This window comes from Sphingomonas rhizophila, assembly GCF_014396585.1.
GTDB lineage: Bacteria > Pseudomonadota > Alphaproteobacteria > Sphingomonadales > Sphingomonadaceae > Sphingomicrobium > Sphingomicrobium rhizophilum.
Map to the genome: position 1 here is coordinate 956,753 of NZ_CP060717.1, position 891,223 is coordinate 1,847,975.

General features: G+C 65.1%; 891 protein-coding genes, 15 tRNA genes, 4 other RNA genes, 85 pseudogenes and 3 riboswitches. Of the genes and pseudogenes, 436 read left to right on the forward strand and 559 right to left on the reverse strand.

What is annotated here, in order from left to right:
• Positions 1-64 precede the first annotated feature (64 nt).
• The 4 genes and pseudogenes from rpoD to H9L12_RS04660 form a co-directional block, all read right to left on the reverse strand.
• Positions 65-2,082, reverse strand: a pseudogene (rpoD, locus tag H9L12_RS04650) (RNA polymerase sigma factor RpoD).
• Positions 2,083-2,094: 12 nt separating this feature from the next.
• Entirely contained in the window at positions 2,095-2,448 is a 354-nt protein-coding gene (locus H9L12_RS14080; RefSeq protein ID WP_343060491.1) for a hypothetical protein, read from the reverse strand.
• Positions 2,418-3,947, reverse strand: coding sequence for a DNA primase (gene dnaG / locus H9L12_RS04655; RefSeq protein WP_343060492.1), 1,530 nt, complete (start codon positions 3,945-3,947; stop codon positions 2,418-2,420). Before dnaG ends, H9L12_RS14080 begins: the two co-directional genes overlap by 31 nt.
• On the reverse strand, positions 3,944-4,402 hold the full coding sequence (locus H9L12_RS04660; RefSeq protein WP_187542818.1) for a GatB/YqeY domain-containing protein: 459 nt from the start codon (positions 4,400-4,402) through the stop codon (positions 3,944-3,946). The genes dnaG and H9L12_RS04660 overlap by 4 nt, the downstream gene beginning before the upstream one ends.
• Before the next feature lie 190 nt (positions 4,403-4,592).
• Between H9L12_RS04660 and carA the strand changes: the two genes are divergently transcribed.
• From carA to H9L12_RS04685, 5 genes are all read left to right on the forward strand, one after another.
• A complete protein-coding gene (gene carA / locus H9L12_RS04665; protein WP_425506802.1) occupies positions 4,593-5,711 on the forward strand; it encodes a glutamine-hydrolyzing carbamoyl-phosphate synthase small subunit in 1,119 nt (372 codons plus the stop codon).
• On the forward strand, positions 5,708-6,256 hold the full coding sequence (locus H9L12_RS04670) for a hypothetical protein (protein WP_187542820.1): 549 nt from the start codon (positions 5,708-5,710) through the stop codon (positions 6,254-6,256). Before carA ends, H9L12_RS04670 begins: the two co-directional genes overlap by 4 nt.
• On the forward strand, positions 6,256-9,585 hold the full coding sequence (gene carB / locus H9L12_RS04675; RefSeq protein WP_187542821.1) for a carbamoyl-phosphate synthase large subunit: 3,330 nt from the start codon (positions 6,256-6,258) through the stop codon (positions 9,583-9,585). Before H9L12_RS04670 ends, carB begins: the two co-directional genes overlap by 1 nt.
• 92 nt (positions 9,586-9,677) lie before the next feature.
• Positions 9,678-10,151 carry a transcription elongation factor GreA gene (gene greA / locus H9L12_RS04680; protein WP_425506803.1) on the forward strand — a complete coding sequence of 158 codons (474 nt, stop codon included), beginning with the start codon at positions 9,678-9,680 and terminating at the stop codon, positions 10,149-10,151.
• 6 nt (positions 10,152-10,157) lie between these two features.
• Positions 10,158-10,790 carry a rhomboid family intramembrane serine protease gene (locus H9L12_RS04685; RefSeq protein ID WP_187542822.1) on the forward strand — a complete coding sequence of 211 codons (633 nt, stop codon included), beginning with the start codon at positions 10,158-10,160 and terminating at the stop codon, positions 10,788-10,790.
• Here the strand turns inward: H9L12_RS04685 and H9L12_RS04690 are convergent.
• The 5 genes from H9L12_RS04690 to H9L12_RS04710 form a co-directional block, all read right to left on the reverse strand.
• On the reverse strand, positions 10,761-11,006 hold the full coding sequence (locus tag H9L12_RS04690) for a DUF4170 domain-containing protein (RefSeq protein WP_187542823.1): 246 nt from the start codon (positions 11,004-11,006) through the stop codon (positions 10,761-10,763). The two genes, H9L12_RS04685 and H9L12_RS04690, sit on opposite strands and share 30 nt — an antisense overlap.
• Before the next feature lie 68 nt (positions 11,007-11,074).
• Positions 11,075-11,533 (reverse strand): DUF883 family protein, encoded by a 459-nt coding sequence (locus tag H9L12_RS04695; RefSeq protein WP_187542824.1) that lies wholly within the window; start codon positions 11,531-11,533, stop codon positions 11,075-11,077.
• Positions 11,530-11,946, reverse strand: coding sequence for a hypothetical protein (locus H9L12_RS04700; RefSeq protein WP_187542825.1), 417 nt, complete (start codon positions 11,944-11,946; stop codon positions 11,530-11,532). The genes H9L12_RS04695 and H9L12_RS04700 overlap by 4 nt, the downstream gene beginning before the upstream one ends.
• A complete protein-coding gene (locus tag H9L12_RS04705; protein WP_187542826.1) occupies positions 11,930-12,253 on the reverse strand; it encodes a phage holin family protein in 324 nt (107 codons plus the stop codon). The genes H9L12_RS04700 and H9L12_RS04705 overlap by 17 nt, the downstream gene beginning before the upstream one ends.
• 24 nt (positions 12,254-12,277) lie before the next feature.
• Positions 12,278-12,781 carry a hypothetical protein gene (locus H9L12_RS04710; protein ID WP_187542827.1) on the reverse strand — a complete coding sequence of 168 codons (504 nt, stop codon included), beginning with the start codon at positions 12,779-12,781 and terminating at the stop codon, positions 12,278-12,280.
• 136 nt (positions 12,782-12,917) lie between these two features.
• On the opposite strand from H9L12_RS04710, the gene eno reads away from it, so the two are divergent.
• The 7 genes from eno (at position 12,918) to H9L12_RS04745 (ending at position 18,575) form a co-directional block, all read left to right on the forward strand.
• Positions 12,918-14,207: a phosphopyruvate hydratase gene (gene eno / locus H9L12_RS04715; protein ID WP_187542828.1), complete on the forward strand. Its 1,290-nt coding sequence runs from the start codon at positions 12,918-12,920 to the stop codon at positions 14,205-14,207.
• Positions 14,208-14,324: 117 nt separating this feature from the next.
• On the forward strand, positions 14,325-14,594 hold the full coding sequence (locus H9L12_RS04720; protein ID WP_246450617.1) for an FtsB family cell division protein: 270 nt from the start codon (positions 14,325-14,327) through the stop codon (positions 14,592-14,594).
• A gap of 97 nt (positions 14,595-14,691) precedes the next feature.
• A complete protein-coding gene (pdhA, locus tag H9L12_RS04725; protein ID WP_187543162.1) occupies positions 14,692-15,741 on the forward strand; it encodes a pyruvate dehydrogenase (acetyl-transferring) E1 component subunit alpha in 1,050 nt (349 codons plus the stop codon).
• On the forward strand, positions 15,741-17,144 hold the full coding sequence (locus H9L12_RS04730) for a pyruvate dehydrogenase complex E1 component subunit beta (RefSeq protein ID WP_187542830.1): 1,404 nt from the start codon (positions 15,741-15,743) through the stop codon (positions 17,142-17,144). The genes pdhA and H9L12_RS04730 overlap by 1 nt, the downstream gene beginning before the upstream one ends.
• An 88-nt stretch (positions 17,145-17,232) precedes the next feature.
• Positions 17,233-17,766 (forward strand): hypothetical protein, encoded by a 534-nt coding sequence (locus H9L12_RS04735; protein ID WP_187542831.1) that lies wholly within the window; start codon positions 17,233-17,235, stop codon positions 17,764-17,766.
• Between the two features lie 72 nt (positions 17,767-17,838).
• On the forward strand, positions 17,839-18,309 hold the full coding sequence (locus H9L12_RS04740) for an EF-hand domain-containing protein (RefSeq protein ID WP_187542832.1): 471 nt from the start codon (positions 17,839-17,841) through the stop codon (positions 18,307-18,309).
• Between the two features lie 98 nt (positions 18,310-18,407).
• On the forward strand, positions 18,408-18,575 hold the full coding sequence (locus tag H9L12_RS04745; RefSeq protein ID WP_187542833.1) for a hypothetical protein: 168 nt from the start codon (positions 18,408-18,410) through the stop codon (positions 18,573-18,575).
• On the opposite strand, the gene trmFO is transcribed toward H9L12_RS04745, so the two are convergent.
• On the reverse strand, positions 18,576-19,910 hold the full coding sequence (gene trmFO, locus H9L12_RS04750) for a methylenetetrahydrofolate--tRNA-(uracil(54)-C(5))-methyltransferase (FADH(2)-oxidizing) TrmFO (RefSeq protein WP_187542834.1): 1,335 nt from the start codon (positions 19,908-19,910) through the stop codon (positions 18,576-18,578). It abuts the gene before it with no gap.
• Positions 19,911-19,972: 62 nt separating this feature from the next.
• Here trmFO and H9L12_RS04755 point away from each other — a divergent pair, with 62 nt between their 5' ends.
• On the forward strand, positions 19,973-20,404 hold the full coding sequence (locus H9L12_RS04755) for a DUF488 domain-containing protein (RefSeq protein ID WP_187542835.1): 432 nt from the start codon (positions 19,973-19,975) through the stop codon (positions 20,402-20,404).
• Here H9L12_RS04755 and H9L12_RS04760 read toward each other — a convergent pair.
• From H9L12_RS04760 to H9L12_RS04770, 3 genes are all read right to left on the reverse strand, one after another.
• Complete coding sequence (locus H9L12_RS04760) at positions 20,401-20,871, reverse strand: host attachment family protein (RefSeq protein ID WP_187542836.1); 471 nt, start codon at positions 20,869-20,871, stop codon at positions 20,401-20,403. The two genes, H9L12_RS04755 and H9L12_RS04760, sit on opposite strands and share 4 nt — an antisense overlap.
• A 111-nt stretch (positions 20,872-20,982) precedes the next feature.
• The gene (gene gyrA / locus H9L12_RS04765) at positions 20,983-23,673 is read right to left on the reverse strand and encodes a DNA gyrase subunit A (RefSeq protein ID WP_246450698.1); all 2,691 of its coding nucleotides are present in this window, start codon (positions 23,671-23,673) and stop codon (positions 20,983-20,985) included.
• Between the two features lie 217 nt (positions 23,674-23,890).
• Positions 23,891-24,346 (reverse strand): EF-hand domain-containing protein, encoded by a 456-nt coding sequence (locus H9L12_RS04770; protein WP_187542838.1) that lies wholly within the window; start codon positions 24,344-24,346, stop codon positions 23,891-23,893.
• Positions 24,347-24,595: 249 nt separating this feature from the next.
• On the opposite strand from H9L12_RS04770, the gene H9L12_RS04775 reads away from it, so the two are divergent.
• The 3 genes from H9L12_RS04775 to H9L12_RS04785 all read left to right on the forward strand — a co-directional run bounded on the left by H9L12_RS04775 (position 24,596) and on the right by H9L12_RS04785 (position 27,696).
• Positions 24,596-25,843, forward strand: coding sequence for a tetratricopeptide repeat protein (locus tag H9L12_RS04775; protein WP_187542839.1), 1,248 nt, complete (start codon positions 24,596-24,598; stop codon positions 25,841-25,843).
• 161 nt (positions 25,844-26,004) lie between these two features.
• On the forward strand, positions 26,005-27,573 hold the full coding sequence (locus H9L12_RS04780; protein WP_187542840.1) for a sensor histidine kinase: 1,569 nt from the start codon (positions 26,005-26,007) through the stop codon (positions 27,571-27,573).
• A 46-nt stretch (positions 27,574-27,619) separates the two neighbouring features.
• Positions 27,620-27,696: transfer RNA gene (locus tag H9L12_RS04785), tRNA-Ile, on the forward strand.
• 1 nt (position 27,697) lies between these two features.
• On the opposite strand, the gene H9L12_RS04790 is transcribed toward H9L12_RS04785, so the two are convergent.
• The 8 genes and pseudogenes from H9L12_RS04790 to H9L12_RS04825 all read right to left on the reverse strand — a co-directional run bounded on the left by H9L12_RS04790 (position 27,698) and on the right by H9L12_RS04825 (position 34,206).
• On the reverse strand, positions 27,698-28,585 hold the full coding sequence (locus H9L12_RS04790; RefSeq protein WP_187542841.1) for an ROK family protein: 888 nt from the start codon (positions 28,583-28,585) through the stop codon (positions 27,698-27,700).
• Between the two features lie 36 nt (positions 28,586-28,621).
• Positions 28,622-28,698 (reverse strand) — tRNA-Pro (locus H9L12_RS04795).
• Between the two features lie 57 nt (positions 28,699-28,755).
• Positions 28,756-29,043: a hypothetical protein gene (locus tag H9L12_RS04800; protein WP_187542842.1), complete on the reverse strand. Its 288-nt coding sequence runs from the start codon at positions 29,041-29,043 to the stop codon at positions 28,756-28,758.
• Positions 29,044-29,075: 32 nt separating this feature from the next.
• Positions 29,076-30,473: a M28 family peptidase gene (locus H9L12_RS04805; protein ID WP_187542843.1), complete on the reverse strand. Its 1,398-nt coding sequence runs from the start codon at positions 30,471-30,473 to the stop codon at positions 29,076-29,078.
• A 54-nt stretch (positions 30,474-30,527) separates the two neighbouring features.
• Positions 30,528-31,597: pseudogene (locus H9L12_RS04810) on the reverse strand (PA0069 family radical SAM protein).
• A gap of 49 nt (positions 31,598-31,646) precedes the next feature.
• On the reverse strand, positions 31,647-33,467 hold the full coding sequence (locus H9L12_RS04815; RefSeq protein ID WP_187542844.1) for a lytic transglycosylase domain-containing protein: 1,821 nt from the start codon (positions 33,465-33,467) through the stop codon (positions 31,647-31,649).
• A gap of 8 nt (positions 33,468-33,475) precedes the next feature.
• Positions 33,476-33,901, reverse strand: coding sequence for a uracil-DNA glycosylase family protein (locus H9L12_RS04820; protein ID WP_187542845.1), 426 nt, complete (start codon positions 33,899-33,901; stop codon positions 33,476-33,478).
• The gene (locus H9L12_RS04825; protein ID WP_187542846.1) at positions 33,901-34,206 is read right to left on the reverse strand and encodes a hypothetical protein; all 306 of its coding nucleotides are present in this window, start codon (positions 34,204-34,206) and stop codon (positions 33,901-33,903) included. Before H9L12_RS04825 ends, H9L12_RS04820 begins: the two co-directional genes overlap by 1 nt.
• A 97-nt stretch (positions 34,207-34,303) precedes the next feature.
• Between H9L12_RS04825 and H9L12_RS04830 the strand changes: the two genes are divergently transcribed.
• The 5 genes from H9L12_RS04830 to H9L12_RS04850 all read left to right on the forward strand — a co-directional run bounded on the left by H9L12_RS04830 (position 34,304) and on the right by H9L12_RS04850 (position 40,968).
• On the forward strand, positions 34,304-35,950 hold the full coding sequence (locus H9L12_RS04830; protein WP_187542847.1) for an electron transfer flavoprotein-ubiquinone oxidoreductase: 1,647 nt from the start codon (positions 34,304-34,306) through the stop codon (positions 35,948-35,950).
• 76 nt (positions 35,951-36,026) lie between these two features.
• The gene (locus tag H9L12_RS04835) at positions 36,027-37,613 is read left to right on the forward strand and encodes a tetratricopeptide repeat protein (RefSeq protein ID WP_187542848.1); all 1,587 of its coding nucleotides are present in this window, start codon (positions 36,027-36,029) and stop codon (positions 37,611-37,613) included.
• Positions 37,610-38,419, forward strand: a complete 810-nt coding sequence (locus tag H9L12_RS04840; RefSeq protein WP_425506815.1) for a 4-(cytidine 5'-diphospho)-2-C-methyl-D-erythritol kinase — start codon at positions 37,610-37,612, stop codon at positions 38,417-38,419. Before H9L12_RS04835 ends, H9L12_RS04840 begins: the two co-directional genes overlap by 4 nt.
• A gap of 9 nt (positions 38,420-38,428) precedes the next feature.
• Positions 38,429-39,787 carry an NAD(P)H-hydrate dehydratase gene (locus tag H9L12_RS04845; protein WP_187542850.1) on the forward strand — a complete coding sequence of 453 codons (1,359 nt, stop codon included), beginning with the start codon at positions 38,429-38,431 and terminating at the stop codon, positions 39,785-39,787.
• Positions 39,784-40,968: a class I SAM-dependent RNA methyltransferase gene (locus H9L12_RS04850; RefSeq protein WP_187542851.1), complete on the forward strand. Its 1,185-nt coding sequence runs from the start codon at positions 39,784-39,786 to the stop codon at positions 40,966-40,968. Before H9L12_RS04845 ends, H9L12_RS04850 begins: the two co-directional genes overlap by 4 nt.
• Here H9L12_RS04850 and H9L12_RS04855 read toward each other — a convergent pair.
• The 4 genes and pseudogenes from H9L12_RS04855 to H9L12_RS04870 all read right to left on the reverse strand — a co-directional run bounded on the left by H9L12_RS04855 (position 40,965) and on the right by H9L12_RS04870 (position 44,277).
• A complete protein-coding gene (locus H9L12_RS04855) occupies positions 40,965-41,405 on the reverse strand; it encodes an MAPEG family protein (protein ID WP_187542852.1) in 441 nt (146 codons plus the stop codon). The two genes, H9L12_RS04850 and H9L12_RS04855, sit on opposite strands and share 4 nt — an antisense overlap.
• 1 nt (position 41,406) lies before the next feature.
• Positions 41,407-41,844 (reverse strand): MAPEG family protein, encoded by a 438-nt coding sequence (locus H9L12_RS04860; RefSeq protein WP_187542853.1) that lies wholly within the window; start codon positions 41,842-41,844, stop codon positions 41,407-41,409.
• 66 nt (positions 41,845-41,910) lie between these two features.
• Positions 41,911-42,993 (reverse strand): 1,9-bis(guanidino)-5-aza-nonane synthase, encoded by a 1,083-nt coding sequence (locus H9L12_RS04865; RefSeq protein ID WP_187542854.1) that lies wholly within the window; start codon positions 42,991-42,993, stop codon positions 41,911-41,913.
• A 100-nt stretch (positions 42,994-43,093) separates the two neighbouring features.
• Positions 43,094-44,277, reverse strand: a pseudogene (locus H9L12_RS04870) (type III PLP-dependent enzyme).
• A 188-nt stretch (positions 44,278-44,465) separates the two neighbouring features.
• Here H9L12_RS04870 and H9L12_RS04875 point away from each other — a divergent pair.
• Positions 44,466-45,422, forward strand: a complete 957-nt coding sequence (locus H9L12_RS04875) for a threonine ammonia-lyase (protein WP_246450620.1) — start codon at positions 44,466-44,468, stop codon at positions 45,420-45,422.
• Here the strand turns inward: H9L12_RS04875 and H9L12_RS04880 are convergent.
• Positions 45,419-45,670: a hypothetical protein gene (locus tag H9L12_RS04880; protein WP_187542856.1), complete on the reverse strand. Its 252-nt coding sequence runs from the start codon at positions 45,668-45,670 to the stop codon at positions 45,419-45,421. The genes H9L12_RS04875 and H9L12_RS04880 overlap by 4 nt on opposite strands.
• A 50-nt stretch (positions 45,671-45,720) precedes the next feature.
• Here H9L12_RS04880 and H9L12_RS04885 point away from each other — a divergent pair, with 50 nt between their 5' ends.
• Entirely contained in the window at positions 45,721-45,888 is a 168-nt protein-coding gene (locus H9L12_RS04885; RefSeq protein WP_187543313.1) for a hypothetical protein, read from the forward strand.
• On the opposite strand, the gene H9L12_RS04890 is transcribed toward H9L12_RS04885, so the two are convergent.
• On the reverse strand, positions 45,885-46,349 hold the full coding sequence (locus H9L12_RS04890; protein WP_187542857.1) for an AAC(3)-I family aminoglycoside N-acetyltransferase: 465 nt from the start codon (positions 46,347-46,349) through the stop codon (positions 45,885-45,887). The genes H9L12_RS04885 and H9L12_RS04890 overlap by 4 nt on opposite strands.
• Positions 46,346-46,999 carry an alpha/beta hydrolase gene (locus H9L12_RS04895; RefSeq protein WP_187542858.1) on the reverse strand — a complete coding sequence of 218 codons (654 nt, stop codon included), beginning with the start codon at positions 46,997-46,999 and terminating at the stop codon, positions 46,346-46,348. The genes H9L12_RS04890 and H9L12_RS04895 overlap by 4 nt, the downstream gene beginning before the upstream one ends.
• A 110-nt stretch (positions 47,000-47,109) precedes the next feature.
• Between H9L12_RS04895 and H9L12_RS04900 the strand changes: the two are divergent.
• The 9 genes and pseudogenes from H9L12_RS04900 (at position 47,110) to ettA (ending at position 55,796) form a co-directional block, all read left to right on the forward strand.
• Positions 47,110-48,172 (forward strand): annotated as a pseudogene (locus tag H9L12_RS04900) (cysteine desulfurase family protein).
• Entirely contained in the window at positions 48,169-49,278 is a 1,110-nt protein-coding gene (locus H9L12_RS04905; RefSeq protein WP_187542859.1) for a cysteine desulfurase family protein, read from the forward strand. The pseudogene H9L12_RS04900 and the gene H9L12_RS04905 overlap by 4 nt, the downstream one beginning before the upstream one ends.
• Positions 49,275-49,607, forward strand: coding sequence for a 2Fe-2S iron-sulfur cluster-binding protein (locus tag H9L12_RS04910; protein ID WP_246450622.1), 333 nt, complete (start codon positions 49,275-49,277; stop codon positions 49,605-49,607). The genes H9L12_RS04905 and H9L12_RS04910 overlap by 4 nt, the downstream gene beginning before the upstream one ends.
• 183 nt (positions 49,608-49,790) lie before the next feature.
• Positions 49,791-50,060: a hypothetical protein gene (locus H9L12_RS04915; protein WP_187542861.1), complete on the forward strand. Its 270-nt coding sequence runs from the start codon at positions 49,791-49,793 to the stop codon at positions 50,058-50,060.
• A gap of 33 nt (positions 50,061-50,093) precedes the next feature.
• An RNA gene (gene ffs, locus H9L12_RS04920) (signal recognition particle sRNA small type) lies at positions 50,094-50,188 on the forward strand.
• 154 nt (positions 50,189-50,342) lie between these two features.
• A complete protein-coding gene (locus H9L12_RS04925; RefSeq protein ID WP_187542862.1) occupies positions 50,343-52,016 on the forward strand; it encodes a DNA polymerase III subunit gamma/tau in 1,674 nt (557 codons plus the stop codon).
• Entirely contained in the window at positions 52,003-52,326 is a 324-nt protein-coding gene (locus tag H9L12_RS04930) for a YbaB/EbfC family nucleoid-associated protein (RefSeq protein ID WP_187542863.1), read from the forward strand. Before H9L12_RS04925 ends, H9L12_RS04930 begins: the two co-directional genes overlap by 14 nt.
• Before the next feature lie 83 nt (positions 52,327-52,409).
• Positions 52,410-54,029 carry a long-chain fatty acid--CoA ligase gene (locus H9L12_RS04935; protein WP_246450624.1) on the forward strand — a complete coding sequence of 540 codons (1,620 nt, stop codon included), beginning with the start codon at positions 52,410-52,412 and terminating at the stop codon, positions 54,027-54,029.
• A 93-nt stretch (positions 54,030-54,122) separates the two neighbouring features.
• Entirely contained in the window at positions 54,123-55,796 is a 1,674-nt protein-coding gene (gene ettA, locus H9L12_RS04940) for an energy-dependent translational throttle protein EttA (protein WP_187542864.1), read from the forward strand.
• A 170-nt stretch (positions 55,797-55,966) separates the two neighbouring features.
• On the opposite strand, the gene H9L12_RS04945 is transcribed toward ettA, so the two are convergent.
• The 3 genes from H9L12_RS04945 to H9L12_RS04955 form a co-directional block, all read right to left on the reverse strand.
• Entirely contained in the window at positions 55,967-56,431 is a 465-nt protein-coding gene (locus H9L12_RS04945) for a DoxX family protein (RefSeq protein WP_187542865.1), read from the reverse strand.
• 106 nt (positions 56,432-56,537) lie between these two features.
• The gene (locus tag H9L12_RS04950) at positions 56,538-57,059 is read right to left on the reverse strand and encodes a pyridoxamine 5'-phosphate oxidase family protein (protein ID WP_187542866.1); all 522 of its coding nucleotides are present in this window, start codon (positions 57,057-57,059) and stop codon (positions 56,538-56,540) included.
• 60 nt (positions 57,060-57,119) lie between these two features.
• Positions 57,120-57,854: an NYN domain-containing protein gene (locus H9L12_RS04955; protein ID WP_187542867.1), complete on the reverse strand. Its 735-nt coding sequence runs from the start codon at positions 57,852-57,854 to the stop codon at positions 57,120-57,122.
• 112 nt (positions 57,855-57,966) lie between these two features.
• Between H9L12_RS04955 and H9L12_RS04960 the strand changes: the two genes are divergently transcribed.
• Positions 57,967-58,287 (forward strand): YMGG-like glycine zipper-containing protein, encoded by a 321-nt coding sequence (locus H9L12_RS04960; protein WP_187542868.1) that lies wholly within the window; start codon positions 57,967-57,969, stop codon positions 58,285-58,287.
• 18 nt (positions 58,288-58,305) lie between these two features.
• Here H9L12_RS04960 and H9L12_RS04965 read toward each other — a convergent pair whose 3' ends face one another.
• Entirely contained in the window at positions 58,306-58,938 is a 633-nt protein-coding gene (locus H9L12_RS04965) for a carbonic anhydrase (RefSeq protein WP_187542869.1), read from the reverse strand.
• An 87-nt stretch (positions 58,939-59,025) separates the two neighbouring features.
• On the opposite strand from H9L12_RS04965, the gene lipA reads away from it, so the two are divergent.
• Entirely contained in the window at positions 59,026-59,964 is a 939-nt protein-coding gene (lipA, locus tag H9L12_RS04970; protein WP_187542870.1) for a lipoyl synthase, read from the forward strand.
• A pseudogene (locus H9L12_RS04975) lies at positions 59,964-60,421 on the forward strand (type II toxin-antitoxin system RatA family toxin). The gene lipA and the pseudogene H9L12_RS04975 overlap by 1 nt, the downstream one beginning before the upstream one ends.
• Here the strand turns inward: H9L12_RS04975 and H9L12_RS04980 are convergent.
• On the reverse strand, positions 60,382-60,888 hold the full coding sequence (locus tag H9L12_RS04980; RefSeq protein WP_187542871.1) for a CinA family protein: 507 nt from the start codon (positions 60,886-60,888) through the stop codon (positions 60,382-60,384). The pseudogene H9L12_RS04975 and the gene H9L12_RS04980 overlap by 40 nt on opposite strands.
• A gap of 77 nt (positions 60,889-60,965) precedes the next feature.
• Positions 60,966-62,111 (reverse strand): bifunctional 2-C-methyl-D-erythritol 4-phosphate cytidylyltransferase/2-C-methyl-D-erythritol 2,4-cyclodiphosphate synthase, encoded by a 1,146-nt coding sequence (locus tag H9L12_RS04985; protein ID WP_187542872.1) that lies wholly within the window; start codon positions 62,109-62,111, stop codon positions 60,966-60,968.
• A 52-nt stretch (positions 62,112-62,163) separates the two neighbouring features.
• Between H9L12_RS04985 and dusB the strand changes: the two genes are divergently transcribed.
• The 5 genes from dusB to hflX all read left to right on the forward strand — a co-directional run bounded on the left by dusB (position 62,164) and on the right by hflX (position 68,681).
• Positions 62,164-63,162, forward strand: coding sequence for a tRNA dihydrouridine synthase DusB (gene dusB / locus H9L12_RS04990; RefSeq protein ID WP_187542873.1), 999 nt, complete (start codon positions 62,164-62,166; stop codon positions 63,160-63,162).
• Between the two features lie 147 nt (positions 63,163-63,309).
• A complete protein-coding gene (locus tag H9L12_RS04995) occupies positions 63,310-65,514 on the forward strand; it encodes a sensor histidine kinase (protein WP_187542874.1) in 2,205 nt (734 codons plus the stop codon).
• Positions 65,514-66,896 (forward strand): nitrogen assimilation response regulator NtrX, encoded by a 1,383-nt coding sequence (gene ntrX / locus H9L12_RS05000; RefSeq protein ID WP_187542875.1) that lies wholly within the window; start codon positions 65,514-65,516, stop codon positions 66,894-66,896. Before H9L12_RS04995 ends, ntrX begins: the two co-directional genes overlap by 1 nt.
• A 73-nt stretch (positions 66,897-66,969) precedes the next feature.
• Complete coding sequence (gene hfq, locus H9L12_RS05005; protein ID WP_343060494.1) at positions 66,970-67,386, forward strand: RNA chaperone Hfq; 417 nt, start codon at positions 66,970-66,972, stop codon at positions 67,384-67,386.
• Positions 67,383-68,681, forward strand: coding sequence for a GTPase HflX (gene hflX / locus H9L12_RS05010; protein ID WP_187543165.1), 1,299 nt, complete (start codon positions 67,383-67,385; stop codon positions 68,679-68,681). The genes hfq and hflX overlap by 4 nt, the downstream gene beginning before the upstream one ends.
• On the opposite strand, the gene mazG is transcribed toward hflX, so the two are convergent.
• The 9 genes and pseudogenes from mazG to H9L12_RS05055 all read right to left on the reverse strand — a co-directional run bounded on the left by mazG (position 68,666) and on the right by H9L12_RS05055 (position 77,132).
• Positions 68,666-69,376 carry a nucleoside triphosphate pyrophosphohydrolase gene (gene mazG, locus H9L12_RS05015; RefSeq protein WP_187542876.1) on the reverse strand — a complete coding sequence of 237 codons (711 nt, stop codon included), beginning with the start codon at positions 69,374-69,376 and terminating at the stop codon, positions 68,666-68,668. The two genes, hflX and mazG, sit on opposite strands and share 16 nt — an antisense overlap.
• 150 nt (positions 69,377-69,526) lie before the next feature.
• Positions 69,527-70,117, reverse strand: a complete 591-nt coding sequence (locus H9L12_RS05020) for a retropepsin-like aspartic protease family protein (RefSeq protein WP_187542877.1) — start codon at positions 70,115-70,117, stop codon at positions 69,527-69,529.
• Positions 70,114-70,878, reverse strand: a complete 765-nt coding sequence (locus H9L12_RS05025) for an MBL fold metallo-hydrolase (RefSeq protein WP_187542878.1) — start codon at positions 70,876-70,878, stop codon at positions 70,114-70,116. Before H9L12_RS05025 ends, H9L12_RS05020 begins: the two co-directional genes overlap by 4 nt.
• Positions 70,875-71,653: pseudogene (locus H9L12_RS05030) on the reverse strand (TatD family hydrolase). Before H9L12_RS05030 ends, H9L12_RS05025 begins: the two are co-directional and overlap by 4 nt.
• Complete coding sequence (gene metG / locus H9L12_RS05035; RefSeq protein WP_187542879.1) at positions 71,650-73,149, reverse strand: methionine--tRNA ligase; 1,500 nt, start codon at positions 73,147-73,149, stop codon at positions 71,650-71,652. The pseudogene H9L12_RS05030 and the gene metG overlap by 4 nt, the downstream one beginning before the upstream one ends.
• 24 nt (positions 73,150-73,173) lie before the next feature.
• Positions 73,174-74,136, reverse strand: coding sequence for a DNA polymerase III subunit delta' (locus H9L12_RS05040; protein WP_187542880.1), 963 nt, complete (start codon positions 74,134-74,136; stop codon positions 73,174-73,176).
• Positions 74,133-74,762: a dTMP kinase gene (gene tmk / locus H9L12_RS05045; protein WP_187542881.1), complete on the reverse strand. Its 630-nt coding sequence runs from the start codon at positions 74,760-74,762 to the stop codon at positions 74,133-74,135. The genes H9L12_RS05040 and tmk overlap by 4 nt, the downstream gene beginning before the upstream one ends.
• A 1-nt stretch (position 74,763) precedes the next feature.
• The gene (locus tag H9L12_RS05050; protein ID WP_187542882.1) at positions 74,764-75,939 is read right to left on the reverse strand and encodes a D-alanyl-D-alanine carboxypeptidase family protein; all 1,176 of its coding nucleotides are present in this window, start codon (positions 75,937-75,939) and stop codon (positions 74,764-74,766) included.
• A gap of 71 nt (positions 75,940-76,010) precedes the next feature.
• The gene (locus tag H9L12_RS05055) at positions 76,011-77,132 is read right to left on the reverse strand and encodes a lytic murein transglycosylase (RefSeq protein WP_246450626.1); all 1,122 of its coding nucleotides are present in this window, start codon (positions 77,130-77,132) and stop codon (positions 76,011-76,013) included.
• 111 nt (positions 77,133-77,243) lie between these two features.
• Here H9L12_RS05055 and H9L12_RS05060 point away from each other — a divergent pair.
• A tRNA-Ser gene (locus H9L12_RS05060) sits at positions 77,244-77,333 on the forward strand.
• 67 nt (positions 77,334-77,400) lie between these two features.
• Positions 77,401-78,591: an acyl-CoA dehydrogenase gene (locus H9L12_RS05065; protein ID WP_187542883.1), complete on the forward strand. Its 1,191-nt coding sequence runs from the start codon at positions 77,401-77,403 to the stop codon at positions 78,589-78,591.
• On the opposite strand, the pseudogene H9L12_RS14385 reads toward H9L12_RS05065, so the two are convergent.
• Both H9L12_RS14385 and rpmE read right to left on the reverse strand, forming a co-directional pair.
• Positions 78,588-79,141 (reverse strand): annotated as a pseudogene (locus H9L12_RS14385) (GNAT family N-acetyltransferase). The gene H9L12_RS05065 and the pseudogene H9L12_RS14385 overlap by 4 nt on opposite strands.
• A gap of 16 nt (positions 79,142-79,157) precedes the next feature.
• Positions 79,158-79,388: a 50S ribosomal protein L31 gene (gene rpmE, locus H9L12_RS05075; protein WP_187542885.1), complete on the reverse strand. Its 231-nt coding sequence runs from the start codon at positions 79,386-79,388 to the stop codon at positions 79,158-79,160.
• Positions 79,389-79,490: 102 nt separating this feature from the next.
• A riboswitch (cobalamin riboswitch) is annotated at positions 79,491-79,636 on the forward strand.
• A 76-nt stretch (positions 79,637-79,712) separates the two neighbouring features.
• On the opposite strand from rpmE, the pseudogene H9L12_RS14390 reads away from it, so the two are divergent.
• The 4 genes and pseudogenes from H9L12_RS14390 (at position 79,713) to H9L12_RS05100 (ending at position 83,918) form a co-directional block, all read left to right on the forward strand.
• Positions 79,713-81,534 (forward strand): annotated as a pseudogene (locus tag H9L12_RS14390) (TonB-dependent receptor).
• The gene (locus H9L12_RS05090; RefSeq protein ID WP_187542888.1) at positions 81,503-82,252 is read left to right on the forward strand and encodes an ABC transporter substrate-binding protein; all 750 of its coding nucleotides are present in this window, start codon (positions 81,503-81,505) and stop codon (positions 82,250-82,252) included. Before H9L12_RS14390 ends, H9L12_RS05090 begins: the two are co-directional and overlap by 32 nt.
• Positions 82,249-83,193, forward strand: a complete 945-nt coding sequence (locus tag H9L12_RS05095; protein ID WP_187542889.1) for a FecCD family ABC transporter permease — start codon at positions 82,249-82,251, stop codon at positions 83,191-83,193. Before H9L12_RS05090 ends, H9L12_RS05095 begins: the two co-directional genes overlap by 4 nt.
• Before the next feature lie 77 nt (positions 83,194-83,270).
• A complete protein-coding gene (locus tag H9L12_RS05100; RefSeq protein ID WP_187542890.1) occupies positions 83,271-83,918 on the forward strand; it encodes an ATP-binding cassette domain-containing protein in 648 nt (215 codons plus the stop codon).
• On the opposite strand, the gene fabZ is transcribed toward H9L12_RS05100, so the two are convergent.
• The 11 genes and pseudogenes from fabZ to rpsB all read right to left on the reverse strand — a co-directional run bounded on the left by fabZ (position 83,884) and on the right by rpsB (position 94,500).
• Positions 83,884-84,306 (reverse strand): 3-hydroxyacyl-ACP dehydratase FabZ, encoded by a 423-nt coding sequence (gene fabZ, locus H9L12_RS05105; protein ID WP_246450699.1) that lies wholly within the window; start codon positions 84,304-84,306, stop codon positions 83,884-83,886. The two genes, H9L12_RS05100 and fabZ, sit on opposite strands and share 35 nt — an antisense overlap.
• 50 nt (positions 84,307-84,356) lie before the next feature.
• On the reverse strand, positions 84,357-84,935 hold the full coding sequence (locus tag H9L12_RS05110; protein ID WP_187542891.1) for an OmpH family outer membrane protein: 579 nt from the start codon (positions 84,933-84,935) through the stop codon (positions 84,357-84,359).
• Positions 84,935-87,538, reverse strand: coding sequence for an outer membrane protein assembly factor BamA (gene bamA, locus H9L12_RS05115; RefSeq protein ID WP_187542892.1), 2,604 nt, complete (start codon positions 87,536-87,538; stop codon positions 84,935-84,937). The genes H9L12_RS05110 and bamA overlap by 1 nt, the downstream gene beginning before the upstream one ends.
• A 92-nt stretch (positions 87,539-87,630) precedes the next feature.
• Positions 87,631-88,761, reverse strand: coding sequence for a M50 family metallopeptidase (locus tag H9L12_RS05120; RefSeq protein ID WP_187542893.1), 1,131 nt, complete (start codon positions 88,759-88,761; stop codon positions 87,631-87,633).
• Between the two features lies 1 nt (position 88,762).
• Positions 88,763-89,925 (reverse strand): annotated as a pseudogene (locus H9L12_RS05125) (1-deoxy-D-xylulose-5-phosphate reductoisomerase).
• Complete coding sequence (locus tag H9L12_RS05130) at positions 89,922-90,569, reverse strand: phosphatidate cytidylyltransferase (RefSeq protein ID WP_187542894.1); 648 nt, start codon at positions 90,567-90,569, stop codon at positions 89,922-89,924. The pseudogene H9L12_RS05125 and the gene H9L12_RS05130 overlap by 4 nt, the downstream one beginning before the upstream one ends.
• Complete coding sequence (uppS, locus tag H9L12_RS05135; protein ID WP_187543168.1) at positions 90,566-91,234, reverse strand: polyprenyl diphosphate synthase; 669 nt, start codon at positions 91,232-91,234, stop codon at positions 90,566-90,568. Before uppS ends, H9L12_RS05130 begins: the two co-directional genes overlap by 4 nt.
• Positions 91,235-91,311: 77 nt before the next feature.
• A complete protein-coding gene (gene frr, locus H9L12_RS05140) occupies positions 91,312-91,869 on the reverse strand; it encodes a ribosome recycling factor (protein ID WP_187542895.1) in 558 nt (185 codons plus the stop codon).
• Positions 91,870-91,872: 3 nt separating this feature from the next.
• Positions 91,873-92,595, reverse strand: a complete 723-nt coding sequence (gene pyrH, locus H9L12_RS05145; RefSeq protein ID WP_187542896.1) for a UMP kinase — start codon at positions 92,593-92,595, stop codon at positions 91,873-91,875.
• Between the two features lie 110 nt (positions 92,596-92,705).
• Positions 92,706-93,650: a translation elongation factor Ts gene (gene tsf, locus H9L12_RS05150; protein ID WP_187542897.1), complete on the reverse strand. Its 945-nt coding sequence runs from the start codon at positions 93,648-93,650 to the stop codon at positions 92,706-92,708.
• A 94-nt stretch (positions 93,651-93,744) separates the two neighbouring features.
• Positions 93,745-94,500: a 30S ribosomal protein S2 gene (gene rpsB / locus H9L12_RS05155; protein ID WP_187542898.1), complete on the reverse strand. Its 756-nt coding sequence runs from the start codon at positions 94,498-94,500 to the stop codon at positions 93,745-93,747.
• 283 nt (positions 94,501-94,783) lie between these two features.
• On the opposite strand from rpsB, the gene H9L12_RS05160 reads away from it, so the two are divergent.
• Positions 94,784-95,017, forward strand: coding sequence for a hypothetical protein (locus H9L12_RS05160; protein WP_187542899.1), 234 nt, complete (start codon positions 94,784-94,786; stop codon positions 95,015-95,017).
• Here the strand turns inward: H9L12_RS05160 and H9L12_RS05165 are convergent.
• A pseudogene (locus H9L12_RS05165) lies at positions 94,938-95,704 on the reverse strand (CDP-alcohol phosphatidyltransferase family protein). The gene H9L12_RS05160 and the pseudogene H9L12_RS05165 sit on opposite strands and share 80 nt — an antisense overlap.
• A 41-nt stretch (positions 95,705-95,745) precedes the next feature.
• Positions 95,746-96,477 carry a phosphatidylserine decarboxylase gene (locus tag H9L12_RS05170; protein ID WP_187542900.1) on the reverse strand — a complete coding sequence of 244 codons (732 nt, stop codon included), beginning with the start codon at positions 96,475-96,477 and terminating at the stop codon, positions 95,746-95,748.
• 115 nt (positions 96,478-96,592) lie between these two features.
• On the opposite strand from H9L12_RS05170, the gene H9L12_RS05175 reads away from it, so the two are divergent.
• Complete coding sequence (locus tag H9L12_RS05175; RefSeq protein ID WP_187542901.1) at positions 96,593-97,813, forward strand: NADP-dependent isocitrate dehydrogenase; 1,221 nt, start codon at positions 96,593-96,595, stop codon at positions 97,811-97,813.
• Here H9L12_RS05175 and H9L12_RS05180 read toward each other — a convergent pair.
• Positions 97,810-99,015, reverse strand: a complete 1,206-nt coding sequence (locus tag H9L12_RS05180; RefSeq protein ID WP_187542902.1) for an FAD-dependent oxidoreductase — start codon at positions 99,013-99,015, stop codon at positions 97,810-97,812. The genes H9L12_RS05175 and H9L12_RS05180 overlap by 4 nt on opposite strands.
• A 62-nt stretch (positions 99,016-99,077) precedes the next feature.
• Entirely contained in the window at positions 99,078-99,386 is a 309-nt protein-coding gene (locus H9L12_RS05185; RefSeq protein WP_246450630.1) for a hypervirulence associated TUDOR domain-containing protein, read from the reverse strand.
• On the opposite strand from H9L12_RS05185, the gene H9L12_RS14085 reads away from it, so the two are divergent.
• From H9L12_RS14085 to H9L12_RS05195, 4 genes are read left to right on the forward strand one after another with little or no spacing between them, the layout of a single operon-like run.
• A complete protein-coding gene (locus H9L12_RS14085; RefSeq protein WP_343060496.1) occupies positions 99,385-100,374 on the forward strand; it encodes a cation:proton antiporter domain-containing protein in 990 nt (329 codons plus the stop codon). The two genes, H9L12_RS05185 and H9L12_RS14085, sit on opposite strands and share 2 nt — an antisense overlap.
• On the forward strand, positions 100,374-101,099 hold the full coding sequence (locus tag H9L12_RS14090; protein ID WP_343060497.1) for an NAD-binding protein: 726 nt from the start codon (positions 100,374-100,376) through the stop codon (positions 101,097-101,099). Before H9L12_RS14085 ends, H9L12_RS14090 begins: the two co-directional genes overlap by 1 nt.
• Entirely contained in the window at positions 101,096-102,172 is a 1,077-nt protein-coding gene (locus H9L12_RS13445) for a glycosyltransferase family 2 protein (RefSeq protein ID WP_246450631.1), read from the forward strand. Before H9L12_RS14090 ends, H9L12_RS13445 begins: the two co-directional genes overlap by 4 nt.
• Positions 102,169-103,137, forward strand: coding sequence for an NAD(P)/FAD-dependent oxidoreductase (locus H9L12_RS05195; RefSeq protein ID WP_246450632.1), 969 nt, complete (start codon positions 102,169-102,171; stop codon positions 103,135-103,137). The genes H9L12_RS13445 and H9L12_RS05195 overlap by 4 nt, the downstream gene beginning before the upstream one ends.
• On the opposite strand, the gene rimM is transcribed toward H9L12_RS05195, so the two are convergent.
• The 5 genes and pseudogenes from rimM to H9L12_RS05220 all read right to left on the reverse strand — a co-directional run bounded on the left by rimM (position 103,134) and on the right by H9L12_RS05220 (position 106,919).
• Complete coding sequence (rimM, locus tag H9L12_RS05200) at positions 103,134-103,637, reverse strand: ribosome maturation factor RimM (protein ID WP_187542904.1); 504 nt, start codon at positions 103,635-103,637, stop codon at positions 103,134-103,136. The genes H9L12_RS05195 and rimM overlap by 4 nt on opposite strands.
• 192 nt (positions 103,638-103,829) lie before the next feature.
• Positions 103,830-104,330: pseudogene (gene rpsP / locus H9L12_RS05205) on the reverse strand (30S ribosomal protein S16); the annotation flags it as partial.
• 35 nt (positions 104,331-104,365) lie between these two features.
• Positions 104,366-105,825: pseudogene (gene ffh, locus H9L12_RS05210) on the reverse strand (signal recognition particle protein).
• 147 nt (positions 105,826-105,972) lie between these two features.
• Positions 105,973-106,518, reverse strand: a complete 546-nt coding sequence (locus H9L12_RS05215) for a DUF924 family protein (RefSeq protein WP_187542906.1) — start codon at positions 106,516-106,518, stop codon at positions 105,973-105,975.
• Positions 106,515-106,919 carry a hypothetical protein gene (locus tag H9L12_RS05220; RefSeq protein WP_187542907.1) on the reverse strand — a complete coding sequence of 135 codons (405 nt, stop codon included), beginning with the start codon at positions 106,917-106,919 and terminating at the stop codon, positions 106,515-106,517. The genes H9L12_RS05215 and H9L12_RS05220 overlap by 4 nt, the downstream gene beginning before the upstream one ends.
• Positions 106,920-106,984: 65 nt before the next feature.
• Between H9L12_RS05220 and dapF the strand changes: the two genes are divergently transcribed.
• The 6 genes and pseudogenes from dapF to H9L12_RS05250 all read left to right on the forward strand — a co-directional run bounded on the left by dapF (position 106,985) and on the right by H9L12_RS05250 (position 112,187).
• Positions 106,985-107,791, forward strand: coding sequence for a diaminopimelate epimerase (gene dapF / locus H9L12_RS05225; RefSeq protein WP_187542908.1), 807 nt, complete (start codon positions 106,985-106,987; stop codon positions 107,789-107,791).
• A 53-nt stretch (positions 107,792-107,844) separates the two neighbouring features.
• Positions 107,845-108,837, forward strand: a pseudogene (locus H9L12_RS05230) (radical SAM protein); the annotation flags it as partial.
• 137 nt (positions 108,838-108,974) lie between these two features.
• On the forward strand, positions 108,975-109,889 hold the full coding sequence (gene ftsY / locus H9L12_RS05235) for a signal recognition particle-docking protein FtsY (RefSeq protein ID WP_187542910.1): 915 nt from the start codon (positions 108,975-108,977) through the stop codon (positions 109,887-109,889).
• The gene (locus H9L12_RS05240; RefSeq protein ID WP_246450633.1) at positions 109,886-110,494 is read left to right on the forward strand and encodes a septation protein A; all 609 of its coding nucleotides are present in this window, start codon (positions 109,886-109,888) and stop codon (positions 110,492-110,494) included. Before ftsY ends, H9L12_RS05240 begins: the two co-directional genes overlap by 4 nt.
• Positions 110,491-111,429: an ABC transporter ATP-binding protein gene (locus H9L12_RS05245; RefSeq protein ID WP_187542911.1), complete on the forward strand. Its 939-nt coding sequence runs from the start codon at positions 110,491-110,493 to the stop codon at positions 111,427-111,429. The genes H9L12_RS05240 and H9L12_RS05245 overlap by 4 nt, the downstream gene beginning before the upstream one ends.
• The gene (locus H9L12_RS05250) at positions 111,426-112,187 is read left to right on the forward strand and encodes an ABC transporter permease (RefSeq protein WP_187542912.1); all 762 of its coding nucleotides are present in this window, start codon (positions 111,426-111,428) and stop codon (positions 112,185-112,187) included. Before H9L12_RS05245 ends, H9L12_RS05250 begins: the two co-directional genes overlap by 4 nt.
• On the opposite strand, the gene H9L12_RS05255 is transcribed toward H9L12_RS05250, so the two are convergent.
• Complete coding sequence (locus H9L12_RS05255; RefSeq protein ID WP_187542913.1) at positions 112,184-112,807, reverse strand: superoxide dismutase; 624 nt, start codon at positions 112,805-112,807, stop codon at positions 112,184-112,186. The two genes, H9L12_RS05250 and H9L12_RS05255, sit on opposite strands and share 4 nt — an antisense overlap.
• 74 nt (positions 112,808-112,881) lie before the next feature.
• Entirely contained in the window at positions 112,882-113,928 is a 1,047-nt protein-coding gene (gene pspF / locus H9L12_RS05260) for a phage shock protein operon transcriptional activator (protein ID WP_187542914.1), read from the reverse strand.
• Positions 113,929-114,106: 178 nt separating this feature from the next.
• Here pspF and pspA point away from each other — a divergent pair, with 178 nt between their 5' ends.
• From pspA to H9L12_RS05310, 10 genes are read left to right on the forward strand one after another with little or no spacing between them, the layout of a single operon-like run.
• A complete protein-coding gene (gene pspA / locus H9L12_RS05265) occupies positions 114,107-114,775 on the forward strand; it encodes a phage shock protein PspA (RefSeq protein WP_187542915.1) in 669 nt (222 codons plus the stop codon).
• A gap of 3 nt (positions 114,776-114,778) precedes the next feature.
• A complete protein-coding gene (gene pspB, locus H9L12_RS05270) occupies positions 114,779-115,069 on the forward strand; it encodes an envelope stress response membrane protein PspB (protein ID WP_187542916.1) in 291 nt (96 codons plus the stop codon).
• Positions 115,066-115,455, forward strand: coding sequence for an envelope stress response membrane protein PspC (gene pspC, locus H9L12_RS05275; protein ID WP_187542917.1), 390 nt, complete (start codon positions 115,066-115,068; stop codon positions 115,453-115,455). The genes pspB and pspC overlap by 4 nt, the downstream gene beginning before the upstream one ends.
• An 18-nt stretch (positions 115,456-115,473) precedes the next feature.
• The gene (locus H9L12_RS05280; RefSeq protein WP_187542918.1) at positions 115,474-115,701 is read left to right on the forward strand and encodes a hypothetical protein; all 228 of its coding nucleotides are present in this window, start codon (positions 115,474-115,476) and stop codon (positions 115,699-115,701) included.
• Between the two features lie 10 nt (positions 115,702-115,711).
• The gene (locus H9L12_RS05285; RefSeq protein ID WP_187542919.1) at positions 115,712-115,999 is read left to right on the forward strand and encodes a hypothetical protein; all 288 of its coding nucleotides are present in this window, start codon (positions 115,712-115,714) and stop codon (positions 115,997-115,999) included.
• Positions 115,999-116,286 (forward strand): hypothetical protein, encoded by a 288-nt coding sequence (locus H9L12_RS05290; protein ID WP_187542920.1) that lies wholly within the window; start codon positions 115,999-116,001, stop codon positions 116,284-116,286. Before H9L12_RS05285 ends, H9L12_RS05290 begins: the two co-directional genes overlap by 1 nt.
• The gene (locus tag H9L12_RS05295) at positions 116,283-116,582 is read left to right on the forward strand and encodes a hypothetical protein (protein ID WP_187542921.1); all 300 of its coding nucleotides are present in this window, start codon (positions 116,283-116,285) and stop codon (positions 116,580-116,582) included. Before H9L12_RS05290 ends, H9L12_RS05295 begins: the two co-directional genes overlap by 4 nt.
• 24 nt (positions 116,583-116,606) lie before the next feature.
• Positions 116,607-116,903: a hypothetical protein gene (locus H9L12_RS05300; protein WP_187542922.1), complete on the forward strand. Its 297-nt coding sequence runs from the start codon at positions 116,607-116,609 to the stop codon at positions 116,901-116,903.
• Between the two features lie 32 nt (positions 116,904-116,935).
• Complete coding sequence (locus tag H9L12_RS05305) at positions 116,936-117,361, forward strand: SufE family protein (protein WP_187542923.1); 426 nt, start codon at positions 116,936-116,938, stop codon at positions 117,359-117,361.
• Positions 117,358-117,813, forward strand: a complete 456-nt coding sequence (locus H9L12_RS05310) for a PaaI family thioesterase (RefSeq protein ID WP_187542924.1) — start codon at positions 117,358-117,360, stop codon at positions 117,811-117,813. The genes H9L12_RS05305 and H9L12_RS05310 overlap by 4 nt, the downstream gene beginning before the upstream one ends.
• On the opposite strand, the pseudogene H9L12_RS05315 reads toward H9L12_RS05310, so the two are convergent.
• The 11 genes and pseudogenes from H9L12_RS05315 to H9L12_RS05355 all read right to left on the reverse strand — a co-directional run bounded on the left by H9L12_RS05315 (position 117,810) and on the right by H9L12_RS05355 (position 125,425).
• Positions 117,810-118,348: pseudogene (locus tag H9L12_RS05315) on the reverse strand (J domain-containing protein). The gene H9L12_RS05310 and the pseudogene H9L12_RS05315 overlap by 4 nt on opposite strands.
• A 51-nt stretch (positions 118,349-118,399) precedes the next feature.
• Positions 118,400-118,768, reverse strand: an RNA gene (gene rnpB / locus H9L12_RS05320) — RNase P RNA component class A.
• Positions 118,769-118,783: 15 nt separating this feature from the next.
• The gene (locus H9L12_RS05325; RefSeq protein WP_187542925.1) at positions 118,784-119,464 is read right to left on the reverse strand and encodes an N-acetylmuramoyl-L-alanine amidase; all 681 of its coding nucleotides are present in this window, start codon (positions 119,462-119,464) and stop codon (positions 118,784-118,786) included.
• Positions 119,465-119,501: 37 nt separating this feature from the next.
• Positions 119,502-120,368 carry a CheR family methyltransferase gene (locus H9L12_RS05330; RefSeq protein WP_246450634.1) on the reverse strand — a complete coding sequence of 289 codons (867 nt, stop codon included), beginning with the start codon at positions 120,366-120,368 and terminating at the stop codon, positions 119,502-119,504.
• Positions 120,359-121,009, reverse strand: coding sequence for a CheB methylesterase domain-containing protein (locus H9L12_RS13450; protein ID WP_246450635.1), 651 nt, complete (start codon positions 121,007-121,009; stop codon positions 120,359-120,361). The genes H9L12_RS05330 and H9L12_RS13450 overlap by 10 nt, the downstream gene beginning before the upstream one ends.
• Positions 120,976-121,464: a response regulator gene (locus tag H9L12_RS13455; RefSeq protein ID WP_246450636.1), complete on the reverse strand. Its 489-nt coding sequence runs from the start codon at positions 121,462-121,464 to the stop codon at positions 120,976-120,978. The genes H9L12_RS13450 and H9L12_RS13455 overlap by 34 nt, the downstream gene beginning before the upstream one ends.
• 10 nt (positions 121,465-121,474) lie before the next feature.
• Positions 121,475-121,840, reverse strand: coding sequence for a response regulator (locus H9L12_RS05340; protein ID WP_187542926.1), 366 nt, complete (start codon positions 121,838-121,840; stop codon positions 121,475-121,477).
• A 57-nt stretch (positions 121,841-121,897) separates the two neighbouring features.
• Positions 121,898-122,116 (reverse strand): hypothetical protein, encoded by a 219-nt coding sequence (locus H9L12_RS13460; protein WP_246450768.1) that lies wholly within the window; start codon positions 122,114-122,116, stop codon positions 121,898-121,900.
• Positions 122,117-122,208: 92 nt separating this feature from the next.
• Positions 122,209-122,352, reverse strand: a pseudogene (locus H9L12_RS13465) (chemotaxis protein CheW); the annotation flags it as partial.
• The gene (locus tag H9L12_RS05350) at positions 122,352-124,709 is read right to left on the reverse strand and encodes a chemotaxis protein CheA (protein WP_187542927.1); all 2,358 of its coding nucleotides are present in this window, start codon (positions 124,707-124,709) and stop codon (positions 122,352-122,354) included. The pseudogene H9L12_RS13465 and the gene H9L12_RS05350, both read right to left, overlap by 1 nt.
• A gap of 59 nt (positions 124,710-124,768) precedes the next feature.
• The gene (locus H9L12_RS05355; RefSeq protein WP_187543171.1) at positions 124,769-125,425 is read right to left on the reverse strand and encodes a histidine phosphotransferase family protein; all 657 of its coding nucleotides are present in this window, start codon (positions 125,423-125,425) and stop codon (positions 124,769-124,771) included.
• A 116-nt stretch (positions 125,426-125,541) separates the two neighbouring features.
• Between H9L12_RS05355 and H9L12_RS05360 the strand changes: the two genes are divergently transcribed.
• The 4 genes from H9L12_RS05360 (at position 125,542) to H9L12_RS13475 (ending at position 129,599) form a co-directional block, all read left to right on the forward strand.
• The gene (locus tag H9L12_RS05360) at positions 125,542-126,483 is read left to right on the forward strand and encodes an RluA family pseudouridine synthase (RefSeq protein ID WP_187543172.1); all 942 of its coding nucleotides are present in this window, start codon (positions 125,542-125,544) and stop codon (positions 126,481-126,483) included.
• Positions 126,484-126,536: 53 nt separating this feature from the next.
• Positions 126,537-127,442, forward strand: coding sequence for an RNA polymerase sigma factor RpoH (gene rpoH, locus H9L12_RS05365; RefSeq protein ID WP_187542928.1), 906 nt, complete (start codon positions 126,537-126,539; stop codon positions 127,440-127,442).
• A gap of 130 nt (positions 127,443-127,572) precedes the next feature.
• A complete protein-coding gene (locus H9L12_RS13470) occupies positions 127,573-128,658 on the forward strand; it encodes a GTP-binding protein (RefSeq protein ID WP_246450638.1) in 1,086 nt (361 codons plus the stop codon).
• Positions 128,659-128,714: 56 nt separating this feature from the next.
• Positions 128,715-129,599: a translation factor GTPase family protein gene (locus H9L12_RS13475; protein WP_246450640.1), complete on the forward strand. Its 885-nt coding sequence runs from the start codon at positions 128,715-128,717 to the stop codon at positions 129,597-129,599.
• On the opposite strand, the gene H9L12_RS05375 is transcribed toward H9L12_RS13475, so the two are convergent.
• Both H9L12_RS05375 and H9L12_RS05380 read right to left on the reverse strand, forming a co-directional pair.
• Positions 129,600-130,922, reverse strand: coding sequence for a dicarboxylate/amino acid:cation symporter (locus tag H9L12_RS05375; protein ID WP_187542929.1), 1,323 nt, complete (start codon positions 130,920-130,922; stop codon positions 129,600-129,602).
• Between the two features lie 53 nt (positions 130,923-130,975).
• On the reverse strand, positions 130,976-132,241 hold the full coding sequence (locus H9L12_RS05380; RefSeq protein ID WP_187542930.1) for a M24 family metallopeptidase: 1,266 nt from the start codon (positions 132,239-132,241) through the stop codon (positions 130,976-130,978).
• Between the two features lie 179 nt (positions 132,242-132,420).
• Here H9L12_RS05380 and H9L12_RS05385 point away from each other — a divergent pair, with 179 nt between their 5' ends.
• Positions 132,421-133,527 carry an MFS transporter gene (locus H9L12_RS05385; protein WP_246450701.1) on the forward strand — a complete coding sequence of 369 codons (1,107 nt, stop codon included), beginning with the start codon at positions 132,421-132,423 and terminating at the stop codon, positions 133,525-133,527.
• A gap of 73 nt (positions 133,528-133,600) precedes the next feature.
• Here the strand turns inward: H9L12_RS05385 and recA are convergent, their stop codons facing one another.
• The 7 genes from recA to dapA form a co-directional block, all read right to left on the reverse strand.
• Positions 133,601-134,668: a recombinase RecA gene (recA, locus tag H9L12_RS05390; protein ID WP_187542931.1), complete on the reverse strand. Its 1,068-nt coding sequence runs from the start codon at positions 134,666-134,668 to the stop codon at positions 133,601-133,603.
• Between the two features lie 110 nt (positions 134,669-134,778).
• Positions 134,779-135,132: a response regulator gene (locus tag H9L12_RS05395; protein ID WP_246450642.1), complete on the reverse strand. Its 354-nt coding sequence runs from the start codon at positions 135,130-135,132 to the stop codon at positions 134,779-134,781.
• 38 nt (positions 135,133-135,170) lie between these two features.
• Positions 135,171-137,573, reverse strand: a complete 2,403-nt coding sequence (locus H9L12_RS05400) for a hybrid sensor histidine kinase/response regulator (protein ID WP_246450644.1) — start codon at positions 137,571-137,573, stop codon at positions 135,171-135,173.
• Positions 137,574-137,576: 3 nt separating this feature from the next.
• Positions 137,577-139,637, reverse strand: a complete 2,061-nt coding sequence (locus H9L12_RS05405; protein WP_187542932.1) for a M13 family metallopeptidase — start codon at positions 139,635-139,637, stop codon at positions 137,577-137,579.
• Positions 139,638-139,737: 100 nt separating this feature from the next.
• Positions 139,738-140,268 carry a DUF2062 domain-containing protein gene (locus tag H9L12_RS05410; protein ID WP_187542933.1) on the reverse strand — a complete coding sequence of 177 codons (531 nt, stop codon included), beginning with the start codon at positions 140,266-140,268 and terminating at the stop codon, positions 139,738-139,740.
• Positions 140,261-140,743 carry an SsrA-binding protein SmpB gene (gene smpB, locus H9L12_RS05415; protein ID WP_187542934.1) on the reverse strand — a complete coding sequence of 161 codons (483 nt, stop codon included), beginning with the start codon at positions 140,741-140,743 and terminating at the stop codon, positions 140,261-140,263. The genes H9L12_RS05410 and smpB overlap by 8 nt, the downstream gene beginning before the upstream one ends.
• Positions 140,744-140,749: 6 nt before the next feature.
• A complete protein-coding gene (dapA, locus tag H9L12_RS05420; RefSeq protein WP_187542935.1) occupies positions 140,750-141,625 on the reverse strand; it encodes a 4-hydroxy-tetrahydrodipicolinate synthase in 876 nt (291 codons plus the stop codon).
• Between the two features lie 95 nt (positions 141,626-141,720).
• Here dapA and H9L12_RS05425 point away from each other — a divergent pair, with 95 nt between their 5' ends.
• The 3 genes from H9L12_RS05425 to greB are packed head-to-tail and all read left to right on the forward strand — an operon-like array spanning position 141,721 to position 144,295.
• Positions 141,721-142,809 carry a hypothetical protein gene (locus H9L12_RS05425; protein ID WP_187542936.1) on the forward strand — a complete coding sequence of 363 codons (1,089 nt, stop codon included), beginning with the start codon at positions 141,721-141,723 and terminating at the stop codon, positions 142,807-142,809.
• A complete protein-coding gene (locus tag H9L12_RS05430) occupies positions 142,707-143,798 on the forward strand; it encodes a lytic transglycosylase domain-containing protein (protein ID WP_187542937.1) in 1,092 nt (363 codons plus the stop codon). Before H9L12_RS05425 ends, H9L12_RS05430 begins: the two co-directional genes overlap by 103 nt.
• A complete protein-coding gene (gene greB / locus H9L12_RS05435) occupies positions 143,798-144,295 on the forward strand; it encodes a transcription elongation factor GreB (RefSeq protein WP_187542938.1) in 498 nt (165 codons plus the stop codon). The genes H9L12_RS05430 and greB overlap by 1 nt, the downstream gene beginning before the upstream one ends.
• On the opposite strand, the gene H9L12_RS05440 is transcribed toward greB, so the two are convergent.
• Together H9L12_RS05440 and aspS are read right to left on the reverse strand one after the other, a co-directional pair.
• Entirely contained in the window at positions 144,292-145,065 is a 774-nt protein-coding gene (locus H9L12_RS05440; protein ID WP_187542939.1) for a polyphosphate kinase 2 family protein, read from the reverse strand. The genes greB and H9L12_RS05440 overlap by 4 nt on opposite strands.
• Before the next feature lie 62 nt (positions 145,066-145,127).
• Positions 145,128-146,915 carry an aspartate--tRNA ligase gene (gene aspS / locus H9L12_RS05445; RefSeq protein ID WP_187542940.1) on the reverse strand — a complete coding sequence of 596 codons (1,788 nt, stop codon included), beginning with the start codon at positions 146,913-146,915 and terminating at the stop codon, positions 145,128-145,130.
• 109 nt (positions 146,916-147,024) lie between these two features.
• Between aspS and rnd the strand changes: the two genes are divergently transcribed.
• Entirely contained in the window at positions 147,025-148,224 is a 1,200-nt protein-coding gene (gene rnd / locus H9L12_RS05450) for a ribonuclease D (protein WP_187542941.1), read from the forward strand.
• A gap of 27 nt (positions 148,225-148,251) precedes the next feature.
• A complete protein-coding gene (locus tag H9L12_RS05455) occupies positions 148,252-148,554 on the forward strand; it encodes an I78 family peptidase inhibitor (RefSeq protein ID WP_187542942.1) in 303 nt (100 codons plus the stop codon).
• On the opposite strand, the gene H9L12_RS05460 is transcribed toward H9L12_RS05455, so the two are convergent.
• The 6 genes and pseudogenes from H9L12_RS05460 to H9L12_RS05485 all read right to left on the reverse strand — a co-directional run bounded on the left by H9L12_RS05460 (position 148,551) and on the right by H9L12_RS05485 (position 154,007).
• Positions 148,551-149,300, reverse strand: coding sequence for a hypothetical protein (locus tag H9L12_RS05460; RefSeq protein WP_187542943.1), 750 nt, complete (start codon positions 149,298-149,300; stop codon positions 148,551-148,553). The genes H9L12_RS05455 and H9L12_RS05460 overlap by 4 nt on opposite strands.
• Entirely contained in the window at positions 149,270-150,010 is a 741-nt protein-coding gene (locus H9L12_RS05465; protein ID WP_187542944.1) for a Ppx/GppA phosphatase family protein, read from the reverse strand. Before H9L12_RS05465 ends, H9L12_RS05460 begins: the two co-directional genes overlap by 31 nt.
• Positions 150,007-152,153: pseudogene (locus H9L12_RS05470) on the reverse strand (RNA degradosome polyphosphate kinase). Before H9L12_RS05470 ends, H9L12_RS05465 begins: the two are co-directional and overlap by 4 nt.
• On the reverse strand, positions 152,150-152,443 hold the full coding sequence (locus H9L12_RS05475) for an HdaA/DnaA family protein (protein ID WP_187542945.1): 294 nt from the start codon (positions 152,441-152,443) through the stop codon (positions 152,150-152,152). The pseudogene H9L12_RS05470 and the gene H9L12_RS05475 overlap by 4 nt, the downstream one beginning before the upstream one ends.
• A complete protein-coding gene (locus tag H9L12_RS05480; RefSeq protein WP_187542946.1) occupies positions 152,404-152,778 on the reverse strand; it encodes a P-loop NTPase family protein in 375 nt (124 codons plus the stop codon). Before H9L12_RS05480 ends, H9L12_RS05475 begins: the two co-directional genes overlap by 40 nt.
• Complete coding sequence (locus H9L12_RS05485; protein ID WP_187542947.1) at positions 152,775-154,007, reverse strand: heavy-metal-associated domain-containing protein; 1,233 nt, start codon at positions 154,005-154,007, stop codon at positions 152,775-152,777. Before H9L12_RS05485 ends, H9L12_RS05480 begins: the two co-directional genes overlap by 4 nt.
• Before the next feature lie 61 nt (positions 154,008-154,068).
• On the opposite strand from H9L12_RS05485, the gene purM reads away from it, so the two are divergent.
• The 4 genes from purM to H9L12_RS05505 are packed head-to-tail and all read left to right on the forward strand — an operon-like array spanning position 154,069 to position 157,137.
• Positions 154,069-155,172 (forward strand): phosphoribosylformylglycinamidine cyclo-ligase, encoded by a 1,104-nt coding sequence (gene purM / locus H9L12_RS05490; RefSeq protein WP_187542948.1) that lies wholly within the window; start codon positions 154,069-154,071, stop codon positions 155,170-155,172.
• Complete coding sequence (purN, locus tag H9L12_RS05495; protein WP_187542949.1) at positions 155,165-156,124, forward strand: phosphoribosylglycinamide formyltransferase; 960 nt, start codon at positions 155,165-155,167, stop codon at positions 156,122-156,124. Before purM ends, purN begins: the two co-directional genes overlap by 8 nt.
• A 41-nt stretch (positions 156,125-156,165) precedes the next feature.
• Positions 156,166-156,675, forward strand: a complete 510-nt coding sequence (locus H9L12_RS05500; protein WP_187542950.1) for a hypothetical protein — start codon at positions 156,166-156,168, stop codon at positions 156,673-156,675.
• A 24-nt stretch (positions 156,676-156,699) separates the two neighbouring features.
• Entirely contained in the window at positions 156,700-157,137 is a 438-nt protein-coding gene (locus tag H9L12_RS05505) for a DUF6265 family protein (protein WP_187542951.1), read from the forward strand.
• On the opposite strand, the gene ndk is transcribed toward H9L12_RS05505, so the two are convergent.
• The gene (ndk, locus tag H9L12_RS05510) at positions 157,138-157,560 is read right to left on the reverse strand and encodes a nucleoside-diphosphate kinase (protein WP_187542952.1); all 423 of its coding nucleotides are present in this window, start codon (positions 157,558-157,560) and stop codon (positions 157,138-157,140) included.
• Positions 157,561-157,637: 77 nt separating this feature from the next.
• On the opposite strand from ndk, the gene H9L12_RS05515 reads away from it, so the two are divergent.
• Positions 157,638-158,375: a hypothetical protein gene (locus H9L12_RS05515; RefSeq protein ID WP_187542953.1), complete on the forward strand. Its 738-nt coding sequence runs from the start codon at positions 157,638-157,640 to the stop codon at positions 158,373-158,375.
• On the opposite strand, the gene H9L12_RS05520 is transcribed toward H9L12_RS05515, so the two are convergent.
• Together H9L12_RS05520 and H9L12_RS05525 are read right to left on the reverse strand one after the other, a co-directional pair.
• Positions 158,372-158,812, reverse strand: coding sequence for a DNA polymerase III subunit chi (locus tag H9L12_RS05520; protein ID WP_187542954.1), 441 nt, complete (start codon positions 158,810-158,812; stop codon positions 158,372-158,374). The genes H9L12_RS05515 and H9L12_RS05520 overlap by 4 nt on opposite strands.
• Positions 158,813-158,826: 14 nt before the next feature.
• Positions 158,827-160,275 (reverse strand): leucyl aminopeptidase, encoded by a 1,449-nt coding sequence (locus H9L12_RS05525; protein ID WP_187542955.1) that lies wholly within the window; start codon positions 160,273-160,275, stop codon positions 158,827-158,829.
• A gap of 179 nt (positions 160,276-160,454) precedes the next feature.
• Here H9L12_RS05525 and H9L12_RS05530 point away from each other — a divergent pair, with 179 nt between their 5' ends.
• From H9L12_RS05530 to rsmA, 4 genes are all read left to right on the forward strand, one after another.
• A complete protein-coding gene (locus H9L12_RS05530) occupies positions 160,455-162,644 on the forward strand; it encodes an LPS-assembly protein LptD (protein WP_246450647.1) in 2,190 nt (729 codons plus the stop codon).
• A gap of 78 nt (positions 162,645-162,722) precedes the next feature.
• Positions 162,723-164,072, forward strand: a complete 1,350-nt coding sequence (locus H9L12_RS05535) for a peptidylprolyl isomerase (protein WP_187542957.1) — start codon at positions 162,723-162,725, stop codon at positions 164,070-164,072.
• A 10-nt stretch (positions 164,073-164,082) separates the two neighbouring features.
• Positions 164,083-165,096 carry a 4-hydroxythreonine-4-phosphate dehydrogenase PdxA gene (pdxA, locus tag H9L12_RS05540; protein ID WP_425506804.1) on the forward strand — a complete coding sequence of 338 codons (1,014 nt, stop codon included), beginning with the start codon at positions 164,083-164,085 and terminating at the stop codon, positions 165,094-165,096.
• On the forward strand, positions 165,093-165,935 hold the full coding sequence (rsmA, locus tag H9L12_RS05545) for a 16S rRNA (adenine(1518)-N(6)/adenine(1519)-N(6))-dimethyltransferase RsmA (RefSeq protein WP_187542958.1): 843 nt from the start codon (positions 165,093-165,095) through the stop codon (positions 165,933-165,935). The genes pdxA and rsmA overlap by 4 nt, the downstream gene beginning before the upstream one ends.
• On the opposite strand, the gene H9L12_RS05550 is transcribed toward rsmA, so the two are convergent.
• The 4 genes and pseudogenes from H9L12_RS05550 to H9L12_RS05565 all read right to left on the reverse strand — a co-directional run bounded on the left by H9L12_RS05550 (position 165,932) and on the right by H9L12_RS05565 (position 169,924).
• The gene (locus H9L12_RS05550) at positions 165,932-166,429 is read right to left on the reverse strand and encodes a tetratricopeptide repeat protein (RefSeq protein WP_187542959.1); all 498 of its coding nucleotides are present in this window, start codon (positions 166,427-166,429) and stop codon (positions 165,932-165,934) included. The genes rsmA and H9L12_RS05550 overlap by 4 nt on opposite strands.
• 26 nt (positions 166,430-166,455) lie before the next feature.
• A pseudogene (locus H9L12_RS14395) lies at positions 166,456-167,620 on the reverse strand (RsmB/NOP family class I SAM-dependent RNA methyltransferase).
• A 3-nt stretch (positions 167,621-167,623) separates the two neighbouring features.
• Positions 167,624-169,102 carry an IMP dehydrogenase gene (guaB, locus tag H9L12_RS05560; RefSeq protein WP_187542960.1) on the reverse strand — a complete coding sequence of 493 codons (1,479 nt, stop codon included), beginning with the start codon at positions 169,100-169,102 and terminating at the stop codon, positions 167,624-167,626.
• A gap of 39 nt (positions 169,103-169,141) precedes the next feature.
• Positions 169,142-169,924, reverse strand: a complete 783-nt coding sequence (locus H9L12_RS05565; protein WP_187542961.1) for an HpcH/HpaI aldolase/citrate lyase family protein — start codon at positions 169,922-169,924, stop codon at positions 169,142-169,144.
• Between the two features lie 63 nt (positions 169,925-169,987).
• Here H9L12_RS05565 and H9L12_RS05570 point away from each other — a divergent pair, with 63 nt between their 5' ends.
• Complete coding sequence (locus tag H9L12_RS05570; protein ID WP_187542962.1) at positions 169,988-170,995, forward strand: SPFH domain-containing protein; 1,008 nt, start codon at positions 169,988-169,990, stop codon at positions 170,993-170,995.
• Positions 170,995-171,450 carry an NfeD family protein gene (locus tag H9L12_RS05575; protein WP_187542963.1) on the forward strand — a complete coding sequence of 152 codons (456 nt, stop codon included), beginning with the start codon at positions 170,995-170,997 and terminating at the stop codon, positions 171,448-171,450. Before H9L12_RS05570 ends, H9L12_RS05575 begins: the two co-directional genes overlap by 1 nt.
• A gap of 23 nt (positions 171,451-171,473) precedes the next feature.
• On the opposite strand, the gene H9L12_RS05580 is transcribed toward H9L12_RS05575, so the two are convergent.
• Positions 171,474-173,075 (reverse strand): phosphoenolpyruvate carboxykinase, encoded by a 1,602-nt coding sequence (locus H9L12_RS05580; protein WP_246450649.1) that lies wholly within the window; start codon positions 173,073-173,075, stop codon positions 171,474-171,476.
• Positions 173,076-173,241: 166 nt separating this feature from the next.
• Between H9L12_RS05580 and H9L12_RS05585 the strand changes: the two genes are divergently transcribed.
• The 8 genes and pseudogenes from H9L12_RS05585 (at position 173,242) to H9L12_RS05620 (ending at position 179,230) form a co-directional block, all read left to right on the forward strand.
• Positions 173,242-173,967 carry a response regulator transcription factor gene (locus H9L12_RS05585; RefSeq protein WP_187542965.1) on the forward strand — a complete coding sequence of 242 codons (726 nt, stop codon included), beginning with the start codon at positions 173,242-173,244 and terminating at the stop codon, positions 173,965-173,967.
• Positions 173,936-175,508: pseudogene (locus H9L12_RS05590) on the forward strand (sensor histidine kinase). Before H9L12_RS05585 ends, H9L12_RS05590 begins: the two are co-directional and overlap by 32 nt.
• The gene (locus H9L12_RS05595; protein WP_187542966.1) at positions 175,505-175,942 is read left to right on the forward strand and encodes an HPr kinase/phosphorylase; all 438 of its coding nucleotides are present in this window, start codon (positions 175,505-175,507) and stop codon (positions 175,940-175,942) included. The pseudogene H9L12_RS05590 and the gene H9L12_RS05595 overlap by 4 nt, the downstream one beginning before the upstream one ends.
• Positions 175,942-176,871 carry an RNase adapter RapZ gene (gene rapZ, locus H9L12_RS05600; RefSeq protein ID WP_187542967.1) on the forward strand — a complete coding sequence of 310 codons (930 nt, stop codon included), beginning with the start codon at positions 175,942-175,944 and terminating at the stop codon, positions 176,869-176,871. Before H9L12_RS05595 ends, rapZ begins: the two co-directional genes overlap by 1 nt.
• Before the next feature lie 16 nt (positions 176,872-176,887).
• Positions 176,888-177,295: a PTS sugar transporter subunit IIA gene (locus H9L12_RS05605; protein WP_187542968.1), complete on the forward strand. Its 408-nt coding sequence runs from the start codon at positions 176,888-176,890 to the stop codon at positions 177,293-177,295.
• Positions 177,292-177,564, forward strand: coding sequence for an HPr family phosphocarrier protein (locus H9L12_RS05610; protein WP_187542969.1), 273 nt, complete (start codon positions 177,292-177,294; stop codon positions 177,562-177,564). Before H9L12_RS05605 ends, H9L12_RS05610 begins: the two co-directional genes overlap by 4 nt.
• Positions 177,564-178,366: pseudogene (locus H9L12_RS05615) on the forward strand (TrmH family RNA methyltransferase). Before H9L12_RS05610 ends, H9L12_RS05615 begins: the two are co-directional and overlap by 1 nt.
• Before the next feature lie 24 nt (positions 178,367-178,390).
• Complete coding sequence (locus tag H9L12_RS05620) at positions 178,391-179,230, forward strand: META domain-containing protein (protein WP_187542970.1); 840 nt, start codon at positions 178,391-178,393, stop codon at positions 179,228-179,230.
• Between the two features lie 108 nt (positions 179,231-179,338).
• Here the strand turns inward: H9L12_RS05620 and H9L12_RS05625 are convergent.
• A pseudogene (locus H9L12_RS05625) lies at positions 179,339-180,723 on the reverse strand (DNA recombination protein RmuC).
• Between the two features lie 33 nt (positions 180,724-180,756).
• The gene (locus H9L12_RS05630; RefSeq protein WP_246450650.1) at positions 180,757-181,239 is read right to left on the reverse strand and encodes a hypothetical protein; all 483 of its coding nucleotides are present in this window, start codon (positions 181,237-181,239) and stop codon (positions 180,757-180,759) included.
• A gap of 172 nt (positions 181,240-181,411) precedes the next feature.
• Here H9L12_RS05630 and H9L12_RS05635 point away from each other — a divergent pair, with 172 nt between their 5' ends.
• Positions 181,412-181,801, forward strand: coding sequence for a four-helix bundle copper-binding protein (locus H9L12_RS05635; RefSeq protein ID WP_187542972.1), 390 nt, complete (start codon positions 181,412-181,414; stop codon positions 181,799-181,801).
• Positions 181,801-181,956, forward strand: a complete 156-nt coding sequence (locus H9L12_RS13480; protein ID WP_246450652.1) for a VOC family protein — start codon at positions 181,801-181,803, stop codon at positions 181,954-181,956. The genes H9L12_RS05635 and H9L12_RS13480 overlap by 1 nt, the downstream gene beginning before the upstream one ends.
• On the opposite strand, the gene def is transcribed toward H9L12_RS13480, so the two are convergent.
• The gene (gene def, locus H9L12_RS05645) at positions 181,953-182,501 is read right to left on the reverse strand and encodes a peptide deformylase (protein ID WP_187542973.1); all 549 of its coding nucleotides are present in this window, start codon (positions 182,499-182,501) and stop codon (positions 181,953-181,955) included. The genes H9L12_RS13480 and def overlap by 4 nt on opposite strands.
• Positions 182,502-182,532: 31 nt before the next feature.
• On the reverse strand, positions 182,533-183,129 hold the full coding sequence (gene recR / locus H9L12_RS05650) for a recombination mediator RecR (RefSeq protein ID WP_187543176.1): 597 nt from the start codon (positions 183,127-183,129) through the stop codon (positions 182,533-182,535).
• 58 nt (positions 183,130-183,187) lie between these two features.
• On the opposite strand from recR, the gene fmt reads away from it, so the two are divergent.
• Together fmt and truA are read left to right on the forward strand one after the other, a co-directional pair.
• On the forward strand, positions 183,188-184,090 hold the full coding sequence (gene fmt / locus H9L12_RS05655; protein WP_187542974.1) for a methionyl-tRNA formyltransferase: 903 nt from the start codon (positions 183,188-183,190) through the stop codon (positions 184,088-184,090).
• On the forward strand, positions 184,087-184,827 hold the full coding sequence (gene truA / locus H9L12_RS05660) for a tRNA pseudouridine(38-40) synthase TruA (RefSeq protein WP_187542975.1): 741 nt from the start codon (positions 184,087-184,089) through the stop codon (positions 184,825-184,827). Before fmt ends, truA begins: the two co-directional genes overlap by 4 nt.
• On the opposite strand, the gene H9L12_RS05665 is transcribed toward truA, so the two are convergent.
• Both H9L12_RS05665 and H9L12_RS05670 read right to left on the reverse strand, forming a co-directional pair.
• Entirely contained in the window at positions 184,824-186,053 is a 1,230-nt protein-coding gene (locus H9L12_RS05665; protein WP_187542976.1) for a pyridoxal-dependent decarboxylase, exosortase A system-associated, read from the reverse strand. The genes truA and H9L12_RS05665 overlap by 4 nt on opposite strands.
• Entirely contained in the window at positions 186,050-187,552 is a 1,503-nt protein-coding gene (locus tag H9L12_RS05670) for an AMP-binding protein (protein WP_187543177.1), read from the reverse strand. The genes H9L12_RS05665 and H9L12_RS05670 overlap by 4 nt, the downstream gene beginning before the upstream one ends.
• A 74-nt stretch (positions 187,553-187,626) precedes the next feature.
• Between H9L12_RS05670 and H9L12_RS05675 the strand changes: the two genes are divergently transcribed.
• Together H9L12_RS05675 and H9L12_RS14400 are read left to right on the forward strand one after the other, a co-directional pair.
• On the forward strand, positions 187,627-187,920 hold the full coding sequence (locus H9L12_RS05675; protein WP_187542977.1) for an acyl carrier protein: 294 nt from the start codon (positions 187,627-187,629) through the stop codon (positions 187,918-187,920).
• Positions 187,850-188,513 (forward strand): annotated as a pseudogene (locus H9L12_RS14400) (GNAT family N-acetyltransferase). Before H9L12_RS05675 ends, H9L12_RS14400 begins: the two are co-directional and overlap by 71 nt.
• Here H9L12_RS14400 and trxB read toward each other — a convergent pair.
• The 7 genes and pseudogenes from trxB to tpiA form a co-directional block, all read right to left on the reverse strand.
• Positions 188,408-189,373: a thioredoxin-disulfide reductase gene (trxB, locus tag H9L12_RS05685; protein ID WP_187542978.1), complete on the reverse strand. Its 966-nt coding sequence runs from the start codon at positions 189,371-189,373 to the stop codon at positions 188,408-188,410. The pseudogene H9L12_RS14400 and the gene trxB overlap by 106 nt on opposite strands.
• A gap of 44 nt (positions 189,374-189,417) precedes the next feature.
• Positions 189,418-190,860 carry a hypothetical protein gene (locus H9L12_RS05690; RefSeq protein WP_223177154.1) on the reverse strand — a complete coding sequence of 481 codons (1,443 nt, stop codon included), beginning with the start codon at positions 190,858-190,860 and terminating at the stop codon, positions 189,418-189,420.
• Between the two features lie 55 nt (positions 190,861-190,915).
• Complete coding sequence (locus tag H9L12_RS05695; RefSeq protein WP_187542979.1) at positions 190,916-191,194, reverse strand: hypothetical protein; 279 nt, start codon at positions 191,192-191,194, stop codon at positions 190,916-190,918.
• Positions 191,195-191,235: 41 nt separating this feature from the next.
• Positions 191,236-192,011: pseudogene (locus tag H9L12_RS05700) on the reverse strand (MauE/DoxX family redox-associated membrane protein).
• Between the two features lie 317 nt (positions 192,012-192,328).
• Complete coding sequence (gene pyrG, locus H9L12_RS05705) at positions 192,329-193,963, reverse strand: CTP synthase (RefSeq protein WP_187542980.1); 1,635 nt, start codon at positions 193,961-193,963, stop codon at positions 192,329-192,331.
• 74 nt (positions 193,964-194,037) lie between these two features.
• Positions 194,038-194,421 carry a preprotein translocase subunit SecG gene (gene secG, locus H9L12_RS05710; RefSeq protein ID WP_187542981.1) on the reverse strand — a complete coding sequence of 128 codons (384 nt, stop codon included), beginning with the start codon at positions 194,419-194,421 and terminating at the stop codon, positions 194,038-194,040.
• A 55-nt stretch (positions 194,422-194,476) separates the two neighbouring features.
• A complete protein-coding gene (gene tpiA / locus H9L12_RS05715; protein ID WP_187542982.1) occupies positions 194,477-195,214 on the reverse strand; it encodes a triose-phosphate isomerase in 738 nt (245 codons plus the stop codon).
• A 91-nt stretch (positions 195,215-195,305) separates the two neighbouring features.
• Between tpiA and H9L12_RS05720 the strand changes: the two genes are divergently transcribed.
• From H9L12_RS05720 to H9L12_RS05740, 5 genes are read left to right on the forward strand one after another with little or no spacing between them, the layout of a single operon-like run.
• Entirely contained in the window at positions 195,306-197,240 is a 1,935-nt protein-coding gene (locus H9L12_RS05720) for a peptidyl-prolyl cis-trans isomerase (RefSeq protein ID WP_187542983.1), read from the forward strand.
• 12 nt (positions 197,241-197,252) lie between these two features.
• Complete coding sequence (locus H9L12_RS05725; RefSeq protein ID WP_187542984.1) at positions 197,253-197,843, forward strand: anthranilate synthase component II; 591 nt, start codon at positions 197,253-197,255, stop codon at positions 197,841-197,843.
• Between the two features lie 60 nt (positions 197,844-197,903).
• Entirely contained in the window at positions 197,904-198,551 is a 648-nt protein-coding gene (gene lexA / locus H9L12_RS05730; RefSeq protein ID WP_187542985.1) for a transcriptional repressor LexA, read from the forward strand.
• 1 nt (position 198,552) lies between these two features.
• Positions 198,553-198,897, forward strand: coding sequence for a VOC family protein (locus H9L12_RS05735; protein ID WP_187542986.1), 345 nt, complete (start codon positions 198,553-198,555; stop codon positions 198,895-198,897).
• Between the two features lie 9 nt (positions 198,898-198,906).
• Entirely contained in the window at positions 198,907-200,238 is a 1,332-nt protein-coding gene (locus tag H9L12_RS05740; protein WP_187542987.1) for a COG3904 family protein, read from the forward strand.
• On the opposite strand, the gene H9L12_RS05745 is transcribed toward H9L12_RS05740, so the two are convergent.
• Positions 200,216-202,315 carry a ComEC/Rec2 family competence protein gene (locus H9L12_RS05745; protein WP_187542988.1) on the reverse strand — a complete coding sequence of 700 codons (2,100 nt, stop codon included), beginning with the start codon at positions 202,313-202,315 and terminating at the stop codon, positions 200,216-200,218. The genes H9L12_RS05740 and H9L12_RS05745 overlap by 23 nt on opposite strands.
• A 115-nt stretch (positions 202,316-202,430) precedes the next feature.
• Here H9L12_RS05745 and gltX point away from each other — a divergent pair, with 115 nt between their 5' ends.
• Both gltX and H9L12_RS05755 read left to right on the forward strand, forming a co-directional pair.
• A complete protein-coding gene (gene gltX / locus H9L12_RS05750; RefSeq protein ID WP_187542989.1) occupies positions 202,431-203,852 on the forward strand; it encodes a glutamate--tRNA ligase in 1,422 nt (473 codons plus the stop codon).
• Positions 203,849-205,134, forward strand: a pseudogene (locus H9L12_RS05755) (citrate synthase). Before gltX ends, H9L12_RS05755 begins: the two are co-directional and overlap by 4 nt.
• Here H9L12_RS05755 and H9L12_RS05760 read toward each other — a convergent pair.
• The 4 genes from H9L12_RS05760 to H9L12_RS05775 are packed head-to-tail and all read right to left on the reverse strand — an operon-like array spanning position 205,131 to position 208,831.
• Positions 205,131-206,456, reverse strand: a complete 1,326-nt coding sequence (locus H9L12_RS05760; protein ID WP_187542990.1) for a sensor histidine kinase — start codon at positions 206,454-206,456, stop codon at positions 205,131-205,133. The pseudogene H9L12_RS05755 and the gene H9L12_RS05760 sit on opposite strands and share 4 nt — an antisense overlap.
• A gap of 13 nt (positions 206,457-206,469) precedes the next feature.
• The gene (locus tag H9L12_RS05765; protein ID WP_187542991.1) at positions 206,470-207,510 is read right to left on the reverse strand and encodes a DUF2336 domain-containing protein; all 1,041 of its coding nucleotides are present in this window, start codon (positions 207,508-207,510) and stop codon (positions 206,470-206,472) included.
• Positions 207,511-207,545: 35 nt separating this feature from the next.
• Positions 207,546-208,481, reverse strand: coding sequence for a hypothetical protein (locus H9L12_RS05770; protein WP_187542992.1), 936 nt, complete (start codon positions 208,479-208,481; stop codon positions 207,546-207,548).
• Positions 208,445-208,831, reverse strand: a complete 387-nt coding sequence (locus H9L12_RS05775) for a glycosyltransferase family protein (protein ID WP_187542993.1) — start codon at positions 208,829-208,831, stop codon at positions 208,445-208,447. The genes H9L12_RS05770 and H9L12_RS05775 overlap by 37 nt, the downstream gene beginning before the upstream one ends.
• Before the next feature lie 40 nt (positions 208,832-208,871).
• Between H9L12_RS05775 and H9L12_RS05780 the strand changes: the two genes are divergently transcribed.
• Positions 208,872-209,612: a hypothetical protein gene (locus H9L12_RS05780; RefSeq protein WP_187542994.1), complete on the forward strand. Its 741-nt coding sequence runs from the start codon at positions 208,872-208,874 to the stop codon at positions 209,610-209,612.
• Positions 209,600-211,183: a coiled-coil domain-containing protein gene (locus H9L12_RS05785; protein ID WP_187542995.1), complete on the forward strand. Its 1,584-nt coding sequence runs from the start codon at positions 209,600-209,602 to the stop codon at positions 211,181-211,183. The genes H9L12_RS05780 and H9L12_RS05785 overlap by 13 nt, the downstream gene beginning before the upstream one ends.
• Here the strand turns inward: H9L12_RS05785 and H9L12_RS05790 are convergent.
• Genes H9L12_RS05790 through H9L12_RS05800 form a run of 3 tightly spaced genes read right to left on the reverse strand, consistent with a single transcriptional unit; the run spans position 211,180 to position 213,871 of the window.
• The gene (locus tag H9L12_RS05790) at positions 211,180-211,461 is read right to left on the reverse strand and encodes a DUF1467 family protein (RefSeq protein ID WP_187542996.1); all 282 of its coding nucleotides are present in this window, start codon (positions 211,459-211,461) and stop codon (positions 211,180-211,182) included. The genes H9L12_RS05785 and H9L12_RS05790 overlap by 4 nt on opposite strands.
• Entirely contained in the window at positions 211,458-213,098 is a 1,641-nt protein-coding gene (locus H9L12_RS05795; protein ID WP_187542997.1) for a ribonuclease J, read from the reverse strand. Before H9L12_RS05795 ends, H9L12_RS05790 begins: the two co-directional genes overlap by 4 nt.
• A complete protein-coding gene (locus H9L12_RS05800; protein WP_187542998.1) occupies positions 213,095-213,871 on the reverse strand; it encodes a type III pantothenate kinase in 777 nt (258 codons plus the stop codon). Before H9L12_RS05800 ends, H9L12_RS05795 begins: the two co-directional genes overlap by 4 nt.
• Positions 213,872-213,938: 67 nt before the next feature.
• On the opposite strand from H9L12_RS05800, the gene H9L12_RS05805 reads away from it, so the two are divergent.
• Positions 213,939-214,661 carry a hypothetical protein gene (locus H9L12_RS05805; protein WP_187542999.1) on the forward strand — a complete coding sequence of 241 codons (723 nt, stop codon included), beginning with the start codon at positions 213,939-213,941 and terminating at the stop codon, positions 214,659-214,661.
• On the opposite strand, the gene H9L12_RS05810 is transcribed toward H9L12_RS05805, so the two are convergent.
• The 25 genes from H9L12_RS05810 to H9L12_RS14110 form a co-directional block, all read right to left on the reverse strand.
• Positions 214,650-215,300: a biotin--[acetyl-CoA-carboxylase] ligase gene (locus tag H9L12_RS05810; RefSeq protein WP_343060505.1), complete on the reverse strand. Its 651-nt coding sequence runs from the start codon at positions 215,298-215,300 to the stop codon at positions 214,650-214,652. The two genes, H9L12_RS05805 and H9L12_RS05810, sit on opposite strands and share 12 nt — an antisense overlap.
• Before the next feature lie 44 nt (positions 215,301-215,344).
• Positions 215,345-216,778 (reverse strand): NADH-quinone oxidoreductase subunit NuoN, encoded by a 1,434-nt coding sequence (nuoN, locus tag H9L12_RS05815; RefSeq protein ID WP_187543000.1) that lies wholly within the window; start codon positions 216,776-216,778, stop codon positions 215,345-215,347.
• Positions 216,778-218,325 (reverse strand): NADH-quinone oxidoreductase subunit M, encoded by a 1,548-nt coding sequence (locus tag H9L12_RS05820; protein ID WP_187543001.1) that lies wholly within the window; start codon positions 218,323-218,325, stop codon positions 216,778-216,780. The genes nuoN and H9L12_RS05820 overlap by 1 nt, the downstream gene beginning before the upstream one ends.
• Entirely contained in the window at positions 218,322-220,382 is a 2,061-nt protein-coding gene (nuoL, locus tag H9L12_RS05825) for an NADH-quinone oxidoreductase subunit L (protein WP_187543002.1), read from the reverse strand. The genes H9L12_RS05820 and nuoL overlap by 4 nt, the downstream gene beginning before the upstream one ends.
• A complete protein-coding gene (nuoK, locus tag H9L12_RS05830; protein WP_223177155.1) occupies positions 220,382-220,687 on the reverse strand; it encodes an NADH-quinone oxidoreductase subunit NuoK in 306 nt (101 codons plus the stop codon). The genes nuoL and nuoK overlap by 1 nt, the downstream gene beginning before the upstream one ends.
• Positions 220,684-221,286: an NADH-quinone oxidoreductase subunit J gene (locus tag H9L12_RS05835; RefSeq protein ID WP_187543003.1), complete on the reverse strand. Its 603-nt coding sequence runs from the start codon at positions 221,284-221,286 to the stop codon at positions 220,684-220,686. The genes nuoK and H9L12_RS05835 overlap by 4 nt, the downstream gene beginning before the upstream one ends.
• 15 nt (positions 221,287-221,301) lie before the next feature.
• Entirely contained in the window at positions 221,302-221,784 is a 483-nt protein-coding gene (gene nuoI / locus H9L12_RS05840; RefSeq protein WP_187543004.1) for an NADH-quinone oxidoreductase subunit NuoI, read from the reverse strand.
• Entirely contained in the window at positions 221,781-222,836 is a 1,056-nt protein-coding gene (gene nuoH / locus H9L12_RS05845) for an NADH-quinone oxidoreductase subunit NuoH (protein WP_425506806.1), read from the reverse strand. The genes nuoI and nuoH overlap by 4 nt, the downstream gene beginning before the upstream one ends.
• The gene (gene nuoG / locus H9L12_RS05850) at positions 222,833-224,836 is read right to left on the reverse strand and encodes an NADH-quinone oxidoreductase subunit NuoG (RefSeq protein ID WP_187543005.1); all 2,004 of its coding nucleotides are present in this window, start codon (positions 224,834-224,836) and stop codon (positions 222,833-222,835) included. The genes nuoH and nuoG overlap by 4 nt, the downstream gene beginning before the upstream one ends.
• Positions 224,836-225,306 (reverse strand): hypothetical protein, encoded by a 471-nt coding sequence (locus H9L12_RS05855; protein WP_187543006.1) that lies wholly within the window; start codon positions 225,304-225,306, stop codon positions 224,836-224,838. The genes nuoG and H9L12_RS05855 overlap by 1 nt, the downstream gene beginning before the upstream one ends.
• 14 nt (positions 225,307-225,320) lie before the next feature.
• The gene (locus H9L12_RS05860; RefSeq protein ID WP_187543007.1) at positions 225,321-225,539 is read right to left on the reverse strand and encodes a hypothetical protein; all 219 of its coding nucleotides are present in this window, start codon (positions 225,537-225,539) and stop codon (positions 225,321-225,323) included.
• Positions 225,536-226,237, reverse strand: a complete 702-nt coding sequence (locus H9L12_RS05865; RefSeq protein ID WP_187543008.1) for a hypothetical protein — start codon at positions 226,235-226,237, stop codon at positions 225,536-225,538. The genes H9L12_RS05860 and H9L12_RS05865 overlap by 4 nt, the downstream gene beginning before the upstream one ends.
• A 2-nt stretch (positions 226,238-226,239) precedes the next feature.
• Entirely contained in the window at positions 226,240-227,547 is a 1,308-nt protein-coding gene (gene nuoF / locus H9L12_RS05870) for an NADH-quinone oxidoreductase subunit NuoF (protein ID WP_187543009.1), read from the reverse strand.
• A gap of 132 nt (positions 227,548-227,679) precedes the next feature.
• Positions 227,680-227,826, reverse strand: coding sequence for a hypothetical protein (locus H9L12_RS05875; protein ID WP_187543010.1), 147 nt, complete (start codon positions 227,824-227,826; stop codon positions 227,680-227,682).
• 75 nt (positions 227,827-227,901) lie between these two features.
• The gene (locus tag H9L12_RS05880; protein ID WP_187543011.1) at positions 227,902-228,648 is read right to left on the reverse strand and encodes a complex I 24 kDa subunit family protein; all 747 of its coding nucleotides are present in this window, start codon (positions 228,646-228,648) and stop codon (positions 227,902-227,904) included.
• Entirely contained in the window at positions 228,648-229,880 is a 1,233-nt protein-coding gene (locus tag H9L12_RS05885) for an NADH-quinone oxidoreductase subunit D (protein WP_425506807.1), read from the reverse strand. The genes H9L12_RS05880 and H9L12_RS05885 overlap by 1 nt, the downstream gene beginning before the upstream one ends.
• A complete protein-coding gene (locus tag H9L12_RS05890; RefSeq protein WP_187543012.1) occupies positions 229,877-230,734 on the reverse strand; it encodes an NADH-quinone oxidoreductase subunit C in 858 nt (285 codons plus the stop codon). The genes H9L12_RS05885 and H9L12_RS05890 overlap by 4 nt, the downstream gene beginning before the upstream one ends.
• Positions 230,731-231,282, reverse strand: coding sequence for a NuoB/complex I 20 kDa subunit family protein (locus tag H9L12_RS05895; protein WP_187543013.1), 552 nt, complete (start codon positions 231,280-231,282; stop codon positions 230,731-230,733). Before H9L12_RS05895 ends, H9L12_RS05890 begins: the two co-directional genes overlap by 4 nt.
• Positions 231,273-231,605, reverse strand: coding sequence for an NADH-quinone oxidoreductase subunit A (locus H9L12_RS05900; protein ID WP_246450703.1), 333 nt, complete (start codon positions 231,603-231,605; stop codon positions 231,273-231,275). The genes H9L12_RS05895 and H9L12_RS05900 overlap by 10 nt, the downstream gene beginning before the upstream one ends.
• Before the next feature lie 141 nt (positions 231,606-231,746).
• Complete coding sequence (locus H9L12_RS05905) at positions 231,747-232,667, reverse strand: hypothetical protein (RefSeq protein WP_187543015.1); 921 nt, start codon at positions 232,665-232,667, stop codon at positions 231,747-231,749.
• Positions 232,664-233,476 (reverse strand): inositol monophosphatase family protein, encoded by an 813-nt coding sequence (locus tag H9L12_RS05910; RefSeq protein WP_187543016.1) that lies wholly within the window; start codon positions 233,474-233,476, stop codon positions 232,664-232,666. Before H9L12_RS05910 ends, H9L12_RS05905 begins: the two co-directional genes overlap by 4 nt.
• On the reverse strand, positions 233,476-234,039 hold the full coding sequence (gene efp, locus H9L12_RS05915; protein WP_187543017.1) for an elongation factor P: 564 nt from the start codon (positions 234,037-234,039) through the stop codon (positions 233,476-233,478). Before efp ends, H9L12_RS05910 begins: the two co-directional genes overlap by 1 nt.
• A gap of 66 nt (positions 234,040-234,105) precedes the next feature.
• Complete coding sequence (locus H9L12_RS05920) at positions 234,106-234,738, reverse strand: M23 family metallopeptidase (RefSeq protein WP_187543018.1); 633 nt, start codon at positions 234,736-234,738, stop codon at positions 234,106-234,108.
• Between the two features lie 18 nt (positions 234,739-234,756).
• Entirely contained in the window at positions 234,757-235,203 is a 447-nt protein-coding gene (locus tag H9L12_RS14105) for a L,D-transpeptidase (protein WP_343060507.1), read from the reverse strand.
• Positions 235,204-235,223: 20 nt separating this feature from the next.
• Positions 235,224-235,778 (reverse strand): peptidoglycan-binding domain-containing protein, encoded by a 555-nt coding sequence (locus H9L12_RS14110; RefSeq protein ID WP_343060508.1) that lies wholly within the window; start codon positions 235,776-235,778, stop codon positions 235,224-235,226.
• 438 nt (positions 235,779-236,216) lie between these two features.
• Between H9L12_RS14110 and H9L12_RS05930 the strand changes: the two genes are divergently transcribed.
• On the forward strand, positions 236,217-236,558 hold the full coding sequence (locus tag H9L12_RS05930) for a hypothetical protein (protein ID WP_187543019.1): 342 nt from the start codon (positions 236,217-236,219) through the stop codon (positions 236,556-236,558).
• Here the strand turns inward: H9L12_RS05930 and thiE are convergent.
• Positions 236,548-237,212 (reverse strand): annotated as a pseudogene (thiE, locus tag H9L12_RS05935) (thiamine phosphate synthase). The gene H9L12_RS05930 and the pseudogene thiE sit on opposite strands and share 11 nt — an antisense overlap.
• A 79-nt stretch (positions 237,213-237,291) precedes the next feature.
• Here thiE and H9L12_RS05940 point away from each other — a divergent pair.
• A complete protein-coding gene (locus tag H9L12_RS05940; RefSeq protein ID WP_187543020.1) occupies positions 237,292-237,627 on the forward strand; it encodes a hypothetical protein in 336 nt (111 codons plus the stop codon).
• Here the strand turns inward: H9L12_RS05940 and H9L12_RS05945 are convergent.
• From H9L12_RS05945 to tkt, 5 genes and pseudogenes are all read right to left on the reverse strand, one after another.
• Positions 237,624-238,514 carry a fructose bisphosphate aldolase gene (locus H9L12_RS05945; protein WP_187543021.1) on the reverse strand — a complete coding sequence of 297 codons (891 nt, stop codon included), beginning with the start codon at positions 238,512-238,514 and terminating at the stop codon, positions 237,624-237,626. The genes H9L12_RS05940 and H9L12_RS05945 overlap by 4 nt on opposite strands.
• Positions 238,515-238,529: 15 nt before the next feature.
• On the reverse strand, positions 238,530-238,952 hold the full coding sequence (locus tag H9L12_RS05950) for a VOC family protein (protein ID WP_187543022.1): 423 nt from the start codon (positions 238,950-238,952) through the stop codon (positions 238,530-238,532).
• Positions 238,949-240,151, reverse strand: a complete 1,203-nt coding sequence (locus H9L12_RS05955) for a phosphoglycerate kinase (protein ID WP_187543023.1) — start codon at positions 240,149-240,151, stop codon at positions 238,949-238,951. Before H9L12_RS05955 ends, H9L12_RS05950 begins: the two co-directional genes overlap by 4 nt.
• 4 nt (positions 240,152-240,155) lie before the next feature.
• Positions 240,156-241,162, reverse strand: a pseudogene (gap, locus tag H9L12_RS05960) (type I glyceraldehyde-3-phosphate dehydrogenase).
• Positions 241,159-243,144 carry a transketolase gene (gene tkt / locus H9L12_RS05965; protein ID WP_187543024.1) on the reverse strand — a complete coding sequence of 662 codons (1,986 nt, stop codon included), beginning with the start codon at positions 243,142-243,144 and terminating at the stop codon, positions 241,159-241,161. Before tkt ends, gap begins: the two are co-directional and overlap by 4 nt.
• Before the next feature lie 136 nt (positions 243,145-243,280).
• Here tkt and H9L12_RS05970 point away from each other — a divergent pair, with 136 nt between their 5' ends.
• The 6 genes and pseudogenes from H9L12_RS05970 to H9L12_RS05995 all read left to right on the forward strand — a co-directional run bounded on the left by H9L12_RS05970 (position 243,281) and on the right by H9L12_RS05995 (position 245,874).
• Positions 243,281-243,460, forward strand: a complete 180-nt coding sequence (locus tag H9L12_RS05970) for a hypothetical protein (protein ID WP_187543025.1) — start codon at positions 243,281-243,283, stop codon at positions 243,458-243,460.
• Positions 243,460-243,774 carry a cell division protein ZapA gene (locus tag H9L12_RS05975; RefSeq protein WP_187543026.1) on the forward strand — a complete coding sequence of 105 codons (315 nt, stop codon included), beginning with the start codon at positions 243,460-243,462 and terminating at the stop codon, positions 243,772-243,774. Before H9L12_RS05970 ends, H9L12_RS05975 begins: the two co-directional genes overlap by 1 nt.
• 11 nt (positions 243,775-243,785) lie before the next feature.
• Positions 243,786-243,939, forward strand: a non-coding RNA gene (ssrS, locus tag H9L12_RS05980) — 6S RNA.
• Positions 243,940-244,242: 303 nt separating this feature from the next.
• Positions 244,243-244,503 (forward strand): annotated as a pseudogene (locus H9L12_RS14405) (5-formyltetrahydrofolate cyclo-ligase); the annotation flags it as partial.
• The gene (locus H9L12_RS05990; protein WP_425506808.1) at positions 244,500-244,712 is read left to right on the forward strand and encodes a DUF2842 domain-containing protein; all 213 of its coding nucleotides are present in this window, start codon (positions 244,500-244,502) and stop codon (positions 244,710-244,712) included. The pseudogene H9L12_RS14405 and the gene H9L12_RS05990, both read left to right, overlap by 4 nt.
• An 82-nt stretch (positions 244,713-244,794) precedes the next feature.
• A complete protein-coding gene (locus H9L12_RS05995) occupies positions 244,795-245,874 on the forward strand; it encodes a cell wall hydrolase (RefSeq protein WP_187543027.1) in 1,080 nt (359 codons plus the stop codon).
• Positions 245,875-245,911: 37 nt separating this feature from the next.
• On the opposite strand, the gene H9L12_RS06000 is transcribed toward H9L12_RS05995, so the two are convergent.
• The 8 genes from H9L12_RS06000 to H9L12_RS06035 all read right to left on the reverse strand — a co-directional run bounded on the left by H9L12_RS06000 (position 245,912) and on the right by H9L12_RS06035 (position 251,439).
• Positions 245,912-245,988, reverse strand: a tRNA-Asp gene (locus H9L12_RS06000).
• Between the two features lie 52 nt (positions 245,989-246,040).
• Positions 246,041-247,195 (reverse strand): AI-2E family transporter, encoded by a 1,155-nt coding sequence (locus H9L12_RS06005; protein WP_246450655.1) that lies wholly within the window; start codon positions 247,193-247,195, stop codon positions 246,041-246,043.
• A 72-nt stretch (positions 247,196-247,267) separates the two neighbouring features.
• Positions 247,268-247,351 (reverse strand) — tRNA-Leu (locus tag H9L12_RS06010).
• Positions 247,352-247,609: 258 nt separating this feature from the next.
• Positions 247,610-248,071 (reverse strand): DUF805 domain-containing protein, encoded by a 462-nt coding sequence (locus H9L12_RS06015; protein WP_187543028.1) that lies wholly within the window; start codon positions 248,069-248,071, stop codon positions 247,610-247,612.
• Positions 248,072-248,154: 83 nt separating this feature from the next.
• The gene (locus H9L12_RS06020; protein WP_425506809.1) at positions 248,155-249,573 is read right to left on the reverse strand and encodes a YifB family Mg chelatase-like AAA ATPase; all 1,419 of its coding nucleotides are present in this window, start codon (positions 249,571-249,573) and stop codon (positions 248,155-248,157) included.
• A gap of 88 nt (positions 249,574-249,661) precedes the next feature.
• On the reverse strand, positions 249,662-250,720 hold the full coding sequence (locus H9L12_RS06025; protein WP_187543030.1) for a hypothetical protein: 1,059 nt from the start codon (positions 250,718-250,720) through the stop codon (positions 249,662-249,664).
• A 30-nt stretch (positions 250,721-250,750) separates the two neighbouring features.
• Positions 250,751-251,248: a hypothetical protein gene (locus H9L12_RS06030; protein ID WP_187543031.1), complete on the reverse strand. Its 498-nt coding sequence runs from the start codon at positions 251,246-251,248 to the stop codon at positions 250,751-250,753.
• Positions 251,249-251,298: 50 nt separating this feature from the next.
• Complete coding sequence (locus H9L12_RS06035; protein WP_187543314.1) at positions 251,299-251,439, reverse strand: hypothetical protein; 141 nt, start codon at positions 251,437-251,439, stop codon at positions 251,299-251,301.
• A 138-nt stretch (positions 251,440-251,577) separates the two neighbouring features.
• Between H9L12_RS06035 and H9L12_RS06040 the strand changes: the two genes are divergently transcribed.
• The 7 genes from H9L12_RS06040 to H9L12_RS06070 all read left to right on the forward strand — a co-directional run bounded on the left by H9L12_RS06040 (position 251,578) and on the right by H9L12_RS06070 (position 255,755).
• Complete coding sequence (locus tag H9L12_RS06040) at positions 251,578-251,922, forward strand: hypothetical protein (RefSeq protein WP_187543032.1); 345 nt, start codon at positions 251,578-251,580, stop codon at positions 251,920-251,922.
• A gap of 87 nt (positions 251,923-252,009) precedes the next feature.
• A complete protein-coding gene (rpmH, locus tag H9L12_RS06045) occupies positions 252,010-252,144 on the forward strand; it encodes a 50S ribosomal protein L34 (protein WP_037504084.1) in 135 nt (44 codons plus the stop codon).
• Positions 252,145-252,170: 26 nt separating this feature from the next.
• On the forward strand, positions 252,171-252,467 hold the full coding sequence (gene rnpA, locus H9L12_RS06050) for a ribonuclease P protein component (RefSeq protein ID WP_246450705.1): 297 nt from the start codon (positions 252,171-252,173) through the stop codon (positions 252,465-252,467).
• Positions 252,464-252,676: a membrane protein insertion efficiency factor YidD gene (gene yidD / locus H9L12_RS06055; RefSeq protein WP_187543033.1), complete on the forward strand. Its 213-nt coding sequence runs from the start codon at positions 252,464-252,466 to the stop codon at positions 252,674-252,676. The genes rnpA and yidD overlap by 4 nt, the downstream gene beginning before the upstream one ends.
• A gap of 24 nt (positions 252,677-252,700) precedes the next feature.
• A complete protein-coding gene (gene yidC / locus H9L12_RS06060) occupies positions 252,701-254,428 on the forward strand; it encodes a membrane protein insertase YidC (RefSeq protein ID WP_187543034.1) in 1,728 nt (575 codons plus the stop codon).
• Positions 254,425-255,069, forward strand: a complete 645-nt coding sequence (gene yihA, locus H9L12_RS06065) for a ribosome biogenesis GTP-binding protein YihA/YsxC (RefSeq protein WP_187543035.1) — start codon at positions 254,425-254,427, stop codon at positions 255,067-255,069. Before yidC ends, yihA begins: the two co-directional genes overlap by 4 nt.
• A gap of 17 nt (positions 255,070-255,086) precedes the next feature.
• On the forward strand, positions 255,087-255,755 hold the full coding sequence (locus H9L12_RS06070) for a glutathione S-transferase family protein (RefSeq protein WP_187543036.1): 669 nt from the start codon (positions 255,087-255,089) through the stop codon (positions 255,753-255,755).
• On the opposite strand, the gene H9L12_RS06075 is transcribed toward H9L12_RS06070, so the two are convergent.
• The gene (locus H9L12_RS06075; protein WP_187543037.1) at positions 255,752-256,216 is read right to left on the reverse strand and encodes a cupin domain-containing protein; all 465 of its coding nucleotides are present in this window, start codon (positions 256,214-256,216) and stop codon (positions 255,752-255,754) included. The two genes, H9L12_RS06070 and H9L12_RS06075, sit on opposite strands and share 4 nt — an antisense overlap.
• A 50-nt stretch (positions 256,217-256,266) precedes the next feature.
• Here H9L12_RS06075 and dapE point away from each other — a divergent pair, with 50 nt between their 5' ends.
• Positions 256,267-257,400 (forward strand): succinyl-diaminopimelate desuccinylase, encoded by a 1,134-nt coding sequence (gene dapE / locus H9L12_RS06080; protein ID WP_187543038.1) that lies wholly within the window; start codon positions 256,267-256,269, stop codon positions 257,398-257,400.
• Here dapE and H9L12_RS06085 read toward each other — a convergent pair.
• The 5 genes and pseudogenes from H9L12_RS06085 to H9L12_RS06100 all read right to left on the reverse strand — a co-directional run bounded on the left by H9L12_RS06085 (position 257,381) and on the right by H9L12_RS06100 (position 261,469).
• Entirely contained in the window at positions 257,381-259,063 is a 1,683-nt protein-coding gene (locus H9L12_RS06085; protein ID WP_187543039.1) for a putative bifunctional diguanylate cyclase/phosphodiesterase, read from the reverse strand. The genes dapE and H9L12_RS06085 overlap by 20 nt on opposite strands.
• 83 nt (positions 259,064-259,146) lie before the next feature.
• Positions 259,147-259,485, reverse strand: a complete 339-nt coding sequence (locus H9L12_RS14115) for a Smr/MutS family protein (RefSeq protein ID WP_343060509.1) — start codon at positions 259,483-259,485, stop codon at positions 259,147-259,149.
• A gap of 171 nt (positions 259,486-259,656) precedes the next feature.
• Complete coding sequence (locus H9L12_RS14410; RefSeq protein ID WP_425506816.1) at positions 259,657-260,049, reverse strand: 3D domain-containing protein; 393 nt, start codon at positions 260,047-260,049, stop codon at positions 259,657-259,659.
• Positions 260,023-260,828, reverse strand: a pseudogene (locus H9L12_RS06095) (MltA domain-containing protein); the annotation flags it as partial. The gene H9L12_RS14410 and the pseudogene H9L12_RS06095, both read right to left, overlap by 27 nt.
• Positions 260,825-261,469 carry a Tim44/TimA family putative adaptor protein gene (locus H9L12_RS06100; protein ID WP_246450657.1) on the reverse strand — a complete coding sequence of 215 codons (645 nt, stop codon included), beginning with the start codon at positions 261,467-261,469 and terminating at the stop codon, positions 260,825-260,827. The pseudogene H9L12_RS06095 and the gene H9L12_RS06100, both read right to left, overlap by 4 nt.
• A gap of 247 nt (positions 261,470-261,716) precedes the next feature.
• On the opposite strand from H9L12_RS06100, the gene secB reads away from it, so the two are divergent.
• From secB to H9L12_RS06120, 5 genes are all read left to right on the forward strand, one after another.
• A complete protein-coding gene (gene secB, locus H9L12_RS06105) occupies positions 261,717-262,250 on the forward strand; it encodes a protein-export chaperone SecB (protein ID WP_187543041.1) in 534 nt (177 codons plus the stop codon).
• A gap of 18 nt (positions 262,251-262,268) precedes the next feature.
• Complete coding sequence (gene murJ, locus H9L12_RS06110) at positions 262,269-263,837, forward strand: murein biosynthesis integral membrane protein MurJ (RefSeq protein WP_187543042.1); 1,569 nt, start codon at positions 262,269-262,271, stop codon at positions 263,835-263,837.
• 7 nt (positions 263,838-263,844) lie between these two features.
• Entirely contained in the window at positions 263,845-264,840 is a 996-nt protein-coding gene (gene trpS, locus H9L12_RS06115) for a tryptophan--tRNA ligase (RefSeq protein WP_187543186.1), read from the forward strand.
• Between the two features lie 103 nt (positions 264,841-264,943).
• Positions 264,944-265,135 (forward strand): hypothetical protein, encoded by a 192-nt coding sequence (locus tag H9L12_RS13490; protein WP_246450660.1) that lies wholly within the window; start codon positions 264,944-264,946, stop codon positions 265,133-265,135.
• A gap of 11 nt (positions 265,136-265,146) precedes the next feature.
• Complete coding sequence (locus H9L12_RS06120) at positions 265,147-265,590, forward strand: DUF4136 domain-containing protein (RefSeq protein WP_246450662.1); 444 nt, start codon at positions 265,147-265,149, stop codon at positions 265,588-265,590.
• A 72-nt stretch (positions 265,591-265,662) separates the two neighbouring features.
• Here H9L12_RS06120 and dnaA read toward each other — a convergent pair.
• The 3 genes and pseudogenes from dnaA to mutM all read right to left on the reverse strand — a co-directional run bounded on the left by dnaA (position 265,663) and on the right by mutM (position 268,618).
• A pseudogene (dnaA, locus tag H9L12_RS06125) lies at positions 265,663-267,041 on the reverse strand (chromosomal replication initiator protein DnaA).
• 384 nt (positions 267,042-267,425) lie between these two features.
• The gene (gene rpsT / locus H9L12_RS06130) at positions 267,426-267,686 is read right to left on the reverse strand and encodes a 30S ribosomal protein S20 (protein ID WP_187543043.1); all 261 of its coding nucleotides are present in this window, start codon (positions 267,684-267,686) and stop codon (positions 267,426-267,428) included.
• Between the two features lie 115 nt (positions 267,687-267,801).
• A pseudogene (gene mutM, locus H9L12_RS06135) lies at positions 267,802-268,618 on the reverse strand (bifunctional DNA-formamidopyrimidine glycosylase/DNA-(apurinic or apyrimidinic site) lyase).
• Positions 268,619-268,667: 49 nt separating this feature from the next.
• On the opposite strand from mutM, the gene H9L12_RS06140 reads away from it, so the two are divergent.
• From H9L12_RS06140 to H9L12_RS06170, 7 genes and pseudogenes are all read left to right on the forward strand, one after another.
• Positions 268,668-269,399 carry a class I SAM-dependent methyltransferase gene (locus H9L12_RS06140; RefSeq protein ID WP_187543044.1) on the forward strand — a complete coding sequence of 244 codons (732 nt, stop codon included), beginning with the start codon at positions 268,668-268,670 and terminating at the stop codon, positions 269,397-269,399.
• Positions 269,396-270,926, forward strand: a pseudogene (gene ubiB / locus H9L12_RS06145) (2-polyprenylphenol 6-hydroxylase). Before H9L12_RS06140 ends, ubiB begins: the two are co-directional and overlap by 4 nt.
• Before the next feature lies 1 nt (position 270,927).
• Positions 270,928-272,001 carry a hypothetical protein gene (locus H9L12_RS06150; protein WP_187543045.1) on the forward strand — a complete coding sequence of 358 codons (1,074 nt, stop codon included), beginning with the start codon at positions 270,928-270,930 and terminating at the stop codon, positions 271,999-272,001.
• Positions 271,998-273,191 (forward strand): bifunctional phosphopantothenoylcysteine decarboxylase/phosphopantothenate--cysteine ligase CoaBC, encoded by a 1,194-nt coding sequence (coaBC, locus tag H9L12_RS06155; protein WP_187543046.1) that lies wholly within the window; start codon positions 271,998-272,000, stop codon positions 273,189-273,191. The genes H9L12_RS06150 and coaBC overlap by 4 nt, the downstream gene beginning before the upstream one ends.
• Positions 273,188-273,628 carry a dUTP diphosphatase gene (gene dut / locus H9L12_RS06160; protein WP_187543047.1) on the forward strand — a complete coding sequence of 147 codons (441 nt, stop codon included), beginning with the start codon at positions 273,188-273,190 and terminating at the stop codon, positions 273,626-273,628. The genes coaBC and dut overlap by 4 nt, the downstream gene beginning before the upstream one ends.
• Entirely contained in the window at positions 273,625-274,389 is a 765-nt protein-coding gene (locus tag H9L12_RS06165) for a HesA/MoeB/ThiF family protein (RefSeq protein WP_187543048.1), read from the forward strand. Before dut ends, H9L12_RS06165 begins: the two co-directional genes overlap by 4 nt.
• A 25-nt stretch (positions 274,390-274,414) precedes the next feature.
• Entirely contained in the window at positions 274,415-275,467 is a 1,053-nt protein-coding gene (locus H9L12_RS06170; protein ID WP_187543049.1) for a carbohydrate binding domain-containing protein, read from the forward strand.
• Here H9L12_RS06170 and topA read toward each other — a convergent pair.
• The 3 genes and pseudogenes from topA to plsY all read right to left on the reverse strand — a co-directional run bounded on the left by topA (position 275,464) and on the right by plsY (position 279,695).
• Positions 275,464-277,964: pseudogene (gene topA, locus H9L12_RS06175) on the reverse strand (type I DNA topoisomerase). The gene H9L12_RS06170 and the pseudogene topA overlap by 4 nt on opposite strands.
• A gap of 54 nt (positions 277,965-278,018) precedes the next feature.
• Entirely contained in the window at positions 278,019-279,110 is a 1,092-nt protein-coding gene (gene dprA, locus H9L12_RS06180; RefSeq protein WP_187543050.1) for a DNA-processing protein DprA, read from the reverse strand.
• Positions 279,107-279,695, reverse strand: a pseudogene (gene plsY, locus H9L12_RS06185) (glycerol-3-phosphate 1-O-acyltransferase PlsY). The gene dprA and the pseudogene plsY overlap by 4 nt, the downstream one beginning before the upstream one ends.
• A gap of 79 nt (positions 279,696-279,774) precedes the next feature.
• On the opposite strand from plsY, the gene murI reads away from it, so the two are divergent.
• The 6 genes from murI (at position 279,775) to H9L12_RS06215 (ending at position 284,883) form a co-directional block, all read left to right on the forward strand.
• A complete protein-coding gene (gene murI, locus H9L12_RS06190) occupies positions 279,775-280,563 on the forward strand; it encodes a glutamate racemase (protein WP_187543187.1) in 789 nt (262 codons plus the stop codon).
• A gap of 75 nt (positions 280,564-280,638) precedes the next feature.
• Positions 280,639-281,859 carry a 5-aminolevulinate synthase gene (gene hemA / locus H9L12_RS06195; protein ID WP_187543051.1) on the forward strand — a complete coding sequence of 407 codons (1,221 nt, stop codon included), beginning with the start codon at positions 280,639-280,641 and terminating at the stop codon, positions 281,857-281,859.
• 63 nt (positions 281,860-281,922) lie between these two features.
• On the forward strand, positions 281,923-282,375 hold the full coding sequence (rpiB, locus tag H9L12_RS06200; protein WP_187543188.1) for a ribose 5-phosphate isomerase B: 453 nt from the start codon (positions 281,923-281,925) through the stop codon (positions 282,373-282,375).
• Complete coding sequence (glyA, locus tag H9L12_RS06205) at positions 282,341-283,681, forward strand: serine hydroxymethyltransferase (protein ID WP_187543052.1); 1,341 nt, start codon at positions 282,341-282,343, stop codon at positions 283,679-283,681. The genes rpiB and glyA overlap by 35 nt, the downstream gene beginning before the upstream one ends.
• 3 nt (positions 283,682-283,684) lie before the next feature.
• The gene (gene nrdR, locus H9L12_RS06210) at positions 283,685-284,164 is read left to right on the forward strand and encodes a transcriptional regulator NrdR (RefSeq protein ID WP_187543053.1); all 480 of its coding nucleotides are present in this window, start codon (positions 283,685-283,687) and stop codon (positions 284,162-284,164) included.
• Positions 284,161-284,883: an RNA methyltransferase gene (locus tag H9L12_RS06215; RefSeq protein ID WP_187543054.1), complete on the forward strand. Its 723-nt coding sequence runs from the start codon at positions 284,161-284,163 to the stop codon at positions 284,881-284,883. Before nrdR ends, H9L12_RS06215 begins: the two co-directional genes overlap by 4 nt.
• Here H9L12_RS06215 and H9L12_RS06220 read toward each other — a convergent pair.
• Genes H9L12_RS06220 through H9L12_RS06230 form a run of 3 tightly spaced genes read right to left on the reverse strand, consistent with a single transcriptional unit; the run spans position 284,831 to position 286,660 of the window.
• Positions 284,831-285,661 (reverse strand): hypothetical protein, encoded by an 831-nt coding sequence (locus H9L12_RS06220; RefSeq protein WP_187543055.1) that lies wholly within the window; start codon positions 285,659-285,661, stop codon positions 284,831-284,833. The two genes, H9L12_RS06215 and H9L12_RS06220, sit on opposite strands and share 53 nt — an antisense overlap.
• Positions 285,631-286,359 carry a hypothetical protein gene (locus H9L12_RS06225; protein ID WP_187543056.1) on the reverse strand — a complete coding sequence of 243 codons (729 nt, stop codon included), beginning with the start codon at positions 286,357-286,359 and terminating at the stop codon, positions 285,631-285,633. The genes H9L12_RS06220 and H9L12_RS06225 overlap by 31 nt, the downstream gene beginning before the upstream one ends.
• Positions 286,349-286,660, reverse strand: coding sequence for a chorismate mutase (locus H9L12_RS06230; protein ID WP_187543057.1), 312 nt, complete (start codon positions 286,658-286,660; stop codon positions 286,349-286,351). The genes H9L12_RS06225 and H9L12_RS06230 overlap by 11 nt, the downstream gene beginning before the upstream one ends.
• Before the next feature lie 180 nt (positions 286,661-286,840).
• Here H9L12_RS06230 and rpsD point away from each other — a divergent pair, with 180 nt between their 5' ends.
• Positions 286,841-287,455, forward strand: coding sequence for a 30S ribosomal protein S4 (gene rpsD / locus H9L12_RS06235; RefSeq protein ID WP_187543058.1), 615 nt, complete (start codon positions 286,841-286,843; stop codon positions 287,453-287,455).
• A 62-nt stretch (positions 287,456-287,517) separates the two neighbouring features.
• Here rpsD and H9L12_RS06240 read toward each other — a convergent pair whose 3' ends face one another.
• Entirely contained in the window at positions 287,518-289,293 is a 1,776-nt protein-coding gene (locus tag H9L12_RS06240; RefSeq protein WP_187543059.1) for a M61 family metallopeptidase, read from the reverse strand.
• A gap of 101 nt (positions 289,294-289,394) precedes the next feature.
• On the opposite strand from H9L12_RS06240, the gene H9L12_RS06245 reads away from it, so the two are divergent.
• Entirely contained in the window at positions 289,395-290,369 is a 975-nt protein-coding gene (locus tag H9L12_RS06245) for an agmatine deiminase family protein (RefSeq protein WP_187543060.1), read from the forward strand.
• Complete coding sequence (gene aguB / locus H9L12_RS06250) at positions 290,366-291,217, forward strand: N-carbamoylputrescine amidase (RefSeq protein WP_187543061.1); 852 nt, start codon at positions 290,366-290,368, stop codon at positions 291,215-291,217. Before H9L12_RS06245 ends, aguB begins: the two co-directional genes overlap by 4 nt.
• 1 nt (position 291,218) lies before the next feature.
• On the opposite strand, the pseudogene lysA reads toward aguB, so the two are convergent.
• Both lysA and H9L12_RS06260 read right to left on the reverse strand, forming a co-directional pair.
• Positions 291,219-292,483: pseudogene (lysA, locus tag H9L12_RS06255) on the reverse strand (diaminopimelate decarboxylase).
• A gap of 3 nt (positions 292,484-292,486) precedes the next feature.
• Positions 292,487-293,167: a uracil-DNA glycosylase gene (locus H9L12_RS06260; protein ID WP_187543062.1), complete on the reverse strand. Its 681-nt coding sequence runs from the start codon at positions 293,165-293,167 to the stop codon at positions 292,487-292,489.
• A gap of 23 nt (positions 293,168-293,190) precedes the next feature.
• On the opposite strand from H9L12_RS06260, the gene folK reads away from it, so the two are divergent.
• From folK to H9L12_RS06280, 4 genes are all read left to right on the forward strand, one after another.
• Positions 293,191-293,682 (forward strand): 2-amino-4-hydroxy-6-hydroxymethyldihydropteridine diphosphokinase, encoded by a 492-nt coding sequence (folK, locus tag H9L12_RS06265; protein ID WP_187543063.1) that lies wholly within the window; start codon positions 293,191-293,193, stop codon positions 293,680-293,682.
• 96 nt (positions 293,683-293,778) lie between these two features.
• Entirely contained in the window at positions 293,779-294,393 is a 615-nt protein-coding gene (locus H9L12_RS13495; RefSeq protein WP_246450666.1) for a PEPxxWA-CTERM sorting domain-containing protein, read from the forward strand.
• A gap of 32 nt (positions 294,394-294,425) precedes the next feature.
• Positions 294,426-295,043 carry a L,D-transpeptidase family protein gene (locus H9L12_RS06275; RefSeq protein WP_246450667.1) on the forward strand — a complete coding sequence of 206 codons (618 nt, stop codon included), beginning with the start codon at positions 294,426-294,428 and terminating at the stop codon, positions 295,041-295,043.
• A gap of 47 nt (positions 295,044-295,090) precedes the next feature.
• A tRNA-Lys gene (locus H9L12_RS06280) sits at positions 295,091-295,166 on the forward strand.
• A gap of 71 nt (positions 295,167-295,237) precedes the next feature.
• Here H9L12_RS06280 and H9L12_RS06285 read toward each other — a convergent pair.
• Both H9L12_RS06285 and H9L12_RS06290 read right to left on the reverse strand, forming a co-directional pair.
• Entirely contained in the window at positions 295,238-296,248 is a 1,011-nt protein-coding gene (locus H9L12_RS06285; protein ID WP_187543065.1) for an aspartyl protease family protein, read from the reverse strand.
• Between the two features lie 92 nt (positions 296,249-296,340).
• Entirely contained in the window at positions 296,341-296,739 is a 399-nt protein-coding gene (locus H9L12_RS06290) for a hypothetical protein (RefSeq protein WP_187543066.1), read from the reverse strand.
• A 193-nt stretch (positions 296,740-296,932) separates the two neighbouring features.
• Here H9L12_RS06290 and H9L12_RS06295 point away from each other — a divergent pair, with 193 nt between their 5' ends.
• Positions 296,933-297,571, forward strand: coding sequence for a PilZ domain-containing protein (locus H9L12_RS06295; RefSeq protein ID WP_187543067.1), 639 nt, complete (start codon positions 296,933-296,935; stop codon positions 297,569-297,571).
• Between the two features lie 3 nt (positions 297,572-297,574).
• Here H9L12_RS06295 and H9L12_RS06300 read toward each other — a convergent pair whose 3' ends face one another.
• A complete protein-coding gene (locus H9L12_RS06300) occupies positions 297,575-297,934 on the reverse strand; it encodes a PilZ domain-containing protein (RefSeq protein WP_187543068.1) in 360 nt (119 codons plus the stop codon).
• A 362-nt stretch (positions 297,935-298,296) separates the two neighbouring features.
• On the opposite strand from H9L12_RS06300, the gene H9L12_RS06305 reads away from it, so the two are divergent.
• The gene (locus tag H9L12_RS06305; RefSeq protein WP_223177156.1) at positions 298,297-298,701 is read left to right on the forward strand and encodes a phosphatase PAP2 family protein; all 405 of its coding nucleotides are present in this window, start codon (positions 298,297-298,299) and stop codon (positions 298,699-298,701) included.
• On the opposite strand, the gene H9L12_RS06310 is transcribed toward H9L12_RS06305, so the two are convergent.
• The 9 genes from H9L12_RS06310 to H9L12_RS06350 form a co-directional block, all read right to left on the reverse strand.
• Entirely contained in the window at positions 298,636-299,277 is a 642-nt protein-coding gene (locus H9L12_RS06310; protein WP_187543069.1) for a DUF938 domain-containing protein, read from the reverse strand. The two genes, H9L12_RS06305 and H9L12_RS06310, sit on opposite strands and share 66 nt — an antisense overlap.
• Complete coding sequence (locus H9L12_RS06315; protein ID WP_187543070.1) at positions 299,264-299,734, reverse strand: ABA4-like family protein; 471 nt, start codon at positions 299,732-299,734, stop codon at positions 299,264-299,266. Before H9L12_RS06315 ends, H9L12_RS06310 begins: the two co-directional genes overlap by 14 nt.
• Positions 299,731-300,246 carry a CcdC protein domain-containing protein gene (locus H9L12_RS06320; protein WP_187543071.1) on the reverse strand — a complete coding sequence of 172 codons (516 nt, stop codon included), beginning with the start codon at positions 300,244-300,246 and terminating at the stop codon, positions 299,731-299,733. The genes H9L12_RS06315 and H9L12_RS06320 overlap by 4 nt, the downstream gene beginning before the upstream one ends.
• Complete coding sequence (gene gcvPB / locus H9L12_RS06325) at positions 300,243-301,841, reverse strand: aminomethyl-transferring glycine dehydrogenase subunit GcvPB (RefSeq protein WP_187543072.1); 1,599 nt, start codon at positions 301,839-301,841, stop codon at positions 300,243-300,245. The genes H9L12_RS06320 and gcvPB overlap by 4 nt, the downstream gene beginning before the upstream one ends.
• Complete coding sequence (gene gcvPA / locus H9L12_RS06330) at positions 301,838-303,196, reverse strand: aminomethyl-transferring glycine dehydrogenase subunit GcvPA (protein WP_187543073.1); 1,359 nt, start codon at positions 303,194-303,196, stop codon at positions 301,838-301,840. The genes gcvPB and gcvPA overlap by 4 nt, the downstream gene beginning before the upstream one ends.
• 1 nt (position 303,197) lies before the next feature.
• Positions 303,198-303,959 carry a class I SAM-dependent methyltransferase gene (locus H9L12_RS06335; RefSeq protein ID WP_246450669.1) on the reverse strand — a complete coding sequence of 254 codons (762 nt, stop codon included), beginning with the start codon at positions 303,957-303,959 and terminating at the stop codon, positions 303,198-303,200.
• Positions 303,941-304,312 (reverse strand): glycine cleavage system protein GcvH, encoded by a 372-nt coding sequence (gcvH, locus tag H9L12_RS06340; RefSeq protein ID WP_187543074.1) that lies wholly within the window; start codon positions 304,310-304,312, stop codon positions 303,941-303,943. Before gcvH ends, H9L12_RS06335 begins: the two co-directional genes overlap by 19 nt.
• Positions 304,313-304,317: 5 nt before the next feature.
• Complete coding sequence (gcvT, locus tag H9L12_RS06345; protein WP_187543075.1) at positions 304,318-305,439, reverse strand: glycine cleavage system aminomethyltransferase GcvT; 1,122 nt, start codon at positions 305,437-305,439, stop codon at positions 304,318-304,320.
• A 62-nt stretch (positions 305,440-305,501) separates the two neighbouring features.
• Positions 305,502-305,596, reverse strand: a riboswitch (glycine riboswitch).
• Positions 305,597-305,599: 3 nt separating this feature from the next.
• Positions 305,600-305,696, reverse strand: a riboswitch (glycine riboswitch).
• A gap of 89 nt (positions 305,697-305,785) precedes the next feature.
• Complete coding sequence (locus H9L12_RS06350) at positions 305,786-306,418, reverse strand: hypothetical protein (RefSeq protein ID WP_187543076.1); 633 nt, start codon at positions 306,416-306,418, stop codon at positions 305,786-305,788.
• 110 nt (positions 306,419-306,528) lie between these two features.
• Here H9L12_RS06350 and ispH point away from each other — a divergent pair, with 110 nt between their 5' ends.
• Both ispH and rnhA read left to right on the forward strand, forming a co-directional pair.
• Positions 306,529-307,476, forward strand: a complete 948-nt coding sequence (ispH, locus tag H9L12_RS06355; protein ID WP_187543077.1) for a 4-hydroxy-3-methylbut-2-enyl diphosphate reductase — start codon at positions 306,529-306,531, stop codon at positions 307,474-307,476.
• Entirely contained in the window at positions 307,469-307,924 is a 456-nt protein-coding gene (gene rnhA / locus H9L12_RS06360; RefSeq protein WP_187543078.1) for a ribonuclease HI, read from the forward strand. The genes ispH and rnhA overlap by 8 nt, the downstream gene beginning before the upstream one ends.
• Here rnhA and H9L12_RS13910 read toward each other — a convergent pair.
• Both H9L12_RS13910 and H9L12_RS13915 read right to left on the reverse strand, forming a co-directional pair.
• Positions 307,921-308,460: an NAD(P)/FAD-dependent oxidoreductase gene (locus H9L12_RS13910; RefSeq protein ID WP_281399808.1), complete on the reverse strand. Its 540-nt coding sequence runs from the start codon at positions 308,458-308,460 to the stop codon at positions 307,921-307,923. The two genes, rnhA and H9L12_RS13910, sit on opposite strands and share 4 nt — an antisense overlap.
• Positions 308,461-308,488: 28 nt before the next feature.
• The gene (locus H9L12_RS13915; RefSeq protein WP_281399809.1) at positions 308,489-309,043 is read right to left on the reverse strand and encodes an FAD-dependent oxidoreductase; all 555 of its coding nucleotides are present in this window, start codon (positions 309,041-309,043) and stop codon (positions 308,489-308,491) included.
• Between the two features lie 49 nt (positions 309,044-309,092).
• Between H9L12_RS13915 and H9L12_RS06370 the strand changes: the two genes are divergently transcribed.
• From H9L12_RS06370 to H9L12_RS06405, 8 genes and pseudogenes are all read left to right on the forward strand, one after another.
• Positions 309,093-309,593, forward strand: coding sequence for an A24 family peptidase (locus tag H9L12_RS06370; RefSeq protein ID WP_187543079.1), 501 nt, complete (start codon positions 309,093-309,095; stop codon positions 309,591-309,593).
• A 44-nt stretch (positions 309,594-309,637) separates the two neighbouring features.
• Positions 309,638-310,659: pseudogene (gene cpaB, locus H9L12_RS14415) on the forward strand (Flp pilus assembly protein CpaB).
• A 178-nt stretch (positions 310,660-310,837) separates the two neighbouring features.
• Entirely contained in the window at positions 310,838-312,103 is a 1,266-nt protein-coding gene (locus H9L12_RS14420) for a type II and III secretion system protein family protein (RefSeq protein ID WP_425506817.1), read from the forward strand.
• A 29-nt stretch (positions 312,104-312,132) separates the two neighbouring features.
• Complete coding sequence (locus H9L12_RS06385) at positions 312,133-312,771, forward strand: CpaD family pilus assembly protein (RefSeq protein ID WP_187543081.1); 639 nt, start codon at positions 312,133-312,135, stop codon at positions 312,769-312,771.
• The gene (locus tag H9L12_RS06390) at positions 312,771-314,039 is read left to right on the forward strand and encodes a pilus assembly protein CpaE (protein WP_187543082.1); all 1,269 of its coding nucleotides are present in this window, start codon (positions 312,771-312,773) and stop codon (positions 314,037-314,039) included. Before H9L12_RS06385 ends, H9L12_RS06390 begins: the two co-directional genes overlap by 1 nt.
• Before the next feature lie 68 nt (positions 314,040-314,107).
• Positions 314,108-315,082 carry a type II secretion system F family protein gene (locus H9L12_RS06395; RefSeq protein ID WP_187543083.1) on the forward strand — a complete coding sequence of 325 codons (975 nt, stop codon included), beginning with the start codon at positions 314,108-314,110 and terminating at the stop codon, positions 315,080-315,082.
• Positions 315,083-315,094: 12 nt separating this feature from the next.
• A pseudogene (locus tag H9L12_RS06400) lies at positions 315,095-316,077 on the forward strand (type II secretion system F family protein).
• Between the two features lie 127 nt (positions 316,078-316,204).
• A complete protein-coding gene (locus H9L12_RS06405) occupies positions 316,205-316,498 on the forward strand; it encodes a hypothetical protein (RefSeq protein WP_187543084.1) in 294 nt (97 codons plus the stop codon).
• Here H9L12_RS06405 and glyS read toward each other — a convergent pair.
• Positions 316,499-318,819, reverse strand: a pseudogene (gene glyS / locus H9L12_RS06410) (glycine--tRNA ligase subunit beta). It abuts the gene before it with no gap.
• 47 nt (positions 318,820-318,866) lie between these two features.
• A pseudogene (locus H9L12_RS06415) lies at positions 318,867-319,795 on the reverse strand (glycine--tRNA ligase subunit alpha).
• 83 nt (positions 319,796-319,878) lie between these two features.
• On the opposite strand from H9L12_RS06415, the gene H9L12_RS06420 reads away from it, so the two are divergent.
• From H9L12_RS06420 to pth, 6 genes are all read left to right on the forward strand, one after another.
• Positions 319,879-320,088 carry a helix-turn-helix transcriptional regulator gene (locus H9L12_RS06420; protein ID WP_187543085.1) on the forward strand — a complete coding sequence of 70 codons (210 nt, stop codon included), beginning with the start codon at positions 319,879-319,881 and terminating at the stop codon, positions 320,086-320,088.
• Positions 320,075-320,500 (forward strand): hypothetical protein, encoded by a 426-nt coding sequence (locus tag H9L12_RS06425; RefSeq protein ID WP_187543086.1) that lies wholly within the window; start codon positions 320,075-320,077, stop codon positions 320,498-320,500. The genes H9L12_RS06420 and H9L12_RS06425 overlap by 14 nt, the downstream gene beginning before the upstream one ends.
• Positions 320,501-320,542: 42 nt before the next feature.
• Positions 320,543-321,454 carry a TraB/GumN family protein gene (locus tag H9L12_RS06430; protein ID WP_187543087.1) on the forward strand — a complete coding sequence of 304 codons (912 nt, stop codon included), beginning with the start codon at positions 320,543-320,545 and terminating at the stop codon, positions 321,452-321,454.
• Positions 321,455-321,728: 274 nt separating this feature from the next.
• Entirely contained in the window at positions 321,729-322,439 is a 711-nt protein-coding gene (locus H9L12_RS06435; RefSeq protein ID WP_187543088.1) for a TraB/GumN family protein, read from the forward strand.
• Between the two features lie 80 nt (positions 322,440-322,519).
• On the forward strand, positions 322,520-323,200 hold the full coding sequence (locus H9L12_RS06440) for a 50S ribosomal protein L25/general stress protein Ctc (RefSeq protein ID WP_187541055.1): 681 nt from the start codon (positions 322,520-322,522) through the stop codon (positions 323,198-323,200).
• Between the two features lie 77 nt (positions 323,201-323,277).
• The gene (gene pth / locus H9L12_RS06445; RefSeq protein ID WP_187541056.1) at positions 323,278-323,844 is read left to right on the forward strand and encodes an aminoacyl-tRNA hydrolase; all 567 of its coding nucleotides are present in this window, start codon (positions 323,278-323,280) and stop codon (positions 323,842-323,844) included.
• Here the strand turns inward: pth and H9L12_RS06450 are convergent.
• Positions 323,830-324,471, reverse strand: a complete 642-nt coding sequence (locus H9L12_RS06450; protein WP_187541057.1) for a TIGR02466 family protein — start codon at positions 324,469-324,471, stop codon at positions 323,830-323,832. The genes pth and H9L12_RS06450 overlap by 15 nt on opposite strands.
• Before the next feature lie 78 nt (positions 324,472-324,549).
• On the opposite strand from H9L12_RS06450, the gene H9L12_RS06455 reads away from it, so the two are divergent.
• The 4 genes and pseudogenes from H9L12_RS06455 to H9L12_RS06470 all read left to right on the forward strand — a co-directional run bounded on the left by H9L12_RS06455 (position 324,550) and on the right by H9L12_RS06470 (position 330,712).
• Positions 324,550-325,146, forward strand: a complete 597-nt coding sequence (locus H9L12_RS06455; RefSeq protein ID WP_187541058.1) for a TIGR02466 family protein — start codon at positions 324,550-324,552, stop codon at positions 325,144-325,146.
• A 93-nt stretch (positions 325,147-325,239) separates the two neighbouring features.
• The gene (gene ychF, locus H9L12_RS06460; RefSeq protein ID WP_187541059.1) at positions 325,240-326,340 is read left to right on the forward strand and encodes a redox-regulated ATPase YchF; all 1,101 of its coding nucleotides are present in this window, start codon (positions 325,240-325,242) and stop codon (positions 326,338-326,340) included.
• A 232-nt stretch (positions 326,341-326,572) separates the two neighbouring features.
• A pseudogene (locus H9L12_RS06465) lies at positions 326,573-328,137 on the forward strand (tetratricopeptide repeat-containing sulfotransferase family protein).
• A gap of 94 nt (positions 328,138-328,231) precedes the next feature.
• Positions 328,232-330,712, forward strand: a complete 2,481-nt coding sequence (locus H9L12_RS06470) for a TonB-dependent receptor (protein WP_246450243.1) — start codon at positions 328,232-328,234, stop codon at positions 330,710-330,712.
• 69 nt (positions 330,713-330,781) lie between these two features.
• Here H9L12_RS06470 and H9L12_RS06475 read toward each other — a convergent pair whose 3' ends face one another.
• The gene (locus H9L12_RS06475) at positions 330,782-332,395 is read right to left on the reverse strand and encodes a M20/M25/M40 family metallo-hydrolase (RefSeq protein ID WP_187541060.1); all 1,614 of its coding nucleotides are present in this window, start codon (positions 332,393-332,395) and stop codon (positions 330,782-330,784) included.
• Positions 332,396-332,525: 130 nt separating this feature from the next.
• Here H9L12_RS06475 and H9L12_RS06480 point away from each other — a divergent pair, with 130 nt between their 5' ends.
• Positions 332,526-332,978 carry a MaoC family dehydratase gene (locus H9L12_RS06480; protein ID WP_187541061.1) on the forward strand — a complete coding sequence of 151 codons (453 nt, stop codon included), beginning with the start codon at positions 332,526-332,528 and terminating at the stop codon, positions 332,976-332,978.
• On the opposite strand, the gene H9L12_RS06485 is transcribed toward H9L12_RS06480, so the two are convergent.
• The 5 genes and pseudogenes from H9L12_RS06485 to petA form a co-directional block, all read right to left on the reverse strand.
• Entirely contained in the window at positions 332,975-333,394 is a 420-nt protein-coding gene (locus H9L12_RS06485; RefSeq protein ID WP_187541062.1) for a hypothetical protein, read from the reverse strand. The genes H9L12_RS06480 and H9L12_RS06485 overlap by 4 nt on opposite strands.
• 82 nt (positions 333,395-333,476) lie before the next feature.
• Positions 333,477-334,016 (reverse strand): adenine phosphoribosyltransferase, encoded by a 540-nt coding sequence (locus H9L12_RS06490; protein ID WP_246450246.1) that lies wholly within the window; start codon positions 334,014-334,016, stop codon positions 333,477-333,479.
• A 10-nt stretch (positions 334,017-334,026) separates the two neighbouring features.
• Positions 334,027-334,950, reverse strand: coding sequence for a cytochrome c1 (locus tag H9L12_RS06495; protein WP_187541064.1), 924 nt, complete (start codon positions 334,948-334,950; stop codon positions 334,027-334,029).
• A 15-nt stretch (positions 334,951-334,965) separates the two neighbouring features.
• Positions 334,966-336,269 (reverse strand): annotated as a pseudogene (locus H9L12_RS06500) (cytochrome b).
• A 14-nt stretch (positions 336,270-336,283) separates the two neighbouring features.
• Positions 336,284-336,850, reverse strand: coding sequence for a ubiquinol-cytochrome c reductase iron-sulfur subunit (petA, locus tag H9L12_RS06505; protein WP_187541065.1), 567 nt, complete (start codon positions 336,848-336,850; stop codon positions 336,284-336,286).
• Positions 336,851-336,994: 144 nt separating this feature from the next.
• Here petA and H9L12_RS06510 point away from each other — a divergent pair, with 144 nt between their 5' ends.
• Both H9L12_RS06510 and hemF read left to right on the forward strand, forming a co-directional pair.
• Positions 336,995-337,447: a tRNA (cytidine(34)-2'-O)-methyltransferase gene (locus H9L12_RS06510; RefSeq protein ID WP_187541066.1), complete on the forward strand. Its 453-nt coding sequence runs from the start codon at positions 336,995-336,997 to the stop codon at positions 337,445-337,447.
• Positions 337,444-338,286, forward strand: a complete 843-nt coding sequence (gene hemF, locus H9L12_RS06515) for an oxygen-dependent coproporphyrinogen oxidase (protein WP_187541067.1) — start codon at positions 337,444-337,446, stop codon at positions 338,284-338,286. The genes H9L12_RS06510 and hemF overlap by 4 nt, the downstream gene beginning before the upstream one ends.
• Before the next feature lie 2 nt (positions 338,287-338,288).
• Here hemF and H9L12_RS06520 read toward each other — a convergent pair whose 3' ends face one another.
• A complete protein-coding gene (locus H9L12_RS06520; protein ID WP_187541068.1) occupies positions 338,289-338,945 on the reverse strand; it encodes a hypothetical protein in 657 nt (218 codons plus the stop codon).
• 230 nt (positions 338,946-339,175) lie between these two features.
• Between H9L12_RS06520 and lipB the strand changes: the two genes are divergently transcribed.
• From lipB to H9L12_RS06535, 3 genes are all read left to right on the forward strand, one after another.
• Positions 339,176-339,823 (forward strand): lipoyl(octanoyl) transferase LipB, encoded by a 648-nt coding sequence (lipB, locus tag H9L12_RS06525; RefSeq protein ID WP_187541069.1) that lies wholly within the window; start codon positions 339,176-339,178, stop codon positions 339,821-339,823.
• Positions 339,824-339,922: 99 nt separating this feature from the next.
• Positions 339,923-340,153: a hypothetical protein gene (locus H9L12_RS06530; RefSeq protein WP_187541070.1), complete on the forward strand. Its 231-nt coding sequence runs from the start codon at positions 339,923-339,925 to the stop codon at positions 340,151-340,153.
• 438 nt (positions 340,154-340,591) lie between these two features.
• Positions 340,592-341,005 (forward strand): hypothetical protein, encoded by a 414-nt coding sequence (locus H9L12_RS06535; RefSeq protein ID WP_187541071.1) that lies wholly within the window; start codon positions 340,592-340,594, stop codon positions 341,003-341,005.
• A 4-nt stretch (positions 341,006-341,009) separates the two neighbouring features.
• Here H9L12_RS06535 and queE read toward each other — a convergent pair.
• From queE to H9L12_RS06580, 9 genes and pseudogenes are all read right to left on the reverse strand, one after another.
• Positions 341,010-341,641: pseudogene (gene queE, locus H9L12_RS06540) on the reverse strand (7-carboxy-7-deazaguanine synthase).
• A complete protein-coding gene (gene queC / locus H9L12_RS06545) occupies positions 341,638-342,309 on the reverse strand; it encodes a 7-cyano-7-deazaguanine synthase QueC (RefSeq protein WP_187541072.1) in 672 nt (223 codons plus the stop codon). The pseudogene queE and the gene queC overlap by 4 nt, the downstream one beginning before the upstream one ends.
• Complete coding sequence (locus H9L12_RS06550) at positions 342,306-342,656, reverse strand: DUF3147 family protein (RefSeq protein WP_187541073.1); 351 nt, start codon at positions 342,654-342,656, stop codon at positions 342,306-342,308. The genes queC and H9L12_RS06550 overlap by 4 nt, the downstream gene beginning before the upstream one ends.
• A gap of 171 nt (positions 342,657-342,827) precedes the next feature.
• Positions 342,828-343,232, reverse strand: coding sequence for a DUF3617 domain-containing protein (locus H9L12_RS06555; RefSeq protein WP_187541074.1), 405 nt, complete (start codon positions 343,230-343,232; stop codon positions 342,828-342,830).
• Complete coding sequence (hslO, locus tag H9L12_RS06560) at positions 343,229-344,173, reverse strand: Hsp33 family molecular chaperone HslO (protein WP_187541075.1); 945 nt, start codon at positions 344,171-344,173, stop codon at positions 343,229-343,231. The genes H9L12_RS06555 and hslO overlap by 4 nt, the downstream gene beginning before the upstream one ends.
• A gap of 37 nt (positions 344,174-344,210) precedes the next feature.
• Positions 344,211-345,028, reverse strand: a pseudogene (locus H9L12_RS06565) (glucose 1-dehydrogenase).
• Positions 345,007-345,936 carry an ornithine carbamoyltransferase gene (gene argF, locus H9L12_RS06570; protein WP_187541076.1) on the reverse strand — a complete coding sequence of 310 codons (930 nt, stop codon included), beginning with the start codon at positions 345,934-345,936 and terminating at the stop codon, positions 345,007-345,009. The pseudogene H9L12_RS06565 and the gene argF overlap by 22 nt, the downstream one beginning before the upstream one ends.
• Positions 345,933-347,119 (reverse strand): annotated as a pseudogene (locus H9L12_RS06575) (acetylornithine transaminase). Before H9L12_RS06575 ends, argF begins: the two are co-directional and overlap by 4 nt.
• A gap of 146 nt (positions 347,120-347,265) precedes the next feature.
• Positions 347,266-347,754, reverse strand: coding sequence for a hypothetical protein (locus tag H9L12_RS06580; protein WP_187541077.1), 489 nt, complete (start codon positions 347,752-347,754; stop codon positions 347,266-347,268).
• 148 nt (positions 347,755-347,902) lie between these two features.
• Here H9L12_RS06580 and H9L12_RS06585 point away from each other — a divergent pair, with 148 nt between their 5' ends.
• Positions 347,903-348,496 (forward strand): CIA30 family protein, encoded by a 594-nt coding sequence (locus H9L12_RS06585; RefSeq protein WP_187541078.1) that lies wholly within the window; start codon positions 347,903-347,905, stop codon positions 348,494-348,496.
• Here the strand turns inward: H9L12_RS06585 and H9L12_RS06590 are convergent.
• Positions 348,486-349,286 carry an ABC transporter permease gene (locus H9L12_RS06590; RefSeq protein WP_187543193.1) on the reverse strand — a complete coding sequence of 267 codons (801 nt, stop codon included), beginning with the start codon at positions 349,284-349,286 and terminating at the stop codon, positions 348,486-348,488. The two genes, H9L12_RS06585 and H9L12_RS06590, sit on opposite strands and share 11 nt — an antisense overlap.
• An 88-nt stretch (positions 349,287-349,374) precedes the next feature.
• Between H9L12_RS06590 and H9L12_RS06595 the strand changes: the two genes are divergently transcribed.
• Entirely contained in the window at positions 349,375-350,082 is a 708-nt protein-coding gene (locus H9L12_RS06595) for a GcrA family cell cycle regulator (protein WP_425506762.1), read from the forward strand.
• 39 nt (positions 350,083-350,121) lie between these two features.
• On the opposite strand, the gene H9L12_RS06600 is transcribed toward H9L12_RS06595, so the two are convergent.
• The 3 genes from H9L12_RS06600 to H9L12_RS06610 form a co-directional block, all read right to left on the reverse strand.
• Positions 350,122-350,625, reverse strand: coding sequence for an Hsp20 family protein (locus tag H9L12_RS06600; RefSeq protein WP_187541079.1), 504 nt, complete (start codon positions 350,623-350,625; stop codon positions 350,122-350,124).
• Between the two features lie 153 nt (positions 350,626-350,778).
• A complete protein-coding gene (locus H9L12_RS06605; protein WP_223177089.1) occupies positions 350,779-351,324 on the reverse strand; it encodes a demethoxyubiquinone hydroxylase family protein in 546 nt (181 codons plus the stop codon).
• 65 nt (positions 351,325-351,389) lie between these two features.
• Entirely contained in the window at positions 351,390-351,938 is a 549-nt protein-coding gene (locus H9L12_RS06610; RefSeq protein WP_187541080.1) for a hypothetical protein, read from the reverse strand.
• A 148-nt stretch (positions 351,939-352,086) separates the two neighbouring features.
• On the opposite strand from H9L12_RS06610, the gene parE reads away from it, so the two are divergent.
• Both parE and H9L12_RS06620 read left to right on the forward strand, forming a co-directional pair.
• Entirely contained in the window at positions 352,087-354,069 is a 1,983-nt protein-coding gene (gene parE / locus H9L12_RS06615) for a DNA topoisomerase IV subunit B (RefSeq protein WP_187541081.1), read from the forward strand.
• Positions 354,070-354,340: 271 nt separating this feature from the next.
• Positions 354,341-355,183, forward strand: coding sequence for a serine hydrolase (locus tag H9L12_RS06620; RefSeq protein WP_187541082.1), 843 nt, complete (start codon positions 354,341-354,343; stop codon positions 355,181-355,183).
• Positions 355,184-355,200: 17 nt separating this feature from the next.
• Here the strand turns inward: H9L12_RS06620 and H9L12_RS06625 are convergent, their stop codons facing one another.
• Positions 355,201-356,484 carry a sugar transferase gene (locus H9L12_RS06625; RefSeq protein ID WP_187541083.1) on the reverse strand — a complete coding sequence of 428 codons (1,284 nt, stop codon included), beginning with the start codon at positions 356,482-356,484 and terminating at the stop codon, positions 355,201-355,203.
• Between the two features lie 99 nt (positions 356,485-356,583).
• Positions 356,584-357,893: pseudogene (locus tag H9L12_RS06630) on the reverse strand (UDP-glucose dehydrogenase family protein).
• A gap of 157 nt (positions 357,894-358,050) precedes the next feature.
• Here H9L12_RS06630 and rimO point away from each other — a divergent pair.
• Positions 358,051-359,397, forward strand: a complete 1,347-nt coding sequence (rimO, locus tag H9L12_RS06635) for a 30S ribosomal protein S12 methylthiotransferase RimO (RefSeq protein ID WP_187541084.1) — start codon at positions 358,051-358,053, stop codon at positions 359,395-359,397.
• Here the strand turns inward: rimO and H9L12_RS13510 are convergent.
• Positions 359,394-359,744, reverse strand: coding sequence for a potassium channel family protein (locus H9L12_RS13510; protein ID WP_246450249.1), 351 nt, complete (start codon positions 359,742-359,744; stop codon positions 359,394-359,396). The genes rimO and H9L12_RS13510 overlap by 4 nt on opposite strands.
• A gap of 8 nt (positions 359,745-359,752) precedes the next feature.
• Positions 359,753-360,463 (reverse strand): potassium channel family protein, encoded by a 711-nt coding sequence (locus tag H9L12_RS13515; protein ID WP_246450251.1) that lies wholly within the window; start codon positions 360,461-360,463, stop codon positions 359,753-359,755.
• Positions 360,464-360,492: 29 nt separating this feature from the next.
• Between H9L12_RS13515 and H9L12_RS06645 the strand changes: the two genes are divergently transcribed.
• The 4 genes and pseudogenes from H9L12_RS06645 to H9L12_RS06660 all read left to right on the forward strand — a co-directional run bounded on the left by H9L12_RS06645 (position 360,493) and on the right by H9L12_RS06660 (position 364,099).
• Positions 360,493-361,881 carry a serine hydrolase domain-containing protein gene (locus tag H9L12_RS06645; protein ID WP_187541085.1) on the forward strand — a complete coding sequence of 463 codons (1,389 nt, stop codon included), beginning with the start codon at positions 360,493-360,495 and terminating at the stop codon, positions 361,879-361,881.
• Positions 361,878-363,274, forward strand: a pseudogene (locus tag H9L12_RS06650) (leucyl aminopeptidase family protein). The gene H9L12_RS06645 and the pseudogene H9L12_RS06650 overlap by 4 nt, the downstream one beginning before the upstream one ends.
• A 149-nt stretch (positions 363,275-363,423) precedes the next feature.
• A complete protein-coding gene (locus H9L12_RS06655) occupies positions 363,424-363,798 on the forward strand; it encodes a MarR family transcriptional regulator (RefSeq protein ID WP_187543195.1) in 375 nt (124 codons plus the stop codon).
• A complete protein-coding gene (locus H9L12_RS06660; RefSeq protein ID WP_187541086.1) occupies positions 363,764-364,099 on the forward strand; it encodes an SH3 domain-containing protein in 336 nt (111 codons plus the stop codon). Before H9L12_RS06655 ends, H9L12_RS06660 begins: the two co-directional genes overlap by 35 nt.
• Position 364,100: 1 nt before the next feature.
• On the opposite strand, the gene mltG is transcribed toward H9L12_RS06660, so the two are convergent.
• The 3 genes from mltG to H9L12_RS06675 all read right to left on the reverse strand — a co-directional run bounded on the left by mltG (position 364,101) and on the right by H9L12_RS06675 (position 366,660).
• On the reverse strand, positions 364,101-365,063 hold the full coding sequence (gene mltG / locus H9L12_RS06665) for an endolytic transglycosylase MltG (RefSeq protein WP_187541087.1): 963 nt from the start codon (positions 365,061-365,063) through the stop codon (positions 364,101-364,103).
• Entirely contained in the window at positions 365,060-366,319 is a 1,260-nt protein-coding gene (gene fabF, locus H9L12_RS06670) for a beta-ketoacyl-ACP synthase II (protein WP_187541088.1), read from the reverse strand. The genes mltG and fabF overlap by 4 nt, the downstream gene beginning before the upstream one ends.
• Before the next feature lie 104 nt (positions 366,320-366,423).
• On the reverse strand, positions 366,424-366,660 hold the full coding sequence (locus H9L12_RS06675) for an acyl carrier protein (RefSeq protein WP_187541089.1): 237 nt from the start codon (positions 366,658-366,660) through the stop codon (positions 366,424-366,426).
• Between the two features lie 87 nt (positions 366,661-366,747).
• On the opposite strand from H9L12_RS06675, the gene H9L12_RS06680 reads away from it, so the two are divergent.
• The 3 genes from H9L12_RS06680 (at position 366,748) to H9L12_RS06690 (ending at position 371,148) form a co-directional block, all read left to right on the forward strand.
• Positions 366,748-367,221 (forward strand): vgr related protein, encoded by a 474-nt coding sequence (locus H9L12_RS06680; protein WP_187543196.1) that lies wholly within the window; start codon positions 366,748-366,750, stop codon positions 367,219-367,221.
• A gap of 80 nt (positions 367,222-367,301) precedes the next feature.
• Positions 367,302-369,869, forward strand: a complete 2,568-nt coding sequence (locus H9L12_RS06685; protein ID WP_246450253.1) for a TonB-dependent receptor — start codon at positions 367,302-367,304, stop codon at positions 369,867-369,869.
• A 4-nt stretch (positions 369,870-369,873) separates the two neighbouring features.
• A complete protein-coding gene (locus tag H9L12_RS06690; protein ID WP_187541090.1) occupies positions 369,874-371,148 on the forward strand; it encodes an FAD-dependent oxidoreductase in 1,275 nt (424 codons plus the stop codon).
• A 17-nt stretch (positions 371,149-371,165) separates the two neighbouring features.
• Here the strand turns inward: H9L12_RS06690 and grpE are convergent, their stop codons facing one another.
• From grpE to H9L12_RS06705, 3 genes are read right to left on the reverse strand one after another with little or no spacing between them, the layout of a single operon-like run.
• Positions 371,166-371,708: a nucleotide exchange factor GrpE gene (gene grpE / locus H9L12_RS06695; RefSeq protein ID WP_187541091.1), complete on the reverse strand. Its 543-nt coding sequence runs from the start codon at positions 371,706-371,708 to the stop codon at positions 371,166-371,168.
• The gene (hrcA, locus tag H9L12_RS06700; RefSeq protein WP_187541092.1) at positions 371,705-372,736 is read right to left on the reverse strand and encodes a heat-inducible transcriptional repressor HrcA; all 1,032 of its coding nucleotides are present in this window, start codon (positions 372,734-372,736) and stop codon (positions 371,705-371,707) included. Before hrcA ends, grpE begins: the two co-directional genes overlap by 4 nt.
• A gap of 42 nt (positions 372,737-372,778) precedes the next feature.
• On the reverse strand, positions 372,779-373,303 hold the full coding sequence (locus tag H9L12_RS06705; RefSeq protein WP_187543306.1) for a hypothetical protein: 525 nt from the start codon (positions 373,301-373,303) through the stop codon (positions 372,779-372,781).
• A gap of 94 nt (positions 373,304-373,397) precedes the next feature.
• Here H9L12_RS06705 and rph point away from each other — a divergent pair.
• Positions 373,398-374,083, forward strand: a pseudogene (gene rph / locus H9L12_RS06710) (ribonuclease PH).
• On the forward strand, positions 374,080-374,685 hold the full coding sequence (rdgB, locus tag H9L12_RS06715; RefSeq protein WP_187541093.1) for an RdgB/HAM1 family non-canonical purine NTP pyrophosphatase: 606 nt from the start codon (positions 374,080-374,082) through the stop codon (positions 374,683-374,685). The pseudogene rph and the gene rdgB overlap by 4 nt, the downstream one beginning before the upstream one ends.
• On the opposite strand, the gene H9L12_RS06720 is transcribed toward rdgB, so the two are convergent.
• A complete protein-coding gene (locus H9L12_RS06720) occupies positions 374,665-375,243 on the reverse strand; it encodes a CAP domain-containing protein (RefSeq protein ID WP_246450255.1) in 579 nt (192 codons plus the stop codon). The two genes, rdgB and H9L12_RS06720, sit on opposite strands and share 21 nt — an antisense overlap.
• Before the next feature lie 67 nt (positions 375,244-375,310).
• On the opposite strand from H9L12_RS06720, the gene hemW reads away from it, so the two are divergent.
• Positions 375,311-376,450, forward strand: a complete 1,140-nt coding sequence (hemW, locus tag H9L12_RS06725) for a radical SAM family heme chaperone HemW (RefSeq protein ID WP_246450257.1) — start codon at positions 375,311-375,313, stop codon at positions 376,448-376,450.
• Here the strand turns inward: hemW and H9L12_RS06730 are convergent.
• Together H9L12_RS06730 and H9L12_RS13520 are read right to left on the reverse strand one after the other, a co-directional pair.
• Positions 376,447-377,268 (reverse strand): penicillin-binding protein activator, encoded by an 822-nt coding sequence (locus tag H9L12_RS06730; protein ID WP_246450259.1) that lies wholly within the window; start codon positions 377,266-377,268, stop codon positions 376,447-376,449. The genes hemW and H9L12_RS06730 overlap by 4 nt on opposite strands.
• The gene (locus H9L12_RS13520; RefSeq protein ID WP_246450260.1) at positions 377,247-377,597 is read right to left on the reverse strand and encodes a hypothetical protein; all 351 of its coding nucleotides are present in this window, start codon (positions 377,595-377,597) and stop codon (positions 377,247-377,249) included. The genes H9L12_RS06730 and H9L12_RS13520 overlap by 22 nt, the downstream gene beginning before the upstream one ends.
• Here H9L12_RS13520 and rsmI point away from each other — a divergent pair.
• The 4 genes from rsmI to H9L12_RS06750 are packed head-to-tail and all read left to right on the forward strand — an operon-like array spanning position 377,596 to position 380,387.
• Positions 377,596-378,453 (forward strand): 16S rRNA (cytidine(1402)-2'-O)-methyltransferase, encoded by an 858-nt coding sequence (gene rsmI, locus H9L12_RS06735; RefSeq protein WP_246450261.1) that lies wholly within the window; start codon positions 377,596-377,598, stop codon positions 378,451-378,453. The two genes, H9L12_RS13520 and rsmI, sit on opposite strands and share 2 nt — an antisense overlap.
• A complete protein-coding gene (locus H9L12_RS06740) occupies positions 378,450-378,800 on the forward strand; it encodes a YraN family protein (RefSeq protein WP_187543199.1) in 351 nt (116 codons plus the stop codon). The genes rsmI and H9L12_RS06740 overlap by 4 nt, the downstream gene beginning before the upstream one ends.
• 34 nt (positions 378,801-378,834) lie before the next feature.
• The gene (gene gshB / locus H9L12_RS06745) at positions 378,835-379,785 is read left to right on the forward strand and encodes a glutathione synthase (protein WP_187541095.1); all 951 of its coding nucleotides are present in this window, start codon (positions 378,835-378,837) and stop codon (positions 379,783-379,785) included.
• Entirely contained in the window at positions 379,782-380,387 is a 606-nt protein-coding gene (locus tag H9L12_RS06750; protein ID WP_187541096.1) for a DedA family protein, read from the forward strand. Before gshB ends, H9L12_RS06750 begins: the two co-directional genes overlap by 4 nt.
• Positions 380,388-380,413: 26 nt before the next feature.
• On the opposite strand, the gene H9L12_RS06755 is transcribed toward H9L12_RS06750, so the two are convergent.
• Genes H9L12_RS06755 through fsa form a run of 3 tightly spaced genes read right to left on the reverse strand, consistent with a single transcriptional unit; the run spans position 380,414 to position 382,600 of the window.
• A complete protein-coding gene (locus tag H9L12_RS06755; RefSeq protein ID WP_425506763.1) occupies positions 380,414-381,358 on the reverse strand; it encodes a tyrosine recombinase XerC in 945 nt (314 codons plus the stop codon).
• Positions 381,334-381,903 carry a DUF484 family protein gene (locus H9L12_RS06760; protein WP_187541097.1) on the reverse strand — a complete coding sequence of 190 codons (570 nt, stop codon included), beginning with the start codon at positions 381,901-381,903 and terminating at the stop codon, positions 381,334-381,336. The genes H9L12_RS06755 and H9L12_RS06760 overlap by 25 nt, the downstream gene beginning before the upstream one ends.
• A gap of 43 nt (positions 381,904-381,946) precedes the next feature.
• Positions 381,947-382,600, reverse strand: a complete 654-nt coding sequence (fsa, locus tag H9L12_RS06765) for a fructose-6-phosphate aldolase (RefSeq protein WP_187541098.1) — start codon at positions 382,598-382,600, stop codon at positions 381,947-381,949.
• A 90-nt stretch (positions 382,601-382,690) separates the two neighbouring features.
• Here fsa and H9L12_RS06770 point away from each other — a divergent pair, with 90 nt between their 5' ends.
• Positions 382,691-383,464, forward strand: coding sequence for an enoyl-CoA hydratase-related protein (locus tag H9L12_RS06770; protein WP_187541099.1), 774 nt, complete (start codon positions 382,691-382,693; stop codon positions 383,462-383,464).
• Here H9L12_RS06770 and H9L12_RS06775 read toward each other — a convergent pair.
• Positions 383,461-383,892 (reverse strand): TadE/TadG family type IV pilus assembly protein, encoded by a 432-nt coding sequence (locus tag H9L12_RS06775; RefSeq protein ID WP_187541100.1) that lies wholly within the window; start codon positions 383,890-383,892, stop codon positions 383,461-383,463. The genes H9L12_RS06770 and H9L12_RS06775 overlap by 4 nt on opposite strands.
• Positions 383,893-383,956: 64 nt before the next feature.
• Positions 383,957-384,280: a hypothetical protein gene (locus H9L12_RS14425; RefSeq protein WP_425506818.1), complete on the reverse strand. Its 324-nt coding sequence runs from the start codon at positions 384,278-384,280 to the stop codon at positions 383,957-383,959.
• Between H9L12_RS14425 and H9L12_RS13530 the strand changes: the two genes are divergently transcribed.
• Positions 384,221-384,385, forward strand: coding sequence for a hypothetical protein (locus H9L12_RS13530; RefSeq protein ID WP_246450264.1), 165 nt, complete (start codon positions 384,221-384,223; stop codon positions 384,383-384,385). The genes H9L12_RS14425 and H9L12_RS13530 overlap by 60 nt on opposite strands.
• On the opposite strand, the gene H9L12_RS06785 is transcribed toward H9L12_RS13530, so the two are convergent.
• Positions 384,364-385,644 (reverse strand): pilus assembly protein TadG-related protein, encoded by a 1,281-nt coding sequence (locus tag H9L12_RS06785; RefSeq protein ID WP_187541102.1) that lies wholly within the window; start codon positions 385,642-385,644, stop codon positions 384,364-384,366. The genes H9L12_RS13530 and H9L12_RS06785 overlap by 22 nt on opposite strands.
• A 196-nt stretch (positions 385,645-385,840) precedes the next feature.
• Here H9L12_RS06785 and H9L12_RS06790 point away from each other — a divergent pair, with 196 nt between their 5' ends.
• Both H9L12_RS06790 and H9L12_RS06795 read left to right on the forward strand, forming a co-directional pair.
• Positions 385,841-387,055, forward strand: a complete 1,215-nt coding sequence (locus H9L12_RS06790) for a toxic anion resistance protein (protein ID WP_187541103.1) — start codon at positions 385,841-385,843, stop codon at positions 387,053-387,055.
• Positions 387,052-387,801, forward strand: coding sequence for a hypothetical protein (locus H9L12_RS06795; RefSeq protein ID WP_187541104.1), 750 nt, complete (start codon positions 387,052-387,054; stop codon positions 387,799-387,801). Before H9L12_RS06790 ends, H9L12_RS06795 begins: the two co-directional genes overlap by 4 nt.
• Before the next feature lie 42 nt (positions 387,802-387,843).
• On the opposite strand, the gene H9L12_RS06800 is transcribed toward H9L12_RS06795, so the two are convergent.
• From H9L12_RS06800 to pgi, 4 genes and pseudogenes are all read right to left on the reverse strand, one after another.
• Positions 387,844-389,007 (reverse strand): CaiB/BaiF CoA transferase family protein, encoded by a 1,164-nt coding sequence (locus H9L12_RS06800; RefSeq protein ID WP_187541105.1) that lies wholly within the window; start codon positions 389,005-389,007, stop codon positions 387,844-387,846.
• Positions 389,004-390,588, reverse strand: a pseudogene (locus tag H9L12_RS14430) (phytoene desaturase family protein). The gene H9L12_RS06800 and the pseudogene H9L12_RS14430 overlap by 4 nt, the downstream one beginning before the upstream one ends.
• Entirely contained in the window at positions 390,588-391,928 is a 1,341-nt protein-coding gene (gene gorA / locus H9L12_RS06810) for a glutathione-disulfide reductase (protein WP_187541106.1), read from the reverse strand. Before gorA ends, H9L12_RS14430 begins: the two are co-directional and overlap by 1 nt.
• Positions 391,925-393,436, reverse strand: coding sequence for a glucose-6-phosphate isomerase (gene pgi / locus H9L12_RS06815; protein WP_187541107.1), 1,512 nt, complete (start codon positions 393,434-393,436; stop codon positions 391,925-391,927). The genes gorA and pgi overlap by 4 nt, the downstream gene beginning before the upstream one ends.
• Positions 393,437-393,516: 80 nt before the next feature.
• On the opposite strand from pgi, the gene lepB (H9L12_RS06820) reads away from it, so the two are divergent.
• From lepB (H9L12_RS06820) to era, 4 genes are read left to right on the forward strand one after another with little or no spacing between them, the layout of a single operon-like run.
• On the forward strand, positions 393,517-394,116 hold the full coding sequence (gene lepB, locus H9L12_RS06820) for a signal peptidase I (RefSeq protein WP_246450266.1): 600 nt from the start codon (positions 393,517-393,519) through the stop codon (positions 394,114-394,116).
• Positions 394,113-394,343 (forward strand): signal peptidase I, encoded by a 231-nt coding sequence (gene lepB, locus H9L12_RS13535; protein WP_246450268.1) that lies wholly within the window; start codon positions 394,113-394,115, stop codon positions 394,341-394,343. Before lepB (H9L12_RS06820) ends, lepB (H9L12_RS13535) begins: the two co-directional genes overlap by 4 nt.
• Positions 394,340-395,002, forward strand: a complete 663-nt coding sequence (gene rnc / locus H9L12_RS06825; RefSeq protein ID WP_187541108.1) for a ribonuclease III — start codon at positions 394,340-394,342, stop codon at positions 395,000-395,002. Before lepB (H9L12_RS13535) ends, rnc begins: the two co-directional genes overlap by 4 nt.
• Positions 394,999-395,892, forward strand: a complete 894-nt coding sequence (gene era / locus H9L12_RS06830) for a GTPase Era (RefSeq protein WP_187541109.1) — start codon at positions 394,999-395,001, stop codon at positions 395,890-395,892. Before rnc ends, era begins: the two co-directional genes overlap by 4 nt.
• Here era and H9L12_RS06835 read toward each other — a convergent pair.
• Positions 395,859-396,584, reverse strand: a complete 726-nt coding sequence (locus H9L12_RS06835) for an NAD-dependent deacylase (protein ID WP_187541110.1) — start codon at positions 396,582-396,584, stop codon at positions 395,859-395,861. The genes era and H9L12_RS06835 overlap by 34 nt on opposite strands.
• A 208-nt stretch (positions 396,585-396,792) precedes the next feature.
• Between H9L12_RS06835 and H9L12_RS06840 the strand changes: the two genes are divergently transcribed.
• The 4 genes and pseudogenes from H9L12_RS06840 to nth all read left to right on the forward strand — a co-directional run.
• Complete coding sequence (locus tag H9L12_RS06840; protein WP_187541111.1) at positions 396,793-397,050, forward strand: hypothetical protein; 258 nt, start codon at positions 396,793-396,795, stop codon at positions 397,048-397,050.
• A 76-nt stretch (positions 397,051-397,126) separates the two neighbouring features.
• The gene (locus H9L12_RS06845; protein WP_187541112.1) at positions 397,127-397,885 is read left to right on the forward strand and encodes a DUF72 domain-containing protein; all 759 of its coding nucleotides are present in this window, start codon (positions 397,127-397,129) and stop codon (positions 397,883-397,885) included.
• A gap of 22 nt (positions 397,886-397,907) precedes the next feature.
• Entirely contained in the window at positions 397,908-398,618 is a 711-nt protein-coding gene (dapB, locus tag H9L12_RS06850) for a 4-hydroxy-tetrahydrodipicolinate reductase (protein ID WP_187541113.1), read from the forward strand.
• A pseudogene (nth, locus tag H9L12_RS06855) lies at positions 398,615-399,250 on the forward strand (endonuclease III); the annotation flags it as partial. The gene dapB and the pseudogene nth, both read left to right, overlap by 4 nt.
• Positions 399,251-399,253: 3 nt before the next feature.
• Here the strand turns inward: nth and alr are convergent.
• The 3 genes and pseudogenes from alr to H9L12_RS06870 form a co-directional block, all read right to left on the reverse strand.
• A pseudogene (gene alr, locus H9L12_RS06860) lies at positions 399,254-400,279 on the reverse strand (alanine racemase); the annotation flags it as partial.
• 10 nt (positions 400,280-400,289) lie between these two features.
• Entirely contained in the window at positions 400,290-400,718 is a 429-nt protein-coding gene (locus H9L12_RS06865; protein ID WP_246450269.1) for a GFA family protein, read from the reverse strand.
• Complete coding sequence (locus tag H9L12_RS06870; RefSeq protein ID WP_187541114.1) at positions 400,715-401,026, reverse strand: UrcA family protein; 312 nt, start codon at positions 401,024-401,026, stop codon at positions 400,715-400,717. The genes H9L12_RS06865 and H9L12_RS06870 overlap by 4 nt, the downstream gene beginning before the upstream one ends.
• Positions 401,027-401,172: 146 nt before the next feature.
• Between H9L12_RS06870 and H9L12_RS06875 the strand changes: the two genes are divergently transcribed.
• Both H9L12_RS06875 and H9L12_RS13920 read left to right on the forward strand, forming a co-directional pair.
• Positions 401,173-401,760, forward strand: coding sequence for a LysR family transcriptional regulator (locus H9L12_RS06875; protein ID WP_281399776.1), 588 nt, complete (start codon positions 401,173-401,175; stop codon positions 401,758-401,760).
• On the forward strand, positions 401,646-402,071 hold the full coding sequence (locus H9L12_RS13920) for a LysR substrate-binding domain-containing protein (RefSeq protein ID WP_281399811.1): 426 nt from the start codon (positions 401,646-401,648) through the stop codon (positions 402,069-402,071). The genes H9L12_RS06875 and H9L12_RS13920 overlap by 115 nt, the downstream gene beginning before the upstream one ends.
• Here the strand turns inward: H9L12_RS13920 and glmS are convergent.
• A pseudogene (glmS, locus tag H9L12_RS06880) lies at positions 402,072-403,894 on the reverse strand (glutamine--fructose-6-phosphate transaminase (isomerizing)).
• Between the two features lie 102 nt (positions 403,895-403,996).
• Here glmS and H9L12_RS06885 point away from each other — a divergent pair.
• Complete coding sequence (locus H9L12_RS06885) at positions 403,997-405,034, forward strand: proline iminopeptidase-family hydrolase (RefSeq protein ID WP_187541115.1); 1,038 nt, start codon at positions 403,997-403,999, stop codon at positions 405,032-405,034.
• Between the two features lies 1 nt (position 405,035).
• On the opposite strand, the gene glmU is transcribed toward H9L12_RS06885, so the two are convergent.
• Positions 405,036-406,394 (reverse strand): bifunctional UDP-N-acetylglucosamine diphosphorylase/glucosamine-1-phosphate N-acetyltransferase GlmU, encoded by a 1,359-nt coding sequence (gene glmU / locus H9L12_RS06890; RefSeq protein WP_187541116.1) that lies wholly within the window; start codon positions 406,392-406,394, stop codon positions 405,036-405,038.
• A 111-nt stretch (positions 406,395-406,505) separates the two neighbouring features.
• Between glmU and H9L12_RS06895 the strand changes: the two genes are divergently transcribed.
• Entirely contained in the window at positions 406,506-407,117 is a 612-nt protein-coding gene (locus H9L12_RS06895) for a hypothetical protein (protein ID WP_187541117.1), read from the forward strand.
• A gap of 220 nt (positions 407,118-407,337) precedes the next feature.
• On the opposite strand, the gene H9L12_RS06900 is transcribed toward H9L12_RS06895, so the two are convergent.
• Positions 407,338-407,775, reverse strand: coding sequence for a hypothetical protein (locus tag H9L12_RS06900; protein ID WP_187541118.1), 438 nt, complete (start codon positions 407,773-407,775; stop codon positions 407,338-407,340).
• Positions 407,772-408,305: a polyhydroxyalkanoate synthesis repressor PhaR gene (gene phaR, locus H9L12_RS06905; RefSeq protein ID WP_187541119.1), complete on the reverse strand. Its 534-nt coding sequence runs from the start codon at positions 408,303-408,305 to the stop codon at positions 407,772-407,774. The genes H9L12_RS06900 and phaR overlap by 4 nt, the downstream gene beginning before the upstream one ends.
• A gap of 108 nt (positions 408,306-408,413) precedes the next feature.
• Between phaR and H9L12_RS06910 the strand changes: the two genes are divergently transcribed.
• The 11 genes from H9L12_RS06910 to H9L12_RS06955 all read left to right on the forward strand — a co-directional run bounded on the left by H9L12_RS06910 (position 408,414) and on the right by H9L12_RS06955 (position 416,502).
• Positions 408,414-408,490: transfer RNA gene (locus H9L12_RS06910), tRNA-Arg, on the forward strand.
• A gap of 333 nt (positions 408,491-408,823) precedes the next feature.
• Entirely contained in the window at positions 408,824-409,162 is a 339-nt protein-coding gene (locus H9L12_RS06915) for an ArsR/SmtB family transcription factor (protein WP_187541120.1), read from the forward strand.
• Positions 409,159-410,085: an MBL fold metallo-hydrolase gene (locus tag H9L12_RS06920; RefSeq protein WP_187541121.1), complete on the forward strand. Its 927-nt coding sequence runs from the start codon at positions 409,159-409,161 to the stop codon at positions 410,083-410,085. The genes H9L12_RS06915 and H9L12_RS06920 overlap by 4 nt, the downstream gene beginning before the upstream one ends.
• Positions 410,082-410,516: a YeeE/YedE family protein gene (locus H9L12_RS06925; protein ID WP_484592922.1), complete on the forward strand. Its 435-nt coding sequence runs from the start codon at positions 410,082-410,084 to the stop codon at positions 410,514-410,516. Before H9L12_RS06920 ends, H9L12_RS06925 begins: the two co-directional genes overlap by 4 nt.
• On the forward strand, positions 410,513-410,947 hold the full coding sequence (locus H9L12_RS06930; protein WP_187541122.1) for a YeeE/YedE family protein: 435 nt from the start codon (positions 410,513-410,515) through the stop codon (positions 410,945-410,947). The genes H9L12_RS06925 and H9L12_RS06930 overlap by 4 nt, the downstream gene beginning before the upstream one ends.
• Before the next feature lie 17 nt (positions 410,948-410,964).
• Positions 410,965-411,399: a protein tyrosine phosphatase family protein gene (locus tag H9L12_RS14130; protein ID WP_223177090.1), complete on the forward strand. Its 435-nt coding sequence runs from the start codon at positions 410,965-410,967 to the stop codon at positions 411,397-411,399.
• On the forward strand, positions 411,386-412,612 hold the full coding sequence (locus tag H9L12_RS06935) for an NAD(P)/FAD-dependent oxidoreductase (RefSeq protein ID WP_343060313.1): 1,227 nt from the start codon (positions 411,386-411,388) through the stop codon (positions 412,610-412,612). The genes H9L12_RS14130 and H9L12_RS06935 overlap by 14 nt, the downstream gene beginning before the upstream one ends.
• Positions 412,609-413,388, forward strand: a complete 780-nt coding sequence (locus H9L12_RS06940; RefSeq protein WP_187541123.1) for a sulfite exporter TauE/SafE family protein — start codon at positions 412,609-412,611, stop codon at positions 413,386-413,388. The genes H9L12_RS06935 and H9L12_RS06940 overlap by 4 nt, the downstream gene beginning before the upstream one ends.
• A 138-nt stretch (positions 413,389-413,526) precedes the next feature.
• The gene (locus tag H9L12_RS06945; RefSeq protein ID WP_187541124.1) at positions 413,527-415,023 is read left to right on the forward strand and encodes a sensor histidine kinase; all 1,497 of its coding nucleotides are present in this window, start codon (positions 413,527-413,529) and stop codon (positions 415,021-415,023) included.
• Positions 415,020-415,460 (forward strand): response regulator, encoded by a 441-nt coding sequence (locus H9L12_RS06950; RefSeq protein ID WP_187541125.1) that lies wholly within the window; start codon positions 415,020-415,022, stop codon positions 415,458-415,460. The genes H9L12_RS06945 and H9L12_RS06950 overlap by 4 nt, the downstream gene beginning before the upstream one ends.
• Before the next feature lie 4 nt (positions 415,461-415,464).
• Positions 415,465-416,502, forward strand: coding sequence for a histidine kinase dimerization/phosphoacceptor domain -containing protein (locus H9L12_RS06955; protein WP_187541126.1), 1,038 nt, complete (start codon positions 415,465-415,467; stop codon positions 416,500-416,502).
• Here the strand turns inward: H9L12_RS06955 and H9L12_RS06960 are convergent.
• Genes H9L12_RS06960 through H9L12_RS06995 form a run of 8 tightly spaced genes read right to left on the reverse strand, consistent with a single transcriptional unit; the run spans position 416,499 to position 424,567 of the window.
• Complete coding sequence (locus tag H9L12_RS06960; RefSeq protein WP_187541127.1) at positions 416,499-417,680, reverse strand: dihydrolipoamide acetyltransferase family protein; 1,182 nt, start codon at positions 417,678-417,680, stop codon at positions 416,499-416,501. The genes H9L12_RS06955 and H9L12_RS06960 overlap by 4 nt on opposite strands.
• A gap of 1 nt (position 417,681) precedes the next feature.
• On the reverse strand, positions 417,682-419,718 hold the full coding sequence (locus tag H9L12_RS06965) for an alpha-ketoacid dehydrogenase subunit alpha/beta (protein ID WP_187541128.1): 2,037 nt from the start codon (positions 419,716-419,718) through the stop codon (positions 417,682-417,684).
• On the reverse strand, positions 419,711-420,922 hold the full coding sequence (locus tag H9L12_RS06970) for an amino acid aminotransferase (protein ID WP_187541129.1): 1,212 nt from the start codon (positions 420,920-420,922) through the stop codon (positions 419,711-419,713). The genes H9L12_RS06965 and H9L12_RS06970 overlap by 8 nt, the downstream gene beginning before the upstream one ends.
• Positions 420,923-420,963: 41 nt before the next feature.
• Positions 420,964-422,037, reverse strand: a complete 1,074-nt coding sequence (gene paaE, locus H9L12_RS06975; RefSeq protein ID WP_187541130.1) for a 1,2-phenylacetyl-CoA epoxidase subunit PaaE — start codon at positions 422,035-422,037, stop codon at positions 420,964-420,966.
• Positions 422,037-422,858, reverse strand: coding sequence for a 1,2-phenylacetyl-CoA epoxidase subunit PaaC (gene paaC, locus H9L12_RS06980; RefSeq protein WP_187541131.1), 822 nt, complete (start codon positions 422,856-422,858; stop codon positions 422,037-422,039). The genes paaE and paaC overlap by 1 nt, the downstream gene beginning before the upstream one ends.
• Entirely contained in the window at positions 422,858-423,160 is a 303-nt protein-coding gene (gene paaB, locus H9L12_RS06985) for a 1,2-phenylacetyl-CoA epoxidase subunit PaaB (protein ID WP_187541132.1), read from the reverse strand. Before paaB ends, paaC begins: the two co-directional genes overlap by 1 nt.
• The gene (gene paaA, locus H9L12_RS06990; protein ID WP_187541133.1) at positions 423,157-424,140 is read right to left on the reverse strand and encodes a 1,2-phenylacetyl-CoA epoxidase subunit PaaA; all 984 of its coding nucleotides are present in this window, start codon (positions 424,138-424,140) and stop codon (positions 423,157-423,159) included. Before paaA ends, paaB begins: the two co-directional genes overlap by 4 nt.
• Before the next feature lie 31 nt (positions 424,141-424,171).
• Positions 424,172-424,567: a winged helix-turn-helix transcriptional regulator gene (locus H9L12_RS06995; RefSeq protein WP_187541134.1), complete on the reverse strand. Its 396-nt coding sequence runs from the start codon at positions 424,565-424,567 to the stop codon at positions 424,172-424,174.
• 104 nt (positions 424,568-424,671) lie between these two features.
• On the opposite strand from H9L12_RS06995, the gene H9L12_RS07000 reads away from it, so the two are divergent.
• From H9L12_RS07000 to paaG, 3 genes are all read left to right on the forward strand, one after another.
• Positions 424,672-425,415 carry an SDR family oxidoreductase gene (locus H9L12_RS07000; RefSeq protein WP_187541135.1) on the forward strand — a complete coding sequence of 248 codons (744 nt, stop codon included), beginning with the start codon at positions 424,672-424,674 and terminating at the stop codon, positions 425,413-425,415.
• A 79-nt stretch (positions 425,416-425,494) separates the two neighbouring features.
• Positions 425,495-425,671, forward strand: a complete 177-nt coding sequence (locus H9L12_RS07005) for a hypothetical protein (protein ID WP_187541136.1) — start codon at positions 425,495-425,497, stop codon at positions 425,669-425,671.
• Position 425,672: 1 nt separating this feature from the next.
• Positions 425,673-426,452: a 2-(1,2-epoxy-1,2-dihydrophenyl)acetyl-CoA isomerase PaaG gene (paaG, locus tag H9L12_RS07010; protein ID WP_187541137.1), complete on the forward strand. Its 780-nt coding sequence runs from the start codon at positions 425,673-425,675 to the stop codon at positions 426,450-426,452.
• On the opposite strand, the gene H9L12_RS07015 is transcribed toward paaG, so the two are convergent.
• Entirely contained in the window at positions 426,453-426,995 is a 543-nt protein-coding gene (locus H9L12_RS07015; protein WP_187541138.1) for a hypothetical protein, read from the reverse strand.
• A gap of 112 nt (positions 426,996-427,107) precedes the next feature.
• Positions 427,108-427,827, reverse strand: a complete 720-nt coding sequence (locus tag H9L12_RS07020) for a cistern family PEP-CTERM protein (RefSeq protein ID WP_187541139.1) — start codon at positions 427,825-427,827, stop codon at positions 427,108-427,110.
• Positions 427,828-428,096: 269 nt separating this feature from the next.
• Between H9L12_RS07020 and paaZ the strand changes: the two genes are divergently transcribed.
• Positions 428,097-430,109: a phenylacetic acid degradation bifunctional protein PaaZ gene (gene paaZ, locus H9L12_RS07025; protein WP_187541140.1), complete on the forward strand. Its 2,013-nt coding sequence runs from the start codon at positions 428,097-428,099 to the stop codon at positions 430,107-430,109.
• Between the two features lie 53 nt (positions 430,110-430,162).
• Complete coding sequence (locus H9L12_RS07030; protein WP_187541141.1) at positions 430,163-430,600, forward strand: CBS domain-containing protein; 438 nt, start codon at positions 430,163-430,165, stop codon at positions 430,598-430,600.
• 67 nt (positions 430,601-430,667) lie between these two features.
• Here H9L12_RS07030 and H9L12_RS07035 read toward each other — a convergent pair whose 3' ends face one another.
• The 5 genes from H9L12_RS07035 to H9L12_RS07055 are packed head-to-tail and all read right to left on the reverse strand — an operon-like array spanning position 430,668 to position 433,155.
• The gene (locus tag H9L12_RS07035) at positions 430,668-431,240 is read right to left on the reverse strand and encodes a F0F1 ATP synthase subunit B family protein (RefSeq protein ID WP_187541142.1); all 573 of its coding nucleotides are present in this window, start codon (positions 431,238-431,240) and stop codon (positions 430,668-430,670) included.
• Positions 431,233-431,727: a F0F1 ATP synthase subunit B family protein gene (locus H9L12_RS07040; protein ID WP_187541143.1), complete on the reverse strand. Its 495-nt coding sequence runs from the start codon at positions 431,725-431,727 to the stop codon at positions 431,233-431,235. Before H9L12_RS07040 ends, H9L12_RS07035 begins: the two co-directional genes overlap by 8 nt.
• Positions 431,728-431,757: 30 nt before the next feature.
• On the reverse strand, positions 431,758-431,985 hold the full coding sequence (locus tag H9L12_RS07045) for a F0F1 ATP synthase subunit C (protein ID WP_187541144.1): 228 nt from the start codon (positions 431,983-431,985) through the stop codon (positions 431,758-431,760).
• A gap of 29 nt (positions 431,986-432,014) precedes the next feature.
• Positions 432,015-432,803, reverse strand: coding sequence for a F0F1 ATP synthase subunit A (locus tag H9L12_RS07050; protein ID WP_187541145.1), 789 nt, complete (start codon positions 432,801-432,803; stop codon positions 432,015-432,017).
• A 34-nt stretch (positions 432,804-432,837) separates the two neighbouring features.
• A complete protein-coding gene (locus H9L12_RS07055) occupies positions 432,838-433,155 on the reverse strand; it encodes an AtpZ/AtpI family protein (protein ID WP_187541146.1) in 318 nt (105 codons plus the stop codon).
• 142 nt (positions 433,156-433,297) lie between these two features.
• Here H9L12_RS07055 and H9L12_RS07060 point away from each other — a divergent pair, with 142 nt between their 5' ends.
• Positions 433,298-434,134, forward strand: coding sequence for a PdaC/SigV domain-containing protein (locus H9L12_RS07060; RefSeq protein WP_187541147.1), 837 nt, complete (start codon positions 433,298-433,300; stop codon positions 434,132-434,134).
• On the opposite strand, the gene H9L12_RS07065 is transcribed toward H9L12_RS07060, so the two are convergent.
• Genes H9L12_RS07065 through H9L12_RS13545 form a run of 4 tightly spaced genes read right to left on the reverse strand, consistent with a single transcriptional unit; the run spans position 434,131 to position 438,026 of the window.
• On the reverse strand, positions 434,131-434,511 hold the full coding sequence (locus H9L12_RS07065; RefSeq protein ID WP_187541148.1) for a YdbL family probable chaperone protein: 381 nt from the start codon (positions 434,509-434,511) through the stop codon (positions 434,131-434,133). The two genes, H9L12_RS07060 and H9L12_RS07065, sit on opposite strands and share 4 nt — an antisense overlap.
• A gap of 2 nt (positions 434,512-434,513) precedes the next feature.
• A complete protein-coding gene (locus tag H9L12_RS07070) occupies positions 434,514-434,732 on the reverse strand; it encodes a YnbE family lipoprotein (protein WP_187541149.1) in 219 nt (72 codons plus the stop codon).
• A gap of 11 nt (positions 434,733-434,743) precedes the next feature.
• Entirely contained in the window at positions 434,744-436,378 is a 1,635-nt protein-coding gene (locus H9L12_RS13540) for an intermembrane phospholipid transport protein YdbH family protein (protein WP_484592923.1), read from the reverse strand.
• On the reverse strand, positions 436,260-438,026 hold the full coding sequence (locus H9L12_RS13545; RefSeq protein WP_246450270.1) for an intermembrane phospholipid transport protein YdbH family protein: 1,767 nt from the start codon (positions 438,024-438,026) through the stop codon (positions 436,260-436,262). The genes H9L12_RS13540 and H9L12_RS13545 overlap by 119 nt, the downstream gene beginning before the upstream one ends.
• 91 nt (positions 438,027-438,117) lie before the next feature.
• Between H9L12_RS13545 and radC the strand changes: the two genes are divergently transcribed.
• The 4 genes from radC to H9L12_RS07095 all read left to right on the forward strand — a co-directional run bounded on the left by radC (position 438,118) and on the right by H9L12_RS07095 (position 441,080).
• The gene (gene radC / locus H9L12_RS07080; RefSeq protein ID WP_187541151.1) at positions 438,118-438,807 is read left to right on the forward strand and encodes a RadC family protein; all 690 of its coding nucleotides are present in this window, start codon (positions 438,118-438,120) and stop codon (positions 438,805-438,807) included.
• Positions 438,808-438,871: 64 nt separating this feature from the next.
• Entirely contained in the window at positions 438,872-439,147 is a 276-nt protein-coding gene (locus tag H9L12_RS07085; protein WP_187541152.1) for a hypothetical protein, read from the forward strand.
• A gap of 77 nt (positions 439,148-439,224) precedes the next feature.
• The gene (gene purB / locus H9L12_RS07090) at positions 439,225-440,550 is read left to right on the forward strand and encodes an adenylosuccinate lyase (RefSeq protein ID WP_187541153.1); all 1,326 of its coding nucleotides are present in this window, start codon (positions 439,225-439,227) and stop codon (positions 440,548-440,550) included.
• Complete coding sequence (locus H9L12_RS07095; protein WP_187541154.1) at positions 440,547-441,080, forward strand: biliverdin-producing heme oxygenase; 534 nt, start codon at positions 440,547-440,549, stop codon at positions 441,078-441,080. Before purB ends, H9L12_RS07095 begins: the two co-directional genes overlap by 4 nt.
• On the opposite strand, the gene H9L12_RS14135 is transcribed toward H9L12_RS07095, so the two are convergent.
• Complete coding sequence (locus H9L12_RS14135) at positions 441,061-441,213, reverse strand: hypothetical protein (protein ID WP_343060533.1); 153 nt, start codon at positions 441,211-441,213, stop codon at positions 441,061-441,063. The two genes, H9L12_RS07095 and H9L12_RS14135, sit on opposite strands and share 20 nt — an antisense overlap.
• On the opposite strand from H9L12_RS14135, the pseudogene H9L12_RS14140 reads away from it, so the two are divergent.
• Both H9L12_RS14140 and H9L12_RS07100 read left to right on the forward strand, forming a co-directional pair.
• A pseudogene (locus tag H9L12_RS14140) lies at positions 441,173-441,372 on the forward strand (hypothetical protein); the annotation flags it as partial. The gene H9L12_RS14135 and the pseudogene H9L12_RS14140 sit on opposite strands and share 41 nt — an antisense overlap.
• Before the next feature lie 105 nt (positions 441,373-441,477).
• The gene (locus H9L12_RS07100; RefSeq protein WP_343060517.1) at positions 441,478-443,604 is read left to right on the forward strand and encodes an HWE histidine kinase domain-containing protein; all 2,127 of its coding nucleotides are present in this window, start codon (positions 441,478-441,480) and stop codon (positions 443,602-443,604) included.
• Positions 443,605-443,647: 43 nt separating this feature from the next.
• On the opposite strand, the pseudogene dnaJ reads toward H9L12_RS07100, so the two are convergent.
• Both dnaJ and dnaK read right to left on the reverse strand, forming a co-directional pair.
• Positions 443,648-444,771, reverse strand: a pseudogene (dnaJ, locus tag H9L12_RS07105) (molecular chaperone DnaJ).
• 74 nt (positions 444,772-444,845) lie between these two features.
• Complete coding sequence (gene dnaK / locus H9L12_RS07110; protein ID WP_187541155.1) at positions 444,846-446,786, reverse strand: molecular chaperone DnaK; 1,941 nt, start codon at positions 446,784-446,786, stop codon at positions 444,846-444,848.
• Positions 446,787-446,923: 137 nt separating this feature from the next.
• Between dnaK and H9L12_RS07115 the strand changes: the two genes are divergently transcribed.
• Positions 446,924-448,132, forward strand: coding sequence for a glycosyltransferase family 87 protein (locus H9L12_RS07115; RefSeq protein ID WP_187541156.1), 1,209 nt, complete (start codon positions 446,924-446,926; stop codon positions 448,130-448,132).
• On the opposite strand, the gene fabG is transcribed toward H9L12_RS07115, so the two are convergent.
• Together fabG and fabD are read right to left on the reverse strand one after the other, a co-directional pair.
• Complete coding sequence (gene fabG / locus H9L12_RS07120; RefSeq protein WP_187543202.1) at positions 448,086-448,823, reverse strand: 3-oxoacyl-[acyl-carrier-protein] reductase; 738 nt, start codon at positions 448,821-448,823, stop codon at positions 448,086-448,088. The genes H9L12_RS07115 and fabG overlap by 47 nt on opposite strands.
• Positions 448,823-449,761, reverse strand: a complete 939-nt coding sequence (fabD, locus tag H9L12_RS07125; protein WP_187541157.1) for an ACP S-malonyltransferase — start codon at positions 449,759-449,761, stop codon at positions 448,823-448,825. Before fabD ends, fabG begins: the two co-directional genes overlap by 1 nt.
• 80 nt (positions 449,762-449,841) lie before the next feature.
• Between fabD and H9L12_RS07130 the strand changes: the two genes are divergently transcribed.
• The gene (locus tag H9L12_RS07130; protein WP_187541158.1) at positions 449,842-451,188 is read left to right on the forward strand and encodes an APC family permease; all 1,347 of its coding nucleotides are present in this window, start codon (positions 449,842-449,844) and stop codon (positions 451,186-451,188) included.
• Here the strand turns inward: H9L12_RS07130 and H9L12_RS07135 are convergent.
• Together H9L12_RS07135 and H9L12_RS14435 are read right to left on the reverse strand one after the other, a co-directional pair.
• Positions 451,124-451,888, reverse strand: coding sequence for an RHO alpha subunit C-terminal catalytic domain-containing protein (locus H9L12_RS07135; protein WP_425506764.1), 765 nt, complete (start codon positions 451,886-451,888; stop codon positions 451,124-451,126). The two genes, H9L12_RS07130 and H9L12_RS07135, sit on opposite strands and share 65 nt — an antisense overlap.
• Positions 451,846-452,313, reverse strand: coding sequence for an aromatic ring-hydroxylating oxygenase subunit alpha (locus H9L12_RS14435; RefSeq protein ID WP_425506765.1), 468 nt, complete (start codon positions 452,311-452,313; stop codon positions 451,846-451,848). The genes H9L12_RS07135 and H9L12_RS14435 overlap by 43 nt, the downstream gene beginning before the upstream one ends.
• Positions 452,314-452,368: 55 nt before the next feature.
• Between H9L12_RS14435 and H9L12_RS07140 the strand changes: the two genes are divergently transcribed.
• On the forward strand, positions 452,369-453,217 hold the full coding sequence (locus H9L12_RS07140; protein ID WP_187541159.1) for a nickel-binding protein: 849 nt from the start codon (positions 452,369-452,371) through the stop codon (positions 453,215-453,217).
• Positions 453,218-453,280: 63 nt separating this feature from the next.
• Here H9L12_RS07140 and H9L12_RS07145 read toward each other — a convergent pair whose 3' ends face one another.
• Complete coding sequence (locus H9L12_RS07145) at positions 453,281-453,799, reverse strand: hypothetical protein (protein ID WP_246450271.1); 519 nt, start codon at positions 453,797-453,799, stop codon at positions 453,281-453,283.
• 215 nt (positions 453,800-454,014) lie between these two features.
• On the opposite strand from H9L12_RS07145, the pseudogene rpsF reads away from it, so the two are divergent.
• The 4 genes and pseudogenes from rpsF (at position 454,015) to H9L12_RS07165 (ending at position 455,990) form a co-directional block, all read left to right on the forward strand.
• Positions 454,015-454,421 (forward strand): annotated as a pseudogene (gene rpsF / locus H9L12_RS07150) (30S ribosomal protein S6).
• 3 nt (positions 454,422-454,424) lie between these two features.
• A pseudogene (rpsR, locus tag H9L12_RS07155) lies at positions 454,425-454,648 on the forward strand (30S ribosomal protein S18).
• Between the two features lie 12 nt (positions 454,649-454,660).
• Entirely contained in the window at positions 454,661-455,275 is a 615-nt protein-coding gene (gene rplI, locus H9L12_RS07160) for a 50S ribosomal protein L9 (protein ID WP_187541160.1), read from the forward strand.
• Positions 455,276-455,519: 244 nt separating this feature from the next.
• Positions 455,520-455,990: a hypothetical protein gene (locus H9L12_RS07165; RefSeq protein WP_187541161.1), complete on the forward strand. Its 471-nt coding sequence runs from the start codon at positions 455,520-455,522 to the stop codon at positions 455,988-455,990.
• Between the two features lie 56 nt (positions 455,991-456,046).
• Here the strand turns inward: H9L12_RS07165 and H9L12_RS07170 are convergent, their stop codons facing one another.
• From H9L12_RS07170 to H9L12_RS07180, 3 genes are all read right to left on the reverse strand, one after another.
• A complete protein-coding gene (locus tag H9L12_RS07170; protein WP_187541162.1) occupies positions 456,047-456,688 on the reverse strand; it encodes a glutathione S-transferase family protein in 642 nt (213 codons plus the stop codon).
• Between the two features lie 241 nt (positions 456,689-456,929).
• Positions 456,930-457,445 (reverse strand): DUF6456 domain-containing protein, encoded by a 516-nt coding sequence (locus tag H9L12_RS07175; protein WP_246450272.1) that lies wholly within the window; start codon positions 457,443-457,445, stop codon positions 456,930-456,932.
• A 129-nt stretch (positions 457,446-457,574) separates the two neighbouring features.
• Positions 457,575-458,201 carry a hypothetical protein gene (locus H9L12_RS07180; protein WP_187541163.1) on the reverse strand — a complete coding sequence of 209 codons (627 nt, stop codon included), beginning with the start codon at positions 458,199-458,201 and terminating at the stop codon, positions 457,575-457,577.
• 162 nt (positions 458,202-458,363) lie between these two features.
• Here H9L12_RS07180 and H9L12_RS07185 point away from each other — a divergent pair, with 162 nt between their 5' ends.
• Both H9L12_RS07185 and H9L12_RS07190 read left to right on the forward strand, forming a co-directional pair.
• Positions 458,364-458,639 (forward strand): type II toxin-antitoxin system RelE/ParE family toxin, encoded by a 276-nt coding sequence (locus H9L12_RS07185; protein WP_187541164.1) that lies wholly within the window; start codon positions 458,364-458,366, stop codon positions 458,637-458,639.
• A 118-nt stretch (positions 458,640-458,757) separates the two neighbouring features.
• Complete coding sequence (locus tag H9L12_RS07190) at positions 458,758-459,066, forward strand: HigA family addiction module antitoxin (protein WP_187541165.1); 309 nt, start codon at positions 458,758-458,760, stop codon at positions 459,064-459,066.
• Positions 459,067-459,114: 48 nt separating this feature from the next.
• On the opposite strand, the gene H9L12_RS07195 is transcribed toward H9L12_RS07190, so the two are convergent.
• On the reverse strand, positions 459,115-460,023 hold the full coding sequence (locus H9L12_RS07195; RefSeq protein ID WP_187541166.1) for an IS1595 family transposase: 909 nt from the start codon (positions 460,021-460,023) through the stop codon (positions 459,115-459,117).
• Positions 460,024-460,136: 113 nt separating this feature from the next.
• Here H9L12_RS07195 and H9L12_RS07200 point away from each other — a divergent pair, with 113 nt between their 5' ends.
• The 3 genes from H9L12_RS07200 (at position 460,137) to H9L12_RS07210 (ending at position 461,289) form a co-directional block, all read left to right on the forward strand.
• The gene (locus tag H9L12_RS07200; protein WP_187541167.1) at positions 460,137-460,703 is read left to right on the forward strand and encodes a helix-turn-helix domain-containing protein; all 567 of its coding nucleotides are present in this window, start codon (positions 460,137-460,139) and stop codon (positions 460,701-460,703) included.
• 87 nt (positions 460,704-460,790) lie between these two features.
• Positions 460,791-461,159, forward strand: a complete 369-nt coding sequence (locus tag H9L12_RS07205; RefSeq protein WP_187541168.1) for a hypothetical protein — start codon at positions 460,791-460,793, stop codon at positions 461,157-461,159.
• Positions 461,160-461,213: 54 nt separating this feature from the next.
• Positions 461,214-461,289, forward strand: a tRNA-Val gene (locus tag H9L12_RS07210).
• 11 nt (positions 461,290-461,300) lie between these two features.
• Here H9L12_RS07210 and H9L12_RS07215 read toward each other — a convergent pair.
• Positions 461,301-462,242, reverse strand: coding sequence for a MarR family winged helix-turn-helix transcriptional regulator (locus tag H9L12_RS07215; protein ID WP_187541169.1), 942 nt, complete (start codon positions 462,240-462,242; stop codon positions 461,301-461,303).
• A 137-nt stretch (positions 462,243-462,379) separates the two neighbouring features.
• Between H9L12_RS07215 and H9L12_RS07220 the strand changes: the two genes are divergently transcribed.
• Positions 462,380-462,697 (forward strand): hypothetical protein, encoded by a 318-nt coding sequence (locus H9L12_RS07220; protein WP_187541170.1) that lies wholly within the window; start codon positions 462,380-462,382, stop codon positions 462,695-462,697.
• Here H9L12_RS07220 and cysQ read toward each other — a convergent pair.
• From cysQ to H9L12_RS07245, 5 genes and pseudogenes are all read right to left on the reverse strand, one after another.
• Positions 462,649-463,482 (reverse strand): 3'(2'),5'-bisphosphate nucleotidase CysQ, encoded by an 834-nt coding sequence (gene cysQ / locus H9L12_RS07225; RefSeq protein ID WP_187541171.1) that lies wholly within the window; start codon positions 463,480-463,482, stop codon positions 462,649-462,651. The genes H9L12_RS07220 and cysQ overlap by 49 nt on opposite strands.
• A 49-nt stretch (positions 463,483-463,531) precedes the next feature.
• Complete coding sequence (locus H9L12_RS07230; RefSeq protein ID WP_187541172.1) at positions 463,532-464,311, reverse strand: SDR family NAD(P)-dependent oxidoreductase; 780 nt, start codon at positions 464,309-464,311, stop codon at positions 463,532-463,534.
• Positions 464,308-466,193: pseudogene (locus H9L12_RS07235) on the reverse strand (ATP-binding protein). The gene H9L12_RS07230 and the pseudogene H9L12_RS07235 overlap by 4 nt, the downstream one beginning before the upstream one ends.
• Complete coding sequence (gene bioB, locus H9L12_RS07240; RefSeq protein WP_425506766.1) at positions 466,190-467,188, reverse strand: biotin synthase BioB; 999 nt, start codon at positions 467,186-467,188, stop codon at positions 466,190-466,192. The pseudogene H9L12_RS07235 and the gene bioB overlap by 4 nt, the downstream one beginning before the upstream one ends.
• Positions 467,189-467,190: 2 nt before the next feature.
• Complete coding sequence (locus H9L12_RS07245) at positions 467,191-468,792, reverse strand: carboxyl transferase domain-containing protein (protein ID WP_187541174.1); 1,602 nt, start codon at positions 468,790-468,792, stop codon at positions 467,191-467,193.
• A 121-nt stretch (positions 468,793-468,913) separates the two neighbouring features.
• Between H9L12_RS07245 and H9L12_RS07250 the strand changes: the two genes are divergently transcribed.
• Positions 468,914-470,998 carry a M13 family metallopeptidase gene (locus H9L12_RS07250; protein ID WP_187541175.1) on the forward strand — a complete coding sequence of 695 codons (2,085 nt, stop codon included), beginning with the start codon at positions 468,914-468,916 and terminating at the stop codon, positions 470,996-470,998.
• A gap of 191 nt (positions 470,999-471,189) precedes the next feature.
• Here H9L12_RS07250 and H9L12_RS07255 read toward each other — a convergent pair whose 3' ends face one another.
• A complete protein-coding gene (locus H9L12_RS07255; protein ID WP_187541176.1) occupies positions 471,190-471,852 on the reverse strand; it encodes a sensor histidine kinase in 663 nt (220 codons plus the stop codon).
• 11 nt (positions 471,853-471,863) lie between these two features.
• Positions 471,864-472,082, reverse strand: coding sequence for a GAF domain-containing protein (locus H9L12_RS14440; protein WP_425506819.1), 219 nt, complete (start codon positions 472,080-472,082; stop codon positions 471,864-471,866).
• A 47-nt stretch (positions 472,083-472,129) separates the two neighbouring features.
• Between H9L12_RS14440 and H9L12_RS07260 the strand changes: the two genes are divergently transcribed.
• Together H9L12_RS07260 and H9L12_RS07265 are read left to right on the forward strand one after the other, a co-directional pair.
• Positions 472,130-472,282 carry a hypothetical protein gene (locus H9L12_RS07260; RefSeq protein ID WP_187541177.1) on the forward strand — a complete coding sequence of 51 codons (153 nt, stop codon included), beginning with the start codon at positions 472,130-472,132 and terminating at the stop codon, positions 472,280-472,282.
• Between the two features lie 249 nt (positions 472,283-472,531).
• Positions 472,532-473,605 (forward strand): calcium:cation antiporter, encoded by a 1,074-nt coding sequence (locus H9L12_RS07265; protein WP_187541178.1) that lies wholly within the window; start codon positions 472,532-472,534, stop codon positions 473,603-473,605.
• On the opposite strand, the gene H9L12_RS07270 is transcribed toward H9L12_RS07265, so the two are convergent.
• The 3 genes from H9L12_RS07270 to H9L12_RS07280 all read right to left on the reverse strand — a co-directional run bounded on the left by H9L12_RS07270 (position 473,578) and on the right by H9L12_RS07280 (position 475,715).
• Positions 473,578-473,994 (reverse strand): hypothetical protein, encoded by a 417-nt coding sequence (locus H9L12_RS07270; RefSeq protein WP_187541179.1) that lies wholly within the window; start codon positions 473,992-473,994, stop codon positions 473,578-473,580. The two genes, H9L12_RS07265 and H9L12_RS07270, sit on opposite strands and share 28 nt — an antisense overlap.
• Before the next feature lie 79 nt (positions 473,995-474,073).
• Positions 474,074-475,231: an isovaleryl-CoA dehydrogenase gene (locus H9L12_RS07275; RefSeq protein ID WP_187543205.1), complete on the reverse strand. Its 1,158-nt coding sequence runs from the start codon at positions 475,229-475,231 to the stop codon at positions 474,074-474,076.
• A gap of 64 nt (positions 475,232-475,295) precedes the next feature.
• Positions 475,296-475,715, reverse strand: a complete 420-nt coding sequence (locus H9L12_RS07280; protein WP_187541180.1) for a c-type cytochrome — start codon at positions 475,713-475,715, stop codon at positions 475,296-475,298.
• Between the two features lie 117 nt (positions 475,716-475,832).
• Between H9L12_RS07280 and H9L12_RS07285 the strand changes: the two genes are divergently transcribed.
• Positions 475,833-477,017 (forward strand): thiolase family protein, encoded by a 1,185-nt coding sequence (locus H9L12_RS07285; RefSeq protein WP_187541181.1) that lies wholly within the window; start codon positions 475,833-475,835, stop codon positions 477,015-477,017.
• On the opposite strand, the gene H9L12_RS07290 is transcribed toward H9L12_RS07285, so the two are convergent.
• From H9L12_RS07290 to H9L12_RS07310, 5 genes are all read right to left on the reverse strand, one after another.
• Positions 477,014-477,490 (reverse strand): SH3 domain-containing protein, encoded by a 477-nt coding sequence (locus tag H9L12_RS07290; protein ID WP_187541182.1) that lies wholly within the window; start codon positions 477,488-477,490, stop codon positions 477,014-477,016. The two genes, H9L12_RS07285 and H9L12_RS07290, sit on opposite strands and share 4 nt — an antisense overlap.
• Positions 477,490-478,896, reverse strand: a complete 1,407-nt coding sequence (locus H9L12_RS07295; protein WP_187541183.1) for an NAD(P)H-dependent flavin oxidoreductase — start codon at positions 478,894-478,896, stop codon at positions 477,490-477,492. Before H9L12_RS07295 ends, H9L12_RS07290 begins: the two co-directional genes overlap by 1 nt.
• 115 nt (positions 478,897-479,011) lie before the next feature.
• Positions 479,012-479,413 (reverse strand): glycine zipper 2TM domain-containing protein, encoded by a 402-nt coding sequence (locus H9L12_RS07300; RefSeq protein WP_187541184.1) that lies wholly within the window; start codon positions 479,411-479,413, stop codon positions 479,012-479,014.
• Positions 479,414-479,490: 77 nt separating this feature from the next.
• Positions 479,491-480,345: a carboxylating nicotinate-nucleotide diphosphorylase gene (gene nadC / locus H9L12_RS07305; RefSeq protein ID WP_187541185.1), complete on the reverse strand. Its 855-nt coding sequence runs from the start codon at positions 480,343-480,345 to the stop codon at positions 479,491-479,493.
• A gap of 181 nt (positions 480,346-480,526) precedes the next feature.
• Positions 480,527-481,258, reverse strand: coding sequence for a metallophosphoesterase family protein (locus H9L12_RS07310; RefSeq protein WP_187541186.1), 732 nt, complete (start codon positions 481,256-481,258; stop codon positions 480,527-480,529).
• Between the two features lie 73 nt (positions 481,259-481,331).
• Between H9L12_RS07310 and H9L12_RS07315 the strand changes: the two genes are divergently transcribed.
• The 4 genes from H9L12_RS07315 (at position 481,332) to H9L12_RS07330 (ending at position 485,933) form a co-directional block, all read left to right on the forward strand.
• A complete protein-coding gene (locus tag H9L12_RS07315) occupies positions 481,332-482,405 on the forward strand; it encodes a phosphotransferase family protein (protein ID WP_187541187.1) in 1,074 nt (357 codons plus the stop codon).
• A 101-nt stretch (positions 482,406-482,506) separates the two neighbouring features.
• Complete coding sequence (locus H9L12_RS07320) at positions 482,507-484,681, forward strand: adenylate/guanylate cyclase domain-containing protein (RefSeq protein WP_187541188.1); 2,175 nt, start codon at positions 482,507-482,509, stop codon at positions 484,679-484,681.
• 21 nt (positions 484,682-484,702) lie between these two features.
• Entirely contained in the window at positions 484,703-485,413 is a 711-nt protein-coding gene (locus H9L12_RS07325; RefSeq protein ID WP_187541189.1) for a hypothetical protein, read from the forward strand.
• Between the two features lie 19 nt (positions 485,414-485,432).
• Positions 485,433-485,933 (forward strand): cyclic nucleotide-binding domain-containing protein, encoded by a 501-nt coding sequence (locus tag H9L12_RS07330; RefSeq protein ID WP_187541190.1) that lies wholly within the window; start codon positions 485,433-485,435, stop codon positions 485,931-485,933.
• Positions 485,934-486,075: 142 nt separating this feature from the next.
• Here H9L12_RS07330 and H9L12_RS07335 read toward each other — a convergent pair whose 3' ends face one another.
• Genes H9L12_RS07335 through H9L12_RS07350 form a run of 4 tightly spaced genes read right to left on the reverse strand, consistent with a single transcriptional unit; the run spans position 486,076 to position 488,687 of the window.
• On the reverse strand, positions 486,076-486,579 hold the full coding sequence (locus H9L12_RS07335; protein ID WP_187543206.1) for an NUDIX hydrolase: 504 nt from the start codon (positions 486,577-486,579) through the stop codon (positions 486,076-486,078).
• A 14-nt stretch (positions 486,580-486,593) separates the two neighbouring features.
• On the reverse strand, positions 486,594-487,271 hold the full coding sequence (locus H9L12_RS07340; RefSeq protein WP_187541191.1) for a TPM domain-containing protein: 678 nt from the start codon (positions 487,269-487,271) through the stop codon (positions 486,594-486,596).
• Positions 487,265-488,086 carry a TPM domain-containing protein gene (locus tag H9L12_RS07345; RefSeq protein ID WP_187541192.1) on the reverse strand — a complete coding sequence of 274 codons (822 nt, stop codon included), beginning with the start codon at positions 488,084-488,086 and terminating at the stop codon, positions 487,265-487,267. The genes H9L12_RS07340 and H9L12_RS07345 overlap by 7 nt, the downstream gene beginning before the upstream one ends.
• A 1-nt stretch (position 488,087) precedes the next feature.
• Positions 488,088-488,687: a LemA family protein gene (locus H9L12_RS07350; RefSeq protein WP_187541193.1), complete on the reverse strand. Its 600-nt coding sequence runs from the start codon at positions 488,685-488,687 to the stop codon at positions 488,088-488,090.
• Between the two features lie 119 nt (positions 488,688-488,806).
• Here H9L12_RS07350 and mscL point away from each other — a divergent pair, with 119 nt between their 5' ends.
• Positions 488,807-489,229 (forward strand): large conductance mechanosensitive channel protein MscL, encoded by a 423-nt coding sequence (gene mscL, locus H9L12_RS07355; protein ID WP_187541194.1) that lies wholly within the window; start codon positions 488,807-488,809, stop codon positions 489,227-489,229.
• A 114-nt stretch (positions 489,230-489,343) separates the two neighbouring features.
• On the opposite strand, the gene ssrA is transcribed toward mscL, so the two are convergent.
• Positions 489,344-489,704, reverse strand: a transfer-messenger RNA (tmRNA) gene (ssrA, locus tag H9L12_RS07360).
• Positions 489,705-489,819: 115 nt separating this feature from the next.
• Between ssrA and H9L12_RS07365 the strand changes: the two genes are divergently transcribed.
• The 3 genes from H9L12_RS07365 to H9L12_RS07375 all read left to right on the forward strand — a co-directional run bounded on the left by H9L12_RS07365 (position 489,820) and on the right by H9L12_RS07375 (position 491,694).
• Entirely contained in the window at positions 489,820-490,089 is a 270-nt protein-coding gene (locus H9L12_RS07365) for a hypothetical protein (protein ID WP_187541195.1), read from the forward strand.
• A gap of 113 nt (positions 490,090-490,202) precedes the next feature.
• Positions 490,203-490,952 (forward strand): NUDIX domain-containing protein, encoded by a 750-nt coding sequence (locus tag H9L12_RS07370; protein WP_187541196.1) that lies wholly within the window; start codon positions 490,203-490,205, stop codon positions 490,950-490,952.
• Positions 490,945-491,694, forward strand: coding sequence for an extensin-like domain-containing protein (locus tag H9L12_RS07375; RefSeq protein ID WP_246450273.1), 750 nt, complete (start codon positions 490,945-490,947; stop codon positions 491,692-491,694). The genes H9L12_RS07370 and H9L12_RS07375 overlap by 8 nt, the downstream gene beginning before the upstream one ends.
• An 87-nt stretch (positions 491,695-491,781) precedes the next feature.
• Here H9L12_RS07375 and H9L12_RS07380 read toward each other — a convergent pair whose 3' ends face one another.
• Complete coding sequence (locus H9L12_RS07380; protein WP_187541197.1) at positions 491,782-492,051, reverse strand: SWIB/MDM2 domain-containing protein; 270 nt, start codon at positions 492,049-492,051, stop codon at positions 491,782-491,784.
• A gap of 81 nt (positions 492,052-492,132) precedes the next feature.
• Positions 492,133-492,951, reverse strand: coding sequence for an LD-carboxypeptidase (locus H9L12_RS07385; RefSeq protein WP_187541198.1), 819 nt, complete (start codon positions 492,949-492,951; stop codon positions 492,133-492,135).
• Between the two features lie 47 nt (positions 492,952-492,998).
• Here H9L12_RS07385 and H9L12_RS07390 point away from each other — a divergent pair, with 47 nt between their 5' ends.
• Genes H9L12_RS07390 through H9L12_RS07400 form a run of 3 tightly spaced genes read left to right on the forward strand, consistent with a single transcriptional unit; the run spans position 492,999 to position 495,255 of the window.
• Entirely contained in the window at positions 492,999-494,399 is a 1,401-nt protein-coding gene (locus H9L12_RS07390) for a Mur ligase family protein (RefSeq protein ID WP_187541199.1), read from the forward strand.
• Positions 494,400-494,405: 6 nt separating this feature from the next.
• Complete coding sequence (locus H9L12_RS07395; RefSeq protein WP_187541200.1) at positions 494,406-494,777, forward strand: hypothetical protein; 372 nt, start codon at positions 494,406-494,408, stop codon at positions 494,775-494,777.
• A 1-nt stretch (position 494,778) separates the two neighbouring features.
• The gene (locus H9L12_RS07400) at positions 494,779-495,255 is read left to right on the forward strand and encodes a 5' nucleotidase, NT5C type (protein ID WP_187541201.1); all 477 of its coding nucleotides are present in this window, start codon (positions 494,779-494,781) and stop codon (positions 495,253-495,255) included.
• On the opposite strand, the gene H9L12_RS07405 is transcribed toward H9L12_RS07400, so the two are convergent.
• On the reverse strand, positions 495,252-495,803 hold the full coding sequence (locus tag H9L12_RS07405) for a hypothetical protein (protein ID WP_187541202.1): 552 nt from the start codon (positions 495,801-495,803) through the stop codon (positions 495,252-495,254). The two genes, H9L12_RS07400 and H9L12_RS07405, sit on opposite strands and share 4 nt — an antisense overlap.
• Positions 495,804-496,016: 213 nt before the next feature.
• Positions 496,017-496,226, reverse strand: coding sequence for a hypothetical protein (locus H9L12_RS07410; protein ID WP_187541203.1), 210 nt, complete (start codon positions 496,224-496,226; stop codon positions 496,017-496,019).
• Positions 496,227-496,377: 151 nt separating this feature from the next.
• Between H9L12_RS07410 and H9L12_RS07415 the strand changes: the two genes are divergently transcribed.
• Both H9L12_RS07415 and H9L12_RS07420 read left to right on the forward strand, forming a co-directional pair.
• Positions 496,378-497,634 carry a sensor histidine kinase gene (locus tag H9L12_RS07415; protein WP_187541204.1) on the forward strand — a complete coding sequence of 419 codons (1,257 nt, stop codon included), beginning with the start codon at positions 496,378-496,380 and terminating at the stop codon, positions 497,632-497,634.
• Positions 497,631-498,392, forward strand: a complete 762-nt coding sequence (locus H9L12_RS07420) for a LytR/AlgR family response regulator transcription factor (RefSeq protein WP_187541205.1) — start codon at positions 497,631-497,633, stop codon at positions 498,390-498,392. Before H9L12_RS07415 ends, H9L12_RS07420 begins: the two co-directional genes overlap by 4 nt.
• On the opposite strand, the gene H9L12_RS07425 is transcribed toward H9L12_RS07420, so the two are convergent.
• Genes H9L12_RS07425 through H9L12_RS07430 form a run of 3 tightly spaced genes read right to left on the reverse strand, consistent with a single transcriptional unit; the run spans position 498,389 to position 500,420 of the window.
• The gene (locus tag H9L12_RS07425) at positions 498,389-499,384 is read right to left on the reverse strand and encodes a dicarboxylate/amino acid:cation symporter (RefSeq protein ID WP_281399777.1); all 996 of its coding nucleotides are present in this window, start codon (positions 499,382-499,384) and stop codon (positions 498,389-498,391) included. The two genes, H9L12_RS07420 and H9L12_RS07425, sit on opposite strands and share 4 nt — an antisense overlap.
• Positions 499,381-499,662: a cation:dicarboxylate symporter family transporter gene (locus tag H9L12_RS13925; protein ID WP_281399778.1), complete on the reverse strand. Its 282-nt coding sequence runs from the start codon at positions 499,660-499,662 to the stop codon at positions 499,381-499,383. Before H9L12_RS13925 ends, H9L12_RS07425 begins: the two co-directional genes overlap by 4 nt.
• Positions 499,659-500,420, reverse strand: a complete 762-nt coding sequence (locus H9L12_RS07430) for a class I SAM-dependent methyltransferase (RefSeq protein WP_246450274.1) — start codon at positions 500,418-500,420, stop codon at positions 499,659-499,661. Before H9L12_RS07430 ends, H9L12_RS13925 begins: the two co-directional genes overlap by 4 nt.
• Before the next feature lie 178 nt (positions 500,421-500,598).
• On the opposite strand from H9L12_RS07430, the gene H9L12_RS07435 reads away from it, so the two are divergent.
• A complete protein-coding gene (locus tag H9L12_RS07435; protein ID WP_187541206.1) occupies positions 500,599-501,015 on the forward strand; it encodes a DUF3597 domain-containing protein in 417 nt (138 codons plus the stop codon).
• Positions 501,016-501,089: 74 nt separating this feature from the next.
• On the opposite strand, the gene H9L12_RS07440 is transcribed toward H9L12_RS07435, so the two are convergent.
• Positions 501,090-501,890: an energy transducer TonB gene (locus H9L12_RS07440; protein ID WP_187541207.1), complete on the reverse strand. Its 801-nt coding sequence runs from the start codon at positions 501,888-501,890 to the stop codon at positions 501,090-501,092.
• A 679-nt stretch (positions 501,891-502,569) separates the two neighbouring features.
• Here H9L12_RS07440 and H9L12_RS07445 point away from each other — a divergent pair.
• Together H9L12_RS07445 and H9L12_RS07450 are read left to right on the forward strand one after the other, a co-directional pair.
• Complete coding sequence (locus H9L12_RS07445) at positions 502,570-504,858, forward strand: ATP-dependent helicase (RefSeq protein ID WP_246450276.1); 2,289 nt, start codon at positions 502,570-502,572, stop codon at positions 504,856-504,858.
• Positions 504,859-504,862: 4 nt separating this feature from the next.
• On the forward strand, positions 504,863-505,189 hold the full coding sequence (locus tag H9L12_RS07450) for a hypothetical protein (protein WP_187541209.1): 327 nt from the start codon (positions 504,863-504,865) through the stop codon (positions 505,187-505,189).
• Here the strand turns inward: H9L12_RS07450 and H9L12_RS07455 are convergent.
• Positions 505,147-505,791: a Pr6Pr family membrane protein gene (locus tag H9L12_RS07455; RefSeq protein ID WP_187541210.1), complete on the reverse strand. Its 645-nt coding sequence runs from the start codon at positions 505,789-505,791 to the stop codon at positions 505,147-505,149. The two genes, H9L12_RS07450 and H9L12_RS07455, sit on opposite strands and share 43 nt — an antisense overlap.
• Positions 505,792-505,831: 40 nt before the next feature.
• Here H9L12_RS07455 and H9L12_RS07460 point away from each other — a divergent pair, with 40 nt between their 5' ends.
• The 3 genes from H9L12_RS07460 to H9L12_RS07470 are packed head-to-tail and all read left to right on the forward strand — an operon-like array spanning position 505,832 to position 508,054.
• On the forward strand, positions 505,832-506,353 hold the full coding sequence (locus H9L12_RS07460; protein ID WP_223177093.1) for a DUF1697 domain-containing protein: 522 nt from the start codon (positions 505,832-505,834) through the stop codon (positions 506,351-506,353).
• A 56-nt stretch (positions 506,354-506,409) separates the two neighbouring features.
• Entirely contained in the window at positions 506,410-506,667 is a 258-nt protein-coding gene (locus H9L12_RS07465; protein WP_246450278.1) for a glutathione S-transferase N-terminal domain-containing protein, read from the forward strand.
• A 52-nt stretch (positions 506,668-506,719) separates the two neighbouring features.
• Positions 506,720-508,054, forward strand: coding sequence for a L,D-transpeptidase family protein (locus H9L12_RS07470; protein ID WP_187541212.1), 1,335 nt, complete (start codon positions 506,720-506,722; stop codon positions 508,052-508,054).
• 3 nt (positions 508,055-508,057) lie between these two features.
• Here the strand turns inward: H9L12_RS07470 and H9L12_RS07475 are convergent, their stop codons facing one another.
• Positions 508,058-509,374: a serine hydrolase domain-containing protein gene (locus H9L12_RS07475; RefSeq protein ID WP_187541213.1), complete on the reverse strand. Its 1,317-nt coding sequence runs from the start codon at positions 509,372-509,374 to the stop codon at positions 508,058-508,060.
• A 144-nt stretch (positions 509,375-509,518) separates the two neighbouring features.
• Between H9L12_RS07475 and H9L12_RS07480 the strand changes: the two genes are divergently transcribed.
• The 4 genes and pseudogenes from H9L12_RS07480 (at position 509,519) to H9L12_RS07495 (ending at position 512,613) form a co-directional block, all read left to right on the forward strand.
• Complete coding sequence (locus H9L12_RS07480) at positions 509,519-509,818, forward strand: LapA family protein (protein ID WP_187541214.1); 300 nt, start codon at positions 509,519-509,521, stop codon at positions 509,816-509,818.
• Positions 509,811-510,485 (forward strand): orotidine-5'-phosphate decarboxylase, encoded by a 675-nt coding sequence (gene pyrF / locus H9L12_RS07485; protein WP_187541215.1) that lies wholly within the window; start codon positions 509,811-509,813, stop codon positions 510,483-510,485. Before H9L12_RS07480 ends, pyrF begins: the two co-directional genes overlap by 8 nt.
• Before the next feature lie 54 nt (positions 510,486-510,539).
• Positions 510,540-511,396, forward strand: a pseudogene (gene accD, locus H9L12_RS07490) (acetyl-CoA carboxylase, carboxyltransferase subunit beta).
• A complete protein-coding gene (locus H9L12_RS07495) occupies positions 511,396-512,613 on the forward strand; it encodes a bifunctional folylpolyglutamate synthase/dihydrofolate synthase (RefSeq protein WP_187541216.1) in 1,218 nt (405 codons plus the stop codon). Before accD ends, H9L12_RS07495 begins: the two are co-directional and overlap by 1 nt.
• Here the strand turns inward: H9L12_RS07495 and H9L12_RS07500 are convergent.
• The gene (locus tag H9L12_RS07500; protein WP_246450280.1) at positions 512,610-514,028 is read right to left on the reverse strand and encodes an AmpG family muropeptide MFS transporter; all 1,419 of its coding nucleotides are present in this window, start codon (positions 514,026-514,028) and stop codon (positions 512,610-512,612) included. The two genes, H9L12_RS07495 and H9L12_RS07500, sit on opposite strands and share 4 nt — an antisense overlap.
• A 73-nt stretch (positions 514,029-514,101) precedes the next feature.
• Between H9L12_RS07500 and H9L12_RS07505 the strand changes: the two genes are divergently transcribed.
• A complete protein-coding gene (locus tag H9L12_RS07505) occupies positions 514,102-515,301 on the forward strand; it encodes an aromatic ring-hydroxylating oxygenase subunit alpha (RefSeq protein WP_246450282.1) in 1,200 nt (399 codons plus the stop codon).
• On the opposite strand, the gene H9L12_RS07510 is transcribed toward H9L12_RS07505, so the two are convergent.
• A complete protein-coding gene (locus H9L12_RS07510) occupies positions 515,280-515,711 on the reverse strand; it encodes a response regulator (protein WP_187541217.1) in 432 nt (143 codons plus the stop codon). The two genes, H9L12_RS07505 and H9L12_RS07510, sit on opposite strands and share 22 nt — an antisense overlap.
• Positions 515,712-515,734: 23 nt before the next feature.
• Between H9L12_RS07510 and H9L12_RS07515 the strand changes: the two genes are divergently transcribed.
• Entirely contained in the window at positions 515,735-516,586 is an 852-nt protein-coding gene (locus H9L12_RS07515; protein ID WP_187541218.1) for a pseudouridine synthase, read from the forward strand.
• Complete coding sequence (rsmD, locus tag H9L12_RS07520) at positions 516,583-517,122, forward strand: 16S rRNA (guanine(966)-N(2))-methyltransferase RsmD (RefSeq protein ID WP_187541219.1); 540 nt, start codon at positions 516,583-516,585, stop codon at positions 517,120-517,122. The genes H9L12_RS07515 and rsmD overlap by 4 nt, the downstream gene beginning before the upstream one ends.
• Here rsmD and H9L12_RS07525 read toward each other — a convergent pair.
• A complete protein-coding gene (locus H9L12_RS07525) occupies positions 517,119-517,490 on the reverse strand; it encodes a hypothetical protein (protein ID WP_187541220.1) in 372 nt (123 codons plus the stop codon). The genes rsmD and H9L12_RS07525 overlap by 4 nt on opposite strands.
• Before the next feature lie 31 nt (positions 517,491-517,521).
• Complete coding sequence (locus H9L12_RS07530; protein ID WP_187541221.1) at positions 517,522-518,127, reverse strand: SOS response-associated peptidase; 606 nt, start codon at positions 518,125-518,127, stop codon at positions 517,522-517,524.
• A 168-nt stretch (positions 518,128-518,295) separates the two neighbouring features.
• Between H9L12_RS07530 and H9L12_RS07535 the strand changes: the two genes are divergently transcribed.
• Positions 518,296-518,595 (forward strand): glycine zipper 2TM domain-containing protein, encoded by a 300-nt coding sequence (locus tag H9L12_RS07535; RefSeq protein ID WP_187541222.1) that lies wholly within the window; start codon positions 518,296-518,298, stop codon positions 518,593-518,595.
• A gap of 143 nt (positions 518,596-518,738) precedes the next feature.
• Positions 518,739-519,845, forward strand: coding sequence for a hypothetical protein (locus H9L12_RS07540; protein WP_187541223.1), 1,107 nt, complete (start codon positions 518,739-518,741; stop codon positions 519,843-519,845).
• Here the strand turns inward: H9L12_RS07540 and H9L12_RS07545 are convergent.
• Positions 519,823-520,167 (reverse strand): DUF2794 domain-containing protein, encoded by a 345-nt coding sequence (locus H9L12_RS07545; RefSeq protein WP_187541224.1) that lies wholly within the window; start codon positions 520,165-520,167, stop codon positions 519,823-519,825. The genes H9L12_RS07540 and H9L12_RS07545 overlap by 23 nt on opposite strands.
• Positions 520,164-520,850, reverse strand: a complete 687-nt coding sequence (gene epsC / locus H9L12_RS07550) for a serine O-acetyltransferase EpsC (RefSeq protein ID WP_187541225.1) — start codon at positions 520,848-520,850, stop codon at positions 520,164-520,166. Before epsC ends, H9L12_RS07545 begins: the two co-directional genes overlap by 4 nt.
• A 143-nt stretch (positions 520,851-520,993) precedes the next feature.
• Between epsC and H9L12_RS07555 the strand changes: the two are divergent.
• Positions 520,994-521,757 (forward strand): annotated as a pseudogene (locus H9L12_RS07555) (sulfite exporter TauE/SafE family protein).
• Between the two features lie 60 nt (positions 521,758-521,817).
• Positions 521,818-522,744, forward strand: a complete 927-nt coding sequence (locus H9L12_RS07560) for a hydrogen peroxide-inducible genes activator (protein WP_187541226.1) — start codon at positions 521,818-521,820, stop codon at positions 522,742-522,744.
• On the opposite strand, the gene katG is transcribed toward H9L12_RS07560, so the two are convergent.
• Positions 522,741-524,915, reverse strand: coding sequence for a catalase/peroxidase HPI (gene katG / locus H9L12_RS07565; RefSeq protein ID WP_187541227.1), 2,175 nt, complete (start codon positions 524,913-524,915; stop codon positions 522,741-522,743). The genes H9L12_RS07560 and katG overlap by 4 nt on opposite strands.
• A gap of 103 nt (positions 524,916-525,018) precedes the next feature.
• Positions 525,019-525,585 (reverse strand): CDP-diacylglycerol--glycerol-3-phosphate 3-phosphatidyltransferase, encoded by a 567-nt coding sequence (pgsA, locus tag H9L12_RS07570; RefSeq protein ID WP_187541228.1) that lies wholly within the window; start codon positions 525,583-525,585, stop codon positions 525,019-525,021.
• Positions 525,586-525,658: 73 nt separating this feature from the next.
• Here pgsA and H9L12_RS07575 point away from each other — a divergent pair, with 73 nt between their 5' ends.
• Positions 525,659-526,957 (forward strand): MFS transporter, encoded by a 1,299-nt coding sequence (locus H9L12_RS07575; protein WP_187541229.1) that lies wholly within the window; start codon positions 525,659-525,661, stop codon positions 526,955-526,957.
• A 13-nt stretch (positions 526,958-526,970) separates the two neighbouring features.
• Here H9L12_RS07575 and H9L12_RS07580 read toward each other — a convergent pair whose 3' ends face one another.
• The 5 genes from H9L12_RS07580 to rpsA form a co-directional block, all read right to left on the reverse strand.
• Positions 526,971-527,144 (reverse strand): hypothetical protein, encoded by a 174-nt coding sequence (locus H9L12_RS07580; RefSeq protein ID WP_187541230.1) that lies wholly within the window; start codon positions 527,142-527,144, stop codon positions 526,971-526,973.
• 98 nt (positions 527,145-527,242) lie between these two features.
• Positions 527,243-528,757 (reverse strand): putative bifunctional diguanylate cyclase/phosphodiesterase, encoded by a 1,515-nt coding sequence (locus H9L12_RS07585; RefSeq protein ID WP_187541231.1) that lies wholly within the window; start codon positions 528,755-528,757, stop codon positions 527,243-527,245.
• Positions 528,758-528,959: 202 nt separating this feature from the next.
• Positions 528,960-529,045, reverse strand: a tRNA-Leu gene (locus H9L12_RS07590).
• A 34-nt stretch (positions 529,046-529,079) separates the two neighbouring features.
• Positions 529,080-529,376 carry an integration host factor subunit beta gene (locus tag H9L12_RS07595; protein WP_187541232.1) on the reverse strand — a complete coding sequence of 99 codons (297 nt, stop codon included), beginning with the start codon at positions 529,374-529,376 and terminating at the stop codon, positions 529,080-529,082.
• A gap of 145 nt (positions 529,377-529,521) precedes the next feature.
• The gene (gene rpsA / locus H9L12_RS07600) at positions 529,522-531,237 is read right to left on the reverse strand and encodes a 30S ribosomal protein S1 (RefSeq protein WP_187541233.1); all 1,716 of its coding nucleotides are present in this window, start codon (positions 531,235-531,237) and stop codon (positions 529,522-529,524) included.
• 389 nt (positions 531,238-531,626) lie between these two features.
• On the opposite strand from rpsA, the gene H9L12_RS07605 reads away from it, so the two are divergent.
• From H9L12_RS07605 to H9L12_RS13560, 5 genes are all read left to right on the forward strand, one after another.
• A complete protein-coding gene (locus tag H9L12_RS07605) occupies positions 531,627-534,617 on the forward strand; it encodes a metallophosphoesterase family protein (protein WP_187541234.1) in 2,991 nt (996 codons plus the stop codon).
• Positions 534,618-535,139: 522 nt separating this feature from the next.
• Positions 535,140-535,751 carry a hypothetical protein gene (locus H9L12_RS07610; protein ID WP_187541235.1) on the forward strand — a complete coding sequence of 204 codons (612 nt, stop codon included), beginning with the start codon at positions 535,140-535,142 and terminating at the stop codon, positions 535,749-535,751.
• On the forward strand, positions 535,748-535,945 hold the full coding sequence (locus H9L12_RS13550; protein WP_246450283.1) for a hypothetical protein: 198 nt from the start codon (positions 535,748-535,750) through the stop codon (positions 535,943-535,945). Before H9L12_RS07610 ends, H9L12_RS13550 begins: the two co-directional genes overlap by 4 nt.
• Positions 535,942-536,325, forward strand: a complete 384-nt coding sequence (locus H9L12_RS13555) for a terminase large subunit domain-containing protein (protein ID WP_246450284.1) — start codon at positions 535,942-535,944, stop codon at positions 536,323-536,325. Before H9L12_RS13550 ends, H9L12_RS13555 begins: the two co-directional genes overlap by 4 nt.
• Positions 536,322-537,167: a phage terminase large subunit family protein gene (locus H9L12_RS13560; RefSeq protein WP_246450285.1), complete on the forward strand. Its 846-nt coding sequence runs from the start codon at positions 536,322-536,324 to the stop codon at positions 537,165-537,167. The genes H9L12_RS13555 and H9L12_RS13560 overlap by 4 nt, the downstream gene beginning before the upstream one ends.
• Positions 537,168-537,316: 149 nt before the next feature.
• Here the strand turns inward: H9L12_RS13560 and H9L12_RS07620 are convergent, their stop codons facing one another.
• Together H9L12_RS07620 and H9L12_RS07625 are read right to left on the reverse strand one after the other, a co-directional pair.
• Positions 537,317-537,610, reverse strand: a complete 294-nt coding sequence (locus tag H9L12_RS07620) for a plasmid stabilization protein (RefSeq protein WP_187541236.1) — start codon at positions 537,608-537,610, stop codon at positions 537,317-537,319.
• Between the two features lie 26 nt (positions 537,611-537,636).
• Entirely contained in the window at positions 537,637-538,302 is a 666-nt protein-coding gene (locus H9L12_RS07625) for a (d)CMP kinase (protein WP_187541237.1), read from the reverse strand.
• A 111-nt stretch (positions 538,303-538,413) separates the two neighbouring features.
• Between H9L12_RS07625 and H9L12_RS07630 the strand changes: the two genes are divergently transcribed.
• Positions 538,414-538,737, forward strand: coding sequence for an FYDLN acid domain-containing protein (locus H9L12_RS07630; protein ID WP_187543212.1), 324 nt, complete (start codon positions 538,414-538,416; stop codon positions 538,735-538,737).
• 99 nt (positions 538,738-538,836) lie between these two features.
• A tRNA-Ala gene (locus H9L12_RS07635) sits at positions 538,837-538,911 on the forward strand.
• 69 nt (positions 538,912-538,980) lie between these two features.
• Here H9L12_RS07635 and H9L12_RS07640 read toward each other — a convergent pair.
• Entirely contained in the window at positions 538,981-541,755 is a 2,775-nt protein-coding gene (locus H9L12_RS07640; RefSeq protein ID WP_187541238.1) for a calcium-binding protein, read from the reverse strand.
• 735 nt (positions 541,756-542,490) lie between these two features.
• A complete protein-coding gene (locus H9L12_RS07645; RefSeq protein ID WP_187541239.1) occupies positions 542,491-546,249 on the reverse strand; it encodes a beta strand repeat-containing protein in 3,759 nt (1,252 codons plus the stop codon).
• A 500-nt stretch (positions 546,250-546,749) separates the two neighbouring features.
• On the opposite strand from H9L12_RS07645, the gene H9L12_RS07650 reads away from it, so the two are divergent.
• The gene (locus tag H9L12_RS07650) at positions 546,750-546,932 is read left to right on the forward strand and encodes a hypothetical protein (RefSeq protein ID WP_187541240.1); all 183 of its coding nucleotides are present in this window, start codon (positions 546,750-546,752) and stop codon (positions 546,930-546,932) included.
• On the forward strand, positions 546,922-547,083 hold the full coding sequence (locus tag H9L12_RS07655) for a hypothetical protein (RefSeq protein WP_187541241.1): 162 nt from the start codon (positions 546,922-546,924) through the stop codon (positions 547,081-547,083). The genes H9L12_RS07650 and H9L12_RS07655 overlap by 11 nt, the downstream gene beginning before the upstream one ends.
• Before the next feature lie 163 nt (positions 547,084-547,246).
• Here the strand turns inward: H9L12_RS07655 and H9L12_RS14445 are convergent, their stop codons facing one another.
• A complete protein-coding gene (locus H9L12_RS14445) occupies positions 547,247-547,651 on the reverse strand; it encodes a calcium-binding protein (RefSeq protein ID WP_425506820.1) in 405 nt (134 codons plus the stop codon).
• Between H9L12_RS14445 and H9L12_RS13140 the strand changes: the two genes are divergently transcribed.
• Positions 547,589-547,726, forward strand: coding sequence for a hypothetical protein (locus tag H9L12_RS13140; protein ID WP_223177095.1), 138 nt, complete (start codon positions 547,589-547,591; stop codon positions 547,724-547,726). The genes H9L12_RS14445 and H9L12_RS13140 overlap by 63 nt on opposite strands.
• Positions 547,727-547,885: 159 nt before the next feature.
• Here H9L12_RS13140 and H9L12_RS14450 read toward each other — a convergent pair.
• From H9L12_RS14450 to H9L12_RS07680, 3 genes and pseudogenes are all read right to left on the reverse strand, one after another.
• Positions 547,886-547,945: pseudogene (locus H9L12_RS14450) on the reverse strand (hypothetical protein); the annotation flags it as partial.
• 278 nt (positions 547,946-548,223) lie between these two features.
• A pseudogene (locus H9L12_RS13145) lies at positions 548,224-549,813 on the reverse strand (calcium-binding protein); the annotation flags it as partial.
• Between the two features lie 238 nt (positions 549,814-550,051).
• Entirely contained in the window at positions 550,052-550,513 is a 462-nt protein-coding gene (locus H9L12_RS07680) for an Lrp/AsnC family transcriptional regulator (RefSeq protein WP_187541242.1), read from the reverse strand.
• Positions 550,514-550,800: 287 nt separating this feature from the next.
• Here H9L12_RS07680 and ygiD point away from each other — a divergent pair, with 287 nt between their 5' ends.
• On the forward strand, positions 550,801-551,646 hold the full coding sequence (ygiD, locus tag H9L12_RS07685) for a 4,5-DOPA-extradiol-dioxygenase (protein WP_246450286.1): 846 nt from the start codon (positions 550,801-550,803) through the stop codon (positions 551,644-551,646).
• 62 nt (positions 551,647-551,708) lie between these two features.
• On the opposite strand, the gene H9L12_RS07690 is transcribed toward ygiD, so the two are convergent.
• A complete protein-coding gene (locus tag H9L12_RS07690; RefSeq protein WP_187541243.1) occupies positions 551,709-552,830 on the reverse strand; it encodes a hypothetical protein in 1,122 nt (373 codons plus the stop codon).
• A 114-nt stretch (positions 552,831-552,944) separates the two neighbouring features.
• On the opposite strand from H9L12_RS07690, the gene H9L12_RS07695 reads away from it, so the two are divergent.
• Positions 552,945-553,424: a hypothetical protein gene (locus H9L12_RS07695; RefSeq protein WP_187541244.1), complete on the forward strand. Its 480-nt coding sequence runs from the start codon at positions 552,945-552,947 to the stop codon at positions 553,422-553,424.
• A gap of 247 nt (positions 553,425-553,671) precedes the next feature.
• On the opposite strand, the gene H9L12_RS07700 is transcribed toward H9L12_RS07695, so the two are convergent.
• From H9L12_RS07700 to H9L12_RS07710, 3 genes are all read right to left on the reverse strand, one after another.
• Positions 553,672-553,833 carry a Flp family type IVb pilin gene (locus H9L12_RS07700; RefSeq protein ID WP_187541245.1) on the reverse strand — a complete coding sequence of 54 codons (162 nt, stop codon included), beginning with the start codon at positions 553,831-553,833 and terminating at the stop codon, positions 553,672-553,674.
• Positions 553,834-554,096: 263 nt separating this feature from the next.
• The gene (locus tag H9L12_RS07705) at positions 554,097-555,464 is read right to left on the reverse strand and encodes a S8 family serine peptidase (RefSeq protein ID WP_187541246.1); all 1,368 of its coding nucleotides are present in this window, start codon (positions 555,462-555,464) and stop codon (positions 554,097-554,099) included.
• A gap of 71 nt (positions 555,465-555,535) precedes the next feature.
• Positions 555,536-557,521, reverse strand: a complete 1,986-nt coding sequence (locus H9L12_RS07710) for a transglycosylase domain-containing protein (protein WP_187541247.1) — start codon at positions 557,519-557,521, stop codon at positions 555,536-555,538.
• A 114-nt stretch (positions 557,522-557,635) separates the two neighbouring features.
• Between H9L12_RS07710 and H9L12_RS07715 the strand changes: the two genes are divergently transcribed.
• Genes H9L12_RS07715 through H9L12_RS07730 form a run of 4 tightly spaced genes read left to right on the forward strand, consistent with a single transcriptional unit; the run spans position 557,636 to position 562,535 of the window.
• Positions 557,636-559,159: an ABC transporter substrate-binding protein gene (locus H9L12_RS07715; protein ID WP_187541248.1), complete on the forward strand. Its 1,524-nt coding sequence runs from the start codon at positions 557,636-557,638 to the stop codon at positions 559,157-559,159.
• Positions 559,159-559,572, forward strand: a complete 414-nt coding sequence (locus H9L12_RS07720; protein ID WP_187541249.1) for a DUF4112 domain-containing protein — start codon at positions 559,159-559,161, stop codon at positions 559,570-559,572. Before H9L12_RS07715 ends, H9L12_RS07720 begins: the two co-directional genes overlap by 1 nt.
• Positions 559,572-560,756: an O-antigen ligase family protein gene (locus H9L12_RS07725; RefSeq protein ID WP_187541250.1), complete on the forward strand. Its 1,185-nt coding sequence runs from the start codon at positions 559,572-559,574 to the stop codon at positions 560,754-560,756. The genes H9L12_RS07720 and H9L12_RS07725 overlap by 1 nt, the downstream gene beginning before the upstream one ends.
• A 39-nt stretch (positions 560,757-560,795) precedes the next feature.
• Positions 560,796-562,535, forward strand: a complete 1,740-nt coding sequence (locus tag H9L12_RS07730; RefSeq protein WP_187541251.1) for a DEAD/DEAH box helicase — start codon at positions 560,796-560,798, stop codon at positions 562,533-562,535.
• 3 nt (positions 562,536-562,538) lie between these two features.
• Here H9L12_RS07730 and nadA read toward each other — a convergent pair whose 3' ends face one another.
• From nadA to H9L12_RS07775, 9 genes and pseudogenes are all read right to left on the reverse strand, one after another.
• Positions 562,539-563,540, reverse strand: coding sequence for a quinolinate synthase NadA (gene nadA / locus H9L12_RS07735; protein ID WP_187541252.1), 1,002 nt, complete (start codon positions 563,538-563,540; stop codon positions 562,539-562,541).
• Between the two features lie 18 nt (positions 563,541-563,558).
• Positions 563,559-564,356, reverse strand: coding sequence for a hypothetical protein (locus tag H9L12_RS07740; protein ID WP_246450287.1), 798 nt, complete (start codon positions 564,354-564,356; stop codon positions 563,559-563,561).
• Between the two features lie 28 nt (positions 564,357-564,384).
• Entirely contained in the window at positions 564,385-565,107 is a 723-nt protein-coding gene (locus H9L12_RS07745) for a DUF4230 domain-containing protein (protein WP_187541253.1), read from the reverse strand.
• The gene (locus H9L12_RS07750) at positions 565,080-565,973 is read right to left on the reverse strand and encodes an MBL fold metallo-hydrolase (RefSeq protein ID WP_187541254.1); all 894 of its coding nucleotides are present in this window, start codon (positions 565,971-565,973) and stop codon (positions 565,080-565,082) included. The genes H9L12_RS07745 and H9L12_RS07750 overlap by 28 nt, the downstream gene beginning before the upstream one ends.
• 23 nt (positions 565,974-565,996) lie before the next feature.
• Positions 565,997-566,407, reverse strand: coding sequence for a hypothetical protein (locus tag H9L12_RS07755; protein WP_187541255.1), 411 nt, complete (start codon positions 566,405-566,407; stop codon positions 565,997-565,999).
• 64 nt (positions 566,408-566,471) lie between these two features.
• Positions 566,472-567,734: a glycosyltransferase gene (locus tag H9L12_RS07760; RefSeq protein ID WP_187541256.1), complete on the reverse strand. Its 1,263-nt coding sequence runs from the start codon at positions 567,732-567,734 to the stop codon at positions 566,472-566,474.
• A gap of 269 nt (positions 567,735-568,003) precedes the next feature.
• Entirely contained in the window at positions 568,004-568,321 is a 318-nt protein-coding gene (gene grxD / locus H9L12_RS07765; RefSeq protein WP_187541257.1) for a Grx4 family monothiol glutaredoxin, read from the reverse strand.
• Positions 568,318-568,561 (reverse strand): annotated as a pseudogene (locus tag H9L12_RS07770) (BolA/IbaG family iron-sulfur metabolism protein). Before H9L12_RS07770 ends, grxD begins: the two are co-directional and overlap by 4 nt.
• A gap of 4 nt (positions 568,562-568,565) precedes the next feature.
• Positions 568,566-568,892 (reverse strand): DUF1476 domain-containing protein, encoded by a 327-nt coding sequence (locus H9L12_RS07775; protein WP_187541258.1) that lies wholly within the window; start codon positions 568,890-568,892, stop codon positions 568,566-568,568.
• Between the two features lie 290 nt (positions 568,893-569,182).
• On the opposite strand from H9L12_RS07775, the gene H9L12_RS07780 reads away from it, so the two are divergent.
• Positions 569,183-569,515, forward strand: a complete 333-nt coding sequence (locus tag H9L12_RS07780) for a hypothetical protein (protein WP_187541259.1) — start codon at positions 569,183-569,185, stop codon at positions 569,513-569,515.
• A 49-nt stretch (positions 569,516-569,564) separates the two neighbouring features.
• Here H9L12_RS07780 and H9L12_RS07785 read toward each other — a convergent pair whose 3' ends face one another.
• Positions 569,565-570,563 carry an NADPH:quinone oxidoreductase family protein gene (locus H9L12_RS07785; RefSeq protein ID WP_187541260.1) on the reverse strand — a complete coding sequence of 333 codons (999 nt, stop codon included), beginning with the start codon at positions 570,561-570,563 and terminating at the stop codon, positions 569,565-569,567.
• A gap of 319 nt (positions 570,564-570,882) precedes the next feature.
• Between H9L12_RS07785 and H9L12_RS13935 the strand changes: the two genes are divergently transcribed.
• Positions 570,883-571,116, forward strand: coding sequence for a cation:proton antiporter domain-containing protein (locus H9L12_RS13935; protein ID WP_281399780.1), 234 nt, complete (start codon positions 570,883-570,885; stop codon positions 571,114-571,116).
• Entirely contained in the window at positions 571,083-572,264 is a 1,182-nt protein-coding gene (locus tag H9L12_RS07790) for a cation:proton antiporter (protein ID WP_281399781.1), read from the forward strand. Before H9L12_RS13935 ends, H9L12_RS07790 begins: the two co-directional genes overlap by 34 nt.
• 10 nt (positions 572,265-572,274) lie before the next feature.
• Here the strand turns inward: H9L12_RS07790 and H9L12_RS07795 are convergent, their stop codons facing one another.
• The 8 genes and pseudogenes from H9L12_RS07795 to H9L12_RS07825 all read right to left on the reverse strand — a co-directional run bounded on the left by H9L12_RS07795 (position 572,275) and on the right by H9L12_RS07825 (position 576,626).
• Entirely contained in the window at positions 572,275-572,508 is a 234-nt protein-coding gene (locus H9L12_RS07795; RefSeq protein WP_187541261.1) for a hypothetical protein, read from the reverse strand.
• Positions 572,509-573,075: 567 nt separating this feature from the next.
• Positions 573,076-573,822, reverse strand: coding sequence for a DsbA family protein (locus H9L12_RS07800; RefSeq protein WP_187541262.1), 747 nt, complete (start codon positions 573,820-573,822; stop codon positions 573,076-573,078).
• Between the two features lie 11 nt (positions 573,823-573,833).
• Positions 573,834-574,070 carry an MBL fold metallo-hydrolase gene (locus H9L12_RS13570; protein WP_246450288.1) on the reverse strand — a complete coding sequence of 79 codons (237 nt, stop codon included), beginning with the start codon at positions 574,068-574,070 and terminating at the stop codon, positions 573,834-573,836.
• Between the two features lie 41 nt (positions 574,071-574,111).
• A pseudogene (locus tag H9L12_RS14145) lies at positions 574,112-574,702 on the reverse strand (MBL fold metallo-hydrolase); the annotation flags it as partial.
• A gap of 12 nt (positions 574,703-574,714) precedes the next feature.
• The gene (locus tag H9L12_RS07810) at positions 574,715-575,350 is read right to left on the reverse strand and encodes a 3-oxoacid CoA-transferase subunit B (RefSeq protein WP_187541263.1); all 636 of its coding nucleotides are present in this window, start codon (positions 575,348-575,350) and stop codon (positions 574,715-574,717) included.
• 9 nt (positions 575,351-575,359) lie between these two features.
• Entirely contained in the window at positions 575,360-575,890 is a 531-nt protein-coding gene (locus H9L12_RS07815) for a nuclear transport factor 2 family protein (protein WP_187541264.1), read from the reverse strand.
• Positions 575,890-576,096, reverse strand: coding sequence for an HAD family hydrolase (locus H9L12_RS07820; protein WP_187541265.1), 207 nt, complete (start codon positions 576,094-576,096; stop codon positions 575,890-575,892). The genes H9L12_RS07815 and H9L12_RS07820 overlap by 1 nt, the downstream gene beginning before the upstream one ends.
• Positions 576,042-576,626, reverse strand: a complete 585-nt coding sequence (locus H9L12_RS07825; protein WP_187541266.1) for an HAD family acid phosphatase — start codon at positions 576,624-576,626, stop codon at positions 576,042-576,044. Before H9L12_RS07825 ends, H9L12_RS07820 begins: the two co-directional genes overlap by 55 nt.
• A 3-nt stretch (positions 576,627-576,629) precedes the next feature.
• On the opposite strand from H9L12_RS07825, the gene H9L12_RS07830 reads away from it, so the two are divergent.
• The gene (locus tag H9L12_RS07830) at positions 576,630-576,803 is read left to right on the forward strand and encodes a hypothetical protein (RefSeq protein WP_187541267.1); all 174 of its coding nucleotides are present in this window, start codon (positions 576,630-576,632) and stop codon (positions 576,801-576,803) included.
• Here the strand turns inward: H9L12_RS07830 and H9L12_RS07835 are convergent.
• The 3 genes from H9L12_RS07835 to H9L12_RS07845 form a co-directional block, all read right to left on the reverse strand.
• A complete protein-coding gene (locus H9L12_RS07835) occupies positions 576,775-577,482 on the reverse strand; it encodes a CoA transferase subunit A (RefSeq protein ID WP_187541268.1) in 708 nt (235 codons plus the stop codon). The genes H9L12_RS07830 and H9L12_RS07835 overlap by 29 nt on opposite strands.
• A 50-nt stretch (positions 577,483-577,532) precedes the next feature.
• Positions 577,533-577,994 carry a hypothetical protein gene (locus tag H9L12_RS07840; RefSeq protein WP_187541269.1) on the reverse strand — a complete coding sequence of 154 codons (462 nt, stop codon included), beginning with the start codon at positions 577,992-577,994 and terminating at the stop codon, positions 577,533-577,535.
• 143 nt (positions 577,995-578,137) lie between these two features.
• On the reverse strand, positions 578,138-578,395 hold the full coding sequence (locus H9L12_RS07845) for an SCP2 sterol-binding domain-containing protein (RefSeq protein ID WP_246450289.1): 258 nt from the start codon (positions 578,393-578,395) through the stop codon (positions 578,138-578,140).
• Positions 578,396-578,532: 137 nt separating this feature from the next.
• Between H9L12_RS07845 and H9L12_RS07850 the strand changes: the two genes are divergently transcribed.
• On the forward strand, positions 578,533-579,960 hold the full coding sequence (locus tag H9L12_RS07850; protein ID WP_187541270.1) for an NAD-dependent succinate-semialdehyde dehydrogenase: 1,428 nt from the start codon (positions 578,533-578,535) through the stop codon (positions 579,958-579,960).
• Here the strand turns inward: H9L12_RS07850 and H9L12_RS07855 are convergent.
• A complete protein-coding gene (locus tag H9L12_RS07855) occupies positions 579,957-580,334 on the reverse strand; it encodes a hypothetical protein (protein ID WP_187541271.1) in 378 nt (125 codons plus the stop codon). The genes H9L12_RS07850 and H9L12_RS07855 overlap by 4 nt on opposite strands.
• A 264-nt stretch (positions 580,335-580,598) precedes the next feature.
• On the opposite strand from H9L12_RS07855, the gene H9L12_RS07860 reads away from it, so the two are divergent.
• Positions 580,599-582,140, forward strand: coding sequence for an MFS transporter (locus tag H9L12_RS07860; protein WP_246450290.1), 1,542 nt, complete (start codon positions 580,599-580,601; stop codon positions 582,138-582,140).
• A 4-nt stretch (positions 582,141-582,144) separates the two neighbouring features.
• On the opposite strand, the gene H9L12_RS07865 is transcribed toward H9L12_RS07860, so the two are convergent.
• Entirely contained in the window at positions 582,145-583,284 is a 1,140-nt protein-coding gene (locus tag H9L12_RS07865; protein ID WP_187541272.1) for an acyl-CoA dehydrogenase family protein, read from the reverse strand.
• A 150-nt stretch (positions 583,285-583,434) separates the two neighbouring features.
• On the opposite strand from H9L12_RS07865, the gene H9L12_RS07870 reads away from it, so the two are divergent.
• Positions 583,435-584,133, forward strand: coding sequence for a winged helix-turn-helix transcriptional regulator (locus H9L12_RS07870; protein ID WP_187541273.1), 699 nt, complete (start codon positions 583,435-583,437; stop codon positions 584,131-584,133).
• A gap of 149 nt (positions 584,134-584,282) precedes the next feature.
• Here H9L12_RS07870 and H9L12_RS07875 read toward each other — a convergent pair whose 3' ends face one another.
• A complete protein-coding gene (locus H9L12_RS07875; RefSeq protein WP_187541274.1) occupies positions 584,283-584,606 on the reverse strand; it encodes a hypothetical protein in 324 nt (107 codons plus the stop codon).
• A gap of 282 nt (positions 584,607-584,888) precedes the next feature.
• Here H9L12_RS07875 and H9L12_RS13940 point away from each other — a divergent pair, with 282 nt between their 5' ends.
• From H9L12_RS13940 to H9L12_RS07890, 3 genes are all read left to right on the forward strand, one after another.
• Positions 584,889-585,476, forward strand: a complete 588-nt coding sequence (locus tag H9L12_RS13940; protein ID WP_281399782.1) for a calcium-binding protein — start codon at positions 584,889-584,891, stop codon at positions 585,474-585,476.
• Between the two features lie 109 nt (positions 585,477-585,585).
• Complete coding sequence (locus tag H9L12_RS07885; protein WP_223177097.1) at positions 585,586-586,794, forward strand: pyrophosphate--fructose-6-phosphate 1-phosphotransferase; 1,209 nt, start codon at positions 585,586-585,588, stop codon at positions 586,792-586,794.
• A 48-nt stretch (positions 586,795-586,842) separates the two neighbouring features.
• Positions 586,843-588,495, forward strand: coding sequence for a thiamine pyrophosphate-binding protein (locus H9L12_RS07890; RefSeq protein ID WP_187541276.1), 1,653 nt, complete (start codon positions 586,843-586,845; stop codon positions 588,493-588,495).
• Between the two features lie 314 nt (positions 588,496-588,809).
• Here H9L12_RS07890 and H9L12_RS07895 read toward each other — a convergent pair whose 3' ends face one another.
• The gene (locus H9L12_RS07895) at positions 588,810-589,469 is read right to left on the reverse strand and encodes a protein-L-isoaspartate(D-aspartate) O-methyltransferase (protein ID WP_187541277.1); all 660 of its coding nucleotides are present in this window, start codon (positions 589,467-589,469) and stop codon (positions 588,810-588,812) included.
• Between the two features lie 33 nt (positions 589,470-589,502).
• Positions 589,503-590,498 (reverse strand): annotated as a pseudogene (thiS, locus tag H9L12_RS07900) (sulfur carrier protein ThiS).
• Between the two features lie 49 nt (positions 590,499-590,547).
• Between thiS and H9L12_RS07905 the strand changes: the two are divergent.
• From H9L12_RS07905 to H9L12_RS07920, 4 genes are read left to right on the forward strand one after another with little or no spacing between them, the layout of a single operon-like run.
• Complete coding sequence (locus H9L12_RS07905; protein ID WP_187541278.1) at positions 590,548-590,988, forward strand: type II 3-dehydroquinate dehydratase; 441 nt, start codon at positions 590,548-590,550, stop codon at positions 590,986-590,988.
• A gap of 36 nt (positions 590,989-591,024) precedes the next feature.
• Positions 591,025-591,516 (forward strand): acetyl-CoA carboxylase biotin carboxyl carrier protein, encoded by a 492-nt coding sequence (accB, locus tag H9L12_RS07910; protein WP_246450293.1) that lies wholly within the window; start codon positions 591,025-591,027, stop codon positions 591,514-591,516.
• Positions 591,517-591,526: 10 nt separating this feature from the next.
• Positions 591,527-592,876, forward strand: a complete 1,350-nt coding sequence (gene accC / locus H9L12_RS07915) for an acetyl-CoA carboxylase biotin carboxylase subunit (RefSeq protein WP_187541279.1) — start codon at positions 591,527-591,529, stop codon at positions 592,874-592,876.
• 35 nt (positions 592,877-592,911) lie between these two features.
• Entirely contained in the window at positions 592,912-593,616 is a 705-nt protein-coding gene (locus H9L12_RS07920) for an energy transducer TonB (protein ID WP_187541280.1), read from the forward strand.
• Positions 593,617-593,698: 82 nt separating this feature from the next.
• Here H9L12_RS07920 and H9L12_RS07925 read toward each other — a convergent pair whose 3' ends face one another.
• Both H9L12_RS07925 and H9L12_RS07930 read right to left on the reverse strand, forming a co-directional pair.
• Positions 593,699-594,268: a glycine zipper domain-containing protein gene (locus H9L12_RS07925; RefSeq protein WP_187541281.1), complete on the reverse strand. Its 570-nt coding sequence runs from the start codon at positions 594,266-594,268 to the stop codon at positions 593,699-593,701.
• Between the two features lie 333 nt (positions 594,269-594,601).
• Positions 594,602-595,945 carry a L,D-transpeptidase family protein gene (locus tag H9L12_RS07930; protein WP_187541282.1) on the reverse strand — a complete coding sequence of 448 codons (1,344 nt, stop codon included), beginning with the start codon at positions 595,943-595,945 and terminating at the stop codon, positions 594,602-594,604.
• 226 nt (positions 595,946-596,171) lie between these two features.
• On the opposite strand from H9L12_RS07930, the gene arsC reads away from it, so the two are divergent.
• Complete coding sequence (arsC, locus tag H9L12_RS07935) at positions 596,172-596,519, forward strand: arsenate reductase (glutaredoxin) (protein WP_187541283.1); 348 nt, start codon at positions 596,172-596,174, stop codon at positions 596,517-596,519.
• Positions 596,520-596,575: 56 nt separating this feature from the next.
• Complete coding sequence (gene aat, locus H9L12_RS07940) at positions 596,576-597,283, forward strand: leucyl/phenylalanyl-tRNA--protein transferase (protein ID WP_223177168.1); 708 nt, start codon at positions 596,576-596,578, stop codon at positions 597,281-597,283.
• 35 nt (positions 597,284-597,318) lie between these two features.
• Here the strand turns inward: aat and H9L12_RS07945 are convergent.
• The 5 genes and pseudogenes from H9L12_RS07945 to H9L12_RS07965 all read right to left on the reverse strand — a co-directional run.
• Positions 597,319-597,552 (reverse strand): annotated as a pseudogene (locus H9L12_RS07945) (DUF2155 domain-containing protein); the annotation flags it as partial.
• A gap of 164 nt (positions 597,553-597,716) precedes the next feature.
• Positions 597,717-598,100, reverse strand: a complete 384-nt coding sequence (locus H9L12_RS07950) for an NADH:ubiquinone oxidoreductase subunit NDUFA12 (protein WP_187541285.1) — start codon at positions 598,098-598,100, stop codon at positions 597,717-597,719.
• Between the two features lie 51 nt (positions 598,101-598,151).
• On the reverse strand, positions 598,152-598,598 hold the full coding sequence (locus H9L12_RS07955; RefSeq protein ID WP_187541286.1) for a DUF192 domain-containing protein: 447 nt from the start codon (positions 598,596-598,598) through the stop codon (positions 598,152-598,154).
• A gap of 14 nt (positions 598,599-598,612) precedes the next feature.
• Entirely contained in the window at positions 598,613-599,188 is a 576-nt protein-coding gene (locus H9L12_RS07960; protein WP_187541287.1) for a cold-shock protein, read from the reverse strand.
• An 81-nt stretch (positions 599,189-599,269) separates the two neighbouring features.
• Positions 599,270-599,842, reverse strand: coding sequence for a regulatory protein RecX (locus tag H9L12_RS07965; RefSeq protein WP_246450295.1), 573 nt, complete (start codon positions 599,840-599,842; stop codon positions 599,270-599,272).
• A 101-nt stretch (positions 599,843-599,943) separates the two neighbouring features.
• On the opposite strand from H9L12_RS07965, the gene H9L12_RS07970 reads away from it, so the two are divergent.
• From H9L12_RS07970 to H9L12_RS07990, 5 genes are all read left to right on the forward strand, one after another.
• Positions 599,944-601,689 carry a fatty acyl-AMP ligase gene (locus tag H9L12_RS07970; protein WP_187543221.1) on the forward strand — a complete coding sequence of 582 codons (1,746 nt, stop codon included), beginning with the start codon at positions 599,944-599,946 and terminating at the stop codon, positions 601,687-601,689.
• A gap of 47 nt (positions 601,690-601,736) precedes the next feature.
• Positions 601,737-601,812, forward strand: a tRNA-Trp gene (locus tag H9L12_RS07975).
• A gap of 258 nt (positions 601,813-602,070) precedes the next feature.
• Positions 602,071-602,268, forward strand: coding sequence for a preprotein translocase subunit SecE (secE, locus tag H9L12_RS07980; RefSeq protein WP_187541288.1), 198 nt, complete (start codon positions 602,071-602,073; stop codon positions 602,266-602,268).
• A 13-nt stretch (positions 602,269-602,281) separates the two neighbouring features.
• Positions 602,282-602,821, forward strand: a complete 540-nt coding sequence (gene nusG, locus H9L12_RS07985) for a transcription termination/antitermination protein NusG (RefSeq protein ID WP_187541289.1) — start codon at positions 602,282-602,284, stop codon at positions 602,819-602,821.
• Positions 602,822-602,883: 62 nt separating this feature from the next.
• Positions 602,884-604,911, forward strand: a complete 2,028-nt coding sequence (locus H9L12_RS07990) for a hybrid sensor histidine kinase/response regulator (protein ID WP_223177098.1) — start codon at positions 602,884-602,886, stop codon at positions 604,909-604,911.
• Here the strand turns inward: H9L12_RS07990 and H9L12_RS07995 are convergent.
• Positions 604,908-605,597, reverse strand: a complete 690-nt coding sequence (locus tag H9L12_RS07995; protein WP_246450297.1) for a GNAT family N-acetyltransferase — start codon at positions 605,595-605,597, stop codon at positions 604,908-604,910. The genes H9L12_RS07990 and H9L12_RS07995 overlap by 4 nt on opposite strands.
• Positions 605,598-605,846: 249 nt before the next feature.
• Between H9L12_RS07995 and H9L12_RS08000 the strand changes: the two genes are divergently transcribed.
• From H9L12_RS08000 to H9L12_RS08030, 7 genes are all read left to right on the forward strand, one after another.
• The gene (locus H9L12_RS08000) at positions 605,847-606,011 is read left to right on the forward strand and encodes a hypothetical protein (protein ID WP_187541290.1); all 165 of its coding nucleotides are present in this window, start codon (positions 605,847-605,849) and stop codon (positions 606,009-606,011) included.
• Positions 606,012-606,021: 10 nt separating this feature from the next.
• On the forward strand, positions 606,022-606,513 hold the full coding sequence (locus H9L12_RS08005; RefSeq protein WP_187541291.1) for an NUDIX hydrolase: 492 nt from the start codon (positions 606,022-606,024) through the stop codon (positions 606,511-606,513).
• Between the two features lie 144 nt (positions 606,514-606,657).
• The gene (rplK, locus tag H9L12_RS08010) at positions 606,658-607,089 is read left to right on the forward strand and encodes a 50S ribosomal protein L11 (protein WP_187541292.1); all 432 of its coding nucleotides are present in this window, start codon (positions 606,658-606,660) and stop codon (positions 607,087-607,089) included.
• Between the two features lie 4 nt (positions 607,090-607,093).
• Positions 607,094-607,792 carry a 50S ribosomal protein L1 gene (gene rplA / locus H9L12_RS08015; RefSeq protein WP_187541293.1) on the forward strand — a complete coding sequence of 233 codons (699 nt, stop codon included), beginning with the start codon at positions 607,094-607,096 and terminating at the stop codon, positions 607,790-607,792.
• Positions 607,793-607,886: 94 nt separating this feature from the next.
• Positions 607,887-608,078 (forward strand): hypothetical protein, encoded by a 192-nt coding sequence (locus H9L12_RS08020; protein WP_187541294.1) that lies wholly within the window; start codon positions 607,887-607,889, stop codon positions 608,076-608,078.
• Positions 608,079-608,130: 52 nt separating this feature from the next.
• Positions 608,131-608,952 carry a polyphosphate kinase 2 gene (gene ppk2, locus H9L12_RS08025; RefSeq protein ID WP_187541295.1) on the forward strand — a complete coding sequence of 274 codons (822 nt, stop codon included), beginning with the start codon at positions 608,131-608,133 and terminating at the stop codon, positions 608,950-608,952.
• A gap of 24 nt (positions 608,953-608,976) precedes the next feature.
• Positions 608,977-609,669 carry a hypothetical protein gene (locus tag H9L12_RS08030; protein WP_187541296.1) on the forward strand — a complete coding sequence of 231 codons (693 nt, stop codon included), beginning with the start codon at positions 608,977-608,979 and terminating at the stop codon, positions 609,667-609,669.
• 1 nt (position 609,670) lies between these two features.
• On the opposite strand, the gene H9L12_RS08035 is transcribed toward H9L12_RS08030, so the two are convergent.
• The gene (locus tag H9L12_RS08035; protein WP_187541297.1) at positions 609,671-610,708 is read right to left on the reverse strand and encodes a hypothetical protein; all 1,038 of its coding nucleotides are present in this window, start codon (positions 610,706-610,708) and stop codon (positions 609,671-609,673) included.
• 20 nt (positions 610,709-610,728) lie between these two features.
• Complete coding sequence (locus tag H9L12_RS08040; protein ID WP_187541298.1) at positions 610,729-611,781, reverse strand: metallophosphoesterase; 1,053 nt, start codon at positions 611,779-611,781, stop codon at positions 610,729-610,731.
• A 242-nt stretch (positions 611,782-612,023) separates the two neighbouring features.
• Between H9L12_RS08040 and H9L12_RS14150 the strand changes: the two are divergent.
• Positions 612,024-612,878: pseudogene (locus H9L12_RS14150) on the forward strand (cyclic nucleotide-binding domain-containing protein); the annotation flags it as partial.
• A 98-nt stretch (positions 612,879-612,976) separates the two neighbouring features.
• Positions 612,977-613,294: pseudogene (locus tag H9L12_RS14155) on the forward strand (NAD(P)/FAD-dependent oxidoreductase); the annotation flags it as partial.
• Positions 613,295-613,373: 79 nt separating this feature from the next.
• Here H9L12_RS14155 and H9L12_RS14160 read toward each other — a convergent pair.
• Positions 613,374-613,532, reverse strand: coding sequence for a hypothetical protein (locus H9L12_RS14160; RefSeq protein ID WP_343060323.1), 159 nt, complete (start codon positions 613,530-613,532; stop codon positions 613,374-613,376).
• A gap of 265 nt (positions 613,533-613,797) precedes the next feature.
• Between H9L12_RS14160 and rplJ the strand changes: the two genes are divergently transcribed.
• The 4 genes from rplJ to H9L12_RS08065 all read left to right on the forward strand — a co-directional run bounded on the left by rplJ (position 613,798) and on the right by H9L12_RS08065 (position 617,083).
• Positions 613,798-614,304, forward strand: a complete 507-nt coding sequence (gene rplJ, locus H9L12_RS08050) for a 50S ribosomal protein L10 (protein WP_187543224.1) — start codon at positions 613,798-613,800, stop codon at positions 614,302-614,304.
• A gap of 51 nt (positions 614,305-614,355) precedes the next feature.
• Positions 614,356-614,730: a 50S ribosomal protein L7/L12 gene (rplL, locus tag H9L12_RS08055; RefSeq protein ID WP_187541299.1), complete on the forward strand. Its 375-nt coding sequence runs from the start codon at positions 614,356-614,358 to the stop codon at positions 614,728-614,730.
• 180 nt (positions 614,731-614,910) lie between these two features.
• Positions 614,911-615,462 carry a L,D-transpeptidase family protein gene (locus tag H9L12_RS08060; RefSeq protein ID WP_187541300.1) on the forward strand — a complete coding sequence of 184 codons (552 nt, stop codon included), beginning with the start codon at positions 614,911-614,913 and terminating at the stop codon, positions 615,460-615,462.
• A gap of 136 nt (positions 615,463-615,598) precedes the next feature.
• Entirely contained in the window at positions 615,599-617,083 is a 1,485-nt protein-coding gene (locus H9L12_RS08065; protein ID WP_187543225.1) for a PAS domain-containing protein, read from the forward strand.
• On the opposite strand, the gene H9L12_RS08070 is transcribed toward H9L12_RS08065, so the two are convergent.
• A complete protein-coding gene (locus tag H9L12_RS08070) occupies positions 617,080-617,433 on the reverse strand; it encodes a response regulator (RefSeq protein WP_343060518.1) in 354 nt (117 codons plus the stop codon). The genes H9L12_RS08065 and H9L12_RS08070 overlap by 4 nt on opposite strands.
• 373 nt (positions 617,434-617,806) lie before the next feature.
• Between H9L12_RS08070 and rpoB the strand changes: the two genes are divergently transcribed.
• From rpoB to H9L12_RS08085, 3 genes are all read left to right on the forward strand, one after another.
• Entirely contained in the window at positions 617,807-621,979 is a 4,173-nt protein-coding gene (gene rpoB, locus H9L12_RS08075) for a DNA-directed RNA polymerase subunit beta (protein WP_187541302.1), read from the forward strand.
• Positions 621,980-622,032: 53 nt separating this feature from the next.
• Positions 622,033-626,304: a DNA-directed RNA polymerase subunit beta' gene (rpoC, locus tag H9L12_RS08080; RefSeq protein WP_187541303.1), complete on the forward strand. Its 4,272-nt coding sequence runs from the start codon at positions 622,033-622,035 to the stop codon at positions 626,302-626,304.
• A 169-nt stretch (positions 626,305-626,473) separates the two neighbouring features.
• A complete protein-coding gene (locus H9L12_RS08085) occupies positions 626,474-627,379 on the forward strand; it encodes a hypothetical protein (protein WP_187541304.1) in 906 nt (301 codons plus the stop codon).
• Here the strand turns inward: H9L12_RS08085 and H9L12_RS08090 are convergent.
• A complete protein-coding gene (locus tag H9L12_RS08090; RefSeq protein WP_246450299.1) occupies positions 627,363-628,244 on the reverse strand; it encodes a polysaccharide deacetylase family protein in 882 nt (293 codons plus the stop codon). The genes H9L12_RS08085 and H9L12_RS08090 overlap by 17 nt on opposite strands.
• On the opposite strand from H9L12_RS08090, the gene H9L12_RS08095 reads away from it, so the two are divergent.
• Positions 628,220-629,248 carry a Gfo/Idh/MocA family protein gene (locus H9L12_RS08095; protein ID WP_187541306.1) on the forward strand — a complete coding sequence of 343 codons (1,029 nt, stop codon included), beginning with the start codon at positions 628,220-628,222 and terminating at the stop codon, positions 629,246-629,248. The genes H9L12_RS08090 and H9L12_RS08095 overlap by 25 nt on opposite strands.
• Before the next feature lie 32 nt (positions 629,249-629,280).
• On the opposite strand, the gene H9L12_RS08100 is transcribed toward H9L12_RS08095, so the two are convergent.
• The 5 genes from H9L12_RS08100 to H9L12_RS08120 all read right to left on the reverse strand — a co-directional run bounded on the left by H9L12_RS08100 (position 629,281) and on the right by H9L12_RS08120 (position 630,671).
• Positions 629,281-629,547 (reverse strand): DUF5985 family protein, encoded by a 267-nt coding sequence (locus H9L12_RS08100; protein WP_187541307.1) that lies wholly within the window; start codon positions 629,545-629,547, stop codon positions 629,281-629,283.
• Positions 629,544-629,825 (reverse strand): DUF5985 family protein, encoded by a 282-nt coding sequence (locus H9L12_RS08105; protein WP_187541308.1) that lies wholly within the window; start codon positions 629,823-629,825, stop codon positions 629,544-629,546. The genes H9L12_RS08100 and H9L12_RS08105 overlap by 4 nt, the downstream gene beginning before the upstream one ends.
• Positions 629,818-630,120, reverse strand: a complete 303-nt coding sequence (locus tag H9L12_RS08110; RefSeq protein WP_187541309.1) for a hypothetical protein — start codon at positions 630,118-630,120, stop codon at positions 629,818-629,820. The genes H9L12_RS08105 and H9L12_RS08110 overlap by 8 nt, the downstream gene beginning before the upstream one ends.
• 240 nt (positions 630,121-630,360) lie before the next feature.
• Positions 630,361-630,504 carry an entericidin EcnA/B family protein gene (locus H9L12_RS08115; RefSeq protein ID WP_187541310.1) on the reverse strand — a complete coding sequence of 48 codons (144 nt, stop codon included), beginning with the start codon at positions 630,502-630,504 and terminating at the stop codon, positions 630,361-630,363.
• A gap of 41 nt (positions 630,505-630,545) precedes the next feature.
• Positions 630,546-630,671: an entericidin EcnA/B family protein gene (locus H9L12_RS08120; RefSeq protein ID WP_187541311.1), complete on the reverse strand. Its 126-nt coding sequence runs from the start codon at positions 630,669-630,671 to the stop codon at positions 630,546-630,548.
• 116 nt (positions 630,672-630,787) lie between these two features.
• Here H9L12_RS08120 and H9L12_RS08125 point away from each other — a divergent pair, with 116 nt between their 5' ends.
• Positions 630,788-631,972 (forward strand): S41 family peptidase, encoded by a 1,185-nt coding sequence (locus H9L12_RS08125; RefSeq protein ID WP_187541312.1) that lies wholly within the window; start codon positions 630,788-630,790, stop codon positions 631,970-631,972.
• Here the strand turns inward: H9L12_RS08125 and H9L12_RS08130 are convergent.
• A pseudogene (locus tag H9L12_RS08130) lies at positions 631,969-632,762 on the reverse strand (thymidylate synthase). The gene H9L12_RS08125 and the pseudogene H9L12_RS08130 sit on opposite strands and share 4 nt — an antisense overlap.
• Before the next feature lie 114 nt (positions 632,763-632,876).
• Between H9L12_RS08130 and H9L12_RS08135 the strand changes: the two are divergent.
• Entirely contained in the window at positions 632,877-633,284 is a 408-nt protein-coding gene (locus H9L12_RS08135; protein WP_187541313.1) for a JAB domain-containing protein, read from the forward strand.
• A 3-nt stretch (positions 633,285-633,287) separates the two neighbouring features.
• On the opposite strand, the gene H9L12_RS08140 is transcribed toward H9L12_RS08135, so the two are convergent.
• The 4 genes and pseudogenes from H9L12_RS08140 to H9L12_RS14455 all read right to left on the reverse strand — a co-directional run.
• Complete coding sequence (locus tag H9L12_RS08140; protein WP_246450300.1) at positions 633,288-634,112, reverse strand: class I SAM-dependent methyltransferase; 825 nt, start codon at positions 634,110-634,112, stop codon at positions 633,288-633,290.
• A gap of 34 nt (positions 634,113-634,146) precedes the next feature.
• The gene (prfB, locus tag H9L12_RS08145) at positions 634,147-635,274 is read right to left on the reverse strand and encodes a peptide chain release factor 2 (protein WP_187541314.1); all 1,128 of its coding nucleotides are present in this window, start codon (positions 635,272-635,274) and stop codon (positions 634,147-634,149) included.
• A gap of 38 nt (positions 635,275-635,312) precedes the next feature.
• Positions 635,313-637,880 (reverse strand): penicillin-binding protein 1A, encoded by a 2,568-nt coding sequence (locus H9L12_RS08150; protein WP_187541315.1) that lies wholly within the window; start codon positions 637,878-637,880, stop codon positions 635,313-635,315.
• 236 nt (positions 637,881-638,116) lie between these two features.
• Positions 638,117-638,920: pseudogene (locus tag H9L12_RS14455) on the reverse strand (N-acetylmuramoyl-L-alanine amidase family protein); the annotation flags it as partial.
• Between the two features lie 269 nt (positions 638,921-639,189).
• Between H9L12_RS14455 and H9L12_RS08160 the strand changes: the two are divergent.
• The 3 genes from H9L12_RS08160 to H9L12_RS08170 all read left to right on the forward strand — a co-directional run bounded on the left by H9L12_RS08160 (position 639,190) and on the right by H9L12_RS08170 (position 643,941).
• Positions 639,190-641,781 (forward strand): Rne/Rng family ribonuclease, encoded by a 2,592-nt coding sequence (locus H9L12_RS08160; RefSeq protein WP_223177099.1) that lies wholly within the window; start codon positions 639,190-639,192, stop codon positions 641,779-641,781.
• Positions 641,782-641,857: 76 nt separating this feature from the next.
• On the forward strand, positions 641,858-643,231 hold the full coding sequence (locus H9L12_RS08165) for a M48 family metalloprotease (protein ID WP_187541316.1): 1,374 nt from the start codon (positions 641,858-641,860) through the stop codon (positions 643,229-643,231).
• Entirely contained in the window at positions 643,228-643,941 is a 714-nt protein-coding gene (locus H9L12_RS08170; protein ID WP_187541317.1) for a DsbA family protein, read from the forward strand. Before H9L12_RS08165 ends, H9L12_RS08170 begins: the two co-directional genes overlap by 4 nt.
• 4 nt (positions 643,942-643,945) lie before the next feature.
• On the opposite strand, the gene H9L12_RS08175 is transcribed toward H9L12_RS08170, so the two are convergent.
• Genes H9L12_RS08175 through H9L12_RS08185 form a run of 3 tightly spaced genes read right to left on the reverse strand, consistent with a single transcriptional unit; the run spans position 643,946 to position 646,416 of the window.
• Positions 643,946-644,629 (reverse strand): CDP-alcohol phosphatidyltransferase family protein, encoded by a 684-nt coding sequence (locus H9L12_RS08175; RefSeq protein WP_187541318.1) that lies wholly within the window; start codon positions 644,627-644,629, stop codon positions 643,946-643,948.
• A 24-nt stretch (positions 644,630-644,653) separates the two neighbouring features.
• Positions 644,654-645,370: an RlmE family RNA methyltransferase gene (locus H9L12_RS08180; RefSeq protein ID WP_187541319.1), complete on the reverse strand. Its 717-nt coding sequence runs from the start codon at positions 645,368-645,370 to the stop codon at positions 644,654-644,656.
• On the reverse strand, positions 645,367-646,416 hold the full coding sequence (locus H9L12_RS08185) for a Ppx/GppA phosphatase family protein (protein WP_187543228.1): 1,050 nt from the start codon (positions 646,414-646,416) through the stop codon (positions 645,367-645,369). The genes H9L12_RS08180 and H9L12_RS08185 overlap by 4 nt, the downstream gene beginning before the upstream one ends.
• A gap of 161 nt (positions 646,417-646,577) precedes the next feature.
• Here H9L12_RS08185 and H9L12_RS08190 point away from each other — a divergent pair.
• Positions 646,578-646,651: transfer RNA gene (locus tag H9L12_RS08190), tRNA-Gln, on the forward strand.
• Positions 646,652-646,742: 91 nt separating this feature from the next.
• Here H9L12_RS08190 and H9L12_RS08195 read toward each other — a convergent pair.
• Complete coding sequence (locus tag H9L12_RS08195; protein WP_187541320.1) at positions 646,743-647,246, reverse strand: response regulator; 504 nt, start codon at positions 647,244-647,246, stop codon at positions 646,743-646,745.
• A gap of 128 nt (positions 647,247-647,374) precedes the next feature.
• Positions 647,375-647,947 (reverse strand): cell wall hydrolase, encoded by a 573-nt coding sequence (locus tag H9L12_RS08200; RefSeq protein ID WP_187541321.1) that lies wholly within the window; start codon positions 647,945-647,947, stop codon positions 647,375-647,377.
• 371 nt (positions 647,948-648,318) lie between these two features.
• Between H9L12_RS08200 and H9L12_RS08205 the strand changes: the two genes are divergently transcribed.
• Positions 648,319-648,705, forward strand: coding sequence for an EVE domain-containing protein (locus H9L12_RS08205; RefSeq protein ID WP_343060324.1), 387 nt, complete (start codon positions 648,319-648,321; stop codon positions 648,703-648,705).
• A 113-nt stretch (positions 648,706-648,818) separates the two neighbouring features.
• Positions 648,819-649,148 carry a surface-adhesin E family protein gene (locus H9L12_RS08210; protein WP_187541323.1) on the forward strand — a complete coding sequence of 110 codons (330 nt, stop codon included), beginning with the start codon at positions 648,819-648,821 and terminating at the stop codon, positions 649,146-649,148.
• Here H9L12_RS08210 and typA read toward each other — a convergent pair.
• Positions 649,145-650,976: pseudogene (gene typA, locus H9L12_RS08215) on the reverse strand (translational GTPase TypA). The gene H9L12_RS08210 and the pseudogene typA overlap by 4 nt on opposite strands.
• Positions 650,977-651,272: 296 nt before the next feature.
• On the opposite strand from typA, the gene H9L12_RS08220 reads away from it, so the two are divergent.
• On the forward strand, positions 651,273-652,169 hold the full coding sequence (locus H9L12_RS08220; protein ID WP_187541324.1) for an outer membrane protein: 897 nt from the start codon (positions 651,273-651,275) through the stop codon (positions 652,167-652,169).
• A gap of 10 nt (positions 652,170-652,179) precedes the next feature.
• On the opposite strand, the gene H9L12_RS08225 is transcribed toward H9L12_RS08220, so the two are convergent.
• Complete coding sequence (locus H9L12_RS08225) at positions 652,180-652,593, reverse strand: MarR family winged helix-turn-helix transcriptional regulator (RefSeq protein WP_187541325.1); 414 nt, start codon at positions 652,591-652,593, stop codon at positions 652,180-652,182.
• Positions 652,594-652,690: 97 nt separating this feature from the next.
• Here H9L12_RS08225 and H9L12_RS08230 point away from each other — a divergent pair, with 97 nt between their 5' ends.
• A complete protein-coding gene (locus tag H9L12_RS08230) occupies positions 652,691-653,626 on the forward strand; it encodes an MFS transporter (RefSeq protein WP_223177100.1) in 936 nt (311 codons plus the stop codon).
• Positions 653,617-653,850, forward strand: coding sequence for a hypothetical protein (locus H9L12_RS13150; protein ID WP_223177101.1), 234 nt, complete (start codon positions 653,617-653,619; stop codon positions 653,848-653,850). The genes H9L12_RS08230 and H9L12_RS13150 overlap by 10 nt, the downstream gene beginning before the upstream one ends.
• On the opposite strand, the gene H9L12_RS08235 is transcribed toward H9L12_RS13150, so the two are convergent.
• From H9L12_RS08235 to H9L12_RS08260, 6 genes and pseudogenes are all read right to left on the reverse strand, one after another.
• Complete coding sequence (locus H9L12_RS08235; protein ID WP_187541326.1) at positions 653,847-654,431, reverse strand: cytochrome b; 585 nt, start codon at positions 654,429-654,431, stop codon at positions 653,847-653,849. The two genes, H9L12_RS13150 and H9L12_RS08235, sit on opposite strands and share 4 nt — an antisense overlap.
• Positions 654,397-655,353, reverse strand: coding sequence for a hypothetical protein (locus H9L12_RS08240; protein WP_187541327.1), 957 nt, complete (start codon positions 655,351-655,353; stop codon positions 654,397-654,399). The genes H9L12_RS08235 and H9L12_RS08240 overlap by 35 nt, the downstream gene beginning before the upstream one ends.
• Positions 655,350-657,410 (reverse strand): 3-hydroxyacyl-CoA dehydrogenase NAD-binding domain-containing protein, encoded by a 2,061-nt coding sequence (locus tag H9L12_RS08245; protein ID WP_187541328.1) that lies wholly within the window; start codon positions 657,408-657,410, stop codon positions 655,350-655,352. The genes H9L12_RS08240 and H9L12_RS08245 overlap by 4 nt, the downstream gene beginning before the upstream one ends.
• A pseudogene (locus tag H9L12_RS08250) lies at positions 657,407-658,154 on the reverse strand (SDR family NAD(P)-dependent oxidoreductase). Before H9L12_RS08250 ends, H9L12_RS08245 begins: the two are co-directional and overlap by 4 nt.
• Positions 658,151-658,927 carry an SDR family oxidoreductase gene (locus H9L12_RS08255; protein ID WP_187541329.1) on the reverse strand — a complete coding sequence of 259 codons (777 nt, stop codon included), beginning with the start codon at positions 658,925-658,927 and terminating at the stop codon, positions 658,151-658,153. The pseudogene H9L12_RS08250 and the gene H9L12_RS08255 overlap by 4 nt, the downstream one beginning before the upstream one ends.
• Positions 658,924-660,169: pseudogene (locus H9L12_RS08260) on the reverse strand (acyl-CoA dehydrogenase family protein). The gene H9L12_RS08255 and the pseudogene H9L12_RS08260 overlap by 4 nt, the downstream one beginning before the upstream one ends.
• Before the next feature lie 120 nt (positions 660,170-660,289).
• Between H9L12_RS08260 and H9L12_RS08265 the strand changes: the two are divergent.
• The 3 genes from H9L12_RS08265 to H9L12_RS08275 all read left to right on the forward strand — a co-directional run bounded on the left by H9L12_RS08265 (position 660,290) and on the right by H9L12_RS08275 (position 663,258).
• A complete protein-coding gene (locus tag H9L12_RS08265) occupies positions 660,290-660,892 on the forward strand; it encodes a hypothetical protein (RefSeq protein ID WP_187541330.1) in 603 nt (200 codons plus the stop codon).
• Positions 660,893-660,965: 73 nt separating this feature from the next.
• Complete coding sequence (locus tag H9L12_RS08270; RefSeq protein WP_187541331.1) at positions 660,966-662,123, forward strand: acyl-CoA dehydrogenase family protein; 1,158 nt, start codon at positions 660,966-660,968, stop codon at positions 662,121-662,123.
• Between the two features lie 7 nt (positions 662,124-662,130).
• Complete coding sequence (locus tag H9L12_RS08275; RefSeq protein ID WP_187543229.1) at positions 662,131-663,258, forward strand: acyl-CoA dehydrogenase family protein; 1,128 nt, start codon at positions 662,131-662,133, stop codon at positions 663,256-663,258.
• On the opposite strand, the gene H9L12_RS14165 is transcribed toward H9L12_RS08275, so the two are convergent.
• On the reverse strand, positions 663,255-663,395 hold the full coding sequence (locus H9L12_RS14165; protein ID WP_343060325.1) for a hypothetical protein: 141 nt from the start codon (positions 663,393-663,395) through the stop codon (positions 663,255-663,257). The two genes, H9L12_RS08275 and H9L12_RS14165, sit on opposite strands and share 4 nt — an antisense overlap.
• 269 nt (positions 663,396-663,664) lie before the next feature.
• Positions 663,665-663,862, reverse strand: coding sequence for a hypothetical protein (locus tag H9L12_RS08285; protein ID WP_187543308.1), 198 nt, complete (start codon positions 663,860-663,862; stop codon positions 663,665-663,667).
• A gap of 95 nt (positions 663,863-663,957) precedes the next feature.
• Here H9L12_RS08285 and purS point away from each other — a divergent pair, with 95 nt between their 5' ends.
• From purS to H9L12_RS08305, 4 genes are all read left to right on the forward strand, one after another.
• Positions 663,958-664,212, forward strand: coding sequence for a phosphoribosylformylglycinamidine synthase subunit PurS (gene purS, locus H9L12_RS08290; protein ID WP_187541332.1), 255 nt, complete (start codon positions 663,958-663,960; stop codon positions 664,210-664,212).
• A complete protein-coding gene (purQ, locus tag H9L12_RS08295; protein ID WP_246450303.1) occupies positions 664,212-664,922 on the forward strand; it encodes a phosphoribosylformylglycinamidine synthase subunit PurQ in 711 nt (236 codons plus the stop codon). The genes purS and purQ overlap by 1 nt, the downstream gene beginning before the upstream one ends.
• A 65-nt stretch (positions 664,923-664,987) precedes the next feature.
• Positions 664,988-665,064: transfer RNA gene (locus H9L12_RS08300), tRNA-Arg, on the forward strand.
• A 67-nt stretch (positions 665,065-665,131) separates the two neighbouring features.
• Positions 665,132-666,175 (forward strand): hypothetical protein, encoded by a 1,044-nt coding sequence (locus H9L12_RS08305; RefSeq protein ID WP_187541333.1) that lies wholly within the window; start codon positions 665,132-665,134, stop codon positions 666,173-666,175.
• Positions 666,176-666,439: 264 nt separating this feature from the next.
• Here H9L12_RS08305 and H9L12_RS08310 read toward each other — a convergent pair whose 3' ends face one another.
• The 5 genes from H9L12_RS08310 to H9L12_RS08325 all read right to left on the reverse strand — a co-directional run bounded on the left by H9L12_RS08310 (position 666,440) and on the right by H9L12_RS08325 (position 668,592).
• A complete protein-coding gene (locus H9L12_RS08310; RefSeq protein WP_187541334.1) occupies positions 666,440-666,637 on the reverse strand; it encodes a hypothetical protein in 198 nt (65 codons plus the stop codon).
• A gap of 203 nt (positions 666,638-666,840) precedes the next feature.
• A complete protein-coding gene (locus tag H9L12_RS08315; protein ID WP_187541335.1) occupies positions 666,841-667,368 on the reverse strand; it encodes a hypothetical protein in 528 nt (175 codons plus the stop codon).
• Positions 667,365-667,808, reverse strand: a complete 444-nt coding sequence (locus tag H9L12_RS14460; RefSeq protein ID WP_246450304.1) for a thermonuclease family protein — start codon at positions 667,806-667,808, stop codon at positions 667,365-667,367. The genes H9L12_RS08315 and H9L12_RS14460 overlap by 4 nt, the downstream gene beginning before the upstream one ends.
• A complete protein-coding gene (locus H9L12_RS08320; protein ID WP_187541336.1) occupies positions 667,808-668,260 on the reverse strand; it encodes a hypothetical protein in 453 nt (150 codons plus the stop codon). The genes H9L12_RS14460 and H9L12_RS08320 overlap by 1 nt, the downstream gene beginning before the upstream one ends.
• On the reverse strand, positions 668,257-668,592 hold the full coding sequence (locus H9L12_RS08325) for an excalibur calcium-binding domain-containing protein (RefSeq protein WP_187541337.1): 336 nt from the start codon (positions 668,590-668,592) through the stop codon (positions 668,257-668,259). The genes H9L12_RS08320 and H9L12_RS08325 overlap by 4 nt, the downstream gene beginning before the upstream one ends.
• A gap of 153 nt (positions 668,593-668,745) precedes the next feature.
• Here H9L12_RS08325 and H9L12_RS08330 point away from each other — a divergent pair, with 153 nt between their 5' ends.
• Positions 668,746-669,030, forward strand: a complete 285-nt coding sequence (locus H9L12_RS08330) for a hypothetical protein (protein WP_187541338.1) — start codon at positions 668,746-668,748, stop codon at positions 669,028-669,030.
• A 95-nt stretch (positions 669,031-669,125) separates the two neighbouring features.
• A complete protein-coding gene (locus tag H9L12_RS08335) occupies positions 669,126-669,740 on the forward strand; it encodes a PEPxxWA-CTERM sorting domain-containing protein (RefSeq protein WP_187541339.1) in 615 nt (204 codons plus the stop codon).
• 239 nt (positions 669,741-669,979) lie between these two features.
• On the opposite strand, the gene H9L12_RS08340 is transcribed toward H9L12_RS08335, so the two are convergent.
• The 6 genes from H9L12_RS08340 to H9L12_RS08365 form a co-directional block, all read right to left on the reverse strand.
• Positions 669,980-670,639, reverse strand: coding sequence for a hypothetical protein (locus H9L12_RS08340; protein ID WP_187541340.1), 660 nt, complete (start codon positions 670,637-670,639; stop codon positions 669,980-669,982).
• A gap of 113 nt (positions 670,640-670,752) precedes the next feature.
• Positions 670,753-671,700 carry an LAPAL motif-containing putative phage structural protein gene (locus tag H9L12_RS08345; protein ID WP_187541341.1) on the reverse strand — a complete coding sequence of 316 codons (948 nt, stop codon included), beginning with the start codon at positions 671,698-671,700 and terminating at the stop codon, positions 670,753-670,755.
• Positions 671,701-671,766: 66 nt separating this feature from the next.
• Positions 671,767-672,333, reverse strand: coding sequence for a hypothetical protein (locus H9L12_RS08350; RefSeq protein WP_187541342.1), 567 nt, complete (start codon positions 672,331-672,333; stop codon positions 671,767-671,769).
• Positions 672,320-673,870 (reverse strand): terminase, encoded by a 1,551-nt coding sequence (locus H9L12_RS08355; protein ID WP_187541343.1) that lies wholly within the window; start codon positions 673,868-673,870, stop codon positions 672,320-672,322. The genes H9L12_RS08350 and H9L12_RS08355 overlap by 14 nt, the downstream gene beginning before the upstream one ends.
• Positions 673,867-674,298: a terminase small subunit-like protein gene (locus H9L12_RS08360; RefSeq protein ID WP_187541344.1), complete on the reverse strand. Its 432-nt coding sequence runs from the start codon at positions 674,296-674,298 to the stop codon at positions 673,867-673,869. Before H9L12_RS08360 ends, H9L12_RS08355 begins: the two co-directional genes overlap by 4 nt.
• A gap of 378 nt (positions 674,299-674,676) precedes the next feature.
• Positions 674,677-675,603, reverse strand: a complete 927-nt coding sequence (locus H9L12_RS08365) for a DUF3631 domain-containing protein (RefSeq protein WP_223177102.1) — start codon at positions 675,601-675,603, stop codon at positions 674,677-674,679.
• A 284-nt stretch (positions 675,604-675,887) separates the two neighbouring features.
• Between H9L12_RS08365 and H9L12_RS08370 the strand changes: the two genes are divergently transcribed.
• Positions 675,888-676,046, forward strand: coding sequence for a hypothetical protein (locus H9L12_RS08370; protein ID WP_187541346.1), 159 nt, complete (start codon positions 675,888-675,890; stop codon positions 676,044-676,046).
• 295 nt (positions 676,047-676,341) lie between these two features.
• On the opposite strand, the gene H9L12_RS08375 is transcribed toward H9L12_RS08370, so the two are convergent.
• From H9L12_RS08375 to H9L12_RS08390, 4 genes are all read right to left on the reverse strand, one after another.
• Positions 676,342-676,539 (reverse strand): helix-turn-helix transcriptional regulator, encoded by a 198-nt coding sequence (locus tag H9L12_RS08375; protein WP_187541347.1) that lies wholly within the window; start codon positions 676,537-676,539, stop codon positions 676,342-676,344.
• An 82-nt stretch (positions 676,540-676,621) separates the two neighbouring features.
• Positions 676,622-677,257: a hypothetical protein gene (locus H9L12_RS08380; protein WP_187541348.1), complete on the reverse strand. Its 636-nt coding sequence runs from the start codon at positions 677,255-677,257 to the stop codon at positions 676,622-676,624.
• Positions 677,250-678,410, reverse strand: coding sequence for a tyrosine-type recombinase/integrase (locus H9L12_RS08385; protein ID WP_187541349.1), 1,161 nt, complete (start codon positions 678,408-678,410; stop codon positions 677,250-677,252). The genes H9L12_RS08380 and H9L12_RS08385 overlap by 8 nt, the downstream gene beginning before the upstream one ends.
• 3 nt (positions 678,411-678,413) lie before the next feature.
• Entirely contained in the window at positions 678,414-678,887 is a 474-nt protein-coding gene (locus H9L12_RS08390; protein WP_187541350.1) for a hypothetical protein, read from the reverse strand.
• 384 nt (positions 678,888-679,271) lie between these two features.
• Here H9L12_RS08390 and H9L12_RS08395 point away from each other — a divergent pair, with 384 nt between their 5' ends.
• The 3 genes from H9L12_RS08395 (at position 679,272) to H9L12_RS08405 (ending at position 682,321) form a co-directional block, all read left to right on the forward strand.
• Positions 679,272-680,237, forward strand: a complete 966-nt coding sequence (locus H9L12_RS08395) for a L,D-transpeptidase family protein (RefSeq protein WP_187541351.1) — start codon at positions 679,272-679,274, stop codon at positions 680,235-680,237.
• A gap of 70 nt (positions 680,238-680,307) precedes the next feature.
• A complete protein-coding gene (locus tag H9L12_RS08400) occupies positions 680,308-680,748 on the forward strand; it encodes a universal stress protein (protein ID WP_187541352.1) in 441 nt (146 codons plus the stop codon).
• Complete coding sequence (locus H9L12_RS08405) at positions 680,741-682,321, forward strand: MBL fold metallo-hydrolase RNA specificity domain-containing protein (protein ID WP_187541353.1); 1,581 nt, start codon at positions 680,741-680,743, stop codon at positions 682,319-682,321. Before H9L12_RS08400 ends, H9L12_RS08405 begins: the two co-directional genes overlap by 8 nt.
• A gap of 59 nt (positions 682,322-682,380) precedes the next feature.
• Here H9L12_RS08405 and H9L12_RS13155 read toward each other — a convergent pair whose 3' ends face one another.
• Both H9L12_RS13155 and H9L12_RS08410 read right to left on the reverse strand, forming a co-directional pair.
• Positions 682,381-682,902: a cation transporting ATPase C-terminal domain-containing protein gene (locus tag H9L12_RS13155; RefSeq protein WP_343060326.1), complete on the reverse strand. Its 522-nt coding sequence runs from the start codon at positions 682,900-682,902 to the stop codon at positions 682,381-682,383.
• Between the two features lie 83 nt (positions 682,903-682,985).
• Positions 682,986-684,854, reverse strand: a pseudogene (locus tag H9L12_RS08410) (cation-translocating P-type ATPase); the annotation flags it as partial.
• Positions 684,855-685,030: 176 nt separating this feature from the next.
• On the opposite strand from H9L12_RS08410, the gene H9L12_RS08415 reads away from it, so the two are divergent.
• The 4 genes from H9L12_RS08415 (at position 685,031) to H9L12_RS08430 (ending at position 687,160) form a co-directional block, all read left to right on the forward strand.
• Positions 685,031-685,936, forward strand: coding sequence for a universal stress protein (locus H9L12_RS08415; protein ID WP_187541354.1), 906 nt, complete (start codon positions 685,031-685,033; stop codon positions 685,934-685,936).
• A gap of 16 nt (positions 685,937-685,952) precedes the next feature.
• Positions 685,953-686,177 (forward strand): hypothetical protein, encoded by a 225-nt coding sequence (locus H9L12_RS08420; protein WP_187541355.1) that lies wholly within the window; start codon positions 685,953-685,955, stop codon positions 686,175-686,177.
• Positions 686,178-686,254: 77 nt separating this feature from the next.
• Positions 686,255-686,584 carry a TraR/DksA family transcriptional regulator gene (locus H9L12_RS08425; RefSeq protein ID WP_187541356.1) on the forward strand — a complete coding sequence of 110 codons (330 nt, stop codon included), beginning with the start codon at positions 686,255-686,257 and terminating at the stop codon, positions 686,582-686,584.
• A 72-nt stretch (positions 686,585-686,656) separates the two neighbouring features.
• On the forward strand, positions 686,657-687,160 hold the full coding sequence (locus H9L12_RS08430; protein WP_187541357.1) for an Hsp20/alpha crystallin family protein: 504 nt from the start codon (positions 686,657-686,659) through the stop codon (positions 687,158-687,160).
• Between the two features lie 44 nt (positions 687,161-687,204).
• Here the strand turns inward: H9L12_RS08430 and H9L12_RS14465 are convergent, their stop codons facing one another.
• Both H9L12_RS14465 and H9L12_RS08435 read right to left on the reverse strand, forming a co-directional pair.
• Positions 687,205-687,453 (reverse strand): hypothetical protein, encoded by a 249-nt coding sequence (locus tag H9L12_RS14465; RefSeq protein WP_425506821.1) that lies wholly within the window; start codon positions 687,451-687,453, stop codon positions 687,205-687,207.
• The gene (locus tag H9L12_RS08435; RefSeq protein WP_425506771.1) at positions 687,345-688,337 is read right to left on the reverse strand and encodes a divalent metal cation transporter; all 993 of its coding nucleotides are present in this window, start codon (positions 688,335-688,337) and stop codon (positions 687,345-687,347) included. Before H9L12_RS08435 ends, H9L12_RS14465 begins: the two co-directional genes overlap by 109 nt.
• 354 nt (positions 688,338-688,691) lie before the next feature.
• Between H9L12_RS08435 and H9L12_RS08440 the strand changes: the two genes are divergently transcribed.
• Complete coding sequence (locus H9L12_RS08440; RefSeq protein ID WP_187541358.1) at positions 688,692-689,222, forward strand: dihydrofolate reductase family protein; 531 nt, start codon at positions 688,692-688,694, stop codon at positions 689,220-689,222.
• Positions 689,223-689,236: 14 nt separating this feature from the next.
• Here H9L12_RS08440 and H9L12_RS08445 read toward each other — a convergent pair whose 3' ends face one another.
• Together H9L12_RS08445 and H9L12_RS08450 are read right to left on the reverse strand one after the other, a co-directional pair.
• A complete protein-coding gene (locus tag H9L12_RS08445; protein WP_187541359.1) occupies positions 689,237-690,412 on the reverse strand; it encodes an acetyl-CoA C-acetyltransferase in 1,176 nt (391 codons plus the stop codon).
• A gap of 10 nt (positions 690,413-690,422) precedes the next feature.
• Positions 690,423-691,832, reverse strand: coding sequence for an FAD-binding oxidoreductase (locus H9L12_RS08450; RefSeq protein ID WP_187541360.1), 1,410 nt, complete (start codon positions 691,830-691,832; stop codon positions 690,423-690,425).
• 50 nt (positions 691,833-691,882) lie between these two features.
• On the opposite strand from H9L12_RS08450, the gene H9L12_RS08455 reads away from it, so the two are divergent.
• Positions 691,883-692,371 carry a dihydrofolate reductase gene (locus H9L12_RS08455; RefSeq protein WP_187541361.1) on the forward strand — a complete coding sequence of 163 codons (489 nt, stop codon included), beginning with the start codon at positions 691,883-691,885 and terminating at the stop codon, positions 692,369-692,371.
• On the opposite strand, the gene H9L12_RS08460 is transcribed toward H9L12_RS08455, so the two are convergent.
• From H9L12_RS08460 to rpsL, 28 genes and pseudogenes are all read right to left on the reverse strand, one after another.
• Entirely contained in the window at positions 692,368-692,889 is a 522-nt protein-coding gene (locus H9L12_RS08460) for an SRPBCC family protein (protein WP_187541362.1), read from the reverse strand. The two genes, H9L12_RS08455 and H9L12_RS08460, sit on opposite strands and share 4 nt — an antisense overlap.
• Positions 692,890-692,929: 40 nt before the next feature.
• Entirely contained in the window at positions 692,930-693,574 is a 645-nt protein-coding gene (locus H9L12_RS08465; RefSeq protein WP_187541363.1) for an adenylate kinase, read from the reverse strand.
• A gap of 28 nt (positions 693,575-693,602) precedes the next feature.
• Complete coding sequence (gene secY / locus H9L12_RS08470) at positions 693,603-694,970, reverse strand: preprotein translocase subunit SecY (RefSeq protein ID WP_187541364.1); 1,368 nt, start codon at positions 694,968-694,970, stop codon at positions 693,603-693,605.
• A gap of 110 nt (positions 694,971-695,080) precedes the next feature.
• A complete protein-coding gene (gene rplO / locus H9L12_RS08475) occupies positions 695,081-695,632 on the reverse strand; it encodes a 50S ribosomal protein L15 (protein WP_187543230.1) in 552 nt (183 codons plus the stop codon).
• Positions 695,633-695,713: 81 nt separating this feature from the next.
• A complete protein-coding gene (gene rpmD, locus H9L12_RS08480) occupies positions 695,714-695,890 on the reverse strand; it encodes a 50S ribosomal protein L30 (RefSeq protein WP_187541365.1) in 177 nt (58 codons plus the stop codon).
• A 5-nt stretch (positions 695,891-695,895) separates the two neighbouring features.
• Positions 695,896-696,609 (reverse strand): 30S ribosomal protein S5, encoded by a 714-nt coding sequence (rpsE, locus tag H9L12_RS08485; RefSeq protein ID WP_187541366.1) that lies wholly within the window; start codon positions 696,607-696,609, stop codon positions 695,896-695,898.
• Entirely contained in the window at positions 696,610-696,966 is a 357-nt protein-coding gene (gene rplR / locus H9L12_RS08490) for a 50S ribosomal protein L18 (RefSeq protein ID WP_187541367.1), read from the reverse strand.
• A gap of 3 nt (positions 696,967-696,969) precedes the next feature.
• Positions 696,970-697,506: a 50S ribosomal protein L6 gene (rplF, locus tag H9L12_RS08495; RefSeq protein WP_187541368.1), complete on the reverse strand. Its 537-nt coding sequence runs from the start codon at positions 697,504-697,506 to the stop codon at positions 696,970-696,972.
• Complete coding sequence (gene rpsH / locus H9L12_RS08500; RefSeq protein WP_187541369.1) at positions 697,506-697,901, reverse strand: 30S ribosomal protein S8; 396 nt, start codon at positions 697,899-697,901, stop codon at positions 697,506-697,508. Before rpsH ends, rplF begins: the two co-directional genes overlap by 1 nt.
• 9 nt (positions 697,902-697,910) lie before the next feature.
• The gene (gene rpsN, locus H9L12_RS08505) at positions 697,911-698,216 is read right to left on the reverse strand and encodes a 30S ribosomal protein S14 (RefSeq protein WP_187541370.1); all 306 of its coding nucleotides are present in this window, start codon (positions 698,214-698,216) and stop codon (positions 697,911-697,913) included.
• A 23-nt stretch (positions 698,217-698,239) separates the two neighbouring features.
• Positions 698,240-698,830 (reverse strand): 50S ribosomal protein L5, encoded by a 591-nt coding sequence (gene rplE, locus H9L12_RS08510; protein WP_187541371.1) that lies wholly within the window; start codon positions 698,828-698,830, stop codon positions 698,240-698,242.
• Positions 698,823-699,146, reverse strand: coding sequence for a 50S ribosomal protein L24 (gene rplX / locus H9L12_RS08515; RefSeq protein ID WP_187541372.1), 324 nt, complete (start codon positions 699,144-699,146; stop codon positions 698,823-698,825). Before rplX ends, rplE begins: the two co-directional genes overlap by 8 nt.
• Position 699,147: 1 nt before the next feature.
• Positions 699,148-699,516, reverse strand: a complete 369-nt coding sequence (gene rplN / locus H9L12_RS08520; RefSeq protein WP_187541373.1) for a 50S ribosomal protein L14 — start codon at positions 699,514-699,516, stop codon at positions 699,148-699,150.
• 16 nt (positions 699,517-699,532) lie between these two features.
• Entirely contained in the window at positions 699,533-699,889 is a 357-nt protein-coding gene (rpsQ, locus tag H9L12_RS14470) for a 30S ribosomal protein S17 (RefSeq protein WP_187541374.1), read from the reverse strand.
• A gap of 13 nt (positions 699,890-699,902) precedes the next feature.
• Positions 699,903-700,109, reverse strand: coding sequence for a 50S ribosomal protein L29 (rpmC, locus tag H9L12_RS08530; protein WP_187541375.1), 207 nt, complete (start codon positions 700,107-700,109; stop codon positions 699,903-699,905).
• Between the two features lie 2 nt (positions 700,110-700,111).
• On the reverse strand, positions 700,112-700,543 hold the full coding sequence (gene rplP / locus H9L12_RS08535; RefSeq protein ID WP_187541376.1) for a 50S ribosomal protein L16: 432 nt from the start codon (positions 700,541-700,543) through the stop codon (positions 700,112-700,114).
• An 11-nt stretch (positions 700,544-700,554) separates the two neighbouring features.
• Positions 700,555-701,262: a 30S ribosomal protein S3 gene (gene rpsC, locus H9L12_RS08540; protein ID WP_187541377.1), complete on the reverse strand. Its 708-nt coding sequence runs from the start codon at positions 701,260-701,262 to the stop codon at positions 700,555-700,557.
• Positions 701,262-701,638, reverse strand: a pseudogene (gene rplV, locus H9L12_RS08545) (50S ribosomal protein L22). The gene rpsC and the pseudogene rplV overlap by 1 nt, the downstream one beginning before the upstream one ends.
• Positions 701,638-701,913: a 30S ribosomal protein S19 gene (gene rpsS, locus H9L12_RS08550; protein WP_187541379.1), complete on the reverse strand. Its 276-nt coding sequence runs from the start codon at positions 701,911-701,913 to the stop codon at positions 701,638-701,640. The pseudogene rplV and the gene rpsS overlap by 1 nt, the downstream one beginning before the upstream one ends.
• Before the next feature lie 3 nt (positions 701,914-701,916).
• The gene (gene rplB, locus H9L12_RS08555) at positions 701,917-702,753 is read right to left on the reverse strand and encodes a 50S ribosomal protein L2 (protein WP_187541380.1); all 837 of its coding nucleotides are present in this window, start codon (positions 702,751-702,753) and stop codon (positions 701,917-701,919) included.
• Positions 702,754-702,756: 3 nt separating this feature from the next.
• A complete protein-coding gene (locus H9L12_RS08560; RefSeq protein WP_187541381.1) occupies positions 702,757-703,074 on the reverse strand; it encodes a 50S ribosomal protein L23 in 318 nt (105 codons plus the stop codon).
• Positions 703,067-703,696, reverse strand: coding sequence for a 50S ribosomal protein L4 (gene rplD, locus H9L12_RS08565; RefSeq protein WP_187541382.1), 630 nt, complete (start codon positions 703,694-703,696; stop codon positions 703,067-703,069). Before rplD ends, H9L12_RS08560 begins: the two co-directional genes overlap by 8 nt.
• 3 nt (positions 703,697-703,699) lie before the next feature.
• The gene (gene rplC, locus H9L12_RS08570; RefSeq protein ID WP_187541383.1) at positions 703,700-704,575 is read right to left on the reverse strand and encodes a 50S ribosomal protein L3; all 876 of its coding nucleotides are present in this window, start codon (positions 704,573-704,575) and stop codon (positions 703,700-703,702) included.
• 233 nt (positions 704,576-704,808) lie between these two features.
• The gene (gene rpsJ / locus H9L12_RS08575; RefSeq protein ID WP_028969184.1) at positions 704,809-705,120 is read right to left on the reverse strand and encodes a 30S ribosomal protein S10; all 312 of its coding nucleotides are present in this window, start codon (positions 705,118-705,120) and stop codon (positions 704,809-704,811) included.
• A 174-nt stretch (positions 705,121-705,294) separates the two neighbouring features.
• A complete protein-coding gene (gene tuf / locus H9L12_RS08580) occupies positions 705,295-706,485 on the reverse strand; it encodes an elongation factor Tu (RefSeq protein ID WP_187541384.1) in 1,191 nt (396 codons plus the stop codon).
• A 72-nt stretch (positions 706,486-706,557) separates the two neighbouring features.
• Complete coding sequence (fusA, locus tag H9L12_RS08585; RefSeq protein WP_187541385.1) at positions 706,558-708,651, reverse strand: elongation factor G; 2,094 nt, start codon at positions 708,649-708,651, stop codon at positions 706,558-706,560.
• A gap of 101 nt (positions 708,652-708,752) precedes the next feature.
• Positions 708,753-709,223, reverse strand: a complete 471-nt coding sequence (gene rpsG / locus H9L12_RS08590; RefSeq protein WP_187541386.1) for a 30S ribosomal protein S7 — start codon at positions 709,221-709,223, stop codon at positions 708,753-708,755.
• 61 nt (positions 709,224-709,284) lie between these two features.
• Positions 709,285-709,656, reverse strand: a complete 372-nt coding sequence (gene rpsL, locus H9L12_RS08595; protein WP_187541387.1) for a 30S ribosomal protein S12 — start codon at positions 709,654-709,656, stop codon at positions 709,285-709,287.
• Positions 709,657-709,915: 259 nt separating this feature from the next.
• On the opposite strand from rpsL, the gene H9L12_RS08600 reads away from it, so the two are divergent.
• Positions 709,916-710,152, forward strand: coding sequence for a hypothetical protein (locus H9L12_RS08600; RefSeq protein WP_187541388.1), 237 nt, complete (start codon positions 709,916-709,918; stop codon positions 710,150-710,152).
• A gap of 16 nt (positions 710,153-710,168) precedes the next feature.
• On the opposite strand, the gene H9L12_RS08605 is transcribed toward H9L12_RS08600, so the two are convergent.
• The 6 genes from H9L12_RS08605 to H9L12_RS08630 form a co-directional block, all read right to left on the reverse strand.
• A complete protein-coding gene (locus H9L12_RS08605) occupies positions 710,169-710,570 on the reverse strand; it encodes a cupin domain-containing protein (protein WP_187541389.1) in 402 nt (133 codons plus the stop codon).
• Between the two features lie 8 nt (positions 710,571-710,578).
• Positions 710,579-710,932, reverse strand: a complete 354-nt coding sequence (locus H9L12_RS08610) for a DUF3140 domain-containing protein (protein ID WP_187541390.1) — start codon at positions 710,930-710,932, stop codon at positions 710,579-710,581.
• 57 nt (positions 710,933-710,989) lie between these two features.
• Entirely contained in the window at positions 710,990-712,405 is a 1,416-nt protein-coding gene (gene lpdA / locus H9L12_RS08615; protein WP_187541391.1) for a dihydrolipoyl dehydrogenase, read from the reverse strand.
• Between the two features lie 78 nt (positions 712,406-712,483).
• Complete coding sequence (locus H9L12_RS08620; RefSeq protein WP_246450309.1) at positions 712,484-712,852, reverse strand: acyl-CoA thioesterase; 369 nt, start codon at positions 712,850-712,852, stop codon at positions 712,484-712,486.
• A 7-nt stretch (positions 712,853-712,859) separates the two neighbouring features.
• A complete protein-coding gene (locus tag H9L12_RS08625) occupies positions 712,860-713,072 on the reverse strand; it encodes a hypothetical protein (protein WP_187541392.1) in 213 nt (70 codons plus the stop codon).
• 1 nt (position 713,073) lies between these two features.
• A complete protein-coding gene (locus H9L12_RS08630; RefSeq protein WP_187541393.1) occupies positions 713,074-714,378 on the reverse strand; it encodes a pyruvate dehydrogenase complex dihydrolipoamide acetyltransferase in 1,305 nt (434 codons plus the stop codon).
• Positions 714,379-714,514: 136 nt separating this feature from the next.
• Between H9L12_RS08630 and H9L12_RS08635 the strand changes: the two genes are divergently transcribed.
• The gene (locus H9L12_RS08635; RefSeq protein WP_187541394.1) at positions 714,515-714,967 is read left to right on the forward strand and encodes a universal stress protein; all 453 of its coding nucleotides are present in this window, start codon (positions 714,515-714,517) and stop codon (positions 714,965-714,967) included.
• The gene (locus tag H9L12_RS08640) at positions 714,964-715,254 is read left to right on the forward strand and encodes a hypothetical protein (protein WP_187541395.1); all 291 of its coding nucleotides are present in this window, start codon (positions 714,964-714,966) and stop codon (positions 715,252-715,254) included. The genes H9L12_RS08635 and H9L12_RS08640 overlap by 4 nt, the downstream gene beginning before the upstream one ends.
• Here H9L12_RS08640 and H9L12_RS08645 read toward each other — a convergent pair.
• The 3 genes from H9L12_RS08645 to H9L12_RS08655 are packed head-to-tail and all read right to left on the reverse strand — an operon-like array spanning position 715,251 to position 716,826.
• A complete protein-coding gene (locus H9L12_RS08645) occupies positions 715,251-715,733 on the reverse strand; it encodes a GAF domain-containing protein (RefSeq protein WP_187541396.1) in 483 nt (160 codons plus the stop codon). The two genes, H9L12_RS08640 and H9L12_RS08645, sit on opposite strands and share 4 nt — an antisense overlap.
• On the reverse strand, positions 715,730-716,158 hold the full coding sequence (gene arfB / locus H9L12_RS08650; RefSeq protein ID WP_187541397.1) for an alternative ribosome rescue aminoacyl-tRNA hydrolase ArfB: 429 nt from the start codon (positions 716,156-716,158) through the stop codon (positions 715,730-715,732). Before arfB ends, H9L12_RS08645 begins: the two co-directional genes overlap by 4 nt.
• Positions 716,137-716,826 carry an RluA family pseudouridine synthase gene (locus H9L12_RS08655; protein WP_187541398.1) on the reverse strand — a complete coding sequence of 230 codons (690 nt, stop codon included), beginning with the start codon at positions 716,824-716,826 and terminating at the stop codon, positions 716,137-716,139. The genes arfB and H9L12_RS08655 overlap by 22 nt, the downstream gene beginning before the upstream one ends.
• A gap of 204 nt (positions 716,827-717,030) precedes the next feature.
• Here H9L12_RS08655 and ctrA point away from each other — a divergent pair, with 204 nt between their 5' ends.
• From ctrA to H9L12_RS08670, 3 genes are all read left to right on the forward strand, one after another.
• Entirely contained in the window at positions 717,031-717,738 is a 708-nt protein-coding gene (ctrA, locus tag H9L12_RS08660; RefSeq protein WP_187541399.1) for a response regulator transcription factor CtrA, read from the forward strand.
• A gap of 188 nt (positions 717,739-717,926) precedes the next feature.
• Positions 717,927-718,079 (forward strand): Flp family type IVb pilin, encoded by a 153-nt coding sequence (locus tag H9L12_RS08665; protein WP_187541400.1) that lies wholly within the window; start codon positions 717,927-717,929, stop codon positions 718,077-718,079.
• A gap of 195 nt (positions 718,080-718,274) precedes the next feature.
• Positions 718,275-718,427, forward strand: a complete 153-nt coding sequence (locus H9L12_RS08670; protein WP_187541401.1) for a Flp family type IVb pilin — start codon at positions 718,275-718,277, stop codon at positions 718,425-718,427.
• An 87-nt stretch (positions 718,428-718,514) separates the two neighbouring features.
• Here the strand turns inward: H9L12_RS08670 and H9L12_RS08675 are convergent, their stop codons facing one another.
• Both H9L12_RS08675 and H9L12_RS08680 read right to left on the reverse strand, forming a co-directional pair.
• Positions 718,515-719,324 (reverse strand): arginyltransferase, encoded by an 810-nt coding sequence (locus H9L12_RS08675; RefSeq protein ID WP_187541402.1) that lies wholly within the window; start codon positions 719,322-719,324, stop codon positions 718,515-718,517.
• 135 nt (positions 719,325-719,459) lie between these two features.
• A complete protein-coding gene (locus H9L12_RS08680; RefSeq protein WP_187541403.1) occupies positions 719,460-720,692 on the reverse strand; it encodes a threonine ammonia-lyase in 1,233 nt (410 codons plus the stop codon).
• Between the two features lie 55 nt (positions 720,693-720,747).
• On the opposite strand from H9L12_RS08680, the gene H9L12_RS08685 reads away from it, so the two are divergent.
• On the forward strand, positions 720,748-722,415 hold the full coding sequence (locus H9L12_RS08685; protein ID WP_187541404.1) for an amidohydrolase: 1,668 nt from the start codon (positions 720,748-720,750) through the stop codon (positions 722,413-722,415).
• Here the strand turns inward: H9L12_RS08685 and H9L12_RS08690 are convergent.
• The 5 genes from H9L12_RS08690 to H9L12_RS08710 are packed head-to-tail and all read right to left on the reverse strand — an operon-like array spanning position 722,381 to position 729,935.
• On the reverse strand, positions 722,381-724,387 hold the full coding sequence (locus H9L12_RS08690; protein WP_246450312.1) for a protein-disulfide reductase DsbD family protein: 2,007 nt from the start codon (positions 724,385-724,387) through the stop codon (positions 722,381-722,383). The genes H9L12_RS08685 and H9L12_RS08690 overlap by 35 nt on opposite strands.
• A gap of 28 nt (positions 724,388-724,415) precedes the next feature.
• Positions 724,416-727,028: a methionine synthase gene (gene metH, locus H9L12_RS08695; RefSeq protein WP_187541406.1), complete on the reverse strand. Its 2,613-nt coding sequence runs from the start codon at positions 727,026-727,028 to the stop codon at positions 724,416-724,418.
• On the reverse strand, positions 727,025-728,065 hold the full coding sequence (locus H9L12_RS08700) for a homocysteine S-methyltransferase family protein (protein WP_187541407.1): 1,041 nt from the start codon (positions 728,063-728,065) through the stop codon (positions 727,025-727,027). Before H9L12_RS08700 ends, metH begins: the two co-directional genes overlap by 4 nt.
• Positions 728,062-728,964 (reverse strand): methylenetetrahydrofolate reductase [NAD(P)H], encoded by a 903-nt coding sequence (gene metF, locus H9L12_RS08705; RefSeq protein WP_187541408.1) that lies wholly within the window; start codon positions 728,962-728,964, stop codon positions 728,062-728,064. The genes H9L12_RS08700 and metF overlap by 4 nt, the downstream gene beginning before the upstream one ends.
• Complete coding sequence (locus H9L12_RS08710) at positions 728,961-729,935, reverse strand: ArsR/SmtB family transcription factor (RefSeq protein WP_187541409.1); 975 nt, start codon at positions 729,933-729,935, stop codon at positions 728,961-728,963. Before H9L12_RS08710 ends, metF begins: the two co-directional genes overlap by 4 nt.
• 201 nt (positions 729,936-730,136) lie before the next feature.
• On the opposite strand from H9L12_RS08710, the gene H9L12_RS08715 reads away from it, so the two are divergent.
• The gene (locus H9L12_RS08715) at positions 730,137-730,376 is read left to right on the forward strand and encodes a circumsporozoite protein (protein WP_187541410.1); all 240 of its coding nucleotides are present in this window, start codon (positions 730,137-730,139) and stop codon (positions 730,374-730,376) included.
• An 87-nt stretch (positions 730,377-730,463) separates the two neighbouring features.
• A complete protein-coding gene (locus H9L12_RS08720; RefSeq protein ID WP_187541411.1) occupies positions 730,464-730,622 on the forward strand; it encodes a hypothetical protein in 159 nt (52 codons plus the stop codon).
• On the opposite strand, the gene H9L12_RS08725 is transcribed toward H9L12_RS08720, so the two are convergent.
• The 5 genes and pseudogenes from H9L12_RS08725 to H9L12_RS08745 form a co-directional block, all read right to left on the reverse strand.
• The gene (locus tag H9L12_RS08725; protein ID WP_187541412.1) at positions 730,619-732,643 is read right to left on the reverse strand and encodes a DUF1963 domain-containing protein; all 2,025 of its coding nucleotides are present in this window, start codon (positions 732,641-732,643) and stop codon (positions 730,619-730,621) included. The genes H9L12_RS08720 and H9L12_RS08725 overlap by 4 nt on opposite strands.
• A 91-nt stretch (positions 732,644-732,734) precedes the next feature.
• Positions 732,735-733,526: a PspA/IM30 family protein gene (locus H9L12_RS08730; RefSeq protein ID WP_187541413.1), complete on the reverse strand. Its 792-nt coding sequence runs from the start codon at positions 733,524-733,526 to the stop codon at positions 732,735-732,737.
• A 234-nt stretch (positions 733,527-733,760) separates the two neighbouring features.
• A pseudogene (gene groL / locus H9L12_RS08735) lies at positions 733,761-735,400 on the reverse strand (chaperonin GroEL).
• A 65-nt stretch (positions 735,401-735,465) separates the two neighbouring features.
• Positions 735,466-735,753, reverse strand: a complete 288-nt coding sequence (gene groES / locus H9L12_RS08740; protein ID WP_187541414.1) for a co-chaperone GroES — start codon at positions 735,751-735,753, stop codon at positions 735,466-735,468.
• A 139-nt stretch (positions 735,754-735,892) separates the two neighbouring features.
• The gene (locus tag H9L12_RS08745) at positions 735,893-737,296 is read right to left on the reverse strand and encodes an MATE family efflux transporter (protein ID WP_187541415.1); all 1,404 of its coding nucleotides are present in this window, start codon (positions 737,294-737,296) and stop codon (positions 735,893-735,895) included.
• A gap of 111 nt (positions 737,297-737,407) precedes the next feature.
• Between H9L12_RS08745 and sppA the strand changes: the two genes are divergently transcribed.
• Complete coding sequence (gene sppA, locus H9L12_RS08750) at positions 737,408-739,282, forward strand: signal peptide peptidase SppA (RefSeq protein ID WP_187541416.1); 1,875 nt, start codon at positions 737,408-737,410, stop codon at positions 739,280-739,282.
• On the opposite strand, the gene H9L12_RS08755 is transcribed toward sppA, so the two are convergent.
• From H9L12_RS08755 to mdh, 6 genes are all read right to left on the reverse strand, one after another.
• Positions 739,212-739,970, reverse strand: coding sequence for a PepSY domain-containing protein (locus H9L12_RS08755; RefSeq protein ID WP_187541417.1), 759 nt, complete (start codon positions 739,968-739,970; stop codon positions 739,212-739,214). The two genes, sppA and H9L12_RS08755, sit on opposite strands and share 71 nt — an antisense overlap.
• A gap of 226 nt (positions 739,971-740,196) precedes the next feature.
• Positions 740,197-741,591, reverse strand: coding sequence for a dihydrolipoyl dehydrogenase (lpdA, locus tag H9L12_RS08760; RefSeq protein WP_187541418.1), 1,395 nt, complete (start codon positions 741,589-741,591; stop codon positions 740,197-740,199).
• Between the two features lie 9 nt (positions 741,592-741,600).
• Positions 741,601-742,899 carry a 2-oxoglutarate dehydrogenase complex dihydrolipoyllysine-residue succinyltransferase gene (gene odhB, locus H9L12_RS08765; RefSeq protein ID WP_187541419.1) on the reverse strand — a complete coding sequence of 433 codons (1,299 nt, stop codon included), beginning with the start codon at positions 742,897-742,899 and terminating at the stop codon, positions 741,601-741,603.
• A gap of 10 nt (positions 742,900-742,909) precedes the next feature.
• Complete coding sequence (locus H9L12_RS08770) at positions 742,910-745,714, reverse strand: 2-oxoglutarate dehydrogenase E1 component (protein WP_187541420.1); 2,805 nt, start codon at positions 745,712-745,714, stop codon at positions 742,910-742,912.
• Positions 745,715-745,731: 17 nt separating this feature from the next.
• A complete protein-coding gene (sucD, locus tag H9L12_RS08775; RefSeq protein WP_187541421.1) occupies positions 745,732-746,616 on the reverse strand; it encodes a succinate--CoA ligase subunit alpha in 885 nt (294 codons plus the stop codon).
• Positions 746,613-747,578, reverse strand: a complete 966-nt coding sequence (gene mdh / locus H9L12_RS08780; RefSeq protein ID WP_187541422.1) for a malate dehydrogenase — start codon at positions 747,576-747,578, stop codon at positions 746,613-746,615. The genes sucD and mdh overlap by 4 nt, the downstream gene beginning before the upstream one ends.
• A 210-nt stretch (positions 747,579-747,788) precedes the next feature.
• Between mdh and H9L12_RS08785 the strand changes: the two genes are divergently transcribed.
• Complete coding sequence (locus tag H9L12_RS08785) at positions 747,789-748,160, forward strand: hypothetical protein (RefSeq protein ID WP_187543309.1); 372 nt, start codon at positions 747,789-747,791, stop codon at positions 748,158-748,160.
• A 56-nt stretch (positions 748,161-748,216) separates the two neighbouring features.
• Here the strand turns inward: H9L12_RS08785 and zapE are convergent, their stop codons facing one another.
• From zapE to H9L12_RS08800, 3 genes are read right to left on the reverse strand one after another with little or no spacing between them, the layout of a single operon-like run.
• A complete protein-coding gene (gene zapE / locus H9L12_RS08790; protein WP_187541423.1) occupies positions 748,217-749,323 on the reverse strand; it encodes a cell division protein ZapE in 1,107 nt (368 codons plus the stop codon).
• Positions 749,307-749,810 (reverse strand): PaaI family thioesterase, encoded by a 504-nt coding sequence (locus H9L12_RS08795; RefSeq protein WP_187541424.1) that lies wholly within the window; start codon positions 749,808-749,810, stop codon positions 749,307-749,309. Before H9L12_RS08795 ends, zapE begins: the two co-directional genes overlap by 17 nt.
• Positions 749,810-750,589, reverse strand: a complete 780-nt coding sequence (locus H9L12_RS08800; protein ID WP_187541425.1) for a succinate dehydrogenase iron-sulfur subunit — start codon at positions 750,587-750,589, stop codon at positions 749,810-749,812. The genes H9L12_RS08795 and H9L12_RS08800 overlap by 1 nt, the downstream gene beginning before the upstream one ends.
• A gap of 110 nt (positions 750,590-750,699) precedes the next feature.
• On the opposite strand from H9L12_RS08800, the gene H9L12_RS08805 reads away from it, so the two are divergent.
• Positions 750,700-751,779 (forward strand): CDP-glycerol glycerophosphotransferase family protein, encoded by a 1,080-nt coding sequence (locus H9L12_RS08805; protein WP_187541426.1) that lies wholly within the window; start codon positions 750,700-750,702, stop codon positions 751,777-751,779.
• Here the strand turns inward: H9L12_RS08805 and H9L12_RS08810 are convergent.
• Together H9L12_RS08810 and H9L12_RS08815 are read right to left on the reverse strand one after the other, a co-directional pair.
• On the reverse strand, positions 751,771-752,232 hold the full coding sequence (locus tag H9L12_RS08810) for a peroxiredoxin (RefSeq protein ID WP_187543232.1): 462 nt from the start codon (positions 752,230-752,232) through the stop codon (positions 751,771-751,773). The two genes, H9L12_RS08805 and H9L12_RS08810, sit on opposite strands and share 9 nt — an antisense overlap.
• Positions 752,232-754,932, reverse strand: a pseudogene (locus H9L12_RS08815) (bifunctional [glutamine synthetase] adenylyltransferase/[glutamine synthetase]-adenylyl-L-tyrosine phosphorylase). The gene H9L12_RS08810 and the pseudogene H9L12_RS08815 overlap by 1 nt, the downstream one beginning before the upstream one ends.
• Positions 754,933-755,015: 83 nt before the next feature.
• On the opposite strand from H9L12_RS08815, the gene H9L12_RS08820 reads away from it, so the two are divergent.
• The gene (locus tag H9L12_RS08820) at positions 755,016-755,174 is read left to right on the forward strand and encodes a hypothetical protein (RefSeq protein ID WP_187541427.1); all 159 of its coding nucleotides are present in this window, start codon (positions 755,016-755,018) and stop codon (positions 755,172-755,174) included.
• 5 nt (positions 755,175-755,179) lie between these two features.
• Here H9L12_RS08820 and H9L12_RS08825 read toward each other — a convergent pair whose 3' ends face one another.
• The 3 genes and pseudogenes from H9L12_RS08825 to H9L12_RS08835 form a co-directional block, all read right to left on the reverse strand.
• Positions 755,180-755,854: a sigma-70 family RNA polymerase sigma factor gene (locus tag H9L12_RS08825; RefSeq protein WP_425506772.1), complete on the reverse strand. Its 675-nt coding sequence runs from the start codon at positions 755,852-755,854 to the stop codon at positions 755,180-755,182.
• A 44-nt stretch (positions 755,855-755,898) separates the two neighbouring features.
• Positions 755,899-756,036: a hypothetical protein gene (locus H9L12_RS08830; RefSeq protein WP_187541428.1), complete on the reverse strand. Its 138-nt coding sequence runs from the start codon at positions 756,034-756,036 to the stop codon at positions 755,899-755,901.
• Positions 756,037-756,105: 69 nt separating this feature from the next.
• Positions 756,106-756,905: pseudogene (locus tag H9L12_RS08835) on the reverse strand (response regulator).
• A 309-nt stretch (positions 756,906-757,214) separates the two neighbouring features.
• Between H9L12_RS08835 and H9L12_RS08840 the strand changes: the two are divergent.
• Positions 757,215-757,394 carry a NepR family anti-sigma factor gene (locus H9L12_RS08840; protein ID WP_187541429.1) on the forward strand — a complete coding sequence of 60 codons (180 nt, stop codon included), beginning with the start codon at positions 757,215-757,217 and terminating at the stop codon, positions 757,392-757,394.
• A gap of 18 nt (positions 757,395-757,412) precedes the next feature.
• Complete coding sequence (locus H9L12_RS13610) at positions 757,413-758,981, forward strand: sensor histidine kinase (RefSeq protein ID WP_246450313.1); 1,569 nt, start codon at positions 757,413-757,415, stop codon at positions 758,979-758,981.
• A gap of 178 nt (positions 758,982-759,159) precedes the next feature.
• Here the strand turns inward: H9L12_RS13610 and tatC are convergent.
• The 10 genes and pseudogenes from tatC to H9L12_RS08890 form a co-directional block, all read right to left on the reverse strand.
• Positions 759,160-759,918 (reverse strand): annotated as a pseudogene (tatC, locus tag H9L12_RS13615) (twin-arginine translocase subunit TatC); the annotation flags it as partial.
• Positions 759,857-760,327, reverse strand: a complete 471-nt coding sequence (locus H9L12_RS08850) for a Sec-independent protein translocase subunit TatA/TatB (RefSeq protein WP_187541431.1) — start codon at positions 760,325-760,327, stop codon at positions 759,857-759,859. The pseudogene tatC and the gene H9L12_RS08850, both read right to left, overlap by 62 nt.
• 21 nt (positions 760,328-760,348) lie before the next feature.
• Positions 760,349-760,645, reverse strand: coding sequence for a twin-arginine translocase TatA/TatE family subunit (locus H9L12_RS08855; RefSeq protein ID WP_187541432.1), 297 nt, complete (start codon positions 760,643-760,645; stop codon positions 760,349-760,351).
• Between the two features lie 32 nt (positions 760,646-760,677).
• Positions 760,678-761,244, reverse strand: a complete 567-nt coding sequence (gene scpB / locus H9L12_RS08860; RefSeq protein WP_187541433.1) for an SMC-Scp complex subunit ScpB — start codon at positions 761,242-761,244, stop codon at positions 760,678-760,680.
• Positions 761,244-762,014, reverse strand: a complete 771-nt coding sequence (locus H9L12_RS08865; RefSeq protein WP_187541434.1) for a segregation and condensation protein A — start codon at positions 762,012-762,014, stop codon at positions 761,244-761,246. The genes scpB and H9L12_RS08865 overlap by 1 nt, the downstream gene beginning before the upstream one ends.
• Positions 762,015-762,036: 22 nt before the next feature.
• On the reverse strand, positions 762,037-763,044 hold the full coding sequence (nagZ, locus tag H9L12_RS08870) for a beta-N-acetylhexosaminidase (protein WP_187543235.1): 1,008 nt from the start codon (positions 763,042-763,044) through the stop codon (positions 762,037-762,039).
• Positions 763,044-763,703, reverse strand: coding sequence for an SPOR domain-containing protein (locus H9L12_RS08875; RefSeq protein WP_187541435.1), 660 nt, complete (start codon positions 763,701-763,703; stop codon positions 763,044-763,046). The genes nagZ and H9L12_RS08875 overlap by 1 nt, the downstream gene beginning before the upstream one ends.
• Positions 763,704-763,778: 75 nt before the next feature.
• Positions 763,779-764,567, reverse strand: coding sequence for a hypothetical protein (locus H9L12_RS08880; RefSeq protein ID WP_187541436.1), 789 nt, complete (start codon positions 764,565-764,567; stop codon positions 763,779-763,781).
• 1 nt (position 764,568) lies between these two features.
• The gene (argS, locus tag H9L12_RS08885) at positions 764,569-766,296 is read right to left on the reverse strand and encodes an arginine--tRNA ligase (RefSeq protein ID WP_187541437.1); all 1,728 of its coding nucleotides are present in this window, start codon (positions 766,294-766,296) and stop codon (positions 764,569-764,571) included.
• Between the two features lie 70 nt (positions 766,297-766,366).
• Positions 766,367-767,608, reverse strand: coding sequence for a dicarboxylate/amino acid:cation symporter (locus tag H9L12_RS08890; protein WP_246450315.1), 1,242 nt, complete (start codon positions 767,606-767,608; stop codon positions 766,367-766,369).
• Between the two features lie 330 nt (positions 767,609-767,938).
• Here H9L12_RS08890 and H9L12_RS08895 point away from each other — a divergent pair, with 330 nt between their 5' ends.
• A complete protein-coding gene (locus tag H9L12_RS08895; protein ID WP_187541439.1) occupies positions 767,939-768,208 on the forward strand; it encodes a PilZ domain-containing protein in 270 nt (89 codons plus the stop codon).
• Positions 768,209-768,210: 2 nt separating this feature from the next.
• On the opposite strand, the gene H9L12_RS08900 is transcribed toward H9L12_RS08895, so the two are convergent.
• The 21 genes and pseudogenes from H9L12_RS08900 to H9L12_RS09000 form a co-directional block, all read right to left on the reverse strand.
• Entirely contained in the window at positions 768,211-769,371 is a 1,161-nt protein-coding gene (locus H9L12_RS08900; protein WP_187541440.1) for a deoxyguanosinetriphosphate triphosphohydrolase, read from the reverse strand.
• Positions 769,368-770,792, reverse strand: coding sequence for an SPOR domain-containing protein (locus H9L12_RS08905; RefSeq protein WP_187541441.1), 1,425 nt, complete (start codon positions 770,790-770,792; stop codon positions 769,368-769,370). The genes H9L12_RS08900 and H9L12_RS08905 overlap by 4 nt, the downstream gene beginning before the upstream one ends.
• Positions 770,793-771,067: 275 nt before the next feature.
• Complete coding sequence (gene ftsZ, locus H9L12_RS08910) at positions 771,068-772,462, reverse strand: cell division protein FtsZ (RefSeq protein WP_187541442.1); 1,395 nt, start codon at positions 772,460-772,462, stop codon at positions 771,068-771,070.
• Positions 772,463-772,628: 166 nt separating this feature from the next.
• Entirely contained in the window at positions 772,629-773,882 is a 1,254-nt protein-coding gene (gene ftsA / locus H9L12_RS08915) for a cell division protein FtsA (protein WP_187541443.1), read from the reverse strand.
• Positions 773,882-774,754 carry a cell division protein FtsQ/DivIB gene (locus tag H9L12_RS08920; protein ID WP_187541444.1) on the reverse strand — a complete coding sequence of 291 codons (873 nt, stop codon included), beginning with the start codon at positions 774,752-774,754 and terminating at the stop codon, positions 773,882-773,884. Before H9L12_RS08920 ends, ftsA begins: the two co-directional genes overlap by 1 nt.
• Positions 774,751-775,635 (reverse strand): D-alanine--D-alanine ligase, encoded by an 885-nt coding sequence (locus tag H9L12_RS08925; protein WP_187541445.1) that lies wholly within the window; start codon positions 775,633-775,635, stop codon positions 774,751-774,753. The genes H9L12_RS08920 and H9L12_RS08925 overlap by 4 nt, the downstream gene beginning before the upstream one ends.
• 70 nt (positions 775,636-775,705) lie before the next feature.
• On the reverse strand, positions 775,706-776,608 hold the full coding sequence (murB, locus tag H9L12_RS08930; protein WP_187541446.1) for a UDP-N-acetylmuramate dehydrogenase: 903 nt from the start codon (positions 776,606-776,608) through the stop codon (positions 775,706-775,708).
• Positions 776,605-778,017, reverse strand: coding sequence for a UDP-N-acetylmuramate--L-alanine ligase (murC, locus tag H9L12_RS08935; protein ID WP_187541447.1), 1,413 nt, complete (start codon positions 778,015-778,017; stop codon positions 776,605-776,607). The genes murB and murC overlap by 4 nt, the downstream gene beginning before the upstream one ends.
• The gene (gene murG / locus H9L12_RS08940; RefSeq protein ID WP_187541448.1) at positions 778,014-779,135 is read right to left on the reverse strand and encodes an undecaprenyldiphospho-muramoylpentapeptide beta-N-acetylglucosaminyltransferase; all 1,122 of its coding nucleotides are present in this window, start codon (positions 779,133-779,135) and stop codon (positions 778,014-778,016) included. Before murG ends, murC begins: the two co-directional genes overlap by 4 nt.
• 51 nt (positions 779,136-779,186) lie before the next feature.
• Positions 779,187-780,413, reverse strand: coding sequence for an FtsW/RodA/SpoVE family cell cycle protein (locus tag H9L12_RS08945; RefSeq protein ID WP_187541449.1), 1,227 nt, complete (start codon positions 780,411-780,413; stop codon positions 779,187-779,189).
• Positions 780,410-781,765, reverse strand: a complete 1,356-nt coding sequence (gene murD / locus H9L12_RS08950) for a UDP-N-acetylmuramoyl-L-alanine--D-glutamate ligase (RefSeq protein ID WP_187541450.1) — start codon at positions 781,763-781,765, stop codon at positions 780,410-780,412. Before murD ends, H9L12_RS08945 begins: the two co-directional genes overlap by 4 nt.
• The gene (gene mraY, locus H9L12_RS08955) at positions 781,762-782,832 is read right to left on the reverse strand and encodes a phospho-N-acetylmuramoyl-pentapeptide-transferase (protein WP_187541451.1); all 1,071 of its coding nucleotides are present in this window, start codon (positions 782,830-782,832) and stop codon (positions 781,762-781,764) included. Before mraY ends, murD begins: the two co-directional genes overlap by 4 nt.
• A gap of 238 nt (positions 782,833-783,070) precedes the next feature.
• Positions 783,071-784,477 carry a UDP-N-acetylmuramoyl-tripeptide--D-alanyl-D-alanine ligase gene (locus tag H9L12_RS08960; protein ID WP_187541452.1) on the reverse strand — a complete coding sequence of 469 codons (1,407 nt, stop codon included), beginning with the start codon at positions 784,475-784,477 and terminating at the stop codon, positions 783,071-783,073.
• Positions 784,474-785,889 (reverse strand): UDP-N-acetylmuramoyl-L-alanyl-D-glutamate--2,6-diaminopimelate ligase, encoded by a 1,416-nt coding sequence (locus tag H9L12_RS08965; protein ID WP_187541453.1) that lies wholly within the window; start codon positions 785,887-785,889, stop codon positions 784,474-784,476. The genes H9L12_RS08960 and H9L12_RS08965 overlap by 4 nt, the downstream gene beginning before the upstream one ends.
• A gap of 4 nt (positions 785,890-785,893) precedes the next feature.
• Positions 785,894-787,605 (reverse strand): annotated as a pseudogene (locus tag H9L12_RS08970) (peptidoglycan D,D-transpeptidase FtsI family protein).
• The gene (locus H9L12_RS08975; protein WP_187541454.1) at positions 787,605-788,267 is read right to left on the reverse strand and encodes a hypothetical protein; all 663 of its coding nucleotides are present in this window, start codon (positions 788,265-788,267) and stop codon (positions 787,605-787,607) included. The pseudogene H9L12_RS08970 and the gene H9L12_RS08975 overlap by 1 nt, the downstream one beginning before the upstream one ends.
• Positions 788,264-789,210: pseudogene (gene rsmH / locus H9L12_RS08980) on the reverse strand (16S rRNA (cytosine(1402)-N(4))-methyltransferase RsmH). The gene H9L12_RS08975 and the pseudogene rsmH overlap by 4 nt, the downstream one beginning before the upstream one ends.
• Positions 789,207-789,692: a division/cell wall cluster transcriptional repressor MraZ gene (locus tag H9L12_RS08985; RefSeq protein WP_187541455.1), complete on the reverse strand. Its 486-nt coding sequence runs from the start codon at positions 789,690-789,692 to the stop codon at positions 789,207-789,209. The pseudogene rsmH and the gene H9L12_RS08985 overlap by 4 nt, the downstream one beginning before the upstream one ends.
• Before the next feature lie 297 nt (positions 789,693-789,989).
• On the reverse strand, positions 789,990-790,292 hold the full coding sequence (locus H9L12_RS08990) for a hypothetical protein (RefSeq protein WP_187541456.1): 303 nt from the start codon (positions 790,290-790,292) through the stop codon (positions 789,990-789,992).
• Positions 790,256-790,633 carry a hypothetical protein gene (locus H9L12_RS08995; protein WP_187541457.1) on the reverse strand — a complete coding sequence of 126 codons (378 nt, stop codon included), beginning with the start codon at positions 790,631-790,633 and terminating at the stop codon, positions 790,256-790,258. The genes H9L12_RS08990 and H9L12_RS08995 overlap by 37 nt, the downstream gene beginning before the upstream one ends.
• Positions 790,630-790,887, reverse strand: coding sequence for a hypothetical protein (locus H9L12_RS09000; RefSeq protein WP_187541458.1), 258 nt, complete (start codon positions 790,885-790,887; stop codon positions 790,630-790,632). Before H9L12_RS09000 ends, H9L12_RS08995 begins: the two co-directional genes overlap by 4 nt.
• Positions 790,888-790,972: 85 nt before the next feature.
• Between H9L12_RS09000 and H9L12_RS09005 the strand changes: the two genes are divergently transcribed.
• From H9L12_RS09005 to H9L12_RS13630, 7 genes and pseudogenes are all read left to right on the forward strand, one after another.
• Positions 790,973-791,353 carry a hypothetical protein gene (locus H9L12_RS09005; RefSeq protein ID WP_187541459.1) on the forward strand — a complete coding sequence of 127 codons (381 nt, stop codon included), beginning with the start codon at positions 790,973-790,975 and terminating at the stop codon, positions 791,351-791,353.
• A 116-nt stretch (positions 791,354-791,469) separates the two neighbouring features.
• Positions 791,470-793,143 carry a serine hydrolase domain-containing protein gene (locus H9L12_RS09010; RefSeq protein WP_187541460.1) on the forward strand — a complete coding sequence of 558 codons (1,674 nt, stop codon included), beginning with the start codon at positions 791,470-791,472 and terminating at the stop codon, positions 793,141-793,143.
• Positions 793,144-793,175: 32 nt separating this feature from the next.
• Positions 793,176-795,445 (forward strand): annotated as a pseudogene (gene purL, locus H9L12_RS09015) (phosphoribosylformylglycinamidine synthase subunit PurL).
• Between the two features lie 42 nt (positions 795,446-795,487).
• Positions 795,488-795,682 (forward strand): (2Fe-2S)-binding protein, encoded by a 195-nt coding sequence (locus H9L12_RS09020; protein WP_187541461.1) that lies wholly within the window; start codon positions 795,488-795,490, stop codon positions 795,680-795,682.
• Positions 795,683-795,790: 108 nt separating this feature from the next.
• Entirely contained in the window at positions 795,791-796,276 is a 486-nt protein-coding gene (bfr, locus tag H9L12_RS09025) for a bacterioferritin (protein ID WP_187541462.1), read from the forward strand.
• An 824-nt stretch (positions 796,277-797,100) separates the two neighbouring features.
• Positions 797,101-797,624 (forward strand): annotated as a pseudogene (locus tag H9L12_RS13625) (DUF418 domain-containing protein).
• Between the two features lie 751 nt (positions 797,625-798,375).
• A pseudogene (locus H9L12_RS13630) lies at positions 798,376-798,917 on the forward strand (DUF418 domain-containing protein).
• Here the strand turns inward: H9L12_RS13630 and H9L12_RS09045 are convergent.
• From H9L12_RS09045 to panB, 5 genes and pseudogenes are all read right to left on the reverse strand, one after another.
• A pseudogene (locus H9L12_RS09045) lies at positions 798,914-799,356 on the reverse strand (Hpt domain-containing protein). The pseudogenes H9L12_RS13630 and H9L12_RS09045 sit on opposite strands and share 4 nt — an antisense overlap.
• Before the next feature lie 60 nt (positions 799,357-799,416).
• Entirely contained in the window at positions 799,417-800,784 is a 1,368-nt protein-coding gene (gene der / locus H9L12_RS09050; RefSeq protein ID WP_187541464.1) for a ribosome biogenesis GTPase Der, read from the reverse strand.
• 58 nt (positions 800,785-800,842) lie between these two features.
• Positions 800,843-802,171 (reverse strand): outer membrane protein assembly factor BamB family protein, encoded by a 1,329-nt coding sequence (locus tag H9L12_RS09055; RefSeq protein ID WP_187541465.1) that lies wholly within the window; start codon positions 802,169-802,171, stop codon positions 800,843-800,845.
• Between the two features lie 8 nt (positions 802,172-802,179).
• A complete protein-coding gene (locus H9L12_RS09060; RefSeq protein ID WP_187541466.1) occupies positions 802,180-802,911 on the reverse strand; it encodes a tetratricopeptide repeat protein in 732 nt (243 codons plus the stop codon).
• A 93-nt stretch (positions 802,912-803,004) separates the two neighbouring features.
• Positions 803,005-803,874, reverse strand: a complete 870-nt coding sequence (panB, locus tag H9L12_RS09065; protein ID WP_187541467.1) for a 3-methyl-2-oxobutanoate hydroxymethyltransferase — start codon at positions 803,872-803,874, stop codon at positions 803,005-803,007.
• A 203-nt stretch (positions 803,875-804,077) separates the two neighbouring features.
• On the opposite strand from panB, the gene H9L12_RS09070 reads away from it, so the two are divergent.
• Positions 804,078-804,380, forward strand: a complete 303-nt coding sequence (locus H9L12_RS09070; protein ID WP_187541468.1) for a hypothetical protein — start codon at positions 804,078-804,080, stop codon at positions 804,378-804,380.
• A 63-nt stretch (positions 804,381-804,443) separates the two neighbouring features.
• On the opposite strand, the gene H9L12_RS09075 is transcribed toward H9L12_RS09070, so the two are convergent.
• From H9L12_RS09075 to H9L12_RS09105, 7 genes are all read right to left on the reverse strand, one after another.
• Positions 804,444-804,875, reverse strand: coding sequence for a hypothetical protein (locus tag H9L12_RS09075; protein ID WP_187541469.1), 432 nt, complete (start codon positions 804,873-804,875; stop codon positions 804,444-804,446).
• Between the two features lie 58 nt (positions 804,876-804,933).
• The gene (locus H9L12_RS09080) at positions 804,934-805,281 is read right to left on the reverse strand and encodes an ArsC family reductase (protein WP_187541470.1); all 348 of its coding nucleotides are present in this window, start codon (positions 805,279-805,281) and stop codon (positions 804,934-804,936) included.
• Between the two features lie 89 nt (positions 805,282-805,370).
• Positions 805,371-806,375, reverse strand: coding sequence for a hypothetical protein (locus H9L12_RS09085; RefSeq protein WP_187541471.1), 1,005 nt, complete (start codon positions 806,373-806,375; stop codon positions 805,371-805,373).
• 70 nt (positions 806,376-806,445) lie between these two features.
• Positions 806,446-806,865: a hypothetical protein gene (locus H9L12_RS09090; RefSeq protein ID WP_187541472.1), complete on the reverse strand. Its 420-nt coding sequence runs from the start codon at positions 806,863-806,865 to the stop codon at positions 806,446-806,448.
• Positions 806,862-808,442, reverse strand: coding sequence for a glutamine-hydrolyzing GMP synthase (gene guaA / locus H9L12_RS09095; RefSeq protein ID WP_187541473.1), 1,581 nt, complete (start codon positions 808,440-808,442; stop codon positions 806,862-806,864). The genes H9L12_RS09090 and guaA overlap by 4 nt, the downstream gene beginning before the upstream one ends.
• A 96-nt stretch (positions 808,443-808,538) precedes the next feature.
• Positions 808,539-809,078 carry a hypothetical protein gene (locus H9L12_RS09100; protein ID WP_187541474.1) on the reverse strand — a complete coding sequence of 180 codons (540 nt, stop codon included), beginning with the start codon at positions 809,076-809,078 and terminating at the stop codon, positions 808,539-808,541.
• Between the two features lie 150 nt (positions 809,079-809,228).
• The gene (locus tag H9L12_RS09105; RefSeq protein ID WP_187541475.1) at positions 809,229-810,128 is read right to left on the reverse strand and encodes a winged helix-turn-helix domain-containing protein; all 900 of its coding nucleotides are present in this window, start codon (positions 810,126-810,128) and stop codon (positions 809,229-809,231) included.
• 163 nt (positions 810,129-810,291) lie between these two features.
• Here H9L12_RS09105 and H9L12_RS09110 point away from each other — a divergent pair, with 163 nt between their 5' ends.
• A complete protein-coding gene (locus tag H9L12_RS09110) occupies positions 810,292-813,081 on the forward strand; it encodes a beta strand repeat-containing protein (RefSeq protein WP_187541476.1) in 2,790 nt (929 codons plus the stop codon).
• Entirely contained in the window at positions 813,051-813,764 is a 714-nt protein-coding gene (locus tag H9L12_RS09115; RefSeq protein ID WP_425506822.1) for a calcium-binding protein, read from the forward strand. The genes H9L12_RS09110 and H9L12_RS09115 overlap by 31 nt, the downstream gene beginning before the upstream one ends.
• A gap of 2 nt (positions 813,765-813,766) precedes the next feature.
• On the opposite strand, the gene H9L12_RS09120 is transcribed toward H9L12_RS09115, so the two are convergent.
• From H9L12_RS09120 to rpsM, 8 genes are all read right to left on the reverse strand, one after another.
• Positions 813,767-814,072: a PilZ domain-containing protein gene (locus H9L12_RS09120; protein WP_187541478.1), complete on the reverse strand. Its 306-nt coding sequence runs from the start codon at positions 814,070-814,072 to the stop codon at positions 813,767-813,769.
• A 211-nt stretch (positions 814,073-814,283) separates the two neighbouring features.
• Entirely contained in the window at positions 814,284-814,700 is a 417-nt protein-coding gene (locus H9L12_RS09125) for a M10 family metallopeptidase C-terminal domain-containing protein (RefSeq protein ID WP_187543237.1), read from the reverse strand.
• A complete protein-coding gene (locus H9L12_RS13635; RefSeq protein ID WP_187541479.1) occupies positions 814,643-816,124 on the reverse strand; it encodes a calcium-binding protein in 1,482 nt (493 codons plus the stop codon). The genes H9L12_RS09125 and H9L12_RS13635 overlap by 58 nt, the downstream gene beginning before the upstream one ends.
• On the reverse strand, positions 816,118-816,432 hold the full coding sequence (locus tag H9L12_RS13945; RefSeq protein ID WP_187541480.1) for a hypothetical protein: 315 nt from the start codon (positions 816,430-816,432) through the stop codon (positions 816,118-816,120). Before H9L12_RS13945 ends, H9L12_RS13635 begins: the two co-directional genes overlap by 7 nt.
• Positions 816,433-816,642: 210 nt before the next feature.
• Entirely contained in the window at positions 816,643-817,059 is a 417-nt protein-coding gene (rplQ, locus tag H9L12_RS09140; protein WP_187541481.1) for a 50S ribosomal protein L17, read from the reverse strand.
• Between the two features lie 120 nt (positions 817,060-817,179).
• Positions 817,180-818,262, reverse strand: coding sequence for a DNA-directed RNA polymerase subunit alpha (locus H9L12_RS09145; protein WP_187541482.1), 1,083 nt, complete (start codon positions 818,260-818,262; stop codon positions 817,180-817,182).
• A gap of 104 nt (positions 818,263-818,366) precedes the next feature.
• Positions 818,367-818,756 (reverse strand): 30S ribosomal protein S11, encoded by a 390-nt coding sequence (rpsK, locus tag H9L12_RS09150; RefSeq protein ID WP_166202296.1) that lies wholly within the window; start codon positions 818,754-818,756, stop codon positions 818,367-818,369.
• A gap of 56 nt (positions 818,757-818,812) precedes the next feature.
• Entirely contained in the window at positions 818,813-819,181 is a 369-nt protein-coding gene (gene rpsM, locus H9L12_RS09155) for a 30S ribosomal protein S13 (protein WP_187541483.1), read from the reverse strand.
• Positions 819,182-819,390: 209 nt separating this feature from the next.
• Between rpsM and H9L12_RS09160 the strand changes: the two genes are divergently transcribed.
• From H9L12_RS09160 to H9L12_RS09185, 5 genes are read left to right on the forward strand one after another with little or no spacing between them, the layout of a single operon-like run.
• Positions 819,391-820,332 carry a bifunctional riboflavin kinase/FAD synthetase gene (locus tag H9L12_RS09160; protein ID WP_187541484.1) on the forward strand — a complete coding sequence of 314 codons (942 nt, stop codon included), beginning with the start codon at positions 819,391-819,393 and terminating at the stop codon, positions 820,330-820,332.
• 10 nt (positions 820,333-820,342) lie between these two features.
• On the forward strand, positions 820,343-823,240 hold the full coding sequence (gene ileS / locus H9L12_RS09165) for an isoleucine--tRNA ligase (RefSeq protein WP_187541485.1): 2,898 nt from the start codon (positions 820,343-820,345) through the stop codon (positions 823,238-823,240).
• Entirely contained in the window at positions 823,233-824,132 is a 900-nt protein-coding gene (locus H9L12_RS14475; RefSeq protein WP_425506773.1) for a DUF3035 domain-containing protein, read from the forward strand. Before ileS ends, H9L12_RS14475 begins: the two co-directional genes overlap by 8 nt.
• A 21-nt stretch (positions 824,133-824,153) precedes the next feature.
• Positions 824,154-824,702, forward strand: a complete 549-nt coding sequence (locus H9L12_RS09180; RefSeq protein ID WP_187541487.1) for a winged helix-turn-helix domain-containing protein — start codon at positions 824,154-824,156, stop codon at positions 824,700-824,702.
• A gap of 56 nt (positions 824,703-824,758) precedes the next feature.
• Positions 824,759-825,124, forward strand: coding sequence for a hypothetical protein (locus tag H9L12_RS09185; protein WP_187541488.1), 366 nt, complete (start codon positions 824,759-824,761; stop codon positions 825,122-825,124).
• Between the two features lie 3 nt (positions 825,125-825,127).
• Here H9L12_RS09185 and H9L12_RS13645 read toward each other — a convergent pair whose 3' ends face one another.
• Together H9L12_RS13645 and H9L12_RS13650 are read right to left on the reverse strand one after the other, a co-directional pair.
• Positions 825,128-825,598 carry a rhodanese-like domain-containing protein gene (locus tag H9L12_RS13645; RefSeq protein ID WP_246450718.1) on the reverse strand — a complete coding sequence of 157 codons (471 nt, stop codon included), beginning with the start codon at positions 825,596-825,598 and terminating at the stop codon, positions 825,128-825,130.
• A 50-nt stretch (positions 825,599-825,648) separates the two neighbouring features.
• A pseudogene (locus H9L12_RS13650) lies at positions 825,649-825,963 on the reverse strand (rhodanese-like domain-containing protein); the annotation flags it as partial.
• Positions 825,964-826,029: 66 nt separating this feature from the next.
• On the opposite strand from H9L12_RS13650, the gene queF reads away from it, so the two are divergent.
• Together queF and H9L12_RS09200 are read left to right on the forward strand one after the other, a co-directional pair.
• Positions 826,030-826,482 (forward strand): preQ(1) synthase, encoded by a 453-nt coding sequence (gene queF / locus H9L12_RS09195; protein ID WP_187541489.1) that lies wholly within the window; start codon positions 826,030-826,032, stop codon positions 826,480-826,482.
• Positions 826,483-826,519: 37 nt separating this feature from the next.
• A complete protein-coding gene (locus H9L12_RS09200; protein WP_187541490.1) occupies positions 826,520-829,231 on the forward strand; it encodes a M1 family metallopeptidase in 2,712 nt (903 codons plus the stop codon).
• Between the two features lie 73 nt (positions 829,232-829,304).
• Here the strand turns inward: H9L12_RS09200 and H9L12_RS09205 are convergent, their stop codons facing one another.
• The 8 genes from H9L12_RS09205 to hflK form a co-directional block, all read right to left on the reverse strand.
• Entirely contained in the window at positions 829,305-831,299 is a 1,995-nt protein-coding gene (locus H9L12_RS09205; protein ID WP_187541491.1) for an OPT family oligopeptide transporter, read from the reverse strand.
• Positions 831,300-831,447: 148 nt separating this feature from the next.
• Positions 831,448-832,563 carry a M20 metallopeptidase family protein gene (locus H9L12_RS09210; RefSeq protein ID WP_246450320.1) on the reverse strand — a complete coding sequence of 372 codons (1,116 nt, stop codon included), beginning with the start codon at positions 832,561-832,563 and terminating at the stop codon, positions 831,448-831,450.
• Positions 832,564-832,609: 46 nt separating this feature from the next.
• A complete protein-coding gene (locus tag H9L12_RS09215) occupies positions 832,610-832,927 on the reverse strand; it encodes a hypothetical protein (protein ID WP_187541492.1) in 318 nt (105 codons plus the stop codon).
• Positions 832,928-833,001: 74 nt separating this feature from the next.
• Positions 833,002-833,403, reverse strand: coding sequence for a nuclear transport factor 2 family protein (locus H9L12_RS09220; RefSeq protein ID WP_187541493.1), 402 nt, complete (start codon positions 833,401-833,403; stop codon positions 833,002-833,004).
• Positions 833,393-835,033, reverse strand: coding sequence for a helicase HerA-like domain-containing protein (locus H9L12_RS09225; protein ID WP_187541494.1), 1,641 nt, complete (start codon positions 835,031-835,033; stop codon positions 833,393-833,395). The genes H9L12_RS09220 and H9L12_RS09225 overlap by 11 nt, the downstream gene beginning before the upstream one ends.
• Positions 835,034-835,110: 77 nt before the next feature.
• Positions 835,111-836,664 carry a Do family serine endopeptidase gene (locus H9L12_RS09230; protein WP_246450322.1) on the reverse strand — a complete coding sequence of 518 codons (1,554 nt, stop codon included), beginning with the start codon at positions 836,662-836,664 and terminating at the stop codon, positions 835,111-835,113.
• 86 nt (positions 836,665-836,750) lie between these two features.
• Positions 836,751-837,608, reverse strand: a complete 858-nt coding sequence (gene hflC, locus H9L12_RS09235; RefSeq protein WP_187541495.1) for a protease modulator HflC — start codon at positions 837,606-837,608, stop codon at positions 836,751-836,753.
• Positions 837,605-838,726: an FtsH protease activity modulator HflK gene (hflK, locus tag H9L12_RS09240; protein ID WP_246450325.1), complete on the reverse strand. Its 1,122-nt coding sequence runs from the start codon at positions 838,724-838,726 to the stop codon at positions 837,605-837,607. The genes hflC and hflK overlap by 4 nt, the downstream gene beginning before the upstream one ends.
• A gap of 71 nt (positions 838,727-838,797) precedes the next feature.
• On the opposite strand from hflK, the gene H9L12_RS09245 reads away from it, so the two are divergent.
• Both H9L12_RS09245 and H9L12_RS09250 read left to right on the forward strand, forming a co-directional pair.
• Complete coding sequence (locus tag H9L12_RS09245; protein WP_187543239.1) at positions 838,798-839,763, forward strand: Mrp/NBP35 family ATP-binding protein; 966 nt, start codon at positions 838,798-838,800, stop codon at positions 839,761-839,763.
• Between the two features lie 31 nt (positions 839,764-839,794).
• Complete coding sequence (locus H9L12_RS09250) at positions 839,795-840,232, forward strand: CoA-binding protein (RefSeq protein WP_187541497.1); 438 nt, start codon at positions 839,795-839,797, stop codon at positions 840,230-840,232.
• On the opposite strand, the gene H9L12_RS09255 is transcribed toward H9L12_RS09250, so the two are convergent.
• From H9L12_RS09255 to H9L12_RS09265, 3 genes are read right to left on the reverse strand one after another with little or no spacing between them, the layout of a single operon-like run.
• Complete coding sequence (locus H9L12_RS09255; protein ID WP_187541498.1) at positions 840,229-841,575, reverse strand: TldD/PmbA family protein; 1,347 nt, start codon at positions 841,573-841,575, stop codon at positions 840,229-840,231. The two genes, H9L12_RS09250 and H9L12_RS09255, sit on opposite strands and share 4 nt — an antisense overlap.
• 17 nt (positions 841,576-841,592) lie before the next feature.
• A complete protein-coding gene (gene ubiA, locus H9L12_RS09260) occupies positions 841,593-842,510 on the reverse strand; it encodes a 4-hydroxybenzoate octaprenyltransferase (RefSeq protein ID WP_187541499.1) in 918 nt (305 codons plus the stop codon).
• A gap of 28 nt (positions 842,511-842,538) precedes the next feature.
• Positions 842,539-843,522: an LLM class flavin-dependent oxidoreductase gene (locus H9L12_RS09265; protein WP_187543240.1), complete on the reverse strand. Its 984-nt coding sequence runs from the start codon at positions 843,520-843,522 to the stop codon at positions 842,539-842,541.
• 76 nt (positions 843,523-843,598) lie between these two features.
• Between H9L12_RS09265 and H9L12_RS09270 the strand changes: the two genes are divergently transcribed.
• From H9L12_RS09270 to pip, 4 genes are all read left to right on the forward strand, one after another.
• Complete coding sequence (locus tag H9L12_RS09270; protein WP_187541500.1) at positions 843,599-844,468, forward strand: PEP-CTERM sorting domain-containing protein; 870 nt, start codon at positions 843,599-843,601, stop codon at positions 844,466-844,468.
• Complete coding sequence (locus tag H9L12_RS09275; protein ID WP_187541501.1) at positions 844,465-845,205, forward strand: 16S rRNA (uracil(1498)-N(3))-methyltransferase; 741 nt, start codon at positions 844,465-844,467, stop codon at positions 845,203-845,205. Before H9L12_RS09270 ends, H9L12_RS09275 begins: the two co-directional genes overlap by 4 nt.
• Positions 845,206-845,247: 42 nt before the next feature.
• On the forward strand, positions 845,248-846,618 hold the full coding sequence (locus tag H9L12_RS09280; protein ID WP_187541502.1) for a glutamate--cysteine ligase: 1,371 nt from the start codon (positions 845,248-845,250) through the stop codon (positions 846,616-846,618).
• A gap of 298 nt (positions 846,619-846,916) precedes the next feature.
• Positions 846,917-847,912, forward strand: a complete 996-nt coding sequence (gene pip / locus H9L12_RS09285) for a prolyl aminopeptidase (protein ID WP_187541503.1) — start codon at positions 846,917-846,919, stop codon at positions 847,910-847,912.
• Here the strand turns inward: pip and ligD are convergent.
• Entirely contained in the window at positions 847,868-850,357 is a 2,490-nt protein-coding gene (gene ligD / locus H9L12_RS09290) for a DNA ligase D (protein WP_187541504.1), read from the reverse strand. The genes pip and ligD overlap by 45 nt on opposite strands.
• Position 850,358: 1 nt before the next feature.
• On the reverse strand, positions 850,359-851,243 hold the full coding sequence (ku, locus tag H9L12_RS09295) for a non-homologous end joining protein Ku (protein WP_187541505.1): 885 nt from the start codon (positions 851,241-851,243) through the stop codon (positions 850,359-850,361).
• A 399-nt stretch (positions 851,244-851,642) separates the two neighbouring features.
• On the opposite strand from ku, the gene H9L12_RS09300 reads away from it, so the two are divergent.
• The 14 genes and pseudogenes from H9L12_RS09300 to H9L12_RS09365 all read left to right on the forward strand — a co-directional run bounded on the left by H9L12_RS09300 (position 851,643) and on the right by H9L12_RS09365 (position 862,209).
• Positions 851,643-851,716: transfer RNA gene (locus H9L12_RS09300), tRNA-Gly, on the forward strand.
• A gap of 120 nt (positions 851,717-851,836) precedes the next feature.
• Positions 851,837-851,923, forward strand: a tRNA-Tyr gene (locus H9L12_RS09305).
• 263 nt (positions 851,924-852,186) lie between these two features.
• Positions 852,187-852,540 (forward strand): sigma factor-like helix-turn-helix DNA-binding protein, encoded by a 354-nt coding sequence (locus H9L12_RS14480; protein ID WP_425506823.1) that lies wholly within the window; start codon positions 852,187-852,189, stop codon positions 852,538-852,540.
• A gap of 266 nt (positions 852,541-852,806) precedes the next feature.
• Positions 852,807-853,151 carry a hypothetical protein gene (locus H9L12_RS09315; protein WP_187541507.1) on the forward strand — a complete coding sequence of 115 codons (345 nt, stop codon included), beginning with the start codon at positions 852,807-852,809 and terminating at the stop codon, positions 853,149-853,151.
• Positions 853,152-853,187: 36 nt separating this feature from the next.
• The gene (locus H9L12_RS09320; RefSeq protein ID WP_187541508.1) at positions 853,188-853,625 is read left to right on the forward strand and encodes a hypothetical protein; all 438 of its coding nucleotides are present in this window, start codon (positions 853,188-853,190) and stop codon (positions 853,623-853,625) included.
• Positions 853,626-853,665: 40 nt separating this feature from the next.
• The gene (locus H9L12_RS09325) at positions 853,666-854,679 is read left to right on the forward strand and encodes a sensor histidine kinase (protein ID WP_187541509.1); all 1,014 of its coding nucleotides are present in this window, start codon (positions 853,666-853,668) and stop codon (positions 854,677-854,679) included.
• 105 nt (positions 854,680-854,784) lie between these two features.
• Entirely contained in the window at positions 854,785-855,822 is a 1,038-nt protein-coding gene (locus H9L12_RS09330) for a substrate-binding domain-containing protein (protein ID WP_187541510.1), read from the forward strand.
• A 23-nt stretch (positions 855,823-855,845) separates the two neighbouring features.
• Positions 855,846-857,228 carry a phosphate ABC transporter permease subunit PstC gene (gene pstC, locus H9L12_RS09335; protein ID WP_187541511.1) on the forward strand — a complete coding sequence of 461 codons (1,383 nt, stop codon included), beginning with the start codon at positions 855,846-855,848 and terminating at the stop codon, positions 857,226-857,228.
• Positions 857,221-858,465, forward strand: coding sequence for a phosphate ABC transporter permease PstA (gene pstA, locus H9L12_RS09340; RefSeq protein WP_187541512.1), 1,245 nt, complete (start codon positions 857,221-857,223; stop codon positions 858,463-858,465). Before pstC ends, pstA begins: the two co-directional genes overlap by 8 nt.
• A 200-nt stretch (positions 858,466-858,665) precedes the next feature.
• A pseudogene (gene pstB / locus H9L12_RS09345) lies at positions 858,666-859,411 on the forward strand (phosphate ABC transporter ATP-binding protein PstB).
• Between the two features lie 14 nt (positions 859,412-859,425).
• Positions 859,426-860,124, forward strand: a complete 699-nt coding sequence (gene phoU, locus H9L12_RS09350) for a phosphate signaling complex protein PhoU (protein WP_187541513.1) — start codon at positions 859,426-859,428, stop codon at positions 860,122-860,124.
• Positions 860,125-860,127: 3 nt separating this feature from the next.
• A pseudogene (phoB, locus tag H9L12_RS09355) lies at positions 860,128-860,802 on the forward strand (phosphate regulon transcriptional regulator PhoB); the annotation flags it as partial.
• Between the two features lie 43 nt (positions 860,803-860,845).
• The gene (rlmB, locus tag H9L12_RS09360; RefSeq protein WP_187541515.1) at positions 860,846-861,586 is read left to right on the forward strand and encodes a 23S rRNA (guanosine(2251)-2'-O)-methyltransferase RlmB; all 741 of its coding nucleotides are present in this window, start codon (positions 860,846-860,848) and stop codon (positions 861,584-861,586) included.
• The gene (locus tag H9L12_RS09365; protein WP_187541516.1) at positions 861,586-862,209 is read left to right on the forward strand and encodes a DNA-3-methyladenine glycosylase family protein; all 624 of its coding nucleotides are present in this window, start codon (positions 861,586-861,588) and stop codon (positions 862,207-862,209) included. Before rlmB ends, H9L12_RS09365 begins: the two co-directional genes overlap by 1 nt.
• A 498-nt stretch (positions 862,210-862,707) precedes the next feature.
• Here H9L12_RS09365 and H9L12_RS09370 read toward each other — a convergent pair whose 3' ends face one another.
• Both H9L12_RS09370 and H9L12_RS09375 read right to left on the reverse strand, forming a co-directional pair.
• Complete coding sequence (locus tag H9L12_RS09370) at positions 862,708-863,523, reverse strand: hypothetical protein (protein WP_187541517.1); 816 nt, start codon at positions 863,521-863,523, stop codon at positions 862,708-862,710.
• A gap of 108 nt (positions 863,524-863,631) precedes the next feature.
• Positions 863,632-864,324, reverse strand: a complete 693-nt coding sequence (locus H9L12_RS09375) for a pirin family protein (protein WP_187541518.1) — start codon at positions 864,322-864,324, stop codon at positions 863,632-863,634.
• A gap of 209 nt (positions 864,325-864,533) precedes the next feature.
• On the opposite strand from H9L12_RS09375, the gene H9L12_RS09380 reads away from it, so the two are divergent.
• The 11 genes from H9L12_RS09380 (at position 864,534) to H9L12_RS09425 (ending at position 881,947) form a co-directional block, all read left to right on the forward strand.
• Entirely contained in the window at positions 864,534-869,906 is a 5,373-nt protein-coding gene (locus H9L12_RS09380; RefSeq protein ID WP_187541519.1) for a HAMP domain-containing protein, read from the forward strand.
• A 58-nt stretch (positions 869,907-869,964) separates the two neighbouring features.
• On the forward strand, positions 869,965-871,908 hold the full coding sequence (locus H9L12_RS09385; RefSeq protein WP_246450330.1) for a response regulator: 1,944 nt from the start codon (positions 869,965-869,967) through the stop codon (positions 871,906-871,908).
• 19 nt (positions 871,909-871,927) lie between these two features.
• Positions 871,928-873,040: a LacI family DNA-binding transcriptional regulator gene (locus H9L12_RS09390; protein WP_187541521.1), complete on the forward strand. Its 1,113-nt coding sequence runs from the start codon at positions 871,928-871,930 to the stop codon at positions 873,038-873,040.
• Between the two features lie 118 nt (positions 873,041-873,158).
• On the forward strand, positions 873,159-874,553 hold the full coding sequence (locus tag H9L12_RS09395) for a TonB-dependent receptor plug domain-containing protein (RefSeq protein WP_187541522.1): 1,395 nt from the start codon (positions 873,159-873,161) through the stop codon (positions 874,551-874,553).
• Positions 874,439-875,980, forward strand: a complete 1,542-nt coding sequence (locus tag H9L12_RS09400) for a TonB-dependent receptor domain-containing protein (RefSeq protein WP_187543241.1) — start codon at positions 874,439-874,441, stop codon at positions 875,978-875,980. The genes H9L12_RS09395 and H9L12_RS09400 overlap by 115 nt, the downstream gene beginning before the upstream one ends.
• A gap of 130 nt (positions 875,981-876,110) precedes the next feature.
• Positions 876,111-877,964, forward strand: coding sequence for a glycoside hydrolase family 3 protein (locus tag H9L12_RS09405; RefSeq protein WP_223177104.1), 1,854 nt, complete (start codon positions 876,111-876,113; stop codon positions 877,962-877,964).
• An 11-nt stretch (positions 877,965-877,975) separates the two neighbouring features.
• Positions 877,976-879,469 (forward strand): tryptophan halogenase family protein, encoded by a 1,494-nt coding sequence (locus H9L12_RS09410; RefSeq protein WP_223177105.1) that lies wholly within the window; start codon positions 877,976-877,978, stop codon positions 879,467-879,469.
• Entirely contained in the window at positions 879,466-880,473 is a 1,008-nt protein-coding gene (locus tag H9L12_RS09415) for a glycoside hydrolase family 30 protein (protein ID WP_223177106.1), read from the forward strand. The genes H9L12_RS09410 and H9L12_RS09415 overlap by 4 nt, the downstream gene beginning before the upstream one ends.
• Positions 880,473-880,880, forward strand: coding sequence for a glycoside hydrolase family 30 beta sandwich domain-containing protein (locus H9L12_RS13170; protein ID WP_223177107.1), 408 nt, complete (start codon positions 880,473-880,475; stop codon positions 880,878-880,880). Before H9L12_RS09415 ends, H9L12_RS13170 begins: the two co-directional genes overlap by 1 nt.
• A 78-nt stretch (positions 880,881-880,958) precedes the next feature.
• Positions 880,959-881,159, forward strand: coding sequence for a hypothetical protein (locus tag H9L12_RS09420; RefSeq protein ID WP_187541524.1), 201 nt, complete (start codon positions 880,959-880,961; stop codon positions 881,157-881,159).
• 95 nt (positions 881,160-881,254) lie between these two features.
• Complete coding sequence (locus H9L12_RS09425; protein ID WP_187541525.1) at positions 881,255-881,947, forward strand: hypothetical protein; 693 nt, start codon at positions 881,255-881,257, stop codon at positions 881,945-881,947.
• A gap of 172 nt (positions 881,948-882,119) precedes the next feature.
• On the opposite strand, the gene H9L12_RS09430 is transcribed toward H9L12_RS09425, so the two are convergent.
• From H9L12_RS09430 to H9L12_RS09460, 7 genes and pseudogenes are all read right to left on the reverse strand, one after another.
• Entirely contained in the window at positions 882,120-883,277 is a 1,158-nt protein-coding gene (locus H9L12_RS09430; protein ID WP_425506824.1) for a TaqI-like C-terminal specificity domain-containing protein, read from the reverse strand.
• Between the two features lie 93 nt (positions 883,278-883,370).
• Positions 883,371-884,956, reverse strand: a pseudogene (locus H9L12_RS09435) (Eco57I restriction-modification methylase domain-containing protein); the annotation flags it as partial.
• A gap of 404 nt (positions 884,957-885,360) precedes the next feature.
• Complete coding sequence (locus H9L12_RS09440; RefSeq protein WP_187541528.1) at positions 885,361-886,476, reverse strand: tyrosine-type recombinase/integrase; 1,116 nt, start codon at positions 886,474-886,476, stop codon at positions 885,361-885,363.
• Between the two features lie 490 nt (positions 886,477-886,966).
• Positions 886,967-887,134 (reverse strand): helix-turn-helix domain-containing protein, encoded by a 168-nt coding sequence (locus H9L12_RS09445; protein ID WP_187541529.1) that lies wholly within the window; start codon positions 887,132-887,134, stop codon positions 886,967-886,969.
• Positions 887,135-887,233: 99 nt separating this feature from the next.
• Positions 887,234-887,953, reverse strand: coding sequence for a hypothetical protein (locus H9L12_RS09450; protein ID WP_187541530.1), 720 nt, complete (start codon positions 887,951-887,953; stop codon positions 887,234-887,236).
• 1,342 nt (positions 887,954-889,295) lie between these two features.
• Positions 889,296-889,826 carry a hypothetical protein gene (locus tag H9L12_RS09455; protein ID WP_187541531.1) on the reverse strand — a complete coding sequence of 177 codons (531 nt, stop codon included), beginning with the start codon at positions 889,824-889,826 and terminating at the stop codon, positions 889,296-889,298.
• Positions 889,827-890,373: 547 nt separating this feature from the next.
• Positions 890,374-890,847, reverse strand: coding sequence for a hypothetical protein (locus H9L12_RS09460; protein ID WP_187541532.1), 474 nt, complete (start codon positions 890,845-890,847; stop codon positions 890,374-890,376).
• Positions 890,848-891,223: the final 376 nt, after the last annotated feature.

Genomic DNA, 891,223 nt, shown 5'->3' on the forward strand with positions numbered 1-891,223 from the left:
CGCCGGCTCTACGACACAAGCTCCCGTTTGCTACGCAAACACGCCCTTGTGCTCGGCGGCTCGATTACTGATCCAAGAAACTCCGCATTTTCCGGCTACGGCTCGGATGCTTCAGCTTCCTGAGCGCCTTCGCCTCGATCTGCCGAATACGCTCGCGCGTCACCGAGAACTGCTGCCCGACCTCTTCAAGCGTATGATCAGTATTCATCCCAATCCCGAAACGCATCCGAAGCACACGCTCCTCGCGCGGAGTCAGTGACGCCAGAACCCGCGTCACCGTTTCCTTGAGGTTTGCCTGGATCGCGGCGTCGACCGGGATGACGGCGTTCTTGTCCTCGATGAAGTCACCGAGGTGGCTGTCTTCCTCGTCGCCGATCGGAGTTTCGAGGCTGATCGGTTCCTTGGCGATCTTCATGACCTTGCGGACCTTCTCCAGCGGCATGGAGAGGCGCTCGGCGAGCTCTTCCGGGGTCGGTTCGCGGCCGGTTTCGTGGAGGAACTGGCGGCTGGTGCGGACCAGCTTGTTGATCGTTTCGATCATGTGGACCGGGATGCGGATGGTGCGCGCCTGGTCGGCGATCGAGCGGGTGATCGCCTGGCGGATCCACCACGTCGCGTAGGTGCTGAACTTGTAGCCGCGGCGATACTCGAACTTGTCGACGGCCTTCATCAGGCCGATGTTGCCTTCCTGGATGAGGTCCAGGAACTGCAGCCCGCGGTTGGTGTATTTCTTGGCGATCGAGATGACGAGGCGCAGGTTCGCTTCAACCATTTCCTTCTTGGCGATGCGCGCTTCGCGTTCGCCCTTCTGGACCTGGTTGACGATTCGGCGGAATTCCGGGAGCGCCATGCCGGTCGAGCGCGAGATTTCGGCGATGTCGGAGCGGATGCGCTCGACGCTGTCGCCTTCCGCCGCGGCGAAGGCGGCGAATTTCTTGTCGATCTTCGACGCGCGGTCGAGCCAGCTGTCGTCGAGCTCATTGCCCATGTAGCTGTCGAGGAAGGCCTTGCGCGGCACACGGTGGCGTTCGGCGAGGCGCAGCATCTGGCCGCCGAGCGCGGTCAGGCGGCGGTTGTAGCTGTAGAGCTGGTCGACGAGATATTCGATCTTGGCGGCGTGGAACTGGACGCTCTCGACCTCGGCGGTGAGCTGTTCGGAGAGCTTCTGGTACTTTTTCTCTTCGGCCGCCGGATAGTCGGCGCCCGAGCCCATCGCCTCGAGCCGGGCCTGCTGCAGCTTGGCGAACTTCTTGAACAGCGCGGTGATGCCGGCGAACTTTTCCAGCGCCATCGGCTTCAGCGCCTCTTCCATCTGGGCGAGGGAGAGGGTGTTGTCGTCCTCGTCCTCGTCCGACTGGCGCGGGGTGCGGCGTTCGGTGAGCTCATCCTCCTCGTCGGGGCGGACTCCTCCTCGATGTCGTCTTCTTCCTTGATGGTCGGGCCGGCGGTCTTCTCGCTGATCTCGCCGTCGCCTTCGCCTTCCTCGTCCTCGCTGATCTGCTCGGCGGTCGGGCCCTTCGATAGCATCGCCTCGAGATCGAGAATCTCGCGCAGCTGCATCGTGCCTTCGTTGAGGGCGTTCGACCATTCGATGATGGCGTTGAAGGTGATAGGGCTTTCGCACAGGCCCCAAATCATCGTGTCGCGGCCGGCCTCGATCCGCTTGGCGATGGCGATTTCGCCCTCACGGCTGAGCAGTTCCACCGCGCCCATTTCGCGCAGGTACATGCGCACCGGATCGTCGGTGCGGTCGACCGCTTCCTTCTTGGTGGCGACCGCCGGGCGCGGGCCGCCGTCGTCGAGCGGATCGACGTCCTCCTCGGGCTCGGCTTCCTTATCCTCGTCGTCCGAATCGTCGTTCTCGACGATGTTGACGCCCATCTCGCTGATCGCGGACATGATGTCCTCGATCTGGTCCGGGGACATCTGGTCGGACGGGAGCGCCTCATTGAGCTCGTCGACGGTGATGACACCGCGCTTCTTGGCGCGCGCGATCATCTTCTTGATCGCGACGTCGTTCAGATCGATGAGGGGGGCATCGCCGCCTTCGGTTTCGGTGTCTTGCGTTTCGTTTTTCGCCATGTTGATCGCCGCTTACTCATTGCCGGCGAGAGACGCCAGCCTGTCGTGATATTGCCGCTTCGCCATGATCAACGCCTGTTGATCGGCAAAGGCGGCATCGTCCATGTCCCGCTCCAGCCGCCGGGTCGCATCGCCCAGCGCGGCTTCGATCTCCGCGAGGCCGACGACCGCCTCCAGGGCAAGGCCAAGGTCCTTGCGGGCCAGGTCGGGGTCGCTCTTCGATCGGGTGAAGGTAAAGCCAAGTTCGTCGCCGCCCGACACGGCACGCCACGCGGCGGCCGTCTCGGCACCTGCCAATATGGGGACGAGGGCGTCACGATCAAGCGCGGCGCCGCTCATCGCGAAATCGACGATTCGATCGCGCACGGTGGCGACGGGGGCTTCGGCGATGGGCAGGGCGGCGAATGTCTCGACATGGTCTGCGGTGGCGGCAGGAAAGAGCGCGTGGCCAAGGACGAGGGCGCGGGCGGTGGCGCGATCGACGCCGCGGGCGGATATGGAGCGTGCGGCTTCGCCGACCGGGGGTGGCGGGGGACGAAGCGGCCATTCTGCTTCTTCCAGTCGCGGCGCGGGGCGCCGGATGGTGCGCGGGTGCCGCGTTGGGGTCGGACGAGGGCGTCGAAGCGCTGCAACCAGTCGTCGCGATAGAGGGCGCGAACATCGGGGTCGGCGATGGTGCCGGCATGATCCATCAGCCGCTGCTTGAGGCCGGCGCGGGCCTCGGGCGTGGTCAGCGGGGTAGCCTCGAGTTCGTGGCGCCAGAGGCGTTCGACCAACGGTTCGGGTTCGGCAAGCAGGGCCTCCACCGCCGCCCGACCACCGGTGCGGACGAGGTCGTCGGGATCCTGTCCCTGGGGAAGGGCGACGAAGCGCAGGGTGCGCTCCGGGCCGAGGTGGGGCAGGGCGCGGAGTGCAGCGCGGACGGCGGCTTTCTGCCCGGCACTGTCGCCGTCGAAGCAGCAGATCGGCGCGGGATCGAGCCGCCACAGGCGCTGGAGCTGGTCCTCGGTGACCGCGGTGCCGTTGGGCGCGACCGCCTCGGCGATGCCGGCGCGGTCGAGGGCGATGACGTCCATATAGCCTTCGACGACGATCAGCCGGCGGGCGCTTCGGCTGGCGGGGGAAGCGAGGTCGATGTTGTAGAGGGTGCGGCCCTTGTCGAACAACGGCGTGTCGGGGGAGTTGAGGTATTTGGGCTCGCCCGCCCCGAGGATTCGGCCGCCGAAGCCGATGACGCGCCCGCGCGCATCGCGGATCGGGAACATGAGGCGTCCGCGGAAGCGGTCGTAGGGGTCGCGGCCGCCCTCGTCGGGCCGGATCAGCATGCCGGTCTCGACCAGCTTGTCCTCACCGAGCGAAGACAATGCCGCCTTGAGCTTCCCGCGGCTGTCGGGCGCGAAGCCGAGACCGAAGCGCTGGATGGTCGCCGCGCCGATGCCGCGGCCCTTGAGGTAGTCGCGCGCCGCGCCGCCCTCGACGCCGTTCAGCTGCTCGACGAACCAGCGCTGGGCGGCCTCGGTAACGTCATGCAGCCCGGCGGCGGCCTCGGCGCGTTCGCGGGCGCGGGGATCGGGGGCGGGGACATCCATGCCCGCCTTGCCGGCCAATTCCTTGACCGCCTCCATGAACGGCAGCCCGCGATTGTCGGTGAGAAAGCGGATGGCATCGCCGTGCGCGCCGCAGCCGAAGCAGTGATAGAAACCCTTCTCGTCGTTGACGGTGAAGCTGGGTGTCTTCTCGTTATGGAATGGGCAGCACGCCTTGAATTCGCGGCCAGCCTTAATCAGCTTCACGCTCGGCGAAATCACCGCCGACAGGGTCGTGCGGGCGCGAAGCTCTTCGAGGAAGGCGGGCGAAAGGATCACGCCCCGCTGAGCAGCGCTTTCACCAGCGCGCTGGCCTTGGCGGGTTCGATCGAGGTGGCGTGGCGGCTTTTGACCTCGGCCATCACGCGGCCCATGTCTTTCATCGACGACGCGCCGGTGTCGGCGATGATCGCCTGGATCGCGGCGCGGGCTTCGTCCTCGTTCATCTGCTGGGGCAGGAAGCGCTCGATGACCGCGATCTCGGCCTCTTCCTTCGCGGCGAGCTCCTCGCGGTCCCCCTTGCGGTAAAGCTCGACCGATTCGCGGCGCTGCTTGATCATTTTCTGCAGCACTTCGGTGACCAGCGCGTCGTCGTCCAGCGCGGCCGACGCGGTGCGCAGTTCGATGTCGCGGTTCTTGATCGCCGACTGGATCAGGCGGATCGTGCCGGTCGATTCCTTGTCGCCGCCCTTCATGGCGGTCACCAACGCATTCTTGATGTCGTCGCGAATCATGCGCGTTCCGTCTCGCTTCGCTTTAAAAGACCAGTCCTACCGGCGAAATCGGCGGTTTCACAGCGTTGACCTGCCTTGGGTAAACGCGTAGCGGCCATCGCTTAGCGACATCGTCGAAAACCCCGCTGCAGGAGCCTTTGCCTTGGCCGATCCTACGAACACGTCCGCGCGCCCAGAAGGAGCGACCGGCGTGATCGTTTTTGCCGACGGGCGCACGATCTGGGGTAGGGGGTTCGGCGCCGAAGGGTGCGCGGTCGGCGAACTGTGCTTCAACACGTCGATGACCGGATACCAGGAGGTGATGACCGACCCTTCCTACGCGAAGCAGGTCGTCGCCTTCACCTTCCCGCACATCGGCAATGTCGGCGCCAACGAGGAGGACGTCGAGGCGGGCGAGGCGCATGCGCTGGGCTGCCTGGTGCGTGAGGCCGTGACGTCACCGTCAAACTTCCGGTCGAAGCAGGACTTCCCGTCGTGGATGGCGGCGACGGGGCGCATCGGCGTGTCGGGCGTGGATACGCGCGCGCTGACCCGGCTGGTGCGGCGCGAGGGGCCGCCGACGATCGCCTTCGCCCACGATGCGAAGGGCGAGTTCGATCTGGGCGTGCTTCAGAAGATGGCGGCCGACTGGCCGGGGCTGGAGGGCATGGACCTGGCGAAAGAGGTGTCGCGCGAGCAGGTCGAGGCCTGGTCGGGCGGCAAGTGGGAGCTTGGCGAGGGCTATCAAATGGGCGGCGACGATCCGTCGCGGCCGCACGTTGTCGCGATCGATTATGGCGCCAAGCGAAACATCTTCCGTAACCTGGTCGAGGCCGGGGCGCGGGTGACGGTGTTCCCGGCGACGGCGAGCTTCGACGAGGTGATGGCGCAGAAACCCGACGGCTTCTTCCTGTCCAACGGCCCGGGCGATCCTGCCGCGACCGGTGAGTATGCCATTCCGGTCATTCGCCAGATGCTGGACACCGGCAAGCCGCTGTTCGGTATCTGCCTTGGTCACCAGCTGCTCGCGCTGGCGGTCGGCGGGCGGACAGCCAAGATGTTCCAGGGCCACCGCGGCGCCAATCACCCGGTCAAGCGGTTGAGCGACGGCGCGGTCGAAATCACCAGCATGAACCACGGCTTCGCCGTCGAACGCGAAGGCATGCCCGCCACCGTCCGCGAGACGCACATCAGCCTGTTCGACGGTAGTAACTGCGGGCTGGAACTGACGGATAAGCCAGCGTTTTCGGTCCAGTACCATCCCGAGGCAAGCCCCGGGCCAATGGACAGCTTCTACCTGTTCGAAAAGTTCGTGGGGATGATGCGGTGAGCGAACGATTGTATTGGCAGGGCAGCCACGACAATTTCTGCGGTCTGTACGCGGCAGACTACATCATCGCCCGTCACAAGACGGCGAAGGCAGGGAACACGAACAAGCTCGAAGATTCGTTCCACCGGGCGTTCTTCGCCTTGCTCAAAAAGGCCGAAAAGGTGGGCCTGCTCACAGCCAATCGTATTGCGGCACGCGTGAAAAGCGGCGGGTTTTCAAGCCCACAAATTGCGCGAATCTTCAATTCCCTTTCGCCCAATGCTCGAGAAGGCTTGATTGCGACAACGTTCGCTTCTTCGTCGTTTAAAAGATTTGCAGAAAGCATTGAATCGAAAGATCGGATCAAGCCTGCGTCAGGCTGCCTACCGAATTGCGCCATAATCAAGCATGACAGCGGAACTCATTGGTTAGCCGTCGTAGGTGTCCGCGAAGACGGATCTTATCTGTGTTTTGATCCGAATTCCTCTGCAAACGTCCGGCGACGCGAGCGCATTGAATGGGATGATGGGGTGTTCATTTCCAGACCGGGAGTTTTGAAAGTCTAATGCCTCGTCGAACAGACATCTCCTCCATTCTCATCATTGGTGCCGGGCCGATCGTCATCGGGCAGGCGGCGGAGTTCGATTATTCCGGAAGCCAGGCGGTCAAGACGCTGAAGGCCGAGGGTTATCGGGTCATCGTCGTCAATTCGAACCCGGCGACGATCATGACCGATCCGGAGCTGGCCGACGCGACCTATATCGAGCCGATCACGCCGGAGATCGTCGAGCGGATCATCGAGAAGGAGAAGCCGGACGCGCTGCTGCCGACGATGGGCGGGCAGACCGCGCTAAACACCGCGCTGACTCTCAACAAGCTCGGCATCCTCAAGAAACACAACGTCCAGCTGATCGGGGCGCAGGCGGAGGCGATCGACAAGGCCGAGGACCGGCAGAAGTTCCGCGAGGCGATGGACAGGATCGGGCTGGAAAGCGCCCGCTCCGGCATCGCGCACAGCCTGGACGACGCGCTGAAGGTGCTGGAGAAGACCGGCCTTCCCTCGATCATCCGGCCCAGTTTCACGCTTGGCGGGACCGGCGGCGGGGTCGCCTACAATCGTGCCGAGTTCGAGGCGATCGTCCGCTCCGGCCTCGACGCCAGCCCGACCAACGAGGTGCTGATCGAGGAAAGCCTGCTCGGCTGGAAGGAATATGAGATGGAGGTGGTCCGCGACCGCGCGGACAACGCCATCATCATCTGTTCAATCGAGAACGTCGACCCGATGGGCGTGCACACCGGCGACAGCATCACCGTCGCACCGGCGCTGACGCTGACCGACAAGGAATATCAGCGGATGCGGTCGGCCTCAATCGCGGTGCTCCGGGAAATCGGCGTCGAAACAGGCGGTTCCAACGTCCAGTTCGCGGTCAATCCGAAGGACGGGCGGATGATCGTCATCGAAATGAACCCGCGCGTGTCGCGGTCGTCGGCGCTGGCGTCCAAGGCGACCGGCTTCCCGATTGCAAAGGTCGCGGCGCGACTGGCGGTCGGCTACACGCTCGACGAGATTGCCAACGACATCACCGGGGGCGCGACCCCGGCCAGCTTCGAGCCGACGATCGATTATGTCGTGACCAAGATCCCGCGCTTCGCGTTCGAGAAGTTCAAGGGCGCGGAGAACACGCTGTCGACAGCGATGAAGTCGGTCGGCGAAGTGATGGCGATCGGGCGCTCATTCGCCGAAAGCCTGCAGAAGGCGCTTCGCGGGCTGGAAACGGGGCTGTGCGGGCTCGACCGGGTGCGCGAGCTGGAGAATGCCAGCCCGACCGAGATTGAAAACGCCTTGGCCCGCGCCACGCCCGACCGGCTGCTGATCGCCGCGGAGGCGCTTCGACAGGGCTTCACCGTCCAGCGCATCCACGAGATCGCTGGCTTCGACCCATGGTTCCTGGAACGACTGGCCGAGATCGTCGCCGCCGAGGAGCAGGTGCGCGCCGAGGGCATCCCGCAGGACGCGGCGGGGATGCGGCGATTGAAGGCAATGGGCTTTTCCGACGCTCGGCTGGCGCAGCTGGCGCTGCGCTCGGCGGGGGTCGATCGCGAGACCTCGGAATTGGCGGCCCGTGGACGCGGGATCGTCCACGACGCGCTGAAGTTCATGACCGGCGGCGTCACCGAGTGGGAAGTGCGCAATGCCCGGCTGAAACTGGGCGTGCGACCGGTGTTCAAGCGTATCGACAGTTGCGCCGCGGAGTTCGATGCGGCGACGCCCTACCTCTATTCGACCTACGAAGGCCCGCTGTTCGGCGAACCGGAGGACGAGGCGGAGATTTCGGAGCGGCGCAAGGTCGTCATCCTTGGCGGCGGTCCGAACCGGATCGGGCAGGGGATCGAGTTCGACTATTGCTGCTGCCACGCCGCCTTCGCGCTGAAGGACGCGGGCTATGAGACGATCATGGTCAATTGCAACCCGGAGACGGTATCGACCGATCCGGAGACCAGCGACCGCCTCTATTTCGAGCCGCTGACTGGTGAGGACGTGCTCGAAATCCTGACCCGCGAGGCGGAGAAGGGCGAGCTGGCGGGGGTGATCGTGCAGCTGGGTGGGCAGACGCCGCTGAAGCTGGCCGCGCAGATCCAGTCGGCGGGCTTCCCGATCCTCGGCACCTCGCCCGACAGTATCGACCTCGCCGAGGACCGCGAGCGGTTCGCCAAGCTGGTCGACCGGCTGAACCTCAAGCAGCCGGCCAATGGCCTGGCGCGCAGCCGCGACGAGGCAATCGCGGTGGCGGAGCGCATCGGCTACCCGGTGCTTCTGCGCCCCAGCTACGTGCTCGGCGGGCGGGCGATGGAGGTCGTCGACGGTCCCGAACAGCTCGACCACTACATTGCGACAGCAGTCGAGGTGTCGGGGACGTCGCCGGTGCTGATCGACCGCTACCTGCGCGACGCGATCGAGGTGGATGTCGATGCGATCTGCGACGGCACGGACGTCGCGGTGGCGGGCATCCTGCAGCATATCGAAGAAGCCGGGGTGCACTCGGGCGACAGCGCCTGCTCGATCCCGCCTTACAGCCTTCCTGACGACGTCATCGCCGAAATCGAGCGACAGACGCGCGAGCTGGCGCTGGCGCTGAGCGTCAAGGGACTGATGAACGTCCAATATGCGGTCAAGGACGGCGAGGTCTATCTGATCGAGGTCAACCCGCGCGCCAGCCGCACCGTCCCGTTCGTCGCCAAGGCGATCGGGCGGCCGATCGCGAAAATCGCGTCGCGGGTGATGGCGGGCGCGGCGTTGAGCGAGTTCGAGCCGATCGACCGCGACATCGACCATATCGCGGTCAAGGAAAGCGTGTTCCCGTTCGCTCGCTTCCCTGGCACCGATCCGGTCCTGTCACCGGAAATGAAGTCCACCGGCGAAGTGATGGGAATAGATAGCGATTTCGATGTCGCTTTCGCCAAGTCGCAGCTTGGTGGCGGGGTCAAGTTGCCGGACAGCGGGACGGTGTTCATCTCGGTCAAGGACACCGACAAGGCGCATATCATCCCCGCGGCGAAGAAGATGGTCGAGCTTGGCTTCAAGGTCATCGCCACGGGCGGCACGGCCGATCACCTCGCCGCCGAGGGCATCCCGGTGGACAAGGTCAACAAGGTGGCGCAGGGCCGGCCGCACATCGTCGACCGCATCGTCGACGGCGGGGTGCAGCTGGCGTTCAACACGACGGAGGGGTGGCAGTCGCTGAAGGACAGCCAGGCGATCCGGGAGGCCGCGCTGAAGGCGAAGTTGCCTTACTTCACGACGGCCGCGGCGAGCGTCGCGACGGCGCGCGCCATCGGCGCGCTTCGCGGCCACGCGCTTGCAGTCCGGTCGCTACAGTCCTATTATTCCGGCTGACGGACAATCGATTTCACGAAAATTTGCCCGACGACGCGCCTCCACCACTGGGTTGGCGCCCGGGCAAGTTTTGACGAATGGGGACACGAATTATGGCAAGCGACAAGGTGCCGATGCTGGCCGAGGGCCACCGCAAGCTGACTGAGGACGTTCGCCGGCTGAAGCTGGAACGGCCAGAGATCATCGATGCGATCGAGGAAGCGCGCGCCCACGGCGATCTGTCGGAAAACGCCGAATATCACGCCGCCAAGGAGCGGCAGGGCCAGCTTGAGGCGATGCTCGCCGACATCGAGGACAAGCTGAGCCGCGCGTTGGTGATCGACCCGACGACGCTGTCGGGCGACAAGGTCGTCTTCGGCGCGACGGTCACGCTGCTCGACGAGAACGACAAGGAAGTGAAATATCAGGTTGTCGGCCAGACCGAGGCGGATGCCCGCGTCGGTCGCATCAGCTACAACTCGCCGCTGGGCCGTGCCCTGATCGGTCGGCAGAAAGGCGACGAGGTCGAAGTGACCACGCCGGCCGGTGATCGTTACTACGAAATCGCGAAGATCGAGTTCGTCTAAGTCACCATGGACGGCGCGCGCCTCCGTTCCGCGACGGCAGTCATCGCCATCGCCACCGCCGCGGTGTCGATGCTTGTATTCCTGTTCGGGCTGGACGAGCGGGCGGCGTTCCTAGCCGGATTCGTTCCCGCGCGGCTAAGCGGTCTGCTGATCGTGCCGGCGGCGGTGCCCGCATTCCTGACGCCGCTCACCTCCACGCTGCTCCACGGTAACTTCATGCACCTCGGCTTCAACCTGCTGATGATGGTGTGGGTTGGCGTGCAGTTGGAACGGATGCTCGGCGCCAAGGCGATTACCGTCGGCTATCTCGTCGGCGCGGTGGTCGCGGCGCTGGCGCAATTCGCCGTCAATCCCGCTTCTACGATCCCGATGATAGGCGCCAGTGGTGCGATCAGCGCCTGGTTTGGCGCCTATTCGCTGATGATCGGCCAGCCCAAGCAGGTCTTCGCGTCGCGCGGCGCCAACCGTGCCCTTCATGCCGTTTGGCTGATGGTGGCGTGGGTCATCATCCAGTGGATGACCGGAATCGCCGCTGGGCAGGACGGGATGATGCTGGCAATCCCCGCTCACATCGGCGGCTTCGCCGCGGGGCTGCTGTTGCAGCGGCCGTTATTGCTGTGGCGGTATCGCGGCGCCTGATTCCGCGCCTTCCGGCTGCAGAAGCCGGTGCAGGTGGACCACGACATATTTCATCTCGGCATCGTCGACAGTGCGCTGCGCCGCGCCGCGCCATGCCTCTTCCGCATCGGCATAATTGTCATAAAGGCCGACGAAATCGATGTTCGACAGGTCGGTGAAGTCGAGGCTGCGCGGGTCCTTGACGCGGCCGCCGAACACAAGGTGAAGCTTGCTCATGCGCGCCCCGCTACAAAAAAGCCGACCGGCCCGCCACCCAAAATCGGGAGGGGGCCGGCCGATTTCCGCTAGCGCCTGTCGCGCACCGCGCCGATCGCCGCCTGGCCAGACGATTTGGCCGCCTGACCGATGCCATCGATGAGCGATTGCACGGCGGACTTGCCGGCATCGGCGGTGATATTAAGCTCGGAAAGCTTTTCCTGACCTGCCGTCCGCGCAGCGTCGATCGCGCTTCTACCTGCACCCGTCAGCCGCTGACCGACAGGGCCGATCAGCTTCTTCTCGACATTGGTGCGGGGCAGCAGCGACGCCAGCAGCGCGCCGATGGCAAGGCCGCCGCCAAGCGCGATCAGCGGCGCTTGCGCGATGCTGTCGCCGGCCTTGCGACCCGATTCCGACGCCTTCTGGCGCGCCGAGTCATAAGCTTCGATCGCCCTCTCGCGCGCGCTGCCGAGGGCGTCGGCGGCACGATCGCGCAGGCCGTCGGTGCGAGTATCCGAGGTGGAGGTGGTGTCCTGGGCGCTCATCCTTGCTTCTCCGTCTTGCTTGCGGCGCGCCGGGGAGCACGCCGTCTCACCGGCGGGGCCACCGGCTTGTCCAACTGGGCGGGCTTCGCCGCCGGCTTCTTTTCCTTCTTCGCCGAAGTCTTCATCGCTCCAGCGACCTTCTTGGTTGCATCTTTCAGCGGTTCACGGGCCAGGAACATCGCCAATGCGGCCACCAGACCGGTGGCCACGACGGGCCGCTTTGTCACAGCGTCAACGGCGTCTTCGGCAAGGTCGGCGCCCTTGTTCTTGGCTCCTTCCCACGCCTCTCGGACCAGTTTCCTCGGCTGGAGTTGCGCTACCAAGTCGTGGAATGTCCCGACGAATTCGGCCTTGGTACGGGCGACTTCCGCCTCCGCCAGCTTGACGCGATCAGGTTCAACCATTGCGGTCATCCAGCTTTCGCTTGGCCAACCAGCCGAGAAGTCCAGACATGGCGGCCGCGATTGCGGTCGCGATCAGGCCGCCGCCAAGCGGTCCGATCAGACTGCCGAGCCACAGCGCAAGCGTGACGAACAAGACGATGAGGGCGACAAGGCCGAACACCGCTGCGCCGGCTCCGAACAGGGCCACATGGCTGTAGCCCGCGACGGCGTCCTGTGCCTTCGCCTTTGCCAGGCCGATTTCGGCGTTGGCGTAGGCTTTTCCCTGATCGACCAATCGCCGGGCATAATCGGCGATTGGCGTTTCCTCGTCGTTCATCGCCCCTCCCATACTGGCACGCGGCTAATTGTCGTCGCGCGCCTTGCGACGGTCATCATTGTCCAGCCCGGTCTTGACCAGCCGGGCCAGCGCGAATCCGACAATCGCCGCGCCGGCCAATGCCACGCCCGGACTTTTGCGGACGAAGTCGCGCGTGTCTTCGATCAATTCGTCGGCGTCCTTGGCGGCGAGCTTGTTGGCGACATTTTCAAGGCTCGTCGCTGCACTTCGCGCATAATCGCCATATTCAGACCCAAGGCGTTCGTCGATGCCGCTGGCGGTATCGCCGATCATCTTGGAGACGTTCGCGAGTGCCTCGCTCGACCGTTCCAGGCCTTGGCCGACGAAACCGCGGGCCTTGTCGGCGGCCTGTCCCGAGAGTTTGCCGCTGCCTTCGCGAACCTTGCCGAGCATTTTATCGCGGGCGGTTGGTTCCTTCACGATCAAATCCTCCTCACGCTCCGTCGCGGATGCACCGGCAATGACCTTGTCGGTGCCTTCGGGCAGGGTTTCGTTCTCAGCAGCCATAGTGGGTCTCCTTGTCTGACTCCACAACCCTCGCAGGTTGGGACGCGTTCCAGTCCTTCGACCGAAAGTTGCACGCTTCGACGCACAGCCTATAGGAGCCGACGAACCGCATCCACTGCCCTTGGAAAGGCCTTCCATGACCGCGATCGTCGACCTTCACGCCCGGCAAATCCTCGACAGCCGCGGCAACCCCACGGTCGAGGTCGATGTGACTCTGGAAGACGGGTCGATGGGCCGCGCGGCGGTACCTTCGGGCGCTTCGACCGGCGCGCACGAGGCGGTCGAAAAGCGTGACGGCGACAAGTCGCGCTGGGGCGGCAAGGGCGTCGGCCAGGCGGTCGAGGCTGTTAACGGCGAGATTGCCGACGCGGTGGTCGGCTTCGAGGCCGAGGATCAGGCCGACATCGACGCGACGATGATCGACCTCGATGGCAGCGGCAACAAGGGCCGGCTGGGTGCGAACGCAATCCTGGGTGTCAGCCTGGCGGTGGCCAAGGCAGCGGCCGAGGCGCGCGGGCTTCCGCTCTATCGCTATGTCGGAGGCGTCGGCGCGACCATCCTGCCGGTGCCGATGATGAACATCCTCAATGGCGGCGCCCACGCCGACAACCCGATCGACTTCCAGGAATTCATGGTCATGCCAGTCGGTGCGGAGAGCTTTTCGGAAGGCCTTCGCTGCGGCACGGAGATCTTCCACGCGCTGAAGTCGGCGCTCCACGCCAAGGGGCTGGCGACGGCGGTCGGTGACGAAGGCGGCTTCGCGCCCAACATCGCGTCGGCCCGCGCCGCGCTCGACTTCATCGCCGAGGCGGTGGGGCAGGCCGGGTACAAGCTTGGCAGCGACGTATTGCTGGCGCTCGATTGCGCCGCGACCGAGTTTTTCAGGGACGGCGCCTATCGAATGGACGGCGAGGGCTTGAGCCTGTCACCGGTCGAGATGGCGGATTACCTGGCGTCGCTCGCGGCCGATTACCCGATCGCCTCGATCGAGGACGGGATGGGCGAGGACGACATGGCAGGCTGGAAGGCGTTGACCGACAAGATCGGTGATCGCGTCCAGCTGGTCGGCGACGATCTGTTTGTGACCAACGAGACGCGCTTGGCGCAGGGTATCAAGGACGGCATCGCCAACTCGATCCTGGTCAAGGTCAACCAGATCGGGACGCTGACCGAGACGGTCAATGCGGTCCGCCTGGCGCAATCGTCGGGCTACACCGCGGTTATGTCGCACCGGTCGGGAGAGACCGAGGATTCAACCATCGCCGACCTCGCCGTCGCGCTTGGTTGCGGGCAGATCAAGACGGGAAGCCTTGCCCGGTCGGACCGCACCGCGAAGTACAACCAGCTGCTGCGGATCGAGGAAGAGTTGGCCGACGCCGCCCGCTATCCGGGCGTGGCCGCGCTCCGGGCCTATAAGCCCAACTGAGTCGGCGCAAAAATAGTTGTGAATCCAACGCACAAAGCGCTTGCGTTGATGACTCCTTTCTGATTCTTAAGGGTTATGGGCGGGGCTTCGAAAAGCGTTGGACTGTTGCGTCGGGCGATGTGGCCCGCGCTGGCGGTCATCGTCGTCGGGAACTTCGCCACTTATGCGGTTGCCGGGCCCAACGGCCTGCTCGCCTGGGGCGGCTACAGCCGCACGCTGGCAGAGCGGAAGGCGGAGCTCGCGCGACTGGAGCAGCACCGCAAGGAATTGCGTCACCGCTCCGCGCTGCTGTCGCCCGACAACGCTGATCCGGACATGGCCGAAGAGCTGGTCCGCCGCGACCTCGGCCTGGTGCGCCCGGACGAAGTGGTCCTTCCGCTCGAGTAGCTGCCGCTACGGCATTGCCCAAAGGTGCAATGCGCTCCTATAGCGCGGCCAACGACAAGCATCATCCGGAGAGTGCCGTGGCGCGTCCCGCCAAAACATCCGCGACCGAGCCCGCTGCGAAGGCTCCGCCGCCAGTCGCAAGCCGAACCGCGAGCGCCCCGCCGAGCCCAAGCCCTATGCGGCCAGCAAGGAGGAGCTTCTCGATTTCTACAAGCAGATGCTGCTGATCCGTCGCTTCGAGGAGCGCGCCGGCCAGCTTTACGGTCTCGGCCTGATCGGCGGATTCTGCCACCTCTACATCGGGCAGGAGGCGGTCGCCGTCGGCCTGCAGAGCGCGATGAAGGTCGGTCGCGACAGCGTCATCACCGGCTATCGCGATCACGGCCACATGCTCGCCTATGGCATCGATCCGAAGGTGATCATGGCGGAATTGACCGGCCGCGCCGCCGGCATCTCCAAAGGCAAGGGCGGATCGATGCACATGTTCAGCGTCGAACACGGCTTCTACGGGGGCCATGGCATCGTCGGCGCGCAGGTGTCGCTCGGCACCGGGCTGGCCTTCAAGCATCAGTATGCGGGCGACGGCGGCACCTGTCTCGCCTATTTTGGTGACGGCGCCGCCAACCAAGGCCAGGTCTACGAGAGCTTCAACATGGCGAAGCTGTGGGACCTGCCGGTGATCTACGCGATCGAGAACAACAAATACGCCATGGGCACGTCGGTCGACCGGTCGGCGTCGGAACCCGACTTCTACAAGCGGGGGGAAAGTTTCCGGATTCCCGGTATCCAGGTTGACGGCATGGACGTGCTGGCGGTGCGCGGCGCGGCGGAGGAAGCGATGGCCTGGACCCAGGCAGGGAAGGGCCCGATCATCCTCGAGCTGCTGACCTATCGCTATCGCGGTCACTCCATGTCCGACCCGGCCAAGTACCGGACCCGCGAGGAGGTTCAGGACTTTCGCGAGCACCGCGACCCGATCGACCATGCCGCGCGCGAGCTTGAGAAGCTCGGCGTCGGACAGGACGAGCTGAAGGCAATCGACAAGCAGATCAAGGACATCGTCGTCGAAGCGGCGAAGTTCGCCGAGGAGGCGCCGGAGCCAGAGGCCTCCGAATTGTATACCGACGTGCTGGTGGAGTCTTACTGATGGGGATCGAACTGAAGATGCCCGCGCTCTCGCCGACGATGGAAGAGGGCACGCTTGCCAAGTGGCTCGTCAAGGAAGGCGACAGCGTGTCGTCGGGCGACATTCTGGCCGAGATCGAAACCGACAAGGCGACGATGGAGTTCGAGGCGGTCGACGAGGGGACGATCTCCAAGATTTTGGTTCCCGAGGGCTCGGACGGTGTGAAGGTCGGGACGGTCATCGCGCTGATGGGCGGCGAGGGGAGTGAGGCCGCGACGCCCGCGCCTGCGTCGGCTGCCGAAGAAGCGCCCAAGCCCGAACTGCCCGCCGAGCAGAAGGTTGAGGCGACCTCGACTCCGCACCAGTTCGAGAGTGGCGCCCGCGACCTCGTCGCCGACGTCCAGGCGACCCGCGATCCACCGGAAGTTCCGGAAGGGACCGCCGTGACCCCGACGACCGTCCGCGAAGCACTGCGCGACGCGATGGCGGAGGAAATGCGCCGCGACGAGCGCGTGTTCGTGATGGGAGAAGAGGTTGCGCAGTACCAGGGCGCCTACAAGGTGACCCAGGGCCTGCTCGACGAATTCGGACCGAAGCGGGTCATCGATACCCCGATCACCGAATATGGTTTTGCCGGCATCGGGTCGGGAGCGGCGATGGGCGGCCTGAAACCGATCATCGAGTTCATGACGTTCAATTTCGCGATGCAGGCGATCGACCACATCATCAACTCGGCCGCCAAGACCAACTACATGTCGGGCGGGCAGATGCGCTGCCCGATCGTGTTCCGCGGTCCCAACGGCGCCGCGGCCCGCGTGGGCGCGCAGCACAGCCAGAATTATGGGCCGTGGTACGCCAGCGTGCCGGGCCTGATCGTCATCGCGCCGTACAGCGCGGCGGACGCCAAGGGGCTGCTCAAGGCGGCGATCCGCAGCGATGACCCGGTCGTGTTCCTCGAGAACGAGCTGCTCTACGGACAGAACTTCGATGTTCCGCAATTGGACGATTACGTCCTGCCGATCGGCAAGGCGCATATCGCCCGGCCGGGCAAGGATGTAACGCTGGTCAGCTATTCGATCGGCGTTGGCGTTGCGCTCGAGGCGGCGGAAAAGCTCTCCGCAGAAGGCATCGACGCCGAGGTCATCGACCTGCGCACGCTTCGGCCTCTCGACAAGCAGACCGTACTCACCAGCCTGAAGAAAACCAATCGCCTGGTGGTTGTCGAGGAAGGCTGGCCGACCTGTTCGATCGCGTCGGAAATCATGGCAATCTGCATGGAAGAAGGCTTCGACGACCTCGACGCGCCGGTCATGCGGGTGACCGACGTCGATGTGCCGCTGCCTTATGCCGCGAACCTCGAGAAGATGGCGCTGGTCAAGGCCGACGACGTGGTGAAGGCGGCCAAGGCGGTCAGCTATCGCTGAGGGCTTACGGGATCGTGACCTCGTCCGGCTCTATTGGCCGGTGGAGTTGCGGCCCGCCTTCGATGCGGTCTTTGCCATCGATGACGCGATGGCCGATGTGGTCGCGTCGACCAGCCAGCCGGCATTGGGAGCGATCCGTCTCGCCTGGTGGCGCGAGGCACTGGAGCGGCTCGACACTGCGCCGCCGCCGGCTGAGCCGCGATTGACCGCGGCGGCGGGCGAACTCCTGCCACGCGGTATTTCCGGTCGGCAACTGGCCGCGCTGGAGGAAGGTTGGGCAAGCCTGCTCGAGGAAGCGCCCGACTTCATGCAGGTCGCGCGACGCGGGCAGCGACTATTCGCGATCCTGGCTCGACTGCTCGAGGCCCCGGCGGGCGATCTCGATGCCGACGGCCGACTGTTCGCGGGAGTCGACGCCGCGCGCCGAGGCTACTGGACGCTAGCTGGGGAAAAGGACGCTGCCACCGCCGCTCGTGCTCGCCCGAAAGCGATGCGCCCCGTGACGGCGCTGGCGGCGCTGGCGGCGCGTGACATCGATCGCGGCGGGCCACCGTTCGAAGCGGAGGCGACACCGGGGCGGGCGCTCACCCTGCTGTTCCATCGCTGGACCGGGCGGCTCTAGCTTCCGATTGAACTCCGTCCGTTTCGCCGCTAGCCCTGCCACCGCCGGATCGCCTTTCGTTTAGGAGGGCCAATGGGCCGTTTCCTTGCCGGTATCGCGTCCTGCCTGTTGTTCGTCACGGGCGGTATCTTCCTTTGGCAATCCAGCGCCGATGGTACGCCCGTCCCCGACGCGCCCGCCGCGCGGCTGCCGGCACCCGCGCAAACGACGCGCCTCGCGCCCATTCCGGAGGCTCCCTCCGCCGATCCAAAATCCAAGGAAGAGAAGCGCTTCGACCGGGCCGATAAGGACAAGAATGGGCGGATCACGCTGGCCGAGCTGGTCGAGCCGCGACGCAAGGCCTATGCCAAGCTCGACCTCGACGGCGACGGCAAGCTCAGTTTCGAGGAATGGGCGGTCAAGACGATCGGCAAGTTCGAGGGCGCCGACTCCGACAAGAGCCGCTACCTCACCCGCGCCGAATATCAGACGACCGCGCCCAAGCCCCGGCCGAAGAAACCCACCTGCCAATGCGCTCCCGCGCTGGCCTCGGCCGACGACTGATCGGTTTGACGAAGCGGGGAACATTGCACTGCAACATCGGTTGTTTGCCAGCCGGTCAGACGACGTGTCGCTGCCCGGTTGTTCATCGGAGATCGACGTTGTTGTTCCTGGTAGGTTTGTTTCTCGTCGCCGCGTTCGGATGCCTGTTGATCGGCGCTTTTTCCAGAAGTGCGCGCAAGCAGCGGCGCTTCATCACGCTCTGCGCGATCCTGATGGTGCCGTCGCTGATCCTAAGCTCGGTCATCTTCCTGACCAGCGGTGCCTGATCAGGCGGGGACGACCTCGGACCGTTCGAGCCACCCTGCCAAGGCCTCACGCGCGCGGTTGGTATATAGCTTTTTCCGGTCGACCTTCTTCGTCTTGGGCCCTTCCAGCGGTGGCATCAGGCCGAAGTTGATGTTCATCGGCTGATAGGTATCCGCCTCCGCCCCACCCGTGATGTGGCCGAGAAGCGCGCCTAGAGCCGTCTCGGCCGGAGGAGGCGGCAACGTCTCGCCGCGCGCTTCGGCCGCCGCGAACCGTGCGGCGAGCAAGCCGATGGCCGCGCTTTCGACATAGCCCTCGCAGCCGGTGATCTGACCGGCGAAGCGGACGTGCGGCAACGCCCTCAGTCGTAGCTCACCGTCGAGAAGCTCGGGCGAGCGGATGAAACTGTTGCGGTGAATGCCGCCGAGGCGTGCGAACTCGGCGTTCTCAAGCCCGGGGATGGTGCGGAAGATACGGACCTGCTCGCCATGCTTCAACTTGGTCTGGAAACCGACCATGTTCCACAACGTGCCGAGCGCATTATCCTGGCGAAGCTGGACGCAGGCGTAGGGCCAGCGCCCGGTGCGCGGGTCGTCGAGGCCGACGCCCTTCATCGGGCCGTAGCGCAGCGTTTCGACGCCGCGGCTCGCCATCACCTCGATTGGCATGCAGCCTTCGAAATAGGGCGTGTCCTTTTCCCATTCCTTGAATTCGGTCTTTTCACCCTCGTTCAAGGCGGCGACGAAAGCTTCGTACTGCTCGCGATTCATCGGGCAGTTGATGTAATCCTTGCCACCCTTGTCCCAGCGGGCGGCCATCCAGCAGACGTCCATGTCGATGCTGTCGCGATGCACGATGGGTGCGATAGCGTCGAAGAAGGCGAGGGCGTCGCTGCCGGTGACGTTGGCAATCGCGTCGGCGAGGCCCGGCGCGGTCAGCGGGCCGGTGGCGACAATGGTCGAGCCGGAAGCGGGGAGGGCGTCGACGCGCTCGCGTACCACCTCGATGTTCAGATGGGTTGCGATTTGCCGGGTGACCTCTTCGGCGAACCGTTCGCGGTCGACCGCTAGGGCCGAGCCCGCAGGCACGCGATGTTTGTCCGCCGCGGCCATGACCAGCGATCCCAGCACGCGCATCTCCTGGTGAAGCAGGCCGACTGCGTTGTTTTCCGCATCGTCGGAACGGAAACTGTTGGAGCAGACCATTTCGGCAAGGCGGTCGCTATCGTGTGCCGGGGTGGAGTCGCCGCCGCCGCGCATCTCGCTTAGGCGCACTTTCAAACCTGCCTCCGCAAGCTGCCACGCCGCTTCCGATCCGGCGAGACCGCCGCCGATAATGTGAACCTGATGGGACATGGCGGCGTTCCTAGTCGAGACCGGAAGGAGCCGCAAAGGCCGATGCAGAGTAAGGTTGCAGGATGAAGCTGTTTACCATCGGTTATGAAGGCGCGACCCAGCCCGACTTCCTCGCGGCGCTGAAGGCGGCAGGGGTCGAGCGGGTGATCGACGTTCGGGCTTTGCCGCTCTCGCGCCGACCCGGCTTTTCCAAGACGCCGCTGGCTAATGCGTTGGCCGAAGAAGGCATCGAATATGTCCACCTCCGCGCGCTCGGAACACCGGCTGCGGGGCGCGAGGCGGCGCGAAAGGGACGGCACCAGGAATTGGAGCGGATTTACGCGGCGCAGCTGGAATTGCCCGAAGCCATCGTCGCTGGCCAGCGGATGCGCGAGTTAGCATCTGAAAAACCGAGCGCGTTGCTTTGTTTCGAACGGGAGCCGGGCGGGTGCCACCGGTCGCTGTTGATTGCGGCGGTGGCACCGGACGCGGAACAGATAGACCTGTTCGCCTAGACTTCGGCGGGTGCCTCCGGCGCGGTGTGACCGACGATCAGCGCTTCGATGTCCGGGATGGGTCGGCCGGTCATTTCCTTGTCGATTTCGCACACGACCCGGCGCTCCGCTTCCTTGTGGAGCTTCTTGCGCAGCTCGCCAAGCGTCTTGGGAGGGGCGATGATGGCGAGCGCCTCGAAGTCGTTGGCCAGGGCGCGCTTGTTGACCTGTTCGGCCGCCGAATGGGCCCAGCGGTCTTCCTCCAATTGCTTGAAGTCGGTTTCCTCGTAGGCCACGCGCCCGCTGTAACCGGCCGATTGGCCAATCGTCCCCGGCGCATCCGTCTTCATTTCCCCGTCCGTCAGATCTTCGCGCTCGTCGTGCGCCTCGGTGCGCAGGTCGATCTGGTTCTGGTCGCCGTGATTACGGAAGAACAGCGTCTTGCGGCCGTCGGTGACCAGGACGAGGGCGTTGTTGGGGATGGGCATCGAAGCTCCTTCGCGGTTGGATGAACATCAAATCAACGAAAGGGCGGGGATCAGCGTTCCAGCCGTTCGTCGCCGCTGGCCGGCCGTTCGACCAGCGGCGGATCGTACAGCTTAGCGCCCGTCTTCTGGGCCGGCTGCGAGGTCATCGGCGGTGTCGGCACCCGTTTCCGGTGCGATTTCGCTACCGGCCTCCAGTTCGATCTCCTCTTCCTCGCTTTCGTCGATCTTGGCCACGGACACGACTTTCTCGGCATTGGCGACCTTGAAGATGGTCACGCCCTGCGTGTTGCGGCCGGCAATGCGGATATCGCCGACGGTCGTCCGGATCATCTTGCCCTGGTCGGTGACCAGCATTAGCGATTCGCCAGGCTTCACCGGGAAGCTCGCCACCACGCCGCCGTTACGTTCCGAGGTGACGATGTTGGTGATGCCCTGGCCGCCGCGGTTGGTCCGGCGATACTCGTAGGTCGACGAGCGTTTGCCGTAGCCATTCTCGGTAATCGTCAGCAGGAACTGCTCCTTGTCCGCGATCTCGGCGTAGCGTTCTTCATCGATGCCTTCGGCGGCGCTGTTGTCGCGCCATTGCGGCGCCTTCAGATAGGCTTCCCGTTCTTCCTGGCTAGTGCCGGCGCGGCGCAGGATCGACATCGAGATGACTTGGTCGTCGCCGAGCAACCGCACGCCGCGTACCCCGGTCGATGAGCGCGACTGGAATTCGCGGACGTCGGTCGACATGAAGCGGATGGCCTTGCCGTTCCTCGTGGCGAGCAGGACGTCGTCCTCCTCGGTGAGCAGGGCGACGCTGATCAGGCGGTCGGACGGATCGCCGTCCTCGCCCTCGCCGAACTTCATGGCGATCTTGCCTGCCGTCGGGATGTTGGTGAACGCATCCATCGAGTTGCGCCGCACCGTGCCCTTCGAAGTGGCGAACATGATGTGAAGGTCGCCCCATTCCGCCTCGTCCTGCGGTAACGGCAGCACGGTAGTAATCGTCTCGCCCTCCGCGAGCGGCAACAGGTTGATCATCGGCCGGCCACGCGCGTTGGGACCGCCTTCGGGCAGCTTCCACACCTTCATCCGGTAAACACGGCCGAGGTTTGAAAAGAACAGCACCGGATTGTGGGTCGAGGTCACAAACAATTCGGTGACGATATCCTCATCCTTTGTGTTCATTCCGGAACGGCCCTTGCCGCCGCGCTTCTGTTCGCGGAACAGGGCAAGGGGGGTGCGCTTGATGTAGCCCGTCATGGTGACGGCCACGACCATGTCCTCGCGCTCGATCAGGTCTTCGTCCTCGATGCCATCGGCGGCAGGGGCGATTTCACTCAGGCGCGGGCTGGAGAATTCACGGTCAACCTCGTCGAATTCCTCCTGCATGACCTCATAGAGGCGAAGGCGATTGGCAAGAATTTCAAGGAGTTCGCCAATCACCTTGGCAAGCTCTTCAAGCTCCTTCCCGATCTCGTCCCGTCCAAGCTGCGTCAAGCGATGGAGGCGAAGCTCGAGGATAGCACGGACCTGCGCTTCGCTGAGGCGATAGGTTTCGCCCGCGGCCTGGGCTTCGACGGCCTCGACCAGCTTGATGTAGGGCCGGATTTCGTCGGCCGCCCAGTCGCGGGCGAGAAGCTTTTCGCGTGCCTCCGCCGGGCTGGCCGAGCCGCGGATCATCTTCACCACCTCGTCGAGGTGGGTGACCGCCACGACCAAGCCTAGCAGGATGTGGGCGCGTTCGCGGGCCTTCAGCAGCTCGAACTTCGAGCGGCGCGTGATGACCTCCTCGCGGAACTTGACGAAGCTTTCGATGATGTCGCGCAGGCTAAGCGTTTCCGGGCGACCGCCGCGGATCGCCAGCATGTTGGCCGGGAAGCTCGACTGCGCCGGCGTGTGACGCCACAATTGGTTCAGGACGACGTCGGGCGTTGCGTCCTTCTTCAGGTCGATGACGATCCGGACGCCGTCGCGGTTCGATTCGTCGCGGATGTCGCTGACGCCCTCGATCCGCTTGTCCTTTGCCGCCTCGGCGATCTTTTCAACCAAGCCGTTCTTGCCGACCTGATAGGGAATCGCCGTCAGGATGATCGAGCGGCGGTCGTTGCGGCCTTCCTCGACGTGGGCCCGGCTGCGCATCAGGATCGAGCCGCGGCCGGTGGTATAGGCGGCGCGGATTCCGGCGGTGCCGAGGATCAGCGGTGCGGTCGGGAAGTCCGGGCCTTTGACATACTCCATCAGACCTTCGGACGTGATCGTCGGGTCCTGGATGTAAGCGCGGCACCCGGCCAGCACTTCGCCGATGTTGTGCGGCGGAATGTTCGTGGCCATGCCGACCGCGATTCCGCCGGCGCCGTTGACCAAAAGGTTGGGGAAGCGCGCAGGCAGCACCTGTGGTTCGCGTTCCGACGCGTCGTAGTTCGGCTGGAAGTTGACCGTGTCCTTGTCGAGGTCGTCGAGCAGGAAACTAGACGCCTTGGCGAGGCGCGCCTCGGTGTATCGCATCGCGGCGGGCGGATCAGGGTCCATCGATCCGAAGTTGCCCTGGCCATCGATCAGCGGCAGGCGCATCGACCAATCCTGGGTCATGCGCGCCAGCGCGTCGTAAATCGCGGTGTCGCCGTGCGGGTGATATTTACCGATCACGTCACCGACGATGCGGGCCGATTTGCGATAGGGCCGATTGTAGACGAAGCCGTTTTCGCTGGCACTGAACAGGATGCGGCGGTGGACAGGCTTCAGGCCGTCGCGCACGTCGGGCAGCGCGCGGCTGACGATCACCGACATGGCATAATCGAGGTAGCTGGTCTTCATCTCCTCGACGATGGAGATGGGGGCAATATCGCCGTGCGTGTCGTCGGCCGGGGGCTGGGTCGCCAAGGATCAATCCTGCTTCACTAGGTACGAAAATTCGGGGATTCGGCGGTCGCCGCCCCGTCGCTTCCTTGCTAGCGGATCACGACCCGGCACGCCACCCCCGCGCGCCCGCGCACGCGAGGGATGACGGCATTTTCGAGCGGATCAGGCAGGCCTAGCGCGGCCAGGCATATTCATTGGCGTCGATCCGGCCGTTGCGGTTGACATCGAGACGGGTGAACGCCTGCGCCGACCAATATTCATCGGCCGACAGATAGCCATCGCCATTGGTGTCGAAGCCGGTCCAGTACGGATTCCAGTAGTCGCGATTGTAGTAGGCGTCGCGATAGAAGCCGTTGCCGTACCAGCAATTCTGGAACTCGCTCTGGCTGATGCGTCCGTCGCGGTCGGTGTCCCAATAGGTGTAGGTCGACGTGCGATACATGTTCCACTCGTCGCCGCTGATCCAGCCATCATTGTTGGAATCGACATAGGTCGTGTTGCCGCAGACGGCACTGGCATTGACCGAGGCGACAGTCCTGGGGGCGGGTGCGGCGGCGGTATCATAGGTGGTGCAGGCGGAGAGGGCAGCCGCGCCGAGGGCGGTCGCGAGCAGAAGGGGGTTACGCATGACGAATCTCCCAAGTTTCGCCGCCCCGCTCACCCGAGATGTATGTGGGTTAGGTGGGAAACACCTGCCGGCTGAGTCGGGTTCCGCTTTGCTCCGGTTCTGAAGTCAGCACGCCAAGCGCTTGGTTCAAATAGCGTTCAGCCGGCAACGGCCAAATCGCCTTTCCCGACACGCCCCCAAGGCGTAAGGCCGATTTTCACGACCAGCCGAGCGTTGCCGAAGCGGCGACCCGACCGACAGGAGATTTACATGCGTTCGACGTTCACCGCGATGACCGTTGTCCTTTTGAGCGGCCTAGCCGCGACAGCCGCACCTGCTGCGCAGAAGGCGGAAGCTGCGGCAACGCCCGCAGCGCAGTCGGACCTGTGCCCGGGCAACCTCAGCAACGGTGCACGCAAGCCGCTGATCGACCTGAAGGCGGCGGTCGATGCCAAAGACGCAGCGGCGTATGCAACGGCGCATGCCGCCGCCCGTGCCGCGGCGAAAAAGCCCGACGACCGCTGCATCCTGGCCCAGCTGGAGCTGAGCAATGCCGCGAACGCCAGCAACTTCACGGCGGCAAGCGCTGCCGTCGACGCGCTTCAGGCCAGTGGTGTCGCCAATACGTCCCGCCTGACGACGATCATCAACAACATCGGCAAGAACCAGTATAACGGCAAGGACTATGCCGGCGCGACGCAGTCGTTTGAAAAGGCGATCAAGCTCGCCCCGAACGACCCTGAAAACTACATGCTGCTGGCGGAAACCAAGACCAAGATGGGCCAGTCGGCCGCTGCTCTGGGCTATTACCAGAAGGCCGCGGAGCTCGGTAAGGCGGGCGGCGCGAAGCTTTCCGAAGATTATCTGAAGCGCGCCGTCGCCGTTTCCTACCAGTCGAAGAGTCCGCAGACCGCGGACCTCGCACGCCAGTGGGTCGCGGCTTATCCGACCAGCAAGAACTGGCGGGACGCGATCAAGGTCTATGCCGATCAGTCCGGCATTGCGCCGAGCGAACTGCTCGACCTTTGGCGTCTCCAGCGCGCGACCAAGTCGCTGGCCGGCGAGGGCGACTATGCCCGCTACGCCCTGTCCGCGACCAACAAGGGGTTGGGCGGTGAAGCCAAGGCGGTGCTGGAAGAAGGGTTCGCCTCCAACTCCATTTCGCGCAGCAGCAGCGTGATCAGCTCGCTTTACAAGCAGGCCAGCGCCAATCTGGCGGGTGACCGCGCGTCGCTTGGCCCGGCCGCGACCAAGGCGCTGGCAGGCACGGCTGTGAAACCGCTGATGACCACGGCGGACGCGCTCTACGGCTATGGCGACTATGCCAAGGCAGCGGAACTCTACCGCGCGGCGGCGACCAAGCCGGGCGCGGACGTTCCGCTAGCGAACCTGCGCCTCGGCGCGGCGCTGACGATGGCGGGCGACAAGGCTGGTGCCAAGGCGGCGCTCGAGGCCGTGACTGGCCCGAAGGCCGAGCAGGCCAAGTTCTGGCTCGTTTACCTGACGCAGCGTCCGTAACGCTTTTCAGCGGTGGAAATTTGAGGGGCGTCGGTCGATCCGGCGCCCCTTTTACTTTGGGTGAGCGGCGTGTCCCGTTAAAGGACGGTTAACCGAATCCCACTGTTGCCCGCCCACGCGTGCACTCATGGCTCGTTCCATCCGTTTTGGAAGGTGCCCGTTTGCGTTTCGATGACCGCCTCAAGACTGTTCTGGACAGCCCGGTCGGCGATTCGCGCGACCGGGCGGTACGCTGGCGCCAGCTGGTGGACTTGTTGTCGCGCGCGCGCGGCGATGCCGATGCAGCGCTGGTCGATCGGGCCATCCAGGCGGCGCGCGACGACCGGTCGAGCGTACCCGACACGGTGCGAGCGGCGACGGCCCGGTCAATCGCAGGCCGTCCACTCGATCCGCGCCTGATCGCGCTGTTCGCGTCGGATGTGCTGGAGGTCGCCGCGCCCCTGCTCGCGGGGGCGACGCTGGACGATGACAGCCGGCGTGAAATCGAGGCCAATGCCAGCGACGAAGTACGGCGGTTCTTCTTCGCGCTCGAGGGCCCTGCGGCGCGTATTAAGGTGGCTGATATGCAGGCGCCGGAGATCGCGCCCGCAGCGAAGCCGCCGGGCGAAGACGAGATCCCGTCGATTGGTGAAGCGGTTGCACGCATCGAACAGCTTCGGAGGGAGCGGGCCGGCGAAGCGGCTGGAACGCCGGTTGAGACTGATGAAATCCCTGACGAATTGCCCAAAACGGCGCCCGAGCCAGTCCGGCGCGAGCCGGCGCTGTTCCGTTGGGAAAGCGACGCCCTGGGCCTGATCGCTTGGGTGGAGGGGGCGCCGCGCGCCGCGCTGATCGGCCGCAGCCTTGCCGGACATGCGGGCGAGGCCCTGCTTTCGGAGGAGTGCCGCGATCTCGTTGCTCGCCGGGCGCCTTTCGCGGACGTGCCGCTGGCGTCGGCCGATCCCTTCGGCGGAGAATGGCGAGTGAGCGGGGCCCCGGCGTTCGCGCCCGGAGATGGTCGCTTCATCGGTTACCGCGGCATGGCGCGGCGGATCGACCTTACGCCGTCGCAACGGGCTGCGGTGCCTCGCGCGTTCGAAGGAGCGGACACACTTCGCGAGATGATCCACGAGATCAAGACGCCGCTCAACGCCATCATCGGCTTCGCGGAGATCATCGACGGTCAATATCTGGGTCCGGCGCATCGTCGATACCGCGAGCGAGCCGGCGAAATCCTGGTCCAGGCGCGCGAATTGCTTGGAGCGATCGAAGACCTCGATTTCGCCGCGAAGCTGCAATCCAGCCGGTCGGCACCGGGCGAGGGTACGGACCTATCAGTCGTACTCCCGGAAGTCGCCGACCGGATCAACGCCCGCACCGAGGCGCGCGGGGTCGAAGTTTCGCTTCAGTTTCGCGGGCGCGGCCAGCGGACCGCGCTCGACCCGGCACTGTCGAGCCGCCTTGCCGAACGCTTCATCAGCGCCATCGTCGATGCCCTTCCCGAGGGTGAGACGCTTGCGGTCGAGGTCGGAGTAACGAAAGGGCAGTGCGCGATTGCGGCGACGCGCCCCGCTCCGCTCGCGGAACTGGAAACACGCCAGTTGTTCGATCCTGGCTTCACCGGACCATCGGGGCAAAGGATCGGCCTCGGCTTTGCCTTTCGACTGGTGCGCGGGCTGGCGCGGATTGCCGGCGGAGACTTGATCGTGGACGACACACGGTTCGTCCTCACCCTACCAACCAAGAAGTAGGGCGCTTGCGCCATCCCGTCGGGCACGGCTATCGCGGCGCGCGGTGGGGCCTGTAGCTCAATTGGTTAGAGCAGGCCGCTCATAACGGCTTGGTTGCGGGTTCGAGTCCTGCCGGGCCCACCAGTCAGCCGTCGAGTGCGCGAAGCGCCACCGCGATGGCGCCAAGCGGTCCGGCGTCGGCGCCCAGACCCGCCGGGACGATCATCTTGCGCAGGACGTCAATCGTCAGGTCCGGCAGGTAGCCGGCGATCAGCCCGGGGATCAAATCGATCGCTCGATCAAGAAGCTGTGGGCGGCCGAGCCCGACACCGCCGCCGAGCAGGATCCGCTGTGGGGACACCGCGCAAATCAGGGTCGCGAGCAACTGCGCGAAGTCGCTTGCGGGCGAGTTCCATCGGGCGTCTTCGGCGGGAACCTCGGACGGCAGTTGCGCAAAGCGCTTGGCCAAGGCCGGCCCGCTGATCAGCCCTTCGACACAATCGCCGTGAAACACGCAGGCCCCTTCGAAATCATCCCCGGGCGCCCGGCGAAGCAACAGGTGTCCCGCCTCGGGATGGAGATGGCCGTGAAGCGTATGGCCATCCACGACCACGCCGACGCCAAGGCCGGTACCGATGGTGATGTAGGCGATGGTGCCGAGCCCTTGCGCAGCGCCCCAACGCTGCTCGGCGAGCGCGGCGGCATTGACGTCGGTGTCGATCGCGACAGGGCAACGAAATCGCTCCGCGAACGGTCCGCGGACCGGGGCGCCGGACCAGCCCGGCTTGGTCGTGGTTCGAATGAAGCCGAAATCGGCGGCGGACGGGTTGACCGCGACCGGTCCGAAACTGGCAATACCGATGGCACCGAGTTCGCTGCCCGCCGCTTCCGTTTCCAGCCAATCGACCAGCGCGCCGATGGTATGGTGAGGATCATCGCCCGTGGGGATGGAGGTCTTCGCCGATATGTCGCGGCCATCGGCAAGTACCGCGATCGACTTGGTGCCTCCCAGTTCGATGCCGCCAACGCGCATTCAGCCTCCGCCAACCGGCCCGGGACGGGCGAGAAGTGGTCGGGGAGACAGGATTCGAACCTGCGACCCTCTGCTCCCAAAGCAGATGCGCTACCAGGCTGCGCTACTCCCCGACGGGGCAGCGCCTAGCAGGGGCCTTCGCCCGCGGAAAGCCTCGATTGGTCGGGAACTTACTGGCTGTTGGTGGTCGGGGCCGGCTTGTCGTTGTCACGATTGATATCGACGTCGACCTTTACGTCGCCGATCTCGTTGCCCAACTTGTCGGCCTCGCGCTTGGCATCGGCGGCGATTGTGCCGGCAACGTCCTGCGCCTTATCGACCGCAACTGCCGCGCTGTTTTCCGCGACTTCCTGGTTGAATTCGACCGTGGTCGTGCCGTTGCCCTTGTCTTCGGTTACTTGGCAGGCGCCGAGCGCCACGCTCATGACCGCCGATCCCAGACACATCATTGCGCGCATTGTCTGTTCCTTTTTTCAAGACAGTTCGCGCTTCAACGCCGCTTGCGGGCTTTTGGCTCCTCGATCCCGCCGGAGAGGACCGCCAGTACGGTCGTCCACGCCGCCACGTTTTGCCGAAGCTGCTGGGGATCAACTTTGTCGAGCGTGTCGTCCGGCGTGTGATGAAGGTCGAAATAGCGGGTGCCGTCCTGGCTGAGGCCGATGGCGGGAAGTCCATCCTCGATCATCGGTCCGATGTCCGAGCCATCCGCGTCTTCGTAGCTGCCGGTGACGATCCCCAGCGGCGCCAGCGCGGCGCCGATGGTGCGGGCTTCCTGCTTGCGGTCTTCGCCGAGCTTGAAATTCACCCGCCAGATCCGGTCGGCGCCGAAGTCGCTTTCCATGATCGCGTAGTGCGGTTCCTTGCCATGGCGCTTGCGATAGTCGAGCCCGCCGAAAAGGCCCGGTTCCTCCGCGCCGAACCAGACGACCCGGATCGTTCGAAGTGGCTGGCCGGTGTCCATGATCCGCTTGGCCGCCGCGGCGGCGATCGCCACGCCGGTCGCATCGTCGATCGCGCCGGTGCCCATGTCCCAGCTGTCGAGGTGACCGCTGACCAGGATCGGCGCGAGGCTCGGGTCGCGGCCGGGAACTTCGGCAACGACGTTCCCCGACTGGCCGTCGGGGCGGGCGTTGCTGACCAGGGTCAGGTGCATCCGCACCGGCTTTCCACGCTTCAGGATGCGCTGAAGCTGTTCGGCGTCGGGAATGGTAAGGGCGCCCGCCGGAATGGGCCTGGCGCCGTTGGCGAAGCCCGTAGCGCCGGTATGGGGGTTACGGTGATGGTCCGTCCCGATCGAACGCACGACGATCCCGATGGCACCCTTCATCGACGCGATGGTCGGGCCCTGGCGGCGCGGGGCACCGAACTGGCCGTAGCCGGATCCGTCCTGGGTGGGGGCCATTTTGTTATCGATGAAAACGATCTTGCCACGAACGGCGGAGTCCGGCGCTGCGCGCAGTTCGTCGACGCTGTCGAAGCCGATGACCTCGCCGGTGATGCCCTCCGGTCCGGTCGAGGCGCTGTTGCCCAGTGCGCCGACGACGAGACGCTGCGGAAAGGGGGCGAGGATTTCGGCGCTTTCCGCGCCCCGGGTCCACACCGGCATCGAGAATGTTTCGACGCGGACATTCTTGAACCCCATCGCGGTCAGCTTGCGGACCGCCCAATCGCGGGCGCGGGCTTCAGCCGGTGTCGCCGCCAGCCGCTGGCCGATTTCCGTCGTCAGCCCCTCGGTGATCTCCCACGCATAATTGTCGGTGAGTGCCGCATCGCGGAGGGCGGCGACCCTCGCGTCGGTGACGATCGGCGGGGGCGGCGCCGGTGCGGTCTGGGCGGGCAGGGCGGTGGCGGTCGCGAGCAGCGCGGCGAGGGTCAGGGAGCGGATCATGGCCGCGTTGCTATCGGGCCGTTTGCCGCCTGTCACCGTCGTTCGTCGAAATTCTCAAAGCAAGCGCAACTGGTCGCCCTGCGGCGCTTCGAACAGGTCGCAGCGGAGCGCGAACTTGGCCCGGGCAAGGCCATGGCGCCTGGCCGCCATTTCGAAGCGCGTGGCGAGCAATTCCCCCCACGGACCCTGGCCGCGCATCCGAGTAAAGAAGTTGCCGTCGTTGTCCTTGCCGCCGCGCATCGAGCGGATGGTCGCCATGACCTTTGCCGCGCGGTCGGGGTAATGTTCGTCGAGCCATGCGCGAAACAGCGGCGCGACCTCAAGCGGCAGGCGGACCGGCAGGCAGAAGCCCCGCGGGCGCCGGCCGACGCCGCAGCCGCGACGATCGCCTCCAGTTCATGATCTGTGATTTGGGGAATGACCGGCGACACCGACACATAGGCCGGGACACCCGCATCGCTCAGTGCCCTGATCGCGGCCAATCGCTTCCGTGCTGCTGGCGCGCGAGGCTCCAGCGTCCGGTGGACTTTCGGGTCGAGTGAGGTCACCGAGATGGCCACCGCGGCAAGGCCCAGCTTGGCCGCCGGGGCGATGATGTCGAGGTCCCGCAACACCCGGTCCGACTTGGTCGTGATGGTGAACGGGTGCTTCGTTTCAAGCAGCAGCTCGAGGATGCTGCGGGTCACCCGCCAATGCTCCTCGATCGGCTGATAGGGATCGGTGTTGGTGCCAAGCGCGATCGGCGCGACTTCGTAGCCGGGCCGCGACAGCGTCGCGTGCAGCAGCTTGGCGGCGTCGGGCTTGACGAACAAGCGGCTCTCGAAATCAATTCCGGGCGACAGGTCGTGGTAGGCGTGTGTCGGCCGCGCGAAGCAATAGATGCAACCATGCTCACAGCCACGATAGGGATTGACCGACCGGTCGAAGCCAATATCGGGCGAACTGTTGCGGGTCAGGATCGATCGCGGCTTTTCGATCGTCACCGTGGTCCGGCGGGGGGCGATTCCGTCGAGGCTTTCCACGCTGTCGAGCCATTCGCCCTCGACGATCCGCTCCTTCAGGTTGAAGCGGGTGGGGGTCGCGTTGCGGGTGGCTCCGCGCGCTTTGGTCGACTCGACTGGCATCCCGGCAGGATGCTCGCCGAACCAGAACATTTCAAGAACATTTGCGGACTTAGCGACTGCCTGGGGCGGTCGGGAATGCCGGCCATTTGTGCTCGGCCAAGGTCTTCAAAGCGGGCTGGTCGCGCCCGTCGAGGCCCTGGTAGACAAACATGTTCCGCAGAACGGCGGGGACATAGTAACGGGTTTCCCAATAAGGAAGGCTCTCGATCCACAGCAGCGGATCGCCGCGGTCGTTGATGAAATTCCAGCGGTCCACCGGGACCGGGCCGGCGTTGTAGGCGGCGATGATCTTAAGGATCTGCCCGCGCGTGGCAGCCTTGCCGCGCATCAGCTCAATGAAGCTCTGGCCATATTCCAGGTTCACTGACGGGTCCTTGAGATCGCCGACAGCGGTGCCGCGGGCACGAGCGAAGTCGCCGGCGGTTCCGGGGCGAACCTGCATCAGGCCAACCGCACCGGCGGGGCTGACTACCCCGGCGCGAAAATCGCTTTCCTGCCTGGTGTGCGCCATGCCGAGCGCGGGATCGATTCGCCAGCCGGTCGTCGGCCGCCAACGGAGGGTCGGAAAGCGGTCCGCCGCCTGCACCGGAGCGCCGGGCTGGCCGTTGTGTGCCAACCAATACTCCGTGGCGGGAAGGTTGAGCTCCTCCGCCAATGCCAGCAGCTTGTGATGGTCACCGGGCGGACTGAGACGGGCCTGGTAACGAATGAATTCATCGGCGAGGCCGCGCTCGCCAATCGCTGAAAGCTCCCGCGCGCGCAGCAGGTTCATCGGGACGAAGCCGCCCGCCCGCGATCGCGACGCAGGTGCGATGGTGGTCGGCATGCCCAGCGTTTCGCGGGCGACCAGGCCATAGAAGCTGTCGGCCGATCGCGCCGCGGCTTTCAGCAATCCCTGCACCTCGCGCGGGCGACGGCACGCCTGCTCCGACCTTGCCGCCCAGTAGAAGGCGGCGGCGGCCAATTCACGGTCGGCAGTCAGGCGTGCCGTTTCGCGAAAGGCCGCCGCGGAGGCCGTGCAGTCATTCTGCCGCCAGGCTGCGAGGCCTGAAATCCAGGCGGCCTGGCCGCCCCACTCGCCGCCGGCCCCAACGCGCCACTGGTCGGCAACCCGGCGAGCTTCACCGTCTTGGCCCAGGACATAGTAAATCCAGGCGACGCGTTGCCCGGCCTCGGCACGCGCGTCGGGCGTCAAGAACGGCCCTTGAGCAATCAAAAGCGCCTCGGCCGCCGCGAAATCGTCGGCACGAACCAGCGGGTCGAGCTGGGCGCGAAGCGCGTCGGCCAGCGGCTCGTTGGCAACGGGGCGGGCGCGCTGTCGGCGCGGCGCGGACCCTAAGAAAACGGTCGGGCGAGGTGCGATGCCTGGTGCGCTGGAGGCGCCGCGAGCGATGGCCATGCGCTGCAGCTGCTCGGTGTGGGGAAGGTCGGGCGACTCCACCAAGAGGGCATTGATGGAGGCCAGGTCGACCTTCGGCGAATTTTTCGCAGTGTAGAGTTCCGCCTTCGCGACGGGTTTCAAAGGCCCATCGGGCAGCGCGGCGATTCCCAGCTGGGCGCCGAGCCAGTCCCCGGTCCGGATCGCCGCGAAGACGCCTTTCCAGTCCTTGGGCGCGACCCGCGGCGGCACATAGGGGTGGATCGACCCGGCCTCTTGCTCCGGGGTCGGTGCGACGACTGGGGGAACGATACTCGGTGCCGGGGTCGGGGCTGGCGTGGGGGCAGGCACCGGTTTCGCGGGCTGCGGGGCCAGCGTGTCCTGCGGCATCTGCGTGTCGATCGGCGCCAGCGGGTCTTCGGCGCTTGGAGTTTGCTGCTGCGCCCATGCCGGCATCGCGCACAACGCCGCGCCCGCCAGCCAAACACTCATCGACCTCATCAATTATCCTCGCTCATCAACAACAGAAGGTCGCGCCAGGCCAGGGCCTTGTCCGACGGCCGTTGCAGAAGCCATCGAGGGTGGAAGGTGGCGATCGTGCGCACACCTTCGACGTGATGAATACGCCCGCGCGCCTCGCCAAGCGGCAGGCCGGTCAGCGCCCGCGCCGGAGCGTCGCCGAACAGGATCAGGCGTTCGGGTTTGGCGAGGCGAACCTGCTCGCGCGCCAGCTCGCCGCATCGAGCAAGATCCTCGCGGGTAATTCGCGATCCCGGGGACAGAAAACAACTCAGCGAGGCAACATACGCAGACGCCGGGTCGATCTGAATCGCCTGCAGCATTCGTTCGGTCAAGATCCAGGCCGGGCCCGCGATCGGCCGACCAGCACCAGCTTCTTCGGGTCCGGGAAGGTCGCTCAACAGCATCAATGGCGCCTGTTCACGGCCGGCGGGAAGCACGCGCTTTGCCCCGGACGGAACAGAGGCAACGTTTCGGCGTCGGCCAGCCACTGATGAAACGCATCCAGTGTCAGGGCCTCGCTGCGCGCAGGCTCCGTCGTTTGCGGGGTGGCGGAGGTCAACTTTGTCGCCGCCGGCGCGTCTTTGGATGCCTTGAGCCAGTTTCGCGGCTCGTCGCTGACTGCAACGTCGACGCCGGCCTCCAGCCACCACGAGAGCAGGCTCTCGGCTTCGGCGTTAGTCAGCGGCGCTGCTTGCAGGGTGTCGGTCATGCTTTGCCGACCATCGTCCAAGGTTGACGGCGCGGTCAAGGAATTGGCAGGGCTGACGCAAGCCGCAACAGCGGCAGGGCCGTGACGGGAGACTGGCGTGAGCGACCGGGAATCGATGGAATATGATGTCGTGATCGTCGGCGCCGGCCCGGCCGGGCTGTCCGCCGCCATCCGCCTGAAGCAGCTCGCCGAGGAAAAAGGCCGTGAAATCGGCGTCTGCGTCCTTGAGAAGGGTAGCGAGGTCGGCGCGCACATCCTGTCCGGCGCCGTGGTCGATCCCAAAGCGATCGAAGAGCTATTTCCCGACTGGCGCGATCGCGACAGCCCGCTGACAGTGCCGGTCACGGATAACCTTCACTGGGTGCTGACCCGCAAGGGCAAATGGTCGATTCCGACGATCTTCATGCCGCCGTTCATGCATAACGAGGGCAAATATAGCGTCAGCCTGGGTAATGTGACCCGCTGGCTGGCGCAGCAGGCCGAGGCGCTGGGGGTCGAAATCTTCCCTGGCTTTGCCGCCGCCGAGGTGCTGTTCAACCCCGACGGAAGCGTCAAAGGCGTGGCGACCGGCGACATGGGCGTGGCGCGGGACGGCACGCACCGACCCGATTACCAGCCGGGCATGGAATTGCACGCCCGCTACACCTTCTTCGCGGAGGGTGCGCGGGGGCACCTGACCAAGGAACTGGTCCGCATCTTCGATCTCCGCAAGGAATCGGGGCCGCAGGTTTATGGTCTTGGCGTCAAGGAGTTGTGGGACGTTCCTGCCGAGAAACATCAACCGGGGCGTGTCATCCACACGCAAGGCTGGCCGCTCGACGACGCGTGGGGCGGGGGGTTCCTCTACCACCAGGCCAATGGGCAGGTTGCGCTCGGGTTCGTCACTGCGCTCGACTACAAGAATCCGTACATCTCGCCGTTCGAGGAGTTCCAGCGGTGGAAGACCCACCCGGCGATCCGCGCCGAGATCGAGGGCGGGAAGCGCGTCTCCTACGGCGCCCGTGCCATCAACGAGGGCGGTTGGCAGGCCATCCCGCGGCTTGCATTCCCCGGCGGCGCGCTGATCGGTTGTTCGGCCGGTTTCGTGAACGTCCCGCGTATCAAGGGCAGCCACACGGCGATGAAGTCGGGCATGCTTGCGGCCGAGGCCGCGTTCGAGGCCATCGCCGCCGATCGCCGCTTCGACACGCTGGAAAGCTACGAACCCGCCGTCCGGTCAAGCTGGATTGCCGATGAACTGAAAATCGTTCGCAACGCACAGCCGGCGGTCGCCAAATGGGGATCGACCATCGGAACCGTCTTCGCCGGATTCGACATGTGGCTCAACTGGCTGAAGCTGCGGACACCGTGGACGCTGAAGCACCACGCCGACCACACCCAGATCGGCCGCAAGGAGCATTACCATCCGATCGCCTACCCGAAGCCGGACGGGAAGCTGACCTTTGACCGCCTGTCGTCGGTGTTCCTGTCAAATACCAACCATGAGGAAGACCAGCCGATCCACCTGACGCTGAAGGACGCCGAAGTGCCGATTTCGGTCAACCTCAAGCTTTATGACGCGCCGGAGCAGCGTTATTGTCCGGCCGGCGTTTACGAGATCGTAGAGGAAGCCGGTTCACCAAGGCTTCAGATCAATGCGCAGAACTGCGTGCATTGTAAGACGTGCGACATCAAGGACCCGACCCAGAACATCAACTGGGTGGTTCCCGAAGGCGGCGGAGGACCGAATTATCCGAACATGTAGGCGCCTGGTTTCGTCGGCCATGCTCGCGGTGATCGCCGCTTGCGGTCCTGTTGCCGCGTCGGCGAAGCCGGTCCGGTTGAGCTTTACGGCCAACGATCCCAGCCTGCTGTATGTCCGGGCGCGAACTGCCGAAGCGTTGGGCGATACGGCCCGGTCGGCGCGGCTCTACGCATCGCTGTCGACGATCAATGGCAACGACTGGATGCTGGCGCGGCGGGCGGTGAGCAGCGCGATCGATGCCGGATCCTTCGATCTTGCGGTGCTGACAGCCCGGCGCATCCCGGCGGACCAACTCGCGCTCGATGGGCGCCTCCTCCTGATCGCCGACTCGCTTCGTCGAAGCCAGCTTGGCGAGGCGTTGACCTTCGTCGACGACAAGACGGCCGAAGGTGACGGCGGCTTCGTCACTCCGATCCTGCGCGCATGGTCCGAAGCCGCTGCTGGGCGCGACGGCCTGGCACCGCTCAGCACCCAGGCGGTGAGCCAAGGCTTGCTCGAGCCCTTCGCCGACGAGCAACGCGCGTTCCTGCTCCTGTCGCAACGCAAGGCGTCACAGGCGAAACCATATATTGAGCGCGCGCTGGCCAGCTCCGGCGGCCGAGAGACGCGCCTGCGCCTCGCATTTGCCGAAGGACTGCGGCGCGCAAGGGATGAAGCCGGCGCGAAGGCGCTGCTCGTCGAACTCGCCCCGGAAATTCGGTCAAAAGACGTCGCGCTCGATTCGCCTGGGATCGCCATCAGTACACCGGCCGAAGCGGTTGCCGAACTGCTTGCGGGGATCGGCGGCGCCTTGACCGACAATCCCGATCGGTCGCTTCCGATCTCGCTGTTGCGCGCCGCGCATCACGCTTCGCCGAAAAGCAGTGAGGTTGCGGTGCTGCTGGCATTGTTGCTCAACCGCGACGGGCGCAATGCCGAAGCGCTGGCGGTGCTCGACCCGATCGACGAACGCGACCCATTCATCGGCGATGTCCGGGACGCGCGACTGCGGCTGTTGCTGGCGGCGAACCGGAACGCGGATGCCGTCGCTTTCGCTCGGTCGACGATTGCTTCTCTGGGCGCGCGGGCGCGGGCTAATGATTTCGGGCGCCTCGGCGATGCCTTGCGCGATGCGAAGGACGCCGCCGGCGCCGCCGACGCCTATGGCAAGGCCGCGGCGCTCGCCGGGGCGGCAGGGCAGGACAATCGCTGGACATATCTGATGCTGCGGGCTGACCAGCTGGAAAGCATCGGCCGCTGGAGCGAAGCGAAAGCCGACCTCAGGGCCGCGATACAAATCCAGCCCGACCAGCCGTTGCTGTTGAACTTCCTCGGCTATGGCCAGCTCGAACGCGGCGAAAATCTAGAAGAAGCGGAGGCGATGATCCGCCGGGCGCTCGCGCTGCGGCCCGATGACGCGTCGATTACCGATTCGCTGGGTTGGGCGCTGTTCAAGCGCGGCCGGACCGACGAGGCCATCGAAACGCTGCGCAAGGCGGCGGCTGCCGACCCGGTGCAATCGGAGATCCACGAGCATCTGGGCGACGCGCTCTATACGAAGGGCCGCCGTCTTGAGGCGCGCTATTCCTGGCGCGCGGCCCTCATCACCGCTGAGGATCAAGACGCCAAGCGGCTGCAGGCGAAGCTGGATGGCGGCCTCTCACCGGAAACTGCCGCTCGCTGATGCGCTACGCCGAGCCGGCGCCGGCCAAGATCAACCTCGCGCTCCATGTCCGCGGAAAGCTGCCCGACGGGCGCCATTCGCTCGAAACGCTGTTCGCGTTTTGCGTGGACGGCGACAAGCTCGAGGCCGAGGCTGGCGATGGTCTGGCGCTGACCATCGGCGGGCCGTTCGCCGAGGGATTGGACGCGGGTGAGGAAAATCTCGTGATCTTGGCGGCGCGCGCGCTCGCCAGTTCTGCCGGGATCGAGCCACAAGCCACGCTGCATCTTACCAAGCGTCTGCCGGTCGCCTCGGGGATCGGCGGCGGGTCGGCAGATGCGGCCGCCGCGCTTCGATTGTTGACTCGCTTGTGGCGGATCGACCCTATGCATGCGACCGCGGTCGCCCCAGGCCTGGGAGCGGACGTTCCCGCCTGCCTGTTGAGCATGACGGCGCGCGCCGACGGGGCAGGCGATGCGCCGCGACTGTCGGCCGAGGCTGGAGTGTCGTGCGTTCCGATCCTGTTGGCCAACCCTCGTATCCCCTTGTCGACCGGGGAGGTCTTCGCACGGTGGGATGGGGAAGATCGCGGGCCGCTGGGCGAATGGCGGGAAGGCCGGAACGACCTCGAGGCGCCAGCGCGAGCGCTGGTCCCGGCGATTGGCGATGTTCTGGATTGGCTCGGGCAGCAGGCTGGCGCGAGTTTCGTCAGAATGTCTGGCAGCGGTGCGACCTGTTTCGCACTGTTTGACGATGAAGCAGCGAGAGACGAGGCCGCAGGGGCGTGTCCTCCGCGCTGGTGGCATTTGGCCAGCGTCTTGCGCTAAGGGGCGGCGATGCCGCGCCCGATCCTCACCGCCGACCGGATGCGCGCCGCCGAGCAGGCGGCAATCGAGGGTGGTACAAGTGTCGAGACGCTGATGGATCGCGCCGGGACCGCGCTGGCGGAAGCCGTTCACCGCCTTGCCGGAACTGGCGACACCTTGATCCTGTGCGGGCCGGGCAACAATGGCGGGGACGGCTATGTCGCCGGGCGCAAGCTTGTCGAGCGAGGGCATCGAGTACGCGTCGCGGCGCTGGCACCGCCTGCCAGTGCAGCCTGCGTCGCCGCCGCTAGTCGATGGGACGGCGAAACGGTAACGTTCGAGCAGGCCTCGCCGTCACCGATCCTTGTCGATTGCCTGTTCGGAACCGGTCTCACGCATGGCCTGGAAGCAACTGTGAGCGAACGGCTCTCAGATCTTGCCAAGTCCGCAAGCTCAGCGATTGCTTGCGACCTGCCAAGCGGTGTCGGCAGCGATGACGGTCGATGCCTGTCCCCGGTTCCTGCGTTCGATATGACGGTGACGTTTGGTGCGCTGAAACCCGCTCACCGCCTTATGCCGGCATTGCCGTCGATGGGGCGCGTCGTCCTTGCCGATATCGGAATCGACGCTTCGTCGACTTGGTTCGAAATCGGCCGACCCGAGGTGCCCGCGCTTGCTGCAGCGGCGCACAAGTACAGCCGCGGCTATGTGGCGGTTCTCGCGGGCGAGATGTCGGGTGCAGCTTCCCTCGCCGCTTCCGCCGCCGCACGGTCGGGTGCTGGCTACGTTCGGGTGATCGGCGACGGTCTGTTTCAAGGGCTACCGGCCTCGGTTGTCGTTGGCGGCAAGCTGGGCTTGCTTGCGGACGACGGACGCATTGGCAGCGTCCTGATCGGACCGGGTGTTGGGCGCGGAGCAGGGGCCAAGGCGCTCCTGCAGGCGGCGCTCGATTGCGGAAAGCCCCTCGTTCTCGATGCCGACGCGCTGAACGAACTCGGCGCTAATCCAACCGGCATGAGCGACGCGATCCTCACACCGCACGCCGGGGAGTTCGCGCGCTTGTTTCCGGGGCTTGATGGCACGAAGCCCGAAATGACGTTGCAAGCGGCGCGGAATTCTGGCGCGATTGTCGTGTCCAAGGGCCCCGACACGCTGGTGGCTTCTCCCGACGGCCGGCTGGGTTTTGCGCCGCCGGCGCCGTCGTGGCTGGCCAGCGCCGGGACCGGCGACGTGCTGGCAGGAATCATCAGTGCGTTGCGCGCCCGCGGAATGGACGCCTTCGACGCCGCCTGCGCGGGCGTGTGGATCCATGGTCGCGCCGCCGAACTCGCCGGACCGTTGATGATCGCCGACGATTTGATCAGCGAGCTTCCGGCCGTCCTGGCATGACCGACCCGATCGTCCGAATTGCGGCGCGTGGCGACGGCGTCAGCGCTTCAGGCAAGCATGTCGCCTTCGCGGTGCCTGGCGATGAGTTGCGCGACGACGGGTCGCTGATCGAGGGGCCGGGCCATCAGGTGCCGCCATGCCGTCACTTCCCGGAATGCGGCGGATGCCAGCTCCAGCACCTGACCGACGAGGCCTTTGCGGATTATTGCACTAGTCGGGTGAGCGGCGCGCTATCGCAGCACGGCTTGGTAACGGAGTTGCGAGCGCCGCACCTGTCGCCACCGCGCACACGCCGCCGGGCTACGCTGAGGGCGCTCCGGGCCGGTAGGGACGTCATTATCGGGTTCAATGCTGCGGGCTCGAATCAGATCGTCGACGTGCGCGAGTGCCACATCTTGACCCCGTCGCTCTTCGCGCTCGTCGAGCCGCTCCGCAAGCTGCTGGCCACCATGCTGTCGCCGCGGCGGTTTGCGGAGGTTCACCTCACGCATGCCGACCAAGGTCCCGACCTGTTGCTGAAGGGCGTGGCGCCGGATGGGCTGGAAGCTGCCGAGGCGATCATCGAGTTCGCGGAGCGGCATGCGCTGGCCCGCCTGTCCATCGACGAAGGCTATGGGCCGGAAGCCCGGTTCGAGCCTGTACCGGCAACGGTGACACTTGGTGGCACTCCGGTTACCCTGCCGCCGGGCTCGTTCCTGCAGGCGACGGCCGATGGTGAGGCGGCGCTGGTCGAAGCGGTTCGCGAGGGCGTCGCTGGCGCGGGACGAACGCTCGACCTGTTCGCGGGTCTCGGAACGTTCGCGCTTTCGCTTGATGGGGCGGTGACGGCTGCGGAAGCGAGCCGTGACGCGATCCTTTCGCTGATGGCGGCGGCGAGGCGGTCGGGCAGACCCGTCGAAGCGGCTCATCGCGATCTGTACCGCCGCCCTTACGATGCTGTCGAACTGGGCGCGTTCGAGGCGGTGGTGCTCGATCCACCCCGTGCCGGCGCGGCGGAGCAGGTGAAGGAGCTTGCGGCCAGTGGTGTCCCTCGAATTGCCTACGTCAGCTGTAACCCGGCAACCTTCGCCCGGGATGCGGAGAGCCTGGTTTCAGGTGGCTACCGCCTGTTATGGGCGCGTCCGGTCGGGCAGTTCCGCTGGTCGACCCATGTTGAGGTGGCGGCCGCCTTCGCACGCTAGCCGTGGTGCCAGAGGAATAGTGCAGCGTGGATCGCCAGCGACAGCAGGCACAGGCTCGACAGGATGAACAGGACGAAGCGCAGAGGGATCAGGTTGATTGTGGCCTGGACCAGGCTGTGGACGATTCGCAGCCCGACATAGCCCCACGCCAGCCAGACATTGATCCACGCGTCGAAGCCCATGAAAATCAGCGCCGCGATCGTCGCGTAGAAGATCGTCGGCTGCTCCATCAGGTGACCGTAGTTATGGGCTTTCCATTGCACCTGTTCAGGCAGCACGCTGTCGAGCGTCCCGGGCTTCAGACCCTTGCGGCCTTTCACCTGGACACCGGCGCGACGCATCGCCGGCAAACGCGTCACGTACATCCAGATCATCATCGCCAGCGACCACAGGATCAGGGTCACCATCGGAGCGAGCAAGGGGCTGGGCGCGGTCATTTCAGAGCGCCGCGTGCACGACGAAGTAGAGAGCCTGCATCGTCAGTCCGAACAGGCACAGGGACGACAGCAGGAACAGGCTGAAGCGATATTTGACGACGTTGGTCGTGGCCTGGATCAGCGAATGGCCGATGCGCAGGATGGTGTAGCCCCACGCCAGGTAGATGCTCATCGGCATGCCGCTGCCGCCCATCAGGATCAACGCGAAGACGATCGCGTAGAAGATTGTCGGTTGCTCGGTGAGGTGCATGTAGTTGTGGGCCTTCCACTGCACCGACGCAGGGATGACGCCCTCAAGATCCTGGCCGCGGCCGCCGACACCCGGCCTGATCCCTGCTTCCTTCATCGCCGGGAAGCGGGATGCCGCCATCCAGATCATCATCACCAGCGTCCAGGCGACCAGCACCACGACCGGCCCCAGAAGCGGATCGATTTCCATAAAAAAGCCCCCTCACGTTCGCGTCACGTGAGGGGCAGGATGCCTGATTTGGGGAAGGTTGCAACCTTAGTCGAACATCTTCCCGAAGGCGCGCTTGGCGCGGTTGCGCCAGTGGCCGCGATGGAAGGCGTCGCTGGCGATCAGCGGCAGCACCGAGGTCGCCTCGGCATAGACCATCTGTTCCAGCGCGGTGCTGACCTTGCCCCAGCTCGCCGCTTCCTGGAGCGTCGAGGAGGAGCAGGCGCCGTCGCGAACGTCGGCGACGGTGATCTGCACCGCATATTTATGCACTTCGACATCGTCATGGCCGAGGATCTCGGCGCAGACGACGGTGTCCTGGGTGAAGTTCTTGGGAACGCCGCCGCCGATCATCAACAGGCCGGTGGTACCCGCCTTGATCTTGATGTCGGTCAGTTCGCGGAAGTCCGCGATCGAATCCATCGTCATGTAATGGCCGCCGCGCTTCATCGCATCGACCTGATGCTTGACAAGGCCGAAGCCGGCCGAGCTGTCGGTGAACGCCGGGCAGAAGATCGGCACCTCGTGTTCGTAAGCGGTCTGGACCAGGCTGTTCGTCTTCTTGGCGTTGCCGGCCGCCAGCCACTTGCCCATTTCCTTGATGAAGGCGCGGCTGGAATAGGGGCGCGGTTCCAGGCTGTCGGCAATCTCGCCGATCGTGTGGTCGCAATCCTGCAGCGCCACTTCGTCGATGTAGGTGTCGTAGATGCGGTCGATGTACAGCGAGCGCAGCGTGTCGTCGTCGGGAATCTCGTTCGCCTGATAGTGCTTGTGGCCAAGCGCCTCGAAGAAATCCATGTCGACGATGGTCGCGCCGGTGGCGACAATGGCGTCGACCATGTTGTTCTTCACGAGCTCGGTATAGAGGTCCATGCAGCCGCCCGCCGAGGTCGACCCGGCGATGACCAGGATCACCGAACAATCGGGATCGTTCAGCATCTGGTTATAGAGGCCGGCGGCGCGCGAGGTGTCGCGGCTGGTGAAGCTCATCTTGCCCATCGCGTCGATGATCGGTCGTGCGTCGAACGAGGTGATGTCGATGTGTTCGACTTCGGTCGCCAGCAGTTCCGCCTTGCGGGTGTCGTTGATCTGGCTTTCGTCCTGGACCTTGTTGAGCGTGTCGATGGTCATTCAAATTCTCCAAGGCTTGCGCCCCGCCTGGCGGCGCGAAGTTATGGCATGACGAGGCCCCTGCCGAAGCAGGAGCCCAATTCAATAGGATTGCGATGCGTTACAGCGTGACGACGTTCGACGCCGCTTCGCGTTCCGGCTGGGCGTAGAGAGAGGCCATCGGTTCGTCCTCGACGATCACGCGATCCTCGACCCCGAACCCGTTGAAGCCGGTGCGCATGGCGCAGCCATAGGCGCCGAGCATCCCGACCTCGATATAATCGCCGGCCTGGACGTCGCCCGGCAGCATGAAGGGCCCGGCCATATGGTCAAGATCGTCGCAAGTCGGGCCATAGAAGCTGAACGCCATGACGCGCGTGTCGCTGTCGGTGTCGCGGATCAGCTTGACCGGATAGCGCCAGCCGATGTGCGCGGCATCGAACAGCGCGCCATAGGCGCCATCGTTGATGTACAGCTCGTTCCCGCGGCGCTTTTCGACGCGGACCAGCACGCTGGCATATTCGGCGCATAGCGCACGGCCCGGCTCGCACCACAGTTCAGCCGAATAGCTGATCGGCAGCGCTTCGAACGCGTTGTGGATCACCTCGAAATAGGTTTCGAGCGGGGAGGCTCCATGCCCGGATAGGACGACGGGAAGCCGCCACCGACATCGACGATGTCGACGGTGACCGCCGCCGAGACGATCGCGTCGCGAACCCGGGCCATCGCCTCGCTGTAGGCCGCCGGGCTCATTGCCTGGCTGCCGACATGGAAACAGATGCCAAGCGCATCGGATGCCTGCCGCGCGGCCTGGAGCAGGGCCTTCACTTCGCCCGGTTCGGCACCAAACTTGGCGGCGAGGCTCAGCTTGGAATGGTCCGAGGAGACGCGAAGACGGACGAGGAGGTTAAGGTCCTCGGCGCCCTTCGTGGCGCGAACGATCTTGTCGAGTTCCTCGATCGTGTCGAGGCTGAAGGTGCGGACGCCATGCGTGAAATAGGCTTCGGCGATGGCCTCCTCGGCCTTCACCGGGTGCATGAAGCACAGTGTCGCGTCCGGCAGCGTGCCGGCGACCAAGCGCACCTCACCAAGCGACGCCACGTCATAGTGGGTCACGCCGGCCGACCACAGGATCTGCAGTAGGTCGGGGGAAGGATTGGCCTTGACCGCATAGAGCGACTTGCCCGGAAACCTCTCCGTAAAGAAGCGGGCAGCACGCTTGGCGGCATGCGGACGAAGGAGCGTGACCGGCTGGACCGGTCGCAGGGCGGTCGCTAGCCCCAGCGCGCTATGGTGCTTGTACAATTCAAGGGACCTCCAACGGGTAGTAGGACAAGAGCTGCCTTGCGGTTGGAAGTCCCATGGGGCAGCGGGAGCGCGATATATGGTCGGTAAACCCCCATGTAAAGAATTATTGGACCCTTGCGTGCCGTTCCGGTTCGCTTCGTCCCCGATGCTGCCCGACTCAACGAAAACCACGTAAGGTCAACGACTTGCGATCGCATCCCGAACTCAATCGCGACTCTATTCTGGCGGCTAGCAAGCGCATCGCCGGTTGCGTGAAGCGCACACCATTGCTGGAATGTCACATCGATGGCGCGCGCATCTGGCTCAAGTGCGAATCCCTCCAGACCGGTGGCGCGTTCAAGCTGCGCGGGGCGACCAACCGGCTGCTGCAATTGTCGGAGGAGGATCGCGCACGCGGGGTGGTCGCATTCTCATCCGGCAATCACGCGCAAGGGGTCGCGATTGCCGCGAAGCGTCTCGACATGCGGGCGACCATCGTCATGCCGGCGGATGCCCCAGCCCTGAAAGTCGAGGGAACGCGCGCGCAGGGTGCCGACATCGTGTTCTATGACAGGCGAAGCGAGAGCCGCGAGGAAATCGCCGCGAGGATCGCCGCAGAGCAGGGTTCGACGGTCGTTCCGAGCTTCGACGATGTCGACATCATCACCGGGCAAGGGACGGCGGGAGTCGAAATCGACGAGCAGTCCGGCGGCGGCGCGGTGACGCACATCGTTGTGCCCTGCGGGGGCGGTGGGCTGGCGGCGGGGCTGGCACTGGCGTTACCGGATGCGGCGATCACGATCGTCGAACCGGAGGGATGGGACGACATGGGCCGATCGCTCGCGCTTGGACAGATCGTTCCTGTCGAGCCAGATGCGCCCTCCACGCTGTGCGACGCGCTTCAGACGCCCCGGGTATCGCCGCTCACCTTCGGCGTGCTCCAGTCGGCGGGCGCCACAGCCGTTTCGGTCAACGATAGCGAGGCAAAGAGGGCCATCGGGTGGGCGTGGCGCGAGCATGGCCTTACCCTTGAAGCAGGCGGCGCGGTCGCCCTGGCCGCAGTCCTCACCGGAAAGGTGCGCGCGGCGGACGGCATGGTCATCCTGCTATCGGGCGGAAACATCGACCCGGCGCTTCACGCCAAGATAATAGCTGGGGTCTAGGCGACCGTCCGGTATTCGCCGGGCGAGACGCGGGCCGGCGAGTTGCGTTCGACCGCGCGCGTCAACTCTTCCAACTCGGCTGCGAGCGTCTGGAGCTCGGCGGCGAGGGCCTTGGGGTCGAGTTCGGCAAGATTGGCCGACGCGTCGAGAAGCGTGTCCAGCATCATGGCGATGCACGGCAGTATCGTTTCCTCGATCCGCTCGAACGCCTCGTCGAGGCGCGCCTGCTGTTGTTCGACGCTGGTCATCCAGACATGCATAGGGCAGGCCAAGTTAAGTCTTCGTGAAAGGGTTCGCCGTGTCGACCATCGCTTCCGCCGCGCTCGCCATCGCCATGATCGCGGCGTTCCTGTTGGTCATTGGCGGCATGACGCTCGTCCGCACGCCAGCGACGCGCAAGAATGGCGTCCTGATGATGGTCGCGGCGGCAGTTCTGATCGGGAACGTCCTGATCTGGACGCTTTAGTTATCAGGATCGATGTCGAAGTGAAGGACGTCCTCGCGGCGCCCTAGCTTTGAGTAGAGCGAGATCGCCGGATCGTCGCCATGGTCGGCCTGAACGAACATTACATATCCGCCGGCGTCGCGAGCGATTTCTCCGAGCGAGCGGATAAGGGCCGTCGCGATACCCCGACGACGCCATTCCTCGCGAACGGCGAGATCGTAAATGTAATATTCGCTGCGCCGTTGCTCGAACTTGTCGAGCCGGTAAGCGCAGAGGGCGCCAACCGCCTGTTCGTCATCAAATGCGCCCAAAGCGACGAAGCTATCCCGTTCCAGGAGTTTCGTGAGGTAAGCGTCATCGGGCGGCGCCGTTTCGTAGGCGGCAGGGTCGTCGAATACCTCAGCGAACAGCGCGTTGAGGTCGCGCATCGCGGCGACATCGTTCGGGCCCAAGCGCCGAACGGTCGCCGCAGTTTCGCTCATCGGATTGGGCAGCTCGGGTCGAGGCGGTAGTCGAGATATTTGTCGACGCTGCCCATCAGCAGATCCATTTCATTGGCGAAGAAATGGTTGGCACCCGGAATGGTGTCATGGGCGATGGTGATGTGACGCTGGGTGCGGAGCTTCTCGACGAGTTTCTGGACGGCGCCCGGGGTCACCACTTCATCCTCTTCGCCCTGGATGATGATGCCCGAGGCCGGGCAGGGGGCGAGGAAGCTGAAGTCGTACATGTTGGCGGGCGGCGCGATCGAGATAAAGCCGCGGATTTCGGGGCGGCGCATCAGGAGCTGCATTCCGATCCAGGCGCCGAAGCTGACACCGGCGACCCAGGTCTGCTGCGCTTCGGGATGGATCTGCTGCACCCAATCGAGCGCGGAGGCGGCGTCGCTGAGCTCGCCGATACCGTTGTCGAACGTGCCTTGGCTGCGGCCAACGCCGCGAAAGTTGAAGCGCAGGACCGCAAAGCCGCGCTGGACGAAGTCCTTGTAGAGCAGCTGCACGATCTTGTTGTTCATCGTGCCGCCGGCCTGCGGATGGCTGTGCAGGATGAGCGCGACCGGCGCGCGCGGCGGCGCAGGGCTGAAACGGCCTTCGAGGCGACCTTCGGGTCCGGGGAAAATCACTTCAGGCATGGGCGGCTGGCTCGGTCACAAAGAGGATCGCGCGGCAGGTGCGCCGCGACGGCGGCTCCTATATAGGGGTGAGCCTCGCTCTGGCAATCATTGGGATTCTCGCGTTTTTCATGGCCCGGATTTACCTCGATCATGCTGCGACCACCCCGCTTCTCCCTGTCGCCCGTGAAGCGATGAGCCGCGGCTTCGATGCCTGGGCCAACCCCAGCTCGCCACACGGCGAGGGCGGGCGGCGCGCGCCCTGCTGGAGGAAGCGCGGGAAACCCTGAAAGATGCGCTGGGTTGGCGTCATGACGTCATCTTTACGTCTGGAGCCAGCGAAGCGGTCGAGATCGCCGCTGCCCGCGCCCGGATCGCCGGCCGTGCCCACGGAGCGACCGAACATCCGATCGTGCCGCACGCGATGGGCGCGGCGTCCCGCAAGCTTAAGGTGGGCAGAGACGGGCTGATCGACGAAGACGTGCTGGACGCCGTCCTTCGCGAAGGCCCGGCGCTGGTGGCGATCCAGCAGGTCAACAACGAGACCGGGATCCTCCAGCCGCTCGACCGGCTGGCGCCGCGCATCCGCGAGGCGGGATCGCTGCTGCTCGCCGATTGCGCGCAGAGTGCGGGGAAAGTGCCGCTGCCCGGCGCGGATTTCATCGCCCTTTCGGCCCACAAACTGGGCGGACCGCCCGGCGTCGGGGCACTGTTGGTCAGGGATTTGTCCACGCTCGACGCAGTGGGGGGCAGGAGCGCGGTTATCGGCGGGGGACCCAGGACGCGCCCAGCGCGCTAGCCTTTGCAGCGGCGGTCGCGGCGAAACCCTACGATTTGCAGTGGCTTGGCAAGCTTCGCTCGGAGCTCGAGGACGGTGTGAGGGCGGGTGGCGGCGTGATCATCGGCGTTGAAAGCCCACGCTTGGCGACGATCGGGGCGGTCGCCTTGCCAGGGGCGAGCAACTCCTCCCTGCTGGTCCAGTTCGATTTGGCGGGGATCGCGGTCTCCGCCGGCAGCGCCTGTTCGTCAGGCAAGATGCAGCGGAGCGAGGTGCTTGAAGCGATGCACGTCGCGCCGGAAATTGCCGCAGGTGTCCTTAGGGTCAGCTTCGGCCCGGCGACCTGCCGGGCCGACGTCGATGTCTTCCTGGCAGAGTGGAAGCGCATAGCGGACCGGGCGCGTCAGGCGGCATGATCTACCTCGATTACCAAGCGACGACACCGCTGGCGCCGCAGGTCAAGGCCGCGATGGCACCTTGGGTCGATCATTTCGCCAATCCGCACAGCCCCTCGAAGTGGGGCCGGGAGGCGGCGGCGGCGATCGAACTGGCGCGCGACCGGATCCTCAGCGCCGTCGGCCTTGACGAAGGGCGGTTCGCGTTCACCGGCGGAGCGACGGAGGCAATCAACTGGGCGATCAAGGGAACATTTGAACGATCTGAACGGCGCAAGCTGGTGACGATCGCGACGGAACATGCGGCAGTGCTCGACACCGCAGCCTGGCTGGAATCTCGCGGGATCCTGGTCACGTACGTGCCGGTCGGCCCGGACGGGATCGTCGACCTGGAGGCTGCGCGCTACGCCATCGATGACCGGACTGCGCTGGTGGCGGGGATGCTGGTCAATAACGAAATTGGCGTGATCCATCCGGTCGACGAACTCGCCGCGCTGGCCCACGACGTCGGTGCGCTGTTCCTTTGCGATGCGGTGCAGGGCTTCGGTCGTGCCGCTTTGCCGGAAGCGGCCGACCTCATCGCCCTGTCGGCTCACAAGATTCATGGGCCGAAGGCGGTCGGCGGCCTGTGGATGCGCAAAAAAGCCGAGCCGTTTCCGCTGCTCCACGGGGGCGGGCAAGAGCTTGGCATGCGGTCGGGCACACTTTCGCCAGCGCTGTGCGCCGGTTTCGGCGAAGCGGCGCGCGTGGCGATGGATCGGGTCGAGGAGGATCATCTGCATGTCGAGCGGCTGTTCCGGGTCGCCGTCGAGGAACTCGGTCCGCAGTGGACGGTGAATGGCAGCATCGACCGGCGCTATCGCGGCAATCTCAACATCTGCCGCGACGGCCTCGATGCGGCACGACTGATGGGGGACCTCCGCACGATCGCTTTCTCGTTGGGGTCGGCCTGCGCAAGCGGGTCCGGCCGGCCGAGCCATGTGCTCCGCGCGCTGGGGCTCAGCGACCGGCAGGCACGCGGGTCGATCCGGCTTGGGTTCGGGCGCTACACGCGAGAAGGGGAGTTGTTGTCGGCGTGTCGGGCCATCGCCGAGGCGGCCAAGGCGCAGGCGGAGTGGGCGGCGTGACCCTTGTTCGCTTCTGTAAGTTCGACGGCACTCTCGACCGCGAAGTCGAGGCGGCAACCGGCTCGATCCTGCTCGACGTGGCGCAGGCCAATGGCCAGCCGCTGGAAGGTAGCTGTGAAGGCGCGATGGCCTGTTCGACCTGTCACGTCATCGTCGACAAGGATGATTTCGAGCGGTTGCCGGCCGCGAGCGAGGAGGAAGACGACCTGCTCGACCTCGCCGCGCACGTCACCAGAACGTCGCGGCTGGCGTGCCAGTTGGTGCTGACGGCCGACCTCGATCGCCTAACCGTCCGGATCCCGCCGAGCGCATATAATTTGGACCGCTGACCATGGAAGAATTCCAGTCATTTTATGACGTCGAAATCGGTGAGCTCTTAGAGGATCCCTCGGCTTTCAGACACGTCGAAGCCGCCGCCTTGGTCTCACGAAGAGACGTCGCTGGTTCGAACTGTCCGGCAAGCATGGGGGAAGAGTTTTGAGCGTTTGACTGGCAAGGAACTTGGGACTCTGATGTCGCAGGGCGTGGGCCTGCGTGAACTTGCTGAGACGGCGGTGAGACTCAGCGCAAGTTACCCCAATGCGGAATTCGCATACTATCCGGGCGACTTGACGTCGACGATTCTCAAGAAAGCTGAAGAGTTTCAACGGCACTCACCAAGCTTCGCGCTCTGGCTCGATTCCGACTTCTCCATACTTCTGGAAGAGAATGACAAATTGGTCGGCGACGAGAGACGTTTTTCAGACGCTTTGGTTTGGGTCCGATCCAACTTAGCTAGCTAGTTGCCATTTAGCTTGGGCATCGCCATATGCCGCCCCGGAAGTCGGTGGGCGGGGTTGTCGCCAACCTGGTCAGGTCCGGAAGGAAGCAGCCACAACGATTTCGCCCCGGGTCATCGGCTTCCACCGCACAAGGCGCACAAGATTTGCGCCGCAAATCTCGAGACGCCGAATGTGCCGGCCAGCGGGCAACGCCCGACCAACGTCACGGATTGTTCCGTGACGGCGGCGGAGGCCGGATTTACTCCGTGACGGCCTTGAAGCGCCTCCCTACACTGCCCGGCAATGTCCGATTCCCCTGAACCGTCCGAAGAACCCGGCCTCGGCCTCGACCTGCCCGAGGTCGCACCGCCGGCTGCTGTGACCGCTTCGCCATACCGAGTTCTTGCCCGCAAATACCGGCCGCAGACCTTCTCCGAGCTGATCGGCCAGGACGCGATGGTGACGACGCTGGGCAATGCCATCGCCCGCGGCCGCATCGCCCATGCTTTCCTGCTGACCGGCGTCCGCGGGGTGGGGAAGACCTCGACGGCTCGCCTGGTCGCCAAGGCGCTCAATTGCATCGGCCCGGACGGGAAGGGTGGTCCGACGATCGACCCGTGCGGCGTGTGCGAGCCGTGCCGGGCAATTGCCGAGGGTCGGCACATCGACGTGATCGAGATGGACGCCGCATCGCACACTGGTGTGGATGACGTTCGCGAGATCATCGAGGCTGTTCGTTACGCCGCCGTATCCGCTCGCTACAAGATTTACATCATCGACGAAGTTCACATGCTTTCGAAGAGCGCTTTCAACGCTTTGTTGAAAACACTTGAGGAGCCGCCTGAGCATGTGAAGTTCCTGTTTGCGACGACCGAGGTCAACAAGGTCCCGGTAACCGTGCTGTCGCGGTGCCAGCGGTTCGACTTGCGCCGCATTTCTTCCGACAAGCTCGCCGCGCATTTCGCGCACGTCGCCCGAGCGGAAGGGGTCGACGTGGAGGATGAGGCCCTTCAGGTCATCGCCCGGGCGGCCGAAGGGTCGGCACGCGACGGCCTGTCGATCCTCGACCAGGCCATTGCCCATGGCCAGGGTCAGGTTTCGGCGGCCGATGTTCGCCAGATGCTGGGACTGGCCGATCGTGGACGAATCCGCCGGCTGCTGGACGCGGTGCTGGCGGCCGATGTGGCGACGACCTTGGGCCAACTCGACGAGGCTCACTCACTTGGAGTCGATCCGTCGGCGTTGCTCCGCGGTCTGATGGAATCGCTCCATGCGGTGACCCGGTCGAAGGCCGGCGCAGCCGCCGACTTCCTCCAGTCGCAGGAAGAGCGGGACGCCGCGGTTACGATGGCCGATCGGTTGAGCTGGGGCGCGATCCACCGCCTTTGGCAGTTGTTGCTAAAAGGTCTCAACGAGGTCAGCCAGGCGCCTGACCCGCATGAGGCGGCAACGATGGCCTTGCTGCGCCTGATCCACGCGGCCGAACTGCCTGATCCCGGGATGATCTTGCAGCGGCTGGCCGACGGCGCTGGCGCTGCGATTGCTGCTCCGGCAGGTCCGGCAGCGAACGCGCGCGCGTCTGCAGGCCCGGCCGTTAGCCTTCCGGAGAACTTCCCGGCGCTGATTGACGCGATCGAGGCAGGCGGCAAGGCGCTGCTCGGCGTCCAGCTTCGCAACCAGGTCGGATTGGTGCGGTTCTCGGAGACCGAGCTGGTGCTAAAACCGCTAAAGCCGCTCGGTCCCGATTTCGTTCGCGAACTGACCGCTGCCGCCAAGGCTGCGACCGGCGGCGCGTGGGCGGTCCGGCTGACGGACGAGGCCGGGGAACCCTCCTTGCACGAACAGGAAGCGATCGCCGAACAGCGGATGCGTGCCGCGGTTCTTGAAGAGCCGGGCGTTCGCGACTTGATCGCGGCCTTCCCCGACGCCATCCTTGAAGACATCCATCCGGAAAGACAAAGCAATGCCCAGCCTTGATGAGATCATGCAGATGGCTCAGGCCGCTCAGGCCGAGCTGCAGAAAGCCCAGGACAATCTCGATAACGTCGAGGTCGAAGGTGCGTCTGGCGGTGGTCTGGTCAAAATCCGCACCACTGCCAAGGGGCGAATCCTTAGCGTTGCAATTGATGACAGCTTGCTGGTCCCAGCTGAAAAGGCGATGCTGGAAGACCTGATCGTTGCTGCCTTCAACGACGCTCGCGCCAAGGCCGACGTAGCGGCGAACAGCGAGATGCAGAAGATGACGTCGGGCCTGCCACTGCCGCCCGGCTTCAAGATGCCCTTTTAAGGGTAACCGGCCGTTCACTTAAATCGATTGCACAAATTCCAAAGGTGAATGACACTCCCGATGGTTGACCGTTGGGGGCGTCAATGATCTTGGGAGCAATGCAGGACTGGCCGCTGCGCGTGATGCGCCTCGTCGACCATGCCGAACGCGAGCACGGTGACGGCGAAATCGTCAGCGCCTGGGCCGACGGGTCGGTGACCCGCACCAACTGGCGCGACCTGATCCGTGACTCGCGCCGGATGGCGCAGGCCCTGGAACGGCTGGGAATGAAGCCCGGCGACCGCATCGCGACACTGGCGATGAATCACAGCCGCCACCTCGCCGCGTGGTACGGCGCGATCGGGATGGGTGGCATTCTCCATACCATCAATCCGCGGCTGTTCGACGAGCAGCTTGCCTATATCGCCAACCATGCGGAGGACCGCGTCCTCCTTTACGACCGCGCCTTCACGCCGATCGTCGAGCGGATGAAGCCGCATTGGACGACGATCGAGCATTATATCTGCTTCGATCCCGCCAACGGAAAGCATGGGTTCCCTGACTGGATAGCGGCGGAAAGTGGCGATTACGTCTGGTTCGAAGGCGACGAACGCGACCCGTGCGGGCTTTGCTACACGAGCGGCACGACCGGCAATCCGAAGGGCGTTCTGTACGAGCATCGGTCCACCATGCTCCACACCATGGCCGAGGCATCGCCCGACATCTTCAACCTGTCGAAGCGGGCGACTGTCCTGCCGATCGTCCCGATGTTCCATGCCAATGCCTGGGGCGTCCCGTGGGCGGCGCCGATGGTCGGTTGCAAGCTGGTGCTGTCGGCGGACTATCGGCCGGACACGATGTGCAACCTGTTCCGCTCCGAAAGGGTGACGCATTCGGCCGGTGTTCCCACGATCTGGCTGACGATGATCGAACATATCGAGCGCACCGGAGAGGAGCTTGGCGACCTTAAATATGTGACGATAGGCGGCTCGGCTGCACCGCGTGCGATGATCCGCTGGTTCCTTCAGCGCGGTATCGATATTTGCCACGCCTGGGGCATGACCGAGACTTCGCCGATTGGAACCTGCGGCGCCCATCCTCGCGGATGGGAGGGGATGAGCGAGGAAGAACAGGTCGAATATACTGCGCGCCAGGGCAGGGTGCCGTTCGGGGTTGAGCTTCGGATTGTCGACGACGAAGGCAGGGTCCTGCCGCGCGACGGCGTGTCATCGGGCCGGCTTCAGGCGCGCGGGCCATGGATCGTCAAACGCTATTTCAAGGCGGGGGAGGATGCGACCGAGGACGGCCAGTGGTTCGACACCGGCGATGTCGCCATGATCCATCCTGACGGTTCGATGCAGATCACCGACCGATCCAAGGACGTCATCAAGTCCGGCGGCGAATGGATCAGTTCGATCGACCTTGAGAATGCCGCGGTCGGGTGCGACGGCGTCGCCGAGGCGGCCGCGATCGGCATTGCCCATGCCAAGTGGGACGAGCGTCCGCTGCTGGTCGTGGTTCGCTCTCCGGGAAGCGACGTCAGTGCCGACCAGATCCGTGATCATCTGAGCGGGTGCGTGGCCAAATGGTGGCTTCCGGATGCAATCGAGTTTGTCGAAGAATTGCCGCACACCGCGACCGGCAAACTCAGCAAGCGCACCCTGCGCGACCAGTTCCGCGATTATCGATTCGCGGACGACATCGGCATGACCGGGCGCGGCTAGCGGGCTGGCCGCGATTGCACTGGGGCGCTTGAACGCCTATCTGGCCGCCAAGCCTCAAAGCTACCCCATCCTCGATCGGAGCATTGCGACCCCATGGCCGCCCAATACAGCTATGTGATGAAGGGTCTGACCAAGACCTTCCCCGGCGCACCCAAGCCGGTCCTTAACGGCATCCACCTGCAATTCTATCCCGATGCCAAGATCGGCATCGTGGGCCCCAACGGCACCGGCAAGTCGACCCTGATGAAGATCATGGCCGGCCGCGACACCGAATTTTCGGGCGAAGCATGGGCCGGCGAGGGGATCACCGTCGGATACCTGGAGCAAGAGCCTGAGCTGGATCCCAGCAAGACCGTGATGGAAAATGTTCGCGACGGCGTGAAACCGGTCGCCGACCTAGTCGATCGCTTCAACGAGATCAGCGCGCTGATGTGCGAGGAAGGCGCGGATTTCGACGCGCTGGGCGCGGAAATGGGCGAGCTTCAGGAAAAGATCGACGCGGTCGACGGCTGGACACTCGACAACCAGCTCGAGATCGCGATGGACGCGCTTCGCTGCCCGCCCGGCGATAGCCCGGTCACCAACCTGTCGGGCGGTGAAAAACGCCGCGTCGCGCTGACCAAGCTGCTGCTACAGAAGCCCAGCATTTTGCTGCTCGACGAGCCTACCAACCACCTCGACGCGGAAAGCGTCCAGTGGCTGGAAAAGCATCTGGTCGATTATCCGGGCAACGTCATCCTCGTCACCCACGACCGCTACTTCCTCGACAATGTCGTGAATTGGATCCTCGAACTCGATCGCGGAAAATACTTCGTCTACGAGGGCAATTATTCGACCTACCTCGACAAGAAGGCGAAGCGGCTGGAGCAGGAAAGCCGCGAGGACGAAGGCCGCCAGAAGCAGATCAAGGAAGAGCTGGAGTGGATCCGGCAGTCGCCGAAGGCGCGCCAGACCAAGTCCAAGGCGCGTATCAAGGCGTTCGACGCGCTGGTCGAAGCGTCCGAGAAGCGGACCGTCGGCAAGGCGCAGATCGTTATCCAGGTGCCGGAGCGGCTGGGCGGCAACGTCATCGAGGCGCAGGGCCTGACCAAGGCGTACGGCGACAAGCTGCTGTTCGAGGACCTCTCGTTCAACCTGCCGCCGGGCGGGATCGTCGGCGTGATCGGTCCGAACGGCGCCGGCAAGTCGACCCTGTTCAAGCTGATCACCGGCCAGGAAACGCCCGATGGCGGGTCGATCAAGATCGGTGAGACGGTCCGCCTCGGCTTCGTCGACCAGAGCCGCGACGACCTCGACCCCAAGAAGAACGTTTGGGAAGAGGTCAGCGGCGGTCACGAACTGATGACCATCGGCAAGCAGGAAATGCAGACCCGCGCCTATGTCGGTGCGTTCAACTTCAAGGGCGTCGACCAGCAAAAGAAGGTTGGCCAGCTGTCGGGCGGCGAACGCAACCGGGTCCACCTCGCGAAGATGCTGAAGGAGGGTGGCAACGTCCTGCTACTCGACGAACCGACCAACGACCTTGACGTCGAGACGCTGCGCGCGCTCGAGGAAGCGCTGGAGAATTTCGCCGGTTGCGCCGTGGTGATCAGCCACGACCGCTTCTTCCTCGACCGCCTGGCGACTCACATCCTGGCGTTCGAGGGAGACAGCCACGTAGAATGGTTCGAAGGCAACTTCGAGGCGTACGAGGAAGACAAACGTCGCCGCATGGGTCCGGAAGCCGACCGTCCGCATCGGATGACGTACAAGAAGCTGACCCGTTAGGGTGACGTTGCCGCCTTGGGGCCGTCGCCCGCGGCCCCGCTGACCATCCGCTTATCAGGGATCGACCGGGAGGAGTCAGCCTTAGTGCGAGAAGAGGGGCGACCGTATCGTCAGTCTTCTCGCTCTATCCTCAAACTGCATGCTGATCCAGACTCGATCGCAGTGAGGACTTAGCGCTCATCCGCGATCATCCGGCCGCTCTCATAATAGCCGTCCGGGCCGTCGGCGATCCGCTTGCGGCGAAGGGCCTCGTCGACGCTCCAGGGACCGGGGCCGGCGAAGACAATGTAAAGGAACACGAAGCAGAACAGTACGGCTGCTTCGCCTCTGTTGATGACCGGAAAGATGCTGTCGGGCGCATGGATCATCCAATAAGCGATGGCCATCTCGCCGGAGAGCAGGAACGCCACTGGGCGCGACAGCAATCCGAACAGCAGCAGAAACCCGCCGACGAGCTCCAGCATGCCCGCGATCCAGAACAGGGTCCAAGGCGGCGGGAAACTCATCGACGTCTCGGGCCATCCCAATATCTTCGATGTACCGTGAACCAGGAAAAGTAGCGCGGTCACGATCCTCAGGATGGAAAGGAACTGGGGCCGGTAATCATCGGCCCAGGCGCCAATTGGATTGTCCATCGTCCTCTCCCTCGAAAGGCCACCCCGGACGAGTCTTTTATCATGAATCAGTCTGCAAAGCGAAGCAGGCCGGACGTGCCAGCCTGCTTTCGCAAATCAGGGACGCTTAGAGCTGGACCGTTGCCTGATGGTCGTCCTGATGCTCCTTGCCCGGGTCGATGTTGAACATCATCTTCAAGGCAGCCGCTTTCAGCGTAGCGAATTGGCTGGCCTCCCACACATCGGCCTTCTCTGCGTCGAAACGGATCAACTGCAGGTCGGGGTCGTCCTTGCCGTCCTTGTACCAGCTTCCGATGATCGGGTTCCACAAACGGTCGATGACGGCCCGGTCGTCCGACGGCGATAGCGTCCCGTGGATATGGGCGAACATGTCATGGCCCTTGCTGGCGAAGGCGGCGACGGCGCGTGCGGAGCGTTGGATGTCCTGGCCGATCCCGTCGGTTTTGGAGCCGAAGAAGTAAATTGTCGGCTCACCCCGGTCGTCCGCGCCGCGGTCGACCAGAGCGGTCATGGGCCGGGTGCGGTCGTCTTCCCCGCCTTTAAGGCCGAGCATGACGGTGCGATCGCTCTTGAGGCTATCCCAGAATTTGTCACGCAGTTTGGTTTCGGGGGCTTCCTTCTCGAACATCGCGAATCTCCTGATGGGTTCGCTCCGAAACGGGGAAGGGGCGCGGCGGTTCCTTGACGGTTAGCGCAGGCGCTTGACGACCAGGCGGCCATCGACGCCGGTTTTCACATCGAAATTCGGTACGGCCTTGATCAGGTCGCTAAGCCGCGTAAACCCGTAATTGCGCACCGCGAAGCTCGACACCGCCTTGGCGCGCTGGCCCATCTCGCTCAGCGAGGCGTAGCCCTCTTCGTCGCGCTTGGAAGCCTTGAACGCAGCGCCGAGCACCTGCAGCAACTCGGCGTCGACTGCCCGCCCTCCCTCCGGGGTCGGGGGCGCTTCGAGAGCCTCCTCCTTGTCGTTCTTGAGCGCCGCGACGTCGAAGAAGCGCGTGCAGGCCTGCTGGAAGCTCATCGGGGTCTTCGCTGTGCCGAATCCGTAGACGGGCAGGCCGTCTTCGCGAATGCGTTGGGCGAGTGGCAGGAAGTCCGAATCGCTGCTCATGATACCGAACCCATCGACATGACCGCGGTACAGGAGGTCCATCGCGTCGATCGTCATGCGCATGTCGGTCGCACTCTTGCCCTTGATGACGTCGAACTGCTGCATCGGGACGATCGAGTGCATGCCCGTGATGTTGCCCCAGCCCTTGAGACTGGTCTTCGCCCAGTTACCGTAGGCGCGGCGAATGTTGATCGTCCCCAGTTCGCCGAGCACGAGCAGGACCTCGTCGAGATGTTCGGGCGAAGCGTTGTCGGCATCGATCAGCAGGGCAATGTTGAGCTCGTGCTCACTCGCCTCATGACGGTCAGTCATCGGGCAAAAACTCCGTTTCGTCGCCTACTATCGCATCGGGGGCGGAACGAAACCGCCTTTCGTTCGATAAAGGCAATGCAGGGGTGGGGAAGCGTATCGAGAGGAAGTTTTGATGAAACATGCTGCGTTGACAGTCGTCCTGGCGTCGGGCCTGACTCTTTCGGCCTGTGCCACGGACCCGTACGGTTACAATAGTGATCCGACCACCCGTCGCGCCGCAACTGGCGCTGCGGTAGGCGGCGTAGCCGGCGCGGTGGCCGGTGCAGTCCTTCCGGGCGTCAACCCGGTCACTGGCGCGGTCGTCGGTGCGGTCCTCGGCGGTGTCGCCGGTGCCGTGATCAAGGGCCGTCAATATTATCGGGACACCCGTGGCTACTGCTATTATGTCGATAGCAACGGCAACCCGCACTACGACTATAACGTTCGCTGCTAGTACCTTAGCAACGACAGCTCAGACGGGGCGGAAGTCACCTTCCGCCTCGTCAAGCATGTAAAGTTGCCCTTCGCCGATCGAGAAGTGGCAGCCGACGAGCTTCATCACCCCCGCCTCCTCGCGCTCCGCGATGAACGGAAAGGTGCGTAAATTGATGAGGCTTTGGCGTATCGCCGCCTCCTCCAATTTTCGGGCACCCACCGCATTCACCCCGTACGAGTTCGCGATTTCCTGGGCTGGTCCTTCGATCTGCTCCATCCAGCGAGCGACGAAGCCGCCTTCGCCCTCCGGTGCTTCATTGAACACACCGCTCAGCGCAGCGTGGATCCCGCCGCATCGTTCGTGCCCGATCACCAGCACTTCCGGAACGTCGAGTTGCGTGACGGCGAACTCCAGCGCGGCCGACACGCCGTGGCGGCCGCCGTCAGCCTCGAACGGCGGCACCAGGTTGGCCACGTTGCGTACAACGAAAATTTCGCCGGGATCGGTGTCGAAGATGATGGCAGGGTCGACCCGGCTGTCTGAACAGGCGATAATGCAGGCGCGGGGCGACTGGCCTTCGGCAAGCTCGCGCCACTTGGCGGTTTCACCGGCGTAGCTATTGGTTCGAAAGCGGCGGTATCCCGCCAGCAGGTCTCCAAAACCTTCCATCGTCACCCCTCTTCGTTCGTCGGCGTCGCTATAAGCGCCGGAGCAGGGGTGGCAAGCAGACGCGCTAATCGCTATCTGGCGGCCACGATGAACGCACCGCTTCCTGTTCCGCCGATCGCGCCCAAGCAGCGCAAGCCCGACTGGATCCGCGTCAAGGCGCCGGTCAGCGAGGGCTATGCCGAGACCCGCCGCCTGATGCGCAGCCTCAACCTCGCCACGGTGTGCGAGGAGGCGGCGTGCCCGAACATCGGCGAATGTTGGACCAAGAAGCACGCCACGGTGATGATCCTGGGCGACACCTGCACGCGGGCTTGCGCCTTCTGCAACGTAAAGACGGGCATGCCGCGCGCCGTCGATCCGCTGGAGCCGCAGCACACCGCCGATGCCGCGGCGGCGCTGGGGCTGGAGCATATCGTCGTGACGTCGGTCGACCGCGACGACCTGCCCGATGGCGGTGCGTCGCAGTTCGTCAAGGTAATCGAGGCGCTACGCCGGACGACGCCGAGCACGACCATCGAAATCCTGACGCCGGATTTCCGCAACAAGCATGAGGCCGCGGTCGAGGCGATCGTCGCGGCGCGGCCCGATGTCTACAACCACAATCTGGAAACGGTCCCGAGGCTCTATCCGACGATCCGTCCGGGTGCGCGCTACTACGCTTCGCTGCGCTTGCTGGAGCAGGTCAAGAAGCTCGACCCGTCGATCTTCACCAAGTCGGGCGTCATGGTCGGCCTTGGCGAACAGCGCCTGGAAGTCCACCAGGTGATGGACGACATGCGCTCCGCCGGGATCGATTTCCTGACCATGGGCCAATATCTCCAGCCGACCCCGCGCCACGCCAAGGTCGAGGAGTTCGTGACGCCGGATGCGTTCAAGGCCTATGCCGCGATCGCGCGCGCAAAGGGATTCCTGCTGGTCGCCGCAACCCCGCTGACACGGTCGAGCTACCACGCCGGCGACGATTTCCGGAGAATGCAGGAAGCGCGGCAGACGCAACTGGCGCGGGCAGGGAGCACGGTCGCCTGATGCCTCGGCATAGCGAGACCAAGTTCCTTCCCTACACCCCGACCAGCTGTTCGACCTTGTTTCCGACGTCGAGCACTACGACGAGTTCCTGCCGTGGGTGGTCGCGGTCCGGTTGCGATCGTCCAGCGAGACCGAGACGGTTGCGGACCTGGTCGTCGGGTTCAACGCCTTCAAGGAACGCTTCACCAGCCGGGTGAGCAAGGAGCGGCCCAACCGCATCGTCGTCGACTATATCGAGGGCCCGTTGAAATATCTGAAGAACGAGTGGCGCTTCACGCCAGTCGAGGGCGGGACGGAAGTATTCTTCTCGGTCGATTTCGCCTTCAAGTCGCGGATTTTCGAGAGCCTCGCCGGGCAGATGTTCGACCGCGCCCTTCGCCGGATGACGTCGGCATTCGAGCAACGCGCCGCGGCGCTTTACGGCATCAGCAGCTCAAGCGCGCACAGCGCGGCCTGATGACGGACGCCTGACCGGCCGCCCGAGGCATCAAACAGCTTCTGGTCGGACTGGATTTCCTCCGGCGAACAGCCGCGAGTCGCCTTGGCGAAAACCACCGTCCCAACGGGCTTCGATGCCGTACCCCCGTCGGGCCCGGCGATCCCGGTGATCGCGACTGCCACGTCCGCTTGTGACGCCTCCAGGGCGCCGCGAGCCATTGCCCATGCGGTGGCGATGCTCACGGCGCCGAAGGTTTCGATGACGTCACTTCCGACGCCGAGCCGCCGGGTCTTGGAATCGTTGGAATAGGTGACGAATCCGCCGAAGAAGACGTCGCTGGCGCCCGGCACTTCCGTGATCGCGGCGCTGACCAGGCCGCCGGTGCAGCTTTCGGCGACGGCGAGAGTCAGCCCGGCATTCCTGTACGCCTCAACCACCGCACGGGCGCGGTCGACCAGGTCGGCAGGAAGGAGCGTGTCGGACATGTCTATCAGCCTATCGTAGTGCAAATCGTCAGGAAGCGTAACGTTCCCGAGTCGCAACGATGGAGGCGTCGACCGAGCTAGCCGGCTTTGGCGGGCAGCCGGACGGTGGCGACTGCTTGCGCCGCAATGCCCTCGCCGCGGCCGGTGAAACCTAGTCGCTCGGTGGTCGTTGCCTTGATGCTGACACTGGAGATCGGGAGGCCGAGGATTTCCGCCACTTTGGCGCGAATGGCTTCACGGTGCGGGCCAACCTTGGGAGCCTCGCAGATGACGGTGCAGTCGACATGGTCGATGAGGCCGCCATACTTGCGAACCAGCGAAGCGGCATGCTCCAGGAAGCGGTCGCTGCTCGCCCCTTTCCACTGCGGATCGGACGGCGGGAAGTGCTGGCCGATGTCGCCTTGACCGGCGGCACCAAGCAGGGCGTCGGTGATGGCGTGGAGGACGACGTCGGCGTCGCTGTGGCCGGCCAGCCCACGGTCGTGAGGGATGGCGATCCCGCCCATCATGATAGGCCCTTCGCCCGCGAAAGCGTGGACGTCGAAGCCCATGCCCGTGCGAGTGATCAGGCTAGCCGCTAACGTTGTTTCCGCGCGTCGCCAATCTTCGGCAGTGGTCAATTTGTCGAGCATGCTGCTTCCTTCCACCGCCGCGACCTTGAGGCCGGCGGCGACGAGCGCCGAGGATTCGTCGGTATATTTGCGGCCGCGCGTTTCCTCGATTGCGTACATCAGGTCCTCACGATGGAAAGCCTGGGGCGTCTGCACCCGTAGCAGCCGAGTGCGGTCGACCATCTGGTCAAGCGTTCCGACGCCACTGGCCACGGTGTCGGCGATGGCAAGGACGGGAACTGCACCTTCGTGATCAGCCAGTGCATCGAGCAGGCGATCGATGACGTCAGGTGGACAGAATGGACGGGCCGCGTCGTGAATCAGAATGACGTCACTCGTCACAGCGTCCAGGCCGGCGCGGACACTGTCCGCCCGTTCGGCACCGCCGATCAGCAGGCTGCCGACGTCCCGGCCGGTCAAGGCCCGTGCGGCCTCATCTTGCTGGCCTTCGCCGATCACGACGCGAACGCTATCGATGCGCGGATGACCAGCTAGTGCGTCGACCGCGTGCGCTAGCACCGATTTCCCGCCCAGCGCGCGATATTGTTTCGGCACTTCGCCGCCCATGCGGCTACCCGATCCGGCGGCGACGATGAGGGCGGTGACGGTCATGCGGGGCGCGCCTTGCCGCATGGTCCATGCTCCTGTAAAGGCGCGCCTTCCCATGAGCCTTGTCAAACCCATCTCGGTCGGACCCGTGACCATCGACGCGCCGGTCATACTGGCGCCGATGACGGGCGTCACCGACCTCCCGTTTCGCAAGCTGGTCAAGCGCTATGGCGCTGGCCTGACGGTGAGCGAAATGATCGCCAGCCAGGCGATGATCCGCGAAACGCGCCAGTCGCTGCAGAAGGCAACTTGGGATCCGTCTGAGGAGCCGGTCTCGCTCCAGCTCGCAGGCTGCGCGCCGGTCGAGATGGCCGAGGCCGCCAAGCTCAACGAGCAGCGCGGCGCCGCGATCATCGACATCAACATGGGCTGCCCGGTGAAGAAGGTCGTCAATGGCGACGCCGGCTCCGCACTGATGCGCGACTTGCCGCTGGCGGCTTCGATCATCGATGCCACGGTCAAGGCGGTGAAGGTCCCGGTGACGCTGAAGATGCGCATGGGTTGGGATCACCACAGCCTTAATGCCCCGGAACTCGCGCGGATTGCCGAAGATCTGGGTATTCACATGATCACCGTGCATGGCCGCACCCGCTGTCAGATGTACAAGGGCAGCGCCGACTGGTCGTTCGTGGCGAACGTCAAGCAGGCGACGCGGTTACCGGTGATCGTCAACGGCGACATTTGCAGCCGTGAGGACGCCCGCGAGGCGCTTCGTCAGTCCGGCGCTGACGGGGTCATGATCGGTCGCGGCGCTTACGGTCGGCCGTGGCTGCTGGCGCAGGTGATGAGCGACCTGGCGGGTGGCGGCGAACGCCCCGATCCGTCGATGGACGAGCAGCTCGACGTGATCCTGGAGCAGTATGACGCCATGCAGGCGCTCTACGGTGTCCATACCGGGGTCAATCTCGCCCGGAAGCATATTGGCTGGTATACCAAGGGGCTGACCGGATCGGCCGAGTTCCGCAACCGCGTCAACACTTATGACGATCCGGGCCAGGTCAAGGCCGCCCTGCGGGAGTTCTACGCGCCCTGGCTGTCGCGAAGCGCGGCCTGAGGCCTCACCGCAAGACTGTGTTTTTTATGCAACGCGTCCGTGCTAGTCCGGACGCGAATGGATGCGCCTCGTACTGATTCTAAGCCGGCGAACGGAGTAGTCCGCCGTATTGCCGACTGGGCCGACAAGGTCCGGTCGAACGAGGACATGTTCAAGCTGGCGACGATCGGGTGCGGCGTCCTGGTCGTCATCATGGTTGCGCTGACCGTCTCCCTGCTCAACCAGGAATCGGCGCCAGGCTCGTTCATCTCGCCGGTGCTGATTGCCTTCCTGCTCATTGCCAACCTGATTCCGGCCATCGCGCTGATGGTATTGCTGGCGCGGCAACTGGCGCGGGCCCAGGCCGAGCGGCGCGGGATGGGGACCGGGCGTCTGCACACGCGACTGGTCGCGCTGTTCTCGGTTATCGCCGCGGTGCCGACCGTGCTGGTCGCGATTTTTGCATCGCTGCTCATCCAGTCCGGTTTGGAATTCTGGTTTTCCAATCGCGCCCGGGGCATGCTCGAGAACACCGTCCAACTGGCGCAGAGTAGCTACGATACCGAGGTTGAGCGCGTGCAGAGCAATACGCTCGCCGCGAGCACCGATCTTGCCAATTACCTGCGCGAACTGCCGATCGACGATCCCCGCTTCATCGACGCCTTCGGACGGCTGCAGGTTTACCAGCGCAACCTATCGGAGGCGATCATCTTCACCGTCGGCGTCGACGGGCAGATCAGGACACTCGCCCTGGTCGATCCGTATGACCGCGCGCTCGACAAGGTGATCACCGCAGAGAAGATCGGCGAATTGAGGACCAAGGACGTCGTCTCCCTGAATTCGTCCGACCGGATCGGGGCGATGACCAAGCTCGACTATGGACCGTCGACCTACCTTTACATGTCCCGTGTCTTCGATCCGCGCTTCAGCGAGACGATCGAGCGCGGGCGAAGCATCCTGTCGGATTACCGCGACCTCGTCAGCCGCAGTCGCGACAACCAGTTACGCTTCAACTTCGCCCTCCTGCTCGGCGCGCTGATCATTGTCGCCCTAGCGATCTTCACGGCGCTGCGATTGGCGGATCGTTTGCTGAAGCCGGTCGGCGAACTGGTCGACGCGGCAGGCCGGATCGAGGAAGGCGACCTGTCGACCCGTGTCACCGTGTCCCCGCCTGCCGACGAGATCTCCATGCTTGGCACTGCCTTCAACCGGATGACGGGGAGGTTGCAGGAGCAGACCGGGGCATTGATGTCGGCCAATGCGCAGCTGGAGACGCGCCGCGCCTTCATGGAGGCTGTCCTGTCCTCGGTCACGGCGGGCGTAATCGCGCTCGACACCGACCAGAACATCCTGCTCATCAACCGGTCGGCCGAACTGTTGCTCCACAAACAGTCCGAGGAACTGGAGGGGAGGGCGCTCGACAGCGTTTCGCCCGAGCTTAAGGAATTCATGAGCGGAGAGACGCGCGAGGCGACCGTCAGCCTGCCGGCCGCGGGCGGGCAGCGAACCCTGGCGGTCAAGCGCATGCGCTATGCCGACGGGGGCGTGTTGACCTTTGACGATATTACCGAGCAACTGAGCGATCAGCGCCGGGCGGCCTGGTCCGACATCGCCCGGCGCATCGCGCACGAGATCAAGAATCCTCTAACTCCCATCCAGCTTGCGGCAGAGCGGCTGCAGCGACGTTACGGCGCGGAAATCAGCAGCGATCCGGACACCTTCACTCGCCTCACGGAAACCATCGTTCGCCAGGTCGGCGACCTTAGGCGAATGGTCGACGAATTCTCCAACTTTGCTCGGATGCCCAAACCCGTCTTCGAGAGCGCCGACATCCACGAGATTGCGCGTTCGTCGCTGTTCCTTCACGAGGTCGCGCACCCCGGGATCAATTTCTCGATCGAACCGGCCCAAGGGCCGATCGTCATGGTGTGCGACCGGCGGCAGCTTGCCCAGGCCCTGACCAACCTGGTCAAGAATGCGGTCGAGGCGATCGAGGCCCGTCGCAATCGCGGTGAGACCATGTCCGGCGGCGATCTGGTCGAACTCCAGATGCGGCGTGAAGACGACCAGCTGATCATCGACCTGTTCGACAATGGTACCGGCCTGCCCGAGGATCGCGAGCGACTGACCGAACCCTATATGACGACCCGTGTCCGCGGCACCGGTTTGGGGCTGGCCATCGTCAAGAAGATCGTCGAGGAACATCTGGGAGAGATCGCTTTCCTCGACCGGAAAGGCGGCGGGACGCACGTGCGGATCGCGTTCGACGCCGAGCGACTGGCGGCACTGGAAGATGCGGGGGACGACAGGGGGGATGAGGCCGAGGGTCATGAACCATCGGCGGACGATGTGAACGATGTGGAGCCGACGTAATGGCGCTTGAAATACTGGTGGTCGACGACGAGGCCGACATTCGCGAGCTGGTGTCGGGTGTGCTCGAGGACGAAGGCTATTCGGTTCGAACCGCTGCTGACAGCACGACGGCGCTGGAGGCCATCGAAGAGCGCCGGCCGAGCCTGGTACTGCTCGATGTGTGGCTTCAGGGCTCCAAGCTGGACGGCTTGCAAATGCTGGAGCAGGTCAAGCATCGCGATCCGTCGCTCCCGGTGATCATGATCAGCGGCCACGGCAATCTCGACACGGCGGTCGCCGCGATCCGGGAGGGCGCGGTCGACTTCATCGAAAAGCCGTTCAAGGCCGACAAGCTGCTCCACCTTGTCGCTCGGGCGACGGAAACCGACCGCCTTCGCCGGGAAAATGCGCAGCTTCGAGCCGCCGTCGGTAGCGACGATTCGCTTTCCGGATCGTCGGTGGCGATCAACACGGTCAGGGCAACGCTCAAGCGGGTGGCGCCGACCGGCAGCCGCGTGATGATCACCGGGCCGGCGGGCGTTGGCAAGGAAATCGCCGCGCGGATGATCCATCAGTGGAGCCCTCGCGCCGGATCGCCCTTCATCGTCGTCTCGGCGGCAATGATGAGCCCGGACCGGGTCGAGGAAGAACTCTTCGGGTCGGAACAGGACGGGGTCGCACGGCCGGGCCTGCTGGAACAGGCGCATGGCGGAACCCTGTTCCTCGACGAGATCGCCGACATGCCGCTGACGACTCAGGGCAAGATCCTGAGAGTCCTGACGGACCAGAGCTACACCCGGGTGGGCGGCCAGCGGCCCGTGAAGGTCGATGTCCGCGTTCTGTCGGCGACGTCGCGAAATCTTTCCGACGAGATCGCCGCCGGACGCTTCCGCGAAGACCTCTATTATCGGCTGAACGTCGTGCCGGTGCGCATTCCCTCGCTGCGCGAACGGCGCGAGGATATTCCCGAACTCGTGAACCACTTCCTTGCGCGATACGCGGCTGAGCGGCGGGTGCCGTCTGCGGAAATGTCGAGCGACGCAATGGCGGCGCTTCAGGCCCATGACTGGCCGGGCAATGTGCGCCAGCTTCGGAACATCATCGAACGGACGATGATCCTGACACCGGGCGACAGGGTGGGTTGCATCGAAGTCGATCTGTTGCCGTCGGAGGTGCTCGACACGCAAGGGACGATCAACGTTCCAAGCACGTCGATGGCCATCATGGGCTCGCCGCTGCGTGAAGCGCGCGAGAGCTTCGAGCGCGAATATCTGAAGATCCAGATCCGCCGATTCTCCGGCAACATCTCGCGAACCGCCTCGTTCATCGGGATGGAGCGATCGGCGTTGCACAGGAAGCTCAAGGCGCTCGGCCTTGGCGACAAGCGCGAAGGTGAGGAATAAACAGAACGATGGCCGACAAAGCACCTAGCTTGCAGGATATTTATCTCAACGAGTGCCGCCGGTCGAAGGCCCCTTGACCGTTTTCCTGGTGAAGGGCGTCAAGCTTCAAGGCATCCTGACCTGGTTCGACGCGTTCTCGATCCTCCTTCGCAGGGACGGGAATTCGCAGCTGATCTACAAGCATTCGATCTCGACGATCATGCCGGCGACGGCACCGGTACTCCCAGCGACCTCGAAGGAATCGGGGAAGGGGCGTCCGGCCCTGCAGGACGTTTTCCTGGCCGCCGCGGAGCGGACTGATGATCCAGTGACGCTGTTCCTGATCAATGGCGTCATGCTGCAGGGGAACGTTGCCGGGCATGACCAGTTTGCCTTGTTGCTCGCCCGCGGGGGACAGTCGCAACTGGTCTACAAGCATGCTGTTTCGACCATCCAACCGGCGCAGCCGCTCGACCTGGGCGGCGGCGAGGATGACGGAGAAACCAACTGAGCCTGTTTGAACGACGTGACGAAGACGGCGTAACCCGCGGGGAGAGGGCGCTAATCGTCCTGCCCGACATCAGCGGCGGGAAAGAGCTGCGCTCCGTCGATGCGCGACTAGAGGAGGCCGCGGGCCTGGCCGAGGCGATTGGCATCGACGTCGTGGCACAGCGCGCTTTCCGCGTCCGCGCGGTGCGTCCGGCCAGCTTGTTCGGGAAGGGACAGGCGGAAGAGATTGCCGAGTCCGCGGCCGCGCACGAGGCCAAGTTGTTGATCGTCGATGCCGGCCTGACCCCGGTCCAGCAGAAGACGCTGGAGGAAATGACCAAGTGCAAGGTCATCGACCGCACCGGACTGATCCTCGAGATTTTCGGCGAGCGCGCCGCGACCGCCGAAGGCCGGATGCAGGTCGAGCTTGCGCACCTGGATTACCAGGCCGGGCGCCTGGTCCGGAGCTGGACCCACCTTGAGCGGCAGCGCGGCGGCTTCGGCTTCCTCGGCGGACCCGGCGAAACGCAGATTGAGGCCGACCGCCGGCTCATCCGCGACCGGATGGCGAAGATCCGCCGGGACCTGGATCAGGTGAAGCGGACGCGCACGCTGCATCGGGATCGGAGACAGCGTGCGCCGTGGCCGGTGATTGCTCTTGTCGGATACACCAACGCCGGCAAATCGACGCTTTTCAATCGAATGACGAGCGCCTCGGTGATGGCCGAAGACCTTTTGTTCGCGACGCTTGACCCGACCATGCGCGAGATCCGGTTGCCGGGGTTCGACAAGGCGATCCTGTCGGACACCGTCGGGTTCGTGTCAGACCTGCCGACGCAGCTGATTGCGGCGTTTCGCGCAACGCTGGAGGAAGTCGCCTCGGCCGACCTCATCCTCCATGTTCGCGACATCGCGCATCCCGACAGCGAAGCACAGGCGGCGGACGTAGCCGACGTCCTCCAAAGCCTCGGCCTCGACGAACCGGGGAGTCCGCCGCGCCTGGAAGTCTGGAACAAGATCGATTTGCTTGCCGGCGACGATCGCGAGGCACTGCTTAACGAGGCAGCGCGGCGCGATGACGTGGTCACCATCTCGGCCTTGACCGGTCTTGGCATGGAGGAACTGCGAAGCACCATCGCTGCGCGTCTCAATGCCGGCGACGAGGTCCGGGATGTGCGGCTTCCAGCCAGCGACGGTGCACGCCTTGCCTGGCTTCACGCGCGGGGCCAAGTGGTGCGCCAGGAGGCTGATGGCGACCAGCTTCAGCTATCGGTTCGTCTCAGCCCGGCCAATTGGGCTCGCTACGAGGCGCTCTGAGCCTGCTTGCAGGCAACCCACAACTCTTCCTTTTCGTCCAACGTCATCTCGGCAAAGCCCGGGGCGCATTCGATCGTTCGAAAGCGCCGTTCAAACTTACGATTTGCCTTGCGCAAAGCCTCTTCGGGATTAATCTTCAGATGACGTACGAAGTTGGCGACGGCGAAGAGCAGGTCGCCGGCTTCTTCTTCAAGTTCGTCGGGTGAGGCCTGTTCGATCTCGCCTAGTTCCTCCACGATCTTGGCCTTGGGACCCTCGATGGTCGGCCAGTCGAAGCCGGTTCGAGCCGCGCGCTTTTGCAGCTTCACGGCTCGTTCCAGGGCCGGAAGGGCGGAGGCGATCCCGGCAAGCGCGCTCTGGTCGCTGTACGCGGCGCGTTCGTCGGCCTTCAAAGCTTCCCAGCCCGGACTGGCATCGGCGTCGCCGAAGAGGTGCGGGTGGCGGCGTTCCAGCTTGTCCGAAATGCGGGACAGGACATCGGTCAGGTCGAACGCGCCGACTTCTTCCGCCATGCGGGCATGGAACACGACCTGAAGCTGGAGATCGCCAAGTTCGTCCTCCAAAGCATTGAGGTCGTTGTTATGGATCGCCTCGGCGACCTCATAGGCTTCCTCGATCGTGTAAGGGGCAATGGTGGCGAAGGTCTGCACGCGATCCCAGTCGCAGCCACGTTCCCGATCGCGCAGCCGCGCCATGATCGCGACCAGACGTTGCAGCGCCTCGCTTTGATCCTGCGTCCGAATATCGCAAGCCTTTGAGGGGGCTGGTTTTTCCAAGCTTGTCCGCTCCGATCCATAAGTCTGATAATATGCATTATGTAAAGTAATTAGGCGAACATCGACGGATCACGGCTCCAGAACAAGCCATCTCCCCTCGACACCCCAACGCTTTAACGACGACAGGTAATTCATGCCGAGGACGTTCATGTCGTCCGTTTCAGCGATGTGCAGGCCGACGTTGCGGCGTTCGATCGAGGCGATCCGCAGTTCGTCCGCACGGCCGGACGATACCTTGATGATGCCGTTCCCGGTCCGGACCATCTGGTCCGCGGCACCCACCGAGACCTTGGCACGCTGCGCCGTCTGGCGATCGATCGTCGTCATCGTCGCTCCGCTATCGACCAGGAAGCGCGCCGGAATGCCGTTGACGGAGCCTTGCAGCCAGAAATGGCCGTCAATCGCCATCGGGATCCGGACCGCACCGCCCTCGTCATCGACTAGGGGTGCGCCGGTGGCCTCGGCTCTCAATCGTTCGCCGACGTATGCCAGGTCATCGCGAAAGCTGAAAATGACGAAGCCGGCCCCAAAGATAGCGACCCACGCCAACAGCATCGTGAACAGCTTGGCGATCGGCTCGCGGCGATTGATGAGCGCGCCGAGCACCAGCATCATCGCCATGAGGAGGTACAGGCTGCCGAGCATCACATCGTTGGTCACCAGCCAATCTCCATGCCGTCGAACGCCGGCGCGGCCCAGTCCGGCAACTCATTACGCAAGGTCGCATAATCCATGCTGTTATCGAGATGAGTTAGCCACAAAGCACCGACTTTCAACTCCCGAGCCCATCCCAGCACCGCGTCCAAATGCGCGTGAGTGGGATGCGGACGGCGGCGGAGGCAATCGCAAATCCAATGGTCTGCGCCTTCATACAGGGTGGCCATGTCATCGGTTAAGTCATGGAAGTCGATGGCATAAACCAGGGACTTCGTGCCCTCGTCCAGTCGGATGCCGAGCGAAGTGATCCCCCCGTGAGGCTGATCGACCAAGCGGAGCGACGCCCGTCCGAGATGGGAAAGCTCGCCGGCCGCCCTGCCCTCAACCACCGCCGGGTAGAGGGGTGTGCCGCGGAAAATGTAGCCGAAGCGTTGCTCGAGCCGCCCGAGAACGTCGGCCCGGGCATAGAGCGGCACCGGTTTCCCGAGGGCTTGGGCGACCTGGCGCAGATCGTCGATGCCGTGGCAATGATCGGCGTGATCATGGGTGATGATGACCCTGTCGACAGATGGCCTGTCTGCGGCGTTCATCTGCTCCCGAATATCAGGACCGCAGTCGATCAGTGCCGCTTCGCCGCCGCTTTCGACCAAGATAGACGACCGCGACCGACGATTGCGCGGGTCCGCGGCATCACAAACGCCCCAATCGTTCCCGATGCGGGGAACGCCCGACGACGTCCCGCACCCGAGAATGCGGACTTTCACGCCGCCGCTTTGTCGAACAATTGAAAGAAATTAGCGGTCGTTGTTCTGGCGATCTGTTCCGGACTTTCCCCGCGCAGCTCCGCGACGAAGGCGGCCGTGTCGGCCACGAACGCGGGCTCGCAGGTCTTTCCCCTGTGCGGGACGGGCGCAAGAAACGGGGAATCCGTTTCGACGAGCAGTTTTTCCGACGGTATCGTTCTCGCGGTGTCCTGCAGGTCCCGGGCGTTCTTGAACGTCACAATTCCGGATATCGAGATAAAGAATCCGAGATCGAGCGCAGTTCTGGCAAGGTCCGCGCTGCCGGTGAAGCAGTGCAAGACCCCCTCACCTCGCCTCTGCCGACCTCGCGGGCGAGGATGTCGGCAGTGTCGTCTTCTGCGTCGCGGGTATGGACGACCAGCGGCAGGCCCGTCGCACGCGCTGCCTCGATATGGGCCTGGAAGCGCTCAAGCTGGGCCGCGCGGTCGGACTTGTCATAGTAATAGTCGAGACCGCATTCCCCGATCGCCACGACCTTCGGATGGGCGGCAGCGTCGATCAGCGCAGCGGCACCAAGATCCGGATGGGCATCGGCCTCGTGTGGATGCACCCCGACCGTCGCCCAAACATCGGCGTTGCGCTCTGCGGTGGCGATGATGTCGACCCATTCGCGTTGACGGGTGGAGATGTTGAGGAAGCCCGCAACACCGCGCGCCCGCGCAGCATCCAGCACCTCACCCTGTCGCTCGACCAGTCCTTCGTAATTGAGATGGCAATGACTATCGATCAAAGTCACGCTGCGGCCTCCGCCAGTTCGAGACGCGGGAACACCGGTTGGGGTTGCGTCAAAGGCTCGCCCGAGCGCGCGCCGGCAATGACCGCGCGGAGCTTTGCGGCTGCCGTGGGCACGACCGGCTCGACAGCTTCAGCCAGGCGGTCGACGGCGGCGACGATCGTGCCGAGGACCGCAGCCATCCGTGCGGGGTCGGTCTTCTTGAGCGTCCACGGCGCCTGCGCGTCGACATACTGGTTGCAGGCGAAGACCGCCGTCATCCAGGCCTCGAGCCCGGCCGCGAAGGCGAGCTGTTCGAACTCGGACGACAGCGCCGCGCACGCGGCGTCGACCTGGGCAAGCAAGGCAACGTCCGCCTCACCCTGCCCAACGTCAGGAAGAACGCCATCCAAGTTCTTGAAAATCATCGACAAGGAACGTTGGGCCAGATTGCCGAAGCTGTTGGCCAGTTCGGCGTTGCAGCGCGTGACGAGCGCTTCCTCTCCAACACTTCCATCCTGGCCGAAGCTGACCTCGCGGAGGAGGTAATAGCGCAGCGGGTCGACACCATAGCGCTCGACCAGCTCAAGCGGTGCCACGGTGTTGCCGACGCTCTTTGACATCTTTTCGCCGCGCGCGAGCAAATGGCCGTGACCATAGACGAGTTTGGGCAACTCGATGCCGGCCGACATCAGGAATGCCGGCCAGTAAACCGCGTGGAATCGAACCACATCCTTGCCGATCAGGTGGCAGTCCGCCGGCCAGTAGCGGTCGAACCGCTCGCCGCCGTTTGGATATCCGACGCCGGTGAGGTAGTTGGTCAGGGCATCGAGCCAGACATACATGACGTGCCCCGGGCTGCCGGGCACCGGAATGCCCCAGTCGAAGCTGGTTCGGGAGACGCTGAGATCCTTCAGTCCACCTTCGACGAAACGAAGGACTTCGTTGCGGCGGCTCGACGGCTGGATGAACTCCGGGTGCGCGGCGTAATGGTCGAGCAATGGCTGCTGATACTTCGACAGGCGAAAGAACCAGCTTTCCTCGACCGTCCATTCGACCGGCGTGCCTTGGGGCGAGAGGCGCTCCCCTTCCCCGCCGTCGATCAGTTCTTCCTCGTCGTAGAAGGCTTCGTCGCGGACCGAATACCAGCCCTCATAACGATCGAGGTACAGGTCACCCCGTTCTGCCATGGCTGACCAAATCGCGGAACTTGCCGCGTAATGGTCGGGATCCGTCGTGCGAATGAAGCGGTCATACGACACGGCCAGGACGTCACACATATCCTTGAACTTAGACGACATTTCCCCGGCCAAGTCCGCCGGCGAAACACCCTTGCCCCGCGCCGCCTGCGCCATCTTCAGGCCATGCTCGTCGGTGCCCGTCTGGAAATAGACGTCGCGTCCCTGGGCCCGGCGGAAGCGGGCGGCGACGTCGGCGGCGATCGCCTCATAGGCATGGCCGATGTGGGGTTCGCCGTTGGGATAGCTGATCGCGGTGGAAATATAATAAGGCTCGGCCATAGGCGCCGCCCTAGCCGCCGCCGCCTATCGCTTCAAGGCGAGGTCGGCGAGGATGGAGCCAAGGTGGAACACCGTCATTCCCGGATCCAAGGTCAATCGTGGGGCTAGAGACGCCGTCTCCCGCGCCTTTCCGTAAGCGTGAATGGCGCGGTTCCGGCGTGCCGCATCGAAGTTGCGGGCCTCACGCGCGATCAGCGACGGAACCAGGTCGAGGAAAGCCGCGTAGCGCTCGGCGCTGGCCTTTCCGGACAATTGACCGGCAAGTGCGGAGCGCCGAGCGTTGGTTGGGTCGCCTTCGGTCATGATGGTCAGCGCCGCTTGCTCGAGCGAGGCAAGGTCGAGCGTTGCGGCACGCTGCGCCCGTCCGGCGGAGCCTCCGGCCAACCCAGCGGCCGCGCGGATCTGGGCCGGATTCTTGTCCGGAAATTGGTGACTTAGCAGTGACGTCATGGCGTCGTCGCCCAACGTGTCAAAGTCGAGGCGACGGCAGCGCGAGCGAATGGTCGGAAGCAGCCGGCCCGGCGCGTGAGCAACGAGGAAGAACAGCGTGTTTGCCGGAGGCTCCTCGAGCATCTTGAGGAGGGCATTGGCTGCTGACGCCTCCAGATCGTCCGCGGCGTCGATCACGATCGCGCGCCATGGACTGATCGACGGGGTGACGGCCAGCATGTCACCAAGACCGCGGATTTGCGCGACGCTGATGTTACGCGCCAGACCGCCGGTCGGCCGTTCGAGCCGCTCGACGAAGCGGAAGTCGGGATGGCTGCCGGCCGCGATCAACCGCATGACCGAATGATCGTCGGGAACGCTGAGCCCGTCGCCGCGCACCGGCCCGGCCGCATCGGCAAGGACCCGCGACGCCGCCGCTCTCGAAAAAGTCGCTTTACCGACCCCTCGCGGTCCGGCCAGCAGCCAGGCGTGATGCAGCCGCCGCTTTTGCCAGGCGGCCAGGAATTGATCGACCGCGCGGTCCTGGCCGAGGATCACGGCAACAGGTCGCCCAAGGCGTAGAGCAGCCGGGCGGTGACCGTGGCAGGGTTGCCACTGGCATCGATCAGCTTGACCCGGTTCGGCTCCTTTGCCGCCATCGCCCGGAACCCTGCGTCCACCGCAGCGTGATAGGACGGCGGCCGCGAACCGATACGATCGCCGGCATGGCCATCGCGGCTCCGCGCCCGCGCTCCCGCTTCCGCCTCGGGCAATTGCAGTACCAGGGTCCGATCCGGGACGAAGTCGAGGCTGCCGAAGCGGTGGAGATCGCGAACCGCCTCGATGCCCAACGCCGCTGCCTCGCCTTGATAGGCAAGGCTGCTGTCGAGGAAGCGGTCGGTAAGCACCCACGTACCGGCCGCCAGCGCCGGTTGGATCGTCTTTTCGCAATGATCTGCACGGGCGGCAGCGAACAGCAACGCTTCCGCCCGTGGGCTCCAGCGGCCTTCCTCGCCTTCGAGCAGCAATTTGCGAATCGCCTCCGCCCCCGGACTTCCGCCCGGTTCACGCGACACCAACACCTTGAGCCCGCGCCCTTCCAGCGCAGCGGCGAGCGCGGCGACCTGGGTCGATTTGCCGACCCCCTCGCCTCCCTCAAGGCTGATGAAGCGACCGCGGGCCAAGTCAGGCCATGCCCAGCAATTGCTTGAGGCCAGTCCACACCCGGCCGAAGAAGCCGGCTTCCGGAACGGCCTCCGCCGCCACGAGGGGCATCACCTGCTCGCCGGTGTCAGGCGTGGTCACGATCAACTGCGCAATCTGCTGACCCTTGGCGATCGGAGCCTTGACCGGGCCCTGATAGCGTATCTTCATCATCGACTTGGCGCGGAGCCCCACCGGGACAGTTACCGCCAGGTCACGGGGAGCAACCAACTTCACTTCAGAGTCGCTGCCGAGTTGGACCTTTGCCGTCCCCACCTCTGCACCCGCCTTGTAGAGGGGCACGGTCGACCAGGCCTTGAAGCCCCAATCCATCAGGCGGCGCGACTCGACGATACGCTGGTTGAAGCTGTCGAGTCCGGCGACGACCATCACCAGGCGGCGGCCGCCCTGCTCGGCGGAGCCGGTGAAGCCGTAACCGGCCTCCTCGGTATGACCGGTCTTGAGGCCGTCGGCCCCGGTCACGGCGCCCAGGATCGGATTGCGATTGGCCTGGGTAATGTTTTGCCCGGATCCCAGCGTCTTGCCCCAAGTGAAGCTCGGCTGTCCGTAAAATTGCTTGTACAGCTTGGGATGGCGCTCGATGGATGCGCGCGCCAGGGTCGCGAGGTCCTTGGCAGTTACGTAGGTGCGGCCTTCGTCTGGCCAGCCGTTGCTGTTACCGAACTGGGAATTGGTGAGACCCAATTCCTTGCCGAGCGCGTTCATCTGGTTGGCGAACGCCTCCTCGGTGCCGGCGATGCACTCCGCCAGCACCACCGACGCATCGTTGCCGGACAAGGTGACAATGCCGTGGAGCAGATTTTCGACGCTGACCTGTTCGTTCGGGCTGAGGAACATGGTCGAACCGGCCTGCGGACCGTGCCACTTTTGCCAGGTCTCCGGCTTGACCGTGCACATCTTGTTGAGCGGCAACTGGCCCTTGTCGATCAGCTCGAAGGCGACCTCGGTCGTCATCATTTTCGCCATCGACGCCGGCGGAATGCGCCGGTCGGCGTCCTTGGACAGCAAAACTGCGCCCGATGACAAATCGACCAGATAGGCGATCGGTGCCGATGTATCATAAGGTGGCGGCGCAGCGGCGGCACCGGCGGTCAGGGACAGGACGGCGGCGGAAGCGAGCAGGACGACGCGGTTCATGAGGCTGGCATTACTCCGATACGGGTTTCGTTCGCCTCTCTACCGCCACCCGCCGCGGCACGCGAGGGGGTTCAGCGACCCACGATCCGGTCGGCGAGCAATCCCACGGACAGTGCGTAGAAATTCGAGCAATTATAGTCGAGGATTGTCCTGTAATTGGTCGACAACAGGTAGGCGGTGTCGTTCGGCCCATCGGGTTCAATCAGGCTGAGCTGCTCCTGCTCCGAAATCCCGCTGGTGGTGCCCAGCGGAGCAATCCCCAGGGCCCGCCACTCGGTAAGGCTCTTCCATTGGCTGTGGCGAGCATAGACTCGCGGGCATCGCGGCGCCGTAAGGTGATTGGCAATGGCTGCCCGGTTGAGGGTCGCAGGTACGCGCACAGGGATTCCCCAATGGACCCCGCGTTTCCAGCCCGCTTCGCGAAGGTAGGCGGCGATCGACGCCAGACCATCAGCCTCATTGGACCAGATGTTGGCGATACCATCGCCATCGCCGTCCGCGGCGAGCCGAAGCACGGCCGTCGGCATGAACTGCGGGTAGCCGGTCGCGCCGGCCCAACTGCCCTTGAGCCGCGACCTCGGCGTTCCGCGATCAAGCAATTTCAGTGCAGCGACGAACTCGCTTTCGAACAGCTCACGGCGGCGGCCCTCATAGGCCAGTGTCGAAAGGGCATTCAGCAGGTCGAAACTACCGGTGATGCTGCCATAGCTCGTTTCATGGCCGTAGATTGCCATCAGCACCGAGGCTTCGACGCCAAACCGCTGCTCGATGCCCCTCAGGAAGACAGCATTGTCCGCGTATCTTGTCTGGCCACGGCTGATAAGTGAGGCAGTGACATGTTCCCGTCTGTAGGGAGCAAAAGGCGGGATGTAATTGGGATTGTTGATTTGTCCCGGCTGGCCACGATCAAGCGTGATGACGCGCGGGTTCTGCTGAAGGGTCGGGACGGTTGACTGGATGGTCGCTTCCCGCACGCCTTCGCGGCGGGCCCGCGCGGCAAGACGATCCTTGTAGGCCTCGAAGCCGGTTCGCACGGCTGCCGGCGCCGGCGTGAACACGATCGGCGGCCGGGCAGGCTGCGTTGCGTTCACGGCACGGCGGGCGGAGTCCGGCAACGGCGCAAGCGGATCGGTTCGCTGCGCCGCGACCGACCCACTGACCATCAACGCCCCGACGACCCACCATTGACGCACTACGAACCTCCCTGTCGCGGCCCACGCTAGCCGCTCGGGCGCGATCCGCCCACCTTCGTTCATCTCGCGCCTTGCACGATCCATCCGCCTTGGATAGCGGCTGCACATGAAGGAGAGATGGCCGAGTGGTTTAAGGCAGCGGTCTTGAAAACCGCCGTGGGTGCAAGCTCACCGTGGGTTCGAATCCCACTCTCTCCGCCACCTCTCTAGCGCCAATCCCCTTCCCCGCTAAAGCGCGCGCGACCTTATCATTTCCCGGAGCATTCTCGTGGCCGAGACCACCATTCTTCCGTTCGACTGGGCCGATCCGTTCGACCTTGAGCACCAGCTGACCGAGGAAGAGAGGCTGGTCCGCGATACGGCCGAGGGCTACGCGCAGGACAATCTGCTGCCGCGGGTGACCGAGGCGTTCCTGAACGAGAATTTCGATCGCGAGATCATGCGCGAAATGGGCCAGCTGGGCCTGATCGGAGCGACCATTCCGGTCGAATATGGCGGGGCCGGCCTTGGCTACACCGCCTACGGCCTGATCGCGCGGGCAATCGAACGGGTGGATTCGGGCTATCGTTCGGCCTGCTCGGTGCAAAGCTCGCTCGTGATGTTCCCGATCTACGAATATGGATCGGAAGAACAGCGCAAGAAGTACCTCCCGGACCTCGCCACCGGCGAAATCGTCGGCTGCTTCGGGCTGACGGAGCCGGATGCGGGATCGGACCCCGGCGGGATGCGGACGCGCGCCGAGAAGATCGAGGGCGGCTACCGCCTCCACGGCAGCAAGATGTGGATTACCAATTCGCCAATCGCCGACGTTTTCGTGGTGTGGGCGAAGAGCGAGGCCCACGGCGGCAAGATCCGCGGATTCATCCTGGAAAAAGGCATGAAGGGCCTGAGCGCGCCCAAGATCGAGGGCAAGCTGTCGCTTCGTGCCTCCATCACTGGCGAGATCGTCATGGACGGCGTCGAAGTCGGCGAGGATGCATTGCTGCCGAACGTCGAGGGTCTCAAGGGTCCGTTCGGCTGCCTCAACCGCGCCCGCTTTGGGATCAGTTGGGGCCCGATGGGCGCGGCGGAATTTTGCTACGCCGCGGCGCGCCAGTACACGCTCGACCGCAAGCAGTTCGGGCGCCCGCTGGCGTCGAACCAGCTGGTGCAGCTGAAACTGGCTAACATGCTGACCGACATAACGCTCGGCCTGCAGGCGGCCTTGCGGGTCGGGCGGCGGCTCGACGAGGGCGTGCTGGTTCCGGAGGCGATCAGCATGATCAAGCGCAACAACTGCGGGAAAGCGCTGGAGATTGCGCGTACGGCCCGCGACATGCACGGCGGCAACGGCATCAGCGCCGAATTCCATGTCATGCGGCACGCGTCGAACCTGGAAACGGTCAACACCTATGAAGGCACCCATGACGTCCATGCCCTGATCCTGGGCCGGGCCATCACCGGGATTTCGGCCTTCTAGGCTTTGGGATCGCGTCGAAGGACGACGATCGGTTCGCCGTTATAGGGACTCTCTCCAATCTCAGTGAAACCGAGGCGGGCGGCAAGTGCGCGTGACGGACTATTTTCGGGCGAGATGATTGCCCAGATCGGCGTCGGGTCGAGCTCCGCATCGGCCCAGTCGAGGACGGCGCGGCACGCCTCCCCCGCTATCCCTGACCGTGGACGTCGGTGGCGAAAATCCAGCCCATCTCTGGCGCGTCGCCGAATTCCGGCTCCAAATCGCGCCAGGCGGTGAACAGCGTGACGATGCCGACTTGGCGGTTGTCGGCCTTGCGCAGGACGACCCAGCCGCCGAAGCCCATCAGCGGCCACATGCCGACCGACGAGGCGGCGCGGCGCCACGCTTCTTCACGGCCGAGCGCGGGGACGCCAACCTGGTTCATCACGGCAGCGTCGCCGACGATGGCATGCTGGGCGTCGAGATCCTCGCGGCGAAATTCGCGCAAGATCAACCGCTCCGTTTCCAACGTGGGAGCGGAGCGGTGTTTTGGTCGAGCCGCGCCGGCCATGCCGACGCCGCCCAGCTTACTTCTTGCCGAGGGAGAGGCCGCCGAAGCGCTTGTTGAAGCGCGCGACCTGACCGCCCGCGTCGAGCATCTGGCCGCGGCCGCCGGTCCACGCCGGATGCGCCTTCGGGTCGATTTCGAGCTGCAGCGTGTCGCCTTCCTTGCCCCACGTCGAGCGGGTCTGGTAGGTCGTGCCGTCGGTCATCTGGACGGTGATGAAGTGATAGTCCGGGTGAGTCCCGCTCTTCATGATGCAATTCCTCGATTTGGCTGGTTTCCGACCAGCCGGAAAAGGTGAGCGGCGCCCCTAGCCGACAGTGGCCCGCTTGACAAGGCATGGCCGGCCGAACGAAGGGCGGCCTCACGATCGTGGTTCCGGGCTCGTAATGGGCCCGGCGAAGGGGGAAGCCGGCGAACATCCGGCACTGTGCCCGCAACTGTAAGCCAAGGCCGTTCGGCCAGGCGAAGTCAGATACCCGCCCGATCCGTCGTCCGCTTCCCGGCCGGGTCCAGCCGCGGGGCGTGGGACGGCTTCACCTTCCCTCCGTGACGACACGTCATGGAGGACAAGACTATGTTAATTGCCGACACCCCACCCGAAATCGTCATCACCGCCGCCCGCACGCCGGAGGACGCCAATGAAACGCCGGCGAGCGTGACAATTATCGATGCAACGCTAGTCGAACGCCTTGCCCCGCCACTAGCGGTCGACCTCCTGCGGTTGGCGCCGTCGGTCAGCGTCGCCACCGGCGGCCCGGCCGGTTCGCTCACCCAGGTGCGCATTCGCGGGCGGAAGCCAACCACACGCTGCTGTTCATCGATGGCATTCGCGCCAACGACCCGGCGGCAGCAAACGAGCCGCGGTTCGAACTGCTCAACGCTGACCTCACAGGGCGTATGGAGATTGTGCGGGGCCCGCAGTCGGCGCTGTGGGGGTCGGAAGCGATTGGCGGCGTGGTCGCAGTCGAGGGAGTAGGACCCGATGCCGCGCCACAAGTGATGGCCGAGGCGGGGAGCTTCGGCTTTCGCCGTGCCGCTGGACGGGGAAATCTCGGCAGCGGCGATCGCTTCCTGTCGTTCGGGGTCGCTGCGCAAGGCGCCCGCGGCATCGATGCCTTCGACGGCACCGGCGACCGTGACGGCTATCGCAACCTAGGCGGCCTGCTGTCCGCTGCGTGGCGATTGTCGCCATCGGTGAGGGTCGGCGGGTCGGGCTTCATGCTGAGCGGGCGCAGCGAGTACGACGGCTACTCGCCCTTCACTTATCTCCACGCCGATACGCTCGACGAAAGCCGCAACCGGCTTCGGGCGGGACGGCTGTTCGCGGAAGCCGGAGACCGCGAGCGTTTCTATGTGGTGGCGTCGGCTAGCCTGCTCGGCTCGTCCAATCGCAATTTCCTCGACGATTCACCGGTCAATCGCACCAGCGCCACCCGGCGCACCGCGGGGCTTGAAGGCGGGGTCGTCATCGACCGGCATCGCCTGGTGCTGGCGCTGGACGCGGAGGGAGAGCGGTTTCGGGCGTCGGACGAGGCCTATTTCGGCGCGACCGACCAGCGGCGGCGCCGATCGCGAGGCTCCGCCACCCTGGAATGGAAGTCCGATTTCAACGTGTTGCGGGCTGATCTTGCAATTCGTCATGATCGATTCGATCGGTTCAAGGACGCGACGACGTTGCGCGGCTCGGTCGTGGCCCCGCTCGCCGAGGGCATCGAAGCAGCGGCGACTTACGGCGAAGGCATCGCCCAGCCCAGCTTCTTCGATCTCTACGGCTTCTTTCCTGGCAGCTTTGTCGGCAATCCGTCGCTCCGTCCGGAACGTTCTCGTGGTGGGGAACTGTCGCTCCGCTATCGCAGCAAGGCCGCGAGCATGGCGCTGACCGCCTACCGCCAGCGCCTCTCGAACGAGATTGTCGGTACCTACGACCCCGGCACCTTCCTGTCCTCCACGGCTAATGCCGACGGTCGAAGCCGTCGGCGCGGGATCGAGGCGGAATGGCGTTATCGTCCGCTGGAATGGTTGTCGCTCGGCGGGAGCTACGCCTGGCTCGACGCCAGCGAGCCCGACGTCTCGACCGGACAGGTTCGAGAGCAGCGCCGCCCCGGCACAGCGGTAGTCTGTTCGTGGATGGCGGACGCGGACGGCTCGGCTTCGGGACGTCCCTCTCGGCCGTTGGGAAGCGGATCGATACCGACTTTGACCAGTTCCCCGCAAAGCGATTGACCCTTTCCGGCTATGCATTGGTGAACGCCCGCCTGGCTTATCGCCTGACGAACAGCCTGGAGCTGACGCTGCGAACCGCCAACCTGCTCGATGCGCGCTATGTCGACGCGATCGGCTATCGAACCGAGGGAAGGAGTGTTCATGTCGGTCTCCGCGTCAGCCCTCGCCGCTAGTGCCGCACTCCGGGTCGCGTCTCTCGACCTTTGCGCGGACGAATATCTCCTGCTGGCCGGGCGCCCCGATCAGATCGTGAGCGTGAGCAAGATCGGCCGCGATCCCCGCGATTCGGTGCTGGCTGGCATGGCGCGGCGCTATCCCGCGAACGACGGATCGATCGAAAGCCTGCTCAAGAAACGTCCCACCCTCTTGATCTCGACCGGCAGCGGTGGCGCCAAGTCCACGCGGCTGCTGGGCGCCCGGCTGGGGATGCAGACGCTGACCCTGCCGTATCCTGCCAGTGTCGACGATGTTGCAAAAAACTTCCGCAAGGTCGCGACTTTGCTCGGAAACCCGGATCGGGCCAACACCTTCGACCGCCGCCTGACGAGCCTGAAGCGTCCGACTTCCGCGCGGGAGGCAATTTTTGTTTCCGGCGGTGGGTTGAGCCTGTCACCGTCATCGTTACCCGGGCAGTGGATGGCATTGGCCGGCCTTCGCCAACGATCGCTCCCCGGTGCGCGCCTGACCCTGGAGGATTTGGCCCTTCGCCCGCCTCCGGTCCTCCTCTTGTCGCGCTATCGACCCGGCCAGGCGTCGATCGGCCAGCGTTGGCTGTCACATCCAATCGTTGCTCGCGCGCCGTCGCGAAAGCTGATCGCGGATGGCCGTCGCTGGACCTGCGCCGGACCCCTGATGCTCGATGAGATCGAGCGATTGGGGCGACAGCGATGAGAGCGGCGCTAATTCTTTGCCTGATGACGCTCGCAGCGTTGCACCTCCTCTTGCCGGTCGACATTCTGCAAGCCGATCCCAGCCTGGCCTCGTTGCTGCTGGTCGAATTGCGCCTTCCGCGGACGTTGCTCGTTATCGGCTATGGCGCGACGCTTGGCCTTACAGGGGCCGCGCTGCAGACGGTGTTCGCCAACCCCCTCGCCTCGCCCGACATCAGCGGCGCGTCGAGCGGCGCTGTACTGGCCGCGGTGCTGGGCACCTACTGGCTGGCTATTACCGATCCGATACTGCTCGCCTTGCTCGGGACGACTGGCGCGCTGATGACGCTCGCGCTGCTTTTGCTGATCGCCGGCCGTAACGGGGACCAGACCACGTTGTTGCTCGGTGGTGTCGCGCTTTCGCTGGCGCTCGGCGCTGCGACGAGCCTTGCACTTGCTCTCGCGCCTTCCCCGTTTGCCTTTTACGACGCGTTCGACTGGCTGATGGGCGGCTTCGCGGATCGCAGCCTGGGGCAAGCCGCTGCTGCCCTGATACCAGCCTTGATCGCCTCTGCATGGTTGCTTGGCCGGTCGAACGCGCTCGACCTGCTCGCGCTTGGCGATGACGTTGCCTCCTCGCTCGGCGTCCGCCCCAAGCGCCTTGCCACCGAAACCATCGTCGCCAGTTCGATCGCCGTCGGCGCTTGCGTTTCCGTGTGCGGTGCCATCGGGTTCGTCGGCCTCGCTGCGCCCGTGATCGCCCGACGAGTGGTGCGCGGGCACCCTGGGCGGGCGCTGGCGCCGGCTGCTGCATTGGGTGCCCTGCTCCTTCTGCTGGCCGACATGGCGGTGCGGCTCCTGCCGCTGAACCGGACATTGCCGATCGGTGTGCTTACCGCGCTGTTCGGCAGTCCGCTGTTCTTCTGGATGGTGATCCGTGCACGGCGGAGCGTGACGTCATGACGGCATTGCTCAACGCGTCAGGAGTTTCGATCCCAGGCCGCCTCCAGGCGAGTTCGCTGACGCTAAATGCGGGCGAGATGGTCGCTTTGATCGGCCCGAACGGTGGCGGCAAGACCAGTCTTCTCCGGGCCATCGCCGGAGCCGAAGAGGCATCCGGGAGCGTGCGGATTGCGGGTGAGCGATTGACGGCAGTCGGCTCGCGCCGGTCGCGCCTTCTGGGTTTCATGTCCTCCTCGCGAGAAATCGGATGGGAGATACCCGTCGCCGACGCCATTGCGCTCGGCACCGGACCGATTTCAGCCGAGCGTCTCGGTGAATTGTTCGAACGGTTCGAGCTCGGGCCACTGGCTGACCGACCGGTTACCCGCCTTTCGACAGGCGAACGATCGCGCGTCCTCATGGCTCGGGCGGTTGCCGGGGCGCCACTCGTCCTGCTGCTCGACGAGCCATTGTCGAACCTGGACCCCTATTGGGTGCTGCAGTTTCTCGGCGCGATGCGCGAGCGCGCGGAGGAAGGAGGCTGCGTCCTGTGCGCACTGCACGACCTCAGCCTGCTGCCCCGATTCGATCGAGCGGTCCTAGTGAGTGACGGAGCAATCCAGGCCGACGCCGCCGCCAGTCTCATCCAGGATCATCCGCGCTTCGGAGCCATCTTCCGGGTTCAGCCGGACGAACGGGGAGGCTGGGAGGTCAGGCCGCCGGAGGGTCGGCGATCATCGCCGTGAAGCTCGCCTCGGCGGCAAGCTTACCGCCGACCGACGCCCGACCGATGAACTTGCATACGGTGGCGCGCTTCTGGACGAATTCGACGTCGAGTTGAAGCAGGCAGCCGGGCTCGACCGGGGAACGGAACTTCGCTCCCTCAATGGCCATGAAATAGACCAGCTTCCCGGAGCCCGCGAGGCCGAGACTTTCGACTGCGAGGACACCCGCGGCTTGCGCCAGCGCCTCGACGATCAGGACGCCTGGCATGATCGGGCGTCCGGGAAAATGTCCCTGGAAGAAGCCTTCGTTCATGCTGACCGCCTTGACCGCGCGGATCGACTGGTCGACGCGGATCTCTTCGACCCGGTCGACCAGGAGCATCGGATAACGATGGGGCAGTGCCTCCATCACCCGCCGGACATCCAGCGGGCCGATGGAAGCCGCTTGCGTTTCGTCGGTCACCGGCCCTGCGGGGCTGGCTGCGCCGGAGCGGTGGTGCTGAGCGTCTTGATGTTGACGTTGAGCGCCGCGATCACATCGGCCGTGACATCGACGGCCGGCGAATATTTCGCGACGTTGCCGCTGTCGAGGATGACGGTAGCACCGCGCTTCTGCATGACCGATGCCAGCGACGGGTCCAGCTTCTGGCCAATCTGCTGCAGAACGTATGCACGGTTGCGCTCGAAAGTCTGCTGGCGGGTGGCGAGCTGACGCTGGGCATCTTGCTGCTTCTTTTCGAAGGCCTGGATGCGGGCGGTAAGCGCGGCATCGGGCTGCTTACCGGCAAGGCCGTTAATCGCGGTCTGGATCGCGGTGGCTTCGGTGCGAAGCGGGGTCTCGAGCGAGGTCTGCAGCGACTTCAAGCCGTTGACCTGCGACTCCAAGGCGTTGAGCGCGGTCTTGCACGCGTTGCACTGCGACGACGCGCGCTGGAGGTCGGCCACGGCAACGACGGCCGGGGCAATCGCCTGGGCCGACGCGACCTGCGGCAGGGCAACAGCCGCCAGCGCAACAACCGGAAGAAGGTTCTTTTTCATCAGAATTGAGTTCCTACGTTGAATGAGAAGAATTTGGTGTCGTCGCCCTCTTGCTTCATCAGCGCGCGGGCGATGTCGATGCGAAGCGGCCCGAACGGTGACGTCCAGTTCACACCCACGCCGACCGAAACACGCGGCTTGGCCGAGTTTCCAAGGAAGAATTCCTTGTAGCCGTTGGTCCGGGTGTACCCGGTCGCGCAGGCGGTTCCCGGCGTGACGACAACCTGGTCGGTGACGGCGCCGTTCGTGTCGCGAAGCGTACAGGTCGCCCCGAAATCGGAAAGGTCGGGCGACTTCAGCTTCCAGAGCGAACCGGCGTCTACGTAAGCCGACGGGCGAAGACCGAGGCTGCGCATGCCGGCGCTCGTCGGGAACTCCACTTCCAGCCGGCCCATGTAATAGGCGTGACCGCCCAGGGCGTCCGAGACGGTGGAGTCGTCGTACAGCAGCGTCCCGTCGTTATCGTAGCGCACCCGGCGCACGCGCGGGCCGATGCCGCGAATGTCGAAACCGCGCAGCTGCGGGCCAAAGAAGCGATCCGTGATACGAATTGGATCGCGGCCCGGATAACGATTCTCGCCGATCGCGTGGATGTAACCACCCTCAAGGTGCAGCGATGCCACGAACCCCTTGGGCAGCGCCTTGTACTTGGTCCCGTCGACCGTCGTCCGCAGATATTTGACGTCACCACCGAGACCGGCGAAATCCTGGCTGAGCAGCAACCGTTGGCCACGGGTCGCGCGGATCCCGTTGGCGTTGTCGAAGCCAAGCGAATAGCCCACCGACGATGTGATGCGCTTGCCGATTTCGTCGCAGAGATATTGTCCGGCCTTGGCCGGATCGCACTTCAGCTCATCGGTGCCGTCATCCGGCAAGTCACTGTAAAAATTCGTCTTGTTCAGAGAAATCTTGTCCTGCACCAGCTTATAGCGGCCACCGAACGTCAGATATTCGTTGAGCGGGAAGCCGGTACGAATGCCGAGGCCGTTCTGCACCTGCGAATAGGTGCGGTTCCGTTCGTTGCCGATATAGTTGAAGCTATTGTAGTCGCGGCGATAGATTTCGCCGCCCAGCAGGACCTGCCGGTCCAACAGGTAGGGCTCCGTGAATCCAAGGCTTACCGACCGCGAATACCGCGACCAGTTGACGCCGGCTTGCGCGATCTGACCCTTACCGAGGAAATTGCGCTGCGCGATCGATCCCGCGAACACGAAGCGTTCGAGGCTCGAGTAACCGGCCGAGAGCTGCAGTTCGCCGGTTGCCTTTTCTTCCACGTCCAGACCCAGGACGACACGATCAGGGCTGGTCTGGGTCTGCTTGATCTCAAGCTTTTCCTGGAAGAAGCCAAGGCTCTGGATGCGGTCCTGGCTGCGCTTCACGCGGATGGCATTGAACGCGTCACCCTCGTTAAGGCGAAACTCGCGGCGGATGACCTTGTCGCGGGTCACGGTATTGCCGGTGATATCGATCCGCTCGACATAGACGCGCGGCGTGTCCGAAATGCGGATGACGATATCCATCGTCTTCGTTTCCGCGTTGCGATTATAGTTCGGATTGACCTCGGCAAAGGCATAACCCTTGGCGCCGGCGAACTCGGTGATCGCGGTGACGGTGTCTTCGACGCGCTTGGCGTTGAACCAATCGCCTGCCTTGATCGTGATGCCCTGCATCACCGCAGCATCGTCGAAGTCCCGCAACGGGCTCTCCGCCTCGACCTTGCCAAACTTGTAGCGCGGGCCTTCTTCCACGACGTAGGTGATCACGAAGTCGCGGCGGTCCGGGGTCAGCTCGGCCAGGGCCGAAACTACGCGGAAGTCGGCGTACCCTTCCGTCAGGTAGAACGCGCGAAGCTTCTGCTGGTCGGCCGCAAGGCGGTCGGGATCATAGCTGTCGTTGGACTTAAACAGGCCCAGCACGCCGCCCGCCTGCTTCGTGTACATTTCCTTGCGCAGGCGGCCGTCGCTGAACTGTTCGTTGCCGATGATGTTGATGGCGCGGATCTTGGACTTGTCGCCCTCGTTGATCTCGAACACCAGGTCGACACGGTTCTGGTCCAGCGTGACGATCTTCGGCTCGACGGTCGCCGCGAACCGGCCCTGGCGCTTGTAAAGTTCGATGATGCGCTCGACGTCGGAGCGGACCTTGGATCGCGTGAAGATCTGCCGCGGCGCGAGCTTGATCTCCGGCGTGATCTTGTCTTCCTTGATCTTCTTGTTGCCCTCAAGGATGATCCGGTTGATCACCGGGTTCTCGCGCACCGTGATGACGAGGTCGCCGGTGTCCGCGCCGGAAATTACGACGTCCGCGAACAACTCGGTCGCGTACAAATCCTTGAGCGCGGTATCGAGCGTTTCGGCGTTGTACGTCTGGCCCGGGACGAGGTTGGCGTAGGAACGGATGGTTTCCGGCTCCAGACGCTCGGCCCCGCGCACGGCGATCGAGCGAATCTGTCCCTGCGCCGGCGCTGCGATCGGCGCAGCCGGAGCGGTCGGCACCGTCGGCGTCGCTACCGGAGCGGTGGCTTGAGCGTACAGCGGCGCGGAGAAGCCACCGAGGATGGTTCCCATCAGGAACAGGCTACGCAGGCTCTTGGAAGTATTCATGCTACTGGAAGTCACGCGTCCCCGCCCTAAAATGATGCGGCTGCTGGCATTTCAGCTGCCCGATTGAACCGCCCTGCCCTGCCCCAACCGGCCTAACCAATCAAGCGCCCTAGCCGATCGGCAATGCCGAACGAGGCCAGGTCGTTGACGGTCGTGAACATCAGCAAGGCCAGCAACAGCGCCAGCCCGCCGCGGAACGCCCATTCCTGCGCCTTCACGCTCAATGGCCGCCGCCGCACCGCCTCGACCGTGTAGAAGGCAAGGTGGCCGCCATCGAGCATAGGGACTGGCAAGAGGTTGATGAATCCGAGATTAATCGAGAACAGGGCGAGAAGCTGGAAGAACTCGAACGGGCCAAGCGTTGCCTGCTGCCCGGCGATCTGCGCCATTTTCAGTGGACCGCCCAAATCCTTTGTCGACCGTGTTCCGACGAGAATCTGGCCAAGCCCGTCGATCATGGAGCGCGTTAAGCGATAGGTGTAGCCCACCGACATCGGGATGATCTCAGTCAGCGGCAGTCGCTCGAGCACCCGGTCCTGGCGACCGACGCCAAGCACGCCGACCTTGAACTTCTGGCCAAACTCATCCGCGATCTCTCGCGCACCGATGGTCACATCGAGCGATTGCGGCCGGCCCTCGCGGACGATGTCCATCCGCACCCGCTCGTCCGGGCGGATCAGGACGATCCGTTGCAGGTCCTCGAAACTGGTCGTTCGCTGTCCGTTGATGGCGACGATCTCATCAGCCGGGCGCAGGCCCGCCTTGGCCGCCGCGCTCGCCGGTTCGACCATGTTAACGATGGAAGGGGTGCGAGGCATGCCAAATGTCGCGAAGAACGCGGCAAAAATGGCGATGGCGAGCAGGAAGTTAGCCATCGGGCCGGCAAGAACGACCAGGAAACGCTGCCACACCGGCTTCAAATGGAAGGCCTGCGCACGCTGTGCTTCGTCGAGCCCGTCGTCGTTCCCGGGCTGGCTCGCGGCGTTCATATCGCCGACGAACTTGACGTAGCCGCCGAGGGGAAGCCAACCGACCTTCCAGCGCGTGCCGCGCTTGTCCGTCCAGCCGACAATTTCGCGACCGAAGCCGATCGAAAATGTCTCGGCGCCGATCCCGAACCATCGTGCGACGAGGTAGTGACCCATCTCGTGAATGAAAACGAGCGGACCAATCGCGAGCACGAAGGCAATCACGATGAACCACAGTGGCGGTTGGCTCAGCATTTCAGGCGGCACGCTCGCTCATCAAGTGGCGCGCGCTGTGCCTCGCCTCTCGATCGATGTCGATAACATCGGCGATGGAATGGGGCGGAAGCGCGGTCGAATGCGCCATAACCTCTTCTACAAGCGACGCAATCCCGACGAAATCGAGCCGGCCACCAAGGAACGCCTCAACCGCGATTTCATTCGCCGCGTTAAGCACGACCGGCGCTGACCCGCCCGCCTCCAGGGCCTCGCGGGCAAGGCGCAGGGCCGGGAAGCGTTCGGGATCCGGGGATTCGAAGTCGAGCCGTCCAATCGCGGCGAAGTCCAGCCGCTCCGCCGGACTTTCCATTCGATCCGGAAAAGCGAGAGTGTGGGCAATTGGTACGCGCATGTCGGCGCTGCCGAGCTGCGCAAGGATCGATCCGTCGACGAATTCAACCATCGAATGGATGATCGACTGCGGGTGGACGACGACGTCGAGCTGCGACGATGGCAGGCCGAACAGATGGTGGGCCTCGATCAGTTCGAGCCCCTTGTTCATCATGGTCGCGGAATCGACGCTGATCTTCGCGCCCATCGACCAGTTGGGATGCGCCACCGCCTGGGCGGGCGTTACTTGCGCCATATCGGCCTTCGACCTTGACCGGAACGGCCCGCCACTGGCGGTCAGGATGATTCGCGATACGGAGCGCGAGGACTGGCCGGCAAGACATTGGAAAATGGCGTTATGTTCGCTGTCGACCGGAAGGATGGTGGCGCCGTGACGAGCGGCGGTATCGGTCATGAGATTGCCGGCGGTAACAAGCGCTTCCTTGTTGGCGAGCCCGACCGTTTTTCCGGCCTCGACTGCCGCCATCACCGGTTCAAGGCCGGCGCAGCCGACGATCGCGGCCATGATCCAGTCCGCCTCACCGGCGGCGGCCGCAATCGTCGCTTGTCGCCCCCCGCCGCCTTGCAGTCCGTGTCCGCCAGCGCTTCCCGCAATCGTGGGAGCAGACCCTCGTCGTCGATGACAGCAGTTTTGGCGCCGCTTCTCCGGGCCGCCGCAGCAAGGGCGTCGACGTTTCGGGCGGCAGTCAGGGCGATGACTTCGAAATTGTCGGGATTTCGTTCGACGAGGTCGAGTGTCGATGTCCCGACCGACCCTGTCGCGCCAAGGATCGATACGCGCTTGCGGGTCACAGGAGACCGCCGAAAAGCGCTGCGGCGGTGAGGACGGCGACCACGACCAGCCCGTCTAGGCGATCGAGCGCCCCCCCATGGCCCGGCAACCAGCTGCCGCTGTCCTTGACGCCGGCTTTTCGCTTCATCCAGCTTTCGAACAGATCGCCGCCCTGGGCCGCAATCGCGAAGAAAGGCGCAAGGACGAACAGCGCGACAGGCAAGGCCGTCATCCACGTCCACGCCCCGGCGAGCAGCGCCGACGACACCGTTCCACCGACGAGGCCGGCCCAGGTCTTGTTGGGGCTGATCCACGGCGCCAGTTTCGGACCGCCGATGGCCCGACCGGCGAAATAGGCGCCGATATCGACCGCCCAAGTCGTGATGAAAACCCAGACCAGGAGCTCAAGACCGATGAAATGTCCGTCGACGATGGCGCGGTCACGGATCCAAAGCAGCGAAATGGCCGGAAGGAGGGCGTAAAGAAATCCGCCGACCTGCCAGCCGAAATCCGAGCCGCGAACCATCCGGCGCCATTCATACAGCATGACACAGGCCGCGGCGCCGACCAGGACGGCGAAAAAATAGCCGCCCCTGACCGCGGCGAGCAGGGCCACCGCGACGAGGACAGCGGCGGCGAAACTGCGCTTGGCGAGGTCGTTCATCGGCCGCCGAACCGGCGCTGGCGCTTGGCGAAGGTGGAGAGCGCATCGTTGAATGCGGCCTCATCGAAATCCGGCCACATCAGATCGACGAACAGCAATTCCGCGTAAGCTGCTTGCCACAAAAGAAAATTCGACAGGCGCATCTCGCCGGAGGTGCGAATGAGCAGGTCAAGGTCGGGCAGGTCGGAGGTCTGCAGTTCCCGCCCTATTGCAGCCTCGTCGATGGCAGCGGGGGATAGATCGCCCGAACAGCAGCGGATGGCCACAGACCGCGCGGCCTTAACAATCTCCTGTCGAGAGCCATAATTGAGCGCGACATTGAGAGTCAGCCGGCGGTTGCCCGCTGTGCGATCGACGGCCCGGCGCAGCTTGGCCGCCAATTCCGGCCCGAAAGCTTCCGGTTCTCCGATGAGATGAAGGCGGACACCCTCCGCCTCCAGAGTTTTGAGCTCCCGTTCCAGGTAGAAGCGCATCAGACCCGTCAGGTCGGCGATTTCGTCATCCGACCGCCGCCAATTCTCGGACGAGAAAGCGTAGAGGGTGAGAACTTCGACGCCCGCATCGGCCGCGGCGCGCATTGTCTTGCGCACGGCCTCGGCACCGGCGCGGTGCCCGGCGACGCGAGGCAGCCCCTTGCGTTCGGCCCAGCGGCCGTTGCCGTCCATGATGATGGCAACATGCCGAGGAACGGCCGCCCTGCCACCCGGTAGAGGCGCGTCGTCCGGCGCGGCGCGGCTACCCGTCACTTGCCCAGGATTTCCTGTTCCTTGGCATGGGACACGGCGTCGATGTCCTTGATCGTGTCGTCGGTCAGCTTCTGGACCTCAGCGTCGAGGCGCTTGTGCTCGTCCTCGCTGATTTCCTTTTTCTTCTCGTCAGCCTTGAGCGCATCCATGCCGTCACGGCGAACGTTGCGGACGGCGACGCGCGCTTTCTCCGCATATTGGCTGGCGAGCTTGGCCAGTTCCTTCCGCCGCTCCTCGGTCAGGTCGGGGATCGGCAGACGGATCATCTGGCCGTCGACGATCGGATTGATGCCGAGGCCAGCGTTGCGGATCGCCTTTTCGACCGATGTGATGTTGGACCGGTCCCACACCTGGACCGAGATGAGCCGCGGTTCCGGCACCGACACCGTCGCCACCTGGTTGAGGGGCATGTTGGCGCCATAGACCTCGACCTGTACCGGATCGAGCAGCGCGGTCGAGGCGCGACCGGTGCGCAGACCAGCAAGATCATGCTTCAGATTTTCGAGCGCACCCGTCATTCGGCGCTGAAGATCGGATTTGTCGTAGGCGGGCATCTCTCACTCCTTGTTGAGCACGACCGTCGCTGTTCCCTTCCCCGCCAGCACCTCGGCAAGATTGCCGGCCTGGCGGATGTTGAACACGACGATCGGGATATTATTGTCACGGCATAGCGCGACGGCAGCGGCGTCCATGATCTTGAGGTCTTCGGCCAGCACCCGGTCGAAGCCGATGCTGTCGTAACGGGTGGCGCCGCTGACCTTCTTCGGGTCGGCATCGTACACGCCGTCGACGCTGGTGCCCTTGAACAGGGCGTCGCACTTCATCTCGGCGGCGCGGAGCGCGGCGCCTGTGTCAGTGGTGAAATAGGGGCTTCCGACGCCGGCTGCGAAGATCACCACCCGGCCCTTGGCAAGGTGGCGCTCGGCCCGGCGACGGATGACCGGCTCGCACACCTGGTCCATCTTGATCGCGGATTGGACGCGCGTCTCTACGCCCATCTGTTCCAGCGCGTTCTGGACGGCGAGCGCATTCATGACGGTGGCGAGCATGCCCATATAGTCTGCCTGGGCGCGGTCCATGCCCTTGGCGGCGCCTGCCATTCCGCGGAAGATGTTGCCGCCGCCGATGACAAGGCAGATTTCGAAGCCCTGGTCCTTGGCCGCCTTCACCTCGGCCGCCATGCCGGCGACCGTGTCCGGATCGATGCCGAACTGCCCCGGGCCCATCAACGCCTCGCCCGACAGCTTGAGCAGGATGCGTTTGAAGCTGGGGCGGGTCATTCGGGCTCCTGGACCGTGGAAGCTGATCCGCCGAAACGACGACGGGGCGAAGGCGCTTTAAGACGCCCCCGCCCCGCTGCCAACCGCGAAGAATCGCGGGACGATCGCTTTTAGGCGACCGGTTCGTCCTTCTTGACGCCAGCCGCTGCGGCGACCTCGGCGGCGAAGTCGCTCTCTTCCTTTTGGATGCCTTCGCCGAGCTGGAAGCGCTCGAACGCCTTCAGCGTGATCGGCGAACCGGCTTCCTTGCCGGCCGCGGCGACGACGTCGGCGACCGGGGTCTTGCCGTCGATCACGAACAGCTGGCTGAGCAGCGCATTTTCCTTGCGGAACTTGGCCATCGAGCCTTCGACCATCTTCTCGACGATGTTGGCCGGCTTGCCGCTCTCGGCCGCCTTTTCGACTGCAATCGCCTTTTCACGGGCGAGCAGGGCGGCGTCAAGGTCGTCGGCGTTGAGCGCCAGCGGGTTGGCGGCCGCGATGTGCATCGCGATCTGCTTGCCCAGCGCGTTCAGCGTCTCCGCAGGGGCCGCACCTTCAAGCGCGACCAGCACGCCGATCTTGCCCATGTTGGGCGCGGCGGCGTTGTGGACGTAGCTGACGACGGCGCCTTCGGCGACTTCGAGCAGCTTGGCGCGGCGCAGCGACTGGTTCTCGCCGATGGTGGCGATGTTGTCGGTCAGCTTTTCCTCGACCGTGCCGCCGCCCGGATAGGCCGACGCCTTGAGCGCGTCGACGTCACCGCCACCAGCCAGCGCCAGCTGCGCGACGTTGCGGACGAAATCCTGGAACTGCTCGTTCTTGGCGACGAAGTCGGTTTCGGAGTTGACCTCGACCACCGCACCCTTGGTGCCTTCGACGGCGACGCCAACAAGACCTTCAGCGGCAGTGCGACCGGCCTTCTTGGCAGCGGCGGCGAGACCCTTGGCGCGCAGCCAGTCGACCGACGCTTCCATCTCGCCATTGTTTTCGGCCAGCGCCTTCTTGCAGTCCATCATGCCGGCGCCAGTGCGCTCGCGCAGTTCCTTCACCGAAGCAGCGGTGATCTCAGCCATGTCAAATCCTCCAGAGGTATTCTTGAAAATCGGAACGCGCCGCCGAGGCTGCAAGCCCCGCGACGCGTCCGAAAAGGTCAATCGCGTGCGGGCGTTACGCCTCGAGAGCGGCCTCGACCGGGGGTTCGGCCATCGCGCCGATGTCCTGGCCACGGGCCTGGCGTTCACCCGTCTTGCCCGAGCTCGCTGCACCGGCGATCGCTTCGCAATAGAGGCGGATGGCGCGGCTGGCGTCGTCGTTACCCGGAACCGGGAAGGCGATGCCGTTCGGGTTCGAGTTAGAATCGAGGATCGCGATGACCGGGATGCCGAGGACGTTGGCTTCCTTGATCGCCAGCTCTTCCTTGTTGGAATCGATGACGAACATCACGTCGGGCAGGCCGCCCATGTCGCGAATGCCGCCCAGCGACTTCTCGAGCTTGTCGCGCTCGCGGGTCTGCTGGAGGACTTCCTTCTTGGTGAGACCGGTGGTGTCACCCGACAGCTGCTCCTCAAGGCTCTTGAGACGCTTGATCGAGTTCGACACGGTCTTCCAGTTGGTGAGCATGCCGCCCAACCAGCGGTGATTGACGAAGTGCTGGCCCGAAACGCGGGCGGCTTCGGCCACTGCGTCCTGGGCCTGGCGCTTGGTGCCGACGAACAGCACCTTGCCGCCACGGGCGACGGACTGCGACACGAAGTCGAGCGCGCGGGCGAACAGCGGAACGCTCTGCGACAGGTCGATGATATGGACGCCGTTGCGGTCGCCGAAGATGTACGGCTTCATCCGCGGGTTCCAGCGGTGGGTCTGGTGGCCGAAGTGGGCGCCAGCTTCGAGCAATTGCTGCATCGTGACGACGGGGGTCGCCATGGGGATAGTCTCCTTCCGGTTGTGCCTCGGCGGAACCTGTGACCGACTGTCGCCGGCACCGGTATGGTGGCTCCGCCTGTGGAATGCGCGGGCCCCTAGCCTATCGGAAAATAGTTTTCAAGCGTCCCAACACCTTAGTCAAACGAGAACATTGCGGGAACGATTTGGGCTTGACCACTCGAGAACAAAAAAGGAACTTGGCTGAATTCAGGGATCAATTCGTCTCGTTTCGGAACAATGCGAGTTGCAATGAGTTTCGAGGCACAACTTGAAGGAACCGCCGATGACCGCGCCTCTCGTCACGCTAGTCTTCCTGATTGCCCTCTGGTCGTTCGGCAAGATGATGATCGACATGATCGCCGCCGACGGCTCCAAGATCGCCGCCGCGCTCCGCGGTCAGTCGCTGCTGGCGCATCCGCCGCAGGTCACGCGCCCGGTCAGCGTGCGCTACCAGCCGCGGGCAGGATCGGTTCGCCGTCCGGTGCACGTAACGCCTGAGTGGCGCGCCGCCGCTTGACCCGCGCGTAGCTGGCGAAGCTCATCGGCAGCAGCGCCAGGTAGAGCAGCGACACCACCAGCAAGGTCCAAAATGGCACGGTCAGAAGTGCAGCGCCAAGCAAGGCGATCCCGGCCAGGGCGAAGAGACGCCAACCACTGCGGATTCGGATCGAGGTCCAGCTGAAAGTCGGCAGGCTGGAGATCATCAGCGCGGCGACAAACAGCGTCCAGCCCATCACCAACGGCCATTGGCGAAACATGTTTTCGCCCGTGACCAGCCACAGGTAGATCGGCACAAAGGCCAAGCCGGCGCCGGCGGGCGCCGGAACGCCGGTGTTGAAACCGGCCGACTTATGCGGCTGGTCGCCCTTGTCGATCCGGGCGTTGAAACGCGCCAGGCGCAGCGCGCAGCAAACCGCCAGGGCCAGCGAGGCGATCCAGCCGAAGCGCGGTGCGGTCTGAAGCGACCACAAGAACAGGATCAGCGCCGGGGCCGTACCGAACGCGATGTTATCCGAAAGGCTGTCGAGTTCTTCGCCGAACTTGCTCTGGGCGCGCAGCAGACGCGCGATGCGCCCGTCGAGCCCGTCGAGTACCCCGGCAACGATAATCGATCCGAGGGCGCGGTCCCACTCGCCCCGATTGCAAAGCGCACACCGGTCAGGCCGAAACAGAGCGCGATCGCTGTAACGGCGTTGGGCGCCATCGCCCGGAACGGAAGGCCCCTGCCCGGCCGGTCGCCTTCGCTCACTGGCTGGAGCCCACGCGCTGTTCCGCGTCGCCGATCCGTCCCAGCACCGTTTCACCAGCGATCGTCCGCTGGCCCAACAGAACCTGGCTGGCGGTGCCGGCGGGAAGGTAGACGTCCACACGGCTGCCAAAGCGGATCAGGCCGATGCGCTCACCGGCGGCGACGCGGTCACCTTCCTTGACGAAGGCCATGATGCGTCGGGCAACCAGCCCGGCAATCTGGGTAAAGCCGATGGCAGTGCCGTCTTCGCGCTCGACCAGGAAATGCTGCCGTTCGTTGTCCTCGCTCGCCTTGTCGAGGTCGGCGTTGAGGAACTTGCCAGGCACGTAGGCGATGCGGCGGATGGTACCCGCGATCGGCGAGCGATTGATGTGGACATCGAACACGCTCATGAAAATCGAGACGCGGGTGAATTCGCCGCTCAGGCCATTCTCGCCGGCCAGCTCAAGCGGGGCGGGAACGCGCTTCACCATGGTCACCAGCCCGTCGGCGGGCGCGACGATCAAGGCCGGGTCCTGCGGAGTGGTGCGGATGGGATCGCGGAAGAACGCCGCGACCCACACCGTGACACCCACCAGCAACCAGCCGAGCAGGTCGGGCAATGCCCAAAAGGCGATCAGCGTGATGAACGCCGCGATGACGGTGAATTTGCGGCCCTCGGGATGGACCGAGGGAAAGCGCCACTTGACGGTTGTCAGATGGCTGTCGGGCTTGTCGATAGAGTCCATGGATTGATCCCTTAGGTCGAAGGGCAACGCCCGGCAATCCGCGCGGTTGCCTTGCCACCCGCGCTTGCCTAAGGCCGCGCGCAATCCCTTTCACGCCGCATACAGGACGTTTTCCATGGCCAAGATCAAAGTGAAAAACCCCGTCATCGAGATCGACGGCGACGAGATGACCCGGATCATCTGGCAGTGGATCCGTGAGCGGCTGATCCAGCCCTACCTCGATATCGACCTTCACTATTACGATCTTTCGATCGAGAACCGCGATGCGACCGACGACCAGGTGACGGTCGATGCGGCGAACGCGATCAAGCAGCATGGCGTCGGCGTGAAGTGCGCAACGATCACCCCCGACGAGGCCCGCGTCGAGGAATTCGGCCTGAAGAAGATGTGGAAGTCGCCCAACGGCACGATCCGCAACATCCTCGGCGGCGTGGTCTTCCGTGAGCCGATCGTCATCGACAACATTCCCCGGATCATCCCGGGCTGGACCGACCCGATCGTCGTCGGCCGTCACGCCTTCGGCGACCAATACAAGGCGACCGATTTTAAGGTGCCAGGCAAGGGCAAGCTCACCATCAAGTGGGTTGGCGAAAATGGCGAGGAAATCGAGCACGAGGTTTTCGACTTCCCTTCGGCCGGCGTCGCGATGGGGATGTACAACCTCGACGAATCGATCCGCGATTTCGCCCGCGCCAGCCTGAACTACGGCCTGCAGCGCGGCTGGCCGGTCTACCTCAGCACCAAGAACACGATCCTGAAGGCCTATGACGGCCGCTTCAAGGATATCTTCGAGGAAGTCTACAACGCCGAGTTCAAGGCGGACTTCGAGAACGCAGGCATCGAATATCAGCACCGCCTGATCGACGACATGGTTGCATCGGCGCTGAAGTGGAGCGGCAAGTTTGTCTGGGCCTGCAAGAACTACGACGGCGACGTACAGTCGGACCAGGTGGCGCAGGGCTTCGGATCGCTGGGCCTGATGACCAGCGTCCTGATGACCCCGGACGGCAAGACGGTCGAGGCGGAGGCTGCGCACGGCACCGTCACCCGTCACTATCGCCAGCACCAGCAGGGCAAGGCGACTTCGACGAACCCGATCGCGTCGATCTTCGCCTGGACCGGCGGCCTCAAGTTCCGCGGCCGGGTCGACGAGACCCCGGACGTCGTGAAGTTCGCCGAGACGCTGGAGCGGGTCTGTGTTCGTACCGTCGAGGAAGGCAAGATGACGAAGGACCTGGCCATCCTGGTCGGCCCGGACCAGCCATGGATGACCACTGAGCAATTTTTCGAGGCGATCCGCGAAAACCTCGAAAAGGAAATGGCCGCCTGGGCCTAAGCGGTTGAAAAGGCGTCCGGCGAGCGCACCCGCTCTCGCCGGACGCCGAGCCCGATCAGCCGGCCGGGGATCCGGCGAAGCAGCGGAAAGCGGTCGAGCAGCTTGACCAGCGCCGGCGCGCGCACGGGTCCTCCGCCCAGCACCCGCCCGATGACATTGTCCTGCGCTGCCTTCTGGCCCGCCTGGATCAACCGGGTCGGCAGCAGGCGGCGTTCCTGGACCTTCGACAAGAGGTGATCGACAGCTTCCCCTCGCGCCAGCGGAGCAGCGAGGATATTGGCCGTGGCGACCGCATCCTGGATGGCGAGGTTGATTCCGATCCCGCCGATTGGTGACATGGCATGCGCGGCATCGCCGATCGCCAGCAGACCAGGCCGCGACCATTCGATCAACCGATCGAGCGACACCGTCAGCAAGTGGAGCTCCTCGCGCGATTTGAGAACCTCGCCTGATAAGTCGAGATCGAGAAAGGCTTTCTGCATCTCGCTGCGAAGCCATTCCATTCCTCGGCCGATCACGGTGCCGGCCGTGCCCTTGGGGATCAGATAGGCGGCCTGCCAATAGGTATCGCGGTCGATCAGGACCGCCATGCGACCTTGCGCGACGGAACCGCGCAATGCCTCGCCCCCGTCGCTCACCTTGGGTAGCCGGAACCAAAGCACGTCCATCGGCGCACCCAGGGATTCCACCTTGAGCATGCCGGTCGCACGGACCAGCGACGATCGGCCGTCGGCGGCGACGACCAGCCTGCCTGCCCGCTCCTCACGGCCCGATCGATAGCGGACGCCGGCAATGCGGCCGCCTTGCTCGACGAAGCCGGCGACCGGCTCTTCCATCGTGAGCGCGAAGGTTGGCAACTCCGTCGCATGGTCGCGAAGGAAATCGAGGAAGTCCCACTGCGGCATCATTGCGATGAAAGGCGCCGGGGTGTCGAGATGCGATAGATCGCCGATCGTATACTCGCGATTTTCGATGGCGATCCTGGCGCTGTCGATCCTGTTGTGGGGCCGGGACAGGAAGTCGCGAAGGAGCCCTAGCTGGTCGAGGATCTCCATCGTCGAGGGGTGGACGGTGTCGCCCCGAAAGTCGCGAAAGAAGTCGGCGTGTTTTTCGATCACCTTGGTGCTGATGCCCGCTCGAGCAAGCAGGTAGCCGGTCATCATGCCGGCCGGTCCGCCGCCGACGATCAGGACATCAGCCATGGCGGAGTGACGATGATGTCATGTGCCGACAATGTCAGAATTGCCGACGTTGCGGAAGCGCGTCAGGCCTTCTTTAGAGCCGAGGGTTTATGCGCCGCGCGCTTGCCGCTCTTGTCGCTTTCGACCAGATATTCGGGATTATCCTTGCTGGCGGCAACCTTGTGCCCTTGATCTGGGTCGGCGATGTCAGCTTGCGGACGACCTTCCCAGTCGAATGGCCGCCGCTGGAATCCCAGGACACCTTGTCGCCCTTGTGCAAATTTTCGGTCATGACTGCTCCTCGGCGACATCAACGTATTTTTGCGTCGTCGGTGCCGTGACTTGGGCGCTTGGCCGTGTAACAGGCACGGCGTGGCTGGAACGTTGAGCATGACCCCCGCGCTGAGCGACGCGCTGACCATTCTCGGCGCGGCGGGCATCGTCATTCCAGCCTTCGCCCGGCTCAGGATCAATCCGGTCATCGGTTTCATCATGGTCGGCATCATCGCCGGACCTTACGGACTCGGTTCCCTAACCGGCCAGTGGCCGTGGTTGTCGTACCTGTCGATCTCCGATCCGGAGGGTATCGCACCGTTCGCGGATTTCGGGATCGTCCTGCTTCTTTTCACGATTGGCCTGGAGCTCAGCTTCCGCCGGCTGATTGCCATGCGTGGGCAGGTGTTCGGTGTCGGTGCGGCGCAACTCTTCCTGAATGCGGCGCTAATCGGCGTGGCGTTGTGGATTGGCGGGATGGCGCCGCGCAGCGCGTCCTGGCTTGCTGTGGCACTCGCGATGTCATCGACCGCCCTGGTCCTCCCGATTTCGGGTACACAGGGTGCCGTCGGCAAGACTGCACTTGCAATGCTTCTCTTTGAAGACCTGGCGCTGGTGCCCATCCTGCTGCTCATCGGCGCGGCTGCTGGCAGCTTTGGCCAGATTGCGCTTCACGGCACCATCGCGATCGCCGCCATTCTGCTGGTCGGCCGCTTCGTACTGCCCGTCCTATTTGCGCAAGCCGCACGCGCCAAGAAGCCCGAGTTGTTCTTGGCGATCTCGCTGCTGGTCGTCATCCTGTCCGCCTTCATTACCGCGGAAGTCGGCCTGTCGCCCATCCTTGGGGCCCTGATCGCCGGCCTGGTCATCGCGGAGACGGATTATGGCCACGAGGTCGAACTGGTCATCGAGCCGTTCAAGGGGCTGGCGCTGGGCGTCTTTCTGATCACGATCGGGATGCGCATCGACCTCAGCTCCCTGGCGGATAACTGGATCCGAGTCGTCGGTGCACTGACCGTCGTCCTCCTGATCAAGGCCGTGGTGACCGGCGCCCTCATTCGCCTGTCCGGCGGTGCCAGGGGACGGCGGCGGAGGCCGGATTACTGATGGCGAGCCCTTCGGAAACCTCGTTGATCGTCCTCGGTGCCGCAGGCGTTGCCGGGATCATATCGCAGGAGACGGTGTCCTTCTGGTCAGCCGCGACGGCAATCGGGCTGACGCTGACACCGCTGCTCGCCAGCATCGGCCAGTCGGCCGCCCGCCGGGTCGATCGCGCGGCGGTCGAGCGTGAACACATCGGGCCGGTCGCCGGCAAGACCGTTATCCTCGGCTTTGGGCGGGTCGGACGGATGGTTGCCGACATGCTCGGCCAGCATGAGCGCGAATATATCGCGATCGACAGCGACATCGACGGTCACCTGGAGGCGCGCCGCGCCGGATATCCCACCATCTTCGGCGATGCGTCGCGCCGGGATATGCTGGAACGGATGAGCATTGGTGAGGCGGTCGCGGTGGTCCTGACCATGGACGATCCCGTGTTGACGGCGCGAATCACTCGCCTGCTTCGCGAAGAACATCCTTCGCTGCCCATCATAGCCCGCGCCCGCGATGCGGATCATGCCGCCGCACTTTATCGGGCGGGTGCAACTGACGCGATTCCTGAGACGCTCGAAGCATCGCTGCAATTAAGCGAAGCGGTCCTGATCGAGCAGGGCGTGGCGATGGGCAAGATCATCGTGTCGGTTCATGAGAAGCGCGAACAGCTTCGAGAAATGATCCGGTCGGATGCCCGGATGGAGCACAGCCCCCGGCTCAAGGGACTTGAGCGGTGAGCGACACTCCCATCGTGTCGGCCATCGTTACCGTCTTTAATCGAAAGGCGACGGTCACCGCGGCGGTCGACAGTCTCCGCCGGCAGACGGTCAACGACATCGAGATCGTCGTCGTCGATGACGGATCGACCGATGGGTCGCCGGAAGCTGTCGCCGCCCTTGCCGACCCCCGCGTGAGGGTTGTCCGGCATGACTGCAATCGCGGCATTCCGGCCGCTCGAAACACGGGATTATCGGCGGCGCGGGGTCGGTTCATCGCCTGGCTCGATAGTGACGATCTTGCCAGACCGAATCGGTTCGAGCGCCAACTCCGCTTCCTGGAGGCACATCCCGATATCGTGATGTGCGGGAGTTGGGCGGGGCGGATCGGCACCAAGGGGATGAAACGCGGCGCCAGGGTAAGCGTCACCGAACCCGAGGAAGTGAAACCGGCCCTCCTATTCCGAAGCTGCTTTCAGCAATCGTCGGTTTTCGGACATGCGGAGATATTGGGGCGCGAGTCGTACCGCCTTGAATTCCCGGTTTGCGAGGACATCGACCTGTTCGTGCGCCTGTCGCGGACGCATCGGATTGCCAATATGGCGGAAATCCTGGTGGATAGGCGACAGCACGACGGACAGACCGTCCAGCGAATGGCCGACCTGATCCGCGACCGAAAGGCGGCCATTTACCAGCCGCTGCTCGAGCAGCTTGATCTTGAGCCGTCCGGCGAAGACGTCGAGCGCCACGTCCGCATCGGCAATCCCGGACGCGGCGACGTCAACGAGGCGTTGATTGCCTGGGCCGAGGCATGGCTGACGCGCATCAAGCGGCACAACGATTGGAAACAGATCTACGACTGCGGGGGATTGGACCTGGCCGTCGGCGTCGTTTGGCTCAGACTGGCGCTTGCTTCCCGGAAAACTCACGGCTTCGCCGCGTTCGGTCGCGCGCTGAGCTCGCCACTGCTCCGCCCGCTTCTCGATCGACGGGGCCGCGGGCTGGCCCGGTCAGCAATCCCAGCGATGCTTGGCTGGAACCGTGTCCAGAGCGACGGGAACCAAACGCACGTGCCGCGCCTTGTGAGCCGGTGAGCGATACCCCTCCCCTTGATTGTCTCGTCATCGGCGGCGGCCCGGCTGGGCTGACCGCAGCGATTTACCTGTCACGCTACCACCTCGCCATCATGGTGGTCGACGGCGGCAAGAGCCGCGCCGCGTGGATCCCGACCAGTCATAACCATGCCGGCTTCCCTGACGGGATCAATGGCGTCGAGCTTCTGGAGCGAATGCGCGAGCAGGCGCGACGATTCGGCACGAAGATCGAATCCGGACAGGTGACGCGGCTTGAGCGTGATATCGACACCGGCCTGTTCACCGCTGAGTGGGGATCAGGCCCGGTCAGGGCCCGATCCGTGCTGCTTGCCACCGGCGTTACCAACCGCCGCCCCCCGATCGATCCAGAAATTCATGACGACGCCATGGCCCGGGGCCTGATCCGCTATTGTCCCATTTGCGACGGTTACGAGGTAACCGACAAGCGCGTCGGAATCATCGGCACCGGCGAGCGCGGAGTTGCGGAGGCTGTCTTCCTTCGCAGCTACACCGGCGACGTCACGTTGGTCGCGCCCGACGGCGCGCACCAGCTTGCCTCAGAAGAGTTGGATCGGCTGAAGGCGGTCGATATCCGCCTGGTGGACGGACCGATCACGCACATCGAACCGGGTGAAAGCACGATCGCAGTTCAGGCGTCGGAAGAATTGACCTTCGACAGCATCTACCCGGCCCTGGGATCGGACACGCACATCCAGCTTGCCGAAATGGTGGGCGCGACCCTGACCGAGGATTGCTGCATCGGGGTCGACGATCACCAACGCACCGATGTGGACGGCCTCTACGCGGCCGGCGACGTTGTGCACGGCCTCGACCAGATCAGCCATGCCATGGGTGAAGGTGGCGTCGCGTCAACCACGATCCGCAACGACCTGGCCAAGCTGTCTCCCCTGCTTCGCGATCCCGTCGGCGAGGAGAGCCTCGATAAGCTCGAATCCGGCGCTTAGGCGAGGAAGTCCGGGTCGAGGACGATGCGGTCGTCGTCGAGGCGAGCGACCGGATCGCGAAACGGCACCAGGCTCTTGCGGCCGGAGGGAAGCTCGACCTCGATCAGGTCGCCCGCTCCGAAATTTTCCACCGCGACGACCGTGCCGATCGCGTTGCCGTCCTCGTCGAGGCACGGCAGCCCGATCAGGTCGGCGTGGTAATATTCGCCTTCGTCCAACGGAGGCAGGGTGTCGCGTTCGACTTCGATCAGCGAGCCGCGCAACGCCTCGGCGGCGGAACGGTCGGTGACGCCCTCGAAGCGGGCGATCGCGGTCTTGCCGGCCTCTTTTGCGGAAAGCAGCCGCAGGGTTTGACCGCCGACGAACACGTTGGGCTGGGCAGCGAGGCCGGCAATGCTGTCGCCGAACAGCTTGAGCCTGACCTCGCCCTTGATCCCATGCGCCCCGGCGACCGCGGCGAGCGCGACGCGCTTGCCCGCCCCGGTCTCCGATGACGTCATGCCTTACTCGGCCTTTTCTTCGGCCTCGCCCTCGGCCGGAGCCTGGGCACTTTCACCGGTCACTTCGGTCGGCTCGTCGCCGGCGTCGCTGTTCGGGGTCGCTTCGTTGGCTTCCTGGCCGGCCGACGCTTCGACGGCGGCTTCCGTCGCTTCTGCCGAAACCGGCTCGGCCGGGGCTTCCTCGCCAGCCGACGCTTCGGTGGCGGCTTCGGCGGCGACAGGTTCGTCAGCCGGGAGGTCGGCAGTGTCCGACGGCGCCTGCTCGGCGGCGACTTCGGTCTCCTCGGTCACAGCCGGCTCGGCGGCGGGCTCTTCGGCCGGCGCGGCCGCGGCCGCCGCCTTGGCTTCCTCAGCCTCGGCCAGCTTGGCTGCACGCTCTTCGGCGCGCTCCTTGGCCTTGTCGCCCGGTTCGGCCTTCTTCGGATTGTTGCGGGCGGCGCGCTCCCGGATGCCGGCGGCATCGAGGAAACGGGCGACGCGGTCCGACGGCTGCGCGCCGACGCTCAGCCAATGCGAGATGCGGTCGGCGTCGAGCTTCACGCGCTCCGGCGAATCCTTGGCCAGCAGCGGGTTGTAGGTGCCGACCTTCTCGATGAAGCGTCCATCGCGCGCGTTCCGGCTGTCGGCGACGACGACGCGGTAATAGGGGCGCTTCTTGGAGCCGCCACGGGCGAGACGAATTGCAACTGCCATTTCTTCTTCCTTCAGTCTAATCAGTGAATTACAGGTTATTTCTTCGAAAACTTGTCAAAACCGGGCGGGAGGTTGAAGCCGGGCCCGCCGCCGAGGCCGGGAAGCCCCGGCATGCCGCCAGGAAGCTGGCCGCCGGGGCAAGTCCGCCGAGCGCCTTTTCCATGCCGCCGCCGCCGAACATCGCCGCCAGCTTGCCGAAACCGCCTAATTTCTTCAGGCGCTTCATCGCGTTGGCCATCTCCTGATGCATCTTCATCAGCTTGTTGACCTCCTGGACGGTGGTCCCGCTGCCCTTGGCGATGCGGATCTTGCGCTTGGCGTTGATGAGGTCAGGCCGTGCCCGCTCCTTCGGGGTCATCGAGCTCATCATGGCTTCGAGGCGGACCAGCGCCTTGTCGTCCACCGCGCCCGGCTTCACCATGCCCTTCATGCCCGGCATCATGCCGGCCAGCGCGCCGAGGCCGCCCATCCGCTGCATTTGCGAAATCTGAAGCCGAAGATCATCGAGGTCGAACTTCCCCTTGGCCATCTTGGCCGCGAGCTTTTCCGCATCCTCGATCTGCACGGTCTCGGCGGCGCGTTCGACCAGGCTGACGACGTCGCCCATGCCGAGGATGCGCCCGGCGACACGCGACGGGTGGAACGCCTCAAGCGCATCCATGGCCTCGCCGGTGCCGGCGAACTTGATCGGCTTGCCGGTAACCGAGCGCATCGACAGCGCCGCGCCGCCGCGCGCATCGCCGTCCATGCGGGTCAGGATGACGCCCGACAGATCGACTTCGCCGGCGAATCCCTTGGCGACGTTGACCGCGTCCTGCCCCGTCAGGCTGTCGACGACGAGCAGCGTTTCGACCGGCTTCGACGCCGCGGCGACCGCCTTCATCTCGCTCATCAGCGCATCGTCAACGTGGAGGCGGCCGGCGGTGTCGAGCAGGAGGATGTCGAAACCCTGGAGACGGGCCGATTGCAGCGCGCGCTCGGCGATCGCGACCGGCTGCTGCCCAGCGACGATCGGCAGCGTCTCCACCCCGACCTGGCGACCAAGCACGGCCAGCTGCTCCTGCGCCGCCGGGCGGGCGACGTCGAGCGAGGCCATCAGGACCTTTTTGCGGTCTTTCTCCTTGAGCCGCTTGGCGAGCTTCGCGGTCGTCGTGGTCTTACCCGAGCCTTGCAGGCCGACCATCATGACGACAGCGGGCGGATTAACGTCGAGGTGAAGGTCCGCTCCTTCCCCGCCGAGCATCTCGGTCAGCGCGTCATTGACGATCTTGACGACCATCTGGCCCGGCGTGACCGAGCGGATTACTTCCTGGCCAACGGCCTGCTCGGTGATCTTGTCGACGAATTCGCGGGCGACCGGCAACGCGACGTCCGCCTCGAGCAGGGCGACGCGCACTTCGCGCATCGCGGCGCGCACCTCGTCCTCCGACAGCGCGCCGCGACCGCGGAGCTTGTCGAAGACGCCGGACAGGCGGTCGCTCAGGCTTTCGAACATCCAAAACTCTCCAACGCGACAAGGCGAAAACGCATGAGACGCCGGCGGGCGAAACCTCGCCGGCCAGCGCGCATCCGTGGACGCTTCATCGATGTCATGTCCGTTAAGACAGGGCGCCCTACGCGCGGGGGACGCGAAGGTCAAGGTTCAGAAGGCGGCGCCAAGCGCCAGCGCTTCCCGTTCTTCCGGTGTCGAGACCCTTCCCAATGCCTTGTTGCGGCCGGGAAAGCGGCCGAAGCGCATGACTTGGTCCCGGTGCCGCCGTGCGAAATCGAGGGTGTTCGGATCGCCAAGGCGCTCAAACTCCGCGACGCTGCGGTCCTGCATGGCCACGTCCTCGCTGTGCATCAGTGGCATCAACAGGAACTGACGCCACGGCGGCGGCGTAGTGTCGATCCAGCCGCGTTCCAGAGCCTCCAGCGCGAGCGACAAGGCGAGCGCGTCGGCCTCGAATGCTCGGGCCGTGCCGCGATGAACGTTTCGGCTGAACTGATCGAGCAAGACAATCGCTGCGGTCAGGGCAGTCTCGTTGTGACGCCACGCCGCCGCACGGTCAGCCAGCACCTGATCGCGCAGTGCGCCGAAGCGACGAGCAATATGGGCATCGAGCTCTGCGTCCTTGGCGAACCACCTCTCCTCGCCAACTTCGTCGAACCAGAAGGCAAGGACCGCTTGCGCCGCGTCCGATGTCACCTCGGACCGCGAGGTCCACGCGGAGCGCCGCCCGGACGGCCGCCGCCAGGTCCGCCACCCGGGCCTCGCCGGCCGGGACCTTTGCGATTGTCGCGGCGATCGGTCGGGACGCGCCGCTCCCGCTCCGGCACGCGATCGATCGGCCGCGACTGCATTTCGGCCTTCGGGCCAATGGCGTAGCCGTCCTTGAGGAACTGGTTGAACGCAGTGCGGACGCTCTGGTTGACCGAATCCTGCAAAGCCTTGGGCAAGTCGGCAAAGGCGGCATTGCGGTGAACGCCCTGGAGATCGCGGAGCAGATTGTTGGGCAAGCCACTGGCGCCGGCGCGAAGGGCCTCGATCGCCTCGACGACCGCGGCGATCAGGACGGATTGCATGACGTCGGACGCCGATTTGGTCACTTCGCTTCCTCTCATTGACCCGCCGCCGGTGGACGAACGGGCGAACGCCTCCTAAGTCCGCGCTCGTGACGCGGCAATTCCACAAGATGCATGGGCTCGGCAACGATTTCGTCGTGTTCGATGCGCGCGCCGAGCCGCTGACGGTGACACCGGCGCTGGCGCGGGCGCTTGGCGACCGGAAAACCGGGGTTGGATTCGACCAGTTGATCGTCCTGACACCGAGCCCTGCCGCGGACCTGCGCATGGACATCTGGAACGCCGATGGCGGCATGGCGGAGGCGTGCGGCAATGCCTCACGCTGCGTCGTCGCGCTGACCGGGGCGCAAACGATCGAGACTGAGGGCGGGGTAATCGAGGGAGCGGCAATCGGCGCGGAGGTCGAGGTGGCGATGGGCGAGCCCCGCTTCGACTGGAACCAGATCCCGCTGGCGGATGCGATGGACACGCGGCCGTTGCCGCTGGCATGGGACGAGCTGGCGTCTCCCGACGCAGTCAATGTCGGCAATCCGCATCTCTGCTTTTTTGTGCAAGACAGCGACGCTATCCCGTTGGAAAAACTGGGGCCGCAGATCGAACATGACCCCGCATTCCCGGAGCGGATCAACGTCAATGTGGCGTCGGTCGAGCCGGATGGGTCGCTGAAACTGCGCACGTGGGAGCGTGGGGCGGGCCTGACCTTGGCGTGTGGGACCGGGGCCTGCGCCACGGGCGTTGCGGCGATCCGTCGGCGACTCGCGACCTCGCCGGTGACGGTGCGGACGCACGGCGGCAACCTGATGATTTCGTGGGCGCCCGGCGAGCCGGTGCGGATGCGCGGCGCCGCGACCCACGTCTTCACTGGCACGATCGACCTGGATTCCCTACCCGCGTGAGCGTCGAGACGATCACCCTGGGCTGCCGGCTCAATTTCGCCGAGAGCGAGGCGATGCGCGGTCTCGCGCCCAACGGCGCGCTGGTCGTCAATAGCTGCGCCGTGACCAACGAAGCCGTACGACAGACGCGCCAAGCCATCCGCCGCGCCCACCGCGAACGGCCAGGACGGCCAATCATCGTGACCGGCTGCGCGGCCCAGCTTGACCCGCAGGCGTTCGCCGCGATGCCCGAAGTGGCCAAGGTCATCGGCAATGCCGACAAGTATCGCGCAGCCGCTTTTTCCAGCGATTCCAGGGTAGTGGCCAGTGACGTCATGACGGCAGCCGCACCGCCAGTGGCTGCGGGGTTTCTGGCGCGTGTGCGGAGTTTCGTCGCGATCCAGAGCGGCTGCGACCATCGCTGCACCTTCTGTTCGATCTGGCAGGCGCGCGGGCCAAGCCGCTCACTGCCTTACCCCGCGGTGCGCGAGGCAGTGGAGCGTGAGTTGCTGGGGGGCGCGCGGGAGATCGTACTCACCGGGGTCGACATCACCAGTTACGAGGGCGGGCTTGGCGCGCTGTGTCAGCGACTGCTGACCGAGGTGAGCGGGTTGAAGCGGCTCCGTTTGTCGTCCCTCGACAGCATCGAGGTAGACGACGCCCTGCTGGAGTTGTTCGGCGACGCGCGGATGATGCCGCATGTTCATTTGTCGCTGCAGGCCGGCGATGACCTGATACTCAAGCGGATGAAGCGGCGGCATTTGCGTGCCGACGCGGTGCGGCTGGTCGAACGGCTCAAGGCCGAGCGCGACGTCAGCATCGGTGCCGACCTGATTGCCGGATTCCCGACGGAAACCGCAGAGGCCGCAGCCAATACACTGCGCCTGATTGAAGATTGCGACATCGTCGCCGCCCACGTTTTCCCCTTCTCGCCTCGGCCCAACACCCCGGCCGCGCGAATGCCACAGGTGGAACGTGAAATCGTCAAGGCGCGCGCCGCCCGGCTGCGCGACCGGGCATCGGCCCACCGCGACGCGTGGTTGCAGCGACTAGTCGGGACGGCGATGCCGGTGCTGATTGAAAACAGTGCCAAGGGGCACAGCGACCAGTTCGCGCCGGTCCGCATCGACGGATCGACCCGCGGCGACAGTGGCATTGCTAGGATCGTCGGGCGCGACGACCAGCATCTAATCGGGATTTTTTAATGAGTTGGCTCGAACGCCTGACAGGCGGTTTTAAAAAGACGGCGGACCGGGTCGGAGAGAATATCGCTGGCCTCGCAACGAAGCAGGCGCTCGACTCGTCGACACTCGACGACATTGAGGAGGCGCTGATCGCGTCTGATCTTGGCCCGGAAGCGTCGCGGCGGATCCGCGAAGCGATCGCCTCCCGCCGCTACGAGCAGCTCGACGAGCGCGGGCTGCGGACCATCCTCGCCGAGGAGATCGAAGCGATTCTGGCGCCGGTCGCCAAGCCGCTCGATGTGTGGGGCTTTCCTCGGCCGCACGTCATCCTGGTGATCGGCGTCAACGGCAGCGGCAAGACGACCACCATCGGAAAGCTTGCCCACCTGCTGCAAGAGCAGGATTATGGCGTCATGCTGGCGGCCGGCGACACGTTCCGGGCGGCGGCCATCGAGCAACTCAAGATCTGGGGCGACCGGATCGGCGCGCCGGTCATCACCGGCAAGGAAGGCGGGGATGCGGCCGGTATCGTCTATGACGGGGTCAAGCAGGCGACCGCGACCGGAATCGACGCTCTGATCGTCGACACCGCCGGGCGTTTGCAGAACAAGGCACACCTCATGGACGAGCTGTCCAAGGTTCGCCGTGTGTTGGGTCGCCTGAACCCGGAGGCCCCGCACGACGTTCTGCTCGTTCTCGACGCCACCACCGGGCAAAATGCCCTCAACCAGATCGAGGTCTTCAAGGAGAGCGCGGGCGTGACTGGCCTCATCATGACGAAACTCGACGGCACCGCCCGCGGCGGCGTGCTGGTGGCGGCCGCCGAGAAGTTCGGAATGCCGATCCACGCGATCGGCGTCGGCGAGGGTGTCGACGATTTGCGACCGTTCGACCCCAAGGCGGTGGCGCGGGCCATAGCGGGCTTGCCGGCATGACCGACGCTACTTCGCGCAAGGAGCTTGGCGGCGGCATGCGCCTGGCGCTCGACCTCGGCCCCCTCCTCCTCTTCTTCCTTGCCAACGCCAAGGTCGGAATCTTTTTCGCGACCGGCGTCTTTATCGTCGCCATCCTTGTTTCGATGGCGGTCAGCTACGCCCTGGTCCGCCACGTGACCGCGCTGCAGATGTTTTCGGCGGTGATGGTGGTGGTGATGGGCGGCCTAACCATCTGGCTTCACAACGAAACCTTCATCAAATTGAAGCCGACGATCTACTACGGCTTCGTTGCGGCGATCCTGGGCTTCGGACTGGCGACCGGGCGGCCGCTCCTCAAGAATGTACTCGGCGGCGCCTATCCGGGACTGGATGCGGAAGGCTGGCGCAAGCTGACGCGCAACTGGGCGCTGTTCTTCGTCGTCATGGCCATCGCCAACGAGCTTGTCTGGCGCAACAGCAGCACCAGCTTCTGGGTCGGATACAAGTTGTGGGGCGCGATTCCGGCCACGCTCCTCTTCGCCATCGCCAACGTGCCGATGCTGATGCGGCACGGCCTTAACAAGGAGGACGCCGTGAACGCATCCGAACCGGCGCCCGTCGAATGAGCGAGCCTATCCTCAGCATCAAGGGCCTGACCAAAGTCTATGGCAGCGGCCAGGAAGCGTTGAAAGGCGTCGATCTCGACATCATGCCGGGCGAGATTTTCGCCCTGCTCGGTCCGAACGGTGCGGGCAAGACGACCCTGATCTCGATCGTGTGCGGCATCGTTACCGCCAGCGGCGGGACCGTGACCGTCGCCGGCCATGATAACCGAACTCATTTCCGCGCCGCCCGAACCCTGGTTGGGCTGGTGCCGCAGGAATTGACTACCGATGCCTTCGAGACGGTGTGGGCCACCGTCAGCTTCAGCCGCGGCCTTTTCGGCAAGCCGCGCGACGACAAGAAGATCGAGGATATTCTTCGACGGCTGTCGCTATGGGACAAGCGCAAGGCGAAGATGATGGAATTGTCTGGCGGCATGAAGCGCCGGGTGATGATCGCCAAGGCGTTGAGCCACGAACCCGCACTGCTGTTCCTCGACGAACCCACCGCCGGAGTCGATGTCGAGCTTCGCCGCGACATGTGGGAAATGGTCCGCAAGCTGCGGGCCGACGGGACGACCGTGGTTCTGACGACCCACTACATCGAGGAGGCCGAAGAAATGGCCGACCGCGTCGGGGTCATTCGCCAGGGCGAACTGGTGGCGCTGGGCGACAAGGCCGAACTGATGCAGCGCATGGGCAAGAAAACCCTGAAAATCGCGCTCGACGAACCGTTGGCCACCGTCCCGCCCGAGCTGGACGAATGGGGACCAGTGCTCGAGGATGACGGATATACGCTGTGCTATCGCTTCGACAGCCACGCCGAGACTACCGGCATCGGCGGCCTGATGCGCCGCATCGACACCCTCAACCTGGGTTACAAGGACCTATCGACCCAGCAATCTAGCCTTGAGGACATCTTCGTGAGCCTGGTCCATGGCGAGAGGGACGCGGCATGAACTGGTCGGGCATCAAGGCGATCTATTACTTCGAAATGGCTCGGGCGGGACGCACGCTGTGGCAGAGCCTCGTTGCACCGGTGATCACTACCTCGCTGTACTTCGTCGTCTTCGGGTCGGCGATCGGTGGGCGGATGACGGACATGGCCGGCGTCGATTACGCCAGCTTCATCGTGCCCGGCCTGATCCTGCTGTCGGTCCTGACGCAGTCGATCTTCAACGCCAGCTTTGGCATTTATTTCCCGAAGTTTACCGGCACGATCTACGAACTACTCTCAGCGCCAATATCACCCATCGAGACGGTTATCGCCTATGTTGGCGCCGCGGTCAGCAAGTCAGTGGTGCTGGCGCTGGTCACGCTGTTGACGGCAACGCTGTTCGTGCCAGTGCAGATCGCCCACCCGGTGCTGATGGTCATCGCGCTGATCCTGATTTCAACCGCCTTCTGCCTGCTCGGCTTCGCGATCGGCATCTGGGCCAAGAATTTCGAGCAGTTGCAGGTCGTGCCGCTGCTGGTGGTGACGCCTCTCACCTTCCTTGGCGGCGTCTTTTATTCGACTGCCGCGCTCGGCGAGCCGTGGCGCACGGTAATCCACGCCAACCCGATCCTCTACCTGGTGTCGGGCTTTCGCTGGACCTTCTTCGAAATCGTCGATGTGCCGCTGACCGCCAGCATTGCCGCGTTGGCGCTGTCCATCGCGCTTCCGCTGGCGGTCATCGTCTGGATCTTCAAGACCGGATACCGGCTGAAGAGCTAACCCTGCTGGTCGGCGCGCGAAACGCCCTGGCCGTCAAGGTTCTGGGCAACGAAGTCCCAGTTGATGACGTTTTCGAGCACGGACTTTAGGTAGCGTGGCCGCTCATTGCGATAATCGATGTAGTAGGCATGCTCCCACACATCGAGCGTCAGCAGCGGTGTCATGCCGTGAACGACCGGCGTGTCGGCGTCGTGAAGTGACGTCACTTCCAGCTTGCCGTTGTTGAGGATCAGCCAACCCCAGCCCGACGCGAAGTGGTTGGCGCTCTCGGTGGCGAGCTTTTCCAGCAAGGTGTCCTGACCGCCGAAGTCGTTGTCGATCATCTCTTTCAACTTGCCCGACGGCGCGGTCGCACCGGCCGGAGCAAGGCATTGCCAGAAGAAGCTGTGGTTCCAGATCTGGGCACTGTTGTTGAACAGACCCTTGTCGCCCTTGTCCTTCGCGGCCTTGATGACCTCGACCAGGGAGGCGCCTTCAAGCCCCTTCTCGCCGAGCATGCCGTTGGTCTTGTCGATATAGGCCTTGTGATGCTTGCCGTGGTGATAGTCGAAGGTCTCGGCAGACATGAAATCGCCGAGGGCGTCCTTGGCAAAAGGCAGGTCGGGAAGCGTGAAGGCCATTGGGGCAACTCCTGGGTTAGATGCGTCGCGTGATGAACGCCCCTACCCCCGCCGTGTTGCAAGTCAACGCGGCCTTAATCGCCCGACGCTTCCATCAACTTGTGCCGCTTGAGCGCATGGCGAAGCTGGTCGTAGCTGAGACCGAGCGCCGATGCCGTCGCCCGCTGATTGAATCGGTTGCGCGCCAGGGCGTCCTCCAGCAGCAACCGCTCGTAGCTGTTGACGGCCGCGCGGAGGTCGTCGGTCGTCAGAGGTGCGGCCATTGGCGCGGCGGAGGGCGCTTCGTCCGTTGGCTCCATCGGCGCGGGACGCGGCGTCGACGGCAGGATCGGATCCTTCCCCATCACCCAGGGTGAACTGAACGGATCGAACTGGATTTCCGTAATGGGCCGTTCCGGGTTCTCGTGACGATAAACCGCGCGTTCGACGACGTTCCGCAACTCCCGGACGTTGCCGGGCCATTGGTATTCCTCCAGCTTGGCGATGGCTTCCGGCGCGAAGCCGGGCCAGTTCGTCCAATCGAGCTCGACCGCCATTCGCCGCGCGAAATGCTCGGCCAGCAGGATGATGTCGCCTTCGCGGACGCGAAGCGGCGGTAATGTGACAACTTCGAAGCTCAACCGGTCCAGCAAGTCGGCGCGAAATCGGCCCTCGTCGACCAGGCGGGGGAGATGCTCGTTGGTGGCCGCGACGATCCGGACATCGACGTTGATCGGCTTGGACGCGCCGATGCGTGTAATCTCCCCATATTCGACCGCGCGTAGCAGCCGGTCCTGTGCCGGCGACGACAAGGTGGCCAGTTCATCGAGAAAGAGGGTTCCGCCATCGGCTTCCTCGAAGCGTCCGTGGCGCGTTTTCGCGGCGCCGGTGAAACTGCCCGCCTCATGGCCGAACAATTCCGCCTCGATCAGATTTTCCGGGAGCGCCGCGCAGTTCATCGTCACGAGCGGGCCGGACCAGCGCGACGACAAGTGGTGCAGGCGCTCGGCGATCAGCTCCTTGCCGGTGCCCCGTTCGCCGATGACGAGGACGGGGCGATTGAGCGGCGCTGCACGGCTCGCCCGCTCGACCGCGTCGAGGAACGCTAGGCTCTGGCCGACGAACTGATTGGCGCGTTCCATTCCCGTCCCCGAAACTTGGCCAACTCTTGGTGGTAAATCCCACCATCTGGCAAGAAATTTCGGCCCGCCGTTGGTCGAAAAATGCCGTTTTTATCGGATTTTCGTCGACGGACGGATTATGGCACGTACCATGCAAGAAAGATGGCACAAAGGCCTTGTTACGAACTTGGAGTGCTAGATGGGTATCTTTTCCCGAACCCGGGACATCTTCGCCGCCAACATGACCGAACTGCTCGATCGGGCGGAAGACCCGGCGCGCATGATCCGAATGATCATCCTGGAAATGGAAGAAACGCTGGTCGAGGTGCGCGCCTCTGCGGCGCGGTCGATCGCTGATGGCAAGGAAATGCGGCGCGCGTTGTCGCGGCTCGACGAAATCCAGACCGGCTGGACCGAAAAGGCCGAGCTGGCCCTGTCCAAGAACCGCGAGGACTTGGCCAAGGCGGCGTTGATGGAGCGGCAGAAGGCGGCGGACATGGCCGAGGGCCTGCGCGGCGAGATTGCGGTCATCGAGGAAACGCTGAAAAGTTACGAGGCCGACATCGCCAAGCTGCAGGGCAAGCTGCGCGAGGCTCGCGCCCGTCAGAATGCGATCGCGACCCGCTTTGAAAGCGCTCTCACGCGCGCCAAGGCGAGCGAGCTGCTCAACGGTGGCCGCACCCAGGACGCCTTCGCGCGCTTCGACATCCTCGAGCGTCGCGCCGACCTCGCCGAGGGCCATGCCGATGCGCTGGGCATGACGGGGCCCAAGAGCCTTGAGGAAGAGATCGCCGATCTTCGGTCCTCGGACCGGGTCGATGCGGAACTGGAAGCGATGAAGGCCGCGATGAAGGCCAAAGGGGAATAGACGATGGAATTCGGAGATCTGATGGGCCTGGTGGTCGCCATGGGCGTGCTGTTCATCGGCCTGCCCTGGCTGGTGTTCCACTACATCACCAAATGGAAGACGGCGGCCCGGCTGACCGGCTCGGATGAAAAGCTGCTCGATGAGCTGCACGATGCCGCCCGCCGTCTCGATGATCGCCTCTGCTCGATCGAGCGCATCATGACGGCCGAAAATCCGGACTGGCGCCGCCAGTGCCTTCCGCCCGAGGAAAATTATCGCGAACGCCTGCTGCCCAGCCGGGAGGACGCACGATGAGCACGCAACCCCCAAGCCGCACGAGCTTCTACCTCGACAAGCGCCATGGGAAGGTGATGGGCGTCTGCTCCGGCATCGCCAATTACACCGGCCTCGACGTCACGCTGGTCCGCATCATGATGGCCTCGGCGATGTTCATGAGCGGTTTCTCCATCCTGCCTCTCTACTTCATCGCCGGCTGGATCGCCGACGACCAGCCGCGGGAGCTGCAGCACGATACCAAGGAAGATCGCCGCTTCTGGCAGGGCGTGCGCGCGTCGCCGGCCCAGAGCGCGCGCGACATCCGTTCGCGGATGCGCGAAATTGACCGCCGCATCGGCGACATCGAGATGTACGTCACGACGCAGAACCGCAGCCTGGCGCGCGAAATCGAAGACCTGCGCTAGAAGGAAACGGGGGCAATCATGGATCTTGGACCGCTCATTCCCATCGTCGCCATCCTCTCGGGCCTTGGCTGGGGATGGCTAGCGTTGAAACACCGCGAACTGAAATTGAAAGGTTCGGGATCGAAAGCGGAAATCGAAACGCTCCGCGCCGAAAACAAGCAGCTTCACGACCGCCTCGCCGTGCTTGAGCGGATCGCTACCGACCAACCATCCGCGCTGTCGCGCGAGATCGAAACGCTACGTTAGGGGAATTCACATGGGTCCAAGTCCGGGCGAAGTCATCGCCATCCTGTTCTCGATCTCGGTACCGGCCTTTCTGGTTTACTACCTCGCCAAGCGCTGGTTCCAGCTCAAGGAACGCCGGCTTGAGGTCGAGGCGCTCGTCGCCACGAGCAAGTCCGCTGGGCCCTCTGCGGTCACCCGCGACTTCGAACAGCGCCTCGCCGTCCTGGAGAGGATCGTTACCGATCAGAATAACTCGCTGAGCCGGGAAATCGACGCGCTGGCGCTCGATCGTCCGCGCAACGTCGAGGCCGTCCGCTGATGGACATTACTGGCATCTTCGCCATTTTTTGCCTGTTCGGCCTGCCCGTCCTGCTGATTTTCGGCCGGCCCTTCTTCAAGCAGTGGGTCCAGCTCAAGGAACAGCAGCTTGAAGCGGAATCGCGCCTGGCTGCGGAAAAGGCGGCGCAGTACGCCGCGTCCAATCGCGACCTTGAGGCGCGGGTTCGCGTTCTTGAGCAAATCGTCACCGACCGTGGTATTGAAACGGCGGCGCAAATCGAGGCGCTCCGCGCGCCGCGCCTTACTGTTGGAGACAGGAATTCATGAACCCCTTGGAAATGGTCGTCATCATCGTGGCGATCGTCACGATCGGTAACATCATCCGCGTAAAGCAGATGGCCAAGTACGGTCTCCGCGACGATCGCGGTTCGCGCCGGAGCCGTCACCGCGACGAGATCGGGGGATTTGGCAGCGAGGACTACGACCGCGACGACACTGCCGAAACCGTGCGGCTCCGCGAAGAGGTGCGTATGCTGAAGGAGCGCATCCACACGCTCGAGCGGATCACGGTTGACAAGGAAAACAGCCTGTCGCGGCAAATCGACGATCTGCGCAACCAGTAGGATATCCAGCAAGGAGTGGCGTCGATGGTGGTGATGGACGAAACAGTTGTCCTGCTGATGATCACCGCCTTGTGGTTCATGGCGGCATACATCGCCTATCAGAAGCTGTTCGTGGTCCGGAAGCTGCGCAAGCAGATCGACGGGTTGACGCAGTCGGCGCTGGATGCAGCCCGGAGCGTGCCACACTCGGCGCCGGACGCCGACAGCGGAATCGACGTCAAGCGGCTTCAACAACGCCTCGAGGTGCTGGAGCGGATCGCGGTCGAGAAAGAGGACAGCCTGTCCCGCCAGATCGACGAATTGCGCCTCGCCAGCAGGTGATTTCTGATGGCCGCGCTGCTACGGGCGCGCCGGTGACCGCATCCCTTCCCGACCTGGCGGATATCGCCGACGAATATGAGTTTCTCGACAGCGAGGACCGCTATCGGTTGCTGATCGATCTTGGGCGCAAGCTGGAGCCGATGCCAGACGCGTTGAAGACCGATGCGACCAAGGTTCGCGGCTGTTCGGCATCGGTATGGGTCTACCCCACCGAAAGGACGGACGGGCGCCTTCATTTCCTGGCCGACAGTAACGCGGCAATCACCAAGGGAGTGGTCGCATTGATCCTGACGGCAGTGCAGGACAAGCCTGCCGCGGAAGTCGCGGCAATGGACATCGCAGGGGCGCTCGCGCCGTTCGACCTTTCGCGCGAACTGTCGTCCAACCGGACTCAAGGCATTCCCAACATGATTGCGCTGGTCAAGGATACTGCCACGCGGCTGGCGGTCAGGTCATGAGCCGTCCGCCGGAGGAAGTATTCTCGGGTCGCGAAGGCAGCTTTGATCCTGCTGCCTTCTTCGCCTTGGCGCGCACGGTCGGCCATGGCCGAGCGCTCGGGCTCGATTTTCGAAATGCCGGCGAGAATTGGGTGGAGTTGGCCCTGCCCTGGCGGGAAGAACTGGTGGGCGTCCCGGACACGGGCGTACTCGCCTCAGGGGCAATCGTCAGCCTGCTCGATACATGCGGCGGGGCGTCGGTGTGGCAATCCATGCGCCGCTTCCAGCATCTCGCGACGATCGATCTCCGGCTCGACTATTTCAAACCGGCTCAGAAGGGCGAGACGGTCATCGCACGCTGCCACTGCGACAAGTTGACCCGGCAGATCGCCTTCGTGTCGGGCATCGCCCATATTGGCGACCCCGCTCACCCAGTGGCGCGGGCTACCGGCACCTTCATGATCAACCCTTAGGCCGACGTGGCCTGCCGACGCTCTTCGGCGCGGCGTAGCACCTCGTACGCGGCCTGGACCTGCTGGAAGCGCCTGGCCGCTTCCTCGTCATCCCGGTTGACGTCCGGGTGGAATTGCTTGGCGAGGCGACGATAGGCGGTCTTCACCGCGGCCATGTCCGCGTCGCTTTCCAGTTCCAGCGCGCCCAGTGCCCGCATCTCGTCACGGCTGCGCGTTCCGTCGCCCGGACCGGCCCACTGGTAGTGTGCGGACTTGCGGAAGGCCGATGCCCCCGCCTCTTCGTCGGCCGCGCGGCGGGCGGCTTCTTCGGCGGTCAGGCCGGCGAAATAGTCCCAGTTCTTGTTGTATTCGGCGGCGTGGCTCTCGCAGAACATCCACCGTTCGGGCTGTTCGGCGCCTTGGGTGCGGGCCGGTCGCCGACATTGTCGCATCCTTCACGATCGCAAAGACGCACGCGCGCGGCATCCCGGCCCTTGGAGCCATAGGGGCGCCAGCGGGGAAACCCCCAGTCGTCTGATCGCTTCGAACGGGCCATCACTTCCTTCATTATCGGACCAGCGCCCGTCCCGCCAGTTCAGGCGGAGGGAATGCCAGGGGACCTGTAAGCCGGGTTCTGTCCATCCCTTGCGGGACTGGGCGACCATTCCTCTAGGACGAAGGTTACCCTTCGCCTCAAGCAACCAACCCGGGCGCCGGGCCGGAACAGGCCCATGTGGCGCCCCTATTCGGTCTTGCACCCGGTGGGGTTTACCGCGCCGGAGCCGTTGCCGCCTCCGCGGTGCGCTCTTGCCGCACCCTTTCGACCTTACCCGGCCGAAGCCGGGCGGTATGCTTTCTGTGGCACTGTCCCTGAAGCGGCGAACCGCCCCGCCGGGTGTTACCCGGCACCGTCGTTCCGTGGAGCCCGGACTTTCCTCGCCTCATCGAAATGAGCCGCGGTCGCCCGGTCCCCTGGCGTCCTCGATATGGGCTATTGCGGACGCGGGAGCAACAGGGCGAGCAGCTTCGCCCGGCACTCCCCGTCGATGATGCCGTCGATCAGGTCGGGGCGGAAACGGCGCTGGAATGCGATGGTCGCCTTCAGACCGTCGGTGACGTCATAACCAAAGCGCTCCAGCGCCAACAGGAACCCTGCATCGGTCCAGTAAGGATCCATCAGGTCGCGTGAGGGGCTTGGCAGCGCAAGGCGCCGCTTCGCCAGTTCCCACCACGGGAAGAGTTCACCCGGGTCTTCCTTGCGGGCCGGAGCGATGTCGGAATGGCCGACGACATTCCCCCGGCTGATGCCGTGCCGCGCCTTGATTTCGGCCAACAGGGGGATCAGCGCCGCGATCTGCTCGTCGGGAAAGGCGCGATAGCCGAATTCATGGCCCGGATTGACGATCTCGATCCCGACGCTGGCCGAATTAACGTCGGTCACGCCACGCCAGTAACTTTTGCCGGCATGCCAGGCGCGATGCTCTTCATCGACGAGGCGGAGAACCTCTCCATCTTCCTTGATGACATAATGCGCCGACACCTTCGCGTCCGGGCTCGTGAGCCGGGCGATTGCGCCTTCCGCATCGGGCATCCCCGTGTAGTGGAGGACCACCATCGAGACCGGCAGCTTGCGCTTGTCAAAATTTGGCGATGGGCAATCGATTGGGGCCATGCCGCATGGCACACGTGGCGGCCCGTTGCGTCAAGTCCTAGCCGTTGGCGGCGCGGCGTTCCGTTGGCGGGACAGGATCGCGGCGCTCCTGGCGATAAAGCCCGCGCCACTCGCGGTCGGCAACCAGCTTGTTGGTCTGGCCGATGACCGTCTCGCCCGCGCCCAGCATCAGCAAGCCGTCAGGTGCCAGCGCCGACGCAAGCCGGTCGAACGCCAGCTTCTTTTTGTCTGCATTCAGGTAAAGGAGGACGTTTCGGCACAGAACGATGTCGAACTGTCCGGCACCGGGGTGCGGCGGCGGCTCGAGAATATTGTGTACCTGGAATCGGACATTCTTGCGCAGGGCTTCAATCGCGCGCCAGCCGGCGTCGGTTTCCTCGAACCAGCGGATCATCTGCGTCACGCCCAGCCCGCGCTGGACCTCGAACTGCGTGTAAATGCCCGATCGCGCGCGGTTGACGACATTCTCGCTGACGTCGGAGCCGACGATGTCGATCGACCAACCGTTCCACCGCAGGGGGTCTTCGGCGAACATCATGGCCAGCGAATAGGCTTCCTGGCCGGTCGAGCAGCCCGCCGACCAGATGCGTAGCCGCTTCGACGTCCCGCGAACCTCGGTGAGGCGTGGCAGCACGGTCTGGCGAAGCATGTCGAACGGAGTGCGGTCGCGGAAGAAATAGGTTTCGTTGTTGAGCAGCGCCTCGACCACCTGCTGCGAGAGCGATGGCTCCTTGCCCATGACGAGGATGGTGATCAGCTCGTCGAGCGTGGCGATACCGCGCTCACGAAGAAGGGAGCTGAGTGCGGTTTCGATTCGCCAGCGCCGACTCATGGTCAGTTGCTGGCCGGTCTTGGCTTCGAGCAGCCCGGCGAGGATGCGGCTGCTGCTGTCGCTTACCTGCACGCGGCCTCCTCGGCGCGCGCGACGATGGCGCGGGCGATCTGGGCCGGTTGCATCACGCCGCAGACCAAACCCGCCTCGGTGACGGTGCGCGGCATGCCCCACACGGCGCAGCTTGCTTCGTCCTGGGCATAGACACCGCCGCCACAGGCGACGAGCTTGGCGGCGCCTTCGACCCCGTCCCGGCCCATGCCGGTTAGAACGACGCCGATTGCGGCACTTCCCAGCAGGGCGCCGGCCGACGCGAACATAGGGTCGACAGAAGGCATGCAGCCGGAACTGACGCGGTGTTTTTCCAGGCGGACCGTCAGTCGATCCTTGATGCTTCCGACGGCCAGGTGGGCGTCGCCCGGCGCGACGTAGATCTGGTCAGGCTGAAGTCGCATGCCGTCTTCGGCAACGACAGCTTCACGACCGGATGTGGTCGACAATTGCCGGGCAAACACCGGCATGAACGGCGCCGGCAAGTGCTGTGTCACGAGGATCGGTGCCGCGATCCGCTCCTTCATATTCTCGAAGAAGCTACCAAGAGCGTGGATGCCGCCGGTCGATGCGCCGATCGCCACGAGCTTGACCGGCCCGGCGGGCGTGCTGCGCAGCGGAACGAGCCCTACCCGCCGCGAAGCCGCCGTCGCCTGCTCCACCGGCTGCGTAATGTCGGCGTAGCCAAGCGCGCGGAGCTTGCCGAGGAGGATCTCGGAAAAGCGCCCGTTGAAGCGGCCCGTACCCGGCTTGGGAAGCGTGTCAGCCGCGCCGAGCGCAAGCGCTGCAACGGTCTCTTCAGCCCCTCTTCCGCCAGGCTCGATACGATCAGGACACGTGCGCCTCGGGCGGCCTCCAGAATCCGTGGGATCGACTTCAAACCGCCCGCGCCCGGCATCTCCAGGTCGAGCAGGACAATATCGACCTTGACCTGTCCCAGCGCCTCGACCGCATCCTCGCCCGTCCCGGCCACCGCGGCGATCTCAAACAGGCCGTCCGCGACAATCATCCGCGAGAGGACCGCACGGGCGACCATAGAGTCGTCCACGATCATCAGCCGGATAGGCCGACGGGCGGCCGTTCCGGCCGGCCGTGAAGTGGCGAGCGCGCCCTTCAACATGTTGTCCTTACGCGACGCCGACGAGCTGGAGCTTGATGTGCAGCGTCTCGCGATCGAAAGGCTTCATGACATATTCGTCCGCGCCTGCTTCGAGCGCCGCGCGAATGTGGGCCATGTCGTTCTCGGTCGTGCAGAAGACGACCTTGGGTTGGTCGGAATGACCACGCTGACGCAGCAACTTCAAAAACTCCATGCCGCTCATGACCGGCATATTCCAGTCGAGCAGCACGACGTCGGGCATGCTCGCTTCGCAACGGTCGAGCGCCTCTCGTCCGTCGCCGGCTTCCTCGACCTGGAACTCCAGCGTTTCCAGGATGTGACGGGCGACCTTGCGGATCACCTTGCTGTCATCGACGATCAGGCAAGTCTTCATCAGTGGCAGTTCCCGTTAATTGTCGCGCCGGTGTAGACGGCAAGGGTAACCAAGGGCTTAAGCAGCGATGGCATTCCGTTCGGTATTCGGGCCGGTGACCAGTGCCGCCACATCGACCAGCAGCAGTGGTCCTTCTTCCGTCTCGACCATACCGCGCGACACGCGTTCCCAGCCTGCCTCCATCGCCGCCCGGATCGGGCTTGCGTCGGACAGGGCTTCGACCACGTCCTCAACGGCGTCGACGGTAAGCGCGTAGTGATGACTTTCCAGTTCCACGACCGCCGCTTCGACCAAGCCGCCCCGGCCAGTGCCTCGCTGGAGCCAAGCTCCAGGCTTCGACGGCAATCGATGACGGTCAGAACCCGGCTGCGTAGCGCGGAAAGTCCCGCGATGTGCGCGGGTGCGCGCGGCACCGGGATGAGCGTGTCGAGTTCGACAACGCCTTCGACCTGGTCGGCGAGCAGCGCGACGCGGCTGCCGGCGATCGTCACGATGAGCAGCAATTCGTTCATCAGGCCCTCCCCGCCCCCGCAGTTTTCAGAGCCACCAGCAGGCCGGTCCGATCATAGCGGTAGATGCTGTCCTTCCCGTCGGCGGCATCCGGATTGGCCGAAAGGCGCAGCAGGCGGCCCGCTTCCGGCGCAACCGCATCCGGATCTCCGCTGATGACCAGGTCGACGTCCGCGTCGTCGTCTTCACCGACGACGATGTAGCCCGCCGCTTCGACGATCGGACGCAGCATGTTCTGCATCCACGCATCGTTCGACGGCAGGCGGCAGACCAGCGGCTTCGACGGCACGGCCACCGCTCCGACATGCTCGGCGAACAGCCAGTGCGCGTCGAGAAGCTCGGCAGGTTCGCCGCCGATCAGGGTCACGCCGGCGACCTGGCCCAGGATCGATGCGGCGATCACCTCATGCTCGATCGTCATCAGGTCGATGACCTCGGCGAAGGCATAGCCCAGCTCGTTTTGACCGTCGTTGAGGCGGAAAACACGGATCTTGCTGTCCTTGTTCGGGTCATGATCCCGGGCGTCGAGACCCGCGAGCGGAAGGATGCTCTCGCCGAGCTGGACCCGCAGCTGGCCCGCGCCGAGGCGGATCGAGCCCGACCAGACTTCCTCGATCCGGTCGACCACGCCAAGGCGTATGGCACGGCGAACACCGTCGAGTCCGCGGAACAGCAGCACCGAGACATTGTCGTTGGCTACCGTCTTCGCGGTTTCGGCGACGCGACTTCCCCGTTCCTGCGCTTCAAGGCGAACGCCGCCGACTTCGGCGAGCCCTGCCGGGTCGAACAGCAGGATCGGGCTGCCATCGTCGGCCAGCGTCGTCCCGGCATAGAGGCCGGTGCCCATGACTGCCGGGGCCGCCGGTTTCACGACCAGTTCCTCATGGTCGTGGATGCGGTCGACCGCGAGGGCGAAGACATCGCCACCGGCGGGCTTGAGCACAACCAACGTGCGGTCTTCATCGGTCATGTCGCTTTGCAGGCCGAGCACATCGGCAAGGGCAATTTCCGGCACGCGCCGCCCACGGATGGTCGCGACTCCCGATCCGCCGATGCGGTCGAGGCTGACCGACGACCCGTTGGCGCGCACGATTTCTTCGATGGCGGCGCGGGGAATCGCGAAATGCTGGGTGCCGATCGAAACGGTAAGCGCCGGGATAATGGTCAGGGTGAGCGGGACACGAAGGGTCATTCGGGTGCCGCTGCCAGGGGTAGAATCGACCTCGACGACACCGCCGATGCGCTCGACGTTGGATCGGACAACGTCCATCCCAACGCCGCGGCCGGAAATCGCGGTCACGGCCTTCGCCGTCGACAATCCAGCCTCGAAGATCAGCGCCAGACGGTCGCGCGGCGACAGCCCCGCTGCATCCTCTTTCGACAGCACGCCGTTGGCTACTGCCTTCTCAACCAGCTTCTTGCCGTCGATGCCCTTACCGTCGTCGACGATATCGATGAGGATCTGGTTTCCAGACTGTCGCGCCGACACCGACAGGAGCCCGATTTCACGCTTCCCGGCCTTGAGTCGCTCGATAGGTGTTTCGATCCCATGGTCGATCGCATTGCGAATGATGTGGGTCAGCGGATCGCGGATCATCTCGATCATTTCGCGATCCAGTTCGACGTCGCCGCCCTCGATATCGACCAGCACCTGCTTGCCAAGCTCGGCCGACAGGTCACGGACCATTCGCGGCAGGGCGACGAACAGGTTCTCGATCCGCTGCATGCGCGTCCGCGTGATCGCGTCGCGCATCTCCGCGATGATGCCCGACAAGCGTTCGAACGCGCCATCGACAGCAACGTCACCGGGCGCTTCGCGAAGTCGGCGCGCAAGCTCGTTGCGGGCGAGCACCATGTCACTCACACCGGACATGACGCGGTCGAGCAATTCGACCGACAGGCGGATCGTTCGGGGGGCAGCGGCGGTGGACGGCGTCTTGACGGCAGCGTCGGCGGTGGCGGCCGCTTCAATCTTGGCAGCCGGCGCATCGCCCTGCGCTTCAAGCGCTTCGATCAGCGACTCATCGTCGCCGGCCGGAAATTCTGCGTTGGCTTCGATTGCGGCGACCATTTCGCCGATGCGGTCGATGATCGCGAGTACGCCGCTGACCAGCGCCGGATCGGGCGCGCGGCGGCCCGCACGGCAATCGGCCAGCGCGTCTTCGGCAGCATGGCTAAGCGCCTCGAGGCGCGGGAAGTCGAAGAAGCCGCAGTTGCCTTTGACGGTGTGGACGAAGCGGAAGATGGAATCGAGACGCGCCCGATCGCCGGGGCTGGCTTCCCAGGCCACGATCTCGCCGCCCAGGGATTCGAGCATCTCACGGCATTCCGCCACGAAATCGGCAATCAGATCATCCATTGGATCGGTGGGTCCCAAACTGTTCAGGACCTCTATGCAGCCAAGGAGTTAACGCGCCGTTATCCCTGCACAGGCGAACCCGCTACCGGCAGGTCGACCCCGATCAGCAGGACCTCGTCGGCCGGATCGCTCAACTGGATGGTTCCCCCAGCCTCGGCAGCAAGGCTGTGGGCCAGCCAGGCCCCGGCCGCGCGCGGATCGACGGTCCCGTTGGAATGACCCTCGGCGATGGTTTGGCGAAGCTTGGGATCGAGCAGGATCCGGGGGCCTTCCGCGCGGATCACAATCTCGATGCCGCTGTCACGCTGCTCGGCGCCGACGTCGAGGCGGCCACCCCGCACAAGCGCGTCGCCGGCAATCATGGCGAGGTTGAGCAGCAGCTTGACCGCGCCTTTCGGCAACTTGTCATCTGCGACCATCCAGCCAAGTTCGATGCGCTTGTCCGCCCCATACAGGCCCTGTAGCGCCGTGTGCGCCTCGCGCGTGTCGACCTCGTCACCGAAACCGCCAGCCGCGCCGAACGCCAGACGGAAGAATTTGAGCTTGTTGGCGCTGGCCCGGGCACTTTCGGCGAGCAGTTCTAGGCAGCGTTCCCGCATCTCGGGGTCCTGCTCGTCAGCCAACAGTTCGATGCCGTTGTTGAGCGCGCCGACCGGGGACATGAGGTCGTGGCACAGGCGGCTGCACATCAGGCTGGCGAGTTCGATGGGGGTCATCCGCGCCTGATGGCGGTAAGCGCGCTCCTTCGCAAGGTCGCTGAAGCTCGCTGCCCCACCCTTGAACAGTTGCAGCATGAGACCCATATCGACCATCGGATGTCGGGGACCCAAGCATTATCGAAGTCGCGCTGGCGCCGGCCCATCAGGGATGGCGGCTGGATCGCGCACTCGCCGACGCGGTCCCGACCTTGTCGCGCGAGCGCTTGAAGACGCTGGTACGGGCGGGAGCGCTTCACCGCCCGGACGGCTCGGCGCTGCGCGACCCCGCCACCAAGATGCGCGGGGATGAACGGTTTGCGCTTTCAGTGCCGCCGCCAACCCCGGCGCACAACGAGCCGCAGGACATTCCACTCGGGGTTATGTTCGAGGACGAGCACCTGCTGGTCGTCGACAAGCCGGCCGGATTGGTGGTCCACCCGGCAGCAGGCAACCTGGACGGCACGCTGGTCAATGCCCTGCTCCACCACTGCGGGGGATCGCTGAGCGGCATCGGCGGCGTCGCCCGGCCCGGCATCGTCCACCGCATCGACAAGGATACATCGGGCCTGCTGGTCGTCGCCAAGAACGACCGCGCCCATGAAGGCTTGGCCAAGCAGTTCGCCGACCACTCGATCGATCGCCGCTACCTGGCGTTCGTTTCGGGCGTGCCGGCGTTGCAGGCCGGAAGCGTCGATGCCCCGCTGGCGCGTTCGACCGCCGACCGGAAGAAGGTCGCGATCGTCAAGGACGGGCGAGGCAAGCGGGCGGTGACGCACTGGACCAGGCTGAAAAGCTGGCGCGACGCGGCGATGGTCGAATGTCGGCTCGAAACGGGCCGCACGCACCAGGTCCGCGTGCACATGGCCTCGATCGGGCATCCGCTGCTCGGCGACCCGGTCTACGGGCGGGCGCCGCATCAACGGCTTCGCGAACTGCTTCATCGGCTCGATTTTCGCCGGCAGGCGCTCCACGCGGCGCATCTCGGCTTCGTTCACCCGATTACCAAGGGTCGTTTGTCGTTCGACAGCGCCCTTCCGTCGGACATGCAGGAACTGTTCACCGCACTTGGTGTATAGGATTGGAAAGGCTAGGACGGTGCCAACGGCCCGGCCAGGGAGTGAGCAACACGATGGCGAATGCTAAGGGTATCGTATCGATCCCCGCCTCCGGTGGTGAAGCGGGCCTCAATCGCTACCTCACCGAAATCAAGAAATTCCCGATCCTCGCCCCCGAGGAGGAATTCATGCTGGCCAAGCGCTGGCGTGAGCAGGGCGACACCGACGCCGCGGCGCAGCTGGTCAACAGCCACCTTCGTCTCGTGGCGAAGATCGCCATGGGCTATCGCGGCTACGGCCTGCCGGTCAGCGAACTGATCAGCGAAGGCAACATCGGCCTTATGCAGGGCGTAAAGAAGTTCGAACCGGATCGCGGCTTCCGCCTGGCGACCTACGCCATGTGGTGGATCCGCGCTTCGATCCAGGAATTCATTCTGCGCAGCTGGTCGCTCGTGAAGATGGGTACCACCGCGGCCCAGAAGAAGCTGTTCTTCAACCTGCGCCGGATGAAAAACCAGATCGACGCGTTCGAAGAGGGCGATTTGAAGCCCGCCGACGTGGCGAAAATCGCGACGGACCTTGGTGTCACGGAAGACGAGGTCGTGTCGATGAACCGGCGCATGGGCCACGGTGGCGACACCAGCCTCAATGCGCCGCTCAAGGACACCGACGGCGAAGGCCAGTGGCAGGACTTTCTGGTCGACAGCGGCCCGTTGCAGGATGAAATCCTGGCGGACGATGAGGAACGCCAAGTGCGGCACGATTTGCTGACGCAGGCGATGGACAGCCTCAACGACCGTGAGAAGCACATCCTGACCGAGCGCCGCTTAATCGAGGATCCCAAGACCCTCGAGGACCTGAGCCAGGTCTACGGCGTCAGCCGCGAGCGTATCCGCCAGATCGAGGTCCGCGCGTTCGAGAAGCTTCAGGCCGCGCTGCTCCGGCTCGCTAACGACCAGCGGTTGCTTCCCGCCGCCTAACCCCCGGCGCGGCCCGGAATAAGGGCTTGCATCCGAAACAATGGAGTCCGACGCTCTTCGCCTGGAGAGCGCGGTGCCGCTCGACGCGCGACTCGCGCCCCGCCCTGATCGACGGAGGAAGGAGAGTCGCATGCCTGGAGAACTCAAAGGCACGAGGGTCATCGCGCTGGTCGGACCGGCCGGCGCGGGTAAGACAGGCCTGGCCGAAGCGATGTTGTTCGCGGCCGGCGCGGTCGACCGTCATGGATCGACCGGCAAGGGCAACAGCGTTGGCGACAGCAGCCCGGAAGCGCGGAGCCGCGGTGGCTCGACCGAAACCAACCTCTACAACTTCGAATATCTCGGCGAAAAGTTCGCCATCGTCGATGCACCCGGGTCAATCGGCTTTTCCAGCGATGGCGCGCGTGCCGTCGCGCTGGCCGACATCGCCATCGTCGTCGTCGACCCGGACCCCGCCCGCGCCGCCTTGGCAGCTCCGGCCATGCGCATGCTCGATGAGCACGGGATCCCGCACCTGCTGTTCGTCAACCGCATTGATCAGGCGCATGGGCGGATCCGCGACCTGCTGACCGCGCTCCAGCCGATGAGCGTATCGCCGCTCATCGCACGACAGATCCCGATCCGCGAAGGCGACAAGGTAACCGGCTTCGTCGACCTCGCGCTTGAGCGCGCCTTCCATTACATCCCTGGCAAGCCCAGCGAGCAGATCACGCTTCCCAGCGATCTCGCCGATCGCGAGGCCGAGGCGCGCACGCACATGCTCGAACAGCTCGCCGACCATGACGACGGCCTGCTCGAACAATTGCTGATGGACCAAACGCCGGAGCCAGGGACGATCTTCGCCGACCTGGCGCGCGAAACCAGCGACAATCTGGGCGTATCCGTGTTGTTCGGCTCGGCCGAGAATGGATGGGGCGTGCGCCGCCTGCTCAAGGCGCTACGCCACGAAGCCCCGGGTCCTCAATCGACTGCAAATCGGCTCGGAGTCGAAGGCCCTGCCCTTCATGCGTTCAAAACTTTTCACGGCGGCGCCGTCGGCCGGCTGGTGCTCAGCCGCATCCTTGGCGGGAAGATCGCCGAGGGCGCCGAGCTTCGCGACCCCGACAGCCATGCCATTCGCCTGGGGCGCTATTCGCCGTTCAAGGCGACAAGACGACCAAAATCCATGAAGCCGGCGACGGCGACATCGCCGCGGTCGCAAAGGTCGATCAGCTGAGATGCGGACAGTGGCTCACGCTCAGCGGCAAGTCACCGCCGCCGATCGACGTCCAAATGCCGTCGCGCAACTGCGCTCTGGCGATCGAGCCCGCCGATCGCAAGGACGATGTCCGACTGTCTAGCGCGCTGCAGCGCCTGTTGGAGGAAGACCCGAGCCTCAGCCTCGAGCAGGACGAGGCCAGCCATGAAATGCGCTTGAAGGGCGTCAACGACGAGCATCTCAAGACCACGATGGCTCGGCTCAAGCGGCGCTACGGGGTCGAGGTGAAGCATCGCGCGCCGACGATCGGCTATCGCGAATCCATCCGTCGCCCGGTGACCAAGCGCGGACGTCACAAAAAGCAATCTGGAGGCCACGGCCAGTTTGGCGACGTCATTATCGAAGTCGCGCCACAAGCCCGCGGTGCGGGCTTCAAGTTCGCGGAGCGGATCTCGGGCGGAGCGGTTCCCAAGCAGTGGATTCCGGCGGTCGAACAGGGCGTTCGCGATGCGCTTGCGAAGGGGCCGCTCGGTTTCCCTGTGGTTGACGTCACGGTCACCCTGACCGACGGCAGCTATCACAGCGTTGACAGTTCGGAGCTGGCGTTCCGCCTGGCCGGCAAGCTGGCGATGCAGGAGGCACTGGCCGAGGCGGCCCCGCACCTTCTGGAGCCGGTGCAGCGCCTGACGGTGGTGACGCCCTCCGCATCGACGAGCCGGGTGTCGTCGGCGCTTGCCAGCAGGCGTGGCCAGATGCTTGGCATGGCGCCGCGCGACGGGTGGACCGGCTGGGACCGGATCGAGGCGCTGCTTCCGGAGAGCGAGATCGACGGCCTCGAGGCCGAGTTGCGGTCCCTCAGCCAGGGCCTCGCCACCTATGAGGCAACCTTCGATCATCTCGCCGAGCTCAACGGCGTCCTCGCCGACAAGGTCGTGCAGAAGCAGGCGGAGCCCGCCTGATTAGGCCTCCTTCGGGTCCGGCAGGTTGCCGTCCTCCGGCGCAGCCTCGTCAGGCTCGCCGGAGGAAATGACCTGCGCCGCGACAAGGTCGCCGACCACGTTGAGCGTCGTTCGGCACATGTCGAGGAAGCGATCGACGCCCAGCACGAGCGCAATCGCCTGCGGGTCAATGCCGACCATGGCCAGGATCAGAGCCACGACGGGCAGCGAGCCCGCGGGGACACCGGCCGTGCCAATCCCGCCGAGGATGCACACCGCCATCACCATCAGCTGTTGCCAGATCGTGAGCTCTATCCCGAAGAATTGGGCAAGGAAGATGACGGTCACGCCTTCGAACATGGCCGTGCCGTTCTGGTTTGCGGTCGCGCCGATGGTGAGGACGAAGCGGGAGACGCGGCGCGGAAGTCGCAGGTTGTTTTCCGCAACCCGCAATGCCGTCGGCAGGGTTGCGTTCGACGAGGCCGTCGAGAACGCCATCACCGCGGCTTCCTGTATTTGGCGGAAGAACAACAGCGGGTTCTTGCCGCCCAGGGTCGAGAGCAATGCGGGATAGACGATCAGCAACTGGATACCGAGCGCCAGCAGGACCACGCCGACATAGGCCGACAAGCGGATCAGCAGGTCCCATCCGAACAGCGCCGCCAGGTTGAACATGAAACAGGCGACGGCAATCGGCGCCAGTTTGATGACCACGAGGATCAGGCGCATGGTCACGTCGAAGATCCCTTCGAACCCGCGCTGGAGCGCGCGAGCGTTGGGAGTATCCGTGATCAGGAGCCCGATCCCGAAGAACAGCGCGAAGAACATCACGGACAGGATCGAGCTGTTCGAACCCATCACTTCGACAAGGTTGTTCGGAATGATGCTGACGAAGGCGTCCACCCCGCCCGGTTGTTCGGCGCCAGCCTTGACGATCTCGCCTGCGCGCCCGGCCGAATCCTCGAGCATCTGGCTCGCGACCGCCCGGTCGACCCCCGCCCCGGGCCTCAGCACGTTGACCACGACCAGACTGACCGCCACCGCGATCGACGACACCACGACCGTATAGGCCAGGGTGCGAAGACCGACCCGCCTCAGGGCTCGGATTTCGCCCATCTCCGCAATGCCGACGACCAGCGCGGAAAACAGTAGCGGAATGACTAGCATGAACAGCAATCGAAGGAAGATCTGTCCGATCGGCTGCGTGACATAGGTGGTGACGAATTCGACCCACGCGGCATCCCGCTGTGTGGAAAAGGCGATGAGGCCAAGGACCAGGCCGACGACGAAGCCGATCAGCATCTTCCATTGCAGCGAAAGGCCACCGCGCGTGGTCTCGGTCATCGTTTTCCCCTATTATTCCTGACCAACGGGCATTGCGGTCGAAGGCCGAGCCGTCAAGCGCCGGAGCGTCCGAACGGCTCTTCCAACGAGGCAGGCGGGACACTGAACCATCGCGGTCCGGAAGCCGTCACCCGGAAACAGTCTTCCAGGCGAATGCCGAACTTGCCCGGTAGGTAGATTCCCGGCTCATTGGAAAAGCACATGCCGGGCGCAAGTGGCGTCGTTTCGCCATGAACCAGGTTGACGGGCTCGTGCCCCTCCATGCCAATGCCGTGACCTGTGCGGTGTGACAGGCCGGGGAGTTTGTAACCCGGACCGTAGCCCCATGCTGTGTAAGCCGCCCGGACCGCGTCGTCGACGCTTCCGGCAGTCCGCCCGACACGAGCCGCCGCGAAGGCTATTTTCTGGCCGCGCGCGACCTGATCCCAGACCTTCCGCTGCTCCTTTGTCGGATCGGCGCCCCATACGAAGCTTCGCGAGATGTCGGACTGGTAGCCGTGCACCGAGCAGCCGCAATCGAACAGGACGTTGGTGCCTCGCTCGATGACGTGACGCTTGCCGCTGCCGTGCGGATAAGCGGTGGCTTCGCCCAGCAGCACCAGGCCGCCGTCATACTCGCCGCCCAGCGCGCGCGTCGCCGCGCCGATTAATCCGTCGATGTCGCCGCGGGTCATGCCGGCCTTCACCCGCGGCCAGGCATGGCGGAATGCGGCGAGGGTAATGTCGGACGCGGCCTGCATCAGCGAGATTTCGGTGGGCGATTTGACCATTCGGCAGGCGCGCACGACGGGGTTCGCGCTCACCATCCGCAACGATGGCAAGCTGGCGCGCAGACGATCGACGATGAAGTAGCGATTTGTCTCTTCGATGCCGACCGGGCCGCCGGCGATGTTGCGCTCACGAAGGAAACCAGCAACCAACCGCAACGGGTCTTCATCTTCGTCCCAGGTCCTTATTTCTGCCGGAATGGTGAGGCTTTCGCCCACCGATGGCTTCTCGAAGAATGGCGTCACGATGATCGCGTCGCCGCTGGACGGAATGACCACGGCTGTCAGACGCTCCGAACGCCACCAACGAACGCCGGTGAAATAATCGAGGCTCGGGCCGGACTCGACGATGACCGCGCCAATGCCATTGGCCCGCATCAGGCGTTGGGCCTTCGCAATGCGCGTCAGGCGCTCGGCCGGTGCGATGGCCGGTGGCAACGCGACAGGTTTCAGGTCCCGAGCTTCCTCGATTGCCGCCCGGGCCATTCCGGTCATGGGTACCGCGCTCAAAGCGCCCGCACCGGCAATCAGGGAACGTCGAGTGAACTGCATGAGGCCGGCCTTCTCGCTTTTTGTCTGGCAAGCATGTTGCATGGCTGCCGTCGATAGGCCAGCAGCGCCGGATGATTGGCGACGAGCATCCCGCACCGCCCGGCGGACGTCCCGGGCGGAGGGAAACGGTGACCCTTCTCGCCGGCCTGATGGCGCTCAACGCCTTCGCCATCGACGCGATGATCCCCGCCCTTCCGGAAATTGGCGGTCAGCTTGGAGTGGCCGACGAAAATCGGCGCCAGTTGGTGGTCATCGTCTACATGGCAGGATTTGGTGTCGGCCAGTTGTTCTGGGGGCCGTTGGCCGACCGCTTCGGGCGCAAGAGCGTGCTGGCGATCGGAGTGGTGCTGTACGCACTCTTCGCCGCTCTCTGCGGCCTGGCATGGAGCTTCCCCGTGCTGATCGGCGGGCGGCTGGCAATGGGCATGTCGGCGGCGGTGACCCGAGTCCTCGTGCTCGCGATGGTTCGCGACCTGTTCGATGGCGAGGCCATGGCGCGCGTGATGAGCCTGGTCTTCATGGTGTTCATGTTGGTGCCGGTGCTGGCACCCAACCTTGGTCAACTGATCCTGCTCGTGGCATCATGGCGAGCGATCTTCATCGTGCTCGCGGCCTTCGCCGGAGTGATGTGGTTGTGGAGCTTCCTGCGTCTTCCGGAGACCCTTCATCCCGAATACCGCCGCGCACTTAATCCAGCCCTAATCGCTTCGGCCGCGCGGCAGGCGGCGACCGACCGGCTGTCGATTGGCTATACCCTGGCGATGACCGCGCTGTTCGGCGGATTGACGGCTTACATTGCGTCGATCCAGCAGATTGTTTTCGACGTTTTCAGGGCCCCCCACCTCATCGGCCCGGTATTCGCAGCCGTCGCCGCGCCGATGGCGTTGGCGAGTTGGGGCAACGCGAAAATCGTCGGGCGCCTCGGCCTCCGGCGCGTGGGCCATGGCGGACTGATTGCCTTTGTCGCCGTCACAGGCCTGCACGTCCTGGTTGCCCGCGTGCCGGGCGAGCCGCTCTGGCTTTTTGTCACGCTGATGGGCCTGACCCTCACGGCCTTTGCCTTCACCACCTCCAACTTCGGGACGCTGGCGATGACCAACATGGCGGCCATTGCCGGCACTGCATCGTCGGTTCAGGGCGTCGTCGGCACCGTCGTCGGGCAATCATCGGCTTTGCCATCGGACAGGCATTCGACGGGACGGCTTTCCCGTTCGTCATCGGCCTGTTTGCCTGCGGTGTGGCGAGCTTCGGGATCGTGTTGTGGACGGAACGCGGCCGGCTGCTGACCCCAATCGCCGCCTGACGCAAACGAAAGGGCGCCCCGGTCGACCAGGGCGCCCTTCCAGTTTTTGCCCAGCCCTAGAGGTCGTCGGCGTCGCCCGGTCCGACCATCAGCGCTTCGCCGACCTGGTCGGTCTTGCCGCGAACCGCATTCTCGATCCGCTGGGCCATCTCTGGGTTGTCCTTGAGGAACTGCTTGGCGTTCTCGCGGCCCTGGCCGATGCGGGTAGAGTCATAGCTGAACCAGGCGCCCGACTTGTCGACGATACCCGCCTTGACGCCCAAGTCGAGGATCTCGCCGACCTTTGACACGCCTTCGCCGTACATGATGTCGAACTCGACCTGCTTGAACGGGGGCGCGACCTTGTTCTTGACGACCTTCACCCGGGTGGTGTTGCCGACGATATCGTCGCGATCCTTGATCTGTCCGGTACGACGGATGTCGAGGCGAACGGAAGCATAGAATTTCAGCGCATTGCCGCCCGTCGTCGTTTCCGGATTGCCGTACATCACGCCGATCTTCATGCGCACCTGGTTGATGAAGATGACCATGCAACGCGAGCGGCTGATCGAACCGGTCAGCTTTCGCAGTGCCTGGCTCATCAGGCGGGCCTGGAGGCCGACGTGGCTGTCGCCCATCTCGCCCTCGATTTCCGCCCGCGGCACCAGCGCAGCGACCGAATCGACCACCAGCACGTCGATCGCGTTCGACCGCACCAGCGTGTCGACGATCTCCAGCGCCTGCTCACCCGTGTCGGGCTGCGACACGATCAACTCGTCGATGTTGACGCCAAGCTTGCGGGCGTAAACCGGGTCCAGCGCGTGCTCGGCGTCGACGAAAGCGGCCGTCCCGCCGGTCTTCTGCGCTTCGGCGATGGCATGAAGCGCCAGCGTCGTCTTGCCCGAGCTTTCCGGACCGTAGATTTCGATGACGCGACCACGTGGGAGACCGCCGACGCCAAGCGCGATGTCGAGACCAAGGCTTCCGGTCGAAATCGTCTCGATCTCGATCTTCTCGCGGCTGCCCAGCTTCATCGCCGAGCCCTTGCCGAACGCGCGGTCGATCTGCGCAAGCGCCGCTTCCAATGCCTTCTGACGATCCGTACTCACGCTATCTCCGTCAATTACCTTGAGCTGCGCTGCCATGACCCTGTTCCCTTCGTCAATCGAATGGCGGTTGTCCCCGCGACTATCGGCTACGTATCCTATTTGTTCCGGCGGAACAAGTGGGGAACATTCGGCCGCCTAAGTTTGCGCTACTCGGCCAAGGCAGCATCGATGACCGGAGTGACCCGGTCGATCGTGTAGGGCTTTTCGATCATCGCCACGTCGGCGAATTCGCCCGGCGGCGGTTCGACATGACCGCCGCTCGCAAGAACGAACGGGATGCCGCGGTCCCGAAGCTGGGTGGCGACCGGCCAAACGCTTTCGCCCTTCAGGTTCACGTCAAGGATGGCCAGGTCGAACGGTTCGCCGTCGAGGGCGCGCATCGCCTCGTCGACGCTTTCGCAAGGTCCGCGCACTTCATGGCCGAGCGAGAGGATGAAATCCTCCAGCATCATGGCGATCAGCGGCTCGTCCTCGACGATCAGGATACTACGGTTACTCACGTCGCCATGGATAGCATCGCTTCCCGCCGATGAAAGACTTAATTGGCGTCAGCCTTCTGCGCCAATGCCTTACGTACCGCCTCCGCCAGCTCTTGGACCGAAAAAGGCTTCGGCAGGAATGCGACGTTGGCGATGTCGATCGACTTGCGCAGCTGCTCCTCGGCGTAGCCGGACATGAACAGGATGGGCAATTCGGGATGGGTCTTGCGTGCTTCGCGCACCATGGTCGGTCCGTCCATGAGGGGCATGACGACGTCCGAGACCAGCAAGTCGATGGCATGACCTCCGTCGAGCTGCTCGAGCGCCTCCTCTCCGTTGGTCGCAGTAAGTACCCGATAGCCGTGCCTAGTCAGTGCCCGCTCCGCGACGGTCCGGACCATTGGCTCGTCTTCCACCAGCAGGACGGTTCCAGTGCCCCACAGCTCTTCGTCCCCGGCTTTCGAGACGGGTTTCGCAGGCACCGCGGCGCCCTCCTCCACCCGATGAACCGGCAGGTAGATGGTGAACTGGGTGCCCGCCCCGACCTTGGAATCAGCGAAGATGAACCCACCGGACTGCTTGACGATGCCGTAGACGGTCGAAAGGCCAAGGCCAGTCCCCTTGCCGACCTCCTTGGTCGTGAAAAAGGGTTCGAACACTTTGCCAAGCACCGCCGCGGGGATGCCCGTGCCGGTGTCGGAAATCGACAATGTCGAGTAGTCGGCCACCGGGAGGATGTCGGAGCCGAGGTCCGCCACCTGGTCGGCCCGGACGGCATAGGTCTGGATCGTCAGCGTGCCACCGCCCTTCGACGCCATCGCGTCACGGGCATTGACCGCGAGGTTGACGATGACCTGTTCAAGCTGCCCGGGATCGGCGCGAACGGGCCCGATGTCCCGGCCATGCTTGACCACCAGTTGCACGGTCTCGCCGAGCAGTCGTTTCAGGAGGTGCGATACCTCGCTGACGACGTCGGGAAGCTGCAGCACCTGCGGCCGCAACGTCTGCTGGCGCGAAAAGGCGAGCAGCTGACGGGTCAGGCCGGCGGCGCGGTTGGAGTTCGACTTGATCTGCTGAATGTCGTCATAGTCGCTGTCGCCGGGCGTGTGACGCATCAGCATCAGGTCGCAATGGCCGATAATCGCGGTCAGGATATTGTTGAAGTCGTGGGCAACGCCGCCGGCAAGTTGCCCCACTGCCTGCATCTTCGTCGCCTGCGCCACCTGCCGCTTGAGCTTCGCTTCCTCGCTATTGTCCTTGAGCAGGAGCAGCACGGCGGCGTCACCGAGGCCGCGAAGCCCCGCGACTGTCAGGGCGACCGGCTCGCCCGGCTGATGGTTTAGGCGGACTGCCAGATCGCCCGCCATCGCCGGACCACGCGCGTTGCGCCGCACCGCGTCCGCCACCGCCGCCTTGTCCTCCTTGGCGACCAGATCGCCCGGATAGGACGGCATCGATCCTGCCGGCAGACCAGCCGCGGTGCGGAATGCCTTGTTCATGGTCAGGAAGCGGCCGTCACGATCGACCAGCGCAAGCCCGATCGGCAACATTTCCAGAAGCACCTGGACGTTGGCCGAGTTGGCGAGGCTAGGGCCGTCGCGCGTCTCGAACATCAACAAGGTGCCGGCCCCGCCCTCCCGGTTCGGATCGAGCGGAACATGGACGGCGCGAAGCGGCACGCCTTCCTTGTCCGCCCTTAATTGGACGGTTTCATCCTCATGGATGTCGACAATATCGGCGAAGCGGACCGGGCCGTCCTGGCGCTGGGCGCCGGTCAGCGCGCGGTCGGCAAACGGCTTGTTTGCGGCAAGCAGCAGCCCGTCGTCGTCAACCAGGGCAGCCAGCACTCCGGCGGAAGCGAGACGCTCCCCGGTCGCCCCGGCGATGCGCCGTGCGGCGACGACGATTGCGTCAGGCTCATCGCCCGAGGGAAAGCGCCACAATAGCTGCTCGCCATGGGCGCCGACCCGCTCAATCTCGACCGCCAGGGCGCCGCTTGGTCCGGCGATCCGCGCAGCGCAGGACGCTCCGTCGCGCCAAGCCGCGAGGCGCGCCTCGACGAGGCTGTCGCGCGATTCGGGGTCCGAGCTTAGGTCCAGCGGCGTCGGCAATCCTTCGAAGCGTTCGCGATACGCATGATTGACGACGAGCAGCTTTCCTTCGGAATCGGTTATCGCCGCCGGGTCGATGGAAATGTCCAGACTGGCGCCGAGCAATGAGTAGTCGGGAACCGCGCGCGCCTCGACCAGCGGCACTCGGACCGAGCGCCGGTCGATGATGAATGCGGCGACCAGCATGATGATGAGCCCGCTGAAAAACAGGCCGGACAGCAGCGGCTCGCCGATGACGTAGAACAGGATTGCCCCGCTGGCCGCCGCCGCCGCAACGAGGCCCGGGACGAACCACCGGACACCGCTATCGAGCGGCCGCGCGTCAAGCGGGGCAAGATCCTGGTGAAGCACGCCCTACCAGATACGCACCCGGTCCGCCGGCGCAAGGTAAAGCTTCTGGCCAGGCTTGGGCTCAAACGCCCCGTACCACGGGTCCATGTTGCGCACGATGTTGGCGCGCTGCTCTGCGGGCGAGTGCGGATCCGTCAGGAGCCGCTGTCGAAGATTGGCCTCCCGATAATTGCGCCGCCACACTTGTGCCCAACCGAGATAGAAGCGCTGGTCACCGGTCAGGCCGTCGATGACGGGCGCTTCCTTGCCGCCCAACGAGGCCTTGTACGCATCGTAGGCGGCGCTGAGGCCGGCAAGGTCGGCACTGTTCTCGCCGAGAGTCAGCTGCCCGTTGACATGCTGGCCGGGTAGCGGCTCGTAAGCGTTATATTGCGCGACAAGGCGCTCGCTCAGCGCCTTGAACTTGGCGAGATCGGCATCGCTCCACCACTTCGCCAGCCGCCCTTGTGTGTCGAATTTCGAGCCTTGGTCGTCGAAGTGATGGCTGATCTCGTGGCCGATGACCGCGCCGATGCCGCCATAGTTGATCGCCGGGTCCGCATTCGGGTCGAAAAACGGCGGCTGCAAGATCGCCGCCGGGAAGGTGATCGCCACCAGCGTCGGATTGGCCTGCGCGTTGACGGTCATCGGAGCGAGTCCCCACTCCCACCGGTAAATGTCCTTGCCGAGCTTGCCGACGTTGTATTCGTGTGCCCATTGGTTGGCGCGCAGGTTGTTGCCAAAGGCGTCGTCGGCAGCGATCCGCAGCGCCGAATAATCGCGCCACTGCGACGGGTAGCCGATCCGCGGCGTGAACGCCGCCAGCTTTGCGTGAGCACCTGCCTTGGTCGCCGGCGACATCCAGTCGAGGCGGTCGATGCGCGCATTCATGGCGGTGATGATATTGCGCACCATCTCGTCGGCCACGGCCTTGGTTTCTGGCGGGAAGTATTTCGCGACGTAGATCTTGCTGACTTCGTCGGCGAGGACGCCGGTGGTAAAACGGACCGAACGTTTCCAGCGTTGTTCCTGCTGTGGGGTGCCCGACAGGGTCGTCCCGTAAAAAGCGAAGTTTTCCGCATCGAACGCCCGCGGCAGTACGTCGGCGAATGAATCGAGTGATCGGACGAGCAGCTGGTCGCGCAGTACCGGTACGGGTGTGCGTCCGATCAGGCGCGCGATGCCGCTGATCGCGCTCGGCTGCCCGACGATCACCGTGTCGACGGGCGTTCCGATGCCCCGGAAATAGGTGGCGAAGTCGAAGCCGGGGGCGGATTTGACGAGGTCGGCGACGGCCAGCTTGTTGTAGGTCTTGTCGGCATCGCGGCTCTGAGTGCGGGTCCAGCTGACCTTGGCGATCTCGGTCTCGAAGTTGACGACAGCGCGGGCACGTGCCGCGGCATTGGGTTCACCGGCCAACGTCAGCATCTTCGCCAGGTGTGCCTCATAAGCCGCCTTGGCCTCGGCGAGCTTCGGTTCCTTGCTGAGGTAATAGTCGCGATCCGGAAGGCCGAGACCGGCCTGACGCATCAGCAGCACGTAAGTGTTGGGATCCTTGGCATCCTGACCCACGCCCGCCGCGAACGGGACGCCGATGCCGTTACGGTCAGCCTCGGCCGCCAACGTCGCGTAGCCAGAGCGCGATTTCAGCGATGTGATGCGGGTCAGCCAGGGCTTGATCGGCGCAAGGCCCTTTGCCTCGATCGCGGCAGTGTCGAGGTAAGACGAGTAGGCGGCCCCGATCCGCGATGAGGGATCGGCCTTCGCCGCTTCGAGCAACTCGTGCGTTCGCTTATCCGAGAGATCCTGAAGCTCTTCGAAAGCGCCGTAGGTCGCCTTGTCGGCGGGAATGGCGGTGTTGCGCGCATAGGTGCCGTTGGCGAAACCGTAGAAGTCGTCGCCGGGCTGGATCGAGCGATCCATGCCGGCCGAGTCAAAGCCGAACGTTCCAATCGCGGCTTTTGGAAGCGCGGCGACCGCAGCCGGCTCCGCGACCGGCGGGGCGCTGGAAACAGCTTGGTCGGTCGAGGCGCATCCGGCGAGCGCGGTGGTGGCGACGAGCGCGATGAACAACGACGATTTCATGCAGTACCCCTGAGTCGAATGACGTTGCGCCCGACCCTAATCGTCGCAGCCAATGGAAGATACGCCGTTCGACCGAAGCGCTTCGGGAAACGACGAGCGGTTAGCGCCGCCGCGCCTTCCATCGTTTGGCGATGTGCCACCGCCAAGCGATCGAGCCGAGGGCATAGCCGGTCACCGCGGTGATGATCGCCAGGGTCACGATGCCCAGAGCGAGCGGCGCGGACGCGTGCTGCGCCCAACTCAGCCATGTCTCGACATGCCCCTGCAACTGGGTCGCTGGCAGCGTGGGATTGCTGCCCCTGGCCTCGAGTTCCCATTCGCCGATCCGCCAGGCGGCAAGGTAGATCGGCGGGATCGTCACCGGATTGATCAAGACGGTGACGGCCGCTGCCAGCGCAATGTTGGCGCGGGTCGGGATCGACAGCAAAGCTGCAAGCATCATGTGCATCACGGGGACGAGGATCCCGACGCCGAGACCGATCGCAATGGCCCGCGGCACGGATCGGCGATGCATCTGCCACAATCCCGGCCTGCCGAGGTGGCGGGCGAACGGACGAAGCAACGGCCACGCCTGGACGGCTTCCCGGCGCGGTATCCGGCTCGCCACCCAATCGCGCAGCCGGCTAGCCACGATTGCGCAACAGCCGGCCCTGCTCCCGCTTCCAGTCGCGTTCCTTGATGGTGTCGCGCTTGTCGTGAACCTTCTTGCCTCGCGCAAGCGCCAGTTCGACCTTCGCCTTGCCGGAGGAATTGAAATAGATCGAGAGCGGGATCAGCGTCAGCCCCTGGCGATTGATCGCGCCATGCATCTTGTTGATCTCGCGCTGCTTGAGCAGCAGCTTCCGGCGGCGGCGAGGCTCGTGGTTCATCCAGCTGCCCGCGCCATATTGCGGGATCGAGCTGTTGATCAGCCACACCTCCTCGTCCTCGACCGTCGCATAGCTTTCGGCAATCGACCCTTCGCCGGTGCGAAGAGCTTTCACCTCCGTACCCTGCAGCGCGATCCCCGCTTCGAACCGCTCCTCCACGAAATAGTCGTATCGGGCGCGCCGGTTCTCGGCGACGACCTTCGTCTTGTCGAAAGGGGTGGGCAGCGCTTTGGACATGGATGCTTAGATGAGGCCGGCGTGCCTCAATGCAACATCCACCGCCGCTTTGGACGCGTCGGAAGGTTCGCTGAGCGGCAGTCTGAGCTCGGTCGAAAAGCCGGGTCGCACCTTCGACAACGCGTATTTCGCAGGCCCCGGGGATGCATCGGTGAACAGCGCGACGTGAAGCGGATAAAGCTTGTCCTGCAACGCCAACGCCTCGTCCCAGCGGCCTTCGCGGGTCGCCTCCTGGAATTCGGCGCACAGTTTCGGCGCGACATTGGCGCTGACTGAAATGCACCCCACCCCGCCGGATGCGTTGAAAGCGAGCGCGGTCTCGTCATTCCCGGACAATTGGCAGAACTGCTCGCCGCATTCCAAGCGCTGGGCGGTCACGCGGCCGAGGTTGCCGGTGGCGTCTTTGATGCCGATGACCGACGGGATCTTCGCGACCTCGCCCAGGGTCTCGACGCTGATGTCGACCACCGTCCGGCCGGGGACATTGTAAACGACGATTGGAAGGTCGCAGGCATCCGCGAGCGCCCGGAAGTGGGCAACCAGGCCCGCCTGGCTCGGCCGGTTGTAATAGGGAAGCACAACGAGTGCTGCATGGGCGCCCGCCGCTTTTGCCGCCTTCATATGTTCGATGGCGGTCGCCGTGTTGTTGCTGCCGCAGCCGGCGATCACCGGCACCCTGCCGCGGGACACCGTCACCGCCAGCTCGATCAGTCGGTGCTGCTCGTCATGGGTTAGCGTCGGCACTTCGCCGGTCGTGCCGCAAGGGACGAGCGCCGACGATCCCTCCTCGATTTGCCACTCGACCAGCGCTCGGAATGCCGCTTCATCGACTCGTCCTGCCGCAAATGGCGTCACCAGGGCGGGTATCGAGCCGAAAAACATGATTAGGTCCTTTGCGAGGGGCCGCGGCTCGATTAGCTGGACGCGGGCCGCGTTGTTCAGCGCCTGATAAGGACAGGGTGTCAAGAATGTCCAGCATGAGAAAAGCCGGAGTCGCCACTGCATTGTTGACCACGGCAACCGCCATTGCCGCGACTGCCGCCGCACAGTCGATGGGAGGTCGTCCGCCGCTCGAGATCAATCTGCCTTCCGAGACCCCGGCCCCGGCCCGCGTGTTCACGCCAGCTCCGACCGCCGCCTCGACACCGACGGCCATGACCGGCGGCGGCAACCAGAGCTTTGCGCCGTACGTCGCGAGTTCCAGCGTCGGTGCGGCCATCTCCGAATGGCGCCGGCTTCGGCAAAGCGAAGGACATTCTTTTTCGACCTACGCCTATTTCCTGAACGCCAACCCGGGCTTTCCCGGCGAGAGCGCCATGCGGCGTTCCGCGGAAAGGAACATGCGCCCGGGCGAACAGCCTTCGCTCGTCATCGCCTTTTTCCGCACCGACAAGCCGCTGACCGGCAATGGCTGGGCGCGTCTCGCGGAATCGCAACAGGCGCTTGGCCGTCATGCCGAAGCTCTTTCCAGCGCCAGGGCTGCGCTCGCGACCAGCGATCTCAGCATCGTCGATGAAGGTTCGCTCGTGTCCCGCTTCCCGGGCCGTTTCCTGACCACTGACTATGATCGCCGCCTCGACGCCCTGCTCGCCGATCGCAAGGTTGGCGACGCATCGCGACTGTTAGGCTCCGTCAGCCCGGCTCGCCGGGCGACCTTCCAGGCGAGGCTCGCGATGTTGCAGCGCTCGCCGGATGCCGAAGCAATGTTCTCGCCGGTCGCCGGCCAGGTAAGTAGCGACGCCGGCCTGCTCATCGACCGCCTCCGCTATCTTCGGGACAATGGCGGCGAAGCTGCGGCCCGCGCCCTTGCCGCCCGGCCGCATGCCTTCACGTACCGACCGGCCAACGTCGAAAAATATTACGAGCTGATGCTGATCCTGGCCCGCGGGCATCCGAGGACGGCCAGCACCAGACGGCCTACGACATCGGCCGCCAGCTCGACGACAGCCTCCCGCCGGGCGAGTTGCCGAGCCAGCAACGCTATGGCGTCCGCGACGAATATACTTCGCTGGCGTGGCTCGCCGCCTCCTCCGCACTTCGGATCGGCCGCCCGGCTTCGGCGATGACGCTGTTCGACAAGTACGCGAACGGCGGCAAGTCGCTGCAGGTAGCGAGCAAGGGCTATTACTGGGCGGGCCGCGCAGCGTTGCAGGCAGGCCAACTTGCCGACTCCAACCGCTATTTCGAGCGGGCGGCAGTCTCCCCCGACCAGTTCTACGGCCAGTTGGCGCTGGAACGGCTTGGCCGCAAGGTGCCGGCTCCCGGGGGCCTGCCGACATTGCTCGTTACGGACGCCCAGCGTGTCGCTTTCCAGAACAAGCGCCTCGTCGCCGCTGTTCGCCAGCTCGGCATGCAGGGACAGCGCTCGGACCAGACTCTCTTCATTCGGGCCTTGTCCGATGCGCTCGACAATGACGGCGAGCGTGTCCTGGCCGTCCAGCTGGCCAACTACATCAGCCGCCCCGACCTGGCGGTTTGGACCGCGCGCGCCGCGCGGAACCAGGGATCGAACTTCTACTATCGTGCGGCCTACCCGACCCACAACTTCGCCGCCTCGACCGGAAGGGTGTGGTCCCTCGCGCACGGCATTACTCGCCAGGAATCGAGCTTCGACCGCGACGTTGTCAGCCACGCCAATGCCCATGGCATGATGCAGGTCGTGCCGAGTACCGGGCGCGAACAGGCGGGCAAGATGGGGATTGCCTTCGATACTTCCCGATTGACCAGCGATCCGGCGTTCAACGTGATGATCGGCACCGCTTACTTCCAGCGGCTCCTGAACAATTACGGCGGCAGCTATCCGCTGGCCGTCGCCGCCTACAACGCCGGCCCGGGCAACGTTCGCAAGTGGCTAAACCGATATGGCGACCCGCGAACCTCGGGACGCGACGTGCTGACCTGGATCGAGGCGATCCCGTTCGACGAGACCCGCGGCTATGTGCAGCGTGTCCTCGAGAACAGCGTCGTCTACGACACGATCAACCCGACCATGCCGCCTGCGTCGGGTAGCGTTCACCTGTCGTCCTACCTCGGCAAGACCGCCCGGCCGGGCTGATGAGCGACGACCGGCGGCCGCCGCGCTTCATTACGCCGGACGGCATGGCGCGGCTGCGCGCAGAGTATGATCAGTTATTCGGGGTCGAACGCCCCAAGCTGGTCGACACCATCGCTTGGGCGGCCGACAACGGCGACCGGTCCGAAAACGGCGATTACATCTATGGCCGCAAGCGCCTCCGCGAGATCGACCGCCGTCTTGGCTACCTGTCGAAAGCGATGAAGGGCGCAAAGGTGGTCGACCCGGCGTCTCAGCGCGAGCGCGATACCGTCCGCTTCGGCGCGACGGTCGAATTGGCCGACGAGGATGACAATCGGCGAATCATCACGCTGGTCGGCGAGGACGAGTCCGATGCCGACCAGGGCCGGGTCAGCTGGGCCGCGCCGATCGCCCGGGCGCTGATCGGCGCAAGGGTCGGCGACGAGCGCATCGTGCGCCTGCCTTCGGGTGAAAAGAGCTACGAACTGATGGCGATCCGCTACCCGGAGCCAGGCTAGCCTTCAGGCCTGCTTCTGGCTCGGGAAGGATACGACATTCTCCCCGTCCGCTGGCGGATCCTTGGGATGGCCTTTTCCAGGCCGGCCGTGATTTCCTGCAGGAAGGCGATCTGGCGCGAGGCGCTATCGTTGGCGTCGACCACCCTCCACGGCGCCCAGCGCGTATCGGTCTGCGCGAACATGTCCTCGACCAGTGGCAGTGACGCTTCGCGCTTCTCGGCACGGCTGAATTCGTCAGGACCGACCAGCGAACGGGTCCAGGGATCGGCCTGCCGTGAGCGTAGCCGGGCTAACTGGGTATCCCCGGTGACATGCAGGAACAGCTTGAGAATCAGCGTGCCATGATCGTGCTGCTGAGATTCGAATTCGTTGACCTCGTCCATCGCGCGGATCCACTCGCGCTCGCTCAGCTCCCCGTCCAGCCGCCGGTCGATCGCCCGACGATAGTAGCTGGGCAGGAACACCGTCGCTTCGCCCGATACCGGCAGGCCATTCCAATAGGGAGCGAGCCAATGGCGCCCATTGTTGCTGGGCATGCGCGACGGGCAGCGGACATTGACCTGGCACGGGTCCCATGCCGCCATCAGTCCGCGCAGCGCATCGCGCTTACCCGATGCCGCCCAACCCTCGACGATCAGCATTATCCGCTTTCCGTGGGCAATCTGCGCGCGCTGGAGATGCCCCAGCCGGTCCTGAAGCGCGGTGAGCGCTTCGGCATGGTTCCCGGCGAACGGCTCCCCTCGTTCAAAATCGGTTAAATCGATCGGCACATCACTGGCGTAACCGAACCGAAAATCATCCGCAATCGCGCGATCGATTGCGGATGGGACAGTCAGGGCTTGGGCGCGCCGTCGGCGACGATGCGGATCGACAATTCCTTCAGCTGCTTCGACGTAACCTCGGCGGGCGCGTTCATCAGAAGGTCCTCCGCCTTCTGGTTCATCGGGAAGACGATGACCTCGCGAATGTTCGGCTCATCGGCCAATAGCATCACGATCCGGTCGATGCCGGGCGCCGAACCGCCGTGCGGCGGGGCGCCATATTTGAACGCGCCGATCATGCCTGGGAAGTTGGTGTCGACTTCCTCGCGCGTGTAGCCGGCGATCTCGAACGCCTTGTACATGATGTCCGGGCGGTGGTTACGGATCGCGCCCGAGCTCAGTTCCACGCCGTTGCAGACGATGTCGTACTGCCACGCCAGAATATCGAGCGGGTCCTTGCCCTCTAGCGCCTCCATCCCGCCCTGCGGCATCGAGAAAGGATTGTGGCTGAAGTCGATCTTCTTCTGATCGTCATTATATTCGAACATCGGAAAGTCGACGATCCAGCAGAATCGGAACGCGCCCTTCTCGATCAGGTCGAGTTGTTCGGCGACCCGGGTGCGCGCCAGGCCTGCCAGCTTGGCCGCGTCTGCTTCCTTGCCGGCGGCGAAGAAGATGCCGTCGTCCGGACCAAGGCCCATCGCCTCGGCGATCCGGTCCATGCCTTCGCTGCCGTGATTCTTGGCGATCGGACCGCCCCACTCCCCGCCCTTGCGGGTGGCGTAACCGAGCCCGGCGAACCCTTCTCCGCGCGCCCACTCGTTCATGTCATCGAAGAACTTCCGGCTCTTCTCGGCGGTGCCCGGCGCCGCAAGCGCGCGAACCTTCATGCCCTTGTCGACCATACCCGCGAACAGCCCAAAGCCCGACCCGGCGAAATGGTCGCCAACGTCGTGAATCAGGATGGGGTTGCGAAGGTCCGGCTTGTCGCTGCCATACTTCAGGATCGCGTCCTTGTAGGCAATGCGCGGATATTCACCCGCCGGAGTCACCGACCGCTCACCGGCGAATTCGGCGAACACGCCCGAGAGGACCGGCTCGATCGCCGCGAAGACGTCGTCCTGAGTGACGAAGCTCATCTCGAAATCAAGCTGGTAGAATTCGCCCGGGCTGCGGTCGGCGCGAGCGTCCTCGTCGCGGAAGCAGGGGGCGATCTGGAAATAGCGGTCGAAGCCGGCGACCATCAGCAACTGCTTGAACATCTGCGGCGCCTGCGGGAGCGCGTAGAACTTGCCCGGATGAACCCGGCTCGGGACTAGATAGTCGCGCGCACCTTCCGGCGACGACGCGGTCAGGATCGGAGTCTGGAACTCGGTGAAGCCCTGGTCGATCATCCGGCGGCGGATCGAGGCGATCACCTTTGACCGCAGCAGGATGTTGGCGTGCAGCCGCTCCCGCCGAAGGTCGAGGTAGCGGTACTTGAGGCGGATTTCCTCGGGATAGTCCTGCTCTCCGGCTACCGGCATCGGCAGTTCGGCGGCGGACGACTGGACTTCGACCTGGCGAGCGATGACTTCGATGTCCCCGGTCGCCAGCTTGGCATTCACCGCCCCGCCCTCGCGAGCGACGACGTCGCCCGTAATCGTCACCACCGATTCGGCACGCAGCGAATCGAGCAGCTTAAGCGCATCGCTCCCCGCCGCCGCCACGACCTGGGTGAGCCCGTAGTGGTCACGAAGGTCGATGAACAAAACGCCGCCATGGTCGCGCTTGCGATGGATCCAGCCCGACAGCTTGACGGACGAGCCGACATCGGTGGCGCGCAGGTCAGCGCAAGTGTGCGTACGGTAGGCGTGCATCGGTAAGCTCGCAGAAAGATTGGCAGGAAGGCGGAAATTTCGCCGGGCCGCTTCACCTTGGGAGGTTCGCTTTGTCAAGGCGCGCGCACCTCGCTATGGCCCGCGCAACATGAAAATCCACAAGCTGATCACCAAGTCCGACGAACTCAAATCCCTGGTCGAGCGTCTTTCTACCCACGACTTCGTCGCGGTCGACACCGAGTTCATGCGGGAGAACACTTACTGGCCGGAGCTCTGCCTGCTGCAGATTGCCAGTGTCGAGGAAGCCGCGGCGATCGATCCGCTGGCCGACGGGCTCGACATGCAGCCGCTGCTCGACCTGCTGGTCGACAACGACGAGGTACTGAAAGTCTTCCACGCCGGTGGTCAGGACCTCGAAATCGTCCACAACCTGACCGGCAAGCTGCCGGTGCCGCTGTTCGACACGCAGGTCGCGGCCATGGCGCTCGGCTATGGCGAGCAGATCGGCTACTCGAACCTCGTCGAAAGCATGCTGGGCCATAGCCTCGACAAGGGTGCGCGCTTCACGGACTGGTCGCGCCGCCCGCTCGACAAGCGCCAGATCGACTATGCCATCGCCGACGTCACCCACCTCGCGACGATCTTCCCGAAGATGGTGGCCAAGCTCCGCAAGACCGGACGCGGCGACTGGCTCGATGACGAGATGGAGCGCCTGGCCGATCCGTCGAGCTTTGCCTTCGCCCCCGAAGACGCCTGGAAGCGGCTCAAGCTGCCGACGCGCAACCCGGCTGTTCTGGGCCGATTGAAAGCGCTTGCCGCATGGCGGGAATCGGAAGCGCGGGGCAAGAACCTGCCGCGCGGCCGGATCGTCAAGGACGATACGCTCGCTGAGCTCGCGTCTCATCCGCCCAAGACGCAGGACGATCTCGGCAAGGTGCGCGGACTTTCGGCAGGCTGGCGTGGCAACGACATCGGCGCCCGGTTGATGTCGGCCTTGGGCACGGCCGAGCCGCTCGGGGTCGATGACCTCCCCAGTCGCGAACCGCGCCGCCCCGGCCTGACCAAGGACGGGGCGCTGGTCAGCGACCTGTTGAAACTGCTGCTCAAGATCCGCGCGAAGGAAGTTGGAGTTGCGTCCAAATTGATTGCGAGGACCGACGAGATCGAGGCGTTGGCGGCCGGCGTTCGCTCCGACCTCGGAATCCTGTCGGGCTGGCGATTCGAGCAATTCGGCCGCGACGCGCTCGCCCTCGTCGAGGGTCAACTCGCCTTCGCGATCGAAAACGGCAAGCTCAAGATGACACGGGCAGCGGCGTCCGTGGAACCGGAGCCCGCCCCGCAGGATTGAGCCCCCAATGTCCTTGTGGAGCACTTCATGCGTGTTGCCGGTTCGATTTTCTTCATCACCTTGTCGCTCGCGGCCTGCGCGGCCGTGACGCCGACCAGCGATCCGGCGATCCCGCCCGCTCTTGACGGCAGTTGCAGCAATGACGCGTTGGGTGCCTTTGTTGGGCAAAAGGCGACTCAGGACCTCGGCACGCAGATGCTTGCCGCGTCGGGCGCGCGGACTCTCCGCTGGGTGCCGCATGGCGCGATGGTGACCATGGAATACCGGGCGGACCGACTGACGGTTCGGCTCGACCCGGCCAACAAGGTGCTGTCCGCTTCCTGCGGCTAGGCGATCACCGCTTCAGTCTCCCGACCGAGCGATACGCCGAGCTGCTTTAATCGCCTGTCCACCGCTTCCGCGTGCAGTTCGGCGCTTCGTGGCGCGATCGTCAGCACGATCTTGCCCTTCTTCAGCGCCAGTGACGTCCGTCGAAGGACCGGTTCCGTTCCTGCCGAAAGGCGCTGGGCCAGGCGGAGGGCGCGCCCCCACGCTACCGCTCGCTTCTCTTCCTCCGGACCGAGCAGCGACGCGATCGACGACGGAGCCGTGTCGCCGCCGAACGCCGTGCACAAGGTGCGGCCGAGGATCGCTCGCCCGCGCGCATCGATGCCCACCCAATTGCCGTGGATGGCAAGGTCGACGGCGCGTTCGGCCCGGTAGTCGGGATGGGCATTCCAGGCGATATCGCCGAGCAGGCAGGCGGCCAGTCTCAACCGCTTGGCGTCATGATCATCGTCGAGGAACAGCGGCGCAATCCATTGATCCAGCGCCGCGCCATGATCGCCGAACCTGCCCAGGCGCTCGCCAATTTCCAGCGCCGCCGCAAGCAACGGGTCTTCGGCACGAGTGGCGGCATCGAGGTCGCGATAGAGCAATCCCTCGCGAAGGCCGAACGCGGAAATGACGGTCCGCTTGGGACCGAGCAACTCGACCATAGTTTCGAGGATCGCAATCGCTGCCGGCATGGCCGCCAGGCGCGTCGTCGACAGCCCGAAGCGGTCCTTCAGTTCGGCGGTGCTCGACCCGGCGACCACGGCCCCGATCTCCTTGAGCCGCTCGGGCGAAGGACATGCTGGTGAACGATCGGCAAGGGATGGCCGCTGCTTCGCAGGTCCAGTTGCCCGAGCGCGCGGAACGAGCCACCGACGAGGTAGAGGGAGTGGCCCCTGGCGGCACTCCCCAGGCGCGTTCCTTGCAGGCCCTCCGCGATCTGGTTCCGGAGCGCCTTGCGGTCCGGCTCGGCACCGATGCGCAGGACACCGAGCGGCAGGGACACCCCCTCGCCCGCCGCGTCACGGGCCACACCGACGAGCTCCAGGCTCCCGCCACCGAGGTCGGCAACGACCCCGTTCGCGCGCGGGATCGCCGAGATGACCCCCAGCCCCGCGAGTTCGGCTTCCTCGGCGCCGGAAAGCAACCGCGGCTTCAGGCCGAGCGCGGTCACCTGCTTCAGAAAGGCCGGACCGTTGCTCGCTTCCCGAACCGCCGCGGTCGCCACGGTGTGGATCTTCTTCAGGCCCATCTCGCGGGCCAATCGACGGTAGCGGGCCAGTGCCTCCAGGGTGCGGGCAACCGCGACTTCATCGAGCGCACCGTTCTTGGCGAGCCCTTTTCCCAGCGCCGCGGTGATCTTCTCGTTGAACAGGTTGGTCGGCACGCGCGGCGCGCCGCCATAGGCGACGAAGCGCACCGAGTTGGAGCCGATGTCGATGATCCCCACTGGCTGGAAACGCCGGTCACTCATCGAAGGTCACCGATGCCGCGCTGGACGAGGCGAAGCTTGGGAACCTCCTTGCCGGCGAGCGCATGTCCCCGCCCCGACAGCGACGGGTTGGTCATGAAATATTGGTGTAGGTTGAAGTGCCGCCTGCCAGGTTTGACGCGCGAGTAACTGCCGTCGGGGCCAAGCGTCCAACTTTGCTCGTTGTCGATCAGGTTGGCGACCATGACCTGGTCGAGGACCTGGGCGTGGACGGTGGCGTTTTCCAGCGGGAGCAGGAATTCAACGCGCCGATCGAAGTTGCGCGGCATCCAGTCGGCGGAAGAAATGAACACTTTCGCACCCTTGTGCGGCAGCTTGGCGCCATTGGCGAAGACGAAAATCCGGCTATGCTCCAGGAAGCGACCGACGATCGACTTCACCCGGATGTTGTCCGACAGGCCGGAAACGCCCGGACGAAGGCAACAAACGCCCCGAACGATCAACTCAATCGTCACGCCGGCGGCACTGGCGGCATAGAGGCGGTCGATGATCGCTGCATCGACCAGGCTGTTCATCTTCGCCCAGATCGCCGCTGGCTTGCCTTCCTTGGCGTTGGCGATTTCCGCGTCGATCAACGACAGGAATTTTTCACGAAGGTTTCGAGGGCTGAGCGTCAACAGTTCGAGGCCGCGTGGCTGAACGTAGCCGGTGATCAGGTTGAACAGCTTGGCTGCATCCCGCGCAGCCCGACGCGAAGCGGTGAAGAAGCTGAGATCAGTGTAAATCTTGGCCGTCGTCGGATGGTAGTTGCCAGTACCGAAGTGGCAGTAGGTCCGCATCCGCTCGCCTTCGCGGCGGATGACCATCGATACCTTGGCGTGCGTCTTCCATTCGACGAAGCCGTAGATGACCTGAACGCCGGCCCGCTCCAGGCGACTGGCCCACAGGAGATTCTGCTCTTCGTCGAAACGGGCCTTCAGCTCCACGACCGCCGTCACCGATTTGCCGGCCTCCGCAGCGGCCACCAGCGCATCGACGATCGCCGACTGCTTGCCGGCGCGGTAAAGCGTCTGCTTGATGGCAACGACGTCAGGGTCCTCCGCGGCCTGGGTCAGGAAGGCCACCACCGCCTCGAAACTTTCGTACGGGTGGTGAATGATGAAATCCTTGGTTCGGATCGCAGCGAAGCTGTCCCCGCTGCTTTCGAGGATCCGCTCCGGGAACCGCGGGGTGTAAGGGGCGAATTTGAGCTGCGGGAAGTCGATCTCCACCAGCTGGGACAGGTCGGTCAGCCCGATCATTCCGGCGCTTTCGGTGACCAGCGCCGACTTTGCGCCAAGACCTTCGCGTACCTGGGCCTCCAGGTCCGGCGGCGTGTCGGCTGAGAATTCCAGTCGGATGACCCGACCGCGACGGCGGCGCTTGATCGCCGAGCGGAAGTAGCGGACGAGGTCTTCGGCATCCTCCTCCACCTCGATGTCGCTGTCGCGAAGCAGCCGAAACGCGCCGGACGCCTTGAGCTCGAAACCCGGGAAAAGCTGGTCGAGGTGGGCTTCGATAACGGATTCGATTGCGATGTACCTGACCGTCCCCGGCGTTCGGGGAGCCGGATGAACCTCGGCATTGTCGACGGGATCATCAGCAATTCGGTCACTGCTTCCTTGGCCCGGCCATGGGTCATCGAGAAGACAAGACTGAAGCCCAGGTTGGGAATGAACGGAAACGGGTGCGCCGGGTCGATCGCCTGCGGAGTCAGCACCGGCAGGATCTGCTCCCGGACGTGATCGGTCAGCCATTGCGCTTCGGCCGTCGTCAACTGGCCGGCGGTGATGACTTCGAGCCCTGCCTCGCAAAGCGCCTCACGAAGTACCATCCATTCGGCCTGCTGGGCGACGACAAGCTGATCGGTTTCGGTGGCGATCGCTTCCAGTTGCTGAGTGGGGGTCCGGCCGTCGGCGGACAGATCCTCGATCCCGCGAAGTTGCTGACCCGTCAGGCCCGCGACACGAGTCATGAAGAATTCGTCGAGGTTGGACCCGGAGATCGACAGGAAGCGAAGCCGCTCGAGCAGCGGATGCGACGGGTTCGTCGCCTCTTCCAGCACCCGCAGGTTGAAACTCAGCCACGAGAGCTCGCGATTGAAGAAGCGCGAAGGATCAGTGGCGATGATCGCGGTCTTGGTCATGCGGCGCCTCGATGGTCGATCAGGCCGCCCTCGCCCAACGCACGGCGGATGGTCGGCATCGTCAGCCGTAACCGTTCGGCGATGGCGAAGCGATCGATGGCTTCGACGATGCGTTCGGCATTGTAATAACTGCGTTCGATCCGTGACGAGACGAAGACAAGCGCTTCCTCGGGGATGTGCAGGCCCCGGTCCGCGAACAGCTGTGCGATGATGCCGCGAAACAGGGCGTCATCAGGCTGCTGGATCGTCGTCACCGGGGTAACCGCCAGGCGCGTGCGAAGGTCCGGCAATCGCGGTTCCCAAAATGGCGGCGCACCGTCGGCGACCAGCACGAGGGGCGCCCGCTTTCCTGCGCCGCGTTCCAGGCATGGAACAGCATCTCTTCGTCCTGATGCTCGGCCTGGTCGATCAGCTTCCCGCCGACGCGGTTGCAGAACCCCCGGGCAAGCAATGTCCGCCCCGACCGGCGCGGCCCGGTCAGAATCGTCGCCTTCACCGGCCACATCGTCCAGCGCTGAAAATGTTCGAACGCCGCCCGGTTCGCGTCCGACACAAGGAATCGACTGTCGTCCTGATGTTGCGGCCAGTCGAGCGGGAGCGCGATCTGATCCGGCGCACGGGTCACGGCGACGGATTTCCCTGGGGCGATGGCGGCGCCGACGGCAAGGTCGCCGGGCGTCGCGAAATACGCAGTGTCCCGCCCGCCTGGCTCACGTTCCAGTTGCGGGCCAGCAGCGCATTGCGCAGCGCGTCGATATCCCCGGCATAGGTGACGAACAGCGTACTCGTTCCGCCAAACGCAAGGCTGCGTTCGGTCACGGCCTGAACGCCCGGCGTGTTGCGGATGTAGCCGATGGCCGCCTGCAGCGAAGCCGGGTCGGGTGTCTCGACGATCAGCTGGATGGCAGTATCGGGACCCGTCGGCTTGACCGCTTCCTTCTCCTCGACGGGCGGAGGCGGCGGGACGATGATGAGCGACGGGTCGCCGCGAACGATGCCGGCGGCAGCGGCCTGCGCAAACAAGGCATCCATCCGCTGAACGCCCTCGTTCATCATGCGCGGAAGGTCGGCGCTGTCCTTGGCAGTGAGTTCGAAAGAGCCGAGCAACTGCCGATCCGGGCCGAAGCTTCCGGTGAAGCGCGCGATCGATGGTCCGCCGGGATAAAGCCGCCGCAGTTCGACCTCGGCGACCAACACATTGGCCGCCCCATAGAGATCGAGGATGTTCCGCCACCAGGCACGACCGGGGCGACGGACCTGCGCCGCGTTGACCAGCAGCGGATCGACCCCCGTGCCAGAGACTCGAACATAGTCGATCGGACTTTGGACGGTTCGGAACTGCGCCCATGCCCGCTGCCAGGGATTGCGCGATTCAACGGCAACCGGGCTGCCCGCGCTGATCATCACCGGGATGAGCAGCATCGGCGCCGACCGCCGCACCTGTCCGGCCACGCCGAGCATTTCTCCCGCCCGGGCGCGATCGAACAGGATGCCTAGGTCGGCGATGTAGCGGTTGGGCCCGATCTGCTCGCGCTCGATGATGATCGAGCTGACCAAGCCATCGAGCACCGAATCGGGCAGGTTGGGCGCTTCGCTGACCGGGCGGCCACGGCTCTTTGCCCACATCGCCTTGAAGCCCTCGCGCTGGGCGACGCGCCAGCCGGCATAGCGCGCTTCGGCGCCGGTCTTGCCACCGACATCGACATGGATACCGGTGATTTCGAGGGTCCCGCTGCTGTCGATCGGCGGAATTCCCCGGTCCCCCGATTCCATCTGCGCGACCAAAGCGCCGCCGACGGCAAGCGCGGCGACGGCGGTGATCGTGAGGAAGGCGGTGCGCCGCGGCGAAGGCATGGGGCGCTTTTGGCGACAACGGCGTGGAAATCCAAGCGCGTTGTGGCTAGGCGGCGTTTCCATGACCGAAAGCCGCGACAACAACCCTTACACCTACGCCGGCGCCGGCGTGTCGATCGAGGCCGGCAACGCGCTGGTCAAAGCGATCGGCCCACTGGCCAAGTCGACGGCTCGTCCCGGGGCGAGCGCAGAACTGGGTGGTTTTGGCGGCTTCTTCGACCTGAAGGCCGCTGGCTACGACGATCCGCTGCTGGTCGCTGCCAATGATGGTGTCGGTACGAAGCTCAAGTTGGCCATCGATCTCGGCAAGCATGATGGCGTCGGCGTTGACCTAGTGGCGATGTGCGTCAACGACCTCATCGTCCAGGGCGCCGAGCCGCTGTTCTTCCTCGACTATTACGCTTCAGGGAAGCTCGACCCCGAGGTGGCGCAGACAGTCGTCGCATCGATCGCCGACGGTTGCCGCCAGGCCGGATGCGCCCTGATCGGTGGCGAAACCGCCGAAATGCCGGGCATGTACGCGGACGGCGACTATGACCTCGCCGGCTTCTGCGTCGGCGCCGTCGATCGCGCCAAGGTGCTCACCGGTACGAAAGTCGAACCTGGCGACGTGCTGCTTGGGCTCGCCAGCAGCGGCGTCCACTCCAATGGATTCTCACTGGTCCGTCGCCTGATCGCCGACAAGGGCTGGAAGCTCGACCGCCCGGCACTGTTCGATCAGGAACGGTTGCTCGGCGACCTGCTGCTGGAGCCGACGCGGATCTACGTGAAGAGCCTGCTGCCCCTCGTTCGGGACGGGCGTATTGCTGCCTTGGCCCACATTACCGGTGGCGGACTTCTCGAAAATATTCCGCGGGTTATGCCCGAAGGTTCACATGCGGTGGTCGATGCCGGCCAGTGGCCGCTGCCCCCGCTGTTCGCCTTCCTGCAGGCCGGAGGTTCGATCGAACCGGCCGAACTGGCGCGGACATTCAACTGCGGGATTGGAATGGTCGCGGTAGTTCGCGAAGGCGACGTCGACGCGGTCAGGACGGCGCTGGTGGCGGCCGGGGAATCAGTTCACGTCATCGGCCGCGTCGAGACGGGCCATGCTGGTTGCACGGTGCGCGGGCCGGCCGGGACCTGGAGCGCCCGCGAGGACTGGTCGGCGAGCCATCATGGCTGATCGCGGCCGCGTCGCGGTGCTGATTTCAGGCCGCGGCTCGAACATGGCGGCCCTGATCTATGCCGCGCGCGCCAACGACTGTCCCTACGAAGTCGCGCTGGTCAGCGGCGACCGGCCCGACGCACCGGGCCTGGCGCTCGCGAAGGCTGAAGGGGTGGAAGTCACACCCCTCGATGCGCGCGCGCTTGGCAAGGGATACTGGGACGAACTTCAATCCGCGCTCGACAGCGCCAAGGTCGACCTTGTCGCCCTGGCAGGTTTCATGCGCATCATTCCGGACGCCTTCGTGGACCGCTGGCAGGGCCGGATGATCAACATCCACCCGTCGCTACTGCCGCGCCACAAGGGTCTCGGAAGTCACGCCGCGGTCCTCGCCGCCGGCGAAGACAGCACCGGCGCGACGGTGCACCTCGTCACGTCGGACCTCGATTCCGGGGAAACACTCGGCCAGGTCGAGGTCGCGGTCCTCGATGGCGACACACCCGAAACCCTTGCCGAGCGAGTGCTCATCGCCGAACATCAGCTTTATCCCCGGGTGCTCGCCGAATACGCCGCCCGGCCGTTCGATGCCGGCTGGATCGAAGCGCAGGTGGACCGGCTGGCCCGGCAGCTTCCCGAAATTGGTCGAAAGACCAGCCACGGGTCGCCGGGCTGGACCGTCGGCGGCGAGAAAGGAAAGCTGTTCGCCATCCTCGCCGACCGCCATCATGGCGAAGACGCCGTCGGCTTGCTGGTCAAGGCGAGCGGCCCGGACGAAATGACCGGCCTGATCGAAGCTCAGCCCGAACTCTACTACTGGCCCAAATATTACGGCGCGTCGGGCTGGCTGGCGTTGAAACTCAACCGCCGCGACATCGACTGGGACCAGGTGGCGGACTGGCTCGAGCGTAGCTGGAACGCCTGCGCCCGGCCCCGGCTGACCAAGCTGCGGCGGATCGCCGACGAGTTCTGAAGCGTGGTGACGCCGTCCGCGCGACAAGCTAACCCGGCGTCATGACCGATACGTCACCCGAAGCGCGGGCGGTTCGCCGTCGCTGGATCAACCTCGGCGAATTCGTCGCGGTCGCCGGCCTGATCATTTCGGGCCTCGCATTGTGGAACAGCTGGGGCGGCGACAAGGAACGGGAGCCGGATCCGGTCGCCGAACGAACGCGAGCCATCCCGATCGCTCTTCGCGGCACGGTTTCGGACGATGGCAAGACGCTGACCCTGTCACCCATAGAGACTGGCCATTCCCTCGACCGGGCCACGCTGACCGCGAATGGCAAGTCGGTCGATATCGGCAGCGACGGCGAAGTCTCGGCGTCAGACCTCCAGAGGTTGGTGGATAAGCCGGGCGACAACAGCGCCGAGAACTTGTTGCCGGTGACGATGTCCATCCATTACGTCGAGGCGGGCGAGGACAAGTCGAGCAAGGGCAGCTACCGCATCCGGTTTCGCTGGACGAACGGCGGCATTTTCGATGGCCGCGACCTCAGGATCACCGGTTTTTCACGCGGCTAGACCAGCAAGGACGGGGGACCATCTTTGATCGCACTGCTGCTGTTCCTCGCCGATACACCGGCACAAATGCCGATGCCGGCCTTCCTTTCGGGCTGCTGGACCTCCGAACAGGATGGTGAGTGGACCGAGGAGTGCTGGAGCACCACGCGTGGCGGGATGATGCTGGGATCAGCGCGCTCGGGTCGCGGGGATCGCGTGACGATGTGGGAATGGATGCGGATCGATCGCGGCGCGGACGGCAAGCCAACGTTCCACGCGTCGCCCAAGGGCGTCCCTTCGTCCGCCTTTCCGGCGGTCCGGGCCACCGCGACGGAGTTCGAAGTAATCAATGCCGCTCACGATTATCCGCAGCGGATCGTCTACCGCCGAACCGCCGACGGCCTGGAAGCGGAAATCTCCCTGGCCGACGGCAGCAAGGCCAATCGGTGGAGCTATCGCCGGAGCGACAGCCCCACCCGATAATCAGCCGACGATTTCGTCGTCGTTGAAGAAGTGGCGAATCTCGATCGCCGCATTCTCGTCGCTATCGCTGCCGTGGACGCTGTTCTCGCCGATCGACAGGGCGTGGGTCTTGCGAATGGTGCCTTCCGCGGCGTCAGCCGGGTTGGTGGCGCCCATGACGTCACGGTTCTTCTGGACGGCGTCTTCGCCTTCCAGGACCTGGACGACGACCGGCTCGCTGATCATGAAGTCGACCAGTTCGCCGAAAAAGGGGCGTTCCTTGTGAACGGCATAGAAGCCCTCGGCCTGTTCCCGGGTCATGTGGATGCGCTTCGACGCGACGACGCGCAGGCCCGCTTCCTCCAGCATCTTGGTGACGGCGCCCGTCAGGTTGCGGCGGGTGGCGTCGGGCTTGATGATCGAAAAGGTGCGGGTGACCGCCATGGAAGGCTCCATCGGATTGACAAAGGTTGGGAAGTGCGGCCCCTCTAGTTTCCTCATAGGGGGGATGCAAGACGGGCATGGACGAGACGCCGGTGCAACCGACCAAGGAGCCGGCGTGGAGCGCCATCCTCCGCTCGACCGACTTCTATCGCGATATCCTGGTCACCATCCTCGGCGTGCTGATCGCGCTGTGGATCGGGGAAAAGGCGGACGATGCGCGCTGGCGCAGCAAGGCGGCCAATGCCTCGGACGCCATCGACCGCGAACTGGCGGTATCCGCCGCAACCTTTGTCGAACGCGCGCTCCTACAGCCTTGCCTAACCCGCCGTTTGGCGGAACTCGATCGAATCGTCGCGTCGGTGCGGGCCGGGCAGTCGCTTCCCAAGGTCGGGGAATTTGGTGCCACGCCCTACCGGGCGCTCGAATCGGCAAGCTGGGACGATGCCCTCAACAGTGGTGCAATCGCCTACATGCCCGAGGGTAACAAGAGTTCGCTGGCCAGCACCTACCCGGCGATCAAGGAATTCAACCAGAATATCGGTGAGGAACAGCGTCTCTGGTATCGCCTCCGGCTGATCGAGAACTCGCCCGGGCCGTTATCGGAAAGCATGGTGACGGAACTGGCGACGTCGCTGAAATTGCTGACCTACCGCGTCCGGCTGAACGGCCTCATCGCGGACCAGCTGCTCTTGATGACCAAGGGGCGCCGGATCGAACCGGATTTGACGGCCATCTTCGGCCCCGATGCGACGCTGGCTTCCCTGAGACATGACGTGCAAAAGCGGAAGATCTGCCAGCCATTGCCGGTCGGCTAGGCTTTCTTGACCCAGCGGCCCTCCTCCTGCGCCCAGTAATTGCGCTCGACCCCTTCCCGGCCGGCCAGCAGCTTCCACGCCAACCGCGCCGCGTCGATCACAGGCTCGTCGAAGACATAAAAAGCGCGATCATACCCGAGCGCGGCATCGCGCCACTCACCATCGCCGAGCAGAATGTTCCGCGCTCCGTTGGGCGCGTCAGTGAATTGCGAGAGCAGGACAGGTTGGGCCGAATCATCGACGCCGCCTGCAACTCCATGCGGCAGGAAACTCGCCGGTCCCTGGTCCCACAACTGGCGGTCGAGGCGTGCGATGGCCGCCTCGTCCGCCATCGTGACCAGCAAGCGTTGCTTCTCGCTGATCAGGCGGCCGGCGATCGATGTCACCACCCCGTCGAGGGTCGCGCTTCCGCCAAGCTGGTAGAAGTCGACCCTCACCGACTCGTCCGATCTCAGGCGAGGTCGGCGACGAGCTGGTCGAGCAGGCGGACGCCGTAACCGGTCGCGCCCTTGTCGTAGGTCGGCTTGGGCTTGTCGGACCAAGCCATGCCGGCGATGTCGAGGTGCGCCCAACTGACGCCATCTTCGATATAGCGCTGCAGGAATTGCGCGGCGGTGATCGATCCCGCCTCGCGCGGTCCGACGTTCTTCATGTCGGCAATCGGCGAATCGATCAGCCGGTCGTAGGCCTCGCCCAAAGGCTGGCGCCACAGCTTGTCGCCGGTTTCGTCTGCTGCCTTAGTCAGCTGCGCGGCGAGCTTGTCGTCGTTTGTGAAGAAGCCGGCGTATTCATGCCCCAGGCTGATCACCATGGCGCCAGTCAGGGTCGCGAGATCGACAATCGCCCGCGGACGATATTCCTTCTGCGCCCAGGTCAGCGCGTCGCACAGCACTAGGCGGCCTTCTGCGTCCGTGTTGATCACCTCGACCGTCTGGCCCGACATGGTGGTGACGACATCGCTCGGCCGCTGGGCGTTGCCGTCGGGCATGTTCTCGACGAGGCCGCAGATGCCGACGACGTTGGCCGGGGCCTTTCGCCTGGCGATGGCCAGCATGGCGCCGGCGACAGCGCCCGCGCCGCCCATGTCCCACTTCATCATCTCCATGCCCGCGGCCGGCTTGATCGAAATGCCGCCGGTGTCGAACGTCACGCCCTTGCCGACGAACACGAGCGGCTTGTCGCCCTGGGTACCGCCGTTCCATTCCATCACCAGCAACTGCGGCGCCCGGCGCGACCCCTGCGACACGCCGAGCAGCGCGCCCATGCCGAGCTTCTCCATCTCGGCCTGACCAAGGGCGCGAACCTTGAGACCGGCTTGTTCCATCGGCTCGCGGCAACGAGCGACGAAGCTTTCCGGATAGATGATGTTGGGCGGCTCGGTCACCAGTTTGCGAGTCAGCGCGAGGCCGTCGGCAAGCGCCGAATAACGATCGCCCCACAGCGACTCCGCCCCGTCAGGAGCGCCGACGATGGTGACCTGCTCCAGGGTCGGCTTCTGCTTGTCCTTGAGGCGGGTGCGATAGGCGTCGTGACGCCACGACCTCAGCACGGCGGCCAGCGCGACCCGCGCCGCGGAGTCCGCATCAAGCCCCGCGCCCGACAGGTCGATCACTGCTTCACGCTCGCCCGACGTCAGCAACCGGCCCGCCACGGCACCGCCAAGCTGCTCGGCCGCCGCCGCATCGGCACGGCCGATCCCGACAATCAACAATCGCCGCGCATCGTCGCCGGTCGTGAAATGTTCGACGACACTACCCGCATCCCCTTCGAACCGCTGCCGCTTCAGGATCGAGGCCAGCCCGTTGGGGTCAATCCCGGTGGCGACGATCGAGGGGCCGGTTGCCGGCAAAACGAGCACATGATCACCGGCGGGGCGGCTGGTGGCGAAGCGAATCTGCATGAAGGTCCTCGGGGCATGAACGATCGGGGTCGGCGCTCCTTAGGCCGCGCCGCCGGACTAGCAAAGCCTTGAGACGGATTGCCGCCCTGCGCTCGAGGTGCAATAGGCTATTCACTCTGGCAAAAGCATCGAGCGGGACTGACACAAGCGTGCGAGCACTTCGGGGCTGCTGGACGGCGTTGCCACTCCTTTTCGCGTTCTCCAACAACGCTGCCGCGCAGGATTCGCGGCCGGTCGCCGCGACGACTGCCGCCCCGGCGTCGTCCCCGGTCGACTTTTCCGCCGACGTCGTCACCTACGACAGCGAGGCCGACCTTCTAACCGCGGAGGGGCGCGTGCGCATGGACCGCGACGGCTATTATGTCGCGGCGGACAAGGTCGAATGGAGCCGCAGATCGGGTGCCGTCGTCGCCAGTGGTTCTGTCGTGCTGCTGTCGCCGGAAGGTGACCGGGTCATCGGCGAACGCGTCGTCCTCACCGATTCGCTTCGGGACGGAACGATCGAGAACCTGCTCGTCGTCCTCGACACCGGGGGACGCATTGCCGCCGACCGGGCGGTTCGCCGGGACGGTCGAACCACGCTCCAGAACGCCGTCTATTCGGCCTGTCCGGTCGTTGGCGACAAAGGGTGCCCGAAACGGCCGAGCTGGTCGATCAGCGCTGCCCAGGTCGTCCAGGACCCCGCGAACAACCGGATACGTTTTCGTGGCGGACGGTTGCACCTGTTCGGGGTCAGCCTGCCCCTTCTCCCGATCTTCTCCGTGAACACCGGCAATGGCGGCGGAGCGACCGGCGCCCTGATTCCGGACATCAGCATCTCCGCGTCGAATGGCTTCGAAGTCAGCCTGCCCTATTATTTCCGTCTGGCGCCCAACCGCGACCTGACGATCACGCCGCATCTTTACACGAAGAACGTACCGGGGATCGAAGCGCGCTTTCGTAACCTCAACAGCCTGGGCGCGTTCCAGGTCGGCGCGTTCCTGACCTATGGAACGGTGGCCGAAACCGATCCCGCCGCGACCATCAGCGTCGAGCGCAAACGGGTCCGGGCCTATATCGAGGCGAACGGCAAGGCGCAGTTCTCGCCCGAGTGGGGCCTGACAACGTCGATCCGGGCGGCAACCGACAAAACCGTGACCCGCCGCTACGACCTTACCCGCGATGACCGGCTCCGCAGCTACATCAATCTCGAGCGCATTACGCCCGACGCCTATGTGTCGATTGCCGGCTGGGCGTTCCAGGGCCTGCGCGTCGACGACGTCCAGAAGCAGATTCCCATCGCGCTTCCCGCAATCGACGCCCGCCTACGCGTGCCCTCGCCCGTGATCGGCGGCATGCTCGAACTGCAGGCCAACAGTCTCGCTATCCTGCGGCTCGAGGGCCAGGATACGCAGCGCGCTTTCGCGTCTGCCAAGTGGGAAACGCGGCGGATCACCCGATGGGGACAGGAGGTGGCGCTGACCGCCTATGCGCGCGGCGACGTCTATCACACGGACGAATCCGGCGACACCAGCGTCGCCATCTACCGCGGCACCGATGGCTGGCACGGCCGGGCGATCGGTGCACTGGCCGCGGACGTCCGCTGGCCGCTGGTCGGTCCGCTCCTCGGCGGCCTGCAACGGCTGACGCCGCGCGTGCAGCTGGTGATCACGCCCAACACCAACAATTTCGACATTCCGAACGAGGATGCCCGGGCGGTGGATCTCGAAGACAGCAACCTGTTCGCCCTCAACCGCTTCCCGGGCTATGACCGGTGGGAAGACAGTTCGCGGGTGACATATGGCGTCGAATGGGCCCTCGATCGGCCCAACTGGTCCGTCCAGACCGTCGTCGGACAAAGCTATCGCCTGTCCCGTCGACCGACGATCTTCCCGGACGGTACCGGCCTGACGGACCGGCTGAGCGACGTCGTCGGCAAGACGCGCGTGCGTTTCGGACGGTTGGTCGACCTCACCCACCGCTTCCGCCTCGACAAGGATACCGCGGCGGTGCGGCGCAATGAGGTCGACCTGACGTTCGGGACCGACCTGACCTACGCCCAGATCGGCTACCTCCGGCTCAACCGGGACATCTCGAGCGAGGTCGAGGACCTTCGTGACAAGGAAGAGCTTCGCCTTGCCGGACGGCTGCAGTTCGCGCGGTATTGGTCCGTGTTCGGCGCCACGGTCGTCGACCTGACCGACACCGAAGAGGACCCGCTCAGCCTGTCCGATGGGTTCCAATGGGTGAGGCACCGTTTCGGCATCAATTACGAGGACGAGTGTCTGGACCTTGGCCTGTCGTGGAAGCGCGACTATGAGCGCATCGGGGACTTCCGTAAGGGCAGCACTTTCTCGCTGCACTTGGCGTTCAAGGGGTTGGGCCGCTAAGCCTGCGTTCAGCGGGCGTGAGTAAATCGACCTCGCAAATACCATTGGCTTTCAAGGAATTGACGCGTGGCAACAAGGATGACCGGTAAGCTGCTTTCGAAGCGTTCGGCGCTGCTAATGGCCGGAATCGGGCTTGCCGCCGCAACCACGGCAGCCGTCTCGCAAACCGCCGCGCCGCCCGCTGACAGCGCGGCCAACCTTCGCTTGCCGTCCAACCCCACCATCTACGGTGCGCCCCTGCCCCAGGTCGTGAAGGCGACCGTGATCGTCAACGGCGAGGTGATTACCCAGACGGATATCGACCAGCGCGTTGCGCTTCTCGCGATCGCCAATGGCGAGAGCATTCCGGCCGAGGAAATGGAACGCCTCCGCCAGCAGGTGCTTCGCAATCTTGTCGACGAAACGCTGCAGATCCAGGCCGCCCGGGCAGAAGAGATCGAAATCAAGCCTGCCGATATCGACCGCACGATAACGCGCGTCGCCGGCAACCTGAAACAGAGCCCGGAACAGCTCGCGGCCTATCTTGCCGCCAATGGCTCATCGATCCGCTCGATCCGTCGGCAGATCGAGGGCGAAATCGCTTGGCGGCGCCTGCAAAGTGCGAAAATCGAAAGCGGCGTCAGCGTCGGCGAAGATGAAGTGAAGGCGGTCATCGCCAAGCTGGAAGCATCAAAGGGCACCCAGGAATATCGCGTCGGCGAAATCTTCCTGTCGTCGACGGCCGCCAACCATGACGAAGTGAAGGCCAACGCGGGCAAGATCCTCGCCGCCCTTCGGCAGGGTGGCTCGTTCGCAGCTTACGCACGCCAATATTCGCAGTCGACGACTGCCGCGGTCGGTGGCGACCTCGGATGGGTGCGCCCGGAACAGCTTCCCGCGCCGCTTGATGAGGCGGTCAAGGAACTCGGCAACGGCGCGGTCTCGGTGCCGATCGATGTGCCCGGTGGCGTGTCGATCATCGCGGTGCAGGATACGCGCTCCATCCTGTCGAACGACCCGCGCAACGCTGTCCTGAACCTCAAGCAGGTGTCCATCACCTTTCCGAAGGGAACGACAAGGGCACAAGCCGAAGCGCGGGTAGCGTCATTCGCCCAGGCTTCCCGTTCGATCGGTGGCTGCGGCGGTGCCGAGAAACTGGCCACCGACTTCCAGGGCGACGTCGTCCAGTCGGACCAGGTCAAGCTTCGCGAACTTCCGCCCGCGCTTCAGGAAATGATGCTGCCGATGCAGATCGGCCAGGCGACCCGTCCGTTCGGTAATCTGGAAGAAGGCGTCCGCGTCCTTGTGATGTGTGGCCGCGACGAGGTTGCGAGCACGCTTCCCACGTTCGACCAGGTCTATAGCCAGATCAACGAGGAGCGCGTGAACATGCGCGCCCGTCGCTATCTCCGCGACCTTCGGCGCGACGCAGTCATCGATTTCCGCTAGGACCGGGCGGGTGTCGTCATTGCCCGCCCAGCCATTGGCCGTTTCACTTGGCGACCCCGCCGGGATCGGTCCGGAAGTCGTCGGCAAATGCTGGGACTATCGCGCGCGACTGGACCTTCCGCCGTTCGTGGCCATTGGTGACCCGCGAAGCCTGGCCGCCGTGTGGGACGGGCCAATCGCGACCATCGACGACCCGCGGGAGGCGGACAGCGCGTTCGACATCGGATTGCCGCTGCTGGCGCTGGCCTCGGCCGAGCCGGACGTCCCCGGCGTGCCGAGCGTGGCCGGAGCCCACTGTTCGCTCGATTCGCTGGAGCTTGCGGTGGGACTGGCCCGGTCGGGCTCCGCGTCGGCGGTGGTCACCGGACCCGTGTCCAAGGTGCAGCTTTACGCGATTGGCTTCAGTCATCCCGGCCAGACGGAATTCGTCGCCGAACGGTGCGGCGTATCGTCGTCCAATGTCGCCATGATGCTTGCCGGGCCCACGCTTCGGACCGTCCCCGTCACCACCCACATTCCGCTGGCCGATGCGAGCAGCCTGTTGTCAACCTCTCTGATCGAGGCGAGAGCGCGGGCGACCCTGCGCGGCCTTCAGCGCAACTTCGGCATTGCCGATCCCCGTCTGGCCATCGCCGGGTTCAACCCGCACGCGGGCGAAGGAGGCGCGCTCGGTCGCGAAGAGATCGAGATCATCATCCCGGCGATCGACAATCTCCGGGCCGAAGGTTGGGACGTGACGGGTCCGCACCCTGCCGATACGATGTTCCATGCGGCCGCCCGAGCCCGCTACGACGCAGCGCTCTGCATGTATCATGACCAGGCGTTGATCCCCTTGAAAGCGCTCCATTTCGACGAGGGCGTGAACCTGACGCTGGGTCTGCCGATCGTCCGGACCGCCCCCGACCATGGCACCGCGTTCGATATTGCCGGCTTGGACCGCGCCGAACCAACGGCAATGGCGGCGGCGATCCGAATGGCGGCCAGCTGTGCGGCGCAACGCGCGGCAAACCTTCACCGGGCATGAGCGGGGACCCTGACGCCCCCGACGGGCCGGAGCCGCTGCGGTCCGTCATCGCCCGGCACGGCCTGTCCGCGTCAAAGGCGCTAGGCCAAAATTTCATCCTCGACCGGCAGCTCCTCGCCCGGATCGCGACCATTCCCGGCCTCGCACCCGGAGACAGGGTGTATGAGGTTGGACCCGGCCCGGGCGGCCTGACTCGAGCATTGCTCGACACGGGCGCCTCGGTCGTCGCCGTCGAACGTGACCGCCGTTGCATCCCGGCCTTGGCGGAACTGGGGGCGGAGAGCGCTAACCGCCTGTCGCTGATCGAGGGCGATGCGCTGGAGGTGGACGAGGAACGTGAGGCCGGAACCGGTGCGCACATCGTCGCCAACCTGCCTTACAATGTCGGCACGGCCCTGCTGCTGCGGTGGCTCGGCGGCGAACGATGGCCGCCTTGGTGGAGCTCGCTGACCCTGATGTTCCAGAAAGAAGTCGCCGAGCGGATCGTCGCTCGAGCGGGCGACGATGCCTACGGCCGGCTGGCGGTCGCGGCGCAATGGCGATCGACTCCGCGGATTGCCATGCCCGTCCACCGCTCCGCCTTTGTCCCCCCGCCGAAAGTGGCGTCCGCCGTCGTTCACCTCGTCCCCGCCGCCGAGCCGGAGGGGGTCGATCCTGCCGTTCTGGAAAGGCTCACCGCCGCTGCTTTCGGTCAGCGCCGGAAAATGCTTCGTCAGTCGCTCAAGGCGATGCCGGGTGCACTCGACGCGCTGGCAACATTGGGGATCGACCCGGCGCGGCGGGCGGAAACGGTCAGCGTCGACGAATATGTCGCGCTGGCGCGGCGGCTTTCGGCCTAGTTGACCTTCTTCGCCGTCGCGGGGGTCGCGGCGGCCATCGCCGGGCCCTTGACGATCGACGCCGACAGCGATGCCACCTGCGAGCAGCCCGCCGTACCGCACAGCTTCTGCAACTTGGCGAGATTATCCTTGGCGCGAGGCAGCGCGCCAAGCTCAACCATCGCCTGCCCCTGGACCAGCAGCGCCTCGCGGTCGGTAGGTTCCATCGACAGCGCCTTGTTCGTCAGGCGAATCGCCTTTCCGAAGAGCTTTTGACGGATCGCCACCTTGCCCAGCGTGACAAACGCCGCGCGATTGCGCGGATCTACCGCCAGGGCAGTTTCGAGTGAATCGGCAGCAGCGTCCAGATTTCCCGACGCAAGTGATGCCTGGGCTTGAGTGGTCAGTTCAATGGAGCGCGGGATGATCTGGTCATCCGGCTTCTGGGTCATACCGGGGACCGACAGGGCCGACGCGGCCAGGCCCAGGGTCAGTGCAAGCGGCGAAAAACGCATGATCATCTCCAACCAATTGCCCCGTCCTAACATGGGGCAACGAAGCACGCGACGGTAAAGCCGTCGGTCGTATCATGATGGGGCGTCAGCACCGTGGCCGCTCCATCCGTCCGACCTCCATCGAAGCCGGCATCCTGCGCGCGCCAACCTGAATGGCGCCCTAAGAAATCGGCGGCCTGCCAGCTCCCTTCGACGGAAAGGATCGAGCAGGTCGCATAGACCAACCTGCCGCCCGGCCGGACCAGCGGCGCCGCGATGTCGAGCAGGCGCTTTTGAAGGTCGACGAGGCGGGTCAGCCGCTCGGGTGTCAATCGCCACCGGCCTTCCGGGTTCCGCCGCCACGTTCCCGACCCGCTGCACGGCGCGTCGACCAGCACAACGTCCATCGAACCTGCCAGTTCTGCGAGTTGCTCGACCTCCCTGCCTCCGTCGAGCAGGCGAGTCTCGATCGTGGCGCCGGCGCGCTCGGCCCGCGGTGCGAGTTGCGACAGGCGCTGACGGTTGGTGTCGCTGGCAATGACGCGCGCTCCCGGCGCCGCAGCGGCCAGCGCCAGCGCTTTGCCCCCGCCCCCGCACAAAGATCAAGGATCGCCGCACCGTCGGCCGGCTGGCAGGCAAGGGCAATCAGCTGGCTACCCTCGTCCTGGACTTCGACCAAACCCTCGTCGAACGCTGCGTCACCGGAAACCGCGCTGTCGGGCGGGAGGCGAAGCCCCACGGACTGAGCCGGGTCGCGACGGCGCCCTCGAAATGCGCGACCATCGAATCGCGATCAGTCCGCGTTATGTTTGCGCGCAGGTCGAGCGGCGCGCGTTCCAGCAATGCCCGCCACTCCTCCGGTCCGACGAGCGAAGAGAGTTCGGCCTCGATCCACTGCGGCAGGAGGCGCGAAGGCGCCGGCTGTTCTCCGTCACCAATGAGCGCAGGGCCATGCACCGAGCCATCGAACCACTGCCGCGCGTCTTCGAGCGCCAGTAATGCAGCTCGCCCGCTGTCCGGCCGATCACCGACGGCGCGAATCGCCCTGAATACCAGCTCGCGCACTGCTCGCCGATCCTTCGAACCCGCATAGCGCCGAGGCTTGAAATAGCGCTGCACCAACGTGTCGGCAGGCGGCCCATCATTGACGGCCGAGGCGATGATCTCGTCGAGCAGCTCGATCGCCGCTTGCGCGCGGGCGGCGGGCGTCATTGGTCAGCGAGTCGGATAATTGGGCGCCTCGCGCGTGATCGCGACGTCATGGACGTGACTTTCGCTGAGGCCCGCGTTGGTAATGCGAACAAACTGGGCGCGCTCTTGCAGGTCGGCGATCGTGGCGCTGCCGGTATAGCCCATTGCCGCTTTCACACCGCCGACCAGCTGGTGGATGATGTCGCGCGCCGGGCCTTTATAGGCGACCTGGCCCTCGATGCCCTCAGGCACTAGCTTGAGCTGGTCCTTGATGTCCTGCTGGAAATAGCGGTCGGCCGACCCACGCGCCATTGCGCCGACGCTGCCCATCCCGCGATAACTCTTGTAGGCGCGGCCCTGGTACAGGAACGTCTCGCCCGGCGCTTCATCCGTCCCGGCCAGCAACGATCCGACCATCACGGTCGACGCCCCCGCCGCCAGCGCCTTGGCGATGTCGCCCGAGGTGCGGATGCCGCCGTCGGCGATCACCGGAACGCCGGCCTTCGATGCGGTCGAAGCAGCGTTCATGATCGCGCTGAGCTGCGGCACGCCAACGCCCGCGACGATACGGGTGGTGCAAATCGAGCCCGGGCCGATCCCGACCTTGATCGCGTCCGCACCCGCATCGGCCAGCGCCCTGGCGGCATCGGCGGTGGCGACATTGCCGGCGACGACCTGCACGCTGTTCGACACATTCTTCAGCCGCTCCACCGCGCGCGCGACGTCGCGGTTGTGGCCGTGGGCGGTGTCGATGACGATGCAGTCGCAGCCCGCGGCGACCAGCACCTCCGACCGCTCGAAGCCCTTGTCGCCGACGGTGGTCGCGGCCGCGACTCGCAGGCGCCCTTCCGCGTCCTTGGTCGCGAGCGGCGACGCCACCGCCTTCTCGATGTCCTTGACGGTAATCAGGCCGACGCAATGGCCCGCTCCGTCGACAACCAGCAACTTTTCGATCCGCCGTTGGTGGAGGATGCGCCGCGCTTCTTCCTGGCTGACGCTCTCTCGCACCGTCGCCAGATTGTCGGCAGTCATAAGTTCGCGGACTTTCTGACGCGGATTTTCGGCGAAGCGGACATCGCGGTTGGTGAGGATGCCGACCAGCTTGCCCGACGATTCGACAACCGGGATGCCGCTGATGCGGTTGGCCTTCATCAGCTCGAACGCCTCGGCTAGCGTCTGGTCCGGAGTCATGGTGATCGGGTTGACGACCATGCCGCTTTCGAAGCGTTTCACGGCCCGGACCGCCGCGGCCTGCTCATCGACTTCCATATTGCGGTGGAGGACTCCGATGCCGCCAAGCTGGGCCAGCGCGATCGCCATGTCCGCCTCGGTCACCGTATCCATCGCTGACGACAGGATCGGGATGTTGAGCGGTATACTGCGGGTCAGGAAGGTCCGTGTGTCCGTCCCTGACGGAAGCACGTCGGATTCGAGCGGCTGGAGCAGCACGTCGTCGAACGTGAGGCCAAGCGGAATGTCGGAAGCGTCGGAGAGATGAGCCATGCGCGCCTTTGCCAAGTTCGGCGTGATTCGCCAACCCCGCTAGCGGTCGTACCGATCCAGCAGACGCCGGGCCGCCTCGACATGCATATCCTCGACCATCGCGCCCTCGAACCGGACCGCCCCGCCCGTTGCATGGGCGACCAGCCGCCTCGCCCGCTCGATGTCCGTCTGGCTCGGCGCGAAGGCGGCATGACACGGGGCGATCTGGTCGGGATGAATCAGGGACTTGCCGTCGAAGCCGAGGCGACGGCTCTCCTCTGCCTCGGCAACGAAACCTTCGGGATCCTCGAGCCGATTATAAACTCCGTCGAACGCCGCGATCCCCGCCGCCCGCGCGGCGAGCAGCGTTGACTGCAACGCGTAGCTCATCGATGCCCGCGAGCCGATCGGCAGGCGCAGGCTTGCCGCAAGATCATTTGTACCGACGATGAGCGCCGAACAGGATCGCGCGATCTCGGCGGCAGCCAGGACACCACCGGCGGTCTCGATCATCGCCGCGACCGGCTTGTCGAGCGGCTTCAGCGATTCTTCGACGAGTGGAAAGACGACGAGGTCGCAGTTCGACGCGTTGGCTGCCGCGACGTCCATCTCGTGCCAAGTGGTGCGGATTCCATTCACCCGGATTGCGACCGGCATCGGCCAGTCCATCGCCACCGCCTCGACCGCGGCCAACCTCGCCGACTCCTTGTTCTCGACCTTCACCGCGTCTTCCAGGTCGAGGACGACCAGGTCGGCGGCGCTGGCCCGCGCCTTCTCGATCGCTCGCGGATTGCTGGCCGGAAGGAACAGCACCGCCCGCCGGTCGACCAGGTTGAGCGTCATGCCGAATTTCCTTCCCGTTCGATGCGCCCGGCGTCATCATGGAGGCAAGCAAGGGGGATATACATGCTGACCACGTTCCTGATCGCCATCGTCGTATTGGTGCTGCTGTTCGTGATGATGGGCGTCAAGATCGTCCATCAGGGTTATCGCTACACGATCGAACATTTCGGCCGCTTTGTCCGTGTGGCTCAACCCGGCTTCAACTTCGTGCCGCCCTTCTTCTACCGCGTCGGCCAGCGCATCAACATGATGGAGCAGGTGCTCGACATCCCTGGCCAGGAGATCATCACCAAGGACAACGCCATGGTCGCAGTCGACGGCGTGGTTTTCTTCCAGGTGCTCGATGCCGCCAAGGCCGCTTACGAAGTCAGCGACCTCTATCTCGCCATCCTCGCCCTTTCGACCACAAACCTGCGCACGGTGATGGGGTCGATGGACCTAGACGAGACGCTGTCAAAGCGTGACGAGATCAACGCCCGGCTGCTCGCCGTCGTCGACCATGCGACCGAAGCATGGGGCGTGAAGATTACCCGCGTCGAATTGAAGGACATTCGCCCGCCCTCCGACATCGTCAACGCCATGACCCGCCAGATGAAGGCCGAGCGCGAGAAGCGCGCCTCGATCCTCGAGGCCGAGGGCAGCCGGGCTTCGGAAATCCTTCGCGCGGAGGGCGAGAAGCAGGCCAAGATCCTGTCGGCCGAAGGCATGAAGGAAGCCGCGTTCCGCGAGGCCGAGGCCCGCGAACGCGCCGCGCAGGCAGAGGCCAACGCCACCAAGTCGGTAAGCGATGCCATCGAAGGCGGCAGCGCGCAGGCGATCAATTACTTCATCGCCCAGAAATATGTCGAAGCGCTCGGGAAATTCGCCACCTCGCCTAATGCCAAGACGATCCTGTTCCCGGTCGAAGCGACCCAGTTGATGGGAACGCTCGGCGGGATCGGAGAACTGGCCCGCGACGTCTTCGGTGAAGGCGCGCCCCAGCCGCCTACGCCGCCGAAGGGCAAGGCCGCCACGGCCAGCCGTGGCGCGGCGCCATCGTCCGTTCCCGGCGTTCCGCGGATCGAAGGCTGATGCTCGGGGGAATCGAACCTGGCTGGCTGTGGGCGATCGGCGGCGTATTGCTGCTGATCTGCGAAGTCATCGCGCCCGGCTTTTTCCTGCTTTTCGTCGGCGCGGCCGCCGTCGCGACCGGGGCCTTCACGCTTTTGTTCGACCTCCGCCTGCCGGCGCAACTGGTACTATTCGCCATCTATACCGCCTTGGCGGTAATGCTCGGCCGGCGCTGGTACGCGCAGCCAAGCACGCCCGAGCAGCAAATCGGCCTCAACGATCCATCTAACCGGCTAATCGGCCGGACCGTCTTGGTCGTCACGCCGGTCGACGAACATGGCGGGCGCGTTCGCGTCGGCGATAGCGAGTGGAGCGCGCGTGGCGGTCCCGCCGCTGCCGGCGAGCGGGTCGAGGTCACCGGAGTCGACGGCAATTGCCTGGTCGTCGAGCCCGTCCGGCAGGACCGTCTCACCTAGGGCGCGACGGTCCTGTCGTTCCCTCAGGCGGCGAGCTGCGGTCCGGCCTGGCGTACACCCTCTTCGACGTGCGCCGCGAACTCGGTGAAGTTCTCGACAAACAGGTCGACCAGCTTCGCTGCCGTGCGGTCATAGTCTTGCGGATCGGACCAGGTCGACCGCGGGTCGAGGATTGCGGTATCGACGCCCGGCACTTCGACAGGCACTTCGAACCCGAAGTTCGGGTCCCTGCGGAATTCGGCCTGGTTGAGGCTGCCGTCGAGCGCGGCGTTGAGCAGGGCGCGGGTCGCCTTGATCGGCATGCGCTTGCCGACGCCATACTTGCCGCCGGTCCAGCCAGTATTGACCAGCCAGCAGGTCACGTCGCCCTCGGCAATCCGCTTCTTGAGCAGATTGCCATAGACCGACGGATGACGCGGCATGAACGGCGCGCCGAAGCAGGTCGAGAACGTCGCTTCCGGCTCGGTCACGCCAATTTCGGTGCCCGCGACCTTGGCGGTATAGCCCGAAATGAAATGATACATCGCCTGGTCCGGCGTCAGCCGCGCGATCGGGGGCAGCACACCGAACGCGTCGGCAGTCAGCATGATGATGTTGCGCGGGACCGGGCCCATGTTCTTTTCCGACGAATTCGGGATGAAGTCGATCGGATAGGCTCCGCGGCTGTTCTCGGCGTAGCTGTTGTCGTCGAGGTCGAGCTCGCGCGTGACGGGGTCCATCACCACGTTCTCGAGCACCGTTCCGAAGCGCTTGGTCGTCGCGAAGATTTCCGGTTCGGCCTCTTCCGACAGTCGGATCATCTTGGCGTAGCAACCGCCTTCGAAATTGAACACCGCGGTGTCCGACCAGCCATGCTCGTCGTCGCCGATCAGCGTCCGGTTCGGATCAGCCGACAAGGTCGTCTTGCCGGTGCCCGACAGGCCAAAGAAGATCGCCGTGTCACCCGCCGGACCGATATTGGCCGAACAGTGCATCGGCATGATGCCCTTTTCCGGCAACAAGAAGTTTAACAGGCCAAACACCGACTTCTTCATCTCACCGGCATAGGCGGTGCCGCCGATCAGGATGATCTTCTTCTCCAGATTAACCGCGATGACCGTCTCGGTGCGGCAGCCGTGACGCTCCGGGTCGGCCTTGAAGCTAGGCAGGTCGATGATGGTGTATTCCGGCACGTAGTCGGCCAGCTGCTCAGGCTCTGGCCGCACCAGCAGCGTGCGGATGAACAGGTTGTGCCATGCGAATTCGTTGATGACCCGGACGTTGACCTGGTTTTCGGGCTGCGAGCCGCCAAAGAGATCGGCGACGAACAGCGTGTCCTTGGTCGCGAGGTGAGCAAGGAATTCCTCGTGCAGGCGATCGAACGCGTCGGCTTCCATCGGACGGTTGGATTTGCCCCACCAGACGGTGTCGTTGCTGACGGAGTTGCGAACGACGAAACGGTCCTGGGCGCTGCGGCCGGTGTGCTTGCCGGTGCGGACGACCAGCGGGCCGTCCTTTGCCAGCTGCCCCTCGCCGCGAGCCACCGCGTGCTCGACCAAGGGCGCGGTCGTCAGGTTCCAATGAATTTTCGCCGGGACATTGATTCCCTGGGCGTCCAGCTGATGCGCCGGAATACGCTCGCTCACTTCACCATCTCCTTGATTTTCAAGGACGCCCCCTTTGATCGTGGCGTCTCGCATACGTATGCGGCGAGCCTATACACAGCGGCCCGAAACCGGTCAAAGCGCCATCTAGGCCATTGTGCCGAAGCGGGCCGCATCCTAATCAGGCCGGCGTGATGGAAACCCGTCGATGAGCCAAGTGATCGCGCTGGTCGACGACGACCGCAATATCCTGACGTCGGTATCGATTGCCCTTCAGGCCGAGGGGTTCATCACCCGCGTCTACACCGACGGCGCAACGGCGCTCCGCGCCTTCACCGACAATGTTCCCGACCTTGGCGTGTTCGACATCAAGATGCCGCAGATGGACGGGATGGAGCTGCTCCGACGGCTGCGCGAAACGGGCGGCGCGCTGGGGGCGATGCCGGTCATCTTCCTCACGTCAAAGGACGACGAACTCGACGAGGCGCTGGGGCTGGCGATGGGCGCAGACGACTACATCGCCAAGCCCTTTTCGCAGCGGCTGCTGATCGCCCGTATCCGCGCGATCCTCCGTCGCCAGGCACTGGCTCGCGGCGGCGCTACCGGAGGGAATGACGGTGCCGAGCCCGTCGCCCTTATCGAGCGCGGCCGCTTGGTCATGGATCCGGCGCGGCATAAGGTGTCATGGGACGGCCGCGATGTCGTGCTGACCGTCACCGAATTCTTGATCCTCGAGGCGCTTGCGCAGCGGCCCGGCGTCGTGAAATCACGCAACCAGCTTCTCGACATCGCTTACCAGGACGACGTTTATGTCGACGACCGCACGATCGACAGCCATATCAAGCGAATCCGCCGCAAGTTCCGCGCCGTCGATGACCGGTTCGAAGCGATCGAAACCCTCTATGGCGTCGGATACCGTTTCGGAGAAGAATGACGAGGCGGACCTCGCGCTCGCCTGGTCGGGCCGATGGACGCTGACCCACCGCATCCTGGCGGTGAACGTCCTGACGCTTGCCGTCTTTGCCCTCTCCGTCCTCTACCTCGACGCCTATCGCGAACAATTGCGGTCGGAGAGGATTACGCGGTTGGTCGCACAGACCTTGATGCTGGAGCGCACCCTCCCCTCGCTCGACGGCGAGACCCGGCAAAGCCTGCTTCGGCGGGTGGGCAAGGACACCAAGGCCCGCTTCCGCCTCTACGGTCCCGACGGTGCGCTTCAGGAAGACAGCTGGGAAGGCGTCACCCCGACCTATCGACTTCGCGACCCTGCCATCGAACCCTGGCGAAAGGACCTGGCAAGAGCCACCGACCGCGCCTTCAACCGGCTGGTCGGCGCGTCACCGATCCAGGATTATGTCGAGCCGGCGCGCGACATCGCGTCAGCTTGGCCAGAGATCGAAGCCGCACACCGCGCCAACAAGGTCGCACCCTTCGAACGGCAGGCGCCCGACCTGACGCCGATCTATTCAGCCGCGGCGCCGTTGCCCGACGGGTCCAGCCTGTTCGTCACCACCAACGATCGCAACTTCACGCTGACTGTACGAAGCCAGCGGCGCGCGCTGGTGGGCGCGATCCTTCTCACCACCCTGCTCGCGGTGCTGCTGTCTCTGTTCCTCGCCCGGACGATCGTCAAGCCGCTGCGGCGGATCGCCCTTGCCGCCCATCGCGTTCGCCTCGGACGGGCGCGAGAAGTCCGAGTTCCGCGCCTGCCGTCCCGCCGCGACGAAATCGGGACGCTGGCCCGCGCGGTTAGCGACATGAGCCAGTCGCTTCGCCATCGCATCGACAAGATCGAGGCCTTCGCCGCCGACGTCACACACGAGCTCAAGAACCCGCTGGCCTCGCTTCGAAGCGCTGTCGACAGCCTCGATCGGGTCGAACAACCGGAGCTTCGCAAGCAACTGCTCGACGTCGTCCGTCAGGATGTCCTTCGCCTCGACCGCCTGATCGGCGATATCAGCGAGGCGGCGCGAACCGATGCCGAACTGGCCCGCGCGCGCTTCGAACCGGTCGACATGGGCGAACTGATTGCGCCGCTGGTCAAGGCGTTCGAGGCGCGTCGAACAACGGGCGATGTGCGAATCGCCTTCGCCCGCCCCCGCAAGGGCAGCACCCAGGTGCTCGGCGTCCCGTCGCGCCTTGCGCGGGCGGTCGACAACATCATCGACAACGCGATCAGCTTCTCACCCCGGGGGGCTCGTCGAGGTCGCGGTGAGTCACGTCGGCGACCAGGTCAAAATCCGAATCGACGACGAAGGACCCGGCGTTCCCGCCGAATTGCGGGAGGCGATTTTTAACCGGTTCCATTCAGTAAGGCCGGAAGCCGAAGGGTTCGGCCGCCATTCCGGGTTGGGACTTGCCATCTCGCGCGCGATTGTCGAGGGGCATGACGGGGAGATTGACGTGACAGACCGCGACGACGCGCCATCGGGCGCCCGCTTTACCATCAGCCTGCCGGCGGCGGATCCGCAATGAACGCGCGCCTCAGTTCGGAAACGATACATGCCTCGACGGTTGCGAACGAAGGTCGCGCCGTCCTCATCACAGGCCCGTCCGGTGCCGGCAAGTCCGACCTTGCGCTTCGCCTGCTCGACCGCGGCTTCATCCTGGTCAGCGACGACCAGACGATCGTCCGCAAGGACGGGACGCGCCTCGTCGCTTCCGCGCCCGCCACGATCAAGGGCAAGCTGGAGATCCGCGGCGTCGGAATCGTCGAAATGGAAACGGTACAGGACGTGCCCGTCTCGCTGATCGTCGACCTGACCAGCGAAATCATGCGCCTGCCCGACGACAGCCGGGAGCGGCCGGTGCTGGGAATCGGCGTTCCGCTGATCAGTGTTGACGCGATGACCGCGTCCGCGGCCTCTAAGGTCGCGCTGGCGCTAGACCGCCTCGGCACCAAGTTCTGATGGATCCGGCGCGGAGCCTGCCGCGCCTGCTGCTCGTCACCGGCATGTCCGGCGCCGGCAAGTCGAGCGTGCTCGACGCGCTGGAAGATATGGGCTGGGACTGCGTCGACAACCTGCCGACCGCCCTGCTCCACGACTTCGTGCATGGCGAGCAATCCGACGACCGCGTCGCGCCGGTGGCGGTCGGCATGGATGTCCGCAGCCGGGGTTTCGACCCGGATAAACTGCCGGACCTGCTCAAGTCGGTCGAGGGCGTCGTCCCCGAAATCCTTTACCTCGACTGTTCGGGCGTCGAACTCGTTCGGCGCTACGACGAGACCCGCCGCAAACATCCGCTCGCCGAGGATCGCCCGGCGGAAGACGGCATTGCCCGCGAACGGGCTTTGACGGCGCCGCTTCGCCAGATCGCGGACAGCCTGCTCGACACGACCGACCTGACCCCCGCCGAGCTGCGCGACGAATTGGTGCGGCGCTATGGCGGCGATTCGCGTCAGCCGGTCATCACCATCGCCTCGTTCGGCTTTTCGCGCGGCGTGTCGCGCACCGCCGACCTGATGTTCGACATGCGTTTCCTCGACAATCCGCACTGGATCGACTCGTTGCGCCCGCTGACGGGCGAGGATCCCGCAGTGCAGGAACACATCCGCAAGGACCCGTCCTTCGCTGCGACGATGGACCGCATCGAAGGCCTATTAACCGACCTCATTCCCCGCTATTGGGCCGCCGGCAAACCTTACCTGGCAGTTGCGTTCGGCTGCACGGGAGGACGGCATCGCTCGGTGGCTGCTGCGGTCGACATGGCCGCACGGTTGCGCGCCGCGGGGTTTCCGGTGAATATCCGTCACCGTGACCTTGCTTCGCCTCCCAGCGACACGATCGAAGACGACATGGCGCGCGCTACCGGATACGCGGGTGGCGCTGGCATTTGAAGATGCGGGTGATTGAATGATCGGATTAGTGCTGGTGACCCATGGCCGCCTCGCGGTCGAGTTCATCACCGCCATGGAACATGTCGTGGGACCGCAGGAAGCCATTGAAGGCATCTGCATCGGCCCCGACGACGATATGGAAGCGCGGCGCAAGGATATCGCCGACGCTATACAGCGCTGCGACCAGGGCGGCGGAGTCATCATCCTGACCGACCTGTTCGGCGGCACGCCGTCGAACCTCGCCATCAGCTTGATGAAGAGCGAGACCGTAGAGGTCATCGCCGGCGTCAACCTGCCGATGCTGATCCGCCTCGAAGGCGCTCGCAAGGCGATGGGCGTTCGCGCCGCGGTCGCCGCCGCCCGCGAAGCCGGCCGGAAATATATCTCGGTCGCGTCCGAAATCCTTGGCGAGGCCGCCGCTTGAGCGGAACGTCGCGAACGCTGGAAATCACCAACCGGCGTGGCCTCCACGCGCGGGCTAGCGCCAAGTTCGTCAACCTCGCCGCTTCCCTCCCCGCCCAGGTCGAGGTCGAAAAGGACGGCAACCGCGTCTGCGGCACCTCGATCATGGGGTTGATGATGCTCGGCGCCGCGATCGGCGATACCATCACCATCCACTGCAGCGGCGACGGGTGCGATGACGCCATGGCGCAGCTTGCCGAACTGGTCGAGGGCCGTTTCGGGGAAGATTGATGCCCCGGACGATCACCAGCTTTTCCAACGAGACGGTCAAACGTATCCGCTCGCTGCGCGACAAGAAGGCGCGGCGCGAGGAAGGCCTGTTCCTGTCCGAAGGCCTTCGCATCCTGGCCGAAGCGCGGGACAGCGGCCGCTTGCCGGAGATCATCGCATTTTCGGCTGCCAACGGCGTTCATCCTCTCGCTGGCGAGATTATTGACGCCGCCGAAGCGGCCGGCGCTGACGTCATCGAGACAAGCCCGGACATCCTTTCGAAGATGAGCGGCAAGGATAATCCGCAGGCGATTCTGGGAGCGTTCCGCCAGCCCGACACGTCGCTGGCTGCGATCGACCGAACGACGTCGCCGCTTTGGCTGGCCGCCCAGTCGCTGCGCGATCCCGGCAACATCGGCACGATCCTGCGCACCGGCGACGCGACCGCGGCCGGCGGCCTGATCCTGCTCGACGACAGCGCCGACCCATTTTCGGTCGAGTCGGTGCGGGCGTCGATGGGTGCGATTTTCACCCAGTCGGTGGCGACAGCCAGATGGGATGAGTTCCTGCCCTGGCTGCGCGGTGGTCCGGGGCAGTTGGTCGGAACGAGCCTCAACACCGACAACGACTATATGGCGGTCGAGTATGGCCAGCCCTGCTTTCTGCTGATCGGTAACGAAAGCCAGGGATTACCCCCGAGTATGAGGCCGAGTGCGACCTGCTCGTCAAAATGCCGATGATGGGACGGGCCGACAGCCTCAATGCAGCGGTCGCGGCGGCGGTGATGGCATTCCATATCCGTGGTACCTGGCGGAACCGCTGACCCCCCAAGGGAGTTTGTTGCGGTATGAAAACGATCCTCGCGCTTGTGCCGCTCGCCCTGGGTCTCGCAGCGTGCCAGACCTATCCTAATGACTCCTACGGCTATCCGGGTCAGCCTTATCCGGGTCCCGGCCCCTATCCGGGCCAGCCCTATCCAGGACCGGACCCCTTCCCGTCGCCGAGCTATGAGGCGCCATACCGCGCCATCGGCACCGAACCGGGGTGGACGCTGGACATTACGGACCGCGAGCTTCGCTTCGACGGTGACTACGGCCAGTTCAAGGTCGTGCAGCCCAAGCCGCAGAGGATCGTCGGCGCTGCCGGCGAAATCTACGACACCCCGCGGCTGAATGTTAACATCATTCGCGGGCAGCAATGCAGTGACGGAATGAGCGACCGCACCTACCCCGACCGTGTCGAGGTGCGAGCCGATGGCCGCCTGTATCGCGGGTGCGGCGCGCCAATCGATTTCTACAATCGCGGCGAAGGCGGTTGGCAGGGCCCGGACAATGCGCCCCCGCCCATCCTCCCGGGCGGATCGATCGGTTCGCTGGCCGAAACCAATTGGCGCGTGCTGTCGATCGACAATATCCGGGTGCCCAATACCGGTTATTACATGAACTTCCTGCCCGATCGCCTGTCAGCGAAGTTTGGCTGCAACGGCATGGGCGGCACCTATCGCGTGAACGGCGACAAGCTTACCTTCGGCCCGCTGATCGGGACCAAGATGGCGTGCGCCGACATGGGGTTCGAGACCAAGGCCGGCCGGATCCTGGCCGCTCCGCTGACCGTCAACCTGTCGAACCCGGAGCGGATGATCCTCAGCAACGCGCGCGGCACGATCGAGCTTCAGCGCGTCCATTAGGTTTACAAATTTCATGGAGAGGACCGTCAATCCGGCCGGAGCCATGACGTCGAGAACGATTCGAGGATGCCGCGCCCATAGTGAGGATGTAGCGGCGACAGGAAAATGTCAGGCCGCGTCGTCCTCCGTGTCTGCGGACGCGGCCAGGCGGAGGGCCGGTTCCTCACCATAGCGGGCAAGCGCCTCGACAGGTGCCACGGCCTCGATTTCGCGTGCACTTGGTTCGATGTTGAGGTCGCGCAACTTGCGTGCGGTGACCAGCGAACGGCTCTCAAAAGACGACACGAAGCTGTTGTAGTTATTGACCGCGCTGGTCAGTCCGCTTCCGACTTTGCGCAGGTCGGACGCTGCCTTGGCCAAGCGGTCGTACAGTTCCTTGCCGAGTTCACCGATCTGCCGCGCCTCCTTGGCAAGCCGTTCCTGCCGCCACACTGCAGCGACAGTTCGGGCGATGGCGATAAGGTTCGTTGGCGTCGCGAGCAGGACCCGCTTGTCGAAAGCATAGTCCCAAAGGGTGGAATCCTGTTCGAGGGCGGCGGACAGGAAATGTTCGCCGGGGATGAACATGACGACGTAGTCGGGAGCATCGTCGAACTGCGCCCAATAGGCCTTCGTGCCGAGAGCATTGACGTGGTTCTTGATCGCTGCCGCGTGGAGCGCGAGGTGGGTAGAACGCTCGCCCTCGTCCACAGCGCCGAACGCATCCTGATAGGCGTTCAACGACACCTTGGCGTCGATGACGAGGCTCTGTCCGCCTGGCACCCGAACGATGACGTCGGGCCGGATCCGCCCGCCATCCTCGTCCGACCGGCTGACTTCGGTCGCAAAATCCGCATGTTCGCTGAGCCCGCAGCTTTCCAGAACGTTGCGGAGCTGCTGCTCGCCCCACCGTCCCCGCGCCTTCGGGCATTGCGGAGTGCGTTGACCAGCTTCGCCGCTTCGGCCGACACGCGTTCCGTGCCGCTCTTCATGGCTTCGATGTGGCCGGTGAGCAGACCGAAGGCATCCTTGCGCTCGCCTTCGACCCGGTTGACCGTTTCCTCGTACTTCTGGAGCCGTTCATGCACGGGTTGGAGCAGCGCCTTGAGCTGATGGCCCGAAGTCGCCTCTGATTCACGAAAGCGCTGGTCGGCCCGCTCCAGGAATTGCTTCTGGGCATTTTCGAGCAGCTTGCCGCCGACTTCCGCGAATTGCGCGCCGAGCGCTTCCTTGGCGGCGACCAGTTCGGCCAATCGCTCTTCGAACGCCCGCTCGCGCTCTTCCTGCGCCGCGGCGAAGGCGGCGTGGCGGTTGGCGAGTTCGCCATTCTCGGCGCGCAGCGTTTCGATCGTACGGGCGTTCTGGTCGCGCTCCTCGCGAACGCCGTCGAGCTGGAGACGGAGGGCATCCAGCACACCCTTACCCTCGGCCTGTCCGCGCGATGCGAACAACCAGCCGATCAGCGCGCCAAGCAGCAACGCGACAACGGAAACGACAATCAGGGTGGCGTCCAACGGGCCCTCCAACGAACGGAACGAAATGCGAACCTACGATGGATCCGGGGTCGGCTCAAGCGAGTGATCGAGGTCGCGCATGATGCTTTGTTCAAGCGGCGACAGGATGTACCGGTCTAGATAGCGGCACAGGGCCGTGATGTGCAGGAAAGCGGCCTGCTCTTCCGCCGCCGTCGCCGGATCGCCGCTCAGATAGTCCGCGAGGCCGCGACGCCAGCGCTGGCGCACGCCGGCGATCGTCATGGCGGAATCGGTCACGGCGCGAACGTTCGCCAGCAACCGCTCGACCTCCGCGAGCCGCGCTGCGCTCTGCTCCAGGTCGATGACACCGTCGAGATACTCGTCGAGCATGCCGCACCGGTAGCGGGCGCAGGCGTCGGGACGGTCGGCATATACTTCGCACGCCAGGTCGGCACCCAGCCGCGGGCACGGCAACCCGAAGCTCACGCGGCCATTGGATTCGAAAACATCAAGCCCGCGCTCGCGAAGCCGGCCGACTTCATCGTCGCGGACCACGCCGTGTCCGTGGAGAACTCCACGGCAGCACAGTCCGCAATTCAGGCAAAGGTCGGATCCGTCGCGGGCCATCCCGGCGACCGTAACCCTGGCCGGGCGCAGCGCAATGGCGAGCGGTCGTCGGAACCGCTAGGCTGCTGTTTCGCTAAGGGAGGCGAGAGAGGGAGAATCCATGTCCATTCGCAAAATGATTTCGCTTCACCCGGCATCGAAGGCGCACGTCAACCAGGCGCTGGGCGATGCCGTCCACCACCTGATGTACTGTTCGAAGATGTGCCTGAGCTGTGCCGACGCATGCATGGCCGAAGACATGGACATGACCCAGTGCATCCGGCTGTGCCTCGACTGCAGCGATATCTGCGAAGCGACGTCGCGGCTCGGCCTCCGCCGTACCGGCGACGACCAGCCGATGCTTCGCGAACTGCTCGAGCTTTGCGCCCGGATGTGCGAACAGTGCGCCGCCGAGTGCGAGCGCCACGACCATGAGCATTGCAAGCTTTGTGCGCAGATCTGCCGCGAATGCGCTGCCGATTGTCGGAACGCGGTCGCATCGCTGAGTTAATGACGCAGCAGCAGTTGTCGGTGGTGACGCTGGGCGTGGCGGAACTCGCCGCGTCACGGCGGTTCTACGCCGACGGCTTCGGCTGGCGGCCGGTAGATCGCCTACAACCCGCGTGGGCGATTAGCGACGACGGGTGGGTGACGTTCAGCGCCTAGGCGGCGCGCAGGCCCCGCTCCTTGCGGGTCTTGGCGAGCTTTTTCAGCACCATGTCGCGCTTCAGCTTCGACAAATGATCGATGAACAACACCCCTTCGAGGTGATCCATTTCGTGCTGGAGGCAGACCGCGAGAAGGCCGTCGAGGTCCTCCTCATGGCTTTCCCCCTGTTCGTCGAGCCAGCGGGCGCGGATCCGGTCCGGGCGCATCACTTCGGCATATTGGTCGGGCACCGACAGGCAGCCTTCGGTGTAGGGCACATCATGATCGCTGTGCGACAGGATCTCCGGATTGATGAACACCCGCGGCTCCTTAACAGGCGGGCTTTCCGGATCGTCGGGATTTTCGGGTTCCTGCAGGTCCATCACCAACAAGCGTTTGGGAACGCCGACCTGCACCGCGGCAAGGCCAATGCCCGGCGCGTCGTACATCGTTTCGAACATGTCCTCGATCAGCGTCCGAAGCTCGTCGTCGACCTTTTCAACCGGGGTCGAGATCTGGCGGAGGACGGGGTCGGGCGTTTCGAGGATGCGCAAAAGGGCCATGGCGGCGATTTAGTCTTTCAATCGAGTGGGTTCAAGCGACCGGTCGGCGCAGGCGCAAGGCCTGGCTGAGCGTGCCCTCATCGAGATAGTCGAGTTCGCCGCCGACCGGGAGGCCGTGGGCGAGCTGGGTCAGTCGTACCGGGAAGGTTTCGAGGCGCTCGGCGAGGTAATGGGCCGTGGTCTGGCCCTCGAGGGTCGCATTCATCGCCAGAACCACCTCGTCGATGCCGCCGGCAGCGACGCGGGCGATGAGCGAGTCGATCGCGAGATCCTCGGGGCGAACGCCTTCCAGCGCCGACAATCGCCCGCCAAGGACATGGAACCGGCCGGGAAAGAGTCGCGAACGATCAAGCGCCCACAGATCGGCGACCTCTTCCACGACGCATAGCAGGCGGTCGTCACGGCGCGTATCGGTGCAGATGGCGCAGGGATCCGACGTATCGACATTGCCGCAGCTCGAACAGGTCGACAGGTTTTCGGCCACCGCCTGAAGCGCGGCGAGTAGTGGATCGAGCGTCGACTGTCGCTTCTTCATCAGGTGCAGGACCGCGCGCCGCGCCGAGCGCGGGCCAAGGCCGGGAAGCCGCGCGAGCGCCTGGGTCAGCGTGTCGATCTGGTGCGAGGACATTGCGAGAACGACATAGGGCGCTTGGCCCGCGACGCAAGCCGCGCCATAGGCGGCGTCGATGCGAGTGATCTTCATGGGTTCGCCGGACTTTGCGGTGCCGACGCTGGATGCACTGGCGCGGCGTCATGACGTCATCTGCGTCTACACCCAGCCGCCGCGTCCAGCGGGACGGGGCAAGGCGGATCGGCCGACGGCGGTCGAGATTCGGGCTCGAGATTTGGGGATCGAGGTGCGGAGCCCGCGGTCGCTCAAGGGAACAGAGGAGCAGGACGCCTTTGCGGCGCTGGACGCCGATGTTGCGGTGGTTGCGGCGTATGGCCTGATTCTGCCGCAAGCGGTGCTCGACGCGCCGCGCCTGGGATGCCTCAACGTCCATGCCTCACTCCTGCCGCGCTGGCGCGGGGCGGCGCCGGTGCAGCGGGCGATCATGGCCGGCGATGAGGAGACTGGGGTCACGATCATGCAGATGGAGGCCGGGCTCGATACCGGGCCGATGCTGCTGAAACGCGGTCTGCCGATTGATGGCAGCAATGCTTCCGAACTCACGCAGAAGCTGGCCGAATTGGGCGCCGCGTTGATGGTCGAGGTGCTCGACGACTTGCCGCGGCATACTCCGATCGCTCAGCCTGCGGAGGGCGTTACCTATGCCTCGAAGATCAGCAAGGACGAGGCGCGAATCCACTGGTCGCGGCCGGCGGTGGAATTGGTGCGCCATGTGCAGGGACTGGCCCCCTTCCCTGGCGCTTGGTTCGAGGTTGGCGGGGAGCGGATCAAGCTGCTCCGCGCAGAGGTCTCCGCTGGGTGCGGCACCCCGGGTGAAGTCATCGACGACCGATTGACGGTGGCGACCGGCAACGGCGCGCTCCGGCCGCTGACTTTGCAGCGGTCGGGTAAAAGCGCGATGCCGCTGAATGAGCTGCTGCGCGGCTTTGCGGTGCCGAAGGGCACGCGGCTGGCATGACCCGCTGGCGGCTCACGGTCGAATTCGACGGCGGCCCCTTCATGGGCTGGCAGCGTCAGGACCATGGCCCGTCGGTGCAAGAGGCGCTGGAGCAAGCGATCGGCCGAATGACGGGCGAGACGGTCGCGGTGCATGCGGCCGGCCGGACCGACGCCGGTGTGCACGCGCTGGCCATGACGGCCCATGTCGACATCGATCGTGACGTCACCCCGCACCGCCTGCGCGAAGGGATCAACGCGCTGGTGCGACCCGATCCGGTGGCCGTGACGGCGGTCGAGCCGGTCGCCGACGACTGGCATGCGCGCTTTTCGTGCGTCGGCCGGCGCTATCTCTACCGAATCCTCAACCGGCGCGCGCCGCCGGCTCTGGACGCGGGACGGGTGTGGCACATTGCCCAGACGGTGGACTCAGACGCGATGGCCGAAAGCGCCACGCATCTCGTCGGAATTCACGACTTCACGACCTTCCGGTCGGTGCATTGCCAGTCAGACAGCCCGGTGAAGACGCTCGACAGCCTGAGGGTGGAGCAGGTCGGCGAGGAAATCCACGTTCGCGCGGCGGCGCGCAGCTTCCTGCACCATCAGGTGCGCTCGATGGTCGGGTGCCTGGCGTTGGTCGGGCGCGGCCAGTGGAAGCCCGCTGACGTGAAGGCGGCGCTGGAGGCCCGCGACCGCGCCGCTCTCGGCTTCAACGCTCCGCCGCACGGCCTTTACTTCGTCGAGGCGATCTACCCCTAGAGCAGCAACTCGCGGGCGACGGGCTGGCTAAGGAAGTTTTGGGGGCTTGCGCTGAGGCCGTAGGCACCGGCGCAAAAGATGGCGATGATGTCGCCAACGCCGACCGGCGGGAGCATCACCTCGTCGCCCAGCAAGTCCAGCGGGGTGCAAAGACAACCTGTTACGGTGACTTCTTGAGACGACTCCTCGCCAAATTTGGCCGCGTTGGCGATCGGGTAGTTGCGGCGAAGGAGCTGCCCGAAATTACCCGTCGCGGCGAGCATGTGCTGCAGGCCGCCGTCGGTGATGGCGAATCGCCGCCCGCCACTGTCCTTCACGTCGATCACTCGAGTGAGGTAGACGCCCGCTTCGCCCACGAGCCAGCGTCCCAGTTCGATCGCGTAGCGCGTGCTTGAAAGGATGTCGGGCGCGGCGCGCAAGGTCTCGCCGAGCGCCTGACCGACGCGGTCGACGTCCAGCGCAATGTCGGTCGACGCGTAGGGGATGCCGAAGCCGCCACCGAGGTTTAGCTCGGGCGGCTCCCGACCGACCTCCGTTGCGATCCGGGCGGCCAACTCGACGGTCAAACGCTGTGTCTCGATCAGCGGTTCGGCATGTAGGAGCTGGCTACCGGCATAGACGTGGAGCCCGCGCCAGTTGGCACCGGCGTCAATCAGGTGACAGACCAGTGCAGGGACCCGATCGGCATCGACCCCGAACGGGCTGGCGAGCCCGCCCATCTTCATGCCTGCGCCCTTCAGCGCAAAAGGCGGATTGACCCTGACCGCGAGTTTGGGCGTGATCCCCAGGCGGTCGGCGATGGCCAGGGCCCGGTCCGCTTCCCCCTCACTTTCCAGGTGGATCGTGACACCCCTCTCGATCGCCTGCGTCAGTTCGGTATCGCGCTTGCCCGGACCGGCGAAGCTGACCGGCAGCACAAGCCCACCGGCCCGCTCCAGTGTCGCCAACTCGCCGCTCGACGCGAGGTCGAACCCGTCGACATAGCTGACAAGCCACTCAAGCAGTGGGGCGTAAGGGTTTGCCTTTACTGCATAATGCAGAGCGACGTTATCCGGCATGACGGCGCGGAATTGGGCGATCTTTCGACCGATGAGGCTGCGGTCGTAAACAAACAAAGGCGTGCCGCCGCTGCGGTCGAAGAGGCCAACGGCAGGCTCGCCAGAAATCGTCAAGCCGCCGTGCGGACCGGGAACGAAGCCATCCGGGATCGGTCCCATCGGTTTCATGACAGCAACGCCTTGAGCGCAACCCGGTCGAGCTTGCCGGTCGCGCCGGTCGGAAGCGCGTCGCGCCACAGGATCCGCCTGGGCATCATGAACGCGGGTGCATTGGCCGCGAACCAGGCGCGAAGCCTATCCTCAGCGTCATCGGTCGCGGCCACGGCGGCCAGAGCCACCACCTGTCCCAGCGCTTCGTCGGAAATGCCGAAAGCCGCCACCTCGCGAACCGCGTCGCTTGCCATCGCCAGTTCTTCAATCTCGTTCGGACTCAGACGGTTACCGCTCACCTTGATCATCGCGTCATCGCGGCCGCGAAAGCGGAGGAGTCCGTCCGTCCCCTTGACCATCGTATCTCCGGACCAGACAGCCGTGCCGCCATACCGGCTGAAGGAGGGCGCCGGGCGGTAGCGCTCTGCAGTCTTCGCGGCGTCGCGCCAGTAGCCGTGGGCGACCAGCGGTCCGGCATGAACCAGCTCGCCTTCCTGGCCCGGCTCCGCTTCGCTTCCGTCGGGGCGTACGATCATCAATTCGGCGAAGGGGATGGAGACGCCGACGCTGTCGGGATGCGCGTCGACTAGCGCTGGATTAAGGCTTGCGGATCGGAACGCTTCGGTCAGGCCGTACATGAGATGGAGGTTGGCGTTCGGGAACAGCGCGCGCAACCGGCGGACCACCGGTTCCGGCAAATGCCCGCCGCTATTGGTCAGCGTTCGAAGGCTGCCCCCCGCCCCGTCCGACCAGTCGAGCGCAGCCAACTGCTGCCACAGCGGCGGAACCCCGGCGAGGACGGTGACGTCATGACGCCGGATCGCCTTTTTGACATCGTTCGCAAGAAGATAGTCGAAGCTGATCACGCTCGCGCCGGCCGCCCACGACGACAGCAACTGGTTCTGGCCATAGTCGAAGGCGAGCGGGAGCACGGCCAGCGTCCGGTCCGGGCTCGACAGGCCAAGATAGTGCGCCACCGAAATCGCACCGAGCCACAGGTTGGCGTGGCTCAGCATCACGCCCTTCGGTCTGCCGGTAGAACCCGAAGTGTAGAGCAGTGCGGCCAGCACGTCGGGAAGGTGGCCCGAAAGGCCGACCGCGGTGTCACCGTCTCGCCAGTCTTCCAGCGCGACTGCCACGGCGTCGCCTCGCTCCTCCCCGGTGAGCGTTTCCAGCCGCGCCGCATTCGCGACAAGCAGTCGCGCCCCGCTGTCGGCAAGAATATGGGCCGCCTGCATCCGCTTCAGCAATGGATTGATCGGGACGTGAATCAAGCCGGCGCGGGCGGCGGCAAGTGGCATGACGCAGGCAAGAGCGGTCTTGCCCATCCAGGTCGCGACGCGGTCCCCCACCCTTAACCCGTGAGCGATGAGGGCATCGGCAACACGCCCGACCCGCTCGTCGAGGTCGGCGTAGGACAGTGTCTCTCCGCCCGCGACAAGCGCAACATCGTCGCTGCGGCCACGCCGGGCGAGGTGATCGAGCGGAAAGGGCGTCGGATCGGGGTCGCTCACCAGGCCGGACTAGCCCCACGCACGCGGGTTCGCAAAGCTTGCCCTTGTGCAACGCAGCGATTAGGCGTCTGCCCACTATGACGACGGGGCAAGTCAGCGTGGCGACGAGCGATTTCGACGAGTTGGATTCGACGCTCCGCGCTATCCTCCAGGAAACATTGTCCCTGTCCCGCGAACGGGTCGCTGGGTTCACCGACGCAACCGAATTGTTCGGTGCGCTGCCAGAATTGGACTCGATGGCGGTCGCGACGCTCCTGACGGCGATCGAGGAGCGACTCGGCATCCTGATCGAGGACGACGATGTCGAGGCCGAGGATTTCGCGACCTACGGCAGCCTCCTCGCCTTCGCGCGCCGCAAGGCCCTCCAGTAATCAAGTGTCCCCCGATGTTCGCCTGGAACCGGCGACGTCAGGGCAGAACCTTGCGGACGCGACGGGCCTCTACCGTGAATATGCCGCCAGCCTCCCGCGCGACCTGACCTTCCAAGAATTCGAGGAAGAGGTCCGCTCCCTTCCCGGCCAATATGCACCGCCGGCCGGCACGATCATCGTCGCGCGGGGCCCGGATGATGCCGTCATCGGCTGCGTCGCGCTGCGGCCGATGAGGCAAGCGGACGCCTGCGAAATGAAGCGCCTCTACGTCGCGCCAGACTGTCGCGGACGGACTCGGTTTCATGCTGGTCGGCGCGGCCATCGAGGCTGCAAAAACGGCGGGATACCGTGCGATCTACCTCGACACGCTGGCCAGCATGGTCGAAGCGCAAGCGCTTTATCGACGGTGCGGCTTCGAAGCGGTCGAAACCTACCATTCGGCAGGGGTCGAGGGGATGCTATTCTTCCGCCTTAGCCTCGACTGCCGTCACTCGGCGGCTTCGAGCGCCTCGAACTCTTCGGCCGCCAGGAACTTCTCGGCGTCCAAAGCAGCCATGCAGCCGGTCCCGGCGGCGGTCACCGCCTGGCGGTAGATCTTGTCCATAACGTCACCGCAGGCAAATACGCCGGGGATCGACGTCCGCGTCGATCCGGTCTCGACCTTCAGATAGCCGTCGTCGTCCAGCTCCAGCTGCCCGGCGAATAATTCGGTCGCGGGCTTGTGACCGATGGCGACGAACGCGCCGTCGACGTCGAGGCGGGTGATCGCACCGGTCTTCACGTTGCGGACGTCGAGCCCGACCAACGTCTCGGGATTGCCGCCGCCGACGAACTCCGCGACTTCGCTGTCCCACATGATCTTGATGTTGGGATGGGCGAACAGGCGATTCTGCAGGATCTTTTCCGCGCGGAACGAATCGCGGCGGTGAATCAGCGTGACGTCATGGCTGTGATTGGTGAGGTAGAGCGCTTCCTCGACCGCGGTGTTGCCGCCGCCGATCACCGCGACCTTCTTTCCGCGATAGAAAAAGCCGTCGCAGGTGGCGCAGGCCGAGGCCCCCTTCCCCTTCATCAATTCTTCCGACGGCAGGCCAAGCCACTTGGCCTGGGCGCCGGTGGCGATGACCAGCGTATCGGCATGATATTCGCCGCTGTCGCCCTTCAGCACGAAGGGTCGGCGCGACAGGTCGACCGAATTGATGTGGTCCCACACCATCTTGGTGCCGACATGCTCCGCCTGCGCCTGCATTTCCTCCATCAGCCAAGGGCCCTGGATCACGTCACGAAAGCCTGGATAGTTCTCGACGTCCGTCGTCGTGGTCAACTGGCCGCCGGGCTGGATGCCCTGGACGACGATCGGGCTAAGGCCCGCGCGTGCGGCGTAGATGGCGGCGGTGAGACCGGCCGGGCCGGAGCCGAGCACCAGCAGGCGGGTGGAGACGATGTTGCTCATGCCCCGGCACTTAAGATGCCGGGCACCCGCCCGCAATGCCCCGATCAGTCGATCTTCAGGCGCACAAACGCCATCGCGCCGTTGGGATCGCCGCCATATTCGCCTTCCAGTGCCTTGGGCACGAAATTGAAGGCGTAAAGGCCGCCGAGGCCGAGCTTGAGATGGCTGGCGAGCGGCAGTTCGTACAGTGCACCGACGCTGGCCTTCCCGACCTTGAAGGCTTCCGTCTCGATCTCCGGATCCGCGAACAGCTCACGGTTTTCCGTGCGTTCGGCACGGCCGAACAAGGTCCAGCGGTTCCAGTTGAGTGACGATTCGAGCGCGACGGCGTCAGCGTCGTGACCATGGGCAGACTTGCGACCCCACGCGATCGTGGTCGCCCAGCTGCCTTGCCGGAGCGGCACCGTCCAGTGGCCACTTGCCGAGAGTCGCTTCTGATTCTCGCCGGGCTCGAGCTGTTCGGGTTCGACGAAATGACCCCAGCTGGCCTGGAGCGACAGCGTCCGGGTCGGGTTAAGCGAAACGCGGACCGCGGTCGAATCGAGCGGACCGGTTTCGATGTTGAAGCGCCGCTGGTCAGGCTCGCGGCCGTTGAAGCGAGACACCTCCACCTTGGCCGGGCCGACGATGAGGCCCCCGGTGAGCACGCCGAAGCTGATGTGGGTCGAATCGAGCCAATGATGGCTGATGGGAGCCTCGGGCGAAACATTGATCGACTGCCGGTGCATGAACGCCGGCGGGCCGAACGCAGGCTCTCCGGGCAGGCCGGCATAAATGAATGCCGATGCGTCCTTGCCGATCGGCTGCGACAGGCTGGCCGACAATTCCATGAACAGGTCGTGGGGATGCTGGCGGTCGACGATGCGGGTGACGCCGTCGGCGGTCTCGCCACTGGCGAGCAGCAAGGGATAGCCACGCTTGCCCATCAGCGGATCGGGGCTGACCATGGCGCGGAACTGCAGCGTGCCGTTGCCAAGCGAGCGACGGGCGGTGCCCATCAGCATCCCGGCGGCGAAATTCTTGCTATCGCCGCGAGGCCCCTCCTGCCAGTCATGCACGAGGGTCAGTTCGCCGTGGAGCATAAGCGACCAATCGCCCGCCATGGTCATCAGGCCGCTGTGGTCGGACGTGTCCGGCTGCCACGCCGTCCCCGACGATTCCCGTGCCGACGGATATGAGCCGTAGGCGCCGGTCATGCTGTGTGTTGGCGACATGGAACCGTGCGCCGGCATGGCTGGCACCGCCGTTTCTTCCATCCCATGCGCCGAGTGATCAGTCGCTGACGGTGGCGCAGCATCCGGCGCAGGGGGCGGCGTGGAGCTCGGCTCGACCTTTGGGGCAGGCTTGGGTTCCGGCATCGGCATGGTCATGCCCGGATGATGTTGGTGCTCTTGCGCCACGGCCGGCGAGGAAAGGCTGGCCAGCGCAAACGCGCTGGCCGCGGCGAGGTAACGGTAGTTCAAGACGATTTCTCCCGGGCGCGACATGCCGCACCCATGATAAGGATGGTTGCCGGACTTGCCGGCACGGAGCGCGGCGGGATCAGTCTCGGGGAGGCGGGATCTCGATTTCGAGATGGCGTCCCGTGAGCGCGGCAAGTTGGGCGGACGGCTCGAACGATGACGTCGGACGACGTTGAGGCGCTCCGACGAACGGGGCGGCAGGGAGGGCGGAGGCGCAGCCCATCGTGCAGTCGCTCGACATTGCTTTGCCTTGGGCTGGCGCCTTTTCCTCACAATGGCCCAGCACCGAGGCCTTGACTACTGTCGTCGGTGCGGCGGCCGCAGGCTGCATCGCCAATGGCGACAACAGCAGCGCCATCAACGCTGCCCACTTCAGAAAAGACTGGACTAGCGGGATCATCAGCGCGCCAACGCGTGATGCCCGCTTCCGGGTTCAACCAGCATCCAGACTGCCATGCCGATCATGAGCAGATTCTCGGTAAGCGAGACAAAGCCAAGCGGCACGTTGCTCGATCCACCTACGCAGGCACACTTCAATTCCCGGCGGTCGATATAGACTGCCTTGAATACCGAAACGGCGCCGATCGATCCGATCGTCAGTGCAATCGGAATCGATAGCCAGTGTGCAACGCCGGCGATCATCAGGACACCCGCCAACGCCTCAGCGAACGGATAGATGTAGCTGTAAGGAACCCAGCGGCGCGCGAGCAGGTCGTAGTTGAGGAACATCGCCGAGAAGGTTTCGACATTCTGGAGCTTCAACATGGCGAGGACGGTCATCGAAAATGCGATGAACCATTTCAGTGCCTGGACCGTGAACGGATCGCCGAACGCCGCCATGCTCGTCGCCAGCGCCATCAGTGCAGTGATGGTGAAAATGGCAATGACGGGGCGATAGCTGACGGCCTTGGAATCGGCGACCGGCTTGCCAAGGTAACGCCGAAGGTCGTCGTAGCCGCCAATGCGCTGTCCCCGATGAAAATCTGGGGAGTTGTCGCAACCGCATGTTGCGCTTTGAATGCGTCGGTTTCCTCACGCGTCGTGAGGTGATGATCCTCGACCGTAAAGCCCTCGCGTCGAAGCAGGTCGACCGCCTTGAGGCCCCACGGACAGACATGGTTCGCCATCACCATGCGGTGAATTACGGCCGTCTTTGGGTACGAATCGTTGTTCATGGCACATGCTTAGCTTCCGTACCATGGTACGGAATCAAGCGTTTTTACTGCCGACTAAAGGATGAAGGTCGGCGTCGGGTCGACGATCGGCGGAACCGTCCTTGTGCGGCAATCGGTCCGAGGCGCCTTGGCGCGCTGGGGATCGCCAGCCGGGCGCGCGCAGGCTTGCTTCTTCACCTGCTCGTTCTGAACGGTGTTGCCAGCCAACGCAGCGGCCGGAGCCGTTCCGATGAGGAGTGCAAAGGCAAGCGCGATCCGCATGCCAGGCATTTAACCTGAATTATCCTGAACAGCAAATGAAGCGGTTGCGAAACGACCTACACCAACCGTGATTGCTTTAGCGCGGCGCCGATGAAGCCGGCGAATAGCGGATGCGGATCGAATGGCCGGCTCTTGAGCTCCGGATGGAACTGGACACCGATGAACCAGGGATGGTCGGGCCGCTCCACGATCTCGGGGAGCTGGCCGTCTGGCGACATGCCGGAAAAAACCAGCCCGCCTTTTTCCAGGGCATCGCGGTAATGCGCATTGACCTCGTACCGGTGGCGGTGGCGTTCCGAAATCTCGGTCGTGCCGTAAGCCGAGGCGACATGGCTGTTGCCGGTCAGCTTCGCGTCATAGGCGCCGAGCCGCATCGTACCGCCAAGGTCGGTCTGGGCATTGCGCTGCTGGAGGCCTTCCTTGCTCATCCATTCGGTGATGAGACCCACGACGGGTTCGGCAGTTTCCCCGAATTCGGTAGTCGAGGCGGCGGCGATCCCGGCTGTATTTCGCGCCCCTTCGATGCAAGCCATCTGCATGCCGAGGCAAATACCGAAGAAGGGCACGCCGCGCTCGCGGGCGAAGCGGACCGAGGCGATCTTACCCTCGCTACCGCGCTCGCCGAATCCACCGGGGACCAGGATGCCGTGCAGTGGTTCGAGCTCGGCAGCGAGGTTCGCATCGTCCTTTTCGAACATCTCGGCGTCGAGCCAGCGGATGTGGACCTTGGCGCGATTGGCAATGCCGCCGTGGACCAGCGCTTCGCGGAGCGACTTGTAGGCGTCGGGCAGCCCGACATATTTCCCGACGACGCCGATCGTCACTTCCCCTTCGGGATGGTCGATGCGGTCCATGATGTCGGTCCAGCGCGACAGGTCCGGCGCGGGCGCGTCCTCGATCCCGAACACCCGCAGCACCTCGTCGTCGAGGCCCTCGCCGTGATACTGAAGCGGCACGTCATAGATCGAGCGGGCGTCGAGCGCCTGGATGACCGCCGACTTCGGCACGTTGCAGAACAGCGCGATCTTGGCGCGCTCACCCTCCGGGATCTCCCGTTCGGCGCGGCAGAGCAGGACGTCGGGCTGGATGCCGTAGCTGGTCATCTCGCGCACTGAATGCTGGGTCGGCTTGGTCTTCAGCTCGCCGGCCGCCGCAAGGTACGGAACCAGCGTGGTGTGGACGAAGCACGACTGGCCGCGGCCAAGGTCGTTCTTGAGCTGGCGGATCGCCTCGACGAACGGAAGGCTTTCGATGTCGCCGACGGTCCCGCCGATTTCGCAGATGACGAAGTCGAGGCCGTCGGTGTCGGCGAGCGCGAATTCCTTGATGGCGTTGGTGACGTGCGGGACGACCTGGACGGTCGCGCCGAGATAGTCGCCGCGCCGTTCGCGCGCGATGATGTCGCGATAGATGCGGCCGGAGGTAATATTGTCCGACTGACGCGCCGACACGCCGGTGAAGCGCTCATAATGGCCGAGGTCGAGGTCGGTTTCCGCGCCGTCATCGGTGACGAACACCTCGCCGTGCTGGTAGGGGCTCATCGTCCCCGGATCGACGTTCAGATAGGGATCGAACTTGCGAATACGTGCAGAATAGCCCCGCGCCTGCAGCAACGCGCCGAGCGATGCCGCCAAGAGACCTTTGCCAAGCGAGGAGACCACGCCGCCGGTGATGAAAATATACCGCGCCATGGGAGTCGAGCCTTAGGGATGCGCGCCGCCCACTGGCAAGCGCGCGAATCAGATAATTCGAAAAAAGCTTGCGCTTACTGGGCGAGCGGGACCGCCGGGGCGGGCTGGTTGGCCGGCTGCGCGCCGTTCGACGGCTGCGCCGGCGCTGCGCCCGGAAGCGTCATCGGGTTGGCCGCGGGCGCCTGCTGGGCCGGGGTGTCCTTGACCAGCGACGTGTCGATCTTCGGCGCTTCGCGGGTCACGCCGGCGATCGCGGCAAGCACGATCGACAGGATGATGAAGATACCGCCCAGGATCGCGGTGGCGCGGGTCAGGAAATCCGCCGCGCCGCGCGCCGTCATAAACCCGGCCGACGAACCGCCGACGCCGAGCCCGCCACCTTCCGATCGCTGCATGAGGATCACGCCGACCAGCGAGGCGGCGACGAGCGCTTGGACGATCAGGAGGAAGGTGAACATGACGGTCTTTCGATCAAAGGTGGTGGCGCGCCCTTACTGAGGACGCCGTGAAAACTCAACGCGTTGCCTGGATGATGGGGATGAAATCCGCTGCTGCAAGGCTGGCCCCGCCGACCAGCGCACCGTCGACATCGGCGACCGCGAAGATTTCTGCCGCGTTCGATGCCTTGACCGAGCCACCGTATAGAATGCGAATCCTGTCGCCCTCGTCACCGAAGGCGGCCATCAGGCGGAGGCGCAGCGCGGCATGCATTTCCTCGATATCCGCGACCGACGGCACCTTGCCGGTGCCGATCGCCCAGATCGGCTCATAGGCGATCGCGAACCTGTCAGCGGTTACGGAGCCGGGAAGTGAGGCGTCGAGTTGCGCGGTTACGGTGGTGATAGCCTGTCCGGATTCGCGGACCGCATCGCTCTCGCCGATGCAAAGGATAACGCCGAGCCTGGCCGCCAGCGCGGCCTCGGCCTTGGCGCGGACGTTGGCGTCGGTTTCGCCCTGCGCTTCACGCCGTTCGGAATGGCCAACGATGGTCAGGGAAGCACCCGCGTCGAGCAGCATCGCGGAGGAAACGCAGCCGGTGTGCGCGCCCTTCGGCGCCGGATGCACGTCCTGGCCGCCGATGGCGAAGCCGGGAACGGCGCGGGCCGCGCGTTCGATGAGAGTTGCCGGCAAGCACAGCGCGACATCAGACTGCGGGTTGTCGCCAGCGGCGTGGGCAATTTCCGCGATCGCCGCAATATCCGCCGCAAGGCCGTGCATCTTCCAGTTCCCGGCCACCAGCATTCGACGCATGACGCTTGTCCCCTCCTCGCCCCGGCCAGTTGCGGCGGCGCGTTGCCGCCCCTAAAGCGACCCTTCGAATTTTCATAGCGCGAGTATCCCGATGTCGTCTGCCTTTCGCCGCCTGTCCAAGTCCAAGGTCGGGACCGGCATCATGGTGCTGTTCCTGGTCCTGATCGTCGGCAGCTTCGCGGTTGCCGACATGAATAACCTCGGGGGCGGCTTTGGCACGGGCAGCGGAACGATCGCCAAGGTCGGCGGCGAACAGGTCACGGAACGCGACCTCAGCACCATGTTCGACCGCGCATTGACCCAGCAGCGTCGGGAAAATCCCGAGATCACTCCGGCAGCCCTGGCGGGCCAGTTCGACCAGATCGTCGACGAGCTGGTCAACGAACGGCTGATGGCCGCCTTCGCTGCCGACAACGACATCATCCTCTCGCGCCGCCTGGTTGACGCCCAGATCGCCAACCTTCCCCAGGCCAAGGGGCTGGATGGGAAGTTCAGCGAGCAAGGCTATGCCCGCTGGCTGCAATCCGAGAACCTGACCGACGCCTGGGTCCGGCGCCTGATCTCCACCGATATCCTCCAACGCACCATCCTGCTGCCGGTCGCAGCCAGTCCGCGCATGTCGGTCGGGATGGCGACTCCCTATGCCTCTGTCCTGCTCGAACAGCGCCAGGGCGAGGTCGCGCTGGTGCTGACCGATGCGTTCAAGCAGGGACTGACACCTACTGTCGGCGACCTCCAGGCGTTCTACAACCAGAACAAGGGGCGCTACATGGTGCCCGAGCAGCGGGTGCTGCGCTTCGCGACGATCGCCGCGGACAAGGTCCCCGTGCCCGCACCGACGGACCAGGAGATCGCTGCCTACTACAAGGCCAACGCCGCCACCTATGGCGGCGAGGAGAAACGGGTCATCAGCCAGGCCGTCGTCCAGGACCAGAAGGTCGCCGCGGGAATTGCTGCCCGGGCCAAGAGCGGAACGCCGTTCGCCGCCGCCGCCGCGCCTGCCGGCCTTTCGGCCGAGGACGTCAGCGTCGGTCCGCAGAGCAAGTCCGAATTCACCGGGCTGGCCGGCGCTGCCGTCGCCAACACCGTCTTTTCGGCAGCCTCCGGCGCGATCGTCGGTCCGGTGAAGTCCGACCTTGGCTGGCACGTCATCCGCATCGATGCGGTCCAGCCCGCCAGCGGCAAGTCGCTGGCCGCGGCACGCGCCGAAATCGTCACCAAGCTCACCGCGGACAAGCGCAAGGACGCGGTCGCCGATGCCGTCTCACGCGTCGAAGATGCGATTGCCGATGGCGCCAGCTTTGCAGATGCGGCCCGGGCATCGGGCCTGGCGATCACCGACACCCCCCTGATCAATTCCGCCGGCAAGAGCCTGACGGACCCTGCCTACACCGTGCCGGCCAACTACGCGCAAGCCTTGAAGAGCGGCTTCGACCTGAGTGAAGATGACGATCCGGTCGTCGACGAGCTGGCCGACAAGAGCGGCTATGTCATTGTCGGGCTGGGGCGCCTCGTGCCCGCCGCGCCGGCCCCCTTGGCAAGCATCCGTGACCGCGTCGCCACCGATTGGATCCAGAAACGCGCTGCGGACCAGGCTCGCGCGGTCGCTTCCTCGATTGCCGCCAAGGTGGCCGCCGGCCAGAGCCTTGCCGACGCGACGAAGGCCGCCGGCAAGGGCGTGTCGCCGCCATCGACGGTGACCGCTCGCCGCATCCAGCTTCGTCAAGCCGACCAGGCAAGCATCGCACCGCTGCGGATGCTGTTTTCCCTGCCCCAGGGCAAGAGCCGGATGGTGGCCGATCCGCAACAGCGCGGTTTCTTCATCGTTCGCACCACGCGCATCGTCCCCGGCAACGCCTCGACGAATCCGGGCATCATCAGCCGGGTACAGGTCGAGATGCAGCAGACCTTGTCACAGGAACTTGCCCAGCAGTTCATGAGCGCGCTCCGCAAGGACATCAGCGTCAAGCGCAACGAGGATGCGATCGCGGCGGCCAAGAAGCGGCTGACGCAGGTCACCAACTAGATTCCAAGCGTCATGACGGCGCGACAGCCCCGGTTGCTGCTGATCGATAACGTCGACAGCTTCACCTTCATGCTGGCCGACTATTTGCTGCAGGCCGGTGCAGAGGTCCGGGTCGAACGCAACGATGCGCTGACGGTTGATGAAGCGATTGCGGCCAATGCTGACGGCGTCGTCGTCTCGCCGGGACCGGGGGCGCCAGCGGAAGCGGGGATTTCGGTCGCGCTTGCCGGGGAGTGCGTGAGGCGCGGTGTCCCCTTTCTCGGCGTTTGCCTGGGACACCAGGCGCTGGCCGTGGCGTGCGGGTCGACGGTCGAGCGCACCGCGCCGATCCACGGAAAGGTTGCCGCCGTGCGGCACGACGGGTCGGGCCTGTTCACCGGCCTCCCCTCACCCTTCGCGGCCACTCGATATCATTCGCTGGCCGTGCCGGACCCGAAGCCGCCACTCGTCGCGAACGCGTGGAGTGATGATGGCACAGTGATGGCCATGCGGCATGCACAGGCACCGGCGCACGGCGTGCAGTTCCACCCGGAGAGCGTCGCCAGCGAACAAGGCCTCGTCCTGCTACGCGCCTTTGTCGGCAGGTGCGCTGAACTCGCTTGACCTACCCCGTTACGTTGCCTACACGTTCCCCGTTCGTTCCTTTTGCGCCGGGAGATCGACGTGCTTACGTCCAAGCAGCATGAATTGCTTCGCTTCATCCAGGATCGGTTGGCTGCAACCGGAGTCAGCCCGAGCTTCGACGAGATGCGCGAGGCGCTCGACCTCAAGTCCAAGTCGGGCGTGCATCGCTTGATCTCGGCACTCGAGGAACGGTCCTTCATTCGCCGCCTTCCCAACCGGGCGCGTGCGCTCGAGGTGCTGCGGATGCCGGATGCGGCGGTGGCCGCGACGGCAGCGCCCCGACCGCTCGTGCCTGCGCCTGCCAACGACATGATCGAAATCCCGCTGCATGGCCGGATCGCCGCCGGCACGCCGATCGAGGCGTTGCAGGGCACCGAGGGCTTCGCGGTTCCGGCCGCACTGCTCGGGCCGGGCGAACATTACGCGCTCGAAGTGTCGGGCGACTCGATGGTCGAGGAAGGTATCCTCGACGGCGATTACGCCCTTATCCGCAAGACCGAGACCGCGCGCGAGGGCGAGATCGTCGTCGCGCTGATTGATGCCGAGCATGCGACGCTCAAGACCTTCCGGCGCGAGGGTCAGATGATCCGCCTCGACCCGGCCAACCGTCATTACGAAGCGCAGCGCTATCGCCCCGACCAGGTCCAGATCCAAGGCCGCCTCGCGGGTCTTATCCGCCGATACTAGGATGGCTCCCCCCCGCATCGACTACGTCGAATTGCCCAGCGTCACCGCGCATGAACTGACCCGATCATTCTACGCAAAAGCGTTCGGATGGACGTTCACCGACTACGGCGCGGACTATGCGGCGACCACGACCGGAGACCTTGACGTTGGCCTCAATGGCCAGCCCGACGATGCCTTGTCCGCGCCGTTGCCGGTGGTGCGGGTCGATGATCTTGAAGCGGTGTTCGACGCGGTCAGCGACGCGGGCGGCGTAATCGCCAAGGCCATCTTCGCCTCTCCGGGTGGGCGCCGTTTCCACTTCATCGATCCGTCTGGAAGCGAGCTTGCCGTGTGGAGCGACCGCTAGCGGGCTTGCGTGACCGACCGTCGGCTGCCAGCGTCCACCCGTGCCGAACAGGGGGGATGTGGCATGGGGTATCGCGTCGACGCTTATGATCCGTATGGCAGTGTGCTCGAAGAGGAAGCGCTAGCAGACGGCAATTACCTGCTTCGCCATTGGCGCGGCCAGCTTCCGTTGGCGCAAAGCTACTGGCTGAACAGTTTCCTGGCGAACTTTGCACTCACCATCGTCGGCCTCACGCTGAAGTCGATGGGCGCGACCAGCATCGACCTTGCTTACTTCGCCGTGGCGTTCCTGTTTTATGTGCTGCTGGTCTACGCGGCTTCCATCTGGTCGATCGTCGGCGTGTGGCGTTCCGCGGGACGCCATCCCGCGCGCGGCGGATCGCCGGCGTGGGGCTTCATTGCCCGCGGCATGACCATCTTCAGCACCCTGGCACTGTTTGCCGCGACGCCCGGTCTTTGGGCACAATCGCGCGAGTTCGCGCTGATTGCCGTCGGCCGCGACCCGATCGGCGACCCGGCCAAGCTGACGTTGGTCGACGGCGGCAAGCGAATGCTGTTGCGCGGCGCGATCACGGCGGGAACCGCTCACCGCTTCGAAAAGGCGATTGCAAACGCGGGATCGCTCCGGACCGTCGAGTTGCAGTCGCCCGGCGGACGGATCGCCGAAGCGCTCCGCATGGCGGAAATCATCAAGGCGCGCGGTTGGTCGACGCGGGTTGAGCGCGACTGCGAATCTGCCTGCACGCTGCTGCTCATGGCGGGAAAGGACCGCAGTGCAGACCCGATGGCGACAGTCGGTTTTCACCAGCCCGATTTTCCCGGCCTCAGCGCCTCTGACCGCGCCGAGATCATTCGCATCAATCGCGACGATTATATCAAGGCCGGCGTCTCACCTGCCTTCGTCGACCGGATCATGGAAACCGAGCCGAACGACATGTGGTACCCGGTGCATGCCGACATGGTCGACGCCGGCGTGCTGTCGGCGGAGGAAGTCGTCGTCGGCAACGATCGCGCGCGCCGTGAGCGGATGGAGGAGACGTTGGCGACCATGTTCGCCGCAGACCGGGCAGCAGTGGGCCAGCTCGTCGACGAAGTCACGCGCATCGACAATGTGTCTCGGCAAGGTAACGAACTCTCGGTCCGATACAGCGTGCTTCGGCCCCTTAGCCGATCGGAACTCGCCGCGATGAAGCGGGCGCTGGATCGCAATCTTCGTGCAATGCTGTGCGACAGTCCCCGGGCCCGGCTGATCGAGATGGGTGCAAGCTTTCGCTTCCACTATGTGGGGACGAAAGGCGAAGAAATTGCCGACGTGACCGTCAAGGATTGCGACGCGGCGTGACCAACGCCCCTGATGTCCCCCACGGAAGTTGGCCGAGCCGGCCGGCGACTGTTTCGATACGTGGGATTTCGCCGAGGTAGACGGAAACACCGCCAACGCGTTCGAGGGCGGGCCGGTCAAGTTTCAGCCAACGCGGGGTGCAGCCGCGCGGCAATCGCCGTTCCGCGATGACTACGTCGGCGTCGGCACAGGCGGCGGTCAGGCGAGTCCATTCGATACGGTCGGGCTGGCGAATGGCGAGGATTCGCCACGCCTTCCCGCTGCGCTCGATGTCAGCGAGGCAAGCCTCGCGAGAGCAGCGCGCAAGGGCCTGCTCCTCCAGCGCCCCCGGATCGCCGTCGAATGCGGACGCCTCCGCCAAGACGTTCCGCATGAAGTCGCCTGCCTTGGCACGGAGTAGTAGTGGCCGACCGTCGGGCGCCAACAGGGCCATGTGCCTGCCGTCGCCGGTGACGAGCAAGTCCGGTACTGGTGCCGACGCCGCGAGCGCAGCGCCGGCGGCAAGCGGCGCCAGGCCCCACCATCGCCAGCGCCTGGTCCACAACGCGATCCAGAGTGCGCCGGCCACCATCGCGGCAAAGGCCGCGCGGGACATGGTCGGCAGCATCGTCACAGCCCCGTCCGCGCTGGAGACACGGCGCGCCAGTGCCAGCAAGAGATCGATCGCCCAGCCCGTTGCCGTCCACACAGGAGCGCCGAGGCCGACCACGTCGAGCAGCAATGCCGCTGCCTCCAGCGGCATGATCACGAAGGTCGTGAGGGGGATGGCGATCAGGTTGGCCGCGACGCCGTAAAGTCCGGAACGATGGAAGTGATAGAGCGCGAATGGCATCAGCGCAATCTCGACCGCGAGGCCGGTGATCAACAGGCCGGCCAGCGAGCGGCCCATGCGGAAAGGGACTGGTTCCTCGCGTCGGGCCAGAAAGTTGCGAACCGGCGCAAAGCCGTGGACAACGATGATCGCGGTGACCGCGGCGAAGCTTAGTTGGAAACTGGCTCCGGCGATCGCTTCGGGCCGGAACAGCAGCACGACCAGCGCGCCGACGGCGACGAGACGCAGGCTAATCGCCTCCCGGCCGAGAGCGATTCCGGCCAGCACCAGTAGCGCCGCGATGCAACTGCGCACCGTTGGCACCTGCATCCCGGTGAGCAGCGTGTAGGCAACACCTGCAAGCGCACCCATACCGGCCGAAATGAGGACCAGGTTCAGTCGCAGCGCGAGCCGTTCCGACAAGGCCAGCAAGCGCAGCGACAGCAGCATTGCCGCTGCCACGACGGCGGCGATGTGCAGACCGCTGACCGACAGCAGGTGGGTGAGACCCGAACGGCGCATGGCCTCTGCGTCCTCATCGCGGACGCCCGCCTGGTCTCCTGTTGCGAGCGCGGTCGCGATGCCGCCAGTAGAGCCCGGCAGGACCGTCCGGATATGACTGCCGAGCCGATCGCGAAGCCGGTCGAGGCCGCCACCCTTTCCCGGCCTCATCACCTCGACGGCACCGAGCGCCCGTCCGACACCGCCGATTTCCCGAAACCAGGCGTCGCGAGCGAAGTCATGCCCGCCGGGCAAGGCCATCGGCGGTGGCGGCTGGAGCCGGGCCCGCATCCAAACCGAAGCACCCGGCAGAAGCACGTCGGCGTTGTCGTCCGCCTTGACCGATACCCGTACCCGCGGCGGCAGGGTGTCGTCGTCGATCACCGACAGCGCCAAGCGCAGGTCGCCCTTGGCGGCAAGATGTTCGACACGCTCGATCGCTCCGGCGAACTCGACGATCACAGGTCTGGCAAGCCGCGGCGCCGCCACATGCTCCGATCTCCACCAGATCAGTGCGCAGCCTGCCGCAAGCGCGAGACCGCCGGCGACCAGGGCGCGTGATGACCGAAGCCCCTGCCCCAATGCGGCCCCGCCGGCCACCAGCGACATGGCAAAGGCGATCAAGCCGATCCAGCCACGCTCCCCGCCCACCCAGAACCAGCCGGCGATGCCCGCGCCAAAGCAGGCGACGAACCACAGCGGGAGTTGTCCGCGCTCCGCTTCCAGCAAGGCCTCTATCCGCGCCAGGAACCTGTCCCGGAACACAGGCAAAAAGGATGGGTGCGCCGGTTCCAGCGGCGCGACCACTATGTTAGGGGCGCTCACCTCGTTCATCGGCCCCGGCAACCAAAAGGAATTCGCGCCCCGCGCAAGCCACATTATGACCAGTGCACCTGCCAAGATTCCGGGCGTCGTTACCCGTTTCGCCCCCTCCCCGACCGGCTATCTGCATATCGGCGGCGCGCGCACGGCGCTGTTCAACTATCTGTTCGCCCGCCACCATGGCGGAAAGTACCTGCTGAGGATCGAAGACACCGACCGCGCACGCTCTACCCAGCCCGCCATCGACGCCATTCTCGACGGCCTGACCTGGCTGGGCATCGAGGGTGACGGCGAGCCGACCTTCCAGTTCGAACGGTCCGCGCGACACGCCGAGGTAGCCGAGGCGATGCTCGCCAATGGCCATGCCTATCGCTGCTACCTCACCAACGAGGAACTGGCCGAACGTCGCGCCGCCGCGCAGGCCGAACGTCGGCCGTTCAGGATTCGGAGCGAATGGCGCGACTGCGAGCCGGGCGATGCACCCACGGACCGCCCGTTCGTCGTTCGCCTCAAGGCTCCAAAGGACGGCGAAACGGTCATCGACGACCTCGTCCAGGGCCGGGTGACCGTCAGTAATGCCGAAATCGACGATTTCGTCCTTCTTCGTTCCGATGGCACGCCGACCTACATGCTGGCAGTCGTAGTCGACGACCATGATATGGGCGTCACGCACATTATTCGCGGTGACGACCATCTGAACAACGCGTTCCGCCAGCTGGGCATCATCCGCGCCATGGGCTGGCCGGAGCTGGCCTACGCTCACATTCCGCTGATCCACGGGCCTGACGGTGCCAAGCTGTCGAAGCGGCATGGAGCATTGGGCGTCGATGCGTATCGCGACGAAATGGGCATCCTGCCGGAAGCGCTGGTCAACTATCTGCTCCGCCTCGGTTGGGGACACGGCGACGACGAGATCATCGCGCTGGATCAGGCGATCGAGTGGTTCGACCTCGAACACGTCGGCAAGAGCCCGTCCCGGTTCGACCTCAAGAAGCTCGAGAATCTCAACGGCCACTACATCCGCGAAGCCGACGACGGCCGCCTGGCGGATCTCCTTGCCCCGAAGTTCAGCCTCGATGCGGCGGGCCGCGATCTCCTGGTTCGCGCCATGCCCGAGTTGAAGGCGCGAGCGCACGATCTCAACCAACTCGCCGACGGAGCGGAGTTCCTGTTCGCGGCCCGGCCGCTTCAGGTCGATGACAAGGCAGCGGCGCTGCTCGACGAGGACAGTCGACGCCTGCTCGGCCGGGCGCATGCGGCCCTCGCGGCGCTCGACCGATGGACGCACGATTCGACCGATGCTGCAGTGCGGGATATTGCCGAGCAGTCGGGAGTTAAGCTAGGCAAACTCGCCCAACCGCTTCGCGCGGCCCTGACGGGCAAAACGACTTCCCCGGGGATTTTCGACGTCCTCGCCCTGTTGGGGCGCGACGAAAGCCTGAACCGGATCGCCGATCAGATGCTGGAGCCGATTGAATGAGCGACAAGACCGTGACCTTCAACAACGAAGGCAAGGATATCCAATACCCGCGCATCAACGGTTCGGTCGGTCCCGACGTGGTCGACATCCGCAAATTCTACGGCGACACCGGGATGTTCACCTACGATCCCGGATTCACGTCGACCGCGTCATGCCAAAGCGCGATCACCTTCATCGACGGGGATGAAGGCGTCCTCCTCCATCGCGGATATCCGATCGACCAGTTGGCCGAGCAGTCGACCTTCCTCGAGGTCGCCTACCTGCTGCTCCACGGTGACCTGCCGAAGCAGAAGGAGCTGGACGAGTTCGCCTACACGATCAGCCGTCACACGATGCTGCACGAGCAGCTGGCGACCTTCTACCGCGGGTTCCGGCGCGATGCCCACCCGATGGCGATCATGTGCGGGGTCGTCGGCGCGCTTTCCAGCTTCTATCACGATTCGACCGATATCACCGACCCGCAGCAGCGGCTGATTGCCTCGCACCGGCTGATCGCCAAGATGCCGACAATTGCGGCGATGGCGTATAAATATTCGATCGGCCAGCCATTCCTCTACCCCGACAATTCGCTGAGCTATACCGGCAACTTCCTGCGGATGACGTTCGGCGTCCCGGCCGAACCCTACGAGGTCAATCCGATCATCGAGCGGGCAATGGACCGGATTTTCATCCTCCATGCCGACCATGAGCAGAATGCATCTACCTCGACCGTCCGCCTCGCCGGTTCGTCGGGTGCGAACCCATTCGCCTGCATTGCGGCGGGCATCGCTTGCCTGTGGGGTCCGGCGCATGGGGAGCGAATGAAGCCGCGCTCAACATGCTGCGCGAAATCGGCAACGTGAAGCGGATTCCGGAGTACATTGCCCGGGCCAAGGACAAGAACGATCCGTTCCGCCTGATGGGCTTCGGCCACCGCGTCTACAAGAACTTCGACCCGCGGGCGAAGGTGATGAAGGCGACCGCCGACGAGGTGCTGAAGGAATTGGGCAAGAGCGATCCGGTGCTCGATGTTGCCAAGGAACTTGAGCACATCGCTCTCAATGATCCTTACTTCATCGAAAAGAAGCTCTACCCGAACGTCGACTTCTATTCGGGCGTCATCCTCAACGCGATCGGCTTCCCGACCGAAATGTTCACGGCGCTATTCGCCCTCGCCCGCACCGTCGGCTGGGTCGCGCAGTGGAACGAGATGATTTCGGATCCCGAGCAGAAGATTGGCCGTCCGCGCCAGCTTTACGTCGGCGCCACCCACCGCGACTATGTCGCGGTCAACAACCGTTAGGACGCGATCGGAAGGGTCAGCGTGAAATGCGCGCCCTCGCCCGGCGCGCTTTTCAGCATGATGTCACCGCCCATGGAGCGCGCGAGGCGGCGTGAGATAGCAAGGCCGAGCCCGCTGCCGCCCGATGCGCTGCCCGCCTGTTCGTAGCGTTCGAAGATGCGCTGCTGGTCGGCCGGGGCGATGCCGGGTCCCTGGTCCGCGATCGTCACGGACACGGTGGCCCCATCGTGGGCGAAGGCCGCACTCACTTTCCCGCCTTCGGGCGAGTGGCGAATGGCGTTACCCAGGATGTTGACGAGGATCTGGACGATCCCGCGCGCTTCACCTTTGGCATGGATGCGCGTTTCGGGCGCGGTGATCTCGACGGTGACCTTGCGAGCCTCGCTGGCGGCCTCAAGCAGGCCGTCGGCCTCGCGCACGAGCGCGGCAAGATCGACGCTCGAGGCGCTGATCGACGCTTCTTCCGACATCGAGCTGATGACCGACAGCAGATGGCGGCCTGCGGCGGCGATGTCGCCGGCATAGCTGGCATAATCGCTACGCAGCGGCCCGTCGGTACGCTCGACGATCCGGTCGGCTGCGTCGATGATCCGGTCGAGCGGTGAGCGAAGCGCCTCGTCGAGCGCATGGTCGATCAGGACGGCGTCCTCCGCCGACGGCGTGCTGGATACGCCGTCGTGAACGGCGCGGCCCGAGAACCCGGTGAAGCGGCCGTCGGGGTCGAGCATCGGCTGGGCGGTCAGGCGGATATCCTCGTCCGGAGAACCACGCGGGTGGGCGCGCTGCGCCACCATCTCCTCGCGAGCCGCCAGCGCGACGAGCAGCGGCATCCGGCCATCATCGTCCTCGACCAGCCGCAGCAGGCGAGTCAGCGGCTGGCCGATGGCGTCTTCCTCGGTCGAGCCGAGCAGTTCGGCCAGTGCCGGCGAGATCCTCGTAAAATGAAGCTCGGCGTCGGTCTGCCAGATCAGGGGATCGGGCTCCGGAGCCTGCGGTATGTCCGGCTCCTCCGGTTCGCCGTTGTTGCTGACCAGCGCCAGTCGCGGCGGCGACGGAGCGCGCTCGTTCCATCGTTCGATGCGCAGGGTGACTCCCTCGTCGTCCGGCTCGGCGCGCACCCACAGGTCGAGGTCGTGTTGATCGTTGGCCGCCAACACCGAGCGCGACAAGGGCACGACCAGCGTAAGTGCCGATCGTGCAAGCGCCGCGAGCTGCGGAAGGGCGAGCGGTCGCCCCAAGGTGGAGCCAGCCGCTTCCTGTAGCTGAAGCAGCGCCGCATCGGCCGACACCAGGCGGCCGTCGCGGTCGATCCGTCCGGTCACGGGCAATTCCCGGCTAGCCAAGACCGCTGGCTCCAGCACTTCCCGGCCCCAAGGCCTCGATAGAATCCCGATAAACCTTCGGCAGTCGGAGCCAGCCTCGCTGGGCGTCGAGTTCCGGGCCGTCAATGCGGTCGAACTGGCCAATCGCTTCAGCCGGATCCGCTATGCCAAGCATGTCGCCGATCGCGACCACGATCCGGGCCGCGGTGCTCCGTTCCAGTCCGGCAAGGCGTGCCAGCAGCATGGCGCAATAGCTTCCCTGTTCGACCATCATCAGCCAGCCGGTGGCAGGTTCGATACCGGCGCGAACGCTGAGCAGGGCGGAGAGAAGAGCGACTTCGCCTGCTTCCGCCAGCGAAGCGGCGACGGCATCGTTGCCACGCCGCCCGTCGACGAGCGCAAAAGCCAGGCCGGAGACCCGTGCGTCGAGACGATTGCCCTCGTCGTGACGGGCCAGAACAGCCTTGGCCGCCGCAGCAATGGCGGTATCGTTGGCGGGTCCGCTGCCGCCCATTCCGCCGCGGATGGCGGCGGCGACCAGGTGGACGAGCGCCACGGCCTCTTCAGCAAGCAGATCGTCGAATTCGATGCCGAGCCGCCCAAATCGGTCACGACGGCGACCGCGGGCAACGGTCAACGCCATCGCCGCTTCGGCAATATCCTCGTCGTCGTCACCGACCAGGCTTTCGACCGGCCCAGCGGCTTGTGGCGAGGACAGCCGCTGTTCGTCGGTGCGGCGAAGGAGCAGCCCGATGAGTCCCGGGCGGTCGAGCGCGCCGCTGTCCCAGAGGCGGCGAAGCAACGTCGGCCGGGCGAGCTCGACATGATCGGCCAGCGCGGCCGGCATCGCGACGGCAATCTCGTCGACCAGCTGATCCAGCAACGCCGCCAGCATCGAGCCCATCAGCGCCCGCTCCTGCTCGGTCAGGCGCGCGCGATCGTCGAGGAAAAAATCGGCCCGGACGGCGGACAGCCGGTCGCGGCCCACCCCACGCGCAGGGGAGACGGACTGGTCGGCTGACGAGGCAGCGATCGGCCATTCGACGGGCATCATCGAGCGTCTGTTAGCCCAAGGGCCTTAACGCGTCGTCAATCGCCTTGGCCACTGTCCCGATGCCGGACATGCTGCACAAGGAAGAAGCTTGCCGCGGCGTAGAGCGCCAGCAAGGCAAGATAGGAGTTCCAGGCACCGAGAAGCGCAAACGGGATAGCAGCAATCACTGCCGACCGCCTGGAAAACAACCATAATTTGCCAGGAACATCGATCGAGCCGCGCTCGAGCCTGAACGCTTCGGCGAAGCCTGCGGCGGCGAACGCCGCCATGATCGCGCCCCAGCCGCCAACTCCCTGCCGGGTCACGAACCAGCCAAGTGCGAGCAAGGCCAGCCCCGCCGATGGCCACAGGAGCCTGGCACCGACCGAGCGCGCGCTGACGGGACGGAGCCGGAGAAGACCAATTCGGCGTGCGACGAGGTCGAGCGGCAAGGAAAGGACCATCAATGCAACGGCAGGCCCGAGCCATCCGCGTGTGAAGGCGAACGCCGCGACCGTATTCAGCGCGACGGCGGCATATATCAGCCAATCGGACGCGACGCGGGTTTCCATCAATCGCTCGGTCGCAATCTCTTCGACCAGCGGTAGGAGGTAACGAGCGACCCAATCGTCGCGGGCGCCGCGAGAAGCGACGAGCAAGCGACGCTCGAAGCCGGCCAGCGACGCTTCGTCCTCGGCCAGCAAGGGGCCCGCTCCCTCGCCAAGAGCAGCAGCGCGAAGCGGGACGCCGGCCTGGATCGCGCGTCGCAACAGCGTCGATTGCAGGTCCCAGTCACCGAGCATGGCGGCGGTGGCCCCCAGCAGGCTCGCCTCGAACCGAGCAACGCCGGCCCAGCGCCGCGAGGCGTCGATCCTCTCAAACCCGGCATGGTCTTCGTCATCCGGGACAGTGAGGATGACGGCGCCGTCCTGTTCCGCCAGCGCCGTGACATCGGTCATGTCGGCGGCGACCCCATCGGCGAGCAGGAGCACATCGCTTCCCGCTTCGAATCGGCTTGCGGCCTCGACTCCGTCACTGACGGGGATGAGACCGATCCCCTCCCCCGAAGCCGTTCGATTGCCTCGTTGATAGCTGGCGGCATCCGCTCGACGAGGACGACGATCGGCGAGGCGCCGGCGGCAGCGAGGCAGCGCGCCTGGTACTCCAGCAAGGTTTGGCCGGCGAGCGGAAGCAGCGCGCGAAGGCCGCCCGCTTCATCCTCCTGATAGGCGCCGATCAGCGCGCCAAGCGCCATGCCTGCCCTCAATCCCTTTTGCCCGTTCCCCTGAAAACCAGCATAGGGCAGCGCCGCCGGCGATTTCCACCCCCTCGCTCGGTCCATTTCGCTTTGCTCGGCGGTCAAAGATGGTAAACTCGGCCTTATGAGCGCGCAGCCGTACCGGAGCGGGGGGGAACCCGACACGAGCCCGCTGGTCCTCGACCAGCCCATCGAACAGAATGAATCGGTCGACTATGCCGTCGCACCCGAGTTTGCCCCCGGCGATTGGCAAAGCCATCAGGTAGAGCAGGCCAAGGCCGGCGGTCGCATGGTGCTGGGCAGCGTCCTCATCATCCTCGGCGCATTGTGGGTAGGCTATTCGGCCTGGGCTGCGGGACGATCGCTAAGCGGTGTTTCGATCGCAAGCCCGGCGGTCGCCCAGTGGATTGCGCTCGCCACCGGACCGCTCGCGCTGATGGGGCTGGTCTGGCTGATGTTCGGCCGGACACGCCGCAAGGAGGCGGAGCAATTCACCCGCTCCGTCGTGGCGATGCGCAACGAAGCGCGCGCTCTCCAGGAAATCCTTGGGGCCCTGTCGAACCAAATCGACCGCAACCATGCCGCGCTCGGGACGATGGCGGGCGACCTCATGGGCCTTGGCGATGAGGCCGCGACGCGCCTCCGCACGGTCACTGCCGATCTAGACGCCGGCGCGATGCGGCTCCAGCAGCAGGGGCTGGTCCTCGACCAGGTCGCCGACAATGCCCGCCGCGACATCGGCGTCCTGCTGGCCGACCTGCCCGTCGCCGAAGAGACGGCCCGACGGATGAGCGAACAGCTTCGGGGCGCGGGCAAAGCGCGACCGAGCAAGCACGCCAGTTCGAGATCCAGGTGCGCGCGCTGACCGAACGGACCGTCGAGGCCGATGCCGCGGTCCATGATGCCGCCCAGCGCCTGGTCGCCCACCTCACCCACATCGAAAGCGCCGGCGCGGCCGCGACAACCCGCGTTGGCGAAGCGGGCGAAAGCACGAAGGCGGAGGTCGACGCGGTCCTTGCCCGCGCAGCGGAAGCCCTCGACGAAATTCGCGGCGGGATCGATGGGCAGGCCAAGGCCGTTCTCGCCCTTGTCGAACAGTCACGCGTCGGCTTGGGTCAGGCCGGCGCCGACGCCGCCGAGAGGTTGAGCGAGCGTCTGGGAAGCGCCGGCTCGGCCGTCGATTCCCTGTCCCAGCGCATTGCCGAGCAGGAGCGCGCGTCTCAATCTCTCGTGGCCAACCTCGACACCGGGCTGGCAGCGCTCGACGAGCGGTTCGCGGCACTGGCGGAAAGCGGGGACGAACGATCGGCGCGGGTCGCCAACGTCCTCGCTAGGCTACGTAGCGAGATCGAGGCGCTGAGCACCGACACCGGCGCCCACGACCAGGCGATCCTGGCCATCTCCGACCGCACCCAGGCGCTGCGGGAAGGCATGACCATGCTCAGCACGGCGATCCAGAACGAGCTGTCGGGTGCGCTCGACGACGCCGAAGGGCGCGCAAGCCGCCTGCTGGCCACGAGCAGCGAGGCCCATCCGCTGATCATTGGCGCCCGGGATGCGGCGGTCGAAGCTGGCGAGCGTATTGCGGCCAGCGCAAGCGAAGCCGAAACGCTTCAGCAGCGCGTCAGCGCAGCACTGTCGGGTATCCAGGAGGGTGTCGGCAGCGCCGAGCAGCGCCTGGCGGACCTTGGCGATGCCATCAGCCGTGCCAATGCCGATGCCATGCAGCTGTCGGGTGAATCCGCGCCGGCATTGATGAGTGCCCTGACCCAGGTTCGCGAAGCGGCTTCGCATGCCTCCGAGCGCGCCCGGGCTGCTATCGCCGAAGCGATCCCCGCAAGCGCTGTCCAGCTTGGCGACGCCGCTCGCGAAGCGCTTGAGCGTGCAGTGCGCGAGGCGGTCGAAGACAAGCTGGCCGAGATCGATCGATTGGCGGCGCAGGCAGTCACGACCGCCCGCAATGCGTCGCAGCAACTGACCGCGCAAATGCTCTCGATCGGCCAGAGCGCCGCTGCGCTCGAAGCGCATATCGAAAAGAGCCGCGATGCCGCGCGCAAAGACGATGGCGAGGACTTCACCCGCCGTGTCGCGCTGCTGATGGACTCGATGCATTCTGCGTCGATCGACGTCCAGAAAATCCTCAGCGACGAGGTCGATGAGCGGGCGTGGAACAGCTACCTCAAGGGCAATCGCGGCGTGTTCACGCGCCGGGCCGTTCGCCTGATCGGCAACAGCGAAGGCCGCGCGCTCCAGGCGCATTACGACAGCGACCCCGAGTTCAACGGCTCCGTGAACCGCTACATCGCGGACTTCGAAGCGATGCTTCGCCGGGTGCTGGCCGAGCGCGACGGCGGGATGATCGCCGTGACGATGATGTCGAGCGACATGGGCAAGCTGTACGCCGCCCTGTCGCAGGCGATCGAGCGGCGACGTTAGGACGCGGCGTTAACCGGCGGGTTGTAGAAGTCGAGGTCGTCGACAGTCACCCAGCCAAACTGCCAGTTCGCATAGTAAATCGCGAAGAATACCAGTGCGAGGATCGCCGCCCGTCCGAGATGGCGCGGGAGATCGAACCGATGCGGCGCGCTTTCCGCCTGTCCGGGCACTCTTTCCTCCCCCGCCTCGTCGCTGGTCCGCACGCCAAACGGCAGAAGCGCGAAGGCGCTGAAGCAAAAGAACAGGAAATAGATCGCGAGGATCGAACCGATCTTCACGCGACCGTTTCCACCAGAATGACTTCGACGATCGGCTTCTTGCCGGTCCACAGGGTGGCGCAGCGGCGAACGGCGAGTCGTACCGCCTCGCGCACCTTTTCGCGGTCGCCCGCACCGTCGTACGCCTTGGCGGCCGCGTCGGTCGCGTCGGCCAGGAAGTCGTCGCGGTCGGCCTCGACCGGCACGCCCATGACCCGGACGACCGGGTCGCCGAGCAGGCGGCGGTTCTCACCCAGCGCCAGTGCCACCGAAATAACGCCATTGATCGACATCTTGCGCCGCTGGTTGACGGTCGATCCGTCGGCTGGGAGGATGACGTCGCCGTCGAGCACCAGCCGGCCGGTGCGCTCTTCGCCAATCTTGACCGGACCGTCGGGGGCCAGGCGGATGACGTCGCCGTTCTTCTGGTAGACGGCTCGCGGCACCCCTTGCGACAGGGCGAAGCGGGCTTGCTCCGCCATATGCCGCGCCTCGCCATGGACGGGCACGACGATCTCGGGACGGATCCAGCGATACATCTGCGCGAGCTCCGGACGGCCGGGATGTCCCGACACATGGACATGGACCTGCTTGTCGGTGACCAGCTTCACACCGAGGTCGCCGAGCGCGTTCATGATCCGGCCGATGGCGATTTCGTTGCCGGGAATGATCTTCGACGAGAAGACGACGGTGTCCCCTTCGGCAAGCTTGAGTTCGTGCGTGCCACCGGCGATTCGCCCAAGCGCCGCGCGTGGTTCGCCCTGCCCGCCGGTGGCGATGATCAGAACCTCCGATTTGGGCAGCCGCATCGCCTCGTCGAACCGGACCGGCTCGGGGAAATCGCGGAGGTAGCCGGTCGCCTTGGCGACGCGCAGGATGCGGTCGAGCGATCGGCCCGCGACGCACACGCGGCGATTGGTCTCCAATGCGACCTGGCCAATCGTCTGCAGGCGGGCGGCATTCGACGCGAAGGTCGTGACCAGCACCCGGCCCCGCGCCGCCGCGACGACGTCGCGGAGCCCTTCGTGGACGCCGGCTTCGGAACCCGACGGCTCTTCCTGGAAGACGTTGGTGCTGTCGCACACCAAGGCGAGGATGCCGGTATCGCCGACCGCAGTCATCGCCTCGGCACTCGGTGCCTCGCCCAGCACCGGCGTCTCGTCAATCTTCCAGTCGCCGGTATGAAAAACATTGCCGTGCGGCGTTTCGATCAGCAGGCCGTTGCCTTCGGGGATCGAGTGCGACAGCGCGACGAAACGGACCTTGAATGGGTCGAGGTCGATTGATCCGTCGCGTTCGATGATGTGAAGGTCGACCTGACCCGTCAGCCCTTCCTCCTCCAGCTTTCCGGCGATCAGCCCCGCGGTGAACGGCGTTGCGTAAAGCGGCACCTTGAGGTCGGCGGCGAGGTACGGCAGCGCGCCGATATGGTCTTCGTGACCGTGCGTCAGGACGATCCCCACCAGATCCTTCATCCGCTCCTCGATGAACTCGAGGTCGGGCAAGATGAGGTCGATGCCGGGATAGTCGCTGTCGGCAAAGGTCAGGCCGAGGTCGGCCATCAGCCATTTGCCGCGGCACCCATAGAGATTGACGTTCATTCCAATCTCGCCCGACCCGCCAAGCGCCAGGAACAGGAGTTCTTCGCCCGGGGTCATCGCGATGCCTGCCCCGCCAGCAGCGCCAGCCCGGTGATGGTGAGGTCCGGCTCGATCGCGTCGAACACGTGGGTATGCTGGTCGAACAAGGTCGCGAGTCCGCCGGTGGCGACGACCTTGGCCGGCCGGCCGATTTCGGAGCGAAGGCGGGCGATTAGCCCCTCGATCATCGCGACATAACCCCAATAGACTCCGATTAGCATCTGGCTTTCCGTAGTGCGCCCGACGACGCTTCTATCCCTTGGCGCCTCGATCGCGATGCGCGGCAACTTCGCGGCCGCACCGACCAGCGCATCCAGGCTGAGATTAATCCCGGGGGCGATAATCCCGCCCTTGTACGACCCGTCGAAGTCGACGACGTCGAAGGTCGTCGCGGTGCCGAAATCGACGATGATCAGGTCGCCCTGATGCCGCGCGTGTCCGGCGAGGGCGTTGAGGGCCCGGTCGGCGCCGACGCTGCCGGGCTCCGGCACATCGAGGCGCAGTGTCCAGGCGGCAGCGCCTTGCCCCGCCACCAGCGGTTCGACCTTGAAATATTTCTGGGCGAGCACGGTCAGGTTGTGGAGGGCGCGCGGGACGACGGTGCCGATGATCACCTGCGTCACATCCGCGGCCGCGAAACCTTCCAGCGCGAGCAACTGGTGAAGCCATACGGCATATTCGTCGGCGGTCCGCCGCGGGTCGGTCGCGATACGCCAGCGGGCGCGGACCTCCCCCTCGTCAACCAGCGCGAAGACGACATTCGTGTTTCCGGCATCGACCGCGAGCAGCATGGCGCGCTGCCTAGCCCTTGCCGCCGCGCCGCGCTAGCCTTCCGTCTTTCCGCGTCGGGGGCACGGTATGGCGAACAGTTGGGCCAAGGACCGGGCCAACGCTTTCTACATGGGAATGGCCGGATTGTCGGTGGCCGCCGTGCTGGCCGGTTTCAGCACCACCTATTTCTTCCCGGGCGTCCGGGGAACGCTCGGTATTCCCTGGGTCGCGCATGTCCATGGTTGGCTCGCCATGGGTTGGGTGGTGCTGTTGACGACACAGGTCTTGCTCGTTCGCGCCGGAAAGACGCGCCTGCATCGCCGGATCGGTTGGATGGGCCTGCCGCTGGCCTTGTCCATTTGGGCCAGCAGCGTGCCGCTCGGACGGTGGGTAGCGGCGCGCGACCTGCCCGAGCAAGGCGGCTTCGCCTACGCGGCATTCGCGGGCACGCTGATCAGCCTGACCCTCTTCCTGACACTGGTCATCGCGGCCTTCGCGCTCCGCAGCCGACCAGACTGGCACAAGAGGCTGATACTGCTCGCCACGATTGTCCTGTTATGGCCGGCCTATTTCCGGTTTCGGCATTTCCTACCGTTCGTCCCGCGGCCAGAGATCACGCTGGCGCTGCTGCTCGCCGACCTGCCGATCCTCGTCGCCGCAATCCGCGACCGAGTTCGGTTTGGGCGGGTCCACCCAGCTTGGGCGATCGTCGGATCAGCGGTCTTTGTCGAACAGGTGGCGGAAATTGCCGCGTTCGAATCCGGCATCACCGCCACGCTCGGTGAGGCGTTGTTCGCCCTATTCGACTGAGAAAGTGACGTCGCCGGCGCGCACGATCTCGACGGCGCCGCCCGCAAGGCGCAGGCGAAGCGCGCCGTCGGGATCGAGACCGTCGAAGTTGCCGTCGATTCGTTGTCCTGGCCCGCTGTGCACGGAAAGAAGGCTGCCGACCGGGTGGGCGCGCGCCAGCCATGCGTCGACGATGCCTTGGCCCCGAGTGGTCCGCCACGCATCGAGCCAGGCGGCGAATCGATCGGCCAGGATTGGCGCAAACGTGTCGGGCGTGGTCTCGCCATCCAGCGCCGCGATTTGGCGCCCGGCAATTCGCGGTGCGCCGGCCAGGTTGACGCCCGTGCCGACCACGACGCGGTCGCCGCTTCGTTCGATCAGGACTCCGGCCAGCTTGGCCCCATCAAGCAGAAGGTCATTGGGCCATTTGAGCGAGAGCGACCGGTCCGGGGCGATCGCGGTGACCGCTTCAACCAGGGCTAGGCCAGCCAGCAGTGAGAGTGTCGATGGCGACGGATCGTGCGGCCGCAACTCGACCAGTGTCGATCCAAGGAAATTGCCCGGAATGGAATCCCAGACACGGCCATGCCGCCCGCGCCCCGCGGATTGGCGTCGGGCCACCAGCCAATCGCCTTCTCTGGCGGTGGAATCGGCGAGCAACTCGGCGTTCGTCGAGCCGACCTGCCCGACGAAGCGGATGCGACTCAGAACAGCGAACTCGCGGCGTTGGCGGTAAGCGTCCCGAGCGGACCGATCAGGAGGTAGCCGAGCGGCGACACGAACAGCGCCGCCAGAAGGATGAGGATGCCTTCGAGGTCGGTGCGTGCCTTCCGGAACGGACGGCCCGGCGCGTCGAAATACATCAGCTTGACGACCTTCAGGTAATAGAAGGCGCCCACCACCGTTCCTAGGATGCCGACGACGGCCAGCGGGATAAGGCCTTCCGCGACCGCCGCCTGGAACACCATCAGCTTCGGCCAGAAGCCGAACAGCGGAGGAATGCCGGCGAGGCTGAACATGAACACCGCCAGAGCGGCCGCCAGCCAGGGCCGCGACTGCGACAGGCCTGACAGACTGTCCATGCTTTCCAAGGGTTCGCCATCCTCGCCGCGCATACGCAGCACGCAAAGAAATGCGCCGAGCGTCATGACAACGTAGACCGCCATGTAGAACAACACCGACGACGCGCCGCGTGGGCCGCCGGCGACGAGGCCAATCAACGCAAAGCCGACGTTGTTGATCGACGAATAGGCGAGCAGCCGCTTGATGTTGGTCTGGCCGTACGCCGCCACCGCACCAAGGATGATCGAGGCCAGCGAAGCGAAGATGATGATCTGGCGCCACGCGTCGATCGCCGGCGCCAGCGCATCGAGGCAGACGCGAACCGACAGCAGCACGGCGGCAACCTTCGGCGCCGAGGCGAAGAAGGCAGTAACCGGGGTCGGCGCGCCTTCGTAGACGTCCGGCGTCCACATGTGGAACGGAACAGCGCTGGTCTTGAAGGCGAGGCCGGCGAGCAGGAAAACGAGGCCGAACAGCAGGCCGAGCGAGTGAGTCCCCTCGCGCGCGAAGGCAGAGGCGATGCCGCTGAACTGGGTCGTGCCGGTAAATCCGTAGAGTAGCGAGATGCCGTAGAGCAGGATGCCCGAGGCCAGCGCGCCGAGGACGAAATATTTTAGGCCCGCCTCGGCCGACCGGTCGTCGGTTCGGCGGTAGGAGGCGAGGACATAGGCCGACAGGCTCTGAAGCTCGAGGCCGACGTAGAGGGTAACGAGGCTGGTCGCCGAGACCATCACCGCCATGCCGACCGCGCTAAACAGGATCAGCACCGGATATTCGGCGCCATGCTCGAAGTCGCGCTCGAACCAGCCATGTGCGGCGACGATCGCCACCGCCGCGCACAGGAAAATGAGCAGCTTGCCGAACGCTCCGAACCCGTCGGCGGCGATCAGGCCACCGAACAGGGCGCCGTCGGTCTGCGGCGGGCCGATGAGGCTGACCGCCGCGGCCAGCAGCAGCGCGATCGCGGCCCAGCTCGTCACACCCGCCGAGCGGCGGCCGGCGAAGGCGGCGACCATCATCAGCACGATCGCGCCGATGGTCAGAATGGCTTCGGGAAGGATGGCGGCGAAGTTCATCAGTGGGCCTCCGCCGGGGCGTGTTCGGCCGGCGCGCCGTGGGGCGCAGCGGTGACCGGCTTGCCGGGAATGACATGGGCATCGCCCCTCGGCGCGGCGCGCTCGATGCGGGTCAGCAGGCGCCCGACATCCTCACGCATCGGCCGCATGAAGCTTTCGGGATAGATGCCCATCCACAATACGCAGGCCGCGATCGGGGCGAGCAGCCACAGTTCGCGCGCGTCGAGATCGGGCATCGCCGCTGCGTCGGCATTGCGCTGCGTGCCGTAGACGACGCGCCAGTAGAGATAGAGCATATAGGCCGCGCCAAGGATGATGCCGGTGGTCGCGACCACCGCCGCCCATGACGACGCCTCGTAGGTGCCCACCAGGCTGAGGAACTCGCCGACGAAACCGCTGGTGCCGGGCAGGCCGACGCTGGCCATGGTGAACAACATGAAGAACAGCGCATACTTCGGCATGTTGTCGGCCAAACCGCCGTAGCGCGCGATCTCGCGGGTGTGGAGCCGGTCGTAAATCACGCCGACGCACAGGAACAGCGCACCCGACACCAGGCCGTGGCTCAGCATGACGATCAGCGCGCCTTCGATCCCCTGCCGGTTGAAGGCGAACAGGCCGAACGTGACGAACGCCATGTGGGCGACCGACGAATAGGCGATCAGCTTCTTCATGTCGTGCTGGACCAGCGCGATCAGCGAGGTGACGACCACCGCGATGCCGCTGAGGACGAACACGAACGGCATGAACTGAGCGGACGCTTCCGGGAACATCGGCAGGCTGAAGCGGATGAAGCCATAGCCGCCCATCTTGAGAAGCACGCCGGCGAGGATGACCGAACCGGCGGTCGGCGCCTGGACGTGCGCGTCGGGAAGCCAGGTGTGGACCGGCCACATCGGCATCTTGACCGCGAAACTGGCGAAGAAGGCAAGCCACAGCCACCATTGCAGGCCGGGCGCGAAGTCGTAGGCCATCAGCTCGGGGATCGACGACGTGCCGGCGATGCCGATCATCACCAGCATCGCGATCAGCATCAGCACCGATCCGGCCAGCGTATAGAGGAAGAATTTGTAGCTGGCCTTGATCCGCTCGACGCCGCCCCAGATGCCGATGATCAGGTACATCGGGATCAGGCCACCTTCGAAGAAGATGTAGAACAACAGCAGGTCCTGCGCGGCGAACACGCCAATCATCAGCGCCTCCATCAGGAGGAACGCCGCCATATATTCGGGCACGCGCTTGTCGATCGCGCGCCACGACGCGCCGATGCAGATCGGCATCAGGAACACGCTGAGCATGATCAGCATCAGCGCGATGCCGTCGATGCCGAGCGCCCAGCTGACCGGAAGGCCGGTCCCCAGTTGCTCGACGAACTGCCACTGCGCGCCCGCCGGGTCATAAGACGCCCATAGGCCGATGCCGAGGGCGAGATCGGCCAGCGTCGCGATCAGCGCCAGCCAGCGTGCGCCGTTGGCGTTAAGGAACAGCGCGACGATCCCCGCGATCAGCGGGATGGCGATCATCAGCGACAGGATCGGCAGTCCGGTCATGCCACCCACCAGAAAACCCAGGTAGCCGCGCCGATCAGGCCAAGAAGCATCACCAGCGCATAGTTGGTGACGTAACCCGACTGGAACCGCGTCGTGATCCGGTTGCCGACGCCGACCAGCGCCGCCGCGCCATGCGGTCCGAAGCGGTCGATGGTCTGCTCGTCACCGCGCTTCCAGAACAGGCGGCCAAGCGCCATCGCCGGACGGACGAAGATCGCGTCGTAGAGTTCGTCGAAATACCATTTGTGCATGAGGAAACGGTGCAGTCCCGGGAATTGCGCGACGAACGCGGCGGGGGCGCCGGGCACGCGAATATAATTGCGATAAGCGATGGCGAGGCCGATGAGCATCACGGCGAACGGCGTGTACTTCACCCATTTCGGCACCTCGTGCATGGCGTGGGCAAGGTGCTCGTTGAACGCGAGGCTGTGGTTCCAGAACTCGCCGGCCGTTTCCGGTTCAATGAAGCTGTGCGCGAAGGTGAAGCCCGCCGCGACCGCGCCGAGCGCCAGCAGGGCGAGCGGCGCCAGCATCGTCCACGGGCTTTCGTGCGGATGATAGCCGGCGGTGCCTTCGACAACCCTGGCGCCATGGTCGTGAGCGCTGTCGTGATCCGACGCCTCCTCCGATTCATCCTCGTGATGGTGATGAACCGCGTGCTGGATGTGCTCGCTGCCCGCCCAGCGTGCCTTGCCGAAGAAGGTCAGGAAGATAAGGCGCCAGCTGTAGAAGCTGGTCAGGAGCGCGGCGAAGGCGCCAAGGAAGAAGGCAATGTTGCCGTGGACCGTGCCGCTGGCGAATGCGCTCTCCAGGATCGCGTCCTTCGAATAGTAGCCGGCAAAACCGAGTCCGAACAGGCCGACGCCAGTGATCGCCAGCGTGCCCGCGACCATCGTCCAGAAGGTGATCGGGATCTCTTTCCTCAGCGCGCCGTAATAACGCATGTCCTGTTCATGGTGCATCGCGTGGATGACCGAGCCGGCGCCGAGGAACAGCAGCGCCTTGAAAAAGGCGTGGGTAAACAGGTGGAACATCGCCGCGCCATAGGCGCCGACGCCGGCGGCGAAGAACATGTAGCCGAGCTGCGAACAGGTCGAATAGGCGATGACCCGCTTGATGTCGTTTTGCACGGTGCCGACGGTCGCGGCGAAGATGCAGGTCGCGGCGCCGACGTAGGTGACGACGGTCATCGCGGTCGGCGACACGTCGAACATCGGCGACAGGCGGCACACCATGAACACGCCGGCCGTGACCATCGTCGCGGCGTGGATCAGCGCGCTGACCGGGGTCGGGCCCTCCATCGCGTCGGGAAGCCAGGTGTGCAGGCCGAGCTGGGCCGACTTGCCCATCGCGCCGACGAACAGCAGCAGGCAGAGCAGCGTCATCGTGTCGACGCGCAGGCCGGCAAAGCCGATCGTCGAACCGGCCATGCCGGGAGCGGCCGCAAGGATGGCCGGAATCGACACGGTGTTGAACACCAGGAAGGTTCCGAAGATGCCGAGCGAGAAACCAAAGTCGCCGACGCGATTGACGACGAACGCCTTCAGCGCCGCGGCGTTGGCCGACGGCTTGTGGTACCAGAAGCCGATCAGCAGGTAGGAAGCGAGACCCACCCCTTCCCAGCCGAAAAACATCTGCACCAGGCTGTCGGCGGTGACCAGCATCAGCATGGCGAAGGTGAACAGCGACAGATAGGCGAAAAAGCGCGGCTGGCTGGGATCCTCGTCCATGTAGCCCCAGCTGTAGAGATGGACGAGGCTGGACACGCTGGTAACGACGACCAGCATCACGGCGGTCAGCGCGTCGACGCGGAGCGCCCAATCGACGCTCATCGCGTCGGAGCGGATCCAGTCGAGCACCGGCACGACCGTCGGCTCGGCGCTATGTGCGACGAAGTTGAGGAAGATCGGCCAGCTGAGCAGGCAGCTGATGAACAGCGCGCCAGTGGTCACGACCTTGGCCGGCACCTTGCCGATGACGCGACCGCCGAGGCCCGCGACCAGCGCGGCCAGCAGCGGCAGGAAGACGATCAGCTTGATGGACAGGTCGAGAGGCATCAGCCGCGCATCCGGTTGACGTCGTCGACCGCGATCGAGCCGCGGCGACGGAAGAAAATGACAAGGATGGCGAGGCCGATCGCGGCCTCGGCGGCGGCAACGGTCAGGACAAACATCGCGAAAATCTGGCCGGTGATGTCGCTCAGATAGGCGCTGAACGCGACCAGGTTGATGTTCACCGCCAGCAGGATCAGTTCGATCGCCATCAGCATCAGGATGATGTTGCGGCGGTTGATGAAGATGCCGAGCACCCCGATCGTGAACAGGATCGCGGCGACAGTCAGATAGTGCATCAGGCCGATCACAGCTTCATCCCCTCGCCAACACCCGGATTGAGGTTCCGAACCGCTTCCTTCGGATCACGATCGACCTGGCGGCTGATTTTCTGCCCGCGAACGTCGCCGCGGCTGCGGTGGGTCAGGACGATCGCGCCGATCATGGCGACCAGCAGGATCAGGCCGGCCAATTCGAACGGGAACAGGTAACGGCCGTAGAGCGCCGCGCCGACGGCTTCGATATTCGGCTGGCTGGCGGCCACAGGTGCGCCCTCGGTGACCGGACCGGCCTTCCACGCCGCTGCAGCCAACACCATTTCGGCCAGCAGCACCAGCGCGATCAGGATCCCGAACGGCAAGTTCTTGGAAAAGCCGGAGCGCAGAGCCGCGAAGTCGATGTCCAGCATCATGACGATGAACAGGAACAGGACGGCGACCGCGCCGACATAGACGATCACCAGCAGCATGGCGATGAACTCGGCACCCAGCAACAGCATCAGGCCGGCCGCGTTGAAGAATGCGACGATCAGCCATAGCACGCTGTGGACCGGGTTACGCGCGAAGATGACCAGCACCGCCGAAGCGATGGTGAGCGTCGCGAACAGGTAAAATGCGAGGGTAGCGATCATGAGGTTGCGCGCCGCCTACCGGTAAGCCGCATCGGCGGCAAGATTGGCGGCAATCGCGCTTTCCCAGCGGTCACCGTTAGCCAGCAGCTTGGCCTTGTCGTAGAGCAATTCCTCGCGCGTTTCGGTCGCGAATTCCAGGTTCGGCCCCTCGACGATGGCATCCACCGGGCACGCTTCCGCGCACAGGCCGCAATAGATGCACTTCACCATGTCGATGTCGTAACGCGTCGTCCGGCGGCTGCCGTCGGCGCGCGGCTCGGCCTCGATCGTGATCGCCTGCGCCGGGCAGATCGCCTCGCACAGCTTGCACGCGATGCAGCGCTCCTCGCCGTTCGGATAGCGGCGAAGCGCATGCTCACCGCGAAAGCGCGGCGACTGCGGCACCTTCTCGTACGGATAGTTGATCGTCGCCTTTGGCTTGAAGAAATACTTCAATGTCAGGACGTGCGCCTTCACGAATTCCCACAGGGTGAAGGCCTTGATGGTGCGGGCGATCATACGGGCAACCCCTGGGTTTTGATCATCAGCCAGCCCGAAATGAGCACGACAAACAGCAGCGACAGCGGCAGGAAGATTTTCCAGCCCAACCGCATCAGCTGGTCGTAGCGGTACCTCGGCACGGTCGCCTTCACCCATCCGAAGACGAAGAAGAAGAAGGCCATCTTGGCGAACAGCCAGATGATGCCGGGGACGGCGTAGAGGAAACCGATGTTGAGCGGCGGCAGGAACCCGCCCCAGAACAGGATGGCGTTCAGCGCGCACATCAGGATGACGTTGGCATATTCGCCGAGCCAGAACAGCGCGAAGCTCATCGACGAATATTCGGTCTGGTGCCCGGCGACGAGCTCGCTTTCCGCCTCGACCAGGTCGAACGGCGTGCGAAAAGTCTCGGCCATCGAGCTGATCAGGAACACCACCGCCATCGGGAACAGTAGCGGATTGAAGCCAAAGCCGTTCAGCAGGCCGAAACCGATGTTGCCCTGCTGCTTCATGACGATGTCGGTGAGGTTGAAGCTGCCCGAATAGAGCACGACGCAAATCAGGACGAAGCCGATCGACACTTCGTAGCTGACCATCTGCGCCGCCGCGCGGAGCGCCGAGAAGAAGGGATATTTGGAGTTGGACGCCCAGCCGGCGATGATCACGCCGTAGACGCCCAGGCTGCTCGCGGCGAGGATGTAGAGCAGGCCGACGTTGATGTCGGTCAGCACCACGCCGACGTCGAACGGCACCACCGCCCACACGATCAGCGCGACCGTGAAGGTGATGATCGGCGCGATCAGGAACAGGCCCTTGTTCGCGCTCGACGGGACGATGGTTTCTTTCAGAAACACCTTCAGCCCGTCGGCGAAGCTTTGCAGCAGGCCCCAGGGACCGACAACGTTCGGCCCGCGCCGCAGCGCGATCGCCGCCCAGATCTTGCGTTCGGCATAGATGACCATCGCCACCGCCAGCATCAGCGGCAGGGCGATGACTAGGATGCCGATGATCGTCGCCAGGAACCACGCCCAGCCGTAAACCATGCCGTGAGAGACGAAGAAGTCGGTCACTCGGCCGCCTCCTCGTAGACAACGCCGTGGACGATTTCGTCGGAGCAGCGGCGCATCGTCGGGCTGGCGCGGCAGATCGCGTTGGTCAGGTAGAAGTCCTTGACCGGATAACCGACCGGGCCTTCGGCCTTGGCGTCGAGCGTTGGCGGCGACCAGGGCATTTCGACGATACCGTCGGTGGCAAGCGCCGGCACGTCGGCGACCATCGCCGCGCGAAGCTGGTCGAAGCGGTCGAACGGCAGCGGCTTGCCGATGAGGTCGCTGACCGCGCGGAAGATCGTCCAGTCCTCGCGCGCATCGCCCGGCGGGAAGACGGCGCGCTCGCCGCGCTGTACCCGGCCCTCGATGTTGACCCAGGTACCGTGCTTTTCGGCATAGGTCGCGCCTGGCAGCACTAGGTCCGCCTGCGCCGCGCCCGCATCGCCGTGGTGGCCGACATAGACTTTGAATGCCTTGCCAAAACGCTTGGAACCGACCTCGTCCGCGCCGAGCAAAAGCACCAGCTTCGGGTTGGCTTCTTCAATGTCGGCGATGCCGCCGGGCTGGGCGTAGCCAAGCATCAGGCTTGCCATCCGCGCCGCAGCGATGTGCAACACGTTGAAGCCATTCCAAGTATCCCTGACGAACGGCCCCGCCGCCTTGAGCGCCGCGCCTAGCGCGCCAGCGCCGAGCGCGCCCGGTCCGACGATCATCACCGGACGCTCGGCGGCAGCCAAAGCGTCGGCGGCCGACTTTGGCAGCCTGCCGAGCAGCTTCAGGTCATCGCCCAGCCATTCCGCTTTGTAGGTAAGATCCGCCTCGGCGCCGATCGCGAACACCCGAGCGCCACGCCGAACCGCCTTGCGCAGGCGGGTATTGACCAGCGACGCCTCGAACCGCGGGTTGCTTCCGACCAGCAGGATGTAATCCGCCGTCTCCAGCGCCGACAGCGGCGTGTTAAACCGCACCGCGGCCAGCGACGTCACATCATAGTCGAGGCCCGTCTGCCGCCCTTCGAGCAGGTTCGATCCCTGCCCCGCCAGCAGCGCCTTCGCGGCATACATCGTCTCGGCGTCGAGCAGGTCGCCGGCGATCGCCGCGACGTCCTTGCCGGCCTTCTTGAGCTGGCCCGCGAACATGTCGAGCGCCTCGCCCCAGCTGGCTTCGCGCAGCTTCCCGCCCTCGCGCACCCACGGGCGGTCGAGCCTGTTGCGGACCAGCGCGTCGACATGATGGCGGGTCTTGTCGCTCGCCCACTCCTCGTTCACGTCGTCGTTGATGCGCGGCAGGATGCGCATTACCTGACGCCCGCGCACATCCATGCGGATGTTGGTGCCGACCGCGTCCATGACGTCGATGCCGGGAACCTTCTTCAGCTCCCACGGCCGCGCCTCGAAGCTGTAGGGCCGCGACAGCAGCGCGCCGACTGGGCAAAGATCGACGAGGTTGCCCGACAACTCGCTGACCAGCGCCTTTTCGAGGTAGCTGGTGATCTGGCTGTCCTCGCCGCGATACAGCATGCCCATTTCGGGCGTGCCGGCGACTTCCTCGCTGAAGCGGACGCAGCGGGTGCACTGGATGCACCGGGTCATCGCCGTCTTGACGATCGGACCCATATATTTGTCTTCGACCGCGCGCTTCATCTCGTCGTAGCGCGAGTGGCCGCGGCCATAGGCCATCGCCTGGTCCTGGAGGTCGCATTCGCCGCCCTGGTCGCAGATCGGGCAATCGAGCGGGTGGTTGATGAGCAGGAACTCCATCACCCCTTCGCGCGCCTTCTTGACCATCGGCGTGTCGGTGCGGATCGTTTGCCCGTCGGCAGCCGGAAGCGCACACGACGCCTGCGGCTTGGGCGGCCCCGGCGCGACCTCGACCAGGCACATGCGGCAGTTGCCGGCGATGCTCAGCCGCTCGTGATAGCAGAAACGCGGGACTTCCTTGCCGGCGAGCTCGCACGCCTGAAGCACGGTCGCACCCTGCGGCACCTCGATCTCGAGGCCGTCGACAGTAACCTTGGGCATCAGTTCGCTCCCGCCGCGGTCACGCGCGGCGCCATGGCAAGACGGTAAAAATTCAGTGCGATCGTCCCGCGCAACGCGAAGCGGTTGACCGACAGTGGCGCACCCGTGGCGACACACCCGGTCAACGCCGTGCCGAGGCCACCAATGGCATTCTTTTCCTCGTCGCTTTCGACCGGCGTCCGGAGAAGCCGAAGGGCCGCGCCGGGATTGGCGCGAACCACGCATTCGCCGAGCGGCGACAAGGTGGCGTAAGCCGTTGCGGCTTGCGCGAAGGCGTTCCAGCGCTCGACCCGGGCCGGATCAGCGGCGACGACCGCGGGCATCGGCCGGTCCACAAACGGGCGATGGGCCAGCGGTGCAACGGCGGCGAGATCCGCCGGCGGAGCCTTGATATCTGCAGCCACAAGGGCATCCGCAAACCCGTACCGCATCTGCACCGCAGTCGCGCGCATCCGGCTTCGGTCAGGCATGCAATCGCTGATGTTCAGCCCTCGTCACGGCCAATCGGTCCGTCGCCGAGGACCGCGCGAGCCGCCGCGTCATGTTTCCGCCGGACGATGCAACGCGAATATTCGGCCAGCACGGCACGGCTGACGCCCTGGCTGGCGGCGGGAACCTCGCGCGGCACCACGGTCGGCCCGGCGCGAACCGCGGACGGTGCCGCCTGGGCGGCCAAAAGCGAGAGTGCGAGGGCTGACATCATCGCGAGGCTCCACGCGAAGCTTCGGCGAGACGGATGAAGTTGTCGGCAACGGCACCGCGGATCATGTCGAGGTCGAGCGTCGCCTTCCGGTCGGCCGGCAAACAGGTAGCGAGCGACGGGCGCAACCCGCCGAGCGCAGCACGTTCATCAGGGCTGGCGACGTCGGTCAGCAGGAACTTGTGAGCGGCGGCCGGATTGCGTCGCACGACACAATCCCCGAATACTTCCATGAAATCGAAAACGGCCTTTTCCTGCCTCGCCTCGGTCAGCGCGCGCGGGCCGAGATTGCGGAAACGCGCGCTGCTCATGAAACCGGCCTCGTCGAATGGCCGCTTCGTGTGGACGAGCGCGGGGGCACTGGCCATCGTCGCCGGATATGTGGTCGGGTAGCTCTGGCGAACCAGGGCATTCGCCACGCCATATCGGATCAGGTCGACATTGCCGCGAAGCGTTTCGACGTAGCGATAGGCATCGCCCTTCATGCAGGCCGGGTCGACCGCTCGGCCCATCGTCTTGTAAATCGTGCGCGCCGTCGTGCGATCGAGAACGAATGCCGTCGCTTCGACCGGCTTGGACTCAGCGATACAGCGGTAATAGGACGCGCCCGCCTTGCGCAGCGCGACCTTGTCGAGCGGCGCGGCGGCATGGGCAACCGAGCCCACGGCGGCCATCATCACCAACAGAAGGGAACGGCGCACGATCATTCCGCAGCCTCCCGCACGCCGCCTTCGCGTTCGACGATGCGGCGTTCGATCTCGGGGCGAAAATGCTTGATCAGGCCCTGGATCGGCCAGGCGGCGGCGTCACCGAGCGCGCAGATGGTGTGGCCCTCGACCTGCTTGGTGACGTCGTACAGCCGGTCGATCGCGCCGATGTCGGCGTCGCCGGTGCGCAGCCGCTCCATCGTCCGCCACATCCAGCCGGTTCCCTCGCGGCACGGCGTGCACTGGCCGCAGCTTTCATGCTTGTAGAAATAGCTGATACGGCTGATCGCGCGAACGATGTCGGTCGACTTGTCCATGACGATGACGGCGGCGGTGCCCAGACCGGAGCCGAGCGCCTTCAGCCCGTCGAAGTCCATGGGCGCGTCCATGATCTGCTCGGCCGGGACGAGCGGTACCGACGATCCGCCGGGGATGACGGCGAGTAGGTTGTCCCAGCCGCCACGGATGCCGCCCGCGTGCTTGTCGATCAGTTCGCGGAACGGGATCGACATCGCCTCTTCGACCACGCACGGCTTGTTCACATGGCCGCTGATCTGGAACAGCTTGGTGCCGGCATTGCCCTCACGGCCGAAGCTCTTGAACCACTCCGCGCCGCGGCGGAGGATCGTCGGGACCACCGCAATGCTCTCGACATTGTTGACCGTCGTCGGGCAGCCGTAGAGGCCGGCGCCCGCGGGGAACGGCGGCTTGAGGCGCGGTTTGCCGGGCTTGCCTTCCAGGCTTTCCAGCATCGCGGTCTCTTCGCCGCAGATATAGGCCCCTGCCCCGCGATGGACGAACAGGTCGAAGTCGTACCCCGAGCCCGCCGCGTTCTTGCCCAGCAGGCCGGCGGCATAGGCCTCCGCCACCGCGTTCCGCAGCGCCTCGGTTTCGCGGATGAATTCGCCGCGGACGTAGATATAGCCAGCGCGCGCGCGCATCGCGAAACCGGCGATCAGCGCCCCTTCGACCAGCTTGTGCGGGTCGTGGCGCAGGATTTCGCGGTCCTTGCAACTGCCCGGTTCGGACTCGTCGGCGTTGATGACCAGGAAGTTCGGCCGGCCCGGCGTCGGCGCCTTGGGCATGAAGCTCCACTTCATGCCGGTCGGGAAGCCGGCGCCGCCGCGCCCGCGAAGGCCCGATGCCTTGACGATCTCGATGATCTGGTCCTGGCCAATCTTCATCAGGTCGGCGGTCTTGTCCCAGTCGCCGCGCGCCTCCGCGTCCTTCAGCCCGGCGGACTGAAAGCCGTAGACGTTGGTGAAGATGCGGTCCTTGTCGGTCAGGCTGGTGATGCCGGTCATGCCGCGCCCCCTGCATCAGGAACCAGGCGACCGCAATCACGATCGCGGCGATAACCGCGAACTTGATCACGCCCGTGACGAAGCGGAACGCTAGGAATGCCAGCACGACGGCGACGATGATGGCGGCGACGCTCATTTGAGGCGCTTTCCGCCCAGATAGTTCTGCGCGACCATCACCGCGCCGACGCACAGCGCCAGGATGATGGCGATCTTGGCGAGCTTCAGCACTACGCCGATGACGACGATGGCGATGATCGCGAGAATGGCAAAGCCGATCACTGCGCGGCACCCTTCCAGCTAAAGATGGCCAGGCCGCCGAACAATACGCCGAGGATGATCCACACGACCCAATCGTCACCGCGAATGAGCTTCAGCAGCCCAAGCGCGAGGAAGATGCCGCCGAGGAGCGGAAAGCCCTTCTTCTGCACCGCGCCCATTACCACTGCCCCGATAGTCGTAGTTGCGCTCGGCCATCTTCTTCAGCGTGGTCGGCCCGCCTTCGGGGCAGCTGGTGGTGCGGTCGACTTGCGGGCCCGGCTTGACCTTCTGCCCGGCGGCGAGCGCGTCGAGGACGCGGCCCATGCTGTCCTCGGTCAGGTCCTCGAAATTGTCGTCGTTGATCTGGACCATCGGCGCATTGGCGCAGGCGCCGAGGCACTCGACCTCGGTCAATGTGAACAGGCCGTCGTCGGTGGTGTGGCCCTTCTTGAGCCCGCGCTTGAAACAGGCCGACAGCACATCGTCCGACCCGCGCAGCATGCACGGCGTGGTCCCGCACACCTGGACATGGAATTTCCCGACCGGGGCCAAATTGAACATGGTGTAGAAGCTGGCGACTTCCTGCACGCGAACCGGCGGCATATCGAGCTGCCGCGCGACGAACTCGATCACCGGGATCGGCAGCCAGCCCTGCGTCCCCGTCATCTCACCGACCTGCCGCTGGGCAAGGTCGAGGAACGGGATCGATGCCGACGCCTGCCGCCCGTCCGGGTAACGCGTCAGGATGTCCGCCGCCGCTTTGGCACGCGGCGCATCCCACGCGAACGAGTCCCACTCGGCGCGAAGCTCAGGAGTGTCGGCAGCAAAAGCGCGCTCAGCCATTAGCGGTCACACTCCCCGAAGACGACGTCGATCGCTGACAGCACCGCGGTCGTATCCGCCAGCATGTGGCCCTTCATCATGAAATCCATCGCCTGCAGGTGGCTGAACGCGGTCGGGCGGATCTTGCAGCGGTAGGGTTTGTTGGTTCCGTCGGCGACCAGATAGACGCCGAACTCGCCCTTGGGGCTTTCGGTCGCGACATACACTTCGCCGGCGGGGACGTGATAACCCTCGGTGTACAGCTTGAAGTGGTGGATCAGCGCTTCCATCGACGTCTTCATTTCCGCGCGCTTGGGCGGGAAGACCTTGCGGTCGAGGCTGCCGATCGGGCCTTCCGGCATGTCCTTCAGGCACTGGCGCATGATGCGCGCGGATTGGCGCACCTCCTCGACACGGACCATGAAGCGATCGTAGCAGTCGCCCTTGGTGCCGGTCGGAATGTCGAACTCCATCCGGTCGTAGACCTCGTAGGGCTGCGAGCGACGCAGGTCCCACGGGATGCCCGCGGCGCGGATCATCGGACCGCTGAAGCCCCACGCCAGCGCGTCTTCCTTGCTGACCGTGCCGATATCGACGTTGCGCTGCTTGAAGATGCGATTGTCGGCGACCAGGCTGATCGCGTCCTCGAAAATCTTCGGGAATTTGTCGAGGAAGGTCGCGATCTGGTCGAGCACCTTCGGCGGAATGTCCTGGTGGACACCGCCGACGCGGAAATAGTTGGCGTGCATCCGCGCGCCCGACACCGCCTCGTACAGTTGCAGCGTGTCTTCGCGCACTTCGAACAGCCACAGGTTCGGCGTCATCGCGCCGACGTCCATGATATGGCTGCCAAGGTTCAGCATGTGGTTGGAGATACGGGTCAGCTCCGCCATCAGCACACGGATGTATTGCGCGCGTAAGGGAACCTCGAGGCCCATCAGCTTCTCGACCGCCAGCACGTAGCTGTGCTCCATGCACATCGGCGAGCAGTAATCGAGCCGGTCGAAGTAAGGCAGCGCCTGTGCGTAGGTCTTGTATTCGATCAGCTTTTCGGTGCCGCGATGGAGCAGGCCGACGTGCGGGTCGATACGCTCGACGATTTCACCGTCCAGCTCCATGATCAGGCGCAGCACGCCGTGCGCGGCCGGATGCTGCGGGCCGAAGTTGATCGTGTAGTTGCTGACGGTCTCGTCGCCCGCGGTCGGCTTGTCGCCGGTCGGAGCCCCAACCATCAGGTCGACGGTCGTCGTCATTCTTGACCCTTCTTCGGCGCGGCCGGCTTCTTCGGGGCGCGCGGCTTGGCAGCGGCCTTCGGCGCCTTGTCGGCCTTGGGCGGCTTCGGCGCGGCCGGCGATTTCTTCTTGGCCTCGGTATTCGCCGGTTCGCCCGCGCCGGTCTTGGCGGGCGTGTCGGTCGTCTTGGGCGTCGGCGGCGGGGCCTTGGCCGCAGGCGGCGGCGAGGCAGGCGCTGGCGCGGGGCTCGGAGCGCCCGGGGCCTGGGCGGCCTTCTCGTCACCCGGAAGAACGTACTCGGGCCCTTCCCACGGCATCAGGAAGTCGAAGGTGCGGAAGTCCTGCGGCAGCTGCACCGGCTCATAGACCACGCGCTTCTCCGCTTCGGAGTAACGAAGCTCGACATGGCCCGTCAGCGGGAAGTCCTTGCGCTGCGGATGGCCCTCGAACCCATAGTCGGTGAGGATCCGGCGAAGGTCGGGATTGCCGCTGAAGATGACGCCGTACATGTCGAACACTTCCCGCTCGAGCCAGCCGGCGACCGGCCACAGGCCCGTCAGGCTCGGCACCGGCGTCTCCTCGTCGGTCGAGACCTTCAGCCGGACGCGATGATTCTCGGTTACCGACAGGAAGTGGTAGACGACCTCGAACCGCTCGGGGCGCTCGGGATAGTCGACGCCGGCAATTTCCATCAGCTGCTGATAACCGAACCGGTCGCGAAGCGTCCGCGCCGCCTCGACCAGGCCGTCGCGGGTAACCGTGATCGTCAATTCTCCGACATGGTCCTTGCGCGCGACGAACGCGCCGCCGATCGCCGTGCCGAAGGCGTCCGCGAAGCCGTCACGCTCCTTGATCAGCGGGGCCGCGCTGCTCATCGCTCAATCGACCCTTCGCGGCGGATTTTCCGCTGCAGCTGCATGATGCCGTAAAGCAGCGCCTCCGCCGTCGGCGGGCACCCGGGGACGTAGATGTCGACGGGCACGATGCGATCGCAACCGCGCACCACCGAATAGCTGTAGTGGTAATAGCCGCCACCGTTGGCGCAGCTGCCCATCGAGATGACGTACTTCGGTTCGGCCATCTGGTCGTAGACCTTGCGCAGCGCCGGGGCCATCTTGTTGCACAGCGTGCCGGCGACGATCATCACGTCACTCTGGCGCGGGGACGCGCGCGGGGCGACGCCGAACCGCTCCAGATCGTAGCGCGGCATGTTGACGTGGATCATCTCGACCGCGCAGCAGGCTAACCCGAAGGTCATCCACCACAACGATCCGGTCCGCGCCCAATGGACGAGGTCCTCAAGGCTGGTCACGACGAAGCCCTTCTCGTCGAGGTCGGCGCGCATCTGCTCAAAGCGCGCCTGCTCCTCGGCGGAAAGCTGGACGGTCGGCTCGGTGCGGCCGGGGGAAAGCGTCACTCCCATTCCAGCGCGCCCTTCTTCCAGGCGTAGGCCAGGCCCAGCGCCAGTTCGGCGAGGAAGACGATCATCGCGCCCCAGCCGACCCAGCCGGTCTGGTCGAGCGACACCGCCCACGGATAAAGAAACGCCGCTTCCAGGTCGAAGACGATGAATAGGATGGCGACGAGGTAGAAACGGACGTCGAACTGCGCGCGGCTGTCCTCGAACGCCGGAAATCCGCATTCATATTCGCTGAGCTTCTCGGCGGTCGGCTTGTGTGATCCGGTCAGCCGGCTGACGATCATCGGCAGGACGACGAACGCGCCCGACAGCACCAGCGCGACCATCAGGAATAACAGGATCGGGAGGTACCCGGCGGCGATCGACGACAAGAAGCTTCTCCGGAAGGGAGCAGGAATCGCGGCGGTTCCTAGAACCATGCGACACACCGGGCAAGGGCGATGGGCCCGAAATCGGGCCTTTTGTGACTAGGGAAGCGGAACCCGGACGATCGTCGCCCCGCGAGTGCGCCTGCGGCCCTTTTCGACCAGGGCCCACCCCGAATCCGCGACCACCAGCAGGGCATTGCCGAATACGGTAAGGTGGGTGGGGTCGGGCAACATCGTTCCGGTCGGCACGACCTTTGGGATGGCCTGGTCGCCCTCGACCGCGATCAGCATTAGCTTGCCCGGCGCCGATCCGTTGTAGATGCCGTAGAAGCGGCCCTTGGCACGCGTCAGCCCGTCGATCCCGCGCAGCGGCTTACCGCCGGCTTCGGGTAAGGGTGTCCGTTCGCCCTTATCGAGACTAATTCCGGACAGACCGCTCCCATAGTCTGCGGCGACCAGGCGCAGGTTGGCCGGATCGACCGCCGTTCCCTGAGCGCTCTTGCCGACTCCGGGCGCGACGAAAGTGGCAAGTCGCTTGCCGTCTGGCGTCAGGCGGTAGATGCCGCCGTTGCGGCTATCGCTGACGAAGACATGTCCTCCCGCCGCCGACACATCGCCAGGGTGGAAGTTGGGACCGGGCGTCACCGATATCTTGATCGACCCGTTGCGGCTAAGGCCGAACAGGAAGCCGCTCGGGCAGGGTCTAACGCCCGCAACCTTCGGGCAGTCGGCGGCAACCCACAGCAGCTTGCGCTGGGCATCCCACGCCATGCCCATCGGATGGAGCGCAGACTTGAACACGAAGGATTTGTCGCACCGCTGTCGGCAGACGATGATCCGGCGGTCCAGCACGCTCGACACGAACACGTCACGGCCGTCGGTGGCGATGCCTTCGACCAGCCGGTGCTGCGGCGGCACGAAATAGGCGACGGCTGTCCCGGGTACGGGTGGAGGCGGCGGCGCTGGCGCTGGCTTGGCTTGCGCGGCGGCAAGCGCACCGGCGAGCGCCAGCCCAATCACCGAAGAGACCCCGCCAGCAGCTTGTGAAGCTTGCTATGCAGGTCGGCGTTCCCCGCAAGATATTCCCGCCGCTCGAACATCCGGTCCTGCCCGCGATAGTCGCTCACGAACCCGCCCGCTTCCTTGACGAGCAGCACGCCCGCGGCGCTGTCCCAAATGTCGAGATCGTCTTCCCAGAAGCCGTCCATGCGGCCGGCGGCTACCCACGCCAGGTCGAGCGCTGCCGATCCGAAGCGGCGGATCCCGCTCACTTCGGGGCCAATCGCGCCATAGATCCGTGCCCAGCGCGCGACGTCACCACGGCCAAAGTGCGGCATCCCCGTCCCGATAACAGCCTCATCGAGGTGGCGGCGCGCCGACACGCGGAGGCGGCGATCGTGGAGCCATGCTCCCCGGCCCTTCTCCGCCCAGAACTGTTCGTCGTTGATCGGGTTATAGACCAGCGCATGGGTGATCTCGGTCTTGCCGCCGGGCTTGGTCTCCTCGACGGCGATCGCCATCGCGAAATGCGGAACGCCGTGCATGAAGTTGGCGGTGCCATCGAGCGGATCGACGATGAAGCGGGGCTTCGCCGGATCGCCGTCCAGCTCGCCCGCTTCCTCGCTCAGGATGCGCCAGTCGGGCCGCGCCTTGCGCAGTTCTTCCAGCACCGTCGTCTCGGCGCGCTTGTCGGCCATGGTGACGAAGTCGCCGGGGCCCTTGCGCGATACCTGCAGCTGCTCGACCTCGCCGAAGTCGCGACGCAGGCGCGGCGCGGCCTTCAGCGCGGCGCGCTGCATGACGGTGATGAGGCCGGAGTGGGAAACCATTAGTCGGCGCGGCGGACGTAGGTCTGTTCGTAGACGTCGACGACGATGCGCGTTCCGCTGGCGATGTGCGGCGGCACCATGATGCGCACGCCATTGTCGAGCACGGCCGGCTTGTACGAAGACGACGCCGTCTGCCCCTTCACGACCGCGTCGGCCTCGACGATCGTCGCTTCGATCGTATCGGGCAACTGCACCGAGATCGGGCGCTCGTCGTAGAGTTCCATCAGAACGTCCATGCCGTCCTGCAGGAACGCCGCGGCATCGCCCAGCAGGTCGCGTGGCAGTGTGATCTGCTCATAGCTTTCCTTGTCCATGAAGGTCAGCATGTCGCCGTCGGCGAACAGGAACTGGAAATCCTTGGTGTCCAGGCGGACGCGTTCGACCGTCTCGGCGCTGCGGAAACGGACGTTGTTCTTGCGACCGTCGATCAGGTTCTTCAATTCGACCTGCATGTAGGCGCCGCCCTTCCCCGGCTGCGTGTGCTGGATCTTCACCGCGCGCCAGATGCCGCCTTCATATTCGATGATGTTGCCGGGACGAATGTCCACGCCGCTGATCTTCATGACCGTTGAACCTGCCTGAAATGAAAAAGAGCCAGACGGGCCAAGCCCGCCGAAACAGGTGCGGCCCTAGCGGTTGGCGGACCTTCCGGCAAGCAGCGGATAAGGATTGATGGGGGTCCCCTGCCACCAGCGCTCGCCTGGCGCCATGCGGTTGATAGCGAAATGGAGGTGCGGCGCGTCGGGTGAGGCATCGCCGGTATATCCGACATAACCGACCGCATCACCCCGCCGCATCCGCTGGCCCTCGTGAAGGCCCGGCGCATAGGCGCTGAGGTGCGCGTAGTAATAGGTCCACAACTGGTCGTCGGAGCGGATGTAGGCGGTGATCCCGCCCTTCCCGACCGAATTGTAGAGCTTCTCGACCGTTCCTGGCGCGGCGGCGATGACCACTCGGCCTTGCGCGGCCATGATATCGATGGCGTCATGACGCCGCGCCCCACCTGCGCGCGCGGCGGTAAAGGTGTCGGTGAGTTCCGAGGGCTTCACGCCCGCAACGGGAATCGCCAATCCTGCGGGCCCGACGGTGACGCTTTCCGCAAGGACCATCGGCGCTTCGCCAGCCGGTCTGACGACCGCCTTGTCACCGGCTGGCGCGACCTTGCCATCGCTGGTCGCGGGCGAGCGGGTGATGTTGCCATAAAAAATCCAGACGGCGCTGACGAGGATCGCCGTCACCACGACGGTCATCAAATGCCGCATTGCGCCTCCTTGTGAGAACTATGCCCGGAAAACGGCCTTGAATCCCGGCTTGAGCATTCGCGAAAGCCGCAGAACGTCCCAGTTCGTCATCCGGATGCATCCGTGGCTTTCGGCGCGGCCAATGGTCGATGGCTCCGGCGTGCCATGGATGCCGTAATGCTCTTTGGTGAGGTCCAGCCATGCCACTCCGACCGGACCGTTGGGCCCGGGCTTCAGTTTCTGCTCGTCCTTCGAATCGTCGACGTCCCAGAACAGGTCCGGCTGATAATGGAAAGGCGGCATATAGGCGTAGGTCGTGACCTTCCAGGTACCGAGCGGCAGTGGGTCCTTGGTCGATCCCATCGTCACCGGGAACTGTGCGACCAGCCTGCCGTCGCCGTCGACGACCTTCAGCACGCCTTCCGACTTGTCGACGATGATCGATTTGCCGGTGTTAGCGGAACCGTCGACGTTCAGTTGGCTCATCACCGCCGCATATTCGGGCTTCACCCCTCATAATCGCGATTGGCGGCAAGCACGTTGGGCAGGCGAAGGGTTTGGCCCGGCCCGATCAGCGCCTTCGGCCCGTTCAACGCGACGATCGTCTCGGGCGTCGTGTGAAAACTCTCGGCAACCTTCTCCAGCATGTTGCGATAGCTGAGCGCCGGCAACTTGGCCTGGTCCTCCGGTTTCTTCGGGAAAGGATAGACGAACGGGCCCGCGACCTGGTCGGGGGTCAGGCGCACCATGACCGTCGAAGCGCGGTTCTGCGACAGCAGCGCCTGCCGGGTCGCGACGTCCAGCTTGCCGGTCTTGTCGAGTCCGCGGGCTTCCTGAAAGCCCTCGATCGCTTTGCGCAGCGACATTCCCGGCTTGCCATCGATCACCCCGGCGGGAAAGCCGGCGGCATCGAGGAGGACTTGGGCGTGAAAGACCGTACCGTCGATCGGCGATCCGTTAGTGCCGGGCGAAACCCAGGCTGAGCGCGGACTGGGGCTTTGGGCCACCGACGCGGCGGCCAGCGACAAACCGGCGGCGGCGATGGCGATACGCGAACGCAACACGAGCAACTCCTTCATTATTCGGGAGGCAAACGCCGGTCGGCGGAGCTTGGTTTCCTTTGCTGGTTGCGTTGCTGGTCTCGCCAAACCCAAGTAGCAGGATGGAAATGACCGCCGTCCGTCCCTCGATATAGAGAACGCGCTGGCGGTTGGGGTCGACGCGGGCGCCATCGCTCGTTTCGTCGCGGCCCTCGATCTCGACCGTCTCGAACCGGTCCGTCCAAGCTGGAATAGCGACCTCGAATGGCTGTCGACCGCGAACCGGAAGCAGTTTCGCGCCTTCGAGCACTTGTTCGAGACGCTGGACGTTGCTGCGCCCGTCTTGCCGATACTCGACCTGATTCGGGCGCCGCGTCTCTATTCGGGTTTCATTCTCCGCCGTCAGACCTGCGAGGCTCCCGACTTCCACACCGATTGGACGGGCTGTGACCGGCAGGCGTGGACGTTCATCGCCCCGATCTCCGACATTTCACCCGATTTCGGCCTTATTCTGCGGCAGCCGGGCGGGGCGAGGTTCCCTATGCCTATTGCCACGGCGAAGGCATCCTGTTCGGCGACGAAGTCCTCCACTCGACGCGACCAGGACGAAGCGAGCATCCGGTGATGCTGCTCTGCTTCGAATTCGGTACGGACCGGATGGAATATTGGCCGGCCATTCACGACTGCATCTCGACCCAGAGCGTGATGACCCAGCGCCCCGACGGACGGTTCGTCGTGTCCCGCTCGCGATTCCGGCGATGGCTGTCGCGCTGTCGGAAGGCCCTGACGATCACCCTTTGAGGACGGTTTCAAAGGCGGCCACCGCCGCTGAAACGTCCTCCGCGCCCCATACCGCCTGGCAGACGGCGATGAAGTCGGCGCCGGCGGCGACCAGCGGCGCGGCGCTGGCCGGCGTAATGCCGCCAATTGCCACGCACGGCAGTTCGAACAGGCCGGACCACCAGCTGAGGATCCCCGGCTCCGGCCGATGCTCGCTGGGCTTGGTCGTGGTCGGATAGAAGGCGCCGAACGCAACATAGTCGGCGCCTTCCTCGCCCGCCTCCATGGCGAGGTGCCGGCTGGCGTGGCAGGTCCGGCCGATCTGGACGCCGGGGCCCAGGACGGCGCGGGCCTCGCGGATGTCCCCGTCGCCCTGCCCAGGTGGACGCCATCGGCGGCAAGCCGCTTAGCCAGGCTGACGCTGTCGTTGACGATGAACGCGACGTCATGGTCCGCGCAGATACGCTGCAGCGGCTCGGCGAGCCGCGCCAGTTCGTGATTGTCGACGCCCTTCACCCGCAGCTGGAAGGCGGCCACGGGCCCGCCGTCGAGCGCCGCGCGCAAGCGGTCGGGGAATGCACCGCCCGCATCCTGCGGACTGATCAGGTAAAGGCCCGCAGGCTCGGTACGGGGCGGCGGAGGAAAGACAGTGTAGTCGAAGTCGTCATCGTTCATTTGCCGCTCATTAGCGCTGACGTTACGTTCGTCCAATGAAACACGCGATCCTTGCCGCCGCCGCGCTATCGCTCAGCGCTTGCCTGTCCACCCGATCGCCGAGGCACCCGTTCGCCCGGACGGCTTCGCCCGGCTCGGCGAGGCGACGCGTGTCGGAAGGCTGGTCGCGACCCCGATCCGTGTCGTCGAGGACAGCCGCTGCCCGATGAACGCGCGCTGCGTCTGGGCCGGTCGGGCGGTGGTTGCGACGCGCATCGACGGCGGCGGCTGGCGCGAGACCATCAATCTGGAATTGGGCAAGCCACTGGCGACCCACGGTACGACAATTGCGCTGACCTCTGTCCAACCCGAAAAAATGGCCGGGACGGCACCGCCGCCCCAGCCCTATCTGTTCGGTTTCGACGGCGGCCGCTAACCGGCAACCGAGGCGGCGTGGATCTCGTCGATCGCGCCGCCCAGCGAGCGATCGAATTCCTCGTCGCTCATCCCGTGGCGGAGGTCGGACAACAGCGCCCGGCTGAAGCTGGCGATCATGCCGCGATTCTTGGCCAGTTCGGCGCAGGCGTCGGCTCGACTGAAACCGCCCGACAAAGCGACGACCTTCAGCACCTTAGGATGGTCGACTAGCGAGTCGAACAACCCCGCCTCTGACGGAATCGACAACTTCAGCATGACCTTCTGGCCGTCCGGAAGGCGGTCGAGTTCCTCAAGCAGGGCGTCGCGCAACAGGACATCGGCCTCGGCGCGCTCCGGGCTCTTGATGTTCACTTCCGGCTCGATGATCGGCACCATGTCGTGCGCCAGCACCTGGCGAGCGACGTCAAACTGCTGGGCGACGACCTGACGGATCCCGCGTTCGTTGGCGAGGTTGATGACCGAGCGCTCCTTGGTGCCGAAGACGCCCATTTTCCGGGCGCGGGCAAGCAGCGCGTCGAGGTCCGGCATTGGCCGCATCAGCTGCACGCCGTTCTCCTCGTCCTCCAGCCCCTTGTCGACCTTGATGAACGGCACGATGCCGCGTTCGATCAGTGCTTTGGGCGTTGGCAAGCCATCGACGGTGCCGTCCATCGTCCGCTCGAACAGGATGGCGCCGATGACTTTCTGGTTGCTGAAGCAGGGAGAGGTGATGATCCGCGATCGCATCGCGTGGATCATCCGGAACATCTCGTCGTCATTCTTCCAGCTGTCCGCCTCGACTCCATAGCCGGTCAGCGCCTTGGGCGTGGACCCGCCCGACTGGTCGAGCGCGGCGATAAAGCCGTTCCCTTCGGCGATCTTCGCGGCCATTTCCGAGTGGTTCATCGTCCCATTCCCCTTTTACGCGGCTGTCGAAGGCGGCGCCGACGGCGGCCCCTTCAGCTCGATATTATTCCCTTCCGGGTCGGTTAGGTAGATGGAAGGTCCGTCACCTTCCGCGCCGTATCGCGACACGATTTCGCCCTCGATCCCGTGGCCCGCCAGATGTGACAAGATGTCCTCGTCCTTCCACGGCAGCACGCGGAAGCAGACATGGTCGACGTTGCGGCCGTCCTTGCCCGGCGCCGCGCCGCCCAGGGCGCCCAGCTTGCCGGAAACCGGGACGAGGTCGATCAAGGCGTTGCCGACACGAAGCTGGTAAAGCCCGATTGCTTCTTGCTTCCTTTCCCAGCGCGCGCCGAGAACGTCGCGATAGAAATCGGCCATCCTGTCCAGGTCGACGACCCGGAACACCACATGGTCGATGGCCTGGATATTGATCATCGCGACAGCGCGGCGACCCCCGGCAACACCCGGCCTTCCATCCATTCCAGGAAGGCGCCCCCTGCGGTCGACACGAAGGAGAAGTCGCTGGCGACGCCGGCGTGATTGAGCGCCGCGACGGTATCGCCGCCTCCGGCGACCGACACCAATGTTCCGCCCTGGGTCAGCGCCGCGGCCGTCTTCGCCAGCGCCACCGTAGCTTCGTCGAACGGCGGCGTTTCGAACGCGCCCAACGGCCCGTTCCACACCAGTGTCCGGCAATTCTTGATGGCGTCGCCAAGCGCCTCGACCGCGGCCGGCCCCACGTCCAGAATCATTTCGTCCGCGGCGACTTCGTGCACGTTGCAGGTGCGGACGCTCGGTGGATTGGGCGCGAATTCCTTGGCGACGACGACGTCGTAGGGAAGATGAATGGTGCAGTTCGCGGCTTCGGCGCGCTGAAAGATCGAGTCGGCCTTCCCGGTCAGATCGTGCTCGCACAGGGACTTGCCGACGTCGATCCCGCGCGCGGCCAGGAAGGTGTTGGCCATGCCGCCGCCGATGATCAGATGATCGACCTTGTCGACGAGGTGGCCGAGCACGGCGAGCTTCGACGACACCTTGGCGCCGCCGACAACCGCCGCGACCGGGCGCTCGGGGTCGCCCAGCGCCCGCTCCAGCGCCTTGAGCTCTGCCTCCATCGCCCGTCCGGCGTAGGCTGGCAGCAGATGCGCCAGTCCTTCGGTCGAGGAGTGAGCGCGGTGGGCGGCGGAGAAAGCATCGTTGACGTAGAGGTCGCCGAGTTCGGCCATCGCCCGCGTCAGCGCCGGATCATTCTTTTCCTCACCGGCGTGGAATCGGGTGTTTTCCATGATGCCGATATTGCCCGGCAGCATCGTCGTGATCGCCCGCGCCGCCTCCGGCCCCTGGCAATCCTCGATGAAGCGGACCGACCGACCGGTGAGCTCGGCAAGCGGCCGCACTAGCTGCGCAGTCGACATGTCGGGACGCACCTCGCCCTTCGGACGTCCGAAGTGTGACAGGAGCAGGACGAGCGCGCCCTTGTCGCTCAATTCCAGCACGGTCGGCAGCAACGCCCTGAGGCGCGTGTCATCGGCCACCGACGCCCCGTTCATCGGCACGTTGAGGTCGACCCGGACAAGCACGCGCTTGCCCGTCAGGTCGTCGGGCAGGTCGTCGAGTGTCCGGAAAGAGGCCATTGGCTTAGATCAGCCTGGCGATGGCGCCGGCGGTGTCGACCATGCGGTTCGAGAAGCCCCACTCATTGTCGTACCAGCTGACGACCCGGACAAGATTGCCTTCCAGTACCGCCGTTTCCAGGCTGTCGACGGTCGAGCTGGCGCGGTTGTGGTTGAAGTCGATCGACACCAGAGGTTCATCGGTGAAGTCAAGAACATCAGCCAAGGGCCCGGATTCGCTGGCTTTCTTGAGGATGCCGTTGATTTCCTCGACACTCGTCTCGCGACCTGGCGTGAAAGTCAGGTCGACCAGGCTGACGTTCGGGGTCGGTACGCGCACAGCCGACCCGTCGAGCTTGCCCTTCAGTTCCGGCAAAACCTCTCCGACCGCGCGGGCGGCGCCGGTGGTCGTCGGGATGATCGACATGCCGGCGGCACGGGCGCGGCGCGGATCGCTGTGGATTTGGTCCAGGATCTTCTGGTCGTTGGTGTAGGCATGGATGGTGGTCATCAGCCCGCGGACAATGCCGACCGTGTCGTTGAGCGCCTTGGCGACCGGCGCCAGGCAGTTGGTGGTGCACGACGCGTTCGACACGATCTTGTGATCAGCGGTGAGCTTGTCGTCGTTGACGCCATAGACGACGGTCAGGTCCGCGCCCTTGGCGGGGCCGAGATCAGGACGCGCTTGGCGCCGGCGTCTAGGTGCTTCTGCCCGCCTTCCTTGTCGGTGAAGAAACCGGTGCACTCCAGCGCTATGTCGATGCCGAGTTCGCCGTGGGGAAGCTTGGCCGGGTCGCGCTCGGCGGTGACCTTGATGCGCTTGCCGTTGACGATCATGGCGTCGCCTTCGGCCTTCACCTCGCCCGGGAAAACGCCGTGGACGCTGTCATGCTTGAACAGGCGGGCGTTGGCGCTGGCGTCGGCGAGGTCGTTGATCGCGACGAGCTCAAGATCATGGTCGTCGCGCTCGAGAATGGCGCGGGCGACGAGGCGGCCAATACGTCCGAAACCATTGATGGCGACTTTGGTCATTGGATTCCTCTCTGCTTCATGTGGTCGAGCACCCGCTCGGTCACCTTGGGCACGGTCAGCCCGAAATGGTCGTACAGGTCCGGCGCCGGCGCCGACGCGCCAAAGCGATCGATGCCGCACCGCAGGCCGTGAAGGCCGGTGTAGCGCTCCCACCCGGTCGTCGTCCCGGCCTCGATCGACACGCGCAGGATCTCGCGGTTCGACACGTCGGGCAGGATGTCCTCGCGATAGGCCGCTTCCTGCGCATCGAACGCCTCGGTGCACGGCATCGACACGACGTCGGCGCCGATCCCCTTCCCTTCGAGCTCCTTGGCGACGCCGAGCGCGATCTCGACTTCGCTGCCGGTAGCGATCAGGATGACCTTGCGCGGGCCTTCGGTTTCCTTGAGGCGGTAGGCGCCCTTGGCGGACAGATTTTCGCCCTCTGCCTTGGTCCGCACCTGCGGCAGGTTCTGGCGCGACAGAGCCAGCAACGACGGCCCGTCATTGGCAAGCGCCGCTGCCCAACACTCCGCAGTCTCAACCGTGTCGGCCGGGCGATAGACGTGGAGGCCGGGGATGACCCGCAGGCTCTGCAGATGCTCGATCGGCTGGTGCGTGGGTCCGTCCTCGCCGAGCCCGATCGAATCGTGCGTCATGACATGGACAACCTTGGCGGTCTGCAGCGCGCCCAGCCGGATCGCCGCGCGGCTATAGTCGCTGAAGACCAGGAAGGTGCCGCCGTAGGGCAGCACGCCGCCGTGCAGCGCCATGCCGTTCATCGCCGCAGCCATGCCGAATTCGCGGATGCCGTAGTAGATGTAGCGACCGGCGTAGTTCCCGGCGTCAAGCGGCTGCATCGCCTTGGTCTTGGTGTTGTTCGATCCCGTCAGGTCCGCCGACCCGCCGATGGTGCTCGGCAGCGCGGCGTTGATCGCCTCCAGCGCCATCTCGCTCGCCTTGCGCGTCGCGACCTTGGCCGGTTCGGCGATCAACTTGTCGAGATAGGGCTTCAGCCAGCCATCATCACAAACGCCAGCCTGGCGGGCAGTGAATTCCTTGCCCTTTTCGTGGCTTGCGAGCCGCTTTTCCCAGTCGGCTCGAACGCTTGAGCCGCGCGATCCGGCCTCTTTCCAGGCCTTGGCGACATCGTCGGGAATTTCGAACGGCGCGAGGTTCCAGCCGAGTTCCTTGCGCGCTGCCGCCACTTCGTCGGCGCCCAGTGGCGACCCATGGGTCGCGGCGGTGCCCTGCTTGTTGGGAGCGCCATAGCCGATGATGGTGCGGCAGCGGATCAGGCTCGGCCGCTCGTCGGCAATCGCCTCTTCGATCGCCTTCGATACCTTGGCGCTGTCCATGCCGTCGCATTCGACGGTATGCCAGCCCATCGCCTCGTGCCGGGCGCAGACGTCTTCCTTGCGGCTGAGATCGGTCGAGCCGTCGATGGTGATGCGATTGTCGTCCCACAGCACGATCAGGCGCCCGAGCTTCAGATGCCCGGCAAGGCCCATCGCCTCGTGGTTGATGCCTTCCATCAGGCAACCGTCGCCGGCGATGACCCACGTGCGGTGGTCGACGAGGTCGTCGCCATAGACCGCATTAAGGTGACGCTCGGCGATCGCCATGCCGACCGCCATCGCCAGGCCCTGCCCCAGCGGGCCGGTGGTGCACTCGATGCCGGGAAGTTCGAAATTCTCCGGGTGGCCGGCGCAGGGGCTGCCGAGCTGGCGGAAGTTGCGGATGTCCTCGATCGTCGGGCGCGCATAGCCGGTCAGATGCAGCAGCGCGTAGATCAGCATCGACCCGTGGCCGGCCGACAGGACAAAACGATCGCGATCCGGCCACTTCGGATCGGCCGGGTCGTACTTCAGATGACGTGTGAACAGCGCGGTAGCGGCGTCCGCCATCCCCATCGGCATGCCCGGGTGGCCGCTATTGGCCGCCTCGACCGCGTCCATCGCCAAGGCACGGATGGCGTTCGCGAGTCGGCGTTGCGTCGGCATGGATTCTCCCCAAGGGTCGGCCGGATGAAGAAACTTCGGCTGGCCGATGGTTTGGTGCCTATTGTCGAGGGCGCGCGGGGCGTCAACCTCGCACACTGCTTGCCCCGCGCTTTCACTTTGCCTACGCCTTGACACGATGAGCACCTCGTCCCTCGACGCTGCCCTCGACCGCACGGAGCGAGCCTTGCTTCGCATCGAGCGCTCCCTGTCCGGCCGTCGCGAGGGCAGCGGCCGCGACGAGGTTCTTCGATCGAAGGTTGCCGCCATCGTCGGCGAGCTTGACGACATCATCCGCCAGGCAGGGGTCCACGGCTGATGGCCGAGGTGGAACTGACCATCGCCGGCCGTCCCTATCGCGTCGCCTGCCGCGCGGGTGAGGAAGAAAACCTCCGCGCGGCCGGCGCCCTGGTCGACGCCAAGAGCCGGGAGGCGATCGCCGGCCTGGGAACCCTCAGCGAATCGCGGCAACTGCTGTTCGCGTCGCTGTTGCTGGCCGACCAGATCGTCGACGGACGGCAGGAACTGGTCGACACCGGGCCCGACCCCGCCCTCATCCAGCGCGCCGAACGGATCGCCGAACGGCTCGAATCGTTAGCCGACACCCTTGAGCAGGGCGCGGTGGGCGCCTAGATAGGGTTCGACGGGTACTGCCTCGTACGAGCTACTAACATCCCTGAGGCGATTACTGATCCTAGGGGGCTGACCCTGTCCGGGCCCTGGCCCGGGTTATTTGGTCCCCACCTGACGTTTGTGGCGTCAGAGGATATTAAGGCAAACGGCCATGGTGGTCCCGTCACCCTCCCTGAGCGAGAAGCAGTTGCGCCGTGCGGCGCTCCGCCAAGCCCGGCGTGAGTTTGTCGCGACGCTTTCGCCTGGGATGCGGCTACAGGCCTCTGCCGACTTGTCGCAGGTACTCCGCCCCCTGCTCGAAAAGGCAACGGTCGTCGGCGGCTATCACACGGTTGGCAGCGAAATCGACCCAGCGCCAGCGCTTCACCTTGCCGAACAGCTCGGTGCGACGATCGCACTGCCCGCCTTCGCAGGCCACGGCGAACCGATGCTGTTCCGCACTGGCCCTGCCGACGGGATCGGCCCCTATGCCATCGCTCAGTCGTCCGGGACGAGGTCAGGCCTGACCTGCTGCTTATCCCCCTCCTCGCCATCGACCGAGTCGGCCATCGCATGGGCCAGGGAGGCGGCCACTATGACCGCGCGCTGCCGGCGCTTCGGACGGCGGGTGCAAGACTGATCGGGATCGGCTGGCAAATGCAGCGCGTGATGGAGACTCTGCCCCATGACCCCTGGGACGTGCCGCTGGACGGATTCGCCTCGCCTGACGGCCTGGAGTGGTTTCGATGATCGAACCGAGTTGGCGTAAGACGGCCGGAATTTTCGGGATTCTTGCACTGATCACAATGTGGTCGGTGGCGGTGGCGTCGCTGTCCGGCACCGTCTCGTCATGGCCGGTACTGGCGCAGGCGCTGTTCTACCTCGTCGCGGGAATTGCCTGGGTGTTACCGCTACGTCCGGTGCTTCGATGGATGGAGACCGGGCAATTCCGCCGCTAATCCGGAATAACCGCCCACAACGCACCGTTCGTCGAAGGTTCATTGAACAGGCTGTATTGGCAACCTACATCACCTTCTCCGCATGAACACCGCACTCTCCTTGAAGGCCGTTTGGCCCTGGCAAGACCGTCCGCGCGAAACCGCCGCGGCCGTCTTGCTGTCGGCGATCGCCGTCGCGGCACTGGGCAGCGCCGTCGATGCCATGCCGACGTTGGGCAAGTTCGCGGAGCCCGTCACCGCCGCGCAGCAGGCTTCGCAGCCTGCACCGGCGGCCGCGCCGGCCACTGCGATCCGTGACCTCGACCCCGCCGCGGCGCTGGCGATGAATGCCCGGATACCCGTGTCGCAGGCCGCAGCGGGAGCCGCTGCCCCTTTTTCACTCGGTAACGCGAGCGCTTCGGCGCGCGCTGAGGCACTCGAGTGCCTGACCAGCGCGATCTACTACGAGGCCGGCCAAGAGAGCGACGAAGGCCAGCGTGCCGTGGCTCAGGTCGTTCTCAATCGCGTGCGCCATGCCGCCTTCCCCAGCAGTGTGTGCGGTGTCGTCTACGAAGGATCGACGCGACAGTCGGGCTGCCAGTTCACCTTCACCTGCGACGGATCGCTGAACCGCACGCCCAGGATCGGGGCGTGGGACCGCGCCCGCGCCAACGCCCGCGCCATGCTGGGCGGTGCCGTCTACGCGCCGGTCGGCAATGCCACGCATTATCACGCCAACTACGTCGTCCCCTACTGGGCGAGCAGCCTGGTCAAGACCCAGGTTGTCGGCGCCCACTTGTTCTACCGCTGGTCGGGGAATTGGGGGCAGCCGCAGGCCTTCACGCAGCGTTACAGCGGCCGAGAGGCCAGTGCGCGCGCGCTCCGCGCCGCCGCGCTCGCCGTCCCGCACGTCGTACCCAAGCCGCTGTTAGCGGCTGGCAAGGGTGCCGGGGAGCTCGATAAGCTCGATGGGGTCAAGGTCACCGCGGCGACCGGCGGCCGCGTCAAGGCTCACTTCAGCCCGCAGGCCCGCGAGGCTGTCGAGAAAGTGAAGGTCGTCCCCTATGCCGAGCGCGTCTCAGCATCAGACAACCTTCGCTATGCGCTCGATGGCGCGGGCGAAGCCTCGTCGGAGCCGGCGTTCGGCAAGACTCCGAAAGCGAACGACACGCCCGCTTCGTAAAGCGGGGCGGTCAAGCACCTATTTTCATGATGGAAAATGGCGCGAGTGACGGGGCTCGAACCCGCGACCTCCGGCGTGACAGGCCGGCGCTCTAACCAACTGAGCTACACCCGCGTTCTGGCGGTGGGCGGCCAACTAGGTCAGGCCCCCCAAGCTGTCAACAAGGTCAGGCGTCTTTTTCTTCGTCATCTCCCACATGGGTCAATGTGCCGTCCTCGAACAGGAATCCGGCGATGTCCGGCGTGCCTGCGGCGGCGAAGATCGTCTTGAAGATGATCAGCAGCGGGACCGCCAGCAGCGCCCCGGTTGTCCCCCACACCCACGCCCAAAAGGAGAGCGAGACGAGGATCAGCAGCGGATTGATCTCCAGCCGCTTGCCCACGATCATCGGCGTGATCGCATTGGCCTCGACCATGTGAAACGCGAGGAAGATCGACGGCGGCAGCAGCGCCGCCCAGGGATCGGTGAAGGTCATCAAGCCGCCCAGGCCAAGCAGGATCACCGACGCGATCGGCCCGAGGTAGGGGATGTAGTTCAGGACGGCGACGATGCCGCCCCACATCAGCGGCGAATCCATTCCCAGCCACCACAAGACAAGCGCGGTCAGCGCCCCCAGGGACACGTTGATAAGCGTAATCGTGCCGATGTAGGTCGAGGTGGCGTCGACCACCTGCTGGATGACGCGTGCGGTGGTCAGCGCCCCTTCGAAGCTGCCCCGACTGACGATGGTGCGCTTGCGCATGCCGGTCCAGCCGGCAAGGAAGAAATAGATCACTAGGAGCGCGAAGAAGAGCTGGATCGCCGCGTGCGGCGCGCTGGTCGTGATAAGGTCCAGCATCGAATTGGGCTGTTCCAGGGTCACCGTGCGCGACTTGGGCGTGCTGGTGGCGATCTGCGACACCGTCCGGTCGATGAACTTTTGCAGGCTGGAGTAGAGATCGACAATCGGGCTGAGTGCGTTTTGCACCCGCTCGATGCGCTGTGGGATCAGGGCGACCCAGTCGATCGCCGGCAGGACGATCGACGCGACGGCGAAAAAGGCCACGAGCAGGAAAATAATGACGCACAAAGCGGCCGCCAGCTTGGCCGGCACGCCGCGCCGTTCGAACCATTCCAGCATCGGCACCAGCGCAATGGCGATGACCAGGGCGGCGGTGACCGGCAGGAAGAATTCCGCGCCCGCGCGAAGGGCGAACGGCAATGCGAGCACAAGCCCGACCCCGCCAAGCAGGGTGAGCGAGGCCAGCAGGCGGACGCGCTTGATTTGCAGCGCTTCCTGCTCGTGCGTCAGCACCTGCGAATCATCGTTTCCCCCGGTCACGCGCACCTCCGTGCGTCGACCATACCAGCGCCGGCGACGCTGCAAAGACGGCGAAGATGCAGGATTTTCGGTTGGTACCCCCGGTCCGACTCGAACGGACACGTCTTTCGACACTCGATTTTGAGTCGAGCGCGTCTACCATTCCGCCACGGGGGCACACGGGTACGCCCTTAGCATGACAGGGACGCTGGGCAAGACGGACCATGATGTCTGGCGGTCGATCCCCAAAGAAATGTCATGGCAAGCTCCGCAACGGCTTGTCGCGGTCGAACTGGACGAGGCGAGGATTCGCGAGCGTTATTTCACGCCTTCCGGAACGCCGCCCGCACCCTTAACGCGGCGGTGACGGCGCCAACTGCCAGGAAAATGGAAAGTCTTGGCGCGGGGCTGACGTCCCCTCGCCAGAAGCAGCCGTCAGGCCTTGCCGAAGGTGAAAGCGGTCGGCGCCGCTCCGTACTTGTTCGGAATGTTGCTGCCCTTCTTGATCAGCGACGACAGCAGCCCCGCGAACACCAGCAACAGGATGCCCGAATAGCCGAGGATGATGATCTTGCCGATAATGCCGCTCATCGCTGCGTAGGCGACCAGCGGCATGGCAACCAGCATCACCAGTGGAACGACCAGTTCCTTGCCGCTCTCGTTGACGTCATGCAGACGGCGTACCGTCACGGCAACCTGCGGGATGAACAGCAGCAGGCTGCACAACCCGGACAGGGGTCCCGGCATCATGCCGCTGCGGAAGAACATCGAATCGACCAACCGGATGACGGCGGTGGCGAGGACGACGAAGGCGAAGAAGGTCCAGAATTCCTGGCGCGACGCGCGACCCTTGAAATCGGCGAACTTCTTGAGTGTCGACAGAACTTGTTCGAACATGATGACCCCCTCTTGGACGATACGCCGTCCAGTCGGCGTCGCTCCTAGCAGCGCGTGACTAACAAAGCGTAAGGACGGACCGGCTAGTTTCGCGGTGCCTGCCTGCGATAGCTGAGCGCTTCGGCAACATGGATGCGGCCGACGTCCTGCGCGCCGGCCAGGTCGGCAATCGTCCGGGCGACCCGAAGCACCCGGTGATAGCCACGCGCACTCAATCGCATCGCCGCGGCAGCATCGGCCAGAAGCTTGCGTCCAGATTCATCCGGCGTTGCGACGCGGTCGAGCAGTTCGCCGTCCGCCTCGGCGTTGGTCCGCGCCCCCTCCCCATCGTAGCGCTGGCGCTGGACGTGACGCGCGGCGGCAACCCGGTGCGAAACCTGCTCGCTCCCCTCGGCGGGGGGCGGCAAGGTGAGGTCGGCGGCGCTGACCGCCGCTACTTCGACGTGAAGGTCGATGCGGTCGAGCAGGGGTCCGGAAACCTTCGCCTGGTAATCGGCGGCGCAGCGCGGCGCGCGGGCGCAGGCCAGCGACGGATCGCCAAGGTGACCGCAGCGGCAGGGGTTCATTGCCGCAATCAACTGCACGCGCGCCGGAAAGGTTACGTGCATGTTGGCCCGGGCGACGCTGACGGTTCCCGTTTCGAGCGGTTGGCGAAGCGAATCCAGCACGCCGCGCTGGAATTCGGGAAGTTCGTCGAGGAACAGCACGCCGAGGTGAGCGAGGCTGATCTCGCCTGGGCGGACCTTGAGCCCGCCTCCCACCAGTGCCGGCATCGAGGCGCTGTGATGCGGACTTCGGAAGGGCCGTCGCCGCCGCAGGCGGCCTCCCTCAAGCTCTCCGGCCACGCTGGCGACCATCGACACTTCCAGCGCTTCGGCCGGGTCGAGCGGCGGCAGGATCGAGGGCAGGCACGACGCCAACAATGACTTGCCCGCCCCCGGCGGTCCGGACATCAGCAGATTGTGTCCGCCGGCCGCCGCGATCTCCAGCGCGCGCTTGGCCACTTCCTGACCCTTGATCTGCGCCAGGTCCGGACCGCCGCGACTCGTCTCGGCTTCGCCGGGCTGCGGTGCCGGGAGTGGCTGCGTTCCCTTCAGATGCGCCAGCAACGCGAGAAGGTCCGGCGCGGCGATGAGGTCGAATTTTCCGGCCCACGCCGCTTCCGGTCCCTGCGCGGCGGGGCAGATCAGGCCCATGTCGCGGGTCGATGCGTGGAGCGCCGCCAGAAGTACGCCAGGCGAGGCGGCGATGCGCCCATCCAGACCCAATTCCCCGACCGCCACATAGTGCGACAAAGCCTCGGCATCGGCGGCGCCAATCGCGGCGAGCAGTCCCAGCGCGATCGGAAGGTCGAAATGCGACCCTTCCTTGGGCAAGTCCGCGGGCGACAGGTTGACCGTGATCCGCTTGGGCGGGAGCGCGAGGCCGATGGCGTTCAGCGCGGCGCGGACGCGCTCGCGACTTTCGGCAACCGCCTTGTCCGGAAGTCCGACGATGACCAAAGCAGAGCAGCAGGTCAAAAATTTTCTAAGTGACTGCTATCCTTAGCTTTTCACGGAGATAGCTTTGTTGGCAGTCCGGACAAACCTGTCATTTTCGGGTATTTTTCGAGTTCAGTGCCCGCGCCGTAATGACGCTTCCGCCACTTGTCGCGGCTATCCCAGCCGTAAGGGTCTCACCACTCCCGAACCAATGACAGATGAGCGCAACGAGTGCGGTGATGGCGGTTGTGGAGGCGACCGGAGGCACCGTTTTGCCGACACTGATGATTTCCGCCATCACAATGCTTCCGGCTGTTTGGCCGAGTTGCTTGAGCTTTTGCAGTTTCGGCTGCCACGGTAACTCTGCCTCAATCGAACTGATAAGGTCGTTCAGAGCATCTCTAAGCTGCTTCAGGGCATCGAGCGCTGCTTCCTCGGCAGGTTCAACCGGACCGCCGTTGTGGTGGCGACGCTCTTCATCTTCGATGAGGACATCGAGCGCCCGGACAATCGCGACGCTCATTGTTCGAACACCACGCGCTTGCTGTGCGATATCTTCTCGCCCCGTCCACGCAGACGATTCATGACCTTCGGCCTTGGATGGGGTCAGCAACTCCATCAGCGGTGAGAAGTCATCCATGATTTCAACCACGCGCGCTTTTCGGTCGCTGTTTGCGCGAAAATACGCCGCCAACGAATTCAACGTTGGGTGAGTTTTGACCAATTCCGGACCGACCGCAGTCAAACGGCGCTGTCGCATGTAGATTGTTCGAAGGGTTTGATACTGGCGGTCATCGGAAATACTGCGCTGGCCTTCAGCGACATTCACCATCATCGAGCGAAGGCGTTCGACGGCTCGCCGGTTGCTGAGGCCTTGCGGCCATGTTGGCGCCTGTCGGACACGTGAAGGCCGGTTGGCCTCTACACTACCATTCATTGCGGTCGCTTCAGGAGCGAAGGCGCGCGCGGGCGGAATAGGTTGCGTTGCCGTCCCCAAGCTAGCCACGCTAATCTCTAGAGGGGAAGCCGTAACTGGCCGAGCCTCAAGATTGTGAGTCAGGCTTCGCGTAAGGTCGTCACGCGCTTGAATGTTACGCGCCACGGCCTCCACGGCCTGCTCGATAGCGCCGCGTGGCGACTTTCCCGAAGGCCGGTTCTTGTCGCTCATTCGCGGTCAAACCCTTCCTTGCGCGCTGATTTAGCCTTCGGCTGACTCCGTCGGATTGGCCTTAGTCGCCTTGGAATCCGAGATGACAATCCCGTGGCGGCCCAATCGAACGGGCACACCATTCGTTACCAATCCGCCCTGTCCTCCGGTCGCTGCAATTTCACCGTCGCCACGGTAAAGTGAGACATTGACCTCGCAGATGCCATCCTCGCTGACGCGATAGCCAAAAATGACCTCGCCATTCTTATCGACGAGGTCGTATCCCTCGCAGTGTTGCGAGGGCCTTTTTGTCCATCCGTCCGGAACTGCCTTCGGGAAACCGTCAATGATGGTTCCAGCGCTACCGCCGCTGTGGAAAAGCCTTCCATTGAAGATGAAGTCACCGTCCGGCCCTGCCATCGTGCCTTCGAGCCAAACATCCTCTCCGGCAGAGGAACCAATCTCGAAATAATCACAGCGGTTCGTCAAGAGGTCGAACCCACGTTGACCGGGCATAACGTTGAACGAGTTACCAATAAGAACAGCCATTTGGGCCTCCACGAGTCGAACGAATTGAACCTCTAGTCCGAGCAAATTTCCTATTCTGCAATGGGCGGAAGCGGCAGTTTACGTGCCGCATCAATGACGAAGGCCGGCAAGCCCGCGGCGAGCTGTACCTGCACTTCGACGGAGCGGGCCTCGAGCCCAAGGTACGCCACGGTGGCGACGGTCGCGACCATCAGGCGCGCGCCTCGAAACGCAACAAACTAACGCAGTGCAACTGTCCCCCTGGCTCGGCAGCGCGAGGCTAGCCGCGCCGAAATGCGATTGGCAAGCGCCCCTTGTTCCTCGTCCGCTTTCGTCCCACATGGCAGCCTATGTGGACGCGCGAGCAATGGCGGCAATTCGAGGATAAGCCGGGGGTCCAGACCTTCTTCTTCATCCTCGGCATCGTGTTGATGCTTGCTGCGATCCCGATCGGCGCGCTCCCCGGCCCAGGTGGCCTGTTTGTTTTCGTGCCCGGACTGGCCCTGACCCTGCGGTCAAGCATGTGGGCAAAGCGTCACTACGTTAAGTTCAAACGCTGGCAGCCCAAAGCGGGACGCTGGACCGACTGGGGGCTTCGCCGTGCCAGTGCCAAACGACGCGAGGAACTCGCCAAGGCGCGTCGCGAGGAGGAAAAACTGGCAGAAGAGCCGAACGAATCCCTCGAGCGGCGTTGACTTTAACGCCCCTCCCATCTATCGGCGCCCCCAACAGGAGGCCGCTCGCGCGGCCGTTTTTCATTTAGACATTTGAAGGCATGAGCGATGAAGCGCACTTTCCAGCCGAGCAATCTGGTCCGCAAGCGGCGGCACGGGTTCCGCAGCCGCATGGCGACGGTCGGCGGCCGCAAGGTGCTGAACGCCCGCCGTGCGCGCGGCCGCAAGAAGCTCAGCGCCTAATCACGCTTTCCAAGCGCGCCGATTTCCTGGCCGCCAATCGCGGCCGGCGCGCGCCGACACCCGGCTTCGTCCTGCTCGTCCGCCCACGCGGTGACGACGATCCGACGATTCGCGTCGGCTTCACCGTGACCAAGAAGATCGGCAACGCGGTCGTCCGCAACCGGATGAAGCGCCGCTTTCGCGCCCTCGCCCGCGAAGTGCTGCCGGTAAGCGGTCTTGCCGGTGCAGATCACGTCATGATTGGCCGCGACGGTGGGATCGAGCGCGATTTTGCCCAGCTTCGCAGCGAACTTGCACGCGCCTTGAAAAAGGTGGCGGCATGATTGCCCGCGCCCTCATCCTCATCTCTAAAGCCTGGCAGAAGGGCCCGAGCCGGATCCTGCCGCCATCGTGCCGGTTCCAGCCAAGCTGTTCGGCCTATGCGATCACCGCATTGGAACGCTATGGGGCAGCCAAGGGCGGCTGGCTCGCGGTCAAGCGGATCTGCCGTTGTCACCCCTGGGGCGGGCAAGGTCCCGATCCCGTCCCCTGATCTGAACCGAAGGACGTCCGCCACGTGAACGACAATAAGAATATGGTGCTGGCGATGGTGCTGATCGCCATCGTGCTGTTCGGCGGCAGCGCCCTTTCGGAACGCTTCTTCCCAGCCGCCGGACCGCGCACGGTCAAGGTCGAAGACGGGAAGGTGAAGCCCCTGCCCCAGCCCAACGTCAGCCCCGCTGGCGCGGCATCGCCGGCCGCCCTTCGCGCCCGCGACACCGTTCTGGGCGAAACGCCGCGCGTCACCATCCAGACGCCAAGCCTCGCCGGGTCGATCGACCTCAAGGGCGCGCGCTTCGACGACCTCGTCCTCGTTCGCCAGCGCGAAGGTCTCGCCAAGGATTCGCCGCCTGTCCGGTTGCTGTCGCCGGGCGGTGCGCCCAACGCCTATTTCGCCGGCTTCGGCTGGACCGGCGAGGGCGTTGCAGTGCCGGACGCGAACACGGTGTGGACCGCCAGCTCGACAACGCTGACGCCGGCCACCCCGGTCACGCTCAGTTGGACCAACCCGACCGGCCAGACCTTCCAGCTGATCGTCTCGGTCGACGAAGGCTACCTGTTCACGGTCAAGCAGCGCGTCGCCAACGCGGGGAGCGGGGCTGTCGCGGTGCGTCCGTACGGACTGGCCAGCCGCGCCAAGAAGAGCGCCGATCCAACCTCCTGGACGATGCATGTCGGGCCGATCAGCTTTCTTGGCGGCAAGGCTTCGTACGACACCGACTGGGAGACGCTGGACGAAGACCGGGCGGGCGTGACCCGCGATAGCCGCGGTGGCTGGCTCGGCTTCACCGACAAATACTGGCTGACCGCGCTCGTCCCCGCCGGCGATGCGCCGATCGCCGCCAGCTTCCGCAAGAGCGAAAGCGGTGCCTACCAGGCTGACTACGCCGGTGCGCCGGTCGTCGTCGCTCCCGGCCAGGCCGTCACGGGCGAAACCCGACTGTTTGCCGGGGCCAAGGAAAAGACCTGGCTCGACCGCTACGAAACCGCCGGAATCACCAAGCTCAGCAAGTCGATCGACTGGGGCTGGTTCGAATGGTTCATGCGGCCGATCTTCAGCCTGCTGCAGTGGTTGTTCCACGCCACCGGCAACTTCGGCGTCGCCATCATCTGCCTGACGTTCATCGTCCGATTGATCATGTTCCCGATCGCCGACCGCCAGTTCCGGTCGATGGCCGGCATGCGCCGTGTCCAGCCGAAGATGAAGGCGATCCAGGAGCGCCACAAGGACGACAAGCCGAAGCTCCAGCAGGAGATGCTGAAGCTGTACCAGGAAGAGAAGATCAACCCGGCCGCCGGCTGCCTTCCCATCCTGCTGCAGATCCCTGTGTTCTATGCGCTCTACAAGGTGCTGATGGTCAGCGTCGAAATGCGCCACCAGCCGTTCGCGCTATGGATCAAGGACCTCTCCGCGCCCGATCCGCTTACCCCGGTCAATCTCTTCGGCTTGCTCGACTTCACGCCTCCTGCGCTACTGGCGATCGGCGTCCTGCCGATCCTGCTCGGCGTCACCATGTGGATGCAGTTCAAGCTCAACCCCGCGCAGCTTGACCCCGTCCAGCAGCAGGTGTTCGGGATCATGCCGTGGGTGATGATGGTCATCATGGCGCCGTTCGCGGCGGGCCTTCAGCTATACTGGGTGGTCAGCAACATCCTGACCATTGCCCAGCAGAAGTGGCTGTACCACCGCTACGACATGGAGGCCGGGACGGTCATCCTGGACGCGAAGCCGATCAAGAAATGACCGATCGCCCAGACGAAGACCTGGCCGAAGAAGCGCGCAAGCTCTTCTCGGGGCCGATCGAGTTCCTGAAGTCCGCGCCGGGCCTGCAGTTCCTGCCTTCGCCCGATGCGCCGGAGATTGCCTTTGCCGGGCGGTCCAACGTCGGCAAGTCGTCGCTGATCAACGCGCTGACCAATCGGAACAAGCTGGCCCGGGCATCGAACACGCCGGGCCGGACTCAGGAACTCAACTTCTTCGACGTCGGCAACCCGCTGGTGTTTCGGCTGGTCGACATGCCCGGCTATGGCTTCGCCGAGGCGCCCAAGGACATGGTCAAGCGCTGGCGCTTCCTGATCAACGATTACCTTCGCGGGCGCCAGGTACTGAAGCGCACGCTGGTGCTGGTCGACGGGCGGCACGGCCTGAAGGACGTCGACCGCGACGTCATGACCATGCTCGACAAGGCGGCCGTCAGCTACAACCTCGTCATCACCAAGGCCGACAAGGTGAAGCCGACCGAGCTTGAGAAACGGCTCGACGCGATCCGCACGGAGTCCGCGAAACACCCCGCCTGCCACCCCGTTCTCTATCCGACGTCGAGCGAAACCGGCGACGGCATCGCCGAGCTTCGCACCGCGGTGCTGGAGGCGGCGCGGACGTGAGCGGAGAGGCAAGTCCCATGAAGTTGATCATCGGCAACCGTGCTTATTCCAGCTGGTCGATGCGCGGCTGGCTCGCGCTGAAGCTCGCCGGGCTGGAATTCGAAGAACTCGTCGTCCCACTCTACGACGAGGCGTGGGAGAAGCGCCGCGAAGGTGACGAATTCGCCCCCTCCCTCGGCAAGGTTCCGATCCTGTGGGACGGCGACTGTGTCGTGTGGGACAGCTTGGCAATCATCGAATTTTGCGCCGATCGCGTTGGACGCGAACGGATGTGGCCCGAAGACGATGCCGCACGCGCCATGGCTCGTTCGATGGCGGCCGAGATGCATTCGGGATTTTCGGCTCTTCGTCGCGAATTGCCGATGAACGTCCGCAAGAACTTCGGCTCGACCCCCTTGTCCGACGAGGTCGAGGCCGACGTCATCCGGATCCTGACCCTGTGGATGCAGGCTCGCGCCCGATTCGGCGGGTCGGGCGAGTATCTGTTCGGCGATTGGACCGCGACCGATGTCATGTTCGCGCCGGTCGTTACCCGCTTCGTCACCTACGGCGTCTCGGTCCCGCCATTCGCCGCCACCTACATGAACGCCGTGCTCCACCGCGCCGACATCGTCGAGTGGATCGAGCTTGCGCAGGAAGAACCCTGGGTGATCGAGCAGTATGAGGCGGAGCCTGCAGCCGACTAAGGTTGTCGCCTGGCGTCATAGGGCGTTCCGTCGCGGCGGGCGTAGGTCCCATCCTTCGTGAACACCATGTCGATTTCGCTGTACCCGCCGCCTTCCTGGGGCCCGGCGCCAATGGCAACGAACACGCAATCCCTGGCGCCCCGGTTGATGAGGTGATGACCGTTGGCGATCCCCGCGGGCCAGGCGGCGATGTCGCCGGCGCGCATCAGGGTCTCGCCCTCGTCCTCGACCAGCACTGCCTCGCCTTCCAGCATGATGACCATTTCATCCTCGCCTTCGTGCCAATGGCGCTGACTGGACCAGGCCCCGGGCTTCAGCCGAACACGGGACGCGCCGAATTTAGTCAGGCCTGTCGCTGGTGCCAATCGACGCTGCCAGCGGCCGGCGACCGGTTCATCGAACGGGGCCGGATAGCCCGTGCGGTTGATTTCCTCGATTTGGCTGAGATCGACTTTCGGCATCCCTTGTTCCCCGTTACGAGAAGGCGAATGAGCAATGTTGCAGCCTTAGCATGAGCATCGATCCGGTCGAACTGGCGCGCGCGTTGATCGCGTGTCCCAGCGTGACGCCCGCTACCGGCGCGGTATTCGACGTGCTTGAAGCGGCGCTTCGCCCGCTTGGCTTCGACGTCCATCGTTTCGTGCGGGGCGAGGCGCCGGACGGCCCCGTCGAGAACCTGGTCGCGCTGCGCGGATCCGGTGGCCCGCACTTCGGCTTTGCGGGGCACCTCGACGTCGTGCCGGCTGGCGAGGGATGGACGACCGACCCCTACGACGCTGTCATTGAAGACGGGGTGCTGACCGGTCGGGGCGCCAACGACATGAAAAGCGCAATCGCCGCCTTCGTCGCCGCCATTCCCGCGCGGCAGGACGCCGGATCGCTTTCGTTGCTGATCACCGGTGACGAGGAGGGCCCGGCGACGCACGGCACGGTCGCCATCATCGACTGGCTGGAGGAACGCGGCATCCGGCCCGACATGATCCTGATCGGCGAACCGACCAGCGAGGCTGCGCTTGGTGACACGATCAAGATCGGCCGGCGCGGTTCGGTCAACATGTGGATCGACGTACCGGGCCATCAGGGTCACGTCGCCTATCCCCACCGCGCCACCAACCCGGTCGGGACGCTGGCGCGAATCGTGGCGGAACTCGACGGCTGGACGCTGGACGAAGGCACCGATGCTTTTCCCCCGTCGAATCTCGAGTTCACGGAAGTGGCGACCCCGCCGGGCGCGACCAATCTGATCCCCGGCCGGGCCAGCGCCCGCCTCAACATCCGCTTCAACAATCTCCAACGGGGTGACGACCTGGTAATGCGTGTGACCGACGTGGTGAAACGCCACGCGCCCGACGGCACGGTCAATGCACTGATTTCGGGCGAGGCTTTCCTGACGCCTCCGGGCCTTCTCTACGACCATGTCGTCTCGTCGATTCGCGAAGAGGTCGGCGTCGAGCCAACGCTATCGACCAGCGGCGGCACCTCCGACGGTCGCTTCCTGATCAAGCTGTGTCCGGTGGTGGACTTCGGCCTGCCCAATGCGACCATGCACAAGGTCGGCGAGCATGCGGCGGTGGAGGATATCCGGGCGCTCAGCCGGATCTACGCGCGGGTCATCGAAAAGGCGCTTACGCCACCGACCGGTTGACCCGCCGCGAATTGCGCGTCCATTCGAGATATTCGTCCTCGAACATCGGCCGCGCAAAGACATAGCCCTGCACGGTATCGCAGCCCATCGCCCGCAGGATATCCGCCTGCGCCACATTCTCGACCGCCTCGGCGACGATCTCGGCGCCCACGCCCTTGATCAGCTGGATGACGGCCTGGACAACGACGCGCGCCTGCTCGCTGGTCTCGATATCGGCGATCAGTGACGGATCGAGCTTGACCCGGTCGAGCGGCATCGAACGCAGCCGAGCGATGTTGGAATAGCCGGTGCCGAAATCGTCGATGGCGACCTTGGCCCCGCCCCGCCGCATCTCGGCGATTTCCGCGAGTACGTGGGCGGAACATTCCATCGCCGCGGTCTCGGTGAACTCCAGTTCCAGCATCGACAGCGGGACGCCATGTTCGGCCATCGTCTGGCGCAGATTGGCGAAGAAATCCGCGCGGTCGACCTGGCGGGGACTGATGTTGAAGGCCAGCCGCTCGCTGACGCCCTCGCGCTGCCATTCGGCCAGCATGGTCGCGACCTCGGCGATCACCCATTCGCCGATCTCGTTGATGATGCCGGTCTGCTCGGCAATCGGAATGAAGCTGTTGGGCATGCGCAAGCCGTCGCGCGGATGGTTCCAGCGCAGCAGCGCCTCGGCGCCAGTCACTTCGCCGGTCGCAAGGCTGAGCTGCGGCTGCAGCGCGAGAACGAACTCGCCACGCTCGACCGCCTCGCCGAGCGCCTTTTCGACTTCGATCCGGTTCTGGTGTTCACGCGCCAGATCGTTGGAGAACACGCAATACTGGCTGCCGCCACGCGACTTGGCCCGGTACATCGCGATGTCCGCCGCCCGCATCAGGGTCTCGATGGAGCTTCCGTGGTCAGGGCACAAAGCGACTCCGACCGACGCCCCGATGTCGACGCTATGCCCCTGCAACTCGAACGGTTCGCGGATGGCGAGCGCGAGCCGCCGCGCGACGCGCTCCGCGTCGCGCTCGCTGGCGATTTGCGGGAAGAAGATCGTAAATTCATCGCCGGCCAATCGCGCCAGCAATGGCCGTTGGGCAATGCCCTCGACCATTTCGGCAGTGACGACGACACGCAACCGGTTGGCGACCATCGTTAGCAGCTGGTCCCCACGGGCATGGCCGAGGCTGTCGTTCACCGCCTTGAACCGGTCAAGGTCGAGGAAGAGCATCGCCGCCATCTGTCCGTCGGCCATCTGGCTGAGCAGTTTGTCGGCTTCCGAGCGGAAGTGCAGCCGGTTGGGCAGCGACGTGACGGGGTCGTACATGCCGAGGGCGTGGGCGTTCTCGATCGAGCTGCGCACTTCCGCGAACAAGCTGTCGACCGCCGCCGCGACCTTGGGCATCGTCTGGGCGACGATCGGCGGAGCACCGCTGGTGAAATCGCCGTCCTCGACCGCCAGCAGGCGATCGCCGAGCGCCGCCAGCGCCCGGGCGCTCTCGCTGTTGGGCCTCTCCGACGCGACGTAGCTGATCAGCAGGCAGAAGGCGCCGGCGACGATCGAGGCGACGATCTTGGCGTCGAGTTCGGTGATGAACAGGAACGCGGCCAGGGAAAACAGGAACGAGGCGAAGCCCGCCATGCACGACAGGATCGCGTTGCTGACCTTTTGCGTCGTTCCCTCAGTCATTGCCCCGAAAATCAGCCCCGCTCGTCGGCATCCAGCGTTAGCCTCTCGCGATAAACGGACGGGGTTAAGAAATGATGGAGCATTCAGCCCTTGCGAAGGACGATGTAGAGGCTGCCTCCGCCCCCGTGGCGGGGGTGCGCTCCACGAACCGAGGCAATACGCCCGGCGTGACGCGAAGCCGCCAGCCAGTCGTGGACCGCGGCGCGAATGCGGCCGCGCTCGATTGGCGGTTCCCCGCGTCGTTGATGCCCCGTGATCAGCAGCAGCACCCGGTCACCTGCCTCGATGCTCCGTTCCAGCGCCTCATCCAGCGCCCACCACGCGCGATCGAGCGAATGGCCGTGCAGATCGAGCGTGCGGTCGGGCACGACCTGACCGGATTTGATGCGCTTGTCCCAGCTGCCATCAAGGGTGGTTCCCAAGCGAACAGGCGGCGGCGATGGCGGCAGCCCGGGTTTGGGGCCGTTGCAGGTCGCCTAGGCGTTGCTCGTGCCGGGGTGATTGGCGGGGCCGGCTTCGGCGGTTCGACATCAGTGGCGTCGCGGGAAAGCGGGCGGATGGTCGCCGCAACGCGCGCCCACAGCGCAGCTTCCTCAGGGGTTAGCGAGCGCACGGTCGGCGGCCGACGGCGGGATAAGGATGAGCGCCTGGCCGTTGCCTGCGAACCCGCCCGCCGTCTTCTCGGCCGCGACGCCTGCGCCCCAGAAGGTGTCGAAGCGATTCGGCCCCTTGATCGCGCCGCCCGTGTCCTGGGCAACCCAGAGGCCGTTGGCCTCGGCGCGGTCCAGCGTCAGGAAGACAGGCGCACCGAGGGGAACATAGTTTGGGTCGGCGGCGACGCTGGCGCGCGGATGGACTGCCACACCGAGCGCGCCCAGTGGTCCGTCCCCGGTCAATTCACGGAAGAAGATGTAACTCAAATTCTCGCGCATAAGGGCGCGGCCTTCCTCAGGATGGGTGCGGATCCACTCGACGATTCCGGCCATGGTCGCGCCGCCGGGTGGCAACAGAGCCCGTTCCCGGAGCAGCCTACCGATCGCGACATATTCGCGGCCATTCTGGCTGGCGTAACCGATGCGCATGACGCCGCCATCGGGCAGGCGCAGTCGCCCGGAGCCCTGGATGTGGAGGAAGAACAGCTCGACGGGATCCGCTGCCCAGCCGATCTCCAAACCGCGGCCTGCGAGGGCCCCGTCTTCGATCTGCCCCGATCAAAATAGAGGACGCACTGGCCGGTCTCGTCAATCCGTCCCCTGCCCTCGCCGCCGTCGGCGCGGGTGCAGCGAATGAGGTCCGCCGGCACTCCGTAAATGGGCACGTCGAATCCCGGTTGCCGTGTCCGCGAACCGGCGATTTCAGGTTCGTAGTAGCCGGTGGCGAACGCTTCGCCCTTGCCCACCCGGACCCAGGCAAACCGATCGCGGAAGAAGCGAGCGGCCTCGACTGGCGTCACCGTGGCGGCATCGGCGCACAGCGAACTCCAATCTTCCGCCCTGGTCAGCCCGGACTTGTCCTCGCGCTTCAACAGGACGGGGCAGCTACGCCGGAACGATTCCAGCGCCCGCTGGGCATCGCCAGCGAGGACCGGCGGCGGGGCGACCCGTTCGATGCCTTGCAGCAACGCGTTGCCGGGAACGGCTACCGGCGGAGGCGTGGGCGTCGGTGCCGGGACGGCGGGCGGGACGACGACCGGCGCGGGCCGGGAAACGCAGCCTGCGAGAAACAATGCGCCGGCAATGCCAAGCGCACGACCGAAACCGATCATTCTTCTTCGTCGGTTTCGACGAGCAGCCAGTTGGGATCGTTCGACGCCAGCGACCGGCGGAACGTCCACAGGTCGCGCGTCTGGACGGCGTCGCTAAGCGACCCGGCGACGACTTCGCCTTCGGCGTTCCGAGTGACCGCGGCAATGTCCGCTTCAAAGCGGACCGTCACCAGCGCCTCGACCTTGTCGACTTCGGTCCCGGCGATGACCGCTTGCTCTACCGCGACCAGGCGATTGTCGAGCTTGAGTCCGCTCGAGTCGCGATCCTTCACGGCGCTAGCGAAAGTATCATAGACGTGGTCGTCGACATGCGGGCGCATCGAAGCGAGATCGCCCTTCCAATAGCTCTCGAGGATCAGCCGGTAGGCCGCCTTGGCCCCTTCGAGGAAACGAGCGACATCGAACGTTGGATCGGCGGCGAGAAGCGCGCGAACGCCCGGGCCGGCGGTCGGCAGATAGGCAAGATCACCCATGTCCGCCGGAGTCGCGCCGGCTCCCTTGACGGGCGCGGCTGTGGCCGGCGCTTCGACCCGCTTGTCCGCTTCGGCCGGTTTCATGATTGGCGCCTCATGCCCCGTGCGCTCGCCGAGGACGGCGTAAAGTCGCAATCCGATGAACAGGGCGACCAGTGCTAGGATCACGATTGCGGTCAACGAAAAGCCTTCCAAAGTATCGCGGCGGAAATCCGGGCGTGGAAATCACTGCCGTGCCCTAACATAAGCGCGATAACGCTTTGTTTCAAAGAGCGCTCCAACCGGGCCTCGGATCGTCTCGTCCCATTGCGTCGCTAAGGGAGCGCTGCTAGTCGCGGCGGCGACCCGTCGGGCGGCCGCACACTCGTGGCAATCCGATCCAAATCTCAATTCAAATCGAGCGAAAGACCACGCCATGTCCGATCAGGATGTTACCGAGCCGACCGACGCGATCCCCCAAGCCAATGGCGGCATCGACCCCAATGACATGCCGCAGATTGCGACCATCGCGCAGTACATCAAGGACATGTCGGTCGAAAACCCGAGCGCGCCGGCCGTCTTCCAGTGGCAGGCCCAGCCGCAGATCGACGTGCAGTTCAACATCCTCGTCAATCGGGTCAACGAAGAAGTCCATGAGGCGGTTCTCAAGATCAACCTCAAGGCGACATCGGACCAGGGCACCCACTTCGTCGTCGAGCTGGCCTACGCCGGCCTGTTCGGTCTTCGCAACGTGCCCGACGAAGCGCTGCCGCCGTTCCTTTTGATCGAAGCGCCGCGGATGCTGTTCCCGTTCGCGCGCCAGATCGTCGCCGAACAGGTCCAGAACCTCGGCTTCCCACCGGTCCTTCTCGACCCCATCGACTTCGCGCAGGCTTACATGGCGCAGGCCGACGCACTCCAGGAAACCGGCGCGTCCCAGGGTGACACCGGCCTTCCCGAACAAGCCTAGGCGGGCAGCGCCACCGGCATGAACCTGGTCAAGGCGACCGGAACGATCGGCGGGCTGACTCTCGTCAGCCGAATCGCGGGCTTCGCGCGCGAAATGCTGATGAGCCGCATCATGGGCGCCAGCGCGGCGGCCGATGCGTTTCTGGTCGCCTTCCGGCTTCCCAACACCTTCCGCCGTCTCTTCGGCGAAGGCGCCTTTTCGGCCGGGTTCGTCCCGCTGTTCAGCCAGCGCCTTCACGGCGAAGGCGGAATGGATGAAGGCAAGCGCTTTTCGGAAGAAGTGCTGGCCGTCCTGCTCCCGACGCTGTTCCTGTTCACGCTGGTGTTCGAACTGGCGATGCCGCTGTTCGTCGCCGCCATCGCATCGGGATATGAGGGTGACAAATATTGGCTGACGGTGGCCCTGACCCGGATCACCTTCCCCTACCTGCTCCTCATCAGCCTGGTCTCACTGTTCTCGGGCATCCTCAATTCGCTGACGAAGTTCACCGCCGCCGCCTTCGCGCCCGCGCTCCTGAACCTGGCGATGTTGGGCGCGATGATCTTCGTACCGGTGGGCGGCGTGCGAACCGCCTATGCGCTGGCGATTGGCGTCACAATCGGCGGCTTCCTTCAGATAGGATTGCTGTGGTTCGCGGCCAAACGAGCCGGCGTTTCGCTGAAACTCAAGCGCCCGCGGATGACGCCCGGCGTCCGCCAGTTCGTCCGCGTCGTCCTTCCTGCGACGTTCGGCGCCGGCGTTTATCAGGTCAGCCAGTTCATCGACACCTTCTTCCTGACCCGCCTGCCGACCGGCGCGGTCAGTTACATGAACTATGCTGACCGCCTGAACCAACTGCCGCTGGGCGTGATCGGCGCGGCGCTCGGCACCGCCATCCTGCCCCAGGTGAGCAAGTTCGTCGGAGCCAACGATCCCAAGGGCGCCGCCAAGGTGCAGGGCCAGGCTGCCGAGCTTGCGATGCTGCTGTGCCTTCCCGCTGCCCTTGCCCTCGCCACAGCGGCCGGCCCGCTGATTTCCGCCATGTTCCAGGGCGGCAAGTTCACTGCCCAGGACGCGGCGACCACCGCCAACGTCCTCGCAATCATCGTCTCGGGCTTGCCCGCCTACGTGCTGGTAAAGGTCATCACGCCCGGTTTCTACGCGCGGCAGGATACGGCGACGCCAGTCAAGACCGCGCTGTTCGTGCTTGCGGCGAATATCGTGCTGAACTTTGCGCTGATCCCGCCCTTCGGCCTCTACGGACTCGCCGCAGCGATTTCGATCTGCAGCTGGCTCAACTGTGTCATCCTCTACGTAATCCTTCACCGGCGCGGTCATTTCCGGATCGAGGGGTGGCTCGCCAGCCGCATTGCCCGGCAATTGCTTGCCGGCGCGGCGATGGTCGCGGTGCTGCTGCTGGTGAAGGGCGCGCTGTCCGGTTTCTTCGCCGGATCGGTGGGTCACCGTTTGGTCGGTGTCGGTGCCCTGATCGGAAGCGGCATGGCGGTCTACTTCCCGCTCGTCTGGCTGATCGGCGGAATGGACAAGGACGATATCAAGGCGCTGCTGCGCCGCCGCTCGAAAGTGACGTCGAATGACGCTGGTTAAGCCCAAGATGCGCGTGGTGTCGGGAATCCAGCCCACGGGTGGCCTTCATCTCGGCAACCTGCTGGGCGCCATCCTGCGCTGGGTGCGGATGCAGGACGAATGCGAATGCCTGTTTTTCCTCGCCGACCTTCACGCGATCACCATTGACGTCGAGCCCGCCCAGTTGCGCGCCAACGTCCGGGAAATGGCGGCCGCCCTGATTGCCAGCGGCATCGATCCGGCCAAGTCGACCCTGTTCGCGCAAAGCCAGGTGCCGGCCCACGCGGAACTCGCATGGCTTTTGCAGTGTGTCGCCCGCGTCGGCTGGCTCAACCGCATGACCCAGTTCAAGGACAAGTCGGGCAAGAACCGCGAGGGTGTCAGCGTGGGCCTGTACACCTATCCGGTGCTCCAGGCCGCTGACGTCCTGTTGTACCAGGCTACGCACGTTCCCGTCGGCGAAGACCAGAAACAGCATATCGAGCTCATTCGCGACATCGCGGTGAAGTTCAACAACGACTATGACAGCGACATCATGGTGCCGCCGGAGCCGTTCATCGGCGGCGGAGTCGCGGCGCGGGTGATGAGCCTTCGCGACGGCTCGATGAAAATGTCGAAGTCCGATCCGTCGGAACAGAGCCGCATCCACCTGACCGACAGCGATGACGCCATCGCCCAGAAGATTCGCAAGGCGAAAACCGATCCCGAACCCCTGCCAGAAGATCCGGCGCTGCTCGCGTCGCGTCCCGAGGCGCGCAACCTCGTTGGGATCATGGCGGCGGTGACCGGCGAGAGCGAAGCCGCCGTCCTGCAGCGGTTCGCGGGACAAGGGTTCGGCGCCTTCAAGCCTGCCCTGACCGAAGCGCTCGTCGCGTTACTTGGACCGCTTCGTAAGCGCCTTGAAGAATTGCGTCGTGACGAAGCGGCGATCGACTCTTTCCTCGCCCAAGGCGCGCAGCGCGCGACAGCGCTTGCCGCTCCTTTCGTTGACGAGGCGTATCGGGCGATGGGTCTTCGCCACTGACGCTCGCAACGTCGCTTGGGCGACGGACGCGCTTCATCGACTATTCAGCACGCTTCAACTACCATGCGGCGCTATACAACTCCTCTCATTCAGGATGTCCGTGATGCGTCTTTCCAAGCTTGCCGCAGCGTTTGCGCTCGGCGTTTCCGCTATCGCCGTGTCGGGTTGCGCGACTGGCTTCCCCACGCAGGTGTCCCGCTACCAGGCGATGCCGGCACCTCAGGGGCAGAGCTTCTACGTCGTGCCGGGCCCAGGTAACCCGGCGGGCTCGAATTCTCGCGCTACGCCGGCCTGATCAGCCAGCAGATGGCGGCGCAGGGCTACGCGCCCGCACCGTCCCCAGCGCAGGCGACGATGCTGGTGGAGGTCAATTACGGCGTCGATCAGGGGACGACCGAATATGACACGGACCCGTTCTACCCCGGCATGTACGCGCCCGGCTACTGGGGTCGCCCTTACTATTCGCGCTACGGCTACTGGGGTCCGCGCTCGCCCTTCTATTATGGCTGGGACAGTGCGTTCGGCGGCGGCCTTACCCGATACACCGTGTACCGGAGCAATCTCGACATGCGGATCGTTCGCCGTGCCGACAATGCCTCGCTGTTCGAAGGCCACGCCAAGGCAAGATCGCAAACCGACAACCTCGGCGTTCTCGTACCGAACCTTGTCGAAGCGATGTTCACCGGCTTCCCGGGCCGTTCGGGCGAGGTGATCAAGATCACCGTGCCGGCGCACCGCAAGGCCCGCTGATCTTTGCAATTGAATGAAGAAAAAGGCCCGCCGGTCCGCCGGCGGGCCTTTTCATTGCGCTTGCCCTGAGGCTCAGCCCTCGAGCTGGCGGGTCAGCAGTCGAATGTCGGCGTCCAGTTCGGAGTCGGCGGCCCGGAGCCGCTCAATCTGCTTGACCGCATGGATCACAGTCGTGTGGTCGCGCCCACCAAAACGGCGGCCGATGTCGGGCAGCGACTTGGGTGTCAGTTGCTTGGACAGGTACATCGCGACCTGGCGCGGCCGCGCGACTTCGCGGGCACGGCGCGCCGAGGTCATCTCCGCCTTGCGGATCCGATAATGCTCGGCGACCTGGGTCTGGATTTCGTCAATCGAGATCCGGCGCTGGTTGGCGCGAAGCACGTTGGCGAGCACTTCTTCCACGAAGGCGACGTCGATCGCCCGGCCGGTCATCATCGCATAGGCGGCGATGCGGTTGAGCGCGCCTTCGAGTTCGCGGATCGAGCTGGTCAGGCGGCGGGCGAGAAACTCGACCACGGCGCGCGGCATCTCGACACCCGGAAGCGTCGACAGCTTCGATTCTATAATCGCCAGACGAAGCTCGAAGTCGGCCGGATTGATGTCGGCAACCAATCCCACGACAGGCGCGACAGGATGCGCGGCGCGATGCCGTCGAGGTCCTGCGGGGCACGGTCGGAAGTGATCACCAGGCGGCGGCCCGCGGTGATGATCTCGTTCATCGTATGAAAGAATTCTTCCTGCGTCGAATCCTTGCCGGCGATGAACTGGACGTCATCGATCAGCAGCAGATCAGCCGACCGGAGGCGACCCTTGAAGCTGATAACGTCGTTGGCTTTGAGCGCGCGGACGAACTCGACCATGAACTTTTCGGCCGACATCGACACGACCTTGGCGGTCGGACGACGTTCCAAGAAAGCCTGGCCGATGGCGTGCAGCAGGTGCGTCTTGCCGCGGCCGGTGCCGCCGTGGATGAAGAGCGGGTTGAACGCGATGGCGTCGGCATTGGCCAGCGTCCGGGCGGCGGTCGCCGCAACCTCGTTGGCCTTGCCGATAACGAACGATTCGAAGCGATAGCGCGGGTCGAAATTCGGCGCCGACGGATCACGCTCAGGCGGCGCCTGCGGCGGCGCCGGGATTTCCTCGAGGATCAGCAGCGGCGCCGGACGCGGGCCGTCGGCAGCGGCGATGATCCGGACCGACTGGACAACCGGAAGAGTGGAGCGCCACGCCAGGCGAATTCGATCGCCGAAATGAGAACTGACCCAATCCGCCATGAACTGGCTAGGCATGACGATATCGAGTTCACCCGATTCGCCGTCGAACTCGCCAAGCTCGGCAGGCTTTAGCCAGCCGTCGAAGGTCCGCGCACCGCAATCACGGCGAAGTCCTGCACGAATCGTTTCCCAGGCGGCCTCGAGCGGCGCAGCGACAGAAGCATCGGTCCTTTCCAAATTGTCCCGACTGCCCTGCACCTTCGCGCGCCTCCATCCTGCCCAAATCGCGGACACAAGCCATCATCTCCGCGCGATCGAATCGACGCGGCACGAATCTGGTTGTCCCTTGCCCCAGCTGCGGACTCGCCGCCAGAAGGACGGTATTGAAAGGATGGAGCGCCGCTTTCAAGCGCAGAAATTTCATCAACGCGAAATAAACAGTCTTGACACAAAAAAGTCTCGGAAAACCGTTTATTTGGCAGTTTTCTGCGGTTTTCTGGGGACCGCGAAAGAGCCCGCGGTGCGAATCGCGGAAAACCCTAGACTTTTTTCAGTCATCAAAATGAAACGGGCCGCCGGATCGCTCCGACGGCCCATTTCCATGATACGAGGCGTCCCGTTTTAGAGCGACGCGACCCGCTTGGTCAGTCGCGAGAACTTCCGCGACGCCGTGTTCTTGTGGATGACGCCGCGAGCGACACCGCGCGCCATTTCCGGCTGCGCCTTCTTAAGCGCTTCAGCGGCTTCGTCCTTCTTGCCGGCCGCGAGTGCCGATTCGACCGCCTTGATGAAGGTGCGGATGCGGCTGACGCGGGCGCCGTTGATCGCGGCGCGGTTGGCGTTGCGACGGATGCGCTTCTTGGCTTGCGGTGTGTTCGCCATGGGGCGTGACCTCTAAATGCTTATCTGATCAAAGAAAAAGCGGCGCGCCCCACACGGGGTGCGCCGGCGTGCGGCTCCACTAGCGAAAGGGGCGATTCGCGTCAACCGCCGCGCTCTACCGCTGGCACGACGGGCAGTAGAAGGTGGATCGACCGCCCTGGACGATTCGCCGAACCCTGCCGGCGCAGCCGTCCCGGCACGGCTCGCCCTCGCGTCCGTAAACGTCGAACTGCTTCGAGAAATAGCCGAGTTCGCCATCCGGCGCTGCGAAATCGCGAAGCGACGAGCCACCAGCGCGGATAGCGTCCTCCAAGACCGCAGGGATGGCCCCGCGAGGGCTTCCAGCTTTGGCTTGCCGACCTTCCCGGCGGCCTTGCGCGGATCGATCCGCGCCCGGAACAGCGCTTCGCAAACGTAAATGTTGCCGAGCCCAGCGACGATCCGCTGGTCGAGAAGAAGCAATTTCACCGCCGCAGTCCGTCCGGCGAAACGCTCTCGCAACCACCGCGCCGTGATCGAGCCACCCAGCGGTTCGGGACCCAGCGCCTTGAATGGCGCCCATTCCGCCACCTCCTCGGTGGTCAGCAGGTCAAGCGACCCGAAGCGACGAGGGTCGTTGAGGCTTACGGTACAACCATCGGCCGTCTCGAGGATCAGGTGATCGTGCTTTTCGATCTCCGACGGATTGATTCGCCAGCGGCCGGACATGCCAAGGTGGAAAATCAGCGTATCGCCGCGATCCGTCTCGATCAGCCCATACTTCGCCCGCCGCCCCATCCCGGTCACCCTCGCACCGGTCAGCCGCTGCCGAAGATCGACCGGCATGGGGCGCCTCAAATCCGCGCGGCGCGGTTCGACGCGGACCAGCCGCTCCCCTTTCAGCACCCGCTCCAGCCGCGAACCGTGGTTTCGACTTCGGGAAGTTCGGGCACATCGTCTCCATCGTTTGCGAACGCGGCGAAGCAAGCTAGAGCCGCGCTCATGCAGGACCAAGTCAGTTTCGGCGACGAACTCGTCAGCCGCGAGGAAAAGACCCGCCGCGTCGGTGGCGTGTTCAGTTCGGTCGCATCAAAGTACGACCTGATGAACGACCTCATGTCGGGCGGGATGCATCGGCTGTGGAAGGATCGTTTCGTCGCCAAGGTCGCGCCCCGCGCCGGCGAGCACATCCTCGACATGGCCGGCGGCACCGGCGACATTGCCTTCCGAATGGCGAAGAGCGGCGCGCTGGTCACGGTGAGCGACATCAATGCCGACATGCTCGGCGTCGGCATGGAGCGCGCCAAGAAGCGGGGTGTCGAGGGCCTCACCTGGCAGGTCGAAAATGCCGAGACACTAAGTTTCGCGGACGCCTCGTTCGACGCTTACACGATTGCCTTCGGCATCCGGAACGTCACCGACATCCCGTCCGCCTTGCGGGAGGCGCACCGCGTGCTCAAGCGCGGCGGACGCTTCTATTGCCTCGAGTTTTCGACCAGCGAATGGCCCGGGTTCGGAGAGATCTACGACCGCTATTCAGAGCATCTGATCCCGAAGATCGGCAAGGCGGTCGCCAATGACGAGGCCAGCTACCGCTACCTGGTCGAATCGATCCGCCGCTTTCCACGCATGTCGGCATTCAAGGCGATGATCGAAGACGCCGGCTTCCGCTCGGCGAGCGTCGAGCCCATCCTTGGCGGGCTCGTCGCAATTCATGGCGGCTGGAAGATTTGACCGCAGCCGTCACGCATCTTTGGCGCCTCCTCAAGTGGGGACGGACGCTCGCCCGCCACGGGGCGCTGAGGGGGATCGAACGGGACCCGCTTACGCCGCCCGCGGTGCGTCGACTGCTTCGAGTGGCGCGGTTCGGCACCCGCCAGCCGGATGTCCCTGACTACGCCACGGCGCTTCAGGCGATCGGACCGGCGGCAATCAAGCTGGGACAGGCGCTGGCGACGCGCCCGGACCTTGTTGGCGACGAAGCGGCCGCGAACCTGCTCCAGCTCCAGGATTCGCTTCCCCCGCCCCCTTTCCCGCGATCAAGCGCGAGATTGAGCGAGCGCTCGAAGCGCCGCTGTCCTCACTCTATTCGCAATTCGACGAGGTGCCGGTCGGGGCGGCGTCAATCGCACAGGTCCACCGCGCGGTAACGACCGAAGGCCGGACCGTGGCCGTGAAAGTGCTTCGCCCAGGCATCGAAGAAGAGTTCGCCCGCGCGCTGGAAACCTACGAATGGGCGGCGGCGCATGTCGAGTTGCTCGGCGGCGAGGCCGAGCGGTTGCGCCCTCGTCTGGTCATCGCCCACTTCCGGCAATGGACCCGCCGCGAGCTTGACCTCCAGCGTGAGGCTGCGTCCGCGTCCGAACTGCGCGACAATATGGTCGCCGAGCCGGGATTCCACGTCCCCGAGATCGACTGGCGGCGCACCGCGCGGCGGGTGATGACCCTGGAATGGCTCGACGGCATCAAGCTCAGCGACCGCGAGCGGCTGATCGAGGCCGGCCATGACCCCAAGGCGCTGGCCGGAATCCTCGTCCGCGCCTTCCTCCGTCAGGCCGTCATCGACGGCTATTTCCATGCCGACCTGCACCAGGGGAATTTGTTCGCCCTTCCCGATGGGCGGATCGCCGCGATCGACTTCGGAATCATGGGGCGGATCGACCGTCGTGCGCGGATGTGGCTGGCGGAAATCCTCTATGGCCTGATCACCGGCAATTACGACCGCGTTGCCGAGATCCATTTCGAGGCGCAATACGTCCCGTCGCACCACAACGTCGACGAGTTCGCGACGGCGCTGCGTGCGGTCGGGGAGCCGATCCGCGGGCTTCCGGTGAAGGAGATCAGCGTCGGACGAATGCTCGACGGGCTTTTCTCGATCACCCGCGATTTCGACATGCCGACGCAGCCGCACCTCCTGTTGCTGCAAAAGACGATGGTGATGGAAGAAGGCGTCGCCACCGCGCTCGATCCCGACATCAACATGTGGGAAACCGCCGAGCCGTTCCTCAAGGAATGGCTTCGCTCGGAATTGGGACCCGAAGCTTATTACGCCGACCGCATCATCGACACGGTCCGCGCCTTCAAGCTGATTCCCGACCTCATTCGGCGGATCGACGCCGCTTATCCACCCGCTGGCGCCGCTCCACCGCCACCGCCGCTAGCGGAAATTGAGATCGTCGAAACGCGCCCGCGCTGGGCCAGGCCCTGATGCTATTGTTGGCCGCCGGGGCTGGTGCTGCTGCGACGTGGCTCCTTGGCTAGGATGGTTGACCTCGGGAGCTTCCCGACCCGGTTCGATCGATTTGGCCGAGGCGCGGCCATCGCAACCCTGCTCGCTCTCGCGGTCGCAATCCTCGTGGCCATTGCCCCAACGCCAGATGCTCCGAAGCCCAAGGTCCGCGCCAGCGAGGCCGAACAGTCAGACCTGCAACTGTATCGCGACATCACCGCGCGGGTCGCCGCCGGGGAGGCCTATTATCCCGTTGCCGCCGATGAACTTCGCAAGGGCAGCTACCCGCTCAAGCCGTTCGTGACATTCCGCGCGCCGACGCACGCCACTGCCTATGGGCTGGTGGGCGAAACCGTGATGGTCGTTCTCGAGGGCCTGTTGGCTCTGGCCGTTCTGGTCGTGTGGTGGATCCGGCTGATTCCCGTCTTGCCGTTGCGCGGGCGGGCAGCGGCGCTTATCCTGATGGTCGGCGGAACCGCGACTCTAATCGAGCCTGTCACCGGCCTGTTTCATGAAAGCTGGGCAGCGCTGCTGATGGCGCTCATGATCGGCCTGCGGCGTCCCGGGCATGCCGCAGCGGCAATCATCGCGGGAGGCCTGGCCTTGATGGTCCGCGAGACGGTCCTTCCAATGATCCTGGTCATGCTGGGCCTGGCGACTATCGAACGATGCTGGCGCGAAGCGGCGGGATGGGCCGCCGTTCTCGGCATTTTTGCCGTCTATCTCACTTGGCATGCTGGAATGGTTGCCACCGTCGTTCGGCCCGACGACCTGGCGTCACCCGGCTGGCAGTCATTCCTAGGGCCCCGCTTTGCCCTTTCCGCTTTCTCGGCCGTATCGAGCGCGACGGTCCTGCCGAAAGCCCTCGCTTTTGCCGCCATCATCCTGTCGATCTTCGGCTGGGCCTCCGTGCGTACGGGCTGGGCAGCACGCGTAGCGCTGATGATGCTGGGCTACGGCGCGATGCTAGCCTTGTTCGCGCGTCCAGATACCTTTTACTGGGCGTTGCTGATTGCGCCGCTGTCGCTGGCCGGCCTCGCCTTCGTGCCACGGGCCATCGCCGTGCTTGTGCGCGCCGCCCGCGGCATGGCACAGCAACCGGCATGAGCCGCGTCCTCCTGATCGTCGGTGGCGGCATTGCCGCTTACAAGGCCGCCGAGCTTATCCGCCTGCTACGCAAGTCCGGCCACGGGGTGACGCCTGTCCTTACCGACGGCGGCGCGCATTTCGTCACGCCGATGAGCCTTGCCGCCCTTGCGGAGAGCCCGGTCTACACGTCGCTGTGGGACCTCAAGGACGAGGCGGAGATGGGCCATATCCAGCTTAGCCGTGCTGCTGACCTGGTGCTGGTTTGCCCAGCTAGCGCCGACTTGCTGGCGCGGATGGCCGCCGGGATCGCCAACGACCTGGCGACTACCTTGCTGCTCGCGACCGACAAGCCTGTGGTCGCCGTTCCGGCGATGAACGTCCGCATGTGGCAGCACGCAGCGACCCAACGGAACGTCGCACAGCTTCGAACTGACGGCGTGACCGTGCTCGATCCCGACGAAGGACCAATGGCCTGCGGTGAATACGGTCCGGGCCGCCTTCCCGAGCCGGAAGACATCCTGCGCCGCATCGCGCCGATGCTGTCTGACCGCCCGAAGGTCGATGTCGGTAGCGGCAGGCTGACGGGCCGCCACGTCCTCGTGACCGCGGGACCTACCGAGGAGCCAATCGATCCGGTGCGCGTCATCGCCAACCGTTCCTCGGGCAAGCAAGGTTTCGCCATCGCCGAAGCCGCCGCCATGGCCGGGGCACGAGTGACCTTGATCGCCGGTCCGGTTTCCCTGCCCACGCCTGCCGGTGTCGCGCGGATCGACGTCGGGACGGCGGATCAAATGCTGGCGGCAGTCGAGGCCGCGCTTCCTGCCGACGTCGCCATCCTGGTGGCGGCGGTAGCCGACTGGAAGGTCAAGCCCAGTTCGATCAAGCTGAAGAAGTCCGACGGGCCACCAGCGCTGCAATTCGCGCCCAACCCGGATATTCTGGCGACACTTGCCAACCACCCTGATCGACCGACCTTGCTCATCGGTTTTGCCGCTGAAACGAACGACGTAGTCGCCAATGCTACGACGAAACGCAAAACGAAAGGTGCGGACTGGATCGTGGCCAACGACGTTTCGGGCGATGTCATGGGCGGTGCTCGCAACCAAGTTCACCTCATTACCGATGACGGATCGGACAACTGGCCGGAAGCGTCGAAAGCCGACGTCGCTGGCCGCCTCATCGACCGCATCAGCCAGGAGTTTGCATGACCATTCGAATCCAGATCAGCCGCCTGCCGCATGGCGAGGGATTGCCTCTGCCAAGCTATGCGACGCCGGGCGCGGCCGGGATGGACGTGGTCGCGGCCGAGGACCTCGACCTTCAGCCGGGCCAGCGCCACGCGGTGGCGACCGGATTCCGGGTCGCCATTCCCGAAGGCTACGAGATCCAGGTCCGGCCCCGCTCCGGCCTCGCCTTCAAGCATGGCGTGACCGTGCCGAACACGCCGGGGACGATCGACAGCGATTACCGCGGCGAATTGAAGGTGCTGATGATCAACCATGGCAGCGATCCGTTCGAGATCCGCCGCGGCGAACGCATCGCGCAGCTGGTTCCTGCTGCGGTGACCCTTGCGGCCTTCGAGGAGGTTGATGACCTCGACGACACCCACCGCGGCCACGGAGGCTTCGGCTCGACCGGCCAATGATCTTCAGCGACGACGAACTCGACCGCTACGCCCGGCACATCGTCCTTCCGCAATTCGGCGGGACCGGTCAGCAAAGGCTCAAGGCCGCCAAGGTCGCCGTAATTGGCGCCGGCGGGATCGGCGCCGCCGTCATTCCAGCGCTGGCGTTGGCGGGAGTGGGGAACCTCACGATTATCGATGGCGATACGGTGGATCTGTCGAATCTCCAGCGGCAGCCACTCTACCGGACCGAAGATGTCGGAATGCCGAAGGCCGAGTTGGCCAAGGCGTTTGCCCTCGCCCGCAATCCCCACGTCACGGTGACGGCCATCGGCCAGCGGCTGACCACCGAGAATGCAACGGACACACTCGGCGGCCACGATCTGATCATCGACGGCACCGACAATTTTGCGACGCGGCTGCTCGCTTCCGACGCCGCTGTGATTCTGGGCGTACCGCTGTTGTCGTCGGCGGCGGTGCAGTTCCAGGGCCAGGTCGCACTATTCTCTGCGCATCCCTGCTATCGCTGTTTCGTCGGCAATGCCTTCGATGCCGACGACTGCGACAATTGCGCGGAACTGGGAGTCCTTGGCGCGCTAACCGCGACCGTCGGAAGCTTCGCCGCGCTGCTTGCCATCAACCGTCTGGGAGGCATCGGGCCGGCCCAGGATGGGGTGCTGCACCTGTTCGATGGCGTGTCCGGAGAGTGGCGCCGCATACGTATTCCTGCCGATCCGGGCTGCCGAACCTGTGGAAGCGCGGCCGAAAAAGGTGTCGTCTAGCGTCAGGGCATAGGGGGAGAGCATCGTGACGACCCGGGCGTGGATGGTGGCATTGGCGGCGGTCGGATTTGCGCCGCAGATTGTGCAAGCGCAGTCGGCGCCACGAGTGATCAACGATCCAGCCAGTCTCGACTGGCTCTACTATGGGTCGGACTACACCGTGAAGCCGCTCACCGGTGTGCCCATCAGCGGCGGTGCGGCGGTCGAGGTGAAGGTTCGCCGTGGCAGCCAACCCTATGCCGCGGGAACGAACATCCTGCTGACGGCACCGATCGTCAAAGGCCGTGACTACGCCATTCGGTTCTGGGCGCGAGCCGTCAAGAGCAGCGCCAGCGATGGCCAGGGCAAGATCCTGGTCCGCTTCTTCCGGAACGAGGAGCCTTACAACGGCTTCGGCGACACCACGGTAACCGTCGGGCCAGAATGGAAGACCTATGAGGTCGCGGCGCGCGCAACCATGGACATACCCGCCAATGCCGGTGTCGGACTCCAGTTGGCCAGCGTCAGCCAGACCTTGCAGTTGGGGCAAGCGCACGTGGTCGAAGGATCGATGACGGTGACCCCCAATGCGGTCAAACCGACGGGCGACCCTCTGCCGCCGCAACTGGAGGGCAAGGGCGAATTGCTCAACGTCCCGACCAACCGGCAATGGGTAACGTATGGCAACGCGCAGACCAGCGAGACGACGACGACCGACGTCTACACGCGCCAGGCGACCCTGCTGACCGTCAGCCAGGCCGGCAAAGAACCCTATGATGCCGGCGCCAACGCGCCGATCGCCGGCGCGGTTCGGAAGGGCGATCGCCTGCTCGTTGCGGTCCTCGCCCGGGCGAAATCGGCGGAAACACCGAACGGCACCGGCCTCGTCAGCCTGCGGATGCAGTCTAACAAGGCGCCCTATGCCGGCTGGGGCGAGGAGGCGATCCACCTCGCGCCGGGCTGGAAACTGTTCCAGTGGCGGACGACCGCGACGATGGACCTGCCGGCCGGTGGCGGCGAGGTCGCGATCCATACCGGCCTTGCTAAGCAGCAGGTTGAGATCGGCCCGGTCTACGTCATCCGGCTGAAGGGCGACTAAGCCTTCTTTTTCTTGGCCGCCGCTTTCTTCGGCGCCGCCTTTCGACGGCCCTTCTTCGCGGCCGGCCCCTTCGCTGCCTTGGCATCGACCAGCGCGACGGCCTCGTCGAGCGTGACCGCCTTGGGATCGGCAGACTTGGGCAGTGTCGCGTGCGTCGTACCGTCGGTCACGTAAGGGCCATAGCGCCCGTCCATCACCTTCAACTCCTTGCCGCTTTCCGGATGCGCACCGAGCACCGCCAGCGGTTCCCGCGCGCCGCCCCGCGCTGCCCTTTGGCGGCAGCAGCATCGGCGAGCTTGGCGACGGCCGCGTTCATGCCGGTGTCGAATACTTCCGCAGTCGACGACAGCCGCGCGTACTTCCCATCATGTAGCAGGTATGGCCCGTAACGTCCGATGGATGCACTGATCATTTGCCCCGTTTCCGGGTGCGCACCGATCTCGCGCGGCAGGGACAAGAGCTTTTCCGCCATCTCAAGCGTGAGGCCGTCCTGCGGCACATCCTTCGGAATGGAAGCGCGTTGGATCTCCTCACCCTCGCCTCGTTCGAGGTAGGGGCCGAAGCGACCGCTCTTGAGCGTGATGCCGTTGCCGAGTTCCGCCGGCCCCTCGCTCGCTTCGGCGCCGCCCGGTTGGCCGAACTGACGGGTGTATTTGCACTCGGGATAGTTCGAGCAGGCGACGAACGCGCCGAACTTGCCGCCGCGAAGGCCCAGCTTGCCCGTCCCGCACAGCGGACACAGCCGCGGGTCGCTGCCGTCGCCCTTGTCCGGGAACAGGTAGGGCGACAGGAATTCGTCAAGCGCCGCGGTAACGTCGGAGGGCTTCTGCTCCATCACCTCGCCCGCCTTGGGCTTGAAGTCGCGCCAGAAGGCGTCGAGCAGCTGCTGCCAGCCGAGGCGCCCGCCCGACACGTCGTCGAGCCCCTCTTCCAGCTCGGCGGTATAGTCGAAGCTGACGTAGCGTTCGAAGAAGCGCTCGAGGAACGCCGTCACCAGCCGCCCGCTCTCCTCCGGAATGAAGCGCTGCTTGTCGAGGCGGACGTATTCGCGATCCTTCAGCGTCTGAAGCGTCGCGGCATAGGTCGACGGCCGCCCGATGCCGAGTTCTTCCAGGCGCTTGACCAGCGACGCTTCGGAATAGCGGGGCGGCGGCTGGGTGAAGTGCTGCGTCGCCTCGACCCCGGTCTTGGTCGGCGCATCGCCCGACCGGAGTGCCGGCATGCGGCCGCCATCCTCGTCGGCCTTGTCGTCCTGCCCTTCTTCGTAAAGCGCGAGATAGCCGGGGAAGAGCACGACCTGGCCGGTTGCGCGCAACGTCGCCCGGCCCGCTCCGTCGGTCAGCTCGACCGTCGTGCGTTCCAGCCGCGCCGACGCCATCTGGCTGGCCAGAGCCCGGTTGTAAATCAGCGCGTAGAGACGGGCGTGATCGCCGGACGCGGCGCGGTCCTTCGTGAAGTCGGTCGGTCGGATCGCCTCGTGCGCTTCCTGCGCATTCTTGGCCTTGGTCGAATAGAAGCGTGGCTTGTCGGGGACGTAACCGGCGTCATAGCGGTCGGTCACCGCCCGGCGGGCGGCCGAAATCGCCTCTTCCGCCATCTGGACGCCGTCGGTCCGCATATAAGTGATGAGGCCGTCTTCGTAGAGCGACTGGGCGAGGCGCATAGTGTGGCTGGCGGCAAAGCCGAGCTTGCGCGCCGCTTCCTGCTGCAGGGTCGAGGTGGTGAACGGCGGCGGCGGGTTGCGCGACAGCGGCTTGGTTTCGACCGACTGGACGGTGAAGCGCCCTTCCTCGACCGTTCGCTTCGCAGCGTCGGCACTGCCCTTGTCACCAATGCTGAGGCGATCGAGCTTCTTGCCGTCCAACGCGACCAGCCGGGCTGTGAAGGGCGTCGCATCGGCCTCGAAGGTCGCACTGACTGACCAATATTCCTGCGCCCGGAACAACTCGATTTCGCGCTCGCGGTCGACGATCAGGCGAAGCGCCACCGACTGCACTCGGCCGGCCGACTTGGCGCCCGGCAGCTTGCGCCACAGGATCGGCGATAGGGTAAAGCCGACGAGATAATCCAGCGCACGGCGAGCCTTGTAGGCGTCGATCAGGTCCTCATCGAGGTCGCGCGGATGCTTCATCGCCTCGGTAACGGCAGACTTGGTGATGGCGTTGAAGGTTACGCGCTCGACGTGCGCGGGTAGAGCCTTCTTCTTCTTCAACACTTCCTGCACATGCCAGCTGATCGCCTCGCCTTCGCGGTCGGGGTCAGTGGCCAGGATCAGCGTGTCGCTGCCCTTGGCCGCGTCGCTGATCGCTTTCAGCTGCTTCGCCTTGTCGGGATAATTGTCCCAGACCATCGCGAAGCCGTCGTCGGGATCGACCGACCCGTCCTTCGGCGGCAGGTCGCGGACGTGGCCGTAACTGGCCAGCACCTTGTGACCCGGGCCCAGATATTTCTCGATGGTCTTCGCCTTCGCGGGCGATTCAACGACAACAAGCTTCAAGCGGACATTCCTTACGTACGTATACGCGCGATTGTCGGGCCGCTCGGGCGCCCGTCAAGCGGTCAGGCTGACCTTGCCGCCGGCGTGGCGGTCGAGGCGTCCGGCAAGCTCCATCTCCAGCAGGACCAGCTGGACGTCTCCTGCCCCGGCACCCGACAATCGGACGATCTCGTCGACCGGAACGGCGGACGCGCCGAGCAACTCCTCGATCCGGGCGCGGACATCGTCGGGCGCGTCGACCGGCTGCGGCGGCGAGGCGTGGTCAAAGTCGAAGACGGGGCTGGCGACGCCGGCGATGGGCCTGATCTGCTCGATGACGTCGCGCGCATCCTGGATCAGCGTCGCGCCTTCGCGGATCAGCTGGTTGCAGCCCTGCGCGCGGCTGTCGAGCGGGGAGCCGGGGACCGCCATCACCTCGCGGCCCATCTCGCCGGCCAGCCGGGCAGTGATGAGCGATCCGGAACGCGGCGCGGCCTCGACCACGACCGTGCCGTCAGCCAGCCCGGCGATGATCCGGTTGCGGTGCGGGAAGTGGCGTGCGCGCGGCTCGGTGCCGGGCGGCATCTCGGCGATCAGCAGTCCGCGTTCAGCGACCGCCGCCTGCCGCGCCTCGTTCTCGGGCGGATAGACGACGTCGATTCCGCCGGCGATGACGCCGATCGTTCCGCTGTCGAGCGAGCCGTCGTGAGCGGCGGTGTCGATGCCGCGGGCAAGTCCGGACACGACCGTCACGCCCTCGCGGCCGAGTTCGAACGCCAGGGTACGCGCGAAGCGACAGGCGGCAGCGCTGGCGTTGCGAGCACCGACGATCGCGACCGGCGGCTGGTCGAGGACGGCCAACCGCCCCTTCACGATCACAAGCGGCGGCGCGTCGGGAAGCGATGCGAGACGTCGCGGATACAGACCTTGCCCGATCGCCAGGTATCGCGCGCCAAATCGCTCGACGCGCTCGACTTCCCGCTCCGCGTCGGCGCGGGGGAAGATCCGCGGCGCCGCTCCGCCTCCACGCCGGGCAAGATCGGGGATGGCGTCGATGGCGGCCGACGGACCGCCAAACCGGGCAATCAGCTGGCGATAGGCAACCGGCCCGATCCCGGCGGTGCGGATCAGTCTCAGGCGGTCGATGAGGTCGGTCGGGTGGCTCAATCGGGGCGGCGTCCGACCCGCGGCTCCTGGCCCGAGCGAGCCGGCGGATATTCTCGCGATGCTGCCAGATGATCAGGACGGCGAAGGCCAACAGCGCCGGGAACAGCGCCCGTTCGCCAAGCACCGCAGCGGTCACCGGCGCGCTCGCGGCAGCGGTCATTCCGGACACCGAGGAGATTCTGACGATCAGCAGCATCGCGATCCACACCACGGCGTAAACCAGCGCCGCCATCGGCAGCAGCGGCACCAGCACCCCGAGGAAGGTGGCGACCCCCTTGCCGCCTCGAAAGCCAAGCCAGATTGGGTAGAGATGCCCGACCAGCACGCCGGCCGCCGCGTACAATTCGCCGCCCGGCCAGAAGCGCTGCGCAAGCCACACCGCCAACGCACCCTTCAGCGCGTCGAGGATCAGGGTCGCCGCGGCCAGCCCTTCGACCCGGTGCGAAGGACGTTGGTAGCTCCGATGTTGCCCGATCCGATGGCGCGGATGTCGCCCTTGCCGCTGAAGCGGGTCAGCAGAAGCCCGAACGGGATGGATCCAAGGAGATAAGCAACGCCGAGCGCGATCAGGACTGTGCCGGTCATGGCCTTGGGTTAGCAGATCGAAAGACCTCCGCAACCGCCCGGGCTTGCGGGCGGAGCCATGGCTCTTCACATGGCCGCCATGGACCCGGCCGCGCCCCTGCTGTTTTTCGATTCGGGCGTGGGCGGCCTCAGCGTGCTCGGCCCCACCCGCGCGCTGCTGCCGACGGCGCCGATCGTCTACGCCGCGGACAGCGCCGCTTTTCCCTACGGCACGCGCAGCGAAGACGAGATCGCCGAGCGTGTCCCTGAACTGCTGCGCCGGCTGGTCGAAGCGTATCGCCCGCGCCTGGCAGTCATCGCCTGCAACACCGCGTCGACCATTGCCCTCGATCACGCCCGCGCCGCGCTTGACCTTCCCCTTGTCGGTACGGTTCCGGCGATCAAGCCGGCCGCTGAACAGTCGAAAAGCAGGGTAATTGGTGTCCTCGGAACGCCCGCAACGGTTCGCCAGCCCTACGTCGACGACCTTGCCGCCCGGTTCGCCGCCGACTGCACGGTCATCCGCCATGGCAGCCCGGAGCTCGTCCAGCTGGCCGAGGACAAGCTCGCTGGCGAGGCGGTTTCGGTTGACGCCGTGCGTGCCGCCATCGCGCAGATGACGGAAGCGCCGGGAGCGGGAGGAATGGACGTCATGGTCCTCGCCTGCACCCACTTCCCACTGCTAGCGGACGAGATCGCCGCCGCCTTCCCCGGCATCGCCCAGGTCGACGGCGGACCGGGCATCGCCCGGCGGGTTGCCCACCTTACCACTGGCCAACCCTGGCCCGACCAGGTGCCTCCGGGGACAGCCGTGTTCACTGCACCGCCACGCCCGTCCCTTTACCGGGCTCTGGAGGGTTTTGGCCTGGCGGTCATTGAAGGCATCTAGCTGCGAGTCGTTCGCAATGGCCTTTCCGGCTTCCCGAGGTTAATGGGCGCGGGAGCGAGGACAAGTTCTAGCACCGTGGATTACGACAAGATCTTCAAGGCGGCGATTGATCGCCTCCATGACGAGGGGCGCTACCGCGTCTTCATCGACATCCTGCGCACCAAGGGCAACTACCCCAACGCGCGCTGCTTTGCCGGGCACAACGGTCCGAAGCCGATCACCGTGTGGTGTTCGAACGACTATCTCGGCATGGGCCAGCACCCGGCGGTCGTCACCGCGATGGAAGAAGCGCTGCACGATGTCGGCGCCGGTTCGGGCGGCACCCGCAACATCGGCGGCAACACCCATTACCACGTCGACCTGGAGGCCGAGCTTGCCGATTTGCACGGCAAGGAAAGCGCCCTGCTGTTCACCTCGGGCTATGTCTCGAACGAGGCGGCGCTGTCGACGCTCGGCAAGCTGCTGCCCGGCTGCGTGATCTTCTCCGACGAATTGAACCACGCGTCGATGATCGCGGGGATCAAGAATTCGGGCTGCGAGAAGCGCGTCTTCCGCCACAACGACCTCGATCATCTCGAGCAGCTGCTGCGCGACGAGGCGCCGGAAACGCCCAAGCTGATCGCGTTCGAAAGCGTCTATTCGATGGACGGCGACGTCGCGCCGATCGCTGAGATCTGCGATCTCGCCGACCGCTATGGCGCCATCACCTATCTCGACGAAGTCCATGCGGTCGGCATGTACGGCGCGCGCGGCGGCGGCATTTCGGAACGCGACGCGGTCGCGGACCGGGTGACGATCATCGAAGGCACGCTGGGCAAGGCGTTCGGAGTGATGGGCGGCTATGTCGCGGCCGACCGGACGATCGTCGACTGCATCCGCAGCTATGCGCCGGGCTTCATCTTCACGACCTCGCTGTCGCCGGTGCTGGTCGCCGGCGCGCTGGCCAGCGTCCGCCACCTCAAGGCCTCAGCCGAAGAGCGCGAGGCGCAGCAGGCCGGCGCGGCGATGCTGAAGGCCAAGTTCGTCGCGGCGGGGCTGCCGCTGATGGAAAGCGTCACGCACATCGTGCCGCTGCTGGTCGGTTGCCCGGTCAAGGCCAAGGCGATCAGCGACATCCTGCTCGCCGAATACGGCCTCTACGTCCAGCCGATCAACTTCCCGACCGTCCCCCGCGGGACCGAACGGCTGCGCTTCACGCCCGGCCCCAACCACAGCGAAGCGATGATGGACGAACTCACCAGCGCGCTGGTCGAAATCTGGGACCGGCTGGAGCTCCAGGACGTCCGCGCCGCCTAATTTAAGCCTCCGAACGGCCTTCACACACTGGCGAATCCCGGCGCCTTGGCCTATCCGGACGTCATGCGCATCGCCTTCACCGCCGACCACGCCGGGGTCGACCTCAAAGACCTGCTCGTCGCCTTCGTTCGCGAGGCCGGGCACGAACCGATCGACCTTGGCACGAACAGCCATGACAGCGTCGATTATCCGCGTTTCGGCGCCCTGATGGCGGAGGCGCTGGCCGACGGCCGCGCCGAGCGCGGGATCACGGTGTGCGGGTCGGGTATCGGCGTCGCCATCGCCGCCAACCGCAATCCCGCCTGCCGCTGCGCCCAGGTCGCCGAGCCGCTGTCGGCGACCCTCGCCCGACAGCACAATGACTGCAACGCCATCGCGCTCGGAGCTCGCCTGATCGGGACCGAGATGGCCAAGGCATGCGTCACCGCATTCCTCGACACCGATTTTCTAGGTGGGCGACATACCCACCGCGTTGAACAGCTTGCCAACCCTTCAACCGAGACGGAACCCGCCTGATGGCCACCGCCCCGACCTCACCGACGTCCAGCCGCTCGGTTTCTTCACCGAGACGCTCGGCAGCGCGGATCCCGATGTCGCCGCCGCGATCAAGTCGGAACTGACCCGCGAACAGACCCAGATCGAACTGATCGCGTCCGAAAATATCGTCAGCCGCGCCGTCCTCGAGGCGCAAGGTTCGGTGCTGACCAACAAATATGCGGAAGGCTATCCCGGCCGCCGCTATTACCAGGGCTGCGCCCCGTCCGACGCGGTCGAGACGCTGGCGATCGAGCGGGCCAAGAAGCTGTTCAACTGCGGATTCGCCAACGTCCAGCCGCATTCGGGCGCGCAGGCCAATGGCGCGGTGATGATGGCGCTCTTGAAGCCCAACGACACCATTCTCGGCATGAGCCTTGCCGCCGGCGGTCACCTGACCCACGGCGCGCCGCCGGCGCAGTCCGGCAAGTGGTTCAACGCGGTGCAGTATGGCGTGCGCGAGGACGATCATCTGGTCGACTTCGACGAGGTCGAGCGGTTGGCCAAGGAGCACAGCCCCAAGCTGATCATCGCCGGAGGTTCGGCCTACCCGCGCCATCTCGACTTCAAGCGATTCCGCGAGATCGCCGACAGCGTCGGCGCCTATCTGATGGTAGACATGGCCCATTTCGCCGGTCTCGTCGCCGCGGGCGAGCATCCGACGCCGTTCGGCCATGCCCATGTCGTCACCACCACCACTCACAAGACGCTGCGCGGCCCGCGCGGCGGAATGGTGCTGACCAATGACGAGGCGATCGCCAAGAAGATCAATTCGGCGGTGTTCCCCGGCCTTCAGGGCGGCCCGCTGATGCATGTCATCGCGGCCAAGGCCGTGGCGTTCGGCGAGGCGCTGGAACCGGGCTTCAAGACCTACGCCAGGGCCGTCATCGCCAACGCCCAGGCGCTGGCCGCGCGCCTCAAGGAGCGCGGTGCCGACCTGGTCGCGGGCGGGACCGACACCCACCTCGCGCTGGTCGATCTTCGTCCGCTGGGCGTGACCGGCAAGGACGCCGACGAGGCGCTGGAGCGCGCCGGCATCACCTGCAACAAGAACGGCATCCCGTTCGACCCGCTGCCGCCGATGCAGACCAGCGGCATCCGCGTCGGCTCGCCCGCCGGAACCACGCGTGGGTTCGGCGAAGCGGAGTTCCGCGAGATCGGTGATATGGTGGCGGATGTTCTCGACGCGCTGGCCAAGCATGGCAGCGCGGGCGACGCGGCGGTCGAAGCCGACGTCAACGCCCGGGTCCGCGCGCTCTGCGCCCGCTTCCCGATCTATCAGGATTGAGATTTGCGCTGTCCGTTCTGCGCCCACGACAATAGCCAGGTCAAAGACAGCCGACCGAGCGAGGACGGCACGTCGATCCGCCGCCGCCGCCAGTGCGAGGGCTGCGGCGCGCGCTTCACCACGTTCGAGCGCGTGCAGCTGCGCGAGCTGACCGTATTGAAGAGCGACGGGAAGCGCGAACCCTTCGACCGCGAGAAGCTGCAGCGCGCGATCGGCCATTCGACCCGCAAGCGCGACATCAGCCCGGAAAAGATCGACCAGTTCGTCAGCGGCGTCCAACGCCAGCTGGAAACGCAGGGCGACGAGGTCAGCAGCGCACAGATCGGCGAGGCGGTCATGGCCGGTCTCAAGACCCTCGACCATGTCGCTTACATCCGCTTCGCCAGCATCTACCGCGACTTCTCCGACCCGTCCGATTTCGCCGAGTTCGCCGAGAAGGTCGAGCGCGAGTCGGTGCCGCCCGGCCAGGACAAGCTGCTGTGAGCGGCTCCCCGCCGCCGGTCATCATCCTCGTCCGCCCCCAGCTCGGCCAGAACATCGGCAAGGCGGCGCGGGCCATGCTCAATTTCGGGTTGACCGAGATGCGCCTCGTAACGCCACGCGATGGCTGGCCCAACCCGGAGGCCGGCCCCGCAGCGAGCGGCGCCGACATCGTGCTCGAGAAGGCGGAAGTGTTCGACAGCGTGGCCGACGCCATCGCCGATTGTTCGCTAGTCTACGCGTCGACGGTGCGCCGCCGCGACCTCGTCATGCCGGTGGTCGGCCCCGAACAGATGGCTGGCGAAATTCGGTCGGCGGGCGGGCGAAGCGCGATCCTGTTCGGTCCGGAACGCTCCGGGCTCGAAAGCGAGGATGTCGCGCTGGCTTCGAAGATCGTCACAGTGCCGATCAATCCGCAATTCGGCAGCCTCAACCTGGCTCAGGCCGTCATTCTTCTCGCCTACGAATGGTCACGCGGCGCAGAACTCGCCCAGCCGACCGCCAAGGAGGAAGAGCCGCCGGCACCGATGAATGATCTCGAGGGGCTGATTGGCCAGCTCAACGATTCGCTCGACGAGGCAGGCTATTTTTACCCTCCGGAACGCACCCCGGCGACACAGGCCACGATCCGGACGATCCTGAGCAAGGCGCGCTGGTCGACCCGCGAGATCAAGGCGCTGCGCGGGATGATCCGCGCCATGACGACTTCCAGACCGAAGTGAGGCCGGCCGTCGCCACGCGGCGATAACCCGACCGTCGCATCCATCGCTCCAGGCTGCCGTCAAGCCCGCCAGCTAGTGCCTTGGGGGTCGCTCGTTCATGACCGGTGATGATCATGGCCGGGCGGCTGTCGGCGAGATGATCAAGCGTGTCGAAGGTCGCCGGACATAGAGTAGGATCGTCGCAGCGGACGAGATTTCCGGCCCGAAAGAGGAATGGGCCTGTCGCGAAGCGCGGATCGAACGGCAGTCCGCTGTCGATCAGCCGCACAGGCTCCAGGCCGGCAACCAATCCTTCGGCCGGGTCACCAAACTTTGCGAGCGCATGCGCCTGCCGCTCGACCGCCAGGAGTCTCAAGTCAGGTGGCGACCGGACCGAATCGACGATCGTCCGCGCCGTCCCCGACACCAGGATCACCCCAAGCACCCCCAGCGTTCCGGGCGTCAAAGGCCGGTTCAGCCGCGGCGCGACCGATCGCCAGCCATACTTCGCCAGCCACAGGATTAGCGGCGCGACGATCGGCAGCATATAATGACGGAACGGCGGCATGGGCAGCACGATCGCAGCGACCGTCAACACGACAATGGGTCCAAGCGCTATCGGCAGGGTCGCTGCGCCGCCGACATCCGATCGGCTGCGGAAGCGAATCCACAACGCGGCCAGGCCGAGCCACAACAGCGGCCCCTGAGCCAGGAACATGACTATTCTCGGCAAGCGGCTGCTCCACGACAACCGATGCGCCTTCCCGATCAGTTCCTGCCAGGCCGCGACCGCGTCCACGCTGTAATGCAAGACCCGAACAGGAACTGCGCCGGCGCGAGCAGGAACAGTATCAACGTCGGAATGGTCGCGAGTGCGCTTCCTGCCAGCAAGGCGAGAGCGGGCCGGTCGCCGCGCCGGCACGCCCAGGCGGCTTGCAGCGCGATGGCCGCGGTCGGGAAAGCATAGCTGATCTTGGTCGATGCGGCGGCGGCGACGGCGAGGCCCGCGATGAATGCACGACCTGCCCCTACGTCTTTCACGGCGTAGAGACGTTCCAGCCCGATGACGAGAAAGAGGAATGGCAGGGCGTCGTTGCGGGCAACGCTTCCAGCAAAAAGGACGCTATCGGTCACGAGTGCGAGAAGGACCGCCGCAATCCCCGCGCGTCGATCGCCCGCCAGAACCGCCGCCGTCCGGCCAAGGAGCATCAACGCCACGGCCACCGCGGCCGCGTTGGCCAGGCGGCTTCCCAGGTACAGCCAGCCCGGCATCGCCAGCTCGAGCGGGGCAAGGATGAATGGCTGCAACGGTGTCTGAAGATAGGCGAAGTCGCGGAACGGGATCAGCCCGCGTCCGACCAGTGCGGTGGCGGCGACATATTGCCCCTCATCATGGTTCCAGGGGACGGCGAAGGCCGAAGCAACGAGAGCGATCAGCGCCAGGAGTACCGGCCAACGTGGCAAGCGGGCCGGATCGACCACCTGGTCAGCCGCCATGGAGAGTTTCCCAGCGCTTGAGTTCGTGCGCGATCGATGTCTCGATAAGATCTTCATACAGGCGGTCGCACAGGGCACGATCGACATCGAGCCGCATTGCCTCGGCATCAACCTTGGCCTTTACCTCGGCCTTACGCGCCTCATCGCGGACGACGTCCCGGGTCGGCTTGATGCGGGCAGCGGCGTCCATATAGGCGAAGCGGCGGGCCAGCAACTCGACGACGCGGCGATCGACCTCATCGACGCCATCACGAACCTCGGTCATTGTCTGGCAATCGGCAGGATCGGGTGCGGTGAACATCGCTGCCCTATGCGTTGCCCGCCCCGGCTTGCAAAGCCTTGACCTTGCGCCCCTTCCCGTCTAGGCGGCCGCCTTCGCAATTGACCCTGCACGCCCGGTGAAGCGGTGGTCGCGTCCGACATCTGGTCGGGCGGTGCGGTCCGGGCACACGCACACGAAGTAGCAAATTGGAGAATATCGATGTCGAAGCGCTCAAGCGCCAAGTATAAGCTCGACCGCCGCATGGGCGAAAACGTCTTCGGACGTCCCAAGAGCCCGGTCAACCGCCGCGAATATGGTCCCGGCCAGCACGGCCAGCGCCGCAAGTCGAAGATCAGCGACTTCGGTATCCAGCTGCGCGCCAAGCAGAAGCTCAAGGGCTATTACGGCGACGTCACCGAAAAGCAGTTCAAGCAGACGTTCCAGACCGCCAGCCGGATGAAGGGTGACGCGTCGCAGAACCTCATCGGCCTGCTCGAGCGCCGCCTCGACATGATCGTCTATCGCGCCAAGTTCGCGCCGACGATCTGGGCCGCGCGCCAGCTGGTCAGCCATGGCCACATCTTCGTCAACGGCGTGAAGTGCAACATCGCGTCGCGCCGCGTCGACGTCGGCAGCGAAATCACGCTGGGCAAGAAGGCGCAGGAAATGGCGCTGGTGATGGAAGCGCAGAGCCTCGCCGAGCGCGACATCCCCGACTACGTTGTTGCCGACGGCACCGCCAAGGTCACTTTCTCGCGCGTGCCCACGCTCGACGAAGTCCCCTACCCGGTGAAGATGGAACCGAACCTCGTCGTTGAATTCTATTCGCGATAAGCGGACCAAATTCCGGAGTTCACGAAGGGCGGTCCGAAAGGGCCGCCCTTCTTCGTTGCGTCCTACTTGGCCGGATACGGAACGAGCAGCCAGCGCTGGAACAACGCCTTCTGCTGTGCGGTCGGATTGTCGGCAAGACGCACGCTCGGCGACTTCGCGGGCCGGCCGCCAAGCACCAGCTTCCTTTCCTGAAGCTCGTCGCGGCGGAAGAAGGAGACGGTGACGGTGTCGCCGGGCTTGTAGTCGCCAAGGATCGTGGCGAAGCGGCCTTCGTCGACCCGCTTGCCGTCGATCGCGACGAGAATGTCGTCGGTTTCCAGGCCAGCGTTCCAGGCTGGTCCGTCACGGGTCACGGCGGTCAGCTTCATCGCCCCGCCGCTCGCGTCGGCGGACCATCCGGCCTTGGCGACCGTCGGCGCCCCGCCCATGTCGAGGGTCAGCCCGACTGGGGCCAGCAAGGCCGCGAAATCGACGTCGCTCGGCGCATCGACGTATTTCGCCCACCACGCGTCCCAACTGTGCCCCGTGAGCTCAGCCAGGATCGCCCGCATGTCGGCCGACGTGAACCCGCGAGCGCCGTTGCCGAAACGCTCATACAATCGCTGGTGCACATCGCGGTACGACACCCGGCCACCCGTGTCCTGGAGCAAGGCAATATCGAGCGCCCAGGACGCGATCGCTCCCTCCGAATAGATGTTCACCCAGGCGTTGTTGGCGCGATTGCCGCTGGGCGACATCCACTCGTCGAACGACGCTTCGGCGACCGACTTCACGAGACGCCCGGGACGGTTCTTGTTTGCATCGATAGCGTCGGCAAGCTCGCCGAAATATTCATCGGGCTTCATCAGGCCGGAGCGCAGCAAGAGGTGCGGCGTAAAATATTCGGTCGACCCTTCGTGCACCCACAGCAGGTCGGTGTAATTCTCTTTCTCGTAATCGTACGGCACCATGGCCCCGGCACGGTACGCCTTGACGTTCCACGTATGGATGAACTCGTGGCTCGCGGTACCGAGGAAGCCCATGTAGCGATCGCGCGGGGCGAAACGGTAGCGGGGCAGCTGGATCACAGTCGAATTCTTGTGCTCGGTCGCCCCTCCGACGCCATCGGTGGCGTGGACGATGAACAGGTAGCGCCGGAACGGATAGCCCTTCCAGATGGTCTGCGACTGCGGGACCATTTTCTTCAGATCGGCGACCATCCGGTCGCCGTCGTGATTGCCCTTCCCCCAGATCACCAGTTCGTAGCGGCGACCGTCGGCGTCGAAGGTGCGCAACTGGTGCGGTCCTGCCTCGATCGGGCTGTCGACGAGAACGTCCCAGTTGGGGGCGGTGAATCGGCCGCGACCGTTCGGCTCCATGCCGGAAAACGCGCGCCAGCTGCCCGGCATACTCAATGCGACGCTGACCGGTTCTTGGCGGTGGCGGTCGGCGTACATGAACACGCCGGAGGCATCGAGATAGGCATGGCTGTCGTCGATGTGCCGCGACCGGAGGCCAAGCTCGTTACCGAACACGTCATAGGTCACGGTCACCGGCTGCCCCGACGCGCGGCGAATCCGCCACGTCGACTTGTCCACCTTTTGCCATCCAAGCTTGCGCCCCGACGCATCGGTCGCGGTGAAGCCGCTGACTCCATTGGCGAGATTCAGGATCGAGTAGCGACCGGTCCGCCACGCCGGCATCTTGACGTCGAGCGTGTCCCCGGCCGCGGCCGGGAAGGTGATTGTTACCTTTCCGCTGTGGTGCTCGGGCTTCGTCAGGTCGATGGCATAGTCGACCTTCGCCATCGCCGGACTCGCCACGCCGGCAAACAGCGCCACCATCCACATCGCACGCATCGACATCCTCCCTAATTTGCGAGCGACCCTAGCAGGCGATCTGCCGCTGGCCAGTGGCCCTTCGCTTTGCGTTGGCGGGATCAATCGGATAGGCGCCCCGCATGACTACCCCGCCACCCGCCGAATGGGCGCCACACGATGCCGTCTGGATCGGCTTCCCAAGCGATGCGAGCCTTTGGGAAGACGACCTTGCGCCGGCCCAGGCCGAGGTTGCCGCCTTCGCCGAAGCCATCCATGCGGACGGTGCCGGCGAGGAAGTCCGCCTTGTCGCCGCCGACGAGACCGCTGCGGCAGCGGCACGGCGGCTGGCGCCGTTTGCGACGGTGGTGGTCGAACCCTTCGGTGATATCTGGCTGCGCGATACGGGGGCGATCATCGTCGGCACCAGCGCGGATCGCCGGGCGCAGGGGTTCCGGTTCAACGGCTGGGGCGACAAGTACGACCTGCCGGGCGACGACACCATCGGCGAACGCCTAGCGACCGGCGCTGGCCTTGCCTATTCGAAAGCCGACTGGGTGCTGGAAGGCGGCGCCATCGACGGTGACGGGACCGGCACCTTTCTCACCACCGAGCAATGCCTGCTTAACCCGAACCGCAATCCCGGCTTCGACCAGGAAGAGGTCGAAACCCGGCTCCGGCGCGATCTTGGTGCGACGATGGTGGTGTGGCTCGGCGACGGCCTTGAGAACGACCACACCGACGGTCACGTTGACAACCTGGCCCGCTTCGTCGGCGTCGGGCGCGTCGTGGTTCCCGAAGCGACGGATGACGACCCCAACGCCGACGCCTACGCCGAGGCGGCGGTCGCGCTGCTTGACGCCGATCTGGAGGTCGTCGCGATCCCGTCCCCCGGCCGCGTCGAGCGCGACGGCGAGATCATCCCCGCGAGCTACATGAACTTCTACATCGGCAATGCCGCCGTCGTCGTTCCGCAATATGGCTCGCCCAATGATGCTGTCGCGGTTGCGGCGCTGCAGGACATCTTCCCCGACCGGCGCGTTATCGGGCTTCGCGCCGACCATGTCCTGACCGGCGGCGGAAGTTTTCACTGCATCAGCCAGCAGGTACCCCAATGACCCAGAAGATCACCGTTGCGGCGCTGCAGCTCGCGTTCGGCGAGGACACCGCGAAGAATATCGCCAACGTGTCCGACCTGGTGCGCGAGGCGGCGTCGAAGGGCGCGCAAGTCGTGCTGCCGCCGGAACTGTTCGAGGGCCCCTATTTTTGCCGCGTCGAGGACGAAGGGCTGTTTGCGACCGCCAGGCCGACCGCGGAACATCCTTCGGTAGTCGCGATGCAGGCGCTGGCGAAGGAACTCGGGATCTGGATCCCGACCAGCTTTTTCGAGGCGGACGGTCCGCATCACTACAACTCGTTGGCGATGATCAATCCGGATGGCGCGGTTGCCGGCGTCTATCGCAAGAGCCACATCCCCGATGGCCCGGGCTATGAGGAAAAGTTCTACTTCCGGCCAGGGAACACCGGATTCAAGGTCTGGCCGGGCGCGGAGACGACGCTGGGTGTCGGCATCTGCTGGGACCAGTGGTATCCGGAAACCGCGCGCGCGATGATGCTGATGGGCGCGCAAGTCCTGTTCTACCCGACCGCGATCGGCACCGAACCGCATGATCCCGACCTCGACACGTCGCGCCTCTGGCGGCGGGCAATGATCGGACATGCGGTCAGCAATGTCGTGCCGGTCGTCGCCGCCAACCGCATCGGCACCGAGTGCGGCCAGCGTTTCTACGGCCATAGTTTCATCTGTGACGAGCGCGGAGACCTGCTCGCCGAGTTCGGCGCCGATGAGACCGGTGTCCTTGTCGCGACGCTCGACATCGACCAGGCCAAGCGCCACCGCGCCGCCTTTGGCTTCTTCCGCGATCGCCGGCCGGAACTTTACGGACGGCTGACCCAGGACATCTAGGTCAGCGGCCGGACAGCCATTTCGGCAGGGGCATCGCCGCCGCCTCGGCGAGGTCGATCCGCTTGCGGACCAGCGCCCAACGATCGCCGTCGACCAACACTTCGGGGTCAGCTCGCGGCTGTTGTAGCCGCTCGACATTGCAGCTCCGTACGCGCCCGCGGTGCGGAAAACGACCAGGTCACCCTCTCCCACCGCGTCCATGTCGCGGCCCATGGCGAACGTATCGCCGCTCTCGCACACCGGGCCGACGACATTGGCCGTCATGCGTTCGCCGCTGGGTACGACGGCATCGAGATGATGGTAGGCGTCGTAAAGCGCCGGTCGCATCAGGTCGTTCATCGCCGCATCGACGATGAGCCAGGGGTGGTACTCGCCCGGTTTGACACGGACGACCCGGGCCAGAAGTACGCCGGCGTTGCCGCTGATCAGGCGCCCGGGTTCGAACGCTAACCTCACGCCCCAATCCCGAGTGACGCGCTCGACCATCGCGCCATAGGCGTCGGGGCTCGGCGGTTCCGGCTGGCCCGGCCCGTAGGGAACGCCCAGGCCGCCGCCGAGGTCGGCAATTTTCAATGGCATGCCTTCATCGCGCATGCTGGCGATGAACCGGCCAAGCCGCTCGAACGCCGATTCCAGCGGCGCAAGGCTTGTCAGCTGGCTGCCGATGTGGACGGTCACCCCGCAAATCTCGAGACCGGGGAGCCCATGCGCGGTGCGGAACGCCTCCAGCGCCTGCGACGCGGGAATACCGAACTTGTTGTCGGCGTTGCCGGTGGTGATCTTGGCGTGGGTGCCGGCGTCAACGTCGGGGTTCAACCGGAAAGCGATCGGCGCGGTCTGCCCAACGCGCACGGCGACGTCCGACAGGGTGCGGGCTTCCTCGACCGATTCCAGGTTGAACTGGAGAACCCCGCCGAGCAGCGCCTCCTCCATTTCCGAAGCCGTCTTGCCGACGCCGGAGAACAGGATCTTCCCGGGCGGGACACCAGCGGCCCGCGCGCGGCGATATTCGCCGATCGACACGATGTCAGCGCCCAGCCCTTCTCGCGCCAGCGTCGCCAGCACCGCCGGATTGGGATTGGCCTTCACCGCGTAGGCGATCAGCGGATCGTCGAGGCCCGCCAGCGCCCGCTGCATGGCTCGCGCATGACGAACGAGGGTCGCGGTCGAATAGACATAAACGGGAGTGCCGACTTCATCGGCAATGTCCGCAAGCGGCACGTCTTCGCAGCGCAGGACGCCGTCGACGTAGTGAAAATGGTCCATGGTTCAGTCCAGTGTGGCCGGGCGGAATGCCAACGCCTCGGCAAAAACGGATTCGAACATACCGGCGTCGAGCCGTCGCGTGTTCTGGTTGTAGCGGCTGCAGTGATAGCTATCGACCAATCGCAAGTCGTCCGAAATCTGGTGAACCGCGCCGTGGGCGAACTTCGACCGTGCCGGCGACAAACCGAAGCTTCGGCAGAGGCTGTCGTGAGCGACCTTCCCGAGCGCGATGAAGGTCGTCAGGTTGGGCAGACTGGCAATCGCCTCCATCAGGAACGGCCGGCAGTTGGCTTCCTCGACCGGAAGGGTCTTGTTCTGCGGCGGAAGGCACTTGACGGCGTTGAGGATGATGGCGCCCCGCAACCGCAAGCCGTCGCCCGGATCGGCAGCGTAATTCCCCTCGCTTAGCCCGAATTTGGCCAGCGTCGCGTAGAGCAGGTCACCCGCATAGTCGCCGGTGAACGGACGTCCGGTGCGGTTTGCGCCATGCTTGCCAGGCGCCAGCCCGATGATCGCCAGCCACGCCTGCCGGTCACCGAACGCGGGAACCGGCGCGTTCCACCAATCCGGGAACTCCACGCGGCATTCGCGGCGTAGCGCGACCAGCCGCGGGCACAGCGGACAATCGCGAAGCGCTTCGGCATCGGGCAGCGGCGATCGCTCGGCGGGGGTGGCGGTTAGCATCGGTAATGCCTAGGCGAGCGCGGATGAGCGACGCAATCCATCTCTACGCCATCGCGATCGGTTCCAACCGACGGCACGTCCGTCATGGACCGCCGGCGGGTGTCGTGGCGGCGGCTGTCGCCGCTCTCGACCAGGAATTCGACCTGTTCGATGCGTCCACGATCATTGGCAACGCGGCCGTCGGCGGCGCGGGTCGCGATTTTGCGAACGCCGTTGCCCTGGTGGAAAGCCGGCTCGATCCCCCAGCGATGTTGACCACCCTGAAGAAGTTGGAGCGAGCCTTCGGCCGTCGGGCAGGCAAGCGATGGGGCGCACGCGTGCTCGATCTCGACATCGTCGCGTGGGACGGACCGCCGGTACGCACGCGCCGGCTGCAAATCCCGCATCCCCGGCTATCGGAACGCCCGTTCGTGCTTGCCCCGCTCGCATCCATTGCGCCGCACTGGCGACTGGACGGGGGGGCAACGGCAACCCACCTTTTAGCCCGAATTGGTAAACGGCACCTTTACCCTTAAGGCGCGTTAAGCCTATCTGAGAAAACCGTCCCGAATCAGCACAAGTATATGGAATTGCTGGGTCTGGTGGTAAATTTCCGTTAATTCTGAAGGCAGATGGGTCACGACGTTATCTTTCGCAGGCGCCGCCGCCAGAAGCACAGGAAATGGATTCCTGCGGCGATCGCGGCTGGCCTGATGACGGTCGGCACCGCTCCGGTCGCGATCAACATCCTCGCCAAGCATGGTGTCGATGTTCCTGGCGCGTCCAGCGTCCAAAGCATCATGGCGCTTCTCGATCAGCGGTCGCCCGGCGAACGAACCAAAGGCGAGCTGACGAAGACGAAACGGCAGTACCGGGTGCTTTCCTCCGCGTCGTGGCCGGCAGTTGCAAAGACCCTGCCGCCGGCGATGCCGCAGGCCGTCGAGGGAAGCCCGTTCCTTCCGCCCGAGGCGCCGCCAGAATTCCAGCTCGCAAGCTTTGCGCCCGGGTCCATATCGCCGCCGGTGACCTTCGGCGGCGGCGGCGGAAGCGGTGGTGGCGGCGGTGGCGGGTGCTGCGGAAGTGGCGGCGGCGGCGGCGGCAATACCCCAACCGATAATCCTGGCACTCCACCGGTTCCGGCCGTGCCCGAGCCGTCGACCTGGGCGATGCTGCTGATCGGATTTGGGGCGATCGGATCCGCACTTCGCCGTCAGCGGCGCGAGCGGATCCTCGCGCCCGCCGTGTGATGTCGACACGGACTGTCGCGGCGCCGATCGCCGTGGCCTTTCTGACCGCCGTTGGACTTTTCGCCGCGACCCAGCGTCCGGACAGGCCGGCGCCCCGGCCAGCGGCGCAGCTTGCGCCGCCGCCGGCAAGCGACGGACGCGTGCTGCTCAGCGATGCCCAGCGCCGCGAGGCTGCGGCCAGCGGCACCTGGCTTCAGGATATCCGCTCCCTCCTGCCGGTCGGCGAACGGCTCGAGTATGGCGATTATCTCTGGGACGATGTTCCGGAAAACGGCGGAGAGGTGTGGGTGCGGGTTGACCTTCGCACGCAGCTTCTGTCGGTTTTCCGCGGCGGACATGAGATCGGCAGCGCCGTTGTCCTCTACGGGGCGGATTCGAAGGAGACTCCGCTCGGCACCTTCCCCATCCTGTGGAAAGGCCGGAACCATCGTTCCAGCCTGTACGACGCGGAAATGCCATACACGATGCGGCTCACCGGTGACGGCGTCGCCATTCACGGCAGCGACGTGCGCTGGGGCGCCGCCACTCACGGTTGCATCGGGACACCGACGGAGTTTGCCGCCAAGCTGTTCGAAATTGCGAAGGTCGGCACTCGGGTACTCATCGTCCGATCGGACCCGCCATCCGCGCCAACGATCCGGACAAGCTGATCGCTTGGCAATCGCGCACCGCCACGCTAACGCGGCCCCGTCTGTGAGGGCCGTTAGCTCAGTCGGTAGAGCAACTGACTTTTAATCAGTAGGTCGCTGGTTCGAATCCAGCACGGCTCACCATATTTTCCAGTAACTTGGCGGCGCTGCTGCTGTTGCCGGATATGGTGCCCCCGGGCCGGGTTGCCCCGATCTTATCGTCCCCTCGAACGATGGCCGAAGATCCGGAAGGTCGTATCGCCGTCGTTGCGTGCGGCGAACCGCACGTTGCGGCTCCGGAAATCCACCATCACGCCGCCGAATGTGCGAAGGGCATCCATACCCAGCAGAACCGCCGGCTTCCGGTCCAGCGACAGCGCCCTGAACGGTTCCTGGGTCGAAAACGCCATCGGCATGCTTAAAAACTCTACCCCGTTCAGCATGACGTCCTTCACCGTCCCATAATCGGCGACGATGATTTCGCCCGTGATCGACAGAAGCCGTACCGGCACCGTCGGTCCAAGGCGCCCCTTGGCCCGCAACGCGTCACGTAGCGCCAGATTGCCGATGGTGATGCTCGACCCGGTATCGAGCAGTACGTCCGCCTTGACGCCATTGACCATCGCATCACTGAAAACGAGCCGACCGTTTCGGCGGGAGGCCTTAACCGTGGTCGACTCGAGCATTTCGAATTCGCCGGCGACGGCCCTGGCATGGCGAACCGTCATCCGGTCCCGAACGAAGTCGAACTCGATCTTTTTGTCCTGAAGCGCATCGACACCGAGGAACCCGTCGGCGCCGATGATTTCGTCCGGGAACGTCAAGACGACAAGATCATTGCGCGTCGTCTTGCTGAAGTGGAGGCTGGGCACGCGAACGGTCGGCACGTTGTGGGATCCGCCGAACGATACGATCGAAACCGGCCCCGCCGGCCGCAGTCCCAGCCGTTGCGCCGCTTCGCGGCTGATCGCGCTCCGTTCGGCCGCCGTGTCGATAAGAAAATTCAGCGCCGTCGGGCCCGGCGCCAGCACACGAACGACCATCCGATCCTCCGGCTCCACCCGGAAGCGAACCAGGTCGACCGTCTCGACCGGTATGCCGGCACCTGCGCCTGCGCCTGCGCCTGCCTTGACCTGAGGATATGTTGGTGCGGTGGACAACGGAGAGGCGATGGCTGTCGCAGCCATGGTCGCCAGTTTCAACGCGAGCGAGACCGACATCGGCATTCCCGACCCTTCGATCGAAGGCTACGCCTATGTCGAGATCAAGACAATAGCGGGTCCCGCCGCCGATCGGCGGAGCCCGCTTGCTTGGCGATTTACCGTTTGCCGCGCTCGTAAGTCTGCTTGCAGCGGTCGGTAACGGTCTTGCTGCATGCCGGAAGGTCGATCACCGGGGCAGCCCCTGGCGCAAAGGCCTCGGCCTGGTTTGGATTGACGACCACTTGCGCGCCTGTCGGTGCGGTGACCGGGACATTCGTACCGGCCGGGGCCGCAGCCGGAGCCGACACGACGGGGATTCCGCGAGCATCTACCTCCGGCTGACTCGCGGCAGGCGTTGTCGTCGCCGCCGGAGCCGGGGTGGACGCCGGGCCCGGCGCCGGCGCGGTCTCCGCAGCTGGTGCTGGCGCCTGTTGCGGCGCTTCGGCCGGCGCCGTCTGGGCAGCGGCCGCTGCGGCGACGCTCGCCAGAATGGCCGTAAGGAAGATCTTGTTCATGCAGCCTCCGTCATTGATCCGTGACGCGCGCCCCGCGCTGGCGGAACGACAACGCCGTCTTCGCCGAATATTTCCGCCGGCATCGCCCGCTCCGCATCGGAACCTTCGTCAACCTCTTGGAAATCAATCCGAAGCATTGTGATCGACGGACGCATCTTCTTGGTGTGCGGTGGAACGCGCAAGGAACTCGCCGGTGGACGAAGAACCAGTCGAAACGACCCTCTACTCGCTGTCGGACTATGCTCCCGAGCCAGATTGCCGCCGCGAGGATCAGCGGCACATGACGCTGTTTCGTGTCGGCTCCATCACCCTCGGCAACCGCCGGGAACTTTGCCTCATCAAGAACATCAGCGCTGGCGGAATGATGATCCGCGCCTATGGCCCAATCGAGGTTGAGGAACGGCTGACGATTGAGTTGAAATGCGGGCAGCCGGTCAGCGGCCGCGCTCACTGGGTGCGCGGCAACCAGGTCGGGATCGTCTTTGACGAAAAGGTCGATGTCATCGACCTGCTCTCGGTATCGATGAGCGGTCCGCGTCCGCGAATGCCAAGGATCGAGGTCGATGCGCCCGCCACTCTTCGCCAGGGCGCGGACATCGCGCGAGTGCGGCTCGTCGATATTTCGCAGGGCGGTGCCAAGGTAAAATGCGAGACGCGGTTTGCCCCGATGAGCGAAAGCGTCTTGTCACTGGGTAGCCTGCCACCGATCCACGGCGTCGTTCGCTGGTCCGGTGACGGCTTCGTGGGGCTGACCTTCAATCGCCTGGTCGCATTGCCGACCCTGGTCGAATTCCTGCAAGGACACCAACAGACGCTGCGCGCCGCCGGTTAGACGTCAGTCGCCCAGCGGACCAATCGGCTTGGAGAACAGGCAACGCTCCGCGAAATCGCGCTCCTGCGGCGTCAGCGCGGAGTTGGTGAGCCCTGGCCGATTGAATTTCGGAGCGACGCGAGGACGCGGCACGGGAATGTGACGAAGGACCTGGGCTGGGGCGAGCGACTTGGCGAACGCAATTCCTGCCTGGCTTCCGTTCGACCAGGCTACCCGGCCCGGGACGCAAAGATCGCCCTTGCGAAACTGGAGCTGCGACCCTTCGACCGGCAACCGGTCACCCTGGACGAGCGCCCCTTCGGCCGACAGGTTGCGAAGCTTGACCGCGATGGCCTCCCCCGACAGCTCGAGCGTTGCCGCCATGAGAACATTGGAGCGGCGCAAACGTCGGTTCGTTGTTTGAATGCTCTCGTCCATGAGGCTTCGATATACGAGGCAAGTTAATCATCGTTTAAAGTTATCGGGTGTGACCAAAAGATGCGCCTCCACATTGCCATTATCGCCCTGCTGGGGGCATCTTCCTTCTTCTCGGCTGGGCGGGCGGCGCGGCGAGCCCCGTCGACAGCACCGTCGTCACCACCCTGGCCGAAGCCCGTAACGCTTCGCCATGGTTAACACCGTGGATTGTCATGCTGACTCACCTTGGAAGTGCCTGGGCAACACTGGGTGCGACGGCAGTGGCGGCTGCTTGGCTCCTTTCCCAAAGACAGCGAATGGAGGCAGGCGTGCTCGCTGCGACCGTCGTCGGCGGCCGGCTGCTCAATGACGGCTTGAAACTGCTCTACGATCGTCCACGCCCCGCTTTCGACGCGCACCCTGTCCTGACCAGTTCGTCGAGCTTTCCCTCCGGCCATGCCGCCAATACGATGATCGCCTTCGTCGCGATCGCCCTGGCGCTCACGCCTGCCAGGCATCGGGCGCTCGCCCTGAATGTGGCCGTGATCGTGGCGGCCGCCATCGGTCTTAGCCGGCCTTACCTCGGCGTTCACTGGCCCAGCGACGTCTTGGGTGGATGGTTGCTTGCGGCGATGGTCCTCCTGCTCTCCAGGATCGCGCAAACTTCACTATGTTCGCCGGAAGAGCAGCATCAAGTTGTTGGCGGGCATGCGACGCCGATCGATCGCGGCTAATCCGCGCTTCTCGGCTTCCCCCTCGAAGGTCGCGGTATCACGCAATCCCCACCGCGGGTCGCGCGACTTCAGGTCAAGATCGAACGCCTCATTCGACGGCTCAAGTGCCTGCCCCGTCACCCGCCATGGTCCATAGAGGATGAGAACACCGCCGGCGGGCAAAATTCGCGCCGCGCCCTCGAGCAGCCCGAGCGCCGCCTCCCATGGCGCGATGTGGACCATGTTGATCGAAACGACCGCGTCCGCCGATTCGACCGGCCAGGGTGGGTCGGATGCGTCCAACGCCACCGGCGGCGATAGATTGACGGGCCGGTCCTTGGCCCAGGCGCGGATCGACCGAAGCGCTACAGGGTCCAAGTCGCTTGGAATCCACGTTAGGTCGGGGAAGCGCCCGGCAAAAGCGAGCGCATGTTCCCCGGTTCCGCTGGCGATCTCGAGCACCGTGCCGCCGGGCGGAAGCCACTCCGCCAGCACGTCGCCGATCGCGCCGACATTGCGCGCTGCCGCTGGCGCATGGCGGCGATCCGCTCCTTCGAGATCGCCGACATTATACGGTGGAAGGCTAGGCTGGGCCACGGCGCGCCGTCGCCCGCGCCCGCCGCTCGCGGACGACCATCCACAGCAGCAGGCCGATCGGGCCAGCCATGAGAGTCGCGAACAGGAACGGCAGTTGCGCCATCCGTGAAAAGCCCTTGTGATCGGCATCCTTGGCGATCCACTGACCGACGAACAGGTCGAATGCCAGGTAGTGGGTCCAGCCCAGCACGATGCCGCCGTCGCTCATGAACAGGTTGCGGATGCCGGCAATATTGTAATCAAGCAGGTCGGGCGTGGTCGCGCCCGCTACTCGCACGGCGTCGAATGCACCGGAAAAGAGGCCGGCGAACATGACCGCATAGGCCAGGCAGAGCAGTCCGACACCGAGGTAGAGAACTACTGCCATTACCTTCGGGCCCCGCGGCATGAACGCGATCATCGCCCATCCCGTCATCGCGATGACGTTGGTCAGCGTGAAAAGCGTGGCCCAACTCACGGGTTTCGGCCACTGCGTTCCAGCATGCTGCGCGCGCGGATGGCCATCTCGACGCGAGTCATGCTGATCAGTCCCACCGCGAACAGGAGAAGCGCATCGGTCAGGATCAGGGCGCTCTCGTCGAGTTTGCCCGGTTCGGGATTGCCCTGAAAATAGGACCGAAGCGCGAACCGGACGACGAGCACCCCGACGAGCAGCAGCATCGCCGCCGGCGATGCCCGCTGCGAAAACTCGTTGGTCTCGGGATCATAGTCGATCCGCATCAGCTTGCCCCGGTGCCAGCCGATCGCTGCGCCGACCAGCAACGCGGCGAAGCAGATCAACAGGCCAAGCGGGCTCGGCGGGTGCCCGGCAATGATAAGCACGGCGACAACCGCCAGGATCGCCGGCGCGACCCACATCCGCTGCAGCTTCATCGGCTGCGCCCGCGACATGCGGCGGAACCGAACCGCCAGCACGATCGCGATGGCGATCAGCGGGAAGACATATTGCGCAAGCTCCGGATTCATCATCCGCCCCCGATTCCGGCCCCCTCGCCACTGTCGGCGCCATCGGGCGCAGGCGTTCGGTAGGCAAGCACCGGCTTGCGGGCGGCCAGCGTCTCGTCAAGGCGGCGTCGCGGTGCGTAGATCGGGGCTTCCTTGAGCGCCGCATCCCCTGCCCGCGCCCGCTCCGCGATCGAGCGTAGCGCGGCGATGAACTGGTCGAGGTTGGCCTTGGATTCGGTCTCGGTCGGCTCGATCAGCATCGCGCCGTGGACGACGAGCGGGAAGTACATTGTCATCGGATGGAAGCCCTCGTCGATCAGCGCCTTGGCGACGTCGATCGTCGAGAAGCCGTCCGCGAAGCCCTTATCGCTGAAGATCGCTTCGTGCATGCATGGGCCCGAGTGAGCGAACGGCGCGTCGAGCACGTCTTCCAGGCTGCGCAGGATGTAGTTGGCGTTCAGCACGCTGTCCTCGGCGACCTGACGAAGGCCGTCGGCGCCGTGGCTGAGGATGTAGCTCAGCGCGCGGGTGAACATGCCCATCTGACCGTGGAAGGCAACCATCCGGCCGAAGCTGTCCGGCATTTCCTCGCCGGCATCCTCTTCCTCGATCAGCTTCACCGTGCCGTCGGCATAGCGCGCCGTGTAGGGCAGCGGGCCGTAGGGGCAGAGCGCCTTCGACAGCACCACCGGCCCCGACCCGGGACCACCGCCGCCGTGCGGAGTGGAAAAGGTCTTGTGCAGGTTGATGTGCATCGCATCGACCCCAAGGTCGCCCGGACGAACCCGGCCGACGACGGCGTTGAAGTTCGCACCGTCGCAATAGACGAATGCACCGGCGGCGTGGACGGCATCGCTGATCGCCTTCATGTCCGGTTCGAACAGGCCGCAGGTGTTGGGGTTGGTGATCATCACCGCCGCAACGTCCGGACCCAGCCGAGCCTTGAGCGCTTCAAGGTCGACCCGACCCGCCGCGGTCGCCGGGATATTCTCGACCCGATATCCGCAGAAGGCCGCCGTCGCCGGATTGGTGCCGTGAGCGCTTTCGGGCACCAGCACGACCTGTCGCGCATCGCCGCGGGCCTCGAGCGCGGCGCGAATGCACAGCAAGCCGCACAGTTCGCCGTGTGCGCCGGCCTTGGGGCTCATCGCCACCCCCTCCATGCCGGTCAGGTCGATCAGCCAGAAGGCGAGCCGGTTGATCAGCTCGATCGCGCCGGTCACCGTTTCCTTCGGCTGTAGCGGATGGATGTCCGCGAAGCCCGGAAGCCGAGCGATCTTCTCGTTGAGCCGCGGATTATGCTTCATCGTGCACGACCCGAGCGGGAACAGGCCGAGGTCGATGGCGTAGTTCTGACGCGACAGGCGGGTATAGTGGCGCACCGCCTCGGGCTCGCTGAGTCCTGGAAGGTCGACCCCTCCCCGCTCCAGTCCGCCCAGGCGGCTTTCGCCCTCGCCCGCAGCAGCAACATCGACGCCGGTCTGGTCGCGCCGTCCGATCTCGAACAGCAGCGGTTCTTCCAGCATCAGCGCGCGATTGCCGGTAACGGTCGCGGTGGCGGATCCTTCGCCCGCGACCGGCGTGGCCGGGCGCCAGCCCGACGGATTGACGGCGGTCACTGGCACACCTCCTTCAGCGCGGCTTCCAGTGCGCCGATATCCTCGTCGCTGACGACCTCCGTCACGGCGACGACAAGTCCATTGGCGAGCGCATCAACGCCGGGATAGAGTCGGCCTAGCGAAACGCCGCCGAGCACGCCCTTTTCGACCATCGCATGGACGGCGGGCCGCGCTTCGACCGGCAGCTTCAGCGTGAATTCGTTGAAAAAGGCGTCATTGATGACCTCGACGCCCGGGATGGCCGCCAGCCGTCCGGCCACCTCGCACGCGCGCGCGTGATTTACTTGTGCAAGCTGGGTGAGGCCGCGTTCGCCGAGCAAGGTCATATGAACCGAGAAGGCCAGCGCGCACAGGCCGCTATTGGTGCAGATGTTCGACGTCGCCTTCTCACGGCGGATGTGCTGCTCGCGCGTCGACAGCGTGAGGACGAAGCCGCGCTTGCCCTCCGCATCGACCGTTTCACCGGCCAGGCGGCCCGGCATCTGGCGGACATGCTTTTCGCGGCAGGCGAAGAGGCCGACGTAGGGGCCGCCGAACTGCAGGCCGACGCCGATCGACTGGCCTTCGCCGACGACGATATCGGCGCCCATTTCGCCCGGCGCCTTGATCAGGCCGAGCGCCACCGGTTCGGTCACCACCGCGACCAGCAACGCACCCTTGGCGTGCGCCGCCTCCGCGATCGGTGTCAGGTCGGTGATGCGTCCGAGGATGTCGGGATACTGGACGACGACACAGCTGGTGTCGGCATCAATGGCTGCAATCAGGGCTTCGGCATCGGTTGCGGCCTCGAGCACCGGGTTGCTGGTCGCCAGCGTGTCACCGGTGAATTTGGCCATCGTCCTGCACACCGATACATAGTGCGGGTGAAGGCCGTTCGACAGGATTGCCTTGGTCTTGCGGGTGATCCGACGCGCCATGCCGATGGCTTCCCAGCAAGCGGTCGATCCGTCGTACATCGACGCGTTGGCGACCTCGCAGCCAAGCAGGCGCGCGACCTGCGTCTGGAACTCGAACAGGACCTGCAGCGTGCCCTGCGCAATTTCCGGCTGGTAAGGCGTGTAAGCGGTCAGGAATTCGCCGCGCTGGATGATGTGGTCGACGCTCGCCGGAACATGATGCTTGTATGCGCCGCAGCCGAGGAAGAAGGGCACTTCACCCGCGACCATGTTCTTGCTGGCCAGCGCGGACAGTTCTCGCTCCACCGCCATCTCGCTGGCGTGCATCGGCAGGCCGTCGATCGGCCCGGCGAGCCGTGCCTCCTCCGGCACGTCCTTGAACAGTTCGTCGATCGAGGAGGCCCCGATCTTGGCGAGCATGGCGGAGCGATCGGCCTCGCTCAGCGGCAGGTAACGCATCTTATGGCTTCCTCATGATGAAGCGGAGCCGGACATAGTCGGCGATGTTGGAACCGACGCGGTCGGCGACCGCCTCGGCGATGGAAGGACGTTCGTCGAGCGGCACACCGGCGCGGTCGAGCCATCCGGCGCGGAAGGTGGTAACCCAGGCGGCAACGCCATGCTCGAGTGGCGTGGGCCGCTCGATCAGCCGGGCATCGACGTCGCGAAAGCCGGCGCCTTCGTAGACCTCGACGAATTCCTCGACCGTCGGATACCAGTTGGAGGCATAGCTGGGCGGGCCGAATCCGCGAGCGACCAGTTCGTCGTCCAGCGCCCGGCGAAGTGCGCCCAGGTTGCCGTCTCCCCCCATCTCGCCGGCGAAACGACCGCCAGGCTTGAGCGCGAACCAAATGGCCCGGGCGGCGCGATGCTTGTCGAGCACCCAATGAAGCGTGGCGTTGGAGAAAGCTGCGTCGAACGCCTCGCTGAAGCGGAGGTCGGCGGCATCCATCAGCCGCGCGTCGAGGCCCTTGGCCCGGGCCGCGCCGATCATGCTGAGGCTGTTGTCGATCCCGACGACGTCCGCTCCGGCTTCGCGGATCTTCAGCGTCAGCGTGCCGTCACCGCAGCCGATGTCGAGGATCTGCTCGCCCGGTTGCGGGTCGAGCAGTTCGAGCGCCGCCTGCCCAAGGGCCGGCACGAACCCGCCGACGCGGGCGTAATCGCCCGCATCCCACTGGGACGTCGAGGCGATGACGTCGCTCAGAGCGTCTTCACCCACTCGCGATACGCGGCCTCGTCCATCAGGCCGTCGAGCTCCGACGGATCGGACAGCTTCAGCTTGAAGAACCAGCCTTCACCTTCCGGGTCGCGGTTGATGAGCGATGGGTCGTCGGCCAGCGCCGCATTGCCCTCGACCACCTCGCCCGCGACCGGCGCGTAGACGTCGCTCGCTGCCTTGACCGACTCGACCACCGCCGCGTCGTCGCCCTTGTTGAGGCTGCGTCCGGCATCCGGCACCTCGGCGAAGACGATGTCGCCAAGCGCATGCTGGGCATGGTCCGAAATACCGACTGTGGCGACGTCGCCGTCGACCCGGAGCCATTCATGTTCACGCGTGAAATAGAGGGTCATGAGATTCAGGCTCCCTGTTTGCGATGGTAGCGATGGGGGACGAACGGCATCGGCGTGATCGTGGCTTCGAACAACTTGCCGCGCTGTTCCAGCTTCAGGGCCGTGCCCGCCTCGGCCAGCGCCTTGGCAACATACCCCATGGCGATCGGGCGACCGAGCGACGGCGAGTGACCGCCGGAGGTAATCCGGCCGACCTCATTGCCTTCGCCATCGAGGATGAGGGCGCCTTCACGGACCGGCTGGCGGCCTTCGACGAAAAGGCCGACGCGCTTCTGTACTGGTCCGTCGGCGATCTCGCTCAGGATCCGAGCAGCGCCCGGAAAGGCCTCTTCGACCCGACGGCGCTTGCCGATCGAAAAGCCGAGGTCGGCCATGATCGGGGTCGTATTCGTGTCGAGGTCGTGCCCGTAGAGCGGGAGCCCCGCCTCCAGGCGAAGCGAGTCGCGCGCGCCAAGACCGATGGGCCGGGCCCGCTCATCGGCCAGAATCGCATCGGCGACGCGCGCAACGGCATTCGCGGCAACCGAAATCTCGAACCCATCTTCCCCGGTGTATCCCGACCGGCTGATCCACGCGGGGGTATCGGCGATGCGGAAACCTTCACCCTGCATGAAGCTCAATTCGGAAACGCCGGGCGCGATCGCATCGAGCACGTCGACGGCCTTGGGACCCTGGAGCGCGAGCAGCGCCTGTTCCTTCATATGGTCCATGACGATGTCGCGCGGCAGGCGCTTCTGGAACACCTCGATGTCCCCGGCCTTGGTCGCGCCGTTCACGACGACATAGAAATGATCGCCACGGCGGGTAGCCATCAGATCGTCGATGATCCCGCCGTTGTCGTCGAGCAGTTGCGAATAGCGCAGTCGGCCGTCCTTGAGCAGCATCAACTCACCGGGCAGCAGGGTTTCCAGGGCGCGATCGACATTCGGCCCGGTGAAAATCAGCTGGCCCATGTGACTGACGTCGAACAGGCCGGCGTTCTCGCGAGTCCACAGATGCTCGGCCATGATGCCGTCGGCGTACTGCACCGGCATCTCATAACCCGCAAAGGGCACCATCCGGCCGCCACGATCGCGGTGCCACTGGTCGAGCGGCAGCTTGGCTACGGTCTGTTGTTCGTCTTCCATTCGCGCATCGCCTGGTCCGGCGCGACGGCACATCGGCCGGCGCGCGTTTCAAATCGGACCCCCTCTGTCGCGGCGACCTGAGAGCTTTCACGGCCTTCGACAGCCGCTTACCCCTTCGGTGGTCCATGGGCGAGAAACCCAAGGACGCTTTCCAGAGCGTCAGGCGCGCGCGGTCCTGCCTGCCTGAGAGATTCCGGGGCGGTTGCTCCTTCGGCGGTCCGGCCCTTGCGGTCCGGACACTCTCCCGCGCGTCCTCCCGGCCTTGCCCAAGGGCGCCGCCGGTGACGGGGCAAGCCTTGGCGGCGCGGCGCTGAGGAGTCAACGCTGCACCGTGCGAGCCGGGCGCCTAGCGCGTCGCGTTGTAGCGAAGCTGCTCCTGGGTGAGCTGGAAACCGATCAGATGCTCGAACGTCGCGCGGGCAACGGCGGCGCGCGTGGCGGGGTCGGTCATCGGGTCGACCGCCGCGTCGACCTCGCCGGCCTTACGCGGGCGGGTCAGCTTCTGGCGGATATCTTCCGGAAGCGTGACCGCCGCGCGCGATACTCGGATCGCCGCCTGTCCCTGCGCGCGAGCGCGCTGGCTGCCGGCCGGGAAGGTCAGGTTGACGGTGCCGATGCGCTTGGCGACGACCTGCGTGCCGCCCTGCATCGCGACGTCGAAATACTGAAGCGCAACGGTCCGTGCGGGCCCGGCATCCCGACGCGTCGCAACAACGTCGAACGTCGCGTTTGACAGAATCTGGCTGGACGCATCATCGCAGGTCGCGCGGACATTCGTGATCGTCGCCACCACGTCGATCGCGGCCGCGTCAGCCCGGCCCTGGGGATCGAACAAGGTCACATCGTTGGTCGCCGCGGGCACCGCAACCTGCGGGCAAACCGAGCGAGTAATGTAGACGCCGCCGTCTTCGATCCGCTTTTCACCACAGGCGGCGGTGGCGAGGACGAGGCCGACGAGAACGAAGCTGCGAACTTTCACTAGGGGATTTCCCTTCCAACGGCGGCGGTGCGCACGAACTGATTGAATTCGGCGCCATCCATAGGAAGCGCCTTGGCTGGCTGCAAGCAATCGCTTACATCGCGCCCGACATGGCTCTCCCCAAACCACGCCTCGACCTGATCATTGCCGCGCCGCGCGGATTCTGTGCCGGCGTCGACCGCGCTATCCAGATCGTCGAACTGGCGATCGATCGCTTCGGACCGCCGGTCTACGTTCGCCACGAAATCGTCCACAACCGCTTCGTCGTCGACCGGCTGCGCGGCATGGGCGCGGTGTTCGTCGAGGAACTGGACCAGGTGCCGGATGGCCGACCGGTCGTATTTTCCGCGCATGGCGTTCCCAAGGTGGTGCCCGCCGCAGCCGAAGCACGAGGCCTTGAATATGTCGATGCGACCTGCCCGCTGGTGTCGAAAGTTCATCGCCAGGCGCAGCGGTTGATCGAAGCGGGGCGCCAGATCCTGTTCATCGGCCATGCCGGGCATCCGGAGGTCATCGGCACCTTCGGGCAGGTCCCGGAAGGCTCAATGACGCTCGTCGAGACCGTCGAGGACGCGCGAACGGTGGCGATCGACGACCCGTCCAACCTCGCGTTCCTGACGCAGACGACCCTGTCCGTCGACGACACGGCGGAGATCATCGCGACGCTTCAGGATCGCTTCCCGGCGATCCGCGCGCCCAAGGGCGAGGACATTTGCTACGCGACCACCAACCGGCAGGCAGCGGTAAAGACCATCGCGCCGCAGTGCGACAAGATGCTGGTCATCGGTGCGCCCAACAGTAGCAATTCGCTGCGACTGGTCGAGGCGGCCGAGCGCATGGGGGTTCCGGCACGGCTCGTGCAGCGCGGGACCGAGGTCGATTGGGAGTGGCTGGGTACGCCGAGGGTCCTCGGCCTGACCGCGGGCGCGTCGGCACCGGAAATACTTGTCCGCGAGCTGGTCGACACGCTCGCCGAACGGTTCGAGATCGTCGAGCGCGAGGCGGAGCACGTCCCGGAGAACCTGACGTTCAAGCTGCCGCGAGCGCTCGTTGCCTGAGCCCAAGGCCGAATTGCCCACGGTCGAAATCTTCACCGACGGCGCCTGCAAGGGCAACCCCGGTCCCGGCGGCTGGGCGGCCTTGCTGCGTTCGGGCAACCGCGAGCAGGAAATCTCGGGCGGCGAGACGCCGACCACCAACAATCGAATGGAATTGATGGCAGCGATCGAAGGGCTGCGCGCGCTGAAGAAGCCGTGCCGCGTGGCCCTAACGACCGACAGTGCCTACGTCCGCGACGGAATTACGAAGTGGATCCATGGCTGGCGCCGCAACGGCTGGCGGACGGCCGACAAGAAGCCTGTGAAGAACGCCGACCTGTGGCAGTCGCTTCTGGAAGCGGTCGAGCCGCACCGGGTCGAATGGCATTGGGTCAAGGCCCATGACGGCCATCCCGAGAACGAGCGGGTCGATGCGCTCGCCTGCCTTGAGGCGAGCAAGCGGCGTTAGCGCAGCGATCGCGGCGCGAAGTCGGCCGCGTTGATTCCCTCGAGCTCCCTACCCAGCGGCTGGCCGAGTATCAGCCGAGCGCAGAGAAGTGAGGCCGCCGGCGCGGTCTGGATGCCCATTCCGCCCTGCCCGACGCACCAGAAGAACGTCGGCTCGTCGGGATCGAATCCGAATTTCATTCGGCCGTCCGGCGCGAACGTTCGCAGTCCCGCCCATTTCCGCTCGACGGCTTCGACCGGCCAGTCGACCGCACGCTCGAACCGGTCGATCGCGGTCGCGACATCGATTTCCTCAGGTGCCGCGTCGCAGGGATCGACCGGCGTCTCGTCAAGCGGGCAGACCCAGACGCTGCGGTCGCCTTCCCCTTTGAAATAGAAGCTTTCGTGCGAGTCGGTGACGAAAGGAACGTCGCGGAGCCCGCCCCGCCCCACCCGCAGTTGCACGACCGTCCGGCGCTTCGGTTGCAAGCCCAGCGGTGCCACTCCGGCTCGCCGGGCGACGTCATCGCCCCAGGCGCCGGCGGCGTTGACGATCACCTTGGCGTCAATCCGCCCCGAGCTTGTTTCAACAGCCCAACCCCGGGAAGCTTCGTGGCACCGAGGAAGCCTGAGTCCGTCCGGACAGTGCCTCCCCTCGCCGGAAGGCGGCCAGGCAGGCCGCGTGGAAGGCCGCTACCTCGATGTCGGCGCAGCTTCGTTCGAACCAGGCGCCGGTCCACTGTTCGCGAAGTCCGTCGATCTTCCCGTCGAGTTCCGTCCGGTCGAGACGCTTGGGGCGGTCGTCACCGCTCAAGTCTCCGATTTCCTCGAAATTGTCCATGCCCGCGCTGGTCAGGTGAAGCGCGCCGCGCGGGCGGAGCAAGGGAACATCGCTCCCCGGCCATCGCGCGTCGAACATCGGCTTCGACAACAGGCTGAGGCGGCGTTCGGGCGTGTCACCGCCCAGGCTGGCTTGCCAGAATGCCGCCGATCGCCCCGTCGCGTGGCGGCCGCACAAATCTTCCGCTTCGATGATCAGGACGGATCGCTCGCCCGCCAGCAGGGCGCCCAAACTCGCGCCCGCGATCCCGCCGCCGATAATCAGGACGTCAAGGGAATCCGAAGCGTTGGCGATGCTCATCGCGGGTTGGTTACGGTTTGATAAGCAGCCTCGTCTAGGTCTCAACGTCATGACCAACGACCTGTTTACCGAATTGCTGCTGATCACACTGGCCCTGATGTTGCTCGCGGCGGCCGTATGGGACCTGCGCACGCGGACCATCCCCGACCCCCTCAACATCGCCATCGCGTTGCTGGCGCCGGTCTTCTGGTGGTCGGCGGGGATCGAGTTGTGGCCCGACGTCGCGCTTCGCATTGCCGCGGCGCTCGCCATCTTCCTGGTCTTCTACGGCCTTTTCTGCCTCGGCGGGATGGGCGGCGGCGACGTCAAGATGGTCGGCGCGGTCGCGCTGTGGTTCGGCTGGAAGACGACGATCACTTTCTTCGTGCTGACGACGTTGGCCGGCGGCGTGGTTAGCCTCGCCACCTACATTCACCACAAGTCACGTGGGTCGAAAGCGCCCGCCGGTGCCGAATCCGAGGAACGTCCGGAGGTGCCGTACGGCGTCGCCATCGCGTTCGCCGGACTTTGGTTACTCGCCCAACGCTTTCTTAACCATTTTGCCGGATGAACGGGCAGGATTGAACAGGACCCTTGAGGGGAGGCGTACTCGCCATGGACGTTAAGAAGGTTGCGCTGCTCGTAGGAGCGCTGGTCATCGCGGTGGTTACCGCTGTCATGGCCAAGAACATGTTCTCGGGGGCTGGCGCCCAACAGGCCGCCGCTGCTCCCGCGGTGCCGATGGGTCCGAAGGTGCTGGTGGCTCGCAAGGCCCTGCCCGTCGGCACGATCATCGACGCCGAGAGCCTCGCCTACCAGGCATGGCCCAAGGAACTCGTCCAGAACGCCTATTACGCGGAAGGCTCGCCCGACGGCGACGTCCAGAAGCTGATCGGCACGGTGGTCCGCAATCCGATCACCGCGGGCCAGCCGCTGACCCGCGGTTCGCTGGTCGGTCCGAACGACCGTGGCTTCCTCGCCGCGGCGCTTGGCCCGGGCATGCGCGCCGTCACCGTCCCCGTGACCAAGGCCAGCGGCGTCGCCGGCTTCGTCTTCCCGGGCGATCGGGTCGACCTGGTGCTGACCCAGCAAGTCATCGGTGGTGGCGAAGGCCAGCCGCTGAAGGTGTCCGAAACCATCGTCCGCAACCTCCGCGTCCTCGCCACCGATCAGCGCATCGACGGCAAGTCGGAAGACGGCAAGATGGAAGCCAAATATTCGGAGAACGTCACGCTCGAGGCGACCCCCCGCATCGCGGAAAAGATCGCCGTCGCCCAGTCGATGGGTTCGCTGTCGCTGTCGCTCCGCTCGATCGCCGACAATGCGTCGGAGCTGGAGCGAGCGGTTGCCGCCGGTGAAGTGAAGGTCCCGGCCGGCACCAACCCGGTCGACGAACGCCGGATGCTGTTGGCCGTCGCCAACCGTCCGAACGACTCCAACACCACGTTCACCACCGGTGGCGATGTCTCGCGCTTCCAGCGCCGCAGCGTCCCCGCGACGCCGGGCTCGGGCTTCGCCGCCGCTGCCGCCGCCCGCGCTTCGGCTCCGTCCGGCAACGCCGCCCGGTCTACACCGGTCCGGTCGTCCGCGTGGCTCGTGGCAATACCGTTTCGCTCGTTCCCGTGGGAGCCCGCTAAGATGAACCGCATCACGACCCGCCGCCGCGCGTACCTGGGCACTGCCCTCGCCGCGCTGGCTCTCACCGCCGGCAGCCTGACCGTTGCCACCCCCGCCGTTGCCGCGTCTTCGGCGCGCCCGTCGGAAACGCTCAACCTGTCGCAGAACACCGGAACGCTGGTGCGCCTGTCCTCGCCGATGACGGACGTGTTCGTCGCCAACGAGAACATCGCCGACGTCCAGGTCCGTTCGTCGACCCAGCTCTACGTGTTCGGCAAGTCGGCTGGCGAGACGACCGTCTATGCCACGGACAAGGCGGGCCGCGTAGTCTACGCCGCCAACGTCCGCGTCGGCACCGGCGTCGGCTCGGTCGGTGAGATGCTGCGCCTGGCGATGCCGGAAGCGAACATCCAGGCCACCCCGATGAACAACCTCGTCCTCCTGACGGGCACGGTTGCTTCGCCGGACGACGTTTCGGAAGCCCAGCGCCTGGTGCAGGCTTATGTCGGCGAAGGCACGCAAGTGGTCAGCCGCCTGCGCTCGGCCACCCCGCTGCAGGTTACGCTGAAGGTCCGCATCGCCGAGGTGAACCGCTCGCTGCTCAAGCAGATCGGCGTCAACCTTTTGAATTCCACCAACGGCTCGAACATCCAGTTTGGTGTCGCCCAGGGGTCGGGCATCAGCCTTCCGCCGGTCGACTGCGCCGAGGACTGCGCCCCGTCACGTGTGATCCGCAGCCCGATTGGAAGCACCATTTCGATCGCCGGCCGTTTGTTCGGCGCCGACATCCTGTCGTCGCTCGATCTCGCCCAGCGCGACGGCCTGGTGACGACGCTGGCCGAACCGAACCTGACCGCATTGTCGGGCGAAACCGCCAGCTTCCTCGCCGGTGGTGAATTCCCGATCCCGATCTCGCAGGATCTCGGGTCGGTCACCATCGAGTACAAGCAATATGGTGTTGGCCTCGCCTTCACGCCGATCGTTCTGGCCGATGGCCGCATCTCGATGCGCGTCCGCCCGGAGGTCAGCGAGTTGTCGAGCGAAGGATCGCTGAAGCTGAACGGCTTCGACGTCCCGGCGCTGACCACGCGCCGTGCGGAAACGACGGTCGAGCTCGGCTCGGGCCAGAGCTTCATGATCGCCGGCCTGCTGCGGAACGCCAACACCAACAGCATCGACAAGGCACCGTTCCTCGGCGACCTGCCGATCCTCGGCGCGCTGTTCCGCTCGACCAGCTATCGCCGGGCGGAAACCGAACTGGTGATCATCGTCACACCGTACCTAGTGAAGCCGGTCTCGCACCAGCTCGCCACCCCGGCCGACGGTTATCGCTCCCCGACGTTCCCGAGCATGGTCGGCGAAGGCAAGACCTTCACCGGTACGTCGGGTCCGCGCGGCGTCGTTCCCCAGGCGGTCGCGACCAAGCCGGTCGCTGCGGCTGCCGCTCCGGGGTTCAAGCTGTGATCGCCCGCGCCCAAGGAAAGGATGCTCCGATGAGCCGTACCCTCGCCCTCCTCACCGCCGTCGCCGCCCTGTCGGGCTGCGTCACGGGTGGGAATGATGATCATCCCTCGCGCGGTGTTGCCTCGGTCAACGTCCCGGTCGTGTCGCGCCATGACTATGCGCTCGACCTGGCCGCTCCGGACGGGTCGCTGTCGCCGACCGAGGCCGCGCGCCTCGACGGCTGGTTCCGCTCGATGGACCTCGGCTACGGTGACAACGTCTACATCGACGGAAGCTATGCCGGCATGGCGCGCGATGATGTCGCCCGGATCGCCGGCAACTATGGCCTGCTGCTCAATGCCGGCGCGCCCCTGACGGCCGGCCAGGTCGCCCCGGGCTATGTCCGCGTGGTCGTCACCCGGGCCCGTGCCTCGGTTCCCGGCTGCCCCGACTGGTCGCGTTCCTCGACCCCGGACTTCGGCAACAACCAGATGAGCAACTTCGGTTGCGGCGTGAACGGCAACCTGGCCGCGATGGTCGCCAACCCCGAGGACCTGGTCCACGGGCGCGAAGGCAGCGGCCTCGGCGACAGCCGGAGCGCGGTCAAGGCGATCGATTATTACCGCAAGACTCCGCCGACCGGCACAACCGGCCTCAAGGACGTCACCACCTCGAAAGGAAGCAAGTAATGAACGCTCCGTTTCAGGCCCGCGCCGGACTGCGTGATCCTTTCACGGCGTTCGTCTGCGATGACGCGACCGCGGACATGCTCCGCCCGGTGGCGGTCGAGCACGGCTGGTCGCCGGAAAAGGTCAACAAGGGCGGCCTGCGCAACGCGGTCCAGTCGCTGTCGGTGTCGGCCAGCCCGAACATCCTGTTCGTCGACCTGACTGAATCGGCCGACCCGCTCAACGACATCAACGCGCTCGCGGAAGTCTGCGAACCGGGGACGATCGTCATCGCGGCCGGCCAGGTGAACGACGTCCGCCTTTACCGCGACCTCGTCGCCAGCGGCATCCACGACTACCTGCTGAAGCCGTTCACGGTCGACCAGCTGCGCGACACCTTCGCGCATGCCCAGTCGATCCTGTCCGGCCCGCGCGGCGAGGCTCAGGCCGACAAGCCGCACGTGATGACCGCCGTCATCGGCGTTCGCGGCGGCGTCGGCGCCTCGACCCTGGCGACCAGCCTGGCGTGGTTGCTGGGTGAAAAGGCGCACCGTTCGACGGCGCTGCTGGACCTCGACGTCCACTTCGGCACCGGCGCCCTGGCGCTGGACCTGGAGCCGGGCCGCGGCCTGACCGACGCGATCGAGAATCCGAGCCGTATCGACGGCCTGTTCATCGAACGCGCCATGGTTCGTGCCAACGAGCGTCTGTCGGTTTTGTCGGCCGAAGCGCCGATCAACCAGCCGATGATCACCGACGGCACGGCCTTCTTCCAACTTCAGGAAGAAATGAAGAACGCCTTCGAATCGACGGTCATGGACCTGCCGCGTCACATGCTGATCCAGTATCCGCACATGGTGCATGACGCCCATGTCGCGGTCGTGGTCAGCGAGCTCACCCTGGCGGCGACGCGCGACACGATCCGCATCCTCGCCTGGCTGAAGTCGAACGCGCCGCAGACCAAGGTGGTCGTGGTCGCCAACCGCCAGCCTTCGGGCGGCGCGCTGGAGATCAGCCGCAAGGACTTCGAGCAGTCGATCGAACGCGGTGTCGACATCGTGTTTCCCGAGGACGGCAAGATCGCGGCGCAGGCGGCGAAGCTTGGCAAGCCGATGGCGGAAATCGCCACCGGCAAGCTGGCGGCTCCGTTCACGCAGCTGACCAACATGGTGTTGAGCCATGCCAGCGACGACGTGGCGGACGCGGAGATCAAGGGCGCCGCGGCCGGCAAGGGCCTGGTCGACAACCTGAAGTCGATGCTGGCCAAGCCGAAGGCCAAGGCGGCCTAACAATGATTGCGGGAGGGCCGTCGGCGACGGCGCCCTCCCCGCTTTGAGGACGGACGGGACACGAGAAGATGCTGTTCGCAATTCTGATGGTCATCGGCCTGGGCGGCACCTTGTACCTCGCCACTTCGGCGCTGGGCGGTCCCAACCCGCGCAAGGCGCTCAAGCGCCGTGTCGAAGCACTTCGTGAACGTCACGGAGAAGGCGGCGTCCTCGCGGCGACGGCGCAGGCGCAGATCCGCAAGCTGATGGCCCAGCGCCAGAGCCGTGCGGAAGGCCTGGCCTCGACCCTGATCCCGAAGCCCGCGCTCCTGAAAAAGCGCATCGAGCAAACCGGCAAGGACATCACGCTCGCCAAATACGGCGCAATGTCGCTCGGTCTCGGCGTCCTCACCATGGCCGTCCTCATGTTCAAGGGCGCGCCCTTCTTCCTCGCCTTCTTCCTCGGCGCCTTCGTCGGCATCGGCGTACCGCACTTCGTCATCGGCAAGATGATCAAGCGGCGCATCGCCAAGTTCAATTCGAACTTCCCGGACGCGATCGAACTGATGGTCCGCGGTCTTCGCTCGGGTCTCCCGATCACCGAAACCCTGGGCATCGTGTCGGGCGAAATCCCCGGTCCGGTGGGGATCGAATTCCGCATGGTCAGCGACAAGATGAAGATCGGCCGCACCATGGAAGCCGCGCTCCAGGATACGGCCGACCGTCTCGGCACGCCGGAATTCCAGTTTTTCGTCATCACGCTGGCTATCCAGCGCGAGACCGGCGGTAACCTGGCCGAAACGCTGTCGAACCTGGCCGACGTGCTCCGCAAGCGCGCCCAGATGAAGTTGAAGATCCGCGCGATGAGCTCGGAATCGAAGGCTTCGGCGATGATCGTCGGCTCGCTGCCGTTCATCGTCTTCAGCCTCGTGTGGATGATCAACCCGGGCTACATGGGTGGCTTCTTCTCCGACCAGCGCCTGATCGTGGCCGGCCTCGGCGGCCTGCTGTGGATGTCGATCGGCGTCTTCATCATGGCCAAGATGGTCAACTTCGAGATCTAAGGGACAGTAACGATGGGCAATCCCACACTTCTCGGCGTCGACGTCATCTGGGTCGCTACCCTGCTCAGCGCGATCGCCACGTTCGCGGTCCTGACCGCCATCTACGCCGCGACCACGGTCAAGGACCCAATGGCCCGCCGCGTGAAGGCGCTCAACGACCGCCGCGAACAGCTCAAGGCGGGCATCGTCGCCTCGACCAACAAGCGCAAGAAGCTGACGAACAAGAACCAGGCGGCCGACCGGGTTCGCGGGTCCTGTCCAGTTTCAAGATGCTGCAGGACGACCAGATCAAGAAGACGCAGATCCGCCTGATGCAGGCCGGTATCCGCAGCAAGGACCTGGCGTTCTTCGTCATCTTCGCCCGTTTCGTCCTGCCCGTCGTGCTGGGCATCGGCGCGATCCTGCTGATCTACGTCGTCGACTTCTTCCCCGCCTGGGGCGCGTTCAAGAAGTATATGTTCGTCGCCGGCACGATCGGCATCAGCTACAAGGCGCCGGACATCTGGCTGTCGAACAAGTGCAAGAAGCGCAGCGACGCGGTCCGCAAGGGCCTGCCCGACGCGCTCGACCTGCTCGTCATCTGCGCCGAAGCCGGCCTGACCGTCGACGCCGCGTTCAACCGCGTCGCCAAGGAGTTGGGCAAGGCCTATCCGGAGCTTGGCGACGAATTCGGCCTGACCGCGATCGAGCTGGGCTTCCTCGCCGAGCGCCGCCAGGCCTTCGAAAACCTGGCGACCCGCGTCGATCTGGAGGCTGTCCGCGGCGTGGTCACGACCATGATCCAGACCGAAAAATACGGTACGCCGCTCGCCTCGGCCCTGCGCGTGCTGTCGGCGGAATTCCGCAACGAACGCATGATGCGCGCCGAAGAAAAGGCCGCGCGCCTTCCGGCGATCATGACCGTTCCGCTGATCCTTTTCATCCTGCCGACGCTGTTCATCGTCATCCTCGGGCCGGCGGCCTGCTCGATTTCGGACAGCTTCATCAACGGCTAGGACCAACATCTCCTGGTGGGTGGGAGAGCCGCCGTCACTCCTCGCGAGTGGCGGCGGTTTTTCGTTTCGGGAACGCATGCGGGCGACAGGCGCTTAACCCCCGATATCGATCTTGCAGGGGTTTCAGATGTTGAACTTTACCACCGACCAATGGGTCATCGTCGCGCTGATCTTCGTCCTCGGCCTGTTGATCGGCGGCTTCCTGTTCTCCGGAGGCGGCCGCAAGTGGAAGCAGCGCTACAACAGCGAAGTCGATCGCCGCAAAGAGCTTGAGCACACCTATGCCGAGCGTGAGAAGGACTGGCGGGAACAGGACAGCCTTCGTGCCGCCGCGCTGAAGCAGCAGGCGCGTGAAACGACGCCGGCCGACCGACCGCTGTTCGACCGCGATGGCGACGGCATTGACGACCGTCGCGAATAGTCAGCCTTCGATTTTCGAGAAATCCGCGACGCTGTGAACGGCGTCGCGGAAGCGCGCCAGCAGGTTGAGCCGGTGCTTGCGGACATCCGGGTCGGCGTCGTTGACTGTCACCTTGTCGAAGAAGGCATCGATCGGTTCACGTAACGATGCCAGCGCGGCCATCGCGCCGGTGAAATCCTCCGACTGGACGGCGGCGGCTGCGGTCGGCTCGGCGCGGTCCAGGGCAGCGATCAGAGTCCTTTCCTCTGTCGGGCCATCGCTTGGCGTCGCCGATCCGCGCGCCATATCGGCCACGGCCTCGGCGATGATCGGCTCCTCGACCTCGCTCAGCGGGTCTTCCTCGCCAGTCTGCGGAATCCCCTGCTCGCCCCGCGTCGCCATGACTCGCGGCAGGTCCCAATTTTCCTTCTTGAGGATATTCGCCGCGCGCTTGTACCCGGCGAGGAGGTTTGCGCCCCCGCCTGTCTCGACGAACGCCTGCAACGCGTTTACTCGGGCAAGCAAGCGGACGAAGTCGTCCTCACCACCCAAGGCGAACACGGCGTCAATGAGGTCGTGACGGACGCCGGCCTCACGCTGCTGAATCTTGAGGCGGTCGGCCAAAAAAGCCATCAGAAGACCTTCGCCGGACAGCATTCTGTCAGCCAGATCGGCCAGCCCGAGGTCGCTGAACATTTGTCGGAGATATGCTTCTCGATCAACGCTGTCCGGCCGTAAGCCAAGCTTCGAGAGCGATCGAAAATCGCCTGATATCTGAGGCTTTGTCACTCGACGCGCGATTTGTTCACTTAGCTTAAGGCCCGACTCTAAATAGGCATCAAGCAGGTGCATCCTTAAACCATTCGCGACGAGCAGGTTCAAAGTACTCAGAGCCGCTCTCCTCAAGGCAAATGGGTCTTTCGACCCTGAAGGAGTCATGCCCGCCCCAAAGAACGCTATCAGAGTATCTAATTTGTCCGCCAAACTTACAGCGACCGTGACGGGCTGTGTCGGGACCTCATCACCCTGACCGACCGGTTTGTAGTGATCGCGTACGGCGTCGGCGACCGCGTCCGGTTCGCCCTGCGCGCGGGCGATGTAGCCGCCGATGACGCCCTGCAGTTCCGGGAACTCCCCGACCATCCCGGTCACGAGGTCGGCCTTGGCCAGGCGCGCCGCTCGTTCGGCCTGCTCGGGGTCGGCGCCGTCGACGATGCCTCGATCGACCAGCCACCGGGCGAGCTTGGCCACCCGCTCGACCTTGTCGGCGACGGTGCCAAGCTTTTCGTGGAAGACGATCTGCTCGAGCTTTCGTGCCTGTTCTTCGAGCGGGATCTTGAGGTCCTGTTCCCAGAAGAAACGCGCGTCGCTGAGCCGAGCGGCCAGAACGCGCTCGTTGCCGGCGACGATCGCCTCACCGCCGTCGTTGGCGTCGATGTTGGCGGTGCAGATGAAGTGCGGCGCCAGCTTGCCGGCCGGATCGCGCAAGACAAAATATTTCTGGTTGATGCGCGCGGTAAGCTGGATGACCTCCTCCGGCACGTCGAGGAAATCGGGGTCGAACGATCCAAGAGCGGCACCGGCCATTCGGTCAGGCCGGCGTTCTCGACCACCAGCCCCTCGTCCCTGACCAGCAGGTAGCCCGCGTCCTCCGCCAGTTCGTTGGCGCGGTCGCGGACCATCGCCTCGCGCTCGTCCTGGTCGACGATGACGTGGCAGGCGCGCAGCTTTTCGACATAGTCATGCGCGCCGCCGATGGTGATCGGGCCCGGATGATGGAAGCGATGGCCGAGCGTCGTTGGAAGGCTAGTGACCTTGGAGAATGCTCGCTCAACTCCGGCTATCTGACCTTCGGCGTCAGCGAATACATTGCCCCACGAACTTAGATCGATCGGTAGGTGCTCGCTTCCGAGTATAGCCATCACATTATGTAAGGGACGCACCCACCGAAGCGATTCTGAAGAGACTGAATCTTGGCCCCACCGCATCGATTTCGGCCAAGGGAATTGGAAGATAATCGACGGAATCCTCTCGCGTAGAACCTCCGACGTCGCCCTGCCCGCCTTCTCGATCCGCGCGAACCAAGTGCCGTCACGATCCTCGAGCTGGTCTTGGTTGAGCCCGGTCTTGCGAAGGAAACCCTCCAGCGCCTGCGGCGGCGCGGAAGTGCGCGGACCTTTCAGCTCCTCGGTCACCGACTCGGTCTGAAGCGGCAGACTCTTGATGATCAGCGCCAGGCGGCGCGGCGTCGAGAAGGCGGTAATGCCGTCATGGCTGAGCCCCGCCGCCGCCAGCGCCTCTGCGAAGCGCTGCGACAGGTCGTTGCGCGCCCGCGCCTGCATCCGCGCCGGAATTTCCTCGCTCAGCAGTTCCAGCAGGAAGTCCGCGCTCACGCTGCATATCCCTTGTAGGCCATCCACGACTGGCAGGCGCCCTTGGCGAGGTCGCGGACCCGGCCGATGTAGGCCTGCCGCTCGGCGACCGAGATGACTCCGCGGGCCTGCAGCGTGTTGAAGATGTGGCTCGCCTTGATCGCCTGTTCGTAGGCCGCGATCGGCACTTCCGCCTTCAGGCTATTCTCGCTTTCGGCGACCGCCTTCCTGAACAGGTCGAACAGCGCCTCGGTGTCGGCGACTTCGAAATGCCACTTCGACATCTGCTTCTCATTGTCGAGAAAGACATCGCCGTAAGTGACTGCGGCGTCGTTGAATTTCAGGTCAAAGACATTGTTGACGCCCTGGATGTACATCGCCAGCCGTTCCAACCCGTAGGTCAGCTCGCCCGCGACCGGCTTACAGTCGAAGCCGCCGACCTGCTGGAAATAGGTGAACTGGGTGACCTCCATCCCGTCGCACCAAACTTCCCAGCCGAGGCCCCAGGCGCCCAGCGTCGGGCTTTCCCAATCGTCCTCGACGAAACGGATGTCGTGCTTCAGCGGATCGATGCCGATCGCGTCGAGCGAACCGAGGTAAAGTTCCTGGAGATTCTCCGGGCTCGGCTTCAGCATCACCTGATACTGGTAATAATGACCCAGCCGGTTGGGATTCTCGCCATAGCGGCCGTCGGTCGGCCGGCGGCACGGCTGGACGTACGCCGCCTTCCACGGATCGGGACCGAGCGCGCGGAGCACGGTGGCGGGGTGGAATGTCCCCGCCCCATTTCCATGTCGTAGGGCTGAAGAATCACGCAGCCCTGCGCACCCCAATAGCGGTGAAGGGTCAGGATCAGGTCTTGGAAGCTGAGCGCCATGCCCAGCGGCCCTAATGACGCTTCCGCGCAAGAGCAAGCGACGCCCGATTTGTCACCTTGTCCCGACATAGTGTCAGCTTATCTTGACAGTGTCGCGAATCACTGACACTTTGTCAGCATAACCTGACATCGAGTCGGGTTGGAGACAGGAATTGAACAACCGATTGAGGGTCCTTCGCGCTGAGCGCGGCTGGAGCCAGGCGGAGCTGGGCGGGCGGATTGGCGTGTCGCGCCAGGCCGTCAATGCGATCGAGACCGGCAAGCACGATCCGTCGCTGCCGCTCGCGTTCCGCATCGCCCGGCTGTTCGAACTGCCGATCGAGGGAGTGTTCGACGATGGAGCGGGTCATGACCGAGGGTGAGAAATTGCATGCCGAGCAGCGCAGGAAATTCTGGCGCAACCTGATGATCGTTGGGGCTTTCGGCGCACCGCTCGGCTTCGGGGTCGGTTTCGGTTTCGGCAAATCACGGGGCGACTTCGACGCGTTCTGGACCATGGTGCCGCAATGGCTGGTCGTTGCGCTCGTCGCACTATCGGTTGGCGGCCTGCTCTACGGGAGCTGGCGCTTCTACCGATCGATCGACGAGATCGAACTGGTCGATAATCTGTGGAGCTCGGTGGCGGCCTACGCCGCCTATGCCGTGATCTTTCCGGCCTGGTGGGCACTGGGCAAGGCGAAGGTCACGCCGGAGCCCAACGACTGGGCGATCTACCTTGCGGCCCTGGTGATCGGCCTTGCCGCCTACGGCAAGCGCAAGTGGGACGCCCGCTGACGGTTCAACATTCGCTAACCCGTACCTAGGTAGACGGCACCTATGCTGAAAAAGTTCATCCGATCGATCGCTGCCCTCGCGGGGCTCGCCGCCGCGCCGGGCCTTGCCGCCACGACCGCCCTGCCCGACGCGGACCCCGCGATCTGGATGGTCAAGGACAAGGATACGACTCTCTACCTGTTCGGGACGGTACACGCGCTGGACGGGAAGCAGGACTGGTTGAACGATGAGGTGAAGACCGCCTTCGATGCGTCGAGCGAATTGGTGCTGGAAGTCATCACGCCAGACAATCCGGCGGAGCTGATGCCGCTGCTGTCGAAATACGCCATCGACACGAGCGGCCGGACGCTGACGTCGAAGCTGGCGCCGAAGTATCAGGCCGCGCTCGCAGCGGCGCTCAAGCGGCATAACCTCAAGCCGCAGCACCTTGACCTCTACAAGCCGTTCTTTGCGTCGATCATGCTGAGCTCGCTCGACTTCAACCAGGCCGGCTTTACCGCGGAGGCCGGCGCGGAAGCCGTCCTTCGCAAGCAGGCAACGGCGCAGGGCAAGCGGATCGACGCGGTCGAAACGATGGACAAGCAGATGAGCTTCTTCGCCGCGCTCGACGAACCCAAGCAGATCGCCCTTCTCGAGCAAACGCTCGGCGAAGGGGGCAGCAAGATCAATCAGGACATCGGCCGGCTCGTCGCGGCCTGGAGCCGCGGCGATGCCGACCGGGTCGCGGCGGAGCTTCGCGCCGCCGACACCGACAGCCCGGAACTCTACCGGTTGCTGCTGGTCGACCGTAACCGCGAATGGGCTGACTGGATCGACCGCCGTATGGACCAGCCCGGCACCGTCTTCATGGCGGTCGGCGCCGGTCACCTGGCCGGGCCGGACAGCGTCCAGCAATTCCTGAAAAAGCGGGGGATCAGGTCGAAGCGGCTCAAGGCCAATTACCGTGTCCAATAAGCGACAGCTTTGAAATTCTGTCGGAATTTGCGTGAATTCCTCACGTGGCCAATTGATTGTTAACCCAATTGCGGTGACCCTCTATTCCTCAAACCGGCGGGGGTCGCCAATGGACCATGGGGTTGCGGGCCAGCCAGCGATGGCGTGCCCGGCACGGAGACGTCACTTCGGATTTCTCGCCTTCGCGGCGGCGCTGCTGACGCCCGCCATCGCGCCGGCGGCATCGGGTTCGGCCCCACTCCCACCTCCTGAGATAATCCGCGCAACCCCCGCAATGTGGATTGTGCGCGACGCCGATACGACCATCTATCTGTTCGGTACGTTCCACTCCCTCGACCAGCGTACAGTCTGGATGGAGAATTCGGTCCGCGCGGCATTCGATGGCTCCGACGAACTGGTACTCGAGACGATCGTGCCGACCGATCCCCGCACCCTTAGGCAAAGCGCGGCGACAGCCGGTGCGGCCCGCTCCGATTATCTGAAATCCGCACGATCGGCGACCGCCCAGAGCGGCATGTCGACCGACCACGGAGCCGACGCCGTTCTCCGCCGGATGGCCGAGGACGGCGGCAAGAAGGTCAGCGGGCTCGAGGATTTCACCGAACAGCTGACGCGCCTCGCCAACATCCGCGCGACGCCCGCTCCCGTCGCCCCCGCCCCTGCGGTTGCGACAAAGCCGGTGACGATGGCCGCGCTTTTCGACGCTTGGAGGACCGGCGACGGCGGTGCGTTCGATATCATGCTCGCCGGCCTGAAATCCCGGGCGCCGACGGTGTATGATTCGCTGATCGCGCAGCCGAATGTGCGTTGGGCCTCGTGGATCCGCGAGCGGCTGGACCGCCCCGGAACCGTGTTCGTCGCGGTCGGCGCAGGGCACCTGACGGGCAGCGACAGTGTCCAGCATGTGCTGGCCACGCGCGGCATCGCGGCGACCCGAATCAGCCAGGCCAACCTGCCTTGTGTTCCGGGGCGTGTCTCTCTATAGGCGCGCTTGCTCCCTCATGGTCATCCCTGGAGGCGTGGGGCGGCAATCAACGCACTGATTTTTTACGAAGGAATAGCGACATGAGCGAACAGCTGACGCTGCCCGCCGAAGCGCGCGAACGGGCTGGCAAGGGAGCCTCCCGCGAACTGCGCCGGACTGGACGGGTGCCCGCCGTGATTTACGGCGATAAGAAGGAACCGCTTTCGGTCCACGTCGAGGAAAAGCTTCTGACCAAGATGCTCTCGACCGGCCACTTCATGAACACCGTGGTGATGATCGATGCCGGCGGCAAGCCGCACCGCACGCTGCCCAAGGACGTTCAGTTCCACCCGGTCACCAGCCGGCCGATCCATGTCGATTTCCTTCGCATCGGCGAACATAGCCAGGTTCACGTCAACGTGCCGGTGGTGTTCCTGAACGACGAAGACGCCCCGGGCATCAAGCGCGGCGGCGTCCTCAACATCGTCCGTCACGACCTGGAACTCGTCTGCGACGCGGCCGAAATCCCGGAACAGATCGAAATCGACCTGACCGGCCTCGAGATCGGTGATTCGGTTCACATCAGCCAGGTGAAGCTGCCGAAGGGCGCCAAGTCGGCCATCGATGATCGCGACTTTACCGTTGCAACCATCGTCGCCCCGTCGGCGATGAAGTCCGAGGAAGGCGACAACGAGACGCCGTCAGCGGCCGATGTCCCGACCGTTGGCGAAGACGAAGCCGAAGGCGAAACGCCGGAAGCGGAAGGCGGCGAAGAGGCCTAAGCCTCTTCCCACCTGTCGTAAACAATGGCGTCCATCCCGCTTGCGGGGTGGGCGCTTTTGTTTGAAGGAACGGCGCGATGCAGATCTGGGCCGGCCTGGGCAATCCGGGCGCACAATATGCGATGCACCGCCACAACGTCGGCTTCATGGCGGTCGACGTCATCGCCGAGGTGCATGGCTTTGGCCCTTGGACCAAGAAGTTCCGATCGCTGGTCAGCGAAGGGCGTCTCGGCCGGCACAAGGTGCTGCTCCTGAAACCGCAGACCTTCATGAACGTCAGCGGCGACGCGATTCAGCAGGCGCTGCATTTCTACAAGTTGGAGGTCGGCGACCTCACCGCTTTTCACGACGAGCTCGACCTCGCGCCGATGAAGGTAAAGGTTCGCACCGGCGGCGGCCTTGCCGGCCACAACGGCCTCCGGTCGATCAACGCCAGCCTTGGTCCTGATTTTCGACGCGTGCGCATCGGTATCGGGCATCCCGGTCACAAGGACCGCGTCACCGGCCACGTCCTCGGCAATTACGCCAAGAGCGAGATGGAACCGCTCAGTGACCTTCTGGCGGCGATGGCCGCCGAGGCGCCGACACTGGCCGATGGCGACGATGCGCGATTCATGAACGACGTGGCGCTACGCCTCGGCTAGGCGCCGGCCGACGATCGCGTTGAAGGCGATCGTCACGCGATCCTTGCCGCTGTCATTGGGATGCACCCAGTGCGGAAGTTGCCCCGGGAACAACAACAAGTCGCCGACCTCAGGATGCACTCGGCGCCGTTCCGCGAACAGCGGCGCCTTGATCAGCCCGCCCAGCTGGCGAACCGCGTGCGGCGACAGGAACTCAATCGCGCCGCCCGCGTCGCTCTTCCCGCTCGGAACGGCGATGTAATAGACGCCGGACAGCAGAGCATCGGTATGCTGGTGCGGGGCATTGTATCCTCCCGGCGGATTGATGTTTACCCAGCCGTTCATCGTCACCCGGATCGCAGCGCGATCGAGGTCCGGGTCGAGCGAATGGAGCGTCTTCACCACCACTTCGCTGATGATGCGGACGAGCTTCGCGTGGGACGCTTCCGTGCGAGTGAAAAGGTCCCGCTCCGACTGCCATCCGCGACGGTTGCTGTTCGGAATGCCCTTCTCGGCGGCACGGCGCTTCTTGATTTCCGACAGCAGGCCCTCGTTGAGCCCATCTTCGCTGATCCGGTAACGCCACAGCGTAAGCGGAAACAGATTGTCGACCGCAGCCAGCGTCACGCCCATCACGCCCTCCCCCACTTCGGCACTTCTTGCGGCGGAGCACAGCTTCGCGCAACGCCTTTGAAAGCCGGCGCGGTTGGTGCCAAGGAAGCGGTCATGGCCCGGACCTTGTTCGCAACACTGCTCCATGAAGCGTCGATCGACGCTCCGGCGCTGTTGCTGGCGCTTGCCCACTCCATCCGTACGCTTGCCCAGGATGACTTTGCCGGACGCCGCTGGAGCCGCGAACACGGTTACAAGGGCTATACGAGCTACGCGTCGCTCAACGACCTGCCGCACCGCGATCCGGCGATCGCCGACCTTCGCCGCATCCTCGATCGCCACGCGGCTGCATTCGCGCTGGAGCTGGGCTTCGACCTCAAGCGGAAACCGCGCCTCGACAGCCTGTGGGTCAATTCCCTGAAGGGCGGCGGGCACCATGCCGCTCACATCCACCCCCAATCGATGCTGTCAGGCACCTTCTACGTCGAAGTACCGGCCGGTAGCGGCGACATCCGTTTCGAGGATCCGCGCCTGCCGATGATGATGGCGTCCCCATTACGCCGGGACGACGCACCGGAAATGCTGCGTCCGTTCGTCACCGTGTCGCCGCAACCGGGGACGCTGTTGCTGTGGGAAAGCTGGCTTCGTCACGAGGTGCGCCCCGGCACCGGTCGCGCGGAGCGGCTGAGCATAAGCTTCAACTACGCCTGATCGATCCCGGCTTCGGCCGGCGGGCGTGCGGTTAGGCGTGGCAAATCGATCATTCGCTGATAGGGAGCGCCCAAACACGAACTGGGACGAACCATGGGCTTTAAATGCGGTATCGTCGGCCTGCCGAACGTCGGCAAGTCGACCCTTTTCAACGCGTTGACTGAGACGCAGGCGGCGCAGGCGGCCAATTATCCGTTCTGCACGATCGAGCCCAACGTCGGCCAGGTCGCGGTGCCCGATGCGCGCCTGGATACGTTGGCGAAGATCGCTGGATCCGCGAAGATCATCCCGACCCAGCTGGCGTTCGTCGACATCGCCGGCTTGGTGAAGGGAGCATCGAAGGGCGAAGGGCTGGGCAACCAGTTCCTCGGCAACATTCGTGAGGTGGATGCGATCGTTCACGTCCTTCGCTGCTTCGAGAACGACGACATCCAGCACGTCGACAACCGCGTCGACCCGATCGCCGATGCCGAGGTGGTCGAGACCGAACTGCTGCTGTCGGACCTCGAAAGCCTGGAAAAGCGCGTCCCGAACCTGGTCAAGCGCGGCCAGCAAGGCGACAAGGAATCGAAGATCGCCGCCTCCGTCCTTGGCCAGGCACTCGACCTGCTTCGCGACGGCAAGCCAGCCCGTCTGACCCAGCCAAAGGATGACGAGGAAGCGCGCGTTTTTTCGCAGGCCCAGCTGATCACCGCCAAGCCGGTGCTTTACGTCTGCAACGTCAACGAGGACGAAGCGGCGGAAGGCAACGCGCACAGCGCGGCGGTGTTCGACAAGGCCAAGGCGGAAGGTGCCAACGCGGTCATCGTTTCCGCTGCGATCGAGAGCGACCTGATCGGCATGGAGATGGACGAGCGGATCGCGTTCCTGGAGGAAATGGGACTCCATGAAACCGGTCTCGCCCGGGTCATCCGGTCCGGGTACGACCTGCTTCACCTCATCACCTTCTTCACCGTTGGCCCGAAGGAAGCGCGCGCCTGGACGGTCGAGAAAGGATCGAAGGCGCCGCGCGCCGCCGGCGAGATCCATACCGATTTCGAACGGGGCTTCATCCGCGCCGAGACCATCGCCTATGACGACTATGTCGCCCTGAATGGCGAGGCCGGTGCGCGCGATGCGGGCAAGCTTCGGCAGGAAGGCAAGGAATATGTCGTGAAGGACGGCGACGTCCTGCACTTCAAGTTCAACGTGTAGGGGTCGCGGTCGAGTGGCGAACAAGCTGGAGGCATTGGCGCACGGATATCGGCTGGTCGACATTCGTCCGGATCTGGCTCTTCAGCAGGCGGACGCCATCCTTCGCCAGTTCCCGCGGGATTCCCAGGCATTCTGCCTTCTCGCCGCCGCGCGCCGGGCGGGCGGCAACGCTACAGCTGCCGCCGAGGCGGAGCGGAAGGCGATCGAGACCGCGGCCCTCGACAGGGAACTGGTGCAAGCTGCCGGCGCCCTTGTCGGCAATGACATCCCGACCGCCGAGCGCTTGCTCAAGCAACGGCTGCGCGCCGACCCTTACGACTTCCCGGCGCTGCGGCTTCTTGCGGAAGTTGCCGCCCGCGTCGGACGCTTTCCGGAATCGGAAAAGATCCTCCGGCAAACACTGGTGCTCGCGCCAAGCTTCGCGGAAGCCAAATCGAACCTGGCGCAGCTCCTCAACAAGCAGGGACGATCGCCGGAGGCTTTGGCCCTTCTCGACGAGCTGGAAGACGACGGCGAACTCACCAAGGCCACCCGCGCGCTCCGGGCGACGGTGCTTGGCCGTGTCGGTCGATATGAGGAAGCTATCACGCTCTATCGCTCAGCGTTGGAGGAGAACCCCAACGAGGCGCGGCTATGGACCTCGCTCGGGCATATCCTGAAGACGGTGGGTGAGCAGGACGACTCTATCGCCGCCTATCGCCGGGCGAGCGAACTTCGCCCGTCGATGGGCGAAGCATGGTGGAGCCTCGCCAATCTCAAGACCGTGAAGTTCGATGAGGCCGACCGCGCCGCGATGGCCGCCGCGCTGGGGGGTTCGGACCTCGACGACAATGATCGCTGGCACCTTCATTTCGCGCTCGGCAAGTATCACGAGGATCGCCGCGAGGACGAGGACGCGTGGCGCCATTATGCGGAGGGGAACCGACTACGCGCCGCCGACCTGCGCCACGACGCGAACGCCGACACCGACCGCGTCGAACGCACGATCAGGCTAATGGACCGCGCCTTCTTCGCGGAGCGCGAAGCTCAGGGCGACCCGTCGCCCGACCCCATCTTCATCGTCGGGATGCCGCGCGCCGGTTCGACCCTGATCGAGCAGATATTGGCGAGTCACAGCCAGATCGAAGGCACATCGGAACTGCCCGACGTCATCGCCATCGCTCGGTCGATCGGAGCGAAATCCGACGGTATCGGCTACCCCGAAGCGATCGCAACGCTCGATGCTCCGGCACTCTCCGAACGGGGGCGGAATATCTCGAGCGCACCCGCATCCACCGCGTCCAGGGCAAGCCGTTCTTCATCGACAAGATGCCGAACAATTGGATCCACGTCGGCCTGATCCGGCTAATCCTGCCCAACGCCAAGATTATAGATGCGCGCCGTCACCCGCTCGATTGCGGATTCTCCAACTTCAAACAGCACTTCGCCAAGGGCCAGACATTCTCGTACGACTTGACGCACATGGGCAGGTACTACGCCGACTATGTGCGTCTGATGTCGCACTTCGACGACGTCCAGCCGGGCAAGGTTCATCGGGTGATTCATGAGGCACTGCTCGACGATCCGGAGAAGGAAGTCCGCGCGTTACTCGCCTATTGCGGGCTCGAATTCGAAGAATCGTGTCTAAAATTCTACGAGAACAAGCGGGCGGTCAGGACGGCCAGTTCGGAACAGGTCCGCCAGCCCTTGAGCCGCGCCGCGGTGGACCGGTGGAAGCGGTTCGAACAGTGGCTGGATCCGCTGAAGGCGGCGTTGGGGCCGGCGCTCGACAGCTGGGATGATGCACGGCGGCCATAGTTGCCGAAATTGTTACGCTAACGATCAACCGTTCGGTTGCATTCCGGAAACAAGTGTCGCCCAATTGACGCGTCAATCTTCTGGGGGCGCGACCATGAACTTCACCAGCAACACCCTTCGACGCCGGCTGCCGGCGATCCTGCTCGGTTCGACGATCCTCATGAGCGGAAGTGCCTTGGCGCAGGACGCGACCAGCACGACGCCTGTCCCCTCCCCCACTGCGCCGGCCGCGGCCCAGGACGACCCCAACACGGTCATCGTGACGGCCACCCGGCGCGAGGAAAACCTGCAGGATGTGCCGATCGCGATCACCGCGATCACGACGAAGACGCTCGACGACCTGCAGGTCAACCAGTTCGAGGACTATGCGAAGCTGGTCCCGTCCCTGTCCTTCCGGTCCGGCGGCAGCGGCGGCAGCGCCAGCGGCCCGGGAACGACCAACGTCTATTTCCGCGGCGTCGCATCGGGCGAGAACGGCAACCATTCCGCGTCACTGCCCAGCGTCGGCACCTACCTCGACGAACAACCGATCACGACGATCAGCGGCGCGCTGGACGTTCACGTGTTCGACATTGCCCGGATCGAGGCGCTCGCCGGGCCGCAAGGCACGCTCTACGGCGCGTCCAGCCAGGCCGGTACGGTCCGCATCATCACCAACAAGCCCGACACACGGTCGACCTATGGCGAAGCGAACCTGGAGCTGAACAAGGTCGCGCATGGCGGCTGGGGCTATTCCGGCGAAGCCTTCGTCAACTCGCCATTGTCCGATAGCGCCGCCATCCGCGCCGTCGGCTGGTATCGCCGCGATGCGGGATACATCGACAATATCGCCGGTACGCTGACCTTCCCGACATCGGGCATCACCATCGACAACGACGACCTGGCCGAAGAAGACTATAACGACGTCAAAACCTACGGCGGCCGCGTCGCGCTCCGCGCCGAGCTCAACGAAAACTGGACCGTCACCCCGTCGCTGATGGGTCAGAAGCAGATCGCCAACGGCAGCTTCGCGGAAGAGCGCGGCCTCGGTGAGCTTGAAACGATGCAGTTCAATCCGGAACGCACCGACGACCGCTGGCTTCAGGCGGCGCTGACGATCGAGGGCAAGCTCGGCAATTTCGACGTGACCTACGCGGGGTCACTTCTGCGCCGCCGTGTCGATAGCGAAGTCGACTATGCCGACTACGGCTATTTCTACGATGCGCTCTACGGCTACGGCAGTTATTTCTACGACAATGACGACAATCTAGTCAGTCCGAACCAGTACATCCAGGCCATCGACCGCTATCGGAAGATGAGCCAAGAGCTGCGCTTCACGTCTCCGTCCGACAAACCGATCCGCCTCGTCGGCGGCCTGTTCTACCAGCGGCAGAAACACAACATCCGCCAGGATTACATCATCGACGACATCGCCGATCCGCTGGTCGTCGCGGGTACCGAAAGCGACATCTGGCTAACCCAGCAGCTTCGCGTCGACCGTGACTATGCGGCGTTCGGTGAGCTGACCTACGATGTGACGCCGACGTTGTCGGTCACGGCGGGGGGCCGTTTCTACAAGTACGACAACTCGCTGGTCGGCTTCTTCGGTTACAGCGACGGCTATTCTTCGGGCACTGGCGTCGCCGCGTGCTTCGGACCGGCCCGGGTCGAGGGGTCGCCTTGCACCAACGTCGACAAGCGCACCAAGGACAGCGGGTTCATCCATCGCCTCAATGCGACGTGGACGCCCAACGCCGACACACTGTTCTATGCGACCTGGTCGCGCGGTTTCCGTCCGGGCGGTATCAACCGCCGTGGCACCCTGCCGCCTTACCAGCCAGACTATATCACCAACTACGAGGCCGGGACGAAACTGACGCTCGATGGCGGGCGTATCCGGCTGAATGCCGCGGTCTATCAGCTGGACTGGGACGACATCCAATTGTCGTTCCTTGGCGCCAATGGCCTTACCGAGATCCGCAACGCCGGCAATGCCCGCATCCGCGGCGCGGAGTTCGACTTCTATTACCGGCCGATGGCTGGCCTGACATTCAACGCGGGCGCGGCGGTGAACTATGGCAAGCTGACCAAGGACTTCTGCAAGATCGCCAACGACGCCTTCGATTGCACGATCGATGCCGACCTCGACGGCAGCGGGGTGGCGGGCGATCAGGACAACGAAATCAACGAAACGCTGGCCCCGGCCGGCACTCGGCTGCCCATGACCGCGCGGTTCAAGGGCAGTGCGCGTGCACGCTACGAATGGAATGTCAGCGACATGAAGGCGCATGTGCAGCTGGCTGCAAGTCATGAAGGGTCGCGCACGCGCGACGTCCGCACCTTCGCCCAACCGATTTACGGCCGGATGGACGCCTACACCGAGGTCGATGCCAGCACCGGCCTGAAGTTCGGGCCCTGGACGACCGAGCTGTACGTCAAGAACCTATTCGATTCCCGCGGCGTGACATCGAAGGCGCTGCAATGCGCCGAAGGCACCTGCGGCGACCCTGACGGGGTGACGGCGATTGGCGGCAAGGTCTATTCGACCGTCATCCGCCCCCGCACCATCGGGCTGCGCTTCGGCCGAACCTTTTAAGGCTGGCCGAACGGCTAAAAGAAAGGGCCTCTCGCCACGCGGCGGGAGGCCCTTTTCTTTCGTCCCCGCTTATTTGTCGGGATCGGGATAGTCGAACGGGTCGGTGTCGAGCGGCTTCTGCGGCACCGGCGGACGCGGCAATTCCTTGTCGCTGTTCGCCGCCGCCAGCAGCACGCCGGCCATGACCACCGCCGCCTGGCGCAGGTCGTCGCCACGCAGGTGGTCGAACGTGTCGGCGTTCGAGTGGTGCGTCCGGCTGTTATAGTCGAGCGGGTCCTGCACGAACTGATATCCTTGGAGGCCGACGGCCTGCAGGTAAACGTGGTCGGTGCCTCCGGTCTTGCCGATGACGACCCGGTCGGCGTCCAGGGCGCCGTACGGTGATAGCCATTCCTTCAGGATCGGCACCGCCGCCCCATTCTGCTCGGCATGGATGCCGCGGAGCCGGCCCGAACCGTTGTCCATGTTGAAATAGGCCTTCATCGCGGAATAGCCCGGCTTGGTCGTGATCGGATAGGCATCGCTCCAAGCGTAATAGGCATCGATGCCCTTCAGGCTCGGGTCGACCGGTCGGCTGACGAGGTGCTGTTCGATATAGGCGCGGCTGCCCAGGAGGCCCTGCTCCTCGCCCGACCACAGGGCGAAGCGGATCGTGCGCTTGGGGCGTGCGCCGATCGCTTTCAAAATTCGCGCCGCTTCCATCACCACCACGCTGCCGGCGCCGTTGTCGGTGGCGCCGTCAGCGGCCACCCAGCTGTCGAAGTGCGCGCCGGCCATCACATAGCCTGCATTCGGATCCGTTCCGGCGATATCGGCGATGACGTTGCTCGCCTTGGTCGTTGAATCGTCAAAGCGGACATTGCTGGTCAGTTCGACGACCGGCGGCCGGCCGCTTTTCGCGAGACGGGCAAGGCGGCGATAGTCTTCGGCGGCGATTTCGAAGCCCGGCAGGGTTGGCGTTTCACCGACACCGTAGGTGTAACCTTCGCCGTGCAGCAACATGCCGTCACGATAGCTTTTGCGCGCCCAGGCCACGGCCCCTTCGGCCTTGAGGAAGGCGTCGAGCTTTTTCGCGAAGCCCCGCCGTTGGGCGCGAAGGTTGGCGGCATCCGGATCGTAGTTCGGCAGCTTGAATTCGTCGCGGTCGCTGATGTCCTTGTCGCTCAGCCGAATAAAAGCGCTCTTCGCGGGTTCGTCGGTCGTGCCGGGAAGCGTCACCAGGACGATCTTGCCCGCCAGCTTCCCGCGCCAGGCCGCGAAATGTTCCGGCTTACTGATCGGCGCGACGATGACCGGCGCGCGCACGGTGCCGTTGGTCGGCGGTGTCCAGGCAATCGGGATCGCCAGCATGTCGATTGGCCGCGGCTCGACCATCCGCGCGGAACTGGAGATGATTTCCCACCCACGTCCGAACTCGAACGGCTCCTGGTGGACGTTGGTGAGCCCGTAGCTCCGAAACTTGCCCATCGCCCACGACTGGGCACGGGTCATCGACGGGGACAGGGTCAGGCGATGGCCGATACCGTCGAGCAGTTCCGACGCCGTCACCATCACCTGGCTACGGTTGAGGCCCTCGTCCATGATGCGCGCAGGTGCGCCCGACTGGGCGATCGCGCCCGATGCCGCGACGAGCGCAGCCGATGCCGTCGCCGCCCGAAGAGCGGCACTGCTGTATCGAACCATTCACTAATCCCCTGATGACGACGAATCCGTGGTGGCAGCCTAGCGCGAGCTTCGCCGTTCAACCAAGGTCCTTCGACGAGCGGATGGCGAGGGCTGGACAGGGCCGTCGGTCGGGGGGATGGAGGTGCGCATGATGTACCTCGAAGATATGGAGGTCGGCGCCGAAACCGACTTCGGCCATTATGACGTTACGCGCGAAGAAGTTCTTGAGTTCGCGCGGAAATATGACCCCCAGCCATTCCATCTCAGTGATGAGGAGGCCGCCAAGACGCATTTCGGACGGATCGCCGCCTCCGGTTGGCATACGGCAGGGATGACGATGGCGACGATCGTCGACTACCTCGACCGCCATCCGCAGGCCGGCCTCGGCTCACCGGGCGTCGACGACCTGCGGTGGGTCAAACCGGTTTATCCGGGTGACCGGATTCACGTGCGCGGCAAGATCGTCGAGGTGAGACCGTCACGATCGAAGCCGGACATCGGCAGCATTCGCACCGAAACCACCGTCACCAATCAGGACGACCAGGTCGTCATGCGTTACACCTCCATCGTGCTGATGAGGCGGCGCCCGAAACCAGACTAATTGCGACGCCGTTGCTCGCGACGCTCGCGGATGACCTTACCGGCTTGATCGTGAAAAACCGACCAGTTCTGCCTCGCAACGGGGCGATTGGTCGTGGTCGAATAGGCACGCTGGCGATCGGTCCAGTAACGCTGCTGGGTCGAACTCCAGCGATACGGACGACGGTACTGATCGTACACGTAATATCCGGTGCCCGGGTAATAGTAGCCGTTGTTCCACCCGTAGTAGGACGGATAGCGGCCGTAGTTGCTATAGCCATAATTGCTGTAGCCGTAGGGGCTGCCGTACCCGTAGTTCCCGTAGCCGCTGCCATACCCGACCCCGAGGCCGCCGTACGGCCCGTAGGAGGTACAGGCACTCGCGGAGAGACCCAGAACGACGGCAACGGCGGCGGAACGAAGGGACAGGCTGGGCACAATAGTTCTCCCGAAAGGAAACGCGCCTGACGTTAACCTTTCGGGCAGCGACTTGTTCCGCCTTCACAAGGAGTTAGCTCCGTCAGCCACCTTCATAAGTGAGCAGGCTGACCGAATCGACGCCTGCTGCTCTCAAGGCATCAGACCCGCCGAGATCGATCAGGTCGACGATGAAACGCGCGCCGACGACCGTACCGCCCGCCCGCTCTACAAGCCGCGCCGCGGCCAGAGCGGTTCCCCCGGTCGCCAGCAAGTCATCGACAATGAGCACGCGCTTGCCAGGTGCGCAGGCATCGACGTGCATGGCTAGCCGGTCGGTGCCGTATTCGAGGGCATAGTCTTCGGCGATCGTCTCGCCCGGCAATTTCCCGTCCTTGCGGATCAGGAGCATTCCCGCGCCCAGTCTGAGCGCCAACGGACCGCCGAAGGCGAATCCCCGCGCCTCGATTGCTGCGACAAGATCGACCGGACCCGAAACACTGTCCGCAAGCGCATCCACCGCCAGCTGGAACCCCTCAGGATCGAGCAAGAGGGTCGTGATGTCGCGAAATTGGATCCCCGGCCTGGGAAAGTCGGGGATGGTGCGGACCAGCGCCGCCAGCCTTTCGGCGACGCTGGTCACGCCCATCGGTTCAGCCGGCGATTCCGCCAGCTTCGGCCTTGGCGGCTTCGCGCTTGGCCTGGTTATCCGGGTCCAGCGGGCCTTTCGGCGCGACCTTGCGCTTCGCGCTCGCCCAGATGTTCTGGTAGGCCATGTAGCCCAGCACGGTCGCCATGATCAGGAAGATCAGGACTGCCATCCCGGCGCGGTGACGGTTCACCAGCTTCGGCTCCGCCGTCCAGACCAGGAACGCGGACACGTCCTTCGCCATCTGATCGACGGTGGCCGCTGGGGCGCCCTCGCCATAGGTCACCTGGCCATCGCTGACGATCGGCTTCGGCATCGCGATGTTGAGGTTGGCGAAGTACGGATTGTAATGGAGGCCCTCCGGCGTCTTCACGTCGGGGAACTGCTTCAAGAGCTCGGTCGGCTGGTTTTGATATCCGGTCAGCAGCGAATAAATGTACGCCGCACCACCCTCGCGCGCCTTCGTGATCAGCGACAGGTCGGGCGGATAGGCATTGTTGTTCGCGGCGCGCCCGGCCGTTTCGTTCGCGTACGGCTTCGGGAAATAGTCGGCCGGGATACCCTTGCGGGTCGCCGGCTCGCCCGTGTCTGGATTAATCGACGGGACGTCGTAGCTCTTGGCGATCGCCTTGATCTCGGCCTCGTTGTAGCCAAGTCCGGCGAGATCGCGGAACGCCACACGCTCCAGGCTGTGGCAGGCCGCGCAGACTTCCTTGTAGACCTGGAAACCGCGTTGCAACTGCGCCTTGTCCCACTTGCCGAAGGGGCCATCCGACGCGAGGTGCAATTCCTTCGGCTCGCGATGGAATTCATGCTCAGCGGTCGGTGCGGGCGGCTCCGTGATGTTGTCGTACAGGTTGACGACGAAGCTCCACAGGAGGACACCGGCGAAGCCCAGTCCGACGAAGAATGCGATGATGCGGACCATGGTCCCGGGTTCCCCTTACTTGGCCGCCACGGGCGCCGTCTTGGCGAGCCCGTATGGAGCGCTTTCCTCCGCCTCGCCGTGAAGCACGGACGAGGAGATCGATGACGGCAGCGGCAGCGGCCGTTCGAACTTGGAGATCAGCGGCAGAATGATCAGGAAGTGCGCGAAATAGTAGGCGGCGGCAATCTGGCTGATGCCGACGTAGAGCGGTTCCGCGGGGCGCCACCACACCAGCCCAGGACGAGCACGTCGACGACCAGGAGAAGGTAGAAGCGCTTGAACACCGGGCGGTAGTTGCCCGAGCGGACCGGCGATCGATCGAGCCACGGCAGGAAGAACAGCAGCAGGATCGAGCCGAACATGGCCAGCACGCCCCACAGCTTCGCCGGCAGGATGAAGTCGACGGTGAACGCACGAAGGATCGCGTAGAACGGCCAGAAGTACCATTCGGGAACGATGTGCGCCGGCGTCGCCAGCGGGTTGGCCGGGATGTAATTGTCGGCGTGGCCGAGCGCATTCGGCATGAAAAAGACGAAGACCGCGTAAACCGTCAGGAACGCCCCGACGAACCAGCCGTCCTTGGCCGTGTAGAACGGGTGGAACGGCAGCGTGTCCTTCTCATCCTTCACATCGACGCCGGTCGGGTTGTTCGACCCCGGGATATGCAGCGACCAGATGTGCAGGATGACGACACCCGCGATCACAAACGGCAGCAGGTAGTGGAGCGAGAAGAAGCGGGTCAGCGCGGCCTGGTCCGGCGCGTAGCCGCCGAGCAGCCAGACGCGGATGGGCTCACCGACCAGCGGGAAGGCCGAGAAGAAGCCGGTAATGACCTGTGCGCCCCAATAGCTCATCTGCCCCCACGGCAGGACGTAACCGAGGAAGGCGGTGGCCATCATCAACAGGTAGATGACAAGGCCGAGCATCCACACGAGCTCGCGCGGGGCCTTGTAGGAGCCATAGTACAAGCCACGGAAGATGTGGATGTAGACCGCGACGAAGAAGAAGCTGGCACCGTTGGCGTGAGCGTAACGGATCAGCCAGCCGGCATTGACGTCGCGCATGATGCGCTCGACCGAGGTAAACGCGCCATCGGCATAGCTGTAATAGTGCATCGCCAGGACGATGCCGGTGACGATCTGGATCGTCAGGAACAGGCCGCTGAGGACCCCGAAGTTCCAGAAATAGTTGAGGTTGCGGGGCACCGGATAGCCGCCGCCGATGGCGCCGTAGACGAGGCGCGGCAACGGCAGGCGCTCATCAATCCAGCGGCCAATGTCGGTCTTGGGTTCGTAGGGCTTGGCCCAGGCAAAGCTCATGGTCGCAGTTTCCCTTAACCGATGGTCACGACGGTGGGTGAAGTGAACTCATACTCGGGGACGAGCAGGTTCGTCGGCGCAGGTCCCGAACGGATGCGCGCGGCCGTGTCGTAGGCCGAGCCATGGCACGGGCAAAAATAGCCGCCGAACGGACCGCGGTTCTCGCCTTCGCCAACGCCAAGCGGGACGCAGCCGAGGTGCGTGCAGACGCCCAGCGTGACGAGCCAGTTTTCCTTGCCGGGCTTGGTCCGCTCCGCCAGCGACTGCGGATCGCGCAATTCGCTCAGCGGCACGGCCTTCGCGTCGGCCACTTCCTTGGGCGTCAGGTTGCGGATGAACACAGGTTGCTTGCGCCAGCTGGTCTTGATCGCCTGGCCGGGCTGGATCTTCGACACATCGACTTCGATCGAGGCCAGCGCCAGGACGTCGGCCGACGGGCTCATCTGGTTGACCAGCGGCAGCACGGCCACCGCACCGCCGACGCCGGCGAAGCTCACCGCGGCAATGTTGATGAAGTCGCGACGGCGGAGACTGTGATCGGCCTCCACTTTCGCGGCGTTGGTTTCTTCCAGCGTGGCCATGCTCGCCCTTGTGTTCAGGATAGGTCGCGGCCCCCGGTTGCCCCGGAGCCGATTGGCGGGCCTGATAGCGCCTCACCCTTGGCTTGCAAACGGCAAAAATGGCCAAGCTTGCGGCGCGCCGCTCTGCTCGCCTAAGCGCGCATCATGCGGATCGCGCTTTACCAGCCCGAAATCGCCGGCAATGTCGGCGCGGTGATGCGTCTTGGCGCTTGCCTTGGGGTCCCCGTCGATCTGATCGAGCCCATGGGATTCGCCTGGGACGACAAGCGCGTCCGGCGTACCGCGATGGACTATATCGACCACGTCGAAGTCGTCAGGCATCCGAACTTCCGAGCGTTCCGGACGACGGCCGCTGATCGTCGTCTTGTCCTGTTCACGACCAAGGCCGACCGGTCGCCCTACGATTTCGCGTTTCAGCCGGACGACATTCTGCTGTTCGGCCGGGAAAGCGCGGGTGTGCCAGTCGAGGTTCGCGACGAGTGCGACGCCGCGGTTCGCCTGCCAATCCGGCGGGAAGTCCGTTCGCTCAACCTTGCCAGCGCTGCTACCCTGGGGATCGGGGAAGCGCTTCGACAAACCGGAGGATTGCCAGCGTGAAACCGCTCGACGACCAGCAGCAGGCCGCCCGCGATTGGTTCGAGGCGCTGCGGACCCGGATCTGCTCCGCATTCGAAGCGATCGAGCGTGAAGCAGGAAGCGACGCGGCTTTCGAATATATTCCGTGGGATCGGACCGAAGAGGACGGCGCGCCCGGTGGCGGCGGCGTTCGCGGCCAGATGAAAGGCAAGGTCTTCGAGAAGGTCGGAGTCAACGTTTCCACGGTCGGCGGGCGGTTCAGTCCGGAATTTGCCGCCTCGATTCCAGGCGCCGAGGATGACCCGAGCTTCTTCGCGACGGGCATCAGCCTGGTCGCCCACATGGCCAATCCGCACGTCCCGGCCGTCCACATGAACACCCGCTTCCTGACCACGACTCGGCGATGGTTCGGTGGCGGCGCAGACCTCAACCCCGCCCTACCCTACGATGACGACACCGAGGCGTTCCACGCGCGCTTGCGCGCCGCCTGCGCAGCGCACGACCCGACCTTCTATCCGCGCTTTTCGAAGTGGGCGGAGGAGTATTTTTGGCTTCCCCATCGCCACCGGTCGCGCGGCGTGGGCGGGATCTTCTACGACCGCCTCGAGGACCACTTCGACGAGCACTTCGCCTTTACCCGCGATGTCGGCGAAGCGTTCCTCGACATCTTCCCGCAAATCGTTCGCAAGCGCATGGGCATGCCGTTCACCGACGCGGACATGGAAGCGCTGCTGGAGTTTCGCGGCCGATACGTCGAGTTCAACCTGCTTTACGACCGCGGCACGCTGTTCGGCCTCAAGACCGGCGGCAATATCGATGCCATCCTGATGAGCCTGCCGCCCCTCGCCCGCTGGGCGTGACCTCAGCCCTCGCCGGCAGCCTGGCGATACAGCATCGCCAGCATGCTGTTCTGGACGATCTGAACGGCGACCGTGACGAGCGCTACGCACAGGGAAAGGATAATGCCGCCAAGCGTCGGTCCGCTGGCGCTGCCAAAGGCCACCTGCGCGGCCGAACCGATGGTGATTCCAACGGCGTAGTTGACCAGCATCCCGGCGGTCAGAAGCAGGAGGAAGGTTCCGATCAGCTTCGCGCCATTGCCCCTGCCAAGCTGCCAACCCCGGCGAAGGCCGGCCCAGGGCCCGATCGGCTCCGCGACGATGGCAGGAATCAGCAGGAAGAGGCGCAGGACCAGGAGCAGGAAGCAAAGCACGAAAAACGACACCGCCCTGGCCATTCCGGGCGTGACGACCCCTTGCGCCGCCGCGTCCGACCCGAGCACGAGGGCAAGGACAATCGCGACCGGCGTGACGATCAGCCCCAGCAACAGGAAGGCGAGGAAGATGACCACGGTTCGCCGCGCCGCCGTCACGATCAGGCCGCCCAGCGACCCTTTCCGCTGCAGCGCAAGCAGGATCACCGTCGATGACCCGACGAACTGAACAAAGAGCAGGATATAGGAGAGCAGTGGCGCCCAGGGCGGCACGCGCCCCGAAAGCACTGCGCTGACGTCTGCCACCTCGGGACGAGGGTCCGCATGACGACCGTCGGCAGCAAGACGAAGGCCAGCATGACCGGGACGATCAGTCGCCGTTCCCGGGAAATGAACGCCAGGCTGTCTTCCCATGCCCGGCCAACCAACAATTTCGCCATTCTGCGCGCGCTCCCCAAATTGGCGCCACCCTAGCGGACGTTGCGGCGCTGACAATCTCGCTTGCTGTCGGGCAGGCGCATCGCCATCTCGCAGGCATGATCCCGGACGATATCGAGTGGCGCGCAAGCGATGGCCTGGTTCCTTATCCGGAGGCGCTGGCCGAAATGGAGGCCCGCGCTGCCGAAGTGCGGTCAGCCGCGGCGCGGGAGCTGGTCTGGCTGCTGCAACACCCGCCACTGTTCACCGCCGGCACCAGCGCCGATCCCGCGGAATTGTTCAACCCGGCGGGCTTTCCGGTGTTCGATGCGGGCCGTGGCGGTCGTTACACCTACCACGGGCCGGGCCAGCGGGTCGGTTACCTCGTCCTCGATCTGGAAAAGCGCGGCCGCGATATCCGGCGATTCGTCCATGCTCTCGAGGGCTGGATGATTGCCGCCCTCGGCCAGGTCGGGGTCGAAGCCCGCCGTGAATGCGGCCGAATCGGCATATGGACGGGGCAAGGCCCGTCCGAAGCGAAGATCGGGGCGATCGGCGTGCGGGTGAAACGCTGGGTCACCCTCCACGGATTTTCGATCAACGTTGCCCCGGATCTCTCTCATTTCGGCGGAATCGTGCCCTGCGGGATCGCGGAATATGGCGTGACGAGCCTTGCCGCGCTGGGCGCCGATGCGTCGATCGAACGGCTCGATGCGGCGCTGAAGGCCGAATTCCCGCGCTTTTTGAGCGACTTGTCCGGAACGTGACAATTTCGTTGAGGGGCTGGCCCATCGCGACTATTGTGCGCGCGATTTGTGAAGCGGGGGATCATCCGCAGCAGATCCGCATAATCTAGGGAGTTATGAATGCGTGCTCTTATCCTGGTCGCCGCGGCGGCCCTGGCAGTCTCGGCTTGCAGCAAGACCGAAACCGCTGAAAACACCATGAACGTCGACGAGACCCTCACCACCGAGAACATCGTCGAAAATGACACCACCGCCGTTGACGCGACCGCCAATGCGGACGCCAACATGGCGATGGACGCGAACATGACGATGGACGCCAACGTCGACGCGAACGCGACCAACGCGATGTAATCGCTTACCGCCCCGCCGGTTCGCCGGCGGTGGTGGGGATAAGGCCGTCGGACCCCAGGGTCCGGCGGCCTTTTTCTTTCTGGGACGCTTGTCAGCACATGTTCAGGCCTTAGGATTCACCATCTAACGGCTTCACCCAGTGAAGCGTGCGGTAAAGGTGGTCCCAATCATGCGTGTTCCGGCATTTCGCCCGATGCCCCGTCTCAAGAATTGCCTGCTCGCGCTTGGCACGGCGGCGACGGTATTCGTTGCTCCGCTGTCCGCGAGCGCACAGGTGTTCGTCAGCGCCCCCGATTTCCGCGGTTCGCCCGTTACCGGCTCGGAACCGGGGATCGTCCTCCCATCCCGGGCGCTTCCGAGGCGGAATATTCGGCGGCATTACTGTGGTCGCTCCGCGCCGGCCTCAACGTCGCCGCCCTGCAGTGTCAGGCGCTGCCGATGGTTGACGCCGTCGACAACTACAACGCCCTGCTGGCCGATCACGGCGCCGAGATCCGGCCCGCCTATCTGGCGCTGCAGAACTATTTCAAGCGGACACAGGGTGCGGCCGGGATGAAGGCGTTCGATGCCTATAACACCCGTACCTACAACGGCTTTTCATCGCTCTACGCACTCAATGGCTTTTGCCATGCGGCGGCGCGGATCGGCCGCGAAGTGATGTTCGCACCTCGCGGCCAACTGCTCAACGTCGCCCGCCTGCACATGCAGGAATTCCGCAACAGCCTCATCCCGGCTCGGGACCGCTTCTGGCTGACGCAACCGACATTCGTCCAGTCGCCCTACATCGCCGATTATCCGGCCAAATGCTATGACAAGAACCGAGAATTGAAGAAGCGCTGCCTGCGCGATTAGGCGACTAGGCCAGCCCGACGATCTTGTGCGCCTGAAGCGTCAGGTGCCATTTCGGCCGCTCCATCGCCAGCGCGATGGCCGCCTGCTCCGACTGGCGGCGCTGGGGCCATCCATCGGCTGAACCAGGAAATGATCGAAGTCCCATCGCTCCAGATCGGCAGGGTCGATACCCGCCTGAGGCCACACCAGTTTGAGCTCATTGCCCTGGCGCTGGACAACCTCTGACCCCGCCTTGGGACTGATGCAGAGCCAGTCGATTCCCGGCGTGGCCGGCAATGTCCCATTGCTTTCCACGGCGATCCTGAAGCCGCGCCCGTGAAGCGCGCCCACGAGCGCCTCATCGAGCTGGAGCATGGGTTCCCCACCTGTGATGACCACGAGGCGATGGTCGCGCCCCTCCCCCCACAGCCGTTCGACGCCGTTCGCCAGCGATCCCGCGTCACGGAACTTGCCACCGCCCGGCCCATCCGTGCCGACGAAGTCGGTGTCGCAGAACTGGCAGACTGCCGATGCCCGGTCCTGCTCGCGCCCTGTCCACAGATTGCAGCCCGCAAACCTAAGGAAGACTGCCCGGCTCCCGGCTTGCATCCCTTCTCCCTGAAGGGTGAGAAATGCCTCCTTGACCGCGTAGGTCATGCGTAGCGTGTCGGGTCGGGCAGGCCCGCCTCCGCGAAGCCCTTGGCGCGAAGGCGGCACGCGTCGCACAGGCCGCACGCGGCGCCGTCGTCCCGGGGATCGTAGCAGCTGTGGCTCATCCCGGCGTCGAGGCCGAGCCTTGCCGCCTCGCGAGCGATGTCGGCCTTGGTCATGTGCTGCAGCGGTGCGTGGATCGTGAAGCGCCGTCCCTCGACCCCCTCGCGCGTCGCCTGGTTGGCAAGCGCTTCGAACGCCGCAATGAACGCGGGCCGACAGTCTGGATAGCCCGAGTAGTCGAGTGCGTTGACGCCGACGAACAGGTCATGCGCGCCGGCCGCTTCGGCCCACGCCAGCGCGAGGCTCAGGAACACGGTGTTGCGCGCCGGCACGTACGTAACGGGGATACCGTCGCCGACGCCGTCTTTCGGCACGTCGATATCGCTGGTCAGCGCCGACCCGCCGAACGCGCTGAGGTCGATCGGCAGGATGATGTGACGGTTGGCCAGCAGTTCGGCGATCCGCGTCGCGGCGGCCAGTTCGACCCGGTGGCGTTGCTGATAATCGACGGTGAGGGCGAGGACCTCGAACCCTTGCTCGCGCGCGAGAGCGGCGCAAACCATCGAATCCAGCCCGCCCGACAGAAGGACGACGGCTTTGCGCCCGCTCATACCCGCACTCCAAGTCGGGGCAGGGCCCAGAAGGTGACGGCATAGATCACCAGTGTGCCGGCCACGCACACAAGCATGGTTGGCCAGAGACCAACGCCCGCCCGAAGCAGCGCGGGAATTGCGACGAACATCGGCAGCGACGGAATGATGAACCAGAGAATCGACTGCGACAGGTCGCCGACCCGGCTCACATCCCGGGTATCGACCCACAGCAGGCTAAGCGCGAGGATCGACGTGATTGGAAGCGCCGCAAGCAGGCCGCCCCAGCCGGGATGGCGCTTGGCGGCGACCGTCACCAGCGCGACGATGAGACCCGCGAAGACAGCTTTGGCGACGAAGGAGAACATGGCGCGCCCTCTAGCGCTCGATCCGGTCGGACGCAAAGCTGCGCAGGCGCCACAAAAAAGTCGGGCCGCCTGATGAGGGCGGCCCAGGAACGGACGTAGAGGTCCGCTAGGGAGGAAAGCATGCCGAACCCGGCATTCGATTTACCTATCAAAGATTAGGTTAACCAAACCCTAACGAGCGGCGCAGGCGGCAACTCGCCGCGCGTGCAGCGTGTAGGCAAACGGGTATCCGCCGGAGATGCCCTGCGTTTCGATGCGCAGCGTGCGAGGCGTCAGCAACGTCATGTCCGATCGACCAAATCCGCCATCCGCGCAGGTGTAGTGGATAACGGTTCGAGTCCCGCTGTCAGAGATGACGACCCGCGTGCAGCTTCCACCGCGGTGTTCCCACTGGGCGAGGCTCGCGAGTTCCGCCACGCAGACCCGCACGGGATTACGGCCATCGGCCGATTTGCTGACCTCCCACGCTCCCGGCTGCGCCGGGGCCAGGGCACGCGGCGTCCGGGCTGCCGGGGCAGCACCCGCCGCGACGGCAGCCACGGTCGTGAACACAAGGAAGGCGACTCGCCGGATCATGAACGCGAATTTAATCCCGCATCGGCATTGCCGCCAAGCGCCTCTTCGGCGCCGTACGGAATCGGGAAGCTGGTGGCACAGAATTCGCAATCGACGCGGATCAGTCCGTCGTCACCGGCCATCGCTGCACGCTCTTGCTCCGGAAAACGAGCGATGACGGAAGCAATGTAATCCGGGCTGCACCGGCAACCCCTGACGAGGTGGAGTGGCGCCAGCGTGCGAACTTCTCCTTCTTCGTGGAGAAGGCGCCAGATCAGGTCATCGACCGGCAGGGTCCGGTCGGTGAGCTCTTCCCCGCGAACCGACCCGACCATGGTCGCGACGTGCGGCCATTCGGGGTGATCGAGCCTCGTATGAAGTCGCTCGCGCCCCTCCTCACCTTCCGGCAGATGCTGGAACATCAGCCCGCCCGCGATCCAGCCGAGGTCGTCCCTGCGGGCTGCCAGCCGGACGACCGAGGGGATCTGCTCGGACTGCGAGAAGAATGACTGCGCCGCCTCGGCCAGGCCCTCGCCTTCCAAGGGTACGATGCCCTGATATCGCTCGTCGGTGGCCGGCTGGTCGAAGGTAATCGCGAGATAGCCCTTGCCGAATAGCGAGAAGAGAGTGGGGTTCGGGCCGGCTTCCGCCAGCCGTTCGGGATCGTGGCGCACGTAACCGCGCAATTCCCCGCCCTTGTAATCGCAAACCAGCAGGTCGACGATGCCGTTCTCGGTCTGCGCCTGAAGCGTCATCTGCCCGGACGGGTCCTTGAGCAGCGACCCGAGCAGGGCGGTCAGGACCAGCGCTTCGGCCAGCAGCTGTTCGATTGCCGGCGGATAGCCGTGGTTGGCGAGGATCGCGTCGAGCGTCGCGTCGAGGCGGGCCGCGCGACCGCGCGCGTGGCGCGAAGGAACAGTGACGCCAAGCGCGACGTCCGAAGTAAGCGAAATGTCGGTCATGGGCGGGAGATGGTCATGCCACGACCGAAACGCAACCTCAGCCGGGCGATGCCGCCGATCCGGCAAGCAGCCCGCCGTCGATGTCGAACTCGGACCCCGTGATGTACGGCGCCTCGTCGGATGCCAGGAACACGGTCAGCGCCGCCACCTCCTCGACGGTGCCGAACCGGCGAAGGGGCGTGTCCGCGACCAGCGCCGCCATTTTCTGCTCGCGGTCCGGCCCTCGCCAAGCATCGCTTCCCAAATGGGGGTCAGGATCGCGGCGGGATGGATGCTGTTGCAACGGATCTTCGTTCCCTGCTGCGCGCACCACAGGGCCACGGACTTGCTGTGATTGCGGATGGCCGCCTTCGAGGAGGCATAGGCGGCCGCGCCCGGGATCCCGACCAGCCCCGAACGCGACGACATGTTGATGATCGACCCGGTCCCCGTGCGGCGCATCGCGGTAATGCCATGCTTGCAGCCCAGGAACGTCCCGTCGAGGTTGACTCGGTGGACGCGGTGCCATTCGTCCAGCGTGGCATGTTCGGGATCGTGCGGGCCGCTGCCCTGTTCGAACCCGGTGATCCCGGCGTTGTTGACCAGGATGTCGAGGCGGCCGTGCTCAGCGATGACGGCAGCAATTGTTGCAATCCACTGCCCCTCGTCTCCGACATCCAGAAAGGCGGCGCGATGCTGCTCGCCCAGTTCCGCGGCGACGGTCTTTGCGCCTTCCTCGTTGATGTCGGTGACCCAGACGGTGGCGCCTTCGTCGGCGAAGGCCCGCGCGATGCCTGCGCCTATGCCCTGCGCAGCGCCGGTCACTAGCGCGATTTTCTCTCGAAGACGGCCGCTCAGAGCTTTCCGAACGACCATAGCAACAGCGCCTTTTGTGCGTGGAGGCGGTTTTCAGCCTCGTCCCAGATCGCGGACGCGGGCCCGTCCATCACGCCATCCGTCACTTCCTCGCCGCGATGCGCAGGCAGGCAGTGGAGGAAGGTGGCGTCGTCTGCGGCCAGTGTCATCAACGCCTCGTCGACGCGGAACGGCGCGAACTGCTCGCGGCGATAGCTGGTCTCCGCGTCCTGCCCCATCGATATCCAGGTGTCGGTCACGACAATTTCGGCGCCCTGCACCGCTTCGCGCGGGTCGGTAGTAAAGTAGATTTTCGGCTGCGTACTGCCAAGCGCGACCATGCCTGCATCGGGTGCGAACCCGTCGGGGGTCGCCACGGCGAGCTCGAAATCCATGATCGACGCGGCCTCGATCAGCGAATTGCAGACGTTGTTTCCGTCGCCGACCCAGGCCCACCGCGTGCCGGCGAGCCGACCCTTGCGTTCCATGACGGTCTGCATGTCGGCCAGCAACTGGCACGGGTGCGACAGGTCGGTAAGCCCGTTGATCACCGGCACCGTCGAATGCGCCGCCAACTCCTCTGCCTTCTCATGCATGTCCGTGCGGATCATGATCGCGTCGGCGTAGCGCGACAGGACCCGCGCGGTATCGGCGATGGTTTCACCACGCCCCAACTGCGACGTGGCATTGTCGAGCAGCAAGGCATTGCCGCCAAGCTGACGGATCGCCTGATCGAAACTCAGCCGCGTTCGTGTCGAATTCTTTTCAAAGATCATGGCCAGCGTGACGCCGGCCAGCGGCGCGTCGGCGTCGACCCTGCCCTTCGGCCACCCTGCCCGCGCCTCTTTCCGCGCCGCCGCCTCGCCGAGGATGGCGGCGAGGCCGTCCGGCCCTGCGTCGCCCAGCGTCAGGAAATGGCGCTGGCTCATGCCGCTTCCGGCACCTCGTAGATCGACGCCGCCTCGCTCAGCCCTTCGACGAACTCGCGAATGTGCCTTTCATCAATGGTCAGCGGCGGAAGAACGCGCATGACGTTGTCGCCGGCGGCAACCGCCAGGATGCCCTGCCCGCGCAACCAATTCACAAAGGCGCGGCTGTCGGTCTTCATCTTGATGCCCAGCATCAGGCCCATGCCACGAACGCTGTCGAACAGCTGATCGTGGTTGGGAATCATTTGCTCTAGCGCGGCGCGCAGGCGGTCACCCATCTGGCGAACGTGGCCGAGGAATTCGTCGTTGGCGACAACGTCGAACACCGCTTGGCCCGCCGCCATCGCCAGCGGGTTGCCGCCGTAGGTCGACCCGTGCGTGCCGATGACCATGCCGCTGGCCGCCTTTTCCGTCGCCAGGCAGGCACCCATCGGGAAGCCGCCGCCGATCCCCTTGGCCGACGCCAGGATGTCCGGTTCGACGCCATACTGCTCATAGGCGTAGAGCGTGCCCGTACGCGCGACGCCGCACTGCACCTCGTCGAACACCAGCATCAGGTCGCGCTCGTCGCAGACCTTGCGCAGACCCTGGATGAACTCCTTCGACGCCGGGCGGATTCCGCCTTCGCCCTGCACCGGCTCCAGCAGGAAACCGGCGGTGTTGTCGTCGATCGCGGCCAGCGCCTGCTCCAGATTGTCGAACTCGACGACCTTGAAGCCAGGCAGAAGCGGCGCGAAACCGTCGCGAAGCTTTTCCTGATTGGTCGCGCTGATCGTCGCCATCGTCCGGCCGTGGAAGGCATTGGAAAAGGTGATCAGGTCGTGCTTGTGGGCGTTGCCCTTGGCATGATGATAGCGGCGCGCCGTCTTGATCGCGCACTCGACGGCCTCCGCTCCCGAATTGGTGAAGAACACGGTGTCGGCAAAGGTCAAGTCGACGATCCGCTGCGCCAGCGCTTCGCCCTGCGGCGATCCGTAGAGGTTAGAAACGTGCATCAGCGTCGCCGCCTGGTCCTGGATCGCCTTGGTCAGCACCGGGTGCCCATGACCGAGCAGGTTGACCGCGATGCCGCTGGCAAAATCGAGATATTTCTCCCCGCGTTCACCGTAGAGATAGACACCCTCCCTCGGACCGGCCGAACGTCGCAGCGCGGGTAAACGGGCATGAGCGGCGTGATGGCCATCGGGGCAATTTCCTTGGGCTGTAAACTGGCGAACGCGGCGCCATCGCCGCGCTCCGGCGCTATACTGCCCGACCTTTTCGAAGGTCAAACGAAAGGGGCGGGACCCTTGCGAGTCCCGCCCCTCCTACTGCCCGAATACGCCGGGATTAGTCGTGGTCCCAGCCGCGATCGTCTTCGTAGCGGTCGTTGCGGCCGTCACGGTCGCGATCGGAGTAGCCATTGCCGTAGCCGTAGTTGCCGCGGAAGTTGCGGTCGTTGGCGTCACGGCGGATGCGCTGCTCGAGGCGGGCGAGGCGAACTTCGATCTCGCGGCTGTCACGCTGGTTGAAGCCGTTCCGCGCCAGGACGTTGATCCGACGGTCGAGCCAGCGGGCTTCGTCGCTCAGGCGGCGAGCTTCGCGGTTCGACAGGATGTTGCGCCGGTCGAGCTGGGCGATGGTCCGGCGGACATGGTCCACACGCGCTTCGAGACGACGGACCTGACCATAGTTGTGGTTGTATCCGTAAGCATTGCCGTAGGGCGCATACTGGCCCGGATAGGGCTGACCCGGATAAGGAGCATATTGCGCCGCGGCCGGGGCAGCAGCGGCAATGGCCGAAACGGCAACGGCGGCGGTGAGAAGAACCTTACGCATATTCTTTCCTTTCCGAGGAAAAGTTGATGCCTGCCTTCTGGGCCACTTCGGTTGAGGCCAGCCTGAATGGCGATGTTATCCGCCGTTCATTTCGGCAACGAACTCTTATAGGATCGGCTGTGCACGCATCGCCAATGCAAGAGGTTGCATGATGAGAAGTTTTTGCCCTGCAATCAGGCGGTTGGCAATCGTCGCCTTGGGGCTGACCTGGCCAGGTGCCGTCGCCGTGGCGGCGAAGCCACCGCCCACTGACAACATCATCGCCGATTTCAACTCCGGCAGAAAACCGAATAATCTTGGCGGCGATTTCGGCTGCTGGATCAGTGATCCGGCCGATTCGGCACAGGGTTGCATCGAGGCATTCGACCGCGGAGCGTTGCGGGTGATCTATAGCGTCGACTCGGACAAACCAGCATTCGGCGGCATCTGGATGCGGCTGCAAAACCTCGACGCCACCCAATACGACCGCCTTGTCCTCCGGGTTCGCGGCGATGCCGGAATGGGCTCCACCGCCACCTTCAAAGTCGAACTGAAAGACGCCATGGACCGATCCAGTTCGACTTACGTCCGTGGGATCACCGACCAGTGGCAGGACATCTCGATCCCGCTGGGCGACTTCCAGGGCATGGCCAACCGCAAGAAGCTGAAGGAGTTTGTGATCGTGATCGAGGACCGGACCGCCACGGCCAAGCGCGGCATGTTCTATATCGACGAGATTCGCCTAGCCAAGCCTACTGCTTGATTTTCCAGCCCGATCTCAGGAGTCCGTAACAGGCCGCCCACAGCGCAAGGTTCACCACCAGCAATCCCATGGCCCCGACCCAGATCGGGCTGTCGGTCACCCCGACGAAGCCATGGCGGAAGCCGGAGATGACGTAGAAGAAAGGGTTGGCGTGGCTCGCCGCGCGGAAGGCCGGCGCGAGTTGCTCGACCGAGTAGAAGGTGCCGCTGAGCAGTGACAGCGGCGCCACCACGAAATTGGTGATCATGGCCGCATGATCGAACTTCTCCGCCCAGATCGAGGTCAGAAGGCCAAGGAAGGCGAGCATCAGCGATCCCATCAGGCCGAACCAGAAGGCGGACAGCGGGTCGACCAGTCGAACGTGGACGCCCGGGTTGAGGACCATGGCGATCCATACGGCCCCGCCGACCAGGAACGCGCGTGTCACCGCAGCACCGACCAGTCCCGCGATCAGCTCTCCGGTCGACAGGGGCGGCATCAAATAATCGACGATCGTCCCCTGCATCTTGCCGACGAGCAGCGAGAAGCTGGAATTGGCGAAGCTGTTCTGGAGCATCGCCATGACGATCAGGCCCGGCGCGATGAAATCGGCGAACGGGACGCCCATCACCTCACGGCCGGAGCGGCCCAGCGCGACGCTGAAGATGATGAGATAGAGCAGCGTCGTGATGGCCGGAGCCCACACGGTTTGCATCTGCACCTTGAAGAACCGGCGCACCTCCTTGATATATAGGGTCTTGAGGCCGCCCCAATTGACGCCTTGCAGCGTCGGCATGCCGGGGTCGGGCATTGCCCAATGGGGAGTCTGGTCGTTCACGCGACAATCGCCTATCGGCAGCCGCGGCCTCACGCAACACGCGACGGGAGTAGAGAATTTCATGAGCTGGACCGACGAGCGGATCGATCGCTTGAAAGCGATGTGGACCAAGGGCGCCACCGCCAGTCAGATCGCCGAGGAACTGGGCGGGGTCAGCCGCAATGCCGTGATCGGCAAGGCGCACCGCCTGGGCCTGGAATCACGCCCGTCACCGGTGAAGCCGGGCGAGGAAAAGGAAAAGAAGGCCAAGCCGGCGCCCAAGGCGAAGGTGGAAGCGCCGAAGGCGGCGCCGGTGAAAGCAGCTCCGGCCGCTCCGGCAAGTGACCCGATTCCGCGGATCGCGCCGGCGGACGCCCCGCGCCGTCCGGCGGTCATTCCCGGCTCGTCGGCGGTCGCGATGACGCCGGCCAAGGCGGATTCGACGAATGTCCAGTACCGGTCGGTCGGACCCGGCGGCTTCATCCGCCAGGGGCCGGGCGACACGCAGGCGCCGATCCCGCCGGCCCCGCCGCGCCGTCTTGTGCCGGCCAAGCCGTCCGCGGAAGTCGCCGACAAGACGTCGCTGCTCGAGCTGAACGACCGCATCTGCCGCTGGCCGATGGGCACCCCGGCGAACCGGACTTCCACTTCTGCGGGAACGACGCCAACCCGGGCTATCCCTATTGCGTCGATCATTGCGGTGTCGCCTATCAGGCGCAGCTTCCGCGACGCGATCGCCGCCCGCCGCCGCCCCTGCCATTCGGCGGCCCGCGCGTACGTTGAAAAATAGCCCCGGCGACCACGATCGCCGGGGCTTTTTCTTTGCCGCTCAGGCCGTTTCGAGTTTCTTGGCCTCGGTCTGAGGCTCGGCCTTCTTGCCGGCACCAAGCTCGATCTGCTGGCCGGCCTTCTCGCCGGTACCGAGTTCGATCTTGCGCGGCTTCATGGCCTCCGGAATCTCCCGGACCATGTCGATCTGCAGCAGGCCGTCGCGAAGGTCGGCGCCCGTTACCTTGATATGATCGGCCAGGCCGAAGCGGCGCTCGAACGATCGCGTCGCGATGCCGCGGTGGATGTAGTCGATGCCCTCGTCTTCGCCGCGCTGGCCCGACACGATCAGTTGGTTCTGGTGCGCCGTGATCTCGATCTGGTCGCGATTGAACCCGGCAACGGCGAGGTTGATCCGGTAATGATTGTCATCGAGCGCGATCAGGTCGAACGGCGGGTAGCCTTCGTTGCCCTGCCCGCTGGCGCTGTTTTCCAGCATGTCGAACAACCGGTCGAAGCCGATGGTGGAGCGCCGGAACGGCGCAAAATCGAATGCACTCCGCATTGTCATGTCCTCCGTTGAGCAACATCCAGGCGGTGAGCAGCGACCGAAAGCCGCGGCTCTCCGTCACCGACCCCATCAGGCAGTCGGCGACGATGATTTGGTTGCAGGTTTCAGCGTTTCAAGACCCTGATCGCGGCGCGTAATCTAGACAGGCTAGCCCACCCGCATGCCCAGCCAGATCACCGCTTCGGTCGAGGCGGAGATGATCGAACGGAGAGCGCGAAGCCACCATGAGTCGAGTTTCATCCGGTCGAGAAAGCGGTCGTGGTGGATCTGCTCATCCTCGATGATGCTGCCGATGATTGCGACCGCTTCGGCATCGAGGCCGGAGAGGGCGCGGCGCTGGTCGGCGAGGTGCCGGAGCACTGTCGCCTCGACGGCGAGGGTCGTCGCGGCGATGGCCCGCGCGCCGAACAGTCCGGTCAGGAATCCGAGAACATAACCACCGATCGCACACGGCCAGAACATCCGCGATCGCGGGGCGCGGCGTTGCATCAGCGCAGCGCCAAAAACAGCGCGGTGCCGCTTTTCGTGGATCAGGAAGTCGGAAAGGTGATCGACCATCGCCGGTGCGGTGACCCGCGCGGCGGTGCGCTGGGCGCGGTAGAGGCAGATCGCACCCTGCTCCCCGGCGTGATCCACCTTGAGCATGCGATTGCCGAGAATCGAGGTGGAGTGGACAGGCGCCGTTGAAACCATTGAACCGCTGATAGCCCGGCTATCGCGTCCTGCCAGCCCTCAATGGGACGAGGGAACGTCAGTGGTCAGCGAGCGGCGGTCTGGCGCTTGGCGATCCATTGATCGCGCGTTTCGTACCAGGCCGCCCGGGCCAGTATCCATTCCTGCGAGCTCCTCGACTGAAGCGGCGGAAGCCATGTCTGACGGACGCTGGCCACTTCGGCAGGCTCGACCGCGAACTGACGCGCCCACAGCGTCAGGTCATCTTCGAGCGATTGACGCAATTTGGGCGCCAACTCCGCCGGGACCTGAGCACCGCCCTTAACGCGCGCGGCAAGTCCCAAGGCGTCACCACGGCGCCGCTGGGCGAGCGCTGCCAACTCTCCATTGGGATCCGGATTGATCGGACCGGCGGTGACAACCTTGCCGTCCTTGCCCTTCAACTTGACCTTGCCGCCATCGACGTAACGCCGCTGATACTCGACCGTCATCGACGCCGCGTCCGATGCGGTACCGTCAGTCCCCATGCCGTCGCTCTTGCTCAGGATGCCGTCGCCGCTGGTCGTCGGTATCTCCTGCGCCACGGCCGGCGAAGCGAACACCGCGAGGATCACGCCAAGGATTGTGGGCCGCATAGCAATTCCTGCCGCTTCGTCATTTCCGGGCACTATGCGCCTGAAAATCGCGCCTTGCAAAGCCGTCCGCGACGTCGGCGGATTTCAAAGCGCTGTGACCCAGCGGCCGCTTGGCAGGCGCGGGCCGCTCCCCCTATAGCATCACGCAATGTCCGACCTTTTCGCCAACGGTTCCGCCGCCCCCGCCGACAGTTACGACGCCAGCGCCATCGAGGTGCTGGAAGGGCTGGAGCCTGTTCGTCGCCGGCCGGGCATGTACATCGGCGGTACCGATGCGCGGGCGCTCCACCACCTGGCCGCCGAAGTCATCGACAATTCGATGGACGAGGCGGTCGCCGGCCACGCCACGCGGATCGAGGTCACGCTGGACAAGGGCAACCGGCTGACCGTGGTCGACAACGGCCGCGGCATCCCGGTCGACCCGCATCCCAAATATCCCGGGCAGTCGGCGCTCGAGGTCATCCTCACCACCCTCCACTCCGGCGGCAAGTTCGAGGGCAAGGCCTACTCGACCTCGGGTGGTCTCCATGGCGTCGGTGTTTCGGTGGTCAACGCCCTGTCGACCGAAACCATTGTCGAGGTGGCCCGCGACCGGAAATTGTATCGCCAGACGTTTGCCCGGGGTGTCGCCACCTCCAAGCTAGAAGAGGTCGGTGCCGCGCCCAACCGCCGCGGCACCAGCACCAGTTTCATCCCCGATCCCGAGATCTTCGGAGCGGACGCGACTTTCAGCGCCGAGCGGCTTTACAAGCTGGCCCGGTCGAAAGCCTATCTTTTCGCCGGCGTCGAGATCCGTTGGCGCTGCGATCCATCGCTGGCGACGGACACGGTGCCAGAGCAGGCCGTCTTCACCTTCCCCGGGGGGCTCGCCGACCATCTGCGCGAGCAACTGGGCGACCGCGAATGCGTCACCAACCCCGCGTTCGCGGGTCGGCAGGATTTTCCGGACGCGCAAGGATCGGCGGAATGGGCAGTGGCCTGGCCGGTGTGGTCGGAAGGATCCAACGAAAGCTATTACTGCAACACCATCCCGACGCCCGATGGCGGCACCCATGAGGCAGGGCTTCGCGCCGCGCTGACCAAGGGCGTCCGCGCCTTCGGCGAACTGATCGGCCAGAAAAAGGCCAAGGAGATCACCGCCGACGACGTGTTCAACGGCGTCGAGCTGATGCTGTCGGTGTTCATCCGCAATCCCCATTTCCAAAGCCAGACCAAGGACCGCCTGACCAGCCTGGAGGCGGCGCGCTTCGTCGAGGCCGCTGTCCGCGACCATTTCGACCATTACTTGGCCGACAATATGGACCGCGGCCGCGCGCTGCTCGGCGCAATCCTCGAACGGATGGACGAGCGGCTGAAGCGCCGCGCCGAACGTGAGGTGAAGCGCAAAACCGCGACCTCCGCCCGCAAGCTGCGCCTGCCCGGCAAGCTGACCGACTGCGCCAACGACGATCCTGCCGGCACCGAACTGTTCATCGTCGAAGGTGACAGCGCCGGCGGCAGCGCCAAGCAGGCCCGTGACCGCAAGACGCAGGCGATCCTGCCGATCCGCGGCAAGATCCTCAACGTTGCCAGCGCGACCGCCGACAAGATCCGCGCCAACCAGGAGATCGCCGACCTGCAGCAGGCGCTCGGTTGCGGCATCCGCGACAAGTGGCAGGAGGATTCCCTCCGCTACGAGCGTATCATCATCATGACCGACGCTGATGTCGACGGGGCCCACATCGCCACCTTGTTGATGACGTTTTTCTTCCAGGAAATGCCCGAATTGGTGCGCCGCGGGCACCTGTTCCTGGCCCAGCCGCCGCTCTACCGACTGACCTCGGGCTCCAAATCGCTCTACGCTCGCGACGACGCCCACCGCGACGAGCTGGAGCGTACCGAGTTCAAGGGGAAGAAGGTGGAGGTCGCGCGGTTCAAGGGCCTTGGCGAGATGAACCCGAACCAGCTCAAGGAAACCACCATGGATCCGGCGAGCCGCTCGCTGATCCGCATTACCCTGCCGGCGGAATATCAGGACCGGCAACCGGTGAAGGACCTGGTCGAGCGGTTGATGGGCAAGAATCCCGAGCACCGCTTCAACTTCATCCAGAACAATGCGGCCAGCCTCGACGAGGACGTCATCGACGCGTGACGCGAAGTTTTCCGATCCGTGCACCGGTCGCTTCCCGCAACGGCGCCGCGACAATCTTCCCGCTTGGGGATGTTGACCGAGATTATCCGACAAAACGGCCTGGCGTCGGCATGCCTCGGTTCGGCGCAGCAGCCAGTTCAACCGATTGCCACGTAACCGATCGTTAACCATCCCGTTGGTTTATTGATCGTTTCCCGATCCGGAACAGGCGTCGCTGCGCGCCTCGCGGGGATGGAATATTTGTGAAACGGTCTGGTCAAAAGGGTGGGACATGACGCGGATTGTCGCTTTTCTCCTGAGCTTCTTGCTTCTGGCTGCACCGGCGGCCGCGGAGGCGCCATTCCGGCTCCAGCCGCTGGAGCAGCGGCTTCAGGCTATCGCGAACATCAACCCGGGCAATATCGGCATTGCCGCGCTCGACCTGACATCGGGTGAGATGGTCAGCGTCCACGGCGACGAGCCCTTCCCCATGGCGAGCACGGTCAAGGTCGCCATCGCCGCCGCCTACCTGACCCAGGTCGAGCATGGCCGGCGCAGTCTCGACGATCGCATCGAGGGCCGCAGTGTGCGCTCGCTGATGGAAGCGATGCTGATCCGAAGCGATAATGCCGCGACCGACATCATCCTTCGCAACCTGGGCGGACCCAAGGCGATGCAAGAGTGGCTGACCTTCCACCGCCTCGAGGGACTGCGCGTCGATCGTTCGATCGCCCGCCTGCTCGCCGACCGCCGGGACCTTCGTGATGTCCGCGACAGCAGCACACCCAAGGCGATGGTCAATCTGCTCGCGCGCCTCGACCAGGGCATCCTCCAGCCGCAGAGCCGGACTTACCTGCTCGACCTGATGGCGCGCTGCGCGACGGGCAAGAACCGTATGCGCGGGCTGCTGCCGAGCGGAACGCCGGTGGCGCACAAGACTGGGACGCTCAACGGCCTTACCACCGACGTCGGGTTCATCACCCTTCCGGACGGACGCCGGGTCGCCGTGGCGCTATTCGCACGCTCCGGCGTCAATCGCCCGATGACGCTCGCTCAGGCGGCGCGCTCGATCTACGACGGGTTCAGCCGCATTTCGCTTCCGCTGAGCGGCCCGTTCGTCTTCGGCGGACAATAACCGCCCTGCGCTGCGGGCTAGCGAGCGCCGAAGCCGTTGAGCATCGTCCGGATCGTCTTGAAGACGATGAGCACGTCGAGCCACGGTGAAAAATATTTGATGTAGAAGAAGTCGAACTGCAGCTTTTCGATCGTCTGGTCCCGGCCGGCAACGTGCCCCTGATTGACCTGCGCCCAACCGGAGATGCCCGGCTTCACGACGAACCGATAGCGGTAGAAGGGAATCTCGACGTAGACGTTCGAAAGAAGCGCGGCCTCGGGACGCGGACCAATCCAGCTCATCTGGCCAATCAGGATGTTGATGATCTGCGGCAGCTCATCGATTCTCGAGGTTCGCAGCCATTTCCCGATCCTCGTGATGCGGGGATCGTCCTGCAGGGTCATCGCGGCCTCGACCGTCGATTCCGCCTTCTCCCCCTGCCACTGCATGGTGCGAAACTTGTAGACGGTGATCGGCTTTCCGCCCCTGCCCACGCGCTGCTGCAGGAATAGCACCGGCCCCTTGCTATCCAACCTGATGAGCAGCGCGACCACCAGCATCAATGGCGCCACTACTGGAAGCATCGCCACGGCGAACAGCCAGTCGCCAATGCTCTTGATGTGCGTGTAGATGCGCATCGGCACCAGGCTGCCGAAGCTGTTCTCCGACAGGTGCTCGACATCGACCCGTCCGGTCAGCGATTCGGACAACTGCTTAACTTGGAAGACCACCCGCCCCTCGATGGCTGCATCGGCAAGGAAAGCCTCCCACTCGTCGGGCAGGTCCGCGGCGAAATCGGCTACAATGGCATCGCAGCCGGCGGCTTCGTCCATGTCCGGGCCGCGCATCTCGTACCAATCGACGCTTCGGATTTCGCGAAGCATCCCGAACTGACCGATCGGCACGACCGCGATCCGCTGGCGAAGCCGGCGTTGCACGGTGATGTACAAGCCGTACGCCCAGACAAGGTGGACCACATAGCCCGTCACCATCGCCACACGGTCGTAGGGCAGTCTGGCCATCAGCATGACGATGAGGACCGACAGATGCGCGAAGGTGATCGCCGGAAGAAGCACCGCGCCGGCGCGTGTACCCGGATAGGGCTGCAGGCTGATCCGCATCCACACCGCCAGGATGACCGCGACGGCGTTGGCGATCAGCGACGCATAGGTGGAGGGTTCATTGACGCCGACCTGGAGCAGCGAGAAGCGTAGGCCTAGCGGAACCAGCGGGACGAGGATCAGCGCCCCCGCCGCGGCGAAGCGGATACGGGTAAACAGCGATCGCTGGGTGCGGTTTGCCGGAAGCGGGTTGTGAAGCATCGGCCTTACACCGACCGCTCGATGTTATGGGCGCTCAAGCCTCGTTCCACCACTCACCCCACGCGTCCGAGCCCGCCAGGATCTTCCGAAACGGACCGATCAGGGGCGGCCGCGACCGATCCCGCGATAGGATAGTCCGGCTCGTTCGGCTTCTACGCGGTCGTAGATATTGCGCAAGTCGATCAACAATTTGCCGCGCATCGTCTTGGCGATCGCCGCTAGGTCCAGCGCCCGGAATTGGTCCCATTCGGTGGCGATGACGATGGCGTCTGCACCTTCCGCAACCGCTTCCGCCGTCTCGGCGTAGGCGATCGCCGGAAGAAGCGGCTCGGCCTGCTCACGGCCGACCGGGTCGAAGGCAATCACGTCGGCACCGCCATCGACGAGGCCTTTCACGAGCGGGATCGCCGGGGAATCGCGCATGTCGTCGGTGTTGGGCTTGAATGTCAGGCCAAGCACGCCGACTCGCTTGCCCGCCAGGCTGCCGCCCAGCGCCTCGGCAACGCGCCCCGCCATCGCTTCCTTGCGGCGGTCGTTGACCTCGACCACGGTCGAAATGATCCGCTGCTCGACGCCGACATCTTCGGCCGTGTGCAGCAGCGCCAGCGTGTCCTTGGGGAAGCAACTGCCGCCGTAGCCGGGGCCGGGATGCAGGAACTTCGGCCCGATGCGATTGTCGAGACCGATCCCCGCGATAGGTCCTGCACGTCGGCGCCGACCGCTTCGCACAGGTCAGCCATCTCGTTGATGAAGCTGATCTTCATCGCCAGGAAGCCGTTGGCGGCGTATTTGGTCAACTCGGCTGTCCGCCGTGACGTCGTCAGGATCGGCGCCTGATTGAGGAACAGCGGGCGGTAGATTTCCTTGAGCACGGTCTCGGCGCGCTCGTCCTCGACCCCGATGATGATCCGATCGGGGATCTTGAAGTCGCGGATGGCGGCGCCTTCGCGGAGGAATTCCGGATTGGACGCGACCGAACAGCCCTCCGGGGCGCCGTGTTCCTTCAGGAGCCTCTCGACCTCGTCACCCGTCCCTACCGGCACGGTCGACTTGGTGATCACTACCGCGGGCGCCTTGAGGGCTCCGGCTAGCTCCTTGACCGCGGCGTAGACGAAGCTGAGGTCGGCATGGCCGTCACCGCGCCGCGACGGCGTTCCGACCGCCAGGAAGACGGCTTCCGCGCCTTCGACGCCTTCCGCGAGGTTGGTGGTGAAGCTCAGGCGCCCGCGCTTCGCATTGGCGTTGACCAGCGTGTCGAGGCCCGGCTCCCAGATCGGCAAGCGGCCTTCCTTAAGGCCGGCGATCTTCTTCTCATCCTTGTCGATACACACGACCTGGTGGCCAAAGTCGGCGAAGCAGGCGCCGGAAACAAGACCGACATAGCCGGTACCAATCATCGCGATACGCATCAGGTCTGGGTCCGTTCAAACGCCAAGGAAAGTCGCTGCCCAATAATCGGTGGGGGTCGGCAGCGCCACCCCTTCGCAAGCCGGTCAGCACGTCGTGGCACAAGCGATTGTCATGCCTCGCTTTCGCCGCAGAATTCGGATAAGGGGCCCGCCTCCCATGGCTACTACCCTTCCCTCCCCGCCGCGCGTCGGCATGGTTTCGCTCGGCTGTCCCAAGGCGCTGGTCGACAGCGAACGCATCCTCACCAAGCTTCGCGCCGACGGCTACGAGATGTCGCCCGACTATGCCGGCGCCGACGTCGTGCTCGTCAACACCTGCGGCTTTCTCGATTCCGCGAAGGAAGAAAGCCTCGAAGCGATCGGGGAGGCAATTGCCGAGAACGGCCGCGTCGTCGTCACCGGCTGTATGGGCAAGGAGGCCGACGTCATCCGCGCCCGCTTCCCGGACGTGCTGGCCATCACCGGACCCCAGCAATATGAGGACGTGGTCGCCGCGGTCCACGAGGCCGCTCCACCAGTGCCCAACGCCTACCTTGACTTGGTACCGGAAGCGGGCCTCAAGCTGACGCCGCGCCACTACAGCTATCTGAAGATTTCAGAGGGCTGCAACCACCGCTGCGCCTTCTGCATCATCCCGTCGATCCGCGGCGACCTGGCCAGCCGGCGCCCCGACGCAATCCTCCGCGAGGCCGAAAAGCTGGTTGCGGCGGGAACCAGGGAACTGCTGGTCATCAGCCAGGACACCAGCGCCTACGGCCTCGACCTCAGGCACGCCTCCTACCCGCTCAAGAACGGCGGCGAAGTGCGCGCGCACATGACCGACCTGGCCCGCGAGCTTGGCCGGCTGCGCACCCCGGAGGGCGAACAGCCGTGGGTTCGACTGCACTATGTGTACCCCTATCCGCATGTGGACAGCGTCATCCCGCTGATGGCCGAGGGGCTGGTCCTTCCCTACCTGGACATCCCGTTCCAGCACGCCAGTCCGCGCGTCCTGAAGGCGATGCGTCGACCGGCCAATGAAGCGAGAGTGCTCGAACGGCTTCGCAACTGGCGCGCCGAAGTGCCTGATATCGCCATCCGTTCATCTTTCGTCGTGGGCTTTCCCGGGGAGACCGAGGAAGATTTCCAGTACCTGCTCGACTGGCTGACCGAAGCGCAGCTCGACCGCGTCGGTGCGTTCCGTTTCGAGCCGGTCGAGGGTGCCGCCGCGAACAACCTGCCCGATCCGGTGCCGGAGGAGGTTAAGGAAGAGCGCTATGCCCGGATCATGGAACTGACGGCACGGATCAGTACGGACAAGCTGGCGGCCAAGGTCGGCAAGACGGTCGACGTGCTGATCGACGCGGTCGACGGCGAAGGCGCGACCGGCCGAAGCAAGGCCGATGCGCCGGAGATCGATGGCGAGGTCCACCTGCGCGATGCAGGACATCTCAAGCCCGGCGATTTCGCCCGCGTGCTGGTCGAGGACAGCGACGAGCACGACCTTTACGGGGTCGCCGTCTAGAGGTTGGCGGCGGCCTTCGGGAGGGTCGGCACGACTTCGATAATGAGGTCGCCCGCCTTGAGCTCGGCGGCCTCGCGATCCCACGGGGAAAAATGCAGCGTGCCGCGATGGATGCGCACGCCCTGCCCGTCGCAGACGTCCTGAAGCGACCGTCCGACCTCGTGCGGCGCGACCAGGCGCTCGCGGATGGAAACGTCGCCCTCCGTGGTGACAAGGTCGGCAATGTAGTCGGCCACGTGCGTCCCTTCGCTTGACCGCGCAAGCAAAAGTCCGGCGAAGCTTACCGGATTGACGACGACATCGGCGCCCGCCTGCCGCGCGAGGCTTTCATTGTCGGCAGCGCGCACCGTGACCGCTATCCGAAGCTTCGGGCCAGGTGGCGAGCCGTTAGAACGATCAGGATCGATGAGTCGTCCCGCCCGGAACTAACGACCATCGACGCCGCGCGCTCGATGTGGACGGCCGCCAGGATTTCATCCCTGCTGGCGTCGCCGCGGATCGTCGCCGCGCCCGCGGCGCGTGCCGCCTGGATCGCTTCTTCCTCGCAATCGATGACCACGACATTCTTGATGTCGGCGCCGCTCGCGACCAATTCTTCAAGCGCCTTGCGGCCGCTGTGGCCGAATCCTGCAAGCACGATGTGGCCGCGCAAGCCCCGCTGGATATTCTTCATTCGCAATTTCTCCCAGCCCCGCTTGAACAGGAAATCGAACGCCGTCCCCAGGAAGATGAGCCACAGGAAAACCCGGATCGGCGTGATCAGGAAGGCATCGACCAGCCGCGCCCGATCGGTGACCGGCACGATGTCGCCATAGCCGACCGTCGTCACGGTAATCATCGTGAAGTACAGGATGTCGCTGAAAGACAGATGGCCGTCGATATTATCGCGCAGGCCGTCCCGATCGAGCCACAGCAACGCAAACGCGAGGAAAATCAGCCCGAATGCGAAGGCCACGCGAATCCACAGCCCGCGCCATTCGCTGCTATGGGCCCGGCGCGTCAGCGGCGGCAGGTCAACGCGCTTCAACACCGGCGGGTGATGGCACAGCGGCGCCGCGCTTGCCAAGGCGGCGACGGTGGCTAGTCTCCCTGTCCATGCATAAGCCCCTGCTAGCGCTGACCGCGCTCTTCGCCGCCGCACCGCTCCAGGCCCAGCCGATCACGGCCGCCGAACAGGCGCAGATCGACAAGGTCGTGAGCGATACGCTCGATCACTATTCGGTCCCGTCGGCATCGATCGCCATCGTTCGCGACGGCAAGATCGTGCTGGCCAAGGCCTACGGCAAGGCGTCGGAGACCATTCCGGTGGCGCGCCCCGACCTGCCCTACCAGATTGCGTCGAACAGCAAGCAGTTCACCGCGATGGCGATGTTGCTGCTGGAGGATGACGGCAAGCTCGACCTCGATGACAAGGTCGCCAAATATGTCCCCGGAATCAGCGGCGCCGACCGGATCACGCTTCGCCAACTGCTCGATCACACCTCCGGCCTCCAGGATTATTGGCCGCAGGATTTCAGCTTCCCCGACATGGCGCGGCCGACAACGCCCCAAGGCATCGTCGACAAGTGGGCCAAGAAGCCGCTCGACTTCCAGCCGGGCGACCAGTGGCAATATTCGAACACCGCCTATGTCGTTGCCGGCATGGTCATTGAGAAAGTGTCGGGCGAACCGCTCTTCGCCTTCCTCAAGCGCCGGATTTTCACGCCGCTCGGGATGACCAGCGTCGAGGATATGGACAGGACGAACGGGCCGCGGTTCCCGCAAGGATATGGTCGCAATGCGCTCGGCCCCGTCCGGCCCGTGACCCCGCCAGCGCCCGGCTGGCTCTACGCCGCCGGCGAACTGTCGATGAGCGCGACCGACCTCGCCAAGTGGAATATCGCCCGGATCAATCGCGCCGTCCTTCCGCGTGACGATTGGGAAGAGCAGGAGGTGACCACAAAGCTCAACAGCGGGAAGGACAGCGGCTACGGGCTCGGAGTCTTCGTCCGTGACAGCAACGGACGCCGCATCGTCAGCCACGGCGGTGAATCGGTCGGATTCCTGTCGGCCAGTAACGTTTACCCGAACGAGCGCGCCTCGATCGTCGTCCTGACCAACAGTTGGTCGGGCGCGGCCTATGGCGCGATCGCGCGCCAGCTGTCGCAGATCGTCCTGCCCAAGGCGCAGGCGGCACAAGGCGCAGCGCTGACCCGTGCACGAACGGTCTACGACCAGCTTCGGCGAGGAACGCTCGACCGACAGCTCCTGACGGCCAACGCCAACTACTACTTCACCCCCCAGGTCCAGGCCGACTTCCGCACCAGCCTTGGACCGCTTGGAGAGCCGACTGCCTTCGAAGCGGATGGCAACGAGGTCCTGCGTGGCGGCTTCGTGATCCAAAGCTATGCGATCAAGTATCCGGGGCGAACGCTGTCCCTTTCGACGTTCCGGGAGCCCGGCGAGAACGGCCGGATCGAGCAATTCCTGGTGTCGCCCGAATGACCGATCTTGCGACGCTGCTGAAGCCTGACCGCGGCGAGCCCGCGCACACCATCCACCTGGTCGACAAGGACAGCGCAGCCGACTGGATGAAGCACCAGTCCGCGCCGCGTCGCGCCTTGCTGGAGGCGGCACGATTCGACGGCAAGACCGGATACCAGTTCGTCATCCTTCCCGGCGCATCCCATGAGCGGTTCGACGTCGTCAGCGCGGTCGCGAACCGCACGGAATTGTCGCCGTGGTGCCTCGCCAAGCTGGCCGAAGCGTTGCCCGAAGGCACGTATCGGCTTGCGGAAGGCGAGCCAGGCCCCGCCGCCCTCGGCTGGTTGTTGGCCCAGCACCGGTTCGACGAATACAAGTCAAAGCCCAAGCCCGTCGCCGGCCCGCGCGTCCTGCTGAGCCCCGCTGCAGCCGCGATCGAGCCAACGATCCGGCAGGCGGAAGCGACCGCGATGGTCCGCGACTTGGTCGACACGCCCGCCGCCGACCTCGGGCCCGCCGAGTTGGAGGCAGCCGCCCGCGCGCTCGGCGAGGAAATGGGGGCCCGGGTCGATGTCACCCACGGCGATGCCATCACCCGCGACTATCCGATGATTGCCGCCGTCGGTGCCGGAGCCGCGCCGGGCCGCACCCCCCGGCTCATCGAACTTCACTGGGGCAAGGACAACGCGCCACGGGTCGCCGTCATCGGCAAGGGCGTGTGCTTCGACAGCGGCGGCCTCAATATCAAGTCTGCGGGCGGTATGCGCCTGATGAAGAAGGACATGGGCGGTGCGGCGCATGCGCTGGCCCTCGCCCGACTGATTATCGGCGCCCGGCTCCCCGTCCGGCTGCACGTGCTGGTGCCGGCGGTCGAGAATAGCGTGTCCGCAACGTCTTTCCGCCGGGTGACGTTATCGACAGCCGTCTGGGCCTCAAGGTCGAGATCGACAACACCGATGCCGAGGGCCGGCTTGTCTTGGGCGACGCGCTGGCCAAGGCTGGGGAATCCGGTCCGGCGGTGATCATCGACTTCGCAACGCTGACCGGCGCCGCGCGCGTTGCCCTTGGGCCCGATCTTCCAGCGATGTTCGCCAATGACGAAGACCTCGCCGCCGATCTTACCGCGGCCTCCCAGTCCGTCAGTGACCCGATCTGGCGGATGCCGTTATGGGATCCCTATGCCGAAATGCTGAAGTCGGACCTCGCCGATTTGGTCAATTCGGCCGACTCACCGATGGCGGGCGCCGTCACCGCGGCGCTGTTCCTGAAGCGGTTCGTGCCGGAGGACGCGGCGTGGGCGCATTTCGATACCTTCGCCTGGCGATCCGCCGCGAAGCCGGGTCGCCCGAAGGGCGGCGACGCGCTCGGCCTGCGCGCCACCTTTGCCATGCTGGAAGCGCGTTTCGGAAGGTAACCTCGCGCTCAACTGCCGCCGAATAGGCCGAAATTTTCGATGAAATTCATTGTCTTTACGCAACCAAAGGTGCGCGTGACGGGTTTCTTCTTTCAAACGCGACGAAAGAGGATTTCCGGTCAATGGGCGACACTTCGCTGACAGGATGGATGCGCGCCTTGATCGGCTATGTTCGGTCCGGTGAGCCCGACCTGACCAATCGACAGATGGCCCTCCTGATGCTCGTTTATCTTACTCCGGGACCCCATACGGTCCGTGGCCTCGCCGCGCTGCTGGGCGTGTCGAAGCCGGTCGTCACTCGCGCCTTGAATACCTTGGGCAGCCTCGGCTATCTGCGCCGCGAACGAGATCAGGACGACCGTCGTAACGTGTTCGTCGTCCGCACCAACGACGGGAAAAGCTTCCTTGACGGTTTCCAGCGCTATCTTCGGGCTGACGTGTCCGTCCCAGCCGCCGCGCAAGGCGGAGACGGGGCACGAACGACCGCTAGTGCCGCCCGCGAGCCCGCCTTCGCCCAAGGTTGAGGGATTTGCCCTCTCAGGCGTCTCGAACCTGCCCGACCCACTGACGCACGCGTATCGCAAGGACCTCGCCGACGCCGCCCTGGCCGGCCGGGTCATCGCCTCGCATTACGCCGAGCCGCTCAACCGCCGCTTGGTGAAGGATGCAGTGCTGTGGCTGGCCGACGACGAGACTTCGGAGCAGATCGACACCCTTCCAGCCGGAAGCCATCTTCGGATGCTCGATTGCAGCCGGGGTTGGGCCTGGGGCTATGCGCCCGACGGCCGGGTGGGATACGTCCGCGCCGAGGCGATCGGCTGCTAGCCTACATCTCGCCGCGAGCTCGGCGGATGGCATACCATTTCTGCACGTTTGCGTTGTGCTCGGCGAGGGTGTCGGCGAAGACATGGCCGCCGGTCCCATCGGCGACGAAATAGAGCGCCTTGGTGGGTGCGGGATTGAGGACCGCAGCGATGCTGTCCTTGCCCGGGTTGGCAATCGGACCGGCGGGAAGGCCGGGTTCCCGATAGGTGTTGTAGCCGGTGATCGCGTTCAGTTCTGACCGCTTGATCCGCCGGCCAAGCGGCTTCCCCTTGGTGATCGGATAGATGACGGTGGGGTCGGCATCGAGCTTCATGCCAATCTTCAGCCGGTTGCAGTAAACACCGGCAACCTGTCGCCGCTCGGAGGCCTTGCCAGTCTCCTTTTCGACAATCGACGCCAGGGTCAGTGCCTGTTGCGGGGTGGCGACGGGACAGTCGCCCTTTCGCGCCGCCCACAGCGAGGCCAGCGTCTTGTCCATCGCATCGGTCATGCGCTTGGCGACGGCAGCGCGGCTCTCCCCCGCTTGCCAGTCGTAGCTATTTGGAAGGACGCTTCCTTCCGCCGGCAACGGCGCCGCGCCGGTCAACTCCTTCACCGCCGCCAGCTTTTCCTGCACCAGGATCGACGGCATGCCTTCCGGGATGGTGATCAGCCGGGTCGCCGGCCGGCCGTGCTGCAATATGTCGAGGATGCCCGCTGCGCTTGTCCCGGGGGGAATTTCGAACTCGCCGGCCTGGACCGGGTCGGATGACCCCAACAGCCTGGCCATCGCCCGGAACGTCGTCTCGTTGCCCGGAATCAGGCCGGCCTGGTCGAGCTGCCTTGCGACCGAGGAGAGCGTGGCACCTTCCTTGATCGCAATCCGCTGAGCGCCGGACTTCGGCCCGGCGCTGAACCAGAACAGGAAGATGACCGCCAGCGCCGCGACCAGGGCGACGATGACGAGGCCGATGAGTTTCCTCACACGGCCTTCATGACGAGCGAAGCGTTGGTGCCGCCGAAACCGAAGCTGTTGTTCAACACGGCACGCACTTCGCGATTCTTCGCCTTGTGCGGGACAAGATCGACGCCGGCCGTGCCTTCGCTCGGATTGTCGAGATTGAGCGTGGGCGGCACGATCTGGTCGCGGATGGCGAGGATGCAGAAGATGCTTTCGACCGCGCCCGCGCCGCCAAGCAGGTGACCGATGGCCGACTTAGTCGAGCTCATCGACACGTTGGCGATGGCGTTGCCGAACAGTTTGCGGACCGCGCCGAGCTCCAGCTCGTCACCCAGCGGCGTCGAAGTGCCGTGGGCGTTGATATAATCGATGTCGGACGGTTGCAGCCCCGATTTCTTGAGCGCCATCTGCATCGAGCGGAACGCGCCCGACCCCTCTGGATGCGGGGCGGTGACGTGATAGGCATCGCCCGACAGACCGTAGCCGACGACCTCGCAATAGATTTTCGCGCCGCGCGCCTTGGCGTGCTCATATTCCTCAAGGACGACGACGCCGGCGCCCTCGCCCATCACGAACCCGTCGCGATCCTTGTCGTAGGGGCGCGAAGCCTTTTCCGGCTGGTCGTTGAAGTTGGTCGACAGCGCCCGCGCCTGCGCGAACCCAGCGATGCCGATCGGGCAGATGGTCGCTTCCGCACCGCCGGCCAGCATGATGTCGGCATCGTCGTCCCGGATCATCCGCGCCGCGTCGCCGATCGAGTGGGCGCCGGTGGAGCAGGCGGTCACGACCGCATGGTTCGGGCCCATCAGGCCGTACTTGATGCTGACCTGGCCGCTGATCAGGTTGATGAGGCGGCCATGCACGAAATGCGGACTGACCCGGCCCGGCCCCTTTTCGGCCAGCACCAGCGATTCGCTCTCGATCCCCGGAAGGCCGCCGATGCCCGAACCGATCGACACCCCGGCGCGAAGCCGCGTCGCTTCGTCCATGTCGGTCAGGCCCGCGTCCTCGATGGCCTGGCCGGCGGCGTCGATGCCGTAGACGATGAACGGGTCGACCTGGCGCTGGACCTTGTGGTCGACGCGCTTGTTCGGGTCGAAACCATATTCATGATCGGCCGGCTTTACTTCGCATGCGATGTGACATTTCTGGTCACTGGCATCGAAACGGCTGATCTTGCCCGCGCCCGATTTGGCGGCGAGGATGTTCGCCCACGTCGTCTCGACGTCACCGCCAAGGGGCGTCACCAGTCCCAGTCCTGTCACGACTACGCGCCGCATATCATTCTCCACAAAGCACAACAGGCTCAGACCCGTGCGGGCTGAGCCTGTCGAAACACCGTGCTGTCTTCAAGCCCAGCAAGAAGCCAAACGGATGGCGGGCGTCAGCCCTTGTTGCTGTCGATGTAGCTGATCGCGTCCTTGACGGTCGTGATCTTCTCGGCGGCGTCGTCCGGGATTTCGACCCCGAATTCTTCCTCGAACGCCATCACCAGCTCGACGATGTCGAGGCTGTCGGCACCGAGATCGTCGATGAAGCTCGCTTCCTCCGTCACCTTCTCGGCGTCGACGCCAAGATGTTCGACAACGATCTTCTTCACCCGATCGGCGGTTTCGCTCATGTGGATTTCCTCCGTTTGATTTTGCGCTGCCGTAGCGACCGACGGGGCACTGGGCAAGCATCGTCTGCGCCCCTAACAATCGGCGCGATGAAAGGTGCCAGACCACTAACGGACGGCGAGATCGCCCTCGCCAGGACCATGTTCGGGGACGCAATCGACTATTCTTTGGTGAAGCTGGTCCGGCGCAAATGGTGGCCGTTTCAGCCGCGCGGGATCGTGATGGCCCCGACTGGCAACATCCATTTCCACCCCAACAGCCCCAACTGGTCGGAAGATTTCAGTAAGGCTTCGCTCCCCCTGCAAGGCCTGTTCATGCATGAAATGACGCACGTCTGGCAGACCCAGAAACGTGGGCGCTACTACCTGCCACTGATGCGCCATCCCTTCTGCCGCTATTCCTACACACTGAAGGAAGGGCAGCCCTTCGACCGTTACGGCCTGGAGCAGCAGGCAGAGCTGGTCCGCCATCGATTTCTAGCGGATCGCGGCATGGCGCTCGCCGTAGCCCCCGACGTTTCCCTCCTGCCCTTCGCAACTGTTACGGTTAAGCAACAGGCTTAACGAGAAAGGCACACCCCCCTTCCCGACGTCCCCTGTTTGATTCATTCTCCCCCACGGGCATGAAAAGCAGGGGAACGCTCATGACAATCCGTCGCATCCACCACGCCGCGTTGTTGGCGAGTGCCGCCACTTTCATCATCGCCACGCCGGCCTGGGCGCAGACCGCCGAGGAACAGCAGGCGCAGGCGTCCAACGAAATCTCGGACGAGCCGGAAACGGTGATCGTGACGGCGACAAAGCGCGCGTCGACCGTGCAGGACGTCCCCTTCTCGATCAATGCGCAGACGCAGGAAGACATCCAGCGCGCCAATGCCCTTTCGATTGAGGACATCAGCCGCAATGTCGCCGGCCTTGCCGTTCAGAACCTCGGCCCGGGCCAAAGCCAGGTGTCGATCCGCGGCGTTTCCGCTGGCCAGATCGTCCGCGACCAGCCTGGCGTCAAGGAACAGGTTGGCGTTTACCTCGACGAAAGCGTCATCTCGCTGTCTCTGTTCACTCCGGATATCGATCTTTACGACCTGAACCGCGTCGAGACGCTTCGTGGGCCACAGGGAACGCTGTTCGGTTCGGGCAGCGTTGGCGGTACGTTGCGCTACATCACCAACCAGCCGCGGCTGGACCGAATCGAGGGTTCGGTCGAAGCCAACGTCAACTCGGTCGAAGAAGATGACATCGGGTATCATCTGAAAGGCGCCATCAACCTTCCCGTCAGCGATACGGTCGCCATTCGGGCGGTCGGCTACGGCACCAAGTTCGCCGGCTTCGTCGACAGCGTCGGGCCTTACAGCCGAAAGAATGTCAATGACGGCAGCCGGGTCGGCGGACGCCTTTCGGTGCTGTTCGACCCGGGAACCGGCGTGAAGCTGACTCCTCGCGTGGTTTACCAGAAGGTCAAGGCGAACGGCTTCAACCGTCAGGAATTCTTCAATCTCTATGCCAACCCGCTGACGACTACTCGACCCGCTTATACGTTCGGCGAGCGAGAGCAGTATTTGCTGGTCGGAGAGCGATTTGTCGATGAGACCCTACTGACCGACGTCACCGCCAGCATCGAGGTCGGCGACAGTGCCGAGATCACTTCGGTGACCAGCTATATCAATCGCGACCTTCTAGTAAGTCGTGACGCATCCGCACTAACGGGTTCGATCTCGGACGATTTTGGCTTCGATGACTTGACGGTCCTGCTCCCGTCAAATCTCGTTGACACAACCGACCTGCGCCAATTCTCGCAAGAGTTAAGGGTCGCTTCTACCAACGCTAGCCCGTTCCAATGGCTAATTGGCGTATTCTATTCGAGCGTTGATCGCGATTATTCGCAAACACTGCCTACCCCGGGATATGCTGACCGGACCGGAGGGCCAGCCGGAGGCAGCTCGAATCCCGACTCTCCGTACAACAGCTACCTTGCCTATGACATCAGCCAAGCCGCCATTTTCGGCGAGGCAAGTTATGACTTTGGCGACGTGAAGGCGACACTGGGCGGCCGCTACTATGACTTTGCCGAAGATCGGACGCTGTTCAACGAAGGCCTTTTTGTCGGACCGGCAAATAGCTTGAAACAGAAGACGAAATCGGACGGGTTCAGCCCCCGTGCGATCCTGACTTATGAGCCAAGTAACAACCTCAGCTTCAATGTGCAGGCCGCAAAGGGCTTCCGTCTCGGCGGATCGAACGACCCGCTGAACCTTCCGCTCTGCGATAACGGCGAACCCAATGGTCCAGATGCGCAATTGTTCGGCCCTTTCAGCGGCGCATATCGCGACGAAACGCTCTGGAACTACGAAGCAGGGTTCAAATATTCGCGTCGCGGCGTGACATTCAACGCAGCCGCCTTCTACACCAAGATCAAGGATTTGCAGGTTACGCTTGACGCAGGCACTTGCTCGTCGCGACTGGTCTTCAACGTCGACAAGGCCCACACAAAGGGCGTCGAGGCTGAATTCTCCATCAGGCCGGTCAGTGGGCTGGAATTCTCTTTCTCGGGGAGTCTGGTGGAATCGGAATTCGACTCGACCCTGCCGGGCGCACTCGCCGTCAGCACTGGTATTCGTGACGGGAATCGCTTGCCGTCAGTCCCGAAGTATCAGTTTGCCGCAGCCGCAAACTATGGCCAACGTTTCGGCGGGATGGACGCGGAATGGTACGTGAATGGTAGTTTCCAGCGTGTCGGCAATCGGTACACTCAGCCGGCCGACCAGGAAAACAATCCGCGCCTCTTCGTCTATGGGAACGACTTCGGCGGAATTCCCGACGACGTCGGCACGCTGGTGGACCTCAAGCTCCCAGCCTACAGCCTGACCAACCTCAGCGCCGGGGTGAAATGGGACAACGGCTTGGAGATTTCGGCCTACGTCAACAACCTGTTCGACAAGAACCCGCTGCTGTCGTTCGATCGTGAACGCGGTGGCCGGGCCCGTCTTGGCTACAACATCGGCACGCCGCGGACGATCGGCCTGACGATCCGCAAGTCGTTCAGCAGCCTGCGAGCCCAACCGGTCGAGGTTGCCCCTCCGCCTCCGCCGCCCCCGCCGCAGGATGTGCCGGCATCACAGACCTGCGCCGACGGGTCGGTGATCCTGGCGACGGACGTGTGCCCGGCACCGCCCCCGCCGCCGGCCCCACCGCCCGCCGGCGAGCGCGGCCTGTAATCGGATGACCGTGGGAAGCGGCACACCCGACATTGCGTCGCTTCCCAACCTGACACGCCGCTCGCTCCTTGCCGGAGCGGGCGGCGTTTCTCTTGCGCCGGGCGTCCTGCGTGCCGCGCCGGCCGGGTCGAAAACGCACGTTGCGGTGATCGGCGCCGGCGTGTTCGGCGCGTGGACCGCTTATCACCTGCACCGGGCCGGACACCGGGTCACGCTGGTCGACATGGCCGGACCGGCAAACAACCGGGCAAGTTCCGGCGGCGAGTCGCGAATGACCCGCGCCGCCTATGGCAAGGATGCGATCTACACGCGCATGGCGGTCGACAGCCTGCCGCAATGGAAAGCCTTGTCGGCAGCATCCGGCCTGCCGATCTTCCACCCGTCGGGCGTCTTGTTCTTCTTCGATAGTGACCAGGCCTACATCCACGACAGCATCGCCGCCCACCGCGCCCTCCGACTGCCGACCGAATATCTCGATCCCAGGGCGATGGCTCGTCGCTTCCCGATGATCGATTTCGCCGGCGTACACGGCGGCCTGTTTGAGCCGGGGTTCGGTGCGCTGATGGCGCGGCGGTCGGTAGAAACGCTGGTCAAGCGCTTCGTGGACGGCGGCGGCACTTATCGGTTGGGCAAGGCGCGCCCGAGGGCGCGCTCGGGCAAGTTGAAGTCCGTCTCGCTGAGCGACGGCACCGATCTGCAGGCCGACGCCTATGTCTTCGCCCTTGGCCCGTGGCTCCCGAAGATTTTTCCCGACGTCGTCGGCCCCCGCATCCAGCCGACGCGGCAGGAAGTCTTCTTTTTCGCTCCGCCGGTTGCCGATCGGCGTTTCCAGCCGGGAATCATGCCGGGCTGGGCCGACTTCAACGGCGGCGACGTCTTCTATGGCTTCCCGGATCTTGAAGGCCGCGGGGTCAAGTTCGCCCACGACGCCCACGGCGTCGAGATCGACCCCGACACCCAGTCACGCGACTACACCAAGGCAGCGCTGGCGGAGATAATATCCTTCCGCGACCGCCGCTTCCCGCTGCTGCGCGGCGCACCGCTGATCGAAAGCCGCGTCTGCCAGTATGAGAACAGCGGCAACGGCGACTTCCTGATCGACCGTCACCCGGCCATGCCCAACGTCGTCCTTGTCGGTGGCGGCAGCGGGCACGGGTTCAAGCATGGGCCCGAAGTCGGGCGCCTGGCCGCCGCGCTCACGTCGTCAGGCAAGCGACAGTCCGAGCCGCGATTCAGCCTCGCCACCAAGGCCGCAGTCCACAAACGCGAGGTTATCTGACGAGCCCCCGTTGAGGGTCAGCCCGCGCGCGCAACGCCGACGAGCGACGGCCGCAACAGCCGGTCCTTGAGCATGTATCCGGCCTGCATTTCCTCGATGACTGTACCCGGTTCTTTGTCGCTCGGGATTTCGACCATCGCCTGGTGCTTGTGCGGATCGAGCGGCAGTCCCTTGGCGGCGATGCGCTCGATCCCGTTGCGGACGAACACCGCATCAAGCTCGCGCAACGTCGCCTCGATGCCCTCCACGAAGCTCTTGAGGTCACCGTCACGCGCGTCCTCCGGTACATGGCTCAGCGCGCGGTCGAGATGGTCGCGGACACTGAGCATGTCCCGAGCGAAGCCGGTCGAGGCATAGGCTGCGGCCTGCTGCTTCTCGGCCTCCAGCCGGCGGCGGACATTCTGCGTCTCCGCGGCGGCGTAAAGAGCCTTCGACCGTGCCTCCTCCAGCTCCTTCTGGAGCGCGGCGAACTGGTCGTGCTCGGCCAGTTCCGGCGCGGCGTCGGCCGTTTCCTTGCGAATTTCCTCGGCTTCGTCGTGAAGGTTTTCGTTCTCGTTCATTGCATCCGTCTCGTTAGCGCCTGCGCGGTGAAATCCACCATGGGGACCACGCGGGCATAGTTCAACCGAGTGGGGCCGATGACCCCGACAACGCCGACCACCTGCCCTTCGCTCCCGCGATAGGGCGCGGCGATGACGCTGGATCCCGAAAGCGCGAACATCCGGTTCTCGCTGCCGATGAATATACGGCACCCCTCGCCCGCTCTGGCGCCTTCCAGCAGGCGGGCAATTTCCTTGGCGTCTTCCAGCTCCTCGAGCAACTGGCGGACGCGTTCCAGATTCTCCGCCGCGGCCTGGTCGATCAGGTTGGCGGCGCCCTTGACGATCAACACCGGGCGCTGGTCGAGGTCCTCGCTCCACGCGGCAAGGCCGGTGGCGACCAGTTCGGCGGCGGCGACGTCGATGGCTTCCCGCCGCGATGTAATCTCGGACCGGAGGCGCGCTACCGCCTCGCTCAGGGTCAGGCCGCTAAGGCGGGCGCTGATGTAATTGCCGATCTCGACCAGTTGGAGTGCGCTGGTTCCGGCAGGAAGGTCGACGACGCGGTTCTCGACGTTGCCGTCGGTGCCCACCAGGACCGCCAAGGCACGTCCGGAATCGAGCGGAACGAATGACAGCTGGCGCAGCCGCAACTCGGCCTTCGGGGCCAGTACGACACCGGCGCAGGCCGACAACCCGGACAGCGTCGCGCTCGCCGCGGCCAGTGCTTCCTCAATCGGGCGGTCACGAAGTCCCGCCTCGATCGCCGCCCGCTCGCGCGCAGCGGGGATGGATGCTTGCATGATGCCGTCGACGAACAGGCGTAGTCCGCTTTCGGTCGGCACCCGACCGGCCGAAGTGTGCGGATGGGTCAACAGGCCACGCTCTTCCAGCGTCTGCATCACACCGCGAATCGAGGCTGGGGACAGGCTGACGCTTCCGGCCAGCGCCTTCGACCCGACCGGCTGTCCGCGGTCGAGGTAGGCCTCGACCACCAGCCGAAAAACGTCGCGCATGCGGTTGGAAAGATCGCCGATCGGCTCGCTCATGGCGCGCATGTAGGGAGTGCGCCACGGAACCTCAACGCGTGGTTACAGTGCGCCGCGATCGACCGGCCGCCGCTCGACGACGGCCGTCGCCCTGGCGGCGTCATCGACGATCCGATCGACCTTGGAGACCGCCGACGAAAGCTCGGCATCGCGCCCCTCGGTGCAATTCGCGTTCCATGGCAGCTTGGCCGGTGTTCCGGCGATGACCCACTCCAGGTCGCCATAGGGTCCGTCCGTCATCCGCCTCCTGCAGTCTTCGGGCTCGGCCAGCTTGGCCTTCACCGCGTCGATCGCGACCGTCAGGGACTGGCGCTGGCCCGGCGTGAGGACGATGCGCCGGACGAGCAATTCCTGCTTCGCGCGGTCGCCGAACGGTTCGGGATTCTGGACGTGTTCGACCCGGCCGTCCGCATCCATCGTCCACTGATGGAGAAGCCGACCCCAGCTTTTCATCGAGAAGGAGGCCGTGTCGACCACCGCCGGCATCGGGGTCGATTGCATCATCTCGGCGGCACAGCCCGACAAGGCGAACGCCGCCACCACCGCCATCATCCGCATACTCGCCACGCCCGGTTGCTTGTCCCTGTCCGTCACCATATGGCGCTGCCCAACCAGTGACGAGAGGAAATTCCATGCGCCCCAGCGGCCGCGCCCCGACCAGATGCGCGAATTGACGTTCGAGCCCGGCTTTACCAAGCATGCCGAAGGGTCCTGCCTGGTCAGCTTCGGTGAGACCCGCGTTCTGGTCACCGCCTCGGTCGAGGACAAGGTCCCGCCATTCCTTCGCGGCAAGGGCCAGGGATGGGTCACCGCCGAATATGGGATGCTGCCCGCGCCACCCATACCCGCGGGAACCGCGAGGCGGCGAAGGGCAAGCAGTCCGGCCGTACCCAGGAAATCCAGCGGCTGATCGGCCGGTCCCTGCGCGCCGTTGTCGACCTCAAGAAACTCGGCGAGCGCCAGATCGTCGTCGACTGCGACGTTATCCAGGCAGACGGCGGCACCCGCACTGCGTCGATTTCGGGCGCGTGGGTCGCGCTACGCATCGCTATCGACAAGCTGATCGCATCGGGTGCGCTGACCGAGGACCCGATCACAACCCAGGTCGCGGCGGTGTCGTGCGGTATTCACGAGGGAACGCCCGTCCTCGATCTCGATTATATCGAGGACAGCAACGCCCATTCGGACGGAAACTTCGTCCTTACCGGCGATGGCGCGATCGTGGAGGCGCAATTGACGGCCGAGGGCGCGACGTTCGACGAGGAAGGCCTGCTGCGATTGCTCCGCCTGGCCAAGATCGGCTGCACGGCCATTTTCACCGCGCAACTCAAGGCGACCGGACGATGAAATCGATCGGGCCGAAGCTTGTCATCGCCACGCATAACGCGGGCAAACTGCGTGAGATCAGTGAGCTTCTGGCCCCCTATGGGATCGAATGCGTCGGGGCGGAAGAACTCGACCTGCCCGAACCCGAGGAAACCGGCATCACCTTCGTCGACAATGCCGAATTGAAGGCCCGCCAGGCAGCCGACCTCAGCGGCCTCCCTGCACTCGCCGACGACAGCGGCCTGAGCGTCGACGCGCTGCACGGCGCGCCGGGTATCTATTCCGCCCGATGGGCCGAGGATGAGGCCGGCAGCCGCGATTTCGGCCGTGCGATGGAGCGAGTGTGGCAGGGCATCGAGGATGCCGGGGAAGACGCGGGCCATGACGCCCATTTCGTCTGCGCCCTGTCACTGGCCTGGCCCGACGGCGCGATCGAGACGTTCGAGGGCAAGGTGTTCGGAGCGCTGGTTTGGCCGCCGCGCGGCGACCGCGGCTTCGGCTACGACCCGATGTTCGTCGCGGCCGGCATGGACCGTACGTTCGGAGAGATCGATCCGGCCGAGAAGCACCGCATCAGCCACCGGGCCGATGCGTTCGCCAAGCTAACGGCCGCGCTCGCCTAGGCTCCGCCCCGGCGCCAGCGTGATGCCGTCCTTGTTGCCGGTCGGCGCATAGCGGCACACGAAATAGTCGTAGCGTGCGTTGGACGCGAGACCGCAGCCGACCTCGGTGGTCGTCGGCCATACGATCTGGGTGTAGTGGCTGACGTCGAGCCACTGGCCGGTCCTGCTGACGTTCGGAAAGGCGCCCCCGCGAAAGTGGCGGCGCTCGTCGACCATCGTCGAAATCATCACGTCGTAGGCGAAGACGCCGCGCGGCCCGCGCCACAGGTTTTCGCCCATCAGCTTGCGCCGGCCGGGGGTCGAATCGTGGCGATAGACATTGGTCGCCGCCATGCGCCGGGCATATGTCTCGGCCGCGTCGGCGAGACGCTGGTTCCATGCCAGCGGCGCAACGCCGAATTCCCGTCGGGCGTCGTTGTGAACGCTCAGCGCGGCGCGGCGAAGCTCACGGTCCGCGCGCGGTGCCGGTCCCGGCCAATTCGGGCTCGGCATCGGCGACGCGGCCACGACCGCGCCCGACAGACCGACCAGCAAAAGCCCCAATCCCCGTGCCCTCATCGCGCTGCTTTGCCATCGCCGCGCTTAACGAATGCTTTCGCGCCGCGCGCCTGATAGAGGGCGACACGTGTCCGACCCCTCCACGCTCGCCCTTTACGTTCACTGGCCCTTCTGTGTCAGCAAATGTCCCTACTGCGACTTCAACAGCCATGTCCGCAGTTCGGTCGACCAGGCGGAATGGCGCGACGCGCTTCTTCGCGACCTCGCCCATGAGGCGGAGGTTTTGCCCGGACGCCGGCTGACCAGCGTCTTCTTCGGCGGAGGAACGCCCTCGCTGATGGAGCCGGCGACGGTCGCGGCGCTGATCGAAGCGGCGTCGCGTCACTGGTCGGCGGACGATCAAATCGAAATCACGCTGGAGGCCAACCCCAACAGTGCCGAAGCCGCCCGCTTCGCCGACCTCGCGTCGGCGGGCGTCAACCGCATCAGCCTCGGGCTCCAGAGTTTCGACGATGCAAAACTGGCCTTCCTCGGGCGGGCCCACAGCGCGATCGAAGGCCAACGCGCCCTTGCGGCCGCGCAGTCCGCTGTGGATCGCGTCAGCTTCGACCTGATCTACGCCCTGCCCGGCGATACGATGGAGGGTTGGTCGCGCGACCTCGACCGGGCGCTGTCGCTCGGCACCGAGCATCTCTCGCTTTACCAGTTGACGATCGAACCCGGAACACGCTTCGCGACCGACGTGGCTAGGAAGAACTTCGAGCCGCTTGACGCCGATCGCTCCGCCGACCTGTTCGAGCTGACCCAGGAGCGCAGCGCGGCTGCCGGACGTCCGGCCTACGAGATTTCCAACCATGCGAAGCCCGGTGCCGAAAGCCGCCATAACCTCGCCTACTGGCGGTACCAAGACTATGCCGGCGTTGGACCTGGCGCGCACGGCCGGCGACGCGGGATGCGTACGGTACGCCACAAAAAGCCCGAGAACTTCATCGCCGCGGTCGGTCGCAACGGTCACGGGCTGGCCGAGGAAGAGGAACTGAGCCGTACCGAGGCGGCGCAGGAGGCATTGGTCATGGGCCTTCGACTTGCCGAAGGGATCGATCCCGGTGCGCTAAGGGGCCGACTGGAGGTCGACGAACTGGTCGATCAGGCAGGGATCGACCGGATGATCCAGCTTGGCCTGATGTGGCGCCAGGAGAACCGTGTCGGGACCACCGCTGAAGGCCGCCTGCTGCTCGATTCGATCCTGGCGGAAGTCGCCCCCTAAAAGCCGGATCCCGCGCGGTCGACGACCGTCGTTCCGGTTGCGGTCACCTGGCGCACTTCCAGTTGGCGTTCCGCAATGCCGTCGTTGCCGAAGCGGAAATTCCCGTCGACGCCGGCAAACCCCTCACGATCGATCAAGATCCGCGTCGGGAAGGGCCGGCCCATCGGCCAGCCCCGCGCACCGCGGACGGCCAGCAGGACCGCGTCGTAGCCAAGGCTGGCGAGCCGGTAGGGCGACTTGCCGTAGCGAGCGCGATAGCGGGTCGTCAGTTGCGCGAACCGGGCATCGGGGGCTGCCGCATACCATGCGCCCCGGAGCGCCGCCGTCCGGCCCAGCGCCTTGTCGCTGGCCCACAATTCGGTGCCCATGAACTTGGCCGCCTGGGGCAAGGAGGGTGCGGCCAATGCTGCCATCCGTCCGCTGTCGGCGATCAGGATGGCATCGACCGGTCCTTTCATCTTGACCCGCAACGCGGCTGTCCGCGCCGAAGCGGCCGATCGTTCGAATGTCTCGATGGTGATCATTCGCCCGCCAGAACGGCGCACCGATTCCAGGACCGACTGGCTGGCGCGGGTGCCGTAGAGCCCGGTCGGAACCAGCGCGGCGAAGCGGGTTGATCCCTTGCTTCGTGCCAGGCGCACGACCCGGTCGATCGATTGGTCGGGCGTGAAGCCCATGATGAAGGTACCGCGCCCGGCAACACTTTCGTCGTTGGAAAAGGCGATGACCGGTATGCCGGCCTGGCGGGCGACCGGCGATGCGGCGCGGACATCAGTGGCCAGCAGCGGACCGAGGATCAGCGTGGCGCCGTCACGCAACGCCTGACGCGTCGCGCCGGCTGCACCGCCCGGCCCGCGCTGTCGTAGCTGTTGAGCCGGATCGACTTTTCCCCGGTATCGGCGAGCGCAAGATTGGCGGCATTGGCGATCGACTGGCCAATCGGCGCATCGCCGCCGCTAAGTGGCACGATCACCGCGACCAGGTGGCGGTTGGCCGCTATCGGACCCGGCGTGACCGGTCCTGGACCAGGCCCGGGAGGCAGGGGGCCCGGACCGGTCTGGCAACCCGCCAGCAGCAGCGTGCCCGTCCCCGCCATCGCCAACAGAAAGCGACGGCGCGCTTGCCCGGGGGTCGTCGAAGATGCCATGTCTCTCGCCTTCATGAATGATCCGCCCCTCACTCCCGGCCTCTATATTGTCGCGACCCCGATCGGCAATCTCGGCGACCTCACGCAACGCGCCGCGACCACGCTTTGCAGGGCCGACCGCATCCTTGCAGAAGACAAGAGGGTGACGGCCAAGCTGCTCAAGCACATCGGCGCAACGGCGCCGATGACCGCGTATCACGATCACAGCGACGAACAGCTTCGTGACAAGATTGTTTCCGAGCTGGCGACGAAAGCGGTCGCGCTGGTCAGCGACGCGGGAACGCCGCTGATTTCGGATCCGGGCTACAAGCTGGTGCGCGCCGCCCGCGATGCCGGCGCCAACATCGTCACCGTCCCCGGTCCGTGCGCGGCAATCGCGGCGCTGACCGTGGCCGCCCTGCCGACGGACCGCTTCCTGTTCGCGGGTTTCCTGCCCTCGAAAAGCGGCGCCCGGGCCAGCGCCATTGGTGAACTTGCGAGCGTGCGGGCAAGCCTCGTTTTTTACGAAGCCGGTCCGCGTCTGCACGAGGCGCTGGTCGCACTGGCCGCGGGCCTTGGCGAGCGCGACGCGGCAGTGGTTCGCGAAATCACCAAGCTGCACGAAGATGCGGTCACGGGGACGCTGGCCGAACTCGCCGAGAAATATTCGGCTGCGGCGCCAAGAGGTGAAATCGTTATCGTCGTCGGCCCGCCGGCGGAACGTGCCGAGACTAGCGACGACGATCTCGACCAGGCGCTTGACGAAGCGCTGGAGTCGATGTCGGCTTCCCGCGCAGCGGCGGCGGTTGCCGAGGCGCTCGATATTCCGCGCAAGCGGGCCTACGCCCGCGCGCTGGAGCGGAGCGCAAGCCGCTGAGCCGCGCACAAGCCGAACGCCGGGGGCGGCGCGCGGAAACGATCGCGGCGTGGTGGCTAAGGCTTCAGGGCTGGCGCATTCTCGCGCAGCGCGCCCGCGTTCCAGGCGGCGAGGTCGACCTGGTCGCCCGGCGCGGCCGCACCGTCGCCTTCATCGAGGTCAAGCAACGCGCCACCGGCGACAGCGCCGCGCTGGCGCTCGACCAGCATCGCCTGCGCCGCGTCGCGGTGGCGGCGGAGCGTTTGGCGCCTCGTTTTCAGCGCCCCGGCGACGACATCCGCATCGACGCAATCTTCGTCATCCCGCGACGCCTTCCCCGTCACCTGCCCAACGTCTGGCTAGGGTGACAAAGTTCGCGCGGTCGCTTAGGCCGCTCGACCCATGAGCCTTCGCGTCGCCGTCCAGATGGATCCGCTGCAATCGATCGGCATTGCCGGCGATTCGACCTTCGCGCTGATGCTGAAGGCGCAGGAACTCGGCCACACCCTGTTCCACTATCTTGCCGAAGACCTGGGCTACCTCGACGGCCGCGTCATCGCTCGCGCGCGGCCGGTTACCGTCCAGCGCGTCGAGGGCGACCATTTCGGCGAAGGCGACGCCGTCACGCTCGACCTCGCCCGCGACGTCGACGTGGTCCTGATGCGCCAGGATCCGCCGTTCGACGTCGGCTACATCACCGCGACCTATCTGCTGGAGCGGATTGTCGGCGAGACGCTGGTCGTGAACGACCCGCGCTCGGTCCGCGACGCGCCGGAAAAGCTGTTCGTCCTCGACTTCGCGCACTTCATGCCGCCGACGTTGATCACGCGATCAATCGGTACGCTTCGCGATTTCCACTCCGCCCACGGCGAAATCGTCGTCAAGCCGCTTCACGGCAACGCCGGCGCCGCCGTGTTCCGCATCGGCAAGGACGGACAGAACCTCGCCGCGCTGGCCGAACTGTTCGGCCACGTGTGGAAGGAACCCTTCATCGCGCAAGCATTCCTCCCGGCGGTCAGCGAGGGGGACAAGCGAATCGTGCTGGTCGACGGCGACATGGCAGGCGCGATCAATCGCAAGCCGGGCAGCGGCGAGATCCGCTCCAACCTTGCGGCCGGGGGCACGGCTCACGCGACCGACCTGTCGCCTCGCGAGCGTGAGATCTGCGAGGTGCTCGGGCCCGAACTCAAGAAGCGCGGCCTGATTTTCGTCGGTATCGACGTCATCGGCGGCATGCTGACCGAGATCAACGTCACCTCGCCGACCGGCATCGTCGCCATCGACAAGTTTAACGGCAGCGACACGCCAGGCCTGATCTGGAAGGCCATCGACGCGCGGCTCGCTAGCCGATGAGCGACTGGATCGTCCGCCTGATCGAACAATCGGGCTATCTCGGTGTCGGCTTCCTGATGTTCCTGGAAACGGTATTCCCGCCGATTCCATCGGAAATCATCATGTCGATCGCGGGGGTCACCGCCGCGCGCGGCAGCCTCAGCCTCGGATGGGTCATCGCGTCGGGAACAGCCGGCGCGATGCTCGGCAACATTTTCTGGTACCTCGCCGCCCGAGCGCTGGGGATCGTCCGGCTGCAGCCGATCATCCACCGCTGGGGACGCTGGCTGGGAATCAGCTGGAGCGAGGTGAAGCGCGGCGAGAAATGGTTTGCCGCTCACGGCACCGCGTTCGTCCTGATCGGCCGGCTGATACCAACCGTCCGAAGCTTGGTTTCGGTGCCGGCCGGCCTGTTGAAAATGCGCTTTCGTAGCTTCGTCATTGCCTCGACCATCGGCACCGCCGGTTGGACGACCCTCATCGCGCTGGCCGGCTACAAACTCGGCGAGAACTTCGATGTCGACGCGCTGCTCGGGCCGATGAGCAACGCGGTGCTGGCATCGCTTGTCCTGCTGTATCTTTACCGGGTCTGGACCCACCGCGACGTCGACCCGGATTCCTGATTCCCGGCACAACAGGACGGGACCAATCAGGCGCGTGGATGCGCGTGCCGGTACACGTCGAGCAACCGCGCCGCATCGACGTCGGTGTAAATCTGGGTTGACGACAGGCTGGCGTGACCTAGCAATTCCTGGAGCGAGCGCAGGTCGACCCCGCGTCCCAGCAAGTGGGTCGCAAAACTGTGGCGAAGCGCGTGCGGGGTCAGGCTGTCCGGTAGTCCCAGCCGCTGGCGTGCGCCGCGCACTGCCCGGCGGACAAGGTCTGCACTGAGCGGACCGCCGCGAGCGCCGACGAACAACGGCGCGTCGCCCTTCAGTGGATAGGGGCATTGGGTGACATAGGCCGAAACGGCCTCACGAACCGCTGGCAACAGCGGAACGACGCGCGTCTTGTTGCGCTTGCCGGTCACCCGCAGCGCCTGGCCGAGCGGTAGGGCGCTCGCCCGCACGCCCAGCGCCTCCGACACCCGAAGGCCGGACCCGTAAAGCAGAAGCAGGATGGCAAGGTCGCGCGCACCGATCCAGCCGTCGCTCCCCTCTCCTGCCTCCTCGGCAAGCGCCAGTGCATCATCCGGGCTGGCGGGCCGTGGCAGCGTCTTGGGGCGCTTGGGCGCGCGGGTTCGTGGCAGCTGAGGCAGGTTGCCGGCATCTTCAGCGGCGAAGGTCAGGAAGCCGCGGACTGCCGACATTTCGCGCGAAGCGGACGCCGCGCCGAGTCCGTCCGCGCGTCGATCGGCCAGGAAGGCGCGGAGGTCGGCCGCGTGCATGTTGAGCAGGCTGAAGCGCCCGATCTCCTCGCCGCGATGCCGGCCGAGAAAGTCCAGGAAACGGTGCGCGGTCGCCACGTAGGCGCGAACCGTGTGCGGCGAGCGGCGGCGATCGAACGCGAGATGTTTCCCCCACTTCGCGGCAAGCGCGCGCGCGGGATGCGAAGGTTGATCGTCGTCGTTCAGTCGATCGGTTGCTTCAGCCACCGAGTGATCATAGCGGCAAGCGACTGGCCTAGGAACCGCAACAGGTTGGCGCCGTGCCCGCCCTCGATCTCGCCGGCATCATGCTGGCCAAGTGCGAGCAATCCGTAGGGCAGCCCCGGTCCACATTCGATCCGGATGAGCGCTTCGGCGCCGATTCTGCTCGCCTGCCCACCGAACAGGGCGTGCCCGCGTTCCACCGCCCGCAACTCGACTTCACCAAGAGCGGCAAGCGCCCGGTCGATCAGTTGCGGCGCGACCTCATCGACGCCATTGGAATGGACCAGGAATCCCTGCCCGCCGACCACCAGCGCCAGCGATACGACGTCGATGCCCAGTACGGCCGGCCAATCGTGCGTGACGGTCGAAGCCAATGCCTCGAACCCGTCGGCCTCGATCGCGGCAAGCACGGCGCCATGAATCGAAGACACCGCGCCGGAATGACCGCGGGCGAAGGCAATCAGGTCCTCGTTGGCACTTTCCGCGGCGCCGAGACGCTCGCGAAGGGTCGCCACGGCGCTTGGCTCGAACTGGATTACTCGTCCCATGCCCGCACCCTACGCGCGACAGGGTTAAAATATTGGCGTCCTCTCAGCCGATCTTCTGACCGGTCGCCTCCCAGTCCTTCAGGAAAGCGGCGATGCCGTTATCGGTCAGCGGGTGCTTGAACATCTGCCAGATGATCGACGGCGGCGCGGTCATCACGTCGGCACCCAGCTTGGCGGCGTCGTGGACGTGGATCGGGTTGCGTACGCTGGCGACCAGGATCTGCGTCGGGAAATCGTAATTGTCGTAAATCGTGCGGATGTCGGCGATCAGTTCGATCCCCGGATAACCGACGTCGTCATGGCGTCCAACGAACGGCGAGATGAAGGTTGTGCCCGCCTTGGCGGCCAGAAGCGCCTGGTTGGCCGAGAAGCAGAGCGTGACGTTGACCATCGTCCCATCGCTGGTCAGCGCCTTGCAGGTCTTGAGGCCATCGGGCGTCAGCGGCACCTTGATCGCGATATTGTCGGCGATCTTCCGCAGCGTTTCCGCCTCTCGCATCATTTCGGCATGATCGAGCGCGACGACTTCGGCCGAAATCGGACCGGGGCAAATCGAGGCGATCTCGCGAACGGTTTCGATGAAGTCGCGGCCCGCCTTCTTGATCAGCGATGGGTTGGTCGTCACGCCATCGAGCAGGCCGGTGTCGTTCAGCTTGCGGATGTCGTCGATTTCAGCGGTGTCGGCGAAGAATTTCATCGGTTGGGGTCCCCGGTGCTAGCGTTTGCATGGCGATAGCGGCTGGGGCCATGAAGGTCACCCGATTCGACGGCTTGAAGGGCTTAAAAGATGGGCGACGACGTACGGATCGAACGGCGCGACGGCGGCGCCCGGCTGGCAATCACCCTCTCCCGTCCCCGCCAGCGCAACGCCATCACGGTCGCCATGTATGCCGCGCTGGCCGATGCCATTGCCGGTGCCGCTGACGACCCGTCGGTCCGCTTGATCACGCTGGAAGGCGAAGGCGAGGACTTTACCGCCGGCAACGATCTCGCGGATTTCCTCAAGGAAATGCCGGCTCCGGGCAGCGATACCGACATTCCGGTGTGGCGCCTGCTGCGCGCCCTTGCCACCAACGAAGTTCCGCTGATCGCCGCGGTCCATGGCAACGCGGTCGGCATCGGCACCACGATGCTGTTCCACTGCGACTTCGTGCTGGTCGAGGACGGAGCCCGCCTTGTCATGCCGTTCGTCGACCTTGGCCTCGTCCCCGAGGCAGCAAGTTCGCTGATCATGCCGCGCCTGTCCGGACGCCGCGCCGCCGCGCGTCACATCCTGCTTGGTGAGCCGTTCACGGCCCGGCAGGCGCTGGAGACCGGCATCGCTAGTCATGTCGTCCCGTCGGGCGGCCTTGCCACCGCGCTGGAAAGGCTGGTCGCCGCGTTGCTCGCCAAACCAGCCGAAGCGATGCGCCAGACCCAGCGGCTGCTGCGGCGCGGATCGCGCGATGAAGTGCTTGAGCGGATGGAGCTGGAAAACGGCCACTTCGCCGAACGGTTGGCGTCCGACGAAGTGAAGAATGCAATCGCTGCTTTCTTCGCGGCCCGCGCCGCCAAGTCCTAGGTGATCCGGCCCGCGGTATAGACCCGCTTGGTGCGCGTCAGGTTGATCTCCGGACCTTTGAAGAACAGGAAATCGGGCGTCATCTTGAAGTTGACGCTGAGGTCTTTGTACTTCGACACGGTCCCGGTCGGGCAGGCATTGTCGCCGGTCGAGTCGCATTGATTGGTGACCGTCGGGGTACCGAATTGCCCCACCTTGGTGCCGAATACCTTCGCGTTGATCCGGGCGACGATTTCATCATTCGTCGGTTCGGGAAACAACGTCGCGAGACGAGCGCCCTCGCCCAAGGCGTTTTGCATGCCGGCACTTGCCTGGAAGGCAATTCCCACTTGGAAGATGCCGTAGATGAACAGGATGAGGATCGGCAGCGCGAACGCCATTTCGATCGCGGCCGCACCTTCCTGATTGCGGATCAGCTTCTTCATCATTGCACCCGGATTCCGGCCTTGCCGTGAAGCGTGTACGTGCCATCGGCGTTGGCGCCCGCGAACTTCACCTTGGTGAACATCGGGGTGTAGACCTTGGTGATCTCGACCTGGATATAGCGGGCATAGGCCTGGCCGTTCGGACAGACGCCGTTGTAGGCGGTGGCCTTGTCCACCCCGTTTTGCCTGACCCGTTGCATTGCAGCCAGTAATCGATCGTCACCGCCGAAGCATCGACCCCTGCCGCCGACGCCGCCTCGGCCTTCAGCGTATCGACGGCGCCGGTCTGGAAGCTGGTCTGCATGACCTTCTCGATCGAACGCTGCGCGGCTTGGGTAAGCTGGAGCTTCGCCGAGAATCCGCGCGAGAGATCGGTCATCCCGACCAGCATCGTCGCGAAGATCGGCGCGACGAACGCCAGTTCGATGATCGACGCGCCGCGATCGTCGCGAAGGAGGTTGCGGAACCTGCTCATTATGCCACCAGCCGGACGTGACGCCCCGTCGGGGGCGGCGGATCGCCGTCCTTCTTGCAGGTGTTCTTCAGGTTCATGTTGCCCTTGAAGTCGACCCGGCGTGACACGAGCATGAAGCAGTCCGTGACCAGGCCGCCGTTGCCGTTGAAACCGACCTGCTGGTTCGGGAAGTAGAGTGCGCCGCGCATACTTGACGACGAGTTGCCATTGACCTGATTCGGACTGTTCGACGTGCTTCCGTCGTCCGTGGCCCGCCGATCCTGAAACATTACGATTCCGTCGAAGCAGCCGGCATTGCCAAGCGTGCACCCGGTCTTCGGCGCCTTTAAATTGACCTGGGCAGAGCCGTTCATCTTGAGGTTGCCGATCGTGGCCGTCGTCGATGCCGACGAATTGGTCAGAACCAGCGTCACGCCAGCCGTGCCGTCGACCTTCGCCTGGGCGCCGAAATCGATGTCACCGGCGTCGATGTAATAGGTGCCGGGTTTCAGCTTGACCGTCCCGTTGATCGTGAAGCCCTTGTAGCAACCGGGTTCTAGATCCGGCACCGTTTCGTTCGGGTTCACCTTGGGATCGTTCTTATTGCATGGCGTGATGGTGGTATCCATCTTCACTGCGGCGAACGGATCGTCCTGCGCGATGGTGAAGGGAAGCAAGGTGGAATTGCCCCACTGCTTCGACGCCTGAATGCCGCCCACGGCCGCGACCGGGCTGGCGTTGACCGTCGCCGAACCCGTTGCGATCGCCGCGTTCAGCGACGTCGAGTTGGTGATCATCCCGCACCCGAGATCGAGGTTCGAGTTACCGGAATTAAGGATTCCGGTGACCGCCGTGTTTTCGAGACTCACGACGCAATATTCGCCGCTGTCAGCGATGGCCGCGGTCGCCGATGCGACAATGGTCGGCGCGGTCGTGAACATCGACGAGAAAGCGAGGTTGCGTTTCACCGCCAGTTCGACCCTGACCGCGCTGTCCCAGTCCGCCGTGTCGGCCGGGAAAGAAATCTTGGGATAGCCGGTCTCGAGCGTGATGCCGGTGTTCTGATTGTAGACGAGGTCGGCGTTGACGGCGCCGTTACGGTCCTGACCCGCAACCTTCGCGTAGACGCCCGCCATCGCCGCCGAGTCGGCCGCGCGCTGGAGCTGTCGCTTCCACATGGTCCACTGAATGGTGTCAGTCGCAAGACCGGCCGAACCGACCACCAAAGGCAGTGCGGCACCGGCAATAACCAGGGCATTGCCCCGCTTATCATTCCACAATTTCCGCAAGAAATGGCGCATCGTCTCACCCATTTTGAGCCGTTATGCCGACGGAAATAGCCAACTCACGGTGAGCAAACTGTGCAGGAGAATGGTTGACGAACTGCTAACCCGGCGCCCTTGCCCGCATCCGTATTATACATATAATACACTGAGACCCTTGCGTGGCGCCCGTTCAGGCTCCACCTTCGGCGATGACGTTACAGAAGGAATAACGATGGCCAGCGACGCGACCCAGACGACCACCGCGACCAAGATCAAGCTGGAACCGCCCGCCGCGCTTCAACCGATCGCGGCGCACGAGGCGTCGGGCCTCGTCCCTTTAAAGGGCGAGGAAGTGACCGAGCTCGACCAGAAGGTCGCAAAGTTTGTCGAGGAACTCGCAGCGCTCGATTCCAATAGCCCCGAGTTCGGCAAGAAGGTCGACGCCCTGACCGCCATGGGACGCAAGGAAATCGCGGAGGCCGCCGGCGCGTCGAACCGCTTCCTCGACCGACCGGTCAAGGCGATCGATAGCGACACTGGCATCGGTGCCGACCTGGTCGAACTCCGCCGCACTGTCGAAGGGCTCGACCCCAAGGAAGCCTCGCGCGGAATGACGACCCGAAAGTTCCTCGGGATCATTCCGTTCGGCAACAAGATCAACAACTACTTCGACAAGTACCGCAGCAGCCAGACGCACATTTCCGCGATCCTCAGCCGCCTTGCCAACGGCAAGGACGAGCTGTTGATGGACAATGCAGCGATCGACACGGAGCGGTCGGGCTTGTGGAAGACGATGCACCGCCTGGAACAGATGATCCACATCTCGAAGGCGCTCGACAAGCAGCTGGAGGACAAGGCCAACGAGCTTGATGCGACCGAGCCCGCCAAGGCCAAGGCGATCCGCGAAACCGCGCTCTTCTATACTCGCCAGCGCACTACCGACCTGCTGACGCAGATGGCGGTGACGGTGCAGGGCTACCTCGCCCTCGACCTTGTCAAGAAGAACAATGTCGAACTGGTGAAGGGTGTCGATCGCGCCTCGACCACGACCGTCGCGGCGCTGCGCACGGCGGTGACGGTCGCCCAGGCGATGACGAACCAGAAACTGGTGCTGGAGCAGGTCACGGCGCTCAACACGACCACCGCCAACATGATCGATTCCACCGGCGAAATGCTGCGCACCCAGACCGGCGCAATCCATGAGCAGGCGGCCTCGTCGACCATCCCGCTGGAGACGCTGCAGCGCGCTTTCCAGAATATCTATGACACGATGGACCAGATCGACCAGTTCAAGCTCGCGGCGCTTTCCAACATGAAGCAGACGGTCGAGACGCTGGGCACCGAAGTCGAAAAGTCCAAGGGCTATATCGCTCGCGCCGAGGGCGTGGCCCAGTCCAAGCTGGCCGGCCCCGAACCGTCGCCGTTCACCCCCATCGAGCAAAAATGACCGACGTCACACAGAAAGCGGATCTCGCGATTGCCCGCGCCGACCGGGTAATGGCGCAGCTCGACGGACGCGAGGGCAGTGTCCGCGCCGCCGCCAAGCGCGAGCGGCAGCGGCTGAATTCGGGGCTGACCCGAACGCTCGCGCGCATCGGTATCGCGGTGGGCATCATCAGTCTGGCGACAATCGCCATCGGATTGATCCTGCCGATCGGCATGTTCGGTTTCCTCGCCGCGGTGGGCCTGGCGATCGGCGTCGCAGCGCTGCTGGCGGTGTCCGGCGGGAAGGAGATCGCCGCGCCCGACGTGTCGACCGACCTTCCCAACGGCCAGATGGTGCAACGGTTCGACAGCTATCTGTTCCGCGCCCGGCGCGCCCTCCCCGCGCCCGCGCAGGCGGAGGTCGACCGTTTGTCGGCTGCACTTCCCGGACTGCGGGAAACGTTGCAACGAATCCCCGACCTCGATCCCAACGCGCAAGATGCCCGGCGGTTGATGTCGGTCCACTTGCCGGGCTTGATTGACCGCTATCTGCACATCCCGAAAGCCTATCGGTCAGAGCGGGACGGCGAGGACAAGGACGTCGACCAGCGGCTGGTCGAAGCGCTGGCCGCGGGGCGCGAAGCACTGTCGGAGATTAGCGAGAAGCTGGCCCGTGCCGACCTTGCCGCGTTCGAGACCCAGGGCCGCTTCATCCAGTCGCGTTACGGCGAGGAGTTGCTGCCCGCGCCGGACCGCGACCGGGTCTAGCCGACCACGCCTTCCGAGCGAAGGTGTTCGATCTCTTCGGGCTCAGGAAGCTGCCGAGGACTTCCGAACCATGTTCGCCCAGTGCCGGGGCGGCCGGGTCGCGTCGGTACGCTCCCCGTCGAGGCGGATCGGGTTCCCGATCATCGGCACCGGCCCCAGCGCGCCGCCGTCCATCGACAACTTCATGCCGCGATGCTGCGCTTGCGGATCGGCGATCGCCTGGCTCACGCCATTGATCGGTCCGGCCGGGATGCCGGCCGCTTCGAGCTGATCCAACCAGTCGGCGGCAGGCTTCGTGCGGATGATGTCGGCGATCATCGGCACCAGCGTCGCTCTTGCCGCGACCCTGGCCGGATTGGTCGCGAATTCCGGGTTGCTGGCCCACTCGGCGTGGCCGAGGATGGCCGCGAGCTTGCCGAACTGACGGTCGTTGCCGACCGCGACAATAATTGCCTGGTCCGACGCTTCGAACGGCTGATACGGCACGATGTTGGGGTGGCCGACCCCTTGGCGGCCGGGGTCGCGCCCGCTGACCAGCGCATTCGAACCCTGATTGGCCAGCATCGCCAGCTGCGCATCGAACAGCGCCATGTCGATCGTCGCGCCCTCGCCGCTCGTTTCCCGCGCATAGAGAGCGGCAAGGATGGCGTTGGCGGTGTACATGCCGGTGAACAGGTCGGCGATCGCGACCCCTGCGCGCATCGGACCGCCGCCGGGCTCGCCATCCGGAACGCCGGTCAGGCTCATCATCCCGCCCATCGCCTGGATGATATAGTCGTACCCCGCGCGCCCCGCGTACGGTCCATCCTGTCCGAAACCGGTGATCGACGCATAGACCAGGCGCGGGTTGGCGGCGCGAAGGGTCGCGGCGTCGAGACCGAACTTCTTCAGCCCGCCGACCTTGAAGTTCTCCACCACGACATCGGCTTCGGCGGCCATGCGCCGTACCAGATCCGCGCCTTCGGGCTTGCCGAAGTCGATCGCGACCGATCGCTTGCCACGGTTGGCGGCAAGGAAGTAGGCGGCGACACGCTCGTCGCCATGCTCAAGCCACGGCGGTCCCCAGTGCCGCGTGTCGTCACCGGCGCCGGGTTGCTCGACCTTGATCACGTCGGCGCCAAGGTCGGCCAGCAGTTGCGTGCACCATGGGCCGGCCAGTACCCGGCTGAGGTCGAGAACCCGGATGCCGTCGAGCGGCTTGGTCACCGCGCGCGCCGCCAGGGCCGCCGGTCCGCCAATATTGCCTGCGCCGCATTATGACCGGGCGCCCGGTCACGCCGCCACCGGGATGGGCGCCGGAACCGCACAAGTAGAGGCCGGCGAGCGGCATCCGGTAATCAGCCGCGCCGATCATCGGCCGGGCGCTGAAGAGCTGGTCGAGTCCCATCTTGCCGTGGAAGATGTCTCCGCCGATCAGGCCGAAGCGACGCTCCAGGTCAAGCGGCGAGTGGATCTGCCGCGCAATGACCGACTTGGCAAAACCCGGCGCATGCGCGTCGACCGTGGCGATGATCGCATCCGCGGCCGCCTCGCGCTCGTTGTCCCAACTCCGCCCGTGGGGAAGGTGATAGCGGAAATGCTGGCAAAACAGCGACGCGACATGCCTGCCCTTGGGCGCGAGGGCGGGGTCGAGCGTCGACGGGATCAGCATCTCGACGATAGGCTGCTTGGTCCAGCCGTTGAGCGCCGCATCGGCGTGGGCGCGATGCATATAGTCAAGGCTGGGCGCGATGATGATGCCGGCGGTCAGATGATCGCCGCGGCCGGGCAGCGCGGTGAAGTTCGGCAACTTGTCGAGGGCGACGTTCATTCGGAAGGTCGCACTCTCGCAAGACCAGTTTGCGAAATGCTCCTCGGCGGTTCGTTCCAGAGCGCCCTGTGGCACGAGCCTGGTAAATAGGAGGCGCGGATTGACGTTGGCAACGACAGTGCTGGCCCGATGTGCCTTGCCACCGGCGACCACGCCGACGGCCCGGCCCTTTTCGACCAACACTTCGTCCACCGGCGTGTTGAGCATGATGTCGACGCCGGCCTCCCGGCAGGCCTTGGCCATCGCTTGGGTGATCGACCCCATGCCGCCGATGGCGTGACCCCAAGCCCCGGCGACCCCGCGGCTTCGCCGAACAGATGGTGCAGCAGGACGTAAGCTGTACCCGGCGTGTAGGGCGACGCGAAATTGCCGACGACGCCGTCGAAGCCGAACAACGCCTTGGCGAGGTCGCCGGTAAAGTGGCGGTCGAGGATCTCGCCCGCGCTCTTGGTGGCATATTGGTGGACGACGCGAACCTCGTCCGTAGTAAGACCCACCAGGTCCTTGCCCAGCACCAGCAACTTGCCGAGACCGGCGACCCCGGCCCCGGCCTCGACCGGAGCCTTCAGGATCCATTTCTTGATGAGCGGTACAACGGTTTCCAGTTCCGCATTGTAGCGGTCGTAGGCCGGGCCGTCAGAAGCGTGATGCCGGACGATATCGGCGCGCGTTTGCCCGTCGCGCCCGGTCAGCAGGTAGCTTCCCTTCGGCCCCGGCAGGAAATTGTCGCGCTTGCGGAGAACGACTTCGAGGCCGTGCCGCTCCAGTTCCATGTCGCGGATGACCTTGGGCTGCAACAGGGAGACGGTGTAACTGGCCGCGCTGTTGCGGAACCCCGGATGGAATTCGTCAGTGACGGCCGCGCCGCCGACCTTCTCGCTGGCCTCGAGAATGGCAACCTTCAGCCCGCGCCTCGCCAGATACCAGGCGCAGGTGAGCCCGTTATGCCCCGCCCCGATGATGACAACGTCGTGCATCAGCGCATCAACACCAGTTCTTCGGACATCGTCGGATGAAGCGCGACGGTCCGGTCGAAGTCGGCCTTCTTGAGCCCCGCCTTGACCGCGACCGCGGCCGCCTGGAGAATTTCCGGCGCGTCGGGGCCGATCATGTGCATGCCGACGACGACATCGGTGCCGCCATCGACGACCAGCTTGTAAAGAGAACGCTCGTTGCGGCCCGCCAGCACGTTCTTCATCGGCCGGAAGTCGCTGGTAAAGGTACGCACCTGTCCCAGCTTGTTCTTGGCCTCCCCTTCCGTCAGCCCGACACTCGCGATCGGCGGGTGCGAGAATACGGCGTGCGGGACGTTGTCGTAGTCGACCGTCCACGGCTTTCCGCCGAACTGGCTGTCGGCAAACGCATGGCCCTCGCGGATCGCGACCGGCGTCAGCTGGATCCGGTCCGTGACGTCGCCAATGGCGAAGATCGACGGCACGCTGGTGCGACTATGTTCGTCGACCTTGATTTCGCCGCGGTCGCCGATAGCGACGCCGACGCCTTCCAGGCCAAGGCCGTGAACATTCGGCCGGCGGCCCGTCGCGAACAGGACGACATCGGCATCAAGGTCGTCGCAGCCCGTCATGGTCGCGAGCAAGGTGCCATCGGCGTTCTGTTCAATCTTCTGAAACGTGGAGTTGAAGCGGAATTCCAGGCCCTTGGTCATCGAGATGTGCAACAGGCGATCGCGCATCTGCTCGTCGTAGCCACGAAGGATCGTGTCTCCGCGATTGACCAGCACGACGTGCGCCCCGAACTGGTGGAAGATGCCGGCGAATTCGTTGGCAATGTAACCACCGCCGGCGATGACCACGCGCTTCGGCATCTTCTCGAGGAAGAAAACCTCGTTCGACGAGATGGCGAGATCGCTGCCCTCGAACTGGGGCATGTGCGGGTGGGCACCTGTGGCGATCAAGATCTTGTCGGCGGTGACGGTGCGGCCACTGGCCAGCCGGACCTGGTTTGGCCCCGCCAGCACCGCCCGCTCTTCGATGATCGTGACGTCGTGGGTGGCAAGCGTCTGCTTGTAGAGTCCCTCGAGCCGCGACACTTCGCCCAGCACATTGTCGCGGAGCACCGGCCAGTTGAATGAACAGCTGGGAACGTCCCAACCGAACATCGCCGCGTCATTCAGATCCTCGGCAAAGTGCGCTCCGTAAACGAGCAGCTTCTTGGGAACGCAGCCTCGGATGACGCAGGTGCCGCCGACGCGATGTTCCTCCGCGACCGCAACCCGCGCCCCATGGCTGGCGGCAATCCGCGCGGCGCGAACACCGCCAGAACCCGCGCCGATGACGAACAGGTCGTAGTCGCTCACAGCCCGGCCTTGTCGAGCAGGGCGCGGGTCGAGGCGTCTAGCCCGTCGCGCGATTCCGGATCGTCCAGCGACAATGCAATCTCCTTGCCCAACTCCACGCCGAACTGGTCGAACGGGTTGATCCCGATCAGCACGGCATTGGCGAACGTGCGATGCTCGTAGAAGGCGATCAGCGCGCCAAGCGTTCGCGCGTCGAGCCGTTCCAGCAACAACGTCATCGAAGGCCGGTCGCCCGCATAGAAGCGCGCCGCATCGTCGCTGTCGCGCCCCTTCATCAGAGCCGCCGCCTGCCCGATGCAGTTGAGCAGCAGCATCCGGTGATGACGCGGGTCGAGGCTGTCTTCATTCTCGACCACGGCGACGAATTCGACCGGGACGATGTGCGTGCCTTGGTGGAGCAGCTGGAACACCGCGTGCTGGGCGTCCGTGCCGGTCCCGCCCCAGGTGATCGGCGCGCTTGGACGGTCGAGCTTGCCGCCATCACGCGTCGCCGACTTGCCGTTCGATTCCATTTCGAGCTGCTGGAGGTAATTGGGCAGCAGTCGCAGCCGTTCGTCGTAGGCGAACACCGCTCGCGTTTCGGCGCGGCGGACCTGAGCGTAATAAGTGTCGGCGAACGCCGCCAGCAGCGCGACATTGTCGGCGCCCTTGGCCGAACGGACATGACGGTCGACGATCGCCGCGCCTTCCAGCATCTCCTCGAACGCGCTCCAGCCCAGGGCCAGCGCGATCGACAGGCCGACCGACGACCACATCGAATAGCGGCCGCCGACGCCTTCGCCGAACGGAAGAACGCGGGTCTGGTCGATACCGAAGCGGATTGCCTTGTCAGGCGCTGCGGTGACCGCGATCAGCTGGCCATAAGCATCATCGACCCCGCCCTCGACCAGCCACTCGATCGCGGCCTCGAGGTTGGTCAGCGTCTCGATGGTCGAAAAGGTTTTCGACACGGCCACCACCAGGGTCGTCGCCGGATCGAGCCCGCTGACGGCCTCGTCGAATGCCTCGCCGTCGATGTTGGACAGGACCCGCACTTCGATCCGGTCGCTGTCGCGACCCAGCGCGTCGATGACGAGGTCGGGACCAAGCGCCGATCCGCCAATGCCAATGTGGAGCACGGATTCGATGTCGCCGAATGCCCCGCCCTCGATCGCGTCGAGCAGGCTGCGCATCCGCGCCCGGCGTTGCGACGCCAGGTCGACGTCGGCGGGCGATCCCTGCCCACGCTCGGCGGTGTGGGTCGCCGACCGGTCCTCGCTCGGATTGACCACCGCGCCGGCGAACAAGGCATCGCGCGCCGCGCCATAACCCGCTTGCTCGGCAAGGTCGCAGAATGCGCTGACGAGCCCGTCGTCCAGGTGCGTTTTCGATAAGTCGAAGTGGATCCCGGCAAGGTCGCGACAAAGCCGGCCAACCCTCCCTTCATCCTGTTCGAACAAGCTTGTCAGGGGCACCGCGTGGTGCGCGTCGATCGCCTGCCAGGCGCCGGTGGTATCGAGAATCGCCATCGCCGCCTCTCCTAGCCGCGCGCCGGCCAAAAGCCATCCCTGCTTGACGCTTTGGGCCCCTCGCCCAAGGCACGACCCCGATGAGCGAAGAGAGTGTCGAGCAAGCCGAAGCGCCCCCCAAGAAGGACAGCTTCTGGAAATCCCTGCTGTTCCTTGCGCTGTTCGCGTGGGTGCTCCGAAGCCTGATCGTCGCGCCGTTCAGCATCCCGTCGGGGTCGATGCTGCCGAACATGTACATCGGCGACTATCTGTTCGTCCAAAAGTGGCCCTATGGCTATTCACGATACAGCTTCCCGTTTGGTTTCCCGTCGTTCGACGGCCGGGTTTTCGAAAGCATCCCCAAGCGCGGCGACATCGTCATCTTCCGCAAGCCCGGCGCAGAGAATGAGGACTGGGTGAAGCGCGTGATCGGCGTCCCGGGCGACACGGTACAAGTCGTCGGCGGGTCAGTGCTCCTCAACGGCAAGCAACTCGCCCGCACCGACAACGGGATGATCGAGATCCCGGTCAGCCCGAACACACCGTGTCGCGTCGTTCCTGGCGCCACGCAGATGGTGAAACCCGGCGCAGACGGCCCCATTTGTCTCTACCCGACTTATCGGGAATCGCTGCCCAACGGCCCGACCTACCTCACCATCGACCAGGTGCAAGGCGGCCCGCGGACGACTTCGGCCCGGTGACCGTTCCGGCCGGTTCCGTCTTCCTGATGGGCGACAATCGCGACGACAGCCTCGACAGCCGCTTCTCGCCTTACCAGGGCGGTATCGGCATCGTGCCCATGGATCATCTTGTCGGGCGGGCCACGGTGCGCTTCTGGTCGACCGACGGCAGCGCGAGCTGGATCAACCCGATCAGCTGGTTCACCGCCCTCCGCGGGGACCGCGTCGCCAAGAGCTACAACCGGTGAGCGACACAGCCGCCTTCCTGACCGAAGCGCTCGGGATCGAGCCACGCGACGCAGCACTCTACGAACGCGCTCGGACCCATGGCAGCCGCGGCGGCGACAGCTACGAACGACTGGAATTCCTCGGCGACCGGGTGCTTGGGTTGTTGGTCTCGGAATGGCTGTACGAGCGCTTTCCTGACGAGCCCGAGGGCAAGCTCAGCCGGCGCTACAACGCGCTGGTGGCCCGCGAGACTTGCGCCGAAGTCGGCCGGGCGATCGGCCTTCCGCCTCACATCCGCCTCGGCAAGCAAGCGCGCGAGGATCTCGCCAATCTCAGCGAGAACGTCATCGGCGACGTTGTCGAGGCCCTGCTCGGCGCGGTCTATCTTGAACATGGCCTCGATGCCGCCAGGGCCATCGTCCGCAAGCATTGGTCGCCGTTCCTCGACGTCCAGAAGCGCGCGCCGGTGCACCCCAAGTCCGCGCTTCAGGAATTGGCCGCGGCCCGAAACCTTGGAGTTCCCGTCTATGAAATGCTTGCCCGCTTCGGTCCGCATCACGCCCCGCGTTTCCGCGTGAAGGTGTCATTGGGCCGTCACGGGGAGGCGGAAGCCGAGGGCGACAACAAGCAGGAGGCGGAGACCGCCGCCGCCGCGATGCTGGTGGAGCGCCTGTCATGAGCCAACGTTGCGGACTGGTGGCCGTCCTCGGCGCGCCCAACGCGGGCAAGTCGACGCTGGTCAATGCCCTCGTCGGGCAGAAGGTCGCCATCGTCAGCCCCAAGGCGCAGACGACCCGTGCACGGCTGATGGGCATCGCCATTGCCGGCGAAACCCAGATCCTGCTGGTCGACACGCCCGGCATTTTCACGCCCAACCGGCGCCTCGACCGCGCCATGGTCAAGGCCGCGTGGGAGGGAGCCGAGGACGCCGACCGCGTCGTGCTGGTGATTGACGCCGCCGCCAAGGTCGGCCAGCGCGTCGAGCAGGTCATCGAGGGCGTCGAGCAGCGCAGCGAGCCGAAGATTCTCGTGCTGAACAAGGTCGACATCGCCGACAAGGAAAGCCTGCTCGCGCTCACCGCCCGGCTCGCCGAGCGGTTGAAGCCCGAAGCCATCTTCATGGTCTCCGCGACCACCGGCGACGGCGTCGCGGACCTCAAAGCGGCGCTGGCCGGGGCGATGCCCGAAGGCCCGTGGCACTTCCCCGAAGACCAGCTAACCGACGCCACCGACCGAATGGTCGCCAACGAGCTGACCCGCGAGCAACTCTACCTGCAGCTTCATGCCGAGGTGCCCTACTCGGCGGCGGTCGAGACCGAGCAGTGGGAGGACCGCAAGGATGGCTCGACGGTCATCCACCAGCAAATCCTGATCGAGCGCGACAGCCAGAAGGCGATCGTCGTCGGCAAGGGCGGCGCCCGGCTAAAGTCGATCGGATCGGCGGCCCGCGAAGCCATCGCCGAGCATCTCGGCCGCAAGGTCCACTTGTTCCTGCACGTCAAGGTCGATCCGCGCTGGGACGAGGACCGCGGGCTTTATGAGGATATCGGGCTGGATTGGGCGGACTGAGCGAGAAGCTCGTCTACCCAGCGCGGCACTTCGACGCTCGCCGGTCCGTAACGCCGCTCGTCGAAGAAGACGCTGCCCTGACTCGGTTCCAAGTTGATCTCCAGCGTGCGCGCGCCACGGTAGCGGGCGGTCTGGACGAAGCCAGCGGCGGGATAGACCGCGCCCGACGTTCCGATCGACACGAACAGGTCGGCGTTGATCAGGGCCGCATCGATCCGCTCCATGTCGTAGGGCATCTCGCCGAACCAGACGATGTCCGGACGAACCTGCCCGGCCCTCGCGCAACGCGGGCAGTGAGCGCCCTCTCCCATCGGCCCGTCCCATTCGTATCGATCGTCGCACGACTGGCACCAGGCGGACAGCAGCTCGCCATGCATGTGCAACAGCCGCCGGGCGCCTGCCCGTTCGTGCAGGTCGTCGACGTTCTGGGTCACGATCAGCAACTCGCCCGACCACTCGGCATCCAGTCGCGCCAGCGCTTCATGGGCGGGATTAGGCACCACCTCCGCCAGCCGGGCGCGACGGGCGTCGTAGAATTGATGCACTAGCGCGGGATTGCGGCGGTACGCCTCGGGGGTCGCGACATCTTCGACCCGATGCCCTTCCCACAAGCCGTCCGCAGCACGGAACGTCTGCAAACCGCTTTCCGCGCTGATCCCCGCCCCAGTCAGGATGACGATGTTCTCGATCATGTCCGTGCATACTTTCGAGCCTGCCGCACGATGGCAAGGGCACGCCCGAGATATGGCGGATTTTGCCTCGGGTTGGGATGCTCCCCCATCCCGCGATACCGCCTCAGCGTATTATGCCACTGATACGGCAAGAAAAGCCGGATTTGGCACGATCCTTGAAATCCTCCCAGCGAGGCAACGGCCTTTCCGCTGCCGCCGAAAAGGGAGAATGACCATGATTTCCGCGACCATCCTCGTTGCCGCGTCCTCGCTGGCCGGCACGGCTACCGCCGCCCAGCACAGCTTTCGCATGGAAGGCCAGCCCGTGGCCTACACCGAAACCGTTGCCGCGGACGGTACGCGCCATATCCAGGGGCAGCGGATCAGCGACAGGCAGTCTTTCCGCTTCAAGGTCCGCGCCGACGGCCGCGTTTCCGGTCATGTCGGTGATACCCCCGTCCGCTTCCGCGTCGACCGCAACCGGTGACCCGGGACCAGGCCGGCTGCGATCTTCCAGCGATGGGCGATTGCAGCCGCCGTCTGGCTGCTGCATCGACGCGGGCATGGCCAGGGGCAACATCCGTGTCGGCATCGGGGGCTGGACCTTCCCCGAATGGCGCGACCTCTTCTATCCCGAGAACTGGGCGAAATCGCGCGAACTGGAATTTGCCTCCCGGGCCTTTGGCGCGATCGAGATCAACGCGACCTTCTACAGCCGTCAGGCACCTGGAAGCTGGGAGAAATGGGCGGCGGCAACGCCCGACGACTTTCAATTCACGCTGAAAGCTTCGCGATTCTGCGTCACCCGCCCGAAGCTCGCCGACGCCGGCGAGGGGATCGGCAATTTCTACGCGCAGGGCGTCGACCGACTCGGCGCGAAGCTTGGCCCGACGTTGTGGATGCTCGCGCGGCACCGGCAGTTCGACCGCGACGACATCGCCGCCTTCCTGTCGCTGTTGCCGCAAAAGCTTGGCGATGTGCCGCTTCGCCACGTCATTGAACCGCGTCACGAAAGCTTCCGGGACGAGGCCTTTGCCTCCCTCTGTCGCGACCACAACGCCGCCGTCGTATTCGGCGATGACGACGAATTTCCCTGCATCGACCTCGACACCGCCGATTTCCGATACGCCCGGCTGCAACGGATGCAGGACGAAATCGAGACCGGCTATTCGCCCGCCAGGCTCGACGAATTGTCGACGCTGACACGCGGATGGGCCGAGGCAGGCCGCGACGCTTACGTGTTCCTGATCAACGGCGCGAAACGGCGGGCGCCCGCCGCGGCGATGGCACTCCAAGACCGGCTCGGCATTGCGCGCGGCTGATCGCTGCGCCATCACCATTGCCATGCGCACCGACCAGCAACCGCTTCGCCTTTCCCTGTTCGCGCCCGACGGCCGCATGGGCCAGGCCATCGCCGACGCCGCCGGAGCCGATGACGAATTCGAGATCGCATCCGACCACGGGGACGTCCTGATCGACTTCTCTGCCCCGGCAGCGCTTCGCCAGAGCCTGGACCGCGCCGTCAGCGCAGCTGTGCCGCTGCTGGTCGGGACGACCGGCCTGGACGAAGGCCACCACGAACTGATCCGCGAGGCGTCGCGGACGATCCCCATCCTCGTCGCGCCGAATACGTCACTGGGCGTGGCGTTGCTCGCTGACCTGGTCGAGCGTGCCGCGCGGGTGCTGCCGACGGCCGATTGGGACGTCGAGATTGTCGAGGCGCATCACCGCCACAAGGCCGACGCTCCGTCCGGCACGGCACTTCACCTCGGCAAGTCCGTCGAGATCGGCCGGTCGATGGACTGCAAGGAGGAATTGGGCCGCTCCGGCGTCGGCCTGAAGCGCGAGCCGGGCGAAATCGGTTACGCCGCCGTTCGCGGCGGCACCGTCGCCGGCGACCATGACGTTATGTTCCTGGGGCCAGACGAGCGGCTGGTCCTGTCGCATCGCGCAGAAAGTCGCGCGATCTTCGCCCGCGGCGCGCTCGCGGCCGCCCGCTTCCTTCATGGCAAGCCCGCCGGACTCTATTCGATGCGCGATGTCATCGGCGGATGAAGCCTCCGCAAGTTTTCGAATTCTACCGGCGACTGGCGGAGGCCGATCCCTCGCCCCAGACCGAGCTTGAATATGTAAATCCCTATACGCTGGTCGTCGCGGTCGCCCTTTCCGCGCAGGCGACCGATGTCGGCGTGAACAAGGCGACGCGCGCCCTGTTCGCCAAGGTCCAGACGCCGCAACAAATGCTCGATCTCGGCGAAGAGGCGCTCCGTGATCACATCAAGACGATCGGGCTGTTCAATACCAAGGCGAAGAACGTCATCGCCGCCGCGCGCATCCTGGTCGACAATTACGGCGGCGAGGTGCCGACCGAACGGAGCGAACTCGAGAAGCTACCCGGCGTCGGGCGCAAGACCGCCAACGTCGTCCTCAACGTCGCGTTCGGTCAGCCGACGATCGCCGTCGATACCCATATCTTCCGGGTCGCCAACCGCACCGGACTGGCCAAGGGCAAGGACCCGCTGGCGGTCGAGCTGAAATTGGAGAAGGTCACTCCCAAGCCGTTCCTGACCCACGCCCATCACTGGCTGATCCTGCATGGCCGCTACGTCTGCAAGGCGCGGAAACCGGAATGCTGGCGCTGTCCGGTGATCGACCTGTGCGCGTTCAAGCCAAAGACGCCCCGCCCCGTTCCAGTCCCGCTCGAACCGCTGGCCAAGCCCGGTAAGCAATTCGTATTGCGACAGGCCGCTGGCCTCCGCCGCAGCCGGGAGGTCATAGTCCATCGACACCCATTCGCCCTCGCGAAGCTCGGGGCAATCCGAACAGTCCAATGCGACCAGATCCATCGATACGCGCCCGACCAGCGGCAGCCGGGCTGCGCCCACGCTGGCCCCGCCGCGTCCGGCGAAGCAGCGCAGATAACCGTCGGCGTAACCGATATTGATGACCGCCACCTCGGTGTCATCCTGGGCAGTCCAGGTCGCGCCATAGCCGACGGTCTCGCCCGCGCGAACCGTGCGGCGCTGGACTACCTCCGCTTCGGGATACACCACCTGGCGGATGTGGCCGCTCGCCTCCTCCCGCGGGATCCCGCCGTAAAGGGCAAGTCCCGGACGGACGAGATCGAAGGCATAGTCGGCGCCGAGGCAAATCCCCGCGCTGTTGGCGAGGCTGTAGCGGCGCGCCTCCACCGTCGCGGCGACCGCGGCGAAGCGATCGCGCTGCACCCGGTTCATCGCGCTGTCCTCGTCCGCGCAGGCAAGGTGGCTGATCAGCGTTTCGATGCGGAGCCCTTCGAGCGAATGAAGCTCGTCGGTTCGAACTCCGAGCCGGTTCATGCCGGTATCGACCATGACGTCGCACGGCCGCTCCGGTGCCGCTTCGCGCCACCGTGCGATTTGCCCCGGCGTGTTAAGCACCGGCCGGGCGCTGCTGCCCAGCGCGGCGGCCATGTCCTTGGCGCCGACGCCGTGAAGCACGCTCAGGCTTACACCGTCGGGCATGGCGCCCAGTGCATCAGCCTCCGCCCAGTTCGACACGAAGAAATCGCGGCAGCCAGCGTCGCCCAGCAGCCGCGTAACGTCACGTGCGCCCAAACCATAGCCGTCAGCCTTGACCGCCGCACCGGTCGCAGTCCCGCTGGCTCGCTGCAACCAGCGCCAATTGTCCTGAAGAGCGGCGGCGTCGAGGCGGAGGCGAAGGGCGCGATGGGTCACACGCCCTGCCCTAGTCGGAGCCTGCTACCCCGTCGAGTGCCGCCTTGGCCGCCTCCCAGTCGCGTCCGTCGAAACGTTCGATTTCCAGCGTGACCGGATCATCGAGACAGTTGGCGTTGACGCTCCAGGCGTTCGGGTGACTGCGCGGCTGGTAAAAGCTTTTCACCCCGCACGTCGAGCAGAACAGGTGGTCGGCCGCCCCCGTGCCGAAGCGGTAGCTGGTCAGCGATTCGCTACCGCGATCCAGCTGTAGATCCTCGTGCGGCACGATGATGTGAACAAAGCCGGTTGCCGAACAGACCGAGCAATTGCAGTCGAGGGCGGGGACTGGCGGATCGGGCAGCCGAGCCCTGAAACGCACCGCCCCGCAATGACAACCGCCGCCAACCTCGATCATGGGACCGAGAATGGCGACGGCATCGATGCTTGTCGAGATCAACGGCCGACCGCGATCGGCTCCTTGGCCCGACCTGCCTGGGCGAGGCGCTGCTCGCGCTCTGCCTCGACCTTGGCCCACGCGTCGGCGCGGCAAGTGCGGATGTCGTTTCGACCGGCGAGATCCACCGCCGACGTCTCGCCGCAGGCGTCGTCGATGGCGATGGTCAGGCGGCGGTCGAGCGCCCGCTGTCCCTTTTGGGTCGACAGGTCGAGATCGGCGGTCGCGACCGAGCGGCTGACCTGAACGGGTTCGGCGGCCACCATCGACGGAAGGGCGATGAGGATCATGCTGGCGAGAAGGGTTTTCATGGTCGTGTCCCTCTTTCAAAGGCCGGATCAATCCGGAGCGACCTTTCTCATAAGCCCGGAATAGGTTTCGTAGAGCAACTAGTTCGTGGTATTGTTCTGCGATAATGCAGAATGCGCGGTCCGCCGGCCTTACTAGGATACGGGGCATGTTCGACTGGAACGACCTGCGTTATTTCATCGCCGTGGCCCGTGTTGGCAGCACGCTCGCCGCGGGGCGGTCCATGCGAGTTAGCCAGACCACCGTGTCCCGACGGATCGCAGCGCTCGAACAATCGCTCGGGCTGCTTCTGTTCGACCGCCGCCAGGCCGGTTACGCGCTGACGCCAGCGGGCAAACAATTGCTCGACCGCGCCATCGTCGTCGAACAAGCGGCACTCAGCTTCGCCGAAGCGGCGGGGTTCCAGTCACGCGACAATAGTGGAACGGTCCGGGTGACCACCTCCGACATTTTCTCCAATACCTTCTTGCCGCCATGGTTGGCCGAGTTGCATGAAGCCCATCCGGATATCCGGATCGAGCTTGATGAGTGCGGAACGGTCCGCGACCTGGGCGCCGGGGAAGCCGATGTCGCCATTCGCAGCACCGCCGCGGCTGCCCCGCCGGAGTCGTCGGCAGGCGGATTTGCCCGGACGAATGGACCTTTTACTGCAGCCGCGACTACGCCGCCCGGCACGGCATCCCGCGCACCCGCGCCGCGCTCCACGGGCATGCGCTGGTCGGCGGTGGCGGGGTGATGACCTGGCGTGCCTATGAAGCAATCCTTCAGGAAATCGGGATCGCCGAGCAGGTCGCCATCCAACAGGCGACGATGACCGGCCTGTTGACCGGTGTCCGCTCCGGGCTGGGCATTGGCGCCCTTCCCTGCTTCATCGCGGAAGGCGAGGACGACCTGATCCGATGCATGCGCCCAAGGGCTGAGCCGGATCGCTGGATCTGGCTGCTGACCCATGAACGTGTCCGTCACTCACCGCCGGTGAGAACGGTGGTCGACTTCCTTTATGAACGAATGAAGCGCCGGGTCCGCGACCTCAACCTCGCCCACTGATCATTCGACGGTAACGGACTTCGCCAGGTTCCGCGGCTGGTCGACGTCAGTGCCCTTGGCGACCGCCACGTGATACGCCAGCAACTGCACCGGCACGGCATAGACCAGCGGCGCGATCAGCGGGTGGACGCTCGGCATCTCGATCGTCGCCATGCAGCCCTCGCCGGCCTCCGCCAGGCCTTCGGCATCGCTGATCAGGATGATCTTGCCGCCCCGGGCGCGAACTTCCTGCATGTTGCTGACGGTTTTTTCGAACAGGGGTCCTGACGGCGCTAGGACGATCACCGGCACCGCATCGTCGATCAGCGCGATCGGGCCGTGTTTCATCTCACCAGCCGCATAACCTTCGGCGTGGATGTAGCTGATTTCCTTAAGTTTCAGCGCGCCTTCCATCGCCATCGGATAATCGGGGCCGCGGCCGAGATAGAGGACGTCGCGGGCGGGCGCGACGAGGTGGGCGTGGCTGGCGATTTCCTCGTCATGCGCCAGCGCATGGTTCATCGCCTGCGGCGCCTCTTGCAGGTGCGCGACGATCTCGCGCTCTTCGTCTTCGCTCAGCCGGCCCTTGGCGCGGGCGAGGTTGGCCGCCAACGCGGCGAGCACCGCCAGCTGGCATGTGAACGCCTTGGTCGAGGCGACGCCGATTTCCGGACCGGCATGGGTCGGGAGTAGCAGGTCGGCCTCACGTGCCATCGAACTGGTCGGCACGTTGACTACGACAGCGATAGTCTGCCCCTCCGCGCGCGCATGGCGAAGCGCGGCGAGCGTGTCGGCCGTCTCGCCGCTCTGCGAGATGAACAGCGCCAGGCCGCCCGGCTCCAGCACCGGCTCGCGATAGCGGAACTCCGAGGCGACATCGATGTCGACCGGCACGCGGGCGAACTGCTCGAACCAATATTTGGCGACCATGCCGGCATAGAAACTGGTACCGCAGGCGACGATCGTCACCCGGTTGACCGCGCCGAGATCGAACTCGATGTCCGGCAGGGCCACCTTGCCTTCGAACGGCCGGACGTAGCTTTGCAGGGTCTGCGCCACGACGATCGGCTGCTCGAAAATTTCCTTCTGCATGAAATGGCGATGATTGCCCTTTTCGATCTTCGCCGCCGACGCGCCGGATTCGACGATGTCGCGGGTAACCGGCTGATTTTCACGATCGAAGATCTGCGCGCTGTCGCGGCGAACGACGACCCAGTCGCCCTCGTCAAGATAGGCGATCTTCTGGGTCAGCGGCGCGAGCGCCAGCGCGTCGGAACCGAGATAGTTTTCGCCCTCGCCGTAGCCGACCGTCAGCGGTGCACCCATGCGCGCGCCGATGACGACGTCGGGATGGTCAGCGAACAGGAAGGCGATGGCAAAGGCGCCGTGAAGCCGTGGCAGGACCGTCGCGACCGCGTCCTGCGGCGATGCGCCGCGTTCGACCTCGCGGGCAACGAGATGGGCAACCACTTCGCTGTCGGTCTGCGACTTGAACTCGCGACCCTCGGCGATCAGCTCGTCACGCAGCGGCTTGAAATTCTCGATGATGCCGTTGTGGACCAGCGCCACGCGACCGACGATGTGGGGGTGGGCATTGTCGACCGTCGGTGCGCCGTGCGTTGCCCAGCGGGTATGCGCGATCCCGATGTCGCCGCCCAGCGGATCGGCATCGAGCTCACGCTTCAGATTCTCGAGCTTTCCTTCCGCGCGGCGGCGATCGAAGCCACCCTCCCGACGGTGCAGATGCCCGCCGAGTCATAGCCGCGATATTCCAGCCGCTTCAGCCCGTCGAACAGCCGCCCGGCGACGGCCTGCTTGCCGACGATTCCCACAATTCCACACATGGGCCCTCGATACGCTCCCTTGTTCCAATCGACAGCCGCGCTACACCAGCAAAGGAGGCCAGCCTAGCCCCACGCGCGGGCTGTGCCGATGGGGGAAGCACGATGCGAAAATTGGCTGCCTGTCTCGCTCTGACCGCCTTGGCACTGGGCGGATACCGACCCGAAGCCAAAGCCGGTGTCGGCCCGGCAGCAGTTCCCTCGGCTTACCTCGACAGCCGCGGCCTGCCCGACGCGTGGAGCGGCGGGGTGCGGATGATCCCGATCAAGACCCCGAAGGGCGACTTCCGGGTATGGGTCAAGCGGGTCGGCAACAATCCGAAGCTGAAGCTGCTGCTCCTGCACGGCGGGCCGGGGGCGACTCACGACCCATTCCAGGTGTTTGACAGCTTCCTTCCGCAGGAGGGCATCGAATATTATTATTACGACCAGCTCGGGTCCGGCCGGAGCGACCGGCCCAACGATGACGACCTGTGGACCGTAGACCGTTTCGTCAGCGAAGTGGAACAGGTCAGGTCGGCGATTGGCGCCGACGCGTCGAACTTCTGCCTGCTCGGGCAAAGCTGGGGCGGCTTGCTGGCCATGGAATATGCGCTGAAGCACCAGGACCAGCTGAAGTGCCTGGTCGTGTCCAACATGATGGCTTCGATCCCGGCCTACAACGACTACGCCAATCGAGTCCTGAAGCCGCAGATGGATCCGGCAAAGCTCAAGATCGTCGAGGAACTGGAGCGGACCGGCAAGACGGACGACCCGCGCTACCTCGGCATCCTGATGCCCGAGTTCTACGAGAAGCATATCCTGCGCCGTCCCGCTGCCGAATGGCCGGAGCCGGTGGTCTACGGCCTGACCCCTGGCCCCATGAACCAGCACCTTTACGTGCTGATGCAAGGGCCGAGCGAAATGGGCGCGAGCGGCCGCCTGGCGAACTGGGATCGCTTCAACGACCTCAAGCGCATCGCCGTCCCGACACTGGTCATCTCCGGCAAGCACGACACGATGGACCCCACCTACATGGCGCGGATGGCGAGCGAATTCCCCAAGGGCGAGCTGCTGGCCACCAACGGCGGCCACATGGCGATGTACGACGATCAGCCCGCCTATTTTGCGGGGCTGACCAAATTTCTGCGCAAGTTCAAATAGCCTAGCGGCTTTCTTTTTTCGCGCGCTGCTTGTCGCGGAATCGCCTGGCCCAGCCGGCAAAGCCGCGCTGCTCGCCTCGCGCGATCGCCAACTCGTCGGCTGCGACCGGCTTGGTCACGACGCTGCCTGCGCCGACAATCGCGCCAGCACCGATCGAGACCGGTGCCACCAGCGCGCTGTTCGATCCGATGAACGCGCCCTCGCCGATCTCGGTCCTGTACTTGAAGAAGCCGTCGTAATTGCAGGTGATGGTGCCCGCGCCGATGTTGGCCTTCGCGCCGACGGTCGCATCGCCGATGTAGCTCAGGTGATTCGCCTTGGCGCCGGGGCCAAGCGTCGCTTTCTTCATCTCGACGAAGTTGCCGACTTTGGCGCCTTCGCCCATCACCGCGCCGGGCCGAAGCCGGGCGAACGGACCAACCTCGCAACCGCTGGCGATGCTGGCGCCCTCGATATGGCAGAAGGCGCGTATGACCGCGCCATCGGCGATCTCGACCCCCGGTCCGAATACGACATGCGGCTCGATCGTCGCGTCACGGCCGAGCCTGGTATCGTGGCTGAACCAGACGCTTTCCGGGTCGATCAGGGTCGCACCCTGGTTCAGCGCTTCCTCGCGGCGGCGGCGCTGCCAATCGAGCTCGAGGTGAGCCAACTCGGCGCGGCTGTTGACGCCCGCCGTCTCGAACGCCTCGCCCTCGATCGCGACCGAGTGCCGCCCCTCTTCGGCCGCGACCATCACGACATCCGGCAGGTAATATTCACCTGCCGCATTGTCGTTGCCGACCTTGTCCAGCCAGCGGAACAGGTCGGCCGACCCGACCGCCATCATCCCGCTATTGCACAGCCTGACGGCGCGTTCGGCGTCGTTCGCATCCTTGTATTCGACCATCTTGGCGATGCGGTCGCCCTCGCCGAGAATCACACGACCGTAAGACTTGCCGTCTTCGGGTGAACTGGCGAGCACGACGACGCCGGGCCGGTCGTGCGCGTCCAGCCGCTCGAGCATCCGCCGAAGCGTTGCCCCGGTGACGAATGGCGTGTCGCCATAGAGGATGATGACGGACCCTTCGAAGCCGTCCAGCGCCTCCGCCGCCATTTGCACGGCGTGCGCGGTTCCTTTCTGCTCCGCCTGGACCGCGGTTGTGACGCCATGTCCCTCGACCGCCGCCTCGATCTGCTCGCGGCCCTTGCCAACCACCACGACCCGGCGCGCGGCGCCGAGCGAATCCACGGTGTCGAGCAAGTGCTGGAGCATCGGCTTGCCGGCGATGGGGTGAAGCACCTTGTGCGTGTCGGAACGCATCCGGGTGCCCTGGCCGGCGGCGAGGATGACGACCGAAAATGGGTTGGCTGTTGTCATGGGCGGTGCCTTGGCATGGCCGCCCCTCCTTTTCCATAGAAGAAGGGCCCCGGAGTTTCCTCCGGAGCCCTTCGTATCCATGGGCTCGCCTTAGCTGGCGGGGTGCCAGACGTGCTGGGCTTGGCCGTCGTCCGCTTGCGCGTCGTCGAGGCCGAGCGGCGCTTGGCCGCGGGCTTGCGGGCGGCGGTGGAAGTCGTCGATTTCGGAGCCGTCGACTTCGCCGCCGTCGAACGCTTGGCCGCCGGCTTGCGTTTCGCTCCGCCCGTCGAGCGGGTGGTGGACTTCACGCCGACCGCCTTCTTGGCGCTGCTGGCCGCGTTCGACACGGCCGTCTCAGCCTCGTCGATCCACTTTCCGGACAGGACCCGCTGGGCGGCATCTGCGACCGCTTCAGCGATCAGGGTGCCGAGCTTCGAGGCGCTCGACATCATCGTGTTGGCGGCCTGGCTGGCACTATCGGCGGCATCAAGGCCGGCGTCGCGAATTGCGCGGCGCGCCTTCGGGCTTGCGGCGATGGCCGCGGCCGCGGCAGTCAGCCCCGCCGCGAGCATTTCTCGGCTCATTGCCGCCTTGGTGATCTTGTCGATGGTCGATTTATCCGAGCTCTTGTTGCCCGAACTCTTTGTGGTGGACTTCGCCATGCACTGCGCTCCTCTCGATTTGTTTCGAAAGACGGTTCAACGCCGAAACGGTTCCGGTTTTAGCGAAACGGCAGACAAGTAAAAGGGAGCTGTCGCACCACACGACAGCCCCCTTCAACATGGTCAGCGATCGGGTTTCAAGCCCGGGGGACCACGGGTCAGCTGGTTAGGCTGCCATCCCCCAAGCGAACTTCTCCGACCTCTTAGCTGAACCATGAGACATCGGATCACCTCCTTTCGCTGCGTAATTGCAGGCACAACATGTTGTGTATGGAGCGCAAGAACAAGACTTGTATTGTATTTTAGTTTCGGCAATCCTCGATGCTTCGCGCCGCCTCCGGCCATGCCGGGATCAACAGCGCGGCGCCTCCTCCACCCGCCACCACGAACCGCCCGCGGCTATACGCGATCGCGTCGAGCAGCGAGTCGCGCGGCGTCAGGCTGGTCGTCGTCGACGGAAGGCTGCGCGTCGCCGTGTCGGTTGCGACGGTCATCGGGCCGGACAAGGCCGTAAGCGGGTCCGTGCGCTGGAGCGTGACATTCCGGGTCGCCCGATCGCAGCGGATGGTGAAGACATTGGCGAATCGCGCCTCGCTTCCCGTCGGCGTTGACCGGTATGTCCAACCGCCAGCAGTCAGCGGCGTCGAACGCATCGAGTCGAACAGGGAAGTTGCGGAGCTTTGCGCCGTCGCAGGCGCGGCCAGCGCGAGCGCGGCCACCGTCAGTATGGCACGCATCACTTGCCGATCTTGTCGACCTTGGCCTGGAGGGCGGCAAGTTCGGCCCGGAGCTTGGCCAGCTCGTCGCTGCTGCTGTCCGGTGCGACATCGCCGGCTGTGCTCTTCTTGCCGGTGAACGCCGAAGCGGCGCCTTCGAACATCGCCATGTTGCGCTTGGTAAGGTCGGCCAGCATGTTGCTGCCGAATGCGCCGGCCAGCGCCTGCTGGTTTTTCTTGAACGCGTCCATCGCGGCCTCGAGATATTGCGGCACCGCGCCCTGCATCTGTCCGCCGTACAGCGCGATCAGCTCCCGCAGGAAATTCACCGGAAGGAGCGTCGATCCGCGGGCTTCTTCCTCGACGATGATCTGGGTCAGCACCTGGTGCGTGATGTCTTCGCCCGACTTGGCATCGACGACTTCGAAATCCCGGCCCTCGCGGACCATCTGTCCAAGGCGATCGAGGGTGATGTAGGTCGACTGTTCGGTGTCGTAGAGTCGGCGGTTCGCATATTTCTTGATCGTGACCTTGCCGCCCGCCGCCTTCGCCATTCCCGAACTCCTGAATTGATTGCGCGGGAACCTAGACCCCTCTTTTGCGCGCTGCAACATCGGGCCGTCTTGCCGCGCCGTCCCCGCATCGCTAAGCGGCATGGCAACGCACCCATAGCTCAGCTGGATAGAGCGCTGCCCTCCGAAGGCAGAGGCCAGAGGTTCGAATCCTCTTGGGTGCGCCATTTCCGCTCCGGACGTTCGGGGCAGCGCGGAACGCCACAGCCCCCCCTTCGCCTCCTGGTTTCGTTTCCATCCCCGACAGCGCCTACGAAGCGCGCACGCTTCCTGCCGATGGCCACGCCGACAAGTGCGGCCGATCACTTGCATCTGGGCGGCTAGACATGTCCGTCGACGCGCGCACGAACCACCGATTGGGCGACAAAAAGGCGGCGCTTTGCCCGACCGTACTCCATCGCCAAGCGAAGGAGCCGCTCGCTGCCGCCGGTCGCGAGCACCAACTGCTATTGACAATGGTTTAGAGTTTTCTAAATTAGGGTTCTCTGTTGGAGTTGCTGATGACCGATCCGGACATTCCCTTCGCCGGGCAGGCGGCGATCGCGGCCGGGGTTCTCAAATCCCTGGCCCATGAAGGCCGGCTGCTTGTGCTCTGCTTTCTGGTGGAGGCGGGAGAGCTGTCGGTCGGTGAGTTGGTCGCGCGTATCGGCCTCAGCCAGTCCGCACTTTCCCAGCACCTTGCCAGGCTACGCGCCGAGGGTCTCGTGACCACGCGCAAAGAGGCACAGACCGTTTTCTATCGGATCGCCGACGACAAGGTCCGCTCGCTCCTCGCCATCCTCCATGATCTCTACTGCCCGGCGCTTGGCGCGGGCGCATCGAAGGAAATTTCGTCATGACCGACCGCCATCTCGACATCGCCATCGATCAGGTCCGCTCGGTGCTGGTCGGCAAGACGCATGCGCCGCAAGTGAAGGCCTTCTTCGACGAGCCGACCTTCACCGTTAGCTACGTCGTCAGCGACGCCGCAACCGGGAAGGCCGCGATCATCGACAGCGTGTGGAACTTCGACCAGGCGTCGGGCCGCACCAGCTTCGAATCCGCCGACGCGATCATTGCTTACGTCACCGACCAAGGGCTGACGGTTGACTGGATCCTGGAAACCCACGCCCATGCCGATCATCTGTCGGCGGCGCCCTACCTTCAAGAAAAGCTGGGCGGGAAGCTCGCCATCGGCCGCGAGATCGTCACCGTCCAGGGCGTCTTCGGCAAGATCTTCAACGAAGGCACGCAGTTCGCCCGCGACGGTTCGCAGTTCGACCGCCTTCTGGATGACGGCGACACGTTGATGGTCGGTGAAATCCCGCTCGTCGCGCTTCACGTGCCCGGCCACACGCCGGCCGATATCGCCTATGTCGTCGGTGACGCGCTGTTCACCGGCGACACCATGTTCATGCCGGACTATGGCTCGGCCCGCGCCGATTTTCCCGGCGGCGACGCGCGCCAGCTTTATCGCTCCGTGCGCCGGCTGATGCAGTTGCCGGACGAGACCCGCGTCTTCCTGTGCCATGATTACAAGGCGCCGAACCGCGACGAATATATGTGGGAGACCACTATCCTTGCCGAGCGCACCGGCAACGTGCACCTGCATGATGGCGTGAGTGAGGACGACTTCGTCGCGATGCGCACCCAGCGCGATGCGACGTTGGCCATGCCCAAGCTCATCCTGCCGTCGTTGCAGGTCAACATGCGCGGTGGGCACCTGCCCGAGCCCGACGAAAACGGGGTCAGCTACCTGCGACTGCCGGTGAACCTGCTATGACCTTCGACGCATTTCCCTATGCCCAGCCACTCCACGGTCTGGTCGGCGGACTCCTGATCGGCCTGGCCGCGGCGATGATGCTGCTCGGCGCGGGCAGGATCGCCGGCGTGTCCGGGATCACCGCGCGCGCCACCGGCCTTGGCAAAGGCGACATGTCGCCGTCGAGCGCCTGGGGCTTCCTCGCCGGTCTGCCGATTGGTGCGGCCGTCGTTGCCGTGCTGCTCGGCCTGGCACCGGCGCGGTTCGCCGAGTGGCCCGTGCTGGTCGTGGCTGGCCTCCTCGTCGGGTTCGGCACGCGCATGGGCAGCGGCTGCACCAGCGGTCATGGCGTATGCGGCGTCAGCCGGTTCTCGGCGCGCTCGATCGTCGCCACCGTCACCTTCATCGCCGCGGGTGTCATCACCGTCGCCCTGATCGGAGCGCTGTCATGAGCCTCATCCGCAAACTCCTTCCGCCCCTGATTTCGGGTGCCTTGTTCGGGGCCGGCCTCACCGTTTCCGGCATGACCGATCCGGCGCGCGTCCGCGGCTTCCTCGACGTTTTCGGGCAGTGGGACCCGACGTTGGTCTTCGTCATGGGCGGGGCCGTGCTGGTCATGGCCGTAGCCTGGCGCATCCAGTCGCGCATGGCCCACCCTGTATTCGGCGAAAAATTCTCGCTGCCCGACCGCAGCGACCTCGACCGGCCGCTGATCGTCGGCTCGATCCTGTTTGGCGTCGGTTGGGGCATCGCGGGCCTTTGTCCCGGTCCGGCGATCGCCTCGCTAGCCCTGTCGCCGCTCTCTGTCTTGCCGTTCGTCGCCGCCATGTTGGCCGGGATGGCACTCCAGAAGCTTTTAACTCAACGCGCCCGAGCCGCGTAACCAAAGGAAATTGACCGATGAAACTTGCCGTCCTTACCCCGAACGTCACTGTCCTGGCCCAGCCGAGCGTTGCGCAAATAAGCGAGCTCGCCGATCGCGGCTACCGCTCGATCATCGGCAACCGGCCGGAAGGCGAAAGCGCCGACCAGCCGGAATGGAACGACCTGAAGGCCGCCGCCACGGCGCGGGGCATGGAAGCCGTGCAGATCCCGGTCGTCGCCAGCGCGATCACCGCCGCGGATATCGATGCCTTCACCGAAGCCCTCGAGCGATTGCCGAAGCCGATCGCCGCCTTTTGCCGCACCGGCACACGATCGGCGCTGTTGTGGGCGCTGGCCAACCAGGCGAGCCTGACGGTGGACGAGCGGATCGCGATTGCCGCCAAGGAAGGCTATGACCTCGAGCCCTTCCGGCCGCTACTTTCCCGGGAGAAAAGCGATGCGCAATCATGATGTCGTAATCGTCGGCGGTGGGGCGGGCGGAATTGCGGCCGCCGCTTCGCTGCTCCGCCGCCGGCCCTCGCTCGACGTGGCGATCATCGAGCCGAGTGAGGATCATTATTACCAACCAGGCTTCACCCTGGTCGGCGCCGGCATTTTCTCCACCGAACAGCTGCGCCGATCGACGGAGTCGCTCATTCCCAAGGGCGCGACCTGGCATCGGGCGGCGGTCACCGCCTTCGCGCCTGACGATAACCGCATCACCCCGGACGGCGGCGACACTATTGCCTACCGCCTGCTGATCGTCGCCACCGGCAATCGCCTCGACTTCGATGCAGTGGCGGGCCTCACCGAGACGCTCGGCAAGAACGGCGTCACGTCGAATTACCGCCGTGACCTTGCGCCCTACACGTGGGAGCTGGTGCAAAGCCTCAAGGGCGGCACCGCGCTGTTCACCCAGCCGCCGATGCCGATCAAGTGCGCCGGCGCGCCGCAAAAGGCGATGTACCTGTCGTGCAGCGAATGGGAACGCAGCGGCGCGCTGGCCCAGATGAACGTCGAGTTCCACACCGCCGGCGCGGTCCTGTTCGGCGTCGCTGCCTATGTTCCGGCGCTTGAGCTGACCGTCGACCGCTACGGCATCGACGTCCATCTCGGCAGCAACCTCGTCGCGGTCGACGGGCCTGGCAAAACCGCGACCTTCAAGACTGCCGAGGGCGAGACGACGCGGCCCTTCGACATGCTTCACGTGACCCCGCCGCAAAAGCCGGTCGAGGTCGTCGCCGACAGCGCGCTGGCCGATAGCTCGGGGTATGTCGAGGTCGACGCCGCGACGCTTCGTCACACCCGCTATCCGAACGTCATGGCGCTGGGCGATACCGGCAATATGCCCAATGCCAAGACGGCCGCGGCAGTCCGCAAGCAGGCGCCGGTGGTGGCGGTCAACGCGCTGGAGATCCTCGATGGACGCGACCCGAGCGCGGGCTACGATGGCTACGGCAGCTGCCCGCTGACGGTCGAGAAGGGCAAGATCCTGCTCGCCGAGTTCGGCTATGGCGGCAAGCTGCTGCCGACCTTCCCAAGCTGGCTTATCGACGGGACTCGCCCGTCGCATCTCGCCTGGGTGCTGAAGAAAGACCTGCTGCCCCCGATTTACTGGGACGCCATGCTCAAGGGGCATGAGTGGCTCGCCAAGCCCCAGCCCCTTCAGAAAGTGAATGCATGATCGACACGGTTCAGATGCTGCTAGGCGCCTTTTCCGGCACGCTTGTCGGCTTCACGCTCGGTCTGGTCGGCGGTGGCGGCTCGATCCTGGCGGTGCCGCTGATGGTGTATCTTGTCGGTGTCAAAAGCCCGCACGTCGCCATCGGGACGAGCGCGCTCGCGGTCGCGCTCAATGCCGCGATGGGCCTGTTCAACCATGCCCGGCATGGCACAGTGAAGTGGCGCTGCGGACTGACCTATGCCGCGGCCGGAGTCGTCGGCGCCTTCTTCGGCTCCACCGCCGGCAAGGCGTTCGACGGTCAGCGCCTGCTGTTCCTGTTCGCGATCGTCATGATCGTGGTCGGGATCATGATGCTTCGCCGGCGCAACGCGGTGGGCGACGCCAATGCGCAGTGCACGCGCGAAAATGCGCCGAAGGTGCTCGGTTACGGCCTCGGCACCGGCGGCTTCTCCGGCTTCTTCGGCATCGGCGGCGGCTTCCTGATCGTCCCCGGCCTCATCGCCTCGACCGGCATGCCGATGATCAATGCCGTCGGCACCAGCTTGGTGGCGGTGACCGCTTTCGGCCTGACGACCGCGGCGAATTATGCGTTCTCGGGCCTCGTCGACTGGGTGCTTGCCGCCGTCTTCATCGCCGGCGGCATCGTCGGCAGTCTGCTGGGAACCAAAGCTGCCAAGCGCCTATCCGGTTCGGGCCATCTCGGCTCGATCTTTGCCGGCCTGATTTTCGTGGTGGCAGCGTACATGTTGTGGAAGAGTGGGACGCAGGCCTTCTGAGCACCCCCGTGCGCACGCCGGCGGAGCTCACTTGACTAAAGCTGCACAAATTTCCCAATGGGCCGAGTGCCTGACGCTCTCCCGTTTGGTGCGCCCTTGAAATCCAGCGCGCGGCGGCCATTCGAAGGACATCATCCCGTGGCACAGCCGCTTACCGACGACAGGCGATTTACCCGCAACGCCGGCCTGGCGCTGGCGGCCGGTTTCGGACTTGTCCTGGTGGCCCTGATCCTGGTCGCGATGACCTATGACAATGCCCGTCGATTGAATGACCGGGTTGAGCACACGCATCGGATCACCGACAATCTTTCCCAGCTCATTCTGGCGGTCGAGCGCAACGAGACGGCGACGCGCGGCTACCTGCTTTCGCCGGCGCCGCTCCGGATCCAGACGAGAAGGGATGCATTGGCCCGCATCGGGCCATTGCTGACCGATCTTCGTCGCCAGCTGGCGGACAACCCGGAACAGGCGCGGCGTCTCGACGCCTTGCGCCCGTTGATCCGCGAGCAGGTTGCGACGACCGAAACCCTGATGGGCATGGCCCTGGCTGGTGACTTCACGGGTGCGCAAGCCGAGTTCGGACGCCGCGTGCTCGTGCGGCGGATCGAGGACATCCGCGCCGAAATCGGAAAGATGCAGGCCGTGGAAGCGGAGCTTCTGAGGCAACGGATCGCGCGGGAAAGCGGCAACCGCGACATATTGCAGGCCATCTTGTTGCTGACCGCCCTCCTGTTCATGGCAGTCGGCGTCGCGACCTACCTGCTAGTACGGCGCTACACCAGCGACCTGGCCGCGGCGCGCGACCGTCTTCACTTGCTGAACACCGACCTCGAAGCGGCCGTCGCGGAGCGGACGGCCGACCTTAGGCGAGCGAATGAAGAGATCCAGCGCTTCGCCTACATCGTCAGTCACGACCTGCGCTCGCCATTGGTGAATGTCATGGGCTTCACCGCGGAGCTGGATAGCGCGAATTGGCAGATTGCGGGCCTGATCGACCGGGTCGAAAAGGAAAACCCGGATCTGCTGACGCCGGCCGACCGCACCGCGGCGCTCGAAGACCTGCCGGAAGCGGTCGGCTTCATCCGTTCCTCGACGCAGAAGATGGATCGGCTGATCAACGCGATCCTTGACCTGTCACGCCAGGGAAAGCGCGTGCTGGCGCCGCAAGAACTCGACATGAAAGAGGTGCTCACGGACATCGCCCATTCGCTGGACACGCTGGCGACCGAGCGGGGCGCTCATTTCGTCGTCGAGGAACCTCTTCCGACCATCCGGCACGATCGGCTGGCGATCGACCAGATTTTCTCCAACCTGATGGAGAACGCGACGAAATATCTTGTCCCCGGCCGTCCCGGCGTAATCAGCGTGCGCGGAAAGCTGCGAGGCAAGCGGGCCATCTTCGAGGTGCAGGACAATGGCCGCGGTATTGCGCCCGAAGACACGGAACGTGTTTTTGAATTGTTCCGCCGCGCCGGCGCTCAGGACCAGGCAGGCGAAGGAATTGGCCTCGCCAATGTCCGCGCGCTCGCCTATCGCCTTGGCGGAACAGTATCTTTACGGTCGGCGCTCGGGGAAGGGTCGACATTTGTCGTCGACCTGCCGGTCGAATTTGCCGAGGAGGGGAAAATCAAGTGAACGCGCAGCAGCCTGTCCGCATCGTCATGGTCGAGGACGACGAAGGCCATGCCCGGTTGATCGAAAAGAACATCCGCCGCGCCGGTATTTCGAATGACCTGACCCACTTCCTCGACGGCACCAGCGCGCTCGATTATCTGTTCAACAATCCCGAAGGACCTGCCCAGAACGGCCCCGCGCTCGTCCTGCTCGACCTCAACCTGCCGGACATGAGCGGCACCGACATCCTCGCCAAGATCAAGGGCGACGAGCGACTGCACCGCACGCCCGTCGTCGTGCTCACCACGACCGACGACAAGGTCGAAATCGCGCGCTGCTACGACCTTGGCTGCAACGTCTACATCACCAAGCCGGTCAATTACGAAAGCTTCGCCGACGCCATCCGGCAGCTTGGCCTGTTCCTGTCGGTGATCCAGGTTCCGGACGTCGAAGCCTGATCGAATGAAGCAACCCCGGCGTATCCTGTACATCGATGACGATGCCGGTATCCGGCGGCTGGTCGAAAAGCTTCTCGGCCGGCGCGGCCACACCGTCGTCACCGCCAGCAGCGGCGCGGAGGGCGTCGAGAAACTGAAGGGGGACCCGAGTTTCGAGCTGATTGCGGTCGACCACTACATGCCCGGAATGGACGGGCTGCAAACGTTGGCCGAACTGCGCAAGGTGCCAAACTGCCCGCCGGTGGTTTATGTCACCGGTTCGGAAGAAAGCACGGTCGCGGTCGGCGCGCTCAAGGCTGGCGCGTTCGAATATGTCGTCAAATCGGTTGGCGACGATTTCGTCGATCGGCTGGAACAGGCCTTCTCCCACGCACTGACCTCGGTCCGCCTTCGCAATGAGAAGACCGCCGCGGAAGAAGCACTGAGGGTCAGCAACGAACGGCTGCAAACGCTGCTGAAGGAAGTGAACCACCGCGTCGCCAACTCCCTGCAGCTGGTGTCGGCGATGGTCAGCATGCAATCGCGGCACGTCGAAGACGAAGCGGCCAAGAAGGCGCTCGACGACACGCAGCGCCGCATCCAGGCGATCGCCCAGGTCCACCGCAGCCTCTATACTTCCGACGAGGTCGAGAGCGTCGCGATGGACGAATATCTCGCGGCGATCGTCACCGAGCTTGAAGACACCTGGTCATCGCCGCAGGCGCGCCGCGACATCCAGCTGAACGCCGAGCCGATCAAGCTGGAAACCGACAAGGCGGTGTCTCTCGGCATGATCGTCAACGAACTGATCAGCAACGCCTGCAAATACGCCTACGGCGACCAGGAATCGGGCGAAATTCGCGTCAAGTTCGCGCGCAGCAATCCGCACCAGTTCACGCTGACGGTCGAGGACGACGGCTGCGGCCTGTCGAGCGACGCGCCGGCGCAGGGCACCGGCCTGGGCTCTCGTATCCTGACGGCGATGGCGTCGAGCCTGTCGAGCAAACTCACGTATGACGAGGCGCATCGCGGTTGCCGCGCGGTGCTCGTCGCCGACTTTTAGGCCGCGGGCCAGCCTTCCAGTATCTCGACGAACCGCGACAGCCACGCGTTCGTCTGGTGCCCGTCGACGACCCGATGGTCAATGGTGAGCGTGACATAGGCCATCGGTCGGATGAGGATCGCGTCCTGGCCGCCGACAGTGCGGACGACGACCCGCTTTTCCAGCTTGCCGACACCGAGAATCGCCGCCTGGCCGGCGTGGAGGATGATCGGGCTGGCGAGCAGGCTGCCTGACACGCCGTGGTTGGAAATGGTGAAGGTTCCCCCCGACACGTCGGCACCGGTCAGCTGGCCGGACCGCGCGCGCGATGTCAGGTCGTCGAGCTTCCGACCTACGTCCTCAAGACTCAGCGCGCCGGCGTCCTTGACCACCGGTACCACCAGGCCCTTGTCGCCAAGCGCCGTACCGACCCCGATGTTGACCGTCGGAGAGACGGCGATCCTGTCGTCTTCCCAACGCCCGTTGATCGCCGGCGCGACGGCCATCGCCTCGGCCGCGGCCTTGACCAGGTAAGCGGTGTAGCTCAGCTTCACGCCGCGTGAGGCAAGCGCGCTTTTGTGCGCAGCAATCGCGCTGAAATCCGCTTCGAACAGCGCGGTAACGTGCGGTGCGTCACCGACCGCGCGGACCATATTCTCGGCGATCTTGAGGCGCATCCGATCGTGCGGGATGTCCGCACCTTTGAAATGCCTTGGCTGCGCGGTCGCGGGCTCGCCGACGGTCGTCACTGTCGCCATCGCCACGAAGCGGTCAACGTCCTCGCGGGTGATCCGGCCATCGCGACCGGTTCCCTCGATCCGCGCCGGGTCGAGGTCGTGCTGCAACACGGCGCGGCGAACGGAGGGCGACAGACGCTTCTCCACGTTACCGGTCACCGACTTCTTCACCGGTGCTTCGGCGTCCGACACCGGTGCTGCATGTTCTTCAAACGGCAACGGATCGTAGGTCCCGGCCGAGATTCGCCCGAGGAGGGCGCCGGGTTCCGCTTCCGCATCCGTATCGAGCAGGATTTCGCTCAGCACGCCCGCCACCGGGGATGGCACCTCCTGCGTGACCTTGTCGGTTTCCAGCTCGACCAGCGGATCGTTGACCGCGACCCGTTCACCGACCTTTTTCAGCCAGGCGCGAACGACCGCCTTGGTGCCTTCCTGCTCGTCGGGGACACGGACGTCGATCATGTCAAAAACCTACCAGCCGGTCGATTTCGGCTCGGATGCGCCCGACGCTCGGCACCGCCCATTCCAACAGCTTGGGATGATGCGGGCTCGGGATGTCCGGCATCGTGACCCGGGCGACCGGCGCGTCGAGGTCGAGGAATGCTTCATCGGCAACCACCGCGGCGATCTCCGCGCCAAAGCCGCCGGTGCGCAAATCCTCGTGGACGATCAGGCAACGGCGGGTGCGGCGGACACTGTCGAGGACCATGTCACGGTCCCACGGCATCAGCGTGCGCAGGTCGATGACGTCGGCGCTGATCCCCTCCGCCGCCACCTCGCAGCGCGGGACCATCGCGCCCCAAGTAACGATGGTGATGGCATCGCCTTCACGTGTCTTCCGCGCCCTGCCGAACGGAAGGACGAAGGCATCGCCCGGCCACGGTCGCCGCGCCCAGCTGTCGTCCAGCATGGCGCGATGTTCGAAGAAGATCACCGGATCGTTGCCGCGCAGCGATGCGCGGAGCAAGCCGACCGCATCCTCGGCGTTCGACGGCACCGCCACCTTCCAGCCCGGATTGTGGACGAACTGCACCTCGTTGGTCTGGCTGTGCCAAGGATCGCCGCACTTGAAGAAGCCGCCCGGAATGCGCAGCACCATCGGCGCGGCGAAGCGGTTGGCGGTGCGCCAGCGCATCGTCCCGCAATCGTTAATCTGTTCGGTCGCCGGCTCGGCATATTTACGGAACTGGATTTCCGGCACCGGCATCAGGCCGGCCAGCGCCATTCCGACCGCACGTCCGACGATGCCCTCTTCGTTCAAAGAGGTGTCGAACACCCGATCATGGCCGAACTTTTCCTGAAGCCCCAGCGTGACCGCGTGGACGCCGCCCTTGGGCCCGACATCCTCGCCGAACACCAGCACGCGCGGGTTGGTGGTCAACTCCTGGTCGAGCACGCGGCGGATGGCGGTGACCATGTTGATCCGCTGGCCATCCGGCGCGGGAACGTCGGTCGTCCCCTCGAGCGACGCCCCTGCCCCGCCGCCGACGGTCGCCATGTCGCCGTCGAAGAAGACGTGGCGGGTGACGTCGGCCGGCGTCGACACGCCGCGTGTCTCGGCCTCGGCCCGCGCGTCCTCGACCTCCCGGTCGACGCTGGCTTCGATGAAGTCCCAATCGAGATCGCGCGCGAACGCCTTGAGCTTCGGCAACGGATCACGCGCCCATTCGGCCTTGATCGTCTCGTCCGACTTGTACGCCTGCGTGTCCTGGTAGCTGTGCCCTTCGAGGCGCGGGACGGTCAGGCGGATGAGCGCCGGTCCCTTGCGCTCCCGCACATGGCCGACCGCGGCACCGATCAGCCGCGAGGCCTCGTCCGGCTCGGTACCGTCGCCATTGAAGATGGCGAGATTCTTGAAGCTGCCGAGGTTGGCGGCGATGTCCTGTCCCGGCGTCTGGTAGGTCGACGGGACCGAAATCCCGAAGCCGTTGTCCTCGATAAAGAACAGCATCGGCAGGTTCTGGGTCGTCGCCATGGTCAGCGCCGACCAGAATCCGCCGGTCGCGCAGCTGGCGTCCCCGCCCAGCACGACGCCGATCGCGCCGGTGGACGGCTCACCCAGCACGCGCTCCTTGTAGAGCACCGACTGCGCCCAGCCGGCGGCCGGCGCATATTGCGCGCCGACCCCGCCACACATTGGCAAGGCGTGGGCGCCGCCCGGGTTGGGATAATTGAAAACGACGCCGATATCGCGGCCGTCGCTGTATCCGCCGGCCCGGCCCATGCCACTGCCCAGCGCGTCGGCGAGCGGCACGCCGAGCGCGAGCAGCATCGGCCGCGAGCGATAATAGCCGCATGCCGCATCGCCATCGCGAAGGTGCAGGCCGAGGATGACCTGCGCCATGTCGTGACCGCGGGCCGAAAATTGGTAGAGGACCTTCTTTTCCGGGACGAGCCTCTGTTCCTCGAGCGCGTCGAGCGCCCGGCTGACCGTCACCAGCCGAGCAACCTCCGCCCAGTCCAGTGTCGCCTCGGGCCGCACCGGATCCGCTTCAGCCATCCATCGCCTCGATCACCGCGGCGATGAAACGGTCGACCTGTCCGTTCGACATTCCGACGACGTTGAACCGGCCGCTGTCGGCCATGTAGATCGACTTGTCGCGAAGACGGACGACCTGGTCCTTGCTGAGCGGCAGCATCGAGAACATGCCGTACTGCTCGGCGACAAACGCCAGCCGCGGATCCGCCGCAGCGATCCTGGCACGGATCGAGTTGATGCGGTCGCGCATGGCGGCGACCTCTTCCAGCCACTCGGCCTTTAGTAGCGGATCTTCCAGGACGATGCGCGCCGCCGCCGCGCCGTGATCGGGCGGCATCGACCATTGTTCGCGCGCAATCTGCAACACATGGGTCATCGCATGCTTCGTCGCGGCCTCGACGCCCGTCTTGACGAACAGAGCGCCGACGCGGTCGCGATAGACTCCGAAATTCTTGTCGCAACTGTAGGCGACGATCGCCTCCTCGCTGCTGTCCAGCACCTTGTGCAGCCCGGCGGCGTCTTCTTCGAACCCGCGCCCCAGGCCCTGGTAGGCAAGGTCGACGACCGGCAGCAGGCCGCGCTCCGCAACGATCTGCGCAACCTCGCTCCATTGCTCGTCGTCGAGGTCGGCACCGGTCGGGTTGTGACAGCAGCCATGAAGCAGCGCGACGTCGCCGCGCTCGCCTGACTTCAGCGCCGCGACCATCTCTTCGAAGCGGATGCGGGTCCCATCGCGGTCGTAGAACGGATACTCTACGATCCGCAGGCCCGATCCGGCGACGATCGGCTGGTGGTTGGGCCAGGTCGGAGTGCCGATCAGCACCCGCGCTTCCGGCCGAGCCGCCGCGATCAGCTTGAAGGCCAGCGCCAGCGCGCCGCACCCGCCCGGGGTTTGCACGCCCCCGATCCGCGCGTCGTCCGCGTGGCGACCGAGGGCGACCGGGCGGATCGCCGCGGTGAAGCGAACATCGCCATAACCGCCGAGGTAGGCCTTGGTCTGCTGTTCTTCCCACAGCCGCTTCTCGGCCTTCTTCAGGCTCGCGGGAATCGGCGTCCGTCCCTGGCCATCACGGTAGACCCCGACCCCGACGTCGATCTTGTCCGGGTTGGGGTCGGCATTGACCAGCGCGATGATCGCCAGAAGCGAATCGCTCACCAGCGGCGGCAGCGTGTCGAGGATGTGCGCATTGCCCGCGCGGACGGCCGTGTCAGTGTCGCTGTGCATGGGCGCGGCCTAGCAATTCCCGGCCCGCCGCGCAAAGTCGTTTAGGCGTCGTAATCGACCGCGACGCCCTCGCCTACCGGCACCGATTGGCAGGTCAGGACATAGCCCGCCGCGACCTCTTCATCGGTCAGGCCGTAGCGCGCCGCCATTTCGACCTTCCCGGCAGTGACCCGCGCCCGGCAAGTCGCGCACACCCCGGCCTTGCACGCGAACGGCGCTGGAAGCCCCGCCTCGCGCGCGCTGTCGAGGATGTTGGCGCCGTCGAACTCGATCCTGCGAGTGCGCCCGTCGAGCGTGACGGAGATCCTGACGCCGGCCGCTTCGGTCTGAAGCTGTGCCATTGCCGCCGCCGCCGCCGCCGACGGACGGCCGGCGGTGAAGCGCTCGATATGGATGCGGTCATTGACGATGCCGCGGGCGAGCAGCGCCGCTTCCGCCGCGTCCATCATCGGCCCGGGGCCGCAGATGAACCAGGCTTCGACCGACTGCGGCGTCTCGACCAGCGATGCAATCGCCTCGTCGCACGTCGCACGGTCGAGCATGCCATTGAATAGATCGACATCGCCCTCCTCTTCGCTGAGGAAATGGTAGAGTTCGAACCGTCCGAGGTACCGATCCTTGAGCGCGGCCAGCGCTTCTAGGAAGATCACCGAATTGCTGTCACGGTTGCCGTAGAACAAGGTGAAGCGGCTGTTCGGTTCAGTTTTCAGCGCCGTGCGGATCAGCGAGATGACCGGCGTGATGCCCGAACCGCCGGCGAAGGCGACGTAGCGACGGGCGGCGGCGGGATCGAAATCGGTCGTGAAGCTGCCGTGCGGGGTCATCACATCGATCGTATCGCCCGGCCGAAGCTGGTCCGCGACCCAGTTGGAGAAGGCACCGCCCGCGATGCGCTTGACCGTGACTTTCAGTTCGCCGTCATCGGGGGCGACGCATAGAGAATAGTTACGGCGCACTTCCTCACCGGCGATGTCGGTGCGCAGGGTTAGGTGCTGGCCAGCGCGGAATCGGAACGCGCCGGCCAGTTCTGCAGGCACGTCGAAGCGGATCGAATTGGCCTCGTCGGTCTCGGGAATGATCTCCGCGACCCGAAGCGCATGGAAATGCTCGGCCATTACCAGGTCGCTTGCGGGTAGGTGCGCGGCAGGTACTGCATGATCGCCAGCAGGTGGCCGAGGTGCTCGCTATGGTGTCCACGACGACCGCCGAGGATCGGTCGCTGGTCGGCGGGTTGGCCGAGGTTCGCTTCGGCCAGCGTCGCGGCAATGGCGGCGCGGTAATCGTCCGCGAAGTCGCGCGGATCGGCGGCCACCCCGCGCTCGATCAGGCCGGCCAGCGTCTCGTCGACCTCGAACAGTTCGGGCACGAAGCGCCAGCACCACTCCAGCCCGTCGGCCATTCGACGCGCGCTTTCGTCGGTGCCGTCGCCGAGCCGGACGACCCAATCCGCGGCAAGTTCGCGGTGATAGGCAACTTCCTTGACCGCCTTCGCGGCGACGGCGGCAATGCCCTCATGCGTCGACTCGGCGAGGCGCTGAAGCAGCATGTGCTGCCATGTCGAGAACAGGAACTGGCGGGCCATCGTCCGCGCAAAATCGCCGTTGGGCTGTTCGACCAGCCAACAATTCTTCCAGTCGAGCACGTCACGGTGGAAGGCCAGCCGGTCGGCGTCGCCCGCAATCGACAGGAAATTAGTTGCCTGCCCGATCAGGTCGAGGGCGATGTTGGCGAGGCTGAGGTCGACTTCCAGCACCGGTGCATGGCCGCACCATTCACTCAGGCGCTGGCCGAGGATCAGCGAGTCATCGCCGAGGCGCTGGACGTAATCGGCGATCGCGGCCTCGTGCACATCGGCGGGTGCATCGAATGCACCGCCGTCGGGCGCATTCCTAGCGTGACGCTCCACATCCTTTTCAATCGTCGGCAGTGACGGCATCAGATGTGCTTCACCACGTCGGGAATGTCGTAGAAGGTCGGGTGGCGGTAGACCTTGCTTTCGGCCGGTTCGAACAGCTCGCCCGCCGCTTCCGGATCGCTCGCGGTAATCGCGCTCGACGGCACGACCCATAGCGAGACGCCCTCTAGTCGCCGCGTGTAGGTATCTCGGGCGTGTCGGATCGCGAGCTCCGCGTCAGGAGCATGAACGCTGCCGACATGGCGATGATTGAGGCCGCCCTTCGCACGAACGAAAACTTCCCAGAGCGGCCAGTCATGTCCGCCTTGTCCACCATCGCTCATGCCGCCGCCTTCGCCTGGCGCTTCGCTTCATGCGCCGCCGCCGCATCGCGGACCCAGGCGCCGTCGTCCCAGGCCTTGCGCCGGGCCTCCATCCGCTCGCGCGCGACCGGGCCTTCGCCGCGAACCACCGCGTAGAATTCCTCCCAGTCGATCTCGCCATAGTCATGGCCGCCCTTTTCCTCGTTCCACGCAAGCGCGGCGTCGGGGATGGTGAGGCCAAGATAGTCGGCCTGCGGCTTGGTGATGTCGACGAACTTCTGGCGAAGCTCGTCATTCGTCTCGCGCTTGATCCGCCAGCGCATCGACCGCTCCGTGTTGGGCGAATTGTCGTCGGGCGGGCCGAACATCATCAGCGACGGCCACCACCAGCGGTTGAGCGCGTCCTGCGCCATCCGCCGTTGCTCCGGCGTGCCGTTCGCCAGCGCGATCATGATCTCGTAGCCCTGGCGCTGGTGGAAGCTTTCTTCCTTGCACACGCGGACCATGGCTCGCGCGTAGGGGCCATAGCTGGTGCGCTGCAGCGGCACCTGGTTCATGATCGCGGCGCCGTCGACCAGCCAGCCGATCGCGCCGATGTCGGCCCAGGTCAGCGTCGGATAGTTGAAGATGGTGCTGTACTTGGCTTTTCCGGAGTGCAGCGCGTCGATCATTTGCTCGCGGCTGGTGCCGAGCGTCTCCGCGGCGCAGTAGAGGTAGAGGCCGTGCCCCGCCTCGTCCTGCACCTTGGCCAGCAGGATCGCCTTGCGGCGCAGCGAGGGCGCGCGCGTGATCCAGTTGCCTTCGGGCAGCATGCCGACGATCTCGCTGTGCGCGTGCTGCGAAATCTGGCGGACCAGCGTCTTGCGATAGGCGTCGGGCATCCAGTCCTTGGGCTCGATGAATTCGTCGGCGGCGACGCGCGCTTCGAATGCCTCGACCAGCGCGGGATCCTCCGCCACCTCGATCGGCTTGACGGTCTTGCTCATCTCGGTCGTGTACATGGCGCCTCCCTAATCGTTTGCCGGACGCACATCAAACGCGAGCCGCGTCGAATTGCTTCCGCGCGGTCTCGACCGAGTCGAGGTTGGCCTCCGCCCACCGCCAGACACCGCAAAACGCTTCCCCCAAACCCTCGCCGAGCGGGGTCAGACGATATTCGACCTTGGGTGGCACCACGGCGTACACGGTCCGCGAAACGAGCCCATCGCGCTCCATCGCGCGAAGCGTCTGGGTCAGCATCTTCTGGCTTATGCCGGGAACGGCCCTGGCGAGTTGCGAAAAGCGCATCGTCCCGCCCTCGTCGAGTTCCTCGATCAGCAGCATCGTCCACTTGTCGGCAATACGCCCGATCAATTCGTTGACCAACGCCCCGACCCGCGGATCGATGTCGGCGTAGGCGGGACTACTGCTGATGACAGCCTCGGACATGCTGGCGCTCTCTTTTTGGTAAGTATCGATTTTTACAGTGCCTTCTTTCGTTTGGTTAGCACGCTGCCATATAGCTTGTCGAACGCATCGAAAGGACAGTCACGATGAGGACCAGCGGCAACACCATCCTGATCACCGGCGGCGGCAGCGGGATCGGCCGGGCGCTCGCCCAACGCTGGCACGACGCCGGCAACATCGTCATCGTGGCCGGCCGTCGTCGCGATGCGCTCGACGAGACCGCCGTGGGCCGCGACAACATGCATGTCGCGCCGTTCGATGCCGACGACGCCGCCAGCGTCACCGCATTCGCGGCCAGCGTGGTGGAGCGTTTCCCGTCGCTCAACATACTGGTCAATAATGCCGGCATCATGCGCTTCGAGGACGCGACGTCCGCGCGCGACCTGGACGATGCGGAAGCGACCATCACCACCAACCTCCTTGGCCCGATCCGCCTGATCGATGCGCTGGTCGATCACCTTGCGGCGAGGCCGGATTCGGCAATCGTCAACGTAACGTCTGGTCTGGCATTCGTGCCGCTTCCTTCGACCCGGACCTACAGCGCCACGAAGGCCGCGCTGCACAGCTACACGCAGGCCCTGCGGCAACGACTGACTGGCAAGGTCGAGGTGATCGAATTGGCGCCGCCCGCGGTCCAGACCGACCTGACCCCGGGTCAGTCGACCCGCGCAGGGTACCAGCCGCTCGACGAGTTTGCCGACGAGGTTATGGATCTGTTCGCCGAGTCGCCGACGCCGCCCGAGATTCTGGTGCGCAATGTCCATCCGCTACGGTTCGCGGAGCGCGATGGGACGGTCGCAGAGCGACTGGCCTTCCTCGACTCGCGATGATCCGTCATGACATCTTTCGCGAGACGCGCGACGCGGAGAGATACGGGCGATGGTAACATGTGTGAAATGCAGCGGATCGATGAGCGAGGGATTCGTCATCGACCAGGGTGATTACGGCGCGAAGTCGGTCAGCAATTGGCACGACAATCCGCCAGAACGCCATTGGTACGGACTCAAGACCTCGAAGGAGAACCAGCGCCCGATCGCAACCTACCGCTGCAACCGTTGCGGCTACCTCGAAAGCTATGCGCGCTAATATGACTGATCGATCGATCCTGACCGAGCGCGACGGGCATGTCGCAAGGATTACGTTGAACCGGCCCGACCGGCTGAACAGCTTCACCCGCGCAATGCACGGCGAGCTTCGCGAGGCGCTGGCCAATCTCGACGATGCACGGGTGGTTGTCCTGACCGGCGCTGGTCGCGGATTCTGTGCCGGGCAGGACCTCAACGACCGCGCTGTCGCCCCCGGTGAGGCCGTCGACCTCGGCCAGACGGTCGAGGAAAGCTGGAACCCGCTTGTCCGCACGCTCGCTGCCCTGCCCCAACCGGTGATTGCCCGGGTCAACGGGGTCGCGGCCGGGGCCGGTGCCAACATTGCGCTGGCCTGCGACCTGGTGGTCGCTGCCCGAAGCGCAAAGTTCATACAGAGCTTCTCCGCGCTCGGCCTCATCCCGGACAGTGGTGGCAGCTGGCATTTGCCGCGCCTTGTCGGCCAGGCCCGCGCCCTGGGCCTCGCGCTGACCGGAGAGCCGCTGCCGGCCGAGCGGGCGGCGGACTGGGGACTTATCTGGAAATGCGTCGACGACGACGCGCTCGACGCAGAGGTCGACGGACTGGCCGCCAGGCTTGCCGCGCTTCCGCCGCTGGGCCTCGCCGCGATCAAGTCCATCATCCGCACCAGCAGTTCGCGGACGCTCGATGAGGAATTGGATGTCCAGCGCGACGAAATGCGCCGCCTTGGCTTCACCGCCGATTATCGCGAGGGCGTCGCCGCCTTTCTCGAGAAGCGCCCGCCTCTGTTCACAGGGACATAGTCATTTCGGACTTATCGCGTCGCTGATCGTCGCGATTGGACGCGCCAGCGCTTCGCCGATGGCGGCGTAGGCCAGGCTGGCTGCAAATGCGCCGGCAAGGGCGATACTGGCGAACTCCATCACGCCCGCCCATTGACGGTTACCCTCATGAGCACGCCCTGCCGGGCGTGGCGACCGTCGACGTTCGCCATCTGCAGACCGTCCAGCAGGGGTGGCCACCGCCGCATCGGGGTCGCTGATCAGTGCCTCCACCGGCAACCGGTCTTGGGCGGGAAGCCCCAGCCGGTGCTTGCCTGACCAGACGACCCGGCCGACGATGACATGGGCACCGCGCCTGATTTCGAGATAGGTCCCGCGTTCCGCCGGTTGCGCTGCCTGCACCATCAAGCCACGAGAGCTGACGTTCAGGATACAGGCATCGTGCCAGCCGTCAGGCGCGCGCATCCGCGCCCGGATCAATACTTTGCGACGCTCTTCGCGAGCTTTCATGGTCAGCCGCTCCAGACGCGACCCAAGGCCGCCCGAGCGCTTGTTTTCGTTCAAAGGTCGGTCCCGGCCGCTTAACCGATCATCCGAAATGGATGCGTCGCTGAGCATAGAAAAATGGCCCGACCTTTAGGCCGAGCCATCTTTCTCGCGTCGAGGTTCTGGCTGGTTAGGCCAGTTGCAGCAGCTTCGGCTGCGAACGGCGACGAAGGCCGAAACCAATCGCGCCAAAGCCGATCAGCATCATCGCCCAGGTGCCGGGTTCCGGCGCATGCATCGTCTGGCGACCGATCGCCGAAGTAACCGCGCCCGCCCCGGCAATCGACTGATAGCGATCGACGAAGTTCAGCAGCGAGATCGACGACTGCGCCTGTGCGAAGTTCAAGGTCAGCGTTCCGGTGTTACCGCTCATCTGGCCCATGACCACGCCGCCATTGCCGCCGCCGGCGCAGCTGTTGCCGCTGCCGTCCTTGAAGCAGACTTCGACGTTTCCGTAACCTACCGGATAATTCCCGTTGAGATTGGTATCGCCAAACACGCCGGTCGAAGTAGCAGTCGAAACATTCGGGTTGGTGTCAAAGCCGAAACCCGAAACACGCGAGGCAGTAATCGGAGACTCCGAAACGTTGTTGATGGTGTAGTTGAACACATACTGGTTCGTGCCACCACCGCTGACGAATTCGAAGGTGATCGTCGACATCAAGCCACTGATCACCGACTGCGATTCACCGCCAACGCCATTGAAGGCGATCGTCCAAGAACCGCCGCTCGCGCCAGAAGTCGTCGCGACCTGGTTCGTCACCGGACCCGTTACGGTAACACCCGCGGCGGCCGGCGTACTTGCAATCGCAGATGCGGCGATCAGCGCCCCCACCCAAAACTTCTTCATAACCATTCCCCTTAAACCCCGATGCGAATCAGATCATTAAACGGAGAATTAACCGGGGTTATAGAATTCCGCCAGCCCGAACCCCAGATCGAGCGTCTCTTTTTGGAACAAATTGAAGAATCTTCGTGATGATGTTGCATCAGGCGCACAGCCTTTGCCGACTTCTTCGCATCTGTTCTGTCAGGGTAAGGGCTGCGACGCGCCGTGGCGTTCGACTTGGACCACCCGCGAACTCTCGCTAGAGCGCGGACAACCAGCCAGAGGATGCCATGAAGACCAACACCCTGCTCAACTATGCACAGGATCGCTGGGTCGAAGGTCAGGGGCTGCTCGCCCCGATAGCCAGCGCGATCGATGGCACCTTGGTGGCCGAAACGGGTTCAGGCGGTCTCGATTTCGCGGCGATGCTCGAACATGCGCGGACCGTTGGCGGGCCCGCGCTTCGCCGCCTGACGTTCCACGAGCGCGCACGAATTATCAAAGGTCTCGGGCTGGCCGTCCTCGAGCGCAAGGAAGAGCTATACGCGCTCAATTCGCTGACGGGCGCGACCCGCAAGGACGGATGGATCGATATCGAAGGCGGTGCGGGCACGCTGCTGTCGTTTTCCTCCAAAGGCCGGCGTGAACTTCCCGACGCCCATGTCCTGCTCGACGGCGCGATCGAACCTCTTTCGAAATCCGGCAGTTTCATCGGCCAGCACATCTACACGCCGCTGCAGGGTGCCGCCGTCCATATCAATGCTTTCAATTTCCCCGTGTGGGGGATGCTCGAAAAGCTCGCCCCGACGTTGCTCGCGGGCATGCCGGCCATCGTGAAGCCGGCCAGCTCGACCGCCTATCTGTGTGAGGCCGCCTTCCGCGTTCTGATCGAGAGCGGCTTGCTGCCCGAGGGCGCGGTGCAATTGATCGTCGGCGGCGTCGGCGACCTGTTCGACCACCTGGGCGGCCAGGATGTCGTCAGTTTCACCGGTTCGGCCTCGACCGCGCTGAAGCTCCGTTCCCACCCCGTGGTTCAGCGCGAGAGCGTGAAGTTCGTCGCCGAGCAGGACAGCCTGAACGCCTCTCTGCTCGGTCCTGATGCCGGGCCGGGAACGCCCGAATTCGATTTGTTCGTGGCGGAGGTCGTCAATGAAATGACGGTCAAGGCCGGACAGAAATGCACCGCGATCCGCCGTGCGATGGCGCCGGCCGAGCACCTCGATGCGCTCCAGGCGGCGATTGCAGGGAAGCTGGCGGCGGTCGCGATCGGCGATCCCAAGGGCATGGGCGCACTCGTCTCCACCGCCCAGCGCGACGATGTTCGCGGCCAGATCGGCAAGCTGGTCGATGCCGGCGCGCGCATCGTCAGCGGCGATCCCACTGCCTCCGTGGGCCACGAGGGAGGCGCTTTCATGCAGCCGATCCTCCTCCGCGCCGACGATCCCTGGACCGCGACCGCGGTTCACGACGTCGAGGCGTTCGGGCCGGTTTCGACCATCATGCCCTATCGCGACATCGCTGACGCCATTGCACTCGCCAACCGTGGCATGGGTAGCCTGGCGCTGTCGCTATTCACCTATTCGCCGGAATCAGCGCGGCAGTTCATCCAGGGCGCCGCCGCCTTCCATGGCCGGATGCTGGTCATCAACCGCGACAATGCCGCCGAAAGCACGGGCCATGGCTCCCCACTGCCCGTCCTGGTCCATGGCGGCCCCGGGCGGGCCGGCGGCAGCGAGGAGATGGGCGGCGTGCGCGGGGTGAAGCATTACATGCAGCGCACCGCGATCCAGTCCACCTCCGCGATGATCGCAGCGATCAGCGAACAATATATTCCGGGCGGCCCGAAGCATGTCATCGATGACGCCCACCCGTTCCGCAAGCGGATGAGCGAGCTTCACATCGGCGACACGCTTCGCACCAAGAGCCGGACGGTAAGCCTGGAGGACATCGAGCATTTCGCTCACTTTACCGGCGACACCTTTTACGCCCACATGGATGAGGAGTCCGCCAAGGCCTCGCCGATCTTCGAGGGGCGCGTCGCGCACGGCTACCTCATCCTGAGCTTCGCCGCCGGCCTGTTCGTCGATCCCGATCCCGGCCCCGTGCTGGCGAATACCGGCCTCGAAAACCTTCGCTTCCTGACGCCGCTCTATCCGGGCGATTCGATGCGAGTCGAGCTGACCGTGCGGTCGAAGGCGCTGAAGACCGAAGATACCGGCGTGGTCCGCTGGGCAGTAGAAATCTTCAATCAGAAGGACGAGCTGGTCGCGACCTACGACCTGCTGACGGAAAACCTGCCCTAGCAGCCGGAACGCTCGCTTCCGGCCATTCGTTTTGATCCGGAAGGAGACGAGCGATGGCCCAGATTCGCGACGTGATGACCAGTGAAATCAAGACCGTAGCGCCTGACGCCACGGCCCAGGAGGCGGCGGGATTCATGCTGGCGGCCGACACCGGATCGATCCCTGTCTGTGATGGCGACCGCGTCATCGGGATGATCACCGACCGCGACATTGCCGTCCGCGGCGTTGCGGAAGGCCGGGGCCCGGACTGCACGGTTCGCGACCTGATGAGCAGCGACGTGGTCTGCGCGCGCGATACCGACGACGTCCTTGCCGTCGCCCAGCGCATGAGTGACAAGCAGGTGCGGCGCCTCCCGGTCGTCGACGCCGAAGATAGGTTGGTCGGAGTGGTAAGCCTCGGCGACCTCAGCCGCGAGGCCCAGTCCTCCGCAGCGCAGACCGCGCTCGAAGGCGTCAGCGCGCCGGGCGGACAGCACCAGCAGCAAGCTTAACATTTAACGAAAAAGGGCCCGGCGGGGATCGTCCCACCGGGCCTTTCCTTAATCTCGAATGAGACGTTTAGCGGCCGAGGCCGGCAATCGCCTGATCGACGATCGCCTTGTCGGCATTGTCGTCGTTGCGCTCGGCAATCAGCTTGGTCGCGGCGGCGGTCGCGGCCTTCGCGGCGGTCGCGCGAAGTTCGTCGATCGCGGCACGCTCTTCGGCCGCGATCTTGGCTTCTGCCATGGCCTGACGCCGAGCGACCAGCGCCTTTGCATCGGCGCTCGCCTTGGCGACGATGGCTTTGGCGTCAGCTTCGGCCCGTTCGACAATCGCGGTCGCGTCCGCGTCAGCCGCCTTCGACTTGGCTTCATACTCGGCCTTCAGCGCCTCGGCATCCTTGCGCAACGCCTCGGCTTCGGCGAGTTGCTCGCGGATTGCCGCGATCTTCTTGTCCAGGCTTTTGCCGATCGCAGCCGGCACCTTGCAGAACACGAGGATGCCGATGACGATCGCCATCGCCAGCGCGACCACCACCGGGGCGGTGGCGACTCCAAAGATCGCCGGAGCGGCGTGCGCCTCGGTGCCGGCGTGCGTTTCCGCCGCGCCGTGCGTCTCGGCGACGTCGCCGTTAGTCGTCGGCTCAGCCATGGACCAGTTCCTTCGCGACCGCAGCGCGGGCAGCCGCCGGGTCGACCTTCAGGCCGGCGACACGCTCGACCATCGCCTGGGCGGCTTCGGCGGCAACCGCCTCGATCTCACCCTGGGCAGCCTGGCGGGCCTCGCCGATACGGGCCAGCGCCTGGTCCAGCGACAGGTTGATGCCCTCGTCAGCCTTGGCCACCGACTTCTCGGTCGCCTTGGCGGCCTTGTCCTTGGCCTCGGCAGCGAGCCGAGCGGCTTCCGCCCGGCTCTTGTCCATCGCGATGCGATATTCTTCCTCAAGCCGGTCGGCCGCCTCGCGGGCGCCCTCCGCGGCCTTGAGGTCGGCCGCAATCTGCGCGTCGCGCGAATCCACCGTAGACTGGATCTTGGGAAGCATGCCCAGGCCAATCACGAGGAAAATCGCACCGAAGAACACGAACAGCCAGAATAGCTGCGACGCGTAGACTTCACCCAGTTGGGCAATTTGCGGCATGGCCGACCCTAAGGTTCCGTTGGACGTCGGTTAGGCGACGAACAGCAGGATCATCGCGACGACGAACGCCAGCAGGCCGAGAAGTTCGGCGGCGGCGAAGCCGATGAACAGGCGGCCCTGCTGGCCGTCGGCGGCACCCGGGTTGCGCAGCGCGCCTTCGAGGAACGAGCCGAAGACGTTGCCCACGCCGAGCGCGGCCATGCCCACGCCGATCGCCGCGAGGCCGGCACCGAGAAGCTTTGCAGCATTAGCGTCCATGTTAAAAACTCCCTAGGAAAAACAGTTGCTTAGTGAAGGTTGATCGCGTCGTTGAGGTACAGCGACGTGAGCAGGGCGAAAACGTAGGCCTGGATCGCGCTGACCAGGATTTCGAGCAGCGTGATGGCGATCATCAGCAGGAAGCTGGGAATGCTGACGACCGGGAAAACCCACAGCGCGTCGGCGTTAGCGCCGTTGATGACGAAGCCCGCCAGCACTTCCATCAGGATGTGGCCGGCCATGATCGCGACGAACAGTCGCAGACCAAGGCTGAACGGGCGAACGAGAAAGCTGAGCAGCTCCACCAGAAAGATCAGCGGGACCATCACCGGCGGCGTGCCGTGCGGCACGAACAGCGAGAAGAAGTGCAGCTTGTGCTTGGCGAAACCGACCACCAGCACGATCGCGAAGCTGACGACGGCAAGGACGCCGGTCACGGTCAGCTGCGCGGTCACCGCGAAGGGGTGAAGCCCGACCAGCGCCACCGGCAGCATGCCGAGCAGGTTGGCGAACAGGATGAACATGAACAGCGAGAAGACCCACGGCACGAAGCGGCGGCCGGCCGGTCCGATGTTGGTGTCCATCATGTTGGTGATGAAGCCGGTCATGCTTTCGACCGCCATCTGCCAGCGGCCGGGGACCAGCTTGCGCTGCATGCCCATCAGCATGAAGCCCCACAACGCTGCAAAGGTCACCGCCATCCACAGGGCGGAGTTGGTGAAGGCGATGTTGTGGCCGGCGATCGACCAATCCTGACCGAACAGCGGTTCGATCCGGAATTGATGCATCGGATCGATCTTGCCCGATTCTGCGGCCACGTCGTAGTCCCTCTAGTCCAAACGCCCGGCAGGCCTATGGCCGCCGGTTCACCAGCTTGAAGATGCTCCAGAAGCCGCCGACGGTGCCAAGCACCATCATCACGACCAGGAGCAGGTGTCCCGTTCCGAACAGCCGGTCGAACAACCAGCCGATCAGTGCACCGCCGGCAAGGCCGCCGATCAACAGGGAGAGGACGCGCTGGCCGAGTTGCTCGTTGGCATCGGCCTTGATCGGTCCACCCGTCCGTTCCGCCTCGCGGGCCTGCGCCTGCTCGAGACGCTGTTCCAGCGAATCGAGCCGTGCATCCTGCGGGGCCTTGATCGGTTCCTGCCCGGATTGTTCGTCTGCCATGATCCAGTCTCCCGCAGCTAAGCGCCAACCCTTTGGAAAAGCGGGCGCGAAAGGCATGGAACATGGCGGCCAACCAACCCGCCAAGGCGCCGCCCCTTTATGAACCGCCGCCTGCCAAGTCAACCGCTCCAAGGGACGCATCTTGGCCTTGCGTCGCGCCCGTGGCACACCACTGCGCATGAAGCCCGTCCCGCACGCCTTGGTCGCCGCCGCGATCCTCCTCACCGGCGGTTGTCATTCGCCGGAAACCCGCGAAAAAATCGAGAAGATGCAGAATGGCGAAGTGGCGAAATCGCCCACCGCACCCGAACCGGGCCGGGCTTTCTCGCGCGAGGAGAAAACGCCGCTGCTCGACTTCAGCTACGAATGGCCGGCCGAAGCCGCCGCCATCCCGGCGCTGGTCGAGCGATTCACCAGGGACATGGACAGCGCCCACAAGCAAGCGGTCGCCACGGCGCAGGAAGATGAAAAAAGCCGCAAGGGCATCGGCGTCGACTTCAACAATCACAGCTTCGAACGAAGCTGGTCCACCGCGGGCCAATCCCCTGCCCTGCTCAGCCTGGTCGCGACCACCTCGGTGTTCACCGGCGGCGCCCATCCCAACCATGGGAGAACCGCGCTGCTGTGGGATCGCAAGGCCAACCGCGAGATGAAGGCGTCCGACCTTTTCGCCAAGGCGTCCGACTTTACCGCCCTGCTTAACGGGCCGTGGTGCAAGGGGATCGAGCAGGCGCGCCTCGAACGGCGCCAGGGCGAGCGGATCGGCGGCGAATTCGACATTTGCCCGCCGCTGTCCGACATTTCGGTGATCCCGGCCGACACCGACAATGACGGCAAATTCGACCGGCTACGATTCCTCGCCGACCCCTATGTCGCCGGTCCGTACGCGGAGGGTGACTATGAAGTGGCCTACGCGATCGAGCCGTCGTGGATCGCGGCGATGAAGCCCGAATGGCGGGACAGTTTCGAGCGGCCCTAGCCGCAGTAATCCGGCCGCGGCGCGCCTTGTCCCGGACCACGGCGGCGCCAGATCCCGTCCTGCAGCATGTAGACTTCGCCCACCGCAACGCGTGCGAACAGCTGGCACGCTGCGGTGATTCCGACCTCTGACGGACTGACCCCCCGCCGTGCCGCGAGCTGCGAGTAAAGCGAGCGCCGCTTGATGTTCACCGCGCCGACGATCTTGCGCAGGTTGTCGCCGGACCCGGCGGCAAGGCCAAGGTACCCGTCATAACGTTCGCCCACGACGCCCGACGCTCGCGCCGCGGCAATGGCGGGGCTGCTCTGCGCGGCCGCCGGCGCTGCACCGAGGGAGAGCGACGCAGCGACGGTCGCGACGGCGAGGAATCGCGCCATGTTCAGCGATTTCCCGGCGCCGGCGTCGTCGGGAAGGCGTCGGGATTCTGGTTGATGATCTGCTCGACGTCGCGCTGTAGGCGCACCAGCACTTCCTGCTTGATGTTGACGTTGAGGTTGATCTCGATCGGTTTTTCCGGCGTCTTGACCGATATGCACCCGCCCAGCGGCAGCAGCAGCGCTGTCGCCGCCAGGGCCTTGGGCACCGTGGCTATGTTCATGGCCTTACTCCTCACTTCGCATCCTGGTCGGGGGGTGGCGCGACGTCGACCTGCTCGTTGACCGGCGTCTGCGTCTGGGTCTGGCTTTCTTCCTGGCGCCGCACCTCGGTGACGATGCCGGGCACCTCGTCCAGCGGCACTGGCAGCGCGTCCGAAATGACGGTGCGCGGGTCGCGGAAGCTCTTGGCGGTCGCGATCAGGGCGCGGAATGGGCCCTTGATCGTCACGTTGAACTTGAACGGGATGCGATTGATCGACTTCAGGAACCGCTGGGTCTTGGTCGCATCGCCCAGCGCGACCTGGTCGATCGTCAGCCGAGTCGCGAATTCGCCATCGAGATAGCCGTCAAGGCGGATGACCATCGAGCGGAAGCGCAGGCTGCGCAACGCATCGAACGCTAGGCCGCCGAACATGCCGATGTTCGCGCGGTTGACGACACCATTATAGCTCAGCGTCCCGCCGCCCTCACGGCTGTCCAGTCGGCCGCCGACGATCCGGCCGCCGCTTTCGTCGAAGACCATCGGCAGGACGCCGTCGAACACGCCAGTGGCGCTGATTTCGGCAAAGCCCAGCGTCGTTACAAACGTCTTGGCATCAAGCCCGACCACCTCGAACGTCAGCCGCTTGGCGGTCGGCCGGGCGAAGTTGAGGATGGTTTCCTGCAGGATCAGCTTGCCGCCCATGAAGGGCCATTCGCCCCGCTCCACCTTCACCAGCTGGTCCCGGAGCAGCTGGTACCGGATCGTGCCGTTCTCGACGATGATGCCGGGGTTGATCGACGCGACCGTCGCGACCTGGTTCGGCGCGGTCTCGATCGCCAGCAGGTCGGTGAAGTTGACCGTGGTATTGAGCCCGGTGACCGGTCCGAACGGCGCCGCGAAATCGGTATCGACGACATTGAAGGCACCGGACGAATCGACCTTGCCGCTGCCGCTCCACGCGATCCGCCCGCGACCGTTCACGCTGCCCGTGACCAGCGCGATGACCCCCTCGGTCAGCCGGGTGAGCTGTTCGGGCTGGAAGCCGTTGTTGAACCGGATGCCGGGCACGTCCAGCACGGCCTCGCCATCGCCGCTGGACAGGCGATGCTCGATCGTGACGTCGGTCACCGGGGTCCTGGAATCGGGATGGACCAGCCGCCCGTTGGCGCGAATGACATTGTCTGCCAAGGTCAGGCGCATGTCGTCGCTGCGCAGCGGGTAGAAGCGCGGATTTTCGTTGCGGTCGCTGACCGTCACGCCGCCATTCAGCGCCAACCGATTGTTATCGAACGACCAGTCGCCCGACGAATCGCTGAGCAGCAGCGGCACGGTGCCGATGGTCGCTTTCATCCCGCCGAAGCTGCCGCCGACACCCTTGCCGCGGAAATCGCCGCGCAACGTTTCGGCATCGATAGCGACGGGCGAGGAGGCACGGCCAAGCCGGACGGCAAGGCGCGTCGTCTCGAACGAACGCTCGCCCAAGATCGCCAGCCGCGCCGCATTGAGCAGGAACGGGGAGCGGCCAAGCGTGCCCTGAAGCCGCAAATTATTGGTCTGCGCACCGAGCCTGATGGAACCGCCCGGCGCCTGTGTGACGATCGCCGGTCCACGCGTCGGACAGATCGGGAAGCGCGCCGCGCCCAGGCGTAGCGCCCCGACCTGCAAGGCCGAAAAGCGCGTATCGACGCAGCCGCGCCCGATCTGAAGCCCGCCATTGGCGCCGAAGGTGCCATTGATCGGCACCCTGAGGCCGGTCACTCGGCCGGAAGCGATCGGACCGTCGAGCACGGCCACCGTCTGGACGTTGGTGGCGCCACTCGGCTGCGCCGCGAAATACACCGGGGCCAGCGCTAGCCGCGCGCCCCGGCCTCGTACGGCGCGATCCGGGCGGTGCCGCTGATCCCGCCCCGGCACGCGGCGAGGACAGGGAAACCTGGGCGGTGGGCAGCCCGCCGCCGCTCACATCGACGTCGCCGTCGAGGCGCAGCCGCCCCGATGGCCAGTAATAGGTGATGCCGTCCCCGCCGGCGACCGTTGCACGCGCCCCGCCCGGCGCGTCGACCCGGGCGGTCTCGATCCGTACGCCGCCGGAGCCGGGCCGGTTCACGGCCACCAGCCGCCCGGCGACGTTGAAATTACGCGCCGCCCCGTCGACGGCGCGGGCAATGCCGGTGGCAATCGGTCCGATCGGGGTTCCCGCCGCCTTCATCAGCGGGCCGGTGAAGCCGCGGGTCATTGCCGGGTCAAGTGTAACCCCCGACGCGCCATAGGCCGCCGCGAACTCGAGCGAGCCGCGAGCTGCCGCCAGGTGATAGCGCCCGTCGAGCCGCGTCCGGTCGGCAAAGATCTGGGCCAGCCGTGCCCGCTGGGCAGCGACGTCGATCCGGCCGGAAATGTCGGTCGGTGTGCCCTTGAAGGTCAGGTTGCTGGTCGCGTTGGCCAGGCCGTTGGCGCCGGCGACCAGCGACGCGAAGCTCATCCGGCCCTTGCCGTCGAAGCTTCCGAATGCCTCGCTGAACCGGCTGTCGATCTCCATCCGTGGCGCCGCCAGCGCCAAACGGCTTTGCGGACAGGCGAAGCTGGTCGCGGCGACCGGGCCGACGACATGCGGACGCCGGGCGTCTACGGAAATGGCGACGTTCGACTTGAGGCCGGTGACGGTGCACTTGCCCGGCCGAAGCGACGGCGCCGATACCGCCAGCCGCCCGCGGAACCCGCCGCTGAGGTTGCCCGCGCCGATCACCGCCCCGCCGATCTTCCCATAGGGCGTCTGCAAACCGATCTGCGTGTCGGCGACATCGACGACGATATTGGGAAGGGTGAAGGGCTTGCCGCTCGGCGGCGGAAGCAGCTTGTCGACCTCGCCCCAGCTGACCTTGCCGCCAACCACCCGGCCCTGCAGCCGGACGCCGCGCGCGACAATCCGGTATACTTCCACGGATCCGGTGAGCAGCACGCGAAGCTGGATGACCGCCTTGTCCGCCGTCAGGTCAGGATTCCGGGGATCGCCGATGACGAGGTTGCTGACCTCCTGCGTCCGCAGGCCCACGCGGTCTAGGCGGTAGGTCGCCTGCACCCCGCGATTCTCCAGCTCCTTGGCCAGAACGTTGTTGGCGATCGGCTTGCGCGCGATCCACAGGCCGACGGCGGCTACGACGGCGAGGATGAGGATAACGATCAGGCCGAGGCGGGTGATCCGCCAGACACGATGCCAGTGGCCGCGATGGCGGACGACAGTAGGCTCGGCGAGGCCCGCCTCACCAAGTTCTTCCGCGACCTCCTCCAGCGGCCCATCATCCTTGCGCTCACTCATGCTTGGCTCACAACCGCTCGCAATCCAGACCGTTCCGTATCTGTTACGGTGGCGCTTGTCGCCGCGACGAGCCACCCCTAGCGTGCGCCGAATGAGTGAGCGTGATGCGTCCCCCACCGATTCCAGCGGTCACCGCGCGCGGCTTCGGCAGCGGCTGTTCGACGGCGGCGGGCGGGCACTGCTGGATCATGAGCTGGTCGAATATCTTCTCGCCCTCGCCATCCCCCGTCGCGACACCAAGGCGCAGGCCAAGGCGCTGATCGCCCGCTTCGGCGGGATCGGCCGGCTGCTCGGCGCCGACGTCGAGGCGCTCCGCCGCGAGGGCCTTAGCGATACCGTCATCGCCGCGCTCAAGATTGCCTCGGCCACCTCGGAGCGGCTGCTGGAAACACGGGTCGAGGCGATGCCGATCCTGTCGAGTTGGGACGCGCTAGGCGATTATCTCCACGTCACCATGGCGCATCTGTCGATCGAGCAGGTGCGGGTGCTGTTCCTCAACGCAAGAAACATGCTGATCGCCAACGAGGCGATGTGGAGCGGCAGCGTCGACGAGGCGTCGGTGCATGTGCGCGAGGTCATCGCCCGCGCCATCGCTCTAGGCGCCACCGCGATCATCATCGTCCACAACCACCCCAGCGGCGACCCCTCGCCCAGCCAGCAGGACATCCGCCTGACCCGCGACCTGGTCGACGCCGGCCGCCACATGAAGATCACGGTGCACGACCACGTCATCGTCGGCGCGAATGGCCGCAGCAGCTTGAGGGCCATGGGCCTGATTTGAGCAGACAACGTAGTGTCCGACTTCGACCCATTGCGGACATTAGTGCTAACGCTAGGCTGCCCGCATGAACAAAGCATACGACAAGCTAATGCGGGAGGTCTGTGTTGGTCTGGGGTTCTGTGGAACCGTTATCGACGGCGTGCCTACGAAGGTTGAAATGTACCTTCCCGAACAAGGACCCGTTCGCGCAGAGCAGTTTGTTGATGCGGTGTTACGAGCCGAAGGATGGGACCCTAGCAGCGCAACTGCGCAAGGCTATCGCAGAAGCATCCGCAATGCCTTCGTGAAACATATGGGATCGGACGAGGTCGACGCAGGGTCCCTTCGCCAAGGCATCTAATGTCCGTTTTCCACCCAAAGCGGACATTAGCTTCTCGTCGATTGAATGCGGCGCCCGCCCTGCTAGCCGCTCGCGCCATGGTTCCTCGCTATTCCCGCCCCGCCATGACCGCCATCTGGTCGTCCGAAAACCGCTACAAGATCTGGTGGGCGATCGAGGTGTTCGCCGCCGAGGCGATGGGCAAGATCGGCATGATCCCGGCCGACGACGCCGCGACCATCCGCAACGCCTATGACGCCGATGTCCTCGGCGAGATCGACGTGCCGGCGATCGACGCGATCGAGGCGGTGACCAAGCATGACGTCATCGCCTTCCTGACCTGGGCCGGCGAGAAGCTGGGGCCGGAGCGGCGCTGGCTTCACCAGGGCATGACGTCCAGCGATGTGCTCGACACCTCGCTAGCGGTGCAGCTCAAGCAATCCGCCGACCTGCTGCTCGACGACCTCGACGCGCTGCTCGATGTGCTCAAGCGCCGCGCCATCGAACACAAGATGACCGCGACCATCGGCCGAAGCCACGGCATCCATGCCGAGCCGGTCACCTTCGGCCTCAAGCTTGCCCAGGCCTATGCCGAGTTCGACCGCTGCCGCACCCGCCTCGTCGCCGCCCGCGACGATATCGCCACCTGCGCCATCAGCGGCGCGGTCGGTACCTTTGCCAATATCGATCCCGCGATCGAGGCCCATGTCGCGGCCGAGCTCGGCCTGTCGCCCGAGCCGACCTCGACCCAGGTCATCCCGCGCGACCGCCACGCCATGTTCTTCGCGACGCTCGGCGTCATCGCCTCGTCGATCGAGCGGCTCGCGGTCGAAATTCGCCACCTGCAGCGCACCGAGGTGCTCGAAGCGGAGGAATATTTCTCGCCCGGGCAGAAGGGCTCGTCGGCAATGCCGCACAAGCGCAACCCGGTGCTGACCGAGAACCTCACCGGCCTTGCCCGCGTCGTCCGGTCTGCGGTCGTCCCGGCGATGGAGAATGTCGCGCTGTGGCATGAACGGGACATCAGCCATTCGTCGGTGGAGCGGTTCATCGGCCCCGATGCCTGCATCACGCTGGACTTCGCGCTGGCCCGCCTCACCAGCGTCGTCGACAAATTGCTGGTCTATCCGGACCGTATGCAACGCAACATGGATCGAATGGGCGGGCTCATTCATTCCCAGCGCGTGCTTCTCGCCCTCACCCAGGCCGGCCTCAGCCGCGAAGACAGCTATGCGCTGGTCCAGCGCAACGCCATGCGGGTGTGGGAATCCGACGGCCAGCTCCAATTGCTCGACCTGCTCAAGGCAGATCCCGAGGTCACTTCGCGCTTGTCAAACGACGAGCTCGAGGGCCTGTTCGACCTCGGCTACCACCTCAAGCGGATCGACACGATTTTCGCGCGGGTCTTCGGGGACAGCGCTTGACCGCCCACGCTGCCTTAAGGGCGGCGACGCGCGATGCTCACGACCAACTCGACTCCCATTTCTCCGGCTACGACCTGGCCGACCCTGGCGACTATGGCCGTTTCCTGACCGCCCACGCCGCCGCGTTCCTGCCGATCGAGGAAGCGCTCGACCGGGCTGGCGCGGCGAGGCTGGTGGCGGACTGGCCGACCCACCGCCGGCGGGACGCCCTGGTCGCGGACCTGGCCGACCTTGGGCTGACTGTCCCTGCACCAGTCGCAGCGCCAGCCTACGCCAACGACGATGCCCTGCTTGGCGGTCTCTATGTCCTCGAAGGGTCGCGCCTTGGCGGCGCCGTGTTGAAGCGCGCCGTTGGCGACACCCTTCCGCACAGGTTCCTGTCCGCGCCGCAGGAGAGCGGACGATGGCGGCGCTTCATTGCGACGCTCGATCAATTCCTCTACTCCGGCGCCTCACTTTCCCGGGCGGGCGATGCGGCCAAGGCTACATTCGCCTGTTTCGAACAAGCTGTTACGGTGCCGCGTCCATGAGCGAAGCTGACTTCAACGTCGATTTGACGAACTGCGATCGCGAGCCGATCCACTTGCTGGGCGCAATCCAGCCGATCGGCTTCCTGATCGCCCTGTCGACCGACTGGATCGTGTCGGCGGTGTCGGCGAACATCGGCGACTTCCTCGACACCTCCCCGAACAACTGGTCGGCCAGCCGATGTCGACCCTATTCACCGGGGAGGCGATCCACTCGCTGCGCAATCGGCTGTCGCTACTACGTGGCGACGATGCGGTCGAACGCGTCTTCCGCCTGGCGTTGGTCGAGGACGGCGACCCCTTCGATGTCGCTGTCCACATGTCGAACGGGAAGGTCATCGTCGAGGCCGAGCCTTCAAGCGAGCGCGACTACGGCGATGCCACCGGCACCGTCCGCGGGATGATCGGCCGCCTCGACCAGGCCACCGACCTCGCCGCCTTTTTCAACGAAGGCGCCCGCCAGGTGCGCGCCCTGACCGGGTTCGACCGGGTCATGGTCTATCGCTTCGAGCCCGACGGTTCGGGCGAAGTCGTCGCCGAACACGTCAAGAGCGGCATCGGCAGTTTCCTTGGCCTCCACTACCCCCACACCGACATACCGGTGCAGGCCCGCGCGCTTTACAAGCGTGCGCTGTTGCGCGTGATCACGGATATCGATGCGAAGCCGGTGCCGATCGTCCCGCCGCTCGACGAACACAAGAAGCCGATCGACCTGTCCCTGTCGGTACTTCGCTCGGTATCGCCAATTCACATCGAATATCTGCGCAACATGGGCGTGCGCGCGTCGATGTCGATTTCGATCCTGGTCGAAGGCGAATTGTGGGGCCTCATCGCCTGCCACCATTACAGCCCGCGCTGTCCCGGGTTCGAACGGCGTTCGGTGGCCGAACTGTTCGCGCAGATGTTCGCAATGCGGATCGAAAGCCGCATCCGTCAGCAGACCGTCGACTACGAACGTCGTGCCCGCGATATTTCCGACCAGCTGCTGGGCGCAGTAGCGTCGGACGAAACCCTGCTCAACGATCCGGCTTGGCTGTCCGACATTTTGACGCACGCCATCCCGGCGGACGGGGTCGCTGTGTGGATCAACGGCAATTACGCCATGTCGGGACAGACGCCCGACACGCGCGGAGTGGCGGCGATCGTCAACGCGCTCAACGCCGCTGCCGCGGGCAAGGTTTTCGCCACCGATCGCATCGCCGACCTGGTACCCGACGCAGCTCGGTTCGAATCGGTGGCATCGGGGATGATGTCGCTCCCGATCAGCCGCAACCCCCGCGACTATGTCATCCTCTTCCGGTCGGAACGGGTACGGTCGGTGCGCTGGGCCGGCGATCCGCACAAGCCGGTCGAATATGGGCCGAACGGTCCGCGCCTCACGCCGCGCCAAAGCTTCGAGGAATGGAAGGAACTGGTGCAGGGCCGGTCGGAGCCGTTCACTCCTTCCGAAATCCGGGTCGCCGAAACGCTTCGGGCGACGCTAATCGAGGTTGTTCTCCGCCTCGCCGACGAAGCGAGCGTGGAGCGGCAGCGCGCGACCGCCCGCCAGGACCTGCTGATCGCCGAGCTCAACCACCGCGTGCGCAACATTCTGGCGTTGATCCGGGGTCTTATCCGCCAGTCACGCCCTCCCGAAGGCGCGTCGGTCGAGGATTTCGTGTCGGTCATCGACCGCCGGGTCCACGCCCTCGCCCGTGCCCATAACCAGATCACGGACGACCAATGGGGTCCCGGCGCGTTCCAGAGCCTGATCGACGCGGAAGCAGCCGCTTTCCTTCAGGCCGACGTCCATCGCATCACGACCGATGGCTGCCACATCATGCTCAATCCGCAGGCCTACTCGACGATGGCTCTCGTGATCCATGAGCTGGTCACCAACTCGACCAAATATGGCAGCCTGTCGAATGGCGGCAACGTCCATATCGTCTGCGACAAGGACAAATCCGGAAACGTCCTCATCGACTGGATCGAGAGCGGCGGCCCAAAGGTCGAGGAACCCAAGCGCCGCGGCTTCGGCACGACGATCATCCAGCACAGCGTGCCGTACGATCTTGGCGGAACCTCCGACCTCGATTTCGACAAGGACGGCCTCAAGGCGCGGTTCATGATCCCGGCGCAGCATATCGCCGCCGAAACGCCACCGCTCCGCAACAGTCCGCAAATCCAGTTCGCCGAGCCGGTCGAAAGCGCCAGCAACGTCAATTCGACGTTGCTCTCCGGTAAGCGGGTTCTCCTGGTCGAGGACAGCCTGATCATCGCCCTCGACGCCGAGGACATCCTGCGCCGTCTCGGCGCTCGCGATGTCATCACCGAGGGCAATGTGTCGGGAGCGATCCTGGCCATCGAGACCTCGCCGCCCGACCTTGCCGTGCTCGACATCAACCTCGGCGATCACAACAGCTTCGCTATTGCTGACCGCCTCAACGACATCGGCATACCGTTCGTGTTCGCGACCGGCTATGGCGAGCAGGCGCAGCTGCCGGAGGCGCACCGCCCCGTATCGTCATCCAGAAACCCTACACGCTGAACAGCCTCAGCCGGCAGCTTCCCACGCTGTTCGAAAACCAGGCCTAGCCTTCGAAGATCTTCCGCGCGCGAGCGAAGAAGCCCTTGCTTGCCGGGCATTCGTCGCCTGTCTCGGTCTCTCGATACTGTTCCAGGATCGCGCGCTGCTCTTTCGTCAGCTTGGTCGGCGTTTCGACCAGGATGCGCGCCATCAGGTCGCCGCGGCCGCGACTGTTGAGCAGGCTCATGCCCGCCCGCGCTGACGCAGCGTCTCGCCTGACTGGATACCGGCCGGAATCTTGAGTTCGATCTTGGCGCCGTCAATGCCGGGGATTTCGATCGACCCGCCGAGCGCGGCAGTCGAGAAGCTGATTGGCGCTTCGGCGACCAGCGTCGTCCCCTCGCGCTCGAACAGCTGGTGCCGCTTCATGTGGACGAAGAGGTAAAGGTCGCCCGACTGTGCCCCGCGAACCCCCGCCTCGCCCTCGTTGGCGACACGGATGCGCGTTCCTTCATCGACGCCGGCCGGCACGTTGACGCTGATCTTTCGGCGCTTCAGCGCACGGCCCTCGCCGTGACAAGTTGGACAGGGGTCGGCGATCGTCTCGCCCGACCCCAGGCACGCCGGACAGCCGCGTTCGACGACGAAAAAGCCCTGTTGGGCACGGACTTTTCCGTGCCCGTTGCAGGTCGCGCATCGCTGCGGACGGCTATCGCCCTTGCTGCCGCGCCCTTCGCACGGCTCGCAGGTCGCAAGCGCATCGATCTGGATCGTCTGCTCCGACCCCGCGAACGCCTCCTCAAGCGTCAGGTCGAGGTCATAACGCAGGTCGGAGCCGCGCGCCGCGTTGGCCTGCTGCGCACGTGGGTCCATGAATTCGCCGAAGATCGACGAAAAAATGTCGGAGAAGCCGTCGAAGCCCGCGCCATTGCCCTGCCCGAACGGGCTGCCGCCGCCCCCGTTCTGGAACGCGGCATGGCCGAACCGGTCGTAGGCCGCGCGCTTCTGCGGATCCTTCAGGCAATCATAGGCCTCGTTCAGCGACTTGAACTTGGCTTCCTTGTCGGTGCAGCCGCCATGGCGGTCGGGATGACACTCCATCGCCAGGCGCCGGAAAGCCGATTTGATCGTCGCCCCGTCGGCGTCGCGCGCAACGCCGAGCAGTTCGTAATAGTCTTCGCTGACCATCACGGTCCCTTGAATAGAAGAAGCGGCGCCGGGGCCCTAAGAAGGGAGACCGGCGCCGCGTTCTTCACGTCCTATCAGCCCTTGTTTTCGTCGTCGACTTCCGAAAATTCGGCGTCGACCACGTCCTCGTCGGCCTTGGCTTCGGAAGACTCGCCAGCATTGGCCGACGCCGTGGTGGCATCGGCGCCGCCTTCGGCCTGAGTCTTCTCGTAGATCGCCTGGCCAAGCTTCATCGCGACCTGCGCCAGCGCCTCGCTCTTCTGCGTCATCGCATCGGCGTCGCCGCCCTCGACCGCAGTCCTGGCTTCGGCGATGGCCGTTTCGATCTCAGACTTGAGGCCGGCGTCGACCTTGTCGCCATGCTCCTTGAGCTGGTTCTCGGTCGAGTGGATCAGGCTCTCGGCCTGGTTCTTGGCTTCGGCCCCGGCGCGCCGCTTCTTGTCCTCTTCGGCGAACTGCTCGGCTTCGCTCACCATCTTTTCGATGTCGGCGTCGCTAAGCCCGCCCGAGGCCTGGATGCGGATCTGCTGTTCCTTGCCCGTGCCCTTGTCCTTGGCGTGGACGTTGACGATGCCGTTGGCGTCGATGTCGAACGTTACTTCGATCTGCGGCACGCCGCGCGGCGCCGGCGGGATTCCGACCAGGTCGAACTGGCCCAGCGACTTGTTGTCCGCCGCCATTTCGCGCTCGCCCTGGAAAACGCGGATGGTCACCGCGTTCTGGTTGTCGTCGGCGGTCGAGAAGGTCTGCGACTTCTTGGTCGGGATCGTCGTGTTGCGATCGATCATGCGGGTAAACACGCCGCCCAGCGTCTCGATGCCCAGCGATAGCGGGGTGACGTCGAGCAGCAGCACGTCCTTGACGTCGCCCTGGAGCACGCCGGCCTGGATCGCGGCGCCCATGGCGACGACTTCGTCCGGGTTGACGCCGATGTGCGGTTCCTTGCCGAAGAATTCCTTCACCACTTCACGCACGCGCGGCATGCGGGTCATGCCGCCGACCAGCACGACATCGTCGATGTCACTGGCCTTCAGGCCCGCATCGGCCAGCGCCTTCTTCATCGGCTCCTTGGTGCGGTCGATCAGGCCCTGGACCAGCTTTTCAAGATCGGCGCGGGTGATCGTTTCGACCAGGTGCAGCGGCGTGGTCGCTCCGCCTTCCATGCGGGCGGTGATGAATGGCTGGTTGATCTCGGTCGACTGGGCCGATGACAGCTCGATCTTCGCCTTCTCCGCGGCTTCCTTCAGGCGCTGCAGGGCAAGGCGATCGGTGCGGAGGTCGATGTTCTCCTTCGCCTTGAACTTGTCGGCAAGGAACTCGACGATCTTGGCGTCGAAGTCTTCGCCGCCAAGGAAGGTGTCGCCGTTGGTCGACTTCACCTCAAACACGCCGTCACCGATTTCGAGGACCGACACGTCGAACGTACCGCCGCCAAGGTCATAAACCGCGATCGTCTTGCCGTCGTTCTTCTCGAGGCCATAGGCCAGCGCCGCCGCGGTCGGCTCGTTGATGATGCGCAGCACCTCGAGGCCCGCGATCTGGCCGGCGTCCTTGGTCGCCTGGCGCTGGGCGTCGTTGAAATAGGCCGGGACGGTGATGACCGCCTGGGTGACCGTCTCGCCGAGATAGGCCTCGGCGGTTTCCTTCATCTTCTGAAGCGTGAAGGCGCTGATCTGCGACGGCGAATAATCCTTGCCGCCGGCCGCGACCCACGCGTCGCCGTTCGCGCCCTTGACGATCTTGTAAGGGACCAGCTCGGTGTCCTTCTTGGTGATCGGGTCATCGAACCGGCGCCCGATCAGGCGCTTCACCGCGAAGATGGTGTTGTCGGGATTGGTCACCGCCTGGCGCTTGGCCGGCTGGCCGATCAGTCGCTCGCCGTCCTTGGTGAACGCGACGACCGACGGGGTCGTGCGTGCGCCCTCGCTGTTTTCGATAACCTTTGGCTTCCCGCCCTCCATGACCGCGACGCAGCTGTTGGTCGTGCCGAGGTCAATCCCGATCACTTTTCCCATAAATCGTCCCTCTCAATACGCGCCTGTTTTGGTCCCGATTGCCCCGGGACCGGTTGATGTTTCGCCCGGCGATATAGGGGTCGCTTTCGCGACGACAAGGGATGTGGCCCGCCGTCCGTTCGTCTCTAGGAAGGGGCATGGGGAGCATTCGTTCGGGGAATTGGCTGACGGCGGATCGGGCGCGGCTGGTCGCGGCCGCCAGTCTCAGCGTGACGGTCGCCACCGTCGCCTGGTTGTTCCTGACCAGTAACGGCACGCTCGACGCCGTCGGCCGTCCGCTCGGCACCGACTTCTCGCAGGTCTGGACCGCGGGCCGGATGGCCCTCGATGGACAGGCCGCGCGGGTGTGGGACTGGCCGACGCACTTCGCGGTCCAGCAGCAACTGCATCAATCAAAGACGGTCGAGCTCTACGGCTGGCATTACCCCCCGCCCTTCCTGCTGGTCGCGTCTCTGCTCGCCTTCCTGCCCTACGTGACGGCGCTGGTGCTGTGGCAGGTCGTGACACTCGGTCCGCTGGCGGTCGCTGGCCAGCGCTTCCTCGACCGCCGCGACGGCCGGCTGTTCGTGCTCGGCGCGCCGGTCGTGCTGGTGTGCCTCACCCATGGGCAGAACGGCTTCCTCACGGCGCTGCTGCTCGGTGGCGGCCTCGCCCTGCTCGACCGGCGGCCGTTCGTGGCCGGGCTGCTCTTCGGATGCCTGCTCTACAAGCCGCAATTCGCACTGGTCATCCCACCGGTCCTGCTATTCGCGCGGCAGTGGCGGGCGATTGCCGGCGGCGCGGTGTCGTCGCTCGTCCTCATCGCGATCACCGTCGCCATCTGGGGTCCTGCGCCATGGCACAGCTTCATCGACAGCCTGCCGCTGACCAAGCGCGTGGTCATCGAGGCCGGCACCACCGGCTGGTACAAGCTGGTCTCGCCGTTCGCCGCGGTGCGCGCTTGGGGCTTGCCGGTGCAACCCTCGTACGCGGTGCAAGCAATGTTCAGCATCGCCGCTATCGGGGCTTCGATCTGGCTGGCGATGCGCGGCCGCCCGATGCTCCGCAATGCCGCGGTCACCGCCGCCGCGATCATCGCGACGCCTTACGTACTCGACTACGATCTCGTCGTCCTGCTCGCCGGAATCGCTTTCCTGTGGAAGGACGGAGAGCAGCACGGCTGGCGCGACTGGGAGCGGCCGATCCTCGCCCTCTGCTGGATCGCGCCGCTGATCGCGCGGACGACGGCTCTCTACACCAGCATCCCGCTCGGCCTGATGAGCGCGCTCGCCATCCTCGGCGTCGCGCTCAGCAGGGCGCTTAGGGCATCGCCATCCCGCCATTCACGTGCAGTGTCTGCCCCGTGACGTACCCCGCTTCACGGCTCGCCAGATAGACCACCGCCGCAGCGATATCGTCGCCAGTGCCCATCGCACCCGTAGGGATCTTCGACAGGATGCCCTCCCGCTGCTGGTCGCTCAGCGCGTCGGTCATCGCCGAGGTCATGAAGCCCGGCGCGACGCAATTGACCGTGATTCCGCGCGTCGCCAGTTCCTGGGCCATCGCCTTCGACATGCCGATCAGGCCGGCTTTCGACGCGACATAGTTGGCCTGGCCCGGGTTGCCGGTGACCCCGACCACCGAGGTGATCGAAATGATGCGCCCGAAGCGCGCCTTCATCATCGGCTTGGCCGCCGCGCGCATCAGGCGGAAGGCAGCTTCCAGGTTGACCTTCAGGACCTCGGAGAACTCCTCGTCCTTCATCCGCATCGCGAGGTTGTCGCGGGTGATGCCGGCGTTGTTGACGAGGATGTCGAGCTTGCCGAGCGCTTCCACCGCCTGCGGTACCAGCGCGTCGACCGCCGCGCCGTCGCTCAGGTTGCACGGCAACGCGACGTGATCGCCGCCAAGCTCCGCCGCGAAGGCCTCGAGCTTGTCGACATTGCTGCCGGACACAGCCAGCCGGGCCCCCTGCGCGGCGAGCGACTTGGCGATGGCGCTTCCAAGACCGCCCGAAGCGCCAGTCACGAGCGCGGTCATCCCGCTGAGGTCAAACATCATGCGATCTCCTTGGCGATGGCTTCGATATCTTCGATGGTGACGACGCTCGTTACCTTGGCGTCGGGCGCGATGCGCTTGACCATCGGGCCCAGCACCCTGCCGCCCAGTTCGACGAATTCCTCGACGCCCTCTGCGGCCATGTTGGCGATGCTCTCGCGCCAGCGGACCATGCCGGTGACCTGCTCGACAAGCTGGTCGCGGATGACCTGCGGATTGGCGGCCGCGGCGGCAGTGACATTGGCGTAGAGCGGCACACACGGCGCCACGATCTCGACCTTGCCCAGCGCGTCGGCCATGGCGTCGGCAGCGGGCTGCATCAGGCTGCAGTGGAATGGCGCCGACACCGGCAGCGCCACCGCACGCTTCGCGCCCATGTCCTTGGCAAGGGCGATGGCGCGATCAATGGCGCCTTTGTGCCCGGAAATGACCACCTGCGACGGATCGTTGTCGTTGGCGACCTCGCAAACCTCCCCCTCGGCGGCGGTCGCGGCGATGCGCTTGGCGAGTTCGACGTCGGCGCCCAGCAGCGCCGCCATCGCGCCTTCGCCGACCGGCACCGCCGCCTGCATCGCCTGACCGCGAAGCTTCAACAGCTTGGCGGTTGTCGACAGGTCGAACGATCCCGCACCGGCGAGCGCCGAATATTCGCCGAGACTGTGTCCCGCGACGAAATTCGCGGCCTTTTCCAGCTGAAAACCACCCTCGCGGGTCAGCACGCGATATACCGCCAGCGCATGCGCCATGATCGCCGGCTGCGCGTTTTCAGTCAGCTTGAGTTCGTCCTCGGGACCTTCGCGCATCAGGCGAAACAGGTTCTGCCCCAGCGCCTCGTCGACCTCGCCGAACACGTCGCGCGCGGCGGCGCTCGCCTCGCTAAGCGCGGCGCCCATGCCGACCGACTGGCTCCCCTGACCGGGGAATAGAAATGCGCGCATTACCCTCTCCTTTTCGCGCCGCCGGTTAGGCCGGGACGGCGCGATTGCCAACCCTGCCACTCGGTGCGACACGGGTGCCGATGGAACTCCACACCGCGCCGCCGCCGCCTCCACCGCCTCCGCCATCGAAGCGGCTCGGCAAGGTCATGAGCCTGTGCATGGTGGTCGGGACGATTATCGGCTCGGGGATCACGGTCCTGCCCGCCACCGTCGCGCCATTCGGCTTCAACATTGTCCTGGCGTTTGCGGTGACCATCGTCGGCACAATCTGTCTGGCGCTGGCGATGGCGCGCCTGGCCCTCAAGCTTCCCGGCGGTCCCTACACCTACATTTCCGTGGCGTTCGGCGACACGACCGCGTTCGTGACCATGTGGAGCTACCTCATCTCGCAATGGACCGGCGTTGCAGCAGTCGCAATCGCGGTCGGCGGAGCGCTTGGCCATGTCTTCCCGATGGTCTCGTCCGGCGTGCCGCTCGCGGCAGTGGCGATCGGATCGATCCTGGTGCTTGCGCTGGTCAACCTGACCGGTGCGCGCTCGGCGGGCATGCTCCAGGTCACGGCCACGCTGATCAAGATCGTGCCCCTGCTGCTGGTGGTGCTGCTCGTCCTCCTGCGCCTTGGCACCGGTCAGCCGCTCGAAGCACTCGCGCCGGCACCGATCAGCATGGCTGGGATCGCCGGTGCGGCGGCGCTGATGCTGTTCGCGTTCACCGGATTCGAATCCGCCGCGGTCAGCACGAACGTCACCGATGACGCTGCGGACGTGGTGCCATCAGCGACCGTCAACGGCACCATTTTCGTCGCGCTGATCTACCTAGTCGCAACGCTCTCGGTGCTGTGGCTCCTGCCCGCCGCCGTCGCCGGTTCCTCCAGTGCGCCCTTCGCCGACGCCACGGCCCCCACTCTCGGGCCGGTCGCCGGGGCGCTGGTTGCGGTCATCGGCGCAATCAGCGCCTTCGGCACCGGCAATGCGCTGATCCTGCTGTCGGTCGAAGTCGCCCGGTCAATCGCCAACGCCGGCGATCTGCCGCCCGCGTTCGCCCGCACCAATCGCGCCGGAGTTGCGACCTTCTCGCTGCTGGCGGCCACGACGGTCGCCGTACTGCTGGTGCTGGCCAGCATCAGTGACAATTTCGTCACCGTGTTCAATTTCGTGGCGTTGGTGTCGGCGGTCGCCGCGCTGGTTCTTTACCTGGTGTGCGCCGCCGCCGCGCTGAAGCTGAAGGCCGAAAAGCCGGTACTGGCCGGTATCGCAATTCTCTATGCCGTCGCGATGTTCGTTGGCGCGGGATGGGAAGCAACGCTGTGGGGCTTCGGCCTGATGCTCGCCGGCCTCCCGCTTCGCTGGTGGTCGCGGCGCCTCAATTCGAAGGCTGGCGGCTCCACCCCGGCGACGGTGCCCGCTCCAGCCGAGCTTCGGGAATAAGCCGCCGAAGCCGCTGGGCGAAGCTGCGTAACGACACCTCGCTCGTTCCCAGCGGACCCGCGACGTAGGACGGTGAGCCCATGCCTTTCTGAACCCGCGCGATCAGCTCGGTGTCCTCGGCGTTGACCCGCCGGTTGATCCGCCAGTTGAGATAGCGGACCGCCCGCATCTCGCGCCGATCGTCGGGCAGCGCGTAACTGATTTCGCGGATCACGGTTTCGGTCGCCGACACCGGCAGGAACTGCATGAAATCGACCTGGTCGGGATAGATGTCGAAGGCGACATTGGGGAACAGTTTGTAATAGAGCCATTTGCGCTGGTGGCTGGTCGGCAGGTGCGCCACGTTGGGCAGGAATTTCTGGTACGCCCGCTCCGACGGATTGCTGCTTTCGTCGACGCGAAGTTCGCCTTCCATCCGGTCGACCCATTCGCGCGCCTCGACCGAATAGCTTCGCCCGAACAGTCGCGTCAGGCCCGGATGACCGACCGGTATATGCAAGGCGTCCGAATAATTGTCGGCGATCGTCTTCCAGTTGAGCGCGCGCGGCCGCATCGTCACCCGTCCGATCGGTCGCAACTCCTCGAACCGGTAGGGGGCCACTTCGTGCTCATAGGGCGCCATCATCTCGTGCACCGACGGCGCGCCTGGCTCCAGCGTCACGAAAAGGAAGCCGCGCCAACGCTCCAGCGCGACCGGCACCAGTCCCAGCGCGTCCGGATCCAGCCCGGATATTCCTGCCGATGCGGTACGCCAACCAGCTTTCCATCGCGCGCATAGCTCCAGGCGTGATAGGGACAGGTCAGCACCCGAGCGCAGCCACCGGTCCCGTCGACCAGCCTCGATCCGCGGTGACGGCAGACGTTAGCGAATGCGCGGACCTGCCCGTCGTCGCCGCGAATGACGATCACGCTCTCGCCAAGATACTCCAGGCTCCGCCACTCGCCGGGCTGACCGATTTCCGCCTCATGGCACACTACCTGCGGCGCGGCTCGAAGGAAGGCACGCTTCTCGGCGGTCAGGAACTCTTCGGCATGGTAAAGCCATCCCGGAAGGCTCATGCCGTCGAGGGGGTCGGTGGTCGAAACCGGCTGCAGTCTGGTGGCCATCACGGACAAATGGCACATTCCCCATCCCCCCGGCAATTGGCGCGCGCAACGAAATCCATGTATGCAATCCACCTTGCATCGGGGAGTCGCAGTGCCGCTTTACCTCGACATTCACAATGTTCCCGGCGCCGGTGCGGACGACCTTCGCCGAGCGCATGAGGCGGACATGGCGGTGCAGAGCCGCCACGGCGTCGACTACAAGAAATATTGGCATAACGAGAAATGCGGTAAGGTCTTCTGCCTCGTCGATGCACCAAGCCGGGAAGCCGCCATTCGCGTCCATGAGGAGTCGCACGGACTTCGTCCCGAGAAGATGATCGAGGTCGATCCCGACCTGGTCGAAGGCTTTCTTGGCGGGGGCGACGACGATCATGGGGCAGCGTTGTTGCCCGGCACGCATACTGGCGAACGCGATCCCGCGATCCGCAGCGTCATGTTCACCGATATCGTCGGATCGACCGAAATGGCGCAGCGACTTGGCGACGATGTCGCCATGGCGCTGCTTTCCGCTCACGATGACATCGTCCGCCGTGCCGTTACCGGCCATAATGGCCGGGTCATCAAGCACACCGGCGACGGGATCATGGCGGTGTTCCTGTCGTCCTTCCATGCGGTCAAGGCCGCCTGCGAGATCCAGGGCGCGGTCGGCGGACTGGAGGAAGACGAACGAAGGCCCGCTTTCCAGGTGCGGATCGGGGCCGCGGCAGGCGAACCGATCGAGCGCGACAACGACTTTTTCGGATCGACCGTCAACCTCGCTGCCCGGCTTTGCGCCCGGGCCGATCCCGGTACCGTCCTGGTGACCAGCGGCATCGCCGAAATGTGCCTAGGCAAGGGAATGCGCTTCTCGGAATTGCGCGAGGCGACGCTCAAGGGCTTCGATGAGCCGGTGCGGACCCGGCAAGTGGTCATCACCTGCTGATCGACCGCGGCCGGCGGCGCCGTCGGGAACGGGCGGTGGCGGCCGCCGCCCGTTCCTATGCCGTCAGTACCTCGGGACGAATTGCGCCTGGATGATCGTCGAATTCGGCAGCTGGCACTGGCCGACGCCACCGCCCGACATGCCGCTGCTAGGCCGCATCAGCGTAAAGTGGCAACGCATGTAGCCGCCCGGGCCGGCGAGGTTGGCGAGTACCTGGCCGCTGTAGTGGGTGATGGTCTCGTCCGTCGGTCCCCACGGCCCCCAGCCGCCCCAGCCATATCCCCAGCGCCGGCCGCCCCAGCCGCGGCCCCAGCCATAGCCGGGACCCCAGCCACTCCACAGAGGACCGTAATCGGTCACGCGGCTCTCCTGGGTAATCTGGAAGAACTGGCCCTGATAGACCTGCCCGTTGGTCAGGCTCGCCACCATGGTCCCGCGAGTGCTGCCGCTTTGGCTCCAGTTAAAGGTCGCACCGATGTTGCCGGTGGTGCTCTGGCCCGTGCCGAAACCCGTTGTCGTGCAGCCGGCAGCGGCCAGCGCCGCCAACGAGGCCGCCGCTACTTTCAAGGACGTCTTACGCATCTTCACTGATCCTTTCTGCTGTCATAACGATTCCACTGCCCTCATTGCTCCACTGGACGGCGTGCGGGCCTGCTTGCCTTTTCCGGTGCCTTCCGCCATAGGGCCGCCAGCCGCGTGGAACCCGCTTCCGACGCGGCTCTAATGTTTGTGACGACAGCCGGAGGGGCGTTCGCATGGTGCGGCGTCAGCGATCGGCCAACATAGGTGGCAAGAACATGGCTCTTTACGAGCATGTTTTCCTTGCGCGGCAGGACCTGGCCCAAGCCCAGGTCGATGCGCTCGCGGAAAACGCGACCAAGATCCTCACCGACAATGGTGGGAAAGTGGTCAAGACCGAAAATTGGGGCCTTCGCAGCCTCGCTTACCGCATCGCCAAGAACCGCAAGGCGCATTACGTCATGCTCGACGTCGATGCCCGCCGGCGGCGGTTGCCGAACTGGAACGCCAGACCGGCATCAACGAAGACATCATCCGCTACATGACGATCCGCGTCGACGCGCACGAAGAAGGCCCGTCGGCCGTAATGCGCAAGTCGGACCGTCCGGAGCGCGGCGGCCGTGGCGATCGCCCGGACCGTGGCGACCGTAGCGAGCGCGCCCCGCGCGCCGAGCAGGAGGCTTAACCCATGGCGCGTCCGTTTTTCCGCCGCCGCAAGTCCTGCCCCTTCTCGGGCAAGGACGCCCCCGCATCGACTATAAGGACGTTCGTCTGCTTCAGGGCTTCGTGTCCGAGCGTGGCAAGATCGTCCCCAGCCGCATCACCGCGGTGTCGACCAAGAAGCAGCGTGAGCTGGCCAAGGCGATCAAGCGCGCCCGCCACATCGGCCTGCTTCCCTACGTCGTGAAGTAAGGAGAGCGAGAGATGGAAGTCATCCTGCTCGAACGCGTCGAAAAGCTCGGCCAGATCGGTGACGTCGTCACCGTCAAGAACGGCTTTGCACGCAACTATCTGCTGCCGAACAAGAAGGCGCTCCGCGCCAACGAAGCCAACAAGAAGGTCTTCGAATCGAACCGCGCCAAGATCGAGGCCGACAACGCCTCGAAGAAGGCCGACGCCGAAAAGGCTTCGGGCGGCATCGACGGCAAGACGGTCCAGCTGATCCGTCAGGCGTCGAACACCGGCCAGCTTTACGGTTCGGTTTCGGCCCGCGACATCGTCGAGGCGCTGGACTCCGACGGCGCCAAGGTTGCCAAGAGCCAGGTCGTGCTGAAGGCGCCGATCAAGGCGATCGGCATGCACGAGGTGCGCATCGCGCTTCACCCGGAAGTCAGCGTGACCGTCAAGGTCAACGTCGCTCGCTCGCCGGAAGAAGCCGAGCTGCAGGCCCAGGGCATCGACGTCATGGCGCAAATGTTCGAACGTGAGGAAGCGGGCTTCGTCGAAGCCTACGACCCCAACGCCGAGCCCGGCACCATCGCCGACGAGGGCGAGACCGCCGCTCCGACCGACGAGACCGCGAGCAGCGAAGAGGCGTAATCGCGCCTCACCTGCCGACCAAAAGAAGCCGCCGGGGTCTCCTCGGCGGCTTTCTTTTTTCCGTTCGTCGAATGGCCGGAGCGGTGCCGGCGTCTGCGAATTCATGGGGCAAGGCAGCTAGTTTCGGTTCGGTAATGATTCCTGCCATCCTTTCGTCGCATCCGTCGCTTTCCCGACGGAACGCGCGATTGGGTCGGTCCGTTTGGTTAACGAGAGCTCGGGGCGAGTTTGGAGAGGATCGACCATGGAAAATCGCGACAATCAGAACCCGAGCACCGGAAGCCAGAGCGACATCAGCAAATCGCAATCCTCGCAGCAGCCCACTGGCCAGCAGGGTCAGGGCCAGCAGGATTGGCAGAAGGATAGCCAGGCGACCTCGCAGGGCAGCACGCAGGGCAGCGATAGCGGCCAGTCGCTCGGCGGCCAGCCGGGCGAAATGGGCAGCGGCCTCGGCTCGGGCGACAGCTCGTCGACCGGCTCGTCGTCGGACACCACCGGCCAGTCGGGTCAGGCCGATTACGGCAGCGCCGGCCAGAGTGACACGATGACCGATCAGCGCAGTGACATCGAAGGCAGCGCCCAGTCGGCGCAGCAGACTGGCGAAGGCGGCTCCGGCTTCATCGGCCAACAGTCGGGTAGCGACACCAGCAGCGAGCTGGTCGAGGACGAAGACTCGGCGAACCGCGATCGCCAAAATCCGCTCGACGGCGAATAACGGCCGCTAGCCAATGAAAAGGAGGGCCGCGACTCAACCGAGCCGCGGCCCTTTTTTCATGCGCGTTCCAGGAAGGCGCGTTCGCGGGCGATCGGCCGGGCGAAAGAGGGCCGCGTCAGAATGCCCTCGACATAGGCGCTCACCTTTGGATGCCGCGCTGCGTCGATCTTCACCCCGCAATGATCGAAATTCGCGAACGGGCTTGCGACGGCGATGTCGGCAAGGGTCAGCCGGTCGTCGACCAGGAAACCGCTGTCCGGAACGACCCCTTCCAGATAATCGAGCAACGGCGGAAGTTCGTCACGCTCCGCCGCGTCGGCGATTGCCGCGTCCCCCTCTCGACCCAGGAAGCGGGGCGCCACCACCCGGTTGAAGAACATCTTGCCGCCGCACGCGAACAGCAGCGTGTCGGCGAATTCGTCGTACCAGATGGTGCGCCCGCGCAATTGCGGATCGACGGGGATGAGTTCCGGCGTCGGATACTTCGCCTCAAGGTAATGGATAATCGCGCTGGAATCGGCCAGCTTGTAGTCGCCGTCGACCAGCGCAGGCATTTTCCGGAAGGGGCTCGCGGCGCGAAAATCCGGATCCGGGTCGGCAAGGCCGATCGCCCTCAGTTTCAGCTCGATTCCCTTCTCCGCCGCATAGGCAGCGACCTTGCGCACGAACGGGGACATGGTTGAACCATAGAGGATCATCGTGGCATTCCCTCCCTTGCGCGGCCCGGACCCGTCGAGCATCGCGGGCCGGGCGTTTCGCCATCCCTAGCAAAGGAAGAAGCTAAGCGCAGCAGCAGCGGCTTCGGCGTCAGTAAAGCCCATCTTCGCGATGCCGAGCGGGCTACAAGGAAGATTGGCAAGGCCGCATTGGTCGACGAGGACGGTGAAGGCGGGGAAGCGCCCCTACTCGAAACTCGGCGGGCACGCCCGGACTGAAGGTTCAGCGAACCCGGTAACGGTCGGCCACGCGGTCCAGCGCGAACGCGAGGACGAGCTTGCCCGCGCGCGCAGGCCAGCCAAGCGCCGTCTCCGCCTGCCGCATCCCTTCACCCGCGCACACGACGCGCCACAGGATATCAGCCAGGCCCTCACCCGCGGACGCTACCGCCCCTTCGAACCGCCGCCGCGCGTCGAGCTGCGTTCCGACAAGTTCGGGCGCATCGGACGAGCCGCTTCGCCCACCGTCAACGGGCGCGCCGTCCCAGCGCATCGTCACCCTGGGCGACAATTGGCCCCTCTCCCAGTCGGATCGCAGTCTTTCCCCTGCCTCAAACTGGCGGCGGGTGACGTGGCCGTGGGCAAATAGCCAACCGAGGGGACTTTCCGCGGCGTTGATCGTCACCGAGCGGTGCGATTTCGCAGGCCGTGACGAAGCTCGGCGCGGCTCGGCGACGACCTCTCCCTCGATGACCCTCTCCTCGAGCAATCGACCCATGGTGGCGGACTTTGACGGCATTTGACCTCCCGAATCGCTGGCACATGTCGCTTGGCAATTATATACTTGAGAAAGCAGCAAATGAGTCGCTATAACCAAACGGGTGACAGGCCGGCGATCCTTAACCGAGTTGCGGAAACACGCGCCGCCCTAGAGCGCGGCGGTTGGTCCGTTGGGTTTGCGTTGATCAAGGAAGTGAATGGAGACGGGCTCGTCATCGAACGGGACGTCAACGAAGAACGCATTTCCGCTAGCCAGTTCGATGCGGTGAAAGCGCAGCAGGCCTAGGAGTTCATTAGTCAGGTCCAGCGCATTGCCCAGCCTTACCGGACGAATTTCCGGTTCGCGGTCATCAACATACCCAACGTGCAAAAACTTGTCGCAACGGACGTAGTCCGCTCTGAATCTGTCGGCGTCGAGAAACGGTGCGGGCGTATCTTCCATGTAGCCATCGGGAGCACGCCGCATCGGGATGGGGTAAGGCTCCAAGCCAGCCTTACCGAGCGACTTGATAATAAGATCGGCGCGAAAGAAGTCCGCCGCTCGCTTTGTTTGGGCCGTGTCGATCAGCCGATGGGCCACAATGCAGCCCAGAGCTACCGCCTCGTGCATTTTTCTAAGCTGAAGGACGCACATATCATTGAGGCCAGGTCGCGGAATGAGGCCTTGCGCCACAGGGTTCTGAGCGGCCTTGACGATCTCGGCTCGCTTACGCACTTCATCCATGATGTTGGCGTAGGCGGCGGCTGCTTCCTCAAATTGAGGCCTTTGGACCATGACAGACACCGATCAGAAGCAAGAAGATGAAGTCCTAAAGCGGATGCTGGCGACGAAGCCGAAGCCGCACAAGCGGCAACCTGAGAAAGAGGATCAGCTCCCGCCACGCAAAGTGTAAGGTTTTACTTGACAAATGTAAGGTTTTGCCTTACAATGTGTCAAATGATTAGGACAATTCAACACCGAGGGCTTGCCAGGTTCGCAGAAAGTGGCGACCCGTCTAAGCTGCCTGTTCAGAACCACGCTAAGGTGCGCCGTATCCTTCAGGCGCTCAATGCCGCAACGACTCCTCAAGACATGAATTTGCCGGGCTATCGGTTTCACAGCCATCAGGGGTTGCCGAAGCGCTACTCGGTTGATGTCACGGGCAATTTTCGCATCATGTTCGGGTGGGAAGATGGTGATGCGATCAACGTCGATATCGACGATCCTCACTAGGCAATTTGTGTTGAGTCTAGCTCTCGCGAAAGTGGAATCTGTCAACTAAGGGTTGACATGTTAAGCCAAAGGTTACACTTTATCCCTAGCAAGCAGCTGCTTGTTACGAGAGGAAGAGATGACCAACAATCTGCTGGCGGGCTTGGCACCTGCGCATCCTGGTGAGTTTCTGCGCGAGGACGTGTTCCCTGCGTTGAATAAGCCTATGGCGGAGTTTGCTCGTCTGCTCGGCACGTCCCGCACGACCCTGTACGCCATCATGAATGGCGATCAGGCCGTTACTTCGGACATGGCGTGCAAGATTGGCAAGCTGACCGGCACCGCTCCCGAAATGTGGATGAATCTCCAGCAGGCTTATGACCTTCGGCAAAGCGAGACTCGCTTGGCGGATGAGCTCAAGAAGATTCCGACGCTGGAAGCCGCTTAATCGGTCCACCTTTTACGGCGCTCGCCAATGACGAACGGCACAAGGTAATTAGGCTGCGAGCTTGTCAGTCCGCCGATAGGTGAGGCGTTTGCCACCAATGCCCTTCAGGGCTTCGTCAGAGCGCTCACGATCGCTGACATCCTTGGTCGAGTAACGGAAATCGAACTCGGCAAGGTAGCGGTGGATGTGGGTCGCGCTCCAATGGTGGTAGGTGCCGACAACGCCGCGCTTGAGGATCGAGAAATAGTTCTCGGCATTGTTCGAGTGGTTGCCATTGCCGCGTGAGAACTCACGGTTCGAGTGCAGCGTGGTTTCGTGGCTGGCGAACTCTTGGCCGATGCGCAGGTAGAAACGGGCATCGTCGGTGCGCAGATGCGACGAACGATGAGCGTTCGTGACAAGCGCAGCGCGAATGTTCGTATGGTCAACGTGGGTGATGTGGAACGAGCGGGCAGCCCCGCCACGCTCCACTAGAGTGACAACCTTTTTCGCCGGAGCGACCTTGCCTGACAGGCGGCGCTTCTTCTTGCCGCCGATAAAGGCTTCGTCGCTCTCAACGAACTTGTCGGGGCCGCCCAGCGGCGCGGGGTCGGTGGGGGTCATGGCTTCGCGAATGCGGTGCATCATGAACCAAGCGGTCTTGTAGGTGACACCGAGCATACGTTGGATCTGAGCGGCGCTCATGCCCTTCTTGGACGCACAAAGCAGGTGGGTGGCGAGCAACCACTTGTTCAACGGGATTTTCGAGCGCTCGAACACGGTGCCGACGGTGACAGTGAACTGCTCACGGCACTTGTTGCACTGATAGACACCCTCACGGTGCTTCTTCCCCTTCAAGGGGGTCGCATCGATCAAACCGCAGTGCGGGCATTCCGCGCCATCCGGCCAACGAAGCGCTTCCAGGTGCTTACGAGCGGCAACCGGATCGATGAAGCGGGGTGCGAGAATGTCGTCCATGTTGGTTAAATGCTCCCTAGTCCTTGCTTTGTCAAGTATATAATTGCCTGTCGCTTGCCACAATGGAGAATCTGTAGGACAGTAAAAAAAACCGCTTTGGTTAGGAGCCATCTATGATCACCCGCATCCGGGAAGTTCGCCGGGCCCGCAATATGACCCTGGACGACGTCGCGAGGAAATGCGAGCCGCCGACTACGCCGCAGACCATCGGCCGGCTGGAGACCGGGATGCGCACCGTATCGGTGGGCTGGCTCAACCGCATCGCGACCGCGCTTGGGGTCGAGGCCTCGGACCTTGTCGAATCGCCCGACCGCAGCGAGCTTCACGTCGCCGCAGTCCTTGGCTCGAATGGCACCGCCACTGCGCCGCGCCGCGCCGGGCTGGTCGTGCCGCCCAAGGCCGGGCCGACGATGGTGGCGATGACGGTGTCGGCCAGCGTCGGCGATTACCGCGCTGGCGACGAAATCTGGTGTGAGCGGATCGAGCCCGAGGACTTCGGCCGGGCGCTCAACCGCGACGTGCTCGTCCCCCGCCCTGCCGGCCGGTTCCTGTTCGGCCGCCTTATCGGCCGGGAGGACGGTAAGCTGCACATCCTTCCCCCCGGCGCCGGCGGCCGCCAAAGTGTGGTTGCCGATCCTACCTGGGCAGCATTGGCGGTGAAGCTTGTGCGGTCGCTGTAGCGAGAAGCCGGCGCGTGTTACGCTTCGATCGCCGCGGCTGGTGAGTCGCGCCGGTGCGTCGCGTCTCCCCTCGCGAAAGGTCCTTCCATGCGCACCAGAACAAGTCTCGGAATGTTCATCGGCATCTTCGCTTCGACAAGCGCTGCGACCGCTGATCTTCTGCCGCTGAAGAACGGCATCTTCGTCCCGACCAACGTCGCCTGCAAGGGTGCCGCGAACGCCTATATGGTGAACTACTGGGGCAGAAAGAGTGGCATAGGGGTTGCCCAGGCCAGTTGCACGATCAAGTCGATGACCCGCAAGGGCAACGTCTACACGCTGCGCGAAGAATGCCGCGACAATCAGAGTGGCGGCCCGATCGAGGGCGGACCGAACGTCCTCACCATCGCCAGCCCGACCCGATTCGCCATGGGCGGCACAACCTACCGCTACTGCGGCCTCAAACCGGTCTGGTGACGCAAGTACGGCGGGGTTGGCAAGCCGTCCCCGCCGTGGCAAGGCGCCGCCCGCGGGCGCTTAGCTCAGTTGGTAGAGCATCTCGTTTACACCGAGAGGGTCGGCGGTTCGAGCCCGTCAGCGCCCACCATCCTTCCGCAATCACACCGCTACCTGGGGCCGCACCTCCGCGAAATAGCGGCGCATGGCCTCGCTCGCGGCGGGGGCCAGTTCGACGAAAATGCGCCGGCCGTCATGCGGATCGGCGCGGCGCAGGAACAGGCCGTTGTCGGTCATCGTCTTGATCCAACGAAGCGCGGTCGTCGGCGGCACCGCCGCCGCGATGCACAGCGACGACACCGGCACGCGATGTTGCGCGATCTCGGCCGCGAGAAGGTCGAGCAGCATGTCCCAAGCCGGATCCGCGAACAATTCGGGGTCAAGGAATTTCGCACGCAGTCGCCGGGCCCGGATGACGCTCCTCACCGTCTCGCCGCTCAATTCGGGAAGCGCACCGGTCGCGCTGGTCGGCGCCGGCCGCTCGACCGTGGCGGAGGTGCCGACGCCCGACGACAGCCGTGCCAGCGTCGCCGCGATCCGGCCCACCTCGTCCGACAATTGGCGAAGTCGCGCCGACGACGGCTCGCTCGACACATCATTGAGCATCGACGCACCGTGGCGCCGCCATGCGGTGGCGACCGCCAGCGCTGCCGCCCGCTCGCCCTCGTCGGCATCGATAAGCAATTGAGTCGTTCCGTCGGCCATCTTCGCGACGACCGGATCGATCAGTGCGCCTGGCGCGGCGACGATCGCCGGCATCCGACCCGAGGCCGCTTCGCTATTGGCGCGGTCAAGCAACCGGTCGAGCGCGTCGCCGCCGTCACGATCCACTTCGACCCACAACGCGCTCGCCGCCGCCTGCAGCGCCAGCCGGTCGAGCGCTTGCTCGATCGGCACCGAAACACTTCGATAACCGGCAGCTTCGACGGTCGCCGCGGCGCGACGCTGCGCTGCCTCGCTGGAGGCGGCGATCAGGACGGGCGCGCGCTGGTCAAGCGTCGCGGCGCCAAATTGGGGGGCAAGATAGGAAACGCTCGAATCCATAACATTCGCCTTGGCGAGAGTTTGAACCGAGCAGGAGGCACTTAGAGCCATTGCCGAACGATTGGCCAGCGCGAACAGCGTCCGAAACGGACCAATCGGCGAGACCAGCTTAACGGCCGCGAGCGTAACGTTGCGCCATGACCGACGACAGGGACTCCCGAGGTGCCGGCCCAACCGCCGAGCGGCTGCTTTGGCTGCGCAGCCTTGAGCGGTCACTCATGGACGCGGAGATTTCGACACGGCGGCTGGGCAAGGCGGCGACCGACTGCCCGGAGATTGCGATGCTGCTCGCCCAGATCCAGCTTGCCCGCGAGACATTGGCACATCTCCACGTTGCCGACGTGACTCACGATCATCCGGATTGGATCGAGTTGTTCCGCACGCTCGCGGAAATGGCCGACGGCGGTCAGACGCCCTGGGGGATTTCCCCGCCGCCGCCGAACTCGACCATATAGGGGCCGATGGCGGGCGCCTGCCAGCCAGCAGTCGCGACGAACCCGCGATTGAGGAAGGCCGGCTTGCCATAGGGCAGCGCTGTCCCGTCGAGCCCGTCGACACGGCCGCCCGCCGCCAACAGGACCGCGTGGCCCGCCGCAGTGTCCCACTCGCTGGTCGGCGACAGGCGCGGATAGATGTCGGCCCGCCCTTCCGCGAGGATGCAGAACTTGAGGCTCGACCCGACCGAGACGAAGCCGCATTCGCCCACGGCCTGCTCCAGGTAATCGACCGTCGCCTGGGTCAGGTGCGACTTGGACGCCACCGCATCCGGACACGTCCCTTCCCGCCTCGCCCTGACCGCGATCGTTCGCCGCTGGCCCCGGTCCTCGACAAAGGCACCGCTGCCGACGAGGCCGCCCCACAGACGATCGGTGGCCGGCTGATAGACCACGCCCAGCCGCGGCGATCCGCCGACGATCAGGCCGATATTGACGGTATAATCGTCACCGCCGCGCACGAATTCCTTGGTGCCGTCCAGCGGATCGACCAAAAAATAGGTATCGCCGTGCGCCGGGATCCGCCCCGCCGCGACCTCTTCCTCGGCAATCACCGGGACATCCGGCGCGGCGTCGGAAAGCGCCTTGAGGATGATGTGCTCGGCCGCGCGGTCGCACACCGTCACCGGGCTTTCGTCGGCCTTGTGTTCGACCTCGAACCCGGCCGCGACCAGCTTCAGTATTTCCGCGCCCGCGGCACGCGCCGCGACGACGCACGCCTCGAGCAGCGCCTCCTCGGACGTCATTCGAAAATCGGCGCGGATGCGCCGCGCCCGGCGTTTGAGGGGCCAAAAATCAACGGGGCGCCATCCGGATGCCGCCGTCGAGGCGGATGCTTTCCGCATTGAGGTAGACATTCTCGACGATGAAGACCGCCAGCTTGCCATATTCCTCGGCGGTGCCGAGCCGCTTTGGGAACGGCACCTGCGCCGCCAGCGCATCCTGCACCTGCTGAGGCATCATCGCCATCATCGGCGTCTTGAAGATGCCCGGCAGGATGGTGTTGACCCGCACGCCGTCATTCATCAGGTCGCGAGCGATCGGCAGCGCCATGCCCAGCACGCCGGCCTTTGACGCGGTGTAGGCCGCCTGACCGATCTGCCCGTCCTGCGCTGCGACCGAGGCGGTGTTGATGATGACCCCGCGCTCGCCATCCTCCAACGGGTCGGCCTGGACCATGCCGTAGGCCGAATGGCTGATGCAGCGGAACGTGCCGACCAGGTTGATGCCGATCGCCAACTCGAACTGGTGCATCGGATAGCGCTTGAGCTCGCCGGTCGCCTTGTCCTTGCCGACCGTCTTCACCGCGTTGGCGACCCCGGCGCAGTTGACCAGAATCCGCTCCTGCCCGTGCGCCGCGCGAGCCTTCTCGAACGCCGTCGCGACTTTCTCGTCGCTGGTCACGTCGACTTCGCAGAATATGCCGCCGATCTCCGCGGCGACCTTTTCACCCTTTTCGGCGTCGCGGTCGAATACCGCCACCTTGGCTCCCTTGGCGGCGAGCGCCCGCGCGGTCGCTTCGCCCAGCCCCGATGCGCCGCCGGTGACGACTGCCGCTACTCCGTCGATCTTCATGCCTCGTCCTTTTCGATTCTTGCCAACATCGCGTCCACCTGGACCTGCGCGCCCTCAACAGCATTCAGTTCGGTGACCACGCCGTCGAACGGCGCCGTCAGGCCATGCTCCATCTTCATCGCTTCGAGGGTCAGCAAACGTTGACCCTTGGCAACCTTTTCACCGGTCGAGATCTCGACGCTGGTGACCTTTCCCGGCATCGGCGCGATGATGGCGCCGTCTCCCTGCGCCGCGCCACCGGCCGAAAAGCTCGGCAGGGTGAACAGGAACGGTTGCGCGTCGACGAAGACCAGCGCACCGCCATCGACAGGCGCGCTGAATCCGCTGGCGGTGACGCATTCTTCCAGCATCATCGTCCGCCGTTCGCCGCCGTGCTGGATCGTGATTCGGGCCTGCGAAGGCGCGTTCAAGCGGAAGCCGTATTCCCGCGACCACGGGCCGCCGGTCTCGCCTTGTGCATAATAGGGCGCGAACAGTTGCAGGGCACCGATCGCCCACTCATTGTCGGACATTTCCGGCGCGGCGGTCAGCGCGTCGCCTTCCTGCGCGATCAGGCCGGTTGTGACGTCTCCGCTCCGGAAGTGGGAGTTCTGCAAGCAGGACAGAAGAAAGGCGGCGTTGGTTTTTACCGGCCAGACGCGCAGGCCGAGCAGCCCCGCCGCCAGATTCATCATCGCCTTGTCACGGTCCTCGCCGCGCGATACCAACTTAGCGATCATCGGGTCGTAATAAGGGCTGATCTCGTCGTCCTGCTCGACCCCGGTTTCCACCCGCAATACCTCGTCGGGGAAGTCCGCGAGTTCCAGCGTCCCAATTGAAGGAAGGAAACCCTTGGCCGGGTCCTCGGCATAGAGCCGCGCTTCCATCGCCCAACCGTCGATCGACAGTTCGTCCTGCGCCATCGGCAGCGGCTCGCCGCTTGCCACCCGCAATTGCCATTCGACCAGGTCGACGCCGGTGATCTCCTCGGTCACCGGATGCTCGACCTGAAGGCGGGTGTTCATTTCCATGAACCATATGCGGTCGGCGCGTAGGCCTTCGGACGCGTCGGCGATGAACTCGATCGTCCCGCGCCCTCGTAATGCACCGCCTGCGCCGCGCGTACCGCCGCGCCGCACACCGCTTCACGCGTCGCCTCATTTATTCCCGGCGCCGGTGCTTCCTCGATCACCTTCTGGTGGCGCCGCTGCAACGAGCAATCGCGCTCGAACAGGTGGACGACATTGCCGTAGCTGTCCCCGAACACCTGCACCTCGATATGGCGCGGGCTTTCGATCCATTTTTCAATCAGGACGATGTCGTTGCCGAAGCTCGACGCCGCCTCGCGCTGACAGCTTTCCAGCGAGTCGAGGAAATCCTCCGGCCGGTCGACCTTGCGCATTCCCTTGCCGCCGCCGCCCGCGACCGCCTTGATCAATACCGGATATCCGATCAGTCCCGCCTGCTCGGCCAGGAACGCCGGCTCCTGGTTCTCGCCCATATAACCGGGCGTCACCGGCACCCCCGCTTCCGCCATCAGCTGCTTGGCGGCATCCTTCAGGCCCATCGCGGTGATGCTTGCAGGCTTCGGCCCGACCCACACGAGCCCGGCGTCGATCACGCTCTGCGCGAACCCCGCATTTTCGGACAGGAAGCCATAGCCCGGGTGAATCGCCTCGGCCCCAGCTTCCTTCGCGGCGGCAATGATCTTGTCGCCGATGAGGTAGCTTTCGCGCGCCGCCGACGGCCCGATATGCACCGCCTCGTCCGCCAAGCGCACATGCAGTGCCTTGGCATCGGCGTCCGAGTAGACCGCCACCGTGCGGATACCCATCTCGCGCGCTGTGCGGATGATGCGACAAGCAATCTCGCCCCGGTTGGCGATGAGTAATGACTGGATCATGCCGCCACCATCGCCCGCATCGGCTCTTCCGCTTCCATCGGCTTCAATCCCAGCTTGGCAAACATCGCCGCGTCGGCGCTGCCGCCGGCGTTGCCCGCGGTCAGCAATTTCTCGCCGGTGAAGATGCTGTTGGCGCCGGCGAGGAAACACAGGGCTTGGGTCGATTCCGACATGCTCTCGCGCCCGGCCGACAGCCGCACCATGCTGCGCGGCATCGTGATCCTCGCCACGGCGACGGTGCGCACGAATTCGATGTCGTCGATCAGCTTTTCACCGTCCAGCATGTCGCCCAGTACCGTGCCCTTGATCGGCACCAGCGCGTTCACCGGCACGCTTTCGGGATGCCTTGGCAGAGTCGCCAGCGCGTGGATGAAGCCGACGCGGTCGTCACGGTTCTCGCCCATTCCGACGATGCCGCCGCAGCACACCGCCATGCCCGCCTTACGCACTTCGTCCAACGTATCGAGCCGTTCCTGGAACGTCCGTGTCGTGATGATGTCGCCGTAATGTTCAGGGCTCGTGTCGATGTTATGGTTGTAATAGTCGAGACCCGCCGCCTTCAGCGCCCGGGCCTGATCACCCGTCAGCATGCCCAGCGTCATGCAGGTCTCCAGGCCCATCGCCTTCACGCCGGCGACCATGTCGCACACCGCGGCCATGTCGCGGTCCTTCGGCTCGCGCCACGCCGCCCCCATGCAGAAGCGCTGTGACCCCGCAGCCCTGGCCTCGGCGGCCGCGGCCAGAACCGCGTCCACGTCCATCAGCTTCTCGGCCTTCAGGCCGGTGCTGGCGTGCGCGCTCTGCGAGCAATAGCCGCAGTCTTCCGGACACCCGCCGGTCTTGATCGACAAGAGCGTGCACAACTGCACCTCGACCGACGAATGATGGGCGCGATGAACCTCGCCCGCCCGGAACACGAGGTCCGTGAATGGAAGATCGAACAGCGCGGCAATCTCGGCGCGGGTCCAGTCGGTGCGCAATAAATCCTTGATCATCATCACATCCTGAACACGCCGAACTGCGGCCGGTCGGGGATCGGCGCGTTCAGCGTGGCGGCAAAGGCGAGGCCCAGCACGTCGCGGGTTTGCGCCGGGTCGATGATGCCGTCGTCCCACAGCCGCGCGGTCGCGTGCCACGGGTTGCCCTGCGCCTCGTAATCGTCGCGGATCGGCTGCTTGAAGGCCTCGGCTTGCTCCGGCGTCCAGCTGTCCGCATCGCGGTGGACGGTGGCGAGGACCGACGCGGCCTGCTCGCCGCCCATCACGCTGATGCGGCTATTGGGCCAGGTAAACAGGAAGCGCGGACCATAGGCGCGGCCACACATGCCGTAATTGCCGGCGCCGAAGCTGCCACCGATCAGCACCGTGATCTTGGGCACGGTCGCGGTGGCGACGGCGGTGACCAGCTTGGCGCCATGCTTGGCGATCCCCTCCGCTTCATACTTCCCGCCAACCATGAAGCCGCTGATATTCTGCAGGAACAGAAGCGGGATTCGCCGCTGACAGGCCAGTTCAATGAAGTGCGCGCCCTTCACCGCGCTTTCGCTGAACAGCACGCCGTTGTTGGCCAGGATCGCCACCGGCATCCCCCAGATATGGGCGAAGCCGCACACCAGGCTCGGCCCGTACAGCGCCTTGAACTCGTGGAACTCGCTGCCGTCGACGATGCGCGCGATGACTTCGTGCACGTCGTAAGGCGCCCGAACGTCCTCGGGGATGATCGAATAAAGCTCTTCCGGGTCGAACCGCGGCGGCTTCGGCTCGCGGAACGCGATGCCCGCCCCCGCCTCGTCCCCTAGGTGCGACACGATGTCGCGAACGATGGTCAGCGCATGTTCGTCATTCTCGGCAAGGTGGTCAACCACGCCCGACTTGCGCGCATGGAGGTCGCCGCCGCCCAAATCCTCGGCGCTGATCACCTCGCCCGTCGCCGCCTTCACCAGCGGCGGTCCGGCGAGAAAGATGGTGCCTTGGTTCCGCACGATGACGCTCTCGTCGCTCATCGCCGGGACATAGGCGCCGCCGGCGGTGCAGCTGCCCATCACGCAGGCAATCTGCGGGATGCCGAGCGACGACATCTGCGCCTGGTTGAAGAAGATCCGGCCGAAATGCTCGCGGTCCGGGAACACCTCGGCCTGGTGCGGAAGGTTGGCGCCGCCGCTGTCGACCAGGTAGATGCACGGCAAGCGGTTTTCCCGCGCGATTTCCTGCGCCCGGAGGTGCTTCTTGACCGTCATCGGGTAATAGGTGCCGCCCTTCACCGTGGCGTCGTTGGCGACGATCATCACCTGCCGCCCGCTGACCCGGCCAATTCCCGCGATCATCCCTGCGCCCGGCACCTCGCCGTCGTACAGGTCGCACGCCGCCAGCTGTCCAATCTCAAGGAAAGGCGCGCCCGGATCGAGCAGCCGCTCCACCCGCTCGCGCGGCAGCAGCTTGCCGCGCGACACATGCCGCTCGCGGCTCTTTTCGTTGCCGCCCTGCGCGGCCGCCGCGACATCGGCACGCAGCTTTTCGGCAAGGCCGCGATTGTGCGACGCCCGCGCCCGGGCCGCGTCGCTCGACAAGTCGATCTTCGACTCAAGCCTCGGTGCGCTCATCCGCGTGTTATCCCCGTTCGTCGAAACATAAGGCCCGGACCGCGCCTAGCGTCCCCAATCCCACTTGCAAAGGTCGCGCTTCCGGCGCAGCGACTCGCGGCAACGACATCAGGAGACGTCCATGACCTCGAACAAGACCATTATCGTCCTGCTGAGCAGCGCGTGCCTCGCGCTGGGCGCGGTCGCCTGCAAGCAGGGTCCGACCACCGCCACCGAACAAGTCCAGCCAGGCACCGCGTCGGGCATCAACCTCGCCGCGATGGACAAGTCGGTGAAGCCGGGCGACGACTTCTTCTCCTACGCCAACGGCAGCTGGGTGAAGAACACTCCTATCCCCGACGATCGCAGCTCGATCGGCGGCTTCCTTATCGCCGACCAGAAGCGCGAAGCCGACACCAAGGCGCTGTTCGACGAAATCCTGAAGGCCGATCATGCCGCCGGCTCCAACGAAGCCAAGATCAAGGATTTCTACAACGCCTATCTGAACACCGACGCGATCGACAAGGCCGGCCTTGCGCCCGCCAGGGCCGACCTCGATGCCATCGCCGCGATCAACGACAAGACCTCGCTGTCGCGTGTCATCGGCTCGACACTCCGCGCCGACACCGATCCGCTGAACGCCACCAATTATGAAACCGGCAACCTGTTCGGCATCTTCGTCAGCCAGGGCCTCAACACCCCGGGCGAGACCATTCCCTACCTGATGCAGGGCGGCCTCGGCATGCCGGAGCGGGAATACTACCTGGGCGCCGACAATGCCGAGCTTCGCGGCAAGTACCGCACCTATGTCGAAACCGTGATGAAGGAAGCCGGCTCGGCCGACCCGAAGGCCGCCGCCGACCGCATCATCGCGCTCGAGACCAAGATCGCCCAGGCCCATGTCGCCCGCGAAATCAGCGAGGACTTCAAGCAGGGCGCGCAAGTGTGGACCCGCGCCGACCTCGACAGCAAGGCACCGGGGATCGACTGGAACGCGCTGCTGACGGCTGCCCAGCTTCAGAACGCGCCCAAGTTCCAGGCCTATCACGCCGGTGCGATTCCCAAGCTGTCGGCGCTGGTCGCCTCGCAGCCGCTGGATGCGTGGAAGGACTGGCTGACGTTCCACACGCTCAACCAGCGCGCCTCCGTCTTGCCCGCCGCGATCCGCGACGCCAGCTTCGCCTTCAACGGACAGGCGCTGAGCGGCCAGAAGGCGCAACGCCCCCGCGACGTCCGCGCCCTCAACGCCACTTCGAACGCGCTCGAGGATGCGGTGGGCAAAGCCTATGTCGAGAAGGTCTTCCCGGCCTCGTCGAAGGCCGACATCACGCGCATGGTCGACGAGATCAAGCAGGCCTTCGCCACCCGCGTCCAAAGCATCGACTGGATGGCGGATTCGACCAAGGCGGAAGCGGTCAAGAAGATTGAAACGATGGGCGCCGGCATCGGTTACCCCGAAAAGTGGGCCGACTATTCGTCGTTCAACGTCAGCCCGACCGACGCCTACGCCAACGCCAAGGCAGCCGAGCTCGACCGTTACAAGCGGCAGATCGCCAAGATCGGCAAGCCGATGGACAAGCTGGAATGGTGGATGCCGGCGCAGCTGGTCAACGCGGTCAACCTGCCGGTCCAGAACGCGATGAACTTCCCGGCCGCGATCCTGCAGCCGCCGTTCTACAACGCCTCGGCCGACCCAGCCTACAACTATGGGGCGATCGGCGCGGTGATCGGTCACGAGATCAGCCACAGCTTCGACAACAATGGCGCCGCGTTCGACAGCACCGGCAACATGCGCAACTGGTGGACCCCGGCCGATTTCGCCAAATTCGAGGCCGCCGGCAAGGCGCTCGCCGAGCAGTACGACACCTACGAGCCGTTCCCGGGCGTCAAGGTCAACGGCAAGCTGACGCTGGGCGAGAACATCGCCGATGTCGCCGGCCTGCAGGCGGCCTATGACGCTTACAAGCATTCGCTTGGCGGCAAGGAAGCGCCGGTCATCGACGGCTTCACCGGCGACCAACGTTTCTTCATCGCCTACGCGCAGACTTGGGCGACCAAGATGCGCGACGAGGCGCTGAAGGCCCGCATCGCCACCGACGGCCACGCCCCGGGTCAATACCGCGCCCAGACCGTCCGTAACATCGACGCCTGGTACAGCGCGTTCAACGTCCAGCCGGGCGACAAGCTGTACCTCGCGCCCGAAAAGCGCGTGAAGGTGTGGGGGTAAGCCGTAGCGGCCGAGACTAACGGCGCGGCGCGAGCCGCGTCGCTAGGCGAAGACCGCGACAGCCGGCCGACGGCCCGACGCAAGAAAAGCGGCGCGGAGCAATGCCTCCGCGCCGTTTTTATCTCTCTGCTTTGGAAATCTGCGACCGCTTCCGCATCAGGCCCGTAACCGGGCCCGGATGCGATGGGCGGTCACATCGCTCGCGTCCCGAGCCGCGGCGTGTAAGGCGCTTTGACGCGGCACATCAGGCCGCCCGGATCGTAGGTCAGGTCAATGGCCCCGTCGAACGCGGCAGACAGGCTGCGCTTCAGCGTCTTTTGGCCATAGCCTTTTCGTTCGGGGCTCTGCACTTCCGGGCCGCCCGTCTGGTTCCAGTTGAGTTCGAATGATGGCGCATCATCATTCGCAAGCATCCAGCTGATGCGAACGCACCCACCGTCACGCGACAAGGCGCCATACTTCGCTGCATTGGTCGCAAGTTCATGGGCGGCCAGACTGAAGGCGACAGCCGCTTCCTGGCTGAGGATCAGCTGCGGCCCCTCGATCGTGACCTCGTGATCGATGGAGTAGGGAGCCAACGTGTCGACAAGCAGGCTTCGCAAATCGGGCGTTCCGGTTTCGAGCGCCAGCGAATGAGCCCGGGAGAACGCAAGGAGGCGGCCGTCGAAGACCTTGCGGAAGATGGCCGGTTCAGGATGCGCTTTCAGCGTCGAGTACACGACCGCGCCGATCGTGCTGAACATGTTCCGCATGCGGTGCTGCAATTCGCCGACGAGAAGTTCGTGTTTCAGTTGCGTGCGGCGGAACGTGAGCGCCAGCGCACAAAGGGTCGCGAACTCCTCGGCAAGTCGCATCTGATCGTCGCTCAGGGGGCTTCCGGTTGCCAGGCAACGACGAAGGTTCCCAACGTGATGCCGTCCCGATGAAACGCCGGGATGGAGACCAACGACCTCAGCCTATGAGAAGCACCAAGGGATTTCCAGAGCGCGCTGAATCGCTCGTCGCTCGACACATCCTCCACGACGACGGTCTGCCCTTCGAAAACGGCGAGAGCGCAGGAGCCGGGTTTGTCCTTGACGACGATTCCCTGGAGGGCTGCCGCATACTCCGGGGAAGCGACGGAAAGATGGCGTGCTCGAAAAGCTGCGCGGTTCGGTCGAGGATGGTCACGCCAGCGGTCGTACCAGGAACATGATGCTCGAAGGCGGTGCAGATATCACGCAGGACTTCGTCCAAGGAAGACCATTGGCGAACTTGCCGAAGGACTCGAAGCGTACGGAATGAAGAAAGTCGGACATGGGGCCTCGCTCACGATCGGCGGGAGCACAAATGTCTCTCAGTCGCTCACGAGCCTACGCCAAGGAGAGCGATGGGACTGACTTAGCATGGCTTCGGCCTATATCCCAGCCGTCCTCGTTTCGGGTCCGGCTCGCGCTTAAGTAAAAGGCCTCCCTCCTCCCGCACCGCCGACATTCCGGTTGTGCTACCCCGCCTATCGATGGGAAGGCATCACGTCGTCAGGAGGTGATTGGTATGGAATCGACGTTTCGGGGCGCCAACCTGGCCGCGCCGTTCATCGGCTGGGCCGTGGTCCTGCTCGGCTGGGCGGGTCTCGCGTCGCCGCTGGTCACCGCCGCCATTCTGGTCGGCGTTGTGCTTAGCGCGGTCCATCATGCCGAGGTCGTGGCGCATCGTGTCGGGGAGCCGTTCGGGACGCTGATCCTGGCGGTTGCGGTCACCGTCATCGAGGCGGGGCTGATCGTTTCGCTGATGCTCGTCAACCGCGAGGCGGAATCGACGCTGGCCCGCGACACCGTCTTCGCGGCCGGCATGATAATCCTCAACTTTCTGCTCGGCTGCTGCCTGCTGGCCGCGGCGCGGCACCAGCGGCACGCCCGGTTCACCCGCACCGGCGCCACCGCCGCGCTCAGCACCCTGGCGGCCCTGATGGTGCTGACCCTGGTCCTGCCGAATTACACGACGAGTGTGTCGGGCCCGATCTACAGCTATCCGCAGTTGGCGTTCGTCGCCGGCTTCTCGCTGCTCCTCTACCTAACGTTCGTGTTCGTCCAGACCGTCGGCAACCGCGATTATTTCCTGCCCAAGGGCGACCTGCTGGCCGACGTGGATGCGCATGCCGAACCGCCGACGACCGCCCGGGCCTGGCAATCCTTCTGGCTGCTGGTCGTGGCGCTGGGCGCGGTTGTCCTAATGGCGAAGTCGCTGTCGAAACCTCTGGAGGCGGCAGTGGAGGCCATCAATGCCCCGCGGGCGCTGGTCGGGATCGCCATCGCCGCCATCGTGCTGCTGCCCGAAAGCGTCGCCGCCATCCGAGCGGCGCGCGCCAACCGTCTCCAGACCAGCCTCAATCTTGCGCTGGGATCGGCGCTGGCCACCATCGGCCTGACCATCCCGGTGGTGACGGTGGCGTCATTCATGCTGGGGCTGCCCCTGGCGCTCGGCCTCGACCAGAAGGGCGTCGTCCTCCTCGCACTGACTTTGTTCGTCAGCGCGCTGTCACTGGCGCGGGGCCGAACCACCTTGCTGCACGGTGCGGTCCACCTTGTACTGTTCGCGGCCTATTTGCTGGTGACCGTCCTGCCCTGACGCTGGCATCGGGGAACGCGGATCAGGGTCATCCGATCTTCGCCGATCTTGTAGCTGCCATCGATCGACTGCACGAAGCGATCGTCCGGCCAGTCCCGCCGCTCACCGCGCGGTACGATGACACGGCCCGGCGTGATCGTCGTCGTACCGGCGCGGCGAAGGTGGAAGTCGATCACATCGAAGTTGGGATGCGCAGTGTAGGCGGAAAAGCCGCCGGGGTCGGCAAAACGGTAGAGCCGTTCCCACTGCCGGAGATCGCCAATGCACGGATTGGCCGCCAGCCGCTGCTCGATCCGCTGGACATGGCGCTCGTCGGGAAGGCCGTCACCGTCGGCCGCCTCGCAAGCGGACAGCAACGGAAGCAGGCCAAGGATCCAACGATGCTTCATGCCGCTCCTTCAAGAGGTTGGCGGCATTAAGCAGCATCACTGCACGACATGGCAAGGGCGACGCGGCCTGTTCGGAGGCCTACGCCCCGATAATCTCGCGTCCGATTAGCATACGCCGAATTTCATTCGTCCCCGCGCCGATGTCGAGCAGCTTGGCGTCTCGCATGAAGCGTTCGACCGGCCAGTCCTTGGTGTAGCCGGCGCCGCCCAGCGCCTGGACCGCCTCGCCCGCCACCTTGAAGGCACTTTCGCTAGCCAGCAGGATCGCGCCCGCCGCGTCGAACCGGGTGGTCCGCCCCGCGTCGCAATTCCTGGCCACCGCATAGACGTAGGCGCGCGCGGAATTGAGCGCGACGTACATGTCGGCGACCTTGGCCTGCATCAGCTGGAAGCTGCCGATCGGCGTCCCGAACTGCTTGCGATCGCGCACATAGGGAACGACCACGTCGAGGCAGGCCTGCATGATGCCAAGCTGGATCCCCGCCAGAACGGTCCGCTCGTAATCAAGGCCGCTCATCAGCACCCCGACGCCGCCATTCTCCGGACCCATGACGTTCTCGGCCGGCACGAAGCAGTCGTCGAACACCAGCTCGCAGGTCGGCGATCCGCGCATGCCGCACTTGTCGATCTTCTGGCCGATGGAGAAGCCCTCCATCCCCTTCTCGATCAGGAAGGTGGTGATGCCGCGCGAAGGTTTATCGTCATTGGCGCCGGTCTTGGCATAGACAACCAGCGTGTCGGCGTAGGCACCGTTGGTGATCCAGAACTTGGTGCCGTTGAGGCGATAGCCGTTGCCCGACTTTTCCGCCTTCAGCTTCATCGACACGACGTCGCTGCCAGCGCTGGCCTCACTCATTGCCAGAGCGCCGACATGCTCACCGCTGATGAGCTTCGGAAGGTATTTCTTCTTCTGATCCTCGTTGGCCCAGCGGCGGATCTGGTTGATGCACAGGTTGGAGTGCGCGCCATAGCTAAGCCCGACCGATGCCGAGGCACGCGCCACTTCTTCCTGCGCGACGACATGTTCGAGGTAGCCGAGGCCGAGACCGCCCCACTCCTCCTCGACCGTGATGCCGTGAAGGCCGAGCTCGCCCATCTGCGGCCACAGCTCGATCGGAAAGCGGTCCTTCTCGTCGATCTCGGCGGCGATCGGCTGGATCTGCTCGCGGGCGAAACGCTCGGTCGATTCGCGGATGGTGTCGGCCATCTCGCCAAGGCCGAAGTCGAGGCCGGGCATGTCGGTCAATTCTGCTCTCCTATTTGGCTGGGCGCCTAGCAGAGGCGAGCCAGCGCAAACAAGGTCAGGCGGGCGGCGCGGTCAGCGGCTTCGCGGCGCCGCGATGACAGGTAAAGCAGGTCACCTTCGGCTGGGCCGGATCGGTCACCGAGAATTCCTTGTCGTTGATGTGCTTGGTCATCACCATCATCGACCGCGCCACCAGCTTTTCGCGCTTGGCGTCGGAGGCGAAGTCGATCGTCTCGCGCTTGCCTTCGACCCCGACGTGGCAATGGGTGCATTTGACGCCGAGCGACGCGCTGATCCGCTTCATCGAGTCGATCAACCGGTCGCGCGGGATGTCGGCCGGGAAGACCTTGAGGTTCTTGAACGCCGCCGGCTGGGCGGGCGCCGGCGCCGGTGCCTGCCCGTTGGCGACGCCGGCGGCGGCAGCGAACGTTGCGAGGGCGACGGCGAGGATCAGTCGGCTTCGGCGTGGGGTCATGAGGCGAGGCTATGCCTACTCCGGCGCTTCCGCAATCGGCAAATCGGCGGGGTTTGAATCGTCGCCCCGCCGGGCCTATGTGCACCTGCAACAACGAGATTCCAGGAGCGCATCGCCATGGCCACCGATCCCATCGTCATCCTTTCCACCGCCCGCACGCCGATGGGCTCGATGCAGGGCGCGCTGGCCGACGTTTCCGCGACCGACCTCGGCGCGACCGCGGTCAAGGCAGCGGTGGAGCGGGCCGGGGTCGACGCGGCGGAGATCGACCGGATTTACATGGGCTGCGTGCTTCCCGCCGGCCTTGGCCAGGCCCCCGCGCGCCAGGCGGCGATCAAGGCCGGCCTGCCCAAATCGGTTCAGGCAACGACCGTCAACAAGGTGTGCGGATCGGGGATGCAGACGGTGATCATGGCCGAAGAGGCGCTGAAGGCGGGCAACGCCGACCTGATCGTCGCCGGCGGCATGGAATCGATGACCAACGCCCCCTACCTGCTCAAGAAGCACCGCAGCGGAGCGCGCATCGGCCATGACACGGCCTACGACCATATGTTCCTCGACGGCCTGGAAGACGCCTACGACGCCGGCCGCGCGATGGGCACCTTCGCCCAGGATACCGCCAACCAGTATCAGCTGACCCGCGAGGACATGGACGCTTTCTCGATCGAGAGCCTGTCGCGGGCCAAGGGCGCGATCGACAGCGGCGCGTTCAAGGATGAAATCGTCGCGGTGACCATCCAGGGGCGTGGCGGCGAGACCGTGGTGGACACCGACGAAGCGCCCGGCCGTGGCCGGCCGGACAAAATCCCCAGCCTCAAGCCCGCCTTCGCCAAGGACGGCACCATCACCGCCGCCACCTCGAGCTCGATCAGCGACGGCGCCGCCGCGGTGGTCCTCGCCCGCCAGTCGGACGCCGAGGCCAAGGGCCTGAAACCCGTCGCCCGCATCGTCGCCAGCGCCGCCCATGCCCGTGAGCCGGCGGACTTCACCATCGCTCCGGTCGGGGCGATCGAAAAGGTGCTGAAGAAGGCCGGCTGGAGCGTCGGCGACGTCGACCTGTGGGAAGTCAACGAAGCCTTCGCCTGCGTCGCGATGTTCGCGATGAAGGATCTCGGCATCGCCCACGACAAGATCAACGTCCACGGCGGCGCGACCGCGCTCGGTCACCCGATCGGAGCCAGCGGCACGCGCATCCTGGTCACGCTGGTCAATGCGCTGAAGCACAAGGGTTTGAAGCGCGGCGTCGCTTCGCTGTGCATCGGCGGCGGCGAAGCGACCGCGGTCGCGGTCGAGCTGGCCTAGTCCTCGAAGACCTCGCCCTCGCCCAGACCCCACAGATCGGTCTGGGCGATATAGCCTTCCCGCTTGCCCATCTGGATGTGGCAATAGCGGCCGTCACAATGGTCGAGGCGGCCGACTACGCCCGCTTCGACCCGGTAACGGACCGGCGCGCTGTCGTCCGGCTTGGTGCGGACGTTGCGCGGCTCACCGGCGCGAATGATGGCGGTGCGGCGGGCGGAAAGCAGCGACACCAGCATCCACCCCTGCGCGCCGTCGGGATCCTCGATCTTGCGCCAGTTGGGATAGGTCTGGACGACGCGGACCGGCAGGTCGCGGCGCTTGTAGAGCCAGATGCCGGGGTAGTTGCGGCCCGGCCCGGTGCGCATCATCGCCTCGCCACTGGCGATCGAGGCCCAGTAAGGCGGCTTCTTGTCCTGCGCGCTGGCGGTGGCCGCCAGGCTGAGCAGCACCGCGGCGGCAACGGCCCTCCGCATCACGCGCCCGTCAGGATGCGATCGACGAGCTGCTTCACGGTCGGCACGAACCCGTTCGAATAGAAAGGATCGGTCTTGAAGCGGAACGCGGCGTGGCCGGCGAACATCAGGTTCTGTTCGACGTCGCCGCCATGGGCGATGTCCTGCAGCGTCTTCTGGATGCAGAAGCTACGCGGGTCGGCGAGCCGGCCGGTCGAATTCTTCTCATTGTCCGCCCATGACGAGAAGCTGCACTGCGACAGGCAGCCCATGCAGTCGGCCTGGTCCTTGCGGATCATCGCCTGTTCTTCGGGCGTCACGAAGATCAGCGTGTCGTCGGGGGTCTTCATTGCTTCGGTATAACCCGCCGCGTGCCATTCGCGCGCGTGCTGCAGGTCGCCCTTGGTCACCCAGTAATTCTTGCGGTTGTTGACCCCGACATCCAGCTGGAAGGCATGATCGCCGATCTCGTCCTTGGTGTAGGCGATCTGGCGATGCGAGCGCGCCTCGAGCGCTCGCAGGAACGGGTTGCGGACCGCCGACGAATAGAAGCCGGTCGGCGAGAATTTGTGCAGCAGGACGTCGCCTTCCTCCAGCGTCATCAGCCGCGCCTTCCATTCCGGCGGGATCGGGCTTTCCTGGGTCAGAAGCGGCCGGGTTCCGAACTGGAACATGATCTGGCCCAGTTCCGGGTTGTCGATCCAGTCGTTCCACTCGTCGAGACGCCACACGCCGCCCGCCATGACGATCGGAACGCTGTCGGCAATCCCGCCTTCACGCATCACGGCGCGCAGTTCTTTGACGCGCGGATAAGGGTCCTGAGGCGCGCGCGGGTCCTCCGCATTGCTGAGGCCGTTATGGCCGCCGGCAAGCCACGGGTCTTCATAAACCACGGCGCCAAGCAGCTCGGCGACCTTCGAATAGGCGCGTTTCCAGAGGGCGCGGAAGGCGCGGCCCGACGACACGATCGGCAGGTACTGCACGCCGTGCTCCGCCGCGATTTCGGACAGTTTGTACGGCATGCCGGCACCGCACGTGACACCCGTGACCATGCCCTTGGTGCGTTCCAGGACGCCCTGCAACACGCGCTGCGCGCCACCCATTTCCCACAGCACGTTGATGTTGATGGCGCCCTTGCCGCCGGCCACTTCGAAGGCGCGCTTCACCTGCGCCACCGCGCCGTCGATCGCGTACTGAATCAGTTCTTCGTGGCGCTCGCGCCGGGTCAGCGCCCTGTAGACCTGCGGGATGATGCGGCCCTCGGGATCATAGCTGTCGGCGTTGACCGCGCTGACGGTGCCGATGCCGCCAGCGGCCGCCCACGCACCCGAACTCATGTGGTTGGTGGCCGACACGCCCTTGCCGCCTTCGACCAGCGGCCAAACTTCGCGGCCGCCATACACGATAGGCTTCAAGCCTTTGAACACGCATCCACTCCTTCGATATCGGCGCCCCTATACTGCTTTCGCGTGGCTTTGCGCGAAAAAAAGACGGGGCCGGCGCAGTGCCGGCCCCGTCCACTCGGACCCTGTCATGGGCCGCTTAGCAGGTGCGGGTAATCTCGCGACCCACCAGAGCACCGACGACGCCGCCGATGATCGCTCCGGTCGTGCCGCTGCCGCGATTTCCATAGTAATAACCGTTGCGGCTCTGCCGCTCGATTTCGCGGCCGGCAAGCGCGCCTGCCGCACCGCCGACGATGGCACCGGTGGTGCCGCTCTTGCAGCGGTAGTTGCCGTAATAGCCCTGGTTGTACGCGCGCTGGCCATAATAGCGCTGATTATAGGTGCGCTGGCCATAATAAGGTTGGCCGTAACGCTGCCCGTAATAGGGCGACTGGTAGCCGTACGACGGATAATGGCCGTAGGATTGCGCCTGGGCAGCAGCGGGGATCGCGACGGTGGCGGCAGCGGCGCTCAGCGCGATGGTGACGGTCTTCAGCATGTCATGCTCCTTGTTCCTTGGGCCGGGCGTCGGGAAGCAAGCTAGCAGGGGCGTCTGACGCCCCGCTGAAGTGGCCGTTATTTGTCGTTCAGGGTATAATCGAGCCCGATGTCGACCGCCGGCGCCGACTGGGTGATGCGGCCGACCGAGATGAAATTGACCCCGGTTTCCGCGATCCCTCGAATGGTGTCGAGGTTGACGCCGCCCGATGCTTCCAGCGGCACCCTTCCCGCCACCAGCGCCACCGCTTCGCGAAGCACCGGCGGCGGCATGTTGTCGAGCAAGAGGCGCTGGGCGCCCGCCTCGAGCGCCGGTTCGATCTGCTCGATGCGATCGACCTCGACCTGGATTTGCAGGCCGGTGTCGGCCGCCTTGGCCGCACGCACGGCGTTCGCGACGCCGCCGGCGACGCCGACATGGTTGTCCTTGATCAGCAGCCCGTCATCCATCCGCATCCGATGGTTGTGCGCCCCGCCCATCCGCGCGGCATATTTTTCCAGCAGGCGGAGGCCCGGGATCGTCTTGCGGGTGTCGAGCAAGGTCGCTCCCGTCCCCGCGATCCGGTCGACGTAGCGGCGGGTCATCGTGGCGATGCCGGACAAATGCTGCAGCGTGTTCAGCGCCGACCGCTCGGCCGCGAGCATCGCCCGGGCGTTGCCCTCGATCCGCAGCAACACCGTGCCCGCCGAGACGCTGTCCCCGTCGGCCACCAACCGCTCGATCCGCACTTCCTTGTCGAGCGCCTTGAAAAAGGCGACCGCGATGTCGAGTCCGGCCGCGGTGATCGGCTCGCGGCAATTCATGTCCGCCGTGAAGCGGGCGGATGCGTCGATCGTCGCCCGGCTCGTAACATCTCCGCCCGAGCCGAGGTCCTCGGCCAGCACGCGCTGGACGAACTCGGCGAGGTCGAAGGTCGAGCTGAGATTGTCCAAGAAACGCGCCCCGTTGTTCCAGTGCCGGTTCGCCCTAGCGCCCAACCGATGCGCCCGACAAGTCAGGCGACGGGCGCTTCCTCGACCGGCTGGCCAGCGGCCGTCTCCCAGTGGCCGTCGTGCCGTTCCAGCCAAACGCTGTCGCCATCGGCGAAGCGTCCGCCCCTCCAGCCGATCACCGTCACCCGGCAACCGCTCTGGTCGATCTCGATCCGGTTGAAGCTCTGCTCCTGCTCGCGCAGGCGCGTCGACGTCGCGGTCCCGGCCTGGATGACGAGCGCCTTGCCCGCCCCGTCACGAGCGATTCCGCGTGGTCAACCGAAGCGCGATGGTTATGCCCCGCGAGCAACAAGTCGACTCCCGCGTCCGCGATCGCGTCAAGCGCCAGCTCCTGGTCTTTCATCGCCTTGCCCAGTTCCGGGCCGTCGCCGACGGGCAGCGCGAACAAGGGGTGATGGGTCACCAGGATTCGCGGAAGCCGCGTGTCGGTTCGCGCGAAGGTGTCGCGGATGAATTGCATCTGCTCGTCGTTGATATGGCCGTCCTTGAAGGTGAACGACCGCGCGGTGTTGATCCCGAGAACCGCCGCCCCGCCGATCTCGACAAACGGGCAAAGCGTCTCGTCGATGAAGCGTTTGTACCGCGTCAGCGGGGAGAGAAAGCGGCGGAGGACGTCGTAGAGGGGCACGTCGTGATTGCCGGGAACGCCCAGCACTTCATGCCCCGCATCGCGAACCCGGGTCAGAAAATCGCAGGCTTCCTTGAATTGTTCGGTGCGCGCGCGTTGCGTGAAGTCGCCGGAAACGACGACCAGGTCCGGCTTGTCCTCGTCGATGCGGCGCTCGACCGCTTCGACCAGGACCGGGTCGTGGGCGCCGAAATGAAGGTCGGAAAGATGCAGGATGCTTGGCATGGCGCGTCAACGTCCAAGGTCGGGAAAAGGTGTCAGCTTGCGAAAGCGCGCCGCCCGGCTACGCTCGCTTTCCATGGACCGGACGGAAGCCAATAGCGGGACCCGCGATGTCGCCGAGCGGCTCCGCTTCGACGTTGCCGCGCTCGAGGCCTGGATGTCCGAGCATGTGCGAGGTTTCGCGGGTCCGCTGACCGTCAGCCAGTTCAAGGGCGGCCAGTCAAACCCGACCTATCGGCTGGATTCACCGGGTGCCTCTTACGTGCTCCGCCGCAAGCCGCCCGGAAAGCTGCTGCCCGGCGCTCACGCCGTCGACCGGGAGGCGCGGGTCATGTCGGCGCTGGGTGCGCAAGGCTTCGCGGTGCCGCACGTCCACGGTCTCTGCGAGGACGAGGGCGTCATCGGAACGCCCTTCTTCGTCATGGACATGGTCGAAGGGCGGATCGTTTGGGAAGCCAGCTTTCCCGGCCTGTCGCCGGAGCAGCGCGGCGCCCACTTCGACGCGATGAACGCGACCATCGCCCGACTTCACGGCTACGACCCGGTCGCGATCGGGCTCGGCGATTATGGCCGCGCCAGCGGTTTCGTCGAACGGCAATTGTCCCGCTGGTCGAAACAATATCGCGGCGATACCGAGGCCGGGCGCGTGCCGGCGATGGATGCGCTGGCCGAGTGGCTCGAAAAGCACCTCCCCGCCGACCGCGGCGACAGCCGCGTCGTTCACGGCGACTTCCGTTGCGACAACATGATCTTCGCATCATCCCCTGACCAAGCGCGGGTTGCGGCCGTGCTCGACTGGGAATTGTCGACGCTCGGCGATCCCGTTGCCGACTTCGTCTACCACTTGCTGATGTACCGGATGCCCGCAGGAATCTTCACCGGCCTCAAAGGGCTCGACCTGCCGGCGCTCGGCATTCCGGACGAAGACGATTATGTCGCCGCCTATTGCCGCCGCACCGGCCGCGACCATTTGCCCGACCGCGATTACCTGGTGGCGTTCGTGATGTTCCGCCTCGCCGCCATCCTGCACGGCATCAAGGGGCGGCTTGCTCGCGGCAATGCGTCGTCGGCCCATGCCGCCCAGATGGTCGGGCAACTGGAGCCGTTGGCCGAGCTGGCCCTGTCGGAAGCCCGAGCCGCCCGCTTGTGAGCCGACTGGCCACCTTCGGAAATATGATTATCCTGCGTTAATCGCGACGGTCGGCGACTCACCGCCACCGGCGCCTCAGGTCGCTTGGGGGACATGCGCGCTTGAATCGGGAGACACCCGTAACGGCCGACGACGATGGCGCGCCGAAACCGGCAGCGGTTTCGACGGGCGAGCGGCACTGGCGCGACACGCCCAACCCGATCGACGACAGCGATTCCCCGAGCTTCGAAGCGGTCAAGCGCGACCTCGCCAAGGTGCCCCCGGTCCGGCTGGTCATCACGATCCTTCTGCTGCTGCTGTCACTCGGGATAGCACGGTACAGCTGGGGACTGCCCGTCAGCCGGGGTTTCGACGAGGAGACCAATCGTCGCGTGCTGCATTTTCCGGCGCGGGCGGACGAAACCCCGATCCGGCTGCCGATCGCCCTCGATGCCGAACGCGCGCTCTACGACGCCCGCGCCTACCGGGCGACATTGATGCGAAGGGTCGAGGAGGATCCCCGGATCCTGGTCATCTCGTTCGACCAGGAAACATTGCGGATGACGGCCAAGCGGTCGCCGCTCGACCGGACGATGCTGGCGCAGGCACTGACCAATATCGACAAGCTCGGCGCACGGGCGATCGGCATCGATATCCTGATCGACCAGCCGCAGCGCGAGGACCCTGAACTGTTCGCGGCACTCCGGACGATGAGAACCCCGGTCTATTTCGCCTATGCCACCAGTTCCGCCAACGCAGCCGATGTCGAAAGCTGGCAGCAGGAATTCATGGACCGCTGGTTTGCCCAGCTGGCGGGCACCAACATCCACAAGGCGTCGATCCGCGGCGAGGCCGACAGTGACAACGTCATGCGGCGCTGGCCGCAACATGTCCCCGGCTTGCCGACCTTCATGCCGATCGCGCTGACGGGTCGCACGGAATTCACGGGTTACGAGGGCAGCGTACTCTATCGTTCCCCCGCCAACGTCGAACGCAACGTGTTCGCCGAGTTCCCGATCCAGCTGTTCGCGGACCCGGCGACGGCCAGCGCCTTCGCCGACCAGGTCAAGGATCGGATCGTCCTGATTGGCGGCAACCTGCCCGACGTCGACCGGTTCGATACGCCGGCGACGCGCTACACCGACAAAACCATTTCCGGGTTGGAAGTGCTGGCGACCGAAACAGCACAAATTCTCGACGGGCGAATGCCCGGCCGGGTCGGCGGAGGGATGCTGTGGGTCCTGGCGATCCTCGTGGTCACGGCCGGAATGTTCACCGCGATGCTCGACGTCCGGCCGTGGGTGGCGCTCGGCGCAATCCTCTTCCAGCTGGTCTTCTTCGGCGCGACGCCGTTCATGTTCGAACTGATCGGAATGGATACGTACGGCTTGCCCGCGGCTGGCTGGCTGGCCGGTTGGGCCCTCGCCTTTGCCGCCACCAATGCCGCGGATCGGGCCGTCACCTCCGACCAGCGCCGCTATGCCCAGTCGGCGCTTGGCAAATATCTGCCCCGCGACATCGCCGCGCAGATCCTCAAGGACCCCGAAAAGCTGTCGCTGACCGGTGAGAAGCGCTTTCTCTACACGCTCTTCACCGACATCGAGGGGTTCACCAGCCTCAGCCACGTGCTGCCGCCGGAGCGGGTCGCGACGCTTCTCAACGCCTACCTCGACGGCATGAGCAACATCGTCCTCGATCATGGCGGGACCATCGACAAGTTCGTCGGCGATGCGGTGGTGGCCTTTTGGGGCGCGCCGATTGCCCGGCCTGACGACGGCGACCGGGCGATCGCTGCCGCCATCGCCATGACCGACTTCACCGCCAACTTCTCGCTCAAGGACAGCAACGACGGTGCAATGCTCGGCCGCACCCGCGTCGGCCTCCATTATGGCGAGGCCGTCGTTGGCAATTTCGGCGGCGAGGGCCGGCTCAGCTACACCGCGCTCGGTGACGCGATGAATTGTGCGGCTCGGCTCGAGAGCGCCAACAAACATTTGAAGACGGTGGCGCTGGTCAGCCAGGAAGCCCGCGACCGCTCGACGAGCGACCAGTTCCGCCCGATGGGCCGAATCGCGGTGTCGGGGCGGGCCACTCCGATCGTGGTCTGGGAACCGGCCCAACATATGGACCCGGAAGAAAGGGCGGTTTTGTGCCGTTTGTGGACGGAATTTGACGCCGGCTCCCTCGCGGCACTGGACGAAATCAAACAAATTTGTTTAACGCATAGTAAAGATACTGCTCTCGCCTACTTCGCGACGCGTCTTGGTGAGGTCGGACCCGGGGCACTTTCGAACTGAGGGAGAAATGACATGGGCCGCATGGTTCGATCGCTTGCTATTCTGGTCCTGGCCGGAACGGCCATGACTTCGGTCGCCGCCGCGGGCAGCGTCCTCGTCGTCCGCTCGTCGGGACCGTCGGCCAAGGCCTATCCGGCGGGCAAGGCCATTGCCGATGCCCAGACCATCTCTCTCAAATCGAACGACATGCTCGTGCTGCTCGATTCCCGCGGCACCCGCACGCTCCGCGGCCCTGGTTCGTTCAGTGCATCGGCGTCGGCATCGCCATCGGCTTCGTCGATGGCCGCGGCGGCGCAAGGCGGCAATCGCCGCGTCCGGATCCAGGCGGTCCGCGGCGCGCCGACAGGTGCAACGCAGGGCCGTAATATCTGGCAAGCGGACATCAGCCGTTCGGGCAACGTCTGCGTTGCAAGCCCGGCGGACCTAGGGCTTTACCGTGCCAACGCGGCCAGCGAAGCCCATGTCACCCTGCGCGATGCCGCGGGCGCATCTGCTACGGTCCATTTCAACGCCGGCCAGTCCATCGCGCCATGGCCGCAGTCGCTGCCGGTCGCCGCGGGCGCGAAATACAAGGTTGCCGGTGCCGCCCTGTCGCCCACCACGCTGGAAGTGCACATGCTCTCGCCAGTACCTGCAGGTCTCGAGGGAATGGCGCAAAGCTTCATCCGTAACGGCTGCCAGGGACAACTCGACGTGCTGATCGACACCTTCACCTCGCCCTCGGCCAGCTGAAAGCGGTGCAACGGTCGCCGTGAGTATCCTGGCGATCCTCTTCATCATCATTTCCGCGGCATCGTTAGCGGCGCTGCTTCTACCGCTGCGTGCCGCCCGGGGCGCAATCGCCTTCGCCGGCGCGCTCGGTGTCTGGTACGGTTATCAGCAGCATGGGGCGATGGCGGCGGTGCTCCCGTTGCTCGTCTTCATCGTCGGCGCGTCGCAAGCGCTAGGAGGGCTGCTTGGGGACAAGCGCGCGCAGCTTTCCGAAGATGAGGAACGAATGCGTAATGGGCCGCTGTCGGGTCTCGGACGGGGCGATGCGCGGCGCTTCCTCGACCAGGGAATGTGGATGCACGGGCGGGCCGGCGATACGCTGACGCATGAAGGCGACCAGGTGACCCACCTTTACTGGCTGGCGACCGGCGAGGCCGAGGTGGTGGCCCACAAGGCCGTCGTCGGGCGCCTGAGCGGGGGCAGCCTGATCGGCGAGGCGACGATCCTGTCCCGGAACCGGCCACGGCCACGGTCCGGCTGACGAGCGATTCGACCTTCTGGTGCGCCCCGGCCAAGGCGCTGTCCGCCTTCCTCGCCGCTCACCCGCACACCCGCCACGCGCTGGAGCACGGCTTCACCCTCAGCCTTAAGGAAAAGCTCGACGCGATGAACCGCCTCGGCGCCTAGCCGATGATAGACGGCGAGAGGAGCACGAGGATTCGAACGTCGATGGCCAGGCCGCGCTTGCGCTGCGTGGCGATGAATTCGGCAATGTCGGCGCGCGGGACGCGGTGGACGACGATCTCCTCGCCGGCGACTCCGCCGCCATCCCCAACCCGGGCCAGTCCCCGGGCCCGGACCAGGGTGAAGCTCTCGCTGACCATCCCCGGCGAGGAATGAAAGTCGCCGACGACGTCAATCTCCGTTGCCCGATAACCGGTTTCCTCTTCGAGCTCCCGAACCGCGGCCGATCCGACCGTGTCATCCTCGCCGCCATCATCGTCGCCGATCAGGCCGGCGGGCAGCTCGATGCAGCGCTGTCCGATCGGCACCCGATACTGCTCGACCAAAAGCACCTCGCCCTCGTCGGTCTCGGCAAGAATGACCGCGGCGCGGATACCGCGTGAACGCCGCACATATTCCCACTGCCCATCGCGAAGGGCAGTAATGAAACGCCCTTCCCACATGATCTGCGGGCCGGTCACAATTCTATCAGCTTGTCGGGGATTTCGTTGCTGTCGGCGGAGGTTTTCGGGAAGTGCTGCTTCAGCACCTCGCCGATCAGGCCGACCGCCGCGATAATGCCATCGGCGGGACGCCCTGCCTTCACCTCGGTAATCAGCGACGCCATGGCCTCTCCCCAGGTTTCGGGCTCGGTCACGGCGGTAATCGCCTCGTCGGCGACGATCTCGGCGCGATGCTCCCCGATCGACAGGTAGACCAGCACGCCGGTGCGGCCCACGGTCCGCCGCTCCGCGCCGGTCTTGAACAGCATGACGGCGCGCCGCCGGACGCGTCGCGTCTTGGTCGCGCCGGGGGTCAGTGCCAGCCGCAGCGGCATCCAGCGCATGATGAACAGAACCACCAGGAATTTGAGCAGGGCGATCCCGAGAAGAAGCGTCAGTAGCTCGCGAAGGCTCGGCACCGCCGTCCAGCCCATGATCCGAGACCACCACGCTTCCAACTGGCCGGGCCAGGCCGCGAAGAAGGCGAGCACCAGGAACAGGACGAGGATGGCGTAGTGGAGGCCGACGTCGTGATAGCTGTCCGACTTGTCGGCGCTGATGGCGATGATCTCACCATCGCTGAGCGCTTCCGCCGCGGCGATTGCCGCGCTAACGCGCGCATGATCGTCTTTCGTCAGATTGACCTCTACCATCCGCCCGAAGCGCCCCCGCCGCCGAAACTTCCGCCACCGCCCGAGAAGCCGCCGCCACCGCCGCCGCCTCCCCAGCCGCCGCCACCTCCCCATCCGCCGCCGCCGCGCGAGGACCGGCTGATCGCGTCGAGACCCCACAATACGACCCAGGGGTCGATGCCCCCACGACGGCGCCCGTGATAGCGGCGTCCGCCCGCGACGCCCCGCACCATCGGAATGATGATGAATAGGATGATGAAGATCCAGAAGACAATCGGGACCAGTCCCGGCCCGTCCGAGCGCCGCGACTGTTCCGCGGTCTCGATCGACTTTGCCTGGCGCGCCGCCTCTTCGGGCGGAAGCTGCATCATGCGGATAATCTGGTCAGCGCCGGCGACGATTCCGCCGCTCATGTCGCCCGCCTTGAAACGCGGCAGGATGCTTTCACGGATGATGACGCTCGACACGGCGTCGGTCAGAAAGACGCGCGCGCCGTATCCTGTCTCGATCCGCACCTTCCGCTCGTTTGGCGCGACCAGCAGGATGACCCCGTCGTCCTTCTGCTCCTGCCCAATGCCCCACGCGCGACCGAGTTGGTAGCCATATTCCTCGATCGTCCGCCCCTCGAGGCTATTGACCGTAGCGACCACGAACTGCCGCCCGCTGGCGGCGTTCAACGCCTCGGACTTCGACGTGATGTCGGCAATCTGCGCCGGGGACAGGAGATTCGCCTGGTCGACAACCGGAGACTTCCCCCGTTCAGGGAACGTCTGCGCGGAGACGGGCGTGGCCAGCGCGAGCAGCGCCAGCCACAGGACGGCGAAGTACCGCGTCATCCTACCCGGCGGTGTTGAAGTCGACCTTGGGCGCGTCCTGCGCACCCGACGCTGCTTCAAACGGCACCTTCGGCTTGGCGCCGTAGAAGATCTTTGCGCCGATCGCGTCGGGGAAGGTGCGGATGCGGGTGTTATAGCTCTGCACCGCCTCGTTGTAGTCGCGGCGGGCGACCAGGATGGAGTTCTCGGTCCCTTCGATCTGCGACTGCAGCGTCAGGAAGTTCGTGTTCGACTTGAGATCGGGGTAGGCCTCCTGCAGCCGCTGGAGCGGGATGATCGCCTGCGTCAGACGGTTCTGCGCATCGTTGAACGCGCGCACCTTCGCCGGATCATCGAGGTCCTCGGCACTGAGCGTCACCCGGCCGGCATTGGCGCGCGCTTCGGTCACCTGCGCCAGGACGGTCGATTCCTGCTTGGCATAGCCCTTCACCGTTTCGACCAGGTTGGGGATGAGGTCGCTGCGGCGCTGATACTCGCTCTGCACATTGGCCCACTTGGCGTTGACGTTTTCCTCGGCAGTCGGAACCGAGTTCAAGCCGCATCCGGCCAGCGAGAGTGCAGCAATCGGTGCAACGAGGCCAAAGCGGCGAAGTCCAGTCATCGGGTCGTCCCCCTGAGAAAACCGTGGAAGCGAGAAGGTAGGGGGATGCGAAAGCGCTTTCAATCACCGCCAATGCGATTCATGGTCACCGCCTCGTTACGCAACGCAGGGAGTCGCTCATGCTTCGGGAATTCCGAGAGTTCATCGCCAAGGGCAACGTTCTCGACCTGGCCGTCGCTGTCATCATCGGCGCGGCCTTCGCCAAGATCGTCGCCAGCCTGACCGACGACATCATCATGCCGGTCATCGGCGCGATCTTCGGCGGCCTCGACTTTTCCAACTATTTCACGGTGCTCGGTCCGATCCCGGAAGGGTTCAAGGGATCGGCGACCAGCTACGCCGACCTGAAGGCGGGCGGGGTCGCCGTCCTCGGCTGGGGTGAATTCATCACCGTCGCGATCGACTTCCTGATCCTTGCCTTCATCATCTTCCAGATGGTCAAGATGGCGAACCGGATGATGCGCAAACCCGCCGACGCGCCCGCCGGCCCGACCGAAACGGAATTGCTGACGGAAATCAGGGACGAGCTTCGGAAGCGCTGAGCACCGTCACGGCAGTTCGGTCCTCTCGGCCCCGTGCCTTTGCGCAGGCTGGCCGGGGCCTCAGGCATTGGAAAAGTCCGCGGGATTCTGTTGCCCGGCTCCCGCGGAGGCCGCTGGATTCCCCTTCTGTTGCCCGGCGGGGTCCGGCCGCGCTTTTGTCCATCTAACTTCAGACCGTTAGGCCCTCAGTTAGGCAGCAATCGCAAGAGCCTCGTTATCGTTGGCACTTGTGTGAATGGGCCTTTGCGGTGGACCCATACCGATCGGCAACCTGGCCTTTATTGCACTCGTCGATCCTGTTTCGCCCCCATCAGCAGCGGCGCTTTCGAACCTTCGAAAACACCCGCCGCTGGTGGTGGAGGCGCCGGGGTACTGCCCCCCGGGTCCGAAATGCCTATTCCACCAAATACTCTACCGACGTAGCCGGTTACCCGGCACGCCCAAGATAGGCCGCCGGCGGTTTATGTTCAAGCGATTGACTTTTCCGCGTCCGTCGCGGAACCGTTACGAAGTTGGTTGCGTTGGGACTGACCGTGTGAACACCGGCATCCCTGCCGCCGCACTTTAAGAGTTCAACTAGGGGATTGATGATGAACAAGATGTCTTTCGCGATCGTCGGCGCCGCTGCGCTTGCTCTGGCCGCTTGCGGTGGCCAGGGTGACGATACGCTGGGCGAACAGGTCCAGGAAAACTACGAAAACGCCGCCGAGAACCTCGACGCCGCCGCCGACAACACGGCGAACCCGGCCGAAGCCGCTGCCCTGGAAAACCAGGCCGACGCGCTTCAGGAAGAAGGCGAGAAGAAGGAAGAAGCGATCGACGCCGCCGACGTGAACGCGGCCGCCGTCAACGCGATGTAATTTTCCGAACTTTTCTCCTGCCTTCGGGCGGGAGGGACAGGAAGGGGTCGGTCACAGTGGGTGCCGGCCCCTTTTTTGTTGCCTGCTTCACCCGGGCGCGTAGGCGATAAGCGATGGACGACGAACAGCCTGCAATCCCGGCCGCCACGCTCATCGTGATGCGCGAGAGTGCCGGCGGTCCGCCCGACCTGCTGATGGTCGAGCGGGAATCTTCGATGGCCTTCGCCGGTGGCGCCCTCGTCTTCCCCGGCGGAAGGGTCGACGATGCCGATCACCGCCTTGCCGAAAGGTTCGGTGCGCCCGGCGAGGGTGCGCGGGTCACGGCTATTCGCGAGACACTTGAGGAAAGCGGGATCGCCGTCGGGCTTGGCCCGGTTGAGGCATTTCATGCCCTCGAATTGCAGCAGGCCTTGATCGGCGGGGAGCCGTTCGCCGACCTCGTCGCTCGGCATGATCTCGCGCTCGAATTGAACGGCCTGGTTCCCTTCGCGCGGTGGAAGCCATCGTTCCACCAGACGCGCCGTTTCGATACCATTTTCTACCTTGCATCGGCGCCGGTCGGCGAGTGGTCGCCCAATCCCCAGCCGGGCGAATGCGCTGCCGCCGAATGGATTGGCGCCGCCGCGGTGCTCGACCGTGTCGCCGCCGGGACAGCCGGCGCGATCTTCCCGACCAAGCGAAACCTGGAGCGGCTGGCGCGCTTTGCAGACTTCAGCCAGGCCGTCGAGGACGCGCGGCGCTATCCCATGGATACAATCGTTCCCTGGGTCGAGGAACGCGGCGGCGAACGCCACGTCTGCATCCCTCCTGATCGCGGCTACCCCGTTACGTCGGAACCGCTGACCAGCGCCGTCCGTGCCTGAGCGGCGTCGCGGCCCGCGATGGGGCTGCCTGCTGCTGCTCGTTACACTGGTCATCGCCGGCATTCTTGGATGGCGCGAATACCAGCGCCAGGTGCGCGAACATCCCGAGCGTTTCCCGTGGACCCCGCTGAGCCTTAGCGATCCGGTTGGTCGATTCACCAGTGCCAAGTTGGTGGGATTGCGCGAGGACGCCGACCAGTGCCGGGTCCTGCTGAGCGCCGTCGGCGACCGCGCCCAACCGGTCCCGCCACGCATGGCCGCAAGCTCGCCATCCTGCGGCTATCTCGATGGCGTGCGTCAACGCCGCGAGAACGAGGATTGGGCGACCTATGGTGACCTGGTGACGTCCTGCCCGGTCGCCGCGGCGCTCCGCCTGTGGGAGCGCACGTACGTCCAACCGGCGGCGGAGCGGATCTTCGGACATCGCGTCGCCCGCATCGACCATTTCGGGAGTTATTCCTGCCGCCGCCTCTATGGCCGGACGGAAGGCGGCTGGAGCGAGCATGCCACGGCCAACGCGGTCGACATCGCGGGCTTCCGGCTGACCGATGGACGGCGGATTTCGGTACTCGCGGACTGGTCCGGATCGCCCGATGAAGCGGCCTTCCTGCGCACGGTCCGCGATGGCGCCTGCCAGCTATTCGCGACCACGCTGTCGCCCGACTATAACGCGGCGCATCGCGACCATCTTCACCTGGACCTGGCCAACCGGGGACAATCCGGCTGGCGCATGTGCCGATAGGCGACTCGCGTCAGGCTCGGGATAAAGAAAAGGGACCCACGGCAGTGCCGGGGCCCCTTTCCTGATCACCCAAGGGGTGAAAAGCGCCTAGCTGAGGTGCTTTGACAGGTGCTTGTTCATTTCGAACATGGTGCACTTGTCGGTGCCGAAGACCTTCTTGAGCTTGTCGTCAGCGAGAATTTCCCGCTTGTTCTGAGGATTTTGCAGGTTGTTCTTGCGAATATGATCCCACACCTTCGAAACGACTTCGCTGCGCGGCAGCGGCGACGAGCCGACAATCGCTGCGAGGTCCGACGAAGGGGTCACCGGACGGGCGAGTCCACCGCCAGCTTTACGTCCAGTCGATTCTTTAGCCATGAGGCCCTCCTGTTGTTTCTGAGGGAGAGGATAGAGCGCAAAGACGCCCCCCTTGCAAGAGGGAGAGCGTCAAATGGATGGTTAATCACCCACAGGGGAAAACGGCACGACCCGGTTGGCGGAGTCATGGCCAATGTCCGCGGTTCCGGCGAACGCGATCCCTGACCGCGCGCACCAGTCCACGACAATCGCCGCGGCATCGCTCCCGAACACCGGATCATTGTCCGGAACCTCGCTCATTCGTCCCATGCGCAGTGAACGGCACGCGCGGATTGCCGGGCTGTTGACGAGGTGAAACATCATCCGGTCGATACGATATTCATGCTCGGCGACCTCCTCGATCAGCAATTCGCGGCCGCTGAAGTCGGGCTCGATCGGCGTCCCGAGCAAACTCGACAGGACCGTCAGGTTGAAGGCCATCGCGCCCTGCCCCGGTTGCAGGCCCGGTTCCAGCGAGGCCGCATCGCGCCGGACCAGCCAGTCGAGGGCGCGGCCGACCGCCGCTTCCCCGCCCTGGCGGAGGATATCCTGGACCATCGGGCCATGGGCGACGGACAATCCAGCGCGATGGAAGGCGGCAAGCAGGAATCCGGCATCCGAATATCCCATGTAGGTCTTGCGCCGCGCCGCGTCGGGCAGGTCGCGACCCGCGGCCTCGGCAATTCGGTTGGATCCATATCCACCGCGCGCGAACCAGACGGCATCAACGCTGTCATCCGCCATCACCTCACGGATTGCTGCCAGCCGGGCTTCGTCAGGACCGGCGAAATGACCGGTGCTGAGGAAACACTGCGGGTGAATGGCCAGCTCGCAATCGCCGCGCTGCGCGACGATCGCCTGCACTGCATCGGCAGCCTTCGGGCTCAAGGTGCAACTCGGCGCGACGACGGCAATCTTCATGGCGCGATGAATTGCACATGGCGTTCGTCCCGCATAGGGCAACCGCGATGAACTCGACGCGCTACCATTTCTGCGGGGTCGGCGGCAGCGGCATGCTTCCCCTCGCCTCCATCGTCCGGGCCACCGGAGCCACCGTCAGCGGCTCCGACCGCGCGCTCGACGCCGGCCGGCTGGCCGCCAAGTTCGACTATCTGGAACGGCTTGGCATCTCGCTGCATCCGCAGGACGGGAGCGGCCTGACCGACGGTGCGACGCTGGTCACCTCGGCCGCGGTGGAGCCGACGATCGCGGACGTGGTGCGCGCGAAAGAACTTGGCCTCCCCCATCTCACCCGCCCCCAACTGCTCGCCGAATTGCTGAACGCGGCGAGTCAAAGCGTCGCGGTGGGCGGCACGTCGGGCAAGTCAACGGTTACCGGCATGATTGGCTGGATGCTTTACAAGCTGGGCCGCAATCCGACCGTCATGAACGGCGCGGTGATGAAGAATTTCGTGTCGGCGGACCAGCCGTTCGCGTCGGCGCTGGTCGGCGATCCGAACCTGTTCGTCAGCGAAGTCGACGAGAGCGACGGCTCGATCTCGCTTTACCGCCCCACCGTGGCGGTGCTGGGCAACGTCAGTCTCGACCATCATTCGATGGACGAGTTGCGGAGCCTGTTCGGCGCCTTCCTGAGCCGATCGCGGCGCGCGGTGGTTAACCTCGACGACCCGGAGGTGCGGGCGATGGCCGAGGCGCTGCCATCGTCCCATCTCGTGTCGTTCGGCTTCGATGCGCCGGGTGCCATGCTGCAGGCGCGCGGATTGGCGCTTCGAGCCGATGGAGTCGATTTCAACCTGCATGTCGAAGGCGAAAGCCATCCGGTCTCGCTGGCCGTTCCAGGACGCCACAATGCGCTGAACGCGCTTGCTGCGCTCGGGGCGTTGCATGCGCTTGGCCAGCCACTGCCGGCAGCGATTGCCGCCCTGGCCAGCTTCGCCGGGCTGAAGCGACGGCTCGAAACGGTGGGCGAAGCGGGCGGCGTGACGGTCATCGACGACTTTGCCCATAATCCCGACAAGATCGCCGCTACGCTCGCGACTCTGACTGATCGGGGCGGCCGATTGCTCGTGATGTTCCAGCCTCATGGATACGGCCCCTTGGCGAAGATGGGCGACGAACTGGCCGCGACGTTCGCTCACGGTCTCGGGGAGGACGACCTGCTGTTCCTGCCGGATCCGGTCTATCAGGGCGGGACGGTCGACCGCAGCCGCGGGTCGGACTGGCTGGCGGCGCGGATCGGGGAGACCGGTGGCCATGCCCGGCATTTGCCGACGCGCGAGGCGATCGGTGACGCCCTGGTCGCCGAGGCCCGACCCGGTAACACCATCGCTATCCTCGGCGCCCGTGACGACACGCTTAGCGAATTCGCCGCCGAACTGGTGGAACGGCTGGGCACGTCCACGAATTGACGGTGCATGGCGAAACCCGGGACGGTCATCGGCTGGAAGCTTGACCGCGCTCAGCGCGACGAACTGCTGCGGCGCTTTCCTCCCGCCTACGAACGTCCCGACGCCGACCATGTGACACTGCGCACCGATGCAGCGGCCGATCCCCTACCCCCCGCCGCGACGGCGCGGATCGTCGGCCACGCGGACGACGGACAAGGCCTGGAAGCGATGGTCGTCGAACTTGGCGGCACGACCGACCGGCCGGACGGTTCGACCTATCACATCACATGGTCGCTCGGCGAAGGCCGCAGGGCGCGGGAAAGCAACGACCTGATCCGGGAGCGAGGTTGGCAACCAATCGAGCCGATCGAGCTGTCCCTAAGCCCAGCACGGTTCTGAGATGCCCGAGCTTTTCCTCGACTGCGATGGCGTGCTTGCCGACTTCGACGCCGGCGCTCGCGAGGTGCTTGGTGGCATGACGCCCGAGCAATTCCTGGCGCGCGAGACGACGCGCGAGTTCTGGCGGCGATTGGCCCAGACACCGGACTTCTATGCCGGCCTACCCTTGATGAAAGACGCGCACGAACTGTTCGATGCGGTTGCACACCTCAATCCGACCATCCTGACAGGGCTGCCGCTCGGTAATTGGGCCGCGCCGCAGAAGGTCAAATGGGCGGCCGAGCATTTTCCCGGGACGCCGATCATCACCTGCATGGCGCGCGACAAATACCGCTACATGGATCCCGGCGACGTGCTGGTCGACGACCGCGAGGATCATCGCGGCAAGTGGGAAGATGCCGGCGGGATCTTTATTACGCACAAGAATGCGGAGCGCAGCATCGCCGCGCTCCGCAAGATTTTCCCGTCAATCGATTAGGCCGCGGCGGCCTGGTCGACTTTCTCGACCCACTCCGGCCAGAACACCGGCTCGCGGCTCGACCAGCCCGGCGCCGTCGCGGCGTTCTCGCTGATCGACTGAAGCAGCAGGCGGCGGCGTTCGGGGTGCAGGTGCGGCAACGCCGACGCCGCGCAGAAGGCCGCCGGCAGCCAGGGGCGGACGCCCGCGCCCAGCAACCGCTCGTACAGGAACCGATAGGCGGCGAAGCTCGGGATGCGGTCCTGGCCAAGGTCAAAGGCCGACAGGGTGACCAGCATGCCGAGGAACGGTTCGATCATGTCGAGCCCGCTGTCGTCCGGGATCTGCAGGCGGAGATGATCGAGTTGCTTGTAGAAACGTCCCTGCGCGGCGATCGACGCGACCTCGACTTCGTCACGCGCCCAGGTTTCGATCGGGTCGGAGCGGCCAAAAGCGACGTCGAGCGACCGGCGAATGTAGCGCTGCGTCGACTTGGGGAAGCCCGCGAACTCTTTCATCTCCGATATCAGCAGCGCGCCACCGGCAGGCTGGCTGGTCTTCGTCGTCATGATCCCATGCTCCTAAACACTGGATGGGATCATGCGGCCGCGTTCGTTTCGAAACGCTTAACCAAAAACCCACCCCCGTTAACCAATGAATCAAACGGAGGGCGGTGCAGCAACAGGAAAGTGAAATTACGGCGTCACTTTTCCGGCGCTGTGTTTTTCGGGTGACGAATTTTCGATTCGATTTGGGGGCTCAAGGCCGCCTCGTCGAATTCTTCACTTCTTCTCTTCCGGAAAACCCGACGACGGGACCGGATCGCTTCCCCGCCCAGGCGCGGTCGCGGCCACCGGGTCGGACGCGTCCATCGATTCGTCGCTTCCGACGTCGATCTTGGCGTCCTTGTCCTTGGGGTTCTTCTTCAGCTTCAGTTCCAGCACGCGTTCCGGCGCCGCCTGTTCGCTGGGGGCCCGTTCCTTGTCGGTCATGTCACTCTCCGGGAAAATATGATTTCGCCGTGATAACGGCTGCCGGATGCGCCTGTTCCTCCGTTCTTATCGACCGGCGGGGGAATCCCTTCTGCCAAGCGGCGGAGGGGCAATTGCGCTCGGTTCGCGCCGGCCCCAAAAGCAATGGCGAATGCTCAATCTCAAGAAATCCGTGAAACGGAGGCGCTCGCCGGCAACGCCGCTGATGACCAGCAGCCGGTTCGCCGACCGAGCCCTGGCCTTCAAATCGATCGCCGGCTTCTGGACCTTCTATCTCGCCACCGTGCTTCTGCGCGCGCTCCTCGGCCCCGAAGCGGCTTCGGCGATGAAGCTGCGCATCGTCAATGCCGCGATCGGCGTGCTGTTGACGGTGCTGATCTATCTTGCGCTCCGCTTTTTCGCCCGCGACGGCAGCGTGCGACGGATGGTGTCGGTGGCGGCCATCGCCACCCTTCCGGCGGCTCTGATCCTGTCGGTCGTCTCGCTCCAGATGGTCATCTTCAACGAAGACACGGCGCCACAGTCCAAAATTACAACGCAGGAAGGCGTGGCGATCGTCCAGCAGGGCAGCAACCTGCGCATCGTCAAGGAAAACGGCAACGAGCTTGAGGTCAACCTTCCGCCGGTCTCGGAAATCATCGGCAAGAAGATCTGGCAGCTGGTCGCTGACGGATCGGTCACCTGGTACTTCCTGTTCGCGGCGTGGTGCGCGATCTACATCGCCATGACCCAGCAGCAGCGGGCGCGAATGACCGAGCGCCGGCTGGCCGAGGCGGAGACCGCCGCCCACGCCGCCCAGGTCCGCGCGCTTCGCTACCAGGTCAACCCGCACTTCCTGTTCAATACGCTGAATTCGCTGTCGTCGCTGGTGATGAGCGGCCGCGCCGATCGCGCGGAAGAAATGCTGCTGAAGCTCAGCAACTTCTTCCGCTCCAGCCTCAGTATCGACCCGTTGGCGGACGTGACGCTGGGCGAGGAGATCGCTCTGCAGCGGCTGTATCTCGAGATCGAGCGGGTGCGCTTCCCCGACCGGCTGGACGTCGAGATCGATGTCCCTAAGCGCTTCGCCGACATACGAGTGCCGGCCCTGATCCTGCAGCCGCTGGTCGAGAATGCGATCAAGTATGGCGTGTCGGCAACGCGCGACAAGGTCCGGCTGGCGATCGCCGCCCGGCCGCTCGACGGCGGCCGGTTGCAGATCGACGTGACCAACAGCCTCGCCGAGGTCGCCGGCGACGAAGTCCCTCCGCCGATGCCGAGCCATGAGGGCACCGGACTTGGCCTGTCCAACGTCTGTCAGCGGCTCGACGCCCATTACGGTGGCCGCGCCGATTGCCGCTTCGGGCCGATCCCTGGCGGATATCAGGTCTCGATTGCCATCCCGATCAACGACGACGAGGAAGAATGACCGACCTTACCCCGCTCAAGGTGCTGATCGCCGACGACGAACCGCTCGCCACGGAGCGGCTGGAACTGCTCCTCGCCCGCCAACCGGGGGCGACACTGGTCGGCACGGCAAGCGATGGCGAAGCGGCGGTTCGCATGGCCGGCGCGTTGTCGCCTGACCTGGTCCTGCTCGACATCGCCATGCCCGGCCTCGACGGCATCGAGGTAGCTCGCGCGCTGTCGACCCTCGACCAGTCGCCGGCGGTGGTGTTCGTGACGGCCTACGACCAGTTCGCGGTGGCCGCGTTCGAGGTCGCCGCCGTCGACTATCTGATGAAGCCGGTCGATCCGGAGCGGCTGACACGGGCCTTTTCGCGCGCCCGCACCTATCTGGCGCAGCGGCATGAACAGGCGGTCGAGCCGGCACCGGCGGCAGGCGAGCCATCGCCCTATCTCGATGAATTCTGGGCCTCCGACCTCAGCGGCCTGGTGCGCATCGCCGCGCGCGACATCGACCGCGTTTCGGCGGAGCGAGATTATATGCGGCTCCATGTCGGGCAACGCAGCTGGCTGATCCACCATTCGATGAGCGCGCTGGAAGAAGGCCTCGACCCGGCGCTGTTCGTCCGGCTTCACCGCTCTGCGATCGTGCGCCGCGACTTCATCACCGGCTTTTCGCGCAATCCCTCGGGTCGGTGGATCGCGCGGCTCGCCGACGGCGGGCTCCAGCCCGTCGGCCGTCTCTATACCGAGCAGGTGCGGAGCATGGCCGGCCGCTAGTCCACCGATCCCTTGTCGCTCCGCGACACGGCGCCGGTTACCGCCACGTCGAGCGTGACGTTGCCCACTGTGCGGACGATATCGGGAATGACCTCGACCGCGATCAGCAGCGCCAGCGGCTCGATGGGAACGCCCATGGCGAGCGCAATCGGCGCGATCGACGTCACAAAGGACAGGGCGCCGGGCAGACTGACCGCCCAGTAACTGGCGATGGAGGCCACCGCGATCCCGGCAATGTAAGCGCCCGGACCGAGCGGGATGTCGAGCCAGTAGGCGATGTAGATGGCCACCGCGACGTTCATCGCCGGCCCGGTCGCCCGGAACAGCGCCACGCTGAGCGGCAGAGTGACGTCCGACGTCCGTTCCGGAACTCCCAGCGATCGGGCGGCAGCGAGCATCGCGGGAAGCGACGCCAGGCTCGACTGGGTGGAGATGGCGACGGCCTGCGGCGGGATCATCGCGCGGGCGAAATCACGAAGGTTCCACCGCGCAAAGACGACCGCGATAAAGTAGCCGGCGATAAGCACGATCACGCCCACCAGCGAGTATAGCAGGATGTAGTGCAGCACCGCGCCGAACGCCGCCCCGCCCGCCCCGGCGCCGACGGCGAAGGCCAGCGCGAGCACGCCGAAAGGCGCCAGCCACAGGACCCAGCCGACCATCACCAGCATCGCGTCTTCGACCGCCTTGAAGAAGTCGGCGATGATCTTGCGCCGTGCGGCCGGAATACGCGTCACGGCAAAGGCGAACAGCGAGGTGAACACCACCAATGCCAGAATCTTGTCTTCGGCGGCCGCCGCGACGGGGTTGGTCGGGATAACGCTTTTCAACCAGTCGGCCACGGTCGGCACGGAGGCGGCCGCCGCGCTGGCGTCGACGCTTGCCAGGCCTGCCCTCAACGCCTCGGCGGCGCTGTTGGGCAACGGGAAGGTCTGGAGAAGCAGTGGCGTGACGACCCCGCCGAGGATGGCTGACAGGGTCAGGACGATCACGAACCACAGGAACGACCGACCGGCGATGCCCCGGCCCGCGCCGCGTCGGCCCCGCCGACGATCCCGGTGATCAGGAGCGCAATGATCAGCGGAATGACCGTCATCTTCAGCGCGTCGAGCCAAAGCCCGCCGGCCATCGCCATCACGCGGATCGCAGGGTCACGGACGCCGTCACCCAGCTTCAAGCTGAGCGCGCCGAGCAGCAGTCCGACGACGAGGGCGCCGAGCACCAGCCACGACGATCGCCCGCCGATGGGGCGGGTCGCAACGTCGCTCATGCGGCGGGCTTCCGGAACTTGAAGACGACGCGGTCGGTCTTGCCGCGGATTTTTTCATCGAACACGTTGAGGCTGTGGTCGTCGGCCGGATTGCGAAGCAGGTCGGATTCCGCTTCCAGCTTGAAACCGGCACGTTCGAAGTCGGCGCGGACGACAACCGGGTCGATGCGGTGCAGCTTGTCCACGACCGCTCGAGTGTCACTGCCGGCACTGGCGACATGGTCGACGATCCCGACGACAGCGCCCGGACGCATCGCGGCATAGAGCTTCCGGATCCAAACATCCGGGTCCTGGCGCGGGATCTTGTTCTTCTCGTTTTCCCAGTAAAGATCATGGAAATCGAGGTTCATCAGGGCAAAGTCGTAGCTGGCCGGCGCGAATGAGGGCGCCTCGAACGGGCTCGACATGATCATGGCGTTACGCTGCTTGCCGGCGAAGGCGGCGAATTCCCTGCGGCGCTTGTCATTCATGAACTGGCTCGGTTGCCACACGATCACCTGCCCCTTTGGCCCGACCGCGGGAGCGATGATCTCCGCCCAGTATTTGTTCGCCCCGAACAGGTCGAGCACGCGCATCCCCGGTTTCAGCCCGAGAAAGTCGAGTAGTTCGGCCGGCTTGCGGCTCTCGTCGAGCTTGACGTTGTCGGCACTTCGAGCGGCGGTATTGGCCACCGCCGCGGTGACGGACTTGGCAGGAGCGGCCGGCAGGGCCTGAAGCGGCGCCAGTGCGAGCAGCAGCGCGATCTTCACTCGTTTCATTCTTGCCCTCCGATTCCAGCCGCCTTCCGGGCCGGGAATGCGCACGATGCGTCGGAACCGCGCCGCTCGGCAAGGCCCCGCCTCGATCCGCCGCAAATGCGTCCGACCGATGGAGCGGAAGGCCAGCCGCGCACGTTGATCCTTACGTCAATCTCACCCGCCAATCGGAGGACGAACCATGGGCATCTTCAGCAAGATCAAGGACGCAATCTTCGGTCACAAGCCCGCCGCGGCACCGGGGACCGAACCGCAGATTCCGGCTGGCTGGGACGGCGGCCCGCCGCTCGGCACGCCCGGCGCACCGACTGCACCGTCGCCGACGGGCACGGCTGCCGCCGTCGACGTCGACCAGGTGCTGACCGACATTGCCGCGCAGAAGGGGAATCCGGACCTCAACTGGAAAACGTCGATTGTCGACCTGATGAAGCTTCTTGGCCTCGACAGCAGCCTGCAGAACCGAAGCGAGCTGGCCACCGAACTTGGTTACACCGGCGAGAAGGACGGCAGCGCGGAAATGAACATGTGGCTTCACCGCGAGGTGATGCGACAGCTTGCAGCCAACGGCGGTAAGGTGCCCGCCAACCTGACCGACTAAGCACTCGCAGCGGCGATCCTCCGGTGTTGCGCGCGACGCCGGAGGTCACCTGATAAGCGGCTGTGGCAGCCCGATTACGGTAACACCCACGCAATCGTCGTGCGCGTATAGGAGCTGATTGCCGCTCCGCTTGCTGCGCGAGCGGGAACGTAGCGCGCGCGACTGCGAAGGATGGTGCACGTCGCCCTTTTCAGTTCCTCGATTTCCCTGGGCCCGAACGGCTTGCAGGCCGAAGGCCGCCCGTCGGCGTCGACCCGAAGGACCGCGATGACCCGGCCTTGAATCTCCCGCTTCAAGGCAGTGACTGGATAGTCGCTGGCGTTGAAGATGCTGACGAGGCTTCCCCCCTTGATCGAGGGCGGAGTCACCGGAACTTCATCGGTGTCGAGAGGCCCCAGCAGTTCCGCAAGAGCCACGCGGTTGCACTTGTCGAGTCCCTCCTGGAACAGGTTGATGGCGCCGAAATCGATGGCCAGGATTTCGCTTTTGGGGAAAGCGACCAGCAGCGGCTGTCCGTCGGCCAGCGCGGTCAGCTCGTGCGGTTCCAGCTGCAAGGTGATCTGGGGCGTCGGTTCGCCAAACGGGATGTAGGCGCTTCCCGCTCTTGGCTTGGCCCGTCCCACCTTGGCGGCGATCCCGGCAAGGGTGGAAGCCTCGGCCTTGGCGAGGGTCAGGGACACCGTCCCGACCTTGCCCGCTTCGCCCGCGGCGACACGGACGCTGTTGAACCTGGCCGAGCCGGCGATCGGCGATTCAAGGGCGCATCCGGCGAAAATCGGGACGACCGACCACTTCTGTCCGGCAACCTTAGGTGCGACCTGCGCGCTGGCGGCAGTCGCCGCGAGTGCCCCGATGGCGAAAATGAAGCTACGCAACTTACCCCCCTCATCCGGCTGGCAAATTGGGGGGCATCAGCGGCGAGAGGTCAAGCGGTTTCGCGACCGACGGAAATCAGGCGGGGATCGTGTTCGGTTCCCCAAACGGAAATGGGGGCCGGCATTTCTGCCAGCCCCCACTGCGCCGAGCGAAGGATCTGCCGGTGTTCGCTAGCTTGATGACCCGAAGGTCTTCCGCTCTTCGATCCTGGCTCACCAGCTCAGGCGTCGCTTCCGAAAGTGGATCCCAATCCGAAGACGGGTTCCTCTTCATCAGCGGCCCTTCTTGGACCAACCTCCTTCGCGCCGCCTGTCCGCTCCCCGAAAGGTTTGGACCGCGTTCGCGACAGGAAGATTGGCTCTTCCGGCGCCTCTGACCGGCTGGTCCGGATCGTCGCTCCGTTCGTGTCCGAAGACACTCCCTTTGCATCTCACCATCGCCTGCCGGCGGAGATCGGATCTTCCGTTCCATCCCTCCGAGGAGGGCGGGAACTTCCGTCCCGATCACATGCTCAAGATGACTCCGAATTCGATTCGCGCAAAGCGGAAAATATGAGTCTTTGCCTGTGGATAACGGGGATATTGCGCATAAGTCGGCAAGATGTTGGTCTGCGGTCGCCTGGATAACCGAGTCGCCGCAGCGGTTGCCGTTTCGTTCCCCCCGTCCTACCTCCACCCCGTGCCCGAATCCCCTGCCCTGACGCCCGATCCCGCATACCTGAACGGCCTCAACCCGCCGCAGCGCGAGGCGGTGCTGACCACCGAGGGACCGGTCCTGATGCTGGCCGGCGCGGGAACGGGCAAGACCGCGGCGCTGACCGCGCGCCTTGCCCATATCATCGCCACCCGCCGTGCCTGGCCGTCGCAAATCCTGGCCGTCACCTTCACCAACAAGGCGGCGCGCGAGATGAAGGAACGCGTGTCGCATATCAGCGGCGGGGCGATCGAGGGCATGCCCTGGCTCGGCACATTCCACTCGGTCGCAGCGCGGATGCTCCGGGTCCACGCCGAGTTGGTCGGGCTACAGTCGAACTTCACGATTCTCGATACCGACGACCAAATCCGGCTGCTCAAGCAGTTGATCGTAGCCGTGAACCTCGACGAGAAACGCTGGCCGGCGCGGCAGCTGGCCGGACTGATCGACCGCTGGAAGAACCGTGGCTGGACCCCGAAAGAGATCGACGCGGCGGAGAGCGAGGCCTTCGCGAACGGCCGCGGCCAGGAAATGTATGCCGCCTACCAGGCGCGGCTGGTCGCGCTCAACGCCTGCGACTTCGGCGACCTGCTGCTCCACACGCTGACCATCTTCAAGAAGCACGACGACGTGCTGGAAAAGTACCGCGATCGCTTCCGCTACATCCTGGTCGACGAATATCAGGACACCAATGCCAGCCAGTATGAATGGCTGCGCCTGCTCGCCGAGCCACGCCGCAATATCTGCTGCGTCGGCGACGACGACCAGTCGATCTACTCATGGCGCGGAGCAGAAGTCGCCAACATCCTGCGGTTCGAAAAGGATTTTCCCGGCGCCGCGGTGATCCGGCTGGAACAGAATTACCGCTCGACGCCGCACATCCTCGGCGCCGCCACCGGCCTCATCGCCCACAACGCCGGGCGGCTCGGCAAGACGTTGTGGACCGAGGTCGACGCCGGCGACCCGGTCAAGGTCATCGGCGTGTGGGACGGGCCCGAGGAAGCGCGCCGCATCGGCGAGGAGATCGAGGCGCACCAGCGGCGCGGCGGATCGCTCGACGATACCGCCATCCTCGTCCGCGCCCAGTTCCAGACGCGCGAATTCGAAGAGCGGTTCATTGCCATCGGTCTCGCCTACCAGATCGTCGGCGGCTTCCGATTCTACGAGCGGGCGGAAATCCGCGACGCCCTCGCTTACCTTCGCCTCGTCGCGCAACCGGCGGACGACCTCGCCTTCGAACGCATCGTCAACGTCCCCAAGCGCGGCCTCGGCGACAAGGCCGTCGCCAACATCCACGCCTTCGCCCGCGCCACATCGCAGCCCCTGCTGATGGCCGCAGCGCAAATGCTCGACAGCGACGAGTTGACCCCGCAGGCTCGGCGCAGCCTCGGCCGCTTCGTCGGCGACCTCGCCCGCTGGCGGCAGATGGCAAGCGAGCTGCCGCATCCGGAGCTCGCCCGAATCCTGCTCGACGAGAGCGGCTACACGGCGGCGCTTCAGGCGGAGCGCACGGCCGAGGCGGCCGGACGGCTCGAGAACCTCGCCGAACTGACCCGCGCGATGGAGGAATATGAGACGCTCGGCGCGTTCCTCGAGCATGTCAGCCTGGTGATGGACAATGACGCCCAGCGCGGCGAGCCCAAGGTCACGATCATGACCATTCACGCCGCCAAGGGGCTGGAATTCCCGATCGTGTTCCTGGCCGGTTGGGAAGAAGGCGTGTTCCCGTCGCAGCGCGCGCTCGACGAGGGCGGTCTCGCCAGCCTCGAGGAAGAACGCCGCCTAGCCTATGTCGCGATTACTCGCGCCCGGCGCCAGGCGACCATCCTCCACGCCGCCAACCGCCGCATCTACGGTCAGTGGACCTCCTCGATCCCCAGCCGCTTCGTCGGCGAGCTGCCCAAGGAGCATATCGAGGAAGAGACCACCATGTCGGGCGGCGAAAGCCTGTGGCGCGCGCAATGGAGCGAGCGCGGCGATCCGTTCGCCCACCTCGCCGCGGCGCAATCGACGCGCGCCTCCACGCGCGGTCCGGGATGGCAGCGCGCCGCGGGCGGCAATTTCTCGACCCAGCAGCCGCGGGTGATCGAGGCGCGGGCCTCGGCCGTCAGCCTCGGCAACAAGGGCCGCGACGACCTGACGGTCGGCATGCGCGTGTTCCACGGGAAATTCGGCTACGGCACGATCGAGGCGATCGAGGGCAACAAGCTGGAAATCGAGTTCGAGAAAGCCGGGCACAAGCGCGTCCTCGACAGCTTCGTCAGCATTGGTTGAGGCGGTGGACCATCCGGTCACCCCGGACGGCCGTTACTTCGTTGTGCGCGGGCGGCTGTGGCGATGTTCCGATCCCCGACTGGCGCCAGATGTGCGCGAGCGCCTTGTCCGGGACTTGATGCGGGCGCGTCGCGAGCTGGGCGTAGCGCGCAAAGCGGGCGATCGCGATGCCGGCGCGAAGGCGCGCGCCGCGGTCGACCGTGCCAAGCGCTCGCTGGGCGAACGTGGCGATCCGTGGTGGACCGACGGGGCGCCCGACTACAATCGCCACATGGCGCGCAACACACCCTATCGCGAGTGGTTGGAGGACCTTCCGCCCTCGCCCGACTGATGCCGGCGCTTCGCCAAGCGCTGGTCGACGGCGATTACGCATCCGGCGACAATCGTGAACACGACCATGACCCCGGCCAGGTTCGCTGCCAGCTGCCCGACGCCCTGCGTTGCCGGGTCGAGGAAATAGTAAGGATACCAGCCGTCGAAGGCGCCACGCAGCAGTGCAACCGCCAGGAACACGGCCGGCAGCGCCAGCGCCCACGGCAGGTCGCTCCAGCGCAACCCGCCATGCGGCATCGACAGCCACAGCAGCAGGAAGAGAAGCGACGTCACGTCGTGGAGCAGCACATTGGTGACCTTGTCCCAGCCATGCGGATCCCACAGCGATCGCAAGAGGATCGAATAAACGAGCGCGACGGCCAGCACCGCTACCAGGCCCATCATCCGGGGCCGCGGGCCGGTCAGCCAGTGCCGACGCCCTGTCGCAATCAGCGTCGCGATGATGGCGATGGCGATATTCGACAGGGTCGTGAAGAAGCCGAGGTAGTGCCACACGCCGACGACCGGGCCCGACCGGCCGACGAACAGGACCAGCTGGATTCCAAGTCCGATCCAGCCGGCCAGCGCCCCGGCCATCGCCAGCGTTCGCGTCTGTGTCACACCCACTCCCCTTTTGCCGCGACCTGCCTACAGTGACGCGATGACGAAAGCGTTGACGCCGACCATCGCCCTGTTGCGCGCCGTGAATGTCGGCGGGACGGGCAAGCTTCCGATGACCGAATTGAGGTCCATGGCCGACGAACTCGGCCTTGCAAACGCGCGAACCTACATCGCCAGTGGGAACCTGTTGTTCGACACGGACCTAGACGAGGCGCAGGTCAAGACGAGGCTGGAAGAGCGGCTGCATGCTTTCGCAGGAAAGCCGATCGGGGTGATGGTCCGGACCGCCGCCGAGATGGCCGCCGTGGTCGCCGGCAACCCCTTCGCCGATTGCCCTGGCAACCGGGTGATCGCCATTTTTCTCGACGATGCGCCGCCGGCGGATGCGCTGGACGACGTCAGACACCAGGACGGAGAGCGGTTGGCGCTCGGGAGGCGCGAAATTTACGTCCACTACGGCGACGGGATGGGAACGAGCCGCCTCGTCATTCCGGCCGCAAAGGCCGGCACCGCCCGCAACATGAACACCGCCGCGAAGCTTGCCGCCCTGTCGATCGCCTAGGAACCAAGCACCCGGGTCAAGCGCTTTTGCAGCTCCCTCGCCTCAGGAGCTTGACCGTGCCCAAGACCGCAACCCTGACCCGGATGGTCCTGCCCACCCACGAATGCCCGTTCGGCACGCGTGCCAAGGCCATGCTGGAGGACGCTGGATATCAGATCGACGAGCGCATCCTGTCTTCGCGCGAGGAGGTCGAGGCGTTCAAGGAGGAACGCGGCCTGACCACCACGCCGTTGGTTGAGATCGGTGGAAAAGAGATCGGGGGGTCAGCCGAATTGAAACAATATCTCGTCGAGCACGGCGCCCTCGCAAATTGAATTTTCGTTAAAATCGTGCATGATCAAGCCCATGCTGGTTAGGCGCCCATGGGTGTTGGTCTGCGCGGTAACGATTGCCGCGATCTCGACCGGCGCGCCCGCCGAGGCCAAGAAAAAGCCGCCACCACCAGTCGTTCACGCACCGCTTCCACCACCGCCCATTCCCGGCGTCGATAGCGGCACCCAGGCAGCAATCGACCGGTTCGTGACGCGGCGCGGCGCGCATTCATTATGGCTGGCCGGTGGTGCGACTTCGCCCGCCGCCCTCATGGTGATCGACCGCCTCAGGACGTCGGCCATCGACGGATTCGCCTCCGGACCGTCCTTGGCCGCGCACATCGAGCGATCGCTGGCCAGTCCGGCCGGCGCCGCGGAGGCGGAACGCTCCCTCTCCGCCGCCTACGTCATGCTGGTGCGGCAACTCACCGGTCCTGGGCTTGGCCTGCGCTACACCGATCCGGCGGCACGGCCGAAGGTGCGATCGGCGGACGAGATACTGGCGATCGCCGCATCGTCGACGGACTTCGATCACCTGGTCCGGACAAGCCTGCGCCGGTCGGACGTCTACGAGCAGCTTCGCGCCGCCATCCTCGCGTCGACAGCCAGTGGCACACCCGTCGATCCCCGTCTTCTCTCCAATCTCGAGCGGGCCCGCGTCCTTCCGCCGTCGGGCCGTGCCCTGGTCGTCAATCCGGCGACGGCCGAGCTGTGGATGATGGAGGACGGGCGCGTTCGCGATTTAATGCGCGTCGTTGTCGGCACGATCGAAACGCCGACGGCGCCGATGGCCAGCACCCTGTCCTACGTGACCGCCAATCCTTATTGGAACGTGCCGAGCGACCTGGTGCAGAAGATCGTCGCGCCGCGCATCGCTCGGCAGGGCGTCTCCTATCTGAAGCGCGCCCGCTATGAAGTGGTCGACCGCTTCGGCCCGGATGCGTCGATCATCGCGCCCACCGACGTCGACTGGAAGGCCGTGGTCGACGGCAAGACCCAGGTCAGCCTCCGCCAGCTGCCGGGCCCTTACAATTCGATGGGGCGAATGAAGTTCGGCTTCCCCAACGACCTGGGCATCTTCTTGCACGATACGCCGAACAAGCCCCAGTTCGCCAACGCCCGCCGGACCGACAGCAACGGCTGTGTCCGGCTGGAAGATGCACCGCGTCTCGCACGGTGGCTGCTGGGCGACGAACCGAGGACCAACGGCACAGCGGGCGACCAGCACATCGCCCTTCCCAAGCCCGTTCCGGTCTTCATCGCCTATCTTACGGCCATGCCGTCGGCGTCCGGAATCCAGTGGGCCGAAGACGTTTATCGCCTGGATCCTCCGGCACCTACTGGGCCGACGCTCGTCCAGGCAGCGGCGGGGCCCGTCAGCGCCGACTGACGCCTAATTACGCGCGTCGCCGCTGTTCGGTTCTTCGCCCGCGACGGCCGTCGCGGTCGCCCCGCCCTTGTCCAGTTCCATCCAGTCTCGGAACGGAAGGTGATAGACCATGTCCATCACCTCGAATTCCAGACCGCCGGGTTGGCTGGTGTTCGAATTCCAGAGCGCGACGACCCCGCTTTTCTTCTTGGGATCGAACAGGATCAGCGAGCGGTAGCCGTTCACGCCGCCGCGATGGCCGATGATGCGGTGGCCCGCGTAATCATAGGTCCGCCAGCCCAAGCCATACATCGGGTCATGCACCCGCTCCGCGAACTTGCGCAGCCGGCCCCGCTCGTTGGGCGTCGGCACCAGCGGGGCATGGATGCTGCCCAGCAGCTTCTTGTCGAGCACCGCCGGCATCTGCCCCATCTGCGCCGTCATCCACAGCGCCATGTCCTTGATATTGCTGTTGACGCCGCCCGCGGCAGGGACGCCGTAATAGACATCGTTGACCTCGAGCGGCCGGCGTCCGACGCTGTGCGGACGTGCCCAGCTCTTGGCGGATTGCAGTCCCGCGCGCGTGACGCTGGCCGACGTCATTCCGATCGGCGCGAACAATTCCCGGCGAAGCGCGACGCCATAGGGTTGGCCGGTCACGCGCTCGACGATCTCGCTCGCCGCGTCGTAGGCGACGTTCTGATAGCTCCAGCACGTCCCGGGCGGGCAGATGCTGTTCAGTTGCGACAGGGTGCTGCGCAGGAAGCGCGCGTTCTGCCCTTCCTCCAACTTGTTGTCGTACGCGTTGCGGTAAAGACCCAGGCGGTGGCTAAGCACGTCCGACACGCTCGCCTTGTGCTCAAGGCCGCCTGGCAGCTTCAGCGACGCGGCGTAGCGCGCGACCGGGGCCTGCAATTCGACCTTCCCCTCCTCGGCCAGCTTGGCGACCATGGTTGCGGCAACACCCTTGGAGACAGACGCCCAGCGGAACACCGTATCCGGCGTCACCTTCTCGCCCGATCCCTCGAGTGTCTCGCCATAGCCGTTGAGGAAGGTGATCCGGCCATTTTCGACGATGCCGACCGCCATTCCGACCATCGTTGGCTTTTCCGCCAGCCGGCGGAAGCGCTGGTCGAGGGAGGCATAATCGATGTCCTTGCGCGCGAACGGCGCGACCTTGACCAGCATTGCGCGCGTCGCCGCCTGCTCGGCCTGTTTCGCTGCTTCGGCTTCGTTCTGGACAAGCGGATCTTTCGCGTTCCCGCCATCCGCCGCAGCGAGTGCCACCGCGCCCACCACCGTCGCCAATAATGCGACGCCGATTTTATGCTGTCGTTCCAATGAAATCCTCCGCCCGCGCCTTCCTTGGCGATGGCCAAGCGCCGCCTCAACTGCCTCGCTCCGTCGCTGCGCCGAAGCGATGGCTCGGGGCGACGAACCGCGATCGGTCTGGTGTCGGCTGCCCGACACCGCTAGGGAAGCCGCATGCGCTTTCTAACAACGCTGATGTGGATGGCGATCGCGGTGGTCTGCGCGATTTTTTCCGTCCGCAACTGGAACAACGTAACGCTCGACATGTGGGGACCGTTGCAGGCGGACATCAAGGTGCCGCTGTTGATGGCGATCATGTTCCTGCTCGGCTTCGTGCCGATCTGGCTGGTCATGCGCGGCAAGCTGTGGGCGGCGCGTCGAAAGCTGATCGCGTTGGAGCGGCCGATCGTCACGCCCGCTCCTCCGCCGTTGCCGACCGAAGAAACCCCGGTTCAGGGCTCGTCCGATGACTAGTCCGATCTTCGTCGCGATCGACACGCCCGACCTCGATCGGGCGCGGGCTATTGCCACGGCGGTCAAGGGACAGGCCGGCGGGGTCAAGCTGGGGCTCGAATTCTTCAGTCACAACGGCCGGCATGGCGTGATGGAAATTGCCGAACTCGGCCTGCCGATCTTTCTCGACCTGAAGTTTCACGACATTCCCAACACCGTCGCCAAGGCGATCCAGGCGCTGGCACCGGTCGTCCCTGCGGTGATGACCGTCCACGCCGCCGGCGGTCGGGCGATGATGGAAGCGGCCAAGGCGGCCGCGCCAGCCGACACCAGGGTCGTGGGAGTGACCGTGCTCACCAGCCTCGACGCGGGCGACCTTGGCAGCATCGGCGTCGCGGCTGACCCGCACGCCCAGGTAGAGCGCCTCGCCGCCCTCGCACAGGAAGCAGGTCTCGACGGCATCGTCTGTTCCGGCAACGAGGTCGCGGCCGCGCGCAAGGCCTGGAAGGACGGCTATTTCGTGATCCCGGGCATCCGGCCCGCGCAATCGGGCGTTGGGGACCAGAAGCGGGTCATGACGCCGCGGGCGGCCATGGACGCGGGTGCTTCGATGCTGGTTATCGGCCGGCCGGTCACCGAGGCGGAGCATCCAGCGGCCGCGCTGCGCGAGATCGCCGCGACGCTGTAGTGGACACCGCCGCGCCGCGGGCTTACTCCGCGCGCCGCAAGGAGATTTGATCGAATGAGTTGGCTGTCCCGCGTCCGCAACGGCATCCAGTCGCTGACCAAGCGGCAGAGCGCCGACAATTTATGGCACAAGTGCGGAAAATGCGCGTCGATGGTCTTCACCAAGGAGTGGGAGGACAATCAGTACGTCTGCCCGCGATGTGACCATCACGACCGCATCGGCCCCGGCGCGCGCTTCGACCTGCTGTTCGACAAGGGCAAGTATGAGACCTTGCCAACGCCCGACGTCCGCGAAGACCCGCTGAAGTTCAAGGACACCAAGCGTTATACCGACCGCATCAAGGCGGCGCGCACCGCGACCAAGGAACGCGACGCGCTGATCAATGCCAAGGGCAAGATCGAGGGCCATGCCGTTGTCGTCGGCGTCCAGGATTTTGCCTTCATGGGCGGGTCGATGGGGGTCGGCGTCGGCGCGGCGTTCGTCGCCGGCGTTAAGGCCGCGATCAAGGGGAAGACCCCCTACATTCTCTTCACCGCTGCTGGCGGCGCACGCATGCAGGAAGGCATTTTATCCTTGATGCAGATGCCGCGCTCGACCGTCGCGCTGGCGCAGCTTCGCGAAGCCGGCCTGCCCTACATCGTCGTGCTGACGGATCCCACGACGGGCGGCGTCACCGCATCCTACGCCATGCTCGGCGACGTCCAGCTTGCGGAACCGGGCGCGCTGATCGGGTTCGCGGGCAGCGGGTGATCGAGCAGACCATTCGCGAGAAGTTGCCCGAAGGATTCCAGCGCGCCGAATATCTGCTCGACCATGGCATGATCGACATGGTGGTCCATCGCCACGCGCTGAAGGACCGGCTCGGCCGGCTGGTCGGCTACCTCGCCCCGGCGAAGCCCAAGGCGGCCTGATGAAGGAAGTCGTGCGGGCCACCGACCCGCGCATCGCCGCGCTGATCGAACGGCAGGCAAACCAATATGTCGAGCGCGAACAGATCGGCCTCGACCGCATTCGCGTCCTGCTCGACCGGCTCGGCAATCCGCAGGACCGGCTGCCACCGGTTTTTCATGTCGCTGGGACCAACGGCAAGGGATCGACGTGCGCGCTCCTTCGCGCCGGTCTGGAAGAAGCCGGGCACCGCGTTCATGTCTTCACCAGTCCGCACCTGGTTCGATACAATGAGCGCATTCGCGTCGCCGGACGGCTGATCGACGACGATGCGCTCGCCGACGTTATGGGCCGGGTGCTCGACCATAATGACGACATCGGCGCCAGCCTCTTCGAAGTGAATACTGCCGCGGCCTTTCTGGCATTCGCCGCCACGACGGCCGATGCCTGCATCCTCGAGGTCGGCCTCGGCGGGCGCCTCGACGCCACCAACGTCATCGAACGGCCCGCAGCCTGCGGAATCGCCAGCCTTGGCCTCGATCACCAGCAATATCTCGGCACCACCATCGCGGAGGTTGCCACCGAGAAAGCGGGCATTGCCAAGTCCGGTGTACCGCTGGTGGTTCTGCGTAACAGTCCGGAAGCGCTCGAGGCGATCGAGGCCGTCGCGGGGGCGCAAGGCGCGCCGGTCCTCCTGGAAGGCCGGGACTGGACCATCGATCCGACCCTGTCCCCTTCGCTTCCCGGCGCACACCAATTGCGCAATGCAAATCTTGCCTGGACGATGCTGTCATCCCAGGCACTCGTGACGGTGACGCTCGAGACATTCCGGCGCGGCATTGCCGGGGCCGATTGGCCCGCCCGGTTCCAACGTCTTCCCGATGGGCCACTAGCCCCCGAGAGGGAGACCTATGTCGACGGTGCGCACAATCCCGATGCCGCCGCCGCGCTGGCCGCAATCCTTGTCGATCGCCCGATGCACCTCGTCATCGGCATCCTTGCCAACAAAGACGCCGAAGGGGTTATCGCGCCGCTAGCGGCCCACGCCCTGTCCCTCACCTTCGTTCCGGTTCCCGACCATCCCTCCCACGACCCGGCGGGCCTTGCCGCCAGTTTCGGGGGACGCGCCGCGCCGGACGTCGAAGCGGCACTTCGCGGCCTTCCGGAACCGAGGCTGATCGCCGGCTCGCTCTATCTTGCCGGGGATGTCCTGAAGCGCAACGGCACCCTGCCCGATTAAGCTACAGGTCTCGGCGACGGGGCGGACTGATCGGGAAGCGTATCCAGCGGGTCTTCGTCGTTGCGGGTCTGGCGCACCGACTGCACGACGTAACCCTTCGACCACAGTACCCACAGCAGGATCATGCCCGGGATGGCCGCGACGATGGTCATTCCCCAGAAGGTCACCCAGCCCAGTTTTTCGGCGGCGATCCCCGCGGGCGTTGCCAGCCATGTCCGCCCGACCGCAGCAAACGACGACAGCAGCGCGAATTGGGTGGCGGTGTAGGCCAGGCTGGAGAGTCCCGAGAGATAGGTCGTGAACACGGTCAGACCGATCCCGCTGGTCAGGTTCTCCGTCACGACGGCGGCGACCAGCGTCCAATAATCGTTGCCGACCATGGCCAGGACCATGAACATGACGTTGGAGAACATCATGAGCAGGCCGGAGACCAGGAGCGCGCGCCCCATGCCGAGCCAGAGGATGAACGGCGCGCCGAGCGCCGAACCGATGATCAACGCCGCAAATCCCCAAGCCTTGTTGGCGGATACGTAATCGAGATCGGCGAAGCCCAGTTCGACGATCATCGGGCTGAGCATCGACTGGCCCATCGCGTCGCCGACCTTGTAAAGCAGGACGAACGCAAGGATCAGGAAGGCTCCGTCACGGCGAAGGAACTCGCGGAACGGATTCCATACGGATTCGCGAAGCCATTGCCCGGCGCGCATGCCACTTGCCGAGGCATAGCGGTCGACGTAGCGACCCGGGCCTGCCCACAGTGCGCCCAGGATTGCCGGGATGATGCAGAGGCCGGTCAGGCCGTAGGCGACGGCCCAGCCCAAGCCGAGCCCTTCCGACGATGCGAGGAAGATCGTGCCCGCGCCGGCAATCAGGTTACCTGTGCGATAGCCGAACTGGTTGGTCGCGGTGCCGTGGGCGATTTCCTCGTCGCTCAAAATTTCGATGCGATAGGCGTCGATGACGATGTCCTGGGTTGCAGACAGGAAGGCGACGACAATCGCCCAGAAGGCGAACGCCCCCATCGCGCCCGGTTGCGGATTACTGGCGCCGAGTTGCCACAGCGCGATGACCAGCAGGCCCTGGATGAGGAATAGCCACCCGCGCCGCTGACCGAAGGCTCGCGTGAGAACGGGCAGCGGCAGCTTGTCGACCAGCGGGGCCCACAGGAACTTGAGCGTGTATGGCGTGGTCAGGCCAATCGCGAAGCCGATCGTCGCCTTGTCGATGCCGACCTTCGACAACCAGAAGGTCATCGTCGCCAGCAGCAGTGTCAGCGGAAATCCGCTGGAAATACCGAGGAGGAAGGCGACAAGTGGCATCTTGCGCAAATAGGGCTTGAACGATGCAAGCCGCGTCGCGAGCAGCCCGAGGGCGACCAGCACCGCGACGAAGATGGCAACCTGCATTCCGTTCATGATGGCACTCCCCGCGAATTGCCGCGCAACCTAGCAGCGGTTTGGCGGCGCGAAAGGGGAAGGTGGCGCACGCTTGCAACCTCGCCGCGAGGGGCGCACGATCGGCCTCATGGACATGCCGCGTTCCGCCCCTCGCCCGACGCCGGGCCAGCGCGCGCTGGCCGATGCGCTGGCCAGGGGCGAGGCCGCGATGGGACAGGCCGTCGAAGCCCTTGATGCGTCGGTCTATATCGATCCGGTGCGGTTCGCGGCCGAGCACGACATTCTCTTCGGGACGCTGCCTCAGCCGATCGCGCCCTCGGCGCTGCTTCCCTCCCCCAACATGGCGGTCGCGCACGATGACTACGGCATTCCGCTCATCCTGACCCGCGACGCCGACGGCAAGGCTCATGTGTTCGCGAATGTCTGCCGGCACCGGGGGACTCGCCTGGTCGAAGGCCAGGATGTCGTCTGCGCCAAGCGGATCGTCTGCCCTTACCACGCCTGGGCCTACAAGCCGGACGGGGAACTGACCGGGATGCCGCGCGGTGAATGCTTCCCCGGCCTTGACAAGGGCAGGCACGGCCTTCGCGAATATGCGTCGGTGGAGGCCGGTGGGCTGATCTGGTTCGCGCGGGACAAGGCCGCCGATTTCGCTTCGGTGCAGGCACTTGACGATGATTTCGATGCCTTCGGGATGCAGCGGCTGCACCTCTACCGGCGCAAAACCCACCAAGTCGCGTCGAATTGGAAGCTGATCGTCGATGCCTTCCTCGAAAGCTATCACGTCCAGCGGCTTCATGCCTCGACCATCGGCAAGTTCTTCGCCGACGGAATCACCGCCGCTGACCGCATCGGCCCGCATCAGCGCGCAGTCGTCGGCCGCGCCTCGCTCGTTTCGGAGATCGACCGCGACGATTGGACGGCGCTCCGCCGCGCGGTCACCTATACCTATCACCTGTTTCCGGCTTCGATCGTCGTCGTCAGCCCCGACTATGTGAACCTGCTGGTCGTGATGCCGCAATCGGTCGACAGGTCGCTGGTCGAGGATTTCATGCTGATCCCCGCACCGCCCGAGACGACTGACGAAGAAGCGCACTGGGCGAAAAGCTGGGAGCTGCTGGACGGCGGGACCTTCGCGGCAGAGGATTTCCGCGCGGCGGCGCTCTGCCACGAAGGACTGGCTAGCGGCGAGCTCGCGCAAGTCACTCTCGGAACGCTGGAACAGGGCATTGCGGAATTCCACCGCAACATCGCGGCCGCGTTGGGCGGTCAGCCTTCCGTCGTCTCGTAGAGCTCCAACCCCTTGGGCGGCTTGGCGTCGCGCCCCGCTAGCCGGTCATCGACCGCCTTCAGCGCGGATTTCAGGGTGCGGTCGTTGTAAGGCTTCAGCAGGCAGCCCATCACCAGCTCGCGAGCGTTGGGCGGCGGATTGCCGGTCACGAACAGGACGGGGATACCACGCTCGCGACCCGCGTTGGCAACATCGATCCCGGATCGTTCGCCACTCAGACGGACGTCACTCAGGATAAGGTCGACCTCTTCTTCGTCGAGTTTGGCGATGGCGTCGGCATAGCGGTCTATGGTCGCCACGACTTCATAACCCGCTTCGCGGATCATGTTTTCATTGTCGAACGCGGTCAGTGGCTCGTCCTCGACGATAAGGATGCGCTTGACGACGCGCTTACGCTTCCCGAACAGCATGAGACCCTCGTAGGACGAATGACTTGACCCCGCAACGACCCAGCCGCGGCTCGGCTCCGCGACCATCCCGCCGGTCCCGCGACGGTGCGACCGAGCGCCCGCGCGGCGGGGCCGACCGACCGCGCGGGCCCAAGCCCGCCCCCGCACGCGACGACGGCCCGCAGCGCATCGCCAAGCTGCTGGCCCGCGCCGGGGTCGCCTCACGGCGCGAGATCGAGCGGATGATCGAGGAGGGCCGCATCGCCCTCAATGGCGAAAAGCTTACGACTCCGGCGACGCTGCTGACAGATTTGTCGGGCGTGACGGTCGACGGCAAGCCGGTCCGGCCACCGGCAGCCGCCCGGCTCTACCGCTTCTACAAGCCGCCGCGCACCCTGACCGCCGCCAACGATCCCAAGGGCCGCGCGACGATCTACGACCGGCTGCCCTCCGGCCTGCCCCGGCTGATGCCGGTCGGGCGGCTCGACTACAATACCGAGGGCCTGCTGCTGCTCACCAACGATGGCGAGCTGAAGCGGCAACTCGAACTACCCAGCACTGGCGTGGTCCGGACCTACCGCGCCCGCGCCTTCGGCGACATCACTCAGGAGGCTCTGGAGGACCTTGCCGAGGGCATCACCATCGACGGCGTCCGCTACGGCTCGATCGATGCCAATCTAGAGCGACGTACAGGCCGCAATTGCTGGATCGAACTCAGCTTGACCGAGGGCAAGAATCGCGAGGTGCGCAACGTGCTCGCCCATCTCGGCATGCAGGTGTCGCGTCTGATCCGGACCAGCTACGGTCCGTTCACGGTCGAAGATCTGGCGCCGGGCGCGGTCAGCGAGGTTCAGCGCGAGGCCTTGTTCCAGTTCCGCCGCACGCTGAAAAAATGAGGGTTATCGCGGGCCAGTGGCGCGGGCGAGCGCTGGTTGCGCCAACCGGGCTTGCGACGCGGCCAACCGCCGACCGTACCCGCGAAACGCTGTTCTCGATGCTGACAAGCCGTCTCGGCAGCTTCGAGGATCTTGCCGTCGCCGACTTGTTCGCGGGCAGCGCCGCGTTGGGCATCGAGGCCCTGTCGCGAGGCGCTGCCAGCGCCTGCTTCGTCGAACAAGACCGCGCGGCGCTCGAGGCGATCCGCGCCAACCTCGCCAGGCTTGGCGCGACACAGGCGGTCGTGAAGGCGACGTCGGCGCTGCGCCTGCCCAAGGGCGAGACGTTCGACCTGGTGCTGGCCGATCCGCCTTACGCCCCAGGATCGGGGACAGCGGTGGCCAAGGCAGTTTGCGAGGCCGACTGGCTCCGCCCCGGCGGATGGATGGCGATCGAAACGGCGCGCGGCGACCGCGTCGAATGCGAAGCGTATGAAACGGATGCCGAACGCGACGTTGGCCGCGCCCGGATCACCCTGCTGAGGCGGCCCGCCTAGGCTTTTTTCGAATCCTTGGCGGCGTCCTTCGCGCTGTCCTTCAGCGAATTGAATTCGCTCATCAACCGCGTGCCGATCGCGGCCGCGGCCGCCTTCGCCGCCGACTTGCCGTCCCTCTTCTTCGATCCGGCAAGCGCCGCCACCGCGGCGGTCGCACCGACCGCGATCAGGTCCGCCACCAAGGGAGATTCCGCTAGCCTGGCCAGGCTTTCGAGCGCCGAGTGGTCCTTGCCCTTGCCCTTCTTAGGCTTGTTCTTGCCGTCGGCTTTCTTTGCCTTGCCGACCTTGATCTTCAGTTCGCCCTTGTCGCCAAGTTTGATCGATTTCTTGAGCACGCGCTTGCCGCCTGCCTTTTTGGTCTCTGCCATCTGGTCCCTCCTGTTGGCGCCTTCGCGGCGGCTAGCTGGTCAATTCGATGCGTCTCATGTCGGCATCGGGAAATGGAAGCGCAAGAGCGCAAGCTTGTTCCCTGTCGCCTTCAATCCAGCGGAGCGCATCGGCGGGCCGGAGTATCACCGGCATGGCCTTGGGATGCACCGCCCCGACCGTCCGGTTGGCCTCGCAGGTCAGGAAAGCCATGAACGGACCGCCCTCGCCCGGCCGCCACACACCCGCGAACGCGAACAGCGGCTCGCTCCCTTCCTGCATTCCGAACCACACCTTTGATTTTCGCTTGGTCACCGGGTCGGGCTCCGCGGTCCATTCACAAAATCTGGTAACGGGGACGATACAGCGGCGCTCCGGCGCCTGCAGCGCGGATCGCCAGAACGGGCTGTCGAGATTGCGGACGTTGGTGACCGGTCGTCCCTTGGCGGCCGCCGGTCCCGGAAAGCCCCAGGTCATGGTCTCAAGCTTCATCTTCCCGCCGGTGCGTCGTAGCACCGGCGCCGGCTTTCCCGGGTAGATTTCGTCGAACGGGGGCAAGTTCGCGGTTTCACCGTCAAACGGTCCGAACATCCGGCGCAATTCGTCGACGGTCGCGGTCATCGTATAAAGATTGCACACCGCCTGCCTCCTTTGGCCCACCTGCGACCAACGGTTCGCCGTTAACAGGACGATTTGCGTTTAACCGCCCTTGCCCGGTTGTGCATCGTTAAGAATGACGGGCGCAACAATCCTTTCGATCGCGGGTTTTCGCGATCCACAAAGATAAAGTTCACAAAGGAGTATTCGATGCGCAAGTTCATGATGGCCGCCGCGGCTGCCACGATGGTGGTGCCGACCGTCAGCGCCACGCCCGCGCTCGCTCATGGCGGCTATTACAAGGGCAAGATGTGGCAGGATTCCCGTGGCCGCTGGCGCTGCAAGCGCCCGAACGGCACGACCGGCCTCATCATCGGTGCCGCTGGCGGTGCGCTGATCGGCCGCGCCATCGATACGCGCGGTGAGCGCGCAACCGGCACCATCCTCGGCGCCGCTGCTGGCGCGCTGGTCGGCCGGAAGATCGAACGCAGCAACGTCCGCTGCCGCTAACTTTTCTCAGTTTGGCCGGCGTTCCCGACTTCCCCCCTGTGTGAACGCCGGCCATCCCCTACCCACGGCTAATCGCCGCCATGCTGTATTGACACAATAACACACCCTGTGCCACGATGGGCGCACAGGGAGGATATTGTCCGATGTACAGCCAACAGGATTTGGACGAAGCGGTCGCCGCCGGCGCGATCAGCGCGGAAGGCGCCGCATCGCTTCGCGACTTCTTCGACCAGCAGCGGCGCTCGCCCGCGGTCGACGAAGAACAGTTTCGACTGATCAACAGCTTCAACGACATCTTTGTCTCGGTCGCCAGTGCGATCCTGCTATTCGCGGTCGGCTGGATCGGCCAGTCGATCAGCCAGTCGATGGGCCTCGTGCTCGACCATGACGGCCCCGGCCCGTTCGCTCCGGCGTTGATCGCCGCCACGGCTTGGGGCCTGGCGACGGTCTTCACCGCCAAGCGCCGAATGGCGCTGCCGTCGATCCTGCTGCTGCTCGCCTTCGTTGGCGGCGTGCTGTTCACGGCCGCGACGTCGATCGCGCTCGTCATCGGCGAGGCGGCGTTCGAGAACAATGCCCCGCTTGCCGCCACGGTCGGCGCGGTTTCCGCCGCCATCGCCGCGGCCGGAGCGTATCTCCACTGGCGCCGATTCCATGTGCCGATCACCGTCGCCGCCGGCGCCGCCGCCGTGGCGATGATCTTCGTCGCGATCCTCGTCGCCATCCTTGGCGAACAGGTCGAGCAGATGAAGGACCTGGTGCTCGGCTTCGTCCTGGCGCTTGGCATCGGCATGTTCCTGTTCGCGATGCGCTGGGATTCCTCGGATCCGGCGCGGACCACCCGCCGCTCCGACGTCGCCTTCTGGCTTCACCTGCTTGCCGCGCCGATGATCGTCCACCCGATCTTCACCCTGCTTGGCCTCAATGACGGCAATGCCAGCGTTCCCGAAGCGGTGGCGGTAGTCGCGCTCTATGTCGTGCTCGGCATCGCCGCGCTCGCGATCGACCGCCGCGCACTGCTCGTCTCCGCGCTCGCCTATGTCCTCTACGCGCTCAGCGAGCTGTTCAAGCAGGTCGGGGCCGTCGAGCTAAGCGTCGCTTTTACCGCCCTCGTCATCGGCTCGGCACTGCTGCTGCTGTCGGCCTACTGGCATCAGGCGCGGCGGATGGTGGTGGAACGACTTCCCGACACGCTGCGGTCGCGCCTGCCGTTGCTGGACCGGGTCGCTATTCCCCAACCAGCCGCATAAGCCGCCGCTCAAGCGGGGCAAGCACGCCGGCCAGGTCGTGCCCCCGTTGGAGGACGGTGCCGTGTTCCGAAATCAAGGCAAACGCCCCCTGCTTCGCCCGAAGCCGGGGGCGTTTCTCGATCCGGATTTCGGGCCGCTCGGCGGTTCGGCGGAAAGCGGAGAACACGGCCACCTCGGGCGTGAACGTGACTCCATAGTCGCGCCAATGTCCGGCGGCGACCATGCGGCCGTAAAGGTCGAGGATACGCTGGAACTCGAGCCGGTCGAATGCAGCAACGGCTTGCCGGTCCCGGGGCGACGGGAACGGCGTGATGACGCTCAAGCGCTTTTCACCTTCGGCGTCTCGCTGCGCCGGCTTTTCAGCGCGGCGATCTCCTGTCGGAGCGCGTCGATCTGATCCTCGAGCTCGATCAAGCGGGCACGCGCCGGATCGCAATCCTCGCCGCACGGCGTTCCATAAGGGACGAAGCCGGGACTGTAATGCACTGTATCCACCGGCACGGCTTTCGCCGGGATACCGACCATCGTCGCGCCGGGGACGACATCGTGGGTGACCACGGCGTTGGCGCCAACCTTGGCATTTTCACCCACGATGATGGGGCCAAGGATCTGCGCCCCGGAACCGATGACGACGCCGCTGCTCAGGGTCGGATGGCGCTTCCCGCCGACGCCGGTCGACGGGTTCGTACCGCCCAGCGTCACGTTTTGGTAGATGGTGACGTCGTCGCCGATCTCGGCGGTTTCACCGATCACCGTGAAGCCATGATCGATGAAAAAGCGTGCGCCGATCCTGGCTCCCGGATGGATGTCGATCGAGGTCAGCATCCGCGAAAAATGATTCACGAAGCGGGCGAGGAAAAACAGCCGGCCACCGTATAGCCAGTGGGCGACGCGGTGGAACATCAGCGCCCATGCGCCCGGATACAGCAGCACTTCCCATCGCGAACGCGCCGCGGGGTCGCGCGACTTCACGGAATCGAGATAGGCAATGAGACCGTTCAGCACCTGTACCACCCTTGCTTGCCATCCAATCTAGGTGTTCCGCGCGCCCATGAAAAGCCGGACGGGCCCAATCCAGCGCCGGAACGCCTTGCTGCACCGCACCAACTAGGGCATCACCGATCGTCAAATCAGGGTGGAGACCGAACATTTTCGCCGACTTGCTGGCTGATCCGTCTGCCCTCCTGCCCTTCATTCTGATCGGTTTTGCGGCGCAGTTGGTCGACGGCGCACTCGGCATGGCGTTCGGCGTGATCAGTTCGACCCTGCTGGTTGGAATGGGAGTCCCGCCCGCAACCGCGTCTGCCGGCGTCCATGCGGTGGAGACCGCGACCACCGCCGTCTCCGCGGTCAGCCATGTCGCCCACCGCAACGTCAACTGGAAGCTGTTCTTCCGGATCGTCATCCCCGGCATCATCGGCGGCGTGCTCGGGGCCTACGTCCTCACGCAGGTTGACGCGGCGATCGCGCGGCCGGTGGTTCTCGTCTACCTGACGTCGATCGGCCTCTACCTGTTCTGGCGTGGCTGGACCCACAAACATGTCGAACGGGAACCCAGGATCGTGGAGCCGCTCGGCCTCGTCGGCGGGTTCCTCGATGCGGCCGGCGGTGGCGGCTGGGGTCCGGTGGTCAGTTCCAACCTGATGGTCCAGGGTACCTCCCCCGTCACACCATCGGCACCGTCAATACGGCCGAGTTCTTCCTGACGATCACCATTTCGGCCACTTTCATCGCGACGCTCGGGCTTGAGGCGGTAACGCGTGCAACGCTCGGGCTGCTGATTGGCGGCGTCATCGCTGCTCCCTTGGGGGCGTTGATCGCGAAAAGGATCGAACCCGACCGGATCATGGTGCTGGTGGGGTCGGTACTGACCCTTACCAGCGGCTTCGGCCTGTGGAAGGCGCTCGGCTAGCTTGAACGCTGGACTGATTACCGTGACCGATTATATCGGCAGAATTGATCGGATCTGCCAATGATCGTCCACCTGCCGACCCTCAAGCAACTGCAGTATCTCGTCGCGTTGCGCCAGCACGGCCATTTCGGTCGCGCGGCCGAGGCTTGCTTCGTCACCCAGTCGACGCTTTCGGCCGGCCTTCGCGAGCTCGAAACGCTGCTCGGCACCATCTTGGTCGAGCGCACTCGGCGCGTGGTCAGGTTTACCCCGCTCGGCCTGCGGATTGCCGACAAGGCGCAGCGAGTGCTCCGCGAGAGCGAAGAGTTGGCCGACATGGCCCGAGCGGAGGGCCAGCCGCTGACCGGCGATCTCAGGATGGGGGTCATCCCGACCATCGCGCCCTTCCTGCTGCCCTCCCTCCTGCCTGGGGTTCGCCGAAAGTTCCCCGCGTTGAAGCTGTTCCTGCGCGAAGAAACCAGCCAGGCGGCCTGCGACGCCCTCCATCGCGGCCAGCTCGACTGCGTCCTGCTGGCGATGCCCTATGCCTGCGGCGACGTCGACACGGCGCCGCTCTTCGACGATGCGCTCTACATCGCTTTCCCGCGGGGTGAAGCGCCGTCCGACCAATCGGTCGCAGCGGCCGCTATCGACGAGGGCCGGCTGCTGCTGCTGGAAGACGGGCATTGCCTGAAGGACCACGCCCTCGCCGCCTGCAATCGGCCGGAGCTTCGCGCGACCGCGACGATGATGGGGACATCGCTCCACACACTGGTGCAGATGGTCGACAATGGCCTTGGGCTGACGTTCGTCCCGCAAATGGCGATCGATGCGGGGCTGCTGGACGGAACGCGCATCGAGGCGAGGGCGCTCGACAACGATCACGCCTCGCGGCGCATCGCGCTGGCCTGGCGCCGCAACAGTCCGCGCGAGGAGGAGTTTCGCCTCCTCGCCACGGCCCTCAAGGCGATCGCGTCGGCGGACGCGACGCCCCTCGGTGCGTCCTAGCCGACCAAGTCGGCGTTCATCACCTTCGTCCAGGCGGCGACGAAGTCCTTCACGAACTTCTCTTCGTTGCCGCGCTCCGCATAGACTTCGGCGGTCGCGCGGAGCTGGCTGTTGGACCCGAAAATGAGGTCCGTGCGGGTCGCACGCCACCGCTCCTTGCGGCCACCACGGGTGTAACCGATGAATTCCTCATCGCTCGACGGGTCGACGAGATCCCAGAAGGTCTCGTTGTCGAGGAGGTTGACGAAGAAGTCGTTGGTCAACTGTCCCTTGCGGCTGGTGAACACGCCCTCCGGCGCATCCTTGTAGTTGGCGCCCAGCACCCGCAGGCCGCCAAGCAACACCGTCATTTCCGGCCCCGACAGACCCAGCAACGACGCCTTGTCGAGGAGCAATTCCTCGGTCTTCACGCTTTGCCGGGTCTTGAGGAAGTTGCGGAACCCGTCGGCCTGCGGTTCCATCCAGACGAAGCTGTCGACGTCGGTCCATTCCTGGGTCGCGTCGCCACGGCCGCCCTTGAACGGCACGGTGACGTCGAAGCCGGCGTCCTTGGCCGCCTTCTCGACCGCCGCCGAACCGGCCAGCACGATCGCATCCGCCAGTGAGATCGATCCGCGGAGCTCATTGAGCTTGCCGAGCACCTTGGCGAGCTCTTCCGGCTCGTTGACGGCCCAGTCCTTCTGCGGCGCAAGCGCGATGCGGGCGCCGTTGGCACCGCCACGCTTGTCCGACTTGCGATAGGTCGAGGCCGAGGCCCAAGCCGTCTTGACCAGCTGCGAGACAGTCAGCCCGCTTTCCAGCACCGCCGACTTGAACGCCGAGACGTCGGAGTCCGAGGGCGCGGTGCCGGCCGGAACCGGGTCCTGCCAGATAAGGTCTTCCTCGGGAACTTCGGGCCCGAGGTAGAGGGCCTTCGGCCCCATGTCGCGGTGGGTCAGCTTGAACCACGCGCGGGCAAACGCATCGTCCAGCGCCGCCTGGTCGTCGCGGAAGCGTTCGGAAATCGCGCGGAATTCCGGATCCATCTTCAGCGCCATGTCGGCGGTGGTCATCATCGTCGGGACGCGCTTGCTGGGATCGCGAGCGTCGGGCGCCAGATCCTCGGGATCGGGATTGATCGGGGTCCATTGCTTCGCGCCAGCCGGTGAAGTCGTCAGTTCATAGTCATATTTGAACAGCAGGCGGAAATAGTCGCCGCCCCACTTGGTCGGGTTATTCGACCACGAGCCCTCGATGCCCGAGGTCGTGATGTGGCCCTTGCCGATCTCCTCTTCGTCGGTGAGCCACCCAAGGCCCTGGAGCTCAATTGCCTCGGCGGCGGGATTCTTGCGGAAGCTTTCCGCGGGCTTGGCGCCGTGCGCCTTGCCGAAGGCGTGACCACCAGCGGTCAGCGCGACCGTTTCTTCCGAGTTCATCGCCATGCGCAGGAAGGTCGCCTTCATGTCGCGCGCCGACTGCAGCGGATCGGGGTTACCGCCCGGGCCTTCCGGATTAACGTAGATCAGACCCATCTGGATGGCGGCGAGCGGACCTTCGAGTTCCGGAAGCTCTTCGGTGATCCGGGTCTCCGCACCCTGGTCGACCCAGATTTCCTCGGCGCCCCAGAAGGTGTCGCCCTCAGACTGGTAGACGTCCTTGCGGCCGCCGCCGAAGCCGAACACCGGCCCGCCCATGCTTTCGATGGCCACGTTGCCGGCGAGGATGAAGAGGTCGGCCCAGCTGATGTTCTTCCCGTACTTCTGCTTGATCGGCCACAGCAGGCGGCGAGCCTTGTCGAGGTTGCCATTGTCCGGCCAGCTATTGAGCGGCTCGAACCGCTGCTGGCCGCTCGACGCGCCGCCACGGCCGTCCGTGACACGATAGGTGCCGGCGGCGTGCCACGCCATGCGGATCATGAACGGCCCGTAGTGACCATAGTCCGCGGGCCACCAATCCTTGCTGTCGGTCATCAATGCGGTGAGGTCGGCCTTGAGCGCGTCGTAGTCGAGTTGCTTGAAGGCCTCCGCATAATCGAAATCGGGGCCCATCGGATCGGGCGACACGCCATGCTGATGAAGCATGTCGACCGGAAGCGCCTCGGGCCACCAATCCTTGTTGGTCCGGCCAAGCAGTGAGCGAGCCTTCGTCCCCTTCATCGGGCAGCCGCCGATATCACCAGTCTTCGCGTCCATGCCTTCGGCTCCTGAGTCTCAATTTGTGTAGGAAAGCACGCTTAGGCGCGCGCTTTAATCGATTGAAACGACAAAACTCGCTCAGTCAGAGCGAGCCAGTCGATTAGTCCATGTGGCGGAGGCCGACTCGAAGATAATCGTAGCCAGTGATCAGGGTGAGCGATGCGGCGGCCCACAGGAAGACAAGGCCGGTATCGTGCACCCACTCCTGCTGCGGCAAGGCTCCGCCAAGGATCAGCGCGCCGAGCGCGACCAGTTGGAACGTCGTTTTCCACTTGGCGAGGCGGCTGACCGGCATCGACACGTTCAGCGGGCCGAGAAATTCGCGAAGCCCGGAGACGATGATCTCGCGAAGAAGGATCACCAGCGCGGCAATGATGTGAAGTCCGTCGATTTCCGGAACGGGATTTTCGCGTCTGCTGGAAATCAGCATAATCAATACGGCAACGACCATGATCTTGTCGGCGATCGGGTCGAGGAACTGGCCGAGCCGCGAAATCTGACCCTGCGCGCGGGCGAGATAGCCGTCGAAATAATCGGTAATGCCGACGATGCAGTAGAGGACGAAGGTTACCGCATAATCGATCGGGCTTGGCCGCCACAGCAGGAAGACGAGGATCGGCACTGCCAGGATGCGCGAAAGCGTCAGCAGGTTGGGCAGTGTCAGCATCGGACACAGGGCCTAGCCCAAGACAATCGCGATTGCCAAACCCGTCCGAGCCCCTATCAACGGGGCACCCCCGATGCAGAACAGCGTCCACCTTCTGAAGACCCGCCGCTTCCTGCCGCTGTTCGCGACGCAATTTTGCGGCGCGCTCAACGACAATCTGTTCCGCACGTCGATGGTGATGCTGGTGATCTATGGCATCTATCGGGACGCGACGCAGGAAGCGACGTTCAGCGCCATCGCCGGCGCCCTGTTCATCCTGCCGTTCTTCCTGTTGTCGGCGCTCGCCGGACAATTGGCGGACGAGCGCGACAAGGCGCGGATCGTCCGCATCGTCAAATCGGCCGAAATCGCGATCATGCTGGTCGGCGCGGCCGGCCTTCTTTTGCAGAGCGTGCCGCTGTTGCTGGCGGCGTTGCTGGCTATGGGCGTCCACTCGACCTTTTTCGGTCCAATCAAATACGCGATCCTGCCGCAACATCTCGAAGAGGGCGAAGTGCTCGCCGGCACCGGCCTGGTCGAGGCTGGCACCTACATTGGCATTATTGGCGGCACCTTGCTCGGCGGTGTCCTCGTGCTGCAACGGCCGGACGGAAGTTTCCATGCCGAATGGGCCGCGGGCGCCGTCCTTCTGGTCGCCTTGATCGGGCGGGTTTCGGGCCACTTCGTTCCGCCTGCCCCTCCTGCCCCCGACGCGCCGCCGTTCCACTTCGACTGGCACATCATCCGCGCCTCCCGGACTCTCGTCAGCAACACGCTCCACATCCCGCGCCTGTTCCTGGCGATCATCGCCATCAGCTTCTTCTGGGCGATGGGCGCGGTTCTCACCGCCCAATTCATTCCGCTGGTCAAGAACGCGCTCGGCGCCGACCAATCGGTCGCGACCTTGTTCCTCGCGGTCTTTTCCGTCGGCGTGGCCATCGGCTCGGTCGCCATCAACCGACTGCTTGGCGGGCACGTTTCGGCCAAATACTCCCCGGCCGCCGCGATCGCCATGGGACTATTCGTCCTGGACCTGTTCCGCCGAGTTCACGGTTGGCCGGCACCAGACGAGACCCTCCGGGACCTTGGTGCATTCGTGGCCATGCCCAATGGGTGGATGATCGTGTTCGACCTTCTCGGCGTAGCCATCGCCGGCGGTATGTTCGTCGTACCGCTCTACGCATTCCTGACGACCACGGTCCCCAAGTCGGAAACGGCCCGGACGATCGCCGCGAACAATATCGTCAATTCGGGGATGATGGTCGCAGCAACGCTGATTTTGACCGTCGCCGTGCAGATGGGCGTGACCGTCGCCGACAGCCTGCTGATCGTTGCCGTGGCAAGCCTTCCGGCCGCCTGGCTTGGCTGGAAGCTTCACCGCGCCTGCGACTAGGTCGCCGCACTGGTCAGGCCAGATAGACACTCATGAAGAGCAGGCCACCCAGGAAGGTGGTCGCGAACAGGCGGAGGTCGTCGCCAAGCAACGGCTGCGCGGCGGACAGCGGCAACGCCATGACATAGGCGCGGCCGCGCCCAAAGTTCGGGACGTTGGAACGGAGAAACCAGCGTGATCGGCTCATCGGGAATATGCTTAATGCTGTTTTAACTTTCGTCAAAACGCATCGCCGCGCCCGGACGCTCCACGCGTCCCGCGGTGAAACAGTCGATCGGCTTGATATCAGCGGGCGGCCGCAACCCGTCCGTGCTGCACGCTTCGCTCGGCAGCGCGGATTCGAAGCAACTGCGCCGCGTCCTCGGCGCTCATGGCCTTGCCGAAGTACCAGCCTTGGCCCTTGGCGCAATCGATGGAAATCAACGCCTGATGGGTTTCGGCGTCCTCGATCCCTTCGGCGACCACCGGAACGTCCAGCGCCTTCGCCAAGGTCGTAACGGCGTTGACGATGGCGAAACTCTGCCGGTCCTCATGCAAGCTCGAAACGAAGCTGCGGTCGATCTTGATCAGGTCGAACGGCAACGCGCGAAGGTGCGACAGCGACGAAAAGCCCGATCCGAAGTCATCGAGTGCGAGACGGATACCCTGCGCCTTCAGGCTGGTGACGATCGCGCGGGCGAGCTCGAGATCCGCGAACAGCGAGCTTTCGGTGATCTCGACGATCAGGCGTTCGGCCGGGAACTGCGTTTCATGCAGCATCCGGACGATCTTCTGCGCCAGCCAGCTATCCGCCAGCTGGGTCGGGGAAATGTTGATGGACAGCGTCAGGTCGTTGTCCCACTTCGCCGCGGCCAGGAATGCCTTGCGCACCACTTGGTCGGACAGCCGATCGAGCAGGCCGTTTTCCTCGGCGATGCCGATGAAGCTGTCGGGCGTGACGATCCCCGTCAGGGGATGACGCCAGCGAGCAAGCACTTCGAACCCACCGATTTCGCCGGTGGCAAGATCGACCTGCGGCTCGAAATAGGGAACGAACTGGTCATGTTCGAGGCCGAAGCGGATGCCCTGTTCAATCTCGCTGCTGGCCAGAAGAGCGCGCTCCATCCCCGCGTCGAACCAGGACGGCCGCACGCTTCGTGCGCTGCGGGCATGATCCAACGCGATATCCGCCCGCCGCAACAAGTCGGGAACGCTGCATGAATCAGGATTGGCGTTGGCGATCCCGATGAAGGCCCCGACCTGGATGAATTTCGTCTGCTCCTCGAACGGACGGGTGGTCGACTGCAGCAGGATCATCCCGATTTCGGACGCACGGTCGAGATCTTCCGGCGCCAGGGAAAGAGCCACTGCAAATTCGTCGCCGCTCAGGCGAGCGACGAGCGCAGTATCAGGGACACTGTCGCTGATCGCATCGGCGATCTTGCGGATGACGGCATCACCGACATCGAAGCCGTGGCGGTCGTTGACGGACTTGAAGCGATGCAGGCGGAGCGAGAGGATCACAAATTGCTCGCCCGCCTGCGCCGCCTGCTCGCGGAGGAGAAGGCTCTGGTCGCCGAAGCCCTTGCGGTTCAGAAGTCCGGTCATCCCGTCGGTCGAGGCGATCGTCCGCGCTCGCCGTTCCCCTTCTGCCCGCCGCTCGGCTTCATGCTGCAGATCAATGTACCGCCGCCAGCCGAATAGGATCAGTGCGACATTCAGGATCAGGGCGGCCGAGGCAAGCTTCAGCGAGGGCCCGATCTCCCCTTGGGCAAGGCTCAATCGCTGGAAGAACTCACTGCCGTTCCAGATGAGCAGCATCAAGGCCCCGATGAGGACGCTGATGACCAAGAAATCGCGTCGGGCGCTGCTCAGCGCCGACTTCTTGAGGGCCGATGAAAGCTCGGAGGAATGGAACGAAAAACTGCGCACACTGCGCGATTACCGGCAGATGCTTAACATTTTCCCAGCATTGCCCGATGTTATTGCGCCTCACTGGCACAATATCGTCCAATGGTCAGGCTGGTGCGGACGGCGGGACTTGAACCCGCACTCCAACAAGGGAAGCCGATTTTAAGTCGGCAGCGTCTACCATTCCGCCACGTCCGCGGGCGTCGGCCGCCCCTACGCGGGCGGCCGCAATTTATTCGGCGGTGACCTCGCCTAAGTTCAAGCGCTCGCGCATTTCCTTGCCCGGCTTGAAATAGGGCACGCGCTTGGCGTCCACCGCCACCGCAGCACCGGTGCGCGGATTGCGGCCGGTGCGCGCATCGCGCTGGCGGGTCGAAAAAGCACCGAAGCCGCGAAGCTCGACGCGGCCGCCCTTGGCGAGCTGCTCCGTGATCGAATCGAACAGCGATCCCACGACATTCTCGACTTCACGCTGGGTGAGGTCCGGAAACTCTTCGCAAAGCTTCTGGACGAGCTCGGAACGGATCATGCTTTTCCCCGCATCATTCAAAATTGGCGTGAACGCCCCCGGCGCTTGCCGCATTGCGTATCAGCCTGCCGCACAAAGGAAAAGGGCGCAGATGCATCCCGCATCCACGCCCTTCCCATTTGCGATCAAGCAGTCCGTAGACAGCTTACTTCTTGGTGGCTTTTTCCTTGAGGGCGGCGCCGAGGATGTCGCCGAGCGAAGCGCCGGCGTCGGACGAACCGTATTGGGCGACCGCCTGCTTTTCTTCGGCGATCTGCATCGCCTTGATCGAGAAGTTCGGCTTCTTCGAGCGGTCGAAGCCGGTCACCATCGCGTCGAACTTCTGGCCGACCTGGAAGCGCTCCGGACGCTGCTCGTCGCGGTCGCGGCCGAGGTCGATACGCTTGATGAAGCCGGTCGCGCCGTCGTCGCCGACCTGCACCTCGAGGCCGCCGTCGCGGACTTCGAGGACGGTGACGGTGACGACTTCGCCCTTGTTCGGGCCGCCAGCGCCGCCGGCACCGCCGCCGACCGCGACACCGCCGCGCTCAAGCTGCTTGATGCCGAGCGAGATGCGCTCCTTTTCGACATCGACGTCGAGCACCTGGGCCGACACGGTCTCGCCCTTGTGGTGAAGCGCGAGGGCTTCCTCGCCCGACACGCCCCAGGCGATGTCCGACATGTGGACCATGCCGTCGACGTCGCCATCGAGGCCGATGAACAGGCCGAATTCGGTCGCGTTCTTGACTTCGCCCTCGACGGTCGAGCCGACCGGGTGCTTCTCCGCGAAGTCGGCCCACGGGTTCGACTGCGCCTGCTTGAGGCCAAGCGAGATGCGACGCTTTTCCTCGTCGACCTCGAGCACCTTCACTTCGACTTCCTGCGAAGTGGAGACGATCTTGCCCGGATGGACGTTCTTCTTGGTCCAGCTCATTTCCGACACGTGGACGAGGCCCTCGATGCCCGGCTCCAGCTCCACGAACGCACCATATTCGGTGATGTTCGTCACGCGGCCGGTGAAGGTGCCCTCGATCGGGTACTTGGCGGCGGCGCCTTCCCACGGATCGCTTTCGAGCTGCTTCATGCCGAGCGAGATGCGCTGCGTGTCGCGGTTGATGCGGATGATCTGTACCTTGACGGTGTCACCGATGTTGATGACCTCGCCCGGGTGGCCGACGCGCTTGTAGCTGATGTCGGTGACGTGGAGCAGGCCGTCGATGCCGCCGAGGTCAACGAACGCACCATAGTCGGTGATGTTCTTGACGACGCCGTCGATCACCTGGCCCTCGGCCAGCGACTGGATCAGGCCCGAGCGCTGTTCGGCGCGGGTTTCTTCGAGGATGGCGCGGCGCGACACGACGATGTTGCCGCGGCGGCGATCCATCTTGAGGATCTGGAACGGCTGCGCCAGGTCCATCAGCGGCTGGACGTCGCGGACCGGGCGGATATCGACCTGCGAACCCGGCAGGAAGGCGACGGCGCCGCCGAGGTCGACGGTGAAGCCGCCCTTGACGCGGCCGAAGATCACGCCGTCGACGCGCTCGCCCTTTTCGAATTCCTTTTCCAGCTTGTCCCAGGCGGCTTCGCGGCGGGCGCGGTCGCGGGACAGCATGGCTTCGCCATTGGCGTTCTCGACGCGGTCGACATAGACCTCGACGGTGTCGCCGACCTTCAGGTCGGCCTTCTGGCCCGGCGCGGCGAATTCACGCAGCGGCACGCGGCCTTCGGATTTCAGCCCGACGTCGATGACCGCCAGGTCATTTTCGATGCCGGTGACGGTGCCGGTGACGACCTTGCCTTCGAAGGCTTCGTTTTCACCGCCAAGCGATTCATTGAGGAGCGCCGCGAAATCGTCGCGGGTCGGGTTTGCCGTAGTGGCCATAGAGGGTTGTACTTCCAAGCATTCGGGCAGGCCGCCAACCGGTCGATGCGCCGGTTTTCCATTGCGGACTTGGCCGTATGATCCGCCCCGCCGGCCCCATGCCGGCAAGGCACCCGCCGGGTAGTGGTTCAAGCGGCGGGCCGGATCGCTTCAACGGAAAACGACGGGCGCCGAAGTGCACCTTCACATCGCTCGCCAGGAAAAGACGGGCCGTTCGCAAGCGCACACCGCTCGTCGGACGGGCGGGCGCTTAGCAGAGTGGAAGGCTCATGGGAATATGCCAATGCCCTATGACTAGTGAGTCAACTCAAACCTTCTGTTTACGGTCTTGTAGATTCCTTGACGGAGGCCGTAGGCTGTCACCGAAAGATTCTTGGGACTGAGATTTTATGAAAAGCGAGCCTACTCCATTTCGATGGTTGCACTTCAGTGATCTACATGTCGGAAATGGTGCGCTGCCTACACTTTGGCAACGATTTCGAACATTGTTGCACGACGATTTAGACTCGCTGCTGAAGCGAGTTGGGCCGATCGATGTCATTGTTTTCTCTGGAGACCTCACACAAAAAGGAACTCCGGATGAATTCGACCGTCTCGATGAGGTCTTGGAAAGTGTACTTTCTAAGATTGGTACTTTCCAAGAACGCCCTAGGATCATTGCGGTCCCAGGAAATCACGACTTAAGCCGTCCGGGAAGTCTTTCGCCACAGGCGATTTCACTGAAACAATGGTGGAACGACGCTGCCCTGCGGGAAGGCCTCTGGACTGACGAGGGAAAGCAGTTTCGTGATTTTATCGCTACGGTTTTCGAAAATTTTACCGCTTGGCAATCGCGCGCCATAGGCAGCGGATTGCATCTGGCGCCAGAGACTACCGGTTATGTTCCGGGGGATGCGACTTATACGATTAAGAAGGACGCAGAGAGTCTTGGCATCGTTACCCTCAATTCAGCCTGGCTCCAGTTGAGCGGCGCCGATTATCGAGGTCGTCTACACGTTGGTGCAGAACAATTAGGGAAAGTAACCCATTCTATTCCTGATGAGTGGACTAGATCGAGAACATCCAGTTTGCTGGTCACGCATCACCCATCATCATGGCTCGGCAAGCATGCGCCGTCGAGTTGGATCAACGACATTAATCCACCGGGGAGATTTGATCTGCACCTTTTCGGCCATATGCACGAGCCCGAAGTATTGTCCTCGAGCCATGGAGGCGGCTTCCAGCAGAGAGACGTCCAAGCGGCTTCACTCTTCGGTTTAGAAACGTTTGGGGATGGCTCTCTTCTACGCATTCAGGGCTACTCCGTAGGGGAAATCCGAGCCGTTGGCGACGCGAGAACATTTCAAAGCTGGCCCCGTCGGCTCCTGCCGATGACATCCGGCAAATCGAAAATTGTACCTGACGCGAGTCAAGATCTCGACGAAATTACTGGCAGCTTCGAGCTTCCTTATGCCATCGAACGCAACTCCGACGGCAAAATCGACAGTGAACCCACTCAAACTCTGCTTGAACCAATTGGGCGGAAAAGCGACTTCGAACTTGCCAATATTCGGTATGCTACGGGAGACTCGAGCGGACATCGCAATGTCCGCAGAGTCGAATTGGAAGAATGCGAGGATAACCTTCGTCAGCAGAAGGTAGTCTCCGTCAACTCCGACTGGGGAATGGGCTTAGAGGGGTTTGTCGCGACATTAGCCAAGGGACTCGGGGTCGACCAAGACTGCGTCTTTGCGATTGATTTCGCAAACTACTCGACACGCGAGCGATTTCTGGACGACATAAAAGAGAGACTTGGCTCGACATTTCAAGGCGCATGCGAAGCCATCGCTGAGGCCGGACCTTCTTTAGTAGTCTTTAAAGACCTTGATCTCCCGACTGACTGCGCGCGAGAAATTGGTGAAGTCGAGGAATTAGCTCGGACAGTGTCCGACTTTGCCCCGGAAACCTACCTTGTTGTTGCGTCTAGGCGTGCCTTTAGAGGAACTTTGAAAGAAGTCTCCCTGAAGGCATTGGATGAAGCAGATCTTGGAATCTATGTTCGGGATAGTGAGCTCGGTGGCGAACAGTACTCGGGTGCGGACGTAACTTCCACTTTGTTTCGCCACACGGATGGGGTTCCCAGCCGTATCGATACCGCATTACGAGACTTGGAAATTGTTTCGCTCCATGATCTCATGGCTTCCAATCCCGACTACAATGAAGACGTCGGCGGCCTTATTTCGAACGTGCCAAGTGCCCTCCAGGCCGCCGTCAGTGAACTTGCAGATTCCGAAGACCGAGCAGATCAAAGAGCGTATGACCTTCTGCTCGCGCTATCATCCTTGCCACAAGGTGAGCAGCTGAATCGGCTTACCCGATTTATGGGCGTCCACCCCTTTGGTCCAATGCACGCGCGAGTGTTGCTAGATAGGTCGTTAATAGATTCGAACACTGTATTCGATCTCAGTGGAGCCCTAAAGAGCTCGAATTTAAAATCGCTGATTGTTCCGCGGCCCGTTCGCGAATACGTACGTGACTCAATCGATAGCGCTAAATCAAAGTCAATTGATCGAAAGGCTATTACGTTCTACTTTGGGGATGATTGGTCGACGGGAGACATTTCCTCGTCCCCAACGGGAAAGCGTGTACGAGATGCTCTGTGTAACAGTTATGAGATTCAAAACGCTGAGACGTTAATTCTTCGCGCGAACAGAAGAGCGGTTAGCGAACAGAACTCGCTTGAGCTGGAGGGAGCCATTAGACTGGCCTCGTCCTTTATTGGGTTACTGATGAAAGGGGATCATTTTCGGGCGGCGGAAAGATTTAGTTCCGATATGGTTCGGCTGCTGCAAGAACTCGGCGGGTTTGAGAAAGAGTTAACCGTAATTCGCTACGAGTATGCGCGCGCTCTGCGAATGATGGGCAAAGTCGCTGAGGCTAAAGCAGAATTTGAGTCTCTCAATCATAGTTTCTTGAGTCGGGCTCAAAAGCAAAGCGCCGAGTTGGGCCTGGCCCTATGCTTGGACAAAGAGAACGACACCGCTGGAGCTGCGGAGGCAGCAAAGAGAGCGCTCAAAATTAACCCGCATTGTAGCGCTGGAGCGCAAGCGGAACTCATACTTGCAAATCAAATTTCTGATCCAGCCTCTCGAAAGCTGGAACTGAGTCGCCTCTTGCATTTGGCTCAGAAGAAAAAATACAAAGTTCTCTGTAATAATATCCTTCTCGACCTAGCAAGACTCGCTGAATCGGCAGATGAGTCGCCGGTCCAATACCTTGAAGAGGTCATAAAGTCTGCTAGTAATAAGGAAGACTTCTACAATACCGCCGAGCAGCGGTTCAATTGGCAGCAGAAACCGTGCGCGGTAAGAAGTCTGACTCGAAGTACAGGAATCTATTAATAGAGACTTATCATTTCCTCTACAATGAACGAATGTTCAGTCTCTTCGAGGGCTGTCATTCTGCACTTTGGAAGGTATTTGAGGCAGGAAAAGAGTACCAAAATCTTCTCAACCTGTTTCGGCACAGTTCCTTTCTCTGGCGAATTGATGGACGCTTGGCCGAGGAGCGGAAATATCTCACAAAGATCCTAAAGATTTTCAGGCAGACCCCGGCCGCGTTGCCTGCATTGGGTAGTCGAGAGGGAGCATACCTAGTATCGCGGATGTTTATAGTACTAGGAGAAGTTTTACCCGATGCGTCTGAAATTCCGGCGCTGGGAAGCGCCTCGACTTGAGTTGGGTTAACGGTCTGCTTCGACCATTCTAGTGAACCGGCATCAATCGAGCCGTCACAACCTGAACAATACTCTAAAACCCCCGCTTGACATGTAGGAACCCATTTGGTTCACGGTTTTCATGCGCGATGTGCCGGATGAGCCGCCCCACCCCTTAACCCCCTCCTCTAGAGGTGAGGGGAAGATTGTGCCCTGCAAGAACCGCCTCCTCCAGCGCAGCCGCCCTCCCAACCGCAAGCTATTCGACGCCAGGGCCAAGGGTCGCTTTCTCGATATGTTCGCGGCGACCGCCAATGCGCGGATGGCGGCGGAGTCGGCGGGGGTGGCTTACCAGACCGTGTTCAAGCACCGGGCGCGGGATGCCGGGTTTGCGGCGGCGTGGGACGAGGCGTTGGCGCAGGGCTATGCCCGGTTGGAGGCGGAGCTGTTGGCGGCGGCGTTGGCGCCCCCTACTACGCTCGAAGGTGGCGAGACGTCCTTCGACTTCGCTCAGGACGAACGGGCGGGGGACGGTCAGGACGGGCGGGATATGGACGGACAGGCCCTCCCTTCAACCGCTCGCGCGGTCGAACCCTCCCGCTCGCGGGAGGGGAGAGAGATGGCGACGATCGAGCAGAAGCTGGCGATCCTGCGCGAGTATCGGCGAGGGTTTGGGCCGGGGCGGCGGGCGGCGCCCGCGGTTCGGCTGGCCAGTGACGAGGAGGTCGCGGCGGCGCTGGTCAAGCGGCTGAAGTCGTTCGCCCTACGGAATTTCGGCCAAAGTGGTACTTTGGCCGAGGCAATAACAATAGAAGAATGAGCGCGGACTGGATTCCGCTGCTGATGGAAGCGGCGGGGCGGTGTGGGGATGACGGGCGGTATTGGGAGCATTTCCTGCGCGCCCTGCCTGCGGCGGTTCGCCACCGGATCGCGCACGAGTGGCGCTGGCAGGCGCATGGCGGGCAGGTGGCTCCCCCGCCCTGCCCGACGGCAATCCCTGGCGCATCTGGATGATCATGGCCGGGCGCGGGTTCGGCAAGACCCGCGCCGGATCCGCCTTTGTCCACGCCACCGCCAACGCCGGCAGCGGCGCGACGCGCATCGCGCTGGTCGGGCAGACGCGCGAGGAGGTGGTGCGGGTGATGGTCGAGGGGCCGAGCGGCCTTCTCGCCACCGCCGCGCCGGACGCGCGCGTGCGCTGGGTACCGACGGCGGGGCGTATCGAGTGGCCATCGGGGGCGAGCGCCTTCGCCTATTCGGCGGAGAATGCGGAGGGGCTTCGCGGGCCAGAGCATGACGCGGCGTGGTGCGACGAGCTGGGCAAGTGGGGGGCGTCGGTGGGGCGCGGTCACGGACGGGCGGGCGCGCGGAGGCGGCGTGGGACAACCTCATGATGGGGCTGCGCCGGGGCGAGCATCCGCGATGCCTGATCACCACGACGCCGCGGCCGACGGCGTTGATGACGCGCATCCTGAGCCTGCCCGACCTGGTAGTGACCGGCGGGCGAACGGCCGACAACCCGCACCTGCCGCCCGGCTTCGTCGCGGCGATGATGGCCGAGCATGGCGGCACCCGGCTGGGCGCGCAGGAGCTGGACGGGGTGATGGTCGAGGGGGTCGAGGATAGCCTGTTCCCGCGCGAGATGCTTCGCCAGGCGACGATGAGCGCGCGGATGGCGGTGCCCTATCAGCGGACCGATCGCGGGCCGGCCGACCGGCCGACGCTGGAGCGGATCGTGGTCGGGGTCGACCCGCCGGCGGGAATCGCGCGCGACGCGTGCGGGATCGTGGTGATGGGGACTCGGCGTGACGGGCTGTTGATCGTGCTGGACGACCGCAGCGTCCACGGGCTTCGGCCCGAGGGGTGGGCGCGCGCGGTGGCGCGGGCGGCGGACGAATGGCGCGCGAGCCGGGTGGTGGCGGAGGCCAACCAGGGCGGCGAGATGGTGCGCGACGTGCTGCGCGCCGCCGACTGCACGATGCCGGTCAGGCTGGTGCGGGCGAGCCGGGGCAAGGGCGCGCGGGCGGAAGCCGTGGCGGCGATGATGGAGGCGGGCAAGCTGATGCTGCTGCGGCGGATGGGTCGCCTGGAGGACGAGCTGTCGGCGATGACGGTGGCGGGCTACGCCGGCGTTGGATCGCCCGACCGGGCCGACGCGATGGTGTGGGCGGCGCACGAGCTGATGCGGGGGCTGGCGCGCGCGGCGCACGAGGGACCGCGGGTGCGGATGGGCTAGGCGTCCCGCGGCGGGACGGTGGCGTGGTGGCGTCTAGGCGCGGGGGCGGGCGAGGCAGACGATGGCGAGTCGAGGCCCGGACCAGCGCCCGTCACGCTGCGGGCGCGGGCTACGACTGGCCCGGGGCCGGGCCTCACCAGCCATGCGGCTCAGGCGTTTCCATTTCGCCGGCGGGTGTCCCAGCCCTTGCGGGCGGCGGCGGAGCGCTGTTCCGCGGAGCCCGACTTGTGGGCGCGGCCGCCGCGCGAGGAGGAGACGTGGGTGTCGGGCTTGCCTCGGCCCGAGCCGGACTTGTTGCCGCCGCCGCTTTCCTTGTTGACCGTCGCCCAGGCGCGGGCCTTGGCGGTCTTTTCGGGTACGCCGCGGTCCTCGTAGCCCTCGGCGATGTGCTCGGCTTTCCGCTTCTGCTTGTCGGTGTAGGCGTCCTTGTCACCGCGGGGCATCGTCGCTCTCCTGATCCGGGAGTGACCTAAACGCCCGAGGGAAGACCCCGTTTCAGCCGCGCCTCGACAAGCGCGAGCGCCGCGGCGATCGCTTCGTCCACCGTCAGGTCGCTGGTGTCGAGCAGGTCGGCGTCCGCGGCGCGGGCAAGCGGGGCAAAGTCGCGATGGCTATCGCGTTCGTCGCGGGCGTGGATATCGGCCAATACCTCGGCATAGTGGACGGAAATGCCCCGCGCCTCGAGCTCGGCGAGACGGCGCTGCGCACGGGCTTCGGGCGAGGCGGTGACGTAGAGCTTGGCGCTTGCCTCGGGCGCGATGACGGTGCCGATGTCGCGGCCGTCGAGCACTGCACCGCCGTCCTGGCCGGCGAAGGCGCGCTGGCGATCGAACAGCGCGGCGCGAAGCATCGGGAAAGCCGAGATGCGGCTTGCGACTCCGCCGACCACTTCGCTGCGAAGTTCCGGATCGGCGGGATCGACCTGGCCCAGCTGGGCGACGGCGCGAACCGCTTCGAATTCATTGTCGAAGTCCCCGCCGAAGCGGACCAGGGTCAGCGCGACCGAACGGTAGAGGACGCCGGTGTCCATGTGCGGCAGGCCGTAATGCGCCGCCAGGGCGCGGGCGATCGTGCCCTTGCCGCTGGCCGCGGGGCCATCGACGGCGATGAGGGTGGAACGGGAGGACTGGGCCATCGCGGTGCCGCTTTGACAGGGCGGCGGGCCTATGGCAAGGCGCGCGCCAACACGGGACGAGGCGACCCACGCCCTCCCCTTTTAAGCCACTTGCGATTTGGAGACATGACCTTGGTCAAGACCGAATGGGGCACGAAGCGCACCTGCCCCAAATGCTCGACCCGCTTCTACGACCTCGGCAACGAAGAGCCGGTGACCTGCATCGAATGCGGCAACGCCTGGATGCCCGAGCCGGTGCTGAAGTCGAAGCAGCCGCTGCCGTTCGAAGCCGCGACGCCGACGCCGGACAAGGCGGTCGAGGCCGACGAGGACCTGGGCGCCGAAGACCTGGTTCCGGACGAGGACGAAGAGCCGAGCGCGGACGACGAAGTCGACCTGTCGACCGGCGACGACGACCTTGGCGTCAGCACCGGCGACGAGGACGACGAGAATTAAGCGCCGACGGGCGTGATTTTACCGTTTGCTTGACGGGAAATCTGCCCTAAAGGGCGCGCCACCAGCCCGGTCGAACTACGCTTCGACGGGAAAACGGACGGGGCCGTAGCTCAGCTGGGAGAGCGTCGCAATGGCATTGCGAAGGTCAGGGGTTCGATCCCCTCGGCTCCACCATCCGTCAAAAAAGCCCGCAGCAATGCGGGCTTTTTTTATTGCGGCCTTCCCTTGGCGCCGGTGGCGAGTTCAGAGAATGAAATCGGTCGCGGCTAGTGCGTGGAGCCCGTCAATCCGGATCCAGAAGTCGGCCTTGCCGTCGCCGTCGGTATCGCCCTGAACATAGGTGTTGCCGCTGATCTGCTGGTAGCGGAGTTGCCCCGCGACATTGCTGAAGGCGGCGCTGCCGACGAAGGTGAAGGCCTGGTCGAAGCCGACGTTGCTGTTGGCATCGACCAGTTCAAGCGAGATGCGGTCGCCCTGCGCATGGCTAAAGTCGTGGATGCGATCGGCGGTGCCACTGCCCATCCCGGCGAAATCCAAATTCTCGAACGCGAACAGGTCGGCGCCAGCGCCGCCATAGAAACGGTCGAGACCCGACCCGCCGTAAAGATAGTCGGTCCCGTTTTCACCGTAGAGGATGTCGTTGCCGAGGCCGGCACGGATCGTGTCGGCACCATCCTTGCCGTACAACAGATTGTTGCCGCTGTTGCCGATCATCATGTTGTCGAGGGCGTTTCCGTAGCCGCGAAGGTCGGAGAAGCCGTCGAGGACCAATTGCTCGATATTCGGGCGAAGCTGGTGGTTGATCGACGCGAGGACCGTATCGTATCCCTCGCCGGCATTTTCATAGGCGTAATCGGCAAGATCGCCGACGACGAAGGTGTCGTTGCCGATGCCGCCATACATGCGGTCGTATCCAGCACCGCCCGTCAACGTATCATTGCCTTCCGCACCGAGCAGGAAGTCATCCCCGCCGGCACCGTCGATGGTGTCGTTGCCTTCATAGCCATAAAGCTTGTTGGCGACTGCGTTACCGACAATGAGATTGTCGGAGGAATTACCCTTCCCGATCGCGGCAACGCCGGTCAGCGTCAGATCCTCGACCTCGGCACGCAGTTGGTGATCGATCGACGAGACCACCCGGTCACGCCCTTCGCCAGCAACTTCGTAGGCATAGTCGTCGGCGTCGTTGACGAAATAGGTGTCGTCGCCTGCGCCGCCGTACATCCGGTCGTAGCCCGCGCCGCCGACGAGTGTGTCGTTGCCGATCAGGCCGTAGAGGTAGTCATCACCCTCGCCGCCCTCGATCGTATCGTCGCCGCCGTTGCCGTACAGCTTGTCGGCGCCCGCAAGACCATGCAGCACATTGGCCGAGTCATTGCCGCGGATGGTGTTGTCGAGCGCATTGCCCGTCCCGTCGATCATCGCCGTACCGAGCAGACGCAGGTTTTCGACATTGGCCGTCAGGGTATAGCTGATCGACGAGCGCACCTCGTCCGTACCCAGACCAGCGCCCTCGATGACGACATCGCCTGCATTGTCCACGATGTAGGTGTCGTTGCCGGAGGCACCGTACATCTCGTCGGCACCGGCGCCGCCATCGATCGTATCGTTGCCGCCCGCCCCACTGATAAGGTTGCCCAGCCCGTTGCCGGTCAGGACGTCGTCGAACGACGAGCCGTACAGATCCTCGATGTTGAGGAGCGTGTCGGTCCCGGCCCCGCCCGTTACCTGCGGCCCCGATTTGGCGAGGCTGACGGTCACCGCGCTGCTTGCGCCGGCGTAGCTTGCCGCGTCGAAACCACTGCCACCGTCGAGGGTGTCGTTGCCCGCGCCGCCCGACAGCCAGTCGTTCCCGCCGCCTCCGACGATCGTATCGTCACCGCCCATCCCATAGATGAAATTGTCGACGTCATTTCCGGTCAGGACATCGGCGTAGGCCGAACCGTCCAGGTCCTCGATCGAGATCAGCGTGTCGGTGCCGGCACCGCCGGTCGCCTGGACACCGGCGATCGCGAGGTTGACGGTCACGCCCGAGGTTGCCTCGGTGTAATCGGCGAGGTCGTAACCCGCGCCGCCGCTGAGCGTATCGTTGCCGCCGTTGCCCGCCAGCAGGTCGTCGCCTTCGCCGCCCTCGATCTTGTCGTTGCCGTTACCGCCGATGACGATATCGTCGCCGCCCGCGGCGTTGAAGGTCTGCGCGTAATTCCAGGTCACCCCGGGCACGAGCTGGGCGTCGGCGACGTCGGGCAGGACGACATAATCGTCGCCGTCGAACGCATAATAGATGTCGGCGAGGCGGCCGGAGGCGGCCGCGAAGGCGACCGCTTCCTGCTGGTCGGCGGTCAGTGCGCCGAAGTCGACATCGTCCGCCTCGCTTGTGAACAGCTGGCCGCCGGTCGGGTTGCGGTACAGCACCGCGCGAACGCCAAAGCCGCTGGCGTCCCAGCCGGTGAAGGTGACCAGGAAGTCGCCGTCCGCATCGACCCCGACGTCGGGGCTGGCGAAGTCGTAGGCGAAGTCGTCGCCGACATCGAACGACACCGGCGTTTCGTCGCCGACCTTTTCGCCGACCGAATTGAAGGCCTGGACCCCAACCGCGCCTTCCCACTCATCGTACCAGCTGACGATGAAGCCACCGGAAGGAATGGATGCCACCGCGGGGTAATGTTGCTCGCCCTCGACATGGGTGGGGACGATGAACGGGTTGTCGATAATCTGTCCGGTGGCACTGAACAGCTGCGCGACGACATCCTGGCCGCCGGTCGCGGGGTTCTCAAAGGTGCCTACGACGACGAGCTTGCCGCCGCCGGCGGAAGCGACGTCGGCAACGTGGAACCCGAGTTGGACGGTCGAGCCGCCGATCCGGACGTAGGAGCCACTGTCCGTTCGCCAGGTAATGGCGTGTCCGGCACCGAATGAGGTGACCGCGGTGACATCGAGAAATTCAAAGTAACTGCTGCCGCGAGCAATTTCGGTGGTGCCGCCATTCGACCCGTTCACGCCGATCGAACGCGCCATGATCACCTGAACGTTATCAGACAGATCGTTGTCCGGAATTCCGTCCTTTTCGATCGTGGTGCGATAAGTCAGGACGTGGCCGTCGCCTGACTGGCTGATGTGAGGATCGCTCGCCTTTTCGATCGAAATGAAACTCCCAACGGCTTGGCCACTGGCGTCGTAGGTCTGGGCGCGGACCTCAATGGTGTAGCTGTTGGTATCTGGGAGGAGAGTATGCTGTGTCCAGGCGACGATGAAACCGCCCCCTCAACCGCGGCGATCACCGGCTGATCGATGTAATCGTTGTTGTTGCCGCCCGACCCCGAACCGGCGCTGGTCGACACGATGATTTCGTGCGCGATCGGGCTGGTGCCGCCGATCGACTGGCCGGCGTTGTCGATCACCCGTACGATGATCTTGGGGGGTCGTTCATCGTCTGCTGCCAATAGGCGATGGCAAAATTGCCATTGGTCAGCGCCGCGATTTCCCCTGACCCTGAGACCCCGCCTCAACTTCGTTGATGCCGAATTCGGAACGCTCAACAACGTACATGCTACACCCCCTACACGACGATCTCGTCGCCGAGTCGTCCAGTACGTTGTGTCGAGTGTTCGCGTTGAGTGTCAACACGATCAATCAAGCCGTTTAATAATCGGACGGCCGAAAGGCCGCTCCGCCGTCAGCGATCGATCAGGGGAGCCGGCCGTTCCGCTTTCTAGTCCGGACCGCCTACGTCCTTGTCGTCAGCTGTGTCCCCTAGAACAGGACATCCGCCGCAGCGGAGGTCGTCGTTGCCGAGCCCGTGTCGACCACGACGAAGTCGGTGTAGCTGAGCACCGTTCCCGCGGTGAAGGTCGCGATTTCGACCTTCGCGCCCGACCCGGTGCCATCGGCATCGAAGTAGAGTTTACCGCTGGCCTGGTCATAGATGACGCGGTCGGTGCTATCCTGGGCGGCGGTTCCGGCGCGGAAGGCGCCTTGGGCCAAATTCCCTTGCCCAAGGCCCGTGAACACCGATGCGGACAGCACGAAGGTGTCGGCCACGCGATCGAAGTCCGCGAACAGGTCGGATGAATTGAAAGCGTCGATGACGAAATTGTCCGCGCCTGCCCCGCCGAACAGCGTGTCAAAGCCCTGCCCGCCGATCAGCGTGTCGTTGCCAAGGCCGCCTTCGAGCCGGTCATCGCCAGCAGCGCCGCGAATGGTGTTGGCGCCATCATTGCCCACGATCAGGTTGGCACCGTCGTTGCCGCCAGCGAAGAAATCGCCCGTCCCGGTCAGGTAAAGCGTTTCGACATTGGCGCCGATGACGAAGGAATCGGACGCGACGACGGTATCGTTGCCGGCATTCGCACCCTCGATGACCTCTTCGCCGTAATAGTCCACCTGGTAGGTGTCGTCCCCGGCCCCGCCGAGCATCCGGTCCGCGCCCGTGCCGCCGTCGAGCAGGTCGTTCCCGCCGCCGCCGCGCAGTTCGTCATTGCCGGCGTTGCCGACGAGCTGGTTGGCGAGGTCGTTGCCGATGATCAGATTGTCCTGCTCGCTGCCGGTGCCGTTGACCGCGTCGGCGCCGACGAGTGTCAGGTCGCCGTAGAAGCCCTGCGACATGGTGAATGACACGGTCGACAGGATCATGCCGTCGCCCGCCAGCACCACGTCGTCGGCCGAGTTGACGATGTAGGTGTCGTATCCGCCGCCGCCGCTAAAGGTGTCGGCGCCGAGGCCTCCATCGAGGACGTTGGCCGCGAAATTGCCCGTGATGACATTGTCGAGCGCATTGCCCGTGCCGTTCACGGCATCCGTGCCGCCCAGCACCAGGTTTTCGACATGGTCGCCCAGCACGAACGAGACCGTCGAATTCACTTCGTCAATGCCGGCGTCCGCGCCCTCGATGACCACGTCGCCGAGATCGGTGACGGCATAGCGGTCGTCGCCCCGTCCGCCGATCATCGTGTCGGAGCCATAGTTGCCGGTCAAATAGTTGGCCGCCGAATTGCCGGTCAGCACATTGTCGAGGTCGTTGCCCTGCGCGTCGATCGCGGCCGCGCCCATCAGGGTCAGGTTTTCGACGTTGGCGCCGGCGAAGTAGAGGCTGAAGCTGATCGTCGAGCGGACGGTATCGATGCCGGCGCCGGCGTTCTCGAGGATCGAGTCGCCGGAATTGTCGACCGCGTAGATGTCGTCGCCAAGACCGCCGCGCAGCAGGTCGGCCCCAAGGCCGCCGTCGATGAAGTTGTTCGACGCATTGCCGGTGACGACATTGTCCAGGGCGTTGCCGGTCGCGCGGTAGGCGGTTCCCTGCAGCAGCAGGTTTTCGACATTGTCGCCCAGGACGTAGCTGATGGTGCTTCGGACCGTGTCGGTGCCTTCGCCGGCGTTTTCGATGACCACGTCGCCGGTGCTGTCGACGAACAGGGTATCGTTGCCGGCGCCGCCTTCCATGATGTCGGCGCCCGCGCGGCCGTCGAGATAGTTGGCGGCGCTATTGCCGACGAGGTGATTGGCCCGGCTGCTGCCCGTGGCGTTGATCGCCGCTTCGCCGGTCAGGAAGATGTTCTCGACATAAGTGCCGAGGATGTAGCTGACCGAAGAATGGACGGTGTCGACGCCGCCGCTGGACGTTTCGCCGATATAATCGTCGACATGGTCGACGATGTAGGTGTCGTTCCCGGCGCCACCCTTCATGACGTCGCTGCCCCAGCCGCCATCGATGACGTTCGCGGCCGAATTGCCCGTGATGATGTTCCTGAATTCGTTGCCCTTGCCGTCGATCGCGGCGGTGCCGGTCAGGGTCAGATTGTCGAGGTAGCTGCCGAGCGTATAGCTGATCGACGATATCACCGAATTGACGTCGGCGACGTAAGAAGTTTCGACAATGACGTCCCCGATATCGTCGACGATATAGGTGTCACTGCCCATTCCGCCGCTCATCATGTCGGCGCCGCCACGCCCGTCGATCAGGTTGGCGTTGGAATTGCCGTTGATGACGTTGCCGAGCGCATTGCCGGTGGCATTCAGCGCTGCCCCGACCAGCGTCAGGTTCTCGACGTGAGCGCCCATGATGAACGAGACAGACGCGGTCACCGTGTCCACGCCCCCGTCGGCGCTGGCCTCGACCGCACGGTCGCCGGAGGAATCGACAAAATACTGGTCGTCGCCGCCAAGCCCGCGAAGAATGTTGGTGCCGCCGTTGCCCGTGAGGATATTGGCGAGGTCGTTGCCGGTGCCGTTGATGCTGGCACTGCCGGTCAGCGTCAGGTTCTCGACGAATTGGCCGAGGGTGAAGGCAACCGAGGCCTGGACGAGGTCCACACCGCCGGTGGCGCTGGCTTCCGTCACCGAATCCCCGGCATGGTCGACGATGTAGGTGTCGTTGCCGCCATTGCCGGCCATCTGGTCGGCGCCGGCGCCGGCGTCCAGGCGGTTCGCCCGATTGTCGCCCGTCAATCGATCGTCAAAGGCAGAACCGACGACATTGTCCATGCTGACCAGCGTATCGTTGCCGTCGGCGCCGCTTGCCGTTCCGGCCAGCAGGTTGACGTCCACGCTACCCGAAGCGTTGGCGTAGACCGCCGTGTCGGCACCGCTGCCGCCGATCAGGCGGTCATCGCCGAGGCCGCCTTCAAGCGTGTCGAGACCGCCGGTCCCCGTGACGACTTCGGTCAGGCCGATGACGAACGAGCCGTAGACATATTGGTTGAAGGAGCCGTCCCCGGCGAGGATGTCGTTGCCGGCGCCGCCGACCAGGACGTCGCTGCCGAGGTGCCCGGCGAGGATGTTGTCCGCCCCGTCACCGACAAGAGTGTCGTTGCCCTTCCATGTCGACAGGTTCTCGATCCCGGTCAGGGTGAAGGTGACGCCGCCGGTCGATTGGGACCCGCCGTCGGGCGCGAGGGAGATCGTCAGGTTGACCGGCGTCTGATTGTAATCGGTCCCCGCAATTTCCCAGATTTGCACGGTGTCGGAGCCGTCGCCGCCGTCGATCGTCTTGTCACCCGTTCCGAACGTGAAGAGGTCGTCACCACCGTTGCCCGACAGATTATCGGTGCCGCCCGTGGCGAAGAACCAGTTTCCGCCATCGTCACCAATGAGCGTGTCGTTGCTGGCGTAATAGCTGCTGAACACGTGTTCGATGCCGGTCAGGACGTCGAAACCGTTACCGGTATGCTGGCCGATGCCCTGTTGCCTGAGGTCGATCGTCAGCGCCGACTTGGCGAAGCCGAAGAAAATATCGACGCCGTCCCCGCCATGATATTCGTCGTCGTAGAACGGCAGGTCCCAGCCTTCGCCATAATAATATTGGTCCTGGAGGATGTCGTTCCCGGCGCCGCCGTAAAGACGGTCGGTGCCGAGGCCACCGTAGATGCGGTCATCGCCGGCGCCGCCGTCGAGCGTGTCGTTGCCAAGACCTCCGACGATGAAATCGCTGCCACTCAGGCCCTCGATCTGGTCGTCGCCGTCGGTGCCATTCAGCGTGTCGTCGCCGTTCGTCCCGCTTATAACCATGTCCGTCATCCCCCTTATGGCGGAGGACGTACGATAACATGCCGACTGGCGACGCTCGGGATCCCCACCCCGCGCGGCAGGATAGATTGCGAAACCGACGCGTCAATCAGCGGAAGTGAGGCATCCTCCGGGGCGGCGTTCCATTCGGAGACCCGGCAGGCGGACCGACGCAACGCCTGGCGCCGCGCTGCGTTGAAGCAGCATGACCGACAAGCGAAACCCTGGCGCCCATCCTGATGCCACCGATAGCCCCGGCGGCCTGCCCCCGAGAAAGTCGAAGATCGCCCGGTCGTCGGACAGGTCCGACCCGAGGATTATCCCGATCGTGGCGACACCACCTTGCCCGGTGGCCAATCGGAGAGATGCGACCGCGATGGCCAGGCCGGACAGGTCGAAGGCGGCGAGACCTCCGCTGCCGGCGCTCAAAAATCGAACAAGGACTTGCCGCGCGGTGGCTGAACCGATCGCCTGGTGCAATCGGTGCATGATCGTCAACGAATGGACGAGCGATGCTTGAGCTAAAGCATCTCGAAAAGGTCGCGGCGACGTTCCGCAACCTGGCGGCGACGGCGCCGACGGACGAGACCAAGGCCGAGATGCTGGCGGCGGCCGAGGAGTATCAGCGTCGCGCCGACGTCCGACGCAAAAGCCTGGAAACCGTCAAATCGATCGGCGCTCGCGATGACTCGTGATGAAATCGTCTCGAAAATTCGGGGTCGTGTCGCCCAGTGCCGGGCGCTCGCACGGTCGACCATGGACCCTGCAACGAAAAAAGTCCTCAACGAGATGGCGGACGAGGGCGAGGCCGATATCGAACGGCTACTGGCGGGACCATCCTTCTGAAGACCGGCATGCCGGAAACGGATGAGCCCGCACATCGCGCCGCTCGTCGCCTCGCCCCTGTCGTGATACGCCCGCGACGAAATGCGCAATGATGATCCGGACAGGCCGTTGCGGGCCGATCCCTAGAAAATGAAGTCTCCGGCGGCGAGGGACGTGACGCCGATCAGCTGCAAGCCAAGATCGGCGACACCATCGCCGTTCGTATCGGCCCAGACGACGCTGTCGCCACCGCTCGATTCGTAGCGCAATTGCCCGGCGACGCCGGTGAAGGCGCCAGTTCCGATGAAAATGAAGTCTTGCGTGCCGGCGAGGGTCGTGTTCGCGTCGGTGAGGTCGAGGCGGATCTTGTCGCCTTCCCGCGGACGAAATCGCCGATGACGTCGATCGTGCCGACGGTCCCGCCCTGCAAATCGCCCGTGCGGAAGACGAAGCGGTCACCGCCAGCGCCGCCTGAAAGTTCGTCGCGACCGGTGCCGCCTTCGAGCCAATCAACGCCGTCGCCGCCATGCAACTGGTCATCGCCAGCGCCGCCGTACAGTTTGTCGTTGCCGCCGTTGCCGCTGAGGATGTTGGCGCCGGCGTTGCCCTTGATGACGTTGGCGAGTTCGTTGCCGGTGCCGTCGATTGCGGCACTGCCGAGTAGGGTCAGGTTTTCAAGGTTTGCACCTAGCGTGTAGCTGATCGAGCTGTCGACCCGGTCGGCGCCTTCGCCGGCCAGCTCGGTGACGCTGTCGCCAGCATCGTCGACGCCGTAGATGTCGTTGCCGACGCCACCGATAAGCGTGTCGACACCCGCTCCGCCGTCGAGCGTGTCATTCCCGGCGTTCCCGACAATGGTGTCGTTCCCGGCCAGCCCGTACAGCTTGTTGGCCCGGCGTTGCCGGTCATCATGTTCGCCAGGGCGTTGCCCGACCCGCTGATCGACAGCGCGCCGGTCTGGACCAAATTCTCGACATTGGCGCGAAGCGTGTAGGCGACCGACACCATGGCCGTATCGGTCCCTTCGCCCGCGACCTCGACGAGCGCATCGCTGCTGTTGTCGACGATATAAGTATCGTCCCCAGCGCCGCCGTAGATGGCGTCGGCATCCCTTCCTCCGTCGAGCGTGTCGTCGCCGGCGTAGCCGTAGAGGCGGTCGATCCCCACGCCACCCTGCAGCGTGTCGGCGAAAGCGGTCGCCTGGAGGATGTTGGCGCCCGAGTTACCGACCATCGTAACCGCGTTGCCGAGCAGGCGCGCATCGACATTGAGCGCGACCGTCCCCGACAAGGCGGCGGTCGGATTGGTTCCGGTGCCGATGACGATCCGTTCGATGCCCTGGTCGTCGGCGAACAGCTTCAGCGTGCCCTCGCTGGTCGCCGAGAAGCGCACTTCGTCGACACCGGCGAGGCCGCTGTCGTTGATCTCAGCGGCGGCATGGTGAGCGGCTGTCATGACCTGGTAGATGTCGGTGCCTTCGCCGCCGTCGAGTTCGTCGGCGCCCTCGCCTCCGATGATCACGTCATCCCCGTTGCCACCGTAGACCGTGTCGTTGCCGGCACCGGCGTCGAGGAAATCGTTGCCGCTATAGGATGCGACGGAGTTGAAGAAGACGATCGCGCCCGCGTTCACCCCGGAGAGGCCAAAGGTGCCGTCGCCGGCCAACGTGTCGTCGCCAGCATTCCCGATCAGCCTGTCATCGCCATCGTCACCGGCCAGAATGTTCGCATTATCGTCGCCGGTCAGGCGATCCGAGCCATAATAACCAGACAGATTCTCGATGCTGGTAAGCGTCCAGGTACCAACCCCAGTAGACTGGGTGCGATTCTGGAGCAGCAGCGAAATGCTGACGCCATCAGCGGTGTAGAGCGGCGCATAGGCCTGGTCATTGATTTCAACCGTGTCCGTTCCGGCGCCGCCGTTGAGCGTCTTGGTGCCGTGTCCGACCGTGAAATAATCGTCACCGCCGTTGCCCGACAGATTATCGGCCCCGGCGAAGGTCCAAAACCAATTGCCTGCGTCGTTACCGATCAAGGTGTCGTTCTGGTAGCTGGCCGTGATGTGCTCGATGCCCGTAATCGTGTCCGTGCCCATCTGTCCGACATATTGCGCCGCGGTAAGGCGCAAATCGACGGTCACGCCATATTCGTTGCTGAAATAACTCAGGCGATCATTTCCGGCGCCGCCCGAATAGACGTCGTTACCGAAGGGGCCGGTGGCCGTCCCGGACTCGCTGAGGAAATCGTCACCGTCGCCCCCGTCGAGTTGATCATTGCCGAAGGAACCGCGGAGCGTGTCGTCGCCCGTGCCGCCAAATAGCGAATCGTTGCCGTCACCGCCGTCGAGCACATCCGCCCCACCTTGCCCATCAAGGACGTCGTCGGCCGTGCTTCCGGTGAGCGTATCCGCGCCGGCCAAGAGCAAATCGAACAGGCCGGCAAGATTGTCGGACATGACAAGGTCAGTGAAGGTGGCGACGCTCATCGCCGTACCTTCCATTGTCACAATCGTGGCGCCGTTCACCGCATAGGAAAGCGTGTTGATCACGCCCGTGGTGGGATAGCCGTCGACGTAGTCGTAGAGGCTGCCGGTCAAGGTCAAACGTTCGGTAAAGCCGGGTTCACTATAGTCGACGATAAAGTGGGTCTCGGTTCCGGTCGTGGGGGTTCCGAAGTCAAAAAACTCCGCCAAGGAACCAGTGGCAATGAAATCACGCTGATCAAACGCTACGCTCGCAACCAAACTTGCCATGAAAGCCCCCAAGGATTTTGACGCCCACTACCGTTATTGGATTAACGGCACGATTCTGTGCGTGTTTAATAAAATTCGTAAATTTATTGATCAATTGAATTTTGTGAATTGGCTGCTTTCAAGGAGCGCGCTTGCTTGTCCTCGGAGGCTCGCCGTCGGCAATGGCCAGCGCAATTCCTAGCGCAATCGCGTTGTCACCGTGACGGCGCCCAACGCCACCAGTCAATGGCGGCCTTCCCTAGCGACCGGTATCGATTGGCAGGGCCGTGGTACGCTTCACGGTCTCCATCGCCAGATGCGACGAGACATTCCGGAGCGGCACTTGCGCGATGAGCTTGCGGTAGAAGGCATCGAAGGCGGCCATGTCGGCCACCGCGATCTTCAGGATATAATCGAGGTCGCCCGCCAACCGGTGGACTTCCATGATTTCCGGCATGTCGGCCACGACCCGCGTGAAGTTCGCGAGCCAATCCGGGGAATGGTCGTTGGTCTGGATCGTCACGAAAACGATGAGGTCGAGGCCGATGGCTTTCGCGCTGACCAGCGCGACCTGGCGCTGGATGACCCCTTCGCGGATAAGCTTCTGGATGCGGCGCCAGCAGGGCGTTTCCGACAGGTTGACCTGTTCGGCCACGCGGGCGACCGCTTGCGACGAGTCCTGCTGGAGAATGGCGAGAATGCGCCGGTCGGTCTGGTCCATGACAATCGCCTGCTGGGGAAGAATCTTCCAATCGAGTCGCGTCGATGACATTTTACGGGCTATTTTGGCAAGGCAATCTGCTTCTACTTGGAAGTTACTGGCGCAAATGTCATTAACAGGATGTCGGGTCGTGTCTGCCGTTACTCGGCGCGGTTCGGCGAAACGCCCTCAACTCCCTTTCAAGGGCGATTTCCCGTGGGAGCCCCATGATCCGGGGCTCCCACCCCCCTCTTTTCAGCAACGGCTGATCGGACCATGGTCGTGGGCTTGAGGAGGTGGACGGCGCCATGACCATGCCTGCCCTGTTCATCGGCCACGGCAGCCCAATGAACACGCTGGAGCGCAACGGCTACACCAACGCCTGGCGAGCGATTGGACGCCAGTTGCCACGGCCCCGCGCGATCCTGGTCGTGTCGGCGCACTGGTACATCGGCGCAACCGCGGTGACCGCGATGGCGCGGCCGCGGACGATCCACGACTTCTACGGCTTCCCGCCAGAGCTGTTCGCCTTCGACTATCCGGCGCCCGGCGCGCCCCACATTGCGATGGAAGTCGTCGAGGCGTTGAAGCCAACCTGGGCGGGCCTCGACCGCGACCAGTGGGGACTGGACCATGGCACCTGGAGCGTCCTGGCGCACCTTTACCCGGACGCCGATGTCCCGGTTCTCCAGCTGTCGATCAACGCGCTGAAGCCGATCGACTATCACGTCGAGCTTGGCCGCAAGCTGGCCGCGCTCCGTGACCGGGGAGTCCTGGTGCTGGCCAGCGGCAACGTCGTCCATAACCTGCGCGAGATCCAGTGGAACAAGCCCGACGCCGGCGAGCCGTGGGCGCAGCGCTTCGACGAGGCGACGCGGCGGCAGATGGCCGAGGATCCCGGCGCGATCCTGAAATTGCTCGAACACCCCGACTATGACCGCGCGGTGCCGACGCCCGACCATTTCGTGCCCTTGCTCTACATCGCGGGCATGGCCGAGGCTCTGGGCGCCAAGGGCGAGGCGGTAATCGAGGGCTATGCCATGGGGTCGCTGTCGATGACCTGTTTCGGAGTGGGCACCGACCTTGACCTTGAATGCCCGACCGGCGCGGCGGAACTGCCCGAGGGCGTCCCGCCCGACCAGACCAACGTCTAGGCCAAACGAAAACGGCGGTACCCGGAGGCACCGCCGCTTCCCGTGACGAACGTCGAGGCCGGTTAGGCGACGACCACGTCGTACATGCCGTTGATCACGCGGGTCCGCGGATCCATCCGGTACACGAAGCCGTCGTCGTAACGGTACATGTACTGGTCGGTGTCGTAATACTGGCTGCGGTACTGGTACGGGACGTTGTAGACCCCGTAGCTCGCCGGCATGACCTGGCCCATGGCGTAGTTGTTGCCACTGACCAGCGCGACCAGCGCCTGCACCACCTGGGTCGACGGATCGACCTGATAGATGCCGCCATCGGCATAGCGATAATCGAACTCGGGCGTATCGTAATAGATGTCACGATAAGCGACCGGGACGTTATAGCTGGACCACGACGACGGCATCGGGTTGCCGATGTAGTAGTCGTCGTACATCGGATAGGCACTTTCGATCAGCCGCGTGCGCGGGTCGACCTGGTAAATCATGCCATCGTCGTAGCGATACCAGTTATCCGGCGTGTCGTAATAGCGCGAACGATACTGGTACGGCACGTTGTAGACGCCGTAGCTGGCCGGAAGGTAATTACCGACGCCGAGGTTGTTCCCGGTCAGCAGCGCGACCACCGCGGTGATCAACTGCGAGGTCGGGTCGACCTGGTAGATCGCGTTGCTGCCGTAGCGATAATAAGAGTCCGGCGTGTCGTAATAGTAGGATTGATAGGCATACGGCACGTTGTAGCTGCGATACGCGATTGGCATCGGCTGCCCGATCGAGAACGCCCCACCGTAAAGCGGGATCAGCGTCGTGACATAATCGTCGTAACGGCGGACCCGGTACAGATAGCCGTAGTCGTCGTCGTACCGGTAATAATAGTCGGGCGTGTCATAGTAGGTCGACCGGTAACCGAGCGGCACATAGTCGTCATAGTAATAGCGCGTGTCGAGCGGCTGGCCGACCAAGGCCAAGGCACGGGCCGGTTGGCGATCGCGAATGCGTTCGCGCGACTGGGCCAGGCGAGCGCGTTCGATCACGCCGCCCCAAGCGCTCTGGCGACGGGCATCGCTATACGCGATCTCCCGCGAGTCCGCGGTCGGCGCGAAGGCCGTGCGGCGACCGTCGATCCGGCGGTCGAAATTCTCCGCACGAAGCTGCTGGCGGTCGCGGATGCGATCCTCACGATGGGCCATGCGCTGGTTGGCGAGCGAACGACGATCGACCTGTTGCTGGCGACGATCGGCGAGCACGGCGCGACGATCGGCCCGCTCACGACGTTCAATCTGCTGTGAACGGCGGCTCTCGGCTTGCTGGCGACGTTCAAGCATCTGAGAACGACGGCTCTCCGCCTGCTGGCGACGTTCAATCTGCTGCGAACGGCGGCTCTCGGCCTGCTGACGACGCTCAATCTGCTGCGAACGACGGCTCTCGGCCTGCTGACGACGCTCAAGCTGCTGGGAGCGGCGGCTCTCAGCCTGCTGACGACGCTCTGCCATCACATTGCGGCGTTCCTGCATCTGCTGCTGGCGTTGCTGGCGAGCTTCGGCGCGCTGGAACGACGGGCGTTCCATCCGCTGCTGACGCTCGATGCGCTGCGGCTGGCGCTCCATGCGCTGGGCCTGACGCTCGGCGCGCTGCGGCGCCTGCCGTTCGGCACGCTGTTGCTGGGCCGGGCGTTCTGCCCGCTGAGCCTGGCGCTGTTCCTTGGCCGGGCGGTCCTGGTTGCCCCCGCGCTGAGCGGTGGCGGGCGAGGTAATGGCCAGCGCCGCGACGCTCGCGATCAATAGGGTCTTGGTCATAATCCGATCCTGACTGGTTCAGTTCGAGAAACGACGGATTTTGGCAAATCACGTATGTTTTCAACATGAACAAGCAGGTCGAAGTTCCGGCGAGCGGGTCGGCTCGCCGCATAATGTGCGCGTCACAACGACACTGTTATCTGAGGTTCAGATTTCCGGGTCTCGCGGGCACGCGAAAACGGCGGCGTCTTTCGACGCCGCCGTTCCCACTGATTCAACCGTAAGGCCGGTCGGCTTAGCCGAGCTTCGACGAAACGTTGTTGAACGTGGTGCCCAGCTTGTTGCCGATGCCCTGCATCGCGCCGATGGCGGCGACGGCGATCAGCGCGGCGATCAGGCCGTATTCGATCGCGGTGGCACCCTTGTTGTTCTTGATCAGCTTGAGAAACTTCGACATTTTCTGGTCTCCTATGGTCCACGAGAGGGTCCACACCCCCACCGAACGTCTTCGCGCCCGGTCGACCAATCAGTAGGATGACAGCGGTTAAGGATGGCTTGAGCGCCCCGGTTACCGTCGGTGTAACCATCAATTTTTTATTGTTTTATCTCAGTCGATTGCGGGCCGCCGGTTAAATCGACAGCCTGATTTCGCAGGATTAACGCGCCGACGGAAACGGGCCGCCGGTCGCCCGGCGGCCGGCCAGTTCACGACTTCATCCGTCAGCGCTTGGCGAGCGTGGTCGGCGACACGCCGCACTTCCCGCAAACGATGCCCAGGCCGACTTCGCCGCTGCCCGGGACCGCCTCTGCGATGAGGCGCGGGAAAGACGAGGTCTGGATCAGCCGCCCGGCCACGAGCGGCGCTGCGAAGCTTGTCCCGCGAACCGCCATGAAGCCGCTCCCGGGGACGGCGGCGACCAGGTCGACGGCCGGAGCGCCGAAATCGACATGTTCAGCGCGACCGGCCTCCATGATCGGCTTGCCGGTGCGGTCGGTGCCGGTCACGCTGATGACCCCGGCGTAGCTTGCCGGATAGCTTGCCGGCGCCATCGATCCGTCATTGCCGGTCGCGGCGACGACTTTCGCTCCGCCCTTCTGGACGGCGGCAATGGCCCGGCCGACGGCGACGCTTTTCGGCCCGGCGAGGCTGACCGTCACGACGGCCGGCCGCTTCGACGCGGCCCAGGCGAGGGCCTTGACCATCCTGGAGGCCGAGCCGCTGGCCGGATTGCCGCCGTAGATGTCGGCCGAATAGAGCCGCGCACCCAGGGCAGCGCCGCGGAATTCGCCGAGGTTACCCACGAGCAGCGACGCCACCGCCGTGCCATGGCCCGTCGCCTGGTACTTGCCGGCGAATCCCATCGTTTCGATGCCGCTGTTCTTCAGCGCGGCATGATCCGTGGCCACCCCGCCGTCGATCATCACCAGGGCGGGCGCCGCCGGACGCGCAGCCGGCGCCTGGGCGGATCCGGCCGAAGAACCAGCCTCCGCGCCTGCGGAGCCCGCCGGTTCGTAGACATAGTCCGGCTCGACCTGCAGGCCGGGGTTCGCGCTGGCGAGCGCCGCGATCGCCTGGGCGGTCGGGGTCGATGCAGGGGTGCTGAGCGTCGTCAGGCGGAGACCGAGCGCGGCGTCCGACCATTCGTCCGTCACCCCGAAACCCGCCGCCTTCGCGGCCGCCAGCTGTTCGGGCGTGGCATCGATCAGCAGCGCACGCTGCCGGACGATCGGCAGGCCGGCCGGGTCGAGCTCAAGTTCCTTGCGGTGCCGGTTGACGAGGTTCTGGAGCCGCTTCGTGCGAAGGGCCAGCAGCTTGTCGGGTGATACGAAGGATTCCTCGATCCCGCTGACATAGTCGAGCGTGGAGCGGAGCGCGTAGCGATCGCCCCTCAGGATCTCGCCGCCCCTCACCCGGCTTTCAGCCTCGACCTTGTCGAGGTCATGCTGGCGCCAACCGCTGTTGGCGACACCGGTCACGTTGGGAGGAGGGGGAACAAAGATCGGTTGCGTCGCCTGCGACCAAGCGGCGCCGTTGTACGCCAAGGACAAGGTGACCGCGGTAAGTGCGACATAGACAGATTTGCGCATGATCGACTCCCCTTCGAAGTCGTCATCAAATAGCATTGGTTACAAACTTACAAGAAGGGCGAGGACCAGCTTCAGTTGCTGTCCTGGCGCGAGAACAGGCTGTCGATGGCGTCGATGAGCCCGTCGATCGCCGTGCCCGGGTCGCTCCATTCTTCGGGCAGAGGGCTTTGCCGTTCGAGACGCGGTCGGGGCTGCGGCGCCCGGAATGGCAGTTCGGGGCCGCGGCGGCGGTCGATCTCGATCGCCGGGGCCATGAACGCGCGCCAGATCCGGGCGGGCGTCGTGCCGCCGCTGATCGAGCCCAGCGACTTGTTGTCGTCGCGCCCGACCCAGACGCCAACCACCAGGTCGCCGGCAAACCCGACGAAGATGGCGTCGCGGTTGTCCTGGGTCGTCCCCGTCTTGCCGAACGTCGGAACGCCCAGCGCGGCGCGCTTGCCGGTGCCTTCGTTGGCGGCGCTCCACAACAGTTCGAGCACCGGTGACCAGTCGCGGCCGCGGTCGAGGAAGCCACCGCGGCTGAACCAGGAGGACAGGCCTTGTTCGGCATTGGCCTTGGGCGGCAGGCCGGTGGGGCGAACCGGATAACGACCACCGGCGACCGCGGCGTAGGCCGAGGTGAGTTCGAGCAGGCTGACGCCTGACGTGCCGAGCGCGAGGCTGGGCGCGTCGGTCATGGGTGAGACGATGCCCAGTTCACGCGCGGCGCGCATGACATTCTGCCGGCCGACCTGCTCCGCGAGGCGGACGGTGGCGGCGTTGCTGGACCGCGCAAACGCTTCGCGGAGCGTGATCGTCCCGCGATAGACGCCGTCGCTATTGCGTGGGGTCCAGCCGTCGATGGTGATCGGCCGGTCCTCGACCATGCTGTCGGGCGTGTAACCGGCGCGGAGCGCTGCCAGGTAGACGAACAGCTTGAACGCTGAACCGGGCTGGCGCCGGGCCTGGGTCGCGCGGTTGAACGGCGAATCCTTGTAGCTTTTGCCGCCGACCATCGCGACGACCGTTCCGTCGGGACGCATGGCGACCAGCGCCGCCTGGATCGGTGCCCCGGGCGCGGTCGCGATGGCGCGGACGGCGAGGCGCTGCAGGTCGGCGTCGAGCGTCGTCGGCACCCTGACCTCGCCATAGTCCGCCTCGAACGCGGCCGATGCAGCGGGGGCGACCCAATCGGCGAAGTAGGTGCCGGTCGGAACCTTGCCGACACGGATCATCGGCTTGGCCGACTTGGTGGCGGTAGCCCGCGTCTGGGTAATGACGCCGGTGTCGGCCATCGCCTGGAGCACGAGGCGGCTTCGCTTTTGCGCGGCGGGCAGGTTACGGGTCGGCGCAAGCCGCGACGGCGCCTGCACCAGGCCGGCCAGCATCGCCGACTGGGCCAGCGTCAGCCGCTCCGGCTCCCGCCCGAAATAATGTTTCGACGCCGCGCGGAGCCCGTAGACGCCGTCACCGAAATAGACGCTCGACAGGTAACGCGAGAGAATCTCGTCCTTGGTCAGCCATGCTTCCAGCCAGAAGGCGATGATCACTTCCTGCGCTTTCCGCTTCAGCGAGCGGTTGGACGACAGGAAGCTGGTTTTGGCCAGCTGCTGCGTCAGAGTCGAGCCGCCCTGGCGGACCCCGCCGGCGCGGAAATTGGCGACGAAGGCGCGGCCGATGGCGCGCGGGTCAATGCCCCAGTGACTGCGGAAACGTCGGTCCTCGATGGCGATGAAGGCGTTGGGGGTAATCGGGTCGAGCCGCGCGATCTCGACCGGCGATTCCTTGACCGCGCCGCGCCGGGCGATCGGCTTCCCTTCCGCGCTGACCAGCAGCATCGCGGGGTCGTCAAGCGGTTCGAGCGCGCGCGACAGCGGCGCGGTAACGATCAGCCAAAGCAGCGTGATCAGGAACAGCGCGCCGAACGCGGTGAAGCCCCAGCGCAGCCAGCGACGGCGGCGCGGCTTCGGCGGCGCAATATCGGCCGGCTCGGGCGGCGGCGGCGGACGGTTGAACGGGTCGGGCAAATACTCGACGTCGCGACCGTTGCGTTGCCATATCCCGGATTCGTCGGTCATTCGATCCTTGCCAGACGGAGGCCGACACCTTGGCCACTGACTTACTTCACTAAAACAGTCGGACGCCAATATCCAGTGGTTGCTGAACCCGGCTTTAAGGCTAGTCTGCACGCCATGCCGCCTTACCGCCCTGCCCGACTACTGCTGACGGCCGCAACCTTGGCGGTAATCCTGGCCGGGACGAACGGTTGTCGCCGCGGTCCCGAGGGGACGAGCCGCGTCGTCGTCATCGGCGAGGAAGCACCAACGCTCGGCGACCCCTTGCGCCCGCCCGCGACGATGGCCGACGCCACGCTTCGGCAGTCGGTCGCGCAGGGTTTGGTGCGGTTCGATCCGGCGGGGCAGATCGAGCCGGGCCTGGCCGAACGATGGAATGTCAGCGACGACGGCTTGAGCTACATCTTCCGGCTGTCGACCGGCGAGTGGCCGGACGGCCGCAAGATCGTCGCCCGGGATGTCGCACGCTTGCTGACCCGGCAGATCAAGGCCAACGCCGGCAGCCCGACCTTTGACGCCGTGGGCGCGGTCAGCGAGATCGTGGCCATGACCGACCGGGTGATCGAGATAAGGCTGTTGGCGCCGCGGCCGAACCTGCTGACCCTGCTGGCCCAACCCGATTTCGCAATCATCCGGGAAGGCGAAGGGACTGGCCCGTTCCATATTCGCGAGCCAAAGGACGCCAAGCCGGAGAAGTACCCGGAAATCTCGCTTCGCCGGCGACTGCCGGGCCTCGATGGCGAAGAAGGCGAGCGCCAGGACGTGACGCTTCTAGCCATGCCGGCGACGACCGCGATCCGCGCCTTCGTCGCCGGTGAGGCCGACGTCGTGCTGGGCGGGACATTCGTTGACCTGCCGCTGGCCAACAATGCCAGGCTTCCGCGCAACAGCCTGCGGTTCGACCCCGTCGCCGGCCTGTTCGGGCTGGCCCCGGCCCGCAAGGACGGGATTATTGCCGACGCCGCCGTTCGCCGCCTGCTGAGCGAGGCGCTCGACCGGCGCGCGCTGATCGCCGAGCTGGCGGTGCCGGGACTGGGCCCGCGCTCGACGCTGTTGCAGGACGGGCTGGACGGTATCGGCACGTTGCCGCAGCCGGCGTGGCTTGACCAACCGGCGGCGGAGCGGCGTCCCGCGCTGCTGGCCGAGGCCGCGGCGCGGTTCCCGGCAGAGGAACGGCCGGAGGGCGAAGTCGCCGAACCGCGAAAGATCCGCGTCGACCTGCCGGAGGGACCGGGCGGCGACATCATCCTTCGACGTCTCAATGCGGATTGGGGACCGCTTGGCCTCACCGTGGAGCGCGCCGGTGACAACAGGGCCGATCTCAGGTGGGTGGATTCGGTGGCGCCTTCCAGTTCGCCGGCGTGGTTCCTCCGCCAGTTCCGCTGCTCGGTGGCGCCTGTCTGCCTGCCCGAGATGGACGAATTGCTGGCGCAGGCCAGAGCGGTTCCGATCGCGGTGCAGCGGGCGGCGCTGTTCGGCGAGGTGGCTCGGTCGATGGACGCGGAGCAGCTGTTCATTCCCGTGGCCGCGCCGATCCGCTGGTCACTGGTGGCGCGATCGGCCCCGGGTTTCATTGAAAACCGTTATGGCCGTCACACATTGGGCGGCCTTGGGGCCAGCCCCCGCCCGGGAGACGGTTGATGAACCCGCTTGATCATGTGCCGATGGGCAGCGACCCGGTTTCCGTCCGCCAGCGGGTGGAGGCGATCGAATATCTGCTGGAACGGATGATCACCATTCCCGGGATCAAACGGAAAGTCGGGCTCGACGTGCTGCTCGACCTGGTGCCGGTCGTCGGCAGCGTCACCGGCGCTGCGCTGGGCGCCTACATGATGTTCGAGGCGCGCAACCTGGGCATGTCGAAATGGCAGATGGCGCGGATGAGCGGCAATGTCGGCTTCGACTTCCTGCTGGGCCTGATCCCGTGGATCGGCGCGGTGCCCGACTTCTTCTTCCAGTCCAACACCCGCAACCTCAGGATCATCAAGCGGCACCTGGACAAGCATCACCCCCATACGAAGATCATCGACGCCAAGGCGCAGCCGATCCCCTGATGGCGCCCGCCGCCGTCGCGCTGTTCCTGGCCAGCCTGATCGTCCAGCGGCCCATCGCGACGGTCGGCGGATTTGGAATCATCCTGCCCGACCTGGCGGCTGTCCCGCTGGCGTTGCTGGCGGTGACCGCGGCGGTCCGCGAGCCGGCGCGATTGCGAAAGATTGCAAGCCATCCGCTGGTCATTGCCATCGCGATCTACCTTGCCGCGATGCTGTTTTCGCCCGTGGTCAGCAGTGACCGGACGGCGTCGCTGCATAAGCTGGCGACGCAAATCTACCTGCTCGGGCTTCCTGTCGTTGTCGCGCTGGCACTGCCTGACCTGCTAGCTCTCAGGGACGCGGTGAGGGGCTGGCTGGGCGGCACCGCCTTACTGCTGGCGCTGGCGGTCGTTGGCTTAGCCGCGTGGCTGGCCGATCCGAGCGGCGGGCTTCATCGAGCGCTCGACAATGGGCCGGGCAGTCTCGCGCCCGGACCTTACCCGCGGCTGATGCTGAGCTTCGCCAATCCGAATATGATGGCTCATTATCTGGGACTGACCGCGCCGCTGGTCCTTGCGGCGCGGGCGATCGGCTGGATCGGGTCAGGCGCAGCCAAGCTGCTGGTCGCGATGATTTTCGTCACGGCGCTGGCGGCGGTGTCGCCGCAGCTTGCCGGCCTGTTGTTCGCGATGGGGTGGTGGTTTTGGCTCGAACGCCGCCGCGACAGGCCCTTTGCTGCGGCAACCGCCCTCATCGCGGCACTCGGCGTGGTCGTCGTCATGCAGGTCGTTGCCAGCGTCGTCCCGGCGGCACCGACCGTGCGGGTCGAGGCATGGCGGGCGGCATTCGAATCATGGCGGCAGGCGCCGTTGCTGGGCCGCGGCCTTGGAGTCGATGCGGTGGCGGTGCGGTTCACGACGCCCGACGGAGTCCTGCACACGCTGAACGACGCCCATAACCAGGCGTTGAGCCTGTTGGCGCAAGTCGGGATCGCCGGCCTTGCGGCGTTTGGCTGGCTGCTGTGGCGGATCGCAGCGCAGTTGCGGGATAGCGGCGATCCGCTGGGCCAAGCCCTCGCCGTGGCGCTGATCACCGGTGCGGCGATCCAGGGTCTGACCGGATCGTTCGAAGACTCCCGCGCCTGGTGGGCGATGCTCGGATTGCTGTTGGCGGCAAGCGTGCGGCGGGAAAGTTCAACGACTTAGCTTGTGGATTGGCGCGGATGCGCGCATGGGGGCCGCCTCATGTCATTCTCATCACTTCCGCCGCTCCTCGGCGAAGCGCTGGCCGCGCGCGGCTATGCGAACCCCACGCCTGTCCAGGCCGCCGTCCTCCAAGCGGAGGCGCAAGGCCGTGACCTCATCGTGTCCGCCCAGACCGGGTCGGGCAAGACGGTCGCCTTCGGCCTCGCCATGGCGGGCGAGCTGCTCGACGGGCCGGGGCGGATGCCGCCATCGGCGAGCCCGCTGGCGCTGATCATCGCCCCGACCCGCGAACTGGCGCTACAGGTCAGCCTGGAGCTGCGCTGGCTATACGAGAAGGCGGGCGCGTGGATCGCGACCTGCGTCGGCGGCATGGATGCTTCGCGCGAACGGCGCAACCTGGCGGGCGGCGCACACATTGTCGTCGGCACGCCGGGGCGGCTTCGCGACCATCTGGAACGCGGCGCACTCGACCTGTCACAGCTGAAGGTCGCCGTGCTCGACGAGGCCGACGAGATGCTCGACATGGGCTTTCGCGAAGACCTCGAGGAAATCCTCGACGCGACGCCCGACGGCCGCCGCACCCTGCTGTTCTCCGCCACGATGCCCCGGCCGATCGTCGCGCTGGCCAAGCGCTACCAGCGCGACGCCCTGCGCATTTCGACGGTCGGCGAGGATCGGGGCCATGGCGACATCAGCTACCAGGCGGTGACGGTCAGCCCGGCCGAGATCGAGCATGCCGTCGTCAACCTGCTGCGTTTTCACGAGGCGGAGACGGCGATGCTGTTCTGCGCGACGCGCGACAATGTCCGTCACCTGCATGCCATCCTGGTCGAGCGCGGCTTCGCGGCGGTGGCGATCAGCGGCGAGCATTCGCAGAACGAGCGCAACCATGCGCTTCAGGCGCTGCGCGACCGGCGGGCGCGGGTGTGCGTCGCGACCGACGTCGCCGCGCGAGGCATCGACCTGCCGTCGCTGAGCCTCGTCATCCACGTCGAACTGCCGCGTGACGCCGAGGTGCTGCAGCACCGGTCGGGCCGCACCGGCCGCGCCGGGCGCAAGGGCACCGCGATCCTGATTGTCCCCTACCCGCGCCGCCGCCGGGTCGAGTCCGTGCTTCGCGGCGCACGCATCAACGCCGAATGGATCGACCCGCCATCGGCCGAGGACATCGTCAAGCGCGATAACGAACGTTTGCTCGAAACGCTGATGCAGCCGATCGAGGTCAGCGAGGACGATCGCATTATCGCCGAACGCCTGATGGCGCAGCGCAGTCCGCAGGAAATCGCGGCCGCGCTGGTCCGCGCGCATCGCGGGTCGCTGCCCGAGCCGGAGGAATTGCTGGCGCGTGGACAGCCGACCCCGCCCCGCGCCGACGGCAAGCCGGCGCATCACCGCGAGGGCTTCGACGAGACGGTGTGGTTCCGGATGAACATCGGGCGCCGCCACAACGCCGACCCGCGCTGGCTGCTGCCGCTGATCTGCCGCCGAGGTCACATCACCAAGAACGAAGTCGGCGCGATCCGGATCACCGCCAACGAGACCTTCTTCCAGATCCCGCTGCCGATCGCCGACCGCTTCGCCGACGCACTGGTGCGGACCGGCGGCAAGGACGGCGAGGACGAGAACGGCGTTCGCATCGAACCGTCGCCCGACGGCAACCGCCCGCCGCCGACGGCGCGCGGCGACAGCGGTGCGCAGATCCGGCGTGGCCCGCCCCGCGCCCAGATCAAGCCGACCGGCCCGCGCAAGCCCGGCCGCAAGGGTCCGCCGCGGCGCTAGGACTCAGTCGCCGCTGATCTTCGGCTTGCCGACATCGCCCTGCCCGACCGTCCGGCCGGCCATTTCGAGCATGCGTTCGAGCGGAATGCGGGCCCTGGCCATGGTGTCGTCGTCGAGCTCGATGCGCGGTTCGAGGTCGCGGAGGGCAACGTAGAGCTTCTCCAGCGTGTTGAGCGCCATGTAGGGGCACATGTTGCAGTTGCAGTTGCCGTCGCCGCCGGGGACGCCGATGAAGACCTTGTCAGGCGCGGCCTTTTCCATCTGGTGGATGATGTGCGGCTCTGTCGCGACGAGGATCGTCCTGGCGGGCGAATTGATCGCGAAATCGAGGATCGCCTTGGTCGAGCCAACGAGGTCGGCATGGTCGACGATGTGCGGCGGGCATTCGGGATGCGCCGCGACCGGCGCGTCGGGATATTCGGCCTTGAGCTTGAGCAGCTCGGTCTCGCTGAACGCCTGGTGGACGATGCAGATGCCGGGCCACAGCAGCATCTCTCGCCCCAGCCGCCGCGACAGATAACCGCCGAGATGGCGATCCGGGCCGAAGATGATCTTCTGGTCCTTCGGGATCTGCTGGAGGATGATATCGGCGGAACTTGAGGTGACGATGATGTCGCTCAAGGCTTTCACGGCCGCCGAGCAGTTGATGTAGGTCAGCGCGATATGGTCCGGGTGCGCGGCGCGGAAGGCCGCGAACTGGTCGGGCGGGCAGCTGTCCTCCAGGCTGCAGCCCGCGTCCATGTCGGGCAGGATCACCGTCTTTTGCGGCGACAGGATCTTCGCGGTTTCGGCCATGAAGCGGACGCCGCAGAAGGCGATGACGTCGGCATCGGTCGCCGCGGCCTTCCGCGACAGATCGAGGCTGTCGCCGACGAAATCGGCAAGGTCCTGGATCTCCGGCTTCTGGTAATAATGCGCCAGGATGACCGCGTTACGCTCCTTCTTCAGGCGCGCGATTTCGGACAGCAGGTCGAGGCCTTTGAGGCTTTGGCTTTGGGCGGTCATGCCACCCTAGATGGCCGCTCAGCGGGCGGCGGGCAAGGGCGCTCCCGGGGGCGGCGGCGGATAATCCATCCCCGACACGTCGGCCCCGGCCGACCCGGCGACGACCGCGTCGTAGATCGCGCTGCCGAGCGGCGAATAGGCAATCACGTCCGCCAGGATAACGCTTCCGACGATGACGGCGATGCCGATCTTCCAGACCGGGTGGGCGGCGCCATGCTTGCGCCGGTCGATGACGATCCCGGCGATCGGGAAAAGGAGACCGAAGAGCACCGCGACCTCCATCGCCGCCGGCATCAGCAGGGGCATCGGCAAAAGACGTCCGAACGCCGGTCCCATGATCGCCGACATGCCGCAGATGTGCAGCCGCGCGTGCCAGTCGGTCCGGCGCCGCATCCTGACCGCCGCGATCGTCAGGCCGGCAAAGGTCATCAACCCGATGGGGTTCAGGACCAACATGACCTGCGGCCGGAAGAAAAAGGGCACGTCGGCGGCGCGAACCTTGGCGATCATCACCCACATGCCCGCGACCAGCATCGCCGCCAGCCAGCAGACCGCGACCCAGCCAAGCTTGCGGTGAAGCGCGATCGGGCCCCGCGTGGCGAGCCAGCTTTGCGTGACGAAAATCGCGGTCCAGCCCATGAACAGCACGGCGTGGAAATGCACGAACAGCGGCGCCGAGAAACTCGACCGGCCCAGGGCGAGATGGGTCGAGAAACCGAGCACGACGGTTGCCGCCATCGCCGCCGCCATCGGGAAGAACCAGCTTTCCGCCCCCGCACGTGTCGTCGACGGTCCATTACCGGCCAGCGTTGCCATGATTGCCCTCCCCGATTGCGCGCGCAATTTAGCGGGATTGGGCCTTGTCTGCCAGCACCTCGTTGTAGCTGCGGCTATGGTCGAGGGTCTCGCCGGCGACCGGCGTTCCGTCGGTGGCGTAGCGGGCGACAACCTTGACGTCCTTGAACCCCGCCGCCTGCAGCGGCAGCGCGAAGCTGCGTTCGACCGCCTGGCGACCGGCCTCTCGGGCGAGGCCCATCGGCAGCGGCGCCATCGCCTGCTTGCGCAGGTCGGACACCGCCCGGGCGCGGTTGGCCTGGTCGAGCCGGTTGGCGCCGTTGGTCAGGATCTGGCCAATGCCCCCCGCGCCATATTCGCGTGCCGCCGCGAGGTCGACTTCCGGCCCGGCCAGCTCGATTTCGGGCAGGGTCACGGACAGCGTGTTGGTGCCGCCGTCCCATGCGACATCGTCGGGGCCGAGCTTCGACAGGTCGAGCTCGTAACGGACGTTGCCGGGAAGGACGAGCGTCCGCTCGGTCGTGATCAGGCCGGCAAGCTGCGACTGTTTCGAGCTGACCACGGAAACGTAGCGGGCGACGAACGGCACCAGCCGGTTCTGCGCGCGCATTGATTCCAGCGCCGAGCTTGCGACGGTTTCCGGGTCGGGACCGCCGAACAGCCGCTTGCCAAGCCCGAGCGCGCCGCCGACCAGAAGGCCGATAACGAGCGCGACGACGATCGCGCCGATCGCCAGCGGCCGGTTCAGGCGGCGCGGTTGGTCGGTATCCATGTTTCTCCTTCCGACCGTTCAACGAGGCCACGCCGCTGGAGGTCCATGAGGTGCGCGGTGACCGATCCGCCCGCCGCCGTGAGCAGTCGAGGATCGAGTCCGGGGTAAGCGCCGGCGACGATCTCCGGGACGGTCAGCGGCGCCGACGCGATCAGCCTCAATATCTGTTTCTCACGCTGTATCCGGTGGCCGATCATGCCGCGCACCAGCTGCGCCGGCCTGGTCACCGCGGGTCCGTGCGCCGGGTAGTAGATCCGGTCGTCGCGGCGGCGAAGCTTGTCGAGGCTTTCCATATAATCCGCCATGTCGCCGTCGGGCGGGACGACTACGGTCGTCGACCAGCCCATGACATGATCGCCCGTGAACAAGGCGCCCTCGCCCTGCCCGCTCTCGACCGCGAAGCAGAGGTGGTTGGAAGTGTGCCCGGGCGTCGCCACCGCGACGAGGCGGCGGCCATCGACCGGGATGGCCTCGCCATCGCCGAGCACGCGGTCCGGGACGTACTCGCCGTCGAAGCTTGCGTCGGCGCGCGGCCCGACCGTCTCCAGCGCCAGCGGCGCGCAGCCGATGATCGGCGCGCCGGTTGCGGCTTTCAGCGCCCGGCTGGCGGGCGAATGATCGCGGTGCGTATGCGTGCAGGCAATGGCGACAACCGGGCGTCCGGCGATCGCGGCGACGATGGCCTGGACATGGTCCGGAATGTCCGGACCGGGGTCGACGACGACCAGTTCGCTATCGCCGACCAGATAGGTTTGAGTGCCGGTGTAGGTAAAAGCCGACGGGTTGTGCGCCAGCACGCGGGCAATCCCGGGCTCCAGCAAATCGAGCAAGGCGTAGGGGGCGTCCACGGCGACGGGCTGTGCCATGGACGCCCCCGCGGGGCCAAGGATTAGTTGGCCTTTTCGAGCCGCGCGATTTCGGCGTTGAGATCGGCGGCGATCTTGGTCCGGCTTTCCGGCGACATGTCCTCCATTTTCTCCAGCTTGCCGCGAGCATCCTTCAGCGTCGCGACCCAGGCCGCGTCGCTTTCGCCCGGCTTGGCGCAAAGCTTGATCTTGGTGACGCGCTTCTTGCCGTCCTTGTTCATTTCGGCGGTCGTTTCGAAGTTCCGAGCGCCGCAACTGGCGACAAGCTTTTCGACGTCGGTTGCCGGTCCCTGGACTTCCTTGCCGTCGACGATCCGGACGGTCTTCTTGACCTCGACCGTCTCGACCTTCTTGGCCTGGTCCTGCGCGGCGGCGGCCGGACTGGCGATCACGGCGGCGGCGATGGCGGCGAGCGTCATGTCAATGCGGGTCACGAGTCCCTCCCTTTTCGTTGGCGTCGCTAAACCGCAAGGAACGGCGGCGCGGCTGAACCCCAGATTAAGTCCGATGGGCGGCTTCGACCAATGGCGGCAAGGCGTCGACCGGCGACGAGCCGCGGCGCGCGGCGGCCGCAAGAGCACGCACATAGATCTCGCCGAACAGCAAGGTCATGCTCCGGTCCCAGCTAAAGGTTTCTGCATGGTCGCGTGCCTGCGCGGCGATGGTGCTTCGATCCATCGCCCATACCGCCTGGATGTTCGCGGCCATCGCCGCGGCGTCTTCGATCGGACCCGTCCGGCCCAGGCCCGGCGGCACGCGATCGAGCATCGCTCCCTCGCCGATTCCGATCACGGGCAGGCCCGACGCCTGTGCCTCGATGATCGAAACGCCAAAGGTCTCGTCGGCCATGCCGGAAACATAGAGGTCGGCGCTTGCCAGCCAGCGCGCGAGTTCGCCGCGGTCGCCGACGTAGCCGGGCAAATGGATCCGGCGTCCTCGGGCGCGTTCCATCAGCGGCTCGCGCAGCGGGCCGTCGCCGAGCAGCACCAGGGTCGCCCGCATGGCCTCCGGTAATTGGCAGAACGCGTCGACCACCGTTTCCGGACGCTTCTCGACATCAAGCCGTCCGGCATAGATCAGCAAGGGCTCGCCGGCGGCGACGCCCAACGAGGTGCGAAGAGCGTCGTCGCGGCGGTCCGGTCCGAACTGGCCCAGTTCCACCCCGAGCGGGACGATGCCGACGCGCTCGACACCCGCCGCGCGCAGCTTCTTGGCGCCGCCATGTTCCGAGAGGGCAAACACCGCATCGAAGCGGCGATAGAGCCGGCCGCAATAGCGGTAACACACTCCCGCGGCCCATCTTCCGGCTGCGGGCCCAAGGAAGCGGCCGGCAGGGCGATCGGCGTAGACGGTCGGGAAGTCGGTGAAATAGCCGGCCACCGTGGCGGTCCCCGGGTTCCGCCGAGCGTGGGCAAGCGCCGCCCACGGCAGGTTGTAGGCGTCCTGGCATTCGATCAGGTTCGGCTGGAATCGGTGCAGGGCGTCGCGAACCGCGCGGTTGCGAAGCAGCAGTCGGTAATTCGGGCTTCCGGGCACCCGCGGACTGGCGATCGTAACCGTGGTCGCGCGGCCGCCTTCCTCCGCCGTGACCGAATCGCGGTCCCCGGGAATGATCAGCAGATGGGAGGCGTTGGTCGACTGCAGGATGTGCTGGCGCTTGTGGCGAAGGTAAGTGCCGACCCCGCCGCCAACCGCGGACCAGCTTTGCGTCAGGTCGCAATAAAGGGCCGGCTTGCGGGAGGGAGGGTCTTGGCGCGCCATGCCGGCTCAACCCGCCGCTGGATGAAAAGTGCCGGCACCGGAATCCAGCCGATTTTCGTCGGGATTCCTTACAACTGCCGCGCTGCGAGCATCGGCAGTCACGAGCTTTTTCCTAGATTTGCGCCATTTTTTTCAATTGGCACGGCGGATGCAATATTGATGGTGTCCACTTGGTTCCACAACCAAATCAAAGGGGCGGCACAGCGGTTTTCTGGTCCCGCGTGCCGCCCCTTTATTATCTGGCGATGTGACAGCCCGAAGGCAGCCGGTCAGGCGTCGGCGCCGACCAGTTCCTTCAGTTCGCCGCTTTCGAACATTTCCATCATGATGTCGCTGCCGCCGACGAACTCGCCCTTGACGTAGAGCTGGGGGATGGTCGGCCAGTCGCTATATTCCTTGATGCCCTGGCGAATGTCCTGATCGGCGAGCACGTCGACGGTTTCGAACGGGACGCCGAGGTGGTCGAGGATGGCGATCGCGCGGCTGGAAAAGCCGCACTGCGGGAACAGCGCAGTGCCCTTCATGAACAGGACGATGTCGTTGTCCTTCACGATGCTGTCGATGCGGTTCTTAACGTCGTCGGTCATTCATGATCTCCGGATGGCACTGCCGTTTCCAGCTGCAGCGCGTGAAGCTCGCCCCCATTCGTCCCCGAGCGCCTTGTAGACCAGCTGGTGCTGGCGGACGCGGCTTATGCCGGCGAAGCTCGGGCTGATCACCCGGGCGGCATAATGGTCGCCGTCGCCTGCCAAGTCGCGAATCTCGACCACGGCGTCGGGGATGCCCGCGACGATCAGCGCCTCGATGTCGGTGGCCGCCATCGGCATCGGTTTAGCCCAGGCTCTCGATCAGCTGGCGGCGTGCCTCCACATGCTTGTGGGCCAGCGTTTCGCGGATCTTTGCCTCGTCCGTGTCAACGCCCGCAGCGGTCAGGTCCCCGAGCAGCTTGCGAATGACATCGTCGTCGCCCGCTTCCTCGAAATCGGCGCGGATGACGTCCTTGGCATAGGCTTCGCTCTCGACCTCGGTCAGGCCCATCAGCCGCCCCGCCCATTCGCCGAGCAGCCGGTTGCGCCGCGCGAGCACTTTGAATTGCATCTCTTCATCCCGGGCGAACTTCGCCTCGAACGCACGCTCGCGATCATCAAACTGGGTCATGCCGGCTCCTCAGCAAATCGTTTCACGCCAGATAGGAGGGAGCGGGCCGCAGGGCAATGCGCGGCGGCGCGAGTTTCAGGCAATGATCCGGCGCTTTCGAGGTGGAGGAAGCGTCAACCGCCGCAACCCCGCGCTCAAGCCGCATCACGGCCAGCGTCGACTGCCAGGACGGCAGCACCTGCCAACGCGACCAGCCGACCCGTGCCGCGGGGCAGGCCGCGGACCCTTGCCGCGATGAATCCGTTTTAAGCTGGACCCCTCGAGCGGGTCCTTCCCCAAGGAGAGATGTGATGCGTAAAACGCTTAGCCTGATGCTTGCCGCAGCCGCTGGACTGTCGGCAATCCCCGCAGCCGCCGCCGACAATAACGGCCTGGTCGTCATCGACCTCACCAACGCCGATGTCCTCAATAATCTGGCTCAGAACCTCAAGGTGAACGTCAGCGACATTTCCGCGCTGAATAATGTGTCGGTGCCGATCGGCCTTGCCGCTGCGATCTGCGACGTTAACGCCAATGTGCTCGCGGCGCAGAAGAAGACGGGTACACCGACCTGTACGGCCAAGAATAGCACGAGCGCCCTGCAAAGCGCGGTGCAGAAGAAGCTGGGAACCGTCAGCCAGTAAGCCTGTGGGGCGGGCGTTCAGCGACGCCCGCCCTTCCCCTGTCAGTCCTTCAATCGAGAGTGACGACGACTTTCCCGATGACGCTGCGCGCGGCGAGCGCGGCGATGGCGTCGCCGCCCCGTTCCAGCGGATAGGTCGCGCTGACCCGAGGCGCGATCCTTCCCTCGTCCCACAGTCGAAACAGCTCCGCGACATGCGCGGCGTTGGCTTCGGGATTGCGCGCGGCAAACGCGCCCCAGAACACACCACAGACATCGCAGCTTTTCAGAAGGGTCAAATTGAGCGGCAGCCTGGGGATGCCGGCCGGAAAGCCGACGACGAGGTAGCGCCCTTCCCACGCGATTGCCCGAAGCGCCGGCTCCGCATAGTCGCCGCCGACCGGGTCATAGATGACGTTGGCGCCGTTTGGGCCGACCGCCGCCTTGAACTGGTCGGCCAGCGCGCGTTGCCCGTCCTTGTCGAATGGTCCGGCGGGATAGACGATGGCGTCGTCGGCGCCGGCCTCGCGCGCCGCGGCTGCCTTTTCCTCGCTCGACACGGCCGCGACGACGCGCGCGCCGCGGGCCTTGCCGAGTTCGATGGCGGCCAGTCCAACGCCGCCCGCCGCGCCGAGGATCAGCAGCGTGTCGCCGGACTTGAGGTGGCCGCGGTCGTACAGGGCGTGGATCGAGGTTGCGTAGGTCAACAACAGCGCGGCGCCGTCGGCGAAGCTGCGGCCATCGGGCAAGGGGAAGGCCGAGCGCGCAGGAATCACCAGCTTCTCCGACAACCCGCCGACGCCTGGGACCGCGATGAGCCGGTCACCGACCTTCCACCCGGTGACTCCCTCACCCACCGCTTCGACCTCGCCTGCAATCTCGCCGCCCGGCGCGAACGGTCTCGGCGGGCGCATCTGGTACTTGTCCTCGATGATCAGCACGTCGGGATAGTTGATCGCCGCGGCGCGCACCCTGACGAGCAATTCGCCCGCACCGGCGACGGGATCGTCGACCTGATCGAGTGTGAGCGTATCGGGTCCGCCAACGGCATGAGATCGAAGCGCGCGCATCAAGGTCTCCTTCGCCGTTGGATTGCCCCGTCGGGGAGCGCGCCGCAATGGCTTTCCCGCGCATCAAACCTTGTCCTTCCGCTGTACAGCGTTCAACCATCGCCGCGACAAGGGGAGCCGATGGACGGGGTAGGCACGTTCGAATTGGTGCTGGCGCTGCTGGGCGTGGTGGTGGCGCTGTATGTGCTAGCGGCCAAGCTGCGGCTGCCGCCCGCGACCGCGTTGCTGGTCGGCGGGGGTTGCTGGCGTTCGTGCCGGGGTTGCCGCCGATCGAACTCGACCCGGAACTGGCGCTGGTCCTGTTTCTGCCCCGCTGTTGATGGACGGGGCGTGGTTCACGGCGCTGGGGCGGTTCCGGCGTCATCTTCCCGGCATTCTGTCGCTTGCGGTCGGGACCGTGGTGTTCACGACGTTGGTGGTCGGCGTGGTCACCTACTGGCTGGTGCCATCGCTGCCGTGGGCGGCGTGCTTTGCGCTGGGCGCGATCGTGTCACCCCGGACGCGGTGTCGGCGCGCGCGGTGCTCCAGGGTGTTGAACTGCCGCGGCGGCTGACCGCGCTGCTGGAAGGCGAAAGCCTGCTCAACGACGCGACCGGGCTGGTGCTGTTCCGCTTCGCCGTCGCGGCGACGCTGAGCGGTGTGTTTTCCGCCAGCGATGCGGCGCAGAGCTTCGCCATCCTGGCCATCGGCGGCGTGCTCGCCGGGCTCGCGGTCGGCGCGGCATGGGTGTTCATCGTCCGCCGGCTGAATAGCGAAATGCTGATCCTGGTGACGACCATGCTGATGTCGTGGGCCGCCTACATACTGGGCGAAGCGATACACGTATCCGGCGTGATTGCGGTGGTGACGGCAGGCCTGATGCTGGGCTGGTATCAGCACGTCGTCTTCCCGGCGACCGTGCGCCTGCGCGGCAATGCCTTCTGGCAGATCATGGTGTTCGTCCTGGAGGCGCTGGTGTTCATCCTGATCGGCTTTTCGCTGCGCGGCGTGCTGGAGCGGGTCGGCGGGATCGAGGCGGTGACGACCACCTTCGCGGGGCCGATCGTGGCGATCGTGCTGGCGGTAATCGTCGCGCGGTTCGTGTGGATCTTCGCCAGCGATGCGCTGCTGTCCGGGCTTCGCGCCGCCGGGCTGAAGCAGGCGCGTCCGCTGGGCGTGCGCCAGGCGACGGTGCTGGGTTGGGCCGGGATGCGCGGGGTGGTGACCTTGGCGGTGGCGCTGACCCTGCCGGCGCAGATGCCGGGTCGCGACTTCATGTTGCTAACGGCGTTCGCGGTTATCTTCGCGACGGTGGTTCTGCAGGGAACCAGCCTTGGTCGCGTAATCGCGCTGGTCAAACCGGTCGACAAGGAGCCGCCGGCCAAGCTCGACCTTCCCGCCACCGAAGCGGCGATCACTCGGGCGCGGCATGCCGAGGTCGAGCGCCGCGCCTACGGCCCCGACGGGACGCTGGAGCATCCGGTCTTGCTGGAACAGTCGCAGCGAAGGCTCAACGCGGTCGAGAAATATGCGCAGGACAGCGACCGGGCGATGGTTCGCTTTCGGGAACATTTCGACCTGCAGCGCCACGCCATCGCCGCGGCGCGGGCCGAACTGATCCAGGTCCACCGCGCCGGACTGATTGAGGACGAGACGCTCCACAACCTCGAACGCGATCTCGACGTCGAGGAGATGGGCCTCATCCTGCAATCGCAGGACTAAGCGGCGGGCCTCAGCGCCTCCGGTACGTGGCGTCGACCAGGGCGATCCGGGCGGCGGTCGGGGTCAGGCGCCCCATGGCTGGCGCCCCGCATTGCGGAGTCGCGGCAAACAGCGCCGTCGCCGCGTCCCGCTCGCCCGTGCTGCCCGGCTCGGTCGCGAACACCGAACGAACCTTGTCGGGCTCCAGCGCCGCCTGGCAGCGCGAGATGATCCCGACCGGATAGCCGTCGACGACCGGGGGCATGCCGACCGACAATGGTGTCGGCGAACGGTCCGGGAGGCCCGCAAGCGAACTTCGGCAAGCGCCGCACGGAGCACCAGCGGATGCATCCTCACCAGTTCGGCGACGCATGGTCCATTGACCTCGGCGAGGCGCCGCAGCCGGCGATTGTCCTCAAGCCCGCCGATCGGCGCTGCGAGGATGCGGTTCGCGGCCGCGCGGTCGAACTTGTCGACGCACGCGGCAAAGCGGATCGCCTCGCGATAGTCGCTCGATTCCATCCGCTTTTCGCGCTCATAAGCCTCGGCGGCAAACTTGCCGCTCCGCATGGTCACGTAGCGCGAGTAGATTTCGGGGTTGGGGTGAACGGTGCCGCGCTCGACGACACCGGGCATCGGGTTGCGGCCCTGCGCCAGTGCGGGCGTCGACACGAACGAGGCGAGTGCGGCAAGACAGATCCATCGGCTGTGCATCGGAAACCTCCCATCAGGCGGGTGGTCACTGCCGCGGCACGAAACGCGTGGGGACGCGGAACCGTTAATCTACATGAAAGCCGCCCAGGGCAAAAGTGGCGCGCGTAGAGCGAACGGGCTAGCGCAGCGCCGCCTGAAGCAACGGTTCCAGCCCGGCCCAGTTCGATGCTTCGCGGGGCAGGAGCTGGCCGTTGATGACGAACGACGGCGTTCCCTTGAATTCCGGGAACTCCGTGTTGACGTCGTTCATCGTCTGCACCTCCGCGGCGACCATTTGCTGGTCGGCAAGGCACTGGGCGCTCTTGGCGCGCGGCAGGCCGCGGGCCGCGGCGAACGCCTGCAAGCCTGCGAGATCGGCCATCGCGACGAAGGCCCGGTCGGGCGGAAGGTTCTGGATTTCGGCCAACTTCGCTTGCGGCGCCGCCTCGACCTTGCCGACCCAGACTGCCTGATCCTTGTACAGCGCGCGAGCCATCGGGAAGAAGCCGGCGGGCCCGTTGCAGCGGGCGATCAGGTTCGCCGCGACGTCGATCGGGCCGTGGATGAGGTAGGGGCGAAATTCGAAGCTGACCTGCCCGGTCTTCACATATTTGTCGACGAGCTGCGGGACGCCATTCTCCTCGAACTGCTTGCAGAACGGGCAGGACAAGGATGCGATCTCGATCAGCTTCACCTTCGCGTCCGGGTTGCCCATGAGATAGCCGTTGGCCGGCGTCTGGTTCACGACGTCGGCCCAGGTGCCGCCTGGCGGGATTGTCGCGGTCATCGTGTTCGTGGTCTCCGGCGCGGCGACCGGTTCGGGCGCCTGCTTGCATCCGCCGACGGCGAGCAGGGCAAGGGCGGAGAGCGAGGCAATGAACTTCATCGAGGTCGACCCTATTCGGCTGCGTTCGGGAAGGCCGGCAGCTTGCCGATGTCGCGCGGCTCATGCTGGATGATGACCTTGGCGCCGGTCTTCTTCGCCAGCGCTTCGAATTTGTCCATCGACGCCAGCGTTTGCGCGCGATCGGTGTTGAACGGAGGCACGCCGCGCTTCTCGCGCGCCTCGAGCGCGTGATAAAGATCGCCGCTGAGCAGGACCGGGCCCGACGCGAGGCGCACCAGCAGGGCCATGTGATCGGGGTATGGCCGGGCAGGTGCATCGCGACGACGCTGCCGTCGCCGAAGATGTCGGTGTCGGCGGAAACCTTGTCCACACGCGCACCATCCGTGGCCCACGGGGCTAGCGGATTGGGTCCGCCGGGCTGCGCCGGTTCCTGCGCCTTGGTGAAATCGGCCGCGCCGATGATCAGCCGGGCGTTGGGAAAGGCGGACGCCTGACCGGTATGGTCGCTGTGGCTGTGACTGATGGCGACGATGTCGACGTCCCCGGGCTTCAGGTTGAGGGCCGCCAGCTGCTCGATGATGGTCGTCTTCTGGTGCGCGACCATGTCGCCCATGTCGGCGTCCTGGCCCTTCAATTCGGCCGGAAGGCCGGTGTCCCACAACATGACCTGGTCGCCATGGCGGATCAGGTAGCAACTGTCGGTGACATCGCGCGGCGCAGCCTCGTAGAGGCCCGGCCTGTCCGAGAAGAATTTGTCGAAGTTCTTGATCGTGATGCTTCCGCAATCGAGGCGGGTGAGGCTGACCTTGGCCGCGGTCGCCGGGGCGGCGGGGTTGTCCGCCGCGGCCTCGTTGCCGGAGGCGGCGGGCTTGCACGCGGCAAGCGCGGCGGTGGCGAGCAGCAGTGCAACGGTCCGCATGATCAACTCTCCCTATTCGATGTAGCTGGCGGTGGTCCTGGCCTTCACTTCCTCGGCCGTGACGCCCGGCGCCAGTTCGATGAGCCGGAACGGCTGGACATGGTCGGACCGTTCGAAAACGGCGAGGTCGGTGACGATCATGTCGACGACGTTCTTGCCGGTCAGCGGCAGGGTGCAGGCCGGGATGAACTTCGGGCTGCCGTCCTTCGAGGTGTGCTCCATGACGACGATGATGCGCTTGACCCCGGCGACGAGGTCCATCGCCCCGCCCATGCCCTTGATCATCTTGCCCGGGATCATCCAGTTGGCGATGTCGCCGCCCTCGCTGACCTCCATCGCGCCGAGCACGGTGAGGTCGATATGGCCGCCGCGGATCATCGCGAAGCTGTCGGCGGAACTGAAATAGCTCGACGAGGGAAGCTGGCTGATGGTCTGCTTGCCGGCGTTGATGAGGTCGGCGTCGACCTCGTCCGGATAGGGAAACGGGCCGATGCCCAGCATGCCGTTTTCGGACTGGAGCGTGACCTCCATCCCGTCGGGGATGTTGTTGGCGACCAGCGTGGGGATGCCGATGCCGAGGTTGACGTAGAAGCCGTCCTTCAGCTCCCGCGCCGCGCGCGCCGCCATTTGGTTGCGATCCCAGGGCATGCCGGTTCCTTACTTTGCGGGTTGGGCCATGTCGGCCGGTAGAGGCAGGCCGCTATGTTCGGGCTGCCAGAAAATCGACTGCACCTTCCATTGGCCGCCGAGGCGGGCGAGTTGGAAGCTGTTGATGCCGCGCACCTTCAGCTTGCCGTCGGTGCTGGTGCCTTCGTAGCTCGACCAGACATGCGCGATGTCGCCATATTGTTCGATGCGATGGGCAAGCTCGCGCTCGGTAAAGCCAACCTTGACGAGGATCGGGCCGCTCTTCGCGATATAATCTTCCAGCGTGCCGCCGCTCAGCCCCTTGGGCGTAATCGCGGTCATTCGCGCGTCGGGCGCAAACAAACTCCGCATCCGCGCCCAATCACGCGGCTGGCCGGCGGGGCCCGAGATGACGGCATAGACGTCCTTCACGGCCGCGCTGATGGCAGCGGCGTCGGTCGCGGCGGCGTCGATCGCGGCGGCTGGGGCGGGCTGCGCCATGGCCGGGGGCGCTGCGACGGGCGCCAGTACCACCAGTGCGCCAAGAAGAATGGATCGCATCACTCGTCCCCCGTCCAGCGAGCGTTCGGCGCAAAAATGTCCTCGATCGAGCCGCTCAGCCCCGGCCCGTAGACGGGGTTCGACAGCAGGAACCAGCCGTTGCCCCACTTCGCGGCGTAACGTTCGGCAAGCGCGCGCCGGACGAGCGGCTTCAGCGCCTTGTCGTTGAAGCCGTCGGCGAAGTCGGCGAGTTGGTCGCCCGCCATCGCCACCACGCAATAGCGCGAGGCGACGAAGCTGCGCCGTCCGTCCTTGCCGCTCTTGCCGTCGACATCCCGCGCAGGAACAGCGTCTGGCCGGGGACTGCCGAACCCAGCCCGGCGGTCGCCAGCGTGGCGGCGGTGCCTGCGGCGTCGGTGTTGTCGCGGTTGGAGTTGAACACGATCGTGATTCCGGCCGCGCGAAGGCGATTCAGCGCCTGCACCGCGCCCGGCATCGCTGCCGCGGCGGTCTGCGGATTGTGCTGCCAGCGGTTGATCAGCTCCCGGTCCGACGACTTGCCGCGCACCGCCAGCGCATATTCGTAGCCCAGGTTCTGGAGCGCGGTTTCGTCGACGTCGAGGATCACCGCCAGCGGCTTCTTGCCACACGGTTCGTACCGTCCCATCGTCAAATCGCCGTTGGCGACGACGACGCTATCCGTCGGCCGCTTGCGCTTCGCCGCAAGCACATGGTCGGTAAAGGCGCGGTAGGTCTGGATGCTGGTCGCCGCCCCTCTCCCGACCCGTACATCCACTGCATGCCCGACGGCGCCTTGGTCGGCTCCGGCGGACGCGGCGGATCGATGGCGACGATGGGCGGCGGGCTGACCGACGCGACCGTGACGACCGGCGCGGTCGACGCGCAGGCCGACAGCAGAAAGGCGGGAACGACGGCCAAACGCATCAGGCGGCGCGCTCCCGCGTGGTCGTGAATTCGATCTTCTTGTCGTAGGGACTGCCATTGATCAGCCGCTTCACGTAGATCGACGGCAGGTGGATCGCGTCGGCATCGAGGCTACCGACGGGCACGATCTCCTCGACCTCGGCGACGCAGATCTTGCCGCAGGTCGCGGCGGGCGCGTTGAAGTTGCGGGCCGTCTTGCGGAACACGAGGTTGCCCGCCTCGTCGGCCTTCCAGCCCTTGATGATCGCGAGGTCGGCGCGGATGCCGCGTTCGAGGATGTAGTCTTCACCGTCGAACGATTTCACCTCCTTGCCCTCGGCCACCTTCGTGCCGACGCCGGTCTTGGTGTAGAAACCGGGAATGCCGGCGCCGCCGGCGCGCATGCGTTCCGCCAGCGTTCCCTGCGGACAGAATTCGACCTCCAGCTCGCCCGCCAGATACTGCCGCTCGAACTCCTTGTTTTCGCCGACGTAGGAGGAAATCATCTTCTTCACCTGCCGCGTACGCAGCAGCTTGCCGAGGCCTTCGTTGTCGATGCCGGCGTTGTTGGACGCGATGGTGAGATCCTTGACCCCGCTGGCGACGATGGCGTCGATCAGCCGTTCCGGGATGCCGCACAGGCCGAACCCGCCGGCGGCGATGGTCATGCCGTCGAACAGGAGGCCATCGAGAGCGGCAGCGGCATCGGCGTAAATCTTGTTGGCCATGAATCCTCCTGTTGGCCGTGGCCCTAGGGCGGCGGGCGGCGGCGGGTCAACTAGCGTGCTGGGGTCAACGCGTCGGGGCTGTCGGGGATGAGTTCGCGGGCGCCTTCGGGCAGGCGGTTGAGGATCGGTTGGACCGTCGGATTCGATGGATACTGGCCGCCGGTGAAGCGCAGCAGCGCGGTCCCGGCCTCGCGGCCACCGCCGCCGACACCGACGGCGAGGTCGTTCCAGCCTTCGCGGCTGGTGCGCAGCCGGTGGACCGGCAACTGCGTGACGCTGGTCTGTCCGACGCTTCGCCAACCCCTGCCCGACGGGGTGAGGATGACGAGCGCGCAGCCGCCGCTTCCGCAGTGGCCAAGATCGGCGACATACACCAGCGCTTCATCCCGCTCGTCGCCGCCGATATCGGCATAGCGGACCGCTGCGCGAGCCGAGGGGTCAAGGTCGCCAAGCGCCCGCGCCACCGCGTCGATCACCTCGGTTCGACGGGGGTCGGCCGGCGTCGCAGCCACGGCCTCGTTCGCGGGAACAATCGGTGCCGGCGCGAGGTCATTGGCGACAGGCCGGTCCACATCCGGGTCCGCCGCCCGCAGGCGGCGCAGAGAAGCAGGATCGATCCGGCCAGCGCCGAACGCATGGGCGTATCTCCCTGGCGTCAGCCCCGAAGCTTCGACAGGACGCCCTGCAGCTGCAGGGCGTTCGACATGTCGCCTTCGACCTTGAGCTTGCCGGTCATGAAAGCGGTCATCCCGTCGAGCTGCCCCGACGACAGCGCTTCCCAGTCCGCCCAGGACACCTTGATGGTGGTATCGGCGTCGCCGTCGCCTTCGCTCACGCTGTTGCTGGTGCCATCGAGCATGACCGCGCCCTCGTCGCCGCCGAAGTCGATCTTGATCTTCTTGCCCGGGATCACCGCCCGGCTTCGTTCATCTTGGCGACCAGTTCCGACTTCGTCATGGCATCGTCTCCTTTGCTTTCCGCCGTAGCGAGCGCGCGGGAACGCTTCAAGACGGGTTGGCGGATGCGGGGTGCGAGCCTATCTGCGAGGCCATGAGCTACGACACCGACCTCAAACTCTTCATCGACGGCAGCTGGCGTTCGGGCGAAGGCCGCGGCACGCACGACGTCGTCAACCCGGTCAGCGGCAGCGGCATCGCCGCGCTCCCGCTGGCCACCAAGGCCGACATCGACGAGGCGCTGGCCGCTGCGAACCGGAGCTGGCCCGAATGGCGCGCGACCGATGTCGAGAAGCGGGCCGCGATCCTGCACAAGACCGCCGACCTGCTGAAGGAACGCGCCGACCATATCGCAAGCATTTTGACGCAGGAGCAGGGCAAGCCGGTCGGCGAAGCGCGGCTGGAAGTGCTGGGCAGCGCGTCGATGTTCAGTTGGTACGCGGAAGAGATCAAGCGCGACTATGGCCGAACGCTGGTGCGCCCGAGCGGGCAGCGGTCGATCGTCATCCGCCAGCCGGTGGGCCCGACCGCGACCTTCACGCCGTGGAATTTCCCGATCTATTTGCTGGCCAAGAAGGTCGCCGCCGCCCTTGCCGCCGGCTGCACCGTCATCAGCCGCCCGCCGCAGGAAACGCCGGGCTGCACCGGCGAACTGTTCCGAGCCTTGGCCGATGCCGGCATTCCGAACGGTGTCGCCCAGCTGGTGCACGGCGAGGCCGACCTGGTCAGCCGCACGCTGATCGGATCACCCGTCATCCGCAAGGTCAGCTTCACCGGGTCGGTCCCGGTCGGAAAGCACCTGATGAAGCTGGCGGCCGACGACATGAAGCGGATCACGCTGGAGCTTGGCGGCCACGCGCCGGTGCTGATCTTCGACGATTGCGACCTCGACAAGACGCTCGACATGGTCGTGCCGCAGAAGTTCCGGAACGCCGGACAGGTCTGCGTGTCGCCGACGCGCTTCTACGTCCAGGAGTCGATCTACGACGCCTTCCTGAAGGGCTTCGCGGAGCGCACCGCCAAAGTGAAGGTCGGGGACGGCCTGTTGCCCGACACCAAGATGGGCCCGCTGGCCAACGATCGCCGTCCCGAGGCGATCGCCGAGCTGGTCGGCGACGCGGAGGCCCACGGCGCGCGCGTGTTGGCCGGGGGCCACAAGGGCGACAGCGGCTTCTTCTTCCAGCCTACCTTGCTGGGCGACGTCCCGAGCGACGCGCGGATCATGAACGAGGAGCCGTTCGGCCCGGTCGCGGTTACCGCCCGCTTTTCGACCTTCGACGAGGCGATCGAGCAGGCCAACCGCCTGCCGTTCGGGCTGGCCGCCTTTGCCTTCACCGAGAACGGACGCCGCGCCAATCTGCTCGGCGACGCGATCGAGAGCGGGATGGTCGGGATCAACAGCTTCGCCATCTCGACCGCCGACGCACCGTTCGGCGGGGTCAAGGATTCAGGCTTCGGCAGCGAGGGCGGCAAGGAAGGCCTGGAAAGCTACCAGGTCGTGAAGGCGATCCACCAGGCCTAGCGGCGCCACAGCTCCAGCTTCGGGAGCAGGCCGGCCACCTCGTCGCTCTGTTCGGGGCGCGAGTAGATGCGTTCGACCAGCTTCCACTTGCGGCGCACCCTGGACTTCTTCCACAGCGCCGTGACCCACATCGGGCCCGACCAGTCGTGCCCGTCGATGGCGGCCTTGAGGTCGAGCTGGGTCGCGAAGACGGTCACCGAACCGACGTCGCGGACGTAGATGTCACCGAAACGGTACGACGAGCAGGTGAAGCGGTCGGGCGCGGCGTCGAACCAGCTCTTGCCGTCAAGGATGACGCAGGGCTTGGTCCCATCACCAGGCGGAAGTTGCGCGCGGTGGCTGCTTTCAGCGCCTTGAGGTCGCCGTTGACCCACGACCGCATCCAGTGATGCTCCATGGTTTCGATCTGAGCATGACGTTCGGACATGGAAGCGGCGGATACAACAGCGCCCCGAAGTTGCAAGGCTAGGCCGCGCGCATGCGATGCGCTACGCCAGTCGTCGATGGAGGATTCAAGCCGGATCGATGCGTTCACGGACGCGGCGTTCGCGTAGCCGGCTCACGCGCAACGATGTGATGCGGCAAGCGAATATTCGTTGCCTGCTGGCGTTCGCGAGCAGGACCGCTAAAGGCGCGCAATGGCCACGACCGCAACCCCTCCCCGCTCGCGCATGCCGCTGTTCTGGATTGGCTGCGCCCTGATCGCCGTCGGCGTAGCGCTTCACCTGCCGATGCTGGCGATGGCGCACAGCATGGGCAACCATCTCGTCGGCATGCCGATGGATGCCGAGATGTACGCCGGGATGGCGATGATCATCGTCGGCGTACCGCTGGCGATTTTCGGCGCGCTGCCCGCGCAGCGGACGACGCACGACAGTCACGCGGGGACGTCCTACGAGGCGCCGGATTCGACGCCGCTGTCGAAGCACCACGCCGCGGTCCTGACAGTACTCATCTTCGGCCTCATCATCGACGTCATGAAGCCGGCCACGCTGGGCTTCGTCCTTCCCGGCTTGCGCGCCGAATATGGCATCGAGAAATCGGTGGCCGCCTACCTGCCGTTCGTTGCGCTGACCGGGACGACGGTGGGGTCGTTCCTGTGGGGCTGGCTGGCGGACATTTACGGCCGGCGGTCGTCCATCCTGCTGTCGACGATCCTGTTCGTGTCGACATCGATCTGCGGTGCAATGCCCGCGTTCCAGTGGAACCTGGTGATGTGCTTCCTGATGGGTGCGTCGGCCGGCGGGATGCTGCCGGTGGTCTACACCCTGCTGGCCGAGATCATGCCGCCCAAGCACCGCAGCTGGGTGCTGGTGCTGGTCGGCGGCGTCGGATTGGTCGGCGGCTATCTTGCCGCCAGTTTCTCCGCGCACACCTTCGAGCCAGTCTATGGCTGGCGCGCGCTGTGGCTGCAGGGTTTCCCGACCGGATTGATCCTGCTGGCGCTGGCCCGCTGGATCCCGGAGAGCCCGCGCTTCCTGAAGGAACAGGGGCGCGAGGATGAACTGGCCGACATGGAGCGCAAGTTCGGAATCGTCCCCCGCCGGCGCGCAGCGGTACCGGAGGATGCGGCCGTCGCCACCCAGCGGCACGGCAAGCTCACCGCCGCCCTGGTCATCACCGCGCTGGCGTGGAGCTTCGTCAACTTCGGGCTGCTGCTGTGGCTACCGACCGACCTCGAGGCGCGCGGGTTCAGCGCGGCGGTGGCCAGCGGGATCATCGCCAAGTCGGCGCTATTGGCGCTGCCGACGATCGCGCTCGGCGCGCTGCTCTATAGCCGGTGGAGCAGCAAGAAGACGCTGATCCTGACCATCGCACTGACGCTGGCGGGGCTGGCCGGTGCGTTGCTGCCGGCACCGGTGCTTGCGGATGAGCCGGTGCTGATCACCGTGATCGCGCTATTGGTCGTCGGGACGAACGGGTTGATCGCCGTGCTGCTGCCCTACGCGGCAGAGAATTACCCGCTTGGCATCCGCGGCCGCGCCACGGGCCTGATCGCCGGGGCGAGCAAGGTCGGCGGGGTCGCGGTGCAGGCCTTCGCGCTGGCCGGCCTGATCCCGACCCTTGGCGGTGCGGCGGTCGCCCTGCTGGCGCCGATGGCGATCTCGATCGGCCTGGTCGGCTATGCCGGGCGCGAAACGCGGGGCCGGTCGCTCCGGGAGCTGGAAGCGACCGGCTGACCCGTCAGCCGTTGATGTCCCAGCCGAGCGCGACGCGCCCGGTGAAGTCGAGCTGCGGCTTTTCCTGCATCGGGTGGAAGCGCGCCGCCTGGATGTCGCGGAAGGCGCGTTCCAGCCCGACCTTGCGATAGAAGGCCGCGCCGCCGGCGACTTCCATCGCCTTGGCAACCGTGTCGATCGCGTTCCGGCCGACGAGCGTTCGCAGTTGCATCGCCTCGCTGGTCGTTTCGGGCCCCGGCGTGCCGGTCTCGGCAATCTCGACCATCCGGCGGTGCGCCAGCCGGGCGGTGAGCAGTGCGTTTTCCATCTCGCCGGCCAGTTGGGCCAGCATCGGGTCGGCCGGCCGTTTCCTGGCCAGTTCCAGCGCCCGCGTCCGCGCGCCTTCAGCGACGCCGACATAGGCCGCATAGATCAGCGCGAAGGCAATCATGGAGACGATGTGGAACAGCATGTGCCATTCCCCCTGCGGACGCTTGCCGGCAATGCCGGCGTCGGGGATGAACACGCCGTCGAACACGACGTCGTCGGACCCGGTGCCTCGCATGCCCATGGTCTGCCAGGTCGACGCGATCGACACGCCCTCTCCCTTCAGCGGTGCGGCGAAGTGGAGCACGGTCGGCCCTTCTTCCGGATCGTCGTAGACCGCGCTGGTCATCAGCAGGTCACCGGTCGGCGACCCGCTGGCGAACGCCTTCCGCGCCGTCAGGCGATAGCCGCCTTCGACCTTTTCCATCGTGCCGGCGCTCTTCAGCCAATCCGAACCGCCGCTCGACACCAGCTTGAGCTTTTCCGCGACGATCCGCTTCATCAGGCCGTCGGTCGGTGCGCCCATGTGCTGCCAGCGCCACGCGGCGACCGCAACGATATGGCTGTGCATGGCCGCCGCCAGGGCGGTCGAGCCGCACGAGGCGCCGATGATGCGGATCGCGTCGCAGATTTCGCCGACGCTGGCGCCGCCGCCGCCAAGCTCGGCCGGGACGAGTGCAGCGAAGAAACCCGCTTCTTCCAGCGCGTCGAACCCTTCGGCGACGAAACTGTCGTCGGCATCGTGCGCCGTGGCGCAATCGGCGATGCGTGCCGCGATGGCAGTCGCCGTGTCGGTCCAGTCCACGGTCATCGGCAGATTGCCTACTACATTCAGCATTGAAGTTCCTCCCTTTCGAGCACGGAGAAGTCTTATGCCGACCGGCCCGACGCCCTCTAGTTCAGGAACTGAACTGCCCCAGTACAGAAACTGAAGTTATGGAGCCGCGGGCCGGTTCACGGTATGGTGACCGGCAAGGGAGGCACGGCGATGCCCGAGCGCAGTTACGGCCAATTCTGTCCGGTGGCGATGGCGACGGAGATCCTGTGCACCCGCTGGACGATCCTGTTGCTGCGGGAGCTGCTGGCCGGATCGACCCGGTTCAATGAACTTCGCCGCGGACTGCCGCGGATGTCCCCCGCCCTGCTGTCGCAACGGCTGAAGGAGCTGGAGGACGCCGCCATCGTCGAGCGGGCGCCTATCGCTGGAGAGCCGGGAGTCAACGAATATCGCCTGACCGAGTCGGGCCGCGAACTGGAGCCGCTGGTGTTCGGTTTCGGGCGCTGGGGCCAGCGTTGGGTGTCGAGCCAGTTGTCGCTGCAACAGCTCGATGCCCAGTTGCTGATGTGGGACATGCGCCGCAACCTCAGCTTCGACCCGATGCCCGACAGCAAGCAGGTCATCCAGTTTCTCTATCCCGACGCGCCGCAGAAGGAGCGCAGCTGGTGGCTGATCGTCGATCCCGACGCGCCGGTCGACCTGTGCAGCATCGACCCCGGTTTCGACGTCGATCTGTATGTCACCGCCAAGCTTCGGGCGATGACCGCCATCTGGATGGGCATCGAAAGTGTCGCCAGCGCGAAGGCCGATGAAGATTTGATCCTGACCGGCGACGACCGGCTGGCGCGCACCATGCAAAGCTGGCTCGGCTGCAGTCCCTTCGCGGCCGAGGAACGGTGCGTCGCCTGACTATGTGCAGGCGCGCTCGCGCCGGTTGATTCCATATTCGACCGACGCCTTGAGCGCGGCCGGCGGTGCCGGGAGCGGCAGGGAAGCGGAATTTGCCCTGCCGCTCCTCCGGGGATCAACCACCCGTCAGGCCGACACCGCGGAGCACGTCAGTCGCAGGCGGTGACGACCATGTCGCCGCCCTGACCGTCGTGCAGCCCCGGCGCGCCGTGCTGCGGACCGAGCGTCTCGGCGTCAACGCCGGGGGCGCTCGCAGAATGGTGCACGTTGTAGTGGAATTGATTGAACGCGTACTGCAGGTCGGGATGGTCGCAGATATTCGGGCCAACCTCGACCCGGCTTCCGTTCGGGGTCAGGACATAGTGTTGATGGGGCCGAACGTTTGTCAGCATGCTCCCGGGGTCGGCGAAAGCTCCGCCCACCGGCGCCAGCGCGAATACCGAGGCGATCAGGCCCGCAGAATATTTCGTCATCGCCAATCTCTCCTTTTGTCGGCTCGCCATCCACTGGCGAGACCGGGAAGTCCTTTGCCCTCCGCGGCATGGCTTCAATGAAGAGCTGACGATGAAAAGCTGACCATTTGCCGACGGAGCATGATTGGCGGGTGAAGCGGACGAGAAGCTGCCAACCCTTCTGTCTTACCGATCCGGGATGTCCGATCCCGCAGCCGAGCGGCTCAGCCACAGATCGAGGCACCTTGTCGGCTTTGTTAACTGGCGTTAACAATGTCCTTAAGTTCATTCGGGGAGGCAAGCGTGGGAACTTACAACGGAAATCATAAGTCCCAGACGATCAACGCATCGAACAAGGCCGACTCAATCTTTGCGCGCGGGGGCGATGACACCGTTTACGCCAACGGCGGCGACGACCAGGCGTGGGGAGGCCATGGCCACGACATCGTCTATGGCGGCGGCGGCAACGACACCCTTCGCGGAGGCGAAGGCAACAACGCCGACGAAGGTAATGATGCTCTCTATGGAGAGGCCGGCAACGACACTCTTATAGGCGAGAGAGGTAATGACTTTCTCGACGGCGGAGATGGAGATGATCAGCTGATTGGCGGCGAAGGAGACGATACGCTCGTCGGGGGTGCGGGTGCCGACAACTTCGCCTTCTATCCCGGCTGGGGTCCGGCCGGTAACGACCGCATCCTCGATTTCACGTCGGGCGAGGACACGCTCGATCTTCGCGTTTATCAATTATCCCAGGCCGATGTAGTGATCACATCGTCAGGTTCCGATTCACTCGTCGCGGTCGATGTGAATGGCGACGGGCTGGCGGACTTCCAAATTACATTAGTGGGTGCGTCCTCCCCGGTCTGGTCGGATTTTCTTTTGGTTTGAGAAAGCCGCCGAGCCGAGCGCTACGGTGAGATTCGAGTGTCCACGCTGACCCAATGTAGACGGCAAGCGCTTACGTTTGGGCTAGCCCCCGCCCCGTTGAGGCGGCAATATGCGTCTCGTGCCTGTGACCACCGTTGCCATGCTCACCGCCGGCGGACTTGCGCCGTGTCTGTCGTCCGCGGTCGGCGGGCTGATCGAGCGCTACAGCGCGATTGCGCCAGACGTTCGCGTCATCGCCTATCGCAATGGATATGCCGGACTGCTTACCGGTGACAGCGTCGAAGTGGATGATCGCCTGCGGGCGGTGGCCGGACGCCTGCACGGGTTCGGCGGCAGCCCGATCGGCAACAGCCGGGTCAAGCTGACCAACGCCGGGGATTGCATGAAGCGCGGGCTGGTGCGCGAGGGCGAAGACCCGCTGCACGTCGCCGCCGAGCAATTGCGTCGCGACGGCGTCGACGTGCTCCACACCATCGGCGGAGACGATACCAACGGCACCGCCGCCGACCTTGCCGCCTATCTTCGCGGTAACGGGTACGAGCTCACCGTCGTCGGCCTGCCCAAGACGATCGACAATGATGTCATCCCCATCCGCCAGTCGCTCGGCGCATGGACCGCGGCGGAACAGGGCGCGCTCTATGCCCGCAACATCATCGCCGAGCATTCGTCCAATCCGCGCATGCTAGTCGTGCATGAAGTCATGGGTCGCAACTGCGGCTGGCTGACCGCCGCGACCGCGCTGGCCCATCACCAGTGGGTCAAGGGCGCCGGGTTCACCGAGTGGTTGGAAAACAGCGCCGAACGCTGGGACGTCCACGGCGTGTTCGTTCCCGAACGGCCGTTCGACATTGCCGACGAAGCGCGGCGGCTGCGCGACATCATGGACCGCGACGACGGCGTGAACCTGTTCATTTCCGAAGGCGCCGGCGTTCGCGAGATCGTCGCGGCGATGGAGGCGGCCGGCGACGAGGTGCCGCGCGATCCGTTCGGCCACGTCAAGCTGGACAAGGTCAATCCCGGCGCCTGGTTCGCGAAGCAGTTCGCCGAGGCGCTCGGCGCGGAAAAGGTGCTGGTGCAGAAGAGCGGCTATTTCTCCCGCTCCGCGCCCGCCAACGCCGCCGACCTGGCGCTGATCCGCCGCTGCACCGACTTCGCCGTCGATGCCGCGCTGCGCGGCGAATCCGGCGTGATCGGCGAGGATGAAGAACGCGGCGACGAACTTCGCGCGATCGAGTTCGAACGGATCGCCGGCGGCAAGGCGTTCGACACCGCGACGCCATGGTTCACCGAATTGCTGCGCGACATCGGCCAGGCCTGACGCTTAGCGGCTCCCCAAAGCCGCCCTTCCCCGCTAGAACCCCGCCGCATGACGATACGCACCGGTGGCCAGATCCTTGTCGACCAACTAGAGGCACAAGGATGCGACCGCATCTTCACCGTGCCGGGCGAAAGCTTCCTCGCCGTGCTCGACGCGCTTCATGACGCCCCGGAAATCCAGACCGTGGTGTGCCGGCAGGAGGGCGGGGTCGCTTATATGGCCGACGCCGACGGCAAGATGACCGGGCGGCCCGGTGTCGCCTTTGTCACGCGTGGACCGGGCGCGACCAATGCCAGCGGAGGCGTCCACGTCGCTTTCCAGGATTCGACGCCGATGATCCTGTTCGTCGGCGACCTCGACCGCGCCGACCGCGATCGCGAGGGTTTCCAGGAGATCGACATGGCCGCCTTCTTCGCGCCGGTCGCCAAGTGGGCGGCGCGGATCGACGACGCGCGGCGCATTCCCGAATATGTCGCCCGCGCCTGGCGCGTCGCCACCAGCGGCCGGCCGGGCCCGGTCGTGCTCGCCATCCCCGAGGATATGCTTCGCGACGAGGTCGAGGCGATCGACCGCCCCGCCATCCCGCCGATCAACCAGCCGCCCTGCGCCGGCGCGATGGAGGCGCTGTTCGGATTGCTGAAGGAAGCGACCAATCCGGTGGCGATCATCGGCGGCGCCGGCTGGAACCCGGCCGCGGCGCATCACTTCGAGACCTTCGCCGCGCGGCATGGGATCCCGACGGCTGCCGCCTTCCGCCGACAGGACGCGATCGACAATGAGTGCCGGGTCTACGCCGGGCAACTCGGCTACGGCCCCAATCCGAAGCTGCAGCAGCGCATACGCGAGGCCGACCTGCTGATCGTGGTCGGCGCGCGGTTGGGCGAGAGCACGACCGATGGCTACAAGCTGATCACGCCCGATCATCCCGACCAGATCCTGGTCCATGTCCATCCCGATCCCAACGAGCTTGGCCGGGTGTTCAAGGCGGACCTGCCGATCTGCGCCGAGATGGACGAATTCGCCGAGGTTGCCGCCGACTGGCACGACCCCGATTTGGTGCCGTTCAAGGCCGGCCAGGAAGCGCACCAGGAATGGCTGGAGTGGAGCGATCCCAAGGCCCGCGAGGGCGTGGCGCTCGACCTCGGCCCCTGCGTTGCGGCGATGCGCGCGGCGATGCCGGCCAACACCATCATCTGCAACGGCGCCGGCAACTTCAGCGGCTGGTGGCACCGCTACTGGCACTATGGCGTGATGCCGACCCAGCTGGCCCCGACCAGCGGGACGATGGGCTATGGCCTCCCCGCCGCGGTGGCCGCCGCCTTGCGTTTCAAGGATCGACCGGTGGTGTGCGTAGCGGGGGACGGCGATTTCCTGATGAACGGGCAGGAACTGGCGACCGCTGCGCAATATGGCGCCGACCTGCTCGTCATCCTGGTCGACAATGGCGCGTATGGAACCATTCGCATGCACCAGGAGCGCGACTATCCGGCGCGCATCTCCGCGACCGAGCTGGCCAATCCCGACTTCGTCAAGCTGGCGGAAGCCTATGGCGGGATCGGCGAGCGGGTTGAGGCCACCGCGGACTTCGGCCCGGCGTTGCAGCGCATGCTGGGCGCCCGGGGCATTCGGCTCCTCCATTGCGTGACTGATGTCGAAGTGATCACCAATCAGACGACCATCGAGAAGCTTCGCGCCCGCTAGAGCCAGTCGTCTTCGTCGCGGCTCTTGCGGCCGAGGCGGTCATCGCCGATTTGCGAGCGAAGCCGCGGATCGATGTAGGTGTCGGACCGCTCGATTGGCCCGGGCACGAGTCCGAAGGCTTGTTGCCAGCGACCGTGGCCGGCGGCTGAAGCGGGAACGGGAAGCGGCAGACGATGGACGATATCCACGAACCGTCCGTGACGCTGGCTTTGCCGCAAACTCTGCTGCGAATGACGGGCCATGAAGAGATAACGACCGCCCATCGCCGTTTGATGTCGATTGGGCCGATCCGGAGTCGTTTTTCCAGGTTTCGGTCAAGGCCGGTGACCCTCCGCTCCGACCAGCGGCACGAACTGGACGCCGCACAATTCCTCGCGATGAATGGCGCCGTCAGCAGCCTTGACCAGCAGGATCAGCGACTGGCTCCACTGCTGCGACCCGACCGGCATGATCAGCCGTCCCCCTGGCGCGAGCTGATCGATGAGCGACGGCGGCACGTCCGGTCCCGAGGCGGAGACGATGATGACGTCGAACGGCGCCCGGTCGGGCACCCCAAGCGAACCATCCCCGCACCGCAGGTCAACGTTGGCGATCTGGAGGCTGACAAGCCTGTCGCGTGTTTCATTGGCCAACGCCTCATGCCGCTCGATCGCGACCACCTCGCGCGCCAGCCGGGCAAGGATCGCCGTCGCGTATCCCGATCCCGCACCAACCTCGAGCACTCGGTCGTCGGGCCGGATGTCGGCCGCGTCGATCATCAGGGCGACGATGTAGGGCTGACTGATGGTTTGTCCCTCCCCGATCGGCAGTGGCCGATCGCGATAGGCGAGATGCCGTAACTTTTCCTCGACAAAACAGTGGCGTGGGACCTCGCGCAGGGCGTCCAGCAAGGCGGGATCGTCGATCCCGCGCGCCCTGATCTGGCGTTCGACCATCGCGTGGCGTTCGGCCCCGAACAGATCTTCGTCGGCCATGACGGAAAAACCCGCGACGCGGCGTTGACGTTCCTAGATCAGGCCCGCCAGCGGGCTGCTGGGGTCGGCATATTTCCGCGTCCCCATCCGGCCCGACAGGTAGGCGTCGCGCCCGGCCTCGACCGCCAGCTTCATCGCCCGGGCCATACGGATCGGGTCCTTCGCCTCGGCGATGGCGGTGTTCATCAGCACGCCGTCGCAGCCCAGCTCCATCGCCACCGCCGCGTCGCTCGCCGTGCCGACGCCGGCATCGACCAGCACCGGCACCTTGGCCCCTTCGACGATCAGGCGGATGGTCACCCGGTTCTGGATGCCAAGCCCCGAACCAATCGGCGCGCCCAGCGGCATGATCGCGACCGCGCCAGCGTCTTCCAGTTGCTTCGCGGCGATGGGGTCGTCGACGCAATAGACCATCGGGTGAAAGCCCTCCTTGGCCAGCACCTCGGTCGCCTCCAGCGTTTCCTTCATGTTGGGATAAAGCGTGCGAGCCTCCCCCAGCACTTCCAGCTTGACCAGGTCCCAGCCGCCCGCCTCGCGCGCCAGGCGCAGCGTGCGGATCGCCTCGTCGGCGTTGAAGCAGCCGGCGGTGTTGGGAAGGTAGGTGATCTTCTTGGGATCGATATAGTCCATCAGCACCGGCTGGGTCGGATCGCTGATGTTCACCCGCCGCACCGCGACGGTGACGATCTCCGCCCCCGACGCTTCGACCGCGGCGGCGTTCTGGGCGAAGTCCTTGTACTTGCCGGTGCCGACGATCAGCCGCGAGGAAAAGGTGCGTCCGGCGACGCTCCAGGTGTCAGACAAAACTCAACCTCCGCCGACGAAGTGGACGATTTCGAACTGGTCGCCGTCCGCGACCCGCACCGTGCCGAGCGTCGAGCGCGGGACGATGGCACGGTTGTGCTCCACCGCGACCTTGGCCGGATCAAGGCCGAGGCCTTCGATCATCTCCGCCAGCGTGCAGCCGGCGGCGATCCGGCGGGTCTCGCCGTTGATGATGACGCTGGCGCTGTCGGTGGTTGCGGACATGGGTGCTTTCGCTTCACGAACGGGACGCGTGCCCATATAGGCGCTCCGCATGGCAACGCTACCGACGATCTTCGTCCTCAACGGCCCGAACCTCAACCGGCTGGGCCGACGCGAGCCGGAAATCTACGGCACGCAGACGCTCGACGGCATCGCGGCCGTGATGTCGCGGCGGGCCGAGGAACTGGGTGTGGCGGTCGACATTCGCCAGTCCAATCACGAGGGGCACCTGATCGACTGGCTGCACGAGGCCGAGGACAGCGGCGCGAAAGCGGTCATCATCAATCCCGGCGGCTATGGCCATACCTCGGTCTCGCTGCACGACGCGGTCAAGGCGATTGCCACGCCGGTCATCGAGGTCCACCTGAGCGATCCCGAAACGCGCGAGGATTTTCGCCACACCGACCTGGTCGCCCTGGCCGCCTTGCGCGTTATCAAGGGCCAGGGCGCTGAGGGTTACCTTACGGCACTGGACGCGGCCGCCTGTCTCTGACAGGAGGCCCGCACGTCATTTTCAGGGAATATTTTCATGGCTGATCCCAAGGGCGAGACCAACGCGATGCGCGTCGATTCGGCGTTGCTGCGCGAGCTCGCGGAACTGCTGTCTGCCAACGACTTGACCGAGATCGAGGTCGAGGACGGCGATCGCAAGATCAAGGTCCGGCGCGAGGCCGCGCCCGTCATCGCCCACGCCGCGCCGGCGGCCTATGCGCCTGTGCCGGCAGCTGCCGTTGCGCCACCCGCCGCTTCAGCCGCTTACCCATCGGAAGCGCCCGCTGCAGCCCCGGTCGATGCGATCAAGTCGCCGATGGTCGGCACCGCTTATCTGTCGCCCGAACCGGGCGCGAAGCCGTTCATCGCGGTCGGCCAGCCGATCAAGCAGGGCGACACGCTGATGATCATCGAAGCGATGAAGGTGATGAACCCGATCACCGCGCCCAAGGGCGGCAAGATTGCGCAGATCCTGATCGGGGACGCCCAGCCGGTCGAGTTCGACCAGCCACTCGTCGTCATCGAGTAAGGCCGTCACCATGCCGATCCAGAAGCTGCTCATCGCCAATCGCGGCGAGATTGCGCTGCGCATCCATCGCGCCTGCCACGAAATGGGCATCAAGACGGTCGCGGTCCATTCGACCGCCGACAGCGACGCGATGCACGTCCGGCTGGCCGACGAAGCTGTGTGCATCGGCCCGCCGCCGGCCAAGGACAGCTACCTCAACATCGCCAACATCATTTCGGCGGCCGAGATCACCCATGCCGACGCAGTACATCCTGGCTACGGCTTCCTCAGCGAGAACGCGCAGTTCGCGGAGATTGTCGAAAGCCATAACCTGATCTGGGTCGGGCCGAAGCCCGAGCACATCCGCATCATGGGCGACAAGGTCGAGGCCAAGCGTACGGCGGCCAAGCTCGGCCTGCCGCTGGTACCGGGCTCACCGGGTCCCTTGGACAGCGTCGCTGAAGCGCGCGAAATCGCGGCCGAGATCGGCTATCCGGTGCTGATCAAGGCGGCCAGCGGCGGCGGCGGCCGCGGCATGAAGGTCGTGCCGTCCGAAGACCAGCTGGAAAGCCTGATGGGCCAGGCTTCGTCGGAGGCCAATGCGGCATTCGGCGACCCGACGGTCTACATGGAAAAATACCTCGGCGATCCCAAGCACATCGAATTCCAGGTGTTCGGCGACGGCGAGGGCGAGGCGATCCACCTTGGCGAGCGCGATTGTTCGATCCAGCGCCGCCACCAGAAGGTCATCGAGGAAGCGCCCTCCCCGATCATCACGCCCGAACAGCGCGAGGAAATGGGCGAGGTCGTTCGCAAGGCGATGGCCGACATGGGCTATCGCGGCGCGGGTACGATCGAATTTCTCTACGAGAACGGCGAGTTCTACTTCATCGAGATGAACACCCGACTGCAGGTTGAGCATCCGGTGACCGAGATGATCACCGGCATCGACCTGGTGCGAGAACAGATCCGCATCGCCCAGGGCGACGGCCTGACCTGCCGCCAGGACCAAATCAATCTGCACGGGCACGCGATCGAGTGCCGCATCAATGCGGAAGATCCGCAGACCTTCGCCCCCTCGCCGGGCCTGGTGAAAAACTACGTCGCGCCGGGCGGGATGCACGTCCGCGTCGATAGCGGCCTGTACGCCGGCTATCGGGTGCCGCCCTATTACGACAGCATGATCGGCAAGCTGATCGTCTTTGGCACCACCCGCGAGCGCTGCATCATGCGATTGAAGCGGGCACTGGAAGAATTCGTCGTCGACGGAATGAAGACGACGGTGCCCCTTCACCAGCGGATCATCCAGACGCCGGAGTTCGCGGCGGGCGACTATACGATCAAGTGGCTCGAGCAATGGCTCGACGAGAACCCCGCCTGACGCACTGAAACGCCGCCCGGCCATCGCGCGTTGTAATGGCCGGAGCCGCCATGCCCTATCGCACCACGACCACACCGGCCGACCGGACCCGCGCGATTGCCGCGGTGGTGTTGATCCACGCTGCTCTTGGCGCGCTGTTGCTGAATGCGTCGACCAAGGTTGAAGCGCCCGCCCCGCCCGACGACACGCTACTGATCGACATTCCGCCCGAAGCCGAGCCGCCGCCTGAGGTACGCTCGAAGCCCAGGCCGAAGGACGCGGAAGGCGCCGCGGGCAAAAAGGCGGAAGCGACGCCGGTGGTTGCACCGCCTTCGCGCATCCCCGCCGCTTCCCCGGTCGTCGCAGCGCCGGTCGCCGGCAGCGGAACTGCGCCGACGTCGGGCGCCACGACAGCCGGAACCGGTTCCGGCGCTGGTGGCAGCGGTAGCGGAACGGGCGGCGGCGGCGGCGGCACCGGCGCGCAGTGGATATCCGGCGGGCTTCGCGACAGCGATTACCCCCGCGCCGCGCTTGCGGAGCGCCTGGGCGGGACGGTCAGCGTGCGCTTCACGGTGCTCACGACCGGTCGGATCGCCGACTGCCGCGTCACCCGGTCGAGTGGTTCCGCCCTGCTGGACGGGACGACCTGCCGCCTGCTGACCGAGCGCCTCCGCTTCCGCCCGGCGACCAATTCGGCGGGACAGCCGGTCACCTCCAGCGTCGGCAGCGACTTCACTTGGGGCGTAAGGACGCGGCGCTAGACAAAGCAATCCCGCCGGCCGCAGGTCGCGGCCGACGGGATGAATTCGCTGCCCCTACATCGGGCAGCGGGGGAGACGGTGGTTAGCCGCGTTCGCCGGTGGCCGGTGCCGGCATCGGCTGGGTCATCGGAGCGGTCGCACCCGGCGCACCCGGCTGGCCCGGATAGTAGGTGCCGTTGTAGACGTAGCCGTCGGCACGTCCGTCACGGTCGTTGTCGGCCCATACCGCGCCGGCGAGACCGCCGACCGCAGCGCCGATCACCGCGCCTTCGAGGACGCCGAGACCCGGGATGACCGCACCGGCAACGGCGCCGAGGGCAGCACCGCCGGCTGCGCCGGTGGCGACACGGCCAAGCGTCGGATCATAGCCCGACGGCGCACCCGAGTAGTAGGTGCCGTTCTGGACGTAGCCGTCGGCATATCCGTCATTGTTGTTGTCCGACCAGACAGCGCCGGCGAGACCGCCGACCGCCGCGCCAATCGCCGCGCCTTCAATGACGCTGACGCCCGGCGCAATCGCACCGACCGCAACACCGCCGGCCGCGCCGACAGCAGCGCCCTGCGCGACATCGCCGGCCATTTCACTGTTGGTGGCGCAAGCGCTTAGCGAGACGCTTCCTGCAAGCAGGATCGCGACAAAAGTCTTCTTCATGTGATGCTCCCTTTTTTCGTCCGTTCCGTAGAAGCGCGTCACCATCAGGGGGCTGACCAGCGGTCATAGGGATGCAGCTTCCGGACTCGTAACGAAAAGCAGCGAGACCTGTTCCGCTGTCGATTTTCGCGGCCATCACAGCGGCCTCGACGACGTCCAAGACGCATCATTACGGGACGACCGCGCGGAACTCGGCGTCGGTCCAACGGACCAGCGTACGCGGCCAAATCATCGACGGGCGGAAACTCCGCGCACGGAGAAGCGCGGCCCGATCGATCCTAGCGCCGCCGACAAGTCATGGAACGGCCGGCTTGCTCAGCCGGCCGTCCGGGATCAGTTCGATCCGCCGTAGTTGATCGCCGCCATCGCTTGGGAGTCGCGACGGTAGATGTCTTCGTAGAACGCCACCTGGCTACCCTGCGGCATGGCCGTCAGGTAGGCGAGATAGACGGGGACCGGCGCGTCGAGATCGACCCGCTGTTCCGGCTTGGCGCCCTTGGTGTTGAGCGGGCGGCCATAAAGCCACTTCGCCAGCTTTGGTGCCGATTCAAGGCGGACGCAGCCGGCACTGTACAGGCGGCTGTCGCCGGCCATCAGGTCTTTCTGTGGCGTGTCGTGCAGGTAAACGCCCTTGGGGTTCGGGAACATGAACTTCATCTTCCCCATCGCGTTCGCGACGCCCGGGTTCTGCCGCATGCGAAGCTGCACCTTACCAGCCGCAACCTGGTTCCAGTCGACTTCGGTCGGGCTGACCTTGCTGGGATTATCGGACCAGTCGGACAGTACGACATAGCCCTTCTTCGCCAGGTAGCTCTGGCCATCCTTCAGAACGTTCGGCGCAACGCGTTCCGCGACCAGGTCGGGCGGAAGGTTCCAGTACGGATTGACCGCCGTGTAGCGGATGAGGGCCGCCATCTGCGGGGTCGGCATGTCGGGCTTTCCGACAACCACCTTCATCGACCCGACGACCTTGCCGTTCTCCCACATCTCCAGCTGCTGGCTGGCGATGTTGACGAGCACGTAGCGGCCGGCCGAACGACCGGGGAGAATGCGGGCGCGTTCCATGTTCGCGCGGATGATCTGCGACTGGGCGCCTTCGCCAAACGTGCGCGCATTGATCAGCGCCTGGCGAAGCTCGCCATACACCGGGTTCATCCACGCGATGTCGCCGACATAGGCCGCGGCCGACCCGTAACGGGCGGCATCGGCAAGAACCTCGGCCGCGGCCGGGGCACGCGGCATCAGTTCGCGGTCGTTGATTTCCCAGCCGCTCGTGACCGGATTCACCGTCCGCATGGCCCGAACGTAGCGAACGAAATTCTCGCTCAGCAAACGGTCGGCGCGGAAAATCGCCTCCGGATCGCCGCTCTGTGCGCGGGTCATCGCGCGGCGAACAGCCTTGCGCTCGATCAGGTCGCTATCGACGCCGTCGAGCGACGCGGATTCGAACAGTTCGAGCAAGGCTTCCCCGCCCGAGAAGTTGCCGGTGCTCAACCAGAGCGGACGATAGGCGCGCGACTGATAGAAGGCGTCGATGTCGTTCTGGACCGCCGCGGTCACGGCATTGGGCGCCGCAGCCGCGATCGAAGGGGAAGCGCTTCCGAACGCGACTCCCGCAGCAATCATCAGCTTGACGGCGATCGCCGTCGGGCTGGATTGGATTGACGGGAAATTCATGTTCGGCTCCTTGGATGTCTTAAAAAACCGTAACGACGGTGATGCGCCACTGTTCCCGAGGCTTGCTGAATGCAGGCCGAATGTGGCCCCCAACCGCCTAAGATTGAAGGCGGATTTGGAATTTGTGCCGAGTCGGGACAAGTGTTGCAGTGCAATATACCATTGAATTCGACGATTGAATTGCATGTAAGTCACACCCACCGCTGCCAATGAGGGAGTAACGACGGTGAAGGCCACTATCTTCCACAACCCGGCCTGCGGGACGTCGCGCAAGACGCTCGCTTTGCTGGAAGACGCGGGAGCGGACATCACCGTAATCCGCTATCTGGAGACGCCGCCGAGCCGCGATGAGCTGAAGCGGTTGTACCAGCGGGCCGGCATGTCCGCGCGTGACGGCCTTCGCGCCAAAGAGCCACTGGCGAGCGAACTGGGCCTAAACGACCCCGGCGCCAGCGAAGACCAGATCCTCGACGCGATGATGGCGCATCCGATCCTGATCAACCGTCCCCTGGTCGAAACGGAGAAGGGCGTGGCCCTGTGCCGTCCACAGGAAGAGGTCGCAAAACTGCTGTGAGCGAACCGCTCGACCCGCGTTTGCTGCTTCGCGGCTATGCGGCCGGAATCTTTCCGATGGCCGACAGCCGCGATGCTCCGGACGTGTTCTGGGTCGAGCCGCGGATGCGGGCGATCCTGCCGCTCGAAACCTTCCATCTCTCCCGTTCCCTCGCTCGGCGGGTTCGGTCGGGCCGGTTCGAGGTCACGCGCGACCGGGCCTTTTCAAAGGTGGTGCTGGCCTGCGCTGACCGCAACGAGACGTGGATCAACAGCGAGATCGAACGGGCGACGCTGGGCCTCCACGCCGCCGGCCATGCCCATTCGATCGAGTGCTGGCGTGACGGCGCGCTGGTCGGGGGACTGTACGGGGTCCGTCTGGGCCGCGCATTTTTCGGGGAATCGATGTTCAGCCGCGAAGCCGATGCGTCGAAGGTGGCGCTGGCCTGGCTCGTGGCGCGGCTATTGCTGGGCGGGTTCACCCTTCTCGACTGCCAGTTCATGACCGAACACCTGGCCAGCCTCGGCGCGGAAAACGTCAGCCGCGCCGATTATGTGGGATTGCTTGGCACCGCGTTGGGGTCGGCTTCGATCGGTTCGGGGGAGTCGGCGGGCGCTGCCGGACCCGAGGGTGCCGGCGCGGCCGTTGCGGGAGCATCCGCGGCAGGAGCGTCCGGGCTCGCCGACTTCTTCGCGCTCGACGACGAACTGGAGGCACGGGGGCTGGCCGGAGCAGCCGCGCCATCGGGGAAGTTCATCGCACAGCTTTTGGGCCAAACATCGTAGACCGGGTGCTCGACGACGTTGAGCGACGGCGATTCCTTGTACAGCCAGCCCGAGAAAGCGCGCGCCCACTGACCGTCCGACCGTTGCACGTCGAGTTGGACGAACGCGCCGGTCAGCCGCTCCGCTTCCCACGGCGCAGTCGTCTCGCAGGCCCGCAGACGAACGACAGCATCCCGGATTCGAATGGCCTGGCCGGGTTTCAGCGTGATGTCTCGAACGATGCCGTTGCGCTTGTTGAGGAAGCCGAGCACCGCGACCCGCTCGGCCATCGGCGTCGTGCCCTCACCGACGCCAGCAGCAGCTTTAGGGACGTCGACCGTCACCGTGCTTTCCTGCGTATTGCGCGGCGTGTCCGCCGGACGCTTGTCGCAACCGGCCGCCAGCAGCGCGGCTGACGCCAGGAGTATCGACGGGGAAAGGATTCGCGACACGCTTATTCGGGTGTCCACGCCTGATAGTCGCCCGTCGCCGGGGCGCGGATACCCTTCCCGCCCATCGATCCGTCGGGGCGGTAGGCTTCGCGCGTGCCGGTCAGGTTGGGCCGCGGCGGCTGCTCGAACGAGCGCCGCGCTGGCAGTGCCGCCTCAGGCAGTTCGTCGATCGTCCCGCGCAGCCACGCGTTCCAGCCCGGCGGAACCCGGCTGCTGTCGTTCGACCCCGAATAGATGACCCAGCGGCGCCGAGGATCGCTGCGATGCTGGAAATAAACGTTGCCGTCCTCGTCGCGGCCGACTTCCTTGCCGTTGCGGCGGGAGAAGATGGACGTGCCCCAAGAGGCACCGTTCCACCAGGTGAAGGCGTTTGCGAATAGACCCATGACGTCGCTGCCTTTGCCCCGACTGGCGCTCCGAGGCAAGCTGGCCTTAGCCTACCATTCGACCTTGTCGCCGGCCTGGATCCCGAGCTCGGCCGACCGCCCGCCTGCCAGTTCCAGTACGGCGCCGACTGGCTCTCCGGCCATCACCGGTTCCAACGACAGCGGCGCCGCATTCGCCTCGATGCGGGCGATGGTGCCGTCCGCACGGACGAAGATCATGTCGAGAGGAATCAGCGTGTTCTTCATCCAGAACGATGCCTCGACCGGAGGATCATAGGGAAAGATCATCCCCCGGTCCGGCGCAAGGCTTTCGCGGTTCATCATGCCCGTGGCCTGTTCTTCAGGTGTGCGTGCGACCTCGACGGTGAAGCGGTGGACTTTCCTGTCGGCGGTGGTGACCGTCAGCGGGACCTGCTCCAGCCCCGCCGGCGACCGGTCGAGCGTGACCGCCGCCGATCCAGACGGCTGGCAGGCGGCAAGCCCGAAGGCGGCCGCCAACGCAAAATGAAAACCTAGTCTACGCGGATTTCGACGGCGGTGAGGCCCTTCTTGCCCTCGGCGATTCGCGCTTCGATCCGCTGCCCCGGCTCCAGGTCCGGCACCTGCGCCTGGCGCACCGTTTCCATGTGCAGGAAGATATCCTCCGCCGCTTCCGACGCCCGATTCCCGTCGATGCGGTTGAGAAAGCCGTAGCCCTTGACGCGGTTGAACCATTTAACCTCCACCGGCTCGAACGGACCGGCATTCGCGGCAAGCGCCTGGCGGTCGGCCCGGATCTCGCTTCCATTGGCCGTTCGGGGCGGCAACGGCAAGGCCGTCGACAGGTCAATCTCATCGATCCGCGAGGCCTGCAGCCCGCGTTCGTGACGCGCGGCCTGACCCCGGATGGTCGCGCCTTCCGGCAAGCTGCGGCGCCCGTGCTCCTTGAGCAGCGAGAAATGGACCAGGATATCGCCGTCAGTCGCCTCGCTGACCACGAAGCCGAAGCCCCGAGTCGCGTCGAACCATTTGACGCGCCCTTCGAACGCGAATTCCTCCGCAACCGCGGACGCAGTCTCACCGGCACCGGCCCCCGGTTGATCCGCCACGTTGATTACCTCCACACGCACAAGCGGTCTTTTACCATGAAGGCATGTGTCGTTAAACCGACATAACGACTTTGATCGAGATTATTCGTTTTCAAGCGAAACGGGATCAATGTCGCTGCCTGGCGGCAGGTCAATCAACCGCTTCACCAGCGCCATCGGATGTCCGGCGCGAAGCATCGCGGCAATCTGCCGCTCGCGGGTCTTGGGGTCGGGCACGTCGTGTGCGAACGGGCCGATCCGGCGACGTCGGGCGAAGCGGATCGCCGCATCGACGGCTCCCTTTTCCACTTCTCGCCTGGCCAGGTCCTGGTCCTGGCCGGCAATGCCTGCGGCGTGGAGAGCCAGATCGACGCGGCGCTCGCCATAGCCGCGGCCGAGCATCGACCGCGCCCGTGCCGAAGCGAACGCCTGGTCATCGACGTAGCCAAGCGCCCCCATCCGGTCGGCGACCGCCCGCGGGTCTGCGGGCGATGGTCCGTCCCATCCCCGTTCCCGCAATTTTCGAGACAGATAGGCGGCGAGCTTGGCCCTGCTGGTCGCGAATTTCCCGACGTAGGACAAGGCGAGTTCGTCCAGGCTGGCGGGGGTGAGTGCAGGCCGTGCTCGCCTGGGGGCGGATGATGGTGACGGCATCGCGCCATGTTTGTGCCACACTCGCGCACCATCAGGCTAGGGCCGTTCGGGGCCTGTTGGCGCATGACCGCCGGCGACTGAGGTTCAACAACCAGGATTGACGCGTGCTCGACCGCAACATCATGATCGACGGCGGACTTGCGCCCGAGGGCTGCACTCCCACCACCGACGACCTGCCGCGGCGCATCGCCGACTTCGCAACGCTCGGCGATGCATTGGACTATGCGGCGTCCGGCCGTCGCGGCATGAATTTCCACGACGGCCGTGGAACGCTGGTGCGCGCCTATCCCTATTCGGAATTGCGCGATGACGCGTTGATTAACGCGCGGCGGTTCATGACGCTGGGCCTCGCCAAGGGTGACCGGGTCGCGATCGTGGCCGAAACCGGCCCGGAATTCGCCGCCTGCTTCTTCGGCGCGGTCTACGCCGGCCTGTGGCCCGTGCCGCTGCCGTTGCCGACCAGCTTTGGCGGCCGCGACGCCTATGTCGACCAGCTTGTCGTCATGCTGACGTCCAGCGACCCGGCCCTGTTCCTGTATCCGCCAGAGCTGTCCGAATATGCGCAAGCAGCGGCGGCGAAGCGCAACGTGCCGGCGCGCAACTGGGATAGCCTGCCGGAGGTCGAACCGTCGCTCGCGTCGCTCCCCGAGACGCGGACCGACGAGATCGGGTACCTCCAGTACAGCAGCGGATCGACCCGTTTCCCGCATGGCGTCGCGGTGACGCATCACGCCCTTCTCGACAATCTTCGTGCACACGGCCTCGGGCTGAAGGTCGAGGACGCCGATCGCGTGGTCAGCTGGCTGCCGTGGTACCATGACATGGGGCTCGTCGGCTGCATGCTGTCGCCGATCGCCAACCAGATCAGCGTCGATTATCTGAAGACCGAGGACTTCGCCCGCCGTCCGCTGGCGTGGCTCGACATGATCAGCCGCAACCCCGGGACGACCCTCTCCTATTCGCCGACCTTCGGCTACGACATCTGCTCGCGCCGGATGAGCAGCGTGACGAAAGCGTCCGACCGCTTCGACCTGTCGCGCTGGCGGATCGCCGGCAACGGCGCCGATATGATCCGGCCGGACGTGATGCAGGCCTTCGTCGACAGCTTCGCCGATGCGGGTTTCAAGGCGCAGGCGTTCTGCCCGAGCTACGGCCTCGCCGAGGCAACGCTGGCCGTATCGCTGATGCCGCCGGGCGAGGGCATCCGTCTCGAACTGGTCGAGGAAAGCGAGCTGTCGGGCGTCGGCACGGAGGCGCAGGAACGTCCACGCCGCTACCGGGCGATCGTCAACTGCGGCAAGGCCGTCGAAGGCATGGAGATCGAGATCCGCGACGCCGACGGTTCGGTCCTCGACGACCGTTCGATCGGCAAGGTGTGGGTGCGCGGGCGTTCGATCATGGTCGGCTACTTCCGCGACCCGGAATCGACCGCGGCCTGCATGGTCGACGGTTGGCTCGACACCGGCGACATGGGCTATTTGTCCGGCGGCTACATCTTCATCGTCGGCCGCGCGAAGGACATGATCATCATCAACGGCCGCAACCACTGGCCGCAGGATATCGAGTGGGCGGTCGAGCAGCTGCCCGGCTTCAAGTCCGGCGACATCGCCGCCTTCGCCATCACCGGGCCGAGCGGAGAGGAAACGCCGGCGGTGCTCGTCCATTGCCGGGTCAGCGACCCCGACGAACGCGGCAAGCTTCGCGACGACATCAAGGAACGCGTTCGCGCCATCACCGGCATCTCGCCCGTCGTCGAACTGATCCCCCCGCGCACCCTGCCCCGCACCAGCTCGGGCAAGCTGTCGCGCACCAAGGCGCGCAACCTCTACCTTAGTGGCGAGATTGTCCCATTCGATGTCGCCGCCTGAACGCGCTTGCGCTTCATTCTTGTCGCGGGTAACCGGCGCCTCGGCCTAGGGGTATAGCTCAGTTGGTAGAGCATCGGTCTCCAAAACCGAGGGTCGTGGGTTCGAGTCCCCCTGCCCCTGCCAGGCCCGATGCGCCGAGCGTAGTGTAGCCGCGCCAAGAGCCGCGACGTGGCTGGCCAGTTTCTCGCTCAGCGATGAAAACGAACGTCACTGAATATACTTTCGAGACGGGCCTCCTCAGTAATCTTGCAAAGGCCACTCCCGCTCGCTAAGTCGCGGCCCCATGCGGACATGGAGGCAGGCGCTTCCCCTCGCCGGCCCGGCCGGAGCGGGGTAAGGGGCTGTATCCAACCGCCAGCGAACGACAGGACGGCAAGCATCGTGGCAAAGGTTTCCCCAGGCGAATATGTCAATCAGGTCCGCCGCGAGGCCGGCAAGGTCGTTTGGCCGACCCGCAAGGAGACCGTGACCACCGCGATCATGGTCCTGATCCTGACCCTGGCGCTCGCCGTCTTCTTCTTCGTCGTCGATTCGGGCTTCAGCGCGATCGTCAAGCAACTGCTCGGCCTGCTCGGCTAACTTCGAGGTCTTCATGTCCCGCTGGTACATCATTCACGCCTATTCCGGCTTCGAGAACAAGGTTCGCGAATCGATCCTGTCCGAAGCCAAGCGCCTGCAGCTTGAAAGCCTGGTCGAGGCGGTCGAGGTTCCGACCGAGAAGGTCACCGAAATTCGCCGCGGCAAGAAGGTCACCTCGGACCGCAAGTTCTTCCCGGGATACGTTCTCGCGAAGCTCGGCATGAACGACGACGTCTATCACCTCGTCAAGAACACGCCCAAGGTGACCGGCTTCCTCGGCCCGAACGGCAAGCCGCAGGCGATCAGCGAAGCCGAGGCCGCGCGCATCCTCAACACCAAGGAGGAAGCCGCCGCGGCCGCGCCCAAGGCGAAGGTCAAGGTCGACTACGAGATCGGCGACGCCGTCAAGGTGCTCGACGGTCCGTTCGCCAGCTTCAACGGCGTCGTCGAGGAACTCGATTTCGACCGCAGCCGGGTCAAGGTCAGCGTGTCGATCTTTGGCCGCGCGACCCCGGTCGAGCTGGAGTTCGAGCAAGTCGAACGCGTCAAGTAGGATGTGCGGGATCGTTCGGGGCCTGACGCACGTTAGACGCCGGACAATGCTTTCGATCCCGAGTGAATACCCTGCCCCCGTCCGCTAAGGATCTGCCGGAGCTGGACGCCGAGGAGTATCGCGTCCTGTTCGATGCGATGGACGAAGGCTACTGCGTCATCGAATTCTTCGATGGTCCGCATGGCCCCGACAGCGACTATATCCACATTGCCGCGAACGATGCTTATGCGGAGAACGCCGGCATCCCCGACGTCGTCGGCCAGAAGTTGCGCGAAATGGTGCCTGACGAGGCGGATGCCTGGGTCGCGCGCTACGGCGAAGTGCTCCGCACGGGCAAACCGATCCGCTTCATCCAGGAACTGGTCGCCACGGGGCGCTGGCTGGAATTGTCGGCCTTCCGCATCGAACCGCCGGAGCGCAAGCATGTCGCGGTCCTGTTCCGCGACATCACCGACCGGCGCATCGCCGAGCAGTCGCTGCGCGAACTCAATGAAACGCTGGAGCAGCGCGTCGAGAAAGCGCTGGCCGAGCGCGCGCTGCTGGCGGACATCGTCGAGGGGACGAACGCGTTCGTCCAGATTGCCGACAAGGACTTCAACTTCCTGGCCATCAACGGCGCGTCCGCCAGGGAGTTCGAGCGGATCTACGGCGTCCGTCCGGTGGTCGGCGACAATATGCTTGACCTGCTGAAGGGCCGGCCCGAGCACCGCGCCGCTGTCGAGGCCATCTGGCGACGGGCGCTGGAGGGGGAGGAATTCGTCGAAATCCAGCAATTCGGCGACGAGACTCGCGATCGCCGATTCTACGAGATGCGGTTCAGTGCTCTCCGAAATCAGGCGGGCGAGCAGATCGGCGCCTATCAGTTCGTCTACGACGTGACCGATCGCCTCAACGAACAGGCGCGCCTCGCCGCAGCCGAGGAGGCGCTTCGGCAGGCGCAGAAGATGGAGGCGGTCGGCCAGCTGACCGGCGGACTGGCGCACGATTTCAACAACCTTCTGGCCGGGATTTCGGGCGCGTTCGACATGATTTCCACCCGCCTGAAGCAAGGCCGGGCCGAGGATGTCGAGCGCTACCTCAGTGCCGGGTCCGGGGCTGCCCGGCGCGCCGCTGCCCTCACTCATCGGCTGCTGGCCTTCGCCCGGCGACAGACCCTGACCCCGCGACCGGTCGTGGTCAACGGGCTGCTGCCCGACCTCATGGAGCTCGTCCGTCGGACGGTGGGTCCCGCGATCGCGGTCGAAACGGTGGCCGCGAGCGGGCTTTGGCCGGCCATGGTCGACGCCAACCAGCTTGAAAATGCGCTGCTCAACCTGTGCATCAATGCCCGCGACGCGATGCCCGATGGCGGCAGGATCACGATCGAAACCGGGAACAAGTGGCTGGATGAGCGGGCCGGGGCCGAGCATGGCCTCGACCCCGGTCAATATGTGACGATCTGCGTCAGCGACACGGGCGAAGGCATTCCCAAGGACGTCCTGCCGCGCGTGTTCGATCCCTTTTTCACGACCAAGCCGATCGGCGAAGGCACCGGCCTAGGCCTGTCCATGGTCTACGGCTTCGCGCGCCAGTCGAACGGCCACGTTCGCATCTATTCGGAGATTGGCCAGGGAACGATGGTGTGCATCTACATGCCGCGCCACCTAGGCGATGCCGAAGCGGACGATGCCGGGTCCCATACGCTGTCGGCAACGCCGGCCGTGGCGGAAGGGGAAACCGTGTTGGTGGTCGACGACGAGCCGGTCATCCGGATGCTGGTCGTCGACGCGCTGGCCGAAATCGGGCTCACCTGCCTCGAGGCGGAAGACGGCCGCGAGGGACTTGCAATCCTGCAGTCCGACCAGCGTATTGACCTGCTGATCACCGACGTCGGCCTGCCGGGTGGCTTGAACGGACGCCAGGTTGCCGATGCCGCGCGCAGCCTGCGCGACGGGCTGAAGGTACTTTTCATCACCGGCTATGCCGAGAACGCCGTCCTCAACCATGGCCATATCGAGCCGGGAATGGAGGTGCTGACCAAGCCATTCGCGGTTAGCGACCTGACTGCACGCGTCGACCGGCTGCTTCGGGAACGACGCGACCCGAGTTAGGCTCGGCCGATCACCGTCACCTCGACGAAGCAGCGATGGCGAAAGCCGATCCGCTCATAAATCCGGATCGCGGCGGCATTGTCGGCGTAAGTGTGGAGAAACGGCGTTTCACCGCGCGCGGCGATCACGCCCGCGACATAGCGAGTCATCTGCTCCGCCAGGCCGCGTCCGTGGGCGTCGGGGTGGGTACAGACGGCGCTGACCTCGCTCATGCCCGGTAGTTTCAGCCGTTCCCCGGCCATGGCGAGCAACCGGCCATCCTTGTCCTTGAACCCGAAGAATTGCGAGAGTTCGTGAGTGCGCCTCCGGAACGGCCCAGGCTCCGTCAGGGCCGCCAGTGCCAGCATGGCGGGCGCGTCGGCGTCGGTGAGGGCGACCACACCGGGCGGTGGTTTGACCGGCTCCAAGCCATCCGACACCATCTGCACGCCGCGCCCGCCATCGAGGCGGACGGTGCCGGGAGGGATCGGCGTTTCCGTGCGCTGCATAAACAGGGCCGCGTCGCGATCGCCGAGCAAGTCGCTCACCGCAGCCAGCGCCTCCCGAGAATCGTCGGCGCAGGCGATGAAAGGCGACACATCGGGCTGAAACCGGCGCGCAAGGCCGTCACCAATCGCGAAGTGCCTCTGGCGATCCTGCAAGGCGAACCAGATCGGGCGGTCGAGCGGCTCCATGCCGCCGGCCATAGCAATCTTCCTGCGCTGGCTCGACGATCATGGAGCAAAATCTTTCGGCTCCCGTCCATCGATTGTCGCGAAAGTTCCAATAATCCAAGTTTTATCGCGTAAAATCAGTACGTTAGAGTGTAATATTTCAGTTCGGTGAAACTGGCGTGATTCCCACACGCTTTGGCGCTGGAGTCTGGTTCCCGACGGAGCTTCCGCCGTCGGCGCATGTTAAACGCCATCATTCCGTCATCGGAGTCGGAGGTAGCAATGGCCCTGATCGAACATGCGCCGAACCCCCAGTCCAGCCGCTATGCCCGCTTAGCCGAACTTTGCCGCTCCAAGGCGGCCAGTGCGTCGAGCAAGTCGATGGCCGATGGCATGACCGAGATGGCGCTCGCCTATGAGCGTCGAAGCACCGGTGATCGCTGGTAGGGGAAGCGGGATGGCCGCCCTGTCCCCGGTCCCCCAGTTCGCCGAGCCGGCTCGCCGCTTTCCGGGGCTGCCGGTTCGAAGCGGCGCCTTGCCGTTTCGCTGGACCCCCAATGGCATGGAAGTGCTGCTCATTCGCCGCGTTCACACGGACGACTGGTCGATTCCCAAGGGCCATCTGATCGACGGGCTGAGCTTCCCCGATACGGCGCGGATCGAAGCGATGGAGGAAGCCGGCGTCATCGGCACGATCGCCGACGCTCCCATCGGCAGCTTCAGCCATCACAAGGCCAGGAAGGGCTTTTTCACCAGCGACGAGATCGTCGAGGTGGTGACCTATCCGCTGGAAGTCAGCTCGCTCGACCGGCGCTGGCAGGAAGATGGTCTTCGCCATCGCCGCTGGTTCGGAATCGACGAAGCGTGCCGCGTCGTCCGGCCTCCATTGGCGGCCTTGCTGGCCGAGTTCGCAGGCGCGCGACTCCCGGTCGCCCTCCCTGCCAACTGACCCTTTCCTTTCGCAGCGGCCGCTGCTAAGGGCGCGCGCTTCCAACGCTTTGCAATGGAAACCTGCGGGAGGTGGGCTCTCGGGCTTTCACCGTCTGTACCGCTAAACTTGAACGGGCTTCACGGCCCCTACAGAGTGAGAAAAATGGCCAAGAAAATTACGGGCTACATCAAGCTCCAAGTGCCTGCCGGCGCCGCCAATCCGTCCCCGCCGATCGGCCCTGCGCTGGGTCAGCGCGGCGTCAACATCATGGAATTCTGCAAGGCGTTCAACGCCGCGACGAACGATCTGGAAAAGGCGATGCCGATTCCGACCGTGATCACCGTCTACGCGGACCGCAGCTTCTCGTTCACCACGAAGACGCCGCCGGCGTCGTTCCTGCTGAAGAAGGCCGCCAAGCTGAAGTCGGGCTCCAAGGAGCCGGGCAAGGTTTCGGCCGGAACCATCAAGCGCTCGCAGCTTGCCGAGATCGCCGAGACCAAGATGAAGGATCTCAACGCGAACACGATCGAGGCGGCGACCAAGATCATCGAAGGCAGCGCCCGCGCGATGGGCCTCCAGGTTGTGGAGGGCTAACGACATGGCAAAGCTGACCAAGAAGCAGAAGAACCTCGACGGCAAGGTCGACTCGACCAAGCTCTACCAGATCGACGAAGCCATCGGCCTGGTGAAGAGCCTGGCCTCGTCCAAGTTCGACGAGACCCTGGAAGTCGCCATCAACCTGGGCGTCGACCCGCGCCACGCCGACCAGATGGTCCGCGGCGTCGTCAACCTGCCCAAGGGCACCGGCAAGGACGTCCGCGTCGCCGTGTTCGCCCGCGGCGACAAGGCCGAGGAAGCGACCAAGGCGGGTGCCGAAGTCGTCGGCGCCGAAGACCTGATGGAAGCCATCCAGGGCGGCCGCAGCGATTTCGACCGCGTCATCGCCACGCCCGACATGATGGGCATCGTCGGCCGCCTCGGTAAGGTGCTGGGTCCCAAGGGCCTGATGCCGAACCCGAAGCTGGGTACCGTCACTCCGAACGTCGCGCAGGCCGTGACCGACGCCAAGTCGGGCCAGGTCGAATTCCGCGTCGAGAAGGCCGGCATCATCCACGCCGGCATCGGCAAGTGCAGCTTCCCCGAGGCCGACCTGAAGGCGAACTTCGACGCGTTCGTCGACGCCATCGTCAAGGCCAAGCCGACCGGCGCCAAGGGCAAGTACGTCCGCAAGGTGGCGCTGAGCTCGTCGATGGGCCCGGGCGTCAAGATCGACACCACCGAGGTCGCCGGCGCCTAAGCGCGTCGACATCGCCGAAAAAGATCGAGGCCGGGGTGGCAACGCCCCGGCCTTTTTCTTGGCCTTGCGCGTTGGTGCGGGGAAGGAGCAGCCCATGACCGACGATCCGAAGCGCGAACCGCACGACCCGTCAGAGGACGAACACCCTCTCGCCTCGCCCACCGAGCTGGCGGGCACGACCGAGGCCGCCATCGACGCCGAATTCGCCGCGCGCGGTCGGCAGCAAGCGCTGGAAATTGCCGAGAAGGGTGAGCCCAAGGCAAGCGAAGGCAATAACCCGGGCTAAGCGGATTGTATTTGGCCCCGCGATTGGGCAGCCTGATCGCCGGGGGACCGCCGTGGAAAAGCTCAAGAAGAAGAAATACGAGGCCCTGCTCGAGCCGTTGCTTCACGAGTTGAGCGACGCCGCGCGCTGGATCGCCGAGACCGGCCAGCGGCTGGTGGTCGTTTTCGAAGGGCGCGACACCGCCGGCAAGGGTGGTTCGATCCACATGTTCGCGAACACGCTGAACCCGCGCCAGTGCCGCGTCGTCGCGCTGTCGGCCCCGAGCGACCGCGAGCGCGGCCAATGGTATTTCCAGCGCTACGCCGAGCACTTGCCCGCTACGGGCGAGATCGTCCTGTTCGACCGTAGCTGGTACAACCGCGCCGGTGTCGAGCGAGTGATGGGGTTCTGCACCGAGCGCGAGGCCAAGGATTTCCTGAAGAACGTTCCCGCGTTCGAGAAGCTGCTCGTCGACGAGGGGATTCTGCTCTACAAATATTGGCTGTGCTGCGACCAGGAGAAGCAGGAGGAGCGGTTCGAGGATCGGCTCAACAATCCGCTGCGCCGCTGGAAGCTGTCGCCGGTCGACCTCGCCGCTCGCGAGAAATATGACGACTACACCCGCGCCCGCGAAGAGATGCTGATGGCGACGCACACCAGCTATGCGCCGTGGACGCTGGTCGACTTCAACAATCAGGCGATCGGCCGGCTGACGCTGCTGCGCGACCTGCTCGACAAGCTGCCCGACACCAAGCTGCCGATTCCGGATGTCGAATGGCCGCCGCTCAAGACCAAGCCGGGCCATGAAAGGTTTCAGGCGCTGCAGCCGATCGAGCATTACGATTACGACCAGGACGTCGAGGAACGCGATCGCAACGAGGATGAGGCGGATTAGGCCCGCACTGGGGGGACGGAGACGATGGACGCGCTCAAACTGCTGACCAAGCTCATCACCTACTACGTCGTCATCGTCGGCCTCGCCTTGCTTGCCCTGCGCGTCTTCCCGTCGATCCATGATTACATGCCGGTTGGCGGGGTGAAGGCGATCCTGACCCAGTCCGAGAAGGGCGTTCTTGCCGGCAACCAGACCCAGCCGGTCGAGGTCAAGAATATCGGCGAAAGCCTGATCTGGCTGGCGGTCGCCATCGGAGGGGCGCTGCTGACCTCCATTCCGGTCAGCTGGGTCTACATGGGCGTGCGCAGCGGCGACGAATATGACCAGTCGCTGATCTCCACCATCCTCATCCTGCCGCTGGTGGTCACCTCCATCGTCGTCGTCGTGCAGAACTCGCTAAGCCTCGCCTTCGCGCTGGGCGGCATCGCCGGTGCGGTGCGCTTCAAGAATTCGCTGAAAAGCAGCGGCGACGCGCTGTTCATCCTGCTGTCGGTCGGGATTGGGCTGGCTTCCGGGATCGGCGCGGTCGAGCTGGCGATGGTGATGTCGGTCGCCTTCAACCTGTGCTTCGTCTTGCTGTGGTGGAGCGAATATGGCGAGCGCGAGGGGATGAAGCGATACCTTAGCGATTTCCGGCCGGATCCCAACGCGCCCGCGTCGCCACCAGCCGGCACCGCCGTCCCGCCCGCGACACCACCATCGCCGCCAGCTGTCTGATCTACACCTTGAGGCAGCGGTTGATCACCCTGGCACGCACCGACTGGTCGGTGGCGATCAGGGCGAAGAATTCCTCCAGGTAGGCCGATGCCTTCGCCGCCCGGCGGCGGTCGAGCCCGGGCACCGCGTTCAGTTCGGCCAGAAATGCGCCGCGCCTGGCACGGAAATCGCCGGCAGCTGCGAGGACGGCATCGTTATGGATGCAATAGCCACGATAGCGGCGTTCGCGGACGCTCGCCTCGGTGAAGCCTTCGGGCGGAACGGCGTAAGGCGCGTCGACCAGCCCGCTGTAGTCGAAGTCATAGGGCATCGGGATCAGCCCCTGCCCTGCCACGGCGGGCTGGACCAAGCGACCGTTGTGGCAGCAGGGTTCGCCCGCCGGACCGGCCTGCAGCGCCCAGTCGAGGTTGCCGATCATATATTCGAACAGCACCATGCGCGCCGCCGCGGCCGGGTCGATCTGCCGGGTCGGGACACGCTGCCCTACTCGGGCCTTGCGGAGGCCGTTTCGCCGGGCCGCGGAACCGTCGTCCTCGATGAAGAAGCCGACCCGGGACGTGATCGGCTTTCCGGCGTCGTCGACATAATCGATGGTGGCCAGCCGCGCCCGGAAGCTAACCGGGGTGAGAAGGTTGTAGAGCCGGTAGGCGGCGTATTCGAGGAGCACGTGCTGCTGGAAATCCTGGGCGTTGCGGCAGTGGGTGACCAGCTTCAGCCGGCCCTGACGAGCAAACACCGATGTTGGCGCGGGATTGGTGAAGGAAACGCGCAGCGGCGGAAACTGGCAGGTTTCCTTGCGCATGCGCGTGATGCCGCGAAGGCCCAGCGTCACCGGCAGGCTTTCCCCGGTCGATTTCACGGTCACCGTGCCGGGTACGCTGTCGCTGCGGTCGCGGTCCCCGCGCATCATTTTCTGGATGGCTCCGCGGATTTCGAGCGCCAGCGGCTGGTCGGCGGCGAACAGCGGTTCGGGTGGGGCGGCATGGACCGTTGACGAGGCGGACAACAGCGCCGCCGCAAACAGCATCTTTCCCTTCATTGCCTGCCCCTTTCGTCGCCCTATGGGCGTGAGACGCTGTGCGCCGTCGCCTTTCCTCCGATGATCTCGAGGTAGCCGGGCTTGCCGCCGTAGGCGCGTGAGGCGCCGCTATCGACACGGCCGAGCCGGCCGGCTTCCTGCACCGTCACGCCGGACAGGATCGGCGTATGGCCGATCACGATCCGCCTCGCCTTGCGCAGGCTCAGCAGGCGGTCGAGCTGCACCGACACGCTCGGCAGCGGCGGCGCGCCCCTGACGGGCGTTTCCGGCGGCAGGCCGGCCAGCCCGCGGTACCACAGCGGCCCCGTGGCGCTGTTGATGATGGCCTCTCGGCCAGTGTCGCGAGCGGCCAGTGCCTGGGCGACCTGACGGTTGATGTCGTTATCGCTGACCGGTGCGTAGGCGGGGCTGATCCCGCCATGGACGAAGATGGTATCGCCGATCTGCACGACCGCCTTGTGCTCCATCAGCCATTTGCCCAATTCCCCGGTCGGAGCCCACGCGGTCTGGTGCTCGATCATCCCGAGCGGCGTTGCGGCGTACCACCGCTCGCGAATGGCGGTGTCCGACAGGGTGACGTCGGTCTTCCGGTAGTCGGCGATTATGGCCTTGCGCTGCGCATCCCACAGCCGGTCGCGCCGCCGTTCCGAATTGGCGTCGGCGAACGCCGCATATTCCCCCGGCGTGACGTAACGCAGGTCGCCGGTCATCATCATCGCCTCGTGGTTTCCAACCAGGACGATGACCTCGCCGCCGGCTTTCCTGGCCTCTCGCTCCAATTGCTGGAGATGGCGAATGATGCGAAGCGAGTCGGGGCCCCGGTCGACGATGTCGCCGGTCTGGACCAACGTCGCCTTCCCGCCGGCCCAATGCCCCCTGGAGTCGATCAGCCGCGCGCCTCGGGCGATCGCCTGCCACGCGTCGAAGTCGCCATGAAGGTCGCCGACCGCGACGATGCGCTCCGGGACGACCGGCGACGCCGTTGCCGATGCCGCCGGCAGCAAGAGAAGCAGGATGGCGAGCCAGCGGCCAACGCACCGGGTCAACGGACCGACCATGAAAAGCCTTTCCATGCAGGACCCCTGCATGGGGCGCGCGGCACGCCGGCTTGTCAAGCGGCGCCCACCCTTTCGCGTCGCGCTGGCAGACCTTACCTCAGGTCCTGAAAGCGGGAGGACTCATGGAAAAGATCGCTGACGACCTGAAGGTGATGCCTCGAACGCCGCTTCACGCCGAGCATGTCGAGGCGTTGCGCAAGGCCGGCCATGAGCGACTGTTCGAAGCCGGCGAGACGGTGTCGCGGATCGGGGATCCGATGGACCAGTTCATCTATGTCGAGGAAGGCGAGATCGAGCTGGTCGATCCGTTCACCAACGAGCGTTACGTCGAGAGCACGATCGGGCCGACCCAGTTCGTCGGCGAAATCTCTTTCCTCAACGGCGGCGCCTACAGCCTTGCCCTCCGTGCCGCGAAGCCGACGCGGGTGATCGAAACGTCGCGCAAGGCGGTGCTCGACCTGATGTCGAAGACCCCGGAGATGAGCGACATCATCCTGTCAGTGTTCGCCGCGCGCCGTCGCGCGCAGTTCGAAGACGGGGACAGTTCGCTGGTGCTGATCGGCGCCGAACGCGATCCCGCCGTCCAGGCCGTTGCCGCCTTCGCCACCCGCAACCTCATCCCGCACGCGAGCCACGAGCTCGGCAGCCCGGAGGCCGCCGAAGCCGCGCTCAGCTGCGGCGTTGACGGATCAGGCCCGAAAGTCATTTTCGGCAAGGACCGGGTGATTGACGACCCTACCCCGCGCAAGGTCGCGCAACTGCTCGGCCTCGACCTTGCCATCGAGTGCGGAGAAATGGTCGATCTGCTGATCGTCGGGGGCGGGCCGGCCGGGGTGGCGGCGGCCGTTTACGCCGGCGCCGAAGGCATCGAAGCACTCGTGATCGAGGACGTGTCGATCGGCGGCCAGGCCGGGACGTCGAGCCGGATCGAAAATTACATGGGTTTCCCGACCGGAATCTCCGGCGCCGACCTGGTCTGGCGCGGCCAGGTGCAGGCGATGAAGTTCGGCACCCGCTTCGCCATGCCGCGCCGGGTTACCGGCCTTGCGACCGCGCTGGACGGACAGTCGCTGTGCGCCGAACGCGATCATGGCGAGCAGATGATCTGTGCCCGGGCGGTGCTGGTCGCCACCGGGGTCCAGTACCGTCGCCTGCCCCTCCCCGGCTGCAGGAATTCGAGGGCCGCGGGGTCTATTACGCCGCGACCGAGATGGAAGGACGCTTCTGCGCCGGAACCGAAGCGGTCATCGTCGGCGGAGGCAATTCGGCGGGCCAGGCGGCGATGTTCCTGTCGCGTCACGCGCGCCATGTGCACGTGCTGGTGCGCGGCCGTTCGCTGGCGGCGTCGATGTCCGACTATTTGCGGAGCCGGCTGGACGCCGACGAGCGCATCACGGTCCACTACGGCTGCCAGATCGCGGAGCTTCACGGCGACGAGGATCTCAACGCGATCACCATCGACACGTGCGGCGAGGCGAGGCGGATCGACACCAACGCGCTGTTTATCATGGCCGGGGCCGCGCCCAACACCGGCTGGTTGTCCGAACTGGTCGAGCTGGACGACAAGGGCTTCGTGAAGACCGGCGAGGCCGTCGGCGCCTCCTCCCCTACGCCACGTCCCACGACCGCATCTTCGCGGTCGGCGACGTTCGGGCCGGATCGGTCAAACGCGTCGCCTCGTCGGTCGGCGAGGGCTCCGTGGTCGTGTCGGCGATCTGGTCGGTTCTCGACACGCCGCCCCGGACGAGGGCTAAATATCTTGACACAGGGGCGATTCTGGTTAGTGGGCCGCCTGTCGTTCGCGGGGTTCTCCCCACGGACACTCGTCCGAGACAGTCGCCGAGGGTTTCCCTCTTAATCTGCGGCCTAGACGGGGAACTGAATCATTCGGGGCCTTCATCGGCCCTGTCGTGCGGAGCTACGGCTCTGCCACCGATCCATCCCCACGGACAAATATGCTTCGTCGCCAACCGGCGGCGAGGTCGTTTGAACCTCGGCCAAAGTACCACTTTGGCCGAAAAGGAGTATGGCATGGATCGTTCGCAAAAAGCCGATCTGGTTGCCGAGCTGAAGAACGTCTTCACCGAGACCAGCGTGGTGGTGATCACCCGCAATCTCGGCCTGTCGGTCGCGCAATCGACCGACCTGCGCCTGAAGATGCGCGATGCCGGTGCCCAGTTCAAAGTTGCGAAGAACCGGCTTGCCAAGATCGCGCTCGAGGGCACGAAGTACGGACCGATCGGCGAAATGCTGACTGGCCCGACCGCTTTGGCCACCTCGGTCGACCCCGTGGCCGCCGCCAAGGTGGCCGTGGAGTTCGCCAAGACCAACGATCGTCTGGAGATCGTCGGTGGCGCGATGGGCGACACGCTGCTCGACATCGATGGGATCAAGGCTCTGGCCCAGCTCCCGTCGCTCGACGAGCTTCGTGGCACCCTCATTGGCCTCATCCAGGCGCCGGCGACCAAGATCGCCCGGATTGCCAAGGAGCCGGGTGGCCAGCTGGCGCGCGTTCTCGCCGCCAAGGCCGCAGCTTAAGTTTTTCATCAACGCACGACATTCGGGCCCTTGCCCCACTAGGAGAATAAAATGGCTGACCTGAACAAGATCGTCGACGACCTGTCGGCTCTGACCGTCCTCGAAGCTGCCGAGCTCGCCAAGCTGCTCGAAGAAAAGTGGGGCGTTTCGGCCGCCGCTGCCGTCGCCGTTGCCGGCCCGGCCGCCGGTGCCGCTGCTCCGGCCGCGGAAGAGAAGACCGAGTTCGACGTGATCCTCACCGGCGACGGTGGCAAGAAGATCAACGTCATCAAGGAAGTCCGCGCCATCACCGGCCTGGGTCTTGGCGAAGCCAAGGCGCTGGTCGAAGCGGCTCCGAAGGCCCTCAAGGAAGGCGTCAACAAGGACGAAGCCGAAAAGATCAAGAAGCAGATCGAGGAAGCCGGCGGCACCGTCGAGCTCAAGTAACCTTCTTCGGGCCACTCGCCCGGACGATCAACGCGAAGGGCGGCCCTCACCGGGCCGCCCTTTTAGTTTGGCCGGAAGGCTCCGGCTTTCAAAATTTCGTTGCGATTGGGGACGGATTGGAACTCTCACCCAGTTTCCGCTTTGATTATGCAGATAAAATCATTGGTGAGAGTGAGTGAAATGACGTCGCTAGCGAAGCTGCTGGCGGTTACGGGGGCGTTTGCCCTGGCGGTAACCGCTGCCCCTGCCGGAGCAACCATCGAGACGCCGGAAGCCAAGGCGCAGGCCGCCGAGGCGGCGGACATCGCCCGCGGCGACGTGATGGATCACCTGGGAGATGCGATGCTCCGTCCCGGCCAGTATCGCTGGGTGTCCGACGCTCGCCCGGGCGAACCGGTGCGCGTGGTCGTCAGCCTCAGCGACCAGATGGCCTATGTCTACGGCGGCGATCGCCTGCTCGGCTATTCGACCATTTCCAGCGGCAAGGCAGGGAAAGACACGCCGACCGGCATCTTCCCGATCCTCGAGAAAAAGACGATGCACCGCAGCCGCAAATACGACAATGCGCCGATGCCGTTCATGCAGCGGCTCGACAACTACGGGATCGCGATGCATGCCGGCGCCAACCCGGGATATCCGGCAAGTCATGGATGCATTCGCCTGCCCGCCAAGTTCGCCGCCAAGCTTTACGGCGTCACCAGGGTGGGATCGACGGTGATGATCGGGGCCTGATGCGTTTCGGCGCAGTGCGGTGCCGAAATGAACCGATCCGCCGGAAAGACGTTGACCGCTGAACCGATGCGACCCATGCGGTCGTTGGAGGTTATGTTTGTCAGCGGTCACTAGTGAGACGGAGCTTCCCGTCACCATCCATCACACACCGGAACAACGGGCGGCATTCGACATATTGTTGAATGATCCGCGCTTGCGCAGGATCACGGACTTCGCGGCAGAGCTTTGCGAGGCGCCGATTGCGCTCGTCAGCCTGGTGGAAGATAGCCGCCAACGCTTCCTTGCCCGCACCGGCCTGGAAGCGACGGAAACCCCGCGCGAACAATCCTTCTGCGCGCACGCGATGACCGGCGCGAATATCATGGTCGTTCCCGACGCCACGGCGGACGATCGGTTTCGCGATAACCCCCTGGTCACGGGCGAGCCGGGCATCCGGTTCTATGCCGGCGCGCCGCTGGTGTCAGCGGACGGCCAGCCACTGGGCGCCCTGTGCATCATCGATACCAAGCCGCGGCCCGGCCTGACGCCGCTGCAGCACGAGGGCCTGCTGACCCTGGCGGAGTCGGTCATGACCCTGGTCGAGAAGAAGCGCGCTCGCGTCGCGCTGGAGGCCGAGGCTCGTCAGGTGCGCGACGAGCGCGATGACCGCGAGCAGCGTTTCACCATCCTTGCGGACACGATGCCGCAGATGATCTGGTCGACGCTGCCCGACGGCTATCATGATTATTACAATGCGCGGTGGTACGAATTCACCGGGATGCCCGAGGGGTCGACCGACGGCGAAGCGTGGAACGGCATGTTCCACCCCGACGACCAGGAGCGCGCGTGGGCCCGGTGGCGGCACAGCCTGGAAACGGGCGAGCCCTACGAGATCGAATATCGATTGCGGTCGGCGGACGGGAATTATCGCTGGGTGCTGGGACGCGCCCTGCCGATGCGCGATAGTGATGGGCAGATCACGCGCTGGTTCGGGACCTGCACGGACATCCACGACCAGAAAACGGCGATGGAGCAGCGCGAGCTGATCTCGCACGAGCTCAGCCACCGCATCAAAAATATCTTCGCGGTGATCAACGGGCTGATCGGCCTGTCGAGCCGAGAGGATCCGGAGATCAGGCCGGTCGCGGACAAGCTTCGCGAACGCGTCATGTCATTGGGCAAGGCGCATGATTTCGTCCGGCCGCATAGCGACGCGTCGCGCCCAACCAAGCGGCAATCGAGCCTGCAGGGGATGCTCGAGGAGCTGCTTTCCGCCTATCAGTCCGAAGACGGCACGCGTGTCAGCATCACCGGCGACGATATCGACATCGACGACCGCTCCGCTACGCCCTTTGCCCTGCTGTTTCACGAGCTGGCCACCAACGCCGCGAAATATGGAGCGCTGTCGGTCCCGGACGGCCGCGTCGCAATCGACATGGAAAAAGGGACCGATCGCGTCTGCATCCGCTGGCACGAGCAAGGCGGCCCAAGGGTGTCGGAGGAACGGAAGACAGGGTTCGGAAGCCGTCTCATTGAAATGAGCGCCGAGCGGCAGTTGGGCGGCAAGGCCGAACGCCACTGGAACGAAGACGGCCTGCGGGTCGAAATTGATCTTCCCGCAAGCTCGATGATCAGGCTCTAGGCGCTGCCGCCGCGCAGCAGGGTGATCTCGGCGTGGCCCGAGGCGTTGGCGTCGTTCGCCGCCAGGTCGGCCGCGGCGCGGATGGCTTCGGCGCTGAAGGGTTTGCGGATGTAGCCGATGGCGGTCGGCGCGATCGGTTCGATCTGCGCCGGGTTGGCCGTGACGTAGAACACCTTGGTACCGAAGTTCGCCAGTTCGTTCGCGACAATCGGGCCGGTCTGCCCGTCGCGAAGGTTGATGTCGACGAACGCGATATCGGGCGTGACAGGACTGGACAGGGCAGTCTGACGGTCCGCGGCAATCGCGGTCACCGTATAGCCAGCGTCGGCGAGGATCCGTTCGATGTCCATCGCCACGAAGATTTCGTCTTCGACTATGAGAACCGTTTTCGACACAATCGCTCCACTACCAATGTCGGATAACCGACATGGAATTTCGTTTGTTCCGTCCAAAAAAGGCCCGTCCGGCTGGTCAGTCCAACGCCGGGCAGAAAAGTGCAAACGCCCTCTTTCCTTTTTGGTTGCATGGCCTATATGGGTCCTATCCAACAAATATCGGCTCCGCCGCACCATTTCGTGCGTCCCGGGGCCTTTCCTGTCCTCACCGGGACACGGGCCGATCCCGCGCAACGGCCTGAACGTATGGTGAGGTGGACACGGGGAACGCGCCGACTTCTATCTGAGGGCCGCGGCGGTGCCGTGCGTCCGGAGCGCAGGAAAACACATGGCGACCAAAGCGAAAGACGTGCCGGCCTCGACGGGCCGTTCGGTTCACACCAACACGCGTCGCATCCGCAAGATCTTCGGTAACATCCATGAGATCAGCGAGATGCCGAACCTGATCGAGGTCCAGCGCGAGAGCTATGAACAGTTCCTCCGCTCCGACCCTTCGATCGGCTACGTCTCGGGTCTCGAAAAGACCCTCCGCTCGGTCTTCCCGATCCAGGATTTCGCGGGCACCGCGCACCTCGACTTCGACCGCTATGAGCTGGAAGAACCGAAGTTCGACACCGACGAGTGCCGCCAGCGTGGCCTGACCTACGCCGCGCCGATGCGCGTCACCCTGCGCCTGACCAGCTTCGAGATCGATCCCGACACCGAAGCCAAGTCGGTCATCGATATCAAGGAGCAGGACGTCTACATGGGCGACATGCCCCTGATGACGGGCAACGGCACCTTCATCGTCAACGGCACCGAGCGCGTCATCGTGTCGCAGATGCACCGTTCGCCGGGTGTCCTGTTCGACCATGACCGCGGCAAGACCCACGCGTCGGGCAAGTATCTCTTCGCCGCGCGCGTCATCCCGTATCGCGGCTCGTGGCTCGACTTCGAATTCGACGCCAAGGACATCGTCAACGTCCGGATCGACCGCAAGCGCAAGCTGCCGGTGACCGCGCTGCTCCATGCGCTGGGCCTGTCGAGCGAGGAAATCCTCAACACCTTCTACAACCGCCTGACCTACGTTCGTGGTTCGAACGGCTGGCAGATCCCCTACGCCGCCGAAGGCTGGCGCGGGCAGAAGCCGACTCACGACGTGGTCGACGCCGACAGCGGTGAGGTCATCTTCAAGGCGCACGAGAAGATCACCCCGCGCAAGGCCAATGCCGCCGGCAAGGATGGCCTCAAGAACGTCATCATTCCGACCGAGGAAATCTTCGGCCGCTTCTCGGCCTATGACCTGATCAACGAGAAGACCGGCGAAATCTACGTCGAGGCCGGTGACGAGATCTCGGCCGAGAACCTGGAGAAGCTCGACAAGGCCGGTGTCGACCGCCTCGAGCTGCTCGACATCGACTACGTCAACACCGGTCCCTGGATCCGCAACACGCTGAAGGCCGACAAGGCCGAGGACGGCGACCAGGCGCTGGCCGACATCTATCGCGTTATGCGCCCCGGCGAGCCGCCGACGCGCGAGACCGCCGACGCGCTGTTCTACGGCCTGTTCTTCGACGCCGAGCGCTACGACCTTTCGGCCGTGGGCCGCGTCAAGCTGAACATGCGCCTTGGCCTTGACGCCGAGGACACGGTCACCACTTTGCGCCGCGAAGACATCATCGCGGTCGTCCAGGAACTGGTGAACCTGAAGGACGGCAAGGGCGAGATCGACGACATCGACAACCTCGCCAACCGCCGCGTCCGTTCGGTCGGCGAGCTGCTGGAAAACCAGTATCGCGTCGGCCTGCTGCGCATGGAACGCGCGGTGAAGGAGCGCATGAGCAGCGTCGACGTGTCGACGGTCATGCCGAACGACCTGATCAACGCCAAGCCGGCGGTGGCCGCCGTGCGCGAATTCTTCGGCAGCAGCCAGCTGTCGCAGTTCATGGACCAGACCAACCCGCTGTCGGAAGTCACCCACAAGCGCCGTGTCTCGGCGCTCGGGCCGGGCGGCCTCACCCGTGAGCGCGCCGGCTTCGAAGTCCGCGACGTTCACCCGACGCACTATGGCCGCATCTGCCCGATCGAAACGCCGGAAGGCCCGAACATCGGCCTGATCAACAGCCTGGCGTCGTTCAGCCGCGTCAACAAGTACGGCTTCATCGAAACGCCTTATCGCAAGGTCGTCGACAACAAGGTGACCGACGAGGTCGTCTACCTGTCGGCGATGGAAGAGGCCAAGCACACCATCGCGCAGGCCAACGCCGAGCTCGACCAGAATGGCGCCTTCCTCGAGGAAATCGTCTCCAGCCGTCGCGCCGGTGACTTCCTGATGGCGCCGCGGGACACCATCACCTTGATGGACGTCAGCCCCAAGCAGCTGGTGTCGGTCGCCGCGTCGCTCATCCCGTTCCTGGAGAACGACGACGCCAACCGCGCGCTGATGGGTTCGAACATGCAGCGCCAGGCCGTGCCGTTGCTGCAGGCCGACGCGCCGCTGGTCGGCACCGGCATGGAAGAGACCGTCGCCCGCGATTCGGGCGCGGCGATCGCCGCCCGCCGGGCCGGCATCGTCGACCAGGTCGACGCCAGCCGTATCGTCATCCGCGCCACCGGCGAACTTCGCGCCGGTGAATCGGGCGTCGACATCTACACGCTGATGAAGTTCCAGCGGTCGAACCAGAACACCTGCATCAACCAGCGTCCGCTGGTGAAGGTCGGTGACACGGTCGAGACCGGCGAGATCATCGCCGATGGTCCCTCGACCCAGTTCGGCGAGCTGGCGCTCGGCCGCAACGTGCTCGTCGCGTTCATGCCGTGGAACGGCTACAACTATGAGGACTCGATCCTCATTTCCGAACGCATCGTGAAGGACGACGTCTTCACCTCGATCCACATCGAGGAATTCGAAGTCATGGCCCGCGACACCAAGCTGGGGCCGGAAGACATCACCCGCGACATCCCCAACGTCGGCGAGGAAGCGCTCCGCAACCTCGACGAGGCGGGCATCGTCTACATCGGTGCCGAGGTCGAGCCGGGCGACATCCTGTGCGGCAAGATCACGCCGAAGGGCGAAAGCCCGATGACTCCGGAAGAAAAGCTGCTCCGCGCGATCTTCGGTGAAAAGGCCAGCGACGTGCGCGACACCTCGCTCCGCCTGCCGCCGGGCGTTGCCGGGACGGTCGTCGAGGTGCGCGTGTTCAACCGTCACGGCATCGACATCGATGACCGTACGCGCGCCATCCAGACCGAGGAAAAGGAACGCCTGAAGAAGGACGCCGACGACGAGAAGGCGATCCTCAACCGCGCCACCTTCACCCGTCTTCGCGAAATGCTGATCGGCCAAACCGCCACCGCGGCGCCGAAGGGCATGAAGAAGGGCGCCACGGTCGACGAGGCGATGCTGGAGGAAACCCCGAAGCACGAATGGTGGAAGGTCGCCGTCAAGGACGACGCCCGCCAGTCGGACCTCGAGGCGCTGAAGGCCCAGTACGACGAGAGCGTCCAGGTCATCGACCGCAAGTTCGAGGACCGGGTGCAGAAGGTCGAGGCCGGCGACGAATTGGCCCCGGGCGTGCTGAAGATGGTCAAGGTCTTCGTCGCGGTGAAGCGCAAGCTGCAGCCGGGCGACAAGATGGCCGGCCGTCACGGCAACAAGGGCGTCATCAGCCGGATCCTTCCGGTCGAGGACATGCCGTTCCTGGAGGACGGCACCCACGCCGACATCGTGCTGAACCCACTGGGCGTGCCGTCGCGCATGAACGTCGGGCAGATTTTCGAAACCCACCTTGGCTGGGCCGCGCGCGGCCTTGGCAAGCAGATCGGCGAGATGCTGGAAGGCATGCACGGCCGCGGGGCGGAGATCAGCGGCAAGGACGCGAAGGAAATCCGCGAGAAGCTCAAGGACATCTACGGCGACAATTACGCCAAGGACATCGACGCCCGCAGCGATGAGGGCGTGATGGAGCTGGCGGCCAACCTGGTCGGCGGCGTCCCGATGGGCACCCCGGTGTTCGACGGCGCCCGCGAGGCCGACGTGTCGGCGATGCTGGAAAAGGCCGGTCTCGATACCTCGGGCCAGGTCACGCTGTTCGACGGCCGTACCGGCGAGGCGTTCGATCGCAAGGTGACCGTGGGCTACATCTACATGCTGAAGCTCCACCACCTGGTCGACGACAAGATCCACGCGCGTTCGATCGGGCCGTACAGCCTGGTCACCCAGCAGCCACTGGGCGGCAAGGCGCAGTTCGGCGGCCAGCGCTTCGGCGAAATGGAGGTCTGGGCGCTCCAGGCCTACGGCGCCGCCTACACGCTGCAGGAAATGCTGACGGTGAAGTCGGACGACGTCATCGGCCGCACCAAGGTCTACGAGGCGATCGTCAAGGGCGACGACACGTTCGAAGCGGGCATTCCGGAGAGCTTCAACGTGCTCGTCAAGGAGATGCGCTCGCTGGGCCTCAGCGTCGAGCTGGACTCGATCGAGGATCCGGACGCCGAACCGACCGCCATCGCCGCCGAATAATGATGTTCTCTACCCCCGGCCCATCGCGGCCGGGGAGTGAAGGAATGAAATCTATGAACGAGCTGACCAACTTCGCGAACCCGGTGGCCAAGCCGGAAACCTTCGACCAGATCCGCATCGGCATTGCGTCGCCGGACAAGATCCGGTCGTGGTCGTTCGGCGAGATCAAGAAGCCGGAGACGATCAACTATCGCACGTTCAAGCCGGAACGTGACGGCCTGTTCTGCGCGCGCATCTTCGGTCCGATCAAGGACTACGAATGCCTGTGCGGCAAGTACAAGCGCATGAAGTACAAGGGCATCGTCTGCGAGAAGTGCGGTGTCGAAGTTACCGTCTCGAAGGTCCGCCGTGAGCGCATGGGCCACATCGAGCTGGCCGCGCCGGTCGCCCACATCTGGTTCCTGAAGTCGTTGCCGTCGCGCATCGGCCTGCTGCTCGACATGCAGCTGAAGCAGCTGGAGCGCATCCTCTACTTCGAAAGCTATGTTGTCATCGAACCGGGCCTCACCAGCTTGGAGAAGTACCAGCTTCTGACCGAGGACGAGCTGCTCAACGCGCAGGACGAGTTCGGCGAGGACGCCTTCTCGGCCGGCATCGGCGCCGAGGCCGTTCGCACCATGCTGATGGACCTCGACCTCGAAGGCGAGCGCAAGGAGCTGCTCGACGAGCTGGCGGTCACCAAGTCGGAACTCAAGCCAAAGAAGATCATCAAGCGGCTGAAGGTCGTCGAGAGCTTCATCGACTCCGGCAACAAGCCGGAATGGATGATCCTCGAGGTAATTCCGGTAATCCCGCCCGAGCTGCGCCCGCTGGTGCCGCTGGACGGGGGTCGCTTCGCGACGTCGGATTTGAACGACCTCTATCGCCGCGTCATCAACCGCAACAACCGCCTCAAGCGCCTGATGGAGCTGCGCGCGCCGGACATCATCGTCCGCAACGAAAAGCGCATGCTTCAGGAAGCCGTCGACGCGCTGTTCGACAACGGCCGCCGCGGCCGCACCATCACCGGCGCCAACAAGCGTCCGCTGAAGTCGCTGTCCGACATGCTCAAGGGCAAGCAGGGCCGCTTCCGGCAGAACCTGCTCGGCAAGCGCGTCGACTATTCGGGCCGTTCGGTCATCGTGACCGGCCCGGAACTCAAGCTGCACCAGTGCGGCCTGCCGAAGAAGATGGCGCTCGAGCTGTTCAAGCCGTTCATTTACTCGCGCCTCGACGCCAAGGGTCTGTCGATGACCCTGAAGCAAGCCAAGAAGTGGGTCGAGAAGGAGCGCAAGGAAGTCTGGGACATCCTCGACGAAGTCATTCGCGAGCACCCGGTCCTCCTCAACCGCGCGCCGACGCTCCACCGCCTCGGCATCCAGGCGTTCGAGCCGGTGCTGATCGAGGGCAAGGCGATCCAGCTTCACCCGCTGGTCTGCTCGGCGTTCAACGCCGACTTCGACGGTGACCAGATGGCCGTGCACGTTCCGCTGAGCCTCGAAGCCCAGCTGGAAGCGCGCGTCCTGATGATGAGCACCAACAACATCCTGTCGCCCGCCAACGGCAAGCCGATCATCGTGCCTTCGCAGGACATGGTGCTGGGTCTCTATTACCTGTCGATGGAGAAGGAAGGCGAACCGGGCGAAGGCTCGCTGCTCGCCGACATGACCGAAGTTCACCAGGCGCTGTCGGCCGGGGCGGTGACGCTCCACTCCAAGATCGTCAGCCGCGTCCCGCAGACGGACGAGGCCGGCAAGCAGTATATGAAGCGCTTCGAAACGACCCCGGGCCGCATGCTGCTCGGCGAAACGCTGCCGAAGAGCCACAAGGTGCCGTTCGAGACCGTCAACCGCCTTCTCACCAAGAAGGAGATCGGCGACGTCATCGACACCGTCTATCGCCACACCGGCCAGAAAGAGACCGTCCTGTTCGCCGACGCGATCATGGGCCTCGGCTTCCGTCACGCCTTCAAGGCCGGCATCTCGTTCGGCAAGGACGACATGGTCATCCCGGCATCGAAGGAAGGCCTGGTCGACGAAACTCGTAGCCTGGTGAAGGACTATGAACAGCAGTACCAGGACGGCCTGATCACCCAGCAGGAAAAGTACAACAAGGTGATCGACGCCTGGTCGCGTTGCGGTGACCAGGTCGCCACGGCCATGATGAAGGAAATCTCGTCCGTGAAAAAGGGCGAGGATGGCCGCGAGGCGCCGATCAACTCGATCTACATGATGGCCCACTCGGGCGCTCGTGGTTCGCAGGCGCAGATCAAGCAGCTTGCCGGCATGCGCGGCCTGATGGCCAAGCCGTCGGGCGAGATCATCGAAACGCCGATCATCTCGAACTTCAAGGAAGGCCTGACCGTCCTTGAATACTTCAACTCGACCCACGGCGCCCGCAAGGGCCTGGCCGACACGGCGCTTAAGACGGCGAACTCGGGCTACCTGACCCGCCGCCTCGTCGACGTGTCGCAGGACGCGGTGATCATCGAGGAAGATTGCGGCACCGACCGCATGCTGGAGATGCGCGCCATCGTTCAGGGCGGCGCGGTGATCGCCTCGCTCAGCGATCGCGTGCTTGGCCGCACCACGGCCGAGGACATCGTCGATCCGAAGACCAACGACGTCCTGATCAAAGAAGGCACGCTGCTCGACGAAGCGATGGTCGCCCAGATCGAGGCGCTCGGCCTTCAGGGCATGAAGATCCGCTCGCCGCTGGTGTGCGCGTCGCAGCAGGGCGTTTGCGCCAAGTGCTACGGCCGTGACCTTGCCCGCGGTACGCCGGTCAACATCGGTGAAGCCGTCGGCGTCATCGCCGCCCAGTCGATCGGTGAGCCGGGCACCCAGCTGACGATGCGGACCTTCCACATCGGCGGCGCGGCGCAGCTCAACGAGCAGTCGAACCTCGAGGCGCCGGTCGACGGCACGATCGAGCTTCGCGACATGCCGACGATCACCGACCCGCGCGGCCGGCACATCTCGCTGTCGCGTTCGGGCGAGATCGCGATCCTCGACATGGACGGCCGTGAACTCAGCACCCACCGTATTCCGTACGGTGCGCACCTGATGGTCGAAAGCGGTCACATCATCAGCCGCGGCGACCGGATCGCCGAATGGGACCCGTCGTATAGCCCGGTCATCACCGAGCGGGCCGGTACGGTGAAGTACCAGGACCTGATCGAGAACCGCACGATGACGGAACAGACCGACGAGTCGACCGGCATCACCCAGCGCGTCGTCAACGACGACATCGCCAAGTCGAAGAAGGAAGACCTTCGTCCGCGCCTCACCCTGACGGGTGCCGACGCGGCCGAGGCCGGCGTCTATCGACTGGCGCCGGGCGCGATCGTCGCGGTCGAGGACGGTGCGACCGTGGAGGCCGGCGAAGTGCTCGCCCGCATGCCGCGTGAAGCCGCCAAGACCCGTGACATCACCGGCGGTCTGCCGCGCGTCGCCGAGCTGTTCGAAGCCCGCAAGCCGAAGGAAAACGCGATCATCGCGAAGGTCAGCGGCAAGGTCAGCTTCAAGAAGGACTACAAGGCCAAGCGCAAGATCGCGATCATCCCCGAGGACGGGTCGGAGGAGGTCGAATACCTCGTCCCGAAGTCGAAGGTGATCGACGTCCAGGAAGGCGATTACGTCAAGCGCGGCGACAACCTCGTCGGTGGTTCGCCCGATCCCCACGACATCCTCGAAGTGCTCGGCGTGGAAGCGCTGGCCGAATATCTCGTCAGCGAGATTCAGGAAGTCTATCGACTGCAGGGCGTGAAGATCAACGACAAGCACATCGAGGTGATCGTTCGCCAGATGCTGCAGAAGGTTGAGATCACCGACGGAGGCGACACCGTCCTCCTGGCCGGCGAACAGGTCGACCGCGAGGAAATGGACGAGCAGAACTCGAAGCTCGGCAAGGGCAAGACGCCCGCGCAGGGCCGCCCGGTGCTGCTCGGCATCACCAAGGCGTCGCTGCAGACCCGCAGCTTCATCTCGGCGGCGTCCTTCCAGGAAACGACCCGCGTCCTCACCGAGGCGTCGGTCCAGGGCAAGATCGATACGCTGAACGGTCTCAAGGAGAACGTCATCGTCGGTCGCCTGATCCCGGCGGGAACCGGTGCCGGCATGAACCGCCTGCGCGTTGCGGCCACCAGCCGCGATGCCTCGCTCCGTGCCGCGCAGCGCAAGCTGCAGGAAGCGCTGATCGCGCCGAACAGCGCCGAGGAAGAGCATGCCGCCGAGCTGGCCCAAAGCCCGCGCGACGCCAGCGCCACGGGTCCGGATCCGCTGGCCGAGGTCGTCACCTCGGGCACCGGCACGGACGCCGACGCGGGCGACTACCTCAACGACTGATCGTCGCGGTAAATGCTAAGCGAAAAGGCCGTCGCTCTTCCCAGAGCGGCGGCCTTTTTCATGATGTAACGCCTACAATTCCCGTCGCGGGGCGATACACCCCAGTGCCGTCGGGTTGACATTGGCCCCCAGAAGCGCGCTGCTTTACGCGATGGGAGAGCCAATTCGAATGTCAGAGCTTGCGAAAGAATTCGACCGGCTGCACGCGGCATTAGTCGCAGAGTTGGCGCCACACGAAGTCGAATTGGTCAACCAAGCCAAAAGCCGGTTGCCGACAAATGGCCGAACCTATGGTTTTGAGGATGTTGGCAAGGAGGCGAAAGCGGCGCTCAAGGCTGTGGCCGCTTTACCTTCCGAGCAGGCGAGGACCGCATCTCGCGCGACGATCGCGGGCCTGGCCGCCAGCAACGCGGATCGGCTGCGGCAGGGACTAACGGCCAGGGTCGGTGAACGAAGCGAAGTGGCTCTCCGTCACCTTTTGGATTTCCTCTCAAGCGATCTCGACGCGAGTTACCGTTATCCGGACGATCATTTCCTCAAGGATTACCGCTTCGTCACGGGAATGACTGTGCCATGCGGCGCCCAGGTCGTCGATTTGGCGGAGCGACCAGGATTGAAGACCGTCGTTTCGATAGCTGGAAAATCTCCACGACTTGCATGGCACGCGATTTCACGGCCCTGGTTTCGGCCTCACACCGAAGATCGCTATTTAGACGAGTTCAATGAAAAGGGCTGGGACCGGTGCTATGCCGAGGTGGGAGACCTGCTGACGGCCTTGCCAGAAGTCGCTGGCTTCATCGCAACGAGCTGGTTTTACGACCCGGCGTTGGCCGAGGTGTCGCCGCGTTTGGATTATCTGCGGCGCGTTCCCGTTGAAGGCGGTGCCCTGATGGTTCGCCACGGGACGACACCTTTCGACATCAAGTCATCGACCGCGACATCCCCCACCCGCCGCGCGCTTTATGAGCAGGGCAAATATGTGCCAACCTGCTGGTCGATCGTCTGGCCGAGACGGGAGATGCTGGCTTGGTGTGAGCGCAGTCCAGCCGCCGGAGCTTCTACGCCAAGCGCTTGAGGCGCGGCATGACTGCCTGGCGCAGTCGTTTGGCCGGCGAGGCCTTCCCTGCGATCAGCTCAACCACATCAGCAATATCATGCCAACGCATGACCGGCTCGCGTCGGACGAAGCGGTCAACAGGCCTGGAGCGGCCGCGATCAGAGGTATGGATCCGCCTGAAGGGGGACCGCTCGAGATAGGTCCAAACGCGTCGATCGTAGTGGCCGTAGGGAATGGCGACCGCTTCGACCGGTCGTCCGCAAAGCTCTCCGAGTTCTTCGGCGGCGCGGTCAATCTCGCTGTTCAACGTCGCGTCATCCGCCTTGCGCCAGTCGATATGGTTGCGGCCGTGCAAGCCGACTTCCATCCCAAGATCCAAGAGTTCGCCAACCTCGGCTTCCGTCAAGTAACCCGGTGCCCCCAACCGCCCGACGAGGACAAAAAAGCTGCCGTCGACCCCCTGCGCACGCATTCGTCGCGCTGCTTCGAGATCGGACTGATTACCATCATCGAAGGTGAAATTGACCTCATCGGGAGGGAGCTTTGCGCAATAATCGACAATAGCGTCAAATTGGTCCCAGTTGATCCAATAGTTTTCTTCTCCCGGCTCCATCGGATGTCCTGGAATGCCGATCCCGTGAAACATCAGGGTCGATTGCATCGAAGTTCGGCCACTGCAGATCGTCCTGATGTAAACCGGGATAGCGGCCAAGACGGTGCCGTTCGGACGCACGATTGACAAGGAATCTTTGCGCTCATACCCACCCGAAGAAGCGGCGAACGGGTCTGACTGGCCAACTGAAGTCTTGGTAGAATGGCGGGACAATTGCCGGCACCCTTGAGAACTGCAATCGTCGGGTGCGGAGCAATCGCGCACGAACATGTGCGGTTCATTTCAGCCTCCCCCGCGCGAAGTTCGTTGCAGCGGTTGACCGTTCGGCATCGACTGCCGCTCTTTTCTGCGATCGGTACCGGGCATCATCTAGCTTTACCGATACTGCCGAAATGCTGACCAAGGCCAAGCCCGATGTGGTTCACGTATTAACGCCCCCCGGCACACACGAAGAGCTCATCCGGCTGGCGATGGCCGCGGGGAGTCATGTCATCTGTGAAAAGCCCATGACGGCAAACGCCGCCGACAGTGCGGCGCTGCTAGAAGAGGCTGCCGGACGAAAGTTGGTGCTTGTCGAGAGCGCCAATACGATGTGGAATGAGAATGTTCTCGCGCTTCACCCGCTGATCGACGCTGGAACACTCGGCAGGGTTCGCGAAGTGGACATCGAGCTTTCGCTGGACCTGGCCAACGGGCCGTTTGGCGATCTCAACCTTGGCGATAGCGGGGTCAAGCTTCCCGGAGGCGCCGTCCATGATTTCCTTCCCCACATGTGCGGCGCCTGGCTATTCTTGGCCGGACAAGAAGAGGCTAACGGGCTGAAAGGAACGCTTCGCAACGCGAGCGGAAACCGGCGGGTAGGTTACGATCTTCTGGACTGCATCATTACCGACGGCCCGGTGCGTGGCCGACTCAAGCTTTCGCCCGACATCAATCCGCCGGCTTTCGCGATCACGGTGCGGGGCAGTCTCGCCACCGCTGAAACGGAACTGTTCAACCCCTTCCTGCGCGTGACGGGCGGGCAAAACGTCGGCAAGCGGGCTCCGTTTGAGTTGATATCGTCCGGTATAGGAATGACCCGCGCTGGTCTTCGTGGATTTCGCGACAAGGTGTTCCAGCACACACCGTATCACGGTCTCGTTCGAATGCTGGACGACGTTTACGCCGCGCTGCAGAACGAATCCTCTCTCCCGAGTTGCTCTCGGCTTCCGCGATGTTGGCGAGGGCACGAATGGTCGATCAGGTTGTTGCGCTTCGAAATTGATCGCCCGTGAAAGTCAAAAACAGCTAATCCTTGGGAACCACGTCAGGCCGCTCGCAGGTTTTTGCGGCCGACGGCGAAAAGGATGATGGCGAATGCGGTCAGCCTGAACAGGTAGATATAGCTTCGGTCCTCGTCCGGGATGTTGGCGAGGATCTGGACGGCCTGCCCCGTGCCCAGAAGCGCGAAGGCGATCGCGAAGGCGATGAACAGATCGTCGTGCGACCGCCACCAGAAGCTGAAAAAGAAGAGCGCGCAAATGAAGAAGCCGAATACGCTGCTGCCCGACAGGAAAATGTAGAGCGTGCTCATTTCGCAGTCCTCCCCGTGTCCCAGATCACGCCCCAGATAAGCGATGCCGAGGCCGCCAGGGCCAGCGAGGCTCGCAAGGTGCGCAGGTCGCCGTCCGGCCAAATCAGCAGGTCGATGACGAGGACAAGATTGTTGGCGGCCAGAAAAGTGAAGCAAATGCTGCTCCACAAGAGAAGCGACATGCCGTGGCGGCAATAGCTTCGGGCCAGCAGAAGGGCGCACGCCGTACTGGTCAACAGGCAGAGGACGTAGACCACGCCGGGGAATGCCTCAGTCATCGTCGGCCTTTCGGAGTTTGAACGCGTCGGCAAAGGCGGCCAGGCTGTTCGAGTGCGCGCCGATGATCGCGCGGCGCACGGCGTTGGGCTTGCGCTGGTAAAGCTCTTCCGCCCGGTCAACGCTCGCGCCGACGGCCCGGCTGGACGGCATGTAGACGGCCGTGTCGAGGTCGTTGGAAACCAGCCCGGCAGCGGTCAACGATTCCAGCGCACGTCCGACGACATGCTCGCTCGCACGCAGCCGCTCGATGAGATTGGCGTGGCTGCAAGCTCCGCCGGCTCGCTTCAGGGTCAACAGAAGTTCCAGCGCCCAAATGGAGGGAAGCTGGCGACGATGAACCCTAGCGTGTCGTCATCTGGATCGGTCAACGAAACGGATACCCGGGAAACCGAAGCAACATCCCGGCACCATGGCCTGCCGCGCTTGAAATTGCCAATGCCGGATGGCGAAGAGAGTGAGAAAAAAAAGCCCCGCGGCTTTCACCGGCGGGGCTTCTTGTCGATCACTGCACTCTTGGCGGAAGGCAGTCCGGGATTACTTGCAGTAGCCGGTATTGATCGTGTTTTCCGCGCAATTGGCGGCCGAATTCACGTCAGCGGCAGCGCCACGAACGGTGTTGCAAGCCGCGAGTGCGAGAGCGCTGCAGACGAGCAGCGCCGCCGTCACTTTGGAAACCATGGTCGAACTCCTTTGTATAGGCGTAACGACCATGGCCAGTCTTACGTGGCGTTGTCTACCGCGTTCGCAGCCGAATTGACGTCCGCAGCCGCACCGCGAACGGTGTTGCAAGCCGCGATTGCCAGGCTGCTGCCGATCAGCACCAGGGTCATTACTTTGCGAACCATGGGATGTTCTCCTGTCTCTGCGCTGAACGAACGAAGGCGAAACGTTTGGGTTGCGTGTAAAATGCGGAAAAGAAGCAGCGCTTGAAAGTTGAGGGGCTTCGGTGTATTAGTGTCGTATGACACTGACGCATCTTGCTGCCGCCATCGGACTGATATCGGTTCCCGCCCTCGCCACCGCGAGCGACCCCGGTTTCGACCGGTCGGCCTGGAAGGCTGACTTTGAGCGCGTAAAGGTTGGCCTCGCCCAAGGCTATGCCAACCTCGACTGGCAGGTCGACCGGCGCACGTTCAACCTCGCTCGCGCCGACGCCCAGATCGGCGCCATGCTGGACAAGGCACAGAGTGATGTCGAAGCGGCGCTGGTCTTTGCCAAGTTGATCGACGCGTTTGACGACCCGCACCTGCAGCTTCAGGTCGGACCGCCGCCATCGAGTGCCGGCCTGCTGCCCCGTCAGAGCAATGCCGATGGGCCGACGGAGGCACGCCCCAAGTGCGGTGAGGCGCATTACGCTGACGGAAAGGCGGCAACGCGCCTGCCCTACGTCAAGGCAGCCGGCTGGAAACCGTTGTCTGATGGCCCATTCGTGGCCGGCCAGATTGGCGACATCGGCATCGTCCGCATCCCCGCCTTCGGCGAAGACCGCTATCTGAGTGCCTGCAAGATCGTTGCGAAGCCCGGCATGGATTCGCGTGCATTGCAGCTGGCGACACGGGCGGAACTCAATCGTCAGCTGACGACACTGATCGGCACGCTGCGGCAGCGCGGCGTTCGCAAGCTGGTCGTCGATGTCAGCGGCAATGGCGGCGGCAGCGAATGGAGCAGCGAAGTCGCGGCGATGTTCGCCAGCGGCACCCTCAAGCGGCAGGCACCACGCCGCGTCGGTCCAGCGTGCGATCGGTCCGCCGTCTGGAAAGGCGAACGCCCCTGCCCCATCTATGCCGGCTCGGCCGAGACCGAGACGATGGCCGGAACCGGCACCTGGACGGGGCCGCTGGCGATCCTGACCGACCGCCGGTCGGCCTCTGCCACGGAGGAATTCGTCACCTGGCTGAAGGATAACGGGCGCGCGATGATCGCCGGCGAGCGGACTTTTGGTGCCGGTTGCGGCTACATCGACGGCGGAAGCGCCATCGCGCTCAAGGCGGCCAACCTTCACATCATGATGCCGAACTGCAGCCGCTACACCGGCGCCGGGATCAACGAGATCGAAGGCATCGCCCCCGACATCACCGTCGACTGGAGCACGGTCACGCCAGATGAGATGCCGGGCCTGCTGGCCGGCCTGTTCGACCGCCGCTAGACCGCGACCGGTGCGGCGATGTGCGGGTGGGGATCGTAGGCCTCGAACGCAAAGTCTTCGGGCTCGTACGTGTCGATGTCCTGTCCGCGATCCTTGATCACCAACTTCGGCAAGGCGCGCGGTGCCCGTGAGAGTTGTTCGCGCGCCTGGTCGAGATGATTCGAGTACAGGTGAACATCGCCGCCGGTCCATACGAACGTGCCAGGCTGCAGGTCGCAGGCACGGGCAAGCATGTGGGTAAGCAACGCATAGCTGGCGATGTTGAATGGCACGCCGAGGAAGAAGTCGGCGCTGCGCTGGTAGAGCTGCAGGTTGAGCCGGCCGGCAGCGACCTGGGTCTGGAACAGGCAGTGACAGGGGCCAGCGCCATCCGGTCGATCTCACCGGGATTCCACGCAGTAACGATCTGGCGCCGCGACGAGGGATCGCGCTTGATGAGCGCAATCAGCTCGCGAATCTGGTCGATGTGCCGACCGTCCGCCGCCTCCCAGTCGCGCCATTGCTTGCCATAGACAGGGCCGAGATCGCCGTTGTCGTCCGCCCACTCGTTCCAGATACTGACCTTGCGGTCCTGCAACCAGCGGACGTTGGTGTCGCCACGCAAGAACCACAGCAGTTCGACGATGATTGATCGCAAATGGAGCTTCTTCGTCGTCAGCAGCGGAAAGCCTCGCGACAGGTCGAACCGCATCTGCGCACCGAACAGCGACAGGGTCCCGGTGCCGGTTCGGTCGCTCTGCGGAACGCCCTCGTCGAGGATCCGCTGCATGACGTCGAGATAGGTGCGCATGGCCTCACCCTACCCGCTCGTGCTCCCTCGTCCAGCGCAAGTTGCTGCGTCTTCGCTCGATTTTGGACCAAGTTGCCTTGGCCTGTTCGGGCCGGGCCCCCTAGCTAGGCGAGCATGCGGATCCAGCGTGCCGAATCACCTGCCCGTCTCAACGGCCATGAAGCGGCCCGCCGCTTCTTCGCGCAGTGCCTTTCCGAGCCCGGCGCATCGACGCAGGAGCGTTTGTGGGTCGCGCACCTCGATCAGGAGGCGCGCTGCATGCAGCTGTCGAGCCATGACGGTGGCGTTGGCGAGGTCGAGATGCCGGTCCGCGACATCATCCGCGATGCTGCTCGCCTTGGAAGCGCCGGAGTCGTCCTGGCGCATAACCACCCCAGCGGCGATGCGCGGCCGAGCGAGGCCGACTGCCGCGCAACGCGTCGACTGGCGCTCGCGGCCGAGGCGATCGACCTGATGGTCGTCGATCATCTGATCTTTGGCGACAGCGATTGCACCAGCCTCCGGCGAATGGGGCTGCTGTAGACCTTACGCCGCGGGCCGAGGCGGCCCTGGAAGTTCCTGCTTGTGCGGCGCGGGGCACGCCTTGATCTGCGAAGGTTCGGGGCGTGGCCGGGCGGCCCTGAAGCTCATCAGATACGCTTCCCCGCCGGTCAGATCGACCTTCCGTACGGGGTCAAGCCCGATCGCGGCCATCTCGCACGTCAGTTGCGCTGGCGGCATGCCGTGACGGCGGGCCGGCCGGTCGGCGTCGACCACGACCACCTCACCATCCTGCTTGAGGCCTTCCCGCAGGTTCCACAGGAACGCGTAGGGGTTCGTGACCTCGTGGTACATGTGAACCAGGAAGATACGGTCGAACGAATTCCCGGGCAATTTGGGGTCGTCGGCGGTTCCGAGGCGCACCGACACATTATCAAGTCCCTCGCGTTGCACGCGCTGGGCCAGTCGGTCGCGCACATCTTCCAGGATGTCCTGAGCCAGGACGCGTCCGCGGGGCCCGACCACGGGCGAGAGGCGCACGGTGTAGTAACCCTCGCCAGCGCCGATGTCGGCCACTGACATGCCCGCGCGCACGCCCGACAGGCGCATGACTTCCTCGGCCTCGCCCAGCCGGTCGCGGGCGTCTTCGGTGGAAAACTGGTCTGACACGATCGGCGCGACGTCGCGCTCGGCGTCGGGGAATTGGTTCGACGCCGGCTCCGCCCGGCAACCGGCGAGAGAGATGGCGGCAAGGCATAGCGCCGGGAACACCTTACCCTGCACGACGCGGGGCGCGGGAGTGAATGCCGCGCCGTCAGTCCTTGCGATGCAAGGCTGGCCGCGCTTCGCCGTCTCTCCCGCAAGGCTCACGCGCTACGCTCCGTTCGCCATGGCGCTCGGCGGCTCAGTCGACATCCTCGACCTCGACCTTTTCGCCGGTCACGCGCTGGGACAGGGCGGCGGCCATGAACCGGTCGAGGTCGCCGTCGAGGACATCAGACGGCGCGGTCGAGGTAACGCCGGTGCGCAAATCCTTGACCAGCTGATAGGGCTGCAGAACGTAGCTGCGGATCTGGTGCCCCCAGCCGATGTCGGTCTTGGCCGCGGCACTGGCGTTGGCCTCGGCCTCGCGCTTCTGGAGCTCCACTTCATACAGTCGGGCCTTCAGCTGCTTCATCGCCTCGGCGCGGTTTTTATGCTGCGAGCGCTGATTCTGGCACTGGACGACGATGTTGGTCGGGATGTGGGTGATGCGAACCGCGCTGTCGGTGGTGTTGACGTGCTGTCCGCCCGCGCCGGACGCACGATAAGTGTCGATGCGAAGCTCGCTCTCGTTGATCTCGATGTCGATGTCGTCGTCGACTTCGGGATAGACCCAGACCGACGCGAAGCTGGTGTGGCGCCGCGCCGAACTGTCGTAGGGCGAAATGCGCACCAGCCGGTGGACGCCGCTTTCGGTCTTGAGGTTGCCGTAGGCGTTCTCGCCCTTCACCAGCAGAGTTGCCGACTTGATCCCGGCCTGCTCGCCCGCGTGATGGTCGATCAGCTCGACCTTCATGCCGTGCCGTTCCGCCCACCGCGAATACATCCGCTGAAGCATCCCCGCCCAGTCATTGGATTCGGTTCCGCCAGCGCCCGAATTGACCTCGACGTAGCTATTGTTGGCGTCCGCCTCGCCCGCCAGCAGCGCGGCGACCTTGTCCCGCTCCGCCCGCTCGGCGAGGTCGGCGAGCGAGGCCACGCCGTCATCGACCAATCCCTCGTCGCCCTCGGCCTCGGCCATCTCGATCAGCTCGACCGTGTCGGTCAGTTCGGTCTCGATCTTGCGAGTCGCGGCGATCGCCTCTTCCAGGCGGCGCCGTTCACGCATGACTTCCTGCGCGCCCTTGGGATCGTCCCACAGCGTCGGGTCCTCGACCCGCGCGTTCAGCTCCTCGAGCCGGCGGAGCGCGCGGTCCCAATCGAGGAAGCGGCGCAGCAGCGCGGTCGCGGCATTGATCTGGTCGATATGGGCTTGCGCTTCGGCGCGCATGACAAAAGTCCTGTTCGAAAGGCGGTTCGGCCAACCGCCTAGTAAATGCCGCCCTGCCTTTGCAAGAACTCGCCGCTGTCGGTCGGCGCCTTGGGTTTGGCCGGTGTGGCGGGACGGCGTGCGACAGTGCGGGCGGCCGGGCGGCCATTGGTGTCGGTCGCGGCATCGCCGCCGGCCAGTTCGACGCTCCGGCGGAAGCTCCGGCGCGGCTCGGTTTCGGGCTGAAAGGCCTCCCAGATCACCGACGACTTGGGGTCTTCCGTGACCGGGAAGGTGCCGAATACGCGCTTGCCGGTGACCCGGTCGATCCGCACCATGCGAATTCCGGGCGGGGCGACGAATGGCGTTTTCGGAAGGTCCTTGAAGGCTGCTTGGGCGAATTGCTTGAAGATGGGCGCCGCGATCCGCCCGCCCTGGGCGTAACCGCCCATCGAGCGCGGCTGGTCGTAGCCGAGGTAGACACCGCCGACGATGTCAGGAGTGCCACCAACGAACCAGACATTGGTCGGGCCGGTGGTGGTGCCGGTCTTGCCGAACATCGGCCGGTCGAGCTCGCGAAGGGTCGTCGCAGTGCCGCGCTCGACGACGCCTTCGAGGATGTGAACCATCTGGTAAGCGGCCTGCGGGTCGAGCACCTGGCGGTTGCGGTTCGGCGGCCGCGGCATCGACCGCCCGTCCCAATCGGCGGCGTTGCAGCCTTCCATCACCCGGCAACGGTTGTCGCTGCGGTAGATGACCTTGCCGTTGCGGTCCTGGACATAGTCGACCAGCGTCGGCTTCACCTGCCGGCCCTGATTGGCGAGGATGGCATAGGCGTTGACGAGCTTCAGCACCGTCGTCTCACCCGCACCGAGCGAGATCGACAGATAGGGATCATATTTGCCGAGGCCGAGCTTTTCGGCGGTCGCGACGATCTTGTCCATGCCGGTCTGCGACGCGGCGCGAACCGTCATCAGGTTGCGCGATTGTTCGACGCCCCAGCGCATCGTCTTCGGCCCGGCATAGCCGCCGTCGAAGTTGCGGAAGCATTTGTTGCCGAGGCCCGCCCCCTGCCACACGCAGAACGGCGCATCGACGAGGATGCTGGCGGGCGTCAGCCCATTCTCGAGCGCCGTTTCATAGACGATCGGCTTGAACGCCGAACCGGGCTGGCGGAGCGCCTGGGTCGCGCGGTTGTAGGACGAACCGATGACATCGAAGCCGCCCTGCATCGCCAGCACTCGGCCGGTGCGCACTTCCTCAACCACGAAACCGCCGCCGATCTCGGGAATGGAGCGCAGCGCATAGCTGTTTGTGCCGAGCTGTTTGACGATGATGATCATGCCCGGCTTGAGATGCCCGAAGGCTGCGCCTCCGACCCCGCGCTTGGGCTGGACCGCCGCCGACGCCGGAAGGACCCCGGTCGATCCGTCGGCGAACCCGATTTCGGCCTGCCCGCCACCCTTTGAGAGGACCACCGCCTTCTTCCAGTCCGGAAAGCCGGTGCCCACCGCGGCTCGCGACAATTGAGCGCGCCAGTCCTGCGACATGTCGACCGACAGGCCGAGATCGCGCCAGCCGCGGCCGCCGTCGAATTGGGCCAGGCCTTCGCGGAGCGCTTCGGCGGCAGCGTCCTGGTACCTCGGCATCATTGACGTGCGCACCCACAGGCCGCCGGCATAGACGCTGTTGGGGCCATCCTCCGCCTTTTCGCCGAAGCGGGCGAGCAGGCTGCGGCGAACGTCTTCGAGGAAATAGCCGCCCTGTTCGCGAAACTTGGCGTTCGACCCGTAGCGGATGGTGCCGAGGGGAAGCGATGTCGCCGCCTGCGCTTCGGCCGGCGTAATGTAGCTGTTGCGCGCCATTTCGTTGAGGACATAGTTGCGGCGGATGAGCGCCTTCCTGGTGGCGCGGACGGGATCATAATTGCTCGGCGCCTTGGGCAGCACTGCCAGATAGGCCGCTTCCGGAAGCGTCAGGTCGGCAACATCCTTGTCGAAATAGGCGCGGCTCGCCGCCTGGACGCCATAGGCGTTGCGGCCGAGGAAGATGGAATTGAGATAGAGTTCGAGGATCTGCTGTTTCGACAGGGTCGATTCCAGCCGGAAGGCGAGGATCGCCTCGCGAATCTTGCGAGTGACGGCGTAGCTGTTGTCCTGCAGCAGGTACTTCGCGACCTGCTGCGTAATGGTCGAACCGCCGCGCGCGCGGCCGCCGGTCACCGACTTGGTCGTGTAATCGAACACCGCGCCGACCAGGCCCGGATAATCGATGCCGCCGTGGCGGAAGAAGGTCTTGTCCTCCGCCGAGATGAAGGCGTTGACGACCAGCGGCGGATATTCGTCATAGGCCAGTTCCACCCGGCGCTCGCGGGCGTAGGTGCCGATCGGGTTCCCATCATAGCCCCGCACGTTCGACGGCAGCGGAGGCTGGTAGGAGAGCAGCGATTCGGACGTCGGCAGGCCGCTGGCGAAGTAAAGCCAGACCGCGACGAAGAAGGCGAAGCCGCCCGCGAAAAGATAGCTAAACCGCCGGATCCAGGGGCGCGCGAAGAAGGGATCGATGCGTGCATGAACCCGCTCGTTGAATGCGACGAGATTGGGAAAGGGCAAGGACAGGGAAGCCATGGTCGCGCCCTCGTTAGCCGCTTGAAGCGGCAGGCGAAAGACGCTGAACGAGAGTGGGGTTCATCGCGATTGCCGCGACGCGGCGTGCGCCTCGATCGCCTGGGCCAGCGCCCTGACGAGAGCCGCTCGCCCTTCGGCGGTGACCAGCATCGCCTCGTCATCGACGTTGCTGATGTACCCCCCTCCAGAAGGATCGCCGGCGTTTCGGCACGGCGAAGCACGTGGAAATCGGCGAACTGGTGCGGGCGCGGGCGGAGCTGCACCGGACCCGCGGCGCGGCGCACGAGCCGCGCGGCGAATGCCGCCGAATCCTCCATTTGGTCGCGGAGTGCGAGGTCGGACAAGAGCGCCCTCACCGATCCGTCGGTCTCGCTGCTGAGCGCACCATCGACCCTGTTCTGGGCCGCGGCGAAACGCGCCGCTTCCGCGCTGGAGGCGACATCCGACAACGAATAGACGGTGACCCCGCGGGCCAGCGGATTGGGCGCGCTGTCGACGTGCATCGAGATGAAGATCGCCGCACCCAGCCGCCGGGCGATCGCCGCGCGTTGTTCCAGGGTCAGGTATCGATCGTCGTTGCGGGTCAGGGCTACGCGCACGCGGCCGCGCTCCACCAGCAAGTCGCGGACCTCACGCGCGAGCGTCAGCGTCAGGTCCTTTTCCTTCACCGTGCCCGAAACACCGGTCGCTCCAGGGTCCCGGCCGCCGTGACCGGGGTCGAGCAGAACGATGGGTCTTCCCGGAACGCGCGCTTCGGACACCTGGATGTCGCCGACGGCCTGGGGAAGCTCGACGGTCAGCCCGCCCTTTCGCGCTTCACCGACCAGCGCGCTGTCAATCGTCGCGTCCGCTGGCGCCCGGCTCCGGAAACCGATGAACATGCCGACGCCGAGCACCGCGACGGCGCCGAAGATCGCCGCCATGCGCGTCCTACCGCTCAAACCCGCAAAGCCGATCATCCTTCGCTTATCACGGCCCCGGGGGCTCCGCGTCAAATGGTTGCGGCCCGCAACTGTCAGTGCTAGTCCGCAATCGTCCATGCCGGGCCATTCCGGTTGGGCGATGCCGCGATCCGCTCGGAACCGCGGCCTTCAAGGTTGACGCTGCATGACGCTACAGGACGCATTTCGCACTCGGCTTTCCAAGCCGCGTGGCGCGTCCGTTGCCGGTACGCCGGCACTGGCCACTGCAGCAGAGGCATTTCCAGCTTTAACCGCTTGCCCGACCGGCGATCGTTCGCCCGGACAAGCCATTAGTATTGCGCGCCGCCGGCCCCGAGCGGCCGGCCTGCGCGCCCGGAGAAATTCGTATGTCCATGCGCATGCTGATCGACGCGCGCCACCCGGAGGAAACCCGGGTCGCCGTCGCCAAGGGAAATCGGATCGAGGAATTTGATTTCGAGTCCGAAGAGCACAAGCAGCTCAAGGGGAATATCTATCTAGCCAAGGTCACCCGCGTCGAACCGTCGCTTCAGGCGGCGTTCGTCGATTACGGCGGCAATCGCCATGGCTTCCTCGCGTTCAGCGAAATCCACCCCGACTATTACCAGATTCCGAAGGCAGACCGCGACGCATTGCTGCGCGAAGAGGCCGAGCATGCCGCCGAGGAAGAGCGGCTTCGCAACGAGCAATATGCCTCGGACGACGACGTCGACGAGGATGCCGACGCGGATTCCGAAGCCGACGAGGCCGAGGGCGAATCGAGCGACGACGAGGCGCATGAAGTCGGCACTGGGTCGGCCCGCTCGCCGGTCGACGAAAGCGCCGCCGACGAGCTTCGCCAGAAGCGCCAGAACCTTCGCCGCCGCTACAAGATTCAGGACGTCATCCAGCGCCGCCAGGTGTTGTTGGTCCAGGTCGTCAAGGAAGAGCGCGGCAACAAGGGCGCCGCGCTGACAACCTACCTCAGCCTCGCCGGCCGTTACTGCGTCCTGATGCCCAACACTTCGCACGGCGGCGGGATCAGCCGCAAGATTTCCAACGGCTCCGACCGCAAGCGGCTGAAGTCGATCATGTCGGATCTGAACCTGCCGTCGACGATGGGCCTCATCGTCCGCACGGCCGGGCTGTCGCGGACCAAGGTCGAGATCAAGCGCGATTTCGACTATCTCGCGCGGCTGTGGGACGAAGTGCGCGAGCGCACCCTCGCCTCCTCCGCGCCGGCGCTGATCTATCGCGACAGCGACCTCATCAAGCGCGCCATCCGCGACCTTTACCACCGCGAAATCGACGAGGTCGTTGTCGAAGGCGAGGATGGCTACAAGGCGGCGCGCGGCTTCATGAAGCTGTTGATGCCCAGCCACGTGCGCCGGGTCAGCGCCTATTCCGACCCGACGCCGATCTTCCAGCGCTATGGCGTCGAGGACCAGCTGTCGGCGATGTATCAGCCGGTGGTCCAGTTGAAGAGCGGCGGATACCTGGTCATCAACCCGACCGAGGCGCTGGTCAGCATCGACATCAACTCGGGCCGCTCAACGCGCGAGCACAATATTGAACAGACGGCCTACGCCACCAACCTCGAGGCCGCGGCCGAGATCGCGCGCCAGCTCCGCCTGCGCGACATGGCGGGCCTGGTCGTCATCGACTTCATCGACATGGAACAGTCGTCCCATGTGCGGAAGGTCGAGAAGGCGATGAAGGAAGCGCTGAAAAACGATCGCGCCCGCATCCAGGTCGGTCGCATCTCCAGCTTCGGCCTGATGGAAATGAGCCGCCAGCGGCTTCGCACCGGCGTGCTCGAAGCGTCCACGAAGGCCTGCCCGCATTGCGAGGGCACCGGCCTGATGCGCACCGCCTCGTCGGCCGGCCTGAGCGCACTGCGCATCATCGAGGACGAGGCCGCGCGCGGCCGCGGCGATCGAATCCTGCTCCGCGCAGGGCGCGAGGCGGCGATCTATGTGCTGAACAAAAAGCGCGCCGAACTGGCCGAGATCGAGGATCGCTATGGCGTGACGGTCGAGATCGCCATCGACGAGGCGTTCGAGGGCGCCCGCATGAGCGTCGAGAGCAGCGGGCCGCGTCCCGACCCGCGCCGCCGCCCCGTCCCCGCGCCGATCGTCGAGGAAGACGAGGACGATCTGCCGATCGAGGACGAGGTGGACGAAGAGGAAGAGGAAGAAACGGAAGAGCGCTCCGAGCGTGGCCGTGGCGACCGCGATGGCGATGGCGAAGAGCGCGGCGGACGCCGTGGGCGCCGCCGCCGCCGCCGTGGCGGACGTGGCCGCAACCGCCGCGACGAGGAAACCGGCGACCGCGAGGATGGCGAGGCTCTGTCCGACGAGGAACCCGTTGGCGAGGAAGCCGATACCGATGCGGCGGAACAGGCCGACAGCGAGAATGGCGAACGCAGCCGCTCGCGCCGGGGACGTCGCGGTGGACGCGGCCGTCGCGGTCGCGGTGGCGATCGGCCCGAGACGGAAGCTGCCGTCGCCGACGACGCGGTGGATGCAGAGGAAGCTGCGGTCGCCGAGGTAGCGGCTCCCGAAGCCGAATCGCCGGGCGAGGAAGCACCGGCCGACGACAAGCCCAAGGCTCGCCGCCGTCCGCGTGCTCGCAAGACCGCCGAGGCGACGCCGGCGGAGGCCGTCCAGGCGCCAACCGCGGAAGCTCCGGCCGCCGAAGCCATGGCTGAGGAAACCCCGGCCAAGCCCAAGCGTAGCCGCGCCAAGAAGGCGGCTGTGCCGGCCGAGACGGCCGCCGAGACGGTTGCCGAAGAGCCTGCGCCCGCACCGGCCAAGAAGACCCGCAGCCGCAAGGCCGCAGCCGCGACGGCGACCGCCGAACCGGCCCCGGAGCCTGCCGCACCAGCCGCGGAGCCTGCCGCGGAAAACGTATCGGCCGAAAACGAGAACGAGGACGGTTCCCCGCGTCGCGGCGGTTGGTGGCAGCGGACGTTCGGGTAATGACGGGACGCCCGGCTGGTTCGCGGCCGGGCGGCCTTTCATCCAGGGTTCACGGGGCTCGCTTAAGAGCGACACGATGATGCGCTTCGTCCAACGCGCCGCCCGGGCGACGATGCTGCTGTCGCTGATGCTGTTCGCGGCCGCCCAGCCCGCCGCGGCCCAGCAAATCCTGCGCGACAGCGAAACCGAACTGTTCCTTCGGGATATTTCAAAGCCGTTGATCGAGGGTGCCGGGCTCAATCCGCGCCACGTCCAGATCGTGATGATCCAGGACGACGAGATCAACGCCTTCGTTGCCCAGGGACAGGTGGTCTACATCCATTCCGGCCTGATCGAGGCGGCAGATAACGCCAACCAGTTGGAAGGCGTCATCGCCCACGAACTTGGCCACGTCGCCGGCGGCCATGCCATCCGCATGAACGACGGCGTCAAGGCCGCGACGGGGATATCCGTCCTGTCGATCCTGCTCGGCGTCGCGGCGGCGGTGGCCGGCGCCGGTGAAGCGGCGCTTGGCGTGATCGCGGCGGGCCAACAGGCGGCGATGGGCAACTTCCTGTCCTTCACCCGGGCCCAGGAAGCCAGCGCCGACGAGGCCGGATCGAAATATCTTTCCGCCGCGGGCTACAGCGGCAAGGGCAGCATCGAATTCTTCAAGAAGCTGCAGAACCAGGAATTCCGCCTCGCGATACCGCAGGACAATAGCTACGGGCGCACCCACCCGCTGTCGGGCGAACGGATCGCCGCGCTGGAGCAGAATTACCGCAAGGATCCGGCCTGGAACCGGCCGACCGATCCCGCGATCGAGATGCGCTTCAAGCGGATCAAGGCCAAGCTGCTGGGCTACCTCGACCCGCGCAAGGCGACGATGGCCTATCCCGAAAGCGACCAGAGCATCCCGGCGCATTACGCCAGGGCCTACGCCTATCACCGGGGTGCCTATCCGGAAAAAGCGGCACAGGAAGTGAAGGCGCTGATCGCCGCCATTCCCCACGACCCCTTCTTCCTGGAGCTTCAGGGCCAGACCCTGCTGGAAGGCGGCGACCCGAAGGCGGCGATCGCGCCGCTGCGGGAAGCCGTTGCGCGCGCCCCGGACCAGCCGATGATTGCCGTGATGCTGGGCCACGCGCTGGTCGCGTCGGATGACCCCAAGAATATCGCGGAAGCCAAGCAGGTCGTGAAGAGCGCGGTCAACCGAGACAACGACAACCCGTTTGCCTGGTACGTGCTGGGCGTCGCCTACGACCGCGAAGGCGACGCGCCGCGCGCGGCGCTGGCGTCGGCCGAGCGCAATAATCTTCAGGGCAACAACAAGCTGGCGTTGGCGTCCGCGCGGTCGGCGATGGCCGGCCTGAAGCCGGGTACCCCCGATTACCTTCGGGCGCAGGACATCGCCATGGTCTCCGACTATGAGCTCAACAAGAACAAGAAGAAAAAGAAGAAGGCCGAGTGAGCGAGACCGGAGGAAAAGGGTGGACCGCCGCGATTGTCGGCGGTGCGATTGGCGCGGTCATCGGGTCGGCAGTGACGCTGGCGCTGGCGCCCAAGCTGTTGGGGGAGCGGATGGTGCGTGAGGCGCTGGTCGCCCATCCCGACATCCTCGTGCAGTCCAACGACGCGCTTCGTGACCAGCAATATGCGCCGATGCTCGCCGCCAGCCGCGCGCAGTTCGAAACCCCCTTTCATTCGTCATGGAAGGGCGCGGCCAAGCCGGACGTCGTCCTGACCTATTTCTACGATTACGCCTGCGGATATTGCCGCAAGTCGAATCCTGACCTCGAGCGGCTTGTGGCCGAGGACAAGGGCCTGCGCATCGTCTATCGTGAATTGCCGATCCTGGGCCCGGACAGCATCGCCGCGTCGCGCGTCGCGCTGGCGGCATCGAAGGCGGGCAAGTTCGCGGCGTTCCACGACGCGCTCTACGAAGCGGGACGGCCGACGCCGCAAACCATCGCCCAGGCGGCTGCGGCAGCGGGCGTGGCCGCGACCCCGACCGACGCGCCGGACCAGGAAGCGGAACTGAAGGCGAACTTCGCAACCGCGAGCCAGTTGGGGGCAACCGGCACGCCGTTATTCATCGTCGGCGACCGGGTGATGAATTCCGCCGTCGGTTACGATGCACTGAAGGAAGCCATCGCCGTCGCGCGCAAGACGCGCAGCTAGGCGATCAGCGGTCGCGCCGCTCCATGCGGGCAAGGCGGCGGCCGGTGGTGAGGGTCTGGTAGACGAACAGGCCGATCAGCAGCAGTCCGGCCAGACCGACCGCGATATCGAACCCATTCACGGCCGACGTGTGGCGCGCCTTGTCACCGCCGAACATCATGATCAGCGTCAAGCCGATCAGGACGAAGCGAAGCTCGGTCGGTCCGAACGCGACGTAGGACAGACGCACTTCGCTGAGGACCCGGGCCGATAGGAAGACGTGGATGGACATCAGCAGGTATCCGACCAGTCCCAACAGGGCGACGTCGCTGCGCACGTAGGGGCTGATCGCCATGCCGCCAAGGATCAGCAGAGTGGCGATGCCATCGCAGCTATGGTCGATGAAATAGCCGTAGGACGGCCGCTCGATCTTGCGCCATCGCGCCAGGCTGCCGTCGAGGGAGTCGCCGAACCACTGCACGACGTATCCGACAATCGCGAGCCACAGCCACGCGTCGGCGGCCAGGCTGGCGGCATAGCCGGCGAAGATCACCACGGCACCGATCACACCGATGATCGTCAAGTGATCGGGCATGACCCACGCGGGCATCCGCGCGCACAACCAGTTCAACAGGCGCCGTTCCGACACCGCGAGAATGTTCTGCTGGATTCGATCGATCGGGCGAGCTTGGGGACGCGGCGTGGCCATGGCCCGCGCCCTATCACAAAACTGTCACGGATGAAGCATGCAGAACGGCGATTGTCCCGCCTTTAAGGCTTCACGGCGCAGCCTGCCCTTGAACCCCTGCGCAATCACATACCATTCGGACGAATCCTTGCGGCTGGCCGGCGGCTTGGCGTGTTTCACGGTGGTGAAATGTCGCTTGAGTTCAGCGACAAGGTTGTTGTCCGCGCCCCCGGCAAGGACCTTGGCGACGTAAGCGCCGCCCGGGCGGAGGATTTCGGTCGCGAACAACATCCCTGCCTCGACCAGCGCCATCGTTCGCAAATGGTCGGTCTGGGGATGGCCGACGGTATTGGCGGCCATGTCCGACATGACAAGGTCGGCCGCGTCCGCGCCCAGCGCCTCGCGCAATGCGTCCGGGGCGGCATCGTCCATGAAATCCATCTGCAGGATGGCGACTCCGTCGATCGGGTCGGTCGGCAACAGGTCGATCCCGGCGATTTTTGCGGCCGGCGACCGGCGCCGAACGACCTGGCTCCAGCCACCCGGGGCGATGCCGAGGTCGACCACCGCCTTGACGCCCTTGAGCAGGCCAAATTTCTGGTCGAGTTCGGTCAGCTTATAGGCGGCTCGGCTGCGGTAACCCTCGGCCTTGGCCTTCTTGACGTACGGATCGTTGAGTTGCCGCTCGAGCCAACGGGTCGAGCTGACCTTTCGGCCTTTGGCGGTCTTGACCCGCTGGCGGGGCCCGCTGCCGCCGCTCATAGCGGGTGGCCGTCGCGGGCCATCAAGGAACGGAGGATGCCCTCGCGGATTCCGCGATCGGCGATGCCCAGTTGCTCGGCGGGCCAGATGTCGAGGATCGCTTCGAGGATCGCGCAGCCGGCAACGACCATGTCGGCCCGCTCCGCACCGATGCAAGGCAGCGCCGAACGTCCGGCGAAATCCATTTCGGCGATGTTGGTCGAAATGCGCCGCATCGAGCTGACCGGCACCTGCAGCCCGTCGACCGCGCGCCGATCATAGGACTGCAGCTTCAGGTGAACGCTGGCGAGCGTCGTGACCGTGCCGCTGGTGCCGAGCAGCGCGACATCGCTCTTGTCCTTGGGCAGAAGCTCGACGAAGCGCGAAAAGCTGCTGCGCGCGCGGGCCCGCATCCGGGCATAGGCGGCAACACGCTCGGGCCCCTCGATCGCCGCCCTGCCCTCGCTCTCGGTCAGCGAGACCACCCCCCACGGCGCGCTCCACCAGGCACGGATGCGCGGGGTTTCGTCGCGATGATCGACCAGAACCAGTTCGGTCGATCCGCCACCGATGTCGAAGATCAGCGCCGGTCCTTCGCCCGGTTCGAGCAGCTTGTGGCATCCAAGGACGGCGAGCCGCGCCTCTTCCTCCGGCGCGATGATCTCCAGCGCGACGCCGGTTTCGCGGCGCACACGCTCGGCGAAGTCGCGGCCATTGACGGCACGGCGACACGCCTCGGTCGCGACCGAACGCGACAGGCTGACGTTGCGGCGGCGAAGCTTTTCCGCGCATACGGACAGGGCGCCGATCGCGCGGTCCATCGCGTCCTTGCTGAGCCGTCCGGTTGTGCTGAGTCCCTCGCCCAGCCGAACGATCCGCGAAAAGGCGTCGACCACGGTGAAGCCGCTATCGGTCGGCCGGGCAATCAGCAGCCGGCAGTTATTCGTGCCAAGGTCGAGCGCGCCGTAGGTGTGGCGAAGCGAGCGCTTCGCGGGCGAAAGCCCCGAGGCGGCTGCCGGACCGCGCGAATGGCGCGGGGTCGGCGGGGTGACGGCCTGCTGCGCCATCGTCGAACACACCCGTTTCTATCCTTCGCCGCGGGCCATACCCGCGACTGACTTGGGTGCACCTTAGCCAGATTGCCTCATCCGGCGCAACCGACGTCAACGACCGGCCGGGCGGCGTTGACTTGAAGGCCGCGCCTTTCTAAGTGCCCCCGCGGCAGCAATGCCCGATCGTCTAATGGTAAGACTACGGACTCTGACTCCGTCAATCGTGGTTCGAATCCACGTCGGGCATCCACTCCCCTGAGCGCCGAGAGCCGAGCCGTCCGGCTTTAGCGGGATCGATTTGATGGAGAACCGCTGAAGGGCGGCCGGCCATCAAACAGGATCTAATGCTGCGTGCCGGCGATCCAGTGTTCCAGCCGCGTCTTCAGTGACTTCTTCGACGGAATGAAGCCGGGCTGCACCTCCTCGGGCTCGACCGGCTGGTCGTACAGGGTCAGGTTGACCGGCATCTTGGGACGAAGCGTCTCTCGCCCGCGCATCATGTCCTCGGCCGCGGCGAGGCTGCGGTGGACGTCCTCGGCCGTGAACGGCTTCATGAGGCAGCCGAGCGCGAGGTCCGGCATCGGGAAATTGGGCGCGCGACCGGTGATGAAGAAGCAGGGGATATTGAAATCCTGCATCCGCACCGCAACCGAAAAGCCCGTCGTTCCGCGCGCCAGTTGGAGGTCGACGAGGGCCAGGTCGGGCGTGTCGCGTTCGGCGGCGGCGATGGCGCCCTCCAGATCGTCGGTCATCGCGACAACCCGATAGCGGGGATTGTCTTCGACCAGATATTTCAGGGTCGTCGCGAGTTGGCTGTCGTCCTCGACGATCAGGATCTTCAGCATGAAAACGCCCTCCCCAGCGAAATTTCGTCGCCAAACGAGAGACATGTCTGCGCCAACATGGATCGGACGCGAATCCCCCGGCGCCATGGTTAACGCCAGTCGGAGACTATCGAGCGACTAGTGGCCGCTTACGCACGGTAGAAGATATGCGCACCGATCTTGTCGACGCGGCTGAGGCGCTTTCCCCACGACGGCGCGACGTAATCCGCGTGGTACCACAGCACATCGGCCGGCAGCGCCTGCGCCAGATTGTTGGCGGCGATGCGGGCGATGGCCCGGGCCCGGCTCCACGCCTCGCCGTCGGTGTCGACCCGCGGGAACCGGCCATTGCGGACGAAGCTGAACTGCGCCTTCTGCTTGACCACGCCGCACCAGCTGGACGGATAACGGCCCGATCGGGCGCGGTTGATGACGACGTTGGCAACGGCGAGCTGGCCCTGAAGCGGTTCGCCCATGCTTTCGAAATAGACCGCGGTGGCGAGACACTTTGCCTGCTCGTCGAGGGCGGCGTCGACGCTGTTCAGCGCGACCAGGGAATCGAGGGGAAGTGGCTGTGGCGACACCGTGACGGCGGCCGGAGCCGGGGTCGCCGGAGCCGGCGGAACGATCGCCGCGGCGGTGGTGCGGACCACGGCCTGGACCGCCGTCAGCGGCACCTTGACCTGCTGGGCCAGCGCATCGCCGGCACCGCCAAAGGTCATTACAAACGCGGAAACACAGGCCGTTGCGCGGCCAAAACCGTGAAGAAGTTTCAATGATCAAACAGTCATCTGCGGCCGGCTTCGCGGTCGCGCTACTTGATCGGGAACGTCATTCCCGTGGCGCTTGGCTTGGCTCGTCCGTCTGGCAATGGGATCCGGCGCTGAACTGCGACCTCGGACCCTCCCGCTCGAAATGTTGCAGTGCACATAAAACGGATCAGGAAAGGCGCAACCAATCGAGCGGTGAACGGAGCCGCCCATGGGATGAATGCCGGGAACCTGCGCAAAAAGTGCTGATTTGCGCTGCTGGTCGCGTTCGCTCTATCGGCGAAAGCCTGGGACCAGGAGATTCGCGAGTGGCTTATTGGCTGATGAAATCCGAACCGACCAAATATGGCTGGGACGACCTGGTCCGCGACGGCAGCACCTTTTGGGACGGTGTCCGCAACAATGCCGCCCGCCTGCATTTGCGGGCGATGAAGCCGGGCGACGAGGCGTTCTTCTACCATTCGATGGAGGACAAGGCGGTGGTCGGCATCATGCGCATCGCCGGGCCGCAGGAGCCTGACGGGGACGATGGCCAGTGGGTCAAGCTGCTGGTGGAGCCGCTACGCTTCCTCCTCCGCCCGGTCACGCTGGCGCAGATCAAGGCCGAACCGGCGTTGAAGGACATGGAACTGATCCGGCAATCGCGCCTGTCCGTCGCCCCGGTCCGAGCGGAGGAATGGACGAAGATCCTGGCAATGAGCGAGGCCTGAGGCCGCGTTAGGCCTTTGGTAAACCTCGAGGGGCAGACTGGGGGGATGATGGGTTCCTGTTCCTCGCCGCAGCGTCGGTTGTGCCCTCAACGGCCGCCCCGACGCATGCTTGGGTGCTCCACGACGAAAGCGAGGAAAGCCGCTTCTACGTCGACGCCGGTCGGTGGGACCGGAGCGGCGACACGCTGAAGATCTGGCTCCGGACCGAGCCCAAGTCCGACCAGTCCGCGTATCGCGAACTCGTCACCCTGGAAGAAATCCGGTGCTCGTCACTCCAGTCGAGGACGCTCGAGGGCCACTTCCGCCTGGCCAACGGCCAGACGCGCGGCGGGCGCGCCGACCAGCCGTTCGCCGACGCCCAGCCGGGTAGCGCGTGGCAGGCGATCGCCGAGGACGCCTGCGCCATGACCGCATCCGCGGGACGGATGGCCCGCGCGAACTAGGCCGCTTCGGATTTCCGCGACTGGCGCTTGCGCTCGTGCGGGTCGAGGTAGCGCTTGCGGATCCGGATCGCCTTCGGTGTCACTTCGACCAGCTCGTCGTCCTGGATGTAGGCAATCGCCTGTTCCAGCGTCATGCGCTTCGGCGGGGTCAGGCGGATGCCCTCGTCCTTGCCGCTGGCGCGGAAGTTGGTGAGCTGCTTCGACTTCAGCGGATTGACCTCGAGGTCCTGCGTCTTGGCGTTCTCGCCGATGACCATGCCTTCGTAGAGCATCTCCCCGGGCGAGACGAAGAGCACGCCGCGCTCCTCCAGCATGTTCAGCGAGTAGGCGACCGCGGCGCCCGTTTCCATCGAGATCAGCACACCATTTTGGCGGCCGCTGATCGGGCCCTTGTAGGGACCATACTTCTCGAACAACCGGTTCATGATCCCGGTGCCGCGGGTGTCCGACAGGAATTCGCCGTGATAGCCGATGAGGCCGCGCGATGGCGCGGAAAAGGTGATGCGGGTCTTGCCGCCGCCCGACGGGCGCATGTCGGTCATCTCCGCCTTGCGCATCGCCATCTTCTCGACGACCGTTCCGGAAAATTCGTCGTCGACGTCGATCACGACCGTTTCATAGGGCTCCTCGCGGCCCGAAGGACCGTCCTGGAACAGCACGCGCGGGCGGCTGATGCCAAGCTCGAAGCCCTCGCGCCGCAAAGTCTCGATGACGACGCCCAGCTGAAGCTCGCCGCGCCCGGCGACCTCGAACGCTTCCCCGCCCGGCGTTTCGGAAACACGGATGGCGACGTTGCCCTCGGCCTCGCGCTCCAGCCGCTCGCGGATGACGCGGCTTTGTACCTTGTCGCCGTCCTTGCCGGCGAACGGGCTGTCGTTGACCGCGAAGGTCATGCTGAGCGTCGGCGGATCGATCTCGCGCGCATGGAGCGGCTCGGCGATGGCGGGCGTGCCGATCGTGTTCGACACCGTGGCTTTCATCAGGCCGGCGATGGCGACGATGTCGCCCGCCTTGGCCTGGTCGACCGGAACCCGTTCCAGCCCGCGGAAGGCGAAGACCTTGGTGGCGCGGCCGTCCTCGACGACCTTTCCGTTCACGTCCATCGCGCGGATCGGCATATTGACGTCCAGAGTGCCGCTTTCGATCCGGCCGGTCAGGATGCGCCCGAGGAACGGATCGCGGTCGAGAAGCGTGGCGAGCATCTTGAACTCGCCCTCGGTATCGAGCTGCGGCGCCGGGACATGTTCGACGATCTTCTGGAACAACGGCGTCAGGTCGCCTTCGCGCACGTCGTCTGTCAGCCCGGCATAGCCGGCGCGACCCGAGGCGTAGAGCGTCGGGAAATCGAGCTGCTCGTCGTTGGCCTCGAGATTGAGGAACAGTTCGAAGACCTCGTCCAGCACTTCGGGCGGACGCGCGTCGGGACGGTCGATCTTGTTGACGACGACGATCGGCTTGAGGCCCAGGCTGAGCGCCTTGCCGGTGACGAACTTAGTCTGGGGCATCGGGCCTTCGGCGCTGTCGACGAGCAGGATGACGCCGTCGACCATCGACAGGATACGCTCCACTTCGGCGCCGAAGTCGGCGTGGCCGGGGTGTCGACGATGTTGATCCGCGTCGTCTCGCCGGATGCATCGGTCCATTCGACCGAGGTGCACTTCGCGAGAATCGTGATCCCGCGTTCCTTTTCGAGGTCGTTCGAGTCCATCGCGCGTTCTTCGACGCGCTGGTTCTCGCGGAAGGTGCCGGACTGGCGGAAAAGCTGGTCGACAAGCGTGGTCTTGCCATGATCGACGTGGGCGATGATCGCCACGTTACGCAGGTTCATTGATTTTTCCCGGGATAGAGTTGGCGACCCCTACCCGAATTGATGCGATGCAACAAGCGGGCCGCCGTCGGGCCGACCTGCCCGCCGCTTGGTCGAACAGTCAAAGCCGGTGGAGCGAAATCTGTTGCAACTTTAACACAGGTCTGAGAAGATTCCGGCTGTGGAACCAAAGCATAGGAACCACTTGTGGGGGCCGATGTTGGGGCGGCGGAAGCAGGGCTGCGAGAGATCTCGTTGCCTCTTCGATTGCACCAGGTTGGTGCCTTAATTTTCAACTCCCATAAAGGGGACACTCAATGCGTAAACTTCTCCTAGCGGCAGTCGCTGCGTCGGCGATCGCCACCCCGGCGATGGCCCGCGATGGCTCGCCGTACGTCGGCATCGAAGCCGGCGCTCTGTTCGCTCGCGACCTCGACTTCGACCTCGTCTATGACGATGGCGAAGTGATCTACGACGGCGTCTTCGGCATCGATCACAAGACCGGTACCGACATCGACCTGATCGGTGGTTACGACTTCGGCATGTTCCGCCTCGAGCTGGAACTGGGCCGCAAGCGCGCCTCGCACGACGAATACACCTTCAGCGACGCCGACGTTGACGGCGCCGTTGCAGGCGACGGTCGCACCCGCGTCTTCTCGATCATGGGTAACGCGCTTGCGGACTTCGGTGCTGACGACGGTCTCGGCTTCTACGTCGGTGGTGGTATCGGTACCGCCAAGACCAAGCTGACCTTCAACGACACCGATGTCGGCCAGCTCTCCGTCAAGGACTCGAGCCTGGCGTGGCAGCTTCTTGCCGGCGTCCGCTATGCGGTCAGCCCGAACGTCGATGTTGGCCTGAAGTATCGTTACTTCCGCACGAAGTTCGACGATAATCCCGGCGAAGGCTTCGACGACATCTCGGGCAAGTTCCGCTCGCACTCGCTGCTGGCGAGCCTGATCTTCAACTTCGGCGCCCCCGCCGAAGTGATCGCGCCGCCGCCGCCGCCGGAACCGGCCCCGGTTGTCGAGGCTCCGGCCCCGGCCCCGCGACCCAGACCTGCCCGGACGGCACGGTCATCACCATGGACGCGGTGTGCCCGGCTCCGCCGCCGCCGCCGGCTCCGGCGGGTGAACGCGGCCTGTAAGTCAGGCCTCGCTCACGCGAACAAGGTTCGGCCCCGGAAGAGCGATCTTCCGGGCCGTTTCTTTTGACGAAGACTGATTAGCGGGGAAGCCGTTCCAGAATTTCGATGCCGCGTTCAAGCGCACGCAACTCGCTGGTGGCGAGCTTGGTCAGCCGGGCCTCCAGATTGCGGTCGCCGGCCGGCGGCTCGTCCAATGCCCCACGCCCGGCATCGGTCAGGCGAAGCGCCAATCGCCGGCGATTGTCGGGGTCGGGCGTCCGCTCGACCAGACCGGCCCGCACGAGCACATCGATCGCCCGGCTGACCGCTGGCGCGCCGCGGCTTACCTGCCCCGCGACCTGGTTGAGTGTCGCAGGTTCCAGGTCGGCGACCGCCTGGAGCAGTGCGCGCTGCTGGCCCTTGGCACGGGCCGCACCCACTTCGCCGCCCAATTGTTCGACCAGACGCGCGAAGCGCGACGCGAGCGTGCTGGCGGATGCATTTCCCCACATGTGATTGAGCCTATCAAACTTTCCGCTGTTGGCAATATTGCCAGTTGACAACGGTTTGCCACTTGCACGCGGACCAGTGCCTGCGCAGGGTCCCGTGATGCGCGCCCGCCTGCCTCGCTCCGTATGGATTCTCGGTTTCGTCAGCTTGCTGATGGACCTGTCGAGCGAAATTTATCACGCGCTGCTTCCAGCGTTTCTGACCGTGACCCTCGGCCTTCCCGTGGCGGCGATGGGCGCCCTCGACGGTGTGGCGGAGGCGACCGCCAACATGGCCAAGCTGGCATCGGGCCACCTCAGTGACCGAGGCCGCCGCCGCAAGCCCTGGATCCTGCTGGGCTATGGCATGGCGGCGCTGTCGAAGCCGCTATTTCCACTCGCCACCTCGGCGCTTCCGGTGTTCGGCGCGCGGTTCATCGATCGGATCGGCAAGGGAATCCGCGGCGCCCCGCGCGACGCGATGATCGCCGACGATACGCCGCCGGAGTTGCGCGGAGCCGCCTTCGGCCTTCGCCAATCGCTAGACACGGTCGGCGCATTCCTGGCGCCGCTGGCGGCGGTCGGGCTGATGATTGCCTTTGCCGGGGACATTCGGGCCGTGTTTTGGGTCGCCGTGATCCCGGCGTTCCTGTCGTTCCTGTTCCTGCTGGCGATGCTCCGCGAAAGCGAAGGCATGAGCAGCATCGCGCCCAAGGCGGCGTGGAACGGGTTTCGCGACCTCGGCATCGATGTCCGCCGCCTGCTGCTGGTCGGCTTCCTGTTCGGAATGGCGCGCTTTTCGGAAGGGTTCCTGATCCTCAAGGCAATCGATGCCGGCCTTGCCGTGCATTGGTCGCCGCTGGTCTTGGCCCTATTCAACCTGTCCTACCTTTTGCTCGCCTATCCGGCCGGAGCGCTGAGCGACCGCGTTGACCCCAAGTCCCTGCTGCTGGCCGGGATCGCGGTGCTTGTCGCCGCCAATTTATGGCTGGCCCAGGCGACGAACCTGTGGGCAATCGGCGGGGCGTGCTGCTGTGGGGCGCGCACATGGCGCTGACCCAGGGCGTGGTCAGCCGGATGGTTGCCGATGCCGCCCCTGCCGAGCAGCGTGCAACGAGTTTCGGCGCCTTCTTTTTCGTGTCGGGCATCGCCGCCCTCTTCGCCAGCGTTGGCGCGGGACTGCTGTGGGACCGGGGCGGCCCCGCGCTGGCGTTCACGTCGGCCGCGGGCGTTGCCGCCCTGGCCGGGGCGATGCTGACGTTGGTTCCGTCCCGGCGCTAGGCGTCGCGACGGCCGCGGAAGGGCCACATGCGGCCGGCGACCGGGCCGCGATCGATGAACTGGTTATAGAACGCGGCGGCGACATGCAGCGCGACCAGGGCCAGGGTGACCAGCACCAACGTCTCGTGAACGTCGCCGAACTCGTTATCCTCGCTGATCCCAGGTATCGCCGGAAACTTAAGGCCCAGCTGCAGCGCCACCCAACCATCTTCGGCGCGTCCGGAGACGGCCGCAAGACCAGTCAGGGGGAGCGCGACGAGCAGCACGTAGAAAAGCCGATGGCTCCAGACCGCGACGAAGCGCTTCCACGTCGGGTAATCGGACGGGAAAGGCGGCGGTGGGTTCATCAGCCGTACCGCCAGACGGGCCAGCGCCAGCAGGAGGATAAGAACGCCCCACGTCTTGTGCCAGCCGAATACGAAGGCGCGCTCTTCAGATCCGCGCGGCAAATCGTGGAAGACGAAGCCGATATAGACCTGCATCAGCACCAGGATCGCCGTGATCCAGTGGATCCACATGACGATCTTCCGATAGCGGACCGGCCGGTCACCGGTGCTCTCCTCGACCATATAATCGCTCACGGGGCACTTCCTTCCTTGCTGGAGAGGCGCCCGACAAGGGCGGTTCGGTTTCGATGGCGACCGACAGACAGGGCCCGAAGCCCAGTTCGCTTCCAGCCGACCCGAGCGGAACGACGCGCAAGCTTGTGCCGGGGAACCCGCGGAGCCGCAATGTTGCCGGAACACGGCAAGGTGCATCGCCAAGCATGTATCCGATCAGCTGGAGCCAGCGGTGATGATCGAGAGGATGACGAAGGCCGAGCAGCGCGCCGCGCAGGCGGAACGGGCCGTTTTTTTCGAGGAATGCTTCGGCCGACGGACTCATGGCGCACAGCCAGCGATGTCGATTGACGAGCAGCACCGGTTGCGACACCGCGCTCCATTCGCCAAGTGCGATCCGGCTGCCCTCGCCCGCCATCGCGTCCTCGGCGCGGACGGCCTGATGCATCAGGTGGGCCAGCCGGGTGAAGCGAGAGATCGTCAGATCGGTGCATGGCCCGTCCCGCCGGCCGCGCATCAACGCGACGCCGACGAAGCTGTCCCCTTCGCGATCGAACAGCGTCTGGCAGCCAAAGGGCATGTCGATATCGCGCGTGGCGTCATCGTAATAGTTGGTCGAATGGAGGCGGCGATATGTCTGGTAGTGCGCCTCATGCTGGACTTCGAGCGGCCCGGCGACCGAACCGATGCGCCAGTTCGGCCGGCCCCACAATTCGGCGTCGCCAAAGGTCTTCTGCACCTCATGATCGGTGTAGCCGGTAAAGAGATTGAGGGTCGGCAGCCGTGAGCCGATGCACAGAAAATTGGACCCACGGCTGTGCGTTGCGCTGGCCAGCATCGACAGGGCGCGGGTCCAGCCGCCGACTTCGAACGGCGCATTGAGCAGCGCCGCCTCGGTCTGGCGCAGGAACTCAGCGTCGTTCGAAGCCCGGTATGCGGTCATTTGCCGCTGAATTTGCCTCCCTCGGCCGCCTTGTCCAGCAACAATTGGCTGAACGAGAAATCCTCACCCATGCGCGCTTCCTGCGACTTGAGCCCGTCGACGATCTTCTGAAGCCCCTCGGTGTCCGCCCAGAACATGGGGCCGCCGCGATAGACCGGCCAGCCGTAGCCGTAGACCCACACCACATCGATGTCCGACGCGCGCTGGGCCATTCCTTCTTCCAGGATCTTCGCGCCCTCGTTGACCATCGTGTAGAGCGTGCGCTGGATGATTTCCTCGTCGCTGATTTCCCGCCGCGTCACCCCCTGCTTGGCGGCGAAGTCGTCGATGATCTCCTGGACGCGCGGCGACGGCGACGGCTTCCGCTTGTCGTCATAATCGTAGAAGCCGGCCTGCTTCTTTTGGCCCCAGCGCCCTTCGGCGGCGAGCGCGTCGCGAATGTTCTCGATCCGCGTCGGGTCGCGGTGCCAGCCGATGTCGACCCCGGCGAGGTCGGCCATCTGGAACGGCCCCATGGGCATTCCGAATTCGACATGGACGCGGTCGACCTGTTCCGGGGTCGTACCTTCCAGCAGCAGCTTGGTCGCCTCGACCTGGCGCGGCATCAGCATTCGGTTGCCGATAAAGCCGTGGCAGACGCCGGCAACGACCGCGACCTTTTTGATCCGCTTGGCAAGCTGCATCGCGGTCACCAGCACGTCGGGCGCGGTCTTTGCGCCGCGCACGACCTCCAGCAGCTTCATGATATTGGCGGGCGAGAAGAAGTGGAGGCCGACGACATCCTGCGGCCGCTTCGTCACCGCCGCGATCTCGTCGATGTTAAGGTAGCTGGTGTTGCTGGCGAGGATCGCGCCCGGCTTTGCGATGGCATCGAGGCGCGCAAAAATGTCCTTCTTCACCTCCATCTGCTCGAACACCGCTTCGATGATCAGGTCGCAGTCGGCGAGCGCGTTGAAATCGAGCGTGGGGTTCAGCGCACCCATTGCCGCCTCGACCTGTTCGCCGGTCATTCGGCCCTTGGCGGCGGTTGCTTCGTAATTCTTGCGCATGATCCCGGTGCCGCGGTCGAGCGCTTCCTGCGCCATCTCGACGATCGTCACCGGGATTCCGGCCGACAGGAAGTTCATCGAAATGCCACCGCCCATCGTGCCGGCGCCGATCACGCCGACCCTCCTGATATCGCGCGGCCTCGTGTCCTCGGGAATTCCGTCGATTTTCGACGCCTTGCGCTCGGCGAAGAAGAAATATTGCTGGGCGCGGCTTTGCACGCCGGTCATCAGGCCCATGAACAGGTTGCGTTCGTCGATGACGCCTTCCGCATAGGGCTTGGCGACCGCCGCCTCGATTGCCTTGATGTTCGCCTCCGGCGCCTCGAAGCCGCGAAACTTGCGGGCGTTGGCCTTGCGGAAGTCGGCGAACACCGACGGGTCGATGTTGCTGACCTTTTCTTGCCGTTCCGACGATTTTGGCAGCGGACGAATGTCCTTCACCTCCTCGGCATAGGCGACTGCATGCTGGACCAGGTCGCCCTCGACGATCCGGTCGACGAGGCCAAGATCGTGCGCCTCCTTCGCGCCGACCATGCCGCCGCCGGTGACCATCTCCAGCGCCTTGGGAACGCCAGCGACGCGCGGCAGGCGTTGCGTCCCGCCCGCGCCCGGCAGCAGGCCAAGCTTAACTTCGGGGACGCCCAGCTTGGCGCTGGGGACGGCGACGCGATAATGGCAGCCGAGCGCCACCTCCAAGCCACCGCCAAGCGCGGTGCCATGGATCGCGGCCACGACCGGCTTCGAGCAATTCTCGATCGTATCGACCACCGACGGGAGCCACGGCATCACCGGCGGTTTTCCGAATTCGGTGATGTCGGCGCCGGCGAAGAAAGTCTGGCCTTCACAGCGGATGACGACCGCCTTGATGCTGTCGTCGCCTTCCGCCTGCTCGATCGCCGCGACCAGCCCCTGCCGCACCGCGGCGCCGAGCGCGTTGACCGGCGGATTGTTCGACGTGACGACCAGGATGTCGTGATGCTTGGCGGTGGAGATCGGGCTGTCGGTCATGCGGAGGTCCGTCCGTAGCTTTGGTGGTTGAAGGGATGAGAAGCGCTGAGGCCGCCGTCGACGACGATGGCCTGGCCGTTGACGTAGCTGGACTCGTCGGAAGCGAGGAATAGGGCGGCGTTGGCGATCTCGACCGGCGCACCCCGCGCTTCATCGGGTTCAGGTGGCCGATCATGGCTTCCTGCCCCTTGGCGCGGGCGCGGTCGAAGATGAATTCGGTCATGCCGGTTTCGATCAGGCCGGGACAGATAGCGTTCACGCGGATGGCGGATCCGACCATCTGCGTCGCGGCAACCTTTACGAGATTGATGACCCCGCCTTGGATGCGGAATAGGCCGGGCCGCCGGCGCCCGCGCGGAGCCCCGCGACCGAGGCGGTGGCGAGGATGGATCCGCCGCCGGACGCCTTCATCGCAGGGGCGGCATATTTGATCGCGAGGAACGGGCCGATCAGGTTGATGCGGAGGATTTCGGCCCAGGCGGCCGCGTCCTGGTCGAAAATGCCGTCGAACCCGCCCGATACGCCGGCGTTGGCGAACATGATGTCGAGCCGGCCATGCTCCGCGACCGTGCGATCGACCAGCGCCTTTACCTGCGCCTCGTCGCCCGCGTCACACTCGACGTCCGCGCCCTTGAGGTCGGCCCCGACCACTGTCGCGCCCTCGCTTCGGAAGAGATCGACCGAGGCCTTGCCGATGCCGGACCCGGCGCCGGTGACGATGGCAACTTTCCCGTCGAGCCTCACAGGCCGACCCCGATGGTCGAGCCTCCGTCGACGACCAGTGTCTGACCGGTCATGAACGTGGAGGCAGGCGAGGCAAGATAGACGGCCGCGCCGGCGATCTCCTCGGGCAGGCCGATGCGCCGCAACGGCGTTCCGCGCGTCACCGCCTTCAGCGTATCGGGATTTTCCCACAGGGCGCGGGCGAAGTCGGTCTTGATGAGGCCCGGCGCGATGCAGTTGACGCGCACCCCGCTCGGCCCGAACTCTGCCGCGAGGTTCCGGGCCAATTGGAAGTCCGCTGCCTTGGAGATGTTGTAGGCGCCGATTACGGTCGAGCTGGTCAGCCCGCCGATCGAACTGACGATGATGATCGACCCGTCCTTGCGCTCGACCATTTCCGGCGCGACCATCGCGATCAGCCAGTGATTGGCGATGACGTTGTTTTCCAGAATCTTGCGGAACTGATCGTCCTCGATCCCCGCCATCGGCCCGTAGTAGGGGTTCGAGGCGGCATTGCAGACGAGGATGTCGACCTTTCCGAACGCGGCCTTGGTCCGGTCCACCAGCGCCTGGAGCGCCGCCTTGTCGGAGATGCTGGCGGCGACCGCGATCGCCGCGCCGTCATGCTTCGCGTTGATCGCCGCCGCGACCTCGTCGCACGCGTCCTGCTTGCGGCTGGAGATCACCACCCGAGCCCCCTGGTCGGCCAGCGCCTCGGCGATTGCACGGCCGATGCCGCGCGACGAGCCGGTGACGATGGCGACCTTGCCGGTCAGGTCGAACAATCCGCTCATGCCGGCATCTCGGCGTGCTTGGCGAACTCGATCAGCGCGATCGAGCGGTTGTGGACCTCGTCCGGCCCGTCGGCGAGACGCAGGGTGCGGATCCCCGCCCAGCTTGCCGCCAACGGCGTGTCCTGGCTGACCCCCGCCCCGCCATGCGCCTGAATGGCGTCGTCGATGACCTTGAGGGCCATTGCCGGCGCCTTGACCTTGATCATCGCGATCTCGGCCTTGGCCGCCTTGTTGCCGACCTTGTCCATCATGTCGGCGGCCTTGAGGCAAAGGAGGCGCGTGCAGTCGATCTCGATCCGCGCCTCGGCCACGCGCTGCTCCCAGATGCTGTGGTCGCTGAGGCGCTTGCCGAACGCGACCCGCGACTGAAGCCGCTTGGCCATCAGGCCCAGCGCTTCTTCCGCCGCGCCGATCGTCCGCATGCAGTGGTGGATGCGGCCCGGCCCCAGCCGGCCTTGCGCGATCTCGAACCCGCGGCCCTCGCCCAGCAGCAGGTTGGAGGCCGGGATCCGCACGTCCTTGAGACTGATCTCCATGTGCCCGTGCGGCGCGTCGTCGTAGCCATAGACCGTCAGCGCGCGGTGGATGGTGATGCCGTCGGCGTCCATCGGCACCAGCACCATCGACTGCTGCGCGTGGCGGCGAGCCTCGACGTCGGTCTTGCCCATCAGGATCGCGACCTTGCAGCGCGGGTCGCCCGCCCGCTCGACCACCATTTGCGGCCGTTGATGACATAGTCGTCGCCATCGCGGTCGATGCGGCATTCGATGTTTGTGGCGTCGGAACTGGCGACCCCGGGCTCGGTCATCAGGAAAGCGGAGCGGATCTCGCCCGCATCAACGGCGCCAGCCAGCGGTCCTTCTGCTCGCGCGTGCCATAGCGGTGGAGGACCTCCATGTTGCCGGTGTCGGGCGCGGAACAGTTGAACACCTCGCTGGTCCACAGGATGCGTCCCATCTCCTCGGCGCACAGGGCGTATTCGAGGTTGGTGAGTTGCTCGCCCTCGAACGCGAAGCTCTCGTCGACATGCTGCAGCGCGCCGCCCGGCGGCATGAACAGGTTCCACAAGGCAGCGGCGCGGGCCTTGGCCTTGAGGCCCTCGATCAGGTCGAGCGGCTGCCAGCGGTCCCCGCTGTCGATCTCTTTCTTATACTCGCCGACTCGCGGACGGATCTCGGTATCGATGAAGGCGCGGACCCGGTCCCGGAAGAAAGCCTGACGTTCCGTAAGGTCAAAATCCACCGTGTCTCTCCCGTTGGTCGAACCGGCAAAGGTCTCGTTCCGAAACGGGCTAGGCCGCCGACGTGACGAGGGCAAGACCGGTTGCCCGGAACGTCACGGCGCATGGTGGGTTGGCGCCGGATGCGTCTCGTTCTTCCGCTTTCCGCCGCGCTTCTGACCCTCGCCTGCAACGCCGGCGACCCGCCGACCGACGGCAACATCGTCGTCGCCGACATGCCTGAGGGCGGCGGGGCGGCAAGCGCCACGAACGCCATTCCTGCCGCCCCGCCCGCGCCGGCCGGCCCGGGCCTGGCGAATGACGGACCGCCACCTCCCCATCTCGATCCGGAGGCCCCGCCGCCGGCCGCGGAGACGTCCGCCCTGGGGGCCGCCAGACGTGTCCAGGAATATTGCGATGCCCTGGCGACTCAGCGGTATGGCGACGCCTGGCGGCTATGGGCCGACGGCGGACGGGCGAGCGGGCTGAGCGAGGCCCAGTTCCGGGATCGCTATCGCGGCGTGCGTATCACCGATTGCGTGATCGGCACCCCCGGCGAAATGCAGGGTGCCGCCGGTTCGATCTACATCGAGGTCCCCAATCGTTTCCGCGGCACTGCGCGTAACGGCGGCCCTCTGTCGATCGACGGTCCGGTCGTGCTGCGCCGGGTCAACGACGTCGACGGATCGACCGCCGAACAACGCCGCTGGCACATCGCCCGGGCCGAGTTTCCGTCCGAACGCTAGGGAAAGCTGACCGGTTTGACGCTGCGTTGACCAACGCGCCTCGTCGGCCAATGGTGTGGTGAGGAGACACCCCATGACCGAGCCACTCGATAACTTCCGCTCCGAAACCCGCGACTGGCTGGAAGCGAACTGCCCGCCCGAAATGCGTACACCGATGCGCAGCGAGAAAGACGCGTGCTGGGGAGGACGGCACTTCGAATTCCAGTCGCCGGCGCAGAAACAGTGGCTTGAGGTGATGGGCGCGCGCGGCTGGACCGTGCCGGACTGGCCCAGCGACTACGGCGGCGGCGGGCTGAGCGCCCCGGAGGCCAAGATCCTTCGCGAGGAAATGGCGCGGATCGGCGCGCGGTCGCCGCTCACCAGTTTCGGCATTTCGATGCTCGGCCCGGCTTTGCTCAAATACGGCACCGAGGAGCAGAAGAAGCGCTATCTGCCGCAGATCGCGCGCGGTGAGATCCGCTGGTGCCAGGGCTATTCGGAACCCGGCGCGGGCAGCGACCTCGCCGGGCTGCAGACCAGGGCCGAAGACCGCGGCGACCACTACCTCGTCAACGGCCAGAAGGTGTGGACCAGCTACGCCGACCAGGCGGACTGGATCTTCTGCCTGGTGCGCACGTCGAGCGAATCCAAGCACGGCGGGATCAGCTTCCTGCTGTTCGACATGGAAAGCCCCGGCGTCACGACCAAGCCGATCCTGCTGATCAGCGGCTATTCGCCCTTTTGCGAGACCTTCTTCGACGATGTGAAAGTGCCCAAGGACCAACTGGTCGGCGAGGAGAACAAGGGCTGGGACGTCGCCAAATATCTTCTCGGTCACGAACGCGAGATGATCAGCGGCATGGGGCTCGGCGGCGGCAAGGCCACGCTGGGCGACAGCGTCGGGCCGATCGACGATCCGCTGCTTCGCGCCGAACTGGCGGCGTTCGATGTCGACGCGCTGGCCTTCCAGGCGATGAGCGAGAAGTTCATCGACGAATTGAAGGCCGGCCAGGCCCATCCCGCGATGCCGAGCATGATGAAATATGCCGGGACCGAGCTGAACAAGCGCCGCCACGAGCTGATCATGGCGGCCGGCGGGTCGGACGCGCTGGAGTGGGACAGCGAACGCTCGAAGGGCGGCAAGCAAGCCCGCGACTGGCTTCGCACCAAGGCCAATTCGATCGAAGGCGGCACCTCCGAAATCCAGCTTGGCATCGTCGCCAAGCACATCCTCCGCCTGCCGGGAGCCTGAGCCGATGATGATCCTGACCGACGACCAGCGCATGCTGCAGGACACGGTGCGGCCGTTCATGGCCGACGAGGGGGCGATCAAGACGCAGCTTCGCCACTGGCGCGACACCAATTGCAAGGACGGCTTCGGTCACGGCCTGTGGAAGCAGTTCGCCGAACTTGGCCTGACCGGAATTCTCGTCCCCGAAGCGCAGGGCGGCGCGGGGCTCGGCATGATCGAGGCCGGCGTCGTGCTGGAGGAGATTGGCCGCAACCTGACGCCCTCCCCGTTCCTGACGACCGCCGTCGCGGCGGTGCGCGCGCTGGAGGGATCGGCGCAGGCGGAGCGCTGGTTCCCCGGCATCGTCGCGGGTGAAACGGTGGCTGCACTGGCGATCGACGAGGGACGGAACCACGATCCCGCCCGGATCGAATGCCGCGCGGAACGGTCGGGGAATGGCTTCACGCTCAGCGGCCAGAAGCAATTCGTGGTTCACGGCGGCAGTGCCGACGTCCTGCTGATCGCGGCGCGAACCGCAGGATCGGCCGGTGAGCGCGAGGGAGTGACGCTGTTCGCGATCGGCAAGGATGCCAGCGGCCTGACGCTGGACAGTGCCGGGCTTGCGGACTCATCGAAGGCGGCGCGAATCACGCTCGACAGGGTGGCGGTCGACGCCGATGCGGTCGTCGGCGACGTCGACGGCGGATGGGCGCCGCTGTCGCGGGCGCTGAATGCAGGGCGCGCGGGCGCCGCGAGCGAATTGGTCGGCGTCGCCGCCGGTGCCGCGGAAATGACCTTCGACTATCTGAAGCAGCGCAAGCAGTTCGGCCGCCTGATCGGGGAATTCCAGGCGCTGCAGCATCGCGCCGCGCACCTGTACGGCGAAATCGAGATCGCCCGAGCCGCAGCGCTCAAGGCCGCGCAGTTGCTCGACGCCGGCGACTACCGCGCAGAGCTGATGACTTCGGTCGCCAAGGCCAAGGCGGCGCGGGTCGGCGCGCTGGCGGTGCAGGAAGGAGTGCAGATGCACGGCGGCATCGGCATGACCGACGAACATGACATCGGCCTCTACATGAAGCGCGAGGCGGTGCTGTCGGAGCTGTTCGGCGGACCCCGCTTCCACGCCGGCGAGGTGGCGCGGCTTAGCGGCTATTAGGGCCGGTCGAGGAGGAAATTGATGCGCGCGGCCGCGATCGGCTTGGCCCGGTCGCGCTGCCAGGCAATTGCCTCGACATTGGCGATGCGGTTGCCAAGCCGTTCGATGACGGCCTCGGCATAGGTTTCCCGGGCCATTCCGCCCGCATGTAATCCACCGTCACGGTGACCGGCTTCATCACGACCTGATCATCGTCGAGCGCGGCGCGGAGCGTGGTGAATGCGCTGAATTCCAGCAATCCGGCGATGGCGCCGCCGTGGAGCATGCCCGGACGGCCAACGACGTCGTCATGGAACGGCATGACGATGCGCTGACGCCCGTTGGCATCATCGGCAAATTCGATCCTGAGCAGGCTTGCGTAGGGCGACTTCATCGCCGCCGGCTTTAGCGCGCCGCGTCGGGGAGGTCAGCCCTTGCTTTTGTATCCACACACCGATCCCAGGACGAAGCTGGTGAACAGCGCCAGCTGCACCTTGCTTTCGGGATCGGACCAGCCGAAATATTGCGCGCCCCAGCCGAAGAGGCCGACGAACATCGCGGCGGCGATGGCGACCAGCATGTTGATCCCTTCCGTTCGGACGAGCCCGATTGCCCGGCGGTTCATTGTCTCCGCCAATGGTGAATCAATGGTAAAGCTTGCCCCGCGCGGGCCGCCCGTCATAGGGGCGCCATTCGCCGCCGCGGGAAGGAGACCAAGCGATGAAAGCGCGAGTATTCGTGACCTTGAAGCCCGGTGTCCTCGATCCGCAGGGCAAGGCCATTCACCATGCGCTGGAAGGGCTTGGCTTTGGCGGCGTCAACGACGTCCGTGCCGGCAAGCTGATCGAGCTCGACCTCGCCGACGGCACCAGCGACGACGAGATAGCCGAGATGTGCCGCAAGCTGCTGGCGAATACGGTCATCGAGAATTTCAAGATCGAACGGCAGGGCGCGCCCGCCGCGGCCGACGCCTGATGCGCGCCGCGGTCATCGTTTTCCCCGGATCGAACTGCGACCGCGACCTTGCCGTCGCCATCGGCCAGGCGACCGGCAAGTCACCCGCGATGGTGTGGCATCGCGAGACCGCCTTGCCCGACGGCACCGACCTGATCGCGATTCCGGGCGGCTTTTCCTACGGTGACTATCTTCGCTCCGGTGCCATGGCGGCGCGATCGCCGATCATGCAGGCGGTGGTCCAGGCGGCGGGCAAGGGCGTGCCGGTGCTCGGCATTTGCAACGGGTTCCAGGTCCTGACCGAAGCGGGCCTGCTGCCCGGCGCGCTGATGCGCAATGCCGGCCTGCATTTCGTTTGCCGGCCGGTCGGCCTGAAAGTCGAAAACAGCCAGTCGATCTTCACCAGCGCCTACCGATCTGGCGAGGACATCACGATCCCCGTCGCCCACCATGATGGCAATTACCAGGCCGACGCCGAGACCCTCGACCGCCTTGAGGGCGAAGGCCGCGTCGCCTTCCGCTATACCGAAGAGGTCAACGGTTCGGCCCGATCGATCGCGGGCCTCATCAACGACGGCGGCAATGTGCTCGGCATGATGCCGCACCCGAGCGCGCGTTCGAGCCTGCTCATGGCAACACAGACGGCAGACGCCTGTTCGAAGGCCTGCTCGAAGCAGTCGCGTAGTTTTCCGGCGCTGCGGCGCCGGGTGCGGTGTTTGTGCAAGGCCTAGCTTCGGAACAATAGGCCTCGGCGGCCTTGCGGCGCTTCGCGCCGTCGCTAAAGCCAACCGCACGCGCGCCCGTAGCTCAGCTGGATAGAGCACGTGCCTTCTAAGCATGAGGTCGCTGGTTCGAATCCAGCCGGGCGCGCCAGATTTTGGGGATTTTCTGAGTTTCCTAGTCTCTTCTAGGTATCAAGTAGGGAACTGTGGAGGCGTCCGTGTTTCGAAATCGCACTGTTTTAATTGTCGGAGCTGGGGCGAGCTTTGAGGCCGACTTTCCGATTGGAGGCGAGCTGCTCGCCCGGTTAGCGAAGTCGCTGAACATCACCTATCAATTCAATCAAGTGCAAACAGGCGATACGCGCGTTGAAAATGCGCTTCGTAGGCACTGTATAGAGGCCTTTGGCGGTGATCAGCACGCCGGCCTCGCTCTAATGAATCAGTATGCAGCAGCAGGTCGGCGCATAGCTGAAGCGGCTCGCGAGGGAATGTCGATCGATGCCATTATCGATCAACATGAGAATCCAGACATCGAACTGGTGGGCAAGGTTGGGATCGTACGAGAGATTCTAAAAGCCGAGGGATCGTCGAAGCTCAAATGTCCCAACGGACGGTATGACGAACTGAGCTTAGACTCATGCAAAGACACCTGGCTTCCACGCCTAGGGCGTCTGTTGGTTGAAGGTCGTAAAATCAGTGAGCTAGAGCAGATATTCGACAACCTCACGATCATAACATTCAATTACGACCGCAGCATCGAGCATTATCTGCCGTTTTCGCTGGTGAGCCACTACGGGATTACTCTGCAGCGGGCACGTGAACTGGTCTCCAAGCTTCGTATTTTTCACCCTTTCGGTACCGTCGGTCGCTTGCCTTGGCAGCAAGGGGAAGGAACGATCGTTCAATTCGGAGATTCTGATCAGGCCGACTTGATCGGGGTAAGTTCACAGATTCGAACTTTCACCGAGCGTTTATCCGACGAGGCCACCCTGAGCGAGATGCACAGCTCCATCAGCATAGCGGACCGTATTGTGATGCTAGGTTTTGCCTACCACCGGCCAAACTTGGCGCTGCTTGAGCCGCGGTTTCCGACGGAAGCGAAGCAAATCTTTGGCACGGTCAAAGGCATATCGGCGCAGGGTCAAAGGGCAGTGAAAGACGAGGTGGCCGGCATGCTCAAGATTGGCGAACAGTACGTCAAACTTTTTGACAGCACCTGTTCGCAGTTATTCGACGAAAACTGGCGCAGCCTCACCGCTTAGACGGGCGGCAGGATGTGCATCAACGCCGCCTTCAATCCGCACCGCCCGCACTTCAGCCGCGGCGCTAAAGCGCGAAGGCTCCCCGCCCCAGCCAACTGAGCGACCTCGTAGCCGCTAAGCGTCCTCGCCGCTCCACGGTCGGCACACTCGATCTTTAGGCCGGCGCCGAAGCGTACCAGATCAGCCGCGGTGCGAATGTGTTTAGTCGACATTCTCGCCAGCTATCGTGCGGAGAACGATTCGAGAACATGCATTTTTTTGGGGTCAGTCGAGGAGGTCGCTCGGATCCCTCGTATTCTGCTCGATTGAGTCGAGATGCATGCGAATGGAGCTGAGCTCATCCGGCAGCACGTCTAGCACCTCCATCATTTTCAAATGGTCGGCGCGCCTGTCCATGTTCGCGGCATGAATAACCCTCACAATATTGTTGCCGAAGAACCAGATCGTGGCGGCAACCAGCACCGGTCCCCAATAAGCGGGATCACTCCACATATGCCCCCCAGTTAAAACACATCCGCAATCAAACGTCAGACAGTGACGCCGCAATAGTCGATCGAGGGCAGCGATTCCTCAGCACTCGACTTCACGCAGTGTTGCCCCCTCGACGGCGAGGAATGCGTCGCTGCTCAGCTCGCTAACCGATCGCTCATCGAAACCAAGCCCACTCAGAATTGCGGCTTAGCTTCAGTGGGAGCACGTGTGCACTGACCACTGAAGTCCCCTGCTTTGCCGGAAATTGAGATCGTCCCAGTCGTCCGATCGATGTAGATCTTCGGGTTGTTGAATGCGTTGACGGCAGCGCTCGCTGTGATCGTCCTTTCGCTCGCAACAACGTTCTTGAGCTTGAACCAACCATCCTTTCCGCCGCGAATGGCAGGCAGCATCGTGCGGGGCATCCGAATGCGATCGTCACCGGCAAAAAGCCTAACATCAACTTGACTGTCGAACCCTTGCTGGCGGGACGAATAGACGTTCGAGAAGCTGTTACCGTAACCACTGACTGGTACGGTCCCAACCGACCCGGACGCGCTAGAATTGCTATTTATCGTGGTCACATTGATCTTGTTGGCGACGCCACCACCCATGCACGTCAACTCAAGTGGGACCTGGGATGAGGCTTGCAGCGCAAACGCTTCCGCCATCGCACTAACGCAAATCGTCAATGCGACCGTTGCGGCATAAAATTGCTTCATCGACTTCTCTCCCCGTTGGCCCCTCGGCATTTGTGCCCACCCCAATAGCGATCCCATTGAACAGCACCGCCCGCTCTGATGACAGCGCAAGATAGGTCCCCAACCGAGGCCGATCGGCACCAAGCCGCCGTGCGCGAGCCGCCAGCGGAGCCTTGAGATTGGCACTGCAACGGTTCACTCCGAACAACGATGTGTCCTGTGGGAAGCATCCCGCGAGGCCCACCGAGCAGCAGCACAAGCCGATCGCGAGCATCCTTCCCGCTAACTTTGGGGCAGGGCTGCTCGACCTTACAACTGTCGTCGATCTCTCGTGCCGCGACACCGGCAAGGCGGATGCGCGGTCCTTCTGCGCACCAGATCGGCCCGTCTCCATCCCAAACGGCTGTCGGCGTGCAAGTGAAGGTCGTGCCGGCCGCGACGATCGCGGGCGCGGCAAACATTATTGCCAGGAGCACGCCATTTTCCGCCAAGCTTCGCCATTAGTGCCGGGAACTATTGGATCGGATCGATAGGGTCCGCCTGTCTCGACTATTCCCCCATCCGCCGAATAGGCGATTCTTTTCTCGATCCGGAGCGTGTCGCGAGTGCAGTCAATAACGACGAGCAGCTTTGATTCTCGGTAATTCACAGACGGGTTTCGCCGATGGTAGCCTCTGACCCAAAGGCGCGGCTTGATGCTTTTTGAAGTGACGGCTCTATGAAGATCGGTCGCCAGGATGGCGTAATCATCCTTGGCTCCTACCTTGTTGCTGTTGATCCAAAGTTTCCCGTCGAGCGTGATGTCTATGCCGTGCGGAGCGCGCTCCATCGCCCACTCCAAAGGGCCGTCGATCTGTGGCTCAGTGGCGGCTTCCTGCGCCAGAGCGAGAGCCGCGAGCACCAGAACGCTCATTCGCAGCCCACCCCGTCACCGTCCCGATCGAGGCGTCGCGAATAGCCGGGCTGTCCCTCGCGCACCGGCGCCGCGCCGGCAGCACGAGCCGCTGCGCAGTTGGGGAATGCCCCGCCTGACGATGACAGTCCGTACGATCGCTTCCGACCCGATGACGATGAAAGTGCGCTCCCGCCACCGCCGCCTCGATGGCAGTGGTAGTCGCCCGTCTTGCGATTGTTATGGCAGCCCTGCGCATTAAGGCCCCCGCCATGCGCGACAGCCGGCGCGACCGGCACGCCGAAGGTGCCCACTCCGAGACATACAGCTACAACGCCCGGTAGCAGCTTCATGCCTGCCCCCCTGTTAAATTCCGAGCAACCCGATCAGAGCGACAGACGGTCGGAGAGTCAATCCAGTGCGAAGCAAACTTGGTCAGTCGTTTCAGTTAACAAAAATTTACCGTAATTGATGTGCCGCCGAGTCGCTTTCGAAGGGGTGGCGTTATGAGGAAGACTTTATCTGGCGGGCTGGTTGGCTTTGCCTTGACGGTGTTTGGGAGTGGGCCTGCTACCGCGGCGGACTACACAATAGTCGCGAATGTCACCGGCACGGAATTTACTGTGCCCTGTGATCCGCAGATCCCATCCTGTAATGCCTTCACGCCCTACTCTGCGACCGTCGAACGCTTCGTTTCCCTCGATCTGGTCACTGGCGACAATCAGTTCTTTTCAGGGACGCGCGACAACGGCGGCCTGCTCAGCGGCACCAATCAGCGGCAAGCGAAATGAAGCAGACACTGATGCTATAAAGGTCCTCAAGTCCGAGCTGCTTGTAGTTAACAAAAATTTATCGGAGATTGGACTTTCGAATCAGGGAGGTTGGCTTGCTGCAGAAATGGAAATGGAGCCTGAAAGCCCTTTTAACGGCGTTAGTCCTAGCCTCGGCGAGCGCGTCCGAAGCTTCGGATAACCTTATCGCTAACGGCGGTTTCGAGACCGGTGACTTTACCTCTTGGATTACCGCAGGCGACTCAGCATTCACGGGCGTCAACGGTTTCGCTACGCATTCCGGAGACTTCGCCGCTTATTTCTCGTCGAACAATCCCTTCACCATCAGTCAGGATTTCACGACTGACATCGGACGATCCTACACCTTCGGCTTCTGGGCTTGGAGCGTGCAGACTTCGTCGAGTGAGCGGCTGAGCTTCCTGATCAACGGGGACGCAATTATAACTCTTCTGCCGTGGCCGAACCGCCCTTTCACATATTTTGAGTACACTTGGACCGCCATCTCCGAAGTGACTCAAATCGGTTTCACCAGTTCGCGCGGGACGTACCGTCTAGATGACATCACAGTTCTAGCTGCGCCGCCGCTGCCCGCTCCGGAACCCGGCACTTGGGCAATGATGCTTTTGGGCTTTGGAGCGATCGGTGCGGGTCTGCGTCGCCGTCGTCAGTTGGACCCGGCTCTTTCAAGGGCTAGAGTACTGCCGCGGTAGCTTTGAGAAATGTCCTGATCCGACGCCTCAACGGCATCTCCGCTTCCCTCTGCCCAAGATGGTTCGCTAACCGGACCATCTGGTTCCATTCCTCTAGCGGCAGTGCGTAACTCGATGACGGCGACAGTTCTGCTGTCTGCGCCGGCATTGCCTCATCGAAGGCGGGAAACTTTGGTTCAGGTACCGGCATTCCGACACGCTGCATCGGATCGCCTGTGGCGGCAAGGCGAATGAAAGGCTCAGTCGTCCCCAAACAAGCGCTGAAAGTGGACGACCAGCGATGACCGCCAGCGTTCGACAAAGCTCGTCGCGTCCTGCCCTCCGCCAGCAAATTTCGCATCAGACTTGATCACGCCCATATCACCGAGACCCGCTGCGTAGAGCGCCGACTGGATAAGCGGCACTTCCTGTCTGGTGCTGCGAACAGTCTGGCAGAAATGAGCGTAGGCCTCGCGACCGCGTGACGGGTCGTCAGCAAACGCAGAGCGATGATCGGAGAGGTGCTCAACCGCTCTGTCGATCGCCGCGTTCCGAGCATCAACAATCGGCTTAATCGCGGCGATGTGCTCCATCAGCTTCAGGAAGTGCTCTCCAGCTTCGTCTATGTCGGCCTTTGCCAGCGCAGCGGACGCAGCTTGGGCGACGCTGATATCGGTGACGGCATTCGCCTCATTCTGCTTCACCTGAGCCGACCAGGCGGATTCCAAATCTTCGCGCTGTTTCTTCACCGATGCCAAGGCTCCGGCAATCATGTCTGCTTGGGATTGATCGATCTCGCCGGCGCGGAGTTTTAGCTGAACCTCTGCGTGACTCTCCTCCCCTTGCTGAATGGCGAAGTTGAAGAACTGCATTTGCGAGACGTAGCTCGCCTCAGTGAGGATTTGACGATGTGCGTTCATGGTCGTGCTCCTTCGGTTAGGCCGGGAGCACGTCCGAAGGGGCACGTTGATCCCAACGCACTCCCGACCTGGGCACAGGCTTGGAGTGACGAAGAAGATTATTGAATCGCGGGTTAGCTCAGCCGTTCCTCTCCGCGCTCGTCCGGATCAAAGAGCTCGTCCTGCCGATATTGATTCTCGAGCACCTCGACTATTTCCTCTACGACAAACGCTTCGGAAATCAGTTCGTTGTCATAACCGTAACGAACCTCCTGGGTAACCGTGCATCGAAGTGCATCACCCGGCCGAACGTCTACCTGCCTAGCTTGGAATTTCTTCAGCCACTTCTCATCGGTAATTTTCGCGCGGATGGTTCGCTTGCCATGGCGGAACTCCCACTGCGCCGAGCCTAGATAATCGGGGCGCCGGACAGCTAGGATCATCGGAGCGGGAGGAACGAGGATCGTTTCTCTGACAGCCAACGAGGCTAGGTCCAATCCTTCCCAATCCATTGAAAGATCGAAATTCTCGTCACCAGATTTTGAAATGAATGCGGCTTTGTCGGTCGGGGCGAGCCTTGCCAACGCCTTCGATACGTCCGTTGCGCTACTAAGTATGTCGGCGGCGCTGGGCACTCCGTAGGACGGAATAAATTTCACGTCCGTTTGCTTCGCCAGCGCCAGGAACTCATTCCGTAGGTCAGCCAGCGAGCCGGGACGAGAACGCTCCTCGCTGTCGTTTACCCAGCGAACAAAAGCGTACTTCGCCGCGACTAGATATTTGCCGACTAGCGGCTTCCAATCGAGCGAGTATAGAGCTTGGTCCTCGGTTTGCAGAAGCTTGTCACGCAACCAGACCTTAAGGGATCCGGCTTCGATGTCTTCGAGAACCATGACTGGTTCAATCGATGCGTCGATTGAGTGCGCTAAAACCTTATCGAGCTTCTCGAAGGCTGAAATAAGGCCCTCGACGGCTTGAAATATCCGTTGCGGATGCTCCGCCGAACGGTCGAAATCGACATATATCGCAAAGTCAGCGTCAGGGGCCGAAGGCTCGCTTGTTGAGAGGCTAACCGTGGCCATCAGCCATGACTAGCGAACGCGTCACCGACTTTGAATCGAAAATTTGTGACCTTCGCATTTGTCGGGTCATTGGCGCAGCTTCGCACCCAGACGACGGAACGTCCGGATCATCTCCGGATGATTGCCGAGGCCACTTTCATCCAGAAACTCCCGAAACGCCGAGCCCTTCGTCGCGCCAGCCGCATTCAGCGCAGCATCAGCCAGACGCGTCGTCTCGTTCCAATTCGCGCGACCCAACTCGGCGTCGGCTTTGGCGGTTTTAACCCAGTCGGCCCTGATCTGCGCAAAGGCCTCGTTCTGCCCCTTCAGGATGCGCTCGTGGTACTTCGCCGCGAGGGGCATCAGCCGGTTCGCGCCATCGTTCGACAATTTCAGTTCCCGAAAGACCGGCTCGGCGTCTGCTATCATGGCGCGATCGAGGACAAAGCCTTCCGGCGCCTGAAGCGAATATCCGAAGTCAGGCGCGCCGTGCGGGTTGATGGACGCGGTCTCCTCCTTCGGCATATCGTCCTTGTACAGAACCTCCTCGCGCGGCTTGGCTTCCTCCATCGGCGCAGCCACGGCTTCCGTCTTGGGTACGTCGTCGGGGTAGAGCGTCGCCAGGCGCGTGTCGGATTGATCAGTGTCGGTCATAGCGATCCTCCCCGGAATATCGGTTGTATTGGTCAAGCTCGGCGTAGCGGTCGTATTCCCGCTCCTGCGCGGGCATGAGGTAAGTCGGGAGGGCGCGGGCTTCGACGTGCTCGGCAAAGGTCAGCGCCAAGGCATCCGAATAGTCCGATGACGGCAGGCCGCGGGCGCGAAGGTGTTCCTTCCGCTCAAGCTGGATCGCGTTGTCGGCGTTGTAGCCATATTCCAGCGCGGTAAGGTCGTCGGACAGTCGGGTGATGTTTGGCAGGCATCCCCGCTCCAGCCAGGCGCGAAGGTTGGTGTACATCTCGGCTCGCTTGTTGGCGACGCGGACGCGGTTCACGCCATCCCAGTTCGCCTCGCGGCCCTTGGCGCCGAAGTTGATCTCAAAGATCGGTACGCTCTCGCCGAGAAGCTGTCTGAGGCGATCGATCACGCCGCCGGCGTTCGGACCGCCAGCATCGACCATGATTGCATCCGGAGAGTAGCGGGCAGCCTCCGCCGCGATGTCGCCGGCAATTTCCATCGAGTTGGCGCCGTTCCAGACCTTCCACCGTCTAGATCGGGCATCCCTGCCCTGCCTGATTGCCAGGACCGAACTGTCATCGCCGAAACGGGCATGGTCGACCCCGAAGATGATCGGGTCGTTGGGAAGGATGGCGCTATCGCGTGAAGGCCGCTCCATCGCCGCCGAAACAGTTTCCGACGCGATGAACTGCATCGATGATGCCGACGGAAACAAGCCGCGGACCCGGACTTTCACGAAGTCGCTGTCCTCTCCGTACGTATCTACCAGTTCCTGGAGGTGCTGCTTGTTCGTGCCCTCCACAGTCCGGCTGTCGATGTGGCGGGTCTTCCAGAGATGCCTGTGCTTACTGAAGGCCTCTCTGAAACGACCCGTGTTGCGGCTCGGATTCCCGAAGGCGATCCAGATGATCTCGGTCTGTTCGTCGGTCAGCGCCCCCTCAGTCACCTCCCAGATGCGGTCGTGGATGTTGGACGCTTCGTCGTAGAAAATGACGATGCGGCGGCCCTGATTGTGCAAGCCGGCGAAAGCCTCCGGCGAATGGATCGACCAAGGGATGAGATCAGCTCTCCAGCTTCGCTCGTGCCCCTTCTGCGTCGACGTGATCGAAGTGACGGACTGCCGAAACCAGCTCTTGGTGATCGAGAGATTGTGCCACTTGGCCAGCTCTGGCGACGTTTTGGTCTGAAGCTGTCCATCCGTGTTCGCGGTGATGACGATGCGAGTATCGGGGCAAGTGTCCAGCGCCCATTTGCAGAGCATGCCGATAGCGGCGGACTTGCCGGGGCCGTGACCGGACGCGACGGCGATGCGGAGCGGTGTGAAGCGCGTTTCAGGGTTGCTCAGGTGATCCCCGATCTCGCGCATGACTTCGATCTGCCAACGACGGGGGCCTTCAATGCCCTGAAGCGCTCCCTCGCCCCACGGGAAGGCGTACAGCGCATAGCGGTAGGGATTGGCCGCAAACCCCGCGATGTCCTCTGCAAGGCGTCTCTGAGCGCCACCAGCCGTCATCGCGAGGCATCCGGCAGTGCTGGCTGGTCTTGGCCTTCCAGCGCGCGTTGACGGCGCTTGTCGATGACCGCGGCCAGGTCGAAGGTGTGATCGACCGTCATGTCTATGCGGTCTCCGTATTTCGATGGCGCCTGCTTGCTCGCTCGCCACTGAAGGTTGCTGAGTTGGACCTTGGCCGCGGCGGCACTGTCACGATCGATCGCCGTCTTTGCGATGCGATCCATCTCCGCATCGAACCACTCGCCTTGGGCATTGCGAGCGTGGGTGTAGGCCGCAGCTAGCTTCTCGTCCCTGGCTACCCAATCGAGGAAAGTACGGACTGCCGGCATCCCTTCCGAGCGGCAGATTGCGGCCAGCGGTTCGCCAGCTTCCAGGCGCTCGAAGATGTTTTCCGCGACTTCGGTAGAGTACGTTGAGGGACGTGCCATGAGGACACGTTAAGAGGCTCACCACATGCTTGAATCGCGAAGCGCTCAGAGGCCGATTTTTGAGCGACAAGCTAGTTAGGCTTGTGGTTTGTGAGGGAACAAACCTTGCTAGGTAACGCATAGGTAACTGACGGCCAATTCTCGCGCGTAATTGTTTGAACGGAATACGTCGATTGCCGTTCAGCGAAGATGGCAGATTCCCTTGCGACGAGAGTTGCTTTGCTCCGCGTGATGGTTCGTTAGAGCGAGATGCAGGCGCGAATGAGCCTCGATCGTGAGGTTCGAGACGCCCATTATGACGAGGCCACGCTGCACAGGGGCGAGATCGCGATGCTCCAGCGCCCTCGCGTGCGCGCGCCCGATCACTGCGGAAATGGGTCATCCCTTGGCCTCCAAGTAGGCGTTTGTTGCGGATGTTGCGGATGTTGCGGTTCTCAGACGAGACGCTGGGGAAGCGTCCACAGTTGCCCCCGAACTCGCCTCGTATCCAACGTATCCTAAGGATTGGGGTAGATACCGTGACCAAGCATCAGCAAAGTCCGATCGAGCGTAGCCCTTGGGTGTCGATCCGCTCAAACGAATGGTCGTTGGCCTGATCTCGTAGTCCCGGAGTCGCTTTGCGAGACCTCGGTCATCCAGTGGCTTTCCGCGAATGTCACCCCATGGAGACTCTTCAATGGCATGGAGGCCTTCGAGAATGTCCTTCGTGCGAAGAAGGGAGGGTCGATCGCCGACAACATCGGGCCTATCGAAGATGGTGCGGATGTCCAGGAGCAGCCTTACTCCCTGGCTAGGAGTGCTCTCCTTAGATGCCGCAACGAGCGCAACAGCCGCCGCACGAGCGGCGTTGGGCCAATCTCCGCCAGCCAAGTCCGCAACGGCTAACAGCGGCTCCCAGACGTCAGCATCGCGGTCCTGAATCGCGGCAGGAATCTCAGGCCACATCGCACTTGCGTCAGACCTGACGATATTGGCCCAACTCTCAATCGCCTCCTTGAGACGCGTTCCCTCTGGCTCGTGTAGACGCCTCCGAAAAGGCTCCACGCGCTCGCTCGGCGCCCGACGCCGCATTCGAACAATTACGGAGCGGGTCAGAATTGTGTCGGGAAGATTTCCAAGACCGGCCATCGCCAGCGGACAAAATGCCGGTATCTCCTCCGTCTCGATTTGCTTCCCTTTAACAACACAGCGACCGGCCTTCGCGCCACGACGGTGGCCAGCGTTGAGCAGGCCGCGAATTTCTTCGTTGTCCTTGGCCTTTGGTCCAAAGACGGTGTCGATCTCGTCAAAGAGAATGGTCGGCATGCCCTCTAGAGCTCCCACCTTCCGAAACAGGTACGCCGGAGTGACGTTCACTGCCTCAACGGGCCGAGGGACGAGCAATTCGGTGACCTCAAGAGCGCGCGTTTTCCCACTCCCTGGCTCCGGAGAAAGGAATGCAATCCGTGGTGTCGATTCCCAAGCTTCCATCAGATGGCAGTGAATAATCCACAGTGTGTGCGCGACCTTAGTTTCGGCTGAAGGATACGCTACGAACCTGCCCAAGAAGCCGGAAACCTGATCAAGTAGCTGCGCTGGAGAGTGTGTCATTGACCCGCCTCCTCGCGCTCGAAGCAATCAGCGGCGACAAAGATGCGAACTATCGCGTTCGCAATGTCTCGGAGTTGATCGGCCTGCGCATTTGCGAAGCACCACCGGTTAGCCGCCTCATTGGCGAACCAAAAGAGCTCGCGCGCAGCTTCCGATGACGCTCTGATTGCCCTAGCGGCGGCTTTGTCGCGACCTCGACAGAGGCGGCGTCGCAGATGCTTTAGTTCTCCACTCTCCCAAGGTCGGAAGAGCTCTACAGGGTCTGCAAGGCGGCTGAGGGGCGCGTTCATGGCCGTGCCTCGATCCATACGCCGCCGCAATTGCACCGCGGGCGCCGAAGCGAGCGGATTGAACGGCGATTCCTGATGCTGTAGAAGATGCTGGTCTGTTGCTGGCTAGCGATCAGATTGAGGGAGTCCTGCCAGGGGCTCCCTTTTCGATTGAGCCGGCCGCTCATGCCGCGGCTCGCTCAGCTATGCGTTCAGAAATCCAAGCGTCGATTTCTTCTGCAGGCCATGCGATCGCGCGGGCATTTGGCCCGAGCTTCACTGGCTTTGGAAAGGTGCCCGCCGAGATCGCCGCGTAAAGTCCGCTACGGCTCAAGCCCGTGCGTTGAAGTGCTTCAGGAAGTCGAAGAAGTTGCATTGCCATTGCTCCACTGAGTCCAATGGCATCTTGAGGTACTCACATTTTTGCGAGTTTGAATCGCGATCACGGTTGGTCGCAACCAAAATTAGATTAGCTGGGCGCTGCCCGCTGCCATCTTCCGAATTTCAACCTGACACTCGGCTTCGGTCATCGATCGTCCAGCGATCGTCGCTTCGCGCAAATCGATGCTATCCTCGGCCTCGGCATCGCAATCATCGAACCATTTTCGTACCTGCTGCCAGGTCACTTTCGGACGTTGGGCGCGCTCCGGAGATTCGTTGAATAATTGCGCGACCCGCTTGCTTGCCGCTTTGGTGTCCATGTCGAAATGGGGCCGAAGAAGAGCGACCGCCTTTGCGACAAGGAACCGTCCGATCCGCTCCCACTCATTCAGTTTCACGCCCGAACGCGACTTCACGCCCTCAAAGGTCAATGGGCTTCTGCGCCCGCCCGAAAGTGCGCTTTGGACGGCAAGCAAGCAATGACGCGCGAAGTGCAATTGCTGTGAGGTGAGAGGGAGCCGATTGAGCGCGACCATCAACCAGAACAGCGTCTCCTCCCCGGTGTCGATGATGGCGTGATTACGCGCGGCTCCAGTACTTAGCAGACTTTCATACAGTTGATTGGTGTCGCCCAATCCTCGCGCGAGCCTTTCATCAAATTCTGCCAAGGTCATAGTCAGATCAATTGGCACCTGCTCGAAGATGTCTTCCTCAGCCACGGATCGAAACAACCGTACTGCCCGATGCTCCGTCAATTGCGCGGGCAAGGTCAGCCGCCCACCGATCAAGCGCGCTGCGCTTCTCTGGTGCGTAGCTGTGGAGTGCGTAGACCTTTGCTGTGACGCCCTTCACCGCATGATTGAGGATGCGACCGACGACTTCTTCTGACACGCCAAGGCGGACCATATGCGTGGCCGCAGTCCTGCGAAGATCGTGCAGCGTCCAAGGCTTCAATACCGCACCCGATGCCTTCAAAAACTTGTCGAGCCGAGCCTTACCTTTGGCAAAGCCGCTGATGTGGGTCTCGCCATCCGACGTGAACACAAACGGGCCGATCCGCGGGACGGCCTTCAGGATTTCAACGACGGGCCGCGAGAGTGGCACAAGCGTCGCCCGATCGCCTTTCGTGTCCTCAGCGGTAAGCGTCCACGTCCCTGCATCCAGGTCGACCGCATCCCATCGCATCGCCGCAACTTCCGTCCGGCGCTGCGCGGTCAGTTGAAGCACACGAACGTATGGGCCGAACGGATAACCCATGTGTTCGGCAGCTTCCCACACCGCTTTGCTCTCGTTCATATCGAGAACGCGGTCACGCGGCGTTTCGGACTTCGGCTTCTCGATACCCTCGATTGGCGACGCTTCGATCCAGTCGCGCGAAAGGGCGAAGCGAAAGATCGTCTTCACTTGCGAGAGCACCCGATTGGGAAGCACGTCCCCTTCGATACCCTCGATCAGTTCGCGAACGTCAGACCGTTTGATGCTCTGAATTTTGCGCTCTCCCCAAGTCGGCAGCACGTGCATCTCCAGGCGGCGCTCTTGGAGCTTCCAGCTATCATTCTTTGGCTTGGCGACCTTCTCGATCCAAGTCTCCGCCACGGCGCCGAAGGTGCGGTCCAGCGCGTCGGTCGTGCCGTCGCTCGCCAAGGCTTCCAGAATGCGCTCAGCGGCCTTCCTGGCGGCTGCCAAGCCCATCGGCGGATAAGTGCCGACCTTCTTGTTCAACACCTTCGGACCAACACGGCGTCGTACGATCCACGTCTTCTTGCCCGAAGAGCCGATGCGAAGCCGCAGCCCTGTCACCTTGTGATCGGGATGCTCGGCTTGGCCGGCGACTGGCGGCTTCAGCGCCGCGATCTTCGCATCGGTCAGCATGGCTCAAGCCGCTTTCGCAACATGGCCGGTCCGCAACCGGCGACGCTCTGACACAATGCATTCGGACCTGTGGAAAATGCCCACGTTTTCGTTGTGATCGACTTCGTCACACATGAAATCAAACAGCGTGTCCGAGGCGATCGAGACCGCCTTAACCTCCTCGGCTGTCATCTCGCTATTCGGATCGGTGATGCAGTTGATGTGAAACTGTAGGATCAGGGCATCCACCCAAGTGGTAGGCACTTGATGTAGGATCGCCAGCCGGAGCGCATCGGTTTCGCCGCTGTTCTGGAGCATAGCGTCGCGATATCGAAACTGAAGAAGTCGCTCGCTTTCGTTCTTATCCGAGAGTGCGGTGGAAGCCTCGTCGACCCGATTATACTCTTCCCAGGCGCGCTCGTATCGCTCGTGCATTGCTTCGATCAGCGACTGATAGTTGGCCGCTTTAGGTTCATTGGATAGATTGGGAGTAGCCATTGATCGTCTCCTAAGGACGGTTTTGGTCAGGGGCGGCCCAGCGGTACCAGCGCTGTGTCGTCCCGCCTGTTACCTACTGAGTAGCCTGACATGTGGCCGCTGATATGACCCCGTGTCTGGTTACCTAGCTGGCGAGCAGGTAACGATTTAGGTAACAAAACTCAAAACACTACGCAACCCCCTCGGACTTATCTGGACGGTTTACAGAGGGGAGATGGACAGACTTGGACGTTGGCGCACACTAGCTGGCAAGGCTTCTAAGCATGAGGTCGCTGGTTCGAATCCAGCCGGGCGCGCCATTCCCGTTCAACGAGGCGGGCACGAACCCACGACTAGGTGACTTTCCCGATATGACCGCGGCCGTTGCCGGGTGAAGGTCGCGGGATGAAAAGCCTAACCGCCCTGCTGCTGGCCATCCTGCTTGGCGCCAGCGCTCCTGCACCGGTCGAGCTTGGAGGTCGGTCGGTTCTCGAGGCGGCTTCAAGCCTGAAAACCGGGGACTTCATCTGGGCGCCGGAATTGGCGCCACAAGGCCCGGCCCTGCTGGTCGTCAACGTCGATACGCAACGCGCCGTCCTGTTCCGCAATGGAGTTCCGATCGCAGCGACGACCCTTTCGACCGGGCGACCGGGGTACGACACCCCGACCGGCGTCTTCACCATCCTCCAGAAGCATGTGGAGCATTACTCCAACAAATATGACAATGCGCCGATGCCCTTCATGCAGCGGCTGACGTGGACGGGCGTCGCGCTGCACGCCGGCCATCTGCCCGGCTACCCGGCGTCGCACGGCTGCATCCGCCTGCCGAAAGAATTTGCACGCCTGCTCTACGGCGTGACGAAGCTGGGGATGACGGTGGTGATCACCCAGCTCCCGACGGCATTGAAGGCGACGGACGAGATCCCCCTGGCTGCCAAGCCGATCGCGGACGCGAATATCGCTTCGGCGCCCTTTCGATGGAACCCCGGGCTAGCCCCGACGGGCATGACTTCCGTCATTGTCAGCGTGGCGGACCAGCGCGCGATCGTGCTGCGCGGCGGGACGATCATCGGTTCTGCCCCGGTCCGCGTCACCGGACCGGTCGATGGGGCCTGGGCATACCTGCTCCATCGCTCGGACAAGGACGGCCGCCATTGGCTGAAGCTGAAATTCGACGGCGACTCATCGACCGGGATGGAAGTCGCGCCAAGAGAGGCCGCCCGCTTCCAACTTCCGGATGGCTTTCGCGAGGCGGTGATCCCCGTTCTTCGTCCGGGGAGCATGATCGTCGTCACCCCCGCGCCGCTGCGATTTGGAAACATCGGAGCCCCGGCTGTGGTAATCGAGGACGAACCCCCGACATCGGATTAGGGGGAAATGCGGACAGACAGGGCGGTCCGTGTCGGCCACCCTACATCCCGCCATGGCTCGGGAGAGGCGAATGTACCGAAGTATCCTGATTCCGATCGATCTCGACGAGCCGGATAGCTGGAAGACGGTCTTTGCGACGGCATCGTCGATCGCCGACTGCTTCTCGGCCAAGGTGACGATCTGCTCGGTGGTGTCCGACGCCGAAGCGATCCGTCATGGTCAATGGCTGCCCATCAGCGTCGAAGAGCGCATGTTCGATGCGCGTGCGCGACTGGAAGGCATTGCTGCATCCGGCGCCCTTCCAGGCTGCCATGTCGAAGTCGCGTCCGGTACGATTGCCGGCGGAATCCTGCGTATTGCCGAGCGTGTGCGGGCCGACCTCGTCATCCTGGCGTCGCACCAGCCCGGGGTTGGCGATTATCTCAGGGCGGCCAATGCCATTCGCGTTGCGAGGCGGGCACCATGCTCGGTGCTCATCGCCAGAAGCACGGGGCCAGAGCGTCATGCCTAACCCGTCCGTCACCATCTATGGGGCCGCCCAGACAGTCACCGGCTCCTGCTTCGAGATTGCAGCCGGGCGGCGAAGGTTGCTGGTCGACTGCGGGTTGTTTCAGGGCTCGCGCTCGCTGGAGGCGCTCAACCGGGAACCGTTCCAGTTCGAACCCGGGCAGTTGAGCGGCGTGCTGCTCACCCATGCCCACCTCGATCATAGCGGCTTGCTTCCGAGGCTGGTCGCCGAAGGATTCCACGGCACCATCTGGTGCACGAAGCCAACGCTCGACCTGCTGGCCGTGATGCTGCCCGATGCGGCGAAGATCGAACAACAGGAAACGGAGCGTCGCAATCGCCGGGCAGACCGGGCCGGCGAGCGGCCGTTCGAGCCGCTCTACACGCTCCGCCATGTCGAACGGCTCCTGGACCTCGTACGAACGATTGAAATCGAGCAGTCGTTCGAGCCCGCGCCGGGCGTGACCGCCCGATTGTGGAATGCCGGACACATATTGGGGGCTGCGTCGATCGAGGTGACCGTCGACGGCGTGGACCTTCTGTTTTCCGGCGACCTCGGCCCGGAGCACAAGAGCTTCCACCTCGACCCGACGGGCCCGCGCGGGATCGATCACCTTTTCTGTGAATGCACTTACGGAGACCGTGAGCGAGACGTCCTGACGTTCGAAGACCGGCGCGCTCTGCTCAATGCCGAGGTCAAGAAGGCGCTGGCCAAGGGTGGCAACCTCGTCATTCCGGTCTTCGCCCTGGAACGGACCCAGGAACTGCTCCTCGACCTCGCGACCCTGATGAACCGCGGCGAGCTGGCACGAACGCCGGTGTTCATCGATTCACCGCTGGCCAGCCGTGCGACAGCCGTGTTCCAGAAGCATCGCGACGAGCTTGAGGACGTCGGGGACGCCGATGTCTTCCGACACCCGTCGTTCCATTTCGTGGAAACGGTGGAAGCGTCGATGCGCCTCAAGTCCATGTCGGGTGCCATTATCCTGGCGGCATCGGGCATGTGCGAAGGAGGCCGAATCCGCTACCACCTGATGGATAACCTGCCCCGCAGCGATTCCACCGTGCTGTTCGTCGGTTTCCAGGCGCAGGGAACCCTTGGCCGGGCGATCCTCGAAGGTGCACGGCGAGTTCGCATATCGGGCCGGGATGCCGTCGTCCGCGCCGACATTCGCCGGATCGACAGCTATTCGGCCCACGCCGACCGGAACGAGCTGGTCGACTGGCTGGAAGCGCGCCGGCCGGTGCGCGGCAGCCTGTTCCTGGTGCACGGAGAGCCTTCCGCGACCCAAAGCTTGCACGCCGGGTTGCGCGCACGCTTCCCATCGCTCATCGAGCCGGAAATCGGTGAACGCTATGAACTGCCGGCAGGGGCACCGGCACGCCGGCTCGCCACGGGTCGCACCGACATCCGCGGCGCCCTGGGCCGCGACTGGCAGAACAAATACGCCGACTTTGCCGCCAACCTGAAACGGGACCTTCAACGGATTCCGAGCGCCGAGCAGCGGGACCGGGCCCTGGAACAGATGCGCGCCGTCCTGGAGGACTATGCGGGCGGCGAATCACCGCGGCGTTGAAGGCGCGTGCATTCAGCGAGGCCAGTGCATCGCCAGCGGCAGGGCACGGGTACCTGGGATCACGCTCGGATTAGTGTCCGTTTGGCGACCGCGAACCAGCCGCCAGCGGCAATTCCGATGAGGACGCCTGCCCCGACAATCCATGGTTCGAGCGGCGAAAACCGAAGAATGTCCCTCATGGCTGGCAAGGATAGCGACAAGATCAACACCAACGCTGCCGCACCGCCGATCGCCCAGAACACCAGTCGATCACGGGAGAACAGACGTCCACCGTCGCCTCCGCTGACCGAAAGCGCCAGGCTGAGATGGCCGGTTACGAGAGCAATGAAGGCGGCCGATCGAGCCTCGCCGGTCGCCAGGCCCATGCCGTTCAGCCACGCGTAGAACCCCAGCGTTGCGGCCAACAGCACGGAGCCCTCCAATGCGGCGATGGTGATCTGCTGCGATCCGAAAAGAGGTTCGCCGCGATTGCGCGGCGGTTTCCGCATCGCATCCGGGTCGCCCGGCTCACTTTCGAAGACCAGTGCGCACAGCGGATCGATGAGCAATTCCAGAAGCACCAGGTGCATCGGGTACAGCATGGGGGCAGGCCAAGCAGAATGGGCAGCAGTGCCAGACCCGCAACCGGGACATGGACCGCGGTGATATAGATCATCGCCCGGCGAAGGTTGGCGAAGATTCGCCTGCCGAGCCGGATCCCACCGACGATCGAAGCGAATTGATCGTCGAGCAGGATGAGGTCGGCGGCTTCCCGCGCAACGTCGGTTCCGCGCCGGCCCATCGCGATGCCGACGTCGGCTGCCGCCAACGCCGGCGCGTCGTTGATGCCATCCCCGGTCATGGCGACGACATGCCCTGCCCGTTGAAAGCCCTCGACCAGCGTCAGCTTTTGCTCGGGCCGGATTCGAGCAAACACCCTCGCTTCGACGGACGGCAACGTCCCCGACTTCAGGTCGTCCCCGGTCACTGCACCGCTTGCGGTGTCGATCCCGGCAAACTTGGCCGCCGCAAGCGCGGTCGGGGCAAAGTCGCCGGTGATCATCGCGACGCCGACGCCGGCCTCTACAGCTTCCTTCAAGGCGCCCGGAACATCCGAACGGACGGGGTCCCGAAAACCCAGCAATCCTTCCAACCTGTAAGTGATTTGATCGGGAGTTTGCTGTGGATCGGTCGGAAACCGCGCGGTGGCCACCGCGAGGACGCGCATGCCCTGTTCACCCAGCGAGTCGGCCGCGGCCCTGGCCGCAGCGATCACGGCAGGCTCCTCGCGGCACAGGTTCAGGACGGTCTCGTGAGCACCCTTGGCGGCGTAAATGACCCCGCCACTCGCGGGCCAAACCTGGCAAAAAGCCAGGAAGTCCGGCTTCAGCGGATAGGAGCGAAGCGGTTTCCCATCAGGCGAGGCCGACCGTGCGTTCTGGATCGCCAGGTCCATAGGATCGTGAGGGTGAAGCGCGGAGGCCAGCCGGGCTGCCCCGAGGAGGGTGCCGGTTTCCGATGAAGCGCGACCAAGGTCGTGAAACGCGCCCGATTGCCAGAGGCAGCTCAGTTCCATCCTGTTTTCGGTGATGGTGCCCGTCTTGTCGACGCACAGGAGGGTCGTTGCACCGAGCGTTTCGATCACGGCCGATCGCCTGACGAGGACGTTTCGCCTGGCGAGCCGAAGCGCTCCCAACGCCATGAAGATGGTGAGGACCATCGGGAACTCTTCGGGGACGAGCGAGATCGCCAGCGTCAGCCCGCTGAGAGCGCCGGCGAACCAGTCATCCCTCAACACGCCATAGGCCAGTGCGACCAGCAGGCAGGCAGCGAACGCGAGCGTGCCAATGATCCTGACCAGGCGGCGGATATCCCGCTGCAAGAGCGTCGGAGCCTCGGAAATATCGGCGAGCTCGACACCGATGCGCCCGACCTCGGTGGCCGCGCCGGTCCGGGTGACCTGCGCCACGCCCTGGCCCCGCGCGACGAGCGTCGCGGCGAACAGCGCGGAGCCCGTTTCATCGGCCAGCGTGGGGTGGCGCGCTTGTTCGGTGGCAGCGGCTGCCGGCCGCTTGGTGACCGCAATGGATTCACCCGTCAGTGCCGATTCGTCCACTTCCAGCACGTCACCATCGATGAGGATCGCGTCAGCGGGAACCCGTGCTCCCTCGCCGACGATGACGAGGTCGCCCGGCACGATCCGGGTGACGGGCACAGACCGCCGCTGCCCTCCACGGATCACGGTGGCCCTTGGCTCGGCGAGGGCGTTGAGGGCCTGAAGCGCGTGCTCGCTGCGCGCCTCCTGGACGATGACCAGGCCCAGCGCCAGCAAGGCGCCGATCGAAAGGAAGATGCCTTCGGCCAGGTCGCCAACCAGCAAGTAGAGCCCGGCAGCGACGACCAGCAGGAGGAACATCGGCTCGCGCAGCGTGTCCCGTGCAATTTGCAGCACCGTCCTCCGCTTCGATTCATGGACAAGGTTTGGACCATGGCGTGCCAGTCGAGCCGCAGCCTCGACATCCGTTAACCCCTGGAGATGCGCGGCAACATCCATTTCCAAGCCTGCCTTCTCCTCTCGCCGGGATGGACTACGCCATTCCACTCCGATGCATTAGGCATGACGCCGGCGACCCTATCGTTACGGGAGTCTACCTATTATCGCGAAGACGCTTCGGGCCTAGCTGTTAACCATGGCTGGCCCTGACGGTCGGCCTGTCACGGAGACGGTCCATGGCCACCGACCAGATTCAGCTCGACCGGATCGACACCGCCGCGTCCGACACGCAGCGCGACATCGTCGCAGGCGTCAAGACGATCCTTCTCCACGTCCAGAACGACAAGGCGCTCGACCAGACGCTGGAATCGGCCTTGTCGCTGGCGCGGGCCTGTGATGCCCACCTGGACTGCCTGCATGTGACGCCGATCCAGGCCTATACGTCGTTCGATGCCTTCGGCGGGACGTTCGTCATGAGTGAGGTCATCAAATCGATCGATGAGGAAGAGAAGCTTCTCAGCGAGCGTCTTTCCGCCAAGCTGAGGAAGGAAGGCGTCAGCTGGGATTATACCCAGGTCACCGGTGATGTCGCGAGCCAGATCATTGGCCGCGCGGCCCTGGCGGACCTGGTCGTCACCGGCCGTCAGCCAAAGCGTACGGCGTTCCAGGGCCCCACCATCGGATTGCTGGGCGACCTGCTCCACCGATCGCGGACCCCACTTTTCATCGCAGCGGATGACGGCAAATTGCCCGATCCCAATGGACGGGTGCTGATCGCCTGGAACGGCAGCTTCGAAGCGGCCAATGCCGTCCGGTCGGCGGTCGGCCTGCTGAGATTGGCGTCAGAGGTCCGGGTCGTGCGGATCGACGAGCAGAAGGACGAGACATTCCCGTCGACGCGCCTGCTGGAGTATCTGTCCCGACAGGGGATCAACGCCGACCTGAAGGTCGAGGTCGCGGACCCGATGCCGCTCGATACGGATTTCGCCTACGCCTGCCTGATGTCCGAAGCCGAGCGAATGGAAGCCGGTTACGTCGTCATGGGCGGATACGGCCACAGCCGCGTCAGCGAATATATGTTCGGGGGCCTGACGCGCTCGGTGTTGGGCGGATGCTCCGTCCCTCTCTTCATCGCACACTGACAATCGGGGGTGAGCCATGATGCATGCAAAAATCCTCGAGACGCCGAAGCCTGCCGAGAGCAAGGCACAACCGACCAGGGCGTTCCCGCCATTTCCTGCGAAGACTGAGCCGGCGGACCGGGATTACTATCACCGACGCCTGGCGCAGGAACATGACGCCGCGCAGGCCGCATCGTGCCACGAGGCGCGGATGGCGCATGAGGAGCTTGCGCGAGCCTACAGCCTCCTGTGCGGCCAGTAATCGGCCCGGCAATTCTGCTTGCAGCCCGGAAAATCATTCCAAGTCAGTCCGAAATCCCAAGCATCAGGAGGCCAGCCATGCCCGAGCATAGCGCAGCGGAAACCCAACTTCGGTCGCGGCTCACCGAGCTGGAGAGCCGTCGAGAGCGGATCGTGCAGGATCTATCGCAGCCCCTCGACGCCGACCCATCGGAGCAGGCTGTCGAAATGGAAGACGACATTGCGCTTGAAGGCCAGGCGGCGCTCGTCGAGCGGGAGATCGAATCGGTGAGGCGCGCCTTGGCACGGATCGGTGACGGCAGTTACGGGCAGTGCGTTCGGTGCGGCGCGGAGATCGCTTCCGCGCGCCTCGCAGCCCGACCGGAGGCTGCCCTTTGTCTGGAGTGCGCCACCCAGGACGGCACTTAAGGACTAACCCGTATCGCCGCGCCGCTCGCGTCCGGGCATTCTTTCCACGCTACCCAATGCAAGGAGGTCCCAATGTCACGAACCAATCAAGTGATGGACAGGCCAGTTGCTCGCCGTGGCGTACCCAGCTTCACCGAATCCCTCGTCGAGCCGTTGGCAAGGCTCCGTAGCGAGGTCGACCGGATGTTCGACGACTTCCCGCCGCGCCTGCCGGCCATGAGGTTCGTGCTGCCGAAAGGGATGCTCGTCCCCGCGGTCGAAATGACGGAAACGAAAAAGACGTACAAACTGAACGTCGAAGTTCCGGGCATGGATGCCACGGACATCGAGATGCACGTCCAGGAGGATGCGATCCTGATTTCCGGCGAGAAGAAGGAATATCGTGACGAGGACGAGAAGGGATATTCCTATTCCGAACGGTCGTACGGCGTGTTCGAACGCCGCATCGAGCTTCCGCCCGGTGCCGACGCAAAGGGCATAAAGGCCAAGGTCCGCAACGGGGTTCTTCACATCACGGTGCCGAAGAAGCCCGAGGCCGCCAGCGAACGGAAGCGGATCGAGATCGAGTCCGCGTGAGGCGCGCAGGCTCCCCGCCGGGCGGGGAGCCGCACCGTCGCCCGTCAGATCAGTGAGGCAAAAAAGACGGCCGTCGCGCCCGCCATCACCAGGGTGGCCAACCAGCCCAGGATCGTCAGCGCCGGCGACAGGGTGAGTTCCCCCATCGCGCGCCGGTTGCGCACGATCAGCATCATGATCGCCATCAACGGAGCGGCAAGGACGCCATTGACCACGGCTGCCCAGTAAAGCGCCTTGATGGGGCTGATTCCGATCGAATTGAGCGATGCGCCCGCGAACGTGGCGGCGACAATCGTGGCATAGAAGAGCCGGGCCTTGCGGGCTTGAAGTCGAGCCCGCCCGAAACCCCGAACATCTCGGTAATCGCATAGGCCGCCGAACCGGCCAGGACGGGGACGGCGAGCATGCCCGTGCCGAGGATGCCCAAGGCAAACAGGATCATCGCGAAATCGCCGGCCAGTGGTCGAAGCGCTTCCGCCGCCTCGGCCGACGACCCGACAGCGGTGATGCCGTTTGCGTTCAGCGTCGAGGCGGTGGCGAACACGATCGCCACGGAGATGATCGTGCTGAACGCCATGCCGACCAGCGTGTCCATCTGGATTTGCTTAAGCTCGGGTCCCGCGGACTTGGGTGTCCGAAACAGCGGCTTGGCATGGTGGCGCCGTTCCTCCTCGATCTCCTGGGCTGCTTGCCAGAAGAATAGATAGGGACTGATGGTGGTGCCGAGGATGGCGACGACGCCGGTCGCGTAGGCCGCGTTCCATGAGAATTCGGGGGTGACGAGCGATCTCAGTGCAGTGGCCCACGGCACGTTGGCGACCGCCACGACACCGACATAGGCGAACAGCGACAAGGTGCTCCATTTGAGGACCGAGGCGTAGGTCCGGTAGGGAAGGAAAACCTCCAGCAGCACGCAGATACTGCCGAGGACGATCGTGTGGACGCCCGCACTTCCACCGACAAGCAGGGTGAGTGCGTCGCCCATCGCGCTCAAATCCGCGCCCAGGTTGATGACGTTCGCGATCAATAGCAGCGCGACCGCCGACCAGAGCAGTGGGCGCGGATAATGCCGCCGAAGGTTGGCGGCGATCCCCCGGCCGGTCACGCGTCCGATTTCCGCCGACACGATCTGGATGACCGAAAGTAGCGGAAGAGTCAGGGTGAAGGTCCACGACATCGCATAGCCGAACTGCGCGCCGACCTGACTATGAGTGCCAATTCCGCTGGGTCGTCATCGGCGGCGCCCGTGACAAGGCCCGGGCCCAGCCTCGAAAGAAAACTGCGCGATGTCTTGGCCGGTTGTCCGGCCTTCCCGGCTTCGTGGTGCGAATTTGCTGGCTTCACGCGAGTCCCCCAAGCGTGGAAACTTCGACGACTTGCTAACTCGCTGTAGACCAAGCCGCAAATTGACGGCCCGGTCCGCGTCGCGCGGCCCGCCGGCGCGGATGCAAAGTGGCCATCATAAGGGTAGTCATTCGTCCGATCGGGTTTGCTCGGGGCGTCCCGACGATTGATGTTGGGGAGAACGGCAGTGGCTACGCTTGTGTTCGGGATGAACCAGTCGCTCGACGGCTTTGTCGACCACACCGAATTCGCGCCGAGCCCCACCCTGTTCCGCCATTTCATTGCCGAGGCCGAACAGCAGGCCGGAAGCATCTACGGTCGCAAGATGTACGACCTGATGCGCTACTGGGACGACGACCAGCCGGAATGGGGCGAGGACGAACGCGCATTCGCCGCTGCGTGGCGGAGGCAGCCGAAATGGGTCGTCTCACGCGGTTCGCCGTCACTTGGCCCGAACGCGACGCTCGTTGGCAGCGATCTCAAGCGATCGATTGAACGGATCAGGGACAGCCACGACGGAGAGATCGAGGTGGCCGGAACGCAGCTTGCGGATGCCCTCACCCAACTCGGCCTGATCGACGAATACCGGATCTACCTGCATCCGGTCGTGCTCGGTACCGGTGCGCCTTACTTCGCGGACAGGAGGCCACCGCTTCGGCTGATCGCGCACGACCGGATCGGCGAGGATGTCCTTCGGCTTCGCTACGTGCCCCGCTGACAGCCGAGCGGGGACTACAGCGCCTCGACGATCGTGAGGTTGGCGATGCCGCCGCCCTCGCACATGGTCTGCAGGCCGAAGCGCTTGCCGCGAGCCCTGAGCGCGTGGACCAGCGTCGCCATCAACTTCGTGCCGCTGGCACCGAGTGGATGGCCGAGGGCGATGGCCCCGCCGTTGACGTTGAGCCGGTCCGGATCGGCCTCCAGCTCCCGAAGCCAGGCCAGCGGAACCGGCGCGAACGCCTCGTTGACCTCGAACAGGTCGATATCGCCGATGGCGCGGCCGGACCGCTCCAGGGCGCGACGGGTGGCGGGGATCGGCTCCATCAGCATGATGACCGGGTCGCCCGCCGTGACCGTCAGATGATCGATTCGGGCGATCGGCGTCAGGCCATGGTCTTTGACCGCCCGCTCCGACGCGATCAGCACACCCGACGCACCGTCGCAGATCTGGCTGGCATTGCCGGCGGTGATGACTCCGTCGGCGACCAGCGTCTTTAGGTCTGCCAGCCCTTCCATCGTCGCGTTGCCGCGAACGCCCTCGTCGCGGTCGTGGCGGATGGTGGCTCCTTCCCGGTCGAGCCCTTCGAGGACCAGGATCTCGTCGGCGAAGGCGCCGGCCTCGATCGCCTCGGCCCCCTTGCGATGACTGTCGAGCGCAAAGCTGTCGAGCTGGTCGCGGGTGAAGCCATAGTGGCGGGCGATCATCTCGGCGCCTGTGAATTGGCTGAATTCAGTGACGCCATATCGCTGCTTGATCGACGCCGGCCACGGACCGGTACCGATGCCGGCCTGCATCGGCAGGATCACCGGGGTTCCCATCGGAACGCGGGTCATGCTCTCGACGCCAGCGGCGATGACGACGTCCTGAGTCCCGCTCATCACCGCCTGCGCCGCGAAGTGCACCGCCTGCTGCGAGCTTCCGCACTGGCGGTCGATGCTGACCGCCGGGACGCTGTCGGGCAACGATGAGGCCATCACCATGTTGCGGCCGATGTGGAAGCTCTGCTCGCCCACCTGGCTGACGCAGCCAACGATGACATCGTCGATCGCCGACGGGTCGATGCCCGACCGCTCGGCCAGCGCGTCGAGGATCGATGCGCCGAGGTCGGCCGGATGCCAGTCGCGCAGTGCCCCGCCCCGCTTTCCGCCGGCCGTCCGGCGCGCGTCGATGATGTAGGCTGCGGACATGGGGGTTCCTTTAAATGAGCTTGCCGGGATTCATGATCGTGCGCCGGTCGAGCCCCGCCTTGATTGCCTTCAAGATCGCGACCCGGTCCGGGCTGAGCCGCGCGAGTTCGGCGCGCTTCATCTGGCCGATGCCATGTTCAGCGCTGATCGACCCGCCAGCCGCGACGACCAAATCGTCGACCAGCCGCGTGACCGCCTCCCCTTCTTGCGCCAGCCAGTCCGTCGAGGCGCGCGATCCGGCGCGGACGTGGAAATGGATGTTGCCGTCACCGAGGTGGCCAAATCCCGACGCATGGCTGCCGGGGAAAGCGGCTTCGACTGCGGCGCTGGCCTCGACGAGAAAGGCGGGCATGGCGCCCACCGGAACGGAAATGTCGTGCTGCGTCGCCGGACCGTAGACCGCCCGCTCCGCCTCCGACAGGCTGTCGCGCAGGCGCCAGAAGGCCTCGGCCTGACCCTCAGAAGCAGCGATCGTCGCGTCCCGCACCAGGCCGCGTTCGAGCATCGGCGCCAGCAGCCGCTCGAGCAGGGCGCCGGGGTCGTCCGCACCCCCGCTGGCCGTGGCTTCGACGAGCACGTGCCACGGGTGCTCGCCGTCCAGCGGAGAGCGGGTGCCGGGCACGTGCGCCAGCACCGCCTTGAGCGACTCCGCAGGCAATAGTTCGAAACCCTCGATCCGGTCCGTCGAATCTTCGAGCGCCCGCAGGACGGCAAGCGCGTCGGCAGGGCTGGCGAGGCCGAGCCATGCCACCGCGCGGGCAGCGACGGCAGGCACAAGCCTCAACCGCGCCGCGGTGACGACCCCGAGCGTCCCCTCCGCCCCGATCAGCAATTGGTCGATGCTTGGTCCGCGGTTATCTTTCTTCAGTCCGGAAAGACCGTCGTGGATCGTGCCGTCGGGGAGGACGGCTTCCAATCCGGCGACCAGACCCCGCATGGTTCCGAAGCGAAGGACCTGGGTTCCCCCGGCATTGGTGGAGACGAGGCCGCCGATCGTGCAACTCCCGCGCGCGCCGAGCGTCAGCGGGAAGCGGCAACCGATGTCGTCGGCCGACTGGTGAAGCTCGGCAAGAATGACACCGGCCTCCGCCACCGCGCCCTGCGGCCCGATCGAGCGGATCCGGTTCATACGGCGCAGCGAAAGGATCAGCGCCGAGCCGTCGTCCGGCGGCGTCGCGCCACCGACCATCGACGTGTTACCGCCCTGCGGGACCAGCGGGGCGCCCGCTTCCCCCGCCAGCTGGACCATCGCCGCCACTTCCCCGGTGGTCGCCGGTTGCAGGATCGCGGCGCTTTTGCCGGTCCAGCGCCCGCGCCAGTCGGTCAGCCATGGCGCGATGTCGGCGGCGTCGGTCACGACCGCCCGTTCGCCAAAGCGGGCGCGGAGCGTGTCGACCAGCCGGGCCTGCGATGGGCTCATGCCCCGCCTCTACCCTTGCCGCCACCGGCGCGGCAAGCGTAGGACAAGTCATGGCCCGACCCATCACCATCGTTCTCGCCCGCGCCATCAACGGCGTCATCGGCCGCGACGGCCAGCTTCCCTGGCACATCCCCGGCGACCTCAAGCGGTTCAAGGCGCTGACCATGGGCAGTGTGATGATCATGGGCCGCAAGACCTTCGACAGCCTGCCGGGTGTCCTGCCGGGCCGCCGTCACATCGTCCTCACCCGAGACGAGGACTGGAGCGCCGACGGTGTCGAGGTCGCGCACGATATCGACGGCGCGATGGCAGCGGCGGGAGCCGAGCCGGTGTCGGTCATCGGCGGCGCGGCGATCTTCGAATTGTTCGAGCCCATCGCCGACAGGATCGAGTTGACCGAGGTCCTGGCAGAAGTCGAGGGCGACGTGTCGATGCCTGACCTGCGCAGCAGCGAACGGTGGCGGGAGGTCGCGTCGGAAGATCATGCGGCAACGGGCACCACCCCGGCGTGGCGAACGATTACGCTCGTCCGCGCCTAGCGCATCTCGACATGCGCCATGTAGCGGCGGAACTGCTCGGCCAGCACGGTGTCGACCTGCCGCGCCAGCTTTGCGCCCTCGGCATCCTTCATGCCGCTGACCCGGTAGGTCATCGTGATGGCGGAGCCGGTCCCGGCCTTCTTGATCTCGATGTCCATGATGCCGCCGGTGCCTTGGTAGAGCATCGGACCGAGCAATCCTGACAGGACGAGACGCTGCCCCGGCCAGGCGAGGACGACATGAAGATGCTCGATCCCGCCGCTCCCGATCTTTTCGCAGAAACAGCCGCCCGGCCGGAGGTCGAGGGTCAGGTTGGCCGCGTTGCCGGAATAGGTGTGGTCCTTCGACCACCAGCGCCCGGCCTCGCCGAATGCGGCATAGGCTTGCGCCGGCGGAACCTTCACGTCGATTGACTGGCGGACGGTCAGCGACGTGGGGCTGGCGTCGACGACTTCGGCACCAGCGACCGTTGGCGTGAAGAATGCCGCCAGGGCGATCCCGATGAATGACAAGCGCATAGTATTCCCCCCAAGCGGAGGAAGAATGCCGAAACGCCGCCTAGCTGTCGAGGATGGCGTCGATCGCCGCAGCGACCTCCTCGACGGATGCCATGCCATCGACCCGGCGCACCAGGCCCTTTTCCTCATAATAGGGAAGGATCGGCGCTGTCTTGGCGCGATACTCCGCCATGCGGGTGCGCACCGTCTGCTCGTTATCGTCGGGCCGGCGCTTGAAATTGTGGCTGCCGCAGACGTCGCACGTACCTTCGACCTTCGGCGGGTTCAGCGTATCGTGGTAAGGTGCACCGCACTTTTCGCAGGTGAAGCGCCCGACGATCCGTTCGACCAGCGCTTCCTCGTCGACAACGAGTTCGATCACATAGTCCAGCTTGCGATGCCGTTCGGCGAGCAGGATCTCCAGCGCTTCGGCCTGGTGGCCGGTACGCGGGAAGCCGTCGAAGATCGCGCCGGTCCCCGACGCGCTGTCCAGGCGCTCGCCGATCAGGGCGGACACGATGGCGTCACTGACCAGCTCGCCAGCGGCCATCACCGCCTTGGCCTTGAGGCCGACCGGCGTGCCCTTGGCGACCGCTTCGCGAAGCATGTCGCCGGTCGACAGCTGGATCATGCCGCGCTTTTGCTGCAGCCGCTGGGCCTGCGTGCCCTTGCCGGCGCCCGGCGGTCCCAGAAGAATGATGTCCACGGCTTGCCCCCGTTTCAACGACGCAACACTAGCGGCGGCGACTGCCCTTGAGCTTCGCCTTCTTGATCAAATCGCCATATTGGTGGGCGATCAAGTGGCTCTGGATCTGGCTGACGGTATCCATCGTCACGTTGACGACGATCAGCAGGCTGGTGCCGCCAAGGTAGAACGGCACGCCGGCCTGGCTGAAGGCGATTTCCGGCACCAGGCAAATCAGCGTCAGGTAGGCCGCGCCGATGACCGTGATGCGGTTCAGCAGATAATCGAAATATTGCTCGGTCGCCTTGCCAGGACGGATGCCGGGGATGAAGCCGCCGTGGCGCTTCAAATTCTCGGCTGTCTCTTCCGAATTGAACTGCACCGAGGTGTAGAAGAAGCAGAAGAAGATGATGCCCGCGCCGTAGAGGAACATGAAGAGCGGCGAGCCATGCTGAAGGTAGGTCGACAGCGTGATGAGGAAGTCGCTCGACGACGAATCCGTCGCGGTCTTGGCCCCGGCCATCTGCAGCACCGTCAGCGGCATCAGCAGGAGGGACGAGGCGAAGATCGGCGGGATGACGCCGGCGGTGTTGAGCTTGATCGGCAGGTGGCTGCGCTCGGCCTGCATCAGGCCGCGCGCGGTCTGGCGCTTCGGATACTGGATCAGTACGCGGCGCTGCGCCCGCTCCATGAAGCAGATGAACAGGACGAGTGCGACGACCAGCGCGATGATGGTGACGACCAGCAGCGGGTCCATCGTGCCGGTGCGGCCGCCTTCCAAAAGCTGCGCGACGTGGCGCGGCATGGAGGCCACGATGCCGGCCATGATGATCAGCGAGACGCCGTTGCCGATGCCTCGGCTGGTGATCTGCTCACCCACCCACATCAGAAACAGCGTGCCGCCGACGAGGCTGATCGTCGCGGTGACCCGGAACAGCATGCCCGGCTCGACGACCGCGCCGATGCCTTGCGTGGCTCCAAGGCTCTCGAGACCGACGGCGATGAAATAGCCCTGCACGGTGGTCAGCACGACCGTCAGGTAGCGCGTGTACTGGTTGAGCTTCTTGCGCCCGACCTCGCCTTCCTTCTTCAGCGCCATCCACGGGCCGTAGAGCGACCCGCCGAGCTGAACGACGATCGAGGCGGTGATGTACGGCATGACGCCGAGCGCGATGATCGACATGCGCTCCAGGCTGCCGCCGGAGAAGGTGTTGAAGAAATCGAGGACGCCGCCCTGCTGCGTCTGGAACAGGCTGCCCAGCGCGCGCGGGTCGATGCCGGGGATCGGCACGAACGACAGCAGGCGGAACAGCACCAGCGCGCCCAGCGTGAACCACAGCCGCTTCTTGAGCTCGGTCGCCTTGGAGAAGCTGCCCCAGCTGATGTTGGAAGCGAGTTGTTCGGCTGCGGATGCCATCGATCAATCCTGGAAATTATGAAACGGGCGACGACGGACCGAGGCCCCCCGCCGCCCGATATAGTGTGCGTTCTCGGCTTGCGAAGCCCCCGAACCGCGCAAAAGGCAGGTCAGGCCTTCTTGCCCGACTTGGCCGCCTTGTCGGCGAGGCGCGCTTCGCGGGCCTTGCCCTTCTTGGCAGCGGCCAGTTCCGAGGGAACCTTGCGCTCGATCAGTTCGACCGAACCGCCGGCCTTTTCGATCGCTTCGCGCGCGCCCTTCGACACGCCGGCGACCTTGAAGTTCAGCTTGGCGGAGAAATCGCCCTTGCCGAGAATGCGGACGCCGTCCTTGCCGCCACGACCGACACCGGCGGCCTTGAGCGCCGCATGGTCGATCGTGCCCTTGCCGTCGAGCGCCTTGGCATCGACCAGCTTCTGGATCGCGCCCAGGTTCACCTCGGCAAAATCCTTGGCGAAGATGTTGTTGAAGCCGCGCTTCGGCAGCCGCATGTGCAGCGGCATCTGGCCGCCTTCGAAGCCCTTGATGGACACGCCCGAGCGGCTCTTCTGGCCCTTCTGGCCACGGCCACCGGTCTTGCCCAGGCCCGAACCGATGCCACGGCCGACACGGACGCGACCCTTGCGGGCGCCGTCGTTGTCGCGGAGTTCGTTGAGTTTGATCGTCATGTCAGTGCACTCGCTTTCGCTTTTGTCGCGCCAGAAGCGAGCGAACCGAAGTCCGCCGCCCCTATACTTGGGTGATTAATTCTCGACCTTGATCAGGTGAGCGACCTTGCGCACCTGGCCCATCACTTCCGGGGTCGCTTCGACCTCGACCGTGCGGTGCATCTTGTTGAGGCCGAGACCGACTAGGGTCGCCCGCTGCGTCTTGTGACGGCGGATCGGCGAACCCGTCTGCGTGATCTTGATCTTCGCCATGATGCTTACTCCGTGACCGCTTCAGCGGCCGCTTCCGCTTCGGCCTGGTTCAAGCCGCCACGGCCGAGAAGGTCGCTGACCTTCTTGCCACGGCGCTGAGCAACCGAACGGGGGCTGGTCTGATCCTTAAGCGCCTCGAACGTGGCGCGGATCATGTTGTAGGGGTTTGACGTGCCGACCGACTTGGTCACCACGTCGGCAACGCCCAAGCTTTCGAACACGGCGCGCATCGGACCGCCGGCGATGATGCCGGTACCCGCCGGAGCGGTACGGACCGTGACGCGGCCGGCACCGAAGTGGCCGAGACCGTCATGGTGAAGCGTGCGGCCGTCCTTGAGCGGAACGCGAACCATCGCCTTCTTGGCGGCGGCTGTCGCCTTGCTGATGGCTTCCGGCACTTCGCGGGCCTTGCCGTGACCGAAGCCGGCGCGGCCCTTGCCGTCGCCAACCACGACCAGCGCGGCGAAACCGAAGCGCTTGCCGCCCTTCACGGTCTTCGAGACGCGGTTGATGTGGACCAGCTTCTCGATCAGCTCTTCGCCGTCGTCCTCACGCGGACGGCGGTCGTCGCGACGGCCACGGCCGCCACCACGTCCGTCGCGGTTGCCGCCACCACGGCCGCCACGCGGACCGCGCGGGCCACGGCCTTCGGTCGGGGCTGCTTCGGTCGCCTCGGGCGCCGCGTCGGCGACCTGCGGGGTTTCGTTTTCGTCAGCCATTTAGAACTCCAATCCGCCTTCGCGGGCGGCATCGGCCAGGGCCTTCACCCGGCCATGGAAAAGGAAACCGCCACGGTCGAACACGACCGCCGACACACCGGCCTTCTTGGCCCGCTCGGCGAGTGCCTTGCCGACCGAAGCCGCGGCATCGCGGGTCGCGGAGCCAGTGGCCTTCTTGAGGTCCTTGTCCAGCGTCGAAGCAGCGGCAATCGTCTTGCCGGCGGCATCGTCGATGAGCTGGGCGTAAATGTGCTTGCCCGAACGGTGGACCGACAGGCGGGGCTTGCCCGAAGCGCGCGCACGAAGCGCGGTGCGGACACGGCGCCGGCGGCGATCGAAGAGAGAGAGTTTAGCCATGGCTTACTTCTTCTTGCCTTCTTTGCGGAAGATGAACTCGCCGCGATACTTGATGCCCTTGCCCTTGTAAGGCTCCGGCTTGCGCCAGCGGCGGATCTCGGCGGCCAGCTGGCCGACCTTCTGGCGATCGATGCCGCTGATCTCGACGGTCGTGTTGTCCGGGGTCTTGACCTCCAGGCCTTCCGGAACATCGACGTTCACGTCGTGGCTGTAGCCGAGCTGCAGCTTCAGGGTCTTGCCCTGGGCCTGCGCGCGGTAGCCGACGCCGGTGATCTCAAGCACCTTCGAGAAACCTTCGGTGACACCGGTCACCAGGTTCTGGACGTTGGTGCGCTGCATGCCCCACGCCGCGCGATTGCGCTGCGCCTGGGTGATCGGCTGGACGCTGATCTGGCTGTCTTCGACCTTGTACGAGACGAGGTCGTCCATCAGCGGCATGCTGAGCGAGCCCTTCGGGCCCTTCACGGTCAGGGTCGACCCATCGATCGAGGCAGTGACGCCCGACGGGATCGCGACCGGCTTTTTACCGATGCGGCTCATTAGAACACCTCCGCCAGCACTTCGCCGCCGACGTTCTGGTCGCGCGCTTCCGCGTCCGACAGAACGCCGCGAGGCGTCGAAACGATGGTCATGCCAAGGCCATTGCGGATACGCGGGAGATCCTGCGAACCCGAATAGACGCGGCGGCCCGGCTTCGAGATCCGAGCGAGATGCTGGATCGCCGGCTGGCCTTCGAAATATTTGAGCTCGATGCGCAGGCCCTTCTGGCCGGCGAGCTGCTCTTCGGAATATCCGCGGATGTAGCCTTCGCGCTGAAGCACGTCGAGCACATTGGCGCGCAGCTTCGACGCGGGCGTCAGGATCGAATCCTTGCGCGCCTGCTGGCCGTTGCGGATGCGGGTGAGCATATCACCCAAGGGATCGGTCATCGGCATAGCGTGCCCTTACCAGCTCGACTTGGTGAGACCGGGAATCAGGCCCTTGTTGCCCATTTCCCGAAGCATGATCCGCGACAGGCGGAACTTGCGATAGAAGCCGCGCGACCGTCCGGTCAGTTCGCAGCGGTTGCGGATGCGGGTCGCGTTGCCGTTACGCGGCAACTCGGCCATCTTCAGGCGCGCGATCAGACGCTCGGTCTCGTCGACCGATTCATCATTCGCCTTCGCCTTGAGCTTCGCATATTTCGCCGCGGTCTTCGCGACGAGCTTCTTGCGACGCTCGTTCTTGTTCACGGAACTCAGTTTCGCCATGACTTAAGTTCTCCAGGCGCCGCTTACGCGGCTTCTTTCTGTTCGTCGGCCGGGAAGGGGAAGTTGAAGAGGCGCAGCAGTTCGCGCGCTTCCTCGTCCGTCTTCGCGGTCGTGGTGATGATGATGTCCATGCCCCGGACCTTGTCGATCTGGTCATAGTTGATCTCGGGGAACACGATCTGTTCCTTGAGACCCATTGCGTAGTTGCCGCGGCCGTCGAACGACTTGGCGTTGAGGCCACGGAAGTCGCGGACGCGCGGCAGGGCGATGGTCACCAGGCGGTCGAGGAACTCGTACATGCGTTCGCGGCGCAGGGTGACCTTGCAACCGATCGGCATGCCTTCACGCAGCTTGAACTGCGCGATCGACTTCTTCGCCTTGGTGATGACCGGCTTCTGGCCCGAGATCTTTTCCATCTCGGCCGCGGCCTGCTCGACCTTCTTCTTGTCCTGGGTCGCCTCGCCGACGCCCATGTTGATCACGATCTTCTCGAGCTTCGGGATTTCAAGAGCATTCTTGTACCCGAACTTCTCGGTCATCGCCTTGGCGATGCGATCGTCGTAATCCTGGCGCAGACGCGGCGTGTACGCCTTGTTGCTGTCGGCCTTAGCCATCGATCTTCTCCCCGGAACGCGCCGCAACGCGAACCTTCTTGCCGTCCTTCGACGTCTCGAAGCGCACGCGGGTCGCCTTGCCGTCCTTGGGGTCGACAATCGCGACCTTCGAAACGTGCAGCGGCGCTTCCTTGCGCTCCAGGCCGCCCTGCGGATTGACTTGGGTCGCCTTGCGGTGACGGGTGGCGACATTCACCCCCGCCACGACGACCTTGCCGTCCTTGGGCATCGAAACGGTGACTTCGCCGGTCTTGCCCTTGTCCTTGCCGGACAGAACGATGACCTTGTCACCCTTGCGGATTTTCGCAGCCGACATGTTACAGCACCTCCGGCGCGAGGCTGATGATCTTCATGTGCTTCTTCGCGCGCAGTTCGCGAACCACCGGGCCGAAAATACGGGTGCCGATCGGCTCTTCGTTCTTGTTGACCAGGACGGCGGCGTTCGTGTCGAAACGAATGACCGAGCCGTCCGGACGGCGGATGTCCTTTGCGGTGCGGACGATGACGGCGCGGTGAACGTCGCCCTTCTTCACACGGCCGCGCGGCTGGGCTTCCTTGACCGAGACGACGATGATGTCGCCGACGCCGGCCACCCGGCGCTTGGAGCCGCCGAGCACCTTGATGCACTGGACGCGCTTGGCGCCGCTGTTGTCCGCAACCTCGAGGTTGGACTGCATCTGAATCATGGGTCAGTCCTTCCTGTTAAGCGTCGGTGGCCGCGGGCTCGGCCTTGGCCTTACCCTTGGTCGCCTTGGCCGGCTTTTCGGCCGGGGTCGGGGTTGCAACCGTGTCGTCGCGCAGTTCGACGGCCACCGCTTGGGCGGCGCCGATGCGGTCAAGCACGGTCCAGCTCTTGTTCTTCGAAATCGGCGCGCATTCCTGAATGCGAACCTGTTCGCCGGTGGCGTAGGCATTGGCCTCGTCGTGGGCGTGGTACTTCTTCGACAGCTTGATGATCTTGCCGTACAGCGGGTGCTTCACCCGACGTTCGACGCGGACCACGATGGTCTTGTCACCCTTGTCGGACACCACGGTGCCGGTGAGGACGCGCTTTGGCATCTCAATAGTCTCCTTACGCCTTCGACGCAGCGCTGGCGCGCTGGGTCTGGAGCGTCTTGATCCGGGCGATGGTGCGACGAACTTCGCGCACGCGGCTCGGCTTTTCGAGCTGGTTGGTCGCCGACTGGAAGCGCAGGTTGAACTGCTCGCGCTTCAATTCGCCAAGCTGGGTAGCCAGCTGGTCATCAGTCTTCACCGACAGATTTTCCTTAGCCGCCATGATTAGTCCTCCACGACCAGCGTTTCACCCAGGCGGGCGACGACCTTGACCTTGATCGGCAGCTTCTCAGCGGCGCGCTCGAAGGCGGTCTTGGCCAGCGGGCCGGGAACACCGTCGAGCTCGAACAGGATGCGGCCGGGCTTGACGCGGGCGACCCAGAATTCCGGCGAACCCTTACCCGAGCCCATGCGGACTTCGGCCGGCTTCGACGACACGGGGACGTCCGGGAAAATGCGGATCCACAAGCGGCCCTGACGGCGGATGTGACGCGTGATCGCGCGGCGGGCCGCCTCGATCTGACGCGCGGTGATCCGCTCCGGCTCCATGGCCTTCAGGCCAAAGGCGCCGAAGTTCAGTTCGGTGCCACCCTTGGCGTTGCCGTGGATGCGGCCCTTGAAGGCCTTGCGGAACTTGGTGCGTTTAGGTTGCAGCATCTTCTAGTTCCTTAGCGACGATCGTCGCGCATCGGGCGGACGCCCGAAGTCTGCGCTTCCATCATGAGGCGGTCCTGCGCGAGCGGGTCGTGACCCAGGATTTCGCCCTTGAAGACCCACACCTTGACGCCGCAGACACCGTAAGCGGTGTGCGCCTGCGCTTCGGCATAGTCGACGTTACCGCGCAGCGTGTGCAACGGAACGCGGCCTTCGCGGTACCATTCGGTCCGGGCGATTTCCGCGCCGCCGAGACGGCCGGCGCAGGTGATGCGGATGCCTTCCGCGCCGAGGCGCAGCGCCGACTGCACCGCGCGCTTCATGGCACGGCGGAACGCGACGCGGCGTTCGAGCTGGTCGGCGACGCCCTGCGCGACGAGGCGCGCATCGACTTCCGGCTTGCGGATTTCGACGATGTTCAGGCTGACGTCCGACGAAGTCATCTTGGCGAGCTTCGCCTTGAGCTTCTCGATGTCCGAGCCCTTCTTGCCGATGATCACGCCGGGGCGCGCGGCATAGATCGACACGCGGCACAGCTTGGCCGGACGCTCGATCACCACCTTCGAGATCGCGGCCTGCGGCAGCGTCTTGATGATGTACTGGCGGATCTTGAGATCTTCCAGCAGCTGCTTGCCATAGGCCTGGCCTTCGGCGAACCAACGGCTGTCCCAGGTGCGGTTGATCTGCAGACGCAGGCCGACGGGGTTGGATTTTTGACCCATTACGCTTCTTCCTGCTCGCGAACGACAACGCGAAGGCGGCTGAACGGCTTCTCGATACGGGTCGAGCGGCCACGCGCGCGGGTCGCGAAACGCTTCATGGTGATCGACTTGCCGACCGACGCCTCGGCGACGACGAGCGCGTCGACATCGAGGTTGTGGTTGTTTTCGGCGTTGGCGACGGCCGAGGCCAGCACCTTGTACACATCCGTCGCCATGCCCTTCGGGCTGAACTTCAGGATGTTGAGGGCTTCTTCGACCTTGCGGCCGCGGATCAGGCCCGCGACCAGGTTGAGCTTCTGCGCCGAGCCACGGATCATCGTGCCGACGGCGAGCGCTTCCTTGTCACCGACCTTGCGGGGGATGCGGGCTTCGACATTAGCGCTTACCCTTCTTGTCGGCCGCGTGGCCGGGGAAATAACGCGTCGGCGCGAACTCACCCAGCTTCATGCCGACCATGTCCTCGTTGACCGACACCGGCACGAACTTGCGGCCGTTGTAGACATTGAAGGTCAGGCCGACGAACTGCGGCAGGATGGTCGAGCGGCGCGACCAGGTCTTGATCGGCGCGCGCTTCGTCGTTTCCTGAGCGGCTTCCGCCTTCTTCAGGAGCGACAGCTCGACGAACGGACCTTTCCAAATGGAGCGAGCCATCGTTTAGCCCTTCTTCTTCGCGTGGCGGCTACGGATGATGAACTTGTCCGTCGCCTTGTTGTGGCGGGTGCGCGCACCCTTGGTCGGCTTGCCCCACGGGGTGACCGGGTGACGGCCGCCCGAGGTCCGGCCTTCACCACCGCCGTGCGGGTGGTCGACCGGGTTCTTGGCGACACCGCGGGTCAGCGGACGGCGGCCCAGCCAGCGAACGCGACCGGCCTTGGCCAACGTCTGGTTGCCGTTGTCCGGGTTGGACACCGCACCGACGGTCGCCATGCAGTCCGAGCGGACATAGCGCTGCTCGCCCGAGTTCAGGCGAACGATGACCATGCCCTTGTCGCGGCCGACGACCTGAACGTAGGTGCCGGCGGCGCGGGCGATCTGGCCACCCTTGCCCGGCTTCAGCTCGACGTTGTGAACGATCGTGCCGACCGGCATCTGACCGATTTCCATCGCGTTGCCCGGCTTCACGTCGACCTTCTTGCCGGCGACAACCTTGTCGCCCGGCGCGAGGCGCTGCGGCGCGAGGATGTAGGCCTGCTCGCCGCCCTCGTACGTCACCAGCGCGATGAACGCCGAACGGTTCGGGTCATATTCCAGGCGCTCGACGGTGGCCGAGACGTCCCACGTGCGACGCTTGAAGTCGATGATGCGATACTTCTGCTTGTGACCGCCGGCGATACCGCGCGAGGTCACATGGCCCTTGTTGTTGCGGCCGCCGGTCTTGCGCTTACCTTCGGTCAGCGACTTGACGGGCTTGCCCTTCCAAAGGCTCGACTTGTCGACGAGGATCAGGCCGCGGCGGGCCGGACTGGTCGGCTTATATTGCTTCAGTGCCATCGGTTAGATCCCGCTCGTAATGTCGATCGAGTCACCCTCGGCGAGGGTGATGATCGCCTTCTTGACGTCCGAACGCTTGTAGGCCTGGCCCTTCCAGCGCTTGGACTTGCCCTTGGCCACGAGCGTGTTCACGCCCTTGACGCTGACGCCATAGATGGCCTCGATCGCTTCCTTGATCTGCGGCTTGGACGCGGTTCCGGCGACCTTGAACACCACCGCATTATATTCCGACACCATGGTCGACTTTTCGGTGATGTAGGGCGCCAGGACGACGTCGTAGTGACGGTTCTCGACCGTCTTGGTGGCAGGCTTCTTAGCCATTGAACCGGGCCTCCAGCTTTTCGACCGCGGCGCGGGTCAGGACCAGCGTCTCGTGGCGCATGATGTCATAGACGTTCGCGCCGACCGCCGGCATCAGGTTGACGCCTTCGAGGTTGGACGAAGCGCGGGCGAAGCCGACGTTGAGCGCGTCACCGTCGATCACCAGCGCGGTCTTGCCGAAGCCCAGCTTGCCGAGCTTCGCCTTGAGCGCCTTGGTCTTGGCGTCCTCGCCCATGTCGAGGTTGTCGAGAACGACCAGCTGACCGCCCTGGGCTTTCGCCGACAGCGCCATCTTCAGGCCGAGCGCGCGGATCTTCTTGTTGAGGCTCGCGGTGAACTCGCGGACCCGCGGGCCGTGAGCCTTGCCACCGCCGATGAAGATCGGTGCACGGCGATCGCCGTGACGAGCCGTACCGCCGCCCTTCTGGCGACCGAACTTCTTGCCCGTGCGGGCAACATCCGAACGCTCACGGGCGCCGCGGGCGGTGCCGCGACGATTGAGCAGCTGCCACGTCACGACGCGGTGCAGGATGTCCGCGCGCGGATCGACACCGAACACGGCGTCGTCCAGCTGGATGTCCCCACCCGCCTTGGCGTCGAGGGTCTGAACCTTGACCTTCATCGCTTAGCCTTCCTTGCTCTCGTCGGCGGCGGGGGTCTCACCCTCGGCCGAACCGGCATCATTGTTTTCCGCGGCGTCAGCCTGGGCGCCCGCTTCCTGCTCGGCGGCGATCGCGGCGACTTCCTCGTCGCTCGGCATCACCGGCAGCGCTTCGACCGCGGCCTCATCGACCAGGCCCAGCGGGGTTTCTTCGATCTTCTCGCCCTTGACGATCAGGCCCGCCGGATAGGGGACGTTCTCGTTGCGCGGCAGCTTGATCGCGTCGGTGACCGTCAGCCAGCCACCCTTCGAGCCCGGAACCGAGCCCTTGATGAACAGCAGGCCGCGGGCCGCGTCCGTGCCGACAACCAGCAGGTTCTGCTGGGTACGGTTGCGGGCGCCCATGTGGCCGGCCATCTTCTTGTTCTTGAACACGCGGCCCGGGTCCTGGCGGTTACCGGTCGAGCCGTGCGAGCGGTGCGAGACCGAAACGCCGTGCGTCGCGCGCAGACCGCCGAAGCCCCAGCGCTTCATGGCGCCGGCGAAGCCCTTACCCTGGGTCACGCCCTGGATGTCGACATGCTGACCGGCGACGAAGTGATCGGCGCTGATGGTCGCGCCCAGATCGAGCAGCGCATCTTCGGCGACACGGAATTCGACGACGCGAGCCTTGGGCTCGACCGAGGCCTTGCCGAACGCTTCGCGCTGCGGCTTGTTGACGTTCTTCGCCTTGGCCTTGCCGGCGCCGAGCGCGACGGCGGTGTAGCCGTCCTTATCTTGTTCGCGGCGAGCGACGACCTGCACGTCTTCCAGCTGCAGGACGGTTACCGGAACGTGCCGGCCGTCCGCCTGGAACAGGCGAGTCATCCCCATTTTCTTCGCGATCACGCCAGTGCGCATGATCCACACTCCCAATACAGAGGCCCTTCCGCGAATGCCGCGAAAGGGCGTGCCGACCCGTGAAAATATACGTGCCCCGCTTGGGCCATTCCTGCCGAAGCAGGATGCGGGGGACGCAGGCCGGGATGCTCGAAAGCGTCCCGCGGTATCCCTTTGATCCGATGTTGCGCCGCTGAGGCGCCACTCCGATTCCGAAGAATCGCGCGGCCGAATCTGGCCGCGGTGCCAGCCCCTTAAGCCAGCTTGATCTCGACGTCCACCCCGGCAGCGAGATCGAGCTTCATCAAAGCGTCGACCGTCTGGGGCGTCGGCTGAACAATGTCGAGCAGCCGCTTGTAGGTGCGCACCTCGAACTGTTCGCGCGACTTCTTGTCGACGTGCGGCGAACGGTTGACGGTGAACTTCTCGATGCGCGTCGGCAGCGGAATGGGGCCGCGGATAAGAGCACCCGTGCGCCGAGCGGTGTCGGCGATGTCCCCGGTGGCCTGATCGAGCACTCGGTGATCGAAAGCCTTGAGGCGAATCCGGATATTCTGCGTTTCCATGTCCACTACCGATGCGAAAGAGCCAAACCCGTCCCCGCCGAAGCGGTTGGGGCAACAAAAAACGGGGATCAGCGGCTTCCTAGACCCAGGGGCCTGAACGCCGCCTTACCCGTGCAAACTCGAAAAGCGGGCCGCGCGATCTCTTGAGAGAATCGCGCGGCCGAGCGCCCTATATTACTTCGTGATCTCGCCGACAACCCCGGCGCCGACCGTACGGCCACCTTCGCGGATCGCGAAGCGGAGGCCCTCGTCCATGGCGATCGGAGCGATGAGCTTGACCTGCAGCGACACGTTATCGCCCGGCATGACCATCTCGGTGCCTTCCGGCAGGACCACTTCGCCCGTCACGTCGGTCGTGCGGAAGTAGAACTGCGGACGGTAGTTGGCGAAGAACGGCGTGTGACGGCCGCCTTCGTCCTTCGACAGGACGTAGACGTTCGCCTTGAAGTCGGTGTGCGGCGTAACCGAACCCGGCTTCGCCAGGACCTGGCCACGCTCGACCTCTTCACGGCCGACGCCGCGGATCAGCGCACCGATGTTGTCGCCGGCTTCGCCCTGGTCGAGCAGCTTGCGGAACATTTCGACGCCGGTGACGACAGTCTTCTTGGTGTCCTTGATGCCGACGATTTCGACTTCTTCACCAACCTTGACCACGCCGGTTTCGACGCGGCCGGTGACGACCGTGCCACGGCCCGAGATCGAGAACACGTCTTCGATCGGCATCAGGAACGGCTTGTCGAGCGGACGCTCCGGCTGCGGAATCCAGTCGTCGACGGCCTTCATCAGCTCCATGATCTTGTCTTCGCCGATGTTGGCATCGCGATCTTCGAGGGCGGCCAGCGCCGAGCCCGCGACGATCGGAATGTTGTCACCGTCGAAGCCACGCTTCGAAAGCTCTTCACGGATTTCCAGCTCGACGAGCTCGAGCAGCTCGGGATCGTCAACCTGGTCGACCTTGTTGAGGAAGACGACCATGGTCGGAACGCCGACCTGCGCCGCGAGCAGGATGTGCTCCTTGGTCTGCGGCATCGGGCCGTCGGCGGCCGACACGACGAGGATCGCGCCGTCCATCTGGGCGGCACCGGTGATCATGTTCTTCACATAGTCGGCGTGGCCCGGGCAATCGACGTGCGCATAGTGGCGGGCCGGGGTCTCATACTCGACGTGGGCGGTCGAGATGGTGATGCCGCGCTCGCGCTCTTCCGGCGCCTTGTCGATGTTGGCGAAGTCGACGGCGACGCCGCCGCCATGCTTCGACAGCACCTTGGTGATGGCGGCCGTCAGCGACGTCTTGCCGTGGTCGACGTGACCGATGGTGCCGATGTTGCAGTGCGGCTTGTTCCGCTCAAACTTTGCCTTCGCCATTTTTGCCTCTTCTACTTTGAAAAAACCGGGGGCGCCCGATGTGCGAGCGCGCCCATAGCCACAAAAATCAGGTTACGCCAGCTTCGCCTTCACTTCGTCGGCCACGTTCTGCGGCACTTCGTCGTAATGGCTGAACTGCATACTGTACTGCGCGCGCCCTTGGGTGAACGAACGCAGTTCGTTCACGTAACCGAACATGTTCGCCAGCGGGACCAGCGCCTCGACCGCCTGCGCGTTGCCGCGGCTGTCGGTGCCCTGGATTTGTCCACGACGGCTGTTGATGTCGCCGATGACGTCGCCGAGGTAATCCTCGGGGGTCACGACTTCCACCTTCATGATCGGCTCCAGCAGGGTGATGCCCGCCTTCTGCGCCGCTTCGCGCATCGCGGCGCGGGCGGTGATTTCGAACGCCAGCGCCGACGAGTCGACGTCGTGGTAGGCGCCGTCATACAGCAGGATTTCGAAGTCGATGATCGGGAAGCCGATCAGCGAGCCGGTCGCCGCAGTCTCGCGGAAGCCCTTTTCGATCGCCGGGATATATTCCTTCGGAATGTTACCGCCCTTGATCTCATCCTTGAAGATGATGCCCGCGCCGCGCTCACCCGGGGTCAGCTTGACCTTGACGCGGCCGAACTGGCCGGTGCCGCCCGACTGCTTCTTGTGGGTGTAGTCGATGTCGACCGGCTTCTTGAGGTACTCGCGATACGCAACCTGCGGGGCGCCGACATTGGCCTCGACCTTGAACTCGCGCTTCATGCGATCGACCAGGATCTCGAGGTGGAGCTCGCCCATTCCCTTGATGATGGTCTGGCCCGATTCATGGTCGGTCGACACGCGGAACGAGGGGTCCTCGGCGGCCAGGCGGTTGAGGGCGAGGCCCATCTTTTCCTGGTCGGCCTTGGTCTTCGGCTCCACCGACAGCTCGATCACCGGCTCCGGGAATTCCATGCGCTCGAGGATAATCGGCGCCGACTTCGCACACAGCGTGTCGCCGGTCGTTGTTTCCTTGAGGCCCGCAAGCGCGACGATGTCGCCGGCATAGGCTTCTTCGATGTCCTCGCGGCTGTTCGCATGCATCAGCAGCATACGGCCGACCTTCTCGTCCTTGCCCTTCACCGAGTTCAGGTAGGCGCCCTTGGTGAGCTTGCCCGAATAGATGCGCGCAAAGGTGAGCGATCCGACGAACGGATCGTTCATGATCTTGAACGCCAGCGCGGAGAACGGAGCATCGTCCGACGACGGACGCGAATCCTCGGTTTCGCCGTCGAGCTTGACGCCCTTGATGGCGGGAACGTCGAGCGGGCTCGGCAGGTAGTCGACAACGGCGTCGAGCAGCGGCTGCACGCCCTTGTTCTTGAACGCCGAGCCGCAAACGACCGGCACGAACGCCATCGACAGCGTACCCTTGCGGATCAGCTTCTTGAGCGTCGCAACGTCCGGCTCATTGCCTTCGAGATAAGCTTCCATCGCCTCGTCGTCCTGTTCGACGGCGAGCTCGACGAGCTTCTCGCGGGCAGCGGCGGCGTCGGCCTTCAGCTCTTCCGGGATTTCCTGATATTCAAACTTCGCGCCCAGGCTCTCTTCAAGCCAGATGATCGCGCGCTGCTCGACCAGGTCGACAAGGCCCTTGAAGCCGCCTTCGATGCCGATCGGGAGATACAGGACAGCCGGGGTCGCGCCGAGGCGCTCGACGATCGACTTGACGCAATAATCGAAGCTGGCGCCGGTGCGGTCGAGCTTGTTGATGAAGCACATCCGCGGAACGCCATACTTGTCGGCCTGGCGCCACACGGTTTCCGACTGCGGCTCAACGCCGGCAACGCCGTCGAAGCAGGCGACCGCGCCGTCGAGCACGCGCAGCGAACGCTCGACTTCGATGGTGAAGTCGACGTGGCCGGGCGTGTCGATGATGTTGATCAGGTGCTCGGGGCCCTTGCCCTCGTCAGCCTTCCACTTGCAGGTGGTGGCCGCCGACGTGATCGTGATGCCGCGCTCCTGCTCCTGCTCCATCCAGTCCATCGTCGCCGTGCCTTCGTGCACTTCGCCGATCTTGTAGGACTTGCCGGTGTAGTAGAGGATGCGCTCGGTCGTCGTCGTCTTGCCGGCGTCGATGTGCGCCATGATGCCGATATTGCGATAACGTTCGAGCGGATGGCTGCGGGCCATGGGAGAGCTTCCTTACGAATGTGGGAGGACCGGCGAACCGATCCCCCTGAATATAGGTACGAAATTTACCAGCGCCACCCGTCGGTCGCGCCGGCGGGCCTTTACCAACGATAATGGCTGAAGGCGCGGTTCGCTTCGGCCATGCGATGGGTGTCTTCACGCTTCTTCACGGCGTTGCCGCGGTTCTGCGAAGCGTCCATCAGTTCGCCTGACAGGCGGCCGGCCATGGTCTTTTCCGACCGCGCACGGGCGGCGGTGATCAGCCAGCGGATGGCCAGCGCCTGGGCGCGCTCGCTGCGCACCTCGACCGGCACCTGGTAGGTCGCACCGCCGACACGGCGGCTGCGGACCTCGATGCCCGGCTTGATGTTGTTCAGCGCCTCGTGGAACACCGACAACGGATCCTTCTTCAGGCGGGTCTCGACGGTATCGAGCGCACCGTACACGATGCTCTCGGCGACCGACTTCTTGCCGTCGAGCATGACCGAATTCATGAACTTCGACAGTGTGATGTCCCCGAACTTGGGATCGGGAAGGATGACGCGCTTTTCCGGGCGACGACGACGGGACATAGGATATTCCTTTCAGAGCGGCGCGCCTGCCATCGAGGGCGGCGCGGCCGGCGAAACCAGCTTACTTCGGGCGCTTGGCGCCGTACTTCGAGCGCGACTGACGACGGTCCTTGACACCCTGGGTGTCGAGCACGCCGCGAAGCACGTGGTAGCGAACACCCGGAAGGTCGCGCACACGGCCGCCACGGATCAGCACCACCGAGTGCTCCTGGAGGTTGTGGCCTTCGCCCGGGATGTAGCTGATGACTTCGCGCTGGTTGGTCAGGCGGACCTTGGCCACCTTGCGAAGCGCCGAGTTCGGCTTCTTCGGGGTCGTCGTGTAGACGCGGGTGCAAACGCCACGCTTCTGCGGGTTCTGTTCCATCGCAGGGACCTTCGACTTGGCCTTCTGCGGGTCGCGACCCTTGCGGATCAGCTGGTTAATCGTCGGCATGAAGCCTTCACCTTCCAAATGGTTACTTTGCGCCACGAAAAAACGCACGACCATCCGGCAGCCTTGCGGTCACCGGGGATCGCGTCGTGGAGCAATGTTCAGCTCTTGTCCTTTGCCGCTAGCGAGAATCGCGGGAGGCGCGGACAGGCGGCCCCTTACGGGTAGGACGGGCGAAGGTCAACCGCAGGACTGTTCACGATTTCTTTGCAATGACCGTCGCATAGCGCCCCAGTGCCGAGTGTCGTAGGGGAAGCATTGCGTGGGTAAGATTCATTATTTCCTGGTCGGCTTCGGGGTCCTGTTCATCGGCGTGAACTGGTATCTCGACTTTCCATTCGGCATGGCCGGCATGGGCATTGCGCTGGGATCGATCGTCCTTGGCATTCGCCAATGGTTCATGGCCAGCGCCCACCAGGCGCGCGCGGACAATGCCTTTTCCAACGCTTATGTCGGGTCCGACCGCAAGAAACTGACATACCACGGTCCGGACTGGTGAGTAGCGGGCGGGAAGGCTACTCGGTCGTCTCGCCGTCCCATTCCTCGTCGTGGTGACGCCGCTCGGCCTCTTCCTTGGTCGACTGGACGACGCCATCCTTGTGCTCGGGCGGGCCATAAAGGGTGTAGAGCTTCAGCGGCCCGGAGCCTGAGTTGCGGACGTTATGCCGCGAACCCGCGGGCACGATGATGCCGCTGCCATCGACAACCTTGTACTCGTTGTCGTCGATGAAGACGGTTCCCTCGCCTTCTTCGAAGCGGAAGAATTGGTCACGGTCCTTGTGGACCTCCGACCCGATCTCCTCGCCAGACTGGAGCGTCATCAGCACCAGCTGAAGGTGCTTCCCGGTGTAAAGCACCCGCCGGAAATCATCGTTGCCGGTGGTCTGCTTCTCGATGTCGTCGTGATAGCCCTTCATGTCGTCCCCTACTTCTTCATCGGGTCGTGACCCCAATTCTTCAGGCTGTAGCGCCAGCGCGACCCTTCCGGATCCGCCGGTCGCTGCTTCAGGTGACGGTGCACATAGCCGACGACCTTGCGCATATGGTCGTAGTCGCCGTCGGTTAGGTCCGCGACCTTCTTCTCCTTGATGCGCAGGATATGGCGGCCGCTGGCGTGCCCGACGCTTTCGCCGCCGCCATCGCCATCCTCGCCCTTCCAGCCCACTTCTCTGCTCTCGTCGGTCTTGAGCCAAGCCTCAAGCTCGGACGGGGACATGTTGACCGCTTCGGCAAAGTCCTTGCGGACGTCGGCGCGTTCCTCGGTGTCGGTGGTGGCCATCGTTCCTGCCTCGTTTGCGAAAGCTGAACCCCGGCCGGTCGATTTGGTTCAAACAACCTAGATGTGAAGAACGCGCCCATACGCGGCGAGGACGCTCTCGTGCATCATCTCGCTCAGCGTCGGGTGCGGGTAGACGGTGTTGATGAAGTCCGTCTCGACCAGTTCGGCCTGCTTGCCGACGGTGTAGCCCTGGATCAGCTCGGTGACCTCGGCGCCGATCATGTGCGCGCCAAGCAGTTCGCCGGTCTTGGCGTCGAACACGGTCTTGATGAAGCCCTCGACCTCGCCCAGCGCGATAGCCTTGCCGTTGCCGATGAAGGGGAATTTGCCAACCTTCACCTCATGGCCGGCTTCCTTGGCCTTGGCCTCCGTCAGGCCGACACTGGCGACCTGCGGGTGGCAATAGGTGCAGCCCGGGATGTTCCTGACGTCCATCGCATGCGGGTGCACGTCCTTGTTGCCGAGAGCCTGCGCGATCGCCTCGACCGCGATGATCCCCTCATGGCTCGCCTTGTGCGCCAGCCACGGCGGCGCGGTGACGTCGCCGATCGCGGAAATGCCGGCGACGTTGGTGCGGCACATCGCGTCGGTGTCGATATGGCCCTTGGTCGTCTTGATGCCGAGCTTCTCCAGGCCGATGTTCTCGGTATTGGGCACGATGCCGACCGCGACGATGCAGTGCGAGAAGCGTTGCTCCGCGACCTTGCCGTCGGCGGTCTTGATCTTGGCCGCGACGCCCTTTCCATCGCTCGACAGGCTTTCGACCCCCGCGCCGGTCAGCAGGGTCATGCCCTGCTTGGTCAGGCTCTTGGCGAGTTGGGCGGAGATTTCCGAATCCTCGACCGGGACGATGCGGTCGAGCATTTCGACCACCGTCACCTTGGCGCCAAGGTCGTTGTAGAAACTGGCGAACTCGATCCCGATCGCGCCCGAGCCGATGACCAGAAGCTCAGTCGGCATTTCCTTCGGGGTCATCGCGTGGCGGTAGGTCCAGACGCGTTCGCCGTCCGCTTTCGCAAACGGCAGCTCACGGGCGCGGGCGCCGGTGGCCACGATGATGTGCCTGGCGCTCAGCTCGGCGGCCTTGCCGTCGGCACCGGTGACCTTCATCTTGCCCGGCGCGGTGATTTCGCCAACGCCCATGTGAACCGCGATCTTGTTCTTCTTCATCAGGCCGGTGACGCCCTGGTTCAGCTGCTTGGCGACACCGCGGCTGCGCGCGACGACCTTGGCGAGGTCAGCCTTGGGTTCGCTTGCCGACAGGCCGTAGGCGTCGGCATGCTTCATGTTGTGAAGCACCTCGGCCGAGCGGAGCAGCGCCTTGGTCGGGATACATCCCCAGTTGAGGCAGATGCCGCCCAGGCTTTCGCGTTCGACGATCGCGGTCTTGAGGCCGAGCTGGCTGGCGCGGATCGCCGCGACATAGCCGCCCGGTCCCGAACCGAGCACAATCAGGTCGTAGGCGTCCGCCATCGCTTTCTCCACTTCAGAACAGCTGCCGACTAAAGACCCGAACGAAGCCGAACAACCCCCGACGCATCCCGAAGGTCGTCAGCCGGTCACCGCCCTCGGCCGGTTGTCGGCATCCAACGCGACGAAGGTGAAGGTGCCCGCTGCGATCGGGAACGTCCGTTCCCCATCGCGCTCGCGCGCTTCGGCGTCGGCGCGGATCGTCAGCGACGATCGGCCCCGTCGCTCGATCGACGCATAGATGCTGATTTCGTCGCCCACGCTTGGCGCCCCCGGGAATGTCAGGTCATTCGCCGCGACGACGACGCATTTTCCCCTGGCTGTCCGCGATGCCAGACTGCCGGCGGCCAGGGCCATCTGGCTCATCAGCCAGCCGCCGAAGATCCCGCCGTAAGGATTGGTATCGGCGGGCATTGCGGTAACGCGGATATGCGGGACCCGCTCGCTCAAGCCGGCCTCAGCCGCCGTGCCAGTTGAAGAACAATCGCAGGCCGATGGCGGAAATCAGGAACACCGGGATCGAAAACAGGAGTCCGGGCGAGCTGGCAATCGGATGAATGGTCCAGGTTTCGGTCCAACCGGTCATCCAGACGCCGTCCCGTCCGCCAAGCGACATCGGCAGGACGACCGCCAGGATCGCGCCGATCATGATCGCGGTCATCCACTTCATGTCAGGCCACCAGTCCGAGCGGGGACTCGCACAACTCCTTGAACGCCTTCATCAGCCGCGCGCCATCGGCACCGTCGATGGCGCGGTGGTCGAAGCTGCCGGTCGCCGACATGATGCTGGCGATCTGCAGGCTGTCGTCAATGACGTAGGGACGCTTCTCGCCCGCGCCGATCGCCATGATCATCGCCTGTGGCGGATTAATCACCGCTTCGAACTGCTTGATGCCGAACATGCCCATGTTGCTGAGCGACGCGGTGCCGCCCTGATATTCGTGCGGCTGCAGCTTGCCTTCCTTGGCCCGCCCGGCGAGATCACCCATTTCCTTGCTGATCGCCGAAATCGCCTTACTGTCGGCGCCCGCGATGATCGGCGTGATGAGCCCGCCCGGGATACTGACCGCGACCGATATATCGGCGCGGCTGTACTTGATCAGCGTGTCGCCGGCGAAGCTGACATTGCATTCCGGCACCTCGATCAGCGACAAAGCGAGCGCCTTGATCAGCATGTCGTTGACGCTGAGCTTGACCCCGCGCGACGCCAGGCCGGCGTTGAGTTCGCCACGTAGCTTCAGCAACGCGTCGAGGCGCACATCGACCGTCAGATAGATGTGCGGGATCTGCTGCTTCGATTCGGTCAATCGGCGCGCGATCGTCTTGCGCATGTTGCTGAGCTTGACGGCCTCGTGCGGAATGTCGGTCTCGAACGGCTGGACCGGTGCCGCGGCAGGCGCCGGGGCCGCCGTTGGCGCGGACGTGGCAGCGGCGGCGGGCTTGGCCGCGCCGCCGGCCTTGTCCCCAAGGTCGGCACGGACGATCCGACCGCCCGGACCGCTGCCGGTCAACGAGGAAAGGTCGATCCCTTGCGCTTCGGCCAGGCGGCGCGCCAGCGGGCTCGCCTTGATGCGGTCGCCGGTGTCGGCTTTTGGCGCGGGCGCGGCCGGTGCGGCGGGTGCCGCCGGCGTCTCGCCGCCGCCCTTCGCGGGCGGTGCGGGCTCGGGCGCCTTGGCTTCTTCCTTGGCGGGCGCGGCGGCCGGCGCCGCAGCAGGCACAGCAGAGGCATCTTCACCCTCACCGGCGAGTACCGCAATCGGCGTCCCGACCTTCACCCCGTCGGACCCCTCGGGGACCAGGATCTTGGCGATCGTGCCTTCGTCGACCGCTTCGAATTCCATCGTCGCCTTGTCGGTTTCGATTTCCGCCAGGATGTCGCCGCTGGAAACGCTGTCGCCTTCCTTGACCAACCATTTGGCGAGCGTCCCTTCCTCCATCGTAGGCGAAAGGGCGGGCATCTTCAGTTCGAGCGGCATGGCAACTTCCAACAGGGGCAGACTCGATGGGCACAAACGCCAAAGCGGTGCGTCGGGTCAAGCCTTCCACCAAATAAGCCGTGCTTGTCTTGGCCGCGCATTTGACGCAGCGTTCTTGCGACAGAGGGGACTTTCCATGGCACGCACCTATCTGGTGGTGGTCGACGACAGCGACGAAGCGCGCGTCGCGCTGCGCTTCGCGTCGCGCCGCGCGTCGAAAACCGGCGGCACGATCGAGGTGCTGGCCGTCGTACAGCCGCAGGACTTCGTTCAATGGGGCGGCGTCCAGGCGGCGATCGAGGAGGAGCAGCGGCTCCGCATCGAAGCCAGCGTCACCGCCTCGGTCGGCGAAATTCTCGACGCCAAGTCGATCGACATCGTCGTCCAGGAAGGCGATCCGGTGACCGTGGTCCGCGCTTATGTCGGCACCCGCGACGATATCGCGGCGCTGGTGCTGGGGGCTGCACCGTCCGGCGATCCGGGACCGCTGGTCGCGAACTTCACGGGCCATGATGCCGGCAAGTTGCCCTGCCCGGTCATGATCGTGCCCGGCAGCCTCAGCGACGAGGAACTCGACAAGCTGAGTTGAGATTCATTGGGAGGGGAAGTCTGATAAGCGAGGGTCGCACACCATCCTACCGCGAGTGCTTCGGCACGATCGCCCTGGGCCTGACGCCCATCTTCCTGTTGCTCGGCATCGCCGCAGTGGCGGGTTCGAATACGGTCACCTGGAACAATCAGTACGTCCACGGCCCTTCCGCGATCCCGGTGGCGCTGCTGGTCGTCCTGTTCTTTTCCGTCGTCCTCGGCGGGGTGCAGAAGCTAGGCTACCTGATCTACGGCCTGTTCCGCCGAAAGAACGCGCCAGCCGCCTAGATCGCGCCCGCCATGATCTCGGCGATTCGGAGACAGCCGGCGCGGTCGTCCTCGTCGAACCGGGCCAGGGTCGGGCTGTCGATGTCGAGCACGCCGAGCAATTCGCCGTCGCGGATGATCGGGACGACGATCTCGCTGTTCGATGCGCTGTCGCAGGCGATGTGGCCGGGAAAGGCGTGGACGTCCTCGACCAGCTGGATTTCGCGGGTCGCCGCGGCGGTGCCGCACACGCCGTCGCCAAAGGCGATGCGGATGCAGGCGGGACGGCCCTGGAACGGACCGACGACCAGCCCGCCCTCGACGTTGCGATAGAATCCGACCCAGTTAATGTCCGGCAGCGTTTCCCACAGCAGCGCGGCGGCGTTGGCCATGTTGGCGATGCCATCGCTCTCCCCCGCGACCAGCCCTTGCAGCGCGCTCGACAAGTCACGGTAAAGCGTCGGCTTGTCGGCCGCTTCGATGCGGAAGTCGTAGCTCATTCCCAATTCACCTTTCCGCGGCCCTGCTTGACCGCGCTTCGGCCCTTCTTCTGGTCGACGCGCTTCGCCTTGGCCGCTCGCGACGGCTTGGTCGGCCGCCGCTTCGCCTGGACGATATGGGCCTCGGCGATCAGTTCCGCCAGCCGACGCCGCGCATCCTCGCGGTTCGCCTCCTGCGTTCGGTATCGGCGCGCGGTGATCAGCAACTCCCCGCCGGCGGTCATCTTCGATCCGGCGATGACCTTGAGGCGCTGGTAGGCGTCCGGGTTCAGCCCCAGCCTGAAGACGTCGCAGCGCAGCTGGCAGGCGGTCGCGACCTTGTTGACATTCTGGCCGCCCGGACCCGTCGCCGCCAGGAACCGCTCGCTCAGCGCATCCTCGGGAATGGCGACGTCTTCCGGCCTCACGCCACGAAGTCCAGCCATCGGCCGAAGCGCTCCGGCAAGGGTGCGGTCACATCGATCGGGTCGCGCGGGGAGCGCGGGACGACGAGGCGCGAGGCGTGCAGCAACATGCCGCTGTCGGGCAGAACCATCTCGCCCGGTTCGTCGTCATCCTCGTCACGCGAATAGACCGGGTCGCCAACGATCGCCGCGCCCAGCCCACGGGCGGCATGGACGCGGATCTGGTGGGTCCGGCCGGTCGCGGGCTTGAACTCGACCAGGCTCTGGCCGTCCGCCACGCCGATCCGCCGCCAATGGGTCAACGCGTCCTTACCGCCCTTGTCGACCACCATTCGCCACCCGCGTGCAGGCGTCGAGAACTTCGCGACCGGAAGGTCGATCGTCCCCTCCTCCTCTGTCAGTTCCTTGTCGATCACCGCAAGGTAGGTCTTTTCGACCGCGCCCTGCTCGAACGCCTGCTGGAATCTGGCGCGGGCCTTCGGGTTGCGCGCGAACAGCAGGCAGCCCGAGGTATCGCGGTCCAGACGGTGCATGGCGACGGGCGGCCGAGCGAAGCCCAGCGTCAATTCCCCGATCCGCCGTTCGATGCTGTCCCCGCCAAGGCGCGGCGCATCGACCGCGAGGCCGGCGGGCTTGTCGATGACAATCGCCTCGCCATCGATGAACAGGATCAGGTCTTCCAAGGTCATGCCCCGGCCATGGCAATTGTTGGCCCGCGGCGCAAACACGCCGCGTGCGCCTTGTGACTCAGGCGCAACGGTATGAACCCATCTTAACCTTTCACTCCTTATTAACCTTTTACGGTCAGACAGGGCATGGTTAATGGACGCTTAGACGTCGTTAAGATCGTGCACCCAGCACGGATCGCGGGCGGACTAACAGGGGTGATTCAGATGCGGGTATTGCTGATCGAAGATGAGGCGACCATCGCCAAGAGCATCGAGCTGATGCTCGGCACGGAGGGCTTCAACGTCTACACCACCGACCTGGGCGAGGAAGGCCTCGATCTGGGCAAGCTGTACGATTACGACATCATCCTACTCGACCTCAACCTTCCCGACATGCACGGCTACGACGTGCTCAAGAAGCTGCGCACCGCCAAGGTGACGACGCCGGTCCTGATCCTGTCGGGCATCGGCGAAATGGATTCAAAGGTCCGCGCGCTGGGCTTCGGCGCCGACGACTATGTCACCAAGCCGTTCCATCGTGACGAGCTGGTGGCCCGCATTCACGCTATCGTCCGCCGTTCGAAGGGCCACAGCCAGTCGGTCATCCGCACCGGCAAGCTGGCCGTGAACCTGGACGCCAAGACCGTCGAAGTCGACGGCAGCCGCGTTCACCTGACCGGCAAGGAATATGCGATGCTCGAGCTGCTATCGCTCCGCAAGGGCACGACCCTGACCAAGGAAATGTTCCTCAACCACCTGTACGGCGGAATGGACGAACCCGAACTCAAGATCATCGACGTCTTCATCTGCAAGCTGCGCAAGAAGCTCGCGCTGGCGTGCGGCGGCGAAAATTACATCGAGACGGTGTGGGGTCGCGGCTATGTGCTTCGCGACGTCGAGGCGGATACCGCGCCGGAGGCAGCGGTCGCCTAAGACCGTCATCCGGGGGAAAAGAGGCGGCGGGCGCGGAAGCGCCTCGCCGTTTCACTTTGGGACATCGGCACAATCCGCCGCCGCGCCTTAGGATTTCATCAACCAAATGATCGCAAAACGGATGCACTCGGATGCGCCGATTGAAGCTCGTTCTGCTTGGCGCCTGTCCCGACCAGAGGAGAAGAACGATGAAAAAGTTTCTGAAGAACAACAAGGGCGCGACCGCCATTGAATACGGCCTGATTGCCGCGCTGATCGCGGTTGCCGCCATCGGCGCGATGCAGAGCATCGGTTCGAAGCTGGGCACCACGTTCAACAACGTGTCGTCGCAGCTCGGCTAAGCCGACGCGTCTTCGGACAAGGAAGCGGCGGTCCCTTCGGGGCCGCCGTTTTTCTTTGTATCGTTAAAACGACTTAGCCACGTTTTCCGTGTCGTCTTAAGTCTTTTTCAACGTTTGCCTGACTAAATGGACTGACATCGGAGGCGGTGGATAGCGGCCGATGGAAATCGCCGCATTGGCGTTAGGAGAACGACCATGAAGAAGTTTCTGAAGAACAACAAAGGTGCGACGGCCATCGAATACGGCCTGATCGCTGCGCTGATCGCCGTTGCGGCGATTGCCGCGATGCAGAGCGTTGGCTCGAAGCTCGGCACGACGTTCAACAACGTTTCGTCGAAGCTCGGCTAAGCCGAACGACCCTAGTTCGAAGGACGGCGGTGCCCTTGTGGCGCCGCCGTTTCTTTTTGTGCGTGAACGATCGCTGGCCGCGGCAGCCTAGGCGTCGACCAGGATCCGTTTGGGCGACCGGGCGGGGAGTTGGACTTCGGTTGCGGGCGCGCTCGCCGGCTTCGTCGTCGTCAGCGGTTGCCAACCGTCGCGGCCCAGCCGCTCCATCGGACGGAAATTGGTCTTGTAGGCCATCCGGTCCGAACCCTCGACCCAGTAGCCAAGGTAGACATAGGGCAGCCCCGCCCGCGCGGCGCGGACGATGTGGTCCAGGATGATGAAGGTGCCGAGGCCCTTGCGCGCGCCCTCCCCCACATCAAAGAAGCTGTAGATCATCGACAAGCCGTCGCCCTGCTGATCGCTGAGGCAGGCTCCGACCAGCTTGCCGGGACGACCATCGACCGACGGCTCGCGATATTCGATGACGTAGGAGCGGACCGGCGTCTGCTCGATCATGTCGGCAAAATCGCTTTCGTCCATGTCGATCATGCCCCCGCCAGGATGGCGCGAGGCGAGATATGTACGGAGCAGCGCGTATTGCTCCTCCGTCGACCAGGGCTTGCAGGCCGAGACCTCAAGGTCCGAATGGCGCCGGATCAGCTTTCGCTGGGTGGCGTTGGGTTCGAAGCGGTCGGCGACGACGCGGACCGACACGCAGGCGCTGCAATCGATGCACGACGGACGGTAGGCCACCGATTGCGACCGGCGGAAGCCGATCCGGCCCAGCGCTTCGTTGAGCTCGCCGGCGTTGCGGCCGTTGAGTTCCGTGAAGACTTTCCGTTCGACCTTGCCCGCCAGGTACGGACACGGCGCCGGGTTCGTGACGAAGAACTTCGGAAAGCGAAATGGAGCACTCAAACCCAGTCACCCTTCCTCGAAAGGTTACGAAACTCTTTATGCGACCGGTAAACGCAGTTGAAAAGAGTTTGGCTACCCGAAAAAAGGGTTAACCGCCGCGCTGTCCCAGGGCGGGATGCCAAAGGCCTTGAAAAGTCAGTCGAGCGAGGCGCGCTCGACGTGGAATCCGGCCGCTTCCAGCCGGCTGACCAGCGCGTCCACGGCGGGGGCGTCGCGAGCCTCGCACTCCACCTCGATGACCGTGTCCTTGGCCGGCAGGCTGGTGAAAATGCGGTGGTGGTTGGTCTCGATGATGTTGACGTCGCACTCGTGGAACTTGGCGGTGATCGCCGCCAGCGCGCCGGGTCGGTCCTGCGCGGCGATCTTCAGCCGGGCAATGTGCCCGCGCCGAACCAGCTCGCGGACCAGCACATTGGCCAGGAGGTGGGTGTCGATGTTGCCGCCGCACAGGACGGTGCCGACCTTCCGCCCATGGTACTTTTCCGGATGGGCGAGCAGGGCGGCGAGGCCTGCGGCCCCTGCCCCTTCGACGACACTCTTTTCGATCGCCACCAACAGCGCGACGGCGTGCTCGATGTGCTTTTCCTCGACGAGGTCGATGCGGTCGACGAGATCCTTAATGATCCGCCGCGTCAGTTCGCCCGGCTCCTTGACCGCGATGCCTTCGGCCAGCGTATCCCCGCCGATCGCGCCATGGCCGCCCTCGACGACATTCTTCATCGACGGGTAAAGCTCGGCCTCGATCCCGACGACCTCGATCCCTGGCCGGATGGCCTTGGCCGCGGTCGCGATCCCCGAAATCAGGCCCCCGCCGCCGATCGGCACCACCAGCGTGTCGAGGTTGGGAGCAGCCTCCAGCATTTCCAGCGCGACGGTCCCGGCGCCGGCAATGACCAGCGGGTCGTCGAACGGGTGAACGAACACCAGCCCACGCTCCGCCTCCAGCGTCTTGGCGTGGTCGTAGGCGTCGTCGAACCGCTCGCCGTGCAACACGACCTGAGCGCCATGGCCCTCGGTCTGGCTGACCTTCACCATCGGCGTCGATTTCGGCATGACGATCGTCACCGGGATGCCCAGCCGCTTGCCGTGATAGGCGACCGCCTGCGCGTGGTTCCCGGCCGACGCCGCGACCACGCCGCGCCGGCATTCTTCCGGCGTCAGGTGCAGCAGCTTGTTGAGCGCCCCGCGCTCTTTGTACGCAGCGGTGAACTGCAGATTCTCGAACTTCAGCCACACCTCTGCGCCGATGATTTCGGACATCGTCCGGCTCAGCATGGTGGGCGTTCGGACGATCGACCCGGCAATGCGCCCGGCGGCGGCCTTGATGTCTTCGAAACTTGGCGGGGTCTGGGTCACGGGACTGGTCATGCGGGGCTCGGCCTAGCCCTTCCGCGCGCTGCAAACAATGCTATGCGGTGGGCCCATGCGAAGCCTGCCCCTCGCGCTCACCGCGCTCCTTGCCACCGCCTCAATCACCCCGGCCGCCGCCGATACGCTGATCGACAATGCCAACGGGCTGCAGGTCACGGCCAATGGCCAGTTACAGCGCTTCACCGGCGTCCTGATCGGCAACGACGGGCGGGTCATCCGGCTCTATGCCAAGGGCGAGGTTCGGCCGAAGAATGTCGCTTATCGTCTCGACGCCAAGGGACGGGCGATGCTTCCCGGCCTGATCGATGCGCATGGCCACGTCATCGGCCTCGGCCTTGCCGCGCTCGACCTCGACCTCACGGGCACGCGGTCGCTGGCCGAGCTTCAGAACCGCCTTCGGGCCTACGCCGCCGCGACGACCACGCCGCGCTGGATCCGGGGCCGCGGCTGGAACCAGGAATTGTGGGCCGACAAGCGTTTCCCGACCACGGCCGATCTTGACGCGGCGGTCAGCGACCGGCCGGTATGGCTTGAGCGGGTCGACGGCCATGCCGCCGTTGGCAATAGCCTTGCGCTTCGCGAGGCCGGGATCACGGCCAAGACCAAGGCGCCGGCGGGTGGGCGGATCGAGAATGGCATGTTTGTCGATGCCGCCCGCGAACTGGTTGAGAAGCACATCCCCCCGACCCAGCCGAAGCAGCTCGACCGCGCCCTATTGAAGGCTCAGGAGATCATGCTGTCGCAAGGCCTGACCGCCGCCGCCGACATGGGCACGACCGCGGAAGACTGGAACACGATGCGGCGGCTCGGCGACAGCGGCCGGCTCCAGGTCCGGGTGCTGAGCTACGCGCTGGGCGTCGACAACCTGGTTTCGATCGCCGGTCCCGCACCCACGCAGTGGCTTTATGACGGCAAGCTCAAGATGGGCGGGGTCAAGCTCTACGCCGACGGCGCGCTGGGATCGCGCGGCGCCTACCTCAAGGCACCCTATAGCGACATGCCCTCGACGCGTGGCCTGCCGCTGCTCGACGATGCCAAGCTCAAGAACCTTGCCAGCCGCGCGGCGATGGACGGCTTTCAGGTCGCGGTTCACGCAATCGGCGATGCCGCCAACGCGCAGGTGATCGGCGCGATCGAGGAGCTGGCGGCAACCTACAAGGGCGACCGGCGCTGGCGCATCGAGCATGCGCAGGTCCTCGACCCGGCCGACATCCCCCGCCTCGCCAAGACGGGGATCATCGCATCGATGCAGCCAACCCACCAGACCAGCGACCGGACGATGGCCGAAGCGCGTCTGGGCGAGGCCCGGCTCGCGGGCGCCTACGCCTGGCAGACGATCGTTCGCAGCGGCGCGCGGATGGCGCTGGGCAGCGATTTCCCGGTCGAATCGCCCAACCCCTTTCCGGGCCTCAGCGCCGCGATCAGCCGCCAGGGCCTCGACGGCCAGCCGCCGGGCGGTTGGCGTCCGCAGGACCGGTTGACGCTGGAACAGGCGCTGGCCGGCTTCACCCGCGACGCGGCCTACGCCGGTTTCGCGGAAGATCGGATCGGCAGTCTCGACCCCGGCCATTACGCCGACTTCATCTTCGTCGACCGCGATATCGAAACGGCCAGCGCGGCCGAGGTGGCTCGGATGCAGGTGCTGGAAACCTGGGTCGCCGGGAAGCGCGTCTACCAGCGCCCGGCTAGCGCGCCGGCAACGCCCGCGCACGAGCGCTGAGCAGGCCGGGCGTCAGAACCTGGGGCAATTCGTCAGGCTCGCGAGCGCCGGGCGCGTACCAAAGATACAGCGGCACCGCCGCCCGCCCACGTGATTCCAGGAAACGTGTGATCGCCGGGTCGCCGTTGGTCCAGTCGCCGACCAGCACCTTCACCCCCGCCTTGCGAAAGGCGTCGCGGGTTTCGTCGCGGTCGATCGCTGCCGCCTCGTTGACCTTGCACGACAGGCACCAGTCGGCCGTGAAATAGACGAACATCGGCTCGCCGCGCGCGCGGTGCCGTTCGACCGCCGCCTCGCTCCACCGCTCGGTGCCGCTTGGCACCTTCGCCGCCAGACTGACGGGTTTCGGCATGAGAAGGGCTGCACCGACGACGAGTCCCAGCGCCGCGACGATCGTCACCAGCGGATGGCCAGCACGGTTGCGCTGGCACCAGCCCGCCCAGACCAGCAGCAGCAACAGGAACAGCGCCGCGACCAGTCCGATGCCGAGCGCCGACGGGCCGGCCTGTCGGTAGAGCAGCCACAGGCAGGCGACGACCGTCGCCAGCATCGGAATGGCAAGAATGCGCTGCAGCCGGGCCATCCACGGTCCCGGCTTCGGAAGAACGTTCACCAGCCGTGGAACGAACGCGAACAGGACGAACGGCAGCGCCAGGCCCAGCCCGAGCGCCGCGAACACCGCGACCGACCCGGCAAGCGGCAGCAGCAGCGCAGTGCCAAGCGCCGCGCCGAGGAAGGGTCCCGCGCAAGGCGTGGCCACGAAGGCCGCCAGCGCGCCGGTGCCAAAGCTCCCGCTCGGGTGTCGCTCACCGCCCAGCACCGGAAGCTCGAACGCGCGCAGCAGGTTGAGCGTGACGGCGGTGGCCAGCAGCAGCAGGACGATAATCGTCCGCGGGTCCTGCAGCTGGAATGCCCAACCGGCGGCACTTCCGCCCGCCCTCAGCGCCAGTAGCACCCCTCCTAGCGAACCGGTGCCGACCACCGCGCCGGCAGCGTAGGCCAGGGCATCGCGCCGCGCCCGCGCCGGCTCGCCGCCAGACCGCGCCAGGTGCATCGCCTTCAGCGCCAGGATCGGGAAGACGCAGGGCATCAGATTGAGAAGCATGCCGCCGGCGATCGCGCCCAACACGGCCCACAGGATGGCATTGCCGCCGAGGCCGCCGACCAGCTCTCCACCTTGCGGCACCGCACCCGGGCTCGCGGCGATCTCGACCCCGCGGCCATCGCCGAACGCGAGGACGCCGTTGATCGTGCCGCCCGGTGCCGACGATCCGGACGCCAGCTCGGCCACCAGCATGTCGCCCGACCGCCGGAAAGCTTGCGCGGCGCCATAATCGACAGGGCCGTCATCTGCCGGGTAGAAATAGGGATCGGGCAAGGCGACACCGGCCGGAAGCGGGATCGCAATGCGGAGTTGGAAGCCTGCGCGCTCGAACCGCTGCGCGGCTTCGATCGGGTGAGGCAGGTCGCGGCGCCACTCGTCGAACCGCACGTCACGCGTGGCCGCGGTTCCCACCGGCACCACCAGCGAGACATTGCCGCGCTCGGGCACGCACACCTTGTCGGTGCAGGCGAGCCAGTTCATCCGGGCCGCGATGGGCGCCGTCCCGCTGGCACCGGCGGGCGCGGTCAGGCGAACGAGGACAGCGTAGTCCTTTTCGTAAACGTAGTTGATCAGGCCCGCGACCAGGAGCCGCGTCGGCACAGGGTATCGCAGCGGTCCCGCCTTCCATCCTGGCGGCAATTGCCATTCGACGCTCATGGGCAGTCCGGCATCGCCTGGGTTGGCCCAGTATCCGTGCCAGCCGGGTTTGGTCCGCATCAGGATGGCCAGATCGACTGTTTGGCCCGGCGCCACAGCCTGCTCGACCAGCAGCTCGGGCTGGATCGCGTTGACCCGCCCGGGCTGCAACGGTTGCGCCGCGGCGGGCGCAGCCAGCAACATCAGCAGGACGAGGAGCAGGCGAGTCACGCGACGAGCGCTAGCTGCCGCCGCGACACTAGTCGAGATTGGGCCGAAGCCAGCGCCCCGCCGTCTCGACATCGACCCCGCGCCGCCCGGCATATTCCTCGAGTTGGTCCTGGCCGATGCGGGCAACGCCGAAATAGCTGCTTTCGGGATGCGCGAAGTAAAAGCCCGAGACCGCCGACGTAGGAAGCATCGCGAAATTCTCGGTCAGCTCGACCCCCGCGCCATCGCCAAGCAGGCCGAGCAGCAGCGGCTTCAGGCTGTGGTCGGGACAGGCGGGGTATCCGGGCGCCGGACGGATGCCGCGATATTGTTCGCGGATCAGCTCATCATTGCTCAGCGTCTCATTCGGCGCATAGGCCCACAGCGTCGTCCGCACATGACTGTGCAGCCGCTCCGCAAACGCCTCCGCCAATCGGTCGGCGAGCGCCTTCAGCAGGATGTCGTTATAGTCGTCGTGCGCGGCCGCGAAGCGCTGGAGGTACGGCTCCAGCCCATGAATCGCAACCGCGAAGCCACCCAGCCAATCTTCTTCCTGCGGCATGATGAAATCGGCAAGGCACATGTTGGGCCGCCCCTGCCGCTTGCGCACTTGCTGGCGAAGGAAGGGCAGCCGGGTCCGCTTCTCATCGAGCACCACAATATCGTCGCCTTCGCGCCGCACCGGCCACAGCCCGACCGTCCCACGCGCCCTCAACCATTTCTCGTCGACAATCTTTTGCAGCAGCAACTTCGCATCGGCGAACAGCGATCGCGCGCTTTCGCCAACCACCTCGTCGTCTAGGATCGCCGGGTATGTCCCGGCCAATTCCCAAGCGCGGAAGAAGGGCGTCCAGTCGATGCATTCGATGAGCTCGGTCAAATCCCAGTCGTCGAAGACATGGGTTCCGGGCCGCGCCGGGCGGGGGCTCGGTTCGCGATCATTAGGCACGAAGCTGTTGGCGCGCGCCTCGATCAGCGGGGCGAGTTCGTTCGACCCGCGCCCCTCGCGGCTTTCGCGCAGCGCGCGGTAATCGTTGGCGGTGCGGTTGATCAGTTCGGCGCGCCCGTCGCCGTCGCTGGTCAGGTTGGCGGCGACGCCGACGGCGCGGCTGGCGTCGAGCACGTGGAGCACCGGCCCTGAATAGGCCGGCGCGATCCTCAATGCGGTATGGGCCCGGCTGGTGGTCGCGCCGCCGATCAGCAGCGGCAGGTCCATGCCCGCCCGCTCCATCTCCTCGGCGACGGTGACCATCTCGTCGAGCGATGGCGTGATCAGACCGGACAGCCCGATAATCGCCGCGTCATTCTCGTTCGCCGCCTCGAGGATCTTGGGCCACGGCACCATCACGCCCAGGTCGATCACCTCGAACCCGTTACATGCCAGCACGACGCCGACGATGTTCTTGCCGATGTCGTGGACGTCGCCCTTGACCGTCGCCATGACGATCCGGCCCTTGGTGTGCACCTCGCCGTCCTGCTTCTCCGCCTCGATGAAGGGCAGCAGGTGCGCGACCGACTTCTTCATCACCCGCGCCGATTTCACCACCTGAGGCAGGAACATCTTGCCCGAACCGAACAGGTCGCCAACCAGGTTCATGCCCTGCATCAGCGGCCCTTCGATCACCTCGATCGGCCGTGCGAACAGGGTGCGGGCTTCTTCCGTGTCGTCGACGATGAATTCGTCGATGCCCTTGACCAGCGCATGGGCCAGCCGCTCGCGCACCGGCCAGCCGCGCCATTCCGCCGCCTGCTTTTCGGCGACGGCATCGGTACCGCGAAAGCTCTCGGCGAGTGTGATCAGCCGCTCGGTCGCATCGTCGCGGCGGTCGAGAATAACGTCCTCGCATGCTTCGCGGAGCTTGGGATCGATCGCGTCGTAAACGTCGAGCTGGCCGGCGTTGACGATGGCCATGTCCATGCCCGCGGGAATCGCATGGTAGAGGAACACCGAATGCATCGCTCGGCGCACCGGCTCGTTGCCGCGGAACGAGAAGCTGAGGTTCGACAGGCCGCCCGAGATATGAACCCCGGGGCAGCGGGCGCGGATCTCGCGGGCCGCCTCGATGAAATCGATGGCGTAGCGGCGATGTTCATCGATCCCGGTCGCGACCGCGAACACGTTGGGGTCGAAGATGATGTCCTCGGCCGGGAAGCCGATGCCGGTCAGCAGCTTGTAGGCGCGCTCGCAGATGTCTACCTTGCGTTCCTTGGTGTCGGCCTGGCCAACCTCGTCGAACGCCATGACGACGACCGCCGCTCCATAGGCGCGCACGCGCCGGGCGGCGTCGAGGAAGGCTTCCTCGCCCTCCTTCATGCTGATCGAATTGACGATCGGCTTGCCCGAGACGCACTTCAACCCCGCCTCGATCACGCTCCACTTGGAGCTGTCGACCATCACCGGCACGCGGGCGATGTCGGGCTCCGCGGCGAGGCGCTTGAGGAAGGTCGCCATGGCCAGTTCGCCGTCGAGCAGCGCCTCATCCATGTTGACGTCGATGATCTGCGCGCCGTTCTCGACCTGGTCGCGCGCGATCGCGACCGCGGCGTCATAGTCGCCGGCGAGGATCAGCTTCTTGAACTTGGCCGAACCGGTAACGTTGGTGCGCTCGCCGATGTTGACGAAACGCGCGCCGCTCGGGGGGGCGGCAGCGGACTCACTCATGCGGCAATGACCATCGGTTCGAGCCCCGCGAGCAGCGTGTTCGTCGGAGCGGCCGGGACGATACGCGGCGGGCTTGTCCGCGTCGCCCCGGCGATCGCGGCGATGTGCGCGGGAGTGGTCCCGCAACAGCCGCCGACGATATTGATTAGGCCATCCTTGACCCATTCGCCGACCTGGCGCGCGGTTTCCTCCGCCGCCTCGTCATATTCGCCAAGCTCGTTGGGCAGGCCCGCGTTAGGATAGGCCATGATCAGCGTGTCGGCCATGCGCGACAGCGCTGAGAGATGCGGGCGAAGCTGCGCCGCCCCGAACGAGCAGTTGAGGCCGATCGTCAGGGGCTGGGCATGACGAACGCTCGCCCAGAACGCCTCGACCGTGTGCCCGGAAAGGTTGCGGCCGCTGAGATCGGTCAGTGTCATCGAAATCATCACCGGAAGCTCGCGGCCCAGCGCCGCTTCCGCCTCGAGCACCGCCATCGCCGCCGCCTTGGCGTTCAGCGTGTCGAACACGGTTTCGATCAGGATGAAGTCCGCCCCGCCTTCGACCAGCGCGTCGACCTGCTCGCGGTAGACCGCCTTCACCTCATCGAAGTCGACCTCGCGAAAGCCCGGATCGTTGACGTCGGGCGACAGCGACAGCGTCTTGTTGGTCGGTCCCATCGCGCCCGCGACCCAGCGCTTGCGACCGTCGATCACGGTCGCTTCATCGATCACCTCGCGGATGATGCGCGCCGCATTGACGTTGATGTCGCGTACCAGATGCTCCGCGCCATAATCGGCCTGGCTGATGGCGTTGGCGTTGAAACTGTTGGTCGCCAGGATATCGGCACCCGCGTCGACGAAACGGCGCGCGATTCCGGCGATGATGTCGGGCCGCGTGATATTGAGCAGGTCGTTGTTGCCGCGCTGATCCTTCTCCAAGCCAAGATCGCCGCCATAATCGGCCAGTTTTTCTGCCTGGATCAACGTGCCGTAGGCGCCGTCCTTGATCAGGATCCGCTCCGCTGCCGCGGCCCTCAACTCTTGCGCCGCGGTCATCCCCGGACTCCCAACAGGTGACAAATGGCGAATGCCAGTTCGGCACGGTTCAAAGTGTAAAAGTGAAAATGGCGCACGCCGCCGGCGTAGAGCTGGCCGCACAGTTCGCCCGCGATGGTCGCTGCGACCAGCTGGCGCGCGGCCGGAAGCTCGTCGAGGCCTTCGAACACGCCGTCCATCCAGTCCGGTATGGCCGCCCCGCATTGTCCGGCGAACCGTCGCGCGGTCGCAACATTCGTCACCGGCAGGATGCCCGGCACCAGTTCGACGTCGGGCCGCCGCGCCGCCAGCTTGTCGCGAAACCGGAAGAAATTGTCGGCGGAGAAGAAAAACTGCGTGATCGCCCGGTCGGCACCGGCATCGATCTTACGAATGAGGTTCTCGAGGTCGCTATCCGGACAATCTGCTTCCGGATGCGTCTCGGGATAGGCGGCAACGGAAATGTCGAAGTCCGCGACCTTCTTCAGCCCGGCGACCAAGTCCGCAGCGGTAGCATAGCCATCAGGGTGCGGCGCGTAGGGCGTGCCCGGTTCCGGCGGATCGCCGCGCAAGGCGACGATATGGCGGACCCCGGCTTGCCAATAGCTGCGTGCAACCTCGTCAATCTCATCGCGACTGGCACCAACACAGGTCAGGTGCGCGGCCGGGGTCAGTTCGGTCTCCCGGACGATCCGCGACACGGTGGCGTGGGTCCGCTCGCGGGTCGAGCCGCCCGCGCCATAGGTGACCGACACGAAGCGCGGCTTCAGCGGGGCCAGAGTCTCGATCGAGCGCCACAGCGTCTCGGCCATGGCGTCGGTCTTGGGCGGGAAGAATTCGAAGCTGACCGCGACATCGCCGCGGGTCTTGGCGAACAGCGGCGCGTGATTGCCGAGCGCGTCCTGACTGAGCCGGTTCATGCCGCTTCTCTCGTCTGCAACCGGCCGGGCTTGCGTCCGCGCCACAGGATGACGGTCAACTCGCCGCCTTCCAGCCGGTCGATGCGGTCGACTTCCAACCCTGCCGACGCGAACCAGCCGCGGATCGCATCGTCGGCGAAACCGAGGCGGAGGTGCGCGTCCTGATTGCGGAGTTCCTCGCGGCCGTGCTGGGCGAAATCGATGACCAGCAAGCGCCCGCCGGGCCGAAGCACCCGGGCTGCTTCGGCAATCGCCGTGCCGGGGGCCTGTGCATAGTGTAGCACCTGGTGGAGCAGGATCGAATCCACGCTCCGGTCAGCCAAGGGCAACGAATACATGTCGCCCTGGCGAAGGCTTGCGGACGCGATTCCGGCGGCGTCCAGCTTGACCCGGGCCAGCCGCAGCATTTCCGAGGAGCGGTCGACGCCGATGGCGCCATCCGACCGATCGGCGAACAATTCCAGCATCCGGCCCGTGCCGGTGCCGATATCGAGCAAGGTACCGATCGGTTCATCGCCAAGCGCCGAGGCAATCGCGGCCTCAACCTCGCTCTCGGCCACATGGAGCGACCGGATATTGTCCCAGGTCGCGGCGTGCGCTTCGAAATAGCGGCGCGCCGCCTCCGCCCGGTCGGCCCGAATCGATTCAAGCCTTGCCGCGTCGGATTCGAACAACGCCTCGCTCGCCGGGTCCACCCATTGGTCGACGAGCGCAAACAGCACCTCGGGCGCCGCGGCGGGCGCGAGGCCGATATAGACCCAGCTTCCTTCCTTGCGACGCTCGATCAGCCGCGCCTCGTCCAGCACCCGGATATGGTGCGACACGCGCGGTTGGCTCTGCCCCAGGATCTGCGCCAGTTCCCCTACGGCAAGCTCCATCGTCCGAAGCAGCGCAAGGATGCGCAGCCGCGACGGATCGGCCAGCGCCTGGAAACGCCCCGCGAGCGGGTGAGGAGAAGGACTTAAGGACATAAAGAAGCGCTTATATCCTAAATCCGGCGCCGGTCGAGTGCAAGCGCGAGAGAAGCTGCATATCCGTTCATCAAAATGGCAATTGCGTGACGAGGGCACTCCCTATATCTCCCGCCGCTGGCCTGACCGTCTTTACGGACAGGCCGAGCCTGGCGTCGTGTCCTTCAGGGTGCGGCGCGTCATGCAAGGAATGGAACGATCATGAAGAAGGTTGCACTGACCGTTGCGGTCCTCGCGCTCGGCCTGGCCGCGTGCGAATCGAAGACTGCCGATGCCGTTGAAAATGCGGACGTGACCAACAGCGTCGAGGCGGACACCGCCAATGCGCTCGAAGCCACCGACAACGCCGTCGACAACGCTCTCGACGCCACCGCCAATGCTGGCGAAGCCGTCGACAACGCCGCCGCCAACACGGTGAACGCTGCCGACAACGCGATGTAATTCGCTTGTCTGTCCCTTCGGGGATGGGCGAAAGAGAGGCCGTCCGCCTTGTGCGGGCGGCCTTTTTTGATGCAACGCTGATCCGCGATGACCCGCCTCATCCTCCTCGCCGCCCTCGTGCTTTCGTCATGTGGAGACGATCGGCCGCCTGCGCCGACCGCGGAAGAGAATGCCCGGCTTGATGCGACCGATCGGATGCTCAACGAGGTCGAGCCGTCGCCCATGACTGAGGGCAATGCGGGCTAGGGCAGTTCCAGTCGAATTTCCGCCTGATCGAAGCGCCCTTGCGCAAGGTCGCGCGGGGAGATGGTGATGAAATAGGCGCCGCCGTCGCCCCACATCCAGTGCATCCCATCGTCAGACGCCAGCTGGAGCAGCAGCAACATCGCTTGCGGCCCTTCTTCCGGATCGGTCTGAAGCCCGTCGTGATAGCCGCCCATGCGGTGCGGCCGGTTATCGGTCAGCGCGCGCCAATGCGGCTCGAGCCGTGACCGGATGCCCTCGGGAACCAGCGCGGCCAACGCCGGGTCGGCCTGATAGTCAGCCGCAAGCTCGACCACGCCCGCATTGCGCCCAGCCTCCGCCAGATCGAGCAGCGACACCGTCCGCTGCACGAGTGAAACCGGAAACTCGGTGTTGCGGCTGGTCCACTCGATCGACCACCCGGCGAAACGTTGCCCGTCGAGGTGCATTCGAAGCGCCTCCCAGTCCTCCGGAAGCAGCGGCGTGTCGAGCGGCTGGGCAATGATCTGGTCGCGAACCGCCTCCAGCCCGGCGATCGCGCCGGCGCGCCAGTCGGCTTCAGCCTTCCGGTCGTGCTCGCAGCGGGCAATGATCGCCTCGCCGTTCGGGTTCTGCACGATAAAGGCGGCGACCTTCTCGAGTTCGCGCTGGCGATCCTCCGAGATCGATTGCATTCGCGCCTGCAATTCGCGTTCGCGAAGGGTCAGCGGCTCGGGCTTGGCGACAATCGCACCCCGTCCCACCGACATCCACGCTTCCTCTTGCGCCCGAAGCTCGGGAATGATCGAGGCGACGTAATTCTCGCGTAGCAGCACTTCCCGCTGCGCGGGCGACGGCGGACGGCCGATGATCCCCTCATCGAGTTCGCGCAGCACGGAATCGATAATGTACAGCGCCCCGCGCCAGCTGAGCGGCGCGTCGGCTTCCGCTTCCGCCGGTGCGGGATCGACGGGTGCGCCTGCGTAAAGCTGGGCGGCGAAGTCTGGCGGTGTGACGAAGATGCGATTGCCTTCGTCGTAAAGTTGGTTGGGAACGGCGACGAGGTCGACCGGCCACCTGCGCCAGCGCGTCGGGATGTCGCGAACGGTCCGGCAATGGCGATAGTCGGGGCCCGGTCCTGTTTCTTCATCCACGGGCGGCAGGTCGACCGGCGGTTCGCGTTCCGCGCCCCATTCCTCGACATGGACGACCCGAACCAGGCGCGGGTCGTCCCCTTCCGGATCGAGCGGATCGAGGAAGAACAGCAGCCAGCCGACGCGCGGGCCGAGCCCGCCCCACAGGTCTGGCGGCAGGTCCTCACACGAAATTTGGGCGACGAAGTGGAGCGGTCGATCCCCCTCGTCCGCGCGATCCGGTGCGACGGTGCGAGGCCATTCGACGCTGTCGGGCAGGCGCGGCAGTCCGCCAAGCCAGGAGCGCGCCGGACCGGCGGCCAGCGGGACCTGGCGGCGGAGGACGACGCTCACGTTTTCCTCCACCTCCCTCGGGACATGCGCCGCCTGAAGGTACGGCGGCGGCGCACCTGGCGAGCGCTTCTTCTTGGTCATCAGGACCAGCGGCGCATGATCCTCGACCGGTTCCGCGGGGGCGCCGTCCAATTCCTCGGGCGGCAGTTCGCCGACGCCGCGTGGGATGACGAAATCGGCGCCGAGCGTCATTCCTTCGTCGAAGCCGACCGCCGACTCCTGGTCATCGTCGATCGCCCGTTCGTCGGCTTCCATCAGGATTGTCGGGCGATCGAAGGCTTCTTCGTCGGCGCCGTCACTTCCTTCCGCCTCGTCCGAGGGCTCGCCGTCCGATCTGCCGTCCCAGGGGGTCAAGCCGAGCGCGGGCCGCGGACGCGGCGGCAGGACGTCGACCGATGGCAATGGCGGCTGGGTCACCAACCCGTCTCCAACGCCGCGGCGGCGACCCAGGTCGATCGTCGGATCGGGGACCGGCTGCGAACGATGACGCAGAAGCATGACGGCCAGCACCATCACCACCGCGAGACCGCCTGCGATGATCATGATCGACTGGTCCATCCCCACCCCGAACCGTTAGCAAACGATTTCCCAGAGAATGGTTAGCAGCGACTTAATGTAAATTGCCATCGGAAATCGGCAAGGGAATTCACTATCCGGCGCGGCGCTGTTCCTGCGCGGCGTCGCCAATCGCGTGGGCCTGGGAGAGCCGCGCCAGTTCGCGGTCGATACGGTCGCCCGCCTCGAGCGCAGCGAATGGATCGGCCAACGATCGGCGGTCGCCCAATGCATGGGCTTCCGCCCGACCCTCGGCTTCGTCGGCGATCCGCTCCAGCCGCGCCAACTCGTGCGAGAACTGCCCGCCCTTTTCCTCTCCCAGCAGTCGGTTGGTCCGTTCAGCCTGTCCTGCCCGCTCGATGCGGGCGTAGGCGCGCTGCTGTCGGCGGTAGGCTTCAGCCAGTTTCTGGTGAAGCTTCTCGATGTCCGCTTCATAACCGGCGAGGAGCGCACGGTCGGTACCGAGCTGCTGCTGGAGCGCGACGATGTGATCCTTTGTTTCCAGCCGTTCGACGATCGCGGCGCGGGCGAGGTCCTGACGTTCCTTCGACAAGGCCAGCGCGGCGCGGTCGGCCCATTCTGCGGCACATTTTTCCAGCCTGGCCAGCGCCTCGCGTTCGCGGTCAATCGTCCCCCGCAGATTGTCGGCCAGCAACTCTTGCGCGGTGAGGCTTTCTTCCATGTCCTCGGTGAGGGAGTCGATGCTGTCTGGCTCCGGCTGCTTTTCGCCGCCGAGCACGTTGTATTTGCGAAATTCCTCGTCGGTCCAGGTGTCGCGGCTTTCGCGGCTGCGCCCGATGAACAGCCCGCCCATCTTGCGCGTGACGTGGCGCAGGCCGCTGTAGACGACCCACAGCCACAACCCGCCCAAGACCAAAGCGAACAACGAATCCAACGCTTACCCTTCCCTTGTCGCGCGCCAGCCTAGCGCAATGCGATTATCATTTGGTTGATCGCCGGACAAAAGAATGGGGCCGGTGGATGTCCACCGGCCCCTTCTTCGTTTGGCTAGGTAGGACGTCACGGAGTGAATCCGTGACGTCGATCCGGTCGCTGCGCGCCGGTCGGCCGGCCTTCAGCGAGTCCGGGACTAGCGGCTGCTAGCCCCGGCCGCTTCAGGTCAGAAGTCCATTCCGCCCATGCCGCCCATGCCGCCGCCCATCGGCATCGCCGGCTTGTCCTCGGCCACGTCGGCGATGGTCGCCTCCGTGGTGATGAGGAGGCCGGCGACCGAGGCCGCGTCCTGGAGCGCCGTGCGGACGACCTTGGTCGGGTCGATCACGCCGGCCGACACCAGGTTTTCATAGGTATCGGTCGCGGCGTTGAAGCCCTGGGTCTGGTCGCCTTCACGCAGCAGGTTGCCGGCGACGACGGCGCCGTCGACACCCGCGTTGCTGGCGATCTGGCGAAGCGGGGCTTCGATCGCCTTGCGGATGATATCGACACCGCGGGTCTGGTCGTCGTTCGCGCCCTTCAGGCCGTCGAGAGCCTTGGTGGCGTAGAGCAGCGCGGTACCGCCGCCCGGAACGATGCCTTCCTCGACCGCGGCGCGGGTCGCGTGGAGCGCGTCGTCGACGCGGTCCTTGCGTTCCTTCACCTCGACCTCGGTGGCGCCGCCGACCTTGATCACGGCCACGCCGCCGGCGAGCTTGGCAAGACGTTCCTGCAGCTTCTCACGGTCGTAGTCGCTAGTCGTGTTTTCGATCTGCTGGCGGATCGCGCCCGTGCGGGCCTCGATCGTCTCACGCGTGCCGGCGCCATCGACGATGGTCGTGTTGTCCTTGTCGATGGTGACGCGCTTGGCGGTGCCGAGCATGCCGACGGTGACGTTTTCCAGCTTGATGCCGAGGTCTTCGCTGATCATTTCACCGGCGGTGAGGATCGCGATGTCTTCCAGCATCGCCTTGCGCCGATCGCCGAATCCAGGTGCCTTGACCGCCGCGACCTTCAGGCCGCCGCGCAGCTTGTTGACGACCAGGGTCGCCAGCGCTTCGCCCTCGATGTCCTCGGCGATGATCAGCAGCGGACGGCCCGACTGGACGACGGCTTCCAGGATGGGGAGCATCGCCTGCAGGTTCGACAGCTTCTTTTCGTGGATCAGGATGTACGGGTCGTTGAGTTCGACCTGCATCTTTTCCGGGTTGGTAATGAAGTAAGGCGACAGGTAGCCGCGGTCGAACTGCATGCCTTCGACGACGTCGAGTTCGAACTCGAGGCCCTTGGCTTCCTCGACGGTGATGACGCCTTCCTTGCCGACCTTTTCCATCGCTTCCGCGATCTTTTCGCCGACTTCGGTGTCACCGTTCGCCGAAATGATGCCGACCTGGGCGATTTCCGACGAACCGGCGACCGGCTTCGAACGTCCCTTGAGGTCTTCGACGACCTTGCCGACGGCGAGGTCGATGCCGCGCTTCAGGTCCATCGGGTTCATGCCAGCCGCAACCGACTTCATGCCTTCACGGACGATCGCCTGCGCCAGGACGGTCGCGGTGGTCGTGCCGTCGCCGGCGATGTCGTTGGTCTTGGAGGCGACTTCGCGCACCATCTGCGCGCCCATGTTCTCGAACTTGTCCTTGAGCTCGATTTCCTTGGCGACGGTGACGCCGTCCTTGGTAATGCGCGGGCACCGAAGCTCTTGTCGATAACGACGTTGCGGCCCTTCGGGCCGAGCGTCACCTTGACGGCATCGGCGAGGATGTCGACGCCCTTGAGGATGCGTTCACGTGCATCACGGCTGAATTTCACGTCCTTGGCTGCCATGGGGCTACCCTTTCAAAGTCTGGAAGTTCGCAAAGTTCGCGGCATGTGCCGCTGAAAAATGGAGGTCAGCCGACAATCCCGAGGATGTCGCTTTCCTTCATGATGATGAGGTCTTCGCCGTCGACCTTGACCTCGGTGCCCGACCACTTGCCGAACAGGATGCGGTCGCCGGCCTTGACCTCCAGCGGATGGACCTGGCCCTGCTCGTTGCGGGCCCCGGTGCCGACCGAGACGACTTCGCCTTCCTGCGGCTTTTCCTTGGCCGAATCCGGGATGATGATCCCGCCGGCGGTCTTTTCCTCGGCCTCGACACGGCGGACGAGGACTCGATCATGAAGCGGCCTGAAACCCATGGTGGTTTGTCCCTTATGTTGAATCGCGTTTCGGCTGGCACTCAGGCAATCCGAGTGCCAGCGATGCGGCGCATATGGGTCGGGCTTTCCTACCCGTCAATGGCCGGACGAGAGGATTCTTCGGTCGTTTCGATGACCGTCAGACGACCGGTGTCACTCGCCCGGCAAGCCCGAGTGAATCCCGCCGGTTCCAGCGCAGCAGCATCAACAGCGCAACCGCCGCGAGGCCGGCGGCAAGACCCGACCAGATGCCGACCCCCTGCCAGCCCATGACGAATGCGAGCAAAACGCCGACGCCGAGCCCGATCACCCAATAGCCGAACAGCGCGAAGATCGCCGGGACGCGGGTATCGTGGAGCCCGCGAAGCATGCCCGCGCCGATCACCTGCGCGCCGTCGGCGACCTGGAAGATGGCCGCGACGAACAGGAAGCTCACCGCCAGCGCGACGACATGGTCGTTGGCCGGCCCACGATCGAGGAACAGGCCGACCATCGCCTCGGGCGCGGCGATCATCGCGAGGCCGGTCAGTGCCATAAAGCCGACCCCCAGCGCGAAGGCGGTCCAGCCGGCGCGAGTGATGCCCGGCCGGTCGCCCCTGCCGAGCGCCAGGCCGACACGGACCGTCGCTGCCTGGCCAAACCCCAGCGGCACCATGAACGACGTCGCCGCGATCTGCAGCGCGATGGCGTGGGCGGCAACCGACGCGGCATCGATCAGCCCCATCAAATAGGCTGCGGCACTGAACACCCCGCCTTCGAGACCCATCGTCATTCCGATAGGGAAGCCGAGCTTCAACAGGCGGCGGAACCGGGGCCAGTCCGGACGCCACCATCGTCCGAACAGGCGGAAGCGGCGAAACTGGCGATCGCGGACGATCACGACGGCAAGGCCGAACGCGAGGGCGGTCCAGACGATGCTGCTGCCAAGCCCGCCGCCGAAGATGCCAAGGCGCGGCAGGCCGAAATGTCCGAAGATAAGCGACCAACTGAGCAGCGCGTTGAGGACGATCCCGGCGATGCTGATGGCGAGGATCCAGCCCGGCCGTTCCATCGCCGACAGGAAATTGCGCATCACCTGGAAAAACAGCCAGCCGCCAAGCGACCACATGTAGCCGCGCAGGAACAACGCGGCCTGCGCGGCAAGGTCCGGCTGCTGGCCCAGCGCCAGGATGACCGGCTCCGCATTCCACAGGATCAGCCACATCGGCACGATCATCATCGCGGTCAGCCACAACCCCTGGCGGAATGTGCGGCGGACATCGCGGACGGCGTTGGACCGTTGGCCCAGCGCGGTCGCCATCATCGGCGCCGTAGCGGTGAGGATGCCGAGTGCGACGAGCGCCATGGCAAAGGTCAGGTTGAGGCCGAGCGCCGCCGCGGCCAGCTGGTCAGGGCCCAGCCAGCCCATCAGCACGACGTCAGTCGCCTGGATCAGCGCCATCGTCAGGTTGGACAGGATGAGCGGCCACGCGAGCTTGACCGTGGCGGCGAGTTCATCGCGCCAGGCCGATCGGGTCGAGGAAATATCGGCGGGCTGCTCCATGGCGTCCGCCTAGGGAAGGCGCCTGCCCGCGTCCAGCGCCGCCGGTCGAAAAGCGATGGCCGTCCGGCACCGCCTGCGCTAGCCGGTCGGAAAGCCTTGCAAGGAAATGCGATGAAGTTCGTTCGCGGCGTCTGGAAATTGCTGGTCGGCATCAAGGATTTGATGGTCCTGATCTTCATGCTGCTGTTCTTCAGCCTGCTCTACGCGGGCCTGAAGTCGTCGCCGAAGCCCCTCGGCGAGGGCATCCTGCTGGTCGACCTGGACGGCAGCCTGGTCGAGCAACCGTCACTGCCAAGCACCGCCGAGATCCTGTCCGGATCGGCCAGCCGCATCCGCGAGCACCGCCTGTCGGAGATTGTGCAGTCGCTCGATGCGGCGCGGGGCGACCCCCGCATCAAGGCGGTGGCGTTCGACCTCGACGGTTTCCTCGGCGGCGGCCAGACGGCGATCGCGACGCTGGGCGAGGCGATGGACCGGGTGCGCCGGTCGGGTAAGCCGGTAGTGACCTTCGCTACCGCCTACACCGACGACCGGTACCAGTTAGCCGCGCATTCGTCCGAAGTGTGGCTGAGCCCGATGGGTGCGGTGGCGGTGGCCGGCCCGGGCGGCACCAACCTCTATTTCAAGGGCCTGTTCGACAAGCTGGGGGTGACCGCGCACATCTATCGCGTCGGCACCTACAAGGCCGCGGTCGAGCCGTTCGAGCGCACCGGCATGTCCCCCGAAGCGCGAGAGAATGCACAGGCGCTGGCCGGAGCGCTGCTCGAAACGTGGCGTCAGGACGTCACGAAAGCGCGACCCAAGGCGAGCGCCGGGCTGACCCGTTACCTCGCCAATCCGGTCGCGGTCGCCGCCGGCGCCGGAGGAGACTTGGCGCGCGCGGCGATGCAGGTCGGCCTGGTCGACCGGCTGGGCGAGCGGCACCAGTTCGAGGCGCGGCTGGCGGAACTTGGCGGGGACGATCGCCGGCTACCCGGCGGCTTCAAGCGGGTGGCCGTCCGCGACTACGCCCACCGCACCGCTCCACCGGGCGGACCGATCGGCGTGGTGACCGTTGCTGGCACGATCGTCGACGGCACCGCCGGTCCGGGCACGGCGGCGGGCGAGACGATCGCCCGTGCCATCGAAAAGGCGGTCGCGAACGATGCGATCAAGGCCCTGATCGTCCGCATCGACAGTCCCGGCGGGTCGGTGACGGCATCGGAACGCATCCGCCAGGCGATCCTCGCCGCGAAGGCCAAGGGGATCCCGGTGGTCGCGTCGATGGGCAATGTGGCCGCGTCGGGCGGCTATTGGGTGGCGACGCCCGCCAACGTCATCTTCGCCGAGCCGTCGACCATCACCGGGTCGATCGGCGTCTTCGGAATCCTGCCAAGCTTCGAGGGCAGCCTGGCGAAGCTCGGGATCACGACCGACGGGGTGAAGACCAGTCCGCTGTCGGGTGAACCCGACCTGCTGGCCGGTCCGTCGCCCGTGGCCGACGCGCTGCTGCAAACGGGCGTCGAGTCGACCTATCGCCGGTTCCTGGCGATCGTTGCCCAATCGCGGAAGAAATCGCCCGCCGAAATTGATCGCATCGCGCAGGGCCGCGTCTGGGACGGCGGCACGGCGCGACAGATCGGCCTGGTCGACCGCTTCGGCGGACTCGATGACGCCATCGAGGCCGCTGCCGCTGCGGCGAAGCTCGGCGACGAACGGGGCGTGACCCTGCTCGAAGCCGGTCCGACCCTGACCTCCCAACTGCTAGGCATGGTCCAGGGCGAGCCGCGCGACGATAGCGAGGCGCCCGACGCCTGGTCGTCGCTGGCGCCCGCCCCCAAGACCCTGCTTGCCGAGGCGATGGCACGGTTGGAGGCGGTGCTCGACGGACCAGCGATCCAGGCGACTTGCCTGGAATGCCCGGCGGTCGCCCCGGCTAACCTTGGCCGGACGACTCCGCCGACGGCGTCCGCCTGGGCGCGCGTCGCGGCCTGGCTGGCGGGCTGACGGGCTCGGGCTGGGGATCCGGCTGCTTGCCGGTGAAGAGGATAGCGACCCCCGCCACCAGCATCAGGATTGACAGGGCGCTGAACATCACGACCCACGGATTGTGCGGGTCCTTCCGGCCCTGCAGGTCGAGGATATGAAGGCCCCAGAACCAGTCGTGGACGCGCCACTGCCGCGTGCGATGGGCGATGATCGCCGAGGATCCCGACTCGACATAGAAATGCGTGGCGTCATCCATCTCGACGCGCCAGCCATCGAGACTGCGGCGAACCTCGAGGTGATATTCCTCTGGCAGGATGCGGGTGACGCGCGCGATCCTGGCCGTCCCGGTGTATCGGGCGAGAACCTCGCGCGTTGCCTCGGCAGCGCCGATCGCGGGCAGCCAGGCACCGGTTGCCGGATCGGCCATCCGCGGCTGGCTCACGCCGGCAATCTTGGCCACCCAGCGCAGGCCCGCGGCGCGAGGCTCCAGCGTCAGGCTTTCGAACTTTAGGCCGTCGAGGCGCGGAACGACGAGCGGGGAAGCGACCTGCATCGGCGCCGGCTTTCGCAGCAAGTGGTCGGCGCGAGTCTCGGCGATCGGCCGAGCCGCCATGACAAAGCCACTGACCAGCCAGAACATCATCGGAAGCGCCAGCACCCAGGCCAAAAGCCGGTGCCAGCGACGAAACGCCGTCCTGATTCCCACCTGTATTCCCCTAATCCCACCTTACAGGCCGATCGGCGGTCCCCCGGAAATCTGGTCATTTCCGCGCCGAACGACGGTCACGGCATAATGGCAAGTTAATCCGCCGTCATCTCCTTTTCGAAACGAGGTTAATGCCCGGAGTGGGCCGGACTTCGTTCGCAGGATTTTCGGCGCCTTGGGCCGGCCGGATCGGGGTCGGAAAGCGCGGGCGACAGCCGCCGGAGCGCTAGATGTGGATGGGCTTGCCCGTCACTGCCATCGCCGCTTCCTTGATCGCTTCCGAATGGGTCGGGTGAGCGTGGCAGGTGTAGGCGATATCCTCGCTGGTCGCACCGAATTCCATCGCCTGGGCGGCCTGGGCGATCATCGTGCCGGCAACCGAAGCGATCGCCCACACGCCGAGCACACGGTCCGACCTGGCGTCGGCGACGATCTTCACGAAACCATCGGGTTCATGGTTGGTCTTCGCCCGGCTGTTGGCGAGCATCGGGAACTTGCCCACCTTGACCTCGCCATACTTCGCCTTGGCGTCCTCCTCGGTGAGGCCCACGCCGGCGATTTCCGGCCAGGTGTAGACGACGGACGGGATGACGTCGTGATTCACGATGCCGGTGAGGCCAGCGATATTCTCGGCGACCGCGATGCCCTCGTCCTCGGCCTTATGGGCCAGCATCGGGCCGGGGATGACGTCGCCAACCGCCCAAACGCCGTCGACCTTCGTTCGAAAATCATGGTCGGTTTCGATCTGGCCCCGCTGGTTGACCTGCAGGCCGATCTTGTCGAGGCCGAGCCCATCGGTGTTCGGACGCCGGCCGATCGACACCAGCACACAGTCCGCCTCCAGCGTTTCCGCCGCGCCGCCCTTGGCCGGTTCCAGCGTCAGCGTCGCCTGGTCGCCGTTGACGGCGACGCCGGTGACCTTGGTGCCAAGCTTGAACTCGATGCCTTGCTTCTTGAAGATCTTGTTGGCTTCCTTGCGAACCTCGCCGTCCATGCCGGGCAGGATCTGGTCGAGGAATTCGACGCAGGTGACCCGCGCGCCCAGCCGGCGCCAGACGCTGCCCAATTCCAGCCCGATCACGCCGCCGCCGATGACGACCATATGCTCCGGCACCTTGGGAAGCTCGAGCGCGCCGGTGGAATCGACGACGACCTTCTGGTCGACCGTCACGCCCGGCAGCGGGGTGACCGACGATCCGGTGGCGATGACGATGTTCTTGGCCGTCGCCTTCTGCCCGCCGACCGAAACGGTATGCGCGTCCTCGAAGGTCGCAAGCCCCTTCAGCCAGGTGACCTTGTTCTTCTTGAACAGGAATTCGATGCCGCCGGTCAGGCCCTTGACCGCGTCGCGGCGCTGGCCGTGCATCGTGTCGAGGTCGAGTTCCGGCGTGACCTTGATGCCCATCTTGGCCATGGCGCCATTAGCGGCGGCGTCGAAATATTCCGACGCGTGAAGCATCGCCTTCGACGGGATGCAGCCGACGTTGAGGCAGGTGCCGCCCAGCGTTTCGCGGCTCTCAGCGCAGGCGGTCTTGAGGCCGAGCTGCGCCGCGCGGATCGCGGCGACATAACCGCCCGGCCCCGCGCCAATCACCAGAACGTCGTAGTCGTAGTCAGCCATGGTCAGTCCTTAAAGATCGATCAGCAGGCGCGTCGGGTCCTCGATCGCTTCCTTGACGCGGACGAGGAAGGTGACCGCCTCGCGGCCGTCGATCAGGCGGTGGTCATAGGATAGCGCCAGATACATCATCGGCCGGACGACGACCTGGCCGTCGCGGACGACCGGGCGATCCTCGATGCGGTGCATGCCGAGCACGGCCGACTGCGGCGGGTTGATGATCGGCGTCGACAGCAGCGAGCCGAACACGCCGCCGTTGGAGATGGTGAAGGTGCCGCCCTTCATTTCATCCATGCTTAGCGTGCCGTCCTTGGCCTTCTTGCCGTAGGCGGCGATCGCCTGCTCGATCTCGGCGAAGCTCATCCGGTCGGCCGAGCGGATCACCGGGACGACCAGGCCCTTGGGCGCCGATACCGCGACCGACACGTCGAGATAGTCGGAATAGACGATTTCGTCGCCTTCGATGCGGGCATTGACCGACGGTACGTCGCGCGCGGCGAGCGCCACCGCCTTCACGAAGAAGCCCATGAAGCCGAGGCGGATGCCGTGCTTCTTTTCGAACAGGTCCTTGTAGCGGGCGCGGGCGTCGATGACGGCGGTCATGTCGACGTCGTTGAATGTCGTCAGCAGCGCAGCCGTGTTCTGCGCGTCCTTCAGGCGCTGGGCGATGGTCTGGCGGAGGCGCGACATCTTGACGCGCTCTTCCTTGCGCTCGCCCGACGGCGCAGGCGCGGCAGTTGCGGCCGGTGCCACGGCGGCAGCCGCAGCCGGGGCCGATTCAGTCTTCTTGGCCTGCGCGGCGGCGATGACGTCGTCCTTGGTCAGGCGGCCGTCCTTGCCGCTGCCCTTGATCGTTGACGGATCGACATGATGTTCCAGCACCGCGCGGCGAACGGCCGGCGACAAGGTCAGCGCGGCGTCGCCGGTGGGCGCGGTCTGCGGGGCGGGGTCGTCCTCTTCACGCGGGCGCACATTCTCGCCGGCTCCGGCCGGGTTGACCGGCGCTCCAGCCACCGTCGCCTCGGCCGGTGCAGCAGCAGGGGCAGCGGCAGCAGGCGCCGGCGCGGCCGCACCGCCTTCACCGACGCGGGCGATCACCGCCCCGACGGCGACCGTGTCGCCTTCCTTGACCAGCTGCTCGGACAGGGTCCCCGCGACCGGCGAATTGACTTCGACCGACACCTTGTCGGTTTCCAGGCTGGCGATCGGCTCATCGGCCTGGACCGCGTCGCCGGGCTGCTTGAGCCACTGGCCCACGGTCGCCTCGGTGATCGATTCACCAAGCGTCGGGACCTTCACGTCAGTGGCCATCATGCACTCCTTAGCTGGCTTTGGCGGTACGCGCGGGCTGGCTGCTATGGCCCAACGCGTCGGCAATCAAGGCGGCCTGTTCCGCCGCGTGGCGCTTGGCGAGGCCGGTGGCGGGCGATGCCGAGGCGGCGCGGCCCGCATAGCGCGGGCGAAGGCCGCCGTGGCCGGCTTCGGCCAAGCAGCATTCCAGAAGCTCCTCGACGAACGTCCAGGCGCCGCCGTTCTTCGGTTCTTCCTGTGCCCAAACCAGTTCTTCCAGCTCGGGCATCGCCTGAAGCCGCTTGACCAGGGGTTCGGACGGGAAGGGATAAAGCTGTTCGATGCGGATGACTTCGGTGGCCGTGTCGCCGGCGCCATCGCGGGCCTCGATCAGTTCATAGCCAAGCTTGCCCGAGCACAGCACCGCGCGCCGAGTCTCACCGGTGGCCGGCGGGTTGAGGTCGGACATGATGCGGAAGAAGTGGCCGTCGCCGACGAAGTCCGAACGCTTGGATACCGCCAGCTTGTGCCGCAGCAGCGACTTGGGCGTCATGATAACCAGCGGCTTGCGGAATTCGCGAAGCATCTGCCGGCGCAGGATGTGGAAGTAATTGGCCGGCGTGGTGCAGTTGGCGACCTGGATATTGTCCTCGGCGCACAGCTGCAGGAAGCGTTCCGGGCGCGCCGAGCTATGTTCCGGCCCCTGCCCTTCAAAGCCGTGCGGCAACAACATGACGAGGCCGCTGGCGCGAAGCCACTTCGCCTCACCGGCGGCGATGAACTGGTCGATGATCGTTTGCGCGCCGTTGACGAAATCGCCGAACTGGCCTTCCCAAAGCACCAAAGTGCGCGGGTCGGAAATCGAATAGCCATATTCGAAGCCGAGCACGCCGAATTCGCTCAGCGGGCTGTCGCGGACCTCGAAGCGAGGGCGGATCTCGCCGTCGTTGATCGTGCGAAGCGGGATGTATTTGTCACCGTTGGTCTGGTCGACCCATGCCGCGTGCCGCTGCGAGAAGGTGCCGCGGCCCGAGTCCTGCCCCGACAGGCGGACGCTGTAGCCGTCCTCGACCAGGCTGCCGAAAGCCAGCGCCTCGCCAGTCGCCCAGTCGATCCCCTCTCCCTTTTCCAGCGCGGTGCGCTTGGCGTCGAGGATGCGGGCCAGCGTCTTGTGAACGGTCAGGCCGTCGGGAACGGTCGTCAGGAGCGACGTCAGCCGCGAATATTGGTCGTCGTCGATCGAGGTATCGACGTTGCGGCGGCCAAGCACCGGCTCCCCCGGCTTGCCAAGGCCGGTCCAGCGACCCTCGAACCAGTCCGCCTTGTTGGGCAGATAGGTGGCGCCCGCTTCGAACTCGCCTTCCAGCAGGGTGACGAATTCCTTCGTCCTCGCGTCGATCCACGCCTGGTCGACGACACCCTCGGCAATGAGGCGCTGGCCGTAGATCTGGCTGATCGGCGGGTGCTTGCGGATCGCCGCATACATCAGCGGCTGGGTGAAGCTGGGTTCGTCACCCTCGTTGTGGCCGAAGCGGCGGTAGCACCACATGTCGATGACGATGTCGCGGTTGAACCGCTGGCGGAACTCGATGGCGAGCTTGCAGCAGAAAGTGACCGCTTCCGGATCGTCGCCATTGACGTGAAGGATCGGCGCCTGGACCGACTTGGCGATGTCCGACGGATAGGGCGACGAACGCGCGAACTGCGGGCTGGTGGTAAAGCCGACCTGGTTGTTGATGACGAAGTGGATCGTGCCACCGGTGCCGTAGCCGGGAAGGCCGGAGAAGCCGAAGCATTCCGCGACGATGCCCTGGCCCGCGAAGGCCGCGTCGCCGTGAAGCAGCACGGGAAGCACGGTGTCGCCCTCGCGGTCGCCCTTCACCGTCTGCACGGCGCGGGTCTTGCCCAGGACGACCGGGTCGACCGCTTCCAGATGCGACGGGTTGGGCACCAGGCTCAAGTGAACCTTGTTGCCGTCGAACACCCGGTCGCTGCTGGTGCCGAGGTGATATTTGACGTCGCCCGACCCGCCGACATCGGCGGGGTTGGCGGAGCCGCCGGCGAATTCGCTGAAGATCGCGCGAAACGGCTTGCCCATGACGTTGGACAGCACGTTCAGGCGGCCGCGGTGGGCCATGCCGATGGTGATCTCGACGACGCCGAGCTGGCCGCCGTATTTGATGATCGATTCCAGCGCGGGGATGGCGCTTTCGCCGCCGTCCAAACCGAAGCGCTTGGTGCCGACATATTTGCGGGCAAGGAATTTCTCCCACTGCTCGCCGTGGATGACCTTCTCGAGGATCGCCTGCTTGCCCTCGGGCGTGAAGGCGATCTCGGCGTCCTTGCCTTCCATCCGTTCCTGAAGGAAGCGGCGCTCCTCCAGGTCGTTGATGTGCATATATTCGAGGCCGACGGTGCCGCAGTAATTCGCCTGGAGCACGGCGACGATCTCGCGGACGCTCGCCTTTTCGAAGCCGAGTGCGCCGCCCAACCAGATCTTGCGGTCGAGATCACCCTCGGTGAAGCCATGATAGGCCGGGGTCAGGTCGGCCGGCAGTTCGTGATGCGCAAGGCCGAGCGGATCGAGCTTGGCGGCGAGGTGACCGCGCACGCGATAGGTGCGGATCAACATCATCGCCCGGATGCTGTCCTGGGCGGCGCGGTGGATCGCCGCTTCGTCGATGGTCCCGCCAGTCGCCGCGACCTGCTTGGCAGCCGCCGCGACCTTCTCGATCGTCGCTTCGGTCGGGTCGAGCCCGGCGTTGACCGGGTCGAGGTCGGCCAACGGCCAGTTGGGGCGCGCCCAACTGGGTCCGGTTTCGCGATCGATTGCCATCGGGTCCATCGGGACGATCAGCCTTTCAGCAGCTCCGTGAGGGTGGTGCCAAGCTCAGATGGGCTCGGCGACACGCGGATTCCAGCCTCTTCCATCGCGGCGATCTTGTCTTCGGCGCCGCCCTTGCCGCCCGACACAATCGCGCCGGCGTGGCCCATGCGGCGGCCCGGGGGTGCCGTGCGTCCCGCGATGAAGCCGACCATCGGTTTCTGGCGGTCGCGCCTGGCTTCGTCCTTGAGGAACTGGGCCGCCTGCTCTTCCGCGTCGCCGCCGATCTCGCCGATCATGATAATCGACTTGGTCTCGTCGTCGGCCAGGAACAGTTCCAGCACGTCGATGAAGTTGGTGCCGTTGACCGGGTCGCCGCCGATACCGACTGCCGTGGTCTGGCCAAGGCCCGCGTTGGTGGTCTGGAACACCGCCTCATAGGTCAGCGTGCCCGACCGCGACACGACGCCGACGCTGCCCTTCTTGAAGATGTTGCCCGGCATGATGCCGATCTTGCACTCGTCGGGGGTCAGCACGCCCGGGCAATTCGGCCCGATCAGCCGCGACTTGCTGCCCGACAGCGCGCGCTTCACCTTGACCATGTCGAGCACCGGGATGCCTTCGGTGATGCAGACGATCAGCGGCACCTCGGCGTCGATCGCCTCCAGGATCGAGTCCGCTGCGAAGGGCGGCGGCACGTAAATCACCGACGCGTCGGCACCGGTCTTCTCGACCGCTTCATGGACGGTGTTGAAAACCGGCAGGCCGATGTGGGTCGTGCCACCCTTCCCCGGCGTGACGCCCGCGACCATCTGAGTGCCATAGGCCAGCGCTTGCTGCGTGTGGAAGGTGCCGGTGTCGCCGGTCATCCCCTGGGTGATGACCTTGGTGTTCTTGTTGACGAGAATGCTCACTGGCCGAGGCTCCCATCGATCGCCTTGCAGGCAACGAGCAGTTCCTTGACTGCGTCGACGCTGACCTGGAAATTCTGCTTGGCTTCGTCGTCGAGTGCGATTTCGATCACTTCCTCGACGCCGTTGGCGCCGATCACGGTCGGGACGCCAACGTAAAGGCCGTCGAGGCCGTACTTGCCCTCGACATAGACCGCGCATGGCAGGATCCGCTTCTGGTCGCCCAAATAGGCCTCGGCCATCGCGATCGCGCTGGTGGCCGGGGCGTAGAAAGCGCTGCCGGTCTTGAGCAGGCCAACGATCTCGCCACCGCCACCGCGGGTACGCGTGACGATCTCGTCGATGCGCGCCTTGGTCGACTTGCCCATCGCGACGAGGTCGTCGACCGGAATGCCGCTGACGGTGGTGTAGCTGGTGACCGGCACCATCGTGTCGCCGTGGCCGCCGAGCACGAAGGCGTTCACGTCCTTGACCGACACGCCGAATTCCCACGCCAGGAAGGTGGCGAAGCGCGCGCTGTCGAGCACGCCGGCCATGCCGACGACCTTGTTGTGCGGCAGGCCGGAGAATTCGCGCAACGCCCACACCATCGCGTCGAGCGGGTTGGTGATGCAGATGACGAACGCGTCGGGGGCGTATTTCTTGAGGCCCTCGCCGACCTGCTTCATCACGCCAAGGTTGATGCCGATCAGGTCGTCGCGGCTCATGCCGGGTTTCCGCGGCACACCGGCGGTGACGATCACCACGTCGGCGCCGGCAATATCGGCATAGTCGTTGGTGCCGGTTATTTTCGCGTCGAAGCCCTCGATCGGGCCGCACTGGCTAAGGTCGAGCGCCTTGCCCTGCGGAATGCCCTCGGCGATGTCGAACAGGACGATGTCGCCCATTTCCTTTTTCGCCGCGAGGTGCGCGAGCGTGCCGCCGATCATCCCGGCGCCGATCAGCGCGATCTTCTTGCGTGCCATGGGCATTCCAGCCTTTCGTCGAGTCTTTAAGTCGTTTCGGTCCCGCGGAAGGGCGCGAAATGAAGGCGCGCCCGGGGGCGGCGTTGCGCTTAGCCGCACCCGCCAGCAGGGGCAACCGCTGCGACGGGCCGGGGCGCGGAAACGACGAGATTTTTGCTGTGAATGCGGCACTCACCCCGCGTTAAGCGTTACGCACCCATGATGACCGGCATGAAACAGGCACTTCTCATCGCCGGCGCCGCGCTGCTTGTCAGTGCCGCCCCGGCTCTCGCGGGCCCGGGCCATGGCAAGGGTCATCACAACGGACATTCCTTCGCTGGACAGCCGGGCTGCCCGCCGGGCCTTGCGAAGAAGAACAACGGCTGCCTGCCGCCGGGCCAGGCCAAGAAGCTGTACAGCATGGGGCAGCGCCTGCCCTACGGCTTCAACGGCTACACGCCGTACAACCAGATACCGTACGACCTGCGCCGCCAATACGACCTCGACCCGTATGGCCGCTATATCTACGATCAGCACTACATCTATCGCGTCGACCCCAAGACCCAGATTGTCAGCGCGATCCTGAACGCCATCCTCCGCTAACGGTCGAGTGCAACCGACCGTCTGGGCCGTCCCGGGAAACCGGGGCGGCCCTTTTGCTAAAAGGCCAGACCGTGGCCCTCGCCGAGGTAATCGACACTCTGCATTTCCTCGAGCCGGCTGACGGTGCGCTGGAATTCGAAATTGCCGTCGCCTGACGGGTAAAGCTCCGCGGGCTCTGCGTCCGCGGCGGCGAGCAGCTTGACCTTATGTTCGTACAGCGCGTCGATCAGCGTGACGAAGCGCGCCGCCTCGTTGCGCATCTCGCGCGTCATCTTCGGGATGCCGACGATGATCACGGTGTGAAAGCGCCTGGCGATTGCGAGATAGTCGGCCGCGCCGCGTGCTTCGCCGCACAGCCGCTTGAACGAGAAGACCGCGACGCCCTTCAGGGACTTGGGAACGAACATCGTGCGCCCGCCGCCGACGTCGAGTTCCTCGGTCGGGACGTGCAGGCTGTCCTCGACCGGATAGTCGGTCAGCCGGAAGAAGGCTTCCCGCAGCGCCTCGGTCGCGGCCGGGCCGTTCGGCACGTACCACGTATCCAGCCCTGCCAGTCGATCAAGGCGGTAATCGATCGGGCCGTTGAGCGAAACGACCTGCAGCCGCTGCTCGATCAGGGCTATGAACGGAAGGAACAACTGCCGGTTGAGCCCGTCCTTGTAGAGGTCCGACGGCGGACGGTTGGACGTCGTCACCAGCCCCACCCCGGCGTCGAGCAGTTGCGTGAATAGCCGCGACATGATCATCGCGTCGGCCGGGTTGGTGACCATCATCTCGTCGAACGCGAGGAAGCGGACGCTGTCGGCGATGTCCCGGGCGACCTTGATCACCGGATCGCCATCCTCGCCGGTCCGTGCCTCGCGCAGCCGATCATGCACCTCCAGCATGAACGGCGCGAAATGGGTGCGGCGCTTGGGCTCGACATCGATGTGGTCGAACGCCAGGTCCATCAGCATCGACTTGCCGCGCCCGACCCCGCCCCACAGGTAGACACCGCACGGGGGTCGCGCCTTGCCGAACAGCTTTTTCAGGAATCCGGCGTTGGTCCCGGCGAGGTCAGCGGCGAAGCGGTCGAGCGCCGCCGCCGCCTTGCGCTGGTCCGGATCGTCCTTGACCTCGCCCGCCGCGACCAGCGCGGCATAGGCGTCAGCGACGCTGGGCATCGTCGCTGGAATCGCCGTCGGCGCTCTTGGCGCGCGGAGAGATCTTTTTCAGCGTGCCGGTGAAATCATAGCAGGGGGCGCCGTCCTGCTCGAGAAAGCCCGACAGGAAGACGATGCCGCCCGCCGTCTGCCGGACCAGCCGGACGTGGGCCGTCAGCGGCTTGCCGATGGCGCCGCGTGCCAGGAAACGGGTGTGCATGTCGAGCGTGACGTAATGCCCTTCGGCCATGCCGGCGCAGCGCCCCCCGGCGAACAGCGCCATGTCGGTGAAGCTCATCACCGCGCCGCCGTGGATCGACCCGCCCATGTTCTGGTGCGCCTCGGTCGGGAACATGCGGACTTCGGCCGTTCCCTCTCCGGTCGGCCGGAAGATCAGCCGGCCGGTCGCAGCGGCGAAGCTCCCGCGCGGGAAATCGCCCCAGCTATACCAGCCTTCGTGGTCGGGATCGGGTTGCGCGCCATTGGGCAGGCGCGGCGTTTCCGTCATCAGGCGGCGCGTTCAGCTACGAGCTTTTTCGTCTCGGCAATCGCCTTGGCCGGGTTCAACCCCTTCGGGCAGACGTTGGCGCAGTTCATGATGGTATGGCACCGATACAGGCGGAACGGGTCCTCGAGCTGGTCGAGCCGCTCGCCGGTCGCCTCGTCGCGGCTGTCGACCAGCCAGCGATAGGCCTGAAGCAGGATCGCGGGGCCGAGGAACTTGTCGCTGTTCCACCAATAGCTGGGGCAGCTGGTCGAGCAGCAGGCGCACAGGATACACTCGTACAGCCCGTCGAGCTTGGCGCGGTCCTCGGGCGACTGGAAGCGTTCCTTGCCCGACGGTTCGGGCGTCGACGACTTCAGCCACGGCTGGATCGAGGCATATTGCGCGTAGAAGTGGGTCATGTCGGGAACCAGGTCCTTGACCACCTCCATGTGCGGCAGCGGCGTGATCCGCACCTCGCCCGCGCAATCCTCGATCGCGGTGGTGCAGGCGAGGCCATTCTTGCCGTTCATGTTCATCGCGCACGACCCGCAGATGCCCTCGCGACACGAGCGGCGGAAGGTCAGGGTCGGATCGATCTCGTTCTTGATCTTGATGATCGCGTCGAGAACCATCGGCCCGGTCTTGTCGAGGTCGATGGTGTAGGTGTCGTAGCGCGGGTTTGCGCCGCTGTCGGGGTCGTAACGATAAACCTTGAACGTCTTCGGCCGCTTGCCGCCATCGCCCTTGTGGGCGCGGCCCTTGGCAATCTTGCTGTTCTTCGGAAGGGTGAATTCGGCCACGGGCGGTCCTTGACGGCGGTTCGACTTGGCAGCGCCGCTAGCATGGCCGGGGACGCGGCTTCAAGCGCAACCCTTGCTGCGCTGTCGCCCTGCCTTTACCGCCGCGGCCGATGATCCGCATCGCCTATCTCGCGCTGGCCGAGGCCCACCAGCACCTGCACTGGCTGCCCGGCGCGCTGGCGCTGGCGGCGCGCCCCGGGGTCGAGGTCAGCGTGCTGAGCGCGAGCAAGGCCAGCCTGGACCTCATCCGGCGGTTCGATCCCAAGAAGCGCCTTCGAATCCGATATTTGCCGACCCCGTCGCACAAGCGCGATGGCTTGTTCTCGCCTCCGCCAAGAGGGTTGGTGGCACTGCTCTATTCGCCGCTGCTGGCGCGGTTCGACGCAGTCGTCACCACCGAGACCAGCAGCAGCATCCTGAAACGCCTGCCGTGGTTCGGGGTGCCGATGATCCACCTGAAGCATGGCGCCGGCGACAGCGTTGTCGGCTACAACCCAAATCATCGTCTTTACGACTTCACGCTCGTCAATGGCCCAAAGGACAAGGCAAGGCTGATCGAAAAGGGGCTGGGCCGCGACGACAACATCGCCGTCGTCGGCTACGCCAAGTTCGAGCTGATCGCACCGGCCGGGCGGCTGTTCGCCGACGACCGGTCGGTCGCACTCTACAATCCGCACGCCAAGGCGCCGGGGTCGACCTGGTTCGATCATGGACCGGCGATGGTCCGGGCGATGGAGGGCATTCCCGGCTGGAATTTCGTCGTCGCGCCGCACGTCAAGTTGAAAGGCGGGCCGGACGTTTCCAGCGATGCGCCCAACGTTCGCATCGACCGGGGCAGCATCCGGTCGATCGACATGAGCTATACTCAAGGGGCGGACGTCTACATCGGCGACGCGTCGAGCCAGGTCTACGAGTTCATCCGCCAGCAGCGGCCGTGCATCTTCCTCAACCTCGACCACGCCGACTGGCGCGGCAAGGAGCAGTACACTCACTGGCAGTTCGGCCAGGTGATCGACGATCCGTCGGAGCTGGCAGGAGCATTGGACCGCGCTGCATCGTTGCAGCCGCAATTCGAACCGCTGCAACGCGCCGCGTTCGAGCGGTCGCTCGACCCGACACCGGTCCCGTCATCGATGCGGCAGGCGGACGCGATCCTCGCCTTCCTCGCCGGGCGCGGCGTGTCATCCTAGGGCGCGCGTCGCCTCCAGAACCTCGGCGGCGTGGCCGGCGACCTTCACCTTGCGCCATTCGCGAACAATCGTGCCGTCGGCGGCGATGAGGAAGGTCGAGCGCTCCATTCCCATGTATTTCCGCCCATACATCGACTTTTCGACCCACGTCCCGAAGGCGTCGCTGATCGCTCCATCCTCGTCCGAGGCGAGCGGAACGGCGAGGTCATATTTGGCGATGAACTTGTCATGCTTCTTCATCGGGTCGCGGGAGACGCCGACGACCCTGGTCCCGGCCCTGGCGAAGTCCGCAGCGAGGGCAGTGAAATCCTGCGCCTCGCGCGTGCAGCCGGTGGTGTCGTCCTTAGGATAGAAATAGATGACCAGCGGCGAACCGGGCTTGCCGATGTCCAGCGACGTTCCATCGCTCAGCGTCGCCGAGATCGCCGGCGCCTTGCTTCCGACTTCAACCATCATCGTCCCTCCTGCACCGCGGCCCAGCGCGCCGAGTTCCTCTGCCGGGCAGCGCCGGCGGCGGCAAGCAGCGCCGTCCAATCGTCGGCCCCGCATAACGACGCCACCAATTGCCGCGACTGATCGGCCGGGGCCATCGCCGCCTCCGAACCCATCAGCCGAAGCACGACCAGCATCCTCGTCAGCAGGCGAAGATCGGGATCGGCCTCCCCATCGATCAGTCCGGCGGCGACCAGACCCGCAATCGCGTTCTCGAGCTTCGGATCGAGGCCCTGGTGATGGATCAGTTGCAGCGTGTGGACCGCAAACTCAAGGTCGACCAGGCCGCCCGGACCGAGCTTGATGTCGAGGTCTCCCGCAGGCGGTTTGTGACGCGCCATTTCCCGCCTCATCTGTGCTGCGTCGGTTCGCGTCTTGGCCGGGTCTCTCGGCATACACAGGATCGCGTGGATGATCGTCCGCACCTTTTCGCGGAGCGCACCGGAGCCCGTCAGGGGCGGGCACGGCACAGCGCCATATGCTCCCACGTCCAGGCATCCTCGCGCTGGTAGCGATCGAAGGCGGCGAGGCTGACGGCGAGCATCCCCTGCGCCCCCTGCGGCCGGAGGCGGGTGTCGACGTCGTACAGCGGCCCGCCCCGGTCTGGACGTTGAGGGACGAAATGATCCGCGCCGCGAGGCGATTGAAATAATCGGTGGCCGGGATCGACCGCGGTCCGTCCGACACCGCTCCTTCCGGAGCGTCGAACAGCATGATCAGGTCGAGGTCGCTGGCGTGGGTGAGCGCCCGCCCGCCGAACCGGCCGAGGGCGAGAATGACCAGTTCACCGCCAGGCACACGGCCATTACTGGCTTCGAATTCGCGCGTGGTCGCTTCCGCCAACGCAATCACCGATGCTTCTGCTAGATCGCTGTAGCCGGCGGTGATGACGATCGGATCGCGGTGCGCGGCGATCAGCTGGACCCCGAGCGCGAAGCGGCGCTCGCCCACCAGCCGCCGGACCTGGTCGAGGGCCTGGTCAAGCGGCAGTCCGGCGATCGCCCGGCGGAAGCGCTCCGTCAGCGTTTCCGCGTCGGGCGGCGGGGCGAAGCTGGACTCGTCGATCAGCCCGTCCAGCAGCGTCGGCCGCAGCGCCAACTGGTCGGCCAGCACCGGCGCGTGGGTCAGGATCAGCGCGAGCAACTCGGCAAGTCGCGGCCGAGCTTCCAGCAGCCGGAAGAAATTGACTCCGCTCGACAGCCGCTCGACGATATCGCTGAACCGATTGAGCGCGTGACCCGGGTCGGGGCCGGCGGCAATCGCCTTGAGCAGGGTCGGCAGCATCGCCTCGAACGCGTGACGGGCGGGCTGCGAGCGCAGTGAACGGGCCTTGGCGGTGCGCCAATCCGCGACCCGCCGAGCGGCCTCGTCAGGATCGGGGAAGCCGAGCGCTTCGACCTCCGACCGAAGGATGTCGGGATCGTTCGACAAGCGCCCGCCCCGGTCCGTGACCAGCCCGTCAAACTGCGCGCCGACGAAGTCGACGTGCGGCCGGAGAAAATCGAGCAGGGCGGCCCCATCAGCATGGCCATCGAGGTTGGCGACCGCCTCCAGGGCCGCGGGATCGACCGGAAGGCGATGATCCTGGCGGTCGTCGATCATCTGCACCCTGTGTTCGGCGGTCCGCAGCGCACGATAGGCGTCACCGATCCCCGTCGCCACGTCCGGCGCCAGCATGTCCGCCGACTGCAATGCCGCCAGCGCATCCAGTGTCGCCGGCGCGCGCAAGGAGGGATCGCGGCCGCCGTGGATCAACTGCTGGACCTGGGTAAAGAATTCCGCCTCGCGGATTCCGCCGCGCCCGCGCTTCAGGTCGAATCCGGGACCGAAGCCCTGTCCCTGCGCGTAGTGGTCGCGGATGCGCAGCGAGATGTCGCGAATTTCCTCGATCGCGCCGAAGTCGAGCGCGCGTCGCCAGATGAACGGCTGTATTTCGGCCAAGAAGCGGTTGCCGAGGTCGAGATCGCCGGAGCAGGCGCGGGCGCGGATGAAGGCAGCCCGCTCCCACGGCAGCGCCTGGCTTTCATAATAGGAGATGGCCGCGTCGACGGGCAGTACGATGGGCGTCACCTCGGGCGACGGCCGAAGGCGCAGGTCGACCCGCTGGACATAGCCGTCATGCGTGCGCTGCTGCATCAGTTCCATAAATCGGCGGCCGATCCGCACCGCGGCTTCCCCGGCATCGTCACGCGGGCGACGGGGCATGGTCGCCTGGTCGAACAGCAGCAACAGGTCGACGTCGGAGGAATAGTTGAGTTCACGGCTTCCGAGCTTGCCCAAGGCGAGCACCGCGATCCCGCGCGGTTGCTCGTCCGGGGTCCGTTCCAGCATGGCCGCTTTCAGCGCCTCATCCAGCGCGCGGTCGGCGAAGGCGGACAAATGCGCGGTCACCGCCTCCAGCGGCAGTTCGCCGGACAGGTCGCCAAGCGCGACGGCCAGCGCCAGTGCATGCCGTTGGCGCCGAAGCGTCGTGGCGACGCTGTCGCCGTTGAGCAGGGGAACGCCTGCGATCGCGCTGTCGCTTCCGTCGCGAAGGAACGTCTCCGCGACGTCCGGAAGCGCGGCCATGGCCTCGCGGAGAAAGGGACTGAAACGACGCGCCCTGTCCAGCGCGTCCTGGCGAGCATCCCGCTTATGCTGCTGTTCGTCCACGGAAGGCATCGATCTGGTCATGGCGCAATTCCGGCCGCTACGAAACCAGCGGGGCGCAAAGGCGTTATTTTCTTACGATGCAGAGACTTCGAATGTTCGACGAAAATCACAGGACCGGCGGCGACCGCCGGCCCATCCTGCTCGAGTCGGCTTCGAACCAGCAGGGAATCGCGGCCGCGCTTCGCCGCGCATTTGAGACCGTCGACAGCGATCGCGACGACGAGTTCGAAGCACTGCTCCGCCGCATCTAGCGACGTCAGTCGCGGTCGCGGCTCAATTCGTCCACCTGACCCATGATGGATTGCAGCGCCGAGCGGTTGGGATCCGTCTGGTGCTGACGGCGCGACGGCAGGCCGCTGCCGGTCAGCAACGCTTCGAGAGCGACGCGGCCACGAGCGACGCGGCTCTTGATCGTGCCGACCGCGCAACCGCAGATTTCCGCGGCTTCTTCGTAGGCGAAACCACCTGCACCGACGAGGATCAGTGCTTCGCGTTGCGGCTGCGGCAATTGCATCAAGGCGCGCTGCATGTCGCCAAGCTCGATATGCCGGTCCTGGCTGGCCGGCGCGGCGAGAATCTTGGCTGCGGTGACATCGTCCCATTCGCCCTTGAACCGGGCGCGGCGCATCTGGCTGAGAAACAGGTTGCGAAGGATGATGAAGGTCCACGCCCGCATGTTGGTGCCGGCCTGGAAGCGCTTGCGCGCCGCCCACGCCTTCAGCAGCGTTTCCTGGACAAGGTCGTCGGCAAGGTCGCGGCTGCCCGACAGCGAACGGCCGAACGCGCGAAGATGCGGGATGACCTGGGCGAGCTGGTCCTTGAACTCGTCGTCCGGCAGCGGGACGAGTTCGACCGGCGCCTCCGCAGGCTCGTCGTCTTCTTCGAATTCCGCCACGCTGTTACCCCACCCCTCGTTCGCGCCCATTGCCATGGCCGCTGAGATTTCTGTTTCGCTGGATGCCTGAATGTAGGGCGCTAGCGCGCTGCAAACAATATGACGGCAAAGATGACCACGACGAGGACCAGCCCGCCGAACAGAACATAACGCATGCTGCTGGGGCCCGTGCCCTCACGCGCTTCGGTCCCGGTCAGATGTTCGGGCTGCTCGGCCATAAGATTCCTCAGATCAGTTACGGGGCGCCAACGCGGCGGATTCGCGAAGGGTTCCGCGAGCGTTACGGATCAGCCCGCCGGGACAGTCGCCGTGTCGAAGAACAACGCCTGGCTGATCGCCGCCTTCACCGTCGCGCGCTGGAAGGGCTTGGTGATGAGGAAGGTCGGTTCGGGGCGCGAGCCGGTCAGCAGGCGTTCTGGGAAGGCCGTGATGAAGATTACCGGCACCGAGAATTCGGCCAGGATATCCTTGACCGCGTCGATGCCCGAGCTGTCGTCGGCAAGCTGGATGTCGGCTAGCACCAGTCCCGGGGGAGCCTTGCGCGCCTGAGCCACCGCTTCGTCGCGGGTCACGGCAACGCCGGTGACGTTGTGACCAAGATCGCGAACAATGGTCTCGATGTCCATCGCGATGATCGGCTCATCCTCGATGATCAGCACGTCGGCATGGGTCTGGCGCTCGATCTCCGCAAGCGCTTCGGCGACCAACGATTCCACGTCCTCGGGCGAAGCGTCGATCAGGTAGGCGACGTCCTCGTTGGAAAACCCTTCGAGGCTGGTGAGCAGGAGCGCCTGGCGCGACAGCGGCGTGATCCGCGACAGGCGGGCATGGGCGATGCCCTCGTTACCATCGATGCTGTTCGTCGGCTCGTCGCCTTCCTCGATGTTCGCGCTCGACCAGATGGCGTGGAAGGTACGATAGAGGCCGAGCCGCGGATCGACCTCACGAGGGAAGCTTTCGGGGCTGGCGACGATGGTTTCAAGGGTGGCTCGGACGAAGTTGTCGCCATGCGCCTGGCTGCCGGTCAGGGCCCGGGCATAGCGGCGAAGAAACGGCAGGTGCGGGCGAGATCTTGGCCAAGCGACATGAGTGATACGACTCCGAAATGTTACGCCCGCGTTGTGGGCGCGACGTTGGGTTGATGCAACCCGCGGAGGAAATTGCGCCCCTGATGTCACAGAAAGTGACAATCCCCGGCCCGCGGCGTCTGACGGTGGAACAAAGCACCGGCCATTTGGTTTCCCGCTCGGCTCCGTTGTTAAATTTGGCGACATTGACGAGCTGGCAAGCGCCCCATAGTGCTGCAATGCGAAGCGGCGAAAGGCCTCTTGTCCGTGTTTGGTTTGAGTGAGGGTGCGCATGGCATGCGAATGGCGCGCCGGAGGGGGATGAGAGGTTGAGTGGTTCGAAGAAGAGCGAGGAGCGGGCTCGAGGAAAAGTGGGCAGTGACCGCGCAAACAAGACCGCTCGCGACAAGACGTCGCCGGTCGGCCGCGCCCTCCGCACCGTGTACGATGACACGCTTCGTGAATCCGTCCCCGACGACTTTCTCGACCTGCTGCGCAAGCTCGACTGACGCGCCGCGGGTGGCGCCATGACCCTTTCTGACCACCTCCGGTCGCTGCCAACACCCGCCAAGATCCTGCTACTGCTGACGGTCGCGCTGCTCCCGATCGGGGCGGCGCTGGTGTTCAGCGCGGTCAACGGGTTGCGCGAAGCCGGGCGCGTCATTCGCGAGAGCAGCGTCCGGGAAGCGCACGTCACCACCGAAGCACTGAATGGGCTGATCGCGCGCAACGCCCTCGCGCTTCGTGTTGCTGCCAACGCCAACCTTCGCGCCGGCGGCGGGCCGGTATGCGCCGAAGCGCGGCGGATCCTCGCCATCGCTCCGGCGGTCGCTCGAAGCTTCGAGCTGGAGGACAGCGCCGGCACCCCCATCTGCGCGGTGGGCGACTATCGCGACCTCGATCGTCCGCCCTTGCTGGCGCCCGGTGACATTCGCGAATGGGTGGCGCGCGACGGCAAATCGTTGCTGGTCCGGGTGGGCGTTCCCGGCGGCAGCGCCACGACCCGCTTGACCCTGTCGGAGATACGCGGCGCCATTGGCGCGTCATTCGATACCATCGACCATATCCAGATCGACGATCAACGGATCGTCATGGACGTGTTCAAGCGGGTGTCCGGGGCCGACGACAAGATTGTCCGCCAGGACATTTCCGCCGGCAACGGCGACCTGACCGTCCGTTACACCCTTCGCCAGCGATCGATCAGCACGATCGAGCGGCTGATGATCCTGCTACCGGTCCTGATGTGGGCCTTGGCGGCCATCATCAGTTGGTGGCTCGTGCACCGCTTGCTGATCGTGCCGCTCCGGCGGTTGCAGCGGGCGGTGGTCGATTTTCAGCCCGGGTCAGAAGCGGGATTGGCAATGCCGGAGGGCCTGGGGCCCGCGATGGAAATCCGCGAACTCGCGGACGCCTTCAGCCGCGCGGTGGAGCGGATTGACCGAAGCGAGCGGCAAATGGCCGAAGCCCTTGAAGGCCAAACCCGCCTGGTGCGCGAAGTCCATCACCGCGTGAAAAACAACCTGCAGGTCATCGCGTCGCTGCTCAGCATCCACGGCCGCACCGCGGACGGAGCCGAGGCGAAGGCAGCTTATGCGGCGATCGGGCGGCGGGTCGACGCATTGTCGGTCGTCCACCGCAACCACTACGCCGAACTCGAGGAAAACCAGGGCATCGCCCTTCGGCCCTTGCTGACCGAACTGGCTTCCGGACTGCGCGGCTCGACACCCGAGGGCACCACGCCGATCCGGCTCGAACTCGAGCTCGACCAGGTTTCCACCACGCAGGATGTCGCGGTCGCCGCAGCCTTCCTGATCACCGAGGTCGTCGAATATGCAATGCTCCATGCCGGAGCCCAGCCGGTGGAAATCTCGTTGCGGCGATCGAGCGAGCTGACCGCCCGGTTGTCACTGACCAGCTCAGGCCTGCTCGAACGAAACATGGACAGCAACGAGCGCAAGCAGTTCGAGCGGATCGTCGAGGCCTTGGCCCGCCAATTGCGGGCGCCGCTCGATCGTAAACTCGGTACATATTCGCTCGACGTTCCCGTCTTCCCGCCCATGGAACGGCGGGTACGGGGTCGAACGCCAAGGACGTAAAGTTTTTTTTTAAAACCGGGGAACCGTGGCGGAAAACCGGACGTTTTAAGCTTCGGATAGTGACCTTTTGCCCCCCCGCTCTCGCTATCCGATCAAATGGGCCCGGAACCGCCAACCCTCCCCCCCCCGGTGGCGTTTCCGGGCCCACATTCGTCTGGGCCTCCTCAACAACCTCCGAATCATCCGCGACTTTGGCGCGTGACGCGCGCCAGTGCGTGAGACGGATAGAGAGAATCGCGAATTCGTACAGCGAGTAGAGCGGCACGAGCATCAGCAGCATCGACACCACGTCCGGCGGCGTCAGCACCGCGGCAATCGCCGCCGAGGCGACGATCGCATAGCGCCGTGACTTTGCGAGTTGCTGTACGGTGACGATGCCAGCCCGTTCCAGCACCATCAACAGCACCGGCATCAGGAAGGCGACGCCGAATCCGAACAGGAAGCGGGTCACGAACGACAGATAGTTGCCGATCGCCGGCAAGGCCTCCTGCTCAACCCCGCCGATATTCCCTTCGAAGCCGAGCAGGAACTTGAGCGCCCACGGCATGGCGACGAAGTAGGCAAAGGCTGCGCCCGCCGCGAAGAAGAAGGGCGTCATCAACAGGAACGGCAGGAAGGCCCGCTTCTCCTTGGCATAGAGTCCCGGTGCGACGAACCGCCACAACTGGGTCGCGAACATCGGAAAGCCGATCATCAGCGCGGCGAAGAAGGCGACCTTCACCTCCACGAAAAAGGCCTCGAAGATGTCGGTGTAGATGAGCTTGCCCTGCCCCGCCGCCAGCAACGGCTGCACCAGCACGGCGAAGATCGGCTTGGCGAAGTAGAGGCAGACGAAGAAGGCGGCGAGCAGGGTGAGCACGCTCCACAACAGCCGTTTACGAAGCTCGATCAAATGATCGATCAGCGGGGCCTTGGTGTCGTCGATGTCGTCGATCATGGCAGCGGCCGTTCAAGCGGCGGGCGCGGATCGTCGTCCGGGCGGCGGGCGCCTCCAGCGGAAGGGTTGGCTCGTCCTCGAAGGCCTCGGCCGGCGGGGTCGGCATGACGCTGGGCAGCATTACCGACGCCGGGTCGGCGGGGACCGCCTCAGGCTCCGGATAGTGGCCGTCGGCGGGATATTGGGCGAGGATCCGCTCATTCTGCTCGCGCCACTTGCGGTCCATTTCCTCAAGTTCCGCCTCGCGCATCACATTCTCGATTCCGGCGGTGAAGTGTCGCGCATAACCGCGGGCCCGCCCGACCCAGCGGCCGACCGACAGCATCACACGCGGCAATTCCTTCGGGCCGATGAACAGCAGCGCCACGATGGCGACGACGATGAATTCCGACGTGTCGACGCCGAACATGGCGGCGCTCCCGCTGGGCGCTTAGCGCGCGCTGTCGTCGCTCGGCGGCGGCGCAGGCGGTGGCGGAGCGGAACCGACCGGATCGGACGGACGCGGCTGGGCCTGCAAATCGATTGGCGGCTGCTGGTATTGCTGCGCGGGCGGAAGCTGGCGCGGGTCCTGCTGGCGCGGCTTGTCGTCGTCGTCGGCCATGCCCTGCTTGAAGCTCTTCAGGCCCTTGGCGACGTCGCCCATCATCGCCGAGAAGCGATTCCCGCCGAACAGCAGCAGGATGATGACGGCCAGGATGATCCAGTGAATGAGGCTGAACGAGCCCATGATGCTTCTCCGAGAGCGGTGTTGACGCCTACCTAGTCCTCATCCTCGCCACTTTCCAGTTGAAGCTGCAACGCTTCTTCGTCGAGCGGGTCGAGCAGTCCGGCGGCCTTGAGGTCGTCGATCCCCGGCAGGTCGCGGCGCGATCCGAGGTTGAAATGGGTGAGGAAGTCGGCGGTGGTGGCGTAGGTCAGCGGCCGGCCCGGGCTTTCGCGGCGGCCCGCGGTCCGAACCCAGCCTGCCTCCATCAGCACGTCCAGCGTGCCCCTGGATATCTGGACTCCGCGAATGGCCTCGATTTCCGCGCGGCTGACCGGTTCATGATAGGCGATGATCGCCAGCGTTTCGGTCGCGGCGCGCGACAGCCGGCGTGGCTCCTCCCGTTCACGGCGCAGCAGGTGGGCAAGATCCGGCGCGGTCTGGAAATGCCAGCGCCCTCCCCGCTCGACCAGCTCGATCCCTCGACCGGCATAATGATCGGCGAGGCTCGCCAGCGCCGCCGCGACATCGCCCTCCCCCGCGTAAAGCGCGATGTCGTCGAGGCTGAGCGGGCCATTGGCGGCGAACAGCGCGGCTTCGACTGAACGCACATAGTCGTCCATTACGCCGCCCGCGCCCGAAGCCGAAGGTCTTCGAACGGCGCGTCTTGCGACAGGTCAAGCTTGCCCTGCCGCGCCAGCTCCAGCGCGGCGACAAAGCTCGAGGCCAGCGCCGACCTGCGGTAGGCCGGGTCGGCGTCGGCCGGCAGGAACGCCTCCAGCGTCGTCCAGTCCAGCGCCTGCCCGAGCAGCGCCGACACCCGCGCGATCGCATCCTCCAGCGTCATCACTGCGCGGTGGGCGACGACGTGCATGGCCGGCTGGGTTCGGGCGCGAACCCGGCCGTAGGCGGCATAGAGATCGAAGGCGTTGGCCTGCCACGCCGACTTGCGAACCAGCCGCAGGCCTTCCGGCGCACCGCGAGCGAACACGTCGCGGCCCAGACGGTCGCGGCCGAGCAGGCGGGCACCGGCCTCGCGCATGGCGTCGAGCCGTTGCAGCCGCAGCTGCAGTCGAAGCGCCAGTTCCTCCGGGCTCGGATCGATTTCCGGGTCCTTGGGAAGCAGCAACGCACTCTTGAGGTAGGCCAGCCACGCGGCCATGACGAGATAGTCGGCGGCGACCTCCAGCTTCAGGGCACGGGCGCTTTCGATGTAGGCGATGTATTGCTCGGTCAGCGCCAGGATCGAAATCTGGTGGAGGTCGACCTTCTGCTGCCGCGCCAACGTTAGGAGCAGGTCGAGCGGCCCTTCCCAGCCGTCGAGGCTCAGCGTCAGCGCATCGTCGCCGCTGCCGCCGCCCACCTCTTCGAACTGGCCCTCGTCTTCCCCCATGGCCGCCACGCTATCGCAGCGCTCAGGCGAGCGCCAGCAGCGTGTCGCGCTTGGTAATCGCCTCGGCGAAGTTGATGTCGTCGGCCGGGGCGAAGCGCGTGGCCATGGCCCGTGCGAGCCGCGCCGATCCTTCGTCGCTGAGCGCCGGGACGGCATTGGCGACCAACAGCATGTTCTCCATCTTGCCGTCGCAATGCAGCGCGACGTCGCACCCGGCGGCTACGCAGGCGGCGGCGCGCTGCCCATGATCGCCGTAGAGCGCTTCCATGCCGATGTCGTCGGACATCAGGAATCCGTCGAAGCCGATCCGCTGGCGGATGATGTCGTGGATGATGATCGGCGATTGCGAGGCTGGGCGCTCAGGGTCCCACTGCGTGTAGAGCAGGTGGCTGGTCATCCCCATCACCGCGTCGCGCAAGCGTTCGAACGGCTCGAGGTCCTGCGCCAAATCGTCCTCGCCCTCGTTGACGACGGGCAACTCGTGATGGCTGTCGACCAGCGCACGTCCGTGACCGGGGATATGCTTGATCACGCCGACCACGCCGGCAGAGGCCAGGCCGTCAAGGACGGCGCGGCCCAGCGCCGACACCTGCATCGGGTTCGACCCCATCGCGCGGTCGCCGACGATATCGGTCGCACCCGGCTGGCGGACGTCGAGCATCGGCAGGCAATCGACGGTAACGCCGACCTCGTCGAGCATCAGCCCGAGGGCGCGCGCATTGACCCGGGCCGCCTCGATCGCACTCGACGGGGCCAGCTGGTAGAGCCTGTCGAACGTTTCGCCCGATGGGAAGGCCGGCCATTCGGGCGGCCGCATCCGCGCCACCCGGCCGCCTTCCTGGTCGATCAGGATCGCGACATTGTCGTCGCCTTCCAGTTCGCGGAGGGAGTCTGTCAGCCGCCGCATCTGGTCGCGAGTCTCGCAATTGCGGCGGAACAGGATGTAGCCGGCCGGTTTGGCGTCGCGGAAGAAAGCCACTTCGTCTGCCGTCATCTCGAACCCGGCAAGGCCGTAAATCGCCGCCTGCATCAGTTCACCGGGAGGCAGCTTTCCCCTGCCGATTTGAGGGCCGAGCATGCGGCGCGGGTAGCGTCGGCCGATCCGGCGGCGCGGAGGCGATAGATAGTCTTCCCGCCGACGGTTGCGGGGATTATCTGCTTGTCGAGCGCGGCGACGCTGCTGAACCGGCCGGACAACAGCTTCCATGCCGTTTCCGCCTTGATCGTCGAGGCGTAGGCGCCGAGCTGGATCGACGGCCCGCCCGCGACCGGAGAGGCGGGCTCGGGCTTGGGCTCGGCGGGCTTCTTCACCTCGCTTGGCGGGGTCTTCACCGGATCAGGCTCGGCAACCGGCGTTGCCGGCTGTCCGGCCAGCGCCGCGTCCGAATCCTCGCCTGCGCTAGTGGCAAAGGCGGTGCCGCTGTCGCCGGCGACGTCGAGGCCACCGGGGTCATCCGGTTTGACCTTATAGGGTCCCGGCTCGGCCTTGATCAGCTCGGGCGCCCCACCGACTGCCGGGTCGTTTCGGCCCATCAGGAAAAAGGTGCCGGCGACGATCGCCGCCGCGACGAGAACGATGACTACCGCGGCCAGCATCTTGCCGGCGGAAACGACGCGCTGGCCGTCCTCGTCATCGACCGCTTCCAGCCAGGGCAGCCCCTGATCGTCATACGCCCGGCCGTCGTTCATCGTCATTCCAATTCCCACCCGCGAAGGGTCAAATCCCTATCGCAATTCGGGGCGCGAGGAAGCCCCGAAATTCGCTCAGACCACCGCGCAGGGATAACCGATCGACACCAGGTTGCGGCACAGAGTCCGCGCATGGCTGCGCGATCCGGTGCCGAGCCTGAGGGCGTAAACCGGACGCCGACCGGCCGTCGCGGTCGGCGTCACCACCTTGCTGAGACGGCCGAGGTAGGGATAGCGCCACACCGCCCGGCGATACATCGCGTCGGCGATGCGCGGATTGGTGTAGCGGCCGATCTCGATAACCTGCCCCGGTCTTCCGGCGGCCGGCGCCGGTGAATAGCGCATCACGAAGCGCGGCCGCTGGACCGGCGCCGGGGGCGGCGTGGCGACGGGTGCGCTGACCGGCGGCTGGCGCGTGGCTTTGGGTGTCCTGGACCGGGAGACCGCCTTCTTTGGTGCCGCCTTTTTCACCACGGGCGCAGGTGCTTTCGCGACCGGCGCGGCAACGGTCGCCGCGGGCGGATCGGCCTCGTCCACCACGGGCGGTGGCGGTGGAGCCTGCTCGTTGGCAAGCTCGTCTAGCGAATGATAGGGCAAGGTCGCCTGCGGCAATTCGGTGGTCACCGACTGGCCCGACTGCGGGTTGGCGCTCCGGCCGATGAAATAGCCGGCCACGCCGAGCACCACTGCGCCGAGTGCGAGCAACAGCCACATCGGGACCCGGACGTAATGGCCCGCCGAGGCTGCCTTCGAATCGCGCGCCACCGCCACCGGCACGGGCGCGGCCCGCTCTCGCGGCCTGTCGCGATAGGGCTCGAGCCACGGCAGGCGGTCCGTGTCGCCCATCTGGCGAACGTCACTCACCTCAGCGCATCTCCTCGGCAGCGTCCACGCCCATCAACGCCAGGCCGGAGCGAAGGATGCGTTGGACGCCCCGCGCCAGCTCGATCCGGGCGCGGGTCAGCGCGTGATCGTCCTCGACCAGGAAGCGCCTCGACGGATCGTCGTTCCCGCGATTCCACAACGCGTGGAACGCGGCGGCGAGGTCGTAGAGATAGAAGGCAATTCGGTGCGGCTCATGCGCCAGTGCCGCGCCCTCCAGCACGCGCGGGTAGGTCGCCAGCAGTTTGACCAGCCCGAGTTCCTCGGCGTCGAGCCGCTCGAGATCGGCCGGTCCATCGAGCGCGATCCCCGCTTCCGCCGCCTTGCGCTGGAGCGAGGCGATGCGGGCGTGGGCGTACTGGACGTAGAACACCGGGTTGTCCTTCGACGCCTCGACCACCTTGGCGAAATCGAATTCCAGCGGCGCGTCGGCGCGGCGCGTCAGCATCATGAAGCGGACGACATCCTTGCCGACTTCGCGCACAACATCGGCCAGCGTGACGAAGTTGCCGGAGCGCTTCGACATCTTGATCGGCTCGCCGGCGCGAAGCAGCTTGACCATCTGGACGATTTTGACGTCGAGATCGACGCGGCCGTCGGTCAGCGCCTTGACCGCCGCCTGGACGCGCTTGACCGTCCCGGCGTGGTCGGCGCCCCAGATGTTGACCAGATGGTCGGCCTTGGCCGCCTTTTGCAGATGATAGGCTGCGTCGGCGCCGAAATAGGTCCAGCTGCCGTCCGACTTCTTCATCGGCCGGTCCTGGTCGTCGCCGAACTGCGTCGATCGGAACAGGGTCAGCTCGACCGGCTCCCAGTCGTCGGGCACCTCGCCCTTGGGCGCTTCGAGCACGCCTTCATAGACCAAGCCCTTGTCGCGCAGGGTCCGCTCGGCCGCCTCGACCCCGCCCGACGCCTGCAGTTCGGCCTCCGACGCGAACAGGTCGTGATGGATGCCCAACAGGCCAAGGTCGTGCTTGATGAGTTCGATCATCGCCGCAACGGTGCGTTGCTTGAACAGGCCGAGCCATTCCGCTTCGGGCTTGCCGACATAGGTGTCGCTGAATTCTGCGGCGAGCAGGTCGCCGACCGGCTTCAGATAGTCGCCGGGATAGAGGCCTTCGGGGATCTCGCCGATATTCTCCCCCAGCGCCTCGCGGTAGCGGAGGTGTGCGGACCGGGCGAGCGTGTCGACCTGGCTGCCCGCGTCGTTGACATAATATTCGCGCAGTACGTCGAAGCCCGCAGCTTCCAGCACATTGGCGAGCGCGTCGCCGACCACCGCGCCGCGGCAATGGCCCATGTGCATCGGCCCGGTCGGGTTGGCCGAGACATATTCCACGTTGACCCGTTCGCCGCTGCCGACGTTCGACCGGCCATAGGCCTCCTCGGCGATGATCGCGGCCAACTCGTCGCGCCACGCGTCGTCGGCAAGGCGAAGGTTGATGAAACCGGGACCGGCGATCTCGACCGAGGTCACGCCGGGCAGTGCCTCGAGCCGCGGCTTCAACTGCTCGGCAAGCGCGCGCGGGTTGGTGCCGGCGGCCTTCGACAGGACCATCGCGGCATTGGTGGCAAGGTCGCCATGCGCCGGATCGCGCGGCGGCTCGACCGCCACCGGCTTGCGGTTGGCGTCGGCAGGCAGCGTGCCGGCCGCGACCAGGTCATCGAGAGTGCCGTCCAGCAGGGCGGAATAGCGGGCGTAGAGTGACAAGTATCGTTCCTATTCAGCAGGTTTGCCGCGCCTCTAGCGCAGCCGCGCCGCCTCGTCACGACTCGGATGTTCAGGCGCGCACCAGTGCCCCGTCCGGTTCCGCCTCCCCCTCGTCCAGCAAGCCTTCCTCCTTCGCCACGAGATAGGGCACCAGCGCCTGCCCGGCGACGTTCACCGCGGTCCGGCCCATGTCGATGATCGGGTCGATCGCCAACAATAGGCCGGCGCCTTCCAGCGGCAGGCCGAGCGTCGATAACGTCAGGGTCAGCATGACCGTCGCCCCCGTCACCCCCGCGGTGGCCGCCGAGCCGAGCACCGACACCAGTCCGATCAGCAGATACTGCGCGGGGCCGAGGTCGAGGCCGTAATATTGCGCCACGAACAGCGCCGCGACTGCCGGGTAGATCGACGCGCACCCGTCCATTTTGGTGGTCGCGCCTAACGGCACGGCGAACGCGGCATAGCTGCGGGGCACGCCAAGGCTGATCGTGCGCTCTTCGGTGACGGGCAAGGTGCCGATCGACGACCGTGACACGAACCCGACCTGGATCGCCGGCCAGACTTCGGCAAAGAACCGCCGAGGCGACAGGCCCTTGGCCAGGAGCAGGAGCGGGTAAAGCCCGAACAGTACGAGCCCGAGACCGATGTAGACCGCCGCTGCGAACGTGCCGAGCGAAGCCAGCGTGTCCCAGCCATATTTGGCGACGGCATTGCCGAACAGGCCGACGGTGCCGAGCGGAACGAGCCGGAGCACCCACCCGAGCACGACGCGGACGATCGCCAGGCCCGAGCGAACGAAGTCGGTGAATGCCCGCCCCGCCTCGCCCGCGCGCACAGCGGCGATGCCGACGGCAATGGAGATGACGACCAGTTGCAGCACGTTGAACGACAGGCTGGTCTTCGCTGCACCATCGGTCGTGGTGGTCGACGCGGACAGGCCGAGGAAATTGGACGGGATCAGGCCCTTGAGAAAATCGAACCAGCCGCCCGTGGTGGTAGGCGCTGCGGCCGCCGCGGCAACGCTGCTGTGATGGCCGGGTTGAATGATTGTCGCCACGACAAGGCCGATCGTCACCGATGCCGCGGCGGTGATCGCGAACCACATCAGGGTCCGGGCCGCCAGCCGCGCGCCATTCCGGACCTGTCCAAGGTCGGCGATACTGGCGATGATCGCAGTGACGACCAGCGGCGGCACCAGCGCCTTCAACAACTGGATGAAGCTCGACCCTATCGTCTCCAGCGACGGCTGGAGCCACGGCACCGCGTCACCCCACGACCGTGCGGCGAGGCCAAGGGCCAGCCCCAACGCCATGGCCACCATCACCTGCATACCAAGCGAAGGGAGCCGATAACGATGCATTTTCAACGGACTGGCAGACACGCGCACGGCTCCCGGGAAAAAGGAGCACTCAATTAAGGGCAGGCGTCGACGGTTCAAACCATGCGCGTCAGAAAGCAGGAGCCGTGCCGCACGGCCGGAACCAACGCATTTTCCTGCCCCTCGCAACGCTTCGATTGAAAGATTTTGTCGAGGCCATCGACGGGGAGTTGTCACGCCGTAGCTGTGCCGGGGGTGGCGGAGGCTGGTAAACCTCGCTAATGTTGATTAATCTACATTGCAAAACGGCGATTGGTGGGGGTCATGCGCCAGCCAGGCGAAATCAAGCGCGAGCCGCGCGTCGACACGCAGTTTCAGGCGAGGCTGCTCGATTCTTCGGGCAACGAGCACGCCGTGACGATCCTCGACCTGTCGAAGAGCGGGTTCAGGCTCCGGTGTGACGAGATGCTTCGCATCGGCGAAAAGATCCGGCTTCAGACCGACCGCCATGGCGACTTTCCGGCCCAGATCCGGTGGGCGCTGGGCGAAGAGGCCGGCGGACTCTTCCTGTCGCCGGTCAAGGTTCCGGACTGAGACTAGAACCGGTCGGGCAGGTGGACCGGCCCGATCAGCCGCTCGTGCTGGGCGATCGCGTATCGGTCGGTCATGCCGGCGATATAGTCGGCGATCCCACGAAGCCGGTCCTGCTCCGTTTCGCCGCGTTGCCAGCCCTCGGGCAGGAGCCTTCGATCGGCACGGAAGGCCTTGGCAAGGTCCGCGACGATCCGTTGGGCCTCGACCCGGATCGGCGTCAGCGCGGCGCTGTCGTACAGGTGCGTGTAAAGGTGGCGCTTCAACCCGCGTTCCTCGGCCGCGAGGCCCTCGGAAAAGCCGACCAGCGGCCTGCCCGCCGCGCGGACGTCGTCAATAGTTTCGACCCCCGAGGCGGCGATGCGCCGGCGCGTTTCATCAAGCACGTCGCCGACCATGGACCCGATGCCGTCGCGTACCAGCGCCTTGGCCTTCCGCGCCGGGTCGAGGCCGGGGTGGCGCTGCTCGATCGCTGCCCAGTGGCGCGCGACGAACGGCTGTTCGAGCAATTCCTCGAGGTCGAGGATTCCCGACCGCAGGCCGTCGTCGATATCGTGATTGTCGTAGGCGATGTCGTCGGCGATCGCCGCCACCTGCGCTTCCAGGCTGGCGTAGCTGGTCAGATCAAGCGGGAACTGCGCATCCGCCTCTTCGAGCGCCCAGCGCGGGTTTGCCACCGGCCCATTGTGCTTGGCCAGCCCCTCCAGAGTCTCCCATGTCAGGTTGAGGCCTTCGAACCCTGGATAGGGGTTTTCCAGCAAGGTGAGCAGGCGGAGCGTATGGCCGTTGTGGTCGAACCCGCCGGCGTCGGCCAGACTGCGTTCCAGCGCATCTTCGCCGCCATGCCCGAACGGCGGATGGCCAAGGTCGTGCGCCAGGCACAATGCCTCGGTCAGGTCTTCGTTGAGGCCCAGGGCCCGAGCCATCGTCCGGCCGATCTGCGCCACTTCGAGGCTATGGGTCAGCCGGACCCGGAAATGGTCGCCGTCGGGCGCAACGAATACCTGGGTCTTGTGACGCAGGCGTCGAAAGGCGACCGAATGGACGATGCGGTCACGGTCCCGCTGGAAAGGGTCGCGTGGACCGCGGGGCCCGCGATCGTCTTCCCGGTGGGCCCGGCCGCGCGTGTCCGACGGGTGCGCGGCAAGGGCCGGAGGAAGCGTCATTTGCTGGGCAGTTTCTCGATCTTGATCTGGGCCGGCGTGCGCGACCAGCTAAAGCCATCGACGTCCGCCTTGGCAAGCTTGTTGACGAAGGCTCGCGCCTCCGCGGCGTCGTCGAACGGGCCGACCAGCAGGCGGAAATAGTCCTTGCCCTGGCTGACATATCCGCTGCGACCCTTCAGCGGCGAGCCCTTCTTGGCCTGCAGCCGCTTAAATTCCGTGACCATGCGGTCTTCATTCTTGCCCCCGGCCAGCTGGACCCAATGGGTGCCGGCGACACCGATCTTGGCCGCCTCTTCCCTGGCTTTCTTGTCGGCAGCAGCCTTCTCCGCGGCCAGCTTCTTGTCCGCTGCCTTCTTATCCGCCGCCTTGCGTTCGGCGGCGGTCGGCTTGCGCGATGTCTCGACCTTGGGCTTCGAGGGTTCGGGCGCGGCCTGCGCGAGCAACCGGTCGATACCCGATAGCCGGTCGAGCGGGACCACCTTGGTATCGGCGACCGTTACCGGGGCGGGCGCGACCACGACAGGAGCCGGCGCCGCAGGCGTCGGCGTGACAGCGACCCGCTGGGGTGGAGACTGGACACTCGGGGTCGTGGCGACCAGCCTCGCGGGCGGAGTTGTCACCGGCGCCGCCACGGCAACCTGCTGCTGCGGCACGATCGGCGTCGATGCAACCACCGTACGCCGGCCGACAGCAACCTTTTGCGGCTTCGGCTTCTTGGTGCGCGCCTGCCTGGCCGGCCGCTGCACGGCCGCCGCCGCTGGGGCCTGCTGCACCGCCGCCAGTTGCATCTCGCCCGGATTGGGGAACACGCCGAGGTGAACCGCCGCCGCCTTCTGCGCGATGCTGAGACGGGGCAAGAGATTGAAGAAGGGTCCGATGCGTGCTGCGGAGCCGGGCATGGCCTGGTCGATCGCCCGCGACGCCAGTTGCTGCTGCCCGCCCAGCGCAAGCACGAACGCCCGCGTGCGCAGGGCCGCGGGATCACTGCGCACGATCAGCGGTGACAAGGTGCGCAAGGCGGCGTCCATCTCACCGCTCATCGCCTGGCTGAGCGCGAGCCGGCGGCGGGCCTCGTTCGCATTGGGGCCGGAGAGCGCAGCACGGTAATCGGCCTGCGCCTCCGGCAGCTCGCCCAGCAGGTCGTGGGCAAGACCGCGGTCGGCGCCCAGCAAGGCAGGCGACGCGCCAAGGCGCTGGGCCTGGTCGAACCAGCGCAAAGCGCCACGCGCGTCGCCCGTCTGGATGATTGCCGCACCCATGCCGACCTTCGGCGCAGGATCGTTGGGCCGGATCTCATCGGCGCGTCCGAAGAAACCCACCGCCTCGTCGAGGTCCCCCAGTTCAAGTTCGGCCCGCCCGGCGGCGATCAGCGCGTTGAAGTCACGCGGGTTGGCGGCCAGGATCCGAACAGCTCTCGACAAGGTAGCCGCCGGGCTCTCGATCGTCCCAGGCGCGGGAGCCGTGGGCAGCGGCGGGCCTTGCCACCGATATACTGCGCCGACGCAGGCACGGCGTTCAGGGTGCAGGCGGCAAGAAGAAGCGCCGCCGGAAGGAAACGAAACGAACGGGATTCGGACATGCTTTCGCCCATGGCAGATGCCAGCTTGACTAAAGCTTTCGATTTCTCGTGACGCGCCAAAGCGTTGCGGTCGAGCGCCGAACCGACCCGCAGCGGGCAGTCCGGCGCTGGACGCGATTACTGGTTGTTCTGGCGGTTGAGGAAGCGCGGGATGTCGAGCGGTTCGCGGCGGATGCTCGGCACCGGCTCGTCATCCACCTTCGCCTGGGCGGCACCGCGCGCGATGTTCGACATACGCTCGAACAGCGTGCCGGATTCGCGGGCGACCTTGGGCTCTTCAGCGACAGGCGTGATTTCGGCGATCTCGTCATCGGCCGGCGGCGCGATCGGGTTCGCCATCACCGGCGAGGTCAGGATATCGTCGTTCTCCAGGACGAGTTCATCGTCCGAGGCCTCGTCGTCACTGCCGAGTTCGAGCGCGTCCTCGGCCGGAGGCGCCGCGACCGGGGTCGGCTTGGCCATGACCGGCGCAGGTGCAGCGGCCGGTGCGGCGGAGCGGGTCGACGGGAAGGTGAACACCTTGCCCGGCTGCGCCACGGTCGATTCCTCGGCCTCGATGCCGGTCGCGACCACGCTGACGCGGATCTTGCCGTCGAGGTCATTGTTGAACGCCGAACCCCAGATGATGTTGGCGTCGGGGTCGACCAGTTCCTTGATGTGGCTGGCAGCCTCGTCGACCTCCATCAGGCGCATGTCCTCGCCGCCGGTGATCGAGATGATGACGCCCTTGGCACCCTTCATGCTGACGCCGTCAAGCAGCGGGTTGGAGATCGCCTTTTCGGCGGCCTCGATCGCGCGGTTGTCGCCCGACGCTTCGCCGGTGCCCATCATCGCCTTGCCCATCTCTCCCATCACCGAACGGACGTCGGCAAAGTCGAGGTTGATCAGGCCCGGCATGACCATCAGGTCGGTGATGCCGCGAACGCCCTGCTGCAGCACCTCGTCGGCCATCTGGAACGCTTCCTTGAAGGTAGTGTCCGAGTTGGCGAGCCGGAACAGGTTCTGGTTCGGGATGACGATCAGCGTATCGACGTGCTTCTGCAGCTCCTCGATACCGGCGTCGGCCGAGCGCATGCGCCGCGTGCCTTCGAACGCGAACGGCTTGGTGACGACGCCGACGGTCAGGATGCCGCGGTCCCGCGCCGCCTTGGCGATCACCGGCGCAGCGCCGGTGCCGGTGCCGCCGCCCATGCCGGCGGCGATGAAGCACATGTGCGCGCCGTCGAGGCTGCGCTCGATTTCCTCGATCGTCTCTTCCGCGGCGGCGCGGCCGATTTCCGGACGGCTGCCGGCGCCGAGACCCTGGGTGATCTTGAGGCCAAGCTGGATGCGCGCATCGGCGGTCGAGCTGTTGAGCGCCTGCGCGTCGGTATTGGCGACCAGGAACTGGACGCCCTGGACGTCGCGCGCGATCATGTTGGCGATGGCGTTGCCCCCCGCGCCGCCGACGCCGATAACACTGATCCTCGGGCGGAGTTCGTCGACTTCCGGCCGGATGAAATCAATGCTCATGGATGTATCCCCCTGACAGGCAAGCGATTGAACTTGGGATGAATCATTGCACGAACCGGATTCCTGACCCAAGCGAAAAATGGCCGCATCGCCAAAAAAGTGAAGAAATGATTCAGTATGGGACAAGGACTGGAATCAACAGTCGCCCGTAAGCCCTTGGCGCGACTCAATAAGACTGTTTCAGCACCGCCAGCATCCGTCCGAAGAACCCGTTGGCGACCTTCCCGGCGCGCTGGGCGGCGGGCAGATCGGTAAGGTCGCGCGCATCCTGCCCGGCCAGCATCGCCAGGCCGACGAGCGTCGAAAAGGCCGGGCCGCCGTGCGCCTCGGGAAGACCGGTAAGCGTGCGCGGCCGGCCCACCCGAACCGCACGTCCCAACACGCCCTGCATGTAGTCGGCGATATTCTTCAATTCGGCGCCGCCGCCCGTCAGGACCACCTGCCGTCCGACCGGGCCGGTGAAGCCGAGGCTTTTCAGCGCAACCTCGATCTGGTTGGTCAGTTCCTCGACCCGCTGGCGGACGACGGTCATTAGCTGGGCGCGGGTGATGCGGGTCGGCTCGCCGCCTTCGTCGCCACCGATCGGCGCGGCGTCGATCATCTCGTGATTGTCCCGCGGCGAAGTCATCGCCGAGCCGTAGAAGCACTTCAGCCGCTCTGCGTCGCGACGCTGCACGCCGAACGCGCAGGCGATGTCGTCGGTGATGTCCTTGGCACCCAGCGGGATCGAGCGAAGGCCGACCAGCATCCCTCCGGCGTGAAGCGAGACATTGGTCACCTCCGCGCCCATTTCCACCAGGGCGACGCCAAGGTCCCGTTCCTCCGCGGTCAGGCAGGCCAGCGCCGCCGCGACCGGCGAGGCAACGATCTTGCGCACGCCAAGGTGGGCGGAACGAATGACATAGTCGATGTTGCGCAGCGGCGCGGGGTCAGCGGCGATGACATGGATGTCGACACCCAGCCGGTCGGCATGGAGGCCGACGGGATGCTTCACCCCCTCGACCCCGTCGATGGTGTAGAGCGCGGGCTGGGCGTGGAGCACGACCTGCCCGTTCCGGTCGATGGCGCCCTTGCCGGCGTTCAGCAGTTCGTTGACGTCGTCCTCGACCACCTGGTGACCGCCAAGTTCGACCTCGACATTGGCGATATCGCTGACGAGGCCGCCGGCGCCGAAACTGGCCCAGACGTCGTCGATCGTGACCCCCGAGATTCGCTCGGCAATCTCGACCGCCTCGCGGACCGCCACCTCGCTCGATTCCATGTCGGTGACGAAACCGCGCTTGACCCCGCGGCTTTCGCGCTGGCCGGTGCCGAGCACGCGCAGCCGCCCGTCGTCATCCTTCGTGACGATCAACGCGCTGACCTTCGACGATCCGATGTCGAGGGCGGCGATAAGGGGTTTCTCGGATGGGGCTGGCATCAGGTTTTCGGGGAGGTCTCGTTACTGTCCGGCACCTTGCAACAGGCGGTCATCTTGCCGGGGATTCGCAGATCGTAACGGATCGTCCCGTTGCCCAGCAATCCCTGCGTCTTGTCGGCAGCGAGAAATTTCCCGAGGACCGATTTCGCGGTTTCCTGGCCTTCCGGAAGCATCAGCAACTGGTTGGTCTGGAGCACTAGGTCCCAGCGACGCTCGCCGACCCAGGTCGCCGAGACGAGTTGCGCGCGAAGCGCCGGATAGGGGTTGAGCAATGCGCTGAGCTCGGTGGCATGCGCGTTCGCTCCGCGGCCGATCAACAGCGGCAGGTCGGGCATCTGGCTGACCGGCACGCGATCGAGCACGACGCCTTCCGCATCGACGAGGTTGAGGCGCTGCTCGTCCTGCCACAGCGCGGCGGGCTTGCGTTCGACGATGTCGACCACCAGCGTGTCGGGATAGCGGCGCGTGACCCGCGCATCCTTGACCCAGCCGAACCCGAGAAGGCGCTGGCGAATGTCGGCCACGTCGACCAGCGGCAGCGCCGCCGCCTTTTGGTCAAGCGCGATGCGATAGACCGGCGCCGGGTTCATCCGCTTCGTGCCTTGGACCTCGACCGATCGGACGCGGAACCCCGCTTCCCCGACCGCCTCGCCAACGGCGGTACCGATCTTCGACGGCAGGCCGAGCGCGATGGCCGCGACCACCGCGATCGCCGCGACGAACAGGCCGAACATCCACCGCGCCAGCCGGTTGGCCTGCGCCTGTTCCATCGGCAGCCTCGACGCGATCTTGCGCGGCACGGCGACCCGCCCCGACGATTTGCGCGCCGCCGGACGTCCCCCTGACCCACGCCGGACGCGCGTCGCGCTCATTTCTTCGCACGCTCCTTGGCGTCGTCCAGCGCATCAGCCACAATCCGCTCGACCAGCTCACCGTAGCCGATGCCCCGCTGGCGGGCCTGTTCGGGAACGAGGCTGAGCGGCGTCATGCCCGGTTGGGTATTGACCTCCAGCAGGTAGATTCCCTCTTCGCCCTGGTCATCGTCCCAGCGGAAGTCGGATCGCGAAGCGCCCTTGCAGCCGAGCGCGCGGTGCGCCTTCAGTGCCATCGCCATCATCGCCTGCGCGACCCGGTCGGGCACTTCGGCGGGACAGACATGTTCGGTCAGGCCGTCGGTGTATTTGGCGTCGAAGTCGTAGAATCCGGCCTTGGGCTTCAATTCCGTCACGCACAGCGCCTCGTCGCCGAGCACCGCAACGGTCAATTCCCGTCCGCGGATGAACGGTTCGGCGAGCAGCCGGTCGAAGTGAAGCCACGGCCCTTCCGCCTTCTGGCTGATCGGATGACCGTGATTTCCGCTCTCGGTGACGATGGCGACCCCGACCGACGACCCCTCGTTGACCGGCTTCAGGACATAGGGTCGGGGCATCGGGTCGCCTTCGTACAGGCTGGCGCTGTCGACCATCTTGCCCTTTGGCATGCGCACCCCGGCCGGAACCAGAACGGCCTTGGTCAACTCCTTGTCGATGGCGATGGCGGAGGTCGTGCAGCCCGAGTGGGTGTAAGGAATTTCCATCAGGTCGAGCATGCCCTGGACGGTGCCATCCTCGCCGGGCGTGCCGTGGAGCGCGTTGAAGACGACGTCAGGGGCGAATTCGCGGAGCCGCGCCGCAACGTCATGGTCCATGTCCAGCCGGGTGACGCGGGTAAAGCCGCGTTCCTCCAGCGCATCGGCAACGCCATTGCCGCTCATCAGCGATACCGGCCGTTCCGAAGACCAGCCCCCATGAGGACGACGATGTGCATGTTCTTGTCGAGGGCGGTCACTGTTCTTCCACTCCGATCCGCTGGATTTCCCATTCGAGTTCGACGCCGCTATCGGCGCGGACCCGGCGGCGCACTTCCTCCCCCAGCGCCTCGATGTCCCTGCTCGACGCGTTACCGAGGTTGAGCAGGAAATTGCAATGCTTCTCCGACACTTGCGCGTCGCCGATGGTCAGACCGCGACACCCGGCCGCGTCGATCACCTGCCACGCTTTCAACGGCAGCGGGTTCTTGAAGGTCGACCCGCCGGTCTTGCTGCGAAGCGGCTGCGACGCCTCGCGGCTGGCGGCGATGCGGTCCATCTCCGCCTGGATCGCCGCGGGCTCGCCGGCGTGGCCCCTGAACACTGCCGAAACGACGATGGCGCCCTCGGGAAGTTCGCTGTGACGATAGCTGTAATGAAGGTCCGCGACCGGCAGCCTCACCCGCTCGCCGTTACGGAGCACGACGTCGCACTCGACCAGGATCTCGCAGGTTTCGCGGCCATAGGCGCCGCCGTTCATCCGGACGAAGCCACCGACCGTGCCCGGGATCGAGCGCAGGAATTCGAGGCCGGCGATGCCCGCGTCGCGCGCGGTCGACGACACCAGGATGCCGCTCGCCCCGCCGCCGCAGCGCAGGGTCAGGTCGTCGATCCGCTCGACCTTGGCAAAGGCCTTGCCGAGCCGGACGACGACACCGGGGACGCCGCCGTCGCGAACGATCATGTTGCTGCCCAGGCCCAACCCCATCACCGGGACCGACGGGTCGAGATTGCGAAGGAAATCGGCCAGGTCGTCGGCATCGGCCGGCTCGAACAGCCACTGCGCGGGCCCGCCCGACTTGAACCACACCAGCGGCGCCAGCGGCGCATTCTCGCGGAGCTTCCCGCGGACCGGCGGCAGCGCGGTGGCCACGCTCATTTCGCGGCGCGCGCGGCGCGGATGCCGTCGGCCAGCCCCGCCGCCCATTTGGTAATGTCGCCCGCCCCCATGCACACGACAAGGTCGCCCTCGGCCGCGACATCGCGCAGGCTTCCGGCAAGGTCGGTGGCGTCGGCGACGGTCTTGACCATTCGGTGTCCGTGGGCGCGCAAACCGTCCGCGAGCGCCTCGGCATCGACGCCTTCAATGGGCTGCTCGCCGGCCGCGTAGACCGGCGCGACGTAGACGATGTCGGCGTCGTTGAAGGCGTTCTGGAAGTCTTCCATCAAATCGCGCAGGCGAGTGAAGCGGTGCGGCTGGACGACCGCGATGACTCGCCCGTCCGCGCTTTCGCGGGCCGCCGACAGGACCGCGCGGATTTCGACCGGGTGATGGGCGTAATCGTCGATCACTGTGGCGCCATCGATCTCGCCGACTTGGGTAAAGCGCCGCTTGACCCCTCCGAACTTCTCGAAGCCGCGCGCGATCGTCGCGTCGTCCATCCCGAACTCCAGGCCGACTGCCACCGCGGCCAGCGCGTTCAGGACGTTGTGACGGCCGGGTATGGGCACGAAGATGTCGGGAATGACGCGGCGCGATCCGTCGCGCTGGACCAGGCTGGCGTCGAACCGGCTGCCGCCATTTTCAGCGCGGATATTGTCGGCGCGAAGGTCGGCCAGCGTCGAGGTGCCGTAGGTCACGATACGGCGGTCGCGGATCCGGCTCAGCACCCCCTGCACCTCGGGATGATCGACACACATCACGGCGAGGCCGTAGAAAGGGACGTTTTCGACGAATTCGACGAACGCGTCCTTGACCGCATCGAAGCTGCCGTAATGCTCCAGATGCTCGGGATCGATGTTGGTGACGACCGCGATCGTCCCGTCGAGGCGCAGGAAGCTGCCGTCGCTCTCGTCGGCCTCGACCACCATCCAGTCGGATTTGCCGAGCCGGGCGTTGGAGCCGTAGGCATTGATGACCCCGCCGTTGATGACCGTCGGATCGATCCCGCCGGCATCCAGCATCGCGGCGATCATCGATGTCGTCGTGGTCTTGCCGTGCGTGCCGGCGACCGCGACGGTCGACTGCATGCGCATCAGTTCGGCCAGCATCTCCGCCCGGCGGACGCGTGGCAAACGCCGTTCGGCCGCGGCCTGCACTTCGGGATTGTCATCGCGGATCGCGGTCGAGCAAACCAGCACGGTTGCATCGCCGAGGTTCTCGGCGCTTTGCCCGATCATCACCGGGATTCCCGCCTTGCGCAGGCCTTCGGTGACATAGCTTTCGGCACGGTCGCTGCCCTGCACCTTGTAGCCCAGGTGATGCATGACCTCGGCGATGCCCGACATGCCGATGCCGCCGATGCCGACGAAGTGGATCGTCCCGATTTCGGTGCCCATCGCCTTCATGCCGGCGATCCCACCGGCGCGAAATAGGGCGACTGCTTGTCCGGCTTGGCAGGCCCAACGACGACCGCCGCGGGTCCGCCGGCGACCTGCTCGACCAGGTCGGCGAGGTCGCGCGTCGCGTGCGGGCGTCCGACCGACAGGGCGCGCGCGGCGGCATTGGCCAGCGCCTGCGGCTCGCCGGCAATGGCGGCAACCTGCTCGCCCAGCACCTGCGGCGTGAAGTCCGATTGCGCGATCATCCGCGCGCCGCCCGCCTTGGCCATTTCCCGCGCGTTGACCGTCTGGTGATCGTCGGTCGCCGACGGCAGCGGCACCAGGATCGCGGGCCGTCCGGCGGCGGTCAGCTCGGCGATGGTCGAGGCACCGGCGCGGGCGATGACGAGGTGAGCGTCTGCGATGCGGTCGGGCATGTCCTCGATATAGGTCAGCAGCTCGGCGGGGATGTTGTAGCTGGCATAGCGTTCCCGCACTTCCTCGATGTCGTCCGGGCGGCATTGCTGGACGACCTGCAGGCGCAAGCGCAGGCCGGACGGCAGGCCGCCGAGGGCATCCGGCACGACCTGGCCCAGAATGGTCGCGCCCTGGCTGCCACCGGTGACGAGAATCTTGAGCGGCGCGGTATCGTCGAACGACGGGAACGGCATTTCGCCAAGCCGCGCGACGCTTTCGCGCACCGGATTGCCGACCAGCTTCGTCTTGACGTGATAGCCCGGCGCCAGCCGTTCGACGTCCGCGTAAGCCGTGGCGATCGCCTTGGCATCGCCGGCCAGCAGCCGGTTGACCCGGCCCAGCACCGCATTCTGCTCATGCAGGATGGTCGGGATGCGCAGCGAGCTTGCCGCCAGAAGCGCCGGAAATGCCGGGTAGCCGCCGAAGCCGACCACCGCGTCCGGGCGGAATTCCTTGTAGAGCGCCTTCGCCGCCCGCCGTCCGGCCATCACCGCGCGCGCCGCCTTCAGCCAGCCGATCGGCCCGCCGCCGAGCCGCCCGGCCGGCAGGATATGGACCGGCACCTTGTCGAACAGGCCGGGGATCTTGGCGCCGCGATCGTCCGTCACCAGCATCACGCCGTGCCCGCGCGAGCGAAGCTCCGCGGCGAGCGCGTGCGCCGGAACCATATGTCCGCCGGTCCCCCGGCGGCGAGGGTGATGTTCATGCCTTAAACGACTTCATGGGTAGACGCTCTCCCCGCCCCATTTCACGACGTAGGGCGAGCGCGTCAGATAGGGATTTCGCCGGGTGAAGGCGAGCAGCAATCCCATGCCGATCGACAGCGCCAGCATCGACGACCCGCCATAGCTGATGAACGGCAGGGTCATGCCCTTGGACGGCGCGATCTGGACGTTGACCGCCATGTTGATCATCGCCTGCAGCCCGAACTCGACCGCCAGGCCGGCGGCGGCGAGCAGCGCCACGCTCGATTCCTCGTCGAGCAGCTTCACCAGCACGCGGGCGACGATGCCGAGATAAAGGCAGGCGATGGCGATGCAGGCGATCAGCCCGAATTCCTCCCCAATGACCGAGAAGATGTAGTCGGTGTGCGGTTCCGGAAGGCCGAACTTGCGGGTCCCGCCGCCCGGACCCATTCCGAACAGGCCGCCCGCGGTCAGCGTGCGCATGGCGTTCTCTACCTGGAAATTGTCGCCCTCGCCGAACAGGAAGCCGTCGATGCGGACCGTCGCCACCGGATAGAAGAAATAGGCGAGGATGACACCGACGATCCCCGCCAGCGCCAGCCCGCCGAGGATGCGCAGGTCGAGCCCCGCGATCGCCAGCATCGCCACCCACACGGTGACAAAGATGATCGTCGACCCGAAGTCGGGCTGAAGCATCAGCAGCACCGCGACCATGCCGGTGATGACGCCCGACAGGATGAAGATCGGCACCTTGCGCTCGCCGACGCCGAGCGACAGCAGCCACGCCATGGCGATGACGAAGAAGGGCTTCAGGAATTCCGACGGCTGCACCTGCCCGACGCCGAACGCGATCCAGCGCCGCGCGCCATTCACTTCCGGCCCGACGATCGGGACGATGGCGAGCAGGCCGAAGAACAGCGCCGCGCCGATCAGCGACAGGCGCCGGGCGCGCTCGCGCGGCATCATCGAAATCAGGATCATCACCGGCATCGACAGCATGATCCAGCCGATCTGGCGGTAGAAATAATGGAGCTCGGCAAAGCGCACCGACCCGCCCGAATAGCGCTGGGCGGCGGCCGGGCTGGCGGCGGCGACGGCGATCAGGCCGATGCCGATCAGCATCGCCACCATCAGCAGCAGGACCCGGTCGATTTCCCAGAACCAGCGGCCGATCGCCGAACGGTCGGACCGACCATAGCGGTTGGGATCGACCAGCGCCGCCTTGGCCTTGATTTTGCCCGTCAATGTCGCCGCGTTCATAATGCCCCCACCAGTTCCCGGAACCGGTCCCCGCGCGCCTCGAAATCCCGGAACTGGTCAAACGACGCGCTCGCCGGTGAGAGTAGGACAGTCTCGCCCGGCTGTGAATCCCCTGCCGCTGCCGCGACCGCATTTTCCAATGTTTCACATTCGCTTACGGCGACGCCGTGGCCGCGAAGCAACCGCGCGAACATCGGCCCCGCCTCACCGATGGTGTAGGCGGTGACGACATGGCCGAGATGATCGACCATCGGGCCCAAATCTTCGCTCTTCGCCTGCCCGCCGACGATCCAGCGAATGCGCGGATAAGCGGCCAGTGCCGGCGCCGCCGCCTCGGCATTGGTCGCTTTGCTGTCGTTTACGTAGAGGACGCCCGAGAGTTCGCGGATGCGCTGCATACGATGGGGCAGGCCCGGATAGGTCTTGAGCCCTTCGACGATGGAGTCAGTCGTCACGCCGACCAGTCGCGCCGCTGTCGCTGCAACCGATGCGTTCCATGCGTTGTGCGGACCCTGAAGCGCGGGCCATTCTTTCTGCGACGATATGCGGACGCCATCGAACCATAACCCGCCGAAGGAGAAGGAGGTGCCGTGGTCCCAGGCGGTGTCCATCAAAATCCGATGCTCGTGTGGGCCGGCGTGCCTATCGTCGAAGAAATTGCCAATGACGTCATCCGGGGCGTCAACCCTAGTGTTCCCAAGGACGGCGTGGTTCCCGGCTGCCTGCATCGAAAACAGACGAAGTTTCGAACGCATGTAGGAATCGAAACCGTCGTATCGATCATGGTGATCAGGCGTCACGTTGAGCAGAACCGCCACGTCGCAGTCGAGGCTCTTCGTCAGGTCGATCTGGTAGCTCGATAGCTCCAACACATAGACGCCGTCTTCCGGCAGCGGATCCTGCGACAGGATCGGCAAGCCGATGTTGCCGCCCATCGTCGTCGGCACGCCGGCGGTCTTGAGGATATGGTGGACCAGCGCCGTGGTGGTCGACTTGCCGTTGGTGCCGGTGATGCCGACGACCTTGTGCGGCGGAAGCTCTGCGCGAGCGCGGGCGAACAGTTCGATGTCGCCGATGATCTCCATCCCCGCCGCCCGCGCTGCTGCGGCGATCGGGTGGCGGTTGAGGGGTAGGCCCGGCGTGACCACGATGCTGTCGAACCGCGTCAGGTCGCCGCCGACGAAGTCCTCGATTGTTGCGCCCTCGGGTGCCGCGGCCCGCGCACCCTCGCGGTCATCCCACGCGGTGACCCGAGCGTCGCTAGCCAGCAGCGCCTCGACCGTCGCCATCCCGCTGCGGGCGAGCCCGAGGACGGCATAATGTTTGTCGGCGAAGGCCCGTGCAGTGATCACCGCAGCTTGAGGGTGCTGAGCCCGGCCAGCGCCAGAATGAAGGCGATAATCCAGAAGCGGATGACGACGGTCGGCTCGCTCCATCCCATGTGTTCGAAATGATGATGGATCGGCGCCATCTTGAAGATGCGCTTGCCCGTGCGCTTGAACCAGAACACCTGGACGATGACGCTGACGGCTTCGAGGACGAACAAGCCGCCGACGATGACCAGCACGAACTCGTGGTGCGCCGCGACCGCGACCGCACCAAGCGCGCCGCCCAGCGCTAGGCTTCCGGTATCGCCCATGAACACCGCCGCAGGGGGCGCGTTGAACCACAGGAAGGCGAGGCCGGCGCCGATAATCGCCAGCAGCAGCACCGTGAGATCGCCGACGCCAAGGACGTGGGGGATGCCGAGGTAGCTCGCGAACTTCGCGTTGCCGACCAGATAGGCGATCAGGGTGAATGCGATACAGGCGATGATGACGGGCATCGTCGCCAGCCCGTCGAGCCCGTCGGTCAGGTTCACCGCATTGCCGAACGCGACGATCACGAACGCGCCGAAGAAAATGTAGCCGAGGTTCAGATCGACCACCGGCCCGCTGTAGAAGGGCAAATAGAGGTTGGTCCCGCCCCACCCGACCATCAGCCAGGTGGCGAAGCCGGCGATGGCGAATTCCAGCAGCAATCGCATCTTCGCCGACAGTCCGGCGTGGTGCGCCTTCCTGACCTTGTCGTAATCATCGAGGAAACCGATCAGCCCGAACCCGGCCAGCACCAGCAGGCACGCCCAGGTGTAGCGGTTGGTGAGGTCCATCCACAGCAGCACCGAAATGCCGACCGCGATCAGGATCAGCAGGCCGCCCATCGTCGGCGTGCCACGCTTGGCGAGGTGACTCTGCGGTCCGTCGGCGCGGATCGGCTGGCCCTTGCCCTGCTTGTTGCGCAGCCAGCGGATGAACATCGGCCCGAAGAACAGGCCGATCATCAACGCGGTCGCGCTCGCCGCACCGGCGCGAAAGCTGATGTAGCGGATGAGGTTGAGGAGGCCGGGAAAGCCCAGCTGCTCGGCGATTATGTAGAGCATGTTGTGGTCCTGAACCCCCTTCCAGCGAGGCCGTGACAGGTCATCGGCCGATGCTGCGCGAGGAGCGAGGCGAAGAGCGGGCGCGCTGCCCGGTCGAGGCTTGCGACGAAACGCAGCGCGGTCGAGGTCCTGCCCGGAGGGTGGGACGAGAAACTACTTTGGCACGCTTGCTCGTTCGCCAGATAGCGCTTGCTATCTGGCTTCACCCGCTCACTCCCAAAGTAGTTTCTCGTCTCCATCACGACCTCGCTGGAAGGGGGTCCAGGACCACTGTTCCCCCTGCCACCCGGTCGACCAGTTTCGCAAGGCCGATCGAGTTCGACGCCTTGACCAGTACGGCGTCGCCCGGACGGACGATCCTAACCAGCGCGTCGGCCGCCTCGTCGGCATTGGCGGCGCCCGTGACCGGCACCGAATCGCCGAGCGCGTCAACCAGCGGGATCATCTCGTCACCGACCAGGATCAGCTGGTCGATGCGCGCGTCGAGGATCGAGGGCGCAAGACCGGCGTGGGCCGCGTCGCTGTGCGCGCCAAGCTCCCGCATCGGGCCGAGCACCGCGATCCGGCGCGCGACGCTCCGCTCTTCGCCAAGCGACTTGAGCGTCGCCGCCATCGAGGCCGGATTGGCGTTGTAGCTTTCGTCGACCAGCAGGAATTTGCCGCCGTCGATCTCGACCTGGTGACGCTCGCCGCGCCCCTTGAGCCCGCCCATGTCGGCCAGCGCGAGTCCGGCCACGGCGAGATCGGCTTCGACCGCCTCGACGGCGGCGAGCACCGCCAGCGCGTTGGATACCCAATGCTCACCGCGCTGAGCGATGGTAAAGGTCAGTTCGCTTTCGAGCAGCCGGGCGGTGACCAGGCTTCCGCCATTGTCCGCGCGCACCGCGTGGATCGCGGCGACATCGGCCTCGCCCGACCCGAAGGTCAGCACGCGCCCGGCATGGCGGCGGGCCTTCTTGACCAAGCGGTCGCGATAGGGCGAATCCTCGGGCACGATGGCGATCCCGTCGGGCTCCAGCCCTTCGAAAATCTCGCCCTTGGCATCGGCGATTGCCTCCATCGACCCAAGGTTTTCGATATGGGCCGACGCGATCGCGTTGACGATGGCGACATGGGGCCGGACCAGCCGGGTCAGCGCGGCGATCTCGCCGGCATTGTTCATGCCCATTTCCAGCACCGCGTAATCGACGTCGCGCGGCATCCGCGCCAGGCTTAGCGGAACGCCGGTATGGTTGTTGTAGCTTTTGACCGATCGGTGGACCTTGACGCCGACGCCGCGCGACAGCGCCGCGGCCAGCGCCTCCTTGGTCGACGTCTTGCCGACCGACCCGGTCACCCCGATGACCTTGGCATCGACCCGCGCCCGCGATGCAATCGCCAGCGCGGTGAGGGCTTCGGCGACATCGGCGACCAGCACATGCGGGCCGTCCACCGGCTGGCTCACCAGCGCGCCCGCTGCGCCCGAGGCGAAGGCGCCGGCGACAAAGTGATGACCGTCGTGGACCGTCCCCGGCATGGCGACGAAGAGGTGCCCAGGCTCCACCTCGCGGCTGTCGAACGTCACGCCCGACACCTCGAACGGGGCGCCGACCAGCGTCCCGCCAGTCGCGGCGACGATCTCGTCGCTGGTCCACAGCGCGCTCACGCCGCGCATTCCCGGGCCACCGTGACATCGTCGAACGGCAGCACGCGATCGCCGATGATCTGGCCCTGTTCATGTCCCTTGCCGGCCAGGAGGACGATGTCGCCCGCCCGCGCCTCGGCGATGGCCGCGGCGATCGCCTCGCGCCGTCCGCCGACCTCGCGCGCACCGGGCGCGCCGGACATGACCGCCGCGCGGATCGCTGCGGGATCTTCGCTGCGGGGATTGTCGTCGGTGACGATGACGAGATCGCTAAGCTCGCTGGCGACCCGGCCCATTTCCGGCCGCTTGCCCACGTCGCGATCCCCGCCCGCGCCGACCACGGTGATCAACCGTCCCTCGACGTGCGGGCGAAGCGCGGCAATCGCCGCCTCGATCGCGTCGGGCGTGTGGGCGTAGTCGACATAGACCGGCGCACCGGCCCGGCTGATCACCGCACGCTCCAGCCGGCCGCGCACCGGCGCGACGCGGGCCATGCCGCTCAGCGTCGTCGCCCAGGTTCCGCCGGTCGCCAGCACCAGACCCGCCGACACCAGCACGTTGGCGGCCTGGTAGGCGCCGATCAGCGGCAGGGTCAGCCGGTATTCCTTGCCGTCATGCGCGAGATCGAGCTGCTGGCCGAGCGGTGTCGAGGTGCGGCGGACGAGGCGGATGTCGTCGCCCTTTTCACCGACCGTCATCAGCCGGAGCCCACGCTTGCGGACATGGCCGATGACCTCGTCTGACCGCGGATCGTCGGTCCATACGACGGCGGCTGCATCGTCGGCGGCGACCTCGTCGACCAGCCGCATCTTGGCCGCGAAATAGCTGTCCATCGTGCCGTGATAATCGAGGTGGTCACGGCTGAAGTTGGTGAAGGCAACGGCCTTCAGCGGTACGCCTTCGGCGCGATACTGGTCGAGGCCGTGGCTCGACGCCTCGTAGGCGACGTGGCTGATGCCCATCCGTTCCAGCCCGGCGACGTTCGACAGGAAAGTGACGATGTCGGGCGTGGTCAGCCCCGTCGACACCTGGTCGTCGGCGGTGGTCACGCCCAGCGTCCCGATCGATGCGGAGCGGTGACCCGCCATCCGCCATAGCTGTCGCGTCATCTCGACCGTCGAGGTCTTGCCGTTGGTGCCCGTCACCGCGACAACCGTCTCCGGATAGGGCGCGTAGAACTTCGCGGCGAGGCGGGCGAAGCGCCGGCGCGGTTCGTCGGCGGCAATATGCACGGCGCCTTCGACCGTCGCCTCCGGCCGAGCGATGACCGCCACCGCGCCCAGCCGCACGGCGTCGGCAATAAAGTCCTCGCCGTTGAAATGGCCGCCGCGAAAGGCGCCGAAGATATTCCCCGGCGCGACCTTGCGATGATCGAGCGCGAAGCCGGTCACGACGGCGGAAGAATCGGTGCCGGCGATTTCGCCCAGGCGCATGGACTTAGTGCTCCGCTTTTTCGTGAACGTACGGAAGCACTTCGGCCATGTTCGGCTCGCGCGTCTTGCTTGGCCGGACGCCCAGCATCGGCGCGATGCGGCTGACCGTCTTGCTGACCACCGGCGCCACGTTCCAGCCGGCGGTGTGGAAGCCATAGGTGTTGGCGGTGGCCTTGGGGTCGTCGAGCATGACGACGATCACATAGCGCGGTTCGTCCATCGGGAACACGCCGGCGAAGGTCGTGACCACCGCGCTCGAGGTATAATGGCCGTTGAGCAGCTTTTCCGCGGTGCCGGTCTTGCCGCCGATGCGATAGCCCGGCGCGTCGGCCTTCTTGCCGGTGCCCTGCGTCACGACCAGCCGGAGCAGCGAGCGCATCTTGTAGCTGGTCTGTTCGCTGAACACGCGATGCCCCTGCGCTGCCGGGTGGGTTCGGTCGACCTTCAGCAGGGTGGCCGGACGGTACACGCCGCCGTTGAACAGCGAGGCGTAGCCCGTGGCCAGGTGGAGCGGGGTCACCGCGATGCCATGCCCGTAACCGACCGTCAGCGTTTCGATCAGGTTCCAGTTCTTGCCCGGCGTCAGCGTGCGTCCGCGTTCCTTCAGCTCGATTTCGACCGGCGACAGGAAGCCCATCTTCTGGAGGAAAGCCTTTTGGTCCTTGGCCCGATCTGCTGGGCAATCTGCGCCGTGCCGATGTTGGAGCTTTCCTTCATGATCTCGGCGACCGAACAGGCGCGGCCATAGGGGTGCGTATCGTTGATGGTCCGGCCGGCGACGTGCAATTGCTGCGGGCAATTGTACATCTGGCCCATCGACTTGATGTGGCCAAGGTCCATCGCCATCGCCACGGTGAACGGCTTGAAGGTCGACCCCAGCTCGTAGACCCCAAGGGTCGCCCGGTTGAAGCGCGCTTCGTCGGCACCCTGTCCGGCAACGTTGGGGTTGAGCTGCGGCAACGACGTCATCGCCAGCAGTTCGCCGGTATGGATGTCCATGATGATTCCGGCCGCGCCGATCGCCGAGAATTCCTGCTTGGCGGCGAGCAATTCGTGCTCGAGAGCCTGCTGGATCCGCGACGAGATCGACAGCTGCAGCGGCGTCCCGCGCTGCGCCGGGTCGGCCAGGCGATCGTTGAAGGCCCGCTCGATCCCGGCGGTGCCATTCCCGTCGACGTCGGTCCAGCCGAGGACGTGGGCGGCGAGGCTGGTCTGCGGGTAGAGGCGGTCCGGTTCGCGTTCGAGCGCGAGGCCCGGCTCGCCAAGCGCATTGATGGCGGCGACCACCTTCGGCGAGGCGCGGCGGCGAAGGTAATAGAAGCTGCGCTTCGACACGAGCATCGCGTGATACTGCGCGGCGTCCTTTTCCGGCATCAGCTCGGCGAGCTTGCGGGCGAGGTCGAGCTTGTCGCCAATGACTTTCGACGGTTGCAGGCCGATCGTCCACGCATCGATGGTCCGGGCCAGCGCCTGCCCGTCGCGATCGACGATATCTCCGCGTTCGGGCGTCAGGCTGATCGCGCCGACCTTGCGCCCGGCGTGATCACCGAACGCCGCGAGGTAGACCAGGCGGATGACGATGACGCTGATGACGAAGCCATAGACGAGCAGCCCGAACATCAGGCGCTGATGCATCAGCGCGAGGACCTTGCGCTTCTGTCCGACAAGGCGAAGCCGCTCGGGCCGTGCGACGAGAGCGGGCGTCGGGGCGTTCATCAGGGCGTGCCGAGGTCCTTGGTGGTCTTGCGGGGCGAAGCGGCGCCTTTGGCCTTACCCGCCGCGGCGGGCAAGGGTGCCAGCGGATCGGCCGTCGCGGTTTTCGCGGGCTTCGTCGCAGGCTTGGGCGCCAGGGTCTTGCTGACCGTCGTCGCAACCGTCCTGGCAGGCTTGGTCGACGGCTCGGGCCGCGCCACCGGGGTTACCGGCCGTGTGTAGGACGCGACGTGCATCATGTCGGAGGGCGCTTTCGGCGCGATCGACGGGACGGGCGCATCGCTGTCGTCGCTGACGATCCGCGGGCGGGCGGGCGCCGCGTCACGCGGCGCCGCGGCTAGCACCACCGGCGCGGCAATCGCGGGCTTGGCTTGGGGCTTCACCAGGGTCGCCAGCTGGAACCCATTGTCGACGAACTGGTCGGCCGTCGGCGCGCTCAGCTGGATGGCGCGAACGTTCCACCGCTCCAGCTGTGCCAGCCGCCCGCGAGTCCCGATCTCCGTCTCGAGCAGGCGAATGTCGCGCTGCGCCAGCACGATCTTGGTTTCGACCGACTCCAGTGCGGCGCGTTCCGACGCGACGCGCAGGCTGACGAGGTAGCAGCCAAGCGCCGCGCTTGCGACCGCGCCGACCATCAACACCGACTTGAATCCTCGAACGCTCATGCGGCCTTCTCCTGGTCCCACGCGGGCGCCGGCGTCCGGACGGCGGTTCGCAGTCGCGCCGAGCGCGCGCGCGGGTTACGGGCCAATTCGGCGTCCGAAGGGGACACCGGCTTGGCGACTTGTTCGAAGCTGGCCGCAGGGCCGCTGGGACCAAGCGGGCGATGGCGCGACCCGCCCGGCGCAGCGCCGCTGCGGACGCGCAGGAAGCGCTTCACGATGCGATCTTCCAGGCTGTGAAAGGTGACGACGGCCAGGCGGCCACCGGGCTTCAGGCTGCGTTCGGCGGCGCGAAGGCCGGCTTCCAGCTCGTCGAGCTCGGCATTCAGGTGAATGCGGATCGCCTGGAAGGTGCGGGTCGCCGGGTCGGTCTTCATGCCCGCGTGGTGGCCAAGCGCCTTGCGGACGACGGCGGCCAGTTCGGCGGTGCGGGTCAGCGGGCGCGCGGCGACGATGGCGCGGGCAACGCTGCGGGCGCGCGGCTCCTCGCCATAATCCCTGATGACCCGGGCGATCTCCGCCTCGTCGGCGTTGTTTAGGAAATCGGCGGCCGTCTCGCCTTCGCTAGACATGCGCATGTCTAGCGGACCATCGTTGCCGAACGAAAAGCCGCGGTCGGCCTGGTCGAGCTGCATCGACGACACGCCGATGTCGAGCGTAACACCGTCGACCGGCAGCAGGTCACGGGCGGCGAGCGCCTCGTGCATATTGCCAAAGCGGTCCTGGATCAGGGTCAGCCGCGCGTCCGGGACGAGTGCCGGACCGTTCGCGATCGCTTGCGGATCGCGGTCGAAGCCGATCACTCGTCCCGCCCCGCTTCGAGCAAGGCGCGCGTGTAGCCGCCCGCTCCGAAAGTGCCGTCGACGATGATGTCCCCGGGCGCCACGGCGAGGCCGGCGATGACCTCGTCGAGCAGGACCGGGACGTGCGGAGCCTTGCCGGTCACAGCCCGCGCTCCTCTAGTCGGTAGCGGGCGATGTCCTTGAGGTCCTCGGGGATGTTGGCGTCGGCGAGGAACAGCTTCGGGTTCCACACCTGGAAGGTCTCGCCGGCGCCGATGAATAGCGCGAGTTCCTCGATCTGGCCCTTGCGACGCATCATCGGGGGCAGGACGATGCGGCCGGAGCTGTCGTAGGGCACTTCTTCCGATGCGCCGAAGGCCATCAGGGTGCGGCGCTGATAGGCGAGTTCGGCGTCGGGGCTGGTCTCTTCCTTCTCCAGAAGGCGCTCCAGCTTCAGGTGCTTCTGCGCGGCGTAGGCGGGATCGTACGCGGAGAGGGCCTGGAACTGTTCGTGCTTGGCAAGGACGATGGTGCGGGCGTCACCGCGACGCTCGATCACCTGGCGCAGGAAGGCCGGCACGGAAACACGCCCCTTGGCGTCCACCGCGTTCAAAGCACTGCCCTGAAACAGATGCTCTAGTGCCACTGTCCACTCCGCCCCGCGCGGACATGGCTTCGCCGGTGACGGGTGCGCGGCATTGCCGAGCGCCCGACGCAATTGCGTATCTCACCGGATTGCCCCGCGCTTCACTGATGTTGGTAACTCACCCCAGTGCGGGATACAATGGGTTTTCATGCCACACCATGCCAATTCATGCCCTAGCATTGGAAAACTACGGCTTTTTGTGGCGAGCGCATGCCGCTGTTCTTCACCTGTTCTTGGGCTGCCACCCTGTGGATAAGTCTGTTGGCATCGAATCCCCACGAGAATCGCGGGGCGGAATCAGCGACCCTGATTGAGTCGCGAAAGCTCGTCCTCGATGAGGTCGAGACCCGCCTCGTCACCTGCTTCGAGGAAGTCGGCGTCGGCGATGATGGTCGCCTTGCCCTTGCCGATCGCACAGCGGGCGATCAGGCCACCGTCGGCCACGGCGCAGCCTCCCCCGCCCGCCTGCCGCAGGATCCCGACGCTGTTCCCCGGAGCGAGCGTAAGCGCCAGTCCCCAATGGGCGAGCAGGCCGGTATCGGCGAACGAGGGCGGCGGCCGGGTCAGGTCGCCGAGCGGCTTCTCGCTGTGCCAGTCCACCTTGGGATCGGCGAGCAGCAGGACATGGCCGCCCGCCGAACCCAGCCGTCCAGCGCGACCAGGGCCTCGGCCGGTTGCGCGCGGGGATGCGCCATTAACAACAGATCGTGACCCTCCAGAGAAGTGCCGTCGGCGACGTCGATCGGCTGCACGCGATACTCATTCTCCAAACGGGCCAGTACGGGCGTCGGCGCCTGATCCAGCGTGAACCCCTCGCCGAACAGGATCGGCAGGCTGGTGAGCAGCAGCAGCGTCGGCTTTTCAGTCGGCGACGAACGAAGCGCGATGCCGGTGCCGGCGAGAACCGCGACGGCGATGCCGATCCAGGCCGCGGGCTTCACTTCGGCGCGGCGGCGTTGGCGTCGCGTTCGGCCTCGACATCCCCCGCCGATTGCCCCGGCGCCGCGCCGATTTCGGCCAACGGCTCGTTGGGCTCGACGTCCGCGTTGGCGACCGTGTTGGCCGGCGGCGTCACGCCATCCTCGCCCGACCGGCTGATCGCCGTGCCGAGGAGGACAAGCAAGAATACGAATGCAAGACCGGTCAGGCCAATGCGTATCCGCCGCTGCGGCTCGTACCGTTCGTCAACTGACATCGCGCCCAATCTATGCCCCAGTCCGGCCCGATGCAATTCTCCCCCTACTTGACGAGGCATGCTGCACTGGCGAAGAGCGAAAACCATGAAGAAAGAGATTCTTATCTGCACCTTGTTCGCAACCGCCGCACTCGGCGCTTGCGACAACAGCGATCACACCATCGTCGCCGGCGAGCGGAAGGACGAGAACCCGGTCGCGAAGATCGACCCCGCGACGCTTCCGCCCGCGATCGTCGCCAGCAAGATTTATCGCTGCAAGGACAACAGCGTGGTCTACATCGACTGGCTGGCCGACAATTCGGCGAACTTCCGCGCCGACAAGGCCGCGACGCCAACCAAGCTCGCCGCCCCGGCCGAAGCCGGCAAGGCGCTGTCTGCCGAAGGCTATTCGCTGACGGGCAGCGCTTCCGCGTCGAGCATCACGCTGGAACGTCCGGGCAAGGGTTCGCAGAGCTGCAAGGCCTGACGCCTCGTTCCTGAACTTTCGAAGGGGTCGGTTGCGCCACGCAACCGGCCCCTTTTTCATGCGTCTTGACCGGATATCGACCGGGCGACACTGTCCGCCGAACGAAAAGGCCTGTCTTGCTTCACGTTTCACGTCGCCATCTTCTCGGCGGGATCACCGCCGCCACGACGCTGCACCCGTCGCTCACGCGGGCCGCGACCGCGGCGCCGCCACCGGCCCTCGCTGCCGCGATCGCCGCGATCCGCGCCCATGCCGAGGCGCACCGCCGCTACCTCGGCGTACCCGGTCTCGCCGTCGCGCTGACCGCGCCGGGGCTTCCGGCGTACGAGATACTCGTCGGTTCGACCGACTTGAGCGGCCGGCGGCCGGTCGATGGCCGCACCCTGTTCCAGGTCGGATCGATCACCAAGCTGATGGTCGGAGCCGTGGTCCACCAGCTGGCGAGCGAAGGAAAGCTGTCGCTTGCTTCCGACGCGCGTTCCCTGCTCCCCGGGGTGCCCTGGCCGTCGGGCGCGCCGATCACCATCCAGCAGCTGCTCGACCACACCAGCGGGCTTCCCGGCAACGCCCCGACCTTTCCCGGCGATGGGCCGCTGTGGCGCGGGTCGGCGCCCGGCAGCCACTGGCTCTATTCCAATACCGGCTATGGCCTGATCGGCTCCATCATCGAGCGGATCGAGAAAGCGCCGATGGCCAGCGTCCTTCGCCGCCGCATCTTCGCGCCGCTGGGCATGAGCGGCGCGCGGGGCGCGATCCTGTGGGCCGACCGCCGCGACTACATCCAGGGTTACCAGCCGCTCGACCTCGACCAGGTCTATGTTCCCGGCGATCCGCTGGGCCCCGCGCCGTGGGTCGACGTCACCTTCGCGGCCGGGTCGGTTGCGGCGCCGACCGCCGACATGGCCCTGCTGATGCGTTCGATCGCGGCCGCCGCCAACGGCCGCGGCGGGCTGGGCCTGTCGCCGGCCGCGGGCAAGGCATTCGTAGCCCACGCCGTCCCGTCGGAGGAGAAACGGACCTACGGCAACGGCCTGATGCACGTCGCCGACGGCACTCGCCAACTTCTCCACCATACCGGCGGCATGCCGAGCTTCTCGTCCTCGTTCCATCTCGACGTCCCGAGCGAGATCGGCGCCTACGCATCTGTGCCGATCGGCTATCCCGCCGGGTACCGCCCCCGCCTGCTGACTCTGTACGCGGTGCAGGCCTTGCGCGCGGCGGTGACCCGGACGCCGGTCCCCAAGGCCCCGACGCTGCAGCGGCCGACGATCGATTCGACCGATTTCGTGGGGACCTACACCTTTCCCGGCAGCGGCGAGACATTGCGCATCACCGCCGGTTCGCGCGGCCCGCTGTTCCAGTCGGGTCAGGCGCGCGGTGAACTCATTTCACTTGGCAAGGACATGTTCGCGACCCAGGCGCCGGGCTGGTCGCGCTGGGCGATGACCATGGTCCGCAAGGGCGATCAGGTGGTCGCGATCGAGCATGGGTCGCGCACCTTCGTCCGCGACGGCGCGGTCCACCCCGTCGCGCCGTCCGATCCCGCGCTGGCCCGGTTCGCCGGCCGCTTCGTGTTCGATTCGCCTTGGGGCGGCACGATCGAGATCGTTGAGCGCGGCGGCAAGCTGTGGCTCGGCGGGTATGACGCGATGACCCGCATCGGCGACAATCTCTACCGCCTCGGCGAACAGTCGTGGTCTCCCGAACGCATCCGCTTCACCCATTTCGCGGAGGGCCGCCCGGCGACGATCTACGTTTCCGGCGAACGATACGATCGCCGCGACATCTAGGCTTTCGCGGGCCAGCCCGCTAAGGGCGCGCCATGGCCACTGCCCTTCAGGAAATTTCGCCCGAGACCGTCGCCGAGCACGGCCTCTCTCCCGAAGAATATCAGCGCATCCTGAACGCGCTCGGCCGGGAGCCGAACCTGGTCGAGCTGGGGATCTTCTCGGTCATGTGGTCGGAGCATTGCAGCTATAAGAGCTCGCGCCTCCACCTTAAGAAATTGCCGACCACCGCGCCGTGGGTGATCTGCGGTCCCGGCGAGAACGCCGGCGTCATCGACATCGGCGACGGCCAGGCCGCCATCTTCAAGATGGAGAGCCACAACCACCCGAGCTACATCGAGCCCTACCAGGGCGCCGCGACCGGCGTCGGCGGCATCTTGCGCGACGTCTTCACCATGGGCGCGCGTCCGGTCGCCAACCTCAATGCGCTCCGCTTTGGCCGTCCCGACCATCCCAAGATGCGCCACCTGATCGCGGGCGTCGTCGCGGGCATCGGCGGCTATGGCAATTGCGTCGGCGTGCCCACGGTGGGCGGCGAGGTCAATTTCGACACTGCCTACGACGGCAATATCCTGGTCAACGCGATGACCGTCGGCGTGGCATCCACCGACAAGATTTTCTATTCGGCCGCGACCGGCATCGGCAATCCGATCGTCTACGTCGGCAGCAAGACCGGCCGCGACGGCATCCACGGCGCGACCATGGCCTCGGCCGATTTCGACGAGAACAGCGACGAGAAGCGCCCGACCGTGCAGGTCGGCGACCCCTTCACCGAAAAGCTGCTGATCGAAGCCTGCCTGGAGTTGATGGCGACCGACGCCATCGTCGCCATCCAGGACATGGGCGCCGCCGGCCTCACCTCTTCGTCGGTCGAGATGGCGTCGAAGGGCGGCGCCGGCATTCGCCTCAACATGAACGCGGTGCCGCAGCGCGAAGAGGGCATGACCCCCTACGAGATGATGCTGTCGGAATCGCAGGAGCGGATGCTGATGGTGCTGAAGCCCGGCCGCGAGGCCGAGGCCGAGGCGATTTTCCGAAAGTGGGAACTCGACTTCGCCGTCATCGGCGAAGTCACCGACACCGGCCACATGGTGCTGGAGCACAACGGCGAGGTCGTGTGCGACATCCCGCTCGGCCCGCTGGCCGACGACGCCCCCTCTACGACCGCCCGCACCTCAGCCAAGACGAGTACAAGGCGTGGGCCAAGGTCGCGCCGCTCGGCGACATCCCGGAATCGACCGACATCGCCGCCGACCTGTTGAAGCTGATGGGCAGCCCCAACATCGCCAGCCGCCGCTGGATCTGGGAGCAGTATGACAGCCAAGTCGGCGCCGACACCGTCCAGCGCCCCGGCGGCGACGCCGCGGTGGTGCGCGTCCATGGTACGAACAAGGCGCTGGCGATCACCACCGACTGCACGCCGCGCTATTGCTACGCCGACCCGGTCGAGGGCGGGAAGCAGGCTATCGCGGAGGCCTACCGCAATCTGTGCGCGGTCGGCGCGACGCCGCTGGCGGTGACCAACTGCCTCAACTTCGGCAACCCGCAGCGGCCCGAAATCATGGCCCAGATCGTCGGCTGCCTTCAGGGCATGAGCGAGGCCTGTATCGCGCTCGACATGCCGATCGTCAGCGGCAACGTCAGCCTCTACAATGAGAGCAAGGCCACCGGCGGAGGCAGCGCGATCCTTCCCACCCCCGCCATCGGCGCGGTGGGGCTGATGCAGGACTGGTCGAAGAGCGCCACGATCGCGTTCAAGGCTGAGGGCGAAAGAATCTATTCGCTGAACAATTCAGATCGACGGGAGTGGGGACATTTGGGTCAATCTGTCTGGCTCAATGAAGTCCACGGCCGTCGCGACGGCACACCTCCACCTGTGAATTTAGAATATGAATCTGCAAATGGGGCGTTCATCCGCGAAGCAGTCCGCCTAGGTATTGCAAGCGCAGTTCACGACGTATCCGACGGCGGTATCGCGGTGGCGCTCGCCGAGATGGCGTTGAGTGGGGGCGTAGGCGCGACCATTTCGGTCAACGAAATCAATTCACGCTGGGCCTTCGGGGAAGATCAGGGCGAATATCTGCTGACGGTATCCTCGGCAAAAGCCGCAGAGTTCGAAGAATTGCGACTGAATCATCCGGTGTTTGTTGAGCAGTTTGGCGTGACTGGTGGCAACGAACTCGTCCTCACGCAGTACCTCTCGGACGATGACGACCAAGTAGACGTAATCGCAAATATCCCCCTTGCCGACCTCCGCGCTGCGCATGAGGGCTTCTTCCCCGCGCTGATGCAGGGCGAACTCTAGGCTACTTGCGAACGCCTCGCATTATCGAGTATGACGATCACCATGATCGTTTGTTCGTGCAATGCGATTCGCGAGGCTGACGTCCGCAAGGCCGCTCGCTGCGGCGCGCCCTGCGTCGACAGCGCCTACCGCTCGCTCGGTTGCGAAGTGAATTGCGGAAGCTGCGTCGACTTCGCGGCGATGATCATCGAGGACGAGCGCGCCAGGCTGCTCGCGGTCGACGCCAAGGCCGCCTGAGCCGCGATTGCGAGTGACTTTCACTCGCATGTTTTTCCCGGTTTTTCGCCAATATTTCGCTTTGACGGACGCTGCGCGCGGCGTAAGGCGAAGTGAAGGGAGAGTGGCATGAAGGGCGACGCGCGGGTCATCGAACTGCTCAACGAGACGCTCAAGAATGAGCTGACCGCGGTCAACCAGTACTGGCTCCATTATCGGCTACTCGACCATTGGGGCATACAGCGCCTCGCCGATTTCGAACGGCACGAATCCATCGACGAGATGAAGCATGCCGACGAACTGTCGGAGCGCATCCTGTTCCTCGATGGCCTGCCCAACTTCCAGGCGCTTGGCCGCCTTCGCGTCGGCGAGAATGTCGAGGAAGTGCTCCGCTCCGACCTCGAGCTGGAGCTCGAAGCGGTCACCCAGCTGAAGGGCGCGATCGCTCATTGCGAGAGCGTTGGCGATTATGTCAGCCGCGACCTGTTCGCGAAAATCCTCAGCAACGAGGAAGACCATGTCGACACGCTGGAGAAGCAGTTCGACATGATCGCGGCGATGGGGCTTCAGAACTACATCCAGCTGAATTCCAAGCCCGCCGAGGAGGCGCACTGACGGTTCGTCGAAACCCGCTGTCGCGAATTTCGTTTCGGCCCTAGACCCGACCCCAACAGGGGGGAGGGCCAGGCATGGCGACATCGACGGCGGGCGGGAACCGCATCCGCTCACTCGACATCACGCGCGGCGTCGCGGTGATGGGCATCCTTGCGATGAATATCTACGCCTTCGCGCTTCCGGGCGCCGCCTATTTCAACCCAACGGCTTATGGAGGGGCGAACGGGTTCGACTGGCTGACCTGGGCCTTCAACTTCGTCTTCATCGACAGCAAGATGCGCGGCCTGTTTTCGGTCCTTTTCGGCGCGTCGACGCTGCTCGTGATGGAGCGCGCGCTGGCGACGTCGCGCCGGCCTGGAGTTGCGCATTTCGCGCGGATGGCGTGGCTCCTCGTCTTCGGCCTGATCCACTTCTACTTCATCTGGTGGGGCGATGTGCTGGTGCTGTACGCAATGTGCGGCGTCATTCTGTTCCTGTTTCGGAAGCTGTCGTCTCGGGCGCTGTGGCGTTGGGCGATCGGCGTGCTCACGGTCGCTTTCCTCTTCACCAGCCTGCAGGCGATCGGCCTGCAGATGGCGCGGTCGGGGAACGTTCCCGCGGCCGAACAGAAAAAGATGGAGCGTGCGTTCGAGCAGATTGAGGGGTTCTTTGGACCCGACGCCGGAAAAAGCGCGCGCGACCTCAAGCTCTACAAGTCGGATTACCGGACGATCATGCTCGACCGGTTGCAGGGCAAGACTGCCAAGCCGTTCAAGTCGTTCATCCAGATGGGATTGGAAACGCTCGGTCTGATGTTGCTCGGCATGGCGCTGTTCAAATCGGGCATGCTGACCGGTGAGTGGCAACCGGACCGCTACCGGCGCTGGGCCGTGCGCTGCTTCGCCATCGCCGTCCCCCCGCTGATTGCGCTGGTCGCCTACCAGTCCGCGACGGGGCACGACGCCTTTGCCACATTCAACGCGTCGATCGCCTTTTCCATGCCGTTCGACGTGATCATGACGGTCGGCTGGGCGGCCCTGATCCTCGTCCTGGTCAAACGCCATGCGAACGGCCCGTGGCTGCCCGGATCGGGGCCGCCGGTCGAATGGCTTTCAGCAACTATTTGCTGACGTCGATGGTCATGACGACGATCTTCTACGGCTACGGTCTCGACCTTTTTGGGGAGGTTGGGCGCGCGGCCTTGTACCTGTTCGTCGTCGGGATGTGGGGGGCGATGCTGCTGTGGTCGAAGCCCTGGCTCGACCGCTTCCATTACGGCCCGCTCGAATGGGTATGGCGCAGCCTGTCGCGCGGCCGGGCCCAACCGATGCGGCGAGGGTCCAACGCGGTGGCTCTGGCGGCCGGCTAATAATCGAAGGGGGAATGACATGACTCAAGGGGCAGGCGCCAGCACGGGCGATCGGATCCGCTCACTCGACATCACGCGCGGCGTCGCGGTGATGGGCATCTTTTCGGTCAACGTCATTGGCATGGCGATGATCAAGATCGCCTACTTCTATCCGCCCGCGTTCGGCTTCGATGCGCTCGGCGACAAGCTCACCTGGCTGGCCAATTTCTTCTTCATCGACGGCAAGCTGCGCAGCCTGTTCTCGATCATGTTCGGCGCGTCGCTGATGCTGGTCATCGACCGGGCGATCCGCGCCGGCCGCTCACCCTTCCGGGCCCACTACGCGCGGATGCTGGTGCTGATGATGTTTGGGCTCGCCCACTTCTTCATCCTGTGGTGGGGCGACATCCTGACCCACTACGCCGCGGTCGGCATGGTGGTGTATTGGTTTAAGCGGCTGAGCGCCCGGAAACTGTTCATCATCGCCGCGATCGGTTTCCTCGTGAACGCGGGGATGAGCGCCTATTTTTCATACCAGGGCCTTCAGAAATATGAGCTGGTCCAGTCGGGCAACGGCACGGCGGAGGACGTCAAGAAGTTCAAGGAGGGCCGCGCCCGGCTGTTTCCCGATGCCAAGACGATCGCCAAGGACAAGGCCGACCACGCCTCCATCCCCGCCCACTTCACCTCCAGCGTGAAGGACGAGGGCCTGCTGTCACCGTTCGATTTTGGCCCGCTGTGGCTGGAAACGATGGCGCTGATGATCCTCGGCATGGCGGGGTACAAGTCGGGCTTCCTTACCGGCGAGTGGGACGACCGCCGCTACCGCAAGGTCGCCGCGACCACGCTCGGCATCGGCGCGCTGGTCTACGGCTTTTTTGCCTGGTGGGCGTGGAGCCACAATTTCGAGCCGCCCTACGCGTTCGGCGCCTACGGCGGCTACACGCCGCTGTTCCGGCCGGTGGTCGCGATGGGCTATGCCGCGCTGGCGATCCTGCTGACCCGCCGCGCCGGGCCGTTCAGTGAGCGGCTGGCCGCGGTCGGCCGGACCGCGTTCAGCAACTACATCGGCTGCACGATCATCGGCACCTTCCTGTTCTTCGGTTTTGCCGGGGCCTCTACGCCGAGCTATCACGCGGGCAGGCGTGGCTGTTCGTGCCGTTTGTCTGGGCGCTGATGCTGCTGTGGTCGAAATGGTGGCTCGACCGCTACCACTACGGACCGCTCGAATGGGCATGGCGCAGCCTGGCGCGCGGTTCGGTCCAGCCGATGCGCAAAGGACAGCCGACGCTTGGCGCGCCAACCGGAGATTAGATCCGGCCGAAGCCCTGGTTGGCCACCTTGCGGCCGAACCCGCCGCTGACGGCCCGGGTCTGCAACGGGTTGGTCGCAAGCTCGAACAGTTCCAGCGTCGCGTTGAACAAGCGGCGGAGTTCGACCACGTCGGGCACCAGCTCGTCCGGAAAGCGCCGGGTCTCGATCGACATGCGCGCGACCGTCTCGATCTTCTCCGCGACGGCGGCGAGCGGCTCGGCCCGAATTGGCGCGATTCGCCCTTGAGGGTGTGGGCCGGAATGACCAGCGCGACCGTGTTCTGCTCGTGCATCGCCGCTTCGATCGCCGCGACGCTCTTGGCGCCATCTTCACGGTAATAGCCGAGGATGCGGATGAACCCCGGACCAAGCTCGGCCCGCGACTTCTCGAAATGCACCCAGTCGACGTAATCGCGCGGATCGTCCAAGTTTCGCTCCATGCCCCCGGGGTTGAGGGTGTCGTTCCCGCCCCGCTTAAGCCCCAAAGGGTAAAGAGCCGGTTATGATCGCTTGTCGTCGAACGGATTTTTCGGCGCGCGCATGGTAAGGCGAAGCGGCACCGGACCCAGCTTCAGATCGCGCCGCATCGAATTGAGCAGGTAGCGCTCATAGCTCTTCGGAAGCTGGTCCACCCGCGTGCCGAACACCACGAAGCTCGGCGGGCGCGACTTCACCTGTGTGATGTAGCGCAGCTTGATTCGCTTGCCGCCGGGCGCGGGCGGCGGATTGGTTTCGACCGCGCGCTCGAACCAGCGGTTCAGCTCGCCCGTGCTGACCCGCCGCGACCAGCCCTCGCGAAGCTCCAGCGCGGCGCCGATCAGCGTGTCGATGCCCTTGCCGGTCTGGGCCGACACGGTCAGCACCGGGACCCCCTTCAGCTGGCTGAGGCCTTCTTCAAGCGCTGCCTTGATCCCGTTGAACAGCGACGAGGCGTTCTCGGCCACGTCCCACTTGTTGACCGCAATCATCAGCGCTCGGCCCTCCTCGATCACCTGGGAGGCGATCTTGAGGTCCTGCACCTCCAGCCCGCGCGTGGCGTCGAGCAGCAGCACCACGACTTCCGCATGGTCGATCGACCGCTTGGTATCGAGCACCGACAGCCGTTCCAGCTTGTCGTCGACCTTGGCGCGCTTGCGCAGCCCCGCCGTGTCGACCAGCCGGACGGCGTGGGTCTCGCCCTTGGGGTCGGTCCATTGCCAGTCGAGCGAGATGGAATCGCGCGTAATACCGGCTTCGGGGCCGGTGATCATCCGCTCTTCGCCAAGGATCTTGTTGACCAGCGTCGACTTGCCGGCGTTGGGCCGGCCGACGATGGCGAGCTTCAGCGGCCCGCCCTCCTCGTCCTCGGCCGCTTCGTCCTCGTCGTCCTCGCGTTCGACGAACGGACGCAGCGCTTCAAACAGGTCGACCAGCCCCTCGCCATGTTCCGCCGACAGCGCGAACGGCTCGCCCAGGCCGAGCGCGAACGCCTCCAGCCGGCCCGTCTCGCCCGCCTGGCCTTCGGCCTTGTTGGCGGCAACCACCACCGGCGTGTCCTCGCCGCGCAGCCAGCGGCCGATCTCCTCGTCGAGCGGGGTCAGCCCCTCGCGCCCATCGATCAGGAACAGCGCGACGTCGGCATCGCGCACCGCGGCCTCGGTCTGCGCGCGCATCCGGCCCGGCAGGCTGTCGGGATCCTCGTCCTCGAAGCCGGCGGTGTCGATGACCTTGAATTCCAGGCCGAGCAGCTTGCCCTCGCCCTCGCGTCGGTCACGGGTCACGCCCGGACGGTCGTCGACCAGCGCGACCCGCTTACCGACAAGGCGGTTGAACAGGGTCGATTTGCCGACGTTGGGACGGCCGACGATGGCGACGGTGGGCTGGGGCATGGGGGATGCCCTGCCCCGCGCTCACTCTTCCGTCAACTCAAACGGCTGCGCTGGTGTCCTAGCGGAAGGCGACCAGCCGTCCGGCGTCGGTCAGCAGGAAGAGCGTTCCACCGGCCACGACCGGCTGGAAACGTACCCCGGCTTTAAGGTGGGTCTGGCTCTGGAAGCTGCCGTTGGTCGGGTCGACATTGACCACCGAGCCCTCGCTGCTGGCGAGGATCAGGCGGTTGCCCGCGAGGACGGGGCCGGCCCAATAGATCGGACCGTTTTTCTTCTTCTCGTTTTCCCAGCGCGGCAGCTGCGAAATCCAGCGAATCTTGCCGGTCATGCGCTGCACCGCGATCAGCTGTGCCTTGTCATTGACCGCGAACAGCCAATCGCCGGCCACCCACGGGGTGGAGATGCCGGCCATGTTGAGTTCCCACACCCGCTCGCCCGAGTTGATGTCGAGCGCGACCATGCGGCCGCCCTGGCCCAGCGCGTAGACGAAATTGCCGTCGATCACCGGGTCGGCGTCAATGTCGCTCAATGCCGCGACACCGGTCGAGATGGCGGTGCGCGACAGAGCGTCCTGCCACACCTGGCGCCCATTCTCGTAGCGGTAGGCGTTGAGTTCACCCGACGAGAAGCCGGCCACGATCGTGCCGCGTGCCGAGGCCGGCGAACCGGACCCGAACACGCCCGCAATTTCCAGGCTCGCCGCCTGCGACCAGTTGGTCGTCCCGTCCGACGCCTTCAGCGAGAAAATCTGGTTGTCCTGGCTCATGACATAGACGGCATCGCCATCGACCGTCGGCTGGCCGCGCAGCGGGCCGCCCGGCTGCTTCGTCCAGACGACCGCGCCGGTGTTCGCATCGAATGCCGCGACGTAGCCAAGGCCGTTGGTGGCGTAGACGCGCGTACCGTCGGTCGCGACGCCGCCGCCGAACAGCGAGGCACTGTTGCCCTTCTCGGTGCCGAACTGAGCCTCCCACACCGTGCTGCCGTTCGCCGCGGAGAAAGCGCGCACGGTCGACGTCGTGTCGATCGTGAAGACCTTGCCGCCGGCGACGACCGGACCACCGCCCAGCCGTTCCTTCTTGCCGCTGCCGCTGCCGATCTGCGTCGACCAGGCCAGCCCCAGCGACTGGCCGAGCGCGACATGGCCAACCGACTTCGACGCGTTGCCGCCCGACTGCATCCAGTCGGCATTGTCGACCGCACCGGGCAGCTCCATCGGCACCGCGGCCGTCGTCTCGTCGACGGCGATGTCGATTTCATTGACCAGCACCGAGACCCGGTCACCGATCGTCGGCGTGGCCTTTTTCTTGCCCTTGATGACGCCGCAGCCGGCCAACAGGCTGGCCGCGAGCAGCACGGCGGTCGCTTGGGTAAGGGTACGATTCATGGAATGTCCTATTGGCCTTGGGCCGCATCGCCGGCGGGGAGCGACGCGCTGGCGTCGACGCCCAGCGTGCCGGCCACCTGCACTGCGCGGGCACGGATGGTGTCTGGTGTTTCCTTGTCGGCGGCGATCTTGGCGAACAGCTGGCCGGCGGCGGCCTTTTGCCCCTTGGCCATCAGCGCCAGCGCCGTCATCTCACCGGCCGATCCGAAGAAGGGATTGCCGGGCTCGGCCAGGGGCTGCAGCCGGGCGATGACATCGTCGGGCTTCAGCGAATCATATTCCAGGGCGGTGCCGCGGATCAGCGCGACGTCACGGTACGCCTGGGTCAGGTCCTTGTCGGCGGCAACCGCCTTGTAGATCGACAGGGCGGTTGCGCGGTCATTCGATTCCAGCGCGATCGCGGCGCGAGCCAGGCGGGCGCTGGCCTCGACACCTTCGGAATCCGACTGGGCCAGCCGGTCCAGGGCAGCTTTGGTCGACGCGTCCTTGCTCTTGTCGCTGGCGCCCTGCAGCGCCTCGACCAGCTGCTCGGTCGACGCCTCGGCGGCCTTCGCCTGCCGGTCTTTCCAGAAAAGGAAACCGCCGACGGCGAGCAGGAACAACCCGGCCGCGACGATCGCCCAATTGCCGTATTTCTTGGCCGCATGGGCCATCTGGTCGCGGCGAAGATTCTCGTCGACTTCGCGAACGAAACTATCGCTGCTTTCGGGGGAAGCGCCAAGTCTATCCTCGTCAATCAATACCGGGGCATCGGTCCGACCGCTTCATTCCCCGCCCCGGATGAACAAATGCTGGCACGCTCTAGCGCGCAGGCGGAAAAAGGCAAAGGGTCCCTAAGCCTTCGGGCGGTATGTCTGGTCCGCGGTGGGGAAGCTGCGGCCGCGCACCTCGTCGCGATATTGTGCGGCCGCCTCCCCGATCCGCGTCGCGAGGTCGTCGTAACGTTTGACGAAACGCGGGGTACGCTCGAACAGGCCAAGCATGTCTTCGGTCACCAGCACCTGGCCGTCGCAGTTGGCCGATGCGCCGATGCCGATGGTCGGGACCGGGATGGCACGGGTGACCTCGTCGGCAATCGTTTCCATCACGCCTTCGACCACGACGCAGAACGCGCCGGAATCGGCGACCGCGCGCGCGTCGCCGACGATCTTCGCGGCTTCCGCCTCCGACTTGCCGCGGGCGCCATAGCCGCCGAGGATGTTGACCGCCTGCGGAGTCAGGCCGACATGGCCGATCACCGGGATCCCGCGCGCCGTCAGGAAGGCAATCGTCGGCGCCATCGCCTCCCCGCCTTCCAGCTTGACCGCCGCGCAGCCGCTTTCCTTCATGATCCTCGAGGCGCTGGCGAACGCCTGCTCGGGTGAGCCTTCATAGCTTCCGAACGGCATGTCGACCGCGACCAGGGCGTGCCAGCTGCCGCGCACCACCGCCGCGCCGTGGGCGCACATCATCTCCATCGTCACCGGCACGGTCGACGGAAGGCCGTAGATCACCTGCCCCAGGCTGTCTCCGACCAGCAGCATCTCGCAATGCGGGTCGAGCAGTTGCGCCGTGCGCATCGTGTAGGCGGTCAGCATCACCAAAGGCTCGGCGGTCGTCCCGTCCACCTTGCGGCCGCGGATGGCGGGGACGGTCATGCGCTTGCCCGGCATCGGGGAGGGAGTCGCGCGGCTGGTCGCGCTGTCGATGGTAAAGGTGGACATCGGTCCTGTTTAGGCGTGCCGCGGCGCTCCGTCGAGACAAGGCGAGCCATGGGCAGGACAGGCGGAAGTATGGCTTTCGGCCAACCCCAAGGTGGGCTCCACCCGCCGTGAACCGCTTCGGTTTAACGGCTCGAACCGCCAGACAGGGTCGACGGGCCCTTCTCCCCCTTGGGGCCCGACCAAAAGAAAAGGAACTGCCCTTTATGGCTTTCAAGCTTCTGATCGCCCTGACCGGCCTTGCCGCCGCCCCGGCGCTGTCGCAGGCAACGCCGGCGACTCCAGCGACTCCAGCGATCCCGGCAACCCCCGCCACGCCGCCGACCGCGGACAGCCCCGCGATCCCGGCAACCCCGGCGACGGCTGCGACGCCAGCCACGCCGGCCGTCCCGTCTTCGACGAGCAGCGATCCGCTGGCGCCGTCGACATCGACGACCGCCACCACCACGACCGATCAGGAAAAGATCACCATTGGCACCCGGACGAAGGTCAAGAAGCCGAAGTCCTAGGACTTTCAACGGTCTCCCATCACGGAAAAGGGCGCACCTCGCGGTGCGCCCTTTTTTGTGCGCTCAGCGAAGCCAGCCGCGCCGCGCGGCCATCCGCGCAAAATGCCACAGCCCGTACGAGAGCAGGAAGATGATGATCGGCCCGAGGAACTGGTCCGACGACATCGACTGCCGAAGCGCGGGAACGATCAGGATGCCGCCGAACTGGATGACCACCGCGACCAGCGAAATCAGCAGGGCCGTCACTGCAAAGCGGTGCCGCAGAAGCAGGCCGATCGCGCCGACCAGCCCGACGCCGACCGCCAGCCCATAGGCCGCCAGCATCCATCCGGGAGTGGCCTCGGCCAACGTCCGCTGGTCCAGCGTCATCGTCGCGGGATCGACCGAGACCTGCAGGTAGTAGGCGTAGCAGCCGGACAGTTCGAACAGCAGCGCCGCCACCGCGATGAACCAGTACCATGCCGGCACTGCGGATCGTGTCCCTGCGTCTTCCATCGGCCCCTCCCCGTTTGCCGGGCAAGTGTGCCGCGACGATCGTCGTCGGGCAAGCGCCTCAGGCCAGGCCGGCATCCTCATAGGTCGATTGCTTGAAGCCGACGATCAGTTCGCCGTCCTTGTCGAGCAGCGGGCGGCGGATCAGCGAGGGCTGCATCGCCATCAGCATGATCGCCTTGTCCTCGTCGAGGTTGGTCTTGTCGGCCTCGTCGAGTTTGCGAAACGTCGTCCCTGACCGGTTGAGCAGCGCTTCCCAGCCGAGTTCGTCCGCCCAGCCCTTCAACAGCGCCGGGTCGGCCCCCGCCTTCTTGTAGTCGTGGAACGCGTAGGCGACGCCGCGCGCCTCCAGCCAGGACCGCGCCTTCTTGACCGTGTCGCAGTTGGGAATGCCGTAGAGGGTGATCATGGCATCGCGCCGTAGGGCAGTTGGGCGCCCCGTCAAGCGGCCAATGCCGGTCGCCCCCACCCGCGCCGGAAGGATGGGGGCTCCTCCGGCTAGAAGCGCCGCCCCAGCGACAGCGTCGCGCGCAGCTTGTTGGCGGGGTGCGACAGGCCGACCTTCTGCCACAACGGCACGCCGACCGCTGCCCCGGCCGACCAGCCGCTGGCCCATTCGCGACGCGCGCCGGGCGACAGCCAGATCGCCTTCGATCCGCCATTCGCCTCGACCACGCCCGCAATCTCCTGCTTGCCCTCCGCTTCGTAGGTCGCTTCGACGAACAGCGCCGTCGCATCATGGCCGTGCGGCGCCTCGCCGCTGTCGTCATGGTGCGCCATCGCGCCGAGCGTGCGGGACAGCGACAGGCCGACCAGCGTGCGGTCGCCCAGCTCGGTCTCGCGCTCGCCGGTGGTGGTCCACTCGCGGCTCGCCGAGACGGCAATGTCGGCCCTTCCGATCTTGCCGCCGATCGCCGCTCCGGTGATCAGGTCCCAGCTACCGCTGCCCGGCTGGTGCTCGACTTCGAGCAGTTCGCCGTTGTCGCCGGCTTGCGACGTGTGGCCGGTCGGCGCCTTGAGGCCCGCGACCAGCGATAGCCCGCCGCCGTGCCAGTCGATGACCCGCGCTTGCGCCGTCACCCGCACGTCGCCGAGGCCACTGACCGTGCCGAGCGCCTCCGCACGGTTCACAACCGTCGAATGATGGTCGTGCACCCCGGCCCGCAGCCCGTCGCGGCGGACGTAAGGCACCGAGGCCGACAGGCTGATCCGGTCCGTGAGGCCATAGGCGAGGCCGAGCACGCCGGTCAGCGTATAGTCGCCGGCATGGGCGTGGATATGGTCGGCGGTCAGCGCGGCCAGTTCGGCGTCTGTTCGCTTTTCCGGCACGGCGAGGCCAAGGCCGAAGCTGAAGGCGAAAGCGCCCTTGGGCAGCGTCGAGGGCGACAGTACATTGCCCGCGCTGCCGCCTTGGCCGGCGAGGCCGTGGTCAGCGTGGGCCGGCGCACCAAGCGCCAGCAGGCCGAGCGCGAGGCCCGGCAGGATCGTCAATTTCTTCATCATTCAAACTCCGTCGCGCGCACGCCATCGGGCGCACGCGGATCCAATCTTCAAGCGGCCTGCAAAGGTGGGATCAGTCGATCGGCGGCGCACGCGCTGGAGGCGGCGGCGCGGGTCGTGCGACGATGTTCGGGGCGGTTGGGACGGCCTCGGCGACGGGCAGCTTGGACCAATCGGGCGGGGCGATGGCCAGCAGCGGTGCGGGCAGCGGACCCGCCGCCGCCATGCCCGCAGCGAACGGGCAGACCGTCGAAGCGCTCGCGGTCTTCTTGCCATCCTCTCCACGGCCCGGCGCATGATGCATCCCGCCATGGTCGGCGGCGATGGCGGGTCTGAGGTGCGGATAGATGTCCGGGCATTCGACCAGCGCCAGCTGCCCGCCCGCCTCGCCCGGCATGAAGCCGAACGGCGTCGCCAACCGCACCGCCAAGAGCAGCGCGAACAGGGCCGAAAGAAGCGCCTGACGCGGCGGCGAGGCGGCCTTTCGGCTCATTCCCACTCGATGGTGCCCGGCGGCTTCGACGTGTAGTCGTAGACGACGCGGTTGATGCCCTTGACCTCGTTGATGATGCGGGTTGCGCAGCCCGACAGGAAGGCCGCGTCGAACGGGTAGATGTCAGCGGTCATCCCATCGACGCTGGTGACGGCGCGGAGGCCGCAGACGCTGTCGTAGGTGCGGTAATCGCCCATCACGCCGACCGTCCGCACCGGCAGCAGCACCGCGAACGCCTGCCAGATCGCATCGTACAGCCCGGCGTTGCGGATTTCCTCAAGGTAGATGGCGTCGGCCTTGCGAAGGATGTCGCAACGCTCCTTCGTCACCTCGCCGGGGATGCGGATGGCGAGGCCTGGACCGGGGAACGGGTGGCGGCCGACGAACTGGTCGTTGAGGCCAAGTTCCTTGCCCAGCACCCGGACCTCGTCCTTGAACAGTTCGCGCAGCGGCTCGACCAGCTTCATGTTCATCCGCTCGGGCAAGCCGCCGACATTGTGGTGGCTCTTGATCGTCACCGACGGCCCGCCGGTGAAGCTGACGCTTTCGATGACGTCCGGGTAGAGCGTGCCCTGCGCAAGGAAGTCCGCGCCGCCGAGCTTCTTCGCTTCCTCCTCGAACACGGCGATGAACTCGCCGCCGATGAACTTGCGCTTGGCCTCCGGGTCGGTGACACCCTCCAACCCGCGCATGAAGCGCTCCTCGGCGTCCACCACCACCAGCGGGATGTTGTAATGGTCGCGGAACAGGCTCTCGACCTGCTCCCGCTCGTTGAGGCGAAGCAGGCCGTGATCGACGAACACGCAAGTCAGCTGGCTGCCGATCGCCTCGTGGATGAGGATGGCGGCGACCGAGCTGTCGACCCCGCCCGACAGGCCGCAAATCACCCGGCCATCGCCGACCTGGTCGCGAATCTCCTGGATCTTGGCGTCACGATAAGCGCCCATCGACCAGTCACCTTCGATGCCGCACACCTTGTGGACGAAGTTGGCGAGCAATTTCGCGCCGTCGGGCGTGTGGTGGACCTCGGGATGGAACTGGGTGCCGTAGAATTGCCGTTGCTCGTCGGCGATGACCGCGAACGGCGCGCCGTCGCTGACCGCGACAATGCGGAAACCGGGCGCGAACTCGGTGACCTTGTCGCCGTGACTCATCCACACCTGGTGACGCTCGCCGACCGCCCACAGGCCGTCGAACAGCGGGCAATCCTCGGTAATGGTGATGAAAGCCCGGCCGAACTCGCCTTCCCACTCGCCATTGTTGCCGGCTTCGACCCGCCCGCCGAGCTGGTGGCTCATCACCTGCTGGCCGTAACAAATGCCGAGGATCGGGACGCCAAGGTCGAACACCGCCTGCGGTGCGCGCGGGCTGTTCGCCTCGGGAACGCCGGCGGGCGAACCGCTGAGGATCACGCCCTTCGGCCGCGACCGCTCGATCGCGCTTCCGGCATTCTGGAACGGGGCGATTTCGCAATAGACGCCTGCCTCGCGCACCCGCCGCGCGATCAGCTGGGTGACCTGGCTGCCGAAGTCGATGATCAGGATGGAATCGGCCAAATGGCTCTGCTGCGCCGTCATGGCTGGCCGATAGGCAGCCGCGCCGCGCCTGTAAACAAACGAAAGCGCGCGCCCCGTGGGGGACGCGCGCTTCCTCTTTGCTAGTGCTGCCGGGGCTTACCAGCCGCGATAGCCGTAGTTGCGGGTGTTGATCCGGTTGAGGTCGAGGTCGGTGATCCGGCCATTGAAGTCGACCTTACAGTTAAACCGGATGTCCGGATACTGCTGGTTGTAGCCATAGCTGCCGTAACCACCGCCGTAGCGGCCGCCCGACGTGGCGACACCCTTCACGCGAACGCCCGAATTCTTGCGCTCGACCGAGGTGATGCCCTGGACGCGGCCACCGCCGCCATAGTTGTTGTAGCCGTAGCCACCATAACCGCCGTAGCCATTGTTGTAGCCGTAGCCGCCACCAAGGCGGGCTTCGACGGCGCGGGCGCACTGGTCGACCAGCATGTTGTTGTTCATGTAGCCATAGCCCTGGTTGCCGTACGGATAACGGCCATAGCCCAGGATCTGGCCGATGACCTGGCCAACGCTGTTGTTGCCATAGCCATAGCCCGGATTCGGGTAATATTGCGCAGCGGCCGGGCTTGCGAAGCCAACCACCGCGGCGAGACCGGCAGCTCCGGTCAGGATCTTCGTCACAGCCTTCATGGCACTCTCCTTAATACGCACGTCACTGGGAGGTCCGCACGAGCGCGGCCTTAACCATGACAACGCTTTTGCGCGATTCGGGCTGCATTGGTCCTGAATGGGGATGAAGCCATTCGTTCAGGAACCTTAACGACTGCGGGCCGCCACCTGTCAGAAGCGTTCGCCGCGCTCCAGCGCGTAGGTCGCCATGCAGCGATTGCCATTCTCCCGGACACCCGAGGCGCAAATCCTGTGGAGCATCTGCGTGACGGGATGGTCGGGCCCGCAATAACGGTCGGCCTTGGCGATCGAATAGGCCGTATCGCCAAAGCGGTTGCGGTAGAAAATATTGTCGTTCGCGTCGATCAGCGTGCGTGCGGCCAGTAGCGCCTTTCGCCGATCGTGCTGGGGGTCCCATTCGCAGATGTTCAGCAAGTATTGGAGCGCATCGGGACCGCCGCGTTCGTAGAGTTCGTTCGGGTTCCAACCGGCAGCCAACATCGATTCCAGCGCGGGCACATCCAACTTCCGCATCGCCGCGATCTGTGCCCGCTGCTCGGCGGAATAGGGGCTCGGCGGCGACACCGCCCGGTCGCTGCTGACGAATTGGGAACCGCCCGCACCCACGAGCGCGGCGAGTCCGAGCGAAACGGTCGAAAGAAACAGCCGTTGCCGTTTCCCGGCACGCGCAGGGGTCTGCGCCTCGACGACCGGCGAGGAGACCGCCGCTTCCCGGACCGGAGCGGCAAAGCGGTAGCCGATCCCCGTTACCGTCTCGATCATCGGCAAATCCGGCCGGCAGTCACCGATCGCCAGGCGGAGCTTTCGGATCGCTGTCGGAAGCGATGCCTCGACCACCGTCACATCGGGCCAGATTCGGTCCAGCAACTCTGCCTTGGTGACTACCGAGCCGGCATTGAGCAGCAACTCCGACAGGATTTCCAAGGGTTTGCATTCGATCGCGACTCGTCGTCCGTCGACGGTCAGCGTCCAGCATTGTTCATCGAACACACACCGGCCGAAGCACCAGCGGTGACGTTCTTGCGGTTTCAACCGGTGATGACTCGTCATCGAGACGCCCCTCCCCCGATTCTTCAGAACATCTTCAGGACAACTTCATGACATCGCCGGCGGGGTTAACGCAAGTTTACCTCATTCGCTGCGTAGCGAAATTGAACAGGCGCTGTGGTTGGCCTGACTGAGTCCGCCCATGCGTTCATTTCAAGGGGGACCAATGGCAATCATCAACGGAACCGCGGGCAACGACACGCTCACCGGCACGAAGGACGCCGACAGCATCTTCGGATTGAGCGGGAGTGACACCATCAATGCGACCCAAGGCGCGGATACGGTCGACGGCGGAACGGGCAACGACCGGCTCACCATCGTCATGGGGGACGTGGCCCGGTTCGATTCCTTCGCCGGTCCGCGCACCTACACGGTGACAGCGACGCTGGTCACGGACGGCGCCGGTCTTCTTAACACGTCGATGACGTCGGTCGAGCGCATCACGCTCAACACGACTGGCACTGGCGATTACGATGACGTCATCAACGCCAGCGGTTTTACCTCTGCGGCCAGTTTCCCGTTGAACATCACGACCGGCAACGGCAGCGACACCATCACCGGTAGCGCGATTGCCGACTCCATCATTGCCGGCCGCGGCAATAACTGGGTCGATGCCGGCGGCGGCGCGGATACCGTTCGCTTCTATTTCGACAACAGCCTCGGCGGCACGATCATTGTCACCGGCTCCACCGGCAACATCACCGCCAGTGCCAATGGCATATCAAGCACCGCGCTGAATGCCGAAGACGTCTATATCATGGGGGACAACCTCACGACCGGGACCACCATCGATGCGTCTTCAGTGACCGGCGACGTCCGGCTGGCCTTTATCAATTCCATGAGCGGCTCGGACGTCTTCATCGGCCATAACGGCATCGACGTCTTCGGCACCAACTATCAGGCGACCGCCGGCGGCGATACTTATACCGGCAACGGCGGCGCCGACATCCTCGACTATGTCGCGTCCGTCCTTGCCATGAACGGCGACGTCATCACCGACTTCGACGGCGACGACATGATCGACCTCAGCTTCAACGATTCCGTCATCAATGGCGGAGGTGCGCTTGCCGACAAGTTCATCGGCGGGGCAGCCTTCAGTGGTACGGCCGGGGAATACCGGTTCCAGATTTCCGGCGCGACGACGCTGTTGCAGGTCGATACTAACGGCGACGGCCTGGCAGACCAGACCCTGACCATCGCCAACGGCACCTTCGCCCTCGCCGAGACCAGCGAAGGGTCCAACCAGCTGAAACTGGCAGCCAGCGTCATCGGGACCGATGACTCCGAGACTCTCTCTGGCACCAGTACCAGCGAGACGATCCGCGGCCTTGCCGGCAACGACGTCATCATCGGCAATGGGGGGGATGATGTGATCGACGGCGGCGACGGAACCGATACGGCGAGCTATGCCAATGCGAATGGCGGCGTGGATATCGACCTTGGCGCGGCTTACTTCGACGGCGCGGATGGTCGCGACACGCTCATCCGTATCGAAAATCTGATCGGATCAAGCTTTTCCGACGGCTTGGGCGGCGATGCCGGATCCAACGTTATCGATGGCGGTGGCGGGAATGACTTTATCGACGGCGGCAGCGGAGGCGACACGCTTTACGGCGGCGATGGCAACGACACGCTTCAGGGCGATTATGGCGACAATAATACGACTGCGACCGGCGACGATTTTATCTACGGCGGAAACGGAAGAGATCAGCTCAGGGGCGGGCTTGGTGCGGACCAGCTATTTGGTGGTGCGAACAATGATCTGATGCGCGGCAACGACGGCGTCGATTATTTTGACGGCGGTAGCGACGACGGCTTCGTGTCGAACGACCTTGGTGACCGAGTGAGTTTCTATGAAGCGCGTGCCACGCAAGGTGCGGTAGCTGACCTGCGGACCGGAACTATTTCGAACGACGGCTACGGAAACGTCGAGACAATGGTGGGGATTGAATCGCTCGGTGGTGACACGGCTTTCGTCGATACGTTTCACGGCAACGACGACCCTAATTTTCTCACGGGCAGTCGCGGTGATTTCCTCTACGGTCATGGCGGAAACGATTTTTTCCAGATGCTTTCCGCCGCAGCGGTGCTCGATGGAGGCGACGGAATCGACGTCCTGAACCTTTTCGTCGCTCCGAACGGCTGGCTCATTCCCGACACGAACGGCGACGGATTCGCTGAGCTTGCGGCGGCTGCCACCAGCGGGTGGTCCGTCGATCTTTCGAAGGGATCGACGGTCGATGGTTATGGCAACGTCGGAACGATAGCGGGCATCGAAAACGTCGGAAGTACGCACCTGGATGACATGCTGGTGGGCGATGCCAGCGCGAATGTGTTTGAGGGGCGCGCAGGCAACGACATCCTGGACGGCGGGCTTGGCAATGACGTCCTTGACGGGGGCGACGGAAAAGACACCGCTTCATACGCCTCGGCATCGGGCGCCGTACGAGTGACGCTCCAGAACGACGGGACCGGCGGATCGACCGGCGCTGCCGGCACCGACAGCCTTGTGAGCATCGAGGATGTGGTCGGGTCCGCCTTCAACGATGTGATTACTGGCAATTCGCTGGCCAACGCGCTCGACGGGTCGGACGGCGACGACATACTGCGGGGCGCGGGCGGCAACGACCAGCTGACGGGCGGCGCCGGCTATGACCGCATGTATGGCGGCACGGGCGACGACACCTACATCGTCAACGACGTCGACGATTATGCCTATGAGTTGGCAGGTGAAGGCCAAGACAGCGTCATCTCGTCCATTGATCATCAACTCCGCGCGGAGGTCGAGGACCTGACGCTGACCGGCGCCGCCGCCATCGGCAAGGGCAACGCCAGCGACAACGTCATTCTCGGCAACGGCGCTGCCAACAAGCTCTACGGATACGGGGGCGTGACGAACTGTCTGGCGGTGGCGGCGACGATTACCTGCTCGGCGGCGAGGGCGACGATACGATGAGCGGCGGTGGTGGCTATGACCGCATGTACGGTAGCGTCGGGGACGATACCTACATCGTCACCGACGCTACCGACTACGCCTACGAAAACGGCGGCGAAGGCTACGACACGGTCGTCGCGTCGATCAATCATCAGTTGCGCGCGAACATCGAACAGCTGGTGCTCGACGGGACCGCCGACCTGCGCGGTTACGGCAACGGGCTCGACAACATGATCGTCGGCAACAGCGGCGCCAACTTGCTCTACGGTCGCGACGGCAGCGACACGATCAACGGCAATTCCGGCAACGACATCATCTACGGCGAGGTCGGCGACGATACCCTGTTCGGAGGATCCGGCCTCGACCGCCTCTACGGCGGGTCGGGCGCGGACACCTTCGGGTTTGCCGACGGCGACTTTGCAGGGATGAGCAGCGGTACCGCTGACCGGATCCACGATTTCAGTCAGGCCGAAGGCGACCGTATTTCGCTGGAGCAGGTCGACGCCAACCCAATGCTCGATGCCGACCAGGCATTCACCTTCGTCGGCACGGCCGCATTCAGCGGGGTGGCGGGCGAACTGCGCTACCAGCAGATCGTCGGCAACACCTATGTCCAGGGCGATATGGATGGCGACGGCGTGGCCGATTTCTGGATCAGGGTCGATGGACTCCATGCGCTAAGCGCGAGCGACCTGCTGCTCTGAAACTATCGCGCCCGGCTCAGCGTCCAGTCTTCCATGGTCGCTCGCAATCCGGGGCGGACGCCGCGGTCCAGTGCCACGTGAATTCGCAGCGACCGTATTTCGTCGAGCGACAGCGGCTGGTCGAATTCGATGCCGAAGTGATCATTGGCGATCCATCGCACCGTCCCGAAGGTACGGACGCGATCGATGCTGATCATCAGCTCTTCGCCGATCGCCGGGATGACGCCGGCGCGAAGGCGACATCCGCTTCGTGACACATTGACGGCAATGGCCGGACAGGCCTGTTGTAGCGTGGTCAGCAGGGCCATCAGCGGCGCAGCCTCACGCGCCACGCTCCGGCGGCCGCCGCCTCCGCATTTCCCGAACGCACTCATACTCAAGGCCTCTCACCGGCCCCCGGAAAACTCGTTAAGCGGTTCTTCGCTAACCGGGGATTGCCGGAAATGGTGAGCGGTCGGTTAATAGATGATCGCGACACGCCCCGAGTCGGGCCGGGGACCGTGGCCCCCGGCTCGTTCCTCAAAGCAGGAAATCGCTCGCGGCGAGCGTGTGCAGGCCTTCGACGCGGATCCAGAAGTCTGCGACGCCATCGCCATTGATGTCACCCTGGACATAGGTGTTGCCGACGATCTGCTGATAACGAAGCTCGCCCGCGACGCCGCTGAACGCGGCGGTGCCGACGAAGGTGAATGCCTGGTCGGACGCCAGCGATGCGTTGGCATCGACGTCGGCCAAGGAGATGCGATCACCTTCCAGCTGGCTGAAGTCGTGGATGCGGTCGGCGGTGCCGCTGCTCATCCCCGCGAAGTCGCCGTCGTCGAAAGCGAAGATGTCGGCACCGGTCCCGCCGTAGAAGCGGTCCTGCCCGGTTCCGCCATTCAGCGTGTCATTGCCGTCGTCGCCGTACAGGATGTCGTTGCCGGCATTGCCAAGGATCGCGTCGCTACCCCGCGACCGTACAGCAGATTGTCACCGCTGTTGCCGACCAGGGAGTTGTCGATGTCCGTGCCGAACCCGCGCAGGTCCGCGGTGCCCGTCGCCAGCACCAGCTGCTCGATATTGGCGCGAAGCTGGTGATTGAGAGAGGCGATAACGGTGTCATAGCCCTCACCGGCATTCTCGTAGGCGTAATCGGTAAGGTCGGTGACGATGTAGGTGTCGTCGCCGGTGCCGCCGTAGTTGCGGTCATAACCCGCGCCGCCGGTCAACTGGTCGTTGCCCGCGCCGCCGAGCAGATAATCGTCGCCGCCGTTCCCGACCAGCACGTCATTGCCGTCATAGCCATAAAGCTTGTTGGCCAGGTCCGTGCCGACGATGACGTTGGCGGAAGCGTTGCCCTCGCCGATCGCGGCGGTGCCGGTCAGGGTTAGGTCCTCGACATCGCTACGAAGCTGGTGATCCACCGACGCGACCACCCGGTCGTTTCCTTCACCGGCCAGCTCGTAGGCGTAGTCGTCCGCATCGTTGACGATGTAAGTGTCGTCGCCGACCCCGCCGTACATCCGGTCGTATCCGGCGCCACCGTTCAGCGTGTCGTTGCCGAGATTGCCGAACAGGTAGTCGTCGCCCGCGCCGCCTTCGATCGTGTCGTCGCCACCGTTGCCGTAGAGCCGGTCCGCACCGTCGAGGCCGTACAGGGAATTGGCGGCGTCGGTGCCGCGAATGATGTTGTCGAGCGCATTGCCGGTTCCGCTGGTCGCGGCGCCCGACAGGCGCAGATTTTCGACATTGGCCGACAGGGTGAAGCTGATCGTCGAGCGAACCTCGTCGATCCCGCCGCCGGCGTTTTCGGAGACCACGTCGCCGGCGTTGTCGACATAATAGAGGTCGTCGCCCGTGCCGCCGACCATCAGGTCGGCGCCGGCGCCGCCGTCGATCGTGTCGTCGCCGGCATTGCCGGTCAGCGTGTTGGCAAGGCTGTTGCCCGTCAGCGCGTCGCCGTAGGACGACCCGATCAGGTTTTCGATGCCGATCAGCGTGTCGGTGCCCGCGCCGCCGGTCACCTGCGCGCCGGCCTTTGCCAGGCTGACCGTCACCCCGCTGACCGACCCGGTGTAGCTGGCCGTGTCGGTCCCGCTGCCGCCGTCGATCAGGTCGTCGCCCGCGCCGCCGGACAGGAAGTCGTCGCCGCCCGCAGCGTGGAGCGTGTCGGCGCCCTCCATCCCGAACAGGCTGTTGGCGCCCTCGTTACCGGTCAGCGCATCGGCGAAAATTGACCCGTTGATCGATTCAATGCCGCTCAGCGTGTCGGTGCCGGCGCCGCCGGTGGTCTGCGCCCCGGCTACCGTCAGGTTCACGGTAACGCCGGCCGAAGCCGTCGAATAATCGGCGATGTCGACCCCTTCGCCACCGGTCAGCACATCGTCGCCGATCCCCCGACCAGGATGTCATTCCCGGCGCCGGCGTCGATCCGGTCGTTGCCGTCGCCGCCGATGATCGCGTCATCGCCGCCGCCGGCGTAGAAGGTGCGAGTGAAATCCCAGGACACGCCCGGTGTTAGCTCCGCCTCGGCGAGGTCGGGCAGCGTGATGAAGTCGTTGCCGTCGAGAGCCTCGTAGATCTCGGCGATCGTCCCGTTCGCGGCGGCGGCGGCAATCGCCTCCTTCTGCTCGGCCGTCAGGATGCCGAAGTTCACATCGTCGTTACCGGTCGTGAATAGCGCTGCCATGATTTCCCCTCACGCGGCGATCTCGAGGGTGCGAGCGCCACCGTACACGTTCGCAGGATCGCGAACGCCATGTTCAACGCGCGGCGGCGAAATAGTTCAATTAAGGGAGAATATCTGTCGCGAATTGGGACGATCGGTGGCCGCGCCAAAAAGAAGGGGCCGCGGAAGTCCCCCTCCGCGGCCCCTCATGATTGCTCGATCAGCCGAAGCTTAGGCCTCGACTTCCTCGTCGACCTCGACCGGGCCCGAATCCTGGCCCTTGGCGTCGACGTCGCGGTCGACGAACTCGATAATCGAGATCGGCGCGGCGTCGGCCTTGCGGATGCCGGCCTTGATGATGCGGGTATAGCCGCCTTCACGATCGGCGTAGCGGGCCGCCAGCACGTCGAACAGCTTGGTCAGCTGCGTATCGTCCATCAGGCGGGCATGGGCCAGGCGGCGGTTCGACAGGCCACCCTTCTTGGCGAGCGTGATCAGCTTCTCGACATAGGGACGAAGCTCCTTCGCCTTGGCCGAGGTGGTCTTGATCTGCTCATGCTTGATGAGGGCCGCCGCCATATTGCGGAACAGGGCCGCGCGGTGGCTGGAGGTGCGCTGAAGCTTACGATGGCCAACACGATGGCGCATGGTTCTTTTCCTTCGTTCGTCGGGGGTCCGTATCAGGTAACCCGAGCCAGGCGGTGATGACGGGCACCGCCCAAACCCGTGATCGAAGCGGACCCGCCACGCGGGCGGGTCCGGTCCAGTTTAGCCGAGCAGCTCTTGTTCGAGCTTCTTGGCCATTTCCTCGATGTTTTCCGGCGGCCAGCCGGGGATGTCCATGCCGAGGCGCAGGCCCATCGAGGCAAGGACTTCCTTGATCTCGTTGAGGCTCTTGCGGCCGAAGTTCGGCGTGCGGAGCATCTCGGCCTCGGTCTTCTGGACCAGGTCGCCGATGTAGATGATGTTGTCGTTCTTCAGGCAGTTGGCCGAACGGACCGACAGTTCCAGCTCGTCGACCTTCTTGAGAAGGTAACGGTTGAGCTGGTTGGTGTCCGCCGCGCTCGGTTCGCCCGCCGCGCCGCCGATCGCTGGCGCGCCGCCGCCCATCGCCGCACCCGCCGGGGCACGAACCATGCTGTCGTCGAAGTGGACGAACAGCTGCAGCTGGTCCTGGAGGATGCGCGCGGAATAACCGAGCGCGTCTTCCGGGCTGACCGTGCCGTCGGTTTCGATGGTCAGCGTCAGCTTGTCATAGTCCAGTTCCTGGCCGACGCGGGTGTTTTCCACCTTGTAGGCGACTTGGCGGACCGGGCTGTACAGGCTGTCGACCGGGATCAGGCCGATCGGCGCGTCAACCGGACGGTTGGCGGCCGAGGGGACGTAGCCCTTGCCGATGTCGGCGGTCAGTTCCATGTTGAGCGTCGCGCCATCGTCGAGATGACAGATGACGAGGTCGGGGTTGGTGACCTCGATGTCGCCGCTGGTCGCGATCTGGCCCGCGGTGACTTCGCCCGGGCCGGTCGCCGACAGGTGCAGCCGCTTCGGGCCCTCGCCTTCCATCTTCAGCGCGATCTGCTTCACGTTGAGGATGATGTCGGTGACGTCCTCGCGGACACCCGCAAGCGACGAGAACTCGTGAAGCACGCCGTCGATCTTGATCGACGTCACCGCCGCGCCCTGCAGCGACGAGAGGAGCACGCGGCGCAGGCTGTTGCCCAGCGTCATGCCGAACCCGCGCTCCAGCGGCTCGGCGACGAACGAGGCCTTGCGGCGGACGTCGGTCCCGGGCTTGCGCTCCAGCGCGTTCGGCTTCTTGAGTTCCTGCCAGTTCTTCGCGTTGACGGCCATGTTTCTTCCTTGGCAGTGGGCTTGGGCGGCGTCCCGCAAAGCCCGGATTTTAAACTTCTTTTCGTCCTAGAGCCTCGGCCAAAGTCCCACTTTGGCCGAAATCATCAGACGCGGCGGCGCTTCGACGGGCGGACGCCGTTGTGCGGAATCGGCGTCACGTCGCGGATCGAGGTGATCTGGAAGCCGACGGCCTGGAGGGCGCGAAGCGCGCTCTCACGACCCGAACCCGGACCCTTCACTTCGACTTCGAGCGTGCGGACGCCATGTTCCGCGGCCTTGCGGCCGGCGTCTTCCGCCGCGACCTGCGCCGCGTACGGCGTCGACTTGCGGCTGCCCTTGAAGCCCATCATCCCCGCCGACGACCAGGCAATCGCATTGCCCTGCGCGTCGGTGATGGTGATCATGGTGTTGTTGAAGCTGGCGTTCACATGCGCGACGCCGGCGGTGATGTTCTTGCGCTCGCGACGGCGAAGGCGCTGAGGTGCTTGTGCCATATGGAAATCCTCGAAATGCTTTTAAAGTAGCGGGCCGCGGTCGAGCGGCGCGGCGCTTACTTCTTCTTACCGGCGATCGGCTTGGCCTTGCCCTTGCGGGTGCGCGCATTGGTGTGCGTGCGCTGGCCGCGGACCGGGAGGCCCTTGCGGTGACGAAGGCCGCGGTAGCAGGCGAGGTCCATCAAGCGCTTGATGTTCATCGCCGTCTCACGACGAAGGTCGCCTTCGACGGTGTAGCCGGCGTCGATCGCTTCACGGATGTGCAGCACTTCCTGGTCCGTCAGGTCCTGGACGCGGCGTTCCGGCGCAATCGACAGCTTTTCGGTGATTTCCTTGGCCTTGGCGTTGCCGATGCCGTGGATGTACGTCAGCGCGATCACCACGCGCTTGTTGGTGGGCAGGTTGACGCCCGCAATACGTGCCATGAACTAACTTCTCCTAGCTCCACGGGATCGAGGGCACCCGACGATCCCATCTCAAAGCGATGATCCACGTCGTAACGGAAAAACGGCGCGCGCACGGATGCGCCGCCGGTAACCGGTGAAACGGGATGCCGGCCAGATATGGATTCGCACCCACAGAGTCAAGCGTCTGGACTTGCGCCGCTTTGCCGTTCATCGAAGGCGCCAAGACGATGAAGCGCCTGACCCTCGACCAGCCCGTGCCGACCGAGTTTCGCGATGCCATCGTCGCCCTCGGCAATTTCGACGGATTCCACCTCGGCCACCAGGCGGTGGTCGGCCGTGCCGTGCAGCGTGGTGCGCACGAACGCAAGCCGGTGATTGTCGCCACCTTCGACCCCCACCCCGTCCGTCACTTCCGGCCCGACAGCCCACCGTTCCGCCTCAGCACTCTAGACCAGCGCGAGCGGATGTTCGCGCAGGCCGGCGCCGACGCCATGCTGGTGTTCGATTTCGGCGACGCGCTGGCAAACACGACCGCGGAGGATTTCGTCCGCGACCTGCTCGGTCGCCAGATTGGCGCCAGCGGGGTCGTCACCGGCGAGGACTTCACTTTCGGCAAGGGACGCGGCGGCAATCCCGAGGTGCTGCGCACGCTAGGCGCGGAGTGCGGGATCGTCGCCGAGGCGGTCGAGCCGGTGACGCTGGACGGCGAACCGGTCTCGTCGAGCCGTGTCCGCGAGGCGCTCCATGCCGGCGATCCCGGCACCGCGACGCGGCTCCTCACCCGCCCGTTCGCGATCGAGGGCGAGGTCGAGCATGGCGACAAGCGCGGCCGTGCACTTGGCTGGCCGACCGCCAACGTCGCGATGGGCCCCTACCTTCGCCCGAAATACGGCATCTACGCCGTCACCGTCCGCCTCGACGACGGCAGCGAGCACCGCGGCGTCGCCAGCCTTGGCGTCCGGCCGATGTTCGATCCGCCCAAGGAACTGCTGGAGGCGGTGTTGTTCGACTTCGACGGCGACCTTTACGGCCAGACGATCGAGGTTTCGCTTCATGCCTACCTGCGCCCCGAAGCGCGGTTCGATTCGATGGAGGCGTTGAAGGCGCAGATGGACGCCGACGCGGCGCAGGCGCGCGGGCTGCTTGCCGCCGCCGACCCCCTCGCCTAAGGCGCGCGCAATGTCCGAAAAACGCGATTATAGAGACACCGTCTTCCTGCCGAAGACGGACTTCCCGATGAAGGCCGGCTTGCCGCAGAAGGAGCCGACGATCCTCGCCAAATGGCAGGACGCAGACCAATATGCGCAGCTTCGCGCTGCCCGCGACGGCCGCGAGAAGTTCATCCTCCACGACGGCCCGCCCTACGCCAACGGCGACATGCACATCGGCCATGCGCTGAACCATATCCTGAAGGACATGGTCGTCCGCACCCAGACGCTGCTCGGCAAGGACGCGCCTTACGTTCCCGGCTGGGACTGCCACGGCCTGCCGATCGAGTGGAAGGTCGAGGAGCAATATCGCAAGAAGAAGCTGAACAAGGACGAGGTGCCGATCGCGGAGTTCCGCGCCGAATGCCGCGCCTATGCCCAGCATTGGGTCGATACGCAGCGCGAGCAGTTGAAGCGGCTGGGCATCGGCGGCGACTGGGCCAAGCCCTACCTCACCATGAACTTCAAGGCGGAAGGCACGATTGTCGCCGAGCTGATGAAGTTCGCGGAAACCGGCCAGCTCTATCGCGGCGCCAAGCCGGTGATGTGGAGCCCGGTCGAAAAGACCGCGCTCGCCGAGGCCGAGATCGAATATGAGGACATCACCTCGACCCAGATCGACGTGGCGTTCGAGATCGTCGAGAGTCCGATTCCGGAGCTGGTCGGCGCCCATGCGGTGATCTGGACGACCACCCCGTGGACGATCCCGGTCAACCAGGCGATCGCTTTTGGCAGGTCCGTGACCTATTACCTCTTCAAGGCAGACGACGATCGAGATTATCTAATCGCTTTCGATTTGGTCGACGATTTTCGTGCGCGAACTGGCCTTGGCTTTCGACATAATCCGGACACTCCGGACACGAATGATCTTTACGCCACGATTTCTCACGTGAGCAGCTTGTCTTACGTCGGCTCCGACCTCGCCGGGACCATCGCTCGCCATCCTATGCACAAGCTCGGCGGGTTCTTCGCCAAGCCGCGTCCGTTCCTGCCCGGCGACTTCGTCACCACCGACAGCGGCACCGGCCTGGTCCACATGGCACCCGACCATGGCGAAGACGATTTCGATCTGTGCAAGGGGAACGGCATCGATCCGGTCTTCGCGGTCGAGGGCGACGGCAAATATCGTGAGGATTGGGCGTGGCTCGGCGGGCAAGGGTCCGTCATCAATCCCAAGTTCAACGCGCCCGACGGCCCGATCTGCAGCGACCTGCGCGAGGCCGGGGCGCTGCTGGCGGCGTCTGCCGATTACCAGCACAGCTACCCGCACAGCTGGCGGTCAAAGGCCAAGGTCATCTACCGCTGCACGCCGCAATGGTTCATCGGCATGGACCATCCGCTGACGCATTTGTCGCCCAAGACCCGCGCCGAGCGCCGCTGGGAAGGCGAAGGCGGCGCGGTCAATCCGGCCGAGGAGCGCGACGATGCCGCGCCGACCCTCCGCGAGGCGGCGATGCGCGCCATCGGGTCGACCCGCTTCGTTCCTGAAAAGGGCCGTAACCGCATCGGGTCGATGGTCGAGGGCCGCCCCGACTGGGTAATCAGCCGCCAGCGCGCCTGGGGCGTGCCGATCGCGCTGTTCGTCGACCGCAAGAGCGGCAAGCCGCTGGTCGACGTCCACGTCAACCAGCGCATCGTCGCCGCGATCATGGAAGGCGGCGTCGACGCCTGGTCGGATGAGCGGGCGCAGGAATATCTCGGCAACGACTACAACCTCGCCGATTATGAGCGGGTCACCGACATTCTCGACGTGTGGTTCGACAGCGGCTGCACCCACGCCTTCGTGCTGGAGAGCGGCACCTGGCCGGAACTGCTGCGCGAAGACAGCGACCCGCGCCCGGCCGACCTGTACCTCGAAGGCAGCGACCAGCATCGCGGCTGGTTCCAGTCGTCACTGCTGGAAAGTTGCGGCACCCGCGGCCACGCGCCCTATCGCGCCGTCCTGACCCACGGCTTCACGATGGACGCCAAGGGCATGAAGATGTCCAAGTCGCTGGGCAACACCATCAACCCGCTCGACCTGATGCGCGATTATGGCGCTGACATCCTGCGGCTGTGGGCGCTGTCGGTGGACTTCACCGAGGACCACCGCATCGGCAAGGAAATCCTGAGCGGCGTCGCCGACCAGTATCGGAAGCTGCGCAACACCTTCCGCTACCTGCTCGGCGCGCTCGACGGGTTTAGCGATGAGGAGCGGCTGCCAGTCGACGAGATGGCGGAGCTGGAGCGCTACATGCTCTCCCGCCTCGCGGCGATGGACGAGGTCATGCGCCGGTCGGTGCAGGACTATGATTTCAACGCCTACGTCCGGACGCTGACCGACTTCTGCAACGAGGACCTCAGCGCCTTCTTCTTCGATATCCGCAAGGACAGCCTCTATTGCGACGCCGCCGCCGACCCCAAGCGGCGCGGCTATCGGACGGTGCTCGACATCCTGTTCCAGTCGCTGATCCGCTGGGCCGCGCCGGTGCTGGTGTTCACCAGCGAGGAAGTGTGGGGCACGCGCTACCCCGACGAGCGCAGCGTCCACTTCAGCGACTGGCCGGAAATCGGCAACTGGCGCGACGAAGCGCTGGAAGCGCGCTGGTCGAAGCTGCGCGAAGCTCGCGTCGCGGTGACCGAGGCGATCGAGCCGCTGCGCCGCGACAAGGTCGTCGGCTCCAGCCTCGAGGCGGTCGTCACCAGCCCGGCCGAGGGGGGCGCCGACCTGCTGGCCGAACTGTTCATCGTGTCGAATGTCACGCCGGGCGATACGATCGCGGTGACCAAGTCGGACAACCACAAATGCGGGCGCTGCTGGCGCCTGCTGCCGGAAGTCGTCGAGGACGGCGACCTCTGTAACCGCTGCGAAAGTGTCGTGAATGGCTAACCGCACCACCGCCTATGGCTTCGCGCTCGTCATCTTCCTGGTCGATCAACTGACCAAATGGATCGTGACGGGGCCGCTTGGGCTTGTCCGCGAAGGGCAACAGATCCTGCTGATGCCGATTCTCGATTTCACGCGGGTCCATAACGAGGGGATCAGCCTTGGCATCGCCCAGGCGCAGAACGACACGCACCGGTGGCTGCTCGTCGCCGGCACCGCCGCGATCGCTGCCGGGGTAGCATGGTGGATTCGCAAGGAAGAGGCGCGCGGCGACCAGTTGGCGCTGGCGATGGTGCTGGGCGGGGCGCTCGGCAACATCGTCGACCGGGTGCGCTTCGGCTATGTCGTCGACTTCCTCGACCTGCACCTCGGGACTGGCGTCCCTTTTATGTCTTTAATGTCGCCGACGCAGCGATTAGCATCGGTGTCGTCATCTTGCTTATCCGCGCCTTCTTCGCGTCGCGAAAGGCGAAATCGGAGTCACCAGAACATGCGTAAGGTCATCATCCTCACCCTCGCCGCCAGCGCCGTGACGCTGTCGGGCTGCGGCCTCGGCAAGCGCAAGTCGCTCGACGAGTTCGCGGTGGCGCGCAATGCGCCGCTGGTGATCCCGCCCGATTATTCGCTGACCCCGCCCGTCGCCGGCACCGTCACCCTGTCGCCCGAAGGCGCGCAGAGCCAGGCGATCGAAGCGCTGTTCGGCGGCCCGGCCCCGCGCAGCGCGATCGAATCGTCGATGCTGGACAGCGCCGGACGCGACCGCGCCGCGCTTGGCGCGCGGAGCATCGCCGGCGACAACGAAACACGCATTGTTGACAAGGGGGCCACGACGCAGGCCATTATCGCCGCGCCGCAGGGCGACGGCCAGGACGCGTCGGCACAAACGCCGCAATAAGCCCAACGGGGGGACGAACCGATGTCCGACACTCTTTCCGCACGGTTGGTGGAAATTGAATCGATGCTCGACCGGTCCCGCCGCCGGTTCGAGGAGGGAACACGTCTCGTCGAGGACGCGCACGCCGCCCTTGCCGAGGTGCAGCAGGCGCTGATCGGATCGCCGGTCCAGCTGTCGGCCGAGGAGAATGAGGAAGCGGCCTCGCGCCTGCTCGCCAGCCTGAAGGCGAGCGGCTCGACCCTTCCCGAATCGCTGTGCGGCGGCCGCCTGTCGGTCGACGCGGTACAGCGCCTGATCCGCATCGACGGTCATCCGATCGGCATCACCGAGATGGAATACCGCGTTCTCGAACTGCTGGCCTTCGCCCGCAACAATGTCGTCACGCGTTCGATGCTGCTGAAGCACCTCTATCGCCGCGCCGACGACCAGCCACAGCCCAAGATCATCGACGTCTTCATCTCAAAGCTGCGCAAGAAGCTGCGCTCGGCCAGCGGCGGGGCGGAGTTCATCGAGACGATTCCCCAGCGCGGCTGGATCCTGCGCGACGTGGAATCCGCTAACGCCGCGTAAACCGTAAGGCTTGATTCACCGTTTTTTTACCGCCGCGGGCCTACGCCCGTGGTGCCATGATCCATTTCATCCCCGAATCGCCCGAGAGCGCGACCGCCGTCCCCGGCCCGTACGCCGACGCCGTCGCACGCCTCGCCAGCATCCGTCACGCGCTGGCCTGTGTCGAGCAGGTCGCCGGTGAAATGCCGAGCGATCGGGACAGCGAGGCGCGCCTTGCGGTGCGCTGGCCGTCCGCGAGCCCGGCCGCGCGCCGCTGCTTCGAAGCTCGCTCGGCCCGCGCCGCCCAGGGTGCCGCTGCTGGCCTGGAGGCGATCGCCGCCCAGCACGACCGGGGATTCGAAGCGAACCCGAAGGCGACCGCGCGCCTGTTGAAGGACATCGAGGCCGGGCTCGACGACATCGACGTCCTGTTCAGCCTCTGAGGCTTAGCCCCGTCCGACCTGCTTCGGGGTTGCCGGGTCGGCACCCCATTCCGACCAGCTGCCATCGTAAAGCGCCGCATCGCGCCCGCCAAGCCTGCGCGCGGCCAGGATCAGGCTGGTCGCCGTCACGCCTGACCCGCACGTGGCGATGAACGGCGCTTCCGGATCGACTCCGGCGGCGGCGAAGGCGGTCGCAAGTTCCTCGTTCGACTTGAGCGTCCCGTCAGTGCGATAGAGTTCGCCGAGCGGCAGGTTGCGCGATCCCGGGATGTGTCCCGGGGTGACGTTCGGACGCGGGTCGGGCGCGCTCCCGTCGAAGCGATCCCGCCCCGCGCGTCGAGGATCGGCCGTCCTGCGCCGTTGATGATCATCTGCTTGGTGACGATTTCGCCGCGGACCTCGTCGGCGTCGAAGCGGGCGTTGCGCCGCGGCTCCTCGCGCCCCGACCTGACCTCGCGCCCCTCCGCGACCCACTTGCCGAGCCCGCCGTCGAGCACCGCCACCTGCGGCGCGCCGAAATGGCGAAGCATGAACCAGGCGCGGGTCGCGCTATGAAGCGGTGAGTTGTCGTAGACGACGATGCGCTGGTCGCGGCCAACGCCGAGCGCTTCCATCGCCTGCCCGAACTGGTCGGGAGTCGGCAGCATGTGCGGCGCGGGATCGCGGTGGTCGGAAACGTCGCTGATGTCGAAGAACTGGGCGCCGGGAATATGGCTGGCGCGATATTCGGCGATCGGATCGCGGCCGGTGCCGGGCAGGAACATGGTCGCATCCAGGATCGCGATGTCGGCCTGCCGCCGCTGGACGTCCAGCCATTCGGTCGAAACCAGTTCGTTCATGTCGCGCTGCCCCGTTGGTCGAGCAAGGATAGTCGCACCCCATGGCCAGTGCTAGGGAGCGCGCCGATGGATACGACTCCGCTGCACCTGGGGCAATCGAGCAGCCTTCCCGCATCGCCCGACGAAGCGACCCTGGACTATGTCCCCAACCCGCGCGGCGGTTCGCTCTACCTCGTCCGCTTCGCCGCGCCGGAATTCACCTCGCTGTGTCCGGTGACCGGCCAGCCCGACTTCGCGCACCTCGTCATCGACTATGCTCCCGGCGAGAAGATCGTCGAGTCCAAGTCGCTCAAGCTCTTCCTTGGCAGCTTCCGCAATCACTGCGGCTTCCATGAGGACGTCACCGTCGGCATCGGCCAGCGGCTGGCCGACGAAATGACGCCGCGATGGCTGCGCATCGGCGGCTACTGGTATCCGCGCGGCGGGATCCCCATCGACGTCTTCTGGCAAACCGCCGCTCCGCCCGAGGGACTCTGGGTTCCCGAGCAGGGCGTCGCTCCTTACCGCGGCCGCGGCTGATTTCGTTTCTTAATCGACTGAGAAAGGCATGTTGACGATGCGTCTTCCCGTCCGTCCGGCGCTGTTCGCCGCCACCGCGACTCTCGCCCTCGCCATTGGCGGCTGCACGACTGCGGGCACTCCGCTGGCCATCAATGGAGGGCCGGCACCGGAAGCCGTGGCCGCCGTCCCCGTCGACACCGTCGACACCACGGTCCCGACGCAGCTGCCGCGCGTCGCGGTGCCGCGTCATTACGCCCTGTCGGTCACTCCGAACGCTGCGGCGATGACGTTCGCCGGCGACGTCCGCATCGACATGGAGGTCATCCAGCCGACCAACTCCGTGACCCTGAATGCCGCTGACCTCGCTGTTGGCAGTGCTTCGATCAGCGGTTCGGACGGCAACCAGCCGGCGACGATCCGCGCCGACGCCAAGGCCCAGACGGTGACGCTTGGGTTTGCTCAACCGTTGCAGCCGGGCAAATATTCCCTGCAAGTGGGATATACCGGCAAAATCAACGAGCAGGCCAATGGCCTGTTCGCACTCGACTACAAGGACGTCGCCGGCGCAGACAAGCGCGCCATCTTCACCCAGTTCGAGCCGGCCGACGCGCGCCGCTTCGTGCCCAGCTTCGACGAGCCCGATTACAAGGCGACGTGGGACCTGACCGCGACCGTCCCGGCGGGCCAAATGGCGGTCAGCAACATGCCTGCCAGGTCGACCGAAAAGCTGGCCGACGGCCGCGAGCGGGTTACCTTCGCGACCAGCCCGCAGATGTCGACCTACCTGCTGTTCTTCGCCGCGGGCGAGTTCGGGCGGATCACCAAGATGGCCGGCAATACCGAGGTCGGCATCGTCATGAGCAAGGGCAACGAAGCCAAGGCGCAGACCGCGCTGGATGCGGAGGCCCAACTGCTGCCCTATTTCAACGACTATTTCGGCGTCCCCTACCCGCTGCCGAAGCTCGATAACGTCGCGGGTCCTGGCCAGTCGCAATTCTTCGGCGCGATGGAAAATTGGGGCGCGATCTTTACATTCGAGCGCATCCTGCTCGACGATCCGGCGGTCACGACCGAGGGTGAGCGCCAGGCGATCTTCGGGGTCGAGGCGCACGAAATGGCGCACCAGTGGTTCGGCGACCTCGTCACCATGGCGTGGTGGGACGACCTGTGGCTGAACGAAGGCTTCGCCAGCTGGATGGCGACCAAGGCGACCAAGCATTTCCACCCGGACTGGGGCGCCGAGTTCGCCACCATCGGTTCGCGCGAGGCAGCGATGAGCCAGGACGCGCTGGTCACCACCCACCCGATCGTCCAGACCGTCCGCACGGTGGAGCAGGCCAACCAGGCCTTCGACGGCATCACCTATTCCAAGGGCCAGTCGGTCATCACCATGCTGGAAGCCTTCGCCGGCGAGGACGTCTGGCAGCGCGGCATCCAGGCCTACATGCAGCAGCACAAGTACCGGAACACGCGCACCGACGACCTGTGGCGCGCAGTCGAGCAGGCGGGCGCGACCGGCCTGGTGCAGATCGCCCGCGATTATACGCTGCAGCCGGGAGTGCCGCTGATCCGCGTCGAAAACGCCACCTGCAATGGCGGCCAGACGATGTTGCAGCTGGCGCAGGACGAATTCTCGCTCGATCGCAAGCCGGGCAGCTACCAGCCGCTGTCGTGGCACATTCCTGTCCGCGCAACCGTGGTGGGCGGCCAGTCGGCGGCGATCGTCACCAGCGGCCGCACCGCCGCGATGACCGTGCCGGGCTGCGGTCCGGTCATCGTCAACGACGGCGGCGCCGGCTATTTCCGGACGCTCTACCGTCCCGCCGATATCGAAGCGCTGCGCGCCCGGTTCGCGACGCTCAGCCCGTTGAACCAGCATTCCTTGATCGAAGACCAGGGCACGCTGTCTTACGCCGGTTACCAAAACATGGGCGTTGCGCTGGACCTGGTCGATGCCATCCCCGCCAACGCGCACCCCGAAGTGCTTGGCGACGGATTGTCGACCCTGGGCGGGCTCTACACGCTGTTCGACGGCGACGCGAAGACGCAGTCCCGGATCGCCGACATCCTCCGTGCTCGCTATTCTCCGGTGCTAGACCAGATCGGGTTCGTCCCGGACAAGAGCGAGGCGCCGACGATCGCCACGCTGCGGCCGCAGCTGATCGGCGTACTCGGCAACGTCGGCGATCCCAAGGTCGCTGCGGAAGCCAGGCGCATGTTCGGCCTGATGCAGACCAACCCGTCAGCCGTGCCGGGATCGCTGAAGAGTGCCTGGTTGAGCCAGATTGCTCGGGACGCCGATGCCAGGACGTGGGACCAGATCCGCGCAATGGCCAAGACGGCGCGCAGTTCCGTCGAGCGGCAGAACCTCTATTCGCGCCTTGGGGCGGCGAAGGACAAGGCGCTCGCCAAGCGCGCGCTCGACCTCGCGCTGACCGACGAGCCGGGCAAGACCGTCAGCGCCGGCATCATCACCGCGGTCGCGGGCCGGCATCCGGAAATGACGCTGGATTATGTCATCGCCAATTGGGCCCGCGTTTCGCAACTGGTCGATTCCACGTCGCAGTCGCGGTTCATCGCCAGGCTCGCGGCCGCCAGCAAGAAGCAGGCGACGATCGACAAGCTGAACCGCTATGCCGCGGCCAATATCGCGGCGTCGGACCGCAAGCCGATCGACCAGACCATCAATGTCATCAAGGTCCGGTTGGCGACCGAACCGCGCCTGATGGCCGAAACCAAGGCATGGCTCGCCGCCCGCAAGAAGTGAGACGAACCCGCACCCAAAAAGAAGGGCGCCCCGGCCTGGCCGGAGCGCCCTTTTTCGTGGCCCCGGTTGTCCGCTAGGCGGCGGCGGCGGCGTCCTTCCGGGTCTTGGTATAGAGGAAGGTGATCGCCGCCGCGAAGGCGACGATGCCAAGCGGGGTCGCCAAGGGGAAGTCGTGGACGACCGCCAGCACCTCGCCACTGTCCTCGACGCCCGCACGCTCGGCGCCGGCGACGATGCCGGCGTAGAGCACGCCCATCAGGCTTTCGCCGACGATGAGGCCGGTCGCCATCAGCGTGCCGAGCCGTTCCGAGAAGGCCGGGTTCGACTGGCGCTCTGACCAGCGGTTGTAAAGGTAGCCGAGCAACGCGCCGATCGGGATCAGCAGGGTCAGGTCCATCGGCAGGTAAATGCCCATGCCGACCGCTAGCGCCGGAAGCGAATAGCGGCCCGCGCTGCCGCGGCGCAGCACCTCGTCGACGATGACGACGACCACGCCGATGATCGCGCCTAGCCCGATCAGGTTCCAGTCGAGGTTGCCGCCGAGCACGCCCTGCGCGATCGCCGAGATCAGCGCCGCCTGCGGTGCCGCCAGCGCATTCTCGCCGGCGCCGGGGGCGCCCTGGAACCCGAACGCGCTGTTGAGCAGGTCGAGGATGGGCGGGATGACCAGCGCGCCGAAGATGACGCCGAGGATCAGAGCCACCTGCTGCCGCCACGGCGTCGCACCGACCAGCTGGCCGGTCTTGAGGTCCTGCAGGTTGTCGTTGGAGATGGTGGCGATGCCGAAGATGATCGCCGTCACGAACAACGCAAAGGCAACCAGCGCCTTGGTCGAATCGGCGCTGCCGTCGCCGCTGCCAAACAGGGCGGCGAGGATCAGCGAGATGCCGAGCACGGAGAGGATGCCGACTCCCGAAATCGGGCTGTTCGACGCGCCGATCAGGCCGGCCATGTAGCCGCACACCGAGGCGATGATGATGCCCGCGCCGAGGATGTAGAGGATCGACAGGGTAAGCGTCGTTCCTTCTGCCGCGGCGATCGGTCCGCTTTGCGCGAAGGCGGCGAGCAGGAAGGCGATCGGGATCATTGCAAGCACGATGGTGCCGCCAACGATGGTGATCGGCAGGTCGCGTTCGGTGAGGGCCAGCGTCTCGCCCGCGCCGCGCGCACGATTGGCGACGATCGCGGCGCGGATGCCGTTGATGATCGGGCCGATGATCTTGAGCAGCGTCCAGATGGCGGCGACACCGATGGTGCCGGCGCCGATGAAGCGAACCTTGTTGCGGAACACGTCGGCGACGATCGCGTCAACCTCCGCTCCGGCCGGGATGCCGGTCTGCGCGGTGAGCCATGGCAGCAGCCAGGCGCGGGCGATCAGCAGGCCGACGATCATCGCGATACCGACGGCCATGCCGACCAGGTGTCCGACGCCAATCAGCGCCATCGACAGGCTGGCCGACGCGGTGGTCGCCCCGGCGCCGACGCGGAACGTCTTTTCGGCGGCTTCGGCGAAGATACGGGTCTTGGCGATCATGAAGAAAGCGGCAGAGATCAGCGAGCTGGCGATGATCGCGCGAAGCCCCTTCCGGTTCTCCTCCACGCCGCCGACGCCCGCGCCGACCTTCAGCACTTCGGCCGCGGCGACGCCTTCGGGATAAGGCAGGTCCGACCCGGTCACGAGCGCCCGGCGCAGCGGCACCGAATACATGACGCCGAGGATACCGCCGATGGCGATCACCGCGACGCTCAGCCAATAGGGGAAGCCGGTCCACCACCCGACCATGATCAGGCCAGGCAGCACGAAGATGATCGCGCTCAGCGTGCCGGCCGACGACGCGATTGTCTGGACGATATTGTTTTCCTGGATGGTGGCATCGTGGAACGCCTTCAGCACCGCCATCGAGATGACCGCAGCCGGAATCGATGTGGCGAAGGTGATCCCGATCTTGAGGCCGAGATAGACGTTGGCCGCGGTGAACAATAGCGTGAGGACGGCGCCGAGGATGACACCCCGGATCGTAAGCTCCCTCACGCCGGCGCCGGGCGCCGGGGTTGCGGACGTGGCCATCAACTTCTCCCCTGAAGATTTTTCGTTTCGCCTAGCCAACCACAGAAGCGGCGGCAGGTGAAGGCTTAATCAAAACCGCGTTCCAGAAAGCGGGTGGCGAAGGCACAGTGCATAGCCACCCCGCGTGCCAGTGAGTCCTCGTTGACCATCATCCGCGCGCTGTGGATCGGCGGCCGGTCGAACGGATTGCCGTCGGCCGGGGCGACCCGAGGATGGCCATGGCGCCGGGCACTTTTTCCAACACGAAGGCGAAGTCCTCACCGGTCATCACCGCATTGGGGATGGCATGATACCCTGATGCCCCGAACAGGTCGGTCGCGATCTGTTCGACCATGTCGGCGGCGCGCTGGTCGTTGATCGTCGCCGGATATCCTTCGCCGATCGACACGTCCGCGGTCGCGCCATGGGTTTCCGCGATGCCGTTGACGATCCGCTTGAACGCGGCGCGGCTGGCTTCGCGCTGGGCCGGGCTTTGGGTGCGCAGCGTGCCGAGCAACTCGACTTCGGCTGGGATGACATTGTGGGTCTCACCGCCCGCGATGCGCGTGATCGACAGCACGATCGGATCGCCGACCGATACGCGGCGGGCAACGTGGCTCTGCAGGGCAAGCACCGCCTCGCAGGCGATGGGCACGGGGTCGATGACATCGTGCGGCATGGCGGCGTGCCCGCCCTTGCCACGGATGGTGGCACGAAGGACGTCCGTCGATGCCATAAGCGCGCCGGGTCGACAGGCAACGAGGCCGCCCGGTACGTTCGGGAAAATGTGCATTGCGAAGGCGGCTTCCGGCGTCGGGTCGTCGAGCAGCCCTTCCTCGATCATCACATGGGCGCCGCGCTGTCCCTCCTCCCCCGGCTGGAACATGAAGAGGATGGTGCCGTCGAACGCCTCGCGCCGCGCGGCGAGGATCCGGGCCGCGCCGGCCAGCATCGCAGAGTGGGTGTCGTGGCCGCAGGCGTGCATGTGGCCAGTGTTCCTCGAGGCAAAGTCGAGGCCGGTTTCCTCATGGATCGGAAGCGCGTCCATGTCGCCGCGCAGCAGCACCGTCCGCCCGGGCCTGGCGCCGTCGAGCCGGGCGATGAAGCCCGAACTTCGCTGGCTGTCGCGAATGTCGAGCGGCAAGTCGGCGAGCGCGGCCTTCAGCTTCGCGGTGGTGCGCCGGCAATGGAGGCCAAGTTCAGGATCGGCGTGGATCGATCGGCGCAGCGCCAGTGTCGCGGGCTGTTCCGCCTGAGCGATACTCGTCCAGTCGAGCGGCTTCATGCGGTCACCCTAGGCAGGGTGTCCGCATTCAGCAATGGCAGCGCCCCTACTGGGGCGGCGGTGCCGATCCCCGATAGCGTTCGACCGACGTAATGCGGTAATCGTCGACGTCGCTGGCGGCATTGGCGACGGCGTTGGCGCGCTTTCCGCCCATGGCCATGTCGTAGGCGATAAGCGCCTTGGTCAGGGCCGCGGCTTCGGTCGAACAGGCCGCCTTGACGCCGCTCTCGTAGTCCGCGGCACTCATCTGCCCCTCACGGCTCTTGGTCTCGAACGCGCGGATGCAGGCGGCAAAATCTTGCCGGGGCTTGTTGATCGTCGCCGGGTTGGCGCCCATCACCAGCGCCATCATCGCGAACAGCATTCCACTTCTCCCTGGAACCTACTCGATGACGGAAGGATGACTCCTTTCGGGTAGATTGGGAAGTAGGTTCGGTCTCAGCCGTCGATGGACACGTTGGAGGGGATCGGCGAGCTATGCCGCCGGACGACCATCCAACGGCCGTCCTCGTTCACCCATACGTCGGTCAGCAGCACGCGTTCATCGATCAGCTGGCCAAGGTAGCGGACCTTCCACTTCGCGACGACCGTCGCGACCAGCGTATGTTGGAGCGCAACGCAATCGGTCACCTCCACCTCGAGGTTGGCGACGTCCATCCGGTCGAGCGCCACCAGCCACTGTTCGAAATCGACGGCGACCGCGCCCGTCGAGCGGATGCCGACCAGCTTGAATTTCGGATGGATGACCTGGCGGAGCGTCTCCTGATCCTTCTCGATCAGCGCGACACGCCAGCGCTCCTCCAATTCCCGGATGGCCTCGCAGACCATCTCAGCGCCCACGGAAAAGTCCGCCGAGGATGCCGCGAAGCAACTGGTTGCCGAGCTGGCGCCCGACCGAGCTCGATGCCGAGCGCACCGCGGACTGGAGGATTTTGTCGGTCATGGTCGGCTTGGCGGCCTCGCGCGCCTCGCGGGCTGCGACGCGGTCCGCCTCGCGCTGGCGCTGGGCGGCGAGCCGTTCCTCGGCCGCCTGCTGGCGAAGCGCTGCGGCCTTGGCCTGGGCCTCGGCCTTGGCAGCCTGGGCCTGCGTCTTGGCGTCCTCCGCCGCCTGCTTGGCGGCGGCGGTTTCGGCGGCGGCTGCAGCGGCGGCGGCGGCGGCCTCACCCGCCTTGGCCTGAAGGATCTCCTCGGCGGAATCGCGATCGACCAGTTGGTCGTACCTGTCGCCGACGGCGTCGGTCGTGACGATGACCTGCCGCTCCTGGGCGGACAGCGGACCGACCCTCGACGACGGCGGCCGGATCAGCGTGCGCTGAACCGGAGACGGCGAACCGTCGGGCTGCAGCAACGACACCAGCGCCTCGCCGATCTTGAGTTCGGTGATCGCGCTGGCGACGTCGATGTCGGGGTTGGACCGGAAGGTGTCCGCCGCCGCCTTGACTGCCGCCTGGTCACGCGGGGTGAAGGCGTTGAGCTTGTGCTGGACCCGATTGTTGAGCTGCGCCGCAATCTTGTCGGGAATGTCGATCGGGTTCTGCGTGATAAAATAGACGCCGACACCCTTGGAGCGGATCAGGCGCACGACCTGTTCGACCTTTTCCATCAGCGCCGGCGGCGCATCGTCGAACAACAGGTGGGCCTCGTCGAAGAAGAAGGCGAGCTTCGGCTTGTCCGGATCGCCGATTTCCGGAAGCATCTCGAACAGTTCGCTGAGCAGCCACAGCAGGAAGGTGGCGTAGAGCCGCGGCGAGGACATCAGCTTGTCGGCGGCGAGGATGTTGACGATGCCCCGCCCGCTGTCGTCGAGCGCGATGAAATCGTCGAGGTCGAGGGCGGGTTCGCCGAAGAAATGGTCGCCGCCCTGCGCCCGAAGCTGGAGCAGCGAACGCTGGATCGCGCCCACCGAAGGCTTCGACACGTTGCCGTACTCGAGCGTCAGCTCGTCGGCCTTCTCTCCGCAATGGACCAGCAGCGACTGGAGGTCGTCGAGGTCGAGCAGCAGCAGGCCGTCCTTGTCGGCGACGGTGAAGGCGATGGTCAAAACGCCTTCCTGCACCTCGTTGAGATTCATCAACCTGGCGAGCAGCAGCGGGCCCATCTCGCTGACGGTGGTGCGGATAGGGTGTCCCTGCTCGCCGAACAGGTCCCAGAACTGCACCGGGCAGGCCTCGAGCGTATAGTCGGCAAGGCCGATTTCGGCCGCGCGCTGGCGGAAGATTTCGCCGGTCTTGGCATTGGGGTCACCGGGCATGGCGAGGCCCGACAAGTCGCCCTTCACGTCGGCGACGAAGGTCGGGACGCCGACCTTGCTGAGGCTCTCGACGATACCTTGCAGGGTCACCGTCTTGCCGGTGCCCGTCGCCCCGGCGATCAGCCCATGGCGGTTGGCACGCTTGAGCTCTAGCTGCTGCGGATTGGTGCCGCCGGCACCCGCACCGATGAAGATGCCCGTCGTCGGGTTGGTCGCCATCTGTTCCCCTCTCCTCCTTCGGTTTCCGAAGGTTTCAACGAACCTTGGCCGAAGGAGGATGCAGGGGCAAGCCGCGACTAGCGGTTGGAGATATCAACTCCGACGAAGGCTTCCGGCGATGCTCCGCGCTTCAGCAACAGCAGGACGCTGGTGCGGTTCGCGCGGCGCGCGGCCTCGACCTGGGCGAGCACGGCGGCGGGTGTCGTCACTGGCTGCCGATTGACCGACAGGATGACATCGCCGCGGCGGATGCCCTTTTCGGCCGCGTCGCTCGACGCGTCGACCGCGGTGACGACCACGCCGCGCACCGTTGCCGGCACGTTGATGGCGCGGGCGATGTCGGGGTTGAGCGCCTGCAGCGACAGGCCGAGCGCGGTTCCCGGAGCAACCGGCCGTTCCTCGTTCATCTGTCCGCCTTCGCCGCCGCTACCGGCCTGGCGGGCGAGCACCTCCTCGCTCGGGCGCTGGCCGACCGTAACCGCCAGCGTGCGGCGACGGCCATCACGGATGATATCCACCGGCACCTTCGATCCGACCGTCGAGTTGGCGATGAGGTAGCTCACCGTCTGGTCCGGGGTGACGTCCTGCCCGCCAACGCGGACGATGACGTCGCCCTGCTGGATGCCGCTGCGCGCGGCGGCCTCGCCCGGGACAACCGAGCGGACGATTTCGCCGGTGTCCTTGGGCAACGACAAGCTGGCGGCGATATTCTCGTCGAGCGGCTGGAGGCCGACGCCGAGATAGCCGCGCTGCGGCGCCTGTCCGCGACGAAGCGCGTCGATGACCGGCTTGGCCGCTTCCGCGGGAATGGCGAGGCCGATGCCGACGCTGGCACCGGTCGGCGAGATCAGCGCCGAATTTACGCCGATGACGTTGCCCGACATGTCGAACATCGGACCGCCGGAGTTGCCCATGTTGATGCTGGCGTCGGTCTGGATGTAGCGGTCGTACGCGCCGACGCCGGTAATTCCGCGATGGAGCGCGGAAATGATCCCGGCCGTGACCGTGCCGCCAAGGCCATAGGGATTGCCGATGGCGACGACCCAGTCGCCGACCCGGGCGCGGGTACTGTCGCCCCAGTTGACGTACGGCAGGTTGGTCCCCTCGATCTTCAGGAGAGCAAGGTCCGAAGCGCTGTCGCGGCCGACGATCCGCGCCGGATATTCCTTGCGGTCGGTCAGGATGACCGTGACGCTGTCGACCGTCCCGGTGCCGTTCGCGCCCTGGATCAGGTGGTTATTGGTAACGACGTAGCCGTCCGGGGAAATGATGAAGCCCGAACCGAGCGACCCCGTTTCACGCGTCGGGGCCTGACCGCCTTGCTGCTGCTGACCCTGCGGAGCTCCCCCGCCGAAGCGGCGGAAGAATTCTTCGAACGGGTCGGATTGTCGACGAACAGCAACGCGCTGCTTGGTCGAGATGTTAACCACGGCCGGCTGCAGCCGTGCGGCAAGGTCGGCGAAGCTGAGCGGCGCACCGGCACGGGGCGCGATCTGCGCCGGTGCGTTCTGCGCAATCTGTCCACCGCCCACCTGGCCGGTCGCGACAGAGAAAGCGGTACCCCCCAGCAGCAAGGCGGCTGCAACTCCATAGGCGTAGCGCACGGGTCGAAACTCCTTCGAAAAGCCCATTCTAAAGTCCTTGTTGGCTGTAGCGGTTCGTTCAGGCACCGACGCTAGGCCGAAGGCATGAACGCGAATTGAACATCATCAACGCGCTACCGCCCGGAAAATTCCTTCAAATATTGGTTATTCGGCGAAAGGATGACGGTCGTCGGGCTTGCCGGTGAGCCGTCATCGCCGAGGAACGTGGTCTGGTACGACTGCATCGCGCGGTAGAAGTTGTAGAATTCCGGATCCTTGCCGAACGCTTCGGCATAGACCCGGGCAGCTTCGGCGTCGGCCTCGGCCCGGATGATCTGGGCGCTCTTGTTGCCTTCGGCGCGGATCGAGCGCGCCTCCTGCTGACGAGCGGTGATCATTCGGTTGTAGGCCGATTGCAGCGGCGTTCCGGTTGGAAGGTCGGCCTTCTTGATGCGGACATCGACGATCTCGACGCCATATTGGCGCGCGACGCGATTGAGGCCTTCGCGGATGTTGCCCATCACGCCCTCGCGCTCGGGGCTGAGGAGCGACGCGAACGGGCGCTTGCCGAGTTCGTTGCGAAGCTGCGAGCCGAGGATCGGCCGAAGCGCGCTCTCGACCCGGTCGACCGACCGCGCGGCGATGTACATGCGCAGCGGGTCGACAACGCGATAGCGGGCGAAGGCGTCGACCTCCAGCCGGCGCTGGTCGGTCGACAGCACCTGCTGCTTTTCCATGTCGACGTCGCGGACCCGCTTGTCGATCCAGACGAAGTTTTCCGCGAACGGGATTCGCCAGGTCAGGCCGGCGCCGTCATCGCCGAACTGCTCGCCCGGGGCGTAGCGGTTGACGATCCGGACCGGCTTGCCGAAGCGAACGACGATGCCCTGACGGGTCTCGGGGACGATGGCGAAGGTCGACAGCAGGGTGACCAGCAAAAGCAGACCCACGAACCCGGCCAGCATCGGGTGGCGGCGGACCAGCGCGATCATTGGCCCGGCTCCCGCACCGGCGCAGGCGTCCGCTTGTCGTTGAGCGGCAGATAGCTGTTGACACCGGGTGCCTCGACGATCGTCTTGTCGACCTTTCGCAACACCTGCTCCATCGTTTCATAGTACATGCGGCGCTTGGTCACCTGCGGCGCGAGCTTGTACTGCTCGTAGACCTTGTCGAACGCGGTCGCGTCACCCTGCGCCTTTTGGCGGAGCTGCAGCGCATAGGCGTTGGCGTTGTTGATATAGCTTTGCGCGTCCTGCTGCGCCGCCGTCACTTCCTTGAAGGCGTCGTTGACCGCGGCCGGCGGATCGGCCTGGCGGATCGAGACGCCCTGGATGGTGACGCCAGCCTTGTAGCTGTCGAGCGTCTGCTGCATTTCCTCGGCTACGCGGGACTCGATTTCGCCGCGCTGGTTGCCGATCGCGCCCTGAAGGGTGACGTTGGCGATGACCGCGCGCATCGAGCTTTCCGCGACTTGCTTGATGGTTTCGCCCGGCTCGACCAGCTCGAACAGATACTGCTCAGGATCGCGGATTTTCCAGCGGACGATGTAGGCGATGTCGATGATGTTCTGGTCGCCGGTCAGCATCAGCGTCTCTTCGGACGCGGAACCGAGCGGGATTTCTCGGTTCTCGTCGACGTCGATCTTGGTCACGCGGTCGATCGGCGACGGCAAGGTGAACCCGACGCCGGGACCTAGCGTATGGCTGTAACGGCCAAGGCGCGTGACGACACCGCGTTCGGCGGCGGCGATCGAATGGAAGGTCGTAAACAGCAGCCACATGGCGACGACGCCGAGTACGGCCCAGCCGACGAGCGAGCGGTCGGGCCGGATCGGCAGGCCGCTACCGCTTCCCCCACCGCCGCCACTTCCGCCGAACCGGCCGCGGCTGCGCTTCAGGAAATCGTCGAGCGATGTAACGGGACTGGACGATGCCGGTGTGCCGCGGCGCTTCCTCGGCTGATCGCCCCAAGGACCCTTGTTCTCGGGCGGTTCGTCACCGCCGCCATTGCCGGATGATCCGCCGCCGGTTCCACTGCTGGAACCCCACGGACCCTTGTTGTCGCTGAATAGGGCGCGGCCACGCGCTGCCCACCCCGTAAAAATCGTCATGAACCCCATAATAGGGTCGGTTTTGGCGAAAAACAGTGCCGCCGGTCGAAAAGGCGATTAAGCGCGCCGGCATGACGGAAATCCCCGACCCGCTGGCCCTGCTCGACGGGCATGCCGACGCCCCCCGGATCCGATCCCGCCGCCTCGTCAATGGCGTCGCAACACTCGTGGTCGAAGCTACTGGCCTCGATGCCGCGGGCCGCGCTGCGGTGGAGGAGCGGCTGCGTGGCGCATTGAACGCCGCCGGGATCGGCGAGGTGCGAATTGCGATGACCGCGTCGAAGCCGCAACGGCGGATCATCGCCGTCGGGTCGGGCAAGGGCGGGGTCGGCAAATCGACACTGACGGCTAATCTCGCGGTTGCCTTGGCGCGCGCCGGCAAGCGCGTCGGATTGATCGATGCGGATATCTACGGGCCGTCGCAGCCGACGCTGCTTAACGCCCATGGCAAGCCGCAGGCGGAGAAGGAGAAGCTGTTCCCGGTCGAGACGCCGTTCGGCGTTCGCCTTCTGTCGGTCGGCCAGCTCGTCTCGGCCGGCCAGGCCTTGGCGTGGCGCGGACCGATGGCGGCGGGCGCGCTGACCAAGTTGATCGAGGCCGACTGGGGCGATGCCGAGGTCATTCTGGTCGATCTGCCGCCCGGCACCGGGGACGTGCAGCTGTCGCTCATCCAGAAAGCGCGTCCCGACGGCGCCCTGATCGTGTCGACGCCGCAGGACCTGGCGCTGATCGATGCGGCTCGGGCCATCGACCTGTTCCGCAAGACCAGCGTCCCCGTGCTCGGCATTGTCGAGAATATGGCAGGCTACACCTGTCCGCATTGCGGCGAAGTCAGCGATCCGTTCGGATCCGGCGGCGCCGAGGCGAGCGCTGGGCGACTGAACGTGCCATTCCTGGGACGGTTGCCGCTGTCGGCCAGCCTGCGCGAATCTTCCGACGCCGGGACACCGCCTGCCGCCGGTGACGGCCCGGCGGCCGATGCCTTCCATGACCTTGCGCAGCGGATGATGGACGCGCTGGAGACTATTCGCCGCTGATGCATTCTAAGCGGCAAAGGAGACGAACGTCATGCCGCTGACCGCCGCCGAGGATATTGCCGACCTGCTCCAGACTGCCCGCACCATCGCGATGGTGGGAGCATCGGACCGGCCGGACCGCGCCAGCTATGGCGTGATGAAATTCCTTCAGGACCAGGGCTACCGCGTGATCCCGGTCAACCCGCGTATCACCGGCGAGCATGTCCACGGCGAATATATCTGGCGCGAGCTTGGCCAGATCGGTGAGCCCATCGACATCGTCGACATCTTCATGCGCAGAGAAACGGTCGGCCCGATCGTCGACGACGCGATCAAGGTCGGCGCGAAGGCGGTGTGGATGCAGCTGGGCGTCGTCAACCCCGAGGCTGCGGCAAGGGCGGAAGAGGCCGGCCTCAAGGTCGTCATGGACCATTGCCCGAAGATCGAGTTCGCCCGGCTCGGGTTGAAGCCGGTCGAGCAGGACGCCTAGGCCGACGCCACCGTCATTTCGGGGATCAGCACGGTCGGACTGTCGACCCCGCGGCGGAACTTGAGGTCGCTGCCAGGTTCAAGCGTCGCAAACATCGCCTTCAGGTTCGACGCGACGGTGATCTCCGCAACCGGCGGGCCGATCTCGCCATCGACGATCAGAAAGCCCGACGCTCCGCGCGAATAATCGCCGGTGACTCCGTTGACGCCCATGCCGATCAGCTCGGTGATAAGGACGCCGTGCTTGATCCCGGCAATCATCTCCTCGCGGCTGCGGCTACCGGCAGCGAGGTACAGGTTTGAGGGACCGGCCGACGGCGATCCCGACGCGCCGCGCACCGCATGGCCGGTGGGCTCGATGCCAAGTTGCCGTGCGGAAGCGCTGTCGGCCATCCAGGTCGTCAGCACCCCGTCGTCGATCAGGTCGAGCGGCCGTGTCGGCAGGCCTTCGCCGTCGAACCAGCGGCTGCGCAGGCCCCGAGGACGGAGCGGATCGTCGTGGATGCTGACACCCTTCGCGAAGACCTGCTGGCCGAGCGAATCCTGCAGGAAACTCGACTTTCGGGCGATCGACGCGCCGTTGATGGCACCGCCAAGATGGCCGAGCAGGCTGGTCGCAACGCGCGGGTCGAACAACACCGCCATCGTGCCCGGCTTCACCCGCGTCGGGTTGAGGCGGGCCACAGCCCGTTCGCCAGCGCGGCGTCCGATATCCTCCGGCGTCTCGAGATCGCTTTCGTGGCGGGCCGAGTGCCAGCCATAGTCGCGCTGCATGCCCGCGCCCTCGCCCGCGACGACGCTTGCACTGTTGCTGTAGCCGGTCGCCTTGCTCGATCCAGCGAACCCGTCGCTGGTCGCAATCGCCATGGTAGAGGCTGATGCCGAGGCGCTGCCGCCGTTGCTGTTGGTAACGCCCGCCACGCCGCGCGCGGCCGCTTCCGCCACGCGAGCCCGCTCGCGGAGCGCTTCGGACGAGGGGTCTTGCCCATCGTCGAGGTCGAGCGAGGGCGCGTCCCCGTTGGCCAGCAACTGCTTGGGCGCTAGGCCGGCATAAGGGTCTTCCGGCGCCTGAGCGGCCATCGCCAAAGCGCGTTCGACCATCGCCGAAAGCGCGTCGGCGGACATGTCGGACGAGCCGGTGCTGGCGCTCCGCTGCCCGACGAACAGGCGGAGTCCGATCTCCTCCCCTTCCGAGCGGTGTACGTCCTCCAGTTCGCCGAGGCGGACGCTGAGGCCGGTCGATCGTTCGCCGACATAGACCGCGTCGGCGGCGTCGGCACCGGCGCGGCGCGCCTGTTCGACCAGTTGGCAGACCTTGTCGCGGGCGGCGTCGGGCGAAAGCATCGGCGCGGCCTAGTCGGTCAAGCGGCGAGCGACAAGCCGACCGTCAGGAAACCGGCGAACAGCAGCAGCCCGGTGAAGCGGTTCGACCGGAACAGGCGAAGCGCCCCGGCACCGTCCGCCGGGTCAATCCGGACGACCTGCAACGCCAGATGAAGCGCGGCGGGGAGCAGCGCGATCAGCGCCAGCGCCTGCGGACGGACACTCCAGATCGCCGCCGCCCAGCCGGCGAGGGCTACGGCGTAGCAGATCGCCACGCCCAGTTTCGCCCGATCGCCGAGCGCACGGGCGCTCGACTTCACGCCAACCAGCGCGTCGTCCTCGATATCCTGGATGGCGTAGAGCGTGTCGTAGCCGATGACCCAGAAAATGCTGCCGGCCCACACTAGCGCTGGCGCCCAGTCCAGCGAACCGGTCACGGCGGGCCAGCCGACCAGCGCGCCCCACGAGAAGACGAGGCCAAGCCACGCCTGCGGCCACCAGGTGATGCGCTTCATGAAAGGATAGGCGGCGACCGGCGCAAGGCTGCCCAAGGCCACCAACTGCGCCGCCAGCGGCAATCGCAACAGGACCACCAGCCCGACCAGTGACAGCGCCACCGTCAGCGCCCACGCCGCACGTGTGGAAACTCGGCCCGACGCCAGCGGTCGCAACCGCGTGCGCTCGACCCGCTTGTCGAGATCGCGGTCGACGATGTCGTTGTAGACACATCCCGCCGACCGCATCGCGAAGGCGCCGAGCGCAAACCATGCGAACAGCGCCCAGCGGCCGTCCACCCCGGCGAGGGCGACGCTCCACGCGCAGGGCCAATACAGCAGCCATGTGCCGATCGGCCGGTCGAGCCGCATCAGCGAGGCATAGGGGCGCCAGCTGCGGGGAAGGATTCCGATCAGGCCTTGCCGCTCGCTATCGGGAACGATGTCGGTGGCAGCGCTCATCGCGGGCGGCCTAGCATCGCGGAGCGCCCTAGGCCATCGCCTCGGCGAGGATCGAATAGGATTTGAGCCGCGCTTCGCGGTCGAAGATCTGCGAGGTGATCATCAACTCGTCCGCGCCGGTGCGGGACACGAACGCATCGACCGCCGCACGAACCGAATCCCTCGTGCCGATCGCGGCCTGGCCCAGCACCGACTGGAGCATCGCCCGTTGTTCCATCGGCAGGCTGTCGAGGTAGCCAGCGACAGGCGGCTTGAGCTTGCCCGGCTGTCCGCTACGCAGCGCGACGAACGCCTGCGCCAGCGAGGTTGCCAGCAGTTCGCCTTCCTCGTCGCTGTCGGCCGCGAACACATTGTAGCCGAGCATGACGTAAGGTTCAGCCAGCCACCGCGAAGGCCGGAAGGTCGACCGGTAGACGTCCAGCGCCGGCATCAGCATCTGCGGCGCGAAGTGGGACGCGAAGGCATAAGGCAGCCCAAGCTGCGCGGCGAGTTCCGCGCCAAACGTGCTCGACCCCAGGATCCATACTGGAACGTCCAGCCCCGCCCCCGGTACCGCAATCACGCGCTGCCCGGGCCCGGCAGGCTGAAAGTAGTCGATCAGTTCGACGACATCACGCGGGAAGGCGTTGGGGTCGCTGTGAAGCGTTCGCCGCATCGCCATCGCGGCCGCCTGGTCCGTGCCCGGTGCCCGGCCGAGGCCAAGGTCGACCCGGCCGGGAAACAGCGATTCAAGCGTCCCGAACTGCTCTGCGACCTGCAGCGGCGAATGGTTGGGCAGCATGATGCCGCCCGCGCCGATGCGGATGGTCGAGGTGCCGGCCCCGACAAAGGCCAGCGCCACCGCCGTCGCCGCGCTGGCGATGCCGGGCATCGAATGATGCTCCGCCATCCAGAAGCGGCGATAGCCGAGCGCTTCCGCATGACGGGCCAGATCGAGCGAATGAAGCAGGGCATCGCGGGCTTCCGACCCTTCCGGAACGGGCGCGAGGTCGAGGACGGACAGGGCAACCATCGCCGGGATATGGGGCGCCATGGCGCGAATGCCAGCCGGTGGTTGCGCGCCGCGCCCTGCCGCGTAAAGCGTGGGCATGGCCATGTTGCTCGCCTTGGCGCTTGCCGCCCAACCCGCGCCTGCCCGGCCGCAGGAAGTGCTGTTCATCGGAAACAGCTTCACTTTCGGCGCGACCTCGGCGGTCCTCCGCTATCGCGCGAATACGGTCGATGATCGCAATGGCGATGGCATTGGCGGTGTGCCGGCCCTGTTCAAGCTGTTCGCCGACCAGCTGAACATACCGGTGATCGTCGCGCTGGAAACGTCGCCCGGGAAGTCGCTGCAGTGGCACTTCCAGAACAAACAGACCCAGATCGATGGCCTGTGGGACCAGGTCGTGCTCCAGGAATATTCGACGCTCGATCCGGAAAAGCCGGGCGACGTCGCGCGTTCGATCGACTTCGCCGGCCGGCTGGCGCGGCTGATTCGCGCACGAAGCCCCGACGCGAAAATCTCGATCACGTCGAACTGGACCCGGCCGGACCTCACCGTGCCCGCCGGACAGCCTTGGTCGGGCCAGCCGATGACGCGGATGGCGCTCGACCTCCGCAGGCAAATCGACCGGGTGGTGCGGTCCCATCCCCAGATCGGGAAGGTAAACCCCGTCGGCGAAGCCTTCAATTGCGCGATCGCCGCGGGGGTCGCCGATGCCAATCCGTACGACGGCATCGACGCCGGAAAGGTCGACCTGTGGGGGTATGACCATTACCACGCCGGGACGCCGGGCTATTACCTGTCCGCGCTCGTCATTTTCGCCGGAGTGACCGGCGCCGATCCGCGCCGGCTGGGCGATCGGGAGACGGCGGCCAACGACCTCGGCCTGAACCCGGCGGTTGCGACGAAGCTGCAGACCATCGCGTGGCAGATGGTCCACGGCGGCGGGTGCAAGCCGGAAGCGGTGCGATGATCGCAACCCCGGCGTGGCCGCCGCGAAGCCTGCAGCGGCTCTACCTATCGCCGCCGCTTGGCGAGGGCGTACTGGTCGCGCTCGACGGTGGGCAGGCCAATTATCTCGGCAATGTGCTGCGCATGAAAGAGGGTGACGAGCTGCTGCTGTTCGACGGCGTGTCGGGCGAATGGCTCGCGCGCGTCGCGGAGGCCGGAAAGAAGCGCATGGCGCTCGGCGTGGTTCGCCGAACCCGCCCTCAAGAGGCAACGCCGGACCTCACCCTCGCCTTTGCCCCGATCAAGAAAGGCCGCATTGAATATCTGATCGAAAAGGCGGTGGAGCTGGGCGTGTCGCGGCTCCAGCCGGTGGTCACCCGCCGCACGATCGTCGACAAGCTCAACCTCGACCGGATGCGCAGCCATATCGTCGAGGCGACGGAACAGTGCGGACGCACCGCGCTGGCCACCATCGCCGAGCCGGTGAAGCTGGACGCATTTCTGCGCACGCGCGATCCCGGGCAGGCGCTTTACTTCGCCGATGAAACCGGCGGCACGCCGGCCGTTGCCGCATTTCGTGCCGGCCCGGCGATCATCCTGGTCGGGCCCGAGGGCGGGTTCGCGCCGGAGGAGGCTGAAGCCATCCGCGCCGCGTCCGGCGCAACCGCGATCAGCCTTGGGCCGCGCATCCTGCGTGCGGAAACGGCGGCGCTGGCGGCCATCACGGCGTGGATGACGGCGGTCGGCGACTGGCGATAGTTTCGCTTTGCTACGAACCGCCGCCGGATTAGGGCGGCAGGGATGACGACGCGCACCGACCTTTCCGCCAGCCCGCCGATCGAAGGCCGCGATGACCTCCTGTCGGTCTTCTCGAAGGGCGAAAAGCCGCGCGAGAGTTGGCGCATCGGCACCGAACACGAAAAGTTCGTCTACCGCCTGAGCGATCATCGCTCCCCCTCTTACGAGGAGCCCGGCGGCATCCGCGACCTCCTGATGGGTCTGACCGAGTTCGGCTGGCGGCCGGTCGAAGAAAATGGCGTCGTCATTGCGCTTGCCGGGAACGACGGGACGATCAGCCTGGAGCCGGCGGGGCAACTCGAGCTGTCCGGCGCCCCGCTCCGCGATCTGCATCAGAGCTGCACCGAAAGCGGCCGGCACCTGGAACAGGTAAAGGCGATCGGCGATCGGCTCGGGCTGGGGTTCCTCGGCCTCGGCATGTGGCCCGACAAGGCCCGCAGCGACCTGCCGGTGATGCCGAAGGGGCGGTACGAGATCATGCGACGGCACATGCCGCGTGTCGGCAACCTGGGGCTCGACATGATGCTTCGGACCTGCACCATCCAGGTCAATCTCGACTATAGCTCGGAAGCCGACATGGTGAAGAAGTTCCGGGTCGGCCTGGCGCTCCAGCCCGTTGCGACCGCCTTGTTCGCCAATTCCCCGTTCACTGAAGGCAAGCCCAACGGTTTCAAGTCCTTCCGCAGCCACATCTGGGAAGACACCGACCCGCATCGCACGGGCATGCTGCCCTTCGTGTTCGAGGACGGCTTCGGCTACGAACGCTATTGCGACTATGCGCTCGACGTGCCGATGTATTTCGTCTTCCGCGACGGGAAATATATCGACGCCGCGGGCCTCAGCTTCCGCGATTTCCTCGACGGGAAGTTATCGGTGTTGCCCGGCGAAACGCCGACCATGGCCGACTGGACCGACCATCTGTCGACCGCCTTTCCCGAGGTGCGGCTGAAAAGCTTCCTCGAAATGCGCGGCGCCGACGGCGGCCGCTGGGGCCGGATCTGCGCGCTTCCGGCGTTGTGGGTCGGGCTGCTTTATTCCGGCACCGCGCTCGACGCGGCGTGGGACCTCGTCAGGCATTGGTCGATCGAGGAGCGCGAGGCGCTTCGCCATGCGGTTCCGCGCCAGGCGCTCGATTCCCCGGTTCCGGGAGGCGGGACAGTCCGCGACCTTGCTGCGCGCGTGCTGGACATTGCCGCGGCGGGCCTGACCGAACGCGCGGAACTCAACGCCGCGGGCGACAATGAGGGCGGCTTTCTCGATCCGCTGCGCGAAGTGGTGGCGAGCGGCAAGACCTTCGCCGACCGCATGCTCGACCGTTATCACGGCGACTGGAAGGGCGACGTCCGCCACATTTACGAGGAATATAGCTTCTGATCGAGGTCCGACGGGCGGGCAGCGGCGCCGCCCTGCCCGTCGGTTATCCAGCCTGTCGGTCGGTGGGAAGACGGACAGGTTGGACCTCGAACTCGGCCAAGTCCAAGAACTTAGCCGAAATGCGGTACCCAGCTTTCGCAAGCCACCGGTAGTCGACGACTCGGCACGCCGTTAACTCACGATTTAATTGACCCTATTTAACCATCTTTCGCAAGGTCAGTTTCGACGAGCGACTGGACGCCGCACCGTGTCGTTGACGCTTTCCCATGGGCGGGCATTTGTGCCAAGCAGCGCGGCCATGACCGAACGACGCACCCTTTATCCCGACTTCCAGCCATACGACACCGGCATGCTGGACGTCGGCGACGGCCACTCGCTCTACTGGGAGCGGAGCGGCACGCCGGGCGCCAAGCCTGTCGTCTTCCTGCACGGCGGCCCCGGCGGCGGATCGAGTCCGCAGCACCGCCGTCAGTTCGATCCGGCGCGCTACGACATTCTGGTGTTCGACCAGCGCGGCGCGGGTAGGTCGACTCCGCATGCCGACCTGAACGCCAACACGACCTGGCACCTGGTCGAGGACATCGAGAAGCTTCGCGCCATGTGCGGCGTCGACCGATGGATGGTGTTCGGCGGAAGTTGGGGATCGACCCTGTCGCTCGCTTATGCCGAGGCCTATCCGGAGCGCGTTACCGAACTGGTGCTTCGCGGCGTCTTCCTGTTCCGCCAGCGCGAGGTCGATTGGCTCTACAAGCACGGCGGCGCGTCCGAAATCTACCCCGAAGGTTGGGACGAATTCGCGTCGCTGATCCCGGCCGACGAGCAGGACGACATGGTCGAGGCTTACCGCCGCCGGCTGACCGGCGACGATGCCGCCGTCCGCCTTGCGGCCGCCAAGGCATGGAGCAAGTGGGAGGGGCTGACCGTCACGCTGCTACCGGATCCGGGCACCATCGAACATTTCACCAGCGACGACGTCGCCATCGCCATCGCGCGGATCGAGAATCATTACATGGCGACCAACGGCTGGCTTGAGGAAGGCCAGCTGCTGGCCAACGCCCACAAGCTGAAGGGCATCCCGTGCGTCATCGTCCAGGGCCGCCACGACAGCTGTACCCCGCCGTCGGCGGCGTGGGACCTCACGAAGGTCTATCCGGAGGCCGAGCTTCAGATCGTCGACGACGGCGGCCATCTGTTCAGCGAGCCGGGCATTCTCGACGGGCTGGTCCGCGCCACCGACCGCTTCGCGGACTCACGCGTCGGGCAGCGACTGGTCAGCGACGCACCAGCCGCTTAGCAGCTTCGATCCCGCCCGTTCGAGCAACTCGTCCGCGTCGCGGATGGAGTAGAGATTGGCGGCCTTAAGCTTTTCGAGTTCGCTCCAGTCGATCGGCGCCGCCACCGGCGCGCCTTCGCGGACACGCGCCGAATAGGGCATCACCGCCGTCGCCCCGCGCTGGTTGCGCAGCCAGTCGAGGAAGATCCGTCCCTTCCGCTGGGCCTTGCGGATGTTGGCGGTAAACATGTCCGGCTCGGCCTCGGCAATGGCGCGGCTGAACCTTTCGGCGAAGCTTTTGACCGCCGGCCATTCGGCCTTGCCATCAAGCGGGGCGATGACGTGGATACCCTTGCCGCCGGTCAGCATCGGGAAGGTGACGAGGCCGAGGTCGGCGAGCAGCGCGCGCAACCGAAGCGCGGCCACCTTCACCTTGTCGAAGCCAAGTCCCTCGTCGGGATCGAGATCGAACACCAGCCGGTCGGGACGCTCCAGCGGATCGACCCGGCTTCCCCAGCCGTGGAATTCGATCGTCCCCATCTGAACGCAGGCGAGGATTCCCTTGGCGTCCTTGACGTAGAGATAGTCCGCTACCTCGCCATCGCTCTCCTTGACCGGCACATGATGGACGTCGTCGCCCATCGACCCGCTGTCATGCTTCTGAAAGAAGCAGTGCTTGGCGCGGCCCTGCGGACAGCGGATCAGGCTGATCGGGCGGTTGGCGGTCGTGACCAGCATCGGCGCCTGCACCGCGGCATAATAGTCGGCGAGCTGGCCCTTGGTGAGGTCGTCGCCGGGGAAGATGACCCGGTCGGGATTGCTGATCCTGATGCCGACCGTTTCCGCCATTGCCGCCGCCTTCTTCGACGAGCGCCTTGCCCTGGGCAGGTGCTCGGCCTTTTCGCGGACCACATCCTTGGCCGGCTTGTCGTCGCGCAACGCGATGAAACTGGGATGACGGAGGACGCCCTCGTCCGTGAATTCGGTGAAGGCGACCTCACCCACCAGCCGAGGTTTTATCCAATGCGAGCAGCGACGGGCGGTTCGCGGCACGTCGAGAACCGGTTCGTCGACCGACAGCGGCCGCATTCGTTCGGACAAATCCTCGATCAACGCCGCATTGAACCCGGTGCCGACCTTCCCCGCGTAGGTCAGCTTCCGCCCTTCACGCACCGCGAGGTGCAGGGAACGGAAGCCGCGGCGCTTGTCGCTCGCCTGCCAACCGACGATCACGAATTCCTGTCGCTGGATGCATTTGACCTTCAGCCAATTCCGGGCGCGTTCGCCGCGGTAGGTCGCGCTCGCCTTCTTGGCGATGATCCCCTCCCCGCCCTCCTTGCAGATGGCGTCGAACAGCGCCTCGCCCTTCGTGAGGACATGGTCGCCGTAAAGGATCGGTGCCTTCGCGGTCTTCAGCAGCGCGGCCAGCCGTTCCTTGCGTTCCAGGTTGGACAGCTTGGTAATGTCCTCGCCCCGGTCGACCAACAGGTCGAAGGCGTAGAAGGCGAGATCGGCGTCGCCGCCCTTGAGAGTCGATTGCAGCAACTGGAAGTTCGGCTTGCCGTCCTTGCCGAGCGCGACCGCTTCGCCATCGATCAGGCACCCCGCGGGAAGGTCGGCAGCCGCCTTCGCGATCGACCGGAACTTGTCCGTCCAGTCCTTGCCGTTACGGGTCCACGCCGTCGCCGCGCCGTCGCCGGTCGCGATTAACAGCCGGTATCCGTCATACTTATATTCGAACAGCCAATCGGACCCTGTGGGAACCGCGTCCACAAGCGTTGCCAACTGGGGCTTCCGGAACGCCGGCGGCTTGGTCCCCGCCTTGCGCTTGGTGGCGCCGCCCTTCTTGCCCCCGCGGTTGCTTTTCCAGACATCGGCACCGGCGGCAATTTCCGCCATCGAGCGACCGGTGGTGACGCTGGTCACGCATTGTTCGACCAAGGCATCGCCTTCGTCCGGACGCGCGTCGTCGTCCGTCACCTTCTTCAGCATCCAAGCTTCGCCCTTTTCGCCGGGCTTGCCCTTCAGCCGGAACATGACCCAGTCGCCATGCATGCGCTCCCCTTCGAGCGCGAAGTGCAAATGGCCCTCCTCGATCGTTTTGCGCGGGTCTTTCCCGGGTTCCGGAATCCAGCGGCCACGGTCCCACAGCATGACCGTGCCGCCGCCATATTCGCCCTGCGGGATCGTTCCTTCGAACTCCGCATAGTCGAGCGGATGGTCCTCGGTCCGCATCGCCAGCCGGTTGGTGCCGGGGTCGAGGCTGGGACCCTTGGGTACGGCCCAGCTTTTCAGGACACCGTCCATCTCCAGCCGGAAGTCCCAGTGCAGCCGCGACGCGTCGTGCTTCTGGACGACGAAGCTGTCGCCCTTCCCCTTGATCTTTCGACCCTTGGGCTCGGCCGTCCGCTTGAAGTCGCGCTTCTTGTTGTAGGTTGCGATGTCGAGCGGGACCTTGCGCGCCATGTCAGGCCCGCTTGCGCGCCGGCGCTGCCTTCTTCGCCGGGGTCTTTCGAGTGGCCGGCTTCTTGACGGTGGCGGCCTTCTTGGCGGGAGGCTTCTTGTCGTCGCCGAGGCTTTTCTTGAGTGCCGCCATCAGGTCGATGACGTTGCTGCCCTTCGACGGCAGGTCAGGCTCGTCGTCCTGGATGACGCGCTTGCCCTTTTTCTTTTGCTTTTCCGCAATCAGCTTCCTGAGCGCATCGATGTAGCGGTTCTTGAACTCGTCGGCGTCGAAATCGCTGGCCTTCTTGTCGATCAGCGTCTGGGCAAGGTCGAGCAGGTCGGGATCGGGCTTGGTGTTGCCGATGTCGCGGAAATAAGACTGCGCCTTGTTGACCTCGTCGGAATAGCGCAGCGTCTCCAAGACCATGCCGCGCCCGCAAGGCTTCAGGCTGACGACATATTCCTGCCCCCGCATCGCGAGCTGGCCGATGCCGACCTTCTTCGTTTGGCGCAGCGCTTCTCGCAGCACGACGAACGCCTCTTCGGCGAGGTCGTCGGCCGGCACGACATAATAGGGCTTGTCGTAATAGATCGGGTCGATGTCGCCGAGGTCGACGAACTGGGTCAGTTCCAGCGTCTTGCGGCTTTCTAGCTTCACCTTCTCGATCTCTTCAGGCTCCAGCAGGACATATTCGCCCTTGCTGACTTCATAACCCTTGAGAATCTCGTCGCGGTCGACCGGTCCGATGCCGGGCACCACTTTTTCGTAGCGGACGCGCTGTCCCGACGGCTCGTGGACCTGGTGGAAAGCGATCGACTTGCCCGCCTTGGTCGCCGGATAGATTTCGACCGGAATGGCGACCAGCGCCAATCGTATCTGTCCCCGCCAGGATGGTCGCGCCGGCATCGTTCACCTTCCCAAAGTCGTCACGTGTCCGATTCAATCGACGAGGGGATGACTCGTTCCGTTGGCCAATTCCGGCCACCCGGCGCAGAACTTTTTATGGCGGAGACATCCAGTCGGCCCGGCGGCGTCGTCTGGCCATCGAACAGCGCACGGCTCCAGCAGAGGATCCTGATGAGGGCGTCGGGCTGGCCGAGGCCATCGCGACTTTCGCCCTTCTGTCACGCGCCGGTACCGCCATGGCCGGGCCCAGTGATACGCTGCCCCTGACCAGCGCGCCGATGCTGGGTGTGTTGACACAATTCCCTTGGGTTCTGGCGACGGTCCGACCGGCGACGGCGCGCTAGCGCAGCGTTGACGAATCGTATCCCCCGGTGGCAAAGGCGGCGCCGCGCTTGCGCCGCGGGTATAGCACAATGGTAGTGCAGCAGCCTTCCAAGCTGAATACACGGGTTCGATTCCCGTTACCCGCTCCACGAAAGTCCATGCCGGGGCGTGGGTTTTCGTGGAGCGCGCCGGCCCGGCCGGGCGGCGACCGTCGCTGGCCGGTTGACAGCAACGCGACGCGCCTCCTAACAGCGCGCCGCACCACACCTGGACAGGTGGCCGAGTGGTTAAAGGCAGCAGACTGTAAATCTGCCCGGGTTTCCCGTACGCTGGTTCGAATCCAGCCCTGTCCACCATACTCCCGAGCGTCTCGGGCAGTGTCATGGCTGCCACCAACAACCTTGCGACAATCAAACGGGCACCGGTGATTACGCCCGTGTTTTGGAAGTGCTTGCGCCATAGGAAAGTTTGTGGCCCCTTGAACCCGTCAGCATTTGGGATTGGCGAAAATTGTCAGGTTGACGTAAGGGAATGTCTGAATCTCGTAACGGCTTGCTCGGTCGTTTGATGCCGAAAGGAGATGCCGATGCCCTCGGCCGCGACCCGATTTTCGCCCGTCATGGATAGGGCGGAAGACGCCGCCCAGCGTGTCGCGCGGTTGTCACCGGGGCAGCGCGAATGCCTGGCCCTCGTGAACCAGCATCTGTCGTCGAAAGAGATTGCCGCACAGCTCGGCATCTCTCCGCACACCGTCGACCAACGTATCCGGCAAGCCCTGCAAGTCCTTCACGTCGAGCGCCGTGCAGAGGCTGCGCGCCTCCTCGCCGCGCACGACGGTGTGTCCGAGCCATATCAACGATTGATACATCAACCGCCGTACATCGACCCGGCGGCCGACAGCCCGCAAATCGATGGGGCGGTTGGTCATCAGATTCGGCACGCTGACCGCACAGGGGGAACGAACCCGGCCTAGTCATTACCGAGCAGACGACGCCGGTCATTCGTTCCTCCCTGTCTTTGCCGTTCACAACGAGGAGCCAGCCCCGGAACGAATTGAGCGTCGGACAACGGCTGCTCTGGATCGTGATCATCTCCATGGGAGCAACCTTTTCCGCCGGCATGTACCTGGCCGGACTGGAAAGCCTCTCCCGGATGCTCAACTCCTAGCCGGGACCTCGATTACTTTCCGCGAATGGCCAATGAACTGGGGGATGCGATTCCCCGGGGAAGGGATGATTCATGCGTAAACATCAGATCGAATCCGCTGCGTTCGACATCGCCACCCAAGTCCGCGCCGTCGAAGACATGATCGATGCCGCACTGGTCGAGATGGCCGAGCTGCAGGGTCGCATGGTCCGCGCCCGTGCCGTGATGGGCGTTGGTCCCGCCACCGGCCAGGCCGCCTTTGCCAAGCTCGCCGATACGCTGCAGGCGCTGATCGTCGCGCGGGGCGGCATGGCCGATTGCCATGGCGAGCTCGCCGCCGCGAAACAGTCCGTTCCGGGGCTCCGGACGACCAGCTACGGCGACACCGACGATTGCCCGCCGCCGAAGGGAATCGCCGACCTTCGCGTCGTCGCCTGATTTCGGACTTTTACGAGGGGGCGAGGCCGCAGCACGATGAGCACCAAATATCTCTACTGGACGATGTTGGTCCTGTGCTGCGGCTATGCCTTGTGGAGGGGCCGCCACGACGAGCGCGTGGTCGCCGCGACCGCGATCTGCGCCTCGCTGGCGACAACGGTCTTCATTCGCCTGACCAGCGGCAATTTCGCGACATTCGAAGCCGGCATCCTGCTGATCGACGTCGCCGTCATGGCGGCGTTCCTTTACGTCGCGCTTACCTCCAGCCGCTTCTGGCCGCTCTATGTCGCGGGCCTGCAGTTGACGACCCTGCTCGCCCACATCTTCCGGCTCATTTCCAGCGACCTGGTGCCGATGGCCTATGCGGCCGCCGAGCGGTTCTGGAGCTATCCCATCATGATCATCCTGGTGATCGGCGCCTATCGCCATCACCGGCGAATGCAGCTCGATCCGGGCGGGGCAGTCTCGGCCTAGCCACTTCCAGTAGAGGCGTTGACGCGCTAGCACGCAGGCCGTGTCGCTATCGCCCCTTGCCGCTGCGCTCATCGATGCGAACGACCAGCCGACGCTGCTGATCGAACGGGGGCGGGTGCTGGCCGCCAACGCCAGTGCCAAGGCCCTGCTGGGCGCTTCGATCGAAGGCCGCGACGTTCGTCTCGCCATCCGCCATCCCGAGGCGCTCGAAATGATCCTCGACCCCAAGCGCCGCGAGGGCGACTTGGAACTGACCGGGATCGGCGGTCCCGACCAGAGCTGGCGCGTGACCGTCCAGCCGGTGCGCGACCATCGCACTCTCTCGCTGGTGCGCCTGTCGAACCAATCCGACCTGCGCGCGGCCGAGAAGATGCGCGTCGATTTCGTCGCCAATGCCAGCCATGAGCTGCGAACACCGCTGGCGACGATCAGCGGCTATGCCGAGACACTGGCTGACGACCAACCGCTCGACGATACAACGCGCCGCCGGTTCGGCGAAACCATCCACGGTGAAGCGGCCCGGATGCTCCGCCTGATCGAACAGCTCATGGGCCTGTCGCGGATCGAAGCCGATCGATTCCGTCCCCCAGCCGAATCGGTCGACCTCGCCAGCGTGGTGCGGATGGTGATTGAGGAGTGCGGTGAATTCGTGCGCCGCCGCCGTGCCGACATCCGCCTGGTTGCGCCCGATGATCTGCCGCGGGTGCGGGGCGACACCGCCCAACTGCAGCAGGTCGTCAGCAATCTTCTAACCAACGCCCTTCGCTATGGCTGCACCGCGGACGGCTGCCCGATCGACATCACCCTCGCCGCGCACGGCGGCGAAGTTTCGATCACGATTCGCGATCGTGGCGAAGGCATCGCCGCCGAGCACCTCCCGCGCCTCACCGAGCGATTTTACCGGGTCGATCCGGCGCGGACGCGCGACCAGGGCGGCACGGGACTTGGCCTCGCCATCGTCAAGCACATCGTCGAGCGCCATCGCGGGCGGTTGGACATCCGTTCGGCGCCGGGCCGCGGGACGGAAGCGGTCGTCACCTTGCCGGCCGCCTGACGTCCCTTGTCATCAAACTGTCATGTTAGCGTCACAGAATTCCATCGAGTCATCGCCAAAGGGGCCGCTGAGCGGCCGACGGCCGTGCCATGGGAGGCCTTGACAATGAAGAAGTTGATGGTTGCGCTGCCGCTGGTAGCGCTTGTCGCCGCATGCGGTTCGGGCGGTAGCGGCGGGTCGGCCGCCGGCAGCCAGATCAAGGTCGTCGGATCGTCGACCGTCTATCCATTCACGACCGCGGTCGCCGAGGAATTCCAGCGCGCCAATCCCGGCAACAGCGTCATCGTCGAGTCGACTGGCACCGGGTCGGGCATCAAGCTGTTCTGTGCCGGCGTGGGCGACAAGTTCCCCGACATCGTCAATGCGTCGCGCCAGTTGAAGGCCAGCGAGTACGCGGACTGCGCCAAGAACGGCGCCAAGAACGTCATCGAACTCGCGATCGGTATCGACGGCCTGACGCTGATCGAGGGTAAGGACGGGCCGGGCCTCAACCTCACCGTCACCGACATCTACAAGGCGCTGGCCGCCAATCCGTTCGGCAAGCCGAACACCGCCCAGACCTGGAAGGACGTCAACCCGGCGCTTCCGGCGATGAAGATCCGTGTCCTCGGCCCGCCGCCGACGTCGGGCACCCGCGACAGCCTGGCCGACCTCATCCTCACCAAGGGCTGCGAAAGCGATCCCGCGATGAAGGAACTGAAGAAGACCGACGAGTCCAAGCAGAAGGACATCTGCACCAAGGTTCGCGAGGATGGCGTTTTCGTCGAGGCCGGCGAGAACGACAATCTGCTGGTGCAAAAGGTTGCGGCCGACCCGGGCACGCTGGGCGTCCTCGGCTTCAGCTTCCTCGAGGAAAATGCGGACAAGGTTAAGGCCGTTCAGCTCGCCGGCGTAACCCCGACGGTCGAGACCATCGCGAACCTCAGCTATCCGGGCAGCCGCAAGCTCTACCTCTACGTCAAGGGCGAGCACATGGCCGCCAAGCCGAAGATCAAGGACTTCATCGCGGCCTACGCCAAGCAGTGGGGTGCCGGCGGTGCGCTTCAGAAGCGCGGGCTGGTGCCGTTCGGCGGCGCGGATGCCGAGGCTGCGGCCGCCCAGGCGACGGCGCTCACGCCGATCGACCCGGCGAGCCTGAAGTAAGCGCGGGATAGGCGGCGAGCGCCATGAACCTGATGATCGCGCTCGTCGCCGTCCTCGTGATCGCCGCCGCGGCCGGGCTGTTTGCCCGGCGGCGTGCGGCCAGCCTCCGCACCAGCAGCGGCCGGCTCAATAGCCTGCCGAATTATCATGCTCTCTACATCGCGCTGTGGGCGGCGCTGCCGGCGCTCGCCTTTCTCGCCATCTGGACCCCGGTCCAAAACGGTCTTGTCGACCAGGCCGTGCTGGCATCGCCGCAGGGCCAGGCGCTGCCGGCATTCGAGATGCAGCGCGACACCATCCTGACCGAAGCGCGCGAGATCGCGGCGGGTACGCGCGAGGCGGGCTTCAACCCCGAATCCACGGGACTCGCCCCGCTCTACAAGGCCGCGTCGGCGCGCTACGCGACGATCGGCAGCGTGGTCGCCATCGTCATCGCCCTGGCGCTGGCTGCCCTGGCGATGGGCCGAATAAAGATCGACTTCCGCGCCCGCACCGGCGTCGAGCGCTGGGTGATGGGCCTGCTCGTCGCGGCATCGCTGATCGCGATTCTCACGACCCTGGGCATCGTCCTGTCCCTGCTGTTCGAATCGTTGCGGTTCTTCAACCTGGTGTCGCCGACCGAATTCCTGTTCGGCACGACATGGAGCCCGCAGACCGCGCTCCGCGCCGACCAGGCCGGTTCGTCGGGCGCGTTCGGATCGATTCCGCTGTTCTGGGGCACCGCCTTCATCGGCGCGATCATCGCCATGATCGTGGCCATCCCGCTGGGCCTGATGAGCGCCATCTACCTGACGCAATATGCGCCGGCGAAAGCGCGGGCCTGGCTGAAGCCGATCCTCGAAATCCTCGCCGGCGTCCCTACCGTCGTCTACGGCTATTTCGCCGCCCTGACCGTGGCGCCGATGATCCGCGATCTTGGCCTGTCGCTGGGCATCAGCTCTGCCTCCAGCGAAAGCGCCCTCGCCGCCGGCCTGGTCATGGGCATCATGATCATCCCGTTTGTCAGCTCCATGGCTGACGACAGCATCGCCGCCGTCCCGCAGGCGATGCGCGACGGCAGCCTGGCGCTGGGCGCGACCAAGTCGGAAACCATCAAGAAGGTCGTGCTTCCCGCCGCCCTTCCCGGCGTCGTCGGCGGCGTCCTGCTCGCCGTCAGCCGCGCCATCGGCGAGACGATGATCGTCGTCATGGCCGCAGGGCTTGCCGCCAACATGACCGCCAACCCGTTCGAAAGCGTGACGACGGTCACGACCCAGATCGTCCAGCTGCTGACAGGCGACCAGGAATTCGACAGCGCCAAGACGCTGGCCGCCTTCGCGCTCGGCCTCGCGCTCTTCCTGATCACGCTGGTCCTCAACCTCATCGCGCTCGTCGTGGTGCGCCGATATCGGGAAGCATATGAATAGCGCCGCCATTCCCAGCCGTTGGACCGACGGGTCGATGAATGCCCGCATCCGCAAGCGCTATGCCGCGGAACGGCGTTTCCGGCTGCTCGGCTTCCTCGCGGTGGCGATCTCTGTCGCCTTCCTCGCCTTCTTGCTGATCACCATGGGCACCAGGGGCTTTGGCGGATTCACGCGCACCGAAGCGAAGCTGGCGATCGACTTTCCGCGTTCCGACCTCCTCATCGATCCGGCTGCGCTGACCGGCCCCGATGCCGAGGCGACGGTTGCGGGGTCCGACCTCGAAGGCACCCTGAACCAGGCCGCCGTCCAGCAGTTCGGCAAGGGGGGCGAGGAATTGTTCGGTGGCGGCAGCGTCCGCGAGCTCGGCAAGGCCATCCTTGCCGATCCAAGCATCCTGCAAAAGCGAGTGGATCTGTGGCTGCCGGTGTCGTCGAGGGCCGACGTCGCCGCCAAGGGGGATGGCCAGCCGGAGTTCGAAAGGCTCGTTGCGAAGGCCGACACCCGACGGGCGTTCAACAGCACCTTCCTGACGGCGTCGGACGCGACGGACCCGAGCGCGGCCGGGGTCCTCGGCGCCCTGAAAGGGACCTTCCTCACCATCCTGGTGACGATGGCCCTGGCGTTCCCGATCGGCGTGCTGGCCGCGCTCTACCTGGAAGAATTCGCGCCGCGGAACCGCTGGACCGACCTGATCGAGGTCAGCATCAACAATCTCGCTGCGGTGCCGTCAATCATCTTCGGCCTGCTCGGCCTGGCCGTGTTCCTCAACTTCATGCACCTGCCGCGATCGGCGCCGCTGGTCGGCGGCCTGACGCTGGCGCTGATGACCATGCCGGTGATCGTCATTGCCGGCAGGAACGCGATCAAGTCGGTCCCGCCCTCGATTCGCGACGCGGCTCTGGGCGTCGGCGCATCGAAGATGCAGGTAGTATTCCACCACGTGCTGCCGCTGGCGCTTCCTGGCATCCTGACCGGCACCATCATCGGCATGGCCCGTGCCCTGGGCGAGACCGCGCCGCTGCTGATGATCGGCATGCGCGCCTTCATCGCCTCGCCGCCGCAGGGCATCACCGACCCGTCGTCGGTCCTTCCGGTCCAGATTTTCCTCTGGTCGGACGAAGTCGACCGCGCCTTCATCGAGAAGACGAGCGCCGCGATCATCGTGCTGCTTCTGTTCATGCTGCTGATGAACGGGCTCGCCATCTATCTCCGTAACCGCTTCGAGCGCCGCTGGTAGGCATCATGACCATGACCAAGAACAAAGAAACGATCGTCCCCAACCCGGTGCCATCAACGGCAATCGCCGCCGACGCCGGCGCCGAGCGGACGGAGACCGACGCGGCTGCCCTGTCGCCCGATCCGGTCGCGGACGTGACTCCGCGGGTATCGAACGAGGCGATCGACAGCCTCGCCCTCGACGCGGGAAAGACCGCGAAGATGCAGGCGCGCGGCGTCCGTGTCTTCTACGGCGAAAAGGAAGCCATCAAGGGCGTCGACATCGACATCCACGAGGACAAGGTCACCGCCTTCATCGGGCCGTCGGGTTGCGGCAAGTCGACCTTCCTGCGCTGCCTCAACCGCATGAACGACACGATCCCCTCGGCGCGGGTCACCGGCGACATCTTCCTCGACGGGCAGGATATCAATGACGCGTCGATGGACGTGGTGCAGCTTCGCGCCCGCGTCGGAATGGTGTTCCAGAAGCCCAACCCCTTCCCCAAGTCGATCTACGAGAACGTCGCCTACGGCCCCGCATCCACGGTCTCGCCGACGGCAAGACGGAGCTCGACGCGATCGTCGAAAAGTCGCTGAAGCGCGCCGGCCTGTGGGAAGAGGTCAAGGACCGGCTGCAGGAAAGCGGCACCGCCTTGTCGGGCGGCCAGCAGCAGCGCCTGTGCATCGCCCGCGCCATCGCCGTCGATCCGGAAGTCATCCTGATGGACGAGCCCTGCTCGGCCCTCGACCCGATCGCAACTGCCAAGATCGAGGAACTGATCCACGACCTGCGCGGGCGCTATGCGATCGCCATCGTCACCCATAACATGCAGCAGGCCGCGCGCGTGTCGCAGCGCACCGCCTTCTTCCACCTCGGCGAGATGGTCGAATACGGCAAAACCAGCGAGATCTTCACCAACCCGCGCGAGCAGCGGACCCAGGATTATATCACCGGCCGCTACGGCTGATCGGAGCACAGGACATGGCCACTACCGGGGCACACACCATCAAGGCGTTCGACGAGGATCTCGATCGGCTGCGCGCGCTCATCAGCCAGATGGGCGGACTGGCCGAACACGCCATCCGCGAATCCATGCGCTGCCTGGTCCAGCGTGACCTCGAAGGCGCGCAGAAGATCGTCGACAACGACAAGAAGCTCGACGCACTGGAAATCGAGACGGAACGCCGTGCCGTCCAGCTGATCGCGCTCCGGGCACCGATGGCGGGCGACCTTCGCGACGTCGTCGCGGCGATGAAAATCTCCAGCGTCGTCGAGCGTATCGGCGACTATGCCAAGAACATCGCCAAGCGCGTTCCGCTGCTCGACAGCGTCGGCAAGATCGAGCCGCTGTCGCTGATGCCGGAAATGGCGCGTATCGCCACCGAAATGGTCCACGACGTCCTCAATGCGTTCGTCGAGCGCGACGCGGAAGCGGCGGTCCGGGTGGTCGAGCGCGACCGCGCGGTCGACGACTTCTACAACAGCATCTTCCGCGCGCTGCTGACCTTCATGATGGAAAACCCGAACAACATCGGCCAGTCGACGCACCTGCTGTTCATTGCCAAGAACATCGAACGCGTCGGCGACCACGCCACCAACATTGCCGAGATGGTCTACTATGCCGCCACCGGTCAGCATATGGCGGACCGGCCGCGCGGAACGGACCCACTGGAGGCCTGATCGATGAGCGGGAAGCGTCTCTTGCTGGTCGAGGACGATCGGGCGCTGTCCGACCTCATCAGTTTTCACTTTGGCCGCGCTGACTGGTCTGTCACCCGCACCGGCGACGGTGAGGAAGCGTTGATCCTGGCCGAGGAAATCCGGCCCGACCTCGTCATTCTCGACTGGATGATCGAGGGTATCAGCGGCATCGAAGTGTGCCGCCGCCTTCGCCGGCGCGAATCCACCGCAAACCTGCCGATCATCATGCTGACCGCTCGAGGCGAGGAGGAGGACCGCATCCGCGGCCTCGATACCGGTGCCGACGACTATATGACCAAGCCGTTCTCACCGAAGGAATTGTTGGCCCGCGCCGGCGCCGTGCTTCGCCGCGTCCGTCCGGCGATCGCCGCCGGGGCGCTCAGCTACGCCGGGATCGACATGGACCTCGCGGCGCACAAGGTGAAACGCCAGGGCGCGCCGTTGCAGCTCGGCCCGACCGAATATCGCCTGCTGCGTCATTTCCTCGAAAACCCCGGCCGGGTCTTCTCCCGCCAGCAGCTGCTGGAATCGGTCTGGCCCCATAGCGAGGACATCGAACTACGCACGGTCGACGTTCACGTCCGCCGCCTCCGCCTGGCGCTGGGCGAACCGGACATGGTCAGGACGGTTCGCTCGGCCGGTTACTCGCTCGACGCCGAAGGGTTGCCTGACCGGCCGCCTAGCCGCATGAGCGCCAGCCATGGCGCGAAAGAACAAAGGCAAGGGCGGCGGCAATCCCAACCGGCCGCGTTTCTGGGGCAAGCATGCGGTCGCGGCCGCGCTCGATAATCCCGACCGGCGCGTCCACAAGGCGTGGGCGACGCGCGATGCCGCCACGTTCATGAACTTCCCGCCCGAGGTGACGCTGGTCATGGCCGAAGCGCCCGACCTGGGGCGGATGGTGCCGCACGACGCGCCCCACCAGGGTGTCGTGATCGAGGTCGAGCCGCTGGAGGACATCTGGCTCGCCGACCTCCTCGCCGACGCGCCGGAGCGCGCGGTGCTGCTCGTCCTCGACCAGGTCACCGATCCGCATAATGTCGGCGCCATCCTTCGCACCGCCGCGGCCTTCGGCGCGATCGGCATCGTCACCCAGGACCGGCACAGTCCGCCCGAGGGCGGAGCGCTGGCCAAGGCGGCATCCGGCGCGCTGGAGCGGGTGCCATGGGCGCGGGTCGTCAACCTGTCGCGCGCGCTGGAGGAAATTGCCGAGGCGGGCTTCTGGCGTATCGGCCTTGCCGGCGATGCCAAGACCGACCTCAAGGACGCGCTGGGACCGCAGCGGGTAGCGCTCGTGCTCGGCGCGGAAGGTACGGGCATGCGCCACAATACCAAGGAGCATGTCGACGCGCTGGCCAGGCTGCCCATCACGGACGCGGTCGAGAGCCTCAACGTCTCGAACGCCGCCGCCGTCGCCCTTTACGCCGCGAGCGTCGCCTGATGGTCCGGACGGCCGAGTCGCTTCGGGCCAGCCTCGATGCGCTGGCTGAGCGCGAGAAGGCCTTCGCCGAGGTGCTCGATATCCACGGGCGGCCGGAACCGCGCCTGAGCGAACCCGGGGTCGAGACCCTCCTGCGGACAATTGTCGGCCAGCAGGTCAGCGTCGCCGCCGCCCGGTCGATGTGGAACAAACTGGTCGCGAAATATGGGTCGCCGGTCGACCTTGAGTCCCTGCTTGCCGCGAGCGACGAGCAACTGCGCGAGGCGGGACTGTCGCGGCAGAAGGCAGGTTATGCCCGCAGCCTGGCGGGGCTGGTGCTGTCGGGCGAACTCGACCTCGTCAACCTTCCCACGGACGATGAGGAAGCGATCGAGCTCCTCACCCGCATCAAGGGCATCGGCCGCTGGTCGGCGGAAATCTACCTGTTGTTCGCGGAAGGCCGGCCCGATGCGTTTCCGGCCGGCGACCTCGCCGTCCAGGTCCAGCTCGGCAAGCTGCTCGGCCATCCCGAACGGCCAAGCGAGAAGCAGGTGCGCGAGTGGGGCGAAGCGTGGCGGCCGCATCGCGGGGCCGCCGCGGTGCTCGCCTGGCACGCCTATAACAGCACCGGTACGGCGCTCTGATCTAGTTGCGCAGGCCGGCGCTATGCGGACGGGCGTTGAGCGCGCTCCATGCCCTTGCGCCGCGATCGAGGCTGAACGGTCCCATCTTGCCGCCATCCTCGCCGCCGCGCCCGACGAGGAAGCTGGCCGATTGCTGACCGTCACCGCCGGTCCAGCGATAGAGGGCGTTGATCGCCACCAGCGGCACCAGCAGCTTGCGCCCCTCGATCTCGATCGGATTGAGCCGTTCCGGCACCAGCGGAATGCGGCTGCGGACAGCGACCTTCCCATGCGGTTCAAGCACCGGGATCCGATCGCCCATTCCGACCGGATTGCGGAAGAAGTGGGTGATGTCCTCGTCCTGCCGCGGTCCGGCGTTCAGCATTATCGCTTCGACCAGGAGATCGCGTGCCGGGGCGCTGCCGGTATTCCGGACGACGAGCTCGAACGACAGCCGCGCCGTTCCGGTCTCGTCCAGTTCGGCGCGGATCGGGGTGAAGTCGAATTCGATCTGCGGCTTCAGCGAACGCGAGACGATCGCGCCGTCCAGTTGCGGATGGACGCTGCGCGGCGTGCGGGCGGTAATCGTGCCATCGGCTGGTCGCGTGGAGGCCGGCGCCGCGGGCGCGGGCGCAGCCGGTCGTGGCATTCGGGCGTTGATCGTACCTTCCAACGGTCGCGCCGCTGGGGCGCCGGCGGCGCGGGACGCGGTTGCGGCACCGGCGCTGGCTCGGCGCCGGCATAGGCCAGGCGGTCATAGCCATTCTGCCCCGCCCCGGGCTGCAGCTTGCGCCATGCGAAAAAGGCCGCGGCCGCCACGAGCGCCAACCCGGCGAGGAGCCACGGCCACCAGCCAGGCGACCCGTCGTCCTGGACCGCGGCGACATCGGGCATGACCGGCGCGCCGGTTTCCACCGGAGCGGCGCTCGAAATCGGTGGCGAGATTTCGAGCGAGTCGATGATGTTGGGCGCGGGCGGCGTCGAAGTCTGGGTCGCGGTCGAGCGGGACGGGGCCGCATCGGCTTGCCGAGATGTCGGTGACGTTGTCGCCGGACGAGTCGGCACTGGCGCCGTTTGGCCCGCCGTCTGCTGCGCGGGAGCAGGCGCCGTCACCGCCGGCGGCGTCGGCTCGGCCTGGCGCGCCGGACGGCCGCCGAGGCTGAAATCCTGGAGCTCGCGCGGGCCGACGACGTTGCCGGACGCTGGCGGCGGCGGCGCGATCTCGACGCCGTTGGTAGTGGCCGGCGCGGTGGATTGGGCGCCAAGCGGGGCGGTGCCCGCGACAATCGCCACGAGCCCCACCAGCATTGCACTTGCAGCCCGGAATCGGATCATGTCCGGCCCCACCCTCGCTTTCCCTGTCGCTAGGCGCGCTGCCCTGCCCCGGGCCATGCGCGGGCGCGTCATGGCCCGATTGGGCGCGTCAGGCAAGTCTCGGACGCTCTAGCGTGCGTCGACCAGCACCAATTCCGCGTCGGAATCGGCCTCGATTTCAACGCGCTGCTCGCCACGGATCGCGACTCCGTCGCGGGCCTTGGCGGCGACGCCGTTGATCCGGACATCGGCCGACGGCACGAGGTAGAGGTGGCGTTCCGGATCGGCGGCATAGGCGACACTCGACCCCGCCTTCACCGTCGCCCCGAGCACACGGGCATCGGCATTGATGGTCAACGCGCCGTCCTCGGGATTACCGCTGGCGAGCAATTGGAAACTGCCTTCCCGGGCCTCCTTCGGGAAGGGCATCATGCCCCAAGCCGGCTCGGCGCCGGGGCGGTCGGTCTGGACCCAGATCTGGAACAGGGTCGTCGCCTCGTCCTCCAGATTATATTCGGCATGGGTAACGCCGGTTCCGGCGCTCATTACCTGAACGTCGCCGGCGCCGGTCCGTCCCTTGTTGCCCATCGAATCCTGGTGGGTGATCGCACCGGTACGGACGTAGGTGATGATTTCCATGTCGCGGTGCGGATGCGGCGGAAAGCCGGAGCGGGCGCCGATCGTGTCGTCGTTCCACACGCGGATCGCGCCCCAGCCCATGCGGGCCGGATCGTGATAGTTGGCGAAGCTGAAATGGTGGCGGGCATCGAGCCAGCCGTGGTCGGCGTGGCCCAGCGAAGCGAAGGGTCGGATGTCGATCATGGCGACAAGATGCGCCCCCTCGCCAACCATTCAAGTGTCAACGATGTAACCGCCTTCGCCACCCTTGGATGCATCGAAACGGCACGCTTTGCGAAAATTTTGGGGCGACAGGGAACAATGTCTCCCTGCATTGCGCTTCCACCGATGGTGGAGGGTGTGCGCGGGGATATTCCGGTGCCTCCCAGTAACGTCCGGGTGAGGGCCACAGAGTGAACAAGCAAGCCGCGCGCAATGAATTCGGCGTCAGCCGCCGGGACCTCATCAATGCGCTTCGCCGCCTTCGAAAGGGCGATTTTGCGGTCCGCCTGTCGGAAGACGGTTCGACCGAGGACAGCGAGATCGCGATCCTGTTCAACGAAGTCGTTTCGCTCAATCAGAACATCACCGAGGAATTCGAACGGCTGGCCAAAATCGTCGGCAAGGAAGGCAAGATCGGCCACCGCGCCAAGGTTCGCGGCGCAACCGGCGGGTGGGACACGAAGCTTCGCGCGGTCAACGAGCTGATCGACGACATGGTCCAGCCGACGACCGAGGTCGCGCGCGTCATCGGGTCGGTGGCCAAGGGCGACTTGTCGCAGATGATGGCGGTGGAGACCGACGGGCGCCCGCTCCGCGGCGAATTCCTGCGCATCGGCAAGGTCGTCAACACCATGGTTGCGCAGCTCGGGTCGTTCGCGTCGGAAGTGACCCGCGTGGCCCGCGAAGTCGGTACCGAAGGAAAGCTCGGCGGGCAGGCGAACGTGAAGGGCGTCGCCGGCACATGGAAGGACCTCACCGACAACGTGAACCTGATGGCCGCGAACCTGACCGGCCAGGTGCGCAACATCGCCGACGTGACGACCGCCGTGGCGCGCGGCGACTTGTCCAAGAAGATCACCGTGGACGTGAAGGGTGAAATCCTGGAGCTGAAGAACACCATCAACACGATGGTCGACCAGCTCAATTCGTTTGCGTCCGAAGTGACCCGCGTGGCCCGCGAAGTCGGCACCGAGGGACGCCTCGGCGGCCAGGCGCAGGTCGAGGGCGTCGGCGGCACGTGGAAAGACCTCACCGACAATGTGAACGCCATGGCCGGCAACCTTACCGGCCAGGTCCGCAATATCGCCGAAGTGACCACCGCGGTCGCCTCGGGCGACTTGTCGAAGAAAATCACCGTCGAGGTGAAGGGCGAAATCCTCGAGCTGAAGAACACCATCAACACCATGGTGGACCAGCTGAACTCGTTCGCGTCCGAAGTGACGCGCGTGGCTCGAGAAGTGGGCACCGAGGGCAAGCTCGGCGGCCAGGCGCAGGTGCGCGGCGTCGCCGGCACGTGGAAGGATTTGACCGACAATGTGAACCTGATGGCCGACAACCTGACCGGCCAGGTTCGCAACATCGCCGAGGTGACGACCGCGGTCGCCTCGGGCGATCTTTCGAAAAAGATCACCGTCGACGTGAAGGGCGAGATCCTCGAGCTGAAGAACACGATCAACGTCATGGTCGACCAGCTCAACGGCTTCGCGTCGGAAGTGACCCGCGTGGCGCGCGAGGTCGGTACCGAGGGGAAGCTCGGCGGCCAGGCGCAGGTCCCCGGGGTCGCCGGTACCTGGGCCGACCTGACCGACAATGTGAACCTGATGGCCGCCAACCTCACCGGACAGGTCCGCAACATCGCCGAGGTGACCACCGCCGTGGCGCGCGGCGACTTGTCCAAGAAGATCACCGTCGACGTGAAGGGCGAAATCCTTGAACTCAAGGACACGATCAACGTCATGGTCGACCAGCTCAACAGCTTCGCGTCCGAAGTCACCCGCGTGGCGCGCGAAGTCGGCACCGAGGGGCGCCTCGGCGGGCAGGCCCAGGTCGAGGGCGTCGGTGGCACGTGGAAGGACCTCACCGACAATGTGAACGCCATGGCCGCGAACCTGACCGGCCAGGTGCGCAATATCGCCGAGGTGACCACCGCCGTGGCGCGCGGCGACTTGTCCAAGAAGATTACCGTCGACGTGAAGGGCGAAATCCTCGAGCTGAAAAACACCATCAACGTCATGGTCGACCAGCTGAACTCGTTCGCGTCCGAAGTGACTCGCGTGGCGCGTGAAGTCGGCACCGAAGGCCGCCTCGGCGGACAGGCGCAGGTCGAAGGCGTCGGCGGGACGTGGAAAGACCTCACCGACAATGTGAACGCCATGGCCGGCAATCTCACCGGTCAGGTCCGCAACATCGCCGAGGTGACGACCGCCGTCGCGCTCGGCGACTTGTCCAAGAAGATCACCGTCGACGTTAAGGGCGAAATCCTCGAGCTCAAGAACACCATCAACACGATGGTGGACCAGTTGAACTCCTTCGCGTCGGAAGTGACCCGCGTGGCCCGCGAAGTGGGTACGGAAGGAAAGCTCGGCGGTCAGGCGCAAGTCCGCGGCGTCGCCGGCACCTGGGCCGACCTGACCGACAATGTGAACCTGATGGCCGACAACCTGACCGGCCAGGTGCGTAACATCGCCGACGTGACGACCGCAGTGGCGCGCGGCGACCTTTCGAAAAAGATCACCGTCGACGTGAAGGGCGAGATCCTCGAGCTCAAGAATACCATCAACACCATGGTCGACCAGCTCAACGGCTTCGCGTCCGAGGTGACCCGCGTGGCGCGCGAAGTGGGCACCGAGGGGAAGCTCGGCGGCCAGGCGCAGGTGCCGGGCGTCGGCGGCACGTGGAAGGACCTGACCGACAACGTCAACCTGATGGCGACCAACCTGACCAACCAGGTGCGCGGCATCGCCGACGTCGTCACCGCGGTGGCGCAGGGCAATCTGAAGCGCAAGCTGACGTTCGATGCGAAGGGCGAGATCGCGGCGCTGGCCGAAACCATCAACGGCATGATCGAAACGCTGTCGACCTTCGGTGACCAGGTTACCAACATGGCCCGCGAGGTCGGCGTCGAGGGCCGGCTGGGCGGACAGGCGCGCGTGCCCGGCGCGGCCGGCCTGTGGCGCGACCTGACCGACAACGTCAACCAGCTCGCCGCCAACCTGACCAACCAGGTCCGCTCGATCGCCGAAGTGGCGACCGCCGTGACCAAGGGTGACCTTACCCGATCGATCGCGGTGGAAGCGTCCGGCGAAATGGCCGCGCTCAAGGACAACATCAACGAGATGATCGGCAATCTGAAGGATCAGACGCTCAAGAATGCCGAGCAGGACTGGCTCAAGACCAACCTCGCCCGCTTCAGCCGGATGCTGCAGGGCGAACGCGACCTCACCACCATTTCCAACCTCATCATGTCGGAACTGGCGCCGCTGGTGAACGCGCAATACGGCGTCTTCTACGTCACCAACCGCGACGAGGACGAAGTCAAGCTCGACCTCGTCGCCAGTTACGGCGCCGACAGCCGGTCGCAATTGCAGCAGCAGTTCGAACTTCGCGAGGGCCTGATCGGGCAGGCGGCGGCGAACAAGCGGCCGATGCGCCTGTCGAGCGTGCCGGGGGATTTCATCAAGATCGGATCGGGCCTCGGCAAGGCGGCGCCCGCCAACATCAACATCCTCCCGGCCCTGTTCGAGGACGAGGTCAAGGCGGTCATCGAACTCGCCTCGTTCGAGGAATTCAACGAGACGCACCACAGCTTCCTCAACCAGCTGATGGAAACGGTCGGCATCGTGCTCAACACCATCGCCGCGACGATGCGGACGGAAGAACTGCTCAAGGAATCGCAGCTGCTGACGCAGGAGCTCCAGGCTCGCCAGACCGAGCTCACCACCAAGCAGGAAGAACTGCACAACACCAACGAGGAGTTGCAGGAAAAGGCCCAGCTACTGGAGAACGAGAAGCGTCAGGTCGAAGCCAAGAATTTCGAAATCGAAATGGCCCGCCGCGCGGTCGAGGAAAAGGCGGAGCAGCTCGCCCTCACCTCCAAGTACAAGTCCGAATTCCTCGCCAACATGAGCCACGAGTTGCGCACGCCGCTGAACTCGCTTCTGATCCTGTCGAAGCTGCTGGCCGACAACCAGCAGGGCAACCTCAACGAGAAGCAGACCGAGTTCGCGCGCACCATTCACGGCGCGGGCACCGACCTGCTCAATCTCATCAACGACATCCTCGACCTGTCGAAGATCGAATCCGGCACCGTGTCGATCGAGCTCGCCGAAATGCCGACCGCCGGACTCAAGCAGCACATGGAACGGACGTTCCGACAGCTCGCGTCTGAAAAGGGTCTTCAGTTCGAAGTCGACTTCGCCGACACGCTCCCGCCGACCATCCTCACCGACGAAAAGCGCCTGCAGCAGGTTGTGCTCAACCTGCTGTCCAATGCCTTCAAGTTCACCGCGCAGGGCGGCGTTACCCTCGCCGTCCGGCCGGCGCATTCCGGATGGAGCCCGGACCACCCGATTCTTCGCGAGGGCCAGGACGCGATCGAGATTTCGGTCAGCGACACCGGCATCGGCATTCCCGACGACAAGCAGAAGCTGATCTTCGAGGCCTTCCAACAAGCGGACGGCACCACCAGCCGCAAATATGGCGGTACCGGCCTCGGCCTGTCGATCAGCCGCGAGATCGCCCGCCTGCTCGGCGGCGAATTGCAGGTCCGGTCGGTCATCGGCGAAGGATCCACCTTCACCCTGTTCATCCCGACGCGCGCCACGGACGGGCGGATGGCCGCGCTGCCGGCCCCGGCCGTCATCAACAGCAGCGAACCGGTCGCTCAAGGAATCGCGCTGCCTGATGACCGCGATGCGCTGAATGGCGAGCCGTTCGTCCTGATCGTCGAGGACGACGCGACCTTCGCGTCTATCCTTATCGACCTGGCCCACGACGCCGGACTGAAGGCGGTGGTGTCGAGCAGCGGTTCGGGCACCGTCGCGATGGTGCGCAAGCTTCGGCCGAACGCGGTGACGCTCGACCTCGGCCTGTCCGACATCGACGGTTTCGTGCTTCTCGACCTGCTGAGCCACGACCCCGACACCGCCGGCATCCCGGTCCACGTCATTTCCGGCGCGGAGCAGGCGACGCACGCGCTGACCATCGGCGCGGCGGGCATCACGGAGAAACCCGCCAGCCACGAAGTGCTGAAGGACTTGTTCGCGAAGATTGCCAAAACCCCGCGCGCGGCCGGACGAAAAGCCAGGCCGAGACCGAAATCCGAGACCAGCGAACGCCGCGACCCCGTGCCCGAACTGGCCGGCACGCGGATCCTCATCGTCGACGACGACATCCGCAACATCTACTCGCTGACCAGCGTGCTCGAGGCGCACGACGTCAAGGTGCTGCACGCCGAACGCGGCGCGGAAGGGATCGAGATCCTGGAGACCGCGCCGATGATCGACGCGGCCCTGGTCGACATCATGATGCCGGACATGGACGGCTATGAGACGATGCGCCGGATCCGGTCGAAGCCAGCCATCGCCAACATTCCTCTGATCGCCGTCACTGCGAAGGCCATGAAAGGGGACCGCCAGAAGTGCCTCGACGCCGGCGCTTCCGACTATATTTCCAAGCCGGTCGACATCGACCTCCTGCTGGCCTTGCTGCGCGTTTGGATCGGCCGTTCGAAAAGCGACCGCAAACCGGTGAAGTCACGGTCCGCCCCCAGTAAGGTCGCCTGACCAGATGACGAATTCTCCCCGACCAATGGTTTCGCGCGCCCCACGCAAACGGGATGAGGTGAAGACCCGCATTCTCGTCGTTGACGACGACGAGCGGAACCTGCTGGCGATCACCGAAGTGCTCGGCGGAATTGCGGAAGTCGTCACCGCGACCTCGGGCCGCGAAGCGCTTCGCGCGCTTCTGAAGGGCGACTTCGCGGTCATCCTGCTCGATGTGTTCATGCCCGGCATGGACGGCTATGAAACCGCCAGCCTGATCCGGGCGCGCGAACAGACGGCGCGAATTCCGATCATCTTCCTGTCGGCGGTGAACAAGGAAACCGAGCATCTGATGCGCGGCTACGCGATGGGCGCGGTCGACTATGTCTTCAAGCCCGTCGACCCGCTGGTGCTGACGTCCAAGGTCGGCGTCTTCGTCGACCTTTACGAAATGCGCCGCCAGATCGAAGAGAAGAGCCGCGCGGAACAGGAGTTGCGGGACGCCAAATATCAGGCTGAGCTTGAAAGGCTCCGGATCGAGCAGGAGCTCGAAGCCAGCCGCAAGCGCCAGGCCGCGATCATCCAGTCACTGCCGATCCTGCTCTATATGGAGCCTCACGAATCCGACACTCGCCTGCCCGACTTCGTCTCCGGCGATTTCGAAGCGATGACCGGCTTCACCTACTCCGACATTACGGCCAATCCGGGCCTGTGGCAGGAGCGTCTGCACGAGGAGGACCGCGACCGGGTCCTGGCCGCACTACGCGATCGCCCGGTGCAAGGACGCTGGTCGATCGAGTATCGGTGGTGCTGCGCCAATGGCGAGTACAAGCACTTCCACGACCAGGCGGTGCTAATCCGCCATGACGACGAGCGGGCGGAATTCGCCGGGTCGCTGACCGACGTTTCCGAACGGCGGACCCTGGAAAGCAGGCTGGTCCAGGCGCAGAAGATGGAAGCGATCGGCCAGCTGACGGGCGGCATTGCTCACGATTTCAACAATCTCCTCGCCGCGGTGCTGGGCGGTCTTCACATCCTGCAGCGGCGGGTCGAATTCGGCGCGAACGAGCAGAAGATCGTCGACCAGATGCGTCGTGCCTCCGAACAAGGTGCCGAACTGGTACGCCGGATGATGGCCTTCGCCCGCAAGCAGGACCTCAGTCCCGCGAGCGTGGACCCGCAGCAGCTTTGCACGTCGGTCGCGGGCCTCGTCGAACATACGCTCGGCGGGACCATCGAGATCGACTGGCGCTGCGGAATGATGAACAGCAACCTGTTTGTCGACCAGTCGCAGCTGGAACTAGCGCTGCTCAACCTGATCCTCAATGCCCGCGATGCCATGCCCGGCGGCGGCCGCGTCACAATCGGAATCGACGAAGTGGCGAGCGAGGCCGACGGCAGCGATCCGCTGGTACGGATCCGCGTCAGCGATCATGGCCACGGCATCCCGGCCGACCATATCGACAAGATTGTCGAGCCGTTCTTTACCACCAAGGAAGCCGGCAAGGGCACCGGGCTCGGTCTGTCGATGGTCGCGGGATTCGTGCAGCAGTCCGGCGGACGCTTCACGATCGACAGCGTGATCGAGGAAGGAACGACGGTTGAGATTCTGCTTCCGGCCACGCCGCAGCCTGTCGCGGACCGGCCGGTGGAGCCGGACGCCACGGGCAAGGACATCAGCGTTCGGAGCGTCCTCTTGGTCGACGATGACGAAGCAGTCCGGACCGTGCTCGGTGAGCAATTGCGCGAGATGGGACTGTCGGTCGATTGTGCCGCCGACGGCGCCGAGGCGTTGCAGCACCTCAGTCTCGGCAAGCGCTTCGACCTCCTGCTGACCGATTTCGCGATGCCGGGCATGAACGGCATCGAGACCATCCGCCAGGCAAGCGAACAGCGACCGGACATGCGCGCTGCCTTGATGACCGGCTACGCCGACGAGGAATCGACCGCCGCGGCGCGCGCCTCGCTGACGATACTTCGCAAGCCGATCAGCCCCGCCGAGCTTCGCAAGGTGCTCGGCTAACGCCACACCAAAACGGCTGGTGCACTCAAGTGACCTGACCGGCGGGCGGTTGCGAAGCCGCCGCGACTGCGGCATCTGGCCGGGCGTGAGCGCGGACCGTTTGACCATCGATGACGTGGCCCGCGAGGCCGGAGTCGCCCGCGTGACCGTGTCTCGCGTTCTTAACGGCGACGCCGGGGTCCGCGACCAGACTCGCGCCAGGGTTCGCGAGGCCATCGCGAAGCTGGGATACTCGGTCAATCACCAGGCTCGGGCGCTGGCGAGCGGCGGCGCCCGGAGGATCATCCTGTTCCATGCCGGCAACCCCGACCGCGAACCCAACAGCTATTACGACTCGGGCCTCGAGCTAGGCGCGCTCCGGGCCTGCTCGGCACGGGGCCTGGACCTCGCGTCGCGCACGATCGATCCGGACGTACCCGACCTGCTGGATCGATTTTCGGCAATCGTCGCCAGCGAGCGTCCATCGGGCGTCATCCTTCCCCCACCGCTTTGCGATAATCCCGACCTGATCGCCCGCATCGAAGAGATGTCGGTCCCGGTTGCGGGCATTTCGTCCAGTGTCGCCGGGCGCCTGCCGAATGTCGGCATCGACGACTATGCCGCGGGGCGGGCGATTGCCCGGCACCTGCTCGACCTCGGCCATCGCCGCATCGGGTTCCTGTCGGGGCCGGCCAACCACCGGTCCGCGGCCACCCGTCTGGACGGGATGAAGGACGAACTTCGAGCCGACGGTCTCGACCTGACGTGGGCCGGTGAAGGCGATTTCACCTTCAAGGCCGGGATCGACAACGCCAACCAGCTGATTGCCGATGGCACATCGATCAGTGCGCTCGCCTGCGCCAACGACGATATGGCGGCCGGCGCCATGCTCACCTTCCACCGCGCGGGTTACGACCTTCCCGCCGACCTCAGCATCACCGGCTTTGACGACACGCCGGTGTCGCAGATCGTGTGGCCCCCGCTGACGACCATCCGCCAGCCGATCCAGTCTTACGGAGAGCTGGCCGTCGGGATGGTTACTGCGAACGGCGAGCTGAACGCCGGGACCAACCTGATCCCGTTCGAACTGATCGTCCGGGAATCGACCGCGACCGTTGCCTCGGTGCCGCAGAGCCGCGGCAACCCGGCCTGACGCACGTCGGCAAACTTGACAGTTTGGTTTCGCATCGGCCAAGGAATGGAAGCGCTTCCATTTTAGAGAAGCATGTCCGCCGGTTCAGTCACCCGGCGGAGGACGGGAGAGGGCATTGATGGCTACGACGGGGCTCGGCCGCGCGCGTTCGCGCGGAATTCTTGCAGGCAGCGGCATGACCGCCTTGTGGTTGATGATGGTTCCGGCGACAGCCTGGGCCCAGGACGCGGCGCCGCCCGCCGACCCGCCTGCGGATGCGCAGACCACGCCGACCCCCGCCCCGGGCCAGACCAACGAAGACGAAAGCGGCGAGGTTGTCGTCACCGGCATCCGCGCCAGCGTTCGCAACTCGATTAACCTGAAGCGGCGTGAAGACAGCATCGTCGAAGCGGTGTCCGCCGAAGATATCGGCAAGCTTCCCGACGTATCGGTCGCCGAATCGATTGCCCGCCTGCCCGGCCTCGCCGCGCAGCGTGTTGCCGGCCGCGCCCAGATCATCTCCGTTCGCGGCTTCTCGCCCGACTTCACCACCGTTCTCCTGAACGGCCGCCAGCAGGCTAGCTCCGGCTTCAACCGCGCGGTCGAATTCGACCAGTATCCGTCGGAACTGCTCGGCTCGGTCGTGGTCTACAAGTCGCCCGACGCGTCGATTTCGGGCATGGGCCTGGCCGGCACCGTCGACCTTCGCACCATCCGCCCGCTATCGCAGGCCAAGAGCACGGTCGCCGTGAACCTGCGCGGGACGTACGACCAGGGTGGCGGCCGCAACGCCGACATCTCCAAGTGGGGCTGGCGCGGCAGCGCGAGCTACATCGGTCACAATGCCGACAAGACGCTGGGCTGGGCGATCGGCTACGCGCACCTCGATTCCCCGGGCCACACCAACCACACCAAGAACTGGTATTACCAGAACTACGGGGGCCCGACCTACACGCTGTCCGGCCAGGAAATCTTCGCGCAGAACCGCCGCGACATCCGCGACGGGATCATGGGCACGCTCGAATGGCAGCCCGACGATCGCCTCCACTCGGTGATTGACGTCTACTGGTCGCGCTTCAAGCAGCATGAGGTAAACCGCGGCGCGCAGTGGTTCTCCACGCAGGACGTCGACGGCACCACCTTCTCCAACTTGGAAACCGAAACCCGCGACGGCAACCAGTTCGCCGTGTCGGGAACCGCCAGCAACGTCATCCCGATCCTGCGCTTCGACGACAACCGCCGCACCGACAAGCTGTTCGCGGTCGGCTTCAACAACGAATACAAGATCACGGACCGGACGACCTTTACCGCCGACCTGTCCTATTCGTCGAACAAGCGGGATGAAACCTACCTCGAAACCTACGGCGGCTACGGGCCGGGCCGTTTCAGACCCGGACGCCCGACAGCTACGACTTCGAAATTCCGGCCAATGGCCACCCGCAGTACACCAACTGGGGCCTCGATTATGCCGACGCGAGCCAGGTGTCGCTGGGCGACCGCGCGCCGTGGGGCGGCTGGGGTCATGACGGCCTGATGAAGTCGCCGCATATCAAGGAAACGCTCTACGGACTCGACGGGGCGCTGACCCATGAGTTCGACGGCAGCTTCCTCAAGAGCGTTGAGGCGGGACTGAATTACACCCACCGCAAGAAGACCAAGACCGTCGACGAGCTCGACCTGTTTCTCAAGAACGGCCGCGAGCAGGTGCTGGTCGACTCGCAATACCTGACCGATCCGACGTCGCTCGGCTTCGCCGGATTCGGCGATGTCCTCGGCTTCCAGGTGGCCGATGCGCTCGACGCCTACTACGACCTGCTCCCGCTTGAAGATGCGGCGCATTTCGACAAGGCCTGGTCGATCAAGGAAGACATCCTGACCTTCAAGGCCAAGGCCAACATCGAGGCCGGTGCGCTGCACGGCAATGTCGGCGTCCAGATCGTCCAGCAGAAGCAATCGTCGAGCGGCGTGCGCATCAACCAGACGGTCTCGCCGATCGCGCTCAGCGACGTGACGATCACCGACAAGTACACGGACGTCCTGCCCAGCCTGAACCTGTCGTATGACATCACCGGCCAGCACCGGCTGCGGCTGGCGGCGGCCAAGGTCATGGCGCGGCCGCGCATGGACGACCTTCGCGCCAATCTGACGCCCAGCTTCAACGGCGGCATCTGCGCCGGGGATCCGGGCTGTTCGCCTGGCCAGACGGTCAATCCCTGGTCGGCCAGCGGCGGCAACCCGGAACTGCAGCCGTGGCGCGCCAAGCTGCTCAACGTCGCCTACGAATGGTATGGCGGTAACGCGACCTACTTCAGCGTCAGCGCGTTCCAGATGTGGCTCGACAACTACATCTACACCCAACTGCGCACGGCGGACTTCTCCGACTTCCCGCTGCCGTCGACCGCGGAATCGATTCCGGATGACGTGATCATCAGCCCGATCGGACAAATCAGCCAGCCGGCCAACGGCGACGGCGGCAAAGTGCGCGGGATCGAAGTCAGCGGCGCACTGGAACTGGGCAAGCTAACCCCGATCCTGACCGGATTTGGCGTTCAGGGCAGCGCTTCCTACAGCAAGTTCGACCTCAAGCCGAACGCGGAAGGCAGCATCGGAATCCTGCCGGGCTTTTCGAAGTGGGTCTACAACCTGACCGGCTATTACGAGCGGAACGGTTTCCAGGCGCGCGCCAGCTATCGCTATCGCTCCGGGTTCAAGGGCGAGGTCGTGTCGCTGTTCGCCAACCTCGGCTATCCGATGATCCTGGCGGACAAGCAGCTCGACGCGCAGGTCGGTTACACCTTCCCCGAAGGCACCAACCTCGCCAACTTCGGCATCCAGTTGCAGGTCAACAACGTGCTCAATTCGCCGTACCGCACGACCTACGACGTCAATGGCACCCGCACGCTGGAAACCTACGACAAGTTCGGCCGCCAGTGGATGCTTGGCGTCAGCAAGCGGTTCTGACGACATGACCATGGCCTCTTCGACCCCCCTGGCTCTTCGCGCAGGAATCGTCGCTTTCTCGGCAGCCTTGCTGGCGAGTTGCGCGGTTCCCAGCGGAGGAGCCAACCCCCCTCCGCCGTCACCTCCCCCGGTGGCGGCGGACTTTGGGGTCGAAGCCCGCATCCGCGCGATCGTCGCGGGGATGACGCTGGAACAGAAGGTGGGCCAGATCACGCAGCCGGACATCCGGTCGATCAAGCCCGACGAGGTCCGCCAATATTATATCGGCTCGATCCTCAATGGCGGCGGCGCCTGGCCGGACAACAACAAGAAGGCCAGCGTCAACGACTGGCTGAAACTGTCGGATGCCTATTACCGTGCCTCCATGGCGACCGACATGGCCGTCAAGATCCCGGTGATTTGGGGAACCGACGCGGTTCACGGGCACAACAATGTCTTCGGGGCGACCCTGTTTCCGCACAACATCGGGTTCGGCGCGGCGCGCGACCCGGCCCTGCTCGAGCGGATCGGCCGCGCCACCGCGGCACAGGTCCGCGCGACCGGCATCACTTGGGCGTTCGCGCCGACGCTGGCGGTTGTGCAGAACCCGCGCTGGGGCCGCACCTACGAAAGCTACAGTGCCGATCCGGCCCTCGTTCGAAGCTATGGCGAGGCGATGACCCGCGGGCTGCAAGGCCGCCTCGGGTCGCCCGACAGCGTGCTCGCGACGGCCAAGCACTGGATTGGCGACGGTGGCACGTTCCACGGCGTCGACCAGGGCGAAACGCGCACGACCGAGGCCGACCTCTTCGCCCGCCACGGCCAGGGCTATTACGGGGCGCTCGCCGCCGGCGTGCAGACGGTCATGGTCAGCTATTCCAGCTTCACCGATACCGCGACCGGCAAGGTGTGGGGCAAGATGCACGGCAACCAGCATCTGATTTCCGGCGAATTGAAGCAGCGCCTGCGCTTCGACGGGCTGGTGGTCAGCGACTGGAACGGCATCGAACAGGTTCCCGGTTGTCGCAAGGACCACTGCCCCCAGGCGATCAACGCCGGCATCGACCTCGCCATGGTCCCGGACGATTGGAAAGCGTTCATCGCCAACACGGTCGCCGACGTCCGCGCCGGCCGGATCCCGATGCAGCGCATCGACGACGCCGTCACGCGCATCCTGCGCGTCAAATTCCGCTCCGGCTTGTTCGAGGCATCGCCGGCCACCGGTCCGCGGCCCGACCCGTCGGTGATGAACAGCGACGCCGTCCGCGAGCTGTCGCGCGAGGCTGTGCGCAAGTCGCTCGTGCTGCTCAAGAACGACCGCAACGTGCTCCCGCTCAAGCGAACCGGCCGGATCCTGGTCGTCGGCAAGGGCGCCGACAGCCTGCCGATGCAGGCCGGGGGCTGGTCGCTGACATGGCAGGGCGACAACACCGTCACCGCCGATTATCCCAACGCCGACACGCTATTGTCCGCGCTGCGCAAGGAATTGGGCCGCGCCAACGTCGACTACAGCGTCGACGGCCGGGGCGTGAACCCGCGCCGATATTCCGCGATCGTCATGGTCGCCGCCGAAAAGCCTTATGCGGAAATGAAGGGCGATATCGTCTTCCCCGCCCCGCTTCGTCACAGCGCGCGCCATCCCGCCGATCTTGCCGCGCTGAATCGCGTTTCGGGCAAGGGCGTTCCTGTCGTCACCATGCTGTTTTCCGGACGGCCCGTGCCGGCGAATGACCTGATCAACCGGTCGGACGCGTTCGTCGCGGCCTGGCTGCCGGGCACGGAAGGCCTTGGCCTTACCGACATGCTCCTTGCAGGCCGGGCCGGAGGTCCGCGTTTCGACTTCACCGGTCGCCTCCCGTTCGACTGGCCGGCCGCTGATTGCCTGGCGGCCAATGGGCCGTTCCAGTTCCGGCTCGGTTTCGGGCTGACCCTGGGGACCAAGACCAAGACCCCGCGGCTGCCCGTCGCGCGTCAGCCCGTAGCCTGTCCGGCCGACAGCCTGTAAGGCTGCGGTCCATGCGCAAGGTCCTGATTGTCGGCGGCGGATCGGCCGGTTGGATGACCGCCGCGCTGCTCGGCAAGCTGTTCCACGGCATCTACGAGATCGAACTGGTCGAAAGCGAAGCGATCGGCACGATCGGCGTCGGCGAAGCGACGATCCCCGCCATCAAGAAATACAACGAGCTGCTCGATCTCGACGAGAACTCGTTCATGCGGATGACGCAGGGCACGTTCAAGCTCGGCATCCAGTTCGTCGACTGGTGGAAGAAGGGCGAAAGCTACATCCACGGCTTCGGCGTGATCGGCCAGGATTGGGAATGGCTGCGTTGCCATCATTACTGGCTCCAGGCCAACGCCCGAGGCAGCGCTCGCGATCTCGCCGACTATTCGATCAACACCGCCGCGTCGTTGGCCAACAAATTCATGCGCGCCCGCGTCGATATGTCGGAAAGCCCGATCGGCCATATCGCCCACGCTTTTCACTTCGACGCCTCGCTCTACGCCCGCTTCCTGCGCGGCTTCGCGGAAGACCGGGGCGTCCGCCGCACCGAAGGCAAGGTAACGAGCGTCGAGATGGCCGATAACGGCAACATCGCTGCCATCCACCTTGAAGGCGACCGGCGGATCGAGGCGGACCTGTTCGTCGATTGCACCGGATTCCGCGGCCTGCTGATCGAAGGGGCGCTCCAGACCGGATATGAGGATTGGAGCCACTGGCTGCCGTGCGACCGAGCCATCGCGGTGCCCTGCGCCCGGACCGAGCCGCTGACGCCTTACACGCGCTCGACCGCGCGCGACGGCGGCTGGCAATGGCGCATCCCCCTCCAGCATCGCACCGGCAACGGCCACGTCTTCGCCAGCCGCTTCGTCGACGAGGCGGAGGCGGAGCGGCAGTTGCTCGACAGCCTCGACGGTGAGCAGCTCGCCGAGCCTAATCGCCTGCGCTTCCAAACCGGCAAGCGGCGCAAGATGTGGAACCGCAACTGCGTCGCCATCGGGCTGTCGGCGGGCTTCCTGGAACCGCTGGAATCGACCAGCCTTCACCTGATCCAGGCCGCGGCGATCCGGCTGGTCAAGCTGTTCCCCGACCTCCATTTCGACCAGGCGACGATCGACGAGTTCAACCGCCAATCCGACTTCGAATGGGAACGGACCCGCGACTTCATCATCCTCCACTATTGGGCGACCGAGCGCGAGGACAGCGAGCTGTGGCGCCATTGCCGGTCGATGGAGCTTCCGGCGACGCTGCAGCGCAAGATCGACCTGTGGCGCGCGCACGGCCGCATCTTCCGCGAGGACGACGAATTGTTCGCGGAGGAAAGCTGGATCCAGGTTCTGATCGGCCAGGGCATCATGCCGCGCGCATGGGATCCCCTCGTCGCGATCAAGAGCGATGCGGAAATTGACGAATTCCTCGGCAATATCGCGTCGACCATCGACCGGTGCGTCCAGGTGATGCCGGCGCACGGCGACTACATCCAGGCGGTTTGCAGGGCGGAGGCAGCATGAAGAGATTGACCTTGTTGGCAGCGTTGATGCTCGGCGCGTGCCAGACCGTGCCATCCGGCCCGCCCCCATCGGCAAGCCTGTGGATCACCACCGCCGACGGCACGCAGAAGCTTGCGCGGCAGGCTGACGTGGTCGCCCGCCCGCCGGTCGGCCCCGCCCCGGCAGTCACGATCGACCGCACCCAGCGTTACCAGCTGATCCAGGGCTTCGGCGCGTCGATCACCGACGCCTCGGCCGAGCTCATCGGCCGCCTATCCGCCGACCGGCGCCGGGCGCTGCTGCTGGAGCTGTTCGGCCGCCAGGGCGAGGGGCTCGGCCTGTCGTTCACCCGCTTGACGGTCGGGGCATCGGACTTTTCGCGAACCCATTACAGCTACGACGACACGCCGGGGAATGTCCCCGATCCCGCGATGCGCCACTTCTCGATCGCCCCGGCCCGGCAATATGTCCTGCCGGTGACTCGCGAGGCGCTGGCGATCAACCGCGACCTGATCGTGATGATCAGCCCGTGGAGCGCGCCGGCGTGGATGAAGACCAGCAAAAGCCTGATCAAGGGCCGCCTCAATCCCGCGCACTACGCCTCCTTCGCCGAATATTTCGCGCGGACAATCGAGGCGTTCGGTCGCGAGGGCGTCCCGGCGTCGCTGCTGTCGATCCAGAACGAGCCCGACTTCGAGCCCGAGAATTACCCCGGCATGCGCATGTCACCGGCCGAGCGCGCGGCGGTGGTCGGCAAGCACCTCGGCCCGCTGCTCGAACGGCGCGGCATCAAGACGCGCATCCTCGACTGGGACCACAATTGGGACAAGCCGGAACAGCCGCTCGGCGTCCTCGCCGACCCCGTCGCCCGCCGCTACATCGCGGGGTCGCCTGGCACTGCTACGCCGGCGATGTCCCCGCCCAGGAAAAGGTCCGCCTCGCCCATCCCGACAAGGAAGTGTGGTTCACCGAATGCTCCGGCGGCGAGTGGGCGCCGAAGTTTGGTGAAACGCTGGGCTGGATGATGAGCAAGCTGATCATCGGCTCTTCCAACACCGGATCGCGCGGGACCCTGCTGTGGAACCTCGCGCTCGACCCGAAATACGGTCCGCACAACGGCGGTTGCGGCGATTGCCGGGGCGTGGTCACCATCGACCCGGCCAGTGGCGCGATCACCCGCAACGTCGAATACTACGCCCTCGGCCACGCCAGCCGCTTTGTCCGGACCGGCGCGCGGCGGGTCGGTGTCGCGCTGACGGCGCGTGATGTGGAGGCGGCCGCCTTCGAAAATCCCGACGGCGGCCTGAGCCTGCTCCTCTATCGCTCCAAGGGCACCGGCCCGGTTCGAGTCGCGGCCGATGGGCAGGCGTATGACATCGCCTTGCCCACGGGCGCGGTAGCGACGCTCACCCTGCCTCCTCGCCGCCGTTAGAGAATTTTCGGCATAAGTCCGAGAGTCGACGGAACGTGAATCGCGGCGGCGCTTTATGCTGGCCGAGAGGAAGTCGCCGTGAGTGCCACCAACGAGAATTTCATGTTCGCGTCCCCCTGGACGTCGGAGGACTGCGCCGTCCTTCGCGGCCTCCATGCCCGCGAGACGCCAATGCCGGAGATTGCTCGCTACCTCGGCCGCTCGCAGGACGACGTCCGCAGCAAGGCTTACGAGCTGGGTCTTAGCGTCATCAGCTTCCGTCACTCGGTCGCGGCTTAGGAAAAGCATCGCCTTACCCGCCTCCGACCGATTTCTTCCGCTCCCGAAATGGAGTAAGGAAGGACTGACAGGCCGATCGTAAAGGAGATGGAGCGATGCGCTTTTCCCAGGTACTTCTCGCGGGAACTTTGCTGGCATTCGCCACCGGCGCCGCGGCCCAATCGCGGGGTCCGAAGAGCTATCTGGAGCGGCAGGGAACGATCTATCCCAGCCTCGAATCGTACGTTGGCTTCTCCGACCGCACCCTCGAGCGGGAGGCGGCCAGCCTTGCGAACAAGAATGCGCTGATCTCCTACGATTATCGCAATGCCCTGCGGTTCGCTTCCTGTGTCGACCATTTCGACCGCGCAGCGGCCGATCGCCTGCTCGCCGTCTCGATCGGCAGCACGGAAGACCAGAGGGTTCTGTCGCGTCTCGCGGAACGCAACGGGCCGTGCGTTGCCAAGGTGCAGCGAATGCACTCCCTCCTCATCCGCGCCGCGCTCGCCGAAGTGAAGCTGCGCGCATCGGGCCAGACGGCGACAGCACGCCTGGCGGGGGTCGGAGTTCCGGCCTCCGTAAACGGCTATCCGTTGAAGGCGATCACCCAGTGCCAGGCAGTCACTCGCCCGGACATGGTCAATTCCCTGTTGGCCAGTGAACCGGGAAGCGTCGCGGAACGCGAGGCCGTGGCCCGCATCTTCGCCCAATCGCCGCAATGCGGCCCGATCACCATGGGAAGGGTCACGCCGACGGTCGCCCGCCTCGCCCTCGTCGACGCCGCCTATCAGCAACGCAGCGCGCGATAATCTGATCGGGGAAATGGTGCCCAGGAGAGGACTCGCTGGCGAGCCCTATCCAACTGTGATAGCAGTGTTTTTGGCGCTTTGCTCTCCAAAAAGCCCCCAAATGGGCCCCCAGGCCGTGAATGCAGCAGCCATCGAACGAGAGGTCCATTTGACCCACGTCGGCGTTCGCGGATCAAACATTAGTTTCCAAGAGAGCGATTTCGCCCGGGTTCAGATCGAATAGCGAAAAGACTTGCGCGTTGATTGCCGCTTCCAGCCGAGCGATCTCAGCGGTCAGAGAGTGAATCTTGGCGCGGCTAGATGTAAACCAATTTTCCCAATCATTCCGTTCTTCCAGGGGAATCCTGCCCTGCATCGCCTTCTTGGCCTCGATCTGGAATGCGGCGAAATGAGGAAAGTCCCACCATGCCTTTAAACGCGAGTTCAATCTCGCCGTCGCTGGGTCAATCGCGAGGTCGGGAATGCGCCGGGTTAAAGCATTTTGAAGATCGTGACGCTCCTGCGCCGCCTTCTGTGTGCCAAGAACTAGTTCCTCGATGAAGTCCCGCTGAGCCTCATCAACCGCAGGGATCGCCAAGCTTTGAAGGTCCTCGGCGTCGGCCTGCGAGAATCCTCCACTGAGATTTGTGCTCTGCGATTTGAGATGAAACCAGCAAACCGGCGAGTTCAAGATAGCTAGTAGAACGGGGTCATTTGACGGCAGAGAAAATAGAGCATTGTTGATATAGCGCCCGTTTTCATCGAGCCAAAATGCCGGGTTCGCAAGGAAGCGGCTGTACGTAATCTTCGGCCGAGAAAATCGAGCAGCATAGGCCTCCTGCGCTTGCTGCAATTCAAACCACTCTTGCTTGGTGGCGCGTTTCTCCAACTTGTCCTTGTACGGTAGGAGCCAATCTCGAATGGCGGTGTAGTCCTCGATACAAACTCGGTTCTTAGGAATATATATGATCCAAAGACCACGCGATTCCGCGCGCCACCGCTTTACGTCCTTTCCCTCCAGAAACGGCTTCAGCAACTCCGCGGAACGTGGATCATCGCGGCAAAGCCGTTCCTTCGTTGGCGTATCAATCACGAACGCCTCATTCAGTCCGGTCTTTATCCCGTAGAGCGGAGAACCATAGGCTTCCTTCAACGTCGGCCTGCCCGCCGTAATCTTCGTCCGCAGCGCGCGCAGAGCGTCGCCCTCTAAATTCCAGGAACCCTGACTAAGCGCCTCCTGCGGGAAAGGCTCGGCCGCCACGGCAAAGGCATCAGCAAAGCTGTCGGCTGGCATCTCGCCAACCTTCCAGAATCGTAGGTGATGGCCCGACTGGGGCGGGCCTGCGCGCATGGTCAGAATCGCGGGATAAGTGGTGACACCTTCAAAAATTTGATGATCGCCAAAGTCCACCACGGTTTCCAGCGTGGCGTTGGTGCGCAGGAAGTCTCGAAGTGGCGCGCCCGATCCGGTTTTGAAGAATGTGTTGCTGCTGATGAAGCCCAGCCGCCCGCCAGGCTTCAAAAGCTTGACCCCACGTTCAAAAAAGTAAGCATAAAGATCTGCCCGGTCGGACACTACTTCGTAGCGCCTTTCGAGCCACGGCTTCATGGGCTTGATCAGTTCCATGCGAACATAGGGCGGATTGCCCAACACCACGTCGAACCCCCAGCCGCGAAAATTTCAGGGAAAGCGGTGTTCCATTCGAAACCGTGGCTACGATAGGCAAAGCTGGCGTCTTCGATCAGGCTGTCGCCGACGCGCAGATTGGCGTCCAGGCTATCCAGCACCTTTCCGCGCCGCGCGGTCTTGATCCACAGGCTCAGCTTGGCGATTTCCACGCTTTCGCTGTTGACGTCGACCCCGAATAGGTTGTGCGTAAGTATTTCACTATCAGGGTCCAGTAGATCACCCGCCATGCCTGTGCCGGACAATTCGGCAAGCTTGGTGTTCACCTGCTGCAATTCGGCCTTCAAATAATCGAAAGCCATGATCAGGAAGACACCCGATCCGCAGGCTGGGTCAACGATGCGCAGGGCGGTCAGGCGGTCGCGATATTCGGCCCATGCCTGTCGCTCCACCTTGGCCGATTTCCAAGCTATAACCTCGTCATCCGCCTTCGCATCCTTGGCGGCATAACGGCCAAGGATTTCGGCAAATATCTCTTCGCAATGTGCGCCCAGCGTCTGATCGACAATGAAGCGGGCAACATAATCGGGCGTATAAACGACGCCGTCGCGCTTGCGCCGCCCGCTGGTGCCGCTGGCCTTTTTCTCCACCGGCGCTTCGCCCAGCGCTTCGGCTTGAAGCTGTTCCACGTCGGCAATCGACTGCTCGAAAATGTGGCCCAGCACGGTGACGGAAATTTCGCTGGCAAAGTCATATTCGGCCAGCCGCTTGAAACCTTCGCAGATATGATCCGGCACGGCCAGCGCATCGATGGTCGCGTTTGGCTGGAACAAGCCGCCATTGTAGCGTGGGATTTTGAGCTGGTCGTTGCCCCGATCAATCGCGTGGAACAGGCCCAAGAACGTCTGCCAGATCGGCTTGGGGTTGTAGGGGTCGAGGTGCTGGAAAGCGTTCAATAGGCTGTCATCGGGCAACAGGCCGTTGTCTTCGGCAAAGGCAATGAACAACACTCGGTCCAGAATAGTCTGGCCCAGCCGGATTGCCTCCAGCGGGTCACCTTCCGGCAGGACAGTACGAACCGCGCCGATCAGATCGCTGCGCAAAGTGCGATAGTCGGCGTAGAGCCGCGCGGTTATGTCGCGGTCTTCCTTCCGGCTTTCCTCTAGAATAGCCAAGGTCCGGCCGGACAGCAGGTTTTCCGACGACAACAGCAGCATGAAGCGCTGATATTCGGCTGGATCATGGAGCTTCGTTAGATCGAAGCTGTCATGGAATTGCCGCCCGTCCGCATAGCTGTAGAGGCGGATTTCAAGATAGTTCGAAACCAGCACCCATTTGGTGCCGACATTATCGCTGGCGTACTCCCAAGCCTGCTGGACCGGGGTCTTGGCGCGCCCCGGCATAATCGCATCGAGGTTCTTGGTCTTTGCGCCCTTCAGTTCGAACGGGGCGATGATCCGCCGCTCGCCCTTGGTGAATTGTCCCAAGGCAAGATCAACCGATCCCGCGCCAATCTGCGCCTCAACGTCAACGGTCCAATGGCCGCTTTCGTTGAAATCACGATAGCCCAGCACTTGGCAAATAATCCGCTCCTTGAAATTGCCGTGAAGAGCAGTTTCTTTTTGCGTCTCGATTGAACGGTCGCGGATTGTCTCGCCCCACTGCCGCAGGATTTCTAACTTCGCCGGATCAGGCGCAGGGGCGTGCGAAATGTGGCGCTTGATTGTCTTCGCATTGAACAGTTGCACGCCTTTTCCCCCTGGACCGACGCGAGGTTAGCAGGCGGACTGGTCCAGCACCAAGAGGCTCAGCGGCCCACTTGGCTGGGTAACTTCTGCATTGCGGCTAGCACCTGTGCGACCAATGCTGGATCTACCGAAGCTGCGAAGGTTTCGGCGTTCGTCATCGGGCTCATCCTCCCGATCAGTTCCCCCTGCCGATGCACGGGAATTTGGCCGTAGCTAGTAAAGGTCGTCAGAACATCCGCGTGGCCAAGGTTCTGTGACCAGGCTTTCATTGCCTCCGCCGACAGATTTAGCGTCATAGCGTGCCGGACCAGCATGTCGCGGAAGCTGTGCGGGTTGAAATATGGCAGGCCCGCTCCCTTGAAGGCGCGCTTGAAGATTTCGCGGATGGGACCGCTTCCGCTCCAGCCGTTCCGCTCCAGTCCGGCCGGTGCAAACTCCCCGTTGCCATCCAAGGCCATTGCCGTCGCAGGAAAAAGTGGGCCGGATGGATCCCGCGCAGGGTCTCCCTTCAACTCCCCGTACCAATCTAGGAATATTTCTCGGGCGCTGATGCTCACCGGCATAAGATAGGTTCGGAAGGTCTTGGCGAATTTCGTTCGCACATGACGAGCGTCTTGATCGACGTAACCGCCTTCAGGGTCGACATCGCTCAAACGAAACGATGCCAACGCGCCCACGCGAGCAGCGGTCAGAAGCGCAAACGCGATGAGGGCTCGGTCGCGTCGCTGCACGATAGTCTCATCGGGCATCGCACCGAGCACAATCTCTACTTGCGCAATGGTCGGCACCCGCTTTTCGCGCCTCGCTCGTGCGACAGCCACATCTTTCTCGCTGAGACTGAAATAGTCTGCATCAGCGTAGGCAATGTGCGATTTGTAGCCAGGTTCGCGTGCGAGCCAGAGGAAGAAGTCGCGACACTGGCGAAGCGTTGAATGCGTCGTTGCCTTAGACAGTCGCTCGCCAGTCCGCGCGTTACTGGCTTCGGCCAGCTTACGTTTGAAGGCAATCGCTTGCTCGCGATGAAGGCGCTTGAAATCTTTTCGGCCAGTGGTCTCTTCGAACCGCGCCAGAGCCTTGGCGATGCCGTCAATCGTCGCCTCATCGCGCCCCTTGGCCTCTGCCAAGTATCGAAAGTATTCTCGTTTTATCCGCTCGTTTGCAGCGTTGTATTTCATCGCATTTGTCCCTCGCGTTCAAAGACACAATCCAAGCTAGGGGGATGACTCCTGATTAGGTGTCCCTGACCTTCCGCATGGTGGATCGTGCAATCCGGCATAACTACGTTGAGGCAGCTCAGAGAGGCTCGACGGTGCATCGTCGTGCGGCAAATGCCACAGAGCGCACGTAGGTTGCCTGACTTGGCGTTGATCGGAACGAAATCGACCCTGTCGAGCGCCGGCCTACGTGGCTCCCGACATCGGAAGCAGTAGATCGTGCCGGCCGGGCAGGGAGACTTTCGGCTCTTGTTCTTGGCGTCAAGGTACGCCCGAACAACCGAGCCGTGAAACAATGCCGGTCGACTGCCGTCCAGCGCCTTCAGGCCGTCCCGCCGCCAATGACGCACAGTGTTCTTATGCACCCGCAACTTTGCCGCCAATTCCGAGACGTCGTACGTGCGGTTGATTTTGACGGCACGCGGATTGACCCGTCGAGTAGCCATCCGCGCTACTCCTTCGCGGCGACTAGGCGGCGCACTGATTCCATCCGCACCAATGTTCGACGCCCCAGCTTAAAGGCATCCAGTCGACCGGCGCCAATCAAAGCATATACCGATGTGCGGCCGAGCCCGAGAACTCGAGCCGTTTCGTTTATTGATATCGCCAGCGCTTCCATTCTGATCCTCCGTGTCGCTGGCGTGCACCAGCAGAAGCCGGAGGGTATGTCCGAACACGCAATTGAAATCGGACGGTAAGGGTCGGAAAGGGTCGGAAACTAGGAGGCTTGTTCGTACTTACGCCAGAGTTGTCGGGCTCTAGCGCGAACGGCTGTCTCGCCTGGTTCAACACCCTGCTCACTGAGTGAAGCTAGCATCGCACGCTCAATGTCTGCCTGAGTTTTCGGCTGGAGGTCGCCCGTATAAATTTGCACGGCGACCGCTGCCCACATTTCATCCCAATGAGCTGCCAAAGGCTTGCCGCCCTTGTTTTTGCTCGAGGGAATTGTGGGTTCCGACTCTGGAAAACTCGGCGTCGAAACCTGTCGGGGAGGCGCTGGTTGGGTAAACGTGTAACGATGCAATTCGAGAAGTCGCAGTGTCCGCTTTTCAATTCCCTGGAAAAGACGCTCGGCTTCATTGGAGACGCTCAGATAGCGGTTTTCACGGTCTCCACCGGTCGCGAACTCAACCGCTTGATCAACCCCAACTCGGAAATGGCGCAATGTCACAACGACGTCCGTGGCGATCAGCGCGAATGCCTCTGTATCTTTAGCGACTTCCGCGACGGCGCTGACCAATGACTTCACGTATTCGGCCGCATTTTCCTCTACGATCCGCAACGCCGCTTTTACGGTCCCGCCCGACTGCAACACACGTTTCGCTGCTCGATTTGACTGCATCTCCCTCTGGAGATCATCTGCTTTCGAACGGTACTCCGAGCCAAGGTGCTCGAGTAATAGCTTGATTTGCGCCCGAGCTACCTGATCCACGATCAAAGGCTCTGCGAGTTTCCCTAGAATGTCCAGCAGGCAACATCTGAAGGGGCAAAGCGAAACAGAAAACCACTGTATCCGCCAGGTTCGCTAGCGTCCGATTTGGGTGGAAAGCGGACATTTTAAACGGGATCCAACGGACGCGAGTATTTCACGCGGCTCGGCTATCCTTCGCCGGACTCGTTATAGAGTGTGATGCCTGACTCGTCGGTATCGGAGCACCGTCGGTCGAAGATGATGTGCAGGAGTGCAGTGGCAGCAAAAATAACAAAGGCGGCAAATGCGGTAGCGCTCTTATTCTGGCCTGTCAGAACGCAATATACGATGGTTAGCCAAGCAGGTATCGCGACGAACAAGTAAACGAGCTTCAGCCATCGGGCATACCCCGCAACCATTCGCTGTTGGTCACACCCTCACCCGCGCTGTTTTTCTTCGCATGCAGGGCATTCTGCGCGTGGAGCGCATTCTCCGCAATGGGTCGATATCGGACATCGACGATCCCCATGCTAAACCTCTCGCATGACGTTGAACGGATACCAATGCTGGTTCTGCGGGAAGGATATCGATCCCGCAGATACGGGCGCCGTTATGGTGACCATCGAAAGCCTGTGGGCTTGGCACTCAGGGTTGAGGGGCCCCGACGATCCATTTCAAGCTGTCTACGCACACTCATCATGCGCGAAAGTCCGGATGAGAGGCGCGACTGACTCGCTTGAGGCGACCGTCTTCGGTGAAGACGAGTAACGTCCGCAATGGGTCGATATCGGACGCGGCAGGATTGAGTGCAAAGCGGACATTAGCGAGCTGGTACCAAGCCAAAAAAGTCGCTGCCCAATCCGGCGGCCATGCAAGGTCCGAGGCTTCGAGCGTCTTGCGAGCCGTTGTCTCGATAAACTGCCAGACAGTAGGCTTGGACCTGTCCGAAGGCGGAAGGATCAAGCTTGTGCGCGACGGCATAGGCGGATGTCGCCCGGCTCTCGGCTCGGTAAATGCGGACAAGGCGAAAGGCGTTTGCGTATCCGAAGAGGGACCGGTCCTGGTCGCTCAGGCAATTCTTTTCTGTCGAGTGTTCAGCCAAACAGAAACGGTACGCTCTATCTCGCATTTCCTGAATTTCTGCTGGGACGAGTGCCGGATCGAGATTCCATAGGTTAGTCGAACCGATCCAGGACTTGGCTTGCGCTTCTGCAATTCGCTTCGCGCTGGGCTGCTGGACACCACAGGCGCTGAGCGCGACGGTAATCGCAACGCAGGGCATTAGTCTCATCGTGACAATATTCCATTGGCTCCTAGCGTCCGCAATGGGTCGATATCGGACGCAGCGAGTTTGGGTCGAAAGCGGACTTCAAGCTGAACCTTCCGTCCAAATGCTGAACTTATCGACTTCCACGGTGTCCGCGCTCGCCAAATGCGTGATGGAACGAGGGTTCAGTCCGCTCATTGCCACCAAAAAAAGATGCAGCTTCGGCATCCCCGAGCAGTCGGGCTGAATGTCTGTAGATAGGTCATTTTCCGAACAGGCCACGAGCACGCCCGCACCTGTATTCACGATCAGTGTGAGACGCCTCGTTTTGCGTTCGTCGGTGAAGAAGCGCGGGAAGATTGCGAGCGTTTCCGGGGGAATGGGATTTGCACTGCGCAGTCCACTTGCGAGCTTGGGATCCATCAGAGTGCCATCAGCCATAAGCGGCTGCGTGAAAGCGGCACGGAACTTGACGGCGTCCCGATCCCACCATGCTTCGAAGAGTTTTCGAACCTGTTGGTTTTCCAGCCCCGAGGCACGGGGTGATTTGAGCGCAACGCTGCAAGCAGCGGCCGGCGCGGCGACCAATGCGGGGAATGAGGCGGCAAGTGCGAGAAGGGTTCGTCTGTCCATAGTGCAAACATCGCGCGTCCGCTTAACGTCCGCAATGGGTCGATATCGGACGCGGTTTGGAATGGTTCGAATGCGAAAATGCTCATGCGCTGTCGGCGCACCCGTTTAGCGCCGCAAGCTTCTCCTTGAGGAGCCTCAGCTCATTGTGAGCGTACCCACTTCGCTGCGATGTACAAAAATTCTCAATCCAAGTCGCGTCTTCCGCTTTGGCCATTGAGGCCATGGCTCGGATCGCAACTCCCCGCACCGCCCAGCCATATCTTCGCTGAAATGAACTGGTCAGGAAGCCCTTGACGGCATTGATGCTTTCTCGATCACCCCAACCGGCCAATACTTGCAGGGCGAGAGATTGCGACCCCTCCCACTTGCTTCGTAGCGCTCGTTCAACGACTTTTCTCCGCGCTGGAGTAGCTGGATGGCCAAGGATCGCCCTTACTTCAACCGCTTCCTTTTGGACGTCATCCATGCCTTCAAATTGGGCACAATAGTTAGCGTCCGCAATGGGTCGAAATCAGACGCGGCGAATGGGTGGTTTACGGACGTACGCTCACCCTGGTTCAAGAGGTGCGCCGCGTACTTTTTGGCTGAGCTTTGCCTTTAGGTGTTTATCAAGCCTGCGATCTTCATGGGGCTTCCGCAGAGCAGCCCAGAGCACCAACCCCATCCACAGGAGGGACATCGCCGCAGCCAACCACGCCCAGAAGTAGTAGCTGTCGGGATCATATTGATAGTGACCGCGCCTACCAGCCAGCAGGGGCAAAAGGAGGCGCAGGATCGGTTCGCATTGGGCACGAAAGACAAACAGGAGCGCGCTAAGGGTTGCGAAAGCCGCTCCTCCCGCCGCGCCGAAGAAAAGCATCCCTTTGTAAGTTGCGCCGAGTGGTCGCCGTATCTTCATGCTGCCCACCATAACGATGCTGCTGATGTCCGCTATGGGTCGATTTCGGACGCGGCGGTATTGGGTGGAAAACGGACTCAAGCTCGGCTTGCATTCAGCCATCTCGTCGTTGACCGGTTCCAAAGGAAGAACGCAGCTCCCGCATTGCAGCCGAGCGCTCCCAGCGAAAGGAATAGGTCAAGACTCGAAATGGAGATGCTCACGCCGCGCGTGGCCGCAACACCTAGGCCGATGAGCACAAGGAAAGCAGCGATCAGGAGAAATGCGGACCATATGAGGCGCCCCACCCGGCTTTGAAGTCTGGAAACCCACAGGACCAAAGCGACCTGAAGGCCAGCCATTACGAAAGGTCCGGGCGCAGCGCCCACAGGCCCCTTTAACGTTCCAAGGAGAGCTACGAAAACTGCAATACAGCCCAAGGTTTCAAAGTGGCGGACCTGAAGCGGTCGTTCGGCCGATGCTGAGTTGTCTTTCATAAGCTTCACCGGTGACAGGCTGC

Coding starts and splice junctions, on each gene's coding strand:
- rpsK (WP_166202296.1), bottom strand. CDS start 818,756: ATGGCACAAGCACCTCAGCGCCTTCGCCGTCGCGAGCGCAAGAACATC.
- H9L12_RS07460 (WP_223177093.1), top strand. CDS start 505,832: ATGACGAAAGCGTTGACGCCGACCATCGCCCTGTTGCGCGCCGTGAAT.
- fsa (WP_187541098.1), bottom strand. CDS start 382,600: ATGAAATTCTTCGCCGACACCGCTGAAATCGACGACATCCGCAAGCTG.
- H9L12_RS07310 (WP_187541186.1), bottom strand. CDS start 481,258: ATGCCAAGCATCCTGCATCTTTCCGACCTTCATTTCGGCGCCCACGAC.
- H9L12_RS06395 (WP_187543083.1), top strand. CDS start 314,108: ATGCTGTTCGCAATTCTGATGGTCATCGGCCTGGGCGGCACCTTGTAC.
- phaR (WP_187541119.1), bottom strand. CDS start 408,305: ATGGCGAAGGCGGCGGGCGGCAAGGTCACGATCAAGAAATATGCGAAC.
- paaG (WP_187541137.1), top strand. CDS start 425,673: ATGACTGATCGATCGATCCTGACCGAGCGCGACGGGCATGTCGCAAGG.
- mscL (WP_187541194.1), top strand. CDS start 488,807: ATGCTTCGGGAATTCCGAGAGTTCATCGCCAAGGGCAACGTTCTCGAC.
- rpoB (WP_187541302.1), top strand. CDS start 617,807: ATGGCGACCAAAGCGAAAGACGTGCCGGCCTCGACGGGCCGTTCGGTT.
- H9L12_RS06655 (WP_187543195.1), top strand. CDS start 363,424: ATGCGCGCCTTGATCGGCTATGTTCGGTCCGGTGAGCCCGACCTGACC.
- H9L12_RS08200 (WP_187541321.1), bottom strand. CDS start 647,947: ATGACCTTTGGCGGTGCCGGCGATGCGCTGGCCCAGCAGGTCAAGGTG.
- H9L12_RS08405 (WP_187541353.1), top strand. CDS start 680,741: ATGCCTAACCCGTCCGTCACCATCTATGGGGCCGCCCAGACAGTCACC.
- argF (WP_187541076.1), bottom strand. CDS start 345,936: ATGAGCCAGCGCCATTTCCTGACGCTGGGCGACGCAGGGCCGGACGGC.
- gcvH (WP_187543074.1), bottom strand. CDS start 304,312: ATGACCCTCTATTTCACGCGTGAACATGAATGGCTCCGGGTCGACGGC.
- H9L12_RS09205 (WP_187541491.1), bottom strand. CDS start 831,299: ATGGCCACGTCCGCAACCCCGGCGCCCGGCGCCGGCGTGAGGGAGCTT.
- H9L12_RS05885 (WP_425506807.1), bottom strand. CDS start 229,880: ATGACGACGACCGTCGACCTGATGGTTGGGGCTCCGACCGGCGACAAG.
- H9L12_RS07190 (WP_187541165.1), top strand. CDS start 458,758: ATGACCAACAATCTGCTGGCGGGCTTGGCACCTGCGCATCCTGGTGAG.
- H9L12_RS04815 (WP_187542844.1), bottom strand. CDS start 33,467: ATGAGTGTTTGGCTGGCGGGCGCGGCGTTGTGCGCGATGCCGGCATGG.
- H9L12_RS07315 (WP_187541187.1), top strand. CDS start 481,332: ATGGACCGGACGGAAGCCAATAGCGGGACCCGCGATGTCGCCGAGCGG.
- H9L12_RS06585 (WP_187541078.1), top strand. CDS start 347,903: ATGATGAGAAGTTTTTGCCCTGCAATCAGGCGGTTGGCAATCGTCGCC.
- H9L12_RS13140 (WP_223177095.1), top strand. CDS start 547,589: ATGCAACTGGTCATCGCCAGCGCCGCCGTACAGTTTGTCGTTGCCGCC.
- rplC (WP_187541383.1), bottom strand. CDS start 704,575: ATGCGCACTGGCGTGATCGCGAAGAAAATGGGGATGACTCGCCTGTTC.
- H9L12_RS07830 (WP_187541267.1), top strand. CDS start 576,630: ATGCCCGACGGCGCCTTGGTCGGCTCCGGCGGACGCGGCGGATCGATG.
- gshB (WP_187541095.1), top strand. CDS start 378,835: ATGAGCCTTCGCGTCGCCGTCCAGATGGATCCGCTGCAATCGATCGGC.
- H9L12_RS07525 (WP_187541220.1), bottom strand. CDS start 517,490: ATGGCAGAGACCAAAAAGGCAGGCGGCAAGCGCGTGCTCAAGAAATCG.
- tpiA (WP_187542982.1), bottom strand. CDS start 195,214: ATGCGTCGAATGCTGGTGGCCGGGAACTGGAAGATGCACGGCCTTGCG.
- H9L12_RS08360 (WP_187541344.1), bottom strand. CDS start 674,298: ATGGCACGTCCCTCAACGTACTCTACCGAAGTCGCGGAAAACATCTTC.
- H9L12_RS06930 (WP_187541122.1), top strand. CDS start 410,513: ATGAGCCTCATCCGCAAACTCCTTCCGCCCCTGATTTCGGGTGCCTTG.
- H9L12_RS04865 (WP_187542854.1), bottom strand. CDS start 42,993: ATGACCATCGACACGCTCAACAAGGTCCAGGACGAAAGCCAGATCAAC.
- H9L12_RS08390 (WP_187541350.1), bottom strand. CDS start 678,887: ATGGCTACTCCCAATCTATCCAATGAACCTAAAGCGGCCAACTATCAG.
- H9L12_RS08665 (WP_187541400.1), top strand. CDS start 717,927: ATGAAAAAGTTTCTGAAGAACAACAAGGGCGCGACCGCCATTGAATAC.
- H9L12_RS13545 (WP_246450270.1), bottom strand. CDS start 438,026: ATGAGTGAGCGCAAGGATGATGGGCCGCTGGAGGAGGTCGCGGAAGAA.
- recR (WP_187543176.1), bottom strand. CDS start 183,129: ATGTCCTCGCACCAGATCGACACGCTGACCCAGGCGCTCGCGCGGCTT.
- rplD (WP_187541382.1), bottom strand. CDS start 703,696: ATGAAGGTCAAGGTTCAGACCCTCGACGCCAAGGCGGGTGGGGACATC.
- H9L12_RS14460 (WP_246450304.1), bottom strand. CDS start 667,808: ATGTTTGCCGCGCCCGCGATCGTCGCGGCCGGCACGACCTTCACTTGC.
- H9L12_RS07625 (WP_187541237.1), bottom strand. CDS start 538,302: ATGGCCCAGTCCTCCCGTTCCACCCTCATCGCCGTCGATGGCCCCGCG.
- H9L12_RS05605 (WP_187542968.1), top strand. CDS start 176,888: ATGATCGGATTAGTGCTGGTGACCCATGGCCGCCTCGCGGTCGAGTTC.
- H9L12_RS09160 (WP_187541484.1), top strand. CDS start 819,391: ATGAAGCGCCTGACCCTCGACCAGCCCGTGCCGACCGAGTTTCGCGAT.
- H9L12_RS14165 (WP_343060325.1), bottom strand. CDS start 663,395: ATGGCCCGGGAAACCTATGCCGAGGCCGTCATCGAACGGCTTGGCAAC.
- nuoL (WP_187543002.1), bottom strand. CDS start 220,382: ATGCCTCTCGACCTGTCCATCAAGCTGATCGTCTTCCTGCCGCTGCTG.
- H9L12_RS06785 (WP_187541102.1), bottom strand. CDS start 385,644: ATGCGCCATTTCTTGCGGAAATTGTGGAATGATAAGCGGGGCAATGCC.
- H9L12_RS09270 (WP_187541500.1), top strand. CDS start 843,599: ATGGCCATGTTGCTCGCCTTGGCGCTTGCCGCCCAACCCGCGCCTGCC.
- H9L12_RS07020 (WP_187541139.1), bottom strand. CDS start 427,827: ATGAAGAAGTTTTGGGTGGGGGCGCTGATCGCCGCATCTGCGATTGCA.
- H9L12_RS07730 (WP_187541251.1), top strand. CDS start 560,796: ATGTCATTCTCATCACTTCCGCCGCTCCTCGGCGAAGCGCTGGCCGCG.
- H9L12_RS06995 (WP_187541134.1), bottom strand. CDS start 424,567: ATGTCCGAGGCTGTCATCAGCAGTAGTCCCGCCTACGCCGACATCGAT.
- H9L12_RS05880 (WP_187543011.1), bottom strand. CDS start 228,648: ATGGCTGAGCGCGCTTTTGCTGCCGACACTCCTGAGCTTCGCGCCGAG.
- H9L12_RS08680 (WP_187541403.1), bottom strand. CDS start 720,692: ATGACCAGTCCCGTGACCCAGACCCCGCCAAGTTTCGAAGACATCAAG.
- H9L12_RS14480 (WP_425506823.1), top strand. CDS start 852,187: ATGGATAGGGCGGAAGACGCCGCCCAGCGTGTCGCGCGGTTGTCACCG.
- yidD (WP_187543033.1), top strand. CDS start 252,464: ATGATTGCCCGCGCCCTCATCCTCATCTCTAAAGCCTGGCAGAAGGGC.
- def (WP_187542973.1), bottom strand. CDS start 182,501: ATGGCCCTTTTGCGCATCCTCGAAACGCCCGACCCCGTCCTCCGCCAG.
- H9L12_RS08715 (WP_187541410.1), top strand. CDS start 730,137: ATGAAGAAGGTTGCACTGACCGTTGCGGTCCTCGCGCTCGGCCTGGCC.
- gcvPA (WP_187543073.1), bottom strand. CDS start 303,196: ATGCGTTACCTGCCGCTGAGCGAGGCCGATCGCTCCGCCATGCTCGCC.
- H9L12_RS09215 (WP_187541492.1), bottom strand. CDS start 832,927: ATGCTGTTCGCGATGATGGCGCTGGTGATGGGCGCCAACCCGGCGACG.
- H9L12_RS05120 (WP_187542893.1), bottom strand. CDS start 88,761: ATGCTGAGCCAACCGCCACTGTGGTTCATCGTGATTGCCTTCGTGCTC.
- greB (WP_187542938.1), top strand. CDS start 143,798: ATGAGCGACGACCGGCGGCCGCCGCGCTTCATTACGCCGGACGGCATG.
- fabZ (WP_246450699.1), bottom strand. CDS start 84,306: ATGGAGGCACTGCCCCATCGTTATCCGATGCTCCTGGTCGACCGGGTC.
- ku (WP_187541505.1), bottom strand. CDS start 851,243: ATGCCGGCGCGACCATCCTGGCGGGGACAGATACGATTGGCGCTGGTC.
- H9L12_RS07495 (WP_187541216.1), top strand. CDS start 511,396: ATGAAGGAAGTCGTGCGGGCCACCGACCCGCGCATCGCCGCGCTGATC.
- H9L12_RS08635 (WP_187541394.1), top strand. CDS start 714,515: ATGGCACGCACCTATCTGGTGGTGGTCGACGACAGCGACGAAGCGCGC.
- H9L12_RS13610 (WP_246450313.1), top strand. CDS start 757,413: ATGACCCTTTCTGACCACCTCCGGTCGCTGCCAACACCCGCCAAGATC.
- gcvT (WP_187543075.1), bottom strand. CDS start 305,439: ATGGAAGACGAACAACAGACCGTAGCCAAGCTGCCGCTCGACCAGTGG.
- H9L12_RS07865 (WP_187541272.1), bottom strand. CDS start 583,284: ATGCTGAATGTAGTAGGCAATCTGCCGATGACCGTGGACTGGACCGAC.
- H9L12_RS08125 (WP_187541312.1), top strand. CDS start 630,788: ATGACACTGACGCATCTTGCTGCCGCCATCGGACTGATATCGGTTCCC.
- H9L12_RS07290 (WP_187541182.1), bottom strand. CDS start 477,490: ATGCGGAGGGCCGTTGCCGCCGCGGTGCTGCTCAGCCTGGCGGCCACC.
- H9L12_RS08445 (WP_187541359.1), bottom strand. CDS start 690,412: ATGTCCGCAGCCTACATCATCGACGCGCGCCGGACGGCCGGCGGAAAG.
- H9L12_RS07820 (WP_187541265.1), bottom strand. CDS start 576,096: ATGGCGGGCGACCAACTCGCCGACTTCGCCGACGGCTTCAACGACAAG.
- H9L12_RS09250 (WP_187541497.1), top strand. CDS start 839,795: ATGCCGCTGACCGCCGCCGAGGATATTGCCGACCTGCTCCAGACTGCC.
- rpsE (WP_187541366.1), bottom strand. CDS start 696,609: ATGGCTGACGAAAACGAAACCCCGCAGGTCGCCGACGCGGCGCCCGAG.
- H9L12_RS07895 (WP_187541277.1), bottom strand. CDS start 589,469: ATGGCCGACGAAGATCTGTTCGGGGCCGAACGCCACGCGATGGTCGAA.
- H9L12_RS07655 (WP_187541241.1), top strand. CDS start 546,922: ATGACTCGTGATGAAATCGTCTCGAAAATTCGGGGTCGTGTCGCCCAG.
- H9L12_RS08265 (WP_187541330.1), top strand. CDS start 660,290: ATGCGTCTCGTTCTTCCGCTTTCCGCCGCGCTTCTGACCCTCGCCTGC.
- H9L12_RS06370 (WP_187543079.1), top strand. CDS start 309,093: ATGACCAACGACCTGTTTACCGAATTGCTGCTGATCACACTGGCCCTG.
- odhB (WP_187541419.1), bottom strand. CDS start 742,899: ATGGCCACTGACGTGAAGGTCCCGACGCTTGGTGAATCGATCACCGAG.
- lpdA (WP_187541391.1), bottom strand. CDS start 712,405: ATGGCGGACGCCTACGACCTGATTGTGCTCGGTTCGGGACCGGGCGGC.
- H9L12_RS07435 (WP_187541206.1), top strand. CDS start 500,599: ATGGGCATCTTCAGCAAGATCAAGGACGCAATCTTCGGTCACAAGCCC.
- H9L12_RS05795 (WP_187542997.1), bottom strand. CDS start 213,098: ATGACCCCGGGCGAAGAACTCCTGTTCCTGGCGCTTGGCGGGTCGGGC.
- H9L12_RS09275 (WP_187541501.1), top strand. CDS start 844,465: ATGATCGCAACCCCGGCGTGGCCGCCGCGAAGCCTGCAGCGGCTCTAC.
- H9L12_RS08785 (WP_187543309.1), top strand. CDS start 747,789: ATGAAACAGGCACTTCTCATCGCCGGCGCCGCGCTGCTTGTCAGTGCC.
- H9L12_RS08795 (WP_187541424.1), bottom strand. CDS start 749,810: ATGACGGAAACGCCGCGCCTGCCCAATGGCGCGCAACCCGATCCCGAC.
- fabG (WP_187543202.1), bottom strand. CDS start 448,823: ATGTTTGACCTCAGCGGGATGACCGCGCTCGTGACTGGCGCTTCGGGC.
- tsf (WP_187542897.1), bottom strand. CDS start 93,650: ATGGCTGAGATCACCGCTGCTTCGGTGAAGGAACTGCGCGAGCGCACT.
- trxB (WP_187542978.1), bottom strand. CDS start 189,373: ATGAGCAACATCGTCTCCACCCGCCTGCTGGTGCTCGGCTCCGGCCCG.
- H9L12_RS05100 (WP_187542890.1), top strand. CDS start 83,271: ATGGTCGCTTTGATCGGCCCGAACGGTGGCGGCAAGACCAGTCTTCTC.
- H9L12_RS07430 (WP_246450274.1), bottom strand. CDS start 500,420: ATGAAACGAGTGAAGATCGCGCTGCTGCTCGCACTGGCGCCGCTTCAG.
- dapB (WP_187541113.1), top strand. CDS start 397,908: ATGCGCACCGACCAGCAACCGCTTCGCCTTTCCCTGTTCGCGCCCGAC.
- recA (WP_187542931.1), bottom strand. CDS start 134,668: ATGGCAGCGCAGCTCAAGGTAATTGACGGAGATAGCGTGAGTACGGAT.
- metH (WP_187541406.1), bottom strand. CDS start 727,028: ATGAGTGAGTCCGCTGCCGCCCCCCCGAGCGGCGCGCGTTTCGTCAAC.
- H9L12_RS08875 (WP_187541435.1), bottom strand. CDS start 763,703: ATGAACGACGGCCGGGCGTATGACGATCAGGGGCTGCCCTGGCTGGAA.
- H9L12_RS05860 (WP_187543007.1), bottom strand. CDS start 225,539: ATGATGTCAGCCCTCGCACTCTCGCTTTTGGCCGCCCAGGCGGCACCG.
- H9L12_RS06260 (WP_187543062.1), bottom strand. CDS start 293,167: ATGCTAACCGCCACCCCCGCCGAGCGATCGCCGCTGCCCGATGCCGAA.
- rplL (WP_187541299.1), top strand. CDS start 614,356: ATGGCTGACCTGAACAAGATCGTCGACGACCTGTCGGCTCTGACCGTC.
- bfr (WP_187541462.1), top strand. CDS start 795,791: ATGAAGGGCGACGCGCGGGTCATCGAACTGCTCAACGAGACGCTCAAG.
- H9L12_RS04755 (WP_187542835.1), top strand. CDS start 19,973: ATGAAGCTGTTTACCATCGGTTATGAAGGCGCGACCCAGCCCGACTTC.
- H9L12_RS09280 (WP_187541502.1), top strand. CDS start 845,248: ATGACGACGCGCACCGACCTTTCCGCCAGCCCGCCGATCGAAGGCCGC.
- H9L12_RS04695 (WP_187542824.1), bottom strand. CDS start 11,533: ATGAGCGCCCAGGACACCACCTCCACCTCGGATACTCGCACCGACGGC.
- H9L12_RS07870 (WP_187541273.1), top strand. CDS start 583,435: ATGCCCGAGCGCAGTTACGGCCAATTCTGTCCGGTGGCGATGGCGACG.
- efp (WP_187543017.1), bottom strand. CDS start 234,039: ATGAAGATCAGCGGCGTGGACATTCGTCCCGGCAACATCATCGAATAT.
- rsmD (WP_187541219.1), top strand. CDS start 516,583: ATGAGGGTTATCGCGGGCCAGTGGCGCGGGCGAGCGCTGGTTGCGCCA.
- H9L12_RS05565 (WP_187542961.1), bottom strand. CDS start 169,924: ATGACGCTCAACCTGGTCGACCGGCGGGCGGTGCTGTTCCTTCCGGCC.
- H9L12_RS14135 (WP_343060533.1), bottom strand. CDS start 441,213: ATGTTCGCCGACACCGCCGACACGATCCAGTCGGTCGACAGGGCGATC.
- rpmC (WP_187541375.1), bottom strand. CDS start 700,109: ATGGCGGCTAAGGAAAATCTGTCGGTGAAGACTGATGACCAGCTGGCT.
- dapE (WP_187543038.1), top strand. CDS start 256,267: ATGAGCATCGATCCGGTCGAACTGGCGCGCGCGTTGATCGCGTGTCCC.
- H9L12_RS07995 (WP_246450297.1), bottom strand. CDS start 605,597: ATGGCCGGCGGCATGGAGCCGCTCGACCGCCCGATCTGGTTCGCCTTG.
- H9L12_RS06495 (WP_187541064.1), bottom strand. CDS start 334,950: ATGGTCCGCATCATCGCATTCTTCGTCGGACTGGGCTTCGCCGGTGTC.
- H9L12_RS09440 (WP_187541528.1), bottom strand. CDS start 886,476: ATGAAATACAACGCTGCAAACGAGCGGATAAAACGAGAATACTTTCGA.
- H9L12_RS08850 (WP_187541431.1), bottom strand. CDS start 760,327: ATGTTCGGCGTCGACACGTCGGAATTCATCGTCGTCGCCATCGTGGCG.
- H9L12_RS07420 (WP_187541205.1), top strand. CDS start 497,631: ATGACCGACCTTACCCCGCTCAAGGTGCTGATCGCCGACGACGAACCG.
- pgi (WP_187541107.1), bottom strand. CDS start 393,436: ATGGCGATTCTCGATACCACCGGCGCCTGGCAGGCGATCGACGCGCAC.
- rsmI (WP_246450261.1), top strand. CDS start 377,596: ATGTCTCTCGCCTTCATGAATGATCCGCCCCTCACTCCCGGCCTCTAT.
- H9L12_RS07700 (WP_187541245.1), bottom strand. CDS start 553,833: ATGTCGAAGTTTCTCAAGCTGATCAAGAACAACAAGGGTGCCACCGCG.
- H9L12_RS06290 (WP_187543066.1), bottom strand. CDS start 296,739: ATGAACAAGATCTTCCTTACGGCCATTCTGGCGAGCGTCGCCGCAGCG.
- H9L12_RS06015 (WP_187543028.1), bottom strand. CDS start 248,071: ATGTTCGAACAAGTTCTGTCGACACTCAAGAAGTTCGCCGATTTCAAG.
- H9L12_RS13495 (WP_246450666.1), top strand. CDS start 293,779: ATGGGTCACGACGTTATCTTTCGCAGGCGCCGCCGCCAGAAGCACAGG.
- H9L12_RS07800 (WP_187541262.1), bottom strand. CDS start 573,822: ATGAAGTTCATTGCCTCGCTCTCCGCCCTTGCCCTGCTCGCCGTCGGC.
- H9L12_RS06320 (WP_187543071.1), bottom strand. CDS start 300,246: ATGATGAATCCGGAGCTTGCGCAATATGTCTTCCCGCTGATCGCCATC.
- H9L12_RS07595 (WP_187541232.1), bottom strand. CDS start 529,376: ATGATCCGTTCCGAGCTCGTCCAGAAGCTTTGCGAAGAGTTTCCGGAC.
- mazG (WP_187542876.1), bottom strand. CDS start 69,376: ATGGCGCGGCTGCGCGATCGGGAACGTGGCTGCGACTGGGATCGCGTG.
- H9L12_RS06225 (WP_187543056.1), bottom strand. CDS start 286,359: ATGGCGGCTGACCAGGTGGTCGATCCGGCCCGCTTGCCACGTTGGCCG.
- H9L12_RS08345 (WP_187541341.1), bottom strand. CDS start 671,700: ATGGCCACGGTTAGCCTCTCAACAAGCGAGCCTTCGGCCCCTGACGCT.
- H9L12_RS06430 (WP_187543087.1), top strand. CDS start 320,543: ATGCTGAAAAAGTTCATCCGATCGATCGCTGCCCTCGCGGGGCTCGCC.
- H9L12_RS08020 (WP_187541294.1), top strand. CDS start 607,887: ATGACCGACGATCCGAAGCGCGAACCGCACGACCCGTCAGAGGACGAA.
- rpsD (WP_187543058.1), top strand. CDS start 286,841: ATGTCGAAGCGCTCAAGCGCCAAGTATAAGCTCGACCGCCGCATGGGC.
- lepB (WP_246450266.1), top strand. CDS start 393,517: ATGAGCGAAGAGAGTGTCGAGCAAGCCGAAGCGCCCCCCAAGAAGGAC.
- H9L12_RS06760 (WP_187541097.1), bottom strand. CDS start 381,903: ATGGGACGAGTAATCCAGTTCGAGCCAAGCGCCGTGGCGACCCTTCGC.
- H9L12_RS05170 (WP_187542900.1), bottom strand. CDS start 96,477: ATGGACTCTATCGACAAGCCCGACAGCCATCTGACAACCGTCAAGTGG.
- rpsA (WP_187541233.1), bottom strand. CDS start 531,237: ATGGCCACTACGGCAAACCCGACCCGCGACGATTTCGCGGCGCTCCTC.
- mdh (WP_187541422.1), bottom strand. CDS start 747,578: ATGGCACGCAAGAAGATCGCGCTGATCGGCGCCGGGATGATCGGCGGC.
- H9L12_RS06150 (WP_187543045.1), top strand. CDS start 270,928: ATGGTTGACCTCGGGAGCTTCCCGACCCGGTTCGATCGATTTGGCCGA.
- H9L12_RS04855 (WP_187542852.1), bottom strand. CDS start 41,405: ATGACCGCGCCCAGCCCCTTGCTCGCTCCGATGGTGACCCTGATCCTG.
- rpsS (WP_187541379.1), bottom strand. CDS start 701,913: ATGGCTCGCTCCATTTGGAAAGGTCCGTTCGTCGAGCTGTCGCTCCTG.
- H9L12_RS07645 (WP_187541239.1), bottom strand. CDS start 546,249: ATGACGGACATGGTTATAAGCGGGACGAACGGCGACGACACGCTGAAT.
- H9L12_RS06770 (WP_187541099.1), top strand. CDS start 382,691: ATGGGCGACGACGTACGGATCGAACGGCGCGACGGCGGCGCCCGGCTG.
- H9L12_RS07540 (WP_187541223.1), top strand. CDS start 518,739: ATGTACAGCCAACAGGATTTGGACGAAGCGGTCGCCGCCGGCGCGATC.
- H9L12_RS04965 (WP_187542869.1), bottom strand. CDS start 58,938: ATGGAAGGTTTTGGAGACCTGCTGGCGGGATACCGCCGCTTTCGAACC.
- H9L12_RS08375 (WP_187541347.1), bottom strand. CDS start 676,539: ATGGCAATGCAACTTCTTCGACTTCCTGAAGCACTTCAACGCACGGGC.
- H9L12_RS08365 (WP_223177102.1), bottom strand. CDS start 675,603: ATGCCGACCATTCTCTTTGACGAGATCGACACCGTCTTTGGACCAAAG.
- H9L12_RS08255 (WP_187541329.1), bottom strand. CDS start 658,927: ATGAGCGGATTGTTCGACCTGACCGGCAAGGTCGCCATCGTCACCGGC.
- ettA (WP_187542864.1), top strand. CDS start 54,123: ATGGCCGCCCAATACAGCTATGTGATGAAGGGTCTGACCAAGACCTTC.
- H9L12_RS05425 (WP_187542936.1), top strand. CDS start 141,721: ATGAGAAAAGCCGGAGTCGCCACTGCATTGTTGACCACGGCAACCGCC.
- H9L12_RS07205 (WP_187541168.1), top strand. CDS start 460,791: ATGCGCACCAGAACAAGTCTCGGAATGTTCATCGGCATCTTCGCTTCG.
- H9L12_RS07250 (WP_187541175.1), top strand. CDS start 468,914: ATGACCTCGAACAAGACCATTATCGTCCTGCTGAGCAGCGCGTGCCTC.
- H9L12_RS05515 (WP_187542953.1), top strand. CDS start 157,638: ATGGACGAGACGCCGGTGCAACCGACCAAGGAGCCGGCGTGGAGCGCC.
- H9L12_RS06685 (WP_246450253.1), top strand. CDS start 367,302: ATGACAATCCGTCGCATCCACCACGCCGCGTTGTTGGCGAGTGCCGCC.
- rpsT (WP_187543043.1), bottom strand. CDS start 267,686: ATGGCGAACACACCGCAAGCCAAGAAGCGCATCCGTCGCAACGCCAAC.
- H9L12_RS13480 (WP_246450652.1), top strand. CDS start 181,801: ATGACGCAGCAGCAGTTGTCGGTGGTGACGCTGGGCGTGGCGGAACTC.
- H9L12_RS05160 (WP_187542899.1), top strand. CDS start 94,784: ATGACCGCGCCTCTCGTCACGCTAGTCTTCCTGATTGCCCTCTGGTCG.
- H9L12_RS07175 (WP_246450272.1), bottom strand. CDS start 457,445: ATGCCGTCAAAGTCCGCCACCATGGGTCGATTGCTCGAGGAGAGGGTC.
- H9L12_RS05975 (WP_187543026.1), top strand. CDS start 243,460: ATGGCCGAGGTGGAACTGACCATCGCCGGCCGTCCCTATCGCGTCGCC.
- aguB (WP_187543061.1), top strand. CDS start 290,366: ATGACCCAGAAGATCACCGTTGCGGCGCTGCAGCTCGCGTTCGGCGAG.
- rpsH (WP_187541369.1), bottom strand. CDS start 697,901: ATGCCGATGACCGATCCCTTGGGTGATATGCTCACCCGCATCCGCAAC.
- H9L12_RS08655 (WP_187541398.1), bottom strand. CDS start 716,826: ATGACCTTGGAAGACCTGATCCTGTTCATCGATGGCGAGGCGATTGTC.
- H9L12_RS08965 (WP_187541453.1), bottom strand. CDS start 785,889: ATGCGCCTGGGCGAAATCGCCGGCACCGATTCTTCCGCCGTCGTGACC.
- H9L12_RS05690 (WP_223177154.1), bottom strand. CDS start 190,860: ATGTCGCGCCCGGGAGAAATCGTCTTGAACTACCGTTACCTCGCCGCG.
- H9L12_RS07170 (WP_187541162.1), bottom strand. CDS start 456,688: ATGATCCTCTATGGTTCAACCATGTCCCCGTTCGTGCGCAAGGTCGCT.
- H9L12_RS04690 (WP_187542823.1), bottom strand. CDS start 11,006: ATGAGCAAGCTTCACCTTGTGTTCGGCGGCCGCGTCAAGGACCCGCGC.
- secB (WP_187543041.1), top strand. CDS start 261,717: ATGTCCGATCAGGATGTTACCGAGCCGACCGACGCGATCCCCCAAGCC.
- H9L12_RS06935 (WP_343060313.1), top strand. CDS start 411,386: ATGCGCAATCATGATGTCGTAATCGTCGGCGGTGGGGCGGGCGGAATT.
- H9L12_RS06245 (WP_187543060.1), top strand. CDS start 289,395: ATGACTACCCCGCCACCCGCCGAATGGGCGCCACACGATGCCGTCTGG.
- H9L12_RS08855 (WP_187541432.1), bottom strand. CDS start 760,645: ATGGGCTCGTTCAGCCTCATTCACTGGATCATCCTGGCCGTCATCATC.
- H9L12_RS13935 (WP_281399780.1), top strand. CDS start 570,883: ATGGACGGGGCGTGGTTCACGGCGCTGGGGCGGTTCCGGCGTCATCTT.
- H9L12_RS08005 (WP_187541291.1), top strand. CDS start 606,022: ATGGCCGCCCTGTCCCCGGTCCCCCAGTTCGCCGAGCCGGCTCGCCGC.
- H9L12_RS07905 (WP_187541278.1), top strand. CDS start 590,548: ATGGCAACGCTACCGACGATCTTCGTCCTCAACGGCCCGAACCTCAAC.
- paaC (WP_187541131.1), bottom strand. CDS start 422,858: ATGCCGTCACTGCCGACGATTGAAAAGGATGTGGAGCGTCACGCTAGG.
- pspB (WP_187542916.1), top strand. CDS start 114,779: ATGGAATTCGGAGATCTGATGGGCCTGGTGGTCGCCATGGGCGTGCTG.
- H9L12_RS08670 (WP_187541401.1), top strand. CDS start 718,275: ATGAAGAAGTTTCTGAAGAACAACAAAGGTGCGACGGCCATCGAATAC.
- H9L12_RS08400 (WP_187541352.1), top strand. CDS start 680,308: ATGTACCGAAGTATCCTGATTCCGATCGATCTCGACGAGCCGGATAGC.
- H9L12_RS13550 (WP_246450283.1), top strand. CDS start 535,748: ATGAGCGCGGACTGGATTCCGCTGCTGATGGAAGCGGCGGGGCGGTGT.
- purS (WP_187541332.1), top strand. CDS start 663,958: ATGAAAGCGCGAGTATTCGTGACCTTGAAGCCCGGTGTCCTCGATCCG.
- H9L12_RS08240 (WP_187541327.1), bottom strand. CDS start 655,353: ATGACCGCATACCGGGCTTCGAACGACGCTGAGTTCCTGCGCCAGACC.
- H9L12_RS06775 (WP_187541100.1), bottom strand. CDS start 383,892: ATGATGAAGAAGCTGATCCGCAATCAGGAAGGTGCGGCCGCGATCGAA.
- pth (WP_187541056.1), top strand. CDS start 323,278: ATGCAGATCTGGGCCGGCCTGGGCAATCCGGGCGCACAATATGCGATG.
- H9L12_RS08230 (WP_223177100.1), top strand. CDS start 652,691: ATGCGCGCCCGCCTGCCTCGCTCCGTATGGATTCTCGGTTTCGTCAGC.
- H9L12_RS08605 (WP_187541389.1), bottom strand. CDS start 710,570: ATGAAGGGCTATCACGACGACATCGAGAAGCAGACCACCGGCAACGAT.
- rpoH (WP_187542928.1), top strand. CDS start 126,537: ATGGCGAATGCTAAGGGTATCGTATCGATCCCCGCCTCCGGTGGTGAA.
- H9L12_RS09265 (WP_187543240.1), bottom strand. CDS start 843,522: ATGGTTGCCCTGTCCGTCCTCGACCTCGCGCCCGTTCCGGAAGGGTCG.
- rplK (WP_187541292.1), top strand. CDS start 606,658: ATGGCCAAGAAAATTACGGGCTACATCAAGCTCCAAGTGCCTGCCGGC.
- accC (WP_187541279.1), top strand. CDS start 591,527: ATGCCGATCCAGAAGCTGCTCATCGCCAATCGCGGCGAGATTGCGCTG.
- nadA (WP_187541252.1), bottom strand. CDS start 563,540: ATGACCGCCCAAAGCCAAAGCCTCAAAGGCCTCGACCTGCTGTCCGAA.
- pyrF (WP_187541215.1), top strand. CDS start 509,811: ATGACTAGTCCGATCTTCGTCGCGATCGACACGCCCGACCTCGATCGG.
- H9L12_RS08975 (WP_187541454.1), bottom strand. CDS start 788,267: ATGAGCGTTCGAGGATTCAAGTCGGTGTTGATGGTCGGCGCGGTCGCA.
- H9L12_RS07405 (WP_187541202.1), bottom strand. CDS start 495,803: ATGACGACGAAGACCAGCCAGCCTGCCGGTGGCGCGCTGCTGATATCG.
- purQ (WP_246450303.1), top strand. CDS start 664,212: ATGCGCGCCGCGGTCATCGTTTTCCCCGGATCGAACTGCGACCGCGAC.
- H9L12_RS14090 (WP_343060497.1), top strand. CDS start 100,374: ATGGCGAGCCCTTCGGAAACCTCGTTGATCGTCCTCGGTGCCGCAGGC.
- rpsN (WP_187541370.1), bottom strand. CDS start 698,216: ATGGCGAAACTGAGTTCCGTGAACAAGAACGAGCGTCGCAAGAAGCTC.
- parE (WP_187541081.1), top strand. CDS start 352,087: ATGTCCGACCTTTTCGCCAACGGTTCCGCCGCCCCCGCCGACAGTTAC.
- H9L12_RS05835 (WP_187543003.1), bottom strand. CDS start 221,286: ATGATCGCTACCCTCGCATTTTACCTGTTCGCGACGCTCACCATCGCT.
- pspF (WP_187542914.1), bottom strand. CDS start 113,928: ATGGAACGCGCCAATCAGTTCGTCGGCCAGAGCCTAGCGTTCCTCGAC.
- ygiD (WP_246450286.1), top strand. CDS start 550,801: ATGACCATGCCTGCCCTGTTCATCGGCCACGGCAGCCCAATGAACACG.
- H9L12_RS08030 (WP_187541296.1), top strand. CDS start 608,977: ATGGACGCGCTCAAACTGCTGACCAAGCTCATCACCTACTACGTCGTC.
- H9L12_RS06940 (WP_187541123.1), top strand. CDS start 412,609: ATGATCGACACGGTTCAGATGCTGCTAGGCGCCTTTTCCGGCACGCTT.
- H9L12_RS06840 (WP_187541111.1), top strand. CDS start 396,793: ATGACCATGATTTCCGCGACCATCCTCGTTGCCGCGTCCTCGCTGGCC.
- H9L12_RS04890 (WP_187542857.1), bottom strand. CDS start 46,349: ATGAGCGAAACTGCGGCGACCGTTCGGCGCTTGGGCCCGAACGATGTC.
- H9L12_RS08165 (WP_187541316.1), top strand. CDS start 641,858: ATGATGCGCTTCGTCCAACGCGCCGCCCGGGCGACGATGCTGCTGTCG.
- H9L12_RS09225 (WP_187541494.1), bottom strand. CDS start 835,033: ATGGCGACCAACCCGACGACGGGCATCTTCATCGGTGCGGGTGCCGGC.
- fabD (WP_187541157.1), bottom strand. CDS start 449,761: ATGCGCGCATTTCTATTCCCCGGTCAGGGGAGCCAGTCGGTCGGCATG.
- H9L12_RS04850 (WP_187542851.1), top strand. CDS start 39,784: ATGACCGACCCGATCGTCCGAATTGCGGCGCGTGGCGACGGCGTCAGC.
- H9L12_RS08610 (WP_187541390.1), bottom strand. CDS start 710,932: ATGGCCACCACCGACACCGAGGAACGCGCCGACGTCCGCAAGGACTTT.
- H9L12_RS08115 (WP_187541310.1), bottom strand. CDS start 630,504: ATGGTTTCCAAAGTGACGGCGGCGCTGCTCGTCTGCAGCGCTCTCGCA.
- ctrA (WP_187541399.1), top strand. CDS start 717,031: ATGCGGGTATTGCTGATCGAAGATGAGGCGACCATCGCCAAGAGCATC.
- H9L12_RS07365 (WP_187541195.1), top strand. CDS start 489,820: ATGAACAAGATGTCTTTCGCGATCGTCGGCGCCGCTGCGCTTGCTCTG.
- H9L12_RS04950 (WP_187542866.1), bottom strand. CDS start 57,059: ATGTTCGAGAAGGAAGCCCCCGAAACCAAACTGCGTGACAAATTCTGG.
- H9L12_RS06535 (WP_187541071.1), top strand. CDS start 340,592: ATGGTTGACGCCGTCGACAACTACAACGCCCTGCTGGCCGATCACGGC.
- frr (WP_187542895.1), bottom strand. CDS start 91,869: ATGCCCGCCTACGACAAATCCGATCTTCAGCGCCGAATGACGGGTGCG.
- H9L12_RS08435 (WP_425506771.1), bottom strand. CDS start 688,337: ATGTCGTGGACCTTCACCCTGACTCTTCCGCTACTTTCGGTCATCCAG.
- glmU (WP_187541116.1), bottom strand. CDS start 406,394: ATGACAACAGCCAACCCATTTTCGGTCGTCATCCTCGCCGCCGGCCAG.
- H9L12_RS08040 (WP_187541298.1), bottom strand. CDS start 611,781: ATGGAAAGGCTTTTCATGGTCGGTCCGTTGACCCGGTGCGTTGGCCGC.
- H9L12_RS08035 (WP_187541297.1), bottom strand. CDS start 610,708: ATGAAGGGAAAGATGCTGTTTGCGGCGGCGCTGTTGTCCGCCTCGTCA.
- H9L12_RS09200 (WP_187541490.1), top strand. CDS start 826,520: ATGCGTCTTCCCGTCCGTCCGGCGCTGTTCGCCGCCACCGCGACTCTC.
- H9L12_RS06795 (WP_187541104.1), top strand. CDS start 387,052: ATGACCGACGTCACACAGAAAGCGGATCTCGCGATTGCCCGCGCCGAC.
- H9L12_RS14085 (WP_343060496.1), top strand. CDS start 99,385: ATGACCCCCGCGCTGAGCGACGCGCTGACCATTCTCGGCGCGGCGGGC.
- H9L12_RS08925 (WP_187541445.1), bottom strand. CDS start 775,635: ATGAGCGGCAATGGCGTTGCCGATGCGCTGGAGGAACGCGGCTTTACC.
- H9L12_RS08420 (WP_187541355.1), top strand. CDS start 685,953: ATGATGCATGCAAAAATCCTCGAGACGCCGAAGCCTGCCGAGAGCAAG.
- H9L12_RS09100 (WP_187541474.1), bottom strand. CDS start 809,078: ATGAAGGCTGTGACGAAGATCCTGACCGGAGCTGCCGGTCTCGCCGCG.
- H9L12_RS07065 (WP_187541148.1), bottom strand. CDS start 434,511: ATGGCGCGATTCCTCGCCGTCGCGACCGTCGCTGCGTCGCTCTCCCTC.
- H9L12_RS06300 (WP_187543068.1), bottom strand. CDS start 297,934: ATGGCGGCAACGCTCGAGCTGTCGGGGGAGGCCATCGCGGTCAAGCTT.
- queF (WP_187541489.1), top strand. CDS start 826,030: ATGGATACGACTCCGCTGCACCTGGGGCAATCGAGCAGCCTTCCCGCA.
- H9L12_RS05855 (WP_187543006.1), bottom strand. CDS start 225,306: ATGCCTGACCGAAGCCGGATGCGCGCGACTGCGGTGCAGATGCGGTAC.
- H9L12_RS05735 (WP_187542986.1), top strand. CDS start 198,553: ATGGCTCCCCCCCGCATCGACTACGTCGAATTGCCCAGCGTCACCGCG.
- H9L12_RS05290 (WP_187542920.1), top strand. CDS start 115,999: ATGGACATTACTGGCATCTTCGCCATTTTTTGCCTGTTCGGCCTGCCC.
- H9L12_RS08315 (WP_187541335.1), bottom strand. CDS start 667,368: ATGAAGCAATTTTATGCCGCAACGGTCGCATTGACGATTTGCGTTAGT.
- paaA (WP_187541133.1), bottom strand. CDS start 424,140: ATGTACACGACCGAGATGAGCAAGACCGTCAAGCCGATCGAGGTGGCG.
- H9L12_RS07185 (WP_187541164.1), top strand. CDS start 458,364: ATGATTAGGACAATTCAACACCGAGGGCTTGCCAGGTTCGCAGAAAGT.
- H9L12_RS13925 (WP_281399778.1), bottom strand. CDS start 499,662: ATGAGCGACGTTGCGACCCGCCCCATCGGCGGGCGATCGTCGTGGCTG.
- queC (WP_187541072.1), bottom strand. CDS start 342,309: ATGAGCGGGCGCAAAGCCGTCGTCCTTCTGTCGGGCGGGCTGGATTCG.
- H9L12_RS13170 (WP_223177107.1), top strand. CDS start 880,473: ATGAGCAAGCTGATCATCGGCTCTTCCAACACCGGATCGCGCGGGACC.
- trpS (WP_187543186.1), top strand. CDS start 263,845: ATGCGCGTGGTGTCGGGAATCCAGCCCACGGGTGGCCTTCATCTCGGC.
- H9L12_RS08150 (WP_187541315.1), bottom strand. CDS start 637,880: ATGGCTTCCCTGTCCTTGCCCTTTCCCAATCTCGTCGCATTCAACGAG.
- H9L12_RS07390 (WP_187541199.1), top strand. CDS start 492,999: ATGAACTCGACGCGCTACCATTTCTGCGGGGTCGGCGGCAGCGGCATG.
- murI (WP_187543187.1), top strand. CDS start 279,775: ATGGACCCGGCCGCGCCCCTGCTGTTTTTCGATTCGGGCGTGGGCGGC.
- hrcA (WP_187541092.1), bottom strand. CDS start 372,736: ATGAGCGAGCCGATCGGCGATCTTTCCAACCGCATGCGCGACGTTTTT.
- H9L12_RS08085 (WP_187541304.1), top strand. CDS start 626,474: ATGTCAGAGCTTGCGAAAGAATTCGACCGGCTGCACGCGGCATTAGTC.
- rplE (WP_187541371.1), bottom strand. CDS start 698,830: ATGGCTAAGGCCGACAGCAACAAGGCGTACACGCCGCGTCTGCGCCAG.
- H9L12_RS05375 (WP_187542929.1), bottom strand. CDS start 130,922: ATGACCGAGACCACGCGCGGTGGCCTTTCGCTGCAATGGAAGATGCTG.
- H9L12_RS09020 (WP_187541461.1), top strand. CDS start 795,488: ATGATCGTTTGTTCGTGCAATGCGATTCGCGAGGCTGACGTCCGCAAG.
- H9L12_RS07300 (WP_187541184.1), bottom strand. CDS start 479,413: ATGCTGAAGACCGTCACCATCGCGCTGAGCGCCGCTGCCGCCACCGTC.
- H9L12_RS07810 (WP_187541263.1), bottom strand. CDS start 575,350: ATGCCCTGGGATCGCAACCAAATGGCGGCGCGCGCGGCGCGGGAGCTG.
- H9L12_RS05890 (WP_187543012.1), bottom strand. CDS start 230,734: ATGAGCAGCGCGGCCCCGCTGATCAAGGAGCGTGACGGCTTCGCGGAC.
- H9L12_RS13155 (WP_343060326.1), bottom strand. CDS start 682,902: ATGCTGTACCCGATGCACCTGGTGCTTCTGGAATTGCTCATCGATCCG.
- H9L12_RS05325 (WP_187542925.1), bottom strand. CDS start 119,464: ATGGCCCCAATCGATTGCCCATCGCCAAATTTTGACAAGCGCAAGCTG.
- H9L12_RS05585 (WP_187542965.1), top strand. CDS start 173,242: ATGAGCCAAGTGATCGCGCTGGTCGACGACGACCGCAATATCCTGACG.
- H9L12_RS09105 (WP_187541475.1), bottom strand. CDS start 810,128: ATGACGAGTCATCACCGGTTGAAACCGCAAGAACGTCACCGCTGGTGC.
- H9L12_RS04700 (WP_187542825.1), bottom strand. CDS start 11,946: ATGACCGCAATGGTTGAACCTGATCGCGTCAAGCTGGCGGAGGCGGAA.
- H9L12_RS08135 (WP_187541313.1), top strand. CDS start 632,877: ATGCGGATCCAGCGTGCCGAATCACCTGCCCGTCTCAACGGCCATGAA.
- pstC (WP_187541511.1), top strand. CDS start 855,846: ATGAACCTGATGATCGCGCTCGTCGCCGTCCTCGTGATCGCCGCCGCG.
- H9L12_RS07710 (WP_187541247.1), bottom strand. CDS start 557,521: ATGACCGACGAATCCGGGATATGGCAACGCAACGGTCGCGACGTCGAG.
- H9L12_RS07605 (WP_187541234.1), top strand. CDS start 531,627: ATGAAAAGCGAGCCTACTCCATTTCGATGGTTGCACTTCAGTGATCTA.
- arfB (WP_187541397.1), bottom strand. CDS start 716,158: ATGGCTGGACTTCGTGGCGTGAGGCCGGAAGACGTCGCCATTCCCGAG.
- H9L12_RS06230 (WP_187543057.1), bottom strand. CDS start 286,660: ATGTTCACCGCACCCGATCCTGCCGATTGCCAGACAATGACCGAGGTT.
- H9L12_RS05570 (WP_187542962.1), top strand. CDS start 169,988: ATGCTGACCACGTTCCTGATCGCCATCGTCGTATTGGTGCTGCTGTTC.
- H9L12_RS08070 (WP_343060518.1), bottom strand. CDS start 617,433: ATGGACATCGAACGGATCCTCGCCGACGCTGGCTATACGGTGACCGCG.
- H9L12_RS07085 (WP_187541152.1), top strand. CDS start 438,872: ATGAACAAAGCATACGACAAGCTAATGCGGGAGGTCTGTGTTGGTCTG.
- rpsG (WP_187541386.1), bottom strand. CDS start 709,223: ATGTCCCGTCGTCGTCGCCCGGAAAAGCGCGTCATCCTTCCCGATCCC.
- H9L12_RS04905 (WP_187542859.1), top strand. CDS start 48,169: ATGATCTACCTCGATTACCAAGCGACGACACCGCTGGCGCCGCAGGTC.
- H9L12_RS07265 (WP_187541178.1), top strand. CDS start 472,532: ATGGAATCGACGTTTCGGGGCGCCAACCTGGCCGCGCCGTTCATCGGC.
- H9L12_RS06040 (WP_187543032.1), top strand. CDS start 251,578: ATGTGGACGCGCGAGCAATGGCGGCAATTCGAGGATAAGCCGGGGGTC.
- H9L12_RS06970 (WP_187541129.1), bottom strand. CDS start 420,922: ATGCACAGCGACACTGACACGGCCGTCCGCGCGGGCAATGCGCACATC.
- tuf (WP_187541384.1), bottom strand. CDS start 706,485: ATGGCGAAGGCAAAGTTTGAGCGGAACAAGCCGCACTGCAACATCGGC.
- H9L12_RS05945 (WP_187543021.1), bottom strand. CDS start 238,514: ATGAACCACTCGGAAATGGCCGCGAAGATCGCCGAAGGGAACGGCTTT.
- guaB (WP_187542960.1), bottom strand. CDS start 169,102: ATGGCTCATCTCTCCGACGCTTCCGACATTCCGCTTGGCCTCACGTTC.
- H9L12_RS04800 (WP_187542842.1), bottom strand. CDS start 29,043: ATGCGCGCAATGATGTGTCTGGGATCGGCGGTCATGAGCGTGGCGCTC.
- fmt (WP_187542974.1), top strand. CDS start 183,188: ATGCGAGTGATCTTCATGGGTTCGCCGGACTTTGCGGTGCCGACGCTG.
- murC (WP_187541447.1), bottom strand. CDS start 778,017: ATGAAGGCGATGGGCACCGAAATCGGGACGATCCACTTCGTCGGCATC.
- H9L12_RS08175 (WP_187541318.1), bottom strand. CDS start 644,629: ATGGCCACGCCGCGTCCCCAAGCTCGCCCGATCGATCGAATCCAGCAG.
- H9L12_RS08745 (WP_187541415.1), bottom strand. CDS start 737,296: ATGGAGCAGCCCGCCGATATTTCCTCGACCCGATCGGCCTGGCGCGAT.
- H9L12_RS04820 (WP_187542845.1), bottom strand. CDS start 33,901: ATGCTGTTGAGCGACCTTCCCGGACCCGAAGAAGCTGGTGCTGGTCGG.
- H9L12_RS04960 (WP_187542868.1), top strand. CDS start 57,967: ATGAAACATGCTGCGTTGACAGTCGTCCTGGCGTCGGGCCTGACTCTT.
- H9L12_RS08105 (WP_187541308.1), bottom strand. CDS start 629,825: ATGACTGAGGCATTCCCCGGCGTGGTCTACGTCCTCTGCCTGTTGACC.
- nuoI (WP_187543004.1), bottom strand. CDS start 221,784: ATGATCGCCCGCACCATCAAGGCCTTCACCCTGTGGGAATTCGTGAAG.
- H9L12_RS07650 (WP_187541240.1), top strand. CDS start 546,750: ATGCTTGAGCTAAAGCATCTCGAAAAGGTCGCGGCGACGTTCCGCAAC.
- H9L12_RS08330 (WP_187541338.1), top strand. CDS start 668,746: ATGAGGAAGACTTTATCTGGCGGGCTGGTTGGCTTTGCCTTGACGGTG.
- H9L12_RS07535 (WP_187541222.1), top strand. CDS start 518,296: ATGCGCAAGTTCATGATGGCCGCCGCGGCTGCCACGATGGTGGTGCCG.
- H9L12_RS06530 (WP_187541070.1), top strand. CDS start 339,923: ATGCGTGCTCTTATCCTGGTCGCCGCGGCGGCCCTGGCAGTCTCGGCT.
- H9L12_RS09255 (WP_187541498.1), bottom strand. CDS start 841,575: ATGCTTTCGCCCGACGCCGCCCGCGACAAGGTCTGCCAACTGGTCGAA.
- phoU (WP_187541513.1), top strand. CDS start 859,426: ATGGCCACTACCGGGGCACACACCATCAAGGCGTTCGACGAGGATCTC.
- H9L12_RS06595 (WP_425506762.1), top strand. CDS start 349,375: ATGAGCTGGACCGACGAGCGGATCGATCGCTTGAAAGCGATGTGGACC.
- H9L12_RS08120 (WP_187541311.1), bottom strand. CDS start 630,671: ATGGTTCGCAAAGTAATGACCCTGGTGCTGATCGGCAGCAGCCTGGCA.
- H9L12_RS05185 (WP_246450630.1), bottom strand. CDS start 99,386: ATGCTCAACGTTCCAGCCACGCCGTGCCTGTTACACGGCCAAGCGCCC.
- H9L12_RS05500 (WP_187542950.1), top strand. CDS start 156,166: ATGACCGATACGTCACCCGAAGCGCGGGCGGTTCGCCGTCGCTGGATC.
- H9L12_RS09395 (WP_187541522.1), top strand. CDS start 873,159: ATGGCTACGACGGGGCTCGGCCGCGCGCGTTCGCGCGGAATTCTTGCA.
- cysQ (WP_187541171.1), bottom strand. CDS start 463,482: ATGACGTCCGAGGAGGCGCTGCTCGAGGCGTGCGTCGTCGCGGCGCGT.
- H9L12_RS07385 (WP_187541198.1), bottom strand. CDS start 492,951: ATGAAGATTGCCGTCGTCGCGCCGAGTTGCACCTTGAGCCCGAAGGCT.
- H9L12_RS09320 (WP_187541508.1), top strand. CDS start 853,188: ATGAGCACCAAATATCTCTACTGGACGATGTTGGTCCTGTGCTGCGGC.
- ntrX (WP_187542875.1), top strand. CDS start 65,514: ATGGCGCTTGAAATACTGGTGGTCGACGACGAGGCCGACATTCGCGAG.
- H9L12_RS07180 (WP_187541163.1), bottom strand. CDS start 458,201: ATGGTCCAAAGGCCTCAATTTGAGGAAGCAGCCGCCGCCTACGCCAAC.
- H9L12_RS08900 (WP_187541440.1), bottom strand. CDS start 769,371: ATGACGCTTCCTCCGGCCCTTGCCGCGCACCCGTCGGACACGCGCGGC.
- rplQ (WP_187541481.1), bottom strand. CDS start 817,059: ATGCGCCATCGTGTTGGCCATCGTAAGCTTCAGCGCACCTCCAGCCAC.
- H9L12_RS05130 (WP_187542894.1), bottom strand. CDS start 90,569: ATGAACGACCTCGCCAAGCGCAGTTTCGCCGCCGCTGTCCTCGTCGCG.
- H9L12_RS08185 (WP_187543228.1), bottom strand. CDS start 646,416: ATGGCGCAGCAGGCCGTCACCCCGCCGACCCCGCGCCATTCGCGCGGT.
- H9L12_RS09070 (WP_187541468.1), top strand. CDS start 804,078: ATGGCTTTCAAGCTTCTGATCGCCCTGACCGGCCTTGCCGCCGCCCCG.
- H9L12_RS06510 (WP_187541066.1), top strand. CDS start 336,995: ATGCGGATCGCGCTTTACCAGCCCGAAATCGCCGGCAATGTCGGCGCG.
- H9L12_RS07245 (WP_187541174.1), bottom strand. CDS start 468,792: ATGAGCGCACCGAGGCTTGAGTCGAAGATCGACTTGTCGAGCGACGCG.
- H9L12_RS13470 (WP_246450638.1), top strand. CDS start 127,573: ATGCCTGGAGAACTCAAAGGCACGAGGGTCATCGCGCTGGTCGGACCG.
- secY (WP_187541364.1), bottom strand. CDS start 694,970: ATGGCATCCGCAGCCGAACAACTCGCTTCCAACATCAGCTGGGGCAGC.
- pgsA (WP_187541228.1), bottom strand. CDS start 525,585: ATGCTGACACTGCCCAACCTGCTGACGCTTTCGCGCATCCTGGCAGTG.
- H9L12_RS04825 (WP_187542846.1), bottom strand. CDS start 34,206: ATGACCGACACCCTGCAAGCAGCGCCGCTGACTAACGCCGAAGCCGAG.
- H9L12_RS04945 (WP_187542865.1), bottom strand. CDS start 56,431: ATGGACAATCCAATTGGCGCCTGGGCCGATGATTACCGGCCCCAGTTC.
- H9L12_RS07395 (WP_187541200.1), top strand. CDS start 494,406: ATGGCGAAACCCGGGACGGTCATCGGCTGGAAGCTTGACCGCGCTCAG.
- H9L12_RS06455 (WP_187541058.1), top strand. CDS start 324,550: ATGGCCCGGACCTTGTTCGCAACACTGCTCCATGAAGCGTCGATCGAC.
- H9L12_RS05895 (WP_187543013.1), bottom strand. CDS start 231,282: ATGGGAGTGACGCTTTCCCCCGGCCGCACCGAGCCGACCGTCCAGCTT.
- truA (WP_187542975.1), top strand. CDS start 184,087: ATGACCCGCTGGCGGCTCACGGTCGAATTCGACGGCGGCCCCTTCATG.
- H9L12_RS04790 (WP_187542841.1), bottom strand. CDS start 28,585: ATGCGCGTTGGCGGCATCGAACTGGGAGGCACCAAGTCGATCGCGGTA.
- H9L12_RS06580 (WP_187541077.1), bottom strand. CDS start 347,754: ATGCGTAAGGTTCTTCTCACCGCCGCCGTTGCCGTTTCGGCCATTGCC.
- murG (WP_187541448.1), bottom strand. CDS start 779,135: ATGGTTCCGGCGCACGCGCTCGCCGCGGAGCTTCGCTCGCGCGGGCAC.
- H9L12_RS08385 (WP_187541349.1), bottom strand. CDS start 678,410: ATGCTGACCGATGCGAAGATCGCGGCGCTGAAGCCGCCAGTCGCCGGC.
- H9L12_RS07070 (WP_187541149.1), bottom strand. CDS start 434,732: ATGAACATAGCCACGGTGCCCAAGGCCCTGGCGGCGACAGCGCTGCTG.
- H9L12_RS09315 (WP_187541507.1), top strand. CDS start 852,807: ATGCGTAAACATCAGATCGAATCCGCTGCGTTCGACATCGCCACCCAA.
- H9L12_RS04915 (WP_187542861.1), top strand. CDS start 49,791: ATGTCGCAGGGCGTGGGCCTGCGTGAACTTGCTGAGACGGCGGTGAGA.
- H9L12_RS05095 (WP_187542889.1), top strand. CDS start 82,249: ATGAGAGCGGCGCTAATTCTTTGCCTGATGACGCTCGCAGCGTTGCAC.
- rpmD (WP_187541365.1), bottom strand. CDS start 695,890: ATGGCGAAGATCAAGATCACGCAGACGGGTTCGCCGATCCGCCGTCAC.
- pip (WP_187541503.1), top strand. CDS start 846,917: ATGACCGAACGACGCACCCTTTATCCCGACTTCCAGCCATACGACACC.
- H9L12_RS09145 (WP_187541482.1), bottom strand. CDS start 818,262: ATGGCCGTCAACGCGAAGAACTGGCAGGAACTCAAGAAGCCGAACGCG.
- H9L12_RS14420 (WP_425506817.1), top strand. CDS start 310,838: ATGACGGACGTGTTCGTCGCCAACGAGAACATCGCCGACGTCCAGGTC.
- H9L12_RS05300 (WP_187542922.1), top strand. CDS start 116,607: ATGGTGGTGATGGACGAAACAGTTGTCCTGCTGATGATCACCGCCTTG.
- H9L12_RS06285 (WP_187543065.1), bottom strand. CDS start 296,248: ATGCCGATGTCGGTCTCGCTCGCGTTGAAACTGGCGACCATGGCTGCG.
- H9L12_RS04740 (WP_187542832.1), top strand. CDS start 17,839: ATGGGCCGTTTCCTTGCCGGTATCGCGTCCTGCCTGTTGTTCGTCACG.
- H9L12_RS13490 (WP_246450660.1), top strand. CDS start 264,944: ATGCGTCTTTCCAAGCTTGCCGCAGCGTTTGCGCTCGGCGTTTCCGCT.
- H9L12_RS07720 (WP_187541249.1), top strand. CDS start 559,159: ATGAACCCGCTTGATCATGTGCCGATGGGCAGCGACCCGGTTTCCGTC.
- rimM (WP_187542904.1), bottom strand. CDS start 103,637: ATGACGTCATCGGAGACCGGGGCGGGCAAGCGCGTCGCGCTCGCCGCG.
- ubiA (WP_187541499.1), bottom strand. CDS start 842,510: ATGAGCGCTGCCACCGACATCGTTCCCGATAGCGAGCGGCAAGGCCTG.
- H9L12_RS08920 (WP_187541444.1), bottom strand. CDS start 774,754: ATGAGCGCGACGCGCGTCCGGCGTGGGTCAGGGGGACGTCCGGCGGCG.
- H9L12_RS09425 (WP_187541525.1), top strand. CDS start 881,255: ATGCGCTTTTCCCAGGTACTTCTCGCGGGAACTTTGCTGGCATTCGCC.
- H9L12_RS04930 (WP_187542863.1), top strand. CDS start 52,003: ATGCCCAGCCTTGATGAGATCATGCAGATGGCTCAGGCCGCTCAGGCC.
- H9L12_RS05285 (WP_187542919.1), top strand. CDS start 115,712: ATGGGTCCAAGTCCGGGCGAAGTCATCGCCATCCTGTTCTCGATCTCG.
- pyrH (WP_187542896.1), bottom strand. CDS start 92,595: ATGACCCGCCCCAGCTTCAAACGCATCCTGCTCAAGCTGTCGGGCGAG.
- bamA (WP_187542892.1), bottom strand. CDS start 87,538: ATGAATACTTCCAAGAGCCTGCGTAGCCTGTTCCTGATGGGAACCATC.
- H9L12_RS14130 (WP_223177090.1), top strand. CDS start 410,965: ATGAAACTTGCCGTCCTTACCCCGAACGTCACTGTCCTGGCCCAGCCG.
- H9L12_RS14475 (WP_425506773.1), top strand. CDS start 823,233: ATGGCTAACCGCACCACCGCCTATGGCTTCGCGCTCGTCATCTTCCTG.
- H9L12_RS05050 (WP_187542882.1), bottom strand. CDS start 75,939: ATGAACCGCGTCGTCCTGCTCGCTTCCGCCGCCGTCCTGTCCCTGACC.
- H9L12_RS14105 (WP_343060507.1), bottom strand. CDS start 235,203: ATGAGCCAACTGAACGTCGACGGTTCCGCTAACACCGGCAAATCGATC.
- H9L12_RS04685 (WP_187542822.1), top strand. CDS start 10,158: ATGGACGGCGCGCGCCTCCGTTCCGCGACGGCAGTCATCGCCATCGCC.
- H9L12_RS05295 (WP_187542921.1), top strand. CDS start 116,283: ATGAACCCCTTGGAAATGGTCGTCATCATCGTGGCGATCGTCACGATC.
- H9L12_RS14435 (WP_425506765.1), bottom strand. CDS start 452,313: ATGTGCCATTTGTCCGTGATGGCCACCAGACTGCAGCCGGTTTCGACC.
- H9L12_RS07950 (WP_187541285.1), bottom strand. CDS start 598,100: ATGGGTCTATTCGCAAACGCCTTCACCTGGTGGAACGGTGCCTCTTGG.
- H9L12_RS09110 (WP_187541476.1), top strand. CDS start 810,292: ATGGCAATCATCAACGGAACCGCGGGCAACGACACGCTCACCGGCACG.
- H9L12_RS04735 (WP_187542831.1), top strand. CDS start 17,233: ATGGCCGATGTGGTCGCGTCGACCAGCCAGCCGGCATTGGGAGCGATC.
- trmFO (WP_187542834.1), bottom strand. CDS start 19,910: ATGTCCCATCAGGTTCACATTATCGGCGGCGGTCTCGCCGGATCGGAA.
- H9L12_RS08325 (WP_187541337.1), bottom strand. CDS start 668,592: ATGAAGCTGCTACCGGGCGTTGTAGCTGTATGTCTCGGAGTGGGCACC.
- H9L12_RS06790 (WP_187541103.1), top strand. CDS start 385,841: ATGGCCAGCGACGCGACCCAGACGACCACCGCGACCAAGATCAAGCTG.
- H9L12_RS06140 (WP_187543044.1), top strand. CDS start 268,668: ATGCAGGACCAAGTCAGTTTCGGCGACGAACTCGTCAGCCGCGAGGAA.
- H9L12_RS05250 (WP_187542912.1), top strand. CDS start 111,426: ATGAACTGGTCGGGCATCAAGGCGATCTATTACTTCGAAATGGCTCGG.
- yihA (WP_187543035.1), top strand. CDS start 254,425: ATGACCGATCGCCCAGACGAAGACCTGGCCGAAGAAGCGCGCAAGCTC.
- H9L12_RS05970 (WP_187543025.1), top strand. CDS start 243,281: ATGAGCACCTCGTCCCTCGACGCTGCCCTCGACCGCACGGAGCGAGCC.
- H9L12_RS08090 (WP_246450299.1), bottom strand. CDS start 628,244: ATGTTCGTGCGCGATTGCTCCGCACCCGACGATTGCAGTTCTCAAGGG.
- H9L12_RS07000 (WP_187541135.1), top strand. CDS start 424,672: ATGAGGACCAGCGGCAACACCATCCTGATCACCGGCGGCGGCAGCGGG.
- H9L12_RS06550 (WP_187541073.1), bottom strand. CDS start 342,656: ATGTTCTCCTTCGTCGCCAAAGCTGTCTTCGCGGGTCTCATCGTCGCG.
- H9L12_RS07885 (WP_223177097.1), top strand. CDS start 585,586: ATGCGTCTCGTGCCTGTGACCACCGTTGCCATGCTCACCGCCGGCGGA.
- H9L12_RS05635 (WP_187542972.1), top strand. CDS start 181,412: ATGTCCATTCGCAAAATGATTTCGCTTCACCCGGCATCGAAGGCGCAC.
- H9L12_RS08225 (WP_187541325.1), bottom strand. CDS start 652,593: ATGTGGGGAAATGCATCCGCCAGCACGCTCGCGTCGCGCTTCGCGCGT.
- metF (WP_187541408.1), bottom strand. CDS start 728,964: ATGAACCGGCTCAGTCAGGACGCGCTCGGCAATCACGCGCCGCTGTTC.
- H9L12_RS05900 (WP_246450703.1), bottom strand. CDS start 231,605: ATGGTCGCGCTGGTGCTGTCGGGCGCGTTCGTCGTCCTGCCGATGATC.
- H9L12_RS06750 (WP_187541096.1), top strand. CDS start 379,782: ATGAGCGACTGGATCGTCCGCCTGATCGAACAATCGGGCTATCTCGGT.
- H9L12_RS04880 (WP_187542856.1), bottom strand. CDS start 45,670: ATGACCAGCGTCGAACAACAGCAGGCGCGCCTCGACGAGGCGTTCGAG.
- rpiB (WP_187543188.1), top strand. CDS start 281,923: ATGCGCATCGCCTTCACCGCCGACCACGCCGGGGTCGACCTCAAAGAC.
- purB (WP_187541153.1), top strand. CDS start 439,225: ATGGTTCCTCGCTATTCCCGCCCCGCCATGACCGCCATCTGGTCGTCC.
- paaE (WP_187541130.1), bottom strand. CDS start 422,037: ATGGCCGAGCATTTCCATGCGCTTCGGGTCGCGGAGATCATTCCCGAG.
- purM (WP_187542948.1), top strand. CDS start 154,069: ATGACCGAAAGCCGCGACAACAACCCTTACACCTACGCCGGCGCCGGC.
- H9L12_RS07335 (WP_187543206.1), bottom strand. CDS start 486,579: ATGTGGGAAGGGCGTTTCATTACTGCCCTTCGCGATGGGCAGTGGGAA.
- H9L12_RS07860 (WP_246450290.1), top strand. CDS start 580,599: ATGGCCACGACCGCAACCCCTCCCCGCTCGCGCATGCCGCTGTTCTGG.
- dusB (WP_187542873.1), top strand. CDS start 62,164: ATGAGCCTTGTCAAACCCATCTCGGTCGGACCCGTGACCATCGACGCG.
- prfB (WP_187541314.1), bottom strand. CDS start 635,274: ATGCGCGCCGAAGCGCAAGCCCATATCGACCAGATCAATGCCGCGACC.
- H9L12_RS07230 (WP_187541172.1), bottom strand. CDS start 464,311: ATGAAGATCGACGGAGTAGCGGCAGTCGTCACCGGCGGCGCATCGGGG.
- groES (WP_187541414.1), bottom strand. CDS start 735,753: ATGGGTTTCAGGCCGCTTCATGATCGAGTCCTCGTCCGCCGTGTCGAG.
- H9L12_RS07100 (WP_343060517.1), top strand. CDS start 441,478: ATGATCGGCCGCCTCGACCAGGCCACCGACCTCGCCGCCTTTTTCAAC.
- H9L12_RS06480 (WP_187541061.1), top strand. CDS start 332,526: ATGATGTACCTCGAAGATATGGAGGTCGGCGCCGAAACCGACTTCGGC.
- H9L12_RS05175 (WP_187542901.1), top strand. CDS start 96,593: ATGGCCAAGATCAAAGTGAAAAACCCCGTCATCGAGATCGACGGCGAC.
- H9L12_RS05245 (WP_187542911.1), top strand. CDS start 110,491: ATGAGCGAGCCTATCCTCAGCATCAAGGGCCTGACCAAAGTCTATGGC.
- H9L12_RS05355 (WP_187543171.1), bottom strand. CDS start 125,425: ATGACCCCCATCGAACTCGCCAGCCTGATGTGCAGCCGCCTGTGCCAC.
- H9L12_RS04925 (WP_187542862.1), top strand. CDS start 50,343: ATGTCCGATTCCCCTGAACCGTCCGAAGAACCCGGCCTCGGCCTCGAC.
- sppA (WP_187541416.1), top strand. CDS start 737,408: ATGAAGTTCGTTCGCGGCGTCTGGAAATTGCTGGTCGGCATCAAGGAT.
- H9L12_RS07850 (WP_187541270.1), top strand. CDS start 578,533: ATGAGCTACGACACCGACCTCAAACTCTTCATCGACGGCAGCTGGCGT.
- H9L12_RS07040 (WP_187541143.1), bottom strand. CDS start 431,727: ATGCCGCAAATTGCCCAACTGGGTGAAGTCTACGCGTCGCAGCTATTC.
- H9L12_RS06075 (WP_187543037.1), bottom strand. CDS start 256,216: ATGCCGAAAGTCGATCTCAGCCAAATCGAGGAAATCAACCGCACGGGC.
- H9L12_RS05385 (WP_246450701.1), top strand. CDS start 132,421: ATGATCCCCGCCCTTCCGGAAATTGGCGGTCAGCTTGGAGTGGCCGAC.
- coaBC (WP_187543046.1), top strand. CDS start 271,998: ATGAGCCGCGTCCTCCTGATCGTCGGTGGCGGCATTGCCGCTTACAAG.
- rsmA (WP_187542958.1), top strand. CDS start 165,093: ATGAGCGGGGACCCTGACGCCCCCGACGGGCCGGAGCCGCTGCGGTCC.
- H9L12_RS08810 (WP_187543232.1), bottom strand. CDS start 752,232: ATGGTTGAAGTCGGAAGCAAGGCGCCGGCGATCTCGGCGACGCTGAGC.
- H9L12_RS07745 (WP_187541253.1), bottom strand. CDS start 565,107: ATGGATACCGACCAACCGCGCCGCCTGAACCGGCCGCTGGCGATCGGC.
- ispH (WP_187543077.1), top strand. CDS start 306,529: ATGGCTCTCCCCAAACCACGCCTCGACCTGATCATTGCCGCGCCGCGC.
- rplX (WP_187541372.1), bottom strand. CDS start 699,146: ATGTCGGCTGCGAAAATCCGCAAGGGTGACAAGGTCATCGTTCTGTCC.
- H9L12_RS08275 (WP_187543229.1), top strand. CDS start 662,131: ATGATCCTGACCGACGACCAGCGCATGCTGCAGGACACGGTGCGGCCG.
- H9L12_RS07875 (WP_187541274.1), bottom strand. CDS start 584,606: ATGACGAAATATTCTGCGGGCCTGATCGCCTCGGTATTCGCGCTGGCG.
- H9L12_RS07370 (WP_187541196.1), top strand. CDS start 490,203: ATGGACGACGAACAGCCTGCAATCCCGGCCGCCACGCTCATCGTGATG.
- scpB (WP_187541433.1), bottom strand. CDS start 761,244: ATGGACGACTATGTGCGTTCAGTCGAAGCCGCGCTGTTCGCCGCCAAT.
- rplP (WP_187541376.1), bottom strand. CDS start 700,543: ATGCTGCAACCTAAACGCACCAAGTTCCGCAAGGCCTTCAAGGGCCGC.
- H9L12_RS06165 (WP_187543048.1), top strand. CDS start 273,625: ATGATCTTCAGCGACGACGAACTCGACCGCTACGCCCGGCACATCGTC.
- H9L12_RS07200 (WP_187541167.1), top strand. CDS start 460,137: ATGATCACCCGCATCCGGGAAGTTCGCCGGGCCCGCAATATGACCCTG.
- H9L12_RS05595 (WP_187542966.1), top strand. CDS start 175,505: ATGAACGCGCGCCTCAGTTCGGAAACGATACATGCCTCGACGGTTGCG.
- H9L12_RS08395 (WP_187541351.1), top strand. CDS start 679,272: ATGAAAAGCCTAACCGCCCTGCTGCTGGCCATCCTGCTTGGCGCCAGC.
- accB (WP_246450293.1), top strand. CDS start 591,025: ATGGCTGATCCCAAGGGCGAGACCAACGCGATGCGCGTCGATTCGGCG.
- H9L12_RS08425 (WP_187541356.1), top strand. CDS start 686,255: ATGCCCGAGCATAGCGCAGCGGAAACCCAACTTCGGTCGCGGCTCACC.
- H9L12_RS07970 (WP_187543221.1), top strand. CDS start 599,944: ATGATCGACGGCGGACTTGCGCCCGAGGGCTGCACTCCCACCACCGAC.
- H9L12_RS06555 (WP_187541074.1), bottom strand. CDS start 343,232: ATGATCCGGCGAGTCGCCTTCCTTGTGTTCACGACCGTGGCTGCCGTC.
- gyrA (WP_246450698.1), bottom strand. CDS start 23,673: ATGAAGACCAGCTACCTCGATTATGCCATGTCGGTGATCGTCAGCCGC.
- H9L12_RS09365 (WP_187541516.1), top strand. CDS start 861,586: ATGGTCCGGACGGCCGAGTCGCTTCGGGCCAGCCTCGATGCGCTGGCT.
- H9L12_RS05720 (WP_187542983.1), top strand. CDS start 195,306: ATGTCGTCTGCCTTTCGCCGCCTGTCCAAGTCCAAGGTCGGGACCGGC.
- H9L12_RS07585 (WP_187541231.1), bottom strand. CDS start 528,757: ATGCTGCTCATCTGGAACGGCAGTGAGTTCTTCCAGCGATTGAGCCTT.
- petA (WP_187541065.1), bottom strand. CDS start 336,850: ATGGCCACGCTGGAAGAAACCAACGCCGCGAAAGTGGAGGCCGATCAC.
- rplJ (WP_187543224.1), top strand. CDS start 613,798: ATGGATCGTTCGCAAAAAGCCGATCTGGTTGCCGAGCTGAAGAACGTC.
- H9L12_RS13475 (WP_246450640.1), top strand. CDS start 128,715: ATGCCGTCGCGCAACTGCGCTCTGGCGATCGAGCCCGCCGATCGCAAG.
- H9L12_RS08685 (WP_187541404.1), top strand. CDS start 720,748: ATGCGAAGCCTGCCCCTCGCGCTCACCGCGCTCCTTGCCACCGCCTCA.
- pspA (WP_187542915.1), top strand. CDS start 114,107: ATGGGTATCTTTTCCCGAACCCGGGACATCTTCGCCGCCAACATGACC.
- H9L12_RS04660 (WP_187542818.1), bottom strand. CDS start 4,402: ATGATTCGCGACGACATCAAGAATGCGTTGGTGACCGCCATGAAGGGC.
- H9L12_RS05405 (WP_187542932.1), bottom strand. CDS start 139,637: ATGAAATCGTCGTTGTTCATCGCGCTCGTCGCCACCACCGCGCTCGCC.
- rpmE (WP_187542885.1), bottom strand. CDS start 79,388: ATGAAGAGCGGGACTCACCCGGACTATCACTTCATCACCGTCCAGATG.
- H9L12_RS09245 (WP_187543239.1), top strand. CDS start 838,798: ATGACGGAAATCCCCGACCCGCTGGCCCTGCTCGACGGGCATGCCGAC.
- H9L12_RS09375 (WP_187541518.1), bottom strand. CDS start 864,324: ATGATCGACATCCGACCCTTCGCTTCGCTGGGCCACGCCGACCACGGC.
- zapE (WP_187541423.1), bottom strand. CDS start 749,323: ATGCCCAGCGTCGCTGACGCCTATGCCGCGCTGGTCGCGGCGGGCGAG.
- grxD (WP_187541257.1), bottom strand. CDS start 568,321: ATGACCGACGACGTTAAGAACCGCATCGACAGCATCGTGAAGGACAAC.
- dnaK (WP_187541155.1), bottom strand. CDS start 446,786: ATGGGAAAAGTGATCGGGATTGACCTCGGCACGACCAACAGCTGCGTC.
- H9L12_RS07350 (WP_187541193.1), bottom strand. CDS start 488,687: ATGACTGGACTTCGCCGCTTTGGCCTCGTTGCACCGATTGCTGCACTC.
- H9L12_RS06925 (WP_484592922.1), top strand. CDS start 410,082: ATGACCTTCGACGCATTTCCCTATGCCCAGCCACTCCACGGTCTGGTC.
- aat (WP_223177168.1), top strand. CDS start 596,576: ATGGCCGACAGCCGCGATGCTCCGGACGTGTTCTGGGTCGAGCCGCGG.
- H9L12_RS08220 (WP_187541324.1), top strand. CDS start 651,273: ATGCGTAAACTTCTCCTAGCGGCAGTCGCTGCGTCGGCGATCGCCACC.
- H9L12_RS13945 (WP_187541480.1), bottom strand. CDS start 816,432: ATGGCAGCGCTATTCACGACCGGTAACGACGATGTGAACTTCGGCATC.
- H9L12_RS07740 (WP_246450287.1), bottom strand. CDS start 564,356: ATGGCAACGCTGGCCGGTAATGGACCGTCGACGACACGTGCGGGGGCG.
- H9L12_RS05535 (WP_187542957.1), top strand. CDS start 162,723: ATGACCGGTAAGCTGCTTTCGAAGCGTTCGGCGCTGCTAATGGCCGGA.
- H9L12_RS07130 (WP_187541158.1), top strand. CDS start 449,842: ATGGAACTCCACACCGCGCCGCCGCCGCCTCCACCGCCTCCGCCATCG.
- rlmB (WP_187541515.1), top strand. CDS start 860,846: ATGGCGCGAAAGAACAAAGGCAAGGGCGGCGGCAATCCCAACCGGCCG.
- H9L12_RS06470 (WP_246450243.1), top strand. CDS start 328,232: ATGAACTTCACCAGCAACACCCTTCGACGCCGGCTGCCGGCGATCCTG.
- pyrG (WP_187542980.1), bottom strand. CDS start 193,963: ATGGCGCGGTATATTTTCATCACCGGCGGCGTGGTCTCCTCGCTTGGC.
- H9L12_RS06385 (WP_187543081.1), top strand. CDS start 312,133: ATGAGCCGTACCCTCGCCCTCCTCACCGCCGTCGCCGCCCTGTCGGGC.
- H9L12_RS06920 (WP_187541121.1), top strand. CDS start 409,159: ATGACCGACCGCCATCTCGACATCGCCATCGATCAGGTCCGCTCGGTG.
- paaB (WP_187541132.1), bottom strand. CDS start 423,160: ATGAGCGATGGTGGACAAGGCGGACATGACTGGCCGCTCTGGGAAGTT.
- folK (WP_187543063.1), top strand. CDS start 293,191: ATGAGCGACGCAATCCATCTCTACGCCATCGCGATCGGTTCCAACCGA.
- H9L12_RS09430 (WP_425506824.1), bottom strand. CDS start 883,277: ATGCGCGCAGGCCCGCCCCAGTCGGGCCATCACCTACGATTCTGGAAG.
- lipA (WP_187542870.1), top strand. CDS start 59,026: ATGAACGCACCGCTTCCTGTTCCGCCGATCGCGCCCAAGCAGCGCAAG.
- H9L12_RS05310 (WP_187542924.1), top strand. CDS start 117,358: ATGAGCCGTCCGCCGGAGGAAGTATTCTCGGGTCGCGAAGGCAGCTTT.
- H9L12_RS04895 (WP_187542858.1), bottom strand. CDS start 46,999: ATGCCTGAAGTGATTTTCCCCGGACCCGAAGGTCGCCTCGAAGGCCGT.
- H9L12_RS08455 (WP_187541361.1), top strand. CDS start 691,883: ATGGCCCGACCCATCACCATCGTTCTCGCCCGCGCCATCAACGGCGTC.
- H9L12_RS05525 (WP_187542955.1), bottom strand. CDS start 160,275: ATGCAGATTCGCTTCGCCACCAGCCGCCCCGCCGGTGATCATGTGCTC.
- H9L12_RS04860 (WP_187542853.1), bottom strand. CDS start 41,844: ATGGAAATCGATCCGCTTCTGGGGCCGGTCGTGGTGCTGGTCGCCTGG.
- H9L12_RS05620 (WP_187542970.1), top strand. CDS start 178,391: ATGAAAACGATCCTCGCGCTTGTGCCGCTCGCCCTGGGTCTCGCAGCG.
- H9L12_RS07785 (WP_187541260.1), bottom strand. CDS start 570,563: ATGCGCGCGCTTCGATCTCATGCCGTTGGCGGACCCGATACGCTCACA.
- H9L12_RS07145 (WP_246450271.1), bottom strand. CDS start 453,799: ATGCGTAAGACGTCCTTGAAAGTAGCGGCGGCCTCGTTGGCGGCGCTG.
- H9L12_RS07215 (WP_187541169.1), bottom strand. CDS start 462,242: ATGGATTCGAGCGTTTCCTATCTTGCCCCCCAATTTGGCGCCGCGACG.
- H9L12_RS07115 (WP_187541156.1), top strand. CDS start 446,924: ATGGGGAGCATTCGTTCGGGGAATTGGCTGACGGCGGATCGGGCGCGG.
- H9L12_RS07005 (WP_187541136.1), top strand. CDS start 425,495: ATGAGCGAGGGATTCGTCATCGACCAGGGTGATTACGGCGCGAAGTCG.
- H9L12_RS14410 (WP_425506816.1), bottom strand. CDS start 260,049: ATGGCCGGAATCGTCGAGTGGATCCGCACCCATCCTGAGGAAGGCCGC.
- H9L12_RS07340 (WP_187541191.1), bottom strand. CDS start 487,271: ATGGTAGAGGTCAATCTGACGAAAGACGATCATGCGCGCGTTAGCGCG.
- fusA (WP_187541385.1), bottom strand. CDS start 708,651: ATGGCCCGCAGCCATCCGCTCGAACGTTATCGCAATATCGGCATCATG.
- H9L12_RS05380 (WP_187542930.1), bottom strand. CDS start 132,241: ATGCAGTTCACTCGACGTTCCCTGATTGCCGGTGCGGGCGCTTTGAGC.
- H9L12_RS04995 (WP_187542874.1), top strand. CDS start 63,310: ATGTTCAAGCTGGCGACGATCGGGTGCGGCGTCCTGGTCGTCATCATG.
- H9L12_RS09330 (WP_187541510.1), top strand. CDS start 854,785: ATGAAGAAGTTGATGGTTGCGCTGCCGCTGGTAGCGCTTGTCGCCGCA.
- H9L12_RS09090 (WP_187541472.1), bottom strand. CDS start 806,865: ATGAGCCGAAAGGCCGCCTCGCCGCCGCGTCAGGCGCTTCTTTCGGCC.
- H9L12_RS05110 (WP_187542891.1), bottom strand. CDS start 84,935: ATGAAAAAGAACCTTCTTCCGGTTGTTGCGCTGGCGGCTGTTGCCCTG.
- bioB (WP_425506766.1), bottom strand. CDS start 467,188: ATGATCAAGGATTTATTGCGCACCGACTGGACCCGCGCCGAGATTGCC.
- hslO (WP_187541075.1), bottom strand. CDS start 344,173: ATGACCGACATTTCGCTTACTTCGGACGTCGCGCTTGGCGTCACTGTT.
- H9L12_RS08415 (WP_187541354.1), top strand. CDS start 685,031: ATGGCCACCGACCAGATTCAGCTCGACCGGATCGACACCGCCGCGTCC.
- hflC (WP_187541495.1), bottom strand. CDS start 837,608: ATGATCGCGCTGGTCCGCCGCCACCCGATGCTGGCCGGGTTCGTGGGT.
- H9L12_RS07030 (WP_187541141.1), top strand. CDS start 430,163: ATGGCCCAGATTCGCGACGTGATGACCAGTGAAATCAAGACCGTAGCG.
- metG (WP_187542879.1), bottom strand. CDS start 73,149: ATGGCCGAGCCTTATTATATTTCCACCGCGATCAGCTATCCCAACGGC.
- H9L12_RS09075 (WP_187541469.1), bottom strand. CDS start 804,875: ATGGAAGACGCAGGGACACGATCCGCAGTGCCGGCATGGTACTGGTTC.
- H9L12_RS06025 (WP_187543030.1), bottom strand. CDS start 250,720: ATGAGCGACAAGAACCGGCCTTCGGGAAAGTCGCCACGCGGCGCTATC.
- H9L12_RS07930 (WP_187541282.1), bottom strand. CDS start 595,945: ATGAATTTCCCGTCAATCCAATCCAGCCCGACGGCGATCGCCGTCAAG.
- lipB (WP_187541069.1), top strand. CDS start 339,176: ATGATCCCGGACGATATCGAGTGGCGCGCAAGCGATGGCCTGGTTCCT.
- mraY (WP_187541451.1), bottom strand. CDS start 782,832: ATGCTCTACATAATCGCCGAGCAGCTGGGCTTTCCCGGCCTCCTCAAC.
- H9L12_RS06680 (WP_187543196.1), top strand. CDS start 366,748: ATGAAAGGTGCCAGACCACTAACGGACGGCGAGATCGCCCTCGCCAGG.
- ftsA (WP_187541443.1), bottom strand. CDS start 773,882: ATGCCAGCCCCATCCGAGAAACCCCTTATCGCCGCCCTCGACATCGGA.
- dapA (WP_187542935.1), bottom strand. CDS start 141,625: ATGTTTTTCGGCTCGATACCCGCCCTGGTGACGCCATTTGCGGCAGGA.
- H9L12_RS07835 (WP_187541268.1), bottom strand. CDS start 577,482: ATGGCCAACAAGATTTACGCCGATGCCGCTGCCGCTCTCGATGGCCTC.
- H9L12_RS07775 (WP_187541258.1), bottom strand. CDS start 568,892: ATGACCCAGTTTGATGATCGCGAGCGTGCGTTCGAGGCGAAGTTCGCC.
- eno (WP_187542828.1), top strand. CDS start 12,918: ATGACCGCGATCGTCGACCTTCACGCCCGGCAAATCCTCGACAGCCGC.
- nuoF (WP_187543009.1), bottom strand. CDS start 227,547: ATGACCGGCATCACCAGCCTGACCGACAAGGACCGCATCTTCACCAAC.
- H9L12_RS08805 (WP_187541426.1), top strand. CDS start 750,700: ATGATCCGCATCGCCTATCTCGCGCTGGCCGAGGCCCACCAGCACCTG.
- panB (WP_187541467.1), bottom strand. CDS start 803,874: ATGTCCACCTTTACCATCGACAGCGCGACCAGCCGCGCGACTCCCTCC.
- H9L12_RS08770 (WP_187541420.1), bottom strand. CDS start 745,714: ATGGCAATCGATCGCGAAACCGGACCCAGTTGGGCGCGCCCCAACTGG.
- H9L12_RS04730 (WP_187542830.1), top strand. CDS start 15,741: ATGGGGATCGAACTGAAGATGCCCGCGCTCTCGCCGACGATGGAAGAG.
- H9L12_RS09120 (WP_187541478.1), bottom strand. CDS start 814,072: ATGGCCCTGCTGACCACGCTACAACAGGCCTGTCCGGCCATTGCCGTC.
- H9L12_RS07715 (WP_187541248.1), top strand. CDS start 557,636: ATGCCGCCTTACCGCCCTGCCCGACTACTGCTGACGGCCGCAACCTTG.
- H9L12_RS06835 (WP_187541110.1), bottom strand. CDS start 396,584: ATGATCGAGAACATCGTCATCCTGACTGGGGCGGGGATCAGCGCGGAA.
- H9L12_RS09180 (WP_187541487.1), top strand. CDS start 824,154: ATGTCCGACACTCTTTCCGCACGGTTGGTGGAAATTGAATCGATGCTC.
- H9L12_RS14425 (WP_425506818.1), bottom strand. CDS start 384,280: ATGCTGGTCGGGATGACCGATCTCTCGCGCGGATTCTCGGCGAAGCTC.
- katG (WP_187541227.1), bottom strand. CDS start 524,915: ATGGACGCGAAGACTGGTGATATCGGCGGCTGCCCGATGAAGGGGACG.
- H9L12_RS07345 (WP_187541192.1), bottom strand. CDS start 488,086: ATGACGCGGTACTTCGCCGTCCTGTGGCTGGCGCTGCTCGCGCTGGCC.
- H9L12_RS08700 (WP_187541407.1), bottom strand. CDS start 728,065: ATGACCGCGGCGCAAGAGTTGAGGGCCGCGGCAGCGGAGCGGATCCTG.
- H9L12_RS08625 (WP_187541392.1), bottom strand. CDS start 713,072: ATGAAGTGGATGACCGCGATCATGATCGGCGCGATCCTGGCGGTCGTC.
- H9L12_RS08060 (WP_187541300.1), top strand. CDS start 614,911: ATGACGTCGCTAGCGAAGCTGCTGGCGGTTACGGGGGCGTTTGCCCTG.
- H9L12_RS08100 (WP_187541307.1), bottom strand. CDS start 629,547: ATGAGCACGCTCTACATTTTCCTGTCGGGCAGCAGCGTATTCGGCTTC.
- ligD (WP_187541504.1), bottom strand. CDS start 850,357: ATGGCGCGCAAGGTCCCGCTCGACATCGCAACCTACAACAAGAAGCGC.
- ftsZ (WP_187541442.1), bottom strand. CDS start 772,462: ATGAGCATTGATTTCATCCGGCCGGAAGTCGACGAACTCCGCCCGAGG.
- rplA (WP_187541293.1), top strand. CDS start 607,094: ATGGCAAAGCTGACCAAGAAGCAGAAGAACCTCGACGGCAAGGTCGAC.
- H9L12_RS08710 (WP_187541409.1), bottom strand. CDS start 729,935: ATGTCCTTAAGTCCTTCTCCTCACCCGCTCGCGGGGCGTTTCCAGGCG.
- H9L12_RS07035 (WP_187541142.1), bottom strand. CDS start 431,240: ATGGCTGAGCCGACGACTAACGGCGACGTCGCCGAGACGCACGGCGCG.
- H9L12_RS05280 (WP_187542918.1), top strand. CDS start 115,474: ATGGATCTTGGACCGCTCATTCCCATCGTCGCCATCCTCTCGGGCCTT.
- H9L12_RS05725 (WP_187542984.1), top strand. CDS start 197,253: ATGACGGCGCGACAGCCCCGGTTGCTGCTGATCGATAACGTCGACAGC.
- purN (WP_187542949.1), top strand. CDS start 155,165: ATGGCTGATCGCGGCCGCGTCGCGGTGCTGATTTCAGGCCGCGGCTCG.
- H9L12_RS09370 (WP_187541517.1), bottom strand. CDS start 863,523: ATGATCCGATTCCGGGCTGCAAGTGCAATGCTGGTGGGGCTCGTGGCG.
- H9L12_RS06955 (WP_187541126.1), top strand. CDS start 415,465: ATGAAGCAACCCCGGCGTATCCTGTACATCGATGACGATGCCGGTATC.
- H9L12_RS13520 (WP_246450260.1), bottom strand. CDS start 377,597: ATGGCATCTTCGACGACCCCCGGGCAAGCGCGCCGTCGCTTTCTGTTG.
- H9L12_RS06590 (WP_187543193.1), bottom strand. CDS start 349,286: ATGCCCGACCCCGGCATGCCGACGCTGCAAGGCGTCAATTGGGGCGGC.
- H9L12_RS07055 (WP_187541146.1), bottom strand. CDS start 433,155: ATGGCAGACGAACAATCCGGGCAGGAACCGATCAAGGCCCCGCAGGAT.
- H9L12_RS06960 (WP_187541127.1), bottom strand. CDS start 417,680: ATGATCGACGTCCGTGTCCCCGACGAGCAGGAAGGCACCAAGGCGGTC.
- rpmH (WP_037504084.1), top strand. CDS start 252,010: ATGAAGCGCACTTTCCAGCCGAGCAATCTGGTCCGCAAGCGGCGGCAC.
- H9L12_RS09415 (WP_223177106.1), top strand. CDS start 879,466: ATGAAGAGATTGACCTTGTTGGCAGCGTTGATGCTCGGCGCGTGCCAG.
- H9L12_RS05780 (WP_187542994.1), top strand. CDS start 208,872: ATGAGCGCGCAGCCGTACCGGAGCGGGGGGGAACCCGACACGAGCCCG.
- grpE (WP_187541091.1), bottom strand. CDS start 371,708: ATGAACGAGAACGAAAACCTTCACGACGAAGCCGAGGAAATTCGCAAG.
- H9L12_RS05350 (WP_187542927.1), bottom strand. CDS start 124,709: ATGGATGATCTGATTGCCGATTTCGTGGCGGAATGCCGTGAGATGCTC.
- carB (WP_187542821.1), top strand. CDS start 6,256: ATGCCTCGTCGAACAGACATCTCCTCCATTCTCATCATTGGTGCCGGG.
- H9L12_RS07620 (WP_187541236.1), bottom strand. CDS start 537,610: ATGCCCCGCGGTGACAAGGACGCCTACACCGACAAGCAGAAGCGGAAA.
- H9L12_RS05550 (WP_187542959.1), bottom strand. CDS start 166,429: ATGCGTTTTTCGCCGCTTGCACTGACCCTGGGCCTGGCCGCGTCGGCC.
- H9L12_RS05340 (WP_187542926.1), bottom strand. CDS start 121,840: ATGAAGACTTGCCTGATCGTCGATGACAGCAAGGTGATCCGCAAGGTC.
- H9L12_RS07415 (WP_187541204.1), top strand. CDS start 496,378: ATGCTCAATCTCAAGAAATCCGTGAAACGGAGGCGCTCGCCGGCAACG.
- ftsY (WP_187542910.1), top strand. CDS start 108,975: ATGAGTTGGCTCGAACGCCTGACAGGCGGTTTTAAAAAGACGGCGGAC.
- rapZ (WP_187542967.1), top strand. CDS start 175,942: ATGGATCCGGCGCGGAGCCTGCCGCGCCTGCTGCTCGTCACCGGCATG.
- radC (WP_187541151.1), top strand. CDS start 438,118: ATGAGTGAGCGTGATGCGTCCCCCACCGATTCCAGCGGTCACCGCGCG.
- H9L12_RS06610 (WP_187541080.1), bottom strand. CDS start 351,938: ATGCGGCCCACAATCCTTGGCGTGATCCTCGCGGTGTTCGCTTCGCCG.
- H9L12_RS05240 (WP_246450633.1), top strand. CDS start 109,886: ATGACCGACGCTACTTCGCGCAAGGAGCTTGGCGGCGGCATGCGCCTG.
- H9L12_RS06720 (WP_246450255.1), bottom strand. CDS start 375,243: ATGAGGGCACGGGGATTGGGGCTTTTGCTGGTCGGTCTGTCGGGCGCG.
- H9L12_RS07920 (WP_187541280.1), top strand. CDS start 592,912: ATGGCCGGAGCCGCCATGCCCTATCGCACCACGACCACACCGGCCGAC.
- H9L12_RS07680 (WP_187541242.1), bottom strand. CDS start 550,513: ATGGACCAGACCGACCGGCGCATTCTCGCCATTCTCCAGCAGGACTCG.
- H9L12_RS06845 (WP_187541112.1), top strand. CDS start 397,127: ATGGCCAGGGGCAACATCCGTGTCGGCATCGGGGGCTGGACCTTCCCC.
- H9L12_RS04805 (WP_187542843.1), bottom strand. CDS start 30,473: ATGATCCGCTCCCTGACCCTCGCCGCGCTGCTCGCGACCGCCACCGCC.
- H9L12_RS08205 (WP_343060324.1), top strand. CDS start 648,319: ATGAAATCCGAACCGACCAAATATGGCTGGGACGACCTGGTCCGCGAC.
- H9L12_RS06240 (WP_187543059.1), bottom strand. CDS start 289,293: ATGCGTGCGATGTGGATGGTGGCGCTGTTTGCCGGCGTGGCGAGTCCG.
- H9L12_RS04955 (WP_187542867.1), bottom strand. CDS start 57,854: ATGACTGACCGTCATGAGGCGAGTGAGCACGAGCTCAACATTGCCCTG.
- tkt (WP_187543024.1), bottom strand. CDS start 243,144: ATGCCGACGCAACGCCGACTCGCGAACGCCATCCGTGCCTTGGCGATG.
- H9L12_RS08830 (WP_187541428.1), bottom strand. CDS start 756,036: ATGGCCGAGCAGCCCGAACATCTGACCGGGACCGAAGCGCGTGAGGGC.
- H9L12_RS05775 (WP_187542993.1), bottom strand. CDS start 208,831: ATGGACCGAGCGAGGGGGTGGAAATCGCCGGCGGCGCTGCCCTATGCT.
- H9L12_RS13150 (WP_223177101.1), top strand. CDS start 653,617: ATGGCGCTGACCCAGGGCGTGGTCAGCCGGATGGTTGCCGATGCCGCC.
- secG (WP_187542981.1), bottom strand. CDS start 194,421: ATGTTCACCTTCCTCCTGATCGTCCAAGCGCTCGTCGCCGCCTCGCTG.
- H9L12_RS04980 (WP_187542871.1), bottom strand. CDS start 60,888: ATGTCCGACACGCTCCTTCCTGCCGACCTGGTCGACCGCGCCCGTGCG.
- H9L12_RS08340 (WP_187541340.1), bottom strand. CDS start 670,639: ATGAACGCACATCGTCAAATCCTCACTGAGGCGAGCTACGTCTCGCAA.
- H9L12_RS06035 (WP_187543314.1), bottom strand. CDS start 251,439: ATGGTCGCGACCGTCGCCACCGTGGCGTACCTTGGGCTCGAGGCCCGC.
- H9L12_RS07480 (WP_187541214.1), top strand. CDS start 509,519: ATGCGCTTTCTAACAACGCTGATGTGGATGGCGATCGCGGTGGTCTGC.
- H9L12_RS06440 (WP_187541055.1), top strand. CDS start 322,520: ATGAGCGAACAGCTGACGCTGCCCGCCGAAGCGCGCGAACGGGCTGGC.
- H9L12_RS07400 (WP_187541201.1), top strand. CDS start 494,779: ATGCCCGAGCTTTTCCTCGACTGCGATGGCGTGCTTGCCGACTTCGAC.
- H9L12_RS04845 (WP_187542850.1), top strand. CDS start 38,429: ATGCCGCGCCCGATCCTCACCGCCGACCGGATGCGCGCCGCCGAGCAG.
- H9L12_RS07285 (WP_187541181.1), top strand. CDS start 475,833: ATGGCCACCGATCCCATCGTCATCCTTTCCACCGCCCGCACGCCGATG.
- H9L12_RS08645 (WP_187541396.1), bottom strand. CDS start 715,733: ATGAGCTACGACTTCCGCATCGAAGCGGCCGACAAGCCGACGCTTTAC.
- H9L12_RS05465 (WP_187542944.1), bottom strand. CDS start 150,010: ATGAGTGACCGGCGTTTCCAGCCAGTGGGGATCATCGACATCGGCTCC.
- H9L12_RS08890 (WP_246450315.1), bottom strand. CDS start 767,608: ATGGCGTTGGGGCTGGCCCTTGGCCTCGCCGCACGGTCGTGGGGTGAC.
- H9L12_RS07255 (WP_187541176.1), bottom strand. CDS start 471,852: ATGCGACTTGCCGAGGAGTTCGCGACCCTTTGTGCGCTGGCGCTCACG.
- H9L12_RS05675 (WP_187542977.1), top strand. CDS start 187,627: ATGACGACGGGGCAAGTCAGCGTGGCGACGAGCGATTTCGACGAGTTG.
- H9L12_RS08000 (WP_187541290.1), top strand. CDS start 605,847: ATGGCCCTGATCGAACATGCGCCGAACCCCCAGTCCAGCCGCTATGCC.
- nagZ (WP_187543235.1), bottom strand. CDS start 763,044: ATGCAGGCGGCGATTTACGGCCTTGCCGGGTTCGAGATGACGGCAGAC.
- H9L12_RS08460 (WP_187541362.1), bottom strand. CDS start 692,889: ATGCGCTTGTCATTCATCGGGATCGCCCTGGCGGCATTCTTCACGCCA.
- H9L12_RS07510 (WP_187541217.1), bottom strand. CDS start 515,711: ATGCTGTTCGGGAAGCGTAAGCGCGTCGTCAAGCGCATCCTTATCGTC.
- H9L12_RS08895 (WP_187541439.1), top strand. CDS start 767,939: ATGCGCCAGCCAGGCGAAATCAAGCGCGAGCCGCGCGTCGACACGCAG.
- dut (WP_187543047.1), top strand. CDS start 273,188: ATGACCATTCGAATCCAGATCAGCCGCCTGCCGCATGGCGAGGGATTG.
- H9L12_RS06070 (WP_187543036.1), top strand. CDS start 255,087: ATGAAGTTGATCATCGGCAACCGTGCTTATTCCAGCTGGTCGATGCGC.
- H9L12_RS07270 (WP_187541179.1), bottom strand. CDS start 473,994: ATGAAGCATCGTTGGATCCTTGGCCTGCTTCCGTTGCTGTCCGCTTGC.
- H9L12_RS05805 (WP_187542999.1), top strand. CDS start 213,939: ATGGCGAACAGTTGGGCCAAGGACCGGGCCAACGCTTTCTACATGGGA.
- H9L12_RS07560 (WP_187541226.1), top strand. CDS start 521,818: ATGATCGTCCACCTGCCGACCCTCAAGCAACTGCAGTATCTCGTCGCG.
- H9L12_RS08450 (WP_187541360.1), bottom strand. CDS start 691,832: ATGAGCCCATCGCAGGCCCGGCTGGTCGACACGCTCCGCGCCCGCTTT.
- H9L12_RS07220 (WP_187541170.1), top strand. CDS start 462,380: ATGACCGACGACAGGGACTCCCGAGGTGCCGGCCCAACCGCCGAGCGG.
- H9L12_RS07750 (WP_187541254.1), bottom strand. CDS start 565,973: ATGGCACAGCCCGTCGCCGTGGACGCCCCCTACGCCTTGCTCGATTTG.
- H9L12_RS04705 (WP_187542826.1), bottom strand. CDS start 12,253: ATGAACGACGAGGAAACGCCAATCGCCGATTATGCCCGGCGATTGGTC.
- H9L12_RS07780 (WP_187541259.1), top strand. CDS start 569,183: ATGCGTAAAACGCTTAGCCTGATGCTTGCCGCAGCCGCTGGACTGTCG.
- H9L12_RS09085 (WP_187541471.1), bottom strand. CDS start 806,375: ATGATGAAGAAATTGACGATCCTGCCGGGCCTCGCGCTCGGCCTGCTG.
- H9L12_RS07640 (WP_187541238.1), bottom strand. CDS start 541,755: ATGGCGCGTTCGATCGGCGTGAACGGGTCGAATGGCGGCACCACCGAA.
- H9L12_RS05800 (WP_187542998.1), bottom strand. CDS start 213,871: ATGCTGCTCGCGGTCGATGCCGGAAACACGAATGTCGTCTTCGCGCTG.
- H9L12_RS07925 (WP_187541281.1), bottom strand. CDS start 594,268: ATGAAGAAGACTTTTGTCGCGATCCTGCTTGCAGGAAGCGTCTCGCTA.
- H9L12_RS04760 (WP_187542836.1), bottom strand. CDS start 20,871: ATGCCCATCCCCAACAACGCCCTCGTCCTGGTCACCGACGGCCGCAAG.
- H9L12_RS08630 (WP_187541393.1), bottom strand. CDS start 714,378: ATGCCGCTCGAACTGAAGATGCCCGCCCTTTCGCCTACGATGGAGGAA.
- H9L12_RS07280 (WP_187541180.1), bottom strand. CDS start 475,715: ATGACCCCACGCCGAAGCCGACTGATCCTCGCCGTCGCCCTCGCAACG.
- H9L12_RS06605 (WP_223177089.1), bottom strand. CDS start 351,324: ATGGTTTCAACGGCGCCTGTCCACTCCACCTCGATTCTCGGCAATCGC.
- H9L12_RS06435 (WP_187543088.1), top strand. CDS start 321,729: ATGTGGATTGTGCGCGACGCCGATACGACCATCTATCTGTTCGGTACG.
- H9L12_RS08725 (WP_187541412.1), bottom strand. CDS start 732,643: ATGGACCAGTCGATCATGATCATCGCAGGCGGTCTCGCGGTGGTGATG.
- H9L12_RS08560 (WP_187541381.1), bottom strand. CDS start 703,074: ATGGCTAAGAAGCCTGCCACCAAGACGGTCGAGAACCGTCACTACGAC.
- greA (WP_425506803.1), top strand. CDS start 9,678: ATGGCAAGCGACAAGGTGCCGATGCTGGCCGAGGGCCACCGCAAGCTG.
- H9L12_RS09055 (WP_187541465.1), bottom strand. CDS start 802,171: ATGAATCGTACCCTTACCCAAGCGACCGCCGTGCTGCTCGCGGCCAGC.
- H9L12_RS07275 (WP_187543205.1), bottom strand. CDS start 475,231: ATGCCCGGCCTCGACTTCGGCCTTGGCGAGATGGCCGACACCATCCGC.
- H9L12_RS06620 (WP_187541082.1), top strand. CDS start 354,341: ATGACGCGGATTGTCGCTTTTCTCCTGAGCTTCTTGCTTCTGGCTGCA.
- H9L12_RS09000 (WP_187541458.1), bottom strand. CDS start 790,887: ATGTCAGTTGACGAACGGTACGAGCCGCAGCGGCGGATACGCATTGGC.
- H9L12_RS06675 (WP_187541089.1), bottom strand. CDS start 366,660: ATGAGCGAAACCGCCGATCGGGTGAAGAAGATCGTTGTCGAACATCTT.
- paaZ (WP_187541140.1), top strand. CDS start 428,097: ATGAAGACCAACACCCTGCTCAACTATGCACAGGATCGCTGGGTCGAA.
- rpsB (WP_187542898.1), bottom strand. CDS start 94,500: ATGGCGACCCCCGTCGTCACGATGCAGCAATTGCTCGAAGCTGGCGCC.
- H9L12_RS06120 (WP_246450662.1), top strand. CDS start 265,147: ATGGCGGCGCAGGGCTACGCGCCCGCACCGTCCCCAGCGCAGGCGACG.
- H9L12_RS06030 (WP_187543031.1), bottom strand. CDS start 251,248: ATGGCTGTTCTTATTGGTAACTCGTTCAACGTTATGCCCGGTCAACGT.
- H9L12_RS08270 (WP_187541331.1), top strand. CDS start 660,966: ATGACCGAGCCACTCGATAACTTCCGCTCCGAAACCCGCGACTGGCTG.
- H9L12_RS05955 (WP_187543023.1), bottom strand. CDS start 240,151: ATGGCCTCTTTCCGGACACTCGACGACCTGCCCGACGACCTGACGGGC.
- smpB (WP_187542934.1), bottom strand. CDS start 140,743: ATGTCCAAAGCGCTGCCCACCCCTTTCGACAAGACGAAGGTCGTCGCC.
- H9L12_RS05920 (WP_187543018.1), bottom strand. CDS start 234,738: ATGCGGCATTTGATGACCGTCGTGGTGACGGCGATCCTCGTCAGCGCC.
- H9L12_RS07725 (WP_187541250.1), top strand. CDS start 559,572: ATGGCGCCCGCCGCCGTCGCGCTGTTCCTGGCCAGCCTGATCGTCCAG.
- H9L12_RS05765 (WP_187542991.1), bottom strand. CDS start 207,510: ATGATGCCCGTCGAATGGCCGATCGCTGCCTCGTCAGCCGACCAGTCC.
- H9L12_RS04720 (WP_246450617.1), top strand. CDS start 14,325: ATGTGGCCCGCGCTGGCGGTCATCGTCGTCGGGAACTTCGCCACTTAT.
- H9L12_RS06405 (WP_187543084.1), top strand. CDS start 316,205: ATGTTGAACTTTACCACCGACCAATGGGTCATCGTCGCGCTGATCTTC.
- rpoC (WP_187541303.1), top strand. CDS start 622,033: ATGAACGAGCTGACCAACTTCGCGAACCCGGTGGCCAAGCCGGAAACC.
- H9L12_RS07325 (WP_187541189.1), top strand. CDS start 484,703: ATGGTTCGATCGCTTGCTATTCTGGTCCTGGCCGGAACGGCCATGACT.
- H9L12_RS07165 (WP_187541161.1), top strand. CDS start 455,520: ATGGAAAATCGCGACAATCAGAACCCGAGCACCGGAAGCCAGAGCGAC.
- H9L12_RS07045 (WP_187541144.1), bottom strand. CDS start 431,985: ATGGACGCTAATGCTGCAAAGCTTCTCGGTGCCGGCCTCGCGGCGATC.
- H9L12_RS06645 (WP_187541085.1), top strand. CDS start 360,493: ATGCATAAGCCCCTGCTAGCGCTGACCGCGCTCTTCGCCGCCGCACCG.
- H9L12_RS08865 (WP_187541434.1), bottom strand. CDS start 762,014: ATGGGGGAAGACGAGGGCCAGTTCGAAGAGGTGGGCGGCGGCAGCGGC.
- H9L12_RS04775 (WP_187542839.1), top strand. CDS start 24,596: ATGCGTTCGACGTTCACCGCGATGACCGTTGTCCTTTTGAGCGGCCTA.
- rpsQ (WP_187541374.1), bottom strand. CDS start 699,889: ATGCCAAAGCGCGTCCTCACCGGCACCGTGGTGTCCGACAAGGGTGAC.
- H9L12_RS05950 (WP_187543022.1), bottom strand. CDS start 238,952: ATGATCAATATCCAGGCCATCGACCATGTGGTGTTCCGGGTCGTCGAC.
- H9L12_RS08350 (WP_187541342.1), bottom strand. CDS start 672,333: ATGACCGACACTGATCAATCCGACACGCGCCTGGCGACGCTCTACCCC.
- ileS (WP_187541485.1), top strand. CDS start 820,343: ATGTCCGAAAAACGCGATTATAGAGACACCGTCTTCCTGCCGAAGACG.
- aspS (WP_187542940.1), bottom strand. CDS start 146,915: ATGCACGCCTACCGTACGCACACTTGCGCTGACCTGCGCGCCACCGAT.
- murB (WP_187541446.1), bottom strand. CDS start 776,608: ATGAGCGTGGCCACCGCGCTGCCGCCGGTCCGCGGGAAGCTCCGCGAG.
- H9L12_RS09230 (WP_246450322.1), bottom strand. CDS start 836,664: ATGGGCTTTTCGAAGGAGTTTCGACCCGTGCGCTACGCCTATGGAGTT.
- H9L12_RS07795 (WP_187541261.1), bottom strand. CDS start 572,508: ATGCCCCCGGTCGTCGACGGCTATCCGGTCGGGATCATCTCGCGCTGC.
- H9L12_RS04935 (WP_246450624.1), top strand. CDS start 52,410: ATGATCTTGGGAGCAATGCAGGACTGGCCGCTGCGCGTGATGCGCCTC.
- gltX (WP_187542989.1), top strand. CDS start 202,431: ATGACCAGTGCACCTGCCAAGATTCCGGGCGTCGTTACCCGTTTCGCC.
- H9L12_RS08180 (WP_187541319.1), bottom strand. CDS start 645,370: ATGAGCGGCGGCAGCGGGCCCCGCCAGCGGGTCAAGACCGCCAAAGGC.
- H9L12_RS09445 (WP_187541529.1), bottom strand. CDS start 887,134: ATGGAAGCGCTGGCGATATCAATAAACGAAACGGCTCGAGTTCTCGGG.
- H9L12_RS07575 (WP_187541229.1), top strand. CDS start 525,659: ATGCAGAACAGCGTCCACCTTCTGAAGACCCGCCGCTTCCTGCCGCTG.
- rplB (WP_187541380.1), bottom strand. CDS start 702,753: ATGGCACTGAAGCAATATAAGCCGACCAGTCCGGCCCGCCGCGGCCTG.
- H9L12_RS06915 (WP_187541120.1), top strand. CDS start 408,824: ATGACCGATCCGGACATTCCCTTCGCCGGGCAGGCGGCGATCGCGGCC.
- H9L12_RS07380 (WP_187541197.1), bottom strand. CDS start 492,051: ATGGCTAAAGAATCGACTGGACGTAAAGCTGGCGGTGGACTCGCCCGT.
- H9L12_RS05820 (WP_187543001.1), bottom strand. CDS start 218,325: ATGACCGGACTGCCGATCCTGTCGCTGATGATCGCCATCCCGCTGATC.
- der (WP_187541464.1), bottom strand. CDS start 800,784: ATGCCCCAGCCCACCGTCGCCATCGTCGGCCGTCCCAACGTCGGCAAA.
- era (WP_187541109.1), top strand. CDS start 394,999: ATGAGCCAACGTTGCGGACTGGTGGCCGTCCTCGGCGCGCCCAACGCG.
- lpdA (WP_187541418.1), bottom strand. CDS start 741,591: ATGGCTGACTACGACTACGACGTTCTGGTGATTGGCGCGGGGCCGGGC.
- H9L12_RS09410 (WP_223177105.1), top strand. CDS start 877,976: ATGCGCAAGGTCCTGATTGTCGGCGGCGGATCGGCCGGTTGGATGACC.
- nuoN (WP_187543000.1), bottom strand. CDS start 216,778: ATGAACTTCGCCGCCATCCTTCCCGAAGCCATTCTGACCATCGGCGCG.
- rimO (WP_187541084.1), top strand. CDS start 358,051: ATGGCTACTACCCTTCCCTCCCCGCCGCGCGTCGGCATGGTTTCGCTC.
- H9L12_RS05090 (WP_187542888.1), top strand. CDS start 81,503: ATGTCGGTCTCCGCGTCAGCCCTCGCCGCTAGTGCCGCACTCCGGGTC.
- rplF (WP_187541368.1), bottom strand. CDS start 697,506: ATGAGCCGCATCGGTAAAAAGCCGGTCGCGATCCCGTCGGGCGTCACT.
- uppS (WP_187543168.1), bottom strand. CDS start 91,234: ATGGACGGCAACGGCCGCTGGGCCGAACGCAAGGGGCTGCCTCGCGTC.
- H9L12_RS05695 (WP_187542979.1), bottom strand. CDS start 191,194: ATGGCGCTGCTGTTGTCGCCATTGGCGATGCAGCCTGCGGCCGCCGCA.
- H9L12_RS08195 (WP_187541320.1), bottom strand. CDS start 647,246: ATGCTGAAGATCCTGATCGTCGAGGACGACAGCCAACTCGCGACGACC.
- rpsJ (WP_028969184.1), bottom strand. CDS start 705,120: ATGGAAACGCAGAATATCCGGATTCGCCTCAAGGCTTTCGATCACCGA.
- H9L12_RS07500 (WP_246450280.1), bottom strand. CDS start 514,028: ATGAACGGAATGCAGGTTGCCATCTTCGTCGCGGTGCTGGTCGCCCTC.
- H9L12_RS06690 (WP_187541090.1), top strand. CDS start 369,874: ATGACCGTGGGAAGCGGCACACCCGACATTGCGTCGCTTCCCAACCTG.
- nuoG (WP_187543005.1), bottom strand. CDS start 224,836: ATGCCCAAGGTTACTGTCGACGGCCTCGAGATCGAGGTGCCGCAGGGT.
- ndk (WP_187542952.1), bottom strand. CDS start 157,560: ATGGCGGTCACCCGCACCTTTTCGATCATCAAGCCCGACGCCACCCGC.
- H9L12_RS07580 (WP_187541230.1), bottom strand. CDS start 527,144: ATGAGCCGATCACGCTGGTTTCTCCGTTCCAACGTCCCGAACTTTGGG.
- H9L12_RS06875 (WP_281399776.1), top strand. CDS start 401,173: ATGTTCGACTGGAACGACCTGCGTTATTTCATCGCCGTGGCCCGTGTT.
- H9L12_RS13555 (WP_246450284.1), top strand. CDS start 535,942: ATGATCATGGCCGGGCGCGGGTTCGGCAAGACCCGCGCCGGATCCGCC.
- H9L12_RS08825 (WP_425506772.1), bottom strand. CDS start 755,854: ATGGCAATGGGCGCGAACGAGGGGTGGGGTAACAGCGTGGCGGAATTC.
- H9L12_RS13560 (WP_246450285.1), top strand. CDS start 536,322: ATGATGGGGCTGCGCCGGGGCGAGCATCCGCGATGCCTGATCACCACG.
- H9L12_RS08245 (WP_187541328.1), bottom strand. CDS start 657,410: ATGACCGACAGCCCGATCTCCACCGCCAAGCATCACGACATCCTGGTC.
- H9L12_RS08820 (WP_187541427.1), top strand. CDS start 755,016: ATGTTCGACGAAAATCACAGGACCGGCGGCGACCGCCGGCCCATCCTG.
- H9L12_RS07195 (WP_187541166.1), bottom strand. CDS start 460,023: ATGGACGACATTCTCGCACCCCGCTTCATCGATCCGGTTGCCGCTCGT.
- H9L12_RS08320 (WP_187541336.1), bottom strand. CDS start 668,260: ATGAGCGTTCTGGTGCTCGCGGCTCTCGCTCTGGCGCAGGAAGCCGCC.
- H9L12_RS06965 (WP_187541128.1), bottom strand. CDS start 419,718: ATGGCTGAAGCGGATCCGGTGCGGCCCGAGGCGACACTGGACTGGGCG.
- H9L12_RS08430 (WP_187541357.1), top strand. CDS start 686,657: ATGTCACGAACCAATCAAGTGATGGACAGGCCAGTTGCTCGCCGTGGC.
- H9L12_RS05255 (WP_187542913.1), bottom strand. CDS start 112,807: ATGGCCTTCACGCTTCCCGACCTGCCTTTTGCCAAGGACGCCCTCGGC.
- rplN (WP_187541373.1), bottom strand. CDS start 699,516: ATGATTCAGATGCAGTCCAACCTCGAGGTTGCGGACAACAGCGGCGCC.
- rnd (WP_187542941.1), top strand. CDS start 147,025: ATGAAAATCCACAAGCTGATCACCAAGTCCGACGAACTCAAATCCCTG.
- H9L12_RS05995 (WP_187543027.1), top strand. CDS start 244,795: ATGAACACCGCACTCTCCTTGAAGGCCGTTTGGCCCTGGCAAGACCGT.
- H9L12_RS07705 (WP_187541246.1), bottom strand. CDS start 555,464: ATGCGCAAATCTGTCTATGTCGCACTTACCGCGGTCACCTTGTCCTTG.
- guaA (WP_187541473.1), bottom strand. CDS start 808,442: ATGACGGCGCAGCAGAGCCATTTGGCCGATTCCATCCTGATCATCGAC.
- H9L12_RS08355 (WP_187541343.1), bottom strand. CDS start 673,870: ATGACGGCTGGTGGCGCTCAGAGACGCCTTGCAGAGGACATCGCGGGG.
- H9L12_RS09080 (WP_187541470.1), bottom strand. CDS start 805,281: ATGATCACCCTCTACGGCATTCCCAACTGCGACACGGTCAAGAAGGCG.
- H9L12_RS09455 (WP_187541531.1), bottom strand. CDS start 889,826: ATGGACAGACGAACCCTTCTCGCACTTGCCGCCTCATTCCCCGCATTG.
- H9L12_RS05990 (WP_425506808.1), top strand. CDS start 244,500: ATGATCGAACCGAGTTGGCGTAAGACGGCCGGAATTTTCGGGATTCTT.
- H9L12_RS06870 (WP_187541114.1), bottom strand. CDS start 401,026: ATGAAAACCCTTCTCGCCAGCATGATCCTCATCGCCCTTCCGTCGATG.
- pspC (WP_187542917.1), top strand. CDS start 115,066: ATGAGCACGCAACCCCCAAGCCGCACGAGCTTCTACCTCGACAAGCGC.
- H9L12_RS13915 (WP_281399809.1), bottom strand. CDS start 309,043: ATGAGCATCGCCAACGCTTCGGATTCCCTTGACGTCCTGATTATCGGC.
- H9L12_RS06085 (WP_187543039.1), bottom strand. CDS start 259,063: ATGACTGAGGGAACGACGCAAAAGGTCAGCAACGCGATCCTGTCGTGC.
- H9L12_RS09210 (WP_246450320.1), bottom strand. CDS start 832,563: ATGAAGCCGCTCGACTGGACGAGTATCGCTCAGGCGGAACAGCCCGCG.
- fabF (WP_187541088.1), bottom strand. CDS start 366,319: ATGCGGCGCGTAGTCGTGACAGGACTGGGACTGGTGACGCCCCTTGGC.
- rplI (WP_187541160.1), top strand. CDS start 454,661: ATGGAAGTCATCCTGCTCGAACGCGTCGAAAAGCTCGGCCAGATCGGT.
- H9L12_RS08945 (WP_187541449.1), bottom strand. CDS start 780,413: ATGAACGCGGCGACATTGACGGGCAAAATCAAGGCCAAGGCGGCGCTG.
- murJ (WP_187543042.1), top strand. CDS start 262,269: ATGAACCTGGTCAAGGCGACCGGAACGATCGGCGGGCTGACTCTCGTC.
- H9L12_RS07890 (WP_187541276.1), top strand. CDS start 586,843: ATGACGATACGCACCGGTGGCCAGATCCTTGTCGACCAACTAGAGGCA.
- H9L12_RS08285 (WP_187543308.1), bottom strand. CDS start 663,862: ATGAACCGCCGGGCAATCGGGCTCGTCCGAACGGAAGGGATCAACATG.
- rpsC (WP_187541377.1), bottom strand. CDS start 701,262: ATGGGTCAAAAATCCAACCCCGTCGGCCTGCGTCTGCAGATCAACCGC.
- H9L12_RS05575 (WP_187542963.1), top strand. CDS start 170,995: ATGCTCGGGGGAATCGAACCTGGCTGGCTGTGGGCGATCGGCGGCGTA.
- pstA (WP_187541512.1), top strand. CDS start 857,221: ATGAATAGCGCCGCCATTCCCAGCCGTTGGACCGACGGGTCGATGAAT.
- rpsL (WP_187541387.1), bottom strand. CDS start 709,656: ATGCCGACGATTAACCAGCTGATCCGCAAGGGTCGCGACCCGCAGAAG.
- H9L12_RS05910 (WP_187543016.1), bottom strand. CDS start 233,476: ATGGTTTCCCACTCCGGCCTCATCACCGTCATGCAGCGCGCCGCGCTG.
- H9L12_RS06475 (WP_187541060.1), bottom strand. CDS start 332,395: ATGGTTCGATACAGCAGTGCCGCTCTTCGGGCGGCGACGGCATCGGCT.
- H9L12_RS05485 (WP_187542947.1), bottom strand. CDS start 154,007: ATGCCTTCGCCGCGGCGCACCGCCTTCCTCACGATCACCGCCGTCGCC.
- H9L12_RS06625 (WP_187541083.1), bottom strand. CDS start 356,484: ATGCTTCACAACCCGCTTCCGGCAAACCGCACCCAGCGATCGCTGTTT.
- H9L12_RS06390 (WP_187543082.1), top strand. CDS start 312,771: ATGAACGCTCCGTTTCAGGCCCGCGCCGGACTGCGTGATCCTTTCACG.
- H9L12_RS07410 (WP_187541203.1), bottom strand. CDS start 496,226: ATGACCGACAAGGAACGGGCCCCCAGCGAACAGGCGGCGCCGGAACGC.
- rdgB (WP_187541093.1), top strand. CDS start 374,080: ATGAAATCGATCGGGCCGAAGCTTGTCATCGCCACGCATAACGCGGGC.
- rplR (WP_187541367.1), bottom strand. CDS start 696,966: ATGGCTAAACTCTCTCTCTTCGATCGCCGCCGGCGCCGTGTCCGCACC.
- H9L12_RS07815 (WP_187541264.1), bottom strand. CDS start 575,890: ATGCGATCCATTCTTCTTGGCGCACTGGTGGTACTGGCGCCCGTCGCA.
- H9L12_RS04710 (WP_187542827.1), bottom strand. CDS start 12,781: ATGGCTGCTGAGAACGAAACCCTGCCCGAAGGCACCGACAAGGTCATT.
- H9L12_RS13570 (WP_246450288.1), bottom strand. CDS start 574,070: ATGGCCCTGCTGGTGCGCCTCGCGTCGGGCCCGGTCCTGCTCAGCGGC.
- H9L12_RS06425 (WP_187543086.1), top strand. CDS start 320,075: ATGACCGAGGGTGAGAAATTGCATGCCGAGCAGCGCAGGAAATTCTGG.
- H9L12_RS06600 (WP_187541079.1), bottom strand. CDS start 350,625: ATGCGGAGTGCATTCGATTTTGCGCCGTTCCGGCGCTCCACCATCGGC.
- H9L12_RS08720 (WP_187541411.1), top strand. CDS start 730,464: ATGACCCGCCTCATCCTCCTCGCCGCCCTCGTGCTTTCGTCATGTGGA.
- nusG (WP_187541289.1), top strand. CDS start 602,282: ATGTCCCGCTGGTACATCATTCACGCCTATTCCGGCTTCGAGAACAAG.
- H9L12_RS06885 (WP_187541115.1), top strand. CDS start 403,997: ATGCGAAAATTGGCTGCCTGTCTCGCTCTGACCGCCTTGGCACTGGGC.
- H9L12_RS05455 (WP_187542942.1), top strand. CDS start 148,252: ATGCGTGTTGCCGGTTCGATTTTCTTCATCACCTTGTCGCTCGCGGCC.
- H9L12_RS04985 (WP_187542872.1), bottom strand. CDS start 62,111: ATGACCGTCACCGCCCTCATCGTCGCCGCCGGATCGGGTAGCCGCATG.
- H9L12_RS08160 (WP_223177099.1), top strand. CDS start 639,190: ATGTCCATGCGCATGCTGATCGACGCGCGCCACCCGGAGGAAACCCGG.
- H9L12_RS07690 (WP_187541243.1), bottom strand. CDS start 552,830: ATGGCCCATCGTGAGGATCGCATCCGCGACCGCCAGCAGCTTCGTGCG.
- rpsM (WP_187541483.1), bottom strand. CDS start 819,181: ATGGCACGTATTGCGGGCGTCAACCTGCCCACCAACAAGCGCGTGGTG.
- hflK (WP_246450325.1), bottom strand. CDS start 838,726: ATGACGATTTTTACGGGGTGGGCAGCGCGTGGCCGCGCCCTATTCAGC.
- H9L12_RS05180 (WP_187542902.1), bottom strand. CDS start 99,015: ATGGCTGATGTCCTGATCGTCGGCGGCGGACCGGCCGGCATGATGACC.
- H9L12_RS09185 (WP_187541488.1), top strand. CDS start 824,759: ATGATCCATTTCATCCCCGAATCGCCCGAGAGCGCGACCGCCGTCCCC.
- H9L12_RS09005 (WP_187541459.1), top strand. CDS start 790,973: ATGAAGAAAGAGATTCTTATCTGCACCTTGTTCGCAACCGCCGCACTC.
- ychF (WP_187541059.1), top strand. CDS start 325,240: ATGGGCTTTAAATGCGGTATCGTCGGCCTGCCGAACGTCGGCAAGTCG.
- H9L12_RS07760 (WP_187541256.1), bottom strand. CDS start 567,734: ATGGCGCGCCAAGACCCTCCCTCCCGCAAGCCGGCCCTTTATTGCGAC.
- H9L12_RS05665 (WP_187542976.1), bottom strand. CDS start 186,053: ATGAAACCGATGGGACCGATCCCGGATGGCTTCGTTCCCGGTCCGCAC.
- H9L12_RS04770 (WP_187542838.1), bottom strand. CDS start 24,346: ATGCGTAACCCCCTTCTGCTCGCGACCGCCCTCGGCGCGGCTGCCCTC.